At 65.4% G+C, this 905,880-nt stretch carries 845 protein-coding genes, 13 tRNA genes, 1 other RNA gene, 53 pseudogenes and 2 riboswitches (2 of these 914 cut by a window edge); of the genes and pseudogenes, 407 read left to right on the top strand and 505 right to left on the bottom strand.

Features of this window, described 5'->3' with window-relative positions; genetic code table 11:
* Positions 1-184: pseudogene (locus B1A87_RS09160) on the top strand (PDDEXK nuclease domain-containing protein) (it extends 374 nt beyond the left edge of the window).
* A 245-nt stretch (positions 185-429) separates the two neighbouring features.
* Here the strand turns inward: B1A87_RS09160 and B1A87_RS24955 are convergent.
* Together B1A87_RS24955 and B1A87_RS09145 are read right to left on the bottom strand one after the other, a co-directional pair.
* Positions 430-684, bottom strand: coding sequence for an META domain-containing protein (locus B1A87_RS24955; protein WP_185982289.1), 255 nt, complete (start codon positions 682-684; stop codon positions 430-432).
* A 404-nt stretch (positions 685-1,088) separates the two neighbouring features.
* Positions 1,089-1,466 carry a hypothetical protein gene (locus tag B1A87_RS09145; protein WP_078028888.1) on the bottom strand — a complete coding sequence of 126 codons (378 nt, stop codon included), beginning with the start codon at positions 1,464-1,466 and terminating at the stop codon, positions 1,089-1,091.
* Positions 1,467-1,623: 157 nt separating this feature from the next.
* On the opposite strand from B1A87_RS09145, the gene B1A87_RS09140 reads away from it, so the two are divergent.
* From B1A87_RS09140 to B1A87_RS09130, 3 genes and pseudogenes are all read left to right on the top strand, one after another.
* Entirely contained in the window at positions 1,624-3,081 is a 1,458-nt protein-coding gene (locus B1A87_RS09140; protein ID WP_078028889.1) for a GntR family transcriptional regulator, read from the top strand.
* Positions 3,082-3,721: 640 nt separating this feature from the next.
* On the top strand, positions 3,722-3,922 hold the full coding sequence (locus tag B1A87_RS23775) for a hypothetical protein (protein ID WP_260680769.1): 201 nt from the start codon (positions 3,722-3,724) through the stop codon (positions 3,920-3,922).
* 1,325 nt (positions 3,923-5,247) lie between these two features.
* Positions 5,248-5,435, top strand: a pseudogene (locus B1A87_RS09130) (Clp protease N-terminal domain-containing protein); the annotation flags it as partial.
* Between the two features lie 192 nt (positions 5,436-5,627).
* Here the strand turns inward: B1A87_RS09130 and B1A87_RS09125 are convergent.
* The 7 genes and pseudogenes from B1A87_RS09125 to B1A87_RS09100 all read right to left on the bottom strand — a co-directional run bounded on the left by B1A87_RS09125 (position 5,628) and on the right by B1A87_RS09100 (position 10,769).
* Positions 5,628-5,867, bottom strand: coding sequence for a hypothetical protein (locus B1A87_RS09125; protein ID WP_078028890.1), 240 nt, complete (start codon positions 5,865-5,867; stop codon positions 5,628-5,630).
* Entirely contained in the window at positions 5,852-7,645 is a 1,794-nt protein-coding gene (gene ctaD / locus B1A87_RS09120; RefSeq protein WP_260680768.1) for a cytochrome c oxidase subunit I, read from the bottom strand. The genes B1A87_RS09125 and ctaD (B1A87_RS09120) overlap by 16 nt, the downstream gene beginning before the upstream one ends.
* Positions 7,642-7,854, bottom strand: a complete 213-nt coding sequence (locus tag B1A87_RS22955) for a hypothetical protein (protein WP_185982419.1) — start codon at positions 7,852-7,854, stop codon at positions 7,642-7,644. Before B1A87_RS22955 ends, ctaD (B1A87_RS09120) begins: the two co-directional genes overlap by 4 nt.
* A 128-nt stretch (positions 7,855-7,982) precedes the next feature.
* Positions 7,983-8,357: pseudogene (locus B1A87_RS24950) on the bottom strand (class I SAM-dependent methyltransferase); the annotation flags it as partial.
* Positions 8,358-8,368: 11 nt separating this feature from the next.
* Positions 8,369-8,629: a hypothetical protein gene (locus B1A87_RS09110; protein ID WP_139362853.1), complete on the bottom strand. Its 261-nt coding sequence runs from the start codon at positions 8,627-8,629 to the stop codon at positions 8,369-8,371.
* Between the two features lie 17 nt (positions 8,630-8,646).
* Positions 8,647-10,386, bottom strand: a complete 1,740-nt coding sequence (locus B1A87_RS09105; protein WP_078028893.1) for a SulP family inorganic anion transporter — start codon at positions 10,384-10,386, stop codon at positions 8,647-8,649.
* The gene (locus tag B1A87_RS09100) at positions 10,383-10,769 is read right to left on the bottom strand and encodes a metalloregulator ArsR/SmtB family transcription factor (RefSeq protein WP_078028938.1); all 387 of its coding nucleotides are present in this window, start codon (positions 10,767-10,769) and stop codon (positions 10,383-10,385) included. The genes B1A87_RS09105 and B1A87_RS09100 overlap by 4 nt, the downstream gene beginning before the upstream one ends.
* 183 nt (positions 10,770-10,952) lie before the next feature.
* Between B1A87_RS09100 and B1A87_RS09095 the strand changes: the two genes are divergently transcribed.
* From B1A87_RS09095 to B1A87_RS09085, 3 genes are all read left to right on the top strand, one after another.
* Positions 10,953-11,141 carry a hypothetical protein gene (locus B1A87_RS09095; protein WP_144275768.1) on the top strand — a complete coding sequence of 63 codons (189 nt, stop codon included), beginning with the start codon at positions 10,953-10,955 and terminating at the stop codon, positions 11,139-11,141.
* Positions 11,142-11,591, top strand: a complete 450-nt coding sequence (locus B1A87_RS09090) for a hypothetical protein (RefSeq protein ID WP_144275767.1) — start codon at positions 11,142-11,144, stop codon at positions 11,589-11,591.
* A 151-nt stretch (positions 11,592-11,742) separates the two neighbouring features.
* Complete coding sequence (locus tag B1A87_RS09085) at positions 11,743-12,063, top strand: DUF6278 family protein (protein WP_139362854.1); 321 nt, start codon at positions 11,743-11,745, stop codon at positions 12,061-12,063.
* 329 nt (positions 12,064-12,392) lie between these two features.
* On the opposite strand, the gene B1A87_RS24635 is transcribed toward B1A87_RS09085, so the two are convergent.
* Both B1A87_RS24635 and B1A87_RS09075 read right to left on the bottom strand, forming a co-directional pair.
* The gene (locus B1A87_RS24635) at positions 12,393-12,602 is read right to left on the bottom strand and encodes a hypothetical protein (protein ID WP_313902468.1); all 210 of its coding nucleotides are present in this window, start codon (positions 12,600-12,602) and stop codon (positions 12,393-12,395) included.
* Between the two features lie 437 nt (positions 12,603-13,039).
* Positions 13,040-13,508: pseudogene (locus B1A87_RS09075) on the bottom strand (glutathione peroxidase).
* Between the two features lie 243 nt (positions 13,509-13,751).
* On the opposite strand from B1A87_RS09075, the gene B1A87_RS09070 reads away from it, so the two are divergent.
* The 7 genes from B1A87_RS09070 to B1A87_RS09040 all read left to right on the top strand — a co-directional run bounded on the left by B1A87_RS09070 (position 13,752) and on the right by B1A87_RS09040 (position 20,508).
* Positions 13,752-15,611 (top strand): phosphoenolpyruvate carboxykinase (GTP), encoded by a 1,860-nt coding sequence (locus B1A87_RS09070; RefSeq protein ID WP_078028896.1) that lies wholly within the window; start codon positions 13,752-13,754, stop codon positions 15,609-15,611.
* Between the two features lie 230 nt (positions 15,612-15,841).
* The gene (locus B1A87_RS09065) at positions 15,842-17,062 is read left to right on the top strand and encodes an NADP-dependent isocitrate dehydrogenase (RefSeq protein ID WP_078028897.1); all 1,221 of its coding nucleotides are present in this window, start codon (positions 15,842-15,844) and stop codon (positions 17,060-17,062) included.
* Positions 17,063-17,307: 245 nt separating this feature from the next.
* Positions 17,308-17,736 (top strand): pyridoxamine 5'-phosphate oxidase family protein, encoded by a 429-nt coding sequence (locus B1A87_RS09060; protein ID WP_078028898.1) that lies wholly within the window; start codon positions 17,308-17,310, stop codon positions 17,734-17,736.
* A 258-nt stretch (positions 17,737-17,994) separates the two neighbouring features.
* Positions 17,995-18,189 carry a hypothetical protein gene (locus B1A87_RS09055; RefSeq protein WP_078028900.1) on the top strand — a complete coding sequence of 65 codons (195 nt, stop codon included), beginning with the start codon at positions 17,995-17,997 and terminating at the stop codon, positions 18,187-18,189.
* A gap of 178 nt (positions 18,190-18,367) precedes the next feature.
* Complete coding sequence (locus B1A87_RS09050; RefSeq protein WP_144275766.1) at positions 18,368-18,748, top strand: metalloregulator ArsR/SmtB family transcription factor; 381 nt, start codon at positions 18,368-18,370, stop codon at positions 18,746-18,748.
* A 5-nt stretch (positions 18,749-18,753) separates the two neighbouring features.
* The gene (locus tag B1A87_RS09045; RefSeq protein ID WP_139362855.1) at positions 18,754-19,209 is read left to right on the top strand and encodes a hypothetical protein; all 456 of its coding nucleotides are present in this window, start codon (positions 18,754-18,756) and stop codon (positions 19,207-19,209) included.
* 219 nt (positions 19,210-19,428) lie between these two features.
* Complete coding sequence (locus B1A87_RS09040; RefSeq protein ID WP_078028902.1) at positions 19,429-20,508, top strand: beta-ketoacyl-ACP synthase III; 1,080 nt, start codon at positions 19,429-19,431, stop codon at positions 20,506-20,508.
* Between the two features lie 518 nt (positions 20,509-21,026).
* On the opposite strand, the pseudogene B1A87_RS09035 reads toward B1A87_RS09040, so the two are convergent.
* A pseudogene (locus B1A87_RS09035) lies at positions 21,027-21,284 on the bottom strand (transposase); the annotation flags it as partial.
* Positions 21,285-21,398: 114 nt separating this feature from the next.
* On the opposite strand from B1A87_RS09035, the gene B1A87_RS09030 reads away from it, so the two are divergent.
* Both B1A87_RS09030 and B1A87_RS23285 read left to right on the top strand, forming a co-directional pair.
* Complete coding sequence (locus tag B1A87_RS09030; protein ID WP_221937567.1) at positions 21,399-22,475, top strand: transposase; 1,077 nt, start codon at positions 21,399-21,401, stop codon at positions 22,473-22,475.
* Positions 22,476-22,484: 9 nt separating this feature from the next.
* Positions 22,485-22,910, top strand: coding sequence for a transposase (locus tag B1A87_RS23285; protein WP_221937566.1), 426 nt, complete (start codon positions 22,485-22,487; stop codon positions 22,908-22,910).
* Between the two features lie 75 nt (positions 22,911-22,985).
* Here B1A87_RS23285 and B1A87_RS09025 read toward each other — a convergent pair.
* Positions 22,986-24,022, bottom strand: a pseudogene (locus B1A87_RS09025) (IS256 family transposase); the annotation flags it as partial.
* 259 nt (positions 24,023-24,281) lie between these two features.
* Here B1A87_RS09025 and B1A87_RS09020 point away from each other — a divergent pair.
* Positions 24,282-25,328 carry an IS110 family transposase gene (locus tag B1A87_RS09020; RefSeq protein ID WP_078028903.1) on the top strand — a complete coding sequence of 349 codons (1,047 nt, stop codon included), beginning with the start codon at positions 24,282-24,284 and terminating at the stop codon, positions 25,326-25,328.
* A gap of 728 nt (positions 25,329-26,056) precedes the next feature.
* On the top strand, positions 26,057-26,500 hold the full coding sequence (locus tag B1A87_RS23770; RefSeq protein ID WP_260680767.1) for a HipA domain-containing protein: 444 nt from the start codon (positions 26,057-26,059) through the stop codon (positions 26,498-26,500).
* Positions 26,501-27,223: 723 nt separating this feature from the next.
* On the opposite strand, the gene B1A87_RS09010 is transcribed toward B1A87_RS23770, so the two are convergent.
* The 7 genes from B1A87_RS09010 to B1A87_RS08985 form a co-directional block, all read right to left on the bottom strand.
* Positions 27,224-28,474, bottom strand: a complete 1,251-nt coding sequence (locus tag B1A87_RS09010; RefSeq protein WP_078028904.1) for a type II toxin-antitoxin system HipA family toxin — start codon at positions 28,472-28,474, stop codon at positions 27,224-27,226.
* Positions 28,471-28,728 (bottom strand): helix-turn-helix transcriptional regulator, encoded by a 258-nt coding sequence (locus B1A87_RS09005; protein WP_078028905.1) that lies wholly within the window; start codon positions 28,726-28,728, stop codon positions 28,471-28,473. Before B1A87_RS09005 ends, B1A87_RS09010 begins: the two co-directional genes overlap by 4 nt.
* 220 nt (positions 28,729-28,948) lie before the next feature.
* Positions 28,949-29,248, bottom strand: a complete 300-nt coding sequence (locus B1A87_RS09000) for an integrase core domain-containing protein (RefSeq protein WP_144275765.1) — start codon at positions 29,246-29,248, stop codon at positions 28,949-28,951.
* Positions 29,249-29,416: 168 nt separating this feature from the next.
* Positions 29,417-30,457, bottom strand: a complete 1,041-nt coding sequence (locus B1A87_RS08995) for a tyrosine-type recombinase/integrase (RefSeq protein WP_078028907.1) — start codon at positions 30,455-30,457, stop codon at positions 29,417-29,419.
* Entirely contained in the window at positions 30,454-30,987 is a 534-nt protein-coding gene (locus B1A87_RS23765) for a tyrosine-type recombinase/integrase (RefSeq protein ID WP_260681035.1), read from the bottom strand. Before B1A87_RS23765 ends, B1A87_RS08995 begins: the two co-directional genes overlap by 4 nt.
* Positions 30,929-31,414 carry a hypothetical protein gene (locus B1A87_RS23760; protein ID WP_260680766.1) on the bottom strand — a complete coding sequence of 162 codons (486 nt, stop codon included), beginning with the start codon at positions 31,412-31,414 and terminating at the stop codon, positions 30,929-30,931. Before B1A87_RS23760 ends, B1A87_RS23765 begins: the two co-directional genes overlap by 59 nt.
* A complete protein-coding gene (locus B1A87_RS08985) occupies positions 31,401-31,736 on the bottom strand; it encodes a tyrosine-type recombinase/integrase (RefSeq protein ID WP_221937565.1) in 336 nt (111 codons plus the stop codon). Before B1A87_RS08985 ends, B1A87_RS23760 begins: the two co-directional genes overlap by 14 nt.
* A 242-nt stretch (positions 31,737-31,978) precedes the next feature.
* On the opposite strand from B1A87_RS08985, the gene istA (B1A87_RS08980) reads away from it, so the two are divergent.
* Together istA (B1A87_RS08980) and istB (B1A87_RS08975) are read left to right on the top strand one after the other, a co-directional pair.
* Entirely contained in the window at positions 31,979-33,655 is a 1,677-nt protein-coding gene (istA, locus tag B1A87_RS08980) for an IS21 family transposase (protein WP_078028909.1), read from the top strand.
* Positions 33,652-34,509, top strand: a complete 858-nt coding sequence (gene istB, locus B1A87_RS08975) for an IS21-like element helper ATPase IstB (RefSeq protein ID WP_078028910.1) — start codon at positions 33,652-33,654, stop codon at positions 34,507-34,509. Before istA (B1A87_RS08980) ends, istB (B1A87_RS08975) begins: the two co-directional genes overlap by 4 nt.
* Before the next feature lie 22 nt (positions 34,510-34,531).
* Here the strand turns inward: istB (B1A87_RS08975) and B1A87_RS08970 are convergent, their stop codons facing one another.
* From B1A87_RS08970 to B1A87_RS08935, 8 genes and pseudogenes are all read right to left on the bottom strand, one after another.
* Positions 34,532-35,350, bottom strand: coding sequence for a hypothetical protein (locus tag B1A87_RS08970; protein ID WP_139362856.1), 819 nt, complete (start codon positions 35,348-35,350; stop codon positions 34,532-34,534).
* Between the two features lie 197 nt (positions 35,351-35,547).
* Positions 35,548-35,937 (bottom strand): hypothetical protein, encoded by a 390-nt coding sequence (locus B1A87_RS08965; protein WP_139362857.1) that lies wholly within the window; start codon positions 35,935-35,937, stop codon positions 35,548-35,550.
* Positions 35,938-36,387: 450 nt separating this feature from the next.
* A pseudogene (locus B1A87_RS08960) lies at positions 36,388-37,078 on the bottom strand (gamma-glutamyl-gamma-aminobutyrate hydrolase family protein).
* Positions 37,079-37,417: 339 nt separating this feature from the next.
* Positions 37,418-37,900, bottom strand: coding sequence for a DUF309 domain-containing protein (locus B1A87_RS08955; protein WP_078028913.1), 483 nt, complete (start codon positions 37,898-37,900; stop codon positions 37,418-37,420).
* 381 nt (positions 37,901-38,281) lie between these two features.
* Positions 38,282-39,049, bottom strand: a complete 768-nt coding sequence (locus B1A87_RS08950) for an SCO1664 family protein (RefSeq protein WP_078028914.1) — start codon at positions 39,047-39,049, stop codon at positions 38,282-38,284.
* Positions 39,049-39,603: a DUF3090 domain-containing protein gene (locus tag B1A87_RS08945; protein WP_078028915.1), complete on the bottom strand. Its 555-nt coding sequence runs from the start codon at positions 39,601-39,603 to the stop codon at positions 39,049-39,051. The genes B1A87_RS08950 and B1A87_RS08945 overlap by 1 nt, the downstream gene beginning before the upstream one ends.
* 24 nt (positions 39,604-39,627) lie before the next feature.
* Positions 39,628-40,179 (bottom strand): annotated as a pseudogene (locus tag B1A87_RS08940) (histidine phosphatase family protein).
* Positions 40,180-40,430: 251 nt separating this feature from the next.
* The gene (locus B1A87_RS08935; RefSeq protein WP_078028916.1) at positions 40,431-40,925 is read right to left on the bottom strand and encodes a transposase; all 495 of its coding nucleotides are present in this window, start codon (positions 40,923-40,925) and stop codon (positions 40,431-40,433) included.
* Here B1A87_RS08935 and B1A87_RS08930 point away from each other — a divergent pair.
* The 5 genes and pseudogenes from B1A87_RS08930 to B1A87_RS08905 all read left to right on the top strand — a co-directional run bounded on the left by B1A87_RS08930 (position 40,905) and on the right by B1A87_RS08905 (position 45,841).
* On the top strand, positions 40,905-41,219 hold the full coding sequence (locus tag B1A87_RS08930) for a transposase (RefSeq protein ID WP_221937564.1): 315 nt from the start codon (positions 40,905-40,907) through the stop codon (positions 41,217-41,219). The two genes, B1A87_RS08935 and B1A87_RS08930, sit on opposite strands and share 21 nt — an antisense overlap.
* Before the next feature lie 426 nt (positions 41,220-41,645).
* A pseudogene (locus B1A87_RS08925) lies at positions 41,646-43,110 on the top strand (YdiU family protein).
* 903 nt (positions 43,111-44,013) lie between these two features.
* Positions 44,014-44,556 carry a GAF domain-containing protein gene (locus B1A87_RS08920; RefSeq protein WP_260680765.1) on the top strand — a complete coding sequence of 181 codons (543 nt, stop codon included), beginning with the start codon at positions 44,014-44,016 and terminating at the stop codon, positions 44,554-44,556.
* An 898-nt stretch (positions 44,557-45,454) separates the two neighbouring features.
* A tRNA-Lys gene (locus B1A87_RS08910) sits at positions 45,455-45,526 on the top strand.
* A 66-nt stretch (positions 45,527-45,592) separates the two neighbouring features.
* Positions 45,593-45,841: a hypothetical protein gene (locus B1A87_RS08905; RefSeq protein WP_078028918.1), complete on the top strand. Its 249-nt coding sequence runs from the start codon at positions 45,593-45,595 to the stop codon at positions 45,839-45,841.
* Between the two features lie 378 nt (positions 45,842-46,219).
* Here the strand turns inward: B1A87_RS08905 and B1A87_RS08900 are convergent, their stop codons facing one another.
* Positions 46,220-46,564, bottom strand: a complete 345-nt coding sequence (locus B1A87_RS08900; RefSeq protein WP_078028919.1) for a MerR family transcriptional regulator — start codon at positions 46,562-46,564, stop codon at positions 46,220-46,222.
* Between the two features lie 136 nt (positions 46,565-46,700).
* On the opposite strand from B1A87_RS08900, the gene B1A87_RS08895 reads away from it, so the two are divergent.
* The 3 genes from B1A87_RS08895 (at position 46,701) to B1A87_RS08885 (ending at position 48,089) form a co-directional block, all read left to right on the top strand.
* Positions 46,701-47,123 (top strand): Hsp20/alpha crystallin family protein, encoded by a 423-nt coding sequence (locus tag B1A87_RS08895; protein ID WP_078028939.1) that lies wholly within the window; start codon positions 46,701-46,703, stop codon positions 47,121-47,123.
* Positions 47,124-47,249: 126 nt separating this feature from the next.
* Complete coding sequence (locus B1A87_RS08890) at positions 47,250-47,663, top strand: J domain-containing protein (protein ID WP_260680764.1); 414 nt, start codon at positions 47,250-47,252, stop codon at positions 47,661-47,663.
* A 36-nt stretch (positions 47,664-47,699) separates the two neighbouring features.
* Positions 47,700-48,089, top strand: coding sequence for a hypothetical protein (locus B1A87_RS08885; protein WP_078028921.1), 390 nt, complete (start codon positions 47,700-47,702; stop codon positions 48,087-48,089).
* A gap of 92 nt (positions 48,090-48,181) precedes the next feature.
* Here B1A87_RS08885 and B1A87_RS08880 read toward each other — a convergent pair whose 3' ends face one another.
* The 4 genes from B1A87_RS08880 to B1A87_RS22945 all read right to left on the bottom strand — a co-directional run bounded on the left by B1A87_RS08880 (position 48,182) and on the right by B1A87_RS22945 (position 51,033).
* Positions 48,182-48,928 (bottom strand): hypothetical protein, encoded by a 747-nt coding sequence (locus tag B1A87_RS08880; protein WP_139362858.1) that lies wholly within the window; start codon positions 48,926-48,928, stop codon positions 48,182-48,184.
* Positions 48,929-49,156: 228 nt separating this feature from the next.
* The gene (locus B1A87_RS08875; RefSeq protein ID WP_078028923.1) at positions 49,157-49,582 is read right to left on the bottom strand and encodes an Hsp20/alpha crystallin family protein; all 426 of its coding nucleotides are present in this window, start codon (positions 49,580-49,582) and stop codon (positions 49,157-49,159) included.
* Positions 49,583-50,375: 793 nt separating this feature from the next.
* Positions 50,376-50,570: a hypothetical protein gene (locus tag B1A87_RS08870; RefSeq protein WP_144275764.1), complete on the bottom strand. Its 195-nt coding sequence runs from the start codon at positions 50,568-50,570 to the stop codon at positions 50,376-50,378.
* A 313-nt stretch (positions 50,571-50,883) separates the two neighbouring features.
* Entirely contained in the window at positions 50,884-51,033 is a 150-nt protein-coding gene (locus B1A87_RS22945) for a hypothetical protein (protein WP_185982288.1), read from the bottom strand.
* 1,065 nt (positions 51,034-52,098) lie between these two features.
* Here B1A87_RS22945 and B1A87_RS08860 point away from each other — a divergent pair.
* From B1A87_RS08860 to B1A87_RS08850, 3 genes are all read left to right on the top strand, one after another.
* On the top strand, positions 52,099-53,850 hold the full coding sequence (locus B1A87_RS08860; protein ID WP_144275763.1) for an Ig-like domain-containing protein: 1,752 nt from the start codon (positions 52,099-52,101) through the stop codon (positions 53,848-53,850).
* 378 nt (positions 53,851-54,228) lie between these two features.
* A complete protein-coding gene (locus B1A87_RS08855) occupies positions 54,229-55,122 on the top strand; it encodes a DNA/RNA non-specific endonuclease (RefSeq protein ID WP_078029513.1) in 894 nt (297 codons plus the stop codon).
* Between the two features lie 73 nt (positions 55,123-55,195).
* Positions 55,196-56,005, top strand: a complete 810-nt coding sequence (locus B1A87_RS08850) for an SDR family NAD(P)-dependent oxidoreductase (protein WP_078029514.1) — start codon at positions 55,196-55,198, stop codon at positions 56,003-56,005.
* A gap of 1,497 nt (positions 56,006-57,502) precedes the next feature.
* On the opposite strand, the gene B1A87_RS23755 is transcribed toward B1A87_RS08850, so the two are convergent.
* Entirely contained in the window at positions 57,503-57,913 is a 411-nt protein-coding gene (locus B1A87_RS23755) for a response regulator transcription factor (protein ID WP_078029515.1), read from the bottom strand.
* A 310-nt stretch (positions 57,914-58,223) separates the two neighbouring features.
* On the opposite strand from B1A87_RS23755, the gene B1A87_RS08840 reads away from it, so the two are divergent.
* From B1A87_RS08840 to B1A87_RS08830, 3 genes are all read left to right on the top strand, one after another.
* Positions 58,224-58,508, top strand: a complete 285-nt coding sequence (locus tag B1A87_RS08840) for a GlsB/YeaQ/YmgE family stress response membrane protein (RefSeq protein WP_078029516.1) — start codon at positions 58,224-58,226, stop codon at positions 58,506-58,508.
* 843 nt (positions 58,509-59,351) lie between these two features.
* A complete protein-coding gene (locus B1A87_RS08835) occupies positions 59,352-59,978 on the top strand; it encodes a GAF and ANTAR domain-containing protein (protein WP_260680763.1) in 627 nt (208 codons plus the stop codon).
* Between the two features lie 12 nt (positions 59,979-59,990).
* Entirely contained in the window at positions 59,991-60,701 is a 711-nt protein-coding gene (locus B1A87_RS08830) for a GAF and ANTAR domain-containing protein (RefSeq protein ID WP_078029518.1), read from the top strand.
* Positions 60,702-61,293: 592 nt separating this feature from the next.
* Here the strand turns inward: B1A87_RS08830 and B1A87_RS08825 are convergent.
* From B1A87_RS08825 to B1A87_RS08810, 4 genes are all read right to left on the bottom strand, one after another.
* A complete protein-coding gene (locus B1A87_RS08825) occupies positions 61,294-61,659 on the bottom strand; it encodes a family 43 glycosylhydrolase (RefSeq protein WP_078029519.1) in 366 nt (121 codons plus the stop codon).
* 352 nt (positions 61,660-62,011) lie between these two features.
* Positions 62,012-62,842, bottom strand: a complete 831-nt coding sequence (locus B1A87_RS08820) for a TDT family transporter (protein WP_185982287.1) — start codon at positions 62,840-62,842, stop codon at positions 62,012-62,014.
* A gap of 74 nt (positions 62,843-62,916) precedes the next feature.
* On the bottom strand, positions 62,917-63,441 hold the full coding sequence (locus B1A87_RS08815) for a PaaI family thioesterase (RefSeq protein ID WP_260680762.1): 525 nt from the start codon (positions 63,439-63,441) through the stop codon (positions 62,917-62,919).
* Between the two features lie 112 nt (positions 63,442-63,553).
* Positions 63,554-64,204 carry an SDR family oxidoreductase gene (locus tag B1A87_RS08810; protein ID WP_313902467.1) on the bottom strand — a complete coding sequence of 217 codons (651 nt, stop codon included), beginning with the start codon at positions 64,202-64,204 and terminating at the stop codon, positions 63,554-63,556.
* A 192-nt stretch (positions 64,205-64,396) separates the two neighbouring features.
* On the opposite strand from B1A87_RS08810, the gene B1A87_RS08805 reads away from it, so the two are divergent.
* Positions 64,397-64,813 (top strand): helix-turn-helix domain-containing protein, encoded by a 417-nt coding sequence (locus B1A87_RS08805; RefSeq protein WP_260680761.1) that lies wholly within the window; start codon positions 64,397-64,399, stop codon positions 64,811-64,813.
* A gap of 693 nt (positions 64,814-65,506) precedes the next feature.
* Positions 65,507-66,859 carry a serine hydrolase gene (locus tag B1A87_RS08800; RefSeq protein ID WP_260680760.1) on the top strand — a complete coding sequence of 451 codons (1,353 nt, stop codon included), beginning with the start codon at positions 65,507-65,509 and terminating at the stop codon, positions 66,857-66,859.
* A 341-nt stretch (positions 66,860-67,200) separates the two neighbouring features.
* Here the strand turns inward: B1A87_RS08800 and B1A87_RS08795 are convergent, their stop codons facing one another.
* Entirely contained in the window at positions 67,201-68,610 is a 1,410-nt protein-coding gene (locus tag B1A87_RS08795; RefSeq protein WP_078029524.1) for an MFS transporter, read from the bottom strand.
* Positions 68,611-68,724: 114 nt separating this feature from the next.
* Here B1A87_RS08795 and B1A87_RS08790 point away from each other — a divergent pair, with 114 nt between their 5' ends.
* Positions 68,725-69,273 (top strand): TetR/AcrR family transcriptional regulator, encoded by a 549-nt coding sequence (locus tag B1A87_RS08790; RefSeq protein ID WP_078029525.1) that lies wholly within the window; start codon positions 68,725-68,727, stop codon positions 69,271-69,273.
* A gap of 54 nt (positions 69,274-69,327) precedes the next feature.
* Positions 69,328-70,145 (top strand): annotated as a pseudogene (locus tag B1A87_RS08785) (aldehyde dehydrogenase family protein).
* Positions 70,146-70,228: 83 nt separating this feature from the next.
* Here the strand turns inward: B1A87_RS08785 and B1A87_RS08780 are convergent.
* The 8 genes from B1A87_RS08780 to B1A87_RS08745 all read right to left on the bottom strand — a co-directional run bounded on the left by B1A87_RS08780 (position 70,229) and on the right by B1A87_RS08745 (position 78,716).
* Positions 70,229-71,251, bottom strand: a complete 1,023-nt coding sequence (locus B1A87_RS08780) for a zinc-binding alcohol dehydrogenase family protein (RefSeq protein WP_078029526.1) — start codon at positions 71,249-71,251, stop codon at positions 70,229-70,231.
* Between the two features lie 398 nt (positions 71,252-71,649).
* Positions 71,650-72,036: a VOC family protein gene (locus B1A87_RS08775; protein WP_078029527.1), complete on the bottom strand. Its 387-nt coding sequence runs from the start codon at positions 72,034-72,036 to the stop codon at positions 71,650-71,652.
* Positions 72,037-72,105: 69 nt separating this feature from the next.
* The gene (locus B1A87_RS08770) at positions 72,106-72,681 is read right to left on the bottom strand and encodes a hypothetical protein (RefSeq protein ID WP_260680758.1); all 576 of its coding nucleotides are present in this window, start codon (positions 72,679-72,681) and stop codon (positions 72,106-72,108) included.
* A 723-nt stretch (positions 72,682-73,404) separates the two neighbouring features.
* Positions 73,405-74,298 (bottom strand): hypothetical protein, encoded by an 894-nt coding sequence (locus B1A87_RS08765; RefSeq protein WP_144275762.1) that lies wholly within the window; start codon positions 74,296-74,298, stop codon positions 73,405-73,407.
* A gap of 323 nt (positions 74,299-74,621) precedes the next feature.
* Positions 74,622-74,894, bottom strand: a complete 273-nt coding sequence (locus B1A87_RS08760; RefSeq protein ID WP_078029530.1) for a hypothetical protein — start codon at positions 74,892-74,894, stop codon at positions 74,622-74,624.
* Between the two features lie 176 nt (positions 74,895-75,070).
* A complete protein-coding gene (locus B1A87_RS23275; protein WP_221937562.1) occupies positions 75,071-75,463 on the bottom strand; it encodes a hypothetical protein in 393 nt (130 codons plus the stop codon).
* Between the two features lie 932 nt (positions 75,464-76,395).
* Entirely contained in the window at positions 76,396-78,291 is a 1,896-nt protein-coding gene (locus tag B1A87_RS08750; protein WP_078029531.1) for a transketolase, read from the bottom strand.
* Positions 78,292-78,416: 125 nt separating this feature from the next.
* The gene (locus B1A87_RS08745; protein WP_078029532.1) at positions 78,417-78,716 is read right to left on the bottom strand and encodes a YegP family protein; all 300 of its coding nucleotides are present in this window, start codon (positions 78,714-78,716) and stop codon (positions 78,417-78,419) included.
* 523 nt (positions 78,717-79,239) lie between these two features.
* Between B1A87_RS08745 and B1A87_RS08740 the strand changes: the two genes are divergently transcribed.
* Positions 79,240-79,533, top strand: coding sequence for a hypothetical protein (locus B1A87_RS08740; protein ID WP_078029533.1), 294 nt, complete (start codon positions 79,240-79,242; stop codon positions 79,531-79,533).
* Positions 79,534-79,948: 415 nt separating this feature from the next.
* Positions 79,949-80,881, top strand: coding sequence for a CoA transferase (locus B1A87_RS08735; RefSeq protein ID WP_139362911.1), 933 nt, complete (start codon positions 79,949-79,951; stop codon positions 80,879-80,881).
* Between the two features lie 12 nt (positions 80,882-80,893).
* Here the strand turns inward: B1A87_RS08735 and B1A87_RS08730 are convergent, their stop codons facing one another.
* The 5 genes from B1A87_RS08730 to B1A87_RS08710 form a co-directional block, all read right to left on the bottom strand.
* Positions 80,894-81,505 carry an HdeD family acid-resistance protein gene (locus B1A87_RS08730; RefSeq protein ID WP_078029536.1) on the bottom strand — a complete coding sequence of 204 codons (612 nt, stop codon included), beginning with the start codon at positions 81,503-81,505 and terminating at the stop codon, positions 80,894-80,896.
* A 631-nt stretch (positions 81,506-82,136) separates the two neighbouring features.
* Positions 82,137-82,283, bottom strand: a complete 147-nt coding sequence (locus B1A87_RS08725) for a lmo0937 family membrane protein (protein ID WP_139362912.1) — start codon at positions 82,281-82,283, stop codon at positions 82,137-82,139.
* 301 nt (positions 82,284-82,584) lie between these two features.
* Positions 82,585-83,841, bottom strand: a complete 1,257-nt coding sequence (locus tag B1A87_RS08720; RefSeq protein ID WP_078029537.1) for a phosphatidylserine/phosphatidylglycerophosphate/cardiolipin synthase family protein — start codon at positions 83,839-83,841, stop codon at positions 82,585-82,587.
* Between the two features lie 120 nt (positions 83,842-83,961).
* On the bottom strand, positions 83,962-84,138 hold the full coding sequence (locus tag B1A87_RS08715) for a CsbD family protein (protein ID WP_078029538.1): 177 nt from the start codon (positions 84,136-84,138) through the stop codon (positions 83,962-83,964).
* Between the two features lie 151 nt (positions 84,139-84,289).
* Positions 84,290-84,805 carry an MFS transporter gene (locus tag B1A87_RS08710; RefSeq protein ID WP_260680757.1) on the bottom strand — a complete coding sequence of 172 codons (516 nt, stop codon included), beginning with the start codon at positions 84,803-84,805 and terminating at the stop codon, positions 84,290-84,292.
* A gap of 102 nt (positions 84,806-84,907) precedes the next feature.
* On the opposite strand from B1A87_RS08710, the gene B1A87_RS08705 reads away from it, so the two are divergent.
* Positions 84,908-85,789: a helix-turn-helix transcriptional regulator gene (locus tag B1A87_RS08705; protein ID WP_078029539.1), complete on the top strand. Its 882-nt coding sequence runs from the start codon at positions 84,908-84,910 to the stop codon at positions 85,787-85,789.
* 68 nt (positions 85,790-85,857) lie between these two features.
* A complete protein-coding gene (locus B1A87_RS08700) occupies positions 85,858-86,913 on the top strand; it encodes a DNA polymerase IV (RefSeq protein ID WP_078029600.1) in 1,056 nt (351 codons plus the stop codon).
* 238 nt (positions 86,914-87,151) lie between these two features.
* Here B1A87_RS08700 and B1A87_RS08695 read toward each other — a convergent pair whose 3' ends face one another.
* Entirely contained in the window at positions 87,152-87,592 is a 441-nt protein-coding gene (locus tag B1A87_RS08695; protein WP_078029540.1) for a CBS domain-containing protein, read from the bottom strand.
* A gap of 323 nt (positions 87,593-87,915) precedes the next feature.
* Here B1A87_RS08695 and B1A87_RS08690 point away from each other — a divergent pair, with 323 nt between their 5' ends.
* Positions 87,916-88,395, top strand: a complete 480-nt coding sequence (locus B1A87_RS08690) for a hypothetical protein (RefSeq protein ID WP_078029541.1) — start codon at positions 87,916-87,918, stop codon at positions 88,393-88,395.
* 304 nt (positions 88,396-88,699) lie between these two features.
* Positions 88,700-90,628 (top strand): glycoside hydrolase family 15 protein, encoded by a 1,929-nt coding sequence (locus B1A87_RS08685; RefSeq protein WP_221937561.1) that lies wholly within the window; start codon positions 88,700-88,702, stop codon positions 90,626-90,628.
* 27 nt (positions 90,629-90,655) lie between these two features.
* Here B1A87_RS08685 and B1A87_RS08680 read toward each other — a convergent pair whose 3' ends face one another.
* Positions 90,656-90,955, bottom strand: coding sequence for a muconolactone Delta-isomerase family protein (locus tag B1A87_RS08680; protein WP_078029543.1), 300 nt, complete (start codon positions 90,953-90,955; stop codon positions 90,656-90,658).
* Positions 90,956-91,054: 99 nt separating this feature from the next.
* Positions 91,055-92,023 (bottom strand): transporter, encoded by a 969-nt coding sequence (locus B1A87_RS08675; protein WP_221937560.1) that lies wholly within the window; start codon positions 92,021-92,023, stop codon positions 91,055-91,057.
* Positions 92,024-92,182: 159 nt separating this feature from the next.
* Here B1A87_RS08675 and B1A87_RS08670 point away from each other — a divergent pair, with 159 nt between their 5' ends.
* On the top strand, positions 92,183-92,752 hold the full coding sequence (locus B1A87_RS08670) for a TetR/AcrR family transcriptional regulator (protein ID WP_078029545.1): 570 nt from the start codon (positions 92,183-92,185) through the stop codon (positions 92,750-92,752).
* A gap of 46 nt (positions 92,753-92,798) precedes the next feature.
* On the opposite strand, the gene B1A87_RS08665 is transcribed toward B1A87_RS08670, so the two are convergent.
* The 3 genes from B1A87_RS08665 to B1A87_RS08655 form a co-directional block, all read right to left on the bottom strand.
* Positions 92,799-93,380 carry a mismatch-specific DNA-glycosylase gene (locus B1A87_RS08665; RefSeq protein ID WP_078029546.1) on the bottom strand — a complete coding sequence of 194 codons (582 nt, stop codon included), beginning with the start codon at positions 93,378-93,380 and terminating at the stop codon, positions 92,799-92,801.
* Between the two features lie 6 nt (positions 93,381-93,386).
* Positions 93,387-93,671: a hypothetical protein gene (locus B1A87_RS08660; RefSeq protein WP_078029601.1), complete on the bottom strand. Its 285-nt coding sequence runs from the start codon at positions 93,669-93,671 to the stop codon at positions 93,387-93,389.
* Positions 93,672-93,798: 127 nt separating this feature from the next.
* Positions 93,799-94,377 carry a hypothetical protein gene (locus tag B1A87_RS08655; RefSeq protein ID WP_139362913.1) on the bottom strand — a complete coding sequence of 193 codons (579 nt, stop codon included), beginning with the start codon at positions 94,375-94,377 and terminating at the stop codon, positions 93,799-93,801.
* 384 nt (positions 94,378-94,761) lie between these two features.
* Between B1A87_RS08655 and B1A87_RS08650 the strand changes: the two genes are divergently transcribed.
* From B1A87_RS08650 to B1A87_RS08640, 3 genes are all read left to right on the top strand, one after another.
* Entirely contained in the window at positions 94,762-96,210 is a 1,449-nt protein-coding gene (locus B1A87_RS08650; protein WP_078029548.1) for an MFS transporter, read from the top strand.
* Positions 96,211-96,413: 203 nt separating this feature from the next.
* Complete coding sequence (locus B1A87_RS08645) at positions 96,414-97,406, top strand: DUF5996 family protein (protein WP_078029549.1); 993 nt, start codon at positions 96,414-96,416, stop codon at positions 97,404-97,406.
* Positions 97,407-97,527: 121 nt separating this feature from the next.
* On the top strand, positions 97,528-97,875 hold the full coding sequence (locus tag B1A87_RS08640) for a UBP-type zinc finger domain-containing protein (RefSeq protein ID WP_078029551.1): 348 nt from the start codon (positions 97,528-97,530) through the stop codon (positions 97,873-97,875).
* Positions 97,876-97,941: 66 nt separating this feature from the next.
* On the opposite strand, the gene B1A87_RS08635 is transcribed toward B1A87_RS08640, so the two are convergent.
* The 3 genes from B1A87_RS08635 to B1A87_RS08625 form a co-directional block, all read right to left on the bottom strand.
* Positions 97,942-98,718 (bottom strand): BBE domain-containing protein, encoded by a 777-nt coding sequence (locus B1A87_RS08635; protein ID WP_260680756.1) that lies wholly within the window; start codon positions 98,716-98,718, stop codon positions 97,942-97,944.
* Positions 98,719-99,090: 372 nt separating this feature from the next.
* Positions 99,091-99,513 (bottom strand): alternative ribosome rescue aminoacyl-tRNA hydrolase ArfB, encoded by a 423-nt coding sequence (gene arfB / locus B1A87_RS08630; RefSeq protein ID WP_078029552.1) that lies wholly within the window; start codon positions 99,511-99,513, stop codon positions 99,091-99,093.
* A gap of 90 nt (positions 99,514-99,603) precedes the next feature.
* A complete protein-coding gene (locus B1A87_RS08625) occupies positions 99,604-100,077 on the bottom strand; it encodes a GNAT family N-acetyltransferase (protein WP_078029554.1) in 474 nt (157 codons plus the stop codon).
* 179 nt (positions 100,078-100,256) lie between these two features.
* Between B1A87_RS08625 and B1A87_RS08620 the strand changes: the two genes are divergently transcribed.
* Positions 100,257-100,538 (top strand): DUF3311 domain-containing protein, encoded by a 282-nt coding sequence (locus B1A87_RS08620; protein WP_078029556.1) that lies wholly within the window; start codon positions 100,257-100,259, stop codon positions 100,536-100,538.
* Positions 100,535-102,229: a monocarboxylate uptake permease MctP gene (gene mctP, locus B1A87_RS08615; RefSeq protein ID WP_078029557.1), complete on the top strand. Its 1,695-nt coding sequence runs from the start codon at positions 100,535-100,537 to the stop codon at positions 102,227-102,229. The genes B1A87_RS08620 and mctP overlap by 4 nt, the downstream gene beginning before the upstream one ends.
* Positions 102,230-102,283: 54 nt before the next feature.
* On the opposite strand, the gene B1A87_RS08610 is transcribed toward mctP, so the two are convergent.
* Complete coding sequence (locus B1A87_RS08610; protein WP_078029558.1) at positions 102,284-102,976, bottom strand: TetR/AcrR family transcriptional regulator; 693 nt, start codon at positions 102,974-102,976, stop codon at positions 102,284-102,286.
* 105 nt (positions 102,977-103,081) lie between these two features.
* Between B1A87_RS08610 and B1A87_RS08605 the strand changes: the two genes are divergently transcribed.
* Both B1A87_RS08605 and B1A87_RS08600 read left to right on the top strand, forming a co-directional pair.
* The gene (locus B1A87_RS08605; RefSeq protein WP_221937559.1) at positions 103,082-104,143 is read left to right on the top strand and encodes an NAD(P)-dependent alcohol dehydrogenase; all 1,062 of its coding nucleotides are present in this window, start codon (positions 103,082-103,084) and stop codon (positions 104,141-104,143) included.
* Positions 104,144-104,209: 66 nt separating this feature from the next.
* Complete coding sequence (locus B1A87_RS08600) at positions 104,210-104,965, top strand: MerR family transcriptional regulator (RefSeq protein WP_078029560.1); 756 nt, start codon at positions 104,210-104,212, stop codon at positions 104,963-104,965.
* A 74-nt stretch (positions 104,966-105,039) separates the two neighbouring features.
* Here the strand turns inward: B1A87_RS08600 and B1A87_RS08595 are convergent, their stop codons facing one another.
* The 4 genes from B1A87_RS08595 to B1A87_RS08580 form a co-directional block, all read right to left on the bottom strand.
* Positions 105,040-105,792, bottom strand: coding sequence for a maleylpyruvate isomerase family mycothiol-dependent enzyme (locus B1A87_RS08595; RefSeq protein ID WP_078029561.1), 753 nt, complete (start codon positions 105,790-105,792; stop codon positions 105,040-105,042).
* Positions 105,792-106,619 (bottom strand): fumarylacetoacetate hydrolase family protein, encoded by an 828-nt coding sequence (locus tag B1A87_RS08590; protein ID WP_078029562.1) that lies wholly within the window; start codon positions 106,617-106,619, stop codon positions 105,792-105,794. Before B1A87_RS08590 ends, B1A87_RS08595 begins: the two co-directional genes overlap by 1 nt.
* On the bottom strand, positions 106,619-107,749 hold the full coding sequence (locus B1A87_RS08585) for a cupin domain-containing protein (protein WP_078029564.1): 1,131 nt from the start codon (positions 107,747-107,749) through the stop codon (positions 106,619-106,621). Before B1A87_RS08585 ends, B1A87_RS08590 begins: the two co-directional genes overlap by 1 nt.
* Before the next feature lie 130 nt (positions 107,750-107,879).
* A complete protein-coding gene (locus tag B1A87_RS08580; protein WP_078029565.1) occupies positions 107,880-108,701 on the bottom strand; it encodes an IclR family transcriptional regulator in 822 nt (273 codons plus the stop codon).
* Between the two features lie 48 nt (positions 108,702-108,749).
* Here B1A87_RS08580 and B1A87_RS08575 point away from each other — a divergent pair, with 48 nt between their 5' ends.
* The 4 genes from B1A87_RS08575 to B1A87_RS08560 all read left to right on the top strand — a co-directional run bounded on the left by B1A87_RS08575 (position 108,750) and on the right by B1A87_RS08560 (position 113,261).
* The gene (locus tag B1A87_RS08575) at positions 108,750-110,066 is read left to right on the top strand and encodes an aromatic acid/H+ symport family MFS transporter (RefSeq protein WP_078029567.1); all 1,317 of its coding nucleotides are present in this window, start codon (positions 108,750-108,752) and stop codon (positions 110,064-110,066) included.
* Complete coding sequence (locus B1A87_RS08570) at positions 110,059-111,315, top strand: FAD-dependent oxidoreductase (protein ID WP_078029570.1); 1,257 nt, start codon at positions 110,059-110,061, stop codon at positions 111,313-111,315. Before B1A87_RS08575 ends, B1A87_RS08570 begins: the two co-directional genes overlap by 8 nt.
* A 236-nt stretch (positions 111,316-111,551) precedes the next feature.
* Entirely contained in the window at positions 111,552-111,971 is a 420-nt protein-coding gene (locus tag B1A87_RS08565) for a YciI family protein (RefSeq protein WP_056626880.1), read from the top strand.
* A gap of 36 nt (positions 111,972-112,007) precedes the next feature.
* The gene (locus B1A87_RS08560) at positions 112,008-113,261 is read left to right on the top strand and encodes an RNA polymerase sigma factor (RefSeq protein ID WP_078029571.1); all 1,254 of its coding nucleotides are present in this window, start codon (positions 112,008-112,010) and stop codon (positions 113,259-113,261) included.
* Between the two features lie 25 nt (positions 113,262-113,286).
* Here the strand turns inward: B1A87_RS08560 and B1A87_RS08555 are convergent, their stop codons facing one another.
* The 7 genes and pseudogenes from B1A87_RS08555 to B1A87_RS08520 form a co-directional block, all read right to left on the bottom strand.
* Positions 113,287-114,564 (bottom strand): cytochrome P450, encoded by a 1,278-nt coding sequence (locus B1A87_RS08555; RefSeq protein WP_260680755.1) that lies wholly within the window; start codon positions 114,562-114,564, stop codon positions 113,287-113,289.
* Positions 114,540-115,217 carry a dethiobiotin synthase gene (gene bioD, locus B1A87_RS08550; RefSeq protein ID WP_078029572.1) on the bottom strand — a complete coding sequence of 226 codons (678 nt, stop codon included), beginning with the start codon at positions 115,215-115,217 and terminating at the stop codon, positions 114,540-114,542. Before bioD ends, B1A87_RS08555 begins: the two co-directional genes overlap by 25 nt.
* Positions 115,214-116,404 (bottom strand): aminotransferase class I/II-fold pyridoxal phosphate-dependent enzyme, encoded by a 1,191-nt coding sequence (locus B1A87_RS08545; RefSeq protein ID WP_260680754.1) that lies wholly within the window; start codon positions 116,402-116,404, stop codon positions 115,214-115,216. The genes bioD and B1A87_RS08545 overlap by 4 nt, the downstream gene beginning before the upstream one ends.
* Positions 116,401-117,755, bottom strand: a pseudogene (locus B1A87_RS08540) (adenosylmethionine--8-amino-7-oxononanoate transaminase). The gene B1A87_RS08545 and the pseudogene B1A87_RS08540 overlap by 4 nt, the downstream one beginning before the upstream one ends.
* A 244-nt stretch (positions 117,756-117,999) precedes the next feature.
* Positions 118,000-119,070 (bottom strand): biotin synthase BioB, encoded by a 1,071-nt coding sequence (gene bioB, locus B1A87_RS08530; RefSeq protein ID WP_078029575.1) that lies wholly within the window; start codon positions 119,068-119,070, stop codon positions 118,000-118,002.
* A 165-nt stretch (positions 119,071-119,235) separates the two neighbouring features.
* The gene (locus B1A87_RS08525) at positions 119,236-119,970 is read right to left on the bottom strand and encodes a hypothetical protein (RefSeq protein WP_078029576.1); all 735 of its coding nucleotides are present in this window, start codon (positions 119,968-119,970) and stop codon (positions 119,236-119,238) included.
* Positions 119,971-120,045: 75 nt separating this feature from the next.
* On the bottom strand, positions 120,046-120,957 hold the full coding sequence (locus B1A87_RS08520; RefSeq protein ID WP_078029577.1) for an SDR family oxidoreductase: 912 nt from the start codon (positions 120,955-120,957) through the stop codon (positions 120,046-120,048).
* A gap of 258 nt (positions 120,958-121,215) precedes the next feature.
* Between B1A87_RS08520 and B1A87_RS08515 the strand changes: the two genes are divergently transcribed.
* Complete coding sequence (locus B1A87_RS08515; protein WP_313902466.1) at positions 121,216-125,460, top strand: NAD-glutamate dehydrogenase; 4,245 nt, start codon at positions 121,216-121,218, stop codon at positions 125,458-125,460.
* Positions 125,409-126,023: an NAD-glutamate dehydrogenase domain-containing protein gene (locus B1A87_RS24630; RefSeq protein WP_313902465.1), complete on the top strand. Its 615-nt coding sequence runs from the start codon at positions 125,409-125,411 to the stop codon at positions 126,021-126,023. Before B1A87_RS08515 ends, B1A87_RS24630 begins: the two co-directional genes overlap by 52 nt.
* A gap of 117 nt (positions 126,024-126,140) precedes the next feature.
* On the opposite strand, the gene B1A87_RS08510 is transcribed toward B1A87_RS24630, so the two are convergent.
* Positions 126,141-127,055 carry an alpha/beta fold hydrolase gene (locus B1A87_RS08510; RefSeq protein WP_078029578.1) on the bottom strand — a complete coding sequence of 305 codons (915 nt, stop codon included), beginning with the start codon at positions 127,053-127,055 and terminating at the stop codon, positions 126,141-126,143.
* Positions 127,056-127,222: 167 nt separating this feature from the next.
* On the opposite strand from B1A87_RS08510, the gene B1A87_RS08505 reads away from it, so the two are divergent.
* Entirely contained in the window at positions 127,223-128,497 is a 1,275-nt protein-coding gene (locus B1A87_RS08505) for an MFS transporter (protein ID WP_139362922.1), read from the top strand.
* A gap of 127 nt (positions 128,498-128,624) precedes the next feature.
* Here B1A87_RS08505 and B1A87_RS08500 read toward each other — a convergent pair whose 3' ends face one another.
* The 3 genes from B1A87_RS08500 to B1A87_RS08490 form a co-directional block, all read right to left on the bottom strand.
* Positions 128,625-129,620 carry a patatin-like phospholipase family protein gene (locus B1A87_RS08500; RefSeq protein WP_144275761.1) on the bottom strand — a complete coding sequence of 332 codons (996 nt, stop codon included), beginning with the start codon at positions 129,618-129,620 and terminating at the stop codon, positions 128,625-128,627.
* A 549-nt stretch (positions 129,621-130,169) separates the two neighbouring features.
* Complete coding sequence (locus B1A87_RS08495) at positions 130,170-130,511, bottom strand: hypothetical protein (RefSeq protein WP_139362914.1); 342 nt, start codon at positions 130,509-130,511, stop codon at positions 130,170-130,172.
* A 5-nt stretch (positions 130,512-130,516) separates the two neighbouring features.
* Complete coding sequence (locus B1A87_RS08490; RefSeq protein ID WP_078029581.1) at positions 130,517-130,960, bottom strand: hypothetical protein; 444 nt, start codon at positions 130,958-130,960, stop codon at positions 130,517-130,519.
* A gap of 42 nt (positions 130,961-131,002) precedes the next feature.
* On the opposite strand from B1A87_RS08490, the gene B1A87_RS23750 reads away from it, so the two are divergent.
* The 3 genes from B1A87_RS23750 to B1A87_RS23740 all read left to right on the top strand — a co-directional run bounded on the left by B1A87_RS23750 (position 131,003) and on the right by B1A87_RS23740 (position 133,594).
* The gene (locus tag B1A87_RS23750) at positions 131,003-131,137 is read left to right on the top strand and encodes a hypothetical protein (RefSeq protein WP_260680753.1); all 135 of its coding nucleotides are present in this window, start codon (positions 131,003-131,005) and stop codon (positions 131,135-131,137) included.
* 452 nt (positions 131,138-131,589) lie between these two features.
* A complete protein-coding gene (locus B1A87_RS23745) occupies positions 131,590-132,339 on the top strand; it encodes a multicopper oxidase domain-containing protein (protein ID WP_260680752.1) in 750 nt (249 codons plus the stop codon).
* Complete coding sequence (locus B1A87_RS23740) at positions 132,281-133,594, top strand: multicopper oxidase family protein (RefSeq protein WP_260680751.1); 1,314 nt, start codon at positions 132,281-132,283, stop codon at positions 133,592-133,594. The genes B1A87_RS23745 and B1A87_RS23740 overlap by 59 nt, the downstream gene beginning before the upstream one ends.
* 251 nt (positions 133,595-133,845) lie before the next feature.
* Here B1A87_RS23740 and B1A87_RS08475 read toward each other — a convergent pair whose 3' ends face one another.
* The 4 genes from B1A87_RS08475 to B1A87_RS22940 form a co-directional block, all read right to left on the bottom strand.
* Complete coding sequence (locus B1A87_RS08475; RefSeq protein WP_260680750.1) at positions 133,846-134,718, bottom strand: hypothetical protein; 873 nt, start codon at positions 134,716-134,718, stop codon at positions 133,846-133,848.
* A 383-nt stretch (positions 134,719-135,101) separates the two neighbouring features.
* Positions 135,102-135,419, bottom strand: a complete 318-nt coding sequence (locus B1A87_RS08470) for a hypothetical protein (protein WP_078029301.1) — start codon at positions 135,417-135,419, stop codon at positions 135,102-135,104.
* 76 nt (positions 135,420-135,495) lie between these two features.
* Positions 135,496-135,771: a hypothetical protein gene (locus tag B1A87_RS08465; RefSeq protein ID WP_139362894.1), complete on the bottom strand. Its 276-nt coding sequence runs from the start codon at positions 135,769-135,771 to the stop codon at positions 135,496-135,498.
* A 70-nt stretch (positions 135,772-135,841) separates the two neighbouring features.
* On the bottom strand, positions 135,842-135,994 hold the full coding sequence (locus B1A87_RS22940) for a hypothetical protein (protein WP_185982286.1): 153 nt from the start codon (positions 135,992-135,994) through the stop codon (positions 135,842-135,844).
* Between the two features lie 383 nt (positions 135,995-136,377).
* Here B1A87_RS22940 and B1A87_RS23270 point away from each other — a divergent pair, with 383 nt between their 5' ends.
* A complete protein-coding gene (locus B1A87_RS23270) occupies positions 136,378-136,704 on the top strand; it encodes a DM13 domain-containing protein (RefSeq protein ID WP_221937558.1) in 327 nt (108 codons plus the stop codon).
* 155 nt (positions 136,705-136,859) lie between these two features.
* Here the strand turns inward: B1A87_RS23270 and B1A87_RS08455 are convergent, their stop codons facing one another.
* The 3 genes from B1A87_RS08455 to B1A87_RS08445 all read right to left on the bottom strand — a co-directional run bounded on the left by B1A87_RS08455 (position 136,860) and on the right by B1A87_RS08445 (position 139,323).
* Positions 136,860-137,678 (bottom strand): alpha/beta fold hydrolase, encoded by an 819-nt coding sequence (locus B1A87_RS08455; RefSeq protein ID WP_078029303.1) that lies wholly within the window; start codon positions 137,676-137,678, stop codon positions 136,860-136,862.
* Between the two features lie 22 nt (positions 137,679-137,700).
* Positions 137,701-138,309, bottom strand: coding sequence for a hypothetical protein (locus B1A87_RS08450; RefSeq protein ID WP_078029304.1), 609 nt, complete (start codon positions 138,307-138,309; stop codon positions 137,701-137,703).
* 114 nt (positions 138,310-138,423) lie between these two features.
* Positions 138,424-139,323, bottom strand: a complete 900-nt coding sequence (locus B1A87_RS08445; protein ID WP_078029305.1) for a diacylglycerol kinase family protein — start codon at positions 139,321-139,323, stop codon at positions 138,424-138,426.
* 114 nt (positions 139,324-139,437) lie between these two features.
* Here B1A87_RS08445 and B1A87_RS08440 point away from each other — a divergent pair, with 114 nt between their 5' ends.
* The 6 genes from B1A87_RS08440 to B1A87_RS08415 all read left to right on the top strand — a co-directional run bounded on the left by B1A87_RS08440 (position 139,438) and on the right by B1A87_RS08415 (position 144,355).
* Positions 139,438-139,632 (top strand): hypothetical protein, encoded by a 195-nt coding sequence (locus B1A87_RS08440; RefSeq protein ID WP_078029306.1) that lies wholly within the window; start codon positions 139,438-139,440, stop codon positions 139,630-139,632.
* A gap of 73 nt (positions 139,633-139,705) precedes the next feature.
* Positions 139,706-140,440: a GntR family transcriptional regulator gene (locus B1A87_RS08435; protein ID WP_078029307.1), complete on the top strand. Its 735-nt coding sequence runs from the start codon at positions 139,706-139,708 to the stop codon at positions 140,438-140,440.
* A gap of 344 nt (positions 140,441-140,784) precedes the next feature.
* Positions 140,785-142,146: an MFS transporter gene (locus B1A87_RS08430; RefSeq protein WP_078029308.1), complete on the top strand. Its 1,362-nt coding sequence runs from the start codon at positions 140,785-140,787 to the stop codon at positions 142,144-142,146.
* Positions 142,143-142,943 (top strand): putative hydro-lyase, encoded by an 801-nt coding sequence (locus B1A87_RS08425; RefSeq protein ID WP_078029309.1) that lies wholly within the window; start codon positions 142,143-142,145, stop codon positions 142,941-142,943. The genes B1A87_RS08430 and B1A87_RS08425 overlap by 4 nt, the downstream gene beginning before the upstream one ends.
* Positions 142,944-143,274: 331 nt before the next feature.
* Positions 143,275-143,433, top strand: a complete 159-nt coding sequence (locus B1A87_RS24945; RefSeq protein WP_078029311.1) for a helix-turn-helix domain-containing protein — start codon at positions 143,275-143,277, stop codon at positions 143,431-143,433.
* A 193-nt stretch (positions 143,434-143,626) separates the two neighbouring features.
* Positions 143,627-144,355: a hypothetical protein gene (locus B1A87_RS08415; RefSeq protein ID WP_078029312.1), complete on the top strand. Its 729-nt coding sequence runs from the start codon at positions 143,627-143,629 to the stop codon at positions 144,353-144,355.
* A gap of 2 nt (positions 144,356-144,357) precedes the next feature.
* Here B1A87_RS08415 and B1A87_RS23735 read toward each other — a convergent pair whose 3' ends face one another.
* The 10 genes and pseudogenes from B1A87_RS23735 to B1A87_RS08370 all read right to left on the bottom strand — a co-directional run bounded on the left by B1A87_RS23735 (position 144,358) and on the right by B1A87_RS08370 (position 154,185).
* The gene (locus B1A87_RS23735; protein WP_260680749.1) at positions 144,358-144,588 is read right to left on the bottom strand and encodes a PfkB family carbohydrate kinase; all 231 of its coding nucleotides are present in this window, start codon (positions 144,586-144,588) and stop codon (positions 144,358-144,360) included.
* Between the two features lie 127 nt (positions 144,589-144,715).
* Positions 144,716-145,261 (bottom strand): annotated as a pseudogene (locus B1A87_RS23730) (sugar kinase); the annotation flags it as partial.
* Between the two features lie 44 nt (positions 145,262-145,305).
* Positions 145,306-145,992 (bottom strand): bifunctional 4-hydroxy-2-oxoglutarate aldolase/2-dehydro-3-deoxy-phosphogluconate aldolase, encoded by a 687-nt coding sequence (locus B1A87_RS08405; RefSeq protein ID WP_078029314.1) that lies wholly within the window; start codon positions 145,990-145,992, stop codon positions 145,306-145,308.
* A 9-nt stretch (positions 145,993-146,001) separates the two neighbouring features.
* Complete coding sequence (locus tag B1A87_RS08400; RefSeq protein ID WP_078029582.1) at positions 146,002-147,393, bottom strand: MFS transporter; 1,392 nt, start codon at positions 147,391-147,393, stop codon at positions 146,002-146,004.
* A 99-nt stretch (positions 147,394-147,492) separates the two neighbouring features.
* Positions 147,493-148,545, bottom strand: a complete 1,053-nt coding sequence (locus tag B1A87_RS08395) for an NAD(P)-dependent alcohol dehydrogenase (protein WP_078029315.1) — start codon at positions 148,543-148,545, stop codon at positions 147,493-147,495.
* Complete coding sequence (locus B1A87_RS08390; RefSeq protein ID WP_078029583.1) at positions 148,542-150,065, bottom strand: mannitol dehydrogenase family protein; 1,524 nt, start codon at positions 150,063-150,065, stop codon at positions 148,542-148,544. Before B1A87_RS08390 ends, B1A87_RS08395 begins: the two co-directional genes overlap by 4 nt.
* Before the next feature lie 2 nt (positions 150,066-150,067).
* Complete coding sequence (gene manD / locus B1A87_RS08385) at positions 150,068-151,285, bottom strand: D-mannonate dehydratase ManD (RefSeq protein WP_078029316.1); 1,218 nt, start codon at positions 151,283-151,285, stop codon at positions 150,068-150,070.
* On the bottom strand, positions 151,282-152,262 hold the full coding sequence (locus tag B1A87_RS08380; protein WP_078029317.1) for a 2-hydroxyacid dehydrogenase: 981 nt from the start codon (positions 152,260-152,262) through the stop codon (positions 151,282-151,284). Before B1A87_RS08380 ends, manD begins: the two co-directional genes overlap by 4 nt.
* Positions 152,263-152,264: 2 nt before the next feature.
* Positions 152,265-153,254: a LacI family DNA-binding transcriptional regulator gene (locus B1A87_RS08375; RefSeq protein WP_078029318.1), complete on the bottom strand. Its 990-nt coding sequence runs from the start codon at positions 153,252-153,254 to the stop codon at positions 152,265-152,267.
* A 628-nt stretch (positions 153,255-153,882) separates the two neighbouring features.
* On the bottom strand, positions 153,883-154,185 hold the full coding sequence (locus tag B1A87_RS08370) for a DUF4193 domain-containing protein (protein WP_056626960.1): 303 nt from the start codon (positions 154,183-154,185) through the stop codon (positions 153,883-153,885).
* Between the two features lie 236 nt (positions 154,186-154,421).
* Here B1A87_RS08370 and hrpB point away from each other — a divergent pair.
* Positions 154,422-157,095 (top strand): annotated as a pseudogene (hrpB, locus tag B1A87_RS08365) (ATP-dependent helicase HrpB).
* Positions 157,096-157,212: 117 nt separating this feature from the next.
* A complete protein-coding gene (gene moaA, locus B1A87_RS08360) occupies positions 157,213-158,259 on the top strand; it encodes a GTP 3',8-cyclase MoaA (protein ID WP_078029320.1) in 1,047 nt (348 codons plus the stop codon).
* A gap of 49 nt (positions 158,260-158,308) precedes the next feature.
* Here moaA and B1A87_RS08355 read toward each other — a convergent pair whose 3' ends face one another.
* The 3 genes from B1A87_RS08355 to B1A87_RS08345 are packed head-to-tail and all read right to left on the bottom strand — an operon-like array spanning position 158,309 to position 160,678.
* Positions 158,309-159,514, bottom strand: coding sequence for an MFS transporter (locus B1A87_RS08355; protein ID WP_078029321.1), 1,206 nt, complete (start codon positions 159,512-159,514; stop codon positions 158,309-158,311).
* A gap of 4 nt (positions 159,515-159,518) precedes the next feature.
* A complete protein-coding gene (locus B1A87_RS08350; protein WP_078029322.1) occupies positions 159,519-160,094 on the bottom strand; it encodes a TetR/AcrR family transcriptional regulator in 576 nt (191 codons plus the stop codon).
* Between the two features lie 5 nt (positions 160,095-160,099).
* On the bottom strand, positions 160,100-160,678 hold the full coding sequence (locus B1A87_RS08345) for a sugar O-acetyltransferase (RefSeq protein ID WP_078029323.1): 579 nt from the start codon (positions 160,676-160,678) through the stop codon (positions 160,100-160,102).
* A gap of 108 nt (positions 160,679-160,786) precedes the next feature.
* On the opposite strand from B1A87_RS08345, the gene B1A87_RS08340 reads away from it, so the two are divergent.
* Positions 160,787-162,967, top strand: coding sequence for an elongation factor G-like protein EF-G2 (locus B1A87_RS08340; protein WP_078029324.1), 2,181 nt, complete (start codon positions 160,787-160,789; stop codon positions 162,965-162,967).
* A gap of 24 nt (positions 162,968-162,991) precedes the next feature.
* Here the strand turns inward: B1A87_RS08340 and B1A87_RS08335 are convergent, their stop codons facing one another.
* Positions 162,992-163,669 carry an alpha/beta family hydrolase gene (locus tag B1A87_RS08335; protein ID WP_078029325.1) on the bottom strand — a complete coding sequence of 226 codons (678 nt, stop codon included), beginning with the start codon at positions 163,667-163,669 and terminating at the stop codon, positions 162,992-162,994.
* 114 nt (positions 163,670-163,783) lie between these two features.
* On the opposite strand from B1A87_RS08335, the gene B1A87_RS22935 reads away from it, so the two are divergent.
* Both B1A87_RS22935 and B1A87_RS08330 read left to right on the top strand, forming a co-directional pair.
* On the top strand, positions 163,784-163,930 hold the full coding sequence (locus B1A87_RS22935; RefSeq protein WP_185982285.1) for a hypothetical protein: 147 nt from the start codon (positions 163,784-163,786) through the stop codon (positions 163,928-163,930).
* Positions 163,927-164,103: pseudogene (locus tag B1A87_RS08330) on the top strand (DedA family protein); the annotation flags it as partial. The gene B1A87_RS22935 and the pseudogene B1A87_RS08330, both read left to right, overlap by 4 nt.
* Here B1A87_RS08330 and B1A87_RS08325 read toward each other — a convergent pair.
* On the bottom strand, positions 164,103-166,046 hold the full coding sequence (locus tag B1A87_RS08325; protein WP_078029327.1) for an amylosucrase: 1,944 nt from the start codon (positions 166,044-166,046) through the stop codon (positions 164,103-164,105). The pseudogene B1A87_RS08330 and the gene B1A87_RS08325 overlap by 1 nt on opposite strands.
* A gap of 123 nt (positions 166,047-166,169) precedes the next feature.
* Between B1A87_RS08325 and ligD the strand changes: the two genes are divergently transcribed.
* The gene (gene ligD, locus B1A87_RS08320; protein ID WP_078029328.1) at positions 166,170-167,192 is read left to right on the top strand and encodes a non-homologous end-joining DNA ligase; all 1,023 of its coding nucleotides are present in this window, start codon (positions 166,170-166,172) and stop codon (positions 167,190-167,192) included.
* Positions 167,193-167,200: 8 nt separating this feature from the next.
* Here the strand turns inward: ligD and B1A87_RS08315 are convergent, their stop codons facing one another.
* Together B1A87_RS08315 and B1A87_RS08310 are read right to left on the bottom strand one after the other, a co-directional pair.
* Positions 167,201-167,821 (bottom strand): L-threonylcarbamoyladenylate synthase, encoded by a 621-nt coding sequence (locus B1A87_RS08315; RefSeq protein WP_078029329.1) that lies wholly within the window; start codon positions 167,819-167,821, stop codon positions 167,201-167,203.
* Between the two features lie 35 nt (positions 167,822-167,856).
* Positions 167,857-169,833, bottom strand: coding sequence for an amino acid transporter (locus tag B1A87_RS08310; RefSeq protein WP_078029330.1), 1,977 nt, complete (start codon positions 169,831-169,833; stop codon positions 167,857-167,859).
* A gap of 187 nt (positions 169,834-170,020) precedes the next feature.
* On the opposite strand from B1A87_RS08310, the gene B1A87_RS24625 reads away from it, so the two are divergent.
* From B1A87_RS24625 to B1A87_RS08285, 5 genes are all read left to right on the top strand, one after another.
* Positions 170,021-171,073 (top strand): DUF4118 domain-containing protein, encoded by a 1,053-nt coding sequence (locus B1A87_RS24625; protein ID WP_313902464.1) that lies wholly within the window; start codon positions 170,021-170,023, stop codon positions 171,071-171,073.
* A gap of 89 nt (positions 171,074-171,162) precedes the next feature.
* Positions 171,163-172,068: an ATP-binding protein gene (locus B1A87_RS24620; protein ID WP_313902463.1), complete on the top strand. Its 906-nt coding sequence runs from the start codon at positions 171,163-171,165 to the stop codon at positions 172,066-172,068.
* On the top strand, positions 172,065-172,739 hold the full coding sequence (locus B1A87_RS08295; RefSeq protein WP_078029332.1) for a response regulator: 675 nt from the start codon (positions 172,065-172,067) through the stop codon (positions 172,737-172,739). Before B1A87_RS24620 ends, B1A87_RS08295 begins: the two co-directional genes overlap by 4 nt.
* 124 nt (positions 172,740-172,863) lie before the next feature.
* Positions 172,864-173,301: a VOC family protein gene (locus B1A87_RS08290; protein WP_078029333.1), complete on the top strand. Its 438-nt coding sequence runs from the start codon at positions 172,864-172,866 to the stop codon at positions 173,299-173,301.
* An 89-nt stretch (positions 173,302-173,390) separates the two neighbouring features.
* Entirely contained in the window at positions 173,391-174,065 is a 675-nt protein-coding gene (locus tag B1A87_RS08285) for a hypothetical protein (RefSeq protein WP_078029334.1), read from the top strand.
* Between the two features lie 32 nt (positions 174,066-174,097).
* Here the strand turns inward: B1A87_RS08285 and B1A87_RS08280 are convergent, their stop codons facing one another.
* Positions 174,098-176,494 carry a phosphoketolase gene (locus B1A87_RS08280; protein WP_078029335.1) on the bottom strand — a complete coding sequence of 799 codons (2,397 nt, stop codon included), beginning with the start codon at positions 176,492-176,494 and terminating at the stop codon, positions 174,098-174,100.
* 236 nt (positions 176,495-176,730) lie between these two features.
* Here B1A87_RS08280 and B1A87_RS08275 point away from each other — a divergent pair, with 236 nt between their 5' ends.
* From B1A87_RS08275 to B1A87_RS08255, 5 genes are all read left to right on the top strand, one after another.
* A complete protein-coding gene (locus B1A87_RS08275; protein WP_078029336.1) occupies positions 176,731-177,600 on the top strand; it encodes a universal stress protein in 870 nt (289 codons plus the stop codon).
* A gap of 79 nt (positions 177,601-177,679) precedes the next feature.
* Positions 177,680-178,186, top strand: a complete 507-nt coding sequence (locus tag B1A87_RS08270; protein WP_078029337.1) for an HAD domain-containing protein — start codon at positions 177,680-177,682, stop codon at positions 178,184-178,186.
* Between the two features lie 215 nt (positions 178,187-178,401).
* A complete protein-coding gene (locus B1A87_RS08265; RefSeq protein WP_078029338.1) occupies positions 178,402-179,619 on the top strand; it encodes an inorganic phosphate transporter in 1,218 nt (405 codons plus the stop codon).
* Positions 179,616-179,837 carry a hypothetical protein gene (locus B1A87_RS08260; protein WP_078029339.1) on the top strand — a complete coding sequence of 74 codons (222 nt, stop codon included), beginning with the start codon at positions 179,616-179,618 and terminating at the stop codon, positions 179,835-179,837. The genes B1A87_RS08265 and B1A87_RS08260 overlap by 4 nt, the downstream gene beginning before the upstream one ends.
* A 62-nt stretch (positions 179,838-179,899) precedes the next feature.
* Positions 179,900-180,451: a dihydrofolate reductase family protein gene (locus tag B1A87_RS08255; RefSeq protein ID WP_078029340.1), complete on the top strand. Its 552-nt coding sequence runs from the start codon at positions 179,900-179,902 to the stop codon at positions 180,449-180,451.
* Between the two features lie 4 nt (positions 180,452-180,455).
* Here the strand turns inward: B1A87_RS08255 and B1A87_RS08250 are convergent, their stop codons facing one another.
* Positions 180,456-180,938, bottom strand: a complete 483-nt coding sequence (locus B1A87_RS08250) for a hotdog fold thioesterase (protein WP_078029341.1) — start codon at positions 180,936-180,938, stop codon at positions 180,456-180,458.
* Positions 180,939-181,116: 178 nt separating this feature from the next.
* Between B1A87_RS08250 and polA the strand changes: the two genes are divergently transcribed.
* The 3 genes from polA (at position 181,117) to rpsA (ending at position 186,861) form a co-directional block, all read left to right on the top strand.
* Entirely contained in the window at positions 181,117-183,759 is a 2,643-nt protein-coding gene (gene polA / locus B1A87_RS08245) for a DNA polymerase I (protein ID WP_395940268.1), read from the top strand.
* Positions 183,760-183,866: 107 nt separating this feature from the next.
* Positions 183,867-185,156, top strand: a complete 1,290-nt coding sequence (locus B1A87_RS08240) for a GNAT family N-acetyltransferase (RefSeq protein ID WP_078029343.1) — start codon at positions 183,867-183,869, stop codon at positions 185,154-185,156.
* Between the two features lie 229 nt (positions 185,157-185,385).
* Entirely contained in the window at positions 185,386-186,861 is a 1,476-nt protein-coding gene (rpsA, locus tag B1A87_RS08235; protein WP_011691911.1) for a 30S ribosomal protein S1, read from the top strand.
* A gap of 132 nt (positions 186,862-186,993) precedes the next feature.
* Here the strand turns inward: rpsA and B1A87_RS08230 are convergent, their stop codons facing one another.
* Together B1A87_RS08230 and B1A87_RS08225 are read right to left on the bottom strand one after the other, a co-directional pair.
* Positions 186,994-187,560: a type 1 glutamine amidotransferase domain-containing protein gene (locus B1A87_RS08230; protein WP_078029344.1), complete on the bottom strand. Its 567-nt coding sequence runs from the start codon at positions 187,558-187,560 to the stop codon at positions 186,994-186,996.
* Between the two features lie 97 nt (positions 187,561-187,657).
* Entirely contained in the window at positions 187,658-188,365 is a 708-nt protein-coding gene (locus tag B1A87_RS08225) for a YigZ family protein (RefSeq protein ID WP_078029345.1), read from the bottom strand.
* Positions 188,366-188,387: 22 nt separating this feature from the next.
* Between B1A87_RS08225 and coaE the strand changes: the two genes are divergently transcribed.
* The 4 genes and pseudogenes from coaE to B1A87_RS08205 all read left to right on the top strand — a co-directional run bounded on the left by coaE (position 188,388) and on the right by B1A87_RS08205 (position 194,577).
* Entirely contained in the window at positions 188,388-189,641 is a 1,254-nt protein-coding gene (gene coaE / locus B1A87_RS08220) for a dephospho-CoA kinase (RefSeq protein WP_078029346.1), read from the top strand.
* 40 nt (positions 189,642-189,681) lie between these two features.
* Positions 189,682-191,801, top strand: a pseudogene (uvrB, locus tag B1A87_RS08215) (excinuclease ABC subunit UvrB).
* 211 nt (positions 191,802-192,012) lie between these two features.
* Positions 192,013-193,038 (top strand): TerC family protein, encoded by a 1,026-nt coding sequence (locus B1A87_RS08210; protein ID WP_078029348.1) that lies wholly within the window; start codon positions 192,013-192,015, stop codon positions 193,036-193,038.
* 99 nt (positions 193,039-193,137) lie between these two features.
* The gene (locus B1A87_RS08205) at positions 193,138-194,577 is read left to right on the top strand and encodes an MFS transporter (protein ID WP_313902462.1); all 1,440 of its coding nucleotides are present in this window, start codon (positions 193,138-193,140) and stop codon (positions 194,575-194,577) included.
* Between the two features lie 70 nt (positions 194,578-194,647).
* On the opposite strand, the gene B1A87_RS08200 is transcribed toward B1A87_RS08205, so the two are convergent.
* The 3 genes from B1A87_RS08200 to B1A87_RS08190 form a co-directional block, all read right to left on the bottom strand.
* Positions 194,648-195,928 carry an alpha/beta fold hydrolase gene (locus B1A87_RS08200; RefSeq protein ID WP_078029585.1) on the bottom strand — a complete coding sequence of 427 codons (1,281 nt, stop codon included), beginning with the start codon at positions 195,926-195,928 and terminating at the stop codon, positions 194,648-194,650.
* A gap of 55 nt (positions 195,929-195,983) precedes the next feature.
* Positions 195,984-196,484, bottom strand: coding sequence for a GNAT family N-acetyltransferase (locus tag B1A87_RS08195; protein ID WP_078029349.1), 501 nt, complete (start codon positions 196,482-196,484; stop codon positions 195,984-195,986).
* 82 nt (positions 196,485-196,566) lie between these two features.
* Entirely contained in the window at positions 196,567-199,113 is a 2,547-nt protein-coding gene (locus B1A87_RS08190) for an RNA helicase (RefSeq protein WP_078029350.1), read from the bottom strand.
* 140 nt (positions 199,114-199,253) lie between these two features.
* Between B1A87_RS08190 and B1A87_RS08185 the strand changes: the two genes are divergently transcribed.
* Positions 199,254-200,030 (top strand): trans-aconitate 2-methyltransferase, encoded by a 777-nt coding sequence (locus B1A87_RS08185; RefSeq protein WP_078029351.1) that lies wholly within the window; start codon positions 199,254-199,256, stop codon positions 200,028-200,030.
* Here B1A87_RS08185 and B1A87_RS08180 read toward each other — a convergent pair.
* The gene (locus B1A87_RS08180) at positions 199,988-200,161 is read right to left on the bottom strand and encodes a hypothetical protein (protein ID WP_185982284.1); all 174 of its coding nucleotides are present in this window, start codon (positions 200,159-200,161) and stop codon (positions 199,988-199,990) included. The genes B1A87_RS08185 and B1A87_RS08180 overlap by 43 nt on opposite strands.
* 102 nt (positions 200,162-200,263) lie before the next feature.
* Between B1A87_RS08180 and B1A87_RS08175 the strand changes: the two genes are divergently transcribed.
* The 16 genes from B1A87_RS08175 to B1A87_RS08100 all read left to right on the top strand — a co-directional run bounded on the left by B1A87_RS08175 (position 200,264) and on the right by B1A87_RS08100 (position 218,953).
* Entirely contained in the window at positions 200,264-202,087 is a 1,824-nt protein-coding gene (locus B1A87_RS08175; RefSeq protein WP_078029352.1) for an ABC transporter ATP-binding protein, read from the top strand.
* Positions 202,084-203,886 carry an ABC transporter ATP-binding protein gene (locus tag B1A87_RS08170; RefSeq protein WP_078029353.1) on the top strand — a complete coding sequence of 601 codons (1,803 nt, stop codon included), beginning with the start codon at positions 202,084-202,086 and terminating at the stop codon, positions 203,884-203,886. Before B1A87_RS08175 ends, B1A87_RS08170 begins: the two co-directional genes overlap by 4 nt.
* Positions 203,883-204,263, top strand: coding sequence for a GntR family transcriptional regulator (locus B1A87_RS08165; RefSeq protein ID WP_078029354.1), 381 nt, complete (start codon positions 203,883-203,885; stop codon positions 204,261-204,263). Before B1A87_RS08170 ends, B1A87_RS08165 begins: the two co-directional genes overlap by 4 nt.
* Positions 204,264-204,309: 46 nt before the next feature.
* Positions 204,310-207,237, top strand: coding sequence for an excinuclease ABC subunit UvrA (gene uvrA / locus B1A87_RS08160; RefSeq protein WP_078029355.1), 2,928 nt, complete (start codon positions 204,310-204,312; stop codon positions 207,235-207,237).
* 119 nt (positions 207,238-207,356) lie between these two features.
* Entirely contained in the window at positions 207,357-208,073 is a 717-nt protein-coding gene (locus tag B1A87_RS08155) for an HAD hydrolase-like protein (protein ID WP_078029356.1), read from the top strand.
* Positions 208,060-208,728 (top strand): 1-acyl-sn-glycerol-3-phosphate acyltransferase, encoded by a 669-nt coding sequence (locus B1A87_RS08150; protein ID WP_078029357.1) that lies wholly within the window; start codon positions 208,060-208,062, stop codon positions 208,726-208,728. Before B1A87_RS08155 ends, B1A87_RS08150 begins: the two co-directional genes overlap by 14 nt.
* A gap of 61 nt (positions 208,729-208,789) precedes the next feature.
* Positions 208,790-210,829, top strand: coding sequence for an excinuclease ABC subunit UvrC (uvrC, locus tag B1A87_RS08145; protein ID WP_078029358.1), 2,040 nt, complete (start codon positions 208,790-208,792; stop codon positions 210,827-210,829).
* A 113-nt stretch (positions 210,830-210,942) separates the two neighbouring features.
* On the top strand, positions 210,943-211,866 hold the full coding sequence (gene rapZ / locus B1A87_RS08140) for an RNase adapter RapZ (RefSeq protein WP_078029359.1): 924 nt from the start codon (positions 210,943-210,945) through the stop codon (positions 211,864-211,866).
* Positions 211,866-212,879: a uridine diphosphate-N-acetylglucosamine-binding protein YvcK gene (yvcK, locus tag B1A87_RS08135; protein ID WP_078029360.1), complete on the top strand. Its 1,014-nt coding sequence runs from the start codon at positions 211,866-211,868 to the stop codon at positions 212,877-212,879. Before rapZ ends, yvcK begins: the two co-directional genes overlap by 1 nt.
* A gap of 9 nt (positions 212,880-212,888) precedes the next feature.
* The gene (gene whiA / locus B1A87_RS08130; RefSeq protein WP_078029361.1) at positions 212,889-213,869 is read left to right on the top strand and encodes a DNA-binding protein WhiA; all 981 of its coding nucleotides are present in this window, start codon (positions 212,889-212,891) and stop codon (positions 213,867-213,869) included.
* A 179-nt stretch (positions 213,870-214,048) separates the two neighbouring features.
* Positions 214,049-214,672 (top strand): superoxide dismutase, encoded by a 624-nt coding sequence (locus tag B1A87_RS08125; protein ID WP_078029362.1) that lies wholly within the window; start codon positions 214,049-214,051, stop codon positions 214,670-214,672.
* A gap of 266 nt (positions 214,673-214,938) precedes the next feature.
* Positions 214,939-215,949, top strand: coding sequence for a type I glyceraldehyde-3-phosphate dehydrogenase (gap, locus tag B1A87_RS08120; protein WP_078029363.1), 1,011 nt, complete (start codon positions 214,939-214,941; stop codon positions 215,947-215,949).
* 10 nt (positions 215,950-215,959) lie between these two features.
* On the top strand, positions 215,960-217,186 hold the full coding sequence (locus tag B1A87_RS08115; RefSeq protein WP_078029364.1) for a phosphoglycerate kinase: 1,227 nt from the start codon (positions 215,960-215,962) through the stop codon (positions 217,184-217,186).
* Between the two features lie 103 nt (positions 217,187-217,289).
* A complete protein-coding gene (gene tpiA, locus B1A87_RS08110; protein WP_078029365.1) occupies positions 217,290-218,105 on the top strand; it encodes a triose-phosphate isomerase in 816 nt (271 codons plus the stop codon).
* A gap of 49 nt (positions 218,106-218,154) precedes the next feature.
* Positions 218,155-218,412 (top strand): preprotein translocase subunit SecG, encoded by a 258-nt coding sequence (gene secG, locus B1A87_RS08105; RefSeq protein WP_056627064.1) that lies wholly within the window; start codon positions 218,155-218,157, stop codon positions 218,410-218,412.
* A 148-nt stretch (positions 218,413-218,560) separates the two neighbouring features.
* Positions 218,561-218,953 (top strand): RNA polymerase-binding protein RbpA, encoded by a 393-nt coding sequence (locus tag B1A87_RS08100; protein ID WP_144275756.1) that lies wholly within the window; start codon positions 218,561-218,563, stop codon positions 218,951-218,953.
* Here B1A87_RS08100 and pgl read toward each other — a convergent pair.
* From pgl to tkt, 6 genes and pseudogenes are all read right to left on the bottom strand, one after another.
* Positions 218,924-219,696 (bottom strand): annotated as a pseudogene (gene pgl, locus B1A87_RS08095) (6-phosphogluconolactonase). The gene B1A87_RS08100 and the pseudogene pgl sit on opposite strands and share 30 nt — an antisense overlap.
* A gap of 37 nt (positions 219,697-219,733) precedes the next feature.
* Positions 219,734-220,675, bottom strand: coding sequence for a glucose-6-phosphate dehydrogenase assembly protein OpcA (locus tag B1A87_RS08090; RefSeq protein WP_078029368.1), 942 nt, complete (start codon positions 220,673-220,675; stop codon positions 219,734-219,736).
* On the bottom strand, positions 220,672-222,231 hold the full coding sequence (gene zwf, locus B1A87_RS08085) for a glucose-6-phosphate dehydrogenase (RefSeq protein ID WP_078029369.1): 1,560 nt from the start codon (positions 222,229-222,231) through the stop codon (positions 220,672-220,674). Before zwf ends, B1A87_RS08090 begins: the two co-directional genes overlap by 4 nt.
* 15 nt (positions 222,232-222,246) lie before the next feature.
* Positions 222,247-223,881 (bottom strand): glucose-6-phosphate isomerase, encoded by a 1,635-nt coding sequence (locus B1A87_RS08080; RefSeq protein WP_078029370.1) that lies wholly within the window; start codon positions 223,879-223,881, stop codon positions 222,247-222,249.
* Positions 223,882-223,887: 6 nt separating this feature from the next.
* Positions 223,888-225,006: a transaldolase gene (tal, locus tag B1A87_RS08075; RefSeq protein ID WP_078029371.1), complete on the bottom strand. Its 1,119-nt coding sequence runs from the start codon at positions 225,004-225,006 to the stop codon at positions 223,888-223,890.
* A 29-nt stretch (positions 225,007-225,035) separates the two neighbouring features.
* A complete protein-coding gene (tkt, locus tag B1A87_RS08070) occupies positions 225,036-227,153 on the bottom strand; it encodes a transketolase (RefSeq protein WP_078029372.1) in 2,118 nt (705 codons plus the stop codon).
* Between the two features lie 518 nt (positions 227,154-227,671).
* On the opposite strand from tkt, the gene B1A87_RS08065 reads away from it, so the two are divergent.
* Positions 227,672-228,631 carry a heme o synthase gene (locus B1A87_RS08065; RefSeq protein WP_078029373.1) on the top strand — a complete coding sequence of 320 codons (960 nt, stop codon included), beginning with the start codon at positions 227,672-227,674 and terminating at the stop codon, positions 228,629-228,631.
* 301 nt (positions 228,632-228,932) lie between these two features.
* Here B1A87_RS08065 and B1A87_RS08060 read toward each other — a convergent pair whose 3' ends face one another.
* From B1A87_RS08060 to B1A87_RS08050, 3 genes are read right to left on the bottom strand one after another with little or no spacing between them, the layout of a single operon-like run.
* Positions 228,933-229,877, bottom strand: a complete 945-nt coding sequence (locus B1A87_RS08060; RefSeq protein ID WP_078029374.1) for a heme A synthase — start codon at positions 229,875-229,877, stop codon at positions 228,933-228,935.
* Between the two features lie 8 nt (positions 229,878-229,885).
* Entirely contained in the window at positions 229,886-230,644 is a 759-nt protein-coding gene (locus tag B1A87_RS08055) for an ABC transporter permease (RefSeq protein WP_078029375.1), read from the bottom strand.
* Entirely contained in the window at positions 230,641-231,609 is a 969-nt protein-coding gene (locus tag B1A87_RS08050) for an ABC transporter ATP-binding protein (protein ID WP_078029376.1), read from the bottom strand. Before B1A87_RS08050 ends, B1A87_RS08055 begins: the two co-directional genes overlap by 4 nt.
* 115 nt (positions 231,610-231,724) lie before the next feature.
* On the opposite strand from B1A87_RS08050, the gene B1A87_RS08045 reads away from it, so the two are divergent.
* The 6 genes from B1A87_RS08045 to B1A87_RS08020 all read left to right on the top strand — a co-directional run bounded on the left by B1A87_RS08045 (position 231,725) and on the right by B1A87_RS08020 (position 236,897).
* On the top strand, positions 231,725-232,570 hold the full coding sequence (locus tag B1A87_RS08045) for a metalloregulator ArsR/SmtB family transcription factor (RefSeq protein ID WP_078029586.1): 846 nt from the start codon (positions 231,725-231,727) through the stop codon (positions 232,568-232,570).
* Complete coding sequence (gene sufB / locus B1A87_RS08040; protein WP_078029377.1) at positions 232,570-234,033, top strand: Fe-S cluster assembly protein SufB; 1,464 nt, start codon at positions 232,570-232,572, stop codon at positions 234,031-234,033. Before B1A87_RS08045 ends, sufB begins: the two co-directional genes overlap by 1 nt.
* Positions 234,033-235,283 (top strand): Fe-S cluster assembly protein SufD, encoded by a 1,251-nt coding sequence (gene sufD / locus B1A87_RS08035; RefSeq protein ID WP_078029378.1) that lies wholly within the window; start codon positions 234,033-234,035, stop codon positions 235,281-235,283. The genes sufB and sufD overlap by 1 nt, the downstream gene beginning before the upstream one ends.
* 26 nt (positions 235,284-235,309) lie before the next feature.
* Positions 235,310-235,669, top strand: a complete 360-nt coding sequence (locus B1A87_RS08030; protein WP_078029379.1) for a non-heme iron oxygenase ferredoxin subunit — start codon at positions 235,310-235,312, stop codon at positions 235,667-235,669.
* A gap of 85 nt (positions 235,670-235,754) precedes the next feature.
* Positions 235,755-236,552, top strand: a complete 798-nt coding sequence (sufC, locus tag B1A87_RS08025) for a Fe-S cluster assembly ATPase SufC (protein ID WP_078029380.1) — start codon at positions 235,755-235,757, stop codon at positions 236,550-236,552.
* Positions 236,553-236,564: 12 nt separating this feature from the next.
* Positions 236,565-236,897 carry a metal-sulfur cluster assembly factor gene (locus B1A87_RS08020; protein WP_003798940.1) on the top strand — a complete coding sequence of 111 codons (333 nt, stop codon included), beginning with the start codon at positions 236,565-236,567 and terminating at the stop codon, positions 236,895-236,897.
* Positions 236,898-236,974: 77 nt separating this feature from the next.
* Here the strand turns inward: B1A87_RS08020 and B1A87_RS08015 are convergent, their stop codons facing one another.
* Positions 236,975-237,871: a neutral zinc metallopeptidase gene (locus B1A87_RS08015; protein WP_078029381.1), complete on the bottom strand. Its 897-nt coding sequence runs from the start codon at positions 237,869-237,871 to the stop codon at positions 236,975-236,977.
* Positions 237,872-237,931: 60 nt separating this feature from the next.
* Between B1A87_RS08015 and B1A87_RS08010 the strand changes: the two genes are divergently transcribed.
* The 3 genes from B1A87_RS08010 (at position 237,932) to B1A87_RS08000 (ending at position 241,299) form a co-directional block, all read left to right on the top strand.
* Entirely contained in the window at positions 237,932-239,338 is a 1,407-nt protein-coding gene (locus B1A87_RS08010) for a class I adenylate-forming enzyme family protein (protein WP_078029382.1), read from the top strand.
* Complete coding sequence (locus B1A87_RS08005) at positions 239,331-240,524, top strand: thiolase family protein (protein WP_078029383.1); 1,194 nt, start codon at positions 239,331-239,333, stop codon at positions 240,522-240,524. The genes B1A87_RS08010 and B1A87_RS08005 overlap by 8 nt, the downstream gene beginning before the upstream one ends.
* Before the next feature lie 85 nt (positions 240,525-240,609).
* Entirely contained in the window at positions 240,610-241,299 is a 690-nt protein-coding gene (locus B1A87_RS08000; protein WP_078029384.1) for an HNH endonuclease family protein, read from the top strand.
* A gap of 53 nt (positions 241,300-241,352) precedes the next feature.
* Here B1A87_RS08000 and B1A87_RS07995 read toward each other — a convergent pair whose 3' ends face one another.
* The 3 genes and pseudogenes from B1A87_RS07995 to B1A87_RS07985 all read right to left on the bottom strand — a co-directional run bounded on the left by B1A87_RS07995 (position 241,353) and on the right by B1A87_RS07985 (position 243,422).
* The gene (locus tag B1A87_RS07995; protein ID WP_078029385.1) at positions 241,353-241,979 is read right to left on the bottom strand and encodes an energy-coupling factor transporter transmembrane protein EcfT; all 627 of its coding nucleotides are present in this window, start codon (positions 241,977-241,979) and stop codon (positions 241,353-241,355) included.
* Positions 241,976-242,743 (bottom strand): energy-coupling factor ABC transporter ATP-binding protein, encoded by a 768-nt coding sequence (locus B1A87_RS07990; protein ID WP_078029386.1) that lies wholly within the window; start codon positions 242,741-242,743, stop codon positions 241,976-241,978. Before B1A87_RS07990 ends, B1A87_RS07995 begins: the two co-directional genes overlap by 4 nt.
* Positions 242,740-243,422 (bottom strand): annotated as a pseudogene (locus tag B1A87_RS07985) (biotin transporter BioY). The gene B1A87_RS07990 and the pseudogene B1A87_RS07985 overlap by 4 nt, the downstream one beginning before the upstream one ends.
* A 301-nt stretch (positions 243,423-243,723) precedes the next feature.
* Here B1A87_RS07985 and B1A87_RS07980 point away from each other — a divergent pair.
* Positions 243,724-245,322 (top strand): ABC-F family ATP-binding cassette domain-containing protein, encoded by a 1,599-nt coding sequence (locus B1A87_RS07980; RefSeq protein WP_078029388.1) that lies wholly within the window; start codon positions 243,724-243,726, stop codon positions 245,320-245,322.
* Positions 245,323-245,527: 205 nt separating this feature from the next.
* On the opposite strand, the gene B1A87_RS07975 is transcribed toward B1A87_RS07980, so the two are convergent.
* The 4 genes from B1A87_RS07975 to B1A87_RS07960 are packed head-to-tail and all read right to left on the bottom strand — an operon-like array spanning position 245,528 to position 247,644.
* Positions 245,528-246,007, bottom strand: a complete 480-nt coding sequence (locus B1A87_RS07975; RefSeq protein ID WP_078029389.1) for a YbaK/EbsC family protein — start codon at positions 246,005-246,007, stop codon at positions 245,528-245,530.
* A 3-nt stretch (positions 246,008-246,010) separates the two neighbouring features.
* The gene (locus B1A87_RS07970; protein ID WP_078029390.1) at positions 246,011-246,934 is read right to left on the bottom strand and encodes an SURF1 family protein; all 924 of its coding nucleotides are present in this window, start codon (positions 246,932-246,934) and stop codon (positions 246,011-246,013) included.
* Positions 246,935-247,198, bottom strand: coding sequence for a hypothetical protein (locus B1A87_RS07965; RefSeq protein ID WP_078029391.1), 264 nt, complete (start codon positions 247,196-247,198; stop codon positions 246,935-246,937).
* Positions 247,195-247,644 (bottom strand): DUF3099 domain-containing protein, encoded by a 450-nt coding sequence (locus tag B1A87_RS07960; protein WP_347033071.1) that lies wholly within the window; start codon positions 247,642-247,644, stop codon positions 247,195-247,197. The genes B1A87_RS07965 and B1A87_RS07960 overlap by 4 nt, the downstream gene beginning before the upstream one ends.
* A gap of 138 nt (positions 247,645-247,782) precedes the next feature.
* On the opposite strand from B1A87_RS07960, the gene fabG reads away from it, so the two are divergent.
* On the top strand, positions 247,783-248,508 hold the full coding sequence (fabG, locus tag B1A87_RS07955) for a 3-oxoacyl-ACP reductase FabG (protein ID WP_078029393.1): 726 nt from the start codon (positions 247,783-247,785) through the stop codon (positions 248,506-248,508).
* On the opposite strand, the gene B1A87_RS07950 is transcribed toward fabG, so the two are convergent.
* Both B1A87_RS07950 and B1A87_RS07945 read right to left on the bottom strand, forming a co-directional pair.
* Positions 248,471-249,142, bottom strand: coding sequence for an FMN-binding negative transcriptional regulator (locus tag B1A87_RS07950; protein WP_078029394.1), 672 nt, complete (start codon positions 249,140-249,142; stop codon positions 248,471-248,473). The two genes, fabG and B1A87_RS07950, sit on opposite strands and share 38 nt — an antisense overlap.
* A gap of 45 nt (positions 249,143-249,187) precedes the next feature.
* Positions 249,188-250,129 carry a DMT family transporter gene (locus B1A87_RS07945; protein ID WP_078029395.1) on the bottom strand — a complete coding sequence of 314 codons (942 nt, stop codon included), beginning with the start codon at positions 250,127-250,129 and terminating at the stop codon, positions 249,188-249,190.
* Between B1A87_RS07945 and B1A87_RS07940 the strand changes: the two are divergent.
* The 3 genes and pseudogenes from B1A87_RS07940 to B1A87_RS07930 all read left to right on the top strand — a co-directional run bounded on the left by B1A87_RS07940 (position 250,128) and on the right by B1A87_RS07930 (position 253,473).
* A pseudogene (locus B1A87_RS07940) lies at positions 250,128-251,539 on the top strand (PLP-dependent aminotransferase family protein). The gene B1A87_RS07945 and the pseudogene B1A87_RS07940 sit on opposite strands and share 2 nt — an antisense overlap.
* A 179-nt stretch (positions 251,540-251,718) precedes the next feature.
* On the top strand, positions 251,719-252,471 hold the full coding sequence (locus tag B1A87_RS07935; RefSeq protein ID WP_078029397.1) for an SDR family oxidoreductase: 753 nt from the start codon (positions 251,719-251,721) through the stop codon (positions 252,469-252,471).
* Between the two features lie 156 nt (positions 252,472-252,627).
* Positions 252,628-253,473, top strand: a complete 846-nt coding sequence (locus B1A87_RS07930; RefSeq protein ID WP_078029398.1) for a VOC family protein — start codon at positions 252,628-252,630, stop codon at positions 253,471-253,473.
* An 85-nt stretch (positions 253,474-253,558) separates the two neighbouring features.
* On the opposite strand, the gene serB is transcribed toward B1A87_RS07930, so the two are convergent.
* Complete coding sequence (gene serB / locus B1A87_RS07925) at positions 253,559-254,464, bottom strand: phosphoserine phosphatase SerB (protein ID WP_078029399.1); 906 nt, start codon at positions 254,462-254,464, stop codon at positions 253,559-253,561.
* Positions 254,465-254,630: 166 nt separating this feature from the next.
* Between serB and B1A87_RS07920 the strand changes: the two genes are divergently transcribed.
* From B1A87_RS07920 to B1A87_RS07900, 5 genes are all read left to right on the top strand, one after another.
* Entirely contained in the window at positions 254,631-255,416 is a 786-nt protein-coding gene (locus B1A87_RS07920) for an ABC transporter ATP-binding protein (protein WP_078029400.1), read from the top strand.
* Positions 255,417-255,434: 18 nt separating this feature from the next.
* The gene (locus tag B1A87_RS07915; protein WP_078029401.1) at positions 255,435-256,220 is read left to right on the top strand and encodes a sulfite exporter TauE/SafE family protein; all 786 of its coding nucleotides are present in this window, start codon (positions 255,435-255,437) and stop codon (positions 256,218-256,220) included.
* Between the two features lie 7 nt (positions 256,221-256,227).
* Positions 256,228-257,037, top strand: a complete 810-nt coding sequence (locus B1A87_RS07910; RefSeq protein ID WP_078029402.1) for an RNA methyltransferase — start codon at positions 256,228-256,230, stop codon at positions 257,035-257,037.
* Positions 257,038-257,180: 143 nt separating this feature from the next.
* A complete protein-coding gene (locus B1A87_RS07905) occupies positions 257,181-257,438 on the top strand; it encodes a type B 50S ribosomal protein L31 (RefSeq protein WP_028267311.1) in 258 nt (85 codons plus the stop codon).
* A gap of 83 nt (positions 257,439-257,521) precedes the next feature.
* Positions 257,522-258,616 (top strand): biotin/lipoate A/B protein ligase family protein, encoded by a 1,095-nt coding sequence (locus tag B1A87_RS07900; protein WP_185982283.1) that lies wholly within the window; start codon positions 257,522-257,524, stop codon positions 258,614-258,616.
* Positions 258,617-258,626: 10 nt separating this feature from the next.
* Here B1A87_RS07900 and pepN (B1A87_RS07895) read toward each other — a convergent pair.
* From pepN (B1A87_RS07895) to B1A87_RS07890, 3 genes and pseudogenes are all read right to left on the bottom strand, one after another.
* Positions 258,627-261,262 (bottom strand): annotated as a pseudogene (gene pepN / locus B1A87_RS07895) (aminopeptidase N).
* Between the two features lie 4 nt (positions 261,263-261,266).
* Positions 261,267-261,530, bottom strand: a pseudogene (locus B1A87_RS24940) (putative sulfate exporter family transporter); the annotation flags it as partial.
* Positions 261,531-261,643: 113 nt separating this feature from the next.
* The gene (locus B1A87_RS07890) at positions 261,644-262,417 is read right to left on the bottom strand and encodes a YeiH family protein (protein WP_395940229.1); all 774 of its coding nucleotides are present in this window, start codon (positions 262,415-262,417) and stop codon (positions 261,644-261,646) included.
* 113 nt (positions 262,418-262,530) lie between these two features.
* On the opposite strand from B1A87_RS07890, the gene B1A87_RS07885 reads away from it, so the two are divergent.
* Genes B1A87_RS07885 through B1A87_RS07875 form a run of 3 tightly spaced genes read left to right on the top strand, consistent with a single transcriptional unit; the run spans position 262,531 to position 265,919 of the window.
* The gene (locus tag B1A87_RS07885) at positions 262,531-264,087 is read left to right on the top strand and encodes a circularly permuted type 2 ATP-grasp protein (protein WP_078029588.1); all 1,557 of its coding nucleotides are present in this window, start codon (positions 262,531-262,533) and stop codon (positions 264,085-264,087) included.
* Between the two features lie 57 nt (positions 264,088-264,144).
* Positions 264,145-265,071: an alpha-E domain-containing protein gene (locus tag B1A87_RS07880; protein ID WP_056627162.1), complete on the top strand. Its 927-nt coding sequence runs from the start codon at positions 264,145-264,147 to the stop codon at positions 265,069-265,071.
* Positions 265,068-265,919 carry a transglutaminase family protein gene (locus B1A87_RS07875; protein WP_078029405.1) on the top strand — a complete coding sequence of 284 codons (852 nt, stop codon included), beginning with the start codon at positions 265,068-265,070 and terminating at the stop codon, positions 265,917-265,919. Before B1A87_RS07880 ends, B1A87_RS07875 begins: the two co-directional genes overlap by 4 nt.
* A gap of 22 nt (positions 265,920-265,941) precedes the next feature.
* Here the strand turns inward: B1A87_RS07875 and B1A87_RS07870 are convergent, their stop codons facing one another.
* The 4 genes from B1A87_RS07870 to glgC form a co-directional block, all read right to left on the bottom strand.
* Positions 265,942-266,424, bottom strand: coding sequence for a pyridoxamine 5'-phosphate oxidase family protein (locus B1A87_RS07870; RefSeq protein WP_078029406.1), 483 nt, complete (start codon positions 266,422-266,424; stop codon positions 265,942-265,944).
* A 113-nt stretch (positions 266,425-266,537) separates the two neighbouring features.
* On the bottom strand, positions 266,538-266,999 hold the full coding sequence (locus tag B1A87_RS07865; RefSeq protein ID WP_078029407.1) for a pyridoxamine 5'-phosphate oxidase family protein: 462 nt from the start codon (positions 266,997-266,999) through the stop codon (positions 266,538-266,540).
* Between the two features lie 58 nt (positions 267,000-267,057).
* Positions 267,058-268,509 (bottom strand): SDR family NAD(P)-dependent oxidoreductase, encoded by a 1,452-nt coding sequence (locus B1A87_RS07860; RefSeq protein ID WP_078029408.1) that lies wholly within the window; start codon positions 268,507-268,509, stop codon positions 267,058-267,060.
* A gap of 64 nt (positions 268,510-268,573) precedes the next feature.
* Entirely contained in the window at positions 268,574-269,983 is a 1,410-nt protein-coding gene (glgC, locus tag B1A87_RS07855; RefSeq protein ID WP_078029409.1) for a glucose-1-phosphate adenylyltransferase, read from the bottom strand.
* A 100-nt stretch (positions 269,984-270,083) separates the two neighbouring features.
* On the opposite strand from glgC, the gene glgA reads away from it, so the two are divergent.
* Both glgA and B1A87_RS07845 read left to right on the top strand, forming a co-directional pair.
* Positions 270,084-271,277, top strand: coding sequence for a glycogen synthase (glgA, locus tag B1A87_RS07850; protein ID WP_078029410.1), 1,194 nt, complete (start codon positions 270,084-270,086; stop codon positions 271,275-271,277).
* 65 nt (positions 271,278-271,342) lie between these two features.
* On the top strand, positions 271,343-271,999 hold the full coding sequence (locus B1A87_RS07845) for a 4'-phosphopantetheinyl transferase superfamily protein (RefSeq protein WP_260681032.1): 657 nt from the start codon (positions 271,343-271,345) through the stop codon (positions 271,997-271,999).
* 553 nt (positions 272,000-272,552) lie between these two features.
* Here the strand turns inward: B1A87_RS07845 and B1A87_RS07840 are convergent.
* Both B1A87_RS07840 and B1A87_RS07835 read right to left on the bottom strand, forming a co-directional pair.
* Positions 272,553-274,592: an acyl-CoA dehydrogenase gene (locus tag B1A87_RS07840; protein WP_078029412.1), complete on the bottom strand. Its 2,040-nt coding sequence runs from the start codon at positions 274,590-274,592 to the stop codon at positions 272,553-272,555.
* Positions 274,593-274,627: 35 nt separating this feature from the next.
* Positions 274,628-275,308 (bottom strand): TetR/AcrR family transcriptional regulator, encoded by a 681-nt coding sequence (locus B1A87_RS07835; protein WP_078029413.1) that lies wholly within the window; start codon positions 275,306-275,308, stop codon positions 274,628-274,630.
* 68 nt (positions 275,309-275,376) lie between these two features.
* Here B1A87_RS07835 and B1A87_RS07830 point away from each other — a divergent pair, with 68 nt between their 5' ends.
* The 3 genes from B1A87_RS07830 to B1A87_RS07820 are packed head-to-tail and all read left to right on the top strand — an operon-like array spanning position 275,377 to position 278,999.
* Positions 275,377-276,744: an acetyl-CoA C-acetyltransferase gene (locus tag B1A87_RS07830; RefSeq protein WP_078029414.1), complete on the top strand. Its 1,368-nt coding sequence runs from the start codon at positions 275,377-275,379 to the stop codon at positions 276,742-276,744.
* A 9-nt stretch (positions 276,745-276,753) separates the two neighbouring features.
* Positions 276,754-278,091, top strand: a complete 1,338-nt coding sequence (locus tag B1A87_RS07825) for a 3-oxoacyl-ACP reductase (RefSeq protein ID WP_078029415.1) — start codon at positions 276,754-276,756, stop codon at positions 278,089-278,091.
* Positions 278,088-278,999: a MaoC/PaaZ C-terminal domain-containing protein gene (locus tag B1A87_RS07820; RefSeq protein WP_078029416.1), complete on the top strand. Its 912-nt coding sequence runs from the start codon at positions 278,088-278,090 to the stop codon at positions 278,997-278,999. Before B1A87_RS07825 ends, B1A87_RS07820 begins: the two co-directional genes overlap by 4 nt.
* A 22-nt stretch (positions 279,000-279,021) precedes the next feature.
* On the opposite strand, the gene B1A87_RS07815 is transcribed toward B1A87_RS07820, so the two are convergent.
* From B1A87_RS07815 to B1A87_RS07800, 4 genes are all read right to left on the bottom strand, one after another.
* On the bottom strand, positions 279,022-279,969 hold the full coding sequence (locus B1A87_RS07815) for an FUSC family protein (protein WP_313902459.1): 948 nt from the start codon (positions 279,967-279,969) through the stop codon (positions 279,022-279,024).
* Between the two features lie 286 nt (positions 279,970-280,255).
* Complete coding sequence (locus tag B1A87_RS07810; protein WP_078029417.1) at positions 280,256-281,335, bottom strand: glutathione S-transferase family protein; 1,080 nt, start codon at positions 281,333-281,335, stop codon at positions 280,256-280,258.
* A 9-nt stretch (positions 281,336-281,344) separates the two neighbouring features.
* A complete protein-coding gene (locus B1A87_RS07805; protein ID WP_078029418.1) occupies positions 281,345-282,109 on the bottom strand; it encodes a M50 family metallopeptidase in 765 nt (254 codons plus the stop codon).
* Between the two features lie 22 nt (positions 282,110-282,131).
* Complete coding sequence (locus B1A87_RS07800) at positions 282,132-282,812, bottom strand: polysaccharide deacetylase family protein (protein WP_185982282.1); 681 nt, start codon at positions 282,810-282,812, stop codon at positions 282,132-282,134.
* On the opposite strand from B1A87_RS07800, the gene B1A87_RS07795 reads away from it, so the two are divergent.
* A complete protein-coding gene (locus tag B1A87_RS07795) occupies positions 282,799-283,089 on the top strand; it encodes a hypothetical protein (RefSeq protein ID WP_144275753.1) in 291 nt (96 codons plus the stop codon). The two genes, B1A87_RS07800 and B1A87_RS07795, sit on opposite strands and share 14 nt — an antisense overlap.
* Positions 283,090-283,375: 286 nt before the next feature.
* Complete coding sequence (locus tag B1A87_RS07790; RefSeq protein ID WP_078029590.1) at positions 283,376-283,840, top strand: GatB/YqeY domain-containing protein; 465 nt, start codon at positions 283,376-283,378, stop codon at positions 283,838-283,840.
* Positions 283,841-283,861: 21 nt separating this feature from the next.
* Here B1A87_RS07790 and B1A87_RS07785 read toward each other — a convergent pair whose 3' ends face one another.
* Positions 283,862-284,200, bottom strand: coding sequence for a hypothetical protein (locus tag B1A87_RS07785; protein ID WP_078029420.1), 339 nt, complete (start codon positions 284,198-284,200; stop codon positions 283,862-283,864).
* Positions 284,201-284,361: 161 nt separating this feature from the next.
* Between B1A87_RS07785 and B1A87_RS07780 the strand changes: the two genes are divergently transcribed.
* Both B1A87_RS07780 and B1A87_RS24935 read left to right on the top strand, forming a co-directional pair.
* Positions 284,362-284,991, top strand: a complete 630-nt coding sequence (locus B1A87_RS07780) for a DNA glycosylase AlkZ-like family protein (RefSeq protein WP_221937557.1) — start codon at positions 284,362-284,364, stop codon at positions 284,989-284,991.
* On the top strand, positions 284,915-285,202 hold the full coding sequence (locus B1A87_RS24935) for a DNA glycosylase AlkZ-like family protein (protein WP_221937556.1): 288 nt from the start codon (positions 284,915-284,917) through the stop codon (positions 285,200-285,202). Before B1A87_RS07780 ends, B1A87_RS24935 begins: the two co-directional genes overlap by 77 nt.
* Positions 285,203-285,236: 34 nt before the next feature.
* On the opposite strand, the gene B1A87_RS07775 is transcribed toward B1A87_RS24935, so the two are convergent.
* A complete protein-coding gene (locus B1A87_RS07775) occupies positions 285,237-286,541 on the bottom strand; it encodes a macrolide family glycosyltransferase (protein ID WP_260680747.1) in 1,305 nt (434 codons plus the stop codon).
* 230 nt (positions 286,542-286,771) lie between these two features.
* On the opposite strand from B1A87_RS07775, the gene B1A87_RS07770 reads away from it, so the two are divergent.
* From B1A87_RS07770 to istB (B1A87_RS07725), 11 genes and pseudogenes are all read left to right on the top strand, one after another.
* Positions 286,772-287,455 carry a DedA family protein gene (locus B1A87_RS07770; RefSeq protein ID WP_395940228.1) on the top strand — a complete coding sequence of 228 codons (684 nt, stop codon included), beginning with the start codon at positions 286,772-286,774 and terminating at the stop codon, positions 287,453-287,455.
* A gap of 2 nt (positions 287,456-287,457) precedes the next feature.
* Positions 287,458-288,390 carry a cytochrome c oxidase assembly protein gene (locus B1A87_RS07765; protein ID WP_078029423.1) on the top strand — a complete coding sequence of 311 codons (933 nt, stop codon included), beginning with the start codon at positions 287,458-287,460 and terminating at the stop codon, positions 288,388-288,390.
* On the top strand, positions 288,387-289,061 hold the full coding sequence (locus tag B1A87_RS07760) for a DUF1345 domain-containing protein (RefSeq protein WP_078029424.1): 675 nt from the start codon (positions 288,387-288,389) through the stop codon (positions 289,059-289,061). The genes B1A87_RS07765 and B1A87_RS07760 overlap by 4 nt, the downstream gene beginning before the upstream one ends.
* A gap of 437 nt (positions 289,062-289,498) precedes the next feature.
* Positions 289,499-289,741: a hypothetical protein gene (locus B1A87_RS07755; RefSeq protein ID WP_139362896.1), complete on the top strand. Its 243-nt coding sequence runs from the start codon at positions 289,499-289,501 to the stop codon at positions 289,739-289,741.
* Positions 289,742-290,058: 317 nt separating this feature from the next.
* Positions 290,059-290,613: a hypothetical protein gene (locus tag B1A87_RS07750; protein WP_078029426.1), complete on the top strand. Its 555-nt coding sequence runs from the start codon at positions 290,059-290,061 to the stop codon at positions 290,611-290,613.
* Between the two features lie 525 nt (positions 290,614-291,138).
* Positions 291,139-291,438 (top strand): plasmid maintenance system killer protein, encoded by a 300-nt coding sequence (locus tag B1A87_RS22930; RefSeq protein ID WP_139362897.1) that lies wholly within the window; start codon positions 291,139-291,141, stop codon positions 291,436-291,438.
* 16 nt (positions 291,439-291,454) lie between these two features.
* A complete protein-coding gene (locus tag B1A87_RS07745; RefSeq protein ID WP_185982281.1) occupies positions 291,455-292,543 on the top strand; it encodes an ImmA/IrrE family metallo-endopeptidase in 1,089 nt (362 codons plus the stop codon).
* Between the two features lie 230 nt (positions 292,544-292,773).
* Positions 292,774-293,901, top strand: a complete 1,128-nt coding sequence (locus B1A87_RS07740) for an SIR2 family protein (RefSeq protein ID WP_144275751.1) — start codon at positions 292,774-292,776, stop codon at positions 293,899-293,901.
* Between the two features lie 397 nt (positions 293,902-294,298).
* Positions 294,299-294,706: a hypothetical protein gene (locus B1A87_RS07735; RefSeq protein WP_139362898.1), complete on the top strand. Its 408-nt coding sequence runs from the start codon at positions 294,299-294,301 to the stop codon at positions 294,704-294,706.
* Positions 294,707-294,875: 169 nt separating this feature from the next.
* On the top strand, positions 294,876-296,552 hold the full coding sequence (istA, locus tag B1A87_RS07730; protein ID WP_078029429.1) for an IS21 family transposase: 1,677 nt from the start codon (positions 294,876-294,878) through the stop codon (positions 296,550-296,552).
* A pseudogene (gene istB, locus B1A87_RS07725) lies at positions 296,549-297,368 on the top strand (IS21-like element helper ATPase IstB). The gene istA (B1A87_RS07730) and the pseudogene istB (B1A87_RS07725) overlap by 4 nt, the downstream one beginning before the upstream one ends.
* Before the next feature lie 58 nt (positions 297,369-297,426).
* On the opposite strand, the gene B1A87_RS07720 reads toward istB (B1A87_RS07725), so the two are convergent.
* Positions 297,427-297,720 carry a hypothetical protein gene (locus B1A87_RS07720; RefSeq protein ID WP_078029430.1) on the bottom strand — a complete coding sequence of 98 codons (294 nt, stop codon included), beginning with the start codon at positions 297,718-297,720 and terminating at the stop codon, positions 297,427-297,429.
* Positions 297,721-297,816: 96 nt separating this feature from the next.
* Between B1A87_RS07720 and B1A87_RS23720 the strand changes: the two genes are divergently transcribed.
* Together B1A87_RS23720 and B1A87_RS23715 are read left to right on the top strand one after the other, a co-directional pair.
* Positions 297,817-298,209 (top strand): IS110 family transposase, encoded by a 393-nt coding sequence (locus tag B1A87_RS23720; RefSeq protein WP_260680746.1) that lies wholly within the window; start codon positions 297,817-297,819, stop codon positions 298,207-298,209.
* A complete protein-coding gene (locus B1A87_RS23715) occupies positions 298,210-298,665 on the top strand; it encodes a transposase (RefSeq protein WP_313902504.1) in 456 nt (151 codons plus the stop codon).
* Here B1A87_RS23715 and B1A87_RS07710 read toward each other — a convergent pair.
* A complete protein-coding gene (locus B1A87_RS07710; RefSeq protein WP_185982280.1) occupies positions 298,646-299,149 on the bottom strand; it encodes a site-specific integrase in 504 nt (167 codons plus the stop codon). The genes B1A87_RS23715 and B1A87_RS07710 overlap by 20 nt on opposite strands.
* Positions 299,150-299,477: 328 nt before the next feature.
* Between B1A87_RS07710 and B1A87_RS07705 the strand changes: the two genes are divergently transcribed.
* From B1A87_RS07705 to secE, 3 genes are all read left to right on the top strand, one after another.
* Positions 299,478-299,723: a hypothetical protein gene (locus B1A87_RS07705; protein WP_185982279.1), complete on the top strand. Its 246-nt coding sequence runs from the start codon at positions 299,478-299,480 to the stop codon at positions 299,721-299,723.
* A 59-nt stretch (positions 299,724-299,782) separates the two neighbouring features.
* Positions 299,783-300,355 (top strand): hypothetical protein, encoded by a 573-nt coding sequence (locus B1A87_RS07700; protein ID WP_078029432.1) that lies wholly within the window; start codon positions 299,783-299,785, stop codon positions 300,353-300,355.
* Positions 300,356-300,541: 186 nt separating this feature from the next.
* Positions 300,542-300,727 (top strand): preprotein translocase subunit SecE, encoded by a 186-nt coding sequence (secE, locus tag B1A87_RS07695; RefSeq protein WP_078029433.1) that lies wholly within the window; start codon positions 300,542-300,544, stop codon positions 300,725-300,727.
* Here secE and B1A87_RS07690 read toward each other — a convergent pair.
* From B1A87_RS07690 to B1A87_RS07680, 4 genes are all read right to left on the bottom strand, one after another.
* Complete coding sequence (locus tag B1A87_RS07690; RefSeq protein ID WP_139362900.1) at positions 300,724-301,281, bottom strand: hypothetical protein; 558 nt, start codon at positions 301,279-301,281, stop codon at positions 300,724-300,726. The genes secE and B1A87_RS07690 overlap by 4 nt on opposite strands.
* A gap of 34 nt (positions 301,282-301,315) precedes the next feature.
* Positions 301,316-301,558 (bottom strand): hypothetical protein, encoded by a 243-nt coding sequence (locus tag B1A87_RS07685; protein WP_078029435.1) that lies wholly within the window; start codon positions 301,556-301,558, stop codon positions 301,316-301,318.
* 236 nt (positions 301,559-301,794) lie between these two features.
* Positions 301,795-301,968 carry a hypothetical protein gene (locus B1A87_RS22925; RefSeq protein WP_185982278.1) on the bottom strand — a complete coding sequence of 58 codons (174 nt, stop codon included), beginning with the start codon at positions 301,966-301,968 and terminating at the stop codon, positions 301,795-301,797.
* Positions 301,969-301,991: 23 nt separating this feature from the next.
* Complete coding sequence (locus B1A87_RS07680) at positions 301,992-302,327, bottom strand: hypothetical protein (RefSeq protein ID WP_139362901.1); 336 nt, start codon at positions 302,325-302,327, stop codon at positions 301,992-301,994.
* Between the two features lie 457 nt (positions 302,328-302,784).
* Here B1A87_RS07680 and B1A87_RS07675 point away from each other — a divergent pair, with 457 nt between their 5' ends.
* The gene (locus B1A87_RS07675) at positions 302,785-302,994 is read left to right on the top strand and encodes a hypothetical protein (RefSeq protein WP_078029437.1); all 210 of its coding nucleotides are present in this window, start codon (positions 302,785-302,787) and stop codon (positions 302,992-302,994) included.
* A 443-nt stretch (positions 302,995-303,437) separates the two neighbouring features.
* Entirely contained in the window at positions 303,438-304,142 is a 705-nt protein-coding gene (locus B1A87_RS07670; protein ID WP_078029438.1) for an SOS response-associated peptidase, read from the top strand.
* 214 nt (positions 304,143-304,356) lie between these two features.
* Here B1A87_RS07670 and B1A87_RS07665 read toward each other — a convergent pair whose 3' ends face one another.
* Both B1A87_RS07665 and B1A87_RS22920 read right to left on the bottom strand, forming a co-directional pair.
* The gene (locus B1A87_RS07665) at positions 304,357-304,773 is read right to left on the bottom strand and encodes a hypothetical protein (RefSeq protein WP_078029439.1); all 417 of its coding nucleotides are present in this window, start codon (positions 304,771-304,773) and stop codon (positions 304,357-304,359) included.
* 306 nt (positions 304,774-305,079) lie between these two features.
* Positions 305,080-305,220 carry a hypothetical protein gene (locus B1A87_RS22920; protein ID WP_185982277.1) on the bottom strand — a complete coding sequence of 47 codons (141 nt, stop codon included), beginning with the start codon at positions 305,218-305,220 and terminating at the stop codon, positions 305,080-305,082.
* Between the two features lie 156 nt (positions 305,221-305,376).
* Here B1A87_RS22920 and B1A87_RS07660 point away from each other — a divergent pair, with 156 nt between their 5' ends.
* Positions 305,377-305,571 (top strand): hypothetical protein, encoded by a 195-nt coding sequence (locus B1A87_RS07660; RefSeq protein ID WP_078029440.1) that lies wholly within the window; start codon positions 305,377-305,379, stop codon positions 305,569-305,571.
* A gap of 115 nt (positions 305,572-305,686) precedes the next feature.
* Here the strand turns inward: B1A87_RS07660 and B1A87_RS07655 are convergent, their stop codons facing one another.
* On the bottom strand, positions 305,687-306,514 hold the full coding sequence (locus B1A87_RS07655) for an ATP-dependent DNA ligase (protein ID WP_260680745.1): 828 nt from the start codon (positions 306,512-306,514) through the stop codon (positions 305,687-305,689).
* 377 nt (positions 306,515-306,891) lie between these two features.
* Positions 306,892-307,272: a hypothetical protein gene (locus B1A87_RS07650; protein ID WP_078029441.1), complete on the bottom strand. Its 381-nt coding sequence runs from the start codon at positions 307,270-307,272 to the stop codon at positions 306,892-306,894.
* A 165-nt stretch (positions 307,273-307,437) separates the two neighbouring features.
* Here B1A87_RS07650 and B1A87_RS07645 point away from each other — a divergent pair, with 165 nt between their 5' ends.
* Positions 307,438-308,556, top strand: a complete 1,119-nt coding sequence (locus B1A87_RS07645; protein ID WP_078029442.1) for an aminotransferase class V-fold PLP-dependent enzyme — start codon at positions 307,438-307,440, stop codon at positions 308,554-308,556.
* 740 nt (positions 308,557-309,296) lie between these two features.
* Here the strand turns inward: B1A87_RS07645 and B1A87_RS07640 are convergent.
* The 6 genes from B1A87_RS07640 to B1A87_RS07615 form a co-directional block, all read right to left on the bottom strand.
* Positions 309,297-309,581 carry a hypothetical protein gene (locus B1A87_RS07640; RefSeq protein WP_078029443.1) on the bottom strand — a complete coding sequence of 95 codons (285 nt, stop codon included), beginning with the start codon at positions 309,579-309,581 and terminating at the stop codon, positions 309,297-309,299.
* Positions 309,582-310,122: 541 nt separating this feature from the next.
* Positions 310,123-310,854, bottom strand: a complete 732-nt coding sequence (locus tag B1A87_RS07635; protein WP_185982276.1) for a hypothetical protein — start codon at positions 310,852-310,854, stop codon at positions 310,123-310,125.
* A 629-nt stretch (positions 310,855-311,483) separates the two neighbouring features.
* Positions 311,484-312,446 (bottom strand): metal ABC transporter solute-binding protein, Zn/Mn family, encoded by a 963-nt coding sequence (locus tag B1A87_RS07630; RefSeq protein ID WP_078029445.1) that lies wholly within the window; start codon positions 312,444-312,446, stop codon positions 311,484-311,486.
* A 319-nt stretch (positions 312,447-312,765) separates the two neighbouring features.
* A complete protein-coding gene (locus B1A87_RS07625; RefSeq protein ID WP_078029446.1) occupies positions 312,766-313,065 on the bottom strand; it encodes a hypothetical protein in 300 nt (99 codons plus the stop codon).
* Positions 313,043-313,405, bottom strand: a complete 363-nt coding sequence (locus tag B1A87_RS07620; RefSeq protein ID WP_260680744.1) for a helix-turn-helix transcriptional regulator — start codon at positions 313,403-313,405, stop codon at positions 313,043-313,045. The genes B1A87_RS07625 and B1A87_RS07620 overlap by 23 nt, the downstream gene beginning before the upstream one ends.
* A gap of 266 nt (positions 313,406-313,671) precedes the next feature.
* A complete protein-coding gene (locus tag B1A87_RS07615) occupies positions 313,672-314,058 on the bottom strand; it encodes a Fur family transcriptional regulator (RefSeq protein WP_078029591.1) in 387 nt (128 codons plus the stop codon).
* Between the two features lie 312 nt (positions 314,059-314,370).
* Here B1A87_RS07615 and B1A87_RS24615 point away from each other — a divergent pair, with 312 nt between their 5' ends.
* Genes B1A87_RS24615 through ykgO form a run of 3 tightly spaced genes read left to right on the top strand, consistent with a single transcriptional unit; the run spans position 314,371 to position 315,619 of the window.
* Positions 314,371-315,072, top strand: a complete 702-nt coding sequence (locus B1A87_RS24615; protein WP_313902458.1) for a hypothetical protein — start codon at positions 314,371-314,373, stop codon at positions 315,070-315,072.
* An 8-nt stretch (positions 315,073-315,080) separates the two neighbouring features.
* Positions 315,081-315,500, top strand: a complete 420-nt coding sequence (locus tag B1A87_RS24610; RefSeq protein ID WP_313902503.1) for a GTP-binding protein — start codon at positions 315,081-315,083, stop codon at positions 315,498-315,500.
* Positions 315,497-315,619, top strand: coding sequence for a type B 50S ribosomal protein L36 (ykgO, locus tag B1A87_RS07605; protein WP_078029447.1), 123 nt, complete (start codon positions 315,497-315,499; stop codon positions 315,617-315,619). Before B1A87_RS24610 ends, ykgO begins: the two co-directional genes overlap by 4 nt.
* An 850-nt stretch (positions 315,620-316,469) precedes the next feature.
* Here the strand turns inward: ykgO and B1A87_RS07600 are convergent.
* From B1A87_RS07600 to B1A87_RS24930, 3 genes and pseudogenes are all read right to left on the bottom strand, one after another.
* A pseudogene (locus tag B1A87_RS07600) lies at positions 316,470-317,707 on the bottom strand (APC family permease).
* Between the two features lie 257 nt (positions 317,708-317,964).
* Positions 317,965-319,107 (bottom strand): FAD-dependent oxidoreductase, encoded by a 1,143-nt coding sequence (locus B1A87_RS07595; RefSeq protein ID WP_078029448.1) that lies wholly within the window; start codon positions 319,105-319,107, stop codon positions 317,965-317,967.
* A gap of 8 nt (positions 319,108-319,115) precedes the next feature.
* Positions 319,116-319,565: a transcriptional repressor gene (locus B1A87_RS24930; protein WP_139362902.1), complete on the bottom strand. Its 450-nt coding sequence runs from the start codon at positions 319,563-319,565 to the stop codon at positions 319,116-319,118.
* Between the two features lie 678 nt (positions 319,566-320,243).
* On the opposite strand from B1A87_RS24930, the gene B1A87_RS07585 reads away from it, so the two are divergent.
* From B1A87_RS07585 to B1A87_RS07535, 11 genes are all read left to right on the top strand, one after another.
* Positions 320,244-320,324 (top strand): potassium-transporting ATPase subunit F, encoded by an 81-nt coding sequence (locus B1A87_RS07585; RefSeq protein ID WP_260681030.1) that lies wholly within the window; start codon positions 320,244-320,246, stop codon positions 320,322-320,324.
* 7 nt (positions 320,325-320,331) lie between these two features.
* Entirely contained in the window at positions 320,332-321,999 is a 1,668-nt protein-coding gene (gene kdpA, locus B1A87_RS07580; RefSeq protein ID WP_078029451.1) for a potassium-transporting ATPase subunit KdpA, read from the top strand.
* Positions 321,996-324,122, top strand: coding sequence for a potassium-transporting ATPase subunit KdpB (gene kdpB, locus B1A87_RS07575; protein WP_078029452.1), 2,127 nt, complete (start codon positions 321,996-321,998; stop codon positions 324,120-324,122). Before kdpA ends, kdpB begins: the two co-directional genes overlap by 4 nt.
* Before the next feature lie 12 nt (positions 324,123-324,134).
* Positions 324,135-324,734, top strand: a complete 600-nt coding sequence (locus B1A87_RS07570; RefSeq protein WP_078029453.1) for a potassium-transporting ATPase subunit C — start codon at positions 324,135-324,137, stop codon at positions 324,732-324,734.
* A 44-nt stretch (positions 324,735-324,778) separates the two neighbouring features.
* On the top strand, positions 324,779-327,430 hold the full coding sequence (locus B1A87_RS07565) for a DUF4118 domain-containing protein (RefSeq protein ID WP_078029454.1): 2,652 nt from the start codon (positions 324,779-324,781) through the stop codon (positions 327,428-327,430).
* Entirely contained in the window at positions 327,427-328,101 is a 675-nt protein-coding gene (locus tag B1A87_RS07560) for a response regulator (protein WP_078029455.1), read from the top strand. The genes B1A87_RS07565 and B1A87_RS07560 overlap by 4 nt, the downstream gene beginning before the upstream one ends.
* A 231-nt stretch (positions 328,102-328,332) precedes the next feature.
* On the top strand, positions 328,333-330,312 hold the full coding sequence (locus B1A87_RS07555) for an amino acid transporter (protein ID WP_078029456.1): 1,980 nt from the start codon (positions 328,333-328,335) through the stop codon (positions 330,310-330,312).
* 892 nt (positions 330,313-331,204) lie between these two features.
* Positions 331,205-331,555: a PadR family transcriptional regulator gene (locus B1A87_RS07550; protein ID WP_078029457.1), complete on the top strand. Its 351-nt coding sequence runs from the start codon at positions 331,205-331,207 to the stop codon at positions 331,553-331,555.
* 2 nt (positions 331,556-331,557) lie between these two features.
* The gene (locus tag B1A87_RS07545) at positions 331,558-331,926 is read left to right on the top strand and encodes a DUF1048 domain-containing protein (RefSeq protein ID WP_078029458.1); all 369 of its coding nucleotides are present in this window, start codon (positions 331,558-331,560) and stop codon (positions 331,924-331,926) included.
* Positions 331,923-332,744: an ABC transporter ATP-binding protein gene (locus B1A87_RS07540; protein WP_078029459.1), complete on the top strand. Its 822-nt coding sequence runs from the start codon at positions 331,923-331,925 to the stop codon at positions 332,742-332,744. Before B1A87_RS07545 ends, B1A87_RS07540 begins: the two co-directional genes overlap by 4 nt.
* Positions 332,741-333,505 (top strand): ABC transporter permease, encoded by a 765-nt coding sequence (locus tag B1A87_RS07535; protein ID WP_078029460.1) that lies wholly within the window; start codon positions 332,741-332,743, stop codon positions 333,503-333,505. The genes B1A87_RS07540 and B1A87_RS07535 overlap by 4 nt, the downstream gene beginning before the upstream one ends.
* Before the next feature lie 455 nt (positions 333,506-333,960).
* Here the strand turns inward: B1A87_RS07535 and B1A87_RS07530 are convergent, their stop codons facing one another.
* The 9 genes and pseudogenes from B1A87_RS07530 to B1A87_RS24925 form a co-directional block, all read right to left on the bottom strand.
* Positions 333,961-334,251, bottom strand: coding sequence for a hypothetical protein (locus B1A87_RS07530; RefSeq protein WP_078029461.1), 291 nt, complete (start codon positions 334,249-334,251; stop codon positions 333,961-333,963).
* A 275-nt stretch (positions 334,252-334,526) separates the two neighbouring features.
* Positions 334,527-335,705, bottom strand: a complete 1,179-nt coding sequence (locus B1A87_RS07525; protein ID WP_221937555.1) for an IS30 family transposase — start codon at positions 335,703-335,705, stop codon at positions 334,527-334,529.
* A 434-nt stretch (positions 335,706-336,139) separates the two neighbouring features.
* Positions 336,140-336,715 carry a hypothetical protein gene (locus B1A87_RS07520; RefSeq protein ID WP_139362903.1) on the bottom strand — a complete coding sequence of 192 codons (576 nt, stop codon included), beginning with the start codon at positions 336,713-336,715 and terminating at the stop codon, positions 336,140-336,142.
* Entirely contained in the window at positions 336,712-339,423 is a 2,712-nt protein-coding gene (locus B1A87_RS07515; protein WP_078029464.1) for a tyrosine-type recombinase/integrase, read from the bottom strand. Before B1A87_RS07515 ends, B1A87_RS07520 begins: the two co-directional genes overlap by 4 nt.
* Positions 339,420-340,613, bottom strand: coding sequence for a tyrosine-type recombinase/integrase (locus B1A87_RS07510; RefSeq protein WP_078029465.1), 1,194 nt, complete (start codon positions 340,611-340,613; stop codon positions 339,420-339,422). Before B1A87_RS07510 ends, B1A87_RS07515 begins: the two co-directional genes overlap by 4 nt.
* A 406-nt stretch (positions 340,614-341,019) precedes the next feature.
* Entirely contained in the window at positions 341,020-342,300 is a 1,281-nt protein-coding gene (locus tag B1A87_RS07500) for a Y-family DNA polymerase (protein ID WP_185982392.1), read from the bottom strand.
* A 1,342-nt stretch (positions 342,301-343,642) separates the two neighbouring features.
* Positions 343,643-345,133, bottom strand: coding sequence for an insulinase family protein (locus B1A87_RS07490; RefSeq protein WP_078029468.1), 1,491 nt, complete (start codon positions 345,131-345,133; stop codon positions 343,643-343,645).
* A gap of 237 nt (positions 345,134-345,370) precedes the next feature.
* A complete protein-coding gene (locus B1A87_RS07485) occupies positions 345,371-345,640 on the bottom strand; it encodes a DNA gyrase subunit A (protein ID WP_078029469.1) in 270 nt (89 codons plus the stop codon).
* A 106-nt stretch (positions 345,641-345,746) separates the two neighbouring features.
* Positions 345,747-345,931: pseudogene (locus B1A87_RS24925) on the bottom strand (thymidylate synthase); the annotation flags it as partial.
* A 98-nt stretch (positions 345,932-346,029) separates the two neighbouring features.
* Between B1A87_RS24925 and B1A87_RS07480 the strand changes: the two are divergent.
* On the top strand, positions 346,030-347,925 hold the full coding sequence (locus B1A87_RS07480; RefSeq protein WP_221937604.1) for a hypothetical protein: 1,896 nt from the start codon (positions 346,030-346,032) through the stop codon (positions 347,923-347,925).
* A 740-nt stretch (positions 347,926-348,665) separates the two neighbouring features.
* Complete coding sequence (locus tag B1A87_RS07475; RefSeq protein ID WP_078029471.1) at positions 348,666-348,845, top strand: hypothetical protein; 180 nt, start codon at positions 348,666-348,668, stop codon at positions 348,843-348,845.
* 404 nt (positions 348,846-349,249) lie between these two features.
* Here B1A87_RS07475 and B1A87_RS07470 read toward each other — a convergent pair whose 3' ends face one another.
* The 4 genes from B1A87_RS07470 to B1A87_RS07455 all read right to left on the bottom strand — a co-directional run bounded on the left by B1A87_RS07470 (position 349,250) and on the right by B1A87_RS07455 (position 352,984).
* Complete coding sequence (locus B1A87_RS07470; protein WP_139362904.1) at positions 349,250-350,941, bottom strand: site-specific integrase; 1,692 nt, start codon at positions 350,939-350,941, stop codon at positions 349,250-349,252.
* Entirely contained in the window at positions 350,928-351,278 is a 351-nt protein-coding gene (locus B1A87_RS07465) for a helix-turn-helix transcriptional regulator (protein ID WP_078029473.1), read from the bottom strand. Before B1A87_RS07465 ends, B1A87_RS07470 begins: the two co-directional genes overlap by 14 nt.
* Complete coding sequence (locus B1A87_RS07460) at positions 351,275-352,342, bottom strand: tyrosine-type recombinase/integrase (protein WP_260680741.1); 1,068 nt, start codon at positions 352,340-352,342, stop codon at positions 351,275-351,277. Before B1A87_RS07460 ends, B1A87_RS07465 begins: the two co-directional genes overlap by 4 nt.
* A gap of 210 nt (positions 352,343-352,552) precedes the next feature.
* Positions 352,553-352,984, bottom strand: a complete 432-nt coding sequence (locus B1A87_RS07455) for a LexA family transcriptional regulator (protein WP_078029474.1) — start codon at positions 352,982-352,984, stop codon at positions 352,553-352,555.
* Positions 352,985-354,098: 1,114 nt separating this feature from the next.
* Here B1A87_RS07455 and B1A87_RS07450 point away from each other — a divergent pair.
* A complete protein-coding gene (locus B1A87_RS07450) occupies positions 354,099-354,692 on the top strand; it encodes a hypothetical protein (protein ID WP_078029475.1) in 594 nt (197 codons plus the stop codon).
* A gap of 1,345 nt (positions 354,693-356,037) precedes the next feature.
* Positions 356,038-356,844 (top strand): hypothetical protein, encoded by an 807-nt coding sequence (locus B1A87_RS07445; protein WP_144275750.1) that lies wholly within the window; start codon positions 356,038-356,040, stop codon positions 356,842-356,844.
* A 1,025-nt stretch (positions 356,845-357,869) separates the two neighbouring features.
* Here the strand turns inward: B1A87_RS07445 and B1A87_RS22915 are convergent.
* The 3 genes from B1A87_RS22915 to B1A87_RS22910 all read right to left on the bottom strand — a co-directional run bounded on the left by B1A87_RS22915 (position 357,870) and on the right by B1A87_RS22910 (position 359,023).
* The gene (locus B1A87_RS22915) at positions 357,870-358,046 is read right to left on the bottom strand and encodes a hypothetical protein (RefSeq protein ID WP_185982275.1); all 177 of its coding nucleotides are present in this window, start codon (positions 358,044-358,046) and stop codon (positions 357,870-357,872) included.
* Positions 358,047-358,063: 17 nt separating this feature from the next.
* The gene (locus B1A87_RS07440; RefSeq protein ID WP_144275749.1) at positions 358,064-358,522 is read right to left on the bottom strand and encodes a response regulator transcription factor; all 459 of its coding nucleotides are present in this window, start codon (positions 358,520-358,522) and stop codon (positions 358,064-358,066) included.
* A 339-nt stretch (positions 358,523-358,861) separates the two neighbouring features.
* Complete coding sequence (locus tag B1A87_RS22910) at positions 358,862-359,023, bottom strand: hypothetical protein (RefSeq protein WP_185982274.1); 162 nt, start codon at positions 359,021-359,023, stop codon at positions 358,862-358,864.
* A 1,019-nt stretch (positions 359,024-360,042) separates the two neighbouring features.
* Between B1A87_RS22910 and B1A87_RS07435 the strand changes: the two genes are divergently transcribed.
* From B1A87_RS07435 to B1A87_RS07415, 5 genes are all read left to right on the top strand, one after another.
* Positions 360,043-361,794, top strand: a complete 1,752-nt coding sequence (locus B1A87_RS07435; protein ID WP_144275748.1) for an Ig-like domain-containing protein — start codon at positions 360,043-360,045, stop codon at positions 361,792-361,794.
* Positions 361,795-362,101: 307 nt separating this feature from the next.
* On the top strand, positions 362,102-362,290 hold the full coding sequence (locus B1A87_RS07430; protein WP_078029478.1) for a hypothetical protein: 189 nt from the start codon (positions 362,102-362,104) through the stop codon (positions 362,288-362,290).
* 561 nt (positions 362,291-362,851) lie between these two features.
* Positions 362,852-363,745 carry a DNA/RNA non-specific endonuclease gene (locus tag B1A87_RS07425; RefSeq protein ID WP_078029480.1) on the top strand — a complete coding sequence of 298 codons (894 nt, stop codon included), beginning with the start codon at positions 362,852-362,854 and terminating at the stop codon, positions 363,743-363,745.
* A 73-nt stretch (positions 363,746-363,818) separates the two neighbouring features.
* Positions 363,819-364,619 carry an SDR family NAD(P)-dependent oxidoreductase gene (locus B1A87_RS07420; protein ID WP_144275747.1) on the top strand — a complete coding sequence of 267 codons (801 nt, stop codon included), beginning with the start codon at positions 363,819-363,821 and terminating at the stop codon, positions 364,617-364,619.
* A 58-nt stretch (positions 364,620-364,677) separates the two neighbouring features.
* A complete protein-coding gene (locus B1A87_RS07415; RefSeq protein WP_078029481.1) occupies positions 364,678-364,935 on the top strand; it encodes a hypothetical protein in 258 nt (85 codons plus the stop codon).
* A gap of 103 nt (positions 364,936-365,038) precedes the next feature.
* On the opposite strand, the gene B1A87_RS07410 is transcribed toward B1A87_RS07415, so the two are convergent.
* The gene (locus B1A87_RS07410; protein WP_078029482.1) at positions 365,039-365,287 is read right to left on the bottom strand and encodes a hypothetical protein; all 249 of its coding nucleotides are present in this window, start codon (positions 365,285-365,287) and stop codon (positions 365,039-365,041) included.
* Between the two features lie 1,975 nt (positions 365,288-367,262).
* Here B1A87_RS07410 and B1A87_RS07405 point away from each other — a divergent pair.
* Entirely contained in the window at positions 367,263-367,991 is a 729-nt protein-coding gene (locus tag B1A87_RS07405) for a VIT family protein (RefSeq protein ID WP_078029483.1), read from the top strand.
* A gap of 415 nt (positions 367,992-368,406) precedes the next feature.
* On the opposite strand, the gene B1A87_RS07400 is transcribed toward B1A87_RS07405, so the two are convergent.
* Both B1A87_RS07400 and B1A87_RS07395 read right to left on the bottom strand, forming a co-directional pair.
* On the bottom strand, positions 368,407-370,065 hold the full coding sequence (locus B1A87_RS07400; RefSeq protein WP_260680740.1) for a Na+/H+ antiporter: 1,659 nt from the start codon (positions 370,063-370,065) through the stop codon (positions 368,407-368,409).
* A 302-nt stretch (positions 370,066-370,367) separates the two neighbouring features.
* Positions 370,368-371,600, bottom strand: coding sequence for an alkaline phosphatase family protein (locus B1A87_RS07395; RefSeq protein ID WP_260680739.1), 1,233 nt, complete (start codon positions 371,598-371,600; stop codon positions 370,368-370,370).
* Positions 371,601-371,888: 288 nt separating this feature from the next.
* Here B1A87_RS07395 and B1A87_RS07390 point away from each other — a divergent pair, with 288 nt between their 5' ends.
* The 4 genes and pseudogenes from B1A87_RS07390 (at position 371,889) to B1A87_RS07380 (ending at position 373,447) form a co-directional block, all read left to right on the top strand.
* Positions 371,889-372,452 (top strand): VTT domain-containing protein, encoded by a 564-nt coding sequence (locus B1A87_RS07390; protein WP_260680738.1) that lies wholly within the window; start codon positions 371,889-371,891, stop codon positions 372,450-372,452.
* A 205-nt stretch (positions 372,453-372,657) separates the two neighbouring features.
* A pseudogene (locus B1A87_RS24920) lies at positions 372,658-372,918 on the top strand (tyrosine-type recombinase/integrase); the annotation flags it as partial.
* On the top strand, positions 372,905-373,117 hold the full coding sequence (locus tag B1A87_RS23255; RefSeq protein ID WP_221937553.1) for a hypothetical protein: 213 nt from the start codon (positions 372,905-372,907) through the stop codon (positions 373,115-373,117). The pseudogene B1A87_RS24920 and the gene B1A87_RS23255, both read left to right, overlap by 14 nt.
* A 99-nt stretch (positions 373,118-373,216) precedes the next feature.
* Complete coding sequence (locus B1A87_RS07380; protein ID WP_078029485.1) at positions 373,217-373,447, top strand: response regulator transcription factor; 231 nt, start codon at positions 373,217-373,219, stop codon at positions 373,445-373,447.
* A gap of 524 nt (positions 373,448-373,971) precedes the next feature.
* Here the strand turns inward: B1A87_RS07380 and B1A87_RS07375 are convergent.
* From B1A87_RS07375 to B1A87_RS07355, 5 genes are all read right to left on the bottom strand, one after another.
* Positions 373,972-374,214, bottom strand: a complete 243-nt coding sequence (locus B1A87_RS07375) for a hypothetical protein (RefSeq protein ID WP_078029486.1) — start codon at positions 374,212-374,214, stop codon at positions 373,972-373,974.
* Between the two features lie 239 nt (positions 374,215-374,453).
* Entirely contained in the window at positions 374,454-374,870 is a 417-nt protein-coding gene (locus tag B1A87_RS07370) for an STAS/SEC14 domain-containing protein (RefSeq protein WP_078029487.1), read from the bottom strand.
* A gap of 162 nt (positions 374,871-375,032) precedes the next feature.
* On the bottom strand, positions 375,033-375,353 hold the full coding sequence (locus B1A87_RS07365) for an Lsr2 family protein (protein WP_078029488.1): 321 nt from the start codon (positions 375,351-375,353) through the stop codon (positions 375,033-375,035).
* Positions 375,354-375,456: 103 nt separating this feature from the next.
* Complete coding sequence (locus B1A87_RS07360) at positions 375,457-375,678, bottom strand: response regulator transcription factor (RefSeq protein WP_185982273.1); 222 nt, start codon at positions 375,676-375,678, stop codon at positions 375,457-375,459.
* A 283-nt stretch (positions 375,679-375,961) separates the two neighbouring features.
* Positions 375,962-376,192, bottom strand: a complete 231-nt coding sequence (locus tag B1A87_RS07355; protein ID WP_078029490.1) for a hypothetical protein — start codon at positions 376,190-376,192, stop codon at positions 375,962-375,964.
* 299 nt (positions 376,193-376,491) lie between these two features.
* Here B1A87_RS07355 and B1A87_RS07350 point away from each other — a divergent pair, with 299 nt between their 5' ends.
* The 6 genes from B1A87_RS07350 (at position 376,492) to B1A87_RS07325 (ending at position 382,574) form a co-directional block, all read left to right on the top strand.
* Positions 376,492-376,986 (top strand): hypothetical protein, encoded by a 495-nt coding sequence (locus tag B1A87_RS07350; protein ID WP_260680737.1) that lies wholly within the window; start codon positions 376,492-376,494, stop codon positions 376,984-376,986.
* 277 nt (positions 376,987-377,263) lie between these two features.
* A complete protein-coding gene (locus B1A87_RS07345; protein ID WP_078029492.1) occupies positions 377,264-377,605 on the top strand; it encodes a hypothetical protein in 342 nt (113 codons plus the stop codon).
* Between the two features lie 312 nt (positions 377,606-377,917).
* Positions 377,918-378,976 carry an EAL domain-containing protein gene (locus B1A87_RS07340; protein ID WP_185982272.1) on the top strand — a complete coding sequence of 353 codons (1,059 nt, stop codon included), beginning with the start codon at positions 377,918-377,920 and terminating at the stop codon, positions 378,974-378,976.
* Between the two features lie 1,030 nt (positions 378,977-380,006).
* Positions 380,007-380,855, top strand: a complete 849-nt coding sequence (locus B1A87_RS07335; protein ID WP_139362906.1) for a hypothetical protein — start codon at positions 380,007-380,009, stop codon at positions 380,853-380,855.
* A 466-nt stretch (positions 380,856-381,321) separates the two neighbouring features.
* Positions 381,322-381,903 carry a recombinase family protein gene (locus B1A87_RS07330; protein WP_078029495.1) on the top strand — a complete coding sequence of 194 codons (582 nt, stop codon included), beginning with the start codon at positions 381,322-381,324 and terminating at the stop codon, positions 381,901-381,903.
* A gap of 404 nt (positions 381,904-382,307) precedes the next feature.
* Positions 382,308-382,574 (top strand): GlsB/YeaQ/YmgE family stress response membrane protein, encoded by a 267-nt coding sequence (locus B1A87_RS07325; RefSeq protein WP_078029496.1) that lies wholly within the window; start codon positions 382,308-382,310, stop codon positions 382,572-382,574.
* A gap of 65 nt (positions 382,575-382,639) precedes the next feature.
* Here the strand turns inward: B1A87_RS07325 and B1A87_RS22905 are convergent, their stop codons facing one another.
* The 3 genes and pseudogenes from B1A87_RS22905 to B1A87_RS07320 all read right to left on the bottom strand — a co-directional run bounded on the left by B1A87_RS22905 (position 382,640) and on the right by B1A87_RS07320 (position 383,467).
* On the bottom strand, positions 382,640-382,813 hold the full coding sequence (locus B1A87_RS22905; RefSeq protein ID WP_185982271.1) for a hypothetical protein: 174 nt from the start codon (positions 382,811-382,813) through the stop codon (positions 382,640-382,642).
* 19 nt (positions 382,814-382,832) lie between these two features.
* Positions 382,833-382,973: pseudogene (locus tag B1A87_RS24915) on the bottom strand (three-helix bundle dimerization domain-containing protein); the annotation flags it as partial.
* Positions 382,974-383,251: 278 nt separating this feature from the next.
* A complete protein-coding gene (locus B1A87_RS07320; RefSeq protein WP_078029497.1) occupies positions 383,252-383,467 on the bottom strand; it encodes a hypothetical protein in 216 nt (71 codons plus the stop codon).
* 512 nt (positions 383,468-383,979) lie between these two features.
* Between B1A87_RS07320 and B1A87_RS07315 the strand changes: the two genes are divergently transcribed.
* Entirely contained in the window at positions 383,980-384,450 is a 471-nt protein-coding gene (locus B1A87_RS07315) for a hypothetical protein (RefSeq protein WP_078029498.1), read from the top strand.
* Between the two features lie 407 nt (positions 384,451-384,857).
* On the opposite strand, the gene B1A87_RS22900 is transcribed toward B1A87_RS07315, so the two are convergent.
* Complete coding sequence (locus B1A87_RS22900) at positions 384,858-385,004, bottom strand: hypothetical protein (RefSeq protein ID WP_185982270.1); 147 nt, start codon at positions 385,002-385,004, stop codon at positions 384,858-384,860.
* Between the two features lie 84 nt (positions 385,005-385,088).
* Here B1A87_RS22900 and B1A87_RS07310 point away from each other — a divergent pair, with 84 nt between their 5' ends.
* Both B1A87_RS07310 and B1A87_RS07305 read left to right on the top strand, forming a co-directional pair.
* Positions 385,089-385,313 carry a hypothetical protein gene (locus tag B1A87_RS07310; protein WP_139362907.1) on the top strand — a complete coding sequence of 75 codons (225 nt, stop codon included), beginning with the start codon at positions 385,089-385,091 and terminating at the stop codon, positions 385,311-385,313.
* Between the two features lie 359 nt (positions 385,314-385,672).
* The gene (locus B1A87_RS07305) at positions 385,673-387,004 is read left to right on the top strand and encodes a hypothetical protein (protein ID WP_078029596.1); all 1,332 of its coding nucleotides are present in this window, start codon (positions 385,673-385,675) and stop codon (positions 387,002-387,004) included.
* A gap of 98 nt (positions 387,005-387,102) precedes the next feature.
* Here the strand turns inward: B1A87_RS07305 and B1A87_RS07300 are convergent, their stop codons facing one another.
* Together B1A87_RS07300 and B1A87_RS07295 are read right to left on the bottom strand one after the other, a co-directional pair.
* Complete coding sequence (locus B1A87_RS07300; RefSeq protein ID WP_144275745.1) at positions 387,103-387,492, bottom strand: hypothetical protein; 390 nt, start codon at positions 387,490-387,492, stop codon at positions 387,103-387,105.
* Positions 387,438-387,758 carry a hypothetical protein gene (locus B1A87_RS07295; RefSeq protein WP_144275744.1) on the bottom strand — a complete coding sequence of 107 codons (321 nt, stop codon included), beginning with the start codon at positions 387,756-387,758 and terminating at the stop codon, positions 387,438-387,440. Before B1A87_RS07295 ends, B1A87_RS07300 begins: the two co-directional genes overlap by 55 nt.
* Positions 387,759-387,833: 75 nt before the next feature.
* Here B1A87_RS07295 and B1A87_RS07290 point away from each other — a divergent pair, with 75 nt between their 5' ends.
* From B1A87_RS07290 to B1A87_RS07280, 3 genes are all read left to right on the top strand, one after another.
* A complete protein-coding gene (locus B1A87_RS07290; RefSeq protein ID WP_078029502.1) occupies positions 387,834-388,673 on the top strand; it encodes a hypothetical protein in 840 nt (279 codons plus the stop codon).
* Between the two features lie 204 nt (positions 388,674-388,877).
* On the top strand, positions 388,878-389,294 hold the full coding sequence (locus B1A87_RS07285; protein WP_078029503.1) for a hypothetical protein: 417 nt from the start codon (positions 388,878-388,880) through the stop codon (positions 389,292-389,294).
* Between the two features lie 460 nt (positions 389,295-389,754).
* A complete protein-coding gene (locus tag B1A87_RS07280; RefSeq protein WP_260680736.1) occupies positions 389,755-390,270 on the top strand; it encodes an Ltp family lipoprotein in 516 nt (171 codons plus the stop codon).
* A gap of 89 nt (positions 390,271-390,359) precedes the next feature.
* Here B1A87_RS07280 and B1A87_RS07275 read toward each other — a convergent pair whose 3' ends face one another.
* Both B1A87_RS07275 and B1A87_RS07265 read right to left on the bottom strand, forming a co-directional pair.
* Positions 390,360-390,650 carry a helicase associated domain-containing protein gene (locus B1A87_RS07275; protein ID WP_185982269.1) on the bottom strand — a complete coding sequence of 97 codons (291 nt, stop codon included), beginning with the start codon at positions 390,648-390,650 and terminating at the stop codon, positions 390,360-390,362.
* Positions 390,651-391,616: 966 nt separating this feature from the next.
* Complete coding sequence (locus tag B1A87_RS07265; RefSeq protein WP_078029506.1) at positions 391,617-392,051, bottom strand: hypothetical protein; 435 nt, start codon at positions 392,049-392,051, stop codon at positions 391,617-391,619.
* A gap of 117 nt (positions 392,052-392,168) precedes the next feature.
* Between B1A87_RS07265 and B1A87_RS07260 the strand changes: the two genes are divergently transcribed.
* From B1A87_RS07260 to B1A87_RS07245, 4 genes are all read left to right on the top strand, one after another.
* The gene (locus tag B1A87_RS07260; protein WP_221937552.1) at positions 392,169-392,450 is read left to right on the top strand and encodes a type II toxin-antitoxin system Phd/YefM family antitoxin; all 282 of its coding nucleotides are present in this window, start codon (positions 392,169-392,171) and stop codon (positions 392,448-392,450) included.
* The gene (locus B1A87_RS07255; protein ID WP_078029507.1) at positions 392,447-392,716 is read left to right on the top strand and encodes a type II toxin-antitoxin system RelE/ParE family toxin; all 270 of its coding nucleotides are present in this window, start codon (positions 392,447-392,449) and stop codon (positions 392,714-392,716) included. The genes B1A87_RS07260 and B1A87_RS07255 overlap by 4 nt, the downstream gene beginning before the upstream one ends.
* A gap of 52 nt (positions 392,717-392,768) precedes the next feature.
* The gene (locus tag B1A87_RS07250; RefSeq protein ID WP_078029508.1) at positions 392,769-393,122 is read left to right on the top strand and encodes a hypothetical protein; all 354 of its coding nucleotides are present in this window, start codon (positions 392,769-392,771) and stop codon (positions 393,120-393,122) included.
* Positions 393,123-393,239: 117 nt separating this feature from the next.
* On the top strand, positions 393,240-394,070 hold the full coding sequence (locus tag B1A87_RS07245; protein WP_078029509.1) for a hypothetical protein: 831 nt from the start codon (positions 393,240-393,242) through the stop codon (positions 394,068-394,070).
* 213 nt (positions 394,071-394,283) lie between these two features.
* Here the strand turns inward: B1A87_RS07245 and B1A87_RS07240 are convergent.
* Positions 394,284-394,544, bottom strand: a pseudogene (locus B1A87_RS07240) (integrase core domain-containing protein); the annotation flags it as partial.
* A 75-nt stretch (positions 394,545-394,619) separates the two neighbouring features.
* Here B1A87_RS07240 and istA (B1A87_RS07235) point away from each other — a divergent pair.
* Both istA (B1A87_RS07235) and istB (B1A87_RS23710) read left to right on the top strand, forming a co-directional pair.
* Entirely contained in the window at positions 394,620-395,834 is a 1,215-nt protein-coding gene (istA, locus tag B1A87_RS07235) for an IS21 family transposase (RefSeq protein ID WP_139362909.1), read from the top strand.
* Positions 395,834-396,513 (top strand): annotated as a pseudogene (istB, locus tag B1A87_RS23710) (IS21-like element helper ATPase IstB); the annotation flags it as partial. The gene istA (B1A87_RS07235) and the pseudogene istB (B1A87_RS23710), both read left to right, overlap by 1 nt.
* 114 nt (positions 396,514-396,627) lie before the next feature.
* Here istB (B1A87_RS23710) and B1A87_RS07225 read toward each other — a convergent pair.
* The 4 genes from B1A87_RS07225 to B1A87_RS07210 all read right to left on the bottom strand — a co-directional run bounded on the left by B1A87_RS07225 (position 396,628) and on the right by B1A87_RS07210 (position 401,198).
* Entirely contained in the window at positions 396,628-397,419 is a 792-nt protein-coding gene (locus tag B1A87_RS07225) for a DDE-type integrase/transposase/recombinase (protein ID WP_078029511.1), read from the bottom strand.
* 128 nt (positions 397,420-397,547) lie between these two features.
* Positions 397,548-398,045, bottom strand: a complete 498-nt coding sequence (locus B1A87_RS07220; protein ID WP_078029599.1) for a hypothetical protein — start codon at positions 398,043-398,045, stop codon at positions 397,548-397,550.
* Positions 398,046-399,143: 1,098 nt separating this feature from the next.
* On the bottom strand, positions 399,144-400,235 hold the full coding sequence (locus B1A87_RS07215; RefSeq protein ID WP_260680735.1) for an EcsC family protein: 1,092 nt from the start codon (positions 400,233-400,235) through the stop codon (positions 399,144-399,146).
* A 795-nt stretch (positions 400,236-401,030) separates the two neighbouring features.
* Complete coding sequence (locus B1A87_RS07210) at positions 401,031-401,198, bottom strand: hypothetical protein (RefSeq protein WP_260680734.1); 168 nt, start codon at positions 401,196-401,198, stop codon at positions 401,031-401,033.
* A 24-nt stretch (positions 401,199-401,222) separates the two neighbouring features.
* Between B1A87_RS07210 and B1A87_RS07205 the strand changes: the two genes are divergently transcribed.
* The 3 genes from B1A87_RS07205 to B1A87_RS07195 all read left to right on the top strand — a co-directional run bounded on the left by B1A87_RS07205 (position 401,223) and on the right by B1A87_RS07195 (position 403,786).
* Positions 401,223-402,320, top strand: coding sequence for a hypothetical protein (locus B1A87_RS07205; protein ID WP_139362815.1), 1,098 nt, complete (start codon positions 401,223-401,225; stop codon positions 402,318-402,320).
* A 211-nt stretch (positions 402,321-402,531) separates the two neighbouring features.
* On the top strand, positions 402,532-402,693 hold the full coding sequence (locus B1A87_RS07200) for a hypothetical protein (RefSeq protein ID WP_260680733.1): 162 nt from the start codon (positions 402,532-402,534) through the stop codon (positions 402,691-402,693).
* A 415-nt stretch (positions 402,694-403,108) separates the two neighbouring features.
* Complete coding sequence (locus B1A87_RS07195) at positions 403,109-403,786, top strand: HTH domain-containing protein (RefSeq protein ID WP_260680732.1); 678 nt, start codon at positions 403,109-403,111, stop codon at positions 403,784-403,786.
* Positions 403,787-403,878: 92 nt separating this feature from the next.
* Here B1A87_RS07195 and B1A87_RS07190 read toward each other — a convergent pair whose 3' ends face one another.
* The gene (locus tag B1A87_RS07190; protein WP_078028241.1) at positions 403,879-404,325 is read right to left on the bottom strand and encodes a hypothetical protein; all 447 of its coding nucleotides are present in this window, start codon (positions 404,323-404,325) and stop codon (positions 403,879-403,881) included.
* A gap of 263 nt (positions 404,326-404,588) precedes the next feature.
* Between B1A87_RS07190 and B1A87_RS07185 the strand changes: the two genes are divergently transcribed.
* Positions 404,589-406,094: a DUF3854 domain-containing protein gene (locus B1A87_RS07185; RefSeq protein WP_260680731.1), complete on the top strand. Its 1,506-nt coding sequence runs from the start codon at positions 404,589-404,591 to the stop codon at positions 406,092-406,094.
* A 165-nt stretch (positions 406,095-406,259) separates the two neighbouring features.
* On the opposite strand, the gene B1A87_RS07180 is transcribed toward B1A87_RS07185, so the two are convergent.
* The 7 genes and pseudogenes from B1A87_RS07180 to B1A87_RS07145 form a co-directional block, all read right to left on the bottom strand.
* Positions 406,260-406,703 carry a hypothetical protein gene (locus B1A87_RS07180; RefSeq protein WP_139362814.1) on the bottom strand — a complete coding sequence of 148 codons (444 nt, stop codon included), beginning with the start codon at positions 406,701-406,703 and terminating at the stop codon, positions 406,260-406,262.
* An 83-nt stretch (positions 406,704-406,786) separates the two neighbouring features.
* The gene (locus B1A87_RS07175) at positions 406,787-407,413 is read right to left on the bottom strand and encodes a hypothetical protein (protein WP_139362813.1); all 627 of its coding nucleotides are present in this window, start codon (positions 407,411-407,413) and stop codon (positions 406,787-406,789) included.
* A 240-nt stretch (positions 407,414-407,653) separates the two neighbouring features.
* Positions 407,654-407,731: pseudogene (locus B1A87_RS07170) on the bottom strand (flagellar basal body rod C-terminal domain-containing protein); the annotation flags it as partial.
* A 249-nt stretch (positions 407,732-407,980) separates the two neighbouring features.
* Positions 407,981-409,681, bottom strand: coding sequence for a hypothetical protein (locus tag B1A87_RS07165; protein WP_139362812.1), 1,701 nt, complete (start codon positions 409,679-409,681; stop codon positions 407,981-407,983).
* A gap of 155 nt (positions 409,682-409,836) precedes the next feature.
* The gene (locus tag B1A87_RS07160) at positions 409,837-411,069 is read right to left on the bottom strand and encodes a DUF805 domain-containing protein (protein ID WP_078028236.1); all 1,233 of its coding nucleotides are present in this window, start codon (positions 411,067-411,069) and stop codon (positions 409,837-409,839) included.
* A gap of 538 nt (positions 411,070-411,607) precedes the next feature.
* Positions 411,608-411,994, bottom strand: a complete 387-nt coding sequence (locus B1A87_RS07150) for an AAA family ATPase (RefSeq protein WP_260680730.1) — start codon at positions 411,992-411,994, stop codon at positions 411,608-411,610.
* Positions 411,995-412,048: 54 nt separating this feature from the next.
* On the bottom strand, positions 412,049-412,819 hold the full coding sequence (locus B1A87_RS07145) for a hypothetical protein (RefSeq protein ID WP_139362811.1): 771 nt from the start codon (positions 412,817-412,819) through the stop codon (positions 412,049-412,051).
* A gap of 937 nt (positions 412,820-413,756) precedes the next feature.
* On the opposite strand from B1A87_RS07145, the gene B1A87_RS07140 reads away from it, so the two are divergent.
* The 5 genes and pseudogenes from B1A87_RS07140 to B1A87_RS24910 all read left to right on the top strand — a co-directional run.
* Positions 413,757-414,092, top strand: a complete 336-nt coding sequence (locus tag B1A87_RS07140) for a VWA-like domain-containing protein (protein WP_078028233.1) — start codon at positions 413,757-413,759, stop codon at positions 414,090-414,092.
* A complete protein-coding gene (locus B1A87_RS07135) occupies positions 414,085-414,642 on the top strand; it encodes a hypothetical protein (RefSeq protein ID WP_078028232.1) in 558 nt (185 codons plus the stop codon). Before B1A87_RS07140 ends, B1A87_RS07135 begins: the two co-directional genes overlap by 8 nt.
* The gene (locus B1A87_RS07130; protein WP_078028231.1) at positions 414,597-414,848 is read left to right on the top strand and encodes a hypothetical protein; all 252 of its coding nucleotides are present in this window, start codon (positions 414,597-414,599) and stop codon (positions 414,846-414,848) included. The genes B1A87_RS07135 and B1A87_RS07130 overlap by 46 nt, the downstream gene beginning before the upstream one ends.
* Positions 414,845-415,237 carry a hypothetical protein gene (locus B1A87_RS07125; protein ID WP_185982268.1) on the top strand — a complete coding sequence of 131 codons (393 nt, stop codon included), beginning with the start codon at positions 414,845-414,847 and terminating at the stop codon, positions 415,235-415,237. Before B1A87_RS07130 ends, B1A87_RS07125 begins: the two co-directional genes overlap by 4 nt.
* 33 nt (positions 415,238-415,270) lie before the next feature.
* Positions 415,271-415,384 (top strand): annotated as a pseudogene (locus tag B1A87_RS24910) (hypothetical protein); the annotation flags it as partial.
* A 12-nt stretch (positions 415,385-415,396) separates the two neighbouring features.
* Here B1A87_RS24910 and B1A87_RS23700 read toward each other — a convergent pair.
* Complete coding sequence (locus tag B1A87_RS23700; RefSeq protein ID WP_260680729.1) at positions 415,397-415,612, bottom strand: hypothetical protein; 216 nt, start codon at positions 415,610-415,612, stop codon at positions 415,397-415,399.
* A gap of 260 nt (positions 415,613-415,872) precedes the next feature.
* Here B1A87_RS23700 and B1A87_RS07115 point away from each other — a divergent pair, with 260 nt between their 5' ends.
* A complete protein-coding gene (locus tag B1A87_RS07115) occupies positions 415,873-416,715 on the top strand; it encodes a GIY-YIG nuclease family protein (RefSeq protein ID WP_078028229.1) in 843 nt (280 codons plus the stop codon).
* Positions 416,716-416,722: 7 nt separating this feature from the next.
* On the opposite strand, the gene B1A87_RS07110 is transcribed toward B1A87_RS07115, so the two are convergent.
* The 3 genes from B1A87_RS07110 to B1A87_RS07100 all read right to left on the bottom strand — a co-directional run bounded on the left by B1A87_RS07110 (position 416,723) and on the right by B1A87_RS07100 (position 420,098).
* Positions 416,723-417,121: a nuclear transport factor 2 family protein gene (locus tag B1A87_RS07110; protein WP_078028228.1), complete on the bottom strand. Its 399-nt coding sequence runs from the start codon at positions 417,119-417,121 to the stop codon at positions 416,723-416,725.
* Between the two features lie 61 nt (positions 417,122-417,182).
* Complete coding sequence (locus B1A87_RS07105; RefSeq protein ID WP_139362810.1) at positions 417,183-418,544, bottom strand: GIY-YIG nuclease family protein; 1,362 nt, start codon at positions 418,542-418,544, stop codon at positions 417,183-417,185.
* A 165-nt stretch (positions 418,545-418,709) separates the two neighbouring features.
* Positions 418,710-420,098, bottom strand: coding sequence for a competence protein CoiA (locus B1A87_RS07100; RefSeq protein WP_260681027.1), 1,389 nt, complete (start codon positions 420,096-420,098; stop codon positions 418,710-418,712).
* Between the two features lie 639 nt (positions 420,099-420,737).
* On the opposite strand from B1A87_RS07100, the gene B1A87_RS24905 reads away from it, so the two are divergent.
* The 7 genes from B1A87_RS24905 (at position 420,738) to B1A87_RS23690 (ending at position 428,383) form a co-directional block, all read left to right on the top strand.
* Positions 420,738-420,866, top strand: a complete 129-nt coding sequence (locus tag B1A87_RS24905) for a CxxxxCH/CxxCH domain-containing protein (RefSeq protein ID WP_078028225.1) — start codon at positions 420,738-420,740, stop codon at positions 420,864-420,866.
* Positions 420,867-424,235: 3,369 nt separating this feature from the next.
* Positions 424,236-425,150, top strand: coding sequence for a hypothetical protein (locus B1A87_RS07085; RefSeq protein WP_139362816.1), 915 nt, complete (start codon positions 424,236-424,238; stop codon positions 425,148-425,150).
* A 182-nt stretch (positions 425,151-425,332) separates the two neighbouring features.
* Positions 425,333-425,995: a recombinase family protein gene (locus tag B1A87_RS07080; protein ID WP_260680727.1), complete on the top strand. Its 663-nt coding sequence runs from the start codon at positions 425,333-425,335 to the stop codon at positions 425,993-425,995.
* Between the two features lie 132 nt (positions 425,996-426,127).
* A complete protein-coding gene (locus B1A87_RS07075) occupies positions 426,128-426,985 on the top strand; it encodes a hypothetical protein (protein ID WP_078028221.1) in 858 nt (285 codons plus the stop codon).
* A gap of 162 nt (positions 426,986-427,147) precedes the next feature.
* Positions 427,148-427,456, top strand: a complete 309-nt coding sequence (locus B1A87_RS07070; RefSeq protein ID WP_078028220.1) for a hypothetical protein — start codon at positions 427,148-427,150, stop codon at positions 427,454-427,456.
* 46 nt (positions 427,457-427,502) lie between these two features.
* Positions 427,503-428,024, top strand: coding sequence for a hypothetical protein (locus tag B1A87_RS07065; protein ID WP_139362809.1), 522 nt, complete (start codon positions 427,503-427,505; stop codon positions 428,022-428,024).
* 224 nt (positions 428,025-428,248) lie between these two features.
* On the top strand, positions 428,249-428,383 hold the full coding sequence (locus tag B1A87_RS23690; protein WP_260680726.1) for a hypothetical protein: 135 nt from the start codon (positions 428,249-428,251) through the stop codon (positions 428,381-428,383).
* On the opposite strand, the gene B1A87_RS23685 is transcribed toward B1A87_RS23690, so the two are convergent.
* Both B1A87_RS23685 and B1A87_RS22895 read right to left on the bottom strand, forming a co-directional pair.
* Positions 428,380-428,664: a hypothetical protein gene (locus B1A87_RS23685; RefSeq protein WP_260680725.1), complete on the bottom strand. Its 285-nt coding sequence runs from the start codon at positions 428,662-428,664 to the stop codon at positions 428,380-428,382. The genes B1A87_RS23690 and B1A87_RS23685 overlap by 4 nt on opposite strands.
* 507 nt (positions 428,665-429,171) lie before the next feature.
* The gene (locus B1A87_RS22895) at positions 429,172-429,546 is read right to left on the bottom strand and encodes a hypothetical protein (protein ID WP_185982267.1); all 375 of its coding nucleotides are present in this window, start codon (positions 429,544-429,546) and stop codon (positions 429,172-429,174) included.
* 918 nt (positions 429,547-430,464) lie between these two features.
* On the opposite strand from B1A87_RS22895, the pseudogene B1A87_RS24600 reads away from it, so the two are divergent.
* From B1A87_RS24600 to B1A87_RS07040, 4 genes and pseudogenes are all read left to right on the top strand, one after another.
* A pseudogene (locus tag B1A87_RS24600) lies at positions 430,465-430,741 on the top strand (patatin-like phospholipase family protein); the annotation flags it as partial.
* A 311-nt stretch (positions 430,742-431,052) separates the two neighbouring features.
* Positions 431,053-431,205, top strand: a complete 153-nt coding sequence (locus tag B1A87_RS22890) for a hypothetical protein (protein ID WP_185982266.1) — start codon at positions 431,053-431,055, stop codon at positions 431,203-431,205.
* 628 nt (positions 431,206-431,833) lie between these two features.
* On the top strand, positions 431,834-432,601 hold the full coding sequence (locus B1A87_RS07045; RefSeq protein WP_185982265.1) for an FHA domain-containing protein: 768 nt from the start codon (positions 431,834-431,836) through the stop codon (positions 432,599-432,601).
* Between the two features lie 67 nt (positions 432,602-432,668).
* The gene (locus B1A87_RS07040; RefSeq protein ID WP_185982264.1) at positions 432,669-434,210 is read left to right on the top strand and encodes a serine/threonine-protein kinase; all 1,542 of its coding nucleotides are present in this window, start codon (positions 432,669-432,671) and stop codon (positions 434,208-434,210) included.
* Positions 434,211-434,374: 164 nt separating this feature from the next.
* On the opposite strand, the gene B1A87_RS24900 is transcribed toward B1A87_RS07040, so the two are convergent.
* Together B1A87_RS24900 and B1A87_RS24895 are read right to left on the bottom strand one after the other, a co-directional pair.
* On the bottom strand, positions 434,375-434,578 hold the full coding sequence (locus B1A87_RS24900; protein WP_139362772.1) for a transposase: 204 nt from the start codon (positions 434,576-434,578) through the stop codon (positions 434,375-434,377).
* A 176-nt stretch (positions 434,579-434,754) separates the two neighbouring features.
* Positions 434,755-435,036 (bottom strand): annotated as a pseudogene (locus tag B1A87_RS24895) (transposase); the annotation flags it as partial.
* Positions 435,037-435,486: 450 nt separating this feature from the next.
* Here B1A87_RS24895 and B1A87_RS07025 point away from each other — a divergent pair.
* From B1A87_RS07025 to B1A87_RS07015, 3 genes are read left to right on the top strand one after another with little or no spacing between them, the layout of a single operon-like run.
* Positions 435,487-435,864 carry a transposase gene (locus B1A87_RS07025; protein WP_078027932.1) on the top strand — a complete coding sequence of 126 codons (378 nt, stop codon included), beginning with the start codon at positions 435,487-435,489 and terminating at the stop codon, positions 435,862-435,864.
* Entirely contained in the window at positions 435,782-436,207 is a 426-nt protein-coding gene (locus tag B1A87_RS07020; protein WP_078027933.1) for a transposase, read from the top strand. Before B1A87_RS07025 ends, B1A87_RS07020 begins: the two co-directional genes overlap by 83 nt.
* Entirely contained in the window at positions 436,204-436,464 is a 261-nt protein-coding gene (locus B1A87_RS07015) for a transposase (RefSeq protein ID WP_078027934.1), read from the top strand. The genes B1A87_RS07020 and B1A87_RS07015 overlap by 4 nt, the downstream gene beginning before the upstream one ends.
* Before the next feature lie 333 nt (positions 436,465-436,797).
* Here the strand turns inward: B1A87_RS07015 and B1A87_RS07010 are convergent, their stop codons facing one another.
* Complete coding sequence (locus tag B1A87_RS07010; RefSeq protein ID WP_078027935.1) at positions 436,798-438,084, bottom strand: cutinase family protein; 1,287 nt, start codon at positions 438,082-438,084, stop codon at positions 436,798-436,800.
* Between the two features lie 861 nt (positions 438,085-438,945).
* Between B1A87_RS07010 and B1A87_RS07005 the strand changes: the two genes are divergently transcribed.
* The 5 genes from B1A87_RS07005 (at position 438,946) to B1A87_RS06985 (ending at position 442,811) form a co-directional block, all read left to right on the top strand.
* The gene (locus tag B1A87_RS07005) at positions 438,946-439,503 is read left to right on the top strand and encodes a LuxR C-terminal-related transcriptional regulator (RefSeq protein ID WP_260680724.1); all 558 of its coding nucleotides are present in this window, start codon (positions 438,946-438,948) and stop codon (positions 439,501-439,503) included.
* 2 nt (positions 439,504-439,505) lie between these two features.
* The gene (locus B1A87_RS07000; protein WP_144275741.1) at positions 439,506-440,705 is read left to right on the top strand and encodes a sensor histidine kinase; all 1,200 of its coding nucleotides are present in this window, start codon (positions 439,506-439,508) and stop codon (positions 440,703-440,705) included.
* Positions 440,706-440,737: 32 nt separating this feature from the next.
* Positions 440,738-441,700 carry a hypothetical protein gene (locus B1A87_RS06995; RefSeq protein ID WP_139362774.1) on the top strand — a complete coding sequence of 321 codons (963 nt, stop codon included), beginning with the start codon at positions 440,738-440,740 and terminating at the stop codon, positions 441,698-441,700.
* Between the two features lie 165 nt (positions 441,701-441,865).
* Positions 441,866-442,072, top strand: coding sequence for a hypothetical protein (locus B1A87_RS06990; RefSeq protein ID WP_139362775.1), 207 nt, complete (start codon positions 441,866-441,868; stop codon positions 442,070-442,072).
* Between the two features lie 352 nt (positions 442,073-442,424).
* Positions 442,425-442,811, top strand: a complete 387-nt coding sequence (locus B1A87_RS06985) for a hypothetical protein (RefSeq protein WP_185982261.1) — start codon at positions 442,425-442,427, stop codon at positions 442,809-442,811.
* Between the two features lie 683 nt (positions 442,812-443,494).
* On the opposite strand, the gene B1A87_RS06980 is transcribed toward B1A87_RS06985, so the two are convergent.
* On the bottom strand, positions 443,495-443,800 hold the full coding sequence (locus B1A87_RS06980) for a hypothetical protein (protein WP_078027941.1): 306 nt from the start codon (positions 443,798-443,800) through the stop codon (positions 443,495-443,497).
* A 2-nt stretch (positions 443,801-443,802) separates the two neighbouring features.
* On the opposite strand from B1A87_RS06980, the gene B1A87_RS06975 reads away from it, so the two are divergent.
* Together B1A87_RS06975 and B1A87_RS06970 are read left to right on the top strand one after the other, a co-directional pair.
* Positions 443,803-444,081 carry a hypothetical protein gene (locus B1A87_RS06975; RefSeq protein ID WP_078027942.1) on the top strand — a complete coding sequence of 93 codons (279 nt, stop codon included), beginning with the start codon at positions 443,803-443,805 and terminating at the stop codon, positions 444,079-444,081.
* Between the two features lie 156 nt (positions 444,082-444,237).
* On the top strand, positions 444,238-444,768 hold the full coding sequence (locus tag B1A87_RS06970; protein ID WP_139362776.1) for a hypothetical protein: 531 nt from the start codon (positions 444,238-444,240) through the stop codon (positions 444,766-444,768).
* A gap of 34 nt (positions 444,769-444,802) precedes the next feature.
* Here the strand turns inward: B1A87_RS06970 and B1A87_RS06965 are convergent, their stop codons facing one another.
* The 6 genes from B1A87_RS06965 to B1A87_RS22880 form a co-directional block, all read right to left on the bottom strand.
* Positions 444,803-445,075: a nuclease-related domain-containing protein gene (locus B1A87_RS06965; RefSeq protein WP_260680723.1), complete on the bottom strand. Its 273-nt coding sequence runs from the start codon at positions 445,073-445,075 to the stop codon at positions 444,803-444,805.
* A 13-nt stretch (positions 445,076-445,088) separates the two neighbouring features.
* Positions 445,089-445,235 (bottom strand): hypothetical protein, encoded by a 147-nt coding sequence (locus B1A87_RS22885; RefSeq protein WP_185982260.1) that lies wholly within the window; start codon positions 445,233-445,235, stop codon positions 445,089-445,091.
* Between the two features lie 159 nt (positions 445,236-445,394).
* Positions 445,395-445,988, bottom strand: coding sequence for a hypothetical protein (locus tag B1A87_RS06960; protein WP_139362777.1), 594 nt, complete (start codon positions 445,986-445,988; stop codon positions 445,395-445,397).
* 41 nt (positions 445,989-446,029) lie between these two features.
* On the bottom strand, positions 446,030-447,427 hold the full coding sequence (locus B1A87_RS06955) for a hypothetical protein (RefSeq protein ID WP_078027944.1): 1,398 nt from the start codon (positions 447,425-447,427) through the stop codon (positions 446,030-446,032).
* Positions 447,421-449,886 carry a type IV secretory system conjugative DNA transfer family protein gene (locus B1A87_RS06950; protein ID WP_260680722.1) on the bottom strand — a complete coding sequence of 822 codons (2,466 nt, stop codon included), beginning with the start codon at positions 449,884-449,886 and terminating at the stop codon, positions 447,421-447,423. The genes B1A87_RS06955 and B1A87_RS06950 overlap by 7 nt, the downstream gene beginning before the upstream one ends.
* A gap of 1,649 nt (positions 449,887-451,535) precedes the next feature.
* Positions 451,536-451,697 (bottom strand): hypothetical protein, encoded by a 162-nt coding sequence (locus tag B1A87_RS22880; RefSeq protein ID WP_185982259.1) that lies wholly within the window; start codon positions 451,695-451,697, stop codon positions 451,536-451,538.
* Positions 451,698-451,700: 3 nt separating this feature from the next.
* Between B1A87_RS22880 and B1A87_RS22875 the strand changes: the two genes are divergently transcribed.
* The 6 genes and pseudogenes from B1A87_RS22875 to B1A87_RS06925 all read left to right on the top strand — a co-directional run bounded on the left by B1A87_RS22875 (position 451,701) and on the right by B1A87_RS06925 (position 458,129).
* Positions 451,701-451,868: a hypothetical protein gene (locus B1A87_RS22875; protein WP_185982258.1), complete on the top strand. Its 168-nt coding sequence runs from the start codon at positions 451,701-451,703 to the stop codon at positions 451,866-451,868.
* 234 nt (positions 451,869-452,102) lie between these two features.
* Positions 452,103-452,351 carry an SCO4226 family nickel-binding protein gene (locus tag B1A87_RS06945; protein WP_078027946.1) on the top strand — a complete coding sequence of 83 codons (249 nt, stop codon included), beginning with the start codon at positions 452,103-452,105 and terminating at the stop codon, positions 452,349-452,351.
* Between the two features lie 158 nt (positions 452,352-452,509).
* A pseudogene (locus B1A87_RS06940) lies at positions 452,510-452,855 on the top strand (MBL fold metallo-hydrolase); the annotation flags it as partial.
* A gap of 574 nt (positions 452,856-453,429) precedes the next feature.
* Positions 453,430-454,497, top strand: a complete 1,068-nt coding sequence (locus tag B1A87_RS06935; protein WP_144275740.1) for a hypothetical protein — start codon at positions 453,430-453,432, stop codon at positions 454,495-454,497.
* 372 nt (positions 454,498-454,869) lie between these two features.
* Positions 454,870-455,553, top strand: coding sequence for a hypothetical protein (locus tag B1A87_RS06930; RefSeq protein ID WP_078027763.1), 684 nt, complete (start codon positions 454,870-454,872; stop codon positions 455,551-455,553).
* Positions 455,554-455,855: 302 nt separating this feature from the next.
* Positions 455,856-458,129, top strand: a complete 2,274-nt coding sequence (locus B1A87_RS06925) for an alpha-amylase family glycosyl hydrolase (RefSeq protein WP_221937551.1) — start codon at positions 455,856-455,858, stop codon at positions 458,127-458,129.
* Positions 458,130-458,241: 112 nt separating this feature from the next.
* Here B1A87_RS06925 and B1A87_RS06920 read toward each other — a convergent pair whose 3' ends face one another.
* From B1A87_RS06920 to B1A87_RS06890, 7 genes are all read right to left on the bottom strand, one after another.
* Positions 458,242-458,502 (bottom strand): hypothetical protein, encoded by a 261-nt coding sequence (locus B1A87_RS06920; RefSeq protein WP_078027765.1) that lies wholly within the window; start codon positions 458,500-458,502, stop codon positions 458,242-458,244.
* 15 nt (positions 458,503-458,517) lie between these two features.
* On the bottom strand, positions 458,518-458,799 hold the full coding sequence (locus B1A87_RS06915) for a hypothetical protein (protein WP_078027766.1): 282 nt from the start codon (positions 458,797-458,799) through the stop codon (positions 458,518-458,520).
* A gap of 65 nt (positions 458,800-458,864) precedes the next feature.
* On the bottom strand, positions 458,865-459,704 hold the full coding sequence (locus tag B1A87_RS06910) for a hypothetical protein (protein WP_139362759.1): 840 nt from the start codon (positions 459,702-459,704) through the stop codon (positions 458,865-458,867).
* A gap of 627 nt (positions 459,705-460,331) precedes the next feature.
* Positions 460,332-461,114, bottom strand: a complete 783-nt coding sequence (locus B1A87_RS06905) for a metallophosphoesterase (protein WP_078027768.1) — start codon at positions 461,112-461,114, stop codon at positions 460,332-460,334.
* A gap of 367 nt (positions 461,115-461,481) precedes the next feature.
* Positions 461,482-461,976, bottom strand: a complete 495-nt coding sequence (locus B1A87_RS06900) for an HNH endonuclease (RefSeq protein ID WP_185982257.1) — start codon at positions 461,974-461,976, stop codon at positions 461,482-461,484.
* Between the two features lie 1,131 nt (positions 461,977-463,107).
* Positions 463,108-464,235, bottom strand: a complete 1,128-nt coding sequence (locus tag B1A87_RS06895) for a site-specific integrase (RefSeq protein WP_078027771.1) — start codon at positions 464,233-464,235, stop codon at positions 463,108-463,110.
* 118 nt (positions 464,236-464,353) lie between these two features.
* Positions 464,354-464,436: transfer RNA gene (locus B1A87_RS06890), tRNA-Leu, on the bottom strand.
* Positions 464,437-464,628: 192 nt separating this feature from the next.
* Here B1A87_RS06890 and B1A87_RS06885 point away from each other — a divergent pair.
* Complete coding sequence (locus B1A87_RS06885; protein ID WP_078027772.1) at positions 464,629-465,933, top strand: M20/M25/M40 family metallo-hydrolase; 1,305 nt, start codon at positions 464,629-464,631, stop codon at positions 465,931-465,933.
* A gap of 11 nt (positions 465,934-465,944) precedes the next feature.
* Positions 465,945-467,105: an acyl-CoA dehydrogenase family protein gene (locus B1A87_RS06880; RefSeq protein WP_078027773.1), complete on the top strand. Its 1,161-nt coding sequence runs from the start codon at positions 465,945-465,947 to the stop codon at positions 467,103-467,105.
* 63 nt (positions 467,106-467,168) lie between these two features.
* Here the strand turns inward: B1A87_RS06880 and B1A87_RS06875 are convergent, their stop codons facing one another.
* Complete coding sequence (locus tag B1A87_RS06875) at positions 467,169-467,402, bottom strand: DUF5703 family protein (protein ID WP_078027774.1); 234 nt, start codon at positions 467,400-467,402, stop codon at positions 467,169-467,171.
* 39 nt (positions 467,403-467,441) lie between these two features.
* Between B1A87_RS06875 and B1A87_RS06870 the strand changes: the two genes are divergently transcribed.
* Positions 467,442-467,711, top strand: a complete 270-nt coding sequence (locus B1A87_RS06870; protein WP_078027775.1) for a hypothetical protein — start codon at positions 467,442-467,444, stop codon at positions 467,709-467,711.
* 45 nt (positions 467,712-467,756) lie between these two features.
* On the opposite strand, the gene B1A87_RS06865 is transcribed toward B1A87_RS06870, so the two are convergent.
* Positions 467,757-468,701, bottom strand: coding sequence for an aldo/keto reductase (locus B1A87_RS06865; protein ID WP_078027776.1), 945 nt, complete (start codon positions 468,699-468,701; stop codon positions 467,757-467,759).
* 50 nt (positions 468,702-468,751) lie between these two features.
* Between B1A87_RS06865 and B1A87_RS06860 the strand changes: the two genes are divergently transcribed.
* Positions 468,752-469,585, top strand: a complete 834-nt coding sequence (locus B1A87_RS06860) for an undecaprenyl-diphosphate phosphatase (RefSeq protein ID WP_078027777.1) — start codon at positions 468,752-468,754, stop codon at positions 469,583-469,585.
* Between the two features lie 15 nt (positions 469,586-469,600).
* Entirely contained in the window at positions 469,601-470,878 is a 1,278-nt protein-coding gene (gene mshC, locus B1A87_RS06855; protein ID WP_078027778.1) for a cysteine--1-D-myo-inosityl 2-amino-2-deoxy-alpha-D-glucopyranoside ligase, read from the top strand.
* Positions 470,879-470,899: 21 nt separating this feature from the next.
* Here mshC and B1A87_RS06850 read toward each other — a convergent pair whose 3' ends face one another.
* A complete protein-coding gene (locus tag B1A87_RS06850) occupies positions 470,900-471,808 on the bottom strand; it encodes a PAC2 family protein (protein ID WP_078027779.1) in 909 nt (302 codons plus the stop codon).
* A gap of 180 nt (positions 471,809-471,988) precedes the next feature.
* Between B1A87_RS06850 and B1A87_RS06845 the strand changes: the two genes are divergently transcribed.
* From B1A87_RS06845 to B1A87_RS06760, 18 genes and pseudogenes are all read left to right on the top strand, one after another.
* Positions 471,989-472,717: an HAD family phosphatase gene (locus B1A87_RS06845; protein ID WP_078027780.1), complete on the top strand. Its 729-nt coding sequence runs from the start codon at positions 471,989-471,991 to the stop codon at positions 472,715-472,717.
* An 11-nt stretch (positions 472,718-472,728) separates the two neighbouring features.
* Positions 472,729-473,909 (top strand): annotated as a pseudogene (locus B1A87_RS06840) (site-2 protease family protein).
* A gap of 132 nt (positions 473,910-474,041) precedes the next feature.
* Positions 474,042-475,109 (top strand): tRNA (adenine-N1)-methyltransferase, encoded by a 1,068-nt coding sequence (locus B1A87_RS06835; RefSeq protein ID WP_078027782.1) that lies wholly within the window; start codon positions 474,042-474,044, stop codon positions 475,107-475,109.
* Between the two features lie 82 nt (positions 475,110-475,191).
* A complete protein-coding gene (gene arc / locus B1A87_RS06830; RefSeq protein ID WP_078027783.1) occupies positions 475,192-476,940 on the top strand; it encodes a proteasome ATPase in 1,749 nt (582 codons plus the stop codon).
* Positions 476,941-476,990: 50 nt separating this feature from the next.
* Positions 476,991-478,610 (top strand): depupylase/deamidase Dop, encoded by a 1,620-nt coding sequence (dop, locus tag B1A87_RS06825; RefSeq protein ID WP_139362764.1) that lies wholly within the window; start codon positions 476,991-476,993, stop codon positions 478,608-478,610.
* A gap of 86 nt (positions 478,611-478,696) precedes the next feature.
* Positions 478,697-478,897 carry a ubiquitin-like protein Pup gene (locus tag B1A87_RS06820; protein ID WP_056627453.1) on the top strand — a complete coding sequence of 67 codons (201 nt, stop codon included), beginning with the start codon at positions 478,697-478,699 and terminating at the stop codon, positions 478,895-478,897.
* A gap of 85 nt (positions 478,898-478,982) precedes the next feature.
* Entirely contained in the window at positions 478,983-479,804 is an 822-nt protein-coding gene (prcB, locus tag B1A87_RS06815; protein ID WP_078027785.1) for a proteasome subunit beta, read from the top strand.
* Between the two features lies 1 nt (position 479,805).
* The gene (prcA, locus tag B1A87_RS06810) at positions 479,806-480,513 is read left to right on the top strand and encodes a proteasome subunit alpha (RefSeq protein WP_078027786.1); all 708 of its coding nucleotides are present in this window, start codon (positions 479,806-479,808) and stop codon (positions 480,511-480,513) included.
* A 1-nt stretch (position 480,514) separates the two neighbouring features.
* Positions 480,515-481,879, top strand: coding sequence for a Pup--protein ligase (gene pafA / locus B1A87_RS06805; protein WP_078027787.1), 1,365 nt, complete (start codon positions 480,515-480,517; stop codon positions 481,877-481,879).
* A gap of 114 nt (positions 481,880-481,993) precedes the next feature.
* The gene (locus tag B1A87_RS06800; RefSeq protein ID WP_078027788.1) at positions 481,994-482,920 is read left to right on the top strand and encodes an FKBP-type peptidyl-prolyl cis-trans isomerase; all 927 of its coding nucleotides are present in this window, start codon (positions 481,994-481,996) and stop codon (positions 482,918-482,920) included.
* A 41-nt stretch (positions 482,921-482,961) separates the two neighbouring features.
* A complete protein-coding gene (locus B1A87_RS06795) occupies positions 482,962-483,357 on the top strand; it encodes an FKBP-type peptidyl-prolyl cis-trans isomerase (protein ID WP_078027789.1) in 396 nt (131 codons plus the stop codon).
* Between the two features lie 106 nt (positions 483,358-483,463).
* Positions 483,464-485,482, top strand: coding sequence for a YafY family protein (locus B1A87_RS06790; RefSeq protein WP_078027790.1), 2,019 nt, complete (start codon positions 483,464-483,466; stop codon positions 485,480-485,482).
* Positions 485,483-485,492: 10 nt separating this feature from the next.
* Positions 485,493-485,855 carry a hypothetical protein gene (locus B1A87_RS06785; protein ID WP_078027791.1) on the top strand — a complete coding sequence of 121 codons (363 nt, stop codon included), beginning with the start codon at positions 485,493-485,495 and terminating at the stop codon, positions 485,853-485,855.
* 32 nt (positions 485,856-485,887) lie between these two features.
* On the top strand, positions 485,888-486,169 hold the full coding sequence (gene tatA, locus B1A87_RS06780; protein ID WP_078027792.1) for a Sec-independent protein translocase subunit TatA: 282 nt from the start codon (positions 485,888-485,890) through the stop codon (positions 486,167-486,169).
* Between the two features lie 48 nt (positions 486,170-486,217).
* The gene (tatC, locus tag B1A87_RS06775) at positions 486,218-487,012 is read left to right on the top strand and encodes a twin-arginine translocase subunit TatC (protein ID WP_078027793.1); all 795 of its coding nucleotides are present in this window, start codon (positions 486,218-486,220) and stop codon (positions 487,010-487,012) included.
* A gap of 24 nt (positions 487,013-487,036) precedes the next feature.
* Positions 487,037-489,962 (top strand): annotated as a pseudogene (locus B1A87_RS06770) (DEAD/DEAH box helicase).
* Between the two features lie 53 nt (positions 489,963-490,015).
* Positions 490,016-491,677 carry an amidohydrolase gene (locus B1A87_RS06765; protein ID WP_078027795.1) on the top strand — a complete coding sequence of 554 codons (1,662 nt, stop codon included), beginning with the start codon at positions 490,016-490,018 and terminating at the stop codon, positions 491,675-491,677.
* Between the two features lie 507 nt (positions 491,678-492,184).
* A complete protein-coding gene (locus B1A87_RS06760; RefSeq protein ID WP_078027796.1) occupies positions 492,185-492,931 on the top strand; it encodes a polyprenol monophosphomannose synthase in 747 nt (248 codons plus the stop codon).
* Between the two features lie 97 nt (positions 492,932-493,028).
* Here B1A87_RS06760 and B1A87_RS06755 read toward each other — a convergent pair whose 3' ends face one another.
* The 6 genes and pseudogenes from B1A87_RS06755 to B1A87_RS24890 all read right to left on the bottom strand — a co-directional run.
* Positions 493,029-493,376 carry an RNA polymerase-binding protein RbpA gene (locus B1A87_RS06755; RefSeq protein ID WP_056627246.1) on the bottom strand — a complete coding sequence of 116 codons (348 nt, stop codon included), beginning with the start codon at positions 493,374-493,376 and terminating at the stop codon, positions 493,029-493,031.
* A gap of 333 nt (positions 493,377-493,709) precedes the next feature.
* A complete protein-coding gene (locus B1A87_RS06750; RefSeq protein ID WP_078027797.1) occupies positions 493,710-494,660 on the bottom strand; it encodes an SPFH domain-containing protein in 951 nt (316 codons plus the stop codon).
* 101 nt (positions 494,661-494,761) lie between these two features.
* Positions 494,762-495,223 carry an NfeD family protein gene (locus tag B1A87_RS06745; RefSeq protein WP_078027798.1) on the bottom strand — a complete coding sequence of 154 codons (462 nt, stop codon included), beginning with the start codon at positions 495,221-495,223 and terminating at the stop codon, positions 494,762-494,764.
* A 122-nt stretch (positions 495,224-495,345) separates the two neighbouring features.
* Positions 495,346-495,804: a hypothetical protein gene (locus B1A87_RS24595; RefSeq protein ID WP_313902457.1), complete on the bottom strand. Its 459-nt coding sequence runs from the start codon at positions 495,802-495,804 to the stop codon at positions 495,346-495,348.
* Positions 495,805-495,806: 2 nt separating this feature from the next.
* A complete protein-coding gene (locus B1A87_RS24590; RefSeq protein WP_313902456.1) occupies positions 495,807-496,007 on the bottom strand; it encodes a hypothetical protein in 201 nt (66 codons plus the stop codon).
* Positions 496,008-496,162: 155 nt separating this feature from the next.
* Positions 496,163-496,270: pseudogene (locus B1A87_RS24890) on the bottom strand (SAM-dependent methyltransferase); the annotation flags it as partial.
* Between the two features lie 90 nt (positions 496,271-496,360).
* Here B1A87_RS24890 and B1A87_RS06735 point away from each other — a divergent pair.
* A complete protein-coding gene (locus B1A87_RS06735) occupies positions 496,361-498,421 on the top strand; it encodes a S9 family peptidase (protein ID WP_078027800.1) in 2,061 nt (686 codons plus the stop codon).
* On the opposite strand, the gene B1A87_RS06730 is transcribed toward B1A87_RS06735, so the two are convergent.
* The 6 genes from B1A87_RS06730 to B1A87_RS06710 are packed head-to-tail and all read right to left on the bottom strand — an operon-like array spanning position 498,418 to position 503,160.
* Entirely contained in the window at positions 498,418-499,131 is a 714-nt protein-coding gene (locus tag B1A87_RS06730) for a peptide deformylase (protein WP_078027801.1), read from the bottom strand. The genes B1A87_RS06735 and B1A87_RS06730 overlap by 4 nt on opposite strands.
* Positions 499,128-500,087, bottom strand: coding sequence for a hypothetical protein (locus B1A87_RS06725; protein WP_260680720.1), 960 nt, complete (start codon positions 500,085-500,087; stop codon positions 499,128-499,130). The genes B1A87_RS06730 and B1A87_RS06725 overlap by 4 nt, the downstream gene beginning before the upstream one ends.
* Positions 500,088-500,135: 48 nt before the next feature.
* Positions 500,136-500,471, bottom strand: a complete 336-nt coding sequence (locus B1A87_RS24585) for an FAD-dependent monooxygenase (protein WP_313902455.1) — start codon at positions 500,469-500,471, stop codon at positions 500,136-500,138.
* The gene (locus B1A87_RS06720; RefSeq protein ID WP_313902454.1) at positions 500,399-501,280 is read right to left on the bottom strand and encodes an NAD(P)/FAD-dependent oxidoreductase; all 882 of its coding nucleotides are present in this window, start codon (positions 501,278-501,280) and stop codon (positions 500,399-500,401) included. Before B1A87_RS06720 ends, B1A87_RS24585 begins: the two co-directional genes overlap by 73 nt.
* Entirely contained in the window at positions 501,277-501,972 is a 696-nt protein-coding gene (locus B1A87_RS06715) for a methyltransferase domain-containing protein (RefSeq protein WP_078027803.1), read from the bottom strand. The genes B1A87_RS06720 and B1A87_RS06715 overlap by 4 nt, the downstream gene beginning before the upstream one ends.
* A gap of 6 nt (positions 501,973-501,978) precedes the next feature.
* Positions 501,979-503,160: a type III polyketide synthase gene (locus B1A87_RS06710; protein ID WP_078027804.1), complete on the bottom strand. Its 1,182-nt coding sequence runs from the start codon at positions 503,158-503,160 to the stop codon at positions 501,979-501,981.
* Between the two features lie 347 nt (positions 503,161-503,507).
* On the opposite strand from B1A87_RS06710, the gene B1A87_RS06705 reads away from it, so the two are divergent.
* Positions 503,508-503,864, top strand: coding sequence for a VOC family protein (locus B1A87_RS06705; RefSeq protein ID WP_078027806.1), 357 nt, complete (start codon positions 503,508-503,510; stop codon positions 503,862-503,864).
* A gap of 125 nt (positions 503,865-503,989) precedes the next feature.
* Positions 503,990-506,383 (top strand): excinuclease ABC subunit UvrA, encoded by a 2,394-nt coding sequence (locus tag B1A87_RS06700; protein WP_078027807.1) that lies wholly within the window; start codon positions 503,990-503,992, stop codon positions 506,381-506,383.
* 168 nt (positions 506,384-506,551) lie between these two features.
* Here the strand turns inward: B1A87_RS06700 and B1A87_RS06695 are convergent, their stop codons facing one another.
* Entirely contained in the window at positions 506,552-512,419 is a 5,868-nt protein-coding gene (locus tag B1A87_RS06695) for a peroxidase family protein (protein WP_139362760.1), read from the bottom strand.
* Between the two features lie 684 nt (positions 512,420-513,103).
* On the opposite strand from B1A87_RS06695, the gene B1A87_RS06690 reads away from it, so the two are divergent.
* Positions 513,104-513,508 (top strand): VOC family protein, encoded by a 405-nt coding sequence (locus tag B1A87_RS06690; protein WP_078027809.1) that lies wholly within the window; start codon positions 513,104-513,106, stop codon positions 513,506-513,508.
* 399 nt (positions 513,509-513,907) lie between these two features.
* Here the strand turns inward: B1A87_RS06690 and B1A87_RS06685 are convergent, their stop codons facing one another.
* The 8 genes from B1A87_RS06685 to B1A87_RS06655 form a co-directional block, all read right to left on the bottom strand.
* Positions 513,908-514,234, bottom strand: coding sequence for a hypothetical protein (locus B1A87_RS06685; RefSeq protein WP_078027810.1), 327 nt, complete (start codon positions 514,232-514,234; stop codon positions 513,908-513,910).
* Positions 514,235-514,506: 272 nt separating this feature from the next.
* Positions 514,507-515,061 (bottom strand): dihydrofolate reductase family protein, encoded by a 555-nt coding sequence (locus tag B1A87_RS06680; RefSeq protein ID WP_078027811.1) that lies wholly within the window; start codon positions 515,059-515,061, stop codon positions 514,507-514,509.
* 317 nt (positions 515,062-515,378) lie between these two features.
* Positions 515,379-515,618 carry a dihydrofolate reductase family protein gene (locus tag B1A87_RS23675; RefSeq protein ID WP_260680719.1) on the bottom strand — a complete coding sequence of 80 codons (240 nt, stop codon included), beginning with the start codon at positions 515,616-515,618 and terminating at the stop codon, positions 515,379-515,381.
* Complete coding sequence (locus tag B1A87_RS06675; protein ID WP_260680718.1) at positions 515,552-515,998, bottom strand: dihydrofolate reductase family protein; 447 nt, start codon at positions 515,996-515,998, stop codon at positions 515,552-515,554. The genes B1A87_RS23675 and B1A87_RS06675 overlap by 67 nt, the downstream gene beginning before the upstream one ends.
* A 130-nt stretch (positions 515,999-516,128) precedes the next feature.
* On the bottom strand, positions 516,129-516,764 hold the full coding sequence (locus tag B1A87_RS06670) for a dihydrofolate reductase family protein (RefSeq protein WP_078027812.1): 636 nt from the start codon (positions 516,762-516,764) through the stop codon (positions 516,129-516,131).
* A 108-nt stretch (positions 516,765-516,872) separates the two neighbouring features.
* Positions 516,873-517,811: an aminotransferase class V-fold PLP-dependent enzyme gene (locus tag B1A87_RS06665; RefSeq protein ID WP_260680717.1), complete on the bottom strand. Its 939-nt coding sequence runs from the start codon at positions 517,809-517,811 to the stop codon at positions 516,873-516,875.
* Positions 517,812-517,847: 36 nt separating this feature from the next.
* Complete coding sequence (locus B1A87_RS06660) at positions 517,848-519,383, bottom strand: NCS1 family nucleobase:cation symporter-1 (protein ID WP_260680716.1); 1,536 nt, start codon at positions 519,381-519,383, stop codon at positions 517,848-517,850.
* Between the two features lie 256 nt (positions 519,384-519,639).
* Positions 519,640-519,792 (bottom strand): LPXTG cell wall anchor domain-containing protein, encoded by a 153-nt coding sequence (locus B1A87_RS06655; RefSeq protein ID WP_139362761.1) that lies wholly within the window; start codon positions 519,790-519,792, stop codon positions 519,640-519,642.
* A gap of 397 nt (positions 519,793-520,189) precedes the next feature.
* Between B1A87_RS06655 and B1A87_RS06650 the strand changes: the two genes are divergently transcribed.
* From B1A87_RS06650 to B1A87_RS06630, 5 genes are all read left to right on the top strand, one after another.
* Positions 520,190-521,851 (top strand): alkaline phosphatase D family protein, encoded by a 1,662-nt coding sequence (locus B1A87_RS06650; protein ID WP_144275739.1) that lies wholly within the window; start codon positions 520,190-520,192, stop codon positions 521,849-521,851.
* Between the two features lie 72 nt (positions 521,852-521,923).
* Positions 521,924-522,358, top strand: coding sequence for an SRPBCC family protein (locus B1A87_RS06645; RefSeq protein WP_078027813.1), 435 nt, complete (start codon positions 521,924-521,926; stop codon positions 522,356-522,358).
* Positions 522,359-522,698: 340 nt separating this feature from the next.
* On the top strand, positions 522,699-523,088 hold the full coding sequence (locus B1A87_RS06640) for a hypothetical protein (protein ID WP_144275738.1): 390 nt from the start codon (positions 522,699-522,701) through the stop codon (positions 523,086-523,088).
* Positions 522,997-523,359 carry a hypothetical protein gene (locus tag B1A87_RS06635; RefSeq protein WP_139362762.1) on the top strand — a complete coding sequence of 121 codons (363 nt, stop codon included), beginning with the start codon at positions 522,997-522,999 and terminating at the stop codon, positions 523,357-523,359. Before B1A87_RS06640 ends, B1A87_RS06635 begins: the two co-directional genes overlap by 92 nt.
* Before the next feature lie 120 nt (positions 523,360-523,479).
* Entirely contained in the window at positions 523,480-524,115 is a 636-nt protein-coding gene (locus B1A87_RS06630) for a LysE family translocator (protein WP_078027816.1), read from the top strand.
* Positions 524,116-524,124: 9 nt separating this feature from the next.
* On the opposite strand, the gene B1A87_RS06625 is transcribed toward B1A87_RS06630, so the two are convergent.
* Positions 524,125-524,508, bottom strand: a complete 384-nt coding sequence (locus B1A87_RS06625) for a VOC family protein (RefSeq protein ID WP_078027817.1) — start codon at positions 524,506-524,508, stop codon at positions 524,125-524,127.
* 115 nt (positions 524,509-524,623) lie between these two features.
* Between B1A87_RS06625 and B1A87_RS06620 the strand changes: the two genes are divergently transcribed.
* Both B1A87_RS06620 and B1A87_RS06615 read left to right on the top strand, forming a co-directional pair.
* Positions 524,624-525,037, top strand: coding sequence for a DUF3054 domain-containing protein (locus tag B1A87_RS06620; protein ID WP_078027818.1), 414 nt, complete (start codon positions 524,624-524,626; stop codon positions 525,035-525,037).
* A 72-nt stretch (positions 525,038-525,109) separates the two neighbouring features.
* Complete coding sequence (locus B1A87_RS06615; RefSeq protein WP_078027819.1) at positions 525,110-525,388, top strand: Lrp/AsnC family transcriptional regulator; 279 nt, start codon at positions 525,110-525,112, stop codon at positions 525,386-525,388.
* Positions 525,389-525,453: 65 nt separating this feature from the next.
* Here the strand turns inward: B1A87_RS06615 and trpD are convergent, their stop codons facing one another.
* Positions 525,454-526,512, bottom strand: a complete 1,059-nt coding sequence (gene trpD / locus B1A87_RS06610) for an anthranilate phosphoribosyltransferase (protein WP_078027820.1) — start codon at positions 526,510-526,512, stop codon at positions 525,454-525,456.
* A gap of 208 nt (positions 526,513-526,720) precedes the next feature.
* Between trpD and B1A87_RS06605 the strand changes: the two genes are divergently transcribed.
* The 4 genes from B1A87_RS06605 (at position 526,721) to B1A87_RS06590 (ending at position 530,995) form a co-directional block, all read left to right on the top strand.
* Positions 526,721-527,299, top strand: coding sequence for a heme-copper oxidase subunit III (locus tag B1A87_RS06605; protein ID WP_078027821.1), 579 nt, complete (start codon positions 526,721-526,723; stop codon positions 527,297-527,299).
* Positions 527,300-527,386: 87 nt separating this feature from the next.
* Positions 527,387-528,175, top strand: a complete 789-nt coding sequence (locus tag B1A87_RS06600) for a c-type cytochrome (protein WP_078027822.1) — start codon at positions 527,387-527,389, stop codon at positions 528,173-528,175.
* A 101-nt stretch (positions 528,176-528,276) separates the two neighbouring features.
* Positions 528,277-529,347, top strand: coding sequence for a ubiquinol-cytochrome c reductase iron-sulfur subunit (locus tag B1A87_RS06595; protein ID WP_078027823.1), 1,071 nt, complete (start codon positions 528,277-528,279; stop codon positions 529,345-529,347).
* A complete protein-coding gene (locus tag B1A87_RS06590) occupies positions 529,325-530,995 on the top strand; it encodes a cytochrome bc complex cytochrome b subunit (protein WP_078027824.1) in 1,671 nt (556 codons plus the stop codon). The genes B1A87_RS06595 and B1A87_RS06590 overlap by 23 nt, the downstream gene beginning before the upstream one ends.
* 123 nt (positions 530,996-531,118) lie before the next feature.
* On the opposite strand, the gene B1A87_RS06585 is transcribed toward B1A87_RS06590, so the two are convergent.
* Positions 531,119-531,910 (bottom strand): GntR family transcriptional regulator, encoded by a 792-nt coding sequence (locus tag B1A87_RS06585; protein WP_078027825.1) that lies wholly within the window; start codon positions 531,908-531,910, stop codon positions 531,119-531,121.
* Positions 531,911-532,075: 165 nt separating this feature from the next.
* Here B1A87_RS06585 and B1A87_RS06580 point away from each other — a divergent pair, with 165 nt between their 5' ends.
* The gene (locus B1A87_RS06580; protein ID WP_078027826.1) at positions 532,076-532,369 is read left to right on the top strand and encodes an HPr family phosphocarrier protein; all 294 of its coding nucleotides are present in this window, start codon (positions 532,076-532,078) and stop codon (positions 532,367-532,369) included.
* Between the two features lie 105 nt (positions 532,370-532,474).
* On the opposite strand, the gene B1A87_RS06575 is transcribed toward B1A87_RS06580, so the two are convergent.
* The 5 genes from B1A87_RS06575 to B1A87_RS06555 form a co-directional block, all read right to left on the bottom strand.
* Positions 532,475-532,876, bottom strand: a complete 402-nt coding sequence (locus tag B1A87_RS06575; protein ID WP_078027827.1) for a cytochrome c oxidase subunit 4 — start codon at positions 532,874-532,876, stop codon at positions 532,475-532,477.
* On the bottom strand, positions 532,873-534,600 hold the full coding sequence (ctaD, locus tag B1A87_RS06570; RefSeq protein WP_144275737.1) for a cytochrome c oxidase subunit I: 1,728 nt from the start codon (positions 534,598-534,600) through the stop codon (positions 532,873-532,875). The genes B1A87_RS06575 and ctaD (B1A87_RS06570) overlap by 4 nt, the downstream gene beginning before the upstream one ends.
* 10 nt (positions 534,601-534,610) lie before the next feature.
* On the bottom strand, positions 534,611-535,483 hold the full coding sequence (coxB, locus tag B1A87_RS06565) for a cytochrome c oxidase subunit II (protein WP_078027828.1): 873 nt from the start codon (positions 535,481-535,483) through the stop codon (positions 534,611-534,613).
* A 186-nt stretch (positions 535,484-535,669) separates the two neighbouring features.
* Positions 535,670-536,059: an iron-sulfur cluster assembly accessory protein gene (locus B1A87_RS06560; protein ID WP_056623992.1), complete on the bottom strand. Its 390-nt coding sequence runs from the start codon at positions 536,057-536,059 to the stop codon at positions 535,670-535,672.
* Positions 536,060-536,275: 216 nt separating this feature from the next.
* Complete coding sequence (locus B1A87_RS06555; RefSeq protein ID WP_078027829.1) at positions 536,276-537,706, bottom strand: dipeptidase; 1,431 nt, start codon at positions 537,704-537,706, stop codon at positions 536,276-536,278.
* Between the two features lie 130 nt (positions 537,707-537,836).
* On the opposite strand from B1A87_RS06555, the gene B1A87_RS06550 reads away from it, so the two are divergent.
* The gene (locus B1A87_RS06550; RefSeq protein WP_078027911.1) at positions 537,837-538,424 is read left to right on the top strand and encodes a DUF3043 domain-containing protein; all 588 of its coding nucleotides are present in this window, start codon (positions 537,837-537,839) and stop codon (positions 538,422-538,424) included.
* A 137-nt stretch (positions 538,425-538,561) separates the two neighbouring features.
* Here the strand turns inward: B1A87_RS06550 and B1A87_RS06545 are convergent, their stop codons facing one another.
* Complete coding sequence (locus B1A87_RS06545) at positions 538,562-539,632, bottom strand: quinone-dependent dihydroorotate dehydrogenase (RefSeq protein WP_078027830.1); 1,071 nt, start codon at positions 539,630-539,632, stop codon at positions 538,562-538,564.
* A 130-nt stretch (positions 539,633-539,762) separates the two neighbouring features.
* On the opposite strand from B1A87_RS06545, the gene B1A87_RS06540 reads away from it, so the two are divergent.
* The gene (locus B1A87_RS06540) at positions 539,763-540,755 is read left to right on the top strand and encodes an alpha/beta hydrolase (RefSeq protein WP_078027831.1); all 993 of its coding nucleotides are present in this window, start codon (positions 539,763-539,765) and stop codon (positions 540,753-540,755) included.
* Between the two features lie 7 nt (positions 540,756-540,762).
* On the opposite strand, the gene B1A87_RS06535 is transcribed toward B1A87_RS06540, so the two are convergent.
* The 3 genes from B1A87_RS06535 to leuA form a co-directional block, all read right to left on the bottom strand.
* Positions 540,763-541,605 (bottom strand): isoprenyl transferase, encoded by an 843-nt coding sequence (locus B1A87_RS06535; protein ID WP_078027832.1) that lies wholly within the window; start codon positions 541,603-541,605, stop codon positions 540,763-540,765.
* A gap of 2 nt (positions 541,606-541,607) precedes the next feature.
* Entirely contained in the window at positions 541,608-542,360 is a 753-nt protein-coding gene (gene recO / locus B1A87_RS06530; protein WP_144275736.1) for a DNA repair protein RecO, read from the bottom strand.
* A gap of 91 nt (positions 542,361-542,451) precedes the next feature.
* Complete coding sequence (gene leuA, locus B1A87_RS06525) at positions 542,452-544,191, bottom strand: 2-isopropylmalate synthase (RefSeq protein WP_078027833.1); 1,740 nt, start codon at positions 544,189-544,191, stop codon at positions 542,452-542,454.
* 254 nt (positions 544,192-544,445) lie between these two features.
* Here leuA and B1A87_RS06520 point away from each other — a divergent pair, with 254 nt between their 5' ends.
* Positions 544,446-546,398: a M13 family metallopeptidase gene (locus tag B1A87_RS06520; protein WP_078027912.1), complete on the top strand. Its 1,953-nt coding sequence runs from the start codon at positions 544,446-544,448 to the stop codon at positions 546,396-546,398.
* Between the two features lie 57 nt (positions 546,399-546,455).
* On the opposite strand, the gene B1A87_RS06515 is transcribed toward B1A87_RS06520, so the two are convergent.
* The 5 genes from B1A87_RS06515 to B1A87_RS06495 form a co-directional block, all read right to left on the bottom strand.
* Positions 546,456-548,030: an LCP family protein gene (locus tag B1A87_RS06515; protein ID WP_185982255.1), complete on the bottom strand. Its 1,575-nt coding sequence runs from the start codon at positions 548,028-548,030 to the stop codon at positions 546,456-546,458.
* Between the two features lie 150 nt (positions 548,031-548,180).
* Complete coding sequence (gene era / locus B1A87_RS06510; RefSeq protein WP_078027834.1) at positions 548,181-549,140, bottom strand: GTPase Era; 960 nt, start codon at positions 549,138-549,140, stop codon at positions 548,181-548,183.
* Entirely contained in the window at positions 549,124-550,455 is a 1,332-nt protein-coding gene (locus B1A87_RS06505; RefSeq protein ID WP_078027835.1) for a hemolysin family protein, read from the bottom strand. The genes era and B1A87_RS06505 overlap by 17 nt, the downstream gene beginning before the upstream one ends.
* On the bottom strand, positions 550,452-550,925 hold the full coding sequence (gene ybeY, locus B1A87_RS06500; protein ID WP_078027836.1) for an rRNA maturation RNase YbeY: 474 nt from the start codon (positions 550,923-550,925) through the stop codon (positions 550,452-550,454). The genes B1A87_RS06505 and ybeY overlap by 4 nt, the downstream gene beginning before the upstream one ends.
* On the bottom strand, positions 550,922-552,010 hold the full coding sequence (locus B1A87_RS06495; protein ID WP_078027837.1) for a PhoH family protein: 1,089 nt from the start codon (positions 552,008-552,010) through the stop codon (positions 550,922-550,924). Before B1A87_RS06495 ends, ybeY begins: the two co-directional genes overlap by 4 nt.
* A 374-nt stretch (positions 552,011-552,384) precedes the next feature.
* Here B1A87_RS06495 and B1A87_RS06490 point away from each other — a divergent pair, with 374 nt between their 5' ends.
* Positions 552,385-553,299: a GerMN domain-containing protein gene (locus B1A87_RS06490; protein ID WP_078027838.1), complete on the top strand. Its 915-nt coding sequence runs from the start codon at positions 552,385-552,387 to the stop codon at positions 553,297-553,299.
* 15 nt (positions 553,300-553,314) lie between these two features.
* Here B1A87_RS06490 and B1A87_RS06485 read toward each other — a convergent pair whose 3' ends face one another.
* From B1A87_RS06485 to hrcA, 3 genes are read right to left on the bottom strand one after another with little or no spacing between them, the layout of a single operon-like run.
* A complete protein-coding gene (locus tag B1A87_RS06485; protein WP_078027839.1) occupies positions 553,315-554,088 on the bottom strand; it encodes a 16S rRNA (uracil(1498)-N(3))-methyltransferase in 774 nt (257 codons plus the stop codon).
* A gap of 2 nt (positions 554,089-554,090) precedes the next feature.
* Positions 554,091-555,218, bottom strand: coding sequence for a molecular chaperone DnaJ (gene dnaJ / locus B1A87_RS06480; protein WP_078027840.1), 1,128 nt, complete (start codon positions 555,216-555,218; stop codon positions 554,091-554,093).
* A gap of 58 nt (positions 555,219-555,276) precedes the next feature.
* Complete coding sequence (gene hrcA / locus B1A87_RS06475; RefSeq protein ID WP_078027841.1) at positions 555,277-556,290, bottom strand: heat-inducible transcriptional repressor HrcA; 1,014 nt, start codon at positions 556,288-556,290, stop codon at positions 555,277-555,279.
* Between the two features lie 213 nt (positions 556,291-556,503).
* Here hrcA and B1A87_RS06470 point away from each other — a divergent pair, with 213 nt between their 5' ends.
* Entirely contained in the window at positions 556,504-557,358 is an 855-nt protein-coding gene (locus tag B1A87_RS06470; protein WP_078027843.1) for a DUF3097 domain-containing protein, read from the top strand.
* Positions 557,359-557,571: 213 nt separating this feature from the next.
* Positions 557,572-557,991, top strand: coding sequence for a DUF4870 domain-containing protein (locus tag B1A87_RS06465; protein ID WP_078027844.1), 420 nt, complete (start codon positions 557,572-557,574; stop codon positions 557,989-557,991).
* A 38-nt stretch (positions 557,992-558,029) separates the two neighbouring features.
* On the opposite strand, the gene hemW is transcribed toward B1A87_RS06465, so the two are convergent.
* Together hemW and lepA are read right to left on the bottom strand one after the other, a co-directional pair.
* Positions 558,030-559,259 carry a radical SAM family heme chaperone HemW gene (gene hemW / locus B1A87_RS06460; RefSeq protein ID WP_078027914.1) on the bottom strand — a complete coding sequence of 410 codons (1,230 nt, stop codon included), beginning with the start codon at positions 559,257-559,259 and terminating at the stop codon, positions 558,030-558,032.
* A gap of 54 nt (positions 559,260-559,313) precedes the next feature.
* Positions 559,314-561,167, bottom strand: coding sequence for a translation elongation factor 4 (gene lepA / locus B1A87_RS06455; protein WP_078027845.1), 1,854 nt, complete (start codon positions 561,165-561,167; stop codon positions 559,314-559,316).
* Positions 561,168-561,363: 196 nt separating this feature from the next.
* Between lepA and B1A87_RS06450 the strand changes: the two genes are divergently transcribed.
* On the top strand, positions 561,364-561,927 hold the full coding sequence (locus B1A87_RS06450; protein ID WP_078027846.1) for a type II toxin-antitoxin system PemK/MazF family toxin: 564 nt from the start codon (positions 561,364-561,366) through the stop codon (positions 561,925-561,927).
* Between the two features lie 187 nt (positions 561,928-562,114).
* On the top strand, positions 562,115-562,375 hold the full coding sequence (rpsT, locus tag B1A87_RS06445) for a 30S ribosomal protein S20 (protein WP_078027847.1): 261 nt from the start codon (positions 562,115-562,117) through the stop codon (positions 562,373-562,375).
* A 134-nt stretch (positions 562,376-562,509) separates the two neighbouring features.
* Here rpsT and holA read toward each other — a convergent pair whose 3' ends face one another.
* The 11 genes and pseudogenes from holA to B1A87_RS06400 form a co-directional block, all read right to left on the bottom strand.
* Positions 562,510-563,526: a DNA polymerase III subunit delta gene (holA, locus tag B1A87_RS06440; protein WP_078027848.1), complete on the bottom strand. Its 1,017-nt coding sequence runs from the start codon at positions 563,524-563,526 to the stop codon at positions 562,510-562,512.
* Entirely contained in the window at positions 563,460-564,239 is a 780-nt protein-coding gene (locus tag B1A87_RS23670) for a ComEC/Rec2 family competence protein (protein WP_260680715.1), read from the bottom strand. Before B1A87_RS23670 ends, holA begins: the two co-directional genes overlap by 67 nt.
* Positions 564,232-564,516 carry a ComEC/Rec2 family competence protein gene (locus B1A87_RS23665; RefSeq protein ID WP_260680714.1) on the bottom strand — a complete coding sequence of 95 codons (285 nt, stop codon included), beginning with the start codon at positions 564,514-564,516 and terminating at the stop codon, positions 564,232-564,234. Before B1A87_RS23665 ends, B1A87_RS23670 begins: the two co-directional genes overlap by 8 nt.
* Before the next feature lie 156 nt (positions 564,517-564,672).
* The gene (locus B1A87_RS23660; RefSeq protein ID WP_260680713.1) at positions 564,673-565,008 is read right to left on the bottom strand and encodes a hypothetical protein; all 336 of its coding nucleotides are present in this window, start codon (positions 565,006-565,008) and stop codon (positions 564,673-564,675) included.
* A 465-nt stretch (positions 565,009-565,473) separates the two neighbouring features.
* Positions 565,474-566,160 (bottom strand): ComEA family DNA-binding protein, encoded by a 687-nt coding sequence (locus B1A87_RS06430; protein WP_260680712.1) that lies wholly within the window; start codon positions 566,158-566,160, stop codon positions 565,474-565,476.
* Between the two features lie 647 nt (positions 566,161-566,807).
* Positions 566,808-566,993, bottom strand: coding sequence for a hypothetical protein (locus B1A87_RS06425; protein WP_078027850.1), 186 nt, complete (start codon positions 566,991-566,993; stop codon positions 566,808-566,810).
* A gap of 78 nt (positions 566,994-567,071) precedes the next feature.
* Positions 567,072-568,129: pseudogene (locus B1A87_RS06420) on the bottom strand (DegV family protein).
* 103 nt (positions 568,130-568,232) lie between these two features.
* A pseudogene (leuS, locus tag B1A87_RS06415) lies at positions 568,233-570,737 on the bottom strand (leucine--tRNA ligase); the annotation flags it as partial.
* A gap of 287 nt (positions 570,738-571,024) precedes the next feature.
* Positions 571,025-572,539, bottom strand: coding sequence for a glycerol kinase GlpK (gene glpK / locus B1A87_RS06410; RefSeq protein WP_078027853.1), 1,515 nt, complete (start codon positions 572,537-572,539; stop codon positions 571,025-571,027).
* Between the two features lie 91 nt (positions 572,540-572,630).
* Positions 572,631-573,377, bottom strand: coding sequence for an MIP/aquaporin family protein (locus B1A87_RS06405; protein WP_078027854.1), 747 nt, complete (start codon positions 573,375-573,377; stop codon positions 572,631-572,633).
* A gap of 174 nt (positions 573,378-573,551) precedes the next feature.
* Positions 573,552-575,369, bottom strand: a complete 1,818-nt coding sequence (locus B1A87_RS06400; RefSeq protein WP_078027855.1) for a glycerol-3-phosphate dehydrogenase/oxidase — start codon at positions 575,367-575,369, stop codon at positions 573,552-573,554.
* A gap of 137 nt (positions 575,370-575,506) precedes the next feature.
* Here B1A87_RS06400 and B1A87_RS06395 point away from each other — a divergent pair, with 137 nt between their 5' ends.
* The 4 genes from B1A87_RS06395 (at position 575,507) to B1A87_RS06380 (ending at position 579,488) form a co-directional block, all read left to right on the top strand.
* Positions 575,507-576,469 (top strand): sugar-binding transcriptional regulator, encoded by a 963-nt coding sequence (locus tag B1A87_RS06395; protein WP_078027915.1) that lies wholly within the window; start codon positions 575,507-575,509, stop codon positions 576,467-576,469.
* A gap of 128 nt (positions 576,470-576,597) precedes the next feature.
* Positions 576,598-577,467: an aldo/keto reductase gene (locus B1A87_RS06390; RefSeq protein WP_078027856.1), complete on the top strand. Its 870-nt coding sequence runs from the start codon at positions 576,598-576,600 to the stop codon at positions 577,465-577,467.
* A 12-nt stretch (positions 577,468-577,479) separates the two neighbouring features.
* Positions 577,480-578,409 (top strand): alpha/beta fold hydrolase, encoded by a 930-nt coding sequence (locus B1A87_RS06385; protein ID WP_078027857.1) that lies wholly within the window; start codon positions 577,480-577,482, stop codon positions 578,407-578,409.
* On the top strand, positions 578,406-579,488 hold the full coding sequence (locus B1A87_RS06380; RefSeq protein WP_078027858.1) for a glycosyltransferase family 1 protein: 1,083 nt from the start codon (positions 578,406-578,408) through the stop codon (positions 579,486-579,488). Before B1A87_RS06385 ends, B1A87_RS06380 begins: the two co-directional genes overlap by 4 nt.
* Here B1A87_RS06380 and B1A87_RS06375 read toward each other — a convergent pair.
* The 13 genes from B1A87_RS06375 to pyrR all read right to left on the bottom strand — a co-directional run bounded on the left by B1A87_RS06375 (position 579,485) and on the right by pyrR (position 594,645).
* A complete protein-coding gene (locus B1A87_RS06375; protein ID WP_260680711.1) occupies positions 579,485-581,626 on the bottom strand; it encodes a primosomal protein N' in 2,142 nt (713 codons plus the stop codon). The genes B1A87_RS06380 and B1A87_RS06375 overlap by 4 nt on opposite strands.
* A gap of 84 nt (positions 581,627-581,710) precedes the next feature.
* Positions 581,711-582,946 (bottom strand): methionine adenosyltransferase, encoded by a 1,236-nt coding sequence (metK, locus tag B1A87_RS06370; protein WP_078027859.1) that lies wholly within the window; start codon positions 582,944-582,946, stop codon positions 581,711-581,713.
* Between the two features lie 76 nt (positions 582,947-583,022).
* The gene (gene coaBC, locus B1A87_RS06365; RefSeq protein WP_144275735.1) at positions 583,023-584,285 is read right to left on the bottom strand and encodes a bifunctional phosphopantothenoylcysteine decarboxylase/phosphopantothenate--cysteine ligase CoaBC; all 1,263 of its coding nucleotides are present in this window, start codon (positions 584,283-584,285) and stop codon (positions 583,023-583,025) included.
* A gap of 40 nt (positions 584,286-584,325) precedes the next feature.
* Entirely contained in the window at positions 584,326-584,586 is a 261-nt protein-coding gene (gene rpoZ / locus B1A87_RS06360) for a DNA-directed RNA polymerase subunit omega (protein ID WP_056635274.1), read from the bottom strand.
* A gap of 39 nt (positions 584,587-584,625) precedes the next feature.
* Positions 584,626-585,198 (bottom strand): guanylate kinase, encoded by a 573-nt coding sequence (gmk, locus tag B1A87_RS06355; RefSeq protein ID WP_078027861.1) that lies wholly within the window; start codon positions 585,196-585,198, stop codon positions 584,626-584,628.
* A gap of 43 nt (positions 585,199-585,241) precedes the next feature.
* Positions 585,242-585,565, bottom strand: a complete 324-nt coding sequence (gene mihF, locus B1A87_RS06350) for an integration host factor, actinobacterial type (protein ID WP_078027862.1) — start codon at positions 585,563-585,565, stop codon at positions 585,242-585,244.
* Between the two features lie 91 nt (positions 585,566-585,656).
* A complete protein-coding gene (gene pyrF / locus B1A87_RS06345) occupies positions 585,657-586,523 on the bottom strand; it encodes an orotidine-5'-phosphate decarboxylase (protein ID WP_078027863.1) in 867 nt (288 codons plus the stop codon).
* On the bottom strand, positions 586,516-589,845 hold the full coding sequence (gene carB / locus B1A87_RS06340) for a carbamoyl-phosphate synthase large subunit (protein WP_078027864.1): 3,330 nt from the start codon (positions 589,843-589,845) through the stop codon (positions 586,516-586,518). The genes pyrF and carB overlap by 8 nt, the downstream gene beginning before the upstream one ends.
* Positions 589,845-591,146 carry a glutamine-hydrolyzing carbamoyl-phosphate synthase small subunit gene (gene carA / locus B1A87_RS06335; RefSeq protein WP_347034362.1) on the bottom strand — a complete coding sequence of 434 codons (1,302 nt, stop codon included), beginning with the start codon at positions 591,144-591,146 and terminating at the stop codon, positions 589,845-589,847. Before carA ends, carB begins: the two co-directional genes overlap by 1 nt.
* Before the next feature lie 4 nt (positions 591,147-591,150).
* On the bottom strand, positions 591,151-591,672 hold the full coding sequence (locus B1A87_RS06330; RefSeq protein ID WP_078027866.1) for a hypothetical protein: 522 nt from the start codon (positions 591,670-591,672) through the stop codon (positions 591,151-591,153).
* Positions 591,672-593,069: a dihydroorotase gene (locus tag B1A87_RS06325; RefSeq protein WP_078027867.1), complete on the bottom strand. Its 1,398-nt coding sequence runs from the start codon at positions 593,067-593,069 to the stop codon at positions 591,672-591,674. Before B1A87_RS06325 ends, B1A87_RS06330 begins: the two co-directional genes overlap by 1 nt.
* Complete coding sequence (locus B1A87_RS06320; RefSeq protein WP_144275734.1) at positions 593,069-594,064, bottom strand: aspartate carbamoyltransferase catalytic subunit; 996 nt, start codon at positions 594,062-594,064, stop codon at positions 593,069-593,071. The genes B1A87_RS06325 and B1A87_RS06320 overlap by 1 nt, the downstream gene beginning before the upstream one ends.
* Complete coding sequence (gene pyrR, locus B1A87_RS06315) at positions 594,061-594,645, bottom strand: bifunctional pyr operon transcriptional regulator/uracil phosphoribosyltransferase PyrR (protein ID WP_078027868.1); 585 nt, start codon at positions 594,643-594,645, stop codon at positions 594,061-594,063. Before pyrR ends, B1A87_RS06320 begins: the two co-directional genes overlap by 4 nt.
* A 200-nt stretch (positions 594,646-594,845) precedes the next feature.
* On the opposite strand from pyrR, the gene B1A87_RS06310 reads away from it, so the two are divergent.
* Positions 594,846-596,117, top strand: coding sequence for a PrsW family intramembrane metalloprotease (locus B1A87_RS06310; RefSeq protein ID WP_078027869.1), 1,272 nt, complete (start codon positions 594,846-594,848; stop codon positions 596,115-596,117).
* Between the two features lie 121 nt (positions 596,118-596,238).
* On the opposite strand, the gene nusB is transcribed toward B1A87_RS06310, so the two are convergent.
* From nusB to B1A87_RS06240, 14 genes and pseudogenes are all read right to left on the bottom strand, one after another.
* Positions 596,239-596,649, bottom strand: a complete 411-nt coding sequence (nusB, locus tag B1A87_RS06305) for a transcription antitermination factor NusB (RefSeq protein WP_078027870.1) — start codon at positions 596,647-596,649, stop codon at positions 596,239-596,241.
* Positions 596,649-597,212, bottom strand: coding sequence for an elongation factor P (efp, locus tag B1A87_RS06300; RefSeq protein ID WP_056635236.1), 564 nt, complete (start codon positions 597,210-597,212; stop codon positions 596,649-596,651). Before efp ends, nusB begins: the two co-directional genes overlap by 1 nt.
* 155 nt (positions 597,213-597,367) lie before the next feature.
* Positions 597,368-597,886 (bottom strand): tetratricopeptide repeat protein, encoded by a 519-nt coding sequence (locus tag B1A87_RS06295; protein ID WP_078027871.1) that lies wholly within the window; start codon positions 597,884-597,886, stop codon positions 597,368-597,370.
* Positions 597,886-598,974: a 3-dehydroquinate synthase gene (gene aroB, locus B1A87_RS06290; RefSeq protein WP_056635230.1), complete on the bottom strand. Its 1,089-nt coding sequence runs from the start codon at positions 598,972-598,974 to the stop codon at positions 597,886-597,888. The genes B1A87_RS06295 and aroB overlap by 1 nt, the downstream gene beginning before the upstream one ends.
* Positions 598,971-599,618, bottom strand: a complete 648-nt coding sequence (locus B1A87_RS06285; protein WP_078027872.1) for a shikimate kinase — start codon at positions 599,616-599,618, stop codon at positions 598,971-598,973. The genes aroB and B1A87_RS06285 overlap by 4 nt, the downstream gene beginning before the upstream one ends.
* Positions 599,618-600,817 carry a chorismate synthase gene (gene aroC, locus B1A87_RS06280; RefSeq protein ID WP_078027873.1) on the bottom strand — a complete coding sequence of 400 codons (1,200 nt, stop codon included), beginning with the start codon at positions 600,815-600,817 and terminating at the stop codon, positions 599,618-599,620. The genes B1A87_RS06285 and aroC overlap by 1 nt, the downstream gene beginning before the upstream one ends.
* Positions 600,818-600,843: 26 nt before the next feature.
* Positions 600,844-601,719 (bottom strand): annotated as a pseudogene (locus B1A87_RS06275) (shikimate dehydrogenase).
* Positions 601,716-603,395: an endolytic transglycosylase MltG gene (mltG, locus tag B1A87_RS06270; protein WP_078027875.1), complete on the bottom strand. Its 1,680-nt coding sequence runs from the start codon at positions 603,393-603,395 to the stop codon at positions 601,716-601,718. Before mltG ends, B1A87_RS06275 begins: the two are co-directional and overlap by 4 nt.
* Positions 603,392-603,991 (bottom strand): Holliday junction resolvase RuvX, encoded by a 600-nt coding sequence (ruvX, locus tag B1A87_RS06265; RefSeq protein WP_078027876.1) that lies wholly within the window; start codon positions 603,989-603,991, stop codon positions 603,392-603,394. Before ruvX ends, mltG begins: the two co-directional genes overlap by 4 nt.
* Before the next feature lie 7 nt (positions 603,992-603,998).
* Positions 603,999-606,677 (bottom strand): alanine--tRNA ligase, encoded by a 2,679-nt coding sequence (gene alaS, locus B1A87_RS06260; RefSeq protein WP_078027877.1) that lies wholly within the window; start codon positions 606,675-606,677, stop codon positions 603,999-604,001.
* A gap of 111 nt (positions 606,678-606,788) precedes the next feature.
* Positions 606,789-607,019 (bottom strand): DUF6167 family protein, encoded by a 231-nt coding sequence (locus tag B1A87_RS06255; protein WP_185982253.1) that lies wholly within the window; start codon positions 607,017-607,019, stop codon positions 606,789-606,791.
* A gap of 18 nt (positions 607,020-607,037) precedes the next feature.
* A complete protein-coding gene (locus tag B1A87_RS06250; protein WP_078027879.1) occupies positions 607,038-607,412 on the bottom strand; it encodes a DUF948 domain-containing protein in 375 nt (124 codons plus the stop codon).
* 145 nt (positions 607,413-607,557) lie between these two features.
* Complete coding sequence (rpsD, locus tag B1A87_RS06245; protein WP_078027880.1) at positions 607,558-608,184, bottom strand: 30S ribosomal protein S4; 627 nt, start codon at positions 608,182-608,184, stop codon at positions 607,558-607,560.
* A gap of 170 nt (positions 608,185-608,354) precedes the next feature.
* Positions 608,355-609,862: pseudogene (locus B1A87_RS06240) on the bottom strand (replication-associated recombination protein A).
* Between the two features lie 62 nt (positions 609,863-609,924).
* Here B1A87_RS06240 and B1A87_RS06235 point away from each other — a divergent pair.
* The gene (locus B1A87_RS06235; protein WP_078027882.1) at positions 609,925-610,599 is read left to right on the top strand and encodes an acVLRF1 family peptidyl-tRNA hydrolase; all 675 of its coding nucleotides are present in this window, start codon (positions 609,925-609,927) and stop codon (positions 610,597-610,599) included.
* An 86-nt stretch (positions 610,600-610,685) separates the two neighbouring features.
* Here the strand turns inward: B1A87_RS06235 and B1A87_RS06230 are convergent, their stop codons facing one another.
* The 5 genes from B1A87_RS06230 to B1A87_RS06210 all read right to left on the bottom strand — a co-directional run bounded on the left by B1A87_RS06230 (position 610,686) and on the right by B1A87_RS06210 (position 616,269).
* Positions 610,686-611,009 carry a 2Fe-2S iron-sulfur cluster-binding protein gene (locus B1A87_RS06230; RefSeq protein ID WP_078027883.1) on the bottom strand — a complete coding sequence of 108 codons (324 nt, stop codon included), beginning with the start codon at positions 611,007-611,009 and terminating at the stop codon, positions 610,686-610,688.
* A gap of 9 nt (positions 611,010-611,018) precedes the next feature.
* Positions 611,019-612,308: an NAD(P)/FAD-dependent oxidoreductase gene (locus B1A87_RS06225; RefSeq protein ID WP_078027884.1), complete on the bottom strand. Its 1,290-nt coding sequence runs from the start codon at positions 612,306-612,308 to the stop codon at positions 611,019-611,021.
* Positions 612,301-613,560: a cytochrome P450 gene (locus B1A87_RS06220; protein ID WP_221937550.1), complete on the bottom strand. Its 1,260-nt coding sequence runs from the start codon at positions 613,558-613,560 to the stop codon at positions 612,301-612,303. Before B1A87_RS06220 ends, B1A87_RS06225 begins: the two co-directional genes overlap by 8 nt.
* 162 nt (positions 613,561-613,722) lie before the next feature.
* Positions 613,723-614,490 (bottom strand): IclR family transcriptional regulator, encoded by a 768-nt coding sequence (locus B1A87_RS06215; RefSeq protein ID WP_078027886.1) that lies wholly within the window; start codon positions 614,488-614,490, stop codon positions 613,723-613,725.
* Between the two features lie 21 nt (positions 614,491-614,511).
* The gene (locus tag B1A87_RS06210) at positions 614,512-616,269 is read right to left on the bottom strand and encodes an FAD-dependent oxidoreductase (protein ID WP_078027917.1); all 1,758 of its coding nucleotides are present in this window, start codon (positions 616,267-616,269) and stop codon (positions 614,512-614,514) included.
* Between the two features lie 147 nt (positions 616,270-616,416).
* On the opposite strand from B1A87_RS06210, the gene B1A87_RS06205 reads away from it, so the two are divergent.
* From B1A87_RS06205 to B1A87_RS06185, 5 genes are all read left to right on the top strand, one after another.
* Positions 616,417-617,208: an IclR family transcriptional regulator gene (locus B1A87_RS06205; RefSeq protein ID WP_078027887.1), complete on the top strand. Its 792-nt coding sequence runs from the start codon at positions 616,417-616,419 to the stop codon at positions 617,206-617,208.
* Positions 617,209-617,308: 100 nt separating this feature from the next.
* The gene (locus B1A87_RS06200; RefSeq protein WP_078027888.1) at positions 617,309-618,070 is read left to right on the top strand and encodes an SDR family NAD(P)-dependent oxidoreductase; all 762 of its coding nucleotides are present in this window, start codon (positions 617,309-617,311) and stop codon (positions 618,068-618,070) included.
* 88 nt (positions 618,071-618,158) lie between these two features.
* Positions 618,159-619,835: an FAD-dependent oxidoreductase gene (locus B1A87_RS06195; protein WP_078027889.1), complete on the top strand. Its 1,677-nt coding sequence runs from the start codon at positions 618,159-618,161 to the stop codon at positions 619,833-619,835.
* Between the two features lies 1 nt (position 619,836).
* Complete coding sequence (locus B1A87_RS06190; protein ID WP_078027890.1) at positions 619,837-620,166, top strand: Dabb family protein; 330 nt, start codon at positions 619,837-619,839, stop codon at positions 620,164-620,166.
* Positions 620,167-620,176: 10 nt separating this feature from the next.
* A complete protein-coding gene (locus B1A87_RS06185) occupies positions 620,177-621,577 on the top strand; it encodes an MFS transporter (protein ID WP_078027891.1) in 1,401 nt (466 codons plus the stop codon).
* Positions 621,578-621,935: 358 nt separating this feature from the next.
* Here the strand turns inward: B1A87_RS06185 and B1A87_RS23655 are convergent, their stop codons facing one another.
* The 3 genes from B1A87_RS23655 to aspS form a co-directional block, all read right to left on the bottom strand.
* Positions 621,936-622,319: an N-acetyltransferase gene (locus B1A87_RS23655; RefSeq protein WP_260680707.1), complete on the bottom strand. Its 384-nt coding sequence runs from the start codon at positions 622,317-622,319 to the stop codon at positions 621,936-621,938.
* Between the two features lie 212 nt (positions 622,320-622,531).
* Positions 622,532-622,822, bottom strand: coding sequence for a hypothetical protein (locus tag B1A87_RS23650; RefSeq protein ID WP_260680706.1), 291 nt, complete (start codon positions 622,820-622,822; stop codon positions 622,532-622,534).
* 126 nt (positions 622,823-622,948) lie between these two features.
* Positions 622,949-624,757 (bottom strand): aspartate--tRNA ligase, encoded by a 1,809-nt coding sequence (gene aspS / locus B1A87_RS06175; RefSeq protein ID WP_078027894.1) that lies wholly within the window; start codon positions 624,755-624,757, stop codon positions 622,949-622,951.
* Positions 624,758-624,854: 97 nt separating this feature from the next.
* Here aspS and B1A87_RS06170 point away from each other — a divergent pair, with 97 nt between their 5' ends.
* Entirely contained in the window at positions 624,855-626,099 is a 1,245-nt protein-coding gene (locus B1A87_RS06170) for an APC family permease (protein ID WP_078027895.1), read from the top strand.
* A 60-nt stretch (positions 626,100-626,159) separates the two neighbouring features.
* Here the strand turns inward: B1A87_RS06170 and hisS are convergent, their stop codons facing one another.
* Entirely contained in the window at positions 626,160-627,512 is a 1,353-nt protein-coding gene (gene hisS / locus B1A87_RS06165) for a histidine--tRNA ligase (RefSeq protein ID WP_078027896.1), read from the bottom strand.
* 257 nt (positions 627,513-627,769) lie between these two features.
* On the opposite strand from hisS, the gene B1A87_RS06160 reads away from it, so the two are divergent.
* The 4 genes and pseudogenes from B1A87_RS06160 to B1A87_RS06145 all read left to right on the top strand — a co-directional run bounded on the left by B1A87_RS06160 (position 627,770) and on the right by B1A87_RS06145 (position 631,183).
* Positions 627,770-628,585, top strand: a complete 816-nt coding sequence (locus B1A87_RS06160) for a peptidylprolyl isomerase (RefSeq protein WP_078027897.1) — start codon at positions 627,770-627,772, stop codon at positions 628,583-628,585.
* Positions 628,586-628,655: 70 nt separating this feature from the next.
* Positions 628,656-628,808 carry a hypothetical protein gene (locus tag B1A87_RS24885; protein WP_185982252.1) on the top strand — a complete coding sequence of 51 codons (153 nt, stop codon included), beginning with the start codon at positions 628,656-628,658 and terminating at the stop codon, positions 628,806-628,808.
* A gap of 63 nt (positions 628,809-628,871) precedes the next feature.
* A pseudogene (locus B1A87_RS06150) lies at positions 628,872-630,390 on the top strand (DUF349 domain-containing protein); the annotation flags it as partial.
* An 88-nt stretch (positions 630,391-630,478) separates the two neighbouring features.
* Entirely contained in the window at positions 630,479-631,183 is a 705-nt protein-coding gene (locus tag B1A87_RS06145; RefSeq protein WP_139362763.1) for a type IV toxin-antitoxin system AbiEi family antitoxin, read from the top strand.
* Here the strand turns inward: B1A87_RS06145 and B1A87_RS06140 are convergent.
* The 9 genes and pseudogenes from B1A87_RS06140 to pdxT all read right to left on the bottom strand — a co-directional run bounded on the left by B1A87_RS06140 (position 631,064) and on the right by pdxT (position 641,074).
* Positions 631,064-633,457, bottom strand: a complete 2,394-nt coding sequence (locus B1A87_RS06140; RefSeq protein ID WP_078027899.1) for a bifunctional (p)ppGpp synthetase/guanosine-3',5'-bis(diphosphate) 3'-pyrophosphohydrolase — start codon at positions 633,455-633,457, stop codon at positions 631,064-631,066. The genes B1A87_RS06145 and B1A87_RS06140 overlap by 120 nt on opposite strands.
* Before the next feature lie 221 nt (positions 633,458-633,678).
* On the bottom strand, positions 633,679-634,638 hold the full coding sequence (gene secF / locus B1A87_RS06135; RefSeq protein WP_144275732.1) for a protein translocase subunit SecF: 960 nt from the start codon (positions 634,636-634,638) through the stop codon (positions 633,679-633,681).
* Positions 634,638-636,395 (bottom strand): protein translocase subunit SecD, encoded by a 1,758-nt coding sequence (gene secD, locus B1A87_RS06130; protein ID WP_078027901.1) that lies wholly within the window; start codon positions 636,393-636,395, stop codon positions 634,638-634,640. Before secD ends, secF begins: the two co-directional genes overlap by 1 nt.
* 103 nt (positions 636,396-636,498) lie before the next feature.
* Positions 636,499-636,900 carry a preprotein translocase subunit YajC gene (gene yajC, locus B1A87_RS06125; protein WP_078027918.1) on the bottom strand — a complete coding sequence of 134 codons (402 nt, stop codon included), beginning with the start codon at positions 636,898-636,900 and terminating at the stop codon, positions 636,499-636,501.
* Between the two features lie 229 nt (positions 636,901-637,129).
* On the bottom strand, positions 637,130-638,230 hold the full coding sequence (gene ruvB / locus B1A87_RS06120) for a Holliday junction branch migration DNA helicase RuvB (RefSeq protein WP_078027902.1): 1,101 nt from the start codon (positions 638,228-638,230) through the stop codon (positions 637,130-637,132).
* On the bottom strand, positions 638,223-638,867 hold the full coding sequence (ruvA, locus tag B1A87_RS06115) for a Holliday junction branch migration protein RuvA (RefSeq protein WP_078027903.1): 645 nt from the start codon (positions 638,865-638,867) through the stop codon (positions 638,223-638,225). Before ruvA ends, ruvB begins: the two co-directional genes overlap by 8 nt.
* Positions 638,868-638,947: 80 nt before the next feature.
* Positions 638,948-639,534: pseudogene (gene ruvC / locus B1A87_RS06110) on the bottom strand (crossover junction endodeoxyribonuclease RuvC).
* A gap of 34 nt (positions 639,535-639,568) precedes the next feature.
* Positions 639,569-640,324: a YebC/PmpR family DNA-binding transcriptional regulator gene (locus tag B1A87_RS06105; protein ID WP_078027905.1), complete on the bottom strand. Its 756-nt coding sequence runs from the start codon at positions 640,322-640,324 to the stop codon at positions 639,569-639,571.
* A 3-nt stretch (positions 640,325-640,327) separates the two neighbouring features.
* Positions 640,328-641,074, bottom strand: coding sequence for a pyridoxal 5'-phosphate synthase glutaminase subunit PdxT (gene pdxT / locus B1A87_RS06100; protein WP_260680704.1), 747 nt, complete (start codon positions 641,072-641,074; stop codon positions 640,328-640,330).
* 91 nt (positions 641,075-641,165) lie between these two features.
* Between pdxT and B1A87_RS06095 the strand changes: the two genes are divergently transcribed.
* Positions 641,166-642,458: a Mur ligase family protein gene (locus tag B1A87_RS06095; RefSeq protein WP_078027906.1), complete on the top strand. Its 1,293-nt coding sequence runs from the start codon at positions 641,166-641,168 to the stop codon at positions 642,456-642,458.
* On the top strand, positions 642,455-643,195 hold the full coding sequence (locus B1A87_RS06090; protein ID WP_078027907.1) for a type 1 glutamine amidotransferase: 741 nt from the start codon (positions 642,455-642,457) through the stop codon (positions 643,193-643,195). Before B1A87_RS06095 ends, B1A87_RS06090 begins: the two co-directional genes overlap by 4 nt.
* Positions 643,196-643,237: 42 nt before the next feature.
* Here B1A87_RS06090 and B1A87_RS06085 read toward each other — a convergent pair whose 3' ends face one another.
* Complete coding sequence (locus B1A87_RS06085; protein ID WP_260681026.1) at positions 643,238-644,236, bottom strand: CapA family protein; 999 nt, start codon at positions 644,234-644,236, stop codon at positions 643,238-643,240.
* A 7-nt stretch (positions 644,237-644,243) separates the two neighbouring features.
* On the opposite strand from B1A87_RS06085, the gene B1A87_RS23645 reads away from it, so the two are divergent.
* Together B1A87_RS23645 and B1A87_RS06080 are read left to right on the top strand one after the other, a co-directional pair.
* On the top strand, positions 644,244-644,525 hold the full coding sequence (locus B1A87_RS23645; protein WP_260680703.1) for a hypothetical protein: 282 nt from the start codon (positions 644,244-644,246) through the stop codon (positions 644,523-644,525).
* A gap of 80 nt (positions 644,526-644,605) precedes the next feature.
* Positions 644,606-646,618, top strand: a complete 2,013-nt coding sequence (locus B1A87_RS06080) for a M3 family metallopeptidase (RefSeq protein ID WP_078027909.1) — start codon at positions 644,606-644,608, stop codon at positions 646,616-646,618.
* Between the two features lie 146 nt (positions 646,619-646,764).
* Here the strand turns inward: B1A87_RS06080 and pdxS are convergent, their stop codons facing one another.
* The 6 genes from pdxS to B1A87_RS06050 all read right to left on the bottom strand — a co-directional run bounded on the left by pdxS (position 646,765) and on the right by B1A87_RS06050 (position 655,132).
* Positions 646,765-647,691, bottom strand: a complete 927-nt coding sequence (gene pdxS, locus B1A87_RS06075) for a pyridoxal 5'-phosphate synthase lyase subunit PdxS (RefSeq protein WP_043481916.1) — start codon at positions 647,689-647,691, stop codon at positions 646,765-646,767.
* A 138-nt stretch (positions 647,692-647,829) separates the two neighbouring features.
* Positions 647,830-648,450 carry a phosphatidylinositol phosphate synthase gene (gene pgsA / locus B1A87_RS06070; RefSeq protein ID WP_078028935.1) on the bottom strand — a complete coding sequence of 207 codons (621 nt, stop codon included), beginning with the start codon at positions 648,448-648,450 and terminating at the stop codon, positions 647,830-647,832.
* Entirely contained in the window at positions 648,440-649,027 is a 588-nt protein-coding gene (locus B1A87_RS06065) for an HIT domain-containing protein (protein WP_078028871.1), read from the bottom strand. Before B1A87_RS06065 ends, pgsA begins: the two co-directional genes overlap by 11 nt.
* Positions 649,028-649,047: 20 nt before the next feature.
* Complete coding sequence (gene thrS, locus B1A87_RS06060) at positions 649,048-651,012, bottom strand: threonine--tRNA ligase (RefSeq protein WP_395940267.1); 1,965 nt, start codon at positions 651,010-651,012, stop codon at positions 649,048-649,050.
* Between the two features lie 164 nt (positions 651,013-651,176).
* Positions 651,177-654,782, bottom strand: coding sequence for a DNA polymerase III subunit alpha (locus B1A87_RS06055; RefSeq protein ID WP_078028869.1), 3,606 nt, complete (start codon positions 654,780-654,782; stop codon positions 651,177-651,179).
* Positions 654,779-655,132, bottom strand: coding sequence for a hypothetical protein (locus B1A87_RS06050; RefSeq protein ID WP_078028868.1), 354 nt, complete (start codon positions 655,130-655,132; stop codon positions 654,779-654,781). The genes B1A87_RS06055 and B1A87_RS06050 overlap by 4 nt, the downstream gene beginning before the upstream one ends.
* Before the next feature lie 143 nt (positions 655,133-655,275).
* On the opposite strand from B1A87_RS06050, the gene B1A87_RS06045 reads away from it, so the two are divergent.
* Positions 655,276-655,662, top strand: coding sequence for a hypothetical protein (locus B1A87_RS06045; RefSeq protein WP_078028867.1), 387 nt, complete (start codon positions 655,276-655,278; stop codon positions 655,660-655,662).
* Positions 655,663-655,713: 51 nt separating this feature from the next.
* On the opposite strand, the gene B1A87_RS06040 is transcribed toward B1A87_RS06045, so the two are convergent.
* A complete protein-coding gene (locus B1A87_RS06040) occupies positions 655,714-656,040 on the bottom strand; it encodes a chorismate mutase (protein ID WP_078028866.1) in 327 nt (108 codons plus the stop codon).
* Positions 656,041-656,054: 14 nt separating this feature from the next.
* On the opposite strand from B1A87_RS06040, the gene B1A87_RS06035 reads away from it, so the two are divergent.
* Positions 656,055-656,477, top strand: a complete 423-nt coding sequence (locus B1A87_RS06035) for a VOC family protein (RefSeq protein WP_078028865.1) — start codon at positions 656,055-656,057, stop codon at positions 656,475-656,477.
* Between the two features lie 22 nt (positions 656,478-656,499).
* On the opposite strand, the gene B1A87_RS06030 is transcribed toward B1A87_RS06035, so the two are convergent.
* On the bottom strand, positions 656,500-657,249 hold the full coding sequence (locus B1A87_RS06030) for an SOS response-associated peptidase (RefSeq protein WP_078028864.1): 750 nt from the start codon (positions 657,247-657,249) through the stop codon (positions 656,500-656,502).
* Between the two features lie 103 nt (positions 657,250-657,352).
* On the opposite strand from B1A87_RS06030, the gene B1A87_RS06025 reads away from it, so the two are divergent.
* The gene (locus B1A87_RS06025; protein WP_078028863.1) at positions 657,353-657,610 is read left to right on the top strand and encodes a mycoredoxin; all 258 of its coding nucleotides are present in this window, start codon (positions 657,353-657,355) and stop codon (positions 657,608-657,610) included.
* A gap of 78 nt (positions 657,611-657,688) precedes the next feature.
* On the opposite strand, the gene B1A87_RS06020 is transcribed toward B1A87_RS06025, so the two are convergent.
* Complete coding sequence (locus B1A87_RS06020; protein WP_078028862.1) at positions 657,689-658,570, bottom strand: LysR family transcriptional regulator ArgP; 882 nt, start codon at positions 658,568-658,570, stop codon at positions 657,689-657,691.
* A 72-nt stretch (positions 658,571-658,642) separates the two neighbouring features.
* On the opposite strand from B1A87_RS06020, the gene B1A87_RS06015 reads away from it, so the two are divergent.
* A complete protein-coding gene (locus B1A87_RS06015; RefSeq protein ID WP_260680702.1) occupies positions 658,643-659,263 on the top strand; it encodes a LysE/ArgO family amino acid transporter in 621 nt (206 codons plus the stop codon).
* A gap of 87 nt (positions 659,264-659,350) precedes the next feature.
* Here the strand turns inward: B1A87_RS06015 and B1A87_RS06010 are convergent, their stop codons facing one another.
* Positions 659,351-659,554 (bottom strand): hypothetical protein, encoded by a 204-nt coding sequence (locus B1A87_RS06010; RefSeq protein WP_078028860.1) that lies wholly within the window; start codon positions 659,552-659,554, stop codon positions 659,351-659,353.
* A gap of 99 nt (positions 659,555-659,653) precedes the next feature.
* A complete protein-coding gene (locus B1A87_RS06005; RefSeq protein WP_260680701.1) occupies positions 659,654-660,433 on the bottom strand; it encodes a lipoyl protein ligase domain-containing protein in 780 nt (259 codons plus the stop codon).
* Here B1A87_RS06005 and B1A87_RS06000 point away from each other — a divergent pair.
* On the top strand, positions 660,426-660,809 hold the full coding sequence (locus B1A87_RS06000) for a DUF2177 family protein (RefSeq protein ID WP_078028858.1): 384 nt from the start codon (positions 660,426-660,428) through the stop codon (positions 660,807-660,809). The genes B1A87_RS06005 and B1A87_RS06000 overlap by 8 nt on opposite strands.
* A 34-nt stretch (positions 660,810-660,843) precedes the next feature.
* Here the strand turns inward: B1A87_RS06000 and B1A87_RS05995 are convergent, their stop codons facing one another.
* Entirely contained in the window at positions 660,844-661,647 is an 804-nt protein-coding gene (locus B1A87_RS05995; protein ID WP_078028857.1) for a thioesterase family protein, read from the bottom strand.
* A gap of 386 nt (positions 661,648-662,033) precedes the next feature.
* Here B1A87_RS05995 and B1A87_RS05990 point away from each other — a divergent pair, with 386 nt between their 5' ends.
* Together B1A87_RS05990 and B1A87_RS05985 are read left to right on the top strand one after the other, a co-directional pair.
* A complete protein-coding gene (locus B1A87_RS05990) occupies positions 662,034-662,741 on the top strand; it encodes an endonuclease/exonuclease/phosphatase family protein (protein WP_078028856.1) in 708 nt (235 codons plus the stop codon).
* Between the two features lies 1 nt (position 662,742).
* The gene (locus B1A87_RS05985) at positions 662,743-664,467 is read left to right on the top strand and encodes a SulP family inorganic anion transporter (protein ID WP_313902453.1); all 1,725 of its coding nucleotides are present in this window, start codon (positions 662,743-662,745) and stop codon (positions 664,465-664,467) included.
* Between the two features lie 7 nt (positions 664,468-664,474).
* Here the strand turns inward: B1A87_RS05985 and B1A87_RS05980 are convergent, their stop codons facing one another.
* The 7 genes from B1A87_RS05980 to B1A87_RS05950 all read right to left on the bottom strand — a co-directional run bounded on the left by B1A87_RS05980 (position 664,475) and on the right by B1A87_RS05950 (position 668,963).
* Positions 664,475-666,220, bottom strand: coding sequence for a DUF5671 domain-containing protein (locus tag B1A87_RS05980; RefSeq protein WP_260680699.1), 1,746 nt, complete (start codon positions 666,218-666,220; stop codon positions 664,475-664,477).
* Positions 666,178-666,642 carry a hypothetical protein gene (locus B1A87_RS05975; RefSeq protein ID WP_078028853.1) on the bottom strand — a complete coding sequence of 155 codons (465 nt, stop codon included), beginning with the start codon at positions 666,640-666,642 and terminating at the stop codon, positions 666,178-666,180. The genes B1A87_RS05980 and B1A87_RS05975 overlap by 43 nt, the downstream gene beginning before the upstream one ends.
* 8 nt (positions 666,643-666,650) lie before the next feature.
* Positions 666,651-666,839 carry a DUF1918 domain-containing protein gene (locus tag B1A87_RS05970; protein ID WP_078028934.1) on the bottom strand — a complete coding sequence of 63 codons (189 nt, stop codon included), beginning with the start codon at positions 666,837-666,839 and terminating at the stop codon, positions 666,651-666,653.
* An 83-nt stretch (positions 666,840-666,922) separates the two neighbouring features.
* The gene (locus B1A87_RS05965) at positions 666,923-667,276 is read right to left on the bottom strand and encodes a TraR/DksA C4-type zinc finger protein (protein WP_078028852.1); all 354 of its coding nucleotides are present in this window, start codon (positions 667,274-667,276) and stop codon (positions 666,923-666,925) included.
* 35 nt (positions 667,277-667,311) lie between these two features.
* Positions 667,312-667,842 (bottom strand): NUDIX domain-containing protein, encoded by a 531-nt coding sequence (locus B1A87_RS05960; protein ID WP_260680698.1) that lies wholly within the window; start codon positions 667,840-667,842, stop codon positions 667,312-667,314.
* A gap of 100 nt (positions 667,843-667,942) precedes the next feature.
* Positions 667,943-668,119 (bottom strand): CsbD family protein, encoded by a 177-nt coding sequence (locus tag B1A87_RS05955; RefSeq protein WP_078028850.1) that lies wholly within the window; start codon positions 668,117-668,119, stop codon positions 667,943-667,945.
* Between the two features lie 346 nt (positions 668,120-668,465).
* Positions 668,466-668,963 carry a DUF1810 domain-containing protein gene (locus B1A87_RS05950; RefSeq protein WP_078028849.1) on the bottom strand — a complete coding sequence of 166 codons (498 nt, stop codon included), beginning with the start codon at positions 668,961-668,963 and terminating at the stop codon, positions 668,466-668,468.
* A 378-nt stretch (positions 668,964-669,341) separates the two neighbouring features.
* Here B1A87_RS05950 and B1A87_RS05945 point away from each other — a divergent pair, with 378 nt between their 5' ends.
* Positions 669,342-670,712, top strand: coding sequence for an ammonium transporter (locus B1A87_RS05945; protein WP_078028848.1), 1,371 nt, complete (start codon positions 669,342-669,344; stop codon positions 670,710-670,712).
* A 2-nt stretch (positions 670,713-670,714) separates the two neighbouring features.
* On the opposite strand, the gene B1A87_RS22865 is transcribed toward B1A87_RS05945, so the two are convergent.
* Positions 670,715-670,936, bottom strand: coding sequence for a hypothetical protein (locus B1A87_RS22865; RefSeq protein WP_185982251.1), 222 nt, complete (start codon positions 670,934-670,936; stop codon positions 670,715-670,717).
* A 2-nt stretch (positions 670,937-670,938) separates the two neighbouring features.
* Positions 670,939-671,379, bottom strand: a complete 441-nt coding sequence (locus tag B1A87_RS05940; protein WP_185982250.1) for a DNA alkylation repair protein — start codon at positions 671,377-671,379, stop codon at positions 670,939-670,941.
* Between the two features lie 176 nt (positions 671,380-671,555).
* On the opposite strand from B1A87_RS05940, the gene B1A87_RS05935 reads away from it, so the two are divergent.
* Positions 671,556-671,933: a cupin domain-containing protein gene (locus B1A87_RS05935; protein ID WP_078028846.1), complete on the top strand. Its 378-nt coding sequence runs from the start codon at positions 671,556-671,558 to the stop codon at positions 671,931-671,933.
* Positions 671,934-672,426: 493 nt separating this feature from the next.
* On the opposite strand, the gene B1A87_RS05930 is transcribed toward B1A87_RS05935, so the two are convergent.
* The gene (locus B1A87_RS05930; protein WP_144275730.1) at positions 672,427-672,759 is read right to left on the bottom strand and encodes a hypothetical protein; all 333 of its coding nucleotides are present in this window, start codon (positions 672,757-672,759) and stop codon (positions 672,427-672,429) included.
* Between the two features lie 4 nt (positions 672,760-672,763).
* Here B1A87_RS05930 and B1A87_RS05925 point away from each other — a divergent pair, with 4 nt between their 5' ends.
* Together B1A87_RS05925 and B1A87_RS05920 are read left to right on the top strand one after the other, a co-directional pair.
* Positions 672,764-673,564 carry a glycoside hydrolase family 16 protein gene (locus tag B1A87_RS05925; protein WP_260680697.1) on the top strand — a complete coding sequence of 267 codons (801 nt, stop codon included), beginning with the start codon at positions 672,764-672,766 and terminating at the stop codon, positions 673,562-673,564.
* A gap of 193 nt (positions 673,565-673,757) precedes the next feature.
* Positions 673,758-674,651 (top strand): ribonuclease Z, encoded by an 894-nt coding sequence (locus B1A87_RS05920; RefSeq protein ID WP_078028845.1) that lies wholly within the window; start codon positions 673,758-673,760, stop codon positions 674,649-674,651.
* Between the two features lie 55 nt (positions 674,652-674,706).
* Here B1A87_RS05920 and B1A87_RS22860 read toward each other — a convergent pair whose 3' ends face one another.
* The 3 genes from B1A87_RS22860 to B1A87_RS05910 form a co-directional block, all read right to left on the bottom strand.
* Positions 674,707-674,847: a hypothetical protein gene (locus tag B1A87_RS22860; protein ID WP_185982418.1), complete on the bottom strand. Its 141-nt coding sequence runs from the start codon at positions 674,845-674,847 to the stop codon at positions 674,707-674,709.
* A gap of 10 nt (positions 674,848-674,857) precedes the next feature.
* Positions 674,858-675,835 (bottom strand): dienelactone hydrolase family protein, encoded by a 978-nt coding sequence (locus tag B1A87_RS05915; RefSeq protein WP_078028844.1) that lies wholly within the window; start codon positions 675,833-675,835, stop codon positions 674,858-674,860.
* Positions 675,836-675,901: 66 nt separating this feature from the next.
* Positions 675,902-677,227 carry a hypothetical protein gene (locus B1A87_RS05910; protein WP_078028843.1) on the bottom strand — a complete coding sequence of 442 codons (1,326 nt, stop codon included), beginning with the start codon at positions 677,225-677,227 and terminating at the stop codon, positions 675,902-675,904.
* Between the two features lie 308 nt (positions 677,228-677,535).
* On the opposite strand from B1A87_RS05910, the gene B1A87_RS05905 reads away from it, so the two are divergent.
* Complete coding sequence (locus tag B1A87_RS05905) at positions 677,536-677,910, top strand: hypothetical protein (RefSeq protein WP_078028842.1); 375 nt, start codon at positions 677,536-677,538, stop codon at positions 677,908-677,910.
* 71 nt (positions 677,911-677,981) lie between these two features.
* Here the strand turns inward: B1A87_RS05905 and B1A87_RS05900 are convergent, their stop codons facing one another.
* The 8 genes from B1A87_RS05900 to B1A87_RS05865 form a co-directional block, all read right to left on the bottom strand.
* On the bottom strand, positions 677,982-679,310 hold the full coding sequence (locus B1A87_RS05900; RefSeq protein WP_139362850.1) for a hypothetical protein: 1,329 nt from the start codon (positions 679,308-679,310) through the stop codon (positions 677,982-677,984).
* Between the two features lie 436 nt (positions 679,311-679,746).
* Complete coding sequence (gene nrdF, locus B1A87_RS05895) at positions 679,747-680,721, bottom strand: class 1b ribonucleoside-diphosphate reductase subunit beta (protein ID WP_024368367.1); 975 nt, start codon at positions 680,719-680,721, stop codon at positions 679,747-679,749.
* Positions 680,722-680,811: 90 nt separating this feature from the next.
* Positions 680,812-682,932 carry a class 1b ribonucleoside-diphosphate reductase subunit alpha gene (gene nrdE / locus B1A87_RS05890; RefSeq protein WP_078028840.1) on the bottom strand — a complete coding sequence of 707 codons (2,121 nt, stop codon included), beginning with the start codon at positions 682,930-682,932 and terminating at the stop codon, positions 680,812-680,814.
* Between the two features lie 56 nt (positions 682,933-682,988).
* Positions 682,989-683,426, bottom strand: coding sequence for a class Ib ribonucleoside-diphosphate reductase assembly flavoprotein NrdI (nrdI, locus tag B1A87_RS05885; protein ID WP_139362862.1), 438 nt, complete (start codon positions 683,424-683,426; stop codon positions 682,989-682,991).
* A 122-nt stretch (positions 683,427-683,548) separates the two neighbouring features.
* On the bottom strand, positions 683,549-683,794 hold the full coding sequence (gene nrdH, locus B1A87_RS05880) for a glutaredoxin-like protein NrdH (protein WP_078028838.1): 246 nt from the start codon (positions 683,792-683,794) through the stop codon (positions 683,549-683,551).
* Positions 683,795-684,218: 424 nt separating this feature from the next.
* Positions 684,219-685,544, bottom strand: a complete 1,326-nt coding sequence (locus B1A87_RS05875) for a cyclopropane-fatty-acyl-phospholipid synthase family protein (RefSeq protein ID WP_078028837.1) — start codon at positions 685,542-685,544, stop codon at positions 684,219-684,221.
* A complete protein-coding gene (locus B1A87_RS05870; protein ID WP_078028836.1) occupies positions 685,541-686,266 on the bottom strand; it encodes a DUF1365 domain-containing protein in 726 nt (241 codons plus the stop codon). Before B1A87_RS05870 ends, B1A87_RS05875 begins: the two co-directional genes overlap by 4 nt.
* Entirely contained in the window at positions 686,263-687,675 is a 1,413-nt protein-coding gene (locus B1A87_RS05865; RefSeq protein WP_185982249.1) for an FAD-dependent oxidoreductase, read from the bottom strand. The genes B1A87_RS05870 and B1A87_RS05865 overlap by 4 nt, the downstream gene beginning before the upstream one ends.
* A gap of 122 nt (positions 687,676-687,797) precedes the next feature.
* Between B1A87_RS05865 and B1A87_RS05860 the strand changes: the two genes are divergently transcribed.
* Both B1A87_RS05860 and B1A87_RS05855 read left to right on the top strand, forming a co-directional pair.
* Positions 687,798-688,715 (top strand): LysR family transcriptional regulator, encoded by a 918-nt coding sequence (locus B1A87_RS05860; protein WP_078028835.1) that lies wholly within the window; start codon positions 687,798-687,800, stop codon positions 688,713-688,715.
* Between the two features lie 45 nt (positions 688,716-688,760).
* Positions 688,761-689,270 (top strand): DUF2004 domain-containing protein, encoded by a 510-nt coding sequence (locus B1A87_RS05855; protein WP_078028834.1) that lies wholly within the window; start codon positions 688,761-688,763, stop codon positions 689,268-689,270.
* A 78-nt stretch (positions 689,271-689,348) separates the two neighbouring features.
* Here the strand turns inward: B1A87_RS05855 and metE are convergent, their stop codons facing one another.
* Complete coding sequence (gene metE, locus B1A87_RS05850) at positions 689,349-691,691, bottom strand: 5-methyltetrahydropteroyltriglutamate--homocysteine S-methyltransferase (RefSeq protein WP_078028833.1); 2,343 nt, start codon at positions 691,689-691,691, stop codon at positions 689,349-689,351.
* A gap of 61 nt (positions 691,692-691,752) precedes the next feature.
* Positions 691,753-692,718 carry a methylenetetrahydrofolate reductase gene (locus B1A87_RS05845; RefSeq protein ID WP_078028832.1) on the bottom strand — a complete coding sequence of 322 codons (966 nt, stop codon included), beginning with the start codon at positions 692,716-692,718 and terminating at the stop codon, positions 691,753-691,755.
* Between the two features lie 678 nt (positions 692,719-693,396).
* Between B1A87_RS05845 and B1A87_RS05840 the strand changes: the two genes are divergently transcribed.
* Both B1A87_RS05840 and B1A87_RS05835 read left to right on the top strand, forming a co-directional pair.
* Positions 693,397-694,392, top strand: coding sequence for a hypothetical protein (locus B1A87_RS05840; RefSeq protein WP_260680696.1), 996 nt, complete (start codon positions 693,397-693,399; stop codon positions 694,390-694,392).
* Positions 694,393-694,527: 135 nt separating this feature from the next.
* Positions 694,528-694,725 (top strand): hypothetical protein, encoded by a 198-nt coding sequence (locus tag B1A87_RS05835; protein ID WP_078028831.1) that lies wholly within the window; start codon positions 694,528-694,530, stop codon positions 694,723-694,725.
* Between the two features lie 5 nt (positions 694,726-694,730).
* Here B1A87_RS05835 and B1A87_RS05830 read toward each other — a convergent pair whose 3' ends face one another.
* The 4 genes and pseudogenes from B1A87_RS05830 to B1A87_RS05815 form a co-directional block, all read right to left on the bottom strand.
* Positions 694,731-695,984 carry an ROK family protein gene (locus B1A87_RS05830; RefSeq protein WP_260680695.1) on the bottom strand — a complete coding sequence of 418 codons (1,254 nt, stop codon included), beginning with the start codon at positions 695,982-695,984 and terminating at the stop codon, positions 694,731-694,733.
* A gap of 125 nt (positions 695,985-696,109) precedes the next feature.
* Positions 696,110-697,255, bottom strand: a complete 1,146-nt coding sequence (locus B1A87_RS05825; RefSeq protein ID WP_078028829.1) for a class I SAM-dependent methyltransferase — start codon at positions 697,253-697,255, stop codon at positions 696,110-696,112.
* 91 nt (positions 697,256-697,346) lie between these two features.
* A pseudogene (locus B1A87_RS05820) lies at positions 697,347-698,469 on the bottom strand (NAD(P)-binding domain-containing protein).
* A 33-nt stretch (positions 698,470-698,502) separates the two neighbouring features.
* Positions 698,503-698,853 (bottom strand): zinc ribbon domain-containing protein YjdM, encoded by a 351-nt coding sequence (locus tag B1A87_RS05815; RefSeq protein ID WP_078028828.1) that lies wholly within the window; start codon positions 698,851-698,853, stop codon positions 698,503-698,505.
* 209 nt (positions 698,854-699,062) lie between these two features.
* Here B1A87_RS05815 and B1A87_RS05810 point away from each other — a divergent pair, with 209 nt between their 5' ends.
* A complete protein-coding gene (locus B1A87_RS05810; protein ID WP_185982248.1) occupies positions 699,063-699,455 on the top strand; it encodes an Hpt domain-containing protein in 393 nt (130 codons plus the stop codon).
* Positions 699,456-699,472: 17 nt separating this feature from the next.
* Here the strand turns inward: B1A87_RS05810 and B1A87_RS05805 are convergent, their stop codons facing one another.
* The 19 genes and pseudogenes from B1A87_RS05805 to B1A87_RS05720 form a co-directional block, all read right to left on the bottom strand.
* A complete protein-coding gene (locus B1A87_RS05805; RefSeq protein WP_260680694.1) occupies positions 699,473-699,925 on the bottom strand; it encodes an SRPBCC family protein in 453 nt (150 codons plus the stop codon).
* 348 nt (positions 699,926-700,273) lie between these two features.
* Positions 700,274-700,762, bottom strand: a complete 489-nt coding sequence (locus B1A87_RS05800; RefSeq protein WP_078028928.1) for a DUF805 domain-containing protein — start codon at positions 700,760-700,762, stop codon at positions 700,274-700,276.
* A 103-nt stretch (positions 700,763-700,865) separates the two neighbouring features.
* The gene (locus B1A87_RS05795) at positions 700,866-701,267 is read right to left on the bottom strand and encodes a hypothetical protein (protein ID WP_078028826.1); all 402 of its coding nucleotides are present in this window, start codon (positions 701,265-701,267) and stop codon (positions 700,866-700,868) included.
* A gap of 470 nt (positions 701,268-701,737) precedes the next feature.
* Positions 701,738-702,352, bottom strand: a pseudogene (locus tag B1A87_RS05790) (carbonic anhydrase).
* A 179-nt stretch (positions 702,353-702,531) separates the two neighbouring features.
* Positions 702,532-702,607 (bottom strand) — tRNA-Ala (locus B1A87_RS05785).
* A gap of 642 nt (positions 702,608-703,249) precedes the next feature.
* Positions 703,250-703,576, bottom strand: a complete 327-nt coding sequence (locus B1A87_RS05780; RefSeq protein WP_078028825.1) for a hypothetical protein — start codon at positions 703,574-703,576, stop codon at positions 703,250-703,252.
* A 200-nt stretch (positions 703,577-703,776) separates the two neighbouring features.
* Positions 703,777-703,849, bottom strand: a tRNA-Ala gene (locus tag B1A87_RS05775).
* A gap of 140 nt (positions 703,850-703,989) precedes the next feature.
* Entirely contained in the window at positions 703,990-704,391 is a 402-nt protein-coding gene (gene rsfS / locus B1A87_RS05770) for a ribosome silencing factor (RefSeq protein WP_078028824.1), read from the bottom strand.
* A 47-nt stretch (positions 704,392-704,438) separates the two neighbouring features.
* Positions 704,439-704,891, bottom strand: a complete 453-nt coding sequence (locus tag B1A87_RS24580; RefSeq protein WP_313902452.1) for a hypothetical protein — start codon at positions 704,889-704,891, stop codon at positions 704,439-704,441.
* Positions 704,840-705,772 (bottom strand): hypothetical protein, encoded by a 933-nt coding sequence (locus B1A87_RS05765; RefSeq protein WP_313902451.1) that lies wholly within the window; start codon positions 705,770-705,772, stop codon positions 704,840-704,842. Before B1A87_RS05765 ends, B1A87_RS24580 begins: the two co-directional genes overlap by 52 nt.
* Positions 705,773-705,783: 11 nt before the next feature.
* Positions 705,784-706,398 carry a nicotinate-nucleotide adenylyltransferase gene (gene nadD / locus B1A87_RS05760; RefSeq protein WP_260681025.1) on the bottom strand — a complete coding sequence of 205 codons (615 nt, stop codon included), beginning with the start codon at positions 706,396-706,398 and terminating at the stop codon, positions 705,784-705,786.
* Positions 706,399-706,453: 55 nt separating this feature from the next.
* Positions 706,454-706,678 (bottom strand): hypothetical protein, encoded by a 225-nt coding sequence (locus B1A87_RS05755; RefSeq protein ID WP_078028822.1) that lies wholly within the window; start codon positions 706,676-706,678, stop codon positions 706,454-706,456.
* Between the two features lie 77 nt (positions 706,679-706,755).
* Positions 706,756-708,105: a glutamate-5-semialdehyde dehydrogenase gene (locus B1A87_RS05750; protein ID WP_078028821.1), complete on the bottom strand. Its 1,350-nt coding sequence runs from the start codon at positions 708,103-708,105 to the stop codon at positions 706,756-706,758.
* A 26-nt stretch (positions 708,106-708,131) separates the two neighbouring features.
* On the bottom strand, positions 708,132-709,229 hold the full coding sequence (gene proB, locus B1A87_RS05745; RefSeq protein WP_139362861.1) for a glutamate 5-kinase: 1,098 nt from the start codon (positions 709,227-709,229) through the stop codon (positions 708,132-708,134).
* 64 nt (positions 709,230-709,293) lie between these two features.
* Positions 709,294-710,883 (bottom strand): GTPase ObgE, encoded by a 1,590-nt coding sequence (gene obgE / locus B1A87_RS05740; RefSeq protein ID WP_078028819.1) that lies wholly within the window; start codon positions 710,881-710,883, stop codon positions 709,294-709,296.
* 117 nt (positions 710,884-711,000) lie between these two features.
* Positions 711,001-711,264, bottom strand: a complete 264-nt coding sequence (rpmA, locus tag B1A87_RS05735) for a 50S ribosomal protein L27 (protein ID WP_003803426.1) — start codon at positions 711,262-711,264, stop codon at positions 711,001-711,003.
* Between the two features lie 62 nt (positions 711,265-711,326).
* Entirely contained in the window at positions 711,327-711,635 is a 309-nt protein-coding gene (rplU, locus tag B1A87_RS05730; protein ID WP_056625134.1) for a 50S ribosomal protein L21, read from the bottom strand.
* 331 nt (positions 711,636-711,966) lie between these two features.
* Positions 711,967-713,586: a bifunctional hydroxymethylpyrimidine kinase/phosphomethylpyrimidine kinase gene (locus B1A87_RS05725; protein ID WP_185982247.1), complete on the bottom strand. Its 1,620-nt coding sequence runs from the start codon at positions 713,584-713,586 to the stop codon at positions 711,967-711,969.
* Positions 713,569-713,666, bottom strand: a riboswitch (TPP riboswitch). Its footprint overlaps the gene before it by 18 nt.
* A 116-nt stretch (positions 713,667-713,782) precedes the next feature.
* Positions 713,783-717,109, bottom strand: a pseudogene (locus tag B1A87_RS05720) (Rne/Rng family ribonuclease).
* Positions 717,110-717,568: 459 nt separating this feature from the next.
* Here B1A87_RS05720 and B1A87_RS05715 point away from each other — a divergent pair.
* Positions 717,569-718,252 (top strand): vitamin K epoxide reductase family protein, encoded by a 684-nt coding sequence (locus B1A87_RS05715; protein WP_078028816.1) that lies wholly within the window; start codon positions 717,569-717,571, stop codon positions 718,250-718,252.
* Positions 718,253-718,344: 92 nt separating this feature from the next.
* Here the strand turns inward: B1A87_RS05715 and ndk are convergent, their stop codons facing one another.
* From ndk to ileS, 4 genes are read right to left on the bottom strand one after another with little or no spacing between them, the layout of a single operon-like run.
* Entirely contained in the window at positions 718,345-718,758 is a 414-nt protein-coding gene (ndk, locus tag B1A87_RS05710; RefSeq protein WP_078028815.1) for a nucleoside-diphosphate kinase, read from the bottom strand.
* 40 nt (positions 718,759-718,798) lie between these two features.
* Positions 718,799-719,263 (bottom strand): DUF4233 domain-containing protein, encoded by a 465-nt coding sequence (locus B1A87_RS05705; protein ID WP_078028814.1) that lies wholly within the window; start codon positions 719,261-719,263, stop codon positions 718,799-718,801.
* Positions 719,263-720,624, bottom strand: a complete 1,362-nt coding sequence (locus tag B1A87_RS05700; protein ID WP_078028813.1) for a folylpolyglutamate synthase/dihydrofolate synthase family protein — start codon at positions 720,622-720,624, stop codon at positions 719,263-719,265. The genes B1A87_RS05705 and B1A87_RS05700 overlap by 1 nt, the downstream gene beginning before the upstream one ends.
* A gap of 5 nt (positions 720,625-720,629) precedes the next feature.
* Positions 720,630-723,950 carry an isoleucine--tRNA ligase gene (gene ileS / locus B1A87_RS05695; protein ID WP_078028812.1) on the bottom strand — a complete coding sequence of 1,107 codons (3,321 nt, stop codon included), beginning with the start codon at positions 723,948-723,950 and terminating at the stop codon, positions 720,630-720,632.
* A 363-nt stretch (positions 723,951-724,313) separates the two neighbouring features.
* Here ileS and B1A87_RS05690 point away from each other — a divergent pair, with 363 nt between their 5' ends.
* Positions 724,314-725,417, top strand: a complete 1,104-nt coding sequence (locus tag B1A87_RS05690; protein WP_260680693.1) for an endonuclease/exonuclease/phosphatase family protein — start codon at positions 724,314-724,316, stop codon at positions 725,415-725,417.
* Positions 725,418-725,501: 84 nt separating this feature from the next.
* On the opposite strand, the gene B1A87_RS05685 is transcribed toward B1A87_RS05690, so the two are convergent.
* From B1A87_RS05685 to B1A87_RS05675, 3 genes are all read right to left on the bottom strand, one after another.
* Positions 725,502-725,942, bottom strand: coding sequence for a glycerophosphodiester phosphodiesterase family protein (locus B1A87_RS05685; RefSeq protein WP_395940226.1), 441 nt, complete (start codon positions 725,940-725,942; stop codon positions 725,502-725,504).
* 146 nt (positions 725,943-726,088) lie between these two features.
* Complete coding sequence (locus tag B1A87_RS05680; RefSeq protein ID WP_078028811.1) at positions 726,089-726,850, bottom strand: SDR family oxidoreductase; 762 nt, start codon at positions 726,848-726,850, stop codon at positions 726,089-726,091.
* 48 nt (positions 726,851-726,898) lie between these two features.
* Positions 726,899-727,267, bottom strand: coding sequence for a DUF488 domain-containing protein (locus B1A87_RS05675; RefSeq protein ID WP_078028810.1), 369 nt, complete (start codon positions 727,265-727,267; stop codon positions 726,899-726,901).
* A 75-nt stretch (positions 727,268-727,342) separates the two neighbouring features.
* Here B1A87_RS05675 and valS point away from each other — a divergent pair, with 75 nt between their 5' ends.
* On the top strand, positions 727,343-729,964 hold the full coding sequence (valS, locus tag B1A87_RS05670; RefSeq protein ID WP_078028809.1) for a valine--tRNA ligase: 2,622 nt from the start codon (positions 727,343-727,345) through the stop codon (positions 729,962-729,964).
* Positions 729,965-730,043: 79 nt separating this feature from the next.
* On the opposite strand, the gene B1A87_RS05665 is transcribed toward valS, so the two are convergent.
* The 7 genes from B1A87_RS05665 to B1A87_RS05635 form a co-directional block, all read right to left on the bottom strand.
* A complete protein-coding gene (locus B1A87_RS05665) occupies positions 730,044-731,921 on the bottom strand; it encodes a glycoside hydrolase family 15 protein (RefSeq protein ID WP_078028808.1) in 1,878 nt (625 codons plus the stop codon).
* 393 nt (positions 731,922-732,314) lie between these two features.
* Positions 732,315-732,929 (bottom strand): DsbA family protein, encoded by a 615-nt coding sequence (locus B1A87_RS05660; protein ID WP_078028807.1) that lies wholly within the window; start codon positions 732,927-732,929, stop codon positions 732,315-732,317.
* A gap of 153 nt (positions 732,930-733,082) precedes the next feature.
* Positions 733,083-734,372, bottom strand: a complete 1,290-nt coding sequence (gene clpX / locus B1A87_RS05655) for an ATP-dependent Clp protease ATP-binding subunit ClpX (RefSeq protein WP_078028806.1) — start codon at positions 734,370-734,372, stop codon at positions 733,083-733,085.
* A gap of 184 nt (positions 734,373-734,556) precedes the next feature.
* A complete protein-coding gene (locus B1A87_RS05650) occupies positions 734,557-735,216 on the bottom strand; it encodes an ATP-dependent Clp protease proteolytic subunit (RefSeq protein WP_078028926.1) in 660 nt (219 codons plus the stop codon).
* A gap of 38 nt (positions 735,217-735,254) precedes the next feature.
* On the bottom strand, positions 735,255-735,869 hold the full coding sequence (locus B1A87_RS05645) for an ATP-dependent Clp protease proteolytic subunit (protein ID WP_078028805.1): 615 nt from the start codon (positions 735,867-735,869) through the stop codon (positions 735,255-735,257).
* Between the two features lie 283 nt (positions 735,870-736,152).
* A complete protein-coding gene (gene tig, locus B1A87_RS05640; protein WP_078028804.1) occupies positions 736,153-737,535 on the bottom strand; it encodes a trigger factor in 1,383 nt (460 codons plus the stop codon).
* Between the two features lie 81 nt (positions 737,536-737,616).
* A tRNA-Pro gene (locus tag B1A87_RS05635) sits at positions 737,617-737,691 on the bottom strand.
* Between the two features lie 141 nt (positions 737,692-737,832).
* Between B1A87_RS05635 and B1A87_RS05630 the strand changes: the two genes are divergently transcribed.
* Positions 737,833-737,906 (top strand) — tRNA-Gly (locus B1A87_RS05630).
* Positions 737,907-737,966: 60 nt separating this feature from the next.
* On the opposite strand, the pseudogene B1A87_RS05625 reads toward B1A87_RS05630, so the two are convergent.
* The 3 genes and pseudogenes from B1A87_RS05625 to B1A87_RS05615 form a co-directional block, all read right to left on the bottom strand.
* Positions 737,967-738,934 (bottom strand): annotated as a pseudogene (locus B1A87_RS05625) (Fpg/Nei family DNA glycosylase).
* Positions 738,934-739,428, bottom strand: coding sequence for a ribose-5-phosphate isomerase (locus B1A87_RS05620; RefSeq protein ID WP_078028802.1), 495 nt, complete (start codon positions 739,426-739,428; stop codon positions 738,934-738,936). The pseudogene B1A87_RS05625 and the gene B1A87_RS05620 overlap by 1 nt, the downstream one beginning before the upstream one ends.
* Before the next feature lie 103 nt (positions 739,429-739,531).
* The gene (locus B1A87_RS05615) at positions 739,532-740,536 is read right to left on the bottom strand and encodes a hypothetical protein (protein WP_078028801.1); all 1,005 of its coding nucleotides are present in this window, start codon (positions 740,534-740,536) and stop codon (positions 739,532-739,534) included.
* A 161-nt stretch (positions 740,537-740,697) separates the two neighbouring features.
* Between B1A87_RS05615 and pepN (B1A87_RS05610) the strand changes: the two genes are divergently transcribed.
* The 4 genes from pepN (B1A87_RS05610) to B1A87_RS05595 all read left to right on the top strand — a co-directional run bounded on the left by pepN (B1A87_RS05610) (position 740,698) and on the right by B1A87_RS05595 (position 745,027).
* Positions 740,698-743,250, top strand: a complete 2,553-nt coding sequence (pepN, locus tag B1A87_RS05610; protein ID WP_078028800.1) for an aminopeptidase N — start codon at positions 740,698-740,700, stop codon at positions 743,248-743,250.
* 54 nt (positions 743,251-743,304) lie between these two features.
* Entirely contained in the window at positions 743,305-743,784 is a 480-nt protein-coding gene (locus B1A87_RS05605; RefSeq protein WP_078028799.1) for an OsmC family protein, read from the top strand.
* Between the two features lie 110 nt (positions 743,785-743,894).
* Positions 743,895-744,566, top strand: a complete 672-nt coding sequence (locus B1A87_RS05600) for a mechanosensitive ion channel family protein (protein ID WP_078028798.1) — start codon at positions 743,895-743,897, stop codon at positions 744,564-744,566.
* A 2-nt stretch (positions 744,567-744,568) separates the two neighbouring features.
* The gene (locus tag B1A87_RS05595; RefSeq protein WP_078028797.1) at positions 744,569-745,027 is read left to right on the top strand and encodes a globin; all 459 of its coding nucleotides are present in this window, start codon (positions 744,569-744,571) and stop codon (positions 745,025-745,027) included.
* A gap of 6 nt (positions 745,028-745,033) precedes the next feature.
* Here B1A87_RS05595 and B1A87_RS05590 read toward each other — a convergent pair whose 3' ends face one another.
* Complete coding sequence (locus B1A87_RS05590; RefSeq protein WP_078028796.1) at positions 745,034-745,696, bottom strand: hypothetical protein; 663 nt, start codon at positions 745,694-745,696, stop codon at positions 745,034-745,036.
* Positions 745,697-745,759: 63 nt separating this feature from the next.
* Here B1A87_RS05590 and B1A87_RS05585 point away from each other — a divergent pair, with 63 nt between their 5' ends.
* A complete protein-coding gene (locus B1A87_RS05585) occupies positions 745,760-746,731 on the top strand; it encodes an acyl-CoA thioesterase II (protein ID WP_078028795.1) in 972 nt (323 codons plus the stop codon).
* A gap of 101 nt (positions 746,732-746,832) precedes the next feature.
* Positions 746,833-747,873, top strand: a complete 1,041-nt coding sequence (locus tag B1A87_RS05580) for an AAA family ATPase (RefSeq protein WP_078028794.1) — start codon at positions 746,833-746,835, stop codon at positions 747,871-747,873.
* A 285-nt stretch (positions 747,874-748,158) separates the two neighbouring features.
* Here B1A87_RS05580 and ettA read toward each other — a convergent pair whose 3' ends face one another.
* From ettA to B1A87_RS05565, 3 genes are read right to left on the bottom strand one after another with little or no spacing between them, the layout of a single operon-like run.
* Entirely contained in the window at positions 748,159-749,841 is a 1,683-nt protein-coding gene (ettA, locus tag B1A87_RS05575; protein ID WP_078028793.1) for an energy-dependent translational throttle protein EttA, read from the bottom strand.
* Between the two features lie 43 nt (positions 749,842-749,884).
* Positions 749,885-750,415: a DUF6993 domain-containing protein gene (locus B1A87_RS23640; RefSeq protein ID WP_260680692.1), complete on the bottom strand. Its 531-nt coding sequence runs from the start codon at positions 750,413-750,415 to the stop codon at positions 749,885-749,887.
* Between the two features lie 55 nt (positions 750,416-750,470).
* Positions 750,471-751,040 (bottom strand): single-stranded DNA-binding protein, encoded by a 570-nt coding sequence (locus B1A87_RS05565; RefSeq protein ID WP_078028792.1) that lies wholly within the window; start codon positions 751,038-751,040, stop codon positions 750,471-750,473.
* 212 nt (positions 751,041-751,252) lie between these two features.
* Here B1A87_RS05565 and B1A87_RS05560 point away from each other — a divergent pair.
* Positions 751,253-751,328 (top strand) — tRNA-Arg (locus tag B1A87_RS05560).
* Between the two features lie 261 nt (positions 751,329-751,589).
* Positions 751,590-752,048 carry a lipopolysaccharide assembly LapA domain-containing protein gene (locus B1A87_RS05555; RefSeq protein WP_078028924.1) on the top strand — a complete coding sequence of 153 codons (459 nt, stop codon included), beginning with the start codon at positions 751,590-751,592 and terminating at the stop codon, positions 752,046-752,048.
* Positions 752,049-752,115: 67 nt separating this feature from the next.
* Here the strand turns inward: B1A87_RS05555 and B1A87_RS05550 are convergent, their stop codons facing one another.
* The 4 genes from B1A87_RS05550 to B1A87_RS05535 all read right to left on the bottom strand — a co-directional run bounded on the left by B1A87_RS05550 (position 752,116) and on the right by B1A87_RS05535 (position 755,918).
* Positions 752,116-752,547, bottom strand: a complete 432-nt coding sequence (locus B1A87_RS05550) for an SRPBCC domain-containing protein (protein ID WP_078028791.1) — start codon at positions 752,545-752,547, stop codon at positions 752,116-752,118.
* A 151-nt stretch (positions 752,548-752,698) separates the two neighbouring features.
* Positions 752,699-753,538 carry a sugar phosphate isomerase/epimerase gene (locus B1A87_RS05545; protein ID WP_078028790.1) on the bottom strand — a complete coding sequence of 280 codons (840 nt, stop codon included), beginning with the start codon at positions 753,536-753,538 and terminating at the stop codon, positions 752,699-752,701.
* Positions 753,535-754,749, bottom strand: a complete 1,215-nt coding sequence (locus B1A87_RS05540; protein WP_078028789.1) for a dihydrodipicolinate synthase family protein — start codon at positions 754,747-754,749, stop codon at positions 753,535-753,537. Before B1A87_RS05540 ends, B1A87_RS05545 begins: the two co-directional genes overlap by 4 nt.
* Complete coding sequence (locus B1A87_RS05535) at positions 754,746-755,918, bottom strand: Gfo/Idh/MocA family protein (protein WP_078028788.1); 1,173 nt, start codon at positions 755,916-755,918, stop codon at positions 754,746-754,748. Before B1A87_RS05535 ends, B1A87_RS05540 begins: the two co-directional genes overlap by 4 nt.
* 195 nt (positions 755,919-756,113) lie before the next feature.
* On the opposite strand from B1A87_RS05535, the pseudogene B1A87_RS05530 reads away from it, so the two are divergent.
* Positions 756,114-757,207 (top strand): annotated as a pseudogene (locus tag B1A87_RS05530) (LacI family DNA-binding transcriptional regulator).
* A gap of 53 nt (positions 757,208-757,260) precedes the next feature.
* Positions 757,261-757,956 carry a GNAT family N-acetyltransferase gene (locus tag B1A87_RS05525; RefSeq protein ID WP_078028784.1) on the top strand — a complete coding sequence of 232 codons (696 nt, stop codon included), beginning with the start codon at positions 757,261-757,263 and terminating at the stop codon, positions 757,954-757,956.
* Positions 757,957-757,968: 12 nt separating this feature from the next.
* Here the strand turns inward: B1A87_RS05525 and B1A87_RS05520 are convergent, their stop codons facing one another.
* Both B1A87_RS05520 and map read right to left on the bottom strand, forming a co-directional pair.
* Positions 757,969-758,874 carry an aldose 1-epimerase family protein gene (locus B1A87_RS05520; protein WP_078028782.1) on the bottom strand — a complete coding sequence of 302 codons (906 nt, stop codon included), beginning with the start codon at positions 758,872-758,874 and terminating at the stop codon, positions 757,969-757,971.
* Positions 758,875-758,936: 62 nt separating this feature from the next.
* Entirely contained in the window at positions 758,937-759,704 is a 768-nt protein-coding gene (gene map / locus B1A87_RS05515) for a type I methionyl aminopeptidase (protein WP_078028781.1), read from the bottom strand.
* A 156-nt stretch (positions 759,705-759,860) separates the two neighbouring features.
* Between map and B1A87_RS05510 the strand changes: the two genes are divergently transcribed.
* Positions 759,861-760,547 (top strand): DNA alkylation repair protein, encoded by a 687-nt coding sequence (locus tag B1A87_RS05510; RefSeq protein WP_078028780.1) that lies wholly within the window; start codon positions 759,861-759,863, stop codon positions 760,545-760,547.
* On the opposite strand, the gene mptB is transcribed toward B1A87_RS05510, so the two are convergent.
* Positions 760,540-762,096 carry a polyprenol phosphomannose-dependent alpha 1,6 mannosyltransferase MptB gene (gene mptB / locus B1A87_RS05505; protein WP_078028779.1) on the bottom strand — a complete coding sequence of 519 codons (1,557 nt, stop codon included), beginning with the start codon at positions 762,094-762,096 and terminating at the stop codon, positions 760,540-760,542. The genes B1A87_RS05510 and mptB overlap by 8 nt on opposite strands.
* Positions 762,097-762,251: 155 nt before the next feature.
* On the opposite strand from mptB, the gene orn reads away from it, so the two are divergent.
* The 3 genes from orn (at position 762,252) to def (ending at position 763,825) form a co-directional block, all read left to right on the top strand.
* The gene (orn, locus tag B1A87_RS05500) at positions 762,252-762,923 is read left to right on the top strand and encodes an oligoribonuclease (RefSeq protein WP_260680691.1); all 672 of its coding nucleotides are present in this window, start codon (positions 762,252-762,254) and stop codon (positions 762,921-762,923) included.
* A gap of 131 nt (positions 762,924-763,054) precedes the next feature.
* Positions 763,055-763,127: transfer RNA gene (locus B1A87_RS05495), tRNA-His, on the top strand.
* 125 nt (positions 763,128-763,252) lie between these two features.
* Positions 763,253-763,825: a peptide deformylase gene (def, locus tag B1A87_RS05490; protein WP_078028777.1), complete on the top strand. Its 573-nt coding sequence runs from the start codon at positions 763,253-763,255 to the stop codon at positions 763,823-763,825.
* A gap of 62 nt (positions 763,826-763,887) precedes the next feature.
* Here def and B1A87_RS05485 read toward each other — a convergent pair whose 3' ends face one another.
* The 4 genes from B1A87_RS05485 to rnpB all read right to left on the bottom strand — a co-directional run bounded on the left by B1A87_RS05485 (position 763,888) and on the right by rnpB (position 767,323).
* Entirely contained in the window at positions 763,888-764,685 is a 798-nt protein-coding gene (locus B1A87_RS05485; protein WP_078028776.1) for an HNH endonuclease family protein, read from the bottom strand.
* A 123-nt stretch (positions 764,686-764,808) separates the two neighbouring features.
* The gene (locus B1A87_RS05480; protein ID WP_078028775.1) at positions 764,809-765,018 is read right to left on the bottom strand and encodes a hypothetical protein; all 210 of its coding nucleotides are present in this window, start codon (positions 765,016-765,018) and stop codon (positions 764,809-764,811) included.
* Between the two features lie 150 nt (positions 765,019-765,168).
* Positions 765,169-766,662: a glyceraldehyde-3-phosphate dehydrogenase gene (locus B1A87_RS05475; RefSeq protein WP_078028774.1), complete on the bottom strand. Its 1,494-nt coding sequence runs from the start codon at positions 766,660-766,662 to the stop codon at positions 765,169-765,171.
* A 269-nt stretch (positions 766,663-766,931) separates the two neighbouring features.
* An RNA gene (gene rnpB / locus B1A87_RS05470) (RNase P RNA component class A) lies at positions 766,932-767,323 on the bottom strand.
* A 105-nt stretch (positions 767,324-767,428) separates the two neighbouring features.
* Between rnpB and B1A87_RS05465 the strand changes: the two genes are divergently transcribed.
* The 4 genes from B1A87_RS05465 to B1A87_RS05450 all read left to right on the top strand — a co-directional run bounded on the left by B1A87_RS05465 (position 767,429) and on the right by B1A87_RS05450 (position 770,146).
* Positions 767,429-768,208 (top strand): slipin family protein, encoded by a 780-nt coding sequence (locus tag B1A87_RS05465; RefSeq protein ID WP_144275729.1) that lies wholly within the window; start codon positions 767,429-767,431, stop codon positions 768,206-768,208.
* A 265-nt stretch (positions 768,209-768,473) separates the two neighbouring features.
* A complete protein-coding gene (locus B1A87_RS22855) occupies positions 768,474-768,620 on the top strand; it encodes a hypothetical protein (RefSeq protein ID WP_185982246.1) in 147 nt (48 codons plus the stop codon).
* Positions 768,617-769,330 carry an alpha/beta hydrolase family protein gene (locus B1A87_RS05455; protein WP_144275727.1) on the top strand — a complete coding sequence of 238 codons (714 nt, stop codon included), beginning with the start codon at positions 768,617-768,619 and terminating at the stop codon, positions 769,328-769,330. The genes B1A87_RS22855 and B1A87_RS05455 overlap by 4 nt, the downstream gene beginning before the upstream one ends.
* Positions 769,331-769,381: 51 nt before the next feature.
* Positions 769,382-770,146, top strand: a complete 765-nt coding sequence (locus tag B1A87_RS05450) for a YaaA family protein (RefSeq protein ID WP_078028770.1) — start codon at positions 769,382-769,384, stop codon at positions 770,144-770,146.
* A 68-nt stretch (positions 770,147-770,214) separates the two neighbouring features.
* Here the strand turns inward: B1A87_RS05450 and B1A87_RS05445 are convergent, their stop codons facing one another.
* Positions 770,215-770,952 carry a zinc ribbon domain-containing protein gene (locus B1A87_RS05445; protein ID WP_078028769.1) on the bottom strand — a complete coding sequence of 246 codons (738 nt, stop codon included), beginning with the start codon at positions 770,950-770,952 and terminating at the stop codon, positions 770,215-770,217.
* A 62-nt stretch (positions 770,953-771,014) separates the two neighbouring features.
* Complete coding sequence (locus B1A87_RS05440) at positions 771,015-771,926, bottom strand: Nif3-like dinuclear metal center hexameric protein (protein WP_139362859.1); 912 nt, start codon at positions 771,924-771,926, stop codon at positions 771,015-771,017.
* Positions 771,927-772,026: 100 nt separating this feature from the next.
* Between B1A87_RS05440 and msrA the strand changes: the two genes are divergently transcribed.
* The 3 genes from msrA (at position 772,027) to epsC (ending at position 774,178) form a co-directional block, all read left to right on the top strand.
* Entirely contained in the window at positions 772,027-772,551 is a 525-nt protein-coding gene (gene msrA / locus B1A87_RS05435) for a peptide-methionine (S)-S-oxide reductase MsrA (protein ID WP_078028767.1), read from the top strand.
* A 65-nt stretch (positions 772,552-772,616) separates the two neighbouring features.
* On the top strand, positions 772,617-773,552 hold the full coding sequence (cysK, locus tag B1A87_RS05430; RefSeq protein WP_078028766.1) for a cysteine synthase A: 936 nt from the start codon (positions 772,617-772,619) through the stop codon (positions 773,550-773,552).
* A 41-nt stretch (positions 773,553-773,593) separates the two neighbouring features.
* On the top strand, positions 773,594-774,178 hold the full coding sequence (epsC, locus tag B1A87_RS05425) for a serine O-acetyltransferase EpsC (protein WP_078028764.1): 585 nt from the start codon (positions 773,594-773,596) through the stop codon (positions 774,176-774,178).
* A 2-nt stretch (positions 774,179-774,180) separates the two neighbouring features.
* Here the strand turns inward: epsC and B1A87_RS05420 are convergent, their stop codons facing one another.
* Positions 774,181-775,014, bottom strand: coding sequence for an oxidoreductase (locus B1A87_RS05420; RefSeq protein ID WP_078028762.1), 834 nt, complete (start codon positions 775,012-775,014; stop codon positions 774,181-774,183).
* 149 nt (positions 775,015-775,163) lie between these two features.
* Positions 775,164-776,600, bottom strand: coding sequence for an NADP-dependent phosphogluconate dehydrogenase (gene gndA, locus B1A87_RS05415; protein WP_078028760.1), 1,437 nt, complete (start codon positions 776,598-776,600; stop codon positions 775,164-775,166).
* A gap of 239 nt (positions 776,601-776,839) precedes the next feature.
* On the opposite strand from gndA, the gene B1A87_RS05410 reads away from it, so the two are divergent.
* Positions 776,840-777,568: a FadR/GntR family transcriptional regulator gene (locus tag B1A87_RS05410; protein WP_078028759.1), complete on the top strand. Its 729-nt coding sequence runs from the start codon at positions 776,840-776,842 to the stop codon at positions 777,566-777,568.
* Between the two features lie 5 nt (positions 777,569-777,573).
* Here the strand turns inward: B1A87_RS05410 and B1A87_RS05405 are convergent.
* From B1A87_RS05405 to B1A87_RS05395, 3 genes and pseudogenes are all read right to left on the bottom strand, one after another.
* A pseudogene (locus tag B1A87_RS05405) lies at positions 777,574-778,655 on the bottom strand (L-idonate 5-dehydrogenase).
* Positions 778,655-779,425 (bottom strand): SDR family oxidoreductase, encoded by a 771-nt coding sequence (locus B1A87_RS05400; RefSeq protein WP_078028757.1) that lies wholly within the window; start codon positions 779,423-779,425, stop codon positions 778,655-778,657. Before B1A87_RS05400 ends, B1A87_RS05405 begins: the two are co-directional and overlap by 1 nt.
* On the bottom strand, positions 779,422-780,354 hold the full coding sequence (locus tag B1A87_RS05395) for an NAD(P)-dependent oxidoreductase (protein WP_078028756.1): 933 nt from the start codon (positions 780,352-780,354) through the stop codon (positions 779,422-779,424). Before B1A87_RS05395 ends, B1A87_RS05400 begins: the two co-directional genes overlap by 4 nt.
* Positions 780,355-780,424: 70 nt before the next feature.
* Between B1A87_RS05395 and B1A87_RS05390 the strand changes: the two genes are divergently transcribed.
* Together B1A87_RS05390 and B1A87_RS05385 are read left to right on the top strand one after the other, a co-directional pair.
* The gene (locus B1A87_RS05390; protein ID WP_078028755.1) at positions 780,425-781,489 is read left to right on the top strand and encodes a D-2-hydroxyacid dehydrogenase; all 1,065 of its coding nucleotides are present in this window, start codon (positions 780,425-780,427) and stop codon (positions 781,487-781,489) included.
* Positions 781,490-781,584: 95 nt separating this feature from the next.
* Positions 781,585-782,046, top strand: coding sequence for a DUF6278 family protein (locus B1A87_RS05385; RefSeq protein WP_078028754.1), 462 nt, complete (start codon positions 781,585-781,587; stop codon positions 782,044-782,046).
* Positions 782,047-782,142: 96 nt separating this feature from the next.
* On the opposite strand, the gene B1A87_RS05380 is transcribed toward B1A87_RS05385, so the two are convergent.
* The 7 genes from B1A87_RS05380 to B1A87_RS05350 form a co-directional block, all read right to left on the bottom strand.
* Positions 782,143-783,492 (bottom strand): MFS transporter, encoded by a 1,350-nt coding sequence (locus B1A87_RS05380; protein WP_139362849.1) that lies wholly within the window; start codon positions 783,490-783,492, stop codon positions 782,143-782,145.
* A gap of 167 nt (positions 783,493-783,659) precedes the next feature.
* Positions 783,660-784,457 carry an IclR family transcriptional regulator gene (locus B1A87_RS05375; protein ID WP_078028752.1) on the bottom strand — a complete coding sequence of 266 codons (798 nt, stop codon included), beginning with the start codon at positions 784,455-784,457 and terminating at the stop codon, positions 783,660-783,662.
* Between the two features lie 320 nt (positions 784,458-784,777).
* Positions 784,778-785,068 (bottom strand): hypothetical protein, encoded by a 291-nt coding sequence (locus B1A87_RS05370; RefSeq protein WP_078028751.1) that lies wholly within the window; start codon positions 785,066-785,068, stop codon positions 784,778-784,780.
* 144 nt (positions 785,069-785,212) lie between these two features.
* Positions 785,213-785,288: transfer RNA gene (locus tag B1A87_RS05365), tRNA-Val, on the bottom strand.
* 82 nt (positions 785,289-785,370) lie between these two features.
* The gene (locus B1A87_RS05360; RefSeq protein ID WP_078028750.1) at positions 785,371-786,300 is read right to left on the bottom strand and encodes an NAD-dependent protein deacetylase; all 930 of its coding nucleotides are present in this window, start codon (positions 786,298-786,300) and stop codon (positions 785,371-785,373) included.
* A 9-nt stretch (positions 786,301-786,309) separates the two neighbouring features.
* The gene (locus B1A87_RS05355) at positions 786,310-786,807 is read right to left on the bottom strand and encodes a peroxiredoxin (RefSeq protein WP_078028749.1); all 498 of its coding nucleotides are present in this window, start codon (positions 786,805-786,807) and stop codon (positions 786,310-786,312) included.
* On the bottom strand, positions 786,804-787,223 hold the full coding sequence (locus tag B1A87_RS05350; RefSeq protein WP_078028748.1) for a DUF3052 domain-containing protein: 420 nt from the start codon (positions 787,221-787,223) through the stop codon (positions 786,804-786,806). Before B1A87_RS05350 ends, B1A87_RS05355 begins: the two co-directional genes overlap by 4 nt.
* A gap of 338 nt (positions 787,224-787,561) precedes the next feature.
* On the opposite strand from B1A87_RS05350, the gene aceE reads away from it, so the two are divergent.
* From aceE to B1A87_RS05320, 6 genes are all read left to right on the top strand, one after another.
* Complete coding sequence (aceE, locus tag B1A87_RS05345; RefSeq protein ID WP_185982245.1) at positions 787,562-790,330, top strand: pyruvate dehydrogenase (acetyl-transferring), homodimeric type; 2,769 nt, start codon at positions 787,562-787,564, stop codon at positions 790,328-790,330.
* 234 nt (positions 790,331-790,564) lie between these two features.
* Positions 790,565-791,809: a CdaR family transcriptional regulator gene (locus B1A87_RS05340; protein WP_078026571.1), complete on the top strand. Its 1,245-nt coding sequence runs from the start codon at positions 790,565-790,567 to the stop codon at positions 791,807-791,809.
* Positions 791,810-791,896: 87 nt separating this feature from the next.
* The gene (locus B1A87_RS05335; RefSeq protein WP_185982244.1) at positions 791,897-792,826 is read left to right on the top strand and encodes an ACP S-malonyltransferase; all 930 of its coding nucleotides are present in this window, start codon (positions 791,897-791,899) and stop codon (positions 792,824-792,826) included.
* The gene (locus tag B1A87_RS05330) at positions 792,823-793,899 is read left to right on the top strand and encodes a beta-ketoacyl-ACP synthase III (protein ID WP_078026573.1); all 1,077 of its coding nucleotides are present in this window, start codon (positions 792,823-792,825) and stop codon (positions 793,897-793,899) included. The genes B1A87_RS05335 and B1A87_RS05330 overlap by 4 nt, the downstream gene beginning before the upstream one ends.
* 82 nt (positions 793,900-793,981) lie before the next feature.
* The gene (locus B1A87_RS05325; RefSeq protein ID WP_078026574.1) at positions 793,982-794,230 is read left to right on the top strand and encodes an acyl carrier protein; all 249 of its coding nucleotides are present in this window, start codon (positions 793,982-793,984) and stop codon (positions 794,228-794,230) included.
* Positions 794,231-794,409: 179 nt separating this feature from the next.
* A complete protein-coding gene (locus B1A87_RS05320) occupies positions 794,410-795,645 on the top strand; it encodes a beta-ketoacyl synthase (RefSeq protein ID WP_078026575.1) in 1,236 nt (411 codons plus the stop codon).
* A 70-nt stretch (positions 795,646-795,715) separates the two neighbouring features.
* Here the strand turns inward: B1A87_RS05320 and B1A87_RS05315 are convergent, their stop codons facing one another.
* The 4 genes and pseudogenes from B1A87_RS05315 to B1A87_RS05300 all read right to left on the bottom strand — a co-directional run.
* Entirely contained in the window at positions 795,716-796,219 is a 504-nt protein-coding gene (locus B1A87_RS05315; protein ID WP_078026576.1) for a DUF3145 domain-containing protein, read from the bottom strand.
* A gap of 263 nt (positions 796,220-796,482) precedes the next feature.
* Complete coding sequence (locus B1A87_RS05310; RefSeq protein ID WP_078026577.1) at positions 796,483-797,409, bottom strand: tyrosine recombinase XerC; 927 nt, start codon at positions 797,407-797,409, stop codon at positions 796,483-796,485.
* Between the two features lie 74 nt (positions 797,410-797,483).
* The gene (gene dprA, locus B1A87_RS05305) at positions 797,484-798,668 is read right to left on the bottom strand and encodes a DNA-processing protein DprA (RefSeq protein WP_078026578.1); all 1,185 of its coding nucleotides are present in this window, start codon (positions 798,666-798,668) and stop codon (positions 797,484-797,486) included.
* Between the two features lie 11 nt (positions 798,669-798,679).
* Positions 798,680-800,116: pseudogene (locus tag B1A87_RS05300) on the bottom strand (YifB family Mg chelatase-like AAA ATPase); the annotation flags it as partial.
* Positions 800,117-800,141: 25 nt separating this feature from the next.
* On the opposite strand from B1A87_RS05300, the gene B1A87_RS05295 reads away from it, so the two are divergent.
* The 19 genes from B1A87_RS05295 (at position 800,142) to B1A87_RS05210 (ending at position 816,731) form a co-directional block, all read left to right on the top strand.
* Positions 800,142-801,605, top strand: coding sequence for a recombinase family protein (locus tag B1A87_RS05295; RefSeq protein WP_078026580.1), 1,464 nt, complete (start codon positions 800,142-800,144; stop codon positions 801,603-801,605).
* Positions 801,606-801,837: 232 nt separating this feature from the next.
* Positions 801,838-801,993 carry a hypothetical protein gene (locus B1A87_RS22850; protein ID WP_185982243.1) on the top strand — a complete coding sequence of 52 codons (156 nt, stop codon included), beginning with the start codon at positions 801,838-801,840 and terminating at the stop codon, positions 801,991-801,993.
* The gene (locus B1A87_RS05290) at positions 801,984-802,169 is read left to right on the top strand and encodes a hypothetical protein (RefSeq protein ID WP_078026581.1); all 186 of its coding nucleotides are present in this window, start codon (positions 801,984-801,986) and stop codon (positions 802,167-802,169) included. Before B1A87_RS22850 ends, B1A87_RS05290 begins: the two co-directional genes overlap by 10 nt.
* A 4-nt stretch (positions 802,170-802,173) precedes the next feature.
* Entirely contained in the window at positions 802,174-802,752 is a 579-nt protein-coding gene (locus B1A87_RS05285; protein WP_078026582.1) for a hypothetical protein, read from the top strand.
* Positions 802,753-803,015: 263 nt separating this feature from the next.
* Positions 803,016-804,632, top strand: a complete 1,617-nt coding sequence (locus B1A87_RS05280) for a hypothetical protein (RefSeq protein ID WP_078026583.1) — start codon at positions 803,016-803,018, stop codon at positions 804,630-804,632.
* A 310-nt stretch (positions 804,633-804,942) separates the two neighbouring features.
* The gene (locus tag B1A87_RS05275; RefSeq protein ID WP_078026584.1) at positions 804,943-805,185 is read left to right on the top strand and encodes a hypothetical protein; all 243 of its coding nucleotides are present in this window, start codon (positions 804,943-804,945) and stop codon (positions 805,183-805,185) included.
* Between the two features lie 190 nt (positions 805,186-805,375).
* Positions 805,376-805,699: an HNH endonuclease gene (locus tag B1A87_RS24880; RefSeq protein WP_078026585.1), complete on the top strand. Its 324-nt coding sequence runs from the start codon at positions 805,376-805,378 to the stop codon at positions 805,697-805,699.
* A 486-nt stretch (positions 805,700-806,185) separates the two neighbouring features.
* Positions 806,186-807,622, top strand: a complete 1,437-nt coding sequence (locus B1A87_RS05265) for a hypothetical protein (protein ID WP_078026586.1) — start codon at positions 806,186-806,188, stop codon at positions 807,620-807,622.
* A gap of 348 nt (positions 807,623-807,970) precedes the next feature.
* Positions 807,971-808,903 carry a phage portal protein gene (locus B1A87_RS05260; RefSeq protein WP_185982241.1) on the top strand — a complete coding sequence of 311 codons (933 nt, stop codon included), beginning with the start codon at positions 807,971-807,973 and terminating at the stop codon, positions 808,901-808,903.
* Positions 808,896-810,422: a hypothetical protein gene (locus tag B1A87_RS05255; RefSeq protein WP_139362670.1), complete on the top strand. Its 1,527-nt coding sequence runs from the start codon at positions 808,896-808,898 to the stop codon at positions 810,420-810,422. The genes B1A87_RS05260 and B1A87_RS05255 overlap by 8 nt, the downstream gene beginning before the upstream one ends.
* 30 nt (positions 810,423-810,452) lie before the next feature.
* The gene (locus B1A87_RS05250; protein WP_078026589.1) at positions 810,453-810,788 is read left to right on the top strand and encodes a hypothetical protein; all 336 of its coding nucleotides are present in this window, start codon (positions 810,453-810,455) and stop codon (positions 810,786-810,788) included.
* A 17-nt stretch (positions 810,789-810,805) separates the two neighbouring features.
* Complete coding sequence (locus B1A87_RS05245) at positions 810,806-811,177, top strand: hypothetical protein (RefSeq protein WP_139362671.1); 372 nt, start codon at positions 810,806-810,808, stop codon at positions 811,175-811,177.
* A 12-nt stretch (positions 811,178-811,189) separates the two neighbouring features.
* Complete coding sequence (locus B1A87_RS05240; RefSeq protein ID WP_139362672.1) at positions 811,190-811,600, top strand: hypothetical protein; 411 nt, start codon at positions 811,190-811,192, stop codon at positions 811,598-811,600.
* 5 nt (positions 811,601-811,605) lie between these two features.
* A complete protein-coding gene (locus tag B1A87_RS05235) occupies positions 811,606-812,109 on the top strand; it encodes a hypothetical protein (protein ID WP_078026592.1) in 504 nt (167 codons plus the stop codon).
* A gap of 3 nt (positions 812,110-812,112) precedes the next feature.
* A complete protein-coding gene (locus tag B1A87_RS05230) occupies positions 812,113-813,975 on the top strand; it encodes a hypothetical protein (RefSeq protein ID WP_078026593.1) in 1,863 nt (620 codons plus the stop codon).
* Positions 813,975-814,724, top strand: coding sequence for a hypothetical protein (locus B1A87_RS05225; RefSeq protein ID WP_078026594.1), 750 nt, complete (start codon positions 813,975-813,977; stop codon positions 814,722-814,724). The genes B1A87_RS05230 and B1A87_RS05225 overlap by 1 nt, the downstream gene beginning before the upstream one ends.
* A 2-nt stretch (positions 814,725-814,726) precedes the next feature.
* Positions 814,727-815,884, top strand: a complete 1,158-nt coding sequence (locus B1A87_RS05220; RefSeq protein WP_078026595.1) for a hypothetical protein — start codon at positions 814,727-814,729, stop codon at positions 815,882-815,884.
* Positions 815,885-815,899: 15 nt separating this feature from the next.
* Positions 815,900-816,361, top strand: a complete 462-nt coding sequence (locus B1A87_RS05215; protein ID WP_078026596.1) for a hypothetical protein — start codon at positions 815,900-815,902, stop codon at positions 816,359-816,361.
* A 40-nt stretch (positions 816,362-816,401) separates the two neighbouring features.
* Entirely contained in the window at positions 816,402-816,731 is a 330-nt protein-coding gene (locus B1A87_RS05210) for a hypothetical protein (RefSeq protein WP_078026597.1), read from the top strand.
* Positions 816,732-816,744: 13 nt separating this feature from the next.
* Here B1A87_RS05210 and B1A87_RS22845 read toward each other — a convergent pair whose 3' ends face one another.
* From B1A87_RS22845 to B1A87_RS05145, 14 genes are all read right to left on the bottom strand, one after another.
* Positions 816,745-816,882 (bottom strand): hypothetical protein, encoded by a 138-nt coding sequence (locus B1A87_RS22845; RefSeq protein ID WP_185982240.1) that lies wholly within the window; start codon positions 816,880-816,882, stop codon positions 816,745-816,747.
* Positions 816,882-817,238 carry a YraN family protein gene (locus B1A87_RS05205; protein WP_078026598.1) on the bottom strand — a complete coding sequence of 119 codons (357 nt, stop codon included), beginning with the start codon at positions 817,236-817,238 and terminating at the stop codon, positions 816,882-816,884. Before B1A87_RS05205 ends, B1A87_RS22845 begins: the two co-directional genes overlap by 1 nt.
* Positions 817,239-817,444: 206 nt before the next feature.
* Entirely contained in the window at positions 817,445-817,771 is a 327-nt protein-coding gene (locus tag B1A87_RS05200; protein WP_056632617.1) for a DUF2469 domain-containing protein, read from the bottom strand.
* A gap of 105 nt (positions 817,772-817,876) precedes the next feature.
* Positions 817,877-818,548 carry a ribonuclease HII gene (locus tag B1A87_RS05195; RefSeq protein WP_078026599.1) on the bottom strand — a complete coding sequence of 224 codons (672 nt, stop codon included), beginning with the start codon at positions 818,546-818,548 and terminating at the stop codon, positions 817,877-817,879.
* Positions 818,549-818,550: 2 nt separating this feature from the next.
* Positions 818,551-819,399, bottom strand: a complete 849-nt coding sequence (gene lepB, locus B1A87_RS05190; protein ID WP_395940266.1) for a signal peptidase I — start codon at positions 819,397-819,399, stop codon at positions 818,551-818,553.
* Positions 819,400-819,570: 171 nt separating this feature from the next.
* Positions 819,571-820,251 (bottom strand): signal peptidase I, encoded by a 681-nt coding sequence (gene lepB, locus B1A87_RS05185; protein WP_078026601.1) that lies wholly within the window; start codon positions 820,249-820,251, stop codon positions 819,571-819,573.
* Positions 820,252-820,333: 82 nt separating this feature from the next.
* On the bottom strand, positions 820,334-820,693 hold the full coding sequence (gene rplS / locus B1A87_RS05180; protein WP_056632605.1) for a 50S ribosomal protein L19: 360 nt from the start codon (positions 820,691-820,693) through the stop codon (positions 820,334-820,336).
* A gap of 231 nt (positions 820,694-820,924) precedes the next feature.
* Complete coding sequence (gene trmD, locus B1A87_RS05175; RefSeq protein ID WP_078026602.1) at positions 820,925-821,740, bottom strand: tRNA (guanosine(37)-N1)-methyltransferase TrmD; 816 nt, start codon at positions 821,738-821,740, stop codon at positions 820,925-820,927.
* A complete protein-coding gene (gene rimM, locus B1A87_RS05170; RefSeq protein ID WP_078026603.1) occupies positions 821,741-822,316 on the bottom strand; it encodes a ribosome maturation factor RimM in 576 nt (191 codons plus the stop codon).
* Positions 822,317-822,434: 118 nt separating this feature from the next.
* A complete protein-coding gene (locus B1A87_RS05165) occupies positions 822,435-822,677 on the bottom strand; it encodes an RNA-binding protein (RefSeq protein ID WP_056632598.1) in 243 nt (80 codons plus the stop codon).
* A gap of 1 nt (position 822,678) precedes the next feature.
* Complete coding sequence (gene rpsP / locus B1A87_RS05160) at positions 822,679-823,089, bottom strand: 30S ribosomal protein S16 (protein WP_078026734.1); 411 nt, start codon at positions 823,087-823,089, stop codon at positions 822,679-822,681.
* A gap of 269 nt (positions 823,090-823,358) precedes the next feature.
* Positions 823,359-823,796: a hypothetical protein gene (locus tag B1A87_RS05155; RefSeq protein WP_078026604.1), complete on the bottom strand. Its 438-nt coding sequence runs from the start codon at positions 823,794-823,796 to the stop codon at positions 823,359-823,361.
* A 110-nt stretch (positions 823,797-823,906) separates the two neighbouring features.
* Complete coding sequence (locus tag B1A87_RS05150; RefSeq protein ID WP_078026605.1) at positions 823,907-824,782, bottom strand: VOC family protein; 876 nt, start codon at positions 824,780-824,782, stop codon at positions 823,907-823,909.
* Between the two features lie 78 nt (positions 824,783-824,860).
* Positions 824,861-825,943 carry an amidohydrolase family protein gene (locus B1A87_RS05145; RefSeq protein WP_078026606.1) on the bottom strand — a complete coding sequence of 361 codons (1,083 nt, stop codon included), beginning with the start codon at positions 825,941-825,943 and terminating at the stop codon, positions 824,861-824,863.
* A gap of 129 nt (positions 825,944-826,072) precedes the next feature.
* A riboswitch (TPP riboswitch) is annotated at positions 826,073-826,180 on the top strand.
* Here B1A87_RS05145 and thiC point away from each other — a divergent pair.
* Positions 826,175-827,992: a phosphomethylpyrimidine synthase ThiC gene (gene thiC / locus B1A87_RS05140; RefSeq protein ID WP_078026607.1), complete on the top strand. Its 1,818-nt coding sequence runs from the start codon at positions 826,175-826,177 to the stop codon at positions 827,990-827,992. (Overlaps the previous riboswitch by 6 nt.)
* A gap of 23 nt (positions 827,993-828,015) precedes the next feature.
* Here thiC and B1A87_RS05135 read toward each other — a convergent pair whose 3' ends face one another.
* Positions 828,016-828,750 (bottom strand): alpha/beta fold hydrolase, encoded by a 735-nt coding sequence (locus B1A87_RS05135; RefSeq protein WP_078026608.1) that lies wholly within the window; start codon positions 828,748-828,750, stop codon positions 828,016-828,018.
* A gap of 55 nt (positions 828,751-828,805) precedes the next feature.
* Positions 828,806-830,428, bottom strand: a pseudogene (ffh, locus tag B1A87_RS05130) (signal recognition particle protein).
* Between the two features lie 143 nt (positions 830,429-830,571).
* Between ffh and B1A87_RS05125 the strand changes: the two are divergent.
* Positions 830,572-831,978, top strand: coding sequence for a glucose-6-phosphate dehydrogenase (locus B1A87_RS05125; RefSeq protein WP_260680687.1), 1,407 nt, complete (start codon positions 830,572-830,574; stop codon positions 831,976-831,978).
* 121 nt (positions 831,979-832,099) lie between these two features.
* On the opposite strand, the gene B1A87_RS05120 is transcribed toward B1A87_RS05125, so the two are convergent.
* Positions 832,100-832,438 (bottom strand): P-II family nitrogen regulator, encoded by a 339-nt coding sequence (locus B1A87_RS05120; RefSeq protein WP_078026610.1) that lies wholly within the window; start codon positions 832,436-832,438, stop codon positions 832,100-832,102.
* Positions 832,435-833,793 carry an ammonium transporter gene (locus B1A87_RS05115; protein ID WP_078026611.1) on the bottom strand — a complete coding sequence of 453 codons (1,359 nt, stop codon included), beginning with the start codon at positions 833,791-833,793 and terminating at the stop codon, positions 832,435-832,437. Before B1A87_RS05115 ends, B1A87_RS05120 begins: the two co-directional genes overlap by 4 nt.
* Positions 833,794-834,021: 228 nt before the next feature.
* On the opposite strand from B1A87_RS05115, the gene B1A87_RS05110 reads away from it, so the two are divergent.
* A complete protein-coding gene (locus B1A87_RS05110) occupies positions 834,022-835,281 on the top strand; it encodes an MFS transporter (protein ID WP_078026612.1) in 1,260 nt (419 codons plus the stop codon).
* Between the two features lie 83 nt (positions 835,282-835,364).
* On the opposite strand, the gene ftsY is transcribed toward B1A87_RS05110, so the two are convergent.
* The 7 genes from ftsY to coaD form a co-directional block, all read right to left on the bottom strand.
* Positions 835,365-836,573 carry a signal recognition particle-docking protein FtsY gene (gene ftsY, locus B1A87_RS05105; protein WP_078026613.1) on the bottom strand — a complete coding sequence of 403 codons (1,209 nt, stop codon included), beginning with the start codon at positions 836,571-836,573 and terminating at the stop codon, positions 835,365-835,367.
* A 51-nt stretch (positions 836,574-836,624) separates the two neighbouring features.
* Positions 836,625-840,221: a chromosome segregation protein SMC gene (gene smc / locus B1A87_RS05100; RefSeq protein ID WP_144275726.1), complete on the bottom strand. Its 3,597-nt coding sequence runs from the start codon at positions 840,219-840,221 to the stop codon at positions 836,625-836,627.
* 110 nt (positions 840,222-840,331) lie between these two features.
* Positions 840,332-841,315, bottom strand: a complete 984-nt coding sequence (gene mutM, locus B1A87_RS05095; RefSeq protein WP_078026615.1) for a bifunctional DNA-formamidopyrimidine glycosylase/DNA-(apurinic or apyrimidinic site) lyase — start codon at positions 841,313-841,315, stop codon at positions 840,332-840,334.
* Between the two features lie 7 nt (positions 841,316-841,322).
* Complete coding sequence (gene rnc / locus B1A87_RS05090; RefSeq protein WP_078026616.1) at positions 841,323-842,042, bottom strand: ribonuclease III; 720 nt, start codon at positions 842,040-842,042, stop codon at positions 841,323-841,325.
* Positions 842,043-842,063: 21 nt separating this feature from the next.
* Positions 842,064-842,267 (bottom strand): 50S ribosomal protein L32, encoded by a 204-nt coding sequence (rpmF, locus tag B1A87_RS05085; protein ID WP_003806041.1) that lies wholly within the window; start codon positions 842,265-842,267, stop codon positions 842,064-842,066.
* A 36-nt stretch (positions 842,268-842,303) separates the two neighbouring features.
* Positions 842,304-842,828, bottom strand: a complete 525-nt coding sequence (locus tag B1A87_RS05080) for a DUF177 domain-containing protein (protein WP_078026617.1) — start codon at positions 842,826-842,828, stop codon at positions 842,304-842,306.
* 159 nt (positions 842,829-842,987) lie between these two features.
* On the bottom strand, positions 842,988-843,488 hold the full coding sequence (gene coaD / locus B1A87_RS05075; RefSeq protein ID WP_078026618.1) for a pantetheine-phosphate adenylyltransferase: 501 nt from the start codon (positions 843,486-843,488) through the stop codon (positions 842,988-842,990).
* Positions 843,489-843,581: 93 nt separating this feature from the next.
* Here coaD and B1A87_RS05070 point away from each other — a divergent pair, with 93 nt between their 5' ends.
* Both B1A87_RS05070 and B1A87_RS05065 read left to right on the top strand, forming a co-directional pair.
* Positions 843,582-844,790, top strand: coding sequence for an aminotransferase class I/II-fold pyridoxal phosphate-dependent enzyme (locus B1A87_RS05070; RefSeq protein WP_078026619.1), 1,209 nt, complete (start codon positions 843,582-843,584; stop codon positions 844,788-844,790).
* Between the two features lie 2 nt (positions 844,791-844,792).
* A complete protein-coding gene (locus B1A87_RS05065) occupies positions 844,793-845,578 on the top strand; it encodes a spermidine synthase (protein ID WP_185982239.1) in 786 nt (261 codons plus the stop codon).
* Positions 845,579-845,608: 30 nt separating this feature from the next.
* On the opposite strand, the gene rsmD is transcribed toward B1A87_RS05065, so the two are convergent.
* From rsmD to thiL, 4 genes are read right to left on the bottom strand one after another with little or no spacing between them, the layout of a single operon-like run.
* Positions 845,609-846,214 carry a 16S rRNA (guanine(966)-N(2))-methyltransferase RsmD gene (gene rsmD, locus B1A87_RS05060; RefSeq protein WP_078026620.1) on the bottom strand — a complete coding sequence of 202 codons (606 nt, stop codon included), beginning with the start codon at positions 846,212-846,214 and terminating at the stop codon, positions 845,609-845,611.
* A 45-nt stretch (positions 846,215-846,259) separates the two neighbouring features.
* Positions 846,260-848,518: an ATP-dependent DNA helicase RecG gene (locus B1A87_RS05055; protein ID WP_078026621.1), complete on the bottom strand. Its 2,259-nt coding sequence runs from the start codon at positions 848,516-848,518 to the stop codon at positions 846,260-846,262.
* Positions 848,515-849,606 (bottom strand): DAK2 domain-containing protein, encoded by a 1,092-nt coding sequence (locus B1A87_RS05050; RefSeq protein WP_139362680.1) that lies wholly within the window; start codon positions 849,604-849,606, stop codon positions 848,515-848,517. Before B1A87_RS05050 ends, B1A87_RS05055 begins: the two co-directional genes overlap by 4 nt.
* Positions 849,607-849,628: 22 nt before the next feature.
* Entirely contained in the window at positions 849,629-850,654 is a 1,026-nt protein-coding gene (thiL, locus tag B1A87_RS05045; protein ID WP_144275725.1) for a thiamine-phosphate kinase, read from the bottom strand.
* A gap of 137 nt (positions 850,655-850,791) precedes the next feature.
* Between thiL and B1A87_RS05040 the strand changes: the two genes are divergently transcribed.
* A complete protein-coding gene (locus B1A87_RS05040; RefSeq protein WP_078026623.1) occupies positions 850,792-851,295 on the top strand; it encodes a DUF3515 family protein in 504 nt (167 codons plus the stop codon).
* Between the two features lie 20 nt (positions 851,296-851,315).
* Here the strand turns inward: B1A87_RS05040 and B1A87_RS05035 are convergent, their stop codons facing one another.
* The 6 genes from B1A87_RS05035 to leuC all read right to left on the bottom strand — a co-directional run bounded on the left by B1A87_RS05035 (position 851,316) and on the right by leuC (position 857,891).
* The gene (locus B1A87_RS05035) at positions 851,316-852,461 is read right to left on the bottom strand and encodes a D-alanine--D-alanine ligase family protein (protein ID WP_395940225.1); all 1,146 of its coding nucleotides are present in this window, start codon (positions 852,459-852,461) and stop codon (positions 851,316-851,318) included.
* A 17-nt stretch (positions 852,462-852,478) separates the two neighbouring features.
* Positions 852,479-853,531 (bottom strand): NAD(P)H-dependent glycerol-3-phosphate dehydrogenase, encoded by a 1,053-nt coding sequence (locus tag B1A87_RS05030; protein WP_078026625.1) that lies wholly within the window; start codon positions 853,529-853,531, stop codon positions 852,479-852,481.
* Positions 853,528-854,274, bottom strand: coding sequence for a 1-acyl-sn-glycerol-3-phosphate acyltransferase (locus B1A87_RS05025; RefSeq protein WP_078026626.1), 747 nt, complete (start codon positions 854,272-854,274; stop codon positions 853,528-853,530). Before B1A87_RS05025 ends, B1A87_RS05030 begins: the two co-directional genes overlap by 4 nt.
* 10 nt (positions 854,275-854,284) lie before the next feature.
* Positions 854,285-855,610, bottom strand: coding sequence for a UDP-N-acetylglucosamine 1-carboxyvinyltransferase (murA, locus tag B1A87_RS05020; RefSeq protein WP_078026627.1), 1,326 nt, complete (start codon positions 855,608-855,610; stop codon positions 854,285-854,287).
* Between the two features lie 211 nt (positions 855,611-855,821).
* Positions 855,822-856,424 (bottom strand): 3-isopropylmalate dehydratase small subunit, encoded by a 603-nt coding sequence (gene leuD / locus B1A87_RS05015; protein WP_056628090.1) that lies wholly within the window; start codon positions 856,422-856,424, stop codon positions 855,822-855,824.
* Between the two features lie 9 nt (positions 856,425-856,433).
* The gene (leuC, locus tag B1A87_RS05010) at positions 856,434-857,891 is read right to left on the bottom strand and encodes a 3-isopropylmalate dehydratase large subunit (RefSeq protein WP_078026738.1); all 1,458 of its coding nucleotides are present in this window, start codon (positions 857,889-857,891) and stop codon (positions 856,434-856,436) included.
* A 111-nt stretch (positions 857,892-858,002) separates the two neighbouring features.
* Between leuC and B1A87_RS05005 the strand changes: the two genes are divergently transcribed.
* Entirely contained in the window at positions 858,003-858,722 is a 720-nt protein-coding gene (locus tag B1A87_RS05005) for an IclR family transcriptional regulator (RefSeq protein ID WP_043420062.1), read from the top strand.
* A gap of 60 nt (positions 858,723-858,782) precedes the next feature.
* Positions 858,783-859,331, top strand: coding sequence for a DUF1697 domain-containing protein (locus tag B1A87_RS05000; protein WP_078026628.1), 549 nt, complete (start codon positions 858,783-858,785; stop codon positions 859,329-859,331).
* Between the two features lie 9 nt (positions 859,332-859,340).
* Here B1A87_RS05000 and B1A87_RS04995 read toward each other — a convergent pair whose 3' ends face one another.
* The 4 genes from B1A87_RS04995 to B1A87_RS04980 form a co-directional block, all read right to left on the bottom strand.
* Positions 859,341-860,957: a GTPase gene (locus B1A87_RS04995; protein WP_078026629.1), complete on the bottom strand. Its 1,617-nt coding sequence runs from the start codon at positions 860,955-860,957 to the stop codon at positions 859,341-859,343.
* A complete protein-coding gene (locus tag B1A87_RS04990) occupies positions 860,954-862,735 on the bottom strand; it encodes a dynamin family protein (RefSeq protein WP_395940224.1) in 1,782 nt (593 codons plus the stop codon). Before B1A87_RS04990 ends, B1A87_RS04995 begins: the two co-directional genes overlap by 4 nt.
* A gap of 100 nt (positions 862,736-862,835) precedes the next feature.
* A tRNA-Glu gene (locus B1A87_RS04985) sits at positions 862,836-862,911 on the bottom strand.
* Positions 862,912-863,041: 130 nt separating this feature from the next.
* Positions 863,042-863,113, bottom strand: a tRNA-Gln gene (locus B1A87_RS04980).
* 379 nt (positions 863,114-863,492) lie between these two features.
* Between B1A87_RS04980 and B1A87_RS04975 the strand changes: the two genes are divergently transcribed.
* Positions 863,493-864,959: a hypothetical protein gene (locus tag B1A87_RS04975; RefSeq protein WP_260680678.1), complete on the top strand. Its 1,467-nt coding sequence runs from the start codon at positions 863,493-863,495 to the stop codon at positions 864,957-864,959.
* Positions 864,960-864,982: 23 nt separating this feature from the next.
* Here B1A87_RS04975 and B1A87_RS04970 read toward each other — a convergent pair whose 3' ends face one another.
* The 16 genes and pseudogenes from B1A87_RS04970 to B1A87_RS04895 form a co-directional block, all read right to left on the bottom strand.
* Positions 864,983-865,741 carry an HAD family hydrolase gene (locus B1A87_RS04970; RefSeq protein WP_078026630.1) on the bottom strand — a complete coding sequence of 253 codons (759 nt, stop codon included), beginning with the start codon at positions 865,739-865,741 and terminating at the stop codon, positions 864,983-864,985.
* Positions 865,741-867,279, bottom strand: a complete 1,539-nt coding sequence (gene gltX / locus B1A87_RS04965) for a glutamate--tRNA ligase (protein ID WP_078026631.1) — start codon at positions 867,277-867,279, stop codon at positions 865,741-865,743. Before gltX ends, B1A87_RS04970 begins: the two co-directional genes overlap by 1 nt.
* A 129-nt stretch (positions 867,280-867,408) precedes the next feature.
* A complete protein-coding gene (locus tag B1A87_RS04960) occupies positions 867,409-868,185 on the bottom strand; it encodes a fumarylacetoacetate hydrolase family protein (protein WP_078026632.1) in 777 nt (258 codons plus the stop codon).
* 45 nt (positions 868,186-868,230) lie between these two features.
* Positions 868,231-869,028, bottom strand: coding sequence for an MBL fold metallo-hydrolase (locus tag B1A87_RS04955; protein WP_078026633.1), 798 nt, complete (start codon positions 869,026-869,028; stop codon positions 868,231-868,233).
* Positions 869,029-869,141: 113 nt separating this feature from the next.
* Entirely contained in the window at positions 869,142-870,254 is a 1,113-nt protein-coding gene (locus B1A87_RS04950; RefSeq protein WP_078026634.1) for a branched-chain amino acid aminotransferase, read from the bottom strand.
* A 100-nt stretch (positions 870,255-870,354) separates the two neighbouring features.
* Positions 870,355-871,407 carry a 3-isopropylmalate dehydrogenase gene (locus tag B1A87_RS04945; RefSeq protein WP_078026635.1) on the bottom strand — a complete coding sequence of 351 codons (1,053 nt, stop codon included), beginning with the start codon at positions 871,405-871,407 and terminating at the stop codon, positions 870,355-870,357.
* A gap of 173 nt (positions 871,408-871,580) precedes the next feature.
* Positions 871,581-873,140, bottom strand: coding sequence for a methionine--tRNA ligase (gene metG / locus B1A87_RS04940; protein ID WP_078026636.1), 1,560 nt, complete (start codon positions 873,138-873,140; stop codon positions 871,581-871,583).
* Between the two features lie 35 nt (positions 873,141-873,175).
* Positions 873,176-873,924 (bottom strand): annotated as a pseudogene (locus B1A87_RS04935) (ABC transporter ATP-binding protein).
* Positions 873,921-876,722: pseudogene (locus B1A87_RS04930) on the bottom strand (FtsX-like permease family protein). The pseudogenes B1A87_RS04935 and B1A87_RS04930 overlap by 4 nt, the downstream one beginning before the upstream one ends.
* A gap of 202 nt (positions 876,723-876,924) precedes the next feature.
* Positions 876,925-878,514 carry a phosphoglycerate dehydrogenase gene (gene serA, locus B1A87_RS04925; protein WP_078026639.1) on the bottom strand — a complete coding sequence of 530 codons (1,590 nt, stop codon included), beginning with the start codon at positions 878,512-878,514 and terminating at the stop codon, positions 876,925-876,927.
* A 126-nt stretch (positions 878,515-878,640) separates the two neighbouring features.
* On the bottom strand, positions 878,641-879,666 hold the full coding sequence (gene ilvC, locus B1A87_RS04920; RefSeq protein ID WP_078026640.1) for a ketol-acid reductoisomerase: 1,026 nt from the start codon (positions 879,664-879,666) through the stop codon (positions 878,641-878,643).
* 88 nt (positions 879,667-879,754) lie between these two features.
* On the bottom strand, positions 879,755-880,267 hold the full coding sequence (gene ilvN / locus B1A87_RS04915; protein ID WP_028271611.1) for an acetolactate synthase small subunit: 513 nt from the start codon (positions 880,265-880,267) through the stop codon (positions 879,755-879,757).
* A 2-nt stretch (positions 880,268-880,269) separates the two neighbouring features.
* The gene (locus B1A87_RS04910; RefSeq protein ID WP_078026641.1) at positions 880,270-882,177 is read right to left on the bottom strand and encodes an acetolactate synthase large subunit; all 1,908 of its coding nucleotides are present in this window, start codon (positions 882,175-882,177) and stop codon (positions 880,270-880,272) included.
* Positions 882,178-882,550: 373 nt separating this feature from the next.
* A complete protein-coding gene (gene ilvD / locus B1A87_RS04905; RefSeq protein ID WP_078026642.1) occupies positions 882,551-884,272 on the bottom strand; it encodes a dihydroxy-acid dehydratase in 1,722 nt (573 codons plus the stop codon).
* A 146-nt stretch (positions 884,273-884,418) separates the two neighbouring features.
* Positions 884,419-885,339, bottom strand: a complete 921-nt coding sequence (locus tag B1A87_RS04900) for a LysR family transcriptional regulator (protein WP_078026643.1) — start codon at positions 885,337-885,339, stop codon at positions 884,419-884,421.
* Positions 885,340-885,648: 309 nt separating this feature from the next.
* Positions 885,649-886,365, bottom strand: a complete 717-nt coding sequence (locus B1A87_RS04895; protein WP_144275724.1) for a hypothetical protein — start codon at positions 886,363-886,365, stop codon at positions 885,649-885,651.
* A gap of 517 nt (positions 886,366-886,882) precedes the next feature.
* On the opposite strand from B1A87_RS04895, the gene B1A87_RS04890 reads away from it, so the two are divergent.
* From B1A87_RS04890 to B1A87_RS24575, 4 genes and pseudogenes are all read left to right on the top strand, one after another.
* Positions 886,883-888,019, top strand: a complete 1,137-nt coding sequence (locus tag B1A87_RS04890; protein ID WP_260680670.1) for a PQQ-dependent sugar dehydrogenase — start codon at positions 886,883-886,885, stop codon at positions 888,017-888,019.
* 117 nt (positions 888,020-888,136) lie between these two features.
* A tRNA-Lys gene (locus B1A87_RS04885) sits at positions 888,137-888,209 on the top strand.
* A 150-nt stretch (positions 888,210-888,359) separates the two neighbouring features.
* Complete coding sequence (locus tag B1A87_RS04880; RefSeq protein ID WP_078026645.1) at positions 888,360-888,695, top strand: hypothetical protein; 336 nt, start codon at positions 888,360-888,362, stop codon at positions 888,693-888,695.
* Between the two features lie 294 nt (positions 888,696-888,989).
* A pseudogene (locus B1A87_RS24575) lies at positions 888,990-889,076 on the top strand (hypothetical protein); the annotation flags it as partial.
* A 50-nt stretch (positions 889,077-889,126) separates the two neighbouring features.
* Here B1A87_RS24575 and B1A87_RS23630 read toward each other — a convergent pair.
* A complete protein-coding gene (locus B1A87_RS23630; RefSeq protein WP_260681083.1) occupies positions 889,127-889,462 on the bottom strand; it encodes a hypothetical protein in 336 nt (111 codons plus the stop codon).
* On the opposite strand from B1A87_RS23630, the pseudogene B1A87_RS23625 reads away from it, so the two are divergent.
* Positions 889,373-889,645, top strand: a pseudogene (locus B1A87_RS23625) (phosphodiester glycosidase family protein); the annotation flags it as partial. The gene B1A87_RS23630 and the pseudogene B1A87_RS23625 sit on opposite strands and share 90 nt — an antisense overlap.
* 87 nt (positions 889,646-889,732) lie before the next feature.
* On the opposite strand, the gene B1A87_RS04865 reads toward B1A87_RS23625, so the two are convergent.
* Together B1A87_RS04865 and B1A87_RS04860 are read right to left on the bottom strand one after the other, a co-directional pair.
* Positions 889,733-890,263: a hypothetical protein gene (locus tag B1A87_RS04865; RefSeq protein ID WP_078026646.1), complete on the bottom strand. Its 531-nt coding sequence runs from the start codon at positions 890,261-890,263 to the stop codon at positions 889,733-889,735.
* A 106-nt stretch (positions 890,264-890,369) separates the two neighbouring features.
* Complete coding sequence (locus tag B1A87_RS04860) at positions 890,370-890,852, bottom strand: MarR family winged helix-turn-helix transcriptional regulator (RefSeq protein WP_078026647.1); 483 nt, start codon at positions 890,850-890,852, stop codon at positions 890,370-890,372.
* Between the two features lie 96 nt (positions 890,853-890,948).
* Here B1A87_RS04860 and bcp point away from each other — a divergent pair, with 96 nt between their 5' ends.
* The 6 genes from bcp (at position 890,949) to B1A87_RS04830 (ending at position 899,360) form a co-directional block, all read left to right on the top strand.
* The gene (bcp, locus tag B1A87_RS04855) at positions 890,949-891,419 is read left to right on the top strand and encodes a thioredoxin-dependent thiol peroxidase (RefSeq protein ID WP_078026648.1); all 471 of its coding nucleotides are present in this window, start codon (positions 890,949-890,951) and stop codon (positions 891,417-891,419) included.
* 129 nt (positions 891,420-891,548) lie between these two features.
* Positions 891,549-891,633: transfer RNA gene (locus tag B1A87_RS04850), tRNA-Leu, on the top strand.
* A 277-nt stretch (positions 891,634-891,910) separates the two neighbouring features.
* Complete coding sequence (locus B1A87_RS04845) at positions 891,911-892,582, top strand: fasciclin domain-containing protein (RefSeq protein ID WP_078026649.1); 672 nt, start codon at positions 891,911-891,913, stop codon at positions 892,580-892,582.
* 244 nt (positions 892,583-892,826) lie between these two features.
* Positions 892,827-894,488 carry an ABC transporter substrate-binding protein gene (locus B1A87_RS04840; RefSeq protein WP_078026650.1) on the top strand — a complete coding sequence of 554 codons (1,662 nt, stop codon included), beginning with the start codon at positions 892,827-892,829 and terminating at the stop codon, positions 894,486-894,488.
* Positions 894,489-894,567: 79 nt separating this feature from the next.
* The gene (locus B1A87_RS04835; RefSeq protein ID WP_078026651.1) at positions 894,568-896,073 is read left to right on the top strand and encodes a malate:quinone oxidoreductase; all 1,506 of its coding nucleotides are present in this window, start codon (positions 894,568-894,570) and stop codon (positions 896,071-896,073) included.
* A gap of 68 nt (positions 896,074-896,141) precedes the next feature.
* Positions 896,142-899,360, top strand: coding sequence for an efflux RND transporter permease subunit (locus B1A87_RS04830; RefSeq protein ID WP_078026652.1), 3,219 nt, complete (start codon positions 896,142-896,144; stop codon positions 899,358-899,360).
* 10 nt (positions 899,361-899,370) lie between these two features.
* On the opposite strand, the gene B1A87_RS23620 is transcribed toward B1A87_RS04830, so the two are convergent.
* Positions 899,371-899,502 (bottom strand): hypothetical protein, encoded by a 132-nt coding sequence (locus tag B1A87_RS23620; RefSeq protein ID WP_260680669.1) that lies wholly within the window; start codon positions 899,500-899,502, stop codon positions 899,371-899,373.
* A gap of 285 nt (positions 899,503-899,787) precedes the next feature.
* Between B1A87_RS23620 and B1A87_RS04825 the strand changes: the two genes are divergently transcribed.
* The 3 genes from B1A87_RS04825 to B1A87_RS04815 all read left to right on the top strand — a co-directional run bounded on the left by B1A87_RS04825 (position 899,788) and on the right by B1A87_RS04815 (position 902,091).
* Positions 899,788-900,300, top strand: a complete 513-nt coding sequence (locus tag B1A87_RS04825; protein ID WP_260680667.1) for a hypothetical protein — start codon at positions 899,788-899,790, stop codon at positions 900,298-900,300.
* 166 nt (positions 900,301-900,466) lie between these two features.
* Positions 900,467-901,624, top strand: a complete 1,158-nt coding sequence (locus B1A87_RS04820; RefSeq protein WP_078026653.1) for an LLM class flavin-dependent oxidoreductase — start codon at positions 900,467-900,469, stop codon at positions 901,622-901,624.
* The gene (locus tag B1A87_RS04815; RefSeq protein WP_078026654.1) at positions 901,624-902,091 is read left to right on the top strand and encodes a MarR family winged helix-turn-helix transcriptional regulator; all 468 of its coding nucleotides are present in this window, start codon (positions 901,624-901,626) and stop codon (positions 902,089-902,091) included. Before B1A87_RS04820 ends, B1A87_RS04815 begins: the two co-directional genes overlap by 1 nt.
* Here B1A87_RS04815 and B1A87_RS04810 read toward each other — a convergent pair whose 3' ends face one another.
* The 4 genes from B1A87_RS04810 to B1A87_RS23615 all read right to left on the bottom strand — a co-directional run bounded on the left by B1A87_RS04810 (position 902,092) and on the right by B1A87_RS23615 (position 903,791).
* A complete protein-coding gene (locus tag B1A87_RS04810; RefSeq protein WP_078026655.1) occupies positions 902,092-902,898 on the bottom strand; it encodes a transglutaminase family protein in 807 nt (268 codons plus the stop codon). It abuts the gene before it with no gap.
* A 72-nt stretch (positions 902,899-902,970) separates the two neighbouring features.
* A complete protein-coding gene (locus B1A87_RS24570; RefSeq protein ID WP_313902450.1) occupies positions 902,971-903,318 on the bottom strand; it encodes a hypothetical protein in 348 nt (115 codons plus the stop codon).
* On the bottom strand, positions 903,319-903,669 hold the full coding sequence (locus tag B1A87_RS24565) for a hypothetical protein (RefSeq protein ID WP_313902449.1): 351 nt from the start codon (positions 903,667-903,669) through the stop codon (positions 903,319-903,321).
* Entirely contained in the window at positions 903,660-903,791 is a 132-nt protein-coding gene (locus B1A87_RS23615) for a hypothetical protein (protein ID WP_260680666.1), read from the bottom strand. The genes B1A87_RS24565 and B1A87_RS23615 overlap by 10 nt, the downstream gene beginning before the upstream one ends.
* Positions 903,792-903,894: 103 nt before the next feature.
* Here B1A87_RS23615 and B1A87_RS04800 point away from each other — a divergent pair, with 103 nt between their 5' ends.
* The 3 genes in view from B1A87_RS04800 to B1A87_RS04790 are tightly spaced (at most 52 nt apart) and all read left to right on the top strand, a layout consistent with a single transcriptional unit that may run on beyond the window.
* Positions 903,895-904,557 (top strand): DUF1684 domain-containing protein, encoded by a 663-nt coding sequence (locus B1A87_RS04800; protein ID WP_078026657.1) that lies wholly within the window; start codon positions 903,895-903,897, stop codon positions 904,555-904,557.
* Positions 904,558-904,609: 52 nt separating this feature from the next.
* Positions 904,610-905,464 (top strand): fumarylacetoacetate hydrolase family protein, encoded by an 855-nt coding sequence (locus tag B1A87_RS04795; protein WP_078026658.1) that lies wholly within the window; start codon positions 904,610-904,612, stop codon positions 905,462-905,464.
* A 34-nt stretch (positions 905,465-905,498) separates the two neighbouring features.
* Positions 905,499-905,880, top strand: partial view of a GtrA family protein gene (locus B1A87_RS04790; RefSeq protein ID WP_078026659.1) — the 5' portion only. Its footprint extends 152 nt past the window's final position; only the first 382 of its 534 coding nucleotides appear in the window; it begins with the start codon at positions 905,499-905,501; its stop codon lies beyond the right edge, outside the window.

Here is a 905,880-nt window from a genome sequence, read left to right as displayed (position 1 = left end):
TGTTTGCCGTTCAAAACACGAACCCACGGTGAGGTACGCACTGGACGGCTCATCCCAGCCTGTCGCCATCAGCTCGTACACATATGACTCCCTTATGCCGGAGGAGCGGGCCGCGCTACCATCCCCGGAGGCGATCACTGCGGCGCTCGAGCAAGGAACAGTGGCCGATTCCGGCGGGATGTAACCGCACGGGTGGCTGACCGGCGGTAGCAGGGGCGGAGGCCCGCGAATTCGTGGTTTTGGAAGACGAGGGGGATCTCTGGTGTTACCTGTGTTTGGCCCGAGGACACCTGCCACGACGAAGTCGTGATCGCCGGCCCTGGTGACGTTCTCGATCTGGCATTCCATGGATGCAACGGAACCAGTGACCAGCGGGGGAACCCCGGAATAGACACCGCCCTTGGGGTGATGTGCAAAACCGGGGAACGGTTACTCCTTATTAATACGGAGAGTGTCTGGTCCGCTCTTCCAGATGAGTACGTCCCGATTAAATGTCATGTCGATGGGACGCTTGAGAAATACAAGGAGCCACATGTGTTGTGCATGGAGGTCACCGTCGCATCCCACCGCACCCGTCGCGAGTTCTCCGACGGTCATGGTGGTCCCGGCTATGGTCACGGGACCACTGAAGGGTCCGCATTTGTCTTGGACGCTCAGTTGAAGGTCAACGCCCGCGGATTCCAACGGGCCGTGACCCGTAAGAGCGCCCCTTGTGAGGACTACCCAGACCAGGCGGCGCCCGGAAGATTCTCAGGCGTGGGAAATTTGAGGGCCTGGCTTACAAACAAAGAATGGCGGCTGTTCGACAGGTGCAAACGGAACGATCAGCCATTGCTTCCCGTAGAACTCCACATAGGAGTCGGAGGGGCAAAGTGCAAAGGCTTCATCCCGACCCATCCCGTCGTTCCTTTCCATAGTGTTCGTGCGCTTTCAGGTAAAGTCGGCGTCGAGTTCACGCATGAGCGCATCCCAAGCTTCCGGGTTGTTGGCCCGGGCTCGCACCAGCGCCGGCAATTGGGGGAGGATCGTCTGGGTGCGTGTACCGCTGAGGGCGAACGGGGGGATGATGACTCCGGAGCTGCGGCGCTTCACAGTTGACCTCCCCTGAAAGCGGGGGTGTCCACGCGTTGGTGGCGGGCGCTGTCGGGCGAATGACCGAAGCGGGCACCTACGCCGCGGAATCCACCGCCTGGCCCGAGCCCTTCGCGGGCGAGGTCGTGGAGCAACTGGTGGTAGCCAGAGAGGGCCAGAGGGGGCACCTGGTGGAGGGAAGCAATTGTCGCGCGGGGGCGGTCCACGCGGAACAGGACGAGGATCGCCATGTCTTCCTGCGCATCGCTCAATGTCCGGTAGGCGCCGATCGGGCAATCCGCTGTAAGCGCCTGTGCATAGAGGCTGAGGCGATCGACCGGCGTCGGATTTCCGGCTCGGTGCCAGATGTGGACGACATCCGTGCTATCCAACATGACCAATGACTCCTTGGCTGACGATCGAAGTGGTCGGGGACTCTTCCCCCTTCTGATACACTTAAATTTAGACCTTCAATGTTAGATGTCAATGGACATCTAAGATTAGATGTCAAAGTTTTCAATTATCATCTATACCGTTTCAGGAGCGTGAGCCATGGCCACCTGGAGAGAGCGACTCGCATTCGCTCCGTTGGAGACTGCCGAACGTGGTGAGGAGATCGCCCTTCGACTCCGTCATTCGATCGAGCTGGGCGTACTCGAAGACGGAGTCCAGCTTCCTAGCGAAAGCGAGCTCGCGGCAAGGATGCGAGTCTCCACCATGACCCTGCGAACCGCCCTCGCCGAACTTCGTCATCTGGGGCTTCTGGAAACAAGACGTGGCAAGGGCGGCGGAAGCTTCGTGAGGGCGAATACTGGAGACATCGCCAAGGCCCAGCGGGACACCCTTGCCGCGTACTCCCTTGAGGATCTGCGCGACATCCGAGAATACCGGGCCTTCCTGGCCGGTTCAGCCGCGACGGCGGCGGCCGGCCGATCGCAGCAGGTCTCCATCGCGCGCCTCGCTTCGATGGCGGCAATGATCGAGACGGCGCAAACGCCCGCTGAAATGACTCGAGCGGACAGTAGGTTCCACATACAGCTTGCGGCCACATCGGGATCCGTCCTGTTCACCCGCCAGGAGATTGCGATGCAGGCCGAGGTCGGGGCATTGGTATGGGCCAGCGCTTCTGACCGCCGAAGCGCGGCGGCGAAAGAGCACGGGATGATCGTGGACGCCATACGAGCCGGGGACACAACTCGTGCCCGAGACCTCGCCGAAGGCCATGTGCGCCAGGACATGAACCGCCTCATCGATCTGCGGATGTCCATGGAACCTTCGTCACCAGACTCGCCGCCCGGAAACGAAGGCATCGATAGCGCAGTTTCTGCCGTCGAATCGTTCGCTGTGAGCTTCGAAGGGACTGTGGCCGCGTCGATCCGCACCGTCGAGGAAGCCGCCCAAGCCGACCTTGACCGCGCAAAGAGCGGCACGCTGAACGAGTTGGAGAGCGTCTACGACGTAGCGCGCCAGAACCTGAAGGCCATGCCTGCACTATACGGGACGGGATTCGTGGCCGATCCATCCTACTTCGGCAAACCGGGCTCCATCTGGTGCTACCTCCCGTCGGGCCCGGAATCGCCGCAGCGGTTCGAATTTGAAATGGGCCCGGAGTTCTACGACTACTCGACAGCGCCATGGTGGCCCGCGGACGACGACGATGACAAGATCCACGCCAGCAATGCCTACATCGACGCCCTCGGAACCAACGAGCACGTCGTCACGTTCACCAAACGTGTCACGAGGGTGGGCAAGATGACAGGCGTCGCTGCCGTAGACGTCCTCGTCAGCCGCCTCCAGGCTGAATTCGCCCCGTTCCTGCGGTCCCTGCCGCCCAACACGTGCATCGTGGACCAGAACGAAGTCATTCTCGCCACCAACACGGCCAGCCTCGTCGGTGGAACCCTCTCCCGATCCCACCAGGCTGAACGGAGAATCGCTCTCCCATCGCTCCCGTGGGACCTCTGTTTAGATGTAAGCACCGGAATCAATGCCGCTGATGCAGCCCGTTGAACCGTGGCCGGCTTCCTTAGCGCTTGTCCCGGAGGGGATGGCGTGAACATGGCGCGTGCGGTGCGCGCCTCTTTCTCGGCGCATCCGGCCAAAGTGGTCAGTCGGCCCCGCCATCCCCATGGACCCCGAGCGCATCGCTGAAACTTACTGGGACTCCACACTCAGCCGGCCAGCGAGTGGAGCGCCGAGACCGTCTTCGACGGCTGGCAGAAAGCGGTGAGTGGCGGGATCCTGCTTGTCGTCATTTTAGACTTCAGCGTCTGGAATCCTCGTTGGCGAAAAGGGTGGGGTATGGTCTTCGAAATGCGATTTAATAGACGGAGCTTCCGGGACTCACTCGTGGAAAAAGGGAGGACTGACGCCCTCGCTGAAGTCAAGGCCGCCCAGACGAGCTAAGAGGCTAAGGGAGGGCTGGTGCTCTTGCCGAGGTTACGGCCGCGCAAGACGAACTTGTGAAGCGACGGCAAGCTCAAGCTCTCGCTGAGGTGGAAGCGGCTCAACAGTCCTTGATTGATCAGGGGGTGACAGCCTTCCGCTGGCTCATCGTCAGTCCCATCCCTCAAGGATGTCCACGGCCCGGTCGTTCCCGGATCTTTTCAGATGAGGCAACGTACCCGGCTCCCCGGATGTCTCCGGTAGGATGCCCGTCCAGTCCACCGTCGCGGCCGCCCTCATGGCCGGCATGGTCGTGGTCCTGGCCATCGTTGTACTCGGGGCCTGGAAGAAGGGCGCGAGCAAGCGGGCCCGCGTCGAAAAGGCCGCCCAGTACCTGGGGCGCGGTAAATCCCTGGCCGCGTTCTCCGAGAGGGCGCGAAAGCCACGGCCGAGCGCCTCGGCGTGACAGGCACCCCGGGCATCGTGGTCGGCAAGGTGGTCTCCACCGGGCAGACGTTCATTCAGTCCTGGGAAGACCTCAGCCTCGATATCTGGGGCACCCGTACCGGTAAGTCCAGGTCCCGGGTCATGCCTGCGATCCTTCAGGCACCCGGTGCCGTCGTCCCGACGTCAAACAAGCGCGACGTAGTGGACGGCACCCGCAGCGTCCGGGTCCAAACCGCTCTCGTCTGGGTGTTTGATCCGCAGAAGATCGCCCAGGAAGAACCGGCTGGTGGTGGAACCCGCTCGCCTACGTCACCGACGAAGAAAAGGCCTACAAACTCACCCAGCACTTCGCTGCCGGCTCCCGGGTCCCGGGTTCGAAGCCGGATGCCTACTTCGACCCCAACGCCGAAGACATCCTCTCCTCGTACTTCCTCCCGGCCGCGCTCGGCAGACTGCCAATCACGCAGGTTTATGTGTGGGTGACGGAGCAGGTCAGCCGGGAACCCATCGAAATCTAATGAGAGGTCCCGTCGCTTTTGGCGCCGACGGCGTTTGGACCGGAGTGGTGAATGGCGAGCGTTGTCAGAGTCGGGACATGCAGATGTTCACACCGTGATCGTCTGGTGGAGGAACTCTATTCAGGCTTTCTTGGCCTCGACGACGGCAGGCTTATCGCCAGCAGGAGTCTCGTATCGCGATCTCTAGTCCGTGGTTTTTCAGCGAACCTACATGCGGGTTTCGCTCATCCAATGCAAGCCATGGCGATCGCCGATAACGGATCTTTTGTCACAACGGGGAAGCCCCTCCTGACACCCGTGTTTTGGAGCTGGAATATGGCAAAAATAGAGTGTGGACAATGCCCACACTTTTAGCTTTGGACTGGGCCGTACATCGGTCGGATCAGGCCGGATTCCGCATGATTCCCGGAGTTCCCAGTGTTCGCAAGGTCTGGAATGTAGTTCGAGTCCCACCTCGGGCACAGTGTTTCCGCAGGTCAGCGGGGTTTCGACCCCCACACAGGTCACGCGCCTATTCATAGGGACATACTCTCCTGCTGTTCCCGCTAGGAGAACGACTCGGGCAATGTGGACGCGTGCTCGTGACCTATTACAGGGATTAGCTGCTGAAACTTTACGAGCGCCTAATGGGCAACTGAAAAAATTGAGCCAGACCGAACCGTGACTGGAAGACGTCCTCCGGCCTGGCCGGAGCAAAACCCTGAACGGCACGGTCCGCGGGCCCGGGGATGTGGTTCGGCCTTCATGCACAACCTAATGCAGTACAGAGGCGTTCCTATCCGGCTGAGGACGAGGTTAGAACCACAATTACCTTGGTACCGAACACATCCTCTTGGGTCTGATCCGCGAGGGTGAGGGTGTTGCCGCCAAGCTCTTGAGTCCTTGAGCATTTCGCTCGACGGCGTCCGCGAGCAGGAACAGGAGATCATCGGCCAGGGCCAGAAGGCGCCCTCCGGCCAGATTCCCTTCACCCCGCGGGCAAAGAAGGTGCTGGAGGTGTCTGTGCTCCGGGCAGGTTGGTGATGACCTGGACCGAGTAGGCGGCAAGGAACACGGCCGCGGCGAGCAACGGCCATTCCGACACCCGGCGCCAGGGCCTGTTGGGGGTCGGGGCCGGGTCGACCCGACGCCGCAGCACACGGGCGGCGCCCCGGTCCCAGGGGACCGGACCGGACGTCGCTGCCTGTCCCGGTAACGGGAGGGGGCTTACGAGTCGTGTACCGCGTGGCCATCCTCCGCGGAGGGGGCGACCCTGCGCCTGCGGAGCGCGTCGAAGAGTTCACTTAGGCTCATGTCGGCCGCCGCCGCGACCTCTTCCGGGGGAATCTGCGCCGCCATTGCCTTGCACAGGGCCTGGACGAGGGCCTCGTGGGCCTGGTCGGTCTGCACCTGAAGCATTTCCAGGTCAGCGGACGCGGACCAGACACTAGTCAGATATTGGTCCACAATTGTCCTACTTTCTGTGAAGCGCAGACGGCCCAAGGGGCGTCAGGGTCAGTCATTGGATCCGGGGAACGAACATCACGGACTCCAATATCCGCGGCGCCGAGGGCGGCCGCTGCCGGCGAATGCGTCGTTTCGTGTTCGCGGACCCGTAGTTCGGGGTGGTGCAGGTCCAGTGCGGGGCGTTCGGAGCGGATCCGCGGCAGGGAAGTGAAGTTGTGGCGCGGCGGCGGGCAGGACGTGGCCCACTCCAGTGACGCCCCGAAGCCCCACGGGTCATCCACTTCGACCTTCTCCCCATTGCGTGCGGTGATGAAGACGTTCCAGAAGAACGGGATCAGGGAGGCGCCCAGGAGGAAGGACGCGCCGGTGGAGAACTGGTTCATCCAGGTGAAGTTGTCCTGGGGCATGTAATCCGCGTAGCGGCGGGGCATGCCTTCGACGCCGAGCCAGTGCTGGATCAGGAAGGTGCCGTGGAAGCCCAGGAACAGCATCCAGAAGTGGATCTTGCCCAGGCGTTCGTTGAGCATCTTGCCGGTCCACTTCGGCCACCAGAAGTAGAAGCCGGCGAACATCGCGAACACGACGGTGCCAAAGACGGTGTAGTGGAAGTGTGCCACCACGAAGTAGGTGTCGGAGACGTGGAAGTTCAGCGGCGGGGAGGACAGGATGATGCCGGTCAGGCCGCCGAAGAGGAACGTGACCATGAAGCCCAGGCTCCAGAGCATCGGGGTTTCGAACGTCAGGGAACCGCCCCACATCGTGCCGATCCAGTTGAAGAATTTCACGCCGGTGGGCACCGCGATCAGCATGGTCATGAAGGCAAAGAACGGCAGCAGCACCGAGCCGGTGACGTACATGTGGTGCGCCCACACGGTCACGGACAGGGCGCCGATGGAGATGGTCGCATACACGATGCCCTTGTAGCCGAAGAGGGGTTTGCGGCTGAAGACCGGGAAGATCTCGGAGGCAATGCCGAAGAACGGCAGCGCGATGATGTACACCTCGGGGTGGCCGAAGAACCAGAACAGGTGCTGCCAGAGGATCGGGCCGCCGTTTTCGGGGTCGAAGATGTGGGCGCCGAATTTCCGGTCCGCTCCCAGGGCGAACAGCGCCGCAGCCAGTGGCGGGAAGGCCATCAGGACCAGGATGGCCGTGATGAGCGTGTTCCAGGTGAAGATCGGCATCCGCCACATCGTCAGGCCGGGGGCGCGCATGCAGATGATCGTGGTGATGAAGTTCACCGCCCCCAGGATCGTGCCGAACCCGGACAGTGCCAGGCCGAAGACCCACAGGTCACCGCCGACCCCCGGGGTGAAGGTGGTGTTGGACAGCGGCGCGTAAGCGAACCAGCCGAACGACGCCGCACCCTGGGGAGTGATGAACCCGGAGATGGCGATGGTCGAACCGAAGAGGAAGAACCAGAACGCCAGGGCATTCAGCCGCGGGAACGCGACGTCAGGGGCACCGATCTGCAGGGGCATCATGACATTGGCGAACCCGGCGAACAGCGGGGTGGCGAACATGAGCAGCATGACCGTGCCGTGCATGGTGAACAGCTGGTTGTACTGTTCCTTCGTCACCAGGATCTGCATGCCGGGTTCGAACAGTTCGGCGCGGATGAGCAGGGCCATCACCCCGCCAAGGCAGAAGAACGTGAAGGACGCGATCAGGTACATGTACCCGATGGTCTTGTGGTCGGTGGTGGTGATCCAGCTGACCACGATGCGGCCCTTGGACCGGGGAACCACTTGGGCGGGGAAGGTGGTGCTCGTGGTCATGACGGGACCTCACGATCGGTGTTCTTGGCGGGCAAGGGTGCGTTGAAGGACGGGATGTCCGTAGCCCTGGCCGGGCTGCGGGCCAAGACGACGCAGTCCAGCGCGGGGCGGCGGTCCCCGGGAACGGGCCGGGACCGGGACTCGGCTGTGGCGATCTGGAGGCCGGCCGCGCTGGCCCACGCGGCGACTTCGGTGCTCTCGTGCAGCATGGAGGCCCGGGGTCCGGTGGCTCCTTCGCGTGGGTCGGCGGGATCGTGGCCGATAAACAGGAAGGTTCCCCGGGGGCGAGTGCCGGGGCGGTGCGCGCGATGACGCGTTGGAGGTCCGGTCCGGGCATGTCCAGGAAGGCTGCCAGGACCAGGTCCAGGCTCCCCGGGGCCGGGGTGTGCGCCGTAACGTCGGCCACCGACCAGGTGATCAGGCCGGTGACACCCTCGGCGAAGGCACGCTCCCGCCCGATGGCCAGGGCTTCGGTGGAAAAGTCCATGGCGCGCACGTGCCAGCCGCGGCCGGCCAGCCAGACCGCGTGGCGGCCGTCCCCGGATCCGAGGTCCAGGGCCCGCCCGGGCGCCAGCCCGTTAAGTGCCGAGCGCACGGACGAGCTGGCAGGGGCCCAGCCGTAGTCCGTTTCGGCGTACCAGCGGTTCCAGGCTTCCGCGTCCGCAGGGTAGCCGGGCCGTCCCCGTGCGTGCTTCCACGCCGGCAACGGCATGCCGTCCACGCTCACGTCCGGCTCCCGCCCGGACGAAGCGCTCTTGCTTCCGCGGGCCCGCCGCCGTTGCGCTGCCGGAAGGCGGCGATCCCGGCGGGGATGCCGACGGTGGGGCCGGTCAGTACCACCGCGGCCAGCCAGGCCGGGTTCGTGGGCCCGGCGAGAAGTGCCGGGCGGTCGAACAGCAGAAGGGCCGCGAGACTGAAACCCAGGAGGTACTGCCGCACGTGGTCCCGTTGGGGCCTGGATTCCAGGGTGGCTGGTGACGGCAAAGGTTGCTCCTAATCATTCATCGGACCGTGGTGTTGCGGGGCGTGGCTGTCGCGCCCGGGCGACGGACGGGGTCCCGGCCGGCGTCGGATTCCTTGTCCTGTGCCCGATGTTCTGCGGTACGGGCGGCCCGGGCGCGGGCGACGTGGCTGCGGGCGTGTTCCACGGCGGGGGGCAGTTCCGCGAACAGGTGTTTGTGGTGGCGCAGCGATTCCAGCACGCCGACCTTGGTGACCAGGGCCAGGTGGCGCTCCTGGATCCCTTTGATCAGCACGGTGATCCCGCGGCGTTCGAGGGAATTGACGATGTCGGTGATGACCCTGGCCCCGGTTGCGTCCAAGACCTGGAGCTGTGACATGCGGATGATGACGACGTCCACGTTGCGGATCGCGCTGACCCGGTCCAGGACGCGCTCGGCGGCAGCGAAGAACAGGGCCCCGTCGAGGCGGAAAACGGCGATGTGTTCGTCCCCGTCCTGGACCGGTCCGGGGATCTCTTCGCGGTGCACGCCGCTGGACTTGACCAGGGTGCGCAGGGCGAAGAAGGAGGCGACGGCGATGCCGATCGCCACGGCCTCGATCAGGTCGAAGGACACGGTAATCAGCGCGGTGACAAAGAACACCACGGTGTCGGCCCGGGTTGACCCGATCACGCTGCGCAGCGTGGCCAGGGAGACCATACGCGTGGCGGTGACCATCAGGACCCCGGCCAGGGCCGCAAGCGGGATCCGCGAGACCGGGCCCGTGGCCAGATACACCACGCCCAGCAGGACCAGGGCGTGCGTGACGGCGGCCAGCCGCGTCCGGCCGCCAGAGCGGATGTTCACCGCGGTGCGGGCGATGGCCCCGGTGGCGGGCATGCCGCCGAAAAACCCGGAACAGACGGAGGCCAGGCCCTGCCCCAGGAGCTCCCGGTCGGCGTCGTAGGGGCCCGTATCGGAGATCGACGCGGCAACCCGGGCCGAGAGCAGCGATTCGATCGCCGCCAGGGCCGCGATGGTCGCCGCCGGCCCGGCCAGGGCAGCCACGGCGCCCCAGTCCAGCGACGGTATGACGGGTGCGGGCAGCGTATCGGGAAGGGAACCGATCCGGGCCACCGGAAGGTCCAGCACCTGGGCGGCGATGCTGGCGATGATGATGGCGATCAGGGAACCGGGGATCTGCGAATGGATCCGGGGTGCGGCGATCATGATCACGGCGACCAGGGCCACCAGTGCCAGCGGGGCCAGGAGGGCGGCGGGAGACGTCGTGGCGAGGCCCTGGACGGCAGAGACGGCGGCGTTGCTGCTCGGGCCGGCTTTGACGCCGAACGCGGCCGGGACCTGCTGGAGGAAGATGATCATGGCAATCCCGAGAGTGAATCCCTCGATCACCGGCCAGGGCAGCAGGGTCACGACCCGGCCGAGCTTGAGCACACCGGCGGCGACGACGATGACCCCGGCCAGGACGGCCACCGCGGCCAGGGCCCCGGCGCCATGGGTTGCGATGACCGGACCCAGGACCACAACCATGGCCCCGGTGGGACCGGAGACCTGGATGTTGGAACCGCCGAAGACGGCGGCGATCACGCCGGCGATGACGGCAGTAATCAGTCCGCTGGCCGCACCGGCGCCGGAGCTGACCCCGAAGGCCAGCGCCAACGGGAGGGCGACGATGCCCACGGTGACCCCGGCGATGAGGTCCCCTTTCCACGTGCGGGGCAGATCTGCATAGTCCCTCCGGCCGGGCAGAAGCGCCCGGGCCGCGGTCAGGGCCTTCATCGTGTGCTGCCTATGGTGTCCCCTGCCGCCACGGGGGTGGCTGTGCCCGAGTACTCGAGCTGCTCGCGGGTGGTGTGCAGCATGTCGTTCAGCAGCAATCTGGCCACCGCGAGAAGGTCCGCGATCTGGGGATAAGCCAGCGAGTAGAACATCTGCAGCGCCCTGCGTTGGCCCTTCACCAAGTTATAGCGCCGCAACACCATCAGATGCTGGGACAGATGGGAGGCCTCCAGCCCGGTCGCGGCAAGCATGTCAGTAACCGACACCTCCGGCGCCGCCGAGAGCAGCTCCAGGACCCGGATCCTCACCGGGTGGGCCAGGCCCTTGAAAAGGTTGGCCTTCACCTCATACAAGGGTGCCCGGAAATCCGAGAATTCTTCCATGTCTGCCTCCCGGCCGATCACATTAAGCTCATAGTTGACTATTTTATAGATCCATCATCCAATATAACAGGGGGCGGAACATTCCGTCCCAGCCGGACCCGGGCTTTCCGGGACCCGACCTACACACCACGCCGGCCCGGGGCAAATCCGCACGCTTTCGCCCGACCGGGGAAAGGGGCGCCAATGCCCTGCCCGACGAAGATCCCGGCGGCCGCCACGGCCCGTCGGATGACAGAGGCCCGGCACTGGCGGTCCTGTCCCCGCGAAACGGGCGGCCCGCAGCGCGCCGCGGCCTTCAGACCCGCCGCCCGGACACATCCCGCACCGTCCGGGCAGCGGCCGGGGAGCGGGCTGTCTCTTATACACATCTAGATGTGTATAAGAGACAGGGACCGGTCCGCGCCGCTTCCTGCCCCCGCGCCTCCGGCTCCGCTCATCGCTGAGGTGTCGGTGGACACCTCCGGCCCGGACCTGCGCGTGGAATTAACTCTGCGGAACGGGCCGCCTGGCAGGGGAAGCTACCTGGTCGGGCTCCGTGCCGGCGACGGGGGACGGACCACGATCAGGCACCTCACGGTCAGTCTCCGTGGCGGGCGGGTCACGAGCCTGTCCACCTACGATTTCGGGACCAGCACCCGCACACTGCACCCGCGCGGCGGAGCGTCCTGCGCCGGTACGTCCGTCACGGCGCTCTTCCCGCGGGCCTCCCTGGCCGGGCTGGGGGAGGATCGCCGCATCACCGCGTACAGCTCCCTCAACGGACAGGAACTCCAGACAGGGATTCCCCTCACCCGGTTGGTGACGGGAGTCCCCAGAGCATGAGCGGACAGCCCGCGGATTTTTGCCGGCGCAACCCGGGTACCGGCACCGCCCGGGACTATGCAATCTTCTTCACCAGGGAACCGGCAGCCGGCGCCGCTGCCATGGAGCAACATCTCGATGCCCATCTGGGGCAGTGCAGCAGCCTCCGTCAATGGACCGCGGCCCGCGGCGCAACGCTCACCGACACCGCGCCGGGGATCGAAGCACTCGAGGACTCCTCGCCGGGCCGGACAGGAACCGGCCCGCGCCATGGCGCCTCAGGGTCGAAACCGGGCTCTTCCTCGGCACCGTCCTGGTCCGAAACCTCCCCGCGGCCCAGTGGTGCCTTCTGCCCAACGGCCACCCCGTCGTCCGCCTGGCCGAAAACACCGACCTGGACGTCATCGCCCTCGCCCGGGCGCGCCTGGAAACCGGCGCACCGGACCTGCGGACCGTCCTGCCCTACGCCCAAAGCCTGACAACGACACCCTAGATGCCCGCTGACCGCATCCCTGCCGTCGACGGTCATGGCAGCCCGCGGCACGGATACCGGGGATGGCACTGCGCATCTGCCGCGTCAGGTTCCGGCTCCCATCGGGTGATCTGCCGCAGCTCCGCGTCAAGGGGCGCTGAGCCGTCTTCAGGCGTCTCTGCCGTCCGCCCGTGACGGCGGTGCCGGTGCGGTCTGAGCCCGGGACCATGCCAGATGCTCCTGGTTGGTCTGCAGGACCGTTCAGCAGCAGCTCCCGTGCGGCGGCGAGCAGGTCCGGGACGTGGGGGAAGACAGTTCATAAGATACCTGCGAACCCCGCCGGGTGGACCTCACCAGATGATGGCGGCGCAGCACAGATAAGTGCTGGGACAGGTGGGAGGCTTCCATCCCGTGCTGGCAAGGAGGTCCGAGACGGGCACGGTGCCTTCTGCCGCCGCCAACAGCTCCAAAACCCTGACCCGGACAGAGTGGGCCAGACTCTTGAAGAGTTCGGCCATTACCTCGGACAGGTCCACCTGCCGGGCGGGAAATCGGTCCATCGGAACAGCCGCCTTCACTAAAATAATCCGCGGGCGAACGGTCAAGGCGGCCCCGGTCTGCCCGTGGAGGCATCTTCCTCCGCGGCAAAGTCCCCGCGCATGAAAAGGTGCCCCTCCGGGCGCTCCCCGACCTGCTTGATGTCGACCAATGCCGCAGCCCTGTTCCGGCAGAAACCCGGAAAACGGCGTGCGCATTCCGTTTCCGCTCCGGGCAACACAGCATGGGGATGTGCTCCACCTCGGCCGGCTGCTGGACTGCGCGGGGGTTCCAGCTGTTATTCACCATACTTTCTGATGCGCCAGCCGTGCCGTCCAGCCCCGGGGCACCATGACCACGCCGTGGGCAGGCCAGCGGGTTCGCCCGGGGGTTAGACGATGTGGCCGGTCTGGGCTGGTCAGCATACTTTGGGATAGGGGCCCCCGGCCCTGGGTCAGGATCAGGCAAGGGCTGCCTGGACGGCCTCGATGACATCCATTGCGGGGGCAAAACGCGCCCTGACCTCGCCGTCGCGGCCCACCAGGAACTTCTCGAAATTCCACTGCACCAGGTCCGGAAGTTCGCCGGTCTTGAACTTGGTCAGCTCGGCATAGAGCGGGTGCTGGTTCTCGCCGCGGATCTCTGCCTTGGTGGTCAGCGGGAACGTCACGCCGAAGTTGCGTTCGCAGAACTCGGCGATCTCGGCGTCGGCCCCCGATTCCTGCCCGGCAAACTGGTTGCACGGGACTCCCAGCACCGCGAAGCCCTGCTCCCGGAACTTGTTGTGCAGGGCCTTAAGCCCCGCGTACTGCGGCGTGTTCCCGCACTTGACGCGACGTTCACCACCAGCACCACCTCCCCTTGAAGCGGCCGAAGTCAGTGTCCGTTCCGTCGATGAGGGTGAGTGGAATGGAGTGCAGAGCGGTCATGAGGCATCCTCGCAAAGTTGTCGGTCCTAAGGGTCACGGTGACGGCAGGGCGACCCGCACCATTGAATGACTGTTATATTAGATGATGTATCCATCAAATAGTAAAGCTTTCGCCCGATTCCTCTATCGTGCGCGGACGGCCGTTGCTGATTCCTGTCAGCCCTGGCCGAGGCTTCACGAACATTTCCATGACTTTTCTAGGACCGCCCCGCCCGCCGTCAGTGCGGGGGAAGGAAGAGAACCGTGCACAACACCACAACCTCCAGCCTCCTGGACACCGCCCCCGTTGCCTCTGACCGGCTTCTGGACTGGGTCGGCGAGGTAGCCGCCCTGACCGGACCGGAGCGCATCCACTGGGTAGACGGATCCGAGGACGAATACCGTGCGCTCACCGACGGGCTCGTCGCAGCCGGGACGCTGACGCGCCTGGCCGAGGACAAGTTCCCCAACTCCTTTGCCGCCTTCTCCGACCCCAAGGACGTCGCCCGCGTCGAAGAGCGGACCTTCATCTGCTCCGAAGACGAACGGGACGCGGGCTTCACCAACAACTGGATGGAACCCGCGCGGATGAAGGAGAAACTGGGCGGGCTCTTGGCCGGCGCCATGCGCGGCCGCACCATGTACGTGATTCCGTTCGTGATGGGCCACCTCGACGCCGAGGACCCCAAATTCGGGGTTGAGATCACCGACAGCGCCTACGTGGTCGCCTCCATGCGCATCATGGCCCACACCGGTTCCGATGTCCTGGCCAAAATGGTCGAGCTGGACGCGGACTTCGTCCCCGCGCTGCACTCCGTCGGCGCGCCGCTGGAACCACGCCAGCAGGATGTCAGCTGGCCCTGCAATGACGAGAAATGGATCGTGCACTTCCCGGAGGAAAAGTCCATCTGGTCCTACGGCTCCGGGTACGGAGGCAACGCGCTGCTGGGCAAGAAATGTTACTCGCTCCGCATTGCGTCAGCGATGTCCCGGCAGGAGGGCTGGCTCGCGGAACACATGCTCATCCTCAAACTCACCAGCCCGGAAAATAAGGCCTACTACATCTCCGCGGCGTTCCCCTCGGCCTGCGGCAAAACCAACCTCGCCTTGCTGAACCCCACCGTTGAGGGCTGGAAAGTGGAAACCCTCGGGGATGACATCGCCTGGATACGTCCGGGCAAGGACGGGGAACTGCGGGCCACCAACCCGGAGGCGGGTCTCTTCGGCGTGGCACCGGGCACCGGATGGCAGACTAACCCGAACGCCATGGACGCCATCGCCAAAGGCAACACCATCTTCACCAACGTGGCCCTCACCGATGACGGCGGCGTCTGGTGGGAGGGCATGACCCGGGAGATCCCGGAACACCTGACCGACTGGAAAGGCCAGGACTGGACCCCGGCCTCCGGCCGGCCCGCGGCCCATCCCAACTCACGGTTCTGTACGCCCATCAGCCAGGTCGCCATCCTGGCCGAGGAGTACTACCAGCCCGAGGGCGTGCCGCTCTCGGCCATTTTCTTCGGCGGCCGCCGGAAGACAACCATCCCCCTGGTCACCGAGTCCAGGGACTGGGCAGGGGGTGTGTTCATGGGATCGACGCTGTCTTCCGAGACGACAGCGGCAGCCGCCGGTCAGGTCGGGGTCGTCCGGCGCGATCCGATGGCCATGCTCCCCTTCATCGGCTACGACGCCGGAGACTACCTAAGCCACTGGCTGGAGATCGGCCGGACGGCCAATCCCGCCCGACTGCCCCGGATCTTCCTGGTCAACTGGTTCCGCCGCGGCGCCGACGGGAATTTCCTCTGGCCCGGGTTCGGAGACAACTCCCGCGTCCTGAAATGGGCCATCGAAAGGCTCGAGGGGACAGCGGCTGCCATCGAAACCCCCATCGGCTTCGTCCCCGCACCGGAGTCCCTCGACATCGAAGGCCTCGACGTCACCCCCGGACACCTCAATGCCGCCCTGGCAGTCGATTCACAGGAGTGGGCCACGGAAATCGACAGCATCGATCAGTGGTACGGCCGGTTCGGTGACTTGCTGCCCCCCGAGCTGCCGGCCGAGCTGCAACACCTCAAGAACCGCTTCGCTGCCCGCCGGGGGACGCCGCGCGTCAGCTCCCGATAGGTGCCGGGGGTGGCGCCCGGTGACCGGAACTGTCCGTGCACCGGGCGCCACCCTTCGGTTCGCCTGTTCAGGGCACCGGACCGGCAGCGCGCGTCCGGAGAGTACGGGGCGATCCGGCGTCATCCCGGCCTGTCGCACCAACCCGCGACGTCAGGCTCACCGCCGGGGCTGCAGATGTCAGAGACCACCATCGGTGTGGGCATGGTGCCCATGAAATCAAAGAGGACCGTATGAACGAAAAGATCAAGGTCGCTGGCTCCATTGTGGAGCTTGACGGCGACGAGATGACCCGCATCATCTGGCAGTTCATCAAGGACCGCCTGATCATCCCCTATCTGGATGTGGACCTGAAACACTTCGATTTGTCCATCCAGAACCGTGACGCGACCGATGACCAGGTCACGATCGACGCCGCCAACGCCATCAAGGAATACAACGTCGGCGTTAAGTGCGCCACGATAACCCCTGACGAGACCCGGGTCGAGGAATTCGGCCTGAAGACGATGTGGCCGTCCCCGAACGGAACCGTCCGTAACATCCTGGGCGGCGTCGTTTTCCGCGAGCCCATCATCATCTCCAACATCCCGCGCCTGGTTCCGGGCTGGAACAAGCCGATCATCATCGGCCGTCACGCCTTCGGCGACCAATACATGGCGACCAACTTCAAGGTCCCAGGCTCTGGCACGCTGACGATGACCTTCACCCCCTCCGACGGAGGCGAAGAAATCAAGCAGACGGTGATCACCTACCCCAGCGGCGGCGGGGTGGCCATGGGCATGTACAACTTCAACGACTCCATCCGTGACTTCGCCCGCGCCTCCTTCGCGTACGGGCTGCAGCGGAACTACCCCGTCTACCTCTCCACCAAGAACACCATCCTGAAGGCCTACGACGGCCAGTTCAAGGATCTCTTCCAGGAAGTATTCGACGCCGAGTTCAAAAATCTGTTTGAAGCAGCAGGCCTCAGCTACGAGCACCGGCTGATCGACGACATGGTGGCATCGGCGATGAAGTGGGAAGGCGGCTACGTCTGGGCCTGCAAGAACTACGACGGCGACGTCCAGTCCGACACCATCGCCCAGGGCTACGGCTCGCTCGGTCTCATGACCTCCGTGCTGATGACCCCGGACGGCAAGACTGTCGAGGCCGAAGCCGCACACGGCACCGTGACGCGCCACTACCGCCAGCACCAGCAGGGCAAGCCCACATCCACCAACCCGATCGCCTCGATCTTCGCGTGGACCAGGGGCATCATGCACCGCGGCAAACTGGACAACACCCCTGCCGTCATTGACTTTGCCGTCACTCTCGAAGACGTCGTCATCAAGACGGTCGAAGCCGGCCAGATGACCAAGGACCTGGCCCTCTTGGTGGGACCGGACCAGGAATGGCTCACCACCGAGGAGTTCCTTGCAGCACTGGACGACAACCTCAAGGCACGCCTAGGCTAGTCCCCCGACCGACCGTTCCCGGAGATCCACTCGCCCGCTCGGGGGAACCGCCGAACGGGCGGTGCGCAGCTCGAGTTTGTCCGACCGGCCGCTTCCGTGTCCTCCGGGGCCGAGCCCGGGTTGGGGCGTGAAGGGCCAACGGGTTAAACCCGGCGCTAAGCTGGGCGCTACATCATCGGCGCAAGAACGTCGGATGAGGCAGTTGACAAGGCCAACGGTATGTCCGGGGCCGTGGAAGGACGATCATGCTCTCTGATGCGCAGTACCCCGCGGCGAACCTGAACCCGCATGAATGCTGGAAACTGCTGGGCGGTACCACCCAGGGCCGGCTGGCCGTGAGCGTGCATAACAAGCCTGATATTTTTCCAGTGGAATTCCACGCCCAGAACGGCAAAATACTGGTGCGAACGCCCCAGGGCGAGATGCTCGTGGAACTGACCATCAACCCTTCGGTGGCCTTTGAAGCGAACGGCCGGTCGGAAACGTCCGCCTGGACCGTTGTCGTCCAAGGAACGGCCCGCGAACTGCAGAACTGGTCGGAAATCGATACCGCTGAGCAGAAAGCCCAGCGCCCCTGGACGCCGACCGCGAAAGGGTCCTTCGTCGAGATTGTCCCCACCGGGATCACCGGCCGGCGGCGGCCCATCTACGCCCAGGAGGACGCCCAGGAGTAAGAGACGAGGGCCCGGGTCGCATCCGGCCTCCCCTGCACCTGGCGGGTTGCGGACGGCGTACCCAGTCAGCCATACCCGCTGAGCCTTCGGATGAATTCATCCGCCCGGGCCAGGGTGCGGGCCATGTTGGCCCTCTGGTGCAGCCTCTCAATGAACTCCGCGGCCGCATTTTGGGGATCGTGACGTCCGTTCCGCCGACCCCGAAGACTGACCCTCGTCTTCTTTGCTCGCGACTTCGCCAGCGCCAGAAGGCAATCCATGGACGAAGGTCTGAAAAGCATTCATCCAGCAGCCCTCGAGGTGGAAATGCTGGAGATCCGCGCCGACCGGGCCCACGAGGCCTTCATCCAGGCCGTATGTACGGCGTTGGCGGCTCCGGTGCCTCCTGAAGTGGTCGCGGCGGCCGTCAACATGAGCTTGGTGAAGTCCTCGACATCCTCCGCAAGCCTGTAACCGTTCCCTCACTGGAGAACAGCAACGCGTTCCACGGGGACTAAATCACCCGCCGCAGGACGGGGGGAAGGGAATGTCGGGAGTTGACAACATCAGTGCAGCAATTCCGCTTGCGTTAGTGGATGATGGATTAATAAATTAGTAACCGCGGGCGTGCATATTGCACCGGGAGGCAGGTATGGAAGAATTCTCGGATTTCCGGGCGCCGTTGTATGAGGTGAAGGCCAACCTTTTCAAGGGCCTGGCCCACCCGGTGAGGATCCGGGTGCTGGAGCTGCTCTCGGCGGCGCCGGAGGTGTCGGTCACTGACATGCTTGCCGCGACCGGGCTGGAGGCCTCCCATTTGTCCCAGCATCTGATGGTGTTGCGGCGCTATAACTTGGTGAAGGGCGAACGCAGGGCGCTGCAGATGTTCTACTCGCTGGCTTATCCCCAGGTCGCGGACCTTCTCGCGGTGGCCAGATTGCTGCTGAACGACATGCTGCACACCACCCGCGAACAGCTGGAACATTCCGGGGCACCATCACGTGAGTCTGTCCCCGCAGGCAGCGCCGGGTGAGGGTCGTGAACACTGCCCGCACGCCGCTGCCGTCGCAGGACCGGCATCTTGCGCTGGTTATCCGGGTCGGCGTGCTGGAATCACTGCGCCGCCACAAGCACGTGTTCGATGAGCTGGCTCCGGCTGTGGAACTCGCGCGCAGGCATGACCCGCCCTTATACCTGGGACGGCTCGGCACACTTCCCCATCCCGGCCAATCAGTTCAAGGAGACGCCATGCATGAACGGCTGCTGAAGCTCTACACCGCTGCGGGAGAATTGGAGATGCAGGAGATCCGCACCGAGCAGGCCAAAGCTGCCCTGGCGCAGGCACTGCGAGAGGCCATAGCAGCCGAGATCGAGCCTGACATTGCCGCCAAAGCGGCAGGGATGACCGTCCAGGAGATTTTCAAGGTGATCCGCAGCTCCCCGTCCAGCACCCAGGAACCGAGACTTGAAGAGGGCGAGATGAGTTGGCTCTGAACCCGACCCCCATCCGCCGATCACGACCACGGCTTGCCGTCACGTTTCCGGCGCCTCGCCGGGACCAAGCAACGGGTAGACACCAGCGATAAATCCCAAGCAGGTAGGCATCGAAAGTCCAAGCCCAGAGACGACACGTCCCGAAACCACGGCCGACGGGACCATTGGGCGGCCCGTCCGCCAGCGAATCCCTGACCGCTCCGAACATGAGGAACAACCATGACCACAGCAACGCGCAGCCGGGGACAAAACGTCTCCCCATCCCGCGGATCCCGCGTTACCGGGGTCGGTTCATACCAGCCTGACAGGGTCCTCACCAACGAGGACCTCAGCCTTATGGTGGACACCAGCGATGAATGGATCCGCAGCAGGGTCGGGATCCAAACACGCCGCATTGCCGACAGCGAGTCCGTTGCGGACATGGCCACCCGCGCCGGGCGGGACGCGCTCCGGCACTCCGGCATCGACGCCCGGGATCTCGATTTGATCGTCGTTGCCACTGTTACCGCCCAGGACCGCTCCCCGAGCACAGCCGGACGGGTCTCAGCTGCCCTAGGCGCCCGCAACCCTGCCGTTTTTGACCTTAACGCCGCCTGTTCAGGCTTCACGCATGCCCTCGCCGTGGCGGATCAGGCCATCCGCTCAGGAGCTGCCAAGCATGCCCTTGTCATCGGGGCAGAGAAGCTCAGCGACTTCACGGACTGGGGGGACCGGACCACCTGTGTGCTTGTCGGTGACGGCGCCGGCGCCATTGTGCTCACAGCCTCGGCCACCCCAGGCGTCGGACCTGTCCATTGGGGCTCGGTCCCGGAATTGTCCCACGCCGTTAGGATCGAGGAGCCAGATCACCGCTTCCAGCAGGAAGGCATGTCCGTGTTCCGCTGGGCCATCACCAAAGCAGCAGAGCTGGCCCGACGAACATGCGAAATGGCCGGTGTCCTGCCGGAAGAGCTCGTCGCCTTCGTCCCGCACCAGGCAAACCTGCGCATCATCGAACCCCTCGCAGACCAACTCGGCATTCCCCGTGAGATCACCGCGCGGGATGTTATCACCTCGGGGAACACATCTTCCGCCAGCATCCCACTCGCCCTGGCCAAGCTCGTCCGCGAGGGCCAGCTTCCCCCCGACCGCCCCGTACTGCTCTTCGGCTTCGGGGGAGGATTCTCCTACGCGGGCCAGGTCATCCACACCCCCTCCACGACAGAAACAAATACCCTGCCCCGGCCTAAGGCGAAGCACCAATCGCCCGCACCAAAAACCGTTGCCATGGAAGAAGGCAAGCATGCCGTCCCTGAATGAAATCCGGGCCCGGCTTCGTGCCGCCCACCTGCTGGTTCGCACCGCCGAAGAATGGGACAGCTCTCCACGGAATTGCTTCGTGCCTAAGACAGCAAGAACGACGAACTGATCCAGAAATCCCAGGAGACCTACCTGGCTACGTGGAAATCCGTAGCGCGCAACATCCTTACAGACACATATGAGCCCTTCGGCATTGCCGTGGGACCGGCCACACACCCTTGGGGTATCGCCACATTGGAAGCTGCAGGGCGCAGCTGTCAGCCGCTCCTAGCCTCCGTCGACGCCCGCGCTGCAGGAACAGCGGCCTCCGGCCGGGCATACCTACGGAGCTTTGATGATGTTATGGCCAATTATGACGCCTGTCTGCCCTTCCTGACGACTGGCTGACCTTCCATCACGGGAAACACGACCCTTCTCCTCGACGCGTTCCGCGCATCAGGCGGCGTTTCCCCGACCTTGGTATCGGATCTCATGCACGGATGGGACTGTCCGATTTTCGGTGGCTCCACGGTTGGCATTTAGTTGATTCTTCCGTTGAAGCTGATGGCGAAGGCGTTCAGGGCCGGCTTCCATCGTGTGGCCCATCGTGCCCTGCCTTTGCCGGTGGGGTCCAGTGCCCGGGTGGCGAGGTAGAGGCATTTCAGTGCCGCCTGCTCGGTGGGGAAATGGCCCCGGGCCCTGACCGCGCGCCGGTAGCGGGCGTTGACGGATTCGATGGCGTTGGTGCTGCAGATGACCCGCCGGATTTCGACGTCGTAGAGGCTGTCGCAGAATGGCGTGTCCCAGCCCGGGCGGTGACGAGGGGCCTGGGAGAATCGGGTATGGCTCAGAGCTATCGTCCTGTGCGGCGTGATCAGGTGTTTCTGCTTCCGCCGGATATGCGGGACTGGTTGCCGGAAGATCACCTCGTCTGGCTTGTCATCGAGGTCGTCGAGACGCTCGATGTGTCAGCTTTCGAAGCGTCGCGGCGGCGGGGCGGGGTCGGCGCCGCGGGATACGATCCGCGGATGCTTCTGGGGCTGCTGGTCTATGCGTACTGCCGCGGCGTGCGGTCCTCGCGTCAAGTCGAGCGGCTATGCCACACGGACATTGCGTTCAAGGTGGCGTGCGCAGGCGATGTGCCCGACCACGCGACGATCGCGAGGTTCCGTGCCGTGTCAGGGGAAGCGTTCGCCGGGTTGTTCGCTCAGGTGCTGCTGATCGCCGCACGGGCGGGGCTCGCCCGGTTCGGGACGATCGCGATCGACGGGACGAAGATCCCGGCGAACGCGTCCATCGACGCGAACCGAGGCCGGGACTGGTTCGACCAGCACGCCAAAGAGATCGCCGCCGATGTCGTCGAAGAGGCGCAACGCGTGGACGCAGCCGAGGATGCGCTGGCCGCCCGCGGGGCCGACGACGGCGGCGACCGTGTCCATGGAGCGCTGGCCGGGAGGTCGGCCAGAGCGGAGCGGATCCGTCGCGCAGCAGCGGAGCTTGCCCAGCAGCAGCGTCGACTGGACACCGATCGCGAGGCCCGCCAGACCGGGGCTCAGGCCCGGCTGCAGGCGTCCCAGGCTGGGCTGCCGGTGCGAGGCCGGATCCCCGACGGCCCGCTACGGCTGGCCGAGGCGAGGGCGCATCTGGAACGGGAGCTGCGCGACCACCAGGCCAAGCTCGATCGCAGGGCCGCATTGATCGCCGCGGGGAAGAAGCCGATGGGCGCCCCGCCTGTCCCGACCGAGGAGCACTCGCGGATCATCCGGGCACGCCGTGTCGTTGCTGCGGCCGAAGCCGCCGCGGCGCGCGACGAGCAAGCCCCGACGAGGGGCCTCCCCAAGGCCGTCGCGAACACCACAGACCCGGAGTCGCGGGTGATGCCCACGCGCCGGGGTTTCGTCCAGGGGTACAACGCGCAGGTCGCCGTCACCGGTGACCATGTCATCGCCGCCGTCGATGTGAACCAGCAGCCCAACGACATGCCCTAGTTCGTTCCCATGATGAGCGCGGCCACCGACGCGGCCGCGGGCCTGCATGCTAGGACCGGTTCGCCTGAGCACCAGATCGGGATCGTGCTGGCCGATGCCGGCTACTGCAGCAACAAGAACCTGGAGGCACCCGGCGCCGACCGGATCATCGCCTTGGACAAAGGGCGCGAACAGCACGCCAAAGCAGTTCGATCACCGGCATCTGGCGCGCCGCCGGCCGGGGCGAACGCGCGGGAAGCAATGGCCCACCGCCTCCGAACGCCTGAAGGGTCAGCGGCATACAAGCGCCGCGGCGCAACCGTCGAACCCAGCATCGGAACCCTCAAGACGATCCTGGGCAGATTCTCCCGGAGAGGCCTTGACGCAGCCCGCAGTGAGCTGAACCTCGCGGCCGCCGCCTACAACATCCGGAAGATCCACACGGTAACCGGCTGAGGCCTCGACCGCACGGACCCGTCAAGCGGACCCGCCGGCGCCCACTAACAGGCCCCTCGTACCGCCCGGGCTGGGACACGCCATTCTGCGACAGCCTCCGTAGTCCAGGAACGGCACGAATTCCGCCCAGGAGGACTCCCAGAGCCGCACGATTGCCGGATATCGCTGGCCCCACGCGGCCGTGAACTCGGCGAACCGGTCCTTCGCCGCTTGCTCTGACGGGGCCGTGTAGACCGGCTTGAGCGCCTTGACGATGCCGTCGCGGTGCTGGCGTCCGGCGTAGCGGAAGCTGTTGCGGATCAGGTGCACGATGCAGTGCTGCACCACCGTTCGCTCCCACGTGGTCGTGATCGCCTGCGGCAGGCCCTTGAGTCCGTCGCAGACCGTGATGCAGACGTCCTCCACGCCGCGGTTCTTGATCTCGGTCAGCACCGAGAGCCAGAATTTCGCGCCTTCGCCGCCGTCCCCGGCCCACAGCCCGAGGATGTCCCGTTCACCGTTGACGCTGACACCGATCGCGACATAGACCGGCCGGTTCGTGACCTGCCCGTCGCGAACCTTGACGTGGATCGCGTCGATGAACACCACCGGGTAGACGCGGTCTAGCGGCCGGTTCTGCCACTCGGTCATCTCCCCGATGACCTTCTCGGTGATCCGCGAGATCGTGTCTTTAGAGACCCTGGCGCCGAACACGTCGGCGAAGTGCGCCGCGATCTCACCGTTCGTGAGCCCTTTCGCGTTCAGTGACAACACGATCTCATCCACGCCGGTCAGCCGGCGCTGCCGTTTCTTGACGACCCGCGGATCAAACGTCGAGCCGGTGTCCCGCGGCACGTCGATCTCCACCGGCCCGATCTCCGTCAGCACGGTCTTCGTGCGTGTGCCGTTGCGGGAGTTACCGCTCCCGCGCCCGGACACGTCGTGTTTTTCGTATCCGAGGTGTTCGTCCATTTCCGCTTCCAAGCGGTCTCCAGGACGTTTTTGGTGAGCCGGTTCAACAGCCCGTCCGGGCCGACGAGGTCGATGCCCTGCTCCCTGGCCTGGGCCAGGAGCTGCTGCGCTAACTCTTGCTGATCCACATCAGTCGCCATGGGATCCATGATGTCGCTCATGATCAGTCCTCCCCGCCAGGCAACGCCCGGCGTGTCAGGCCAGCCACGAATCCACCGTTATTCCCAGTGTCACTATTTTGGTGTGCCGGTTGGTTCGCTCCATCGTTTTTCGCCTCCGTGGCTTATGTCTGTAGTGCGGCCGACTGGCACGGAGGGACCGGCCGGCCTGGCTTGAGAGGAGCGTGGCATCGCCCCTGACTGGGATATGCCGACCGACCGGTCCTGCACCCCGACCCGTAGACGGAAAGGAGACAAGACCATGGTGATCATCGGAATCGATGCGCACAAGCGCTCCCACACGGCCGTGATCGCGGACACGGTTGGCAGGCAGATCGCAGTCAAGACGATCGGCACGACCAGCAACGACCATCTCGCCCTGCTGGCATGGGCGAACAAGCATGATGATCAGGAACGGCTCTGGGCGATCGAGGACTGCCGGCATCTGAGCAGACGGTTGGAAAGCGACCTCCTCGCGGCGGGCGAACAGGTCGTGCGGGTGCCTCCGAAGCTGATGTCCCATGTTCGGGACAGCGCCCGCACGTTCGGCAAATCCGACCCGATCGATGCTCTCTCGATCGCACGTGCCGCCCTGCGAGAACCCGATCTGCCCGTCGCCCGTCTCGATGGCGCCGAACGCGAGATCCGCCTCCTGGTCGACCACCGCGAGGACCTCGTCGCTGAACGGACCCGCGTGATCAGCCGGCTCCGCTGGCACCTGCACGAGCTCGATCCTGCATGGGCGGCCCCGGCGAACTTCGACCGGGTCAGCGCGTTCGCACGCATCAAATTCCACCTGGACGACTTCGCCGGGATCGTCGCCGACCTCGCTCAACGGCTCCTCACCCATCTGCACCGCCTCACCGAGGAGATCGATGAACTCACCGCCGAACTCAGCCGCCGGATCCCAGTCATCGCTCCGGCACTGCTGGCGATCGTCGGCTGCGGGTCGTTGACGGCGGCGAAGATCCTGGGAGAGACCGCCGGCGTCACGCGGTTCCGCTCGAAGGACGCCTACGCACGCCATAACGGCACTGCCCCGCTGCCGGTCTGGTCGTCGAACAAGGCCCGCCGCCGACTCTCCCGAACCGGGAACAGACAGCTGAACGCGGCGCTGCACCGGATCGCACTCACCCAGGCCCGCTGCCATCCCGGCGCGCGAGAGCTTCTGGCCCGGCGCAAAGCAGGCGGAGACGGCGGCATGGAAGCACTGCGTATCCTCAAACGCCGACTATCCGACGTCGTATACCGAGCTCTGATCGACGACCACCACACATCCGCAGCCCGCACGCTCATCCTCGCCGCTTGACAGAGGAGCTAGGGACAGTCCCCACGTCACGACCTGACGCTCATTGAACTCACCGACCGCGACATTGAAAAACTCGCTCAGCGGGTGTTTGTCGGCCCAAAGGGGGTGTGCACGGGCGGCTTTCGGGCCCGCATGTTGGTCCCTTCCTCCTGGTCCTGCCTTCACCACTTCATGAAATTCTCTGTTTCAGCGACATGACTTGGCGGCCTGGATCGTCGGTGTCGTTGGATGTTCCGGGTGCAGCGGGGTATCTCTGGCTGGTACGAACCGTTGACAGAGTCCAGGTGTGTGGGATCCGGACTTTCTTCCGGGCAAGTCTGTTCGCGGCAGGGGAGCGGCCGGTAGAGCCACCGCCCCCTGCGGACACGACGCGACCCGAAGCCCTGAACTTCTCTGCCCTGGCCGAAGCGGTGGATCCCCACGGGCTGCCGGGAGTCCAATCCAGAGCCAGCGCCTCCATGCTGACGATGCCGCTTGCCCTGGCGAACCGCCGCTAGCTGCTCAAACAGGACCCGCCCGAACACGCACACCTGGTCCTGAATGAAGCAGCCCACCTCACCGCTGCCAAGGCACTAAAGATGCCGGTGGCAGCGCACCGTGTCGTCACAGACCGGAACGGGTTGCCGGGACTCCTAGTGGAAAGGTTGACCGCACTTGGGACGACGGGATGAAGCGGCTGGACCTGGAAGACGCCGCCCAGGTCCTGAACCTTCCGCCGGCATCCAAATATGCCGTCAGAGCCGAGGAAGTGGTGCTGGCCCTGTCCGGACTGTGCAAAGCCCGGGCGGTCACCCGTCAGGAACCTCTACCTGCAGTTCGTGCTCGTCTGGCTGACAGGGAACGGTGACCTGCACGCCAAGAACGCCTCGGTGCTCGAAGGCCGGCACGGAGGTTGGGTGGTGGCACCCGTCAATGACATCCAGTGGACGCTGCTCTACGGCGACGATTCAACGGCACTTACCATCAGCGGCAAGGTCAAGAACCTCAAAGTCAGACACTGGCAGGAGTTCGCCGCCAGCATTGGGCTCCTGGAACGAGCCGCCACGGCCACCAACAAAACTGCCCTCTCCGTGGCCCGGGCAGTGGACTTGAACGCGCTGCCGTTCACCGGCTCGCCCCTGAACGGTGCCGTGCGGGAGTTGCGGTTCCGCCGCTCCGAGCTGGGGGACTAGCTGGAATCCGGTTGCCGGGCATGGATCGACCCGGCACGCTGAGCTGAGGGCTGTCCGCCATTGGCTGTAGCGGTCGTCGGCGACCACGGCCTGGAGCTCGTCGTAGCTGATGAGGAGCGAGTCGAAGCCGGGAAACGGCTCCGTCTGCGGATCAGCAATCTCTATCGCCACCATAGGACTCGCCGTCCTGCCGGATTTGGCCCAGTTCACTGTGTCCGGAGTCCACTCGATAACAAGGCGATCGGTCAGAGCCGAAAAAACGGGCGAGGGCCGTAGATCGAAGAAGCGCCAAATATCGGTCCGCTCTTCAGGAACTTCGCCGTGGTTCTCGAAAGCGGTGATGAACCGGGCCCGCCGTCCGGTGGTGGCCAGGAAGTTCAGCCAGATCCTCGGAGGTGTTTTGCCGAGCTTGTTGTTGTGCCTCTGTTCGCGCGTGTAAGGCAAAAGGTTTGGCCCCAGGGCATCGGCCCGGGTTTTCAAGCCTCCCGGATTGAGCGTGTGCCGGGTGACAGCCACATCATCGGGAGCAAGGCCCGCGGCCTTGAAAAGATGCCCAAGTTTCAGGTCACCGGTGACGTCCTCGATCATGGACAGCCTTCGTTCGATTCAGCCCGGCATCATTCCGGGCTCCGCATCACAGATTACGGAAGCAATGACACGGCCGACGAATCCGTCCATCGGTGGCGCCTGGTCCGGGCTGATTTTGACGCCTTTGAGAACTGGCTAGCGGAGTTCCCGCCGGGCGGCGACGCCCTTCAGCAGGTCGCTGACGCGGGCGGGCACAAGGTCCTGGAGGAAATGCAACCCCTCCGGGGCTTGGGTCCTGGTGGCCGCTGCGGCGATGGCTTCCAGCGTCGACACCGCGGTCTGCCGTGCGTCGTCCAGGTCCAGGCCCCAGGCTGCGCCCTCACGGGCCAGGTGCTCCAGGGTGATGTAGCTTAGTCGGATCTGGCCATCGATGGAGTGGCCGGCGTTGTTGCTCGGTGCGTAGAGCAGCAACGTGGGTGCCACGTCGTACATCGGGGCGAGCAGCACTTCGCCGCCATCGCGCAGAATAAGGGAGTAGTTCTTGGAGTGCGCGTCTCCGTTACCGATCGCCAGGTTGAAAGTCACTGCCCTGAGCAGGTCCCGGCGGAAGGCGTCGTCATCGCGCGTGTGCGGTGCGGCTGCGTTGACCAGGCGGGTCAGCCGGGACGGCGGGGCTGAACTGCCCTCGTATTTCGCTTCGCTGGCCAGTGCCAGGGCTTGAGTGAAGTCCTCCTGGTGGAGCCGGCTGCCGTCCGGGGCACGGTCAAAGCGGTCCACGATGATCGCCTGGCGGGAGCCGAACTTCTCCAGGCGTGCCGTGGCTGCGGGTATTCCGGCCGCAGCCGCCGTCTTCAACGCCCAGTCCTCGGCGGCGAGGAGGGCCGGGATGGTCGACTCCAGGGGCTCAGGCTTGATGATGTGGGTGGATACAGCTCCACGGCCCGGCCAGGCCCAGCCGCCGTCGTGCCGGGTCAGCAGCACCTTGGACTGGACCCCGCCCAGGGAGGCTGTGATGAGGAAGTCATCGGGCAGGTCCCAGGTGGGGAGTGACTCGACAACCGTGGCGACTTCATCCTCGGTCATGGGAATGGCGGCGCCTGGTACGTCCGGGGCGTCCCCGGGTGGCAGGATTTGAACGGCGCCGGCACAGTCCGCACCGAGGACCCTGAGAAGACCGAACGCATCCGGGGTGGACAAGCCGTTCTCCTTGGCGATGTGGGAGCGCACCTGGCCTTCCGGCAACAGCCCGTCAAAGAAGTCGTACACTTCCGGGCCCCCGATGCTGTTCCGGCTCACGGGCATGGACAGCGACAACAGGATGGAGCCGGAGCCGTACTCGGCCACAGCTGCCCGGTCGTACTGGAAGGAAATGCGAAGTCCGCTGCCTTTCAGTTCGCCGATCCGCGTGCCGCGAAGGAAGACGTCCAGGGTTTTGCGTGGGCTCACGGGCGGACCTGAAGCTTCGAAAACCGCGGGACGAGGGCGACGTCACGGCCAAGGACCCTGATGGCCTGCATGGCCACGACCAGGGACACGGCTTCCCCGCGTTCGAGCCGGACGATGCTCCCGCGGGTCACCTTGAGCCGCTCAGCCAGGTCCTGCTGTGTCAGGCCGGCCTCCTTGCGGGCATCGCTGATGGCCCTGCCCAGCGAGGAAGCATCCACCGCACGGTAGAACGGGGTCGGCTCGTCGTGTTCCATATATCGATCATAATGCCAGACCGACCATTTGTTCTATATTTCAAACATCCGAAGCCTATACGGGAATGTTCGATATATCTGACATTGGCGTCCGGCTATCGCGGGCATCCTGGCGGCTGACCCCCAGGAGCGGCTTTTCGAGAGCCGGACCGGACTGGGACGTATTCGTGTCGATACCGCTACGAATTCGTCATCTGGTGCCGGTGAACCGTCCCGAAAATCATGCCGCCTGTTTGTTGGCGGCGTCGTCGGGTAACGGGCCGGTTTGTAGATCATAATATGTCTGCTGGTATTCCTCTGGCGTCTGGTGATACAGGGCGGAATGCAGGCGTTCGTTGTTGTACCAGTGGACCCACTCGAAGACGATCTCCATCACGTCGCTTTCGGTTTTCAACGCCCCGCTGCGGAACGGTGAATCCTTCGCGACGGCTTCGTTCTTGAACAACCCCATCACGGTCTCGTCGGCGGCATTGTCATAGGCATCACCCACGCTGCCAATGGACGGCTGCAGGCCCTCCAAGGCCAGTGTGTCGGTGTCACGGATGGAGGTGTACTGGCTGCCCGCATCGGAGTTAAGCCGAATTCGGCTTAATTCCGATTATGCCGAGGTAATCGTTAAGCCGAGGTTGGGGAGTTTGCCCTTGTGATTCCTGGGTCGCGGCCCTGTTTCCCGGCTTAACGTTTCGTGCTACTTCAGTGAGTAGAGCAGCCGAAGTTCGTCGTCACTGAGCGCCTCGGTGCTCATGTCGCTGATTGCCGGGGTGGCGGCATTCATTGCTGTCCGCATCATGTCGAGGGTGGCGAAGGCATAGAACACGGAAGTGGTGCTCATGCTTTCGTGTCCTAGCAGTTGCATGATGATCGGTAACGGTATGCCTTGCTTGTAGAGGTCCATGGCCTTGGTCTTCCGCAGCATGTGGCAGTGGAGGTTGCCCGGGATCGAAGGGCACCGTTCGCGGGCGAGGTCCCCAGCTTTCTTGAGCACCGCGGCGACGGTGTCGCTGGAAAGGGCAGTTGGTTGCCCGCGGTGCCAGCTATAGAACAGGGGCCGCGTCGCCGGCCGGGTTGTGCGTTGCGGGAGGAACTCGTCGAGATAGACCTTTGGATGTTCCACGGCTTTTTCTCCCAGGGGGACGACGCGGCTCTTGTCCCGTTTTCCCGTGAGGGTCAGGTGGGCCGGTCTTGCCAGTGCCAGGTCGTCAATGGTTAGCGCGGTGATCTCGCCGACGCGCGCACCGCTGTCGTAGAGCAGGATGAGCAGCATGCGGTTCCGGCGTGACTTCACGTCCTTGCCGTCGTAGGCGGCGAGAATCGCTGCCGTTTCGTTCTCCTGGAGGTATTCGATGGGTTTGCGCGGTGTGGCCGGTGCCTTGATGCTCTTGGCAGCCTGGTAAACAGCGACCAGAGTGAGGTCTTCCGCGGACGCGAAATTCAGGAAGGCCTTGACGGCGCTCAGGCGCAGGCCGATGGTTGCGGGCAGGTATTCCTTGGCTTGCCGCATCCATACCAACCAGTCCTTCAGGAATTGCCGGTCGAAGTGATCAAAACCGATGTTCTGGGGGCGGACCTGCTTCTCCGTGACCAGGTAATGGACATAGCTCTCCAGACTGATCCGGTATGCCTCAATGCTGCGCGGCGCCATTTCCCTGACGTTGGGCAGGAAGTCGTGCAGGTAGTTCCGTGCGTAACCCCAGAAATCAGGGGTCGGTTCGTGCGTTGTGCGTTTCATTCAAATCCCACCTCGGGAAATACGCCTGGACCGTCGTGGGTGAGTGCTGCGTAGCCATCCATGAAGTCCGGTGATGTATGGATGTAGTAGAAGGTGCTGTCCAGCGATGCGTGCCCCATGTAGCGGGCGAGGTAGGGCAGCATCGCACTGACGTCGGTGCCTTCGGCCATCCATCGTTCGATGTTGGCGTAGGCGAAATGGTGGCGGAAGGAGTAGGGGTGAGGCTGTCTGCCACCAGCTGCTCGCGGCAACCCGGCTTGGTCCCAGATCCGGTTAAACGTGACCCCGATCGATGCCGGTGATACCGGGGCTGCGGTCGAGGAGACGAAGAACCCGGGACGCTGTTGCCCGAACTTCTTGCGGGATATCCGGTCGCAGTCGGCGAGGATATCGATGATCTGGCCGGTGATTGGCAGGCGCCGGCTCCTGTTGCCCTTGGACCACAGCACATCGATTTCCCCTTTGTCGAGGTCAACATCCCGGGGTTGCAGCCTGCGGGTTTCGAAGGTCCGAAGCCCGCACGAGTGCATCAAGCGCAAAAAAGGCGACGGACTGCCATTTCCACGGCGAAGTGGTCTCCAGTTCAGTAGCGGATTGGAAGAACAACGAGATTTCTTCGCGGCTCAACAAGTACGGCTGGGAGCGGAAGAATCCGCTCTTCCAGGATTCGGCAAGCACATACGCTTCCGCGTTGCCGTGGGTCCGCAACCAGCGGCCGAAATCCCTGATGTATGACATCCAGGACGGGCTGGACCCGGGCTGGGACGACTTCTTGAAGATGACCCAACCCTCGATGGCTTGCTGGTCAAAAGACGCCCCCTCGTGTTCCGTGCGGTAGGTGTCGAAGCTGCGCAGGTACCAGATGCGCGAATCGCCGTAGCAGCCCATGCCCTGTTTGAAGGCAAGGTACCGCGTCAATTCCCGGGCGAACACGCTGGTGAATTCATACGTGCTCATCGCGCTGTGCCCCTTCCGGCAGCGGAAGGACACACGAGCGCAACCGCTCGGTATCCGCACTCAGATACACATTGGTCGAGTCACTATGGGCATGACCGAGAATCGCCGAAATCGCCGGCAACGCGGTGCCCGCCCGCAACAACTTGGACGCCGCGTTGTAGCGAAGGGAACGCGTTCCAACCTTCACAGCTTCCACCCCGGACGCACGAAAGACCTGGTTGACGATCACGTAAATCGCCGCATGGTCAGCCAAGGTGACATGCGGGGCCTTCAGCCTCAAGAACATCTCTTCTTCGTCGGAGACCGGCCGCTCGTCAAGCACGTAGTGCGCAAGCTTGGCCAGGACCAGCGCACCGGAAGGGTTCCTGGCGCAGGTTCCGGGTAGTCGAGCCCCGTCTTGGGGAGCGCGGCTGAAATGTGGCTGTGACAGGTTTGGATGGCCCCGGTAGGACGGTTATTTCTGGCCCCACTTCGTGACTCGCCGGGCACTTGTGACGGTTATTCGTGGCCCCACCTTCAACGTTGGATCCATCAGTGGATGGACGCGTCGGAGGGTGGGTCAGGGTGGAGTCGAGAGTGGATTTGTTCGCGCGGATCAGACGGGACGCCCGGGTCGAGGGCTTATCTGTTCGTGCGTTGGCGGCAAGGCACGGCGTCCATCGAAGGACGGTCCGGCAGGCTCTCGAATCGGCCACCCCTCCGGGACGCAAATCGAGGCAAGGGGTGTCGTGGCGGTTGGAGCCGTTCAAGGCTGCGATCGATGCCATGCTGACCGGGGATACGACGGCGCCGAGGAAACAGCGCCACACCGCCAGGAGGATACTGGCCAGGCTGATTGAAGAGCACGGCGCGCAGGAACTCTCGTATTCGACGGTGCGCGACTACGTCCGGGGCCGTCGGGCCCAGATCGATGTGGAGGCTGGCCGCCGGGTGGAGGTTTTCGTCCCGCAGGAACACGCCCCGGGCGCTGAGGCCGAGGTGGATTTCGGGGAACTCTGGGTTGTGCTGAACGGCGTGAAGACCAAATGCCACATGTTCGTCTTCCGGCTCTCCCACTCGGGCAAGGCCATCCACCGGATCTATCCGACGCAGGCGCAGGAAGCTTTTCTGGAAGGCCACATCGAAGCGTTCAACGAGATCGGTGGCGTGCCGGTCAGGCATATCCGCTATGACAACCTCACCAGCGCTGTCACCGCGGTGGTGTTCGGGCAGGGCCGGCAGCGCCAGGAGAACGAACGGTGGGTGTTGTTCCGTTCTTTCTACGGTTTTGATGCTTTTTATTGCCAGCCCGGCATCGCCGGCGCTCACGAAAAGGGCGGTGTCGAAGGAGAGGTGGGCTGGTTCCGGCGCAACCGGCTATCGCCCATGCCCGTCGTCGAGTCCCTCGATGAGCTCAACGACCGGATCCGGACCTGGGAGGTACTGGACGATCGGCGGCGGATCAATGACAGGATCCACGCCATCGGGCAGGACTTCGAGACCGAGCAGCCGTTCCTGGCGCCGCTGCCTGCGGAGGAGTTCGATCCGGGCCTGGTGCTGACACCCAGGGTGGACAGGTCTTCCATGGTTACGGTGCGGATGGTGAAGTACTCCGTCCCGGCCCGGTTCATCGGACGGAAAGTCCGGGTGTCCTTGCGCGCCTCCGAGGTCGTGGTGTCCGACGGCCATGCCGTAGTGGCCAGGCATCAGCGGGTGGCCACCCGGTCCGGGCAGTCGGTCCAGTTGGATCACTACCTCGAGGTCCTCAAGACCAAACCCGGCGCGCTGCCCGGTTCCACTGCGCTGGCCCGGGCCCGGGAGTCCGGGGCATTCACCGGCGCCCATGAGGCCTTCTGGGCCGCCTCCCGCAGGGTCAACGGCGACTCCGACGGAACCCGTGAACTCATCGACGTCCTGCTCCTCCACCGATCCATGGACCCCGTCGACATCCAGGCAGGAATCACCGCCGCGCTGGGAGTGGGGGCTGTCATTGCCGACGTCGTCGCGGTTGAAGCCCGCAGACACGCAACGATGCCCTCCCAGGGTGGGGCCGTTTCGGACCGTCATCTCGGTGCTCAAGACGAATTGAATGCGCAACGGGTTGTCAGCCTGACCCAGCGCCGGCTCATGGACCCGGCGGCGGTCATCGCCGGGCTCCCGCCGGACAGCCGGCCGCTGCCGTCGGTCAATGCCTATGACGAGCTGCTGGCCAAACGTGCCGAACACCCCGCAGGAACAGTGTCGAAGGAGAACATCTCATGAGCCCCACCGCAGCGGCCACCACCATCACACCGACCCTGCGCCGACGGCGGGGACTGACAGAACAGGCCGCGGTCGCGGCCGTGGATCAGGCCTGCCGCCGGTTGCGCTTGCCCACGGTCCGGGCCGTCCTGGACGAAGCGCTGACTGTCGCCGGGAAGGAACAACTGTCCTACCAGGGCTTCCTGGCCGAGCTGCTGCTGGCCGAGTGCGATGACCGGGACCGGCGCTCCTCCATCCGCCGCGTCAAAGCAGCGAACTTTCCCCGAGACAAATGGCTCGGAGATTTCGATTTCGACGCGAACCCGAACATCAACCCTGCCACCATCCACACCCTCGCCACCGGGGACTGGATCCGCAAAGGCGCACCACTCTGCCTGATCGGCGACTCCGGGACCGGCAAATCCCACCTGCTCATCGGCCTCGGCACCGCAGCGGCGGAAAAGGGGTACCGGGTCAAATACACCCTGGCCACGCGCCTGGTGAACGAACTCGTGGAAGCCGCCGACGAGAAAATCCTGGCCAAGACCATCGCCCGCTACGGCCGCGTGGACCTGCTTTGCATCGATGAACTGGGCTATATGGAACTGGACCGCCGCGGCGCCGAACTCCTCTTCCAGGTTCTGACCGAACGGGAAGAAAAAAATTCTATTGCGATAGCTTCGAACGAGTCGTTCTCCGGCTGGACCAAGACCTTCACGGATCCTCGCTTGTGCGCGGCGATCGTTGACCGGCTGACCTTCAACGGCGCCATCATCGAAACCGGCACCGACTCCTACCGCCTCGCCCACACGATTGCCCAACAAACCGCAGGCTTGCAGGGCGACCAGGCAAACCACCGCACAGCCAACCGTTAGCGCGACAGCTTCGCGGTGAGGCTCACCTTCGGAGTCGAAGAATCAGATAGAGCAACCGGATCGTCACTCCCAAAGCGAGCGAAGCAAGAAGCGAGTGCGGCAACAGCAGACCGACAGCGCTATCCCGTGAGTAGGGCGCACTGCTGTAGACCAATCGCAACGTTCCGGGTGTCTGAGTAACGCCGGCCAACCATAAGGCAGGTTCGATCAGCAACCACAATGCCAGCGCCGTGCAGAGAAGGCTGCCTGTGAGCATGACAATTGCCGGCAGAGCATCTTTGAGGACTTTCCTCGTTCCGGCATGCTTCGGTGGCTTTTGCCGCTCTCGGGGATGGCGAAACGTTGGTGGGTCGAAATGCCGGTTCTCTTCGGCTCCGCGCGGGTTTTCGCCGCTGATGAGACCGTACTCCTGGGTGGGGATGCCGGTTATTTCTTTCCGCAACAGTTCCAGGCTGTCCTCGTGGTGGCGAACGACAAAGCCGGCAAGCCCACTCCCGGGAGTCAAGAAGGCGGTTATCGGCGTGACCTGGACGTCTCCGTCGGTCCGCTGCCACACAAGGAAATGCATGGTTATGTCGAGGACATCCGAGCGCGGAACGGTTCTGTCACGGAAGAAACCTCTGACCGTGACTTCGGATTCCGTCAACGCGACGCCTGCCCGCCAGAGCCGCCAGCTCATCCACAGGAAAACAGCTGGAATCACCGCGAATGCTGCGACGTCCAGCGGTGAACCGAAAGAGGGCTCACCCCGAACGTCAGAAGAATGGGTGCATGCTTCAACCGTCAGAAAGCCCAGAAGCCACAGGGTGAAGCCAAACATGGCAATACGCGTGATGAACAAGGGGCGGAGCATCAACGTTCCTGACGTCATCAAACCCCCATCTCCCACTGCTCGTCGTCAGCCCTTGCAGACTACTAGGTACGGGGCAACGAGAAGGAACGAACCAGGGAGCTCGTAAATCGGCAATAGTTGGCTGTGAAGCCCGCTCCGAAATCAGGTCTGCCATCCCATCGGAGGCTTCAACGAGTGCCGCTCGACTACTCCGGACGGTGTCGTCCCAAAAGCTCTCTGATGAACTGCTTCAGAGTTCGCCGTGCCGGTCTAAAGCCCCGTCGCCAATCGAAAACTCGCTGTTCCAACGCGGCCTCCTCGTTGTTGCTTCTGGCTAACCACACAACTCCATACTCCCCGAGGACGTTCGCGGCATACTCATCCGCCAAGATATAGGAATCCAGGGGACCTTCTTCCAATGAGGAGCTGACGACTTCCGCCCATTGACCAGGCGTTGGCTCCGGATAGAAAAGAATCAGCCGGTTCGTGTACTCACCCTGGGTGATCACGCCGACGCGACCGTTTGGTTCCCACAATTCCTTGTCCGAAAGCAATGCCAGCAGGCTTCCTCGGTCGCCATTGCCCGCCGTCGTCATGACTGGCCACCTCATTAACTCTGGTTCTGGAGATGATCCCAATCTACCAACCGAATGTCTACAGGCGGGGTTGGCACGTTCCTGTAGCCCCGTTCTATCGAAGATGAAGCCCACCGATAGCAGTGACTACTGGTTCGTCTGCTCCCGTTCACGTGGTGCCCGTGAACTGCCTATAAGACGCCATCGTGCCACGTGGGCGAAACAAACCTCGGGGCTACGGGTGGGGCCAGATACGTCCGTCCAGCCGGGGCCAAGAAGGATTGACATAATCAGAAATGCTCTGGACTTGTTAAAAGTGGGTGTACATCGCGCCCTATGGCTCAAGGCGTCACGTAGGAGTTAGCTGGCAGCCATTTCGTGCGCGAACTCCAGGGACTCCACAGCAGCCGGGCGAAGCCGTGACAGCATCTTGGTGCTGGCCGCCTCCACAAAGCCATGGAACAGCGCTTTCTATTCCGCGACCTGTTCCGGGTGCCATTGCACCCCCACGCAGAAGCCGGCGCCGGGATGCTCAATTGCTTCGACTATCTGGTCTTCACTCCAAGCGGTGGCGATGAGCTTCGCCAAGGCGGTCCACGGCCTGGTGGTGCGAAACGGGAACGGCTTCCAGTGCGTCGGCCCCAAGGAGACGGCCAAGCCGGGAGTCGGGCCGAATGTCGACACGGATGGCATTGAACTGGTGGCCACCCAGCTGGTAATGCCCGGTTCCCAGGACGTCGGGCAGGTGCTGGTGCAGGGTCCCGCCGAGCGTGACGTTGAGCAGCTGTTCACGCCTGCAGATGCAGAGAAGAGGGACATCCTGGCGGATCGCTTCGAGGATCAGGGCGGCTTCCCACTCGTCGCGTTCCGGCCGGGGAGAGTCCGTTTCCGGATGCGGCTCCTGACCGTATCGGGTTGGATCGACGTCCCAGCCACCGGGAATGACCAGCCCGTCCAGCCTGCTGACCAGGTGCTCGATCATGTTCCCGGTCGTGAGCTGGGGCGGGAGAAGGATCGGAACTGCTCCGGCGTCAAGGAGGGGAGTGAGGCATTTTTCGGGGAGGAATGCGGCGCGAACGTTGCCGCAGCCGTCGGTGCCGGCCTGCTCAAGATATGTGGTCAGGCCAATGATCGGCTTGATTGCGGTGTCTGCGGCATTCATGCACATGTCCTACTGGGAAAATTCCTACTGCAAGGCTACGAACGGCGTGTGTACTCCGTGTTACAGGGCCGTCACTATTGGGTATCCATGCCAGGCCGCCACCAGTTCATTGCAGCGGCAGGGACTAACAGCAACCTGTTCCCGATCAACCCGGCGGCTGTGTCAAATTAGATCGGTGTGCCTGGACCCGCAGCACCCTTTGAAACCGCAGGCGGCTCAAACCCCGCAGAACTGAATGATTGCTTCGATCCGCCTTTGCGCTGCTGGTAAGTGCCGTTGGATACAGAACCGGAACGTCTCAGGACAGTTCAACGCTCGCTGTCCTTTGGAACAGTGCATTCATTTCATAGTGTCTCCGCCGGCTGTTCGCGAGGGATGCTGGTCGCCAGCTCGGCTGCCGGTGCGCATCCGATCGCGTGCGCAACTCACGACGGCGGGCAAGTCGAGCCCGTAGGTCGGCCCTTCGCCGGAACCGTACTCCTCGAGTCGGGCCGCACCTCGTTCGAAGAGCCGGAGCGCTCCAACGCTGTTCCCCCGGGCGGCGTGGGTGAGTCCGACACAGATTTGGGCGAGTCCTTGCCAAAGGTTGCGTTCTTCGGCCGGTCCAGCTTTCCAGCGGGCCTCGAGTACCTCATGGGCGGCGAAGGGCCGGCCAGCTTCCACTAGACTCCGGGCCGAGACCAATGTCTGCGCCGCCGGCAGCGGTTCCTCCGAGACCGGCTCGACGCCAGCGCTTCCGTACGGCAGCGGCCGCCCCAGAGCGTCACGTGGCCGGGCTTGCCGCGGACGCCTTGAAGCATCCCGATCCCTGTCACTGGTCATTGCAGATTCCGCCCTGAGCGTCCCTGGGCCTTACCGCCTTCATACACCCAATGCTCAGACCCGGCCATTCGAACGAAATCCCGGGCCTACGGTTCACCGAGAGGGGAGAGGTCGAAGTCCGTCGAATTCGCACCGGATGCGATTCGCCGGGTTCGAGAGAACATATGCGCTCTTATCGGCGTTTGGGCAGCGAATTCCCAGTGACAGCTGAAGTCTCTCCCATAGCTCAAGCCTTCGGAACAGAGGATCGCCGGCCGGGGCCTGGGCTCCTAGGAAAAAGAGCCAGCCGAGCTTGCGCTCAGGAATGATGAGCTCCGTCGCTAGCTTTAGAACCATGCCATCAACGTGACACAGCCTGCGAAGCCCGTAGCCGTAATTCCCTCAGAACAGCGGCCAGGGCACCGCCGACATCTCACCACTCGGAGCCGGAAACCGCCCTGCCAAGCGCAACCGGGCGCAGCGCGCGGCGAGCGATGCAATTTCTTCGGCGCTGAGCAAGCCCACCAGGTTTCGGCCCAGCCCACCGTGCAGTCCTTCGCTGACACGATCGATGCCGTCGCGTTCCTCGGCGGTCAGAGCGTCTCCCAGCCATCCCCACAGCACCGTGCGCAGCTTGTGATCACGGTGAAAGGTGATTCCATGGTCCACGCCGTACCGGTGTCCGTCCGTCATGGCAAGAATGTGGTCGCCTTTGCGGTCGGCGTTGTTCACGACAACGTCGAACACCGCCACGCGTCTGAGCGCAGGAGAGTCCTCGTGTATGAGGGCCACCATCCGTCCGTTCTCATCCTGACCCTCGAGAACGTGTTTCCAACCAATCTCTGGTACGTCGTCCGACGCAACGAGGTCCACCGCGTTCTGGTCGGGGTCTGTCTCCTGCCACAGCTGCACCATCCCTTCGCCGAACGGACCAGCGCGCAGCCAGGTGCATGGCACCACGTTCCAGCCGAGGACCTCCGAGACCAGGTAGGCGGCAACCTCCCGGTGAGCAAGGAAGCCGTGGGGAAAATCCCACAGCGGACTTTCGCCTGCTATCGGCTTATAGACGACCGTCGTGTGGCCGATGCTGCCCAGGAAGGTGGCGTTCGACGCCGTCGTAATGCGGCAGGTGAGCGTCAGCTTGGCCGTCAACAGGTCTGGCGCCGGCATCAGACCTCGGGAAGAGTGCAGACGTGCCCGTCGGCGTCTACGGGGTAACCGCAGAGCGGGCATGCGGGACGCCCGGCGCCCACAACCTCACGGGTTCGCTTGGCGAATGCGCGGGCGGTGCCAACCGGCATCCGCACCAGCAGCATTTCGGGCACGTCAGCGCCGTCCTCATCAAGCGATCCGTCGTTGTCATCAGCATCGACATCAGTGATCTGGTAGGCCTCTATCACGACCTGCGCCGTCGTCGGGTCCCAACCTAAGCTCATGGCGCCGGCCCGAAACTGCTCCTGAACGGCCTCGAGCTGGTCATTGTCGACGAGTTCGATGGGAGTACTGGCGGGAACGCTGTGGGGGTTGCCCTCGACGGTCAGAAGCTGGTCGAGCATTTCGTCGATTTTGTCGGCGAGCAGAGCGGACTGCTGCTTCTCCAAGGCGATACTTACGATTTGAGTCCCTGTGCGCACCTGCAGATAGAACGTGCGCGCCCCCGGAAGGCCAATGGTGCCGACGACGACCCGATCAGGCCAGACAAACTCGTGAACACGTGTAGGCATGTCAGTATTTTAGGCACATGAGGTTCACGGCGCCTTCTGCCCTGCACCGCCGCCCACCGGCGCATCGCCACAGTGGGGCGTTCGACAGCCACGACTGGAACAGGTCAAGATGCATGCCGAGCGCGTCGGCGAGGATTGACTTGATGATGTCACCGTGACTCACCGCCACCCACACGCACGCTGGCCCGTACACGGCTTCGAAGGCTGTATCGTGGCGTCGAATCGCTGCCACCGACCGAGCCTGCAGCGCGGCCAGGGATTCACCGCCGGGAAAGACGACGGCGGACGGCTGCAACTGCACAACCGGCCACAAATCCTCGGTCGCAAGATCACTGAGCGTGCGGCCCTGCCACTGACCGTAATCGCACTCGGTGAGATCGGGATCGACCGGCGCGAACGGCGTGCCAGCCTGGCGATCGAGGATGAACTGGGCGGTCTGCTGACAACGCTCAAGCGGGCTCGACACCACCCCGACCACGGGCACGGCACGGCCGCGAGCCGGTCTCCGGTCAGAGCCGCCTGCCCGCTCGATGGCGGTGTGAACTGTACCGGGTCGCGCGTCGAACAGGCAGACAAAGCACTGGCGGAACCCTTCAAGCACGCCGACGCGCTCAAACCCGCCCAGAGGGACTCGGAACGTATTGACCAGCTCATGGACGACGCAGCGAAACCGGAAGAAGCGGCACAGCCAGAACCCCCGGCCGAAGTCGACCCCCGCATGGGGGACGTCCTGTACCGCTCCGCGTCGGATCCAGAAGTTCCCGCCCTCTCAGAGCGGGTCGTGTGCCACTGGTTGTGATGGCCCGGGACTGTGGCTAGCTCCTCTGTCAAGCGGCGAGGATGAGCGTGCTGGATGCGGAGGTTTTGTGATCGTCGATCAGAGCCCGGAATACAACGTCGGATAGTCGGCGTTTGAGGATACGCAGTGCTTCCATGCCGCCGTCTCCGCCTGCTTTGCGCCGGGCCAGAAGCTCTCGCGCGCCGGGATGGCAGCGGGCCTGGGTGAGCGCGATCCGGTGCAGCGCCGCGTTCAGCTGTCTGTTCCCGGTTCGGGAGAGTCGGTGCCGGGCCTTGTTCGACGACCACACCGGCAGCGGGGCAGTGCCGTTATGGCATGGGTAGGCGTCCTTCGAGCGGAACCGCGTAACGCCGGCGGTCTCTCCCAGAATCTTCGCCGCCGTCAAAGTCCTGCAGCCGACGATCGCCAGCAATGCCGGAGCGATGACTGTGATCCGGCGGCTGAGTTCGGCTGTGAGTTCATCGATCTCCTCGGTTAGGCGGTGCAGGTGGGTGAGGAGCCGTTGAGCAAGGTCGGCTACCATCCCGGAGAAGCCGGTGCCGAGGACGTCTGCATCCCGGTCTGCGACGGGCTCAAGGGCCTGCCCGAGGCCATCAGCACGGTCTGGCAGCTCACTGTCGTCCAGACCTGCATCGTGCGCCTGATCGGCAACACCTTCCGCTATGTCGCCCGGCAGTACTGGGACGAAATGTCCTGTGATCTGCGCCCGGTCTACACAGCGCCGTCCGAGGCCGCGGCGAAGGAACGCTTCGTGGAGTTCTCGGGCAAATGGGGCAGGCAGTACCCGGCGATCAGCCGGCTGTGGGAGAACGCATGAAGCGAGTTCGTACCGTTCCTTGACTGGCCTTCGACGGAAGAATCAAGTAAATGCCCACCGTGGATCAACCGTTAAACGGACACTCCCGTCTGACGAGACATAGGAGCATCAAACATCGCAGTTGCTTCTGGTGATTCATGGAGGTGGGGGAGTGGGGCGGCATGATTTCAGAGTGCAATGCCGATTGCGGTCCGCCGCGAGAACTGGTCGAATCTGTGCTTCGCTGACAGGTGCCAGTCCGTCTGCCGGTCGGGAATGAAGCCGCCGCCAGTTCCGGACGGTTTGTCGTCGTCAGTGTTGGGCAAGCGCGACTGGCCTGACGCGAAGGCGCAGTCCGCGTCGACGGTCACAAGAAGGTCGAACCTTTGAGGCCGGGCCGGTGCCGGGAACCGTCACCGGTCATCGTGTCGCGGCTATTCTTGATGGATGGATGCCGTCTCCCTGTCAGCCGTCGCCATGAGCGGCCACTTTGCCCGCGACTTTCCGGAGATGGCCATTGCGTGGCGGGCTGTGGGCATTCCCGACCCTCAATTATTGGTGCTCAACGAGCCGTTGGCCACCGAATTGGGCCTGGATCCTGACTTCTTAGGCAGTGCCGACGGGATGGGCCTGCTAACCGGGAATCGGCTCCCCGTTGATGCCACGCCGGTCGCACAGGCTTACGCGGGTCACCAGTTCGGCTGGTACGCCCCGCGGCTTGGGGACGGGCGTGCCCTGTTGCTGGGCGAGATCATGCACGCTGACGGTCTGCTACGGGACGTGCACCTGAAGGGGTCAGGGCGCACACCGTTCGGCCGCGGGGGAGACGGCCTGGCGGTTGTTGGACCGATGCTGCGCGAGTATCTCGTCAGCGAAGCCATGCACGCGTTAGGCATTCCCACCACACGGTCGTTTGCCGTTGTGGGAACGGGGCGTCTGGTGCAGCGTGAGACCGTGCTGCCCGGAGCCGTGCTCACCCGCGTCGCGATGAGTCATGTGCGCGTGGGCAGCTTTTCAGTACGCCGCGGCCATGGGGGGCACCGGTCTCGTTCGCCGCCTGGCCGAGTACGCGATCACCAGGCACTATCCGGCCGCGGCGGGAGCCGAAAACCCCTATCTCGCCCTGTTCCACGCAGTCGTTGCTGCGCAGGCGTCGCTGGTGGCCCGCTGGATGCTGGTGGGATTCGTCCATGGGGTGATGAACACCGACAACATGACAATTTCGGGCGAGACGATCGATTACGGCCCGTGTGCCTTCATGGACGCGTTCGATCCCGCTGCCGTCTACAGCTCGGTCGACGACAGCGGCCGCTACGCCTATCGGAACCAGCCAGTGGTGGCGGAATGGAATCTCGCCCGTCTCGCCGAGTCTCTTCTGCCCCTGCTGCATGAGGACCAGGAGATGGCCATCCAGCTCTCGGTGGAGTCACTGGATGATTTCCGCCGTCAGTACAGTGCTGCATGGGCGGCGGGCATGAACGCGAAGCTTGGATTCCGTCCTGGGCTCAGTGACAACGTGACCTGGCCCCTCGTCGAAGAGCTTTTGGCCCTCCTGCAGGAGGGACACGTCGACTACACCTCGATCTTCCGCAGCCTTGGCAAAGCGGCCCGCGGCCACTCGGAGCCTGCGCGGCAACTGTTTCCTGATGTAACGGCGTTCGATGCCTGGGCTGACCGCTGGCGTGCCTTGGGACCGGACGCCGACGCCATGGACCGGGTCAACCCCGCTTACATTCCCCGCAACCACCTGATGGAAGAGGCCTTGGCCGCCGCTACGAGCGGCGAGATGCAGCCACTGTTCCGGCTTCTGAACGCGGTCACCCGCCCCTTCGACTAGCGCCCCGGTCTCGAGCAATACGCAGTCGGCGCCCCGGAAGATTTCGGCGCCTACCGGACCTTCTGCGGAACTTGACCCCTTGCACCCGCTCCTTCAATTAGGGACTTGATCAGTCTCGCCCTGAACGCCCTTAACTGGGACTATCGTGTGCGGTCCCGGTGGGCCCATCAGATTCTTGGGCGGCTCCAGATGCTGGCCCGTCCGGGCACGGGCCTGCGGAATCTGAGCGTCAGGAGACCGGGCTAGGTCTCTAGGCAATTCACCGCTTCCTGCCTCTGGCATGGACACGCCTAAACGCCAGGTGGTCTCTGGATCTCACAAGCCGAGGGTTGCCATCGCGCCACCACCGACTATCCAGCCAAACTGACGCCGGCTCAATGCCCGGTCAAAATATGTCCTCGAACCAGAATCCATGACTGCCCCAATGCGTTCGTAGTATCCCCTCAGGGTGGGGTCGAAACCTACGAAAACCTTGGAATTCCGTTCGGGCGTCCCATGGCTGACGCGGCTGCGGTTCGCTGCAAAGGGCGGAGCCGGCGGAGGCATCGGCTTCGTCCCGGGCAGCGTCCCTTGTCGGCGCACACACGGGCGGAGGTTCGGTGCAAAGGAGTGGCCGGCGCCCCCGCCCGGCGGAAGAATCAGGGTGCTCTCTCATGGACCGGCAGGCAGTGACATGCAGTTATGGACGGACAAAGGAGCGTCTCCTCCCGGGATTCTTACATCCCTCGGGGTCCGGGTGATTGGCCGATCAGACGCCTCGCAGCTGGGCAGCTACCCATTCTCTGCGTCAGCGGCCATACTCAAAGAACCGCCGCCCGTGCGGTTTCGTTGTCCTTCAGGGCCTCCCGCCAAGGGGTTGTTGTCAGGGCCCTATGAGGAACGAGGCCGATGATGGCCCAAGAACCGCGTCTCTTGCCCTCGAGTGTTGTCGTAGACCGTCTGCAGGAACTTGTCCTGAAAACCGGGGATGTGAAGGAGATGCTGGACGAGCTGGCCGAGTTCTCCGCTCTCACCCTGGCTGACCCGGCCGCTGCCTTCTGCAGCATCACGCTGATACAGCGGAAGAAACCGGTGACCGTGGCCAGCACTATAGTGAACGCACTCCGGCTCGATGAAACCCAATACAGTGCCGGTGAGGGACCGTGCCTGACAGCAATCCGCGAACAGGCTATTATCCACGTCCCGGACCTTAACTGTGAGCGCCGCTGGCCCGACTACACTGCAGCCGCGCTGGGGGAAGGCGTGGAATCAAGCCTGTCCATACCGCTCCTGTTGGAGGGGGAAGCGGAAGCGGGTCTGAACATGTATTCCACCCGGTCCCATGGCTTCACCGGAGAGGACATCGACATGGTGGAAGCGTATGCCTACTATGCGTCCAAGGCCCTTCGACTGGCGGTGCGAATCAGCCAGCTGGCCGAGGCGAAAACCAACCTCGCCGCCGCCTTGGAATCCCGGACCACCATCGACCTGGCGACCGGCGCCATCATGGCGGAAAACCGCTGCAGCCAGAGACTGCCGTGAAAATCCTCAAAATCGCTTCAAACACCCGCAACGTCAAACTTCGGGACATCGCTGCATCAGTCGTCGCCTCAGTAGCAGACGACCCGAAGGGTCCGGACGCACTTCGACGCCTGATCCGCCCTGCGCCGGGAGCTCAAGGGTCCAAAGCGCCGGTCCCGGCCTGAGACGGTCCGTCAGCCGAATTCCTGCCGGGTTGGCCAAGGTAGTGCTTGGCGATTAGGCGTGAATCGATCAAACACGCCGTGACCGTGCACTGCCCGCGGTCCGGGCCGGCGAACCTCGTAGTTCCGACTTGCGGCGGGTAGATGGGCGCTCCTGCCGGAACCGGTCCGCTCGGGGGCGGATACAAGCCGCAGGCTCGTCACTTCCTTTGATCCGGACCGCAGGTGTGGGGGCGGGCGCGCCTAAGCCTGGCCCTGCAGCGGTCGTTGTCCATCTCCAGTTCCAGGAGCTTAGCCACGGCTGCCGGATTGAGCCCCTCGGCCAGGAGTTCACCGATCCGGCGCAGGACTGCAGATTCGGTGTGAGCAGGCGACGGCGTTCATAGAGCAGCATGGTTCCCTCCCTATCAGCGCGGACCTGTTCGCGGAAACGTGCAGTTGTCGCTGATGATGACGTTGCTAGTGGCGGCTGCAGTCGTGGGGGGATTCGGTCGGGTACGAAGTGGGCAAACACTTGGGTCCCGGTTCCTCGAGTGAAATTCAGTGGAAACGTTAGGTTAAGAATCGAACGGGGCTGACGCCGCCGCCCTGAGCCTTGCATCGAACGCTCTCTGGCGGGTTTCCCTTCCGAAAACTCTTGCATCGGCGTTGTACCAGTGCTAGAAAATCTATGGTGGTTGATATAGATCTGTGATGAGCGAACGAAGAGGGGAGCGGGCACATGCTGCAGGGAGCGGGCACCCGTAGCTCAGCCGGGAGAGCAGGGGACTTTTAATCCTCGGGTCGTGGGTTCGACCCCGCCGGGTGCACTGCCGGACATTCCGCCGGACTCCTGGCGGTCGGCGGGGATCCAGAGGAAAGGGCGGTGATACGAAATGAACCCAGAACTCCAGCGGCTTTGGGCGCTGGCGGCGGTCATAGCAACCGCCGAAGCCGCCCTGAACGTGGCAAGCCGGACGCTGCGGGAATCCTCGACGGCTCTGCTGCGCGCCGGGGATGCCACCCTGGCCGAGGTCAGCGAGGCGACCGGACTGGACCAGGGCGAACTGCTGGATTTGCTCAGCCGGAGTGTTCCCGGACGGGAACCGTCCTGGAAGCAACCGGGGATTGCAGGCCTGTCCTAGAGAGGCGTAGGTTCTGTTCGGCTGCGCTCCGGCGGTCCGAGAGTGGGTGGCACAGGCCCGGGCGGGGGCCTGTCCACGCCTGTTCGGCTCTGGGGCTTTTGCACCTGCCGGACTGGCTTCACCAGCACCCATCGGCGCCGCGCGCGGAACACGTTCGGCCCACAGGTTGCTTCCAGGCGCATATGCCTGGCCGGAGGAAGGCGTTTGTATCGACGTGGTGTGGGCAGGACGGCTGTGTAACCGCTGCCTGTGGGCTCCGTTTGGCAGGCTGGTCACGGGAGTGAGGGGCAACCCGAAAACCAGGCGCCGGGTACCTGCAGCCCTCTCCGGTTCGTGGCGGGCAGCTGGCCCTAAGCCGCGCGGAGGATGCGAGTTCCTTCACATGCTGTCGTCCGGGCGGGCGCTTTGCTCAGGATGGGCCGCTGCGCGGCTGCTGCGGGCGCGGACCCGCTGCAGCTGAAGCCGGAGCCGGGCGTTGTCCATTTCCAGTTCCAGCACCTTGGCCACGCCGGCCAGGTTGAGCCCGTCGTCCAGGAGCTCTCCGATCCGGCGCAACACCGCGAGGTCGGATTCGCTGTACTGGCGGGTGCCTCCTTCGGTCCGTTCCGGCGTCAGCAGGCCGCGGCGTTCATAGAGCCGGATGTTTTGTTGACCCGTTCCCAGGAGTTCTGCCACCACGGATATGGCGTACAGCCCGCGCCCGCTGCCGCGTTGGTTTGTCATGCGTTTCCCGTCAATTTGCCTGAATCTTCCTCTTGCACCATTTTGTCACCAGTGCTATAAGAAATCTATATCCACTGTCACAGATACCCGGCGGTGGGTAGCCATGAAACCTAGGTGTTGAAGGGAGTGGGAAATGATGCTTATCCGTACTGACCCGTTCCGTGAGCTGGACCGGCTCACCCAGCAGGTCTTCGGAACAGCAGCCCGCCCGGCGGCCATGCCGATGGACGCGTGGCAGGAGGACGGGGAATTTGTCGTGGCGTTTGACCTGCCCGGGATCACGCCCGACGCCGCGGATCTGAACGTTGAAAGGAACGTCCTCACTGTCCGGGCCGAGCGCCGGGACGCCACCCAGCCCAACGTGGAGCTGGTGGTTGCCGAGCGGCCGCGCGGCGTCTTCAGCCGCCAGCTCATCCTTGGCGACACGCTGGACACGGACAACATCAAGGCCAGCTACGACGTCGGCGTGCTGACACTGCGCATCCCCGTGGCGGAACAGGCAAAGCCGCGCAAGATCGAGATCGAGAGCAAGGGCCAACAGCACCAGATCGAGACGTAGCCCTCCGATGCGCCTGACGGGGCGGCGTCCGGATTCCCGTCTTCGGGCGTCTGCCGGAGGCCGCCCCGGACCGCTGCCACCGGCAACCGCAAATCCCAACACAATCCTGCAGCAGCAACAGGCTTCATGATGACCCGACCTGTCCCGGACTACTACGCGGTCCTGCACGTTTCCCGTGGCGCATCGCCACAGGAAATCGCGCGCGCCTACCGCGCCCTCATGCGCCGGCACCATCCCGATGTTGCCGGTGGAGAGGCTGCGGCCGCCGAACTGCAGCTCATCATGCAGGCCTTCTCCGTACTCCGTGACCCCAAGCGCCGCCACGCCTACGACCGGGAAGACTTCCGCGCCGGGCGCGCTGCTCCACCCGCCGAGCACAACCATCCGCGGGAACGTCCGGAAGCGAACGGCCAGGACACCCGCCAGGGCGCCGGAGGGCGGAACGGCGGTCCGCAGTTCATTCCGGTCCGGGTGGTTCCGCGGCGAGAGCCGCCACTGCGCGTCACTCCCGTCAGGTGGGAGAGCGGACCGTGGGCATAACCGCACACGAATCAGACCCAGAGGAGAACTACAACGATGAGCGACTGGCGCCGCTACGACTCACACCTGATCCCGGCCTTCCACGAGCGCTTCGAGCAGCGTTGGGGCAAGGGCACCGCCCCGTTCCTGGACCCCGAAACCCATGAGGAACCGCTGCCCCGCGCGCGGTGGATCAATCCCGCCACCGGTGCCGCCCTGGCCGTGGTGCCCATCTGGACCGACGACGACAGCCAGCACCGTTCCTTCGGCGTGTTCTACCTGCCACCTGCGGGGGACATCTGGATGCTTCGTCCGGGCTTTACCGGCTTCCTTGAGCCCGGCATGGAAGACATTGAACACCTGGTGGCGCTTCGGAATGACGCGTTCCGCAAAGCCGTAGCCCACGCCAACGAATTCCTCTTCGGCCCTCCACCGCTCGTGGACTAGCGTCCTTGCGGTCAGGCGAGCACGCGTCCTTGTCATCCAGCATGCCGTTACGGCAGCATGCGCGGAGTAGGGCAGGGCAGAGGGTCCATCCCTTATGCGTGGACAGGTACCATGCCGATGACCAGTGTTCCCTGGGCTGCGGCGGGGCGGATGTCGAGGCCATTGGCGGTGATGATGAGGTTGTCCCCGCTGACAACAAGGACGTGCCCGCCGCAAGCCGCCTCGAGCCACAGCGCGTCGTCGGGTTTGTCCGGGTGGAGCTGTTCGCCGAAGAGGCTTCTGCCACCGATGCTGAAGGTGACCAGACCCTGCGGCGTCACGGCGAACCTGCAGCTCGCCGGCGTTTCGACGGCGTCTTCCATGATGCTGGTGAAGTCCGGACTCATGGCCAACTGGAAGCCATGGGAGAGCAGGATCGAGACGAGAGCGGAGGTCAGGTCGCCGTCGTTCTCCCGGAAAGCCACGATCGGGACCAGCGTGTAGACCAGTACCGGCACCAGCCGTCCCTGTCCGTTGCCGGCCTGCCGGGTCAGGACCATCCGGACGGCCATGGGGGTGAGTTCGTTTGGCGCCCACTGGCACCGCTGAAAACTCAGGCCGGGACCGCTGCAGCGGCGGTGGCAGACGCAGTCGGTGAAGGTGACGTAACTTGTTCCGTCCGGTGCCGTGCTTTCCGTGACGTTTACCAGCAGTGAGAGCGCCTCATCGGACTCAAGGGGCGCCCGGCAGGCAGCACACGCGCTGGCCATGGAAGCAGCTGTGAGCACGTATTGGGTCGTGTCCCTGCCCTTGAAGGATTCCAAACGCCTGTCCCAGGCAACGTTGCGTGTGACTGGCATTGCAGTGAGTCCCGTCCTCCCTGTTATCCCGGGGTCATGCCCCTTCGTCGCGCGGTGTGGCTTCGTGGCGTGATGTGGCGCGGTCCCCGGGCCACCGGTACCGGGGACCGCGTTCGGGAGGGGCGCCTGGCCGGCTGATGCTGCCTGTGCGCGAATGACGCATTGGCATTCGTCGCTGAAGGCCAACCGCCCTACGACAGCATGGGGTTCGGTGTCCCGCCCTGCCGGTTAGGCGCTGATCTGCTGCTGGGCGCCTTGGCCGCTGGTGATTTCGATCTTCCGCGGCTGCGCCTTGGCAGCGACCGGGATACGCAGGGTCAACACGCCGCCGTCGTACCCGGCCGTAACGTTCTCGGCATCCAATGCCTCGCCGAGGACCAGTTGCCGGCTGAAGACGCCCTGCGGCCGCTCAGCGGCCACCAGCTCGGCCCCTTGGGGGGCGGTGTTTTTCCGCTCAGCCTTCACGGTCAGGAGGTTCCGCTCGACGTCGACGTCGATCGAGTCAACATCCATGCCAGGCAGATCGACCGAGATCACAAACTCGGTGTCCTCCCGCCAGGCATCCAACGGCATGGCGGCCGGGTGCGCGGCCGTGCCAAGCACCTGCTGGGCAAGCCGGTCCAGCTGGCGGAAGGGATCGCTCATCATCAACATGACATACCTCCTTAATTAGCATTGACAGGGGCGGATCTATATCCGCTGATACAGATTTTTTACCACTTCGGTTAACCGCTGGCAAGGGGGCGGGGCCTAGGAAATTTTGCCAACATGACCGGGACTGGGGAGCGGGCGGGGGCTTGCCACCTTGTTTTGCCGTGGACGCGAACGCCAGCCTCCCGAGCGTCAGGGACTCCTCAGATAGCGGTCCCCGCGTTGCCGGGCGTTGTCATTCACACCCGTCCGCGCAAGGCTTCATCTGGCACGCTGTCGCGTCCGCCAATACGGCCGGTTCCGAGACCTTCGCTGCCCGCCCACCTCCACGACTGGCAGTCACGGGAGGGCCTGCGCCCGGCATGAACGGCCGGGTCGGGCCGCTCCTCACCGGCGTACGCTGAGAGTCAGGCCGGCGGCGGTGGTCCACTGGTACCCGCAATCCCAGACGGACACCCAGCCCGTCGCCGGTCCCGTTCCTCCGAACGGCGTGGTTGTCAGTCCCCGAGCGGGGGCTTTGTTCCTGTACCCGACCACGGGGGCGGTCTTATGTGAGGGAAGGGCTGCGATTTCACCAGGTCCGGCTACCCTTTCGTGAAGGTCGCACCGCCATGATCTGGATATCTGGTCGTTAGGTGTCCTCCGACCGATCAGTCCGCCGGACCCGGCAACGCACTTCTCCCAGTCAGTGCCGGGTCCGGCGACCCCTAGTAATTCTGGCCATGGATCCGACCCGCACAGCGTCCCAGTTTTAAGGAACGGTGCCAGCGACCGGGGTCAGCCGGCTCCGCCGGGTTCAGAGATCTGTTGATCTCGCCGCGAAGATGCGTCGCCGCCTGGCGGCCTGCGCCGCACGGATCAGGAGTTTGGCGATGGCCGCGATGGTCAGCAGGGCGGTGAAGGCTGCGAACTGGCCGAGGAACATCAGGAACGCCACGCCCAGGGTGCCGGCATAGGTCAGGGTGAACACCAGGGTGGAGGAGTCGGGCATCTAGCTGCGGCCCTGCCGGCGGCCGCGCGGCGACCGGGGCTCGGCCGAGGAACCCGTGCTTGTGTCTTGGGTTCGCGCGGGCGGGGCGTACAACGGCTCTGACGGGCAGAGCCGTTGTACGAGTTCGCGGAACAAGTGGGGCCGCAAGGGTTTGGTTAGGTACGCGTCGGCGCCGGAGGCCACGCCGTTGAGCTCGTCGCCGGGTTCGGCCAAGCAGAGATAATCAGGATTGGTGCCTTCGAGTACGTCCGGATGTGGCGTGCCACGTCCAGACCGTTGAGGTCGGGCAGCCCCGGGTCCAGGGTGATGAGGGCTAGATCGAATCGAGTGTTCCGGCTGCCCGGAGTCCTGCCGTGCCGGTGGTTTCGGCGTGGACGACGAAGCCCATTCCGGTGAGGATGATGCAGAGCAGGTCCCGGATGTCCGGGTCGTCTTCGATGACAAGGCAGTGGCGTGAATTCATGTGGTCCCCCCGGCCAATTCTGCCCCTGCTCTACGCGGCCCCACTCAGGTGTAGCCGGTGAACCAAAACGCGCCCGCGACCGGGGACGGCGACGATGTTGTAGCCGGTCGCTCCTGCCCCGGTTGTGACATATCTGCCGGCAGCTGGCCCGGGCGGGGCAGATCCTTCGCATTACCCGTGATGCTGTCCCGACTCTGGCCGCCGGTCTGTCCACACGTGGTGTGGCAAACGACCATCTTCTGACTAATCTTACGGCTCGCCGAGAGCCCTGCGCGGTCCCTTGGAAAGCTGCTTGTGCGCCGATCCGAGGCTGAGCGGGCGCCGTCATCAGTGGTTGAGTGCGGGACAAGGGATGCCGGACCGGGGCCAACCTACGCGCGGCCGATTGCCGCCGCGACCCCTTCCAGGGGCGCTGCGATGATGCGAACCAGGCTCTCTGCAAGCTCGAAGATGGGGTCGTGGGCGCAACGGGGGCATTCATGGCCCTCCGCTGTCCCAATTGCTGCAGGCCCAGTGAGACGTTCATACCCGCAGGTGGGTGTGCCGTTCAGTGCCCGTGTTCGCCGCCTGCTGGAGATTTTCGAAGGGGAGCTATGTGCAATATCATCACTGCCGCAAACACTCCGGTACCTGGCAGGATGGAGGTCCTCGGGCCGAGGTGGCGGGGATGGGGGACCCGATCGGGGTCCCGCGGTCTGGCTTTAGCTCAATGCTCCCGCAAGGTCCCTCGACCCCGGGTAGCGGCCGTCGAAACCTACTTGGGGCTCACGCGGAAAGGCCCCGCGGCCTTGGAGGGGAGGCGGGGCTTTTCCTAGCGGCAGGACCGCCCAGTCTCTGACTCGGTGGGCCTGGTGTCAAAGCTAAGGGTCGTTCCTGAGAATTGCCTGCGAAACTCCGAGGAATTCGCCGCGTCCGGGCCGCATGCCCTGGCGGTGCCTGGATTTTTGTCAAGGGTTTCCGCAGGGTCGTTTCCTGATACTGGCATCCACGCCGGGCATGGACCGGTGTGCATCATCGGCCCGTTCTCGGCCCGGTGAAGTCTGGGGTCTCTGAGGGGAGTTTTTCATGAAATCTGAAAGAAATCGTCAACGGGTGGCGGCCGGTCTCGCCGCGGGTGCGCTTGCCATTCTGGCGGTGCAGAGCGCCGCGGTGCCGGCTTCGGCCGCTATTAACGCGGTGCCGGTCGCGCCGCATTCCATCCTTGTTTTCCCGGTCAGGGACTTCGTCTCCGCGTCAGGGTATGCCAGGACCGACGTGGCCACCGTTCAGGTGCTGCGTGGCGGTGCGGTCATCGGGACCGCGTCCGACCTCATCCCGCAGGACGATCCCGGGACGCCCGGTTTTGACGGTCTCGTGGAAGTCAACCACCCCGGCGGAGGCTGCTGGGACGGCGTCACACCGGACATCCGCACCGGCGATGTCGTCCGGGTTCTCACCGCCCCCACCGTCGGGGACGAGACCTTCACGGCGAATGTCAGCGTCACGCAGCAGACCACGAAGACCGGTCCCGGTACCGTGGTGATGAAGGGAACAGCTGTCGCCCCCGGCGGCGGACAGATTCCTATCGACCAGATTCAGGCCCGCATCGTGGCCAAGAACCAGTCCTTCGCCCTCAACGGCAAGCGCACCCTTCGGGCCAGCGCGGCCGCTGGCGACGACGGCACCCTGGCGTACGACGGGCCGGGCCTAACGACCTGGACGGCGACGTGGACGGGGCTCACTGGTGTCAGTGGATTCGATGGTCTTTCCGACGCGGACAGGGCATCGACCCCGGTCAACTCCGAAAGCCGCGGGATGTGGCTCGGCCGCAATCCCGCCCTCCTGACGGAAAACACGATCTTCGAGTTCGGGCAGATCGGCGGTCCCACCGCCCCTTGCACCGCGCCGCTGGCGAAGGGTCCCTCGGTTCCGGACATGACTGCCGCTTCGGACACCGGCAGTTCCGCCACTGACAACATCACGCGCATCACGTCGCCCACCTTCACGGGCGCTGTGGCGCTGCCTGATTCCACGAGCGCGACGCTGTACGTGGACGGGGCAGCCAGCGGCACGGCAACGGTCGCGGCAAATGGCAGCTTCTCGCTGACCCCGACCACGCCTCTGAGCAACGGCCGGCACACGATCACGGCCAGCGAAACCACGGCCGGGGGAACCGAAACCATGTCGGCCGGTTCCCTCGCCGTGACCGTCGATACGGTGGCGCCCCTCGTGACGGCGAAGGCCCCGGCACTTAACTCCATGGCGGTCAGCCAGACGGGCAATATCACAGCAACCTTCAATGAGCCGATTGCGGGTCTGAGCGCTGCGCGCTTCACGCTGAAGAACGCCGCCGGAGCCGTCGTGGCCGCACCAGTGACCTGGACGGCCGCAACCCGGGTCGCCACGCTGAACCCGGCAGCCACCCTCGCTGCGGACAAACGGCACACGGCAAGCCTCACGGCAGGCATCACGGACCTCGCCGGCAACCCGCTGGCCGCGTCCTCCTGGGCCTTCACGACCGGGCCCAGGCCAATCATGGCCTCCAGGACACCGGCGGTCAACGCCACCGGTGTCAGCCGGACCGCCAACGTCACGGTCACCATCAGTGAGGCCGTCAGCGGTGTCGCCAACGGAACCTTCGCGCTCAGGAACGCCGCCACGGGGGCGCTCGTCAGCTACGCGGTCAGCTACAACGCCACCACCCGGGTTGCAACACTGAACCCGAACGTGACCCTGGCCGCCAGCACGAGATACACCGCGTCGATGTCCTCAAGCATCAAGGACGCCGTCGGCAACACGCTCGCCGGTGGCTCCTGGAGCTTCACGACCGGCGGGTAGTACAGCCACACCCACCCGAGGTCAGCCCGGTGCCGCACGAGGAGTGCGGACCCGGGCTGACCTTTCGGCGCGAGCGGGCACTATACCGAGCACGCTTCCGCCGGGGCGACGGCAGGGTCGATGAATGCGACGTTCAACTTCCACGACCAGCCAGTGACAGGGTGCTGCTAAACGAACAGGCGAGGGCTCGCCCTGCAGGCCGTTACACGGGTGGCAGGAGAAGAATCCGAACTTGCTGAGCTAGGGGACGACGCTGATGAACCGGAATGGCGGGAGTCTCTCGGGGAGCTTTCGGAAAGGCTGCGGGCCGTCCCCTGCGGTAGCCAGCGTCCACCAAGCCTTCATCGGACTCTCACCTTTGGCTGGTAGTGTCCGGCCATGGACGAGCTGCTGCAGAACCTGACAGTCACCGCGAAAGACTATGCGGGCCGGAAAGGCTTCGACGAGGACTTCCTTGGCCAACACGTGCCGCTGCCGGGCCTGGCCGGGGTGGAAAGCGTCCTGCTGCCCTACACGCACTTCTCGGTGCTGATGCGCCGCGATAAGCGGCTGGCGGCCGTCACCGGTGTGGGTATCGACGGCAGCACGCTCATGGACCTGGACCGGGCGGGAATCTCTTGGAAGCTCGATCCCCGGCTTCCCGCGGAGCAGCAGACAGGGGAGCGGGTCTACACCCGGAACGACATCGACCGCGGCCACCTGGTGCGCCGGTCCTCCGCGGTCTGGGGCGACACCGTGGCCGAGGCCGAGTTGGCGAACGAAGACACCTTCCACTACACCAACGCCGCACCGCAGGCCGCCAAATTCAACCAGGGCCTGGAACTGTGGCTGGGCATCGAGTCCTACCTGCAGGAGCACGCCGCCCAATACCGGAGCCGCATCGTGGTGTTCACCGGACCCATTTTCAGCGCCCTCGATCCGGTGTACCGGGGCGTGGATATCCCGCTGCGTTACTTCAAGGTCGCCGCCTTCATCCACCAGGGCGGCCTGGCAGCCACCGGCTACGTGGTGGACCAGACCCCGCAGCTGGCCGATCTGCCCGACGTGTCCCGGCCAGGGGTCACCGAGGATGTCCCGCCGCTGGGCCCGTTCCGGACCTTCCAGGCACCCATCCGGGACATCGCCGAGCTCACCGGCCTTGACCTGGACCAGCTGGTTGCCGTGGACCGGATGCCCGTTGCCACGACTCTCGGCGCTGCCCGGGTCGGGTCCACCTGGCGGGAGCTGGGCGCCGCCGAAGACCTCGACCTGGACTTCGACCTGAAGGATTAGGCCCGGGACGCTTCTGGCCACGCCGGGTCAGGGCAGCTGGGCCTCAAAGACACGCCAAGCAAAGGAGCAGGACATGACGGCCACCGAACCCACCCGTCCGATGTCCGGGAAGGTCGCACTCGTCACCGGGGCCAGCCGCGGCATTGGCGCCGCCATCGCGGCCACACTGGCAGGCTCCGGCGCGCACGTCGTGCTGGCTGCACGCGACAGGGACGCCTTGTCCTACCTGGTCGAGACCCTTACATCCTCCGGCGGGCAAGCCACGGCCATGCCCGTCGACGTCACCGATGAGGACTCGGTGAAAAACCTGATGGCAGGGATCAGCGAGCGGTTCGGACGCCTTGACGCTGCGGTGAACAACGCCGCAGGCGGCGGACGCGCTCCGGCGCCCCTGAGCGACTGGGCCAGCGAGGACTTCGACAGCGCAATCGCGGTGAACCTCCGCGGAGTCTTCCTGTGCATGAAGTACGAAATCGAGCTCATGCTCGCTGCGGGAAGCGGTGCGGCGATCGTGAACATGACCTCCACGGCAGGCGAACAGGGCGTCGCCGGGCTGAGCGGCTATTCGGCAAGCAAATTCGGCGTTGCAGGCCTGACCCGGGTCGCTGCGCTCGACTACGCCGCCCACGGAATCCGGATTAACGCGATCGCTCCCGGGCCCATACTCACCGACCGGCTCGCCGCGGCGGGCCAAGCCGCCCAGAACCGCGTAGCCGCAAGCGTTCCGCTTGGCCGGATCGGCACCCCCGGCGATGTTGCTGCGGCAGCACTCTGGCTCTGCTCGGACCAATCGTCGTTCGTCACCGGCACCGTTCTCACAGTTGACGGCGGCAAGCTCGCAGGAACGCCCGCCTTCAATACCAGGAACTATGAGAAGGAATGAGGTCTACGAATTCTTCGACGCGGTCCTCTGAAGCGGACCTTATTACGGGTTGACCCCGGCGCCGGCGGCGGTGGGAGTTGTCCGCCGGGGAGGAACTGGAATCCCGGGGGAGGTGTAGTTGTTGATGAAGACGCGAGCGAGCTGCTGCATGGCGTGAATCCAACCGGATCGCGTTCGTCGTCCGCGACCTCGCCGGTTGTGGCCTGAAGACCCACAGCTGGAAGTCCACCACCGGCTCGCTGTAAAGCCGCAGGGACGAAGAAAAGGACGACGGCGGCACTTTCGTGCCGCCGTCGTCCTCCCAGTCGCTAACCGGTCAGTGGCAAAGCCCTCGCCGACTGTTATCTGTGGTTGTTCGAGACCCAGATGGTGACGGTGTTGCTCCTATCAAAATCGGACGACCCGTTCCTGTTGCCGCCCCGGTCGTCCTGCACCCGGATCCTGACGGTGTGGTACACCGTTACCGACCTTTCGCCCCGGTCGGCAGTCACCCTCTCCACATTGACGATTCTGTCGTGACCGGAAACCCATACGGTGTCCCAGGCATTCGGTGTCCCAAGGGTCGTGCTTCTGGAACATTCTTTGGTTGTAACGAACCTGGGCATCCTTGTCGCAGTGAATCCTGAACGGGAAACTAACCCTCACGGATTTGCGGTTCCCGTTGCGGGGATCGCCTCTCACGGCTTCACTGCCGTGGTTGGATTGTAGGGGTCGAGAGCCGTGACCGTGCAATCGGCTTTTCTGGAATGATCGGGCATTGCAGTGGCTGGCCCGGCCATGGCAACAGGACCCGCAAGCAGTCCCAAGGAAACTGTCGAGACCAGCCCGAACCTGGCCGAGAAGGAATGGCGGCTTCGGATCGTCGGAGTAGCAGTCATTTCTTGCTCCTGCATAACTATGCAAACTTCTTTGTAGCCGAGCAGCACTGGCCGATCACGTTGCGTTGGCAGGCTAAGTCAGCCACCTATGTCCGTAATTAAAAAAGGCTCCCGTAAAATGCGGGAGACCAGGGACCGGATTCGTTTCCAAAGCGGTGTCCTTGGATCCGGTAACTCACTATTTTACGCCTGACTCTCGGTTGGAGCGCTTGTCTCACCGAGATGTCGAACATGGCCGCCCGAGGATCGCGCCCTTCGGATCGGACGGTGCCCTCCAGCAGGTCAGTCCGCCGGACCCGGTAATGCATTCCCCTGTCAGTCCTGGGTGCGGCGACCCATGCAGGGTCCACCCTGGACCGAACACGGAGAGCCTCCGATTTCCAGGGAACGCAGCCGCCGACAGGGGCGGAAAGGCGCCGGCGTGATGGGCCTGTGGGCCTCGCCGGGGACATCCGGCGCCGTCCCCCGACGCCCGGGCAGCAAGAATCAGGAGTTTGGCGCTGGCGGCGCTGGCCAGCGGGGCGGTGAAAGCGGCCAGTTGGCCGAGGAACATCAGGAGCGCAATCCCCAGGGCGCCGGCGTAGGTCAGGGCGAGCACCAGGGTGGACGAGTCGTGCACCTAGCATGTGGGGCGGACGGGCTTTGCGAGGTAGGCGTCGGCGCCGGCAGCCATGCCGTCGATCTCTTCGCCGGGTTCTGCCCACGCGGTGATCATCAAGATCGGTGCCTTCGAGAGTGCCCGCAGGCCGCGCGCTACGTCCAGGCCGATGAGGTCCGAAAGGCCCGGGTCGAGAGTTATGAGGGCCAGATCCATTGTTCCGGCCGCCCGGAGACTTCCTGTGTCGGTGGGTTTCGACGCGGACCACGAAGCCCATTCCGGTAAGGACAAAATGCAGAACAGGTCCCGGATTGCCTGATTGTTTTCGATGACACGGCAATTGTCTGAATTCAGTTGTTCCCGGCCACGTCCGCCGCCACAATCCGCAACGAAACCAGCACAGCCGCACGCGACCCGTCCGTCCAACCCCATCGGCGGGTCTAAACAACAGCTCAAGCGACCCCATACGACGACCGGACCTCCGTCGGGAGCCCTGCGCTATAGACGACCTGCTGTTTTACTGGATCCACCACGGCCGCATCGGGGTGATCGGCCAGGGCATTGAGGCGTCAGCCACGAAGTTTCATGGTCTTTCTTCTGCGGTCTGCTCCCGCCTGGCTCGCTGACATCTTACCCCTTCATCCAATCATCGAGGCTTGTCAGATGCTAAGCACGCTGATCATACTCAGAGTATGGCCGGTGATGGCCGGCTGTTAGCTGACTGACAAGAAAGAAGTGCGTCATGGGAATCCTCGGATTTCTCGTTCTCGGCCTGATCGCTGGAGCCATCGCGAAGGCCATCCTTCCCGGACGGCAGGGTGGCGGGTGGCTGGTGACCCTGCTCCTGGGCGTTGTCGGTGCGATCCTCGGCGGGTGGATCGGTTCGCTCATCTTTGGCGGAGGGCTCGGAAGTTTTTTCAACCTCCGGACCTGGCTGCTGGCCATCCTGGGATCCGTCATCGCACTGGGGATCTTCGCCGCCGCAACGGGCGGAAGGCGGGGGATCTTTTCCCGGCGCAGGCTCTGAAGAGCCCAAACGGTCCGATAGCGGTCGGCGCCGCGGCGACCCCGAGCTTAGAGCCCGCCCTACAGCGCGGTGACTAGCTACCATTCGGGGACCGGCGCGGGGCTGATTTCCGCCGCCCTGTCGCCATGATCGGGCCACCTAGAGCTCCGTGCGGATGCGCTCTGTAGATGGCCCCCAGGGTCCGCAGCTAGGTGCTCACGGTGGTCGTGCTATCTCTGTTCTCGGCTGCGGCAGCGGAGATAATGATTTGCAGATCACCGGAGCTGGGCCGGCGGCGGATGAGCCTGCTGAAACCCAGGCGGAACCCCAGCCCGCCGCAGGCCCTTCGTAAGGCTGGCCGGTGATGATGCGTGCGTGATCCTCACCTCTGCGTGCCCGGCAGAGCCAATGGTGTGGCCGTCACGCACCACCCCGAGCACGCAGGGGACGGGCTGCGTGTGGGTTCGCGCCGATCTGACCTGAAGTCTGTGCAGCTTGGCGTGTTTAACCGTCGGCCGGTGGGAGCGCCGTGGCGGGACTCTCCGGCGTCCGATGCTCTGCAGGGGCCGCGCCTCTGTGCGGCGCGCTGCGATGCACTGAACGGGTCTGCTCGGGCGCCCCGACCTGCAAACCCGGGCATGATCGGTCTATTCTTAGCTGTGAAGAGCAGCTGTTCCGGTTCCGCGCGCAACCGGATTCTGCCACAAAGGATGATTCGGGATCTGAGGCTCACCATGGATGCTGCACACGCCGCCGAGGAGCCATTCCCGTTCCGCCAAGGCGTGTTCCATGGTTGATTCCACCGCTAGAGTGGGCGCCCGGGGTGACGCTGACCTGTGTACGCCGTTTCTGAGGCAGCTGCCTGTGAGCGGTGCCGCCGTGTCCATGTTCGGGGGAGCGGCGTCGGAGACCTTAGTATGCGCAAGCGATAAGCTGGCGGCCCGGCTTGATGAACTGCAGTTTGATCTGGGCGAAGGTCCACGGTGGGAAGCGCGCCACACAAGGCTCCCGGTTCTGGTCCCTGATGTTCGCGACGCCCACCCATACTCGTGGCCGGTTTTTAGTAAAGCAATCCTGGAGACCGAAGCCGCGGCGCTGTTTGTCTTCCCGCTGACCGTGGGCGCTTTGGATCTGGGAGTCGTCGAACTCCACCACACGAAACCGGGCAGCCTGAGCGAAGCCGATCGCGCGACCGCATCGGTGCTCGCCGCCCAGACGGCATGGCATCTGTTGCGGCGGGTTCTGTTGGTGAACTCGCCGGACACGGACCCCGCAGTGGAAACGGCACTGTTGTCCAGACGGGAAATCCACCAGGCAACGGGAATGGTCCTGGCACAATCAGGGACTTCCGTTGCGGACGCCCTACTGCTGATGCGCGCACACGCATTCGCCAATGCGCTGTCACTACGGGAAACGGCTGACGCGGTGCTGCAGGGAAGCCTGAATTTTGCCCCGCAGAATGACAGAGACGGCAATCGTGGTCTGCAGTAATATGGCCACACGGTGACGACAAGCCGCGCCGAGCGCGTCAGCGCGGCCTTCGTAAGAATCACGAACACGCTGGTCGCTGACTACGACGTGCTGGATTGGCTCCATGCGCTCGTCGAGGCAGCAGTCGATCTTCTTGATGCCGCCGCTGCCGGCTTGCTTCTGGCTGATCCGCACGGCCAGCTGCAGGTCCTGGCCTCCACCAGCGAACTAAGCCAACTGGTGGAGATACTTCAACTGGAGGCTGGCTCCGGGCCGTGCGTTGAGTGCTACCGGACAGGAACACTCGTGGTCGTGGAAGACATCCCCGCCATGAGCGGGCACTGGCCAGAATTCCAGGCGGCCGCCCTCTCACAGGGCTTCCGTTCGGTGCACGCGGTACCGCTCCGTGTTCAAGGCAGGACCATCGGGGCCATGGGCCTCTTCGGTGAACATCCGGGCACCCTGACCCAGGAGGATGTTGCCATCGGCCAGGCGCTGGCAGACGTGGCGACTATCAGCATTCTGCAGGAGCGCAGCATCCGGGAATCAGCCCTGGTCAACGATCATTTGCAACGCGCCCTGAACAGCCGCGTCCTCATCGAACAGGCCAAGGGCGTCTTTGCCTACACCGCGGGGGTCGATATGGACGAGGCCTTCCGACGGTTGCGCACCTTAGCGCGCGCCAGCAACCAGAACCTGCACGACACGGCAGCCCACGTCATCGACCGGACGCTGACTCTCTAGGCGGCAAAGGCCTTAGCCAGCAGCTCAGGTGGAAGATCCGGCAGTAGTTCGCGAGGAAAGTTTGCCTAGAGGAACCTTGCAGTCATCCCCTCCAATCTGGGTACTACTGGGTCACCGTCCGTGCCGAATTCCGCGCATATCCCAAGGGGCGCGGGGAAAACTGTGAGTGTCCTGGAGTTGAAGGTGCCGCGACCCGAGAAGCCAGAACAGCCGGGCCCGGCGCACTCCCCCCAGCCGCATCGGACCCGGCATCCAAAGACCCGCGCCAGGCCGGGGTGGCATGGCGGGCCACCTGGAGGATCTGCCCAGCCGCCGCTGGTCCGGCACGAGCATGGAACCGCGACAGCCGCAGCTGGTATGCCTTTTGAGTGTTTATGGCACGGCCCGAATGCGACAGCCACAGGGCGTAGCCACGGCATTCTTCCCTACTAACGAAGCGATCATCCATCACAACCCACACCTTGTTGTTTCCCCGACCGAGCTCGCAAGCGCGGATCATCGATTCGTCCGCCGCTCTCGAATGCCGTTCCTGCCCCTTGCGAGGTCATTGGCACCTCGGCGATTGACCCGTCGTCGCCGATTTCGATCGCTTCTACACGGAGGCGGCGGCGATACCGGCGAGGTAGTAGGTGTCGCCGATCCTTCTCATCGAGGAGCCTTCACTGAAGAAGTGCTCTTCTTCAGTGAGCAGCGGACTGCGTTGCGAAGCGACGTCGAGAGACATCATGTCATCGTTCAGCCGGGCGCCGTGGGCATGAATCTGGCCCCAGTAGTAGTAGGCGGCGCCGTGGTCATCGACGAAGACGGCCGGATCGATTCCCGTTGCCGGGAGCCGCACCGCGGTGCCGAAGGGCCCTTCCGTACGGTCGGAGCGGGCAACTCCCTCGCTTCCGCCTGAGAGGCAGAAGTAAAGGTTGTAGCTGCCGTTGCGTTCGATGGCATCGGGCGCGAACAGCATGCGCTCAGGCCGTTTTCGGAGGACGAGGGAGAGCGCCAGACGAAGCAGGTCCTTAGCCCTCGGCCCGGAGGCCCTGCGGTCCAGACCTTATCGGCAATGGTTGGCCAGGTAAGGCTGCGATTTAACCGCCAAACGAAGTTACAGTCACAACATATCTGCGCCGGCCCCGAAACTTCGGTCCATCTGCCCGTTTCGAAAGCGGCCGGTTTCAGGAAGCAGGAGCTTCACCGCACTTCTGTGCTCTGTGGTGTGGCAAGTCTCCGTGACTTAGGGCGATGGCTGTTGGGACGGTGCGAGCGGCAATGACCAACGTGAAGGCCGTTGCGAGGCCGAGAATCGTCCACGCGTAAATTTACCGGCCGGGGAGGTCGGTTGTTGCAAGCCAGCGGATGGAATAGTTCGCGGTGGCACCAACGGGAAAGGTGAACACCCAAAACATCTGCGTGAAGGGAAGCTTGCGGTACTCGGGGAGAAGCATGACCTGCGTCAGTGCCATGATCACCAGAACGCCTGTTAGGCCAAGCTGGACGGCCCCCACAGGGCCTGGATGTGACAGCATCCAGGCAATGTTGGCCGTTGCAGGCGCAGCCAGGTACGCGGACAATCCGGTCTTGGCTGCTGCTGTCAGCTCGCCGCCGGTCATCAGCCGGACAGTGACCACGGTTCCTACGACCAGCCAGAAGAACGCGCCAATGCCAAACGCGGCCGTGGCTGCATCACGGGCGTGGATGCTTGAGAATCCGATGCTGGCAACGAAGAATCCGGGCACGACGGGCAGCAGGTAGCCGGGATGGATGGACTGCATGGAGACCCCGCCGGTGACCCAGTGGGCGAGGAGCTGGGCGGCGACGATGGCAAGGGCGGCAATGAAACCCACGCACAGCCAGGCGCCCCATGGCGGCAGATACTGGCTGTAGTGGGACGAAAGCAGGATCCCCACTAGCGGGATGAAGGACGCGAAAGGCCCCGCCACTTCGTGTCGCAGGTCGGCCCGGAATGCTCTTTTCCGGCGAAGGCCCCGAAACACGTAGGCGGCGGTCAGGATCAGCCACAGCGAGCTGGCTGCCCCGTAGAGGATTTCCTCCGGCCACATCGGGGACCCGAGAGAGCTCCTCGCGGCGGACCAGCCACCGCCAAGGCCGGCGAGCCCCAAGGGCATGCCGAAGCGGCTCAACGCGGGCATTCCCGAAAGGGGGGCCGGGGGCAAGGCGCGATCCTGAGCGGCAGGTGTCAGGGCAACGGCGGTGCCGTTATCAGTCATGTTGTCAGAGCGCCCGGTTGGTGGGGGAAGATGAGCAGCGTGCTCGTGGCGGTGGCGAGGAGTTCTCCGTCGGCGGTGCTGAGGCGGCCTTCGGTGAAGATCACCCGCGAGCCGGCTTTTACGACTGACCCCTCTGCGCGCAGAGCACCCCTGTGAAGCGTGATAGGTCGCAGGTACTTGACCGCCAGATCGATAGAGGTGTAGCCGATCCCTGCTTCCAAGGTACTATGTGCTGCGCAGCCGAGTACCGTGTCGAGGAGCGTGCAGGCCAGGCCGCCGTGCACCATTCCGAGGGGGTTGTTGTGCGCTCCTCCCGGCCGGCACTGGAACTCGACGTGTCCGTACCTCGCATCGACGAGATCGAAATTCATGAGGGAAGCGATCGGCGGCGGCGCAATGCTGCCATCGCGGAGGCCGGAAAAGTAGTCCAGACCCGACAGCCGTGGCAGCTGTTCGAGCGCGACTGCCGGATCAATCCAGGTGAAGGTTTCCGAGCGTTGCGCCGAGGTGTTGATTGTCACCGGGGTTTCCTCCTTAGAGCTCTGCAGGCCTTTAGGGTTTGTCGCGGTCATACCGGTGTGTTGGCTGCCAGGGTCGGGTACAGATCCGAGATCGAACCAGACAGGCCGCGCTTCACGCCAGCGCTGATTTCGTCCACGATGACCTCGTACTCACCCTGCTCGAGCCCATTGAACGACTTCCGCGCGACTTCCTCGGGGAGATCTTCGGGGCATTCACGCCCTTGGCCATGGCTGTGTCCATGTAGCCGAGGTGAACGCCCGTGACCTGCGTGCCTTGGGGGGCCAGTTCCACGCGGAAGGAGTTGGTCGCCGACCACAGCGCGGCCTTTGATGCGCTGTAGGCGCCGGTGAGTGCGATCCAGCTGAGCACCGAGTGAATGTTGAGGACCGCTGATGTCCCGCTGGCGGCGAGCACCGGTGCGAATGCCCTGGTCAAGGCGACCGGTCCGAAGAAGTTGGTCTCCATGACCTCACGGATCTTCTCGTCGGGGAGTGCCAAGAACGTGTCCGATTCGACGCTCATGCCGGCGTTGTTGATCAGAACGGTGACGTCCTGGGCCTGGGTAACGGCGGCCCGGATCGAGTCAGGGTTGGTGACATCGAGGGCGAGGGGGACGACCCGGGAGTCGTTCCACTCTTCCGGGCGGCGGGCCGTCGCGTACACCTTCGCAGCACCCCGGGCGAGGGCCTGCTCCACGAGCTCGCGGCCCAGGCCTCCATTTGCACCGGTAACGAGGACGACGGCGCCAGATAGCAGTGGCATGGATTCTCCTGATCTCAGAAAGGCGGCGACGCGGTTGTCGTGACCTCAGAGCATCAGAGTAGCCGAGTGAGTTTGATTTTCCAACTGACTTGTATACTTGAAGAAAGTACCGAAAGCAGGTGAGCGATGAATCGGCCGACCGATAAGGCAGTAGATGCGCCCAGGGCGTGTTTCATCGCGGCGGGGCTCGACGTGCTCGGGGAGCGGTGGGCGCTGCTGGCGCTTCGCGAGATGTCCTTGGGCGTTCACCGGTTCGATCAGATCGCGCGTAATACCGGCGCGTCCCGCGACATCCTGACGGGCCGGCTGCGCACACTCGAAAGCCACGGCGTGATCGAGCGCGTCCAGTACTCCGAGCGCCCCCCGCGCTACGAGTACCACCTCACAACTTCCGGGGCCGAAGTCGCGCCCATCCTCATTTCACTCGCAGCGTGGAGCAGTACATGGATGCGCGACGAGACACCCCGTGCCTCCTACCGACACAGTTGCGGGGCCGACCTGAAACCGGTGGTGTCGTGTGCGGAATGCGGTGAGGAATTCACCCCAGGAAGCCTGATGCTGGGACCGCTTGTGTCAGCGGCCGGTACGGTCCCGGCGTCCGACCAGTAAGAACAATAACCGGACATAGGACGACGGCGGTATCTCCCGCCGTCTTTCTTGGGCCTCGGACTGCGGGTAGGTGCCGTGGGAGTGGTGCTCCGCTGAGTGGTCGTTTTCTTCATACCCTTTCAATTCCCTTGGGGTGGGATGGCTACATGCCAACGCCGCTCAAACGCTTGGTTTTCAGCCGAATGATCGTACGAATGACCTGGGCCAGGACGCTCGCTGACCCTGTAGCGGATGGTTTGAGTCTCCCTCATCGCCAGCCGCTTCCCGGCTCCCGACGCCATTATTCTGGTGCGGGCGTAGGTGCTCGGCGCCGTCGTGCCGAGGGAGGTCTATACGGAGGGTGGCGCCGATGTGGTTGGGGTCGACGCTGAGGCAGGCCAGGCTTTCCCTGGGCCAGAAGCCGCATGCACGGCGCCGAACACGGGTTCGGTACGTCGATCTGACGTCGTCACCCCGAAGAGGGCGTTTGGCCGTCTTGGGTGAGAAAATCACAAGGTCGAGTGAGGTTATCGCGACTTCGACGATCCGCCGGCTGCCGTAACAAGACCGAAAGCGATGAGCGGTGTATCCCGTTTCCAGCGGAGCGCAGTGTGAAGGTGTTTTTCTGCCATCTCGTGCGGCCGCTGGGGGTAGATCTCGCGGCGCCGCTGGGGTAGGTTGAGCGCAACTATCAGCGTCGGCGGGGAGTCAACCGTGACCAATAGCAGGCCCAAGAACAATTGGCATGTCCCGTCCCGCCTCATCATCGCGTTCGGCATCGCAACCGCAGCTGCATTGGCGATCACCGCGTGCACGTCCACGCCTACGCAGACCCCGGCGTCGTCCACTGCACCGCCGTCGGGGGCCACTCCAAGTAACGACACAACGGCTGGAGGAAAGACGGGATCTGCGACTCTGCGCGGACTGGACAAAGCCAGGGTCCAGGAGACTTTCCAGACTCTTGCCAAGGAGCTGCTCGTACCGGGAGCGGCCATGATGCTGCGCACCACTCAAGGCGACATCAACCTCACCTACGGCGTGACGAGCGCCGGAGGGACAACATCTGTCTCACTCGATGACCACATCCGCATCGGCTCCATCACCAAGACATGGACCGGGACCGTAATCCTGCAGCTCGTGCAGGAAGGAAAACTCAAGCTTGAGGACCCCGTTTCGAAATACCGCCCAGACGTACCGAACGGCGACAACATCACCATCGAGCAACTCCTGACCATGCGTAGCGGGATCTACAACTACTCGGAGTCGTACGAGCTCAGCAAGGCCCTGGATACCACGCCACAACGGGTCTGGACGCCTGAGGAACTCGTGGCCATCGCCCTTCCGCTGCCCGTCTATTTCGGCCCCGGCAAAGGCTTTCACTATTCGAACACCAACACGGTTCTGCTGGGGCTCATAGCCGAGAAGCTGGATGGCAAGGGCTTCGGCCAGATCGTGCGCGACCGGATTTTGGGACCACTCGGCCTGAACCAAACATCCTTTCCGGCGTCGGACTCTTCGGGCCTTCCGGAGCCTTTCTCCCGCGGCTACATGTACATGGACAACCTCCTCACCCTGTCCACGACCAAGCTTCCGGCCGACTTGATCGCCAAGGCACAGGACGGCTCATTGAAACCGAACGACTACACAAACGCCAACCCTTCTTGGACGTGGGCCGCTGGGCAGGGCGTCTCCACGGCGGGCGACCTCGTTACAATGGCCGAGGGCCTCACTGATGGCAGGCTGCTCAACCCGGACCTTCAAAAGAAGCGGATGGACAGCCTTGTGCCGGTCGACGCGGACAACGCAGGCGCGGCCCTGTATGGCATGGCACTGGCCCAGTTCGGCCCGCTCTACGGACACACTGGCGAACTCCCCGGCTACAACACCTTCATGGGCAGGGATCCGCAGAACAAAGTGACCTTGGTCGTGTGGACCAACCTTGCCCCTGCGCCGGACGGACGGGACCCGGCGTCGACCATCGCCAAGGCCATCATCGGGGACCTCTACGGCGCAGCGCCTTCAGGGCCAGCCACGCGGTCAACGTCAGATACGGCGCCGCCCGGCTGATGAGCCCTTGGCCCCGCGGGGGAAACAGCAGTCGGCGACAATTCTCGCGAGTTCCTCCTCTGTGAGCAATATTCTTCCGTGACTTGTTGCGACGCCTGCAGGCTGCCGGATCGCCGCCGGTCTCCGTCGCCAAGGGCAAAAGAAGGCCCACCATCAGGCCTGGAAGAGTCTGACACAAGGGACTTCAGATGTTTGGCCTCATCAAGCTTGGGGACCAATAGGGGCCGCGCCGTCAACAGTCTCTCATGAGCGAGGGCAAGCTCAACGCCAACATCACCCAGACGCCCGCCACGTATCCAGGCTCGTTCCATCCGTGTAGCTTCGCCCGTGAACGGGCGCCCTCATGCTTCTTTCCGAGGTCTGACGGCCAGCCCGACGACGGCTGCCAGCGCGAGGGCGGAGAGGATGGTCGCCGACCAGAACCCGGCCCGTCCGCCGGTCAGGAAGTCGCCGGGGGTGGCAAAGGCCGCGTAGGTCGAAGCCACGATGGCCAGTCCGACGGCGCCGCCAAGCTGCTGCATTGTCTGGAAAAGACCCGAGGCGGACCCTGCGTGCTCGGGTTCGACGTTGCGAAGCGCGAGCGTCGTGAGCGGCATGAACGTTATGCCAGCTGAGATTCCCGTCAAGAGAAGGGCAGCCATGACGATGGCGAAGGGGGTGTCCGGACTCAGTTGCGTGAGCGGCAGGAAGGCGACCACGCGAAGGGCCGTGCCGAAGATGACGAGGCGGATGGCCCCGAAGCGCTCGACCAGTCGCGGGACGATCCGCGACATCGCGAAGATGCTCAGGGGCATCGGCAGGAACGCCAGCCCCGTCAACAGTGGCGTGAGCTGCAGATCGTTTTCGAGGTACTGGACCATGAGGAAGAACATCGCCAGCATCCCGCCATAGGTGGCCGCCATCGCAGCCAGCGCCGCCACCCGGCTCGGGCTGCGGAGTAGCTGCGGGCGGAGGAGGGGGTGGGCCACCCTCCGCTCGGTGAAGGCGAGCACGGTGATCAGCGCTGCGCCGACCACGAGTCCGCCGATCGTGCGGGGACTGGACCAGCCGTCGTCGCCCGCTTGGAGTAGAGCCCACACGATGGCGACGGCGCCGCCCGTTGCGGTCACCGCTCCGAGCACGTCGAAGCGCCCGGGTCTCCGGGGAGTTTCGGCGACGAGGCGCGGCACGGCAAGGAGGACGACGACGCCGATCGGCACGTTGATGAAGAGGGTCCACCGCCAGTTGGCGATGTCGGTGAGCAGGCCGCCAAGAATGAGCCCGAGGGCGCCGCCCATCGAGGCGACGGCGGAGAACAACGCAAGTGCCCGGTTCCGCGCGCCGTCATCCCTCGCGCTCGTGGTGATGAGCGCGAGCACGCTCGGGGCGGCGAACGCGGCACCGAGGCCTTGGAGTGCGCGTGCGATGACCAGGAGCAGGGGTGAGGTGGCCAGGCCGCCGAGCAGCGAGAAGACCGTGAAGACTGCGACGCCCACCAGGAAGGTGCGGCGACGGCCGAAGACGTCTCCGATCCGTCCGCCGAGCAGCAGGAGGCCGCCGAAGGCGACGGCGTAGCCGTTCAGGACCCAGCTGAGCTGGGCGCGGGTGAAATCGAGGTCGGTGGCGATGTGGGGGAGTGCGACGTTGACCACTGTCGCATCGAGGACAAGCATGAGTTGGGCAAGCATGACCAGCCAGAGGCCAATGCTGCCGGCGCGGCGGCCGGATGGCGCGATCCCGGCGGGCGCTCGGGTGGCGATTGTGGATGTCATGGGGTGGTGTCCTGTTCTAGCCGATGGGCTGACGTACACTAAGAGGAGAGATGCTCCGGTTAAGACTATACGGAGACACTCTCCGTTTGGCAACAATGTTTGAAAGGTGTTTCTGTGCGCGCTGACGCCCAACGCAACCGCGATCGGATCGTGGAGGTTGCACGTGCGCTGTTCCGCGCCAAAGGCTTCGACGCCGTCTCAATGGACGAGGTCGCCAAAGGGGCCGAGGTGGGCCCCGGCACGCTGTACCGGCACTTCCCGACCAAAGAGTCCCTGTACGACGCAGTCCTCGAGGCGTGGGCGGAGAAGGTCAACGCTGCAGTCGACAGGGCGCTTTCGCTCGACGCCTCCGCGCGCGAGCAGCTGTTGGCCTGGCTGACCGACTATGCGGCGATGCTGACAGAACACAAGGGTGCGGCCGCGCGGATCACTGCTGCGCTGGGTGATCCCGGGTCTCCATTCGCAGCAAAATGCACTACTTACCTCAATGCGAATCAGCGCCTAATTGACGGGTTGGACTCGGCCCTGCGCCCCGGCGTCGAGGCAATGCAAATCAGTCGGCTTGTTGGCGGGATGGCTGCAGTGGCAGACAACAGCGAGCTTCCCGCCGAATCAGTGGCATCGATGCTCGCAATCGTCGCCGACGGACTGCTCGCTCCCTGACGGCTGCGGAGAACGCATTCGAATGATGAAGGGACGTCCCGCCAGAGAATTCCGATGGTCGATCCGGCCATTTCCCATCAAACAGAAGCACCAACTGCGATGGGCGGGCGGGCGTGTAAGGCCGGAAGCGAAGGCGCCGGTCGCCCTTGTCGTGGATTCCCGTCGTCGGACGACGGCGGTGAGTGCCCACGGGAACAGGGCGTCGACGCCGTCGATTGCCGCGACCTCCCGACATTGTCGATGGCGAGTTTGCTTTCGGCGGGACGGGTCGGTAGTCCGGCGCGACCGCTGGGGGTCTGCGCGCTGATCGCCCCGTGGAACTTCCCCACCAACCTCGGTCAGCAAACTGGCGCCGGCACTGCTGCGGGCTGCGCCGTGGTGATCAAGCCGGCGTCGCCCACTCCGCTGTCCATCCCGGTGATTATCGACGCCGTTGCCGCGGCCGGGGTCCCGGCGGGTGTGGTCAACCTGGTCACCGGTTCCGGCCGGCTGGGGATGTGCTGGTGAAGCACCAAGGCATGGATAAGGTGGCGTTCACGGGTTCGACGCCGGTGGGCCGGAAAATTGGCGCGGCCTGCGGTGAGCTGCTACGCCCGGTCACGCTGGAGCTGGGCGGGAAATCCAGCGCCGTTGTGCTGCCCGACGCGGATCTGGACGCCATGTCCAAGGTGCTGATCCGGTCCTCCATGCGCAACACCGGCCAGACCTGCCACGTCTCCACCCGGCTCCTGGCGCCAGCGAGCCGCTATGACGAGGTGGTGGACATGGTCACGGCCACGACCGCTGCCGGGAAGCAGGGTGATCCGCTCGATTCGGCCACCGTGTTCGGCCCCTGCGCGACGGAGCCCCAGTACCGGACCGTGCTGGAGTAGGTGTGACAGCTACCCGTAGGTCGTGAGGCGCTGACGGGCGCCGGCCACGATGACTGTGGCCGCAGTTTCCAGCTGGCCCTCGGTTAGTGAGGATCGCTCGCCGCGACGACGATCTTGCCTAGCGTGTGGCCGGACTCCACCATGGCATGTGCCTTGCGAAGATTCTCGGCGTTGATCGGGTGGAACGTGTGGGTATGCGTGCTGCGAATGATCCCCGCGTCGACCATCGAGGCGACCTTGTTGAGCAGCCGGTGCTGCTCAATCCTGTCCGGTGTTTGGAACAAAGAGCGCGTAAACATAAGCTCCCAGTGCCATGTGAGGCTTTTGCTCTTGAGATGTGCCACGTCGACCTGACCCGGATCGTCGATGGCCACGATCTCGCCGAACGGTTTCAGGATTTCCACAAAAGCGTCCAGTTGGCCTGCCGAATGCGTGGTGAAGATATAGTCGACGCCCTCTGGCGCGACACGCTGAACATCCTCCCGCAGAGCTTCTCCGTGCCTGACGGTCTCTTGGGCTCCGAGGGAGCGGACCCACTCCTGGCTTTCTTTTCGGCCGGCGGAGGCGATGACATGCAAACCCGGTATGAGGGCCTTGACCAGCTGGACCACCATGGACCCGACTCCACCTGCACCACCGATGATGAGCAATGTCCCTGAACTGTCCTGGGACAGGCCAAGTTTGACGAACAGTCCCTCCCACGCGGTGATGGACGTGAGCGGAAGTGCGGCGGCCTGCGCGAAGTTAAGGGTTTTCGGCATACCTCCAACGAGCCGCTCATCCACTGCCTGGAATTGTGCGTTGCTTCCCGCACGATTGATGGCCCCCGCGTAAAAGACGTCATCACCTGCCTTGAACAATGTCACGTCGGCGCCAACGGCGCGGACAGTCCCGGCTGCGTCGTAGCCAAGCACCTTGGGCCTGCCGGCAGGGTCATTGCCGGAACGTACTTTCACGTCAACAGGATTGACGGAAACCGCATTAACTTCCACCAGAAGGTCCGTCGGGCCGACTTCAGGCAAGGGGAGGAGGACATCTTCAAGGCTGGCATCATCAGAGATCGGAAGGTTTTTGGTGTAGGCAACTGCGTTCATGGTCTTGGTCATGAAGCCATAGTGATCCGAGCGGAGTAGTTACCGTCAAGGGCCCTTAATTCCTTTTGGTTACGATACGGATTTCTTAGACTCAGGACGTAGCGTCCAAACCGGATCAAAGCCTGGGTTGGCGGATCGTCGAGTAGTTGCCGCGTTGGCCCAATAAACCTGGCGAGAGGGCCTCGAATAGAGGGCTGTCGCCGACTGCGGCGGTCGTTCGGCGCCGCTAAACCATCCCAGCCCATGTCCGGGTCCACACCGCGTCGGACGGGTGGCGGAAAACGGCCGTCGGATAGCGCCATAGGGGATCTTCGGGCCGTTCCAATCAGACAGATCTGGCAGCAACAGCGGCGCTTCGCTTCCAGAAGGCAGGGCGAGCTGCCAAGGCTGCCGTCAGCGTACCTAGGACTTCATGCAGCACCCGATCCGTACGGACGCGTGATCGCCTCGAGGAAATGCCCGTCAGGATCCGCGAAGTAGACGCCACGTCCGCCGTCGTTGTGGTTGATCTGCTGCGGGCGGGACCGTCCCGGGTCCGCCCAGTAGGGGATGCCCTGGGCCTGGATCCTTGCGAAGATGCCGTCGAAGTCCTCCTCGCTGACCAGGAAGGCGTAGTGCTGCGGGGAGATGGGCCGGTCCGCCGTGGCGAAATCGAGGGCCACGCCGTGGTCGAGGGGCACGGTCATGAAAGACCACATGGCTTGGGGTTTCGGCAGTCCGAGCACGTTGGCCAGGAACTCCGCCGAACGGCGCTTGTCCGTTGCGTAGACGATGGTGTGGTTGAAAGTGACCGTCATGGTGACCTCCGCGGGTGTTTTGTTTGCGACCTTCTACGTCCAGCGCTCTTCAGATTTCAAGGGCACCCGCTACGTCCTTGGAAAGGCCTTGGCGATCGGCAGCACCAGCATGTAGCCGGTCGGCAGATTGCTGCTCCAGCGTCGCGGTTCGCGGACGACGAACTGCGTCGCCAACTGCTCGGGGGTGAGCAGGGTGTTGGGTGCGGGGGACCGTCCCCACTGCTGGTCGCCATACGGGTAGAGCGGATCTTGGACGCGGATGCCGGTGACCGAGAATTTCGGGAACTGGTCGGGGTCGCCGAGTGACGCGAAGCCGCTCATCACCCATACGTGGCGACCGCGCCACATGCCCAGCCCGACGGGCCGGCCTGTGTCAGCGATGGCGCGCGCCGCGGTCCGCAGCGCTTCCTCGTAGTCGGCGATGCTGACGACGGTGTACGGCCCCATCCCGACCTCGGTCAGCACTTTCGCCCAACCCAAGGGGTTGGCACCGTTGAACGAGTTGGACGACCGTGCCCGGGCCATCTCCCACAGCTCGCCCTGGTGAACGCGATCGGCCCACGTGCCGGCCCCCTTGTCGTCGATGAGGTTGTGCATGATCTGGATGCTCGCGGCCACACACCAGTCAAAGGTGTACTGCGGCACGAAGTCCCCCTCCTGGTAGAGGTTGAGGGCGTACGGCCGGGGCACCGGGGTCGGCGTGGGAACCGATGTCGGGGTGGGGGACGGGGGCCGCTGAGGACCGGGGACGACATCGCGCGCGGCTGGTGGGGCCGAGGAAGTCTGGACCGGCTGACCGGTGGCGGCCTCATCGAGGCTGACAGCTGGAACGCAGGCCGAGAGGAGGGTCGCTAATGTGACGAACCAAGCAAGAAGACGGAGCGGGACGCCGTTCATGACCGGTCCAGTTTATCGCGACGCGGCGGGAATGCGTCGTGCAGGGGATGGCACCCATGAGCCTCAAGGCCACCAGCGACCCGTGATGGAAGAACTCGCACATCTGCTGCGCAAGACAGGTTAGCGGGAAGGTCCATTGGGCTGCTAATGCTGCAGGTGACAGACCGATTGAAGATCTAGGAGCCCGGTCTTCCGGGGCAATCAGGGAACTGCTGCGGCGTGCTGCTCTGCATACGCGGCAGCTGTTCGGACGTCACTTGGAATGTGGCAAAAAGGAAACCGGGGCCGGCGACGAGACTGAAGCCTTCTGAGACGGGGCTTAGGTACCCCAGCTGGCGCCGGACCCCTGGCTAATCCCGATCTGCTCATTCCCCTCGGCGATGGGGCTTACGGCAGGACCTCCCGCGGAGGCCCTAGCTTGCTCGAGCACTTGGATTCACCGCCCTGGGCTGGACCGAGTGGGAAGCGGCGTCACGAGCCTGCTTTCGGTGCCACGGAACTCTTGCTGGCCGGCGGTTTTCCCCCGGTATCCGCTTTGTGTGCCGCGTCCTCGCCTTTAGGTGGCGCTTCGTCCGGCTTTGTCCCGGCCGGGCTCCATTGGTCCAGTCCCTTGAGCGGGCGGCCGATCAGCAACAGCGTTGCCGGAGACACAGCTGCCAGAGTGAAAACAAACGCGAGTAGGGCCAATTCGGTCCCGTTCATTCGTCCTGCCCGCACCAGGTCAAGACAGCTAACGATCAGTACGACACTTATCAGGGACATGACAGCGAGCATGGGGACGACCTGTTTGGACAGGTCTGTCCACCTCTGGAGCTGTTGGTTGATTGACTTGCTGACGTCCACGGCAGCTAACAGCATGAGATTCCGGGCCCTGCGTGCTGCCGCGTGTTCGGCGGTAATCCCCCCGGCTTCTTCGAGCAAGCGTCGTGCTATGTCTGCCCGTTCATCGTCGTTCGTCAGGTGTGCCAACAGCGCGTTTTCTCGTGTCGGTAGCCAGGCGGCGCGTCCCTTCCGGTCGGTTTCGAAGACCACGGCCTTCTCAATGAGGGTCTTTGCCGCAACCTCAGCGTCGGCTTTTTTGATCGCAGTCCACGCCTCGGCCGGAATTTTGGGTACGCCGGCCAGTACTTCGTGCGGCGCGGGAGGTGCCGGTGCTGGTGCCGCAGGCGGCTTGGGTTCCGGGGTGTCGCGGCCGGCGGCTGGAGGCTGGACGGCTGTCTTGGGACCCGCTTCATGGTCGTTGTTTCCCGCTGACAGGACCTCCGACAATATGTTGACGAAGCCGTCCATCAGGGTTTCGGGTGCACCGATCTTGGCCCCGCCCGTTTGGTCCTTGCGATAGAAGATGCGGTCCGGGCTTTTCAACCGTGCCTCACGGACGTCGAACGGGCTCGCCTCGACTATGGCCAGGTCCCTAACGACTGCTGCGTCGTCAGTCTCAAACGTGCGTGCCACCTCGACGTCGAGGGAGTCCATCCCAGGAGGTGACGTCCGCTCCCAGCCAGCGGCCGTAAGTGCCTCGATGGTCTGGCCCTGTTCAAGCCGGAGTTTTAGGTGGACAGTGCGCGGCATGCGGTTCTCCCAGTGGCTTCGGCGGGAAGGTCCAGCGGACTGGATGAGCGACAATGTAAGCCCGGTGTCGGGAGTTTGGGAAGTCCCCTGGCGGAGCCGTGCAGCGGACACAAAATTCAGGTGACGTTCGGCGCGCTGGCCAGGATGTAATCGGTCGCGGCGGGACCGGTCATAGCCAAGGCGTTGCTCGTGGGACTGATGCCGTGCAGGTCCTTGAGCGCCTTGAATAGCACCCTGGGAGGCGCGGCGGGGGAGTGGGTGATCAGGCACCAGCTCGTGTACAGGCCGTACAGTGCATCCGGCCCGAGTCCTGGCCCTGCTTCCCGGTCAGCGGCGATGGCTTCGTCGAGAAAACGGCCAAAGGGTGAAGCGGCAGCCACGCTGCTCATCGACACCGTAGAAGCATAGGGCCGGTGCCCGCCGGGACCGCCTACGCCAAATTCGGCTCGGTGCCGTGACCAATCGGCCGCAGACCACACAACCGGGTCAGGCCACGGCCCACTCCCAGCCAAAAGAAACGGATGCGGGGCCCTGGGCTCCGGGATTTCAGACATTTGGCTGCTCCTCAACATGGAAAAGAGTGAGTAGCCAGGGTCCGGGGCGACATGATCAGTTTAGAGGTCAGGGTCGACGGATCCATAGCCAGCAGTGCGGCAGCGGCAGTGATTCCGTAGGCCAGGTGAGGGACAATGTCGCTGATCCAATCCGTGCGGGACCAGCGGCGGGGATCGGTCACTCCGAGAGCTGTCATAGGTCCGTTGCCTACTACAAGGGCTCCTGCCGTGGCGGTCAGGAAGGTGCCCAGTAGGCCGGGCCGGTATCCGGCAGCGCGGGCCAGCCCGAGGGCGCCGCCGAGGCCCGTTCCCGCCATGATGCCAAGCAACGGGCCCAGCCCGGCCAGGCGGTTGCTGCGTTCCTCGTCGCTTCCGGGGATTGCAGTGCCAGCCAGGTCGGACATCCTCTGAACGGTTGCTTCCGGTGTGGTGCTGGCAGGGCGGGCCCGCCAGACCATATCCAGATAGGCGACGGCGTTCAGAGCAGAAGTGCCGGCAGCTCCGGCAGCGGCCCCGGCAGCCAAAGCTCCCAGCGGAGTCAAGGGGAGGCCCGCCGGTGCTACTAGAATGTTCCGAGCCATGAGTCCTCCCGCCAGTTAGGACCCGTGCCGGTCCATCCGCCGCTGTCTTCATGTGCCATCATCGTGCTCCCGGAAGGGCCGGAGGGCAAGAGGGCTCCAGTGCGCGGTGCGCCTTCCGGTTCAGGGGGTCGTTGAGTTTCATCGTTTAGCATCCGGAGATGATTCATGTGCGGGAGGAGCAGTTGTGTGGTGGGATAAGTTCTCTTCTGGCGCCCCTGAGTGGCCGGGTATCGTGGCCGGCGAGCTGGGACGCGAGTAGAATTTTGGCAGGCCGGCGGCGGTATATGAGCCGCATGTGTCCCCCATGCCTGCTGGCTCATCCCAGCCCGCCACCGGCCCTGGAACGTTGCCCGCGCGCCGGGAATCCGCCGGCACTTTTCGCGTTCGACGGCAAGTGGGATCATCGCTGTATGAGCGAGAAAAGGGACAAAGATGCCCCGTTGCCCCTCGCGGCTTCAACGGTGGAGCGCAGGCCGGACCACGGAATATACGCGGGACCTCTCTCGACGCAGGTGCTGCGAACCGTGGGGCGGCGCCGGAATGATGCCGAGGCATAACTGGAGCATCATCTGGAAGAGGCCCGGCACAAGAAGGAGCGCCTCGGTTAACCAGATGCCTGGACGACCGGGGTCAGGTGCCCGCCCGGCCGAAGACCTTTGCTCGCCTCCGTTGCGGAGCAGTGGAACGGGGCTCCTGGACCTTGGCTTCTGCGGGCTGGTGTTCGGGCCGGGCCAGGTCAGTGGCTCGCGTTGAGGCTATCCCGTCTGCAGGAGGCTGCGGGCGGCGGCGGTGATGTGCCGAGCGGAGATGCCGGCGGCGTCGAGCAGTTCCTGCGGTGTGCCCGAGGTGGGAAGTCCTTTGACGGCGAGCAGGGCGGCGTGGAGTTCGGGCATGTCGGGGCCGGCGAGGGCTTCGAGGATGGCTGCGCCGATGCCGCCTTCGGGGTAGTGGTCTTCGGCGATGACGATCCTTCCCCCGGTCTCCTGGCAGGTCCGGCGCAGGGTGTCCGTGTCGATGGGTTTGATGGAGTAGAGGTCGATGACGCGGGCATTGATCCCGTCCTCGGCGAGTTGGGCGGCGGCGGTGAGGCATTCGTGCAGGGTTACTCCGGCGCCGATAAGTGTCAGGGCGTCGCGGGATCCGGCGTGGTGGACCTTGCAGCCACCGAGGGGGAATTGTTCGTCCGGACCGTAGATGACCGGGTAGGCGCCCCGGGTGGCGCGGAGGTAGGAGATGCCAGGGGTGTCTGCCATGGCCTTTACGAGCTGGGCGGTGGAGGGGGCATCGGCCGGGTACAGCACACTGGAGCTGTGCACGGCCCGCATGGCAGCGATGTCCTCCAACGCCATTTGCGACGGGCCGTCCTGGCCGATTTCCACGCCGGCATGGGTGCCGACGAGCCGGACATTGACCTGGGAGACTCCTGCCATCCGGATAAAGTCGAAGGGCCGGGAGACCAGGAAAGCCGCGAAACTCGCGGCGAACGCTGTGTAGCCGCGGACCGAGAGCCCGATCGCGGAGGCGACGAGTTGTTGTTCAGCGATGAACATTTCGAAGTACCGTTCCGGGGCGGCGTCTTGGAATTCCCCGGCGTGGGTCGAGTTGCCCACCTCCCCGTCCAGGACAACGACCTCCGGGCGGGCGGCCAGCGCGGACACGGCGGCGCCGAAGGCGGCCCGGGTTGCCACCTCCTCACCCGGCTCCCATCGGGGCAGACTGACAGCTGCCTGTGCGTTGGGGGTGATCGCAGGGGTGCCGTCTTCAGGGAGGGCCGTGGTGATCCGGAGGTTACCGGGGCCACCGAGCGCTGCCACGGCGCGGTCGGCCATGTCCTTCGGGAGCGGCTTGCCGTGCCAGCCGTTCCGGTCTTCGATCTCGGGAACGCCTTTACCTTTGATGGTTCGGGCGAGAATGACTGTTGGCTGGTCGGGCCGGGACCGTGCCCGGGTGAGCGCGTCGTCGATCGCCGTATGGTCGTGGCCGTCGATGATGAGGGGATGGGCACCGAAGGCCTCCACACGGCGGGCGTAACGCTCCATGTCCCATTGGAGCTCGGTGGGGCCGTTCTGGCCCAGGCGGTTGACGTCCACGATGGCGGTCAGGTTGCCCAGCTTGTAGTAGGCGGCCTTGTCCACAGCCTCCCAGACGGATCCTTCGGCCAGTTCACTGTCTCCGCACAGGACCCAGGTCCGGTACGGCAGCCGGTCCAGGTACCGTCCGGCCAGAGCGACGCCGACCGCGGCCGGCAGGCCCTGGCCCAGCGAGCCGGTCGCGACGTCAACCCAGGGCAGGGCGGGTGTGGGGTGTCCCTGGAGCCGGCCGCCGAACTGCCGGTAAGTATGGATTAGTTCGTCCTCCTCGACCACACCGACCGCCCGATACATGGAGTACAGCAGCGGGGAGGCATGGCCCTTGGAGAAAATGAGGTGGTCGTTCGTCGGCAGCGACGGCTCGTCCCAGTCATAGCGGAGGTGCCGTTCGAGCAGGACAGCCATGAGATCCGCAGCCGACAACGAGGAGGTCGGATGACCGGAACCGGCCTGTGTACTGCACCGGATGGAATCGACGCGCAGTTGCGCCGCAAGCCGTCCGATGAGCCCGGACTGCACCGCCGTCATCGGCGCCAGGGCCGGTTCCTGAGATTCGGTCATCGTAATTACCTTTCACGCGTTTAAAAGAGTTCCCGTTTCCGGGACGCCGGATCCACCATTGCCCCGGAAGCCGGTTCCTCCGAAGCACCCGGGGAGTTCCGCGGCGGTGGGGCCTGCGTTCCCGGTCAGGCGGCGCCGGCCAACCCGGGTTTGGTTGTTGCGGCCCGGTGCAGCGCCCTGTCGCGGTATGCCCCGGAAGGCTGCCCGGAATGCGTACGCGCTGGTGCAGGGCCGTCCGAGTGAGGCGGGCAAAGGTCGGTGATGTGACCCATGCCGGCGTATTCACGGACCGCGGCTATGCCTGCAACGGCGGCGGGTTTGTCGTCAAACGGTTTGGAGACGGCCATGACGGTTCCATCGGGTGCTGTGAGCCGGAACCTGACGTGCGACTGTGCGTCAACGAACAGTTCAAACAAGCCGGCCATAGGGGTCCTCCCGTTCTGTGGGCTTCCTGCCCGGGCGGCGACATCGCCGCGGAAAGGTTCGACGGCGCCTTCGCTGTCCGCTCTTGAAATCACTTCACCAAGTGACCAACAGATTGCCGCAGGCAACCAGCGTTGCGCAAGGGCCCGGGGATAATCCACAGGCAACGCCCATGGAAGTCACAGCGAACGTGCCCCTTGGCGGCCCGCGCAGCGCACAGGGCATCCGCATCCCCGCAGCATACTTCGTGCACGCGAACCGACGCCGACTATGCCTGCCCGAACAGAAGGTACTGGGCCATGGGTGGACTACCCCTAAGTCGGGCCGCTCTGGACGGCCCGGATCCGTGAGGGATTGTCGCATCAACGGGGTGCCCGCTCCAAGGAAACGGAACGTCGTAAGAGGGGTGTCAGGATTCCCGGTCGGAGCGGATGATGGACATAGGGATGGCGTCTACGTCGCCGCCATCGGCAAGGCCGGTGCCGTTCGCGAGGCAGTAGTCATCCCTAAGTCTGAGAACCAGGAGTGCTCAACCCCCTGGTCGCCAGGGACCAGGGATCGAGCAGCCTTATTCGCGGGCGGGACCCGGAGGCGGCGCGCCAGACTTGTCTTACGGAATGCGGACGCATCTACGAAGGGACCAGCAACGGAGCAGCAACGTCAGGCCTCACCGAACAGATCAGGCACAGCGTCAACAACCCCCTGACTTCTACTGACTTCGACTTCACAGCAGTTCTCGACGACGTGCTGGGCACTGTCGGTCTCAGCATCAAGGACGCTGGTGGGGACGTGCGTTTCTACGGCGGAGCGGACCCGTGATCGCCAGTCCGTTCCTTTTCGGGTCTGCGGCTGCGGTGGCGCTCGGCGCCAAGGGTGTTGCTGCTTCAGCGATTTAACGCGAACGCGGTGTCGGCGGCCAGGACATCGCCATCGACGTTCGGAGGGCGTTCCAGCGGTTCTCCGGATTCGCGGACGGGCGGTGGGAACAGGTCAACGGACGGCCGCCGTCGCTTAAGTGGAATAAGTACAACCCGTTCGGCGAAGTGCCGTTCTTCCGCGCTACCCGGGCCGGGCGGCATGTGGTTGCGCTCAACGTCTACCGGGGCTGCACCAGAGGGCCCTGACGTTCCTGGACTGCGCGGACAACGTCAAGTCGGTCCACGAGGCCATCGCGAGGCGGGACGCAGATGAGCTCGAGGAGGCGGCCGCTGATGTCGGCATCATCATCGCCAAGGTGCGATCGACCGAGGAGTCCTTCCAGGAGCAGCAGTACCAGCATGTGCTGCAGCACATGCCACTCATCTCCGTCGAGAAGATCGCTGATGGCGATCCGCAGCCGCTGGCGGCCGGTGCGTCAACGCCGCTGGAAGACATCCGGGCCTTGGGAATGGGGCATGTCATTGCCGGCTCCGGGATCGGCGTGGATCTGGCATCGTTCAGGGCTGACGTCCTGAACGTGTGGCGCCCCGACGACAGCGAGGTCGAAATGTTTTACTGGGACACACAGGTAGGCATGCGATCGGCGTACCTATCCGATACCGGCGACGATCGTGCCAAGCTGGACGAGCTTTTGCGGGAAACTGACGTCTTCTTCTCCAACCGTCACCCTGCCCACCTAGAGCAGGTCGGCCTGACGGCCGAGAAGGTCGCCACCGGCCACCGGGGTCTGATCCATGCGCAGGTGCTGCTGCACGGCGCCGAGGGGCCGTGGGCGACACGCCCGGGATTCGACGAGATCGGCGCTTGCGTCAGCGGGATCTTCGCTCTCGGCGGCACGCTCGAAGGCCCCAGGATGCCACCGCTGCTGCCCATAGTCGATAACATCGTCGGCTGGTTCGGCACGGTCGGGATAATGGAGGCGCTCCGCCGCAGAGCCGCCGAGGGCGGCTCCTACCGAGTGCGGGTCTCACTCACCCGCGTCTGTCTCTGGCTGATCTCCCTGGGGATCTTCGACAAGGAGTTCGCTACCACCACAGCGGGGAGCACTGCGGAACACTCGGTCATACCGCCCGAGCTGTTCACCGCAAAGACCCCCCTCGGCACCTACCAGGGAATGACCGATCAGATCGAATTCTCTTCACTGCCGCAGGGATTTACCACCACGGTGCTGCAGCCGATGGGCGCCGATCAACCGGAATGGTTGCCGCGAGTAGCTCATCCGGCCTGATCCGCAATGGGGCTATCGATCGGCTGCAGCTATGGCACTAGGCGTCGATGGCCGGGGCCCGCTATGCTCCGACGCCGGTCCGGCCGCGAAGCCGCGGAGCTGGAAGCCAGCTGCCAGCAGCAGAACGCCCATCAGGAACGCGAACATTGCCAGCAGTCCGAGGAGGCTGAGGACACCGGCGCCCGGGAGGATTAGGACGTAGAGGCCGAACAATGCGGTTACAACACCGCTGGCCAGCCAGGTCCACCAGGATTTCAACGTCTTCTTCGCCTCAAAGGAGAGCGCGATCTGGGTGACGCCCAGAACGAGGGCCCAGGCGCCGATCACCAGTGCCAGCGACAGGGCTGTAGGGCCCGGCCAAACGAAGGCGAGGACGCCAGCGAGAACGGACACGACGCCTCCGACGAGTGCCCAGACGGACCGGCGGGGGCGATCGGAGAAGTAATGGACGATGTTCGCGATTCCATCCACGCCGGCGTAGAAGCCGAACAGATAAATCAGGGCCAGGACGGTAACGCCAGGCCAAAGGATCACAAGGATCGCGAAGAGGATGGCGAGAGCGCCGCGGACGAACAGTGCAGTTCCCGCTCCCTCGAAAGATTTCTGTTCCGCAAAGTAGGACATAGTTTCACCTCACGGTGTGCTGAGCCTTTTATGTGAACCTGCCCACGCTTGCCAGCGTGGGGGCGACGGCCGGGGCCTTCTCGCCTGGCCCCGGCGGTGGGACGTTCTCGGCCGCCTGAAGAACTGCCCAGGCAGCTTCAAGGGGTTGCGGTCCTCATTTCCAGTATTGACCTTGGGGCACAGGAACAAAAGAGGTTTGTGGACCGCCAAGGCTTCATCTCGCAGCGCAGGAGTCCGCAACCCGAGGCGGCTGCCTCTCTGAGCTACGCGGTGCTCCGCCAGCAGCCAAAACAACTGGGGAGAAGGGAATCTGGCCGGTCACCCGAGTTGCCCCACCCACCGAATCCTGAGCAATGGACACGAGAACCCATGTACACAACGATGCGGCCTCCCAGGTCCTGTAGCCGTCCAATTTGCGCTCGGATAGCTTCCCGCCGGGCAGCGCCGTGGCGGCATTGTGGTGACGGCAAGGCCAGCGCGACCTTGACCGGCGAGGCAAGGGCCGACGGCTGCCCTGTCCCGCGCATGATTTTAGCCGGGACGTCCTGGCCCTTCCAGCGTCTGCGGACCGTCCGACACATCCGCGGCAGCTTGCGCCTCGGCGTCCGCGGCGGCGGAAGCTGAGTTTGTATTACGCGCGGGACCTGCCACGGATGAAGTGGAAGATCAGAACCACCACGGCAATAACCAAAAGCAGGTGAATTAACCCGCCGCCGATGTTGCCGAGCAAGCCGAGAAGCCAGAGAACAGCGATGATGATGGCTATCCAAAGCAACATGAGAGTCTCCCTTGTTTGTCTGCGGATGGAAATGCTGATTCTGCGCCCCGGCCGCCCCGCGTACATTGGCGCGCAGCAGGAATGACGTGGGGGTCAGAGCCGCACCGAGGGCCAATGCCGGTAAGAATCATCTTCGTACCTCTCCCTCTCATCAACCCTGACGCCGCATCAATTCCCCTGCCGTGATATCAATCCAAGTTCGTGATTCCGGCCGATGGCCCACGCGGAGTATCGTGTGGTGCGCTTCACCCTATGTCAGGATCGGGTTCTTGGAAATGGCAAACATATTGGCGGATCGAACTCAAAGTAACGGCCTGAGCGGGACCAGGACGGCTTCGCTGAACCGGGCGATCATTTGCCGATCCTGCCATTCATCCAGGGTCAATACGCGGCAGTTCTCGCTGTCTACGTCGAATATTTTCTGCATGTCCGAGGCAAAAGTGTCGTCATGGATTTCGAGGTTGATTTCGTAGTTGCCCGTCAGGCTCAGCCTGTCGATATTGGCGCTGCCCACGGTTGACCAGCTGCCGTCGATCGTGGCCGTCTTGGCATGGATCATCGCGTTTCGGTAGAGCAGGATCGTCACACCCTCCTCGAGCAGAGACCGGTAGAACCCGCGGGAGAGCCAGTCCGAGAGGATGTGGTTGGAATCTTCGGGGAGGATCAGCCGGACATCAACACCCCGCCTGCTGGCAGCGAGCAATGCCCTAAGGATCTGCTGGTCCGGTATGAAGTAGGCCATGGTGATAAAAATGTGGTCTTGCGCCCGGTTGATCGCATCCAGGTAGACCCCGCGGATCGGATAGACAAGGTTCGACGGAATGTTGTTCACGGCGCGGATCCGCGGCTCCCAGACGTCCGGGGTTGTGTGAGGTATCTCGGGCAGGGACCCGGAAGAGTGGTCATTCCAGACATTCACGAAAGCCTGGCGGAGATCCCACACGGACGGTCCTATGAGTCGGAGGTGCGTGTCCCGCCATTCGGTGGCGTACAGGGAACCGATGTTGTAGCCGCCCACGAAACCGATGTGATCATCGACGATAAGGAGCTTGCGGTGGTCCAGCCCGGTGCTGCGAAGAGTCTTGAAGAACATTGAAGGTCGGACCACCGGGAAACGGTACACGTGGATGCCTGGGTGGAAACGGAAAAACGAGGGTGGCACGACCAAATTGGCGAACCCGTCGTAAATGACAAAGACCTCGACTCCGCGGTCCGCCGCTTCATCCAGGGCGTTCTTGAACTTCCGGCCGGTGTCGTCGTCCTTCCAGATAAACGTCTCAATCAGGATCCGGTCTTTTGCTTCGCCGATCGCCTGGATCATGTCACGGTAAAGATCGGCCCCGTAGGTGTACGTCGTGACCTGGGAGTCGGAGACGGTGCTCTCAAAAATGCCCGGGTGCGGGAACCCCTTGCGCTTGCTTCGATCCCGTTTCTTCGCCATGTCCAATAGGACGAGCCCGGCAATTACCGCCCCCTGAACCGCCGCGACAGCCAAGAGTGAGCGGACCACAGTCTTTTTAGCCACGGCCGCGACGGGCTCCGGGAGCAATTCATCCATTGGCACAGCCTAATGGGCCGCCGTGGTGCGTAGGAGCGGGTCCGTACCTTCCCGCACAATTCCCGGCTGCAGCAAGAAGGGTGCACTCCCGCGGGAGATGCACCCTTCCTTGCGTTCAGGTCAGTCCTTTTTGAAGGCGTCCTTGACCTTCTCGCCGGCCTGCTTCAAATCGCCCTTGGCCTGGTCCGCCTGACCTTCGGCCTTCAGGCTGTCATCGCCCGTGGCCGCTCCGGCGGCTTCCTTACCCTTGCCGCCGGCCTTTTCTGCAGCGTTTTCGATCTTGTCGCCGAGTCCCATGGTGTTCCTCCTCTGGTTGGCGGCCGTTCGATTCGGCCTTAGAAACATAATAAGCATGCTTAGCAACCAGCACCACTGCTCATTCAGACCTGCGGGGAACGGGGGAGCCCTGGTCTGCCGGTGTGGAACTCGCCGTGGTTCCGTAGAATTGCTACCGGCTGAAGCGGCCGGTGCTGCACCCGGCGGTATCGTCGTTCATCGCATCCCAGTAATTCCTTCCGATCCCTGCGGTGGCGCCGTACAGTGCGACGGCCCGGGTGCGCTCACGGCCCTCCGGGAAGCTCGCCGTGAGCAGGGACAGCGAGGCGGGCGCGACGATCGCGGCGCCAATACCCTGGACGGCGCGGCCGGCGATCGCCCACCAGCCCGCCGGCGCCAGTCCGATCAGAAGTGACGCGATCGAGAACACCACCAGCCCGAACACGAAAACCCGCCGGCGTCCGAGCAGGTCTCCTGCCCGGGCGCCGAGGAGCAGCAGGCCGCCGAAGACCAGCGTGTACGCATCCTGAACCCAGGAGAGCTCACCGGTGCTCAGCTGCAGGTCTGCCTGCAGACTCGGCAGGGCGGTGAAGATGACCGAGTTGTCCAACAGGATCATGAAGTAGCTGACGAGGATGATCGCCAGGATCGCTGCCCGGCGGGGAGCGGTTGCGGGTTCAGGTTTCATGCTTCTAATGCAACCGTGAATCCTTATAGGCCGGGAGTCACTGTCGTTCCGGGTAACGCCAGTGCCTCCCTCGTCCCATCGACGGCGCGTAGCGTGGATGCCATGACCCACAGCGACGACGTGCGGAAATTCCTGACCTCCCGCCGTGCAAGGATCACGCCGGAAGAGGCCGGCCTGCCGGTCTACGGCGGCAACCGGCGCGTTACCGGGCTGCGCCGCGAGGAAGTCGCCATGCTCGCCGGGATGAGCATCGATTACTATATACGCCTTGAACGAGGGAACCTCTCCGGCGCCTCGGACAGCGTCCTCGAAGCCCTCGGGCGTGCCCTGAAGCTCGACGACGCCGAAACGGCCCACCTTTTTGACCTGGCCCGAGCCGCCACCGCCTTCCCCCGGGTGCGGCGCAAGCGCAGCCCGCAGACGGTGCGGCCGAGCGTGCAACGCGTCATTGACGCGATCACAACGGCGCCGGCCTGGGTCCGCAACGACCGAGGGGATGTCCTCGCCGCCAACGAACTGGGCCGTGCCCTTTATCTGGACATGATGGCAGAGGGGCCCAATCCGCCGAACAGCGCACGCTTCACCTTCCTGAATCCGAAAGCGCGGGAGTTCTTCGCCGATTGGGAACGCGCTGCGGACGACGTCGTCGCAGTCTTGCGCTCCACGGCCGGGAAAAACCCGTACGACAAGGACCTCACGGACCTGATCGGTGAACTCTCCACCCGCAGCGAGGAGTTCCGCGCCCGGTGGGCCCGTCACGACGTGAAATACCACCGCGCCGGCCGCAAACGGCTCCACCACCCGATCGTTGGCGACTTGGACCTGAGCTTTGAAGCGCTGGAACTCCCTGCAGCCCCGGGACTGCGCATCAACGTGTACACAGCAGATCCCGAGACAGCCTCCGAGGACGCACTGAAAGTCCTCGCCAGCTGGGCCGCCACCCAGCGTGAAACGACAACTGCCGCGGTCAACGAGAAAAAATGAGCCACCGTCCCTCCACTGCTTGCCAGGGATGTTTAGGGCAGACTGGTGGCGTGAACGGAATCCGGTGGGTGCTGCACGTCGATCTCGACCAGTTCATCGCGGCGGTCGAAGTGCTCCGGAGGCCGGAGCTTGCGGGCAAGCCGATCATTGTCGGCGGTCGAGGCGACCCCACGGAACGAGCGGTGGTGTCGACCGCATCGTACGAAGCCAGGGCGTTCGGGGTGGGTTCCGGAATGCCCTTACGCCTTGCGGCCCGCAAAGTGCCCGACGCTGTGATCCTGCCCGTCGATCATGAGGCTTACCTCGCGGCGTCTGAAACGGTGATGGCCACCCTGCGCGCGCAGCCCGGCGCCACCGTGCAGGTGCTGGGTTGGGATGAAGCCTTTGTAGGCACTGAGACAGAGAATCCGGAGGCCTACGCCCGGCAGGTGCAGGCCGCTGTCCTGGAGCGAACGCAGCTGCATTGCAGCGTGGGCATCGGCGACACCTTGGTCCGAGCCAAGGTCGCCACCGGTTTCGGCAAGCCGGCCGGCGTCTTCCGCCTCACTGCCGGGAACTGGCTCGACGTCATGGGCAATCGGCCCACCAAGGACCTGTGGGGCGTCGGGACGAAAGTGTCGGGCCGGCTGGCCAAGCTCGGCATCAACACAGTCGCCGAGCTCGCCGCGTCCGACCCCCAAGATCTGGTCCCGGAGTTCGGCCCCAGGTTGGGTCCCTGGTACGCGGAGCTCGGACGCGGGGACGGCGCCAGCGTTGTGGACGACACCCCGTGGGTTGCCCGCGGGCATAGCCGGGAAACCACCTTCCAGCGGGACCTGACCGAGCCCGCCCAGGTGGACGACGCCGTGAGGGAGCTGACAGCGCGTGTCCTTGAGGATGTTGTGGCCGAAGGACGGCCCGTGGTTGGGGTGACCCTCAAGGTTCGGTACGCGCCGTTCTTCACCAAGACCCACGCGCGGAAGATTTCCGAGACAATCGACCGGGACGAAATTCTCGCGCGGGCCTTGGACCTCGCGGCCGGAATCGAAGCTGGCCGTCCGATCCGGCTCCTAGGCCTGCGGGCCGAAATGGCAATGCCCGATGATGCCCGAAAGGGACATACGCCGACGCGCGGCGGTTGGTGATGGCGTCGTTCCCTTCCTTACCAGCGCGGATTAATCGCTTCGCGGAAGTAACGGTCGTAGATGCGCCGCTGAACGGGCACCAGGATGACCGTGGTGTCGGCGTCCTGCGCTTTCACCCGCGCGCCACAATCACCTGGCCACTTTATCCGTGTAAGCCTCGGACGCGGCAATCGGCGGGCACAAAACAGCACCACGGAGAATACTCCGTGGCGCGTGTTTGCTGATGAATTGCTTGACTTTATGAACTGCTCGACTGCAGTGGATTGCGTTCCGAAATGTGCTCCACCAGTTCGCCCACACGCTCCTCCGAGTAGTTGCGCGCGATGTCACCCTGGCTGATGATACCGACCAACTTGTGGTCAGCAATGACCGGGAGCCGCCGGACCTGGTACTTTTCCATCATTTCGATGGCGGCGTCAACGTTCGCATCGGCATCAATCCAGCGCGGCGCACCGGTGGCGAGGTCGCGGGCCACCATCTCGCGTGGATCCCGGCCCACGGCAACGCACTTGAGAACGATGTCGCGGTCAGTGATCATGCCCTTCAACTTGCCGTCGTCACCACAGATCGGCAACGAGCCGCAGTCCAGATCCAGCATCATCCGTGCGGCATCTACGAGGGACTGGTTCTCCTTAATACACTGTGCATCCGTAGTCATGAATTCACGTACGGCACTCATTGGTCCTCCTTCATCGATTGAGGTATCGACGCAGAGTCACCGGGCACATGCGCCGATGTTGCCAGCGTACGCCCGGGCCAGCGCCGATGTCGACGGCGGGTTCCTCCCCTGTTTGGGAGCTTCCGGACGATGCCGTGCAGAGCCTCCCTGATGGATACCATCACCATTCCTGAACCGCCGGCCACCCGCTGCCGGTTGGCGGCCACGCCCGCCCCCGGCTGGATCTTCCCTGAAACAATCCCGTTCTGACCCGGTCCGGACGCCCGGTATGGCACTAGGGTGGGACGGTCGGCATTCGCCGCGAAAACCCTCAAGGAGGGTGCATGACTTCCAGCCAGTCCAGCTCCGACCACTTCGGGCAGCATTTGAAAAGCGTCGGTGGTTCTGAGGCTGACGTCGGCGGTTCCGGGTATGTCGTCACGGCGGATGACACCGTGGAGAGCGTCGTCTCGGGCCTGCGCATGAAACAGCAGGAGAATGGCAATCTGGCCAGCGAGCCCTCCATCCTCCATGCCTCGGCACAGGTCCTCATCAGCAGACGTGATGAAATGGATCCGACCCATCACAGCGGGACCTCCCAGCCGGGGGAGTATCAGCTGGACATCCATTTTGGCGGGGACCACAGCACCCGGGAGCCTATCCCCGAGAAGGATCTTGAAGCCGCCAAGATCTGGGCCGGGAAACGGATCGAGTCCGCGGGCGCCGGTTTCGGCGCCATCTACTTCCCCTCCGGCGGCGGACTCGCCCCCGGAACGGGTGCACTGGAGTGCAGCTATGACTCCGCGCTGGGTTGGAACCGGTAAGCTCCCTGCCCCTTGCTCCCGCGTATTGGTGGCGTCCCGTCCCTCTTCGAAGAATCTGCTTCCGTGAATGACGAAGGCGAACTGTTGCCGGCCCACAGGATCGCGGAGGCGGTGCGGATCTGCTACGCAAGCCCTCGACTGTTGATCGGCGCACCATCATGGTGAGCGTCACGCGCGCCCGAGACTAACCCGGGCCGTCGGAGATTGCTCCACCACCTCTGCCGATCGGGGAATCCTGGTTGCAGTTGCTGCGGGCGCGGGATTCAGGATTCCCGCTTCCAGTCCGGAGGACGATACTGGGGTAGTGAGGATCGACGCCGGATCAGGGGCCCAGGGGCGGCGGCTAGGGGCAGGCACGAGCCCGTACCCGCCGATCGCCGACTATGGGTTTTTGTCTGACTGCGAAGCCAGCTGCCTGATCGCATCGAGCGGGCAGGTGGAGTGGATGTGCGTGCCGCGTCACGACTCACCGAGCGTGTTCTCCGCTATGCTCGACCGCGCCGCGGGTGGCTTCAAGGTGGCGCCGTACGGCGTCCGGGAGCCCACTGCGCGCCGCTATCTCCCCGGCAGCCTGATCCTGGAGACCACTTGGCAGACCAGGACCGGATGGCTGATCGTGAGGGATGCCCTGGTGATGGGTCCGTGGCACCACACCGAAGAGAGGGCCGAACGATACCGCCGCCCGCCGATGAACTACGAGGCGGAGCATTGCCTGCTGCGGACCGTCCGGTGCGTCAGCGGTGCAGTTGAGTTGTCCGTGCTGTGCGAGCCGGTCTTCGACTACGGCCGGCGCCGGGCAAGGTGGGAGTTCTCCAGCCCCGCATACGGGGAGATCGTGACGGTCAGCGGCGACGGGGAGGATCCGCTGCTTCGTCTGACCACCGACCGCCGGCTGGGCATCGAGGACTCGATCGCGGTCATCCGCAGCCGGATGACCGAGGGCGAGCAGGCTTTTATCGCGCTCTCCTGGGGGTCGCTGCCCCCGCCGCGGACGTGGGATGAAGCCACGCGCAAGCAGTGGCAGACCACTGAGTTCTGGAGGCAATGGATCACCGGGGGCGAGTTCCCCGACCACCCGTGGCGGGAGCAGCTGCAACGCAGCGCGCTGACGTTGAAGGGCCTCACCTACGCGCCCACTGGAGCTCTGGTCGCGGCGCCCACCACGTCGCTGCCCGAGACGCCCGGGGGAGAGCGGAACTGGGACTACCGGTATACGTGGGTGCGCGATTCCACGTTCGCGCTATGGGCCCTGTACACACTCGGCCTGGACCGGGAAGCCGACGACTTCTTCGCTTTCATCCGCGACGTCGCCGCCGAGGAGGACTTGCAGATCATGTACGGCATCGACGGCGAAAGGGATCTTCCCGAGGTCACTGTCGAGGGGCTCGGCGGCTACGACGGCGCCCGCCCCGTCCGGATCGGCAACGCTGCCGCCCGCCAGCGGCAGCTCGACGTCTGGGGCACCATGCTGGACTCCGTCTACCTTCACGCCAAATCCCGTGACCAGCTCCCCGAGCCGCTCTGGCCCGTCCTGCTCCGCCAGGTCGAGCAAGCCGCCGCCCACTGGCGGGACCCCGACCACGGCATCTGGGAGGTCCGTGGCGAACCGAAGCACTTCACATCCTCAAAGCTCATGTGCTGGGTGGCCCTGGATCGTGGTGCCCGGCTGGCGCGCATGCACGGCCAGGCTGATTACGCCCGGAAGTGGGACACCATCGCCGAGGAGATCCATGAGGACATCTGCCGCAATGGTGTCGACGACCGCGGTGTGTTCGTTCAGTCCTACGGCACGACGAACCTCGATGCCTCACTTCTCCTTGTCCCGCTCGTCCGGTTCCTGCCCGCCAACGATCCACGCGTGTGCGCCACTGTCCTGGCCGTCGCCGACGAACTCACCCGGGACGGGCTCGTCCTGCGCTACCGCCCCGAGGAGACCGACGACGGACTCACCGGCGTGGAGGGGACCTTCACGACCTGCTCGTTCTGGCTTGTCTCAGCCCTCGTCGAGATCGGAGAAGTGGTACGCGCCAAGGCACTGTGCGAACGTCTGCTGTCCCTCGCCAGTCCCTTGGGCCTTTACGCTGAGGAGCTGGATCCGGTGAGCGGCCGGCATCTCGGCAACTTCCCACAGGCGTTCACCCACCTGGCCCTCATCAACGCGCTCGTGCACCTCATCCGCGCCGAGGAAACCCGCCGGGCGGCGCAGTTCGCCCCGGCGCACCGCAGCACCTGACAGCAGCGACGGAAACTGACGGTGCCGTCAGGACCTCTTGTTTGCCGGGTCGTTCGGGTGGGGATTGAGGGGCGTGATTTCCACTGTCATCCATTTGTGCAGAGGGAGGGTGGCGAGAATGCCCTTCAACTCTGTCTCACTGCCTGCTCTCCAGAGGCCAAGCGTTCGCCATTCACCCGGCTCGACCGGAGGCCTCCACAGCCGGAGCAGGTGACCTTGCTCGGCCAGCTCTGCGGCCCTGAGCGCTTCCCGTGATCGGGTGTCGCTGACGATCGCGTCCGATGTTCCGTCGGGAACGTTTGTAATGAGGGTGGTCAGGAATTCCATTTCCTTGATCCTTCTTCAACAGATTGGTGAGGGGTGTCGGGCTGGATGGGTGGTGGGGGAGACCCCGGCGTCACCTTCTGCGGGCGATGGATGTGGTTCTTACTCGTGGCCAGCCATCGCCTGCTCCCCGGCGGTTGGCCGCTGTCGCCGTTCCGCGCGGGCCGTGGCGATGAGCAGGAGGATCGACTTCGCCGCGATCGACACCACAAGTAGCGTAACGGCGCCGAGCACCGCAATTGTGATGGCCTGCCAGGCAAACGGTTGGAGCAGATGCAACCACGTGATTGCGAGCGCAGCGACAGTCGCCACAGGGAAGGTGAATGACCAGAATCCGAGCGAGAACGGCAGCGCGCGGTAGCGCGGCAACAACATCACCTGGATCAGCACCATGAACGCCGTCATCGCCGTCAACCCCTCGAAAACATGATCGGGTCGACCGCCAGAGATGGTAAGCCATGCTGCTGACGCAACGGCCGGGGGAGCGATCATGATCGCGAGTGTCGGGACAAGTGGTGCAGGCATGGCTGGACGGACCGCTAGCCGGAGGAAGAAAAACACGGAGATCACCAGCCAGAAGAAGATGCCGACCGCGAAGCTTCCGACGGCGAGCCAGTTAAGGCCCGTCTCTGCGGCAGCGAGGGCACCGACGAAACCGGCGGCACTGATGGGCAGGAAGTAGCCGCCGTGCACGGATTCGAGCGGCATTTCCCCGCGCATCCAGAAGCTCAGAATCCATGCGCCGAACGCGGCAGCGGCGGCGAGGGAGATCAAGGTCAGCACGGTCGCGGCAAGCGGAACCGTGCGGTGAAGGCTCGCTCCGAGCAGCATCGCGGCGATGGGGAGCAATGCCGCCAGCGGACCCTGAGCGAAGTGCGTGAGCTGATGCGAGAGCGGTTGATCGGTGCGCGTGCCGCGATGCACGTGCACCGCGATGGTCCAGATCCAGGCGATCGCGGCGATCAGCCAGAACGCCTGCCCGACCTCGAACGGGATGCCGAGCGCGGAAGTCGCCACGGACCAAACCTGGGCGAGGCCAGCCAAGCCCAGCGGGATAGCAAGCGTGTTCAACGGGACCCTCTTGCGCAAGCGGCTCGCAGGGGCGGCGTGCGCCAAGTGCGGTTGAGCGGACAAAGGAATGCCTTCCTGAAAGGGGTAGGGGGACCCGGCGGGTGGTCATCGGCAGTTTTTGACCTTGAAGTACAATATCACGCAAGTTACGCTTTTCCCATGGGCAGACCGATGCAGTTTGAAACGGACGCGGCCGTCGACAGGGCGATGGACCTGTTCTGGCGCCAGGGGTACGCCGGAACGACGCCGCAGGAGCTGGCCAGTGAGCTGGGGATCGGAAAAGGTAGTCTCTACAACACGTTTGAAAGCAAGCACGCGCTCTTCGTGCGTGCTCTTCGGCGCTACAGCGAGAGACGACTCGAGTACCTGACCGAGCTGTTCTCAGCGCCGGGGCCGATCGGGCCGCGCCTCAAAGCTGCGGTGACTGTCCTTGCCGGCGTAGGCGAGCACCAGCGGGGCTGCGTCATGGTCAATGCCGCCGCAGAGCTCGGCACCGCCGACGACGACGTGAACCGCATCGCGGACGACCTCTTCACGCGGATCGAAGCGGTGTTTCGTCAAGCAGTCGCGCAGGGACGGGAGTCTGGAGAATTCAGCGTGGATCGGGATGCCGAGACCGCCGCCAGTCAGCTGCTTGCTTCTGTGGTCGGGCTTAGCGTGCTCGTCAAGGCGGGTGGGTCATCGGAGAGGTTCGGCGCAGTCGTCGACGGCATCGTCGACGGACTATGACGTCGGAGAGAGAATCCCCGATTAGACCTGGCGGGCGCGCGCCGGGTCACGCTGACGCGGCGAAGAGTTCGATGCCGGCCGCGATTGCGACTTCGCGGTAGGCGTTTGCCAGGTCAGCGAGGCTCGCGTGTTTGTTCAAGCCGCTCGGGTTCGGGACCACCCAGACGGGGGAGCCGCCGAGAGGATCCGGCTGACGGCCGGTCCTCGCCTGCGGCCGGGCGAAGGCCGTCCGGTAGGCAGTGATTCCCAGTACCGCCACCACTGCCGGAGCGATGCGTTCGACGCGCTCGGAGAGCGCTTCCGCGCCGGTCACGAGTTGCTCTGCGGTTAGTTCGTCCGCGCGCGCCGATGCTCCCGCAACGAGCGAGGTGATGCCGAGGCCACGCTCACGCAGATGTGCGAGGTCTTCGGGAAGGAAGCCCGCGGAAGCATCTATCCGCCGATCGACGATGCCCGCCAGGTAGAGAGCGGGATAGAAGCGGTTGCTTCCGCCGCCGAAATGCGCCTGCACTGCGACGGCGCGCAGGCCGGGATTAATGCCGACGAACAGAAGTCGCGTGTGGTCCGCGAGCAGGTCCGGCAGGCTCCCGCCGCGGAACGAATCAAGCGCAGACCGAGTAAACCTCAAGCCGAACTACTCTTTTCCAAGCCGGTTCCGGAGTTGCTGCGGATAATCGTCGTAAGCGGCAGCGATGTCTTCAAGATCGATCAACGGCGGGAAATCGATCACCGGCTGATGCTCGGCGAGGAAACGGGCAGTTTCCTCCACAACCCGTTTCCCATCGGCCTCGGCCAGCCCGATGCTTTCAAGAAAACCGGGATCGGTTCGGAAAAGCGACTCCACCGACTGTCCTTCTGCTTCCGACCGCACAGCGTACTCGTTGTCATTGACCAGCTCGATCTCGAATGTGTTGTCCATGAATGCAGCGTACGCCCGGACGCCGACCACTTCGACGTTCGGACACAGAACTCCCGCGCCCCTACCCGGGCAGCGCGGCGGTCGCTTTGAGTTGCTCAAAATGGCCAGGGACAGGATGCTGGCGCCGTCAGCAGATTGGGCTTCGGATCGGGCCGTGCATCGGCCGCATTTGCTCGGACTGTCTGTGTTTCCGGGACTTCCCCGTTTTGAGCGGAGGAGCCGAACAGAACAGTTGGAGATCGGCGACCAGCCGGAAATACCGGTCGGATTCGAGCGCGGCGAGTGCCGTCGTGTAAGCCGCAGCGTATCCGTCTCCCTCGGGAGGCGTGAAATGGCTGAGCGGGCCCAGAGCCACGGTGAGCCATTCCAGCTCCGCAAGGAGCCTGTTCACTGTCGTCGCGTCCAACAGCCTGCGGTGGTTCGCGAGGTCCAGGCAGACCCGGCCGGTGGCGGCCATCATGGCGCGTGAGGCATCCTGTGCTCCGGATCGTACGCCGGGGTCGTAAGCGAGCAGCGCCGAGACCTCGTCGAGAAGGAACGCTGATGCGACCGGTTCGACGTGGTGCTTCCGCAGCGGCTTCCAGTTGCTGCGCCCGTGCTCCGGCCACTGAAGGTTTCCGCGCCTGCTGTGGGACCCGGATCCCCGTCCTGGGCGGTCGGAACTGTCGAATATATCGTGGGTTTCCTCCAAGGTTTTCAAGGTCACATCTCCCGCTATGGAATGCTCGGACCCTGCTGCGAGAGCAGCACGGGTGAGGGCGCCACAAACACCGGTGAGGGCCGGAACCTTCAGCATCCTCTGTCCCGCCTGTCACGATGCCCGGGTCCCGAAAAGACCACGAACGTTTCGTCGTCTTTGACACCTTCCATGCTGGCCTGCAGACGTGAGGCAGCCATGAGAAGCCGGTGAGGGTCTTCTCATGTACGCCGTCGCCGGACGAGTTTGCCTAGCTTCGCAGTGCCGCCAGGGCTTCGGCCAGCATTGAGTTGCCGCCAGCGCCGCGGCGGGGCCCGGACGATGACCTGACCGAACGTGACTTGGTGCTTTTCCCTCCCTTGGACATGGGCCAGTTCTTCCGGGCGCTGAGGAATGGGATTCCCTCCGGCGTCGCGCGCTCAAACACTCGTTCTTTGGATCGCGATTCTCGCCTCCTTCGTGTCCTTTTTGGACAGCGGCGTCATCAACGTCGCATTACCGGCCATTTCCCGTGAACTGGGAGGCGGCCTGACCACCCAGCAATGGGTCGTGGACGCCTACCTGATCACCCTCGGTTCGCTCATCCTCCTTGCCGGATCGCTCTCTGACGTTCTCGGACGGATCCGCATTCTCCGCGTGGGCCTGGTCGGTTTCGGAGTGACGTCCCTGATGTGCGCGTTCGCACCCGCCGCCGAGGTTCTGATCATTGCCCGGGCCCTGCAAGGCATTGCCGGGGCTTTGCTCGTGCCCAGTTCCCTCGCGCTCATCACCTCACATTTTGACGGGGCGGCCAGGGCCAAGGCCATTGGCCAATGGACCGCCGGTACCACCGTGGCTTTCATCGCCGGACCGCTCCTGGGCGGCATATTGGTCGATTCCGTCGGATGGCGCTGGGTGTTTGGCATCAACGTTCTGCCGATCGCGGTGATCCTGTGCCTTCTGGCCGTGTTGCACGCGACGGACGTCCGCGAGGCGGGGGTTCGCATTGATTACCCCGGGGCGGTGCTGTGCGTTCTCGGACTGGCCGGACCCGTGTATGCCCTGATTGAGCAGGGCACACGCGGATGGGGGAGTCCGGCCATCCTGCTGCCCTTGATCCTCGGAGTACTCTGCTTGGCGGCGTTCCTCTGGCGGCAGGCAACAGCGAAACAGCCGCTCATGCCGCTGAGCCTCTTCGCCGTCAGGAACTTTGCGGCCGGCAACATAGCCACGACGTTCATCTATGCCGCGCTCTCCGTCGGCGGATTCATCATCGTGCTCTTCCTGCAGCAGGTGGCCGGATTCCCGGCGACTTTCGCCGCCCTCGCCCTGCTGCCGGTCAGCCTGCTGAGCATCTGCTTGTCGTCATGGTTCGGTTCACTCGCCGGCCGGTACGGGCCGCGGTGGTTCATGTCCTTGGGTCCGGCCGGCGCCGGCCTCGGCTACCTCTTGATGGTCTCGTCGCAGGCGCCCCTCAATTACTGGACTCAGCTGTTGCCGGGAATCATCCTCTTCGGGGCCGGGCTCTCGGCCACGGTGGCACCGCTTACCGCAGCCATCCTGGGCTCGATCTCCGAACAGCAGTCCGGGATCGGCTCGGCAGTGAACAACGCGGTTGCCCGGGTGTCGGGTCTGATTGGCATCGCCCTCGTCGGACTCCTTACCGGAACGCAGCTTGACCTGGCCGGATTCCACCGGGTGCTGATCGCCGTCGCCATCCTTCTGGTCATCGGAGCTGCGGTCTCAGCCTCCGGAATCAGGAACCCGCCACGGAACCCCGCGCCGCGGACAACGCCGCCACCCAGGCTCGGCGTTCGAGTCATGCGCACGCCGGACAAACCCAAGGGCATCCAAAACCCTTAGCGTGGTCTGTCGGGGCGTTGCCCGGGCAGCGGCAGGTGATGACCGCGGATGGACGCTTTTTCGGGGACCGCATCCGCGGTGCAACGCACAGGTATGCGCCCCGGGAGCCGAGTGGCAGAATTCTTGGGAAGGGACCGCGCCCCCGCAGGGGTCAGTGCAGACGGTCCCCGGAAGCTGAAGTCCGGACGGCGGAGGACCCTGCGATGGACTATGCGGAAGCTGCCGACGCTCGCAACGGGTGGCCCCGGCTTCGTGTGGCTGACTGGGCTGAAACCCGGGATACGGTGCACATGTGGACCCAGATCGTGGGCAAGATCCGCATGGCCCATGCGCCGATGCTCAACCACTGGTGGCACGTGACCCTGTACGTCACACCGCGCGGGCTTGCGACCTCCAGGATCCCGTATGGCCACGGCGCTTTCGATATCGAATTCGATTTTTGTGACCACCGGTTGCACATACGCTCCAGCGACGGGACTGCCGAGAGCGTCGTCCTCGAAGCCAAATCGGTGGCCGAATTCCATGCCGAGGTATTTCAGGCATTGCGGAGGCTCGGCATCAACACGTCCATCCGGGCGATTCCGAACGAGGTGGATCCGGCCATACCCTTCGCAGCAGACGACCGGCATGCCTCCTACGACGCCCAGGCCGTCCGGCTGTTCTGGCACCAATTGGTCCAGACGGACCGGGTCCTGAATGAATTCAGGTCCTACTTCAGCGGGAAGGCGAGTCCCGTTCACTTCTTCTGGGGATCGATAGATCTGGCATACACGAGGTTCTCCGGGCGCGCGACGTCGACCCAACCGGGCGGTGCCCCAAACTGCCCCGACTGGGTCATGGCCGAGGCCTACTCCCACGAAACGAGCAGCTGCGGGTTTTGGCCGGGCGGAGGTGAGGAAGGCGCCTCCTACGCCTATTCGTTCCCCGAGCCGGCCGGTTACTCCGAGTACGTCACCGAAGCGGACGGTACCGTCTACAGCAAAGCCGACAAGCTCTACCTGCTTCCCTATGAGAACGTCCGCACCGCACCGGATCCGGACGGGACCTTGTCTCGGTTCCTTCACTCCACTTACGAGGCGGCCGCCGAGACAGGCCGCTGGGACCGGGCAGGTCTTGAAATCGATCCGGACCGCTGGCGGCAGCACCGTCACCACCGGCAGCCCCCGGGGCAGGCGCGCGGCGCCGCCTCGCCCTGACCCCGGGCCTTTCGCGACCCGACGTCGGACCGACAGGACAAGGACCCTCCATCGGCCCAGGCATGGATCTGGACGTAAAATAGTGCGCGGGCGACGGCGCCCGAATCCGAGGAGAAGCCAAATGAACGTGGTGCAGGGCATTGATGTCTCGGTCCCGCCCAGCGGTGCCGGATGCATTGAATGCGACGCCAGCGGAGGCTGGTGGCTGCATCTTCGCCGGTGTGCCCAGTGTGGCCACATCGGCTGTTGCGACAACTCGCCGGCCCAACACGCCTCCGCTCATGCCCGATCCACGGGCCATCCCGTCATCCGCACCTTCGAACCGGGCGAAGCCTGGTTCTACGACTACCCCCGCTCCACTTTTTTCGACGGACCGGACCTGGCGCCGCCGGCCCATCACCCACTCGATCAGAGCGTCCCGGGGCCGGCCTCGCGAGTCCCCCAAGACTGGCGCCACAAGTTGGCCTGACCATGTGCCCTGGCAGAACCGACCCCCAGGTAACCCCTCAGCATCCCGTTCCGGGGGAGGACTTCCCTAGACGGGCGTCGGCGGAATGTTGTGGTGAGGCGGAAGAGATTGTGGGTCGTAGCGGTCTTTGAGTGCAAGGAGGCGCTGATATTTCTCCTGCCCGTAGGCCCGGCGCGCGGCGTCTGCGTCGTGGGGTCCGAGTTCGGCGCCAAGGAAGTTGACGTATTGGCCTTCCTCGGAGAATGGCTGCATGAGTGCGTAGGCCTTGCGGGCAAAGGCGGTCAGCCGGTCGTCCTCGGATGGGTCGTGCCAGAACCCATAGACGTTGAGCCAGTAACGCGCGGACCGGTTCGGGAACGCTGTGGCCACTTCCGGCACCCGTCCGAACGCGCCTTCCAGATGGTGGACGTCTATCCCCGTGCCCTGCCAGGTCAGCTCGGAGGCTAAACCAACCAGTACGTCGATGACCTCCTGGTCGAGGCTGGAGAACGCAACGTTCTTCCAGTAGCCGCGCGAGCCCTTAGGAAACACGGTGTCCATGGCGCCCTGCCAGCCCACCCACGAAGTCGCGCCCACTTCCTCTTGGTCGGGAGGAGCCTCTAGGCGCAGTTGCTCAAGGAGCTTGAGGCCGGCTTGGTGGTCGTCGGCAACCCAGGCGAATCCGACAATCATCCACGGCTCGTCGCCCATCCCGAATTCGGGCTGGAGTACGAGGATCGTCCCTCCGCCGCTGCGCACGTGCTCGCCGGCGGCCGTCCGGGCAACGGCACGAGGATGGACATTGACCATGCCGTTCCATACCGCCCGGGCTTCCTCATAGAGCGGATCCTGTGGCTCGATCAATGATCCCGACAGCCGCCCGCGTAACTCCTGCAGAGCTGTTGGATCTCAAGTTCCGGATCATGTTGATGAACTGTGTTCATCGGTCGATGCTTCCGGGTCAAAGGGCGAAACCCTTGGTCAATTTTCCTTGGATGTGGTCGGCATCGGCGCCCGAAGGTCACCAGATGCGGCTCTCAGACATTCGTCTGAACTCCCGTGAGTTGTCCCGATTTTAGGTTCGCCACCTGAGCTGGGCAACAACTTATTTGTCTAACGCGCCCGTAGGGCGACGAGTCCAAGTCCTGCGTCACGTCGTCCCTGGTCGGACGCGAAGGTGCCCGTCGCCGTCGTCGAACGTCCGTGCGTCGACGGAAGGAATGCTGGTGCACGGCGCTACTCGGCGGGCGGACGCCTTCGCTGCTGTTTCGTCGCCGCCCGCTGTTCCTTCGCAGCGCGGTGCCGACGGTTCGAACCCCGGGTGGGTTTAGTCGCCCGGCGTTGAGCAGCTTCTGGAGCAAGACCCTCGGCCACGAGGTCGGAGAGCTTGGCCAGGGCGATCTCGCGGTTACGCAGCTGAGAGCGATGCTCGGAGGCGGTCACGGTGATGACCCCAGCGATGAGGCGACGGCCGAGACGCGTGACCAGCATCAGGCGTTGGCCGTCCGAAAGCGCAGTCGAGTCAACGACGTTCCACGACAGCTCGACGCGGGTGTCCGAGGTGTTGACGTGTTGCCCGCCTGGCCCGGATGAACGCGAGAACCGCCAGCCGAGTTCCGACGAGGGAATCGTGAGCGAGGGCGACACTTCCAGATCCATGCAACCAGCCTTGCACGTTGTGGGCGCGGTCGAAGCCCCCGACATCCACCTGGCTCGGTCATCCAGCGACGGGCGAGGCTACGGGATGGCTCAGAGGCGGAGTTCCATGAAAACGCTGTTTGGATCCAGGGCGTAGCCGGCAAAGGGCGGACACTCGGTGAATCCGTGGCGGGCGTACAGCCGCCGGGCGGGAGCGAAATACTCCTCTGTTCCTGTCTCAAGATAGATGCGCTTGAAGTCCCGGCTTCGGGCGTCGTCCAGGATGTGCCTGAGCATGAGGGTCGCGACGCCGCGCCCCCGGGCACGTGCTGTGGTCCGCATGGACTTGATCTCGCCGTGCTGTGCAGAGCCGGGCGGGGAGTCGAGGAGTTTAAGCGCGCCACACCCCAGGAGCTCGCCGTCCTCGCGGGCCGTCCAAAGGGTGATGGACGGCCCGGACAGGGCTGTGGGGTCCAGTGCGTGCACACTTTCGGCCGGAGAAGTGGCGAACATGTCCGCCAGGTGCTCGCTCAGGAGTTGGTGGACATCCTCGCGGGCGGGGTCATCGGGGTCAATGTGAATCATCGCCTCAAATCTACCGGTTCCGCCAACTAACTAGAAAGTACGGGCGCAAATGCCCTGTTGGAGAATAAGTCCAGTGTCTATTCTGTTGGTTAGGACCGCCGCGACACACGGTCCACAGGCCGCCGGCACGTCCCGGGAAGCCTTCCCGCTGCGGGGCCCGTCTCGATGAGGAGGCGTCGATGTCCATTCCTGATGCTCCAACGCGCGGGCCGGCAAGACCTGGTCCGTACGTCATCGCCGGAATACTGTTGGCAACCGCCATTGTGGTTCCGTTGTTTGTGCCGGCGTATTCAATCGATGAGCCGCGCTTGGCCGGTATGCCGTTCTTCTACTGGTATCAGATGATGTGGATTCCGGTCACCGCGGGCCTGGTGGGGTGCTCTTACTGGCTGATCACCAAGGAGGATCGGCGCCGTCGCGAAGCCGTGCGGGGAACGACCGGTGCAGAGGATGAGCGATGAGCGGGCTCACCGTGCCGCTGGCCGTTCCGGACCGGCCCATTAACGGCGTTGCACTCACTATTGTGATTATTCTCTTCGTCTTGGTGGCTGCCTTGGGGTTCTTTGCGGCGCGGTGGCGCCGAGAAGAGGCGACTGGGCTCCACAGCCTGGACGAGTGGGGCCTTGGAGGCCGCGGTTTTGGAACCTGGGTGACCTGGTTCCTGCTGGGCGGCGACCTCTATACGGCCTATACCTTCGTGGCAGTCCCGGCTGCGATGTGGGCCACGGGAGCCGTCAGCGGTTTCTTCGCAGTACCGTACACGATCGTTCTGTACCCGATCGTGTTTCTCCTTATGAGCCGTCTGTGGTCCGTTTCGCACCGGCATGGGTTCGTCACGCCGGCCGATTTCGTTGGCGGCCGCTACGGCAGCAAGGCCCTTACCGTTGCCGTCGCCGTGACGGGCATCGTCGCGACCATGCCTTACATCGCGCTGCAGCTGGTTGGCATCAAGGCTGTGCTCACGGTGCTGGGCCTGGGCAGTGCGGAGAACGTGCTGCTGACGGATCTGCCGCTGATCATCGCGTTCGTAGTCCTGGCCGCCTACACCTACACGTCGGGTCTGCGGGCTCCGGCCCTGATCGCAGTAGTCAAGGACCTGCTGATCTATCTGGCGGTGATCGTTGCGGTGATCTACCTGCCGATCAAGTTCGGCGGCTGGGGCACCATCTTCGACTCGGCTGAGGCGAAACTGGGTGCGGTCAACCCGGCAACCGGCAAACCCGCTGGAGTATTCATTCCGGGCGCCGGCAGCTACTCCGCGTACTGGACGCTGGCTTTGGGCTCGGCCTTGGCGCTGTTCATGTATCCGCACTCGATCACGGGCGTCCTGGCGACGAAGAGCAGGAACACGATCCGGAAGAATGCCGCGGTGCTGCCGCTGTACTCGTTGATGCTGGGGTTCCTGGCGCTGCTGGGTTACGCGGCGATTTACGCCGGTACCAAGCCCATCGACTTGAACGGCGCCATTAACCCGCAGCTGGTGGTGCCGCAGCTGTTCCTTGACCACTTCCCGGACTGGTTTGCCGGCATCGCCTTGGCCGCCATCGCCATCGGCGCGTTGGTCCCGGCCGCGATCATGTCAATAGCCGCCGCCAACCTCTTCACCCGCAACATTTACCGCGATCTGATCCGACCTGACGCCAAACCCAGGCAGGAAGCCAAAGTCTCCAAGATCGCATCGCTGGTGGTGAAATTCGGTGCACTGATTTTCGTCATCGCCATGGACCAGTCGGCAGCCATTAATATGCAGCTCCTCGGCGGCATATGGATCTTGCAGACTTTCCCGGCAATCGTGGCAGGGCTATACACCCGCTGGTTCCACCGGTGGGCGCTGTTCTGCGGCTGGGCAGCCGGAATCATCTATGGCACTATCGCTGCCTACAACGTGGTCAACCCAGTCACGAAAGCCAACTTTGGCGGCTCCATCGCGGCCATCCCCGGTACCGACGTGCAGGTCTACATCGCTGTCGTGGCCTTCGTGATAAACCTTATCGTCGCTGCCGGCCTGTCTCTGGTACTCCGTGCATTCAAGGTCCCTGATGGAAAGGACATCACGCGCAGCTCGGACTACGGCGCCGACGAGAACGATCCGAAGGTCGCCGAGATCCAGCGTGAGTACCCGCTCGGCGAGCCCGGCGGCCCCGCCTTCTGACACGTATTACAACGGAATTCCGCGCCACAGTAATAGGTTTCCGGAGTTTCCGTTCTAATGCTCCGCGTCTGGGCCAGCGGGTGGAATCGACCGGCTGAGGCCGTCAAGAATGAGGTTCAGCCCGAAGTCGAACTCATCCCCGAAGTCGTAGCCGGGTCTGAGCACGTGTTCGGTGGCAATCTCGACCAGGTGGGGGTACTGACCGGTTGAAAAACTCTCCACGATCGGCGTCGTGGTTTCCGCGGCGGTGTCCGGGCCGGTAAAGGGCAGGGCGGCTTCCTGGAGGGCGAAACCGTAAATGTAGCTGTCCAGCAGGGCGTAGGCGTGGGCCGTGAGCTGAACTGAAAAGCCGGCGGCTCTTAGCGTGCCCAGCGTCGCGTCGTGGTGGCGCAGGGTCGCCGGGCCGGGGGAGGTGCGGGATTCCAAGAGTCCGACCGCCCACGGGTGGCGCCTGAGCGCGCGGCGCATCGCGTGCGCCCTGCGGTGCATTTCGTCCCGCCAGTCGCCCGCGGGGGAGGGCTGTTCGATTTCGCCGAAGACAATGTCCACGATGCCGTCAAGAATCTCTTCCTTGTTGGCCACGTAGTAGTAGAGCGACATGGGTTTGGTCCCCATGCTCTGCGCGAGCGATCGGATGGTCAGTGCGGCGATTCCGGACTCGTCGGCCAGGCCCAAAGCGCACTCAAGCACTTTCTCCCGGCTGAGCGGAAGTCTCTTCCCAGGGACGGGCGGCGTGGTGGTCGACAACGAAAACTCCTTGGCCGTAGCGGTTTAGTACATTGTACGATACTCTTTTTAGTACAGCGTACGAATCAGTGGGCTGCACACTCCAAGTGTTTGAAAGGAACGGCCATGACCTCTGGTCAACAAGCTAAGGGGACCCCTCGTCCGGGCGGCTCGCCGGGCGGCTCGCCGGGAGGCGAGGTCACCATGCGGGCCATCGTGCAGGAGTCCTACGGCTCCGCCGGTGTCCTGCACATGGCGCAGATTCCCAGTCCGGGGATTGGAGAGGACGAAGTGTTGATCCAGGTCCATGCCGCCGGGCTGGACCGGGGCACCTGGCACGTCACCACGGGCCTGCCGTACGCGCTGCGCCTGGCCTACGGCATCCGCGCCCCCAAAAACCCCGTTCCCGGGCTGGACCTGGCCGGCACCGTCATCGCGGTCGGAGCGGCCGTGACCCGGTTCTCAGCCGGGGACCACGTCTTCGGCGCAGGGAAAGGCCCCTTCGCCGAGTACGCCACCGCCCGCGAAAGCCAGCTCGCCCGCAAGCCGGCGAACATCAGCTTCGAACAAGCCTCGGTGGTTCCTGTGTCCGCCTGCACCGCCCTGCAGGCCCTCCGCACCGCCGGCCCGATAACGCCGGGGCAGAAGGTGCTGGTCCTCGGCGCCTCGGGCGGGGTCGGCAGCTACGCTGTGCAGCTCGCCAAGGCTTCCGGCGCAGTGGTCACCGGAGTTTCCAGCACCGGCAAGATGGACCTGGTGCGTTCGCTCGGCGCCGACCACGTCATCGACTACACCAGGCAGGACTTCGCCGACGGCAGCGAACACTACGACCTGATCCTGGACATCGCCGGCAACCCCGGCCTGGCGCGCCTCCGCCGGGCGCTCACCCGCACCGGAACGGCCGTCATTACCGGCGGCGAGGAAGGCGGGCCCTGGACGGGCAGTATTGACAGGCAGTTCCGGGCGCTGGCCCTGTCACCGTTCATCAGCCAGCGGCTGACCATGGTCCTGGCCAAGGCGGAGGCAGCGGACCTCGAGCACCTCGCCGGACTCATCGAAGCAGGAACCCTGACCCCTACCCTCGACCGTACCTATCCGCTGGAACAGGTCCCCGATGCAATGCGCTACTTCGATGCCGGCAAAACCCGCGGGAAAATCGCCATCACCATTCCCAAATCAGGTTCTTGACCTTCCCGTTGCGTCAACCTTTAGAGTCGGCTTATCGGCGCGGAGGTGCCGCGGAAGGAGGAACGCATGGACTGGTCGATCCAACAGATCGCCAGGATCGCCGGCACCACAAGCCGGGCGCTGCGGCACTATGACGACATCGGCCTGCTTAAGCCGAGCCGGATGGCCCCCAACGGCTACCGGCACTACGACCAGGCGGCGCTGGTCCAGCTCCAGCGGATTCTGCTGTTGCGCGAGCTGGGCCTTGGCCTGTCGGTGATCGGCGAAGTGCTTGGCGACGAGTCAGACGCCGTCAAGGCCCTGAGCGGCCACCTGAAGTGGCTGCGCCAGGAGCAGGACAGGCTGAACCGGCAGATCGCATCGGTCCAGCGCACCATCGAGGCAGTGAAAGGAGGTGGAGAGCTGATGGCAGAGAACATGTTCGACGGCTTTGACCACACCCGGTACAAGGATGAAGTGGAGGAACGCTGGGGCAGGGATGCCTATGCCAGCGGCCACTCCTGGTGGCGTGGAATGGACGCCCGGGAGAAAGCGGCCTGGAAGCAGCGCTCGCAGCAGCTCGGCAGCGACTGGATCGCCGCGGCCGGTGCGGGCATCGCCGCCGATAGCGACGAGGCGCAGGACCTTGCCCGGCGGCAGGTGGAATGGCTCCGGGGAATTCCAGGTACGCCGGCGGCATCGGGAGGTGACGTGAAGGGTTACGTGATCGGGCTCGGCGAAATGTATGTGGCCGATCCTCGCTTCAGCGCAAACTATGGCGGCGAGTCCGGCGCAACTTTCGTTCGGGACGCCCTGCGCGTCTACGCGGAAGCGAACCTGTAGCTGCGGCCGAATACTGGAAAAGCCCCCTCGGCGAGGGGGCTTTTCCCGTTGCCGGAATCAGTGCGGCGATGGGTTCAAATCCACTTCGGCGCGGCCGGAACCGCACCGTTGGTGGCTGCCATGCCGGTGGCGGTGACGCCGCCGAGCCCCCGGCCGGCGGCCCATTCGACGACGGCGGCCAACGGCCCGGAGACCACGGTGGGGGACGCCGACGTCGGATCCCCGAACGTGAGATTGCGGTCCGTCACTTTGACCACCAGTCCCGCGTCGGTGCCGCGGGTGTGCCACGCACCGGTGATGTCCTTGAGCAGGCGTTCCAGGACGGGCGCCGGGATGTCGGCGAAGGAGGCGCCGTTGTCCAGGTCGACGGCGTGCATCCAGACTTCGCGGGTGCGCATCCAGACCGTTTCCGTTGCAGGCACCTCCCGGCCCTGGATGGTCCGCACTTTGTGGTGCCAGGCATCTTCGGGGAGGTCGCGCCATTCGACGTTCAGGTGAACGGCGGAGTGGTCGAACAGGTTCCGCAGCGCGATCGGGCTGAGCGTGGCGCCGAAGTTGATTTCGTGGTCCCGCACCGACGTGGAGGCGTACATGGGTGTCTCCACGCCGGTGCCCGCCCACTCGACCAGCCGCGCGATGGCCCGCGCGTTGTAGCCGATGTGGGCCGTCACGTGGCGGCGGGTCCAGCCCCGCAGCAGCGAATCGCCGTCGAGCTCCTGGTCGCTGAGTTCGTTGAGTTTGCGGGCGAAGAACGCGGTGCCCCGCCGGGCCTGCAGCAAACCCTCGAGCAGCTGCGGGTCGGTGGTCTGGTCGGTGCGGGCAGCCATCAGGCTTCCTTGACCACGCGGTTGTTCAGCTGGCCCAGGCCCTCGATGGTGGTGACCAGGAGCTGGCCTTCCTGCAGGTAGCGCTTGGGGTCCTGGGCGTGGCCAACGCCTCCCGGGGTGCCGGTGGCGATCACGTCGCCGGGGTTCAGCGTGATGATGGTGGAGATGTAGGAGACCAGGAACTCCGGGGTGAAGACGAGGTCGCCGGTGGGGGTCTGCTGCTGGATCTCGCCGTCCACGGCCGAGGTCATGAGCGGGCCGGCGGTGAATTCGTCGCTGGTGACCAGGGCGGGGCCGAACGGGGTGGACTTCTCCCAGGTCTTGCCCTGCAGCCATTGGATGGTGCGGAACTGATAGTCGCGCATGGACACGTCGTTCAGCACGGAGTACCCGGCGATGTGGTCCTTGGCGTCGGACTCGCTGATCCGGCGGCCCTGCTTGCCGATCACCACGGCGAGTTCGGCTTCCCAGTCGACGGTGTCGGATTCCTGCGGCAGTGCCAGGTCGTCGTTCGGGCCGATCAGGGATTCCTGGTACTTGGCGAACAGGGTGGGGTACTCCGGGATCTCCCGGCCCATTTCCTTGATGTGGTTACGGTAGTTGTGGCCCACGCAGATGATTTTCCCCGGGAAGGGCACGACGGCGGCGAGGTCGGCGCCGTCGAACGGGTGCGTTGCGCCGCTGGCTGCCTTCGCGGTGTCTTCCCAGCCGTCGCTGCGGAGGAGCTCTCCGACGTCGGCGAAGCCGTCGATCTGGGTCAGGGTGTCGCCGTCCTGGCGGACGGCCGTCGTCGTTCCGTTGCCGGTGCGGAGGGTGAGGAGTCTCATTACTTGTTGCGTCCTTCGGTGTAGGTGCGGTTGAAATTCAGCCGTTCAAAGATGGGTGCGTCGCTGAAACGGAACAGGTCGAACTCGGTGTCCGCCTGCAGGGACCATTCCTGCCAGGACGGGACGACGAACAGGTCGCCCTTGTCCAGGGTCCTGGTCTCGCCGTTCAGGACCACCGAGCCGAACCCTTCGAAGACCTGCCACACGCTGGAGCCGACCTCCCGGACGGCCTCGGTGCTGGCGCCGGCACGGAGGCGGTGGAACTCGGCCCGGATGGTGGGCATCACGTCCCCGCCGGTGGTCGGGTTGGAGTAACGCACCGCGGCGTGGCCCTGGGAGACCGTGGCCGGGTGGCCTTCGTCTTCGAGGAGCAGCTGCTCGGTCAGGGCACGGTCGGTGTGTTCCCAGCGGTACGCGGCGATGGGGGAGTTGGTGGTGTCATCCAGACCCGAGAGCGGGCGCAGGCCGGGGTGGGCCCAGAGCCGTTCGGAGCGGGAGATGTCCGGGGTGGCCTCGTCGGTGACGCGCTCGGTGCCGAACTCGAAGAACCCGGCGTCGGCGTAGTGCACGAACGGGATGTCCAGGCCGTCGATCCAGGCCATCGGCTGGTCAGTGTCGTTATGGTGGCCGTGGAAGTTCCAGCCCGGGGTCAGCAGGAAGTCCCCGCGGCGCATCGCGACCGGGTCCCCGTTCACCACGGTCCAGACGCCTTCGCCCTCGACGACGAAGCGGAACGCGTTCTGCGAGTGGCGGTGTTCCGGCGCGGTTTCGTGCGCACCGAGGTACTGGATGGCTGCCCACAGCGTGGGCGTCGCGTAGGGGGTACCCGCCAGGCCCGGGTTGGCCAGTGCAATCGCGCGGCGTTCACCGCCCCGGCCCACGGGAACCAGGTCGCCCGCCCGGGCGGCCAGCGGATACAGGTCACTCCACCGCCACACATGCGGCACGGCTTTCGGGGACGGAACCATCGGCATCAGATCCGCAATCTCCGTCCACAACGGGATCAGGTTCTCGCGGTCAAAATCCCGGTACAGCTGCTTCAGCTGGGCTGCCTCTTCAGGCGTGGGCTCCGGCAGGGCGTGGCTGGCGGCCACTGAATCATGGGTCGTGCTTTCGGCGCTGATGGACACGAGGGCCTCCTCTAGGTCAGAACAGTTCGTTGGCGTAGTTCGACCCTACGGACGGAGCAGTGTGACCCCCAACATATTCTGCTGGTCAGAATTAGTTGGTCGAGGCTGAATTCTCGAGACCGACGGAGCCTTAGTCCGGCTCGGCCGGATTTGCCGCGATGTCGATCTCCAGCTGCCGGCAGGTTTCACGCAGGGCGGCGACGAGTCCGCCGTCGAACACCCTGCGGAACCGGGTCGCGGGAGTGGCGACGCTGATCGCGCCCACAACCTGACCGTGCCTGTTGTGCAGGGCGATTCCCAAGGCGCTCACGCCCTCCTCCGTGCCTTCGAAATTGGCGGCGAAGCCGTTGCTGCGGATGGACTCGAGTTCGCGCAGGAACGCCGGATACTCCGTGGCGGGAATCGTGTCCCCGCCGATCTCGGCGTTACTGCTGCGGAAGAGCTGTTCGATCATGTGCGGTTCCAGTTCGGCGAGCATGGCCTTGCCCCCTGAGGTCTTGTTGGCTGGCATGACCGTCCCCTGCCGGTCGCCGACACGTAACACATTCTCTCCTTCGACGGTGGCCAGGAAGCGCACTTTCGTCCCGACCCGCACCATCAGATTGACGGTCTCGTTGAGCCGCCCAGAGAGCAGTTCCATGTGCGGCTGGGCGAGCGAGCGGAGCAGCCTGGTCCAGCCCAGGCCGGCCGGACCGACGCCCATGGCCGGACCGGGTGCGTAGCGGCGGGTTTCATCCTGCACGGCGAACCCCCGGTAGACCAGCATGGCCAGGAGTCGGTGGGCGGTGGACGGGGCCACGCCGAGCTCCTCGGCGGCGTCCTTGAGCCGCAGCGCCCCGCCATCGCGGAGCAGCTGGAGAAGCTGCAGCGCGTTGTCGACGGCCTCGATGGAATAGGTCGGCCGCTTCTGCACGGGCTTCCTGGCTGATCTGGGTGCTGGGTTGTTCTGCACAACAGAATTCTATGGTGCTTCACCTGCGGCGGCCACGACAGTAGTGGGATGAATCACACACTTCCCGATGCAGCGCCGCACCGGTTCCCGCCCGGGGTTCCCGCCCCCACTGCCGCCGATGGGCCTGCATCGCGGTTTTCCAAAGGCTCCGCAGCCGCCGTCCTGGTCTGCTGGCTCCTGGTGGTCTTCGATGGCTACGACCTCATCGTCTACGGCACCGTCCAGTCCTCCCTGATCTCCGAGACCGGCTGGGGACTGACCAAGGCCACCACCGGAACCATCGGTTCCATGGCCTTCGTCGGCATGATGATCGGGGCAATCTTCGCCGGCCGGATGGCCGACTCCTGGGGGCGCCGCCGTACCATCCTGGGCTGCGCCGTCGTTTTCTCGATCTTCACCATCCTCTGTGCCTTCGCCCCGAACGCCGCCGTCTTCGGGGGGCTTCGGCTCCTGGCCGGCATTGGCCTCGGCGGCCTGGTGCCCTCAGCCAACGCCCTGGTCGCCGAACTGGTTCCCACGAAGTGGCGGTCCACCATCGCCACCCTGATGATGTCCGGCGTCCCGATCGGCGGATCCATCGCCGCCCTCGTCGGCATCCAGCTGATCCCCGCCTTCGGCTGGGAGTCCATGTTCCTGGTGGCCGTGCTGGCCCTGATGGTCGTGGTGCCGCTCGGGCTGAAATACCTTCCGGAGACGCTGGCCCCGGTCAGCGCCGCGGATAGGGCCACGCGCAAGACCAAGGAGCCGGCAGGCTTTTCCTCCCTGCTCCGCGCCCCGTACCTGGGGGTGAGCCTGCTGTTCGCCCTGGCGACGATCGCCACCCTGTTCGCCTGGTACGGGCTGGGAACGTGGCTGCCCAACCTCATGCAACTGGCCGGCTACAACCTGGGGTCCGCCCTGACCTTCGCTTTGGCCCTCAACCTGGGTGCGGTGGCAGGCTCGGTCATCACGGCCTGGGCCGGGACCCGTTTCGGTCCGATTCCGACGGCGATAGCCGCGGCCGCCGTCGCCGCCGGTGCGCTCGTCGTCCTGGTCACGGGACCGCCGGTCACCGTCGTGTACCTCATGCTGGTCCTCGCCGGCGTCGGCACCCACGGCACGCAGTGCCTCATCATCGCCGCCGTCGCTAGCCACTATCCCGGACACCTGCGCGGGACCGCGCTGGGCTGGGCGCTGGGCACCGGCCGCATCGGCGCCGTCGCCGCACCCCAGGTAGGCGGCCTCCTGTTGGCCGCCGGCCTGGGCGTCAATTCCAATTTCCTGGCCTTCGCCGGTGCAGCCGCCATCGCCGCGCTGCTGCTGGCCGCCATCGGCCTCAAGCTGAAGTCAAAATCCTCAATCTCTCAAGGAGCAAGCAATGTCTGAGCACGCCACGTCCACCGATGTCCTCGTCATCGGAGGGGGTATGGCCGGACTGGCCGGAGCCCTCGCGCTGCGGGAGAACGGCGCCAACGTCACCCTCGTGGAGCGGGCCCCGGAATTCGGCGAAGTCGGCGCCGGGCTGCAGATGGCCCCCAACGCTTCCCGCGTCCTGCGCCGCTGGGGCCTGCTGGAAAAGGCACTGGAGATCGGTGTCCAGCCCAAGCACCTGGTCTTCCGCGACGCCGTCACCGGCGAGGAGCTCACCCGCCAGACGCTGGACGGCGAATTTGAGGAACGCTACGGTGCGCCGTACGTCGTGATCCACCGCAGCGACCTGCACCGGGTCCTGCTCGAAGGCTGCGAGGCGGCGGGCGTGAAGCTTGTCAACGACGTCATGGTCGAAAGTGTTGAGACCGTGAACGGGCGCGGCGTGGCCCACACCGCCGCCGGCGTGGACTACGAGGCCGACGTCGTGATCGGCGCCGACGGACTCAAGTCCACCCTCCGTCCGCTCGTGGCCGGCGACGAGCCAGTCTCGTCCGCTTACGTTGCCTACCGCGGCACGGTGCCGATCACCGAAAACACGCCCAAGGCGGACCTCGAGGACGTCATTGTCTACCTCGGCCCGGACTGCCACCTGGTGCAGTACCCGCTGCGCAAAGGCGAGCTGCTGAACACCGTGGCCGTCTTTAAGTCCGCGTCCTTCGAACGCGGCGAGGAGCAGTACGGGGGAGTGGACGAGCTCGAAGCCGCGTACAAGGATTGCGTCCCGGCCGTCCGGGAAGCGCTCGAGAACCTGGGTACCAGCATGCGCTGGCCCATGTACGACCGCGATCCGATCGAAAACTGGGTCGCCGGCCGGATGGTGCTGATGGGTGACGCCGCGCACCCCATGCTGCAGTACCTCGCCCAGGGCGCCTGCCAGGCGCTCGAGGACGCGGCCGTGCTGCAGGACGCCACCAGCGGCACCGTGTTCACCCCGAACGGCGTCAACCCGGGAGCCTGGGATGACGCTATCCGGGAATTCAACATCCTCCGCGCCGGCCGTACGGCCCGGGTCCAGCGCACCGCCCGCATCTGGGGCGAATCCTGGCACGTCTCCGGGCTGGCCCGGACGCTGCGCAACCTGCTCTTCAAGAGCCGGAAGGACAACAACTTCCAGTACAACGACTGGCTCTACGGCCAGGACGGCGACGGCGTGCCGGCAGCTCGGGCCGCCGACTCCAGGCTGGCGGACCGGATTTCCGCCTGATCCGGTGACGGGTCCCGGCCCTGCTGCCGGATGAGCGATCACGTGCACCGGACCGGCTCCCCCAAGGAGCCGGTCCGGAGCACTGCCCCTCCATCGCGTCAGTCCGGCTGTCTTGAAGGCTGCCTGAAGGAAGGGCAAAGAAATTTCCGGGCCCGTGTCGATCTGCCCTCGCGCCGTTCGACCTGTGGGTGAGAAGGTCGAAGGGCGGCCTTCCAAAACCTAGGAGATTGATTGAAATGGCAAAGTACATGTTGATCATGCGCGGAACCGACGAGTCTTACGCCAACCTTGAGAAGGCCGACTTCAACGAAATGCTCGAGACCATGGGTAAGTTCAATGACGAACTGATCCGCGCCGGCGTCCTGCTGGCGGCCGAGGGCCTGGACGATCCGAAGGAGGGCGTCGTAGTGGACTTCACCGGCGAAACGCCAGTGGTCACCGACGGGCCCTACGGCGAAACCAAGGAGCTGTTCGGCGGCTACTACATCCTGGATGTGGCATCGAAGCAGGAAGCCATTGAGTGGGCCAAGCGGGCACCCATGACGGCTGGAACCAAGACCGAAATCCGCCGGGTACCCTCGATCGACGAGTTCCCCCAGGACAACGAATGGATCCAGAAGGAACGCGCGTGGCGCGAGCAGACCGGCCAGCTCTGAACCGGCCAGTTCTGACCCGACAGCTTTGATCCGGCAGTGAGCAGCAACGAGGCAAGGGCCGCCGTCGAAGCGGTGTGGCGCATGGAGTCCGCCCGCATCGTCGGCGCCCTTGCCCGCTACACGGGCGATTTCCCGCTGGCCGAAGACCTCGCACAGGAGGCGCTTGCCGAGGCGCTGGTGTCCTGGTCCGTGAATGGAGTCCCCGCGGAACCTGTGGGTTGGCTGCTGGCCACCGGCCGGCGTCGTGCGATCGACACCTTCCGGCGCCGTGCCGCCCGGGACGAAAAGTACGCGTTACTGGCCCGGGACCTCTCGGAGGAGGAGCCGGGCGCGGATTCCCTCTTCGATCCCGAAGCGATCGACGACGACGTCCTGGCCCTGATGTTCATCTCCTGCCATCCCGTATTGTCCAAGGAGGCGCGGATCGCGCTGACATTGCGGGTAGTGGGAGGCCTGGGCACCGACGAGATCGCGAAGGCGTTCCTGGTTCCGGTGCCCACCATCCAGGCGCGCATCACCCGGGCGAAGAAGACACTGGCCGCCGCCCACGCTCCCTTCGCCGTTCCCGAACCGCAGGAGCTACCGGCAAGACTTGGCTCTGTCCTCCAGGTGGTCTACCTGATCTTCACCGAGGGTTCCTTCGCGTCCGGCGGTACCTCCTGGATGCGAACGGACCTGGCCAGCGAAGCACGCCGCCTGGCCCGTGTGCTCGTGCGGCTCGCGCCCGAACCCGAGGTGCATGGCCTGCTGGCCCTGATGGAACTCACCGCCGCGCGGTTCCCGGCGAGGCTCGACTCGTCTGGCCGGCCCGTCCTCCTGGAGGACCAGGACCGACGGCGGTGGGACCAGTCCGCGATCCGGCGCGGCCGCGCGGGGCTTTCGACGGCCATAGCAGCCGGCCGCGGGCTGGGAGCCTACGGACTGCAGGCCTCCATCGCCGAATGCCACGCCGTGGCCCGCTCGGTTTCGGAAACGGACTGGCAGCGGATCGTCATCCTCTATGAGGCGCTGGGGCGGCTGTCACCGTCGCCGATTGTCGAACTGAACCGTGCTGTGGCGGTGGCCATGGCATCAGGCCCGGCTGCAGGGCTGGAACTGGTTGACGCAATCGACAGGCGCGGCGAACTCAACGGCTCGCACCTGCTGCCGGCGGTCAGGGGAGAGATACTGATCAGGCTCGGCCGGGCCGGCGAAGCGCGGGCGGCCCTGCAGCAGGCGGTCAGCCTGTGCACGAACGCGGCCGAACGCGCAGCCCTTGAACGCAAGATTGACGAGCTGGCCCGCGGGTAGGCCCCGGAACCATGGCGCCGTGCGGTCAGCGTGGCCTGTCGAGCACGGTGACTGTCCGCGGAGCCTGGAAGGACAGGAACCGGATCCATTCGGGCTCGTGATCGCTCAACTGGATGCGAGGCAGCGCCGCGGCAGCTTCCTGGACGGTGACGGCCGCCTCCAGTTCCGCGAGCTTGGCCCCGAGGCAGCGGTGGATACCGGAGCCGAACACGATGCCATAGCCGGTTGATTGTCCCTTGGCCGTCTCCGGAGAGGCCGCCTGCGCGGACCGGGACTGACTCCCAGGTGCGGACGCCGGTGTGATCTTGTTGCCGCTCAGTTCGAGGAGGATCTCCGTGCCTGCGGGGATCAGTTCGCCGCCGAGGTCCGTGGCGTGGGCTGCCACACGGCGCCAGGTCGGGACCGACGATTCGCTGTTGAGCACGTGCCGGACCGTGGCCTTGGAGCCTGCTTCGGACGCCGCGTCCTTCCAGCCCGCGGGCGCGGACCCTTCCATGAGGCGGAACAGGGTGGTGCTGATCAGCTGGGTGGTTGTTTCCTGCCCGGCGATCAGCAGGAAGTATCCGAGCGAACACATCTCGGGCGTGGACAGGCCGTGTTCTGCCAGCGACTTGAACAGGTTGCGGCCGGGAGCCGCCCTGGTTTCCGCCACGAGCTTGCGCAGCCAGGCGTAGAAATCTGCGGCGCTGTGGGCCAGTGCCAGTTGCCGGTCCGTGTCGGGCCAGCCCCAGAACAGCTCCATGGAGTCAAGGCCCCACCGCTTGAGGTCCGCGAGATCCCGGACGGGCAGTCCGAGGAGCTCGAGCATCACGACGGCCGGGGGAAACGCCGCCACCGTCTGCACGAGGTCCGCATGGCCGAAATGGCCGATCTGGTCCGCGGCGTTCCGTGCCGCTTCCCGCGCCAGCTCCCGGATCCGCGGCTCCATGGCCGCGACCGTGGCAGGGGTGAAGAATCCCGCCACGACCTTGCGGATCCCGGCGTGCGTGTCTGTGTCGTTGCTGGCCAGCACGGGTGGCAGCGCAAAGCCCACGCGCTGCAGGACGCGCAGGGCGGCCCCTTCCAGGGGCGTCACCGCGACCAGGGCATTCGCCGGGCTGAAGTCTGCAGGCCGGTGCAGCACGTCACGGACGGTGTCCGGGTCGCGCACCACGAGGTACGGGCAGCGGCCCTGGCCAGGCACTTCCGCCCGGTCAGCGCTTTCCACCTGGTCAGAGCCCTCCGCCTGCCCGACCCGGTCCGTCCACGGCCCCGCCGATCCGGCCGTCATCGCCGGGTTCATGCGGGCAGGCCGTTCAGCCATGCAGCTGCCCCCGCACGGAAAGCGGCCGGGGACAGTTCCGCGGCCTGCTCGGGCAGGGCGCCGAGGAAGGGCGCCGGCAGCGATCCGAGCACCTGCCGGTTGCTGCGGTGCACGAATTCAGGGTTGACGGGCCAGCTGCCGAGCACCACACCAACGACCCGCAGGTCCCGTGCCTCCAGTGCTTCGAGGGTCAGGGCGGTGTGGTTCAGGGTGCCGAGCCCCGGCCGGGCAACGAGGAGGAATGCGGCCGCCAGGAGAGATCCGAGATCCGCCAGGGTGCCGCCGTCGGAGTCCAGCGCCACTAGCAGGCCGCCTGCGCCTTCAACCAGGACGTGATCGTGGGACGCGGCGAGTTCGCGGACCGTCCCGGCGTGCACGGCCACCGTAGGGAGCGGCGTTCCATCGATGGCGGCAGCGGCGACGGTGGCCAACGGCTGCTGCAGGACGACCCCGGTTTCCGCCGTCACCGCGCCCGCGAGCCGCATGATTTCGCCCGCGTCGGAATCGCCTGCGGCGGCCCCGGACTGGCAGGGCTTGTACACGGCGACGCTGCGTCCCCGGCCCCGGAGGGCGGCGGCGAGGGCCGCCGTCGTGATGGTTTTTCCGACGCCGGTGTCCGTTCCGGTGACCAGAATGATGCGGGGCAGGTTCATGGAAGTTCCTCCAAAATGCCGCGCAGCACCTGTCTCTTATACACATCTAGATGTGTATAAGAGACAGGGTGGCGCGGGCGGTGAGCCGCAGGCGTGAAATTCCGTCGGGAACGGACGGCGGGCGGAAGCAGCCGACCCGGACGCCGGCCGTGCGCGCGGCCTCGGCAGCTGCCAGGGCTGATTCCGCGGACGGCATGGCGATGGACTGGACCGCCCCCGCCGCCCGGTCTACGGCGGCGCCGCCACCGGCGGCAGATCCGCGGGCTGCAAGGGCCGGGGCAGCCCGGCGGACAGCGCCGCAGCGTTGCTTCGGACGGATCCCGCGCGCCACGGTTCGTCCCGGATGATCCGCACCGCGGCGAGGGCCGCCGCTGCCGAGGCGGGCGCCAGGCCGGTGTCGAAGATGAAGCCCGGGCCCGGTTGACGAGGTGCTCCCGCAGCAGGGCGGATCCCAGGACCGCTCCGCCCTGGCTGCCCAGGGCCTTGGACAGCGTCGCGGTCACGATCACGTTCGGATGCCCCGCAAGGGCGGTCCCGGCCACCGAGCCACGGCCCTGGACGTTGCCGGTGCCGGTGACTCCCAGGCTGTGGGCCTCATCGATGAGCAGCACGGCGTCGTGTTCCTCGGCCAGTGCCAGTAAGTCCCTGAGCGGGGCTTCGTCACCCAGGACGCTGTAGACCGATTCGACGGCGATGATCGCGCGGGGTTCCGGACGGTCAGCGAGCAGCCGGCCGGCCTCCGCCACGCTGTTGTGGGTGAACGATTCGGTGCGGGAGCGGCTGAGCCGGAATCCGTCGATCATCGAGGCGTGGCAGTGTTCATCCGCGACGATCAGGGTTCCTGGGCCGCCCAGCGCCGTGATCACACCAAGGTTGGCCAGATAGCCGGAGGAGAACACCAGCGCCGACTCCATCCCGGCCAGCAAGGCCAGTTCCTCCTCGAGGTCCAGGTGCAGCCGCGTGGTTCCGGCCACCAGACGCGAGGATGTGGCGCCCGCGCCCCACAGCGACGCGGCCGCCGCAGCAGCCCCCGCAACCCGCGGGTCCGCCGCGAGGCCCAGATAGTCGTTGCTCGCCAGGTCGATGAACCGTTCGTCCGCGGTGCGGGGGAGCGGGCGGCGGACCAGGCCCCGGCGGTCCCGGACAGCGGCCTGGCGCTCGAGCCACTGGTTCATCGAGGCGTTCATGCCACGCCTCCGGACCGTGCCGGGACGCGTTCGTGGACTTCGGCGACGGCCGCCGTCATGCCCGCGGTGATCTGTTCAACATCAGCCGCTGTGCTGATGTACGGGGGCATCGTGTAGACGAGGTTCCGGAACGGCCGGACCCAGACGCCGTGCCGGATCGCCGCGGCAGTGACCGCGGTGACGTCGACGGCGCCGTGCAGCTCGATGACTCCGACGGCGCCGGTGGTGCGGACCTCCCGGACGGCCTCAAGGTCCCGGGCGGGGGCCAGCCCGACGCCAGGCCCGCGGCGATCCGGGCAACGTCGGCCCGCCACCCGCCGTCGCCGATCATGCCAAGACTGGCGTTGGCCACCGCACATGCCAGCGGGTTGCCCATGAAGGTGGGGCCGTGCAGCAGGGCCCCGGCCGCGCCGGCCGAGACGGCAGCCGCGATTTCGCCGGTGCAGAGCATGGCGGCCAGCGTCAGGTAGCCGCCGGTCAGGGCTTTGCCCAAACACATGATGTCCGGCACGACGCCGGCATGATCGGCCGCGAACAGCTCGCCGGTCCGGCCAAATCCGGTGGCGATCTCATCGAAGATGAGGAGCAGGCCGTGCCGGTCCGCCACCTGCCGCAGCGCGGTCAGGCATTCGGCCGGGTAGGCGTGCATGCCGCCGGCACCCTGCAGGACCGGCTCGACGATGATCGCGGCCAGCTCCCCGGAATGCGCAGCAGCGATGTCCCCGAGCCCGGATGCCCACTCCCGCACGGATTCGGGCGTGGCTGACGATGCCGCCGGGGGACGCGGCGCAAACACGTTGCCGGCCAGCAGGCCCGGGAAGGAGGAATGCATGCCATCCACGGGGTCGCAGACGCCCATCGCCGCGAAGGTGTCCCCGTGGTATCCGCCGCGCAGGCTAAGGAACCGCTGCCTCCGCGGGCGCCCGGCTGCGGTCTGGAACTGCACCGCCAGCTTCAGTGCGACCTCCACGGCCACCGAGCCCGAGTCCGCGAGGAACACCCGCTCCAAACCCGGCCGGCCCGGGGCAGACGGGGCCATGTCCACCAGCCGTTCGGCCAGTTCAACGGCCGGGGCGTGCGTCAGTCCGCCGAACATCACATGGCTGAAATCCGCCAGCTGCCGCCGTGCAGCGGCGTCCAGCACCGGGTGGCGGTAACCATGGATCACCGACCACCACGAGGACATCGCATCAACCACGTCATGGCGGCCGCCGTCCTCACCCCGAAGCCGCAGCCGCACGCCGTCGGCCGCCTCAACCTCCCAGAGCGGAAGGTCCGGGGACGCCGGTGCGTATGGGTGCCACAGCCGCGCACGGTCCCGCTGGATCAGGCCCATTGGCGTGTCCGTCATGGTGCGAGCACCCCGTGGCGGGAGCATTCCGCCGACCAGCCCAGTGGCGTCACCTGGACTTTCATTCGGCGTCGGCACACGGCGCAGTACCGCGGCGGTTCCATCGCGAGGCGCTCGGCGCAGCGGCGGTGAACGTCCGACGTCGGGCCGGCGCCGCCGTCGGACGGCTCGCCGCAGTGCCCGCAAAACTCAGCGGTGGTTGCGCTCGTGGATACCCCGTTGCTCGCGCCCGTGGATACCCGATTCATAGTGTTTTCTGGAGTTCCTTGATGGGCATGTTCAGCTCGACCAGCAGGTTCAGGTCGGCGGTGGCCGGGCGGCCCAGGGTGGTGAGGTAGTTGCCGACGATGACGGCGTTGATGCCGCCCATCAGGCCTTCGCGGGTGCCGAGGTCGCCGAGGGTCAGTTCCCGGCCGCCGGCGTAGCGCAGCACGGTGCGGGGCATGGCGAGCCGGAACGCGGCGATGGCGCGGAGGGCGTCCTTGCCGTCCATGATGCCCTGGTTTTCCAAGGGTGTGCCGGGGCGGGGGTTGAGGAAGTTGAGCGGGACTTCGTGCGGTTCCAGGGCTGCGAGCTGGGCGGCGAGTTCGGCGCGCTGTTCCAGGGATTCGCCCATGCCGATGAGGGCGCCGCAGCACAGTTCCATGCCGGCGGCTTTGACCATGTTGCAGGTGTCGAGGCGTTCTTCGTAGCTGTGCGTGGTGACCACTTCGGGGAAGTAGCTGCGGGCGGTTTCGAGGTTGTGGTTGTAGCGGTGCACGCCCCATTCGGCGAGCTGGTCCACCTGGCGTTGGGTGAGCATGCCCAGGGAGCAGGCGATGTTGATGTCCACGGCTTCGTTGATGCGGTCGATCGCGAACTTGATCTGGTTCATGAGCTTGATGTCGGGTCCGCGGACGGCGGCCACGATGCAGAACTCGGTGGCCCCGGTGGCGGCGGTTTCCTTCGCGGCTTTGACGAGTTCGGGGATGTCCAGCCAGACGCCGCGGACGGGGGAGTCGAACAGGCCCGACTGGCTGCAGAAGTGGCAGTCCTCGGGGCAGCCGCCGGTCTTGATGGAGATGATGCCTTCGACTTCGACGTCCTCGCCGCAGTGCTTCAGGCGGACCTGGTGGGCAAGTTCCAGGGCTGCGGGGAGTGCTTCATCCGGGAGGCGGAGTACTTCCTCGAGCTGGCCCTGGGTCAGGCCGATGCCGTCCTCCAGGACCTGCCGGCGGGCGGTTTCCAGGATTTCATAGGTCGTGGCGTTGCTGACCGCTGGGCTTGTTTTGTCGCTTGCTTCGTCGCTCGTGGCGACGTTTGCCTGAATCGTCATTGATGGGTCCTTTGCGCTTGGTGGCTGCGGATGTTCCTCCGAACCGACGCTAGTTCCCCATCGGAGACAGGATTTTGTTGGGTCTCGACAAGCAGAGGGGCGTGACTTTAGACCGTTCTGCAGTGGTCTTCTTGAAAGGTGAACGCTGGCGTCAACGGATCCGCCTCACGGCAGCACAAGATTTGTGAGTTCTGACCGTTGGCCGGTTTCCAGGTCCTCAATGAGGACCAGCGAGCTGACCTTGGGGCAGTAGTACTTATGTTCCCTGGAGTTTTTCTCAAGCGGCGTCCAGTCGTAGACCTTGACGCAGTCGGTGTATTTGCCGGACTTCGTGGATACCGTCAGGCCAGTGGCGAGAGTGTCCCGCATATCTTCGGCCTGTCCCAGGTAATATTCCTGCCTGTAGGAGTCGCCCACCCGCTGCTCGGCCTTCATCCAAATACCGGCTTTTGCGCCATCTTTTCCATGAATGAAGCTGCCGGAATGATTGAGGAGATTTCCGTTGAAAAAGTTATTTACGTCCTCGCCGAAGTACCACACGTCTCCGTTTTTGTGTTGTGCCAGGTAATCCCTGGTTTCCTCGACAAGCTGCCCGTTGCTGTAGACCTTGTCCAGGTAGATGGCCGTCTCAACATCCTCAATGACCTTTGATTCATTGAGGATCTCAATCTCGATTCTCTCGGTGATTCCGCGCAGGTCCGTACTCTCATACGTCATCTTCTTGCCCGCGGGAAGGGCGAAATACTTGTTGGTAATATTGGTGGTGAAGTCTGCCGGTTTGATCTGCGGATTGTACTCGCTTGCCATGCTTCTTAGGTTGGCAAAATACCACAATGCCCCGCCGGCTATAACCACCACTAAAACGATGATTCCCGCGAGCATTCTGGTTCTTGGATTCATGCGATTCCCGCCCTTCCGAATAGGCCATTTATCGATTGAGCGTAGAGCGTTGATCTGTGCCTGTTCGTGGCGTGCTCAGTTTCTGACCGCGTGTCCGAGGCTCGTGAGGAGGCGGGTTATGGCGTCCTCGGCGGTCGGCACTGCGCCGAAGACTTCGCGCTGCCGGGTGGTGTCGGCGACGTAGCGGCCGGACTGGAACCAGCCGGCCATCGCTCCCATGTCCTTGGCCAGCGGGTTGATCGGTCCGAGGACGGTGCCGACGGCGCGGATGAGTCCGGTGGGGATTGTCCGGACCCGGATGCGTTTGCGGAGGAGCCTGCCGGAGATCTCTGCGATTTCCTGCATGCTGACCGGCCGGTCCCAGCCGATATCGATGCGCTGCCCGTCAATGCCGGGCGAGTCCGTTGCGGCTGCCAGGTAGCCGGCAAGGTCAGCCGTGAGGACGAAGGTCAAGGGAATGCGCGATGACCCGAGCCAGGTGAGGCGCCCGTTGCTGAAAGGGTCGCCGCCGTAACGGGTGACCTGGTCAAGGAAGGCCCCCGGCCGCAGCGCCACGAACGGGACCCCGAGTTGCTCGAGCCGGTCCTCGGTCAGCTTCTTGTGCCAGAAGTGCGGAACGTGCGGAGTCTGGTCACAGGTGAGGATGCTCGTCAGCACGAATCTGCGGACGTGGGTGCGGCTGGCCGCTTCGGCCAGGTTGCTGTTGCCAATGGTGTCGGTTTGAGGGGTGTCGCCCTTGCGGTGACGTGTGTAGCCGGCCGCCGTGGTGATCACGCTGTCGGCGCCCTCCATCGCGCGGATCAGCGAGCCAAGGTCCATCATGTCGCCGCGGGCGATGGCTGCCCCGGCGGCTTCCAAGCGGGTCGCGTCGGATCCCTGGCGCACGAGGGCCCGAACTTGTTTTCCATGCGAGAGCAGGTCGGCCACCACTTGGCTTCCCAGCATGCCGGTGCCGCCTACCACTAGCACCGGTCCGTCACCAGACATCGTCGCCTCCAGTGCAGTCGAAACCGCGGACACCCTGTGTGAAGCAAATGTACTCAGCCGCGACGATGCCGCAAGCCCCGGCCGGGACTGGTTGGCCCGGGCGGCCGCCCGCTGGGTTTTGGCCGGTGCGCCCTGCATCCAAGGGGATGGCGTCAGCACTGGACGGTGCCGGTGCCCCAAGCCATGATGGGAGGAAGCGCGAGGGCCGGAATGTCATCCGCACGTGGCGGTGGCACCCCGCGGCGGAGGTGCGGTGGCATGTCAGACAAACCGGGGCCCGGGGAGCAGGCCGGGTCCGACGTACTCCGCAAGGCAAGCGAAGTTCTCCTGACCGACTACTTCGCGAAGGTGCCGCCGGAGGATCTGCGGAGCTACAGTCCGGAGACTCTTCGCATGCGGGTGGCGCACCACCTCAAGGTGGCGTCGTCGCGCGCGCCCGGTGAGACCGCCGTCGGGATCCTGAACGAAATGGACGCCAGCATCGTTGCGGTGGTGACCGAGGACATCCCGTATCTGGTCCACTCAGTCACGGCGGAGCTCGCACGCGATGATGCCGCGATCCGGCTGCTTGTGCATCCGAGCTTTCAGGTGCTGCGGGATCCGGTTTCCCATGAGCTGTTGGACGCCTGGACCGGTTCTTCCCCGGAGGGCGTTTTGGGAGGCCGAGCCCGCGGAACAGGCACAACCGAGGTATGGATTGCGGCCGAGATCGGAAGGCTGGCGGACGACGCGGCCGCAGCGGAGCTGACAGCGAACCTGCACAGGGTGCTGGACGATGTTCGGGTTGCCGCCGAGGACGCCGCTGCGATACACGGCAAGGTGGCCGATGCCGTCGCCGTCGCGGTCGGAGTCCCGCGCACTGTTGTTCCGCCACTGGAAGAGATTCGCGAGCTGCTCCTCTGGCTTGTCGACGGCAACTTCCTGTTCCTGGGCTACGACGAATATGAGCTCACGACGGCGGGCGGCGGCCCGGAGCTGCTTTCCGAGCGGCCCGGTTCCGCGCTGGGCCTGCTGAGACGGCCGCAGGCGGACACCTCTGCCGGAGGGCCGGCGCCGGGGCGGCCCGTGATACGCGGACCCGAGGCGCTCACGCTGACCACTTCGGAGGAAAGGTCTACGGTCCTGAGGCGGTCGTACCTGGATGAATTGCGTCTGCGGGTGTTCGACGGGGCCGGCGAAACCATAGGGGAACGGCGCTTCGTGGGGTTGTTTACCGCCGGCGCCGCGCATCAGTCCGTCCGGCGGATTCCGGTGATCCGTGAAAAGGTCCAGGCTGTTAGCCAACGCCTGGGATATGCGCCCCGGTCCCACCACGGCAAGGAAGTCCTGGCCATACTGGAGACCTTCCCGCGCGACGATCTCTTCCACGTCGATGTGGATGATCTCACGCGGCTGGCGGACGAAGTGCTCCGCGCCGAGATGCAGCGGCGGACCCGCGTGTTCCTCCGGCCTGACAGCTTTGGCCGGTTCATGTCCGCGCTGGTCCTCTTCCCGCGCAGCCGCTACAGCACGGCCGTCCGGCTGCTGACGGAACAGGAGCTGCGGCAGGTCTTCAAAGCGAAATCCATTGAGTTCGATGTCCGGCTGACGGAGTCGCCGATGGCCCGGGTCTTCTTCCGGATCCACATGGCCGGCACGGCGTTGGACGCATCGGAGTCCACGACGGCCGACGTCGACCCTTACGCACTGGAACGGCGGCTGATCGCGGCCACCCGGCCATGGTCGGAGGGCCTCGAGGAAGTGATCCGCGAGCGCTTCACCGCGGCAGAGGCCACACGGCTGACCGAGCTGTGGTCAGAGGCCTTCCCGCCGAGTTATCGCGCGGACCACGAGGCGGAAGCCGCGATCGGGGACATCCTCAACTTCGAGAAGTTCGACCTAGACGGCACGGGCGGCCGTCCCGACGGGGATCCGCTGCTCACGGTGTACGTCAGGCCGGGCACGTCGCCCACCCTGGCCGAGGACGCACGGATCCGGCTGTATCTCACCAAGCCTAGAAGCCTCACGCAGATCCTGCCGTTCCTGCATAACCTCGGGCTCGAGGTGCTCGACCAGCGACCCTTCCAGCTCCGAAGGGGGAGCGGCCGGGATGTGTTCTTATACGACCTGGGCGTGAAGTATCCCGGCGGCGTTGACCCCGAAGCAACCAGCGAACTGATCGCTGATGCCTTCGCCGCTGCCATGCGGGGCGACATCGAATCCGACCGGATCGACGCACTGGTCATCAGGGAGCGGGTGGGCTGGCGGCAGGCGGCGATACTGCGAAGCTACGCGAAGTACCTCCAGCAGTTGGGAACAACCAACTCTTACGGTTTCATCGCGGACACGCTGTTGACCAATGCCCGGGCAACTCAAGCACTCCTGGACTTGTTCCAGGCGAAATTCGATCCCAGGCTGGACGCGCCCGCCCGGCTCGAGCGCACCACAGCTGCCCGGGAGGAGCTGCTGGCCGCCATTGACGAAATTCCCGTCCTCGACGCAGACCGGCTGCTGCGCACCTTCATGAACCTCGTGGAAGCCACACTGAGGACCAACTACTTCCTGGATAAGACACACCTGAGTTTCAAACTGAATCCGGCCGCGATCGCCAATGCCCCGTTTCCGCGACCAAGGTACGAGATCTGGGTGTACTCCCCACGCGTTGAAGGCGTCCACCTCCGTTTCGGTGCCTTGGCTCGCGGCGGGTTGCGCTGGTCCGACCGAAGCGAGGATTTCCGGACCGAGGTCCTGGGGCTGGTCAAGGCGCAAAACGTGAAGAATTCCGTCATCGTGCCGACGGGAGCCAAGGGGGGGTTCTATCCCAAGCGTTTGCCCGACCCTGCCGCGGACAGGGAGGCCTGGCTTGCCGAGGGACTGGAATGCTACCGGATATTCATCAGCGGGCTACTGGACCTGACCGATAATCTCGTAGTCACGGACCGCGGTGAAACGGTTGTGCCGCCCGAAGGCGTAGTGCGCCACGACGGCGACGACTACTACCTCGTGGTGGCGGCCGACAAGGGAACGGCCACCTTTTCCGACACAGCGAACGCTCTCGCAGGGGACTATGGGTTCTGGCTCGGGGATGCCTTCGCATCCGGTGGGTCCGTCGGCTATGACCACAAGCAAATGGGAATCACGGCCCGCGGGGCGTGGGAATCCGTGAAGCACCATTTCAGCGAGCTGGGCATTGACTCACAAACCGAAGACTTTACTGTCGCCGGCATCGGAGACATGAGCGGGGACGTGTTCGGCAACGCTATGCTCCTCTCGCCGCACATCCGGCTGGTGGCGGCATTTGACCATCGCCACATCTTTCTTGATCCCACACCCGGTGCGGCATCGTCCTTCCGGGAACGCAGGCGACTCTTCGGCCTGCCCCGTTCGTCCTGGGCGGACTACGATCGCTCGTTGATCAGCCCGGGCGGGGGCGTCCACTCCCGCCGCGCCAAGACCATCGACATCACTGAGGAGGTCCGGTTCTGCCTCGGCCTGAAGCCAGGAACCGCATCGCTGCCGCCGCACGCACTCCTGCAGGCTATTCTCCGTGCGCCCGTAGACCTGCTCTACAACGGGGGCATCGGCACCTACATCAAAGCCTCCACGGAACAGCAAACAGACGTGGGTGACAAAGCCAACGACGCCATCAGGGTCAACGGCAATGAACTGAGGGCCCGGATAGTGGTCGAGGGCGGAAACCTGGGCGTCACCCAGCGCGGACGCGTCGAGGCAGCCCTTGCCGGCGTCTTGCTCAACACCGATGCGATAGATAATTCGGCCGGCGTGGACTGCTCGGACCACGAGGTCAACATCAAGATTTTCGTGGACCGGATGATCGCGGAGGGAAAGATGCGGGCCGCGGAACGCGCAGCCTTCCTGCAATCCCTGACCGATGAGGTCGGCCGGCTGGTCCTGGCAAATAATGCGGACCAGAAGGTCCTCCTGTTCAACGACCGGCACATGGCGCCGGAGCTGAGCCCCGGCTTTGAGCGGATCATGGACTGGCTGGAGGCCGCCGCGGACTTGGACCGCAGCCTGGAGGGACTGCCGAGCACGGACCAGCTCCGGGACAGGCTGCAGTCCGGCAACGGACTGACCGCACCGGAATTGTCGGTGCTTGCCGCCTACGCCAAGATCGAATTGGCCAAGGAGCTGACCGCCAGCGACCTCGCCGATGATCCGTGGTTCAGGAGCGTGCTTCGCGGCTACTTTCCGCACCAGCTGCCCGAACGCTTCGATGCTGAGCTGGACGAACACCCGTTGCGCCGGCAGATCATCTGCACGGTGGTGGCCAACGACATGATCAACCTCGGCGGAATCACTTTCGCGTTCCGCGCCATCGAGGAAACAACGGCCACTGCGGCTGCAGTGGCCAGGGCCTTCGTGGTGGTTCGCGAGGCCTATCAGCTGCAGTGGTTCGTGGACAGGATCGCCGCCCTGCCTCCGGGCTTTCCAGCGAACACGCCGCCGCTGTGGTCCAGCCGCTGCGCAGGATCATCGACCGCGCGACGCGGTGGTACGTGACCCATGACCACCGCGACCAGCCCGTCGGCGAAGCCCTGGCGAGGGTCGCTCCGACCGTGGACCTGCTGCGGACGAGGACCTCGGACTTTCTGCGCGGCTCGGATCTGGACCGCGCCAAGGGGCGGCTGGCGCACTGGAACGACGTCGGGATGCCAAGCGAGCTGGGGCGCCGCGCCTCCGACCTGCTGGAAAGCTTCGGACTGCTGGACATTTCACTCGTGTCGGAGCAGGTGGATGAACCCCTCACCACGATCGCGGACATGTACCACACGGTGATTCACTGGGTCGGCGTGGGAACGTTGTTGCTGCGCGTCACTGACCTGCCGCGGCAGAGCCGGTGGGAGGCGCTGGCCCGTGCCGCCCTGCGGGACGACGCCTACTCCGCCGTCGTCGATATTGCGATTTCCGTGATGCAGACGACCCGGGGAGCACCGCCACTGCTGTGGAACGCATTGTGGAGTGGGAGCGCGGACGGCAGGAGCAGCTGGGGCGGATCAAGGACACCTTCGCGGAGGTCACCAGACCCGGGCAGGTGGACCTGGCCTCGATCTCCGTGGCCCTGAAACTCCTCCGGACCCTGGCGCGGCGGTGACCTCGGATTCACGAGTTCTTCGGCCCCGTCTGATGCGTAACCACGCATTGGACGGGGCCTTGTCGGGGCGGCGGTACGGGCGCGCACCTCACGGACGCCGCAGGTCATCGAGGAGCCGTTGCACCTGCTTCGGCCGCTCGATGTTGGCGAAGTGGCCGCAACGCGGGATCGTCGCCGTCTGGACGTGCGGGACTATTTCAGCCAGCCGGAGCAGGTCCGACGCCGGCGTGAACACGTCGCGGTCCCCGCGGATCGCCAGCACCGGGCAGAGGATGCTGCGCCACTGGGCAAAGTCGTAGTGCGCCGCGTCCCGGGCGGCCGCGGAGAACCCGGCCGGCCGGGCGTCATCGCCGAGCCTGCGGATCACGGCGTTGGATATGGCTGCGGGATCGGCGAAGAAGGGGGACATTAGCGGTCCCATCACAGGGGTGGTGGCGATTGCACGGATCAGCGCCGAGCCCGCCGGACCAAGGGCGGCCATGGACCGCATGGCCAGCAGCATGCCGGCGAACGCCGGGAACCCAAACAGGCTGCGCAGTGGCCCCCTCGCCGCCTCGGACACGCCGAATGTGGTGGCCGAAATGGTGGCCGCGCTGGCTGTCCGCTCCGGCCAGGCCGCGGCAAGGTGCAAAACCAGGAAGCCTCCCATGGAGTGGCCTATGAGGTTCCACCGCGAGTAGCCGAGCGAGTCCAGCACCTCGGTGACCGAACGCGCCATCGCCTCGATGCTGAACTGTTCCAGCCGGGCGCCCGCCGTGGACTCACCCCAGCCCGGCAGGTCAATCAGCACCCGATCTTGGCCGGGCGCTCCGGAAAGCAGCGCCCGGAACGTAGTCCAGGATCCCGCGGCGCCGTGAAGGTAGACGTCCGGTGTACTGAAGGCAGGCCAGCGTCCTCCGGTGCCCTGCTGGACACGCACCGTGCAGGGACCCAGCTCCGTGGGAATAATCTGCCGCCGAATCGTGGCGGCCCCCGTGGCGGCGGGTTCCTGCTGGACGCTCATGGCCACCTTCCGTTCGTGTTCTCCGCATCTGGTTCGGAGCCGCAGGGATGCCGGATGGGACTAGCAGACCCGCCGGCCGTCGGCAGGAACGCGGTCTGGCACGCAAAGGCGAGGGAGGCCAGAATAGGTATGTGCTGCATCTTCGCCGAGGGGCGGACGGCAGCGCGATGAACGCCGCCGCCCGAAAGACCCAGCGGATCTATCTCACATTGACGCTGGGCAATACCCTTGCAGCCTCGTTCATCTGGGGGATCAACACCCTCTTTCTCTTGGACGCCGGACTAAGCAACCTCGAGGCCTTTGCCGCCAACGCGTTCTTCACGGCCGGCATGGTGCTGTTCGAGGTGCCCACCGGAGTCGTGGCCGACGGTTGGGGGCGCCGGGTCTCGTTCCTGCTGGGTACCGTGACCCTGGCGGCTTCCACCTACCTCTACTACATGCTCTGGCAGCTTTCCGCGCCGTTCTGGTCGTGGGCAGTGGTGTCTATTTTGCTCGGCCTGGGTTTCACATTCTTCTCGGGTGCGGTCGAGGCCTGGCTTGTCGACGCGCTGCGCTTCGCGGGATACGAGGGCGGGCTGGAAACGGTGCTCGGGCGCGGACAGATGGTGGGGGGCGTCGCGATGCTCGTCGGCTCGGTGGCCGGCGGCGTGATCGCGCAGGTCACCAATCTGGGCGTGCCGTTTCTGTTACGCGTCGGCGTCCTGGTCGCCATGTTCGCCGTCGCGTTCTGGCTGATGCATGATGTCGGATTCACCCCTGAACGATCGGCCCGTCCTCTTCAGGCCACCCGTGCCGTACTCGCTGCCTCAATCGAGAACGGTCTCAAGAACCCGCCGGTACGATACGTGATGCTGGCCGCGCCGTTCAGCGCCGGCGTCGGAATCTATGTGTTTTACGCCCTGCAGCCGTACCTGCTTGAGCTCTTCGGCGACCCGCGCGCCTACTCCATTGCGGGCCTGGCGGCGGCGATAGTGGCCGGAGCCGAGGTGCTCGGCGGCTGGCTGGCGCCGCGGGTCCGTGGCCTGGTTAGCAAACGCACCACGGTGCTGATCCTGAGCAGCATCGTGGACGCACTCATTCTGGTGGTCCTCGGGTTCGTTCAGGAGTTCTGGGTGGCGTTGGCCATGTTGACGTTGTGGGCTTTGGTCGCCGAGGTGGGCATACCCGTGCGCCAGGCCTACGTGAACGACATGATCCCTTCGAAGCAGCGGGCAACGGTCCTGAGCTTCGACTCACTCATTGGATCAAGTGGCGGCGTGGTGGTGCAGCCGCTGCTCGGACGGACGGCCGATATGTACGGCTACCCGGCCTCGCTGGCGATCGGCGGCGTGATCGGGCTGATCGCAGTGCCTTTCCTGCTGGCGAGTCGCGGGCAGCATGCCCAGGCCGATGAGGCCAACGCCTCGACCAGCACGCCCAACGCGGAGTCCCAGCCATCCTAGCCGGCGGCAACGCGAGTTCTCGCGGTAGCGGCCCAGGTCAGCGCGCACGAAGGTAGGGCATGCCGCGCCCAGCGGCCATCCGAGGCATGAGCAGGTGTCGTCACGCCATCAGAGTCGGCTGGCTTCGTCAGTGCCAGAACCCGGTGAGCTGCTCGGCAAGGGCTCTGCCCTGGTTGTAACCGGCGCGAGCAGCGGGCGGACGCAGCGAAAGATCCATCGCATTGGCGCCGAACATGTGCTCGGAGTCGCCATCCGGGAAGATTGTTTCCACTCTGCTGCCCCCTGCGCGGAGTTCATCGACCTGTGTTGCGAGATGCATGCCCCAGTCCACCGGAGTCCGTGATCTGCCACCGAATGGTGACAGCACCAACACCCGTGCGTATCCGGCTGCCAGATCGGCATTCTCGGCGTTGGATCGGTAGCCGCCGTCGATGTATCGGCTGCCGCCGATACCGTAGGCGAATGCACTGGCACAGCTGGCGGCCACGGCGTCCACCAGGTCGACCCCGCTGTGGCGGTCGAACACCACCGGTTCACCGGTATCGGCATTGACCGCCGTGATGAGCACCGTTCGTTCCGGCCAGCGCTGGCTGGGCAGCCGGGCGGCGACAGTATCGCGCCACCGCGTTTGACCGGAGCCGTCCGACGCCGCGTCCAGTTCGAGCGCCGACGCACCCATTCTGCGGCGCATATCGGCCGCATCCTCAGCGGCGGCGATGATCCGGCCCGTTCTCTCCATGTGGCTCGCCGCCGGCCCAACGCGACCGCGTCCGCCGTCGGATCTCACCGGAGCAGTCCGTGCCTGGGGTGCGGCGGAAAGGAGGGCGGCAAGCAGTTCAGCCGGGGTCGCGCTAGTGATCTGGGCCGCGGACGTCGATCCGGCCGACGTGCCGATGATCAAGTCGGCCCCGGTCACATCCAATCCGGCATCGAAGAGGCCGGCGATGACGCCGATCAGCCAGGCATTGCCTGTCGATCCGCCGCCACCGAGGACCAACGCTCGCTCGCCCGCGGCGCGTACCCGCCTTGTGGCGTCGACCTGCGGCTGATCCAGGGCGGACCCCGGCAGGTCGGACGCCGTCTTCGAAGTGGAGTGCAGGGGTGAAGAAGGTGTCGTGTTCATGGGAGTCGCCTTTCGCGAATTGCCTGTCGGGCGCTCCCGGGGCGACTACCTGCGCCGCGCGATCGTGGACTGCAGGGGAGCGCCCACTGTGGATACTGCGTTCATGGGTCTTACCTCCTGCCGATAGATCACGATCACCGGAAAGCTAGCACGCCGGCGATGCGGTGCGCAACAGGCCGCGCCATGCCGGTTGCAGTGTCGCTGCAGAACGCGCTGCCGGACGCTCCGCACTCTGCTGTGATGGGCCGGCAATTCCGTGCTGGGAAGGGGTGGGACGGCGGTTATAGGGTCCAACGGGAATTCCTAAGGTGCCGTTGGCAGGCTGTGAACACCTGGTCGAAACCGTTGCCCCCATCAGCGCTTCGATCAGCCCGCCGGCCAGGCAATGCACTCCCCCCTCCGTACTGCCTGGCCGGCGGCCCTGGGCCCGACCGGAGCCTGAGCCCTCCGGCCGGGGCCAACCTCACGCCGCCAGCCGCAGCGGTGAGCCAAACGCCGTCGTCGGCTAACACTTTCAACGAACGCCCGGCCGCTGACTGAACCCCGGCTTCAGTTGGCCGGTGCCGCGGGCACGTCCGAGGTTGGCAGGGCGGGGGACCGTGACGGGTAGGACGGTATGCCGCCGCCGGAGCCCGCCGCTTCGAAGACCCCGACTTTGGTTGCTCCGTCGCTGAGGTACACCGGGACTTCCCGCGGCGGACGCGGCGTGCTGAAGTTCTTCAGGGCGTCTTCCGGGCTGGTGGGCATGGGCCCGCCATAGAGGTCTTTGGCGTACACGTAACCGGAACTGCCGCTGGTCGCAACGACGGCGATCAAATCCGGAGTTCCGTTCTCCTCGCTTTCAATGCCGTAGGTTTCGCCCTTGGCGTTGACACCCAACTTGGTTCGCACCTGTTTCACGTACTTGGCGGTGAGCTGCCAGCGGGTTCCGGCCCCGGTTTGATCGTTACGCTGTGCTGCCCCGGAGCGAGGCTGACGGTGTGGCCCGACGTATTCGCGCGCGTGTCAGCCTGGAGTTCGCGGAAAGTGTCGCTGGCGCCGTCCGGGAACTCGAACGAGCCGGCGGTGAGGGCGGTCAGCGTCATTTCGATGCCGGTGGCATCCTGCGGGGGCTCACCGAGCTCGACCGTGGCCGTTCCTTGTTCGGTTCCGGGGATCACGAACAGCCCGGCGGCCGCCGCGCCGATGCCTCCTAGCAGGCCCGTAGCGGCAAGGGCGCCGGCGGAAAGCCATAGCCTGGTGCGCTGGCGGGTCCGGGCCGTTGAGGATTTCTGGACCTGCGCGACAAGCTGTGCCCGGAGCGCGCTGCTGAACCGGTCATCGACGCGAAGCTGGTTCATGACCGTTCTCCTTCCATAGTTCTTGACGCCGGCAAGAACGTTGTGGCGCGTTCGGGATCGTCCCTTGAAGTCGGCGGGGGCGGGGCCGACTCGTTCAAGGACACGTGGACCGGGCGCGACTGCGCCAAGGGCAAACTCTGGATGGTCGGCGGACCCCTCGGCGGCGGCCAGCCGTAACCGGCAAGGCAGGGGTCTATCAACACCGATTTGGCCGTGCGTCTTGCCACGGACGTTCACCGCCAATTTGGAGGGTCTGCAGCGGATCGGCACCAGCTTTTTTGCAGGGTTCGCAACCCACAGTTGTCGCCTGGGGGAATTGCGCAAAAGACTTAGCCCACGGGACAAGGAGGTCCTCGTGGTCAAGATTCGGGTCTCGGAACCGCATGAAGGTGACGACCGGGGCCGCTGTGTTGACGTGTGCCCCACGCCAAGGAGGCACAGACCATGTCCGAGGAATCTGCAGAATCTAGCGGGGTCGCCCGGCGCACGATACTGCGCCTGGGGGCGGCCGGGGGAGCAGGGGCCGCACTCGTGGCGGCGCAGGCCTGGGCCGCTCCGCTGCTGGCTCAGCGGGGCTGCTCTCACCGGACGGCGCCTTCGCCGCCGCGTCGACGGCGCTAAGTGACGAGTTGTTCTACATTGAAAAATTCCCCACGAGCCCGCTGATCATCTCGCCGTTCAGCGACCCGCTGCGCATCCCGAAGGCGCTGGCACCGGTGCCGAAATCCGTCTTCAGCGCCTGGCGGAATCCGCCGGGACCCGGACCGGGCCAGCAGAACTCGCTGCGCAACGAACGGCACCAGGTCTGGACGAGCCAGGTCGGCCTTCCAGACCCGATCGTCTACAAGATCGATGTGCTTCTGCGGACCCACTCGTTCACAACCTCCCAAGTTCTGCCGATCGACTCGGACGGAAAGCCGGCTGTCTCGTTCGATGCTTCCGGCAGAAAATTCGCCGCAGGCACGAAGCGGGCCCTGCCTCCGAGCACGATCTACGGTTTCAACGGCATGTTCCCCGGGCCGATGATCAACGCCGAGTACGGCAGGCCGGTCCTGGTCCGGTTCGAGAACCACTTGGACGAGAACCCGCTGAACCTGGACCGCCAGGACTTCGGATCTCCCGACTTGTCGTTCCTGACCCACCTGCACAACGGCCACACCGCGCCCGAGAGTGACGGTAACCCGCATTACTCGATGGTGGCAGGGCCGAGGCACCCGGGCTTCAGGCCGCAGATGTCTGTCGACAACCTCTACCTGAACCGGCCCGCCGGCGGGGGACGACCGCGAGAAGCAGAGCTTCTTCTGGTTCCACGACCACACGATGGACCACACCGGCTCCAACGTGTACAAGGGCTTGGTGGGCCTCTACCCGATCTATGACCCGAAGAACGGCACGGATATGGGTGACGAGCGGCAGGGGCTGCGGCTGCCGGGGGTCCGCACGAACAACCCGGACGGATCCTTCGACGTCAAGTACGATATCCCGCTGGCCTTCACCGACTTCCGGTTCGACGACGGCGTCACCATGCACAAGGACATCCACGATGTGCAGGGCGAGTTCCCGGCCGCCAAGAACCCGGCGACCCATCCGGAGTGGTGGGGCAAGACGTTCTACAAGCACTTCCCCAACCACGGATTCGTCGGCGACGTCTGCACGGTCAACGGCACTGCGTTCCCGGTGCTGACGGTGAAGCGGCGCAAGTACCGCTTCCGGTTCCTGGACGCCTCCGTCTCCCGGATTTACGAGTTCAAGCTGATGAGCTCGACGCTGGGCCCCAAATCGTCGGCGTCGCTCGGTTACGAGGACGACGAGCTTGAGGGCCAGTACCGCATCGAGGACGGCCAGCAGTGCATGCAGTTCACCCAGATTGCCACGGACGGCGGGCTCCTGCCGATCCCCATCAAGCGGGATTCCTTTGAGCTGTGGCCGGCCAAGCGCCGCGAGGTGATCGTTGATTTCACGCGGTACCAGGACGGCACGCCCACCACCAAGGGCGACGTCGTCTACCTGACCAACGTCATGAAGATGCCCAACGGCCGGATGTGGTCGAATTCGTCCCGGTTCTTCCCCGACCCGAAGTACAAGGTGCCGGTCCTGAAGATCGTGATTGGCGATACCGCGCAGGATGACAGCCAGATACCCGCTGCCCTGCGTCCGCTTCCGCCGCTGCCGTCCAACTGGCAGAGTCTGCTGGATAACCGCATCATCTTCGAGGTGAAACGCGGGAGCGTGGGCGGCGAGACCGAGTGGCTCATCAACGGCAAGCCCTTCGACCCGGCGAGCGTGCTGGCGAGCCTGAAAAACCCCGCCGGCCGCACACCCCTGGCCCGGCAAAAGAAGGGCAGCTTCAACCTCTGGGAGCTGCGCAACGGCGGCGGCGGCTGGGTGCACCCGTTCCACCTGCATATGGAGGAGCACCGGACCGTCATGCGCAACGGCAAGGACGTGACCCGCACGGTGGATCCGGGGCACCCCGATGACGCCTCGAAGGAAGATCTGGCAGCGCTCGATCCCGGCGAGTCGGTCATCGTCTACCGGGGCTTCAGGGACTTCACGGGACCCTATGTGGCGCACTGCCACAACCTTGCGCACGAGGACCACGCCATGATGTTCGGCTGGGCAATCACACCGTGACCACCTAAGCCAAAAGCCCTTTTCGCCCACCTCTAATGGTGGGCGAAAAGGGCTTTTGGGTGCAGGACCGAGCTGGCCCAGCGGGACTCAGACGTGCTGATCCACGAGAACCGGATTGCCGTCGGGATCCAGCACAATGAAGCTCGCCGGCCCCGTCGTGCCCTCGTCTGCTTCCGAAACGAAGTGCGTGCCGTGGGCCCGGCCCCAGTCGGATCATGCTTGGTTTTCGTTCCCAAACGCCGTGGCCTGCGCTACGGAGTGAGAGGTGCAGCCAGGCCGTCCGTCGACGTCCGCGGGGACAGGCGGCTGCCGCCGGTGACCGGGAAGGGGAAGCCAAGGACCGCAAGCCGTCCCCGTACCTGGTTCTGTGCCTGGCAGTCACTGACGCAGTCGGTCGGGGAGTTGGCCACTTCCACGGCGTCTTCACCTGTGACCATTCCCATTCGTCCACCGCTGGCCACATCCCAGACGGACATCCCGCCGCAGTGGTCCCGGGTCTCGGCAAGGCCCAGGCTGTTGGCGAAGTCCGGACCGCATTCGGGCTGCCGGACGCGGGTGGCTACCTGGGCGCTGTCCCGCACGACGAACTTTGCAGACACGTCATTGCCGATGTTCACCCGGGGCCTGACCTGGACGCAGAACTGGCTCGGCGGCCCGGTCTGGACGCTGGTGCACGCAGAGCCTACGAACTGACCCAGCTGGGCGCGGAAATCGGCATTGTCAAAGTAGAATGCACCGGCCGCCAACCGGTGCACGATGCGTGTGGCGGTGGCATCGCCACGCTCGGGTTCCATCTGGAAGAGGCCCCCGGAGGCGCAGTCCTTTGCCTGGATAGTCATCGACAGGCCGCCGGTCCCGGTACGGGACAACGCGACGTCGGTGTCCTTGACTTCCAGCGACACGGCACTGGTCAGCGTGAGGCCGCGGTGGTCAGGAACCTTGCTCTCAAACACTGGGGTGGCACGGCCGCCGGTGAGGTCCATTTCATTGGCCGCGCCGGTGAACACGTAGTTGTAGATGGCGAAGTTCGCCGGGTCCACCTCGAACCGGACGTACTTGCCCTGGACCAGGAATCGGGTACCCGGCGAAGCGACGGCGCCTTTGAACCCAGCGGCCTTCCCCAAAACGTGAAACCCCCCGCCAACACAGCCCTTCGACGATGCCGCCTGCGCCGGTCCCGAGAGACCCACGAAACCGATTGCCGATGCTGCGAGGGCCACGACAGCCGCAGCCGACCGGAATTTCAAGCTTGGTTTGCACCTCAAGGCGCTCATCAGATCCTCCCTGCTGGCCGGCATCGCAGAACTCAAACTTTGAGTTTCATCCCGCCAACCGAGGAAAGACTATGACTCGGTCTTCCCCGCAGGAACGGAGGTGGACCATTACTGCACGACTCTTGGATAAACCTTGGAATTTCCTCCACGTTTCCTTGGGGCACTTCCTGCGGAGTCCAGCCCTCCGGGTTTCACCGGAGTGAATGCCCGACGCCGGCGCTGGCTCTGTCCCGTTATTGGGCGGAGCGGCGGTTGCGCGCTTGGCGCACCAAGCGGGTGAAGGCAAAGATGAAGACGGCCTCGATCAACACCATCAGGCCGAGCAATAGCCATTGGCCCTCGCCAATGAAGGCAATGGCCCCGATAAGGACAAGCACCGTTCCGAGGACCAGCGCGTACACGGCGAACCCGAAGGCTACCCTGGCACTGCGCACACCAGTCCGGAAGCCAAAGCCCAAAGGCTCTCCTCCGGGGTACCCCGCAACGCGGTCTGGGCCTGCGGGCTTGAGCCTGTCGAACTCATCCCAAAGGTCCCGGTCCTGATCGGTCATAGTCCCATTATCCCGCAATTCCACTGGCCCTGTGATCCGTCGTAGTGGCGGGGGCGAACCTCGTCGTTGGGACTCTTTACGCGCCCGAGGGCTGCGGGTTGGCTGGTCGCTGAGCGAGGAGTACTGCCTGGGGCGACTTCTCGCGGGGGCCGGGGCCGCGTGACATCTGAGCGACCACGTTGAAGCCAATGTGCTCCAGCTGTTGGGTGACGGCTGCCGGGTGGAAGAGCTGGGCGTCCATCGACACGTCATGACCGTAGGCGCGGGATATATGGCGGGGCCCTTCACCCACCTGGAAGCTGACCAACGCATACCCACCGGGCGCAAGGACCCGGAAGAACTCTGCAAACACGCGTGGGAGTTCGAGCGGCGCCAAATGGATTATGGAGTACCAGGCGAAGACGCCGCCCAGCTGCAAATCTTCATAGGGAAGGTTCCCGAGTTCTGGCGAACCCTTCGATCATGGCGCGATCCGCCGGCGCCTCGAAACTGGCATCGGGCAGCAACGCCGCATAGCTCTCCGCAACCACGTCATAGGTTGACCGGACGAGGGCAAGACGGTCATCACGTTGCATCTGTAAAGGCTATCGCGGCCGGCCATTGCCGTCAGACCGTTGGTGCGGGGACGATTGTTGCATGGGCGGAAATATCAACACGTCTTGTCTTGGGAGCCATGCGGTGTGCTGAATGTTCCCCGTGAAGGCCCGTGGCCGCAGGCGGTTGTGGCCCGTGGTGGTGGCTGGAGCGGCCGTACTCCTGCTGGCCATTGGGCTGGCGGTGTTCAAGCCGTGGCTTCTCTTCGTCGACGTGCGCGTGGATGAACAAATCCCTACCGTGGCTGCATCTCCCGAAAATGCGCAATCCCCGCCCTCCGCTTCATCGGGCGCTCCGTCGCCGCCCGCGACCGCCCCCCACCCGGCAGGCGCCTGCCGGGTCGGTCCAAGTTGCCGTGGGTTCCTTGATCAGCCACGAACACACGACGTCGGGGACGGTTCGGATCCTGAGGCAGCCGAACAACGACCGCGTACTAACCCTGGAGAATCTGGACACGTCCAACGGGCCGGACGTGCACGTCTGGCTGAGTGCTGCGGACGTCGTGGAGGGAACGGGCGGTTGGTTTGTCGCCGGTGCCGCCGATCACTACGACCTCGGCGTCATCAAGGGAAACCAGGGCAATCAGGTCTACGCAATCCCCGCCGGGGTTGATCTGAAAAGGTACAAGTCCGTCGATCTGTGGTGCGTGCAATTCAGCGTGTCATTCGGAGCGGCCAAGCTGACCTTCTGAGTAACGTGCGGGACACGGCGCGGCATCCGAGCATGACTTTGTCCTGGTTGCGCCGGCCCTGTCCGTAGCCGGGTTCGTCCTGGTGAACGTCACTTAGCGGAGCAATCTGCTGTGCCCCGCGGCGACCCCGCAATTGGGGGCACTGTATTGGGGGACTAGGCCCACGCGTCCGGTCTCGCAGCGATGCGGTTCACGAAGTCCAGCACCGCCGGATGGGCGGGGTTGATGATATGTCCGCCAGCCACGAGCACCGTGCGGGTGAACGGCAGAGCCCCGGACAGCCGGGCGTTCACCAGCCGGCAGGCCGCGGGCGATTCCTCAGCGGAAACTATCAGCGTGGGCTGTCGGATCCCGGCCAGTTTGTCTTCCTCCAGCTCCAGGGCGTCCTCGCTGAGGTCCATGCCATGACCGTTGATCTCGGCGAGGACGGCGTACGCGGTGCCCGCCAGCATGTTCCTGAGATGCTCCGGCAGCGACTCCCCGGCCCCATCGCCAAGGGTCTCCCGGATTACAGCCTCCGCAACCAGCCCGTGCTGACCGGCCGAGTGCTCCAGCACCCTGAGGCGAAGGTTACGGGCCCAAGCATCGGCCTCCGGGTCGATGGTGAACAGGGCCGGCTCCAGAAGGACCAGCGCCTTGACTTTGTCCGGGAACCGGCGGGCGAGCTCGATGGCGATGAGGCCGCCCGTCCTGCGGCCGATCACTACGGCCGCGCCCGCGTGCAGGGCGGCCAGCACGCCTGCCGCGTCGTCGACGTGCTCGACCAGGTCCAGCGTGGCGAACGGCGCCGGGGGAGCGCTGCGGTGGAATCCCCGGCGGTCATAGATGATGCACCGGCCACGCCTGGCCAGTTCCTCGGCGGCATCCGCCCACATCGCGGCTGAACCGGGCGTCTCGTGCACGCCCAAAATAGGGATCCCCTCGCCGCGTTCCTCATAGTAGAGATCGACGCCGTTGACGCTTAGTCGGGACATATCCTCAGCGTAGGTTGCACCCTCATTCGGTGGAAGGGACGCCGTCTTCAGCGTCAAGCGCGGGCAGCAGCTGGCGGTTCCGAATGCGCGATTCGCCGAAATCGATCGTCACCGGTTGGATCTCCCAGGTGCGGCCGTGCCTGGTAATCGGACTCCCTACGGCAACGTGGGGCGTCCAATGCGGATACCGGAAGCCAAGAGCTCGCGAGCTGAGAATGAAGTCATCGACGTTGTCCACGAGCAACTCGGCCAGCAGCTCGTGCAGTGCCTGCACGAGTGAGACCTGGAAGTCCCGCACGCTCGTGGGCACGTCCACTTCGAGTCCGCACACATTGCCGCCGCCCAGGACGATCAGCTTTTCGGCCCGCCCCGAGAAGCCTTTCATTACCGGCAGCCGCTTCACCCACGAGGCCGTCATCCTGGCGGCTGCAACGGGACTCGTGATGCCTTTGGTCCACTCCGAGACGTCCTGGGCGAAGTCGTCCAGCACGCCGATGTGCAGTAGCGTCATATGCAGGCCGTGCTCCCGGCGCAGCGAGCGCACGTAGCTGCCCAGCCTCTCGTAGTCCGCAGCCCCGGACCCGACTCTCAGGACCGGTACCTCGACCGTGATGCGCGGGACCGTGTACATCCGGACTCCTTCGTGCCCGTGGTTCTTGTCTGGCTGACCGTTGACGTCCGATGCAATTATCCTCCCGGAGCGGGGGGCTCGTTGGGGAGCTCTACCTCCATTCCTTGCCGTCGTTTATCCGAGGGTAGCGAGCGCGCGGTGTGCGGATTCCACCACCACCGGCGTGCCCGCCGCCAGCGTCTTCACTTCGCCGTCGAACTGCAGGGGAACGGATTCCGTCGTCCGGAAGCTGTAGCGGCTGACGCCGGGTTGGACGCCGAGCCCAATCGTCACGGCGCGAAGTGTCATGAGCGCCATCCGCCATCTACTGGCGTGAGGCAGCATGATGACCTCGAACAGCCCGTCGTCTGGGTCGCCGGTTTCACTGATTCTGCCGTACTTCGCCATGGCCGGGACATTGGCCAGGATGAGGCTGTCGAACACAGCGCGGGCGCCGTCATCACGGATGATTTCGAACGGCTGCAGCCGGGTCAGTGTGTGTACGACAGAGACGAGCTCCTTGAGAACCCCCTTGTTGCCCCGCTCAATTCCGATGGCCATCGCGGGAGTCAGCCCCAGGCCAATGTACGAGTGGGCGTAGTGCGTCCAGGCAGCCTTTCCCACCCCATGGGTCAGCCGCAGCAGATCGATTCGACTGACCTTGCCCCGGACGATTGCTTCGATCAGCGGAATCCGAGGGGTGCTGCGGTGGTGGTCGTTGGCGTTTCCGCTGGCCAGTACCGCGCAGACCGCGCGGCTTTCGGCGACGTCCATTACCCCGTTGACCACCTCGTTGTACCCGCCGTCACCGCTGACAGACACGATCAGGGGTCGGCCGGAGGCCGCCGCCGTCCGGGCGAGCTCACGCGCGTGGCCGGGGAACTCACTTGGCTCCAAACGAACGGGCATATCGGGTAGGCGGCGGCTCACTTCGGCGCGCAGCTGCTCGGCCAGTTGGGCAGGGTTCCGGCTGCTGACCGGATTAAAAATCAAGATGATCCGGTCAAACGGTACCGGGGACGATGAAGCGACCATGGAGTTATTCCTTCGACTAGCCGTCCCACATTGAACATCAACTTCTAGAGTGAGTTTATCGGGGACAACCCGGACTTCAGTTCTTCCAGGCCGGGGTGGTGGGAGGATTTGTGTATGAGCGAAAATGCAGGTACCGGCTCTGAGCAGCAAGCCTCTGCCGCCGCGGAAAAGCAGGCTCAAGGCCAAGCTAAGAGTGAACAGTCGGCGCCGCACACCGGCCAGATACGAACGGTGGGTCAGCGTCGCAGGGATTCTGAAGAAAAGCTTGAAAAACATCAGCAGGAAGCACGGCACAAACCCACGGACTAAGAGCCAGCCGACTCGGAGAACGTTCAACGATTCAGCAATCGGATTGTTGTGAAGCTCGTGTAAATTCGGAGGTATGGCCCCTGTGAACCCGAACGCCGAGAATTCCCGCTTCCACGAACCTGCGGCGGCCCCTCACGGCGGAGCGGTATCGCCGGGCGGAATGTCCAGGCTGCGCGTTGCGGTTCCCTCCGTGGCGACCCGCGTCGCGACTGAGCTGCGCCTCCAGATCGCGGAAGGCGCCCTCCTGCCGGGATCGAAGCTCAAGGAGGAGGCCCTGTCCGAAGAGCTCGGCGTCTCCCGCAATACTGTGCGTGAAGCGTTCGCCGAACTTGCCAGCGAGCGGCTCGTGGTCCGTCAGCCCAACCGCGGCGTCTTCGTTGCCAGCCTGGGTGTCAGCGACATACATGACGTCTACACCGTGCGGCGGGCCATCGAGGTCAGTGCCGTCCGCGGTGGCGGCAGTCCGGAAAGCATCGCATCCGTGCGGGCCGCCGTCGAGGAGGGCAAGCGCGCAGCCGCGGCGGGGGACAGCGAAGGCCTCGGCAGCGCCAACCAGCATTTTCACGGCGCCCTCGTCGCAATGGCGTCCAGTGAACGCCTCAACACCATCATGTCGCAGGTGCTCGCCGAGATGAGGCTCTTTTTCCACAAGGCGTCTGTCGACAGCGGCTTCTACCAGGATTATCTGCAGGACAACGAGGAAATCTGCAAAGCTCTCGAGACCGGCGACACCGAGCTGGCAGCCGAACGCCTGCTGTCGTATCTCGACCGGTCCGAAGAGCACCAGACTGCGGTGCACGCCTCCTAGCCGCAACCGCCTCCGCGCCGGAACTGCCTCCGAGCAGGAAACCCGGCCTGCGCCAGTCCGGCTCCTGTCACGCGTGACCCTCCCTGGTTCCTCCCTGCCCTCAACCACGGATTTTTTGTCGAACCTTGACGGTGTGACCTACGTCGCGTAAATTGTTCAACAAGAATGAATTGTTGAACGATCTGACAATTCAACACACGCTAGGTTTCCGGCCACGCTGGCGGCAAGCCTCACACAAACTGCTTCTGTGCCCCACCTGTCATCGTCGCAGGCCTGGACACCACGGGCAGCAAGCATCATCCGTCGCAGCAGCCGATGAATTCCACACTCTTCATGGAGGAAACATGGCCAATCAACCCGTAATGGCCTCCGGGACCCAGGCACCCTTTGTAGGGCGCAAAGGCATGTACAAGGCATTCGCCGCCAGCCTGACAGGCACGGCCCTTGAGTTCTACGACTTCGCCGTCTACTCTGCGGCAGCGGCGATCGTTTTCCCGCTCATCTTCTTCCCGGCCTCGGACCCGGTGACCGGCACTCTCCTCGCCTTCTCGACCTATGCCGTGGGATACATTTCCCGCCCGGTCGGCGGCATTATCTTCGGCCGGCTCGGGGATGAAATCGGCCGCAAGAAGATCCTGGTCTTCACCCTCATGCTGATTGGCGTCGCGACCTTCCTCATCGGTCTGCTGCCCACGTACGACAACATCGGCGTCATCGCACCGGCCATCCTGGTGTTCCTGCGTTTCGCACAGGGCGTCGGCGTCGGCGGCGAATGGGGCGGCGCCGTGCTGCTCTCCAGCGAATTCGGTGACCCCAACCGCCGCGGCTTCTGGGCGTCCGCGGCGCAGATCGGCCCGCCGGCCGGCAACCTCATGGCCAACGGCGCGCTTGCCGTGCTGACGCTGGCCCTGTCGGAGGAACAATTCCTCGACTACGGCTGGAGAATTGCGTTCCTGATCTCCGCCCTGCTGGTCGCTTTCGGCCTCTGGATCCGCCTCAAACTCGAGGACACCCCCATCTTCAAAGCCATGGAGGCCAGGGGAGACAAACCCAAGGCCCCTATCAGGGAAGTCCTCACCACCCAGCGCCGTCCCCTGCTGGCCGCCATGCTCAGCCGGATTGGCCCGGACGTCACCTACGCACTGTGCACCGTCTTTACACTCACCTACGGCATCCAGGAGCTTGGCTTTGACCGCGGCCAGGTGCTCGTGGCCGTCCTCATCGGGTCGGCACTCCAGCTGGTCACGATGCCGCTCGCAGGCCACATCTCTGACCGCATCAACCGCCGGCTCGTGTACGGCATTGCCGCTGCGGCGGCCGCGGTGTGGGGGTTCCTGTTCTTCATCGTCCTCGAAGGACGTTCCCCGGCCATGCTGATCGTCGGCACGGTCCTGGGCCTGCTCTGCCACTCCTTCATGTACGGGCCGCAGGCAGCCTTCGTTGTTGAGCAGTTCTCCCCGCGGCTCCGGTCCACCGGCAGCTCGCTGGCCTACACCTTTGCCGGAATCATCGGCGGCGCCATCGCGCCCTTCATGTTCACGCTGCTGCAGAGCACTTTCCACAGCTGGGTCCCGGTGGCTGTATACCTCAGCGTCGCGTGCCTGCTGACCCTTGTGGGCCTGGCGCTCGGCCGGGACTCCAACGTCGCCGAGGACGAGGAGTACCTGCAGGCGCCAGTTGAACTGGCGGAAAGCGGCACGCGATGAACCAGTCGAACGCCGCTGTCGCGCCGGCCGAAGCGCGCCGCCAGTTCCGCGACGGCCTCGTGACGCCCACCTCCGGATGGAGCGACGGCTTCACCCAGGCGAACCTCATAGCAGTGCCCGCCGACTACGCCGACGAATTCATCGAGTTCTGCCGGCTCAATCCGAAGGCCTGCCCTGTCATCGACATCATCCCCGCGGGCAGCCACGAAAGTGCACTGGCGGCCGGCTCCGATATCCGCAGCGACATTCCGGCGTACCGACTGTGGAAGGACGGCGTCCTCGCCGACGAAGTCCCCAACGTTTCTGCGGTCTGGCGCGACGACATGGTGGCCGTGCTCATTGGCTGCAGCTTCACGTTCGAGGCCGCGCTTGCCAGCGAGGGCATCCCGCTGCGCCACACCGAAACCGGCCGCAACGTTCCCATGTACCGGACAAATGTGGAGTGCACTCCCGCGGGGCGCCTCCACGGGCCGATGGTCGTCTCCATGCGCCCAATGCCGGCCGAGATGGTCGAAACGGCCATCAGGGTCACTTCACAGGTGCCCAAGGTCCATGGCGCACCCGTCCATGTCGGATCCCCCGAGGAACTGGGAATTGCCGACATCAACCGCCCCGACTTCGGAGATGCCGTGGAAATCCGGCCGGGGGAGGTGCCGGTGTTCTGGGCCTGCGGCGTGACACCGCAGAGCGCAGTGATGGCATCCCGGCCACCGTTCGCCATCAGCCATGCTCCGGGGCACATGTTCATCACTGATGTTCCTGAAAGCAGCTACCGGGAATCAGCGGGAGAGGAATAAGCAGTGAAAAAGCGGATTCCGGCGGCCGAGAGGATGGCCCAAAGGATCGTCAGGCCGTCGGGGCCACGGCAACAAACCACCGGCACGCACTGCGAACTCTCGGGGATCTGGCAAGGCCCCGCGGGAGTGCAGATAGCACTACGGGAGGGCCAGCTCGTCCCGAGCGATTCGGGCCGGCCGTGCCTGTGGACACGCATCGGCCTCCTGGTGCCCAACGAAATTTGATTCCCGAATGCACGGCCGGGCAGTGGTAACCACTGCCTGGCCGTGCATTCTTATTCCGCAGCGTCCATCCCTTCCTGCATGAAGTGCGTGTACAGCCGCTCCTGATATCTGTAGTGCCCGGGGCTGCCTCGTCGCGACCGCGGACCGTCTGGCCTGCCACCGGAACACCATTGTCAACCGGTTGTCGGCGTTCGAGAACTACACCGGCCCGGATCTCCAGAAACCTCACGACGCGGCGCTGGCACTGATCGCCGTCGGGCGTTAAGACCCCCCCCAATTTGGGGAGCCACGGAGCGGGGGCACTCCAAGGAAACTCCAAGGTTTTTCCAATTAGCCGGATCGAACATTGGCCCAGCGTTACCCCGACATCTCCAAAACCACACGACGTCCCAGGTCTTCAGACACTTCCCTCTGCAACGGTTGCGACTAAGACCGGAACAAGACAGTGAGGATCTGCCATGAGCAATCTAAGGAAACTGGGTGCGATCGGAACCCTCGGGCTGCTGGTTTCCAGCTCCCTCATCTTCGGTTCCGCCAACGCGGCCGTGTCGGCGACCTGCCGCACCGGAACGGCCGCCCCTTCCAGCCCGCTGTCGGGCAGGCTGCTGACCGCCACCAACTTCGAGGGCAACTCGCTGTCCCCGTTCGTCACGACGACCTCGGGCAATGGAACGGCGGCTGTTGCCAGCCCGAAGGCGCACTCCGGGACGTGTTCGGCCAGGCTTCACGCCACGGCGGATGTCGGTTCCGTGGCAAACATGGGCATGGCGCTGCCCGCCCGGACCAAGAGGGCCGGCGCAGACGCCTGGATTAACATCGCGACGGCCGGGCTCCGCGGGAACAACGTGCCCTATGTCAGGTTCTTCTCCGGCGCCACCCGGGTCGCGGACGTGTTCCGGGACAACGCCACCGGGCAGCTGTGGCTGCGGGTCACGAATCCCGACGGTACGTTCACGTTCACCAGGCTGTCGACCAAGGGCATCCCGTTGAACACGTGGCACAGGGTCCAGATGCAGGTCAGGGCGAATGGTGCCAAATCCACCATCGAAGTCTGGTTCGACGGCGCATCCGTCTTCTCCAAGGCGGTGAGCATCGGTGCAACGAGCCTGAGCAGGGTCCAGTTTGGCGCCGAGCACCCCCGTCAGATGGGTGACAGCTACATCGACGACGTCGTGGTCAGGCGGTAGTCTCAGCGGGAGACGGGTTCCTTCGCGCCGAGCAGGTTGAGTTCGCCGCGGCGCGGGAAGCCTTCCCAGTCTCCGGGGACCAGGCAGGCGAAGGCCCCGGTTGCCGCTGCCGTCTGCAGCCTGTCCTCCGGACCCCGGCCTCCGATGAATTCGGCCAGGTAGCCGGCGACGAACGCGTCGCCGGCGCCAACGGTGTCCACCACGTCGACGGCGACCGCGCCCCGGCGGAACAACTGCCCGTCGATGATCGCCAGGGCCCCTGTCTCTTATACACATCTTGACCGCCTGGCCGGGCCCGAGCGCGGCTATCCGCCGGGCCAGCTCCTCCGGCGCGCCGGCACCCACCGCTATGGCGGCCTCGTCGTCGCCGGCGAACACGATGTCCGCCAACGGAATGATGTCACGGTAGACGCTTCCCGCATCTTCGCGCGACCACAGGTTCCCGCGGTAGTTGAGGTCGAAGGACACCGGCACGCCCGCCGCACTGGCGGCGTCAATCGCGTACCTCAGGGTCGCTTCCGCCTGCGGCGACAGGGCTGGGGTGATGCCGCTGACGTGCAGCAGGCCGGCCCGGGTGATGAGGTGTTCGTCGACGTCCCCGGGCGCGATCCGGGACCCTGCGCTGCCGGTGCGGTAGTAGCTGACGCGCTGGGTGGCCGGTGTCCTCCGTTCCTTGATCATCAGTCCGGTGGGGGCGGAAGGATCGAGGGCGATGCGCACGTCTACGCCTTCGGCGCGGATTTCGCGTTCGACCAGCTGGCCGAGGCCGTCCGCCCCGACGCGGCCGCACCATACCGCCTGCACGCCGAGACGCTGGAGCCCGATGGCGACGTTGGATTCGGAGCCGCCGATGCCGAGGCTCATGGTGGAGGCATGGGCGAGCGGGCCGACCTGGTCGGCGCGCATCAGCGCCATGGTCTCACCGAAGGTCAGTACGTAGGGCGCCGTGCTCACTTGTTGCCACCCATCTGGTCCGCCGTCCGGTCGATCAGCTCGCGGACGCGCCGCGCCCTGGACGTCAGCTCCCGCAGATCGCCGCCCTTGAAGGCGTCGCCAAGCAGCGGCCCGCCGAGGCTGACGGCCAGGGCGCCGGCCTTGATCCATCCGGGCACGTCGTCGATGTTGACGCCGCCGGAGGGAATCACCTCGATGTCCGGAAACGGGCCGCGGAGCTGTGAGACGTAGCCGGCGCCGACAGTGGAGGCGGGGAAGACCTTCACGGCCGTGGCACCCAGTTTCCACCCGGCGTGCAGCTCGGTGGGCGTCAGCCCGCCGGGGTAGACCGGCACGCCGCGGCTGACGCAGGCGGTGATGACGCCGGGATCCGTGACGGGGGTGACGATGTAGGCGGCGCCGAGGTCGAGGGCCGCCTCAGCCTCGGCTGCGTCGGTAACGGTCCCGACGCCGATCTCCAGGGCGTCCCCGAAGCGGTCCCGGAGGATGGGAAGTTCGTCCCAGACGCCCTGCGTGCTCAGCGTGAGTTCGATGCTGAGCACGCCGCCGCGCTGCAGCGCCTCGATCACGGGTGCGTAGTCCGAGGCGTGGCTTGCCCGCAGGACTGCCACTGCCCGGGTTTCGCGGAGGACGGCGGACGGGGCCGGCCGTGAAATTGTGCCGGGGTTAGCGAGGCGGGGCATGGGATTCCTTTACTTGGCGGTGCGGGTGGTGGCTAACGCGGCCGCCGCCTCGGGCGCCGCCACAAGGCGGCGGTTCCGGTCGGCGTCGTTCGGGTCGGTCAGGTCGCGGTTGAGCGTTTCGGGCGAAAGCCGGGTAGCGATGAAGCTGACCAGCATCGTGAGGGACATGTAGATGGCAACCGGGACCCAGGAATTGCTGAAGAGGCCCAGCAGCCCCGCGCAGACCATCGGGGCGATGCCGCCGCCGATGATGGAGGAGAACTCGCGGCCCAGGGTGACGCCGGCGTAGCGGTAGCGGCTGCCGAAGATCTCCGGGAAGTAGCTCATGTGGACGCCCACGACGCCCTGGCAGGCCAGCATGAAGCCCACGATGATGACCAGCACGATGGCCACGGGAGAGCCGGTGGTCAGCAGCATGAAGGCCGGAGCCGGGAAAAGGACCAGCGCTGCGGTGATGAGCGAGACGACGCGCCGGCGCCCGATCTTGTCAGACAGGATTCCGAAGGAAACCGCCGCAACACCGCCGCAGAGGGCACCGATAAGCAGCACCGGCGGGATGAACTTCGGGTCGGTTCCCACCACGGTGATCAGGTACGACGCCATGAACACCTGGATGGTGTACGACTGGGTGCTGACGCCGAAGTTCATGAGGACAACGCGCAGGACGTTGGCCTTGCCGAATTTCGCGACTTCGCGCAGCGGGGCCGGGGGTTCGGTGCGGGCCTGCTTGATTTCTTCGAAGACCGGGGATTCGTCCAGCTTGCGCCGGATGATGAGCGCGGCGACGGTGACGAAGATGCTGGAGAGGAAGACCAGCCTCCAGCCCCACGTGAGCATGTCATTGGGGGCCAGTGACTGTGCGGCGATCCATACCAGCGCGCCGAGGGCGGTTCCCGCGGCGGCGCCGACCATGATCAGCGAGGCCAGCTTGCCGCGGGTTCCGGGAGTGGCGGATTCGGTCAGCAGCGTGGCGCCGCCGGACTGTTCGGCTCCGGCACCGAAGCCCTGGGCTGCGCGGCACACGCACAGCAGGATCGGGGCGAGCAGGCCCACCTGGTCGAAGGTCGGCAGCAGGCCGATGGCAAGCGTTGCACCGCCCATCAGCAGGAGCGTGACAACCAGAATCCACTTCCGGCCGAGGCGGTCTCCGAAGTGGGAGAAGAAGATGCCGCCGAGGGGGCGGAACAGGAACCCGACCGCGAACGTGGTGAAGCTGGCGAGGAGAGCGGCGGTGGGCGAGATGTTCGGGAAGAACAGCTTGCTGAAGACCAAGGCCGAGGCGGTGCCGTAGATGACGAAGTCGTAGAGCTCCAGGGTGGTGCCGATGAGGCCCGCGACGGCGGCCTTCCGGACCTTGCTTTGATCCACTGCCCCGGGGGGAACGTGCGCTGCTGAGGTCATTTCCATACTCCTTTGAATGGATGTCCGTTGGTGATCAGGCCTGCCGGGATTCGGTTCTTGGTTTCGACAGGCTCAACCCAGCGGTCTGGTGCCGGTGAATTAGTAGGTGATGAGTACTTTGAGGTTGGTCGGGTCCGTCACGGGGGCTGTGAGCGCGGCCGCGGCGTTCTTGAGGGGGTAAGTGCCGGTGATGATGGACCGAAGGTCCACCGTCCCGGAGGAGGCGAGTTCGATCGCCGTTGGAAATGCGTTGGCGTAACGGAACGCGGTCACAAGGTCGATTTCGTAGCGCTGGAGGAACCCGAGCGGGATGCCGTCCACGGTGGGACGGGCCTGGCCGACGACTGTGGCGCGGGCTGCCGGGGCCAGCGTCCGGATGCCGTCGGCCAGGGCCTTCGTGTTGCCGGAGCATTCGATCAGCCGGTCTATCTCGGTGAGGTCCAACGGTGCGGATGCGGTGTTGATGGTGCGCGTTGCGCCGAACTTCGTGGCGACGGCGAGCCGGTCGTCATTCACGTCCGTCACCACGATCTCACGGGCGCCTTTGGCGGCGGCGACCCGGGAGACCAGGAGGCCGATAGGTCCGGCACCGGTGATCAGCACGCGCTGCCCTTTCTGGACCTGTGCACGTTCGACGGCCCAGACGGCGACGGCGAGCGGTTCGATCGCGGCCCCGATTTCCGCCGGGATCGTGTCCGGGAGTGCGTGGACGGCCCGTTCCGGCACCACGACGTGCCGGGCAAAGAGGCCGTCCGTGGGCGGGGAGCCGAAGCAGGTTCCGGCCGGGCAGAGGTTGTACCGGCCCGAGAGGCAGGTGGTGCAGTGGCCGCAGGGGAGGGCCGGTTCAATGACGACGGCGGTGCCGGCGGCGACCCTGGCCTGCGAACCGGCGGCGATGACTACGCCGGCGCCTTCGTGTCCCAGGACGGTGGGCTGGCGGAGCACGTTGGTGCCGTTGCGCCCGTCGGCGTAGTAGTGCATGTCCGAACCGCAGATGCCGCCGGAGCGCATCTCGACCAGGAGGTCGTTCGGGCCAAGGGCCGCCAGCGGCCGGTGTTCGATGCGGAGATCGCCGGCGCCGTGGAGCACTGCTGCCTCGGTGCCGGAGGGAAGCCCGGCAGTGTGCGTTGCGGGAATGGTTTGGGTGGTCATGGTGTGCTCCGGGTTGTGGCGGTACTCAGGGCGGAGCGGGCGCTGGCTTCTGCGATCGCGGCCAGCGGGCCCGCGGAACGGATGATGTCGATGAATTCGCCGGTGCGGTCGATGAACTCGGCGCGTTCGGCCAGTTCCTCGCCGAGCAGGTGGTGGTCGCCGAGGACCTTGCCGGCCAGCTCCCGGCCGGAGCGGGCTCCTGCGGCGAGGCCGGACAGAAGGCCCCGGGCGGGATCTTCCATTGCTTCGGCCTGCGGGCCGGGGCGGAACCCTGCGAGCGGGGCGATGCATGACAGGTACGCGGCGGTGGTGAGGGCCAGCAGCTGGGGCATCCGGCCGTCGTCGAGCATCTGCAGTGCCGGCAGCGGGATCCGCTGGCGCAGTTTCACCGAGCCGTCTGAGCCCACCTGGCTGGTGCGGTGGCCCAGCGCGGTGTTCCGCCAGCGGGAGAAGAGCTGTTCCTCGTAGGCGGTGACGTCCACTCCTGCCGGAACCGAAACGCTGGGCAGGTACTCGTTCCTGAGAACCGAGCGTGCGGCCAGTTCAATATGGGTGTGGGAGACGGATTCGGGGATGGTGACCGCGCCCGACAGGGCACCGAGATAGGCGATGAGGGAATGGGTGCCGTTGAGCAGGCGGACCTTAAGCTGCTCGTAGCCGGCTACCTCATCGGAGAACACGGCGCCGCCCGACTCCCAGGCGGGGCGTCCAGCGATGAAGTTGTCCTCGACGATCCACATGGTGAACGGTTCGGCCGGCACCGGGATGCGGTCCGTGTAGCCGCGCCGGTCGGTGACCAGCCTGCGGTAATGATCGGTGGTGGCGGGCACAATCCGGTCCACCATGGAGGACGGAAAGCTGGTGCGCGTGTCGATGAAGGCCAGGGTTTCGGCGGCTTCGGCCGACGGCAGCCGGGAGGCAAACTCGCGGACCAGCCGCTGCGTGTGGTGGCCGTTGTCCGCCAGGTTGTCGCAGCTGAGGATGGTCACCGGCTCGGCGTGGGTGCGGGACCGGTGCTGCAGGCCGCGGACGATCTGTCCGATCGGCGTCCGCGGTGCGGCGGGGTGCAGCAGATCGTGCTGGATTGCCGGGTCCAAGGCGTTCAACGAACCGGTGGCCGGCGTGTAGTTGTAGCCGTTCTCCGTGACCGTGAGGGACACGATGCGGGTGGCGGCGTTGCCGATGGCCTTGATGACCCGGTCCGGGTTGCCGGCCGCAGTGAAGGCGTCCGTGTGGACCCGGGGGACGGAGAACTTTGACCCTTCGGGCGAGATTTCGACGACAGTGTAGAGCATGTCCTGGGCGTGCATGGCGTCCGGGATGGCCGAGGACCGGCTGGCGACCCCGATGATGCCCCAGTCCCCGCCGTGGGCGGTGACGGCGGCGTCGGTGTAGACGGCCTGGTGGGCGCGGTGGAAGTTGCCGAGGCCCAGGTGCACGATCCCGGCAGCCGGGGCGGCCGGCCGCCGCAGGATTCCGGGCGTCTTCGATGACAGCGGGGGAATGCCGGAGGTACCCACGGTCACCAATCCTTCATGGAGCCGTCGAGCTCCCGGGCGATGGGCAGGTACGCCTGCTTGTACGGAAAGCGGGCGGCTGCCTGCTCGTCCACCTGGACGCCGAGGCCGGGCTCGTCACCGGGGTGGAGGTAGCCGTCCTCGAAGCGGAAGCTGGAGCGGAAGACCTCGGACACGAGCGGGTCATAGCCCATGTATTCCTGGATGGCGAAGTTGCTGGTGGCCAGGCCGAGGTGCAGCGAGGCGGACAGGTTGATCGGGGAGACGTCGGAGGGCCCGTGCGGGGCGCCCTTGATCTGGTAGACCTCAGCGAGGGCGAGGATCTTGCGGACGTGGGAGATGCCCCCGGCGTGGACGACGGCGGTCCGGATGAAGTCGATGAGCCGTTCGGTGATGAGCTGCTCGCAGTCCCAGACGGTGTTGAAGACTTCGCCGATGGCCAGCGGAATGGTGGTCTGCTGGCGCAGGGTGCGCAGCAGCCTCTGGTTCTCGGCCGGCGTGACGTCCTCAAGCCAGAACAGGTCCACGTCCTCGAGGGACCTGGCCAGACGGGCGGCTTCGGTGGGGTTGAGCCGGTGGTGGACGTCGTGGAGCAGCTTCAGTTCCGGGCCCACGTGCTCACGCACCGCGGAGAGGATCTTGGGGGCGTGACGCAGGTAGGCCGAGGTGTCCCAGTCTTCTTCGACCGGTCCGGCGCCGCGGCCGGCTGGTTCGTAGCTGGCGGCTCCCCTGGTGACGCCGTAGACCTTGTCCAGGCCCGGAACGCCGGACTGGGCGCGGACTGCCCGGAATCCCTGTTCGCGGCGCTGTTCCACGGAGTCGAGGAGCTCGGGAAGGTCCCAGCCGGTGGCGTGGGTGTAGGTGAGGATCTTGTCGCGGGCCGCGCCGCCGAGGAGCTGGTAGACGGGGACGCCCAGGGCCTTGCCCTTGATGTCCCAGAGTGCCAGGTCAATGGCGCCGATGGCGGCCATGGTCACCGGCCCGCGGCGCCAGTACGCGCCCCGGTAGAAGTACTGCCAGGTGTCTTCGATCCGGTCCGCGTCCCTGCCCAGCAGTGCCGGGGCGAGGTGGTCGCGGAGATAGCTGGCGACGGAGAGCTCGCGGCCGTTCAGGGTGGCGTCGCCCCAGCCGACGATGCCGTCGTCGGTCGTTATTTTCAGGGTGACGAAGTTGCGGCTGGGGCTGGTGATGAGGACGTCGACGTCGACGATTTTTCGGGTCATCGGGAGATCACTACATTCTTCAGGGGCTGGTTCGCGGACAGGCGGGTAATGTTTTCGGCGATTTCGCGGGCGCGGCCGCGGAAGGTCTCGGCCGTGACGCCGGAGGAGTGCGGGGTCATGATGATGTTGTCGAGCCGGCCGAACGGCTTGGCGGCGGGTTCGCCGCGCCCGTCGGTGCCGGGGTACTGGTACCAGACGTCGACGGCGGCGCCGGCAATCCGCCGGTCCTTCAAAGCCTCGTAGAGTGCGATTTCGTCGACCACGGGTCCGCGGGCGACGTTGACGAGCTGCCCGTGGGGGCCGAGTTCGTCCAGTTCGGCGGCGCCGATTAAGGACGTGGTGCCGGCGTCAAGGGGGATGCTGACCACGAGCACGTCGGATTCGCTGAGGGCTTCGCGAAGACGGTCTGTGGTGCCGGACCAGCGGAGTGCGTGGTCCCCGGGGTTGACCGAGCCGCTGCGGGTGATCGCGATGCCTTCGGCGCCGAAGGCCTGAAGGAGTCTCCAGGCGGCGCTGCCGATGTGGCCGAACCCGAGGAACGTCACCACCGCTCCGCGCAGTGTCTCCGGCTGGGGGATCTCCGTGGAGTAGACCGACGAGGCCCAGAGTCCGGTGCGGAGGGCGGCGTCCTGGCCCAGGAGGTTGCGTCGGAGCGCCACCAGCACGGTGGCGATGTGTTCGGCGATGGAGCCCTCGTGGTGGAAGGTGTTGGCGCAGACCGCCCCGGCGGGCAGGGCGGCGGCGTCGATGCCGTCGTAGCCCGCACCGGCGACGTGCACGAGGCGAAGGTTCCGCGCCTCTGCGCCCATGGCGGCGGTGAACTTTGGCCCGACGTAGACGTCGGCGTCCTTGAGGTCGGTCAGCACCGAGTGCTCGTTCCAGCTGTCGTGCCAGGACGTGACGGTGCCGTTCGGGAGCTCTTCCTCGAACACTGCCCGCTGGGGCATCAGGTTGGGGTCTGCGATGACGATTCTCATGGTTACTTTCCCTGGAGGGTGTGGTCGGCGGTGCGCGCCGCGAAGGTGGAGCCGCGCACGATGAGCTGTGAATTGAGGTGGACAGCCTCGGTGGCCGTCGGTTTGCCGGCGATCTGTTCGAGGAGGAGTTCAAGGGCGAGGGAACCGCTGCGGCTGATGGGAACCCGCACGGACGTGAGCCCGGGTTCGGCGGCGGCGGCAATGTCGAGGTCGTCGATGCCCACCACGCTGATGTCTTCCGGGCAGTGGTAGCCGAGCGTCCGGGCGCCGGCGAGCATGCCGATTGCCACGAGATCGTTGTAGGCGATGACGGCGGTGGCGCCGCTGGCGACGACCGATGCGGCGGCGGCCAGGCCGCCGTCGACCGTTGCGTTCTGGTTGCCCACGGTGACCAGTTCAATGCCCCACTCGTCACAGAGGCGCGTGATGGCGGAAACGCGCTGGCCGTTGGCCCATGACGATGCCGGTCCGGGGATGTAGGCGAGCTTGCGGTGGCCGAGCGCGTGGAGGTGTTCCACGGCCTGGCGGAGGCCTTCGCCGGCCTCCATCAGGACGCGTGCGGCGTGGTCGGCCTCGCCGTTGATGACCACGAGCGGTGCGCTGCCCGCGAGGTTGTGGATCTGGTCCGAGGGGAGACGCGGCGAGCACAGGATGATGCCGTCCACCCCGGTGGCGAAGGCTGCGAGGTGGTCCCGTTCGCGGGCGGAGGATTCGGCGGTGTCGGCCAGCACCATCCGGTGGCGGCCGTGCCAGGCCTGGTCCTGGATGGCCTTGATGAGGGCGGCGAAGACCGCGTTGGAGATGTCCGGCACGACGACGCCGAAAGTCCGGCTGCCCGTGAGTCCCGGCACTTCGTAGCCGAGCTGGACAGCAGCGTCCATCACCTTCTGGCGGGTTTCTGCCGCCAGCCGGCCGGGGTCTCCGAACGCCCGTGACGCCGTGGCGAGCGAGACGCCCGCCAGCTTTGCGACGTCGGTGAGTTTGGCCGCCATTGGTCCTCCAGTTGCCTCGTCGAAACCCTTGCCCCTCCAGTATGGAAAGAGTTGTACAAGTTTGTCAAGGTTTTTCCATGACGTGGCTCACAGGGTCGTCGAGGACGGCGGGCGCGTCTGTAGGACGGCGTAGGGGAGTTGTTGGGCGCAGATCGCTGGCCCTGTGCGAGGGCATCCTGCGGCGGGGTTGGCCGCGCCTCTCTCGTGGCGACGCGGGCTCAGTTGTGGCTCCATCGCGCGGCGCCGCAGGGACTGCATCTGGTCGGCGACGGGCTCGCGCGCTGGCTGCATGGCAGCGTCGCGGCCTCGCGGTGCTAGTTCTATAGCTTTTCAGGAGGAGGCCGTACAGGCCTTCGACTCCACAAATTATGGCTACCGGCCCGGTATTTGGCGGGTAGCTCGTTGGCCGGGAGCGCCCTGCCGGTACTATTGCTGGCCGGCGGGGCGGGCACGGTATTCGGGGGTTGCTGGAGCGGCGGTCTGCGGTCTGCGGCCTACCGCCGGCGGTCCAGGCGGCGGCAGGCAGGTGCCAGCGCAGCACTTGTTCCGGGCCGCCTTCCCAGGGGAGGCGGCCCCGCAAAACTACCCTGCGGTGCGGCTGGAAATTCGCAGCCGCGCCAGCGGGAGCCTAGCCTTCACATTCGATGCAGTAAGCGTGCCCGTTCTTTTCGCGGGCGATCTGTGACCGGTGCCGGACCAGGAAACATGAGTAACAGGTGAACTCGTCCTCCGCCTGGGGGACCACCTGGACCACGAGTTCCTCGGCCACAAATTCACCACCGGGAACGATGGAGTCGTCCATCGCATCTGCTTCATCCAGCTCACGGACCACGCTGCGGGCATCAGGGGCGTTTGCGGACTGCAGCGCCTCCAGGGAGTTGTCCTGGGATTCCTTGACGTCGGAACGTACTTCGTCGTAATCGGTTGCCACTTAGGTGCTTCTCTTTTCTGGCGTTCTACTCTGACGGATATGCAACCTACACCATTGCGCCGATATTCCCTTGTCATGAAGACCAGTGGGTGTCACGAAGACCAGCGGGCGTGGTTGGACAGCTTACCTCAGGCAAGCTATGGCTTCTCACAGGAACGGCCGGAGCGCCGGGCACCCGGCCCAAGGCTTACCGTCCTGAGGACAATGCGCCCAAGGATTATAGGCACAATGGACGGGTGACTTCACCGGCTAGGCCTCCTGCACCCGTTCCTCCCCACGGGCCCTTCGATTTGGGCGCCATCGAAACGGGGCTGGTTTTCGCGGATTCGCTGGGGCTGCTTGCAGAAGCGCTGCGCGCGCAGGGCGCCGGCGGAACGGCCGTGGTGCAGGCGCCCCCGGGCACGGGCAAGACCACCCTGGTCCCGCCCCTTCTCGCAAATATCGCCGCCAGCGCCGCACGGAAGAACGGCTGTCTCTTATACACATCTAGATGTGTATAAGAGACAGCCGCGCCGAGTGGCCGCGCGTTCCGCGGCGCGGCGGCTTGCCACCCTGGACGGCAGCCGGCTGGGAGACCGCGTGGGGTACACGGTCCGCGGTGAACGCCAGGCCGGCTCCAGCACGGTGGTCGAGTTCGTCACCCCGGCATCCTGCTGCAGCGTCTGCTCTCGGACCCCGGCCTGGAGGCCGTGGACGCCGTCATCCTCGACGAGGTTCACGAACGCGGGCTGGAGACAGACCTGCTGATCGGCATGCTCGCCGAGGTCCGCCAGCTGCGCGGCGACCTCACGCTGGTGGCCATGTCCGCCACGCTGGACGCGCCGCGGTTCGCGGCCCTGATCGGCGATGCTCCGGCGGGGGAGAACGACGGCGGCGGCCCGGCTCCCGTCGTCGACTGCCCCTCCGCGCTGTACCCCCTGGAAACCCGCTGGGCGCCACCGCCGGTGCCGAGACTGGACCCGCGGGGCGTGACCCGCGCGTTCCTTGACCATGTGGCCGACACCGCCGCGGCCGCGCACTCCGAAGCGCTGGCACGCGACCTGAACGTTGACGCCCTGGTGTTCCTCCCCGGCGCCCGGGAGGTCTCCCACGTCGCGGGCCGCCTGCGCGGCCGGGTTGGAACGGGCACCGAGGTGCTGGAGCTACACGGACAGGTCAGCCCGGAGGCGCAGGACCGCGCCGTCTCAGGGCGGGACGCGGGCGGCCCGCCGCGGATCATCGTTTCCACGGGACTCGCCGAATCCTCCCTCACGGTTCCGGGAGTCCGGCTGGTCATCGATGCAGGGCTTGCCCGCGAGCCGCGCAGGGACTCCGCGCGCGGCATGTCCGGCCTGGTGACAGTGTCCTGCTCCCGCGCGTCCGCCGATCAGCGCGCCGGACGCGCCGCACGGCAGGGCCCCGGGCAGGTGGTCCGCTGCTACGACCAGAAGACGTTCGAGCCGCGCCGCCCACAGGACACCGGAGATCTCCGTGGCCGACCTGACGGGTGCGGCCCTTGTCCTGCCTGTTGGGGAGCACCCGGCGGGCGGGGACTGGCCCTGCCCGACGCCCCGCCGCGGGCGGCGATGGACGAGGCCGTTGAAGTGCTGCGCGAGCTCGGCGCGGTGGAACCGGACGGGCACGCCACGTGCCTCGGCAAAACCCTGGCCAGGATTCCCGCGGACCCCGGCTGGCCCGCGCCCTGCTGGACGGTGCCGCCGCCGTGGGCCACCGGACGGCGGCGGAGGCGGTCGCCCTGGTTGCCGGGGACCAGCGCGCCCCGGCGCCGACCTGACGCGGCTGCTGAGCACCCTTCGGACGGGGGCCGACCCGGCGGCGCGGCGCTGGGCGGAGGATGTCCGGCGCATGGAATCGATCGCGCGCAAGGAAGCCGCCGGCGTCGCGCCTTCCCAACCTGCTGTCCCGGTGACCGGCGCAGCGGCCGTCGGGTTCGTCGTCGCCCTCGCGTTTCCGGACCGTGTGGCGCGCCGCGTGCCGGGGCAGGGGCCGGAGCGCTACCTGCTGTCCTCCGGCACCAGGGCCGGGCTCCCGGCCGGCAGCCCGCTGACCGGGCACGAGTGGCTGGCCGTCGCGGAGGTGTCGCGCGCCGAAGGACGCGACGCGGCCGGGACCGGCGCCGTCATCCGCTCCGCGGCGCCGCTGACGGCGGACACGGCAGAGGCCGCTGCCCGGCACCTCATGGAGGAAACGGTGGAAGCGGGGTTCAACCAGGGCCGCGTGACCGCCCGACGGGGACGCCGGCTGGGAGCGATCGCGCTGTCATCCACGCCGGTCAGGCCGTCCATGGAGGAGGGGCGGGCGGCGGTGGCCCGCGCGCTGAAGAAGGAAGGGCTCGGCACCATCGGATGGTCGACGGCGGCAGACGGCTTGCGCCGCCGCCTCGCCCTGCTGCACCGGGAACTGGGGGAACCCTGGCCGGACGTTTCCGACCAGGCGCTGCTGGGGCGGCTGGACGAATGGCTGGCGCCGGAGCTGGAGGCCTTGGCCGGCGGGGCCGCCACGAACGGCATCGACCTGGCAGATCCTCTCCGCAGGCTGCTGCCGTGGCCAGACGCCGCCCGCCTGGGCGAGCTGGCTCCGGAGTGGCTCGAGGTGCCCAGCGGTTCCCGGGTGCGCATCGACTATCCGGACGCAGCGGACGACGGCGGCCGGCCGGTGGTGGCGGTCAAGCTGCAGGAATGCTTCGGCTGGGCAGCGACGCCGCGGCTGGCGGGGGAGAGGGTGCCGGTGCTGTTCCACCTGCTGTCGCCGGCCAGGCGGCCCCTAGCGGTCACGGACGACCTCGCCTCGTTTTGGTCCGGACCCTACGCGCAGGTCCGTGCCGAGATGCGCGGACGCTATCCCAAGCACCCCTGGCCGGAGGACCCGTGGACGGCACCGGCGACGGCAAGGACCAAACGCAGGATGTGACCCGGCTCCGGTCCAGGGGCCGGCCATTGGCGCCCGTCATTGTGGGGGCCCGCCCGCGGGCATACGCTGGGAGATATACGAGCGGTGGACGCTGCTGCCGCTTTGAAAGGGCGCTGCATGGACGCCACATCCATCACCGACACCTTCCACCGGCCCCTCCGGGACCTGCGGATTTCAGTCACGGACCGGTGCAATTTCCGCTGCGTCTATTGCATGCCCCGGGAGATCTTCGGCAGGGATTATGTCTTCATGCCCCGGGAGCAGCTGCTGACGTTTGAGGAAATCACCCGGCTGGCGTCGATTGCCGTGGCCCACGGAGTACTGAAGATCCGGCTGACCGGCGGGGAACCCCTGCTGCGGAAGGACCTTGAGGTCCTGGTCCGCACGCTGGCCCGGCTGCGGACCCCCGACGGGCGGGCGCCGGACCTGGCCATGACCACCAACGGCTCGGTGCTGGCGCAGAAGGCCCGGATCCTCAAGGACGCGGGGCTGAACCGCATTACCGTGTCCCTGGACTCGGTCCGGGAGGAAACGTTCCAGGCCATGAACGACGCCGGCTATCCCGTGGCCAAGGTCCTGCACGCCCTCGACGCCGCCCACGAGGCGGGGCTGGGGCCCGTGAAGATCAACATGGTGGTCAAGCGCGGGAAGAACGACCAGGACATCGTGGACACCGCCCGGCACTTCAAGGGATCCGGGTTCATCCTCCGGTTCATTGAGTACATGGATGTTGGGGCATCCAACGGCTGGAAGATGGACCAGGTTGTGCCCTCCGCCGAGGTCCTGGCCCGCATCGGCGCGGTGTTTCCGCTGGACCCGGTGGCGCCGAACTACCCCGGCGAGACGTCCGAGCGTTGGCGCTACCGGGACGGCAGCGGTGAAATCGGGGTCATCTCCAGCGTCACGCAGGCCTTTTGCCGGGGCTGCACGCGCGCGAGGCTGTCCGCCGACGGCAAGCTCTTCACGTGCCTGTTTGCCACGGCCGGCACTGACCTGAGGGCACTCCTGCGCGGCGGCGCCTCCGACGCCGACCTCTCCGTGGCCTTGTCCTCCCTCTGGGGCGGCCGCGCGGACCGCTACTCCGAGCAGCGCAGCGCCGACACCCCCGCTGTGGCGGACGCCCCCGCGGCCCGCAGGATCGAGATGTCGTACATCGGCGGATAGGGCCGGGCCGGATCACCCGGGGCCGTGTCTGGCCGCGTCAGGGCGGGCGTCATTTAAGGGCTGACTCGGTGGCCAGCGGCTCCGCCGCGCGGGCGAGCCACAGGGCGAGGAGGATCGGCGCGCCGATGGCCAACAGGGCCAGGTGGATGCCGGTGAGGTCGCCGAGGAAGCCCAGCAGCGGCGGTCCTGCCAGGAACGCCACGTAGCCAATCGTGGAGACGACCGACACCCTCGCCGCACCGTGCCGGGGGTCATCGGCGGCCGCAGACATGCCCATCGGGAAGGCCAGGGCGGCACCCATGCCCCAGAGCGCTGCCCCCGCACCGGCCAGGACGAGGTTCCCGGCGAAGACGAACAGGGCCAGCCCCACGGCGGCGGCTGCCATGCTGGCCCGCAGCACCGCCACGCGCCCGAACCTGTCGATCGCCCGGCCGCCGAGGAAGCGCATGAGCGTCATTGCCGCAACGAACAGCGCGAACAAGAGCGCGCCGGTGGACTCCATGGCGCCCAGGCCGTCCACGGCAGCCTTGGCGATCCAGTCGTTTCCGGCGCCCTCGGTGAGCGTGGCGCCGAGCACCACGACGCCGATGAGCAGGGTGCGGCCGTCCTTCCAGGCGGTGGGGGCCTTGGCGTGCCGTGCGGGGGCGTCCGCCGCGGGGCCGGAAACGCCGGCCGGTTCAGCAGGCAGGAAGTAGCGGGGCGCGGTCAGGGACAGGACAACCACGATGACCGCAATGACCAGCAGGTGCTCCGGAAGCCCGACGCCCAGGGCGGACAGGGCCGCCCCGATCACGGCGCCGAGAAAGGCTCCGCCGCTGAAGGCGGCATGGAACTGGGGCATGACGGTGCGGCCCAGCTGGTGCTCGACGTCGGCGCCTTCGATGTTCTGCGCGACGTCCCACAGCCCGATTCCCATGCCGTAGAAGAAAAGGGCCACGGCGGTGGTGGGCACGGAACCTGCCATGAGGGCGAAGGCGATGCCCGCTGCGGCGGCAGCCGCGAGCAGGCCAGCTCCGCGGATGGTGTTTGCTGTGCCGATCCGGCCCACCACCCACCCCGCGGACGGCAGGGCAACCAGGGATCCGACGGCGATGCACAGCAGCAGCGTGCCCATCTGTCCGGAAGTCAGGTTCAGGGTCTGCGTTACGGCCGGGATGCGCGCCGCCCAGCTGGCGAACACCAGCCCGTTCATGCCGAAGACCAGGAAGGTGGCCACCGTGGCGGCCTTGACGTTGGTGTTCAAGGTGAGGGTCATTCGGTCAGAACTTTCCGGGAGCGTCGTTTGGGCTTGAGGGTACGGCCGTGATGCGGTTGACGGCGTCCACCGTGATGGAGCGGTCATGGGGTTCGGTATCGAGAGCGGCGTGGATGAAGTGCCCTTCGATCAGCGCGTCGAGCATCCTGCTGGTGGCAGGGTCAAAATGGCGCTCCAGGGCATGCCGGCTCCGGCTCATCCAGTCCCGCGTGATCTCGCGGAACACCGGCTCGCGGGCGGCGAGCGTGTAGAGCTCGAGCGTGAGGACCAGGTCCCGCTGGCTGTCCAGCAGGTCGACGTGGATCAGGTCCACCACGGCCTGCCGTGCCGCATCCGCATTGGCCGCGTTGCCCAGCCGGACCTCGAAGCCGTCGGCGACTGTTTCCGCAAAGCGCCTGAATGCTTCCCCCAGAAGCTCGTCCATGGCCGTGAAGTGATACGTCATGGAGCCGAGGGGCACTCCGGCATGGTCGGCGATCTTGCGGTGCGACGTGCCCGCCACTCCGCGGGCAGCGATGACCTCGAGGGCCGAATCGATGATCCGGTCCCGCCTGTCCGGATCAAACCGGCGCGTCGCCACCGGGGTCAGATTTCGCGGACAACGCGGGCGGGATTCCCTACCGCCACGGAGTTCGCCGGGACGTCCCTCGTGACCACCGCCCCCGCGCCGATTACGGAGTTGTCACCGATGGTGACGCCGGGCAGGACGATCGCGCCGCCGCCGAGCCACACGTTGTCGCCGATGGTGATCGGCTTTGCAGCTTCCAGGCGGTCCCGCCGCGGCTGGGGCTCGACCGGGTGCGTCGGCGTCAGGAGCTGCACGTTCGGACCGATCTGGCAGTCCTCGCCGATGATGATCGGGGCCACGTCCAGGGCCGTGAGGTTGTAATTGATGAACGTGCGGGCCCCGACCGTGATGAACGTGCCGTAGTCGACGTACAGCGGCGGCTTGATGTGCGCGTCGTCGCCCAGGGAACCCAGAAGGTCCGCCAGGATGGGCCGCGCCCCGTCCGGGTCCTCCGCATAGGCTGCCGTGTACTCCGACTGCAGCTTCACGGCCCGTTTGGATTCGCGCTCGTTGTCCGGGTCATCGGAAATGTACAAGTCGCCTGCGAGCATCCGCTCCCGGTTTGTGCGCGGATCATCCGCGAAGTAATTCGCCATGTGTACGAGCGTACACAACGTTGCCCTCTTGCTCAACGCCGTCCGAGGGTGTCGAATCTTTTACAAAGGCCGCACGGCGGCTGACCACCAGGATGCCAGGAGACGACGATGTCTGTGAAAGGCACTAATGGCCGGGGCAAGGGCCCCGGCCGCGGCAGTTCCGATCTCCGGCGGCCCGATGCGTCCGCGGGCGCACCGGCAGACACGCCGGAGAAGATCCGCAACGTGGCGCTCGTGGGGCACTCGGGGGCCGGCAAGACGATGCTGCTCGAGGCGCTGCTCGCCGCCGCCGGAACCATCACGCGGATGGGCTCGATTGTTGACGGCACCACCGTCAGCGACTCCGAACCGTCCGAGGTCCACCAGCAGCGCTCCGTGGTGCTCTCCGTCGCGCCGCTGGTAGTCGACGGCATCAAGGTGAATTTGCTCGATACCCCGGGCTACGGAGACTTCACCGGCGAACTGCGCGCCGGGCTGCGCGCCGCTGACGCAGCACTGTTCGTGGTCTCGGCCCTGGACGACATCGACGCGGCCACCACTGCCCTGTGGGCGGAATGCGATCAGCTTGGTACGCCCCGGGCAGTAGTGGTCAGCCGGCTGGACCATCCGCGGGCCAACTATGAGGCCGCCGTCGCCGCGTGCCAGCGTGCCTTCGGCGACTCGGTGGTGCCGGCATACCTCCCCATCCGTACGGAGGGTACGACGACCGGCCTGCTGGGGCTCCTCTCCGGGACCGTTTCGGACTATGCCGAGGGCGGTGCGGAGCCGGCTGTCCGCGATGCCACGCCGGAGGAGCTGGCCGCCGCGGAGGAAGCACGCGGGACGCTGATTGAAGGGATCATCTCCGAGAGCGAGGACGAGTCGCTGATGGACCGCTACCTGGGCGGCGAGCAGATCGACGTCGACGTCCTGGTGGGCGACCTGGAAACGGCCGTGGCGCGCGGATCGTTCTTTCCGGTGCTGGCCGCCTCTGCGGAGACGGGACTGGGCATGACGGAGCTCCTGGACATGCTCATCCGGGCGTTCCCGTCGCCGCTGGAGCATGACCTGCCGGCCGTGACGGACCTTGCCGGCTCGCCGGCCGGCCCGCTGAGTTGTGATCCCGGCGGCCCCCTGGTGGGAGAGGTGGTGCGCACCACGATCGATCCGTTCCTCGGACGAATCTGCCTGGTGCGCATCTTCTCGGGCACCCTGCGGGAGGACGCGGCCGTGCACGTGGGCGGGCGCGGATTGGCGGAGCGTGGCCACGAGGACCACGACAGCGACGAACGGCTCGCGCATCTGTACTCGCCGCTGGGGGCGAGCCTGCGGCCGGTGCCGTACTGCGTGGCCGGTGACATCTGCGCGATCGCCAAACTGGGCAACGCCGAGACCGGCGATACCGTCTCCGCCAAGGAGACACCGCTATTGGTGGTGGCCTGGGAAATGCCGGAGCCGCTCATGCCTGTCGCCGTCGAAGCGGCCACGCGCAGTGACGAGGACGCCCTCGCCAAGAGCCTGGGCAAGATTGCCGCCGGGGATCCGACCCTCCGCGTCGAGCGCAATTCGGAAACCCACCAGCTCATCCTGTGGTGCATGGGCGAGGCCCATGGCGAGGTGGTGCTGGACCGGCTGCGCGATCAGGGTGTGAAGCTCCAGACCGTCCAGGTGGTGACGCCGCTGCGGGAGACGTTTGCGGCGCCGGCCACCGGGCACGGGCGGTACGTCAAACAGTCCGGCGGGCACGGCCAGTATGCGATCTGTGACATCGAAGTCGAGGCGCTCGAACGCGGCGCCGGCTTCGAGTTTGTTGATAAGACCGTAGGCGGCGTCATCCCCGGGACGTTCATCGGGTCGGTCGAGAAGGGCGTCCGCGCCCAGATGCAGAAAGGCGTCTCGGCGGGATTCCCGGTGGTGGACATCCGCGTGACGCTGGTCGGCGGCAAGGCCCACAGCGTTGACTCTTCGGATGCCGCGTTTCAGGCGGCGGGTGCGCTCGCGTTGCGGGAGGCCGCGGCCGCCGGCCGGATACAGCTGCTGGAACCCGTCTCGGCGGTCACCATCAGCACACCGGACGAGTACGTCGGTTCCGTGATGAGTGACTTGTCCTCCCGCCGGGGGCGGGTGACCGGAACGACGTCGGCGGGCGGCGAAATCACGGAAGTCACCGCCGAGATTCCGGACGAGGAATTGTTGCGCTACGCCGTCCAGCTCCGCGGCCTCACCTCGGGTACCGGCCGGTTCCGCCGCACGTACCTACGGCACGAGCCCATACCGGGCAACGTGGCGCCGGCTGCCGCGAATGCGTGAGTTCGCGAATTGGGGTCTCCGCGTTCAGCTGCTGGCGCGCATGAAGGCCGCGACCGGGGCCGCGAGCGAGGCCCCGACCTCTTCGGCGCTGCGCTTGGTGCCGGCCACGGCGAAGGAGTGGTCGCCGCCCTCGCACCACTGCAGCGTCGCTGCCGGGCCGATCCGCGAGACCACACCCTCCAGCAACTCCCGCGTGGCGAAGGTGTCGCGGGTTCCCTGGAGGAACAGCATCGGCGTCGTCAGTCCGTACAGGTGCTCGTCGCGGAGCTTTTCCGGCTTGCCGGGCGGATGCAGGGGGTAGCCGAGGTAGACCAGGCCGGCGGCGGGCATCCCCTCGGCCACCGCCATCGACGCCATGCGCCCGCCGAACGACTTCCCGGCCGCCCACAGCGGCTCCGCTCCGGAATGGGCGGCAGACCGGGCCGCCGCTTCGGCCATGACGGCCCGCCAGGCGGCGATCGCGGCCGGCGGCCGGTCCGGGAACTTCCGGCCCGCTTCGCGGTACGGAAAGTTGAAGCGCAAGGTGGCGACGCCGTCGTCGTTCAGCGCGCGGGTGAAGCCGCGCAGGAACGGATGCTCCATGCCGGCGCCCGCTCCGTGGGCAACAACCAGGGTGGCGAACGGTGCGTCCGGCCGGGCATAGGCTCCGGAAATTTGGACGTCACCGACGGCGATCGTGACGGGGGATTCAGCGATGGGCATGAGTCCATAATGCCGGATTGGCGTACACAGCCTGCACACAGACCAGCGAAAGTTGCAGGCTAGCTCCGGGCGGGAGAGTGGAGGCAGAAGCCCGAACCGCCAGGAGGAACCATCATGATCACGTACCGACCCATCGCCCCGCTGACTGTTGGAAGCGGAACGCTCCGCTCGGTTCTTGCCGCCATGGCGGCCGCCGTCTTTCTGGGCACCGCTGCCTTCGGCGCCGACGCCACGCCGGCGGGCACCGAGGCGCAGGCATGACAGCCGCGGCTGCGGCCTCCGGCACCGGTTCCAACCTGGACGGGATCTCCCGGTGGGTGGTCGACGTGATGGAAGCCGTCGGCGCGCCCGGGGCCGGATTCGTGGTGGCCCTGGAGAACCTGTTCCCTCCCATACCGAGCGAGGCCATCCTTCCGCTGGCCGGCTTCACCGCCTAGCCTGCTGGCATAACCCGGAGCCAGGCGTAATCCTGCGGGCGCAGGACGATGCCCTCGTCGATCCGGACCGTTGTGCCGGAAAAGAGGTCCAGTGCCTCGGCGGCGAATCCGGACAGCGTCTCCGCCGAGACCACCTGCGGATCGTCGCTGAAGTTGGCCAGGGCAAGGATCCGGGTACCCTCACCGGGTCGCTGGTAGCCGAGCACGCCGCGGTTGTTCGTGGCGAACGGAAGGAGGCGCGTTCCGGCCAGCTCCGGAGTGCCCGAGCGCACCGCCGTCATCCGCCGCAGGCCTTCAAAGACTGCCCCCTCCGGAGTGGCCGGGTCCGTCCGCTTGGCGTAGCGCTCGGCAGGGAACTGCGGCCGGTGCACCCAGCGGCTGTCGGCCTCGTGGCCGTCCTCCATGGCGTACTGGTAGTCGTTGAGCTGCCCCACTTCGTCGCCCAGATACAGCAGTGGGATGCCGCCGGTGCTGAAGGCGACCGAGTGGGCCAGCAGGATCCGGCGGATCGCCTCGGGGGAGCCGTCCTCCAGGCCGCAGAGGGAGGCGGTGGTCCCTGAAATGCGGCAGTCTCCGGTGCGCGGGTTGTCCTGGAACGGGACGCCCTGGGCGAAGCTGCCCGGGAACCGGTTGACGTAGAAGGAATTCAGGAACCGCCGGTGGTCGAAGCCGTTGATCCCGAGCTCGGCGGCGTCTTCATCGGCAAACGTCCAGCCGATGTCGTCGTGGCTGCGGACGTAGTTCACCCAGGTGGTGCCGTCCGGAATGTTGTGCCTCCGCTCCAGGGCCTGCGCGAGCAGCGACACGTTCCGGGTGGCCATGGCCTCCCAGATCAGCGCCATCTGCAGCGGGTTGTAGGAGAGCTGGCACTCCGCCGGATCGATGTACAGCGCCACTTCGTCCGGGTGCACGATCGCCTCGGACTTGAAGAGCAGGGACGGAGCCGCGAGCCGGCAGACAGCGTTGAACGCCTGCAGCAGGGTATGGGCCTCCGGCAGGTTCTCGCAGGAAGTTCCGAGCTGCTTCCAGATGAAGGCCACGGCGTCCATCCGCAGGATGTCCACGCCCAGGTTGGCCAGGAACAGCATCTCCCCGGCCATGGCGCGGAAGACTTCAGGGTTGGAGTAGTTCAGGTCCCACTGGAAGGTGTGGAACGTTGCCCAGACCCACCGCCCGTCCGGCAGCTCTACAAAAGAACCCGGGTGGTCCTCCGGGAAGATCTCGCGCACGTTCTGCTCATAGGCGTCGGGCATGGCGCGGTCGGGGAAGATCCAGTAGTAGTCGCTGTAGCGGGGGTCCCCCTCCGCCGCCTTCCGTGCCCACTCGTGCTCATTGGAGGTGTGGTTGAAAATGAAGTCGACCACCAGGCTGATGCCGTTGGCCCGCAGCTCGGCAGCCAACTCGCGCAGCTGTTCCGTGGTGCCGAGCTTGGGGTTGACCTCCCGGTAGCTGGAGACGGCGTAACCCCCGTCGGACAGCGGTTCGGGGGCCAGGAACAGCGGCATCAGGTGCAGGTACGTCAGGCCGAGTTCCTTGAAGTACGGGATCCGTGCGCGGACGCCCTCGAGGTCAGCCGCGTACCGGTCCACGTAGCAGACGCCGCCGAGCATGCGGTTGGACTGGAACCAGTCGCTGGTGCCGTCCCGCTCGGCGTCGAGGACCTTCAGGTCGGCGGGCCGGTCCTTCCATGAGCGGGCGGTCTCCACCAGGAGTGACGTCAGATGCTCCTGCCAGTCCGGCCGCGAGCCGTAAAGCTGGTGGAAGAGCCGGAACAAGTCAGGGAAGTGACGGTCGAAGCGCCGCTCGTAGTCTGTCCAGTCCGGGTCCCCCAGCCGGATGCCTGCCCGCTCGGCAGCGACGCTGAGCAGTTGATGGCCGGGCAAGTGGTCTCCGGGCGCTTGGTCGCCGGATGCCTGGTCCAGACTCGCGGATTCAACCATGAAGTGGGTCCCCTTTGACGATTTTTCGGCGGCCAGCGGCGCCCGGTCAGTTCACATCCTTACAGATGCACCGGCGCGCGCCAAGGTACTGACGTCGCGGGCCGCGCAGGGTAGGTTGTCCCCATGGCCAGCGAACAGACCATCCTCACCGTCGACGGACCCAACGGACCCCGGGACATGCGGATCTCAAGTCCCAGCCGCGTCCTCTGGCCGGAGCTGGGCCTGACCAAACTGGATCTCGCCCGCTACATCGTGGATGTCGGCGAGGCCTTCATCGCCGCCAACGGCGACCGGCCGGTCTCGCTCCAGAGGTTTTCGGACAACGTGGACGGCGAGCAGTTCTTCTCCAAGAATCCGCCCAAGGGGACGCCGGACTTCATCCGGTCCGTCAAGGTGATCTATCCCAGCGCGCGCTCGCATCCCCAGCTGGTCCTGGACGAACCGGCGGCCGCAGTGTGGGCAGTGCAGATGAACACTGTGGTGTTCCACCCGTGGCCCTCGCGCGCCGAAAACTCCGACAACCCGGACCAGCTCCGCATCGACCTGGACCCGCAGCCCGGCACGGACTTCGACGACGCCGTCCCTGCGGCCCTGGAGCTGCGGAAAGTGCTGGCCGAGGCGGGGCTGAACGCTTTCATTAAAACGTCCGGGAACCGCGGGCTGCACGTATACGCCCCGATTGAACCGACGCACGAGTTCCTGGACGTGCGGCACGCCGTGATCGCCGCCGCCCGGGAGCTGGAACGGCGGATGCCGGACAAGGTCACGACGAACTGGTGGAAGGAAGAGCGCGGGGAGCGGGTTTTCCTGGACTTCAACCAGGCCAACCGCGACCGCACCATTGCCGGCGCCTACAGTCCTCGCGCTCTGGCCCATGCCCCGGTTTCATGTCCGATCACCTGGGACGAGCTCGAGAGCGTCAATCCGAAGGACTTCACCATCCTCACGGTGCCGGAACGGCTGAAAACGGTGGGGGATCCGTGGGCCGGCATGAATGCGGATCCGGGCACCGTCGCCCAGCTGCTGGAGTGGTGGGAACGCGACCTCAACGACGGTCTGGGCGAGCTGCCGTTCCCGCCGGACTATCCGAAGATGCCGGGCGAGCCGCCGCGGGTGCAGCCGAGCCGGGCCAAGAAGCCGGAGTAGTCCGGCGCCTATTCAAACCGCGACGGATCGCCGGTTCCCCGGCGCACCACCTCGGCCACGCCGCTGGAGAAATCGACCACGGTGGTCGGCTCCGCGCCGCAGTCGCCGGAATCGACGACGGCGTCCACCACATGGTCAAGCCGCTCCTTGATTTCCCAGCCCTGCGTGAGCGGATCCTCCTCGTCCGGCAGCAGCAGCGTGCTGGACAGCAGCGGTTCCCCCAGCTCGGCCAGGAGGGCCTGCACGAAGTTGTGGTCCGGGATGCGCACGCCCACCGTTTTCTTCTTCGGATGCAGGAGCCGCCGCGGCACTTCCTTGGTCGCCGGCAGGATGAAGGTGTAGCTGCCCGGCGTCACGGATTTGATGCTGCGGAACACATCGTTGCCGATGTTCACGAACTGCCCCAGCTGGGCGAAGTCGCGGCAGACCAGCGTGAAGTGGTGCTTGCTGTCCAGCTGGCGGATGGTCCGGATCCGGTCCAGTGCCTCCTTGTTGCCCAGTTGCGCGCCGAGGGCGTAGCACGAGTCCGTGGGGTAGGCGATCAGGCCGCCCGAATGAAGGAGATCCACGATTTGGGAAATCGCGCGCGGCTGTGGGTCCTCGGGGTGAACATCAAAGAATCTCGCCATGCCACGAGCCTACGGCCCAGCAGCGGTTCCCGCACTCATCCCACGTGGACCCAGGGCCGCTTTGTGACGTCGGGCTCGGCTTCGCGCAGCACTTCGCGGGTGACCGGTGCGATCTCGCCTTCGCCCAGGAACAGGAAGCGCAGCAGGTTCACCACGGGATTTCCCTCGGTCCAGCGGAAGTAGATGTGCGGCATGAGCCCCGTGACGTCCCGGATGTGCAGCAGCACGGAGGCGATGGTGTTGGGCACCACGGGCCCGTGCACCTCCAGGATCCGGTAGCCGTGCCGGACCACTCCGCGCACCTGCAGTTCGGTTTCGAAGTCGGAGGAATCGTCCACGATCACTTCCAGGAACAGCGCCTCGTAGTCGACCGGCAGGTGGCTGACCTCTATGGCGGACGTCAGTTTCTGCCGGTACGCGTCGGCGCTCAGCCTCAGGGGTTCGTGGGCGATGATGCCCATGGGGCCGTCGTCGTCCGCCGCCACGAATTCCAGGGCGGTCCTGTCCAGGCGGACATGGGTGGCGTGGAGTTCGAAGGACCGCCCGATCCTGGAAAGCAGCGAGATGACAATGATGCCCACGATGAAGAACCCGGCGATCCGGATCCCTTCGGGCCGTTCCACCACATTGACGATGGTGGTGTAGATGAACACGAGGGCGATCAGGCCGAATCCGAAGGTCCGTTTCCGCTGCTGGCGGCGGCGGGCCGAGAGCGCCACGGCAACAGCCGCGGACGTCATCAGCACCAGGACGCCGGTGGCGTAGGCGCCGCCCTGGGCATCGACGTCGGCCTCAAAAAGGATGGTGACCAGGAAAGCGATCACCGCGAACACCAGCACCAGGGGCCGGACGGCCTTGGCCCACTCGGGCGCCATCCCATAGCGGGGGAGGTATTTGGGGACGAGGTTCAGCAGCCCGGCCATCGCGGACGCGCCGGCGAACCACAGGATGGCGATGGTGCTGACGTCGTAGACGGTGCCGAAGCCCGACCCGAGGTACTCGTGGGCCAGGAACGCCAGGGCACGGCCGTTCGCCTGCCCGCCCGGTTCGAATTCGGGGCCCGGAATGAGGATCACCGTGATGAAGCTGCTCGCGATCAGGAAGGCGCTCATGATCAGCGCCGCCGTGGTCAGCATGCGGCGTGTGCCCTGGATGCGGCCGGCAGGGTTCTCCAGGGTATCGGTCGCGTGGCCGCGGACCTGCGGCATCACCGCGACCCCGGTTTCGAAGCCGGACAGGCCGAGCGCCAGCTTGGGGAACACCAGCAGGGCAATGCCCACGGCCAGGACCGGATTCCCGTGGGACGTGGCCAGGGCCCGCCACCAGTCACCGACGGCGGCCGGATGGGTCAGGGTCTCGACGGCGGTCCTCGCCACCACGACGACGTTCAGGCCCAGATACACGGCCACGAGCACGACGGCGATGCCGATCGCCTCCTTGAACCCGCGCAGGAACACCGCGGCGAGCAGAGCCAGCAGGACGAGCGTCACCGGGATTTCCTGGCCGTGGAGCCAGCCGGGGGAGTACGGGTTCTGGACGAGGTGCGCTGTCGCATCCGCGGCGGACAGGGTCATGGTGATCATGAAGTCCGTGGCCGCGAAGCCGAGCAGCACCAGGACGAAGAGTTTGCCGCCCCACCGCGGCAGCAGCCGCTCGAGCATGGCAATGGATCCCTCGCCGCGGGAGCTCTCGCCGGCTACCCGGCGGTACACGGGCAGTGCCCCGCAAAGCGTGACGGCAACCAAGACAAGCGTGGCCAGCGGAGAAATGGCTCCGGCCGCGAGCGCCGCAATGGCCGGCTGGTAACCGAGCGTGGAGAAGTAGTCCACCCCGGTCAGGCACATGACCTGCCACCACGGGTGACGGCGCTCGTGCGCCGCGGTCAGTCCGCCGGGCCCCTGGTGGGATCCCTTGCTGTCCTGCAGGCCCAGGAGCAGCCAGCTCTTGAGCCGCGCCTGCCGGTGGGGCCGGAGCGCCGAGGGGTCCGCGGGCGGACGGGTCATGGTGGTCATGGGGCCTTTCAGCACGCAGCACGGCGCCGCGGGCACAGCCGAAACTAGCACCGGACCCGCGGGACTCCGCCGGTTTGTTCGGTATCTTGACGGATCCTTAACGCCGGTGTGAGGCACGCCATGCTGCCGGCCCGCGCCGGCCGGCCCGCGGGGCCACATGAACCCGCACTGGTGAAAGAATGGCGTCATGGCACGGGAACGGATTGTCATTGGCTTGTCCGGTGGAGGTGAGGGGGAGATCCTGATCCGCCGCGCGGCCAGGATCCTCGGTGCCTCCGGGGAGGGGGAGCTGATCGCGGTCCATGTCCGTTCCGCCGGCGGCGTCTCCGGCGAATCGCCCCAGGCCCTCGAAGCCCAGCGCCGGCTCATCGTGGAGCTGGGCGGCAGCTACCACACCGTCGCGGCACCGGATCCTGCCCGGGCGCTCCTCGAGTTCGCCGCGAACGTCGGCGCCACCAGGATCGTCATCGGCCAGTCCCGCAGCCGGAGGATGGCCCCGTTCGCGTCCGGCGGCTCTGAGTCCCGGATTGTCCGCGGGGCCGGAGACATCGATGTGCAGGTGGTGCCCCATCCCCAGGCCGGCCGCGGTGCAGGCCGAACAAGGCAACGGGATCTCGGCCGGGTCCGTGTGGGCGTCGGGTTTGTCCTCGCAGCCGCGGTTCCCGTACTGATGCAGCTGCTGCTGGCCTCCTTCGATCACAGCGTGGCCACCGCCGCCCTGCTCCAGCTTGCCGGTGCCGTGGCCGTCGCCCTGGTCGGCGGCTTGTGGCCGGCCGTCGCCGGTGCGCTCTGGAGCAGCCTGCTGGTCAACTACTTCTCCACGCCGCCCGTGGGCGACCTCGCCATCCACGACCCCCAGGACCTGCTCTCACTGGGCGTGTTCGTCGGAGTGTCCGTGGCAGTGGCCGGCGTGGTGGACCGGTCCGCCCGCCGCTCCAAGGAGGCCGCCCGCGCCCGGGCCGAAGCGGCAACGCTGGGCGACCTCACCCGCGGGGCGACCCGGTCAGAGGACACTGTGGCCAGCCTGCTGGAGCAGGCGCTGGACGTCTTCGGGGTGCGCGCCGCCGCGGTGTTCACCGGGGCGGCGGGTTCGCCGCCGCAGCCGGCTCAAGTGCGGCCGGTCCAGGTGCGGCCGGCTCAACCTCAGCCGGTCATGTCGCCGGCAGCCACCGTGCCCGGGGGAATCCGGACGGCGGCGCGGACCGTGACGTCCGGCTGCTCGCGAGCGCCGGGGCGCTGACAGAACCGGAACGCGAGGGACGGGACTTCGCCGGACATACGGTCGAGCCGATCGACGGCGGCACCTGGCTGGTGCTCTTTGGCCGCGCAGTGCCGGCCGCGGATAGCCGCCTGCTGGGTGCCTTCGCGGTGCATGTGATGGCCCAGCTGGAGCGGCAGCAGCTGGCTGCCAGCCGGCTGGAGGTTCTGCGGCTTGCCGAAGGGAACACGATGCGCACGGCCATTCTACGGGCCGTGTCCCACGACCTGCGGACGCCGCTGGCAGGAATCAAGCTGGCCGTGGGCGGCCTCCTGCAGACGGCGGTCACGTACACGCCGGGCGAACAGAAGGAACTGCTGGAAACCATCGATGAATGCACGGACCGGCTCGACGTCCTCGTGGGGAACCTCCTGGACATGTCGCGGATTACCGCGGATTCGGTCCAGCCGCTCCTCAGGCCGGTCCGGTGGTTTGAGGTGGTTCCTCCCGCCCTGCGCGGCCTGCCCGCCGGAACCGTGCGGGTGGACCTGCCGCCCAACATGCCAGCCGTCGACGCCGACCCGGGCCTGCTTGAACGTGTCATCGCCAACATCGTTGAAAATGCCGTCAAGTACGCGCCAGGGTCCGACATCACTGTCGCCGGCTCCGCCGGAGGCCTCAGCACTGCCACCCTGGACGGGCATCCCTCCGGCGAGCTGAGGATCATTGATCACGGCAGCGGCGTGCCGGCCAGCAACGTCGTGGCCATGTTCCGGCCTTTCCAGCGCCTGGACGACATTGCGCGGACCTCCGGCGTGGGCCTGGGCCTGGCGGTTGCCAAGGGGTTCGTCGCCGCGATGGGCGGAAGCCTGACGGCGCAGGAAACCCCAGGCGGAGGCCTCACCATGGTGATCCGCCTGCGGTTGTCGACCGGCGTCGGCGCCGGCCCGGTCTCCGCCGGTTCCGCTTCCTCGGCCCTCTCCGCCGCTGCGGCGCCCGGCGGCGCGGCGGATGGTCCTGCGGAGGCCGCACCGTGACCAGCATCCTCGTGGTGGACGATGATCCCCACCTGCTGAAGGCCCTGAGGATCACCCTGCAGGCGCACGGGTACAGCGTGGACACTGCCCCGGACGGCCGCTCGGCGTTGCTGGCGGCCACCCGCAACCCGCCCGGCCTGGTGGTTCTGGACCTCGGGCTCCCCGACATGGACGGGGCCGCCGTGCTGACAGAATTCCGCCGCTGGAGCAGTGCGCCCGTGCTGGTGCTCTCTGCCCGGCACGGGTCAGCCGACAAAGTCGACGCCCTGGATGCCGGGGCCGATGACTACATCACCAAGCCGTTCGGCCTGGAGGAACTCCTCGCCCGGCTCCGTGCGCTGCTGCGCCGGGCCCCGGAGGCCGCAGAAGCGCCCACCGTCACCACGGCCGAATTCACGGTGGACCTCGGCCAGCGGGTGGTCACCCGGAACGGGGAGTCGGTGCGGCTGACCCCCACCGAATGGAGCATCCTGGAACTCCTGGTCCGCAACCCCGGAAAGCTCGTCACCCAGCAGCAGATCCTCTCGACCGTGTGGGGTCCCGCCTACGCCAAGGAAGCCAACTACCTGCGCGTCTACATCGCCCAGCTCCGCCGCAAACTGGAAGCGGACACCGGCAATCCGCGCCACCTCCTGACCGAGGCGGGCATCGGCTACCGGTTCCGGCCCTGACGCCGCGGGGAACGTGACGCCGCGGGGAACCGGGAGAACCCCTATGAACGCGGCCGGGTTTGGGGCAACATTTGTAGTGCTTCACTTCCGTCACACAAGTTCCGCCACATAAGGAGAACCGACCGTGTCCACGCTGCTCAACCCGTACATCAGCTTCCGTGACAACGCCCGCGAGGCCATGAACTTCTACCAGTCCGTCTTTGGCGGCCAACTCACGCTGAACACCTTCGGGGACTTCAACGCCAGCGAGGACCCGGCCGAGGCGGACAAGATCATGCACGGGATGCTGACTGCGGACAAAGGCTTCGTTCTCATGGGGGCCGACACCCCCAAGTCCATGGACTACACGCCCGGAACCAGCATCTCGGTATCCCTCAGCGGAGAGGACGAAGGCGAACTGCGCGGCTACTACGACAAGCTGTCCGGTGACGGCGGCACCGTCACGGTCCCGATGGAACGCGCGCCGTGGGGCGACATCTTCGGCATGTGCACCGACAGGTTCGGCATCGCGTGGCTGGTCAACGTCAACGCCCCGGGCGGACAGGCAGCGCCGGCTTCCTAGCGGCGCCATCGCGCGGGTCGGAGCAGGCGTTGCCCCGGCACGGCGACTGCACCCTTGAGGTGCGTGCGGGGCGGTGCGACCATTGACGAATGCAGCCCCTTTTTGACTTCATCGGCCACTTCTGGTGGCTCATATTTCCGTTGAGCGGAGTCGTTGGCGGGTGGAGCAAGGCGTGGTCGAAGGCCAGCGAACAGCGGCACCAGCGCAGGGTGGAGCTCTACCGGCTCCGGAACCAGGCGCTCTCGGCGGAGCAGGCCGGCGAAGCCGAGGTCGCGGCGCTGCTGGCCGCGCACGATGACGTCAACCGGCGCTGGCTGGACTACGAGCTGGACGTGGGCAAACTCATCGACTTCCCCGTCATGACGGACGTCCGGGAACCTCTCACCGTGGCGTTCCTGCGGGCCAAACGGGAAGCCGACGGGCTGCGGCCTGCGGATCCGGCCCGCATGGGCAACAGGACCCGCCTGGACGAATACCGCGCAGCCGTTCGCAGTTTTGAGCTCGCGTTCGACATCGCCGAGCGCGAAGCCCGGCGCATCAGGGACAGCAACTTTTCAGCGGAGGAACGCCAGAAGCTAGCGACGGCACGGAAGCTGCTGCGGATCGCCGAAGATGAGGCCGCCACGCCGGCCGAACGGCAGACGGCGTACAAGCGCGCGCGGCACGAGCTGGAGGGCCTGATTGTCCTGCCCGATGCAACACGTGCGGCACTCGAGGAGAAAGTCGCCCGGATGCTCGGGACAGGGCGGTCGGCCGCGACGTGAACCGCGGTTCCACCTGAATTGGGAGAGCCAGCCTAGCCCGGCGGCGTCCAGGCCCACTCGCGGATCTCCGGAAGGTCCTCGAAGTGCTCGCGGATGTACTCGGCATGGGCGTCCAGCTGCCGGTTGCAATGGTCCGTGAGCGCTTTGGCGCCCGGAAGCTGCCGCGGCATGCGCCGGAGCGCCTCCAGGGCCAGATGGTAGCGGCTCATGCGGTTGAGCACCACCATGTCGAAGGGCGTTGTGGTGGTTCCCTGCTGGCTGTACCCGCGGACGTGGAAGCGTTCCGGGTTCGGGCGGCCGTGCAGCAACTGGTGGAACGATCGTGCGTAGCCGTGCCAGGCGACAACCACATCGCAGCTCTCCGTGAACAGCGAACTGAACGTCCCGTCGTCGAGACCGTGCGGGTGGGTGTCCCTGGGCGGAAGGACCATCGCGTCCATGACGTTGACCACCCGCACACGGGCGTCCGGGACGTGCCGCTGCAGGAGCCACGCGGCGGCCAGCGTCTCCTCGGTGGGGATGTCCCCAGCACAGGCGAGGACGATGTCAGGGCCGGCGGTGCCGCCCTGGTCCTCATTCCCGGCCCAGGCCCAGCGCGATGCTCCGGCTTCGGCATGGGCACGTGCTTCCTCAAGGGTGAGGTACTGGGGATGGGCCTGCTTGTCCACCACCACGAGGTTGACGTAGTCGGTGCTGAGCAGGACGTGCTCCGCCGTGGCCAGCAGGGTGTTGGAATCCGGCGGGAGGTAGATCCTGGTCACTTCGCCCGAGAGGGAAAGCACGGTGTCGATCAGGCCAGGACCCTGATGGCTGAACCCGTTGTGGTCGTTTCGCCAGCACGTTGACGTCAGCAGGATGTTCAGGCTCGGAACAGGGGAGCGCCATTCGAGCTCGCGGGCGTGCTGCAGCCACTTGGCGTGCTGGACCGTCATGGAGGCGCTGACCATCGCAAACGCCTCGTAGCTGGCGAAGAACCCGTGCCTCCCCGTCAGCAGGTAGCCTTCCAGCCAGCCCTGGCACAGGTGCTCGGAGAGCACCTCCATGACCCTGCCGTCCGGCGAGACGTGGTCGTCCGCGGCGTCACCGCCGTGCGGGGGAAGGAGCAGGCACCGGTCCGTGGCTTCGAACACGGCACCCAGCCGGTTGCTGTTGGTCTCGTCCGGGCAGAACAGCCGGAACCGGGGGTTGTCCGCCGTGCTGAGGTAGAGGTCCCTGAACAGTTCGCCGAGCGGTTTGGTGGTCTCGCTGCTGGTGGAGCCGCGCTCGCCGGGGTTGACGGCATACTGACCGAGGTCAGGGATCACGAGCGGGACGGCCGGCTGGCCGTTGGCCGGGGGCACGGACCCCATCCGCAGCCGGCCCTCCGGCGCCAGCGCTGCCAGTTCGGGTACGAGCCGGCCGGCGTCATCGAAAAGAGTTTCCGGCTTGTAGGAACGCATCCACTGTTCAAGCAGCGCGAGGTGCTCCGGATTGTCCTTGACGCCGGAGAGCGGCACCTGGTGGGCGCGGAAGGTTCCCTCGACCGGGCTGCCGTCCACGGTTTCAGGGCCGGTCCACCCCTTGGGTGTCCGCAGGATGATGGCGGGCCAGCGGGCGGCGTCCGCCGTGCGGCCGCCGCGGGCCTGCTCCTGGATGTCCCGGATGTCAGCGTACGCTCGGTCGACGGCCGAGGCCATCGCCCGGTGGACGTGACCGGGCCGGTCTCCGGAAACCGTCACCGGGTCCCAGCCGTGCGCTCGCAGCAGGGCTTCCACGTCCGCGTCTGAGCGGCGGCCGAGCACCGTGGGCCCCGAAATCTTGTGTCCGTTGAGGTGCAGGATCGGCAGGACTGCGCCGTCCCGTGCGGGGTTGAGAAAGAACGGCGCCGTCCATGATGCTGCCAGCGGCCCGGTTTCGGCCTCGCCGTCGCCAATCACGCAGGCGGCGATCAGCCCCGGGTTGTCCATGACCGCCCCGGTCGCGTGCATGAGTGAATAACCCAGCTCGCCGCCCTCATGGATGGATCCCGGGGTGGCCGGGCCCACATGGCTGCCCACGCCGCCCGGAGTCGAGAATTGCCGCGCGAGCCGCCGCAGCCCGGCAACGTCCTGCCCGACGTCGGGGTATATCTCCGAGTAGGTGCCCTCGAGGTAGACGTTGGCCACGACGGAGGGGCCGCCGTGCCCCGGTCCGGCCACGAACAGAACCTCTGCGGACGTCCGCCTGATCAGCCGGTTCAAGTGCACGTACACCAGGGACAGGCCCGGACCGGTTCCCCAGTGCCCCAGCAGCCTCGGCTTGATGTGGTCCGGCTCCAGCGGCTCCCGGAGCAGCGGGTTCTCCTGAAGGTAAATCTGGGCCACGGTCAGGTAGTTCGCCGCATCCCAGTACCGGTTCAGCAGCTCAAGTTCGTCGTCGGAGATTTCCTGGCCTGCTTCGGTGCTGCCCATGCACGTGCCTCTCGTCGGTCCTGCTACAGCGCTGACGGGCACAGTCTACCCGCGAGGAATCCGAGCGCTCCGGGACTCCGTGCCGGGGCTGAAGGACGCCCCCGCGTGGGGCCCAAAGCCCTTACGCGGGCAGCAGCGGGCGGAGGAAAATGAAGGTATCAGCGGCCCCTCGGCCTGCTGACCACGGGCTTTGCGATGAAGCAAGGCAGTGCGATGGAGCAGGGCAGGTTTCCGAAATGAACAAACCAATTGTCGTCGGCGTCAGCGGGTCGGCGGGCAGCGAGGCCGCAATGGCGTGGTCCCTCGATCGCGCAGCCCGGCTCAAGCTTCCCGTGATCGCCATGCATGCCGTGGATGACCGGTGGATAGCGCAGGAATTCCAGTACCACGAGATGATCAAGGAGTCTGCCCTGCAGCTCCTGCGGAAAGTTCAGCAGGACGCAGCCCTGCGGGCGCCCGGCGTCGACGTCCAGATCCAGCTGCGGCACGGCGGCACCGGGTCGGCACTTAAGGAGATGTCCAGGGACGCTTCCTTGCTGGTCATCGGATCACACGACAGGTACTGGGCCGACGGCGGGCCCATGACCGACAGGGCGCTCCAGATTGTCACCGCATCGGACAGCCCCGTGGCGGTCATTCCGCACCTCCCGGGACCCGAACGGCGGGGAGTTGTCGTGGGCGTGGACGGCTCCGAGGAGTCGAGCCAGGCTGTTGCGCTTGCGGCCGCCGAGGCTGACCGCGAAGGGGACGAACTGACAGCGGTCCTGGCCTTCCGGCAGCCCGCCAGATGGATACCGCGGGGACAGCCCGCCAGCAGGCTCGCCGAGGCGATGGAGGAAGAAGAGAAGGTTGTCCTCGCCGAAAGCGTCGCCGGGCTGGGCGACAGGTTCCCCGACCTCGTGGTGCATCAGCGGCTGGAAAGCGACATGGACCCGGCCAAGGCGCTCGTTGAGATGGCGGCGGATGCCCGGATGCTGGTGATCGGCAGCCGGGGACGGGGCGGGTTCAGCAGGCTCCTGCTCGGTTCGACGGCGCACGCGGTCCTGACGCGCGTGCCATGCCCCACGGTGGTCACCAGGGTGCACAAAATCCACCACGACGAGTAGCTGAGGGGCCTTGCCTGTCCGGACGCCGGTTCCGTAGCGTGGGCCGCAGAATCGAAGTTCGGCTTCCGGAGGGAACGCCGTGGGAAATGTCTCATTGTATTTGGACGTGGACGGCGTGGTGTGCCCCTTCGGTGCGACGGGCGGCACGCCGTGGGGCACCGCCTGGCGGTACGCGTACGCCGGAATGCTCGAGGTGGCGTACGCGGCGGAGCTGGTGGAGGACCTGAACCGGCTGGTGCCGGTGCCGGGCCTCCGGTGCGTGTGGCTGACCAGCTGGGAGGAGCTGGCTCCGGCCATCCTCTGCCCGGCCACGGGGCTCAACGGCAGCCGGTGGCCCGTGCTCACCGCGGACGGCGCGGGAAGCGGCGCGGAGTGGTGGAAGCTGGAAGCAATCCAGGCCGACGTGGGCATAAGCACCCCTGAGCGGATCATCTGGGTGGACGACCAGCTCGCCTATGAGGGCCGCGCCCAGGCCTGGGCGAGGATCCTGGGAGCGCGGGCACTGCTGGTGTCGCCGGACCCGCGGACCGGCCTGTCTCCGCAGGAGCTCGAAACCATCCGGATCTTCGCCCAGGGTCCGCCGTGACAACACCCCGCGCCGGATCCCGCCGGCCGGCCCCCGCAAACCCGGTTGAGTGCGCAGGTTGGAGCTCATGGCCAAGGCGCGTACGATCTATAGGGTTTCAAGCCCGTTCTGCAGCTCTGCAGCTCCCGCCGTATTAACTTTCGGTGAACTATGCTGTGCAGGGCAGGCAGGGGAAGTGGAACTGCTGAACGTCGACTCTGCAGATTGGGCAACAGGTGGATATCACCTTCATGGTGGCGCTGGTCATTGCGCTGGCATTATTTTTCGACTTCACGAACGGTTTTCATGACACCGCGAACGCGATGGCCACGCCTATCGCCACCGGTGCCATCAAGCCGAAGACTGCAGTTACTCTCGCGGCGATCCTGAACCTCGTGGGAGCGTTCCTGTCCACGGAAGTGGCCAAGACGGTCTCCGGCGGCATCATTCGCGAAGGCTCCGACGGCGTCCAGATAACACCGGACATCATCTTTGCCGGTCTCATGGGCGCCATTCTGTGGAACATGGTGACTTGGCTCAAGGGGCTGCCCTCAAGCTCGTCGCACGCACTCTTCGGCGGACTCATCGGCGCCGCGATCGCCGGCATCGGGTTCAACTCCGTGAATCTGGAGACCCTCCTCCAGAAAGTCATCCTTCCGGCCGTCTTTGCGCCCCTGATCGCCGGCATCGTTGCCTACGTCTGTACCCGACTGGCCTACGCCCTCACCTCCCGGCATGATCCGGAGACCGGCAGCAAGCTCACCCAGAAGCGCGGGGGCTTCCGCACCGGCCAGATCTTCACGTCAAGCCTCGTGGCCCTCGCCCACGGAACCAATGACGCCCAGAAGACCATGGGCATCATCACGCTGGTCCTCATTTCGGCCGGCAGCCAGCGTCCCGGTTCGGGTCCGCAGATCTGGGTCATCGCCGCCTGCGCCCTGGCCATTGCTGTGGGCACCTACGCCGGGGGCTGGCGCATCATCCGGACGATGGGGGCGGGGCTGACCGAGGTGAAGCCCGCGCAGGGCTTCGCGGCGGAGACCAGCACGGCGTCCGCCATCCTGGCTTCCTCGCACCTGGGCTTCGCGCTGTCCACCACTCAGGTGGCCTCCGGGTCCGTCATCGGGTCGGGGATGGGCCGGAAAGGCACGTCCGTCCGCTGGGGCATGGTCGGAAAGATCGCCCTCGGCTGGCTCTTCACGCTGCCCGCCGCCGGCATCGTGGGCGCCCTGACCGCGCTGCTCGTCAAGACCGGGGTTGTGGGCGTGGTCATCGCCGCCGTGGCAGGCACCGCCGCCGTGCTCTACATGTTCGTGGTTTCCCGCAAGTCCCAGGTCGGCCACCACAACGCCGTGGAGGTCGAGGAGGCCGGATCGGCCGTCCGTTTCGCGAAGAAGAAGGCCCTCGCCAGGGCCCGCGCCAAGGCAAACGAGTCAAAGGATACGCAGCGATGAAGTGGTTGGAACTCCTCACCGTAGCCGGCGCCACGCTGGTGTCCGCGGTGACGGTGGTGGTTCTCTATGCACTCGGCGTCCGGCTTACCGCCATTGCCGGCGACCAGCGGACAACCGCGCCCGGGTGGCTCCGTTCGCTGGCTTACGCGTGCTTCGCCCTGTGCGGGCTCGCCGTGCTGTTCGGGCTCTACCTGATCATCCCGTACTTCAGCAGCTAACAAGCCGGCAGGGCTGTCAGTGAACTCTGGGAACGCCGGACCGGAATCGCTAGGCTTGGGCCATGCCCAGTGTCCAGTATTACGTTGCGGCGTCCCTCGACGGGTTCATCGCCACCCGGGATGACGATCTCGCGTGGCTGTTGCAGTTCGACGGTTTCGAAGGCGGCAAGGAAAGCTACGACTCCTTCATCTCCGGCATCGGCTGCATCGCCATGGGCGGGACCACCTACCAGTGGCTCATGGACCACGAACCGGGCCACTGGCCGTACCCGGACACGCCCTGCTGGATCTTCACGCACCATGAGTTCGCTGCGCCGCCCGGCGCCGATATCGCGTTCGTGCGCGGCGACATCAGCGAATTCATCGATGACCTCAGGCGCGACGCCGCGGGCAAGAACATCTGGGTGGTGGGCGGCGGCGACCTTGCCGCCCAGTTCGCCGGTGCCGGGCTCCTGGATGAACTGATCGTCTCTGTCATCCCGGTGCTGCTCGGGGACGGGAAACGGCTGCTTCCCGTGAAGGGCCCGACGCCGCCGCTTGAGTTGGTGGAATCGCAGACCCTGGGGCGGGGGATCGTGGAGCTCCGGTACCGTTTCGGGGCCGTGCCAGGATAGGCGCCTACGCGCTGATGTCCCGGATGAGGTTGGTGATGCGGGCCGTCGACAACCGGCGGCCCTGCTCGTCGGTCATGACGATCTCGTGCGTGGTGAGCGTGCGCCCCAGGTGAATGGCTGTGCACGTCCCGGTCACGGTGCCCGCCGCGATGGCCCGGTGGTGGGTCGCGCCGACCTCGATGCCGAGTGCCTGGCGCCCGGGCCCGGCATGCATGCCGGCCGCAAACGATCCCAGCGTCTCCGCCAGCACCACGTGGGCACCGCCGTGAAGGATTCCTGCCACCTGGGTGTTCCCCTCCACCGGCATGGTGGCCACCGTCCGCTCAGGGCTCATCTCCAGGAAACGGATCCCCATCTTCACCACGAGGGCGCCGATGCCGAACTCGCCGAGCCAGTCATGGAGATGGTCCGGGACCCCGGCGGCGACCAGTTCATCCTTGAACCGCGCCTCGTCGGCGGACCGGGCGGGCGTGAAATTGTCCATCATGGCAACTAGGCTGGCACCTGTGAGTGAAACTACCAAACCGGCCCCTTTCCCGTCCGCAAGCGAAACACTGCAGGAAGTCGCGGTCCCCACACCGCCCAGCCGGTCGGTCTCGGCAACCGAGGCCCCGGTCATTCCCCTGACGGACCAGCCCCGCCTCCTGGTGCTGGACGGGCACTCCATGGCGTTCCGGGCCTTCTTCGCGCTGCCGGCGGACAAGTTCTCCACTGCCAACGGGCAGCACACCAATGCGATCCACGGCTTCACGTCCATGCTCATCAACCTGATCAAGGAACAGAAGCCAACCCACATCGCGGTGGCTTTCGATGTCTCGGATGAAACCACCCACCGCAAGGCCGAGTACAGCGACTACAAGGGCGGCCGCAACGAAACGCCCCGGGAGATGACCGGCCAGATCGACCTCATCGACAAGGTCATGCAGGCGTGGGGCATCAAGACCATCAAAATGCCCGGTTATGAAGCTGACGACATCCTGGCCACACTCGCCGCCATGGGAGACAAGGCCGGCTATGAGGTGCTGCTCGTGACCGGGGACCGTGACGCCTTCCAGCTCATCACCGACAACGTGTTTGTGCTCTACCCCCGGAAAGGCGTCAGCGACATTCCCCGGCTGGACGCGGCCGCCATCCAGGAGAAGTACTTTGTGACGCCGCCGCAGTACTCGGACCTCGCCGCGCTGGTGGGGGAGTCCGCGGACAACCTCCCCGGCGTTCCCGGCGTCGGCCCCAAGACGGCCGCCAAATGGATCAACCTGTACGGCGGGCTGGAGGGGGTCCTGGAGCACCTCGACGCGATCGGCGGCAAGGTGGGGGACGCCCTGCGCGAAAACGTTGAGGACGTCAAGCGCAACCGGCGGCTGAACAGGCTCCACACGGACCTGGACCTCCCGGTAACGCTGGACGAACTCGCGGAGCCGCGGCCCGACGAGGCCGCCTTGGAGCAGCTGTTCGACGACCTTGAATTCAAGACCATCCGCACCCGGCTCTTTGCCCTCTATGGCAGTGACGAAGTGGAACCCGCCGAGCGCGAGAACATCGACACGCCGGACTTCGTGACCCCCGCCGCGGCGGCTGAGCTGAGTGCCTTCCTGGCGGCAGGCACCGGGCAGCGCTCTGCCGTGGCCGTGGACCTGGTGCCGGGACGGCTCGGCGAGGACGCCGCCGCGCTGGCGATCGTCCGGGACGGCGCCGCCGCTTATATCGACCTCGCCGGCCAGGACGCCGACGCCGAGAACGTGCTGGCGGACTGGCTCCGGGACGAAAATTCACCGAAGGTGATGCACGGGTACAAGGCCGCACTGAAAGCCCTCACCGCCCGTGGCCTGGAACTCGAGGGCGTGGTGGATGACACCTCGATCTCCGGTTACCTCATCCAGCCGGACCGCCGCACCTACGAGCTCGCGGAACTGGCACAGCACCACCTGAACATCGCACTCTCCTCCGAAACGGCGAAGGCCGGCCAGCTGGAACTGACGTTCGACGACGACGACTCCGCGGCGGCGGGCGCGCTGGTCCAGGTCGCCGCCGTCGTTCATTCCCTGAGCCGCTACTTCGAATCGGAACTGAAGGAGCGGAAGGCCGAGGAGCTGCTGACCACCCTTGAGCTGCCGGTCAGCCGGGTTCTCGCCGACATGGAGCTCGCGGGCATCGCCATCTCCATGCCGCTCATGGAGGATCAGCTGGCGGACCTGTCCAAGGTAATCGACAACGCCCAGGAGCTGGCCTTCGCCGCGATCGGCCACGAGGTCAATCTGGGCTCTCCCAAGCAGCTCCAGAGCGTCCTCTTCGACGAACTCCAGCTGCCGAAGACCAAGAAGATCAAGTCCGGCTACACCACGGACGCCGCGTCGCTCAAGAACCTGCTGGAAAAGACCGGGCACGAATTCCTGGTCCAGCTGATGGCGCACCGCGAGTCGTCGAAACTGCGCCAGATGCTGGAGTCGCTGAAGAAGTCCGTCACGGAGGACGGCCGGATCCACACCACCTACGCGCAGAACGTGGCAGCCACGGGCCGGATCTCCTCCAACAATCCCAACCTGCAGAACATCCCGATCCGAAGCGAGGAGGGCCGGCGCGTCCGCGGCATCTTCGTGGTCAGCGAGGGCTACGAGTGCCTGCTGTCCGCGGACTACTCGCAGATCGAAATGCGCATTATGGCCCATCTCTCGGGGGACGCCGGCCTGATCCAGGCCTACAAGGACGGCGAGGACCTGCACCGGTTCGTGGGCTCCAACATCTTCCATGTGCCTACCGACCAGGTGACCAGCGCGATGCGGTCCAAGGTCAAGGCGATGTCCTATGGCCTCGCCTACGGCCTGACCTCCTTCGGCCTGTCCAAGCAGCTGGAGATCACCGTCGACGAGGCGCGCACGCTCATGAAGGACTACTTCGACCGGTTCGGCGCCGTACGCGACTATCTCCGGGGCGTGGTGGACCAGGCCCGTGTCGACGGCTACACCGCCACCATCGAGGGGCGGCGCCGGTACCTCCCGGACCTCACCAGCACAGACCGCCAGTTGCGCGAGAACGCGGAGCGCATCGCGCTGAACTCTCCCATCCAGGGATCCGCCGCGGACATCATCAAGCGCGCGATGCTGGGCGTGCACGCTGAACTGAAGGCCCAGGGCCTGAAGTCGCGGATGCTCTTGCAGGTCCACGACGAACTGGTTTTGGAAGTAGCGGCAGGGGAGCGTGAGGCCGTGGAGAAGCTTGTCACCGAGCAGATGGCGGCCGCCGCGGACCTGAGCGTACCGCTGGACGTCCAGATCGGCGTCGGCCCCAGCTGGTACGACGCCGGCCACTAGTAATTTCAGGATGCGCAGGGCGCCCTCGCCGGCGCCTTGCGCAAGTCATTCGGCCGGGCTCCATTGGCTTGGCTTCAGTTCATTTTCGGTTCAAGGGGGAGCGGCACGTGGCAGACAACTATGAGATCCGGCGGTTCAGGGCAGCGGACAAGGGCGAGCCCGGCTACGCCCAGGGAACGGACTGGATCCAGGCCGTGGGCTTCGGCTTCCACGACACCCGCCGCAATGACGAATTCGTCGGGAAAATCATGGCCATGTACCGGTCCGACGACCGTGAGCTGACGGGCGTCTACCAGACGGGCGAGGTTGCAGCGCGCTCCCTGGGTGCCGACATTCCCGTGGCCACGTTCGGCACGCTGCGCAAGAACATGAACGTCGGCTACGGCCGGCAGCTCCGGACCCACATGGTGACTGCGGTGACAGTGCGCGGAACGCACCGCCGCCAGGGCCTGCTGCGCCGCATGATGACTGAAGACCTCACCGCGGCGAAGGCGGACGGGCTGGCGATGGCGGCGCTGACCGCGTCGGAAGGCTCCATCTACGGCCGCTTCGGCTACGGGGTGGCAACGTTCGAGCGCAGCGTGAAGGTGGACACCGGGCCGCGGTTCCGGCTTCGCCACGTGGCTTCGGGGTCCGTGGAAATCGCCGACCGGAAAGTCCTGCTGGAGCTGGCGCCTGAAGTGTTCGAACGCGTGCACCGGCACACGCCGGGCTCGATCGTCCGGCAGGACGCCTACCGGCAAAGTGTGTCCGGAACCGTTGGCCGCGACGGCAGCGAGGACGAAGCAATCCGATGCGCGCTGCACTATGACGCCGCCGGAACGGTGGACGGATACGTCTCATACAAGTTCGCAGGCTGGGACGCCAAGCCCTACACCATGGAGATCGTGGACCTCGCGGCCGCGACCGACGCCGCCTACCTGGAACTGTGGCAGTTCCTCGGCAGCATCGACCTCGTGGATCGGATCAGCTGGCAGGATGCGCCGGTGGACGACCCCCTCGCCTGGGCGCTGGAGGATCCGCGGTGCATTGAGTCCTCGGACCACCGGGACATGCTCTGGCTCCGGGTCCTGGACACCGCCGCGGCCCTGGCCGCCCGGCAGTACTCCGCGGACGGTTCCCTCGTGTTTGAAGTCCGGGACACCCTAGGCTATGCCGGGGGTGTGTTCATCCTCGGCGTCAGCGGCGGGAAAGCGGACGTCACGGAGGCTCCGGCGGGCTCGGAGCCGGAACTGTCCCTGGACGTCGCGGACCTCGGCTCCATCTATCTGGGTGCCGTCTGTCCCGTGACCCTGAAAGCCGCCGGCCGGATCACCGAGCACGCACCGGGGGCTGCGCTGAAAGCGCGGCTCATGTTCGCCGTCGAACGCTCGCCGCACTGCCTGACGCATTTCTGACGGCATTCCGGCAGGTCACAGGCCTCCGGAGTAGCCGCGGCGCTTTGACCGGCGTTGGCGAGTGCGACTAGAATAAACGGGCGTGCACTAGGTGCACGTATCTAAAATCCACAAAATCAGGATGACCCGGCAGATCCTCGTGATATGCCGTACTTTGCGCCTGCGTTCCATAACGCGGGCGCGATGGTTTGCCTGACCGACTAACTATCCACAACGGAGCCCCTACTACATGACCATCACCTCCACCGAGAAGCCCGGTACCCCCGTAGTCGCCATTAACGACATCGGTACCGCTGAGGACTTCCTCGCAGCAGTCGACGCCACCATCAAGTACTTCAACGACGGAGACCTCGTCGAAGGTACCGTCGTCAAGGTCGACCGCGACGAAGTTCTGCTCGACATCGGTTACAAGACCGAAGGTGTCATCCCCTCCCGCGAGCTGTCCATCAAGCACGACGTTGATCCCGGAGACGTTGTCTCCGTTGGCGATCAGGTCGAAGCCCTGGTGCTCACCAAGGAAGACAAAGAAGGCCGCCTGATCCTCTCCAAGAAGCGTGCTCAGTACGAGCGCGCCTGGGGCGACATCGAGAAGGTCAAGGAAGAAGACGGTGTCGTCACCGGTACCGTCATCGAGGTTGTCAAGGGTGGTCTTATCCTCGACATCGGTCTGCGCGGCTTCCTGCCCGCATCCCTCGTCGAGATGCGCCGTGTGCGCGACCTTGCTCCGTACATCGGTCAGCAGATCGAAGCCAAGATCATCGAGCTGGACAAGAACCGCAACAACGTTGTTCTTTCCCGCCGTGCATGGCTCGAGCAGACCCAGTCCGAGGTGCGCTCCACGTTCCTCAACAAGCTGGAAAAGGGCCAGGTCCGTCCCGGCGTCGTTTCCTCCATCGTCAACTTCGGTGCCTTCGTGGACCTGGGCGGCGTGGACGGCCTCGTTCACGTTTCCGAGCTGTCCTGGAAGCACATCGACCACCCGTCCGAGGTTGTCGAAGTTGGCCAGGAAGTCACCGTCGAGGTTCTCGAGGTCGACCTGGACCGCGAGCGTGTTTCCCTGTCGCTCAAGGCTACGCAGGAAGATCCGTGGCAGACCTTCGCCCGCACCCACGCCCTCGGCCAGGTTGTTCCGGGTAAGGTCACCAAGCTGGTTCCGTTCGGTGCGTTCGTTCGCGTCGAAGACGGCATCGAAGGCCTCGTTCACATCTCCGAGCTGGCTGTCCGCCACGTTGAGCTGGCCGAGCAGGTTGTCTCCGTTGGTGACGAGCTGTTCGTCAAGGTCATCGACATCGACCTCGAGCGCCGCCGCATCTCCCTCTCGCTCAAGCAGGCTAACGAGGGCGTTGACGCCGACAGCACCGAATTCGATCCGGCTCTCTACGGCATGGCCGCTGAGTACGACGAAGAGGGCAACTACAAGTACCCGGAGGGCTTCGACCCGGAGTCCAACGAGTGGCTTGAAGGCTACGAGAACCAGCGCGCAGCCTGGGAGCAGCAGTACGCTGACGCCCAGACCCGTTGGGAAGCCCACAAGAAGCAGGTTGCCCAGCACGCTGCCGACGACGCTGCAGCTGCAACGTCCGGTGACAGCGATTCCGGCACCACGAGCTACTCCTCGGAGCCGGCTGCAGCCGAGACCGGTGCAGGCACGCTTGCTTCGGACGAGGCCCTCGCAGCACTGCGTGAGAAGCTGACCGGCAACTAATTGCCGCAGGCGCCCGGCTGCAGGTCCCCCCGCGGGCCTGCAGCCGGCACGCTGAAATAGCACACAAAAGGTGGCCGTCCCTTCGGGGGCGGCCACCTTTTCTGTTGAAGTTCCGGGGGTCGCCCGATGAGGTCAGGCGGTCTGGCCCGCGTGCTCGCCCTCGGCGATTTCCTCCAGCAGTTTGTCGTTGAATGCTTCCAGGTCGCCCGGCTTCCGGCTGGTCACGAAGCCCTGGTCCACCACCACCTGTTCGTCCGTCCAGTTCGCGCCGGCATTCCGGAGGTCCGTGGCGAGCGTGTGGTAGGACGTGAGGTTCCGCCCCTTCACGACGCCCGCATCGATGAGGAGCCACGGGCCGTGGCAGATGGCGGCCACCGGCTTGTGCTGCTCAAAGAAGCTCCGGGCAAAGGCCTGGGCGTCCTTGTCCACCCTGAGGTGGTCGGCGTTGACGACGCCGCCGGGGATCACCAGGGCGTGGAAGTCGGCGGCGTTGGCCTCTGACAGGGTCAGGTCGACGTCGAACGTATCGCCCTTGTCCAGGCCCTTGAATCCCTGGAGCTTCCCGCTCTTGGGGGCCACGAGGACAGGTTCGCCGCCGGCTTCCTTCACGGCATTCCACGGGCTGGTCAGTTCGACCTGCTCCACGCCGTCGGTCAGCACAAAGGCGACCCTCTTGCCTGCGATGTGGTGTTCTGACATCCGTCCTCCTTCTTTCCCGGTGTGATTCCTTGCACCAACAACCCTAGAAACCGGGGGAGTGATAAGCAAGCTGATGATTGCGTCCCGGGCCCGGCCGTCAGCGGTTCAGGGGAACGTCAATCCACGCTGTTCCCTCGGGCTGAAATACCGCGCTTCCGGCCGACATGGCGGCCAGGCGTTCTGCGGCCTCGGCCAGGGCGTCCGGCGAGTCGGGCAGGGCGACCCGCAGCACGGTTGAGCGGGCCTCGTAGCCGGTCTCGGCCATGACGTAGCCCGCGCCGCGGAGATCGTTCTCTAGGCGCCCGGCCGCGGCGTGCGGCACCCGGACGGCGCACATGCGCAGCCGCCGTCGCTGGACCAGGGGAGCGAGCTCCAGGGCAGTGGAGACCGACTCGGAGTAGGCGCGGACCAGCCCGCCGGCCCCCAGCAGGATGCCGCCAAAATAGCGCACGACGACGGCACTCACGTCACTGAGGTCCGTCACCCCGGGCGACGCGGTTTCGCGCCGGAGCAGGGCTTCCAGCATGGGGATCCCCGCCGTTCCGGACGGTTCGCCGTCGTCGCTGGAACGCTGCACGTCCCGGTCCGGGCCCAGGACGAACGCGGAGCAGTGGTGCCGGGCGTCGTGGAATTCCCTCCGCAGCCCTGCCGCCAAGGCCCGCGCGTCGTCCTCGTTGTCCGCGCGGCGCAGCACCGTGATGAACCTGGACCGCTTGATGTCTATCTCATGGCGGAAATCGGGCCCCGCGGCCAGGGAGGTGTAGGCCGCCGTCCTGCTCTCCGGGGGATCTGACGCGTCTGCCACCGGTTCAGTTTAGTCTTGGGGAGTGCTGAAGATCGGGTTGACGGGCGGCATCGCCTCAGGGAAGTCCATGGTGGCCGCTCGCCTCAGGGAACTGGGGGCCGTGCTGGTCGACGCCGACGCGATCGCCCGGGACGTGGTGGAACCGGGCACCCCGGGCCTTGCGGCCGTCGTCCGTGCCTTCGGGCCGGAAATCCTGGACGCCGGCGGCCGGCTCGACCGGCCGCGGCTCGGCGCCGTGGTGTTCCGGGATCCGGCAGCGCGGGAGGAACTGAACGGCATCGTCCACCCCCTGGTCCGGGAGCAGGCCGCCGCGGTGATCGCGGGCGCGCCGGAAGACGCCGTCGTGGTTCAGGACATCCCCCTCCTCGTCGAAACCGGACAGGAAAGCAGCTTCCACCTCGTGGTGGTGGTGGACGCGCCTGACGGGACGCGCGTGCAGCGGATGATTGAACGCCGGGGGATGACCGAAGACGAGGCCCGCTCCCGGATGGCGGCACAGGCTCCGCGGGACGTCCGGCTCGCCGCGGCCGACGTCGTGCTGGACAACTCGGGGACACCGGAGGAACTGCGAAACGCTGTGGACCGGCTTTGGGAGGAGCGGCTCCGGCCGTTTGCGCTGAACATCGAGGAGGCCCGCGTTGCCGAGCGGTCCGGCGGGCCGGTCCTGGCGGAGCACGATCCCGGGTGGCGCCGCCAGGCAGACCTGCTGTCCGCCCGGCTCAAGCGGGCCGCCCCCGACGACGTCCTGGCCGTTGACCATGTCGGGTCGACGGCGGTGCCGGGCCTGGACGCCAAGAATGTCATTGACCTGCAGCTTGCGGTCCGGGACCTGGACGCCGCGGACAGGATCGGTCCGCTTCTTGCCCGGGCCGGCTTCCCGGTCTGGCCGGGAATCCTGCTGGACAGCCCCCAGCCCGGACGTCCGGATCCTGCCGCCTGGTCCAAGCGCCTGCACGGAAACGCCGATCCCGGCCGGCCGGTGAACGTCCACGTCCGCGTTGCCGGCTCGCCGGGGTGGAGCTTCGCCCTGTGCTTCAGGGACTGGCTGACGGCGGACCCGGGTGCGCGGGCCGCCTATCTTGCCGAAAAGCGCAGGCTGGCTGCCCTGCATGCGGCGGACGTGACCACGGCCGGGTACGCCGCCGGCAAGGAAGCCTGGTTCACGGAGATCGCCTACCCGGGAATGGAAGCGTGGGCCGGGAGCAGCGGCTGGCAGCCGCCGTCTTACGGATCCGGAAGCGCCGCCGGCGCCGGATCCGGTGCCGCCCAAAGCTGAATCTGGAATTCCTGTCAGTGCCCGGCGGTAGATTAGTTACATGAGTCTTGCGCAGGAGATCAACCGCGTCGTTGCCCCCTTCGAGGTCATCAGCGAATTCAAGCCCGCCGGCGACCAGCCCGCGGCCATCGCCGAACTCACCGAGCGGATCAGGGGCGGCGAGAAGGACGTGGTGCTCCTGGGCGCCACGGGTACCGGTAAGAGCGCCACCACCGCCTGGCTGATCGAGCAGGTCCAGCGGCCCACGCTGGTGATGGTCCAGAACAAGACCCTCGCCGCGCAGTTGGCGAACGAATTCCGCGAGCTGCTGCCCAACAACGCCGTGGAGTACTTCGTCTCCTACTACGACTACTACCAGCCAGAAGCCTACGTGGCCCAGACGGACACCTTCATCGAGAAGGACTCCTCCGTGAACGAGGAAGTGGAACGGCTCCGGCACTCGGCCACCAACGCGCTGCTGACCCGCCGCGACGTGATCGTCGTCGCCACCGTCTCCTGCATCTACGGCCTCGGCACGCCGGAAGAATACATCGCCGGCATGGTCACCCTCCGCAAGGGGGCGGAGATGAACCGCGACGATCTGCTCCGGAAATTCGTCTCCATGCAGTACGCCCGCAACGACATGGACTTCCACCGCGGCACGTTCCGCGTCCGCGGCGACACCGTGGAAATCATTCCCATGTACGAGGAACTCGCTATCCGCATCGAGTTCTTCGGCGACGAGATTGAGAACATCTATACACTGCACCCGCTCACCGGCGAGGTGATCCGGGACGAAACCGAGATGTATGTCTTCCCGGCCTCGCACTACGTCGCCGGTCCGGAGCGCATGAGCCGGGCGATCAAGAGAATCGAAGACGAACTGGCCGAACGGCTCGCAGTGCTGGAAGGCCAGAACAAGCTGGTCGAGGCCCAGCGGCTCCGGATGCGCACCACGTACGACCTTGAAATGATGCAGCAGATGGGGTTCTGCAACGGCATCGAGAACTATTCCTCGCACATCGACGGCCGCGCCCGCGGGACGGCGCCGCACTGCCTCATCGACTACTTCCCCGACGACTTCCTGCTGGTCATCGACGAATCCCACGTCACCGTGCCGCAGATCGGCGCCATGTACGAGGGCGACATGTCGCGCAAACGGAACCTGGTGGACCACGGCTTCCGGCTGCCCTCGGCGATGGACAACCGCCCGCTGAAATGGGACGAGTTCCAGGACCGCGTGGGCCAGACGGTCTACCTGTCCGCCACCCCGGGAAAGTATGAGCTCGGCAAGGCGGACGGTTTCGTGCAGCAGATTATCCGTCCCACCGGCCTCATCGATCCCGAGGTCGTCGTCAAGCCCACCAAGGGCCAGATCGATGACCTCCTGGGTGAGATCCGGACCCGCACGGAGAAAAACGAACGCGTCTTGGTCACCACCCTCACCAAGCGGATGGCGGAGGACCTCACCGACTACCTGCTGGGGCACGGCGTCAAGGTGGAATACCTGCACTCGGACGTGGACACGCTGCGCCGCGTGGAACTGCTCCGTGAGCTGCGGATGGGCACGTTCGACGTCCTGGTCGGCATCAACCTGCTCCGCGAAGGCCTTGACCTGCCCGAGGTGTCGCTCGTGAGCATCCTCGACGCCGACAAGGAAGGCTTCCTTCGGTCGTCCACCTCGCTGATCCAGACCATCGGACGCGCCGCCAGGAACGTGTCCGGCCAGGTGCACATGTACGCGGACCGGATCACGGACTCCATGGCGCACGCGATTGACGAGACCAACCGGCGCCGCGCCATCCAGGTGGCGTACAACACCGAACACGGCATCGACCCGCAGCCGCTGCGGAAGAAGATCGCCGACATCACGGACCAGCTGGCCAAGGAGGACGCCGACACCCAGGAACTGCTGACCAACAACCGCCTCGCCAAGGGCGGAAAACGGGGAAAGTCGGCGGCCAAGGGTGCGGCCACCGTGCGGGCGGACGGGCTCGCGGCGGCGTCCCCGCGCGCCGGCAGCTGTCTCTTATACACATCTTGGGGCTGATCGAACAGCTGACCGAGCAGATGCACGGCGCCGCGGCCGAGCTGCAGTTCGAGCTGGCCGCCCGGCTCCGCGACGAAGTCAGCGAGCTGAAGAAGGAACTCCGCCAGATGCACGCCGCCGGGCACGCCTGAGTGTGACGCGGCCGGGCACGGCGTGGGCGCGGCAGGGCCGCCTCTAGGGTAAAGTTGAGGTCACGTAGGGGAGTATCCCAAGCGCTACGAACGTCAACACGCAAGGCACAGATGCCTTGCCGGGCGTAGCGGGCAACCACATCAGCACCAAGTGCACAGGTTCGCCGGAGAGACTTACACCGGTTTTCTGTACCCTGCGAAAGGTATCCCTGTGCAACTTCCCGTCTGGTTTGAGGTCGGCGCATTCGTCGCCCTCGGCATCATCCTCCTGTTAGACCTGCTTCTGGTGCTGCGGCGCCCGCATGAGCCCTCCATGAAGGAAGCCGGCCTGTGGGTGGCCTTCTACGTTGCCCTGGCCCTCGTGTTCGCCGGTGCCATGTTCATGTTTACCGGCGCCGAGTACGGCGGCCAGTTCGTAGCGGGCTGGGTGACGGAATACAGCCTCAGCATCGACAACCTCTTCGTCTTCATCATCATCATGGCGCGCTTCTCCGTGCCCCGTAAGTACCAGCAGGAAGTGCTGATGGTGGGCATCATCATCGCGCTGATCCTGCGCGGCATCTTCATCATGCTCGGCGCCATCGTGATCGAACAGTTCAGCTGGGTCTTCTACATCTTCGGCGCCTTCCTGCTCTGGACGGCCTGGAAGCAGGCCCAGGACGAGGGCGAGGAAGAGGAGGACAAGGAGAACGCGATCATCGCGAAGCTCCGCAAGGTCATCCCCATGTCGGAGAAGTTCGACGGCGGCAAGCTCCGCACCGTGGTGGACGGCAAGAAGGTCTTCACCCCCATGCTGGTCGTCTTTGTCACTATCGGCATGACGGACCTGCTGTTCGCCGTGGACTCCATTCCAGCCATCTTCGGCCTGACCCAGAGCGCGTTCATCGTCTTCACCGCGAACATCTTTGCGCTGATGGGCCTCCGCCAGCTCTACTTCCTGCTCGGCGGGCTGATGAACCGCCTCGTCTACCTCAAGCACGCGCTGTCCATCATCCTGGCGTTCATCGGCGTCAAGCTGGTCCTGCACGCCATGCACGTCAACGAGCTGCCGTTCATCAACGGCGGGCACCACATCGAGTGGGCACCGGAGATCCCCACCTACGTCTCCCTCGCGGTCATCGTGGGCACCATCATCATCGCCGTGATCGCCAGCCTGGTCAGCTCGGGAGCGCAGAAGGCAAAGCTGGACGCCCGCCTCGAGGAGGACGCCAGGAAGAGCCTCAGCGACGTCGACTAGCAGCCCCGCTGTGCACTGACAACCCCGGTCACTTTTGTGGCCGGGGTTGTCCGGTTTTAACCCGTGTTTGCCGAGGCCAGTGCGGACTATGCTCGGAAGATGGCTACCACTAGCCGGGCGGAGCCGGACCAGCGGCAGGTGCAGCGGCGCACCGTGGCGCTCCTGGGATCCGCCCAGCTCCTTAGCGGAATCGGCACCGGCGCCACCGTTTCCATCGGGTCCCTGCTGGCCGTCGATCTGACCGGTTCCGAATCGTGGGCCGGTTCGGTTGCCACCATGATGACCCTCGCCGCCGCCCTGGCGGCGCTAGATGTGTATAAGAGACACGCGCTTGCCGAACGCCGCGGCCGACGCGTGGGCCTGGCCACGGGCCTCGCGGCAGCCCTCGCCGGCGCCGTGCTGATCGTGGTGTCCGTGGTTTCGGGGATCTTCGCTTTCCTGGCTGTCGGCGCGGCAGGCATCGGCGTAGGCACGGCCGCCAACCTGCAGGCCCGGTTCGCCGCCGTCGACCTCGCCGACCCCGCACACCGCGGCCGTTCGCTGTCCGCCGTCGTGTGGGCCATCACCATCGGCGCAGTCGCCGGGCCCAACCTGATCCAGCCCGGCGCCGTGGTGGGCCAGGCCCTAGGCCTCCCGCCCATTGCCGGGCCGTTCGTGATCTCGGCGGCGGGACTGCTGCTGGCCACGGCGCTGCTGATCGTCGGGCTCCGCCCTGATCCGCTCCTCTTCGCCCGCCGGCTTGCGGCCCAGGGACAGACAGCGGCACCGGCAGCGGCGGCCGGAAGCGCCGCATACGGCGCGCCGGGCGCGGGCGCCGCAGCAGGTCCGCTGGCAGGGCCTCCGCCGCCCGGCGGGTCACTCGGGAGTTCACTCAGCAGGGGCCTGCGCGCCGTCCGGCAAGCGCCCGCCGCGATCCTGGCCCTGGCCGCCGTCGTCGGGGCCCACGCGGTGATGGTGGGGGTGATGTCCATGACGCCGCTCCACCTGCAGGCACTCGTCGCGGGCCCCGGCGGCGTCCACGGCAGCCACACAGCGGGAAACGATGCCCTCGTCATCATCGGCTTCACGATCTCGCTGCACATTGCGGGAATGTTTGCGCTCTCGCCGGCACTTGGCTGGCTTACGGACAAGGTGGGCAGGGTGCAGACCATCGCCCTGGGTCTCGGCACCATCGTGTCGGCCGTCCTGGTGGCCGGCTACGGGCAGGGTTCGGCCCGGGCCGTAGCCGCCGGCCTGGTGCTCCTCGGCGTGGGCTGGTCTGCTGCGACCATTGCCGGCTCAACCCTCCTGGCGGAAAGCGTGGACCAGGAGGAGCGCGTGGTGGTCCAGGGCGTCTCGGACATGCTGATGGGCGCGGCCGGCGCGGCCGGGCGGGGCGGTGTCCGGTCTGATCCTCAGCTGGGCCGGGTACCTGGGCCTCAACCTGGCCGGCGGCGTGCTCGGCGCTGCGGTCCTGGCCGCCGCGGTCTTCGTCCTGGCTACCGGGCGGCTCCAGCCCGCCGCCGAGAGCCGGCCCGCTGCACGGGGGTCTGGTGGTAGTCTGTCTCTTATACACATCTAGATGTGTATAAGAGACAGGCCCGGGACTGACCGGAGCTGCCGCGGCGGCTCAGCCCCGGACTGACCGGACCATGCCCAGGAGGCGGCCGAAGATCGCTTCGCCGTCGTCGGCAATGCCATCGTGGTGGAAGTCGCTGGATTCCCACGCCTGGAGCCCGCGCACCGCCGCTGCGGTCTCGAGGGATAGCCCGTGCTCCACGTAGATGTCCTCGTGATACACGGCGGCGGCGGCCGGCACGGTATTGGCAGCAAGCTGGGCGGAATCATAGAGCGGTTTCCAGTCAGCCTTGGCCGCCAGCAGTTCCGCCACGTCCTTGAGCGGGCGGAGCGCCGTGTCCTGCTCGAAGTACCACGGGTAGACCATTTCGCCGGTCAGCAGCACCTCGGGGGCTTCGGGACTGAACTCGGGGAACTCCTTCAGGACCCGCCAGGCCGCCCAGTCCGTCGCCGTGCCCTGGCCGTAGATGGATTCGTGCATCAGCGCGTAGAGGGGGTTGGTGGCGCGCGACACGAGCGAGCGGACCTGTTCAAGGAATGCATCCGACAGCCGTGCGCCGTGGGCGGTTTCCACGAAGGCGTCCTCGAGCAGGTTGTGCAGCCCGTCCACCCGGGTGTTCCCGCCGAGGTAGGAACCGACCATCTGGAACCTTTCCACCGTGAGGCGTTCGCCGCCGGGCAGGAACTCTTCCGTGCCGCGAAGGTGGGCCGCGATCCGGTTCACTGTCTCCCGGTCCTCCGGATACCAGCCGAAGTACTGGGCATTCCGGGACGCCACGCGCTTGAATGTCTCCCGGTAGACCCTGTCGGCGGGCCCGTCGAGCGGTGCCAGTCCGCCGGTGATCAGGACTTCCCTGAGCCCGGCCGGTGCGAACGACAGGTAGGTGAGGGCGCAGAATCCGCCGTAGCTCTGGCCATAGATGCTCCACGGCTCCGAGCCGAGCGCCTCGCGGATCAGCTCGGCGTCGGCCACGATCGAGTCGGCCCGGAAGTGTTCGAGGTAGCGTGCCTGGGCGGCGGCGTCCCCGCGCGCCGGCAGCGTGTTGCGGTCGACGGGGGAGGACAGCCCCGTGCCCCGCTGGTCCAGCATGAGAATCCGGAAATCCTTCGCGGCGGCCTTGCTCCAGCCGCCCAGGGCGGTGAACCGGTTGCCGCGGCCGCCGGGCCCGCCCTGCAGGTATAGGAGCCAGGGCAGCGCTGCCGCGGCGGCTTCGCTGTGCTCCGCGGACACGTATTCCCGGGCGAACACCGTGATGGTTTCCCCGGCCTCGGGGGCGTCCGGCGACGCAAAGTGGTCCAGGGGGACCGTGAAGTAGTGCTCGGCCGTGCGCATGCCCCGGAACTCGTGCCGGGCGCGGACGGTGTGGACGGCCGCTTCCACGGCTGCCTCAGCCACGGACGCCCGCCTCAGTGCGCGTTCCGAACGCGGTCAGCTCGGGGCCGGTGAGCCGGAACGTGGACCATTCCTCCATCGGGACCGCCCCCAGCTTCCGGTAGAAATTGATCGAGGGCTCGTTCCAGTCCAGTACGCTCCACTCAACGCGGGCATAACCGCGCTCGACGGCGGTCGCCGCCAGATGCTGCAGGAGCGCCTTTCCGTGGCCCTCGCCGCGCGCGTCCGGAGTGACGTAGAGGTCCTCCAGGTAGATGCCGTGGACACCTTCCCACGTCGAGTAGTTCAGGAACCACAGCGCGAAGCCCCGGAGCTCGCCGGCGTTGTTCTCGGCCATGGTGGCGAACACCCGCGGGTTCGCACCGAACAGCACGTCCGTGAGCATTTCCGGCGTGTTCCGGACGGCGTCCGGCTCCTTTTCATAGATGGCCAGTTCGTGGATCATCTGCAGGATTGCCGGGACGTCGGACGGAGTTGCGGGACGGATTACGCTCATGCTCCGAGCTTACTTGGTCGTTCCCGGGCAGAGCTGTCTCCGCCCCTCACGGCTCTGCCTGGTGCCTGCAGGGGGCAGTCGGTCAGAGCCTGTTGACGTCGGTCACCCGGACCACGGCGGTGCCGGATTCGTCCGACGCGGCAAGGTCAACCTCGGCCGAGATGCCCCAGTCGTGGTTGCCCGCGGGGTCTTCAAAGATCTGGCGCACCTTCCACACGTCGGGGCCCTCGGTGATCATCAGCAGTCCCGGCCCGCGGGCGTCGGGCCCGGTGCCGATGTCGTCGTGTTCGTCGAAGTAGTCATCGAGCACGTCCTCCCAGCGGTCCGCGTCCCAGCCGGCATCGCCGTCGAGCCCGCCCAGCGCGGCGGCGTCCTCGTCCGCGAAGAGCTCCACGCGCCGGAACATCTCGTTCCGAACCATGACGCGGAAGGCGCGGATGTTCGACGTCAGCGACGGCGGCGGGGGAGGCGGGGCGTCGTGCGGCGTCGGTGCGGCCCCGGACGTCAGTTCCTCCCACTCGTCCAGCAGGCTGGAATCGACCTGGCGCACCAGTTCGCCGAGCCAGGCGATGAGGTCCTCGAGGTCTTCGCGGAGGGCATCCTGCGGAACGGTCTGCCGCAGGGCCTTGAAGCCGTCGGCGAGGTAGCGCAGCACGATGCCTTCGGAGCGGGCAAGGCCGTAGAACTGGACGAATTCGCCGAAGTTCATGGCCCGTTCGTACATGTCCCGGATGATCGACTTCGGGGCCAGCTCGAAGTCGCCCACCCACGGGGCTGCCTTGCGGTAGACCTCGAAGGCCTCGCCCAGGATTTCGCCCAGCGGCTGCGGGTAGGTGACTTCGTCAAGCATGGCCATGCGCTGCTCGTACTCGATGCCGTCGGCCTTCATCGCGGCGATGGCTTCGCCCCGGGCCTTCTTCTGCTGGGCGGAGAGGATCTGCCGCGGCTTCTCCAGCGTCGCTTCGATCACCGAGACCACGTCAAGGGCATACGACGGCGACTCCGGGTCCAGGAGTTCCAGGGCGGCCAAGGCAAACGGCGAGAGCGGCTGGTTCAGGGCAAAGTTCGCCTGCAGGTGCACGGTGAGCCGCACGGTGCGCCCGTCATGTTCCTGCTCGGCAGCCGGGATGCGTTCCACCACTTCGGCGGCAAGCAGCTCGCGGTAGATGGACAGCGCCTTCTTCATGAGCCGGAGCTGGGAAGACCGCTGTTCATGGTTCTCGGTGAGCAGGCGGCGGGCGGCGGCAAAGGGGTCCCCGGGCCGTTCCATCAGGTTCATGAGCATCGCGTGGGTCACCGTGAAGCTTGATGTGAGCGGCTCCGGGACGGACTCCACAAGCCGGTTGTACGTGGGCTCTCCCCATGAGACGAATCCCTCCGGCGGCCTCTTCTTGACCACCTGGCGCAGTTTTTTCTGGTCGTCGCCGAACTTGGCGGTGGCCTTGGCCATCGCCTTGGCGTTCTCCACCACATGGTCGGGTGCCTGGACCACCACGGTTCCCGCGGTGTCGTAGCCGGCGCGGCCGGCCCTTCCGGCGATCTGATGGAATTCGCGGGAATTCAGCAGGCGGGTGCGCACGCCGTCGTACTTGCTCAGTGCGGTGAGCAGGACGGTCCGGATGGGAACGTTGATTCCCACGCCCAGGGTGTCAGTGCCGCAAATGACCTTCAGGAGGCCCGCCTGGGCGAGCTGCTCCACGAGCCGGCGGTACTTCGGCAGCATGCCGGCGTGGTGAACGCCGATCCCGTGCCGGACCAGGCGGTTCAGCGTCTTGCCGAACCCGGCGGCGAAACGGAAATTCGCGATCAGCTCGGCGATCTTGTCCTTCTCCTCACGGCTGCAGACGTTGATGCTCATCAGGGTCTGGGCACGCTCGATGGCTTCGGCCTGGCTGAAGTGCACCACGTAGACCGGGACCTGTTTCGTGGACAGCAGCTCCTCGAGCGTCTCGTGCACGGGGGTCTGGTGGTAGTAGTAGTGCAGCGGGATGGGCCGTTCCGCGGAGCTGACCGTCGTGGTGGGCCGGCCGGTGAGTTCGGTCATCCCCGCCTCGAAGCGGCTGACGTCTCCGAGCGTCGCGGACATCAGCAGGAACTGGGCCTGGGGCAGTTCCAGCAGCGGAACCTGCCACGCCCAGCCGCGCTGCGGATCGGAATAGAAGTGGAATTCGTCCATGATGACCGCGCCGAGATCCGCCGCGGCTCCTTCGCGCAGCGCGATGTTGGCGAGGATCTCCGCCGTGCAGCAGATGATCGGCGCGTCCTGGTTCACGCCGGAGTCGCCGGTGATCATCCCCACGTTCTCGGCGCCGAAGATATCGCACAGGGCAAAGAATTTCTCCGAGACCAGGGCCTTGATGGGCGCGGTGTAGTAGCTCCGTTCCCCGCGGGCCATGGCCTGGAAATGGGCGGCGATGGCCACGAGTGATTTGCCCGAACCCGTGGGTGTCGCCAGGATCACGTTGGCGCCGGAAGCGAGTTCCATGATGGCTTCGTCCTGGGCGGCATAGAGCGCAAGCCCCCGGCTTTCCGTCCACTCCACGAACCGCATGTACAGCGTGTCCGGGTCGTTGCCTGTTCCCGTGGTGATCCGTGCGGCCGGGGCGGGGAGCTGTTCAACGAGTTTCATTGCTTTCCAGCTTAGTGCCAGCGCCTCGGGCGCGTGCGTTCTGACCGGTGCCGCATTAGGCTCGCAATATCCGAGCCCTTGGCGCAGGGCCGGCCGCCCGTGCCGCGCCAAGGTACCCTTTCCGACCAACCGGAGGCCATGTGCAGTGGGATCCCGCCAAATACGTCCAGTTTGGTGACTATCGTCAGCGCCCGTTCTTTGACCTGACCGGCCGCATCGAGGCCGCCGCGCCGCGGGAGGTCGTTGACTTGGGATGCGGCCCCGGCAACCTGACGGCCACGCTCGCCGCGCGCTGGCCCGGCGCCCGTGTCATCGGCCTGGACTCCTCCGCGGACATGCTCGCCAAGGCCACAGCATACGCGGAGGCCGCGCCCGGACTCGAATACCGCCTCGGCGACATCGCCACGTGGGCGCCGTCCCCGGAGACCGACGTCGTTGTCAGCAACGCCGCGCTGCAGTGGGTCCCGGGGCACCAGGAGATGCTCTCCCGGTGGCTGAAGGAGCTGACGCCGGGGGCGTGGTTCGCGCTGCAGGTGCCGGGCAACTTCACCTCCGCGTCCCACGTCCTGATGCGGGAGCTCGCGGAGTCCGGCACCTGGGCTGCCAAGCTCGGCGGCCGCCTGCGCCACGATGACGCCGTGGCCGCCCCTGCCCGCTACCTCGAGATCATGCTCGACGCCGGATGCGCTGCCGACGCCTGGGAGACCACCTACCAGCAGGTGCTTGCCGGTGAAAACGCCGTCCTGGAATGGGTGCGGGGCGCAGGCCTCCGGCCGGTGCTGGATGCCCTTTCGCCAAGCGACGCGGCGGCGTTTGAAGCCGAATACGCGGCGCGCCTCGCCGAGGCCTACCCGGCGTCCGGATACGGGACTGTCTATCCGTTCCGCCGGATCTTCGCAGTGGCGTGCAAGCTGTGAGAAGATGTGTATAAGAGACAGGCCTTGTAGCCGGGCGGGCGGCGCGGGCCCTGTCTCTTATACACATCTAGATGTGTATTAGAGACAGGCGCGGGCCCGTCCGGCGGCCCGCGCCACACCCCGAGCCACACCTGAGCCACCTCCGGATCGATGTGATGTGGCTTACAATGACGGAGCGGCTATGGGGGCGGTCAAGAAGGCTCCGGGTCGGTCCTATCGATGGAGGAGGTGCGGTGCTTTTTGGCCTGATGATCCGACTCCTCGGAGAGCACCGGGCCGCAGTCTGGACCATCATTGTGCTGCAGGTGGTGCAGACGGCCGGGAACCTGCTGCTCCCCACGCTGAACGCCAGCATCATTGACGACGGCATCCTCGCACGCCAGCCTGACGTGATCATCCGCCTCGGCGGCTGGATGATGGCCCTGACCGCCGTCCAGGCCGGCGCCGCCCTGGGTGCCGGCTACCTTGGCGCCGTTGTGGCCATGAGGATCGGGCACCGGCTGAGGCGGGAGCTGTTCGGCAGGGTCCAGGACATGTCGTCCCAGGAAGTCGGCTCCTTTGGCGCCCCGAGCCTCGTGACCCGGGCCACGAATGATGTCCAGCAGATCCAGACCTTCGCGGTGCTGGTCTTCACCATGCTGGCCGCTGCCCCCGTCATGGGCATCGGAGGAATCGTCCTGGCGATCCAGCAGGACGCCACCCTGGCCGGCGTCGTCATTGCCATTGTTCCGCTCCTGGTGCTCATCATGTACGTCATAGTCCGCCGCCTCATTCCGCTGTACCGGCAAGGCCAGGCCCTGATCGACGGCATCACCAGGATTCTGCGTGAACAGATCATTGGGGCCAACGTCATCAGGGCGTTCGTCAGGCAGCGGCACGAGGCATCCCGCTTCGCCGAGGCCAACCGAAAGCTGACCGGCAACAATCTCCAGTCGGCGCTCCTGGTGGCAGGCATGCTTCCCATCATCATGATTGTGGTGAACCTGTCCTCGGTGGCTGTGGTCTGGTTCGGCGGCCACCTCATTCAAAGCGGCCAGATGCAGGTGGGCGCCCTTACCGCCTTCATCGCCTACATCCTGCAGATCCTGCTCGCCATCATGATGGCGATGTATGTGTTCATGACCGCACCCCGCGCGGCCGTCTGCGCCGAACGCATCCAGGAAGTGCTCGACGTCGTTCCGTCGCCTCCCGTCCGCGGGCATGCGGGGCGGCACGCCGCCGCCGCAGGCCCGCCATCACCGCACTCTCCGGCTGTCGGGAACGTCGGCACCGGGAGCCGATTCGGCGGACACGCCGCCGGCGGAACCGTGCCCCAGGGAACCGTGGAATTCCGTCGCGTCTCCTTCGCCTATCCGGGGGCCGAGTCGGCCGTGCTGGCCGACATCTCCTTCACCGCCCGCCCCGGCACCACCACGGCCATCATCGGCGCGACCGGCAGCGGCAAAACCACGCTGCTGAACCTCCTGCCCCGGTTCCTGGAAGCCACGGACGGAGAGGTGCGGTTTGGCGGACGGGACGTCCGGGACGTGGCCGCCGACCACCTGCGGGCCCGGATGGCCGTTGTGCCGCAGAACTCCTACCTTTTTTCGGGCACCGTCGCCGGGAACCTCAGGATGGCGGCACCCGACGCCACGGACGACGACCTGTGGCGGGTGCTGCGGATGGCGCAGGCGGACGACTTTGTCAGCAGCCTCCCGGGCGGGCTGTATGCCGCCGTCGTCCAGGGCGGGGCGGGACTGTCCGGCGGCCAGCGGCAGCGGCTGTGCATTGCCCGCGCGGCGCTGCGGAAGGCGGAGCTCTTCCTGTTCGATGACAGTTTCTCGGCGCTGGACTACGCCACCGAGGCTGCCGTCCGGTATGCCCTGGTGCCTGCCCTGGAGGCGGCCACCGTGATCATCGTCGCCGAGCGGATCCCCACCATCATGCACGCCAGCCAGATCCTCGTCCTGAACGACGGCCGGCTGGTGGCCCGGGGTACCCATGCGGAGCTTCTCAGCACCTCGCCGGCCTACCGGGAGATTGCCGAGCTGCAGCTGGCTTTGGACGAGCAGCCATGAGGGGTGCGCACCTCGCCGAGAGAAAAGGGGGCACCTTCCTTCCGGCGGCCAAGCGACTGGTCGGGCTGCTGCGCCCTGTCCGGGGCCGGATGGTCATAGCCGTTGCCTCCACATGTGGATTCGCGGCGCTGAACGTGGCGGCACCCAAACTTCTGGGCGACGCAACGGACGTCGTCGTCGAGCCACTGGTGGGCGGCACGTTCGACGAGGGACGGCTGGCAGGGCTGCTGCTGGTGGTGGCGCTCATGTACCTCGGCACGTCACTCTTCAACTGGATTCAGGGAGCCCTGACCGCCACCGCGGTGCAGCGGCTGGTGTTCGGGCTCCGCTCCGCCGTCGAGGAAAAGCTCCACCGGCTGCCGTCGGCGCATTTCCAGGAGCAGACCAGGGGGGATGTGCTCAGCCGGGCCACCAACGACGTCGACAACATCTCGCAGGCCCTCAACCAGCTGCTGACACAGCTCATCATGTCCGTACTGATGCTGTGCGGCTCGCTGGCCATGATGCTCTGGATCTCCCCGCTGCTCGCTGCCATCGCCCTCCTGTCGGTTCCGGTCTCCACCCTCATCACGGTGTGGATCGCACGCCAGTCGCAGGTCTACTTCACGGCCCAGTGGGCGTCCACCGGCGATCTCAACGCGCACATCGAGGAATTCGTCACCGGCCATGAAGTGATCAAGGCCTTTGGACAGCAGGAAGAGGCGGCCGCAATCTTCGGGCGCAGCAATGACCGGCTGGCCCGCACCAGCGAACGCGCCCAGTATGTGTCCGGGGCCGTCCAGCCGCTCATGGTGTTCGTGGCAAACCTCAACTACGTGGCCGTCGCGGTGGTGGGGGCCCTCCAGGTGGCGGCGGGGGCCATGACCATTGGCGGCATCCAGGCGTTCATCCAGTTCAGCAGGCTGTTCACGCAGCCCATGGGCCAGATCGGCGGGATGCTGACGCTGATGCAGTCCTGCGCTGCCTCGGCGGAACGCGTGTTTTCCCTGCTGGACGCAGCCGAGATCCCGCGAGAGGATCCGGCGCAGCTCCGGCCGCAGGACCTCCGCGGCCGGATAGAGTTCGAGGACGTGACGTTTGGCTACACTCCGGAGGTCGAGGCGGTCAGCGGGCTGTCCTTCTCGGTCCGTCCGGGCGAAACCGTCGCCATCGTGGGACACACGGGAGCCGGCAAGACCACCGTGGTGAATCTGCTCATGCGCTTCTACGAGCTGGATTCGGGCCGCATCACCATTGACGGCACGGACATCGCCTCCGTGCCGCTGGATTCGCTGCGCTCCAACTTCGGCGTGGTGCTGCAGGATGTCTGGCTGTTCAGCGGCACCATCAGCGAGAACATCGAGTACGGCGCGCCGGGGGCCAGCGACGACGAGATTGTGTCCGCGGCCGAGGCCACCCACGTTGACCACTTTGTCCGTTCCCTGCCGGCCGGATATTTCACCGTGCTGGGAAACGACGGCGACTCCCTGAGCCAGGGGCAGCGGCAGCTCATCAGCATCGCCCGTGCGCAGCTCGCGGGCCGCAGCGTCCTGATCCTGGACGAAGCCACGAGCTCCGTGGACACCAGGACGGAAGTGCAGATCAGGCTGGCGATGAGCAGGCTCCGGCAGGGCAGGACCAGCTTCGTTATTGCCCACCGTTTGTCCACAGTGCGTGACGCTGATCTAATCTTGGTCATGGATCACGGACGCATCGTTGAACAGGGAACCCACCGCAGCCTGCTGTCCGTGGACGGACACTACCGGCGCCTCTACAACGCCCAGTTCCGCGGTGTTGACGTGGAAGAGCCGGGCCTGTGAGCCCCGGGGACGCCTTCCCGGGGCAGTGGAAGCCCAACCACGGCAGCTCCGTGGCGCTCTACGAGCAGCTGCGGCTGCACATCATCGAACAGGCCGACCAGGGAAAGATTGCCCCCGGAACCCGGCTGCCCGCCGTCAGGAACCTGGCCGGGGTCCTCGGCGTGGCCCCGCACACGGTCGCCAGGGCCTACAAGGAGCTCGAGGCTGCCGGGGTGGTGGCCACCAAGGGCAGGAACGGCACCGTGGTGTGCGCCCGCGACGAACGGTGGGGCGTGTTGTCGGAGGCCGCCGCGGAATATGCCGCCGCAGCCAAATCCCAAGGCGCCACGTTCGCCGAGGCTGTCCACCTGCTGGCGGCGGCCTACGACGCAGGATAGCGGAGCCGCATGGATATTCGAAGAAGTTTTCGATTAGCATTAGTCCGTGCCTAAAGCCGTAGCTGAAGAAACAGCCCTTGATGCCCACTCCGCCGTCGTGCCGCTGAACCACCCCAAACCGGCGCGCCCGGATCTCTCCCGTCTGGTCGTCAAGGGCGCGCGCGAACACAACCTGCGCAACGTCGACCTCGATCTTCCCCGCGACGCCATGATCGTCTTCACCGGACTGTCCGGGTCGGGCAAGTCGTCCCTCGCCTTTGACACCATCTTCGCCGAGGGCCAGCGCCGCTACGTCGAGTCCCTCTCGGCCTATGCCCGGCAGTTCCTGGGCCAGGTGGACAAGCCCGACGTCGACTTCATTGAAGGCCTCTCGCCGGCGGTCTCGATCGACCAGAAGTCCACGAGCAAGAACCCGCGCTCAACGGTCGGCACCATCACGGAAATCTACGACTACATGCGCCTCCTGTGGGCACGCGTGGGCCGCCCGTACTGCCCTGTCTGCGGCGAGCCGGTCATCAAGCAGACACCGCAGCAGATTGTGGACCAGCTGCTGGAACTCGAGGACGGAACACGCTTCCAGATCCTCGCGCCCGTGGTGCGCGGCCGCAAGGGTGAATTCGTGGACCTCTTCAAGGAGCTGACCGCGAAGGGCTACTCGCGCGCCCGGGTGGACGGCGAACTCATCCAGCTCAGCGAGCCCCCCAAGCTTGGCAAGCAGTTCAAGCACACCATCGAGGTGGTGGTGGACCGGCTGGTGGTCAAGGAAGGCATCAGCCAGCGTCTGACGGACTCCATCGAAACGGCCCTCGGCCTTGCCGAAGGGCGCGTGCTGGCCGAATTCGTGGACCTGGACGCCGATGATCCCGGCCGCCTGCGTGCGTTCTCCGAGAACCTTGCCTGCCCCAATGAACATCCGCTGGCCATCGATGAAATCGAACCGAGGTCGTTCTCGTTCAACAACCCCTTCGGCGCCTGCTCCGCCTGCAGCGGCATTGGCACCAAGCTCGAGGTTGACGAGGAACTCATCGTCCCCAATCCGGAGCTCTCGCTGGCTGAAGGTGCCATCGCCCCGTGGTCGCTCGGCACAGCCACCACGGAATACTGGAACCGGCTCCTCGACGGACTGGCCAAGGAACTTGGCTTCTCCATGGTCACGCCGTGGGAAGAGCTGACGGACGACGTCCGCCAGACCGTCCTCCACGGCAAAGACCACAAGGTCGTGGTCCAGTACCGCAACAGGTTTGGCCGGGAGCGCAAGTACAGCACCGGCTTCGAGGGTGCCATCCAGTATGTCCACCGCAAGCACGGCGAAACCGATTCCGACTGGGCCCGCGACCGCTACGAGGAATACATGCGGCAGGTACCCTGCCCCGCCTGCAACGGGGCACGCCTGAACCCGGCGTCGCTGTCGGTCCTCATCAACGGCAAGTCGATCGCGGAGGTCGCGGCGCTGCCCATGCGGGACTGTGCCGAGTTCCTCAACAACCTTGTGCTGACCGGACGCGAGGCGCAGATCGCCCACCAGGTCCTCAAGGAAATCCAGGCCCGTCTGACGTTCCTTCTGGACGTCGGCCTGGAATACCTGAACCTGGAGCGCCCGTCGGCCACCCTGTCCGGCGGTGAGGCGCAGCGCATCCGGCTCGCCACCCAGATCGGTTCCGGCCTCGTGGGCGTCCTCTACGTCCTCGATGAGCCCTCCATCGGCCTGCACCAGCGGGACAACCGCCGGCTCATCGAGACCCTCACCCGGTTGCGGGACATGGGCAACACGCTCATTGTTGTCGAGCACGACGAAGACACCATCCACGAAGCCGACTGGATCGTGGACATCGGGCCGGGGGCCGGGGAGCACGGCGGCCAGGTGGTCCATTCCGGTTCCTACAAGGCCCTCCTCGAGAACACGGAATCGCTCACGGGTGACTACCTGTCGGGCCGCAAGAAGATCGAGATCCCCAAAAAGCGCCGCAAATACGACAAGAAGCGTGAGCTTAAAGTCGTCGGCGCACGCGAAAATAATCTCATCAACGTCGACGCCGCCTTCCCGCTTGGGCTGTTCACGGCGGTGACCGGGGTCAGCGGCTCCGGCAAGTCGACCCTGGTCAACGAGATCCTGTACAAGGTCCTGGCCAACAAGCTCAACGGCGCCAAGCAGGTGGCGGGGCGGCACCGCACGGTCCAGGGGCTCGAGCACCTGGACAAGGTGGTCCATGTGGACCAGAGCCCGATCGGACGCACGCCTCGCTCCAACCCGGCCACCTACACCGGAGTGTTCGACAACATCCGCAAGCTTTTCGCGGAGACCACCGAGGCCAAGGTCCGCGGTTATCTGCCGGGCCGCTTCTCCTTCAACGTCAAGGGCGGGCGGTGTGAGGCTTGTTCCGGTGACGGCACGCTGAAGATCGAGATGAACTTCCTGCCCGACGTCTATGTCCCCTGCGAGGTGTGCCACGGCGCGCGGTACAACCGCGAGACCCTCGAGGTGCACTACAAGGGCAAGACCATCGCGGACGTGCTGAACATGCCCATCGAGGAGGGTGCAGAGTTCTTCGCAGCATTCTCGCCGATCGCCCGCCACCTGAACACGCTAGTGGACGTCGGCCTCGGGTACGTCCGCCTGGGCCAGCCCGCCACCACGCTGTCCGGCGGCGAAGCCCAGCGCGTCAAGCTTGCCGCCGAGCTCCAGAAGCGCTCGAACGGGCGCAGCGTCTACGTGCTTGATGAACCGACCACGGGACTGCACTTCGAGGACATCCGCAAGCTGCTGATGGTGCTGCAGGGCCTGGTGGACAAGGGCAACACCGTGATCACCATCGAACACAACCTGGACGTCATCAAGAGCGCGGACTGGATCGTGGACCTCGGTCCCGACGGCGGTTCCGGCGGCGGGCGGATCGTAGCGTCCGGCACGCCGGAGCAGCTTGCCAAGTCAAAGGAGAGCCACACGGCCGCGTTCCTGGCCGAAATTCTGGCGTAGGAGCCGCGGGGGTCCGGTCTGCAGCACGGCGCGGCGGGCGGGGCCCATCGGCCGCGCTGAAGTATTCCGCGGACGGCATGTGAGTTTGTGCAGGGGTGCTGTCGTGAGAAACTAAGCCGGTGACTTCAACAATAGTGCCCGTGATCTTCGACCTGGACGGCACTCTTGTCGATCCGGCCGGCGGGATAACAGACGGAATTGCGTCGGCCCTCACGGAACTGGGACTGCCCGTCCCGGGCCTGGACGTCCTGAACGCGATGATCGGGCCCAAGCTGAGCGACTCGCTGCTGAACATCGCGGGGGTTCCGGCGGCCCGGTTGGCGGACGCGGTCCGGATCTACCGGCGGCACTACCTTGAAAGCGGCATAGCGCAGAGCCGCCTGTATCCTGGCATTGTTGAGCTCCTCGACGGCTACGTCGCTGCTGGCCGTCCTGTCGCGGTGGCCACGCAGAAGCCGGAAAACCTGGCAAACCTCGTCCTTGAACACCACAGGATTGCCGACCGGTTCCTCTTCATCAGGGGCTCCGCGGCGGACGAGACCGCAGCTGCCGCAGGTCCCGTCGGGAAGACAGAGATCATCGCGGCCGCACTGGCGGATCTCCGCACCCAGCACGCCATCATGGTGGGGGACAGGGCCCAGGACGTGGCGGGGGCCTTCGCCAACGGTATCGACTGCATCGGCGTCAGCTGGGGCTTCGCGCCCGACGGCGAGCTGGAAGAAGCGGGCGCCGTCGCGGTGGTCCATGACACCCTGACCCTGCGCAGCAAAATCGAGGAGCTGGAAGCAGTCCGGGCTGCAGCACTGAGCGAGGTGCGCAACGATGGAGCTGTTTGACGGAATCCGCTGGACCACGCGCGGGCTCATCTCGGGAACGTGCCGGCCCACGGTCATCGGACTCGAGAACGTCCCCAAGGAGGGCCCGTTCATCGTGGCCCCCAACCACCTCTCGTTTCTTGACAGCGTGATCGTGCAGGCCCTCATGCCCCGCCCTGTCGCCTTCTTCGCCAAAGCGGAATACTTCACCACCAAGGGCGTCAAGGGACGCGTCATGAAGTCCTTCTTCGAAGCGGTGGGATCGATTCCGGTGGAACGCGGCGAGCAGGCAGCCAGCGTGCAGGCGCTGAAGACCCTCCTGGACATCCTGGAGAACGGAAGGGGAATCGGAATCTACCCCGAGGGCACCCGATCCCGCGACGGCATCCTCTACCGGGGCCGGACCGGCGTCGGCTGGCTGGCCCTGACCACCGGCGCGCCGGTGATCCCGGTGGGGCTGATCGGCACCGAGAAGCTGCAGCCCGCGGGCCGCAACGCGGTCAAGCCGCAGCACTTCACCATGAAAGTCGGCGAGGCGCTCTACTTCGACAAGACCGGGCCGGACCACTCGCTGCCGGCGCGCCGCCAGGTGACCGACCGCATCATGGACGCCATCGCCGAACTCAGCGGGCAGGAACGCTCCACCAGCTACAACCAGAGCAAAACCGTCGAGTAGAACCATGGCCGGCGCCCCGGGCATGGCATTTTGCCGGCCGCCGGCTCAGTAGACTGGAACCGTGGCAGATCCAACGAGTTACCGGCCCCAGACGGGTGAAATTCCGACCAATCCGGGCGTCTACAGGTTCAGGGATCCCCACGGGCGGGTCATCTACGTCGGCAAGGCCAAGAACCTCCGCTCGCGCCTGAACACGTACTTCGCGAACCCCGCCGGCCTGCTGCCCAAAACGCACGCAATGGTGCACGCGGCCAGCAGCGTCGAGTGGACGGTGGTGGGCAGCGAGCTGGAATCCCTGCAGCTGGAATACACCTGGATCAAGGAATTCAAACCGCGGTTCAACGTGGTCTTCCGGGATGACAAGACGTATCCGTACCTGGCCGTCACCATGGGGGAGAAGCTCCCGCGGGTGCAGGTCATGCGGGGCGAGCGGAAGAAAGGCACCCGCTACTTCGGCCCCTACACGGCCGGCGCCATCCGGGAAACCATGGACACCCTGCTCCGGGTATTTCCCGTGCGCAGCTGCAGTGCCGGCGTGCTGAAGCGTGCCCAGGCCAGCGGCCGGCCATGCCTGCTGGGCTACATCGACAAGTGCTCGGCCCCGTGCGTCGGGCGCGTCACCCCCGAGGAACACCGGGCCCTGGCCGAGGACTTCTGCGCCTTCATGGGCGGCGAGGCCAAGCGGTTCATCAGCCGACTGGAAAAGGACATGGCGGCGGCCGTGGCGGAACTGGACTACGAACGGGCCGCCAGGGTCCGCGACGACATCGCGGCCCTCCGCAAGGTCTTCGAGAGGAACGCCGTGGTGCTGGCCGAGGACACGGACGCCGACGTCTTCGCGCTGCACGAGGACGAACTCGAAGCGGCGGTCCAGGTTTTCCATGTCCGTGGCGGCCGTGTCAAAGGCCAACGCGGGTGGGTGGTCGAAAAAGTGGAGGACGCCACCACACCGGACCTGGTCGAGCACCTGCTCCAGCAGGTCTACGGCGAAGACGCCGAGACCCAGGGGCGGCTTCCCCGGGAGGTGCTGGTGCCGGTCGAGCCCAGCAACGCCCACGACCTGGCCGTGTGGCTGGGCGGTCTCCGCGGGGCAAAAGTCGACATCCGGGTTCCGCAGCGCGGCGACAAAGCCGCCCTGATGTCCACCGTCCGGGAGAACGCCGAACACGCGCTCCGGCTCCACAAGACACGGCGCGCGGGCGACCTCACGGTGAGGTCCCAGGCGCTGCAGGAACTCCAGGAAGCACTGGAGCTGCCGGTCCCGCTGCTGCGCATCGAATGCTACGACGTCTCCCATGTCCAGGGGACCAACGTGGTGGCGTCGATGGTGGTGGTGGAAGACGGGCTGCCCAAGAAATCCGACTACCGGAAGTTCTCCATTACCGGAGCGGCGGCAACCGATGACACCGCCGCCATGCACGACGTCCTGACCCGGCGCTTCCGGCACTATCTGATGGACAAGACCGCGCAGGTGGAAGCCTCCCAGCTGGAATCCCCGGAGCCGGTCCCCGGGGCAGAGGCGGCCGGTCCCGGAAGCGGTCCTGCGGACGCCAGTATCGCGGACACCACCACCGCCGCTCCGCGGTCAAAATTCGCCTACCCGCCCAACCTCGTGGTGGTGGACGGCGGCAAGCCGCAGGTCAATGCCGCCGCCCGCGCCCTGGCCGAACTGGGGGTCGACGACGTCTACGTCGTTGGCCTGGCCAAACGGCTGGAAGAGGTGTGGCTGCCGGACAGCGACTTCCCGGTCATCCTGCCCCGCTCCTCCCAGGGCCTGTACATGCTGCAGCGCATCCGCGACGAGGCCCACCGCTTCGCCATCTCGTTTCACCGGCAGAAGCGCGGCAAGGCCATGACGGTCTCCGCCCTGGACAGCGTGCCCGGGCTCGGCGAGTCCAAGCGCAAGGCGCTCCTGGCCCAGTTCGGCTCGGTCCGGAAAATCAAGGCGGCCACCGCCGAGGAACTCATGACGGCCAAGGGTGTGGGCCCGGCGCTGGCAGCGGCCATCGTTTCCCATTTCACTGCGGGCGGAGCCGGCGGCGAGGCGGACGATGCGATGCCGGCCATCAACATGACCACCGGAGAAGTCCTCGAAACTTAGCTAGCGTCCTGAATGTTAGCTAGGGTAAGTACGGAATCCGACGTGTCCTGAAGTGTGCGCAGCACACGGGCAACGGCACACAAGAAGCAACGGCAGGAATGGGGCTGGATTTAATGGCAGAGTCGACGGCGGGATCCGGCGCGGACGAGGACGGCCTGACGCCCGTCAAGCCCGTCGAAGCGGAACTGCTCGTGGTGACGGGAATGTCCGGTGCCGGCCGCAGCACCGCATCGGATGCCCTCGAGGACCACGGCTGGTACGTCGTGGAAAACCTGCCGCCGCAGATGCTGGGCACCCTCGCAGAGCTGGTGTCCCACGCCCCGCAGTCCATTCCCAGGCTCGCCGTCGTCATGGACGTGCGGAGCAAGGCGTTGTTCGCGGACATCCGCGCCGCCCTCGGCGCCCTCGCCGCGAGCGGCGTCACGTTCCGGGTGCTGTTCCTCGACGCGAGCGACGACGTCCTGGTCCGCCGCTTTGAACAGGGGAGGCGCCCGCACCCGCTTCAGGGCGGCGGCCGGATCCTGGACGGCATAGCCGCGGAGCGCGAACTCCTGACGGAACTGCGGGATTCAGCCGACCTCGTGCTGGACACAACATCGCTCAACGTGCACGGGCTCGCCACCGCGGTCACGGAACTCTTCTCGGAAACGGGTCCGGTGGCCCTCCGGCTCAACGTCATGAGCTTCGGCTTCAAATACGGCCTGCCCGTGGACGCGAACTACGTCGCGGACGTCCGGTTCATTCCCAACCCGCACTGGGTGCCCAAGCTGCGGCCGCACACCGGCCTGGACCAGGACGTGAGCGACTACGTCCTCAAGGCCGAGGGCGTGCCAAGTTTCGTCGAGCGCTACGTTCTTGCCCTGGAGCCGGTCCTGGACGGGTACCGGCGGGAGAACAAGCACTACGCCACCATCGCCGTGGGCTGCACCGGCGGAAAGCACCGCTCGGTGGCTGTCGCCGTCGAGCTGTCCAAGAAGCTAGCGCAATATCCGCGCGTTACGGTGACCACGACGCACCGGGATCTGGGCCGCGAGTAATGGGCATGCTCACCGGCCCGCTGCCGCTGGTTCCACCGGCCGGCCTGGCCGGCTCCCAACAGGCCAAGGGCCCCTCCGTGGTGGCCCTCGGCGGAGGCCACGGCCTCTCGGCGTCGCTGTCGGCACTTCGGCTGCTGACCTCCGAACTGACGGCGATTGTCACAGTTGCGGACGACGGCGGATCCTCCGGCCGCCTCCGCCAGGAGTACGGTGTCCTTCCCCCGGGCGATCTGCGTATGGCGCTCTCCGCGCTGTGCGACGACACCGACTGGGGCCGCACCTGGCGCGACGTCATGCAGCACCGGTTCCAGTCGCCGCGCGGCAGCGGCTCGCTGGACGACCACGCCATGGGAAACCTGCTCATTGTCACGCTCTGGGAGCTCCTCGGTGATGCGGTGGCCGGGCTGAAGTGGGCCGGGGCCCTGCTGGGAGCCCGCGGCCAGGTCCTGCCCATGTCCACGGTGCCGCTGACGATCGAGGGCGACGTGCGCGTCGCTGCCCCCGACGGCAGCAGCACGCTCACCACCATCAGGGGCCAGGCGCGGTGCGCGGTGGCCGGCTCGCTCGAGAGCGTCCGCCTGCTTCCGGACCATGCGCCGGCATGCGTGGAAGCGCTGACCGCCATTGAACTCGCCGACTGGGTGGTGCTGGGTCCGGGCTCCTGGTACACGTCAGTGCTCCCGCACCTGTTGCTGCCTGAAATGAGGCAGGCCCTGTGTGACACTCCGGCCAAGCGGTGCCTCACCATGAACCTCGCCATGGACACCAAGGAAACGTCGGGGATGTCCGCAGCCGACCACCTGCACGTGCTGCGGGATTACGCGCCGGAATTCAGCGCGGACGTCGTGCTGGCGGATCCCGCCTCGGTTTCGGATCTGCGCGAATTTGAGAAGGCTGCCGGGATGATCGGAGCCGAGGTTGTCTTGGGTAAAGTAGGGGCTTCGGGTCGGCGTCCGGTCCACGACCCCCTGCGGCTGGCTACGGCTTACCAGGATATTTTTGGGAACAGTTAGGAAGGTGCCATGGCACTGACAGCATCAGTCAAGGAAGAACTGTCCCGCCTGGACATAAAGAAGTCATCGGTCCGGAAGGCTGAAGTGTCGGCCATGCTCCGCTTCGCCGGCGGGCTGCACATCATTTCGGGGCGGATTGTCATCGAGGCCGAAGTGGACCTGGCCTCCACGGCGCGGAGGCTCCGGGCTGCGATCGCCGAAGTCTACGGACACCAGAGCGAAATCATCGTCGTGTCCGGCAGCGGGCTTCGCCGCGGGAACCGCTATGTGGTGCGCGTGGTCCGGGACGGCGAGGCATTGGCGCGGCAGACCGGCCTCCTCGACGCCCGCGGCCGCCCGGTGCGCGGCCTGCCCTCAGTGGTGGTCAACGGTTCTGCCGCCGACGCCGAGGCCGTGTGGCGCGGCGCCTTCCTGGCGCACGGGTCACTGACCGAACCCGGCAGGTCCTCGTCCATGGAGGTCACGTGCCCCGGACCGGAATCTGCGCTGGCCCTCGTCGGCGCGGCGAGGCGGCTCGGTATTCAGGCCAAGGCCCGCGAGGTCAGGGGAGTGGACCGCGTGGTGATCCGGGACGGCGACACCATCGCTGCGCTGCTCACCAGGATGGGCGCCCACGACGCCCTCATGGTCTGGGAGGAACGCCGCATGCGGAAGGAAGTCCGTGCCACCGCCAACCGGCTCGCGAACTTCGACGACGCAAACCTGCGCCGTTCCGCGCAGGCGGCCGTGGCGGCAGGAGCCCGGGTCGACCGCGCTCTGGAAATCCTCGGCGACGACGTCCCGGAGCACCTGAAGTACGCCGGCGAGCTCAGGGTGGCCCACAAGCAGGCAAGCCTCGACGAGCTCGGCCGGCTCGCCGATCCGCCCATGACCAAGGACGCCATCGCCGGCCGCATCCGGCGCCTGCTGGCCATGGCGGACAAACGCGCCACTGACCTCGGCATTCCCGGCACGGACGCCAATGTGACGCCGGAAATGCTGGACGAGTAAGTGCGCCCCTAGAATCAAGACCAGGTGGCGGAAATACCTTGGACGGCCCGGGAGTTACGGGTCGTGGAGGGTGGCCCGCAAGGGACCCGCCACCGCAGACTTCCGGGTGACCCGTCATCCGGATGCACAATCCGAGAGTTACCGAACCGGACAAACTGTCCACGACATTGGAGGATTTTGTGACCGAGTACGTTCTGCCCGAACTCAGCTACGACTACGCAGCGCTGGAGCCCCACATCTCAGCGAGGATCATGGAGCTGCACCACAGCAAGCACCACGCTGCCTATGTGGCTGGCGCCAACAACGCGCTGTCCCAGCTCGCCGAGGCCCGCGACAAGGGCGACTTCGCCAACATCAACCGGCTTTCCAAGGACCTGGCCTTCCACACCGGCGGCCACATCAACCACTCCGTGTTCTGGAACAACCTTTCCCCGGACGGCGGCGACAAGCCGGAAGGCGAGCTGGCTGCCGCAATCGACGACGCCTTCGGCTCCTTCGACGCCTTCCGTGCCCAGTTCTCCGCGGCCGCCCTCGGCCTGCAGGGTTCCGGCTGGGGCTTCCTCGCCTACGAACCCATCGGCGGAAACCTGGTCATCGAACAGCTCTATGACCAGCAGGGCAACGTCGCGCTGGGCACCACCCCGCTGCTGATGCTCGACATGTGGGAGCACGCCTTCTACCTCGACTACGTCAACGTCAAGGCTGACTACGTCAAAGCGTTCTGGAACATCGTCAACTGGGCCGACGTCGCCCAGCGCTTTGCCGGAGCCCGCGCGAACGCCACCGGCCTCATCACGCTCTAGCAGTGTGATGCGGCGTACATGCGCCAGTAACAAACTTCACATTCGGCTTCTTTAGGGCCGAATTGTGGACGGTCCGCCCCCGCACTTGCGGGGGCGGACCTTCTTAAACGTAAGATGGATCACGGAAGGCGGTTAGCCTTCAGCAATGTGGCTGGTCGCCCTCCGATCTGGTAATCATCTCTGCCCAATGGCGTGCGGGATCTGTTAGTTGGCTTGAACGCCCGCTCAACTAGTTGTGCTTCACAAGCACCAAGGAGACTGAAAAAGTGACCACCCGTATTGGTATTAACGGCTTTGGCCGCATCGGCCGTAACTACTTCCGCGCAGCGCTTGCACAGGGTGCGGACCTTGAAATCGTTGCCGTCAACGACCTCACCAGCCCCGAGGCACTGGCCCACCTGCTGAAGTACGACTCCGTCGGCGGCCGCCTGAAGGAAACCGTTGAGGTCAAAGAAGGCAACCTGGTCGTCAACGGCAACGCCATCAAGGTCCTTGCCGAGCGCGATCCGGCCAACCTGCCCTGGGGCGAGCTCGGCGTGGACATCGTCATCGAGTCCACCGGCTTCTTCACCAAGGCCGCTGCTGCCAAGAAGCACATCGAAGCTGGCGCCAAGAAGGTTCTGATCTCCGCCCCGGCCTCCGACGAGGACATCACCATCGTGATGGGTGTGAACCACGAACTGTACGACCCCGCAGCTCACCACATCATCTCCAACGCGTCCTGCACAACCAACTGCCTCGGCCCCCTGGCCAAGGTCATCAACGACGAGTTCGGCATCGAGCGTGGCCTCATGACCACGGTTCACGCCTACACGGCCGACCAGAACCTGCAGGACGGCCCGCACAACGACCTCCGCCGCGCCCGCGCAGCCGCCATCAACATGGTTCCCACCTCCACCGGTGCTGCCAAGGCAATCGGCCTGGTGCTCCCGGAACTCAAGGGCAAGCTCGACGGCTACGCCATCCGCGTCCCGGTCCCCACCGGCTCCGCTACGGACCTCACCGTCACGGTTTCCCGCGAGACCACGGTCGAGGAAGTCAACGCCGCGCTGAAGAAGGCTGCCGATTCGGACGAGCTCCAGGGCATCCTGACCTACACCGACGCGCCCATCGTCTCCTCGGACATCGTCGGCGACCCCGCTTCGTCAATCTTTGACTCCGGTTTGACCAAGGTCATCGGCAACCAGGTCAAGGTTGTTTCCTGGTATGACAACGAATGGGGCTACTCCAACCGACTGGTGGACCTCACGGAGCTCGTCGCAGCAAAGCTGGGCTAGGGTTAGCTTCATGACATTTCACACCCTCAACGAACTGATCGCTGAAGGTGTCCGCGGGCGGTACATTCTGGTCAGAAGTGACCTGAATGTGCCGCTCGACGGCTCTACAGTGACTGACGACGGCCGCATCAAGGCCTCACTGCCGGTCCTGGGAAAGCTCACGGACGCCGGTGCCCGCGTGCTGGTAACAGCCCACCTGGGCCGCCCCAAGGGCGCCCCGGAAGACAAGTATTCGCTCCAGCCGGCCGTCACGCGCCTGGCCGAGCTGGCCTCCTTCCCGGTGTCCCTCGCGCAGGACACTGTCGGACCGTCAGCCAAGGAGCTCTCCACGTCGTTGCAGGACGGCCAAGTGCTGGTGCTCGAAAACGTACGCTTCGACGCCCGCGAGACCAGCAAGGACGACGCAGAGCGCGGCGCCTTTGCCGATGAACTGGTGGCCCTGACCGGGGAAAACGGCGCCTACGTCGATGACGCTTTCGGTGCCGTGCACCGCAAGCACGCCAGCGTGTACGACGTCGCCACCCGGCTTCCGTCGTACCAGGGCGACCTCGTCCACACGGAGGTGGAGGTGCTGCGCAAGCTGACGGCAGACACCCAGCGCCCGTACGTCGTGGTGCTCGGCGGCTCAAAGGTTTCCGACAAGCTCGCTGTCATCAACAACCTGATCGGCAAGGCGGACACCATCCTCGTGGGCGGCGGCATGCTGTTCACCTTTCTCGCAGCCGAGGGCCACAAAGTGGCCGGCAGCCTGCTGGAAGAGGACCAGATCCCCGTGGTTCAGGACTACCTGAAGCGTGCTGCTGACGCAGGCACGGAATTCGTGGTGCCCACCGACGTTGTGGTGGCAGCGAAATTCGCCGCCGACGCGGACCACGAGACCGTTCGTGCAGAGGCCATCGAAAGCAGCCGGTTCGGCGCGCAGGGCATCGGCCTGGACATCGGCCCGGAGTCCGCGCAGGCATTCGCCGAGCGGATCAAAGGCGCCAAGACGGTGTTCTGGAACGGGCCCATGGGCGTGTTCGAATTCGAGGCCTTCTCGGCCGGCACCCGTGCCGTGGCCCAGGGCCTGACGGAGACGGACGCATTCACCGTGGTGGGCGGCGGAGACTCGGCCGCGGCCGTCCGCACCCTCGGCTTCTCCGATGACCAGTTCGGGCACATTTCCACCGGCGGCGGCGCCAGCCTGGAATACCTCGAAGGCAAGGACCTCCCGGGCCTCACCGTCCTGGACCGCTAGAAGCACACACCAGCCGGCACGGCGCCTTCTTCCGCACGACGGAAGGCGCCTGCCGGCTGTTTCACATGACAAGCACATTTGACCTGCACTTTTTGGAGAACACGTGACAACGTCAACTAACGGCACCTTTGACCGCACCCCTCTCATTGCGGGCAACTGGAAGATGAACATGGACCACGTCCGGGGCATCACCCTCCTGCAGAAGCTGGCCTGGACCCTGTCCGACGCCAAGCACGACTACAGCCGCGTGGAAGCCGTGGTCTTCCCGCCCTTCACCGACCTCCGCGGCGTCCAGACCCTGGTCCAGGGCGACGAACTCGACATCTCGTATGGCGGGCAGGACCTGTCCGAGTTCGACTCCGGTGCGTACACCGGCGACATTTCGGGGCAGTTCCTGAACAAGCTCGGGTGCAAGTACGTGCTGGTGGGGCACAGCGAACGGCGCACCATCCACAACGAGTCCGACGACGTCCTCAACGCCAAGGTCAAGGCCGCCTACCGCCACGGCATCACCCCCGTGCTGTGCGTCGGCGAGGGCCTGGAAATCCGGCAGGCCGGCACCCACGTCCAGCACACCCTGAACCAGCTCCGCGCCGACGTGGAAGGCCTCAGCGCAGAACAGGCTGCTGAACTCGTGGTCGCCTACGAGCCCGTGTGGGCCATCGGAACCGGTGAAGTTGCCGGTCCGGAGGACGCCCAGGAAATGTGCGCCGCCATCCGCGCCGAGCTCACGGAGCTCTTCGGCACGGACGTCGCCGCCAAGGCGCGCCTGCTGTACGGCGGATCCGTCAAGGCCAGCAACGCCGCAGCCATCCTCCAGGAACGCGACGTCGACGGCGTGCTCGTGGGCGGCGCCAGCCTCGACCCGGCCGAGTTTGCTAATATTGTCAGGTTCGAGAGTCACCTTGTGACGGGCTAGTCCGGACACTGGCAAGACTCCCGTATTTCCTACCCTTCGAAAGGCCGTCGTGGACGTTCTTCATGTCATTCTGCAGATCCTCCTGGGCATCACCAGCCTGCTGCTGACGCTGCTCATCCTGCTCCACAAGGGACGTGGCGGCGGTCTGTCAGACATGTTCGGCGGCGGAATGAGCTCGGGCCTGAGCTCTTCGGGTGTCGCCGAGCGCAACCTGAACAGGTTCACCATCATCCTTGGCATCACCTGGGGCGCTGTGATCATCGCGCTTGGGCTGCTGATGCGGTTCACGGGTGTGGCTGACTCCTAAGTAGCTGACTCTTAGCAGCGAAGGCCCGGGCGGGTCCGGATGTATTCCGGACTTGCCCGGGCCTTTTTCTGCCACCGTGGGCAACTCCGCACTAAACTGGGGCTATCGAGCCTAACGGCAGCGTCGCCATTAGCAGCGAGGAGTTCCCATGGTGCATTCCACGTCAGGATTCCGGGGTACCCGTGTGGGTGTTACCCCTGTCTCTTATACACATCTAGATGTGTATAAGAGACAGGGTGACGATCCTCTGGGGGAGCCCTTGCCGCGTATTCACGTCTCCTATTGGTGCGCCATGGGACATGAGACGCGGCCTGTTTTCATTAAGCTGCCCGACGAGGAGATTCCCGCCCTCTGGGACTGCCGGCGGTGCGGCAGGCCCGCGACTCGGCATCCGGGCGCCGCGCCGGCGCAGGAGACGGCAGAAGACGGCTTCAAAACCCATCTCGAATACGTTAAAGAAAGACGCTCCAGCCAGGACGCCGAAGACGTTCTGGCCGGAGCGCTGCGAAGGCTACGAGCCGGCAGGAGCCTTCCGGACTAGCTGCTGGGGCACGCGCGCCGCGGCTGTCTCTTATACACATCTAGATGTGTATAAGAGACAGCCGCGGGCCCGGCGGCAGGAACCTGGACAGGGTTAGCGCCGGCCAGCGCCAGGCCCACAGCCCCGGCCTTGTCCTCGCCGGCCACCACCATCCACACTTCGGCGGCGGTGTTGATCGCCGGAAGCGTCAGTGAGATCCGCTCGGGCGGCGGCTTAGGGGAGTTACGCACTCCCACGACCGTTCGCTCCTTCTCGCGGATGCCCGCCTGCTCCGGAAAGAGCGACGCGACGTGGGCGTCCGGCCCCACGCCCAGCAGGACGACGTCGAAGCGCGGAAGGTTCCCCGGCTCCTCCGGCCTGTCATCAGAGGTGTCCGCGGCGTGCTCGGCAGCTGCAGCCTCGCCGAGCCTGCGCGCATAGTCCTCGGCGGCCTGCTCAGGGGATTCGAAGTCGTCGGTCGAACCCGGCTCGTGGATACGGTCCGGATCGACATCGATGTGCTTCAGCAGCGCGTCCTGCGCCTGGAGCGCGTTGCGGTCTGGGTCCTTGGACCCGACGAAACGCTCGTCGCCCCACCAGAAGTTGACCTTTGCCCAGTCCACAGCCGGCGCAGCAGGGGAATCTGCCACGGCCTTGAGCGTGCCGATGCCCACCGTGCCCCCGGTCAGCACCACCGTTGCTTCACCGAATCGGTCCTGGACATCCACAAGCTTGGTGATCAGGCGGGCCGCGATGGCGGCCATGAGTACGGAAGAGTCTGGATGGATGCTTACTCTGGGGTCAGCGCTCACTGGGTCGGACACTCCTTAGATTGGTACGTGGCAGTCCAATAGTAATCACTTCGCCGAAGACTTCGTCGGGATCCAGGCGCCGCAATTCCTCCGCCAGGCAGTCCCGCAGGCTGCGGCGGGGCAGGGAAATCCGCTGCGCGGGCTGGCCCGGCTGGGTCAGTTCGGCAACGGACAGTCCGGGGCGGAACAGCTGGACGTCGCCGCTGGCCCTGCTGAGCCGGACGCGCCGGATGCCGGTTCCCGCGGGATCAGCAACGATGGTCACCGGAGCGTCGAGGGAGAGTGTCAGCCACGCCGCCAGCAGGATGGTGCTGGGGGAGTCGGAGGCGCCCTCCACCGCCACGGCCGTGACCGGAGACGCGTCCACCTGGTCCAGGACGGCCGCCAGCTGGATGCGCCAGTTGGTGAGGCGCGTCCAGGCGAGGTCGGTGTCGCCTGCCTTATAGGTGTTGCGGATGTTCTCGAGTGCAACCTGCGGCTCGGCTTCGTTCGCGGAGTCGGTGATGCGACGGTGCGCGATCCGGCCGATCGAGGTTTCGCTCGCGTTTTTCGGCGCGCCGTGCGGCCACCAGGCCACGATTGGCGCGTCGGGCAGGAGGAGCGCGGCCACCAGGGATTCGCTCTCCTCGGCGAGTTCACCGAACCCGCGCAGCACTATGACCTCGGAGGCACCGGCGTCGCCGCCAACGCGGATCTGGGCATCGAGCCGGTTGGGCGCGGACGAACCGGCGTCCGCGAGCACGATGATCCGGCAGGGGTGCTCCCGGCTGGCCTCGTTGGCGGCCTCAATGGCCTCTTCCTCAAGGCCCGACTTGGTGACCACCACGAGGGTGAGCACGCGGCCCAAGGCGATCACACCTCCCTGCTCCCGCAGGGACATGATCTTCTTGGAGACCTTGGAGGTGGTGGTGTCAGGAAGATCTACAATCATGGCCTTCTCCAGGTTCGTCCGTCGCGGGCAAGGAGCTCGTCAGCGGAGGCCGGGCCCCAGCTGCCGGGTGCGTACGGTTCGGGCTGCTCGCCCAAGCCTTCCCAGTAGTCCTCGAACGGATCCAGGATCTTCCAGGAGAGCTCCACTTCCTCATGCCGCGGGAAGAGCGGCGGCTCGCCCAGCAGCACGTCCAGGATGAGCCGTTCGTAGGCTTCGGGGCTGGATTCCGTGAAGGAGTGGCCGTAGCCGAAGTCCATGGTCACGTCACGGACTTCCATCTGCGTGCCGGGGACCTTGGAACCGAAGCGGATCGTGGCGCCCTCGTCCGGCTGGACGCGGATGACGACGGCGTTCTGGCCGAAGTCGTCCTCGCCGTGGTCGCGGAACAGGAGGTTGGGGGCGCGCTTGAACACCACGGCGATTTCCGTGACGCGCCGGCCCAGGCGCTTGCCCGCCCGGAGGTAGAACGGCACGCCGTGCCAGCGCCGGGTGTTGATGTCCACCCGGATGGCGGCATAGGTCTCGGTGGTGGAGTCGGCGGGAATGCCTTCCTCCTCGAGGTAGCCCTGTACCTGCTCGCCGCCCTGCCAGCCGCCGGCGAACTGCCCGCGGGCGGAATGGGTGGACAGGTCCTCCGGAAGCCTGACGGCGGCCAGCACCTTTTCCTTCTCCGCGCGCAGGTCATCGGCGTTGAAGGAGATGGGCTCCTCCATGGCCGTCAGCGCGAGCAGCTGGAGCAGGTGGTTCTGGATGACGTCGCGGGCGGCACCCACGCCGTCGTAATACCCGGCGCGGCCGCCGGTGCCGATGTCCTCGGCCATGGTGATCTGCACGTGGTCCACGTAGTTGGCGTTCCACAGCGGCTCGAACAGCTGGTTCGCGAAGCGCAGCGCCAGGATGTTCTGCACCGTCTCCTTGCCCAGGTAGTGGTCGATCCGGAACACGGCGTCGGGCGGAAAGACGGACTCCACGATGTCGTTCAGCTGCCGGGCCGACTCAAGGTCGTGCCCGAACGGCTTCTCGATGACCACGCGGCGCCAGTTGTCGCCCTCAGCCTGGGCCAGCCCGTGCTTCGAGAGCTGCCGGCAGACCTGTTCGAAGGCCTTCGGCGGGATGGACAGGTAGAACGCGTGGTTGCCGCGCGTGCCGCGCTGCTCGTCGAGTTCCTTGATGGTCTCGCCGAGCCGCTCAAATGCGGAGTCGTCGTCGAACTCGCCCTGCACGAAGCGGATGCCTTCGGAGAGCTGGTTCCAGACGGCCTCGTCGAAAGGTGTCCGGGAGTACGTCTTGACGGCGTCCTTCACCTCTGCGGCGAAGTCCTCGTTGTCCCACTGGCGCCGGGCAAAGCCCACCAGGGCAAAGCTGGGCGGCAGCAGTCCACGGTTTGCGAGGTCGTAGACGGCGGGCATCAACTTTTTGCGGGCGAGGTCGCCCGTGACTCCGAAGAGCACGAGCGACGACGGTCCGGCAATCCGGTTCAGACGGCGGTCCCGCGGATCCCGCAGCGGGTTCCCGTTCCTGCCTGCTGACCTTCTGCCGTTCAGGGTATCTGGCATGGTTGGTTCGGTGCCTTAGCTTTCAGTGGCGGATGTTGCCTGGCCGGCAAGCGCGGAAACAATCTCCTGGAGCTGGGCCACGCCGGCCGCACGGTCGGTGAGGTGCAGGCGCAGGACCGGGCGGCCGTGTTCGCTGAGCACCTGGGCGTCGCCTGCGGCCTGCGCCGAGATCAGCTCGCCGAACGTGAACGGCCGGTCCGGAATGGCCAGGTCCTGGCTGGAAGCGGCCGTGACCTGCAGGAAGGCGCCGATGGCGGGTCCGCCCTTGTGGAACTGGCCGGTGGAGTGGAGGAAGCGCGGTCCCCAGCCGAAGGTGACCGGACGGCCGCTAACCGCAGCGAGTTCGTCGCGGATGCCTTCGAGTCGTGCGTAGGCCAGCCGGTCAAAGTAGGCCTGCACGCTGAGGTACCCGTTGCTGCCCAGCTGGCCGAGAAGCGCGGAAACAGCCTCGGCCACTGTGGCCGAGTCGCCGAGCCAGTCGCCGCCGCGGACTTCAACGGCACCGTCAACGAAGGCTGCCGGTGTGGGCTCCGGCTGGGCATCCAGCAGGCCACGGGCCGCGACCTTGGCTGCTTCGACGTCGGGCTGGTCAAACGGGTTGATGCCCAGGAGTCGGCCGGCCACCGCCGTGGCAAACTCCCACACCATCATCTGGGTGGCGAGTCCGCCGGCAATGGCGACTTCGTTTTCGCCGAGTTCGACGTCGGCATCCGGGCTCACGAGCCGTACTACGAGTACGTCTTCGGCGCCGGAGGTAACCTCCGGTGCGGACGTGCCGGCGACCACGGGGAGGACGCCGGTGCCGAGCTTTCCGGTGGATTCGGCGATGAGCTGCTCGGCCCAGTCGGCGAAGCCCACAATTCCCGAGCCGTCCTCGGCAATGACGATCTTGTCGCGCAGCGGGTTGGTGCCGCCGAGTGCCGTTCCCAGGGCCAGCCCGATGTTCTCGGGCGCGTCCTCGTTCAGGATTTCGGCGGCTTCCTCGGCCTCGTCCAGGAAGGATTCGATGTCGACGCCGGCCAGGCCCGAGGGCACGAGCCCGAAGGCGGTCAGGGCGGAATAGCGTCCGCCCACGTTCGGATCCGCGTTGAAGACGGCACGGTAGCCGGCTTCGCGGGACGCCTTGTCCAGCGGCGACCCGGGGTCGGTCACGATGATGATCCGGCTCTTGGCGTCGATGCCGGCTTCGTTGAAGGCGTGCTCGAAGACCCGCCGCTGCGAATCCGTTTCAAGGGTCGAACCCGATTTCGAGGAAACCACGATCGCGGTCTCGGCGAGACGGTCCGCGAGGGCAGCACCGACCTGTTCGGGGTCGGTGCTGTCCAGCACGGTCAGCTCGACGCCAGCGGTGCCGGCGATGACTTCAGGAGCGAGCGAGGAGCCGCCCATGCCGCAAAGGACGATGCGCGTGACGCCGTCGGCCTTCAGGGCATCGCGGAGCTCCAGGATGCCGGCGACGAGGGGCCGCGCGACGGTGGCCGCCTCGACCCAGCCCAGGCGGACTGCGGACTCGGCCTCTGCATCGGGACCCCACAGCGTGTGGTCCTTCGCGAAGATACGGGTGGCGATCCGGTCCTCCACCAGGGCGGGCAGGTGCTGCTCAAGAGCCTTCCGGGCGGCGCCGGTGGCGTCGTAGCTGAGTGTGCTCATCGTGTATTAGGAAGCCTTCCGTGCGGTGGCAAGGGCGCCCTCAACGTCGGCCAGCAGTTCCTTCCAGCTGGCAACGAACTTGTCGAGGCCTTCGGATTCGAGCAGGGCCACAACCTCGTTGTAGGACACGCCCAGCGCGTCCAGCGCGTTGAGGGTGGCGTTCGCGTCGTCGTAGCCGTTGGTGACAGTGTCGCCGGTGACCACGCCGTGGTCGAACGTGGCGTCGAGGGTCTTTTCCGGCATGGTGTTCACGACGCCGGGTGCAACGAGTTCGGTGACGTAGAGGGTGTCCGGGTAGGCCGGGTCCTTAACGCCGGTGGAGGCCCAGAGCGGACGCTGCGGAAGGGCGCCTGCGCCGGCCAGGACTGCCCAGCGCTCGGTCGAGAACTGCTCTTCGTAGACCTGGTAGGCGAGGCGGGCGTTGGCAACGCCGGCCTTGCCCTTGAGGGCCTTGGCTTCGTCGGTGCCGATGGCGTCAAGGCGCTTGTCGATCTCGGAGTCCACTCGGGAGACGAAGAACGAGGCGACGGAGTGGATCTTGGAGAGGTCGTGGCCGTTGTCCTTGGCCTGCTCCAGGCCGGACTGGAAGGCGTTGATGACGGCGCGGTAGCGTTCCAGCGAGAAGATCAGGGTCACGTTGACGCTGATGCCCTCGGCGAGGGTGGCTGTGATGGCCTCGAGGCCTTCGAGGGTGGCAGGGATCTTGATGTGCACGTTGTCCCGGCCGACCTTCTTGTACAGGTGCTTGGCTTCGGCGATGGTTCCGGCGGTGTCCCAGGCCAGGCGGGGGTCGACCTCGATGGAAACGCGGCCGTCAACACCCTTGGTTGCCGCAGCGACCGGGGCGAAGAGGTCGCAGGCGTCCGCGACGTCGGTGGTGGTGATTTCGAAGATGGTTTCCTCGATGCTGGCGCCGGCTGCTGCCTGCTTGGCGATGGTGGCGTCGTAGTCGTGGCCGGTGGTGATGGCCGCGTGGAAGATGCTGGGGTTCGTGGTGACACCGACAACGTTCTTCTCTTCGATGAGCTTCTGCAGCGTGCCCGTCTTCAGGCGGCCGCGGGAGAGGTCATCGAGCCAGATGGAAACGCCGGCGTCGGAGAGCTGCTGCGTGGGAGTGGTGGTCATTTCATATCTCCTTGAAACTGTAGGTGCTGTCAGGACTGGATTCCGGCGAGGGAATCCTTGGCGGCGGCGGTGACAGCCTCCGCGGTGATGCCGAATTCCTGGAACAGGCGCTTGTAGTCGGCTGAGGCGCCGAAGTGCTCGAGGCTGATGGAGCGTCCGGCGTCGCCGACGAACTCCCTCCAGCCCAGGGCCAGGCCGGCTTCGACTGAAACGCGGGCCTTGACTGCGGCGGGCAGGACGGCCTCGCGGTACGCGGCGTCCTGCTTGTTGAACCACTCGACGCAGGGCATGGAGACCACGCGGGTGGCGATGCCCTCGGCCTGCAGCGCTTCGCGGGCCTCGACGGCGAGCTGGACTTCCGAGCCCGTGCCGATGAGGATGACCTGTGCCGGCGCGGTCGCACCGTCCTTGGAGGCCTCGGCCAGGACGTATCCGCCCTTGGCAACGCCGGCGGTGGAGCCGAAGGTGTCGCCTTCCGCTTCGCCTTCGCCGCGGGCGTAGGTGGGGATGTTCTGGCGGGTCAGCACGATGCCGGCCGGGTTGTCGTGGTTCTCCAGCATGGACTTCCATGCCGCCGAGACCTCATTGGCGTCACCGGGACGGACGACGTCCAGGCCCGGAATGGCGCGCAGGGAGGCCAGCTGTTCCACCGGCTGGTGGGTGGGGCCGTCTTCGCCCAGACCGATGGAGTCGTGGGTCCAGACATACAGCGACGGCACGCCCATGAGTGCGCCGAGGCGGATGGCGGGGCGCTGGTAGTCGCTGAAGATCAGGAACGTACCGGAGAACGCGCGGGTCTTGCCGTGCAGGGCGATGCCGTTGACGATCGAGGCGGCCGCGTGCTCGCGGATACCGAAGTGCAGGACGCGGCCGTAGGGGTTGCCCTTCCAGGCCTCGGTCTGCTTGGACGCCGGAACGAACGACGGCGAGCCTTCGATCGTGGTGTTGTTCGACTCGGCGAGGTCGGCGGAGCCGCCCCAGAGTTCCGGCATGACCGGGCCGATGGCGTTCAGGACCTTGCCCGAGGCCGCACGGGTGGACACGTCCTTGCCGGCCGGGAAGACGGGCAGCGCAGCGTCGAGTTCGGACGGCAGCTTGCGTGCTTCCACTCGTTCCAGAAGGGCGGCGGCTTCGGGGTTGGCGGACTGCCAGGCCGCGAAGGACTCCTCCCATTCCTTGCGTGCGTGGGCGCCGCGGTCCACGACGGCGCGGGCGTGGGCCAGCACTTCCTCGTCGACCTCGAAGGTCTTCTCGGGGTCGAACCCGAGGACCTGCTTCAGTGCCGCCACTTCTTCGGAGCCGAGGGCCGAGCCGTGAATCTTGCCGGTGTTCTGCTTCTTCGGCGCGGGGTAGCCGATGATGGTGCGCAGCGAGACGATGGACGGCTTGGACGTCTCGGCCTTGGCCGCCTGGAGCGCCGCGTGCAGCTCCTGGACGTCTTCCTTGTAATCGCCGGTCTTGGTCCAGTCCACGCGCTGGACGTGCCAGCCGTAGGCTTCGTAGCGCTTGAGGACGTCCTCGGTGAAGGCGATGTCGGTGTCGTCTTCAATCGAGATGTGGTTCTCGTCGTAGATCACCACGAGGTTGCCCAGTTCCTGGTGGCCGGCCAGCGAGGAAGCCTCGGAGGTGACACCTTCCTGGAGGTCGCCGTCGGAGGCGATGACCCAGATGGTGTGGTCGAACGGGCTGGTGCCGGCGGCAGCGTCGGCGTCGAACAGGCCGCGCTGGCGGCGCTGGGAGTATGCGAAGCCGACAGCGGACGCGAGGCCCTGGCCGAGCGGACCGGTGGTGATCTCGACGCCGGCGGTGTGCTTGTATTCCGGGTGGCCGGGTGTCAGTGAACCCCAGGTGCGCAGCGCCTGCAGGTCCTTCAGCTCCAGGCCATAGCCGGAGAGGAACAGCTGGATGTACAGCGTCAGGGACGTGTGGCCGGGGGAGAGGATGAACCGGTCACGGCCGATCCAGTCCGGGTTCTTGGGGTCGTGGCGCATCATCTTCTGGAAGAGAAGGTATGCGGCCGGGGCCAGGCTCATTGCGGTGCCGGGGTGGCCATTGCCCACCTTTTCGACGGCGTCCGCGGCAAGGACACGGACCGTGTCAACCGCGCGCTGGTCCAAACTGGTCCATGTCAGTTCTTGCTCTTTCAAATGTGGCACGAAAACCGGGCCCCTCTCTGTGCTAACGGCAAGCGGTACGGACAGGTCGCGGCAAGGCACAGGTCGGTGCCCGCTGCGTTTTTGTCTACCAGCCGTTCACCATTGAAACGTTGATCTTCATTCAGTCGCTGGACGGGATGGGAATGCGGTTTCTAGCCGTTTCCCAGTGTGCGCTGATCTGCAGACAGCTTAGCTCTATTCCACACTTCGGGCGGCGAAAATCTCACCAATTGGACGCAATTTCTCTTTGTGAATCACTCTTGGCGGGTGTCTCCGGTGAGGCTGCGTTAATGTGCTCGATGCAAGCTCGAAGGAATCATTTTCAGCGATTTGGCCAAGTCGGGCGGTGCCAACGACCCATGCGGGACCGCGGTATGATATCGGGAGGCCACCGGCGGACAGGCAGGGCACGCGAAGAGCACTTTCAAGCCCGTCGACCGCCGTTGAGGGATCATTCCGGACCCAGGATTCGGGCAGATCAGTCAGACAACACAGCCAGACAGAACAGAGTGACTGCCAACGTGAGCACAACAGATACGCCGCTGACCTCCGCCAGGGTCCACGCAAGAGCCGGACTAGCCCGCAAGGCGAAGGCGTACCTTGCTCTCACCAAACCGCGGGTCATCGAACTTCTGCTGGTCAGCACGCTCCCCACGATGATTTATGCCCAGCGCGGTTTTCCGTCCCTCGGGCTCATCCTTGCAACGCTGGTGGGCGGCGCGTTCGCCGCTGGCAGCGCCGGAGCCTTCAACTGCTACATCGACCGCGACATCGACAAGCTGATGCACCGTACCGAAAAGCGCCCGCTGGTCACGGGTGAGGTCACGCCGCGCGAGGCCCTCATTTTTGCGTGGCTCCTGGGCGCGGCTGCCATCGCCATCCTGTGGTTCGGCGCGAACCCGCTGTCCGCGTGGCTCGGGCTCGGCGCCATCGTTTTTTACGTCGTGATTTACACCATGATCCTGAAGCGGCGCACTGCCCAGAACATCGTTTGGGGCGGTGCGGCGGGCTGCTTCCCGGTTCTCATCGCGTGGGCCGCCGTCACCAATACCGTCGAGTGGCCGGCAGTCGTGCTGTTCATGGTGATCTTCCTGTGGACGCCGCCGCACTACTGGCCGCTGTCCATGCGCTACGGCGAGGACTACCGGAACGCCAACGTGCCCATGCTCGGCGCCATCGCCGGCGCCAAGGTGGTTTCCGTGCAGGTGGTCCTCTACGCCTGGGCCATGGTGGTGTGTTCGCTGCTCATGGTTCCCGCAGGGGGTGCCGGCTGGGTCTACACCGTGACCGCTGTTCTTGCCGGTGCGTGGTTCCTGTACGAGTCCCACGCCCTGTATAACCGGGCGCAGGGCGGGGACCTCTCGGACAAGGGCGCCATGAAGGTCTTCCACGGCTCCATCAGCTACCTGACGCTCCTCTTCATCGCCCTGGCGGTGGACCCGTTTGTCGGTTCGCCGCTCATGGGCTGACCGCACCCGTCGCGGTTCCGGCCTCCAGGACGTTCTCCCGCTTTTCGCAACAGCTTCTGCAATGCTCCTTCACACCATGTGGAGGAGCCATTGCCTTTGCCTGCGTGCCTGCGTGCCTGCGTAGGTGGAGAGTGAGTCGCGGAAAGTGTGCAGGGCGCGGGAGGGCGTCTGTACAACTACGTCAATACAAGTAGAAAGTACCCCGGTCAGTGCGGACCGGGGTACTTTCGTCTGCTGAGCTGCTTTGTGCCGGACTGCGTCGCGCCGGACTGTTTGGCGCGGACTGCTCCGCGCGGCTGCCTTACCTGGCCTGGCTGTAGCGGGCGATGTCCCAAACATTGGTTGCGGCGCTCATCAGGAGTGCCGCGCCCAGCATGTGGGCGCCCACGAGGAGCGCCGGGATGCCGTTGTAGTACTGCGTGAAGCCGATGACGGCCTGAAGCAGGGTGACGCCGAGGAGCAGGAGCACGGCCGTTCGGAACGGGCCGGAGATGCCGCGGCGGAACACCAGGTAGGCGGCAAAGAGGGTTCCTGCGGTGATCACGTAGGCCGGAACAGCGTGGATGTGGGAGAAGAGGTCCCAGTCGAGGTTATTGCGGGGTGCGTTGGCGTCGCCGGCGTGCGGGCCCGCGCCGGTCACCACCACGCCCAGCATCACCGCCACGGCGGAGAAAACAGCGACGGCGGCCGTCACCGGCCGCAGGACTCCCGGCAGGGACGCCAGCGGGCGGGTGAGGATACGTCCGGTCCTGCCGTACGCGCGGTTCACCAGGAGCGTGGCGAAGACCACCAGGGCCATGGAAACCAGGAAGTGGAGGCCGACCACCCACGGGTTGAGGCGCGTCAGCACCGTCACGCCGCCGATGATGGCCTGCGCGGGAATGCTGGCCAGCAGGCCCAGGGCAAGCAGGAAGAGGTCCTTGCGTTCCTTGCGCAGGTTCCACAGGTAGACCAGCATCATCGCCGCGACGGCGGCGAGGGCGAAGGTCAGCAGCCGGTTGCCGAACTCGATGAAGCCGTGGATGCCCATTTCGGGGGTGTTGACCAGGGATTCGTTCGTGCAGCGCGGCCAGGTGGGGCAGCCCAGCCCGGAGGCGGTCAGCCTGACGGCGCCGCCGGTCACCACCAGGAGCGTCTGCCCGATGAGGGACAGCACCGCGAGGCGGCGGACGGTTGAATCAACGGTGACGGGAAGCTTTGATGCCAGGCGGCCGACGATCTGGGGGAGGCGCGAAGCCGTGCTCACGGTATTTCTCAATTCCACTTGAACCAACGGATGGCTGCCGCGCCGGCGACAACCAGCCACAACAGCAGGATAAGGACAGAGGCGCCGTCGACGGCACCGTGCAGGAACGCATCGCGCAGTCCTTGGCCGAGGGCTCCGGACGGCAGGAAATGCACGGCATCCTGGGCCGGTCCGGGCAGCCGCGGGGCGGGGATGACGATGCCGCCGAGGGCCCCGAGGAGGATCCACAGCAGGTTGGTGATGGCGAGTGTGGCCTCGGGTCGGACTGTCCCGGCCACCAGCAGGCCGAGGGCCGTGAACGCGGCCGCGCCAAGTATCAAAAGTCCCATGCCCGGCAGCCAGCCGGCCGGATCGGGCCGCCAGCCGAGCGTTAGGGCTATGCCGGAGACGATCAGCACCTGCAGGAACAGGACGGCCAGGACGGCGATGATCTTTCCGGCGATGAGGCCGGTGCGTCCCAGCGGTGTGGTGGAGAGGAAGCGCAGCACGCCGTAGCGGCGGTCGAATCCGGTCGAGATGCCCTGGCCGGTGAAGGCGGTGGACATGGCGCACAGCGCGAGGATGCCGGGAACGGCCACGTTGATCCGGCTGTCGCCCAGCCCGTCCAGCAGCGGCGTCACGGTGAGGCCGATCAGGGCCAGCAGCGGCAGGACGATCGCGAGGATCAGCTGCTCTCCGTTCCGGAGCATTGTCATCGCCTCGTACTGGCCCTGCAGCAGGATCCGGCGGAGCAGGGGAGCGGGAGCGCCGCCGGTCACTGTCGTCATCGGACTTCCCTTCCGGAAATGTCGAGGAATACGTCTTCGAGGCTGCGGGCCTCCATGCTCATGGACCCTGGCATCACGCCGTGGGCCGCCCACCACGCCGTCAGCGCGGCAAGGTCCGCAGGGGTGAGCACGCCGGTGGCCGAGTAGCTGCCGGCCCGCGTCTCCCTGACCTCCACCTCGGCGGGAAGGACACCCGTGAAGTCCAGCCCGGGCAGCGCCTCGAAATGCAGGGTCCGGATGTGGTCCTTCCGGGCCATGTCCGGGGTGTGGTGCTGCAGGAGCTGGGCGACGGTGCCCTCGGCGACATTCCTGCCGGCGTCAATGATGTACACGTAGTCGGCGAGGCGCTGGGCATCGTCCATCAGGTGGGTGGTCAGGATGATGCCCATCCCGCTGTTCCGGAGCTCCGAAATCAGCCCGAAGACAAGCTGGCGCGACTGCGGGTCAAGGCCGGCGCTCGGTTCGTCGAGGAACAGCACTTCGGGATTGCCGATGAGCGCGGCGGCGAGGGCCAGCCGCTGCTTCTGTCCGCCGGACAGCCGGCGGACACTGGTCCGGCTGAACGCATCGATGCCGAGCCGCTCCACCAGTTCGTCGAGCGGCCTCGGATTGCGGTACATGCCGGCGATGTGGCGGAGCAGGGGAATGGGACGGGCCGACGGCGGGAGGCCGCCGTCCTGGAGCATGACCCCTACGCGGGACCGCAGTTCCGCTCCGGCGCTGCCGGGATCCTCGCCCAACAGGGAAATTGTGCCGCCGGTGCGCTTCTGGAGGCCCTGCGCGCACTCGATGGTGGTGGTTTTGCCGGCGCCGTTGGCTCCGAGCAGCGCCGTTACCTCGCCGCGTCCGGCGACGAGTGAGACGTCGCTCACCACCCTCAGCATCCTGCCATCGAGGGTGGGCAGCGGACCGACGTCCTTAATGAGCCCGCTGATGGACAGTACGGGGGATTTGGGGGATCGCACCCCAGCATTCTACGTGAAGTAGTACGGGCTCCGATGTGACCGCCCGGAGCAGCAGGTCAGCCAAGCCTTACTGGATGGGCGGAGTAAATTACGACATGATTGTGTTGTGTATTCCATGAGTAATCCCACTTCCCTGCCTCTGGCCGGGCACCGCGCGCCGCTTAGCGCGCTGCGCGGTGGAAAGCGCGATGCCCTGGCGGCCGTGCCGCCGGCAGCCGACGCTGACGAGCGCACGCGCGACCGCGTCCTCAGTGCGGTACTCGAACACGGACCCGTCAGCGCCGCGGAACTGGGCGACCTTCTCGGCTTCACGCCGGCCGCCGTCCGCCGCCACCTGGACCATCTGTCCCGTGCAGGCGTCATCGAAGTCAAGCGTGTTGCCCGTGCCGGCGCCGGCGCCGGACGCCCCGCCCGCCGCTATGTCCTGAGTTCACAGGGCCAGTCGACGCTCGGTGACGACTACCTGAACATCGCCAGCACCGCGCTCAAGCAGCTCGAAGAAATGGCCGGTACCGAAGCAGTGCGGAAGTTCGCCGTCGAGCGTTTTTCCGAGATGGAACGCCGCTACGCCCCGGAGGTTGATGCGGCCGGAACCGACATCACCGCCCGGGCGCAGGCGCTTTCCGCCGCGCTGTCCCGGGACGGCTATGTAGCCTCCACCGCGTCCATCGAGGCCAGGGCGCCGCTGCCGGCAGCGCTGTCCAGCGTCCAGCTGTGCCAGGGCCACTGCCCCATCCAGCAGCTCGCAGCACAGTTCCCCGTTTTCTGCGATGCTGAAACCGAGACGTTTTCCCGGCTGGTCGGCGTCGACGTGCGGCGCCTCTCCACCTTGGCGCGCGGGGGCCATGTCTGCACCACCCACATACCAACAGGCCGTCCGGCCGCAACGGTGGCGGAAACCACCCGAGCCGTTACGGACAACCTGGACGAAATATCCAACCATCTGCAAGAAAGGCCGTGATGACGGACCAACTATCAGAGAAGACGGTTGCCGAGACTGCTGTGATTTCGGAGATTCTGGAAAAGAATCCCGAGCTCCACGGAATCGGCACCTACGAGTACGGCTGGGCCGACAAGAACGACGTCGGCGCCAACGCACGCCGTGGCCTCAACGAGGAAGTCGTCCGCGACATTTCGGCCAAGAAGAGCGAGCCGGAGTGGATGCTGGACCTGCGCCTGAAGGGCCTGAAGTACTTCGGCCGCAAGCCCATGCCCACCTGGGGTGCGGACCTGTCCGGCATCGACTTTGACAACATCAAGTACTTCGTCCGTTCCACGGAGAAGCAGGCCGCCACGTGGGAAGACCTGCCCGAGGACATCCGCAACACGTATGAGAAGCTCGGCATCCCGGAAGCCGAGCGCAGTCGCCTGGTCTCCGGCGTGGCAGCCCAGTACGAGTCCGAGGTGGTCTACCACCAGATCCGCGAGGACCTTGAGGCCCAGGGCGTCATCTTCCTGGACACGGACACCGCGCTGCGCGAGCACCCGGAGATCTTCCAGGAGTACTTCGGCACCATCATTCCCGTGGGAGACAACAAGTTTGCCTCGCTGAACACGGCCGTGTGGTCCGGCGGTTCCTTCGTGTACGTGCCCAAGGGCGTCCACGTGGACATTCCGCTGCAGGCGTACTTCCGCATCAACACGGAAAACATGGGTCAGTTCGAGCGCACGCTGATCATCGCGGACGAGGACTCTTACGTCCACTACATCGAGGGCTGCACCGCGCCGATCTACACGTCGGACTCGCTGCACTCCGCTGTCGTGGAAATCGTGGTCAAGAAGGGCGCCCGTGTCCGGTACACCACCATCCAGAACTGGTCCAACAACGTGTACAACCTGGTGACCAAGCGCGCGATCTGCGAAGAAGGCGCCACCATGGAATGGATCGATGGCAACATCGGCTCCAAGGTCACCATGAAGTACCCGGCCGTCTACCTCACGGGCGAGCACGCCAAGGGCGAGACCCTGTCCATCGCGTTCGCCGGCGAAGGCCAGCACCAGGACACCGGCTCCAAGATGGTCCACATCGCGCCGAACACCAAGAGCTCCATCATCTCCAAGTCAGTGGCCCGCGGCGGCGGACGTGCGGCCTACCGCGGCCTCGTCCAGATCCGCGAAGGCGCCAAGCACTCGGCCAACACCGTGCGCTGCGACGCCCTGCTGGTGGACACGATCAGCCGCTCGGACACCTACCCCTACATCGACATCCGCGAGGATGACGTCCAGCTGGGTCACGAGGCAACTGTCTCGCGCGTTTCCGAAGAGCAGCTCTTCTACCTCATGTCCCGCGGCATGCGCGAAGACGAAGCCATGGCCATGATCGTGCGCGGGTTCATCGAGCCGATCGCCCGCGAGCTGCCGATGGAATACGCCCTCGAGCTGAACCGCCTCATTGAACTCCAGATGGAAGGATCCGTCGGTTAATGACTGCCGAAATTACTACTGAAAAGGCCCGCATCGGAGCGCCTTCCATCGCAGGCTTCACCGAGGAAGGCGAGGGCCTGGTCTCCGCCAAGGTGGACCACAGCCACAACCACGGCGTCACCGTGATGTCCTCCCGCGCCGAACGGCTTACGAGCTTCGACGTCGCCGACTTCGCACTGCCCACGGGCCGCGAGGAAGAATGGCGCTTCAGCCCGGTCCGCGGACTGGCCAACCTGCTCTCGGATCGCGCGACGGATGTCGATCCGGATCCGGCCGCCGCATTCACCGTGGACGCACCGGAAGGCTATGTCCGCACGCCCCTGGCCCACGGAGCCGCCCCGCGCGGATCCGTGCTGACCCCGGCCGACCGTGCCGCCGTCGTCGCCTCCGCCAACACGGACGAGGCACTGCACGTGGTCATCCCGGCGGAAGCCGAGCCGGCTGAGCCGGTGCGGATCCTGGTCCACGGCGCGGGCGCCGGACGCCGCTCCAACGCACACTACGTGCTGGAGGCCGGCGCCAACTCGCGCAGCGTCGTGATCCTGGAGCACACCGGTGCGGCCGACCACAACGGCAACCTGGAAGTCATCGTCGGCGAAGGCGCCAAGCTCACTGTCATCTCGGTGCAGCTCTGGGAAGACGACGCCAAGCACCTGGCCCAGCACGACGCGCAGGTGGGCAAGGACGCTGTGTACAAGCACATCGCCGTGTCCCTCGGCGGATCGATCGTGCGCCTGAACTCCAACGTCCGCTTCGCGGGTGAAGGTGCCGAGGCCGAGCTGCTGGGCCTGTACTTCGCCGACGCCGGGCAGCACCTGGAGCACCGGTCCTTCGTTGACCACAACGTGGCCAACTGCAAGTCCAACGTGCTCTACAAGGGCGCCCTGCAGGGCAAGAACGCGCACACCGTCTGGGTGGGCGACGTCCTGATCCAGAAGCAGGCACTGGGCACCGACTCGTACGAGAAGAACCAGAACCTTGTGCTGACGGACGGCTGCCGCGCGGACTCGGTTCCGAACCTCGAGATCGAAACCGGCCTCATCGAAGGCGCCGGTCACGCGAGCTCCACCGGACGTTTTGACGACGAACACCTGTTCTACCTCATGGCACGCGGCATTCCCGAAGACGTGGCACGGCGGCTCGTCGTCCGCGGCTTCCTCAACGAGATCATCCAGCAGATCAAGGTCCCGGCACTCGAAGAGCGCCTGACCGCGGCTGTTGAGCGTGAACTCGCCGCGACCGAAAACTAAGCAGCCCGGAGAGTACAGGACATCGGATGACTGAACAGCCAAAGGGCGAGCTCGTCTGCAACGTGGACGAGATCCAGCCCAAGCAGGCGCTGCGGATCCTGATCGATGACTATCCCGTCGCGATCGTCAAGGACTCCATGGGAGAGATCCACGCCATCGGCGACACCTGCTCGCACGCGGACATCTCGCTCTCGGAGGGCGAGGTCGAAGGCTGCGCCATCGAATGCTGGGGCCACGGTTCGCAGTTCGATCTGCGCACCGGCGAGCCTCTCCAGCTGCCGGCCTACGATCCCGTGCCCGTGTTCGCGGTGGAGATCGTCGGGGACGAGGTCTACGTGGACTTCACCAACGTCCTGAACGGCGCCGAAACCCCGAACTTCAGCTAGCCAGGCCTGTACCAGAACTTATTACCTTCCAGACCAAAGACCGCACCGCCGCCCCAACGGCACGGTGCAGAGGAGAACAAGACACATGTCTACTCTTGAGATCAAGGACCTGCACGTTAGCATCGACACCGAGCAGGGCACCAAGGAGATCCTGAAGGGCGTCAGCCTGACCATCCGGACCGGTGAGACCCACGCCATCATGGGCCCCAACGGTTCGGGCAAGTCCACCCTTGCGTCCACCATCGCCGGCCACCCGCGCTACAACGTCACCGGCGGCACCATCACGCTGGACGGCGAAGACGTCCTGGCGATGAGCGTCGACGAGCGTGCTCGCGCCGGCCTCTTCCTGGCCATGCAGTACCCGGTGGAGGTTCCCGGCGTCACAATGACCAACTTCCTGCGGACTGCCAAGACCGCCATCGACGGCCAGGCGCCTGCCCTGCGCACCTGGACCAAGGACGTCAAGGCCGCCATGCAGCAGTTGCGCATCGATGCGGACTTCGCACAGCGCAACGTCAACGAGGGCTTCTCGGGCGGCGAAAAGAAGCGCGTGGAGATCCTGCAGCTCGAGCTCTTCAAGCCCAAGTTCGCCGTGCTTGATGAGACCGACTCCGGCCTGGACGTCGACGCCCTGAAGATCGTCTCGGAAGGCGTCAACCGCGCCCACGCCGAAGGCAACATGGGCACCATGCTCATCACGCACTACACCCGCATCCTGCGCTACATCAAGCCTGAGTTCGTCCACGTTTTCGTTGACGGCCAGATTGTGGAAGAGGGCGGCCCGGAGCTCGCAGACCGCCTCGAAGAAGAAGGCTACGACCGCTACGCCACGGGCGCCGGAGCAGCCACGATCGCTGCCGCTGCCGCCGCAGCACAGGCCTAGTAAGGACACGCCATGACAGAAATCGACGCAGCCCGCACAGGGCTGGAGGATGTCGAAGAGGCACTCAAGGACGTCATCGACCCCGAGCTCGGGGTCAACATCGTGGACCTCGGGCTGCTGTACGGCCTGAAGTACTCGGAGGATGACGGCGCCCTGCTCATCGACATGACACTCACCACGGCGGCATGCCCGCTCACCGACGTGCTCGAGGAGCAGGTCGGCAAGGCGCTGGACGGCGTCGTGGACGAGTGGCGCCTGAACTGGGTGTGGATGCCGCCATGGGGCCCGGAACGGATCACCGATGACGGCAAGGACCAGATGCGCGCCCTCGGGTTCAACATCTAAAGCAACCGCTTTAAGTACGACGACGGCGGGCCACCTCCAGGTGGCCCGCCGTCGTCGTTTCAGTTAAAGGGTGGCGGCTAAAGGCTGGCGGCGCTGAAGGTATCGCACTGGTTGATGTCGCCGGTTTTGTAGCCCTGGTAGAACCACTTCTGCCGCTGGGCACTCGATCCGTGGGTCCAGCCCTCGGGCGAAACACGGCCGGTGGCTGCTTTCTGGATCCGGTCGTCGCCCACGGCGGACGCCGCCGAGAGGGCGTCGTTGAGGTCCTTCTGCGTCAGCGGCTCGAGGAAGGGCAAACCGGACTTGGGATCCTTCTGAGTGGTGGCGTAACGGGTCCAGAGCCCGGCGTAGCAGTCCGCCTGCAGTTCCACCCGAACGGCCCCGGACTCTGCACCCTGTGGATCCTGCTGGGCCTTGTCCAGGTCACCAAGGATGTTCTGGATGTGGTGGCCGAACTCGTGGGCAACCACATACTCCTGCGCGAGCGGGCCGCCGGACGAGCCGAAGCGGTCCACGAGTTCCTGGAAGAAGCCGGGGTCGAAGTAGGCCGTGGTGTCGGCCGGGCAGTAGAACGGGCCGACCTCCGACGTCGCGGCGCCGCAGCCGGTGGGGGTACCGCCTTCGAAGAGTACGGTCCTGGGCCGCGGGTACTTGACCTTGTAGTCGGCGAGGTAAGCGGGCCAGAACGCATTGAGGCTGTTGACGGTGCCCTTGATGCGGCAGTCGAGCCGCTGGTCAGCGTCGGCGCCGGTCTTGCAGGCCTCCGCGGTGGTGGTCTGGCCAGCACCGGGCTGTTCCTGCCCCGGACCGACCAGTCCTTCGAGCAGTTGCGGATTGATGCCGAACAGCGCCGCGAGGAGGAGGACGATGCCCCCGCCGATGCCGCCGCCGATCTTCGTGCCGCGGCCCATTCCGCCGCCGCGCCGGTCTTCCACCTGGGATGGGTCCAGCTCGACCCCGTCGTTGAAGCTCATGTTGTCACAATAGTCTTTGCCAGAGGGCGAAGAGACGCATCCGCCGGTAAAGTTGGTCCGATGCCTTTTCTCAACAGACTCCAGCGCTGGGCTGATGACCGGCCCGACGACACCGCCGTCGTCGTGGCAGGACAGCGGCTCACGTGGGCTGCCCTCCGCGACGCCGCGGAGGCCGCTGCGGCGGACAATACAGCCGATGTGATGGTGCTCGCGCAGCACAATTCCACCCGGTTTGCGATTGACTTCGCCGCGGCCGTGGCGGGGAACCGGCAGTGCGCGGTGCTGGATCCGACGTGGCCGCGGCCCATGCGGGAGGAAATCGTCCAGCGGCTGGGCGCTGCAGCGGTCGCAGTCCCTGGCGGCCCCGGGTCACCGCTCAGGGACGGGGATCCGGCGTCGTCGTTCCTGATCGGGCTGACCTCCGGCACCACGTCCGTGCCAAAGGCCTTCACCCGTTCGCGGCAGTCCTGGCAGGAGTCCTTCGAAGCCTCGATGGAGTTCTTCGGCCTGGGCCCGGAGGACAAGACGCTGGCGCCAGGACCGCTCGCCGCGAGCCTTAACCTGTACGCCCTCGCCGAGTGCCTCTACGCAGGTTCGGAGTTCCACACCCTCGAATCCTTCGACGTCGGGGACGTCCACACTGCCATCACCTACGACGGCATCACACGGCTGGTGCTGGTCCCCACCATGCTGCGGCTTCTCAGCGAACGCGGCCTCACCGGAGGCGTCGACGCCTCGGGCGTGCGGACCATCATCTGTGCCGGCTCGAAGCTGGACGCCCGTACGCTTGAGGCGGCCCGGCGATGGGCCCCCAACGCCACCATCTTCGAATACTACGGCGCCTCGGAGCTGAGCTTCGTCTCCGGCACCGGCCTTGCCGCCGGGGAACCGCTCGACGCCGGCGGCACGGGCATCGGACGGCCGTTCCCCGGCGTCGACGTGCGGATCCTGGATGACACCGGAGCCCCGCTCCCGGACGGCACCGCCGGGAACATCAGTGTTCGCAGCGGCATGGTCAGTAACGGCTACCTGTGGGGCGACGACGGCCAGGCACTGCGGTGCTTCGACGGGTGGTTCACGGTAGGGGACCAGGGCTACCTGGAGGACGGCGAACTCCACATCCTGGGCCGCCGCGCGGACATGATCATCACCGCGGGCAAGAACGTCTATCCGCACGAAGTCGAACTGGCCCTCGCATGCGTGCCCGGTGTGGCCTCCGCAGTGGCGGCCGGCATGGCCGACGACGTCCGGGGCCAGCGCGTCGTGGCCGGAATCGTCCCGTCGCACGGCGGCGTCACGGCCACCCAGCTCAAGGCCGGGCTGGAGGACATCCTGGCCAGGGACAAGCGGCCGCTGCAGTACTTCGCCCTCGCCGAGCTCCCGCTGACGGACCGCGGGAAGGTCAGCCGGCGCATCATGCTGGACTGGATCACCGCCCGGGACTCGCGGGCCCGGCGCCTTGTCTGACGTGCACCTGGAGACGCCGGCGGCGCTCCCTGCCGAGCGGCAGCCGGTCATCATTGCCGCCCTGCGCACCCCCATCTGCCGGGCCAACGGCCAGGTCAGGCATCTCCGCGCGCATGAGCTTCTCGCCCCCGTGGTCAACGCCCTCCTGGCCCAAACCGGCGCGGCACCGTCAGAAGTGACCGACGTCGTGATCGGCAACGCGGTGGCCGGCGGCGGCAACGTGGCGCGGCTGGCGGCCCTCGAGGCCGGGCTTCCGGTCAGCGTCCCGGGACTCACGGTGGACAGGCAGTGCGGCTCCGGCCTGGACGCCATCGTCCTCGCGTCCCGGCTCGTCGCCGCGGGCGGCGGCGTGTATCTGGCCGGGGGAGTGGAAAGCATCAGCACCGCACCGCTGCGCGCACACCGGAACGACGACGGCGGCCCCGCCTTTTTCGCCCGGGCCCAGTTTGCGCCGCACAGCCTGGGCGACCCGGACATGGGGGTGGCCGCGGAAAACGTGGCGGCCGAGTTCGGCATCAGCCGCGCCCGGCAGGACGAATTCGCCCTCCGGAGCCACCGCCGGGCTGTGGCCGCTGCCGCGGACGGTGCCTTCAGCCGGGAAATTGTCCCGCTTGCTGCTGACTCCGGAGAGGTGGCGGCGGACGACGGCCCCCGTGCCCGGCTCAGCGAGGCCCTGATGGGCAGGTTCCCGGCAGCCTTCGTGGAATCCGGAACGGTCACGGCCGGAAACTCCTGCTTCGACGCAGACGGTGCCGCCGCCGTCGTCGTCACCTCGCTGGCCCGCGCGCGCGAACTCGGCGTTCGGGACGGGCTCCTCGTCGTGGGGACGGACACGGCCGGCGTGGAGCCCCGGCTCCTTGGCATCGGTGCGGCGTCGGCCGCACGGCGCCTGTTGGCCTCGCAAGCCGTGGCGGCGGAGGATGTGGATCTCGTGGAGTTCAACGAGGCATTCGCCTCCCAGACGCTCGCTTGCCTCGACCGGCTCGGCATCGAACCGGAGCGGGCCAACGCCGACGGCGGTGCGCTGGCGCTCGGGCATGCGTACGGGGCCTCGGGCGCCGTCCTCGTGACGAGGCTGCTGGCTCAGGCCCGGCAGACTCCGGACCGGAACAAACTCGCGCTGGCCATGATCAGCATCGCCGGCGGAATGGGCACAGCTGCCCTGTTCCGGTACGTCAGGCTGTAGCCGGGCCGGCAATCTTTCCGCCGGCGGCGCGTGCAGCCGCCTTCCGAGGGTGCAGGCGTTTACTCTGGTCGTTGCCGACGCACACATGAAGGACAAGACCATCGCACGCCCTGCCACCACGACGCTGACCATTCTCACTGCCTTGCTCCTGGCCGGAGGACTTGCCGGCTGCAGCCCGGCCGCATCGGCCGCCCCCGGAGCGCTGAAGCCGGAAGCAGCGGCCGTGGCGATTGCCCAACTCGGCACCATTCCAGTGAAGGGCCGCGCCCCCAAGACCGGGTACAGCCGCGATCAGTTCGGCGCGGCATGGGCTGACGTGGACCACAACGGATGCGATACCCGGAACGACATTCTTGCCCGCGACCTGACCGGGGAGACGTTCAAGCCCGGCACGCGGAACTGCGTGGTGGCTTCGGGCACGCTGTCAGACAAGTACACGGGGACGACCATTAAGTTCGTTCGTGGCAGCCAGACCAGTTCAGCCGTCCAGATTGATCACATCGTTCCCCTCAGCGACGCTTGGCAGAAAGGTGCCCAGAAGATCGGCGCCGAGCTGCGCAAGCAGCTCGCCAACGACCCCCTGAACCTGATGGCCGCTGACGGCCCCACCAACTCAGCCAAGTCCGACAAGGACGCAGCCACCTGGCTGCCCCCGAGCAAGCCTTTCCGGTGCGAGTACGTAGCCCGCCAGACAGCCGTCAAGGCCAAATACAAGTTATGGGTCACCCAGGCCGAACATGACGCCATCGCCAACATCCTGAAGTCCTGCTCCTGACAACGGCTGCACCGTACCTCGCCGCGCGATGAGTAACTCCACCGGAAGGGCTCTCAGTCGTCGTCCGGCTCGCCCAGGCCGCGCGCGGCCAGCGCGTCCCCGGTGTGGCGGGCGTAGGCAACGGTGGTGATGAAGACCGGCAGGACCAGCGCGCGGGGGTTGCGTTCCAGGCCCCTGGCCCGGGCTGAATCCCGGACGTCCCCGAAGGCCCCGGCGATGAACGGGATGCTGCGCAGCATGATGGCGATGGTGAGCGCAAACCGCTCAGGGTCCGCGCCGAAGCGCCGGAACGGACGAGCCAGGGACACCACACCGTCGAGAAGCCGGTGCAGCGGCGTGGTTGCCGTCAGCAGCGAGGCCGCCACCACGCAGAGCAGAATGTTGAGGACAATGCGGGCCGCCGTTGGCGCCCCGAGCTGCCACCACTGGAACAGGCCGACGGCCAGGAGGACGGGCAGCAGCGGCCGGACGGCGCGGAAGAGGCGGGCCGGCCCCGCACCGCTGAGCAGGAACAGCGCGCACATCAGGGCAACCGCTGCGGCGGCCAGGCGCCAGTCCACGATTAGGAATGAGGCCATGCCGCAGGCGAGGACCACCAGGAACTTGAGCCAGATCGGCATGCGGTGCATCACCGACGTCCCTGGCACGTAGTTGGCGAGCAGGACGCCGCCGCCCCTCACCGGGCGCTCCCGCCGGTCGGATCAACCCTGTTCGCCACGCTGTGTCCGCCGGGAGCCTCAAGGCTGTTGGCGCACAGGGCGCGGTAGTGCGCCACGGCGGCGGCAGCACCGCCGTCGTACGCTATCCGGCCGGACTCGACAACCAGGACGCGGTCCATGTCGAGGGCAAGCTCAAGGTCGTGAGTTGACATGACGATCTGCTGGCGGAGACCGGAAAGCGTGCGGCGTAGCAGTTCGCGGTTCCGGAGGTCCAGAAGCGTGGACGGTTCATCGAGGACCAGCACGTCCGGTTCCACTGCCAGCACCGCGGCCAGGGCAAGGAGCTGCCGTTCCCCGCCCGAAAGCTCGTAGATGCTCTGGTCCGCCAGGTGGAGGAGACCGAAGCGGCTTAGTGCGGCGTCGGCCTGGCGGCGGCGTTCCGGGCCATTCCGTACGGAGCGCCGCAGTGACAGTTCAACGTCCTCGCGGCCCGTGGGCATGACCAGCTGGGACAGCGGGTCGGTGAAGACAAAGCCCACCTGCTGCCGGACGGCACGAACATTCCGGACGGTATCCGAGCCGTTGACAGTGACCGTCCCGCCGGTCGGTGCCACGAGGCCGTTGAGCAGGCGCAGGAGCGTGGACTTGCCGGAACCGTTGGCGCCGATCACGCCGATCCGCTGCTCGGTCAGGCTGAGGGTCACGTCCTGGAGCAGGACCTTGGGGTCCGGGCGGCCGTCGACGGCAACCCGGACTTCAACGTCGCTGAGGGCGACTGTGCTCACTGCTGCGGAGTGGCTTGCTGCGCCGCGCCCTGCGAGCCGGCGGCTGAAGCAACCGGTGCGCCCAGCGGCCGGACACGCCGGACCAGCAGGTCAGGGAACGCCTTGTGCAGGGCGAGGGCGACCGTGACGGCCAGGACGTTCTTGATGATGTCGCCCGGGTAGTAGGCGAGGTCTGCGAGGAAGGCCTTGGACAGTTCAAGCTTGGCGTTGACCATCATGCCGAGCACGCCGAGCCCGTGGACCACCACGATGCTGGTGACCATGGCGGCGGCAAACAGCAGCACGCCCCGGTACTTCACGGTCCGGCGGATGACGACGGCGGCAAGCCAGCCGACCGCTGCAGCAGCAAGGGGGAACGCAACGATGTAGCCGGCAGACGGGCCGGCCAGGATGCCCAGCCCGCTGCGGCCGCCGCTGAAGATGGGGAGGCCGGCGAGACCGAGGAGCGTGTAAAGACCGACCGCCGCGAAGGCCCGGCCCGGGCCGAGGGCCAGTCCGGTCAGGATCACGGCGAGCGTCTGCAGCGTGATGGGGACGCCCAGCGCGCCCACCGGGATGGCCGCAACGAGCGCCGAGCCGCCACAAGCGCGGCGAAGACGGCGATGAGTCCGAGGTCGGTGGCGTCCCAGCGGCGGCGTTTGGCTTGCTGGCCGGTGGCGGACGAATGGGTCTGGGTCATGGGAGGTCCTGTCGGAGGGGTACAAACAATTATCGGCTGATGTTGACGTTACTGGCCCGGGAATAAGCCCATTTTGTAGTGGTCCTACAAGACCGGGCCGCCGGGGCTGAATGCACGGCACAAATGAAGGCGCTGCGTCCGGCGCAAGTGGCGTGTAGCGCGTCGCCCAGCGCCCGGTTATGTAGCCTTGCTGCGCCCGGTAGACTTGTAGGGGCCGTTCTCCCGGCCGCACCGCCCCGGCACCCACCAGATTCCATCCGCTGTGCCGCGGCGTTCCCTGTTGTGAAAGGCCTTACCTGCTTTGATTACCGTCCAGGATCTTGAACTGCGCGCCGGCGCCCGGCTGCTCATGGACCAGGTGAGCTTCCGGATCGATAAGGGAGACAAGATCGGCCTCGTGGGCCGTAACGGTGCGGGAAAGACCACCCTGACCCGCGTCCTTGCGGGCGAAGGCCTTCCGGCGGCCGGCAAGGTGACCCGCACCGGCGAGATCGGGTACCTGCCGCAGGACCCCCGGACCCCGGACATGGAACAGCTCGCCCGGGACCGGATCCTCTCCGTCCGCGGCCTGGACATCGCCGTCGGCAAGCTCCGTGTGGCCCACGAAGAGATGGCCAGCGAAGACGCCGCGGTCCAGCGCAAGGCGATGAACCGCTACGACCGGCTCGAATCCGAGTTCCTGGCCGCCGGCGGCTACGCTGCCGAAGCCGAGGCCGCAGCCATCTGCTCGAACCTCGCCCTGCCGGACCGCCTGCTGAACCAGCCGCTCAAGACCCTGTCCGGCGGTCAGCGTCGCCGCGTGGAGCTCGCCCGCATCCTGTACTCGGATGCCGAGACCATGCTCCTTGACGAACCCACCAACCACCTCGACGCCGATTCCATCTCCTGGCTGCGTGAGTTCCTGAAGAACCACCAGGGCGGGCTGATCGTCATCAGCCACGACACCGAACTGCTCGAAGCGACGGTGAACAAGGTCTTCCTGCTCGATCCCAACCGCGCCCAGATCGACTTCTACAACATGGATTGGAAGCGCTACCTCACCCAGCGCGAAACCGATGAGCGCGCGCGCAAGCGTGAGCGCGCCAACGCGGAGAAGAAAGCCCAGGTCCTCTTCGACCAGGCCAACAAGATGCGGGCCAAGGCCACCAAGGCCGTCGCCGCGCAGAACATGGCCAAGCGTGCGGAACGCCTGCTGGGCGGCCTCGAAGCCGTCCGCGCGCACGACAAGGTGGCAGCCCTGCGCTTCCCGGATCCGTCGCCCTGCGGCAAGACCCCGCTCACCGCCGATGGCCTGAGCAAGTCCTACGGCTCGCTGGAAATCTTCACCGACGTGGACCTCGCCATCGACCGCGGCTCCAAGGTGGTCATCCTGGGCCTCAATGGCGCCGGCAAGACCACCCTCCTGCGCATGCTCGCCGGCGTCGACAAGCCGGACACCGGCGAGGTCGTTGCGGGCCACGGCCTGAAAGTGGGCTACTACGCCCAGGAGCACGAGACGCTCGATGTGGACCGCACCGTCCTGCAGAACATGCGATCCTCCGCCCCGGACATGAACGACGCGGAAGTACGGAACATCCTGGGCTCGTTCCTGTTCTCCGGCGACGACGTCGACAAGCCCGCAGGTGTGCTGTCCGGCGGCGAGAAGACCCGCTTGGCGCTGGCCACCATCGTGGCCTCGAGTGCGAACGTGCTGCTCCTCGACGAGCCCACCAACAACCTGGACCCCGCCAGCCGTGCTGAAATCCTCGGGGCCTTGAGCAACTACACCGGCGCCGTCGTCCTGGTGAGCCACGACGAAGGTGCTGTCGAGGCCTTGAATCCTGAGCGTGTTGTCCTGCTGCCCGACGGCATCGAGGACCACTGGAACGAAGACTACCTGGACCTGATTACGCTGGCTTAAGCCTCGCTTGTTGCGGCTGGCGGCGTATGGTGCGTCCGCTTCGCAGCGCGCGTAATTTGCCGCGTGCTGGCTCGTTCTCCCCACCGTCTCCCTAACCTCGCAAGCTCGGCCAGGGAACCCTGACGGCGTGGGCCCACGCCTTTGACGCACGCTACGCAAATCACCCTCGCCGCTGCGCTAGCGGTCATGTCACCCCCTGCGGGAGCTAACGTACCTGGAGTTCCTTGGCTGCGGTAATTCTTAGCAACTCTTTGTAGGTGATGGAGAACATTGAGTTGTGGTCTCCGGCTCCTGCCCAGAGGAGTTCGTGGCTTTTGAGGGATTCGTCCAGGAGTGTCGTGATTTTCTCCGGGTGGCCTACCGGGGCCACGCCTCCTACTTCCTGGCCTGTGTGGCGGAGGACGAAGTCCGGGGCGGCGCGGCGGATCTTGCCGCCGCCCAGCTGCGAGGCCACCAATCGCACGTCCACCTTCGCCGCTCCGCTGGCCAGGATCAGCAGGGGAGCGCCGTCGAGTTCGAACACCAGGCTGTTGGTGATGGCCGCGACGTCGCAGCCGAGCGCGGCGGCCGCGGCGGCCGCCGTCGGGACTTTTGAATCAAACACCGTCACGGTGTCCTCGGCGCCCAGGGCGGTGAGGGCCTGCTTCACGTTGGCCACAGGTCCGGGAAAGGCATCACGTGTCATCGCTCAGTAGCCCTGGGCATCCAGGATCGCGTCTTCCTCTTCTTCCGCCGTGGGGTGCTTGCGCTTCCGCGGTGCCGGCGGACGACGGCGGGCCCCCGCATTGGCGCCGGAGGCCGAACCGACGGCGCCGCCCGCTGCTTCGGCGTCCTCGGCGTCGATGACGGCGTCCTCGGCGTCGATGACGGCGTCCTCGGCGTCGATGACGGCGTTCCGGGCCTGCTGGCGGGCGGCGTAGCCGAACCCCACAAACATCAGGATGCCGAAGGCGAACCACTGGAGCGAGTAGGACAGGTGCGTCCCCTCCTCAACCGACGGCATCGGGAACGCCTGCGGCATGTCCGCCACGGGCGGTGTCTCGGAGGCGAGCTGCCCGTAAGCTCCCGTCAGGAGCGGGTAGCCCAGCTGCGCGGAATACGCCGACAGGTCGATGGAGGCGAGCTGCCCGTCGGGAGCGCCGCGCTGCAGCGCGGGTTCGCCGTGCTTCAGCCGGACAACGGCGGTGACCTGCCCGGCAGGCGGGGCCGGAATGGAATCCGGGCGCCCCGGGTTGTTGTTTCCGATCGGCAGCCAGCCGCGGTCAACCACCACGGTTTCGCCCGAGACGAGCCTGAACGGCACCACCACTTCGTAGCCCGGCTGCCCGTTGAGCGGACGGTTACGCACAATCCGCTGCCCCGATATGTCGTAGCTGCCCCGGAGCTCCACCTGCGCCCATTCACGGTCCGGATCAAGCTGCCGGAAGTCGTTCCTGGCGTCGGTGAAGCTGATGGGCGTGGCCGAATAATTGGAGGTGACGCGCTGGATCTCGGCGAGCGTTTCGGCGCGCCGGTCCATCTGCCAGCGGCCCAAAAAGACACAACCCGCGGCAAAAATCGCGGCCATCAGGAGATACCCCAGCCATTTGCTGGAGAACAGAAAGCGGTACATTCAGCCGTTCCCGCCGGTCGCCGGTGTGGGCTCAAGCGGGACGGTGTCCTTCCAGAGTCCCCGCGTCTGGAGATAGTCCTCCAGCCATTCCCTGTGCTCCCCGCACGCGAGCCAGACCTTGCGGCGCTCCGGCGTGTGGATCTTCGGGTTGTTCCAGAGCAGCTGCCATGACGCTTCGGCCCGGCAGGCCTTGCGTGAGCACATAGCCGCGGACGCCGGCCCGGCAGTCTCGCCGGTTCCGCCGCCGAGGTTAAAAAGGTTCATGAAGCTTTCTGTCCCCGGTCGTCGTCGTCTTCATCGCTGATCAGTTCGCCCTGCAGCACCGCCGGCGGGTCTTCCGGATACCCGGAGCCCTCCGCTTCCCCGGCCCATTGGCCATCGGCTGCTTCCAGTTCAGCGTACGGAGCGTAGTCGAGCAGGGAGTCGCTGTGGATCTCGGCTTTGTCGGAGCCGTTGGCGATCACCACGGCAATCCACGGCAGGAAGAGGGCCCCGGCCACAGCAACGAGCTTGAACCAGCCATCCACCACGAAGATCAGAACCAGGCAGACCATGCGGATTCCCATGGCCACCGCGTACTTGATCATCCGCTCCCGCATGTCTTCGGAATGCGCTGCAGCCGCGTCCGTGATGCTGTGTACCTCCGGATGACCGGATGCGGCGTCACGCTTCTCGGGCATCGGCTGTCCGGGCTGGTGTTCAGGTGTCACGGCTGTCTCATCACGCTCCAATTGCTACCCCAATTCTCTCACCATCCGGGGGAGCCTCCCAAACGGGGGCTAAGATCGGAGGCAGTAAAAATCCAGCCACCACAGCGGAGCCAGGCTTCGCGGAAACCCGGAGCACTCATGTCTGAAGCAGCAACCACGGCCCGAAGCGTCCTCATCACCGGCGGCAACCGCGGCATCGGACTGGCCATCGCGGAGGCCTTCCTGGCCAACGGCGACAAGGTGGCCGTGACCTACCGGAGCGAATCGCAGCTGCCGGAAGGCATCCTGGGGGTCAAGGCCGACGTCACCGACGAGGCATCCGTTGACGCCGCGTTCGCAGAAGTTGAAGCCGCCCACGGTCCCGTCGAGGTGCTGGTGGCCAATGCGGGCATCACCAAGGACACCCTCCTGCTGCGCATGAGCGAGGACGACTTCACCTCGGTGATCGACACGAACCTCACTGGAGCGTTCCGCGTGATCAAGCGGGCCTCCAAGGGCATGATCCGGCTGCGCAAGGGCCGCGTGGTCCTCATTTCCTCCGTCTCCGGCCTCTACGGCGCCCCGGGGCAGATCAACTACTCGGCCTCCAAAGCCGGGCTCGTCGGCATCGCGCGGTCCCTCACGCGTGAACTGGGCTCGCGCGGCATCACTGCCAACGTGGTGGCTCCGGGCTTCATCAACACCGACATGACCGCCGAGCTCCCGGAAGCCACGCAGAAGGACTACCTCTCCAAGGTGCCCGCCGGGCGCTTCGCCGATGCCTCCGAGGTGGCCAACGTGGTGCGCTGGATCTCCAGCGACGAGGCCGCCTACATCTCCGGTGCGGTCATTCCGGTCGATGGCGGACTGGGCATGGGCCACTAACCGCCGCTGACTTTTCCTGCCTTGCCCGCGCCACGTCGGCGGCAACCTCCGCATGCCCCCGGGCGGCAAGTCCTGCCACCACGCCGTCGACGTCGGCGTCGGGCCGGTTCTGGCTGAGTTTCTTCTTTGCCTCGATCCGGGTGATGAGCAGTTCGACGCCCACGATGGCGCGCAGCTGGCCCGAAATGTAGCGCTCCGGTGCGTCGTCCACGGTCCACGGCTGCTCGGAGCCTGCTTCGTGGAGGTCGGTCAGGCGCCGTACCTGCCGGTTGAGCCAGTCGGCGTCGTCATGAACGGCGAGCTTTCCGTAAACGTGCGCGGTGGAGTAGTTCCAGGTCGGCACCACCCGTCCGTGCGCTGCCTTCGACGCGTACCACGACGGTGAAATGTAGGCATCGCCGCCCTGAATGATGACGAGTGCTTCGCCGATCACAGGTTCAGACCACTGAGGGTTGTTGCGGGCAAGGTGTCCGAGCAGCGCGCCGTGTTCGCCGATCGAGGGGTCGTAGACGAAGGGCAGCATCGTGGCGAGGATTCCTTGCGGGGTTGCGGTCACCAGGTTGGCCGCCGCAGGCCTCGCAAGGCGCTCCTGGACTGCATCGGGGTGGACTGCAAAGTGCTCTGGTGTGTACATGGGATGTCCTTATCCTGGATGAAGAATTCTCGTGGTGGGGGAGCGTCAGGGATTGGGCTGCGTGGTCTGCGGGCTTAGCCGCACGCGGACCGCGGCGCCGGCACAGAGGATGACCGCCAGGCCGCCGGCAATGGTGCTCCAGGTCAGGGCCTCGCCCAGCAGGAGTCCGGCCCAGCAGATGCTCAGGACGGGCTGGACCAGCTGGATCTGGCTCACCTGGGCCATAGGGCCGATGGCGAGGCCGCGGTACCAGGCAAAGAACCCGAGAAACGCGCTGACGATGCCCAGGTAGGCAAGGGCGGCCCACTGCACCGGCGTGCCGGACGGCGGCTGCTGCGCGATGGAGAGTGCCGTCAGGGACGCCATCAGCGGCGATGCGATCACGAGCGCCCAGGACACGGTCTGCCAGGCGCCGAGTTCGCGTGCGAGCAGGCCCCCTTCGGCGTATCCGACGGCGGCCGCCGCGACCGCGCCGAGGAGCAGCAGGTCCGCCCAGTGCAGGTGCCCCAGGCCACCTGACTGCGCGAAGGCAAAGATGATCGCTGCCAGGGCGCCGACTACCGTCGCAATCCAGAAAGCCCGCCTCGGACGCTCGCGCCCGCGGAGAACGGCGGCGGTTGCGGTCGCGGCCGGGAGCAGGGCAATGACGACGGCGCCGTGGCTGGCAGGAGCTGTGGCGAGCGCATAGGACGTGAGCAGCGGGAAGCCTACGACGATCCCGCCGGCCACCACTGCGAACCGCGCCCATTGCGCACCCCGGGGAAAACGCTGCCGGGTGAGTGCGAGGGCGAAGACGGCCAGGGCAGCCGCCAGGAGTGCACGGGCGGATCCGATGAACAACGGGGACATGTTGGCGACGGCCACCCGCGTGAACGGAACGGTGAACGAGAAGGCCGCTACTCCGAGGAGGCCCCACCAGACGCCGCTGGACTGCCGCTCCGGTATCACTGGCCGAATAAGGATAGTAGCGCTACTCTTGTCTCTCATGAGTAACGATAGCAGTTCGAGGATTGCGATGCGACTGCGGGAGTGGATCGCCGGGGCCGCCCCCGGAGCCCGGCTGCCGTCCACGCGGTCGCTGGTTGCCGAGTACCAGGCCAGCCCCGTCACGGTGCAAAAGGCCCTGCAGACCCTGACAACGCAGGGCCTGATCGAGAGCCGGCCCGGCGTCGGTACCTTCGTCCGGGCCGTGCGGACCGCGCGCCCGTCCGACTACGGCTGGCAGACTGCGGCGCTGGGCTCGCCGCAGGCACCTCTTCGCAATGCCTCAGCCGCGATGCGGAGCGCACCGAACGACGTCATCGCCTTCCACTCCGGCTACCCGGACCGCGAACTCCTGCCGGAGCGCCTGGTGCGGGCCGCGCTCACCCGGCCGCCCGCGGCGACGCTGCCTTGTCCCGTCCACCCGCGGCAGGGATGCCGGAGCTGCAGTCCTGGTTCGCGCACGAACTCGGCGCCGCGACCCCGGTCGGGGTCACCCCGCCCGCACCGAGCGACGTCATTGTGCTGCCGGGAAGCCAAAGCGGGCTGAGCTCCATTTTCAGCGCACTCGCCGGCCGGGGGCAGTCGCTGCTCATGGAGTCGCCGACCTACTGGGGAGCCATCCTGGCGGCCTCCCAGGCCGGTGTGCGTGTCGTTCCGGTTCCCAGCGGTTCCGACGGTCCCGATCCGCAGGAGCTGTCCCGGGCCTTCGAAGAGACCGGCGCCCGGATGTTCTACGCGCAGCCGAACTATGCAAACCCCACCGGAGCGCAATGGGCGCCGGGCCGGGGCGAAGAAGTCCTGGACGTCGTCCGCAGGAACGGAGCTTTCCTGGTTGAGGACGACTGGGCGCATGACTTTGGCATCACCACCACCCCGGTTCCCGTGGCTGCCCACGATGATTCCGGCCATGTTGTCTACCTTCGGTCGCTGACCAAGAGCGTTTCCCCGGCCATCCGCATCGCCGCCGTCATCGCCCGCGGCCCGGCCCGCGAGCGTATTCTGGCCGACCGCGGTGCCGAGACGATGTATGTCAGCGGCCTCCTCCAGACGGCAGCGCTCGACGTCGTCACCCAGCCCGGCTGGCAGACGCACCTGCGCGGCCTCCGCCTTCAGCTTCAGGCGCGCCGGGACCTCCTGGTCACCAGCCTGCGGGAGCACGTGCCGCAGGCCCACATCACCCACGTGCCCAAGGGAGGGCTGAACCTCTGGGCGCGCCTGCCCGACGGGACCGACCTCGAACGGCTCGTCCGCGACTGCGAAACCGCGGGGGTGATCATCGCTGCCGGCACTGATTGGTTCCCGGCCGAACCCGCAGGGCCCTTCATCCGGCTCAACTACGCCGGGCCAAACCCGGGGGCGTTCGCGGAAGGGGCACGGATTGTCGGTGCGGTCCTGGAGCGCAACAGCCGCTAGGTACCTGACCTGTCATGGCGGGAGCCGGCGCCGCGCCTGTTCGGGTAGCCAACCGGCCCCGCGGAAACTAGCTGCCCCCACCTTCTTTGTCGCGATCCGACAAGCGGATCGGGCACCTCCGCTGGCATGATGGACTTCAGACCTTCAGTGATTTAGACGTTTGGAACAAAGGAGCTCATATGGGACTGCTGGACAACAAGACCGCCATCGTGACCGGATCCTCGCGCGGAATCGGCGCCGAAGTGGCCAAGATCCTCGCTGGCGAGGGTGCCGCCGTCGTCGTCAACTACCGCCAGAAGGCGCCGCGCGCCAACAAAGTGGTGTCCGACGTCGAGGCTGCGGGCGGCCGCGCAGTAGCGGTCGGCGCCGACCTGACCACGGTTGAGGGTGTGCAGGCCCTGGCGAGCGCCGCCATGGAGAACTTCGGGTCACTGGACGTGCTGGTGCTCAACGCATCGGGCGGCATGGAGTCGGGCATGGAAGAGGGATATGCCCTCAAGCTGAACCGGGACGCGCAGGTCAACATGCTCAACGCCGCGGTGCCCCTCATGAAGGCGGGCTCCCGCGTGGTGTTCGTTACCAGCCACCAGGCTCACTTCATCAACTCGGTGCCCACCATGCCGGAGTACGAGCCCGTGGCCCGCAGCAAGCGTGCGGGCGAGGACGCGCTCCGCGAGCTCCTGCCGAGCCTGGCGGACAAGGGGGTCTCGCTGGTGGTCGTGTCCGGCGACATGATCGAGGGCACCGTCACCGCGACACTGCTGGACCGTTCCAACCCGGGCGCCATCGAGGCCCGCCGCGCCGAAGCCGGCAAGCTGTATTCCGTGGCGGAGTTCGCTGAAGTGGTCGCCAGCATGGCCACCGCCGACGTCGAGTCCGGCCACACGGAGTACGCCGGCGGCGCCGACTATTTCGGCAAGAGCGCCGAGTAGAGATTCCCCGGATCCCGTAGAGGCCGTTGCCCGGGCGACGGCACTCCTCACCAAGAGCTCCGGGCAGTATTGCTGTCCGGAGCTCTTGCCGTCGACGGGGCACCGCCCACGTCCCAGGCGTTGTCACGTCACGCAGGGCCGTTTACGGTTTTATGCATGGAACAGCAACCAGAGGCAATCAGCCGGAGCTATCCGTCAGGTGTTCCGTGCTGGGTTGACACCCAGCAGCCCGACGTGGCGGCCGCCATGGACTTCTACGGCGGGCTCTTCGGGTGGGAGTTCGAGGACGGCGCCCCGCCCGGCACCGCCGGCAGGTACGTGATAGCCCGGCTTGACGGCCAGGAAGCCGGCGCGATCGCCGGCCCGGGAACCGGCGTCCCCGCGTGGCACACGTACGTCGCCGTCGACGACGCGGATGCTGCCGCGCGCCACCTGCTATCGGTCGGCGCCACCCTGAAGTCCGCTCCCGCCGATGCCGGCTCAGGAGGGATCCAGGCGGTGCTGGCCGACCCCGAAGGCGCCGAGTTCCGCATCTGGCAGGCCCGGGAACGGCTCGGGGCGCAGGCGGTCAACCTGCCGGGCGGATGGAACTTCAGTGACCTCCACACGGCCAATATGGACGCAGCGGCCGCCTTCTACGCCAAGGCATTCGACTGGCAGTTCGACACCCTCGACTTCGGAACGATGATCCGCCGCCCCGGTTATGGTGACCACCTGGAGGCCACCGTCGACCCCAACATCAGGGTCCGCCAGTCGGGCGACGCCGTACCCCGAGGATTCGAGGACGCGGTCGCCTGGCTCGTCCCCGCTGCCCCCGGCGAGCGGCCGCTGTGGCACGTGACGTTCACGGTCGCCGACCGGGACCGCACGGCCAGGGACGTCGAGCGCCTGGGCGGCCGCGTCCTGCGGCAGGACGACACCGAGTGGACACGCACCGTCCTGATCCGTGATCCTGGCGGAGCGGTATTCACCGCGAGCCAGTTCACCCCGCCGGCCGGCTGAACCGGGCCTGCTGAACCGACCCGGTCATTATGCCGGGCGCGGTTCAGTCAGGCGCGAAGCAGCCGCCGCCTGCGCCGGCTGCTGCTCAGACGCCGGCGATGTGCCGCACGGCGTCGAGGTACGGCATATTCACGGCGGCGTCGGCCACCGCGCGCACCGCGGGCTTGGCGTTGAACGCCACGCCGATTCCGGCGGCACCGAGCATGTCGAGGTCGTTGGCGCCGTCGCCCACGGCAATGGTGTGCTCCATGGCCACGCCTTCGGCAGCGGCCCACTCGCGCAGGTACTTCTCCTTCGCGGCGCGGTCGATCACGGCACCGAGCACCTTGCCGGTCAGCGCGCCGTCGACAATTTCGAGCTCGTTGGCGATCCAGTAGTCCAGGCCAAGATCCTCGGCGATGGGGCGCAGGATCTGGTTGAAACCGCCTGACACCACGGCCACAACATGGCCGGCAGCCTTGAACGCCGCCACCAGCTCCGCCGCTCCCTCGCTGAGCTTCACTTCTGCCCGGACGGAATCGACGACGGCGGCCGGCAGCCCCGCGAGGACCGCCACCCGCGCGTGAAGGCTCTGGGCGAAGTCCAACTCACCGCGCATGGCGGCTTCCGTGACGGCAGCCACTTCATCGCGCTTTCCGGCATAGGCGGCGAGCAGCTCGATGACCTCCTGCTGGATCAGGGTGGAGTCCACGTCCATGATGAGGAACTTGCGTCCGGCCTGGCGCAGCTCGGCCGGCACGATGGCAGTGTCAACGCCGGCCCGTCCTGCGTCCTCTTTCGCCGCGGCGACGCGGTGCCGCAGCCCGGCGATATCGGCCGCAGATCCGGACGGCACCGAGAAATCAACGGTGCAGACGTCATAGCGGCCGTCGCCGCTGCTCGAGGCGGCTCCGAATGTCGCACCGGAACCGGCCAGCAGGGACCGAAGGCTTTCCGGTTCCGAGGGGGACAATTGCACGCCGTAGCTGACCGCGGTCACGTTCGAACTCATGGCTGCAATCTTAGCCAGCGCAGCGGTGCCGCCCGAATTCGTTTCGCGGACCGGCCCCGGGCCGGGTCCGGTCCAGGGCCGGTCCGCAGGCGTACGGCCGACGCACCGGCGGGGACAACCGTTTCAGTTATCAGTCGCACCGCGTTTTGTCCTAGTGTCTACTTCTATGAGTGATGTTCTTGAAATGGCCGCCGTCAGCGTTGTCCGCGGAGCCAAAACGCTCCTGAGCAAGGTTGACTGGCAGGTCAAGGAAGGCGAGCGGTGGGTAATCCTCGGACCCAACGGCGCCGGCAAGACCACACTGCTTCAGATCGCCGCCGCCAGGCTCCATCCCACGAGCGGCATGGCAGGCATCCTGGAGGAAATCCTCGGCTCCGTGGACGTCTTCGAACTGCGCCCGCGGATCGGGCTCTCCTCTGCGGCACTCGCCAACCAGATCCCCGAGCACGAGAAGGTCCTCAACGTCGTCGTCACCGCGGCCTACGGCGTGACCGGCCGCTGGCGCGAAGGCTACGAGAAGGACGACGAACGCCGGGCCTTTGCCCTGCTAAATGAATGGGGCATGGGTCCGCTGCTGAACCGCCCGTTCGCCTCGCTGTCCGAGGGTGAGCGCAAGCGCGTCCAGATCGCCAGGGCGCTCATGACGGACCCCGAACTGCTCCTCCTGGACGAGCCCGCAGCCGGGCTTGACCTTGGCGGCCGGGAAGACCTCGTGCACCGGCTCAGCCAGCTGGCCATGGACGACACCGCTCCCGCGATCGTGCTGGTGACGCACCACCTTGAGGAAGTCCCGCCCGGCTTCACGCACGCAATGCTCATGCGCGACGGCGGCGTCGTGGCCGCCGGGCCGGTGGGCGAGGTCCTCACCTCCGGCAACCTCAGCGAGACCTTCGGCCTGCCGCTCGACGTGTCCGTCAATTCCGGCCGATACACGGCAACCGCCAGCCGCTGACAGGGCGGCCGGCACAGCGTGGAGTTTTTCAGCGGCATACTTGTGTTCATCGCCGGCCTCTGGGCCGGCACCATCAACAGCGTTGTCGGATCGGGCACGCTCGTCACTTTCCCGGTGCTGATCGCTCTGGGGCTCGCACCCGTCACAGCGTCCATGAGCAACGCCATGGGCCTCGTGGCGGGAGGCGCGGCGGGAGCCTGGGGATACCGCCGGGAGCTGAAAGGCCGCGGTCGGCAACTCCTGCGGCTGCTCCCGGCTTCGCTCCTCGGCGGCATATCCGGTGCGTGGCTGCTTCTCCACCTTCCCGAAAAAGTGTTCCACTACGCCGCGCCGGTGCTGATTGTCCTTGCCCTGCTCATGGTGGTCTTTCAGCCGCGGCTGCAGCGCTGGGTGCGCAACCGCGAAGAGAACCCGGAGCATGCGCTCCGGGACAAGCACCACAGCGTGCTCCTCGTGATCCTCGTCTTCCTGGCCGGCGTCTACGGCGGCTACTTTGTTGCCGCCCAGGGGATTCTGCTCGTAGGCATTCTCGGCATCTTCATGACCGGCACCATCCAGAACGCCAATGCCATGAAGAACATCCTGGTGCTCGGGGTCAACCTCATTGCGGCGATGTCCTACCTGATGTTCGCGTTCGACCGGATCAACTGGACCGTGGTGGCCATCATCGCCGTCAGCTCGCTCATTGGCGGCCTCGCGGGCTCCAAGGTGGGCCGCAGGCTGTCGCCGCCGGTGCTGCGGGGCGTCATCTTCGCCCTCGGGCTGGTGGCGCTCGGCTTCATGATCGCTAATCTGCTGAAATAATCGGCCGGTGACTTTCCACTATCTCGAATCCGCTGACGATCCCCGGGTTTCCGACTACACGCAGCTGACCGACGTCCACCTGCGGAAGCTCCGGGAACCGGCCGAGGGCATGTACATTGCGGAATCCTCCCGGGTCCTCCGGCGGGCGCTGGCGGCCGGCCACCGGCCGCGGTCGTTCTTCCTCGCCGAAAAGTGGCTCGCGGATCTGGCCGACATTTTTGAGCTGTATCCGGACGTGCCCGCCTACATCGGGGGCGCCGGCCTGCTCGAGGAGATCACCGGCTTTCACCTGCACCGCGGGGCCATGGCCGCCATGCACCGGCCCGCGCCGGTTCCGCTTCCCGAGCTGCTGGCCGGGGCCCGCAGGGTGGCGGTGCTTGAAGACATCGTGGATCACACCAACGTCGGGGCCATCTTCCGCTCGGCGGCAGCCCTCGGCGTCGACGCCGTCCTCGTGTCGCCGCGCTGCGGTGATCCGCTGTACCGGCGCAGCGTCCGCGTCAGCATGGGCACGGTGTTCCAGGTGCCATGGGCGCGGCTGGAGTCCTGGCCGGCGGACCTTGCCGTCCTCCGGGACCAGGGATTCACTGTGGCGGCAATGGAGCTCACCGGAGACGCCGTGGACCTCGACGACCTGGCCGCGCGGAATCCGGAGAGGCTCGCGCTGGTACTGGGGACCGAAGGTGCCGGCATGAGCGCGGAGACCCTTGCCGCCGTCGACCTCGCCGTGAAGATCCCGATGCGCGCCGGAGTTGACTCGCTCAATGTGGCGGCGGCGTCGGCCGTGGCATTCTGGGAGCTTCGGCCGCGGACGTGACGGTGTTCGTCACGCGCCCGCGGATCCGCTATTATTGATAGCTGGCCGCCCAGCGTCTTTTGCTTGCTCTTGATGCGGACCGCGGCCATCCCATTCATACCTGGCAGCTGGCAAAATCCAGCGCTGTGAACAAAGGTCCCACTATGAAGTCTGATATCCACCCGAAGTACGAAGCTGTTGTTTTCAACGACCTGGCTTCCGGCGTCAAGTTCCTGACCAAGTCCACCGTGTCTTCCAAGAAGACCATCGAGTGGGAAGACGGCAACACCTACCCGGTCATCGACGTCGAAATCTCCTCCGAGTCCCACCCGTTCTACACGGGCAAGCAGCGCATCATGGACTCTGCAGGCCGCGTCGAGCGCTTCAACGCTCGCTTCAAGGGCTTCGGCGGCAAGAAGTAACTTACTTCTCCCCAAGGTTCTCTGGAAAAGCCCGCACCGGCAACGGTGCGGGCTTTTTGCGTTCGTGGGGCAGGATGGAACTCATGACTGGCACGCCGCTGAACGCAACCGACTCTGACGCCCCGCGCCTGCACGGCGAGTACAAGGTCCCCGGCGGCAAGCTCGTCGTCGTGGATCTCGACGTCGCCGACGGCGCCTTCGCCGACGTCTCCCTGAGCGGCGACTTCTTCCTCGAACCCGATGAGGCGCTGCTGGACATCAACTCCGCGCTCGAGGGACTCCCGGAAAGCTCGACGGCGGCCGAGATCGCCGCCGCCGTGGTGGCGTCGCTTCCGGCGGAGGCCGTGCTCTTCGGCTTCTCCGCGGAGGCGGTGGCCGTGGCGGTGCGCAGGGCGCTGTCCAAGGCAACCCACTGGAGCGACCATCACTGGAACATCATTGCGCCCACCGTCCTGCCGACTCACATGAACGTGGCGCTGGACGAGGTGCTCACCGAAGAAGTCGGCGCAGGCCGCCGCAACCCCACCCTGCGCTTCTGGGACTGGGAGGAGCCGTCCGTGGTGATCGGCAGCTTCCAGTCGGTCCGCAACGAGGTGGACCCCGACGGCGTGGCCCGGCACGGGATCACTGTGGTCCGGCGCATCAGCGGCGGGGGAGCGATGTTCATGGAGGCGGGCAACTGCATCACCTACTCCTTGTACCTGCCGCAGACCCTTGTGGACGGCATCAGCTTCGCGGACTCCTACGCGTTCCTGGACGCCTGGGTGATGGCAGCGCTGAAGCAGCTCGGCATCAACGCCTTCTACGTGCCGCTCAATGACATCGCCACCGATCAGGGGAAGATCGGCGGCGCCGCGCAGAAGCGGCTGGCCAACGGAGGCATGCTTCACCACGTCACCATGAGCTACGACATCGACGCCGACAAGATGGTGGAAGTGCTCCGGATCGGGAAGGAAAAACTCTCGGACAAGGGGACGGCCAGCGCCAAGAAGCGGGTTGATCCGCTGCGGCGACAGACCGGCCTGGCCCGGACAGAGATCGTCGCCGCCATGATGGACGTGTTCTCCGGCAGGTACGGTGCCACGCCGTCGGAGCTCACCGGCGCGGAACTGGAAACCGCCCGGCAACGGGTGGCGTCCAAGTTCGGTACCCACGAGTGGCTCTACCGCGTGCCGTAGGCGTTCCGGTTTAGCTGGGCAGGCCGGCGAGGGACGCGGCCTGCGCCGTGAGCGCGCGGTGCAGGTGCTGTCTCTTATACACATCTAGATGTGTATAAGAGACAGCGCCCGCGGCGCGTCCGGGCGGGCCGCCAGCCAGGCGTCCGTGCGGGCGATCACCGGGTGGTCTTCCGGGGAACCGTCAGCCCGGGCCAGATCACGGGACGCGGGGTAGAGCCCGCGGACAATCCGGCTGGCGATCTCGATGCTCCGTTCCGCCCACACCGTTTCCAGGCAACTGAAATACGGTTCCACGAAGGGATCGAGCAGCTCCTCGGCGCCGGTGTTGAAGCCGGCGATGGTGGCGCTGAGCAGCTGGTTGGACAGTTCCGTGCTCCGGACCGCCGCGTCCCAGGCGGCCGCCTTGACAGCGGCGTCCGGCCTCGCCGCGAGTGCCGTGGCGTGGCCGGCGCGGCCCGACGCAGTGGTGTCCCGCGCCAGCTCGGCGTCCAGTTCGGCTTCGCCAGCCATGCCGTGGGCCGCCAGCGCGTGCCACAGGCTCCACCGGAGTTCCGCGTCGACGGCGAGGCCGGGCACGGCGGCCGTGCCGTCCAGCATGCCGCGGAGCAGGTCCAGCTGGCCGGCGTCCGTGCGGCTGAGCGTGGCGAGCGTCCTGGCCCATGCCAGCTGCTGGTCGGAGCCGGGCGCGGCCCTGCGCAGCTCCGTGGCCGCCGCGGCCACGAATGCGGCGCGCACCTCGTCACGCTCGTCAGCCGGCACATAGTGTTCCAGGGCGGTGGAGGCGTTCCCGAGGACGTTCAGCAGCACGCCGATACCCGTCTCGGACGGGGCAAAGCGGCGGACGGCCTCCACGTAGCGGACCGCCGGCGTGACGCCGTCCCTGGCCGAATTCCACAGGGCGGTCCAACACAGGGCACGGGCCATGGGGTTGCTGATCCGGTCCAGCGAGGCCCGGACCGTTGCCTCCGAACCGGGATCCAGCCGGACCTTGGCGTAGCTCAGGTCCTCGTCGTTGACCAGCAGCAGGGCCGGCCGGGCCATGCCTGCCAGCCCCGGAACTTCCTCCGCTGCCCCGGACAGGTCCGTCTCCACCGACCCCGTGCGGACCAGCATGCCGTCGGCGTCAAAGTTGTACAGCCCGATCCGCAGGCGGTGCGGGCGCAGCTCCTGCCGGCCGGACGCGGGGTCCGGGGCGTCCTGCAGCAGGGTGACCCTGTCCAGCACACCGTCACGGGCCTCCAGCTCGACGCTCAGCGTCGAAATCCCGGACGTCTGCAGCCACTGCCGCGCCCACACGGCAAGGTCCCGCCCGGACGATGCGCTGAGGGCGCCGAGCAGCTCCGCCAAGGTGGTGTTGCCGTACTGGTGGTCCCTGAAGTACTGCCGGGATCCCGCCACGAAGGCATCGAAGCCGACGTACGCCACGAGCTGCTTGAGCACCGACGCGCCCTTGGCGTAGGTGATGCCGTCGAAGTTCTGTTTGGCGGCCTCGAGGTCGGGGATGTCGGCGACGATCGGGTGGGTGGTGGGCAGCTGGTCCTGGACGTACGCCCAGGCCTTGCGGTTGTTTGCGAAGTTGACCCAGGCCGTGTCCCAGGCCGTGGCGCGGTCCACCCCGAGAGTTCCCATGTAATCGGCGAAGGATTCCTTGAGCCACAGGTCATCCCACCACTGCATCGTGACGAGGTCGCCGAACCACATGTGCGCCATCTCGTGCATGAGCGTATTGGCGCGGCCTTGGTACTGCGAGTCGGCTGCCCGTGAGGTGAAGACGTAGTTCTCCGTGAAGGTGACCAGGCCGGGGTTCTCCATGGCGCCCAGGTTGTATTCCGGCACGAAGGCCTGGTCATACTTTCCCCACGGATACGGGAAGTCGAAGAGGCCGTTGAAGAAGTCGAGCCCCTGTTTGGTGAGGTTGAACAGCTCGGCGGTGTCGAACGACGCCGCCATGGACGCCCGGCAGTAAAGGGCTAGGGGCACGTCCAGCCGCGTGCCGTCGTCGAGCGCTTTGCCCCAGTGGTCGGCGGCCTTGAAGTACGGGCCTGCCAGGACGGTGGTGATGTAGGTGGACACGGGCAGGGTCGGGGCGAACTCCCACCGGCTGGCGGCGGCGTCATCGGCCAGCGCGAACCGCCCCGACACGGCACCGTTGGAAGCGACCTCCCAGCCGGAAGGGGCGGTGACGTGGAAGGTGAACCGCGCTTTGAGGTCCGGCTGCTCGAAGTTCGCGAACACGCGGCGGGCGTCGGCGGGCTCGTACTGCGTGTACAGGTAGCACTGGCCGTCGGCCGGGTCGAAGAAGCGGTGCATGCCCTCGCCGGAACTGCTGTAGAGGGCCGTCCCGGTGACGGTCACCTCGTTCTCGGCCCGGAGGTCGTCCAGCCGGATCCGGGAACCGTCAACGACGTCGGAGACCGCCAGTTCCGTGCCGTTAAGGACCACGCTGCTGACGTCCCGGCATATGAAATCCAGGAAGGTCGAGGCGCCGGGCTGGCTCGCCGAAAAAGTGATGGTGCTTCGGCTGGGGTAGCCGGAGACGTCGGGATCCGCCGCGTTGCGGACGTCGAGGGAGACGTCGTAGCTGTGCGTGGAAATCAGGGACGACCGTGCTGCCGCTTCATTGCGCTTGAGGTTCTCATTCGACACTCAGCTATTGAATCATGAGCAGCGCGGCTCCCAGGCCGAGGACCGCGATCAGGAGCCATGCCACGAGGGCAGCCAGCAGCGCACGCAGCCCGGTGTGGAGCAGGGTGCGGATGCGGACCGCGGATCCCAGCCCGAAAAGCGCGGCTCCCAGTAGAAGGTCCTGCAGTCCGGCCGCCGCGTCGAGCCAGCCGGCAGTGAGCCAGCCCGTGGACCGGAGCGCTACCATCGCCACGAAACCGACGACGAACAACGGCACCACGGGCGGCAGCGCCTCGGCCTCGGTCCCGGCTGCCGCGGAAGGCTGACCCGCCGCTCCCCTGTCTCTTATACACATCTAGATGTGTATAAGAGACACCGCCGAGCGCTGTCTCTTATACACATCTAGATGTGTATAAGAGACAGCTGCAGTCCCGCGGCGGCCGCCATGGGCGCCAGCAGGATCACGCGCGTCAGCTTAACAACGACGGCGAGGCCCAGCGCCGCCGGCCCGGCGGTCTGCGCTGTAGCCACCACCTGTCCCACGTCGTGCACAGACGCGCCGGTCCACGCGCCGAAGACCTCGGCGCTGAGGTTCAGCGGATGGACCAGCAGCGGCAGGGCACCGATGGCCAGCGTGCCGCACAGCGTCACAAGGGCCACCGGCAGGACGGTATCGGCATGCCGGATACGCCGCACAGCGGCCATGGCCCCGATCGCAGACGCACCGCAGATCGAGAATCCCGTGGCAATGAGCAGGGAGGCCTCCCGCGGAAGCCGGAACAGCCGGGAAATGCCGTAGGTCCCTGCGAAGCTGGCCAGCACCACCGCCGTAATCAGCAGCAGTGACCCCCAGCCGAGGCCCAGGACGTCGGTGATGCCGACCTTGAGCCCCAGCAGGACGATGCCGCCGCGCATGAGGTGCTTGCCGGCGAAATCCAGTCCTGGCCGTGCCCGCCCGGCCGCCCAAACGGCCGTAAACGGCAGATTGGCGGCCAGCAGCCCCAGGACCACGGCCAGGGTCATGGCAGGCAGGGCCGGGACGCCGGCGTGGAGGGCGAAGGCGAGTGCCAGGGCCACGAGGGCCGTCAGCAGTCCCGGCAGAATGCGGGTAAAGTTCTCATGCATCACCCCGCGCAGCTGCCGCCGCATCGGCGTCGGGAATCGAAAGTCTGGCACGTCCCAACCATGCCGGACACCGGCGGCAAAAGACCAACCGGGAGGACCCCTCCAACACGCCACGGACGGGTCCGGTAATGAATTCGCAACAAAAAGGTGGTTGGCTTATGACCATGTCTGACCTATTCCAGGATTACTCCGAGGCGGCCGGCCGCACCGGCGCCTACGACGAGATGTTTGCCCCTGGGCAAGTGGCCCGCAAGTCCTACGGGCAGGTCGCGATTGCCCTGCGCGAGCTGTCACTGGCTGACGTGAGCGCCCGGGCGGACTCGATGGCACGGACGTTCCTGGACCGTGGCGTGACCTTCGATTTCGCGGGGGAGGAGCGCCCGTTCCCGCTCGACATCGTGCCGCGGGTGATCCCCGCCGACGAGTGGGACGTCCTGGAGCGCGGGGTGGCGCAGCGCGTGCGGGCCCTCGAAGCGTTCCTTAATGACGTCTACGGCAAGATGACGGTAGTTTCCGACGGCGTGATCCCCAGGCAGCTGGTCACCACCAGCGCACACTTCCACCGCGCCGTGCACGGCTTCGAACCGGCCGGCGGCGTGCGCGTGCACATTTCGGGAATCGACGTCGTTCGCGACGCAGCCGGCACCTTCAGGGTGCTGGAGGACAACGTGCGAGTGCCGTCCGGTGTCAGCTACGTGCTGGAGAACCGGCGTGCCATGGCCAAGGGCCTCCCCGAAGCCTTCGGCCAGCAGCTCATCCGGCCGGTCGAAGAGTACCCGCGCAGGCTCCTGTCCGCGCTGCGGAAAACGGCGCCGTCCGGCGTCGACGACCCCACTGTGGTGGTGCTGACCCCCGGTGTCTTCAATAGCGCGTACTTTGAGCACACACTGCTCGCCGGCCTGATGGGCGTCGAACTCGTCGAGGGCCGCGACCTCATCTGCCGCGGCAACCGGGTCTACATGCGCACCACCGCCGGTGAACAGCGCGTCGACGTGATCTACAAGCGGATCGACGACGACTTCCTGGACCCGCTGCAGTTCCGCGCCGATTCCATGCTGGGCTGCCCGGGCCTGGTCAACGCTGCGCGCGCCGGCGGCGTGACCATCGCCAACGCCGTGGGCAACGGCGTGGCGGATGACAAGCTGGTCTACAGCTACGTACCGGACCTGATCCGCTACTATCTCGGCGAAGAACCCGTCATAGCCAACGTGGACACCTTCCGGCTGGAGGAAAAGGAAGCCCGCGAACACGTCCTGGACCGCCTCGCCGAACTCGTCGTCAAGCCCGTGGACGGCTCCGGCGGCAAGGGCCTCGTCATCGGTCCGGACGCCTCCAAAGACGAGCTGGAGGCCCTGCGCAAGCGGGTCATCGCCGACCCCCGCGGCTGGATCGCCCAGCCGGTTCTGCAGCTGTCCACCGTGCCCACGCTCAGCGGAGACAAGTTCGGCCCCCGGCACGTTGACCTCCGGCCGTTCGCGGTCAACGACGGCGACGACGTCTGGGTCCTTCCCGGCGGACTGACCCGCGTTGCGCTGAAGGAGGGCTCGCTGATCGTGAACTCCAGCCAGGGCGGCGGGTCCAAGGACACCTGGGTGCTCGCGGATTCCCCGCAGGTGCCGGTAGAGCGGCTGCCGCGGCAGTCCGTCACCGTCCGGGAGCGCGTGTCCGTGTGGCCGGTCGAGAGCAACTGGCGCGACCGCCAGTCGGAGCAGCAGCAGTGACGCCTCCAGTTTTCATGCCCACATCCACCACCATGCTCGCGCAGGAGGTAGCCGCACATGCTTAGCCGAATCGCCGAGTCCCTTTTCTGGATCGGCCGCTACGTTGAACGGGCAGATGGCACAGCCCGCATCCTCGATGTCCACCTCGAACGGCTGAACCACCTGCCCACCGAGGAGCGGCGCAGCGTGGCCCGCGAACTGCTGGCGGTCATGGGGGCGCGCCCGCAGAGCGAGGACTTCGGCCTCGAGGAGCTGCTGCACGCCCTCGCCTATGACAAGCACAGCGCCACGTCCATCGCCGGTTCGCTCGGTGCTGCCCGGGAGAACGCCCGGCGTGCCCGCGAGACCGTCTCGTCAGGCCTGTGGGAGAGCCTGAACACGACGTACTACGGGCTGAACCAGCACCGCAAGGACGTGGTGGGCACTTACCGCTTCTGCCATTGGGTCCTGGAACGGACCGCCATGGTCAGCGGCCTGGCGGACACCACCGTCAGCCACGATGACAGCTGGCTGTTCCTGGCGCTGGGCCGCTCCCTGGAGCGCGCCGACATGACGGCCCGCATGCTCTCCACCCGAGACGTCCTGTCCGCGGGCATGTCCTGGGTGAACATGCTGCGCTGCGCCGGCGCCTACGAGTCCTTCCTGCGGACCCGCCGCGCGGCCTTCGGCGACCAGCACGCGGCCGAGTTCCTGCTGCTGGACCGGCTCTTCCCGCGCTCCATCGTCTACGCCCTGCGCGACGCCGACGAGTGCCTGGCGAAGCTGGATCCCTCGGCCCAGCGCGTCGGCTTCATCAACGACGCCCGCCGGATCGTGGGCCAGGCCCGCACGTTCCTCGAGTTCCACCGGACGGATGACCTGATGTCGGAGCTTCCGGAGCACATGGAGCGCGTGCAGAAGGCGGTTTCGCAGGCCTCGGACGCCATTTCCCGTAAGTACTTCAATCAGGCGGACGAACTGGCCTGGGTGGGAGAAGTTTCATGACCCGGCTGAGCATCGTTCACAAGACCGGCTACAACTACAACAAGCGCGTCACGCTGTCCTATAACGAGGCACGCATGACGCCGCTGACGGATCCCCAGCAGGTGGTGCTGGAGTCATCCATGAAGGTGTCCCCGTCCCAGGCGGCGGTCAGCAGCTACCGCGACTACTGGGGCACCCGGGTCACCGCGTTCGACATGCAGATGCCGCATGAGCACCTGGAAGTTCTGGCAACCACCACTGTCGAGGTCCACCGCTCCGTCCGGATTCCGTCAGAAGCGGACATAGCGGGCTGGGACGTCATCACCTCGCCCGAGACGCTCAACCAGTTCAGCGACTGGGTTCCGCAGTCCCAGCTGACCGGCCCGGGGGAGGAAGTGCTCGACATCATCCCCGGCGTCGTGGCGGACAAGAACCCGCACGAGGCCGCCATGGCAATTTTTGAGTGGATGCGCGGCGAGATGACCTACATGAAGGGCACCACCGGCGTCACCACCAACGCCGAGGAGGCCTGGAGCCAGCGGCAGGGGGTGTGCCAGGACCTGGCGCACCTGGCCATCGGGTCGCTGCGCAGCTGCGGCATCCCGGCACGGTACGTCTCCGGTTACCTTCACCCGCGGTCCACGGCGGATATCGGCGAGCCGGTGGCCGGCCAGTCCCACGCGTGGCTGGAATGGTGGGACGGGGAGTGGCGGAGCTGGGATCCCACGAACCACAAGCCTGCCGGGGACTTCCACGTCACGGTGGCACGCGGCCGGGATTACCGGGACGTGGCGCCCCTTAAGGGCATCCTGTCCGGCGGCGGCGGCTCCACGCTCAGCGTGAGCGTGGTAATCACCCGGCTGGCCTGACGCCTTTTGTTGCCGGCGGCGCCTACTCGGGGGAAGACCTGACGGCGCCGCTGAGCTGCGTCCACCATGTGAGCGGTGGTGTCACCTTGAACCGCCTGCCGGTCACCGAATCGGGAGTGATCCGGACGAAGTGGTCCTTCTGCCCGCCCTGCCACGGGAAAAGGTAGAGGGACGCGGTTTCCAGGACTCCCTCAATGCCGGTGACGGCGGCGGCTTTGCCTTTGACCACCACGCTCCAGGCCATCCCGGTGGCGGCATCAACGCCGTCCGCTTCCAACGCCACGGGAATATCGCCGAGGGCGCCCCCAAGTTTGGTTCCCACAGCAGTCCGGAACACTAGGGTGCCGTGGTCCACCGCGTAATTGAGCGGGAAGATATCCGGATGATCCTCCACCCATACGGCCAGCCGGCCAACCGAAACCTGCCGGAGAAGGTCCCAGCACTGGCTGGATTCCAGGTGTTCCAGGGGTTCGTTGGCCGCTGCGGCGGGCTGCACATTACTCATGGACCAGAGCCTACGCCCGCTCCGAGAGCCTTGCCAGTGCGTCGCCTCCCGCAGGGCCGCAGGGGCCACCAACCGCCGCCGGCAATTCGTGCGGCCGCCGGGATGGGGCGAGGCTACTCAAAGGACGCTCTGCGCTGGTCGCCGAGCCGGGTGTTCCAGACATCCGGGGCGTTGACCTTGAACCGCCGGCCGGTCAGGACTTTCGGCAACAGCCGCACGTAGTGGGATTTGGTTCCGGGCTGCCACGGCTCCAGGCCCAGGGCGTCCGCTGCAGCGCGCTCGGCGGGGTCCTCCACTGCTACGGTGCCGCCCCTCGCCACAACGCTCCAGGCCTCTTCGGTCTGGGGGTCGTAGCCGTCAATCTCGAAGGCGGCGGGCTCCTCCTTCATGGAGCCCCACAGCTTCGTCCCGCTGGCGGTGCGGAACACGATGCTGCGGCGCTCAATAACGAAGTTGACCGGGAAGATTTCCGGATGACCGTCCACGATGAGGGCCAGTCTGCCGACAGTGGCCGAGGCCAGCAGCTCCCAGCAGTCGTCGAAGGTGAGCTTTCCGTCGTGCGGTGCAGTATCCATGGACACATCGTACGGCCCGCGGCCGCACACGTGGAGGCATGACCCGGAGGACGGCCTGTTACCAGGGGCTCGGCTTGTAGTCCTTGAGGAAGACGCCGTACTGGTCCTCGCCGGTTTCGCCCATGACGATCGGATCGTAGACCCTGGCCGCGCCGTCCACGAGGTCCAGGGGTGCGTGGAAGCCTTCCTCCATCAGCCGGACCTTAGTGTAATGCGGGCGTTCGTCGGTGATCCAGCCGGTGTCAACAGCCGTCATGAGGATGCCGTCGGTGTCCAGCATTTCCTGCGCGCTGGTGCGGGTCATCATGTTCAGCGCCGCCTTGGCCATGTTGGTGTGCGGGTGGCCCGGGCCTTTGTACGCGCGGGAGAACTGCCCTTCCATGGCGGACACGTTCACGATGTACTTCCGCCGGGCCGTCGAGCGCTTCATGGCATCCCGAAGCCTGCTGACAAGGAGGAACGGCGCGGTGACGTTGCACAGCTGGACCTCGAGCATTTCCAGCGGGTCCACCTCGTCCACCACCTGGGTCCAGCTGTTGATCGTGGCGAGGTCAGGCACCAGCCCGCCCGCGTCGATGGCGGTTCCGGACGCGATGCGTTCCAGCGACGCCGAACCGGTGGACAGGGCCAGCGAGGTGATGGCGTCACCCGCAAGGACCGGATGCTCGGTTACGCTGCTTGCGAGGGCCAGGGGGTGTTTGTCGTGGGCGTGGCCGAAGGTGACCAGCTCGGGTCCTCCGTTGGCGGGTTCGAGGGCCGCGGGCAAAGGCTCGTCCTCAGCGTCAACGAGCGGCTTGTAGGCGTTGCCCGTGCGGCGCACGGTCTGCGCAGCATTATTGATGATGATGTCCAGCGGGCCTGCGGCGCTCACCGAGTCGGTGAGGGCCATGACCTGCGAGGGGTCGCGGAGGTCGATGCCCACGATCTTCAGCCGGTGCAGCCAGTCGGCGCTGTCCTCCATGGCGGCGAAGCGTCGGGCGGCATCCTTCGGGAAGCGTGTGGTGATCGTGGTGTGGGCGCCGTCGCGCAACAGCCGCAGCGCGATGTACATGCCGATCTTCGCTCGGCCGCCTGTGAGCAGGGCACGGCGTCCGGTCAGGTCCGTCCGGGCGTCGCGCTTGGTGTGGCTGAACGCCGCGCATTCCGGGCAGAGCTGGTGGTAGAAGGCGTCCACCTGCGTGTAGTGCCGCTTGCAGATGTAGCAGGGCCTGGATCTGATCAGGTGGCCGGCAACCTTGCCGGTGGCCGAGGGGGCGAGCTTATTGCCGCGGGTCTCGTCGTCGATCCGGTCCGGCGCGGCCGTCGCCGTCTGTGCAATGACGGCGCGGTCTGATTCCGCGATCAGGTCACGCTTGGTCACGCGCCGGTGCCGTTTGACGGCCTTGAACATTTTGCCCGTGGCACGGCGTACCGAGACGTAGTCCGGGTGCTCCTCGTCGTAGACGTGGATGGTGTTGAGGACTTTAAGGCAGGCCTGAATCTCTTCAGGCGTCAGATCGGAGAAGCTCATTGAGCTGATTTTACAGCCTGCCGAGCATCAGGCCCGCCCACAAAGCCCTCTTGAAACCGCGATCTCAGGAGCGGCTGTTGGCGGGTGCTTCCACGCCGACGGCGGCGGCCTGGACCTGTCCGGCCTGCTGCACGGACTCGCGCACTCCAGGGAGATTCTCGGTGGCGGCTTTCACGGCATTGGGAACAAGGTGCAGGTTGGCCGCTGAGAGTGCCCGCTCGGCGTCGTCCGGCTCGGGAACGGCCTGGCCCTTCGACAGCACGGTGATCCCCGAATCCGTGACCTTGAAGCCGCGGGCGCGGTCGAGTTCCGCGTCCAGACCGATCGCGGCACCGGCGGGAACCTTGACGTTTTTGTCGATAATGGCGCGGTGGACCACGGCGCCCTCGCCGATCTGGACCTTGTCCATCAACACGGAATCCACCACGCGGCTTGCCGTGCCGACGTAGACGTCGTTGGCCAGGACCGAGCCTTCCACGATGCCTCCAGAGATAACCACGCCGCTGGCCACGATCGAGTCCAGGGCGCTGCCCACGGTGTTGTGCTCACCGCGCACGAACTTGGCGGGCGGGGAGATGCTTTGACGCGTGTAGATAGGCCATTCCGAGTTGTACAGGTTGAACACGGGCAGCGGCGAGATGAGGTCCATGTGGGCGTCGTAGAACGAGTCGATGGTTCCGACATCGCGCCAGTAGGTGCGGTCGCGTTCGGTGGAGCCGGGAATGTCATTGAGCGTGAAGTCGTAGACGCCGGCTTCGCCTTGGTTCACGAAGTAGGGAATGATGTCCCCGCCCATGTCGTGCTTGGTGTCGAGGCGTTCGGCGTCGACGTGCAGGGCGTCCACCAGTGCATCGGCGTTGAAGACGTAGTTGCCCATGGATGCCAGGAACTGGGTCGGATCCGCGGCCAGGCCGGGCGTGGAGGACGGCTTCTCGACGAAGGCGGCAATCTTCTGGGAGTCCTCGGGGTCGACTTCGATCACACCGAACTGGTCCGCCATGTGCAGTGGCTGGCGGACGGCCGCGACGGTTGCCTTGGCGCCGCTCTTGACGTGCTGCTCCACCATCTGGGCGAAGTCCATGCGGTACACGTGGTCCGCGCCCACCACGACGACGATGTCGGGATTGGCGTCACGGATGAGGTTCAGGGACTGGTAGATGGCGTTTGCGCTGCCGAGGAACCAGCTCTTGCCGACGCGCTGCTGCGCGGGGACCGAGGCGACGTAGTTGCCGAGCTGGGTGGACATCCGCCAGGTCTCGGAGATGTGGCGGTCGAGGCTGTGGGACTTGTACTGCGTCAGGACCACGATCTGCAGGTATCGGGAATTCACAAGGTTGGACAACGCAAAGTCGATCAGGCGGTAGCTTCCCGCAAAGGGCACGCCTGGTTTGGCCCTGTCCGCCGTCAATGGCATGAGACGGTTTCCCTCCCCGCCTGCGAGGACAATGGCCAGGACTTTCTTATTCAACGGCATGTGGTCGCTCCTGTACGCCTTCGTAACTTCCCCAAAAGTCCGGCACGCCCGGACTCCTTCACACTAGAACAGTTCAACCGTAACGACTACCTTGGGTATCGTGCGAATAGACATTGTGACTAAAGAATTCCCGCCGGAGATTTATGGTGGCGCGGGCGTCCACGTAGCCGAGCTGAGCCGGGTCCTGGCCAAGCACGTCGACCTGCAGGTGCGTGCCTTCGGGGCGCCCCGGGACGCCGACTACCACGGGGCTGCGGTGACGTCCTACTCCGTGCCGGAGGATCTCGGGTCGGCGAATGCCGCGGTCCAGACGCTCGGGGTGGACCTGCGCATCGTTCCGGACATCGCCGGCGCGGACCTGGTCCATTCGCATACCTGGTACGCCAACATGGCCGGGCACCTGGCGTCCCTGCTGCACGGTATCCCGCACGTCCTGAGTGCCCACAGCCTGGAGCCGCTGCGCCCGTGGAAAGCCGAGCAGCTCGGCGGCGGCTACGCGCTGTCCTCCTGGGTGGAGAAGACCGCCTACGAGGCGGCTGCCGCCATCATTGCGGTCTCCGAGGGCATGCGCCAAGACATCCTGCGCAGCTACCCCGACGTGGACCCCGCCAAGGTGAAGGTGGTGCACAACGGCATCGACGTCAGCATGTGGAACCGCGATGAGGACCACGACGCCGTCCGCGCACTTGGCATCGACCCCGACCGTCCCAGCGTGGTGTTCGTAGGACGGAACACCCGGCAGAAGGGTGTTCCCTACCTCCTGCGCGCCGCCGCCAAACTTCCCGAGGACGTCCAGCTGGTGCTGTGCCTCGGTGCGGCGGACACGCCTGAACTGGCCGCGGAGACTGCCAGGCTGATAGAAGAACTCCAGGGCCAGCGCAGCGGCGTGGTGCTGATTGAGCGGATGCTGCCACGCAACGAGCTCATCCAGGTCCTCAGCCACGCCACCGCCTTCGCGTGCCCGTCCATCTACGAACCGCTCGGTATCGTCAACCTCGAGGCCATGGCCTGCGGCGCCGCCGTAGTTGCCAGCGCCACCGGCGGCATCCCCGAGGTGGTTCAGCACGGAGAGACCGGGCTGCTCGTGGAGATCGAACAGGTCACCGACGGCACCGGCACACCGCTGGACCCGGAAAAGTTCGTCAACGACTTTGCGGCTGCCCTGACGGAAGTGGTGTCGGATCCCGAGCGCGCCCGTGCCATGGGCGAAGCCGGCCGGCGCCGGGCGGAGGAGCACTTTTCGTGGGAGTCCATCACTGAGACCACCCTCGACGTATACCGCTCGGTACTGTAACGCGAGGCGTTCTTGACCTTCCTGGGATGTTGTGAACCGCAGCATCCCAGGAGGGAAGGGTATTGATGCTGCAGGTTCGCGCTTTTCAGCTGAGTAACGTCGATGTCGGGCGCAGTTGGATCCTGGATCCCGCTGAACTCACTCGAGCGGCGCTATTCAGTGGTGAACTTCCGCGTCGGCGGTTTCTGGCTGGCCGATTGGTACAGCGCCATTTTGCGGCAGAGCTTCTTGGCCTCGCAGATGATCGGCTGGAGATCGATTATCACTGCCCCGCGTGTGGACAAGGTTCCTGGCTGAACCATGGACGGCCGGGATATACGGTCGAAGGCCGTCCCGTTCCGCTTGTGCTGAGCCTGTCGCGGTGCGGAGACTGGGCAGTTGTCGCCGGGCAACTGGATGCCGACCTCACCGGAGCGGTCGGGGTCGATGTTGAAGATGAATCGTCCACGGCCTTTGAGGGTTTCGACGCTACGCTGCTGACTGATGGGGAACAACGCCTCACACTCAGCACTCCCGAGCACAGCCGTCCCCAGCTGAGGGCGCAGCTGTGGACTCGGAAGGAAGCGCTCCTAAAGGCACTCGGAACCGGGCTGGCACGGGAGCCAAACGGCATTGACGTCGTTGCCGATCCCCGCGTCCGCAGCATGGCTCCGGAGCCACTCGGCCTTCCGTCGAATCTGGTAGTGGCCGTTGCCTGGCTTGCACTGCCGCCGCGCCGCTGAGGCGGTCCCAGGGCCGACGGCGGCGAGGAAGCCGCCGTCGGACGTCCTGAGATTCACCTCTATCCTGAAAACAAGCCGTGAGAAGCCGTCAGAATCCGAAGTTCTATCCTATTGCCGCGGCTGGGAAGTCGTGTTCGCCTGCAGCACCCTCTACAGCGACGAGGGCAGGGAGTGTCTGGACTTTTTCAACGGGGGCCGGGCTCTGAACTACGGGCACAACAATCCGGTCCTGCTGAGGCCACTCCTTAATTCTCAAACCCAGAGACCTGAACTGCAAAGTGATGGTTCCGGGGCCCAGGGGGACCAAATCGGTGGAAGCGGTCGTGAAGCTGGCCCGTCACCGCGAACCATCGGGCCCGGCGGCGGACGATGGCCGGCTAGCTAACATGCCCGTCCACCAACCTTCCAATAGGACTGCGCCGGCCCTGCCTGCCACAGGACGTCACGCTGCGTTGCCAAAGCATAGACTGCAGCGTCCGCACCGCGTGGGCCACGGACGGCATGGCCTCCGTGGCCGCCGCGCAGGGGCCCGCCTCAAGAACTAGGAGTTCAGCTACCGTCCCTGTCCGCTTGCACGCCGCGCGCGGTAGTAGTCGCGGGCCTCATCCTGGCGCACCTTTTCCGCGCCAGTGGCGATCGCGGCACGCAGGTGCTCCGGGCCATAACCGAAAGCGTCCACCAGATCCAGCGCATGCGGGCGGATCTTGGTCAGCAGCCGGTTGATGTACTCGCCCACGGTGCGCCCGCGCTGCATGGAGAGCCTGCCGTTCATAAGGTACCAGGACAGGTTCTGCTCGATCAGGGACAGCCCGAACAGATCCCTGAGCCAGGTGAGCACAGTCCTCGTTCCCGGATCGTTGGCCTGTGCGAGGGCATCTGTGAAGGCTTCCCACTGCAGCAGCTCGGCGTGGGCCTGCGCCGCGTCGATCAGCTCGTCCTGATGCCGGTTGAACAAGGCGGCAGCCTCGCTCTGCGGGAGCTTGTTGGCGCCCCTCAGAGCGCTGCCGGCGTCCGCAACCATGGTCTGGACGCGGTCGGTCAGCAGTGCGCGCTGGCTCTCCTCTTCCCGCAGCGCGATGGCGGCCTTCTGGGGCAGGCCAGTGTCCGCCACGAACTGCGCGACTCCGCGGAGCCCGGTCCGGTGGACGGCGTTCCCTGCCGCCTGGTTGACCACGTACCGGGCCAGGACGCCGAAGTTGACGCTGCGGAATTCCTTGGCATAGTCCGCCAGCAGCCGCTTGGCCACCAACTGCAGAAGCACGGTGTTGTCTCCCTCGAACGTGACGTAGACGTCGAGGTCGGCGCGGAGCGACGCGAAGCGGTTTTCGATCAGGAAGCCGGCGCCGCCGCACGCCTCCCGGCATTCCTGCAGGGTATCGAGGGCGTGCCAGGTGCTGAGCGGTTTAAGGGCCGCGGCCAGGGTCTCCAGGTCCTGCCGGTCCTCATCAGTGTCGTTCGCGCCGGAGAAGACGTCATCGAACTTGTGCAGCAGCTGTTCGTGGGCGAACGCGGCAGCGTAGGTGGTTGCCAGGCGGGTGAAGAGCCGCCGTTGGTGCCGCTGGTAGTCGAGCAGGACCTCTTCTTCGGTGGCGGAGGAGGCATTGAACTGACGCCGCTCGGTGGCGTAGGTGATAGCGGTCTTGAGTGCGAGCTTGGAAGCGGCCACGGCAGCGCCGTCCAGGCTGACCCGGCCCTGCACCAATGTTCCCAGCATGGTGAAGAAGCGCCGGCCAGGGCTGGCGATCGGGGAGCTGTAGTTGCCGTCCGGGTCCACATCACCGTAGCGGTTGAGCAGGTTGGTGCGTGGGATCCGGATGTTGCTGAAGTGCAGGCGGCCGTTGTCGATGCCGTTGAGGCCCCCCTTGACTCCGTCGTCCTCGCCGCCGATGCCGGGCAGGAATTCCTTGGAATCCGGATCGCGGAGGTCTACGTAGAACGCATGGACGCCGTGGTCCACGCCGTGCGTGACCAGCTGGGCGAACACAACAGCGCCCAGACCGTCTATGGCGGCGTTGCCGATGTAGTCCTTCCAGGCCGCACGGAAAGGCGTGTTGATAACGAACTCCTGCGTGCCGGCGTCGTACGTGGCAGTCGTGGCGATGCTCGCGACGTCCGACCCATGGCCCGTCTCCGTCATGGCGAAGCAGCCCGGGATGTCCAGGTTCATGATGCCCGGCAGCCACTTGCGGTGGTGCTCCTCTGTGCCCAGGTGCATCACGGCCGAGCCGAAGAGGCCCCACTGCACGCCGGCCTTGATCTGCAGGGACGGGTCGGCAGTGACCAGCTCCTCGAAGCCCGCAATATTTCCGCCGTGGTCGTCTGATCCGCCGAGGGCGGCCGGGAAGGCGCGATGGACGGCGTCGTTTTCCACGAGGTAGCGAAGCTGGCCGAACGTGCGCTTGCGGTGCTCGGTATGGGTGAGGCCCTCGGTCTTGTGCAGTTCCGGGCGCGCTGCCAACTCGCGGGCTTGGCGCCGGACGTGCGCCCATTTGCCCAGCAGCTGCTCGCCGAGCACGGCGACGTCGACGGCGGGCTGTCCTGCCGGAGCCGGACGGGAGAATGCGCCCGTGGGGCGGTCCGCTACTTCAGTCATGTCGTTTCCTTCGTTGGTTTTTGACAATTTGAGGGTTACTGAACGTCGGTAAGTTCGGGTGCGATGCCAACGCAGAGCCAGGCGGTGATCTGGCGGGCCATCGTCTCCTGGTCCGGTTTCGCAGGGGAGTCCGGGCTGGCGAGCCACTGCTCGCCTGCGTTGCGGACCAGTCCGATCGCCGCGTTCGGCCAGTAGCCGATCACGGCTTCCTTGCCTTCGCCGAGATGCGCGCGCATGGGCCGGGCGATCATGTCCGCGATGGAGTCGAAGAAATGCCCCAGCGCGCCGGCCGTGGCAATGGCGGTGTGGCCGCCGTCGGTATCTCCCGCTGAATAGCGGGTCACGAAGGTATAGACGTTGGGGCTCGTCTCGGCCATTTGGAGGTACGCGGAGACCATCGCAAACAGGCCTTCGCGCGGGGTCTGGGCACTCTGCGCAGCTTCCCGGATGCGGCGCTGCATCTGGGAAAGCACCACTTCGCCCACGGCCTGCTGCAGCCCCGCCTTGTCACCGAAATACCGGTAGAACACCGACTTTGACGTGCCGGCTGCCGTGGCGATGTCCTCCATGGAGGCATCGCTGCCCAGGGCGTGAACGGCGCGCCGGGCAGACTTGATGAGTTCGCGCCTGCGCTCCTCCCGGTGGGACTGCCACCTGGAGGCGCGGCCGTCCACGGCCGCGGGTCCGGACAGGGAGTCTCCGTCAGTGTGGCTCATATTCACGATACCCAGCGTATCAGGTACGCTGGGTATCGATAACTAGCCTGGACCTAAGGAGACACCGCATGTCCATCGACGGACAGTCAGTAAATGGATCAGAAGAGCCCGCCGTGGCGCGGGCCGCTTCATCTGGACACGCGGTTCGCCGGGCCGTGGTGGTGGGCGGTAACAGGATTCCGTTCGCCCGCACGGGCGGGGCCTACACCAAATCGTCCAACCAGGACATGCTCACGGCAGCCCTGGACGGACTGATCGCCCGGTTCGGGCTGCAGGACGAGCGCATCGGCGAAGTGGCCGCAGGCGCAGTCCTGAAACACTCGCGGGATTTCAACCTGACCCGCGAGGCCGTGCTGGGCTCCGCGCTTTCCGCGGAAACGCCGGCATATGACCTCCAGCAGGCCTGCGCCACAGGACTGGAAACGGTGCTGGGCCTTGCCAACAAGATCAAGCTCGGACAGATTGAGTCCGCCATCGCCGGCGGTGTCGACTCGGCATCCGATGCGCCGATCGCCGTCAGTGAGGGACTCCGTGAAGTCCTGCTCGATCTCAGCCGGGCCAAAACACTGCCGCAGCGCCTGCAGATCCTCGCCCGTCTGCGTCCCAAGGACCTTGCGCCGGACGCACCGAATACGGGCGAGCCGCGCACCGGCCTGTCCATGGGGGAGCACCAGGCACTGACCACTGCCCAGTGGAAGATCACGCGTGAGGCCCAGGACGAGCTGGCCTACAACAGCCACCGCAACCTTGCAGCCGCCTACGATGCGGGGTTCTTCGATGACCTCCTCACCCCGTACCGCGGGCTCACCAGGGACTCCAACCTCCGGGCCGACACGAGCCTGGAAAAGCTGGCGTCCCTGAAGCCGGTCTTCGGCCGGAGCCTTGGATCCGCAGCCACCATGACGGCCGGCAATTCCACTCCGCTGACCGACGGCGCTTCCACCGTGCTCCTGGCGTCCGAAGAGTGGGCGGACCGGCACGACCTGCCCACGCTCGCCACGATTTTGGACGGTGAGGCCGCCGCCGTGGATTTCGTCCACGGCAAAGACGGTCTCCTCATGGCTCCCGCCTTTGCCGTGCCGCGCCTGCTGGCGCGCAACGGCCTGACGCTGGATGACATCGACTACTTCGAGATCCACGAGGCGTTTGCCGGGACGGTGCTGAGCACGCTGGCCGCCTGGGAAGATGAGGAATTCGGTCGGACCCGGCTGGGGCTGGAAGGAGCGTTCGGGAAGGTAGACCGTTCCAGGCTTAACGTCAACGGATCGTCGCTCGCGGCAGGCCACCCGTTCGCCGCCACCGGCGGACGCATCGTGGCGTCGCTCGCCAAGATGCTGCACGAAAAGGGCACCGCTGACGGGCGTCCGGCCCTCGGCCTGATTTCCATCTGCGCCGCGGGCGGCCAGGGCGTCGTCGCGCTGCTGGAAGCCCACTAGGGGATTCTCATGACAGATACTTACACACGGTTGGTCAGCAAGGGCCTCGGCCGGGATGTTGCGAAGAAGCTCGGGCTGCCGCAGCCTGCCGTGCTCCGGCGCTACGAACCCGGCCAACCCCTGGTCAACGGCCCCGTGCTGGTTGTGGGTTCGAGCGCGGGAGCGGATGCCCTGGCGGCTGACCTCCTTGCCTGGGACCTGGACGTCCGGCGCCACGCCGTCCCCGGGGAAAAGCTCGGCGGGATCGTGCTGGTCCTCGACGACCTCGAAACGCCCGGCGACCTTGAGGAGCCGGTGCTGAGTGCTGCGCCCTCCTTGCGGGACCTTGCTCCGAACGGACGCGTCATCACCGTTTCCCGCGTGCCTGACGGCGGCACCCCCGCCGCCGCAGCCGCCCGGCAGGGGGTGGACGGGCTGCTCCGTTCACTGGCCAAGGAGCTCCGTGCCGGTGCCACAGGGAACGGCGTTCTTCTGGCAGACGGGGTCGGCGCAACCGCGCCGGGTGCGCTGGGCGCGCTCCGGTTCTTCCTTTCCGCGCGGTCCGCATTTGTGGACGGCCAGTTCGTGCGGATCGGTACTTCTGACGGCACGCTGCCCGACGACGTCGACACACCGCTCGCAGGAAAAGTCGCCGTCGTTACGGGTGCCGCGCGCGGGATCGGCGCGGCGATTGCCCGTACGCTCCACCGGGACGGCGCGACAGTGGTGGCGGTCGATATCCCGGCCGCGGGTGACCACCTGGCCGAGGTCGCCAACGACGTCAGAGGGACAGCCCTGCAACTGGACATCACCCGCGATGACGCCGGCACCAGGATCCTCGACCACGCCGTCGGCCGCTACGGGCGCCTGGACATCGTGGTCCACAACGCGGGAATTACGCGGGACAAACTGCTCGTCAACATGGACCACTCGCGCTGGAGTTCGGTGATCGACGTGAACATCGCCGCCCAACTGCGCATCAACGGCGCCCTCCTGGCTTCCGAGCACTTCCGGTCGTCGCCGCGCATCGTGTCCGTTGCTTCCACCAGCGGTATCGCAGGCAACAGGGGCCAGACGAATTATGCTGCGTCCAAGGGCGGGGTGATGGGCATGGTCCGGGCCACGGCACCTTTGTTGGCCGGATACGGCGGTGCGATCAACGCCGTGGCGCCCGGCTTCATCGAGACGGAGATGACCGCCCGCATACCGTTTGCCACGCGAGAGATTGCCCGTCGGCTGAATTCCCTGCAGCAGGGCGGCCGGCCGCAGGACGTTGCCGAGACGATTGCTTTCCTCGCCAGCGGCGCCGCCTGCGGCATTTCCGGCGAGGTGCTCCGGGTGTGCGGACAAAACATGGTGGGAGCATGAGCAGTGCCCAGCCCGTCATCCTGGGAGAAATGCCGTCCCTCTCGAAGCTCTATGTGAACGCGGCCGCCGCGGCTGCCCGGCGCCGGCTCCTAGGGTCCCACAACAGCACCGCCCTGCCCTTGGTAAGCCATGAGGTCAGGGGAGTCCTGGCCGACGTCGGGAACCTCACGGCCTATCAGCACCTCCTGGGTGAAACTGCCAGCGACGTTTTGCCCGCCGGCTTCATCCACGCGCTGGCGTTCCCGGTCGCCATGAGCGTCATGAACCGTGACGACTTTCCGTTGCCGCTGCTAGGAATGATCCATTTGCGCAATGCTGTCGAGCACCGCAGTCCGGTGCGGTTTACCGAACCGGTGGATATTTCGGCCTGGACCGAAAACCTCCGCGCGCACCGCGCCGGGACCCAACTGGACATCGTGGCCGAGGTCCGCGCGGCCGGTGACGGAACGGTTCGCTGGCGGGGTGTTTCGACGTACCTGGCAAAGGGTGTGTTCCTGCCCGGAATCGATAAGGCGGCGGCCGCCGTGCAGCCTGCGGCGTTCAAGGCTCCGGATCCCACTGCACTCTGGCAGCTCGGCGTCGACGCGGGGCGTGCCTATGCTGCCGTTTCGGGAGACTTCAATCCCATCCACCTCAGCGTGCTTTCGGCCAAGGCCCTTGGCCTTCGCCGTTCAATTGCGCACGGCATGTACCTCGCGTCCCGTGCGCTGGCGGACGTTGGTTCGGCGAAGGGCGAGGCTTTCCGCTGGGAGGTCAGTTTCGAGGCGCCGGTGTTCCTTCCCGCGAGGGTGGCGTTGGACATCTCCACGGCGCAGACGGAGGGCGCGGCCTGGCTGCGTTCCGACTACGTGGCCTGGAGCCCACGGTCCGGCCGGAAGCATTTCAGCGGATCGGTGACGGCGCTGTAGTGCCGCCCCGGACCGGGCGGGCTTACCGGCTGTCCGTTCCGGCCGCGCGCAGTATCCGGTGCAGGCTCAGCAGGATGGATTCCGCGGCGCTCGGTCCGTCCGCGTCGGCGTCCTCAGAGGTGATGCGCTCTTCGAGGACGCCGACCGCGGCGTGTGCAGCACTCAGCAGCTCAGCCTGCCGGCCGGCATCGTCCTCCTCCGCGGCGCGGAGCACTTCACTGACTGCGGACAGGGCGCCCGCCAGCGGTTCGCTGTACGGCAGCGGAATGGTGAAGGGCATGTCCTCGTTCCAGATCACGTCAGTCAGCACCTCGGTCATATCCTGGATGTGGAACGTGACGCGCTCCAGGGCGCGGACGCTGCGGTAATCCAGGTTCAGGTCGCGGGGATGGAAACGGCGGCGGGGGTTGGCCTCCCTGCTGGCATCGGCTTTTTCGACGGCGGCGCGGACGGACCGGGCCGACCGGGCCAGCTCCTCCGACCTGCGGGACCACTCCTGGTGCTCCGGCGGCCACTTTTCGTGCACCGCCTCGCCCATGTCTGATAGTTGGCGGGCCAACGCGAGACGGAGTTCTGCCAGGCTCAGGGCCGCTGCGTTGAAGTGCAGGGGCGGGAACACGAGCATGTTGACAACGATGCCCACCGCCACGCCAAAGCCCATCTGGAGCAGGTAACCGAACGAGAAGTCGTCCGGGTTGCGTCCGCCCACGAGCAAGACCAGCAGTGCCGCCGTCGGGATCCAGTCCCGGCCCGCGCCCAGGCGGGGGAGCCCGGCGAGCAGGACACCGAGCGCCATCACGATGCCCACGGTGAGCGGTGTGGCGCCAAAGCTGATCAGGAGGAACGCAAGGCCTATGCCCGCCGCCAGTCCCACGAGCGTTTGCAGGCCTTGCCGCATGGAGCCGGCTACGTTTTCGTACATGGCCACGAGCGCCCCAAGCGGAGCATAGTAGCTGTCTCTTATACACATCTAGATGTGTATAAGAGACAGCGCCCGGCATGAGCGGGGCGATCATGAACGCGAGGCCCGCGGCCAGGCCCGCCTTGGCTGCCAGCTGCAGCCGCGGCGCCGCAAGGGCGCGGGCCACACTTCCTGCAGAGAGCCGCCAGAGTTTCCGGGGCAGCGGTTCCCGGGCCGTTGTGTTCTGCGTCGAGGTGCTCATCCGGCCCAACAGTAGGGGCGCTGCCGGTGTGCGGCAAGTGGACTAACTCTCACGGCAGGGCCGGGTGAACCTGCGGCAAGCCGTAATCTGCGTTCAGGAAGCCCCGTGTCCCGCGGCCACTTCCTCCCCGGCTTTGACGGGGCCGGGAGGCGTTCCCTCCCCGAAGGGGCGCCCGCCCAGGGCCTCGCGGCCGTGCGGCGCCAGCCATCCGGACAAGTCCGGGCCGGCCGGGATGACGCGTGTGGGATTGATGTCCTCGTGGACGACGTAGTAGTGCTGCTTGATCTGCACGAAGTCGGTGGTGTCCCCGAAACCGGGCGTCTGGAAGAGATCCCTGGCATAGGCCCACAGAACCGGCATCTCGCTGAGTTTGTTCCGGTTGCACTTGAAATGGCCGTGGTAGACGGCATCGAACCGGGCCAGCGTCGTGAAGAGGCGGACGTCAGCTTCGGTGATCGAGTCGCCGACGAGATACCGCCGGGTGCCGAGCCGTTCCTCAAGCCAGTCCATGGCCGTCCACAGGCGGCTGTAGGCCGACTCGTAGGCCTCCTGCGAGCCGGCGAAACCGCACCGGTACACGCCGTTGTTAACCTCCGTGAAGATACGCTTGTTGACGCGGTCAATCTCCTCGCGCAGGTGGTCCGGATAAAGCTGGGGCGCTCCGGGGCGGTGGAACTCCGTCCACTCGGTGGAAAAGTCCAGCGTGATCCGCGGAAAGTCGTTCGTGACCACCGCTCCCGTGGCGATGTCCACCATGGCGGGCACGGTTATGCCTCGCGGATAGTCCGGGAACCGGCGGAAGTACGCGTCCTGCAGGCGCTCGATTTCCAGCACCGGGTCCTTGCCGTCCGGATCCAGGTCGAAGGTCCAGGACCGGGCATCGTGGGTGGGGCCGGGCTGACCCAACGAGATGACCTCTTCCAGGCCCAGAAGCCGTCGGACGATCACCGCCCGGTTCGCCCACGGGCAGGCGCGTGCGGCTACCAGCCGGTAGCGGCCGGGGGCCACGGGCCAGCCTGGCTCACCGTTCGGTCCCGGCTTGCCCTCGCGGGTAATGCGGTCCTCGATGTAGTTAGTGTCCCGGTTGAAGTCGCCACCGGTGACATACGATCCCTTGGTGCTGTGTTCATCGACGGTGCTGTGCTCTTCGAGGGTGCTGGACTTCTCGCTCATAGGTCCAGCCTATGTCGCCGCGGCAAGAACCTTCGAAATCGGCTGCCACGCCACCAACCAGGACGCCCCGACAAGTATGGCAAAGAGGACGATCCATACCCCCGAGGGCACGGCCGTGGCGCGGTAGAGGATGTAGGCGTCGGAGGTCCGCAACTGGTCGCGGCGGCGGAGGTGGACGTTCGTGAGCTTGGCCAGGTCGCGGACTGAGGCGACGAGCAGGGCCAGCCCCAGGATGATTGCGATATGGCCGGTAAAAGCAGCGGGCACGGCAATGATCGTGGTGGCCGAGGCAAGGACGGCCGCCAGGAGGATGAAGACGCCGGCGACGTTGCGGATGAACATCAGGGATGCCAGCAGAATCAGCAGCCCGGTGGACATGGCAGCAGGCCCCCACCCGGTGAAGCCGGACCAGACCAGCGCTGCACCCGCCATGCCGGGAACGGGATACCCCCAAAACCCTGACCATACGGCGGCGAACCGGCCGCGGGTGTAGGAGGTGGTGGTGCCGGAGTGGTTGAGCCGAAGCTGGATGCCGCCGAGCCGCTGGCCACTGGTAAGCGCGGCAAATGCGTGCCCCAGTTCATGGGTTACGGTCGCAAACAGCCCGAAGTACCGCCACGTGGCGCGCGGGACGGAGAGAATTGCGGCGATCACGACGACGGCGAGGAGTTCGGTAACGGTCACCGCGGGAATGTCGGACTGCGCGAAGCCGGAAGCCACGCGGTCCCACCACAGTTGCGGGAGGGACGGGGCAGCTGCTTCGAAGTAAACCATAGGACTCTAGGCTACCGCCGGACTACTTCACGTTGAGTCGTCCCGGTTTGAGGCCTGCCGTTTTCAGGGCGGTCAACCCCAGCGCCACTCCGGCTGCGGTTCCGCCGTGAGGGTGGTTGGCATGGGCGATGATGATATCCCCGGGCTTGGCTGCGGCGACTTCGCCAAGAACAACCGGCGCAGGGTAGGTGGCACCGCCGTCGCCGTTGATGCTGAATGACACGGGGATCAGCCCGAGCTCCCTGACTATGGCGGCCGAGGCCTCGTCGAAGTAGGCGGTTCCGGGGCGGAAGTACCTGGCAGGCTTGCCCGTGAGCCGGTACAGTGCAGCCTGGTTGACCATGACTTCGTCGTAGACCTCCGCCGGGCTGGCGGTGCCCTGGATTCCGTACGCGCTGCGGCCGGAAACCGAGAGCGGAACATGCTTGGTGCCGTGGTTGCCGATCTCGAAGAGAGGGTTTTCGGCCAGGGATCTGGCAACTCCGGGATTTGCCTGGATCCACCGGAAATTGAGGAAGAACGTGGCCCGGGTTCGCGTACGTTGAAGCGTGTCGATGAGTTCCCGGTCCACGCCGTCGCCCCCGGGCCCGCCGCAGCAGTCAAAGGTCAGGGCGATCCTGCGGCCGCGGCCCGTGAGGTTCGTGGCGGTCCCCGGCACATAGAGCCCCCATGTGCCGGGTGCCTTGCCCGTGAAATCAGCCACGATGCGGGCCTTGGCAGGCGCGGCGGCCGCGGGCCGGCGGCTGGGAGCCGGTGTCTCTTATACACATCTAGATGTGTATAAGAGACAGGACCATAGGTCCCCGGAAGAAGGGCCGATGCCGTCTGGGAAACCTGCGTTTGAGGATCCGGCAGGGGACGCACGGCAGGCGGGGTCGTCGTCGGACGTTTTCGTGCAGTGGCCGTGGCCGGTGGGGCGACGGGAGATGCCGCTGCGCTGCCGGTGCCTTCGCTTCGGTTTGCAGGACCGCAGCCGTTGAGGGCCACGGCTACTGAGGCGAGGGTGAAAAGCCGGCGGCCTATTTTCGCGTTCCGACGATTTCGGCCATGCAGTTCCATGTGTTCATTCCTCCCCAGGCCGGGTGGTGGCCCCCAACCCTCACAACCATAACCGGAAATTTGCGCCTTCCGGCTGCGGCATGCCGGTGAACCGGGAGCGGTGCCCCGGCCGGTGCGGCGACGCGGCCGCCGCGGGCTGGGTCCTAGTGGGAACCCGTGGCCGGGTACACCATTGAACTACTGAACGCTGTTGAAAGGACGAAAACCATGAGCACCCTGAAGGAACGCCTGCACGCTGACGTCGTTGTCCACATGAAGGACGGCAACCGGGTGGCGCTCACCACGGTGCGCAATGTGCTGGGCGAGATCGAAACGCGTGAGAAGTCGGGCAAGACGCCAACCGAACTGGATGACACCCAGGTGACTGCTCTGCTGCAGAAGGAAGCCGCGAAGCGCCATGACACGGCGCGCATCTACACGGAGGCCGGCGAGGACGGGCGTGCCGCCGCCGAACTCGCAGAAGCCGAGGTCATCGAGGCGTACCTGCCGCAGCCGCTGACTGCCGCGGAGGTGGAAGGAATAGTTGACGAGGCGATCGACGCCCTGAAAGCCGAAGGGGCGGAGCTGTCCATCCGGCACATGGGCGCCGTGATGAAGCCCGTCACGGCCAAGGTCGCCGGGCGCTTCGACGGCAAGGCCGTCAGCGAGATCGTTCGCAGCCGGCTGGGGTAGCCCTCTGGTGTGGCCAGGCATCTACGGACGCAGCGCCCGAATAGCTCCGCGAACCGCAAAACCCGCAGCGCACACGACAGGGACGAGGCCGGCCAGAAGCGCAATCGTGTTAGGCCGGAACACAGGGCTGCCCCCGCTGCCGCGGCTGTAAACGCCGAGCGGGATGACTACGCCGCCCCCGCCTCCGCCCGAAGCACCTGCGCCGTCGGGTTCGGCGTCGGTGCCGCCGCCGAACCCGAACGAAACCAGGGCGACCGGCACGAACTCTTCGCCGTCGTCGAGCCTGACCGGAGCGCCGTAGGCTCTGGCCGCACCAACGTTCTTGAACGCTTCGAGGAGAGAGGAATACGCATCAGCCATGGCACCACCCTAAGCCCGGTGCTGACGGAGCTCCAGAGTGGGTGGGGTAGTGGTGTAGTCACACGCCCCGATGGCATCGCGGGGCGTGTGACCCTGAACGACAGGTGGAGGGGAACCCGCGCCCCATTGTCTCGGGAAGGCGTCGAAGGAACACTGCAGGGATGAGCATTCGGAAGCCAGAGGCGTTTTCGTGGGCTGAGGTCTGCGCCCGGCGGCTGGAGCGGAACGGGCTTGTCCCGCCCGCCGGGCACAGCCGCCCGGCCGATATCGTGAGGGCCATGTGCGGGGCACACGCCCAAGTCCCCTCGGCCGCGGAGCTGTCCACCGGGATACGCTCGCTGGGCATTTCCCAGGAGGAGATCCGTCGGGGCCTGGGGGACGAGCGAAGCCTGGTCAAGACGTACGGACCCCGCGGCACCGTTCACCTGCTGCCTGCCGAGGACCTCCCCCTCTGGACAGCAGCTCTGGGCGCAATTCCGCTCCCTGCAGCGGTCCAGCAACGGTTCCTGACTCTGGCGCAGGCGGAGGAAGTCATTTTCGCGATAGCCGATGCGCTCCGGGCGGCCGAGCTCACCGCGGCAGAACTCGGCGACGCCGTCGTCGCACAAACGGGGCCGTGGGCTGGTGAGCTGGTCATGCCCGCGTTCAACGGGATGTGGCCGCGCTGGCGCGCTGTCCTGGCGCAGGCAGCATTCGCTCTTCGATGCCTTCATCGTGGGCTCCCAGCCCCGCGATCGGCTCTTCGCCGGGGAGGCCGCCCAGCGGGGGCTGTCCAGGGGGCAGGCCGGTAATTTTCCGGTTGTGCTGATTGACGGCGTGGTCGGAGGACTGTGGCACCAACGCCGGTCCGGGCGCAGAGTCGAAATCACGGCCGAACTGTTCCGGCCGCTGAGAACGCCCCAGAAGGACGAACTGATGGCACAGGCTGACCGCATCGGGGGCTTCCTCCGAGCCGATGCGAGCCTGGCCATCGGACCGATTCGGGCGCGAGCCCACGCTTGAGGCGCAGGCCGCCGGCCGGGGAGCAGCGCAAGAGCTACGCCGAAGGGCGCCCGCCGTGCAGGTAGCGTTCGATGGCGTCGGCGGCCTCCGCTGGTCCTCCAGCTCCGCGGACGCGCTGGCTCATGGTCTCCAGGTTTCGCCGGATTTCCTGGTCGTCACTGACTTCGGTGATGACCGTGCGGATCAGGGCGGGTGTGAGCGATTCGGCGGGCAGGCGGCGTCCCAGTCCCAGGTCCTCGACGCGGCGGGCATTGGCTTCCTGTTCCGGCTGCAGCGGAAAGGCCACCAAAGGCACTCCAAAGTACAGGGCCTCCATGGTGGAATTCATCCCCGTGTGTGAGAGAAACACGTCGGCATGGCGGAGGACTTCCAGCTGGGGAAAGAACGCGCGGACGTCAGCGTTGTCCGGTATGTCCCCCAGTTCGGCCACCCCGGTGCGGTCGCCAATGGCCATGGCCACCTGCCACGGGGTGCCGGCGAATGCCTCCAGGCACATCCGGAAGAATTCGGCACGGTCGTTCAGCGGTGTGGTGCCCAGCGAAATGAAGACCAGTGGCGCGGACTGCCGGTCGGGCCGCCATGTGTTCTCGTCCGTTCTTTGGCCAAGGCAAGGTCCCACAAAGTGGAAGCTGGCGCCAAAGGTGTCGCCGGCTGGCTGGAATTCCCTGGGGATGAAGCAGATATTCAACGACGCCGACGGGCCTTCCATGAAGGTGAAATCGTCCAGGCCCTGCTCTGCTGCGAAATCATCGATCAGCCGGCGGACCCGCTTCCACGCTGCCAGCATTTCTTCCGGCGCACGGGCCGGCATCAGCTCCCGCACGGAGAAATGTTCGTTGGTTGCATAGCTCGGCAGCAACGCGACGTCGGGCAGGTCAAGTTTCATGGCTGCCATCTTTCCGGCCAGTGTCATGGCGTCGTAGCACACGGCGTCGGGCCGGTCCGCGGCCAAACGGGCCAACAGGGCGGGGAACTCCTCCCTCGCACGCTCCAGCAGCCGCTCCACTAGTCCAGACATCATCCCCGACGCCAATCCCGCCAGCATCCCCGCCTGTGGGGATGCAGCGCCGGCGCCCTGACCAGGACTGCCGAACCGGGGAAACTGCGCGGCCAGGTCCTCTCCACTCTCAAAAAAGGCGGCGCCGGCAGACTCAACAGCGCCCGCATACTTCGCCGAGGTCGCATACGTGACACGGTGGCCGCGCCGGACGAGCTCGGCAACCACCGGCAACGTCGGATTCACATGGCCCGCGGCGGGCAGGCAAATGAAAGCGAAATGCAATGCGCTGCACCTCCGGCGGGCCGGGACAACCCCATCCTCCGGCCAAGCTGACCGCACCGGATTCCGGGCCTTCAATCATCGTACGTACGTGCCGTTCGGATGGCCATGAGTCTGCTCAGCGCTCAATCCTGACCGCCTCGACGACGTCGTCCTCGTACAGGCGGTTCAGGTCCCTGCGCCGGTTTCTTAGGGTTTTCTTAGAGACCGCGGGCGAGGGTGGTTCGATGCACACTCTTCATGCCCTAGCGATTGCACCTGCCGTGGCATCGTCCGCAGGGAGTCCCTCCGTGCTGGACCCGGCAGCCCTCCTTCAGGGCCTGGGGCCGGCCACCCTCTCTGTCATTGCCTTGATGGTCTTCATCGAATCCGGTGTCCTTTTCCCGTTCCTGCCCGGCGACTCCCTGCTCTTTACTGCCGGACTCCTTCACCAGGAGCTGAACCTGGCACTGCCGGTGCTGATCGGCGTCATCACGGCGGCGGCGGTGGCGGGGGACCAGGTGGGCTACCTGCTCGGACGCAAGTTCGGCCGCCGCTGGTTCAAGGACGACGCCAAAATCCTGAAGACGTCCCATCTGGACAAGACCGAGGACTTCTTCCGCCGCCACGGCGGACCGGCCATTGTGCTGGCCCGTTTCGTTCCCATCGTGCGGACCTATGCGCCGCTGAGCGCGGGGATCGCCCGCTACGGCTACAAGTCCTTCTCGCTGTGGAACATCGTCGGAGCCCTGGCATGGGCCACGTCCGTCACGCTGCTGGGCACCTGGCTGGGGCACTTCGACATAGTCGCCAAGAACATCGACATCATCGCCGTAGTCATGGTTGTGGTGTCCGTAGTGCCATGGGGCATCGAATACCTCAAGCACCGCCGGAGCAAAAAGGCCGGCGACGGCGATGAGGCTGACGAGGGCGCCGTGTTCAGCGGGGACGCCTCGGACGAGGCGCCAGCCGAAGAAGTGGCAAGGAGGAACTGACCATGCCAACGTGGGATGTCGTCTGGCGCTCCTGGACGCTCAACTGGCCGGCCCTTGCGCTGCTGCTTCTGGCCGCCGTGTTGTACGCGCGCGGAGTCCGGGCGGCCGCGAGGCGCGGCATCACGTGGCCGTGGTGGCGGACGGTGACGTTTTACGTGCTGGGCCTGGGCAGCTTCACGGTGCTCAGCTGCGGCTTCACGGGCGTCTACAGCCACGATCTCCGCTGGGTTTTCACGCTGAAGGTCACCTCTTACCTCTTCGTCGTCCCGTTGCTCGTGGCGGCGGGCAGGCCGCTTACCCTGGCCCGGACCTCGCTGGGCACTGCGGGGGCTTCGCGGCTGGAGAGAATCCTGGACCACGCCGTGGTGCGCTGCCTGAGCAACACCCTGGTTGCTGCCCTGCTGGGGCTGGGCATCTTCAGCCTGTTCCTCACTCCGCTGTTCTACACCCTGCGGACCAGCACGCTCTGGGACGTGCTGCTGACCATATTCGTGCCCCTGCTGGGGATGCTGATGGCGGTGCCGATCATCGAGGACGCGTCAACGAAGGCAATCAGTTCGTTGATCATTGTCGAGTTCATCTACGTCTTCATCGAGCTCCTGGCCGACGCCGTGCCCGGAATCCTGATGCGGCTCAGCCCGGGGATCATGGACGGGGCCGGGCGGGCCGCGGCCGGACGCCCCAGCTGGCAGCCCGGTCCTCTGCGCGACCAGCAGATGGCCGGAGACTTGCTGTGGTTCATCGCCGAAATCGTCGACCTGCCGCTGATCATCCTGATGTTCGTCCGCTTCGCCCGCAGTGACCGCCGCGAGGCCCGGACCTTCGACGACCTCACCGATGACGAGCTGGACGCCCTGAACCGGCAGCATTTGACCGGACTCGGCCAGGCCGCCGCCCGGGTTCCGGACCGCGGAGCTGGAATGATCGGACCATGAGCACAACTGACAGGGCAGGGCACCAGCCGACGGAGTACGACAAGCCGGCCCATCATTCGCGTCTTCGGCTCCTGGTGATGGCCGTCGTCGGTATCGGTGCGGCTGTGGCCGTCGGATTCCTGAAATCGTGGTCCTACGCGCCCGCGACGGGCTGGGGTGCCGCCTGCGCCACCTACCTCGTCTGGGTCTGGTCGATCATCGGCGGACTGAACGCGGGGGCCACAGCGGCGCACTCCCGGCGCGACGATCCCGGCCGGGCCGCCTCGGATGCCCTCGTGCTCGCAGCAACGATTGCCAGCTTCGGCGGGGTCGCGCTGATCCTGCTCGACGCCTCCACCACGGAAGGCGGCGGGAAATCGGCCATCATCGCCCTGGCGCTCGGCAGCGTGGCGCTGTCCTGGTTCCTGGTGCACACGCTCTTCGCCCTGCGCTACGCGTCGATTTACTACCGGGACAAGTCCGGGGTGGACTTCAACGAGGACAGGCAGCCGCGCTACCTGGACTTCGCCTACCTGTCCTTCACCGTCGGCATGTGTTTCCAGGTCTCCGACACCGACCTGAAAACCGACGCCATCCGCGGCACCGTGCTGCGCCACGCCCTGCTGTCATATCTGCTGGGAGCCATTGTGCTGGCCACCACCATCAACCTCGTCTCCGGCTTGGTCCGCTGAAGGCCTGCCCGAGGGAGCTGGCGGCAGCTCGTCGTTCGCTGCGCTCTTCGGCAGCGCAGGTGAGTGCGGGCACGAAAAAGCCCCTGGAATCCGTGGATTCCGGGGGCTTTTCCCGTTGTGCGCGGAGGGGGACTTGAACCCCATTCCCGGCGTGTCGCCAGATGCGAAAACCGCTAGATTCCGGGCTTTTTATTGCGGCTTATTCCAGTAAACAACGTGTCATCGCTGTTGTTTCAACCACGTCAGCCACGCGTCGAGGGACCACGCGAAGGCAGATTCCGCGACTCTGCAGACATGCATGAATGCCCGCCGTGACACGCACAGTTACACCCGCCAGCCGGCGAGCCGCATAGGACCCCTCAGCAAGGAGCGCTTGCTGACTGGATCAACGGCAATCGGAGGCACGAAACGTGACGACGGAATACAGGAATGAATTGATGACACCAGATGATCTGGCGCAGCGACTGGGGGTTTCCCTGCGAATGGTCAGGGAGATGTACTACACGAACACGTGGCCGCATCTCCGCCTGAACAAGCGAACCGTTCGCTTCACAGAAAACCACTACGAACAGATTCTCGAACTCAGCGAGCAGCGTTCTACGTCGCAGGTGCGGAAGACAACGTCCGCAGACGCATCCGCGGAACTGGCAAAACTTCTCACCCGGAAGCGCAGCGCGTGAGCTGAGCGTTCTCGGCAAGGGATCCCCAAGGAAATGGGCCGCGAACCCTCTGACCAGGAGATCGTGCTCCACCGCCCGGGCCTACGTCCGCAAGATCAAGGAGTACGCAGTCCTGGTCGCCCAGGACGAGTTCGCCATCACCGAGGACGACCTCTAGGCCGGAACAGGTAAAAGAGCGGCAGCCGGATAGGGCTGCCGCCCTTTGTCTTAGATCGGCCGTTCGCCGTCCTGAAGTAGGCCTGTGGCACCTGTGGAATCGCGACCCGTCAGGTGCATGATGATTCGAGGGTTACTTGGCTGGAAAGGAGAGACCTCCGATGTCATTCTTCGACGAGGCAGTTGCCAAGGCAAAGGCAGAGGCGACAGCCAAGCTATCCGAGGGACAGGCAGCTGCAAGCAAGGCCAGATCGCAGATCTCTGATGTGAGGACATTCGCCGAAGGCCGCGCGCTTGATCGGGCAGTTGAGTGGATGGCCGATGTCGGGGTCCCCGCTGGCGACAGGCCTGCCGCGAGCGTTTTTGACTACTTTTACAAGGACCTCCCGTACTTTGAGTTCGACCAGCGTCAACCTCAGGACCCTAGGGACCGCGGGTTATGCGGCGTTCTGGTTACCTGGAGCATAGAAAGCCGATTGTTCGTCGGCGTGTATACATGCAGTGGACATAAGTATCTGGAGGATTGGCCGCTTCGTATTAGAACGAAAATCGAACCCGTGAGTGAGGACTTCGACGTCTGGCTCAAGAAGGCGGACACTTTCTTTACCGCCCTAACACAGGTCGAGCTCGGGCAAGCCATCCTAGGCACGGGACACACTAACCGAAACACCACTTTTCGATGGTCGCCCTATTTCCCCAAAGGGGAACTCCTCTAGGTCCGGTGTGGGGCACATATACGTCTTTTATGTGGAATTCACGTGTCTCATGAGACATTCCCAAGCCTTGTTGCGGCCACAGATGCCCGCCGCAGATCCTCTCCCAACGTGACTTCTGTGAGACATCTTTTTGGGCGTGTCGCCGTCGGACTGTGAATCGCAGCTCTAAATGACCTTCCTTCCGCAACGCTAAGTGGCGCTCTTAGCAGTCGGCGCCCACATCGGCCTTTCAGGTGGAGCCGTTGGATCTCGCGACACACCGTCGTCCGAGACAGGCTGAACAGCTCCGCCGTTCAGCCTGCGTGTGCTCGCCGGCGACGTGCAGCGTCAAAAGATGTCCGCTGGGTCTTGGATGATTTGGGCTGCTTGCCTTTCAGTCGCCCCTTCGCCTTGGCGTAAAATTCACCGCATGACCTCAACTGACGCCCCGGGCCTGATGGAGGCGGCGTCTCAGCGGTCCTGCGGAGATGCTTGCCCACTAAGACGGATTGCAAACTGTTACCTGTTAGGTAACACGGTTCTGCTGTGAAGGTCGTATACTCGACTAAGAAGTTGTTGGAGCTCTGCACCGTTTCCAAAGTTATGAACGGCGAGCTCCCTACCGCGCAGGCTAAAGCCCTGCGCAAGCGCATTGTCGACCTAAAAGCTGCAAGCACTGTTGATGACCTACTAAAGGGGTTAGGCAAATGGCACGCACTAACAGGACGTGGAAGCGCCACCTACGCCGCTCACCTAAGTAAGAATTGGCGTATCGTCGTCAGTTTCGATCTCGGCAATGCAACTGCAGTTGTTGCAATGGTTGAGAGCGTCGAGGATTACCACTGAAGGGAGCTATGCAGTCATGTCCACCTACTTCGAAGGCGATACCGACTACGCCGTAGCTCCTGGCGAGTTCATTCGTGACTGGATTGATGAGAACGAGGTTAGTCAGGCGTGGCTTGCGCGCCAGCTGGGAGTATCCCGTAAGCATGTCAGCATGCTCTTATCCGGTGCCCGACTCACAGAAGACGTCGCAATGAAGCTGGAACTCGTTACTGGAATCCCATCGCGAATATGGCTGGGCTACGAGGCCACCTACAGAGCGGATGTTGCACGGCTAGCGCTGATGGAAGAGTTGGCTTCCGAGCGTGCGCTAGCAGAACTCTTCCCGCTCCGTGAGTTACGAGCCCTCAAGGTAGTCACGGCGCGGATCACTAACCCCGGAGCCGTTCTTCTGGAACTTATGGCATTGTTCCGCGTTGGCTCCGTGTCGGCGCTCAGACAGTGCACTCTATCGCCAGCTGCAGCATATCGGCAGGGAACCGCCCACGAAGTAGACCCGGCCGCGGTGAGCACCTGGCTTAGGTTGTGCGAGATCGAATCCGAATCCCAAGGAACCGCGCTGGCAGGATATGACAGGGAGGGCCTGGAGTCCTTGGTCCCCGAACTGCGCGCACTGTCCATGACTCCACCTGATCATTTCGGGGCGAAGCTGCGAGAACAGCTGGCCGAAGTCGGAGTGGAGCTGGTCTATGTCCCTGAAATCAAGGGGGCACGAGCTTACGGCGCCACGAGATGGATTGGCGGTCGTCCGGTGATCTGCCTCACCCTGCGCGGAGCGACTGACGGTAATTTCTGGTTCACCCTTTTTCACGAAATCGGACACGTGCTCATTCATCCCCACAATGAGGTGTTCATTCAGTCAAAGGACGAGGGCACAAACTCCAAGGCGGAAGAAGAGGCGAACGTGTACGCCGGCAGTATCCTCATTCCAGAGAGTCATGAGGCGGAACTTGCCGGACTGCGCTCGAAGGCCGATGTTGTCCGCTTCGCAAGCCGTATCGGCGTGAGCCCAGGGGTTGTCGTCGGCCGTCTATGGCACGACGGGCTTTGGCCATATACCAATGGGCACCAGCTCTGCATGCGCCTCCGGATCGCAGTCGACGACTGATTGAATCAGTGCCAGGGGCTTCAAAACTCCGGAGCTCTGGGGACGCATCATTCCAGATAATCGGACGATGCACGTTCGAGGGAGAATCGAGAACGGTCACCGCCCATCTGGGCCTGTCGTGAGCAGCGTCCGGTAAACGAACCCTCACCACGACGCCTGCCGATCTAGTGCCCACGTCCCCTTCGGCGCGCCAGCGGCCGATTCAGAGCTGCCTCCATAGAGTTTCTTTCATGAAAGTAGTTCTGCTTGGCGCTGGCTTCTCGCGAGCAATCAGCTCAGAGATGCCCCTCATGAAGGAGCTCGGGCCGTTGGTGCTTGAGCGTCTCCGTCTCCCCGCCTATACGCTCGCGCCGTTTGGTGGTGACGTCGAGGCGTGGCTCGGCCATATCGGCAGTGACGAACCGTGGCTAGAGGACAGCGACAATCTTCGTTCTCGCGCGCTTTTCGTCGATGGTGTCCAAGCCATCCACGACATCATCGTCGAGGCCCAGAGCAGAGCCGAGGGAGATCCGCCGCCGTGGTTGCTCCGACTGGTAGCGCAGTGGTCACATGAGCAAGCGACGATTCTGACATTCAATTACGACACGCTTCTTGAACGAGCCCTCGCCGGAGTCGTCGGCGCACGTGGTTTCGGAGACCTGTATCAAATCGCTCTGGAGCAACGTCAGCCGGTGGATGCTGCCTTGTACCCCTCGGGCGGCCCCTCGCTGCGGGAGAGCCCGGCCCTCTACAAGTTGCATGGTTCCGTCAATTGGCTTCACGGGGGCGAGCGGGCCCCGTCGACTGAACGGTTCGTGTTACGCGAAGACCACATTCCTTCGTACCTCTACGAGGATCTCGCTCCGTTCGTCGTCCCTCCTGCCAGCAGCAAGAGCCACTACTACGATCGCGCGCCGCTCCGGGTTCAGTGGAAGCGCGCTGCGGCGGCTCTTCGGCAGGCTAATGCCCTGGATGTCATCGGCTATTCCTTCCCACCAAGTGACTCCGGGACCCGGACGTTCCTCGGGACAACCACTTGTGATTCCGTTCCCGTGACTCTAGTGGATCCTTCGCCGGAGGCTCACAGTCGGCTTAACAGCATGTTTCCGAACCTGGGCGATGGTCCATGGTTCAAGTCTGTCGAAGATTTCGTTGAGAACACCTGCGGAGACCTAGTCTTTGGTTGGTTTGACAACGTTGGTGAACACCCTGGCCTCCACATCGAGGTGAATGGAATACGGTCCATAGAGCCTCACCACGGGGATTCAGCTTGCTCCGTTCGCGACCGACTGCGCAGAGATTATCCCGGCGCCGGGGAGCCGATTGAAGCGACTCTTCCCAACGGCACCAAGGCATGGCGGCTGTTCAGCCCAGGGTAATTCCCTAGGCGTGATTCAAGAGACCGTTCGCCCTTCTCACCGCCAGAGCGCCGCATCGGGATCCCCGTCCGGCTGGTGATGAGCCTTCGGACGGCCCACTCGTTGTCTCAAAACGCATGTTTGTTGAGGCGTTTGTTGAGGCACAGCGGTATTGCTGTTCGTGCACCTGGCCACACGACACAAGGAGTGGTGTGGGCACCTGGAGTAGAGCGAACCGTCTACTCTTTAGTGGTGGTCAATCGATGATAATTGGATGGTACTGGGCTGGGCCTCGGACATCATCCAACGCTGGGCTACCCACCGACTGTTCGCTACGCAATAAGGATCAACTATGCAGCCTACGTACTATCACGGTGGGACACCCGAACTTCCTGTAGGGACAGCGCTACGACCCCCAATGGAAACCAATATTGTTTCCTCGACATGGGAGCGGTCCGTTGCAGCGCACGGAGAGACTGAGCTCGACCAACGGCCGGACAAGGTCTATCTAACGGCTGATCCCTCGATCGCACGGGTCTATGCCGCAGTGTGGAAAAATCCGCTCACCAATGCGCAAGGAGGTGGGGCGGTATATGAGGTCGATGTCACCGATGGCAGTCTGGAAGTTGACCCCGATATGGCTTCATATAACTGCTGGCAGGCCGATTCCGCCGTGATAGAGCGCGTCCACGAAGCCTCCGTTCCACACGACCAAGAAATGATCGAGAAGCGGCTAGCTCCAATTCGAGCCGAACAGGCCCAGCGAGATCAGGAGAAGGCCCTTCGAGAAATTGTGGGCATGCTGAAACGCAACGGAATCGACTAGCTCCCCTCACAGTACCTACGCATGGCTGTGACAGGTTTGGATGGCCCCGGTAGGACGGTTATTTCTGGCCCCACTTCGTGACTCGCCGGGCATCTTGTGACGGTTATATGGGGCCCCACCTTCAACGTTGGATTCATCACTGGATGGATACGGCGGAAGGCTGGTCTGGATGGAGTCGAGAGTGGAGTTGTTCGCACGGATCCGACGAGATGCCCGGGTCGAGGACTTGTCGGTTCGTGCGCTGGCGGCCCGGCACGGGGTGCACAGGAGGACGGTAAGGCAGGCTCTGGAATCAGCTGCGCCGCCGGAACGTAAGCCGAGACAAGGGGTGTCCTGGCGGCTGGAACCACTTAAAGCCGCGATCGATGCCATGCTCGTCGAGGACACGACGGCGCCGCGGAAGCAACGCCACACGGCCCGCCGGATCCTGGCCCGGCTCATCGAGGAGCACGGTGCCCAGGAACTGTCGTATTCGACGGTCCGTGATTATGTCCGGGTCCGCCGGGCCCTGATCGATGTGGAGGCTGGCCGCCGCGTTGAGGGGTTCATTCCGCAGGAACACGCCCCGGGTGCGGAGGCGGAAGTGGACTTCGGCGAAGTCTGGATCATGCTGAACGGGGTGAAGACGAAGTGCCACATGTTCATCTTCCGGCTCTCCCACTCCGGCAAGGCCATCCACCGGATTTACCCCACGCAAGCCCAGGAAGCATTTCTGGAAGGCCATATCGAGGCGTTCAACGAGATCGGCGGCGTGCCGGTCAAACACATCCGCTATGACAACCTCACCAGTGCCGTCAGGTCCGTGGTGTTCGGACAGGGCCGGAACCGCCTGGAAAACGACCGGTGGGTCTTGTTCCGCTCGTTCTATGGTTTTGATGCCTTTTATTGCCAGCCAGGTATAGCCGGAGCTCACGAGAAAGGCGGGGTCGAGGGTGAGGTGGGCTGGTTCCGCCGCAACCGGCTCTCCCCGATGCCTGTCGCGAAATCCCTTGAAGAGCTCAACGACCGGATCCGGGCGTGGGAGGTCCAAGACGATCAGCGGCGGATCAATGACCGGATCCGCACCATCGGCCAGGACCTCGCCGCAGAGGCTCCGTTCCTGGCAGCGCTGCCGGCCGAAGAGTTCGACCCCGGTTTGGTGGTGAACCCGAGAGTGGACAGGTCCTCCATGATCACGGTGCGGATGGTGAAGTACTCCGTTCCGGCACGGTTCATCGGCAGAAGAGTCCGCGTGTCTCTGCGGGCGTCGGAACTTGTGGTGTTCGACGGCCGCGCGGTGGTGGCCAGGCATCAGCGGATCGTTGCCAAGAGCGGGCAGTCGGTCCAGCTGGACCATTACGTGGAGGTGCTCAAAACCAAGCCCGGCGCTTTGCCTGGCTCCACGGCCTTGGCCCGGGCTCGGGTGTCCGGGGCGTTCACCAGCGCCCATGAAGCCTTCTGGGCCGCCTCGCGCCGGGTCAACGGCGACGCCGAGGGGACCCGCGCACTGATCGACGTCCTGCTACTCCACCGTTCCATGGACGCCCCAGACATCGAGGCAGGGATCACCGCGGCGCTGGGCGTGGGCGCGGTCAGCGCCGATGTCGTTGCGGTCGAGGCCCGCAGACACGCAAGCGATTCGACCGCGGGTGGGTCCGGTTCGGACCGTCATCGCGGTGCTCATGCTGAAGCGAAAGTGCAACGAGTTGTCGGCCTGACCCAGCGCCGGCTAATGGACCCGGCAGCCGTCATCGCCGGGCTGCCCCGGGATACCCGGCCCGTGCCGTCGGTCAGCGCCTATGACGAGTTGCTGGCCAAACGCGCCGAACACCCTGCAGGAACCGAGACGAAGGAGAACATCTCATGAGTCCCACCGCACCGGCCACCACCATCACCCCGACCTTGCGCCGGCGGCGCGGCCTGACCGAACAGGCCGCCGTCGCCGCCGTGGACCAGGCCTGCCGCCGGCTGCGCCTGCCCACCGTCCGTGCGGTCCTGGACGAAGCCCTCACCGTCGCCGGGAAGGAACAACTCTCCTACCAGGGATTCCTGGCCGAGCTGCTGCTGGCCGAATGCGATGACCGGGACCGGCGCTCCTCTATCCGCCGGGTCAAAGCGGCAGGCTTTCCCCGGGACAAATGGCTCGGGGATTTTGATTTCGACGCGAACCCGAACATCAACCCCGCCACCATCCACACCCTTCGCGACCGGGGACTGGATCCGCAAAAGCGCACCCCTCTGCCTCATCGGGGACTCTGGAACGGGCAAGTCCCACCTGCTCATCGGGCTCGGCACCGCGGCGGCGGAACAGGGCTACCGGGTCAAATACACCCTCGCGACCCGGCTCGTGAATGAACTTGTCGAGGCCGCAGATGAGAAAGTCCTGGCCAAGACCATCGCCCGCTATGGGCGCGTGGACCTGCTGTGCATTGACGAACTGGGCTATATGGAACTGGACCGCCGCGGCGCGGAGCTCCTCTTCCAGGTCCTCACCGAACGCGAAGAGAAGAACTCCATCGCCATCGCATCCAACGAATCCTTCTCCGGGTGGACCAAGACCTTCAGCGACCCGCGTCTATGTGCTGCTATCGTGGACCGGCTGACCTTTAACGGCACCATCATCGAAACCGGCACCGATTCCTACCGTCTCGCCCACACCATCGCCCAACAAGCCGCAGACTAGCTCGGTTCCCGGTTCAAGACGCCATAACGGGCCCACTGCAGTTGGCGCTTCTGCAGCATCATAGTGCCCGTCCCCGACGGTCCCAATCAGCTCTCTTAGCCTCTTCGTCTTCCCAGAAATGGCCATCATGATGACGAACGTACAAAAGGAACCCTAAGAACGCGACGCCTAAGATCAACCCTGCGAGGAACAGGTATTCCCCCAGATCCCAGGCAGTTCCCAAGACCAATTTCCTAACGACGATTACGAACTGCAGCGCCGTCCAGATCGACCACAGGACAAACTGAACGCGAAAGCCGCCGCGCGTCATCTTGGGTTGCAACCTCTTGGGATGCTCCTCGGCCTCGCTCATGAGCTGAGGCTACAAGCCATGGTCATATTTTGGAACACGACAAGCCCTGAATCAGGTTGACATACTCATTCCTCAGTGGGGCCAGGACTAACCGTCATGCTGGGGCCAAAAAAGGTTGACATAGTCAGTGTGGACTTGCGGCTCCTTACGGCGCGGCGCACGGATCTGATCTGTGACCGGGTCCGGGCAATCAACCGGCTTCGGGCCACTTTGCTGGAGTACTTCCCGGCGCTGGAGCGGGCGTTCGACTACTCGAAGAAGGCGCCCCTGATCCTACTGGGCGGCTATCAGACCCCGGAGGCCATCCGGCGCGCGGGATTCACCAGGCTCACAGGGTGGCTCAAAAAGCGCGGCTGCCGCAACAGCACGGCGATGGCAGAAAAAGCCCTCCAGGCCGCAAACGCCCAACACACCGTCCTGCCAACACAATCCACAGGCTCGGCCCTGGTCGTCCGGCTGACCGGGCAGATCAACGCCATCGACGCATAAATCGCCGACGTCGAAGCCCAGATCACCGAGCTGTTCCGGCAGCACGAAAGCGCCGATATTCTGCTCAGTATGCCCGGGTTCGGGCCGGTGCTCGCGGCGACTTTCCTCGCGAATATCGGCGGTAACCTGGACGGGTTCGACTCCGTCGACCGGCTCGCCAGCGTCGCGGGTCTGGCTCCGGTCCCACGTGATTCCGGACGTATCAGCGGGAACCTGCACCGACCACATCGCTTCAATCGCAGGCTCCTGCGAACCTGCTACCTCGCCGCCCTCTCCAGCCTGAAGAACAGCCCGGCCTCAAGAACCTATTACGACCGGAAGCGCGGAGAAGGAAAGTCACATAAACAGGCACTCATAGCCCTCGCAAGGCGCCGCATCAACGTCCTCTGGGCCATGCTCCGCGACCGCACCATTTACCAGGAACCAATGCCAAGAATCAGCGCTCAGGCGGCTTGACAGAAACATTGAGATTCCCAGTGCCCAAAGCAATTTCGCATCCGGTTCTCATTCGGCGGGTGGCAGTGCCGCGGAAGCCTGCGTGCTCCGAACCTGTCGGCGTTTTCCCACGGACGCCTAAAAGCATAAAGGTTGCCCACTGTTCGAGAGTTAGATGACGGATCTTCATTCGCCGCGGTTTCATGCGTCGTTTCTTGTTGCCAGGAGATCTCTCCACGGGTTGGGTCTCGCGGAGGCCTTCGGCCCGCATCCAGTTGAAGAACCCGTCTAGAGCAGACTCAATCTGCAGCCACGTCGACATGGTGATGGGTTTTTGGCCAACTTCAAGACGGCTTGTCCTGTACTTGTTGACGTCAAAGCGCTGGGCTGTCAGCAGGGACGAGCCTTGGCTGTCGAGGTAGGACGCGAAGGCTCGAATTTCGTACGCGTATTGCCAGACTGTCTTTCGGTCTAGGAAGCAGATATGACGCAGGTATTCGTTCACGACTGGGTGGGGCCGCATATCGCGCGTCAGCGCGAGCGGGTAGTCCGCTCTGACACCCGCCGAGTGCAAACGTTCCGCTGACAGGAACTTTCCATCCGGGAGGCATAGACCCTGAGCACCTCTGACTGAAGCCTTGATTTGTAGCACGCTGACGAGTATGCCCGAGGGTGCGGTCGCTTGTCACTTCGAAAAATTGACAAAACGCGTCCCAGCGTGTAACGGCAGTCATGAGACGCGGGCAGATGAGGCACATAACAGTACGGGGGGCGATTCGAACGTCCGCGACTTCGGCGTCCGGTACGCCAATAACGGGGACCGGATCATCGCCGTGGACATCGACAAGGACGGCCGTCACTGGGAGCTGATCCAGCGGGGCGATAGCGACGTCTATGTGTTCGTCTCCGGCACCGAGGTGTCGCTCCCGCACATCCAGCTCGATGCCCTGGCTTACGAGTTCGACGAAGACCACATCGAGGGCACCGGTGACATCCGATGGAAGTCCATGATGAAGGATGCCGCGGAACGCGCAGCGAAGGAGCCGGGCTACAACCCCCGGGGCATCAACCGCCCGTAGCGCCCTACTGGGCAAAGGAACACCTGTTCTGCAACGCAAGCCCCGCGTAACCTCTGCCTATGGGCGACGACGCATTCAGTTTCGAAACAGCTCTTGCTGCCAGGAAGCTCGAGGAAGCCGCGCAGAGGGAGCGCGGGCAGCGATTATATGAGTGGGGACGGGAAACTCACACAGACACTTATGTACGTGTCCGGAGGGTTTCTCGCGAAATCGAAGACACCTTGCATCAGTTCCTCGGCAAAGGGGGCCGCATTGGAGCGGACAGGACAGTCTGGATACCTTCTGATCACCCCTACGACACTGACATTGTCCTCGACGAGGGGTGCATCGTCTCGCCGCCGTTGCCAGAGTTTGTATCTGCAGACACGTACCCTGCTGCACGCATGAGGTGGGAGAAGGAGCGAAGCAAGATCAGGTCTGAGGTGACTGCGGGGTGGGATGCAAAGTACCCTCGAGCCGCGGCGATGAACTTTGGCTATTGGGAGCAGGAGGGGCCCCACGAGACCATCTGGATTTTTGTCGACGGTCAGGGTGCTGGATGGACCTTCGGGAGCGGTTGGCCGGAGCTCGACAGGGTTCGTAGGGTACTGGTTGAAGCCCTATTTCGGCAGAATCCCTCAAACCTGGGTTGAAGAGGGCGGTCCATGGTGCCGCACACATGGTTGCTGAGCAACGCCCACCCTGCCAAGGGCGGAACCGACCTAAGCAAGGAAAAACGTAATGACCCCGACCCTGACCCACCGGGATAGGCCCCTCTCCGGGGGCCGCAAGCACCGGCCGCCGCGAAAGAGAAAAGGGGCTTCTTCGGCACCAGTTTCCTGTTCATCCGGCAGGTCATCGGGGAGCTGCGCAAGGTCGTCACTCCGACCCGCAAGGAACTCTTCCGCTACACGGCGGCGGTCGTGGCGTTTGTCGCCTTCATGATCCCGTTCGTCACCTTGGTGGACCTTGGCTTCGGCTCGCTGTCCTCGCTGATCTTCACCGGCCCCATCGGCGACAACTAGAAGCACCCCCACATAGGCGCCACCCTGGGCGGGCACGCTTCCCGTCTGCGGCCCAGGGTCGGCAGCCCGCCGGAAACAACCGGCCCACCCTTTCGGGACGAGAGCTCCGAGGGTACCGGGGCGTAGGACACAGACCCCGAAATTGCGCCCAGCGATATGGCTTTCAGCCCCGTCCTCCATCGCCGGAAGTCCTCAAGGACCTTGTCGTAGAAGGACGCTGAAAGCAGGCCGCGGACTTCATGCTGGTACTCGTGAAGGTCGGCGAGAAGCGCGGTCGCGGCAGATCGCCACTGCCGCTCGGCAAGCTCGGTGTCAGGCTTCCTCGCGTAGGCAATGGCCTTGTAGCGGGCCTCCAGTCGTCCGAACTCGACCCTCTTCTCCGCACCGGACAACTGGGCAACAGGGGAAGGTCGTTTGGCGTTGAGCCCGTTCACCTTGGGGTCGTGCGGCTCGCGCCGCGCCCCCCGTTCACCCTTGGTGGCCTTCGCCTTACGGGCAGCTGACTTCCGCGCCGGCGCCTGCTGCTTCTTCCCGGATTCACGCTTCGCCTTCATCCGCGCAACCCTCTGTTCGGCCTTCGCCACAGACTCAGCCTTCGGCTGCGGGAACACCGATGCCGTCTCCGTGCGGAAGCGCACCACCCACGCGATGATGGCGGCCTTTTTCCTCCGGCAGTGCGGACCCTGCGGCGAGGAGGCGGGCGGCCAGCATGTCCACGGCGGCCTTCGTGCGCTCAAGCCGGCCCGGAGTCCGGAACTCCGGGTAGGAGTCCCGCGCGAGTACCGCGGCCCTGACGTTGGACACGTGGGTGCTGAACGGCGTCTGGCTCATGGATCCCCTTTTTTCTTTCGAGAATTCTCGTTGACGCGCCAGGCACCGGCAACGGTGGCTCTTTGTCGTGCAGGCGCCCAGCCGCACACACATCAGGCATGACCACACTCACGGCCCGAGCGCGCACCCACGTTGACCTTTCCCCGGCGTTGCCCACGGCGCGCTCTAGCTATATGGGGCGAACAGGAGTTGGTTGCCCGCTATCGCCTATCGGGTAACCAACTCCTGCGTCCGGATCAGCATTCGAGCTGTACTGCGTGCGCGACGTGGTCCTCGTACAGGGTGTGCACCGTGTACTGCCAGGACTCGTACCGGCCGTAATTGCGCGGGTCTAACATGAACTCCCAGCTCAGCTCGAGGTCCTTCCGCACGTCTTCCGGCCAGTGCCGGTATTCCGCATCCCGTCCCACTCTGGCGGCCCCGACACGGCCATCTACTTCCTCGAAGAGACGCTCGAGACGTGCGCAGAATCCGCACACAGTTCCACGAGCTCCTGGCGCCTGATTTGTGCCCGGAACCAGACCGCCCCGTCACCTGCGGTGTTCAGTCGTGAAGCCATCTGCCGGTACAGCCAGGCGTAGGCGTCGGCGTGCAGGGGCTCAACCCGGGACGGATCCGACACGAACACCCCTGTGGATAGCAACTCGTCGAACACCTCCTGCGGCTGAATCGTATGCAGCAGCAGTTTCTCGGCGGAAAGGTTGTATCCCATGCGTCTTGCCGGCACGGCGTCGGCGGGGCGGGCTTTCGTGATCGGAAATGTAGGCACGTCCCCATCATCGCTGAAGCCCTGCCTCCGCAGGCCCCGGGCAAGGGCCTGCGCATCGCCGCTCACTGATGGGGGCGGCCCTCTGGTGGTCTACGGGTGGTCCTTTTGTGGTTCATTCAAAATGGTTCGCGCGTGTCCGTCGCGGGGCGAAGGTTGCCTCGGGACCGCGGTGGACCACCGGGGTGGACCGCTGTGCGGACCGGGGTGGGGCCGGTTGCCGCTCGGGATAAGAGTACGGGTCATCCGCCGACGGCGGCGACCATCACCTAGGCTTCGATGCCTCTTGCAGCGGAAGGACAGGAAGCCGGCCGCGGCGCCGTGTGTTGACTTCCGAGTTGGATAATCCGCCTCACCCTGGATGGCCTTGTAAATCTGCAGCTCTGGTCGCGCACTGATGAGGCTGAGTGGGTGGCAGAAGATCTAGCACGATGAGGATGCGCAACGTTAGGCTTGCCACGTGGCTAACTCGCTGCCGTCCGAACCTATCTACATCATCGTGCACACTGCTCCGGCTGAGTGGTGGGAGATCGTTGCCGCCCTGGGTCCCTATGCGGTTCTGCTCGTTGCTGAAATTTGGTTGTGCATCGAACTGAATAGGGACCGGAGGCGAACAGCGGCAGAGCTCCGGGGGCTCTCGGAAAAACCGCGGGTGATCGGAGACAGGTAACGCTCATGAGCGAGGTGCCAAAGCTCCTCGTGTCCAGCGAGTTGTAGGTCGTTCGTGTGTCCAGCGTGATGTGTCCGGAAATTTCGCTACGTTCATCGCGTCGAAGAACCGGGCCCTGCTAAGTTGCCGCAACTCCGCCTACGATGGGGGGCCGGGCGGGTTTTCTGTCGCTCCGGGAGGATGACCTCGCCCGGGGAGAGTTCTGGCCTTGCTCCTGGCATGGTCCGTTATTCGGAACCGTAGATATTCCAAATAAAATCATGCGGCGACACTTACCGGCACCATCACTAATCCCGACGGCAGCTACGTACACATCGAAGCATAAGGCGCGACCTACGACGAAGCACGCGAGAACCTTCGCGCACTCCTGGAGGAGGGCCAAGAGCTGATCCTTATTCGCGCGGCTACCTGGCAGCGGGGGCCGCGTCAGGCAGAATGGCTTCATGTGCGGCAGATATGTGATGTCCAAGGCCACCGGGGACCTTCTGAGCTACTTCGATGCCAAGGAGGTGGAGGGCACGCCTCCCCCGCCGAGCTGGAATGTGGCACCCACCCAGGATGTGCCGATAGTGGCAGAGCGGCTGGATGAGGGCACCATCGAGCGGCATCTGCTCGTAGCCCAATGGGGCTTGGTGCCGTCCTGGGCCAAGGACATCAAGATCGGCAACAAACTGATCAATGCCCGCAGCGAGACCATCCTGGAAAAGCCGTCGTTCCGCAAGGCGGCCGTGAAACGCCGGGCAATCGTACCTGCGGACGGTTACTTTGAGTGGCAGAAGACCGAGGACGGCAAGAAGATCCCGAACTACCTGTACTCCGAGAACGAGCCTTTGCTGGGCTTCGCCGGCCTGTACGAGTTCTGGGCTGATCCACAGCTGCCTGAGGATGACCCGGCACGGTGGCTGCTCAGCTGCACGGTGCTGACCACCACCACGCAGGACGCCCTGGGGCATGTCCACGACCGTTCCCCGGTCATCATCCCGCGGGACCGCTTCGCTGAGTGGCTCGACCCGGACCTTACTGACAAGAACGACGTCCAGCACCTGCTGGACTCCCTGCCTGAGCCGACTCTGACGCCAAGGATTGTCAGCACGAGAGTGAACAGCGTCCGGAACAACGGGCCTGAGCTCATCGAGACGGCCGACTGAGCGCCGACCGTCAAGTGGACTCTGGGGTACTCCTCATGGCCGAGAGGCGCCGAGAGGAAACAGCCCGGGCTTACGACGGATTCGACGAGCACACGCGCAGGCCACCGAAGCACTGGAGATTCTCACCGCGTACTGCGTCCAGCCGGAGCGAGCCGACTTCGAGCTGCGCACCCGCGCCAACTGACGGGCAGCCCGCCCTCCAGTACACGGTGGTTCAGCTGCTGGCCCAGTATCCCTGCAGCGGCTTGCCGAAGGAGAGGCCCTTGTAGTCGCAAGACATTGAGTTTTCGATGTCCCAGGTGTTGGTGTCTAGCCACGCGGAGCCGCTGAGTTTGAAGGACGCAATCGACGAACCGGAGGTTTGTTGCGTCATCACGTAGTCGCTGCCTTCCATCGCGAAGGTCTTCCGGCCGGGCGGTACTTCTTCGTATATTTCGGAGAGGGGGACATCTCCTGTCCCCATCTCCGCACCATCAGCCCGGACGGCGGTGGCCCTAAGCGTTTCACTACCAACCCGGATGCTGACCGGTACCGAGAACTTGTTGTCCAGGACGAAGGTCAGCCGGAACACGTCGTGGGAAGCACTGGTAGCGATCGGATCAAGTTCGGCTTTGACGATCGTCAGCGTCATTCCCTTGTCGGCAGGACACGTTGGCTCCGGGCTTGGGCTGGGCGGACCAGGGGGAAGTTGTTCAGGTGCTTCAGTCGGGGGCGGGGGCGGCGGTGGCTGGACTTCAGCGAAGGACACTTCCGGCAGTGGCGTTTGTGTCACCGGCAGAGTTGGTGTCTCCGGCACCAACGTCGGCCTGGGCGCGGTCGGCGTTGCGCTGGTGATAACCGGCTTCGGTTCCGGGCTTTCCGTCGGCTCGCTCTCAACAGTTGGCGTGCCGGACGGCACGGCTACGGGTGACGAAGCAGCAGCCGTCGACACTGCACTTTACGGGGCGCCCGTCAGCACGGACTGACCGATCCGAAAGCCGACAACAACGGCAATCACCAGCACAAGGACCGCGCCCACGGCGATGACTGCAATCATCGGCGAACTGAGGGATCGACCGCGCGGAGACTCTGAACTCACGGCATTCAGTGTAGGGCGACAGTCTCAAGATTGAGACAGCCCTACCGCCATGTCTGCGCAACTTTGACACACTCCCGTGGACCCGCCCGTGGGGAGGCTGGCGCTGCTCTCCACACACATGATGGCCAGCCACTCTGCTCGACCGGAAGGACCACCGTGTTCGAACGCTTCAGCGGCTCTGCCCGCCGCACTCTCGTCCTCTCCCAAGAGGAGACCCACGGGCTGAACCACAACTACGTCGGCGCCCAACAACTGCTGCTCACGCTCACCGGTGACAAAGAACTGGCCGACCAGGCCTCGACACCCTCGGAGTCACCCACGCTGCATTGCGCGGCCACATCATGGAAGTGATCGGCGAGAGATACGGACGTCGCCAGCTGCGGCGGTTGCCGCCGCCGGATGGGTGCCCTACGACTCAGTGCTGGTGCCACCTAACTGAGGCTTTAGGCTCTCGGGCGGGATGACGTCATCCGGATGCAACTCCGGACGTACCCGGAGCAAGCGGGGTGCGTGCCGGAAGGAGCGGCCCGACCAGGCCGTGTCGGCCGAGACTTCCACGACCGCCGGTTCGACCAGTGTGAGGACGACAGGTTCCTTGTCCCGGTTGAACCTGTCCAGCGTCGTGCCTTTCACGGTGGCGGGCCAGGGATGATGGCCGCGGGGGCGGTCGCAGCCAGCGCGCCAGTTCCCGGGCCTCTGCTCCTTTCAGCGGGCTGGAGCGGCCGACGATCCGCAGCTCACCGTCCAGGACCAGCCCGGCCACGACCTCGGAGGGTCGGGTGATCGGTCCAATCACCGCCCCGCAGACGACCTCCACGGTTTCCCGGTGCTTCAGCTTCAGCCACGAGCGGACCCCTGGGGTGTATGGCTGGTCTGTGCCTTTGATGATCAGCCCTTCGATCCCTGTGCGCGGCAGCTCTTCAAACCACTGTGCGGCGACGTCGGGGTCGGTGGTGGTAGGGGAGAGGGACAGCGGAGGCTCCCAGCCGGTGGCGAGTTCTTCCAACAGCGTCCGGCGCTGGTGCAGCGGCAGGTCCCAGGCATCATGTCCGGCCACCGCAAGGACGTCGAACGCGACGTAGTTGGCAGGCGCCTCCCGGACCAGTCCGGGAAGTGCTTTCGGGCTGGCTCCCAGACGTTGCTGCAAGGCGGAGAAGTCCAGCTGGTCACCGGACCAGATCACGGCTTCGCCGTCGACCACGCACTCTGGCGGGACGGCGGCCGCGATGGCTTCGGTTAATTCGGGGAAGTACCGGTTCTGTTGGGCCCAAAGGGGCTGTCGGGCACGTCGCATTTCTATACTGCGACATCTGTCTGGAAAAGCAGCTATCGGCGTGTCGGGCACGTCCTTCACGTCGCGAGCTCAGACCGGCGAGCAGTTGCTCGGGGCCGATGTGGTTGTCGCCGAGCATCAAGGAGGACCGGAGAGCGAACTCGAGGGCCAGCTTCACGTTGGGCGCGAACGGAACGTGGTTCGGGTTGGTGCCAGTACCGCGCTCCAGGGTCGGGACGGTCTGATCATGAATTGCTTCGGCAGTGGTCCGGGCGGCGATCACTGCCTCGGCCTTCGGGGAAACGCCTGGCGGGTTCTACCATGGCGGCTTTGAGGCGACGCCTCCAGTGATGCTGAGCAGCAGGTGGCTGGTGTTGATGTGATGCTGGTTCAAGGAGTCATTGATGTCCTTGGCCATGAGGATGGTGGCGCGGGCGGTGTCGTGGACTTCTCAAACATCGGCGGTTTCCGGGCGCGGTGTTGAGAACTTTGGCGAGGAAGCGCAGGGTCTTGTCGCGTCCGTCGGTGCGGATCGGGTCGTTCAGCCAGCGCGTCCAGACGGCGACGCCCGGTTCGTCGTAGTCGTCCCATTTGCGGAACGTGATGCCGCCGGGAGTGAGGATGGTTTCGCGGTCCGGCAGGGCGTCGGCTTCTTCGCGCGTATAGACGAAGTATGTCTCTGTCGCGTCACCGATGGTGAGCTCGATGGCCGTCTCGATCTCGGTCCTGCTGGCGTACAGGTTGCCGCCGCGGGGGTAGAGGTCGCTTCCGTAAGTCATGTGTGCGAAACGAGCCGACGCCCTCACCGGATTCGGAGCCGCAACAGACGAACTTGAATACTCGCCATCAGAGCATTGACAGCTCGGTCGGCGCCGGAGCACCCTTGTGCCTGTCGGGCTGGGGCGCCGCAGGATCAATGACGATCGGGGAGGGCTGTCACAGATATGCAAGCCGCGGACATACGCGAGCTCTTTCCTGGACTCAAAGACACCATTTACCTCAACACGGCCAGCATGAACGTCGGCTGCGCCCCCGCAAGGAAGGCCTACGAACGAGCGGTCGAGCGCTGGTCCGCCGGCCGGTTCGACTGGATGGAAGCCGAGCGAGCAGGGGAGGACGCCCGCGCCATGTTCGCGGAGATTGTCGGTGCCACGGCCGGGGAGATCGCCATCGTTCCGGCCGTGAGCACAGCGGCGGGGATTGTGGCGGCCAACCTGCCGCCCGCGAAGCGCGGCGAGAATATCGTGGTCGCCGAGAACGAATTCGCCTCGAACTACTATCCTTGGCTCCTGCTCCGGGAGCGCGGCTACCGGGTCCGCACCGTGGCGCCGGCTGGGAACGGAGTGACGGCCGAGACGTTTAGCCAAGCCGCCGACGGCCGGACCCGGCTGATAGCCGTGAGCGCCGTGCATTCGGCCAACGGGTACCGGGCCGATCTGGCAGCGCTCAGCCGGGTCGCTGCCAGTTCCGGCGCCTGGTTCTTCGTCGACGCCTGCCAGGCGGCCGGCGCGGTGCCGCTTGATGTGGTGCGCGACGGCATGGATTTCCTGGCGGCCGCCAGCCACAAGTTCCTTCTCGGATCAAGGGGCATGGGCTACCTCTATGTCCGCCGCGAGCTGCTCGACCGCCTCCAACCCATCGTTCCTGGCTGGAAGGCCGCCCGGAAGCCGGCCGAGAGCTTCTACGGACCTGCCATGGACCTGTCGCCCACGGCGTCGAAGCTGGACGCCTCCCTGGCGTGGTTTCCTGCCCTGGCCGATCAGGCGGCGCTCGGTATCTTCCGCCGGTTCGGAATCAGTGCTCTTCTCGAACGCAATGCCCGGCTGGCCCGACGCCTGCAGGGCGCGCTGGCGGCGGAGAGATCCTCCTTCCACCCATTCCCTGACCAGCAGCGCTCTACCATCGTCTCCGTCCCCGTAAGCGACACCGAAGCGGTAATGGCCCGGTTCAGCCAAGCCAACGTAGTGGCTTCGGTCCGTGCCGGCAGGATTCGACTGGCGGTACATTTCTACAATCAGGAGGAGGAACTCGATCGCGTGGCCGAGCTGATAGGACGCGCGTGAGAGGCGGGAGCGGCAGTAATTCTGCGCTCCGCGGTCAGCGGCCTCAACCTCGGGTACCCATCGGGCCCCTCCTTCAACCCCCTTCGAGTTATTCGAATGACAGAGACGTTGAATCTCCTCGCCCCGAGGAAAACATGCCTTGGGGGTTCCTCACCCAACACCCATACGATGTTTTTCAGTGCCTGGAGCGTCTGGGCTATCCCGTCCGAAAAAGGTGACTAGATCCTCGGTGCCGGCTCCGATGGACCACGGCTGCAGCCGCTTCGGACAGCATCTCCGCCGGGCATGCCACCGCTGTTCGTCTCGTTCAGGGACGCTTCGCTGGTATCGGCCAGCAACGTATCCGGTGGTCCTGGATCACGCGGTCACAGTGGTCCTGAAATTCGTTGACATACTCACAGAATCGCAAATCCTATGCCGCATATGAGGTTGCTGCTATTGCATTCCCCTGACAACACGTGAGCAACACCTGTCGCGCACTGACAACTGCACTCCCACCTGGCCAAAGGTCAGCACGGAGGCGCTTCACGCCGACAGAATACCTGGTCAGGTCCTTTCCCTGCCGCAACCACAAAGAGGCCCCGTTATTGTCTCGGATCGCGATACATCTATACCCGTCCCACTTGGCCTCAAACGCTAACGTTCCTGGCAGTGCGCCCGCCCGGGGCATCTTGGTGACGGCTCTGACTAGGGCGACTTTCACCGGCGGGGTAAGCCCCGCTGGCAGTCCCGCACCGACTCTAGAATCCGTCATCGAGGCCTTCGAGGGTGTCGACTTCGACGGCGTCCAGCAGTTCGGTGGTGGTGTTCCCGGTGGTTCTGGCGAGTTCGTCGAGGGCGATGAACCCGGTGCGGGCCAGGGCGATGGCCAGCTCCGCCAGATACTCGCGCCCGTTGCGCTGGACGAGGTCGTCCAGGACCGCGTGCATGTGCCCGGTGAGCTCGGTGGGGCCTTCGGCTTCGTCGGCGGCGATGCGCAGCAGCGTCAGTGCTGCCAGGCGAGGGTCGTCGTAGATGAGTCCCATGGCCCCACACTACGCAGCGGCGTCCTCACTGTCAGTGATGGCCTCCAGAAGCCACTGCTCCGAGAGCGGGTCGCGGCGCAGCTCGAAGGTCCGCAGCGGGGCTGCGGTGCTGTGGCTGATTATCTGCCCTCCACTAGCGTTATGGCTTGTCAGCGCCGGGCGCCGCTGAAAGGCACGTTAGTCACGTCAGGGTCGGACCTTCCGTTCCTGCGTCTAATTGCCGGGCTGGCGATGGAGAATCTAGGTGCCTGTGTCTGCCTGGCGAAGGCACTTTTCTGTCGTGGCAGGCAGGTGATGGGAGTGTGGACATCGCGCTTCGCTCTGTGCCATTGGCAGGGGCTGGCCCCGCAGATCGTTCTTCGCTGGCACCTCCGTCAAGACCCTGTGTCGTCCCCTAAATCAGCCAACCCGCCCGCCTCGTGGAAAAGACGAATGCCTTCGGCCCGAACCGGCAGCGACGACATGAACCCGATCGATGCAATGGCCAGCGGCCGGGATGACTACCGGTAAAGATGACGGGAACCGGAAACCGTTAGTCAGGTTAGTAGAAGCGCATGGGTGATAACGCGCGGGGCGGATCCGCCGGATCCGGCGGTTTCGGCAGATCAGGTGGGTTCCGCGGTTTCGGCGGTGCTGGAGGCGTCGAGGGGAGGGGGAGGCACGGGTAGTCGTAGTCGAAAGGTCCCGCGGTGAATTGCGTCAGGGCAACGGTCCCGCCGGATGTGAGCGGCGAAGAGGAACAGTAGGCCCGCGCTGAGGCTTTTGATGTTGCCCCGGCGATCCAGCTCTTGAGTTTGTTCAGGTTGCTGCCGGGGTCAACCGTGCCGGTGATTTCGCCGAACTGATACATCGTGGAATAGATACCTACTTCTGCGCCGATGCTCTGCAGATATGTCGTCATGCCCTCCAGGTCTGCGGTGTTGGCTGCAGGGTCCGGTGACCAGCTGTTCCCGGTTTCCACATCCAGCCACCACATACGGTGTTTGGCATCGGTGACGCCTCGGACGTTTACGTCGTCATAGGCCATGGCGTACCCGTAGATGTAGGCACAGGCCGCGGTGTCGGTGCCGTCGCACTTCCCATAGGGGTTGCTGACGTTGGCGCCCTGATAGGCGTTTGATGTGGGCCACCACGAGGCCGCTGCGGATCCGGGATTGGCTGTATTGACATAGAGCGCGACAGGTGGCTCTTTGGCCGGATCTGAGGTGCTGGCCGCCCAGGTCAGTTGCATGGCCAGACAGGGGTTGGTGGTATTCGGCCGCCCGCCGTTCACGCCGATGACTGCGAATCCCCGGGGTTCCGGAATGTCCCCGCCGCACTGGGGCCAGGAGATGTCGTTGCCCAGCACGGTGTGGTCCGGAGGCGGGGAACCCCCAGTGGTTGCCGCCTGGGCTGGGGTAACTTGCAAAGCTAACAAAAGGCAGGCAATGACGAGGGTTCTTGCTGCTTTCATCGGTGCCCCGGCAGCAGTGCGGTCAGAACTGCAATGGTCCCTGGGCAGGGAAGCACTTCGCCGCCGAGGATGTGCCCGGCTCCGGCCGGGGACGTTGCCATGCCCGTGATAAGGACCGCGGGGAAAAGGCGCAATGAGCCGTGAAAATCCATCTGTGCCTCCTCCCCGTAGAGCCCAGACCGCTGTGACAACTCCGACGCTACGCAGGGCAGCGTGGGAAAACCTTGGCCCATGACGGCTATTCGTCCCCGAGACCGCCCCCGGATTAGTGGTCCGCCCGCTGGGTCGCGTCCCATCTACAGGTGACGGAACGCCAAGGCCGTTGGCGACATCACCTCCGGCGCAGCGGACCCCGAAACTGCGGCCAAGGCCCTTGCCACCCTCCGCTCCATCCTTGGCTGCTGAAGCGACCGGAACTGGCACGGCAACGCACTGAGTGGCAGCTTGGTCTAGGGTTGCAGGGCCTTTTCGACGTGGTCGACGTTGGCGCTCATCCATTGGAGGTAGTTCTGGCCCTCGGGGAGGGTTTCGGTGAAGTCGACCACGGGGACGCCGGCCGCGGTTGCGGCATCCTTGAGTTTCTTGGTTTGTGGGCCTTCTGTCTGGTCGTTGTAGGCGAGCATCTTCACCGCTTTGCCCGAGATCAGGTCCAGGGTCTTCTGCAGAACGGGGACGGGGACGTCCTGGCCGGCTTCGATGGCGTGGCTGTATTCTTCCGGGGTCTTGTTGACCAGGCCGGCCGCGTCGAGCAGGTAGAGGGGGACCGGTTCGGTGATGGCGACCGCTTCGCCGCCGCGGCGCGCCTTCAGCGCGGCGGTGCGGTCCTTGAGCTTGCCGAGCTCGGCTTTGAACCGGTCGGCGTTGGCGGCGAACGAAGACGCGCCGGCCGGGTCGACGCGGGCCAGTTCCCCGGACAGGGTGTCCGCGAACGTGGTCATTGCCTCAAGGTTGTACCAGAGGTGTTCATTGAATTCCGGCGTCCCTGAGGCGCCCTGGCTGGCTGTCCCGGTTTGGGGTGCCAGTCCGGAGAGTTTGGTGACGTTGATGACCTGTTGGTCGCCGGCGGTGTTGTCCGCAGCGAGAGTGCTGAAGAAGTCGTCGTATCCGCCGCCGTTCTCGATCAGGATCCTGGCTTTGGAGACGGTGAGCTTGTCCTGAGTGGTCGCCTGATAGGAATGGGGATCCTGGGATGCGCTGTGAATGATGGGAGTGACGTGGACCCTGTCCCCGCCGATGACGTGGACGATGTCCCCGTAGACATCCGTCGACGTGGCCACCTCCACCGTTCCCGTTCCGGTCGGCGCGGACGCCTGTACGGTGGAACTGCAGCCAGCCAGCAGCAGCATTAGCGCCGTTCCTGCCGCCGCCACAAAAGCCGCCGGACGCCGCCGGCCGTGAATTTCGTCCTGCATCTGATAAGCCCTATCTGTTATTGAGAATCAATCGCGTTAACCATACAGGATGAGGACTTCGGTACTGCGGCGGCGGAATGTCCGCGTGCGTCTTCCGTGGCCGGAGTCCGTTATGTGCTCATTTCAGCCGCCTCGATGATCGGCCCGCCTGACGCTCAAGGATGGCCAGTGCCGAGGGGTCGCAAGCGCTGGGAGCCTGCGTGTCACAGGCCTTTTGCAGGGTTCACGGAGGGACGGGCTGACAGCCAGAGGGGTGAGCAGAAAGCGCCCATGGGAAAGGCTCCGGGGGATCTCCCCGAAGCCTTTCCCATGGGTGTTGTTAGTGTTCGTCGTAGTGGCCTTCGTGTTCGGCATGGCGGTGTCCGTCGTGAATGAAGTCCACGTGGTCACCGTGCTGGACCTTTTCGTGAGTGCAATCCGGGCCGCCGTGCTGGTGCTCGGCCGGCGTGTGCTCGGCCGGATCGTCGTGTTCGTCGTAGTGGCCTTCGTGTTCGGCGTGGCGGTGTCCGTCGTGGATGAAGTCCACATGGTCACCGTGCTGGACGGTCACGTGTGTGCAGTCCGGGCCGCCGTGCTGGTGCTCGGCGAGAGTGTGTTCAGCCTTGACTTCCTCGGTCATGTTCCTTCTCCTTCGCGGGCGCCGGAGGGGCCGGTGCCTGGCTTTCGTGGCTGTGTGCGATGGCGTCTTGGATGACACGGGCCACGTGATCATCGGTCAGGGAATAGATGATTTCGCGTCCTGACCTGGTCGCCGTGACCAGATTGATCCCCCGGAGCAGCCGCCAGTGCTGGGAGACCAAGGGCTGGGACAATTTCGTTGCCCCAGTCAGTGCGCTTACAGACGAGGGCTCGTGGGCAAGCGCGCACAGGATGAGAAGCCGCGATGTGGGGACAGGGCCTTGAACAACTCTGCCGCCCCCGAAAGGGATTCCTCGGCAATCACATAGAAATGTAAGCATCTTCTTATGTGTGGAGCAATGCTTTCCGCATTCGTGGCTGAGCCGGGTCCGGCCGGGTAAGTCCGACGGGCGAGACCACCCCGGGGTGGCCAATTGGCCATCGCGCTGCCCGCCAACCCTGCCCTTCCCGTCTGCGGCAAGGCTCTGTGGGGGGCGGTACAGAGCCTTTTGGCATTACGTACGGACGACTCCTGGCAATGACGCCCCGTCGGCTTACCTGAGCGCGCCAATATATGGCCGTACGCATGCTCCTCGGCAGGCCCGACTTAGGCGAGGCCGGTTCCTTCGCAGCTTGCACAGATTCCGAGGAGTTCGACGGTGTGGGAGACGGCGGCGAAGCCGTGTTCTCGCGCGGTGCGCCCGGCCCAGCGTTCCACCGTGTTTTCAGTGACTTCAACCGTGTGTCCGCACAGGCAGCAGACCAGGTGGTGGTGATGTTCCCGGCGCTGGCAGCGGCGGTAGCGGGTTTCGGTCTCCTGGGTTCGCAACGCGTCGACTTCGCCCTCGTGGGCCATGGACTGCAGAATCCGGTAAACGGTGGCCAGGGAGACCGATTCGCCGTCCTCGCGCAGCATGGAGTGCAGCTGCTGGGCGCTGCGGAATTCCGATGTCCGCTCAAGCGTCCTGTTCAGGGCCGAGCGCTGGCGGGTCATCCGCTCCACCTTAGGTCCCTTCGTGCAGCCGGACGTCGTCCTCGGCGTCCAGGGGGTCCCTGGCCTGCGCGAGGCGGGTACTGGGTTTCATAACACCGCCAATTCTCGGCTAAATGAGAATCAGTGTCAATTAGGTTCGGGCATGCCTGACCGGCGCGGATCGGTGCTCTTGAGCGGCTCAGCTGTCCGGATCGGGGCTTTTGCGCCTGTCGGCAATTGTGTCGTTCATGGGCTGGGGCAGCGCTGAATGTCGAGGGGGAGCGCGGGGGCGCCTGTTGCAGATGAGAATGATTCGCATATAGAGTGGTTGTCATGCAAGTAACTGTTGTGAGCTCCCTGGATGTTTTCAGCCGCCAGAAGGCATGCGCGGCCCTGGCGGCAGACTCCCCGGGGGCCATTGTCGTTTTCCACGATCTCTTGGAAGACGGGCTCGTCATCCGCAGGACCTTCCAGGAGGGCCGGCGCCTCGAGCGGGAAGAATCGACCCTGGAACACGGATGCCTCAGCTGCACCGTGCGCCTAGACGTCGTACCCACGGTGAAGAGGCTGCTGAAGGCAGGTTCCCGCCTCATCCTGGGTTTGCCCCCGGCCGTGGCTGGCTCGACGGCCGTGCACGCTCTGCTGAGGGGCCTCGGGGGCGCGTTCACCATTGATTCGGTGGTGCTGGCTTGCGCTCCGGATGCCGTGGAGGACCAGATCTGGGACCACCACACCCTGTTCGAGTCCGGCTTCACTCCCGTTCCGGAGGATGACCGGACGCCGGGGGAATTCCTCATGGAGGAGCTTTCGTTCAGCGACACCGTCCTGCTGGCCGACCCGGCTCTTGTGCCGGTTGATCCGGCAGCACGTGCCCGCGGAGTCCAGCTGATCAATGAGTTGGCCCCGCACGCGGCGGTGACCGAAAGCGCGGGCGACGTCCCGCCCGGCCGGCACAACCTCGCAGAGGCGGCGGCACGCACCGTCCCAGGTTCGGTGCGGATCCCGCCGAATCTTCCTCGCCCTTCACCACGGTAGTCCAGCGGATTGAGCGGCCCCTGCATCCGGGACGTTTCCGCCACGCCCTGGCATCCCTCGCTGAAGGATCATGCTGGCTTCGGGGGAGGCTCTGGGTGGCATCAGCGCCGGATTGCAGGATCGCCGTTCAGGGCATCGGGCCCCGGGTCTGGCTGGAGAACACGGGCCCTTGGCAGGCGGAACGGGAGCCACTCCGCGCGGCTTTTCCCGCGGATGATCCGGATGCCGTGCTCGATTGGCACCCCGTATTCGGCGACCGCGGAACGGTCCTGGCCGTCACCGGCGATGATGTCGACGACACCGAAATCGCTGCGCTGCTGAACGCCTGCGAACTGACCGAAGCGGAGATGGCCTCCAGCCCCGGCACGATCAAAGACCCCTTCGACCTGAACCGGACCACCGAAACAACACAAAGGAGCAACTCATGAAAGTACGGAACTCGCTGCGGGCGCTGAAAAAAATACCCGGAGCCCAGATTGTCCGCCGCCGCGGCCGCACCTTCGTCATCAACAAGAAAAACGCGCGGATGAAAGCCCGCCAAGGCTAGCCCAGGCGCTCTCCCGCGCACCTGTGACCCGTCGAACGGAGACCAGCTTGTCGGCCCCCTCGCAGTTCCTCATACCGGTGTCTTGCCGGGCTCCCGTTGTCCACTATCGGCCAGGGAGCCGCGGCGCCCTGCACCTGCTGACGGAAAACGCCGGCCCTTGTCGCCGTTTCCCGTCAGCGGGAACGCTCCCGTGCATCCACTGGCCGGACAGCCCCGCCGGTCCGGCCCGAGGCGGTGCCCCGGGTGCTTGCAGGATGGACGCACTGCAGCGCGTGAAAGGAATGACTTCGTGCCCAAAAGCAAAGCACGCCCGAAAGCCAAAAAGAAAACCAGCCGCGAACGGGATGATCGACGGACAGGAACTGCACCGTGTGCCGACCGCTGCTGTCCCTCGCCTTTACCTCCAGCGGGCAACGGCCCGTCCCGGGAACGCTAATCGCCGGGCGCGCAAGCTCCCGCTTTGACAGCTTTACTGTCAAAGCCAGCAAAGCCGAAAAGCAACGATGTTCCACAAAAGGTCGTGTTCCTTGGATCGCCCACGGAACTGAAACTCAGTCACCCAGGGATAGCTGCGCGGACAGGACTCGTGCATCCAGGACCCGATCACAACAAGTCCCATAGACCCGCAACAGACCCGGAGGCCTCAATTGTCACTGATGGACTCCAGAAGCCACTGTGCGGCGAGCGGATCCCGCCGCAGCGTCAACGTACGCAGTGCGGAGCTGGAGCCGAGGCGGATTATCTGCCCTCTGGGATCGTTTGGGCTGGTCAGTGACAGATGGTGCCGAGAGCCATGTTGGGGACGTAGGGAGTTGTTGCGGCGACGAAGACCGGATGGGCAGCTGCGTTCTTAGGGTTCGTGCATAGCCTCCCGGCGCAGGCGAAGGACGCGGTAGAGGGTGCCTGCACCGAACATCACCAGTCCGGCGATCACTGATTCGACGGGCAGTGTCGCTACCAGGAGCACGCAGGCTAGGGCGCCGACTGCCTGCAGGGCCTTGGGATAGCGGCGGTTTTCGCCGGTCTGGGTGAACGCGGCGAGGTTCGCGATCACGTAGTAGATCAGGACCCCGGAGGAGGAAAAGCCGATCGCTCCCCGGAGGTCAGCGACGCTCATGATGAGGCAGATGACGGCAGCGAGGACCGTCTCGGCCCGGTGCGGGACCTTGAACCGGGGGTGGATGGCCGACAGCCACCGGGGCAGCTCAGCTTCGCGGGCCATGGCCAGGCTGGTGCGGCCCAGCCCGGCGATCAGTGCCAGGAGCGCGCCTAGGGCGGCCAGTGCGGCTCCGACCCTGACGATCGGGGAGGCCCAGTCCCAGGACCCGGCGCTGACGGCGGCCGCCAGCGGGGCAGGGGTGCCGGCGATGCCGTCGGGGCCTAGAACGGACAGGATGCTCACCGCGATGATGGCGTCGACGGCGACAGCAATGCCCAACGCCAGGTTAATGACTTCTTCGCACATGGTGGCGATGCGGGTGTAGCCGGCGAAAGCGAAAAACAGAAGGCCGGCGGATTGCAGGATCCCGTACCACCCGTGGGAGAGCAGGCCGCCGTCGATCAGCCGCAGCGGGTCCGCGGTTCCGGCCCCCCCCCACATGCGGCGACGACGATGGCCAGGGAGGCCAGCACGGCGACCACGATGATCCGGGTCAACGCCGCCGTGCGGGTGACACCTCGAGAATTCACTGCGGCGAGCAGGATCACCGCGGCGATGGCGACGGGCCGTTCCCAGCCCGGCGGCGCCGCCTGGCGGCGAAAGTCAGGGCCATGGCCGCGCTGCTGGCGGTTTTGCCGATCACAAAACCCCATCCGGCCAGGAAGCCGGACCAGGGGCCCAGCCGCTCCCGCCCGTAGACGTACGTGCCGCCGGAGGTTCGATACTCGGCGGCCATCTGGGCCGAGGCCGTGGCGTTGCAGTAAGCGACGACAGCCGCGACCAGAAGGCCGATCAACAGCCCTGACCCGGCCGCCTGGGCCGCGGGGGTGAAGGCTGCGAAGACCCCGGCACCGATCATCGAACCGAGTCCGATGACAACGGCATCGAACGTGTTCAGCCTGCGGGGTCAGACCTGGATGGTTGCTCAACTGCGAGCCTTTCGAAATACTCAAACCGCCGACCCGCCCCGGGCCGCAGTTTCCCACTGTAAGCCTGCTTGCAGTCCGCGGTTCACCCGGCAGGCTGGCCGGTGGCCGACTGCCTGCGCCTGCGGGGGTTCAGGCGGTGGGCGTGTACGCAGCAAAGTTACAGTTGTCTCCCTATGCGATACGCCGCATGGCGAAGAGCAAACCCAGTAGTTGAACTGAGGCAAGCGGCTGGGTCAATAAGGGGTGGTTCACCCCTATCATTGAGCGTCGCTCGAAGGTGCGGTTCGCCGCTTGTTCCGAAAGGGGAGCGCGTTCAACGCCGCATTGCGCATCGTGATGCCCGATCGGGTCTTGGGTACGAGGAGGCGCGATGCTATGCCGGCGCCCCGTTGTAGCGGTCGCACGTAATTGCGGTGCGTGTGTTCATAGCCGACGAAGGCGGCGGTGTGGTCGTCCGGGTGGGCGGCAAGCGCGTCGGCGAGGGTCTTGGCTCCGACGATCGCGCTGCTGGAGCCTTCACCGAACAGCGAGATGCAACTCGCCGCGTCACCGAGCAGCACCACGCGGCCGGCAGTCCACTGCGGTACGTCCACGCGAGTGACAGCGTCGAAGTACCTATCGTCGGACGCGCCCCATTCCTTGAGCGCGAGCGTGGTGAGCCACCCGCCTCCGGCGTAGGTGGACTCGACGAGGCGTCTGCCTTGGTCCGCTTCGCGGTAGTCGACATCGTGGTGCCCACGGAAGATGAATGCGAACCCGGGCTTCCCACCCGCCGGATGGATGGTCAAGGAGGTTCCCGGTTCGTTGTACAACAGCACGGTGCGCGGATCCTCGATCGGCGCAGGGGCGCGCACGGTGCCCACGAACATGCCGAATGGGCGGGAAAAACGTTCTTCGGGGCCGAATGCCAAGCGTCGAACGGTGGAGTGGAGTCCGTCGGCTCCGACGACCAGGTCGAAGCGACGCGAAGGGGTCCGCTGAAACTCGACGTCGATTCCGCCGCCGTCCTGGTGCAAGGCGGTGATCGAGTCGTCCCGGATGACGAGGCTGCTCTCCCGGGCCTTCTCGAGCAACAGGCCGACGAGCTCATTGCGTGTGACCTCGACCTCCTCATGGCGGTCCACACGCTGGCGCGTGCGGATCGTGGCCTGTGGCCGCCCGTCGGCGTCGACAAAGACCAAGCGTTCGACACCGGTGGCAGCCTCCTCCAAGCGCGACCAGATGCCCATTTGCCGTGCAATAGCGACCGCACCTCCGCGTACGTCGATAGGGTTGCCGCTAGATCGTGTGTCGGCCGCCCGTTCCACGATCGTGACCGACCAACCGGCCTTCGCCAGCCAGTACGCGGCGGTCGAGCCGGCGATGCCGCCACCGGAGACCAGTACGCTGCGCTCCACCATGCCCCCATTCAAGCACTCAACACCAGAGGTAAGTCCGCATCGCCCGGGGATTCCACGTCGGGAACCCCATCTGGATCGAGATGCGTTCTCCGACGCACCTGCTTTACGACCTGAATTCCCGCGGGCGCCGGCGCTGTGGTTTGGTTGCGCCTCGATGGGCAGGGCGATGGCCCGAGGACGCGCCCTTTGCTGCCGGAGTCGCCTTCGATATTGCTTGCGGCTAGACAGGCCCCTCTCAGGCGCGCCCGGTGCCTTCGCAGCTGGCGCAGATTCCGAGGAGTTCGACGGTGTGGGAGACGGCGGCGAAGCCGTGTTCGCGCGCGGTGGCCGGCCCAGCTTTCCAACGCGTTTTCAGTGACTTCAACCGTGTGTCCGCAGAGGCGAGAGGCTAAGTGGTGGTGATGCTCTTGGCGTTGGCAACGGCGGTAACGGTTCTCGGTGTTCTGGGTTCGCAGCACATCGACTTCCCACTAGAGGGCATGGATTGCAGGATCTGGTAAACGGTGGCCAGGGAGACCGACTCGCCGTCCTCGCTGGCGTGCAGCGGTACCACCGGTGAATTAGTGCATGTCCAGGTGCTGGCGGCGTTCGAAGTTGACACAGACGCCGCATTCCAGGAAGGGGCGCCGGCGACCCTGGAGGACGCTGTTCAGGTGGCGGGTCGCATCCTGGCTCGCAGGGCTTGACGGGCGCGCTGGCGCACGGGCACTGCTCGCGCCACGGATCGGTGCCGACAAGCTCATCGAAGGCGGCAGAAAGCCGGAGGATGAATTATCCGCACCTACGTCAGGCCACACATCCGGCTCCGGAGGGAGACGAGGTTCCGCACGTGACTCATACGGCGCTACTCCGGGCCGTGTGGGCCAGCGGGGCAGATGCGTAAAGAGGCCATCAATATTTGGGTCTGCGCCGTAAAGATAGCGTCAAAACGGCCGTTTGGGGCGGATTTCGGGAGTTGACTGGCCATATCCGCTGTGGATGGTTTGGTGAAAGGACTTTGTGATGGCTGATGTGGCTGTCGTTGCGATTCTCGTAGTGTCTATGGGTTTCGTGGTGTGGATTGGCGAGTTGGTGTCCAAATTGGTCGGCGGCCTGGGTGACGGGACGGGGACGGGCCGGTGACTTTCGATGCCGTGATGTGGCTTGTTTTGCTGGCCTCTGGCCTGGCTTTGCTCGGGTATCTCGTCGCCGCCCTGCTGCACCCCGAGAAATGGTGAGCCCGATATGACATTCAATACTGTTTCGTTCCTCGTTCAGGTCGGTGTCCTGATCCTGGCCCTGGCCCTGCTGCACAAACCGCTCGGGGTCTATATGACTGGCGTTTTCACCGGCACGACAAGCACCCGCCCTGAACGGTTGTTTTACCGGCTCGCGGGCGTCGACGCCGGCGCCGACCAGAAATGGTCTGTTTACCTGCGCAGCGTCCTGGTCTTTTCGGCCGTGTCGATTCTCCTGGTGTTCGGACTGCAGCGCCTTCAGGGTGTGCTGCCCGGCAGCAACGGCCTGTCCGGGGTCGACCCGTGGGTCGCGATGAACACGGCCATTTCCTTTGTCACGAACACGAACTGGCAGACCTACGTGCCGGAGGCGACGGTCGGGATTTTCGTTCAGATGTGCCTGCTGGCGGTGCAGAACTTTCTCTCGGCCGCGGTCGGCATCGTGGTGGTGCTTGCACTGATCCGGGGCATCACCCGGACCCGGACGGACCGGCTGGGAAATTTCTGGGTCGATTTGGCGCGGACCTCGTTCCGTCTTCTGCTGCCGCTGGCCGTCCTGGCGGCCGCTGCCATGATGGCCGGGGGAGTGGTCCAGAACTTCTGGGCCACCGACGTGGTCAACCAGGCCACCGGTGTTCACCAGAGCATCCCGGGCGGGCCGGTCGCTTCACAGGAGGCGATCAAGATCCTGGGCACCAACGGCGGCGGCTATTTCAACGCGAACTCCGCCCATCCGTTCGAGAACCCGAGCGTGTTCATCAGTCTTTTCCAGGTTTTTCTGTTGCTGCTCATTCCGTCCGCGCTGCCCTACACGTACGGGCGGATGGTCGGGGACCAGCGCCAGGGCTTCACGATCGCCGCGGTCATGGGTTCCCTGTGGCTGGCATCCACCGCCTTCATGGGGTGGGGTGTGGCGGCCGCGCAGGGAAGCGCCACGGCCGCGGCCGGTGGGCTGGGGGAGGGTTTCGAGCAACGCTTCGGCGCCGCGCCGAGCGCCATCTACGCGGCCGCGACCACCCTGACTTCCACCGGCGCCGTGAATGTCGCGCATGATTCCCTGCCGCCGTTGGTCGGCGGGACAGCGATGTTGAACATGATGCTCGGTGAGGTTGCTCCCGGCGGCACGGGGTCGGGCCTGTACGGCATGCTGATTCTGGCCATCATCGCGGTGTTCATCGCCGGTCTGATGGTCGGGCGTACCCCGGAGTTTATGGGCAAGCGGATCGGCCCGCGGGAGATGAAGCTCGCGGCGATCTACATCCTGGTCACCCCGGCCCTGGTTCTTGCCCTGACCGGCCTCACGGTCCTTCTCCCGGACATAGTGGCCAATGCTCCATCCTCCGGACCGCACCAATTCAGCGAGATCCTCTACGCCTTCACCTCCGGGGCAAACAACAACGGTTCGGCCTTCGGCGGCATCACCACGTCCGGGCCCTACCTCTCCGCCCTGCTGGGCGTGGCGATGCTGCTGGGCCGGTTCCTGCCCATCGTCCTGGTGTTGGCCCTGGCCGGATCCCTCGCCCAGCAGCGAGGCATCCCGCAATCCTCCGGGACCGTGCCGACCCACGGGTGGCTGTTCGGGTCCCTGCTCCTGGCGGTAACCGTGATCCTCACCGCACTCAGCTATTTCCCGGCCCTGGCCTTGGGGCCCCTGGCAGAAGGACTCCTCCGATGACCCCGCAACGGGCAGACCTCCTCGTACCCACCCTCGCCGACGGCAACCCCCTCGGCACCCCGGGCGAACACAAGCACCACACCAAGAAGCCGGCCCGGCTGACCCTGGCCTCCGTACTGGAGGCCCTCCCACTTGCGGTCCGTAAACTCGCACCGCGCCAGATGGTCCACTCACCGGTCATGTTCACCGTCCTGGCCGGCGCCGTCCTGTGCACCCTGATTTGCATCGTCCGGCCCACGTTCTTCGGCATCGCTGTGACCGTGTGGCTGTGGCTCACCGTCCTGTTCGGAACCCTCTCCGAAGCGATCGCCGAGGGCCGCGGCAAGGCCCAGGCGGACAGCTTGCGCGCCAGCCGGCAGGGCGTGATCGCCCACAAACGACTTCAGGACGGCTCCACGGCGGATGTCGCCGGGACCGATCTGACGAAGGGGGACCTGGTGGTCTGTGAGGCAGGGGACACCATCCCCTCCGACGGCGAAATCATCGAGGGCCTGGCCAGCGTGGACGAATCCACGATCACCGGAGAATCGGCCCCCGTGATCCGCGAGTCCGGCGGGGACCGCTCCTCCGTCACCGGCGGCACCAGGGTCCTGTCCGACCGCATCGTCATCCGCATCACGGCCGAGGCGGGACAGACCTTCATCGACCGGATGATCAAACTCGTCGAAGGCGCGGTCCGGCAGAAGACACCCAACGAAATCGCGCTGAACGTGCTACTGGTCTCCCTGACCATCGTCTTCGTCCTGGTCACCATGGCCCTGGCTCCCTTCGCCGCCCTGGCCGGAGCAACACCGTCGCCCATTGTCCTGGTCGCACTGCTGGTCTGCCTGATCCCGACGACCATCGGCGCCCTCGTGCCGGCCATCGGGATCGCCGGCATGGACCGGCTGGTCCAGCACAACGTCCTGGCCACCTCCGGCCGCGCCGTCGAAACCGCGGGCGACATCACCACCCTCCTGCTGGACAAGACCGGGACCATCACCTACGGCAACCGCCGCGCGGTGAATTTCTTCCCCGCCAACAACATCGGCCGGACCGCACTCATCGAAGCTGCCCGGCTCTCCAGCCTGGCCGATGACACTCCCGAAGGACGTTCGATCGTGGATCTGGCAGCCGATAAGGGCGTCGCGGGCCAGGACCTGGCCGGACTGAGCGGCGGTACGGAAGAATTTGAGGTGGTCGCGTTCAGCGCCAGCACCCGCATGAGCGGACTGGACCTGGACGGCCGTATGATCCGCAAGGGAGCCGCCTCCGCCGTGAGGGCGTTCGTGGCGGACCGTGGCGGTCACACGCCGGCAGAGGTAGACCATCGCGTGGGGGAAATTTCCGCCCAGGGCGGCACGCCCCTGCTCGTGGCCCAGGTCGATGCCAGCGGCGGCGCCGAGGTCCTGGGGACCATCCACCTGGCGGACGTCGTCAAACCCGGGATGCAGGCCCGCTTCGCCGAGCTGCGAAAAATGGGCATCCGTACGGTCATGATCACCGGCGACAACCCCGTCACCGCCCAAGCGATCGCCGTCGAGGCCGGAGTCGATGACTTCGTCGCCGAAGCGACCCCGGAGGACAAGCTCGCCGTCATCAAGAAAGAACAAACCGCCGGGCGGCTGGTGGCGATGACCGGAGACGGCACCAATGACGCCCCTGCCCTTGCCGCAGCCGACGTCGGCGTCGCGATGAACTCGGGCACGCCTGCCGCCAAGGAGGCCGCCAACATGGTGGATCTTGATTCAGACCCGACCAAGCTCATCAACATTGTTGGTATCGGCAAGCAGCTGCTCATCACGCGCGGGTCACTGACCACGTTTTCTGTCGCGAATGACGTCGCGAAGTATTTCGCCATCGTACCGGCCCTGTTTACAGCGACGTTCCCCGGACTGGGCCTGCTGAACATCATGGGTCTGTCCACACCCGCCTCGGCCATCCTCTCGGCGGTGATCTTCAACGCCCTGATCATCATCGCCCTGGTCCCGCTCGCTCTGAAGGGAGTCAGGTACAAGGCCGTCTCGGCGCAGCAGGCCCTGGCCCGGAACCTGCTGATCTACGGACTCGGCGGGCTGATAGCACCCTTCATCGGCATCAAGATCATCGACCTTCTCATCTCTCTCATCCCCGGCATCGGCTAGGAGCAACGGACCATGAACACCCTCCTCGGATACCTCAGGCAGGCAGGAACCGCCGTCCGGTTCCTGGCCCTGGCAACCCTTGTCCTAGGCCTTCTTTACCCGGTTGCTGTCTTCGGTCTGGGCCAGGTCCTCGCCCCCGCCCAGGCCAACGGTTCGATCCTCAAGGACGCCGCCGGAAACCCGGCCGCCTCCACACGGCTCGTTCAGGCGCCGGCGGACGAAAAGGGCGTCCAGGACCAGAGATGGTTCCACGCCCGCCCGTCCGCCGTGAAATGGGACCCGGCCTCATCCTCGGCCAGCAACCTCGGACCCAACGACCCCAATCTGGCGAAGAACGTCGAAGCTGCCAGGGAAACCGTCGCGGCAGCGGAGGGCATCGACCCGGCACGGGTGCCTGCCGACGCGGTCACCGCCAGCGGCTCCGGGCTGGACCCCTCCATCTCAGTGGCCTACGCCCAACTCCAGGTCCCCCGGATCGCAGCCGCACACCGGCTCAGCGACAACGAGGTCAAGGCACTGGTGGAGCGGAACACCACCTCCGGACTGGAAGCCTTCCTCGGCCAGCCATCGGTGAACGTCACCACCCTCAACCTCGACCTCGCCACCCGCTAAGGGCCGGCACAAACCAACAGGCCCACCAGTGAAAGAATGACGGCATGGTACGTGGAACGCTGCGGATCTTCCTCGGGGCTGCCCCCGGGGTCGGCAAGACCTTCGCCATGCTCGAAGAGGCCCAAGGCCTGCAGGCCAAGGGCCACGACGTGGTCATCGCGCTGGCGATGGACCACGGGCGCGCCGCCACCAGGGCACTGCTAGACGGCTTGGAGGTCGTCCCGCCCAAGATCCTCACCTACCGGGGCTCCACCTTCGAAGAGATGGACATTGACGCGGTCCTTGCCCGCAAACCCGCCACGGCGATCGTGGACGAGTACGCGCACTCCAACATCCCGGGCAGCCGCCACGAAAAACGCTGGCAGGACATCGAAGAACTCCTGGACGCCGGGATCAACGTCCACTCCACGGTGAATGTCCAGCATCTGGCCTCCCTCGGTGATGTGGTCAGCGCCATCGCCGGCGTAAAGCAGTCCGAGACTGTTCCCGATGACATCGTCCGGCGGGCAGACCAGATCGACCTGGTGGACATCTCTCCGGAACTGCTGCGCCAACGCCTCAGCGAAGGCCAGATCTACGCCGCCGACAAGATAGACGCGGCACTGTCGAACTATTTCCGGCTGGGAAATCTGACCGCGCTCCGGGAACTGGCGCTGCTGTGGCTGGCAGACAGGGTGGACGAGGGGCTCTCCCGCTACCGCGCGGAAAACAACATCGACGCGACCTGGCCTGCCCGGCAGCGGATCGTGGTGGGGCTCACCGGCGGCCCGGAGGGTGAAGTGCTGATACGCCGCGCCGCCCGGGCCCTGACCCGGGTCAGCGGCGGCGACCTGCTCGCCGTCCATGTCCGGGACTCGGACGGCGTCACGGCCGAATCCCCCCGGTCGCTGGAGGCCCAGCGCCAGCTCGTGGCGGACCTCGGAGGCAGCTACCACACGGTCGTCGGGGACGACGCGGCCCAGGCGCTGCTTGACTTTGCCCGCAGCGTCAACGCCACCCAGATCGTCATCGGCGTTTCCCGGCACAAGGCCATCACCCGGTTTTTTGCCGGCGCCGGCATCGGAGCACGGGTCGTTCGGGGATCCGGGGACGTTGACGTGCTCATGGTCTCCCACCCTCTGGGAGCCCAGGGAACAGGGCACCGACCGCGCGGGGCGCTGGGCCGGGCACGGGTCGGAGCCGGATTCGCCCTGGCCGTCCTCTTGCCGGTCCTGCTGCAGCTTGTGCTCGGACTGAGTCCTGAACACAATGTGGCCACCGCCGCGCTGCTCCAGCTGACCGGCTCGGTCGCCGTGGCCCTGGTCGGCGGATTGTGGCCGGCGCTCCTGGCCGCCCTATGGAGCAGCCTGCTGGTGAACTACTTCTCCACCCCTCCGGTGGGCACACTCACGATCAGCGACCCGCAGAACGTTCTCGCCCTCCTGATATTCGTCGGAGTATCCGCCGCTGTGGCCCTGGTCGTGGACCGTTCCGCCCGCCGATCCAAGGAGGCGGCCCGCGCGCGCGTCGAAGCCATCACCCTCGGTGAATTGGCCCGCGGTGCCGTGCGCTCCGCCGATTCGCTGACCGCACTGCTGGAACAGGCCGTGGACGTCTTCCAGGTAAGCGGTGCTGCCCTTTTCACCGCAGAAACCAACCGCAACCCCGGCACCCCCGCCGGAGGTAACGCGTCATGGCACCGTGTTGCCGCTGCCGGCAAAAATCCACCCGGGTCACCGGCCGAGGCTGAAAATGTCGAACGCATCGACGCCGCAACCGCGCTTGTCCTCGCGGGCCGCACCCTGCCAGCCAGCGACCGGCGCCTGATGGGCGCGTTCGCCGCCCACGTGACCGCACTGCAGGAACGTCAACAACTGAACGTCAGCCGGCGGGAAAACCTCCGCCTGGCCGAGGGCAACACCATGCGCACCGCCATACTCCGCGCCGTCTCCCACGATCTGCGCACACCACTGACGGGGATCAAGCTCGCCGTCAGCAGCCTGCGCCAGACCGGTATTCGTTTCACGCCGGATGAAGAGGAGGAGATGCTTGCCACCATCGAGGACTACACCGACAGGTTGGACCAGCTGGTCGGGAACCTGCTGGACATGTCACGGATCACCAGCGACGCGGTCAACCCGCTGCTCCGGCCACTGCGGTGGTACGAGGTCCTCCCCGCCGCCCTGCGGGGCGTCCCCCCGGGAACCGTGCGGGTGGACCTGGCCCCCAACATGCCCGAAATCGACGCCGACGCCGGGATGCTCGAGAGGGTCATCGCCAACATCGTCGAAAACGCGCACAAATACGCCGCCGACTCGGACATCGTTATCGTCGGAACCGCCGGCGGCCTGGGCAGCGCCACCATCAACGGCCGGCCAACCGGTGAACTGCGGATCATCGACCACGGACAAGGCATCCCCGCAGAAAACGTCGTAGCAATGTTCAGACCCTTCCAAAGGCTCGACGACATCCCCTCCACCACCGGAGTCGGCCTCGGCCTGGCCGTGGCCAAAGGATTCCTCGAAACCATGGGAGGCACCCTCACCGCGGAGCAGACTCCCGGCGGTGGACTCACCATGGTCATCCGCCTGCCCCTGTCCACCGGCACACCCTGGGAGGGCACACCGGATACGGCCGCCACCCGGCCACAATCAGGACTCAAACCGTGGAAAAAACCGGAACTTCAACTGCCCGGAGAGGTGAGAAACAACCCATGACCTCGGTGCTGATCGTCGATGACGAGGCGCAGATCCTGCGCACACTTCAAATCAACCTCGACGCCCGCGGCTACACCGTCTACACCGCCGACGACGGGGCCTCGGCCCTGCACGAAGCCGCCCGCCACCCGGTGGATGTCATCATCCTGGATCTGGGACTCCCTGACATCGACGGGGTAGAGGTCATCCGGAGACTTCGCAGCTGGACCCCGACGCCCGTCATCGTCCTCTCGGCACGCCACGGCTCAGACGACAAAGTTGGCGCCCTGGACGCCGGGGCCGATGACTACATCACCAAACCCTTCGGCCTGGAGGAGCTCCTGGCACGGCTGCGCGCCGTGTCCCGCCGCACCGCCGAAGCCCATGAAATACCGGCCATCACCACCGCGGCATTTACCGTGGACCTTGCCCGCCGCCGCGTCAGCCGGGACGACCAGGAGATCCGCCTGACACCCATCGAATGGAGCATCCTGGAAATACTCATTCGCAACCCCGAAAAGCTGGTCACCCAGCAACAGCTCCTGACACAGATCTGGGGCCCCACCTACGTCAGGGAAACCCAGTATCTGCGCGTTTACATGGCGCAACTGCGGCGCAAGCTCGAACTGGAACCAGCCACCCCCCGACATCTGCTGACCGAAGCCGGCGTCGGCTACCGGTTCATCCCCTGACCGCAAGCAACCCTGAGACGGACGCCGCGCCGACGTCCATCACCCCCTGTCCGGTCACACGTGCCTGGGCGCAACCAGCTCCGGGGCCAGCCGGACGTGTCGGCTCACAGGAGGGTCGTTAAGAATGCGTTAGGCGGGCATCAAGAAAGCGTAAAGAGCGGCATCCCGTCGCTGGGGCGGTGTTACGGTCGGCAGTGATCGCGGCGCGGTGCGCTGCGCGGAAAGGCACAGATGACCACGTTGAGCAGGCCCCCCGCGGACCCCTCGGCCCCGCGGCCCACAGGAATGACCGCCTTGAGGAGCTGGCTCCTGTTCGGTCTCCAGGACACCAAGGGAATCCATCAGGGCCCCGGCGCCGTGAGCGACGCCCACTTGAAAAAACATTCGTGGTGGCAGGTCATGTGCCTGACCGGCGTCGACTACTTCTCCACCCTCGGCTACCAGCCCGCCATCGCCGCTCTGGCCGCCGGGGTAATTTCCCCGCTGGCCACCCTCGTGCTCGTCGCCGTCACGTTGCTCGGCGCTCTTCCCGTCTACCGCAGGGTCGCGGGCGAAAGCCCCCGCGGCGAGGGATCCATCGCGATGCTCGAACGCCTGATGCCGCGGTGGGGCGGCAAACTCGTCGTCCTGATCCTGCTGGGGTTCGCCGCGACCGACTTCATGATCACCATGACTCTCTCGGCCGCGGACGCCACCGCGCACCTGATCCAGAACCCCATTGTTCCGGGCTGGCTGCAGGGGCAGAACGTCCTGGTCACGCTCGTTCTGCTGGCTCTGCTGGCCGCGGTGTTCCTGCGCGGCTTCAAGGAAGCCATCGGCGTTGCCGTCACCCTGGTGGTGCTCTATCTGGGCCTGAACGTCGTGGTCGTGGCCGTGACACTCTTCGAGGTGTTCACCCACCCCCTGGCCGTCGGCGAATGGTGGCGGGCACTGTCTACCTCGCACGGTGACTGGTTCATGGTGGTCGGCATCGCACTGCTGGTCTTTCCGAAGCTCGCCCTTGGCCTGTCAGGCTTCGAGACCGGTGTTGCCGTCATGCCCCAGATCCAAGGCCGCCCGGGGGACACGGAGGAAAGCCCCGCAGGCCGGATCAAAGGCGCCCGGCGGCTGCTGACCAGCGCCGCGGTCATCATGAGCGCGTTCCTGATCACGACCAGCTTCATCACCGTCGTCCTGATCCCGGCCCAGGAGTTCGAACCCGGCGGACAGGCCAACGGCCGCGCCCTGGCCTTTCTGGCCCACGAATACCTCGGCATCGGATTCGGGACCGTCTATGACATCAGCACCATCGCCATCCTCTGGTTCGCCGGCGCCTCCGCCATGGCGGGCCTGCTCAACCTCGTCCCGCGGTACCTTCCCCGATACGGCATGGCCCCAGGCTGGGCCAAAGCCGTCCGGCCACTCGTCCTGGTGTTCACCCTGGTCGGGTTCCTCATCACCTTCCTCTTCGACGCTGACGTCGACGCCCAGGGCGGTGCCTACGCAACCGGTGTGCTGGTACTGATGACCTCAGCGTCGGTCGCCGTGACGCTGTCGGCCCGACGCCGGAAACAGCCCAAGCGCACAGTAGGCTTCGGAATTATCTCCGTGGTGTTCATCTACACCACCATCGCCAACATCTTTGAACGGCCAGAAGGTATCCGTATCGCCGCCGTGTTTATCCTCAGCATCATCGTGATCTCCCTGCTCTCCCGGGTCCGGCGGTCCTTCGAACTACACGCCACCCACGTCCACCTGGACCGGGAAGCCCTCGAGTTCATGTCCGAGGTGCTGGACGGGCCATTGGCCATCATTTCCCACGAACCGCTCAGACTGAGTGCGGAAGCATACCGGGAGAAGCTTAACTCGGCGATCGAGGTCAGCCACCTGCCCGTGGACCAGCGGCAGGCACTGTTCCTCGAAGTGATAGTGGACGATTCCTCCGACTTCGAAACGGAACTCGAAGTCCGGGGCGTAGTCCGCCACGGCTACCGGATCCTGGAAGTCCACGGACCGGTCGTGCCGAACACCATCGCCTCCGTACTCCTGCACATCCGCGACGTCACCGGGCTCATGCCGCACATCTACTTCCGCTGGACAGAAGGCAACCCCGTCATCAACCTCCTGAAGTTCCTGTTCCTCGGCGAAGGCGAGATCGCCCCCGTCACCCGCGAAGTCCTGCGCGAAGCCGAACCCGACGTCACCAAGCGGCCCTGGGTCCACGTCGGCTGACTACAGACCAGCACATGCCATCATCATGGTCCGGGGCGGCTTCGGAGGCGCCGGCAAGCCGTGAACCCACTAAAGCTGGAGTCCATTGGCCGACGTTTGGGGCCAGCCCCAGCAAGCCCAAGGGGCAGGGCTCTCCATGGGTCATCGGACGTCTGCCATGAACTGGGGGGACATGGGCGCTGCCCTGTTTTTCGTGGGAACAACCGGATTGGTGATCTGGCTTGTCGTTTCCCTCATTCGTTCAACCAAGTAGAGGCGGAGCTTGCCGATGGGCTGGCATCAAGGGGATGCAGAGGGTGGGGCGAGGTTCGCTGCGCCGCCGGACGCAGTGGAGGGTTACGATGGCCGCGGAGTGGAGGGCGCTGCATATCGGCCCCGGGCGGGCTACCTCTTCAGGGACGAGTCCGGAGCCACCTGGTGGATTATTTTCCAGATAGCTCCCGACTCGGGTTCCCACGGATCCAAAGTTCGTGGAGATGTCCTAGCCTGCAGCGCAGCCTACGACGAGCTCGTTCACGTGCGGGTGCTGGCTTCCGACGTGCTCCGTGTCGACGCTGATGCTGCATTCCGCCAGAACACACACCGTTCAGCTATGAGGAAGCTGCGGAGGTTGCCGCCAGTATCCCCCCAGCTGACACGTAGTTCCATCCCCGTGAGGGCGTAAGGCGACCTGATCTAACGGGCGGCCTGAGCCCGCGAGACAGACGCGAAACCTGGCGGAGGGGAGGTCGTCCGACCTCATGTGCCGTGCGCCTCATCGCGCACGGCACTCGTTCCCTTCCGGCGTCGGAACCCACAATCGGATCTGCTGCATCCGCCCCCTTGCGCCGTCGCTATTCAGTGTTACTATCTAGTGGTAGTCAGCAACACTAAGTAGTTGAGGGAGGGTTCCATGGGCAAGCAGATGACCGAGATGCTCAAGGGCACGCTCGAGGGCATCGTCCTCGCGATCCTGGCCGTGCAGCCGGCATACGGCTACGAGATCACGGCCCGGCTGCGCGAGCAGGGCTTCTCCGACATCGTCGAGGGCACCGTCTACGCGCTGCTAGTCAGGATCGAGCAGCGCGGCCTCGTGGACGTGGCGAAGGTCCCGTCCGAGAAGGGGCCGCCCCGCAAGGTCTACACGCTGAACGCACTGGGCGGCGAGTACCTCCAAGAATTCTGGAGGACCTGGACCTTCCTCGCAGAACGGATCGAACAGCTCCACCATCACATCGAACACCCGCAGGAAGAAGGAGCATAATCATGGCCGCAAGGTGGATCGAAGCCCTCACCGGGCCGCTCGAGCAGAAGAAGCAGTTCAGGCAGTACAAGGCCCGCATCGAGGCCCTCCCCGAGCCCTACGGCATCGCCGCGAAGGCGTTCGAGCGGTACTTCATGTACTACGGCGGCGTCACCGACGGCGACACCCTCGTCAAGATGTTCGGCGACTTCGCCGACCTCTGGGAGCGCGCCGCCGTCGACGGAACGCCTGTGAGCGCGATCGTCGGCGACGACCCGGTCGAGTTCGCCGAGACGTTCACCCAGGCCTACGGCGGTACGCAGTGGATCGATAAGGAGCGCGCACGCCTGGTGAAGGCGATCGAGAATGCGAAGCGGGAGGAGCGGAGATGACCACGGAAGCAGCCATCCGCGTCCAGGGCATCGAGAAGTCGTTCAAGGACCTGCACGTGCTGCGTGGCGTCGACTTCGACGTCAGGACGGGCAGCATCTTCGCGCTGCTCGGCTCGAACGGTGCGGGCAAGACCACGCTGGTGCGGATCCTGTCGACGCTGCTGAAGGCCGACGCGGGGACCGCCACGGTCCACGGCTTCGACGTCGCCGCGAAGCCCGGCGACGTGCGCGAATCGATCAGCCTGACCGGCCAGTTCGCCGCGGTCGATGAAGTGCTCACAGGCCGGGAAAACCTCGTGCTGGTCGCCAAGTTGCGTCACCTGAAGAACCCGGGTGCGATCGCCGAGGACCTACTCGCCCGCTTCTCGCTCACCGAAGCGGGGAACCGCAAGGCGGCGACGTACTCGGGCGGCATGCGCCGCCGCCTCGACATCGCGATGAGCCTGATCGGAAACCCGCCGATCATCTTTCTCGACGAACCGACGACTGGCCTCGACCCCCAGGCGCGCATCGAGGTGTGGCAGACCATCAAGAAACTCGCCGATCAGGGCACGACGGTGCTGCTCACGACGCAGTACCTCGACGAGGCCGAACAGCTCGCCGACCGCATCGCAATCCTGCACAAGGGCACGATCATCCAGAACGGGACCCTCACCGAACTCAAGCGACTCCTCCCGCCCGCCAAGGTCGAATACGTCGAGAAGCAGCCCTCCCTCGAGGACGTCTTCCTCGCCCTCGTCGGTGACACCGCTGAAACCGACACCGCCGACGACGACCGAACCTACGGCACGGTCCCGGCACGAAAGGAACCCCGATGACCACCCACGTCCTCGGCGACACCGGCATCCTGACCGCCCGCTCGCTGCGCCACATCCTCCGCAGCCCCGACACGATCATCACCACCGCGGTGACCCCGATCGCGCTGATGCTGCTGTTCGTGTACGTCTTCGGCGGCGCGATCAACACCGGATCCGACGAGTCGTATGTCAACTACATGCTCGCCGGCATCCTGCTCATCACGATCGCATCCGGCGTCGCCTACACCGCGTACCGGCTGTTCCTTGACATGCAAGGCGGCATCTTCGAACGCTTCCAGTCCATGCCGATCGCGAGGTCGAGCGTGCTCTGGGCGCACGTACTCACCTCCCTGGCCGCGAACCTGGTCTCGGTCGCGATCGTGATCGGCGTCGCGCTGATCATGGGGTTCCGCACCGGAGCATCGGTGGCCGTCTGGCTCGCGGTCGCCGGCATCCTGATCCTGTTCACCCTCGCACTGACCTGGATCGCCGTGATCGCCGGGCTCTCGGCGAAGACTGTCGACGGCGCGAGCGCGTTCAGCTACCCGCTGATCTTCCTGCCGTTCATCAGCTCGGCGTTCGCTCCCACCGACTCGATGCCCGGCCCGGTCGCATGGTTCGCCGAGAACCAGCCTGTGACGTCCATCGTGAACACCATCCGAGCTTTGTTCGCCCAGGAACCCGTCGGCAGTGACATCTGGATCGCCCTCGCCTGGCTCGTCGGCATTCTCGTCGTCGCCTACACCTTCGCGAACGCCATCTACCGTCGCAAGATCAGCTGAGGCCGAGCGCCGGGCCGCCCACCGGCGAAGGAGCGAGGCGATGAATTGCCGCAGACGTACGTCATACGGCCGCCGTGATTCAGTATGGGGAGGGGTCAAACGGGTTGCACTCCAGTGGGGACAGGGCGGTTTCCAACGATCGTCGCAACGGCTCGATTTTGAAGGCAACCATATCGCTTGATTACCCGTTGCCGGCATGACCGCGCCCACGACGACTGCCGGATTACAGCGCCGGAGAAGGTCCCGTCAGTGGCGCTTCATCGGACAGCTTCTACGGGAGCTCTGGTGGTGGGCAAACCGGGCCGGATTCTGGCTTCATTGCGTTTCGGGTAGTCAGCCCACCCGAGGACCGGTGGGAGGCAAATGTCGCTTCGCATGCGCCAGAGGGCCAGTTTTCGGCCGGTCGGGTCGTCTACGTCTCGATTTCGAGCAGCGGAGCAGGGATCCAACAGGGGTCAAAGTGCCCGCCCCCGCCGGTCCCATTCAGCTCTCTTGGCCTCTTCCTCTTTCCAGAAATGGCCGTCATGATGACGAACATACGAAAGGAAGCCAAGGTACGCCACGCCCAGGATCAAACCTGCGAGCGATAGGTAACCCCCCAGATCCCAAACAGTTCCCACGGCCAGATTCCGGACTACCAACACCAACTGCAGCGCGGTCCAAAGCGACCAGAGGGCAAACTGAACGCGAAAGCCGCCGCGGGTCATCTTGGGTTGTAACCTCTTGGCACCCTTAGCCTCGCTCATGTGCTGAGGCTACAAGCCGCGTCAATCTTTGGGAACGGGTAAGGCTCATTGTGTGCCCACCCTGCCCGTTCATTGTCACTTTTACGCTGTTCGCCCATGTCCCCGCTCAGGGTTCCGCAACGGGAGCTCCGGCCTGTCTTCCCGCTGTCCACGGTTGGGGTCAATTCGGGTTATCCATGGCTGGAATTGGGAGCCAGTGGGGTAGCTCCCTGGTCGCCGTAGCGGTGAATAACCCTATTGAATTGTCCCCGGCGGTGGGCAGCAGAGCCGTGTTTTCAGTGGCCATCGGATACCGCCTTGGTGTGAAGTGCAGCAATGGTTTGAAGGGAAGCAAACCGTGCCGTTGCACTCTCCCAGTCGAGGACGGCTCGGGGCCGGCCGTTGATCTCATCAGCGGCGAAGCGGACTTCAGCCTGTTCCACCGTGCTGAGGTCCGCACCCTTTCGAAAGTACTGGCGGAGCAGGCCGTTGGCATTCTCGTTCGATGCACGTTGCCAGGGGCTGGCCGGATCACAGAAGTAGACGAGAGTTCCCAGCGCCGCGGTGACTTCGGCGTGCTTGGCCATCTCGGAGCCACGGTCCCACGTCAAGGTTCTCCGCAGCGTGGCAGGCATGACGCCGAGCGCGTCAATGAGTTGGTCACGCATGTTATCGGACCTGCTGCCTGGACGGAGCGCGAAGGCGACGAGGAGCCGGGAAGAGCGTTCCACCAGCGTCACTATCGCTGATTTGTTCCCCTTCCCCAAGATGAGGTCACCTTCCCAATGCCCCGCTTCTTCCCTGGTAGCGATGTGGGCTGGGCGGTCACCGATCTTCAGAGCATCAGCCATGTACTGGCGTGGCTTCACCTTGGTCCTGGACCGCGGCCGCCTGCTGAACTTACCCGATCGCAGCAGCCGAGCAGACCCGGCTGGAACGGGGCGGATGCTCAAATGGTAAAGCGCACGGTAGACCGTTTCATGCGCCAAATGCCGATGCTTTTCTCCCGGAAACCGTTCCTTCAAGGCCCGGCAGACTTGCTGAGGGCTCCACCGCTTCGACAGGCACTCCACGACGTAATGCCGCAACTCGTCATCACCGGCAAGCTTGGCCAGCCTTGGCCGCGGCCTTCTCTTCTGCGCCATTTTCTGGGCACGGAACGGATGATAGCGACGTGAATCGGGACGATTCCGAGCCAACTCCCTGCTGATTGTGGACGGCGACCGCCCAAGATCACGAGCGATGGATTGCAGACTCGCCCCATCCAGCAACCGGTCGGCAATGAAGATCCGTTCGTCCTCTGACAAATAGCGGCTGGACCCACCTGTCGCAGGAACCGCCTTACGAGGCCTCGGATCCAAGCCTTGCTGCACCAAACCTTCCACCCCGTTGCGTCCATGCAACCAACGAAGGCCCGTGTTGGGGTTGATCCCAAGAATCCTGCATGCTGCCCGGTTGGAGTGCCCTTCTTTCATGAGCTGAACATACAAGGGCCTCTTCTCAACCAAGCCCGGAGGCCCCATTTTCCTCGATCGGCGCGTCGAACTGCGCATGAAACAACACCACTTTCCGTCGGTGTTGCGACGTTTGTGAGAAACCGCCCAGCTTTGAGCTGTGCGAAGGGCTCCACCTGACCCCAGTGGGCACAACCCGTTCACCCGGCTACGTGGTCCGTCTGCATTGCTCGCCTGGCCCATCAGTCTCATGGAAGCCGAACGCGATCAAACTTTCTTGCATTACGTGGTCGCCAACGAGGTCTCAGGTGTACGGTCAGCTCCGTATCCGCGTCCCTGGCCCGCACTCAGCGGCGCCCCATCCTCATCGTTGCCCCGACAACTGCCCGCTCATCTCAGAGAGATCAACAATCCCGAGGGGGAGTGAGGTGCGGGCGCTGTGCGGGTCAGCCTGCCTAGCTCGGTTTGGCGGTGCGGTTGAGCTGAGCGATGAGGGATCGGTTAACAGCGTGGCCGGCTTCAAGATCTGATGTCAGACCCGCCAGCTCTTCCTGGGATCGATGGGCTTCCTGAGTTGCGTCGCTCGCTATCCGGGAGAGCACGGCGTTCTGGTCCGTCAATTCCTTAACCCGGCGAGTTTGGGAGTGGGCGTCCGTGCCATCGATCTGGTCACCGAGCAGTTCAGAGATGCGCTGCTGGCTTCTTCTGAGCTCGTGGCGGAGCCGTTGGTTCTCTTGGCGCAGGAGGTCACGTTCGACTTGGAGTGAAGCGGAGGAGGTGCTCGTTTCTCCGGGCGTGAAGATCCGCCCGGCACTGCCGGTTTGGGCTTTCCTGACCGCTGTGATCAGGGGCTCCTGCCGCACAAGCCAAGGGCTGACACGGGCGCGGCGGGCAACCTCCGCGACCGTGATGGGCGTGCGCGTGCGTTCCATCGCCTCAATCGCGGCGAGCACTGCTTGTCTTTTGGCTTTGCTGTCCTTCCTTCGTTGTTGCACCATGGCCGCTGACTTGGGTGCTGACGCTGTGATCATGCGTGGTCCTCGTTTCGCCCCGGTCGGATCCGCAGGCTTCCGACCGGAATGAAGGGCTTTTCAACGGCCGTTGGTATGGCCGTGCGGAGCCGGCGCAGCACGGTCGAGGCTTCCGCAAGCGACTGCTGTTCGTTGCCGGGCAGGCCGGCCAGTCTCGACTCCTGCGCCCCGATGAGGGTCGTGAACGCCGCGATCTCGTTCTTGGTCTCCGTGATCAGTGACGGCCGCAGGTTTTGGGCGATCTGCCAGGCGAGGTCCTCTTTCATCCGTTCCAAATGTGCCTTCAGGTCGGGCAGATGGGACGGGTCCGACCTGAAAAACGTGCAGCCGCCGCATTGGAAGCGGGCAGGGCATGCCTTCCCGGCAGCTTTGATGTTGGTTGGTTCGGTGCAGTTTCCGAACGGGACGGCCACGGCAGCCATCGAGTAGAGCTCTTCGGCGACGGGGGCATGCGTGCCGTGAGTGTCGAAGGAGAGTCTTTTGACGGACTCGATGGCTTTGCGCTTTCGTGCGTTGGTCACCGTGTAGTACTGCGCAGTTGTGTCCGCGGACCTGTGGTCCATGAGGCGGCGGAGGGTTTCCTGGGGGACTCCGGCGTCGGCCAGACGTTGGCAGTAGGAGTGGCGGAATGCGTAGGCGAACACATCTGTTTTGCTGAATGGGAGGTCGGCTCCGGATGCGTTGTGCGGGCCGGGCAGGTCGGGGAGCTGGTGATCGATCCAGTCGCGGAGCCGTTTGTTAAACCAAGCTGTCTTGAGGTGCTTGTCCCGGGATCGGGGCCGAAACGTTGGAAAGAGCCATTCCTGCTGTCCGGCCGGTGCCCCCGCGACGTGATGGTCCCGGATGGTGAACCATGCTTCCAGGGCTTGGGCGGTTTCTTCCCAGATGGGCAGTCGCCGTCCTCTGCGTCTTCCTTTGTCGTTGTGCCATAGCAGGGTGGCTTGGCCGGTGTTGTCGTAGCTGAGGCATTCACGGCGGAGGCCTGCGGTTTCGCCGGGCCGGCGTCCGGCATCGCGCAGGAGGGTCATGTAGCAGGTGAACGCTGCTTTGTAGACGTCGTTAGGGGCAGCGGCTGATGCCGGGTTGGAGACACGTGCTGTGGGCAACTGCTCGAAGAGGTACTCGATGACGGGTTCGGGAACTGCTCGTCCGGTCTCGTCGTCGGCGTCTGCCCCTGGGTTGTCTTCGAGGGGGATCCGCAGGTCGTAGTCGAGGGCGAAGGAGAGGCTGGTGTGTTCGAACAGGTCCGAGTTTTTCCGGGCGTAGTCGATCATGCCGGTCAGCGTCGATCCAAGGAATCGTTTGTAGCTGTTGGACAGGGCCTGCCCGTCCAGCTTGGTCATGCCCGCCAGGGCGTGTGCCAGGACCTTGCCGTGTTCCCGGGTCAGTTCGGATGCGTTGGTTGGCTGGGGGATGTTCCGCACCGTGCATTGGACGACAAAATCGGTGCAGAGCCGTGCGACGTGAGTGATCAGGGTCGTCGGGGAGGTCTCCGTGGTGGATCGTTCCAGGATCCACAGCTTGGTCATTTGCCGCGCCCAATCCAGTCTGATGGGCCGGAAATCCAGGGCCGCCATGGAGCGTGTGGATGCGCGCCGGTTGCACGAGGTTGTCAGCAGCCCGAATGGGACGAGGTCGGATTGCAGAAGATCGCCGTTGGTCGACCAGGGGACGTAGCGTTCCAGCAATCTGGCGCGCACGACCCGGAACATGGACCAAGCGTTAACGGACCGTAGGAGACGGTCGTCGGCGAGGGCCCGGGTGTCGGCGTTAAGGAAGGATGTCGTGGCAGGCGGGAACTCCATGGCCGACGCGATGAGTGCCTTGGTCGTGACGATATTAACCGGGAAACCAAGGCGGTCCTGATGCTGCAGGGACCACAGCAGCTCGGTGGCAAGTCCTGGGTGCCGCCGCCGCAGCGGGTCAAGGTCGAGCCTGTACCCGCCTTGCCTGGGTACGGGGGCGTGGATTTCGCGGTAGCCGTCGGGTTCCAAGGAGACGACTGCTTCTCGTTCGAGGTGGAGGGCCAGTTCGCCTTGGTCTGCAATTAGCTGTGCGTGCAGCCTGCAGATGCCTATCTGGTTGGCGGGGTGACGCTTGTACCCGCACCATGGAACTGCGCAATACGCCGGCGCCGCTACCGCTCTCGTGGCTTGTGAAGCGATCCAGGCCTCAATGTCCTCGACTGTGCCGCGGGGCTGGTGTCCCAGACACAGCGGAGGAAGCCTGTCCTTCTGCTGATGCCATCGCCTGGGATTCCCGTCCGTGGCGGCCATCAATGGCACGCCGAGGCCCTTGCTGCGGTTGGTGCAGTTCGTGACCGAGCACAGGATCGGGACGACACGTGATGCCCAATTCGTGCCCTGCAGTTCTACCGCCCGGTTGATCCAGTCCTCGGCACTCACGGCACCCATGCGTTTGGTGTGCCGACTGTGCCGGCCGGTGCAGACGTTGCACAGCTCGCTGCGGCGTGTGAACGAGGGCCCATGGCAACCGGGGAACCTGCACCGGTTCACGAGTGTGCCCAGATGGCCCGGGATCCCGGTGAAGACCCACGCCGCACCGTCCCATTCACCGGGCCGCCAATCAGGCGGGATTTCCTGGGCAAGCATGTGCTGGAACGCCGAAAGGTCCACGGCCGGGTCAACCGGCTCCGCGGGAGCCGGGGCCGGATCAAGTTTGGAGGCAGCCGATGGTCCGACACTCATGAGGGCCTCGGCGTACCGAACCTGACGCCTTCGATGGCGTCGCGGAGATCCTGGTCCGTGGCGTGCTCGTACACCAACTGGGAGGCGGCGCTGCGGTGCCCGAGCAGTTCCTGAACGTCCCGCGCCGGCACACCGGCACGCTTCCAGCGGGTCGCCGCCGTGTGTCTTGTCATGTGCGGGTTCACACGCAGCCCCGCGCGGCCCGACGTCCGGTAAAACATCTTGACGGCGTTGGAGTACTTCAACGCCTCCCCGGCATGGGCACGGGAATACAGATTAACGAAGACCATCGGGCTAGGATCATGTGCCAATCGGTCGATGCGGTCCTCCAGGTACAGGTAGTACAGAGTGCAGATAGCTTCGGTGACCGGGACAGTGCGCGGCTTCGAGGATTTGGACAGCGCGGCATTGGGATTCTGCCGCCGCCGAATGTGGATGTGCGGCCCAGCTGACGCACACTTGAGGGCGCGTGAGTCATGAAACAGATGCAGATCCTCCGTCCTCAACCCCATCGCCTCACCGATCCGGACCCCTGTCTCGAGCATCAGCGCCACCAGGAAACGGTCACGACGGTTCGCGATGCTCCCCAGCAATGACTCCACAGCGGGCTCACCGATCAGCTTAGGAGCTTCTTCGACTTCTTTGACCCGCACCGCCCTGGCCCTGGAAACCTGGCCAGGCAGGAGCCGGTCACCGGAAAAGCCGTAGGCGATCCTGGTCTCATAAAAACCTGCCGCCGTCTTCTCACTGACCAGATCACTGCGGGCAGCCCACATGTAAAACTGCGTTATTGCCGCGGCGTACTGGTTCATCGTCTTCCCCCTTCGATAGCGCGGCTCACGGTACTCCCCGGTCCCGCCCGGGGCGGACAACGCAGAGACGGCGAGCTCCCGGATGAACCGGGAGACCACCGGAACCCCGTCCCTCCAGTCCAATCGGGCGGGGCCAAGCCAGGTGAAGAAAGTGGCCAGGCGCTGCGCATAGGCCCGGATGGTGTTGGTGGACCGGGAAGAACCCATCAGGTAGTGAAGGTAGGCGCTGGCCTCAGGATGCAGCTCGTAGGTGGACGCGTCCACTACTGCCCAGGACGGGCCTCCAGCCTTGTGGATGACCCTGAACGCGATCCAGCGTCGTGAATTCGGGACGTTCGCGGGGTTGGTCGGCGGAAACGGAATCAGGGACTGCGCCATACGAACGTACCTCGTCAGGGGTAGATAATCCGTGCGTTCCGAGACGACCCTAGTTCAGAACACACATGGCTGTGAACCCCAACCGAGGGTAGATAACGCGGACTTGGACGCGCCAGTGTTCGACGCTGACCAGGTCCCCGGAGCCGGTGGCGGCCCCTGTGCCGGTGTGCCACCAGTCGCAGCGTTCGAACCAGTGCACTGGTTCGGCTGCGACCGCCCAGATCTGCCCGTCATGGCGGCGGACGGCCAGGGGAGTTCCGGCGGCGTTGAACCGCACCTGTACCGCGGGCTTCGCCGGTGCGGGCGCGGTCTTGGGTGTGGGGCCGGAAGGGGCTGGTGGTGCGGGGTTCGTGGGTGATGGTCATTTGTTTGTCTTTCGGGTTGGTGCTGGTCGTGGGGGTGTTTGTCAGGCGGCTTTGACGAGGGGGAGTTCGTCCCAGTGGGTGGTGTAGCGGGGGGAGAGCATGTCGCGTTTCATGGTCCAGTCGAGGCCGGTTTTGATGCCGGCGTGGCCCAGGCCGATGGCGCCGCGCCCGTACCGGCGGGTGACGTCTTCGAGGAGGGTGCCGATGTGGCGTTCTTCGTGCGGGTTTTCGAAGGGCTGCAGGGGTGATTGGTTGCCGGTGGGGCGCAGGTCGGTGACCATGATCCCGGCGCGGGCGTAGTTGAGGCCTTCCTGGATGGCGGGCAGCAGCGCGTGCGCGGCGCGGGTGAGCAGGACCGGGTCTGCGGTCGGCATCGGCAGTGCCACGCACACGGACGGGCAGGAGGCCTGGTGCTGGTTGTAGTGTGAGGTGCCGGCGAACGCGGTGAGGACCTTGGCCTGCAGCCCGTGCTTGCCCAGCCGTGCGCTGGCTTGTTGGCCGTAGACGGAGAGGACCTGCCGGAGCCCGGCCCGGGTGGTGACGGGGGTGGCGAAGGAGCGGGAGAAGATCAGCTGGTCCCGGCCGATGCGTTCTTCCTCCATCGGGATGCAGGGTGTGCCCTGCAGTTCCAGGACGGTGCGCATCATGACCACGGAGAACTTGTCCCGGATCGCAACCGGATCCACGCACGTGAGGTCGAGAATCGTGTGGATGCCGATCGCGTTCAGGCGCTTGGTCAGCCGGCCGGCGACGCCCCAGATCTCCTCCACGGACAACCGCCCCAGCAGCACCTCCCGTGCAGGGGCGGGGACGGACTCCCAGTGGCAGACCCCGCCGAAGGCGGGGTTGTGTTTGGCCCATTTGTTGCACAGCTTCGCGAGGGTTTTGGTGGGGGCGATCCCGACGCAGACTGGCACGCCGACGTGCCGGCGGACTGCGGCTTTCATGGCCCGGCCCAGGGCCTCCAGCTCGGCGGGGGAGCCTTTGACGCCGAGGAAGGCCTCGTCGATGCTGTAGACCTCGAGCCAGGCCGAGTACCGGCCCAGCAGCTCCATCACCCGAGCGCTGATGTCCCCATAGAGCTCATAGTTGGAAGAGAGCGCGACGAGGCCCCATTCCTTCGCGCGCGGGGCGAGTTTGAACCAGGGTTCGCCCATCGGGATGCCCAGGGCCTTCGCCTCGGGGGAGCGGGTCACCGCGCACCCGTCGTTGTTGGACAGAACCACCACCGGCCGGCCCTCCAGCGACGGGTTGAAGGCACGCTCGGCCGAGGCGTAGAAGCAGTTCACATCCACATGGGCGATCTGCGGCATCCGCCGCATCACCGCCGGCCTAGACATCGCACACCCCAACGCAAAAACGCGCGCCAGACAGGGCTTCCTCATGCCGGTAAGTGGTGTTATTCATTGTGGCGCTTTCCCGGAAGTGACCACGCGATCTGCGGGGCGGGATGCCGCTGGCCAGACCTCACCGCTAATACCACGCCCACCATGCAATCGAAGCACACGACACACCCTTTTTCGTATATATGTTCGAATACAGTGTACTGTCGGACTCTGACAATTTGTCCTTCGTCACCTTGGGTTGGGGGCTGCTATCGCTTTCAAGAACCCTTGCGGGGACATCCTCTAGCTCGTGAGGCCTTCCCGGGCCGGACCGGCGCCGGTTGGCTGGTTTGGTGTTCTCAGGTTCAACATTTGAAACTGGAATCATCGGAGCCGCACTAAGTTTCGAACAACCAAGGTGAGAGCCGTTGGGAAGGGAGTGGCTTCATGGGGGATGAAGCAGTTTTTCATCAGCTGTTTGTTTCCCGCGTCGCCATGTTTGCGTTTTTTCTGCTGTCCCTGGGCGTTGTGATTCATGAAGGTTTAGTTCCCCTGTCGACCCCGTCTGGCGCGCCCACCGAGGAGCTGGTCTTCTTGAGTTGCGTCGGCGTGCTCCTGCTCTGGTTCAGCTGGCGAAACTGGAGACTCGGGGTCCGTCTTACACCGACAGAGGTCCACATAAAGGGTTTGTTCCGCGACAGGAAGATCGCCCGTGGGAGCGTTTTGGACATAACCCCGTTGGGCCAGCTGGTGTGGATAGCCCCAGCTGGCGATGTGCGGGTGTCCCAGTTGATCGCATTTACAGATCTCGCTGGCGGGCTCGCGGGAATCGTCCGTGAGCACAACACGCGAACGCTGGAACGGCTGCGAGAGCAGCTTGTAGGCCCGCCCGTGGAGCGGCCAGAATCTGCAGCGTATGGAGAGGACCGCAGTTACGACCCTCCAACTTACCGACGCCGACGGGACCGGAGAGGGCCCGCGAAGCGCGCAGGCCGAAGGCGTTTGGTTGGGGATGCCTGGCTCGCGGTTCTCCAACTTCTTGGCTGGAGTCTTTCCGCTGCCCTAGCCGTTTGGCTGGCCATAGAACCCGCGTTGTGGCTGGCGGGGCACGAGTCGGACGTTCTCCGTTCCGCCTTGAGTCTTGATCCCTACACCCAAAGCAGTGCTACACGGGCGGTGATTTTCTGGGGCGTCGCCGCAGCGGCGCTTGCGGGAAACACCCTACGGTTGGCATACCTCATGTTCCGGCCGGAGCGAGGTTGAAATCCTGTGGTTCCAGCTGAGGGAACGCCTTACGGGCCGGTTGTCGACTCAACCGACAAGGCCGACTTTCGGGCCTCTATTCTTCGGGAAAGGATCGGATGATCTCGGGCGGGAATGCTTCGAGCAGTTTCTTCCTGAGCTTTTTGCCGGCTTTCCATTCATCCATGTTGAGGTCGCAGCTTCTGCCTCGTTGGTCCATCAGTGAGATGCAGCCGCAGCTGCGGTCACCGACGACGGCGACGTCGGCCAAGAAGATCGTCTTCGTTTTGCCGGAGGTGTGAGTCATCAGGCGTGTTGGGGTAAGTGCCAACGTCGTGTGGGTGGATTTGTGTCGCCACGTTGGATGCTCAGCGTCGCCTTCTGCTGCAGACTGATGATTTTTCGGCGTGTTGTTCCGCTGCCAAATCTCATAACGATCTATCGCGAGCCCCAGGCTTCCGGCCTCTGCCTTGGAAAGCTTCGCTGACTTATCGAATGCGACGATCAGCGAACCGATACTGGTTCTCAGGGTCTTTGTGAGTTCGGCGGAGCTAATGGCTGTCGCCCGGTCGAGGAGTTCCTGCCGGTCCCGACTGCGCCGTCCGAGCAGTGAGTCGATTGCCAGTTGGTCTAGGTAGTCCTGGGGAACGTAGTCGTCCCATCCCAATTCGGCCGTAACAGCGTGCCGTGCTGACTGGACGGCATCCTCGCTGAACCCTGCGTCTACGATGCCGCGCAGGGTGTTTACGCCTTCCCTGAGAGCCGGCATGCTGTTCTGCCGGACCGGATCAAGAATGAGATCGAGTTGGCTCTGGTCGGTATCGATCGCGGTTGTGAAGTTCTCTACGGAATAGATGATTCCGGCTGCATGCCGGAGCCGGGTCAGGAGTTCGTATCGCAGTGCTTCGCAGAGGAGGCCAGCATCGTGTGATGGCACCAGAAGAGACAGCGCGACGCCCTGTTTCCGGGACCTGATCAGTGTCGGAGCCGTGATGAGTGGTGGATCCTGATGATGACTGACGGGCTTACCCGCGGGAAGACGGATGTCCAAGGCGGAGGGTAAGGGGCCGGTGAAGGTGAGGGCCGCATTGGCGGCGGTTAGCCAGCGGCGGGCCCATTCGGTGGCTTCAGCTTTGGTCAGGCCGGCGGTGGCTGGTGCCCCGAATTGCGCGGCGCCCACGCCGCTCGGCCCGTACCGGTAGGTCAGCAGGCCGGCGGAGACAGTACTGAACTTGTGCGCGTCCTCGGCCTCGAGGACGGACTTTTCAAGGGCGATAACTTCATCTGTTACGGCTTCGAAAGTTGATACGGCGGCCGCGATGGCATTGAGGAAACCGGCGACATCCTCTGGTCTGCCCAGAGCGTAGAACTGGAGTGAGTCGGTGGTCACCGTACCGCCGTGCACCACGGTTGCGGGCTGCGCGATGCGCAAAAGCATGTGCTCAACAAGATGAGTGATCCCGGCAAACGTCGGTGGTTCATCGCGCATTCCGACGCCGAATATCAAGGTGCCAGTGCAGAGACCTTCCCGGTCCAGCCAGAATGAGGTAATCCCGTTGTGCGAGCTCGTGTTTACCGACTGCATCATGGGGGACAGTCTTGCAGATCGAGTCGTTCAGTTATTTGCTAGATGCAACGGGATAGCTGCCGGCCGGGAAGCGATTCACCATCCGCGTGAGGAACCTCAATCGGGCCAGTTTCCGTGATCTACTCTGCAAAGGGGAAGCCGGACAAGTCGGATCGCTGAGCCGCAGAACCTCTATCGGTGACTAGTCCGGACGCGTTCGGTCGAGGAACCAGTAATCGAAGGGAGAACACGAAGTCCTCAGCGGCCGTCAGGCAACTTTGATCTAAGTTCTTCTGCATGGGAAGCGAGGGCATGACGCTGGTCTCGGGTGAATCTCCTAGCCTGCAGGTCGAGGACTGCCCGGCTGCCAACTCTCCCACCCAACAGCTGACCCACCCGACGGATTGCTTCGTCCCCGTCTTCTGAATCCTCAATCATCTGGAAGACCTCGTCACGCCGATCCATCGCCTGTACCAGGGCATCGAGGATCATCAATTGCTGCCTTGTCTGCCGCCCATCCTCATCCATGCGGCGATTCTTGCACGACGGAAGTCATTGGGCATTGCGTCCAGTTGAGGATCCTTCATCGGGTATTGCGGGAAATTGAGGTTTCGAAAGCTGGCGTTTAGGTTCCGGGCAGGGCCATGTCCTGGAGCTCGGACACATTCCCGGCGGGGACCATGTGGCCCGGCGGGAATCGGAATTGCCTTAAGTCCGTGCACCAACTCAGCGACCTGGTCGATGTACCGCCGTCTTGAGTGCGCCAGCTGCGCCACTGCACACCGTACACCGGGCCCCGTCGCCGTCTGAGTCAGCCCATCACTCCCAGATGATGTACTACTTCATAGTCGAAGGTGGACATGGAGACACATCTACACTGCAGCGGACATGTGTCCCTAAAGGAGGAGAAAGTTGTGATGATCGACTACAACGTGAGCGATCACTGGTCAGCTGACGACCCCGACTGGCTTAAAGCCCTTGTCTCCTCGCTCGACCTTCACCACGGATCGAGCACAATCCTTCCGCTTACAACCATCGTGTGTGAGATCTCCGAGTGGCTTCAACTGGCGAGCGGGAGCGAGGCTTGGAAGCCACGCCCGAACCGCGACTCGTTGCGGCTCGACCTGGCAGAGTCCATTGAAGCGACAGGCCGATCACTCAAAGCACACACAGTTAGACCGCTTACGGCCTTTAGTGAGGCCTTTGATCGTCTCATTGGAAGTTCGAGATCTGTCCTCGAGCAGCCTCCTGGTACTCGCACGGACACCGTATGGACTGATGTAGAAAGCACCGCGGCCCATCTTCAGAACGTGCTGGTCGAGGATGACGCAGTACGCGCCAGCTGGGACGACCTCGTTGCAGCGTCACAGGACCGAACCTTGGTGCGACGCGAGTATCGCCCAATCGCCGAGCTCCTGTTTGATCAGCTGGAGCGACGAGGAATGAGTGCAGAACAAACCGCCCGTGACCTCATCTCGATCATCGCATTCGGCCGTGATCCTGACGATATTCCGATCGGCGAGAAGGACACGCCCCTCGACGAGCGTCTATCGAAGGCACGCACCTTAGTGGGAATCCCGGTCGACGTCGAACCCACCGTGGTCTGGTTGGGATACAAAGGACGCATCAACGTGCGACTCTCCGCTGGCCGGGTCTCGTTCTACGTGGCGCAGTGGGCGATTCCGAATGCCAAGCCGGGCCGATTCGAGTTCGACCACAAAGAGGAACTTTGGAAGCTGGTACAGCACGGCCGCATCTTTCGCATATCAGAGCGAGTGGACGAAGAGGACTATGTCGACACTATTGTGCGCGTTGACCTCGGCGTCACCACTGGCGCGGGCGCGCTGGAGCGGGCCATTGAGATGGTCGACGTAATCATGAGTGTCTCGCTCCACCGTTCTGGCGGTATCCGCCCGCAGCTCGCGGAGCACGCGGTCCTCCGCTCAGGGGAGTACGCGGAGTCTGGACGCCGGGCTGTCCGGAACCGAACAGGGTTCCCAAATGACACCTATGGTGCGGGCATGACGGCTGAGGCAATTGGGCGGCATAGTCCGCGAATTGCGGAGGCACTTGCTCGCGAGGAGCTGCCCCGGTTCCTGGCTGCGGCCATTCAGGTGCAGACCACTGCCGATCATCCATTTGGTCGAGACATGGCGCTACGTAAGCCGTCGGAGGCGGACATCAGCAGCGTGGTTCCGCTTTCGGATCGTGTCGTCCAGCATGTGGCGGCGCATGCGGCGATGAACCCGAATGATTTGTTCACGCTCCTAGGTGAGCAGTGGGCTCACGCCCGCTGGCTCGCCGACCTCCAGCGCGCCGCTGATATGTGCCTGCTCGGACTATCCGATCCCAGCGCGCTGCTCGACGAGCTGACGCGCGAATGGATGTCCGATAGCCCGACACGCCCTTGGGTCTTGGTTCTCGCTGATCGAGCCGATGATTTCCTGTCGCTCTGCCGCCTCGAGCATGAGCGGGCTTGGATCGGGCACATGTTTGCCAGCATTGGTGATCACCCTACTTACACCGGGCTTATCAACGACTACACGGCCGAGGGCACGGTTTTAGAGGCTCGTCGGCGCCGCGTGCGTAACGCACTGGTGCACGGCAATCCTGCGAACTTCGCCGTTGTGCGATCCGTACGTGAGTACGCCGAGTTCTTAAGCCGCGGTTCACTCAATTTGGCGCTTGACGCCTTTGTCGAGGGCAATGATCCTGCCACCACTTTGGCGACAAGGCCGGATGAATTTTATGCGATGCAGGGCGGCCAGGATGCTGCAAGCTTCTGGCGCGCAATGTCGCCGCGAGCTAGTTAGCCGCTCCCGCAAGCCTCGCATGTCTGGCCAGGCTTAGGGCGGGCGCACAGTGCTCTCAGTTAATCACGCCCGTAAGCCGGTCGATCACCGCCCCCTTGGTGCACGTTTGAGGAACGCCCTGGATGCTGGCCCTGGTTGTTATTGGTCCGTCCGTTTTCTTCTTGGTTCAGAGTCTCTCGGGACTCTCGGTAGGAATCGCAACCAGCACCGTCGTCATCGTCATCGTCGCCGGCGGTCTGTTCTTAGCCCGCCGGAAGAAACACCGTGGAGAAGGCCGTTAGCGCTGAACATAAATAGCCGTTCCGCCCGGGAACGGCGTAGGGGCCAGAGAGGCCTCAGGTACTGCAGTCAATCAGTGGGCTTGGGTCCTCGGTCGTGAGGCGCTACATACTTATAGGCATGAAGCGTCCCGCTCATTATCGGCGCAGCCCGGGAGGTAGCATGCATAAGTTTGATCTGCGCTTTGATTCCAGCGGAGGCTTCGATTTTTTGGTCGATGGTCGGTTCCTTCGGGAGATGGTTTTCGAAGGCGAAGACATGGAAGAGCGTGAAGTTAGCTTGTTGCGTCGCTGGGGACTCTGGGACTCTCGTCTCGCGTCGCACAGGAGCAGATACGTCGTCTAAAGGGAGAGCTTCCAGGCCAGTTCTTTCCGCAGCGAGTTTGGCTCTACTTCTGCCCTGCGTGTTTTGACGAGGGTTGCGGCGGAGTCAGCGTAAGGGTTCAAGTTGGAGCCGATCAGGTGGTATGGAGCGACTTTCGCCACGACATGCCCTCTACTGAAGATGAGATAGAGGCCTTCGACGACGATGATGTGATCACCTCTGTCGGGACGCTGGTGTTCGACCGCGTCGAGTATGAAGCCGCCCTGAATCGTACAGCTAAACAATTACGCCGCAGCTTCTTGCCCTGGACTAGCTGAGACCCAGCCGGATCACCGTAGTCAGATTCTAAATGTCCGTCCGGTCAAAGACCGCCAGAACCTGGGGCATTAAAAAACGTCCGAAAGAGGCCCTGTCCGCATAACGTCCCGGAAGAGGGTCGATGGAAGGGCGCACCCCTTGAATTCTCGATCGGGGTGAAGGGGCTGCCATCGGGATGTCCCGTATGCCCAGCCCGATTTATCGCCCGGTAAAGGTCCCCGAGCTGGAGCACGGGCGGTCTCAAAACCCTTGGGATACGAGACGTCTCAATGACTGGGCAACAGTGACGACGGGCGTGCCTCATTTTTCTTTGATTCGTTGACTCCTTTGTGGCTGGGCGGGGGATGCTGCCGCTGTTGGGCCTAATGATCCGTCGGTATCGGTCCACCTCATTCCCCTCGTGTCAACGATTTACGAGCAACGCCGCGTAGCGGGCATTGCTTGCGGCCACTGCTTCGGACCACTTGATGTCATTGGTGGTGCTCAGACCGGTAAGTCGGGCCAGAATGACGGGCGGGAGCTCCTGCGCCAGAGAAACCATCGCCCCGGTGCGGGCGGTGGTGGGGACCACGCCGACTAGATGAAGACGCTTTGTGAGGGCGGCTGGCGAAAGAGGGTAGCCTGGCCGGGTTCCGGGCAACAGCCATTCGGTGTCATCCGCCGAGGAGATCATGCGGGTCGCTCGGCGTTCCTGACAGACTTCGGATGCGAGCTCAGCGATGTTTTCGGGCAGCAGCAGGGGCTCTGCCCCGAACCTGATACGAATCGTCGAGCCCTCGCGGATCACGTCCTGGAGGCGCAAGTTGGTGATCTGGTGCGGGCGGACGCCATAGAGCAGGATCAGGCTTGCGGCGAGCCGGGTTGCAGGGGGAATCTGGACGGCTGGTGAGAGAAGGTGGTTCAGGAGTTTGCAGCGTTCGCCTGCGCTGGGTCCATCGAGGGACAATCCTGATGACTGCACTTTGGTGATTTGCAGCTTGGCCGCCAGCCTGTTTTGGTGGGCCCAGACGAGGAAGGCTTTTACGCGGTGACGTTCCCGGTGGCCGCTTGCGCGAAAACAATCGATGTCGGCCTGTGTCAGGGTCGCTAGTATCCGTCCGTGGTCACGGGCCCAGGCAAGCAGTTCAAGGACGATCCGCAGTTCCCTGCGCCTGGACGTAGTGGTGGTCGAAGGAATCGGGGTCGGGCGTTGGCGTAGTTCGCGCAGGTGCCGCCATCGGGCGAAGCGAACGAACGCGGCGCGTTCGGTAGGGTCGAGCACTTGTGCAGCGGTTGAGTCGACCCATGCCTCGAATCTGGCCAAATTGTTGTCCCGGGGAGGGAGAAGTCCGTGTTCAACCAGCACTGCCCGGACGGTCCTGGTTGTCTGGTCTGTCCCCGCGGCGTCCAGGGTGGCGTGCGTGATGGTGTCCGGGGAGGCGAGGAGCGAGCGGAGCAAGGACATGGACTGCGTTCTCTCGAACGCTTGCAGGACTGTTGATCCGTCGGAGGCCATAAATGCGTCGTACAAGCTGCGGGCCTGGGGCGTGGATGCGAGCAGCTCCGCTGGGAAGAGCTCGTCTACTTTGCTGTCAGCGGTGCAGCGATCGCAGCGGCCGTCCTTGCGTAGCTTCTCGTGCCGGCCGCACAGGAGGCAGTCGCGGAAGAAACCGGGGTTTCTGCGGTGGCAGTAATCGCAGTACGCCGCGCCCTGAAGGCGAGCCGCGACGACCCGGCTGCGGCCACAACCACTGCAGGGCTCCCTCTTCCGGCTACAGGCCTTGCAGACGGCCTCCCCGGCTCCGGTTCTGGTGCCCACCAGACGGTCTTTGCCGCAGGTGTTGCAGCACTCCCTTCGCTTCGAGCATTCGTGGCATTGTGCTCGGGGGGTGCCCGCGAAGAGGCAAGGTTTTTTCCGTTTGCAGACCCGGCAGGTGTCGATCTTTTGGCCCGGACGGCAGATGGTGCAGACCGGGCCGGCCGGGCCGTTCCAAGCGATCGGGCGGTGCCGTGCGCAGACCGAACAGGTTGCGGTTCTGCGGGCCGCGGCCGCGGAAGGTTTTCCCCGGCCGAGGGCTTCGGTCAGCTCTTCGAGCCCTTCGTCATGCGCCCTCATGTGGCAGTATCTGTGCGCGTTTGGGCCGGAGGCCCCGCTCCCGGAGGAAATCTGCAGACGCACCCTGTTCCGGTCCGCCGGTGCCGGTGGATGCCGACGAGGCGCCCAGATCGACCTTCCGGACAAGGTCGTCCGCGGAACAATCGAAGATGTCCATCAGTGCCACCATGACCTGCAAATTCAACCGGTCCGGTTTCTCCGTGACGAGGCGGTAGACCTGGCTCGAGGAGAGATCGATACCGCGCTCCCTCAGAGCCGGAATCAATTTGGTGGTGGTGAACATGCCAGCTGCAGCCATCACTTCCCGTAGCCGCCATTCGTAGCCGACAACCTTCATGGTGTTCCTTCCACGACGTTGTGTTGCACGAGCTGGCGGTCCAGAGCCTGGCGCATCATCTTATTCGCAAAATCCCCACTCACCGCAGTGTAGAGGGCTGTGGTCGACTGATAGGCGTGACCGACCTGGCGCTGAACAAAGGCCGGGTCGACGCCAGACTCCACCAGATGGGTCACGTAACTGTGGCGCAGGGAGTGCGGGGACAAATCCGGGTCAAGTCCCAGCTCGTCCCGAAGTTCCCCGAACCTGACCCGCAGTTCACGAGGGCGTGCGCGGGTCCCGCGTTCGGTGACCCACAGGGCGTTCGACTCCTCGTCTCGGACAGCGGGCCAGACGTTCTCCACGTAGTCCTGAACCGCCGCCACAGCCCAGTGGTGAAGTGATAGTACCGGGCGGCGCTTAGGTGCCCCACCCGCTGAAGATTTGCCGTGCCGCACCTGGAGCAGTCCGTATCTTCCGAATTCCGGGGCGTGGGGGTTCGTGAAAAAGTCCGTCACATCTAAGCTCACGGCTTCGTTGATTCTCAGCCCCCACCCATATATGACCTTCAGCAGTGTGGCATCACGGTAAGCGGCGAGGGCACCTTTGCGTCGCAGACTTAGGCAATCGTCCACGGCTCGGTCCGCACGGTCCAGAAGCAATTGGATCTCCTCCCGGGTCAGGGGCCGCCGGCCGGGTCGTCCTTCATGATCCTGAAGATGGGATGCCGTGTTCCATTCGTGGCAGATCTGGATGGGGTGCGTGTTGAACCGTCTCAGGCATTCCTCCGCCCACCCGTAGTGTTCGGAACATAAATAGTCGCAGAATCCGCGGATCGCGTACTGGTACGTGCGGATCGTGGACGGTGCCAGTCGTTTGACTGCCACCAAATGCATCATCCACTCGCCGAAGCTGCCGGCGGTCCATTGCCGTGGCCACTCGTTCGAGAAAGCGTGGAAGCGTCTCGCCAGCCCGATTGAGGAACGCACGGATGAGTCCTTCAGGTTGCGGCCGCCGCGTTGCTGCATTTCCCAGCCTTCAAGCATTGCCTGGAACACGGCTTCCTCCTCGTTGAGGAAGGACACGCCGGCGACCAGACACAGTGACGCCGCACCAGCAGTAACCCCACGATTCACCCAATCTCTCCCGTCTGATGCGCTATTCATGCATTAAACGGGAAGATTAGCGAGTTGTATAGGGCTTTCCGTGCCACCGGTGTAGCGGGAGGAATGCCACCGCGAGGAATAACACCCTATGCGACGCCTATTTTTTCCCGTTAAACGCAATAGCGGCAGTTAGACATGGTGGAGGCACCTGGTGGCCACGCCCCACACGGTCAGCTCCGACAGCGCGGGGACCCGGATGTCCGGGTAACGGGGGTTCTCCGCCTGCAGCACCACCCCCGCCGGCGTGATGCGCAGACGCTTGATGGTCAGTTCCCCGTCCAGGACGGCAACGACGACCGAGCCGTCAGTGGGTTCCAGTGCCCGGTTGACGATCAGTTCGTCACCGTCGCTGATCCCGGCGCCCTCCATCGAGTCCCCGGTCACCCGCACTACATACGTGCTGGTGATGTCCGTGATCAGGTGCTCATTCAGGTCAATCCGGCCGTCAAAGTAATCCTGCGCCGGGGACGGGTACCCGGCAGCGACCGGCACCGGGGAGACCAGCACCGACAACAACGAAGCACCCGCGTCTATCACGCGAGGACCGATAATAACGCCCATGACACACCTTTATTCGAATATATGTTCGATTCATTCAGGGTATGCCCTGGCGCCGACATTCTCAGCCAGTCCGTTTGCGGTCCGGCCTGAAACTGGCGGGTTGTACGCAATCCCGTCCCAAAGCCCTGCTGCCGCTGCGCCGCGGCCGGGGAGCGATGGGCCGCGATGTCCTCTGGTGGTTTCGAAGGATTGGCTGCCTGGTTGCCCTGACGGCCCGATAGCTGATTGGGAGACGCCATCTGATTGTCATGAGGGTTACAACGGCGCGGTTTCTGCTGGGTTTGACGTCCGACAGGCTGGAGGCTGTTTTGGTCGACTTGCCGGCATTGATGGAGGGGAGGCCCGGACTGACTCGGTTGAGCACCGGCCAAGGAGACGGCGCTGGGTCTCATAGCATGCCCATTGGAGCCGCATTTCTTAAACGTCGCCGGAACCGGCGCCGGATTGGGATTCCGGGCGCCGGTTCCGGCGGTTCTGGTAAGTATCAGCTCCCCAGCCTCGGTGAACCAGATACCCACACTATGTCCGGCCGGACTTGGCAAAAGCAGGGACCGGTCTCCCCTGAAATGGCCCCCCACACCCGGGGGTGGCCTCAGCCCTGGGCTGTCGGGACGGTGCTGCACCGATAGAAGCCCACGATCTCCGAGGTTTCTCCACGGGGACCGGGCCAAGGTTGCTTATGCCAGCTCCCCGCCCGTGTTCCACCGGAACGGATCGGCAAGCCTTACCGAATCAGGCCGGCGGCACATGGCTAGCACTGGAAGAAAGGGGTGAAGCGATGAAGACGTGGCCGCTGCTGTTCATTCCGGTCCTTGCCCTGTCCAGTCTCTCGGTCTGGAACGAGGCCAACGCCAAAGCCCCGACAACCTCATACCCCGGCGTCACGGCGCCTACCTACACTGCCGATCCCCTCCGCGGACCGCAAACGGGTTTCCTGCCCTCGCCAGCGCCCGGACCCGCTCCCTCGGCCCCTGCGGCACGGCGATAGAAGTCTTCGCAGCACTGGCGGGGAGCCGACCAGGCCAGGCCGGCGGGACAAGTGCGGCATCAAGCTTGGCTCACTCTTGGATTTGTCCTGCACCTATCCTTGCCAACGGATTTCTATCGTTGAAACATGAAAACAAAAGCAGCCCTCGCACTGTCCCTCACCGGCATCCTGCTCACCGGATCAGCCGCTCTCGCCGCCAACGCCCAGACCCTCAGCAGCTCACATACGGGTATCAGCGACGACGCCAAGAACGTCCTCGTTACGGACGATTCGGCCACCAGAGCCGCCACCCCTACCCCGGCCAAGATCGTTCCCAAGGCTTCGTCGAAGGCGGCCACCAAGGCCAGCGACGACAAGAAGCCGTCAGCAGCCAAGACAGCCGCGCGCCCCGCCGAACCAGGCGATGACAACGGCGGGACCAGGACAACGCCCGAAGCCGGCGACGATAACGGAGGGCTGTTCACGGCTCAATCGTTCACCGGCACCACCATCACGGCAGAACCGAGGGATGACAAGGGCGGGCTCCGGACAACGCCCGAACCGGGTGATGACAACGGCGGTCTCCGGTCACACCAGGCGCCCCGGGCGGCGCAGGCCAGCGATGACAAGGGCGGGCTGCGCACCACACCCCAACCGGGCGATGACAGGGGCGGTACCCGGAAGGCTCCGGAACCGGGAGACGACAGCGGCGGCCACGGCGGCCATGGCAGTGACGACTGAACCAAGCCAGACCGCTTGAGCTCGCCGCGAGCTAAGGTTTCGTCCCGTTCCAAGGGGTCGTGTCCATCAGAATCTTGCGGTTGCGATTAGTGACCCGGACCGAGCTTCGGGGTGGATTTCCGAGGAAAGCGGTCGAGCTGTCTCTAGCCTCGTTGCGGCTCAGCCGTGGCGGTCCTGACGGTGGGAAGCCCCCGCATCCACTCAAGTTAGATGCGGGGCTTTCCCATTTCACGCCGACGTTGTATCGGCACGCGCCTGCGGCGCATCTGGCAAGCACCCTTTACCGGGTCCGATGCGGCGGTTTCCGGCCTTGCGTTTACGGTCAAGCACGAGGGCGACAGCGATACCGAACATCCAGACGTCCTTTGCCAGCGCTGTCCCCTGCTGGCTGGGGCGGATGCCATCCGCCTTTGTATACCGGGGGTCCACCGATACATGGCCAACAGGGACCCGGAGAAGATCCCCAGACCGACTCCGACCAGGCGGCTGGGCAGGAACGGCGCCAGCAATACCGCGCCCACCGTCACCAGGACCGGGACCCCCGACTATGACAGCCGGGGTGTCGGGCTGGGAGTCCCGTTTGGGGAACCTCGAATGGGATCGTGTCCGTTCCTGTGGAACCGTACGCTCACGCTGCGCCCGTTCATCTCCTTTGGGTGAACTCTCAATTCTCTAGGTTGTCGGGTCTCTACTCGAATCACGGGAGGAGGCTTACAGTCATGGCAATCGAATTGGCGGATATTTTATGATGGAGAAATTGACCGGCCCGGTCAGAGTTCGGCGACACCGCGCTTCAATCGGGACCGGCGGCTCCTATCGTCCCCGCTTTGGCTGGTCCTGTGCTCGCTATTGTCCTAACGGGCTATCTGACGATGCAGGTGCAGGCGGCCTATGCCCAAGCCTTTCTAGGCTTCAACTCGCGTCTTACCGGGTCTCGGGAGAATGCGTGGGAGTACGAGATCCCGATGCAGGGGACCTTGGATTGGCCAGCTCGGGCCGCTCACCGCGAGACTGGCTGCTGTGTGACAGCCGCGAGGACGGGGCCGAATCGAAGCGCTCGTCGCTCAGTCTTCAGGAATGCCAGACACGAACGGAGCCAAGGGGAGACCAATATTCCAGCGCAACGGCCCCCTTAAATCTTGGCTTCATCTGCGCGTGCTCCCTGCCGAGAGCCATCGTCAGACACAGTTGAAAAAGATTCTTGCTCCCGATGTAACAAGAACGGCCAATGACGGAAACTAGGCAAATCCGCGCCAGGACCGGATTCGCAGCAACCGTCACCGCTCTGTGCTTCGCAACGGCCACCGGCCTGCCCGCGCACGCAACGGGAACACCGCATACCAATTTGAACTTCTCGATTGATTCCACGGCCAATGTCGTCGCGTACGACGCTGGCGGAACCCTTTGGTCCTACACCTCGGTGTCTCAGGGGCTGCAGACGGCGGCGCGCCGCGCCATCGGACCGGCTGGGGCGGCACTCCCGAAAGCGTTGTTCGTTTCCGACTGGAACGCTGATGCGGTTCCGGATCTGATCGTGCAGAACAAAAACGGCACGCTGACCTACCGCGAGGGGATCATCACCGGCGGGTTCACAGACTCCACCATCGGCAGTGGCTGGCAGAACTATGAGATCACCGTCGGTGAGTGGAAGAGGACGGACAAGTACCCGTCCATCATCGCCAGGAACAACGCCACAGGTGAGCTGTTCAATTACGGCAACCCGTCAGGAAAGAACTTGTCGCCGCGGGTGAAGATCGGCGTCGGCTGGAACGGACTGTCCTTCAACCTGCTGGACTGGGACAAGGACGGCAACAACGATGTCGTTGCCAAGAACGCAGCCGGTCAGATGAAGCTGTTCCGAGCGAGCGGTGGCGGCTCATTCATCTCCGAGGCCCGCGCGACCATCGGCAGTGGTTGGAACAGTATGACGTCCATCCGCGCTATTTCGGGACTGGGCCCGTACGGTTCCGTCGGCCTGATGGCGCAGGCGTGCTGCATTATTACCAGGCGAACAAGAGCAGCTGGGCGCCTCGGCAGACGTTCACCAACGGCTGGGGCACCTACACCATCGCGGGCAACTAACAGCTCGCTGCCGCCATCGAGCACTCGATGGGGTGTGCTCTGGGCGCTGGAGCGCAAGATCGGGGACTGACCGACTGGCAGGGCTAGGCGCCGAGCAGGCCGGGCAGGGAGCCGAGCACGACGTAGTCTCCGTGAGCGTCCTGAAATCCGTAATCCCGTCCAATACCGGCGCAGGGCAGCCCCGCTGATCTGCGCTCGGGCGTGACCTCCGGTGGACTCAGCAGGTCCGGCCCTGCATAGTAAGCATCTCCGCCAAGGTGGGCTCATCAGGTTGCCATTCCCAGCTGTGACCTCGAATGCGAGACCGGCGCCCAAACGGCAATCATGCCCCCTGGGACTAGCCGCAGCAAGGCGGCCCTATCCGGGCCAGTCGCGATGGCTTCCAAAACGTGAACCGACAGCATGGCTATAGCCGCAACCCTCAAGGATCTGTCGGCCAGGTGGAGCGCCAAGTGGTCTCATCGATCGTCGCCCGCTCGGTGATCTGCTGCATATGACTCTGCGAAACGGTACCGGTTCCTGAATGACGGAAGGCTCGGACATTCACCGCGTCGAGGTTCGGTCTCACCTAGGGTCCCGTGAGACCTGTCCGGCGAAGGGGCGCTTTACGGCACACTCTTCAGGGTCCAGGAACGTTCCATGTCGCGGCAGCCTTCGGGTTGAACGTATTGTTCGTGTGGGGCATGCCGGCGACGCCTTCACTGTCTAAACAGGGACTCTGTTACCTTCAAAACGAACCTGTTGCGACGTTGGCGAGAAACCGCCCAGCCCATGCTCTCTGCGGTTGTGAGGGGTGGTGAGGCGCCCGAGCGGGGGCCTTGTTCCTGTACCCGGCCGTGGGGGCGGTCTTATGTGAGGGAAGGGCTGCGATTTCATAAGGTCCCGCAAGCTTTCGTGAAGGTCGCACCGCCATGATCTGGGTATCTGGTCGTTAGGTGTCCTCCAACCGATCAGTCCGCCGGACCCGGCAACGCACTTCCCCCAGTCAGTGCCGGGTCCGGCGTCCTCGATATTGTTGCCATGGATCCGGCCCGCAGAACATCCCATTTCTAACTAGCGGTGCCAGCGACCGGGGGGCAGCCGGCTGCGCCGTGTTCAGAGATCTGTTGATCTCGCCGGGAAGATCTGTCGCCGCCTGGCGGCCCGGGCCGCACGGATCAGGAGTTCGGCGATGGCCGCGATGGTCAGCAGGGCGGTGAAGGCTGCGAACTGGCCGAGGAACATCAGGAGCGCCACGCCCAGGGTGCCGGCATAGGTCAGGGTGAACACCAAGGTGGGGAGTCGGGCATCTAGCTGCGGCCCTGCCGGCGGCAGCGCGGCGACCGGGGCTCGGCCGAGGATCCCGTGCTTGTGTCTTCGGTTCGCGCGGGCGGGGCGTACAACGGCTCTGACGGGCAGAGCCGTTGTACGAGTTCCCGGAGCATGTGGGGCCGGAAGGGTTTGGTGAGGTACGCGTCGGCACCGGAGGCCACCCCCTTGAGTTCGTCTCCGGGTTCGGCCCACGCAGAGATGATGAGGATTGGTGCCTTCGAGTGCGCCCGGATTTGGCGTGCCACGTCCAGACCGTTGAGGTCGGGCGGGCCCAGGTCCAGGGTGATGAGGGCTAGATCGAGTGTTCCGGCTGCCCGGAGTCCTGCCGTGCCGGTGGTTTCGGTGTGGGGGACGAAGCCCATTCCGATGAGGATGATGCAGAGCAGGTCCCGGAAGTCCTGGTCGTCTTCGATGACAAGGCAATTGCGTGAAATCATGTGGTCCCCCCGGCCAATTTGCCCCTACTCTACGCGGCCCAACTCAGGTATTCCCTGAGCGGGCGCCGGCATCAATGGTTGAGTGGGAGAAAAAGATTGCCGGTCCGGGGCCCACCTACGCGCGGCCGATTGCCACCGCGACCCTCGCGCTGCGATGACGCGAACCAGGCTCTCTGCAAGCACGGAGATGGCGTCGTGGACGCAACGGGGGGCCTCCATGGCTCCCTGCTGTCCCAATTGCTGCAGGCCCAGTGAGACGTTCATGCCCGCAGGTGGTTGCCGTTCAGTGCTCGTGTTCGCCGCTAGCTGGAGATTTTCGACGGGGAGCTATGTGCAAAATCAGTAGGGCCACTCCCAGAAGGAGCGCTTCCCGAGCCAGTCCGAGAAAAAGCGCACCCATCCCGTCGTCTTGACGAAAGGCGACCACAACCACAAAGGCGCCCACGCGGCGGCTACCCAGGCCATCGCCTTCTTGTCGCGCGAGTTCAACCATTTAGCCATGCCCTGATGCTTGTTGCAGAATTGACCACCGCCACGTGCGCGCCGCCCGTCAAACCAAACGGCCATCTTCGGGCGCCGCGGGATCCCCGGGATTTCCATGGCCTTATCAGGCGGCCGGGTGGGTCCGAACTAGTTTTGCGGGGCAGATTCTACCGATATTCTTCAGCGTTTGCTGCCGTGATCTCAACCCCAACCAGCTCCAAAAGTAGGCTTCGAGGCCGTCCGAAATCCTAAGAGCTGTATGCTGCCGCCGGCTTCAGGTCCAGCCACCCGGCCATCAATCGCAGAAATGGCGAAAACAGCAAGGAACAAGAAGTGCCTTCCCGGCTCTTCCCCTCTCTAACCCGGACCAACGCGTGGAGACTCTGACGCGTGCGAAACAGGGCAGCCTCGGCCAGAGAGTTACAAAAGCGGTGACCTGAGCCAAATCGTCCCGATAGAGGGTGTCTCGCGCGGCGTCCCGCTTCGAGGTCCGCTATCGGAAAGCCGTCCAGCTGACCCGCGGGGGCCAAGGCATCCTTCGGCACACTCGCACGGCCTGACCGGTGATTTTGTCCGGTAAGGCCGCCGCAATGCTCCAGTACTTGGCGGGATGGAGCCACCTCGAGCCGAGGTTGCGGAGACGGGGACCCAAACGGGCCCCCTCGCTCCGGCCATCGCCCAATGCTCCTGCAAGGTGCCTCGACCCCGAGTAGCGGTCGTCGAACCCACTTGGGGCTCACGCAGGAAAGGCCCCGCGGCCTTGGAGGGAATACGGGGCATTTCCTAGCGGCAGGACCGCCGAGTCTGTGACTTGGTGGGCCTAGTGTCCAAGCTAAGAGTCCTTCCTGAGAATTGCCTCCGAAACTCCGAGGAATTCGCCGCGTCCGGGACGCATGCTCGGGCGGCGCCTGGGGTTTCGTCAAGGGTTTCCGCAGGGTCGCTTCCCGATACTGGCATCCACGCCGGCCATGGACCGGTGTGCATCACCGGGCCTGTATTCGGCCCGGTGAAGTCTGGGTCTCTGAGGGGAGTTTTCCATGAAATCTGAAAGAAATCGTCAACGGGTGGCGGCCGGTCTCGCCGCCGGAGCGCTTGCCATTCTGGCGGTGCAGAGCGCCGCGGTGCCGGCTTCGGCCGCCATCAACCCGGTGCCGGTCGCGCCGCATTCCATCCTTGTTTTCCCGGTCAGGGACTTCGTCTCCGCGTCAGGGTACGCCCGCACCGACGTGGCCACCGTTCAGGTGCTGCGCGGCGGTGCCGTCATCGGCACCTCCTCCAACCTCATCCCGCAGGACGATCCCGGGACGCCCGGCTTTGACGGTCTCGTGGAAGTCAACCACCCCGGTGGAGGCTGCTGGGACGGGGTCACACCGGACATCCGCACCGGCGATGTCGTCCGGGTTATCACCGCCCCCACCGTCGGGGACGAGACCTTCACCGCGAACGTCACCGTCACGCAGCAGGCCACGAAGACCGGACCCGGTACCGTGGTGATGAAGGGAACAGCCGTCGCCCCCGGCGGCGGACAGATTCCCATCGACCAGATTCAGGCCCGCATCGTGGCCAAGAACCAGTCCTTCGCCCTCAACGGCAAGCGCACGCTCCGGGCCAGCGCCGCCGCAGGCGACGACGGCACCCTGGCCTACGACGGCCCGGGCCTGACCACCTGGACGGCAACGTGGACAGGGCTCACCGGTGTCAGCGGATTCGATGGCCTTTCCGACGCGGACAGGGCATCGACCCCGGTCAACTCCGAAAGCCGCGGGATGTGGCTCGGCCGCAACCCCGCCCTCCTGACGGAAAACACGATCTTCGAGTTCGGGCAGATCGGCGGCCCCACCGCCCCTTGCACCGCGCCGCTGGCAAAGGGTCCCTCGATTCCGGACATGACTGCCGCTTCGGACACAGGCAGCTCCGCCACTGACAACATCACGCGCACCACGTCGCCGACCTTCACGGGCGCCGTCGCGCTGCCTGATTCCACGAGCGCGACGCTCTACGTGGACGGGGCAGCCAGCGGCACGGCAACGGTCGCGGCGAATGGCAGCTTCGCGCTGACCCCGACCACGGCTCTGAGCAACGGCCGGCACACGATCACGGCCAGCGAAACCACAGCCGGGGGAACCGAAACCATGTCGGCCGGTTCCCTCGCCGTGACCGTCGACACGGTGGCGCCCCTCGTGACGGCGAAGGCCCCGGCACTGAACTCCATGGCGGTCAGCCAGACAGGCAATGTCACGGCAACCTTCAATGAGCCGATTGCGGGTCTGAGCGCTGCGCGCTTCACGCTGAAGAACGCCGCCGGAGCCCTCGTTGCCGCACCAGTGACCTGGACGGCAGCAACCCGGGTCGCCACGCTGAACCCGACAGCCACCCTCGCCGCGGACAAACGGCACACGGCAAGCCTCACGGCAGGTATCACGGACCTCGCCGGCAACCCGCTGGCGCCGTCCGCCTGGGCCTTCACGACCGGTCCCCGGCCAATCATGGCCACCAGGACACCGGCGGTCAACGCCACCGGTGTCAGCCGGACCGCCAACGTCACGGTCACCATCAGTGAGGCCGTCAGCGGTGTCGCCAACGGAACCTTCGCGCTGAGGAACGCCGCCACCGGGGCGCTCGTCAGCTACGCGGTCAGCTACAACGCCACCACCCGGGTTGCAACACTGAACCCGAACGTCACCCTGGCCGCCAACACGAGATACACCGCGTCGATGTCCTCAAGCATCAAGGACGCCGCGGGCAACACGCTCGCCGGTGGCTCCTGGAGCTTCACCACAGGCGGGTAGTGCAGCCACACCCACCCGGGGTCAGCCCGGTGCCGCACGAGGAGTGCGGACCCGGGCTGACCCTTCGGCGGGAGCGGGCACTATACCGAGCACGTTTCCGCCGACGCGACGGCACGGTCGATGAGGGCGACGTTCAACTTCCAACGACCAGCCAGTGACAGGGTGCTGCTGAACGAACAGGCGAGGGCTCGGGATGCCCCGGGACTGGCAACGAGCGGCGACAAAATCCACCAAGCCACGCTCTCGCATCGCGACGCGCGGCCCGGATCAGAGGACGATTAAAAAGCACCGCTTTAGGAGGTCAATCATGTGCGGTTCGTACGGCAAGGAATTCCGCCGCGACGTCAGGAAAGACGCCACGCAGGAATCTGACAAGCGCCCGGAGCGCCGGGAGAAGGACAAGGACTTCAGGTTCTGGGCCTTCCCGTGGCGCCGCGGGGAGTTCACCGCGCAGGAACCCGAGAAGGCTCCTGACAGGACCGTTGACAGGGTCTAGTCCATGAACAGAGAGAGGGGCAGTTGCAATGACTGCCCTTCTTTCATGTCTGTCCGGACCGGCCGATCCGCAGGTGTGTGCTGCGGGCCGCCCCCCCTCATTGTGGGGGCGGGCAGTTACGGCCTCTTTGAGGGGACGCCACCGCTTTTTCACAAGGCCATCCGACGAGAGTGAACGTGTCCTGGAGCCGAACAAGCCGCAAGTCCGAAGCTCCGGATAGCCGGGTCTGGCGCAGCCCCAGCCCGTCCGGGCCCGGCACCCATCGTCTCGACGGCGACAGGGCAATGGCCAGCCGACCAGGCGATCCACCGGCGAACGTCGCGTTGTGGGTAGCCGCTTATGGGCGGAGCTTGGCCCTGAGCACGTGGAGTTCGCTCTGAAGGCCGTCAGACGGGTGGCAGGGGAAGTATCCGAACTTGCTGACCTGTGGGACGACGCTGATGAAAATGGAATGGCGGAAATCCCTCGCGAAGCTTTCGGAAAGGCTGCGGGCCGCCCTGCGGTAGCCAGCGTCCACCAAGCCTTCATCGGACTCTCACCTTTGGCTGGTAGTGTCCGGCCATGGACGAACTGCTGCAGAACCTGGCTGTCACTGCGAAAGACTACGCGGGCCGGAGAGGCTTCGACGAGGACTTCCTGGGCCAGACCCTACCTCTGCCACGCCTGGCAGGGGTGGCGACTGTCCTGCTGCCGTACACGCACTTCTCGGTGCTGATGCGCCTCGATAAGCGGCTGGCGGCCGTCACCGGTGTGGGTATCGACGGCAGTACGCTCATGGACCTGGACCGGGCCGGAATCTCTTGGAAACTCGATCCCCGCCTTCCCGCGGACCAGCAGACGGGGGAGCGGGTCTACACCCGGAACGACATCGACCGCGGCCACCTGGTGCGCCGGTCCTCGGCGGTCTGGGGTGACACCGTGGCCGAGGCCGAACTGGCGAACGAAGACACCTTCCACTACACGAACGCCGCACCGCAGGCCGCCAAGTTCAACCAGGGCCTGGAACTGTGGCTGGGCATCGAGGACTACCTCCAGGAACACGCCGCCCAGTACCGGAGCCGTATCGTAGTGTTCACCGGACCCATTTTCAGCGCCCTCGATCCGGTGTACCGGGGCGTGGACATCCCGTTGCGCTTCTTCAAGGTCGCCGCCTTCATCCACCAGGGCGAACTGGCCGCCACCGGCTATGTCGTCGACCAGACCCCGCAGCTGGCCGAGCTGCCGGATGTTCCGCGGCCCGGGGTCGTAGAGGATGTCCCGCCGTTGGGCCCGTTCCGGACCTTCCAAGTCCCAATCCGGGACATCGCCCTGCTGACCGGCCTGGACCTGGACCAGCTGATCGCCGTGGACCGGATGCCGATCGGCGCAACCCTCGGCGCTGCCACGGTCGGCTCCACCTGGCGGGAGCTGGGCGCCGCCGAAGATCTTGATCTGGACTTCGACCTGGAGGATTAGGCCCGGGACGCTGCTGGCCATCGCAAGGTCAGGGCAGCTGGGCCCAAAGACACGGCAAGCAAAGGAGCAGGTAATGACGGCCACCGAATCCACCCACCCGATGTCCGGGAAGGTCGCACTTGTCACCGGGGCCAGTCGCGGCATTGGCGCCGCCATCGCTGCGACACTGGCAGGCTCCGGCGCGCACGTCGTGCTGGCCGCACGCGACAGGGACGCCCTGTCCCGCCTGGCCAAGACCCTTACCTCCTCCGGCGGGCAGGCCACGGCCATGCCGGTCGACGTCACCGATGAGGACTCGGTGAAAAACCTGATGGCAGGGATTAGCGAGCGGTTCGGACGCCTTGACGCTGCGGTGAACAACGCCGCAGGCGGCGGACGCGCTCCGGCGCCCCTGAGCGACTGGGCCAGCGAGGACTTCGACAGCGCAATCGCGGTGAATCTCCGTGGAGTCTTCCTGTGCATGAAGTACGAAATCGAGCTCATGCTCGCTACGGGAACCAGTGCGGCGATCGTGAACATGACCTCCACAGCAGGCGAACAGGGCGTCGCCGGGCTGAGCGGCTACTCGGCAAGCAAATTCGGCGTTGCAGGCCTGACCCGCGTGGCTGCGCTCGACTACGCCGCGCAAGGAATCCGGATCAACGCGATCGCTCCCGGGCCCATACTCACCGACCGGCTCGCCGCGGCGGGCCAAGCCGCCCAGAACCGCGTAGCCGCAAGCGTTCCGCTTGGCCGGATCGGCACCCCCGGCGATGTTGCTGCGGCAGCACTCTGGCTCTGCTCGAACCAATCTTCGTTCGTCACCGGCACAGTTCTCACGGTTGACGGCGGCAAGCTCGCAGGAACGCCTCCCTTTAACACTAGGAACTGGTAGAAGGAAATGAGTTCTACGAATTCTTCGACGCGGTCCTCTGAAGCGGACCTTATTACGGTTGACCCCGATACTGGCGGCGTTGGTCAGTTGCCCGGCCGCCGGGGAGGGACCGCAATCCCGGGTAGAAGGTGTTGTCGGCGATGAAGACACGGACGAGCTGCTGCATGATGGGTTCTGGTCGTCCATCAGCTCGGAGAGCCGGCGGTGCACCTGCCCGAGGGCCAACAGCGTGAAATTCAACCGGATCGCGTTCGTCGTCCGCGATCTCGCCGGCAGTGGCCTGAAGACCTGCAGTTGGAAGTCCACCACCGGCTAGCTGTAAAGCAGCAGGGACGAAGAAAAAGGACGACGGCGGCCCTTTCGTGCCGCCGTCGTCCTCCCAGTCGCTAACCGGTCAGTGGCAAAGCCCTCGCCGACTGTTATCTGTGGTTGTTCGAGACCCAGATGGTGACGGTGTTGCTCCTATCAGAATCGGACGACCCGTTCCTGTGGCCGCCCCGGTCGTCCTGCACACGGATCCTGACGGTGTGGTAGACCGTTACCGACCTCTCGCCCCGGTCGGCAGTTACCCTCTCCACATTGACGATTCTGTCGTGACCGGAAACCCATACGGTGTCCCAGGCATTCCCGATTTCTTCTGTGTCCCAACGGTCGTGCTTCTGGAACATTCGTTGGTTGTAACGAACCTGGGCATCCTTGTCGCAGTGAATCCTGAACGGGAAACTAACCCTCACGGATTTGCGGTTCCCGTTGCGGGGATCGCCCCTTACGGCTTCCCTGCCGTGGTTAGAAGCGTGGGGGTCGAGGGCCGTGACCGTGCAATCTGCTCTTCTGGAATGATCGGGCATTGCCGTGGCTGGCCCGGCCATGGCAACAGGACCCGCAAGCAGTCCCAATGAAACTGTCGAAACCAGCCCGAACCTGGCCGAGAAGGAATGGCGGCTTCGGATCGTCGGAGTAGTAGTCATTTCTTGCTCCTGCATAACTATGCAAACTTCTTTGTAGACGGGCAGCACTGGCCGATCACGTTGCGTTGGCAGGGTGTGTCAGCCACCTATGTCCGTAATTAAAAAAGGCTCCCGTAAGATGCGGGAGACCAGGGACCGAATCCGTTTTCGAGGCGTTGTCCTAGGATCCGGTACTTCACTATTTTACGCCTGACTCTCCCTTGGAGCGCTTGTCTCACCGAGATGTCGAACGCCTCCGGATGCGCCGACGGACGTCGGGTCAGTATGTACGGGGCCACCGACAAAGAACGGAGCGCGGTAGCTAACCAACAACGCAACAGGTCTGTTGCGAAGTTAGCAGGATGGCGGTCCCAGCTCGCGTGCGCCAAATTTTGCTGCTTAATTCGAGGACGCATTCGACGCCGAAGGGTGAAAGATTGCTTGGATCTTCGGCAGGGGAGCATCAGCGCCATCGGGCGCCCCGAAGCCGCCCCGGGGCGTGTCGGGGACCTTTTCGGGGGCGGGGGCCCCACATTTTTACCCAGCACCGGTGGCCACTGTGTGAGTAGCTGGTTCACCGGGCTGGGAGCTGATACCAGCCAGAGATCGCCGGAGCCCGTACCGGATGCCGCAATCCGGTACCGGCTCCGGTCGTGTTCGGCGGACAAACCCGCGACACCCCGGCCGGAACGCATCCGGGGCAGTCAGCTTCCACGTAAGTCTGGGCTGCAGGGGAAAGCCCAAACAGTCGCCAGTTGGTCATGTAACCGGGTTTTCTGTCCCGTTCCCTTGGAAATACCCGGGATCTGTTCCCCCTCGGAACCGTGCGGGTACGGCCGCCCCGGAAGGGGGGACCAGCATCGGTGGGGGTCCGAAACCCGTAGGGTTCCGCAGGCTTTCCTTAAGGCGCAGTCGTCAAAATATCGGTATCTGATTGGCAGGTGACCTTCACGATCAGTGCGCCGGACCCGGCAATGCACCCCCCGTCACAGCCGGGTCCGGCATCTCCTACCCCCTGGGTTGGTTGGGCGCGTTCCCCTTCCGCTGCCTCGTGTAAAGCGAACCGCTCTGCTGCACTGGCCCAACCGAGAACCGCTCGGCGCCGGCCGTTGGTTTGATCGACCGCTCCTGCATGGGGCATCTACCGCACACGATTGCCGGGATTCCCCGAACGCATCGACTCGACGCACGTTTTAGGCCGCGCCGCCGTTCATTCCACGGTCGAAGCCCTGACCTCCAGTCCATTGGGAGCCGTTGATTTTTCCCTAGACAGTGGCCCGTCCGCTCCGACCAGCGTCCCTCCGGCCGATAGAGCAGCGCAACAGCGCATCGACTGGTTCTCTCCGCAGAACCTTCGTGTCACGCCATGGTTGCGGTAATGACGGAGTGCAGGCAGCTTCTGACATTCCGTGCCGACGGCTTCTGAAAATGACAGAGAAATGGCGACACCCCAAGAGATTTCGTCCCATAACTATCCTGATTTAGACGTGCCACAGAGATAGCGTGGTGGACGCAACGGGAGGCTCCCGATCAGCTTTCCGCTGTCCCGATTGCTCAAAGACACCGAGATGTTCATCCCGCCGTGGAGATGCCGTTCAGTGCTCGTGTATGCTGCCAGCTGAGGATTTTCGGCGGGGAGCTATGCAGACCGCCGCCGGGTCTTTCTGAGCGCGGTCCTTGGTGGGATTCTGGTGGCATGGCAGAACTAGGACCGGTCCACCAGCACGAGAATGAGCCGCACCGCGGGGACCTTTCTTCGCGATTGAACTGGCTGCGTGCCGGCGTCCTGGGAGCCAATGACGGTATCGTCTCTGTCGCAGCAATCGTGGTCGGCGTCGCCGGCGCAACAACACAGACCGGTCCGATCCTCACAGCGGGCATGGCCGGTTTGGTCGGGGGAGCCGTGTCCATGGCCCTGGGAGAGTACGTCTCGGTCAGCAGCCAAAGTGACAGCCAGCGGGCCGTGATCGAGAAGGAACGCCGGGAGCTGGCCGAGCAGCCCGAGGCCGAATTGGCCGAACTGGCAGCCATCTATGTAGGGAAGGGACTCAACCCTGAAACGGCCCGCCGGGTCGCCGAAGAACTTATGGACCACGACGCCCTCGCTGCACACCTGTCCGCGGAGCTGAACATTGACGAAGCCGACGTTGTCAGTCCGTGGAACGCTGCCCTGGCGTCGGCGGTCAGTTTCCTCATAGGCGGCGTTCTGCCGCTTTTCGCCATCCTGTTGCCGCCTGACTTGTGGCGGGTTCCGGTGACGTTCGCAGTGGTGCTCATTGCCCTGGCGCTGACCGGAAGCCTCGGCGCGTATATCGGCGGCGGTTCCAAGACGAAGGCCGGCTCCCGGGTGGTTATCGGCGGGGCGCTGGCCTTGGCTGCGACATTTGGGATCGGCCGGTTGCTCGGGGCCTCCGGCATCGTCTAATTGACGCTGACGCTCGGCGTCGTCCTGTCGAAGCTGGAGATCAACCAGGGTTCCCAGGGGTCGGTGTTTCACGTGCGAGAAAGTTCCCGCTGATCCGTCCTCCACCGCGACGCATGCTGGCCGTTCCAGTCAAATCCCGTGTAGAGACGGGTCTGTAATTTTCAGAGCTATTCGGCAGCTTTTTCAGCTGATACTTGGCAGAGGCGGAGGTGTGACAACTGTGCGAACTGTCTGGGACTTCCATTCAATCCAGACAGGCCCAGCTGACATGAAACGGCCCACACTCCCCAAGTCGCCGAATCTATGAGGAGTTGTCTTTCGAATGAAGCGGGGAACGAGAAACTCGGTCTGGCTGAAATGAACACCTTGCGAAGGCAAAAAGGCGACTAGGCGCGCAGGCCTCAGGGGAACGGGCTCAGTCGACGGCTTCGCGCCGGGAGAGGTGTACCTCCTCGGCGTCGAGTGCGGCCTGTACCTGGCGGAGTACGGTGTCGTCAATGCGGCCTTCGTCGCGGAGCCTGATCACGGTCCTGCGCTTTTGGGCGAGCAGCGCCAGCCGCAACGCCGTGTAGTGCTGGTCGTGCCGCAAGGCCAGATCGTCTTCGGCGACGGCGCCGGCGCGGTTCGCGCGCAGGACGCGCATGTGGTCCTCGTACTCGTGGCGCATTCGTTCCACGACGTCCGGGTGAGTGCTGAGTCCTGCGGCGATCTGCGGCATCGCGTTCAGTGCCTCCTCGGCAGCGACCGTTTCGGCGAGCTGGCGTTCTTGCTCGATGTGCGTGTCGCGGGGCAGCCGTGCCCAGCGCACGACGCCCGGTATCAGGAGCCCCTGCACGACCAGGGTGACCACGATGACTCCGGCGGTTATGAAGATGATCATGTGGCGGGCAGGGAAGGGGCCACCGGAGGCAACAGTTTGCGGTATTGCGAGGGCCGCGGCGAGCGAGACTGCGCCCCGGAAGCCGGCTACTCCGCTGACAACCCGTGCTCGGTTGCTGACGCGGCGCTCGTGCTGCTGTGGCCGCCGGTCCAGAAGGCGGGTCAGGTACGTGGATGCAAACAAGAAGACAAACCGCATGCCGATGACGACCGCTGAGACGACGATGACGAGTATTAGTCCACGTGCGAGGTCGAAGCTGGGTAGGCCGCTGACTGCCGAGTGCAGCTCCAGCCCTACGAGCACGAACAGCGCGCAGTTGATCAGGAACGTGGAAGGTGACAAGAATGCCTGGGCTTGCCGCCGGGTGTCAGCGCGGACAACCCGGGGACCGATCTGGCTCATCATGAGCCCGCTGACTACAACGGCGAGTACGCCGGAGGCGTGGATCGTCTCGGCGAGAAGGACCGCCGTGAAGGGGGTCAGGATGGTGACGACGTTCCCCAGCAGCGCGTCGTCCAGGCGCCGCCGGACCTGCACTCCCATCCAGGCGGTCACGGCGCCGAGCAATGCTCCGCCGCCGTAAGCCACAAGGAACAGCCATGAAACTTCAGGCGCACTGAGTTGCTCCTCGCCGATCGTGATACCGACGGCCACGCCGTAGATGACAAAGGCGGTGCCATCATTGATCAGGCTTTCGGCGCGCAACAGGGTTAGATCGCGGTGCGGCAGCGCCCGGGCGAGCATACCGACAGCGGTCGCGTCGGTCGGCGCGATCGCCGCTCCGAGAACCCAGGCCGGCCCCCACGCCACCCCGACAGCGTGGGCCACGACCGCCACGACCCCGGCCGTGGTAAACACCAGCGTCGTGCCCATCAGGACAATGTCGCGCAGATTGCTCCTGATCTCCCGCAGAGATGTTGTCAGGCTCTCCCAGTAAAGGAGCACCGGCAGGAAGATGAACAGCACAACCTCCGACGGCAGCTGTACTTCGCGAAGTGATGGGAGAAATCCCACCAGTGCACCGCTGATGAGCAGAAGTACGGGCGAGGCTATCCGGAATCGGCGTCCGACCATGCTGCACACCAGCACCGCCACGCCCAGGAGCACGACCAGTTCAAGACCGAGCACGATCAGCTTCCTGTCCAACAGACCCCCGGGGTTCGACCACGAGGCAACCAACACACTTTCGTTCATAATGCATGCTCTGTGCCGCTTGCACGAGCCAAAAATCTATCGGCCGGGGAGCGTCTGAATTATGGTGGATCCGGTGTTGGCCAGGCACTCCCCACCTTGACAGACAAATCCGCGTCCCATTGGGGCATACGCCAGCAGGACGTCAGGCCGGTGCCGCCAACGGTGTCCGAGCGAGGTGGCCGGATCAGCGTGTGTCTCCAGCTGGGCTCGCGCGTTTCAGATCTCAGCCTGACTGTCCTCTCTGACCTCTTGGGGCCACGAAGCGGCGGGGTGCTCCCGCAGGAGCATCGGCTGCGTCGCGTTTAGGATCGTGCGTTGAACGCGTCGGGGCCGAAGGTGTTGATCCCGGGGGCGCCGGCGTAACCGAGGCGGGGCAGGGAGAAGATGTCCTCGATGCTGCCCAGCAGGCTGTAGTGATTGTAAGCAACGGTTGATGTCGTCCCGCCCTTGGTGAAGGGAGAGAGGATCAGGGCGCCGATTTTTCCGCCGTCGGTTCCTCCGGCCACCCCGGACGGGCCGGTGGTGTGGCCTTCGGATTCGTCGAAGGTGATCACCAGCACCCCGTCCTGTTTGAAGGCCGCGGAGTCCAGGATGGCCGGGACGTGCTGGCGCAGCCAGGCGTCGGCGGTTTCCAGGCCGCCGGGGCGTCCGTCCGCGCAGGGGCTGTCGTGCCCGTCGTTGCACAGGTTCGGGGTGATGTAAGACAGGTTCGGGGTTGTCGCTACGGATTTCAGGTCACCGGCGAGCCGGTCGAGATTGACCACGTTCCTGGCGCAGTCCGGGCTCGCGGTGATCGATTCGAAGTAGACGAACGGGTTGTGCCGGGTGGCGTACTGGTCGGTGGATGTGGCCTTCTGGTGGTTATCCTCGGCGCCGGGGTCCGGGTGCTGGCAGGGTGTGGCCATGTCCTCCATGTAGCCCTTCCAGGTTTTGCCGGCTGCGCTCAGCTGCCCAGCCACCGTGGGCACCGAGGCCGGATAGACGCAGCCGGTGCCCTGCACCTGGCCCAGGGAAGCCGTGCCGGTTACTGTGAACGGAGTGTACGTGGGACAGTCGTCGCGGGTCATCTGGTTGGATGACTGGCCGGAGATCTGGGCGAGGTAGTTGGGGTTGGAGTTGTGGGCGATGCCGTAGTAATTGGTGAGCAGCACTCCCTGGGAGCGGAGGGTTCCGGACAGGTAGGGCGCGGGGGAGTTCTTGCCCCAGGTCGTGTAGTAGCCCTTGTTCTCCAGGTTAATGACGAAGACATGGCCCGGCTTTCCGCCTGCCTGTTGACCGCTCTGCTGGGCGTCGTGGGATGCGGTGCCCGTGGGGCCTGCGGCAGGGGACTGGCTTGACGGCGGACCGGCCGAGGGGGACGTCGTTTCCGAAGGAGTTGATGTTGCTGTGGGAGAACCGGTTGTCGCCGACGGGGCACTGGTCGCCGGGGGTGCCGGGTTACAGGCCGACAATGCCAGCGCCAGGGCCGCCGTCAGTATCATTGCCCGGGCCCGAGCGGTGACGCGTTTCCGGTGGCCGAGTGTGTTCTTGCGCATCTGTCCCGGCTTTCTCGTGGCCCGGCCTCGTGCCCAGGGTGTGCCTAAGAATATGCCACGCATGCCCCGGGCCGGCAGGGGCTTACCTGCCGGTTTCCTGTGAACCTGCACCGGCCGGAATTCATTCATCCGGATGGCCGCGAAACGGGGATAGGGTGGGCTCATGCGTCCCGTGGCGGTCACCGCAGTCCTGACCGTCCGGCCGATCACCGGAGTACTGCCAACGTGGATGGACCCGAACGTGTTCCTGCGCGATCCTGGCGTCGCGCCCGGGGTCATTGTGGTGGTGTGCGCGTTCCTGTTCATCGAAACGGCATTCTGGTCGGGTTTTTCCTGCCCGGGGATTCGCTGCTGTTCACCGCGGGCCTCCTCGTCGCCACCGGCACGGTGCACGTGAACATCGTGCTTCTGGGCGCCGCCGCCTTCGTGGCGGCGTTCGCCGGCGACCAGACAGGGTACCTGATAGGACGGAAGGCCGGCCCGGCCGTGTTCAACAAACCAGACTCCCGCCTGTTCCGCAACGAATACGCAGACAAGGCCCATGGGTTCTTTGAAGAATACGGTCGCCGGTCAGTGATCTTGGCCCGCTTCGTTCCGATCGTGCGGACGTTCCTTCCCGTCACAGCCGGGGTGGCCGGGATGCGGTACCGGACGTTTATGGCGTTTAACGCGATCGGCGCCCTGCTCTGGGGTGTGGGCGTTCCGCTGGTCGGGTTTTGGCTGGGCAGGTACGAGTGGACCGGGGCGAACATTGGTCTGACTTTTATCCTGATCGTGCTGGTCTCCGTGGTCCCGATCGGACTCGAGCTGCTCAAGAGCAGACGCGCAAAGGCCGCTCGCAGGGATGCCTGACGCGGGGCGGAGGGCAGCGCCGGGACTGCGGCGGTCCTGTGACGCCGGGCCCGGTGTTTCTTAGGGAATGCCGTGCCCGGCCGCCCAGCTGTCGATGAGTCAGAACACTCTCGGTAACCGGACAGGCCTATGATCACATGCGTTCCTTGGCGCGAAGTGGAAGCAAGCCGATCGCCCTGGCCCTGGAGCACCCCGAGCTGGCCGGTCGCCGGTTACCTCGCACGACGTCCGCCGTCTATTCGCCACCGACCTCGTCAACCACGGTCTGCCGATCTACATCGGCGCCGCACTCCTCGGGCACCTCGATGTACAGACGACCCACGGCTACGTCACAGTGTTCCCAGGGCACGTCATCCGGCACTACCAGATCCACCTCGCAGTCGAGCTTGGCAACTGCGGGCGACCCTACGCCACCCCGTGCGAGCACGAGCATTGCCTGCATCCGCTGCCCCATGCTTCAGGTTGACCCTGGCATGATCGGCCGCCTTGACGAGATCAATACCGACCTCATTGCCCGACGCGGACTCGCCGAGACACAGGGCTGGCTAGGGGAGCTGGAGGGTATCGACGTGACCCTGCAGTTCCTCCAAGACAAGCGTGCCGGCTCACAGCGACTCGCCAGCCTCAGCCCGACCATTCTCGGCATCCCAGCTATCCGCAAGTGAAAAGTGAAGATTGGTGGATGACCGCCGCCCACGCCCGGTCCCGTGACGGCCGTGGCGACCGCTGCCGGGCCGGGTCCCTGCTGCGCCTGGACTTCGGGTATGTCCAGAATCCTGGTAATTGAGGACGACGAAACGATTGGCGCGGTCCTGGTGTCCGCGCTCAGTGCCAACGGCTACAGCGTGCAATGGCAGTTGAGCGGCGGCGGGTTGGTCCAGGCCGCAGCGGGCGGGCCTGATCTGGTGCTGTTGGATCTGGGGTTGCCGGGGCGGTTTCGGTGTCTGCCGGGCCCCAAATGGCAGCTTGCGCGTGTGACTTCTGGGACGCGCTGACACTTAGAACGGGCATAGGACCCCTGCGCACCATCTGCTGATGGTTCAAAACTAAATACGAGGGGCATGGCCATTACCGGAATCCGGCCAAGGACTTTGCGCGGAGGATCGGGAGCGCGGCGGCACCGGCGAGCACCGCCCAGGCCCACAGCAGCGGGATGGTCCGGTCAGGGCGCCGATAGCGGCTCTTTCGCAGTTTGGTTTGGCGGTTCTGGCTGATTCCTAGGACGAATGCCGCAGGTTGCAGCTTTCGAAGATGGATGGCGGCGTTCTTTCCTAAGCTACTGGCCCCGGAGTTGGCGGTCGAGTTGTCACGGCAGCATACCGATGCAGATGGGCCGCCGGAGCGAATGTTGGGGGCTTGACCCTATGTCCGTGCGGTCGGTTCGCTGCCGTGCTTCAAATGCGCCCAGAGGCGGTCGCGCTCGGGTCCCGTAACGAGGGTGGCGTCCAAGGTGCCATCCCGTATCGAAGCGGGAGTCGCAAGTGGTGAAGTGGCCGGTCAGCAACTCCTCCACGGCGAATCACTCGGGACTGTAGTCCTCGTCGACATCCTCGTCCTTCCCATCGGCCCAATGCACCTGGTTCCGCATGCACTCGAGCTTGGACCAGAAGAAGGGGAATGAGCGCATGGGGGTGACCGAGGTTGTCACCCACCCTTTGATCTCGCCGTTCAACGACAGCTGCCACACTGCATCACGAAACGGATCCAGACGCGCACCCGTCGGCCAATCCGTTTCGTCGAACCACGTGTCGAACCATCCCATCGTTTAGTTGTAGCAGCCCGGGTATCTCGGGCGGAGAAACATCCACGATCGTGTTGGCCGTCAGCAGTGGCTAAAACGACCGTTTCTGACTTGTTGTCCGCGTCATAGGTCAAGCTGTGACTGTTAGCGGAGAATGGCGGTTAAATCGCAGTTCAAGATGGCGGTCTTCGAGGTTCCGTTGGCGTTAAACGGATGATCAGCGCTCCAGTCGTCGGCCCGGCCGGTGGTTCGAGCCAGTGTCATTCGCGGTCCCGGCGAAGCCACGTTATGGCTTCCTGTGAGGACGTGAAGTACCTGATGGGGAACGGCAGGGGGATCATCCGCAAAACGAAAAGGGCGATCACGTAATCCACCGGGGATGACCCCAGCAGCGCGATCCGGGAAACGCGCGAGGGTGATGGAAAGATCCTCCTGGCAGCCCGCGAGAAATTTACCCCTTGAACATGGATGAGCATCGGAAGGCTGGCGCCCTGGCCCAAAGCGTCGATGGCACCCAGTGCGGCGTGAGCCTCGTCCGGCCCTATCGTCTCGCCTGCTCTCCAGCGCAGCCGCAGGAATCCGTCAGTGAGATCCATGGTGCCCTTATCGGCAATGTCGAGACTGCGCATCCGGTCCTCATCCTCGGAGTTTTTGTATCCGCCCTGACAGTAGTTCATGACCTAGCCGATAGGTGACAAGGCAAAGCCTTTTGCCCCTGGTCGCGTTTGGCGTTTGGTGCCGGTCTCGGCGTACAGTTGGGGCCGTAGCCCGGTATGCCCCCCAATATGCCGGGCTACGGCCTTTTAATTACCCCGGCCCTCGCGTGGTCTCTCGGCGAGCTAGTGGGCTGCCTCGTATTTCGCGGTGATTTCCCGGTTGATGGCTCCGCGGCTGTTCACGCTCAGGCCTTGCGCCTGGGCCCAGGCCCGGATCTGCGCGGACCGGCTTCTTCCGGAGGTTGGCCTGCGGGTCTTTCCCGCCGGTCCTGCCGTCCTGCGGCCTGCTGACGTATACCGGTTAATGGTTGCGCGCAGTTCCTCGGCATGAGCGGAGTTGAGATCAATTTCATAGGAATTGCCATCTATGGCAAACCGCACGGTTTCTTCGGCTGCCGACCCGTCGATGTCGTCTTCAAGAACGATGATTCTTCTAATTGCCATCAGAAAATTCTAACAGCGTTCTCCCAAGCGAATTGGGCATTGAGTGCACGTGGCGCTGCGCCACCGGAAGCCGCTGTTAATCATTCACCACCGATAGCCTGTTTTAGGGTTTTTGGAGTTGAAGCTGCAGTGCTTCGTAGATGCGTTCCTTCAAGGCACGCGGGCGGAACGGCTTGATCATGACCGCGTTGGCTCCCGCCGCGGTGACCTGTTCTGCCACATCTTCGTGCCCCGTGAGCATGAGAATGTAGACGTCGCTGAAGGCCCTTATCCGGTTGATGACTTCAAGCCCGTTGATGTCAGGAAGACCGAAATCGAGGATCACAATGTCAGGGATATTCTACGGACCGCATTGATGCCGGAGGCACCTCTTGCCGCAGTCCGGACGTCAATATCTGAAGCCTCAAGGATTGCCTGGATGAGACCGCGGACGTCCGCGTCGTCCTCAATTACAACAGCCGTTCGGGTCCCCAATATGACACATCTCCTATCGCTGCCCCAGCACCACCTTTGAGGGAACCATATCAAACATATCCAGTGGATGATTATGCCCCGTCTGGCGTGAAAAACCGGGTTAGTTGCCGTATCAGTTTGTGCGGGTTTCCACTTCAGCTCGAAATTTGTGACGCCCATTCCCTGATGTCTTCAGGTGCGAAGCGGACGCCGGGGAGGGCAGTACGCAGCCTGTCGCCGATCCTTCCTTCCACAGCGAACAACGGAAGGCCCGCGGAGTCCACAGACGTGGTGCCAAGGACTTCGTCCAGACGTGCCAGAAGGCGTGACAGGATCTCGTTGGCCTCCGCGCCAGGATCTGCATTGCCGGAGGACAGAGCGGTCATTTTCCTTCTCCTGCCTGATTGTCCGCTTCAGAGAATGCTGCGTAATCTGAGCTGGGCGTGCCCCGGTGCGAGCTCAGCGTTTGGTGTTAAGTATCGGCGAGGGAAGCGTCAGGCGTTTTCCCGAGGCGCGCGAGGGTTGCTTGTGTTCATACCCCTGGTGGGCAGGCGGGTGTAACCCGGTGGACGGCCGGATATGTGCGTGCATGAAAGCATGGGCAGACCGGATTGATGGAGCGGTGGTGCGCACAGGCCCGACTGTCCGGTGAATCAGGATTCCGAAAAAGGGCAGGTGCTTATTGGTGAGTAGCGGCGCAGAGATTTGGCGTACTGATCCACGCACGCTGCAGGATGTGGTCCTTGACCGGGAGGCAGTGGAAAGCCGGCTGGCCGGTTGCCCTCCGCTGGAGCGTGTCTGGTTCCTGACGTTGCTGGACCGGGATGATGAAGCGCTGGACGAGGGCCTGAGGTTGCTGGCGGAATCCCGGGACCGGCTCAAGCCGCTGCTGGTCACGGCCCAGGTTTATCAGCGCAGTTACCGGTGGCATGAGGCGGCGAGGCTGCAGGAGGAAGCGCTCCGGCTGGCCTGGTCCCGGGCCCGGGAAGCGATGGTCCGCCATGAGATTGGCCGGCGTCTCTTTGATGAGGCCCGGTACCGGGACGCCGCTGCCGAATTCGAATGGGCCAGCGACCTGTACCGGGTGACCGGGCGTGAGCAGTTGTCCAGGATGTCGCGGCAAGCGATGGAACGCGCCCGGCAGGCCCACGCTGCCCACCAGTTGCCAGCTCCCCGCTAGGGAACCGCAGCAAACAGCACTCAGTCAGGGCGGTCTCTCCGACCGCCCTGGAAAATTGGGCCTAATTGGTGGATATGGTGCACCGGTCTTGAGAATTCGTGGCCAGAATGGGCGAAGCGGCGTGCAGCAGCGGCGCGCGTGTCTTTAACAGAACGGAACCAGTGTGCACCACTCCCCAGGCCAGCCCACACGGCACGGGCAAACGACCGCGGCCGACCGGTCATCCTCCAGCCCAGCCGAACACGGGCATTTGACGGCAGGTGAGCCCCTGCCGATTATGGATGCCACGGTCTTGCGGATACTCGAAGAACAGGCCGGGCGCAGCGTGGCTGCGAAGTTTTTCCAGGATTACCTGGCTCTGTTGCCGGTACGCACTGGCGGCATCGTTGCCGGTATTGCAGTGGAAGACCGGGAGCGGGCACTGGATCACGCGGTGAGCCTGAGGGTAGTTTCCGCGATGATCGGCGCCCGGCAGATGGAAGAATGCGCCGGAGCGCTGGAACGGCAATTACGGCGGGGCCACACGCCCGCCATCGACGCCACTAAACGCCTGCTCTCCGCGAACATTCTCCGGATCCTCACAGAATCCCGACGCCAAGGCCTTCTGATAAGCCACTAATTCCCGTGGTGGATGCAGCATCACCCTCACGCCCAATCCACTGGAATGGGCCGGCCCTTTCCCGAAACGGAAGACAAGCGGAATCAGACAATTCCGGTCAAAATAAATACGGTCCCGGTCTTATTCCTTTCATCCAGCGGTATGGTTCTCTCAAGCCACCGCGTTCCTGTCCCTGAAAGACAGGGTGCGCGGGCCCGCTGCCGGGCTCAGCCGGCAGGCATCAACCTATAAAGGAATAAGCCGATGTGCAGGGACGAGTTTTCTCTTCCGGCCACCGGCGCAGAACAGATGCCGGATCCGGGGGGACCGGCGATGCAGCCGCCACAGGACGTGGACGGCCTGACTCTGCGCCGGCAGGTCATGGAGCTGATCGAGGACGTCCTGAACGATCCTGATCCTGACCGTGATTGGGCCAGGGCCCAGCTGCGGGACTTCCTTGCCGCGTACCCGGGGAATCCGGAGCGGGCGCTGCTGGAACACCTGGTCGCCACACGAAATCAGACTGACTTCGCCGAGGAAAACACCGCCCCCTCGGAGAAGGGCGCGGGCAGGGAAACCTCCGTGTCGGTGCCTGCCGGTCCCCGGCCCGTTCCCTTCGAACGGCGCACGAAAAAGAGAATCCAAGCCGTGCTGGGCAACAGGATGCTGCTGACGGCCTTTCAGCCCATCAGGGAACTGCCGGTAGGAAGAGTTACCGGCTTCGAGGCCCTGACGAGGTTTGTCAGCAAGGACGGGGCCAGCGCCGACACCTGGTTCAGGGAGGCCGCCGCCATCGGCCTTGGCACCGAGCTGGAACTCGCTGCTCTCCAATGCGCACTCTCCGCGGCCAGGGAAATCCCCCCGCATTTGTTCATTGCCTTCAACCTCAGCCCCACGACATTCGTCCATGCGCCCATCCGGGAGCTGCTGGAACACTCCCAGGTGGCCGTGGACAGGATCGTCGTGGACCTGACCGGACCGGCCGGAACCGGGGACTGGGAAGCCGCGGCCCGTGCCCTGGACCGGCTCCGGCGGCGCGGCCTGCGCATCGCAGTAGACGGCTCAGGCAGCGACGCGCCGACACCGGCACAGATCCTGAGCCTGCGGCCGGACATCATCAGACTCGACCGGCCCTTCATCACCGCCATCACCGCCTCGCCGTCAGGGGATAGCCATGACGTGGTCTCGCTTGCCCTCGAAGTGGGTGCCGTCCTGGCCGCTGAAGGCGTAGAAACAGAGGCAGAACTCGCCGCCGTCGTGGAAGCAGGCCTCACCGAAGGCCAGGGTTACCTGCTGGGTAGGCCCTCGGTGCATCCCCTGGACTGGTCTGCCTGGATCATTCAGGCAGAAACCGCCGCCACCAGCACCGGACCGAAAACTCAAGCTTTTTGAGTCCCGGCCCTTCTTCCCCGTTTCCCGGCGGGGAGCCAACTGACCGTCGCCCGGTTCAGCATCATCGCCAAAGGACTTGCCTACGCCGCTCATTATGACGCGGCTTCACCGTTCCCGGCATGTCAGGCTTCATAAAGCAGCCAGTTCGAAGGGTAGGCCGTCCCTCGTCCACTCTTGTTTCCGCTCGTCCACTTTTGTGTTCCGTGAGAATCCCCCCATGGCGCATCCGCCAGAAGCAGTGCCGACTAACGCGAGGTCAGTGCCAGAACCACGACTAGGGCGGTCACGATGGTGAGGATGCCGAGACCGGAGTATGCCAACCACCTCGGCCGACGGCGGTGCGGGTTGATGTCGATATACGGCAAGGCTATTTCACCATGCCAGGCTTGCTCCGCTTCTTACACCGGTGCTGGCGGCGTATCCCCCACCGGAAGAGGAAATGCGCGCACAGCAGAGACAAGAGCATGAAGCCCATCAGGGCGGCGAGGCCGACCAAGTACCGGGTGAAATCCAAAGCGGGCTTACCTTTCAATAGCAAACCTGCCGATCGTAGCTCAACCGATTAGCTATACACAGTCAAGCTCAAGGTTGGCTCAAGACAACACAACCAGCCTTCTCAAGAACGAAGGATTCTAAGTAGGGGGCCAATCGAGACTCAAGTGACTGCCATTTTTCAGCTGTGCCTCTCGCAATGCCCACATCGCACCATTTGAAGCCATCCTGGTGTCGAAGCGGCGGTCCGTGAGTACAGCCAGGCAGGGCGCCGGTCGGATAAACCGCCGCTGCTCCGAGGGCAGTCGGTGCGCCCTGTGCGGATGTCGGCCGCGCCATAAATATCAGCCGACAGTCCGCACGCGAATGGTGGATGACAAGCAGTAGCTATCAACGGACTTGTGAGATGCTCAAAACATTCCCACTTACTTCTATTCAGCGTTCCTCTTTCCCTTATCCTCAACATGACCACCTCGTGGATCGAGAATCGGTCCCAAGGCCACGGCATGCACGTCAATAACAGCCAGAAAGTGAAACTATGGAAATAACTAGGAAGCCTAAGGCACGTTCCATTGCGATCATTGCTGGTGCGGCCGTAGCAGTAGCGGCCGCGACGGCATTTTTCTTAGCGCCAAAAGGGGATTCAGCGATTGGAACAGGCGAAGCATCTTCATCTGTAGCAAGCCCCGAACAAGCTGTACTTCCTCCGGCAGATATTACTGACAGTTCGGAGTGGAAATCGCTGCCAGAGGACTTGCAGAATAAGCTGAATAAGTTGCGTGTTATGAGCCCTGCTGAGTTTGCCGTCCAAGCGAAGGAGGACAAGCTCCAGTACGGTAGCCTCCTCATGGATGTCTACCAGGACTGGGCGCTGCGCAAAGCGAAAGACAACAACTACGCCAACGAGCACCTTGCTGTAGACACCATCCCCGTCATCTCTCCGAATAATACGGGCCAGGAAATTGTCAACAACGCGGCAATTACTCGATGTGTGCAGTGGTATTCGTTGACCGTGACAAGTCGCGGCGGCCCCGGGCGGCTTTCCAGCGATCGAACAGACGCACAAAAATTGGAAGCACTCCGCGTATCCACTGAATCCAAGATCTATGCCATTGATACGGACCAGCTGATGTCTCAAACGGAGTTTAGGAACACGATGAGATGTGGCGCAGACATGATCGTCGTCAGCGAATCGCCCATCAAAGAGTCGGCAGGGGTAGTTACCAAAATAGTTCAGGGAAGTGACGAGTACCTTCATGAGACGAGCCAGGAAACTTATGAATACACGACCTTTGCGGACTATAAGGGTCAACAGCGTGCGACTTGGCTGCTTAAGAACGGGATCTCACCCACTGACCCGTCATGGATTGCCCATCTTGGGCGGTGAAGACCGGCTGAAACCTGTCATCCATTCCAAAAAATGATGAGCGCGGCGCACCAAGCGCCCGTGTGGTGGAGCCCGTTGTCCGAGCTTAGTGATCAGGTGCGCCGATTGGGTTCTCATTTTCCTGCGATGCGTGCTCTACGGCATACGACGAAGCGCCACAGACGTCGCTGACCGAACCCGTCTGGAACCATCGCCAGTGAGCCATCCGCTGGTCTCATGGTCGAGACCTCCATGACAGCCCACCCATCGGGTCGATTGAGTCATTCTCAGAAACGAAGGATTTCAAGAACAGGTTGATTTGAGAATCGTAGTGTTCGGAGCGAGCTGTTGCAAACGGGCATCTTTTTGCGGAAAACCGCCGTTGGGACGGAAAACCGAGCTCAGGGCTGGTCGTTCTCACAAATAGTTCTCAAAACTGTACAGTCGAACCAACGCACCGGACTGAGTTTTGAGAAGAGAACACCCCATGACCGCACACCGAATCGGCTACGCCCGAGTCTCCACCCCGGACCAGAACCTGGGCTTGCAGATCGACGCCCTGAAGAAGGCCGGATGCGACAAAATCTACGAAGACACGATCAGTGGCACCAAGTCTCACCGCCCCGGGCTCGATCAGGCGCTGGACACCCTGCGCGACGGTGACACCCTGGTGGTGTGGAAGCTAGACCGCCTGGGCCGGAGCGTGAAAGACCTCCTGGACTTCGCCGGCGGCCTGAACAACCGCGGCGTAGGCTTCGTCAGCCTCACCGACGCGATCGATACCACCACGGCTTCCGGGCGCTTTTTCTTCAACGTGATGGCATCCCTGGCCCAGATGGAACGGGAGCTCATGGTCGAACGCACCCAAGCCGGGCTGCTGGCCGCGCGCGAACAGGGACGGGTCGGCGGCCGCAAACGCATCATGACGGAAGCCAAGATCCGCTCAGCCCGAAAACTACTCAACCAGGGAACACCGCCCCGGGAAGTGGCCACCGGCCTCGGCGTCTCCGTCCCGACGCTCTACCGGTGGGTCCCGGCAGCAGGCCGGACGGGCGCTTCGACGCAGTAGTCGCTGCTGTTTGGTGCAGGCGACTCCTGAAAAGTGACGCTTGGTGCAGAGGACTATTGAGCGGAATGCAGGTCCGTGCAGGGGACTCGCTCTACCGCCACCAGCAAGCCCTCGCGGCACGCGGCCTGCCTTCCGTCGAGAATTCCTCGGAAACAAAACTTCGCCCCGCGGATTATCCGCCTGGAGTCTATGCGTGAGTGTGCGGTGCTCCCTGTGCGGACGCCGTGTTAAACCATTCCATGAACCCTCTGGCCGGGTTCCTAGCCGTGGTGCGCCAAGGCCCCGCCATGTCGCCGGGATGTTTTCCTCCTCGTCCGGCCCTTGCCCAATACTAAGCATGCTGATTGACTCGTTAGCGAAGCGCCAAACCGGTGCCAGATTCTCTGTTGAAAAGGAAGTGCGTCATGGGATTTCTCGCTTTTCTCCTGCTCGGTCTCATCGCGGGAGCCATTGCAAAGGCCATCCTTCCCGGAAGGCAGGGTGGTGGCTGGCTGCTCACCCTGGTCCTGGGCGTCGTCGGCGCGATCCTTGGCGGATGGATCGGTTCTCTGATCTTTGGCGGCGGCCTCGGCGACTTCTTCGATCTGCGGACTTGGCTGCTGTCGATCCTGGGCGCCATCATCGTGCTGGCGATCTTCGGTGCGGTTAGCGGGCGTCGAAGCAGGGTCTGAATGCGCCCGGCCGGGGCCGCGCCCCGGCTAAAGCACTGACTTTCACCCGGCCTGGTTGGCGGCTCCTACCGGCTGAGGCGGTGCATGATGACGTGGCCGATCCAAGCCAGCAGGCTCGTGGTTCCGGCCAGGACCAGCAGGCCCGTGAATGCGATGACCTGGGCGAGAAACATCAGGGCCGCGACTCCGAGGGTCCCTGCGTAGGTCAGGGCGAAGCCCAGAGTAGAGGGGTCGTTCACGGCGTGATTCCTGATGGGCTCAGGTCGAGGATTCCGGGGCCTCTAAGTCCGCGGGTCCGGTGCCGTACTCGTGGTGGAGTCTGTCCTTGGCGGCGTGCTCCACCAGCGTGGGGATGAACGTCTGGATCTTGGTCGTATCCAGTGAGTCGTATTCCTCCGGGACGACCCGGCTATCACGGCGCGGGGCGCGTCGGGAGGGCGCGCGACGATCAGGTCCGTGACCTTGGCGATGGTGTCTGCTTTTCCGCGTCGTCCATGTCGTTCAGTCTGAGGCCAGGGTGTGGCGGCGTCCATCAGCGCTGTCCGCTGAAGGTCAGCGGAGACCACGCGGCTGCAGCCGCGTTTCATTCCCGAGGAACTGCTCGACGCCGTGAGCGCCGAGGGCCGCTTCGGGGCGCCTACGCCCGTCGGACGTCAAGGGAACCCCTGTCTTGGCGGCTACTGGTCTGTCCCGGCGGCGTCCTCCAGCGCCGGCTGGACAAACATTGCGGCAACGACGTCGTCGCGAAGGTAGTACTGCCGTTCCTCCAGCGGTTCCAGGCTGCCGCGGACGATGTAGTAGCCGCGGCCCTCGCCGGGTCCGTCGGCAGCGCGGTCAATGGCATCGAGCAGGGCCCGGTCCAGTCGTTGGTCCGGGCCGCGCTGTTTCAGCACGGCGAGGTCCTCGGGCGACGGAGGTCATGGCGCGGTCCCTTGCCGGCACCGCTGGAACATGGGTGGTGGTTACTACAGTCGGGCCATGATCACGGCGCCTAACACCCGTCACTACGGCTTGAGAATTCATGATTGTGAAAGACGAATGGACGAGGCGTCACCCCTTCAACATGCGATGACGCGGGAAAGTCGGCCCGTCGGCTCATACTGTCGCCATGGTAATTTACGCGGCATTCCTAAGCCAGCATGTGCCGGTATCAGAAATGCCATCCGACCCCCATAACGAGGGGGGACTTTCAGCAAACTCCATGGTTTCTGCAAGGTTCCGAAACTAAATGTTAACCCCTTCCGCATGACGCCAATTCTCATCCCGACGACTCCATTAGTGGCGGACGATCAAATCCGTCAAGTGCACCGCGCGCATCCTTTTGCCCTCATGCGAAGGCGCCGAAGTCAGGGACTTGTCCCGTAGCTCTGGGGGGACAATCAGAAAGCTACAAAGGAGGATCTTCATGAAACGCTGGCTCGCTCCCTTGGCCATCGCAGCAGGACTCGCCACAGGCGCCGGTCCGGCTGTCGCCGCCGCCACTCCCGTTCCGGTCGATGTAACATTCACCCAACCCTGTCCAACCTTCGATGCCACACTTCACGCCACGGGCAAGGGAGGAACCATCGTCCTACCAGGTGACCGGCTTACGTTCACCGGTCCCAACCTGAGGGTCACTATCACAGGTCCCACCGGGAAGTCGGTCAGCTATGTCATCACCGGGGCGACCCACGTTCAGATCCTGCCCGACGGCAGCCAGAACGTCACTGCGACCGGACGGAATGTCATCCTGGTTCCTCAGGCCAACGGGCATCAGGCCGGGCTGTTCCTAACGGTCGGCACCGTCAGCTGGAAACTCAATCCCGACGGATCGGAAAATACACTGTTTTCAGGCAAGGGCCTGGTGACCGACGTCTGCCAATTGGTAGCGCCGTAACCCCGACAAACGCAGGGCGCCCCCCAATCCCGCACCAGGTTGGGGGGCACCCTTCCGTCCGAGGCTTCCAATCGTCGGCGCCAAAGGTTGAACGCCCACTTGCTGACAGCTGTTGAAGTCGGGCAGCTCCATCCGGAGGCGCCGCATGAAGCCCCTTCCCAATCCGTTTCGGTGTCTCGAAACCTCTGCGCCTTGAAACCATGGCCGGACGGACTAATCGTGCTCGGAGTCGGTTGGATGCCCTCAGAGAGCATCTGGTCCGCGCCGACGCCGAACTCGCAGCCACCGGAGCTGGTACTGGGAGCCGGCAGCGGCCTGTCGGGCCCGGCGTTGCACCACTCTCCAAATGAGCAACGCGGCGGCCGAAGTTGACCGCTGGGTGCCTTTTTTTCAGGGACTGACGAGGCTTACTGGCGCTCAATCCAGGAGAAAAAGTCTTCCTTCGAGGAAAACGTGCGGTCACGCGTCCTCGTCGTTCCATTGTTGTCGTCGACCGATGCTTTCTTCATGCTGCCGTCAGGATGGATGAAACCATAAGCGTTCAAGTGGCTCATGGGCTCGATCCATACGCCCTGTGTCATTTGCGCCTCCCCAATCCAGATTTGATGCCGGAGATCGGAGAGTAACCCGTGGGCCACATGGTCCAGACGCTCACCGCCGCACGCACCGAACCAGGCCGGGGCGACCTTGCGGTTCTCGACGACATCAAGTTCATCCAGCCGAATCCACGAGTGTCCGGTGCGATAGTGGCGTCGATGCCGGGCCCGAGTACAAGGCAGATGCGTTCCTTGCCCGGCGATCTGAAGCGGGAGGTTCGCGGCAACCTCTGCGGCTTCAGCGAGATGACCGGCGTGCGCCCCTGATGCTATGAAATGTGTTTGCCGGTGGAGGACAGCAGCACCTCAACTTGTCCCTTCATATGAGGGGGAACAGCAGTGTGCCTTTAAGGTCTTCCCGAGCTCATCCATCATTCCGGCGGGCTGTCTGCCCCGGTGCCGCCCGGTCTGCCCTGGCGGGTGGCGACGATGGAGCTGATGATGTCCCGGACTCCGTTTATCGGCAGCTGACAACCGACAACCGGCGCATCATCAGATTCCATGTGGCTGCGCCAGCGGACCCCGCATCAACCGGGTTTTGGCTTTCTGCAGGCTTCTTCTAGGGCCGTGGAAATACGCTTCCCCTAGCCGGGCGCATGCGGCGTCCCAAAGAGACGGAGAAATTCATGCGCAGAATTATCAGGTCCCGCTATGCTGCCGTGCTCATGGCCTTCATGTTGGCCAGCCTGTTTTTCGACGGCACGGCCGCACCAGCGTCAGCAGCGAGCATCACCTACTTCCTCAGCGCCGCGGGTAGCGACAGCAACTCAGGAACGTCCAGCGCAACGCCCTGGAAAACCCTCGGCAAGCTCAATACGGCGGTTCTCCAGCCCGGCGACACCGTCAGCCTCCGCAGGGGCGACACCTTCACCGGGGGACTGATTACGGGCCAGAGCGGGACCGCCACCGCGCCGATCACCGTGAACGGCTACGGAACCGGCGCCGCCCCCGCTATCACCGGCGGCAAGTCCGGAAACTGCGTTCGGATCAACGGAAATTTCACGGTCGTCGACGGTCTCCGTGCTGTCTCCTGCGGCTACGCGGGCTTCAGTATCACCGGCGACCGGGACACCGTGCAGAACTCGAGCGCGTCCAAGAACGCCGCAGGCATCAAAATCGGCACCGGCTCCGATTTCGGCAGATACGCCGGCAATACGCTCACGGACAACAACATCATGAACGTGAACACGCAGGGGACCAACTGCGGGACCGCCCAGGCCGTCAATTGCAGCGATGATTCAGGCGCTTTTGGCATCCTCATCAACGGCAACGACAACGAGGTCACCGCCAACACCGTCACCGGCTCGGCCGCCGCGTCATTCGACTTCGTCCTCGACGGCGGCGCCATCGAGATTTTCAACGGCAACCGGAACAACATCCATCACAACATCGCCCTCGACGACAACAGCTTCTCCGAAATCGGACGCTCATCGGGCACAGCCGATGGGAACACCTACCGGTACAACCTCGTCCGTTCAACATGCGGAACCAACTGTTCGCAAGCCAAAGGCCTCGTCGCCCGCGGTCCCAGCACCAGCTTCGGACCGACCAACAGCACCGTCTTTGAATTCAACACCGTCTACCTGACCGGTCCACAGTCACAGGCAGTCGTTTGCCATGCCCAGTGCCCCGCCTCGACCGTCATCAGGGGGAACATCCTGGTGGGTGTCAAGAACTCACTCTGGATCAACGGCTCAGGCTGGACCGAGAAAGAAAACGTGTTCACTGGTCCGATCAACGTCACTCCGAGCCCGACTTCGCGGCGGTTACCCTCAGCGGGTTTCGTGACCACCGGAACCGACTTCCGCCTGACAGCCGCCAGCGCAGCCGTCGACCTCACCTCCTCCACCAGCTCCGCCCTTGACCTGGATGGCCGACCCGTGCCCCAGGACGGCAACTGCAACGGAACGGCCACAGCAGACGCCGGCGCCTACGAATACGACTCACCAAACTGCTGAAGCCAACCGCCGCACCTCAATTCAAGAACGGCAGATTCTCTTGGGTCCGGACAGATGATTGCCCAGTCGGGGCATCATCTGTCAGGAACGGGTCGTCGTCACTCTGCCCCGTTTCCGTCCCACGCGCCACCCGGGCATGGCGGAGTCCAGGGCTTCGAGCTTACCCGCATCGAGCTCGCCGCTGCGGGCCTTGAAGCGCTGGGAGTGAGATGTGTATAAGAGACACCCAGCTCGTGCTCTTCTCCGGTGATGGTGGCCTTGTGCCGCGGCCAGTTGTTACCGGCCGCCCGGTAGGCGATCAGGGCGGTGAGCCGCGCCTGCCACCGGGCCTCGTCGGCCTCGGCGCGCGGCGTGCCCTCCCAGCCGGGCAGAACCGCCAGGCCCTCACGGAACGCAGGGGCAAGTGTCCCGGCCCGCTGTCTCTTATACACATCTAGATGTGTATAAGAGACAGGGTCCGCTCCGAGGTGCTCTCCGCGTTCCGGCACGGGTAGCGTCCCGTCTCCTGGACCATGGTCACCAGCTGGTACATGCGCTCCCGGCCCTGGGCCGTCACCCGCGAGGCTCCATTGCCGGTGGCCTCCTCGTGCGCTGCCCGGAGCAAAGGATCGGCCGCGCACGCGATGCGCAAGTGGTAGCCGACCGTCGACGCAGGGACGCCGGCCAGCGCCGCGATCTTGCGCCGGCTGAGGCCGCCCCGGTACATCAGCACCCACTCCGGATTCGGAGCCGCATCCTGTCTCGTAGTCGCCACGGCATCCATCCTGCCAAACCATCCGTGGAATGCCGTTAGGGTCGTGGCAAGAACGGTATTAAGGGGGCTGGACTAATGACGGACGACAATGCAAGGCACAAGCGGCACCGGTGGCTCATGGGGGCATTCCTGCTCATGGGGCTCTTGGTCGCGATTCCAGCCGGTGAGATCGCCCTTGGCATGATCAGCCAGGCCGTCGGGCGCACCACGATGGCAACGAACCCCGACGGCACGCAGCGGACGGTGTACTGGCGCGACTACCCGGGCATTGCCGGCGTCGATCCGCAGAAGACCCTCGACGGCCCCACCCCGGAGGAGGGGTACGCTGCCGGGCAGGGAATGGTGGGAGAGCTCCGGTCAGCACTCAGCAAGGAGCTTCAGCTCGAGTGGGCAGCCGGGCAGCAAGGGCAGAGTGACGCTGACGTGTTTCAGGAAAGAACCACGAATTGGTTTGGCGGGGAATCGCTGCTGGCGATCGTGAACGCGCCGACCTCCCAAAGCACCGGCGTGCCCCGGGCCTGGGGGGACAAGCAGCGGGCGATCCAAATCATCGGGAAGGTAACCGCTAGATACGGGTACGAGGCGCCCAGGCTGGATACATACGACCTCTGGTCTGATGAGGACCGAATCCGTGAACTGGGAGGGCCCACTCCGGAGACCCAAGTGATCGTCTCCGGAAGGGCGCTGGGTCCGGCCGGGCAGTGGCTGTCCTTCACCTTCCAAGACCCGTCGAAGGACAAGGAAGGCCGGTTTGATGAACGGCTTTGGCCAACTGACGGTTCGTTCGGTCAACCCAACACGCTCATGCTGAGCTACGGCGCGAACGGGCTCCTTCACGAGGCTGACCGGGAAGAGTTCAAGAAGCGCATGGAGCCTTTCAAGGGACTCACCCTGCCCGCTCCGCTGGACAGCTAGCATGCACCCGACGACACTGAATCACCAGCAACTGATCGGACTCTTGTCCCATTCCGATCCTGGCTTTGTCGCCGGGGATTTTGCGACCAGGTCCAGGAGTGCTTCCGGGCCGGAGGGCGAGACGGGCTCTTTCCGGTACTTCCCGGGCGGTTTCTGGGAGGTAACGCTCGACGGCGGCGGCCGGTTCCTTATGGCGCCGTGGGAATGCGGTTTGAGCAGGACTCAGGGTATTTCGAGGAAGCCCCGGACAGGGGTGGCCTGCCGCCGCGTTTTCCTCCGTGGTCGCTGGTGTTGCCGCGGTACTCGACCTTCCTGGGCCGGGTAGATGATGACTGGCAGCCGGACGCCAGCCGGCCCATCGTGGAGGACAGCGGATCGCTGACCGCGGCACTGACGAATCTCGAGGACCCTCAGTACAGAGGCACCCTGACCGTCAGCACGGACACCTACACGATCACGTCGGTTGATCTGGGCCACATGCTGCAGACGCTTGCCATCCTTCCCACGGAGCCCAACAGCGAAGACCAGGCAGTATTGGATTACATCAAGGCGGCGGTCCGCCGCGCCGGGGAGTTGTCCAGCGGTGCGCCCCCCGGCAGGCCTACGTCCTGCGGCATGTGAAAGTCAGCCTCCGCAGCGGTCCGACCTCGGGCGTTTGTCCGGTAACGTGACCGGGCCTGACCTGACGGCGTGCTGCTTGCGGCTACGACGAGCCAGAGGTGGGACGGATCAGTGCTTTTCTCGGCCTTACGTGGTTGTCCGCCGGCTCCGGGTGCAAGGGGGGAATGCGTTCCGGACGCGGCGATCTGAAGCTGCGGTTCGCGGATACCTGTGCTTCAGCGACAAGACCAGTGTGCGCCAGGCACACTATGAAATCCGGGGGCAGACCTGAGAGCAGGAGCACACTTAGACCCCCTATGTGAGGGGTCTTCAAGGTTTTCCCAAGGTGCGGATGCTGCTCTCATTTAGAGCGCTCCTGCTCAGGGAACGGACGACGTTCGTAACGATCGGCGCAGACCCTTCGTATGGTCCAGGAACGCGTGGAGCACGCTAGCCGGCCTCAATACAAACCTACATACAGGTGAATGACAACCAGCGGCGGGCGGCAATCGCCAGCCTCTCTGCAGGAAATGAAAGGCAGCTGGAAATGAAAAAAACACTCCTAACCGCGGTAGTGGGCGGCGCATTCATCCTCGGGGTGACTGCTGGATGCGGCGGCGTTACGGAGGATACGGCGACGCCGTCCGTTGCCCCCTCTGCGGCTCCATCCGCCGCACCGCCGGCCAAAAAAGCGCCGGCCGATACGCGGACCCCCGGACAGAAAAACGCCCAGCGCGCTGCCGAGAGCTACCTCGCCACGGCGCCATTCTCGCGTACCGGCCTGATAAAGCAGCTGGAGTTCGAAAAATACTCCAAGGCGGATGCCACATGGGCGGTGGAGCACGTCAAGGTCAACTGGAATGAGCAGGCGGCGAAATCTGCGAAGTCGTACCTGGAAACTCAGGCCTTCTCCCGTGATGGCTTGATCCAGCAGTTGACGTTTGAAGGATTCACGGCGGCTGAGGCCAAATATGGGGTGGATAAGGCTGGGCTGTGAACAGGAGGGCCGCGGGTGCGAGTTGCGCCGCGCCTTCGAAATGCGCTAGACACGGCATAGGGAACCCGCCACCGCTTGGAGCAGGTCACCTATGGCACGTTGACAGGTTTCCTTCCTAGCTTCCGGCCTTCCCGCCAACCAGGCAGGGCCTTGTCCAGTGCCCGCACCTTGGCTTCGTCCAATTCGCCGCGGTGCAGCTTGGCCCGTTGGTAGTGCAGCCAGACACCGAGGTCATGCTCCAGTCCTTCCACGAACGCTTTGTGCCGGGGCCAGTCATTGCCGGCAGACCGGTACTCGACCAGCGCAGCGAGCCGTTCCGCCCATCTGGCCTCGCCAGCCTCTGCCCGCGATGGCGTCTGCCAGCTGGACAGCTCCGCCAAAGCGTCACCGTAAGCCCGGGCGAGCGTCCCGTCCCGGGAGTCCTCCCGGCGCCGCTGCAGCCACGCCGCAAGGTCCGCTCAATGAGCGTTTCGCCCGTCCGGGACGGGTAGCGGCCTGTCTCCTTCACGAACGCCAGAAGTTCGCGGGTGTGGTCCAGACCCTGGGGCGTCGCTGCATGCCTGGTCTTCAGCGCCGCGGCCGCCTCATGCGCGGCATGCAGGCCCGGATCGGTGGATCGGGCGATGGTGAGGCGGTAGCCGACGGTCGACGTTGCCGCGCCGACGAGCTTCGCGATCTGGCCACGGGTCAGCCCGCCCCGGTACATCAACACCCACGCCGGGTTCGGAGCCGCATCCCGTCTCGTAGTCGCCACGGATCCATCCTGCCAGTTACCTCCCAGGCGCCATCAACTCACAACGGCCGTCGCCTGGCCAGTTCCTGTTCGGCAGCGACCCGCATCAGCCTGAAATGGCGTCTGGCCTTCGGTGCACGCCCGGTACCGGGGGCGTCAGCGGAATCCTCGTGGTCGCTTGCCCACTGACGCATCACTTCAACGCGGGCATCATCCGCGGATTTTAGGTCCCGTTCAAAATCAGACAAGGATTTCCACCACATGGTTGCCATAGACACAGCCTATTGACTCAAGGAATCCCGACACGGCTGCTCCGAGGACTGTTGCATGGGTGGTGGGGCAAGAACCGACGCCGCGCTAGCCGACCGCCCGTCCGTGCTTCGTTCAGGATCCTCCACTCGGATTAGAGCCTCCTGCCCCGACGATCCCAGTCCGCCCGCCGAGCTTCTTCCTCATCCCAGAAGTGACCGTCAGAAGCAAATACCGGGGCTACGCTTGCACCTATGAAGCCCAAGGCCATCCTCGCTACCGCACTGCTGATGGTGGTCGTTGTCGTGGCAATCATCGTGGCCTGGATTATCTGGCGCCCTGAAGTGATGGGGCTATAGGCGGCTTAGCCAGCGTCGACTATGAATCCCGTGTCCGGACGGTATATGAGGTTCCAATGATGGTCTGATGCTGTCCAGGCGTTGCCCCGCCGAGGGGCATGGCGGGCCCACTCCATGGCCTGTTCCAGCCAGGTGTCGCGCAGCGCCTTACTTATGGGAAGCCGCAGCGACGACGGGACGGCTTGGACGGACAACATCAGCGGGTATGGCTCAAAATCTGTTGAGTGGAAGTATCTTGCTTTGGCGTCTGATGGCCAGTAGACGCGAAGGACGTAGAGGTCGTCGGGGCGCAGTGTGCCCGCGCTGAAGGACAGACTGCCGACGGTGGCCCTGGCGAAGACCAGAGCCTCAGCGACTTGGTCACGGCCAACCGGATATGCCCACCCCTGGGGAAGTTTGTCGCGGTCATAGCGCTGCCACACCGCCGGCTCCTCTCTCATTCCTGAATCCTAGGTGTTGCACGCATCGAAGCCGCCCAGGTTCGGGTTGGAATTCGCCGCCCGTATGTCAGGATGAGGATCAGCAACATCGTCTCGCTGTGCGCTAGAATTGTGTACATGACCACCCTTCCGGTAGCAGAGGCCCGCTCGAGCTTTTCGCGCATTGTGGAGCAGGCATCAACCACGCATGAACGATTCGAGATCACTCGTAACGGTTCACGCGCCGCCGTGCTCCTGGGTGCCGATGATTACGATGCCCTGATTGAAACGGTCGCAGTTCTGTCCGACGCGAAGCTTGTCCAGGAGATCGGTCAAGGGATCAAAGAGCTGTCCAATGGTGAGTCTTTCACCATCGAACAGGTCCGGGCGCAAATGCGCTCAACGAAGCATGGGGCATGAGCCCGCGCTACGAGGTCAGGTTCTCCAAGTCGGCGAAACGGGCCCTAACGCATGACCTGCCCGAGAAGGTGGCAGCGGCGGCGTTTGAGTTCATCACCGGGGCCCTTAGCGAAAACCCCCACCGCGTAGGCAAGCAGCTGAAGGAACCGTTGTTCCCGCTGTATTCGGCTAGGCGGGGCGACTACCGCGTCATTTACCGGATCGAGGAGGACGTGGTCCTGGTCGAGATCGTCTCCATCGCACACCGCGGTGACGCCTACCGCTAGTCGGCTCGATCCAGCGCCAGGCTCCCTCCACCACTCGATCGAAGGAAGATACGTGACCGTTACCTGCGCTGTCGTGCGCCCGGGCGCCGACGCCTGGGCCGTCTTGCCGAAGCCGTTTTCATCCCGCAGGCAGAGGATCCTTGGCTGGCTCACGGGACTACTTGGGACCGGGTCGGCTTTTGTCACGGACCGGGGCTGGGAGTCCCTCGATGATCCTGGATGGTTCGGAGCCTTCCGTTTCATCGACATGATGGGAATTGCCGGCGTCCTCCTGGCCGTGGCGTTTTCTGTCTTCGGATGGATGCTGGGTCGAAAAGCCGTCGTAGCAGCCCCGTTAGTCCTCGCCTTCGCCGCCGTGCCCCACACGCTGGACGGCTATGCCTCGGCCCCGGTGTGGTGGCTCTAGTCTGCGGCGGGGACGGTCGTTGCGGCGCTGGTTGCTGGACGGTCATGGCGGCAGCTGGGCGCCGTTTGTGCGATGGCGCGGGCGGCAGCAACGGGGAGCACCACGGAAGTGGGGCCCGTGGCGGTTCAGGCCAGGAAGCGGGTGCTCCGGCACGGCCTCGTTGGGCCTGCGGCATCGTTGGCGGCAGCCTGCGTGGGCTGGGCCGCAACCTTCGCGGTCCTCCCTGGTGAACTGGGCCGAACGTATGGGGAACTGGGCGAGGCATCACAGTCCAGCGGCTTTGCGGCCGTGGCCGCCGGATTCAGCATCCTGGCCCTCGCCGTGATTGGCGGGCAGATTTGGCGGCTCTTCACGATGGGCCAGGTTGGGACCCGCCTCGTCTGGGAGGTCCCGGCGGGAGCCGGCTTGGCCCCGTCGTGGCCTTTCGAGGGTGAGGAGTCCGGGCTGGTAGGAACGGAGGAGGTGAGGTCGGGTGGGTGCATCTGTTTGGCGGAGTTCCGCCGCTCCTTCCCTGGCGCCGACGACCACGTCATTGAAGAGGAGGGTATCCACGCCTCGGACTACTGTCCCCTCCACGGGATCGACAGGGTCAATGGCCTCTCTCCCAAGGATTTTGCAGCGTTGGTGGGGGAATCATGGTTGTGGGATGAGCAGTCCGACCTGCCGGGACGCGCAGGCTCGGATGAGAAGCGCCTGCTGCTGTACGGGTTCGCCGGTCACGGGTTCACTGGCATACCCCTGCGGCCGCGTGCCGGACTCGTCGATGCGGCCTTCCCGGAAATCGGGCTTGCACGGGAGGGCATTTCGGAAGTTGCTGAGCCTGGCTGGGACAAGTCTGACCGTCCCGCGGCCGGGCTATTAGACACCATCGACCTGCGACCTGCCGGGTACAACGGTTTCGCGTTCCGATACCGCCACGGCCGGGCATGGTTTGAAGCAGCGAAGTGAGGGCGCCGTGCAACCCGATAATCCTCGAGCCTCCTGGACGACGCTGAGGTTGTCCGCGGTCTGGGCGAAGCGGTAGCCGGCCTCCGGTCCATGAAGCTGGTCACCGCAGTGTTCAGGGCTGCCGCGGACAGCGCTGCGCCCAGTCACCGGAGCGCCGGACGGGAGCCGTTGCCTTCCCGATACCTTGCACTCGTTGGCCGGGCCCTTGGCCTTCTAGTTGTACTGCCCAGGCAGGTTGGTTAAGCGGCTGATGGGCGGGTGGCCTCCGATTGCGGTGTGGGGCCTGTGGTGATTGTAGTGGTGCAGCCATGCCGGGAGGGCGTTTCTGCGGGCTGATTCGGTGGCGTAGAAGCGTTTGAATGCCCATCCGTCGGCCAAGGTGCGGTGGAACCGTTCGATCTTGCCGTTGGTCTGCGGACGGTATGGGCGGGTCTTCTTGACGTTGATGTTCAGCTCCCGGCAGGTGTCCCGCCAGTTGTCGGTGACGGTCGAAAACTGAGCCATTGTGACGGTTGAAAACTGAGCCACCCGTTCCAAACGATTGGGTGGGTGATCACAGTGGAGGATTGGGCGCTTATTCGGCGGTTGCATCTTGCCGAGGGTGAGTCGATGAGGTCGATAGCGGCACGTCTGGGGATTTCCCGGAACACGGTCGCGAAAGCGGTCAGCGCCCAGAGTCCGCCGACGTACGCGCGGGCGCCAAGGGACTCTTGGATCAAAGCGGTCGAGCCGGCCATACAGGCGCTGCTGAAGGAGAACCCGCGAATGCCCGCCACGGTGCTCGCGGAGCGCGTGGGCTGGACCGGGTCGCCGGCCTGGTTCCGGGAAAACGTGGCCAGGATCCGGCCGGAGTATGCACCAGCGGATCCCGCGGACCGGATCAGTTACGAACCCGGCGACCAGGCCCAGTGCGACCTGTGGTTCCCGGAGGTGCGGATACCCGTCGGGGCCGGAAAGCCAAGGATCCTACCGGTGCTGGTCATGGTGTCCTCGCATTCGCGGTTCATCATGGCCCGGATGATCCCGTCCCGCATGACCGGGGACCTGCTGGCCGGCATGTGGGACCTGATCGGGTCCCTGGGCGCGGTGCCGCGGCGGCTGATCTGGGACAACGAAACCGGCATCGGTCGCCGGAACAGCTTCGCCGCCGGGGTTCCAGCGTTCGCCGGCGTGCTCGCGACCAGGATCGTGCAGGTCAAGCCCTACGACCCGGAGAGCAAAGGAGTCGTGGAAAGGACGAACCAGTTTCTGGAAACCTCGTTCCTGCCAGGACGGTCCTTCGCTTCGCCGGAGGACTTCAACGCCCAACTCGCGCATTGGCTGCCCAAAGCCAACACCCGGATGGTCCGCCGGATTGGTGCCCGGCCCACGGAACTGCTCCCTCAGGACAAGGCGGCGATGCTGGGACTGCCTCCGCTTCCGCCGGTGACAGGGTTCGCCGCGAGGGTCAGGCTCCCACGGGATTACTACGTCCGGATGGGATCCAACGACTACTCCGTCCACCCGCAGGCCATCGGCAGGTTCGTCGAGGTCACCGCAGACCTGGACACTGTCCGCATCAGCTTGGACGGCAGAAGCGTCGGAGACCATGCCCGGTCCTGGGGCACTGGCCTGACGATCACCGATCCGGACCACGTCGACGCTGCCCGGACCCTGCGGAAAGCCTTCCAGAACCCGGTGCCTGCCGAGTCCGCCGGAGTACGGGACCTGGCCGACTACGACCGCGCTTTCGGTGTCGTCCTCGATGACGGGCAGGTCGCCTGATGCCCGAGGCCAAGGAAACCGCCGGACAGATCGAGTACTACTCCCGGGCCATGAAGGCGCCCCGTATCCGGGAAGCAGCAGCCCGGCTCGCTGACCAGGCCCGAGACGGAGGCTGGACCCATGAGGAATACCTCGCCGCGGTCCTGTCCCGGGAAGTCGCCGCCAGGGAGGCCTCCGGAGCTGAAGCCCGGGCCAGGGCCGCGGGATTCCCGGCCCGAAAATCGCTCGAGGACTCCAGCTTCGACCACCAGCCCGGCCTCAGGCGCGACACCATCGCGCACCTGGCCACGGGCGCATTCCTCAGTGAAGCATCCAACATTGTCCTGCTCGGCCCGCCCGGGACGGGCAAGACACATCTCGCTACCGGGCTCGGCCTACGTGCCACCCAACTGGGCCACCGGGTCCTTTTCGCGACCGCCATCGACTGGGTCGCCCGGCTCCAGTCCGCCCATCAGAACGGCAGACTGCCCCAAGAACTCATCAGGCTGCGCCGTTACGGGCTGATCATCGTCGACGAGGTCGGCTACATCCCTTCGAGCAGGACGCCGCGAACCTGTTCTTCCAGCTCGTCTCATCGCGCTACGAGCACGCTTCGCTGGTCCTCACCTCGAACCTGCCCTTCGCCCGCTGGGGTGACGTCTTCGGAGACCAGGTCGTGGCCTCGGCCATGATCGACCGCATCGTCCACCACGCCGAAGTCATCACCCTCAAAGGCTCAAGCTACCGACTCAAACACACCCTGGCGGACTCGTTGCCCTCGACAAGGCCGGAAAATACGGCAGAATAACCAACGTCAAAGTGGCTCAGTTTTCAACCCGCGAAATGGCTCACTTTTCGACCATCGCTGACACCAGAGGTGGGATTTGTAGGCTGAACCGTTGTCGGAGAGGACCCGCTCGACGGTGACGCCGCGGGCGGCGAACCAGGACACGGCGCGTTTCAGGACGGCGGCTGCGGTGGGCGCTGTTTCGTCGCCGTGGATCTCGGCGTAGGCGACCCTGGAATGGTCATCGATGACGGTGTGCACGTAGGAGGTGCCGATCAACCGGTTGCGGTGGCTGCTTTGCGGTTTGTCAGGTGTACCTGCCCGATTCCTGTTGCCTTCCTTCGGGCCGACGTAGCGCCAGCCGCCGCCGTCGGGAATATTGCCGAGTTTTTTCACGTCGACATGGATCATCGCCCCCGGTGTCCCGTGTTCGTAGCGGCGGATGACTTCCCCGGTGCGCTTGTCCACGTGATGCAACCGGTTCAGCCGGCAGCGCACCAGGACCGCGTGGACCGTGGAGGCGGGCATGGCCAGTTTCGCTCCGATCGCGACCGGCCCCAGCCTTTGCTTCCAGCGCAGGTGCACGACCTGGCGAACCAGTTGCGGCGGGGTCCGGTTCGCCACCCGGTGTGGGCGCGAGGATCTGTCGGTCATACCGGCTTCGCCCATAGCGGCATATCGGGCCGCCCACCGTTTGGCCGTGGGCCATGAGCAATTGAACTGTTCGGCAGCCCGAGACACCGGCCAGCCGTGGTCAATGACGAGACGCGTGACGCGTAACCGTTGGCGCGGAGTCAAAGCGGCATTAGCGTGGGACATTGAGGACCTCCTGGTCGCCTCAGCGGTTGTCTAAGCAACTCCACTGTGCAACCGGAGGTCCTCACCCATGAGTCAACGACTCCAGCGAGTCATCACATTCACCCAACCAACGTCCCTGAGCAGTACATCTAGTCGGTCAGCGGTTCCTCGCAGGCCTTGCAGTCGCGGCGCCCGCCCACGGTGTCCTCCGCGATCAGCAGCAGCCCCTCGGGGTCGCTGTCCCACTTGGCGGCCACCATCGAGCACCAGGCGGGGTGGTAGACGGCCCCTGCCCGCATCACGTACATCTGCCCGGGTCCAAGCCGCGGCGACCGGTCCATCCGGAGCCGGGTCGGCCGAACAGGGATGATCGGCCCGAGCTCCTCCGCCTTCTGGTAGGCCTGCCTGGCACTCCTGACGGTCTTGTTGGCCGATTTGCCGGAGCCGCCGGACGGCTGCGGTGCTGCAGGCGCCCGATGCGTCCGGGCGAGCTTCCTTAGCCCGCCGCCAAGGGTATTGTCGAAGCACGCCGAGCCTTTGCCGGCTCCGCAGGTCGGACAGGGGGAGCTGTTGCGCTGCAGCTTCCGCTGCCGTGTGCGGACAACACTTCCACCCAGGGATGCACCTGACTGACCTCGAAGACCCATGACCTCAATGCTACGGAGCGTTGCGGGCAGCCTGCGGAAAGGCACACGGCGCGCCTAGCCGCAAATGCAGCGGGCGGCGCCGGGCCCACTGCATTGCATCGCGAGTAGATTTGCGTCCGGAGCCAGATAGATCGGCTACGCGACGCATCAGGATGGCCGTATGGCTGTGGGGTCCGTTGCGGGCTGGTTCTGTCCAGTCCCGCTCGGGTAGGTGTGTGGTGAGGCCTATGGCTGTGGGGTCCGTTGCGGGCTGGTTCTGTCCAGTCCCGCTCGGGTAGGTGTGTGGTGAGGCCTATGGCTGTGGGGTCCGTTGCGGGCTGGTTCTGTCCAGTCCCGCTCGGGTAGGTGTGTGGTGAGGCCTATGGCTGTGGGGTCCGTTGCGGGCTGGTTCTGTCCAGTCCCGCTCGGGTAGGTGTGTGGTGAGGCCTATGGCTGTGGGGTCCGTTGCGGGCTGGTTCTGTCCAGTCCCGCTCGGGTAGGTGTGTGGTGAGGCCTATGGCTGTGGGGTCCGTTGCGGGCTGGTTCTGTCCAGTCCCGCTCGGGTAGGTGTGTGGTGAGGCCTATGGCTGCGGGGTCCGTTACGGAGGCTGGAGTCCCTGTTATCCAGTCCCGCTCGGGTAGGTCTTGTAGAAGTAGCCTAGCTGAGAGACGGATGGGAAAGCTAGTTGAGAGACCGAGCTCCCTGACGGCGCATTCGGTGCCTTGAACTCCTCGATGACTGCGCCGTTCGTCTCAAGACAAGAGTCCAGAGTGTGGCCGTAGCCGGAATCGGAGTCGGTGATGAGGTCTTTGATGTTCTCCGTTTCGGCCGGGAGATCCAGTAGCCGGACCCCGTTGTCGGAGCAGGCTCACGTTGACGGCCTCAATGACGTCTCCGTCGGCCAGTTCCGGAAACGTGTCGGCGGCGCCGGGGGAGAGGATGAGCTCGCGCCGGGAAGAGTCAAGAAGCAGGACCGGTTCGGCCTGCAGGTCGGTGGCAAACTGTCCGCCCGGCGATGGTCCCTTGGGCTGCCGGTTCGGTGATGTCATCATGTCCGACATGTGTGTGGCCTTGCACTGAAACGTCGCCGCCACGGCCCGCCTGTGACCTGCCCCGGGTCAGTGGAGGTCGGGTCCGCCCGCTTCGACGATCTCACCGATCACGCTGATGACCTCGTCAGCCTCGTCCGGGACGCCATCGGTGAACGGTGCGGATGCCTCCTCGGCCGCGAGGTGCGCGTACTTCTCGAGAAGGAATCGCTTGCGGTATTCGTTGTTTGCGACGTCAACGATCGATTCCAGCGTCGCCCAGTTAAGTGTGAATCCAATGAGGGTCCCCGCTGCAGGGATCACTTTGCCGAGCCCCTGTTTGGTCAGGCGGGTTCCGAACGCCTTCGCGAATTGCTTCGAGACCTGGGAGACCAGCGACCTGTCCAGGACGGCCCAGGTTCTGCCGCGGACGAGTGCCTGGGTGAGCCGCGAGATGTCGGCCATGGCGGCGGTCTTTGCGCTGGCCGACATCGCTGTTCCGGCGTTTACAACGGACATAATGAAGAGCTTCTCGGCAGGATCTTCCGGATCGTAGCCGTAGAGCAGCGACGTTGCGCCGACGCAGCGGGAGGAGAGGCTGAGAACAACTGCGGCGTCGCCAAAGAAGGCGCCGGCGATTACCCCTCCCGAAGGCGCTGCCGCGGCGCCGCCGGTGAGAGGGACGGCGAGTTCCCCGCCAGTGATCAGAACTCCTGCCACCGCCCCGGAGGCTGCGGCGATGATCGGGTAGCCCCATTGCGCTCCCCGTCCACGGACGGCGTCGATCTGCTGGAGGTCGAGACGGCGCAGGTCGGAAAGCAGCGCAACGTCGTGCCCGAGCTTGACGTGCTTCTTCACCATCCCTTTGGGCGAGAGCCCTACGCGGGCGATCCTTGCCGCGGTCTGCTGCGCCGATCCAAGAACTGCGCCGCCCCAGTCGGTCAGGCCGTCGGGGATGGCGTCGACGGCCTGACGGGCTTTAGTGCCGACGGTTTTGGCGCTCTTGGCAACGAAGTCGGCTCCCGGGCGGTTGGCCAGGTACTGCGTGGCGCGTCCCTTGAACTTCGTGGCGCCGTTGGTCACTTGCTCGCCGGCGCTTCTCATTCCGTTTGAAATGGGTCGGCCCTTGAACAGTTTGACGTTGCGCCACGCTTCGAGTTCGTAGGCCGAAGGTTCTGTCATTCCGTAAGTGTAGTGGCCCGGGCCGGCGGGCAGGCAACGATCCGACTGGGGTGCAGGGGCCGGCGTGGGTCGGATGAGCCGCAACTGGCTGGGCTGTCCCGAATACCTCCCGGGCTGCAAAAGAGCCCAATTCGCCGCTCTACCGGCCACTCCCACCGATCGACCATGAAACGACCACCTGGTCGAGTGGGAAATCCGCGGAATACCGGGAAATATAGGGCCCCTACTACTACTACTCTACTTAAACGACCAGAAATAGAGATATATATAAGGGGGCCCCTTGTTCTCTTCTCCTAGAGGGCCCTCCCTTCCTAGTTAATACACTTTCCCTTCCATATAGGTGTCTCCTCCCAGGTCGTTTTGGTCGAGTGGGGGTCAAGCCGGTGGCAAAATCCGCGCCAGTATTGGGATGCAGGGCCGTTTTGTCACCCTACCGGCGGTAGGTTCCCGAACGTTTGAACGACCGGATACGGTCGATCGGTTGTATTTGTGAGAGACGTCTGTTTTACCTCATGTGATAACCTGAGGAACGATATTCCGGCTCTAGAGACGATGGTTATCACATGGCTCCCAAATGGGGGCCATGTTGCTTTCCCGGGGAGATTAGGGCGGGACCCGGAAACCTCCGAAAATGCGTATACCGGGTCATTGTGAAGACGTGATTTTTGCCGCCGGCCCAGACCCATTGTGGGAGGGACACGTAAAACTGCGTCCAAGGACAGAGGGAACACCACCGGACATGACAGAAGCCGCACCTCTCGATGCGGCTTCCAGGGTGACTGCGGTGGGCTCCTACTAGGCGGCGGCCATCTCCAGCAGGGGATAGAGGGCGGCTTCCCAGTCCTTCCACTCCCGAAGCCGCGGAGCTTCCGCGAGGCTGCGGTTGTAGGACTGGTCGAAGACGAGGTGCTGCCAGGTCGGCGTCATGTTTCCGGTAATGCCCGGCTTGTCGTCAATGAGCACGTCCCCGCGGACCAGGGTCTTGTCATGGGCAAGAATGACACGGTTAACCCAGCGGTTCCCGAGGTGCTCTTAAATGGGGGGCCAGGGGCCGCAGAGGTGGTTGTAATCCATCTGCTGGCCCACGGGCACGATCGGGTACTTCGGGTCCAGCTGCAGGAGGATGCGGTTAAGGGCGTTGCCCCAGTCGAAGCTGACCGTTTGGAGTCATCAGCGACCGGCTGCTGTACGCCCCCCCGCGGGCGCCGCTGGAGCCTCGGGGGAGTGCGGTTCGGGGCCCTGGGCGGTGCCTACTCGATCGACAAACAATTCCTGTTCTCGGGGTACTGGCACCAGCATCGCACCGGCCTCGTGCCAAGGATGGAGACCCGCGTGCATGTTCTCAACCGGGAGTTCCACGACGGGAACCTGGTGTCCTTGGACCTCGCCGCGCTGGCCTGGAGGAGTACAAGCCGGTATAGGCTTGCGCCCGCAGCCGATGTCGACCCCCATAGCTTCTTCGCCTTGGCAAGCGAGCTTTCGAAGGGCACAAGGTGTCTGGCGCAGAACTCCGCGATCCACCACACTGGACTCGGAGGTGTCGACATGGCTTGGGAGTTGCTCCAAGACGAAGACAACTGGATGGGGCTGGTTTTGGAGGAATGCCCGATTCCGCACGGGCCATGCCAAGGACTCATCGCTATGGCGTTAGCCCCGCGACTTGAGCGGGAAGGCTACATGAAGTCAGAGACCGCCAGTATCCCCGACACACGGGACCGAAGTGTTGTCATCATCGCGCGGACAAACATCTTCATCAACATTGAGGCTTGCAAGGACTTCCGCTTCGAGACTCTTGTCCTGTATGCGAATTCCATCCTGCCTGGCTACCGCTTGGACGTGGCCGCTCTCGCTGCCGCCGCTTTGAAAGTCTTTACGAAGATCAAGCTGCTGACTGAAGACGAGGGCGAAATCATCCGCCGAATCGCCAGGGCGTCAAATGGTGACCTATACGTGCGAGGAGCCCATATCGACGAAGTCGTCCGGATGTGGCCAGGTGACCCAGAGGAACTTCGCAATCGGCTCCGATCTCTCCAATTGAAGGGAGTTCTGACTGTCAGCGACGGGACATGGACCATCCTTAGGTAATCGGTGCCCCTGCGTGGCGGCTACCACGACGTCGGGGCAAAGACTTGCTGCCGGGATGAAAGTCGAAGGACCGCCACGATCGCTGTGGCGGTCCTTCGACGTTAGTCGGAGTGTTTCTTCACGGTCAGCAAACTGGCCGACCCGGTCCTTGAGGTTTTCCAGCACTTCGTACTGCCGGTTTTCGTCGAAGCTGTTGCTGTCCAGGATGTCTTTGAACGAGCTTCCGGCCGACCGGCCAATCCTTTCCGCTGATGTGGACCGGGTGCTGCTGAAGGACTGCGCGCAGCGGATCGGGGAGTACAAGACGGATCTGCAAGGTGTGCGACGGGAGCTTCGCCAGGCCTTCTGGGCCAAGCTGGACCAGCTCATCTGACTGTTTGCGGCCACCGTACGGGTGGCGTCCAGTGCGCGGAACGATTTGGTGGACAGAACGCGGTTTCCTTGGCCGTTCGAACTTCCGATGCGACGCGTTTCCCGCCACAATCTGCGTTCAAGTTCCCTGGCAAGGTCATCCCGCGACCTGGCCGGATTCTCCTTTCGCAACCACTTCAACCGCCGCGGGTGACCGGCCGGCCGGCGGGCCTTCTACCAGATCTACGACCGCCTCTTTGCTCTACCAAACGGCTTCTCCTCGTCTAATGCCGGCATTGCCACATTATCGTGATGAGAGTGAGACTTCGCGTGACGCCGGCACTGAAGGTATGACTGATAGCGGGCCGGCCTCTTACATGAGTCCAGCGAAAGGCCGATGATTTTCGAACAACGGACTACACGAACCGGACCAGCACTTGGGGGACTTCGCGTCCATCGTGTCCATGACCGCGCTGAAGATGCTCACCGAGGAATTCGAAGACGACGAGCTGCTCGACGGCATCGAAAACTGGGAAGGAATGCTCCGCGTCCAGGCCCGTGCCGCCGTCCGCGACTACATCGATAAAGAAGGCGCGCCGAGGGCGGAGATGACCTCCGCGCTGCGGCGCAAGCGTGTCCTCGACGCCACCAGGGACGAGATCCGCAAGGAAATGGGCCGCGAACCCTCAGACCAGGAGATCGTGGACACCCACAACGCGAAGATGTGGGAGAAGCGGTCCAACCCGGTCAAACAGGGTGTCATCGCCACCGTGGAGGACCTCCGGGTCAGCCGGGCACAGGATGACATCGCCGACCATGATTACTCCGAGCCGATCGACACCGACTTCGTCCTGCACCCGGTCGAGGGCCCGCGGTTCATCCAGCTGATCGTGGAACGCACCAGCGCCTACAACGAGCGGCTGGGGAAGGCCGCTGAGTTGTGGCTTTCGGGCCTGTACAGCGAAGACCATGAACCGAGGATCGCCACGGTCGATGAGATCGCCGATGCCTTGGATGTGTCCCGCTCCACCGCCCGGGCCTACGTCCGCAAGATCAAGGAGTACGCAGTCCTGGTCGCCCAGGACGAGTTCGCCATCACCGAGGACGACCTCTAAGCCGGACACATTCGGGGAGGGTCAACACAAGGGCGTCCGGCCGGCATGATCTGTTGCTGACGGGACGCCCTTGATGGTGGTGGAAGGTCTGACTACCTACAAACGAAGCCCTCGTCGATATGCCTCACCACGTCTTGGCTCAGAATGAAGGTGACGCGAAGGGTGCACGTGGCACCGTTCGCGGCGGTCAGCAACACAATATTTTCGTATGACGCCTGTGAAATGCCGTCTTTGAACACTGACACGGAGTGACGCGTGTCCGTAGTTTGCTGCAATAACGGACCGTCCTTCCCGAAGCCCGCGTATTCCGCCGTGACAGTCGTCGTGTGGCCCACAGCAGTTTGCACGCCGCCATGATTGGCCGGATTAATGATGATGACGCCGCTGATGGTGGTGCAGAAAGTGCTTTGTGTAAATGGCGAGAATCCACACTCCTCCGGGAAGCTGAACGGCACCGCCGGGTTGGCGCCTGCCGGGGCGGCTGATAGGCCCAACAGGCCGATCGACGCGATACAGGACGCGATTGCTTTAAGCTTCATTGCATCTCCTAGGGTCGTTTCTTCGCCACACTCACCATTGAGTGCGCGAGTCCCCCCGGCGTCGGATTATTCTCTACCTCATGATCGGTAGGGTCAACAGGCATGACCCTACCTACAGCCGCATCCCGAGGACCCCGGACAGCCTTGAGCCGCCAATCCGACTGCTCGGGGAAGGACTTTAGCCACACCGGCTGCCGCCCGATCCATCGGTGCCATGCAGCATAGTGACGCCCGTGCTCTTCCGGGGCGCATAGGGGTTCACCATGGAAGAGATTACAAACCAAACCGATCCGGACTCCGGCGTGCAGGCAGACGGGGACGCGGCGCAGCCCTCCGTCCAGTCCGCGGCCGGCAGCATTGACCTCACCAGCCTGAACGGGCTCGACCCCAACTTCACCGGACTGCCGCCGTGGGAGGCGTCCGACTACGCTTCCAGCATCACCGGTTCCGGTGCCTTCAAGCTGAAGGACTCGGGCGTCGCACCGCTCGTTGCGGCCGCGCGCGGCTACACCCGTATCGACAAGACCAACTACGCCGAGATGGCCCGCAAGATGCAGGTGGTCGGAAACTCCGGTCAGGGCAAACGGTTCAAGCGCACCCTCTCGGCCCCCGGCAAGGACGGCATGGTCATGCCGTGGTACTCCCTGGCCGGCATCGTGAAGGCCAAGCGTGAGAATGAGCGGCCCGTCCCGCACACCTACCAGGTCCGCCCCGAGTTCCCCGAGAACAACGAGGCCGGCAAGCCGCTGAAGTACGAGTTCGTCTCCAACATCGGCACCCCGCTGGATCTGCACCCGGCCATCCCGACCGACTGGGTCGACACCACCCCGGTCGTGATGTTTGCCGAAGGCATGCTCAAAGGCGACTCGGCTCTCTCGGCGTACCTGGTCCACAACGGCATCACCTACTCCGAGCTGCGCTCTGAAGGGGTCGAGAACCCGGTGGCGAAGCTGCGCGAACTGCTCGAGCGCATCCCGCACGATGACCGGGTTCTGATCGTCTCCATCGGCGGCGTCTACAACGCTTCCGGCAACGCCGTGGACTGGCGCGAAATCCAGTTGAAGGACCGTATCGGCTGGATCGCGTTCGACGCCGACATTGCCGTCAACCCGGCCGTGCACGCCGCAGCCAACAAACTCTCCACGCAGCTGTTCGAGAAGTCCAAGATGGCCGAGGTCCTGTACCTGAACCCGCAGACCACCGCGGGGGATGACGGGTCGACCACCAAAGACGGCGTGGACGACTTCCTGGCCAAGCGGGGCAACTGGGCCGCCCTGATCAACCAGCTTGATGACGTCATGCCCGACGCTCCGGCGAAGAACGCCGAAGACAAGGCCGGCAACTGGCGTGTCGGCAAGACCGGGCAGTTTGTCGAGGAATGCGTCTCCCTGGCCACCGGCGCCGGCGGCACCATCGGCGAATACCGGTGGGAGACCCGGGTCGAAATCGGCGGCCGCGTCGTGGCCCTCGAAGCCCGCCGCCAGCCCACCGACCAGGAACTGAAGACCGGCATCTTCAACCCGAACGTCAAGTACGAGGACATCGACGACGCCCAGGTCGAGATTGAAGTCTCCTGGCATCTGAACGGCCGGGACTTCACCGCCACCGTCACCGGACCCGAATCGATCCTGGGCTACCGGCCCGAGGAGTGGGACCCGAAGAAGGCCTCCGTGCCACGCGAGCTGCTGCTCCACCCGGAATGGCTCCGCGCGGCCCCAAGGGGGAGTCGGCACCTACGCGGACCTGACCGGCCGTGCCGTTCCGGTTGAGGTCGTCCTGCCGCCGACGTTCCTGACAATCGCATCGACCAACCCGGAGGACATCCGCCGCCGGCAGGAAGCCGCGCAGGCAGTCCTCGTCTGATCAACAGGGATGGCCTCGGCGGTTTCTGGTGGGACGCCGAGGCTCCCCCTCTGCGGATCATTCGGCCCGAGTCAGTGGATGCTGACAGTCAGCGATGCCATAACGGCTTTGATTTGCCGTGCGTCTTCCCCGTGCAGGTAGGCGAGAGCCTCCTGCTCGGTATTGAAGCCCCTCTGATGGAGGAAGCGACCGAACACAGGGCCGGCTCTGAAGCTCGGCCGGCCGGGACAGTCTTGACCGTTCGCGGCGACCGTGTCCGGGGAATCGGTTAATTGCAGTGTCAGCACGACCGGGAAGCTGTAGCCGTAGCTCTGCGCTGGGTGCAGCAGAGTAGCGACGATGGATTGCTGACCCGTCCTGGAATCGTTGCCGGGGTTTACCGTCACCGGGGTGACCTCGACGAGTTTTGCTGGCACGGGACCGCATGGCCCCTCCAAGTCTGCGTAGAAAACAAGCTGGAATTCGTGCAGACCCGTGTTGCTGACAACGCCGACGCCGTTTTCCGTGTCAGCCATTAGTGGCGGCAACGGAACAGGGCTGATTGACCAGGCAGCAGGATACTGGAAGACCACGGCGGCCTGGTACGGCGATTTCTCTCCTAGCATTGTCGTGCCCGTGCCGAGACTCCCGCTGTAGGTCTGGAGCCCTGACGGGACAGTGACGACGATCGATACCCGTTGGGGTCCAAAATCGTGTCCGCCATGGCGTGGACGCCGTTGGTCACAATCTCGATCCCTGTCTCTACCCACGAAACGACGCCGCCAACCATGACGGCGAAAGCATCGGACGTTCCGGCCGTGAGGTGTTCCATCGTTCGGCCGAGGCATGGCCAGACCGCCCGCAAGGCCGTTTTCAGATAGGTCGCTGCGGCCTCCGAGGTACTCACATCAGCAGATTCGGCCATGCCCTGTATAGCGGAGGCGCAGCTAGCCGCTTCCATTGCGTTCAGGACAGCGCTCACGGCCAGGGAGTCGGCGACCTTGTGAAACCTGCCGTACATCACGGCCGCGGTCTCCATCACGAAATGTAATGCGGTGGCTAGATAGGCGGGCGGGGAGGGCTTGATCATGATCCCCATGCTTGGTGCCGCCGTTGTGTCGACTTTATATTCGACGGTTTCACCCGGTCCCAGGATCGTGACTTTATTCGGTCCTTTTGAAGGGATGCTGACGTATTTGAGTAGTGGAGGCGGTATCTGCTCGATGACGGCGCCGCGGGCGGTCAAGGAAATGCCCGGAGTGCTCTCTGCGCGGCTCTGCCGGTCCGAGGATTATTGTCCATGGCCACGGTCGGCAGGCTGGATTTGTTACGGCTGGGCGGGATTGGTCCGCAGTTCCTGCGCCACGGTGGCGACATAGCGGGTGTGGTTCCAGCCGCGGAGCGCGGCCGTGAGGGTGCCCTGGTCGAGCGGAATGTCCTTGCTTTGCAGGACAGCTACCAGGGTGATCGCATCGGGTGAGCCGTGCAGGACCTGGTCGGAGGTGGTGATGATGCGGGCGTTCGCCTGGAAGCCGCGCTGGGCGACCGTCAGGTTGGTGAACTCCGGATACTGTGCATCCGGGGGGACCAACTACCACTGGCACCGGTTCGGGGTTACCGGTCCCTTGGCCTCAATAAGCGGGGCGCACCAACACGCACACGCTGAAATTGGACATGAAGCGCTACCTCTCTGCCATCCCGGCCCCTTCACGCTGACGAATCGGGCCTTTGCGTACCCGTTGCGGTCCCAAGTCCGCACACGGGTCGCGCCCTGCGTGCATCCTCTAGAGCTGGTTGGGCTCGGTCTAGTTCATCAATTCGAGCCTCCGCCCCCGCTGACCAGATACATTGGCTCAGAATCGTGGTAAACACTGCCCTGCTGATGGTTCGGAGGGTGGATGATTCTTGGTCTGGACAGGTCGTGCGCCGCCGAGTAATCCGGATCGCATATGGGAATTTGGTCGTAGTATGCGTGGTTCTTTGAGCAGTCCCATCCAACCCCTACGGGAAAATAACGAACAAATATGGACCCTGCGGTAGAACATGTGTTTCCCGCTCCGGGCGTATGTCCGATGCAGAAGGCGTAGTCCGTTGCGCCGGGCGCATCTTTCGCAGGGCCGCTGTAGTATACGAACAGGTCGGGGTGCTTGGCCTTCTCATCCGCGACGCTGAAGCAGTTGCTGGGGTTCAATTGTGAGCACCATTTGCCCTCCAGCACTACCGGGAGGCCTGGAACTGTAGGCCTGTTGTTCTGAACGTAGTCCTTTAGTGCTTGGTCGCTGGGCTGGAATATGAACTGCCGTGCGATCGGGTCGAGCAGCAAGTCGGTGGCTGCATCAGCGACCGGGGCCAGTGCTTGTGCGGCTGCATAGATACGGGCCGCTACCAGGATTCTCTTAGCGGCAAGGTGAGCGCTCTTTTCGACCTCCGTGATGGTCGACGCGGGATTCCTGGTTGCCCAATAATTGGCGGCAGCCTGAGCAACGGAATCGCTCTGGCCGGACATGCACGACGCGAGGGCTCCCATCAACCCGGGTAGCTGCGCTCCAAGAGACTTGAGAGACGAGCTTGATAGCGTCAGATCGACGCCCGCCCCATAGATTTCTGATGAGCACTGGGCAATAGCCATAGTGGTCGTTATCAAGGACAACGCTGGGACGACTGATGCATCAGAAATCTGGGTGTAGATCAGTCCGGCGAGAACGTATGGGACGGTTGCGTCCACCTGTATTAGCGGCTTGGTTCGGTTCGAGTGCCAGAAGTTGAGCACATCGGCTTTGCCGAAGCCGAACTCGTACTCGCCCGTGGGCTGGATGAAATATGCCCCTGGGTCCGGCACCAGGGCATCCGGACCGCTAAGGACCATGGTGGACCAGGTTTCTGGGGTATTGCCTTGCCACAGGTCGCTGTGAGACCAATTCGGCTTGATGGCCGTTGTGATGGCGGCGGCGGCTCCACGGTTCAACTTGAGCTTAATCTCGAGGTCGTCGGGGTGGGCCGGGTCGGTGGTGGCGCACCAGAGGACGGGCCCGTTGATGTCGTCGAAGAACTGCGGCGCTGAGTTGTCGTCCCAGTTTGGGGGTGGTGCCGGGCAATCGGGACGACTCGTGCGGACACTCAGCAGTTTCCCGGTGAGGTTGCTCCAGAAGGCCAAACCGTAGGTCGAGAAGTGAGCCAGTTTCGCGCTGATTGATTTTCCATCTGGGGATGTTTCGCTGGCCAGGGGAACCCAGCTTTGGCTGCCGGGGTCCCAGTTGGCAACAAACGCGACCTTGTCACCTGGCACAGGTTGATTCAATGCGAAGGTGACTTGGGCGCCCGATGCGGGAAACGCGCCGGTTTTCATGTCGAGGTCCACGACTTGGTCCAAGGATGCTTGGGGCGGCAGCGCGACTTGCATGTCGGGCGTTTGGGGACGGTTTGTCACGGTGGCTTCCAAGCCCGATGCCCCGGGAAAGTTGACGGTGACTTCGGCCCGAGCTAAAGAGGTCGGCGTGGTGGCGGCGGATTGCACCGAAGGTGTTTCGGGGGTGGCGGCAGGATGCTCCGGAGGGGGGCCGGTGCAAGCAGCCAGCACCCCTACAATGCCGGCCGTGCCCAGGCATGTCAGCCGCATACTGAGGCGGCTGGAGCGACGGCACTGCGCCCCCGGGTGCCCTCCTGTGTCTTTCATTGGCAGGAACGTATGGCCTGATCAGGTGCGGTGGCGGCGTCCAAGATCTTCACATACGAATCACCAGGGAACCGGGAAGCCGCCACGCACGCTTGGGTCAACGTGACGAAAGGGCCGCCGTAAACCGCGTAAATCATGGTCCCTGCATTTGAGATCTGATTCAGTGACGAGCAGCTCCCAAGGGTCAGCAGGTACTTGGATCCCGGATGGCTCTGCAGGTTCGTTTGGATGTCCTGGGCGTAGACCGTCGGGTCTGTCGACGAGTGGTAGACGACGATGTACTGGCCCGTGCAGCCCACGGGGCGCAGTGGCGATGTGAGCCCCAGGTCGCCGGGCTGAAGAGCGGTGGCCTGTGTTGGCGGCAGGACGGGCTGTGGCTCGGCCTGGGATGTCGTGGTTGGAATTGCGGGCGGCACTGCCGCGGCCCCAGCAGCCTGGGTCGTCTCGGGTGGGCTGGGAGTGGCTTGCGCGGGAGGCGTGTATGGCGCCGGGGCCGGCTGGGGAACGGTGGCTCCGGCCTGGACTGGATCCTGGCCTGTGGGCCGCCACGAGTTCTGGCCCAGGAAGATGCCGACCAAGAGGACCACGAAGACGAAGCCGGAGGCAGCGATGCCAAGCGTCCTTCGACTCATCGTCGAGAAGCTAAAGGCAGGCTTCGGCTCCCTGTTTGGGGCCGTTTTCTGCTCCTTTGCCCTGGCGAAGTAGTCCTCGACTTTTTGGGAGTCCAGGCCTGGCTCAACGGATTCGTAGCGCTGCTTGCCCGACTCCTCAAGGGCCGCCTTTCGGCGCGCCCGATAGAAGGGAAGCTCCGACTCATCAGCTGGTGGTGGGACCGGCGGCAGCGGGCCTGCTGTCGGTAGGTAGTAGTAAGGAACTGGCTTGGGAGGCGGGCCGTATCGATTGGTATAGGGCACACTGTCCATGCAGGAAAAGACGAAAGTAACGATGCTCCCGAAGGGGACAAATCCGATCAATAGCCACAGCCCTGATCGCCCCACGTCATGAAGCCGACGGACCGACACCGTCAAAAGGGGCAGCAAACACGCCAGGAAGAAAAGTGTCCCAAGGAATCTGAGGATCTCCCATTGCGTGAGCATAGCCAAGATGCCCCACGCAAATAACGCCAGGCAAAAGGCGAGGTTGGCCATCCAGAACTCCGAACGGCGGGCACGGCCCGAAAAAGTTGCATATTTGGACAGGCAAGTCGAAACGGCCTCTTGAAGCGTCATTTTCTTTCCTCCGAAGAAAAAGTGTCTTCTGAATGACGAGACCGTTACGCGCCACCCGCCTCAGTAACAAGAGTCGGGCCCAGATGCGTTCACTTATTCTGCGCTTGAGCCTGGAAGATAACTAGTACTGCAGTCGTTCCTATTTTGGTCGACGCGGCGTTTTAATCGGACTGGTTATGGGCGGTCCAGGCTGAGGAATGGGCTTGCACCTATGGAAGGAGGCCCGAAAGGCTGGGTCGTGGCTCAACGTGTGCGGAGAACCTGGTGGATACGTCAACGGCAGGACCCGGCTGGGCGTCCGAACGCGTAGCCGCATCCTGCCGTTGCTCATGACGGCTACAGCCCGTCCGGGAACGTGAACGTGAACGGGAGCGGGTCAGGAGTCTTGCCGTGGAACAGCACGATCTCGTCGTGGGCTATCAGGACGACGTCGGTGATCTTCCCGGTCTGCTCGGAGCCGTTGACGGCTACAGTCCAACCGTCGGTGCTCGAGTGTGCCGTACCCGGGGTTTTGTCGGTGCCGTCCAGGACACCCCATTCAGTGAGGAACTGTCCGACCGCGTACGTGGCGCCCGCGGTGGGCGACCTGCGGGTTGCCCTCTCGGTCCGGGCCCAGCTCGGCAGCGATCCGCTCGGCAATGTCGTAAGCCGCGCGGCGAGTGGCGCACGCGACGATGATCTTCAGGTTGGAACGTTCGCGGAAGTAGGCCACAGCCTGGGCTACCAAGGTGGTCTTACCGGCACCGGGAGGGGAATCCACGATTGTGATCGGAGCGCCGGACCACACGCTGTAGAGGGCCTTGGCCAGGGTGGAACCAACGATAAGGGTTCGTCCGTCGTCGGCGGGTTCGGCCGGCGCCTGCTCCGGCGCGTCAACAATTGGCGTGATGCCGAGGTCTGAGAGATCAATTCCGAGGGATGTCATGCCTCTCATGTGTACGGAGCAGGGCAGCGGTGTCACCGCCCACAGCGCACGGCCCTACCTAGCCGCGAGGTCAGGCCCCGATGTGCCTTCGTCCACAACTTCGACAGGTTCGTCCAGGACATCACCCTTGCGACCTGAGGCCTCCCGGATGCCTTCCAAGGTTCGTTTGGTGACCCGAATGACGTTTTGGGTGAAGAGTACATGGGTCCCGATTCCTATGAGACTCCCCGCGATTTTAGCTGCGGCATCCTCAAGCACGATGTCACCTGTCTGGCCGCGTTTCGTGACGATGCGGTAGCCAAAGGCATCGTTGATCGGTTTGAAGGATGATGCGGGAATCTTGACCACAATCTTTCTGGCCACATGCGGGGCTGCCCGCGACGCCAGCCGGCGGACGGCCTTGTTGGTACCTTCAGCGAGGAGTACAGCCCGAACCAGATCCTCTCGGTCCTCAAGCTCGGCGAGGGGAACTTCGTAGGCTTCGGTCGCGGCGAGAACGAAGAAGACCGCGGACTCGAGGGTCAATCTTCCCGCGATTGTGTCGACCGTCGCAGTCGGAGCTGTGCCCTCAGACGCCGCGGCCGCACCAGCCTTGCGACCAATCTCGAAGGCATCACGGCGGAACTTGCTCTCCAGTTTCTTGAGAATGTCAGCATCTGACAGATCAGGATGCTCGTTCCGTAGTCGTACTACATGGCGGACGGCACGGTGAGCCTGTGATTTCAGCGCGGCATCAACTGTCTGGGCGGTAAACGGTTCAATAGCCCCGCGTCCAGGGCCGGCGGGCCTGCCCGCTTGCTTTCGTCCCCGACTTTGCTGTGCCAAACCGCGCTCCTTATGCAAGGCCAGCGGTTTCTGGTCTCGCGCGGGCAGTGAGGCTTCGCGTGATGCTGGCACTGAAAGTATGCCCCATCGAGGATCCGCGGACGTGGCGAAGACAGGAATGGAGGGGAGTTTTACGAGTCAACGCGTTTTTTGCGGCATACGGCTGCCAACGTGAAAAAGGGGTTTCCATGGCGCAATGGGAAACGTGATAACCATCGTCTCTAGAGCCGGAATATCGTTCCTCGGGTTATCACGAGGCCTAAAACGGACGTCTCTCACCGGGGGTGTCAAGCAGCCACTCCACCACATTCGGTCCCTTAATCGCCCGGCAACCTACCGCCGGTAGGGTGGCCAAATGGCCTCGCATCCCAACGCTGGCGCAGATCTTGAACCCCGCAGGGCCCTCACTCGACCAAAACGACCGCGGAGGATAGGCCCTCTATGGAAGAAGAAGTGTATTAACTAGGAAAGGAGGGTGCCCATTAGAGAGAGAACAAGGCAGCCATTATATATATCTCTCTTTTAAGGTCGTTTAAGTAGAGTAGTAGGGGCCCTATATTCCCCGGATTTCCCCACTCGACCAAGTGGTCGTTTTCTGGTCGTTCGGTGGGAGTGGCCGGCAGAGCGGCACCAGGGGAGAGCAGGGCCTTGATCCGGTGAGCGCAGCGGCCGGCGCCGTACACATACTGAGCATGACAGCCACTGCAATCGCCCCCACGTCCCCCAAGGACATCCTCCCCGCTTACCGTGCCGATGCCCGCGCAAAAGGCCACGGCCGACGGACGCCCCGGCGACCGTTCAGACTTTCCCGGCCTCGGTCTTCCGGCCACCGGGATGATCTACTCCCGCGGCAAGGGACTCAAGTATCACCCGCTGAACGCTCCCGCCATGGATCTCTCCCCGGACAAGCTCGCCGAGCTCCTGACCGAACGAAGTCATCGGCATTGCCCGGAAGCTGAACATCAGGGGCGACGACCTGGTCGTTGCGGATGTCGACACGATCGTCCACCAGTCCGTGAAGTTCAACGGCAAGGACTCGGTCACGGAAATCGCCGGACGAGGCGGCACCGACATGTGCGAAGCCATCGAGCACGCCCTGTCCCTGCCCAAGAAGCCTTCGGCCATCGTGATTGCCACCGACGGTGAAACCGGCTGGCCCGCTGAGCGCCCGTCCGTTCCGGTGATCGTCCTGCTGGTCAACGTCCGGTCCCAGCACTGGATCGACAACGTGCCCGAGTGGGCCAAGCTGGTGGAGGTCAAGGACAATGACTGACCTGACCCTGAACGTCCCGCACGGCTACCGCCTGAACCCCGGCACTGACCTGCTGGACCTGGCGGCCCGGCTGCGCGAAACGATGGAACCGATCCGGGACCGGATCGAAATCGAACAGATCGCCGAGTTCGCCGCCAAGGCCCTGGATGCCGCCGACCTGGCCGGGACACCCCGGCCGGAGTCGGTCATCTTCGACGCCGTCCAGGCCCAGACCGTCCACGTCGGGCAGATCCTCTCCGGCGAACACAGCTGCGCCCCGAACATGATCAAGGTCGCCGTCACCGACGACCCCGAAACAGGCGAGGTGTACGCCCTCGTGTTCCCCAAGCAGCAAGCCTTCGCGCAGGAGCTGGACGAAATGGAGCTCGGGGACTACTACCCGTACTGGAAAGAGGAAGACGTCGACCAGCCCCGGCCCACCGGCGTCTCGCCGCCGAATGGGCGCACCGGGCAGCGACCTGGACCAGGGTCCTGCGCGGCGCCAACCCGCTGGAGCCCAAGGGCATGTTCACCATCGAAGTCGGCTCCACCTACCCGGACGCCGATCTGATCAACCGCGCCGCCGACGTCTTCGCCGCCATGCCCACCACCGAGCAGCGGATCTACCACGCCATCCACGAGCTGCACAACAGCCAGGAGTTCACGAGCCCCTCGGAGCTGATGGCTTTCCACGCCTCTATCCCCGAACACCAGGCAGGCATCCAGTCCAGCCTGAAGCCGATCACCCTTGAAGACATCGCAGGCGGTGTCCGGTGACCGCCGTTCCGATGCCGGTGCCGCCGACGGCCCGGTTCGTCCCGGCCCTGAAGGCAGTGAGCGAACGCCACGGGGTGGCCGTCCTGGTGGATCGCCAGCCGAACCTGTGCCGCTGGGCGGTGCACACTCTTGTCGGCGGCAGGGACTTCATCGTTTCCGGCCCCGCCAAGGGCGAACCGAACAACCCCTCCAACCGGGAACTGGCTGCCCAGATCACTCAGGCCGTCGCCCGGATCGCCAAGCGCACCGGCGAAAAGCCGGCACAGGTGTTTACCGGCGACTGGGCTACCGCGGAGCTGCTCCGTGCCAAGACCGATCTCCCGGTCACTGACCTGACCGCACCGCCTGCCGCCCTGGCAGCGGACGGGACCCGGCCGTGCGGTCCTTGAGCAGATGGTGCAGATACGAGGGCGGAGGTGCGCATGGACGTCGCCTTCAGCCCCGCCGCCGATGCCGACCTGCTGACGATGCTTGGAGGCGAACGAAGGAGTGCTCAGGTGCGCCGGGCCGTGGCTGCCAACCCGAACACTCCAGCCGCCGTCCTGCGCTTACTTGCCGGCGACGCCGACGACCAGGTCCGTCAGGTAGTCGCCTTCAACGGCGCGACACCACAGGATTTGCTCGTCGAACTCGCCGGTCGAAGCGTCGACCTGGCTATTCTCGTCGCCATGAACCCAGACGTGCCCCGGGAGGTCCTTGGCGCCCTGGGCCAGGACAGCAGTCCACTTGTCCGCTTCGTCGCGGACGGCTATTTGCAGTCCCACAGGGTTCTCACCAGCGGAAACACCCCAGCGGGACTGGAGTTGAGCGGGGGAGCAGAGCTTCCGGACGATGTGGCAGGGTCCACCGACGTCCCCGATTCGTATCCCGGGCGCCGCCACTCATAGGATGGCTGAGGTTGCCCTTCTGGGTGTTGTGCTGGACCGTGCAGTGCCGGCGAGGAGGGCAGCCTTCTTATGTCCTGGCGCAGTCGCAGACCCGACCTTGGAGGCGACCGGACAGCAGGACTGAGCGAAGGCAAGGCATGAATAAAGGCAACTCAGGGGAACTGAGCCTTCGGCATCTCTTCCAGGCTGCCGGGCTGGCGCCAGAGGACGTGCAGGTCATCCGGCATACGCTCAAGCCGGACGGACTGAGAACCCGGGCGGATGCGATGGGACCCAGCCTGCTGCCGTATGTGCGGGAACAGGGCATCCGCAACAGCAAGCTCCCCGCGACGCCTCCGAGGTACTGGTTGAACTTCCTCGCCACAACCGGCCGGCGCGCCCGCTTCATCACCGCGCACGAGAACCACGGTGAAGTGCTTGCCGAACGCACCGAGGACCGCCGCTTCTTTGACCTCCGGCCCACCCCGGTGTTCGCCGCCCTGGCGGACCGGCTCGTGATCGAGTGGACCAAGGACGCGGTGAACTGGGCCAAGACGGGCGACCAGGCAACATCCATGACGGTCGTCGAGATCTCCGACCCGTCCAGCGTGCCCTTCCCGGGGTTCGATTCGCTCCTGGTCAGCTTCGACGAACTCCAGGCCGTCATAAGTGACGACCGGTATGTTCAATGGCGGACAGCTCTGAGCTCCGTGCAGGGCATCTACCTCATCGCCGACACCAGCACCGGCCGGCTGTACGTGGGGAAGGCCGACGGCGCCGAACGCTTCTTCGGCCGCTGGAGCGAGTACGCCCGTAACGGCCACGGCGGCAACGTCGCACTCCGGGAGCTGGCAGCCGCCGACGCCCGGCACCGGCAGCACTTCCAGTTCAGCATCCTGCAGGTCTTCTCGCCGAGCGCTCCGGCCGCACAGGTCGATGCAGCAGAAGCCCACTACAAGCGGGCGCTCCTGACCCGGCAGTTCGGCATGAACCTGAACTAGGGGTCGGCTATGCGGTGACGGTGTCCCCGTGCCGGTGAGCGACCTTCCACTTGCCGTCTTCGCGCCTATAAACCTGGGTGGCCCGCAGCGTGTAGCTCCGAGGTTCACCGTCCACGGACGCGGTGGTGTGCTCCAAGCCGGCCGTGTACGCCATGTCGCCCACAACGTCGTAGGAGAGCAGCTCAAACCGGTACGACGTGCAGTTGGAGAACTGCCGGGCCAGGCCGGTGAACAGATCATCGAGCTCCTGCTGCCCGAAGGCGTTGCGCCAGGCACCCAGGACACTGACCGGCTCGTTGCGGGACCAGAGCGCCCGCCTGGGTGCAGCGTCGCCGTTGTGGATGGCCAGCTCCGCCTCGTACAGGGACGTCCTTACCCAGGCCAGGAATTCATCGGTGTCGGTCATGCCTCAGTATGCTCCCGGCGATCAGCAGTGGCGAACCCACAGCTGGCGCCCGGAAAGTGTGTCAGGCGTCAGAATCCTCAAGTTCCAATTGAACCTGGTCCAGCGTCAGACGATATTCCTCAGCTTCAGGGTCCTCTATCCACTCCACAATGTCAGCCTCGTGGGCCTTGAGTGCTTCCAGGACCTGGTGCGGAGTGACACGGAAGAATTCACGGCGGCGGTTGATCCCGTTGATGCGGTGCCCGTCGAAGTGCTGGTGCAGCTTGGTCTCCAGGCTGACTGCGTCCATCGAAAAGATCATGGCGTGCACGTCGTACCGGAATGGCACCGACGCGCTGCTGAGTTCGCGCACCCGGTCCATGGGCTCAAGCCTCCGGGTGAGGCCTATCTTTACGACGCCCTCGCCGAAGCTGCCGATGTTGGAGATGACGTAAACGTAACCGACGCGGATGTTGGCTGACCGCTCCTCGATGGCGGCGATCCGGCCGTTGATTTCTTTTATCAGCCCTTCGAACCGCGCGATTCCTTCGGCGTCACCCTGGCGCCGCATGGTTGCCAGCATGTTCAGATAGTGCTCAAGTTCCTTTTCCAAGCGATCCAGGGCGACCTCGTACTCTGCCTGCGCCCTGGCTTCCTCCCGCTGCCGATCACGCGCATCCTGGGCTTCGGCCCGTTCTTTGGCCTTGGCCACCAAATGGTCCCAAACGAGGTGACTCTCCTGGAGTTTTAGGTCGCGATACTCCAGGGAGATGCTCACCCCGATGGCCAACGTCGCTGCGTGTAGTTTTTCATGGCTTTGGAGAATCCGGCTGTAGGCCGAGCTGAGACTCGTCATAGAGCGCATTGCCCGAGTGGCTGCTTCGCACTCAGCATTGAAAATGCCGAGCACCATCGTTGTGATGTCCTTGCGCAGCACTTTCCTGATTGGGCCGTCAACGCCGCTGTGTGTGTCGAAGAACTCAGCAAGGTTGTCGTGAGTGGAGATCGCCTTGCCGTCTTTGACGAGCTGTCGTGCCCGGGCGCGAACCTCCTTGATTGCCTCCGCGATTTTTGCTGAGCCGTCGGCAGCAGTGGGAAAGCCCCGGAGGTTGATTTCACGCAGGAAGTTCTCATGAGCGGCCTCGGCATGGTCTTCGCGCAGATGGGCTATTTGCCGTTCAAGTTGGGAACGCTGCCGGCCCAGGTCTTCGCAGGTGGCCTTCGCCTCCCGAAGCTTCGCCTCGATCTTGTCCTGTTGCTCGGCCAGCTCGTCGATCGTTCTCTGCTTTTGAGCCTCCACGGTGAACGGCAGCGGGCCCTCCGCATCCAGCGCGGTGAGTCGCCCGTATCCATGCCAACGCTGACCATCGAAGAACCGGACTACCCCGGGGTTCTCTGTGGCGTGCCAGCCCGCTGACCGCTTCCAACTGCCGAAGAGACCCACGCTTCCCCCTTAATAACCGAGCTGCTCTCGTGTCCGGAACTATACTGCCTGCTCCCCCCGGGAAGTTCTCGACGTCTTCGGTCCTCAGCAGACTACCGGCGGTGCAGACCTATGTCCCCGTAATCCAGGCTCGGTTACTGTGGCCGCTTGATCAGGCTGCCCAGCTTAGAGCGTTCCCATGAACCTGCGCCGGGCTTCGGCAACCCCTTCCGGTGAATGGAGCTCGGCGAAGGTTTTCTTCCGGTCGGTCTGCAGCTCTTCTGGGACGGTTGGCCGTCCGTAGTACGCTCTTGGTGCAGGCGTGGCTGCGGGCGGCTTCTGCCTTGCCGGCTTACCTTTTCGCGGATCTTCCTTGCCAGCGGATAAGTTGGTTGGCTGGCGGCTTTCGGTCTTTTTCAGCAGCGGGGCGCTGATGAGGGACCACTTCTCGGTCCTGACGCAGGAGATGAACATCTGGCCGATCAGCGCATCGCATTCGGGGCAGACGAACGCGCTGTATTCGGCGGCCTTCTGCTTGCTGCGCCGTGGCTGGATGCTGGCCTTCTCGACATCGCAACGGGTGGCGCGCATCCATGTATTGACGACCTTGTGGACGTCCGGGTGGTTCTCGTACCGCTTCAGCCCCACTTCGCGCCTGACGACTAGGGCCGGGGCTGTTGAATAGGTGCGGCCAGGTTTGGCCGACTCCGCGTTCCAGAGCACCATGGGGTGCTCGCAGCTCCAGCACTGGTTGAGCGTTGCCCAGACGAACGGGCCGTCCTCGGTGTGAACAGTATGCGTGCCAAAGGCTGCTTCGGGCGGCGCGCTGTTCCTGTTCATCTCCTCGATGCGGGCTTCGAGGGCTTCCCGGCGACGTTTTTCCTCGTCCCGTGCCCGGGCCGCACGCTCTTCTTCTCGTTGGAGCCTGGCGATCTGCACGGCAGGGCTGCCATGTTGCCATCCGTGGCCGCGTCGGAGCAGGCTGTCCACCAAGGCGCCGAGGGTAGCCTCATCCCGGAAATCAGTGGTGACAGCCAGGTCCATCAACGCCACCGGGTCCTCAGGGACTTCCGAGCTCTTTCCAAAGCCCGTCACGACCAACGGTATTTCAATCCGGCTGTACTCCAGGCGGCGGGGGACGATCCAGACGGGGAACACGTCATCGTTGAAGTAGCGCTGGCTCCTGTGCTGGTATCTCTCGGGGGCCTGCGAAGAGAGCTGGACCTCGAAGGCTATTCGACGCTTCCTGTCATCGGATTCCGCCAGGACGTCAATGGTCCATTCCCGCGAAGGATGCGGGAATTCGACGATGGCATGCCATCGTTCGGTCGCGTTGATCCGGTCCCGCAGCGCCGTTTTCATTGCAAGGTGCTGAGGTGACTCCCCACCATGATCAGCTTTGCATTCGGCCGTCCGGTAATGGGCGAAGTACTGTGTGGACGCGCCGCGGCTCTTGGCCACCGCCCGGATGCCACACAGCGGCATGACCAGCCGTTTCCGCTCCTCGGACTCCTGCAGCTCGGACCACGCCGCACCTGTGTACGTGGTGGCATCGACCCGGCTCCCGTCGAGCATGGCTGTCAGCAGCATTGTCCCGTTACCCCCATAGTTAAGAGCCGGGTTTCCGGCTTTGGGAGAGATTCGACCACGGTGGCCCGCCTGTATGTCAATAGACAATTTCGCTTGGACACGCGTGGAACGGGTCGGGCAGCGTGAGAGGTAAGGGCGAGTGGAAATACGGCAGGATGGTCCCCATGGACTCAGGAACTCCCGGTAGGCCGCGACCAGGATCGAATCCCTTCGCGACGGCCCTTGGCGCGCCCCGGCCGGTTGTCCGGGCGTCACGGGGAAAACAGCAATCCGGCCCTCGGCGGGCTCCGCGGGCCGCCTCGGAGCAGCCGGGAAACTCGTTCAAGTACCTGTACCCCCGGCTCAGTGAAGGTTCTTTCCAGCAACTGTGCGGGGCACTGCTTCGCCTGAAATACGACCCCGTCAGATGCTTCCCCGTGGGGATGTCCGACGGGGGTATTGATGCCATCTCTGACGGCAGCATCATTTACCAGGTTAAGTGGTCCAGCAAGGTCCAGCAGAACCCCCACACGTGGCTGAAGACCACCATCGAGGGTGAGCGCCCAAGGATATTGGAACTGGTGCGTGAGAAGGGCATCTCCCGCTACATCCTGATGACCTCTGTTGCCGGTACAACCACCGGAAATGACACCGGCAGCATGCAAAAACTCCAGGTGTCACTCGACGAGTTCAGCAAGGAATTCGGGATTCCGGTGGAGTGCTGGTGGCAGGCAGACATCGACGCCGAAGTGGACTCAGCGCCTGATGCGCTGAAGTGGTCCTACCAGGAGATGCTGGCCGGGACGGAAGCGATCCGATACCTGATCTTTGGCGCCAGTAAGGATGGCGCGGCGCATGAGATGAGGGAAACAATCCTCAAAGTTATGGCTTCACAGTGGGGAGACGACTCGAAGATAAAGTTTTCCCAGCTCGACATGGATCGGATAGACATCGCCGACCTTTTCGTAGACGTCCAGGCACGAAAGGTCCCACAGCCAGGTTCTTCAAAGGAGCGCTTCTTTGCAGATCATGACGACCTAGAGGAGGCCACCGGCGCCGTCGCCTATTTGCTGAACTCCCTGTTTCCGCTGACATACCTTCTTGGTGTTCCAGGTCAGGGCAAATCCACGCTTGGCCAGTACCTCTGCCAGATTCACAGAGCCTCAATCAAACCTGACCTCGCGGCCGCCACGGACTTGCCGGCGGTCACCGACCCTAAACTGCCCCTCCGAGTCGACCTTAGCGACTACGCATTGTGGCTCTCGGGCCGAGACCCGTTTGGCGAAGAAGAAATCACCCGCAGGGCCCGCGATCGGCGCAGGGACGAGCGTTCCCTGGAGCTGTTCTTGGTGGCTCTCTGCACCTTCCACAGTGGCGGCCGGCGTGTGACGGTGGAGCAGCTTCAGAGCCTCCTGGAGAGATATCCGAGCCTGCTTGTCTTGGATGGTCTAGACGAGGTCGGTGATCCACGCCTGCGAAAAATGGTTCTGGAAGAGATCGATCGATTCTCGTGGAGAATGGGCCGTTCTGAGGCAAAGCGCCGTTTCCAGATCCTCGTGACGGCACGTCCGAACGCCGCAAGCTTGCCTGAACCGGACAAGGAGAAGTTCCAGACCCTTGAATTGTGCCCCTTGGATGCCAAGCTGCAGCGGGAATTTGTCGAGCGCTGGACGGACGTGAACGGGATCCGAGGCCTGGCGCTTCAGAAGCTGCGACGCACTTTTGAGGAGCGGACGACCTACGACCATGTAGCCCAGCTCGCTGACAACCCGATGCAGCTGACGATCCTGCTGTTCCTGATAAGCAGGAAAGGTGATGCTGTGCCGATAAACAGGACGCCTCTGTATACGGATTACATGGCTACATTCATGGACCGAGAGGTGAACAAGCAGCAGATCCATCGAGACCATGTTCCGCACGTCATTGAAGTAACGTCCTTCCTCGGATGGCACATGCAGTCCGGAGTCGAGAGTGAGCGGGGGGCCGACCGCATGACGCTGCAGGCTATCCAGGACACCCTGCTTCTCTACTTCCGTCGAACCGGTGGGCCAGCTGACCGTGCTGAGGATCTCTTCCAGGCCGTAACTGACCGATTTTGGGCGCTCACAAGCAAGTCCGAAGGGACCTTCGAGTTTGCCGTGCAGCCCGTCCGGGAATACTTCGCTGCGAAGTTCCTCGCCGAATGGGCTGGGCAGGACCGCCGCGATCCGCTTCCAAAATCCGACGTACTGAAGGAACTCATCAAGCGGAACTACTGGATGAACACTGCCAGGTTTTACGCGGGCTTTGCCAATCCAAACGAGCTGGCCAGTTTGAGGTATGGCTTGGAGGAGGCACTGGCCGACGGGGCGCATCCTCTGCAGGAACGCCTCGCAGTCTGGACCTTGCTAAGTGACGGAATCTTTGCCAATAAGCAGGCGGTGCAGCGTGACGTCGCCAAGCTGCTTACCGATGACCTTACGGTCAGACTGGCAACCTCGCCCGAGGCTCGCGGGACGAGCTTTCCAAGGCTGGCGGCAACGTCTGGCGGGGACGACTTGGCGTCGGCATTGATGGACAGCGTTGAGCGGGCGCCCGATGCTCACATCTCCCTCACGCGCGTCTCCATGCTGCGCAAGCACCACCTGACCGACGCCAAGTCCTTTGCAGCATGGTGGCGCCCGAAGGCAGAGGCTGCTCTCGGCACCCGCCTGGAGTCTGCCTGGCTGGAAGTCGGTGGCACCTTTGGAGTCCCCGGGCTTAGTCACCCCGTAACGGAGCGACTCGGACTAATCGACGCGGACTCCTGCCGTTCCGCTCTGCTGGCAGGTGCATCACCTGAGTGGGGGGCAGACCAAGACACCCGGCTCCTCCGGTCAGTCCTCGATGGCTGGTGTTCCGAGGTGGAAACCACCAGCACAAGCCAGGCGGGCTACCTGCTCCGGAGCATGCGGCCGTTTTGGTTCATCCGCCTTGCCGGCGAAGACCGGGAGGGGACGCTCGTTCCCTCCCGGCATTTCTGGACCGAGCAGACGGACCGTCCTCCCCGATCAGAGTTCTTCAAGTCTCTCGTCGCCAAGGATGACCGGTACAGGCGTCTTCAGCAGGCGGCGCGATCACAGGCGATGGGTCAGAGAGGCACCACGGAGCCTTGGCAGAATGCGGCACGGGAACTGGCCCGGCTGCATGGTCCGTGCTGGCTTGCCGCGGACATAGCAGTCATTGGAGCCGCCACCCGGGATACGCAACCTGAAGGCTCGGCCGACAGGGACGGAAAGTTTTTCGGTCCCGACGTGGACTACGGGACTCTTGTCATGGCCCTTCGCAAGAAGCCGCAGGCTGGATGGTGGGAAGCCAACTATGAGAAGTACCAGGATTCTCTTTCACGGCGGACGTGGGCCTTTGCCCTCCTGGCGACGGCTGATGACAGTATCGTGGAGGAACATTTGGTGAATGTTGCCGGTATCCTGGCGGATGCATCGGACGACGACTTTCATGCCTTTGCCACGTCAACAAGCCGACTTGGGGCAACCCGTATTCCGCGCCGGCTCAGTGATGAGGTCCTCGCTGCCGCTGCGCACTTGTCGAATCGCGTGGCACTTGTCGTATCCCACTTCACGGCCGACCACGATGGCGACCCCTTGGAGCCCCTGAGTGATGAGCAGCTCCTGGAGATGGCCTCGCCGGCGCCTCACAACTGGAGCGTCGCCGAGGCCGTTACCTACCGGCTGGTTCACGGATTCAGCGACCATCTGGTGCGGGCCTTAGCCGCGCTCGGGCCTGACTGTCCCGTCACACTCGGGCATGTCGGGTCCCCGGCGGATGCGAGGATCACGCGCCTCATCCTCCAGGACCCTGCAGCGTACCCGAGCGCCTGGGTAAGCGCAGCAGAAAGCTGGCATTCTGCCTCCAACCGGGAATCAGCACTGGCCGACGAAGCGAAGGATAAAGAGTGGGTACCCAGCGTCCCCAGAGTCTAGGTGGGTCCATGGTTTTCAGCATCTCGAAACCTGGCACTGCCGTGGCGAGCGAAGGAATCCTCACATGCGCTGGGAAACTTGGCATGTGACTTCGCACCCAGGCCCCGCCACTGGCAACCCCCTTGACGTCCTCGCTGGACTACTCCAAGGCCCAGCGGCCCGCGAGCTACCCCGGCAAGCAACCGTGAAGACCCTGCGGAGTGCCATCGCCGGAGCGCTTTCGGAGGCGAAGGCCTATGAGGTAGCCGAAGAATGCATCCGCTACGGGCTCGAACTGGCAGGGGAAAGTGAGGACCCCTGGTCGGGCAAGTCCCGATATGTGGAAAAGAAGCTGAACGGGCTCACGCTCGATGAGCTCATCTCCCTTGGGCACAAAGTGCATGAGGATTACCCGTCAGACGAACTTGAGCATCTCCTCACACTGGTGGGGGCTGGCGGCGTCGCGGGGGAGCTGAAGAACCTCATCTTCGCCGCGGACGGACCCAAGCCCAGGATCGTACTGCGGGACGCTGTTAATAACGACATCCAGATCGTTGAGCACGCCGACCGTTGTCTCGTCTACGACAGGGCCCTTCCCCCTGAGGGGCTGACGTGGCGAGCTCTCGTCGCCTGGTGGGCCAAGACGGAAAAGGTCCCGGACGACGCCGAGCCGGAAGTCGCCAGGGACCTCTACCGCCGGCTCAAGCTGTCCATGGGTGACAACGCCGCAGAGAAGCTTATCTTCGACAGCTATTGCGCCCTCTACAGAACCCACGGCTTCGACTTGCCTGCCCTGATCCCGCAGGTGTACCTGCACTACGACCCGTACAGCAAGAGGGAAGGCAGCCCGCTGGTCCGCCAGCGGATGGACTTCCTTCTGCTCTTACCGAACCGTCGCCGTGTCGTCATAGAGCTGGACGGCAAGCAGCATTACTCGGACGCGAGGGGTCCCCGGCCCGACCTGTACGCCTCAATGGTGGCCGAAGATCGAAGGCTGCGGCTGGATGGGTACGAAGTGTACCGGTTCGGTGGCCAGGAATTCGTGGACCGTAGAAAAGCTGAAGGTGTGCTGTCGGGGTTCTTCCACGAGTTGCTGAAGCTGCCGACCCTGCCGAACTGACCTACGAAGGCGCGGAAAGGTGTGCGCCTGGCCGTGCGTCTCAGGAACTATAGGTCATAACACTTTTGTTCCACTGCCGGTTTTTCCGCCGTTCGGAGGCAAAGAATGTCTCACCAAGCCGGTACAAGTTGTTGTCTCAGATGTCCTCAAAGAAACCCGGACTGCGACAACAGGAGCTTTCGGTGAAACTCGGATACGCATGCATCTCCACCTCCGATCAGGATGCCAGCATGCAGATCGAGGCGCTCATCTCTGTCGGTGTGGATCCGAAGCGGATTTTCACCGACGAACTCTCCGGGGCCAGGGAAGCGAAGGAGCGCCCCGGCATGAAAGCCCTGATGGATTACGCCCGCGAAGACGATGACGTGTACTTCTGGAGGCTGGACCGCATCGGACGATCCGTGATCGACGTCTTGAACACCGTCAACGATTTCACGTCCCGCGGCGTCCGGCTCCACTCGATCATGGACAACCTGGACCCAACCAGCGTCCAGGGGCGGATGCAGTTGGCGATCATGGCAACCCTGGCCGAGTACGAACGCGAGCTCATCAATGAGCGGGTCCGGGCCGGAGTGATCAGCGCCCAGAAGCGCGGCGTCCGGTTTGGGCCGGCGCCGATGGAGGAATCGGTCGCCCGAGAGCGGGTCCTCACGGCGCGCCGGCTGATGGCCGAGGGCAAGACCGCCGCGCATGCTGCCAAGACGGTGGGCTGGTCCAAGGCGACGCTCTACAGGTACATGAAGACTTACGACGGTGCGCCTGCCCCTAAAGACGCTGTCCGGCCGAAGCGGGCAGCGGCCCGTTCACGGTACGTCGAGAATGGGACTCTGCCGGCACGCGAGTAATCTGCGCATGTTCCTTCTTGGCGGCTGCTGACGACACAGAAAATTCTTGTTGTCATGTGTAACCAAAGGGGATGCGGCGGAAACTCAGCAAGTGTATCTATCGGAACATATGGGGGAAGGCTCAGCAGCCACATGAAAAGGACAATTCGTACCAGGACCGGATTCGCAGCAATCGCGTTTGCCCTGGGCCTCGCAGCGGTCACCGCCCTGCCCGCGCAAGCAGCAGGAACGCCGCATACCAACTGGAACTTCTCGATTGACTCCACCGCCAATGTCGTTGCGTACGACGCCGGCGGAACCCTCTGGTCCTACACCTCCGTGTCTCAGGGGCTGCAGACGGCGGCGCGGCGCGCCATCGGACCGGCTGGGGCCGCACTCCCTAAAGCGTTCTTCGTGACCGACTGGAACGCTGATGTGGTTCCGGATCTGATCGTGCAGAACAAGAACGGCACCTTGACCTTCCGCCAGGGGATCAGCACCGGTGGGTTCACGGACTCCACCATCGGCAGTGGCTGGCAGAACTATGAGATCACCGTTGGCGAGTGGAAACGGACGGACAAGTACCCCTCCATCATTGCCAGGAACAACGCCACCGGTGAGCTGTTCAACTACGGAAACCCTTCAGGAAAGAACCTGTCGCCGCGGGTGAAAATCGGCGCCTTCTGGAACGGACTGTCCTTCAACCTGCTGGACTGGGACAAGGACGGCAACAACGACGTCGTTGCCAAGAACGCTGCCGGCCAGATGAAGCTGTACCGGGCGAGCGGTGGCGGCTCATTCATCTCCGAGACCCGCGCGACCATCGGCAGTGGATGGAACAGCATGACCTCCATCCGGACGATCTCAGTGCCAGGCCCGCACGGTTCAGTCGGTCTGATGGCGCGGGACATCGCAGGCGTCCTGCACTATTACCAGACCGGCAAGAGCTCCTGGGCCCCGCGCCAGACCTTCACCAGCGGCTGGAGTTCCTTCACGCTTGCGGGCAACTAAAGCCCGGTCGGGCCTCGCGCCTGCGGAAGATCACCACCGCTGCACTATTTGGTAGCCGGACCAGGGTCATGGTCCGGCTACCGCCATGATTGACCTGTTACAGGTGCCAGAACTGACATTGGGGGAAAAGTGAGGCGTGGGCTGTCGGCAGTGTTGGCTGCCATGCTGGTAATCGTCCTGGTCCCGGTCGGGGTCAGGCTGTGGGAGGTCCACCTGCTGACCTCGGATTGGACACTCGCGCCGAAAGAGGTGCCGTCGAAGGTCCAGTACGATGACCGCGAGTTCAACTGCGGGCCCGACGCCAAGCCGTGGCCGGGGCGGACCCTGGACGGACTGACCGTGCGCGGTAAGACCGCCGGCGGCGCCGACGTCTACGCCGCCGACCCGCCGCCGGGGGACAGTGTGGTGACTTCCATTTCGATCCGCACCGCGGACGGCGTCTTCGTCTGCGATCTCATGGGCGGTCCTTAAGGTCGAGGATCTTCCGGTCGCTTCACCCAACAGATAGCGTTTGGCCATGGAAAGGCAGCCGCGGGCCGAGGAGCACACCGTCATCCTGAAAGGCGACGGCCGGGAGACCCCGGTCAAAATGCGGAATGGCGTCATTCTTTTGCCCAAGGGGTTCAAGGTCTCGCCCCGCCTTGCCCCGCGCCGGGGCAAGGCGTCGGCTAAGACGGTCACGGTCAACCTGGCCGGCTTGAAAGACGCACCCGACTACGGTCCGAGAGCCATCACGCAGCGCCTGGTGAACGCGCTCGGCAACAACGCCGTGGCAGCACTGCTCGGTGTTAATAAGGACAGGCCCGGCCGGTGGGTGTCCGGGCAGGATGCTCCAAACGAGGAGAACCGCGCACAGCTCGCCGACCTGGATGCTCTGGTGGGCCACCTGTACAGCGCGTTCACACCCGCGCAGGCCAGGCTTTGGCTGGAAGGTCAGGAGCCGTATCTGGGTGCCCGACCCATCGACGTGTACCTGATCGACGGTGCAGCCCCGGTAATCGAGGCAATTCGCGCCTTCAAGCAGAGCGTGTTCGAGTAGGGAATTTCCGGTTTTTTCGTCAGGCACATCGAACACCGCGCGGAGCAGCGCCAGGATCAGGCTAGAGCGCGATCCGCAGACCACCGGCGGCCTGGATGCGGATCGCCTTGCCGCTGCCGTGTTCGTTTTATCTGAGACCGCCCTTCCTGCTGGGGGTCATCCGACGGGTCCGACGTTGACACTCAGAGGGGCAGAAAACGGCGCCGATCACGGCTGCGCACAACATGTCCACCGGGCAGGGTCTGGCCACGACACCGCCCGGGGCTCACGCCTGCGTCCACGCCCAGGATCAAGGCGTCACCGTCCTGATCCTGCTGGGCCTTGTCGGAAGCACACTGGCAGGGGCGCTGGCCGTCTAGTCGGTCAGCGGTTCCTCGCAGGCCTTGCACTCACGGCGACCGCCCACGGTGTCCTCAGCGATCAGCAGCAACCCTCCGGGGTCGCTGTCCCATTTGGCGGCCACGATCGAGCACCAGGCCGGATGGTAGACGGACCCAGCCCGCATCACGTACACCTGCCCGGGTTCGAGGCGCGGTGACCGGTCCATCCTGAGCCGGGTCGGCCGGACAGGGATGATCGGTCCCAGCTCCTCTGCCTTCTGGTAGGCCTGCCTGGCACTCCTGACAGTCTTGTTGGCCAACTTGCCGGTACCCCCGGACCGCTGCGGTGCCGCCGGCGCCCGGTGCGTCCGGGAGAGCTTCCTCAGCCCGCCGCCAGGGGTGTTGTCAAAACACGGAGAGCCTTTGCCGGCCCCGCAGGTCGGGCAGGGGGAGCTGTTGCGCTGCAGCTTCCTCTGCCGTGTACGGACAACACTTCCACCCAAGGATGCGCCTGACTGACCTCGAAGACCCATGCGCTCAATGCTACGGAAGGACCGAAGCGCCACATGAAACGGTTACCGGCGTGCCGCGGACCGATGTAACGGCCTCCACGGTGGCGTCTATGCATAATTCCACGTAGAGGACTATCCGTGGGGTGGGAGGCCTTATGGCTGCAGGGTCCCGTCGTCGCGACGCTCCTGGATGGTCTGTTATCCAGTCCCGCTCGGGGTTGTTGGTGGTGGGAGGCCTTATGGCTGCAGGGTCCCGTCGTCGCGACGCTCCTGGATGGTCCGTTATCCAGTCCCGCTCAGGGTAGTTAAGTGCTCTCAGCCTATCGGGTAATTCAGGGATTGCAATTCCGCGTCTCTCACCGCTCGGCACGAAGGCCTCAAAGACGGCGGCTGCAGTTCGTATGCCTGTGGCCGATGCCATCTGAGAGCCGCGTGCGGGCAGCCGGAGGACGACCTTTGAATCTTGGCCGGGGAGATCCAGTAGCCGGACCCGTCATCGGAGCGGCTCACGTTCAGGGTCTCGATGACGTCCCCGTCAGCGAACTCCGGGAAGGTGTCGCCGTCGCCGGGGGAGAGGATGACGTCGCGGGTGGCAGGGTCAAGAAGGAGGGTCGACTCGGCGTGGGCGTCGGGAGCGAACTGCCCGCCGGTGGTGATCCCCTTGGGCTGCCGGTTCTGTGATGTGGTCATGCTCATCATGTGTGCGGCCAGGGTCCCAAACGGCGCCGGCGGCCGAATTTGATCCGTTCGGGGATGAATTCGCCGCTCTACCGGCCACTCCCACCGATCGACCACGAAACGACCAGTTGGTCGAGTGGGAAATCCGCGGAATACCGGGGAATATAGGGCCCCTACTACTACTACTCTACTTAAACGACCAGAAATAGAGATATATATAAGGGGCCCCTTGTTCTCTTCTCCTAGAGGGCCCTCCCTTCCTAGTTAATACACTTTCCCTTCCATATAGGTGTCCCCTCCCAGGTCGTTTTGGTCGAGTGGGGGTCAAGTGGGATGCAAAATCCGCGCCAGTATTGGGATGTAGGGCCGTTTTGTCACCCTACCGGCGGTAGGTTCCCGAACGTTTGAACGACCGGATACGGTCGATCGTCTGAATTTGTGAGAGACGTCTGTTTTACCTCATGTGATAACCTGAGGAACGATATTCCGGCTCTAGAGACGCAGGTTATCACATGGCTCCCAAATGGGGGCCTTTTTGCTTTCCCAGGGCACTTTCGGACGCTCTCTGAAACACCGGCCTTGTCGTCGAAAATCGAAGCAAAACAGCTATTGGCTGCAAATTGGTAGGCGTTCTGGGCCTGGTTACGCCACAGAAGAGTCGCGTCCTTTGGCATTTTCGGGCCCATCACAGATGAGGGTGTAGCTGCCGGCGGCGCGTTCGACAGCACGGCAGACTTGATGCCCGTTGCGCACCGCGCCGCCGGTGTGCGATTCTTTCGGTGATCGTGATCGTGATCGTGATCCGTCGGCAGGAGGTGAGACCCATGAACGCAGTATCCATAGTGGGTGCTCCCCTGCAGTCCAAGATCGCGCGACTGAGCTAGTCGCCACCGGGAGCGCCCGACAGGCAATTCGCGGAAGGCGACTCCCATGAACACAACACCTTTTTCAACTCTGCACTTCACCTCGACGACGGCCTCGGACCGGCCGGGGTCCGGCCAGGATCAGCCGAAGGTCGATGCCACAAGGCGGGTGCGCCGCGGGTGAGCGAGCGTTGGTCCTCGGTGGCGGCGGATCGACAGGCAATGCGTGGCTGATCGGCGTCGTCGCCGGCCTGTTCGATGCCGGTTTGGACGTGACCACAGCCGACCTGACCATCGGGACGTCGGCCGGCTCGACGGCCGCGGCCCAGATAGCCGGCGCGACCCAGCTCAATTCCCGGAGGCGCATGCTGCCCTGCTTAGGCAGCTATTATCCTCGAAGCCCGATTTTCTCTACGTTTCGAATGGATATGTGGGAGGAATGACATTTGGCTACGGGGATGATGCCATGGTTGGTGTGGCTTGTAGTTTTGCCAACAATAGTTACGTCTTCGGGTCAATGAACGGCAAAACTCGCGAGCTCCTCAGATGGCCCAAATCTCATCAGATACCGTGCCAGAGGTGTTGTGCCAAAGGTGCACAGGCGCCCCCAGTCCGCACCCGCATCAGGGGTTCCGGCTTCGCTCGCATCACCCTCGTGACGGCCCAGCTGGCCGATGAGACCGCCGCGCAGCCCAACTCCATCCACCGCCGCCAAGGCAGCATCACCTCAGCCAGCAGCTACTGGAAGGCCTCGCCCAACAACCAGATCTCCATGTCGGTGGCCTCCGTCCGGACCGGCGTCCGGTGAAAAGCAAAATCAACCCAAAACTACGCGGTCATAGCCGACACCATCCGGGCCGAAGTCAGGCGGGTGGCCAGGCCCTACACCGCCCTCGTCGTCTTCATCCCGACCGCCAGGCGTCCAGCGGGGCAGCCTCAAAAACGGCGGAGTCCTGCAGAAATAGCAGGGCGGAACCACCACGCGGGCCCCCGACTGCCGGCGCGCATGCCCTGCACGGCGCAATCTCGCCCGCGGATCGCCGAACCTCACGCTCGGATACCCGACTGCGGATGACTACCGCACGGCGAATGGCACCGAGACGCAGAGCTTTCCAGATCGCAAAGATCGTCTATGCACCTGTGACCGGCGCCCGCGTCACCAAGTACGTCTTTTTCGTCCCGGACCATTCCCAAGGGACGGAATCCCCACAAAGCTCAGGCCGCCCAGCTGGGCCCTGCCTGAACCCAAGCACAGTCGGCGTGACACAGGGTACCGGTTTTCGTCATCTAACGGATGCTCCGTCTCCCGGCCACCCACAAGCAGTACGCTGGGCACACATTGCTGCTCGCGGGCCGGAGGAACGCCGATGAATCAACTTGTTGGCCTGGCCGTTGTGGTCGGCCTTGTCATCGGACTGCCCCTCCTTGGAACCTGGGTGTTCTTCCAGAACGTCGGCCGGCTGCGCGACATCACAACCTGGCAGGCAGCGAAACTGTACCTGCGCAAAGACCTGGACGCGGGCCCGCTCACGCAATGGCGGGTCAATCTCACCTACCGTGCCAGCATGCGGCGCACCGGCATCAAGGGCCCTTCCGGGCAGATTATGCCGGTCCGGAACATCTCCGTTGAGATGCCGCAGGAGGATTACAGCTTCGTCGAGCAATTCGGCATCAAGGAGTTCACCGACCAGCTGGCCGCCTATCGCCACAAATACGCACTGGAGCAGGGCTGGATTTCGGCCGGCGAGGATGCCGTCCCGGTCAATGTGTGGCCAAGCCCCCGGCTGAAGCGCCTGCGTCCCATCGTCACTTTCAAAATGTCGCGGGACGGATCCACCCGGACGCTGACCCGGTCAGGGATGACACGCGCGGCCGACAGCACCGAGCGCTTCGGTGTTGCCTGGCTGACCTTCAAAGACCAGGAATGGACACTGCGGCCGGGCGAAGCGCCCTACAGACTTGGCCGGTCCCGAGACAACCACATCGTGACGGTGCACCCCGAGATCTCGGCCCACCAGGCCGACATTACCTACACCGGGACCGAGTGGACGCTGGTCCCCGCACGCTCTACGAACCCGACCCACATCGACGGCAAGCCGGTGAGCGCTCCGGCCGCGCTACGGTCGGGGGCCACCATCACCATCGGCCGATCTGAACCCATCCGCTTCGATAACGGAACTTCGGCCAAGCCAGATTCGGCCTGAGCGCATGCAGGCACGGCAACGCGCAACAGATTCAACATCGCCATTAGCGGCGAGGAAGGCGGGACCGATGGACGAAGGACAAATACTCGGAAGCCGGTTCAGGCTCATCAGCAAGCTCGGGGAAGGCGGAATGGGCGAGGTCTGGCTTGCCCGCGACGAACGCTTGAACCGGGACGTCGCCATCAAAGGACTCGGCCAGAGTCCCGAGCCTGGCCACCAGCGGCGCCTCGAAATGGAAGCGCACACCGTGGCCGGCCTGGACCATCCCCGGATAGTGCCCATTTTTGACACATTCACGGAGGACGGCCGGCTGTACCTTGTGATGCGGTACGTCCCGGGCCGGGACCTGGGCAAGGCAACGGCGCTCACCGCCAGTGCCAAGGTAAACATCCTCACGGAGGTGCTGGAAGCACTCGCTTACCTTCATGACGAGGCGGACGTCACGCACCGCGACCTGAAGCCCTCCAACATCCTTCTCGACCAGAGGCAGCAGGCGTTCGTCGCAGACTTCGGCATCGCCAGATCGCACAGGGATCCGGAGGCAACGAAGACGGCAGGCATCATCGGGAGCCCGCAATTCATGGCGCCGGAAGTCCGGGCTGGCCAGGAGGCCACAAAACTCTCCGATGTGTGGTCTTTCGGAGCGGTGGCACTGTGGCTCTTCTCCGGCCGCAGCCCCGACGCCGGGATCCCGGACGGGCAATTCGCCGGCACGCTGACGGACCAGGTGCGTGTCGCACTCAGCAACCAAAGGCCCACGGCCGCCGCCCTGCTGGAAGCCTTCCAGCACGTCCGCCAGACCGGCGGACTCGGGCCTCTCACCACGGACACGGCAACACTCACCCGCACGGTGGAAACGCCGGCACCGGCAGCGGCGCAGCCCGCCCAAAGGCGGCGTTGGATACCGGCTGCAGTGGCAGCCGCCATGGTCGTCCTGGCCGCTGTATTGGCTATAGCCCTCCTTCGCCCCGGAAACACTTCCCCGCCACCGCAAACCCAGCCCTCAATCTCCGATACCCCATCCGAAACGCCGTCCTCGTCGCCGACGGATACACTGACCGAGACTCCCACGCCCACCGCAACGGAGACGTCTGAAACCCCCACACCGTCGGAGACAACGCCCACGGCCGCGCCCGCGGCGGGCCCGACCTGGTACTACCTGGCCGACATGCAGCCGATCGAAACCGAAATCGAGTCACTAAGCTGCACGGGAGGTTGCGCCAACTTCCTGCCTGGCCCGGCCGTCATCGCCGGGGACGTCTACCCGCAAAGCTACATGATGCGGATGCTCAGCGGAGGGCAACGCAGTACCTCGCTCTGGAACGCCTACACCAAATGCACCACCTTCGAAGCCACAATTGGGATGGACGACAGCTCGGCCTCCGTCACCGCCAAGTTCCTCCTGGAACGGGAAGGCGGAAAGACGGAGCAGCTAGGAGTTTTGAACACCGGAAAACCGAGGTCCGTAAAGGTTGACCTGAAGGGAGTCTTCCGTTTCAAGCTGGTTGCCTACCTGGCCAAGGTCGACCCGCAAAAAAGGACCGATCAGAAAGCAGCGTGGGGCGACGCCCGAATGCTGTGCAGCCCTTTGCCAACACCCGCGCCATAGCCGGAACAGCTGGACTTCCCGGCCTGGAGAAGGGCCAGACACGAGCGAGCAGGGCGGCAGCCGCACACGAACGAGTATGACTACATCTTCGGCCCCCAGCCTAAAAGGCGTCCCGGTCGGCGGCCAGTTCGCCGCCAACGTCCACCATGAACGGCTGATCGCGTTCACCAGGGACCTGCCCGGCTGATGCCGCGGTGGGGTACGCGGCGGTTGCCGCGGGTCCTCCAGGCGATGGACCGCTCGACCATGGGCCGGTGCGTGCGGTAGTCATCCTGGAAGGCCGGATCCGCGGCGCGTTGGCGGTGTTCGCGCTGCAACGCGTTGTGTTCGTGGAGAACGAGCTTGCGTCCCTGTGGTGAATGGTGCATCGTGCCCTGAAAGGACAGCCGGTGCAGGCGGCGCCGAACGTGACCCGTCTTTTGGCGGTGATGGCGCGGGTGAGGTTGTGCGGGCAGGTCACGGTGCCGGCTGCCTCATCGACGGTGAAGTCATCGAGGGTGAACCCGCCTTCGACGGCAGGGCGGAGCGGCCATGGTTTGATCACTGGGGTATGCGCGGTGCGGGCGAGAGCGGCGAGCATTTCCCCGGAACCGTAGGCCGAGTCGGCCTGGACGCGGACGCTGGTGCCGGCGATCGTGGGATCCAGGGAGATCAGCCGGGCACTGATGGTTCCGTCGCCGTTCTCGGGCCCGGAGGCCTTGGTCAGCTCCGCGGCGGTGATCAGCCCGGTATCGGGTTCGATGACAATGTGGGCCTTGAATCCGTCTTGCTGCCGGGACTGGGTCTTATGCGCGTGCCGGGTATCGGGGTCCACGGTCGAGATCATCCGTTCCGGGGCGACCTTGCGGGCGATTCGCCACCGCCCGTCGGTCCCGTCCGAATCTTCAGCCGGTTCCACGTCCTGCCCGGCGACAAGTGCAAGCAGCGCGTACGCATGGGCCGCCTTACGGTCCAAGATTTCGGGATCGACCGCGGCCAGCAGCGCCAGCGCGTCAGTGACCAGCGCCGAAACACGCCCATCCTTGGCATCCTGGTCGTCCCAATCGATGTCCGGTTTGCCGATGCGGCGTAGTCGTACCACGTAACGTGGGTGCTCACCAGTTCCTGCGCTCCGGGGACGTCACGGCCGAAGCGGCGGAGGCCGGCGATCGGCTGCGTGATCGAGTCCTGCCTCGCGACCGCGTCGTCCAGGACCGTCGTATCCACCGCCGCCGGCGCTTGCCGTTCAGGATTCCGGTCTCCGCGACGACCTCCGCGATCGCCTCCCTGATCCGGTGTGGGTTTCCCGATCCGGCCAGACGCAGACGGGGCCGCCTCGGCGTGCGTGGCGCGCCAGTACTCGGGCACGCTGGGCAAGATCGGCAACTGCCAGGTTGCCGCCACCGTGCACATGGTCACCGACCAGGCCTCGGCCCCGGTGGACTGGCGCCTGTTCGTGCCCGGAGCCTGGGACGACACCTGTGCGGACACTAACAAGCACGCCGAAGCCGTCGTCGCCCGCCGGGTAAAGGCCAGGATCCCGGATCACGTGCGGCACCGGCCCAAGTGGGAGCTCGCCCTGGAGATGATCGATGAACTCGCCCATTGGGGCCGTAAGTGCCCGGTCGCGGTGGCCGACGCCGCGTACGGGGACAACGCGCTGTTCCGGGCTTGAGCTGACCCAGCGGTCCATTCCGTGGGTGATAGCGGTCAAGGCATCCACCAGCGTCTACCCGGCCAATTCCGTTCCCGAACTCGCCGAACGCTCCAGCCCCACGGGCCGGCCCAGCGTGCCCCGCTACCGACAGGCCCCGGCCAGCCTGGCCGAACTCGCGGTAGCCGCCGGAAGGGGTCAACTACGACAGGTCACCTGGCGGCACGGCACGAAAAACACCGGCATTAACAGAACCGCGGCCACGAAATCCCGCTTCCTGGCACTGCGGGTCAGGCCTGCCAGCCGGCACATCGCTCCCGGCGAAAACGGATCGCTGCCCGAGGCCTGGCTGATCCCCGAATGACACCCGGCGCCAAGGAACCCACCGCCTACTGTCTCTCCGACCTGCCCGCCGACACACCGACCAGGACCCCGGTCAGGCTGGCGAAAATCCGATGGCGCATCGAACACGACTACCGCGAACTGAAAACCGGGCTCGGCCTTTCCCACTTCGCGGGACAGTCCTTCCCGGGCTTCCACCACCACGTCACCCTCGCGTCAGCGGCCCACCTGTTCATCACCAGGAAACGCCTTGCCACCCCAAAAGCAGGGGAAGCCTGAGCCTGTACGGGGTCCTCAAGGAACTCCAACGGATCCTCATCCGACAGCTCGCCCGCTGCCCCTACTGCCAACACGCGCCCCCAACCTAACAAAGTACTACTGGGTCTTCGTCGCTCGTCGAGGCTCGGGCATAGTACGTACATAGTTGTAACCAGCAAAATATGCGGGCTGTGTCGTTTTCCGAAGTTGCCTGCACCACACAGCGGGGGCGGCTCCTCCTTCCTTCACTCAGGCGGCAGGCGGCTGAGCTGGTTAGGGGTTCAAGATCTCACCTTTGAGAACGGGCGAAACCTGGCTGCGGCAGCCGGTTTGCAGTCTGCGCGCATCGGCTCGTCAGATCTGGGTGGAAAGAAATGTAACTCCGTTGTCGACCTCCGGCCCGGGGTCGACGTACCTTGTGTGCTCCGCCCAGCTCCCTACGATGCCTTTGCACACTACGTCTTGGCGGCAGTAGTCCCGAGAGCGGGTATTCACTCCATCAGGGTATGGGCCGCGAGCTCCCCGGATACCTTGGCCGGTCCATCCGGAGGCGCCGTTGGCTGATGGATTGAATCTCGGGTTACCGTAGGTAACCACGCCGCGGATCGTTTGTCGCTCCTGTGGGGTCATTTGGTCGATAGCGTTGCCAACAGCCCAAGCACCTGAGCTGTAGCCCACAAGGACGGTTTTCGTGTGCTCCCAGCCACAGACATTCCCGTCCGTTCGGGCGCGGAGTACATCCAGCGTTTTTTTGGTGCCGTCGTCCACGCCGCTCATATATACGCCAAGATAATAGGGCCCGTACCACGGATAGAGGAATTCGACCGGGTACGCGGTGTAGTTGACGCCGCCCGGATCCACGTCCGTCCTGCGAAGCTTTAGTCGAAGATAAGTCTCCATCACTGTGGCGCCGGGTGTGCCCATGGATTCGCTTCCTAAGTCCTCGGCGGATCCACGGGCACCGATGAATAGGGTGTGGCTGCAGTCTACGGGTTGAAAATTGAGTCCGCACCGCGGAATCCGGCTGTCGAAGGCGTTAAACGGCGTGCCGTTCACGTATAGGTCACTGATAAATGCGGAGCCTATCCTGTCCCAAATGAAGCTGCCTCCAACGGCAGTACCGTAGTTCTGGCAAGAGATAGATACAGGAGTGCCGGCAGCAATATTGCCACTTATGGTCGCATTGAAGGAGGGCGCGGTGTGTTGAGTAACTGCTACAGACGTTCTGTAGGTGGGGGCCGGCGGTTGGGCGGTTGCCGCTCCGCAACGAGGAATCCGCGAGTCGAATTGCGCGTAGGGGGTTTCCCGAACGAACAGGTCCGAGATGTAGCCGCCGTAGCCGTAAAGCTTGTCCCAAACCGACGAGGTGCCGAATCCCGAGGCAGTGACAGTTTGACCTGCTGTTTGGCATTCCATGTCGAGAGGAGTGCCCGCGGATGCGATGGAATTAATCTGTGCTGTCTGGGTGTTCGCCCCGGCTCTAACTCGGACGTTGGTCCCGCTGGTGTGGTAGCCGGCAACCGCCTGCGCCACGGCTGTAGTGGAGACTACGCCTGTCGAGACGATCATGGCGATGATCGTTGCTTGGAAGACTAGTCGTCGTCCTAGTGTCGACTTCGGTTGGTCAAGGTACTTTCTCATGAGTGGCCCTTCAAAAGGTCAAATCCCAATTTTCTATGGCGGACCATTTTCCGCGGCAAGCTGGGGACCAGAATTATCGCGGGAGACCATTAAAACGGATCCGAATGCGTGCGTGCTGTTGCAATGCCACGACACCGACTCGCACAATCGAAAGTGCCAGGAACCATCGTCCTTAGATCCGTGGTGCCCGTGTCCCGACAGGATCCCGAGTGGGGCCGTGTGCCCGGCGTCTGATCCTGGTTTGATGCTAGAACTCGCCAATGCTGCTGCGAAGAGGCAAGGGCCTTCTGCGGCGGAAATGTCCGCAGAAGGGCGTACGCGGCCTGACTACTCACTCGCTCAGGCCACATTTGAGCTGCGATCAGGCAACTCCCCTTATGTGGGTGCGTGGGGATCGAGGGTGTGGATACGAAGATTGTGGCGGTCGTGGCCCCCGCTCTTAGGCTCGGCCGGGGTGGGGTTTGCCCAAGGCTTTGACTGTTCCATTACGTGGCTCCTGGGCCGTTAGCCCCTAGTGATGGGTGAAACCTTTCTTGCCGAAATGTTGGTTGCATGCGGCTATCCAGATGGGCAATTTATCTGTACGGAAGGGGCCCTGGGTGGACCATCTGAACGACCGAATCGGAGGGGCGAACTGAGCCGGAAGTCGCTAGAAGACCTACTCTGTGTCGGGCTTGGCAGGCCGAGCGGGTGACGTCAAACTGATTCTGTGCACTATGTGAGGTCGAGATGGGAAAAACCGTGGATCCGAATGTGATTCGCGCTGGGATAATCGATGACCATGAGGCCATAAGAATCGGATTTGCTCTCGCGGCAGCCCGGGACTCGCGTAACCATAGACCGCCCGTTACCGTAGAAGGCTTGGCATCCACCGTTGACGCATTCTTGGGCGCTGGAGCCGGCATCTGCGATGTCGTTGCTCTCGACATGTCCCTGGCCGATGGTTCACGGCCCAGTGAAAACGTGAGGCGCCTTGTGGCGGCCGGCTACAAAGTCCTGGTATTCACGCTCGGCGATGATGTCGGCGCCCTTCAGGAGGCGCTGGCAAACGGGGCGATGGGTGTTTCGAGGAAATCGGAACCGACCGCGGAGACATTCTCGAAACTGCGGCGGGTCGCCGCCGGGGAGTCTATCGACAGTCAAGAGATGGCGGCCGCTATCGAAACCGACACCCAATTCGTGGAGGCAAACCTGTCGGAGCGCGAGGCCGAATGTTTGGGCCTGTATGCTGCGGGATTCTCCCAGTACCAAGTGGCACGGCGCATGAATGTGGTCGAGAGCACGGTCAAGACTTATATCGACAGGATCCGGGAAAAGTACGAGGGCGCGGGCCGGCCAGCGGAAACAAAAATTGACCTCTACCGCCGGGCCGTCGAGGACGGAATCTTGCCACCGCTACTTCCACTACGGAAGAAATGAAGGTGCACGTTCAGATCCCCGCCGGGCCGTCGGCACAAGCGACGCACCGGCTGATGGGACAGGGCATCAGTGCGGTCGCACTCTTGCTGCTTCTACAGGCACTGGGGCTGATCATCGGGCAGAGGCAGTGGACCGAGACATGGTGGGAGGCTGTTTTCCTGTGGGCGTTCCTCGCCGTTTTCGTCTGGTTCGTGGCCGCCTCGGTCCGTGGCAGTTTCCTACGGACTACTGGTGTGATCCTAATTGCTCTTGTCTTGGCCGGGCTGACCCTCTGGCCTGTTGCGGTGCCGCCGGCCGTGCCGGCCGGTATCGGCACGCCGTGGTTGTGGGCCGTGATCAATGTCGGCGCGGCCTGGTGCACGTTCACTGCGGGCACCGCCGCCGGGTGCGTGTACTCCGTGGTGATAGGCGCGGTGTTAGGCGTTGTGCGTACGACCGCGCAGGTGGGCTCGGTCGGGACAATCATGTTGGCGTGGGAAGACACCTTGTTCGCCACAATTCTTGCGGTAATCATTTGCCTGACCATTGGCATCCTGCGCCAGACAGCCGCTAGGGTCGACGAGGCTGCTGATGAAGCCATCCGGCAATATAGGGAGGCCGCCTCAGCCGCAGCAGTGAGCAATGAGCGACTCCGCCTTGACGGGCTTCTCCACGACAGTGTTATGGCCGCACTGATCACAGCCGCCAACGCTCATTCAGATTACGAATACGCCGCCAGCTCGCGATTGGCCAGCCGGGCCCGTGGACGTCTTGGTCTTTTTGACGCCGTGGCCGTTGAGAGGCCGCCGGCAACGGTCGCGGAGCTGGCCGCACGGATCCGCTTCACAGTCGAAGACCGGGCCGGGGCCCCTGAGGTAGCGGTCACCTGTAACTCTCCACAGAACGTGATGCTTCCCGCCCCAGTGGTCAGCGCCGTGTTCGAGGCGACGACTGAGGCTGTGAAGAATGCGAGACGCCATTCCGGCGCGACTCGATGCGAGGTCAATGTCATCGGACGCTCCCTTATGAACGCCAATCGTGTCGTGGTGAAGATTAAGGACAACGGAGTCGGTTTCGACCAAGCGCTGGTGTCAGATCGACGGCTTGGCGTCCGGGTTTCCATCATCGGCCGCCTTAATGCTGTGGGCGGTGCCGGGAAGGTCACCTCCACATCGGGCTCGGGGACCGAAGTAGACCTGGAGTGGGAAGGGGCTACCTCGTGATCCGCGCCGCCTCTGCCAGGACGATGGTTCTTGTGTGCGCTTTGTTTGCCAGCGTCCACATCATCGTGGGGCTGCTCAGCTTGGAGATGGTCAGCAGCATCTGGCCGTCCATTACAGCCATGGTCTTCTATGCAGCGGCGACCGTCATGATCCTCATCCCGCGACCGAAGACGCTGACGAGGACACGTGCCCTCGCCGCCGTGGCAACTGTGGTGGTCATGGGGGTGATGGTCGACAGTGTCCTACCCAAGGACGAGTGGCCTGGGTACGCGTCCTGGCATATAGCCGCCTCCTACACCCTCCTCGTTGTCGTCAACGTCCGGGGCCGCGTGCTCATCTCGTGGGTGGGTGGCGTTCTATCGGTTATCCTGGCCGTCGTCTGGGCGTCGGGGACCACCGTTGGCTTCGCCGGCGGCCTCATGATGAGCATCGCCACGGTCGGGTGGCTCACCCTTGCCACTATGATTGGGCGCTTGCTCCGTAGCAATGACCTCCGGATCAGCCAATACACAGCTGATGCCCAGGCAGCTGCGGACCGGTACGCGACGGACAAAGCCCTCAGCATTGCCCGCAACCAATGGCTAGAGCGAGTGCGTTGGATTGTCACCCCGGCCCTGGACCAAATCTCAACACCAGGGTTCGTTCCCAGCGAAGCGGACCGGCAGGAATTCAAGCTCATCGAAGCTCAGCTCCGGGACGAAATCCGCGGGCGGGTCCTTGCCACCCAAGAGGTACTGGAAGCAGCGCGCAAGGCCAGAGAACGGGGAGTCACGGTCCAGCTCCTTGACGACCGCCGGCAGGAACTGACTCCACAGATGCTCGCCGCAGCCACTGCAACGATCATCAGTGTCCTCAATCAGGCACGAAGCGGAACGGTCACGGCTCGGGCAAAGCCTAAAGGCGGGGCGACTGCGGTCACGATCTTCGCATCGACACCCGAGAATCCCGACACTCCGACCTTGGTGGAGATGGCTGATCGAAGACCAGAAACGTAGCCGTAGCGCGTAAAAAGCTAGCGGCGCGTACGACCTTCTGGGGACACTTCAACCCCTCATGGCCCTAGGCTCTTCAATCGTGAACTGGCCACTCCTACTATCCAATCAGGATCTTGCACAGGTAAGTAAGGTCCGGGACCGGGGCCTATTGAAGGGATAAGGTCAATGTCAGAAATGCACGTCATCCTCAAACTAACGGATTCCGAGGGAACGTCTATAACTTTGAAGGGTGTCCCACTCGAGGAAGTCATGGAAGAGTTCCATGCCGCGTTGTCAGAACAACGGTTCATGGATGTGGGCATGAACCGCCCAGGCTACACGCACCGAATCAATCCACAGCAAGTGGCTTTTATTCATACGCTGGACTACTAGGCTAGTGACTCAAAGAGCGGCGAAGCGTCGCTCCCTCGGCGAGCAGCGGGCCGAAGAGGCTACAGCAGGGCCGTCGCCGGGGAAGTCTGTGGTACCACAGCCACAGTGCCGGGCAACGAGAGTCCCGCAAAGACCACCTTCTGCAGAGACCTTCGCCGCCTCCCAGTTCGAGAACCAGCAGCTTGCCTAGCTCCCTTGACGGGCAGCCTGACTGCGAGTAGAAAATGGCTACCGATGTCAGGGTTTTGAACCCTTAGACGAAAACGACATAACCGCCATCATGAAACCCATGGCCAGTTGGGCTCTCTCACCATCACAACACGCGCCATGCCATCGATTCCACCCGTTCCCGATGAAAGCCGAGGATGACAGCATGGGATTCTTTTCCAGGCGCCGAGAGGAACAGGCGGCCCGCGAGCGAGAAGGTGCAGCCGATGCAGAGAGGTGGCGGGAGTGGGTCGAAGGGATCGCGAATCAGATGCCGGACCACGGCATGCTGACTGTGGAAGTCGCCGCACAGTTGGAGTCGCCGCCGCTCCGGGAGATTGCATCCGAGGCTGAAGCCGACATCAATTACTTCACCGCCAGACACTTCACCTCTGAATACGCCGCCAGGTTATCGCGCAAATACATCTTGGAGTCCGAAGAGGCGCGGCAGGCGGATGACCAGGAGACAAGGGACAGACAACTTCGGCGCTGTAAATACATGCAAGAGGTCAGCGCCCGACTTGCCGTATGACGGCGTGACGCGTCGGGTTGATGTTCAGGTGGCCGGGAACACGCGCCCCCGTTGGATTCGTGGGCCTCACCTTATGTACGGGCAGCAGTTGTTTGTCGGCCCCCTCAGATCCGTTGGCATAGAGAGGAAGCTGTACTCGTGGAATGGTCTGGACTAATACTCTTCATTGCTTACCTTATCGGAGTGAGGGTTGTCGCTCGTCGGTACTTCGTCGTCATGGCGTCTCTCTCGAAAGAGGTGAACCAGGGATGACCGAAGCAGTTGCGATCGCAGCAATATGGCCAATCACGATCTTTCTGGATTCTGTTCGGAACCCGACCGCGTGCAGCCACCGGAATCACGGGCTGGCCAGGCGTATTTAACGACTCCAAGTAGATCGAAAACCCTAAGAGCGATTTGCCGAGTAGGCTTCAGTTTTGATGTCGGCGTTGTCGGGAACGAGGTCTAAGACTAACGGCTTGGCCAGATCCTTCGGCTGATTTTCGACATGAGATCAACAGCAAGTCGCGGCTGCCCACGGGTCTGCGCCATGGTGGTCTTCGCCTCGGCGAACCTGAAGCGGCTTCCGCGCAAGGTTCAGGCATGCGCCACGGCAGCACAGATGAAGGCGAGTTCGTGCGCCGCGTCCACGCCTCAACGGACCTGCTGCCATGGTGGAGGATGACTCGATGCTGGTGGCGAACTCACCACCACGCCCTTCTAAGGCCCTGAAAAGCACTGGCCCTCTTACGGGCCGACGCCCGGTCCTGGCGCAGCATCGGATCGTCGTTGCGGCGGATTTGGTCGCGGCGGGCTTGTTCTTGGGCGCGGGCTTTGATCTGTTCCAGGGCTTCCTTGACGGCTTCCGGGCTCTTGGTCTCGGCGTCCGGGCGGTGGCTCTTGGCCTTGTTCTCACGCACTTTGCGGGCCAGAGCGGTGATGCGTTCGGCGCATTCCTGGGCCGGACTCAGCTGCGTTTCTTTTCGGCGTGTTTCGCGCAGGCGGTCCACGCGTGCCCTGCCGGTGTCGGGGTTTCCTTCACGGCAGCTTCGACCTGGGCGGCTCCAGCTCGTGCCGGGACTTCTTCCTGGCCGGCTGGACCGTCGCAGACATCCTGCCCGCCCTCGACTGGATGCCTGACGGCACCCAGTGGCCCCACAGCGGCGCACCCGACACCAAAGACCCCCGGCGGATGCGCGACTGGCTAAGACACCGCCTCAGCCACTGGCGCACCGAGGCCGGCGATCACGCGTTCATGATTCATTGTCTCGAACGGGCGCCCCGCACCTGACGACTTGCGGGCAAGAAACGGGCGCGATCGGCCCATCTTCGATAAGCCTCGCAGGGCTTGGGGAGGGCGTCCAGGCCTTGACACCCAAACTCATCTGCGGCCATCCTGAGTGGGCTGGGACTTCATTTGATAAAGAGCACCCAGTAGGAGGCCAAGGTGAAAGTCGAATTTGACTACGGCGGAAGAACATTTCTCGTTGACTCGCGCATCCCTAACTGGGACCTCATCTCGATCAAAGTAACCACTGTTGGGAAAGTCTCACTTGAGAAGGACCTGCACACAGGCGACGACATATACGTGAACTGGGATCAAGTGGGTGTGTTGCGCCGAGTCAGCGAAAGGACAGAAAAACCGCGACCAGTTGCCACTACACCGCCACTGTCCGCGGCTCTTCAGCCGGTCGCTTCTGAGCCCCCAAAGGTTGCTGTTCATGCGACGCCGCACACAGCCGGTGAGCTGGCCATGCAGTCATCACGGAGTAATAAAGATGTCGAAGCGCTCTCGACTGAAGCCTCGAACCCGAACACGACGCCGGCCAGGCTAAGCCAACTTGCCCACATGGTGCCGGCAACGCGCGTTCTCGTGGCCCGGAATCCAGCAAGTCCACCATCATTGCTGGCTTGGCTGAAAGAATTGAACGACCCTGCCATCGACGAGGCACTCCTCGATGACTGGAGCAGCCCGTGACGAAGCGGCTTTTTGAACCGGGCAGTGCCAGCGCCTACGTGGCCAGCAGCAGGTAGAGGCCGGGCTTCCACATCTTGGAGTCGTTCAGCAGCACCGACTTGCCGGAGACGATGGCGTGGTCGATGTTGGCTTTGAATCCGGGGATGGGGATCCGCAGGTCGTGCAGGACGGCAGCCTTCTTCCCGAAGCCGTTCAGCAGCGCCTCGGTCTTCTGCTCACCCCTGGCGCCGACCTTCGCGACGGACTCATTCACCGCCCAGGAAGAATCCTGCAGCCCGGTGGCGGCCCGGCCGTAGATGCCGTTCATCAGAAGTTCCAGATCATCCGGACGACGGTCCACAGTCCGAGGAGGACGACGATGCGCCGAGTAGTTTGCCGCCGCTGGCCGAGGCCATCCAGTCGTCAATTTCCTTCCGGTCTTTGGCGGTGCTGTCCAGGACGCGGTCTTTGATTTTCTTTTCGCCCATACCCGGAAACATGCGTAGGCAACCGGGTGACAGGGGGGGTTACAACGAGAGCGTGGGAGAAGGTATCAACCCAAATGCGGGAGGGGCAGGTGAACCCACCGACGTCCTGGCATTGGTTGCGGAGAGCAGGTCAGTTTTCAGGTGGGCAGGTTTGAGCTCTTACTGATTCCAGATCGGTCCGAGCTGGGCAGCGCGATGGAGGAGACGCACGTGTTCAGCCACGTGGTCCGAGAATTCAGTCATGATGACGTCGTCGTAACCATGGGTGGCGACGCAGACCCGGTCAGTTCCATCTTCAACGCAAACTGGTGCCAATCGCCTGACGTCGTTGTATGAGGGTCTCTGCCTAATGACGTACACGGTTTCGAGCAGTTCGGCGAAGCCTTGATGTCCGGTGAGCGTCGGATTCAACACGAAGAATCCCTCGGCTGTCATGCATAGCTGCGTGCCGTGCAGGGCGGTGATCTTTCCGTCCGGCCCGAACGTAGCCTGCAGTGGCCAATACGGAACCTTCGTCCGCGGGGCGGGAGCTGGCCAAGCTTGAGAGCTGACGGAATCGGTGATCGGGTTGATCCCTAGTTCGGTCAGCCGGCGGAGGACTGCTGGCGCGACATTCAACAAGTACGGCTCGACGCGGCCGCGGGCGTACTGCTGTTGGACCCCGGAGTCGGTCTGCTTCTGCAGGTCACGGTTCCGGCTGGCCTCATCCTGCCGGAGAACGGCATCGTAGGCGTTGTCGAAAGGGTTGTTCATCGCACTCCTCATCCCGGCTTTCTACAGGTTACCGACCCGGGTCACCATTCGATGCGGAGCCGCTTCGGAAGTTTCGCGTCGCCGCCGTTGCCGATGGCCGCGCCGAGTGGCCGGCCTTTGGAAAGGTGCGGCTTGGCTGGCGCCGGGTGTGGGACCTGGACGCTGGCCCGGTCCATGGGGGAGCCGATCATCGCGGTGTGGTCGCCCTTCCGCATCCAGTGCGGGGTCGCTGCGAGCAGCTTGGAGTTCTCCAGGACAGCGGTCGCGTCGAAGGTGTGCCAGGGGGCGAAGGCATGGTCGGTGAGCATCCCCCGCCTGACCCAGCGGTCAGGACCGACGGCGTCATTGATGGCGAAGTCGGCTTCAAGGTTGAAGAATCCTTCGCTCATCAGGTGCCGGTCCGGAAACCATTCCTCCCAGTGGGCGATGCCGATGCGTGCAGCAGGTGAGTCCTGGCCGCGGCCGGGGAACTCCCGGAGGACCTTGGCGAGAATCCGGTAGATCTCGTGGCGGGGATCGGTGCTGGTGTTTCGCGAACGGTCCGGGTGTGGCGCGGCGATGAACACCACGGTGAGCCCTGAGGTTTCCAGCGGCCGTTCGGAGATGACCTGGGCCCAGCGGCGTACCTTGTTCTCGAAGGCTGGAGACGCCGTGGCCGTGAGTTCGAAGGCGATGCGCATGCCGTCGTGGCGGACGATGGTGCCATCGGCGCGCCGACTGTCTGCGCGGGCCAGCTTCTTGCCGAGGCCGGAGCCAGCGAGCAGGTCGATGGAGGAAAGCTTCTCGCCCATGACTGCTCCGACCTCCAGGTACTCCGCGGCGCGGAGGCCCAGCTCGGTGGAGAGCACGTTGTGCCGGTCGTATTGGCCGCCGGTTGACCAGGACATGCCGGCGGTGACGCTCAGCCATTCTGGCCCGGTGAGCGTTTGTTCGATGGCCTTCGTGAAAGCTTCGGAGTTCGCGGTCCGGAAGACGACACTGCTGTCCATGCCGGGGTTCGGCCGGAGCCTGTTCGCATAGACGCCGATGTCGATCAGGTCCAGGGAGAACGACGCGGCCATCGAGGAGTAATTGGGGTCCAGGAAATACCGGCAACCGGTGAAGGCGGCCAGCTGTTCTGCCGACGCTGTTCGCCAGGAGTCCAGGACGCCCCAGGCTGCGAGGCGTTCAGCGCGGCCGCGGTTGGAGGTGATGATGCGCAGGGCGTCGTCTGGGGTCAGGAGCAGCTTGGCGTTCACCGGGCTCAGGCCCAGTTCCCTATGATGCCGGGCCATCGGACCGGTGATCCAGTTCGCCTGGGAGCCGGGAGCCCAGAGCCGGTCCCAGTAAGGGTCGCGGCGGTTGTGCATGGCGAGGTCGTCGTTGGGGTTGGCCGACGGCATCATCTCTGCGTGGATGCCTTCGGCGGCGGCCCGGCGTTCTGGTGTAACGGTTACCAAGGGAATGCTCCTGCGGGTTCATGGGTGTATCCCTGCGCGGCTGCGTAGGTGGAGATGTCTGCTTCGAAGTTGGGGAGCTTGACGATGAACGCGGACTGCCGGCTCTGCTCGACTTCGGAGCGGACGACGACATGGAAGGGCGCCAGGTGCTGGATGTCTTCGGTGGTCCATTCGCTGTTGGAGCCGACGTCGGCGGCGACCTCGCCCGCGGCGGTCACGTCCGTCTGGGCGAAGGAGATCAGCGTCGAATAGGTGAGGAAGTTGTTCCGCAGTGCGGCGCCCAGCTGCTCGGGCCGTTGGGTGGCAAGGATCGCCCGGATGCCGTAGGACCGGCCCTGGTCTCGGATCCAGGCGACAACTTCCGGTGACGTGCCGGCCAGCAGGGAAAGTTCGTCCGCGAAGATGGTCACGTACCTGCGCTGTTCAAGCCAGCCCGAGCATGTCCGCTTCATCCCGTTCTGCATTGAGTACATCAGCAGCGAGGAGATCTGCTGGTTCTGTTCGTCATCGAGCAGGATGCCCGACGGTGAGGACCCGGTGTTGATGACCACGGAGCGGTGGCCTTCCAGAATCTGCTGCCAGGTGACCTTCTTGCGCGACGGAGTCCACCAGTCCTCCATGATCAGGAGCTGTTCGAACTTGTTGCGCGGCGGTTCCAGGAATGGCCGGCGGGCTGATTCGGTGCGGTCCTCAAAGAGGGAGGAGATGGCAATGTATGCCTGCTCCAAGGTCTCGTCGGGGGTGCCGCGTTCGCGCAGCTTGATGCCCAGGGCCTTGATGCCGGTGGCGAGCTGGACAGCGATTTTGTCCGAGGTTCCGGCGAGCAGCTGGAAGGCGTAGTAGAGCGGGGACATGCCGTGCTTGAGGATCCGCTCGTCCCGGTCCTCGATGGAATCGATGACCCGGTCGTCAACTGACAGGGCGGCGGTAAGGATCGCGACGATTGTCGGGAAGGACCGCGGCCCGATGGCTTCGGAGCCGAACGTGTACTTCAGCGCGTTGGTGAAGAAGACAGCCTTGGCCGCGTTGTCACCCGGGACAGCGAAGAGGTCGATGGCAGGTGTGCGCGGGTCAGCGGCGTCGATGGTGAGGATCTTATCGCCGAGGGTGTGGGCCCAGTTCACGTACTTGGCGACGCCGTCGCCTTTGGACTCGAATGCGATGAGGGTGTTGCGGGCGCCGGGATAGCCGGGCTTGCCGGAAGGGTTGACCCGCTCCAGGCAGTGCCACCCGAACAGGGACCTGACCAACAGGGATTTTCCCGAGCTGGGCCTGCCGACCACGGCGACGCCGAAGAGCATGGCGGCCGCGGACAGGTGGGCCGAGCCGTCGTCGTTGGTGCCCAGCAGCGGACCGATCTGCTGGAGCATCACCGGCGGAGTTGCCCGGGCGCGCGTGGCCGCGGCGCCGGAGACGGCACCGGCGTGCGGGGAGACCATGCCGACGACAACGTTGGGTCCGACCATGAACGTGTCCGGGGCCAGCGGGTAGTCGCCGTCGGAGGCGGGGACGTACTTTTCGAACGGTACCCTCTCACCGTTGATGGTCCGGCTGCCGCGGACCGTCTGCTCTTTCCGAGGCGGCCGGGGCCGTCCGCGGCGTGCCGCCGGAGGTGCGAACACCGGCTGCGCGAGGCGGTTGCGGAGCTTCGTGTCCGGGGAGGAGATGCGTCCGGCGAGGGCGGCAAGCCCGAGGAGAACTGCCACACCGGAGATCCCGTACAGGAGCGGTGCGATGCCCGCGGGGATGTAGGCGGCGTACTCGGCCGGCAGCTGCGGAAGACCGAACAGTGTTGCCGCGGCAAGGAGCAGACCGATCGGCAGGCCGAAGAACAGTCCGTGCTTCGTCGGGGCGAAGCGGACACCGGAGTCCAGATCGAAACCGGGCAGGCCCGCGGTGACCTGGGAGAGCAGGGACGTCACTTCCTCCTTCGAGGATCCGCCGGCGGTGATGGAGACAGCGATCGCCGTCGGGGAAGTGGAGTGGTGCGTCGGGACGGCGGTGCCCAGTCTGTTCCCGAGCCACGGCGTGTAGAACTTCCGCTCCTTGTTGGAGGGTTTCCGCATCGTGACAGCCACCCAGGAACCTTCGGGCATGGCGTTGGCCAGCAGCCGCGGCAGCTCGGTCGGATCAATGCCGGACTGTGTCTCGCGAAGCGCCGGGGACGGCAGGTAGTTGAGCGTCCCGATGGGCGGGGTGTCACCCAGATCCTCCGGCATTTGTGCCTCTTCGGCGCGGGCGCCGACGGTGTGCGCCAGGTGCAGCGGGGCGTTGGTTCCGAGCGAGGCGGCCGGAAGAATCAGGTAACCGTTCAACCCGCTGGACTCGCGCCGGGTCAGGAGAGTGGCCTGGCCGGAGTTGGTCGCGGCCGAGGCGAAAGTTCCGGCCCGCTGAGTGAAGGTTGTGGGGTTTGTGTCGATGCCGCCGGCTCGTGCCAGGCGAAAAATGCGCTGCTCCATGCCCTGGAACATGCGTAGTTTCCCGATGGACAGCCCTACAAACCCGGCTAGGCGGATTCAGGGCGTTTCCCAGCCCGGATTCTGCTGGAGAAGCGCCCGAATCGCCCCAAACCCGGATCGCGCCGCGCCGACCCTTCTTGCCTATAGAACATATGTACGGCTGCGAACATGTCAGACCTCCATGCGCAAGCGTTCCGGTGTCTCCAAGACGGGCTCCGTGGCTCTTGTACTGGTACTTCTTCTGTGTGCGGCTGCCCCGCAGATGCGACGGCGGTTTCCTGAACTTTCTCCCAAAAACTTTTGGGTGGTCCAATGCTCGACGCATGTCACCGTTGGTGTCGCCTGCAGCGGGCCTTTAATGGCCTGCGGCCGGCAGTGGCTGCCACCTGGCAAGTGTTTGTTGGACGCCAATTGTGGTGGCGGGGTTTGGCCTGCGGCCGGCGGTAAGTGTGTGGCAGCCATGGAGGGTTGGTGGAAGTCACTGCGTTGTGGGGGCTGCGCCCCGGTGGCGTGGGCGGCAGGTTTGTGGGCTGGGAGCCTTGGTGGATGCCTGCGGCGCGGGGAGCTGGGGGCGTAACGTTTTCCGGTCAGCTGCTCCGCCCCGGGAGACGAATTGCTTCGCAATGTTTGTCTGCGTGGACGAATCGCAACGCCTCACCGCTTCTTCGCTTCGAGGCCACCAGCGCGGAGCGCACGATGTCCACTCCGTGAACCAACCCGGGATCATTCCGTCTACGAGACGGCGGCGCAGCCAGACGTGAATAAATCCCCGTCTGCCCCGGACCGTTGCTTCGCAAAGCTCCGGACCGCAGAGAAACTTTCCGTGAACCATGCAGGGTGACGCACCGCTTCCGGCCCGCCGCAGGCGACACCGCCCCAAGAACAAGACACCGCAGGAGGGACCACCGGCCCGGGGCGAAGCCCCCGAGAAACACATCGAAGACCTGCACGGCGGGCGCAGCCCCCGAGGAGAAACACATCGAGCTTCGAGGCGAACCACGACACGGAAGACGAACCGCTGACGGCCCGCCGCAGGCGACACCAAAGGTGGAACAACAAGCGACGGAAGAACCCACCGGCCCGGGGCGCAGCCCCCGTCATCATGATGATGAACAGGACGATGAACCATCGGACGGCGAAGCCGGGGACGACGCAGCCTCCGCGCAGCGGAGACACCACGACGAAGGCCGCACAGCGGCCAGGGATCTAATCGAAGAACGAGCCGGGAGGCGAGAAGGAAACAGAACGGGCCGCGCGCAGCGCGGACGCGGAGCGCAGCGCAGCACAAGAAACAAAACGACAACCCAAGACGCCCACGCGGCGAAAAGCATGCCGCGGAGCGCGCGCAGCGCGCGAGCAGCCGGCCGCAGGCCAGGACACAAAAAGAAGATCACGACGCGGGAAGCCAAGACGATGAACGATGAGGTCAGCGAATCGGGAAACACGAAGGGCGAGGGGCGAAGCCCCGAGTCCTCTTAAATATGCCTGCCCAACCGCTGCCACCACTCGTTTGCTCGACGGCCCTTCGGATTTTTCACCCCGGGTCCACGGCTACCGCCGGCCCAACACAGCGCACCACCTGAAGGCGGCGCTGGGGTGCTTTGGCGGCGGGCGCTATCGCATTGGATAACCGCCGGACAGTCCGGCAGTTACCGTGCGGCGCGGTCCAAGGCAGCCTTGGCTTGGGCGATCGCCTGGCGCGCTTCACGCAACGCCTGCGCTTGGTCGGCGCTCGGTCCGGTTCCGTCGCGCCAGTCGGAGCGGAGTTCATCCTCGACGTCACCGAGCATGGCGAACGCGTTGGAGCGCATCTCATGGAAGGTTGGGAGCTGGTGACCCTCATCGCCTGCGCCCTCATGGTCGCCGGCTGGTACGCCTGCCGGAAACAGATCCACGAAGTCGCCGAAACCCGCGACGGCTTCACCGGCACGTCCCCCGTCGTCGCCAACCGCCCGGGCCCAGGCGGTGCCGACCGCATCTAGCCCACCTCTATTGAGCGCGAACGGACACTTGAGGCCCAGGATCCAAGGGCCCCAAGTGTCCGTTCGCGCTTAAGCCTGACAAGATTCCCTCCGCCGCGGCGGCGCCCGGTTCCCTGACGAAGGAAACCCGGGCGCCGCCGTCGTTCGCTAAATCCTCTTGACGGGCGAAGTTCACAGGTCTACCGTCAGCCCCGTCCCGATGTTCAAAGTCGAATCAATCCAGGGAGTGTCATCATGCCGGAATTCATGGATGTCCATCGCAATATGGCGGGAATAACCAAGGAGGACCTGCAAGCGGCGCACGATGCCGACCTTGCAATTCAGGGCGAGGAAAAGGTCGACTTCAAAAGCGCCTGGGCCGATCCCGACGCAGGCGTCGTCTACTGCCTGTCGGAGGCCCCCTCGGCGGACGCGGTGAGGCGCATTCACGAGCGTACGGGCCACCCCGCGGACGAGGTGCACCCCCTTCCGATTAGGGTCTGAACTAACCGGCCCCGGCATTTCTGCACCGCTTTAGCCCGCTCCCGGACGGCCCAGGGCGCACCGGCGCTGTGGTTCCGGGCCGCTGCACGCGGGCGGCACGGCAAAGTGGTGCAGAAGTGCCAGAGTTTCCTGCAGGACACGTCGAAGGACCGGGACCAATGGACGTCGTTGTCATCGAGACCCCGCAGCTGGGGGACCGCAGCTACCTGGTCCATGACGGCCACGTGGGGCTGGTGATCGACGCCCAGCGGGACACGGACCGCATCGAGGAGGCCGCGCGGCAGGCAGGCGTGGACATCACCCACGTCGCCGAGACCCACGTTCACAACGTCTACCTCACCGGCGGGCTGATCCTGGCCCGAGCGCACGGCGCAAAGTACCTGGTCAACGCCGCGGATTCCGTGGCGTTCGAGCGCGAGCCCATCACCGACGGACAGTCCGTGCAGATCGGCGGGTTCTCCCTCAGGGCCGTGGCAACCCCCCGGCCACACCCACACCCACCTCATATTATGCCCAACCGCCAGCTGCCACCACCCGTTTGCTCGACGGCTCTTCGGACTTTTTACACCGGGTCCACGGCTATCGCAGGCCCAACACAGCGCACCACCTGACGGCGGCGCGGAAGGGGGCGGACCGGATCTGAGTGCTCGGCTGGTGCGTCGGGGAGCGGAGGCGAAACAATCTGGGTGTGAGCGCCCCAAAGCACACAAGCCGGTATAGGATCAGGCCGCCGGCTGAAACTAGACGGCGACAGGAGGTGCCGGGCTTCCTGTTGGACACATGGCCGAGGAGATCATTGGGCGCGCAGAGGCAGTGGCTTATGGTGGCCCGGGAAGGGGCGCGCCACGTCCTGGGTTTCGACGACGACAGCATCCAGATCTGGAGGAGGACGAGGTTTTTCCGTCGGTGCATCGCCAAGTACCCGCGGTCCAGGGATGGGGAAGTCGAGGCCCTCGGTTTTTTCAGCACAATCGAACCCGAAGCCACAGAGGTCCCGGCGCCGGGAAGGCCGCTATCCAAGATGCGGATGACACGAACGGGCATGGGCGCAGCCGCTGCCGCCTTGCTCATTCTGGTCTTGGCCGTCGTGGTCATCGTGGTTCCGAAGGGTGTCGCGCCCGCTGCTTCGGCCGGCGGAGCAGACCACTCGTCGGAGCAGGTGCCGAATGCGCAGACCGGCTGGGCTTACAGCGACTCACACCAGGCCGCCTTTCTGCAGTGGACGCGCACAGGAGCCACGCTGAGCGGGTCATTAACGATGACGAGCCTGGACCCAGGAGCGACGGCCGCCAAGACGAGCACAACATCATTCACCGGGAGCATCGACAGCGACCATGCCAGCCTGTCGTTCTCCCAGCCGTTCGGTTCCATCTCGAATCTTGCTGCGCTAATCCAGGGTGACAACGTCACCCTTTCCATCCCGCAGAAGGACGGGACTCTGGAACCCTGGACGTTCAGGCCGGCGGCCGCGACGCTCTACAACGATGCGGTGACCGTGCTGAAGCAGCAGGCGGACAGGAACCACCAGGATCAGGTGCAGGCATCCGCTGCCGCCGCTGACCAGACGGCGCGGGCCGCCGCCCAGCAGCAGGCAGACAACGCCGTCGAAAGCGCCGCACACTCGTTGGCAAGCGCGGTCAGCGATGTCGTGGCCTCGACCGGATACGTCAAAAGCGACCTGGACGGGGTTGCAGCGGATCTCACCGCTCAGCAGAATGACGTGACCACGACCCAGCATGATGCAGACGCGGTGATGAAAGAGATTGGAACGGAGGCGGGAGCGAACGGGACGACATGCTCGGACGCAGCTGGTGTTGCATCCGACGCCTCGGGCGTCGATGCCGACGAGGCTGGGATCAGCGGCGACATCACATCGCTCTCCTCGGACCTGGACTCTTTGAAAACCAAGCTGACCGACCTGGTCGATGCGAAGGAAGCCCTGGCCCAAGCGCAAAAGGCAGACCCCTCATACCGCCCTTCCAGCCCCATCCCTGGCGGCAACGAAATATCCGCGGCCACCACGGCGGCACAGCACGTGGTGGACAATGCTTCGGCAGTTCTAAAGTCGGCCCCTGCGCAGTCCGCGGAACTGAGCCGCCAGGCTCACGACATCGCAGACGATGCAGCGAAGGCAGGCAACTGCTAGCTGGCGGCTATGGCGCGGCGCGGCCAATGGAGCATTGGTTTGTGGTCCCGGAGCACATCTGCCTGCTCAGGCATGGATCTCCTCGTCTAGCAACGCGTCGTGATTCCGCTGGGCAAGACTAACGGCACCGGGGTCGGCTTACGTGGAGGAGCTGCCTGGCCCATCCATTACGCACCACCTGTCGGCGGTGCGGAACGGGCGCTGGCGAGGGCGATAACCTCCGGTCGTCCGGCAGTTATCGGGCGGCGCCGTCCAGTGTGGTTTCGGCTCGGGCGATCGCCCGGCGGCCTGCGAAACTCCCTTCCCGCCATGGCGCGTGTCGGATAATGTGCATGTCGGTGGGCAGCGTGCCACCTCGACCGTTGGGGGACGATGAGGGATTACACGGGCCGCTTCCTGGCCATGGCAGCAACCTTGGCCATCGCATTGAGTTCCTGCACGGCCGTGCAGAACAACGGAACGAGACACCGCACGGAGGCGGACCTAGTGCGCATCCTGGACAGCGCCCCTCCATTCGATGGTGCCCCGCTTCAACTCATGAGGTCCGAACAGATCCGCAAGTCACTCACAGCGCTCGACGGTCTGAAGGAAGAAGGGGTCGCACAGCCGAGTTCCTGTCCTGACCTGACACTGGCCAACGCCCTGGACCTGCCCGAAGCCGAGGCTGTCCTCGTTGGGTACACGGGCGAGGACGCAAGCGGTCCCTTGGTGGTGAGCCTCCTGTCGGGGTTGGAGGCCGATGCCGTCGACAGTGCGCAGCGTGCCATGGCGGCTCTCGTTGACCGCTGCCCTGAGGTGACAGTCAAGACGTCGACCGACAAAGTTCATTCAACCGGGCACAGTGTCGACGCTCCGGTCAGCACAGCAGGGACACTCGGAGTCCCGGTCAGTCACGAGATCGCCGGGGGAGACACGATCGTCACGAACTTCTACACGGCAGTGAAGAACGGCGTCCTGATAACTGTGCAGTTCACCGTGCCGGACATCATGCGCGACGGGGATGTCTACCACGCGGCTGACATGCTGGACAGCTTGGCTGAGGCAGTCCGTCCTTAGCTGTCATCGGCTGCTGTCAGTAGCTGAGCACTGCGCCAGCGGTGACCGCGGGCTCATGTGTGCGGAACGGCCGTCCCCCTCACCGGTACGGCAGGCGGGAGCTCGCCCCCACAAGTTGTCCATTGACAGTCCGCTCGGTGCCAGAGCACCCTAGTGCCTGTCGGGCTGGGGCGCCTCAGGATCAACGACGATCGGGGACCCCAATGATTACTGTCCGGTTCATCTACTTCACTGGCATCAAGACAGGCCTTTTCCATAACGCCCGGCTGTCTGGAACATGGAACAGCTGGGGCGATATACCGATGCAGGACATCACCGCCGAGGACGGCTGCCCGGCTTTCGAACTCAATGTGAACTTCGACGACGTTCTGGCCGGCCAAGAGATCCGGTGGGGTGTCCGACTGGACGGACCTGCGGGAGGGAACCAGTGGGGGATCCCCACTGAGGACTCGGGCCTGGGCGTGATCAGGCCGGAACGCCACACGATCCTGCCGGAGGCCGGAGGACAGGCCACAGCGCCCTACTACCTGACGCTCAGCCGGTTCCTGGGAGCCCAGAAGTTCTACCAGGGCGGCGGGGAGTGCATCCGGTTCGCCGTCTGGGCGCCGAACGCCAAAAAGGTTGAGGTCGTCTTCGGGAAGAAGAACAACGGCTACATCGCCGACGACGGGACGGGCATTGACTCGAACCAGCCTGCCATAGCCCTCCACGACATCGGCGGCGGCATCTGGGCCAGCGTTCCGCAGCCGGGCTTCCAGTCCTACGTGGGCTTCCCCTACATGTATCGCATCGAAAACGCGGAGGGCGCCACGAGGATGCGGACCGACATCCATTCCCGCTGGCAGATCGGACGGGGCGACAAAAACCCGAAGCTCACGCAATGGGACGGAAACCCGGCCACTCTCGACGGCGGCGTCAGCTGCAGTGTCGTCATCGACCAGGACGTGGTGCGGAAAGAATTCGAACCGGCCACCAACCCGCCGACTCAGATCACCGACGAGGAGTTCTGGTCCAGCGAGTTCGCCTCCGGGAATCCGGTGCCTTCAAGGCTCACAGAACTGGTGATCTACGAACTCCACATAGGCTCGCTGGGCTACAACCGGCCGGACGCAGGCAACCTGCAGGACGCCATGGACTTCATCCCTCATCTGGTGTCCCTCGGCGTCAACGCAGTCGAGTTGCTCCCTGTGTCCGAATTCCACGGGACGCTCGGTTGGGGCTACGGGGACACGCACCATTTCGTCATCGAGTCCAGCGCCGGCGGACGCGACAAGTACAAGCATTTCGTACGTGAATGCCACCGCAACGGGATCGCGGTCATCCAGGATGTCGTCTACAACCACTTCGACAGTGAAGCTGAGCGGGCGGAGTGGCAGTACGACTCCGAACTGCCTGAGCAAAACATCTACTACTGGTACGAGGGCCGGTCCACTGACCACGCAGATCCGAAAAACGGATACCTGTGGAACGGGTCAACTGGGTGGACCCCGCGGCTGTGGGAAGAGAACGTCCGTCAGATGTTCACCAGCAGCGCGGCTGAGTTCGCGGAGGAATTCCACGTCGACGGCTTCCGTGTGGATCTCGTCGAAGCCATCCACCGCGATCAGCGCCGGGAGATCGACCGTGTCGAAATTGGGGCAGCGAAAACTTACGGCCACAAGCTGCTGCGCGAGTGGAGCCGCACACTGAATCTCATTCGGCCGGCCGTCATGCGCATAGCAGAAGACCACTCGGATTGGTCCGCGGTGACACAGCCCACGGATATGGCGGGGATGGGATTCAATGCGGCCTGGTACGCCAGGCTCTACCACGACCTGATCGGTGACGCGAATAATCAGCTGGACAAGGCGAGGGTGCTCCACCGCGTTGGGTTCGGGACGGACGATCCGGTGCCGTTGAGCCAGCTCTCCGGATCACTCGCCAGTTCAGGGGAAGCACGGATCGTCTACCACGAGTCCCATGATGAGGCCGGAAATTCCGACGACACCATGCGCACGATCCGGGTGGCCGTCAATGACGCCTCCCTGTTCGGGCCGACTCGGGACGCTGCGGAAGCGCGGACAAGATTAGTCGCCGGGATCAGCATCCTGTCGGCTGGCACGCCGATGTTTCTCATGGGCGAGGAGATCGGAGCCCGGGCGCCTTTCATACACAACCAAATCCTGCAGGGCCGGGAAGATATTCTGGGTGAACGCCACCGGCTGGGAGCGAACCTATTCCGCTACTATCAGGACCTGATCAGGCTGCGCCGCTCCAGCCCGGGCTTCCGATCACGAAACATCGACATCATCCATGCCTCCGATGACGCCCGGATCATCGCCTTCACACGGAGCGATGGGGCAACCCGTGAGCTGGTTGTCGCGTCCCTGAATACCCGGCCGTTTGATGCGGGCTACATCATCCAGAGTTCGGTGGACCGGCTGGGCCCCGGGCAGTGGCGGGAGGTCTTCAACAGCGACTCGAGGTTCTATGGCGGATCGGACGTCGGTAACTTCGGTGCCGCGCTGCTCAGCCAGGACGGGCGGATCGAGGTGCGCTTGCCGGCCAACGCTTTGGTCGTACTGAGCAGGATGTGAAGACGGGTGATTCTTCTCGCTCGGTGATTTGACCGCAATGCGTGCAGAACGAAGCAGCGCCCTCACCGGGATCGGCAAGGGCGCTGGTGCGGCACGACAGGGTTAGTGCTCCTCAGCAGGGGGATTTCCAGTGAGTCCCCGCAGCCACGGCAGACGATCTCATCGGTCCACTTCCAGCTGTAGCCGGGTGAAGCTCCTTGATCCTGTCCATGCCGTCGCTGACGGCCGCCGCGAGAGAGGCGAGTTCAGCCAGGTCCGCTTCGCTGACCAGGCTGCTGAGTTCCGTGTGTTCGAGTGTCATGGCCCCCAGGCCTTCCGTGACGCTGATGGTGCTCTTGACACTTATGTGTGCGGCGTCACGTTTCAGCCTCATCGGGCCAGGCAGGAACTAGTCGACGGTGAAGAACTTCTTCGGGTCCTCGGCTCCGAGGAGGTCGCGGTGGAAGGCTATGGCATCGACACGTGTCGTGTCCACGAACAGAACGGCGACAGAGGCCGAGTGCACCACGGTGAACCGGGTGCCTCCTTCAAGCCAGGACATCATGCCGGTGTAGTCCTCGACGACCAGCCCGTCGCCCAGGAGACCGCGTCGGGTGAGCAGCTCCTCGACCGGACGCCAGGCCCAGTCCATGAGCTCATTTATCGCTGCTTCCACCGTGGGAATGCTCATACCTCGATGGTGGCACCGGCCACCGACAATCAGCGGAAGAGCAGCGGGTGTGTCGGTGAACCTATCTATGCGCCGATGTTACAGGTCACCACGGCGTACTCACCTGTGGAGGTTTGCTTGGACATTTCGTGGCCGTCGGACAGTATCCGGCAGGTAATCGACGTCGTCCCGGCCCCAGCCTGGGCACTCACACCGAGGGACCAGAAGCTGCCATGCTGCATGCCGGCGAAAGCCTCCTCGGGGAATTCGTAGGTCTTCTTTACAGTGCCAGTGACCTCGCCGGAGGACTGTTCCTGCCCCATCTTTGAGTTGATGAAATTCGAGTAGGTGATCAGGCTTATGGGCCCGGTAGCTTCCACGATGTAGGTGATCTTCCGGGTCTTCGGCGCCTCGGTCGTGGGCGTCACTTCAGGAACCGCCTCTACGGTCGGTTGAGGCGTTGCAGTAGGGGCTGCGACTGCAGGCGTCTTCAAGTGGGCCTGCATTGCGTCAGCAAAAGGAGAATCCGGACAGACAATCAATGCCGCCCGAACCTCGTCGTGACCCTGGACGCTGGTCCGTTGGGCTGCCTCGGACTTGTTCCAAGTCGCGCAGATCCCGACAAGAAGGCCGTGCAGCACGGCATCATCCGGCGTTTGACCCTCCTGAGCAATGATGGAGGTCGTCTTCTGGTCTTCCTCGGTCAGGACGACCGTTCTGTCCCCGGCTGCTTCCTTCGCGTAGCAGGACTGGACGTTGCCCTTCTTGGCTTCAGCCCAGGCTTCTTCCAGGCCCGGAAAGAAACCTGATACGCCGTTAGGGTCCTGGCAGTAGAGCTCGAACAGGTCCCGTGTGGTCAAAGGGACATCAGCCGTTTCCTGGTCACTGGAAATCGGAGAGGCGGCGGCAGCCGTCTGGTCGCTCACTGGCTGGGACGGCGTCCCGCATGAAGTGAGAGCAAGCAAGACGGCAGCAATGAATGCGCTCTGAATTGTCTTGCGTATGGACACGGTTCCCCCAAGAAGTAACGGCCGACAGATTGCGGCAAAAGTAGTAGTCGCTGAATGTTAGCCTGCCGTACGCTGCACGGCAGTGCGTTACGTCTTGCGCTGTTCCCTTCGGCGGTCTTCCCGTGCGACGCGGCGCGCTACCGGGGCAACCACATTCACCACAGGCACTTGATCCAGTCCGGCTTTGTGGCGACGGATCGCCTTCCGATGTGACTCGATCCGGATCTCAGCGATCTTGGGATCGACGGGTCCGAGGGCGGACTCGCCGCGCTGGCGTTTCTCGATAGTGGCGATGGCCTCTCATGGCGTTCCACGACGTTCGGGCCCCGGTCTTTGGCGGCGCGTTTGCGGCGGGCCAGGTCGGAGGCGCGCCCGGACCACGACGGACACCCCAACGCGCACCGGCCACAGCAAACGCACCTCCATTTTCGGATTAGCAAACGCACCTCCATTTTCGGATTAGAGGCCGGGTCGAGACTGTGCGCGAGCAGGGGCCTCTCAGCGGATTCCGATTCATGAGTGAAGAAGGACTGGGAAGCACCCTTACTGGCCCCGAATTATGAGAGGCCCAATGCGCAGCGGAGCCTCACCAGGCCAAACTAGAACACCGTTGCCTTCCCGGCTGTTTTCCAGGTCGAGAACGTCAACACGGGTCACGCGTCCGTCGATGTGCGTAATCGAGTGTGTGACCCTCTGATGCCAATGACCGCAAAACACGTGGGGCGGGGCCAATTCGTCAACAACATTGCGGAGCAGAACTCTGGTGCGATCTGCCTGCTCAATCAGTTCTGCGGGCAGACTGAACATACCGCTGACCGGTACGCCGGCGGGAGCATCATGAGTGATCAGAATGTCCAAGGGGCCGCCGGCGATGAGGCGTTCTGCTTCCTCAACGGTGGGCTCCTCGTTGGGCCACCAGTCTTTGCCCTCCGTACGCCATGCTTTGTCCACTGACAACGCGCCTCCCAGTCCGCCTATCCGCAGGCCTTGGATGGTTGTTCGCCCGCCGCGGGGTAGCACCCTGATGTTGCCCTGGAAAGTGGCAAGACCGTCTTCCTGAACTGGGAGCCGCTTTGCAGTCCAGACGTTGTCATGGTTACCAATAGACAGGGTGAGCGAAACCGCGTGTTCAGCCAAGACCTTGTTCAGTCTGTTTTCGTAACGCCCGCGTTTTGCCCCCGGCCAGTCAAGGCCAAAATCCCCGACGTGGATCATATGTTTCACGCCCTCGCGCGCAGCGGATCTTATTGCAGCCAGCGCCCACCCCTGCTGGCCATGCCAATCACCTACCACGGCAAGGGGCGGACCGATCTCGTCTTCGGTCATACCCTTGGATGCCTCTCTGGGCTATCTTTGACGCCAGCGACCGTTGTCATCTCACCGAACGGTTGGCAAATTCTTCTCAGCATTAATCCGCAGCTTCCATCGCGGCCATTTCGTCGCTGATGATGGCGACGGGGATTCCGGGGCCGACCATCAGCCGAACGTGTCTTACGGGGTCCCCGCCACATCTACCCCTAGCCAGGAGTAACTTCCCGAGGCATAGGAGTCCAGGAGAACGTCGGCCAGCCGGTCGGCATCTGCATCATCCGGCATTCGTAGTGTTTGTCCCGCATAAAGAATAGACACCATAAGAGAAACTAACCCTCTGCGGAAGGCAGCGCCGGCGTCACAGGAGCCATCCTAGTCCCCTTCACTCTTCCGGCGGGAGCGGCTTCGGCAAACGTCTCAGGAGAGGGTGATCGGGATCGAGCTGGCGAAGAGCCTCCTCCAGTTCATGGATCCGGCGTTCGTATTGCTTCCGACTAAACATCTCCGCGATGTTTTCGAGATGAGTTACAGCGGCCAGGTGCTGAGGATTAATGCAAAGCCGGACTCCGCACTTGTGATGAACGCTTAGAGCCCCCAGCTCTTCAGTAAAGGAACGGATGGCCTCCCACGAGACCCGGTGGGCCAATCGGTTGGTGGGCCCGCGGCCGATGAACCCGTAGCCGGAACGCTTGGCTCCTGTCCAGATCCAACAGGCACCGGGATCTTCGGGATCGATGGTGCACCGCGACTTGAGTATGTCGAGTACTGCCGGGCCGTCGCATTGAATGATGGCCTGCCTCAACCGCCCCAAGCGGCCAAACCAGCCGGCGCTTCCTTGTCGGCTGTAATGGAGGTAAAACTCTTCCGCAGTGGTCACAATGCCCGCTCGCCTTCCTCGTGGTCAGACAGTGGTGTTATCGCTACTACGCGACTCGTGGTTCGTAGAGTCGGGATATTCGGATCGCCTGTATGCACTTGCAATATGAAGAGCGCCGGCAGGCCCACTTCGAGTCGGAGAACTTGGTGCACCGCGAGGGGCTGTCCGTCGCGTCGCAGGCAGCTCATCCCGGCGTCAAGGTGATCCACAGCAGGTTCGACGGCTGCAACGAATCGAGTCAGCGAGCTGGCCGACAGATCCAAAAGATATGGCGAACCGGTGGCCGTTCGGATCCGGAAGGCCCCATTTTCTCGATTGAATGCTTCGCTTGTCATGGGAGCAGGCTAAAGAGTGGGTACGACATTAAGGCAGGTGAGTGACGAGGACTCGGGGCTCTGGCCCTTTACGACTCCGTCACGTACACCGGGCAAGGCTAGGACAGGTCATCTACATCAGCGGCCAGCTGCAGTATCCAAGGTTCCGTTTGCTAACCAAGTCTGGTTTTCCAGGTGATCCGGCCGCGGGAAGCGGCCCGCTGGACGTCTTCATGCCGTGGCACCGGCACGGACATGCCCGCCTTGCCTCACGGTTTTGGCGCTCAACTGTATTTTCCCCCAACCAGGCGGCAGTGCTGGATTCCCCTCGACGATGGGCAAGGTCCACCGTCCATGTCGGCGTATCCCTGCCGAAACGGCTGCCTGTGGCAATCCTTAGATGTGCCCCAGACCGTTGCACACGCCGCCAACTCTTTGCTACGTGAGCCAGCTCCCCACGGCACATGCTATGTGGATGCTGGCGGCCGCAGCCGCAGACATCATTGTGACCAGGAGTCGCCCAGCGGGGAACGCCAGAGCCGTCGGATTCCATGTCCTGCTCCTACCTGGGGGCGTTGTTGCCTTGATTGCATGACCGCAAGCCGCTGACGCACCGCAATACATCCCCCGGCCCTATAACCGTCCCCCGTGCTTCAGGCGGGTCCGAGTCGAAAGCGTAGAAAGGACTCGCCCTCCTCTGCCGGGATTCTCGCGGGGCAGGGCACCGCAGCATTCGACCCGTAGAGTCGTGGCGGAACGCGGGCTATAGGGCTCCGCGACCCAGAAAGGCCGCCTACGCCGCCCAGTGGAACCGTGCTCATGCTCCGCTACCAAATGCCCTGTTCATGGCGGCTGTCGTGTCGCTGAGGGCCTCAGGCAACAGATGGGAATACCGATCCAATGTAGTTGTGATGGACTTGTGCCCGAGGTGCTTTTGGAGTTTATAAATATCCAAGCCTGCATGCAGCAACCATGATGCGTTGGAGTGACGCAAGTCGTGAATACGAGGACGTTTCGTCAGACCTTTTGTTTTAGCCTTCACGACGGCCCGGTCCCAGACACCCCACGCTCGCCGGTGATCCATGTGACTCCCGGCGGTGTTCAGGAACACTGGGGACCCTGCCTTCGCGGTTGTCAGCAGTGGGTGAATCAGTGAATATGCACCCGCTGTCAGCGCTACCGTCCGCTTGGACTGACGTGTCTTCGTGGGCCCGATGTACGAAACGTTGTCTTCGTCTTTCGTCCATGCACGCACCACGTTCACAACATGCTGGCCAGACGGGTTGGTCTGGAAATCCCTCGCCTCCAGTGCGGTTGCTTCCGAGAACCGAAGGCCCGTATGGATCAGGAAAGTGAAGAATGTCCTGTACGGCTCGGCGAGTTCCCCTTCAACCAAATCCCACTCGGCTCGAGTAAGGAACGTTGCCGTCTCTTCCGTTGCTTCGCTCTTTGGCAAGGAAACACCCTTGCAGGGGTTGTCGGGTCGGCGTTTGTCTCTGACCATCGCGTTGAAGGCCGCCGAGATGAGTCCATGTACGTTGGCAATCGTCTTTGACGACAACCCCTTGTCCTGCATCCCTTTGATCCAGCTGACGATGTCTCGGTACTCCACTCTTGCGGCGTCCGTTGTTCCCAAAGTTTGCGCGATGTGGGATTTGAGGTTGGCCTTGTAGCGCCTCACCGTGTAGCCATTAGCACTGGTCAGCAATCCGATGTGATCCTCGATCATGCGAGTCACCGTGTAGACGCCGCCGTAATATTCCCGGGCAGCGTTCAGTGCGCCTCCCACGTCACCACCGTGGGCAGTAAGGACGGTGTGGAGGAACTCGGCGCTCTCCCTGGAGTCCATTTTCTGCGTCATGCGTTGCCTGGTGTCCGGATCGATCCACCGGACGTAATACGTAATTGAACCGTTTTTTCTTTTTCTTGCTTCGATCTGTGCCATGCCATCACTATGCGGCGATCCCCCTTGGAGGTGTCGCTTTTCGACACTCGCGTGGCTGGAAACCCGGTTCGCGTGGTTTAAGGCACAAAAAAACCCCGGTTTCCCGGGGTTTTTCTTGTGCGCGGAGGGGGACTTGAACCCCCACCCCCTTTCGAGGACTAGCACCTCAAGCTAGCGCGTCTGCCATTCCGCCACCCGCGCAGGTGGTAATTCGGTGACCCGTTCCGCCTTTCAGCGTTTCGCATCTCTCCGAAGCAGCGAGAAAAACTCTAACACGAACTTTGGGGAAACATGGAATCGGGCCGACTGGGTAGGCTGAACCTACGCGTTCCGGTGGCCACAACCCGCCACAGCCGCCTGAATCCGCATTCCCCACGATATAAGGAGTGACCAATGTCTCACATCCGGCCAGAGGATGAAGTCGTCACTATCTGCCAGGAGCTCATCCGCATCGACTCGTCCAACTTCGGGGACGGTTCCGGGCCGGGCGAACGGGCCGCCGCCGAATATACGGCCGGCCTGATCTCCGAGGTCGGCCTGGAAGCTGAGATCTTCGAATCGGAGCCGGGCCGGGCCAGCGTGGTCACGCGGCTGGCGGGGGAGGACCCCTCCGCAAGCGCGCTGGTAGTGCACGGGCACCTGGACGTCGTTCCGGCACTTCGGGAGCAATGGTCGGTGGATCCGTTTGGCGCCGAACTGAAGGACGGGCTTATCTGGGGCCGCGGCGCCGTGGACATGAAGGACATGGACGCCATGATCCTGTCTGTCCTGCGGGACTTCGCCCGGACGGGCCGCAAGCCCAAGAGGGACATCGTCTTTGCTTTCTTTGCCGATGAGGAGGCCGGGGGCGTCCACGGCTCCCAGTTCGCCGTCAAGCACCGCCCGGAGCTGTTCGAAGGGGCCACGGAGGCGATATCGGAGGTAGGCGGATTCTCCGCCACCATCGGCGGGCAGCGCACCTACCTTCTCCAGACGGCGGAGAAGGGCATCTCGTGGCTGCGGCTTGTGGCCCACGGCCGGGCAGGCCACGGCTCGCAGATCAGCACCGACAACGCCATCACCCGCCTCGCCGGGGCCGTGACCCGCATCGGCGAATACCAGTGGCCCATCGAGCTGACGGCCACCACGCGGCAGTTCCTCGACGGCGTCACGGAACTCACCGGTGTGGAGTTCGATCCCGACAACCCGGAGATGCTGCTCAAGGAACTGGGCACCGTGGCCCGCTTCGTCGGCGCCACGCTGCAGAACACTTCCAACCCCACCCTCCTGAGGGGCGGCTACAAGCACAACGTCATTCCCGAATCGGCCGAGGCCCTGGTGGACTGCCGGACCCTTCCCGGCCAGCAGGAGCAGGTGCTCGAAATTGTGCGCGAGCTGGCCGGCAGCGGCGTGGACGTCAGCTACGTGCATCAGGACGTCTCCCTCGAGGTGCCCTTCTCCGGCAACCTCGTGGACTCCATGATCGATGCCCTGCACTCGGAGGACCCCGGGGCCAAGGTCCTGCCGTACACGCTGTCCGGCGGAACCGACAACAAGGCCCTCAGCAAGCTGGGCATCACCGGCTACGGCTTCGCGCCGCTCCAGCTGCCGGACGATCTGGACTTCACAGGGATGTTCCATGGCGTGGACGAACGGGTTCCTGCCGAGTCACTGAAGTTCGGCGCAAGGGTCCTGAACACCCTGCTCACCAACTACTGAGCCGCCGCCCCATGGACGCCGAACAGCTGCTGCCCGACGATCTGCTCGAACGCATCCGCGGCAGGGCCGCAGGCTACGACGAGAGTAATGCCTTCTTCTCCGAAGATCTTGCGGAGCTCGCCGCTGCAGGATACCTGAAGCTTTTTGTTCCGGAGTCCGACGGCGGAGCGGGCTTTGGTCTCGAAGCGGCCGCCAGGTGCCAGCGGCGGCTGGCGACGGCGGCCCCGGCCACGGCGCTTGCCGTCAACATGCATCTGGTCTGGACCGGGGTGGCGCGTGTCCTCGCCGAAAGGGGCGACACCTCGCTCGACTTCGTGCTGCGGGAAGCAGCAGCCGGGGAGATCTTCGCGTTCGGGAACTCCGAGGCCGGCAACGACTCTGTCCTCTTCGATTCCCTGACGGAAGCGAAGCCCCGCCCGGATGGAGGCTATACGTTTACCGGCACGAAGATTTTCACGAGCCTCTCGCCGGCCTGGACCCGCCTGGGGATCTTCGGCAAGGACAGCGCGGCCCGCGGCGGCGAGGGCGAACTGGTGCACGGGTTCATGGAGCGCGGCGCGGCGGGGTACAGGATCGTCGATGACTGGAACACGCTGGGAATGCGCGCCAGCCAGTCCAACACCACCGTGCTGGACGGCGCCGGGGTGCCGGCGGACCGCATCTTCCGGAAGCTGCCGGTGGGGCCCAACGCGGATCCGCTGATCTTCGCCATCTTAGCGTGCTTTGAGACGCTCCTTGCCGGCGTCTATGCCGGCATCGGCGAGCGTGCCCTCGCCCTGGGGGTCGAGGCTGCCAAGCGCAGGACGTCCTTCAAGAACGGGGGACGCAGCCTCGCCCAGGATCCGGACATCCGCTGGAAGGTGGCGGAAGCAGCCATGGCGATGGAGGCGCTCTCCCCCCAGCTCACGGAGGTCGCCAGAGACGTTGACCGGCTGGTGGACCATGGAAGCCTATGGTTCCCCAAGCTCGTCGGACTTAAGGTGCGTGCGACTGAAACGGCGCGGACCGTGGTGGATCTGGCCATCCGCGTCTCCGGGGGCTCAAGCTATTTCCGCGGCTCCGAGCTCGAGCGGCTCTACCGCGATGTGCTCGCCGGAATGTTCCATCCGTCGGATGACGAGTCGGCGCACAACACGGTTGCGAACGCGTGGCTCGGCCCGCTCGCGGACTAGCACCCGGGCCTTGCACCCGAGGCCCGGGAACGGGCTCCGCGGGGCCCGGCTGGGCACCTAGGGCTATACGGTGCGCTGCACCTGCGTGACCCGGCGCCGCAGCCAGAAACGTCTGCCGCCGCCCACGTACAGCCTGCTGCGCTCCAACTCCCACTTGCCGTACTCCGAATGTTCAACCAGCCGGCGGCGTGCTTCGGGCAGTGAATCGTCAGGACTGACCGTCAGTACCAGGTACTCGTACTGCCTCACGTAGTCCCGTTCCCGCAGGACCGAGCTGGTCAGAAAATGTTCCTTCATTGCTCTCCATTTTCGTCCTTTTCCCGCTAACGTGAAGGCATGAGCATCGATCCGCGTGTCGCGCTTCAGTCCTTGACCGCCGCTTTGGAAGAACATCTTGTTGCAGCTTCAAACCGCCGGGGTGATGGTGACCCCTCCGTGGAAGCTGCTTTCTTTGCAGTTGCTGATGCTTTCGAAGTCTACGAGGACGCCCTCTATGAGGCATACAACGAAGTGACGCCGCTCCAGGTGTTCGATGACGAGGAAGACGACGAAGACGAAGGCAACGAAGTGGACGACGACGAGGATCTCGAGATCCTGGAGGACTGAGTCCAGCTTTAAGTGCCTGGCCGGAGCCCCGGGACTGAGCAGGTCCTAGAGGGCCGGGGAGCTGCTGGAGACGTCCTCGAGCGCCCGGGCAATCTCCGCGGGCAGCGGCGTCAGCTGTGAATCCAGGATCTCCTTGAGCTGCACCGGGGTTCGGGCGCCGACGACGGCCGTGGCCACGCCGTGCCGCGTGAGCAGCCAGCTGAGCGCCACATCCAGGGACGACCTGCCCAGTCCGCGGGCGGCCATGGCAACGGCCTCCACGACGCGCGACGCCGGCTGTTCCAGATACGGTTCCACGTACGTGGCAAGCCTGGTTCCGGCAGCCCGAGAGTCGGCCGGGACATGGCCGCGGTACTTCGCCGTCAGGACGCCGCGGCCCAGCGGAGCCCAGGCCATCAGCCCCAGGCCGGCATCCTCGACCGCCGGGATCAGCTCGGCCTCGGCCTGCCGCCGCACCAGCGAGTATTCCGACTGGTTGGCCACGAGCGGGAATCCTGCCACGGCCGCGGCTTTGGCCGTCTGCCAGCCGTTGTAGTTGGAGATGCCCGCGTAGCGGGCACGGCCGCTGCGGACCGCGAACTCCAGCGCGGAGAGAGTCTCATCCAGGGGAACATTGGGGTCCCACGCCTGGGCGAACCAGATGTCGACATAGTCGGTCCCCAGCCGGGCGAGGCTGGCGTCGAGCCCGGAGAGCATCGCGTTCCGCGACGCGTCCACCTTCTGCCGTCCGTCCGACGGCGACACGCCGGCTTTGGTTGAGATGACCACTTCCGTTCGGGAGACGACGTCGCCGAGCAAGGCGCCCAGCAAGGCTTCCGCCTGCCCGTCCGCGTAGGAGGCCGCCGTATCCACAAGCGTGCCGCCGGCATCCACGAAGGTCCGCAGCAGCTCCGAGGCATCCTGGTCATCCGTTTCGCGGGCCCATGTCATGGTGCCGAGGGACAGGGCCGATGATCGTAGCCCGCTGTTGCCGATGTAACGCTGCTGCATAGCAGCAAGCTTACGGGGAAACGACCGGCATCATGACGTAGGGTCGAACCGTGAACTGGATTGAAGCGGCCCTGCTGGGTCTTGTGCAGGGACTGACCGAATTCCTCCCTATTTCATCAAGCGCCCACCTCAGGATCGTGGGGTCTTTCCTGCCGAACGCGGCGGACCCCGGGGCAGCCTTCACTGCGATCACGCAGCTCGGCACCGAGACCGCTGTGATCGTCTACTTCTGGCGCGACATTGTCCGCATCGTGAAGGCCTGGTTCGGATCCCTGACGGGGCGTGTGTCCCGCCAGGACCCCGATGCCCGGATGGGCTGGCTTGTGATCCTTGGCAGCCTGCCGATCATCGTCCTGGGCCTGCTGTTCCAGGACCAGATCGAGTCCGTGCTGCGCAGCCTGTGGATCGTGGCCACCACCCTCATTGTGTTCGGCCTCATCCTGGCCGTGGCGGACGCGGTCGGAAAGCAGGACCGGGATCTCACCCGCCTCACGTACAAGCACGGCATCTTCTACGGACTCGCCCAGGCCATGGCACTGATCCCCGGCGTGTCCCGCTCCGGCGGCACCATCACGGCGGGCCTCCTCATGGGTTACACACGGGAGGCGGCTGCCCGGTACTCATTCCTCCTGGCCATTCCCGCCGTGTTCGGCAGCGGCCTCTACCAGCTGTTCAAAGTGGTGTCCAAGGACGGGGTCAGCGGACCCTTCGGCCTGCCCGAAACGGCGCTGGCCACGGTCATTGCGTTCGCCGTGGGTTACGTCATCATCGGCTGGTTCCTGAAGTTCATTTCCACGCGCAGCTACCGGCTTTTTGTCTGGTACCGCATTTTCCTCGGCCTGGCGCTGTATCTGCTGCTCGGTTTCAATGTCATCAGCGCCTAGCACTAGGCTTGGGCTGTGAAGTCCTGGATATCCCGCCCCGTTCCTGAACTGCCGGGCACCATGCCCGCCCTCCGTCTCTATGACACGGCCGCCGGCGGTGTCGTGACACTCCAGGCCGACGGCGACCAGTCGATGTACGTTTGCGGAATCACCCCGTACGACGCCACCCACATGGGTCATGCCGCCAGCTACGTCGCCTTCGACCTGCTGAACCGGGCCTGGCGCGACGGCGGTCAGCAGGTCTCCTACGTCCAGAACGTGACGGACGTCGATGACCCGCTGCTGGAACGCGCCACCGCTACCGGCGTTGACTGGCGCGAGCTCGCGGCCAGCCAGATTGAGCTGTTCCAGACCGACATGGAAGCGCTCAACGTGCTGGCGCCCGACCACTACGTCGGCGCCGTCGAGTCGATGCCGCTGATCGTCCCCGCCATCGAGCAGCTCCTCCAGGACGGACTGGCGTACCGCGTCACCGGCACACCGGGCGAGCCAGACGGGGACGTATATTACGACGTCGAGGCCGCCGGAAAGCATGCCGTCACCGTCGACGCCTGGACGCTGGGCGCGGTTTCCGGCCTGCCGGAATCCGAAATGCTTGAGCTGTTCGCGGAGCGCGGCGGCGATCCCGGCCGTGCCGGCAAGCGCCAGGCCCTGGATCCCCTCCTTTGGCGCATTGCGCGCGACGGCGAACCCCGCTGGGACGGCGGCCAACTGGGGGAGGGGCGGCCCGGCTGGCACATTGAGTGCACGGTGATAGCCCAGAAGTACCTGCCCGCACCGTTCACCGTGCAGGGCGGGGGCTCGGACCTCGTCTTCCCGCACCACGAAATGGGCGCCGGTCACGCCTACTCACTCTCCGGCGTGCCTTTGGCGGAGCACTTTGCCCATGCCGGAATGGTCGGCCTGGACGGCGAAAAAATGAGCAAGTCCAAGGGCAACCTCGTGCTGGTGTCCAAGCTGCGGGCCGCAGGCGAGGAACCGGCAGCCATCCGGCTGGCCATCCTGGCACACCATTACCGCTCGGACTGGTCCTGGACGGCCGAAGGATTTGCGGAGGCCAAAGAACGGCTCGAACGCTGGCGCTCGGCGCTGGCAGTGGCGCCCGCCGGGTCGGCAGCACCCCTTATGGCGGACATGCGTGCATCGCTCTCCGCCGACCTTGATGCACCCGCTGCCCTGGCGGCCGTGGACAGCTGGGCAGCGCTGGCGCTGGCAGGCGGAGATGCGGCTTCAGCCGCGGACCGGGCCCTGGTGAGCGACGCCGTCAACTCGCTGCTCGGCGTCGAGCTCTAAGGGATAACCCGGCGCGAGGCCCTAAGGCTTATCCTTACCCCTGCGCTTGAGGTAGCGCTCGAATTCCCGGGCGATGGACTCGCCGCTGGCCTCAGGAAGGTCGGCGGTGTCTTTCGCTTCTTCCAGCTGCCGCACGTATGCCGCGATTTCCGGGTCTTCGGTGGCCAGTTCGTTGACGCCGCGCTCCCAGGCATCGGACTCCTCGGCCAGCTCATGGGTATCAAGCGGTACCTGCAGCAGTTCCTCGATGCGGTTAAGGAGGGCGAGCTGGGCCTTGGGCGACGGAGCCTGCGCCACGTAGTGGGGCACTGCGGCCCAGAGGGACACGGTGGGAATGCCCGCAAGCAGGGACACCTCGGAGAGCACTCCCACGATGCCCACGGGACCTTCGTACTGCGAGGCCTCCAGGTTCAGCCGCTCGCGCAGGGCGCTGTCATCGGTTGAGGTGCTGACCGGGATGGGCCGGCTGTGCGGCACGTCCGCGAGCAGTGCACCCACAAGGATCACGTAGTCCACGTGGAGGGCTTCGGCATGAACCAGCAGCTCTGCCGTATAGGCCCGCCATTTGTACGACGGTTCGGTGCCCTGGATGAAAATCACGTCCACGTTGGTCCCGGGCGCGCTGGCCTTGTAGATCCGGGTGGACGGCCACTTGATCTTCCGCTCGCCGGACGCCGTGCGCCTGACCGTGGGCCGGGTGAACTGGAAGTCGTAGTACTCGTCGGCATCAATGGATCCGACCTTCTTGCCGCCCCAGAGCTTGTTCAGGTAGCGCAGCGCATCGCTGGCGGCTTCCCCGGCATCGTTCCAGCCTTCGAAGGCAGCCAGCATCACCGTGATGCGCTGGCCCTCGGGAACGGGCTGCAGCAGCTGCTCCGTCTCAGGCTCGGCGGCCGGTTCGGTGGTGTCTCCGTCGTCGAAGCTATTCATCCCTTCACCCTACGTCCACAACCGTTCCCGATGCATTCAATGAACCGCCATAGATACAGACAACGGCGCCGGGCGGCCGGGGAGGCCCGGGACGCCGCACAGTCCCGCTGATATTCGCCGAGGGCGTAGGCGGGGCCCGTCGGGGAAAGCGCCGTGCAGCCGCCCCGTAGACTGGGGACCATGCAATCTTCTGCCGCACAGCCCCTGCTCAAAGCCGTTTTATGGGACATGGACGGCACCATCGTCGACACCGAACCCTACTGGATTGAGGCCGAACACGGCCTCGTTGAGGCCCATGGCGGAACGTGGTCCCATGAGCAGGCCATGCAGCTCGTAGGCCAATCGCTGGTCCATTCCGCCGGCATCCTGCAGCGTGCCGGCGTGCAGCTGGAGGTCCGGGAAATCATCGACACGCTGACGGCGCAGGTCATCAGCCGGGTGCGTCGCCACGTCCCGTGGCGGCCCGGTGCCCGCGAACTCCTCGATGAACTTTTCACCGCCGGCGTGCGTTGTGCCCTTGTGACCATGTCAGAGACACCCCTCGCCCGGGAGATCGTTGAGAGCCTTCCGCGGCCCTACTTCGAGTTCCTGGTGACCGGCGACACCGTCACGCAGGGCAAACCGCACCCGGAGGCGTATCTCAAGGCCGTCGAACTGCTGCAGCGCCAAGACCCCGGGCTCACCGCGGCACACTGCGTGGCCCTGGAGGACTCAGCCCCCGGCGTCGCGGCCGCCGTGGCGTCCGGAGCGGTGACGGTCGCCATTCCGCACATCGTGCCGCTGCCCGAAGATCCCCGCCGGGCCATGTGGGATTCCCTGGAAAACCGCACCGTGGCAGACCTTGAGGAGCTTGTTGCGCTTCGGCACGGGACCCATGCCCGCGCCTCAACGCTGGACAGCGTCAACTAAGGAGCCAGCCCGTGTCTGATCCCGCTTCAACCGGACAGCGGCCCCGGCGCCGCAGCTTTGGCGAAGGCATCCCGCTGGGCAGGATTGCTGGCATTCCCGTCATCCTTGCCTATTCCTGGTTTGTTATCGCCGCCTTCACCGTGGCCGCCTACGGACCTGTGCTGGCGTTCAGAAACCCCGCACTGGGTGCCGGAGCCTACTACGTGGCCTTCGCCTACGCCCTGCTTCTGCTGATCTCGGTGCTGGTCCACGAGTTGGCCCACGCCCTGACGGCGAAGATGTACGGCTGGCCCAGCGAGAAGATCGTCCTCAACCTCTGGGGCGGCCACACCCAATTCGAGAGCTTCACGGCCACGCCAGGGCGTTCCGTGCTCGTGGCGCTGGCCGGCCCGGCCGCGAACTTCGCGCTGGCGGGTGGGACCTGGCTTGTGGTCTCTTCCCTCCACCCGACCGGCGTGGCGGACATCCTGACCAACATCTTCCTCTGGGCCAACCTCGTGATCGGCATCTTCAATGTGCTGCCCGGGCTGCCGCTGGACGGCGGCAGGCTGGTGGAATCCGCCGTCTGGAAGGTCACCGGCAGCCACGCCAAGGGCACCATCGCCGCGGGCTGGGGCGGGCGCATCATCGTGATCGCACTGGCCCTGTGGTTCGTTGCCCTCCCGCTGCTCCGCGGAGGCGAACCGGACACCAGCACCATGCTCATTACCGTGCTGGTGTGCGGATTCCTCTGGATGGGCGCTTCCGCCTCCATCCAGCAGGGCCGCCTGCGCAGCAGGCTGCACCTCGTCAGCGCCGCAGCACTGGCTGAACCGGCGGTCGGACTTCCTGAATCGGCGACTGTCGCCGACGTCCTCCAGGTGACAGCGGGCGGCGGGCCCGCCGTCGTACTCTACGCACCGGACGGCAGGCCCACCAGCGTGGTTGACCCGGCGGCGCTGGCGGCGGTTCCGGCGTCGGCAGCGGCCGCCACGCCGCCAGCGCCGTAGCCCCCTGTCTCTTATACACATCTAGATGTGTATAAGAGACAGGGGCCTATGTGCCTGAGTGGTCCAAGGGCCAGGAACTACTCCAGTATCTCGCCCAGCTGGAGGGCCACGATTATGCGGTGATCGACCACAAGGGCCGGGTCACAGGTCTCCTGCGCCAGTCCACCGTGGTGACGGTCATTACAGGCAAGGCAACCCGCTAAAACACCCGGCCGCAGGACCGGAACCGGTAGAGTTACGTGCCGGTCGTGAAATCGGCAGCCGATAAACGGCGCACCCCCGCCGCGCCGCTACGGGGCACGGCAAACACAGCTTTACAGGAGCGAGGAATATTCATGAGCAGCGAATCTGCCGCCAACGGGACCAGCACTGCCCAGCCGGACGCCGGGACGGCCGGCACGGGGGATCAGCCGGTCGGCGCTGCCCGGCGGCGAGGCCCCTTCCGCGAAGGTGAACGCGTCCAGCTGACGGACGAGCGCGGGCGCATGAATACGATCAGCCTGGAAGCCGGCGGAGCGTTCCACACCCACCGCGGATTCCTGAACCACGACGAAATCATCGGCAAGGTTGACGGCTCCGTAGTGGTCAACAACGTGGGGCAGCAGTACCAGACCCTTCGGCCCCTGCTGTCCGACTTCGTCCTGTCGATGCCCCGCGGTGCCGCCGTGGTGTACCCCAAGGATGCCGGCCAGATCGTCACCATGGCGGACATCTTCCCCGGCGCCAGGGTGGTGGAAGCCGGCGTGGGATCCGGTGCGCTCTCCATCTCGCTGCTCCGCGCCGTAGGCGACCACGGCTACCTTCACTCCTTCGAACGCCGCGAGGAATTCGCCGCGATCGCCCGCGGCAACGTGGAAACCATCTTCGGCGGCCCGCATCCGGCCTGGAAAATCTCGCTGGGAGATTTCCAAGAGGAAGTGGTCCGGACTGAAGAACCCGGCTCGATCGACCGCGTGGTGCTCGACATGCTGGCCCCATGGGAATGCCTCGACGCCGTCGCCACGGTCCTCGCCCCGGGCGGCGTCTGGATCAACTACGTTGCCACTGTCACCCAGCTCTCGCGCACTGCCGAGGCCATCCGCGCGGACGGCCGCTTCACCGAACCGGATGCCTGGGAATCCATGGTCCGCGGCTGGCATCTTGAGGGCCTCGCGGTACGCCCGGACCACAGGATGGTCGCCCACACCGGCTTCCTGCTGGTCACCCGCCGTCTCGCCGACGGCGTCACCGGAATCTCCGTAAAGCGGCGCCCGTCCAAGACGGACTTCAACGAAGAGGACGTCAACGCCTGGACACCGGGCGCGGTGGGAGAACGCCTGGTTTCTGACAAGAAACTGCGGCGCGCGGCCAGGGACGCCATCGCGGGCACCAACGTCAAGGATGATCCGGAGATCACAAACTAGTCCGCATTTCGGATGTCGTCAGCAGTACCCGCCGACTTGGGGCTATGGTCTTAAGAGAAGTGCAGGAAGGGGCTGATGCATCATGGAGACGCCGAACAACGACTCCGTACCTACGCCGGCCGAGCAGGCGGCCAACGAGCTGTCTGTCGCGGACCGGCAGGTCAACATCCTCCGGGATAAGCTGCGGCATATCGACCGTCAGTTGGCGGCTGCCACGCAGAACAACACCAAGCTCGTGGCGATGCTGGAAACGGCAAAATCGGAAATCCTGAGGCTGAAGAACGCCCTTGACCAGGAGGGGCAGCCGCCGTACAGCTTCGGCACCATCCTCCAGCTGAACCCCAGAAGACAGGCCACCGCCGGCAGCAGCGGCCAGGCCGCCACCGAGGAATCGGTGGATATTTTCAACGCCGGCCGGAAAATGCGGGTGGGCATCAGCCCGCTGGTCAACATGAACCAGCTTGCCGTCGGCCAGGAAGTCCTCCTGAACGAGGCACTCCTGGTGGTGGCAGGCCTCGGGTACGAACGCGCCGGGGAACTCGTCACGCTCAAGGAACTGCTGGGCCCGGACCGTGCGCTGGTCCTTGGCCGGGCGGACGAAGAGCGCGTGATCCGGCTCGCCGGGCCGCTCCTGGCGGAGAAGCTCCGCGTGGGCGATGCGCTGTCCATCGACTCCCGCACCGGCTATGCCCTGGAAAAGGTCCCGCGGTCCGAGGTGGAAAACCTCGTCCTCGAGGAAGTTCCGGACATCACGTACGAGGACATCGGCGGCCTGGGCCCGCAGATCGAACAGATCCGCGACGCCATCGAGCTGCCGTTCCTGCACCCCGACCTGTACCGCGAACACGGGCTTAAGGCGCCCAAGGGCATCCTGCTGTACGGCCCTCCCGGCTGCGGCAAGACGCTGATCGCCAAGGCCGTGGCGAATTCCCTCGCGGCCCGCGCGGCCGAACGCTCCGGCAACATCGACCTGAAGAGCTACTTCCTCAACATCAAGGGCCCGGAGCTCCTCGACAAGTACGTCGGCGAAACCGAACGCCACATCAGGCTGATCTTTTCCCGGGCCCGGGAGAAGGCCTCGGACGGCAGCCCCGTCGTGGTGTTCTTCGATGAGATGGATTCCCTGTTCCGCACCCGCGGCACGGGCATCTCGTCCGACGTCGAAACCACCATCGTTCCGCAGCTCCTCAGCGAAATCGACGGCGTGGAACGGCTGGACAACGTGATTGTCATCGGCGCGTCGAACCGCGAGGACATGATTGACCCCGCCATCCTGCGTCCCGGCCGCCTGGACGTGAAGGTCAAGATCCAGCGTCCCGACGCGGAAGCGGCGGCCGACATCTTCAAGAAGTACATCACCCCCGACCTTCCGTTCCATGAGGACGACCTCGCCGAGCACGAGGGCGACGTGCAGGCAACCGTCGACGCCATGATCCAGCGGACCGTCGAAGCCATGTACTCCACGGAAAAGTCCAACGAGTACCTCGAGGTCACCTATGCCAACGGCGATACCGAGATGCTGTACTTCAAGGACTTCAACTCCGGCGCAGTGGTGCAGAACGTCGTGGACCGTGCCAAGAAATATGCCATCAAGGATCTGCTGACCACGCAGCAGAAGGGCCTGCGGATCGACCACCTGCTCCGCGCGGTGGTCGATGAGTTCCGCGAGCATGAGGACATGCCGAACACCACCAACCCGGATGACTGGGCACGCATCTCGGGCAAGAAGGGTGAGCGCATCACGTACATCCGCACGATCGTCCAGGGCAAGGCCGGGCAGGAGCCAGGCAAATCCATCGAGACGATGCCCAGCACGGGCCAGTACCTGTGACGGCCGGTTCCGGGCTGGCGCAGGGGGGAGCCCTGCCCGCCGGAGGCGCGATGCGGGTGATGGGGTCGGAAACCGAATACGGCATCCATGCGCCGTCCGCTCCGGGGGCCAACGCCACCATGATGTCGGCGCGGGTGGTCCAGGCCTATGCGCAGGTCACCCGGCTCCGGGCCGCCGGCGGGGCCGAAACCCGGTGGGACTACACGGATGAGGAGCCGCTGCATGACGCCCGGGGCTGGACCCTGGAACGGGGGCAGGCCCATCCGAGCCAGCTGACCGACCAGCCTCCGGTGCTTGATGCCGAGGCGGTGGCGCTGGCCTACGGACGCGACGAGCTTGAACTTGACGGCGAAGACGAGTCCGGCTCGCTCCTGATGAACATGGTCCTCGGCAACGGGGCACGGCTCTACGTGGACCACGCCCATCCGGAGTACTCGAGCCCGGAGGTGACCAACCCGGCCGCCGCCGTGGCCTGGGATGCCGCAGGGGACCTCGTGGCGCTGTCCGCCGTCCGGAGGCTGGCCGCCGACACCGAACTCCCCGCCGTCAACCTCTACAAGAACAACACCGACAACAAGTCGGTGTCCTACGGCAGCCACGAAAACTACCTCATGCCCCGCTCGGTCCCTTTCGGCGACATCGTGCGCGGGCTGACCCCGTTCTTCGTGACCCGCCAGATCATCTGCGGCTCGGGGCGGGTGGGAATCGGCCAGGACAGCTCCCGCCCGGGCTACCAGATCAGCCAACGGGCGGACTTCTTCGAGGCGGAAGTGGGCCTTGAGACCACCATCCGCCGCCCCATCATCAACACCCGCGACGAACCGCACGCCACCGCGGACAAGTACCGCCGCCTGCATGTGATCATCGGCGACGCGAACCTCAGCCAGGTGTCCAACTACCTCAAGTTCGGCACCACGGCGATGGTGCTCAGCCTGATCGAGGCCGGCCTGGCTCCGAAGATTGAAGTCCACGAGCCGGTGGCCGCCCTGCAGGCCGTCAGCCACGACACCTCGCTGACCGCAAAGATCCGGCTGCTGGACGGCCGCCGCGTGACGGCCCTGGACCTCCAGTGGATGTATCACGAGGCTGCCGCCAAGCTCGCGCAGGACACCGGCGTTGCCGATGCCGTGGACGGCGACGGCCACACCCACGCCGTGCTGGACCGTTGGGCCGCCACACTCACGCAGCTGGACAGCGACCGCGCCGCAGCAGCCACGTCCGTGGAATGGCTGGCCAAGCTCTCCATCCTGGAGGGGTACCGTCAGCGCGACGGCCTCGACTGGGACGACGCCCGCCTGGGCCTGGTCGATCTGCAGTGGGCGGACATCCGGCCCGAAAAGGGTCTGTACTACCGGCTGCTGGCAAGGGGCCGCATGCAGCGGATAGTGAACGACGCCGACATCGCCGCCGCGGTGACGGAACCGCCGTCGGACACGCGGGCTTACTTCCGCGGACGCTGCGTCAGCAGCTTCAGCAAGGACGTGGTGGGCGCCAGCTGGGACTCGGTGATCTTCGATGTGCCGGGGTACGGCAGGCTGCAGCGCGTCCCCACGCGGGAGCCGCTGCGCGGCACGAAAGCGCTGACCGGGCCCCTGTTTGCCCGGCACCGCGAGGCCGGTCCCTTCCTTGCGGAACTGCTCGGATCAGCACCGGCTCCGCCACCGGCATAAAGCGTCCCGAAGAGCCGCTTTGCGTGGCAATATTGGCATACAGGATGTCCCGCCGGAAGCGGCGGGACTGAAAGAAGGAGATGAACATGGCAGGGCAGGAGCAACAGCAGCCGCAGCCACGCGACAGCGAGGTCGAGGAAGAAGTCGCCGCACCGCCGGCACCGGCCGAGGGACAGGCATCCGCATCAACGCAGGGCGTTGACGATCTCCTGGACGAGATCGACGGCGTCCTGGAATCCAATGCGGAAGAGTTCGTCCGGGCGTTCGTGCAAAAGGGCGGACAGTAGTCCGGCAGCGCCGCCAACCCGCACCGGGCACGGAGGCCTGAGGTACCGGACAGCCGCTGAATCACCACGTTGAAGGAGTGCACCAGTGCAGGAGACAACAGCCAACAAGGTAGCCGCCAACGCGACGTCGTCGTTCACTGAGCATCTCCAACGCGACCGTCCGGAACTGCTTCCCTATAACCGTCCCTTCGAGTTCGGCCCGTCGGCAAGTCAGCCGCTGCAGGTGCCTCACGCCACCACGATCGTCGCCATGACGTATGCGGGCGGCGTCGTCATGGCGGGTGACCGCCGGGCCACGATGGGCAACATCATCGCCAGCCGCCACATTGAGAAGGTCTTTCCCGCAGACCAGTACTCGGTGCTCGGCATCGCCGGGACGGCCGGCATCGCCATCGACCTGACGCGGCTTTTCCAGGTTGAGCTGGAGCATTACGAAAAGATCGAGGGAACGCTGCTGAGCCTGGACGGCAAAGCCAACAGGCTCGGCGCGATGATCCGCGGAAATCTGCCCATGGCACTGCAGGGTCTCGCCGTGGTGCCGCTGTTCGCCGGCTTCGACACCGCCGCCGGGGTGGGCCGGCTGTTCTCCTACGACGTGACCGGCGGCCGGTACGAGGAGCAGGAGCACCACGCCGTCGGCTCCGGCTCGATGTTCGCCCGCGGAGCCCTGAAGAAGCTCTGGCGCCCCAACCTGATGGAGGACGAAGCCGTCTCGGTCGCCGTCGAGTCCCTCTACGATGCGGCCGACGACGACTCGGCCACCGGCGGCCCGGACCCTGTCCGCCAGCTGTGGCCCGTCGTCTACACCGTCAACCGTGCCGGCGCGAGGCGCGTCGCCGAACGCGAACTCGCCGCCGTCGCCGGGACCATCATCGAGTCCAGGGCAGCTGCCCGGCGGGAGGCCTGACATGACCCAGCAGTTCTATGTCTCACCCGAACAGCTGATGAAGGACCGTGCGGACTTCGCACGGAAGGGCATCGCGCGGGGCCGGTCGGTGATCGTCGTGAGCTGCGAGGACGGCATCGCGCTCGTGGCCGAAAACCCGTCTCCCTCGCTCCACAAAATCGGCGAGATCTACGACAAAATCGCATTCGGGGCCGTCGGCAAGTACAACGAATTTGAAAGCCTCCGCCAGGCCGGGGTCCGTTACGCCGACGTCCGCGGGTATTCCTACGACCGCGACGACGTGACCGCGCGGGGCCTCGCCAGCGTCTACGCGCAGAGCCTGGGTGCCGTCTTCACTGCGGAGCAGAAGCCCTTCGAGGTGGAGCTAGCCGTGGCAGAGGTGGGAGCGTCCCAGGACCGCGACCACCTCTACCGGCTGACGTTCGACGGCTCGATCGCCGACGAGCACGGCTTCATCGTGATGGGCGGGCAGGCCGACAAAGTCTCAGGCGCGGTAGAGGCCGGCTGGCACCGTAATCTTTCCTTCGCGGCGGCCATCCGCCTCGCCGTGAAGGGCCTAGTGACGGACAAGGAGTCGCCCGAGCTCCCGGCAAGGGCCCTGGAGGTGGCCGTGCTGGACCGCGGCTCCGAAAGCAGCAGGGGAACCCGCCGGGCCTTCCGCAGGTTGTCCGACGTCGACGTCATGGAACTGCTGGCTGAGGAGAACTGAAATGGACAAGAGGATCTTCGGTATTGAGACCGAATTCGGCATCTCCTATTCGAGCCCTGATTCGCGCCCGCTCGCGCCCGAGGAAGTGGCCCGGTACCTGTTCCGGAAGGTAGTCAGCTGGGGGCGCTCCTCGAATGTCTTTCTCACCAACGGGTCCCGCCTGTACCTCGATGTCGGCTCGCACCCGGAGTACGCCACCGCCGAATGCGATGACCTGGCCCAACTGATTGCCCACGACCGGGCCGGCGAACTCATTCTTGACGACCTCGTGGACGAAGCCCAGTCCAGGCTCGCGGCCGAGGGATTCAACGGCACGGTCTACCTGTTCAAGAACAACACGGACTCCGCCGGCAACTCCTACGGCAGCCACGAGAACTACCTCATACCGCGACGGGGCGAGTTCACCCGGCTGGCCGAAATCCTCATCCCGTTCCTTGTCACCCGCCAGCTCATCGCCGGCGCCGGCAAGATCCTCAAGACGCCCCATGGCGCCACCTACGCCTTCTCTCAGCGCGCTGACCACATCTGGGAGGGTGTCTCCTCCGCGACCACCCGCTCCCGCCCGATCATCAACACGCGTGACGAGCCGCACGCGGACGCCGAGTTCTACCGCCGCCTCCACGTGATTGTCGGCGACTCGAACATGTCGGAGACCACGGCACTGCTCAAGGTCGGCACCGTTGACCTGATCCTGCGCATGATTGAGGCCGGGGTGATCATGCGGGACATGCGGATGGAGAACCCCATCCGGAGCATCCGGGAGATTTCCCATGACCTGAGCGGCAGGGCACTGGTCCGGCTCGCCAACGGACGCCAGCTCACGGCGCTGGAGATCCAGCAGGAGTACCTCACCAAGGTCACCGCCTTCGTCCAGGAGCACGGCGCCCACAACCGGCACGTGCCCCTGATCCTGGATTTGTGGGGCCGGACCCTGCGTGCCATTGAAAGCGGCGACACGAGCACCATCGACACCGAAATCGACTGGGCCATCAAGAAAAAGCTCATGGACAGCTACCGCAACCGGCACGGGCTGGGGCTTGATGCACCGCGGATTGCCCAGCTGGACCTCACCTACCACGACATTTCGCGCAGCCGCGGCCTGTATTACCTCCTGCAGGCACGGGGTGCCGTCCGCAGGGTCACGGACGAGACCGCCATCAAGGATGCGGTCGACGCACCGCCGCAGACCACCCGGGCCAAGCTGCGCGGCGATTTCGTGCGCAGGGCCCAGGAGCTGGGACGCGATTACACCGTGGACTGGGTCCACCTGAAGCTCAATGACCGCGCCCACCAGACCATCCTCTGCAAGGACCCGTTCCGTAACGTCGACGAGCGCGTGGATGCGCTTCTGGACTCTATGGGCTGATACCCAGCTTGACGCGTTACTCTGGAATAGGCTGTTTTTGCTGCCCTGACTGCCTTGCCGTGGGTTACACCTGCCGCGGCAACGCCTCCATCTTGCCCCGACGAAAGTTCTTACGTGCGCCGACTACTAGCAATTCTCATTCCCGGACTGCTTCTGCTGACCGCCTGCGGCGGCCAGCCTGCAGCCCCGGAACCGACCAGCCAGTCCGCGGGTGAGACCGCCAAGCTGGACTCCCTAAAACTGACGGATAAGGGAGACAAGAAAGCACCGGGCGTAGAGTTCACCAAGCCCCTGGACGTCACCGAACCCACCGTCAAGGTGGTCACGGAAGGCAGCGGCGAACGGGTTAAAGCCAACCAGGTCGCCGACATCTCCGTGCTTGCCCTAAACGGCAAGGACGGCGCCACGCTGGACGACAGCTTCCCCCGCGACCCCGAACCCCTCGAGCTGAACGACAAGCTCAAGACCGGCAGCGCAATCGTTTACAACGCCTTTGTCGGAGCCAAGGTGGGCTCGCAGCTGGCCCTGGCCATACCGGGCAAGGCTGCCGAAGCCGGCGCCGCGGCCCAGCCGGCCCAGCTCCTGATCATCAAGGTCCTGTCCGCCAAGGACGCGCCGAAGGTGCTCGAGAAGCCCGAGGGTGAAACCGTCACTCCGCCGGCCGGACTGCCGACCGTGACCGAGAAGGACGGCATCCCGGAAATCTCCGTCAAGGGCGTCGCTGCCCCGAAGAAACTCATCGCCCAGGACCTGATCAAGGGCAACGGTCCCGCGGTCAAGGCCACGGACACCCTGACCGTCAACTACGTGGGCGTGGCCCTGGCCAGCGGCAAGAAGTTTGATTCAAGCTTTGACCGCAAGGAGACGGCCTCGTTCGGACTGGACAAGGTCATCAAGGGCTGGACCCAGGGCCTGACCGGTAAGTCGGTAGGCTCCCGCGTGCTGCTCGTCATCCCCAAGGCCCTCGCCTACGGCGACGCCGGCCAGGGGGATGCCAAGGGCGACCTCGTGTTCGTCGTCGACATTCTGGGCACCAAGTAAGTACGCCACAGCAGTTTCCCATCCAAGCAGAAGGAGCAACCATGTCATTTGGACAGCGAGACCTCGACCGCCAGAAGCCGGAAATCGACTTCCCTGAAGGCCCGGTTCCCACCGAGCTGGTCATCACGGACCTCATCGAAGGCAGCGGCCCGGAGGCCAAAAAAGGCGACACCGTCTCAACCCACTACGTGGGTGTTGCCTGGTCCACCGGCGAAGAGTTCGACGCTTCGTGGGGCCGCGGCGCCCCGCTGGACTTCCGGGTCGGCGTCGGCCAGGTCATCCAGGGCTGGGACCAGGGCCTGCTGGGCATGAAGGTCGGCGGCCGCCGCCGCCTCGAAATCCCTTCGGAGCTGGCCTACGGTTCCCGTGGCGCCGGCGGGGCGATCGGCCCCAACGAGGCCCTGATTTTCGTGGTGGACCTCGTAGGCGTCCGCTAGCCACTGCTGGCTGAGCAGCGGAAGCGCGGTAACAATCGGATGGAATTTCCGCATTGTTGCCGCGCTTTCGCGGTTTAACCCAGGCAGCTTTAGTAACCTAACGAGAGTGTCCGCCCAACGAACCGAGCGCCTGCTCAACCTCCTGATCGCCCTGTTGAACTCCAAGTATGGCCTGCGCCGCAGCGAACTCCGGGAGAAGATTTACCACGCCGGTGCGGCCAGCGACGCGGCTTTCGGCCGCATGTTCGAACGTGACAAGAACGATCTGCGCGAGTTCGGCTTTGACGTCGAAACAGTCATGGACCACGGCTGGAACTCGGAGGACCCTGCCACCACGCGCTACCGGATCGGCAAGGAATCGAACCGGCTTCCTGACGTGGAACTGACCCCGGACGAGTGGACGGTGCTGCTGCTGGCCTCGCAGCTGTGGGAGCAGGCTGCCCTGGGCGCCGCCGCCACGAACGCCATGCGCAAGCTCCAGGCCTCCGGCGGCCTTGCCGACGTCGAGCTGCCGGCCGGGGTCCAGCCCCGCATCAAGCCGGCCGGACAGGCCTTCGAAGACCTCGTCGCGGCCATGCACGCCCAGCATCCGGTCCGTTTCCGCTACCTCGCCGGCAGCACCGGCCGGGAGGAGGAGCGCGTGGTTGAGCCGTGGGGCCTCGGCAGCCGCTTCGGGCAGTGGTACCTCGTGGGTTATGACCGCGCCCGGGCCGCCCGGCGGTACTTCCGGCTCTCCCGCTTCACGTCGGCCGTCACGGTACTGGAGAAGGAGGCATTCACGCCTCCTGCCGCCTTCAACGTGAGGGCGGAACTGGCCGGCCTACCGGAGCTGCCGCTCGCCTCCGCCGTCCTGGACGTCCGGAAGGGGCGGCTGCTGGGACTGCGGAAGCGTTCCGCACCAGCCGCCGTCGTGGCCGGCGAGGCGGTGGCTCCGGAGGCGGTGGCGGGATCCGCAGCGTCCGACGGCGGCTGGGACCGCCTGGCGGTGCCGTACCGTGACGCTGAGCTGCTGGGGGAGGAACTGGCCTCCTACGGCCCGAACGTCCGGGTGGTGGCTCCCGCTGAACTGGCCACGGCCGTGCAGCGCCGGCTGGCGAGTGCCGCTGCCTTCGCGGCTGCTCCGGTGCCGTCCTTTGACTTCGCTGACGCCGGATCCGGCAAGCGGCCCCGCAAGCGGACCTCCGAAGACCAGCTCAAGCGGATGCTGCAGCTCGTTCCGTTCCTGGTCCACAACCAGGGACTGCATATCCAGGACGTCGCGGACAGGTTCGGGGTGACCCGCAAGGAACTCGAAAATGACCTGCTGATCCTGATCTGTTCGGGGCTTCCGCAGGGCTACCCCGACGAACTCCTCGACATCCAGTGGGAGGACGGCCACGTCTTCATCAGCCAGTCCCTGGAACTGAACAGGCCCGTCCGCTTCACCGTGGACGAGGCGTGCGCCCTGCTGACGGGCCTCGAGACGCTGAACGGCCTCCCTGAGCTCGCAGAGGGAAGCGCCCTGGAATCGGTGACGCTCAAGCTCATGGCGGCCGCCGGCGAGGAAGGGCTCCGCGCCGGTGCGCTGTCCGGTCCGGAGGTGGGGCCGGCCAATTCCGCCAACCTCGGCCTCATCCGGAGTGCCATCGAATCCGGATCGCAGCTCCATCTCGTCTACCTGTCGGCGCAGAAGGATTCCCTCTCGGAGCGGGACGTTGACCCGTTGCGGCTCTATTCCATGGACAACACGTGGTACTTCGAGGCGTACTGCCACTCCGCCGCCGGGCTGCGGAACTTCCGCCTCGACCGTATCGAGGAGCTCACACTGAACGGCAAGCCCGTCTCCTCGCCGCTTAGGCCCGACGGCGGGTTCCCGGCAAAACTCTTCACGCCCAACGACGACGACACCCTGGTGACCGTTCAGCTGACCGGCAGGGGTACCGGGCTTGCGGACGACTATTACGCCGAGCGGACAGTGGCACTGCCCGACGGCGGCCTCGTGGCGGAAATCAGGTTCGGCAACCCGTCATGGCTGCCGATGTTTGTTGCCCAGCACGGCGGAACGGTCCGGATCCTGGAGCCTGCAGCCCTTGCCGACGCGTCCCGGGAATGGATCGACGCGGCCATGGCCCGGTACGCCAGCTAGACTACTCAGCATGCCTTGGTGGTCATGGATCCTTATCTGGATTGCGCTGATTGCGCTTTCCCTTCTCTTCTTCGTGGTGATGGGCGTCCGGCTGTTCCGCCAGTTCATGGCCACGGTCAAGGAACTCGGCGCCGCCGGGGAGAAGCTTGGGCACCTGCCCGCGCCCGTGCCGGAGACACTCACGCCCGGAGAAGGAACATCCCCCGCCGAAGGCGTCCCGCCGGGAGGGGCTGTCTTTGCCTCACCGCACCGGATGCGACATGATTACCACGCATCCAAATCTGCCCGCAAGGAATCGCGGCGCCAGCGCCGAATCCAGCGCAAGGCGGAACGTGGCCAGCCCCAGGCGCTGCGCGACATCGAATTCAGTTAAACGTAGGATGTAAGCAGAGGAAAGGACTTCCAGTGGGACGACTCTTTGATGGCCCGTGGCCCATCGTAATTATCATCATCGTGGCATTGCTGCTGTTCGCAGCGCCCAAACTTCCGGCCATGGCACGCAGCCTCGGCCAGTCCATGCGGATCATCAAATCCGAGGTCAAGGAAATGAAGAACGACGGCAAGCCAGAGGCCTCCAACGACGGCACCGACCCCGTCGAGGGCAGGGTTGTCAACCACCCGCAGTCCAGGGCAGCAAACGGCGAACCAACCGACGGCACCGACGTCCCGCCGTCGAACCGCGCTTGACCTGAAGTGGCACTGACGAAGGGCCGCAAAGCCAACCCGGAGGGCCGCATGGCCCTCATGGATCACCTGAACGAACTCAAGAACAGGCTGATCAAGTCTGCCATCGGGCTGGTTATCGGCGGCGTGGGCGGCTGGATCCTCTATGATCCGGTGTTGAGCGCACTCAAGGAACCTGTGGACCGGATCGCGGAGCACACCGGGGGCACATCGTCCGTGAACTTCTCGAGCATCGCATCACCCTTCGACTTCAAGCTCCAGCTGGCGCTGCTAATCGGCGCCGTCATTTCCAGTCCGGTCTGGATCTACCAGCTGTGGGCGTTCATCACGCCCGGGCTGACCGTCAAGGAGAGGCGGTACACGCTCGGCTACATGGCCGCAGCGGTGCCGCTCTTCCTCGCCGGCGTCTGGGTGGGCTGGATGGTCACGCCCCAGGTGGTCCGGGCGCTCACGCAATTCACCCCCGCGGGGTTCTCCAACCTCATTGACGCCCGCGATTACGTGGACTTCGTCACCCGCATGGTGCTTTTCCTCGGCCTGGCCTTCCTGGTGCCCGTGGTCCTCGTGGGCATCAACATGGCGGGCATCATCCGCGGCCATACCATCCTGAAGGCATGGCGCATCACGGTGTTCCTCGTCTTCGTCCTTGCCGCCGTGGCGGCTCCCGGGGCTGACGCCCTGTCCATGTTCCTGCTGGCCGGGCCGCTGCTGCTGCTCTTCTTCGCCGCCATCGGCCTGTGCATCCTCAACGACCGCCGGCGCGACCGCCGCGCGGCGAAGCAGACCGCTGAGACCGAGGCCACTGCGGACATTGCGACTCCGGGCAGCGAACTGAGGAATCTCTAGCGCCGTCCCCGCTAGGCTTGAGGCATGTCCACCACAACCGGTTCACCGTCGCCATCCGAACGCTACCGGGCCAGTGCCGAACGGACGGCGGAATCCAAAACCCACCTGGGTTCCTTCGCCCTGACCTTGGACTTTGACCTGGATGATTTCCAGCGGCAGGCGTGCAGATCGCTTCAGGAAGGCCGCGGAGTCCTCGTGGCCGCACCCACCGGCGCGGGCAAGACCATCGTGGGCGAGTTCGCCATCTATCTGGCGCTGGAGCGCCGACTGAAAGCGTTCTACACCACCCCCATCAAGGCCCTGAGCAACCAGAAGTACTCCGAGCTCGCGGAAAAGTACGGTGCGCAGAATGTGGGGCTGCTGACGGGGGACACCAGCATCAACGGCGAAGCGCCAGTGGTGGTGATGACCACCGAGGTGCTGCGCAACATGCTCTACGCGGACTCAGCATCCCTGGACGACCTCGGCTTCGTGGTGATGGACGAAGTCCATTACCTGGCCGACCGCTTCAGGGGCGCCGTGTGGGAGGAAGTGATCATCCACCTGCCCAGCGAAGTCCAGGTGGCCTCGCTGAGCGCCACCGTCTCCAACGCCGAGGAGTTCGGCGCGTGGCTGGACACCGTCCGGGGAGACACGGACGTCATCGTGTCCGAGCACCGGCCCGTTCCGTTGTGGCAGCACGTGATGGTGGGCAAGGAAATTGTTGACCTGTTCGCCGGGGAGACCACCTTCGACGAAATCGCGCCCGAAGGCGACCCCGTCGCCGCCTCCGCACTGCCGGCGGCACCGAGTCCCGCAGACGCCGGCCAACGCGGCTTCGAGGTCAACCCGGAGCTCCTGTCCATGGCCAGGGCCGAAAGCCAGCTGAACTTCCAGGGGCGCTTCGGCCACGGCGGCCGCTGTCTCTTATACACATCTAGATGTGTATAAGAGACAGCACCGGCAGCGGGCCGACGACCGGTCCCAGCAGACTCCGCCGCGCACGGCCGTCCGGAAAGCCAGCCGGCCGCAGGTTATCGCCAGCCTGGACCGGCAGGATCTCCTGCCCGCCATCACGTTCATCTTTTCCCGGGCAGGCTGCGACGCCGCGGTTTCGCAGTGCGTGGCCGCTGGGCTTTGGCTGACCACCGAGAAGGAACAGCGGATCATCGCCCAGCGTGTCGACGAGGCGGGCCAGGACATTCCCTCGGACGACCTTGAGGTGCTGGGATTCTGGAGCTGGCGTGAGGGGCTTCTGAGGGGCATCGCGGCGCACCACGCGGGAATGCTGCCCACCTTCAAGGAGGTCGTCGAAAAGCTCTTCGCCGAGGGCCTGGTCAAGGCGGTGTTCGCCACGGAGACCCTGGCCCTCGGGGTCAACATGCCGGCCCGCTCGGTGGTCCTGGAGAAGCTCGACAAATTCAACGGTGAGGCCCACGTGGACATCACCGCGGGGGAGTACACCCAGCTGACCGGCAGGGCCGGACGCCGCGGCATCGACGTCGAAGGCCACGCCGTGGTCCTCTGGCAGCCCGGCACGGATCCCGCGGCGGTGGCCGGCCTGGCATCGCGGCGGACCTATCCGCTGAACTCCAGCTTCAGGCCCACCTACAACATGAGCATCAACCTGCTCGCCCAGTTCGGCCGCCCGCGGGCACGGGAGATCCTTGAATCCTCCTTCGCCCAGTTCCAAGCGGACCGGTCGGTGGTGGGACTGGCCAAGCAGGTGCGCAGCCGCGAAGAGTCCCTGGCCGGCTATGCCAAATCCATGACCTGCCACCTGGGCGACTTTACTGAATACGCCCGGCTGCGGCGGGAGCTCTCCGACGCCGAAAACTTCACGTCACGCAGCAAGTCGCGGGCGCGGAAGTCGCTCAACGAGGATTCCCTGAGCCGCCTGCTGCCGGGCGACGTTGTGGACGTCCCGGCAGGCAGGGCACCCGGCGTTGCGGTGGTACTAAGTTCGGACCACTCCTCCCGCGAGCCTCGGCCTGCCGTGCTCACGCTGGAAAGCCAGCTGCGCAGAATCGGCATCGACGACCTCGAGGGGCCCATCTCGCCGCTGACAAGGATCCGGATCCCCAAGTCCTTCAACGCGAAAGTCCCCAAATCCCGGCGGGACCTTGCCTCCTCCGTTCGCAACGCGCTGCGGGAGAACCGGCCGCCGGCCAGGGGCAGCAGCCGCAATAACGACTTCGGCCTGGGCACAGCCCTTCCGAACCAGGAAAAGAAGATCGCCGACCTGCGTCGGGCCCTGCGCGCCCACCCCTGCCACGGCTGCAGTGAGCGTGAGGACCACGCCCGGTGGTCGGAACGCTGGTGGAAGCTGCGGAAGGAAACGGACGGCCTGGTCCGCCAGATCCAGGGCCGCACCAACACCATCGCCAAGACCTTCGACCGCGTGTGCGATGTCCTGTCCGCCTACGGGTACCTTGAAACTCCGGAGCCGGGCAAGCACAGCATCAGCTCCGACGGGCAGCGCCTGCGGCGGATCTACGGCGAGAAGGACCTCCTGATCTCCCAGGCACTGCGCCAGGGTGCGTTCGACGACCTCGACGCAGTGGAAGTCGCGGCCTTCGCCAGCGTCCTCGTGTACCAGGCCAAGCGGGAGGACCGCGGCCTACGCCCCCGCATGCCCAGCATCTCGCTCGAAACTGCTGTGGACATCGTGGTGCGGGAATGGTCGGCGTTGGAAGACGTGGAGGAACAGAACAAGCTCCCCCTCACAGGGGAACCGGAGCTCGGCCTGATCTGGCCCATGTACAAGTGGGCGCGCGGGCGCCACCTCCAGGAGGTGCTCAACGGCACGGACCTCGCGGCCGGCGACTTTGTCCGGTGGGTCAAGCAGGTGATTGACCTGCTGGACCAGCTGGCCAAGATCCCGGGCCTGGACCCACGGCTTGCCCGGCTGTGCGCCGAAGCCATCAAACTTGTCAGGCGGGGAGTCGTGGCCTACTCCACCGTGGTCTGAATCCTGCTGTTCCGGCCACGTCCGCATCAGATACCCCAAGGAGTTCCACCCCCATGACCGACGCACACGCGCGCGCCCAGGCCGCTTCCGGACCGTCGAAGGTGACGCTATACCGGAACGGCTCCGTCTACACGGCGGCTGACCCTTTCGCCACCGCCATGCTCGTGGACGGTGACACCATTGCCTGGGTGGGCTCGGAACAGGCGGCGACGTCGATCGCGGACAGTTCCATGGAAGTCATCGATCTCCGCGGCGCGCTGCTGGCCCCCGGATTCGTGGATTCCCACGCACACCTGACGGAGACGGGCATTGCCCTGGGCGGGCTCCAGCTGGGCGACGTCCGCTCGGCCCGGGAGCTGCTGGATGCCGTGGCCGCAGCCGGCGGCGCAGGCACCATCCTGGGACACGGCTGGGACGAGTCACTGTGGGATGATCCCGCGCTCCCGGAGCCCGGCGAGCTGGAGCGCGCTGCCGGCGGCCGGCCCGTCTACCTGTCCCGGGTGGATGCCCACTCGGCGCTCGTGTCTTCCGCGTTGGCTGCGGCGGCCGGCCTGCAGGACCGTGACGGGTTCGCGCCCGGCGGCCACATCAAACGGGAGGCACATGCCGCGGCACGGCTGGCCACCAGGCAGCTCTCCGCGGCCGAATTGAAAGACCACCAGAGGCGGGCACTGGACGAAGCCGCGGCCAACGGGTACGTGGCGCTGGCCGAAATGGGCGCACCCCACATCGGGAGCCCGCTCGATCTGCAGCTGGCCGCCGGCTGGAATGCCGGAGCAGATTCCGTGCCCCTGCCCGAAGTTCTGCCTTACTGGGGTCAACTGACGACGTCGGCGACGGACGCCGAGGCCCTGCTCGCCGAGCTCGGGGTTCCGGTCCGAGGGCTTGCCGGCGACCTGAACATCGACGGTTCCATCGGATCCCGGACGGCTTCCCTCCGGTCGCCGTACACGGATGCCCCGGGGGAGAAGGGAACAACCTATCTTTCCGCGGAGGAGGCGGCCGCACACCTGGCCGCCTGCTCCCTGCTGGGCATCCAGGGCGGGTTCCACATCATCGGCGACGCCGGCCTCGACGCCGCCCTGGAAGCGCTGGACCTGGCTGCCGCGGAAGTGGGGGAGCAGCGGATCCGCGCGGCCGGCCACCGCTTCGAACACGTGGAAATGGCAGACGCCGAGGCCATAGCGCGCCTGGCTAAGTACTCAGTGACGGTGAGCGTCCAGCCGGGGTTTGACGCGGCTTGGGGCGGCTCCGGCCGGCTCTACGAGCAGCGCCTGGGCTCCCGGCGCGAGAACATGAACCCGTTTGCGTCCTTCTATTCGGCCGGCGTGCCCATCTGCTTCGGAAGCGACAGCCCGGTGACCCCGCTGCGCCCGTGGTCCAGCGTGAGGGCCTGCCTTGAGCACAACAACCCTGCGCAACGGATCTCCGCCCGGGCGGCGTTCCTTGGCCACACCCGGGCGGGCTGGCGGGCCGCCAGGCACGCCAACCCGTTGGCCGGCCAACTGGTGCCGGGTGCTCCGGCAACGTTTGCGGTCTGGGACGTCGAGGAACTCATGGTCCAGGTGGCCGACGGCAGGGTCCAGTCCTGGAGCACCGATCCGCGCGCCCGGACGCCGCTCCTTCCTGCACTGGACACCGGCAGTGACCCGCGCTGCCTCCAGACCGTGCGGAACGGGCAGGAACTGTTTTCCGCCCACATTCTTCGCGCCTGACCCGGGCTGGCGCGGCCGCCGCAATAAACCGCCATCCAAGCAGGATTCGGCGCATGTTTGCAGGCGCCGAATCCTGCCCTGACCTGCGGCGATGCACGTAAGAGCAGGTCAGGGGCCGGTTGACAGGCAAACGGCAGTCCGTAGCATTGAGGGTCAACGGACGGGTGCTTCTGGAGCAGTATCTGTCTGGCCGCCGCTTCACCTTTTGGAACGCGAAAAGCGCTTGGTGACTCGTGGCGGCGGCATTCCGGGGCAGGTCCACAACGCAGCAGAAAACAGTTCCCTTAGCGTACATCGCGTCATCGGGAACTGGCCCGCAGCAGCGTGGACCTGCCCGTGGCATCCCTGGGCGTGCTCATCGGGGCTTTCGTCATATGCGGCGGGACCCGGTGACTGCGGGAAGCCGGGCCGCAACGGGCCCGTATAATGGGGAGTTGCGCTTTGCGAGCCGGCTGTCCCGCCGTGCTCCACGCGCGCTGACCGCTCCCATCCAGGAAAGGCCTCCCTGTGCGTGTCCTCACCATCATTCCCACCTACAACGAGCTGGAGTCGCTCCCCATAACGCTCGGCCGTCTGCGTGCCGCTGTGCCGGCCTCCGACGTCCTGGTCGTGGACGACAACAGCCCGGACGGCACCGGACAGCTGGCGGACAGCGTCGCTGCCGAAGACAGCCAGGTTCACGTCCTGCACCGCAAGGGCAAGGAAGGCCTGGGGGCGGCCTATATCGCGGGCTTCAAGTGGGGCCTGAACGCCGGGTATGACGTCCTCGTCGAAATGGACGCCGACGGATCGCACCAGCCTGAGCAGCTGCCGCAGCTCCTGGAAGCCGTGGAGCAGGGCGCTGACCTTGCCATGGGCTCCCGGTGGGTACGCGGAGGAAAGGTGGTCAACTGGCCGCTCTACCGGCAGGCGATTTCCCGCATCGGGAGCACGTATTCACGCATCATGCTTGGCGTCAAAATCAAGGACGTCACCGGCGGCTACCGCGCCTTCCGGCGCACCACCCTCGAGAAGCTGAACCTCGACCAGATCGAGTCCGTGGGCTACGGCTTCCAAGTGGACCTGGCCTGGCGCGTCGCCAAAATGGGACTCACCATCGTGGAACGGCCCATTACGTTCGTTGAACGCGAGCTGGGCGCCTCGAAGATGAGCGGCAACATTGTCGTCGAGGCCATGCTCAACGTGACGAAGTGGGGCCTGACGGCACGCTGGAACAAGTTGACCGGAAAAGACCGGACGGATAGCCGGGCCTAACAGCCCGAACCGAACACGAAAAAGGCCGGATCCGCTGCGTTCAAGAAACGCAGCGGATCCGGCCTTCCCGCGTATTGGCCCTGTGTGTTAGTGCCGGCTAGGCAGTGCGCCGCTCGCCGCGGCGTTCGCGCAGAATGGTGAGGCGGTCTTCGAGGATCTGCTCAAGCTCGGGAAGGGACCGGCGTTCCAGCAGCATGTCCCAGTGCGTGCGGACGGCTTTTTCGTTGCTGGTATCGGGGCGTTCGCCATCGACGAGCAGCGCTTCCTTGCCGGTCTTGGAGACCCATACAGGGGGGATTTCGGCTTCTGAGGAGAAGGTGACAAACACCTGTTCGCCGTCCTCGCACCGGTACTCAACCCGCTGACGCGGAGCCGGCTCCACGCCGGATTCGGTCTCCATGCTTTGTGCGCCAAGCCGCATACCCCGCAGGCTGCGATCGCTCATGATTTCTCCCTCTGGTCGGTTCGCGGAGTCGGGCTCCGCGCTAGCCGAAGGCTAAAACACGGCCTCCGGACTACGGTGTTGCTCTACGTAGCATCACTAAATGAAACGCTTTGCCAAGCATTGTTGTTCCGCCCGGACTGATCCGGCCGGACAAATATACTATTATACGGTTTCCCCGCACTGACGGCAATGCGTGGTCCGCCGCCGGACTGTCCGCTCGCGCAGGTCCCGGGCCGGGGTCGAGGGCCCCGGGGAGGAAAAAGGGAGACACGCTGGCGGCGTGCCTCCCTTTCCTCTGCGGCCTACTTCAGGACAGCCTGCTTCGGTGCGGGCCTAAGATTCGGGCTGTTTGCCCGCATCAGGGCCGGGCCCGAACAGATCGCCCGAGCGCGGATCCGGGTTGGTTCCGCCCAGCGCGTTGCCAATGCCTTTCAACGCTTCGCCCACTTCGCTCGGAATGATCCACAGCTTGTTGGACGTGCCTTCGGCGAGCTTGGGCAGCGTCTGGAGGTACTGGTAGGCGAGGAGCTTCTGGTCCGGATTGCCCTTGTGGATGGCGTCGAAGACCTTCTGGATAGCCTGGGCCTCGCCGTCGGCGCGAAGAATGGCCGCCTTGGCATCACCCTCGGCTTTGAGGATGGCGGCCTGCCGCTGGCCTTCGGCCGTCAGGATGGCCGACTGCTTGGTGCCTTCGGCTGTCAGGATCGCGGCCCGGCGGTCGCGTTCGGCCCTCATCTGCTTTTCCATCGAATCCTGGATGGAGTGGGGCGGATCAATCGCCTTCAGCTCCACGCGGGACACCCGGATGCCCCAACGGCCAGTGGCCTCGTCCAGGACGCCGCGGAGCTGCCCGTTTATCTGGTCCCGCGACGTCAGCGCCTCTTCCAGGTTCAATCCGCCGACGACGTTGCGGAGCGTGGTGGTGGTCAACTGCTCCACGGCCTGGATGTAGTTGGCGATTTCGTACGTGGCGGCCCGCGGATCAGTCACCTGGAAATAGACCACGGTGTCGATGGACACCACGAGGTTGTCCTCTGTGATGACAGGTTGCGGCGGAAACGAAACAACCTGCTCGCGGAGATCCAGGAGCGGCAGCAGCCGGTCAACAAACGGGATGAGGATGGTCAGGCCGGGGTTGAGGGTCCGCTGGTACTTTCCGAGGCGCTCAACCACTCCGGCCCGGGCCTGCGGCACGATCCGCACCGAGCGGACCAGCACAATGACGACAAAAACGATCAGGACCAGCATCACGAAAGTGACGGCGACTCCTCCTGGGCTATCCATACTTCTCCTTCTCCCCAAATTCAGTGAAGCTCTACCTTGGCGGATCGCCCGCCACATCTCCTGACACCGGAACAGCGGCAGCAGAAATCTTTGTGTCCGCGTTACTGGATGGACGTTTCGGCCTGCGGTGCCACTACCGCCGTTGCGCCGTCAATGGCGGCTACGATGACCCGCTGGCCCTCAGTCAGGACGCCGGATTCGGAACGCGCGCTCCAGACGTCGCCGCCGATCTTGACCCGGCCTCCGGTGGCGGACACCGCCTCCATGACGAGTGCGGATTCGCCGATTAGGCGGTCAACGTTGGTGCGCTGGTCGGCCGGACCCTTGTGCAGGTGCTTGAGGGTGACCGGGCGGACGAACGCGATCATGAGCAGCGATACGACGCAGAACACGACGATCTGAAGCCAGAAATCGGCGCCGGCGAAGTCGGCCACGAGTCCGGCCAGGGCGCCGCCGCCAAGCATGATGAAGAAGAGATCAAGGGTCAGCATTTCCACGGCCGCGAAGACCAGGAAGACAGTGAGCCAGAGTGCCCACCAGTTTTGGCCGAGCCATTCAAACATCCGTATCCCCCTTGATTCCGGGGGCTGCGGGGCAGACCCTCCGTAACTTTCTTCCATCCTAGACCGAAGCGGCGGGGAGCTGGGGGTGGAGTTTCGGCAGGCGCCGGAACGTGGCCAAGCCGTTATGCGGCTGCGGTTTTTCGGGGCACAAATACGCTGATGCGGAACTTCCCGGAGACAGCGGTGACTGCGGGAAAGCCAGCGAGCCTGGCCGTGAGCTCCGGCCGGTCTGTGTGGTGGCCGGCGGGGCCCATCAGCGCCAAGTTGGCCACGTCCTGCGGGGACAACGCGAGGGCCAGATCAACGTCCTGCGCTGACAGCAGCTCGAAGTGGCCCGTGAGCGCGTCGGCCAGCCGTTCGTCCTTCGCCGGTTCGATTCCGAGCATGCCGGCCTGGCTAGCAATTTCGGCGAGGTGGCCTGGCCTCGGGGTCACCACGATGAGCCGCCCCGACGGCTTGAGGACACGGGCGAATTCGGCTGGGTTCCGGGGCGCGAAGACCACGGTAACGACATCGACGGCGGTGTCCGCCACCGGGAACTGCTGCCAGACGTCGCTGACCAGGTTCTGTCTCTTATACACATCTAGATGTGTATAAGAGACAGTTTCGCCGCCCGCCGGAGCGCGAACTTCGAAATGTCCAGGCCTACGGCGGCGATGCGGCCGGCGCTGCCGGCGCCGTCCAGGACGGCCCGGAGGTAGTGGCCCGTGCCCGTTCCGGAGTCAAGCACGGCCGGTTCGGGGCCTTGCAGCGCGGGGGGCCGCCGCGCCTGTCTCTTATACACATCTCGACCGCGGCGGCAAGCGGCCGGTAATGCCCGGCGTCGAGGAAGGCGGCCCGGGCGGCCACCATGTCGGCGGAATCCGGCTGGAAGGCGGTTCCCTTACCCACCAGCAGGTTGAAATAGCCCTGCCGGGCGGCGTCGAAGCTGTGGCCCTCCGCGCAGGCCAGGGCACGGGGCCGGGCGGCGCCGTCACCGTCACCAAAGGCGGGGGAGAGCGTCTTCCGGCAGACAGGGCACAGCAGGGACGGCAGGCGGGGAGGCATACGGACAATCCTAGGGCTGATGCTGCGGCGCCGGTGAAGGGGGACGTGAGGTGTTTCACACGCCGCGCGGGAAACGCTAGGCTCACGTGGGTGAAGCCTGAACATCTGCCGCTGCTCAAGTCCGTCTCCGCGCCTGCCGTCCATCCCGACGGCACGCGTGCCGTCGTTTCGGTGACGCGTCCCGACTTCGAGGCCGACGCCGACGTCGGTCAGCTGTGGAGCGTACCGCAGGACCCCGAAAAACGGCCGAGGCTGATAACCCGTGGCTTCCGTGACACGGCCCCGGTGTTTTCGCCGGACGGACGGGTGCTGGCGTTTCTCCGCGCCGCACCGGGCGGCAAGCCCCAGCTCCACGTGGTGGAAGCCGCCGGCGGCGAGCCCCAGGCACTGACTGACCGCGCCCTGGGTGTCTCATCGTTCGCGTGGGCGCCTGATTCCCAACGGATTGTTTTTGGTTCCCGGGAGCCGGAAGCCGGGCGTTACGGCACGCTGGACGGCGTCAGTTCCGGCGGTGAAGATGCCCGCCTCATCACGGATTTCAAGTACAGGATGAATGGCGTGGGGTATACCCGGGACAAGCCGCTTCAGCTTTTCACGCTGGAAGTGCCGGACCTGGGGACGGAGCCGGCAGTCCAGCCCGCGGGGCGCGCCCTCAAGGACAGGAACCAGCCCCCGGCGGCCGGCGGCGGGGCGAAAGTGGCAGGCCTTCCCGACGCCCGGCAGCTCACCACGGCGGCGACAGACCACACCGGCGAGTCCTTCAGCAGCGACGGGACGTCCGTGTACTTCGTCGCAGCCCTGCACGAAGCCAGCGACCAGGACCTGGTCAGCGGCATCTACCGCGTTCCGGCCGACGGCGGCGAGACGGCTCGCGTCGAGGCCAACGCCGGGCCGCAGACAGTCCAGGACGTCCGCGAATCGTCGGACGGAAAATGGCTGTTCTTCACGGCGCAGGACCTCGGCACCACGGGCCAGGACTTTGTGGCCAAGAACACCGTCCTGCACGTCATGCCCGCAGCAGGCGGCGGGGCGCGGGCGCTAAGCGGCGCAGAACACATGGACGTCGCTGCGCCGGGCGCCCGCCTTGAACTCCGGGGAAACGATGGCGTCCTGGTGGTCAACAACGCGCAGGGCACCGTTGAGCTGCTGGAGTTCAGCGCCACCGGCAGCCACGCGCTCCTGGTCCACGGCGACAGGGTTGTTACGGGAGCCGCTGCGGCAGGAGGCTCGGTGTACGTCAGCGTCGCTGATTCCGCCACGACCGGTGACGTCTGTGTTCTCGAAGGCGGCCAGCTCCGGCTCCTGACGGACTTTTCGTCGGCGCTCCGCACGGAGGCCGGAATCATTGAGCCGCAGGAGCTGACGTTCCCCTCGGCCGACGGCTACCCCGTGCACGGGTGGGTGCTGATGCCCCCGGGCAAAGGCCCGCATCCGGTGCTCCTGAACATCCACGGCGGTCCGTTCGCACAGTACACAGTCGCCCTGTTTGACGAAGCGCAGGTGTATGCCGAGGCAGGCTACGCGGTGGTGATGTGCAACCCGCGCGGCTCGGCGGGCTACGGCCAGGCTCACGGCAGGTCCATCAAGGAGCGGATGGGAACTGTGGACATGCAGGACGTGCTCGCCTTCCTCGACGGTGCCGTGGAGAAATTCTCCTCGCTGGATCAGGATGCCGTGGGAATCATGGGCGGCTCCTACGGCGGCTACCTCACCGCCTGGACCATCAGCCAGGACCACCGTTTCAAAGCGGCCATCGTGGAACGCGGCTTCCTGGATCCCGTCAGCTTTGCCGGATCATCGGACATCGGGTGGTTCTTCGGGGGCGAATATAACGGCCGCTCGGAAGAGCTGGTGGCGGCACAGAGTCCCATGGCAGCGATTGCCGCCGTCAGGACACCCACCCTCGTGATCCACAGCGAGGACGACCTGCGCTGCCCGGTGGAACAGGGCCAGCGGTACTTCACCATGCTGAAGCAGCAGGGTGTGGAGTCGGCCTTCCTTGTGTTCCCCGGGGAGGATCACGAGCTCTCGCGGTCCGGCACGCCGCATCACCGCCGGCAGCGTTTTGAGCACATCCTGGCGTGGTGGTCGCGGTTCCTGCCCACCGCCGGGAATCCCGGGCCGTCCAGCCAGCCTGACCCGTCCAGCTAGCCCGACGCGTCCCGCTGGCCCGACGCGTCAGGCGTGCCGGCACTTCCCGGCCGCCCGCCCATGAAGCCGAGTTCCTGCCGGGCTCTGCCGATGCCCGGCTCCGCCCAGCGTGCGCCGTACTCGCTGTTGGTGCTGAGCGAGCGAAGTTCGGCGCGGTCGAGGTACAGCGTTCCCTGCAGGTGGTCGGTCTCATGCTGGACGATCCGAGCCTGCCAGCCGGAAAAGTCCCGGCTGGCCGGCCCGCCCTCCGGTGTCACGAAGTCGAGACGGACCCGCTCCGGGCGCTCCACCACGGCCTGCAGCCCCGAGACGGAGAGGCACCCTTCGAAGAACGCCGCAGTCGCGTCGCCGAGCGGAGTGTAGGACGGGTTGAGGATTGCGAAGAAGTCCAGCGGAACCCGGCCGCGAGCCGCGGCGGTTTCCTCGTCGATTTCGAACTGGTCCTCAAGGACGGCCAGCTGCAGCGGAATGCCCAGTTGCGGGGCGGCCAGCCCGACCCCGGGGGCCTCGTGCATGACCTTCCTCATCAGCGCTATGAGCTGGCTGAGTTCAGCCGCTTCCAGCTGGCCGTCGAACGGCGCGGCGTGCTGGCGCAGCACCGGGTGGCCGGCCTGCACGATGGGCGGCAACGTGTCCGCGGCGAGCATTTCCTGCACGAGTTCCCGGATTGTGGCCGGGCTGAGGGACGTAGGCGGTGATGCTTGGCTCATGGGGACAGCCTAGTGGTGCGGGCACACGCGACCGTGACAAAGTCAAGGATCCTGCCCCTCAGATCCCTGTCCGCAGCGATCTTTAGGATGCCCGTCCGGGCGCCCACCCTGACGCGCAGCGGGATGACGGTGCCTACCTTGTCCTCGGCCACGGCATGCGGATCGCAGCGGGCCGGGCGGATTCCGAGTTCGAGTTCTTGGGCGGGACCACCGGCGTCTACGGTCAAGTCCAGCGGCCAAGGCCTTGCCGGGTCCTCGGCCAGCAGCGGCGTGCCGTCGATGCGCTCGATGACCAGCCGGCTGGCGCCGCCCTGCTGTTCGGGCGGAGTGCGGACCGACGGACGGACGGAGAGCCGCAACAGGGCACCCTTGCCATCGCGGGAGATTTCAAGCGCCGGCCCAAGACCAATCGTGGCCACGGAGCCCGCGTCCCTGGCCAGGCACTGTTCGGTGTTGTTCCGCGGGAGGACACCAAACGGGTCCGTGGCGGGGAGGCTCTCGTGCGCACCGCCGGGCGACAGCCGGACCGTGACGGACACAGGATCCTGGGCGTCGCCGGGACTCCCGGTGCCGGTGCCCGCCGCGCAGTTGGCGGCCGTCAGGTGCGCCGGCAGGCTCTTGGCCTGACCGGGCGGAATCCCGGCTCCGTCCGGCGAGGCCCGCCAGGCAATCCCGGCGGCGAAGAGCGGGGTGCCGAGGCCCGCTGCCTGGACTGTGATCGTGTGTGAGCTGTTGTTGGTCAGCTGGATCTCGACGATCTGCTTCCCGTAGTTGTCCCGGAACTGGTTCACCATGGCCGTGAGGGGCGGCGCCGTCGGAGTACCGGCCGACGGACTCGGCGGCGTGCGGGTCGCCTCGGGCAGGCTGCATGCTGCCGGTGCCAGTAACGCCGCTGCGGCGAGAACGACGGCGGCACCCATGTTCCGGCGTCGGGCTGTCCACGGTCGCGAACGCATGCTTGCAGTCTAGGCCCGGGACCGCGCCACCGCATGAGGACTGCCGGCTCATTGCATGGTGAAGCGCCTGGCCACGAACTCATTGAACGCCGGAACCGCAGCCACCCGGGCGATGGCAGCGTTTCGGGCCCGCAGCACGCCGCCCGGGAGCGGCCTGCCGAGCGCCATATTTACCTCCGCCTGGCGCCTGGCTGCCGTGGCGGCCCGGCGGCGCTGCGCATCGAAGCAGCGAAGCGCGGTGCCGGTCGGCTCGCCGTTCAGTGCGGCAACGATGACCGGCAGCAGGGCCTCGGCGTCGAGCCAGCCAAGGTTCATGCCCTGGCCGCCGATGGGGCTAATTTCGTGGGCGGCGTCCCCGATAAGCGCCGTCCTGCCGGCCACCATGCGGGAGGCCAGCCGCGAGCGCACGCCGAAGCTGCTGAGCATGCTGTTGCAGGAGGCGTCCACCGCCACCCCGTCCTGGCCGCGACGAGCCCGGCGAGATCGGCGGCGTCTGGACGGACCGGCGGGCGCGCCAGCCTGACCACCCACCGGCGCACGCCGCCGGGCAGCGGAAAGGACTCCACTATGCCGTCTTCCTCGAGGAACAGGGCCGCATCGCTGCCATAAGCGGTGGATTCGGGAAAATCGCCCATCAGGTAGTGGTCCGGATACCGCTTTTCGCGAGCAGGCACTGACAGCAGCCGGCGCACGGTCGAATTGGCGCCGTCCGCCCCGACCGCGAGCGCGGCGGACAGCCCCGCCGCACCGCCCGCGCCGGTGCCGGCCCCGGCGACGTCCAGCGTGACCCGGCCCCCGTCGTCGTGCATGTCCGTCACCTCAGCCCCGCGCAGCAGCGCGCCGCCGTCGAGCTCAAGAAGGCGCCTCTCAAGGACTGACTCGGTGACCGGCTGGGGAACGGCGAGGACAAAGGGGGAGCGGTCGGACACAGGCCCAAACGGCATGTCCGCGATCTCGCGGCCGGCACTGACAGCTTGGCCGCGGCGGATCGGGATACCCTGGGCGACGAGCGCCGAGGCCACCCCGATGCGGGCCAGGGCGGCGAGTGCCGGGGGATGGATGCCGATGGCCCTCGTGTGCGCGTTTCGGCCGGTTCGCTTCTCCAGGATCCGGACCGACACCCCTTGCTGCAGCAACAGCGCGCCCAGATACAGGCCCACCGGCCCGCCGCCCACGATCAGGACATCGGTCATGCAGCCCCCTTGCGGTACGTGAGCAGGCAATGGAACGGGGAGTGGGGCTCGGCTGTCCAGCCGTTGGGGACGACGGCGGCGAGTTCCGGAACGGTGTAGCTGCGCCTGATGGAGGTCAGGCCGTCGCGCCGGATGTACGAGCCCGTCAGCGGCAGCGCGGCGGCCGCAAACAGGGCGTAGGCCGCCGCGCTGCGCCGGAGGTCGTTGTGGAACGCAGCACCCCGGGCCAGCGCGGCCGAGTCGCCGAGGAATGACTGCAGTTCGCGCGCGTCCAGGTGGTGCAGCACATGGTTCGAAATCACGACGTCGTATGCCGCGCCCTCCGCGACAAGCTCGGCGCTCGTGGCCTGGCGGAACCGCACACCCGGCACCGGCTCCCGGTTCGCGGCAAAGCGGTAGGCCCGCTCGTCCGGATCGATGCCGGTGACCCGGAGATCAATTCCGTCCGTGGCGGCCCAGCGGGCGAACATCAGGGCCACGTCGCCTCCGCCAGAGCCTACGTCCAGGAGACTGGCCGGGCCCGTCCGTGGGAGGAGCGGCCGTACCCTGCGGCGATACAGGCCGTGCCAGCCGGACAAAGCGCGGTTGACCAGCGCAAACTGCCTGTAGGTGCGGTCAAGGCGGTCCGGGTCGCAGTCCGGCCGGTCCATCTCTTCAACGGCGTGGGTGTCGCGGGCTCCCAGGATTCCCATGACAGGTCAGGCGAGGGACGATTCGGCCTCACCGGCGGGCAACGGAATGTCCGGCAGGGGTTGCCGAACCTTGGTGAAGAGTCCGGTTTCCACGGTCAGCCCGGGCCCAAAAGCCATTGAGCAGATGCGTTCATCGCCTTCACGCGGCGGGAGGTCGAGGATGTGCTTGAGGACAAACATCACCGTGGCGCTGCTCATGTTGCCGAAATTCCGCAGCGTCTCGCGGGCCGGGACCAGCTGTTCGTCCGTGAGCTCGAGCCGGGACTGGACCTTGTCCAGAATGCTCCGGCCGCCGGGATGGATGGCCCAGTGCGTGATGTCCCGGTACGGGAGTCCGCTCAGCGAGGCGTCGCGGGCCAGCAGCGGCTCCAGGGCGCCCACGATGTGGTCGTCGATGATGTGCGGCACGTAGTTTCCGAGGACCATTTCAAAGCCCTCATCACCGATGTTCCATGCCATTGAGTCTTCACCCACGGGGGTCAGGACAGTCTCGAAGTGGTCCAGCTGGAACAGCGCCGTTGACTCGGGAACCTCCCGCGCCGTCACGACGGCGGCCGCGGCGCCGTCCGCGAACAGCGCGGACCCCATGATGGCGTCCGGATCGTTGGACGTCCGGACATGGAGCGAGCACAGCTCTGCGCACACGATGAGGACAACGGCCTCCGGATCCGCCTCGCAGAAGGACTTGGCGGCACGGAGCGCCGGGAACGCCGCATAGCAGCCCATGAAGCCCAGGTGGTACCGCTGCACCGCCGGGTTGAGCCCCAGGGCGCGCACGATCTTGTAGTCAGGGCCGGGGTTGAAGAATCCCGTGCAGGAGACGGTGATGAGGTGAGTTATGTCGGGTGGATCGATGCCGGCGCACGCAGCCACGGCCGCGCGGGCGGCCTCGATGAACAGCTTCGTGGCCTCGGTGGCGAAGAGGTCGTTGCGGGCCTTGGTGCTGGGACTGCGGAGCAGGCCGGTGCCGGGGTCGAAAAATTGCGGATTGACTGCCCGGGAGTCCATGGTCAGTTCCTCGACCGCCGTGTACCGCGTGTCAATCGCGGCCGAGTCGAAGCACGTGGCCACCAGCCGTGAACCGAGCCGTGTCAGGCCGGGCTGGGCGGCAAAGACGTCACGGGCTTCCGTCTGGACAAGCAATGTCGGCGGAACAGCAGTTTCGAGGGCGCGCACATAGACCGTCATTCGTTCATTCTTAGCGACACCGGAGCTTAAGACAATGGATGTGCCCGGACCGGATCATGCCCCTGACCAGCATCTTCAGCCCGGCCGAGAAGAGTTCCTCGTCCCCGCTGAAGCGGCCTTGGCTCAGCGGCAGAGGGTCCCTGGCGGCGCTAGACAACTCCGGTAGCACATGGCACGATCTCGCATGTGACCAGCCCGGCGGTCCGGCGTCCTTTCGCGGCCTGCGCACGACGAAGGCGAACAACCGACGGCGAAATTGCCGGCCGGGCGACCGGGCTGCCTTTCCGGACTTTCCGTTCGTCCTCAGCCTAACCATCCCGACCAGATCCAACACCTCAGGAGTGACCATGACCGGCTCTTCAACCCAGGGAATCAAGACCGTACTGCATCCCGTTTCCGACCTGGCGGCTGCGACAGCCGTTTACGCCGCCCTGCTCGGCGTAGCGCCCCAGACCGAGGGGCCCTACTACGTCGGCTTCGATGCCGCCGGCCAGCACATCGGACTGGTGCCCGGCGGCGGGCCGCAGGCCATGACCTCACCGGTGGCCTACTGGCACGTGCCGGACATCGAGGCGAAGCTGGCCGAGGTGACCGCCGCCGGTGCCACCGTGAAGGAGCCGGCGCACGACGTCGGCGGCGGCCGCATGGTGGCCACCGTCACCGACCCTGACGGCAACGTCCTCGGGCTGCTTGAAGACAAATAACTTTCCCGGGTCCTGTTCCGCCGCGGGGCCGGGCGAGACCGGACCGGACCCCGAAGCTGGTTAGATAGAGCCAGACGACGCCGACGGAGGCCGCGAAGGCGGGCCCCTCAACCAATGGAGCCACGATGAGCATTGTCACGAGGACGGACACGCAGTCGCCCGCGCTGGAACCTGCCGACAGCCACGATCTGATCCGCGTGCAGGGCGCGCGTGAGAACAACCTCAAGGACATCAGCGTCGAACTCCCGAAGCGGCGGCTCACGGTATTCACCGGGGTCTCCGGCTCGGGCAAGAGCTCGCTGGTGTTCAGCACCATCGCTGCAGAGTCGCAGCGGATGATCAACGAGACCTACAGCGCCTTCGTGCAGGGCTTCATGCCGAACCTGGCCCGGCCCGAAGTGGACCTGCTCGAAGGCCTCACGACGGCAATCATCGTGGACCAGGAGCGGATGGGCGCCAACCCGCGTTCCACGGTGGGCACCGCCACGGATGCCAACGCCATGCTTCGGATCCTCTTCAGCCGGCTGGGACAGCCGTACGTGGGGCCCCCCACGGCGTTCTCCTTCAACGTCCCCACGCGCAAGGCAAGCGGGGTGTTGAGCACGGAGAAGGCCGGGGGCCGGGTCGAGAAGAGTGTGGTGCACGGTGCGGTGTATCTGGGCGGCATGTGTCCGCGTTGCGAGGGCATGGGCTCGGTCTCCGACTTCGACCTGACTGCGCTGTACGACGAGAGCAAGTCGCTCGGCGAAGGTGCCCTGACCGTTCCCGGCTACAGCATGGACGGCTGGTACGGTCGCATCTTCAGGGGCGCCGGGTTCGACCTGGACAAGCCGATCGCGAAGTTCACGAAGAAAGAACTGAACGACCTTCTCTACAAGGAGCCGACCAAGATCAAGGTCGAGGGCATCAACCTCACCTACGAGGGCCTGATCCCGAAGATCCAGAAATCGATGCTCTCCAAGGACGTCGACGCGATGCAGCCCCACATCCGGGCCTTCGTGGAGCGCGCCATCACCTTCCAGGCCTGCCCGGAGTGTGAAGGGACACGGCTCAGCCCGGAGGCCAGGTCCTCGAAGATCCAAGGCAAGAACATCGCGGACCTGTGCGAAATGCAGATCAGCGACCTGGCCGGTTGGGTCCGCGAACTCGACGAGCCGTCGGTCGCGCCGCTCCTCAAAGGCCTGCAGCACCTGCTCGACTCGTTCGCCGAAATCGGGCTGGGTTACCTCTCCTTGGACCGGCCGGCGGGCACGCTCTCCGGGGGAGAGGCACAGCGCACCAAGATGATCCGGCACCTCGGCTCGTCCCTCACCGACGTCACCTACGTCTTTGACGAGCCGACCATCGGCCTGCACCCGCATGACATCGAGCGGATGAACCAGCTGCTGCTGCAGCTGCGCGACAAGGGCAACACCGTGCTCGTCGTCGAGCACAAGCCGGAGACCATCGCCATCGCCGACCACGTCGTTGACCTTGGCCCCGGCGCCGGCACCGAGGGTGGCAGAGTCTGCTTCGAGGGAAGTGTCGAAGGCCTGCGGGGAAGCGACACTATCACCGGCCGCCACCTGGACGACCGGGCCGCGGTCAAGGAATCTGTGCGCACGTCGTCCGGCAGGCTCGAGGTGCGCGGTGCCTCGACGCACAACCTTCAGGCGGTCGACGTCGACATTCCACTGGGCGTCCTGTGTGTGGTCACGGGTGTCGCGGGTTCGGGCAAGAGCTCTTTGATTCAAGGTTCGGTGGCCGGCCGCGACGGTGTTGTGGTGATCGACCAGGGTGCCATCAAGGGGTCGCGCCGCAGCAACCCGGCGACGTACACGGGCCTCCTCGAGCCGATCCGCAAGGCGTTCGCGAAGGCCAACGGGGTCAAGCCGGCGCTGTTCAGCTCCAATTCGGAAGGCGCCTGTCCCACCTGCAACGGCGCCGGCGTCATCTTCACCGAACTGGGTGTTATGGCCACCGTGGAGTCCACCTGCGAGGACTGCGAGGGCAGGAGGTTCCAGGCATCAGTCCTGGAATACAAGCTGGGCGGCCGCAACATCGCCGAAGTGCTGGCCATGTCGATGACCGAGGCGGAGGGGTTTTTCGGGGAAGGCGAGGCACGCACACCGGCGGCCCACAAAATCCTCGACCGGCTCGTGGACGTCGGGCTCGGCTACCTCACGCTGGGCCAGCCGCTCACGACGCTGTCCGGCGGCGAGCGGCAGCGCGTCAAGCTCGCCACCCAGATGGCCGAAAAAGGCGACATCTATGTTCTCGACGAACCTACCACCGGCCTCCACCTAGCCGACGTCCAGAACCTGCTGGGCCTTCTTGACCGCCTTGTGGAGTCCGGAAAGTCGGTCATCGTCATCGAGCACCACCAGGCGGTGATGGCGCACGCCGACTGGATCATCGATCTCGGCCCGGGCGCCGGCCACGACGGCGGCCGGCTCGTCTTCGAGGGCACGCCGGCCGACCTGGTAGCCGCGCGTTCCACCCTCACCGGAGAGCACCTCGCGGCCTACGTCGGGAGCTGACGGAAAGCAATGCCGGGCGCCCCGGGGCGCACCCAGCCCTCGGCCGGCTTGTTCTTCACCTCAAGGGTTTCGCCGTGTAGCTGCAGACGTCCGGCCCGCCGCTTGCGCGACGGGCCGGACGTCTGACTTCGTTCGAGCCGGGGTTAGGGGCCCGGCCGCCCCGTAGCCCTAGAGGGCGGATCCCGTCGTGAACACCCAGGTGCGGGTGGCGAACGGGTTGCCCGCGAGGTCGCGGACTGCTCCTGTGCCGCCGGTGATGGTGACCCGGTATTGCGTGTTGGCCAGGAGGGTGGAGCCCGGGTTGATGGTCAGCGTCCGGTTCGTGCTGTTGAACCCGAGAGCGGCAGTGACAGTTGCGCCGTTGGACACTCTCGTGACCCGTACAGTGGCCGCCGAAACGCCGGTGATGTTCTCACTGAACCGCGCCGTGATGTTGGCGGTGCGGCGGGCTCCGGTGGTGCCGATGCCCGGTGATACCGAAACCAGCGTGGGCGCCGGGCCGGTGGTGAACTGCCACGACGTGAACGCGATCGTGTTGCCGGCCGTATCCCTGATCGAGGACATAGATGCGGTGTACGTGCGGTCCGGCAGCAGGTTCGCATTCGGATCCAGCGTCGCCGTCCTCGTGGCGTTGTTGTACGTCACCGTGGCGGGGATCGCGGTCGCCGAACCGTTGAGCCGCAGGGCGAACGTTCCGGTGCCGACATTTGCGACCGCTTCGCTGAACGTCGCGGTCACGTTGCCTCCTTGGTTGACGGACCTGGCGCCAGCAGCTGGCGTCCTGGCCGTCACGGTCGGAGCGATGAACTCCGAGCGGGGCGTCACGAGGGCCGTGCGGGCCGACCGTGCCCCCGTTCCTGCGGTACTGGTCGCTGCAACATCGAAGGTGTAGCCGGTCGCATTGATCAGGGTGTTCACCACTGCACTGGTGCCCGTTCCTACAGTTGTTGTCCGCACGGGGGTGGTACTGGTCCCTACGAACGTGCGGATTTCGAAGCCCGTGACCGGTGCCGCGTTGGGTACCGGCAGCGGAGCGAGCCAACTGAGGGTTACCTGGGCATTGCCGGCCACACCGGCGGCGTTGCGGGCGGCTCCCGGAGCTACCAGTGTCACTGGTGCTGCAGGTGTCACTGCCGCGGAGGCGGCCGAGGCCCCTCCAGTGCCTACTGCGTTGACCGCCGCCACGTCGAACGTATAGGCAGTCCCGTTGGTGAGCCCAGTAACGACGGCGGTGGTCACGTTGCCGGTGACCGGCTGGGTCGCAGCCAACGTGGTTCCGTCGAAGGCACGCACGGTGAATCCGGTGATGGGCGAGCCGCCGTCCGAGGCCGGAGCGGTCCAGTTGAGCGTTGCCGTGCCGTCACCGGCAGTTGCGGTCACGAGGGTCGGAGCGTCCGCAACAGTCAGTTCCGCCGTTGGCGCCGGAGTGACTACGTTGGATGATGCCGAGAACGGGCTGGTGCCCTGTGCGTTGGTTGCCGAGACCTGGAAAACATAGTGATTCCCGTTGGTCAGGCCAGGAACCACCAGGCTCGTGTCCGTGCCGGCTGCGGGGAGCAAGGCTCCCACCTGGACTCCGGCCGGGTTGGTCGTGACATCCAGTACCTTCACGTTGAAGCTGCTGGCTACGCCGATGGTCGGCGCTGTCCACGTAACTGTGGCCCGAGCGTTGCCGGCTGTCGCAATGCCGATGACCGGAGCGTTGGTGACAACAGTGTCGGAAAAGGCGAGCACCTCGATGTTCCGCAAGGTGTCGGTGCCATCGGTGCCGACGTTGTCGGTCACCGTGGTGGTCGAGCCCGCCGAGCCAATGGTGCCGTCGCCGCCGGTAGTGGTGACGGTGTAGTTGGCCTGGGGACCGGAGAACACCGCGGTGTCGATGTTGCCGGCGGTCTGGGCTGCCGTGGGGGTGATGACCTCGCGGACCGCGACTAGGTTGCCGGGATCGATGACACCGGCGGCAACGTCCGCCTCCAGGGTATGGGGGTTGCCCGCCTGGTAGGTGTGCTCCATGAGGTCCGTGCTGCCGATTTCCGTTGCGGCGTCGGCCGGGTTGGTCCGCACGCTGATCCGCACCTGGACGTACCGGTCGCCGTCGATCACGTCGTTGGCGCCGCGGCCCTCGATGCTGTCGCTGCCGAGGCCGCCGAGGAGGATGTTTCCATCTCCCCAGACAGGGCCCTCGAGCGGGCAGACGCCCATGGCGGATGCCGCTTCCACCGGGGCGAGCGGGGTGCTCGGAGCGGGGAGGAGATTGGCCAGGCCCGCGATGCGGTCGATGCCCGTCTGGTCGAGCACGTCGCAGCCGCTGAAGCCTGCACCGCCCACGGCACTGGGCACCACGTCGTCGCCCTTGATGACGTCGTTGAACGCGGAACCGGAGTTGGCCTCAGTTTCCTGCCACCGGTCACGGTTGACCACGATCTGCAGCGGGAGGCCGGCAAGGTTCTGGTTGATCTTCATGTCATCGTTGGCGCCCACCGTGTCGTACTGGTGGATGGCCCAGTCGAAACCGGCCGCACCGGCGAAACGGTCGATCGCCGCATTCGACGCCATGAGATCGTCGCCGCCTTCCGCGTCGTAGTCGTTCTCGCCTACTTGGCCGATCATGATGTCATTTCCCGGCTTGGTCTGGGCCGGGTCGTCGAAGAACGGTGCACCATGGTCGCCCTGGAGCAGGTCCTGGCCTGAGCCGCCCTGAATCCAGTCGTCACCTCCATCGCCAAAGACGGCGTCGGCACCGTCACCGGCCCGCACGAAGTCGTTGCCGGGGCCGGCAAAGGTCTCGTTGTCGTTGGCTCCGCCGTTGGTGAAGTCCTGGCCGTCGCCGCCCATCATGATGTCGTCGCCGATGCCGGAGTTGAGGTAGTCGTTGCCGGGACCGCCCTTGAGGACGTCGGCGCCGGAGAGGTCCGTGATGCGGTCATTGCCGTCGCCGCCCAGGGCAACGTCATCACCGCCCTGGCCCTCAATAACGTCGTTACCGGCATTGCCCCAGATCGTGTCGTTGTCGTTGCCGCCTGCCACCCGGTCCGCATTGGCGGTGCCGTTGTAGACCGACTGGCCGTTGATGCCCGACGGGTCGACCGTGTTCTTCTCCTGGTACTGGATGGTGCCGTCCGGCTTGCGCAGGAGCAGCAGGTTCTCGTTGCAGTCCGGTGTGGTCGGATCGTCGGCGACGGAGGGGCCGGAAGCGAGATAACCCTCCGGGGTGCCGGCGAGATTGCCCAGCTGGAACTTGCAGTCGGCCGTGGCGAAGACGTCGGCCTTCAGCGTGTGCGTGCCGTCGGTGTTGCGCATGATCATCTCGGCGAAGCTGTTGCCCTCGAGCTGGGTGCGCAGGTTCATGCCGGGCGTGCGTGCCAGGTAGTACAGCCGGTCGCCGTTTTGGAGATCGGTGAGCTGGTTCTCGAACACGTAGTTGAAGGTGCTGCCCAGCAGGCCGCCGAAGAGGTTGGTCTTCTCAGCGAGTCCGCCCACCCACAGGTCGACCTTGTTCAGGCCGGTCTCCTGGTTGGCCCACGCGCCGGCGCTGTTCATGAAGTCCATCATGTCGGCGGTGGGAGGCGTTGCACCGGGGCCCGGGTCCACGATGGCCTTGGCAGCTGCCCGCTTGTCAGCCAGCGTGGTTGCGCCGGTGATGGTCGGGTAGGTGCCGTAGGCGGCGACAAAGTTGATCAGTGACTCAGGGTGCTTGATGTTCTGGCCAAAGTCGGCCCAACTCGTGTATGGCGTGAGCTGGCCGTCTCCGGTGGAGTCGTGGATCTGGCGGCGCACCTCGTTCAGGGGCGGAACGCCTGCCTCCCGTGCACGGGTCATGTTGATCGTCGCGAGGTCCAGCGGAAGGCCCAGCAGGTTGTTGCGCAGCGTATCGGTCACAAACTCATCGAGTTCGTTGCCGGTCTGGTCACTCATGCCCATGACGACCGCGCCCGCAGCCTGTTCCGAGGTGAGCTGGCCTCCATGGCCGTCGTCGGTGTAGGACGGCGGGTTGAGGAAGCCGTTCAGCAGCGGGATGGAGTTGTCGGTCCCGTCCGGGTTGGTGCGGGCGATGGTCTCGGTCAGCATTGAGTGTCCGAACCGGTAGACCGCGTGGGCGAATTCTGCGTGGATGGCCGCGTTGATGTCCGTGTGGTAGACGTGGAACGGCTGGATTGCGGGCTGGACCTTGCGGGCGAACTCCTCGAAGACCAGGTGCTGGTACTCCATCTCGGTGACGAAGCGGGCGGCCTGGAAGAGGCGCTCGCCGTTCCAGCCGTCGGGTGTGCCCAGAGCGGATTTCCACTCGGCCAGTGCTGCAATGCCCTTGGCCGACGTGTCGTTGGTCAGGGTGGTCTTGAAGTCTTCCACCAGGCGGTCGTGCTCGGAGTGGAAGACCTGGTGGATGGTGGACAGGCCGATGTTCTCGTTGACGCGGCCGTCCCCGGCGATGAAGTGCGCGTTCAGCATTTCGTCGTCGTACGTGCCGGGGGGCTGGCTGGCGAAGTCTGCCGAGGCCGTAGTGTCCGCATCCGGCAGGGGAGTGACGGGCGGAGTGGACGGGTTGTGGTCCGTGTCCTGCGGGGACGGGTCGGCGTTGTGGGCGATGTCCGTCAGGAACGGGGTGTCGAAGTACTTGACGTTGGCCGGCACCAGGGTGCCCTTGCCGCTGTTGTCAGTGCGATCGGCCTCCACGAGTCCGGTTGCCGTGACGAACTGCGGGAGCCCGCGGGCGGGACCAGGGATGAACTTGCCGTAGGGGTCCACTGCGATCTGGGGGACGTTCAGCACGTCCTTGTCGAGCAGTTGAATGCCGAGAAGCTTTGCGGCCTGGGCCTTGGTGGTGGCCCAGGTGGCCATGCCGTTGGCCGACTTGGTGCCGGCTTCCCCGCCGAGCAGCTTGCCGGTCGAGACCGGCTTGCCGTCTGCGTTGTCCACGTACTCCCGCAGGAACACCTGGTGTGAGGGGTGGGACGTGTACGTCTGCGACTGGTCCACGTAGGGGGAGTCGGTGTTGGACGCGTCCTGGACGTCATCGGCGGTGCCCATGATCCCGTCGGGTCCGGGCTGGTTCTGCGCACGGGTCAGCACCATGAAGCGCTGGTTGGCTGGCAGGTCATCCGCGTTGCCGAAGATGTGGTCCTTGCCGGCGACCAGCGGATCGTCGTCCCGGAGCGGCACGAAGACGTTGCCGCCGCTCTTGACGGTCTGGTCCACGCCGTGGTCGAAGAACTGCCCGAAGAGGGTGAACATCGAGTTGTAGGGCGGTGAAAGGCCGACGTCAGTGGTGACGTTCGGGATGAAGAGCGTGTTGTGCGACGGCACGCATCCGTCGGGAACGCCGGCCACCGGGGGAACGGCCAGGGGATCGGGGTCCGTGGTGCAGGGGTGAACGCCAACGTTGCCCTGGGTCCGGACGGGGAACCCGGCTGCGGCCACGGCAGCGGGGTTGGTGGAGGTCTGGTCCACGATCAGGTTGCTGATGTCGCGGGGCTTGCTGTCGAAAACGTTGCCGGTTTTCTGCTTGTAGGACGACGGGCCCGGAGGGCCGAAGCCTGCCGGCACGGGGTCTGCATCGTTGAAGACCGGCGTGGCGTAGCGGGGGAATGTCTGGTCAGACTGGCCGAAGGTCTCGCGGCCGGCGATCAGGTTGTTGCAGGAGCCGTCGACGGTCCGCAGACCGTAGGAGGTCAGTGCGTCGGGAATCTGGTTCGGGCCCGTTCCGATGAGGGCACCGCAGGGGCCGGTCACGGAGGTGGTGTTGGCCACGTGAGCTTCCGCGATCTTGATCTGCTTGAGGATGTAGGCGAGGTCTGAGGCGGTGACGGTGAAGCCCTGCCCGACCGGGGCGGTGACCGCCTGGGCCGCGATGACCGGCAGCCCCATGGCCAACGGGAGGGCGAGGGCTGTTGCTGCGCTGACCAGCCGGAACGTAGTGGAATGCTTGCCGGAACGCTTGCCGGTGACGCGTCGCCGCTGGCGCCGGGCGGGGGGTAGTTGGTTGGGGCCTGGGGGCTTATCTTGCACTGCCAGGCCGGATCTGGCTGAGAGTTTCATGGCACACCTGCCGATTCGAGGGATAGGACGCGCCCATGATTGGGTGCACTTCTCCGGAAAACCTTGGACCAAGGACGCGATCCCCGGAAAAAGTCCCCTCGTTCCGGGGGTTACCCAAGGCAACTACAAGGTGGCACGATCCAGCCCTCGGTGGAACAGGCCGACGTCGGATCAAGACCCGTTCAGTGGCCGGCAGCCGGCCGGCTTGGTTCACGATCTCGGGGCTGGCGTGGAGGCTCAGTGGCGGCACAAGAAAAGCCCCCGGCGCCTTCGAGGCGTTGCGGGGGCTTTCCTAGCGGCAGGCCCGCCAAGCCGATAACTCGGGGGCCTGACGCCACACTAAAAGCCATTCCTGAGATTTCCCTCAGAACTCGGAGGGAAAATGCCCGGCCGCCATTGCCCGGCCCAACGGAGTGCTTCGGCGGCGGATGCCGTTCCTCATTTCGCCGGGATGCCGGGGTCGTGGCATGGCCGGGGGAGCGGGATCACTTCCGTTTTCGATGGGGCTTCGACCCGCTGCCCGCCTTCTCAGCAAGCCCTCAGGTTTAGCCGGGCACAATGGCCGAACCTTCGGTCGACCACCTGACCGGAGCTTCGCCAATGGAGGGGACAGTGGGGGTTTCGTCAATTCCAGCAGTCGTGCCGAACGCAGCTGCGTCCCGGGCGGACGGTACTGTGAGACGCATGGAGATGCGCCTTGAAGTTGTTCAGGTACCGGTGGCCGATGTCGACGCGTCGAAATCGTTCTATACCGAGAAGCTGGGCTTTGTGCTCGATCACGACGTTGAGCACATCCCCGGAATGAGGGTGGTGCAGCTCACTCCGCCAGGTTCGGCTGCCTCCATCGTGATCGGCACGGGAATGACCAGCATGACGCCGGGCACCCTTGAGGGACTGCAGCTCGTCGTACCCGACCTGGGCGCTGTACGCGCCGAGCTCGTGAGGCGCGGTGCCGATATCAGCGAGATCCAGGACATGGGCGGAGTGCAGTTTGCCTACTTCGGTGATCCGGATGGCAACCGCTGGGTCCTCCAGGGCGCAACGCCGTCTGTAGTTAAGGACGCATACCTGGGTGGATCCGGGTCGTAGCCGGAATGCTCGCACGCCCTTATTAACCCGACAGTGGGCGGCAGGCTAAACGGCAGAGGACGTGTTGATGTGGGACGCAGCAATTGCGCTTACACATAGGCATGTATCCGGGGGCCATCAGAAGCTGCAAGGCAAGAGCCTGCTTAGTCTGTACGGCACTTCGTCGGACGGCCGGTAATGCGCTGGATCAGGGAAAATCTTTCCGAAAATCTGATCACGAACGATTTGCACTCGGCCCTTTTAACCACGATGGCGGCGGTGGCGCGCAGGACGGTGAGCTCGTCGTACTTAACTGTCATGCGCAGGAATTCATCGGACGGTGTTAGTCGAAGCGTTTCGGCAAGATGGCGTTCTCGTGGCCACTGTGACTCTCGTACTTTAACTGGCGTGCGCAGGCATTCATTGGCCAGGAGTTGTCCATTCGCACCCTTCCCCTTGAAGGTAGGCACGCATTACGAAGCAGAGCCTTCGAAACTCGGCTTCTTTCTCCGCCTCCACGTCGTCTTCGTCGAAAAGGATGGTCTGGACGTTCAGCTCAGGGACATGGGCGTCCATCCACCCGCAGCTGGCTCGGATAATTGCTGTGCGGTCCTTGTCGGAGCAGTTGCTCACATGGACGCCATGGAGCCAGGAATCATCGCTTGAGCTGACGTTCGCCAGGGCGAAGTTCTCGTCGAACACCTCAGCTACGACCCGATGGAGCATGGCTTTGATGTCGATGGTCATGATGAAAGTCTCTCAGGTGCTTCAAGCCCTTGGCATGCTGGCTTAGCGGCCCCGGCAGACCTCGCTGACAGCAGCTACGTAGCCGGCATAGGCCGCGGCAGAGTCGAGTGTCGTTCGATGAATTCCTCAGTGGACGGGAGTTCTTGCAGCTACTTCTACTCCCGTGCCTCAAACGCCGATAATCTACATTATGTCAAGTTGAATAGCGACGATTGCATCTGATGAAGTATCACCGCCTCCGCCAATACTCCGGGTCACCAGTAGGAATCACTCTATGTGCGAGGTCGTGCCATCCGCTTGATCCGGAGGGATGCGCTGACGCGGGGCACTCGACGATCCGGGAAGAATCGAGAGTGTGGAATTCCCGGTGACGCCGGGCAGACCAGCATCCGGACTTCGTCGACGACGCCGGCGTCCATGAGGAAATACATGAGCCTCAGGCTCCCCCACAGCCAGATGTCCTTGCCGCCCTGCTCCTTAAGCTCCCGAATGGTGGCGACCGGGTCGCGCGTCACGGTCGCGGCGGGAAAGTCACCCCAAGGCGCGTCATCCAGCTTCGACGAGGCGACGAACTTGGTGAGGTTGTTGAGCTTCTCGCCGTACTCGCCCTGCTCATCGGCGTACGGCCAGTAGTCCTTGTTCTGATTGTAGGTATTCGCGCCCAGAATCATCGTGTCGACGGAGTCGATGAACCCCATCACGTTCGCCTTGAACGCACTGGTGTCCGTTTCGGACAAGGGCTCCCCCGACACGAAGCTGAGGCCGCCGTCTTCCTCGGCGGCTATGTTGTTGACGGTAACCCACTGCTGGACTATGAGTTTTCGCATGGCGCCACTTAGCCCATGGGCACGCGGTCAGCGACGCCTGTCTCAGTAGCGCTGGTCCGGGCCGGCGCGGTGTTCGTCACCGGCAAGAATCCTCAGTCCCCAAGGGCGAGGCATTCTGTCCAGGGCGAACGGGTGACCCCGCTCGCCGGGCTGGACGGGTGAAGGTGCTCGGCGATTCCTGCCCGAGCAGCCGCGCCCGCTCCCCCACCTAGCGGTCAGCTTCTTGCTTCTGTCTGCGCGCGGCCAATCACGAGTAGTACCCATCCTCGAACCGTTCGGTCGTAGGCATCGGCTTCGGCATCGGTCGCGCAGCTAGGTCATGCGTTCGGGTCAGCCGAGGACGTTGCGTACTCCGGGCGCCCAAGAGGCCGATAAGCCTGGATGGTGATGCCCCGCGCAGTGGTCCGCGAGTTGACCAGATCGAGCGCGACGTCCGGACCCGTTTCGGGGAACAGCCGCCTGCCCTGGCCGACGACGACGGGATAGGTGATCAGGTCGAGCTGGTCGACCAGGTCGTTGGCAAGCAGCCACCGGACGAGGGCACCGCTGCCGGGCACCAGCAGTTCGCCGTCCTGCTGCGCCTTCGGTCACGGACGGCAGCGGCGACGTCGCCGGTCAGCACACTCGTGCCCGCCCACTGCGGGTCGGTGAGGCTGGTCGATGCCACGTACTTGGGCCGGCTGTTCAGTGCTGCGGCGATCGGGCTCGTGCTCGGATCGATCATCGCTCCCCAGTAGCCGGCGAAGATCTCGTACGTCCGCCTGCCGAAGAGGAACGCGGCCGCACCGCCGTAGACCTGGTTGAGATAGTCCCCGGTTTCACTATCGAGAAGGGGTATGGCCCATCCGCCGCGCTCGAAACCGCCGCTGCGATCTTCGTCAGATCCGCCCAACCCTTGCATCACGCCGTCCACCGAGACGTTAGTCGTCGTCGTCAACCTCATGTCGTGGTGACACCCCTTCTGGATCTGCGCTACGGGTATAAACAAGCACACGCGCAGTTGTTGGTCAACCGGTTAGCGTCGCGTCACGTGTACGTGGGGTGCGAGGGATTCCGCACGGATGGACTCAGGTAGGACCGCTGCCCGGCGGGCCGCTGAGCACGGTGGGGACGTACTCGAGCAGCTGGAGCCGGCCGTCGAAGGTCCTGCTGTCCACCATGTCGAGCGAGACGTCCGGATAGCCGTCATAGATCCGCTCCCGCCCGGTGCGGCCGGTGATCACCGGGAAGACGACCAGCCGGAACCTGTCCACGAGGCCGGCGGTCAGCAGCGACCGGCAGAGGCTGAGGCTGCCGAGGGTGCTCAAGGGTCCCGTCCGGGTCCGTTTCAATTCCGTCACGGCTTCGACCGCGTCCCCGGTGACCAACTCCGAGTTCGGCCAAGTCAGAGGCGCCTGCAGCGTGGAGGAGAAGACGACCTTGGGCACGGCGGCAAGGCCGGTCAGACTAGCCCCCTCATTCTCGGAGAATCCCGAGCCGCCGGACGCTGCATCCTCTGACATGCTGGACATCACCCGATACGTGTTCGCCCCGAGAAGGAAGGTGTAGCCCTTCTCCCCCTCCTGCTCGAGCCACCCCAGGTATTCCGGCCCCTCCAGGCCCCACCAGCCGGGCCATCCCTCGGCCGAGGCGTACCCGTCCAGGGAGATGATCAGGCCGACCATCAGCTCCGCTGATGCCGCCTCTGCAGATGTCTCCACCATCGCCGTCTCCTCGATCTGATCGACGTCGCCCCCCGCAAGTCCCTGACCGGCACCACGTGTACAGGTGGGCCACCGAGGCCCGTGCCGGCAATGCTATCCCTGGAGCGATCAGACGCTCAAGGGCACGGGAACGGAAGATGGCCGCATAGCTGTAAGTGGGGCCAACTCGGGTCGACAGGCAATGGCGCTCCCACCACGAGTGGATCTACGCCGACACCCGTGGTCATGCCGGTTTACGGTCAATTCACGGGTGTCCGATGAGCTCGGCGACGCGATCGATTTCTTCATCCAGGTTGTAGAAATGTACTGCCAGCCGTATTCTGCCGGCGCGGACCGAGACCACCACGTTTGCCTGGCGGAGCCGCGCCAGGACCGCATCGGCGTCTGACCCGGACGGAGACGGTGGTGCCATGGCGGGAAACCACGCCATCGACATGTCGAGAGGAAATCGACGCCGTCGCGCACAACGTCTAGCGGCACGGCCCCGGCCGCCTGGCAAGCGTCGACGAAGAACCATGCTCCAGACCCGGCAGCAACCCGGCCAATGGCCGCCAGGTCAGCTCGATAGCCGTTGGCCGAATGAACGGCACTTACCGCGATCGGGCGGGTCCCGCCGTCGACCGCCTGACGAACCTCCTGCACCGACACGCCATCTCCGCCGGGCGCCACCGTGCGCACTTCGTAACCGCGTTCTCGAGGCAGGAGCCAGGGAAAGCAGTTCGAGGCGAACTCATTCTCTGCGACGACGATGTTCTCACCGAACTTCGCTGACGGCAGGTTAGCGGCAATAATTCCCGCAGCAGTACTCACGGCAGGAACGATGGCAATCTCGCCGGCCCTGGCGCCAACAATCTCGGCAAAAATGGCCCGGGAGTCCTCCCCCGCCTGTTCCGCCTCTGTCCAGTCAAACCGGCCAGCAGACCAGCGTTCGACCGCCAACTCATAGGCTGCTCGGGCCGGGGCGCGGCCAACATTGATGCTGGCCGTATTGAGATAAATGATGTCGTGGAGTCCGGGGAATAGCCGACGGATATCAACGGCATGCACTGCTGCGCCACCCCCTGTCATCGCAACAGCCGAAGCCTATTTCTTTCGCGCGGTGCCGCCGTGGATGGCGGTCCGCCCGGTCGACGCTTTCGCACTAAAGGGAATCTGTGTCCAAGCAGCTTCCGGCTCCGTTTCTTCAGCGGCCGCGGCGGCGATCGATTCGGCCAGGCTCGTGTCATGGCGCGAAATGAAGTAATGCACTGCGGCCGCCGCGATGGCTCCGATGAACCAGGAGAAGGCCGACAGTGCACCGAATACGGGAACGAGAGCGACAACCACTGCCGGGACCGCCGAGACAAGGAAGGAGATGACCGCTTTCCGGTTCCAGCCACCCGTATACGTGTAGTACCCCTCTTCCCTGAACAGGTCCCGAACCAGCACGTGCTGCTGGCGGAGCACGTAATAGTCGACCATGATGATCCCGAAAAGCGGCCCGAGCAACGCGCCGAGCCCGCCGAGGAAAAGGCTGATCACGACCGGGCTGTTGAACAGATTCCAGGGCGTAATGACCAGCGCGATCATTGCCGCTATCAGGCCGCCGCGCTTGAAATCAATTCTCGAGGGCCAGGCGTTCGCGAGGTCATAGGCCGGCGAGACGAAGTTTGCCACGACATTGATTCCCAGCGTTGCGACAGCGAAGGTGACGGCCCCGAGCAGCAGAGCCCAGATGCTGTCGATCCGCCCGACGATCTCAACCGGGTCGTAGATGTGTTCCCCGTAGACCTTGAACGTTCCGGCGGTGACGACGACTGAGACCACGGAGAAGGCGATGAAGTTCACCGGCAGCCCCCACAGGTTCGCGGTGCGGACTGCCTTGCGGGACGGCGCGAACCGGGAGAAATCGCAGAAGTTCAGCATCAGTGTGGAGAAGTAGGTCACCGTCAGCGCGACGGCGGCAAGGAAGGCATGTGCTGCCCCCCACTGAGCGTTTCCCCCGGGCAGATCGAGGGAAATATTCCAGCCCGCGTTGATCAGGATATAGACGACCAACAGGCCCATCACCACCCAGACGGCAGGACCGGCCCAGTCCTGGAACCTCCGGATGGTCTCCATGCCGTTTCGCAGCAAAAGAAGCTGGAGCGACCACATCAACACAAACGCCAGCCAGCCCAGCGTGGACTCACCAAGGAAGTTGTTCTCCGTCAGACCCTGCAGTCCGGGCCAGATCTTCAACGGGATGATGATGACGGCGCGAGAGGCCAGCCACGTCTGGATGCCATACCAGGCGATCGCCACGAGCGCACGAATCAGGGCCGGCAGGTTCGCGCCGAATGTTCCAAACGAAACCCGGGCGAGCACCGGGTAGGGAACGCCGGTCTTCTGGCCGGCGTATCCGGAGAAGTTCATCAGGAAGAAGACGATGACAATTCCCGCCACCAAAGCAAGGAACACCTGCCATGCACCCAGGCCCAACGCGAAGAGGCCAGCGGCAAAGGTATAACCACCGAGCGAATGAATGTCCGACATCCACATCGCAAACAGCGAGTAGAAGCCCCACGTGCGATGCTCGGCAGGTGCCAGGTCTTCGTTGTACAGACGCCTGCTGGCCCCGGGCGGAATGGCGTGAGACATCTGGCCCTCGCTTCCCAAACATTCACAGGTACTGAGAGTTACTTCTTAGAGGCCGCCCGCTTTGGGGCTGCCGTAGCGCTGCCACTAATGCCAATATACCCAGCTTGGCAACGGCGCGCAGACCCAACCTGCCTGGGCTGCGCTGTCGGGCGAACAAGAAAGTCCGGCCCTGGTCGCCGTCGTTGGCCACACAAAACGAAAGCGGCGGCCGGCACCAATTCGGTGCAGCCGCCGCCAAGTCAGGCCAAGTCGCGGATCAAACGTTAGCCTTCCGCTTCACCCAGCCCCACACGCCCGTGGCGACAAACAAGATGAGGCCGATGATGGCCAGCCAAATCAGGCCCTTCACGGCAAAGCCAACGATCGAAAGAACAAGCCAGATGACCAGAAGCGCAATTATTAGTCCCATACAGGCATCCTATGCCTGCGGCTTGTTCCGGCTGCCGCGCAAAGCGGCTTCGTCGTGCGCGCGACTAGCAACGGGTGCTGATCGTCGAACGCACAGCGCACGATGTGGCTGCCCGAACGGATGCAGTCTTTGAGCTACCGGGCAAGGGCCACCACGAGGATCCAGACGGCGAAAGCGGCGAGAAGGATGATGGACCCGTACTTGAGATAAGGCAACCAGGTGGGAGACTGAGCCGAATCTTCGCTGTCTTTGTACTCCCGCATCATCCAGTCATACCGCGGGTTCCTGAACGTTCCCTTGGATCTGGTTACGAGGCCGCCCAGAGCCCTATGTGCCCGCCATGACAAACTCCCGCCGAGCCATGGCCGCACCCGGCCCCAGCAGGTACAACTGAGTCATGACGACCTCGCTCCTGGTGCTCGGCCCGATGATGCGATACGTGGATGAAACCTCGGCGAGTATCTGGGTGGAGACCCTGGAAGCTGCCCGGGTCGCGGTGCGTGCCGGGGGCAGGGAATGGGAGGCCCGCACCTTCGCAGTGCACGGCCACCACTACGCGCTGGTGCCGCTGGACGGACTCGCGGCAGGAACTGTCACGCCCTACACCCTTGAAATCGACGGAACGCAGGTCTGGCCGGAACCTGCGTCCGGGTTCCCGCCGCCGGTGATCCCGACACTGAAACCCGGCAAGCCGCTCCGGATGGCCTACGGCTCGTGCCGCACCAGTGTCCCGCACGATGCGTCCGGCAACCGGACCCACGGCGTTGACGCACTCCGCGCATTCGCGCTCGGGATGGCCTCGGGCAGTGCCCAGGCGTGGCCGGATCTGCTGGCGTTCCTCGGGGATCAGGTGTACGCGGACCTGACCAGCGAGCAGATGCAGGAATTCATCAGCGCACGCCGGGACATCGACGCGCCGCCGGGCAAGGAGCTCAAGGACTACGAGGAGTACGCCCACCTCTACAATCTGGCCTGGTCGGACCCGGCAAACAGGTGGCTGCTGTCCACCCTTCCCAGCGCCATGATCTTTGACGACCACGACATCCGCGACGATTGGAACGCCTCACGCAGCTGGAGGAAGAAAATGGAAGCCACGTCGTGGTGGCGTGAGCGGATTGTTTCGGGGCTGGCCTCATACTGGGTCTACCAGCATCTCGGGAACCTGTCGCCGCTGGAGCGTTCGGAGGATGCTCTATGGCAGCAGATCGCCGGGCACACGGGCGAAACCGAGCTTGACCTGAGCGAAGCGCTGGACAGCTTCGCCGAACGGGCCAACCGGGATCCGACGTCCTACCGGTGGAGCTACTGCCGTGACTTCGGGGACACGCGACTGATAGTGGTGGACTCCCGCGCCGCCCGGAACCTTGCCCCTGAAGACCGCGCGCTGATTGACGAGGCGGAAATGACCTGGCTCGATAGCCGGGTGCGAGGCGGTTTCCGCCACTTGCTGGTTGCGACGTCCCTGCCGTTCCTGCTGCCGATGGGCCTGCACTATGTGGAGTCCTGGAACGAGGCCGTTTCTGAAGGCGCCTGGGGAAAACTGTCTGCCCGTGCCGGCGAAAGGCTGCGGCAGGCGCTGGACCTTGAACACTGGGGTGCCTTCCAAAAGAGCTTCCGGAGGGTAGCGGACATGGTGGCCGAGGTCGCCGACGGCAAACGCGGCCCAGCACCAGAAGTCGTCGCCTTCCTCTCCGGTGACGTCCACTACTCCTTCGTCTCGGAGGTGGAGCGTGCCGCGGGCAGCCGGATAGTGCAGGCAGTCTGCTCCCCCATCCGCAACCCGCTGCCACGGATCATGAGGTCCTTCGCTGCCATCATGTCCTATGGCCTGGCCGCGCCGATCGGTTCCTTGGCCGCGCATTCGGCGCGTGTCCCGGACCCGCCTTTCCGCTGGTCCGGACTCAAGGGCCCGTGGTTTTACAACAACCTTGCCTGCCTCGAGGTGGCGCCGGAGGGCCTGAAGCTCTGGTGGCAGACCGGCGTGGTGGACGACGGCGACCACCTGCACCCCCGGCTGGAAAGCGTCGCCACGCTGACGCTGGCTCCGAGGAGCACCTAGCCTGAACGTAGGCTGTAGCCACATGGTCCGGACGAAGTCCGAGAATCGAAGTGCCCGGCCGAGAGGAACAACATGGCACACGCCGAGAACGACATCACCATCAGCCGACCCGCCGGGGAGGTCTACGCCTTCCTCGCGGACGGGCTCAACAACCCGAAGTGGCGGCCGGGCGTCCAAAAAATTGCCCTCAAGAGCGGCGCCGCCGGCGAACCCGGAGCCGTATACAGCCAAACGCTGACCGGTCCCAAAGGGCGGCCCTTGCAGGGAGACTACGAAATTACCGACGCCGAGCCGGGCCGCCTCCTGTGCTTCCAGGTGGTGGCCGGACCCGCCCGCCCCGCGGGCCGCTATCAGCTAGCGGAACATGAGGGAAGCACCACGGTCCGTTTCAGCCTAGACCTCAAACTTCCGCTGATGATGAGGGTCCTGGACTCCCTCGTCACCAAAACCATGGAATCCGAAGTCGCCCAGCTCGCGAACCTCAAGGGAATCATCGAAGCAATCTAGGGATGGCCCGGCGGGCCCCGGGGAGCACAATGGTCACATCCCTAGCCCGGTGGTGATCGCAAATGGCCCCCGCAATAGTGATCGGGTGCACCGTCTTGCTGTTGCTCGGCCTCTTTACGGTGATCCGGTGGGGAGGCCATCGCCTTGCGTACCCCGCATCTGCCAACGCCGAGCCCGCCGCTGCTCCTTCTCCCCCGTTTGACTCTGCAGCTCCCCCGCCGGGCGCAGCCGGCGGAGCCGGCGGAGCGAGGGTTGACCCATCAGACGCCAAAATCGCTGCGCTCCGGAACTATCTCTGGTGGGCCAATGTGGCCACGTTCGCGGCGCTGGCCTCCGCATTTTGGCCGTGTGGCCCGGCGGCCGGCTGATCATGCGGGTCCTTGCGTTCACCTCGCCGGACTCCGCCCAGGGCAGGCTGACGGAGGCACAGGCCAACGTCGGCTTCCCAACCCTTGAGGGGTCTCTGGTCTTGTTTGTCGTCGCCGGACTGCCCGCCGGATACCTCGTCGCGATCCTGTTCGTTGTCCTGCACCGCTGGCTTCCGGCCGGCCGGCTGGCAGGACCCCTGTTTGGGATCCTCGTTCTCATTTGGCTGGGCGCCCTGCTCGATCCCCTGCGCGCAGACAACATCGACTTCAATGGGACCCGGTTGGCTCGCAGTCGCCCTGTTCGCGGGCCTCTCGATCCTGCACTGCGCCATAGCCGCGGCCGCGGCTGGCTGGTGGAGTGAATGGCTGCCCCTGTGGTCCGACAGGACAGCCAAATACTACGTTCCGCTGCTTCTGGGATTCGTGCTCTTCCCGCCCGCGGCCGTCGCCGTGGGGTTGGGCGCACTGGCGCTGCTCACCTGGATGACGATCTTTCCTGCCGGCTCGTTGGGAGGGCGCGGGAGGACGCAGGTACCCGCGTGGGTGGGAGCAGGCATCCTCGTCGCCGTTTCGGCAGCAGCACTTCCCGTTTTCCTCACCGCGGTGATTTCAATCGGGACCCGGACAACGTAATCACCGGCACCGACGGGACGATCTGCTGCGGCTTGAGCGTATTCCCCTACCCGCGCGCAGAGACAACGGCGGGCGGGGTCACTTTTGCGCGCTTCCCGGGTGGTCCGTTTAGCATCGATTATGGCGATTTCCGAAGCACTCCTTCAGTTCGCGCTCGTCGCGGCCCTCCTGACCGTCATTCCGGGGATGGACACGGTGCTGGTTCTGCGCACGGCGATCAGCCGGGGCCACGGATCGGCGTTTGCCACCGCGGCAGGCATCTGCACCGGCACGGTGTTCTGGGGCATAGCCGCAGCGCTCGGTGCGTCGGCGCTGCTGGCTGCCTCCGAAGCGGCTTTCACGGTGCTGAAAGTGGCCGGCGCCTGCTACATGGCATGGCTGGCCATCAATATGATCGTGCGCAGCTTCCGCCGGGGCGCAGCCGTTGACACCGCAATCGCGGCCGGGCAAGGCAGTGCGCGCGCGGCGTGGTTGTCGGGCATCACCACCAGCTTGCTGAATCCCAAGGTGGGCGTCTTTTACATGGCGATGATCCCGCAGTTCCTGCCGCCGGGCGCGTCCCCGCTCCTGATGGGCGTCCTGCTGCCGCTGGTTCACAACGTCGAAGGAATGGCCTGGTTCGCGCTGATCATTCTGGCAACCCATCATGCGCGGCGCTGGCTCCAGTCGGACACGGTGTCCAAGGCAACAGACCGGATCGCCGGCGTCGTCCTCCTGGCCTTTGCCGCAAAGATCGCCACCAGCAAAGCCGCCTGAGCAGTCCAGCTAGGCCGCGGACCCGCCGCCCGGCAGCTGGCTCACCAGTCCCACCGTGTTTCCTTCGCTGTCCCTGATGAAACCCATCCATTCGTCGGTTCCCGCGGGGCCGAGCTTTGAGTCCTCGTGACGGAAAATCACCTCGGGTGGGGCCACCACCTCGACCCCGCCAGCCTCCAGTTCAGGCATCAGCCGCCTGACGTCCGGGACGGCCAGGTAGATCAGCGACGGCGGGGCTCCCCTCTCGAGCAGGAGGCGAACGCCGTCGAGGTCGAAGAACAGCAGTCCCGGCGGGTCAAACACGGCCTGCGGCCGGGTCCCCAGCAGGGCCGAATAGAACTCCGCCGCCCGGTCGAGGTTCTCGGCGTGCTGTGCGATCTGTACGAGTCTCACTGGTCCTCCTTCGCTGGACGGTGCATGGACCGGTCGAGTCATCGTCGGCGATTTTGCCGTTCGGGGCAACACCTGCCGCGGAACAGCCGGCCCCGGACCCGATAGGCTCGGGAGCATGCGTTCCACAGAAAAACCCGTGATCCAGCGGTCCACTCCCCGAATCATTGCAGCAGCGGCGGCCGCGGACACCGTGCTCATCCTGACGTTCGCAGCCATAGGCCGGGACGCCCATTCACGGGGGGAATCCGTGGCGGGAATCCTGCTCACCGCCTGGCCGTTCCTGGCCGGTGCAGCGGCCGCCTGGCTCCTGCTGCGCGTGTGGCGCCGGCCATTGGCGGTGTGGCCGGCCGGCGTTGCGGTATGGCTTGGCGCCGTGGGCATCGGAATGGTCATCCGCGCCCTTACGGGGCAGGCAGTCGTGCTGGCGTTCATCATTGTGGCGCTCCTGAGCCTCGCCGTTTTCCTGCTCGGCTACCGCCTTCTGGCCGCCGGCCTGCTCCGGCTGCGGCGATCCCGGCGGCGAGGCTGATGTACTAGGCTGGCACCACCAGCGCACACGAGCCGGGCACCGTCACGGCACAACTGATCCGAAGGGTTCACAGTGATCACCGCATTCGTCCTGATCAAGACCGACGCCTCGCGAATCCCGGAGACAGCCGAGGAGATCTCCGCCATCCAGGGCATCAGCGAGGTCTACTCTGTCACCGGAGAATGGGACCTGATCGCCGTGGCCCGCGTGGCACACCATGAAGACCTTGCAGACGTGATCGCCGACAAACTGTCCAAGGTGCCCGCCGTGGTGCACACCACCACGCACATAGCCTTCCGCGCGTATTCGCAGCATGACCTCGACGCCGCCTTTGCGCTGGGGTTCGAGTAGCCGGCACTGAAATTGAAAAGGGGATGGCCCGGCACCGTAGTGCCGGGCCATCCCCTTTTGCAGTCCTACGCCTGGGTCAGGCTGACCCATTTGTCGAGGACTGCAGCGGCGGCGCCGGAGTCAACCGACTCGGCGGCCCGTCCGAGCGCCAGGCGCATGCGCTCAGTCAGGGGCCCGGCGGCGTCAAGATCGTAGGCCACGAGCCCCGCGGCCGCGTTCAGCAGAACAGCGTCGCGGACCGGACCGGACACGCCGGCCAGGACGTCACGGACGACGGCGGCATTGGCTTTGGCGTCACCGCCGCGGAGCTCTTCCACAGTTGCGGGACGGATTCCAAGGTCCTGCGGCGAAAACTGCTGTTCAGTCACTTCGCCGTTGCGGATCTCCCACACCGTCGACGGGCCGGTGGTGGTTAGTTCATCCAGTCCGTCGCTGCCGCGAAATACCAGGCCGCGGCTTCCCCGCCTGGCCAGGACGCCGGCCACGAGGGGCGCCATGCGCGCGTTGGCGACACCGACGGCAGAGGCCTGGACCCCGGCCGGATTGGTGAGCGGCCCCAGGAAGTTGAAGGCCGTTGGTATGGCGAGCTCCCGGCGGGGCACCGCGGTGTGGCGGAACGACGGATGGAACACCTGGGCAAAGCAGAACGTAATGCCCGCCTCTTCCGCGTTGCGGGCAACGTCCGGGATGGAAAGGTCCAGCCGCACGCCGAGGGCCTCGAGAACATCAGCGGAGCCTGACGACGACGACGCGGCGCGGTTTCCGTGCTTGACCACCCGGGCGCCGGCTCCGGCGCAGACAAGCGCCGCCATGGTGGAGATGTTGACGGTGTTGAGCTGGTCCCCGCCGGTGCCCACGATGTCGAGCTTCTCGCCTGCAATATCAATGGGCTTCGCGTGGGCAACCATGGCGTCGACGAGGCCGGCGAGCTCCTCCACGGTCTCGCCCTTGGCGCGCAGCGCAACAAGGAAGCCGGCGATCTGGGCGGGCGTCGCCTCCCCGGACATGATGGTGTCCATGGCCCATGCCGTGTTGTCCGCAGTCAGGTCTTTACCGTCCATCAGTGCGGAGATGAGCCGCGGCCAGGTGTTGCCTGCCGCCAGTGCCGATGCCTGAGAAGTCACCTCCTGATGCTATCGAGGTGCGCCTTCAGAAAACCAATGTGAACGGTGCCGGGAACTTTTCAGCGCGATTTCGCGTCTTTGTAGAAAAAGTCTCCGCAAAAGGCGGTTTGCGTTGGGCAGGACGGAGTTTTACAGACATAATGTCTATGTGACATCTGCGACCCATGCCCCCAGTACCCCGGCGCACCCCACGCTGAACCGCCCTAATATGGTTTCTGTTGGAACCGTAGTCTGGCTGTCCAGCGAGTTGATGTTCTTCGCCGGCCTCTTCGCCATGTACTTCACACTCCGGTCTACGTCCGGACAGATGTGGGCGGAAGAGACAGCAAAGCTCAACTTCCCCTTTGCGCTCGTCAATACGATCGTCCTCGTGGCCAGTTCATTCACTTGCCAGATGGGCGTTTTCGCCGCCGAAAGGCTCCAGCCGCGCCGCAGCGGAGGTCCGCTGCAGTTCACCCGCTGGGGCATGAACGAGTGGTTCACCCTGACGTTCCTCATGGGCGCGTTCTTCGTTGCCGGCCAGTCCACGGAATACGCCATGCTGGTTTCCGAGCACGTGACGCTGTCCACGAACGCTTACGGCTCCGCCTTCTACATGACCACGGGCTTCCACGGCCTGCACGTCATCGGCGGCCTGATCGCCTTCCTCCTCATCATGGGCCGCTCCTTCGCTGCGAAGAAGTTCGGCCACTTCGAGGCAACGTCGGCGATTGTCACCTCGTACTACTGGCACTTCGTGGACGTCGTCTGGATTGGCCTCTTCCTGGTCATCTATGTCCTCCAGTAGCCAAAACTTGACTCTTCTTTGCCAAGAGACTGAATTTCAAGAAGCGGCTCGCGGAGCCGACGCACGATCGAATAAAGGAACCACCACGTGAAGGCACTCTCGCAGAAGCGACGTCACCCACTGGCAGCCATTGCGCTGCTGTTGATGGGTCTCCTCCTCACTGGTGGGCTGTACGCCGTTGCCACCACCGTCAACCAGGCGAAAGCCAGCACTGCCGACTTCAGCGCCAGCGACACCGAGGAGGGCGGCAAGCTTTTCGCAGCTAACTGCGCCACCTGCCACGGCATGGGTGCCAGCGGAACGCAGGACGGCCCGTCCCTGGTTGGCGTCGGCGCCGCTGCCGTTGACTTCCAGGTTGGCACCGGCCGCATGCCCATGCAGATGAACGGACCCCAGGCTTACAAGAAGCCTGCCCAGTTCAATGACCAGCAGACCCACCAGCTGGCCGCCTATGTCGCCTCCCTCGGCCCCGGCCCGTCCATTCCCGAAGCAGGACTCCTTGACGAAAAGGGCGATTCTGCCAAGGGCGGGGAACTGTTCCGCACCAACTGCGCCATGTGCCACAACGCGGCAGCAGCCGGTGGAGCACTTACCCGCGGCAAATTTGCACCGGCACTCGCTGACGTAACCGGTAAGCACATCTACGAGGCCATGGCCACCGGCCCGCAGAACATGCCGGTCTTCAGCGATTCCAACATCACCCCCGAAGGCAAGCGCGACATCATCACCTTCCTGAAGCAGATTGAAGCCAACGGATCTCCCGGCGGCGCCGACCTCGGAGCCCTCGGCCCCGTATCTGAGGGTCTGTTCGTCTGGATCGCCGGCCTCGGCGTGATCATCGCCTTCACCATCTGGCTGACGTCCCGCACGTCCTAGCGCGCAGGTCACAACAAAGAAACGTCCTGCTGACCGCTCAGCAGGTTTGAAATTGAACATTAACTCGGCAACGCCGAGACGAGAGAAGGATGAGGCGAATCATGGGCAACCATAGTGACGGCAGTCCGAACCACTCGGGCACCGTAGCTACGGCTGGTCAGAATGAGGTGGAGAAGTTCCAGGATCCTGGAATTCCCCCGCACCGTTTGCGCCTGGCTGACACGGACCCGAAGGCCGCAAAGCGAGCAGAACGGCAGGTAGCCATTCTGTTCGGCACGTCGGTCGTTGGCACCGTGATCTTCCTGGTGGCGTACTTCGCTATTGACCTGGGCAGTGACTCAACGATCGCTACGATCCGGCTGCAGAACGCGCTCCTCGGCGTGGGCACGGCCTTCGCGATGCTTGGCATCGGTACGGGCATTGTGCACTGGGCCAAGGCCCTGATGCCGGACCACGAAGTATCCGAGGAACGTCACGCAATCCGCGAGGAAGACGACCGCCAGGCAGCGGTGCGCATCGTTGACGACATCGTCGAGGAAACGGGCATCAAGCGCCGTCCCCTCATCCGGAACACCCTGCTCGGTGCCGTGGCTCTGGCACCGCTCCCGGCCCTGGCAGTCTTCGGCGACCTTGGTCCCCGGCCTGACGACAAGCTGGCGCACACCATGTGGGCCCCGCAGGAGGGCAAGCTCAAGCGCCTGACCCGCGACCCCGACGGAACGCCCATCAAGGCCTCGGATGTCACCATCGGTTCGGCCTTCCACGTCATCCCGGAAGGGCTGAACGAACTCCACGAAGGCAAGCTGAACGAGAAGGCCAAGGCCGTCGTTCTGCTCATGCGCCTCGATCCGGCTTCGCTCAACCCGTCTCCCGGCCGGGAGAACTGGGGCTACAACGGCATCGTCGCGTACTCCAAGATCTGCACCCACGTCGGATGCCCTGTTGCACTGTATGAGCAGCAGACGCACCACCTGCTGTGCCCGTGCCACCAGTCGACCTTCGACCTCACCAAGGAATGCAAGGTTATCTTTGGCCCGGCCAGCCGTCCCCTCCCCCAGCTGCCCATCGCAGTTGACGATGAGGGCTACCTAGTCGCTACGAGCGACTTCAAAGAACCTGTAGGACCAAGTTACTGGGAGCGTGATGAGCATGAGCGCAGCGTCAACGGCTGAAGCCCCCGCCTACGTAGCCAAGACCAAAGTCGGCCGAATTACAGATTTCGTCGACGAACGCGTCGGCGGCTCGGGAATTCTTCGTGAGTTTGGCCGGAAGGTCTTCCCTGACCACTGGTCCTTCATGTTCGGTGAAGTGGCGTTGTATTCGTTCGTCATCCTGCTGATGACGGGAACGTTCCTGACGTTCTTCTTCGACCCGTCCATGGCCGAGACGCACTACACCGGCTCGTACACGCCGCTGAAGAACGTCGAAATGTCAGTCGCGTACAGCTCCTCGCTGAACATCTCCTTTGATGTCCGCGGCGGCCTGTTCATGCGCCAGGTCCACCACTGGGCGGCGCTGCTGTTCGTTGCCTCCGTCTCCGTGCACATGCTGCGCGTGTTCTTCACCGGCGCGTTCCGCAAGCCGCGCGAGCTCAACTGGGTGGTGGGCGGCGTCCTGCTCATCCTCTCCATGGCCGCCGGCTTCACCGGTTACTCCCTCCCCGATGACCTGCTGTCCGGTAACGGCCTGCGCATCATCGACGGCGTCATCAAGTCCATTCCGGTCATCGGCACGTACATCTCGTTCTTCCTCTTTGGTGGCGAGTTCCCCGGCACGATGATCATCGGCCGCCTGTACATGCTGCACATCCTGCTGGTGCCGGCCCTGATCCTGCTGATGATCGTGCTGCACCTCTTCATGGTGGTTGTGCACAAGCACACCCAGTACCCCGGCCCGGGCCGGAACGACGGCAACGTCGTCGGTTACCCGCTCGGCCCGGTTTACGCAGCCAAGGCCGGTGGTTTCTTCTTCATCGTGTTTGGTGTGGTCGCACTGATGGCCGCGTTCTTCACGATCAACCCCATCTGGAACTACGGTCCTTACGATCCCTCCCCCGTGTCCGCAGGCACGCAGCCTGACTGGTACATCGGCTGGGTTGATGGTGCACTGCGCCTCATGCCCGGTGTGATCGGCGACTTCCACTTTGAATACGTCATCTTCGGCCACGTCCTGACGCTGAACGTACTGCTTCCGGCGCTCGTTCCGGCCGGGCTCGTGTTCACGGTGCTCTTCACCTACCCGTGGATCGAACGCTGGATCACCAAGGACAACCGCGAGCACCATGTCCTGGACCGTCCCCGCAACGCACCGACCCGTACCGCCATCGGCATGGCCGGGTTCACGTTCTACTGCGTCATGTGGGCGGCCGCCAGCTCGGACCTCATCGCAACGCATTTCCACGTGGCACTGAACGACGTCACGTACTGGCTGCGCGCACTGTTCTTCATCGGCCCGATCATCGCCTTCGTCGTCACGAAGCGCGTTGCCCTGGCCCTGCAGCGCAAGGACCGCGAAATTGCCCTCCACGGCCGGGAGACCGGACGCATAGTGCGCCTGCCGCACGGGGAGTTCATCGAAGTCCACGCCCCCCTCGACGAGTACAAGCGCTACAAGCTCGTCGGCTTCGAGTCCCCACTTCCCCTTCCTGCGGAGCCGAACGAAAACGGCGTCGTCACCCGCAAGGAAAACCGGCGGGCGAAGCTGTCGCAGTGGTTCTTCGAGGACAGGGTTGCTCCGGCATCGCCCGCTGAACTCGAGGCCGGCCACGGCCACCACGAGGCAGTGGAAGCCGGCGAGGCGCACAAGACGCTCAGCCACTAGCCCTGCCGCTAGTCACGGTCAGCACACAGAAAAGGTCCGGTCCGCTTTGGACCGGGCCTTTTCTGTGTCGCGTTCATTGCTCGCCCGGTGCGCCGCCAGGCGAGTCCTCCCGGGCGGAACCGGCTATTGGTGGCGGTACCCCGAGGCGTAGTTTCGCGCGGGCCGGATGCCGGGCCGCTGCAGCGGCACCCAGAGCTTATAGCGGTCGGCACGGTAGTAGGAGACGGAATAGTCCACCATGGCTCGCGCAACGAACGCGTGCCTTTGGATCTTCAGCAGCGGGGAGCCTATTTCAACGTTCAACAGCCGCGCAGTGGAGGGCGAGGCGGCCGTAGCTTCGATCATGTCCTCGCCCCATTCCATGACCAGGCCGAACTGTTCGCTGAGGACGTTATACAGCGAGGTGGGCGGCTCCCCGTCCAGCAGGCCCGGCACCCGGTGCGCGGGGATGAAATTCTCATCCACGCTCATTGGCTCGTTATCGGCCAGCAGGAGGCGCCGGAACCGCACCAGGGGCGTTCCCTCCTCCACCTGCAACTCGCGCGCGAGGAAGGCACTGGCGGCGATCTGCTCAAAACTCAGCACTTTGGCGGCCGGCACCATTCCGCGGCGCTGCATTTCCTCGCTGTAGGACGTGAGCTTGACCTGGAGATCAAGTTTGGGCTTGCGGACAAACGTACCGAGCCCCACCACCCGTTCAATGACCTCCTCCCCCACGAGCGCATCAATGGCTTGCCGGACGGTCATCCGAGCCAGCCCGAAGCGCTCCGCCAGGTCGCGCTCCGACGGCAGGCCGGAGCCGGGCGGGCACGAGGTGGCGATATACGTCCTGAGGATCTCGCGAAGCTGGACGTAGATGGGGGTTCCGCTTTTCCTGTCGATTTCGCCGGCAATGCCGGCAGCATTAGCGGCCACAGTCGTTGCTCCTGGAATGCATGTTCACATTTCAAGGTTAGGCCATTCGCCTGTCAGGTCTAGACCACGCACCGGGGGCGGCCGCGGAGGCGCTGCCGGGCGGATATTCTTAACGTCAGACATGAAAAGACGACGGCGTCGTTCCGTCCAGGAAGAGGAGTCCACTTGCCAGTTCGTAAGGCAACCGTCACTGCCGCCATTGGCCTGCACGCCCGCCCGGCAGCGGTCTTTGTGCGTGCCGTGACTGAGACCGGGCTGCCGGTGACCATCCGTAAGGCCGGCATTGACGCCGTCGACGCCCGCTCCCTGCTCGAGGTCATGACCGCCGACTTCAACTGCGGCTGCGAGGTGGAACTCCGCGTCACCGAAGCGGCCCTCCCGGCCGGCCGCAGCGTTGTGGAGGCGGAATCCGCGCTATCGGGCCTCGCCGAACTCCTGGAGTCCCAAAAGGCGGGCTGACACCAACGGCATGCGGCCATGGCCACGGCCAACAACACCAACAACAACGACAGCGGGCCCCACCAAATGGTGGGGCCCGCCGTCGTTCAGGGTGTGTCCTGAGGGTTAGTGTGCGTGGTCTCCGCGGCTGTACTCGTAGACCCAGCCGACGAGGGCCACAATAGCCATGCCCGCTGCGATGAAGACGATCCAGAAGCCAATCGCGAGGCCCAGGAAGCCCGTGGCGCAGGACAGGCCTAGCACCAGCGGCCACCAGCTCCACGGGCTGAAGTGCCCCTGCTCGCCGGCGCCCTCGTGGATCTCGGCGTCGTTGCGGTCCTCGGGACGCATGCCGACGCGCTTGCCGGTGAATCCGAGGTAGGCGCCGATCATGCCGGCCAGGCCGCCCACGAGGAGGATGCCCAGGATGCCGACCCACTCAGACCAGTTGGTCAGGAAACCGTAAATCATTGAGACAGGGACGAAGAAGAAGACTCCTGCTCCAAAAATCCAAGATTCGATCTTCACTGCGCGGTGTCCTTCTGATCGGCGTTGCCGAGCACAGCTGCTGCCGGTGCCGGTGACTCAATGGTGTGTGGCTGTGAGAGCTCGGGGTGGTGCAGGTCCAGGGCCGGACGCTCCGAGCGGATGCGGGGCAGGGACGTGAAGTTGTGGCGTGGCGGCGGGCAGGACGTTGCCCATTCCAGCGAGGCACCGAAGCCCCAGGGATCATCCACCTGAACCTTTTCCGTACTCCGCGCGGTGATGTACACGTTCCAGAAGAACGGGATCAGTGAGGCGCCGAGGACGAACGAGGAGATGGTGGAGAACTGGTTCATCCACGTGAAGTTGTCCTGCGGCATGTAGTCCGCGTAGCGGCGCGGCATGCCTTCAACGCCGAGCCAGTGCTGGATCAGGAACGTGCCGTGGAAGCCGAGGAACAGGAGCCAGAAGTGGATCTTGCCGAGGCGCTCGTTGAGCATCTTGCCCGTCCACTTCGGCCACCAGAAGTAGAAGCCGGCGAACATCGCGAACACCACGGTGCCGAACACCACGTAGTGGAAGTGCGCCACCACGAAGTAGGAGTCGGAGACGTGGAAGTCCAGCGGCGGGGAGGCCAGGATGATGCCCGTCAGGCCGCCGAAGAGGAACGTGATGAGGAAGCCGATGCTCCACAGCATGGGGGTCTCGAACGTGATGGAACCGCGCCACATGGTGCCGATCCAGTTGAAGAACTTCACGCCCGTGGGCACCGCGATGAGCATGGTCATGAACGAGAAGAACGGCAGCAGCACCGAGCCGGTGACGTACATGTGGTGCGCCCACACCGTCACGGACAGCGCGGCGATGGCGATCGTGGCGTAGACCAGGCCCTTGTACCCGAAGATCGGCTTGCGGCTGAAGACCGGGAAGATTTCCGAGACGATGCCGAAGAACGGCAGCGCGATGATGTAGACCTCGGGGTGGCCGAAGAACCAGAACAGGTGCTGCCAGAGCACGGCCCCGCCGTTTTCCGGATCGAAGATATGGGCGCCGAAGCGGCGGTCTGCTCCGAGGGCGAACAGGGCGGCGGCCAGCGGCGGGAAGGCCATCAGCACGAGGATGGCCGTGACCAGCGTGTTCCAGGTGAATATGGGCATGCGCCACATGGTCATGCCCGGGGCGCGCATGCAGATGATGGTGGTGATGAAGTTGACCGCGCCCAGGATGGTGCCGAAGCCGGAGAGCGCCAGGCCGAAGACCCACAGGTCACCGCCGATGCCCGGGCTGAACGTCGTGTTGGACAGCGGAGCGTACGCGAACCAGCCGAACGATGCCGCGCCCTGCGGGGTGATGAAGCCGGACACCGCGATGGTCGACCCGAAGAGGAAGAACCAGAAGGCCAGTGCATTCAGCCGCGGGAAGGCGACGTCGGGGGCGCCGATCTGCAGCGGCATGATGACGTTGGCGAACCCGGCGAACAGCGGGGTGGCGAACATGAGCAGCATGACCGTGCCGTGCATGGTGAACAGCTGGTTGTACTGTTCCTTGGTCTGCAGGATCTGCATGCCGGGTTCGAACAGTTCGGCGCGGATGAGCAGGGCCATCACGCCGCCGAAGCAGAAGAAGATAAACGAGGCGATCAGGTACATGTACCCGATGGTCTTGTGGTCAGTGGAGGTGATCCAGTTGACGACGATGCGTCCCTTGGACTTAGGAACTACGGGAGCGCCAAGGGTCCCGACAGGTGCGGATTGTGTGTAAGTAGCCACGTCGCTCCCCTTACTTTGTTTCGTTCAGGTTCGGGTTGCGGTCGTACTCTTCGCCGAGCAGGCCCGTGTTGCCGTCCTGGCGCAGCTGGGTCAGGTGAGCCTGGAATTCGGACTCGGACACGACCTTCACGCGGAACAGCATTTCGGAGTGGTACTCACCGCAGAGTTCGGCACACTTGCCGTCGTAGGTTCCCTCTTTGGTGGGCGTGAACCGGATGTAGTTGGTCTTGCCCGGGATCATGTCCCGCTTCTGCAGGAAGGCCGGAACCCAGAAGGAGTGGATGACGTCGCGGGAGTTCAGTTCAAGATCAACCGACTTGTTGACGGGCAGGTACAGCGTGGGCAGCTTTTCCTTGTCCACTTCCTTGCCGGTCAGGTGCGCCTGGACACCGGCTTCGTGGACGTCCCCGGTGACGACGTCGCCCTGCTTGTAGTTAAAGTCCCAGGCCCACTGCTTGCCGCGGACGTCAACAACGACGTCGGCGGGCTTGGAGCGGTCATCGATGGCCTGCTGGTCACGGTCGGTGAAGTAGAAGAACACCAGCACCATGAAGAGCGGGATGGTCAGGTAGAAGACCTCAAGGGGAAGGTTGAAGCTGGTCTGCCGGGGGAAGCCCACGGTACCCTTGCGGCGCCGGTAGGCGACGATGCACCAGACAATGAGTCCCCAGGTGATGATGCCCACCACGAGGGCGGCAATCCATGAGTTGACCCAGAGGTCCATGATGCGGTCAGTGTGATTGGTGGTGCCACGCTCTGTAGGCAGCCACCCCTTCGTTACCTCTGGCGAACATCCAGTCAAAACCAACGCGCCGGCAATTGCCAAGCCAGAGATCGAGGTGATCGTTTTGCGTCGGCTGCCGGTTCGGTTCTGCGAACTCACAGACGGCCCTTCCTACTTGTTGCTGTTGCCAAGGAGGCGCGAAGCTTCCCGGGCACACTAAAAGTTTTACTACTCGGTGTAGAGCTTACCGTCCCCCGCGGGATTTCGCCCACATGTCTGACCAGTGTGGCGGCGCCGGTTGTCACCGACGCCGCCACAACGGTCTAGCAAGGGCAAAAGTGCCCGTTAGTGGAAAGAATCACCGCAGGCGCACGAGCCGCCGGCATTGGGATTGTCGATGGTGAAGCCCTGCTTGGAGATGGTGTCTTCAAAGTCGATGCTGGCGCCGCTGAGGTAGGGCACGCTCATCTTGTCGACGACGACCTCGACACCGTCATAGTCGCGCACAGCGTCTCCATCAAGGAGTCGCTCGTCGAAGTAGAGCTGGTAAATCAGGCCGGAGCAGCCGCCCGGCTGCACGGCAACGCGGAGGCGCAAGTCCGTGCGGCCTTCCTGCTCAAGGAGGCTGCGGACTTTGCCTGCTGCCACGTCGGTCAGCTGAACCTCGTGGCTCGCCAGTTCGTCACTGGCCGTACCGGTGGGTTCGGTGCTGTTTTCATTGGTCGTAGTGCTCATTGGCCTACCTTCTAACGACGGTCCTGGCGGCCCGCTTGCACGGTGCCTGCCCCTACGGAAACGGTATGGGCTATAGCTACATGCTACGTCGATCACGCCTGTAGCTCTAACTACAGACGTAACCGACGCCTCACCGGACTTGTTCCCGGGACGGTCACGACGGCCGCCCCGGGGAGTGCCGCTGCCCCAGGCTTTCTCCGCCAGGAGCCCGGAACGTCAGCGCATATCCTCGACGTTGAGGCGCGCCAGCAGGAGCGCCTCGGCAAGGACCGCGTTCCGGAAGTCCTCAAGGTGCAGGGATTCGTTGGCGGAGTGCGCCCGTGAATCCGGGTCCTCAACGCCCGTCACGAGGATCTGGACAGCCGGGTACAGGTCGGTCAGGTCGGAAATGAACGGGATGGAACCGCCGATGCCCATTTCCACGGCCGGCACTCCCCAGGCTTCCCCGAGCGCCCAGAGCGCGAATCCCGCGGCGGCGGAGCTGGTATCGGTTTGGAAGGCGTTGCCGCTCTCCCCCGGGGTGAAGACCACTTTCGCCCCGAACGGCGCGTTGAGCTCGACGTGCCTGCGGACGGCCTCCATTGCCTCGGACGGGTCCTGGCCGGGGGCCAGGCGCAGGCTGAACTTGGCACGGGCCCTCGGGAGCAGCGTGTTGGAGGCGACATCTACGGCAGGCGCATCGAATCCGATGATGGACAGCGCCGGCTTGGTCCACAGGCGGGAGGCAATGGTTCCGCTCCCGGCCAGCTGCACGCCGTCGAGCACTGAGGCATCGGCGCGGTACTCCGCTTCGGTGAGATCGACGGCGACGTCGTCCCGGCTGACCAGGCCTGCCACGGCCACATTGCCCTCGGCGTCGTGCAGGGTGGCGATCAGCCGGGACAGCAGTGTGGGCGCGTCCAGCACGGGTCCGCCGAACATTCCCGAGTGCACGGCGTGGTCCAGGACCTGGACCTCGACGGTTCCGTCGATCAGCCCGCGGAGGCTGGTGGTGAGCGCCGGAACGCCCACCTTCCAGTTGCTGGAATCGGCCACCACAATGACGTCTGCACGGAGCAGCTCGCGGTGGGTTTCCAGGAATGTCCGGAAGGTCGGCGAGCCGGCCTCTTCCTCCCCCTCGAAGAACAGGGTGACGCCCAGCCCGAATTCGTCGCCGAGCACCTGCGTCACTGCCCCGTAGGCCGCGATGTGGGCCATGATCCCGGCTTTGTCGTCCGCGGCGCCGCGGCCGTACAACCGGCTTTCACGTTCGACGGCGGTAAAGGGCTCGGAATCCCACAGCGCCGGATCCCCCGGCGGCTGGACATCATGGTGTGCGTACAGCAGGATGGTCGGCTTGCCTTCCGCCGCTTCCCGACGCGCCACGACGGCCGGCCCCCCGGGGGTGCCGTCTTCCTTGTCGCACCGAAGGATACGGACGTCGGCTATGCCCGCGCCCCGGACGAGGTCGGCGACAGCTTCAGCGCTGCGGTCCAGTGGCGCGGGATCGAAACTCGGCCACGCTATGCCCGGAATGCTGACCAGGTCCTTCAGCTGGGCCACCGTCGAATCGAAGGATGCATTAATGGCGCTCCGCAGGGCGGCGGTGTCGACGCCGGCCACAGAATCACCGATCTCTTGCGGGGTTGCCGCTGGTGATGAAGTCATGGCCCAAACACTACCTGTGTCACACACCACAACAAACAGCGGCAACCGGCCGCCCGGAGCGGTCCGGAGCGCGTGCCGCCTGCCCGCCGGTGTGACGGGCGGCCGCCTCCTTGCAAGGTATTCTGTTGTGGTGTTCGGACGTAAAAAGGAAGCGCCAGCGGCGCAGGACGTAGTAGACCAGCAAACGGCCCAGAGTGAGGCTTTGGGCAAGGGCGCACCCACGCCCAAGCGCAAGGCCCAGGAGGCCGCCCGCAAGCGCCCCCTGGTGCCCGAGGACCGCAAGGCCTCCAAGGCGGCAGAGCGTGCCGCCGTCGCGGATCAGCGGCTCAAGATGCGCCAGGCCATGGATACGGGCGACGAGAAGTTCCTGCCGATCCGTGACAAGGGACCCCAGAAGCGCTTTGCCCGCGACTACGTCGATGCCCGCTTCAGCCTGGGCGAGTACCTCATGTTCGGCGCCCTGGTGTTCGTGATCATCTCGCTGGTGGTCCCGTCCACGAGCGAGCAGATGATCTACGTCCTGGGCGGGTTCTGGGTTATGTTCCTGGCCGTCTTCGTGGACGTGTTCATCCTCTCCCGCAGGCTCCGCAAGCGGCTCGCTGAAAAGTTCGGCGAGGTGGAGCGCGGCACGGTCTGGTACGGCTCGATGCGCTCCCTGCAGTTCCGGAAGCTCCGCCTTCCCAAGCCCCAGGTCCAGCGCGGACAGTACCCGTCCTGACCCTTTTTCTTCAGGCCGCCCCCTTCTAAGGGCCGGTCCCGGACCCTCCAGATTGCAGCAGCCCCCGGCGGTACTACCGCCGGGGGCTGCTGCGTTCAGGCCCGCCGCAAGTTCAGGGCTGCCGCTTCAGGACGGGACTAGCCGCGGCGGCTCCTGGCCAGCTGCCGGTTGATGCGGGCCGCCCAGAACGGACCCTCGTAGAGGAAAGCGGTGTAGCCCTGAACCAGGGTGGCGCCGGCGTCCAGCCTGTCCTGGACGTCCTCGAAAGTCTCCACGCCGCCCACGGAGATCAGGGTGAGCCTGCCCGCGGTGGCCGCCTTCAGCCGGCGCAGCACCTCCAGGGAGCGGTCCTTCAACGGAGCGCCGCTCAGGCCGCCGGCGCCGCAGGCCTCGACCTTTTCCGCGGAGGACGAGAGCCCGGCGCGTCCAATGGTCGTATTGGTGGCGATGATGCCGTCCAGGCCCAGGTCCAGCGCGAGGCGCGCAACGTCGTCGATGTCTTCATCGCTCAGGTCCGGTGCGATCTTCACCAGCAGCGGAACGTGGCGGCCAGCCGACTTGTCGGCCTCCTCCCCCACGGCCTTCAGCAGCGGCCTCAGCGTTTCCACGTTCTGCAGGAGCCGGAGACCCGGCGTGTTCGGGGAACTGACGTTCACCACGAGGTAGTCTGCCGCCGGCGCCAGACTGCGGGCGCTGATGAGGTAGTCCTCCGCAGCGTCCTCAAGCTCCACAACCTTGCTCTTGCCGATGTTCACGCCGATCACGGGGCGGATCTTGGGGTGCTGGCGCTGCAGGGCCGCGCGGGCGGACTTGAGCCGCGGCGCGACGGCCGCGGCGCCGTCGTTGTTGAATCCCATCCGGTTGATGACTGCGCGGTCCTCGATCAGCCTGAACAGCCGGGGCTTCTCGTTTCCCGGCTGGGCACGGCCGGTGATGGTGCCTACCTCGACGTGGCCGAATCCGAGTTCGGTCAGCGCCTCGATGCCGTGGCCCTCTTTGTCAAAGCCGGCCGCGAGTCCGAACGGCGACGGGAACGTCATGCCGAGGGCGTTCGTCTGCAGCGACGATGGCGGGGCGGTGAACCGTTCCAGCACGCGGCCGGCGCCTATGGTGTGTGCCAGCCGGATGCCCTTGAACCCGATTTTGTGGGCGCGTTCCGCGTCCATCCATGAAAAGGCCAGCCTGAAGAATGTGGGATATACGCGCATGCCTCTAGTTTTCCGTCTCCGGCGGTGCAGACCAAACCCGGACCGACACACGCGCCCGGCTTCACGCCTCCGCGGCGTCCGCTGCCGTGCGTGAGGCCACGGCGGGGCGGTGAAAGTCTAGGCTGGTGCCATGGAGTGGCAGAGTGACATCCTCGGCGCGGACTTCGAGTCCTGCGCCTTCGATGCCACGGGCAGCGACGGTGTCACGCGCACGGCAACGCTGGTCCGCTTCGTCCCGCGCAAGGACGGAGCCCCCTCCGTGCCGGCCGGCCGGCGCCGTGCCGTGATGTTCCTGCACGGCTGGAGCGACTACTTCTTCAACACTGAGCTGGCACGTTTCTGGGACAGGCAGGGCTTCGAATTCTTTGCCCTGGACATGCACAACCACGGCCGCAGCCTTCAGCCCGATAGCCCCGGCGGTTACGTCGCAGACCTCGGAAACTACGACGCCGAGATTGGCGCGGCAATCGGAATGATCGCCGCGTCCGGGCCTGAGGCACCGCTGTCGCTTGCCCTGATGGGCCATTCCACCGGAGGCCTGGTGGCGGCCCTGTGGATAAGCCGGAATCCCGGAGTCGTGTCCCAGCTGGTTCTGAACAGCCCATGGCTGGAAATGCACGGCAGCACGCTGGTCCGCCGTGCCGCCTGGGCCATGGTGGAACCCCTTGCCCGGCTGCGGCCCGAGGCAGTGCTCAGGCTGCCGGAGCGTGGCTTCTATTGGCGCAGCATCAGCAGCTCGGCCGAGGGCGAATGGAGCCTGGACGATAACTACCGGCCGCCCATGGCGTTTCCGGTGCGCGCAGCCTGGCTCAGCGCGGTTCTCGCCGGCCATGCCAAGGTGGCGCGGGGCCTCGGAATCGACATTCCCATCCTCGTCCTGATTTCCGGGGCAAGCGAGAACGGCATGATCTGGACCGAGGCGATGCGCAGCACCGATGCCGTGCTGGACGTCAACGTCATCGCCACGCGGGCACTGTCCCTGGGCCGGAGCGTGTCCGTGGAGCGCATCGACGGCGCCCTTCATGACGTGTTCCTGTCCCGCGCCGAGGTCAGGGCGGACGCGTACCGGAGGCTGGCCAGGTGGATCCACGGCTACGCGGCCGCCGACGGGACCGTTGACTGAAGCGGCCCTACCTCGAGCGCGCGGCGTCCACCGGTTTCGCTGCCGCGTCCACCGCACCGCCGTAGCGACGGTCCCGCTGGGCGTACTCCAGCACGGCATCCCACAGGGTGCGGCGGTCGACGTCGGGCCACAGGGTGTCCATGAACACGAACTCCGCGTACGCCGACTGCCACAGCATGAAGTTGGAAAGGCGCTGCTCGCCTGAACTGCGCAGGAAAAGGTCGACGTCGGGAAGGTCCGGTTCGTCGAGGTACTTCTGGATGGTTTTCTCCGTAATCGCGCCGGGTTTGAGCCGTCCGGCGGCGACCTCCTGCGCAATGGCGGAGACCGCGTCCGCTATTTCCGCGCGGCCGCCGTAATTAACACACATGGTTAACGTGCACGTGCTATTTCCGGCCGTGTACGCCTCGGCCTCCTCCAGCTCACGGATAACCGAGCCCCACAGCTTTGGCCGCCGGCCCGACCAGCGGATCCGGACGCCCCACTCGTCCAGCTGGTTGCGCTGGCGTCGCAGCACATCCTTGTTAAATCCCATCAGGAAGCGGACTTCCTCGGGAGACCGCCGCCAGTTTTCCGTGGAAAAGGCGTAGACCGTGACGTACTTGATGCCCAGCTCAATGGCCCCGGCGACGACGTCCAGGAGGGCAGGCTCGCCGGCCTTGTGCCCCTCGATGCGGGGCAGGCCGCGCTGGTTGGCCCAGCGGCCGTTTCCGTCCATCACGATGGCCACATGCTGGGGCACGAACTCCGCCGGGATGGGAGGAGGGACGGCGCCCGAAGAATGCGGGTAGGGGTGCACCACCGGATCGGTCCGGCGCCGTGCGGGGCTGGTCTTCTTTCCCAAGGACACTGTTAGGTACGCTCCACATGTTTGAGGGACTTCAGGACACGCTCAAGGTGCCACTGCAGATAACTGGCTACGAGGCCGGCCGCTTCGCGGCGGTGGAGCGGAAGCGAGGAATCCGCCGTCGGCCAGTCGCCCGTGAGCAGTGCGCCCAGCAGCGTCACCGTCTCCGCGGCGGGCGCCGGCGAGCCTGGCGGTCGGCAGTCTCCGCAGACCATGCCGCCCAGCGGTGCAGAAAAAGCCGTGTGGGGTCCGGCCGCGCCGCATCGCGCACAACCGGTGAAGCTGGGTGCCCAGCCGCCGGTGGACAGGGCCCTCAGCAGGTAGGAGTCCAGGATCAGTTCCGGAGTGTGGTCCCCCCGGCTCAGGGACGCGAGGGCGCCGACCAGCAGGTTGTACTGTGCCGTTCCGGCTTCGCCGTCGACGTCGGTCAGCTTTTCGGCCGTTTCGGTCATGGCGGCGGCCACCGTGTATCTGCCGTAATCGGCGGCGATATTGCCGCCGTAGGCGCCCTTGGCCACCGCCTGGGTGACAATGTCCAGCGATTTTCCGGAGATCAGCAGCAAGTCCGCCACCATGAAAGGCTCGAGTCGGGCACCGAAGCGGCTGCTCGTGCGGCGGACGCCCTTGGCCACCGCCCTGACCTGACCGTGATGCTTGGTCAGCAAGGTGATGATACGGTCGGCTTCCCCCAGCTTGTGGGTGCGCAGCACCACGGCGTCATCGCGGTAGGCGCGCGCTGCAAAAGACTGTTGGACCACGCTTAATCTTCCCACTGTCCTCCGGAAAGTCCTGCTTTCCGGGTTTCAGGTGCGCCGCCGGACGCTGCCGGCAGCGCACCTGACCCGAGGCTCAGGCCTGGGCGTCCCGGATGGCCCGGTTTACTGCCGAGATGACGGCCTTCAGGGACGACGTGCTGGTGTTCGCGTCGATCCCGACACCCCACAGCACCCGTTCCCCTACGGCGCATTCGACATAGGCCGCGGCGAGGGCGCTGCCGCCCTCGGACAGGGCGTGTTCGCTGTAGTCCAGCACCCGGACGTCGACGCCGTCTTCGCGCAGGATGCCCAGCAGGGCGGCGATGGGGCCGTTGCCGGTGCCCGTGCGGTGGACCGGGGTGCCGTCGATCTTGAGCGCTGCGTGCAGCGTCATGGAACCGTCTTCATCGGTCTCCGTGCTGAACGAGCCCAGGGCGTAGCGTCCCCACTGGGCGTCGACCGTGCCGGAGGGCAGGTATTCATCCTGGAAGACCTGCCACAGCTGGGCGCCGCTGACTTCGCCTCCGACGGTGTCGGTCTGCTTCTGGATGACGCCCGAGAATTCGATCTGGGCGCGTCGCGGCAGGTCCAGGTTGTGCTCGTTTTTGAGCAGGTAGGCGACGCCGCCCTTGCCCGACTGGGAGTTCACCCGGATGACGGCCTCGTAGCTGCGGCCGAGGTCCTTCGGGTCGACCGGCAGGTACGGGACCTGCCAGGTGAAGTCGGCAATGTCCTTGCCGGCGGCGGCGGCGTCCTTCTCGAGGGCTTCCAGGCCCTTCTTGATGGCGTCCTGGTGCGAGCCGGAGAAGGCGGTGAACACGAGGTCTCCGCCGTACGGTGTGCGCTCGGCCACGGGCAGCTGGTTGCAGTACTCGACGGTGCGGCGGACCTCATCGATGTCGGAGAAATCGATCATCGGGTCGATGCCCTGCACGAACATGTTCAGGCCCAGGGTCACCAGGTCGACGTTGCCGGTCCGCTCGCCGTTACCGAACAGGCAGCCCTCGATCCGGTCCGCCCCGGCCAGGTAGCCCAGCTCCGCGGCCGCAACGCCGGTGCCGCGGTCGTTGTGCGGGTGCAGGGAGAGGATGATGCCCTCGCGCGGGTGCAGGTTGCGGCTCATCCACTCGATGGAGTCGGCGTAGACATTGGGGGTGGCCATTTCCACCGTGGCGGGCAGGTTGATGATGACCTGGCTGTCGGCCGAGGCCTCAAACACGTCCGCGATGGCGTTGCAGACGCGGACGGCGTACTCCAGCTCGGTCCCCGTGAAGGATTCCGGCGAGTACTCGTAGGTGATGTGGGTGTCCTGCAGCGTCTCTTCGTATTTCTTGCACAGCCGGGCGCCCTGGAGGGCGATGTCCAGGATGCCGTCTTCGTCCTGGTTGAAGACGACCCTGCGCTGCAGGACGGAGGTGGAGTTATACAGGTGCACGATTGCCTGCTTGGCGCCGACCAGGGACTCATAAGTCCGCTCGATCAGGTGCTCGCGGGCCTGGGTCAGGACCTGGATGGTGACGTCGTCGGGGATGTGGTTGCCCTCGATCAACTGCCGGACGAAGTCGAAGTCCGTCTGCGAGGCGGACGGGAAGCCGACTTCGATTTCCTTGTAACCCATCCCGACCAGCAGCTGGAACATCTTCAGCTTGCGGGCGGGGCTCATCGGGTCGATCAGGGCCTGGTTGCCGTCGCGCAGGTCCACGGCGCACCAGCGCGGAGCCTTGGTGATGACCTTGTCCGGCCAGGTGCGGTCCGGCAGCTCAACCGTGATCTGGTCCTGGAACGGGACGTAGCGGTGGACCGGCATTCCTGAGGGCTTCTGTGCGTTTCGCATTACTATCGTGGCCTTTTCTGTGATTCCTGAGTAAAAGGGTGGCCGGGCAACACAAACTCCGCAGCGAGGGTGGGCCTTGCGCTAGATCGCGTCTGAGGCCTCGCCGCGGCAGCTAAGAAGAAGGAGCTCTGCACGCATCATTTCACAGTAACACGGGTGCGTAAGATGAAGGAGCAACACCTCCAGCAACGTCCACAATGCAGACGCTGCACCGGTGCCAGCGCCGGCAGCAGCCCGTCATCGAAGGAGCCTCTGTGACAAATTCGGGGATCGCCCTGTCAAACATCGACCACGGTGTCAGGCCGCAAGACGACCTGTACAAGCACGTGAACGGGGCATGGCTCACGAGCACGACGATCCCGGACGACCGCCCCCTGGAGGGAACCTTCACCGCCCTTCGCGACGGCGCGGAGCTGGCGGTCAAGGAAATCATCGAGGAAGCGGCCGGCAAGGGCGCCGACGCCAGCGGGATTGAGCGCAAGATCGGCGATCTCTACAACAGCTTCATGGATGAGGCCGCCGTCGAAGCCAAGGGAATGGACCCGATCCGCGGGCGGTTGGCCGAGGTCTTTGCCACGGCCACGATTGGCGAACTGCTTGCGCTGGCCGGCACGCTGTTCCGCGCCGACGTGTCAGGCCTGTTCTACATTTACCCTGCCCCGGACGCCGGCAACCCCGAGCGCGTCCTGCTCTACACAGGCCAAGGCGGCCTTGGGCTCCCGGACGAGTCCTATTACCGGGAGGAAAAGTTCGCCCCGCTGGTGCAGTCCTACCGCGAATACGTCGGCACCATGTTCGGCCTGGCCGGCATAGCGGACCCGGAAGGTGCCGCCGCCCGCGTGGTGGCCCTGGAAACCGCACTCGCCTCGCACCACTGGGACAACGTCACGCTCCGTGACCCGCAGAAAACCTACAACCTGAAGTCCGCCAGCGAGGCCAGTGAGCTCTTTCCCCTGCTGGACACCTGGTTTGAGGCTGCCGACATCGTTCCGGAAAAGCGGCAGGAGATCGTGGTCAGCACGCCTGACTTCTTCGCCGGCGCGGCGGCGCTGCTGGTCTCGGAGTCGCTGCCGGTCTGGCAGGAGTGGCTGGCGCTGCGGGTCATCAATTCGGCCGCGCCGTACCTGTCGTCCCCCTTCGTGGACGCCAACTTCGCGTTCTACGGCACCAAAATCAGCGGCACCCCGCGGAACAAGGACCGCTGGAAGCGCGGCGTCGCCGTCGTCGAAGCCGCCCTCGGCGAGGCCGTGGGCCAGATTTACGTGGCACGGCATTTCCCGGAGGGCCACAAGGCCCGGATGCAAACGCTCGTCGGCAACCTGATCGAGGCGTACCGGGACAGCATCACCGGCCTCCGGTGGATGGGCGAGGACACCAAGGCGGAAGCGCTCAGGAAACTGGGGGCGTTCCGGGCCAAGATCGGCTTCCCCGACGAATGGATTGACTACTCGGCAGTGGTGGTCGACCCCGCCGACCTGCTGGGCAACGTCGAGCGGGCCCACAACGCCGACGTCGACCGCCACCTTGACGAGGTGGGCAAGCCGGTGGACCACAACAAGTGGCTCATGACGCCGCAGACGGTCAACGCGTACTACCACCCGATGCTCAACGAAATCGTGTTCCCGGCCGCCATCCTCCAGCCGCCGTTCTTCACCGCGGACGCGGACGACGCCGTCAACTACGGCGGAATCGGGGCGGTCATCGGCCACGAAATCGGCCACGGCTTCGATGACCAGGGCTCGCAGTTCGACGGCACGGGAGAGCTCCGCAACTGGTGGACCGAGGACGACCGCAAGGCCTTCGAAGCGCTGACCAGCCGGCTCGTGGCCCAGTTTGAGGTCCTTTCCCCGTACGCGGCCCCGGGGCACACCGTCAACGGAAAACTCACGCTCGGGGAAAACATCGGCGACCTCGGCGGGCTCACCATCGCCCACAAGGCCTACCGGCTGAGCCTCAACGGGGAGGAGCCGCCGGTCCTCGACGGCCTGACCGGCGAGCAGCGGTTCTTCGCGTCGTGGGCGGCCGGCTGGCGCCAGGTGATCCGGACCGAGGAGGCCATCCGGCGGCTCGCCACGGACCCCCACTCCCCCAACGAGTTCCGCACCAACGCAATCGCCAGGAACCTGGATTCCTTCCACGCCGCGTTCGGCGTCGCGGAGCAGGACGGAATGTGGATGGCGCCGGAGGAACGCGTCAGCATCTGGTGACAGCAGCAAGATGCCGGGCCAACCCACGGGTTGGCCCGGCATCTTGCGTTGGGCAGGCTACTGCTGGACGATCAGCTCGGGGTTGGCCTGCTGGCACACGGTGTCCCCGGCGGTCTGGTTCACGATGTCCTTCGGCACGGTCGTCTTGCCGAACTTGGTTCCGGACGCAAAGTCGGCGCCGAGGTACACCTGCACGCCTGCGACGCCGGGTGACGGCGCCACCTGGGCGGCCGGGATGCCCAGCAGCGCGGCGACATCCGCCGCCACATCCGCAAATTCGGGTCCGTAATAGACGAAGGTTTTCGCTGCCGGCTGCGCTTCCAGCGGCGCAACCTGGGTGAAGCCTCCCGCGGTCACGGCTTCCGCGATCTCCTGCGTCCGGGCGGGGATTCCCGTCCCGTTGGCGACGGTGATCGGCTGCAGGGTCTTGTCATACGGCGCCGCGGGCTTGGTGGGCTTTGGCGTGGCCGACGGCGTGGCACCCGCCGTCGGCTTCGCTGACGGCGGCGGCGTCGCTTTCCCCTCCGGGTCGGTGAGGTCGACGTCTTTCTTCAGGGCCGCAAAAAGCTGGGACGCGGCCGGCTGCGCGGCCTCCAGCCGGTTCGGGTCGCTGGTTGCAGGAACCGTGGGCACGGCAACGAAGGCGACCTTCCCGACGTCGATCGTCTTAAGCCGGTTTCCGATGGTGATCATCGCGGGAACGGACGCCAGTCCCTCATCGACGGTGAGGTTCTGGGTCACGACGTCGGCAATGTTGAGCATCTTGCCCGGATCCGAGAGGGTCCCGTCGTCCTTGATCTTCCGTGTCAGGGAGGACAGGAACCCCTGCTGGGCTTTGATGCGGCCGAGGTCACCGCCGTCGGCAAACGCGTGGCGGGTGCGCAGGAAGGCCAAAGCCTGCTCGCCCTTCACCTGGGACGTGCCCTTGGGCAGCCGGAGCCGGGAGTCGGGATCGTAGACGGCGTCGCTGATGCAGACATCGACGCCGCCGACAGCGTTGGACAGTTCCTTGACGGCGTTGAAGTCGGCCATCATGAAGTGGTCCACCTGCAGTCCGGTCAGCTTGTTCACGGTGTCCACGGCGCAGCCGATGCCGGCTTCGCCCATGGCTTCGTTGATCATGACGCCCGTGCGCGCCGGGTATTCCTTGCCCGTCTTTTGGTCCGTGCACTTGGGGATGTCCACCAGCAGGTCGCGGGGGAAGCTGATGACGCTGACGCGCTTGTTGTCCTCGGAGATGTCCATGAGCATCATGACGTCGGACTTGCCGTAGCCTGTCGAATCGTCCTTGGTGCCGTAGCCGGAGTTCTTGCCGTCACGGGTGTCGGAGCCGAGGATCAGGATCTGCATCCGGCCGGTGGCGTCGTCCACGGTGTCCGTGCGGCCGTTTCCGGCGCCGAGCGCGGACGTGGAAATGTTCGACTGCAGCCGGAAATACCAGTACCCGGCGAAGGCGAGTCCGCCCAGGAGCGCCACGGAGACGACGGCGGTGGTGACCTTAAGCCACAGCGGCATGTTGCGCACGTTCAAGTGCCGGGCAGCGCCCAGGCGGGCATCTTCGGCATGCCGGGCAGCTGGCTCGGACCGGGCTGTGCCCGGCCCTTGTGCGCGGTTGTCGCGGCGTCGCACCACAGGAAGTACCTTTCCTTAAAAAATGGGATTCGGCCTATTTTAGTCGCCCTGTCTGGGAATTTGCCGAAAACAGGCCCATATTGCAGGCGCGGCGGCGCCGCAGCGCTGCTGAAGGCGGCGCCGGCGGCGCCGGGAAACAGGCGGGAGGGGTCAGAAACCGAGCTTGACCAGCTGCTTGGGATCGCGCTGCCAGTCCTTGGCGACCTTCACGTGGAGGTCTAGGTAGATGCGCGTCCCCAGCAGGGCTTCGATGCCTTTGCGTGCGTTCGTGCCAACCTCCCGCAGCCTGCTTCCGCCCTTGCCGATGATGATCGCCTTCTGGGAGGGGCGCTCCACGTAGAGGTTTACCCGGACATCCAGGAGCTGGTTGTCCTCGGCCCGGCCTTCGCGCGGCACGATCTCGTCGACGACGACCGCCAGGGAGTGCGGCAGCTCGTCCCGCACGCCCTCCAGCGCGGCCTCGCGGATGAGTTCCGCCACCATGACAGCTTCCGGCTCATCGGTCAGCTCGCCGTCGGGGTAAAGCGGCGGCGACGGCGGCATGTGGCTGATCAGGACGTCCGCCACTGTGCCAACCTGGAACCCGTCGGTCGCTGACACGGGAACGATGTCCTTCCAGCCTTCCTCGCCGAGAACTTCCCGTCCCAGCGCGGCGACGGCCAGCAGCTGTTCGGTCAGCGCCTGGCGGTCCACGAGGTCGGCCTTGGTGACGATGGCGATGATCGGCTTGCGTCCCACGGCTGCGAGCTGGGCGGCAATGTATTTGTCGCCGGGGCCGATCTTCTCGTTGGCCGGAAGGCAGAACCCGATGGCGTCCACCTCGGCGAGCGTGTCGGCGACGAGGTCATTGAGGCGCTTGCCCAGCAAGGTCCGCGGACGGTGCAGCCCGGGCGTGTCAACCAGGATCAGCTGGGCGTCCTCGCGGTGCACGATGCCCCGAATGGTGTGCCGCGTGGTCTGCGGCTTCGCCGACGTAATGGCAACCTTCTTGCCCACCAGGGCGTTGGTCAGGGTGGACTTTCCGGCGTTCGGCCGGCCCACCAGGACGGAGAATCCGGCGTGGTAACCGCCGAAGGGTCCGCCGCCGTCGGCCTTATTCTGCTTGCTCACGTGGAACTCCCTGTTGCATTGATTCGGCCTCGTCGAGAAGGTCTTCAAGGTCAGTGTCTACTTTTGGTGCGGCCGCCGCAATGATGTGGCTGACGCGGTTCCGGCGGCCTTCCAGCCGCTCCGCCCGCAGTGTTACGCCGTCTACTTCTACGGTGCTGCCGACGATGGGTACGCGGCCGAGGGCCTTGGCCAGCAGGCCGCCGACGGTGTCCACTTCGTCGTCGTCGAGCTCGATGTCGAAAAGCTCCCCGAGGTCGTCGATGCTCATCCGGGCGCTCACGCGGTACGTTCCGTCGCCGAGTTCGGTGGCTTCGGCGCTCTCGGTGTCGTACTCGTCCACGATCTCGCCGACGATCTCTTCGATGAGGTCTTCGAGGGTGACGAGCCCGGCGGTGCCGCCGTACTCGTCGATGACGATCGCGACGTGCGTGGATTCCTTTTGCAGCTCCCGCAGGAGATCGCTCACGGGCTTGGAGTCCGGCACGTACCGCACCTCGCGGGCCAGCGCGTCCACAACCGGCGGTTCCTCGTCAGGGCGCAGGCCGTGCAGGACTGCGGCCACATCCTTGAGGTAGATAATCCCCAGGATCTGGTCCGTGTTCTCCCCGATGACGGGCATCCTGGAGTAACCGGAGCGGAGGAACAGGGACATGGCGCGGTGCAGGCTGGAGCCGGCATCGATGGTCAGGATGTCGGTCCGCGGGACCATGACGGCCCGGACCAGGGTGTCACCGAAGTCGAACACGGACTGGATGAGCTCCGCTTCGTTGTCCTCGATCACGTCCGATTCCGTGGCCCGGTCCACGAACTCACGGAATTCCTCTTCGCTGAAGAAGGACTCATCGCCGCCCGGCGCACCGGGGGCCACGGAGCTGCCCAGCCTGACGAGCCAGCCAGGGATCGGTCCCAGGACGCGGGCCAGGAACCCGATGAGCGGAGCCGAAAAAAGCACCACTGCGGCCGAGTGCGAACGGCCCAGCTGCCGGGGTGACACGCCGACGATCACGAAGCCGAGGACGGCCATGATTCCCGTCGCCGCGAGGCCGGCAAGCCACACATTTGCCAGGAGGCTGTAGAGGAGAACAGCAACGGCCACCGCGGACGCGGTCTCGAACCAGATGCGCCAGAAACGGAGGGCCCGCATATGCGTCATGGGCTGGGCCAGGATCCTGCGGAGCGCGTTGCCGCGGCTCTTCAGGAGCGCCTGTTCGGCGTCGTGCCGCGGAAGGAAGCTGAACGCGGCTTCGGCCGCCGTCAGCAGCGCTGCGGCGCCGAGGAACACCAGCGCCATGCAGACGAGGAGAAAGGAGGTCACTGCGTGGTCTCGGCGGGAGCTTCTTTGCCGGTGAACGCCGCGAGCAGCTCACGCTGCAGGCCGAACATTTCTGCCTTCTCTTCGGGTTCGGCGTGGTCATAGCCGAGCAGGTGCAGGATTCCGTGCGTCGTCAGCAGCAGCATCTCGTCCTGCGTGGAGTGGCCGGCGGTGCGGGCCTGGACCTCGGCAACCTGCGGGCAGATCGCGATGTCGCCAAGCATCCCCTGCGGGGTGGGCTTGTCCGGGGTTCCGGGCGTCAGCTCATCCATCGGCACGGAGAGCACGTCTGTGGAGCCGGGCTCGTCCATGAGTTCGATGTGCAGCTTTTCCATGGCGGGCTCGTCCACCAGCAGGATGGACAACTCGGCCTGGGGATGAATGTACAGCTGTTCGAAGATGAACCGGGACAGCGCCACCAGCTGCGCTTCGTCCACGGGGACGCCCGATTCGTTGTTTACCTCAATGCTCATGCGTGCTCTCCGCGCCTCTCCCGGGGAGCGGAATGCTTGACCCGGTTTCGCTGTACGTCGTCCCAGATGCTGTAGGCGTTGACGATGTCGCCGACCAGCCGGTGGCGGACCACGTCCGCGGAATCCAGGAAGGAAAAGTTGACGTCGTCTATGCCCTGGAGGATCTCCTCCACAATGCGGAGCCCGGAGCGGGTTCCGAACGGAAGGTCCACCTGGGTGACGTCGCCGGTGACCACCATCTTCGATCCGAAGCCCAGCCGGGTCAGGAACATCTTCATCTGTTCCGGCGTGGTGTTCTGCGCCTCGTCCAGGATGATGAAGGCGTCATTGAGCGTCCGGCCCCTCATATATGCGAGGGGGGCGACTTCAATGGTGCCCGCCGCCATGAGCCGCGGAATGGACTCCGGGTCAATCATGTCGTGCAGTGCGTCGTACAACGGGCGGAGATAGGGATCGATCTTGTCGCTGAGCGTGCCAGGCAGGAATCCCAGCCGCTCGCCCGCCTCAACCGCGGGGCGCGTAAGGATGATCCGGCTGACTTCCTTCTGCTGCAGGGCCTGCACGGCCTTCGCCATCGCCAGATAGGTCTTGCCCGTGCCTGCCGGGCCAATTCCGAAAATCACGGTGTTGGCATCGATGGCATCCACATAGTTCTTCTGGTTCAGCGTCTTGGGGCGGATGGTCTTGCCGCGGCTGGACAGAATGTCGTGGGTCAGCACATCCACCGGATTCTGCAGCGACTGGCTGCGGAGCAGCAGGACCAGCTGCTGCAGGACGGCCGGGGTGATCACCGTGCCGCGGGCCACCAGGCCGCGCACCTCGTGGAGCAGCCGCATGATCCTTGGTACGTCGGCCGCCGGACCGCTGATTGAGAGTTCATTGCCGCGGACGTGGAAACTGACCGCCGGGAACTGGTCCTCGATGAAGCGCAGGGCTTCGTCGTGGCTTCCGAGGGACTGGACCATCTGATCAGAGTTGTCGAAGATGACCACCTCCGTCCGGACACCGGGGAGAGTATGGGGGAATTCACCTGTAGTGCGGTCTCCGGTGTTGAGGCGGCGCTTTCCGTTTGCTGATTCAGTCATGGTGCCGGCCCGCAGGCCACTTGTTCCCTCCAGTTCGAAAATAACTCTTAAGAGTTCTTCCATCTTACGCCAGCGCCCGCCCGCGCTCACCGTTCCCGGCGGCCGCCGAGGTAGCGGTTCCGTGACGGGTTCCCGCAATTAGGTATCAACTTTGTATCGGCCTCATATCGTTCCCGTTGCAGTTCGCCCGTCAGCCGATAAAGGCCACCGTGGCCCCGGAGCCGTGTGTAATGCTGGGAAAGAAGTCAGCGGGGAACGGTTCGGCCTGCCCGCAGCCACAGCCGCCAACACACTCAGCACGCACATGCTGCTGATACGAAGGGTCCACAGACATCAGGCAGTCAGGAAGTTCCAGCCGGAAGGTAGCTTCGCGGATGCGCTCCGCGGTGCTCCTTGGGCTGTTCCCTGCCGCCTTGCTGCTGTCCGGCTGCATCGCCGACTCCGACCCCGCCGTCACATCATCGAACGTTCCCTCCACTTCCCAGCGCGCCGCGGGTACCGACGGCGTTCCCACCACCAGCGCGCCGCTGGAGACCATGCAGTCCTCGAACAAGGCGCCGGTGTACTGGATCGGGCGGAGCAACAGCAACGTCTTCCTCTACCGGGAGTTCCGGGATGTTCCGGACGAGGAGAACCCGATCACCCGGGCCTTGCGGGCCATGATGTCTGAAACACCCCTGGATCCGGACTACTTCACGCCCTGGCAGAACCCCAAGAACCTCGCGACGTCGATCTCGGGCACCAACGTCATCACGGTGGATGTGTCTGCCGACGCCTTCAACGCCAATCTCGACGCCGACATGGCCCAGCGGGCCATCCAGCAGCTTGTTTACACCGCGACGGCAGCGGGCGCGAGTTCCGGCCTGATCGACGCCGGCCAGCAGATTGAAGTCGTGATCCTAGTGGACGGGCACACCGACTACGTGGCTTTCAAGCACGTCAAGCTCGGCTCGCCCACGTCACGCAGCGCCGGGATGGTGGCGCCGGTGTGGATCATCGATCCCCAGCAGGGCGTGGAAGTCGCCGACGGCCGGGTCAAGATCACCGGGCGCAGCACCGTTCCCGGCGGCAAGCTGCACTGGCAGATCCTCAAGGTCCAGGAAAACGGCGACAAGCAGCGCTATCTGGCTGGCGAAACCACTGCGGCGAAAGAGCCGGGGGCCTCCGGAGCCTTCAACATGGCAGTCAATCTCGGACCGGGCAGCTACGAGATCCGGGTTTCCCAGATCAATCCCAGCCAGCCCGCCGAGGAACTGAACGTGGACTCGCGGGGTTTCACCGTACGCTAGTTGCCGGCACAGCCGTTACCAGCGGCCCAGGACATCACTCGCGACGACGACGGCGGCCGGTCCGGCGGTGGACGACCGCAGCACGTGCGGCCCAAGGAGGGCCGTCACCGCTCCCTCCCCGCATAGCCTGGTGACTTCCCTGGGGCTGATGCCGCCCTCGGGCCCGACGATGAGGAGAATCTCGGCGGGTCCGCCGTCCTCCGGCAGGCCGGCGTCGCGCCACCCCTCCAGAACCTGCCGCAGCGGCTTGACCGCGTCCTCGTGAAGGATCACCGCAAGGCCGGCAGCCGACACCGCGGCGGCCAGGCCCTGGGTATCGACGGCGGAGCGGACATCCGGTATCCAGGCACGGCGCGCCTGCTTCGCCGCGGCCGTCACGGCGGACTGCCACTTGGCGTGGGCCTTCGCCGCACGGTCGCCCTTCCACCGGACGATGGAGCGTTCCGACTGCCAGGGCACGACTGCGTCGATGCCGAGTTCGGTCGAAGTCTCGATCGCGAGTTCGTCACGGTCGCCTTTGGCCAGCGCCTGCACGAGGACCAGGCGAACGTCAGGCCGCTCCTCAACGGCGACGGATGCACATTCGACCGTCAGCGCCGCCGGCGCCACGCTCGACACGGTCCCGGTGAGCCTCTTGCCGGCGCCGTCGGCGATATCAACGCTCTCCCCCACTGCCAGCCGCTTGACCGTGACGGCATGGCGCGCCTCGGCCCCGTCCAGCGTGAATTGCGATCCCGGCGCCGCGTCGTCCAGCGCTCCGGCGGTGGTGAAGAATACGGGGTTGCTCACCGCTACAGGTTACCGAAGCGGTCCCGGAGCTTGGCGAAGACGCCTCCGCTGGCCGCGAGCTTGCCCTCGGAGAACTGCTCGCCCCGGAGCTTCGCAAGCTGCCGCAGCAGGTCTTCCTGCGCAGGATCAAGCTTCGACGGCGTCTCAACCTGCAGGTGCACCTTGAGGTCACCGCGGCCGTAGCCCCGCAGGTGCGTGACGCCGAGGCCGCGGAGGGTGATGATTTCGCCGGACTGGGTGCCCGCCTTGACGTCGATCTCCTGTTTCCCGTCGAAAGTGTCCAGGCTCAGTTCGGTGCCAAGGGCCGCGGCAGTCATGGGGATGTTCAGGGTGGCATGGAGGTCGTCGCCGTCGCGGACGTAGGTGGCGTCGTTGTTGACCCGGATCTCCACGTAGAGGTCGCCCGAGGGTCCGCCGGCCGGGCCGGCTTCACCCTGTCCGGAGAGCTGGATCCGGGTGCCGGTGGCCACGCCCGCCGGAACCTTGATGGTGAGGGACCTGCGGCTGCGGATCCGGCCCTGGCCGTTGCACTCGTTGCAGGGGTCCTTGATGACCGTTCCGAAGCCTTCGCAGGAACCGCACGGGGCGGCCGTCATCACCTGTCCGAGGATGGAGCGAACGGCCCGCTGGACCTGGCCGCTGCCGCCGCAGATGTCGCAGCGTTCCGGGTGGCTACCCTCGCGGCAGCATGACCCGTCGCACGTGGGGCAGGTGACCGCGGTATCCACCTCGATCTTCTTGTTGACGCCGAAGACGGCGTCGCGCAGGTCGATCCGGATGCTGATGAGGGCGTCCTGCCCCCTGCGGACCCGCGACGCCGGACCTGAGGTTCCCCCCGCGCCGAAGAAGGTGTCAAAAATGTCTTGGAACGCGAACCCCTGCCCGGCGTAGCCGCCGCCGCCGAAGCCGTTGTCAGTGCCGTTCTCGTTGCCTGTGGTGTCGTAGACCCGGCGCTTCTGCGGATCGGACAGCACCTCGTAGGCATGCGTGACGGCCTTGAACTGGTCCGAGGCATCTTCTCCGGGGTTGACGTCCGGGTGCAGGGTGCGGGCCAGTTTGCGGTAGGCCTTTTTGATCTCTTCGCCGGTGGCTTCCGGGGAGACTCCAAGAACGTCGTAGTGGCTGCTCAAAGTTCGTATCTCTTCCTCGTTGTACTGCCTGGGGTGCGGGGACCGCCGGGCCGTGGCATCACGGGCCCAGGATCCTCGAAAGGTAACGGGCCACCGCGCGTACGGCGGCCATGGTGGTGGGGTAGTCCATGCGGGTGGGGCCAAGGATCCCGACCTTGGCGCTGGCGTTGGGGCCGTAGCCGGTGGCTACCACCGAAGCCTCGGCGAGTCCGTCATAGGGATTCTCCCGGCCGATGCTGACGGCAACCCCCCGGGGGTCCTGCGCCATGTCGCTGAGGAGCCGGAGCATGACCACCTGCTCTTCGAGCGCTTCCAGGACGGGCCCGATGCTGAGCGGGAAGTCCACGTTGGACCGCGCGAGGTTGGCGGTTCCCGCCATAACCATCCGGTCCTCCCGGCTGCTGTGGGCGAGGGCTTCAAGAGCCCTGCTGAGGGCGACGGCGGCCCGGCGCTGGTCAGGCCCGCAGCCTGCCAGCACAGCGGCAAGGTGCTGCGGGAGCATGATCAGGGGTGTCCCGCCGACGCCTGCGAGGAACCGCGTCCGCAGGTCGGACAGGGCGTCCTCCCCCAGTTCCTGGCCGACGTCGATGACCCGCTGCTCAACCTTGCCGCTGTCGGCGATCAGGACGATCAGGACCTTGCGGGGGGCCAGCAGCACGAATTCGATATGGCGCACCACGGCACGGCTCAGGTGGGGGTACTGCACGACGGCGACCTGGTTGGTCAGCTGGGACAGGAGCCTGGCAGTCCGGTCAAGGACGTCGTCGAGGTCCTCAGATCCCTCCAGCAGCGACTGGATGGCGCGGCGCTCCGCCTGGGACAGCGGTTTGACAGCCGAGATCTGGTCCACGAAGAGCCGGTAGCCCTTATCGGTGGGGATCCTTCCGGCGCTGGTGTGCGGTGCCGTGATGAGTCCCTCATCCTCCAGCGCAGCCATGTCGTTGCGGATAGTGGCGCTGGAAACGCCCAGATGGTGGCGTTCAACCAAGGCTTTTGATCCGACGGGTTCCCGGGAATGGACGTAGTCCTCGACAATGGCGCGCAGCACCTCGAGCTTGCGTGGTTCGCTCATGGTCCACCTCCGATCGACCGTAACTGGCTTGTCAGGACGGCGCCCTGCAAGCCATTTTTTAGCACTCCACATGCCTAAGTGCTAACAAGTCTAATATGAGACGGCTCGTTGTTAGCATTGGTACCGCTCCGGGCGAAATTCCGGGCACCCTTCGGCCCGGCAGCAGATAAGTTGCCGGGGCGGCATCTTCCTAGTGCAAAGCGATGTGAACGAATGCAGTACCAGACCTGGGGCCCGCAGGAGATTGCGGCGCCCGCAAAGAATGACTTGCCGGAAGTGCCAGCAGAGCGCGGGATGGTGCTCGAAGAGGTCCAGTCGGGCTGGGTGGGCGCGGTGACCCGCGTGGAGAAATCCGGCGGGATGCACGTCGTGGCGCTCGAGGACCGGTGCGGGAAATCGCGGTCGTTCCGCCTTGGTTTCGGGTTCCTCCTCGAAGGCCGGCCCATCCGGCTGATGCCCCCTGCCCCTTCCGGCAAACCGCAGGGATCCGGGACAGCGGCGCGGACGGCGTCGGGTTCCGTCAGGGTGGAGGGCCAGCGTGCCCAGGTGGCCAAGGCGAGCCGGATCTGGGTGGAGGGCAAGCACGACGCCGAACTCGTGGAAAAGGTCTGGGGTGACGACCTCCGGGTGGAGGGCATCGTCGTCGAGCCTCTTCACGGCATTGACGACCTGGCGGGGGCCGTCGCTGCGTTCCGCCCCGGACCGGGCAGGAGGCTGGGTGTGCTGGTTGACCACCTGGTGCCGGACTCCAAGGAGTCCAGGATCGCCGCGGCCGTCATGGCTTCTCCGGGCGCCGCCGGAAACGTGCTGATTGTGGGCCACCCGTACGTCGACGTCTGGCAGGCCATCAGGCCGTCCGTGCTCGGCATCGCGCAGTGGCCGGTGGTGCCCCGCGGGACCGACTGGAAAACGGGCATCCTCACGGCCTTCGGCTGGCCGCACTCCACGAAGGAAGATGTCGGGCTTGGCTGGCAGAAGCTGCTCGGCGCCGTGCGGACCTATGCCGACCTCGAGCCGGCCCTGCTAGGCAGGGTAGAAGAGGTCATCGACTTTCTCACTGTGCCGTAGGCACAGCCTAGGGGTACCGCATCGTAGGACCGCTGGATACAGCGCCGTGGGCGTGAACGCACACCACGCTGTGGTTCGGTCGTCCATTCCGCGCCCGACCCAGTATTCTTGGTACGGCGCCTCACGCGCTGCCGCCTTCCGGCCCCACGGGCCGGCCGCGCCAGCATTGCAGGCACCGGCAATAACGCACCAACGCAAGTTTAAGGAAGACAAGTGGCAGAAGACGCTCGCGACCGCAGGGACACCCCGTCCGGCCAGGACCTGCCCCAGTACCATGGCGTTCCTGCCAATGCTCTGCCGCTGACGGCCAGCGAGGACAGGCAATGGGCCACGCTGGCCCACTTCGGTGGCATCCTGGGCTGCGTCCCGGCGCTGCTGATCTACCTGATCTTCCGCGACCGCGGGCCGTTCACGGCGCAGGAATCCAAAGAAGCCCTCAACTTCTCGCTGCCCCCCACCATCGCGGCGGTCCTCGCGAACCTCCTGGTGCTGCTTCCCGTGGTCGGCAACATCTTCGCTGTGCTGGCGACCCTCATCTGGATTGCCCTGACGTGCTTCTCAGTGTCCGCGGGCATCCACGTCAACCGCGGCCAGCCGCACCGGTACCAGTACAACCTGCGCTGGATCAAGTAGCCCTCCGGGGTCCCGCGACTCCGGGGTCCTGCGGAGAGTTAATCCGGCAGGATCCTTCGGACAACGGCATCCGCCAGCAGCCGGCCTTTGAGCGTGAGGACCAGCCGGCCCCGGAATGCCTCCGCGGGTGACACGAGACCGTCAGCAATGAGCCCTGCCACGGCGTGCCTGCCCAAGGCGGACAGCGAAGCCACGGCCAGGCCTGACGCCAGCCGGGCCTCGAGCATGACCGTCTCCACCTGGCGGGTTTCGGCGTCGAGGGTTTCGCGCCCTGCCGCCGGAGAGACGCCCGAGGCGAGCCGTCCGGCGTAGGCGGTGGGATGCTTGACGTTCCACCAGCGCACGCCGCCGACGTGCGAGTGAGCCCCGGGTCCGATCCCCCACCAGTCGTCGCCGCGCCAGTAGGCAAGGTTGTGCCGGCACGCCTGTTCCGGCGTGACGGACCAGTTGCTGACCTCGTACCAGTCAAGGCCGGCGTCGGAAATCAGCTGGTCGGCGAGTTCATACTTGGCGGCGTGGTCGTCGTCGTCAATCCCCGGAACCTCGCCCCTGCGGATCTGCGCCGCGAGCTTGGTGCCGTCCTCCACAATGAGCGCGTAGGCGCTGATGTGGTCCGGGCGGTAGGAAAGCGCGGTCTCCAGCGAGTAGCGCCAGTCCTCAAGCGATTCACCGGGCGTGCCGTAAATGAGGTCCAGGCTCACGGCCAGCCCCGCCTCGCGCGCCCACTGCACCACCAGCGGAACGCGGCCGGGTGTGTGCGTGCGGTCCAGAACCTTCAGGACGTGGGGCACGGCGGACTGCATGCCGAAAGAAACCCTGGTGAAGCCGGCGTCGGCGAGCACGCGGAGAGATTCGGGCGTCACGGAGTCCGGATTGGCCTCCGTGGTGACCTCGGCGCCCGGTTCGATCCCCCACTCGCTGATGGCGGCGCGGAGTATCCGGGCCAGGTCCTCAGCCGGAAGGAGCGTGGGGGTCCCGCCGCCGAAGAACACTGTGCGGAGCCGGCGGGCAGGAAGGCCCGACTGCTCCAGCGCGCGGGCGGCGAATCCCACCTCGGAGATGGCCGTGGAGGCATAGGCATCCTGCGACGCGCCGCCACCCAGCTCCGTCGCGGTGTACGTGTTGAAGTCGCAGTAGCCACAGCGTACGGCGCAGAACGGGATGTGCACGTAGAGCCCGAAAGCCCGGTCCGCGGCACCTTCCAGCGCCTGCGGCGGCAGGAGACCGTCCGACGGCGCCGGGTCGCCCAAGGGAAGAACGCTAGGCATGTGTCCCGCCCTGTGCACAAGTGGCGCGATGTCCAGGGAAAGCCACAGCAACCACTACTTCTTGGCCTTGTCCTTGGATTCGTCCGTGGTGAGCGCCGCGATGAACGCTTCCTGCGGCACTTCGACCCGGCCCACCATCTTCATGCGCTTCTTGCCTTCCTTCTGCTTTTCCAGAAGTTTGCGCTTTCGGGTGATGTCACCGCCGTAGCACTTGGCCAGGACGTCCTTGCGGATGGCCCGGATGCTTTCCCGGGCGATAATCCTGGAGCCGATGGCGGCCTGGATGGGCACCTCGAACTGCTGGCGCGGAATGAGTTCACGCAGCTTGCCGGTCATCATCACACCGTAGGCGTAGGCCTTGTCCCGGTGCGTGATGGCGGAGAAGGCGTCAACCTGCTCACCCTGGAGCATGATGTCCACCTTGACCAGATCGGCGACCTGCTCGCCGTCGGCCTTCCAGTCGAGCGATCCGTAGCCGCGGGTCTTGGACTTGAGGATGTCGAAGAAGTCGAAGACGATCTCGGCCAGCGGCAGGCGGTACCGGATTTCCACCCGGTCCTCCGAGAGGTAGTCCATGCCGCCCATGACGCCGCGCCGGCTTTGGCACAGTTCCATGATGGCGCCGACGAACTCGTTGGGCGCAAGGATGGTGGCGGATACCATCGGCTCGCGGACTTCAGCGATCTTGCCGGTGGGGTATTCGCTGGGGTTGGTGACGTGGACGACCTTCTTGTCTTCCAGCGTCACTTCATATTCCACGTTGGGGGCAGTGGAAATGAGATCCAGGTTGTATTCACGCTCGAGCCGCTCGCGGGTGATTTCCAGATGCAGCAGGCCCAGGAATCCAACACGGAAACCGAATCCCAGCGCGGCGGACGTCTCGGGCTCGTACACGAGCGCGGCGTCGTTGAGCATCAGCTTCTCCAGCGCATCGCGGAGCACCGGATAGTCCGTGCCATCCAGCGGGTACAGGCCGGAGAAGACCATCGGCTTGGCGTCGGCATAGCCGGGGAGGGAATCGGAGGCCGGCTTGGCAAGGTTGGTGACGGTGTCGCCCACCTTGGACAGGCGGACATCCTTCACGCCGGTGATGAGGTAGCCGACCTCGCCGACGCCGAGCCCCTTGGAGGGGGTGGGCTCCGGGGAGCTGACGCCGATCTCGAGGAGTTCGTGGGTGGCGCGGGTGGACATCATCTGGATGCGTTCGCGCGGGTGCAGCATGCCGTCAACGACGCGGACGTAGGTGACCACGCCGCGGTACGTGTCGTAGACGGAGTCGAAGATCATGGCGCGGGCGGGGGCGTTCGGGTCGCCCTCGGGGGCCGGCAGGTCGCGGACGATCTTGTCCAGGAGATCCTCGACGCCCATGCCGGTCTTGCCGGAGACGCGGAGCACGTCGTCGGGGTCGCCGCCGATCAGGTTGGCCAGTTCCGCCGCGTACTTCTCGGGCTGTGCTGCCGGGAGGTCGATCTTGTTCAGGACCGGGATGATGGTGAGGTTGTTTTCCATCGCCAGATAAAGGTTGGCGAGGGTCTGCGCCTCGATGCCCTGGGCGGCGTCCACGAGGAGCACTGCGCCTTCGCAGGCGGCCAAGGACCGGGACACCTCGTACGTGAAGTCCACGTGGCCGGGGGTGTCAATCATGTTCAGTGCGTAGCTGGTGCCGTCCAGTTCCCAGGGCATGCGGACGGCCTGGGACTTGATGGTGATGCCGCGCTCTCGCTCGATATCCATGCGGTCCAGATACTGGGCCTTCATGTCGCGGGACTGCACGACGCCGGTGTACTGAAGCATGCGGTCGGCCAGGGTGGATTTACCGTGGTCAATGTGCGCGATGATGCAGAAATTCCGAATGATGGCCGGATCTGTCGCGGCGGGCACCGGGGCGGTGCGGGCCATGGGAGACACGCAGGGTCCTTACTGTTGGCATTTCCGCGGCGTAGTTCAGGCTGGATTCTGGCCACCCTGCCACCTGCCGCATATCTGAGCCTCTAGTCTCCCACGTCCGGGCCCGTGGCAGTACATTCTGCATGCCCCTTGCGCCCCGGTGTCGTGTGGTCCCGGGTCCGGCCCGGGCGGCTGCCGCGGCGGTATCGTTGCCCGCATGGCCTTGAACCTCCGCACCGTCGGCAATGCGCTCCGATCGTCCTTCCGCTTCCTCGAGGGCCTGGGACGCACGCAGCGCTCCCGGGCGGCCACGGCGAAGAACACGCCGTCCCGGACGCCCGCACGGACCAGGACCCGCGCCGGAGCAGGCGGGCTGACCGGGACCTACCCCGGCGACTTCGCGGGCACTGCAACCATCCGGTACGCGCCCTCGCCCGACGGACGCCCGGACCCGGGTGAAGTGGTGTGGGCCTGGGTGCCCTACGAAGAGGACCATTCCCAGGGAAAGGACCGCCCGGTGCTGCTGGTCGGCCGCCACGGGCGGTACCTGCTCGGCCTGATGCTGACCAGCAAGGACCACGACGGCGACCCCCGCGGCCGCCGGGACTATGTCGACATCGGCACCGGACCCTGGGACCGGCTAGGGCGGCCCAGCGAGGCAAAACTCGACCGCGTCCTCCGGATCAAGCCCGCGGACATCCGCCGGGAGGGCGCCATCCTCGGCCGGGGCCAGTTTTCCCGCGTGGCCGACGCTCTTCGGCAGCTGCGCGGCTGGAAATAATCGCGGGCGCGCCGCGCCGTCGCTAAATGGCCACTGATGGCCGAAATCTGCTACTATTCATATCTGTGTGTCCGTGCAGGTCGACGGCCACTGATGGTTGGCCGCCATAGGTATCCCCACGCCGCTCAGTCAATGGCCAATCTGAAAGCCCTCTAGACCATTTCCGCATTAAAAAGAGAGTTCACACGTGGCAAATATCAAGTCCCAGAAGAAGCGCATCCTGACCAACGAGAAGGCTCGCCTGCGTAACAACGCAGTCAAGTCCGAGCTGAAGTCGGCCATCCGCGCCGTCAACACCGCCGTTGCGTCCACTGACAAGGATGCCGCTGCTACTGCGCTCGTTTCTGCCAGCCGTAAGCTGGACAAGGCTGTCAGCAAGGGTGTTCTTCACAAGAACAACGCTGCAAACCGCAAGTCGGCGATCTCCAAGAAGGTCAACGCACTCTAAGGTTTTCCAGTTCAACTGAACTGATGCTTGTGGCCGGCGCCGATGGTGCCGGCCACATCTCTTTAACGTGTTGACGCTCCCGGCTGGGGTGCCGTCGAACCCTGTTCTGGTCCTGCTGCTACCGGCCCCGGGTGCTAACGGCCACGGGCGGCCGTGGCGATCACGGTCACCGCGTGTTCGACGGCGTACACAGGGTCCCGTGAGAGGCCCTTGACCTGCGCGTCGGCCTCAGCCGTGACCTGGATGGACCGGGCAAGCCCCTCCGGCGTCCACCGCCGGACGTCGCGCTGAGCCTGCTCCACGAGCCAGGGCTGCATGCCCAGCTGTTTGGCAATCTGCGAGGATGACCCCTGGGCGCCGGCCACTTTGGCGACGGTCCTCAGTTTTGCGGCCAGCGCCGCCACCAGGGGAACAGGATCCGCGCCGGTGGCCAGGGCGTGGCGCAGGGTAGACAGCGCGGCCGGCCCGTTGCCGGCCATGGCGGCGTCGGCGACTTTGAAGGCGGTCGCCTCGATGCGGCCGCCGTAGTAGCGTTCAACCATTTCCGCATCAACGGCGGTGGAGGCATCGGCGATGAGCTGGCTGCAGGCCGCCGCCAGTTCGGACAGGTTGGCGCCGACGGCGTTCACCAGAGACTGCACGGCGTCAGGTTCGATCCGCCGTGAAGCCGCCTTGAATTCGGCCGCGACGAACGCGGTCTTCTCGGCATCCTTTTTCAGCGGCTGGCAGTCGACGACGGGCCATCCCCCGGCCTTGACCACGTCGAGGAGCTTCTTGCCTCGCACTCCCCCGCTGTGCCGGAGCACCAGCACTGCGTCCTGCTCCGGGTGGGCAAGATATTTGAGTCCATCCGCGAGGAAGGCGTCATTCATCGACTCGAGGCCATCCACCTCGATCAGCTTGCTCTCGCCGAACAGCGACGGGCTGACGTTCATGGCCAGCGTCCCGGGTTCGTACACGCCCGCATTGAGCCGGGTGAGTTCCACATCCGGAGTTGCCGCCCGCACTTGCGAACGGACCCGGTCCATTGCCCGGATGCCGAGATAGTCCTCCGGACCGGTGATCAGCACGACCCCGGCGGGAGTCACATCCCGCCACGTGGCCGAATTGGTGGCCGACGTCCTGGATCGTTGGGGCTGTGCAGCGGCCACTGGCGGTTCCTCCCGGGATTTGGATTGTTGACTCTAAGCCTGCCACGGCGCGCCGGCTGCACCAAGCCGCGGGCCGTCCTGCCAGGAGGGCCGGCCCGCGGGGACTTCCCGTCCAGCAGCCGGTCAAGCAGACAGGCCGTCCGGTGGTGTGCGGCCAGCACGAGGCGCATGGCTCCGGCGGGATGGGCCGCCGTCCAGACTGCCACCGCAGTCAGGACGGAGAACAGCACCATGGTGAGCAGCCCGAACGGGCCCTCGGGCCACGGCGGAGCCGCGCCCGGAAGGCCGGCGGTGAACCTGGCGATGGCGGCCACCCCGGCCGAGAAAATGCCCGCCGTGCCGATCAGTGCGGTAGCCAGCCACGGGACGAGGGCCACCAACGGCACGGCAGCCGTCCCCAGGATGGTGACCGGTGCCACCAGCGGCGCCACGAGCATGTTGGCCAGCAGCGAGTATGTGGAGAACTGCGGTTGCAGCACCACAATGACGGGTCCGCACAGTAACTGGGCGGACAGGGGCACGGCGATGCCGGCGGCCGCCCAGCGCGGGACTGAGCGTGGAACCCAGTCCATGATGTGCCGCCCCAGCACGATGATCCCCAGCGTGGCCAGGACAGAGAGCAGGAATCCGAAACTGGTGCCCAGCGCAGGATCGATGAGCAGCAGGGCAATGACCGCCAGGCACATGAAGCTCAGCCCCTGTCTCTTATACACATCTGCCAGCCAGCGATGCCAGGGCGATGGCGCCCATCAGCGAGGCCCTCAGGACACTGGCGTCCGGGCCCACCATCAGTACGAACATGCCGAGTCCGGCCAGGGCGCAGGCGGCAGCCGGGATCCTTGCCAGGCGCACGCTGCGCGCCGCCAGCAGCAGGGCCCCGAGGATGAGGCTGCAGTTTGCGCCGCTGACCGCGGTCAGGTGGGTCAGCCCGACGGTCTTCATGGCAGCCTCGAGTTGTTCATCCAGGCCACTGGTGTCTCCGGTCACCATGCCCGGCAGCAGCCCGCGGGCATCCGCATCCAGCCATCCGGCCGCAGCCGCGAAACGCCGCCCAGAGCGGCAGGCTCCTGCTGCCAGGCGGCGGCTGCCTCGAGCGTCACCGGAGGCGACGACGCGGTGAGCACACCGGCCTCCGCGTCGCCGGGATCAGGGGCCGCAGCTTGCCCGTCGCCCGACCAGCCGGCCCGGGACCGCATGCTCCCAGTCCTGTCCTCCCATGATGACTATTGCGGCCTCCGCCCGGAGCAGTCGGCCACCGGTGTTGAGTGTCTTGACCATCGCTGTCACCGCCCAGCGCTCTGCGAGGGGGGAACCGCCTGGCACTTTGAGCGCTCGAGGGGCGCCGGTGATTTCCACCTCCGCCACCACGGAGGCGTGTGCGGCGATGGCCCCTGCCACGGGACCGTCATGCCTCTGCGCGGCGGACACGGCCGAATGCGCCGCCGCGGCAGCGGCCAGGACCATGGCTGCCGCGACGGTCATCAGGAAGCTCCGCGGGAGGCGGCCTCCGGCGCCTCGCCTCAGCAATAGCACGAGGAGCAGTCCCGCCCCCGCGGCACACCCGCAGCACACGGCCAGCAGCCCGACGGGTGTAAGCCACGGACCCGCAACCGTTGCGATCCACACCAGCAGTGCGGCGGGCGCCAGGCGGACGTCAACGCGCCGCCGCAGCAGGCGGCGGCAGCCGTCTTCGGCTCATCCGGGACGAGCCGCTGCAGGACCATTTCGCGAAGTCCGTGCAGGACGGCTGCTTCCCTGCGGCTGGGATCGGCCGTGCCTGCTGCCGGGAATGTCCCCTGCGTCCTTCCGTCGGGTCGGATCGGGTCTGCAGTGCTACTGCGCACGGAGGCCGCGCTGGCGGAGGGCCTGCCGGTGGCGTCCGGACTGACTGCCGCCTCGACGTATCTGTGCCACCGGCTTCTGGCACCTCCACTGTTGCCGTCCATCTCAGACGGTCACCAGCGGAAGCAGTGTTTCGAGCATTTTGGGACCCACCCCGTCCACGGCGTCGAGTTCCTCGACGGTCTTGAACGGACCGTGCTCCTTGCGCCAGTCAACGATGCGCTGGGCCAGCACCGGGCCGACCTTTGGCAGCTCCGCGAGTTCTTCGGCTCCGGCACTGTTCAAATTCACCTTTCCGCCGGACCGGCCGCCTGTCGCCCCGGAGGTTGCCGGGCCCGTCCCTGCTCCGTCGGGCGGCACGGCGTCCGGAGCCCCATCGGGCGGGGTGGCTTCACCACGGCCGGGCACGTAGATTTTCTGGCCGTCCTCCAGCACGGACGCGAGGTTGAGCCGGTTCAGGTCAGCTGCCGGAGCGGCGCCGCCGGCTGCCGCAATGGCCTGGTGGACCCGGCTGTTTCTGGGAAGCTCCACGATGCCAGCCTTCTTGACGGCACCGGCCACGTGCACCACCACGGTACCTGCGGAGTCCCCTGCCTCGCCGCCGCCAGCCCCGGCCGGGCCATCGCCGCCGGCTCCCGCGGTACCTGAAGGAGCCGCCTTGGCGGCATCGCTTGTGACGGCGCTCAGCGGCATGACTTCAGGACCGGCGGTCGCGACCCTCCACCAGAACCAGCCGCCGGCGAGCAGCGACAGGACCCCAGCAGCACCGCCGCGCGAATGCCGAGCCGCCATCTGAGCCGGGCATCGGCCGTGCGGTCCTCCGGACCCGGGTCCGGTCCGGATCCCGGCCCGTTTCCGTAGGTGAACCCGTTGCCGTCCCCCGTGTCCAGTAGTCCGGGAAGGGCGCTCCCGGACGCAAGGCCGCCGTCCGCGTCCGGCAGCGGCCCGAGTGTTGCCGCCAGCCGCCTCGCCGCCCGCCCGTCGGCTGCATGATCGCCTGCCGCACGACCGCCTGCCGCACGGCGAGCGGGCGAACGGCGTCCGGCGCCGCCGCGCGACGGGGTGCTGGCTGCGGCTCCAGCGGTCGGGCGTGACATACCCACCACGCTAGGAGGCCTGTCTCTTATACACATCTAGATGTGTATAAGAGACAGTGTGGATACCGACGACGGATAGAGTGCGGGAATGAGACTCTCCTACCCTCACTGGATACGGTTTCAGGGCCACACCGTGGGCCTTGTGTGGCAAACCGATGACGGGTCGCAGGAAATCGGTGGCGACACTGACGCCCGCCGGGGAGCACTACGCCCCATACGTCGATGCCGCCGAGCGCCGCATCATCAAGGAGGTCCTCGACCGCGGACGGGCCATTCTGGCGTCCCACGTCTAGGCACACCGCCATGGTGATGGAGCGCTGGGGACGCCGCCGCCAGGTAGGGCTACTGCTGATACGTGATGTAGGCCTCGTACTGCACCCGCCACTTCTCGGGAGCCTTGGGGTCCGGGACGGTGGTGGTGAGGAACTGGACGCTGGTCACCTGGCCCTTGAGGTACTTCAGCCATTTGGTGACTTCGCCGGCGACGTCCTTGTCGAACTGCGCCACGTGATGGACCTGCATTGCCATGGGAGCCTCCTTGGTCGGTGGGGAGACTGTACTACCAGCGGCGGGGCCCGGCCAGCCCTGATCCGGTGCGCACTCCGCCTAGGCCGTGGGCTGCGCCGGCCGGTCACGTTCCGGCTTCCGTTGGCCGTCCGCGGTGGCGGTGGACCCGGCCAGCGAGGTGCTGCTTTCACCCACGATCACGGCAAGGACGCCGAGGCCGGCGTGGGCGGCCAGCACGGCCGGCAGTGCACTGGTCTGGGCCTCCGGAGTGTCCGGCAAAGCGGCCGCCAGCCGGGCGGCAAGAAGCTTGGCTTCCGCCTCGTTGCCAAAGTGGTGGATGGCCAGCCTGGCCTCCCCCCGCGGCCTGCCCGCGGCGTCCGCCACCACGATCTCCTCCAGCCGGGCAATGGCTCTCGCAGCGGAGCGGACCTTCTCCAGCGGCACGATCTTGCCGCCGTCGACCGCTAGGATCGGCTTGATCGAGAACATGGCCCCCACAAGGGAGGCGGCCGCGCCGATCCGGCCGCCCCGGCGCAGCTGCTCCAGGCTCGGCACGTAGAAATAGACCTTGGCCTTGGCAACGCGCTCTTCGGCGAGCCTGCGCACTTCCTGTCTCTTGGCGCTGCGCCCGTCCGCCGCCGCCACTACGGCGCTCTGCACGGCCAGCCCCTGGGCCATGCCCACGGACCGGGTGTCCAGGACCTCGACGGGAATGCTGACGCGGCCGGCCGCCACCCTCGCCGACTCGGCCGTGCCGGAGAGATCACCGGAAAGGTGGATGGACACCACTGACTCGAAGCCTTGGCGTTCGGCTGCCAGGTAGGCCTGTTCGAACTGCCCGGGCGACGGCCGGGACGTCTTGACCGGTGTGGCGGCGGCCAATGCCACGGCAATAGTTTCGGCGATGTCGTCCTCGCCCTCACCGTAGATTTCCCCCCCACCATGACAGGCATGGGGATGACGGCCAGCCGCCCGTTGAGGGAGAAGGCCCTCACCCAGTCGGCGGGCAGCGCGGCGGCGGAGTCGGTCACCACTGCCGTGCGCACGACGACGGCGGGCTCGCCCGTCGTCGGGCCCTGCCCCGGCCGGGTGGCCTGGCGCAGACGGACGAGGTGTTCCTTCAGCCACAGCCAGGCTGCCGGTTCGCGGTCGATCACGGCACACCTCCTGCAGTTCTGGCCGGCCGCCGGCGATGCCGGCGGCCGGAACCCGACTAGGCCGGTGTCTCTTATACACATCTAGATGTGTATAAGAGACAGCCAGTTTAGGTGCTCGCACAATGACCGTCCGGATGCCGCGGCCGTCGAGTGCCCGCTGGACGTTTTCCGAGGCCAGCGCAAGCTCGCGCAGCTCATCCTCGGAGATGGCGGGCGAGACCTCCAGCCTGTCCCTGACCTTGCCCTGGACCTGGACCACCGCCGTGATGGTGTCCTGCACGAGCAGGGCCTCATCGTGGGCGGGCCAGCCTGCGTTGGCAACCGAGGCCGGGTGCCCCAGCACGTTCCACATGTCCTCGGCGGTGTACGGGGCGAACAGGCTCAGGATCACGGACACGGCCTCAGCGGCTTCGCGCACGGCCGGATCGGCACCGCCGGCGCCGGAGTCGATGGTCTTGCGCGTGGCGTTAACCAGCTCCATCAGCTTCGCCACCACGACGTTGAACTTGTTGTTGTCCAGCAGCTCGGCGGCGTCCGCAATGGTCCTGTGCGTGACTGACCGCAGGGCCCGGTCGCCCGTGCTGAAGTCCACGCCGGGCCCGCTGGTCACATCCTGCCCCAGCCGCCAGGCGCGCGCCAGGAACTTCGCGGATCCCGACGGCGAGACGTCCGCCCAGTCGACGTCGTCTTCGGGCGGGGAAGCAAAGATCATGGTCAGCCGGACGGCGTCCACACCGAACTTGTCCAGCTGCTCGCCCAGGTCCACGCCGTTGCCCAGTGACTTGCTCATGGCCTTGCCGCCGTTCAGGACCTGGCCCTGGTTGAGCAGCGCGCTGAACGGCTCGTCCGCCGCCAAGAGGCCCATGTCGTGAATGACCTTAGTGAAGAAACGGGCGTAGAGCAGGTGCAGAATGGCGTGCTCGACGCCGCCGACGTACTGCCCCACCGGCATCCAGTCGTTGATCTTCTTGGGATCAAACGGGCCTTCCGTGTAGTGCGGCGACACGAACCGCAGGAAGTACCAGGAGGAATCGACGAACGTGTCCATGGTGTCCGTGTCCCGCTGGGCTGCCCGTCCGCAGTTCGGGCACTCGACGTTGACCCATTCAGCGGCCGCAGCCAGGGGGGACGTGCCCCGCGGGGACAGCGCCTCGCCGCGCAGGCCCTCGGGAAGCGTAACCGGCAGCTGCTCGTCGGGCACCGGCACTTCGCCGCATTCGGCACAGTGGATGATGGGGATCGGAGTGCCCCAGAAGCGCTGGCGGCTGAGGAGCCAGTCACGCAACCGGAAGTTCACGAACTTCTCCCCGGTGCCCTGCTTGCCGAGGATTTCGATGGCGGCCGGAATGGCCTCCGCCTTGGGCAGGCCGTCAAGCGCACCGGAGTTGATCAGCGTGCCCTCCCCCGCCGTTGCCTTGCCGGAGACGGCGGGATCCTCCTCGCCGGTGTCCAGCACCGCGCGCACGGGCAGCCCGAACTCCCTGGCGAAGTCGAGGTCACGCTGGTCGTGCGCGGGCACGGCCATGATGGCGCCCGTGCCGTAGTCGGCCAGGACGTAGTCAGCTGCCCAGACCGGCAGCTTTTCACCGTTAAGAGGATTGATGGCGTAGCGGCCGGTGAACACGCCGGTCTTTTCGCGCTCGGTGGACTGGCGTTCGATGTCCGAAAGGGCCTTGATCTTTTCACGATAGGCCATGAGTGCATCGTGGTGTTCCGGGGTGACCAGGTCCAGGGCCAGGTGCGCGTCCGCGGCCACGACGAAGAACGTGGCCCCGTGCAGGGTATCCGGACGAGTGGTGAAGACGGTGACTTCACGCTCGGCGCGTCCGTCAGAGGCCTCGATCACGAACCGGACATGTGCGCCTTCCGAGCGGCCGATCCAGTTTCGCTGCATCGCCAGTACTCGCTCGGGCCAATGCCCCTGCAGCTCGGACATGTCGTCCAGCAGCCGGTCCGCGTAGTCGGTGATCTTGAAATACCACTGGTTGAGCGACTTCTTGGTCACGGGCGTGCCGCAGCGCTCGCAGGCGCCATTGACGACCTGTTCGTTGGCCAGAACGGTCAGGTCCTTGGGGCACCAGTTGACCGGGGAGTCCTTGCGGTAAGCGAGGCCGCGCTCATAGAAGCGCTTGAACAGCCACTGGGTCCAGCGGTAGTACTCAGGGTCGGACGTGTGCACCCGGCGGGACCAGTCAGCGGAGATGGCGTAACGCTTGAACGAGGCCGCCTGGGTTTCGATGTTCGCGTACGTCCACTCACTCGGGTGGGCGTTGCGCTTAATAGCGGCGTTCTCCGCAGGCAGGCCGAAGGAGTCCCAGCCGATCGGGTGCAGGACGTCGTATCCCTGCTGGCGAAGGTACCGTGCCACGACGTCGCCCATGGCGAACGCCTCGGCGTGGCCCATGTGGAGGTCGCCGGACGGGTAGGGGAACATGTCCAGCACGTAGCGGCGCTCGCGGGAACCGTCGTCGGCCGGGGTGAAGACCTTGAGGTCCTCCCATACCTGCGGCCACCGGGCCTCCATGGCCGCGAAGCTGTAGGCGCCCTCCTCGGGGCTGTCGGCTCCACCTGCTGTTGTTCCGGTTTCGGTCTCCGGCTGAACGCTCACTGCTGCCCTCTTCTGTTCTGTCATGACGTCTGTCCTGTCACAACGGTCTGATCCCCTGCCGCCTGCCGGGAATGCGTCCCGGACACACAAAAGCCCCTCGACATGGAGGGGCGGCCGCTCGGTAATCCGTATTTGTCCGGGATACCGGGCGGCTAGCTAAGCAGAAGGATCGCACGCATAAACCTACTCTAGCGCACCGGGCCGATCCCCCCACGGCAGAATGAGCATTTTGAGGAGGGAGGCCGCACCGCCGGGGCGGTGCGGCCTCCCTCATCCAGGGCGGAAAGTTACTTCACGTCGTCGTCCACCCAGTCCATGGCCTTGGTGACGGCCTTCTTCCACAGCCGCAGCTGCCGGTCCCGCTCTGCCGGGTCCATGGCCGGCTCCCACCGCTTGTCCTCGGACCAGTTCGCGGACAGCTCTCCGAGGTCCTTCCAGAAGCCGACGGCGAGGCCGGCGGCGTAGGCGGCACCGAGCGCGGTGGTCTCCACCACCTTCGGACGGATGACGGGAACGCCAAGGATGTCCGCCTGGAACTGCATGAGGGCATCGTTGGCAACCATTCCGCCGTCGACCTTCAGCTCGGTGAGCGGGACGCCGGAGTCCGCGTTGACCGCGTCCAGCACCTCGCGGGTCTGGAAGGCTGTTGCCTCCAGGGCGGCCCTGGCGATGTGGTTCTTGTTGACGAACCGCGTCAGGCCCACCATGGCGCCCCGGGCGTCGGAGCGCCAGTACGGCGCGAAGAGTCCCGAGAAGGCAGGAACGATGTACACGCCGCCGTTGTCCGGTACGGCGGCGGCAAGGGTTTCCACTTCCGGGGCGCTGCTGATCATGCCGAGGTTATCCCGCAGCCACTGGATGAGCGAACCGGTGACGGCGATCGACCCTTCCAGGGCGTAATGCGGCGCCGCGTCCCCCAGCTTGTACCCGACGGTGGTCAGGAGCCCGTTCTTCGAGTGGACGATCTCCTCGCCGGTGTTGAAGATCAGGAAGCAGCCCGTGCCGTAGGTGTTCTTCGCTTCACCGGTCTGGAACGCAGCCTGGCCGAACGTGGCGGCCTGCTGGTCGCCCAGGATGCCGGCCACGGGAACCTCACGCAGCAGCTGGGATGTGTGGACCGTGCCGTAGACCTCGGATGAGGACTTGATGGCCGGCATCATGGTCACCGGAACCCCGAAAATGCCCAGGATCTCTTCGTCCCACTGCAGCGTCTCCAGGTCCATGAACAGCGTCCGGGACGCGTTGGTGACGTCGGTGACGTGCACGCCGCCGTCCACGCCGCCCGTCAGGTTCCACAGCACCCAGCAGTCGGTGTTGCCGAAGACCAGGTCCCCGGCCTCGGCCTTGGCCCGGGCGCCTTCGACGTTGTCCAGGATCCACTTGATCTTGGTTCCCGAGAAATAGGTGGCCAGCGGCAGGCCGACCTTTTGCTTGAATCGCTCCGCGCCGCCATCGCTGGCCAGTTCATCCACGATCGGCTGGGTCCGGGTGTCCTGCCACACGATGGCGTTGTAAATCGCCTTGCCGGTGGTCTTGTCCCACACCACCGCCGTTTCGCGCTGGTTGGTGATGCCGACGGCGGCGATGTCATGCCGGGTCAGGTTCGCCTTGGACAGCGCGGAGCCGATGACCTCGCGGGTGTTGTCCCAGATCTCGGCGGGGTCATGCTCAACCCAGCCGGCCTGCGGGAAGATCTGCTCGTGTTCCATCTGCCCGGAAGACACAATGCTGCCGCTCTGGTCGAAGACAATGGCGCGGGTGCTGGTGGTGCCCTGGTCGATGGCGATTACGTATTGGCTCATGATGACGTCCTTGTCGTGGTGCTTTCTACTGAGGAAATGTGCGTAAAACGGAAAAGCATTGTGCTGCCGGAGTCGTGCCGTGGATCAGGTGTCAGGTGGCCGCGGTGAATACGATCGGAAGCAACCCCACCAGGCCTGCCAGGGTTCCGCCGATCAGCGGGCCCACCACCGGAATCCAGGAGTAGCTCCAGTCGCTGGACCCCTTGCCCTTGATAGGCAATATGGCGTGCGCGATGCGGGGCCCGAGGTCACGGGCCGGGTTGATGGCGTAGCCGGTGGGGCCGCCGAGGGACACGCCGATGCCGACGACCAGGAGCGCCACGGCGAGCGGGCCAAGCCCTGACGGTGTTCCGCCGAAGGTGAGGATGACGAAGACCAGCACAAACGTGCCGATGATTTCAGTGATCAGATTCCACGGCGTGGAGCGGATGGCCGGGCCGGTGGAGAAAACGCCAAGTTTGTTGGCCGGCTCCGGCTCGACGTCGAAATGCTGTTTGTGCGCCAGCCACGTGACCACGGCACCCAGGAATGCTCCGGTCAGTTCCCCACCGAAGTAGGTGAAGGTGGATGCGAAGTCCACTGGAACGCCGGGGGCATACTCTGCCTTGCCGTTGACGAGCAGGCCCAGGGTGACGGCCGGGTTCAGGTGGGCGCCTGACCGTGCGGCAACGTAGACACCGGAGAAGACGGCGATGCCCCATCCCCAAGTGACCATCAGGAACCCGCCGTTGTTGCCTTTCGTGCCTTTCAGGGCAACGTTGGCCACCACTCCGCAGCCCAGCAGGGTCAGCATGCCGGTTCCGAAAACTTCGGAAAGAAAAACCAATCCAAGAGACATCTTTGACTCCTCTATTTTCTGTTGTCAGTCCTTCGCAAGGTTGAAGGACGGTTGTGCCGTCACCGCTACGCTGCTGGTGGCGGCGGCCGGGCCGGGTCGACTGTGCGGTGGACCCGGTCCGGCCCTGACGCCCGGGCTGCCCGGCCCGGGCGCCGGGGTCTGTGTGACCCTGGCTCAGGAGACGAGGCTGTGGACCTCGACGCCGTGGTATCGCTTGAGCACCTCCTGAGCGTGGTGGATTTCGGCGGCCTGGTCTGCCGCGTCCCATCCGAGGGGCGCAGCCAGGATCTCGGCGATCTCGTTGAGCAGCTCGCCGGTGACGAGCCCGCGGAAGGCAAGGGATGTACGGCGGATCAGGACATCCACGAGGTGGCCGATCTGCTCGTTGGCTGCCATGTACTCAAGCTCGCGGACGCTGAGTTCCCGGGTGGAACGCAACAGGCTGTCAGGGCCACCGTCGAGGTGGCCGATGACCTCGCCGGCACGGGTGCCGTAGCGGGTCAGGAGGCCTGCCACGCGGTCGGCATCCCGGTCCGCGTTCATGTGCGCCTTGATCCACTTCTGGATTCCGGCCTCGCTGTCCGGGAAGCCGGCGCCGCCGCCGATGGCGAGTTTCGCCGTCGAGACTTTCCGTTCCATGGCCAGTTCGGCGAGGACGTCGTTGCTCAGGTGTTCGGCGAGGGCCCGGAACGTGGTCCACTTGCCGCCCACGAGGCTGAGTACGACGGCGCCGCTGCCGCCGGCTTCAGGCGCTCGCCGTTCGATGCGGTAGTCCCGGGAAACGAAGCCGGGCTGGGTGGCGTCATGCCTGGGCAGGGGCCTGACACCCGAGAACGTGTAGACGATCTGTCCCCGGCTAACGGTGATGTCGGGGAAGACGTGGCCGATGAGGTCGAAGAAGTAGTCGATTTCGGCGTCGGTGCAGACCGCGTCCTGGGACATGTCAGCATCCACGTCCGTGGTGCCCACCAGCACGCGGTCCCCCATGGGGTAGATGAGGACGATCCTGCCGTCGGTGTGTTCAAAGAAGATCTCGCGCCCGTTGCAGGCGGCCAGCAGGCCGGGGTGGTCGAGCACGATGTGCGAGCCCTTGGTGCCGCCCATGAAGGACGTCGCGGCCCCCATGGCCTGGTTGGTGAGGTCAACCCAGGCGCCGGTGGTGTTGATGATGACATCCGCAGTGAAGTCAAAGACCTTGCCGGTCAGTTCGTCGCGGAGCTCCACCGTGCTGGAACCGGCTCCGTGGGATTTGATGGAGGCCAGCGCCAGGTAGTTGCTGGCGCGGGCGGTCTTCCCCGCCTTCGCCGCCGCTGCCGTTCCCGCGCCGGTCTTTCCACCGGCTTTCTCGCCGTCCTGAAGGACGTCGAGCGTGAGGCGCTCGGGGTTGTGGACGGAGGCATCGAAGTAGGTGGCCGCGTACTTGATGCCCGGGTGCAGCATCGGCAACTCGGCGAGGGCCCGCTTCCGTCCACGGAACTGGTGGCGCGGGACGTTTCCGCCGTCACGGGAAAAGGAGTCGTACAGGCTGAGGCCGAGCTTGATCAGGAAGGCCCCGCGTTCCTTGGGTTTGCCGTGCTGCTTGTGGGTCAGGAACCGCAGGGGCGCCGCCAGGACGCCGGAGAAGGTGCTGAAGATCGGGATGGTGGTCTGCAGGGGTTTGACGTAGTGCGGGGCGATCCGCAGGAGGCGGTTGCGCTCGACGACGGATTCGCGGACAAGGCGGAACTCTCCGTTTTCGAGGTAGCGGATACCGCCGTGGATCATGTGCGAGGACGCGCCGCTGGCGCCCTGGCAGTAGTCCCCGCGTTCCACCAGTGCCACGTCGACGCCCTGCAGGGCGAGGTCGCGGAAGGTGCCGACGCCGTTGATGCCGCCTCCGACAATGAGGACACGGGCGTTCGGCCGCTGCCGCAAACTGCCCACCGAGGCGCGCTCTGACGAGCCCCGGGCGCTGGAAATGAACGGATGGCCAGATGAGTCCTTGAGTCCCAAATCTGCTCCTTTGGGTTTGGTCCGTGGGCTTTGGTGCAGGCGGCGCGCCTTGGGACGCGCCGCCGTTCACCACTATTGTTCGAAGCAATGGAAAATGGAGTCAAGCACTATGCACAAACGTGCAGAACGGATCGAACATGCCGCGTCCACGACATTCCGAAGCCCTCCGGGCCGCACAGTTGTATTACCTGCAGGATCTCACCATGGACGCGATTGCACGGGAGCTCCGGACGTCCCGGTCCACAGTTTCGCGGCTACTTTCGACCGCCCGCGAAACGGGCCTGGTCCAGATCCAGATCCGCAGTCCGCTGGACACCGGCCCGGAATTGGAACGGATAATCCGGACGCAGTACAGGGTGGATGTGCACGTCGTACCCGTCCTGGACACCCTAAATGAGGCCGAAACACTGGACCGTGTGGCCATGCAGGCCGCCCGCACCATCGGTCCGCTGGTGGACTCCAACGCCATCATCGGCGTGGCCTGGGGTTCCACCCTCAGCGCGGTCAGCCGGCACCTGACCCGCAAGATCACGCACGACAGCGTGATCGTGCAGCTGAACGGGGCGGGCAACATGCAAACGACGGGCATCACGTACGCGAGCGACATCATGCGGCGCTTCGGCAGCGCCTACGGAGCCCGGGTGGAACAGTTCCCGGTTCCTGCCTTCTTCGACCATGCGGCGACGAAGACGGCCATGTGGAATGAACGGAGCGTGCAACGCATCCTGGATCTGCAGTCCCGCATGAGCATCGCCATCTTCGGCGTCGGCTCCGTCGACGCCGACTATCCCAGCCACGTATACGCGGGCGGTTACCTCGACGAGGACGATCTGAACATCCTCGCGAGCTCCGACGTCGTGGGTGATGTGGCCACCGTGTTTTTCCGCGGCGACGGGTCCTCGCACGGCATCACGCTGAACGAGCGGTCCACCGGCCCGTCGCTGGATCAGCTCCGCCAGGTCCGCCGAAGGATCTGCGTGGTCTCCGGCGCGTCCAAGATCAACGGCCTCCGGGGCGCCCTCGCCGCGGGCCTGGCCACGGATCTGATCCTGGACGAGGCGTCGGCCCGGCGCCTGGTCAGTTTCGACGGCGCGAACTAAGCGACCGAGTCTTGCACGGCAGAGTTCGCCGTGATTCCGTGGACAGCCCGGCCAGCGGGTTACGAATCTTCCGCCGGGGCCGCGGGCAGTTCCGCGCGTCCCTGCGCCGTATCGGTAGAGTCATAACCATGACTACCTCACCCCGGCTCAGCCTGAACAACGGCGTGCTGATCGACCAGTTGGGATTTGGGCTCTACAAGGTTCCGCCTGAGGACGCCGCCAGGTTGGTGGCCACGGCCCTGGAAGCGGGATACCGGCACTTCGATACGGCGGCAATGTACGGGAACGAATCCGGCGTGGCCCGCGGAATCGTCTCGCTGTACGGGATTCAGGCCGCCCCGGGCGGGTCAGGCGAGGCCGCGCCGCCCACTTCGCGCGAAGACCTCTTCATCACCACCAAAGTCTGGAACGACGACCACGGCTACGACGCCACGCTCCGCGCCTTCGATACGTCCATGGTCAACCTCGGGCTCGAGTACGTTGACATGTACATGATCCACTGGCCGTGCGCCAAGCGCGGACTTTTCCAGGAGACATACCGCGCCCTTGAGACCCTGTACCACGAAGGAAAGGTGCGGGCGATCGGGGTATCGAACTTCCTGCCGCAGCACCTGGACCGCCTGCTGGAGACCGCCGAAGTGGTGCCTGCCGTCAATCAGATCGAGCTTCATCCCTGGCTGCAGCAGGCCGAGCTGCGGGAAAAGCACCGGGAGCTGGGAATACTCACTGAGGCCTGGAGCCCGCTGGGCCGCGGGCAGGTCCTGGAGGATCCCGTCATCCTTGCGCTCGCAGCAGAGCACAAAGTGACGGCGGCCCAGGTCATTCTCCGCTGGCAGCTGCAGCTAGGCAACATCGCCATTCCCAAGGCCAGCTCCGCGGACAGGATCCGGGAGAACCTCGATATCTTCCGCTTCGAACTCTCTGACCTCGACATGGCGGACATCGCCGGCCTGGACCGCGGCTACCGCACCGGCTCCCACCCCGACAACGTCAACTAGGGCCCACACAGCATGCAGACAGCAGACTCCGAGCCGTCCACGACGCCGTCGTTTTTCAGCGGCGACCTTGCGGCGAGAACCAGGGCCACCGACGTCGACCTCGGGGGCACCACCGTGGCGTACTGGACCTACGAACCCGTGCGGACAACGCCGGAGACGCGCACCATCCTGGTCATCCACGGCTTCCGCGGCGATCACCACGGGCTGCTGCGGGTCGCCGACCAGCTGCCCGAGATGCGGCTAATCATGCCGGACCTCCCCGGATTCGGCAGCTCGGCAGCCTTTACCGACGACGGCCACAGCGTCCGCCGCTACGGTCAGTTCATCAGCGATTTCATGGACGCCCTGAACCTTGGCCCTGACACTGTGCTGCTGGGGCATTCCTTCGGCTCTATCGTGGCGGCCCACTTCGTCGCCGGCCATCCGCGGGCCGTCCGGCCGCTGATCCTGATCAACCCCATTGCAGCGCCCGCCCTGGAAGGTCCCAAGGGCGCCATGACCCGGCTGGCCGTGCTGTACTACCGGCTCTCCGCCCGGCTCCCGCGGGGCTTGGGGCTGCTCCTGCTTCGCAGCCGCCTCATTGTCCGCGTCATGAGCATGGCAATGGCCAAAACAAAGGACAAGGAGCTCCTGGATTTCATTCACGGGCAACACCATGCCTATTTCAGCGCGTTCGCGAACCGCGAGAGCCTGCTGGAGTCCTTCACAGCATCAGTCAGCAGCAACGTGGCCGAGGTGGCCGAGGAGCTCACCCTTCCCGTGCTGCTGATCGCCGGGGAAAAGGACGAAATCGCGCTGCTGAAGGACCAGCACAAGCTCGCGGCCCGGCTCCCGGACGGCACGCTGGACGTGATTCCCGGCGTCGGGCATCTGATCCACTACGAAACACCGGAGCCCGCCGCCGCTTTCATCCGCCGCTTCCTGAAGGACCACCCCGCGTGAAAATTGTCATCGACGCCCGTTTCACCCGGACGGACCACCACGACGGCATCAGCCGCTACGGCGCGAGCCTCATCGCCGCGGCCTCGAAAATCGCCGACGTCTCCATGCTCATCAGCGACCCCCGGCAGCTGGCCCTCCTTCCGGATGTGCCCTACACACTGATCAACAGTCCGCTCTCCCCCGCGGAACTGTTCGTGGCCCGGAAGGTCAACGAACTGGGCGCCGACGTGGTGGTGTGTCCCATGCAGACCATGGGCACATGGGGGCGGAAGTACGGCCTCGTGCTCACGCTGCACGACCTGATCTACTACGAGCACCCGCAGCCGCCGGGCTTCCTGCCGGCTCCGGTCCGGGTCCTGTGGCGCCTGTACCACAAGGCGTTCTGGCCTCAACGGCTCCTTCTCAACCGCGCCGATGTCGTGGCCACCATCAGCCGGACCACGGAGGCGCTCATGGCCAAGTACCGGCTGACCAACCGTCCTGTCCGCATTGTCAGCAACGCCCCGCAGCCCGCGCAGCTGCCCCGCGACCCCGCAGCGGGGGCCGACAAAACCCTGCTCTACATGGGTTCGTTCATGCCGTACAAGAACGTGGAGACCATGCTGGCCGGCATGGCTGAGCTGGCCGGCTACACGCTGCACCTGCTCAGCCGGATCACACCGCAGCGCCGCGCAGAACTCGAGGCCTTGATTCCCGAAGGCGCCAACGTCATCTTCCACAACGGCGTTACCGACGACGAATACACCGCGCTGCTCAAGCGCACCACGGCGCTGGTCAGCCTGTCGAGGGCCGAAGGCTACGGCCTGCCCCTTGTTGAGGCCATGGCGCTGGGAACACCGGTCATCGCCAGTGACATTCCGATTTTCCGGGAAGTGGGCGGTGACGTCGCCACCTACGTGCACCCGGAGTCGGCGGACGCTTTTGCCGCAGCGGTCCGCAGCCTCGGCGACGGCCACCACTGGCAGGGGGTGTCCCGGCGCTCGGTGGAACGCGCCAACGAGTTCAGCTGGGACGAGTCCGCCCGGCAGCTCGTTGACGTCGCAGCGGAAGTCATGGCGCTCCGGGCCGCCAAGCCCTAGAGGACGTCCACGCCGTCGAGCCGCAGCTGCACGGGGTCATCGCTGCGCTTCGCCGCACTGGCGGCCTTCGCTGCCCTGAGGAGCCTGGTCACAGCGCCGGCCTGCCCGTAGGGGATGAACAGGAGGGTGCGGACGTCCTCGGCCCCGGCCCGCGCCCCTGCCGCGCTCTGACCAGGTCCTGCCGCCGGCACGTGTGGGGCAGGAAGCAGCGGAGCAGGACCGGCGACGCGCAGCTCCACGCCCTCCCCGGCCAGAAGCTTCATGACAGACGCCGTGAAATGACCGACGGCGGTGCGGCCTCCGGTCACGGAAGCCACCCTTACCGCCGGCGGAAGCTGCAGCTCGGTGCGCAATCCCAACTCGCGCTGCGCGTACCCGGCAGGGTCCCAGCGGAGCAGCGCGCCCACAGCTGCGGTGTCGTCGGCGGTGATCACCACAATGCCGCCTTCCGTCGCCGGACGCACCAGGGCCGCGGCATTGAACCACCGCCGGACGGCGTCCTCCCCCGCCCGCAGATTTTCGCGCCGCAGCAGCGAATCGCCGTCAAGCAGCAGGGCGGCGGCGTAGCCGCCGGCGGCGACCGGCTCGGCACCCACGGTGGCCACGACGAGTGCGCCGGCGTCCGGGACTGTGGCCTTGACATGGTCCCCGGAGGACGTGACGACTGCCTTGCCGGGGAAGGCTCTGCCCAGCTCTTCGGCCGTGCGCAGAACGCCCGTGGCACCGCGGCGCAGCCGGGTGCCGCTGCAGTGGCTGCAGCGCCAGGCCGGCGCCGGCGTCGAACACCACCGGCACTGCGGCACGGCTGAACTGCCCGAAGCACCGGCAATGGCCAGCGGCCCCTGGCAGGACTCGCAGCGGGCGGCCTCACGGCACGTCTCGCAGGCCAGCGACGGGGCATATCCGGAGCGGGCCACCTGAACCAGCACAGGCCCGCGTTCCAGTCCTTCCTTGGCCGTGCGCCACGCAGCGCCGGGCAGGCGTGCCATCCTGGCCAGGGGGTCGCGTTCCATTTCAAAGCTGTCGGCGGTGTTGAGCACCCGGGGAACCGTCCGGCGGACCACGGCGCGGTCAGACTCCACGGGCATGGCCCAGCCTGCATCCACAAGGCGCTGCAGTTCCGTGCTGCGGGTGTGCCCCGCCAGGAGGCATGCGGCGCCTTCCTGCTCCGCCCGGAGCAGGAGCACCTCCCGGGAGTGGGCATACGGGGAGCGCTGCTCCACGTGGAGGTCGTCGCCGTCGTCCCAGCACACGGCGAGGCCGAGGTTCCGGACCGGCGCGTAGGCGGCCGAGCGGGTGCCTACCGCGACGCCGGCAGTCCCGTTGAGGACCCTCAGGTAGCTGCGGTATCTGGGCGTCTGGCCGTCGTCAGCCGTGAGCCGGGCTATGTCCCCGGCAGGAAGCACCTCCTCCAGGGCGGACTGCACCCTGTCCAGGTCGCGGTAGTCGGGAACGACGACCACCGCTCCGCGGCCGGATTGCCGAACGGCCGCGACTGCGCCCGCGAGGAGCCGCGGCCAACCGTCGGGGCCGAAGCCCTGCAGGGCGCTTAGGACCGCTCGGGGCGAGCCGCCGTCACTCAGGTGCCGGAGAAACGCGGCGCCGTTCCGGTAATCCGCCCATCCGGCGCCGGGCAGGGTCCCGGACACGGGCGCTTCCTGCGGCACCGCATCCTGGGCCGCAATTTCCTTCTCCACCTTGACGACCCTGGGCGGTATGGCCACCCGGAGCACATCGCTGACGGTGCCCGCGTAGCGTGCGGCAACGCGGTTGGCGAGCTCCCGGAGTGCGGGCGTGAGGACGGCGACCGGCGAGATGACCTTATGCAGCGGCACCAGGACATGGCCGGCGTCGGACTGCTCGGCCCGATCGAGGATGTAGCCGCTCAGTTCCTGGCCGCTGAACTTCACCTTGACCCGGACCCCGGGCTGCGCTGCGTCATCGAGTTCGGCCGGCACACTGTAATCGAACGGCCGGTCCAGGTGGGGCAGGGACGATTCGATCAGCACGCGGGCCACCGGGTTGACGCTGGCCGGCGGCGGACCGGCAGTGGTCCTGGCACTGGCGGGAAACCCCTGCAGCAAGGAAAGCTGCAGGGGCTGATCCGGCATGCCGGCAGAAGTCATAGCGTCCGTCATAGCGCCTACCTCCGTCCTGAATTAACAACCAGCCAAGCACAGGGGTATGACATTCCTGGCTGCCGGCGCCTTCGGGGCAACGGGTTAGGCGTTGAAGTAAGCCTTGAGGTCGTCCACGCGGTCCAGGCGCTCCCAGGTGAAGTCGGGATCATCCCGGCCGAAGTGGCCGTGCGCGGCCGTCTTGGCGTAGATGGGGCGCTTGAGGTCGAGCGCGTCGATGATGGCGCGCGGCCGGAGGTCGAAGATCTCGGCGATCGCGGCGCTGATCTTGGCAGGATCCACTGTTTCGGTTCCGAACGTCTCCACGTACGTGCCGACGGGACGGGCCTGGCCGATCGCGTAGGCAATCTGGATTTCGGCCCGCTTGGCCAGTCCTGCCGCCACCACGTTCTTGGCCACCCAGCGCATGGCGTACGCCGCGGAACGGTCCACCTTGGACGGGTCCTTGCCGGAGAAGGCGCCGCCGCCGTGGCGTGCCATGCCGCCGTAGGTGTCAACGATGATCTTGCGTCCGGTGAGCCCGGCGTCGCCCACCGGACCGCCGATCACAAAGGCGCCCGCAGGGTTAAGAATGTTGGCGGTCCGGGAGATATCCAGGTTTGCGAGGGCAAGCACGGGGTCGATCACATGCGAAGCGAGGTCGGCCCGGAGCTGGTCCAGGCTGAATCCCTCGGCGTGCTGGCTGGAGATCACGATGGTTTCGACCGAAACGGGCCGGTCGCCGTCGTACCCGATGGTGGCCTGGGTCTTGCCGTCCGGACGCAGGTACGACAGTTCGCCGCTCTTGCGCACCTCGGTGAGCCGTTCGGACAGCCGGTGGGCGATCCAGATCGGGGTGGGCATGTAGGACGGCGTCTCGTCGCTGGCGTAGCCGAACATGAGGCCTTGGTCGCCGGCGCCCTGGAGGTCGTAGTCGTCCACCTGGCGGCCTTCGCGGGCTTCCAGTGAATTGAAGACTCCGCCGGCGATGTCGTTCGACTGCTGGCCGATGGATACGGACACGCCGCAGCGGGCGCCGTCGAAGCCGTTGGCGGACGAGTCGTAGCCGATGCCCAGGATGGTTTCGCGGACGATCTGCGGGATCTCGACATAGGCGTCCGTGGTGACCTCGCCGGCAACGTGGACCAGGCCGGTGGTGGCCATGGTCTCCACGGCGACGCGGGATTCGGGATCCTTGGCGAGCAGTGCGTCCAGGATCGCGTCACTGATCTGGTCACAGATCTTGTCCGGGTGGCCTTCGGTCACGGACTCGGACGTGAAAAGCCGGAGCGCGGACGGGACGGACCCGTGGGATTCTGGAATGTGCAGCGGTAAAGTCACTCAACTACCTTACTGGTTGGCAAACGGACGGGCGTCAGCGTATGTCCCCATGCTAAGGAGACGTTCCTTACGCCCGTCAGGTTCGCGGAAAGACCTTGCTCAGCTCGGCGCTGATGCGATCGATGACTACGGCGGCCACGTCCTGTTTGGAGCCGGACGCCGATTGGGGTTCGGAGCCGGTCCGGGAAAGGATGACCACCGAGTTGTGGTCCTGGCCAAAAACCTTGTCCGAGCCCACGTGGTTCACCACCAGAAGGTCGCAGCCTTTGCGTTTCAGCTTCTCCGCGGCATACCCGAGGACGTCGCCGTGGGCGTCCCCCGTCTCGGCGGCGAAGCCGACCACGAGCTGGCTGTTGCCCCCGGCGTCGCGGACGGCAACGAGTTCGTGGAGGATGTCGGGATTCCGGATCAGCGTGATGACGGGATCAGCGGTGTCGTCCCGTTTCTTGATTTTGGTGTCGGAGACGTCCGCGGGGCGGAAGTCCGCCACCGCGGCGGCCATGATGACGACGTCGGAATCGGCTGCCGCCGTCAGGACGGCTTCCCGGAGCTGCAGGGCAGTCTCAACCTCCACCAGTTCGACGCCCGCCGGAGCGGGGACCTCCATGTGCGCGGCCACGAGCCGCACCGTCGCTCCGGCGTCCCGGGCCGCGGCCGCCAGCGCGACGCCCGGCTTTCCGGAGGAACGGTTTCCGAGGAACCGGACGGGGTCCAGGGGCTCGCGCGTGCCGCCCGCGCTGATGGTCACGGTCCGGCCGGTGAGCGGAAAGAGCGGGGCTTCAGTGCCGCCATGACCGGGAACGGATTCCTGCAGGCCGCGCGCCAGCGCCATGGCCGCCTCAAAGATGGCCTCAGGTTCAGGCAGGCGCCCCGGGCCGGAGTCCGAGCCGGTCAGGCGCCCGCTGGCGGGTTCCAGCACGGTGGCACCCCGGCTGCGCAGCGTTTCCACGTTGGCCTGGGTTGCGGGGTGCTGCCACATTTCGGTGTGCATGGCGGGGGCAAAGAGCACGGGCCCGCTGGCCATGAGCAGCGTGTTGGTGAGGAGGTCGTTGGCCTGCCCGGTGGCGGCACGGGCCAGCAGGTCGGCAGTCGCCGGGGCCACGACCATGAGGTCGGCCTCGTGACCGAGCCGGACGTGGTTGACCAGGTGGACGTCGTCGAAGACGCTGTTGGTCACCGGGTTCCCGGAGAGCGCCTCCCAGGTTGCCACACCGACGAAGCGGGTGGCCGCTTCGGTGGGGATGACCGTGACGTTGTGGCCGGCTTCAGTAAAAAGCCGGAGGAGCGACGCCACCTTGTAGGCGGCAATCCCTCCCCCGACTCCGAGGACTATGCGCACGTGACCTCCGTCAACAGGCAGTCTGTTTACTCTGCGGAAGTTACTCTGCAGCTTCGACCGGAGTGGCGACCAGTTTGCCTTCGTTGATCTCGCGCAGCGCGATGGACAGCGACTTCTCGTTCAGCTTGGTGTCAACCAGCGGTCCAACGTACTCGAACAGGCCCTCGTGCAGCTGGGCGTAGTAAGCGTTGATCTGACGTGCACGCTTGGCACCGAAAATCACCAGTCCGTACTTCGAATCGGCAGCCTTCAGCAGCTCGTCGATCGGCGGGTTGATGATGCCTTCAAGGTTCGTGGACACGAATTCTCCAAATTCTAACGGGCTGGCACGAACCGGCGCCTAACGCGGGTTCGGGATCAGCCCCATGAGTGAAACAAGCTCGTCCGCTGCCCGTCGAACGTCATCATTGATGACCGTGTGATCGAACTCCGGCTCAGCGGCAAGTTCTAGTTTAGCGGTTTCCAGCCTGCGCTGCTGTTCCTCGGCGCTTTCTGTGCCGCGGCCCACCAGGCGACGGACCATTTCGTCCCAGCTGGGCGGTGCCAGGAAGACAAACTGGGCGTCCGGAACGGCATCCTTGACCTGGCGCGCACCCTGCAGGTCGATCTCCAGCAGGACGGAGCGGCCTTCGGCAATTGCCTGGTTTACCGTGCTCTTCAGCGTGCCGTAGGTGTTCTGCCCATGCACCACGGCCCATTCAAGGAATTCGCCCGCTGCCACCAGTGACTCGAACTCCTCTTTCGACTTGAAGAAGTAGTGCACTCCATCGACCTCGCCGGGCCGCGGAGCACGCGTGGTAGCCGAAACGGACAGCCAGACGTCGGGGTAATTGTCGCGGATATAGGTGGACACGGTGCCTTTGCCAACAGCCGTAGGACCAGCGAGGACTGTCAGTCCGGGTTTCTTGCTCACGTATTCCTTTGGGCGGTGTTCAGATGACTCTGTTCGGATGAATCTATTTCTCGTTCATAAAATCTACCAGCGCCCGGCGCTGGTGGACGCCCAGCCCCCTCACCCGGCGCGAGGCTGCGATGCCCAGGTTGTCCATGATGGCCGCTGCCCGGACTTTTCCGATCCCCGGCAGCGCCTCGAGCAGTTCGGTAACGCGCATGCGGGCGATGGCTTCTTCGGTGCCCCCGGAGTCCAGCACCTCGGCGATGGACAGGTCACCCGTTTTGAGTCTCTCCTTGGTGGCAGCCCTGGCAGCCCTCGCCGCCGCGGCCTTCTTCAACGCATCGGAACGTTCCTGCGGCGACAAGGGTCGTAAGCTCACGGTCATTCCCCCGGGGTCATCCAGCGGATCCAAGGCCAAGGGCGGGCGTTGGACTTGTCCTTGAACCTACTCCCTGCCCGCCCGAGAAATCAATGGACTATTCGGCGCGGAGCCCGTCAAGGGTGCGCGCCGCCGCGTCGGCCAGAGCCCGGATCCCCGGGCCGGCCTTGAGGATGTCACGGCTGGACGTTCCCAGCACCTGCGCGTAGGCCGTGCCGAACGTCCGCCGCAGGTCCGCGGGGGTCGCTCCCTGGGCGCCCAGGCCCGGAGCCAGGATGGGCCCGCGGACGGCTTCCAGGTCAAGCTGGAGGTCCGCCAACGCGGTCCCCACGGTGGCCCCGATCACGAGCCCGACGGAACCCAGCGGTCCCGGATACCGCGCGTTTTCGCCGGCGGCCGCCTGGACAATCCTGCGGGCCACGGAATCGCTTCCGCCCACGTGCTGGACTGAAGCGCCCTCCGGGTTGGAGGTGAGAGCCAGGACAAACACGCCGCGGCCGTGGGCTGCCGCGAGGTCCAGGGCGGGCCGGAGCGACTCGAACCCCAGGTAGGGGCTCAGCGTCACGGAATCCGCTGCCAGGGACGACCCGTCCCTCAGCCACGCGTCGGCGTAGGCAGCCATGGTGGAGCCGATGTCGCCGCGCTTGGCGTCGGCGATGCTCAGCACGCCCGCCTCTGCCGCGGCAGCAAGCGTCCGCTCGAGTGCCGCCATTCCGGCGGAGCCATGGCGCTCGTAGAGCGCCACCTGCGGCTTCACCGCGGCAGCGAGCGATCCCACGGCTTCCAGCACGGTGAGTGAGAACCGCTCCAGGCCCGCGGCGTCGTCGTTCAGCCCCCAGCTGTCCAGCAGCGCCGGGTGCGGGTCGATGCCGACGCACAAGGGGCCGCGGTCGGCCATGGCCCGGCCCAGCCGGGAGCCGAAGGACTCCGGGCTGGCCGGTTCAACAGAGGCCGACTCAGGCATGCTGCACTGCCGCCTTCTCCGCTGCTGCCTTCTGCGAAGCCTTGAGGGCCGCGGCGTGCTCCTGCAGGCTGGTCACGGACCATTCGTAGGTGCGGAGCGCCTCGATGGCCTGGACGGCGGCGTTGAATTCGGCCACCGTGGTGATGCACGGAATGCCGATCGAGGTGGCCGCGGCGCGGAGTTCGTAGCCGTCGCTGCGGGCCTCGCCGCCGGAGGGCGTGTTGAACACCATGTCGATTTCGCCGGCCACCACCATGTCGGCGATGGTGCCCTCCCCTTCGGCGCTGCTGCCCTCGGCAACCTTGCGCACCGGGGTGGCCTGGATGCCGTTGCGGCGCAGGACGTCGGCGGTGCCGCCGGTAGAAACGATCTCGAAGCCGAGGTCGGAGAGGCGCTTGACACCCATGATCACGGAGCGCTTGTCCCGGTTGGCCACGGAGACGAAGATCTTGCCCTCAGTGGGCAGGGCATTGTTCGCGGCGGCCTGGCTCTTGGCGAAGGCGGTGTCGAAGTGCTTGTCGATGCCCATGACCTCGCCGGTGGAGCGCATTTCCGGCCCGAGGAGGGAGTCCACGACCTTGCCCTCCGGAGTGCGGAAGCGGCTGAACGGCAGGACCGCTTCCTTGACCGAGACAGGCGCATCCAGCGGCAGCGTGGAGCCGTCGCCGGTTTCCGGCAGCATCTTGTAGGCGCTGCGCAGCTGGTTCACGGTCACACCGGTGCCGATCAGCGCCGCGGCCTTGGCCATCTGCACGCCGGTGGCCTTGGAGACGAACGGCACGGTGCGGGAGGCGCGCGGGTTGGCTTCCAGCACGTACAGGACGTCCGAGGCCAGCGCGAACTGGATGTTGATGAGGCCGCGGACGCCCACGCCCTCGGCGATGGCCCGGGTGGCGGTGCGGACGCGCTCGAGCACGTTGTTGCCCAGCGTGATGGGCGGCAGGACGCACGCGGAGTCTCCGGAGTGGATGCCGGCCTCCTCGATGTGCTCCATGATGCCGCCGAGGTACATGTCCTTGCCGTCGAACAGGGCGTCGACGTCGATCTCCACCGCGTCTTCCAGGAACCGGTCGATCAGCACCGGGTGCTCCGGCGTGATTTCCGTCGCGTTGGCGATGTAACGGGACAGGTTGGGCTCGTCGTAGACGATTTCCATGCCGCGGCCGCCCAGGACGTAGGACGGGCGCACGAGCACGGGGTAGCCGATCTCGTCGGCGATCTTCTTGGCGTCCTCGAAGGACACCGCGGTGCCGTTCTTCGGGGAGATGAGCCCGGCTTCATCCAGCACCCGGGCAAAGGCGCCGCGGTGCTCGGCGAGGTCGATCGCTTCCGGTGACGTGCCGAGGATGGGCACGCCGGCGTCGGCCAGCTGCTGGGCCAGCTTGAGCGGGGTCTGGCCGCCGAGCTGCACGAACACGCCCATCACGCCGCCGGTGCGTTCCTCGGCCGCGATGACCTCGAGGACGTCCTCCAGGGTCAGCGGTTCGAAGTACAGGCGGGTGGAGACGTCGTAGTCGGTGGAGACGGTCTCCGGGTTGCAGTTGACCATGACGGTCTCGTAGCCGGCCTTGCGCAGGGCCATGGAGGCGTGCACGCAGGAGTAGTCGAACTCGATGCCCTGGCCGATGCGGTTGGGCCCGGAGCCGAGGATCAGGATGGACGGCTTGGCGTGCAGGGCCACCTCGTCCTCCTCGTCGTAGGACGAGTAGTGGTACGGGGTGTAGGCGGCGAACTCGGCGGCGCAGGTGTCCACGGTCTTGTAGACCGGGCGGATGCCCAGGGCCTGGCGCACACCGCGGACCACGGCCTCGGAGTTGTGCGTGAGGGCGCCGATCTGCTCGTCGGAGAAGCCGTGGCGCTTGGCGCGCTGGAGCATGTCCACCGTCAGGGCACCGGACTGGCGGATCTCGCGGGAGATCTCGTTCAGCAGCTGGAGCTGGTCCAGGAACCAGGGATCGATCTTGGTGGCCTCGTACAGGTCCTCGAGGCTGGCCCCGCCGAGCAGGGCGCGCTGGACCTGGTGCAGGCGGTCCGTGGTGGGGCGCTTGGCCTTCTCGATCAGCTCCGCAACTTCCCATTCCGGAACGTGGCTGAAGTCCAGCTGGGACCCCTTCTGCTCGAGGGACCGCAGCGCCTTCTGCAGGGCTTCGGTGAAGTTCCGGCCCATGGCCATGGCCTCGCCCACCGACTTCATGGTGGTGGTGAGCGTCGGATCGGCTGCCGGGAATTTCTCGAAGGCGAACCGCGGAACCTTGACCACGACGTAGTCCAGGGTGGGCTCGAAGGAGGCCGGTGTCTTCTGGGTGATGTCGTTGGGGATCTCGTCCAGGGTGTAGCCGAGCGAGAGCTTGGTGGCGATCTTGGCGATGGCGAAGCCGGTGGCCTTGGAGGCCAGGGCCGAGGACCGGGACACGCGCGGGTTCATTTCGATGACCACCACGCGGCCGGTGTCCGGCTCGATCGCGAACTGGATGTTGCAGCCGCCGGTGTCCACGCCGACTTCGCGGATGACGGCGATGGAGATGTCGCGCAGCCGCTGGTATTCACGGTCCGTGAGGGTCAGCGCCGGAGCCACGGTGATGGAGTCGCCGGTGTGGACGCCGACCGGATCGAAGTTCTCGATGGAGCAGACAACTACGACGTTGTCGTTCTTGTCCCGCATCATCTCGAGTTCGTATTCCTTCCAGCCGAGGATGCTCTCTTCGAGCAGCACCTCGCTGGTGGGGCTGTACTGCAGGCCCTGGCCCACGATCCGGCGCAGGTCGTCTTCGGTGTATGCGAGGCCGGAGCCCAGCCCGCCCATGGTGAAGGAAGGGCGGACCACCATGGGGTAGCCGAGGTCCTCGGCCGCCTTCAGTGCCTCGTCCATGGTGTGGATGATGTGGCTGCGGGCGGATTCCGCTCCGCAGCGCTCCACGACGCCCTTGAACTTTTCGCGGTCCTCGCCGAGTTCGATCGCGGCGATGTTGGCGCCGATGAGCTCCACGTTGTACTTTTCCAGCACGCCGTTCTTGTCCAGGGCGATGGCGGTGTTCAGCGCCGTCTGGCCGCCCAGGGTGGGCAGCAGGGCGTCCGGGCGCTCCTTGGCGATGATCTTCTCCACCACCTCGGGGGTGATGGGCTCGATGTAGGTGGCGTCGGCGAACTCGGGGTCCGTCATGATGGTGGCCGGGTTGGAGTTGACGAGGATGACGCGCAGGCCTTCCTCCTTGAGGACGCGGAGGGCCTGGGTGCCGGAGTAGTCGAATTCGGCCGCCTGGCCGATCACGATCGGGCCGGAACCGATGACCAGGACGCTCTTAAGGTCAGTTCTCTTAGGCATTACTTCTTGTCCTCAGTCTTGGTGTCAGTTTCGTGTTGTGCGTCCGCATCCGTTCCGGCTGCGGGGTGCGCAGCGTCCACGGGCTCTCCGGACAGGTTGGCGGTACGGCCGTTCCGCGTGCCGTTCATCAGGTCGATGAAGCGGTCGAAGAGGTACGCGGCGTCGTGGGGGCCGGACGCGGCTTCGGGGTGGTACTGGACCGAGAACGCCGGGATGTCGAGGCACGCGAGCCCTTCCACGACGTCGTCGTTCAGGCTGATGTGGCTGACCTCGACCCGGCCGAAGCGTTCCTCCGGTGCCGTGGTGGGCCCGTCAAGCGGGGCGTCGACGGCGAAGCCGTGGTTCTGCGACGTGATCTCCACCTTCCCGGTGCGGCGGTCCATGACCGGCTGGTTGATGCCGCGGTGGCCGTACTTGAGCTTGTACGTGCCGAAGCCCAGGGCGCGGCCCAGGATCTGGTTGCCGAAGCAGATGCCGAAGTAGGGCAGCTTCTCGTCCAGCACGGTGCGGAGGAGCTTGACCTGGGTGTCGGCCGTGGCGGGGTCGCCGGGGCCGTTGGACATGAAGAAGCCGTCCGGGTTCAGCGCCCTGACGTCCTCGATGGTGGCGGTGGCGGGGAGCACGTGGACGCGGACGCCGCGCTCGGCGAAGCGGACGGGCGTCATGGCCTTGATGCCGAGGTCGATCGCGGCGATGCTGAACCGGGCCTCGCCCTCCCAGCCGTGGTCCTTCGGTTCCACGACGTAGGCCTCGTCGATGCTGACTTCCTCGGCCAGGCGGGCGCCTTCCATCGGCTCGCTGGCGAGCACTACGTCCAGCAGTTCCTTTTCGGTGGCCTGTGCGGCTTCGCCGGAGAAGATGCCGGCGCGCATGGTCTTGTGCTCGCGCAGGTGGCGGGTGATGGCCCGGGTGTCCACGCCCTGGATGCCCACGATGCCCTGCTCCACGAGTTCCGAGTCAAGAGATCGCTCAGAGCGCCAGTTGGACGGGCGGCGGGCGGCGTCGCGGACGATGTAGCCGGCCACCCAGATGCGGCGGGATTCGGCGTCTTCGCTGTTCACACCGGTGTTGCCGATGTGCGGGGCCGTCTGGACCACCAGCTGGCGGGCGTAGGACGGGTCCGTGATGGTCTCCTGGTAGCCGGTCATGCCGGTGGCGAAGACCGCCTCTCCCAGGGCGGTGCCCTGGGCGCCGTAGCTGGTGCCGCGGAAGATGCGGCCGTCTTCGAGCACCAGGGCGGCCGGGGTGGAACTTGCGGCCTGGGGTGCAGTCGCTGTGTTTACTTCGTTGGGATCCGTCACTGTATTACTTTCCACTATGGGCGTCGGCCTGGGGGCCTGCGGAGATCAATTCCTGAAGAGTCTGGAGGAGGGCCGGTTTGTCCGCGGCCCGTCGGGTCCGGAAACCCGTGTCCAGTTCGTGGGTGCCGAGGGACCAGCTGAGAACCAGAAGGCCGTCCTTCTCGACGAACTTGCCGGCCATGCCGCTGTCCTGGCGGACGCCGGCCAGCCTGGCCGCCGGGATGAAGAGCGGCCCGGCTCCGGAACGCTCAAACAGCACGCCCTCCGGGTGGACCGTGAGTTCCGCGTTCGTGCGGATGCCCAGGCCCTGGACGGCGATGCGGTCCAGCCAGTCGCCGGCCGTTGTGGTGGCCACGTACTGGCCGTCGGCGGCGGCAAGCGGCTGGCTCAGTTCCGCCGGAACGGCGGGCAGCTGTTCGACGTCGGACTGTCGCCGCAGGCGGTTCCGCCAGCCGATGCCGATCAGGACCAGCACGACGGCGATGAGCGGGAGCGTGATGACCAGCGTGAGGGCTTTGTTGTCCATCAGTACCCGCCCGCCGGCGCTGCGGCGGCGTCGGCCGGGTGACGGTAGGGGGTGTTGAGTTTGCCGTCCAGGACGGTGGGGTGACCCTTGAAGAACGTGGCCACCACCTTGCCCGGGAGCTCCATGCCGCGGAACGGCGAGTTGCGGCCCATGGTGGCCATGGCCGACGGGTCGACGGTCCAGCGCGCGGCCGGGTCCACCAGGATGATGTTGGCGGGCTCGCCTTCCTCCAGGGGGCGGCCCTGGTCCGTGAGGCGGCCGATGCCGGCCGGCGCAATGGACGTGGCCCTGGCGAAATCGGCCCAGGTCATAAGGCCGGTCTCGATCATGGCGTGCTGGACGACCGAGAGTGCGGTCTCCAGGCCCGTCATTCCCATCGCCGCCTGCGCCCACTCGCATTCCTTGTGCTCGGAGGGGTGCGGTGCGTGATCCGTGCCCACGACGTCGATGGTGCCGTCGGCGAGGGCGGCCCGCAGCGCCTGGACGTCCGCGTCGGTGCGCAGCGGCGGGTTGACCTTGTAGACGGGGTCGTAGCTGCGGACCAGTTCGTCGGTGAGCAGGAGGTGGTGCGGCGTCACTTCAGCGGTGACGTTGATGCCGCGGGCCTTGGCCCAGCGGATGATTTCCACGGAGCCGGCCGTGGACACGTGGCAGACGTGGAGGCGGGATCCGACGTGCTGGGTGAGGAGGACGTCGCGGGCGATGATGCTTTCCTCGGCGACAGCGGGCCAGCCGGTGAGCCCGAGGACGGCGGAGACGTCGCCTTCGTTCATCTGCGCCCCGGCCGTGAGGCGGGGTTCCTGCGCGTGCTGGGCCACCACGCCGTCGAACGCCTTGACGTATTCGAGGGCGCGGCGCATCAGGACGGGGTCATGGACGCAAATGCCGTCGTCCGAGAACATGCGGACCTGGGCCCGTGAGTCGGCCATGGCGCCAAGCTCGGCCAGCTGCTCCCCCGCGAGCCCGACCGTCACGGCGCCCACGGGACGGACGTCGACCCAGCCGGCGGCGCGGCCCAGGCTGTGGACCTGCTCCACCACTCCTGCGGTGTCGGCCACGGGCGTGCTGTTGGCCATGGCGTGCACGGCGGTGAAGCCGCCCAGCGCGGCGGCGCGGGTTCCGGTCTCGACGGTTTCCGCGTCTTCCCGGCCCGGTTCCCGCAGGTGGGTGTGGACGTCCACCATGCCCGGCAGGGCGATGAGGCCGTCGGCGTCGATGACGGTGGCGTCTCCGGCGGCGCTGCTGGCGGCTGCGCCGCGCGCGGCAATGACGCCGTCGCGGATTAGCAGGTCCTCGGCTGCGGCTCCCAGGATCGCCGCCCCGCGGATGAGGTAGGTGCCGGGGCTTCCGGTTGCGGCGTTCGTGGTTGTGCCGGTATCGGCGGATTGTTCAGCCATCAGTTGCTCTCCTTCAGGGTGGCGGCTGGTTCACGGGTGTCCCCGGAGAGCAGCAGGTACAGGGCGGCCATGCGGACGGACACGCCGTTGCGCACCTGTGCAAGCACGGTGGAACGCGGCGAGTCGGCGGCGGCCGCGGAAATTTCCAGGCCCCGGTTCATGGGTCCGGGGTGCATGATGATGGTGTCCTTCAGCCCGAGGCTGTCCAGCGCGCGGAGCCTGTTGTCGTCAAAGCCCCAGCGGCGTGAATACTCGCGCGTGGAGGGGAAGTACGAGGCATTCATGCGCTCGCCCTGGACGCGGAGCATCATTACGGCGTCCACTCCCTTTTCCAGGGTTTCGTCCATGTTGTAGCTGACGCTGCACGGCCACTGCTCGACGCCGATCGGCAGCAGCGTGGGCGGCGCCACGAGGGTGACCTCGGCGCCGAGGGTGCGCAGCAGCCAGACGTTGGAGCGGGCCACGCGGGAGTGCAGGACGTCGCCGGCTATCGCCACGCGCATGCCTTTGAGGTCGGCGCCGCTGGAGGAAAGCCCCGCGAGCTTTGTCCAGTGGCGGCGCATGGTGAAGGCGTCGAGCAGCGCCTGGGTGGGGTGTTCGTGGGTGCCGTCGCCGGCGTTGATGACGGCGGCGTCGATCCAGTCGGTGGCCGCGAGCCGGTGCGGAGCGCCGGAGGCCCAGTGGCGGATGACGACGGCGTCCGCCCCCATTGCGGACAGCGTCTGGGCGGTGTCCTTGAGGGACTCGCCCTTGGACACGGACGATCCCTTGGCCGCGAAGTTGATGACGTCCGCGGAGAGCCGCTTGGCGGCTGCTTCAAAGGAAATGCGGGTCCGGGTGGAGTCTTCGAAGAAGAGGTTGACCACGGTGCGTCCGCGCAGCGCGGGCAGCTTCTTGACTTCGCGGTCGCCGACGGCGGCCATTTCCTCCGCGGTGTCGAGGATGCGGACGGCGTTGGTCAGGCTGAGGCCCTCGGTGGACAGCAGGTGCTTCATGCGCCGGCCTCGATGACCACTTCGTTGACAGCCTGGCCGTCAATGACGTCGGTTTCCTCGAGGCGCACCCGGACTTTCTCGGCTGAGGACGTCGGCAGGTTCTTGCCCACGTGGTCGGCACGGATCGGAAGCTCCCGGTGCCCGCGGTCGATCAGCACGGCCAGCCGCACGATGCGGGGGCGGCCGAGGTCAACAATCGCGTCCAGCGCGGCCCTGATGGTGCGTCCGGAGTACAGGACGTCGTCAATCAGGACGACAACCTTGTTGTCGATCCCGGACAGCGGCAACTGGGTGTGGTGGGGCGGCCTGGTGGGCTGGTGGGAAAGGTCATCGCGGAACATGGTCACATCCAACTGCCCGACGATGGCGGCCGCATCAACGGCGGGATCGGCGGCTGCGATCTTCTGCGCGAGCCGGACTGCCAGCGGATAGCCGCGGCGTGGGATGCCCAGCAGCACCAGGTCCTTTGAGCCTTTGTTGGCCTCGAGGATCTCATGGGCGATACGAGTGAGTGCACGGTCGATGTCCGCGTGGTTGAGTACAACCCTGGCCGGGACCGGTGCCTGTGTGACATGAGTCAACGCTCGTCTCCCCTTTCCCCGCCTCACGGGACGGAATTAAAAAAGGAACATTTGCCTTCCCAAATTACCACACGGGCGCCCGGGGGCAGCCCCGGCGGGAGGCGTCGTCGGTCACACCTGCGGCGGCCGGCGCCGGTGGCTGTGCCCGGGCTGACCGTGGCCTTTGGCGACGCGCATCCCCGCCGCATAGGCTCATCCCTATGTCGATGAACCCGCAGCAGCCTGCATCCGGCCCGTCGGGCAGCCGCCCCGGTGACCCGCAGTGGCAGTTCCGTGAGCAGGCCACCAACCCCAGCTGGATGGGTCACGTCCAGCCGCAGAACTACCAGCCGGCCCCCGGGCACGGCGGAGGTTCGGTCGTCCAGGTCATCCCGGAGTCGGCGTCCACTGTCGGCACCCGGACGTCGGGGGGCGCGTTGGGGCTCGTCGTGGCCGGAGGAATCCTCGCCTTCGTCAGCCTGTTCCTGGTGGTGCCCTTCCTGCTGGCCAACACCGGGGCCACCGGGTTCGCCATCGGCTTCGTCGCGTCGCTGGTCCCGCTGGGTGCCGTGCTGGGGTCCGTCTACATCATTGACCGCTGGGAGCCCGAGCCGAAGAGGCTGCTCCTCTTTGCGTTCACGTGGGGCGCCGCGGTGTCCATCGCCGTGACACTGCTCATCCAGCCCGTATTCGCCCTTGCCGCCCCGTACTCGGACGAGGCCGCCTTCCGGGACTTCATGACCACCGTGCAGGCGCCCGTAGTGGAGGAATTCGCCAAGTCCCTGGGCCTGCTCCTGCTGCTCCTGATGGCCCGGAAGAACTTCGACGGCCCGGTGGACGGGGTGGTGTTCGCGTTCACCATCGCGGGCGGCTTCGCGTTCACCGAGAACATCCTCTACTTTGGCCGTGCCATCGCCGAGTCGGGCACGCCCGGCAGCGACCTCGCCCAGATCTTCTTCCTGCGCGGAGTGATGTCACCCTTCGCCCACGCCATCTTCACCGGAACCACCGGTCTGATCATGGGGCTCGCGGCGCGCCGCTGGCACGCGGGCGCGTCGGTTGCCGCCTTCGTGGTGGGCCTCATCCCCGCCATGATCCTGCACAACCGTTGGAACAGTATGGGGCAGGACTTCCTGGCCCAGTATGTGCTGGTGCAGGTCCCCATCTTCCTGCTGGCGGTCGCGTGCATCGTGGTACTGCGGATTGCCGAAACGCGCCTCACGCGCCAGCGGCTCCTCGAGTACGCCGCCGCGGGGTGGTTCACGCCGGTTGAGGTGGAAATGCTGGCCACCGCCGGCGGGAGGCGGCAGGCCGTGCGCTGGGCAGGCGCCTACCACCGTGCGCCGCAGATGAAGGAGTTCGTCAGGGCAGCCACCAGGCTCGCTTTCACCCGCCAACGGATCCTCAGCGGCAGGGACGTCCAGGCACACCAGCAGGACGAGGTGCAGCAGCTGCGCGAACTCGTCGCGCTGCGCGCCGCCGTCGGACACTAAATCCGGCCGGCACGAAGCCGCCGTCGGACGGAAGAAGCTGCCTGACGCGGGCAGCAGAGAGCCCCGGCCAGTTCAGTTCACTGGCCGGGGCTCTCTTTACGTGCTGTTGACCTTCGTAGGGTCAGGCCAGCAGTGAAGGCTTCAGCTGCTGGAGACGCCCGAGCAGGCCGTTGATGAACGACGGCGACTCATCGGTCGACAGCACCTTGGCCAGGGCCACCGCTTCGCTGACGGCGACGCCGTCTGGCACGTCGTCGTTGTAGAGCAGTTCCCAGGTGCCGATCCGCAGGATGATGCGGTCCACGGACGGCATGCGCTCCAGGGTCCAGCCCTGTGAGTACGTTTCCAGGAACTCGTCGATGGCGGGCTGCAGTGAAACGACGCCCTCGACGATTTCGAGGGTGTACGGGTTGACTATCTGGTCGGTCCTCTCCCGCCGCGCGCGCAGCACGTCAAAGGCGGAAACGGAGCGCTGCTCCGCTTCGAAGAGGACGTCAAGGGCCCTGTTACGGGCTTTACCGCGGGCGCTCACTACTCGCTTACCCTGCCCAGGTAGCTGCCGTCACGGGTGTCGACCTTGACCTTGGTGTTGTTCTCGACGAACAGCGGCACCTGGATCTCGTAGCCGGTCTCAAGGGTGGCCGGCTTGGTTCCGGCGGAGGAGCGGTCGCCCTGCAGGCCCGGCTCCGTGTAAGTGATTTCGAGGACAACGCTCGGCGGCAGTTCGATGTACAGCGGCGTGCCTTCGTGGATGGCAATGTTGACCATCTGGTTTTCGAGCATGAAGTTGGTGGCGTCGCCCACCGTGGCACCGGAAACGGTGATCTGGTCGTAGTCCTGGGTGTCCATGAAGACGAAGTCCGCGCCGTCCTGGTACAGGTACTGGTAATCGCGGCGGTCCACGGTGGCGGTCTCGATCTTGAGGCCGGCGTTGAAGGTCTTGTCGACCACCTTGCCGGACATAACGTTGCGCATCTTGGTGCGCACGAACGCGCCGCCCTTGCCTGGCTTGACGTGCTGGAACTCGATGATGTTCCAGAGCTGGCCCTCAAGCTTCAGGACGGTTCCGTTCTTGATGTCGTTTGTGGTTGCCACTGGTTTCCTCTGGTTTGTATCTGACTGCTTCTAGCTGCCAGCCGTATGCCAAGCAGGCATGCCGATCGGCCCGCCAGCGTGTATTTATCAAAAATCCAAGAACCATTCTAGCGGACCTGCGGGCGGCCTCGTTCGGCCCGGTCCGGCGGCCGCTGTCAGGAGGCCAGATCGAGGACGTCGCGTGCCCTCTGGAGCGCCACTGTCGACGAATAGATGAGCGCCGCGTCGGCTGACTGCTCAACCCTTAGGTCGAGCGCCCGGGCGAACGACTCCACGGCCGCACCGATGTGGCCGGAAACGAAGTGCGTCCTGCCGAGGTACTGGTGCACGAGTGCCTCGTTCGGCGTGCCGGGCACCTCCGCGAGGAGCTGCTTGAACAGCTCAACGGCGCGGTCAAAGCGGTGGGACACGCGCAGGACCTCGGCCTCAAACGTCCGGAGCCGGAACGACTCCGGGTCCTTATACCGCGCCTCGGCGAGCAGTTCCGCCGCGTCCGACGCGTGCCCCTCGACGAGGAGCACGAACACGCGGTCCGCCGGGTCGGTCGACGACTCAAGGGCCGCAGCGCAGGCCTCGTCGTTGGTGATCTCCGGCAGCAGGGTTTCCGGGTTGATCCTGATTCCCGGGAAGCCGCCGGCGGGCCACTCGATGGTGCCGCCGTCGAACTCCCGCATCAGGAGGCAATCTCCTGGTAGGCGGCGAACAGCAGCGAGGTGTCCGGAACGTCCAGGATGCCGGGCTTCGCGACGCCGTCGAGCACCACGAACCGGAGCAGGTCACCGCGTGATTTCTTGTCGCGGCGCATGCCGTCGAGGAGTCCCTGCCAGCGGTCGCGGCGGTAGGTGACGGGCAGTCCGAGCGATTCGAGGATGCTCCGGTGGCGGTCGGCGTCGGCGTCGCTGAGGCGGCCCACGCTGCGGGAGAGCTCGGCGGCGAACATCATGCCCACCGAGACGGCCGCACCGTGGCGCCAGGAGTAGCGCTCGACGAGCTCGATCGCGTGGCCAAGGGTGTGTCCGTAGTTGAGGATCTCGCGCAGGCCGGATTCCTTCAGGTCCTCGGACACCACCCGGGCCTTGACGGCAATGGCACGCTCAATGAGCTCACGGAGGGCGTCGGAGCCGGGGTCGGTGACAGCCTCCGGGTCCTTTTCCACGAGATCGAGGATGGCCGGATCGGCGATGAAGCCGCATTTGATGACTTCCGCCATGCCGGAGATCATCTCGTTTTTCGGCAGCGTGTTCAGCGTGTCAAGGTCCGCGAGGACAGCTGCGGGCGGGTGGAACGCGCCCACAAGGTTCTTGCCTTCGGCCGTGTTGATGCCGGTCTTGCCGCCCACCGAGGCGTCCACCATGCCGAGGAGGCTCGTGGGCATGTGGATGACTTTGACGCCGCGCAGCCAGGTCGCGGCAACGAAGCCGGCGAGGTCCGTGACGGCCCCTCCCCCGACCGAGACGACGGCGTCGGAACGGGTGAAGTCGTTCTGGCCCAGCACCTGCCAGCAAAAAGCGGCCACCTGGATGTGTTTGCCTTCTTCGGCATCCGGGATCTCGGCGGTGAGTGCGGTGAATCCCGCCGCGGCGAGTTCGTCCCTGACGGTGTCTCCGGTGAGCCGGAGCGCCCGGGGGTGGATGACCAGGACACGCCGGACGCGCTCACCGAGCAGCTCCGGGAGGGTGCCCAGGAGGCCGCGCCCAACGACGACGTCGTAATTGTCGCCGGCAGACTCGCCCGTGACCTTGATGACGGTTGATTCGCTCACTTCTCAACTTCCTGTTTCGCGGCCGCGTCTTGCCCGGCCGCCGTAGTCGCGGTGATGGATCCCGCGCTGATGTTGTCCGCAGCCGGGGTGGCCGCACCTGCAAGGAAAGCGCCGAGCGCCGCTTCGAGCCGGCGTCCCAGCTCCGGCACCGTCCCCCGGCGGACGTCGAGGACGACGTCGGCGAGGCGCTCGTAGACGGGTTTCCGGGTGGCAAACAGCGTTTTCCAGCGGCGGATCCCGTCGCCGGCGAGCAGCGGCCGGCCCGAATTCCTCGCAATCCTGGCTGCGACCGTCTCCGCGTCGCACTCGAGGTAGACCACCGTGCACCGGTCCAGCAGCTGCTGGGTTCCTGAATCCAGGACCGAACCGCCGCCGAGCGAAATGACGGTGGCAGTGCCGGCCGCTTCCTCGACGACGCGGGCAACAGTGCGTGCCTCAATCTCCCGGAACACCCGCTCGCCGCGGCCCGCGAAGATGTCCGCGATGGAGCCGTGGCTTTCAACGATGACGGCGTCGGTGTCCACGAAGTGGGCGCCCAGCTGTTGTGCTAGCTGTTGCCCGATCGCTGACTTGCCAACGGCCATGGGGCCGATCAGCACGATGGGCCGGCCCCCCGCAGCAGAGGGTGTATTGCTCGAAGGCACTAGCGTCCGATCGTGTCCAGCGACGCCGGAATGCTGTCGAGGTAGCCCCTGATGTTGCGGGCGGTCTCGGTCACGGAATCGCCGCCGAACTTTTCGGTGACGGCCTCGGCAAGGACCAGTGCAACCATGGCCTCAGCAACGACGCCGGCGGCCGGAACGGCGCAGACGTCTGAACGCTGGTGGTGGGCCTTGGCGGGTTCGCCGGTGCTGATGTCGATGGTCTTCAGGGCACGGGGCACGGTGGCGATCGGCTTCATGGCGGCCCGCACACGCAGCACATCACCGATGCTCATGCCGCCTTCGATGCCGCCGGCACGGTTGGACGTGCGGATGATCTTGCCGTCCGCGTCCTTGATGATTTCGTCGTGGGCCTGGGATCCGCGGCGCGCGGCAGTGAGGAACCCGTCCCCCACTTCGACGCCCTTGATGGCCTGGATGCCCATGAGGGCGGCGGCCAGCCTGGAGTCCAGGCGGCGGTCCCAGTGGACGTAGCTGCCAAGTCCCGGGGGCAGCCCGTAGGCCAGGACCTCCACCACACCGCCGAGCGTTTCGCCCTCCTTGTGGGCGGCGTCAACCTCTGCCACCATGGCGTCCGACGTTTCACGGTCGAAGCAGCGGAGGGGGTCGGCGTCGAGCGCAATGACGTTGTCCGGGACCGGCAGGGGCCGGCCTTCCGGGACCGTCACGCTGGCGATGGACACCGTATGGCTGACAAGTTCAATGCCGAGGTGCTTCAGGAACTGTGCGGCGACGGTTCCCATTGCGACGCGCGTGGCGGTCTCGCGGGCGCTGGCGCGTTCAAGGACCGGACGGGCCTCATCGAAGCCGTACTTCTGCATGCCGGTGAAGTCTGCGTGGCCCGGGCGGGGACGCGTGAGCGGGGCGTTGCGCGCCTGATCGGCGAGTTCCCCGGGGTCCACGGGATCGGCAGACATGATCTGCTCCCATTTCGGCCATTCGGTGTTGCCCACCTGGATGGCGACGGGGCCGCCCTGCGTGATGCCGTGGCGGACTCCGCCAAGAATGGTGACCACGTCCTGCTCGAACTTCATCCGGGCACCGCGGCCATAGCCGAGGCGGCGGCGCGCCAGGGCATCGGCAATCTGCCCGCTGGTGAGTTCAACACCTGCGGGGACGCCTTCGATAATTCCGACCAGTGCCGGACCATGGGATTCACCGGCAGTCAACCAACGCAACATACAATCCATCCTGCCATGTCTGGCGGTCAGTACACGCGCCGGGGAGCCCCGACTGCGTCACACATCACATCTATGACTTCCGCGCTGGCGGCGTCGTCGCGGCCCGTAAAGTAGCGGACCTGCTCAACAGCCTGGTACAGCAGCATCTCCAGGCCGGCGACCACTTTTCCGCCGCGGCTTTCCCAGGCGGCCGCGATCCTGCTGGGCCATGGATCTGTCTCTTATACACATCTAGATGTGTATAAGAGACAGCCGTCCGCCGGCGCGCCCAGCGCCTCAAACTCTGCCGCCATGCCGTCCGCGGCCCGGGGAGGCAAGGTGGATATTACGACGTCGGCGCCGGCCAGTGCGGCGACAGCTTCCGTCATGGGGCGCACGGCGATCTCCATCGCCAGGCCGCTTGCGGCGGCCCTGACTTCGGCCGCCCGGCCGGTGTCCCGGACGTAGACGGCAACCGACCGTGCACCGAGTTCCCGGAGCGCGGCTGCGGCCGCCGCCGCGGTCCCGCCGCCGCCGAGGACCACGGCCACAGGTGCCTCGGCCGCTCCGGCGTTGCGCAAGGCGTTGACGATGCCCGCGACGTCCGTGTTGTAGCCGAGCCGCCGTGCGGACTCCCCCGCACCTTCGAAGACGACCGTGTTGATGACGCCCAGCACCTGTGCCACTCCGCGGACCTCATCCACTTCGCGGACCATGGCCTTCTTGAGCGGCATGGTCACGGACAGCCCGCGCCAGCCCGGTTCTGCCCGGACGGACTCCATGAACGCGGGCAGGGACTCCTCCGTCACGTCGATGGCGGTGTAACCAATGTCCGCGCCGAGTTTCGCATAGGCGGCCAGGTGCAGCGCCGGCGACTTGGAGTGGCTAATCGGGTGCCCCAGGACAGCAGCACGCAGGCTCATACGCAGCGGCCCGGGTTGGCCTCACACCAGGCGTTGTACTGCTCGACGTACCCGTTGTGTTCTGCCAGCGTCTTGGAGAACTTGGTTTCCTTGGTGTCGAGGTTGATCGTGACCCAGTACAGGTAATCGTTCTTGTTCGGCTTGGCCGCGGCATCGATGGCGTTCTTGCCCGGCGAGCCGATCGGGCCTGCCGGCAGTCCCTTGATGGCGTAAGTGTTGTACGGGTTGGACTTGTCGGCTTTTTCCGATTCGTCGATGTGGAAGGTCTTCTTGCCCAGCCCGTACGTGACGGTCGCATCCGACTGGATGAGGCCGTTGGTTTCGGTGTTGTTGGGCTTGAGCCGGTTGTAGATGGCGCCCGCAACGTCCTTGTACTCGGCCTGGCCGCCCTCTGCCTGCACGATGCTCGCGACCGTAACCACGTCATACTGCTTGGCGGGGTCCGTGACGCCCTGTTTCTTCAGCTCGTCGGTGGTGCTCTTGACCAGGGACGTCAGCATCGCCTTCGGCGTGGTTCCGAGCGGGAACCTGTACTCGCCCGGGGCAAGGTAGCCCTCAAGGTTTTTGGCCGTCGCGGGGAGGCCAAACTGTTTGGGCGAATCGCTGAGCGCTTTCAGCTGGGATACCGGTATGCCGGAACCTTCGGAGATTGCCTGCAGCGATTCGCCGATCCGGAGTCCGGCGCTGAGCGCGACGTACATGACCTTGGACTGTTCGGCGTTCAGCAGGACGGCTACGGCGTCGGCATTCTTCATTTCCTGCTTGAAGTCGTATTCGCCGGGAGCAAGGGTGCCGCCTGAGGCGGCCAGCGCGGAGACGAAGGTGTCGGCGTTGGCTACCACCCTGGCATCCTCAAGTTTCGCGGCAACCGAGACGGGCCCTTCGCCGGGCAGGACTGCCACCTTCACCTGGCCTGTCCCGGGACCGGGATAGTCACTTGCCTTGTCGGAACCGAGCAGCGGCTTGAGGAACTGGGCCCCCACGACGGCGGCAGTGACGAAAAGTGCGAGGGACAGCAGCAGCGCCACCAGGCGGCGCCGGCGTCGGACTTTCTTGGAGGGCCGGGGCACCGTGCTCACGCTGTCCGCATTGGCCAGCAGCTGGTGCCCGACTGCCTCGTGTTCAAGAGCGTCATGGTCCCCGTACGGGTCGTGGTGCGCATCATCATGGACGTCATGGTGGTGGTCCTGGTAGCCGGCCCCTGCGGCGTCAGCATGGTGCAGGCCTTCGTCAGCAAGGTCCAGATGCTCGTCAGCGTGGTGCAGGTGCTCGTCGGGGTGATGCGGGTGTTCGTCGGGGTGATGCGGGTGTTCGTCAGCGTGGACGGCTGCTTCCTCGGCGGCGGGTTCCTGCACGGCCGGTTCCTGGACCGTGGGCGGAACAGGCGGCACGCGGGGCACGGCGACCGTTGCGGGCACGGGCTCAGGCTCCGTCACCGGCTCGGGGGCGCGCTGCGGAGCGGGCCCGGGAGCGGCGGAGGCAGTTTGGGTGGGCGCGGGCTGCCCGAACATCTCCGGCGCGGTGTCCTCGCCGGACTCGTAGGCGTGCTCGGGAACGACGTCGCCGGATTCCGCCGTGAGGGCCTTCTCCCGGGCACGGATTTCCTTGCGCGTCAGCGGCCGTCCGGCGTCCCTGAGGGTCCTGCCGGAGGAGTCGTCGTTATTGACCGGGCTCACTGTAGCCTTCCATCCTCTGAAGATTGTGTGTCGTGCACCGGGACAGCCTGCTCAGCATTGCCTGCTGCGGCGTCTCCGGTAAGCCCCGGCTGGGAAAGCGCGCGTACGCGGCTCCCCACATCCGTTCCCCTGGCTTTTTGCATGTCGATGGCGTGCTGCAAGATTCCCGCAGCCGCAACCTGATCCACCACTTTACGGTGATTTTTGCTGCTCATGCCAGCTTCGTGAAGGTGTCGGTGGGCTGTGACGGTGCTGAGCCGCTCGTCAACGAGGTTGACGGGCACGTCCAGCCCGGTGCGGACAAGCTCCTCTGCCAGCAGCTGGGCGTACTCCGTGGCCATGCGGGCGGAGGCGTGTTCTTCCCCCTTCATGGTCCTCGGCAGGCCCACAAAAATCTGCACAGCACCCCGCTCGGCCGCCAACGCCGCAATCACGCGGACATCTGAGTTCTTTTTGGGGTTGCGGTCCAGTGTTTTGAACGGCATGGCCAGGATGGCGTCGCGGTCACAGATGGCGACGCCGACACGGACGGTGCCCACGTCGACCCCCAGTTTGATGCCCTGGGGGTAGACGTGGGACGCAGCGGATGAGGTCACGGATCTGCTAGCGCCGTGTTACGGCATCTACGACAGCCGCCAGCGCCGGGCCGACCTTCGAGGCGTCGGTGCCGCCGCCCTGGGCGACGTCGTCCTTGCCGCCCCCGCCGCCGCCGAGGATGCCTGCAGCAAGCCGGACCAGTGCTCCGGCTTTGACGCCGGCCTCGCGTGCGGCTTCGTTCGTGGCGACCAGGATGACCGGACGGTCGTTGCTGACTCCTGCCACAGCCACCGTGGAAGCCTCGGAACCGAGGCGGTTCCGCAGGTCCATGGCGAGTCCGCGGAGGTCATCCGCGCCGCTGACCTGGCCGGCGTCGTGCGCAATGACCCGAACGCCCGCGGCGTCCTTGGCCGTACCCACGAGCTGGGCGGCCTCGGCGGTGAGCTTTTCCTTGCGGAGCCGCTCCAGCTCCTTTTCCGTGGCCTTCAGCTTGGTCAGGGTCGTGGCGATCCTGTCGGCCAGCTGGCCGGACGGAACTTTGAGCATTTCGGTCAGCTCAGTGACGAGGGCGCGTTCGGCGGCGAGGTGGCGGAAGGCGTCCATGCCGACGAATGCCTCGACGCGGCGGTTGCCCGATCCCACGGACTGTTCGCCCAGCAGCGACAGGCTGCCGATGAGGGACGTGTTGGAGACGTGGGTGCCGCCGCACAGCTCGCGGGACCACGCGCCGTCGATTTCCACGACACGGACCTCGCTGCCGTAGTTTTCTCCGAACAGGGCCATCGCGCCGAGCGCCTTGGCCTCGGCGAGGCCCATAACCTTGGTGTCCACGCGGAAGTTGTTCCGGATGGCCAGGTTGGACACTTCCTCGATCTCCGAACGGGTGGCGGCACTGAGGCCCTCACCCCAGGCGAAGTCGAAGCGCAGGTATCCGGCCTTGTTGTAGGAGCCGCGCTGGGTGGCTTCCGGGCCGAGGATCTGGTGCAGCGCCGCGTGCACGATGTGCGTCCCCGTGTGCGCCTGCTCGGCGGCATGGCGGCGTTCGCGGTCCACCGCGGCGCGCACCAGCGCGTCGGAAGCGATTTCACCCTCGCGGACGATCGCCTTGTGGACGCTGAGGCCCTTGACCGGCCGCTGCACATCGAGAACTTCGACGACGAACCCGTCACCGGTGATGAGGCCGGTGTCGGCAGCCTGGCCGCCGGCTTCGGCGTAGAACGGCGTTTCGGCGAGGATCAGTTCGATCTCGTCGCCGGTGGCGGCCTGCGCGACCTTGCGACCGGCGCTGAGGATCCCGCGGACGCGGGATTCGCCGTCGAGGTCGGTGTAGCCGGTGAAGACGGTCTCCCCCTCCGACAGCAGCTCCTGGAAGGCGCTGACGTCCGCGTGGGCGCCCTTCTTGCCCTTGGCGTCGGCCTGGGCGCGCTTGCGCTGCTCGAGCATGAGCTTGCGGAACTCGGGCTCGTCGACCTTCAGCCCGGCTTCCTCGGCCATCTCGAGGGTGAGGTCGATCGGGAAGCCGTACGTGTCGTGCAGGGCGAATGCATCGGCGCCCGAGAGCGGCCGGCCGGCGGCCTTGGACTCGGTCACAGCATCTTCGAGGCGGGCGGTGCCCGATGCGATGGTCCGGAGGAACGCCTTCTCTTCCGCGTAGGCGATCCGGCTGATGCGGTCGAAGTCGGTCGCCACGATCGGGTAGACGCCCTTCATGGCGTCGCGGGAGGCGGGGAAGAGGTCCGGCAGGCAGGCCTTTTCGACGCCGAGCAGGCGCATCGAGCGGACGGCACGGCGGATCAGGCGGCGCAGCACGTAGCCGCGTCCCTCGTTGGACGGCGTGACGCCGTCGGCAATGAGCATCAGCGCCGAACGGATGTGGTCGCCGACGACGCGCATCCGGACGTCGTCCGTGTGGTGCGGATCGTCAGCCGTTTCGGCCGACGTGTACTCCTTGCCGGAGAGTTCGGAGGCCTTGTCGATGACCGGGCGGACCTGGTCGGTCTCGTACATGTTCTCGACACCCTGGAGGATCATGGCGAGGCGCTCCATGCCCAGGCCGGTGTCGATGTTCTTCTTGGGCAGCTCGCCCACGATGTCGAAGTCGTCCTTGGAGCGGACGTTGTCGATCTGGTACTGCATGAACACGAGGTTCCAGATTTCGACGTAGCGGTTTTCGTCGGCGATGGGGCCGCCTTCGACGCCGTAGGCGGGGCCGCGGTCGTAGTAGATCTCCGAGCAGGGGCCGGCCGGTCCCGGCTGGCCTGTGTGCCAGTAGTTGTCAGCCTTGCCCATGCGCTGGATCCGGCTGGCGGGGACGCCCGTGTTCTTGAGCCAGAGGTCCTTGGCTTCGTCGTCCTCTTCGTAGACGGTCACCCACAGCAGTTCCGGCGGAAGGCCGTAGCCGCCGTCGTCAACGCTCGTGGTGAGCAGCTCCCAGGCGAACTTGATGGCGTCTTCCTTGAAGTAATCGCCGAACGAAAAGTTGCCGCACATCTGGAAGAAGGTGCCGTGGCGGGCAGTCTTGCCCACTTCCTCGATGTCGCCGGTGCGGATGCACTTCTGCACGCTGGTGGCCCGGTTGAAGGGGGCCTCTTCGCGCGCGGTCAGGTACGGAATGAACGGAACCATCCCGGCGACCGTGAACAGCAGGGACGGGTCGCTGGAGACCAGGGAGGCGGAGGGCACGGCGGTGTGGCCCTTGCTGACGAAAAAGTCGATCCAGCGCTTGGTGATCTCCTGCGACTTCATGAGCTGATTACTTACCCTTCTTGGTTCACGCGTTCTGCCGCGTGACAGTTTGATTCAGATGGCAGGTCCGGAACAACGGTTACTGCCGGTTTAATTCTCCCGCAGCGGCGGCTAGCGCCGCACAACGTCCTGGGATTCGACGCCGAGAGCGGTGCGCAGGTCGGTCTCCCGCTCGTGCATTCCGGCGCGGACCGCGTCGGCGAAGTCATAGACGCCGTCGGCCAGCCGGCCCACGGCGCGGTTCAGGCCTTCGGGCCCCAGGTTCGCCTGGGCCTCGGTGACTTTGCGGAAGGCGATGACTCCGATGGCCACGCCGATTCCCATCCAGACAAGTCTTTTCATTTTCAGTTCTCCGGGGGGCTAGCGGCTGCGACGGCCGGCGGCGGGCTTCTTGCGGGCGGCGAAGGCGGAGCGGACGCCGTAGCTGAAGGCGGCAACCTTGATCAGCGGCGAGCCCACCGTGGCGGCAACCAGGGAGGACAGCGCCGAGATGTTCGCCGAGGCGTCCGAAACGTTGGACGCGATGCCGTCCACCTTTTTCAGCTGCTGGTTGGTGGTGGAGACCGTCGCCGTGACTTCGTCCATGAGTGGGGTCGCGCCGTCGCTGATGGAACGGATCGAGGTCCGCACTTCATCGAACACCCGCCCCAGCTTGAGGATCGGGACAGCAAGCAACAGGACCAGGAGCGCAAATACCCCGGCCGCGATCAGGCCGGCAATATCGCCACCAGACATAGACGTTCATCTCCTTGAAACTCCGTGGAACGGTACATGGTCCGCGGCGGCAGCGTGCTGCAGCCGCGGATGTCCCCCAAGTACCTTACATACAAAGAAGCCCGCGGCGCTTGCCACGGGCTTCCTTGTGTACGCTGCCGGAAATTTAGCGTGCGTAGAATTCGACGACGAGCTGCTCTTCGCAGGTCACGGGGACCTCGGAGCGCTTCGGGCGGCGGACCAGGCGTGCCTGCAGGGCGTCAAGCTTGACGTCCAGGTAGGCCGGAACCTGGGGCAGGACGTCGCGGTGCGCGCCGGCTGCTGCAACCTGGAACGGAGGCATGGTTTCGCTGCGGCTGTGAACGTGAACCAGCTGGCCCTCGCTGACGCGGAAGGACGGGCGGTCAACGCGGATGCCGTCAACCAGGATGTGGCGGTGCACAACCAGCTGGCGGGCCTGGGCGATGGTGCGGGCGAAGCCTGCACGCAGCACGAGGGCGTCGAGACGCATTTCGAGCAGTTCGATCAGGTTTTCACCGGTCAGGCCCTTGGTGCGGCGTGCTTCTTCGAAGGCACGGGTCATCTGGGCTTCGCGGATGCCGTACTGGGCGCGCAGACGCTGCTTTTCGCGCAGACGTACGGCGTAGTCGGAGTCCTGCTTCTTGCGGGCACGGCCATGCTCACCGGGGCCGTACGGACGGCGCTCCATGTACTTGGCGGCCTTGGGGGTCAGAGCGATGCCGAGTGCACGCGAGAGGCGTGCGGTACGGCGAGCACGAGTGTTGTTAGCCACTTGTGTCCTTCCAATATCTGCGGTGTGTCAGTGTTACTGGCCTCCACGATGGAGAGCATCGGCCAACCGCTGCCTTTTGCTACTGGGCGCAGGCATAACCTCATCAAACGTGAATTTGGTGGATTTTGCGTCCGCGCCTTGCCAGACAAGCATCAATCTTACCAGAGTGCTTACTTGCCCCGGACAATCTTGCGGAGGCGTTCGAGCCGGATGGCGATGTCCCGCTCGGCGCCGTTGGCGGTGGGCACGTAGTAGTCCCGGCCCACAAGGTCATCCGGCGGGTACTGCTGGCGGGCCACGGAGTGCGGGGCGTCGTGGGCATACTTGTACCCCTGCCCGTGGCCCAGTTGCTTCGATCCCGGGTAGTGCGCGTCCCGCAGGTGCGCGGGGATTCCGTTCCCCAGGCCTGCCCGGACGTCCGCAATGGCCTTGTTCAGCCCCATGTAGGCGGCATTGGACTTCGGCGCCGTGGCGAGGTGGACCACGGCCTCGGCGAGGACGATCCTCCCTTCCGGCATGCCGATTAGCTGGACCGCCTGCGCGGCAGCCACGGCGGTCTGCAGGGCCGTGGGGTCAGCCATGCCCACGTCCTCGGCGGCGGAAATCACGATGCGGCGGGCCACGAAGCGCGGGTCCTCCCCCGCCTCCAGCATCCGGGCGAGGTAGTGCAGCGCCGCGTCCACGTCGGAACCCCGGATGGACTTGATGAACGCACTGGCGACGTCGTAGTGCTGGTCGCCGGCGCGGTCGTACCGGACCGCGGCGACGTCGAGCGCCCGCTCGGTGTGGCGCAGTTCAACGGTGACCGTTCCGCCGTCGTCCGCTTCACCCTCTCCGGCGTTGCCGGATGGGTCGCCCCCGTCGGCGCTGTCGCCGCCTGGCGAAGGGCCGACGTCGTCCGCATCGCCGAAGGCCACTCCGGCGGCGGCTTCGAGGGCGGTCAGGGCGCGCCGGGCGTCGCCGCCGGAGAGCCTGACCAGGTGGGCCAGGGCGTCAGCGGTCAGCCGGACCTTGCCGTTCAGCCCCCGGACATCCTCCACGGCACGCTGGAGCAGGCCTTCAATGTCGGCGTCGGTCAGCGGCTTAAGCGTGAGCAGGAGCGAGCGGGACAGCAGCGGCGACACCACGGAGAAGGACGGGTTCTCGGTGGTGGCCGCCACGAGCACCACCCAGCGGTTTTCGACGCCGGGCAGCAGCGCATCCTGCTGCGCCTTGTTGAACCGGTGGATCTCGTCCAGGAACAGGACAGTGGTGGTCTTGTACAGGTCGCGGGCGGTCAGTGCCTCGTCCATGACCCGGCGCACGTCCTTGACGCCGGCCGTGATGGCGGACAGTTCCACGAACTTGCGCCCGGGCCCGCGCGCGATCACATGCGCCAGCGTCGTCTTGCCGGTGCCGGGCGGACCCCAGAGGATGAGCGAGCTTGGACCTGTCTCTTATACACATCTAGATGTGTATAAGAGACAGCTGGCGCAAAGGCGATCCCTGCCCCAGCAGGTGCTGCTGACCCACGACGTCATCCAGGGTGCGCGGCCGCATCCGGACAGCCAGCGGGCTCCGCGGCGAGGCCGTCCGCCCGCCAAGCGGGCCGCCGCTTGGGCGCCCGGACGGCGAGGCGTCGCCGTCGTCCCCTGTCTCTTATACACATCTCCGGCCCCGGGCCGAAGAGATCATCCACATAGATAGGCTACTCATAGATTCATCGGGCAAAGTCCGGTACCGGGAGCAAGGAAGTCGGCCATGCCACACAGCGGTGCATCAGGCGGCCGTCCTGCCGCCGCCTCGCGGACCGCGTTCATCTCCGGAGAAAGGCTTGCCGGCTGGGTGGATCGCTTCGGCGCCAGCCACGGTGAGATTGAGGTTGAGGACCACGACGACGGCGTGCGGCTGCTTGCGGCCGACGGCGCCACCGCGCTTCTCCGGGCCCCGTGGCCGGACGACGGCCGCCCCGGACGGGGCGCCGGCCTGGTGGCCCGGCTTGCTTCGCTCGCGTCGCAGCCCCGGCGGATCGGGCTGGTGCTCATCCGCCGCGGCGGGTACGGAGTCGCCGTGGCGAGTGAGGGCAGGCTCCTGGCGGCCAAGACCGGTTCGAAGTATGTACAGTCGCGCACGGCGGCCGGCGGCCAGTCGCAGCAAAGGTACGCGCGGCGCCGCGCCAACCACGCCGACGCGATGGTGGAGGCGGTGGCGGAACTCGCCGGGCAGATTTTTGCCGGGCAGGTCATCGAGTACATCGTTCCGGGCGGCGACCGGGGCATGGCCGAGCTGGTGCTCGACGAGCCGCCTCTCAACGCCTATGCCCGGGTGCCGCGCCTGGCCTACCTCGACGTCCCCGATCCCCGGGCGGCGGTGTTGAAGAAGGCAGCCGCGGATGCCTGTGCCGTGCGCGTCACGGTCACGGACCCGCCTGCCTAGCTCCTCCCCGCGCCGCTTCGACGGCTCCCTGCCGGCTCGACGCTTTGCAACATCGGGTGCGCAGGGAACCGTCGAAACGGGGGGAGCTATTCTTCGGGCGCCAAGGTGACGGTGGCTCCGTCGAGATGCCGGCTGAAGCCGAGCTGGCAGGAGAGCCGGGAGCCGCATTCCCGGTAACCCTCCGCTTCGACGAGCAGCTCCAGTTCATCCTCACTTCGCTCGCCGAGGGTGTCGAAGACCTCCTTCTCCACGAACACGTGGCAGGTTGCGCAGGAGGCGGTGCCGCCGCACGAGGCCAGGACCGGAAGGTCGTTGTCACGCAGGGCTTCCATCAGGGTCTGGTCCGGCTCCCATTCGAGGTCGTGGGTGGAGCCTTGCCGGTCGATCACGGTCAGTTTGTTGTTGCTCATGACTGTTCCTTAGATTCGGGCTGCCGTAGGGACAGCGTCTGTGGGGTTGGGGCGGGTGGAAATGGCGTCGGCGAGGGAAACGCTGGGGTCCGCTGCCAGCCTCGGGTCGATCCGCGCTCCCAGGGCGATCAGCTTCCTGGCCGGCCGGAAGTCCGTCAGGCCCGCAATGGTGTCGACGGCGGCCAGGCGGCCGTTCCGGAGGTAGACCACGGAGAACCTCCCGCCCGCGGGTTCGCCGCGCACGATCACGTCGTCGTCCGGGTGGCGCACCCCTGCGGTCTGCAGCCGGACACCGTGCTGGACGGTCCAGAACCATGGGATTTCCGGAACCGCTGCCTGCTGGCCCGTGATGTGGGCCGCCACGCGGTCCGCCTGGGCCTGCGCGTTCTGAATGCACTCCAGGCGCTGGCTGGCGCCGTCGATCGGGCTGGTGAATCGGGTGACGTCCCCGGTGGCGTAAATCGCGGGGTCAGAAGTCCGGCCGTCCCCGTCCACGAGGATGCCGTCCCGGCACTCGAGCCCCGCGTCCGCGGCCAGTTCCTGGTTGGGCAGCACCCCGATTCCGGCCAGAACGACGTCGGCCTGGACGACGGTGCCGTCGGCGGTGACCACGCGTTCGGCCCGCCCGACTCCGTCAATCGCCGTGATCGCTGCGCCGAAGATGAACTGGACACCGTGCCGTTCGTGGAGCTGTTCGAAGTGACGCGATACGGGGGCGGAGGTCACGCGGCTCATCACTCGGTCCTGGAACTCCAGCACCGTGACCTCGCAGCCCTTGGATGCGGCCGCGGCTGCCACTTCAAGTCCGACGTACCCGGCGCCGATGATGGCGACGCGGGCTCCCCGGACCAGCAGCCGCTTGAGCTCGAGGGCGTCGTCCCGGGTTCGCAGCGACTGGACGCCGGCGAGCCCGGCCCCTGGCACCGTGAGGGGCCTGGCCCGCGAGCCCGTAGCGATAACGAGCCGGTGGTAGGCATGACGGCTGCCGTCGGACAGCAGGACAGCCGAACCCTTCCTGTCGATGGACTCCGCGGTGATGCCACTCAGCCGGTCAATGCGCTTGTCCTCGTAGAACTTCTCCTTGCGCAGCACGGCGGACTCATCCGGCGCCCCGTCTTTCAGGAGTTCCTTGGAGAGCGGAGGGCGTTCATAGGGCGTCTCCTTCTGCGCGTCGAGCAGCAGGATGCCGCCCTCCCAGCCCCGGGCGCGGAGTCCCGCGGCGACAGCGACACCGGAGTGCCCGGCGCCGACGACAATCACCGGAGGAGTGGCTTTCCTAGCCGGTTCGCGGTCACGCATCGGACTGCTCCAGCGTCACGTGCAGATGCTCCGGCCCCGAGTTGGTCAGGTTGTTTCCGCGCACGTACTCGATCGGCTTCGTCGGATGCAGGGCCAGTGATCCGAGCTTTTCGGCGAGCAGCTTGACGGTCACCAGGACTTCAAGCCGCGCGAGGGGTGCCCCGAGGCAGCTGTGGACGCCGTGGCCGAAGCCAAGGTGGCCGTCGGTGTTGCGGTCGATGTCGAAGCGCTCGCCGTCGGGGTACTTGCTGCTGTCCCGGTTCGCCGCGGCGGGCAGGAGGCGGACGATGGCGCCGGCCGGAATTGTCACGCCGGAAACCTCCACGTCCTCCGTGGTGATCCGGCTTGCCCGCTGCACCGTTCCGCGGTAGCGGGCCAGTTCCTCGACGAAGAGGCCCGCGTCGTCCGGGTTCCGTCGGATCCGGTCCAGCAGTCCGGGCTGCTCGCTGAAGACGCGGAACGCGTTGGCCAGCAGGATGGTGGTGGTGTCGTGGCCGGCGACGAAGACGAAGGCACAGAGTTCCTTGGCTTCCTTCTCACTGAGCAAGCCGCCCTTCCACATCCGGGCAATGTGGCCGCCGACGGAGTCGCTCTCCTCCCGGTAGAGCCGCTCCATGGCGTCTTTCAGGTAGGCGAAGAACTCGAAGGTGCTCTGTTCGTCGGTGCCGGTGCCCTGGGCATTGCGGGCGAGCCGGCCGAAGTAGCTGAAAGTCTCGTCGGACCAGAATTTCATTTTGTCGAAGTCCTCGGCGGGCACGTCGAGCAAGGCGCTGATGGTGGACATGCTGAGCGGGATGGCGTAGTCGTCCACGGCGTCGCCGCCCCCGGCGGCGAGCATCGGGGCCAGATACTTTTCGGCGTTTTCACGGACCCGGTCCTCGAAGCGGGCAATAGCCTTCGGGATGAAAGCCTGGGCGACGACTTGGCGCAGCCTGGTGTGATTGGGGGCGTCGAAGAGGGTGAGGAAGGTCAGCGGAACCGGGTCCACAACCTGGGAGGAGAAGACTTTCGGGGCCCGCATGGCCCGGCGGACGTCGTCGTACCTGGAGATAAAATAGACATCCGAAACGGGTGAATGGGCCCGAAGCACGGGGGCGTAGTCCCGCATCCATGCATAGTGGGCGTACGGATCGCCCTGCGTTCCGTCATCGACCACCTTGAACGGCGCCATGCCCTCGGGCCAGCTCAGTTCGTGCGAATACGGCGGCAGACCTGTTTCATCTCCCGCGGTCGCCGAGGAAGTTTCTGTCAAAGGGGCAGACATCATTGTCCTTCTTTCCGGATTGCGTCGACGTGATTTACGTCTCAATTCACCTTGCCGACTTCACCGTTTCCGCACCCACAGGACTTCCGTTCATCGGTTGTGAAAGTCCGCCGCCGGACTGGCGACGAAGACGGCACTGCAGGGTGACGGCTAGGGTCGGGGCACCGCGGAGGCCTTCAAAGCCCGTGAAATTCCGTTTGCCGCGGTCAGGAGCGCGGGGACGGTCACCGGAACGGCGGCTTCCTGCCGCGGAACAATCGCGTTGAGCGCGGCAGCGATGGTCTTGCCGGGGCCGAAGACGGGCACGGCGATGCCGGTCCATTCGGTGACGCCGATGCCCGGCAGGGCCACGTAGCCGCGCTGCCTGATTTCGGCCAGGTGCTTCCGGATAAGGGCCGGGTCAACGACGGTCTCGGGCGTCACCGGCGCCAGCGGACCTGATAGCACCTCGTCCTGGAAGCCAGGCGGCGAGAAAGCCAGCAGCACGAGGCCGGACGAGGCGGCGTGAATCGGCATTCTCTGGGCAATATGGGCCGCGTCCAGGCTGGATTTAGGCGAGGACAGACGCTCCACGTAGAGCACCGTGCCGTGGTCCAGCACTGCCAGCGTGGTGTGCTGGTGCACGGCTGCCTGGACGTCGTCCATGAAGGGCAGCGCCAGCTCACGAAGATTCAGCGCACGCGAACCCCGTGCTGCCAGCTCCCACATCCGCATCCCGGAACGCAGGTTCCCGTCCGGCAGCCTCTCGATCAGGCCGTGGAGGACCAGATCGTCCACGAGCCTGTGAGCTGTGGTGAGGGGCAGGCCTGCGCGGCGGGCCAGGCCGGAGAGAGTCATGGTCGGCACGTCCCGGTCGAACGCGGCCATGACCCGCACCACGCGGCTGATGACCGATTCACCCGATGGGGAGTTCGCCATGGACGCCTCCGGCCCGGCGCTCTAGGCTTCCACGGTGGCCGCGCGCCCCACACCCCGGCCGGCCGCGAGTCTGGCGATGTCGCGGCCCGCCCGGTAGCCGAATACGAGGGCCGGCCCAATGTGCGAGCCGTATCCCGGGTAGCCGCCGCCGAAGACGCTTACCGCGGCCGCACCGACGGCAAGGAGGCCCGGGATGGCCGTTCCGTCGGCGGTGACGACTTCGGAGTGCTCGTTGACGCCGACTCCGGCGAAGGTGCCGAGGTCTCCCATCTGGATCTTCGCGGCGTAATACGGACCTTTGCCCACGGGGGCGAGGTTCGGATTCGGCGTGTGCTCCAGATCGCCCCGGAAGTGGTTGTACAGCGTTGAGCCGCGGCCGAACGCCGGATCCTCGCCGCGCTCCGCTGCCGGGTTGAAGTCAGCCACCGTCGCTTCGAGGCCCCCGGCGTCGATGCCGAGGTTTCCTGCCAGCTCCGCGAGGGTGTCCCCCTTGACCAGGTATCCGGTCCTGTAGAAATAGCCGCGGGGCATCGGCCAGGGCTTGGCGTAGCCGATGCCGTATTTGTGCATGGTCTTCGCGTCGCCGATCACGTAGCCAAGCGTCTTGTCCTCGTCCTGGTTGTGTCCGATCATTGCGCCGCCGAAGTCGTGGTAGCTCAGCGCTTCGTTTCCGAAGCGCTTGCCGTGACGGTCGACGGCGATCAGGCCCGGCAGGCCGATCGCCCGGAGGTGCGGAAAGAGTCGCTGCCTGCCATCGAGGTACTTGAACACGGTCACAGGCGCCCACGAACCGACGCTGGACACCGCATCGTCGATGTGCCCGCCGGCGCTGATCGCCAGGATGGCGGCGTCCCCGCCGTGGCCAACTGTCGGCGTGAAGTGATCGTCGCCGTCGGCGTCGTGCGGAAAATACCGCTGCCGCAGTTCCGTGTTGCCCGAGAAACCTCCGGCGGCGAGGATGACGCCGAGCCGCGCCGTCACCGTGGCCGCGTGCTCACCGCCGATCACCGCCCCGGTGATGGTTCCGGCGTCGTCGCTGGTCAGCGAAAGGGCTGGCGACGATTTCCACAGCCGCACGCCCAGGTCGTCGGCGCTCTTCACCATGCGGGTCATCAGGGCGTTCCCGTTGGTACGCAGGACCGGGCGCTTGTACCGGGCGGCGTCAGCCCATGTGCGCAGCAGCTTCTTTGCCACATAGACGAACGAGCTGACCGACTGGTTGACGTGGAAGAACTCGTTGATGTCGGGTCCCACTTGCGGCATGTAGCCGAACACGGTGTAGGAACTCATGTAGGGCTGCATCAGGAGCCGTTTGTCGCCGAGCACCCGCGCGTCAACATCCTGCGGCAGGATGGCACGGCCGGACAGCTTCGCGCCGGGCAGGTCCATCTGGTAGTCCGGGGACTTCTCCGGGTAGGTGAACTTCACCTCGGTTTCGTCCTCGAAAAAGGAGATCGCTTCAGGGACGGTATCCAGGAAGTCCCGAACGCCTGTTTCGTTGAATGTCTCCGGGGCAAGGTTCTTCAGGTACGTCTCCGCGGCCGCCCGGGTATCGCCCTGCGCCATGCCCTGCTTGTTGCCAGGGACCCACGCCCAGCCGGCGGAAATGGCGGTGGTCCCGCCGAAGTACTGTTCCTTTTCCGCAACGATCACGGTCAGTCCCTGCGAAGCGGCTTTCAGGGCTGCCGCCATCCCGGCGACGCCGGAGCCGATGACGAGCACATCACAGACAGTCGTGTTCGTTGTTCCTGTGGTGCTAGCGGTACTTGTCTTTCCCATGGTTCCTGCCTTGCTCATGATTGTTGCTCCGTTCAGTCGGCCGCCCGCATCCTCGCGGCGGCCGGGTGAGGCTAGACCCAAGTAGACGCGGCGACAACGGCGCCCGGGAGGAGGATTACCATTGAGCGGGAATCCTGAGGAGGAAGCGTGGCCAATTCCGCATCGGGCGAGTCGATCATCGGCCGCTTCGTGAAGATCGTGAGCGCGTTCGACGACCGCCACACCTCCATGAGCGTCGCCGAGCTGGGGCGCCGGACCGGGCTGCCCGTGACCACCACCTACCGGCTGGTCAACGATCTGCTGCGCGAACGGCTCCTCGAACGCGAACCCGGCGGCGACATCCACATCGGCACGCGGATGTGGGAACTCGTTTCCCGCGGGTCCAAGATGCTGGGACTGCGGGAGGCCGCCCTGCCGTTCATGGAGGACGTCCAGGCAGTGGTGCAGCACTCCACCACCCTGGGCATCCTTGATTCGGACGAGGTCCTGTATATCGAGCGGCTGGGCTCCGACAAAACCATCGTCGACATCACCAAGATCGCAGGCAGGCTGCCCGTGCACGCGACATCCTCCGGCTTGGTCCTGCTGGCCCACTCCCCCGCTGCCTATCAGGACACCTTCCTGGCCCGGCCCCTGACGAAGTTCACCGAAACCACCTTGACCGATCCGGCGGTTCTCCGTCGGCACCTGGCCGAAATCCGGCAGCGCGGCTTCGCTGCCATGCCGGGAGTGATCGTGCCCGAGTCCAGCGGCATCGCCGTCCCCGTCTTCGGACCCGACAACACCGTCCGCGCCGCACTGAGCGTCGTGGTTCCCCGGAACGAGGAGAACGCTGCCGCCCGGGTGCCAGTCCTGATGGCCGCAGCGCGGGGCATTTCCCGGGCGCTCGGCTGGCGTGGCGAGCTGAAGGGAACGCTGCGCCAGAGCCACGGAAAGTAAGGTTTTCCGTTCATCGGCAATCGTGTGGTTCCTGTCACAGCTCCCCTGCCAGTCTGGCTAGGACGCAGCGAAGAGGCTGCAGGAGCACGAGGAGCACCCCATGAATCCCATACTTAACCGCGTGGCCGGAAAGACCGCCATTGTCACCGGAGGCCGCGGCGACCTGGGCGGCGCCACCGCCGCCCTCCTGGCTGAACACGGCGCAACCGTTGCCAGCCTGGACGTTGCCGGCATCCCCGCTGCCGCGGCCCACGCAAACATCTGCGAGTACGACGTCGATGTCACCAGCGAGGCCAGCGTCGCCGACGCCGTCCGCCGGGTCCGCGACGAACTGGGCACGCCGGACATCCTGGTGAACGCCGCGGGAATCATCGGCCCCGCCGGCGCCTCGCACACGGCGACCGTTACGGACTTCGACACGATCTTCAACGTCAACGTCAAGGGCGTCTGGCTGATGACCAAGCACGTGGTCCCCGGCATGATCGAAAAGGGCGCCGGCAGCATCGTCAACTTCTCCTCCATCCATGGCATCACCGGCGGCAGGAATGTTCCGCTCTATCACGCCACCAAAGGCGCCGTCCGGCTGCTCAGCAAGTCGGACGCGGCGGCCTACGGAAACTACGGCATCCGCGTGAACTCCATCCACCCCGGATCCATGGACACCCGGATGAGCCGCCGCTCGGCCGAGCAGTCCGATATCGGCGCCGAGGCCTACTACAAGCAGCTGGTCGGCTCCAACCCTCTGCCCCGCCAGGGCCAGCCGGCCGAGATCGCCTACGGCGTGCTGTACCTGGCCTCGGACGAATCGCGCTTCACCACGGGATCCGAGCTCGTGATCGACGGCGGCTACACCGCCGTCTAACCGGTCCCGCCGCCTTCGGCCGCGGCAGCCCCAGCGGCCGCCGCGCCGGAGATTCTGCGCAATCACTCTCCCCCCGAAAGGCACCACCATGAAATTCGTAAACGGAACCGCCTCCGAGAGCTACGACGTCGTCGTCGTCGGTTCCGGCGCCGGCGCCCTCACCGCGGCGGCCACCGCCGCCCGGGCCGGCAAGTCCGTCGTCGTCCTCGAAAAAAGCGACCTGCTGGGCGGCACGTCCGCCGTCTCCGGCGGCATGCTCTGGGTGGCGGACAACCACCACGCCCGCAAGGCCGGCATCACCGATTCCAAGGAGGCGGCCGCCAGGTATGTGCGCGCGGTGGCCCGCGGACGAGGCCGCGAGGAACTGCTCGACGCGGCACTGAACTACGGCGACCGCATGCTCCGGTTCGTGGAGGAGGAATGCGGCGTCCGCTTCATCTTCCTGGACAACTTCCCCGACTACCGGCAGGACCTGCCCGGCGCCCTGGAGGGCGGCCGCACAGTGGAGCCCGAACTGTTCAACAGCAAGGACGCCCTGGGCGGGCTCAGGGCGCACGTCCGCAGCGACGGCCGGGCGCCCTTCACCATGCAGGAGTACGAAAACTGGGGAGCGTTCACCAAGTTCCCGTGGGACGAACTGGCCGGCCGCCAGGACGACGGGCTCGTGGCCAAGGGGCAGGCCCTCGTCTCGATGCTGCTGGCAAGCCTGGTCCGCGATGGTGCCGCGCTCGTCACCGGTGCGCGGGGGCACCGGCTGCTGACCGACGGCGGCCGGGTGACCGGCGTCGAACTGGAATCCGGCGAAGCCTTCCGGGCGAACGACGGCGTGGTGCTGGCCACCGGAGGCTTCGAGTGGGACAAGGCTCTGGCCGACTCGATGCTTGCTTCGCGGCTGTACACGATGTGCTCGCCGCCCTCGAACACCGGAGACGGGCTGCGGATGTCGCAGCGCATCGGCGGGCAGACCCGCGGCACCCGCGAAGCCTGGTGGGCACCGATGTCCGTCACCGGCGACACCCGCGACGGGCAGCCTGTGGGCACCCTGCTCCGATTCGAACGCCAGGGCCCGGGATCGATCATGGTGAACCGCCACGGCCGCCGGTTCGCCAACGAGTCGCAGAACTACAACGATCTCGCCCGCAGCCTGCAGTCCTGGGACTCTGCCGCGAACCGGACCCTCAACACCCCGGCCCACGTGATTGTGGACCACGGCTACCTGGAGCGCTACGGCATCCTGGCGCACCGCGCCGGCCAGCCCACGCCGGGCTATCTGACCGAGGCCGCGACCCTTGAGGAACTGGCCGCGAAGATCAACGTACCGGCGGAAAATCTCACCGCGACCGTGGCCCGGTTCAACGAGTACGCGGTCAAGGGCCAGGATCCCGACTTCGGCCGCGGCGAAAGTGCCTATGACAAGTACTGGGGCGACGACGACACCCCGTGGCCGAACCCGTCGCTCGGCCCGCTCCGGTCCGGACCGTTCTACGCGCTGGAAGTGGTCAACGGCGCGTTCGGCACCAACGGCGGCGTGGCAACCGACGGGCTGGCCCGGGTGCTCGACGTCGACAACCAGCCCATCCCCGGCCTGTTCGCCGCCGGCAACACCACGGAAAACGCCTACGCCGCAGGCTACCCGGGCGCCGGCGCCACCCTGGGCCCGATCATGACCATGGGCTACCTCGCCGGACGCACCATCGCCGGCCAGTCACCGGAGTACGACTCAGCCGAACAGGCTGAGCAAACCAAGGAACTGGTGGGTGCCTGAGATGATCCGCCACACTGTGCTCTTCAAGTTCAAGCCGGGCTTCCCGCCCGCCGATAAGCAGGCCTGGATTGACGGCCTCAACAACATGACCGGCAAAATCCCCGGCATGCTCAGCCTCAGCCACGGAGCGGACATCCTCAGCACCGACCGCTCCTTCGACTACGCCATTGTGGCCGACTTCGAAACGGTCGAGGACATCGACGCGTACAACACCCACCCGCTCCACGAGCCGCTGAAGGCGTACTCGTTCCCCAACAGCCAGCAGATCCTCTCCGTGGACTTCCACCTCGGGGACACCTCTGCGGCCACCACTAAGACAACGCAGTCTTAAGGAGATTCCCATGCATACCGGACCCTCAACGCAGGCAGCCCCCCAGCCGGCCCCCCGGAAAACGCCGGGCAAGGCTGCCCTGGCATCCTTCCTCGGCAGCACGCTGGAGTACTACGACTTCTTCATCTACGGAACAGCCGCCGCCCTGGTATTTCCGCACCTGTTCTTCCCCTCCGCGGACCCCGCCATCGGCCTGATCGGCGCCTTCGCCACGTTCGGCGTCGCCTACGTGGCCCGGCCGGTCGGCGGCCTGGTCATGGGCCACTTCGGCGACAAGCTGGGACGGAAGAAGATCCTGCTGCTGACCTTGGGCATCATGGGCCTGGCATCGCTGGGCATCGGGTTCCTGCCCACCTACGAGCAGCTCGGCGTCTGGGCGCCCATCCTCCTGGTGGCCGGCCGGCTGGCACAGGGATTCTCGGCGGGCGCAGAGTCGGCAGGAGCCTCCGCCCTCACGCTGGAACACTCGCCTGAGGGCAAGCGGGGCTTCTTCACCAGCTTCGTGATGACGGGCTATGCCTCCGGCATGGTGCTGGCCACCCTCGTGTTCATCCCCGTCACCGCCCTGCCCCAGGAAGCGATGATGAGCTGGGGCTGGCGCATCCCGTTCTGGCTTTCCATCGTGGTCCTGGCCATCGCTTACTGGGTCCGGACGCACCTGGACGAAACACCGGTCTTCGAGGAGGCCCAGGAGTACAAACAGGTCACCCCGATGCCCATCAAGGAAGTGCTCCGGTTCCAGGCTCCGGACGTGCTGCGTGTCGTGGGCATGTCCATCATGTCCGTGATGCAGACCATTTTCACGGTTTTCGGTCTGGCGTACGCCACTTCCACCGCGGGATTCGACCGGGCGTCCATCCTGACCGTAAACGCCGTGGCCATCGGCCTGTCCATGTTCGCCATGCCGCTCGCGGCGAAACTCGCGGACCGGATCGGCCGCCGGCCTGTGCTGCTGACCGCCGCGATCGGCTGCTCAGTCACGATCTTCCTGTACTTCCTTGCGCTTTCCTCCGGCAATATCGTCTTGGTCTTCCTGGCGGCCTTCCTGAACATGACCGTGTTGTACTCGGGCTTCAACGGCATCTGGCCGGCGTTCTTTGCCGAGCAGTTCGCCGCCCCGGTGCGCTATACCGGCATGGCCATGGGCAACCAGCTGGGGCTGGTCCTCGCCGGCTTCGCGCCGATGATTGCCGGCATGCTGCTGGCCCCGGGAGTCGCGGGCTGGGTGCCGGTGGCCGTGTTCGGCACGGTCTGCATGCTCATTGCTGCAGGGTCCGCGTTCTACTCCCGGGAAACGTACAGGACGCCGATCCAGGAGCTTGGGGCACCCTACCTGGGGGGAACCGCACGGCGCCGGAAGGCACTCGACGAACAGCGACTGGCCCAGCAGCCGGCCGTCCGGATTCCCTAAGCCCCGCTCCCAATAGCCTGCGACGAGGAAGGAATGCACATGCGCCGACGCATCAGGCCGCGAATCTTCGGCCCGCGGAGCAAGTACGCCAGCCACAGGCCGGTTGAGGCATCGGGGATGTTTCCCGGCCGGCGGCCATGGCCCCAGTCCGGCCGGGCGGTATCCGAAGAGACGCCCGCGGGAACCGCCCAACAGGCCGACGGCGGCGAACTTACGGCGTCGCCCTGGATCGGCCTTTACTACAGGAGTGAGTGGTCCTAGCTCCTCCCCCCGCGCCGTTTCGACGGTTCCCTGTCGGACCGATGCTTTGCAGCGTCGAGTGCGCACGGAACCGTCGAAACGGCGGACGCAGGTTCGCTCAGCAGCCAGAGCCCGCCCTCTTCAGCGGAGCCTGCCGGTAGACGTAACGGGCGGCCTCGCGGAACCCTGCGCGCGTGTAGAGCTCCCGTGCGGGGGCGTTGGATGCCATGACGAGCAGCCAGTAGCCGGCCAGCCCCTGCGCCGAGCCTTCGTCCAGCAGCGCACGGACCACCCGGCCGGCGTGCCCCTGCCGCCGGGCATCGGGGCGCGTCGTCATGCAGTACAGTCCGCCCCACCCGTCGGGCCCGCCGGGAGGAACCGCAAGGCGTCCGACGGCGGCCGGCCGGCCGCCGTCGTCCCTCACCATCGCGTACAGCGACGGGCAGGCGGTCAGGATCCCCAACGCAATGGCCAGCTGATCCGCGCCGCCGCGGCCGTCCACCGACCACCACAGCTCGGCCCACTCAGCCGAGGGCCGCCGAGAGATTTCCGCGGCGGGATACCCTAAACCCGAATGCACTGGGGCGTCTGAATAACCAGACCTGCCGTTGCCGGGCATGGCCATGATTAGCGTTTCGGACTGACTGGAGAAGCCCTGCCGGTCAAGCAGCGCATCCAAGGGGTCTGCGGGGCCACGGGCGAACATCTGGTAGATCACCGGAAGCCGTCGGTCCCGGTACCAGGCCGCCGCGTTCCGCGCGGCGGCCACGGGATCCGCACCCGCGGCACGGGGCCATACGGACTACGCCCTGTCTCATATACACATCTAGATGTGTATAACCAGACGGAGTTCGCCCGCTGCGTGACGCCTAGATGTGTATAAGAGACAGGCGTGACGCCGTCGGCGGCGCGAAGCACCCACTCCCCTGTGTCGTGGCGGTCAGGGGCGGGCCACGCGGCGTCCATCAGCTCTTCCAGCCGCGGCAGCGAAATCAGGTCCGGCATGGCTTCCTTTGTATCAGCCGACTGTGTCAGGGGACGCCAACGGCTCCCCGGGATTCCGGGGAGCCGTTGATACCGCAGCTGCGGCGGCCCCGAAGGGGCGCTAAACCAAGACGCTTGCTGCGCCGGCTACTTCTCTTCGGGCGACTGCTCGTCGGCCTTCTTGGCCTCAGGCTTCTTGGCCTCGGGCTTGAAGTCCACGCCGGCTTCCTTGCGCTGCTGTGCCGTAATGGGGGCAGGGGCGTCCGTGAGGGGGTCATGGCCGCCGCCGGACTTCGGGAAGGCGATGACGTCGCGGATCGAATCGACTCCGGCGAGCAGGGCTACGACACGGTCCCAGCCGAAGGCGATGCCGCCGTGGGGCGGGGCCCCGTACTTGAAGCCCTCCAGCAGGAAGCCGAATTTGGTCTGCGCGTCCGCCCTGTCGAGACCCATGAGCTCAAATACGCGCTCCTGGACGTCCCGCTCGTGGATACGGATGGATCCGCCGCCGATCTCGTTGCCGTTGCAGACGATGTCGTAGGCGTAGGACAGCGCCGATTCGGGATCCTTGTCGAACGAGTCCATGAACTCCGGCTTAGGCGAGGTGAACGCGTGGTGGACTGCGGTCCACTGGCCGGTACCCACAGCCACGTCACCGGACGCCACGGCCGTAGCAGCGGGTTCGAACATGGGTGCGTCCACTACCCAGCAGAAGGCCCACGCCTTGGGATCGATCAGGCCGGTGCGGTGGCCGATCTCAACGCGGGCGGCGCCGAGCAGTGCACGGGAAGGCGTCTTGTCGCCGGCGGCGAAGAAGATGCAGTCGCCGGGCTTGGCGCCAACGGCGTCGGCGAGGCCTGCACGTTCGGTTTCCGTGAGATTCTTGGCCACGGGGCCGGCGAGCTCGCCGTCTTCCTTGTACAGGACGTAGGCCAGGCCCTTGGCACCACGCTGCTTGGCCCATTCCTGCCAGGCATCCAGGGCGCGGCGTGCCTGGGAGGCACCGCCGGGCATGACCACGGCACCCACGTAGGGCGCCTTGAAGACGCCGAAGTTGGTGTCCTTGAAGAATTCCGTCAGCTCAGTGAGTTCCTGGCCGAACCGCAGGTCGGGCTTGTCGGAGCCGTACCGCGCCATGGCGTCCGCGTAGGTGATGCGCTGGATGGGCGTGGGGATCTCGACGTCAATCAGCTTCCACAGCGCCTTCACGATGTTTTCGCCGAGCGAGATGATGTCGTCCTGGTCGACGAAGCTGGCCTCAATGTCCAGCTGGGTGAACTCCGGCTGGCGGTCGGCGCGGAAGTCCTCGTCGCGGTAGCAGCGGGCAATCTGGTAGTACTTCTCGAAACCGCCCACCTGCAGCAGCTGCTTGAAAAGCTGCGGCGACTGCGGCAGGGCGTACCAGGAACCCGGGGCGAGGCGGGCCGGCACCACGAAGTCGCGGGCGCCTTCCGGCGTCGAACGCGTCAGCGTGGGGGTCTCGATCTCGACGAAGCCGTCCTGGTGGAGCAGTTTGCGTGCCACGCGGTTGGCTTCGGAGCGGAGGCGGAGGTTGCGGCTGGGGCCGGGGCGGCGCAGGTCAAGGTAGCGGTGCTTGAGCCGGGCTTCCTCGCCGACCTCGACGTGCTCGTCGATCTGGAACGGAAGCGCGTCCGCGGTGTTGAGGATGACCACCTTGTCCGCCATGACCTCGATCTCGCCGGTGGCCAGCGCCGGGTTTTCGTTACCCTCGGGGCGCTTGGACACCGTGCCGGTCACCTGCAGCACATACTCATTGCGCAGCCCGTGGAAGACCTCTTCTTCGCGGACCACGATCTGGGCGACGCCTGAGGCGTCACGCAGATCGACGAATGCGACACCACCGTGATCACGACGGCGGCCAACCCAGCCAGCCAGGGTTACGGTTTGTCCAATGTGCTCGGAACGGAGGGATCCGAGGTCATGTGTGCGCAGCACAACATTCCTTTCAGAAGGAAAACAAAATGAAGTTCAATAGGATCGTTGCGGAACGATCCCGTCCGAGTTTACCCGCTGGAAAGGTTCACGACCCGCCATGACCAGGCACCAGAGGCTCCAGCGAAGGCTTGGTGTGTTCGACGCAACTTCGATCGGACTCGGATCGATGCTCGGCGCCGGCGTCTTTGTGGTTTTCGGTCCGGCTGCCGGCCTCGCCGGAAATCTGCTCCTCGCATCCATCGTGATTGCCGGGGCAGTGGCGTATTGCAACGCCGTGGCGTCCGCCCAGCTCGCGGCCACATACCCGGAGAGCGGCGGCACGTACCTGTACGGCCGCCGGCAGCTGGGCGAATGGCCGGGCTTCCTCGCGGGATGGGGTTTCGTGACCGGCAAGACGGCCTCGTGCGCCGCCATGGCCCTGACCTTCGGGCAGTACGTGGCGCCGGAGTACGCCACCCCGGTGGCTGTCGCAGCCGTGGTGGTGCTGACCGGCGTGAACCTGCTGGGCATCACCCGGACGGCGTTCCTGACCCGCATCCTGCTGGGCATCGTGCTGGCCACCCTGGTGTTTGTGTCCGCGGCCAGCATCCTGGGTCCGAACCCCGCCGGCAGCGGGACGGGAGACTCCGTGGGCAGCGTGTGGGGCATCCTGCCGGCGGCTGGCCTGGTGTTCTTCGCTTTCGCCGGCTATGCACGGATCGCCACCCTGGGCGAGGAAGTGAAGGACCCCGCCAGGGTGATCCCGCGCGCCATCCTCGGTGCACTGGCCGGCGCCTTCGCCATCTACGTGCTGCTGGCGGCGCTGCTGCTGGCCCATCTGCCCGTCCAGTCGCTTGCCGCCTCATCGGCACCGTTGCTCGACGCCGTGGTGCAGTCCCGCCTGGCCGGCTGGGCGCCGGTCGTGCAGGCCGGTGCCGCCGCCGCGTCCCTGGGCGCACTGCTGGCGCTCATCACCGGCGTGGGGCGCACCGCGATGGCCATGGCCCGCGAACGAGACCTGCCCCGCCCGCTCGCGCGGGTGGGCGGACGCCATCCGGTGCCCTTCGTGGCGGAACTCGCCGTGGCCGCCGTCGTGATCCTGCTGTTGCTGGCCAGCGACGTCGTGACCGTGGTGGGGTTCTCCAGCTTCGGTGTGCTGCTCTACTACGCCGTGACCAACGCTGCGGCCTACACGCTTAAGGACCGCCCGCGGCATGCGCCAAAGTGGCTCAATGCGGCGGGACTCGCCGGCTGCCTCCTCCTGGCCTTCACCCTGCCGCCGGCGTCGGTGCTGACCATGGCGGCTGTGCTTGCTGCCGGGATTGGCGGACGGGCGCTGGCGCTCCGGCTGCGCCGGCACTGAGCCTCCGCACCGCGGAGTAGATCAGTCCGGGCGGTCACCGGCAGCGGTCAGCCCCGCCGATTACTCCGGTGAAACGCCCGTGACCTGGACGTGGAGGTCCTCGTCCGACGGCGTCCATGTCGCCGGATCGGCGTCGGTCTGGACCCCGGAACGGATGTCCTTGACCTGGTGCTTGCCGTCGTCGTCGGTGAACCAGACGAAGGGGATCCCCCGGCGGTCGGCGAACTTGATCTGCTTTCCGAACTTCTCGGCCTTGGCGGCCACTTCCGTGGGGATGCCGCGGCTGCGCAGCTGGGTGGCCACGTCCTGCGCCTCTCCCCACGTGTCGTCCGCGTTCAGCGCGACGAGCACGGCGGTGGGCACCGAGCGGGACGCCTTCGCAAGGTCCTGGCTGAGGATGCGGGAGACGAGGCGGGTCACGCCGATGGACAGCCCGACGCCGGGGAACTTGCGGCTGCCCTTGCTCGCCAGCGCGTCATACCGGCCGCCGGAGCAGATCGAGCCCAGCTGCTCGTGGCCGACCAGCACCGTTTCGACCACTGTTCCGGTGTAGTAGTCCAGCCCGCGGGCAATGCTCAGGTCCGCAACCACCTTCCCCGGAGCGCGCTTCACCGCGGCCTCAATGACCTGCTCGAGTTCGTCCAGGCCTTCTTCGAGGAGATCGTTGCTCACACCAAGGGAACGGACCTGGGCCACGAAGGACGTGTCCTCGGTCCGGATGCCGGCAAGCTTCAGCGCTGCCTGTGCCTGCTCGTCAGTGGCGCCCAGCTCGGTCCTGAGCAGCTCGGCCACCTTGTCGGGACCGATCTTCTCCAGCTTGTCGATGCTGCGGAGCACGCCGGCGGTGTCGTCCAGGCCGATGCCGCGGTAGAACCCCTCTGCGAGCTTCCGGTTATTGATGCGGAGCCGGAAATCCGGGATGGGCAGCGCGCCCAGGGCCTCGGCGATGACCAGGGCGATTTCGACGTCGTAGCGGAAGGGAAGGTCGCCGTCGCCCACCACATCGATGTCCGCCTGCGTGAACTCGCGGGCGCGACCTTCCTGCGGACGTTCCCCGCGCCAGACCTTCTGGATCTGGTAGCGGCGGAACGGGAAGGCCAGGTATCCGGCGTTCTCAACGACGTACCGCGCAAACGGGACCGTCAGGTCAAAGTGCAGGGCGAGTGCGTGGGGGTCGTGCTTGCCCTTGCCCTCTTCGCCTTCGTCGTCCTGAAGCCGGCTGAGGCCGTAGACCTCTTTGTCGATCTCGCCCTTGCGCAGCAACTGGCCGACCGTTTCCACGGCGCGGGTTTCAATCGAGGAGAAGCCGTGCAGTTCAAAGGTACGGCGCAGGGTGTCCAGGACATGCTGCTCCACCAGCCGCTCCTCGGGAAGCCACTCGGGGAATCCGGACAGGGAGGCTGTGCGTGCCATGGTGGAGTTTCTCCTCAGGTAACCGAAGGCCGGGGTCCGCTGCGCAGTATTCCGCGTCGCCATTTAAATCAAAAAGCGGCGGCAAGGGCGGGAGTCCAGCCTGTCATGCATAAACTATGTGCGGCAGTCAGTTTATGCTTTCGGCGCCTGCATCTCTAATGCGGGGGCCGCGACGTGACCGGCCGCCACACTGCAGCTGCAGCCGGGGATGCCTTCAGGGCGGATCAGGCGGGCAGCCCGATCAACGAGGAGGACCTGTGGCGGCCAGCCCACGCGAGACGCGTGAAGCCAAGAGGCGCATCCAGCAAATGGAAGCCAAACGCGAGCTTCGCCGGGACCAGGAAAAGCGCCGCAAGCGGGACAACCTGCTTGCCGGTGGCGCCGGAGCGGCGGCGGTGATCCTCGCCGTCGTGCTTCAACTGACGGTTTTCTCCGGAAACCCGACAGAGGAAGAGTTCGCCGCGGCTGAGGCAGGGCTGGCGTCGCCGTCGGCCTCTGCATCGGCCCCTGCCACCAACGCCCCTGCCACCAACGCCCCCAACATCCCCAAGCCGGAATCGGCCGCGGGCAAGGTCTTCACCGGCGAACTGAAACTCAACCGCGGAGCCGTGGGCGTGCAGCTGGATGGCACCAAGGCGCCGCAGGCCGCCGCCGTCTTCAAGTCCCTTGCCGACTCCGGCTACTACCAGGGCGTCAGCTGCCACCGGCTCACCACTGCGGATAACTTCGGCGTGCTGCAGTGCGGCTCCAAGACCGGAGACGGCCAGAGCGACCCCGGCTACACCTGGGGGCCGCTCGAAAACACGCCGGCGGACAACAAGTATCCGGCCGGCACCATTGCGGTGGCCCGCACCGGCGGAAACGCCTACGGCAACGGCACGCAGTTCTTCGTCGTATACAAGGACACCGTCATCCCCGCTGACGCCGCGGGCGGCTACACAGTGGTGGGCAAGGTGACCTCCGGCCTGGATGTGGTGACAAAGATTGCGGCTGCAGGTCTTAAGTCGGGCGGAAACGCCACCGACGGCGCTCCTGCGGAACCAGTCACGATAGACTCGTTCTCTCTGAAGTAAGAACCCCGTGTTCCAAGCGGCCACGGGTGCATTACGAGAGTATTTTCCTCCAAGCGAAAGACTTTTAGCGGTGACAGACAGTCAGAAATCCGACGAAACAGCTGCCGACCTGAACGAGGTTCCAGCCCCTCCGGCCGAACCGACGGACGCAGCAGCAGACGACACGCAGGCAGAAGCAGTGCAGGCTGAAGCCTGTCTCTTATACACATCTAGATGTGTATAAGAGACACAGCCGGAGGCTGAGCCGGCTGAGGTAGCCCCCGCCGAGGCCGGCGCCGCGGAACCTGCGCAGGCTGCAGCTGAGCAGGCCGCACCGGTTGAAAAGGAGGCCGCGCCGGAAGCTGACACCGTTGAAGCGCCCGCTGAAGCTGCCGCCGCTGAGGCTGCACCGGTTGAGGGAGAGGCCGCCGCCGAAGCGCCTGCCCCTGCTGCCCCGCGGCCGGCGCCCCGGCCGGCACCTGTCTCTTATACACATCTAGATGTGTATAAGAGACAGCCCCAAGGCTGGCCCTGCGGCTGCCGCGGCGCCTGTCCCGGCTGCACCCGCGACGTCACTGGCTGAAGCGGCCCGCTGGGGCCGGGTCGAGGGTGACGGCCACGTCTTCCTGACCATCGACGGCGAGGAGCACCCCGTCGGGCAGTATCCGGACGTGAGCAACGACGAAGCGCTGGCGTACTTCGCCCGGAAGTATGACGACATCGTCGCCCAGATTGTCCTGCTGGAACAGCGCGTTGCGTCCAAGGCGCCCACGACTGACATGCAGAAGACCGTGACTCACCTCCGCGAGCAGCTTGCTGAGCGCAACATGGTGGGAGACATCCGTTCCGCGGAAAGCCGGCTGGACGCACTGTCCACGGAGATCACTGCGCTCGAAAAGGCAGAAAAGGCGCAGCACGACGCCGTTCGGGCGGCCGAACTCGCCGCCCGGGAGGCCATCGTCACGGAGGCCGAAGCCATTTCCGGAACGGATCCGGCGCAGATCCAGTGGAAAACCTCCAGCGCCAGGATGAACGAACTGTTCGAGAGCTGGAAGACCGCGCAGAAGAGCGGCGTCCGGCTGGGCCGCAGCAATGAAGATGCACTGTGGAAGCGGTTCCGGGCCGCCCGGACCGTCTTCGACCGGCACCGCCGAGCCTACTTCTCCCAGCTGGACAGCAACAACTCCGCCGCGAAGGCCGCCAAGGAAAAGCTCATCGCCGAGGCCGAGGCACTGTCCTCCTCCACGGACTGGGGCTTTGCGGCCGGCGAATACCGCCGGCTGATGGACGACTGGAAGGCGTCTCCGCGCGCCAGCCGCAAGGATGATGACGCGCTGTGGGCGCGTTTCCGCGCGGCCCAGGATGTCTTCTTCTCCTCCCGCCAGGCTGCGAACGACGAGATCGACCAGGAGTACGCTGCCAACCTGAAGGTCAAGGAGGCCCTCCTCGAGGAGGCCAACACAATCCTGCCGATCAAGGACCTGGGCGCAGCCAAGAAGGCCCTGCAGTCCGTCCGCGACCGCTGGGAGGAAGCCGGCAAGGTGCCCCGTGCGGATATGGGGCGCATCGAAGCCGGCCTGCGCAAGATTGAAGATGCGGTCCGGCAGGCCGAGGACGAGATCTGGCAGCGCTCGAACCCCGAGACGAAGGCCCGCACCAACAGCGCCCTGAGCCAGCTTGAATCGGCCATCGCCGGGCTCAAGGATGATCTGGCCAAGGCCGAGAAGGCCGGCGACCAGCGCAAGATCAAGGCAGCCCGGGAAGCCCTGGACGCCCGCCAGGCATGGCTGGACCAGATCCAGCGTTCGGCGAGCGAGCTCTCCTAGCCAGGACACCTGCAGGCCCCGTACCGGTTATCCACATAGCCGGGGCGGGGCCTGTACTCGTTTCGAGCCGTTCCGGCAGGATGGCTGAATGGCCTCAATTTCCGGGCGCGCCCCCGACTCCCCCGCGCACCTTCTGGACCTCTACGCCCCGGGCCCGTTGTTTTCCTGGCCGGAACTGCAGTCCATGGCGGCCGACGGCGTGCTGGCCCAGCTCTACCAGCACGGCTACACCGTTCCCGGAATGGCGGCGTCCCCGCAGCTGAGGGCCCGCGCTGCCGCGTTTGCCGTGCCGCCGGCGATCCGGCAGCGGGTCGTGGCCGGGCGCATGACGGCCGCCTGGATCTACGGCTGCGCGCGCGAGCCGGACCGCCTCGCGCTGCTCGTGGACACCAAACGCCGGATCTCCAGCCTCCGGTCCACCAGGGGGTGCACGCTCCACGAGGTCCGGCTCGGCCCGTTCGACGTCGTGAGCCTTGGCGGGTTGATGGTCTCCAGCCCCCTGCGGACTGCCTTGGACATTGCCCTGCACGTGGAGGCCGAACGCGCCGTACCGGCCCTGCGGCAGCTGCTGGACAGACCCGAACTCGATGTCCGGCTACGGCTCCTGACCTTGGCCGTGGAAGCGACGCCCCGGCTGCCCCACAAGAACGCGGCGCTCGAGAAACTCGCCCTGCTAGCTCCGCCGGCGGTTGCCCGTGGTCCGGTAGACGTCGAACACACCGTCGATTCTCCGGACGGCACTGAGCACGTGGCTCAGGTACTTGGGGTCGCCCATCTCGAAGGCAAACTTTGAGATGGCAACTCGGTCGGTCGACGTATGAACGCTTGCGGCGAGGATGTTGACGTGGTTCTCGGAGAGGACCCGGGTGACATCGGACAGCAGGGATTTCCGATCCAGCGCCTCCACCTGGATCTCCACGAGGAACACGCTCGACTGCGTCGGCGCCCAGTCGACGTCGACGATCCTGTCCGGCTGGTCCTTCAGGCCGGAAACATTGGTGCAGTCGGTCCGGTGCACGGAGACGCCCGAGCCTCGCGTAACGAAGCCGAGGATGGGGTCCGGCGGTACGGGTGTGCAGCAACGAGCCAGCTTGACCCAGACGTCGCCCACGCCGCGGACCACCACTCCGGAGTCCGAGAAGCGGGCCTTGCTGACCTGGGTGGGAATGCTGACTTCGGTGAGGTCGTCGTCGGGGGTTTCGTTTCCGCCCAGGCTCTCGATGAGCTTTTCCATGACGGACTGGGCAGACGTGTGCCCGTCTCCGACACCGGCGTAGAGACCGGAGATGTCAACGTACTTGAAGTCCTCGGCAACGGCGGCGAGGGCGTCATGGGTCATCAGGCGCTGCAGCGGGAGGTTCTGCTTCCGCATGGCGCGGGTCAGCAGCTCCTTGCCGCGGTCGATCGCCTCTTCGCGCCGTTCCTTGCTGAACCACTGGCGGATCTTGTTCCGCGCACGGGCGCTCTTGACGAAGTGCTGCCAGTCCTGGCTCGGGCCCGCCCCTTCGGCTTTGGAGGTGAAGATCTCCACCCAGTCGCCGTGGTTGAGCTCGCTGTTGAGCGGGACCAGCTTTCCGTTGACCCTGGCCCCGATGGTGCGGTGGCCCACCTCGGTGTGCACCGCATACGCAAAGTCCACCGGCGTGGAGCCTGCCGGAAGCGCCATGACCTCGCCCTTGGGCGTGAACACGAAGACTTCCCGGGCGTTGATTTCAAACCGGAGCGAATCGAGGAATTCACCGGGATCGGACGTTTCCTGCTGCCAGTCCACCAGGGAGCGGAGCCAGCCCATGTCGCCGTCGCGCGGGCTGCCGGGGCCGGTGGCGGTGCGGTTCGGCTGGTCCTTGTACTTCCAGTGGGCTGCCACGCCGTACTCCGCGCGCCGGTGCATCTCATGCGTGCGGATCTGGATCTCCACCGGCTTGCCGCCCGGCCCGATCACCGTGGTGTGCAGGGACTGGTACATGTTGAACTTCGGCATGGCGATGTAGTCCTTGAACCGCCCCGGCAGGGGGTTCCACCGCGAATGCAGCGTGCCCAGGGCCGCATAACAGTCACGGACAGAGTCCACCAGGACGCGCACGCCCATGAGGTCGTTGATGTCGTCGAAGTCCTTGTCCCGGACGATCATCTTCTGGTAGATCGAGTAGTAGTGCTTGGGCCGGCCGGTGATCGTCGCCTTGATGCGCGCCGTGCGCAGGTCATCGGCAATCTGGTTCCGGATGACGCTGAGGCTCTTTTCGCGTTCCGGTGTCCGGTCGCCCACCATCCGCACGATTTCCTCGTACACCTTGGGGTAGAGCGCGGCGAAGGAAAGGTCCTCCAGCTCCCATTTGATGGTGTTCATGCCGAGCCGGTGGGCCAGCGGCGCGAAGATCTCGAGGGTTTCCCGGGCCTTGCGGGCCGACGACTCCGCGGAAACGAAGCGCCACGTCCTGGCGTTGTGCAGCCGGTCCGCCAGCTTGATCATAAGGACCCGGATGTCCTTGGCCATGGCCACGACCATCTTGCGGACCGTCTCGGACTGGGCGGCTTCGCCGAAGCTGACCTTGTCCAGCTTGGTCACGCCGTCCACGAGCATGGCAACTTCCGGACCGAAGTCCGCCTTCAGGTCCGCCAGGGTGTAGGGGGTGTCCTCGACGGTATCGTGGAGCAGCGCCGCCGCCAGCGTGGTCCCGCTAAGCCCCAGCTCCGCAAGGATGGTCGCCACAGCCACGGGGTGGGTGATGTAGGGGTCGCCGCTCTTGCGCTTTTGGCCCCGGTGGCTCTGTTCCGCGACCACGAAGGCACGCTGGATCAGGTCGAAGTCCTCTTTGGGGTTGTTCGCCCGTACAGTCCGCAGCAATGGCTCAAGGATGGGCGAATAGGTGGCGGTGCTCCGGCCTGTCAGCCTCGCCAGCCGCGACCGCGTGCGCTCACGCCTGCCCGGGAAGGTGGGCCGGACACCCGAGTTGTCCACGGGAACGCCCGGCGCGGGGCGTCCGTCAGCAACCAGACCAGTCTGCGGACCCTGGCCCGGACTGTTGTCCCCGGCTGCTGCTGGAGCCGACGTCGAACCCTCTTCCAATGAAGCACCCCTCATCAACCCGTTTAATTATCCCAGTCTATTCCCGCCGCGGGCCTGTTCGATAACCGGCTCCGTCCGATGGCCGGCGCCCCGACGCAAAAAGGCCGGATGCCGTCATGATGACGGCATCCGGCCTTTGGCGGTGCCTGCTAGGCCTGTGCGGGCTGCGCGGCGGCCGCGTCCTTGGCGGCGCTGTCCGCGCGGCTGTCTCTTATACACATCTAGATGTGTATAAGAGACAGGACCAGGCCCGGTTCGTTCTGCCGCAGCCAGGCGTACATGGGCGCAGCGACGAAGATCGTTGCCGCGGTGCCGATGAGGATTCCCACGAAGAGGGCCAACGAGAGGTCGCGCAGGGTGCCTGCACCGAGCAGGCCGGCCCCGATGAACAGGATCGCTCCCACGGGCAGGATGGCCACCATCATGGTGTTGATGGACCGGACCAGGGTCTGGTTGACGGCCAGGTTGACCTCTTCGCCGAACGTGCGGCGGGTGGACGAGTCGAGATCCGCCGTGTTCTCACGGATCTTGTCGAACACCACCACGGTGTCGTACAGCGAATAGCTCAGCACGGTCAGGAATCCGATGATCGCCGAGGGCGTGACCTCGAAATCACTCAGCGCGTAAACGCCGGCCGTGATGAACATCGTCACCAGCATGCCCGCAATCGCGGACAGCGACATCTTCCAGGTCCGGAAGTACAGCGCCATCAGGACCGTCGCCAGGGCCACGAAGACCACCAGCCCGATGAGGGCCTGCTTGGTGACGTCCGCACCCCAGGTCGGCCCCACGAAGGTGGAGGTCACCTCGTTGTCGGTGACGCCGTAGGCCGTGGTCAGTCGTTCCTTGATCTTGATGGTCTCGTCGTCCGTGAGCTTGTCCGTCTGGATCCGCATGGTGGTGCCGGCGACGTTCGCCACACGCGGAACGCTTCCGGCCACGACGTCGTGCACAGCCTTCTCGCCCAGTGTCGCGTCCGTGGTCTTGACGTTGGAGACGGTGAACTCGGAGCCGCCGCGGAATTCAATGCCGAGGTTGAACCCGCCCTTGGCCACCGGAATCAGGATGGACAGGGCCACGGCGACGGCGGCAATGAGGAACCAGAGCTTCTTCTTGCCGACGAAGTCGTAGGAACGCCTGCCCGTGTAGAGCTCGTTACCGAATTTCGCAAAACTGGACATTACTTGCCCTCCTTGGCCGGGCCCTTGGAGGAACCCGCGAGCTGCTCCTGCTGCTCCGCGCGGCGGCGTTCAGCGATGGTCATCCTGCGCTCCGCTTCAGCAGCGGCACCCTTGTTCTTTGTGCGCACCAGGGACGGCTTGTCCTCCGGTGTGCGGAGCCTGCCGGCGCCGCGGTAGAGCGGCACCGCGCCGAGGCTCGCGGGGTCGAGGCCCGAGAACTTGTGGCCTTCACCGAAGAACCGGGTGCGGGCCAGCAGCCGCAGCATGGGGTGCGTGAACGTGAACACGACCATGAGGTCGGCAAGCGCGGTCAGGCCCAGCGTGAAGGCAAAGCCCCGCACGTTGCCCACGGCCACGAAATAGAGCACCAGGGCGGCAAGCAGGTTGACGGCCTTGGAAGCCAGGACCGTTCGCTTGGCCCGCTTCCAGCCGTTCTCGACGGCCGAGACGAGGCCGCGGCCTTCCCGGAGTTCGTCGCGGATGCGTTCGAAGTACACGATGAACGAGTCCGCTGTCTGGCCGATGGAAACGATGATGCCGGCCACGCCGGCCAGGGACAGGCGGTAGTTCTCCGTCCAGCCCAGGATGGCGATGGCCAGGTAGGTCAGGGCACCGGCAACCACGAGGGATGCGATGGTGACGAAGCCGAGGGCACGGTACTGGAACAGGGAATACACCACCACCAGCAGGAGTCCGATCAGGCCTGCAAGCAGGCCCATGCGGAGCTGCTCGCCGCCGAGGGTCGCCGAGATCTGCTGCTCGCTCTGGATGTCGAAGCTGATCGGCAGCGCACCAAAACGCAGCTGATCGGACAGGGCCTTGGCCGACTGCTCGGTAAATCCGCCGGTGATCTGCGGGCGGCCGTCGGTGATGACCGCCTGGGACCGGGGCGCTGAGATGACCTTGTCGTCCAGGACGATGGCGAACTGCGACTTCGGGTCCGTGCCGGTTTCGCCCCCGGCAGCGACGTAGAACTGGTTCAGGCGCTCGGTGACGGTCTTGAACTTGGCCGTACCTTCACCGTTGAACTGGATGTTGACGGCCCACTCGTTGGTGACGGCGCCGTGGGCGCCCTGCTGGAGCTGGAACGTCGACCCCTGGATGTCCACGCCTTTGACCTCCACGGGACCAAGGATGTACTTGATGGCCGGGGTCTGGGCGGTAGCGCGCTCACAGGTCACCAGCGGCTTGGCCGGATCCGAGCGCTGCTGCTTGTCCTGCGCCGGCTTGTCGCAGTCGAGTGCCTCGAACTGCTTCTGGATGTCCGCCGTGATCCAGTTGGAGTCGCTGGCGTTCGCGGGCTTCGCCGTCGGCTTGGGCAGTTTCGCCGCCGGCGTGCGGGATTCCGCGGGAACAGCCGCGCCGGGTCCGGTGACCAATACCGGGCGGAAGTTCATGTCGGCGGACGCCTGGATCAGGGCCCGGGTCTCCGAAGAGGGCGTTCCGGGGAGGCTAACCACCACGTTACGGCCCGACTGGGTGCTGATTTCGGCTTCCGCGACGCCGGAACCGTCCACGCGTTGGCGGATGATCGCCACGGCCTGGTTGAGCTGTTCCTCGTTGATGTCGGACCCACCCTCGACCTTGGGTGCCAAGATCATCTGGGTTCCGCCCTCAAGGTCCAGCGCGAGCTTCGGAGCCCAGCTTGCCTTTCCGGCCATGGTGCCGCCCGCAAGGACGGCCGTCAGGACAGCCAGAATTACGCCAAGCCAGACCAGCACCCTGAGGGATGGTTTATTGCGGCCAGTTCGTGCCATTGTCGATCTTTCTATTAATTACGGAGAAGCCGCCGGTGCGGGTATGAACCGCACCGGCGGCAGCCCGCAGCCGTAGATGGTGTGCCCAGCGGGACGCGGCGGACTAGATGTCCTTCTTGCCCTCATCATTGAGGCGCTTCAGGGTTTCGTCCGGCGTCTCGCTAACGGCGGAAGCAGTTCCAAGCTCGGAGGTTCCGTGCTCCTCGGCCGTCAGCGACGACGCGTCATCGGGCACAGCGTGCGCCTCGTCGGCGGCGGGCTCCACGATCTTGGTGACGGCTTGGCGGTGGACCGTGGCCAGGTTGCCGGGTGAGAGTTCCAGAACAACCTTGTTGTCTTCGTCATCGATCGACACAATGCGCCCGTACAGGCCAAAGCTGGTCATGACCTCAACCCCCGGCGCAAACTGCGACTGGAGCGAAGCCTGCTGCTGCTGAGTCTTCTTGTTCCGGCGGAACATCATGAAGATGAAGATGCCGAGCATGACGAACAGCAGGATGGTCATGATGTCGATGCCGCCGCCGGCCTGCGGCTGGGCCTGGGCAGTGATATGTCCGAACACAGGGAAGTTCCATTCTGTACTTGCGTAGCTGGTTGACAGCAACATCCGCTTTGCACCGCGTCGGGCCACACGCGTGACTGACAACAGACGGCTGGCTGGCGCCAGCCACGGAAACAAAGCCCGGAGGTGCCGAGCGTCTTTCCAGTCTAGAGGGAAACCGCGTGCAACGGTGCTAGTGGGTGTTCGGAATCCATTGCGATTCGGTCTCTGCGCCCGTCTCTCCGGTGAGTTCGTCAACAGCGAACACGTCCAGCGGTTCCTGCCCGAACACGCCGGGAGGAACCGAGAAGCCCAGGTGGGTCCATGCCGGCGCCATGGCGATGCGGCCCCGGGGCGTCCGCCCGAGCAGGCCTTCCCGGACCAGGTACGGCTCAGCCACCGTCTCCACGGTCTCCGGTTCCTCCCCGACGGCGATGGCCAGCGTCGACAGTCCCACGGGTCCGCCGCCGAACTTGGTGATCAGCGCTTCCAGCACGGCGCGGTCCAGGCGGTCCAGGCCGCGCTTGTCCACCTCGTACATGTCCAGGGCGGCCGACGCTGCCCGGGCGTCGATCTGTTCGATGCCGTGCACCAGGGCCCAGTCCCTGACCCGCCTCAGCAGCCTGTTGGCGATACGCGGCGTACCGCGGGACCTGCCGGCGATTTCGCTGAATCCGGCCGAGTTCACCTTCAGGTCAAGGAGCCCGGCCGATCTGCGCAGCACGAGCTCGAGCTCCTCCACCGAATAGAACTCAAGGTGCCCGGTGAAACCGAAGCGGTCGCGCAGCGGTCCCGGCAGCAGCCCGGCCCGGGTGGTGGCGCCGACCAGCGTGAAGGGCGGCAGCTCAAGCGGGATGGCCGTTGCCCCCGCGCCCTTGCCCACCACAATGTCCACCCGGAAGTCTTCCATCGCCATGTAGAGCATTTCCTCGGCGGGGCGGGACATCCGGTGGATTTCGTCGAGGAAGAGAACCTCGCCTTCGGAGAGCGAGGAGAGAATGGCGGCGAGATCCCCGGCGTGCTGGATGGCGGGGCCGCTGCTGATGCGCAGCGGCGCGTTCATTTCCGCGGCGACGATCATGGCGAGGGTGGTCTTACCGAGACCGGGCGGGCCGGAAAAGAGCACGTGGTCCGCGCTGCGGCCCCGCATCCGGGATGCCTGCAGCACGAGGGAGAGCTGCTTGCGGACCCGGTGCTGTCCCACGAAGTCGTGGAGGTTCTTCGGCCGAAGGGCGGCCTCGATGGCCCGCTCCTCCGGCTCTTCTCCCCCGGCTACGAGGGACGGTTCAGCCACGGCTGCCTACCCGGTTGCCGGCGCGGGCACCGTCCTGGCCGAGCCAGCGCAGCGTGGTGCGCAGGATCTCGGCGACATTTCCCTGGTCCGCAAGGTCGGGTGAATCGGCCAGTGCTTTGTCGATGCTGCCCGTGGCGTCCTTCTCGGACCAGCCGAGGCTGGTCATGGCGGCCACCACCTGCGGTTTCCAGACCGATTCCGCCGAGGCGGCAGGGGCGGCAGCTGCCGGAGTGCCGTGCGGAACGAGTTTTCCGGCCAGCTCCAGGACGATGCGGCCGGCTACCTTCGGGCCGATGCCGGGGACCTTGGTGAATGTCTTGCTGTCACCGGTGTGCGCCGCGACGCGGATCGCTTCGGGATCGTGGACGGCCAGGACGGCCAGCGCAAGCCGCGGGCCGACGCCGCTGACGCTGAGCAGGACATCGAAGACCTCCCGTTCGTCGTCGGAGGCGAAGCCGAACAGCGTCAGCGAGTCCTCGCGGACGATCAGGGACGTGAACAGCTTGCCTTCGTCGCCGGTGCGCAGCTTGCTGAGGGTCTGCGGTGTGGCGTTAACGCTCATTCCGGCGCCGTTGAGATCGATCACGGCCGTGGACAGGCCAACGTGCGCTACGGTTCCGCGGAGAAAACTTATCAAGGCCGGGCTCCTGAACTACCGCCGGCAAAGACCGACTATCCGAACATATCTACGAATACCCTAGCAAGGGCCGCGGAAAATCAGCGCGCACGGCGCGCCTTTGCCTCCGCGTCGGCCCTGTCTCTTATACACATCAGATGTGTATAAGAGACAGCGATCCCGGTCCGGTGGTGGCCACGGCCGCTCCGCTGCCCGCCCGCCAGGCGTGGGTGATGGCAAGGGCCAGGGCGTCGGCGGCGTCCGCCGGACGCGGCGGTGCGTCGAGGCGGAGGATCTTGGTCACGAGTTTGGTGACGGCGTCCTTGTTTGAGTTGCCGCTGCCGGTGACGGCCGCCTTGACTTCCGACGGCGTGTGGAGCGCCACCGGGATGCCGCGCCGGGCGGCTGCCGCGATGACGACGCCGGAAGCCTGCGCCACACCCATGACCGTGCTGACGTTCAGCTGGGAGAAAACACGTTCCACCGCGAGCACGTGCGGCTCGTAGCGGTCGAGCCAGTCGTCAATGGCGAGGGCTATGACGAGCAGGCGCTGGTCCAGCGACTCCTCGGGGGACGTGCCCACCACGCCGACGGCCACCATGGTGGCGCGGCGGTTCTTCTCGACGTCCACCACGCCGATGCCGCAACGGGTGAGGCCCGGGTCGACTCCCAACACGCGCAGGGTCAAGGCCGGGCCTCAGAGTCACTACAGGACTGCAGGATCACTCGGCTTCCAGTGCGGCCTGCACTTCGTCGCTGAGGTCGGCGTTGCTGTAGACGTTCTGGACATCGTCGAGGTCTTCCAGCGCGTCCACGAGCTTCATGAACTTCTTGGCGGCATCCAGGTCAAGCGGCACCTCCATGGAGGGCACGAACTCGGCCTCGTCGGTGTCGTATTCGATCCCGGCTTCCTTGAGGGCATCGCGGACAGCCTGCAGATCCTTCGGGTCCGAGTGGATTTCAAAGGTGTCGCCGTTGTCCTTGACTTCCTCGGCGCCGGCGTCGAGCACCGCCATCAGGACGTCGTCCTCGCCGAGCCCGTTCTTGGGCAGCGTCACCACACCCTTGCGGGAGAAGAGGTAGCTGACGGAACCGGGATCGGCGATGGTGCCGCCGTTGCGGGAAATGGCCAGCCGGACCTCGGAAGCTGCCCGGTTCTTGTTGTCGGTGAGGCACTCGATCAGGAGCGCCGAACCCTGCGGGCCGCGGCATTCGTACATGATTTCCGTGTAGTCCACGACTTCGCCGGTGAGGCCCGCGCCGCGCTTGATGGCACGGTCGATGTTGTCCGCGGGGACTGAGGTCTTCTTCGCCTTGGTGACAGCGAGTTCCAGGCTGGGGTTGCCGGCCAGGTCCGGGCCGCCCATCCGGGCAGCAACTTCAATGTTCTTGATCAGCTTGGCGAACGACTTGGCCCGGCGGCTATCAAGGATGGCCTTCTTGTGCTTGGTCGTTGCCCATTTGGAGTGGCCTGACATGCTTTACGCTTCTCCTCTGATCATTCGGATAAAAAGTTCATGCACGCGCTTCTCCCCCGTCACTTCCGGATGGAACGAGGTGGCCAGCAGGTGGCCGGAACGCACTGCAACAATTCTAGCCGTCCCCTGCAGATGGGCTGCGTGGGACGCGTGCGCGGGGTCCGCCGGTTCAACCTGGGCGAGCACCTCGACGCCGGGGCCGACGCGCTCCACCCAGGGCCCGCGGATGAACACCGCGTGGACCGGGGCGACGCCCGCGGCTGTGGCGCTGAAATCCAGGCCCTTGAAGTCGAGATCGGTTTCGAACGACTCACGCTGGCGGCCGAACGCGTTGCGGCGCACGGTGATGTCCAGCCCGCCGAAGGTCTGCTGCGGGTTTCCGGCGAGATCCGTGGCGGGGTCGGCGATGTCGTGGGCGAGCAGGATCATCCCGGCGCAGGAGCCGTACACGGGCAGACCATCGGCAATGCGCTGCCGCAACGGATCCGCCAGTTCAAAGGCACGCGCGAGCTTGTCGATGGTGGTCGATTCACCGCCGGGAATGATGATCCCGTCCAGGTTGTCGAGTTCGGCCGGGCGCCGGATCCCGACGCCGGTCGCACCGGCCGCTTCAACGGCCCGGAGGTGCTCGCGGAAGTCGCCCTGAAGCGCGAGCACACCGATGCGCAGGCCTGTGCCGGCGCCGGAGGGCGCACCTGAACGGGTACCTGAACGCGGGCGCGGAAGCGCGGTGGAAAGGGGATTGGTCATCCAAACAGCATAGTGTCCCGGACGCTGTCCGGCGTCCCCGCCGGTGCCCGACCGCCCGATGGCATGCCGCTACTGGGATATATTACAGAGCATGTTTTCCTTCAGCGTTCCGCTCGGCAAGCTCGTCCGCCGGGTCTCCCGGCTCAGGGGCGGAGGCTCCGCCCTGCCAGGGCTTGTGGTCGAAAAAATCGACCCCGGCTTCATGCAGCGGGCACTGTCCACGCTCCCCCACGGTGTAGCCGTGGTGAGCGGCACCAACGGCAAGACCACCACCACCAAGATGGTGGTGGAACTGCTGGAAAGCCAGGGCCTGAAGGTGTTCACCAACCGCACCGGAAGCAATTTCACCAGGGGCGTGGCCGCTGCCCTCCTCGGCGACGTGGACTGGCGCGGACGGCTCGACGCCGACATCGCTGTGCTGGAACTGGACGAGGCCCACGCCGTGCACTTCGTCAACCGGGTTCCGCCGCGCTACAGCCTGCTGCTCAACGTTCTCCGTGACCAGCTGGACCGCTTCGGCGAGATCGACAAGACGGCCCAGCTGCTCCAGCACATCGCCTCCAAGACCACCGGCACCGTGGTCCTGAACCGTGAGGATCCCCGGGTGGCCCGGATCGCCGGCACGCTGGACGGGCCGGATGTCCGCTACTTCGGCCTGGACGACTCGCTGCTGAGCACGTTTCCCAACGACGACGAACTGCGCGCCGGTCCCGGCAGCCCCGCGCCGGCGCCGGTACGGCAAAAGCCGCCGGCCGACGTCGTCCTGCGGCGGGTGGGGCCGGACAACGCCGATTTTGAGTACGACGGCGGCACGGTCACCACGGCGATGAAGCTCCGCGGCGTCTACAACATTTTCAATGCAGCGGCGGCGCTGACGCTGGCGCGCAGCATCTGCGGCAGCGGCGCGGCGGCCGCGGACCACGCCGCACTTTTGACGGCGCTGTCCCAGGTGGCGCCGGCCTTCGGCCGCGGCGAAAGCCTCGTCGTCGACGGCCTCCCCCTGGACCTTGTGCTGGTCAAGAACCCGAGCGGGTTCCGGCTGGGGCTCAAGTCGTTCGCGGCCGGCGGCTACGCCACCATGATCGCCATCAATGACAACTACGCGGACGGTCGCGACATGTCGTGGTTGTGGGACGTCGACTTCGAATCCCTGCGGGTTGACGGCGTGGACCAGCTGACCGGCTCCCGCGCCTACGACATGGCGCTGCGGCTGCAGTACGACGAGGTGGCCATCGGCGCCGTGAACACTGACATTGCGCCGGCCCTGGCCGCGTTCATTGCCGGGGCGAAGGACAAACCGAAGCGCGTCTTCTGCACCTACACCGCCATGCTCGCCATCCGACGTGAGCTCTCCAAAATCACCACAGTGGAGGTGGTCTCATGACCCCCGGAACATCAGGCAGCAAGGGAACCATCAGGGTCCTGCAGCTTTATCCGCGGGACATGAACATCTACGGCGACTGGGGCAACGCCCTTGTGCTGCAGCAGCGGCTGAAATGGCACGGTTACGTCCCGGAGCTGCTGGAGTACAACGTGGGGGACGAATTCCCGGACGAAGTGGACCTCATCGTCGGCGGCGGCGGGCAGGACAGCGGGCAGCTGGTCATCCAGGATGACCTGCAGGCACGCGCGGAAACCCTCCGCGGCCTTGCGGAGGACGGCACCCCCATGCTGCTGATCTGCGGGCTCTACCAGCTGTTCGGGCGATTCTTCAAAACACGCTCCGGGTCGGTCATTCCCGGCATCGGCGTCCTTGACGTGGAAACGCACGGGACGGATGAACGGCTGATCGGCAATGTCAAAGTCACCACGGCCGAGTTCGGGGACGTGCTGGGCTATGAGAACCACAGCGGGCAGACCACCCTGGGCCCCGGCGTGGCCCCGCTTGGCACCGTGGCCAAGGGCACGGGCAACAACAGCAGCGACGGCCAGGAGGGCGCCCGGTACCGCAACATCGTGGCCAGCTACCTGCACGGCTCCCTCCTGCCGAAGAACCCGGCGATCGCAGACTTCCTGATCCGGACCGCCGTCGAACGCAAGTACGGGAGCTTTACGCCGGGCGAGCCGGATGACCGCTACGCGGTCCTGGCCCGGGAACACGCGGCCCGCCGGCCCCGCTAGGAGCGGCGGCGCCGGAAACCGTGAGCGGGGAACAGTAGCCGGTCAGCGGTCCTTGGTGATCAGCAGCTCGTGCGCGCCGGCTTCAGCCGCACCCATCGACTCGACCACGGCCCTGGTCCGCTGCCGCGTCGCTGCGTCCGCGGCGGGGCTGGCGCATACGCCCTGCGGCGCATCGGACGCCACCGAGCACCAGCGGTAGGGCGCGTTCACGATGACCGAGGGCGCCCAGCCCAGATCCGATGCGGTCCACTTGCCGGCGGCGTCCTGGCTGAACTGTGCCCGCACTAGCAATCCCTCGTTGTTCACCACGTACGTGGGCGACAGTTCCGTCACGCCGTTGCCGAGGCCGTACACAATCCAGGTCCCCTTGTACTTTTCGACGGGCAGCACGGAGTGCGTGTGGTGGCCGTAGACCATGGTGAACTGGCCGCTGTCCACGAGCGCGTGGGCTACTTCCTGCTGCTGGGCATTCGGGACACTGGCGTATTCGTCGCCGGCGTGCATAACGCCCAGCACAATGTCGGCCCCGAGTTTCCTGGCCTTCTTTGCCTTGGCGATCATGGCGGAGGCGTCAAGCAGGTCCACCTGCCATGCCGCTTCCGGTGTCTGCCCGTTGAGGCCGTACGCGGCTTCGATGACGGCGATCTTCGCGGCTCCGGTCTGCATGATGAGGACGCCCTGGGACTCGGCCTCGGTCCGGTAGGAGCCTGTGTGCTCCAGGCCGGAGGCGTCCAGGACATCCAGGGTCCGGACCAGCCCCTCGGTGCCCTGGTCGATGGTGTGGTTGCTGGCGGTGGTGCAGGCCCTGTAGCCCACGGCCTTTGAGGCGGCAATGATCTGCGGCGGCACGTTGAACGACGGGTAGGCAGAGAAGGGGCCCTGCGGAACGGCCACCGGCGTCTCCTGGTGGCAGATGGCGAGGTCGCTCTCCTGGATGTAACGCCGCTGGCCCTCGAGCAAGGGGCCGAAATCAAGCCCCTTGATTCCCGCCGCCAGCGCGTCCACGCGCGCCTGCTCCCACAGCTGGGCATGGACCAGCATGTCGCCGGTGACCAGCACGGACGTGCATCTGACCGCCTTGCAGGCCGGGCCGGCGCCCGGGGTCGGAGTGGGGGCCGGCGTCGGAGTCGGGGCTGTCTCTTATGGCGCAGCCGCCGCCGAGGACGCCTGGGTCGCTGCCGCCGAGGCAGATGTGTATAAGAGACAGGGCTTGTCCCGTTCGGCGATCACCCCGCAGGAAGCCAGTGATGCGATCAGTGATGCCGCCGCGGCCGTGCGGAAGGCACGGCCGGCGGTTCCGGTGCGAATGATCCCCATGCCGCCATCCTAAGGCGGCGCAGCCGCCGGACCGCGCAGCCAGACACGCCGGACATGATTGTGAACCGGACCACAGCATGAAAGTGTTGCTTCATGACTAATCCGCTGCTGAGCCCGAGCACACTGCCGTTCGGCCTGCCTCCGTTTGCAGACATCAATGACGCCCACTACGCCGAGGCAGTTGACGCCGGCCTCGCCGAGCACCTGTCCGAGATCGCGGCGATCGTGGACAACCCGGAACGGGCGACGTTCGAGAACACTGCCCTGGCGATGGAGCGGTCGGGCCGGCTGCTGGAACGGGCCGCCGCGTCCTTCTTCACGCTGGTTTCCGCTGATGCCTCCGATGCCATCCGGGACCTTGAGACGGAGCTGTCGCCGCTTTTTGCCGCCCATCAGGACGCCGTTTACCTCAACCGGGGACTCTACGAGCGGTTCGCCGGCATCCGCACCGACGGCCTGGATGCCGAGTCGGCCCGGCTCGTGGAGGAATACCTCAAGGAATTCCGCCAGTCCGGGATCCAGCTGGACGATTCCGGCCAGGAGAAGCTCAAGTCCCTCAACGCCGAGCTCTCGCGGCTCGGCACGGAGTTCGGGCAGCGGGTCAAGGAGGGCATGAAGTCTGCGGCCCTCCTGCTGGATGATGCCGGGGAGCTGGCCGGCCTGCCCGCCGACGAGGTGGCCAGTGCCGCGGAAGCCGCCCGCGTGGCGGGCCACGACGGGAAGTACCTGCTCACGCTGATCCAGCCGAGCAACCAACCCGCCCTCGCGGCACTGGAAAACCGGGGCGTCCGGCGCCGGCTTTTCGAGGCATCCGTGGCGCGGGGCAGCAGCGGCGGCAGCCTAGACGTCCTCGAGCTGGTGAAGTCCATGGTGCGGCTTCGCGCCGAGAAGGCCGCTCTGCTGGGTTTTGCCAACTATGCCGAACTGGTGGTGGACCGGCAGACCGCGCCGGACTTCGAGGCCGTCCTGACCATGCTGAACCGGCTGGCGCCTGCCGCGGTCCGGAATGCCGACGCTGAGGCCGCCGCCCTGGCGGAAAGCGCCGGCCATCCGCTCGAGGCCTGGGACTGGGCCTACTACTCCGCGAAAGTCCGGCGGGAGCGCTACGCGGTGGACGAACAGGCGATCCGGCCGTACTTCGAACTGGACCGGGTGCTGGTGGACGGCGTGTTTTTCGCGGCCACCTCGCTCTACGGCATCACCTTCCAGGAACGGGACGACCTCGCCGGCTACCACCCGGACGTCCGGGTCTGGGAGGTCCGCAACCAGGACGGCACGGAGCTGGGGCTGTTCCTGGGCGACTACTACACCCGGGAATCCAAACGGGGCGGCGCCTGGATGAACTCGCTCGTGGAGCAGTCAGCTTTGTTGGGCACCAAACCGGTGGTCATCAACAACCTGAACATTTCCAAGCCGCCGGCCGGTGAACCCACGCTGCTGACGCTGGACGAGGTGCGGACCGCGTTCCACGAATTCGGCCACGCCCTGCACGGGCTATTCTCGGACGTCACGTATCCGCGGTTCTCCGGCACGTCCGTGCCCCGGGACTTTGTGGAGTACCCGTCGCAGGTGAACGAAATGTGGATCATGTGGCCCGAGGTCCTGGCCAACTACGCCCGCCATCACGCCACCGGCGAGTTGCTCCCGCAGGAGACGGTGGACCGGCTCAATGAGTCCAGGCTCTGGGGCGAAGGCTTCGCCACCACGGAGTACCTCGGTGCCGCACTGCTGGACCTGGCCTGGCACGTGCTCGACGCCGGCAGCGTCCCGCAGGACGCCCTCGAGTTCGAGGCCAAGGCGCTGGCGGCGGCGGGGGTGGCCCACCGTCTGATTCCGCCCCGCTACCGCACGGGCTACTTCCAGCACATCTTCGCCGGGGACGGCTACGCGGCCGGCTACTACTCTTACATCTGGAGCGAGGTATTGGACGCCGAAACCGTCGACTGGTTCACCGAGAACGGAGGACTCACCCGCGCCAACGGGGACCGATTCCGCACTGAGCTGCTGTCCCGGGGCAACAGCAAGGACCCGCTGGACTCCTTCCGCACGCTGCGCGGACGCGACGCCGCCCTGGAGCCGCTCCTGAAGCGCCGCGGCCTCGAGTAGCTTCCGCCCGGCTCCCAACCAGGTAGCAGCAGGCGTCGGTTTGGGCGCTCAAAACGACACCTGCTGCTACCCACTGGGGGTTAACGCGCGACGGCGGCGGCTCACCGTTGAAGGTGACCCACCGCCGTCGTACTGCCTTTGGAGCTTTACCAGCCGCGCTCGGCGAGGCGGTGCGGCTGCGGAATCTCGTCGACGTTGATGCCCACCATGGCTTCGCCCAGGCCGCGGGAGGCCTTGGCGATGACGTCGGGGTCATCGAAGAAGGTGGTGGCCTTCACGACGGCGGCGGCGCGCTGGGCGGGGTTGCCGGACTTGAAGATGCCGGAGCCGACGAACACGCCGTCGGCGCCAAGCTGCATCATCATCGCGGCGTCGGCCGGGGTGGCGATGCCGCCGGCGGTGAACAGCACCACGGGAAGCTTGCCGGCGGCAGCAACCTCCTTGACCAGTTCGTACGGGGCCTGCAGTTCCTTGGCCGCGACGTAGAGCTCGTCCTCGGGCAGGGCGGCAAGCTTGGCGATCTCGGAACGGATCTGGCGCATGTGGCCGGTGGCGTTGGAGACGTCGCCGGTGCCGGCCTCGCCCTTGGACCGGATCATGGCCGCGCCCTCGTTGATGCGGCGCAGCGCCTCACCGAGGTTGGTGGCGCCACAGACGAAGGGAACCTTGAAGTTCCACTTGTCGATGTGGTTGACGTAGTCGGCCGGGGTCAGGACCTCGGACTCGTCGATGTAGTCCACGCCGAGGGACTGCAGGACCTGGGCTTCGACGAAGTGGCCGATGCGGGCCTTGGCCATGACCGGGACGGAGACGGCGTCGATGATCTTGTCGATCATGTCCGGATCGGACATGCGGGACACGCCACCCTGGGCGCGGATGTCGGCCGGAACGCGCTCGAGCGCCATCACGGCAACGGCACCGGCGTCTTCGGCGATGCGGGCCTGCTCGACGTTGACGACGTCCATGATGACGCCGCCCTTGAGCATCTCTGCCATGCCGCGCTTGACGCGGTTGCTGCCCGTGACGCTGTTGGCGGACGAGCCGGCTTCGCTGCTTACATCAGGTGTAGACACAAAAACCCCTATGGGTAGATAGATGACCTTCGCCGGGAGTGCGGGCGGCACGGAAATGCCGTAATTTGCACACACCGGATTACCGGTCCATTGACCAGGCAGTCCTAATACTAGTCCCACCCCGGCAGCCGGGCTTAATCAGGTTTTTTCGGTGTCCTCGAGCGACTGGTCACGGACCGCCAGCACGCGCTGGACCACCGTGACGAGGCTGGCCAGAGCCAGCAACACGAGCGTCACGAACAGCGCTATGGACGGCAGCCCCAGGCCGGTGAAGCCGGTGACCACCAGGACGGACACCAGCCGCTCGGCGCGTTCGGCAATGCCCACATTGGCCTGGAAGCCCAGCGATTCGGCCTTCGCCCGCACATAGGAGACCACCATGCCAAGAACAAGGCAGACGACGGCGGCAATCGCTATCGCTTCATTGTCGCCGCCCGTAAAAAACCAGATGGCCAGGCCGGCGAAGAGCGCCCCGTCGGCAATCCTGTCCAGGGTGGAGTCCAGGAAATTGCCCCAGCGGCCTCCCCCGTTCTGCAGCCGCGCCATAATGCCGTCAATGACGTCGGAAAAGATGAAGGCGGTGATGAAGAGCGTTCCCCACCAGAGCTGGCCCAGCGGGTAGAAGACCAGGGCGCCCACCACCACGCCGGCCGTCCCGACGATGGTGATCGCGTCCGGGGATACGCCGATCCTGAGGAGCCAGCGGGCAAGCGGGGAGAACAGCGCGGTGAAGAAACCGCGGGCATGCCTATTCAGCATGCGTCTCCCCGGGCCACGCCTCGGCAACCTGCTGGCGGACTTCGTCGAGGGTCTGCGTGATCGCCTTGGTCTGGGCGATGATGGGGAAGAAGTTTCCGTCCCCGCCCCACCGCGGAACAATATGCTGGTGCAGGTGCCCGGCGATCCCGGCGCCGCCCACAACTCCCTGGTTCATGCCGAGGTTGAAGCCGCCCGGATTCGCCACCTTCCGCAGCACCCGCATGGCGGTCTGGGTCAGCTCGGAGAATTCGGCGGTCTCCTCGACCGTCAGGTCCGTGTAATCCGGAACGTGCCGGTAGGGGCACACCAGCAGGTGCCCCGGGTTGTACGGGAAGAGGTTCAGCACCACATAGCTCGTGCGGCCCCGGCACACGATGAGGGACTCCTCATCCGTGCGCGAGGGGGCGATGCAAAAAGGGCAGTCGTCCTGATTCTTGAACTGGTGCTGCCCGCCCTTGATGTAGGCCATGCGGTGCGGAGTCCACAGGCGCTGGAAAGCGTCCGGCACGCCGGCGAGGCCGAAATCATCCGTCACCTCAGCGTCGCCCGGATAGCCCGCCCCTGTGTTCTCCTGCACTGCGTACCCTTCCGCCGCGGCTAGCTGGTCCGGTCGCGGACGGCATCCACGATCCGCTGGACGGCGTCGGCCACGGGCACACCGTTGTCCTGGCTGCCGTCGCGGAAGCGGAAGGACACAGCGCCGGCGTCGGCGTCCTCGCCTCCTGCGATGAGCACGAACGGGATCTTGTCCTTGCTGGCCGTGCGGATCTTCTTCGGGAAGCGGTCCGAGGAAATGTCCACCTCGGCCCGGATGCCGGCAGCCTTGAGCTGGCCGACGACGTCGAACATGTAGTCATTGAACGCCTCGGCCACCGGGATGCCCACCACCTGCACGGGAGCCAGCCAGGCCGGGAACGCTCCGGCGTAGTGCTCCGTGAGCACGCCCATGAAACGCTCCACCGAACCGAAGAGGGCACGGTGGATCATGACGGGGCGCTGGCGGGTGCCGTCAGCGGCCTGGAACTCGAGTTCGAAGCGTTCGGGCAGGTTGAAGTCCAGCTGGATGGTGGACATCTGCCAGGTGCGGCCCAGGGCGTCTTTCGCCTGGACGGAGATCTTGGGGCCGTAGAACGCGGCCCCGCCCGGATCCGGAATCAGTTCCAGGCCGGAGGCTTCGGCCACTTCAGCCAGGGTGCGGGTGGCTTCCTCCCAGGCAGCGTCCTCGCCCACGAATTTGTCTTCGTTCTTGGTGGACAGCTCCAGGTAGAAGTCGTCCAGGCCGTAGTCCTTGAGCAGGCCCAGGACGAAGTTCAGCGTGGTGGTGAGTTCGTCCTTCATCTGTTCGCGGGTGCAGTAGATGTGGGCGTCGTCCTGGGTCATGCCGCGCACGCGGGTCAGGCCGTGCACAACGCCCGACTTTTCGTACCGGTAGACGGAGCCGAACTCGAAGAGGCGCAGCGGCAGTTCGCGGTAGGAGCGGCCGCGCGAGCGGAAGATCAGGTTGTGCATGGGGCAGTTCATCGGCTTCAGGTAGTAATCCTGGCCGGGCTTGCGCACGGTGCCGTCCTCGTTCAGCTCCGCGTCGATGTGCATCGCCGGGAACATGCCCTCCTTGTACCAGTCGAGGTGGCCGGAGACTTCGTAGAGGTGGCCCTTGGTGATGTGCGGCGTGTAGACGAACTCGTAGCCGGCGTCCACGTGGCGCTGGCGGGAGTAGTCCTCCATGGCCTTGCGGATGATCCCGCCCTTGGGGTGGAAGACCGGCAGGCCGGAGCCCAGTTCATCCGGGAAGGAGAACAGGTCCAGTTCGGCGCCAAGCTTGCGGTGGTCGCGGCGCTCGGCCTCGGCAATGCGCTCCTGGTAGGCCTTCAGGGCGTCTTTGGTGGGCCAGGCGGTGCCGTAGATACGCTGCAGCTGCTGGTTGTTCTGGTTGCCGAGCCAGTAGGCGGCCGACGAGCGGGTCAGGGCGAAGGCATTGGAAATGAGCTTCGTGTTGGGCAGGTGCGGGCCGCGGCACAGGTCGCACCAGACGCTGTCCCCGCTCTTGCGGTCCACGTTGTCGTAGATGGTGATGTCGCCGGCGCCCACTTCGACGTTGACGCCTTCACCGGCTTCGGCGGCGTTGTTCTTCTTGCCCAGGAGCTCGAGCTTGTAGGGCTCGTCCTTCATGGCTTCGCGGGCTTCGTCCTCGGAGACGACGCGCCGCACGAACTTCTGGTTCTGGTTGATGATCTTGAGCATCATCTTTTCCAGGGTCTTCAGGTCTTCCGGGGTGAAGGGTTCGGCGACGTCGAAGTCGAAGTAGAAGCCGTCAGTGATGTAGGGGCCGATGCCCAGCTTGGCGTCGGGGCGCAGCTGCTGCACTGCCTGGGCCATGACGTGGGCGGTCGAGTGGCGCAGCACGTTGAGTCCGTCAGGGGAATCGATGCTGACGCCCTCGATCCGGGCGCCTTCGGGAAGGGGCTGGTCCAGGTCCTTCAGCTCGCCGTCAACGCGGGCCACAACGACGTCGCGGCGCTCGAAGAAGAGTTCCGCGCCGGTAGTTCCGGTAGTCACCTTCATCTCTTCGCCATCGACGATGAGGGTGATCTGCTCGGCATCTGACACGGGTGTCTCCTATTCAAAGTTAAGGCTTCGTAGCTTGTGGCATACGGGGACCACAGCCAGCCTCGTCAATGGTATCTGTAACGGGAGAGGCCAGCCAAAGCGGCGCACGGGCGGGCCCGTCAGCCTCCCAGCCCGGTGATGGCCAGATTGCGGCCGATTCCCTCCAGCGGCCCCGGCACCCTGAATTCGTCCGGGATGACCGTTCCGGGGTGGACATCGGACGTGCCCTGGCCGCCGGAGCGGGTTCCGGGACCGGGGTGCTCCGGACCTTGTTCAGCCGCACCCTCTGTGCCGGGCGCGCCCTGCGCCGGGAAGGCCTCTTCAGGGAAGGGCAGTGTGTCGATCCGGCTGAGGTCCCAGGCCATGCTGGCGCTGAGGCTAATCCCCCGCGGGCCTGTTCGCCTGGTGGTTCCGCGGATGAGCAGCAGCCGCGTGCCGAACAGCAGTGGCCCGGCGTGCTCCTGGGCTTCATGGAAGAACACCGAGTCCACGCATCCCGTGCCGTCATCAATGCTGATGAAGACAACCCGCCGGCCGCCGCGCATGGGCGGGGTCTGGGTGGCAATCCGGACGCCCGCCACCAGGACCTCCGTGCCGTTCCTGAGTCCGAGCAGTTTGTCTGCTGTGGTGACACCAAGCTTGTCCAGGAGCGGCCGGTGGCTCGACATGAGGTGATCGCTGACGTCCACAGCCATCAGGTCAAGCTCCGCCCGGACATTGTCCACCATGGTGGGCGGCGGAAGCTCGGCCTTCACGTTCCGCAACTCGACATCGCCCAAAGGCAGCGCCAGTTGCCCCTCGATGACGTCGGGTCCTTTCCGGGCCTGCCGGCCCTGGAGGTTTTGGAGGTGCTGGACCAGGTCCGCACGGTTGGCGGCGCCGCCCGATTCACGGTGCAGCGAATCGAAGGCACCCAGCTGGGCGAGCCGCTTGATACTCGGTTTGCTCACCCTGGACCTGGCCCGAAGGTCCGCCAGGGAATCGTAGGGCTGCCCGGCCACGATCCGTTTCAGCTCCGAACCGGAAAGGCCGAAGATCCCGTTCAGGCTCAGCCTGATGCCGAGCTTGCCCCGGTCCGGCCCTTCAGTGACCCGCTCCACCCGGTACTCGGCGCCGCTGCGGTTGATGTCCAGCGGAAGGATGGGGATGCCGAGGCGGCGCGCCTCAGCAACCAGCAGTCGCTTGGGATACATGCCGGGATCGTGTTCCCACAACCCGGCCAGGAAGGCCTCCGGATGGTGGGTCTTCAGCCAGGCCGACTGGTAGGTGGGCACCGCAAAGGCAGCCCCATGGGCTTTGCAGAATCCGAAACTGCCAAAAGCCTTCAGGGTCCCCCAGACCTTGTCCACCACCTCCGGGGTGTAGCCCCTGGCCCGGGCTTCCTTGCGGAAGAATTCCTCCACCTTGGGTTCAAGGAGTTCGTTGCCCAGGGCACGGCGGAATTCATCTGCCCTGGCCAGCCCGCAGTCCGTCATGACGTGGAAGGTTTTCAGGATCTGCTCATGGAACACGGTGACCCCGTGCGTTTCCTGCAGCACCGGCTTGAGGTCCGGATGGGGATAGACCTCTGGCGCGAAACCGTGACGGTGTTCCAGGAAGGGCCGGACCATGTCCGATTTCATGGGCCCGGGCCGGAACAGCGAAATATCGATGATGAGGTCATTGAAATCCCTCGGCGCCATTTTGCCCACGAGTTCGCGCTGTCCCGGCGATTCGATCTGGAAACAGCCCAGGGTATGGGTGCTTCTGATGAGCTCGTAGGTGGGTTCATCATCCAGCGGCACGGCGTTGAGGTCTATGCGGCCATCCTCCCTGATGTAGTCCGGACCCTTGCCGTCCGGCCCCACGGGATGGGCCCCTGCGGCCACCACTTCCTCCTTCGAAGGGTGGATGCGGATGATCTCCCGCACGGCAAAGGCCATGGCGCTCTGCATCCGGACACCCAGCACATCGAGTTTGAGCATGCCCATGGGATCCATGTCGTGTTTGTCGAACTGGCTCATGGGCAGCCCCAGGCCGCTGGGCTGGACGGGGGTCCGGTCCAGCAGGGTGGCATCCCCGAGAATCACGCCGCAGGGGTGCATGGAGATATGGCGCGGGAGGCGGTCCAGGCGCTCGGTAAGATCCACCAGCAGGTCAAGCTGCTGGTTTTCCGAAAAGTCCCGCTGCTCCACCCGGCCTGCGAATTCCCGCAGTTCGGGTTTTTCCTCCAGCGCCTCCCGGAATTTCCGGGCAGAGAACCGCCACAACTGCTTGGCAATCTCCCCCACATCGCCGCCGTCCATTCCCAGGGCCATGCCTGCATCCCGCACGGCTCCCCGGGCGCGGTAGCCGTTCTGCATGCTCATCAGGGTGACGCGCTGGGCGCCGAAACGGTCAAAGATTTTCCGGTAAACGTTGTGCCGTTCAGCGCTTTCGACGTCGATGTCGATGTCGGGCAGGGTGGACCGGTCCCCGGACAGGAACCGTTCGAAAATCAGGTCATGCTGCAGCGGATTCACCTGGCTGACGTCGATCAGGTAATTCACCAGGCTGGACGCCCCCGACCCCCTGGCGGCGGCCCGCACCCCCATGTCCAGGATCATCCGCGAAACCTCCGCCACAGTGAGGAAGTAGGAGGCGAAACCGAGGTTGGCGATGATCTTCAGTTCATGATCGAGCCGCGCCCGCATCTCGGCATGCGCTGTGCCCGAAATCCCCGGGAAGCGGCGGGTGACCCCGGCTTCGCAGCGAAGGGCCAGCTCTGCCAGCGGATCCCCTTCAATGCCGATCACTGAGGCCTCGGGCACCGCCGGCCGTTTCCAGCCCATGTCGGAAACCGGATCCATGCGGCACCTGTCCGCGAGCGCCTCCGTTTGCGCGAGGAGCACCTGGAGATCCGCCGCCCCGTAACCGGCGGCGTGAATGATTTCCTTCCCCAGCTGAAGCATCTGCGAGGGCGATTTCAGCCACCCCTGGCCGTTGGGCTGGAGCATGGGCGCGGCGGACAGCTCGGGCAGCGACTTCAGGGTGCGGGCGGAATCCAGGACGTCGGCCGTCGCGGCGCCGTCCTCCGCGCAATAGCGGACCGCGTTGGTGAGCACTGCCGGAACACGGAATTCCTGGGCCAGCTTCAGCATCCGCACTGCATGGGCCGTGCTCAGCGGCTCCCCGGGAGCAGTGAGATGGGTGACAACTTCGGCGGCGAGGCTTCCTGCCGGCAAGGCATCCAGCCAGCTCTTGAACAGCGTGCGTGGCCGAAGGTAACGCCGCCCGCCCAACGCCCGTCCGACGTCGGAATCAGGGCCGACCAGGACGGTGAGCACCGGCTTCAGGGTGCTGGGGTCAAGGATCCTGGAGGCGAGCTCCGCCCGGGTGACGGCAACAGGGACCGCTCCCCCGGCCTTGCCGGTGGTGCGGGCGTGCGCATCCGAAATCAGCCGGCACAGCGCCTTGTAGCCGGCACCGTTGGTGTGGCCGTGCGCAAGCACCACCACCCGGCCGGAAAGCTGTGTGCGGAGGTCTCCGTCGTCGTCGAATACGGCGAGGTCCACCCCTACAACCGGGTCGATGCCGGCAGCCATGCATGCCTTGAGGTGCTTGACGGTGCCGTAGAGCCCGTCCCTGTCTGTGCATGCCAGGGCCGTTGCCCCCTCGGCCGCTGCCGACTGGGCAAGCTCATCAGGCCAGGAAACACCGTAGTGGGCGCTGAAGGCGGTGGAAACGTGAAGGTGCGTGAAGGTCATGCTGTCTTATGCCGGAGTGCGTCGTGGATCCGGAGCAGCCTCCAGCGTCCGCTGCCGGTGTGTCGGACCAGATCCAGGGTGAGGGATTCATGGGGTTCAAGGGATTCCGCAGAATCAAGGCGTTTGCCGTCGGCGCGGGAGGGCACCACCTGGATGCGCCAGATCTCGTGGTCAACGAGCCCCGGCCCGCTGCCCAGCGGCGCCCGCCGCTCCTCCGCCCACCACTGCCGGCGCTCATACCAGCGCACCGGTTCGGCGCAGACGGTGTACTGCCTGCCGCCCCATTGGACTTCCACGGGTTCGCCCGCCCCGTTGCAGACGACGTCTACAGACTCGCTGAACGTGCCCACGGGTGCCTCCGGAAACCAACATGAATCTGCTGAATATAAACGGTTATTCGAATATGTATTCGAATACGTCCAGTCTACGCCGGGGCTCGGACAAAACCTAGATGGGTGTGGACTGAAGGCGGCTTAGGGGGCAGGATGGTGCCATGAGTTCCAATGACGCGCTCCTGAAGCATGTAAGCATCGCCGCCAATGAGGCAACCCTCGTGGCCAGGTTTGATATCGAAGGCAACATTCCAGGATCGGGCGCCTTTGTCGTAGGGCTCATGGCTGCCACTCCGGACTATTCGCATCAACGGAGGCTGGGAATCGAGTTCATGAACGGTGAAGCGGTCTCCATGTACTTCTTCAACCACGACGAGACGGAGGAGACTTTTGACATCAGCAACGTCGAGCACTCCGGCAACACGATTACCGGCAACTTCCCTGTAAGCACAGTGTTCGGGCTGGGCAAAGGACATCTCATGTCAGGCTTCAGCGAAGCCGACGGCCGGGAATACCAGTCCGGAGTGCCCGTGGAGGAATCGCTTTAACCAGCCCGGGCGGGGCTAAGAAGCCCCGCCCGATAACGCAAGCCCCAGGGCTTAGTTGTTGTCCTTGTGGATTTTCAGCTCGAGCTCAATGAACTTCGAGATCATGGCCCGGTACGTGCTTTCCACGATGTCCGGGTCAATTTCCTTTTTCTGGGCAGCAGCCCGGACGTGCTCAATGACCCGTTCCACGCGACCAGGGGCCCTGACTTCCGCGTCGTCGCCCTTGAGCGTTCCCGCGATCCTGATCAGGCGCTCACGGCGGGCGATCAGCGTGACGATCTGGTCGTCCACCTCATCGACGGCGACCCGAACGGCAGCGAGCTGCTCTTTGTCAGCCTGGGCACTTTTCTCGTCTCCGTGATTTGTGGACATGTCCATGACAGTATCGAACCATGCAGCCCCGAGTCGATTTTATTTCACTGGGAGTGCGAAGCGTGGCCGCCTCCCGCCGCTTCTATGTGGACGCCCTCGGCTGGCCCGTCCACCGGGAGGTTCCGGATGAGGTGGTGTTCATCCAGGCCAACCACGGCCTGGTGCTCTCCCTGTGGGACGCAGCGCAGATGCAGGCCGAGGCCGCGGTGGACGCCCCGTCTTCTGTCCCCTGTATTACGCTGAGCCACAACGTGGGCAGCGCCGAAGAAGTCGACCGCGTGATGGCACAGGCGGAAGCCGCCAGCGCCGCCGTTGTGGCCGCTCCCAAGACGCAGCCCTGGGGCGGCTACACGGGATATTTCGCGGATCCGGACGGCTTCCGGTGGGAAATTGCCTATAACCCCACGTGGACCGTGGACGACGGCGGACGCGTCACCGTCTGATTCCTGCCGCCGTGTGCAGGTGTCAGAACAGTGCCTCGACGGGTTCGATGAGCTCCGGAGAGTTATTGCGGACATTTCCGACGGCCGGGCCGACGGAGTCTACGCGCCAGCCGGCGGCAACGTCCGTCACGCCTGAGCGGACCAGGTCGACCAGGCCGGCGGCGTCGTCAGCCTGCGGATCGATCCAGGCCGCCATCGTTTCCCGGCTCATGGGAAGGGGGACGCGGTCGTGGAGCGCGGTGAGCTCCCCGAAAACCGTGTGCTCGGCACCGGCCGGCGGGGAATCCGCAGTCATGATGGACATCGAAAGCATCCAGCGGGCGGGGTCGTCCTGGTCCTTCGACGGGTCCTTCCACCACTCGTAGAGTCCGGCGAAGACCATGCCGGAACCGTCCCTGGGGCGGACGTAATAGGGCTGCTTGCTGCGGCCCTCCCCCTGCTTCCATTCGTAGTACCCGTCGGCCGGCACCGCGCAGCGCCGAGACAGGACCGCTTTGCGGAAGGCGGGCTTCTCGAGCACGCTTTCACTCCGGGCATTGATCATCTTCGGGCCGATGACCGGGCTCTTTGCCCAGGACGGCACCAGGCCCCAGCGCGCAATGTGCAGCTGGCGGACCGTGTCGCCGTCGACAAGCCGCTCCAGGACGATGGGGGCACCGTCGGTGGGCGCAACGTTCCACGACGGCGGGATCTGAACTTCGTTTTCGATTTCGGCGTCGAATTCTGCCAACAGGTCCCCGACCGCCCTGGCCATGACATAGCGTCCACACATGGCACCAGCATGCCATCGCAACAGAGGCGGGGGAATACCGGCTCCCGGGTTACCGTTGTCACGAACGAACTGACAGGCAAGACATCAACCAGAGGAGAGCTCTGTGGATTTCACTCCCGAAGACGGCACCATCACCATGTTTTCGACCACGTGGTGCGGCTACTGCAACCGGCTCAAGAAGCAGCTGGACGCGCAGGGAATCGGCTACACCGAAATTAACATCGAAGAGGTGGACGGCACCGCCGAGCTCGTGGAGCAGATCAACGGCGGCAACCGCACCGTCCCCACCGTTCTCTTCCCGGACGGCACCGCGGCCACGAACCCGTCGGCGGCCGAGGTAAAGAGCAGGCTCGCAGCCTAGGAGCGCTTCTCGCCAGAACGGCTGAACACGCATGGCGGCTGTCCGGCCCGCTGCCCGTACCCGACGAACCGGGACGGGTCAGCGGAGCAGGGCAGCCGCAGCTTTTTGCAGCGACACCGCGATTCTCGTAAGCGTTGCCGATTCCACCGACCACTGTTGCCAATAGAGCGGAATATCCATGTGGCGCTCGTCGTCCAGGACGACCAGAGTGCCGGCCGCGATAGCGTCGGAGGACTGAAGGTCGGGCAGCATTCCCCAGCCCAGCCCCAGCTCGATCGCGCGGAGGAAGTCGGCGGATGCGGGCACGTAATGCCGCGGCGGCACTGCGCCGCCGCCACCCAGCCGCTGCTCAAGGTAACGGTCCTGCAGGGCATCCTTGCGGTCGAAGACCACCACGGGTACCGCGGACAGGGCGGCGTCGGTGAATCCGTCCGGCAGCCACTGTTCGGCAAAGGCCCGGCTGGCCACCGCCCTGTACCGCATGATGCCGAGGGGCCGTGCAAGGCACCCCTGCACAGGGTTCGGATTGGATGTTATCGCCGCCATCGCCGTGCCTTCCCGGAGACGGCCGATCGAGTGGTCCTGGTCGTCGATGGTGACTTCGAAGCTGGCCCGGTCAATGGCCGCCAGGGCCGGCAGGACCCACGTGGCCAGCGAGTCGGCGTTGACCACCAGCGGTATGCGCGGGCGGGCCCCGGCTCCCTCCAGGCCCAGCTCTTCCATGGCCTCACTTTCGAGGAGTGCCACCTGACGGGCCAGCCGGACCACCACACTTCCCGATTTGGTGGGTCTGGCCGGTTTGGTCCTGAGCAGCAGGACGCGCCCCGTCTGCTGCTCGAGGGCCTTGATCCGCTGGCTGACCGCTGACGAGGTCACATGGAGGACCTCGGCCGCCCGGTCGAAGGTGCCGTGTTCGATCACCGCAGCCAGCGTCCTGAGCTGTTCGGTTGTCGCGTCCATCCTGAAATTTCCTTAAGGTACGTAAGAAAGTTTAGCTGTACTCATGATTGCGCGCCGCCTAAAGTCAAGCAAGTGGAATTCACAACAACTTTCGGATCGCTCCTGGCCGGCTTCGGTGCCGGCCTCTCGCTCATCGTTGCAATCGGCGCCCAGAACGCCTTCGTGCTGCGCCAGGGATTGCGCCGCGAACACCTGGCCCCCATCGTGGCGGTCTGCATCGCCAGCGACGCCGTGCTGATCGTTGCAGGCGTGGCTGGAGTCGGCGCCCTGATCCAGGCCGCGCCGTTCGCCCTGGCAGTGGTCCGCTGGGCGGGCGCCGCCTTCCTTCTCGCTTATGCCGTCATCGCCGCGAGGCGGGCCCTGAATCCCGGGGCGCTCGCCGCTTCCGGCCCGCCTGCCCGGACCACGCTGGCCGCCGCGGTGACCACCGCCGTCGCCCTCACCTGGCTCAACCCGCACGTGTACCTGGACACGGTGGTGCTCCTGGGCTCGCTGGCGTCCGGCCACGGCCAGGATGGCCGCTGGCCGTTCGCCTGGGGAGCGGTGGCCGGCAGCACGCTGTGGTTCAGCCTCCTCGGCTTCGGCGCGAAGTTCCTCGCCCCGGTCTTCGCCCGCCCCGGCGCCTGGCGCGTCCTCGACGGCGGAATCGCCGTCCTCATGACGGTCCTGGCTGTGCTCCTGGTGGTTTCGTGACACTCGCCGCCGCCGGGCGCTGGACACACCGGGACGGCTGAACACACAGGATAGGCACCGACGCTGCGGTGCCTATCCGGTTTGTGCCTAGACCTTCTCGTGGATACGGTCAGTCATCGGTTTCGGAGCCTGGTGCTCCCTGCGGCGGGCAAGGAAGGCCCACAGTTTGGTTTCGTCCGCGTGGGCGGGTTCCGGGGTTTCCGCAGGTGCGGTCTCCCGGCGCCCTTCAGGCTTCCGGGCTGCGTCCTTCTTAGTGCCCCAGCCGAAATCCTCACGCGATGAGTAGCACATCACCGACCTCCTTTACAGCGGCTGTCCTTTAATGGTGCGCCGTTTTGGGCCGAAAAGTCGACGGGTTTCCGGACGATTGGGCCCGCAGATCCGTGGGCGTTACTTACTTGTTTGCAGGCTGCTGAACTCCGCGTGCCTCAGGGATGCGTAACCGGCGTAGGTGCTGACCACGGCTGCTTCGATGGCATCGACGTCCAGGTGGGGCACGAGGTCGTTGACCGCTCCTGCGGTCGCCGGATCCCAGTCCAGGCCGAGGGCCGCGTAACTCGCTGTGAGGACGCTGCGGATCGGTGCCGAGTCTTCCACCACCACCACGGAGCTGAACAGCCAGCCGCCGGAAACCACGCGCTGGGCGGTTCCCACCAGCTTGACCTGGTGCGCCGGGAACTGCGGATCCGTGCCGTGGACGCTGTATTCACCCGGGCAGTACTCACCCGGGATCTCCCCGACCGCAGCCTGCACGCCTGCACTCCGGAGCGCCTGCGCCAGCATCTCGCCGAAGAATGCGAACCGGCCCTTGGCACCGGCGATGGCGTCGGAGTGCGGCTCCACATGGTCGATGATCAGCGTGCCTTCGTGGTACGCAGCCGCCCGCCCTCCGGCCTTCCGGATCAGGGGTTCAAACCCCAAGTCGCGGCAGGCCTGGGCAGCAGCACCGAACCCGGGCAGATGCGCGTCGCGCTGGCCGAATGCCACGGTCGGGGCCGGGCGGTACAGCCGCAGGGTCGGCCCGATCCGGCCGGTCTTGGCCTGGCCCAGCAGCTCGATCCCGAATTCAAGGTCCCTGACAGCCCCCAGCGACTCTGCCTGGCGGACGACGGTCAGCGTCCGCGAGTCAGCCCCGGCCTGCTGCATATTGCTAAGCTCCCTTATGGTCATATTGCAATTCCTGGTGGTAGCCGCTGCCTTCGCCGCGATCGACGCCGTATGGCTCAAGCTCATGAACCCGTTCTACCGCAGCCACATCGGTGACTTGCTGGCCGACCGGCCCCATCTAGGTTACGCCGTTGCTTTCTACCTGATTTACATTGCGGGAATCGTCTTTTTTGCGTTGCGGCCGGCGCTCGACGGCGGCAGCTGGCTGACCGCCGTCGGGTTCGGAGCAGCGCTGGGCGCCTTCGCCTACGCCACCTATGACCTGACCAACGCAGCGACGCTCAAGGCCTGGCCCCTGCAGCTGATTCTCGTTGACATGGCCTGGGGCGCTCTGCTGACGGCGCTCGCCACGCTGGCCGGCTGGCTGGTGTTCCACTAGGGGATGCCGGGGCACTTACAGGCCCTGGGGCCGGTCAGGACTTCCGCAATGTCAGGATCTGCTCCGCCCGGCCGAACGGGCCGGCGAGGTCGTGCAGCACCGTTGACGTGAGACCGATCCCGTCCGCGCCGAAGGACACGGCGTTGTCCAGGCCAAGCCATTCGCCCTCGGGCCTGCGGTACATGTGGATCTGCAGGTCGAGGTTGGGGAAAGCGTAGCTGCCCTTGCCGGGCGGAACCCGCGCGGCGATGCCGTTCGCGGTATCCACGAGCCCCATCAGCCTGGCCAGGTCGGTGCTGTCGGCGGTGTCCGTCAGCGGATGGTCGGTGCGCAGCCAGACCTTCCCTGCGCCGGGCCGGTGCCCCTCGGCCACGCGCATTTCGAGCGAGCGGATGTACCCTCCCGGCCAGATGCTTGCGCCGTCGTAGGGCTTGCATTCATCCGGTGACGGAATGACGGCGTCTTCGACGGCGGCGACGGCGGATGTGTCGCTGGTGATCATCCGCCAGGCCGTTGCCCTGATGACTGCCCGTCCCCCCGCCACAAGCTCGGCCTGTACGAGTTCGATGGTCCGGCCCGGGCGGAGGGTCCTGGTGACGACGTCGACCTCGCCGCCGGGAATCAGACCCAGGATCTCGTAGCTGAGCCGCGCCATGCGCATGTCGCTGCGCGGCTCGTGGCGTTCCAGCCGGTCCGCCAGCAGTCCGGAGGCCGGAGCCATGTGCTGTTCGTGCTCGTTCCAGGCCCCCTGGGCGTGGATGGTGGAGCGGAAGCGTCCGCCTCCCAGGTCCTGGTAGTAGAAGTCGCCGTCGGCGAGTTCCGGCAGTGCAGCAGTCAACGTTGACCCTTTCGAAGCTTGGAATTAACCCGGAATCACACTATCGCCTCCGGCGCATACCTGCAGGGTCACAGTCACGCTCAAGGACGGCGCCAGCACCGATGCGGACTCCGCTTCCGGCGCGGTCACGGTCGACTCCGACACGGCTCGCCGTTCGTCGTCCAAAGCGCCACGAAGCAACACGCAGGGCCGTGGCCCGGGCGGAAGGTAACCGGCAGGGAAGGCAACCAGCCCCTTGGGAAGAAAACTGCCCAGGTGCCCGTCCGGCGTCGTCAGCTGTTTTGGCGGCGCCGGACGCGCGCTTAAATTTCCCGATCTCCATATGATGTTCTGGGTAGACTCGGAGACTGGTCCTTCTAGCAGCCCTCGGAAGAGGTGTTCCACTGATGCGAGTTATTAGCTACAACCTCCGCAAGCACAAGGCGAGCGGCGAACTGGTCAGTCTGGCCCGTAATTTCGGTATAGACGCCCTGTGCCTGCAGGAGTGCGATTCGGCTGAGCTGCCGGACACGCTGGGCCCGCTCCAGCTGGCCGACTTCACCAAGGGCAACCGGCTGGGCCTGGCAATCTATTACCGCAGCGACCGGTTCACGGCGCTGGAAACCAAGACGTTTGCCCTGCACAAGTCCATGCACGACCGCGTGATGGCGCCGGCCCACGAGCGCCTGATCGGGACGCGCATGGTGGACAACGCCACGGATCACGAACTGGTCATCGGCTCGTTCCACGCGGCTCCGCTCACCGCATCAAACTCGCTGCGCCGGAAGCAGATCCATGCGGCCCATGCGGAACTGCTGAGCATGGGTGAGGGCCTCATGACCCTGATGGTCGGGGACTTCAACTACCCGTTCTTCACGAAGAACCTGCACGCCCGCATGAAGGACTCCGGCTACGCCCTGTCCCTGAGCGACCGCAGGACATATACGCGGTACAAGGTCTTCAAAGGCCACTTTGACTTCGCCACTTCCCTAGGCCTGGACATCGAGAGCGTGGAGACCCTGCCGCGGGGCAAGTCAGACCACCTTCCGATCCTGATCACGGCGGAGTACGGGCAGGACCGGGCACCGATCAAGGCGGCGCAACCCGTTTCATGATGTGACGGCTTCTCCGAGGGGACCCGTGCGCTTGAGCCGCGATTGGATCAAAAAAGCCGTACCGGGCATCCATCTCGCCCGGAGCTATAAGTGGTCCTGGCTAAAGTCCGATCTTGCTGCCGGAGCGGCACTCAGCGCGGCGCTGATTCCTGCGGGGATGGCCTACGCTGAAGCGGCCGGCCTGCCGGCCGTCACTGGCCTATACGCGTCGATTGTTCCCATGGTATTTTATGCCGTCTTCGGCCCTTCTCGAGTGCTTATCGTCGGGCCGGATTCTTCGCTGGCTCCAATGATTTCGGCGGCTGTCCTCCCGCTGGCCGGCAATGAACCGGCGCATGCCGTCGCGCTGGCCGGCGTTCTGGCCATCCTGATCGGCGTTTTCCTCATCGCCGGCCGGATTTTCCGGCTCGGGTTCGTGACCGGCCTCCTCTCGAAGCCCATACGGGTCGGCTACCTTAACGGCATCGCTCTGGCCATCATCGTCAGCCAAGTGCCACGGCTGCTCGGGTTCACGGTTCCGCCAGGTCCGCTCCCGGACAGGGTGGCGGCAACGGTGGATGCCGTCCTTCAGGGATCCATCAATCCCCTGGCAGTGCTATTCGGGGCGGGGACGCTGGCGATGATCATTGCCGGCCGCTTCCTCCCGTGGAGAGTGCCTGTGGTTCTGCTGGCAGTGGCAGGGTCCATCGCCGTTGCCGCATCGGTTGAGGCGGGACCAGGCCTGGGCATGGTGGGTGCACTGCCGTCGGGGCTGCCCGCACCTGCTTTGGGCGGCGTCAGCATAGAAGAGGTGATGAGCCTGATCGGACCTGCGGCGGGAATTGCGCTGATTGCCTTCGTCGACACGTCCGCGCTATCCAAAAGCCTGGCCAGGCACAGCGGGGGCCGCAGCGGCGGCAACCAGGAAATGGGTGCGTTAGGCATCGCCAACGTAGCAAGCGGGATGTTGGGCGGGTTTCCCGTCTGCGGGAGTTCTTCACGGACGCCCATAGCCCTCGACGCCGGGGCACGCACTCCGTTCAGCGGCATCGTGGCAGCCGGACTGGTCACTCTCTTCATGGTGGCTGCACCCAATGTGACCGCCTTCCTGCCGACAGCAACGCTCGCTGCTGTCGTGAGCGTGGCCGCCGCATCACTCGTGGATATCCGGACGGTTCTGCGGCTGGTGAGGATGAGCCGGACTGAAACGCTGCTGTTGCTCGCGGCGTTTTTGGGCGTAGCGTTCGTTGGCGTCCTTGAAGGCATTGTCCTCGCCATCGCCCTGTCCCTGATCGCATTTGTCCGCCGTGCGTGGGATCCCTACCGCACGGAACTGGCCGGCCTTGACGGCATTCCCGGCTATCACGACCTGACGAGGCATCCCGAGGGCAAACGCGTGCCCGGCCTGGTGGTGGCCCGCTTTGATGCTCCGCTTTTCTTCGCGAACGGGGAAGTTTTCGCAGACCATATACGAAGCCTCGTAAACAATGCGCCCGGACCGGTGCACTGGGTGATCGTCGCAGCGGAGCCGATCACGGATCTGGATACCACCGCACTGGACGAGCTCGTCCGGCTGGACGATGAACTGGCCCGGCTCGGAACCAGCCTTGTGTTCGCAGAGATGAAGGGTCCGATCAAGGACCGCATGATCAAGTTCGGAGTCAGCAGCAGATTCGGACCGGACCACTTCTTTCCAACCATCCATAGCGCCGTGCGTAGCTACAAAAAGACGATGGGACTGGAATGAACCCCTGCTACTCCTCCGCCGTCAGAGGAACCACCTCGATCCGGGCATCCGGTCCGATCACAACCAGCACACGCTCGCCGCTGACGCCCGCCAGTGCCTTTGCAAGTTGCCCGGGGTCCGGCTGGCCGGGTTCGCCGGGTTCGCCGGAGCCAGTCCCGCCGGCGTCGGCCCTTTTCCAAACGGTGATTCTGGCCCCGCTCGCCTCGCTGATGACGCGGGACAAGGGGGCGGGGTCGGAGCCGGTCACCAGGATGACATGCCCGATCGTGCGCCGCGGGGGCGGCGGTCCCAGCGGCAGGGCTGCGCGCTCCCGCCTCCAGACGCCGTAGTGATAGCCCGCCACGAGGCCCGTGGCCACGAGCAGCCCGAGCGGTGCCCGCACCCGCCCGGCGAGACTCCCCCGGCCCGCGCCGTCCAGCAGATATTCGAAGGCCTGGTAGCCGATGACCAGCAGCGTCACGAGCGCCACGACGGCGCTGAGCCCGAAGACCGCGACGAGGTAGATGCGCCGCCCGCTCGTGCTCTTCCCCGACGGCGGAGTCCCGCCGTCGGGGACGGCTCCATCCGGGTGGCCGGTCGGATTCCAGACCCTCCACCAGACGGGCCCGCCGGTGGCCAAAGCACTGATACCGCCAAGCAGCAGTGTCCTCGTGTCCGTCCCCGCGAGCGTGGTCTCGGCCAGCCCCAGCGTGGCATTGACGATCACCCCTATCCCGGAGGCGGCGGCCGCCAGGGCGGCTCCGGAGGCCAGCAGCCTGGCTGCCTGCCGCATCTGTCCTGACCGCCTCTCGGCCAGCGTTGTGTGGTACGCCCAGACGATTGATCCGATCGCGGCTGCCGCCAGCGCTGGCCCGAGCGGGTCCAGGATCCGGTTAAGGGGATCGGTTCGGTCCAACACCAGACGGAGCAGCACGAACAGGGCGGTGACCGCGCCTGAGATCGCCAGAATGCACCCGCCGAGGACGCCGAAAACGGCAACCGCCACATTGGCCAGCCCGGTGGTCAGGAGCCGGCCCCCGCCGCGGATCCAGTGCCACCACCAGGCCAGGCCTCCGCCTGCCGTCCAGACGAGCGACTGGATAACGGAGACCCACCATGGCCGGCCCAGGGACGGCGCCGCCGCAAACACCTGCAGGGCAGCACCGAGAAGGCCGCTCAGGGCTGTGGCCGCGCCGCCGGCGCCGAGGAAGAGGCCGAACACCGATCCGACCAGCGTGGGTACGCCGCTGAGCCGCCGGGGACCTTTGACCGGGTGCAGCCACATCCGGCGGTGCCACGCCCAGACGCCGGCCCACGCGATGCCTGTTGCCAGGGCAGGACGCCACTGGGCGGACTCCCCTGCGACAAGCTGCGCGCCCATGCCGAGAAACGCCGTCGAGAAGGTGATGAGTGCAACCGCATAAATGCCGGCGACGTAGAGTCCCCAGGCGAGGGAGGCACGCTCCGCCTCCTCGCTGAGCCGCCGCCACACAGTCCACCACAGGACGGCTGCCAGCGATCCGCCAACCACCGCGAAGGCCAGGGACCTTGCGAGGCCTCCGACGTCGTTCCCTGCGAGCGCCGTGCCGGCGCTCAACAGCCGGTCCAGCAGGCCCGCCAGGCCGGACGCCCCGATGAGCATGAGGGCAAACAGGAGCAGGAAGACTATGAGCCGCCGGACCGTGGGCAGTGCTTCGTGCGTTGGCTGGGCTGCCGCGGGCCGGACGGCGCTCACGGCTTCCCCAACGGATCCGGACAGACGGTGAGCTGCCACGGGGCGGTCTTCACGAGCCACTTGCCGTTGACTTTGACGAGGTCAAACACGTCCTCGGTCTCGTACTCAGGGTTCCCGAAGGGCCCGTTTCCGTTCGAAACGGTCAGCACCACGTGCACATCCGCGGAATCAGGGCGTTCGGTGGTCGATAGCAGCGTGACCCGCAGGCTCCGGGTCGACACGCTGTCGACCGGTCCGCACTGCCGGCCCGAACTTTCCGCAAGGTAGCTGGCGGCGCCGGCCTCGTCGCCGTCGAGGACCGCCTCTGCATAGCGTTGCACGACGCCCGCCGGCGTATCCGCCGACAGCGGCTCAGGCTGGCCGCGGAAAAAGACCGCCGCCAGTGCCAGCACCACGAGGCCGGCAATGACGGACAGGATAACAATCAGGATCCGGTCAGGCCGCCCCGCAGGTGCGCTCATCCCAAGAGCTAGGTGGGGCGGTGCTCGACGGTGAAGTCGCCGCCGGGATACATGATGGTCTCGTGCCCGTCGTCGAATCGGACGAAGTACGGCGGGGTTCCGTCGGGACCGCGGACTTCGAGAATCTCGCCGTGACGGTCGGACGACTCCACCGTCCTGCCGTGGATGACGATGCGGTCTCCTTGGCTTGCCTGCATGGCAATCACCTCCCAGCCCAAGAGTACGATGCTCTTCGGCTCTGGGGAACAGCCTGCGAGGACAGGATCACGAGCCGCCGGCGTCAGGCCCGGCCGCTGGCGTGCAGGATGCAAAACGGAGTCCAGGGCCGGGCTTCCAGCCGCCCCTCGGCGATCTCTTCGCCGCACACCGCGCAGATGCCGAATGTGCCGTCATCGATCCGTTCCAGGGCGGCCTCGACCTGGGCGAGGCCGGACCTGCTCTGATCCAACAGTGCCGACGCCTGAGAGAGTTCGAAGGCGATGGTGGCACCTTCGGGATCGTGCTCATCGTCCACGTTAGAGTTTTGCCGGGCCTCGTTGGCCGAGGCGATGTCCGCGCTGAGTGCCGGGAGCAAGGCCAGCTTCCGGGCGCGTTCCTCTTCAAGCAGGATCCGGAACCGCTCAGTGTCCGCCATCTTGGCGTCTCCCGTCCCGGTGGCCGCGGAGAAGCTCAGCGCCCGTCATGACGGAGGGGCCGCCGGTGGTCCAGCAGCTTTTCGCTCAGCGCGGGCCAAGACGCGGCGAAGGCGGGGTGGAGGTTGATGCCGGCCACCTCATGGATCGGGATCCAATCCAGTTCAATACTTTCGGGGTCGCTGATGGCGGGTTCAAACGGCTCCACGACCTCCACCGCCACGGTGGTATAGGACCAGTAGCCGACGTCGAACACCGAGGTGAAGAGCACCCTGACGTTCTGCTCCGGGACGGCGGCCTCCTCATAGGCCTCGCGCAGCGCACCCGTGACAGGATCCTCGCCCTGGTGCAGCGCGCCACCGGGGAGCCCCCACGTCCCGCCGTGGTGGCTCCACGTGGCGCGGTGCTGGAGCAGGACCCCCTTTCCGGCGTCGTGGGCCAGGAGCCCGGCGGAGCCGAACCGGCCCCAAAACTGTCCGCGGTCCCCGTCCACCCAGGCATCGCCCGGGTCGCGCGGGCCCAGCGGACGGCGGGGATCTCCAGGCGAGGTGGGCACAATTTTCTCCATCGTCCCAGTCTGCCCCATCGGAAAATGCTGTGACAGGCCGCTGACGCAGCACCAAGGCAGGGAGCCCGGCCTGCCTCGGCAAGCGGGGCTCTCTGTCACGTCAGTCGTGCTTGAACGCGTCCTTGACCTTTTCGCCCGCCTGCTTCAGATCGGCCTTGGCCTGGTCGGCTTTCCCCTCGGCTTCGAGGCCCTCGTCGTCCTTGGCCTTTCCGGCACCTTCCTTGGCCTTGCCGGCCAGCTTTTCCGCCGTGTTGTCGATCTTGTCGTCCAGACCCATGGCACTGCCCTTCCGTCTGCGCGACCCACTGGCTGCAGGCCGGCTCGTGTTCCCAGTGTAGGATCGCCGCCCGGCCGGGTGAAGGCACCCAAACCTTGGGGTTGGGGAATCGCGGACCCGGCAGACCCCCTGTTTGGGGGGTCTGGGCAACACCACCTGTTCAGGTCTGAAGACCGGGTTTTCCCAAGACGTGCGGGCCAGAGTTGCAGTGTCCTGAAGTTGCAGGTAGCCGCGAACCTTCACTGCAGGATGGCCGGGTCCGGGCGCACTCCCCCCAAAGCGCCGGACCCGGCTACACCCCTCCCGCACAGAGGCCGCACCCGACGGCATCGGCGGGGGCGTGCGTTCAGCTCCAGGGACTCCAGCCAGGGCCCCGGGCAGCCAGAAGCCTGTCGGTGGCCGAGTCCGGCTGCCCTTCGAAGTATTTATCCAGCACCCGGTGGAAGACCGCTTCGCCCGGTGCTGCCCGCAGGAACAGTGTCATCGATGAATGGAGCTTCAGCGAGTCGATGCCGCCGAAGACCTGAGTGGCGTTCCGGGCGTTGAGGCCCGCCACGATGCCCGCGCATTCGATGAGCCGGGGGCCGAGCACCGGATGCCGCAAGTAGGCCCGGGCCTCGTCGAGGGAGGCGATGGCGTAGATCCGGGACGTGGCGCTCAGGCCCAGCCCGGCGATCTGCGGAAAAACGAACCACATCCAGTGGCTGCGCTTGCTTCCGCTCCGGAGCTCGACGACGGCGGCATCGTATGTGCCGCCATCGTTCTGGGCGGTCACGAACCGCTCCAGGTTGTACCGGTCACCGTTGGGGTCATCCGGGGCAGGCCCGGCAGGATCGCCACTCATACCCCATGGTGGCCGGGCTGTCTTTCGGCGGTCAAGATCCGTGATGCGCGACGGCGGGGGTCGCCTTCAGCGGATACGTTTCGTTCACGCGTCCGTAACCCGGCCCGAAAGCACGCATCTCACGGTGCCGGGCGGGACGCTGCGCGTAGATGGCTGCCTGGGGCGGCATGCGGCACCACTTTTGCGGCGCTTCAAGAGGTCCCGTTAACAATTCGGAAACAGAACGGTCATGCGGGCTTTACCTGACGGCGTTTTCTGAAACGTGGGGGAAACTTTTTTCGCCACGGCCTGAAACAAACGTCCACCACTATCGATGAGGGGCTTGGGACCGGCAGCAGCGGTCTCCTGTACGGATGACTTGTTGCGAAGGGAAGACGCGTGGAAATCACTGCGGCAAATGTTTGGATGATGGTGTCAGCGGCGCTTGTCCTCCTCATGACACTTGCGCTGGGCCTCTTTTACGGCGGCATGACCCGAGCCAAGGCATCCCTGAACATGATCATGATGAGCTTCATCTCCGCCGGCCTCGTTGGCGTTGTCTGGGTCTTGTGGGGTTACTCCATGAGCGTGGGCGAAGGTTTCCTGGGCCTGTTCGGAAACCCGTTCACCAGCTTCGGACTGGAGGGCCTGCTCGGCACCCCGGATCTGATCAAGGCAAGCTTCGCCGGGACGTTCGCCATCCTCACGGTGGCCCTGATCAGCGGAGCCATCGCCGACCGTGCCAAATTCACAGCCTGGGTGGTCTTCGTGCCCATCTGGATCACGCTCGTCTACTGCCCCCTCGCCTACATGGTCTGGGGCGGCGGCCTCATGAGCCAGGGCGGAGCCGTCAGCGCCGTCTTCGGACAGGTCATTGACTTTGCCGGCGGCACCGTCGTCGAAATCAGCTCCGGTGTGGCCGCACTGGTTCTTACCGTGATCGTCGGCAACCGCCACGGCTTCCGAAAGGACCCGGGCCACCGCCCGCACAACATTCCGTTCATCATGCTCGGCGCTGGCATCCTGTGGTTCGGCTGGTTCGGCTTCAATGCCGGTGCCGCCACGACAGCCGAACAGGCGGGCCTGATCTGGATCAACACTCTCGCGGCTCCCGCAGCGGCGATGCTCAGCTGGCTCGTCACGGAGAAGATCCGCCACGGCCACCCCACCTCGCTCGGAGCCGCGTCCGGTGCCGTGGCCGGTCTGGTGGCAATCACCCCCTCCTGCGCCAACATCAGCCCGCTTGCCGCAGTGGGTCTTGGCCTCCTGGCCGGGATCGCCTCGGCGCTGTTCGTCGAACTGAAATTCAAGTTCGGCTTTGATGACTCGCTCGACGTCGTCGGCGTTCACCTGGGCTCCGGCCTGGTCGGCACGCTGGCGCTGGGCTTCATCGCCCTTCCCGTCAACGGCGAAGGCGGCGGGCTCTTCTACGGCGGCGGATTCCAGCAGCTCATCGCCCAGACCGTGGCGGTCCTCATCACGCTCGCACTCTCAGGCCTCATGACCGCCGTTATCGGCGTCGGAATCCACAAGACCATCGGGTTCCGTGTCAGCCGCGAGGCCGAGGTCACCGGCGTGGATCTCTCCGAACATGCCGAGACGGCCTACGAGTTCGGCGGACTGGGCCCCAGCCAGTTCCACCCGCTGCGGCAGCACATCCACACGGCGTCCGCCGTGCGGCCCGCAGATGGGTCGGCTCTGGAGCAGGAAGAGATCCAGGCGGACGCCGCGGCAGCCGATGAAGTCCAGCGGGTCGCCGCCCCGGCGTAGGACTAGCCCAGCCGCAGCTCCGGGCGGCCTTTCGCCACCTCGTCCAGCACCACACGGATCACCTCACTGGCCGCCGATCCGTCCGGTCCGGTGTCCGTCGCCCCCGCCATTACCGTCCGCGCGCGGCGGGCGAACCCGTCCCAATCGCCGCCGCCTGCGCGGAGGGCCCGCAGGGGTGCCATGAGGGCCGCGCGGCGCAGCCAGGCGTCCTGTCTCTTATACACATCTAGATGTGTATAAGAGACAGGTCCAGGACCGCGTCGGCCCGGGCCCTGGCCTGGGCGTCGAGTCGCTCCATCAGCGGACCGACGACGTCAACGGCTAGCGGATCAACCAGAGCCGGCACGCCCGCCTCCCGAACGAAGCCTTCGATCCGTGTCAGGTCGGAGTTACTCAGCATGTCCACCTTGGACTGCAGGAGAACGACGGCGGCCAGGCGGCGCTCGTACACCGGCACCGACCACAGCTCCGTACTCAGGGCCGTGACGTCATCGTGGGTCAATCCGGAGTGGCGACGGAGGGCATCGCGGACCGTGCCGCGGACCGCCCCCACGGACGCACCATAGAACTGCAGATCGCCGCCGAGCCTGAGGCGCATCTCGTCTGCCCGGTACCACGACGCCTCGCGCTGCAGCGAGTCGTCGATGAATTCTCCAGCCGCACTCACCTCCCTATTCTTTAGGCCACCATGGCTATCGACAAGAATGCTCCAGCGGAGGAGGCTTTCACCGTACGCGACTCGTAGTCCGGACTGGCGTGAATTGGGCCAGCCGGCCCCGCTGGCGGTTCCCGTATGAAGACGTCCAGCACTGTCCCAACCCTGCTATGAATGAAGGAGCGCAAGTGTCCCAGAACGTTGTCTCCCAGCTAAGCGTCAAGTCGCACAACTCCCCCGATGAACAACGCCGACCGGACAAGGCCGAAGTGGACGTCGTCACTGTCGGGGACTACACCATCGGCAGGTTCAAGTTTGAGCCCGGCTGGCGTTGGTCCGAGTCCATCAAGCCCTTGGCAAAGACCGATTCCTGCCAGAACAGCCACGTGGGATTCTGTGTTTCCGGCAGCCTCGTCGTCGAGACGTCGGATGGAAAACGGATAAACATTACCGAAGGCGATTCCTACACCATCCCGCCGGGCCACGACGCCTGGGTCGAGGGGAACGACTCCTTCACCGGCATCGAGTTCCTGAGCGCTGCCACGTTCGCGAAAGCCACGGAATAGCCGAACGGTGCCGGCAGGCCAACCTGCCGGCACCGTCCCCGCCGGCACAGTTTGGCCTGGTCTCTCCACCCCCGATTTCCGTGCAGCGGTCCCACGGACTCACTCGTCGGCGTGCGGCGGCGTTTTTTGGTCCGCGCGCTTCGGTCAGGACGCAGCCAGCGCATCTGCTCAGCCTAGGCAAACGGGCCTCTGGTGCGCGCAAATGTGGCGTGCCCGCGAAATTGTTTCAATTCGGTGTTCCTGCAGGTCAGCCGCGCCGGCGGCGGCGTGGCGGTGATTTGCACGACGCCAGCGGTTTGCGGACAAAGATCACAATCAAGTAACGTTGGCGCCTGGCCCACAAGGGCTGGCCCGAACGGGCCCCGGATGCCTGAACGCTGGGCCCGGATGCGCTGAGCGGCACCATGTCCGCTCCGGCCCCACCGACGGGGGCCCAGAAACGCTTCGCGCTTTCTTCATCACCATCGTTGTGGCTGTCGCATGCGTGGCAGTCCTATGCCCGGAGGGTTTTTTGATCAAGAAGAATATAGCCATAGCCATTAGCATCGGGGCTCTGTCCCTGTCTCTTATACACATCTAGATGTGTATAAGAGACAGCCCCGGCGCCCGCGGAGGCGGCGACGGCCGCCGCAGTTGGCGCGTCAGCCCCGTCGTCGGCGGGCCGTGCATCAGCTACTGCCGCGAGCACGTCCGCCGAGGCGAAGGCTGTGGCCGCGAAGGCCAAAGCCACCACGCAGAAGGCGGCGGCAGCACAGAAAGCCGCCGCAGCACAGAAGGCCGCAGCAGCGGCCGCCCCTGCGCCTGCAGCGCCGGTTGCCAATACCAAGCCCGTGACCGCAGCTCCGGCACCGGCCGCAGTACCGGCCGCCGCGCCAGCCGCTGTCTCTTATACACATCTAGATGTGTATAAGAGACAGGCGCAGGCCGCTGCCCCGGTAAAGGTGGCGCCCGCCGCAACTCCGGTGGCGCCCGCCGCAACCGGCAGTGGTACGCAAGCTGCCACCGTTCGCGGCTGGGGAGCCGTCGTCGCCGGCGACGAATTCTCCAACACCGGCGCGCCGGACCGCACGAAGTGGGGCGTCTACAACGGCACAGGCCATGCGGGCAAGGGCGTCCGCAGTCCGGCGGCCTGGGCGGTTGCCAACGGCGTCGCAACGGTCAGCGGCAACTCAGCCGGTACCACCGGCGGCATGTCGGCCAAGTTTGCGAAGCAGAAGTACGGCAAGTGGGAAACGCGCATGAAGACGAATGCACGGGACCCTCAGTACCACCCCGTCCTGATTCTGTGGCCCGACAACAGCGACTCCAAGTGCGCCGAGATTGACTACGCTGAGGGCACGTCCGACACAGCGCAGATGAAGTTCTTCCTGCACTACGCCTGTGGCGGCGGAAATTTCCAGACGACGGCAGCAAAGGCCATTGATACCACCCAGTGGCACAACTATGCGGTGGAGTGGACCCCGGCCGGCATCACCGGATACATCGACGGCGTGAAGACCTTCACTGACACGAACCCGGCACACCAGCCGACGGGCACCATGCACCAGACGCTCCAGCTTGACTGGTTCCCGACCGGCGCCCGCACTGCACCCTCGCAGATGCAGGTCGACTGGGTGCGCGTCTACAAGTAGACAGCACCGGGGGCACCCTGACGGCGTCAGAATGCCACGACCACCGCAGGGCGGCCGCAACACGCGGCCGCCCTGCGGTGCTTCTCGTTAAGGGCGCAGTGGGCTGTCTTCGCGAAACTGCGCGGCCCGCAGCGTAGGTGTCCGTCCCGACCGGCCATGGCCGGGCGCCGCGGCGGGTGGGAGACTCAGGTTCATGCGTGAACTCGTCGTCCTCGGCACCGCTTCACAAGTCCCGACGCGTACGCGGAACCACAACGGGTACCTGCTGCGCTGGGACGGCGAAGGCCTCCTCTTCGACCCGGGGGAAGGCACGCAGCGGCAGATGATCCATGCCGGCGTATCTGCGAGCCGGGTCACCCGTATCTGCCTCACCCACGTCCACGGTGACCACTGTTTCGGACTGCCCGGCGTGCTGTCGCGGATGGTGCTCGACGGCGTGGCCCACCCGGTCTACCTGCACTATCCGGCCTCGGGGGCGGACGTCGTACAGGCACTGGTGTCCGTCGCCCCGCCGGGCCTCGACCTGCGGATGCTGCCGCACGGAGGACGCGGGGAGATCGCGCCGGGGCTGGAGGTGCTGCCGCTGCGGCACAGAGTCGAAACCTACGGCTACCGACTTATCGAACCAGACGGACGCACGCTGCTGCCGGAACGTCTGGCGGCGGCCGGCATCGGGGGCCCGGACATCAGCCAATTGCAGCGCGAGGGTATCCTGCGTGGCGTGCGCCTGGAGGACGTCAGTGTGCCGCGGACCGGGCAGGGTTTTGCCTTCGTCATGGACACCGCCCCGTGCACAGGTGCCGAGGAACTCGCCGACGGCGTCGACCTGCTGGTGGCGGAGTCGACCTTCAGCGACGACGACGCCGATCTCGCCGCGCAGTACGCTCACCTGACCGCAGGGCAGGCTGGCGCGCTGGCGGCAAGCGGCGGCGTCGGGACCCTCGTTCTCACCCACTTTTCCTCTCGCTACCCGGACGTCACCCGGCTCGCCGAACAGGCGAGGGCGCGCGCAGGTGGGGCCGCCGTCGTGGCAGCGAACGATCTGGACTGGATCGCGCTTCCCAAACGCGAGCGCGCCTCCTCGTAATGCTCAGCCCATCAACTTCCGCACGCCGGTGACGGATCGAACAGTCAGCCGGAAGTCAGCTGAGCGAAATGACGAGGTACAGCGCAGCGAGCGCCAGCGCTGTTGGCGTCATGACGAGCCGCTCGGGCTTGCTGCGGGAGATCCCGTTCAGTATGACGCCGAGGATGAAGTAGGCGGTCAGCAGACGCGCCCGCAAGTACTGAACCTCAGACGTACTTGCTGAACCAGGCCAACGTGTCGTTCCAGGCGGCGGTGGCCTGCGCCTGGTTGTAGCGCTCTCCGGTGTCGTTGTGGAACGCGTGGTCGACGCCGGGATAGACCTTGAGTTCGTGGCGGACGTCAGTGGCATCCAGGGCGTCACGGAGCTTCGGCATCGGGCCGGTGATCCTGTCGTCGAGTTCGGCGTAGACGCCAGAGACCGCCGGCTTGATGGTCGGAACCTTGTCCAGATCGGGCGCGGGTCCGTAAAACGCCGAGGTTGCCTTCAGCCCGGTCAGCTCCGTCGCCGACTGCCACGTGATGCCGCCGCCGAAGCAGTAGCCGGTCATGGCGATTCGTCCTGCGTCAACGTAGTCCTGTGAGTTCAAGTACTCGAAACCGGCCCTGAAGTCGGAGACGTGGCGCTGCGCTCCTGCTTGGGTCAGCGCACCCGGCACCGCATCCGGATCGAGACCGGCGGTACCGCCTTCCCTGCTCAGCAGGTCCAGCGCGAGCGCCGCATAACCCTCTTTGGCGAATCGGCGGGCCACGTCCTGGATGTGCGGGGTCAGCCCGCGGTTCTCATGGCACACCAGCACGGCAGGCCCCGGCTTATTCCCTTCGGGCCGGGCGAGGTACCCGCTGATGTCGGTTCCGCCCGAAGGGAACGTCACGGTCGCCGTCACCAGGCCTGCGGCACCCTCCGGAACGGACAGCGGGCTCTTGGCTCCCGGAACCGCGCCTGATGATGCCGTGCCGGTCCCCGAAGCGGAGGTGGACGGCGCCGGTGTCGGCATCGGGTCGGTGGCCCGCGGAACCTCGTTCGGCGAGCACCCGACCAGCGTCATCGCGGCCGCTGCTGCGGTCATGCTCCCGGTTATGAATGCCACCCGTCGCGTGAACGTGCGCTGGCTCATGGCGCCGGCGCGGTAGTCGTCAAAGAATTCCTCGATCAGGTACTTCTCAAACTTGCCAAGCTGGGTCATGACAGGCCTCCCGGAGTTTGGCCACATCCTCCTCCGAAGTCCGCCGGCGGGCAAGAGACTCGGTGGTCAGCAGTTGGGCGAATCGTATTCGTAGGCGCCTGAGTCAGCGTCGGCGGTTCCTTGGCAGTCCCCGTTCTGGGGCACCGCACCGCCGTCGAGGTCTGTCAGCGAACTGCTCACACCTGCACGGTCAATAGCGGGGCTGGTGGCCGTCAGATGCAAGTCCGCCGGGGCGTTGACGAAGCCTGCCGGTGCAGCTGTGGATGTGCTGTTCAGTGTGAAGTTCCTGGGCCCGTTGAGGACATTTTGCCGTTCGGTCCAGCCTGAGCCGTTGATCCACAGCGAGTTCTTGACGCCGACCAGGATATTGCCCCGGATCACGGTGGAAGCCGGGCAGGAGGCGTGGCAGACCATGGCTTGGGAGTCCGGGCCGTTTAGGTAGACGGTGTTGTACTCAAACACTGTGCCGTTGGTTGGTCCGAATGACGTGGTGGCACCTCGGGCGATGAAGCCTTTGGCCTGGGCGCAGTTGGTACCGCAGGTGGAACGAACGAGGTTGTAGCGGTAGGCGTTGTTGTCCGCGGTGCCTGCGGAGGACCGTCCGAGTTCAGCGAACGAGTTGTTGTCCACGCCGATGTTGTGGTGGATGTTGTTCCGGTTGCCGTTGAAGATTTCGATGGCCCCGCCGTCGAGCTTGAAGTCGAAGGATGCGGCCGCGGAACCGGAAACGGTGTTGCCGGCAACTTCGTTGTCATTGCCATTGATCAATATGCCAAAGGCGCCCGAGTCGTCACTGCAGTTAACCGCCTGCGGGGTTCCGCAGTTGGTGCCGGGGGTATTTACGTTCATGATGTTGTTGTTCGTCAGGGCGTTGCCAGTGTACGTGCCGAAATCAGAGCCCGTGCTGATCTTCACACCCGCTGCGTTGCTGGACGCGCTGGAATTCCGGAGAGTGTTGTGGTCACCGACGACGCTGTAGCCGGCATAGCCGCAGGAAACCGCTCGCAGGCCCTCCACAATGGTGAAATCGCCGTTGATACGGACACAGTTCCCGGATTTGCCGCCGGTCACCGTCGGCGCACCACCCGTTCCGTAGCTGTTCAGCGTGATCGGCGACGCCGACGTGCCGCTTTGCGCGGTGACGACCCCTCCAGTAAATGTGTCGCCGCGGCGAAAACTGACCGTGTCCCCGGGCTTAAGGATGGCCTGATTGACTTTGGTGAGGGACTTCCAGGGGGTGGCGGCGGACGTGCCTGTGTTGCTGTCGCTTCCGACGGCACTGACGAAATATGTAGTGCCGGCGGCAGAGGCCGGCGAGGAGATACCGGCAATCATGCCGACGGACAGAAGGAGGGACATGAGGATGGCTGTGTACAGCGGCTTGGCTTTCATGGGTCACCTTGTAGCTTCGGGCCGGGTCCGCCCCCGCCCCGTCAACGAGGCAGTGGAGGCGTTCTCAACGGGCGGGCGGATGTGAGGACATCAGAAAGTGGACTGCGAGCACCCCAATACGGCTGAGTGGCAGGCCTGACTTTGAGCCTCAGTCGGATAGCCAGCCTGCCCCTTCTCCCCTGTGAAAATGCTGAAGACACATCGCGAATCGTCTGATGCGGTCCCCCAGCGGCAACCTTTCCCCAAGGAAGACACTGCAGAGTTTCCAGTGGCCGGCACGTGCCTCACTTCGGATAGAAAGGACGGCGATGAACATCAGGCGGACCACCCTGTCTGCAGCGGCACTGCTTGGAGCCCTGGCGGTGGCCGGCTGCGCCCCATCAGCTCCCTCCCCGGAGCCAACCTTTACCGTGACAGCGGCACCGCCCGCCGCGCCTGCAGCCCAGAAATTCACGGCAGCGACCAGCGGCAAGGTCCTGGCGGCCCGGATCTTGGCGCGTGCCCGCCCCAAGGATGCTGGAGTCAAGATCACGGGGATGGAGTGCAAGAACTTCCCCAATATCAGAGTGGGCACACACACCGATTGCCAGGTGATGGTCAACGGCGGCAAGCGCGGCTACCTCGTCACGTTCACCGAGCGCGACGGCCACTACGTGGTCAAGCCGCAGAAGCTCACCTGGTAGCCACGGGAGCGGAGCGGCAACCTATGGCGGCGAGTGGCGGCGCTGCCGGCTGCGTGAGGGCGAACTGCAGATCAGGATTCCGACCACGGAATGAACGGCGGCGCGGTCTCAAACCATGCCCTGCCGTGCCGGTACCGGAAGGCCGGCCCCGTATAGCCGGCCGAACGGAGATCGATAATGTCCTGCACCCCTGCCTCCGGGCGTCGAGGCTTGGCCCACCACGGGCCGTAGTCTGCCGGATCGGTTTCACGAGCAGGAGGAACCTCTGGAAAGTCTGCGTCGATGCGTCCGCGGATTTGCCGGACGGGAATCCCGGCAAACGTGTGCCCGGCAAAACCGTAGAGGAGCTGGCGTCTGGCGTCCGGGTCTACGTATTCCGGCAAGCCGGAGCCGGCGTCCCACAGCCAGGTTTCCTCAGCCCGGGCGGTGAATTCCCCGGGCGTGAGCTCATTGATCCGATCGATGCCGTTCAAGGGGCAGTAATCGGAAGCGGGTATGCCTTCACCTTCCATGAGGTCGTCCTCGGAGTCTGGAAAGGACCGGCGGAATTCTGCCAGGCAGTTACAGCCGGGAGCTTCCGCGACGTCCATGGGCACCTGCCCGGCGTTGTTCCGGGCGTAGGGCCACCATGACACCGTGCCGACGCCAGATGGGATTTCCCAGACCATGCGCCGTCCTACGCGGCCCATCGCGAACAATCGCCAAGCCTGCTTGACCGCTTCGGCGACCGTCATGATGCTCGCCGCGGTTGCCGCCGCCGCAAAGACGCCCGACGACGACTCCTCTCCCAATTCCTCATAGGTCCGGCCAAGATCCGCAGGCAGTACGCCAAGGGCCAGTGCCCAACCAGCACACGCCGCTGCCAGAAAAAGCATCAGCCTTAGCAGGCCACGGCGAAGCACCCTGTTTCCTGCCCGGATGGCGTTGGGGCCCACTGCCGTCGTGCGTCCTGTGTGGGAGGCCTGTGCGAGTCTCCGGACAGCGTCCAACTGTCGCCACGATCTGCCGGCGGCGATGAGGGCCCACAGGGCGGCAAGTGCAGCGCCCAGCCACCACACAGCAGCCGACGCATAGCCGTCAAGTGTGTGCGGAATGGCAGCGACCAACAGGACCAGGGGTGCAGCCACCAGTGCATATCTGCGGAGCAGGAATCCAAAGACAGAAAAACTCAAGGCAAGGAATATGCTCGCGAGCCCGAACATATCGATGACGCGGTAGGCGCCCGTCCAGGCAGGTTCGTCAAGAGTTTCCCACCCGCGGTCCGCGATGAAAGCCCCGGCAGTCGTGAGCACCCCAATCAGCCATGCCGTGGTGCCTTCCCGGCGGCCAGAGGTCCTCCTCCGGAAAGCGGCCCAGGCCTCAACGTCAGGCCGCACGATGGCACCTGTTATTACTGACAATTGCCCCTCCTCATCAGTTTCTGCACGGAGACGATCATGCCATGCCGGAAAATGCCGTCTCACCTCGAGGGTCACGCGTGAGCCGTGTGGATAGGCATCAGCTCCAGCGAGGATGACGGGTCCGTTGCCAGTCGCGCATTGGTTTCTACGTCGAGACGTTCATCTCCATACTGAAGCTTTGCGCGCTCCAAGCCCTCGAAGATCGATGTTACTGAGGCCGACGTTGCCGACGGCTTCGCCGCAAAGCTCGATTGCCAGGTTGATTGCGCGGTCCGGCTGATATGTCAGCGCGCTCCCAATGAATTGGCAGCCCAACCGCGTGCAGTCCGTCGCCGCTGACGCACTGGTGCCAATTGAAATAGAGACGGCCGGCCCCGCACGTTTCACGCACAGGGCCAGCCGCGGGAATTACCTGAGGGCCGGAATACCTACAAGACTAGAAGTCCCAGTCGTCATCCTCAGTGTTGACAGCCTTGCCGATCACATACGACGAACCCGAACCCGAGAAGAAGTCGTGGTTCTCGTCAGCGTTCGGCGACAGGGCCGACAGGATGGCCGGGTTCACGTCGGTGACGGAGGCCGGGAACATGGCCTCGTAGCCTAGGTTCATCAGCGCCTTGTTGGCGTTGTAGTGCAGGAACTTCTTGACGTCCTCGGCCAGGCCGACGGAGTCGTAGAGGTCGTGCGTGTACTGGACTTCGTTCTCGTACAGCTCGAAGAGCAGCTCGAACGTGTAGTCCTTGATCTCCTGCTTGCGCTCCTCGGACAGGCCCTCCAGGCCCTTCTGGAACTTGTAGCCGATGTAGTAGCCGTGGACGGCCTCATCGCGGATGATCAGCCGGATCAGGTCGGCCGTGTTCGTCAGCTTGGCCCGTGAAGACCAGTACATCGGCAAGTAGAAGCCGGAGTAGAACAGGAAGCTCTCCAGCAGTGTGGAGGCCACCTTGCGCTTCAGGGGGTCGTCGCCCTGGTAGTAGTCCATGACGATCTGGGCCTTCTTCTGAAGGTTCACGTTCTCGGTGGACCAGCGGAATGCCTCGTCGATCTCCTTGGTGGAGGCCAGCGTGGAGAAGATGGAGGAGTAGCTCTTGGCGTGCACGGACTCCATGAAGGCGATGTTCGTGTAGACGGCCTCCTCATGCGGAGTGATCGCGTCCGGAATCAGCGAGACGGCGCCGACGGTGCCCTGGATGGTGTCCAGCAGGGTCAGGCCGGTGAACACGCGCATGGTGAGCTGCTGCTCATCCGGGGTCAGAGTGGCCCACGACTGCACGTCGTTGGACAGCGGGATCTTCTCCGGCAGCCAGAAGTTATTGACCAGGCGGTTCCAGACATCCACGTCCTTGTCGTCCTGGATGCGGTTCCAGTTGATCGCCTCGACGTGGCTAAGCAGCTTGACCTTTTCGGTCATGTCATCCCCTAAACGTTGGGTTGTTCTTGAAGTTAAGCGTACGACGGCGGGCGGGCACCCGCCGTCGTACTGGCACGATTTAGTTGAAGATTAAAGCATGCAGCTGACGCAGCCGTCCACCTCAGTCCCTTCCAGCGCGAGCTGGCGGAGACGGATGTAGTAGATGGTCTTGATGCCCTTCTTCCAGGCGTAGATCTGGGCCTTGTTGATGTCACGCGTGGTGGCGGTGTCCTTGAAGAACAGCGTCAGGGACAGGCCCTGGTCCACGTGCTGCGTGGCAGCGGCGTAAGTGTCGATGACCTTCTCGTAACCGATCTCGTACGCGTCCTGGTAGTACTCCAGGTTGTCGTTCGTCAGGTACGGCGCCGGGTAGTACACGCGGCCCAGCTTGCCTTCCTTGCGGATCTCAATCTTGGACGCCACCGGGTGGATGGAGGAGGTGGAGTTGTTGATGTAGGAGATCGAGCCGGTCGGCGGAACAGCCTGCAGGTTCTGGTTGTAGATGCCGTGCTCCATGACGGAAGCCTTCAGCTCGCGCCAGTCATCCTGCGTGGGGATGTGGATGTTCTTGAACAGCTCCTTGACCTTCTCGGTCTGCGGCACCCACTCCTGCTCCGTGTACTTGTCGAAGAACTCGCCCGAGGCGTACTTGGACTTCTCGAAGCCGCCGAAGGTCTGGCCGGTCTGGATGGACAGCAGATTCGAGGCGCGGACGGCGTGGTACACCACCGAGTAGAAGTAGATGTTGGTGAAGTCCAGGCCCTCTTCGGAACCGTAGTGGACCCGCTCACGTGCCAGGTAGCCGTGCAGGTTCATCTGGCCCAGGCCGATGGCGTGGCTCTGGTCGTTGCCGCGGGCGATGGACGGCACCGAGGTGATGTTGGACATGTCCGACACAGCCGAGAGCGAGCGGATGGCCGTCTCGATGGTCAGGCCGAAGTCCGGCGAATCCATGGTCTTCGCGATGTTCAGCGAGCCCAGGTTGCAGGAGATGTCCTTGCCGGTCTGGTCGTAGGACAGGTCATCGTGGTACGTCGTGGGCTGCGAGACCTGGAGGATCTCGGAGCACAGGTTGGACATGATGATCTTGCCGTCAATCGGGTTTTCCCGGTTCACGGTGTCCTCGAACATGATGTACGGGTAGCCGGATTCGAACTGGATCTCGGCGAGAGTCTGGAAGAACTCGCGCGCCTTGATCTTGGTCTTCTTGATCCGGGAATCGTCTACCATCTCGTAGTACTTCTCGGTGACCGAAACGTCCGAGAACGGCATCCCGTAGACGCGCTCGACGTCGTACGGCGAGAACAGGTACATGTCCTCGTCCTTCTTGGCTAGCTCGAACGTGATGTCCGGGATCACGACGCCGAGGGAGAGGGTCTTGATGCGGATCTTCTCGTCCGCATTTTCCCGCTTGGTGTCCAGGAACCGGTAGATGTCCGGGTGGTGCGCGTGCAGGTAGACGGCACCGGCACCCTGGCGGGCACCGAGCTGGTTGGCGTAGGAGAAGCTGTCCTCGAGGAGCTTCATCACGGGGATGACGCCCGAGGACTGGTTCTCGATCTGCTTGATCGGGGCACCGACCTCGCGGATGTTGGTCAGCGCGAAGGCGACGCCGCCGCCGCGCTTGGACAGCTGCAGGGCGGAGTTGATGGAGCGGCCGATCGACTCCATGTTGTCTTCGATGCGGAGCAGGAAGCAGGAGACCAGTTCGCCGCGCTGCTTCTTGCCGGCGTTCAGGAACGTCGGGGTGGCCGGCTGGAAGCGGCCTTCGATGATCTCGTCCACCATCTGGGTGGCCAGCTTCTCGTCGCCGCGGGCCAGGTGCAGGGCCACCATGCAGACGCGGTCCTCGTAGCGCTCCAGGAAGCGCTTGCCGTCAAACGTCTTCAGCGTGTAGGAGGTGTAGAACTTGAAGGCGCCCAGGAAGGTCTCGAAGCGGAACTTCTTCTTGTACGCGCGGTTGTAGAGTTCGCGAATGAAGTTCATCGTGTACTGGTCGAGGGTTTCGCGCTCGTAGTACTCGTTCTTGACGAGGTAGTCGAGCTTTTCCTCGAGGTCGTGGAAGAACACGGTGTTGTTGTTCACGTGCTGCAGGAAGTACTGGTGCGCAGCCTCGCGGTCGGCCTCGAACTGGATCTCCCCGTTGGGACCGTAGAGGTTCAGCATGGCGTTGAGTTCGTGGTAGCCCAGGCCCTTGTAGGCGGCCGGCATTTCGGGCTTCTTCTGCTGTTCGACGGCGGTGGCCCCCTTCGAGCCTGCGCCCTCAGTTACTGGTGTGTCTGCGACAGTCGTGTCCAAAACTCTTCCAATCCTTCTTGTACACGGGAGACGTCTTCAGGCGTGCCCATGAGTTCGAACCTGTATAGGTGGGGGACCTTGCATTTGGCGGCGATGATGTCCCCCGCCATGCAATAGTTATCCCCGAAATTCGTGTTTCCCGCCCCGATCACGCCCCTGATCAGGCGCCGGTTCTGCGGGTTGTTCAGGAACCGGATGACCTGCTTCGGCACCGAGCCCTCGCCGCCCGTCCCGCCGTACGTGGGAAGGACCAGCACAAAGGGCTCGCAGGCCGTGAGCGGTTCATCCTTCGCATGGAGCGGTATCCTGGCCGCCTCCGCACCCAGCTTGCCAACGAATCGCTTGGTGTTCTCGGAGGCCGAGGAAAAGTAAATGAGGTGACTGTGTGTCCTGTTTGCAGTCGTCATGCTGTTTACAGGCGTCGTGTTCGCAGCCTGGGCTGCGACCGGCGCATCGGCAAGTGCCGGCGCGGCCATGGGAGTCACCTTACCTACATAGGAATTCTCTGCCGGAAACGGCGTGGGAAGCCTTAGGCCACCGAAGCGGCGGCGCTCAGCGCCAGCTCTTCGATCTTGTCCGGGCGGAACCCTGACCAATGGTCCTGGTCCGTGACCACTACCGGAGCCTGCATGTAGCCCAGGGACTTCAGGCGCTCGAGGGCCTCCGCGTCCTGGGAGATGTCCACGCTCTGGTAGGTGATGCCCTTTTTGTCCAGCGCGCGGTACGTCGCGTTGCACTGAACACAGGCCGGCTTCGTGTAAACCGTAACGGTCATGGTCCCTGTCCCCTTTGTTGAAGTCTCTACTTTGTGAAGTCTCTGCTCATCGCTGCGGTGGACACTGCGCCGGACTGAAACCATTGTCCGATGCCGGCCTCGCCTGTGCCCCGCTCAATCTGTATGTCGATACTACATGTAGTGCACGGCCCCCGGCGGGACCCCAAGATGATGTATTACAAGTATGTCATTTAATGCACTTTTAATCCACAGGCAGGTGCCCTCAAAATGTCCGGGATTCCGGCTTTTTCGAGGACGAAATCCACACCCTGTGGAGTAGTTAGCCACATTTAAACGCCAGCGTGTCGTCTCAAAGACGGCGTGTCGCGGGTGCCGGACGGCAGCAGATCGGGTGGCCCCGGACACAAGAAAGGGACCCTGAAGCACGCTTCAGGGTCCCTCCTGTGATTAAGGAAACGCCGGATTAGAGCTGGGCCTCCCGGCGGTCCAGCACGATCTGCTGCACGTCCAGGTAGCCGGACTGGAAGCCGGCCCGGGAATAGCACAGGTAGAACAGCCACATCCGCTGGAAAACTTCGTCGAACCCGAGCTCCCCCACTTCACGGGACCGGGCCAGGAACCGTTCCTCCCAGAGCCGCAGCGTGGCCGCGTAGTGGTCACCCATCCCCCGGCGTTCCCGGACACGGAGCGTCGTGTGCTGCTCGGTGACGCTCTCGATCGCCCGCACGGAGGGAAGGAACCCGCCGGGGAAGATGTATTTGTGCACCCATGTGTAGGCGTTCCGCGTGGCAAGCATGCGGCCGTGCGGCATGGTGATGGCCTGGATGGCCACCTTTCCGCCCGGAGCCAGCACCCTGTCGATGGTCTGGAAATAGACCGGCCAGTACTCATAGCCCACCGCTTCGATCATCTCGACGGAGACCACGGCGTCGTATTCGCCCTCCACCGCGCGGTAATCCTGCAGTGCCACGGTGACCTGGCCCGAGTAGCCGGCCTTCTCAATGCGCTGCTGCGCCAGCGCCTGCTGCTCGCTGGACAGCGTGACCGAATACACGGTGGCGCCGCGGGCGGCCGCGCGCAGGGCCAGCTCGCCCCAGCCCGTCCCGATCTCCAGCAGCCGGGTCCCCTCGCCCACTCCGGCTTTGTCCAGCAGCCTGTCGATCTTGGCCTGCTGGGCGGATGCCAGCGCGTCCCAGCCGACTTCCGGCAAGCGGCCGGCCCCGTCGGTGAAAAGCGCCGACGAGTAGCTCATGGTGGTGTCAAGGAAGTTGGAGAACAGCTCGTTGGAGAGGTCGTAATGGCGCGAGATGTTGCCCCGGGTGTTCTGCTCCGTGTTCCGTTCCTGGCGGGGCGCCCGCGGCAAGTACAGGCTCCGCAGCTTCTGCAGCGGCACGGGGATGAGCGTGTCCACCGAGGAGGCGAACACCTCCAGGACGGCGGCGAGATCCGACGCTTCCCAGTCCCCCGCCATGAAGGACTCCCCCAGTCCGATCAGGCCGTTGTCGCCGATGCGGGTGTCGAAGTCCGCCGGCCTGACCATGGTCATCACCGGCGAGCCGGCGTCGCCCGTTCCCAGCACGGACCCGTCCGGGTACTCGACCCGCAGCGGCAGCCGCCGGGCGGCACTCCGGAACAAGGCGCCCGCGGCTTTTCCGGCCAGGGCCGCCCTGGCTCCGGCAGGAGGACGGGCGACGCCGGGCCACACCTCGGCGTCGATGACTGCGGGAGCCGGCGGGACCCGGAGCGGACCGGACGCGCTGCCCTGGTAGGTGGGGTCTGTAAGAGTCATGAGACGGCCTCCTGTGACGGGTGGTGGGGGCGGTTGATGATGGGCAGGCCGCGGGCCCAGAGCTTGATTCCCTGCCAGTGGATCTGCAGGACCAGGCGCAGCGGCGCCAACGGAACGGCGAGCGCCGCGGCGAGGATGCTGCGCGGAGTGGCGGCCTGGCGGACGCCGGTCATGGTGGCGGTGAAGGGCTTCCGCCCGGGGCGTTCGAGCACCACCGCGACGGCCAGCTGGCCGTCAGGCTCAGGCAGGGTCATCCGGTAGCTGCCGTCCACCTCGTTGAACGGGGAGACGTAGAACTCCTTGTCGGCGCGGGCACGCCCCGAGTCGTCGGTGTGCAGCAGGTAGCAGTGCCGCTCGCCGTAGGTGTTGTGGACCTCGGCAATAACCGCTCGCAGGGCGCCGTCGGCGCCGTGGCACCAGAACAGGCTGATGGGGTTGAAGACCTGCCCCAGCACCCTGGCGTTGGCCAGCATGGTGACCTTCCCGCCGTCGGGCTCTTCTCCGTTGGCTGCAAGGAAGCAATCCACATTTTCACGGATGCTCGCCTCAGGATCGCCCAGGTGGTCCTCGGCGTGGAAGCCGGCCAGCGGGCGCATCCACCGCGGCAGCACGGGCAGACCGTCCAGGTCCACGAACCAGCTGTAGCTGCGGTAGGTGAAGGCGTTCTCCAGCGGATCCCGCCGAACGTGGCGGATGCTGGTGCGGTAGATGGCCGCGGTCATGGCACGAGCTCCGCCGGCTGGTTGACGTCCAGCACCCCTGGCCTGCCTGCGGGCTCTTCCCAGTCCCGGCCCAGCTGTGCGGCCGCCTGCACTCCGGATGCTGCCCCGTCCTCGTGGAACCCCCAGCCGTGATAGGCGCCCGCGAAGGCGAGCCGGCAGTCCCCGAGTCCTCCGAGGCGGCCCTGGGCGGCCACGGAATCCGGCGTGTACTGCGGGTGCTCGTAAACGAGATCCTGCAGGACGGACGCCGGCTCGATGAGTTCGGACTCGCCCAGGCTCACTATGTAGCTTCCGCCGTCATCCGGGTTCAGCCGCTGGAGGCGGGTGAGGTCGTAGCTCACCAGCACGTGGTCCGGGCGGGCCGCACACGACGGAAGCCGGTAGTTCCAGGACGCGCGGGCGGCCTCGCTGCGCGGCAGCACGGCGGGGTCGCGGTGGAACTTGATCCGGTTGACGGAGTACGGCATGTCGCCCAGGATGCGGGCTTCGTCCGCCGTCGGCTCGGCGAGCATGGCGAGGGCTTCCCGCGGATGGGCGGCGATGACCGCAGCGTCGAAACTTTCGGTGCCGGCCGCCGTCGTGATGTCCACGCCGGAACCGGTGCGCCGCACGGCCAGGACAGTGCTGGACAGGCGGACATCGGGCAGGCCGGCGACCACGCGGTCAACGTAGCTGCGCGAACCGCCCGTCACGGTCTTCCACTGCGGCGAGCCTTTGATGCCGAGCATGCCGTGGTGGTCGAGGAAGGTGAAGAGATACCGTGCCGGATAAGCGAGCGCGGTGGTGGGATCGCAGGACCAGACGGCGCTGACCACCGGGGCCATGAAGTGCGAGGTGAAGTAGTCGCTGAAGCGTTCCCGGTCCAGGAATTGGCCGAGCGTCTCCTCGCCTGCGGCGGTCCCTCCCGGGTTGGCCGCCAGCAGTGCGCGGGCCTTCCGCCAAAAACGCAGGACCTCGGCCAGCATCCGCAGATACTGCGGCCGCACAAGGTTCGAGGGCCGGGCGAAGACGCCCGCCGCCCCCTTCGCCCCTGCGTACTCCAGCCCGCAGCCGTCGCAGCGGATGCTCATGGTCATGTCCGAATCCTGGGTTTCCACCCCGAGTTCGGCAAAGAGCCGGATGAGGTTGGGGTACGTGCGGTTGTTGTGCACGATGAAGCCCGTGTCCACGGCCAGTGTTCCCGAAGCCTGCGGCAGGTCGTGGGTGTGGGCGTGGCCGCCGGGCCGGGCGTCGGCTTCGAACAGGGTCACGTGATCGCGCCGGCTGAGTATGTGGGCTGCGGTGAGGCCTGCGACCCCGCTGCCGACGACGGCGATGCGCCGGCTTCCGGCCGCTGCCTCCGTTCCGCCGCTGGGTCCACCGTACGGAACGCCTCCGGCGTCCCCACTCCATGCTGGGTTCGGTGACAATCTTTTGCTCCTCTGCTGAACAGATGCCGCTAATGAATACTCATGGGCTATTCGCAACCGTCAGGGACACGGATGGGTGGGAATCTTTTCCTGTACGTGAACAGCCGGAGTAAGGTGGGCTGGTGGTCAACCCCGTGCACTTGAGGACTCTGCTTGAGGTCACGCGGCTGGGGTCCTTCGCGGCCGCGGCCAGCCGGCTCGGCTACACTGCCTCCGCCGTGTCCCAGCAGATGTCGGCCCTTGAGCGGGACACCGGCGTGCACCTGTTCCAGCGGTCCGCCAGGAGCGTGGTCCCCACCGAGGCCGCCACGGTGATGGCGCGGCACGCCGCCAAGGTCCTCACCGACATCGAAGCCCTGATGGCCGCCGCGTCCAAGACCCACGACACCACGAGCCAGGAACTCCGGCTTGGCATCTTCCCCAGCCTCGCAACCTACGTCCTGCCGCGGATCCTGAAGAACCCGCAGTGGAAGGGACTCGGCATCGACCTCCGGGTCTCCGTCGCCGAGCCGGCCCAGACCATCCAGGGGCTGCGTACCGGCGGCGACCTTGACGTCGCGCTCGTCTATCAGGTGGGCCAATCCGGACTGGCGTGGCCGCACACCATCAACCGGCAGTGGATCGGCGATGACAACTTCCGGGTGGTCCTGCCCTCCGGCTGGGGGTTCCGAACGGACGCCAAGGTGGCGGCCGACCACCTCTCGGACATGCCGTGGATCATGCACCACCCGGGCACGAGCGACGCCACGGTGATCGAGCGGCTCTTTGCCAGCTGCAACCTGCACCCACGCGTCGTGGCCTACAGCGACGACTTCCACGCCAGCCTCGAAATGGCGGCCGCCGGGCTGGGCGCTGCGCTCGTTCCGGAGCTTGCGCTGCGCCACCGGCCGGCAGGCGTGGTGGTGCTGGACGTTCCCGAGATCAGGCTGGCGCGCAATGTGTTTGCGCTGTTGATCAACGACAAGAAGACCGCCCGGGTGCAGCTCTTCGTTGACCTGCTGGCTGACACGCTGGGCAGCCTGGGGTCCTCAGATAAATAAGCCCCGATGCTGGAATGCACCGCTTTTCGGGTCTATGTTGAAGATATGACCACCAAGGTAGCGAGCCAGCACTTCGGAGAAATCGAACTCAACCACGGCAGGGACCACAACGTCGCCGCGGAGCATGAGCTGGCTGGCCAACGCCTTGAGCTTGACCTGAACATCAACGCGCATGACCACTTCGATGAGGCGGCCATGCACAAGGTGGACTACCGGTTGCGCTACCTCCCCGAGCTCGTGGACGAGGTCCGCGAGATGATCGCCGAGGAACTCGAGCAGGAGGGCACCAGCGCGCAGGAGTACCTTCGCTTCCACTGCAACGCCATCAAGGACGAGCAGCTGCAGAAGGTCTTCGGGGTCACGGACAAGAGCCAGCTCACCAACGCCGTGTTCCTCAAGGCGCTCAAGCTCGGCCACGTGGGCATCTACCCCGGCCAGCCCGAGCGCTACTTCGTCCTCGATTTCACGCTCGGCTCCCACTTCACCGACGAGGTCCTGGTCGCGTCCGCGGACGAGGACGGCGTGGTCGACGACGAGATCGTCTGGGAGCCCTGATCTCCCCAAGCAGTTAAACGCCGACGGCGGGCGGTCACCCAAAGGTGGCCGCCCGCCGTCGTGCGTGGTTGCTGGTTCCTACTTTGCTGCTTCCAGCAGTTCCGCGCGGACCGTCTTGGTGGCTGCGACGAGGTTGCGCAGGGACTCTTCGGTCTCGGCGTAGCCGCGGGTCTTCAGGCCGCAGTCCGGGTTGACCCAGAGCTGGCGGGACGGAACGTGCTTCACAGCGGTGCTGAGCAGCTCGGTGACTTCCTGCTCACCCGGAACGCGCGGCGAGTGGATGTCGTAGACGCCCGGGCCGACACCGCGGCCGAAGCCGTGGGACTCGAGGTCGTGGACAACCTCCATGCGGGAACGTGCGGCCTCGATCGAGGTGACGTCCGCGTCCAGTCCGTCGATGGCGTCGATGATGGCGCCGAACTCCGAGTAGCACAGGTGGGTGTGGATCTGGGTGGCGTCGGCAGCGCCGGCGGTGGCCAGGCGGAACGAGTTCACGGACCAGTCCAGGTAGGCTGCCTGGTCGGCCTTGCGCAGGGGAAGGAGTTCGCGCAGGGCGGGCTCGTCCACCTGGATGACCTTGATGCCGGCAGCTTCGAGGTCGGCGATTTCGTCGCGCAGCGCCAGGCCCACCTGGTTGGCGGTCTCGCCCAGCGGCTGGTCGTCGCGGACGAAGGACCAGGCCAGGATGGTGACCGGACCGGTGAGCATGCCCTTCATCGGCTTGCTGGTCAGCGACTGGGCGTACTCTGCCCACTTCACGGTGATGGGGGCGCTGCGGGTGACGTCGCCCCAGAGGATGGACGGACGGGTGCAGCGTGAGCCGTAGGACTGGACCCAGCCATGGACCGTGACGTCGAAGCCTTCGAGGTTCTCGGCGAAGTACTGGACCATGTCGTTGCGCTCGGGCTCGCCGTGCACCAGGACGTCGTAGCCGAGCTCTTCCTGCAGGTCGACGACGCGCTTGATCTCGTCCTTCATGAGCTGCTCGTACTGCTCGTTGGTGAGGTCACCCTTGTTGTTGCGGGCACGGGCCGAACGGATTTCCGACGTCTGCGGGAAGGAGCCGATGGTGGTGGTGGGCAGCGGCGGCAGGTGCAGGGCGTGTTCCTGGGCGGCTTCGCGGACCGAGTACTCGGAGCGGTTGAAGTCGGCCGGGGTCAGGGCGGCGGTGCGGGCCCGGACGTCGGCGCGCTGGACGCCTTCGGCTGCGGCGCGGGAGGCGATGATGCGGGTGGCTTCATCGATGGCCGGCTGCACGGCGGCGGCGTCGGTCAGCAGGCCGGCAAGGGTCACAACCTCAACGGCCTTTTGGTCGGCGAATGCCAGCCAGCTGCGGAGCTGCTCGGACAGCTGCGCCTCTTCCTCGACGTCGTGCGGGACGTGCTGGGTGGAGGTGGAGGTGCTGATGGCCAGCTTGGCCACCGACTTCTTCAGTTCGGCGATCTTCTCCGCGGAGGCGGCAAGATCGTTGCGCCAGATGTTGTGGCCGTCCACGACACCGGCAACCAGGGTCTTGCTGCCCAGGGCGGCGAGCGCTGCCGCGGAGGGGACGGCGCCCTTGAAGACGTCGATGTGCAGGGCGTCGATGTTGGTAGCAGCGAGGGTGCCGAGCTGGCCATTCAGTGCGCCGTACGGGGTGGAGACGAACAGCTGCGGGCGCTGTGCGGCGGCGGAGAGGACCTCGTAGGAGCGGGCAACCGCGGCCTGGATCTCCTCGGCGGAGGTGTCCTGGTCCACCACGAGGGCAGGCTCGTCCAGCTGGACCCAGCTGGCGCCGGCGGCGGCCAGCTTCTCCAACAGCGCGGCGTAGACCGGCAGGACGTCCTCGAGGCGGGACAGCGGGCTGAAGCCGGCCGGGGCGTCGTCGGAAGCCTTGCTCAGGAGCAGGAAGGTGACCGGGCCCACGATGTACGGCCGGGTTTCCACGCCGTTGGCCAGCGCGTATTCGAACTCTTCAACGATGCGGCTGGAGGTCAGCGCGAAATTGGTCTCCGGGCCGATTTCCGGCACGAGGTAGTGGTAGTTGGTGTCGAACCACTTGGTCATTTCCAGCGGCTGCTGTTCCTTGTTGCCGCGGGCAAGAGTGAAGTAGCCGTCGATGTCCAGCTGGCCCTCGGCGTTCAGGAGGTTGCCGAAACGGGCCGGCACGGCGCCGAGGTGGGCAGCGGCGTCGAGCACCTGGTCGTAGAAGGAGAACGTGCCCGGAACCGCTGCGGCTTCGGTCAGGCCCAGGCCCTGGAGGCGCTTGGCGGTGCCCAGCTGGATTTCCTTGGCGGCGGCGTCAAGGGCTGCGGCGTCGATCTTGCCGGCCCAGTAGGCTTCGACGGCCTTCTTCAGTTCGCGGCGGCGGCCGATGCGGGGGTAGCCCAGGATCGAGGCGGACGGGAACGGAGTGGGCACGGCGGTGTTCTGCTCAGTCATGTGAATTCCTTGAATGGTTGGGAAGTTGTGAGTGTCTTGGGGCGGTCAGCTGGCGGTGGTGTCAGCTCGCGAGCTGGCGGCGGGCGATCGCGTTCAGGCGGCTGGCGGAACGTGCCGGCCGGACAAGCGACAGCTTGTCCAGGACCTCCAGCGCGCTCTGGTGTTCGTTGAACGTGTACAGGTGGAGGCCGGGCGCTCCGGCGTCCAGGGCCGCGTTGGCCAGGTCCACCGTGGCGCTGACGCCGATGCGGAGCCGATCGGCGTCGGAGTCTGCCGCGGCAAGCCGCTCGATGAGCTCCGGTGCCGGTTCGACGCCGGTCAGCTCGCCGAGGCGCTTGAGCCTGCGGAGGCTGGTGAGCGGCATGACGCCGGGGATGATCGGAATGGTGACGCCGGCCCGGCGTGCCCGGGTGATCAGGTCCGCGTATTGCTCGGTCCGGAAGAACACCTGCGTGATGGCGAAGTCAGCGCCGGAGCGCTGCTTGGCCAGCAGGACCTCGACGTCGTGGGCTTCACTCGGCGACTCCGGATGCCGGGTGGGGTAGGCTGCCACGCCTACGGCGACCTTGCCGGCGCAGAGCAGCGCCGAACGCCGCTGCTCCACCCGCCGGATGAGTTCGATCAGGTCCTGGGCGTAGCGCAGCGAACCGCTGACGGGCTCTCCGCTGTCCTTGGGCTGGTCGCCGCGCAGGGCCAGGATGCCCCGCACCCCGGCGTCCAGGAGCTCGCCGATGATTTCGGCCAGCTCCGACGGGGTGTTGCCCACGCAGGTCAGGTGTGCCAGCGGACGGAGCGTCGTCTCGAGCACCAGGCGGTTGATGAGTTCGACGGCGGTGTCGCGGTTGGAGCCGCTGGCACCGTAGGTGACGGACACGTAGTCGGGGTCAGTCGTCTCCAGCTCGCGGATCGTGGTCCAGAGCGTCTCTGCAGCCGCAGGCGACCGCGGCGGGAACAGCTCATAGGACAGCGCCACGGGTGCCGTCTCGGAAAGATTTGGATGTGTGTCAATAAGGCTGGGTGGTGACATTTGCGTCCTTGGCTATGGGCCATTGAAGGCTTCCTGCAGTGGCGGAGCCGTGCAGTGTGCGGTCAATGAATTGAGTTTGGGGAACACGGAACGAACTTCGGCAGGGCGCAGCCGCGACTGTTACGCCTGAATAGAAGTTGTCCGTGAGCAAATGTCAGGCCCACATGGGGGCACCCACACCCTCCTGGGCTGCCGGCAGGCGGCATATCCACAGCGGAGGATCGCTGACACGTTACCTCGGTAACTTGTATAGAACTCTAGAAGCCGCGCAGGGGTGGGTTCAAGTCGGCCATCGAATTAAGACGCATTCTTACGCTAGGGCCGTTCCGGTTTCAGAATAATATTCGTCTGGACGCCCCGTACGGCTACCCTTCAGCGGCCCAACCCCTTTTCAAACGGATAAATCTAGTCCATTATTTGTGCACGTCGTATCCGGATTTGGCAACGGTCTCAGGTTAAGGAGGCCTTCTGGACGTTCCTCGGTGAAGTGCCCCGAGAGACCCTATCCCGCGCCCTTCAAAGGGCGGCGTCGCTACGTCCCCTTTGCCAAGGCGCGGTATCACCAGCGCCGCACCGCGGCCGCCCTCTGCACCGAGGGCGGCGCCGCGCCGTTGCTGGAAGCCATTAATCCCAACGGCGAAAGGCCACGAGATGTTCAAGCCTCACAATCGACCAACGGTGATCGGTTCCGCTTTTGTGCTCTTGCTGGCGTTGACGACAGTGACGTCGTGCGCAACGCAGCAAGGCACCACCCCGCCGGCCACGTCCACCGGAACATCCGGCTCAGCATCACCCACGGCATCGGCATCATCCACGGGGACGACGTCAGACTCGGCATCGCCGGCAGCCTCCGGGACGGCGAATGCCGCGGAACTCTGCGGACCAGGGTCCGCGATAAATTACGATCCCGCCCACTTCCAGCAGTCCCCAAGGCTGGACAACAAGTGGTTTCCGCTGAAGCCCGGGTCGCAGTACACAACAACAGGCGACGTCAAGAGCGCCGAGGGGACGACCAAGCGGACTGTTGTCCACACGGTCACCGGCCTCACCAAGGTGATTGACGGCGTGAAGACCCTGGTCATGTGGGACCGTGACTACTCAGACGGCGTGATCGTGGAATCGGAGCTGGCCTTCTTTGCCCAGACCGAGAGCGGAACAGTCTGGCTCTTCGGTGAGTATCCGGAAGAGTACGAGAACGGCAAGTTCACGGGCGCCCCGAGCACGTTCATCCACTCACTCGACCTGGCCCAGGCGGGCATCGCCATGCAGGCTGAGCCGAAGATCGGATCCCCAAGCTACGTTCAGGCACACGCACCCAAGGTGAACTTCCTGGACTGCGGACAGGTCTTCCAGGAGCAGCAGCGGGTCTGCGTTCCCACGGGATGCTACGACGATGTTCTGGTGATTGATGAACGCAACCCCCTGGAACCCGCCGTTGGCCACCAGCGTAAGTTCTATTCAGCCGGCACGGGCCTGATCAAGGTGACGGCTGTGGGTGGCGCGGACCAGGAGACCCTCGACCTTGTCAAGGTGGAGCAGCTCACGGACGCCAAGCTGGCCGAAGTCAACCAGGAGGCCATGAAGATCGACCAGCACGCGTACACGGTCAGCAAGAACGTCTACGCAAAGACGGCCAAGGCCGAAGTGACAACTGAGACAACCAGCGGTTACTAAGGGAGCAGGTTTCAGTCCGGCCAGTGCGGACTGAAGGCCAAGCGCGCGCTCCCTGTATCGGCGCGGTTACCCCGGCGATTCCGGCCGCCGGGGTACACCCTCCCCCTGTCGAACGAACGGGACTATCCTGATGCCATGACGCAGCTACCAGCCAGTTACGAGGAATACCTTGTCGGCAAGGACCCCCGCTTTGTTGACATGGTCCGCCCGATCCTGCTCCAGTCGGCCGCGGACCAACTGCACGGCGTCAGGGTGCTGTTCATACCCAAGGGTCACCAGGCGCATCTCGACGACACGATTCCGTACGGGACCATCGTCGAAGACATCGACTAGCGGCCTTAGCCCTCCAGTAGGAGCCGCTGGGCCCGCGGCGCGAGCGTGTGCTCCAGGACAAGGCAGGCGGCGCCGATGGCGCCCACGTCCTCCCCCACTCCTGTGCCCACCACTTCGATCGCGTGGATGTTGCCCGCGTCGCTGTTCTGCTGGATCAGGTCCGGGACCAACTCCAGGTAACGCCGTGACAGGTAGCCCCAGAACGGGCCGCCGAAGACGACGCGTTCCACGTCGAGGGTATTGGCCACCACCGACGCCGCCCGGGCCACCAGCACCGCCGACTTGTCAATGATGGCCGCCGCGGCGCTGTTGCCGGCCTCCCCGGCCTCGCAGAGCTGGGCGAACCGTTCCTGCACCACGGAACCGCCGGTCAGCGGGCCTTCGTCCGACAGGATTCCTGCCGCCTGGGCCTGGGCCACCAGGACCTGCGGTATGCACGAGGACTTCACGCAGCCGCGCAGGCCACAGTCACAGGGCGGGCCGTCCGGGTCCACGATGATGTGGCCGATTTCGCCGGCGTTACCTGATGTTCCGCGGACCACCTCGTCGTTGAGGACAATGCCGCAGCCGATGCCGGTCCCCATGTACATGAAGACGAAACTGCCGGCGCCGCTGGGGCCGCCCGCCCAGGTTTCCGCTACGGCGGCACTGGTCACGTCCTTGTCCATGAGGACGGAAAGGCCGGTGGCGTCGGCCAACGCATCACGCAGCAGCACCCGGTCCCAGCCGTCAAGGAGCGGCGGTTCCACGACGGCCCCGTTGTCGTGGTCGATCGGACCGGGGGCTGCGATGCCCAGGCCGGCGATTTTCTCCCGGTCCACACCCGATGCTTCGACCAGCTTGTCGATCTCGGTGGCTATGGCGGCGATGACCGCCTCAGGGTTGCCGTTGTCCGGGATCTTGACCATCGAATGCAGCACCACGGCGCCCACCAGGTCCAGGACGACAAAGGTCGCCACAGCGGGATCCAGATGCACGCCCACGGCATACATCCCCGCAGGATTCAGCCGGAGGATGGTCCTCGGTTTTCCTGGCCCGCTCCCTTCCTTGCCGGCTTCCACAATGAGGCTCTGGTCCAGGAGCCGGCGCGAGATGTTCGAGATGGTCTGCGGGGACAGCCCGACGATCTGGGCCAGTTCGACACGGCTTAAGCCGCCGGACGAACGCCGAACGGCGTCCAGAATGACGGTCAGGTTGAAGTCACCCATGCGGGGCAGGTTAGTTCCGCGCCGCGGTGCGGGCTGGCGGATCTCAGTCAAGGATTCCCCTAAGCATCTTCGGTTGGCCAGTATCGATGTCTGAATCGTACGTTACGTCCCGGTATAGGGGTACGCCCCACGCGCTGGCGGAATCGCAGACCATCCGGCGCCTCCGTTGCCCCTCGTCATGCGTGCCGTTTGACGCTGACCGAGACGGTGAACTTGGGGTTCCTGCCTTGTACGGAGGTGGGCCCGACCAGCCTCTCAAGGGCCGGCAGGTAGTGAAGATGGCTGTTGAACACGGTCCAGAGCTGACCGCCGGGGGCAAGGACGCGGGCCGCTGCCTCGAACATCTTAATCCCGGCCCCGGCATGGACGCTGGCTCCCAGGTGAAACGGCGGATTCAGCAGGATGAGCCCGGCACTGCCATCAGGAACGGAGCCCATGGCATCGTCCTGGAGCACCGTGATCTGCCGGTCCAGGCCATTTGCCGCCGCCGTGGCCCGCGCTGAAGCGACGGCGGCCGCCGACTGGTCCGTTGCGATCACCGCCGCATCGGGATGGCGGCGAGCGTACATGGAAGCCAGGATCCCGGTTCCGCAGCCGAGGTCCACCGCTGTAGCCGCTGCGGGGATCCCGGGGAGGAACTCCAGCAGGAAACGCGTGCCGATGTCGAGTTTGGTGCCCGCAAAAACGGCGCCATGCGCGCACACCTGCAGATCCAGCTCGGCGTTGCGCTCGGTCACCGGATACGGCGGGGCGGGTTCGACGGGTTTTGGCTCCGAGGCGATGAGAACCCGCGATTTCTGCCGGGCCAGCTGGGGCTGGACCGTTTCGAAGAATCGCCCGAGCACCGCATTCATGCCCAGGGACATGTGCTTGACGCGCCCGCCGGCGAGCAACACAGCGCCGTTCGGGGCGTAGCGCGCGACGGCGTCGGAAATCTCCTCGAGTTCAGCGAGCGTCTTGGGCAGCTGCAGCAGAACGACGTCGGCGCCCGCCAGCAGTTCCGCGCCCAGCGGCAGCTGCTCAAAGCCCCCGTCGATGCCGAGTGAAGCTGCATTGTGCCGGAGGGCCCGCTCGCCGGTGACGAGGTCCTGGTACACGCGGACCTGCGGCGCCGGAGGCGTACCAGGCCCGCCCAGCAGTCCCAGCGTCAGTGCGCCGTAGCGGTCGCCGATCACGGCAACCGTGCTCGCAGGTGTCAGGAGTTCCGCCGCGGTGTCCAGCAGACGCGTGTCGGTGGCGTCCCACGCCTGCAGGTTGGCGGCCTCGACGTCCGGGTACCTCCGCAGCCTGCCCAGAAGGTGCCCAAGACTGTTCTCTGCCACGTGTTGCCGCCGCCTCTTCCCTGCTGATTGGTTATGCGTCTGCCTGTCGCCGGCCGGCCAGGCTCCTGTGCAAACTTACCGTGGATCCTGCTCAGGCGGGCTCCGAAGCCAGGAGCTTCAGGAGTTCAGCGACGGCGGCCCGTCCGGCGCGGTTGGCGCCGATGGTCGACGACGACGGCCCGTAGCCCACGAGGTGCACGCGCGGCTCCGCCGCGACCCGAGTGCCCTCCATGGCGATGCCGCCGCCCGGCCCTCGCAGGTGCAGCGGCGCCAGGTGTTCCAGCTCGGCGCGGAAGCCCGTGGCCCAGAGAATCACGTCCGCGGCGAGCAGGTTTCCGTCCGTCAGCCGCACGCCGTCGGGCTCTATGCCGGTGAACATGGGGCGACGTTCGAGCACCCCCGCGCGGCTGCGGCCCGGAGCGCCGGGGTCCAGCTGAGCCCGGTGACGGCGACGACGCTTTGCGGCGGCAGCCCCCGCCGCACGCGGTCCTCCACCAGGGCGACGGCGTCATGGCCGGCCTGCCGGTCAAACGCCGCCTCCCGCCAGACGGGCTCGCGGCGTGTGAACCAACTGGTTGAGGTCACCTTTGAGATCTCGTCGAGCAGCCCGACGGCGGAAATGCCGCCGCCCACGACGACGACGTGCAGCCCGCGGAACTCCTCGGCGGAGACGTAGTCCGCGACGTGGAGCTGGCGCCCCTGAACGTGAACTGTCCGGGATAGATCGGCCAGAACGGCCTGGTCCAGGTTCCCGTGGCGTTGATGACAGCCCGCGCCGACCACCCGCCGTCGGACGTGGTGATCCTCAGCCGGCCGGCGGGATCGGCGTCCTCGCGCTCGACCGCGAGCGCCTTGACCGGCCGTTCGACGGCGATGCCGAGTTCCCGCTCATAGCCGGCAAAGTACCGGGTCAGGAACGCCGAGCTGGGTTCGGCCGGATCAACGTCCGGCTGCGGAATGCCGGGGAGATCGCTGATTCCGTTGACCGTGGCCATCCGCAGGCTTTTCCAGCGGTGCCGCCAGGCGCCGCCCGGGCCGTCCTCGGCGTCCAGCACCGCGTAGGTTCGCGCGGACTGGCCGTCCGGGTGGGCGCCGGCGGGCACTCGTGGCGCGGGCATCCGGTGCGCGGGCATGAAGCCGCGGCGGGCGAGGTGGTAGGCGGCGGACAGCCCAGCCTGGCCCGCGCCGATGACCACGACGTCGGCAGCCCTCACGGAAGTTTCCACTCCGGTTTCCGCAACCTGTCCCTAGACCTTCTTGACCACGCTGGATTTGAGCTGCATGGGGCCCACGCCGTCCACCTTGCAGTCGATGTCGTGGTCCCCCACGCCGTCCAGGAGGCGGATGCCGCGCACTTTGGTGCCCACTTTGATGACGCTGGAGCTTCCCTTGATCTTGAGGTCCTTGACCACGGTGACGGTATCGCCGTCGGCCAGGACGTTGCCCACCGCGTCCTTGATGACCCGTTCCGCCGGCTGGTCCGCTTCAACCGGCGCTGGTGACCATTCGTGGCCGCATTCCGGGCAGACCAGGAGGGCGCCCATCTCGTACGTGTGCTCGCTGGAACATTTGGGGCAAGGGGGAAGAATCTCGTTCACGTCCCTATGTTAGTCGGGGCATTCCGGCGGCACCCCCGGGCCTCCGCCGGCCCCCGGACAGTCACAGGCGATCTTGATCCGAACATCGGGGAAAGCTTCCTCGGTCTTGAGGTCCCCGCGGGAAGGTGTGTCATGGAGCCGCGCAGCAAGGGTGCGGCACGCTGATGGATGGGCGCGAAGATGCAGCTGGTAGCGGTAGGCGGTGTGGCGTGACGGGCGGGGACGAGGTTCCGGTGCTGGATAGCGGTCCGCTGCAGACGCTCGCGGAAGAGGTCGGGCCCGCGTTCGCGCAGGCCTTCATCGACGATTTCCTACAGATGTTGCCCGGCAGGGCGGCGAAAATACTCCATGGCCTGGCCGGCGGAGATCTGCGGGCGGCCCGTGATGCAGTGGTGAGCCTGAAGGCCACCTCAGCGATGGCCGGCGCCCTGCGGCTGGAAAGGTGCTGCCAGGAACTTGAGTTCCGGATCCGGCGGGGGCAGCGGCTGGACCCGCTGACGGTCAGGGCGGTGCTGTTCGCGAACATTCGGCTCCTGGTTCGTGAGGCCGCGCGCCAGGGACACATCCCGCCCTCACGGCCGAAGGGGCACTCCCCGGAGTGACGTGCGGGTGCGCTGGGTCACCGTGATCGCGAGCCGGCAGTCAGGTGCTGATTGCGCTGCTCGATGAGGCTGCGAAGGTAGCGGGCCAGGACGAGCTTCTCCGCCAGGCGCCCGATCGGGCCGAAAGGCGCTTTGAAGTCGATCCGGTCAACCATCACGGTTCCATTCGCGTCCTCACTGAATTCGTGGACGTGCCGGAAGCTGCGGAATGGGCCGTTGACCTGCTCATCGACAAAGTAAAGGGGCGTTTCCATTTCGGTGATCCGGCTGGTCATTCGAATTGGCACACCGAAGTGCCACGCCCGCCAGGTGACTTCCTGCCCTAGGGAAATGAGGCCTGACATGACCCCGGCCACGGCTTCCTCCCGGGACTGCGCCATGGAGTCTTTGTGGGCATCGATGCTGCGAGAAAGGTCAAACAGCTCTTCCCTGGGCATCCTTGCCCAGGTTGTGCATTCGAAGGAGGCCATGCTCAGAGTATGTCAGCTGTGCGGCCCGAGTTGATGGTGCCGAGCCTTCAACCATGGGACCGCGGCAGGTGTTGCCGGGTCCGGTGCTTCTAGGGGGAGTGCGCCGGACCCCGGCCATCCCGAGCTTCGGATTCGCGGCTTCAGCTCCAGGACACGATCACTCTTGTCCCTGCCCAACCCGATTCTTCACGGACAGCGTTGAAGCCATGCGCTGGCTGACCGGCTTCCGCAACGGATGACGTTAAGGGCGAAGCCTCCGGGCCCGAACGTCCAGAAGGGGCGGCACAACGTGTGCCGCCCCTTCTTTAACGCTGACTTACTGCTCGACCGGTTTGTGGTCCGGCTGGCCTAGATGCCGCCAGGCTGGTCGAACCGCTGCCCTGCCGGATTGGACGGAAGAATCGTCATCACTAGAAGCGCGAGGCCACCGAGGAACGGCACCAGCGCCACGAGCATCAGCCAGGCGCTGAGGTTGACGTCGTGGAGCCGCCGCGCCCCCAGCGCCAGGGACGGGATGATGGTTGCCAGGCCGAACACGACGGCGAGGGCGCCGCCGATAAACAGGCCGGGTCCGGGAGCGGAGGTGACAGCCCCGGACGCGGACGTCGTAGCCCCTGCAGTTCCGGTGCTGATCAGGATCTGCAGGACGATCGACACCGCAAATGAGACGAGTGCCCACCACCAGTACTCGCTGCGGCTGGCCCGCCCGTGGAAGACGGTGTACTTCTTGAAGAAACGTCGAACGGCCTGCTGGAAGGTTGCGCCGTAGAGGGGCGCCCAGAGTGGCGGTTCGGACCCTTGGACGTTTTGTGCCGGATATGGCTGCTGGTAAGTCATATATTCCCCCATGCGTAGTTGTGATGACGAGGTTCATCCTAGGCCCCGTAACGGCCGCGCCGGCCGAATCACAGGTGAATTTTTCCTCACGGATCCACGAAGGTCAGGAGTAAGTCAGGCTTATCATCAGCGCCTTGAGCTGGGCGTACTGTTCCGTGGCCATCCAGGCTTTGGCTGCATCGCGGCTCGGGAAGGCCGGCCGCGGCGGCTGGTTGAAGACGACCCCGGTTTGAGCGCCCCCGTTTCCCATGGCGAGCAACGCACAGCCCGACGAGGTGGCGCCCTCCTCCAGGTTTCTGGGATGGCCGACCATCACGGTGTACCAGTCTTCACTGCCGGCATTTTCCACTGCGAACTCGAACATCGGCATGGTGCCATCGGTTTCACGCATTCCCGGGACAGCTGCCTTGTCCAGCACGGTGCGGTTAACGGGGCCCGCTGTGCAGCCGATGCCGTCGGCGCCGCTCGAGACGCGGAAGAGGTCATCGCCGGTACCGTCAGACACGACCGCTTCAAGGGGCTGCCAGGGAGGACCCTCCCGGCCCGGGTGGCTGCCGTCGCAGTGGATGTCACGCTGGCGGCTACGCTTTCGGCTGCCTGGAAGCGCTTTGTTAGCGGGTGGATTGCCCGCTCAAGCACTTAGTTTCCGGGTTGGGGCAAGTCGTTACACATCTGGCGAGAAATGCCGCGCGGTCCGGCGCCGGCGCCAACGGGAGTACGCAAACTGCCCAGGCTGGCGCGTCAGCCCGGCGCCCGATATGGCAAGATTAGGTGCCGGCGACGACACGTTGCCATGCTGCCGCCAGCGGCGTTCGAGGCCTCCCCCAATTGGGCTGCCCCCCGGAGCCCAAAGGCTCCGTCACGCTCCCTTAGCCTAAGACTGCTTGCCGCTCCCGTCCATAGTCTCGGACCTTGCCTGCCCCTTCAGCTGCGGATTACGCTCCGTCCTCAGGTTGGCGCAGGGTTTCGCCAGCTTCAGAGGACGCCAGATACGGAGACGAGCTGCGCCCTGCCCTCTTCGAGCCGGCACGCGACGGCGATCACCGCGGCGGAGTAATTGTCCACGGCGTCGAAAATCACCCGTGAGCCGTCCAGCAGACGGCCCACCGTCTGCTTGGCGTGTTCGACGACCATGTCGTTGACGTTCGTCTTGTTCTGGCGCAGCGAGCTCAGCACCGACGGGGTGATCCGATCAACCAGGTCGCGGATGTGGCCCAGCGGCACCTCCCCCGTTTCCACGGCGTCTTTCGCAGCGGTGACGGCACCGCAGTTGTCATGTCCGAGGACGACGATCAGAGGGACTTTGAGCACCGAGACGCCGTACTCGAGCTAACCCAGAACGGCGTCGTCGATCACATGACCGGCCGTGCGCACCACGAAGACGTCACCGAGGCCGACGTCGAAGATGATCTCCGCGGCCAGACGTGAGTCCGCACAGCCAAAGATGACGGCGAACGGGCTTTGGGTGTTCACCAGAGCGCTGCGCCGGGAGGCGTTCTGGTTCGGGTGCAGCGAATCTCCCGTGACGAAACGCGCGTTGCCTTCAAGGAGGCGCTGCCACGCATCGTACGGGCTGATTCTGGTGCTCACCCTACTTACTTTACGAGAGCGTCCGGCAGGCCCAAGCGGGGAGGCCTCGCTTCCGAGGCCGGGTCAGGCGCAGTGGCCTCAGCACCCAAAGGCGGCCGATAAGACTGCCGAGTCGCGTTGGATTTCGGTAAAGAAAAAACCGCCGGAACAGGGCTTAGCCCTTGTTCCAGCGGTTTCTTTGGTGGAGCTGAGGGGACTCGAACCCCTGACCCCCTGCATGCCATGCAGGTGCGCTACCAGCTGCGCCACAGCCCCAAACCGTTTCTCCGGGAGTGTTTTGCGTTTCCCGGAAGCAACCTGACTAGCGTAATCCAGAATCGGGCCGTAAGCCAATCGGCAGATTGTGATGTACGCCACGGGCAGAATGGCCGCAGTCCCGGACCGAAAAGCGTGGCCGCTGAGTGAACGCGAAGCCTGTTTCGGAGACCGCCCCTACCCGGCTCTCAGCGCGCTTGCGCCGCTGTTGTCGCTCGCAAGTTAGGACCATAATTGGAAGTAATCACCGGGGCTGGGCCGGCGGCGGTGCCGCCTGTCTGAGACCCGGGTGGCTCCCCCAGCCGCCGCCGTCCCTTATCAACGGACGGCCTCAAGGCACTATGCACGGGCCGCGTGGGGCGCATTGCCAGACTGTCCTTGCGGTGATAAAACGTCCTTATGGGCAGGCTGCACCACCAGTAGCCGGCCCCGCAGGATAAACAGGAGATCACGTAAGTCGGCACAGATCCCCTCATAGACCGGAAGGGATGCCGGGACACGCTAAGGCTGCCTATTGGGCGGTGGGCTTTTACAGAACGCCAAGGCGCATTGTCGCGCAACTGCAGCAGACAGCGCACGGACTGTCCCTCCCGCAAAGGTCCCCGGTCGCAGATGCGGCCGGGGACCACCCACGCCAGGGTCTCAGAGGCCGACGGAGCTGCGGTTGATGTTGATGACACGGATGACGACTGCGGCGAGGACCAGGACGACACCAAGGGCGATGAGGCCCCACGTCGGAACCGACGCGGAATCGATATTCCGGTAACACTCCGCGGCGGCCTTGGAGCCGCGCCGGAGCGAGTCGAAGATCTCAGCGGAGCGGCTTTCCGGCAGCAGCGGGCTGCCGCAAAGTGGTCCGGTTTTCTGCAAACCGACGATGATCCCCGCGACCAACACGGAAAATCCCGCGACAATCAACCAGATCCAGCCGCGGCGCGTCCTGAGGTCCAGCTGTCCGGCCCCGTCCATGTCTCCCCCCTTTGAAAACGCACCTGATGCAGGGAATCATATCGGTCCCGGGGCGCTGCGCTAACCGGTGGGGTCCAGGCGTGCACGTTGCGGTAGTTTCCGGACGCCGTCGGCTGCCGTACCCGTCGACGCTGCGTCAAGACGAGAGAAAAGAAAAACCGCCGGAACAGACCTAAGTCGTGTTCCGGCGGTTTCCTGGGTGGAGCTGAGGGGACTCGAACCCCTGACCCCCTGCATGCCATGCAGGTGCGCTACCAGCTGCGCCACAGCCCCTTATTTTCGCCGCTTCGACGCCATCAGCTCTCGCCTCAGGCCTGTCCTTTGTCCGGATCCCTCCGAAGCAACTCAAATATCTTAGAACAGCGATTCCGAAAATTCCAAATCGGGCATATTCGGTGCCGTTCGCTGCTGGCCTACTCCTGCTCGGAGGCAGCAGTAGCCTTTGCCGAGGTGTCGTCGCCCAGCTGCAGGTCCACTACGGGGCAGTCCTTCCAGAGCCGCTCAAGCGCATAGAAGACGCGGTCTTCCTCATGCTGGACGTGGATCACGACGTCGGAGTAGTCAAGCAGGACCCAGCGGCCGGCGGAACGGCCTTCACGGCGGACCGGGCGGAGGTCCTTCTTGATGAGCTCCTCTTCGATGCCGTCGACGATCGCGTTGACCTGGCGCTCGCTCGGTGCGGAGGCAATCAAGAAAACGTCTGCCAGGGCGAGGCGTTCGCTAACATCGAGGGCGACGATGTCCTGGGCGATCTTGTCGGCCGCCGCCCTTGCTGCGTGTCGGGCGGTGGCGATGGATGAATCAGATGCAGTCACGGGACTCCTTGTAGTGGTGTAAAACGTGTGGTGGAACGTTGCTGAAGTCAGCGCGAGAGACCGCTGATGATCATGATGACGCCGGCGATGAGGGCGATGGCCCCCAGGGCCAGCACCCCGACCTGGAGGAGCCTGAGCCGGTGTGCACGGCCGAGGCCGGCCGTGGCAGCATCCAGGGGGTCAAGACCGTACGCGGACTTCGCGGCCACAGGAGGGAGCGCGGTGAAATCCTCGCCCGCCTCCGCGTCCCAGGCTGCATTCTGCGGCGCTGCCGCGGATCCCGCGGCCGCACGTGCGGCGGCCTCGGCGCGGGCAATGACCCGTGACCTGCCCGTTGACGGTGTGCTTCCGGCGGAACGGGCAGATTTGGATGGCCGTTTTCCCCGTGCCGGCACGCGGGGCCCGGGGCTGGTCACCACGGGAACGTACGAGGTGGCCGGACGCTTCATCACCGGACGGTCGACGCCCGGCACCTGGACAAACTCCAGGGGCGTGACCATGGCGAGGTTGCTGGCGGTGGACGGGCCGTTGTGCGGCTGCGCCGGCGTGTTCTGTTCAGCCAGTTTCTGTTTGGCCAAGATGTGTATAAGAGACAGGCCGCCCGTTCCGCGAGGGCAATCTGTTCGGCCAGGATCTCCGGGTCCACGGCTTCGGGGTCCGTGGCCGCGATGTGTTCCATCTTGGCGATCTGGTTCTCGGCCTGCGCGGCGATGAGTGAGCGTGCTTCAAGGGCCTGCTCGACTGTCATGCCGTCGGGCAGTTCACCGCCCATCGGCCCCGCCGGCTCGGCGGCCGGCGCGCGTCCGCCGCCGGCCCCGTCCTCGGCGCTGGGGTTACGCTTCTGCACAGCATCGTCAGCGGGCGCCGGGGCAGCCTTGGGGGCCACACCAGGTTGAGCAGGCGCCACATCGGGACCGGCTGCCGCAGGCGGGACCACGGCGATGGCCGAGGTGACAGCCTGTTCCTTAAGCTGCATCAGCCTGAGCTGGCGGCGCGTGGGCGGCCCGCCTCCGGACAGCTGCTCTTCCTTTTCCGCCAGTTCCTTGATGGTTCGCAGGGCCGCACGGTCCCTGGCCCGGATCTGGGACGAACGCTCAGCAGCGGAGCCGGCCGGCACGGAATCCACGGGACCGGGGGCTACCCGGCGGACGCGCCCGGTGGCTTTGCCAGAGGTGGCCATGCCGGGGTGGGACGTGCTGTCCGGGCCTAAGGCCTCGCCGTTGCGTGGAGCATCATTCTTGCCGGTGTTAGCCGGCTGTTTCGAGGCAGGAGCTACCCCGCCGGCACCCGTGGTGCCGGCGTCCTGGTTCTTACCCAGGGCTTCATCTCTGGCCTTCCGTAGTTCACGGCGGCTGCGGACGGGTGGCTGTTCCTGACTCATCTAAAACTCATTCAGTGCTGGCTGGTTCGTCTGTCTCGGGTAAGCGCGGAGCTGCTGTTCTGGGCCGGCGAAGCGGCGTAGAGGCCGTATTTTGCGATGTACTGGACAACCCCGTCCGGCACGAGGTACCAGACCGGATTGTTGGCGGCCACGCGGGCGCGGCAGTCCGTCGATGAGATCGCCATGGCCGGTACCTCAAGGAGGCTGACGTCCTTCCGGCCCATGCCGTCCAGTTCGTGACCCGGCCGGGTGACTCCAACGAAGTGGGCCAGGGACCAGAGCTCGTCAATGTCTTTCCACGACAGGATCTGAGCCAGGGCGTCCGCTCCGGTGATAAAGAACAGATCGGCATCGGGCCGTTGGGTGCGCAGGTCACGAAGCGTGTCTATCGTGTACGTGGGACCCGGGCGGTCGACGTCGACCCTGCTGACGGTAAACCGCGGGTTCGACGCCGTGGCAATCACCGTCATGAGATAGCGGTGCTCCGGTTCGCTGACCTTCTTGCTGGACTTCTGCCACGGCTGGCCTGTGGGTACGAAGACCACTTCGTCCAGTCCGAATTTCGCGGCCACCTCGCTGGCGGCAACGAGGTGACCGTGGTGGATGGGATCGAAGGTTCCACCCATCACGCCCAGCCGCAGCCGGCGTTCCGAACCGTGGTGGCGCAATGCGGCAGGAATGTTAGTGACCCTGGCCGTGATCGTGCTTGTTGGGATGCTGGCGGTGCGGGTCTGCATGCTCGTCAACCGCCGTGTGGCGGTTCCCCAGGTTGGTGTAGGAGAGGGTGATGAACATGAGGATCAGCAGGATGGAAAAGATCGACACGCCAAAGACCCATGGCTCGGCCAACATCGGCGCCCTTTCTTCATGTTCGGCAACGGACGCAGCGATCTGCTGGAGCAGCATGTTCTCCCCTAGGATAAAAGGATGACGACGGCGGACATTCCCGCCGTTCAGGACTTCTGTTCTATGTTACCGCGTTGCTAGACGCGGACCTGGCCCTCGCCCTGCACGATCCACTTGGTGGTGGTCAGTTCGGTGAGGCCCATCGGTCCGCGGGCATGCAGCTTTTGCGTGGAGATGCCGACTTCGGCGCCCAGGCCCAATTCGCCGCCGTCGGTGAACCGCGTGGACGCGTTCACGATGACCGCCGCGGAGTCGATTTCCGCAATGAAGCGCTCGGCGTTCCCGAGGTCGTTGGTCAGGATCGCCTCCGTGTGGCCGGAGGACCAGGTGCGGATGTGCTTCACGGCCTCATCCAGGCTGTCCACCATGGCGACGGCAAGGTCCAGATCCATGTACTCCGTGGCCCAGTCCTCGTCCGTGGCGGGCACGGACTCCACCGACGCGGGAAGCGCCGCCCGGATCCGGTCATCGGCGTGCAGCCGGACACCGGCCTTGCTGAGGGCGGCAGCCACGGCCGGAAGAACGGTTGAGCCGGAGTGGACCAGCAGCGTCTCCACTGTGTTGCAGACGCTGGGCCGCTGCGTCTTGGCGTTGAGGAGGATCTCCACGGCCATGTCTTCGCTGGCGGATTCGTCGATAAAGATGTGGACGTTGCCCTCACCCGTTTCGATAACCGGCACCGATGAGTTGTTCACGACCGTCTGGATCAGCTCCCGGCCGCCGCGGGGGATCAGCACATCCACGCGCCCGCGGGCGCGCATCAGGACGTTGGCCCCTTCGCGGCCGTACTGGTCCACCGTCTGCACGGCATCGGCCGGCAGGCCCACGGACTCGAGGGCCTCGCGAAGCACCAGGATCAGCGCTTCGTTGGTGGCGGCTGCGGCGGTGCCGCCGCGAAGGATCACCGCGTTGCCGCTCTTCAGCGCCAGACCGGCGATGTCCACGGTCACGTTGGGGCGTGCTTCATAAATGGCCGCCACGACGCCCATGGGAACGTTGATCTGCCGAAGCCGCAGGCCGTTGGGCAGGGTCTGCCCGCGGACCACATTGCCGACGGGATCCGGCAGTCCAGCGAGGTTGTCGAGTGCTGCGGCGAGGGCCTCGATCCGGGCCTCAGTCAGGGTCAGGCGGTCCAGAAGGGCCGCCGAGGTGCCATTCGCGCGGCCGGCCTCAACGTCTTTGGCGTTGGCAGCAAGGACCTGGGCCTTGCGTTCCAGCAGGGCCGCCCCGATGGCGCGGAGCCCCTGATCCTTCAGAGCCCGGTTTGCGCGGCCCATGCTGCGGGCAGCCAGGCGGGACCGGTCAGCGATCGCATACACCGCCGCCTCGACCTCAGCGGGTGAGGGCTGGCTGTTTTCGGGCATGGAGGGGACCTGCGTAGCGTCGTTGGATGTCTCTGCTGCTTGGTTCATCAGTGCCTCAGTCATCATTCAAGTCTAGGCGAGCCGGCCCGTTAGACCAGAACCAGGTCATCAACGTGAACAACTTCACGGTCGAAGCCCCGCCCCAGGGACTCCCCCAGCTCCACGGTGGAACGGCCCAGCATCTGCGGCAGTTCAGCCGACGAATAGTTCACCAGGCCGCGGGCGATAACGGTACCCGCGGCGGAAACCATTTCGACGGCGTCGCCGGCTTCAAAGGTGCCCTCAACGGCCGAAATCCCCGCCGGGAGCAGCGAGGTGCGGTTGTCCCGCACGGCCCGCACAGCGCCGTCGTCAAGAATCAGCCGGCCCTCCACGTGCGCGAGGTGGGCGAGCCACATCATGCGCACGGACTTGCGCCCGCCGTTCACGGTGAACCAGGTGCCAACATCCTCCCCGGCGAGGGCAGCGGCTGCGTTCGCCGTGGACGTGACCAGTGCGGGTATGCCGGAATCGGCAGCCATAGTGGCGGCCTCGACCTTTGTCTGCATGCCGCCGGTGCCCACTCCGGCCTTGCCGGGGCTGCCGATGGACACACCTTCAAGGTCCTGCGGGCCGTCGACCTGCGGGATGCGCTTGGCGCCCTTGGAGGGCGGTCCGTCATAAAGGGAGTCGACGTCGGAGAGCAGCACCAGCGCGTCAGCCCGGACCAGGTGTGCCACGAGGGCAGAGAGCCGGTCGTTGTCGCCGAAGCGGATCTTGTGGGTCGCGACGGTGTCGTTCTCATTGACCACGGGCACGACGCCGAGGTTCAGCAGTCGGTTCAGTGCCCGGAACGCGTTCTGGTGGTGGCTGCGCCGCATCAGGTCATCCGCGGTCAACAGCACCTGGCTCACGGTCACGCCGTGGGCGCCGAAGGCTTGGGTGTAGCGGGCCATGAGCAGGCCCTGGCCCACACTGGCAGCGGCCTGCTGGGTGGCAAGGTCGCGCGGGCGCTTTGCCAGGCCCAGGGGTGCCAGTCCTGCCGAGATGGCACCGGAAGAAACCAGGATGATTTCAGTTCCGTCATTGCACTTGGCGGCCAGCGCATCCGAGAGTTCGGTCAGCGCTTCCTCTGAGATTCCGCCCTTAATGCTCGTAAGAGACGACGATCCTACCTTGACGACGATGCGGCGCGCTCTGGCGAGCATGCTGCGGTCTTCAGTTTTGGGTTCCTCGATGACAATTGCGGAATTATCGGTCACGTGTGCGGGTTCACTCCTCATTTTCGGTGTTCAGTCCACTCTCCTTGAGCGGCCGTGCAGCGCGGCGGCCGCTGACTGACTCAGTCCAGATGCCGGCCTTGCGCTCGGCCTCCAGCTCGGCGCGTGCCGCAGCCTTGGCGTCGCGGCGCTCCTGCTGTTCGTCGCGCTTCTGCCCGCGGGTGGGGCGGTCGCCGATGTCGGCAAAGCGGACGTCGGTGCCACGCGGAGAGGCGAGCAGCTCGGCACCGGCCATCATGGTGGGCTCCCAGTCGAATACCACGCCGTCGTCTTCACCGATCACCACGGTGTCGCCGGGCTTGGCGCCCTGCTTGAACAGCTCGTTTTCCACGCCTAGCTTGGCGAGGCGGTCGGCGAGGTAGCCGATGGCTTCCTCGTTGGTGAAATCGGTCTGCTTGACCCAGCGCACAGGCTTCTCGCCCAGGACGCGGAACAGCGGCTCCAGGTTCTTTTCCTCGCGGCGGATCCTGAATCCGGCTACGTTGACTGCACGCGGACGCAGCACCGGAGCATGCACCTTGGGGGGCGTGGCGGCCACGGTGTCGCGGGCGGCCTTGACGATCTCGGCCATGGCGAAGCCAAGCTGGCGCAGGCCCTCATGGCTTGTGGCTGAGACTTCGAAAACACGGTATCCCCGGGATTCCAGCTCAGGCCGGACAAATTCAGCCATGTCCTTGCCGTCCGGCAGATCGACCTTGTTCAGGGCGACCAGCCGTGGCCGGTGGTTGAGGGGGACAACTTCGCCGTCAGTGCCGGCGTAGCTCATGTCAACGGCGTATTTTTCGAGCTCAGCTTCAATAATTGCGAGGTCGGCGAGCGGGTCACGGTCAGATTCGAGCGTACCGCAGTCCAAAACGTGCACCAAAGCCGCGCAACGCTCCACGTGGCGGAGGAAGTTGTGGCCAAGGCCCTTGCCTTCGCTGGCTCCCTCGATGAGTCCGGGGACGTCGGCGATGGTGAAACGGACCTCGCCAGCCTGGACCACGCCGAGGTTGGGGATGAGCGTGGTGAAGGGGTAGTCCGCAATCTTGGGACGGGCGGCGGACATTGCCGCGATGAGGCTCGACTTGCCGGCGGAAGGGAATCCGACCAGTGCGATGTCGGCTATGGATTTGAGTTCCAGCACGATGTCGCTGGAGTCGCCTTCGATGCCGAGCAGGGCGAACCCGGGCGCACGGCGCTTCTGGGAGGACAGCGAGGCGTTGCCCAGCCCGCCCTGGCCGCCGGCCGCCGCAATGAATTCGGTACCTTCGCCCACCAGGTCGGCAAGGACCTGGCCGTCCTTGGTCTTCACGACGGTGCCGTCGGGTACGGGAAGGATCAGGGTTTCACCGTTCTTGCCGCCTCGCCAGTCACCCATGCCGGGGCCGCCGTTGGTGGCATGCCGGTGGGGGGCGTGGTGGTAGTCCAGCAGCGTGGTGGTCTGCGAGTCAACCCGCAGGATGACGTCGCCGCCGTCGCCGCCGTTGCCGCCGTCGGGGCCGCCCAGCGGCTTGAACTTCTCACGGTGGACGGAGACACAGCCGTGGCCGCCGGTACCGCCGGATACGTGCAGTACTACCCGGTCTACAAAGCTCGCCACGGTGAATCTCCTCTGTGCTTAACCTGGCTGTCTTGGACACCCAAATTGATTGTAATGCGGTTAAAAGAACAGTGGAGCGGGCCATCATGGCCCGCTCCACCGGTTCAGATCTTGTTGTTACTCTGCAGCTGCAGCAGCAACGATGTTCACGACTCGACGGCCGCGGCGGGTGCCGAATTCGACAGCGCCGGCCTGCAGTGCGAACAGGGTGTCGTCTCCGCCACGGCCAACGCCTGCACCGGGGTGGAAGTGGGTGCCTCGCTGGCGGACGATGATCTCGCCTGCGGAAACTACCTGGCCGCCGAAGCGCTTGACGCCGAGGTACTGGGCGTTGGAGTCACGACCGTTGCGAGTGGAGCTCGCGCCTTTTTTATGTGCCATTTGGAATGCCTGCCTTTAAATTCTGGGGAATCTGCTGAAAACCTGAACCGTAACCGGTGGGGTTACTTGATTCCGGTGATCTTGACCTTGGTCAGTTCCTGACGGTGACCCTGGCGCTTCTTGTAACCGGTCTTGTTCTTGAACTTCTGGATGACGATCTTCGGACCACGAAGGTCCTGAAGGATCTCAGCCGTAACAGTTACCTTGGCCAGGTCCGCAGCTGCGGAGGTGACCTTCTCACCGTCCACCAGGAGCAGTGCGGGCAGCTCAATGGTGCTGCCAGCTCCACCGGCGACGCGGTTCAGGGTAACGAAGTCTCCAACGGAAACCTTCTCTTGGCGGCCGCCTGCGCGGACAATCGCGTACACCACTTGGGAACTCACTTCTCTCGACGTTTATTACTAAATTTGCGTGCGGAATCCGGGTCCAATTGTTTGGCCTGGCTCTCGCTGTGCCTCAACGCCGTGGGTTCCCCGGGGGAACCCGTGAGCTAACCCAAGAACTATTCCGATTGGATGGTTCCCGGGGTCATAACCCAAGTGTTGGCGTAAGCACCGAAGATCTAGAATACGCTAATTTTGCCTTCGGCCGCAAATGAGGCTGGTTTCGGCGGGTTGTCCGTGATAGGCGCCACAAGGGCTTCCGCACCGACTTGCCGTTACCGTGCGCGACTATCTTACCGGGTCTGGCCCCCGATTCCGGTCAGCTGTGGTGGCGCGGCGCGTCGAAGAATTCCACCTCGTAGCGGCAGGACTGCCGGAAGGCGGTCACCATGGCCTCCCGCTCGGCCGGCGACGCGGCGAGTCCCGCCGCGTCAGTGATGCCGATGGCCTTCCTCGTGGCGGCGGCGAAGTCCTCGTCGGCGTAAGTCCGCAGCCAATCGGCGTACGGGTGGGCCGCAGGCGCCCCGGCCGCAACGAATTGCGCGTGCAGGGCCTCCCCGGCGTCGGCGTACAGCCAGAAGCACGGCAGGACCGCGGCCACCAGGACTGAATAGCTGCCGGACACCGACGCGGCCAGCAGATGGTCCACGTAGGCCTTGGTGACGGGCCCCAGTTCCGCCTGCATCGTCCTGGTGCTCAGCCAGCTGCGGTGCAGCTCCGATTCGACTTCGAGGCACTGCTGCGCCGACCGGGCCCAGAACAGCTGTTCGGATTCGGTGGGGGCAAGGGCACTGGCCCGTGCCAGGACGCGCGAGTACCCGTTGAGGTAGATGGCGTCCTGGGCAAGGTAATAGGCGAATTGCTTCTCCGGAAGCGTGCCGTCCGTCAGCGCTTTGATGAATCCCAGGCCAAAGATCGCTTCGAGATCGGCAGCGGCTTCTGCGCGCAGTAGCTCGGCGAAGTCGCCTTCCCGCCGCGGCGGTCCGGCCGGCGCCGGGGCGCCAGGCGTCAAGTCACCGGAGGGCAGGTTCGCGGACGGCAGGTGGTGGAAGTGGTTCACCGGTCCGTTGCCGCTGCCCACCTCCAGCTGGTCGGAGGTGCGGAGCGCCTCGGCAAGCCACGGTTTGACGGCGCGCAGGGATGCTTCCCAGTCCCCCAGCCTCGCCTGGACCGTTGCCATGGCGGACGACAGCGAACATCCGGTGCCGTGGCTGTTGCGCGTTTGGATCCGCTGGCCGTCCACCACCACGACGTCGGCGGACAGCAGGCCCCGGGTGTTGATCAGGGCATCCGGGCAGTCATCGCCGTCGAGGTGGCCGCCTTTGACCAGCACGGTGGCCCCGGTTCCGGCTGCAAGCCGCCTGCCCTGCTCCAGCGCCTCGGACCAGCTCGCAGCCTCGGGCTCGCCGAGCAGCATGCCCAGCTCCACGAGATTGGGGGTGATGAGGTCAGCCAGCGGGAGGAGCGCGCGGAGGGCCGCCTCGGCGGACGCCTGAAGCAGCCGGTCGCCGCTCGTCGCCACCATGACGGGATCAAGAACAACGACGCCGGGACGGACCTTCTCCAGCCAGCTGCGGACCGCGGTGATCACCTGCTCGTCACCGAGCATTCCGATTTTCACGGCGTCAACACTGATGTCGTCGCTGACGGCGTTCAGCTGCGCGGTGAGGAACGGCGCGGGCGGAACGTGCACGCCGCTCACCCCCCTGGTGTTCTGGGCGGTCAGCGCCGTGATGGCGGCCATTCCGTAGCCGCCGCTGGCTGCGATGCTTTTCAGGTCCGCCTGGATACCGGCGCCGCCCGACGGATCCGAGCCGGCGATGGCAAGGACACGCGGAATGGTCCGGGACGTAGCGACGGTCGTGTCGACGTCGCTGACGGCGGAACCGGGAGCGGCCGCAGGCGCGGGCAGGACAGATGCTGTAGACAAACGAGACATCCCTTCGCCGGTGCTGACCGGACAGGTTCAACGGGTTTGGATCTCAGCCGGCACCTGGCGCGGCACCCCGTGTCAGTCCCCCAGCCTAGCGGCTAACTCCGCCGCCGGCACTGCGTTGCGGATTACGACCAACGGCGTTAACCAGCGGAAGCCGGTGCTGCAACTGCAGCACCGGCCTCCGTCATGACGGGTCAGCTCAGAGTTCTGAGGCGGGTACGCCTACTCCGAGAATGATCGGTTCGTTCGCCGGCTTGGCGGCCGCCGCTGATTCCGCTTCAGGAGCCTTGGCCTCGTGTGAGTGCCCGGTGGCTGCTGCCGGAGCCGTCTCGTGGTGCTCCACCGACGTCTCGTTCGCTGCGCCCTGGGCACGGCTGGCGCTGCGGTTGCGGCGCGGGCGGCGGGCCCGGGGCTGCAGGGCGGAGTGGTCCTCATAGCGGTCACCGTCAGAACCCGGGGCTCCCGTGGCGGGACGTGCCGTTGCCGCAGCAGGGGCAGCAGCTGCGCGTTCAGCAGCTGCCGGTGCTGCGGCGGCCGGGGCGTTTCCCCCAGCGGAGGGCGCCGGCTCGCCGAGGTGGGCGAAGGCCTTCTCCAGCCGGTCCAGGGTCAGTGCCGGGGATTCCTTGGCGTGTTCGTCAGCGTGCTCAACAAACGGCAGCACCACTTTCTCGCCGCCCAAAGGTCAGCACGGCACCCGGGCGGCCCGAAACGCTTTCCGTCTCGGGGGCGCGGTGCACGACCGGGCTTTCCGGGGCGGCCGCGGCGGGCACGTCCGGACGGGCGGCGTCGCCGGTGGCGCTGTGGGCGGCATCCTCATGCAGGTGCGCGGCGTGGGCTGCGGCTGCAATGTTGGCCAGTGCTGCCCGGGTGGCTTCGGCCTTGGCGTGGCGCTCCGCGTCGGTGGGCTCCGGGTGGGCAGCGGCCGAAGCCGCCGGGGCGCCGTCAGTCGCAACCTGCCCGCCCTTGCCGCGGCGGCGGCTCTTGCGCTCGGTGCGGGCGACGGGCTGGCTCTCGGTCCGCGGGACATGGTGCTCAGCGGCCACGATGTGTATAAGAGACAGGCGGTGCTCGACGGGCTCGTCGTGGGTGACGATGCCGCGGCCGGCGCACGTCTCGCACTGCTCGCCGAAGACTTCCAGCAGACCGGTGCCCATGCGCTTGCGGGTCATCTGTACCAGTCCCAGGGAGGTCACTTCGGCCACCTGGTGCTTGGTGCGGTCACGGCCCAAGCATTCCACCATGCGGCGCAGGACCAGATCGCGGTTGGATTCGAGCACCATGTCGATGAAGTCGATGACGATGATGCCGCCGATGTCGCGCAGGCGCAGCTGGCGAACCACTTCCTCGGCGGCTTCCAGGTTGTTCTTGGTGACGGTCTCCTCGAGGTTGCCGCCGCTGCCGGTGAACTTGCCGGTGTTAACGTCCACCACGGTCATGGCCTCGGTGCGGTCAATCACCAGCGAGCCGCCGGAGGGCAGGAACACCTTGCGGTCCAGGGCCTTGTGGATCTGCTCGTCGATCCGCCAGGCCGCGAAGATATCGGTGTCCTTGGTCCACTTCTCCAGGCGGCCCACCAGGTCGGGTGCCACGTAGGTGACGTAGGCCTCGATGGTGTCCCACGCCTCCTCGCCGGAAACGATCAGCTTCGAGAAGTCCTCGTTGAAGACGTCGCGGACCACCTTGATGGTCAGGTCCGGTTCTCCGTAGAGCAGTTCCGGGGCGAGGACCTTCGTGGAGCTCGACTGACCCTCGATGCCTTCCCACTGCGCGCGCAGCCGGTTGATATCGTGCGTCAGCTCCTCCTCCGAGGCGCCTTCCGCCGCGGTGCGGACGATCACGCCGGCATTCTCCGGCAGGCGGTCCTTGAGGATCCGCTTCAGGCGGTTGCGTTCGACGTCTGGGAGCTTGCGGGAGATGCCAGTCATGGAACCGCCGGGAACGTACACGAGGTACCGGCCGGGCAGCGAAATCTGGCTGGTGAGGCGGGCGCCCTTGTGGCCGACCGGGTCCTTGGTGACCTGGACCAGGACGGAGTCGCCGGACTTCAGCGCGTTCTCGATCCGCCGCTGCTTGCCCTCGAGGTTGACCGCTTCCCAGTTCACTTCACCGGCGTAGAGCACGGCGTTGCGGCCGCGGCCGATGTCAACGAAGGCGGCTTCCATCGACGGCAGCACGTTCTGGACCTTGCCCAGGTAGACGTTGCCGATCAGGGAGTCCTGCTGCGTCTTGGACACGAAGTGCTCGGCCAGCACACCGTCTTCGAGGACACCGATCTGGATTCTGTCGTCGCGCTGGCGGACGATCATCTGGCGGTCCACGGATTCGCGGCGGGCCAGGAACTCGGCCTCGGTGATGACGGTGCGGCGGCGGCCGGTGTCGCGGGATTCGCGGCGGCGCTGCTTCTTGGCCTCCAGCCGGGTGGAGCCCTTGACGGACGTGACGCGGTTGTTGACCGGCGCCTCGCTGATGGCGCGCGGCGCACGGACGCGGGTCACGGTGTTGGGGGGATCGTCGCCCTCCCCGCCCTGTCTCTTATACACATCTAGGTCGCCACGGCGGCGGCGGCGGCGGCGGCGGGACGTCACGCCGTCGTCGGCCTGGCCGGTGATCTCTTCATCGGCGTCGTCGGCCGCATCGCTGCCGTCCGCATCGACGTCGGAGTCGTCGGTGTCCGTGATGTCGCGGTCAGTGCGGCTCCGGCCCCGGCGCCCGCGGCTACGGCGGCGGCGGCGTCCGCCGTCGTCGTCCTGCTCGTCCTCGACGCCTTCGACGTCGCTGTCCTCGGCGGCGGCGGCGCGGCAGCCGGGCGGATCACTTTGTTCAGGTCTGGAGCCTGAAAGATGATCGACGTGACTGACGCCGGCTCCAGGAAGAGCGATCCCACCGGGGCCTGTTCTTCAGGCTCCTCTTCGGCGGCCGCCTCCTGCGTGCCGGCGGCCGCGGTTGCCTCGGCCTGGATCTCCGGAACAGTGGTCTCTTCAACCCGTGTCTCTGCTGCCGGGGTTTCGACTCCTGCGGCCGGGGCTTCCTCCGGGGCGGCCGTTTCTGCGGCAGCGGCTTCGGCTGTTTCCACGGCCTTGGGCTTGGCCACGCGCCGGGCGGCGCACAGGCTTCGCTTCGGGCTCGGGCTCTGCAGCGGCCTCGGGCTCGGCAGCGGGCTCGACGACGGCGGGCTCGGCCGGGGCGGCAACGGCACCTGCCGTGGCAGCGGCATCAGCAACGGGGCGTCGGCGAAAGCGGGCAACGGCTCCTCGGCTACTTTCTTCCGGGACCGGGTTCGGCGTACGGGAGCCTTGGCCTCGGCAGCCGGAGCGCCGGGCTCGCCCTGCGCCTGCTCGCCCGGTGCGGGCTCGGCGACGGCGGGCTGCTGGAGTTCCGGGGTTGTTGCCGCGGCGTCAGTGTCCGCCGTGGCCTTGGGCGCTGCCTTGCGCCGCGTCCTGGTGGCCCTCTTGGGAGCCTCGGCTGCTCCCGATTCCTCGTTGGCAGCCTGTTCTTCGTTAACGGCTATTACCTGGTCATTATCCATATGTGGCGACACTCCTGCCCCTGACATGCCGCCACATCCGGCACCCATTGGGGCACATATTGTCAAAACCCTCAGGCGTTGACAGAAGTCAATTGGATACCCTCAGGTTCGCACCGGCAGTGGGGTGCGGCAGCCCTGAAAGGCCGGCGGGGATGTCACTGGAACCCGTTGTTTCTGCAATCCACAACCAGGTGCCGTCCAATGGAATGCGGGAGGCCGGATCTAGGTATCCGGAGCCTTCACTGCTCCTCATTGGCGGTCTTGGGAACAAGCCACCGGACCGGAGTTCGAATGTGGTTCGAGCTCCAGCCACGTTCATTCTCTCACACCGCACTTCAAAATCGCTGTAATTGCGTGACAAAGGCGGTCAATGCCGCCTGCGGCGGCGGCGGCAAGTTTGCTCCCAGTTGGCGGCGATACAATCTCGGCAGGAGCACCCCAGACAAAGGACGCCATCCCATGCCCAGCACCTCGCCTTCCGCCGGCACGGATTCCGGTACCGCATACGCCGACGAATCCGAACGCACCCGCGCCACCGCCGGCGCCGTCTTACCTGCAACCACCCGCGACCGCCCCTTCGGCTGGCTGCTGGTCATCACCGGGGTGGTGGGGTGGCTTGCCTCGGGCATCCTGGTGCTCGAAAAGCTGGAGGTACTCAAAGATCCCAACCACACCACTGTCTGCGACGTGAATCCGTGGATCTCGTGCGGGCAAGTCATGCAGACACCGCAGAGCTCCGTGTTCGGGTTCCCCAACATGTTCATTGGCATCGTCGCCTTCGCCGTCATCATCACCACCGGAATGGCGCTGCTGTCCGGGGCAAAGTTCGCCCGCTGGTACTGGATCGGGCTGCAGACGGGCGTGACGCTCGGCTTCGCCTTCGTGGTGTGGCTGTGGTTCCAGGCACTCTACGAGATCCGCATCCTGTGCCCGTTCTGCATGGTGGTGTGGGCCGTCATGATTCCGCTGTTCGTCTGGGTGACCGTGCGCAACACCGTCCACGGCGTCATCCCTGCACCGGCCCGGGTGGCGCGCCTCGCAGGAGACTCCGGCTGGATCATCACGGCGCTCCTCTACGTCGCCGTGATCGCCACCATCTTCTTCGCCTTCATCCAGGTGTTCGTCGGCACGTCCGGGTTCTAAGCCAAAGAAAAAAGCGCGAACTGGCAATTAATGCCCTCAAAATCACCTTTTGAGGGCATTTGCTGCCAGTTCGCGCTGGTCGCTCTTAGGTCCTAGAACCAGATCTTGATTTCGCGCTCGGCCGAGTCCACGGAGTCCGAGCCGTGCACGAGGTTCTGCTGGACCTTCAGGCCCCAGTCGCGGCCGAAGTCGCCGCGGATGGTTCCCGGCGCAGCGGTCGTGGGGTCGGTGGTGCCGGCCAGCACACGGAAGCCTTCGATGACGCGGTGGCCCTCGAAGATGGCGGCGACAACGGGGCCGCTGAGCATGAACTCGACCAGCGGCTCGTAGAACGGCTTGCCCACGTGCTCTTCATAGTGCTGCTCCAGCAGCTCACGGCTGGCGTCGACCTTCTTGAGTTCGGCGAGGGTGTAGCCCTTGGCTTCGATCCTGCTGAGGATCTCGCCGGTCAGGTTGCGGGTGACGCCGTCGGGCTTGATCAGGACGAGGGTGCGCTCAATGCTCACAGCTGCTCCAATGTGGTTGGTTGTGGGTTTCCGGGTAAGTCTACGGGTTCTGGCCGGCGCCTTCATTGCCGGCGCCGGCCGGATGCGCGGCGTCCCATTCGGCCTGTTCACGCGCCCGCTGGGCGGCTTCCGCGTCGATCCTGATGCCGGTCCTGATGCCGTACCACCAGGAAAGGGCGAACAGCGCACCCACCAGGAACATCGTGGGCTCCACGAAGCCGAGGAGGATGAGCACCAGCTGGAGGATCCAGCCCAATGCAACGCCCCACGGCTTCGACAGGACGGCGCACGCCAGGATGAGGACCAGGCTGAGTCCGATGCCAACCGAAAGAATCAGTACCGGGGAGATCTCGCTGCGGCGGAGCCCGAACACCGCCAGGGTGGCGAAGAACGCCACGAACGCCTCCAGCAGCAGAACGGTGGACGCGAACATGATCTTGGTGGAACGCCGCTTCTTGGGCATGCCAGGCCGCCATTCGCGCTGGGCCTTGGTCAGCCGGGCCATCAGGCGTCCGCCTTTCCGAACAGGATTCGCGCATCCGCGACGAGGGTGATCGAACCCGTGACCAGCACTCCGCCGGCAAGGTCGTCGTTGGCTTCGGCGCGCTCCACGGCCCACTCGAGGGCGTCGTCGAGCTTCTCGGTGATGTGGATGTTTTCCTCGCCAAACCCAAGCTCGACGGCGATCTCCGCAAGTTCCGCGGCGGGAACCGCCCGCGGCGAATTCGACTGGGTGAAGCAGTATTCCTCGGCAAGGTCGCCCAGGGACTCCTTGAGCTGGCGCAGGATCTCCTCGGCGTCCTTTTCCTTGAGGATTCCCACCACCACCACGAGTTTGCTGAAGCTGAAGGCTTCATGAATGGCCTCGGCCGAAACGCGGATGCCGTCCGGGTTGTGGGCGGCGTCCACGATGATGGTGGGGGCGGTGCGCACCACCTCAAGCCGCCCGGGCGAGGTGACGGTGGCGAAGGCCTCCTGGAGCACCTCGGCGTCGAGCTCTTTGTTGCCGCCGCCCAGGAAGGCCTCGAGCGCGGCGATGGCCACGGCCGCGTTCTCCGCCTGGTGGGCGCCGTGCAGCGGAACCATCAGCTCCGGATAGCGCCCGGCGATGCCCTGGATGGTCACCAGCTGCCCGCCGACGGCAACCTGCCGTGATTCAACGCCGAACTCCACACCTTCGAAGCGGAACGGCGCCTGGACTTCCTTTGCCTTCTCCAGCAGCACCTGGGCGGCGTCCACGGGCTGGGCGGCGCTGATGAGGAAGCCGCCGGGCTTGATGATGCCGGCCTTTTCGTAGGCGATGTCCTCGGTGGTGTCGCCAAGGAGGTCGGTGTGGTCCAGCGAGATGGGGGTCACCACGGCCACCTGGCCGTCACCCACGTTGGTGGCGTCGGTGATGCCGCCCAGGCCCACCTCCATGACCGCCACGTTGACCGGCTGGTCGGCGAAGACGGCGAACGCGAGGATGGTCAGGCACTCAAAGTACGTCAGCTTTGGCTGTGCCTCGGCGAGGAGCTCGTTGTCCACAATTTCGAGGTACGGCCGGATTTCGTCCCAGATCCGGACGAACGTCTCATCCGAGACCGGCGCGCCGTCGATGCTGATCCGCTCCGTGACTTTGGACAGGTGCGGGCTCGTGTAGCGGCCGGTGCTGAGGCCGTGGGCCCGGAGGCCGGCCTCGATCATGCGTGCCGTGGATGTCTTGCCGTTGGTGCCGGTCACGTGGATGATCGGAAACGCCTTGTTGGGCTCCCCCAGCACATCCATGGCGCGGAACAGCGGCGCGAGCCGCGGCTCCATCTTGTTTTCCGGCGCGCGGCCCAGCAGCTCGGCGTAGACGCTCTCCACGGAGAATTCGTCGGTCATAAGTTTCAGGCCTCTGCTTTTTCGACGGTGATGCGGGGTTCCCCGGAGTCGGCCGGAACGGTGTCCAGTTCCAGCGTCAGGGTTTCGGTCTTGACTAGTTCAGCGTTCGCCAGCAGGGCGTCCAGCACGTTCTGCGCGGCCGTGACGGTGGTCCGGATCCGGTCGCTGACGTTCAGCCCGGCGTCCTTGCGGGCCTGCTGGATGGCGCGGACGGTGTCACGGGCCAGCCCTTCGGCTTCAAGCTCCGGGGTCACCTCGGTGTTCAGGACCACGAAGCCGCCGCCGGGCAGCACCGCGACGGACGCCGAACCGCCCTCGGACTCGGCCACCACGGTCTCCAGCGTGTACTCCTGCGGCTCCAGTTCGAGCCCGCCCGCGGTCACCACGCCGGCCTCGGAGACGGACCAGTCACCGGACTTGGAGCCCTTGATGGCGAGCTGGACGTTCTTGCCGAGGCGCGGGCCCGCGGCCCGGGCATTGACCACCAGCTTCTGTTCGATGCCGAATTCCTCCGGGGAGGCGCTGGCGGCGTCGAGCATGCGCACCCGCCGCAGGTTCAGTTCATCGGCGACGACGGCGGCGAACCCTTCCAGCGCATCCGCACCGGGTGCCACCACAGTGAGTTCCTGCAGCGGCAGGCGGACGCGGAGGTTCGCGGCCTTGCGCAGCGAGGAACCGGTGGAGCAGATCTGCTGGACCCGGTCCATCGCCTCCACGAGGGCGGGGTTCGCCGGGAACAGCCCGGCGTCCGGCCAGTCGGCCAGGTGCACGGAGCGGCCGCCGGTGAGTCCGCGCCAGATTTCCTCCGAAATGAGCGGCAGCAAGGAGGCGGACACACGGCTGACGGTTTCCAGCGCCGTGTACAGCGCATCGAAGGCGTCAACGTCCTCGTCGAAGAAGCGCTGGCGGCTGCGGCGGACGTACCAGTTGGTGAGCATGTCCAGGTAGCTGCGGAGTTCGTCGCAGGCCCCGGAGATGTCGTAGCTGTCCAGCTGCGCGGTCATGTTTCGGACCAGGTCCCCGGTGTTGGCCAGCAGGTACTGGTCCAGGGTGTCGGAGTAGCCGTCGTAGCGCAGCTGCGCGTCGTAGCCGTCGCCGCCCTTGGCCGCGTTCGTGTACAGCGTGAAGAAGCTGTAGACGTTCCAGAGCGGCAGGATGACCTGGCGGACGCCGTCGCGGATTCCCTGTTCGGTGACCACCAGGTTGCCGCCGCGCAGGATGGGGCTGGACATCAGGAACCAGCGCATGGCGTCGGATCCGTCGCGGTCCAGGACCTCGGAGACGTCCGGGTAGTTGCGCAGGCTCTTGGACATCTTCTGCCCGTCGGAGCCAAGCACGATGCCGTGGCTGATCACGTTGCGGAACGCCGGCCGGTCGAACAGCGCGGTGGACAGGATGTGCAGCATGTAGAACCAGCCGCGGGTCTGCCCGATGTATTCCACGATGAAGTCCGCGGGGTTGTGGGTGTCGAACCACGCCTCGTTCTGGAACGGGTAGTGGACCTGGCCGTAGGGCATGGAGCCGGAGTCGAACCAGACGTCCAGGACGTCCTCGACGCGGCGCATGACGGACTGGCCCTCTTCGGGGGTGCGGGGGTCGTCCGGGTTGGGACGGGTCAGTTCGTCAATGAACGGGCGGTGCAGGTCAACCTGGCCGTCGTTGTTCAGCGGCAGGCGCCCGAAGTCGGCTTCGATCTCGGCCAGGGAACCGTAGACGTCGGTCCGCGGGTATTCGGGGTCGGTGGACTGCCAGACGGGGATGGGGCTGCCCCAGTAGCGGTTGCGGCTGATGGACCAGTCGCGGGCGTTGGCGAGCCACTTGCCGAACTGGCCGTCCTTGACGTTACCCGGGATCCAGTTGATCTCCTGGTTCAGCTCGGACATGCGGTCCCGGAACTTGGTGACTTCCACGTACCAGGAGGACACGGCGCGGTAGATCAGCGGGTTGCGGCAGCGCCAGCAGTGCGGGTAGCTGTGCTCGTAGCTGGCCTGGCGGACCAGGCGGCCCTGGGCGCGGAGCACCTGGGTGATGGGCTTGTTGGCGTCGAAGACGTGCAGGCCGGCGATGTCGTGCAGGTCGCCGTGCTTGAACAGCGGCAGGAACTTGGCGCCCTCGTCGACGGACAGGATCACCGGGATGCCGACTTCCTCGCAGACCTTCTGGTCGTCCTCGCCGTAGGCGGGCGCCTGGTGGACAATGCCGGTGCCGTCCGTGGTGGTGACGTAGTCAGCCACGAGGATGCGCCAGGCGTCCTCCGTGCCGAACTTTTCGGTGTCGCTGAAGTCGTGCCAGAGCGGCTCGTACCGGAGCCCTGCGAGCTCGGCGCCCGTGTGGGTGGACGTGACGGCGGCGGCCGCGGCGGCGCCGTCGTCGTACCCCAGATCCTTGGCGTAGGTGCCCAGCAGCTCGGCCGCGAGCAGGAAGCTGCCGGTCACGGGCGCTTCCGGCGACGCGGCCTTGATGCCGTTGGGTCCGGCGGGCAGCACGGCGTAGCTGATGTCAGGCCCGACGGCGAGCGCCAGGTTGGTGGGCAGCGTCCACGGCGTCGTGGTCCAGGCGAGCGCCTGGACCCCTGCCAGCTGCCGGGAGAGCCCTGACTCCCCTGCCGTGATGGGGAACGTCACCGTGACGGTCTGGTCCTGGCGGTTCTTGTAGACGTCGTCATCCATGCGCAGCTCGTGGTTGGACAGCGGCGTCTCGTCCTTCCAGCAGTACGGCAGGACGCGGTAGCCGTTGTAGGTCAGGCCCTTCTCGTGGAGCTGTTTGAAGGCCCAGAGCACCGACTCCATGTACTCGACGTTGAGGGTCTTGTAGTCGTTCTCGAAGTCCACCCAGCGCGCCTGGCGGGCGACGTAGCTCTTCCACTCGTCGGCGTACTTCATGACGGAGGCGCGGCAGGCGTCGTTGAACTTGTCGATGCCCATGGCTTCGATCTGGGTCTTGTCCGTCATGCCCAGCTGCTTCATGGCTTCGAGCTCGGCGGGCAGGCCGTGGGTGTCCCAGCCGAAGCGGCGCTCCACGCGCTTGCCGCGCTGGGTCTGGTAGCGGCCCACCAGGTCCTTGGCGTAGCCGGTCAGCAGGTGCCCGTAGTGCGGCAGGCCGTTGGCGAAGGGAGGGCCGTCGTAGAAGACGAATTCGTTGCTGCCAGGGGCGCCGCCGGGAAGGTCGGCGGGGCGCTGGTCGATGCTTGCCTGGAAGGTGCCGTCCTGGTCCCAGTATTTGAGGATGCGTTCTTCAACCTCCGGGAACTTCACGGAGGCGGACACGCCGGAGGTTTTGGCGCCTGCACCTGACGGTGCGGCTGAGGCCTTGGGGTAATAGGTCATCTCGACATCCTGGGTTGAGCTGTGAACAAGTGGATCATTCAGGATGCGAGGACGGCCCGTGCGCTGTTGTCCAACAGCGTTGGACAATGCAACCCGGCACCGCGGTACCACCTCACTTACCGGCACCGGTCCCCCAACTGGAGTACCGGCGTCGGCCGCTCATTGCTGCTGTGACGGGCTTACCCGTCCGGTTCTAATGGCCTGGTGCGCCGTGCGGCACGCCGGACGTTCTTCCGGAAGCTCACCGGTGATGGCCGGGTCAAAGCTGGTTCCTCCAGTCTAACGGCTGTGCTGACGGACTCCATAACCAGTGGGCCGTAGTAATTCACCCGCGGCGAACTGTCCGTGCCTAGACTCGATCCCATGACCGACGCCGACAGGAACCCTTCCGAACGCCCTCCGGCGCCCCCGGGACGCGGCGCCGGCGCTTCGAAGCACGGACGGCCCTTCGTCTGGCAGCTGCTGGCGTTCGCCGTGCTCCTGCCCGTGGCGTCGCTGTCGATCTTCCGGGCCGTCCCCGCGGAATGGCCGACGCCCGTGGTCCAGCTCCTGTCCTTCACGCCCTGGATGGTGATTCCGGCCATCGCGGCCATGGCGCTTGCCCTGCTGAGCCGCCGCGTGCTGGCCATGGCCGCTGCCGCTGTCCTGCTGGCGGCGCAACTGTTCTGGCTCTGGCCGCCCGACGCCGGCCGTGCGGACGCCGGGGGCTCTTCCGCTGACACGGCCGGCTCGTCGGTCCCGCTGACAGCCATGAACATCAATTCCCGGTTCGGCCAGGCCGATGCGGCCGAAATCGTCCGGCTGGTCCGGGAGAACGGCGTGGGCCTGCTGACGGTCCAGGAGCATACCCAGGCACTTGAAGACCGGCTGGAGGCCGAGGGGCTGGGAAGGCTCCTGCCGCACAGGATCAGCAGTCCCACGGATGACGGCGCCGGCAGCGCGACCTATTCCAAGTACGAGATGCAGGCTGTCGGCTTGGTGCCGGACACTCCCTTCCAGATCCGCACGGTGCGGCTGCAGCTGCAGGACGCCGGGCACGGGGCCACGCTCGAAGTGACAAACGTTCATGCGCTGCCGCCGGTGGACGTCCGGGTCGGCCAGTGGCGGAGCGACCTCGCGGCGCTGGGCAGGCTCCTTGGCCGCGCCGGACCCAGCGGGCCCGGCAACCGGCTGCTGATCGGAGATTTCAACGCCACCTACGATCACGCCGAGTTCCGGAGCGTTCTCGACGGCGGTCCGGGCGGACGAAAAATGGTGGACGTGGGGACGGCGTCCGGCGGCCGGCTCATGCCCACATGGCCCATGGAACCCACCTGGCCCATGGAGGGCATCCCGCTGCCCGGCATCGTCATCGATCACCTGGTGACGACGCCGCACATCAGGAACTCCGGCTACGCAGTGCACCGTATTCCCGGAACCGACCATGCCGCTGTGATGGCCACGTTGAGCGTTCCGGCGGCCGGCTAGATCCATACGCTGCCGCCCGGACGGGCAGCCCGGACGCGCAAAAGGGCGGGGCGCCCCGCCCTCCTTTCACAACCCGTTGCGGGGTCAGCGCCCGGGAACAGGCTGCTTGCTCTGCGGGAGCTTCATGCCGGACTCGGCCATGACATCGCGGAGGCGGTCCGGGTAGGCGAAGGTGAGGTCCTTGATGTACTTGCCGACGTACGGGAACATCGGGTCCCCCGGCGTGACCGGGCCAGTGTCGGCGCACTTCTTGTCGCTGATCCTGCGGTCGTGCGTGATGACCTCGCGCCCGTCCTTGGTGATCTGGAGGTCAAGCTCAAGCGTGGTGACGCCGGTTTCCAGGGCCTTGGCGAAGGCCGGAAGGGTGGACTCGACCGTGAGTCCGATCCCGCCCCGGTGGGCCTGGAGGTCGAAGTGGTTGTCTCCGCCCTGGGCGTAGGTGTCCGCAGCCATTGCGTGGGACGGAATGGCGAGGAGCAGGGCTGCGCTGAGTACGGCAGCGCCAAGCGTCGTCAGGGTGTGCATGTGGTGTTCTCCACTCTGGTGGTGTGCATGTGGTGTTCTCCACTCTGGTGGTGTGCAGGTGCACGTGCCACCGTGGCGGCCGGCTGCCAACGGCCGGCCACCACTGCCCGACATCCGGACCAATCCGGGGTGAACGTCCGGTGCCGTTACGCCTGTTTGCGGATCAGCTTGTGAGTCGCCGCCTGCGCCACCGGCCGGATCACGATCTGGTCCAGATTGACGTGGTGCGGCGCGCACACCGCGTACCGCACCACATCCGCCACGTCCTCCGCCGTGAGGGGCTTTTCCACGCCCTGGTAAACCTTGCTGGCGGCGGCGGGGTCGCCCAGCCTGTTGAGGGCGAACTCTTCGGTCTGGACCAGCCCGGGGAGGACCTCGATCACGCGGATGTTGTGTTCGGCCTCCTCCAGCCGGAGTGCTCCTGTCAGGGCATGCTGGGCGAACTTGGCGGCGTTGTAGCCGGCACCGCCCTCGTAGGCGGTGAGCCCGGCCGTGGACGTCAGGTTCAGGACCGTGCCTTCGCCGCCCTGCCGCAGCATGGGCAGGAACGCGCGCGTGAGTTTCAAGGTGCCGAGGACATTAACCCGGTACATCCAATCCCAGTCGTCCGTGTTGGCCTGCCCCACGGGATCGGCCCCGCGGGCGCCTCCGGCGACGTTGATCAGGGTGTCGATCCCGCCGGCCGCCGTCACGTCGGCCAGGAGCCTGGCGACATCCGCGTCCTCGGTGATATCGGCCGGAATGGCGACGGCGCCGGTCTCGGCTTCCAGCGCGGCCAGCCGTTCCTGTCGCCGGGCCACCGCATAGACCGTCCACCCTTCGGCCCTCAATGACCGGACGGTCGCTTCCCCGATGCCGGTGCTCGCGCCGGTAACTACAGCTGCTTTTGTGTTCGAAACCTCAGTCATGGCACCACCCTAGCGCCATTCGGCAGCAGCGCTCAGCGCCGTCCGCCCCTAGAAACTCCTGGCTTCGAGGAACTCCAGCAGCACCCGGGCATGGTTCACTTCCGGGTCCCTGGCCCCGTACAGCAGCGTCACCTTCTGGTGCCGTGACGCCAGGTCCAGCAGCTGTTGCACCGCGGGGTTGTCCTCCAGTTCGTCCTCATACTGGGCCCGGAAATCGGCGAACCGCTCCTGCATGTGGGCGAATTCCTGCCGCAGCGGCGGCGACGGCGCGATTTCCTTGAGCCAGAGCTCAAGGCGGGCCCTTTCCTTGCTGACGCCGCGCGGCCAGAGCCTGTCCACCAGAACCCGGCAACCGTCGTCGTCCGCGGGATCGTCATAGATGCGCTTAATCCGGAAAGAACCGCCTGCATGTTCCATACGCGGCATGCTACTGCAGGCCGGCCGGGAGGCGCCGCTGCAGGCTACCTCTGCGGGGCATGAAACAATTGGCCCATGGCTGAATCAACGCAGGGTACAGACACGCCCGCCACCGCCCCCATCAACGTTCCCGACAAGCCGGCCCTTGAAGGCCTCGAGGCTGCCCTGACGCAGCGCTGGCTGGACGAAGGAACCTACAAGTTCAACCCGGACACCACCCGGGAGCAGGTCTATTCGATCGACACTCCCCCGCCGACGGCGTCAGGCTCCCTCCACGTGGGCCACATGTTCTCGTTCACGCACACTGACGTCCAGGCCCGCTACATGCGCATGACCGGCAAGAACGTGTTTTACCCGATGGGCTGGGACGACAACGGCCTGCCCACCGAGCGCCGCGTGCAGAACTACTACGGCGTCCGGTGCGATCCGGCCATCCCCTACGACGCCGGGTACCGGCCGCCGGCACAGCCTGCGAAGAACCAGCGCGACTTCGACGTCGTCTCCCGGCAGAACTTCATCGATCTCTGCGAGGAACTCGCCGTCGAGGACGAGAAGGTGTTCGAGAACCTGTTCCAGACCCTGGGCCTGTCGGTCGACTGGAACCTGACCTACCGCACGATTGATGACACCTCCCGCGCCGTCTCCCAGCGCGCCTTCCTCGCGAACCTGTCGGCCGGCGACGCCTACATGGCCGAAGCCCCCACCCTGTGGGACGTGACGTTCCGCACCGCGGTGGCCCAGGCCGAGCTCGAGGACCGCGAAGTGCCGGGCGCGTACTACCGCTACCCGTTCTTCACCGCCGACGGCGAGAAGATCTACATCGAGACCACGCGTCCCGAACTGCTGGCGGCCTGCGCCGCGCTGGTGGCAAACCCCGACGACGAGCGCTACCAGCCGCTGTTCGGTAAGACCGTAAAGTCCCCGCTGTTCGACGTCGAACTGGAGGTCAAGGCGCACCCGCTGGCCAAGGCGGACAAGGGCTCCGGCATTGCCATGGTCTGCACCTTCGGCGACCTGACGGACGTCACCTGGTGGCGTGAACTGCAGCTTCCCACGCGTGCGATTGTGGGCCGCGACGGCCGCATCCTGGCCGACACCCCGGAGTGGATCACCACCGACGCCGGCCGTGAAGCGTACGCGGCCATCGCCGGCAAGACCGTTTTCTCGGCCAAGGAAGCCGTGGTAGAGCTCCTCACCGAGGCCGGCCTGCTGGACGGCGAACCCAAGAAGATCACCCACCCGGTGAACTTCTTCGAGAAGGGCGACAAGCCGCTCGAGGTTGTCACCTCCCGCCAGTGGTACATCCGCAACGGCGGCCGTGACGCGGACCGCCGCGAACGCCTGATCAGCCGCGGCCAGGAAATCAACTTCCACCCGTCCTTCATGCGCTCGCGCTACGAGAACTGGATTGCCGGCCTGAACGGCGACTGGCTGGTCTCCCGCCAGCGGTTCTTCGGCGTGCCGATCCCGGTCTGGTACCCGCTGGATGCCCAGGGCAACCCGGACTACGACCACCCGGTCCTGCCGTCCGATGAGTCCCTGCCGGTCGATCCGGCCGCGGACGCCGCGCCCGGCTTCGAGGAGTCCCAGCGCGACCAGCCCAACGGCTTCACGGGCGACGCCGACGTGCTGGACACCTGGGCCACGTCCTCGCTGACCCCGCAGATCGTCGGCGGCTGGAGCCGGGACGAGGACCTCTTCGCCAAGGTCTACCCGTTCGACCTCCGCCCGCAGGGCCACGACATCATCCGCACATGGCTGTTCTCCTCGGCCGTGCGCGCCGACGCCCTGCAGGACAGCGCACCCTGGAAGCACGCGGCCATCTCCGGCTGGATCCTGGACCCGGACCGCAAGAAAATGTCCAAGTCCAAGGGCAACGTGGTGGTGCCGACGGACGTCCTGAACGAGTTCGGCTCCGACGCCGTCCGCTACTGGGCCGCCTCCGCCAAGCTCGGCGCCGACACCGCGTACGAGATCGCGCAGATGAAGATCGGCCGCCGGCTGGCCATCAAGCTCCTCAACGCCTCCAAGTTCGTGCTGAACCTGGGAGCGACGGAGAACTCGGTGGTCTCCACGGACCTGTCCGTGCTGACCAACCCGCTGGACCGCGCGGTGCTGGCCCAGCTCTCCGACGTGATTGCCCAGGCCACCAAGGCGTTCGACAACTACGACTACGCCAGGGCCCTGCAGATCACCGAATCGTTCTTCTGGCAGTTCACCGACGATTACGTCGAGCTGATCAAGGACCGCGCCTACGGTGCTGCCGGCGAGACCGAGCAGGCCTCCGTGCTGGCCGCCCTGGCCACCACGCTGGACTCGCTGCTGCGGCTCTTCGCCCCGTTCCTGCCCTTCGCCACGGAAGAGGTCTGGAGCTGGTGGCGGACAGGCTCGGTGCACCGCGCCGAGTGGCCGGCCGCGCTGGAGATCACCGCCGGGGACACCACCATGCTGGGCACTGTGGGCGTTGCCCTCAGCGGTATCCGGAAGGCCAAGTCCGAGGCCAAGGTCAAGCAGCGCACCGGGGTGCTCGCAGCGACCATTACGGCCAATGCCTCGCTCGTGGCCCAGCTCGAGGCCGGGCTCGGCGACCTCAAGGCCGCGGCGAATGCCCAGGAGATCACGTTGGCTACCGGCGACGGCGAACTGACCGTGAGCGGCGTGGAGCTGGCTCCGGCAGAGGAGCCCGCCCAGGCCTGACGCCGGTCCGGAGTCATTCCGCTGACATCAGGAAGCTGACGAGGGCGCCGTGCCAGGAAAACCTGGCCGGCGCCCTCGCTCATTCTCCGTGTCTGTGGCCCGCCGCCCGGGCCTCTGCTTCGCTGATCGCCCAGGCTGCGTTGACGAGGCCGATGTGGCTGAACGCCTGCGGGAAGTTGCCCAGCAGCTCGCCGCTGTCCGGCGCGACCTCTTCGGCCATCAGGCCCAGGTCCGTCGCGAACGCGGCTGCCCGCTCGAAGACGGCCCGGGCGCGCTGGGTGAGTCCGGCGAGGGCGAGTGCGTGCGCCAGCCAGAACGTGCACAGCAGGAACGTGCCTTCCTCCCCTGCCATGCCGTCGTCGGCCAGGTAACGGTACACGAGGCCGCGGGCGTCCGTGAGCCGCCCCTCGATCGCCTCAATCGTGGCGATCATGCCCGGATCATCTGCCGGCAGGAAGCCCACGACGGAGAGCAGCAGGGCCGAGGCGTCGAGCTCGTCTGAGCCGTACGCCTGGGTGTAGGCGTTCGCCGCCACGCTCCATCCCTCGGTGCGGATGGACTCCGCAATCGCGTCCCTCGCCTCCGTCCAGCGCGGGACCCTTTCGGTTGCGTGCAGGATTCCGGCGAGGGAGATGGCGCGGTCCACAGCGACCCAGCACATGAGCTTGGAGTGCAGGTAGTGCCGCGGCTCCCCGCGGACTTCCCAGATGCCGTGATCGGCGGACTCCCAGCGCGCGGCGGCCGTGTCCGCGGCGTCGGCGAGGAACGTCCGTGTTTCCGGGGCCAGTTCCGCGAGGTACTGCGGCAGGGTGGCGGCAGCGTCCAAGAGCTCGCCGTAGACATCGAGCTGGCGCTGGTTCCAGGCGCCGTTGCCCACCCGTACCGGAGCGCTGCCGCGCCAGCCCGGCAGGTGCGCGAGTTCGCGTTCGGGCAGCTCCCGTTCCCCCCCGATGCCGAACATGATCTGCAGTTCCTCGCCGCCGGCTAGCTGGCGGGCGGCCGCGGTGGCCAGGAACTGGAAGAACGTCCCGGCCTCGTCCGGGCAGGCCGCCACCCACAGGGCCTGCAGCGTCATGCTGGCGTCCCGGATCCAGGTGTAGCGGTAATCCCAGTTGCGCGCACCGCCGGCCACCTCCGGCAGCGACGTGGTCGGAGCAGCCACGATGGCCCCGGTGGGGTAGTAGCTGAGCGCCTGCAGAATCCGTCCGCTGCCGGCCACGAGCTCCTGCCACGGGCCGCGGTAGTTCTGGTGCATCGCGGACCAGCTGGTCCAGCCCTGGACGGTATCCCCGAGCCTGCGTCCGATCTCATCCTGGCTCCAGAACCCCGTGACCGCGCCCCCGAGCTCACCTGAACCGGGGGCTCCCTTTGAAGAGTGCGGAGAGTGGAGGGCAAAGCCGACCACGTCCCCGGCGGAGAGGGTGAAGCGCACCTGCGCCGTACCGGCGTCGTCGTCGTTGTTGATCCGGAACGGCATCGGCGTCGAGAACGTCAGGACCGTGTCTCCCGCGCGGACCAGGACACCGCCGTCGGCTGCGCTGAGCAGCGGCCGTGCGAGGCCATAACCGGGCCGGGCGCAGAGGACGATGTCGACGTCGACCGAGCCCTGCGTGCAGGACACCTGCCGCAGCAAACTGCCCGGCGAGTCCGCACCGAGCTCGTGGCCCCGCCGGCCGTCACCGAGGGCGAGGGCATCCGTGACGGTCACGCACCCGTCCGCGGTGGTGTGGGTGGTTTCCAGGACCAATGTGGGGCCGAGGTAGCGGCGGGTCGAGGAGTAGGCCCCGGCGGGCCGGACCGACCAGTATCCCGCCTCGGGGCCGAGGATCCGGCCGAACACCGAGGGGCTGTCGAAGCGGGGGAAGCAGAGCCAGTCCACGGAGCCTGCTGCGCTCACCAGCGCGCCCGAGCAGCAGTCGGACAGGAGGGCGTAGTCCGCGATCGGTTCACTGCTCATGGACACACCTGACCGGGCTGTTCGGGCAAGTTTCGGGTGGCAAGCTTCTTGGGGGCCACGCATTCAGGGCAAAGGGGAAGCCCCATCAGCGTTTTGCCGTTGGTGGGGCTTCGACTTTTCGGTTATCTCGTGACGTCTGCGATAACCTGGCGAGATCCTCGGATTTTCAGGTCTTCCTACCTCGTCACTGGTAGCCATCATCTGCCTTTGCCGAAGGCTGCGACAGATGAGTGTCACTGAATCTTTGGTTCTCGTGTCCCTCTTCTTTCGAAGTGGGTAAGAACCATTGTTGTCCGCCGGATTTGGATGCGCAATAGCCCCGGCAGAACTACTCTGATGTAGTTCTGCCGGGGCTACCGGTGCCTCAAACTGGCGTGAACGGCCGCTTGCTGCCTAGTCGAAGGCGGGGCTCTCGGTCCGGCTGCGCTTGATCTCGAAGAAGTGCGGGTATGAGGCCAGAGTGACCGTCGCGTCCCACAGCCGGCCGGCTTCCTCGCCGCGGGGAATGCGGGTCAGCACGGGGCCGAAGAAGGCTGTGCCGTTGAACGCCACCACGGGTGTCCCGACATCCTGGCCGACCAGGGAGATGCCCTGCTCGTGGCTGGCGCGGAGCTGGACGTCGAACGCGTCGGACTCGGCGGCCGCGGCCAGTTCCGCCGGCAGGCCGCAATCGGCCAGGGCCTTGCTGATGACGATCGAGAAGTCCTTCTGGCCGCCGTCGTGGATCTGCAATCCCATGGCGTCATAGAGCGGCTTGACCACGTGGTCGCCGTGCTGTTCCTGGGCGGCGATGATGACGCGGACCGGGCCCCATGCCTTGTCCATGGCTTCGCGGTACTTGGGGTCCAGGTCCCGGCCCTCGTTGAGCACGGAGAGGCTCATGACGTGCCACTCGGTGCTGATGTCACGGACACCTTCGACCTCGCCGATCCAGCGGGACGTGATCCAGGCGAAGGGGCACAGGGGGTCGAACCAGAAGTCGGCCTTGTTGGAAATGGTTTCAGTCATGGATGAATCCTTCTCTCGTCGTGGTGAGCGGGCAGCGCCCGGCCATGGCCGGCGCGCAGTGACGGCGGCACGCCGCGATGGCGCGCGCGAATGCATCACGTGAGGTCAGCGGGAGTGGCATACGGCAGGCATGCCCTCATGCACAGCGACGAATTAGGCGGATTTATTCCGACGCTTGGCCACCACATCATGCGCGATCATGGTGGGCTGCGCCTTCTTGGCAACGACGTCGGCCGTGATCACCACACTGGCGATGTCATCCCTGCTGGGCAGATCGAACATCACCGGCAGGAGGACTTCCTCCATGATGGCGCGGAGACCGCGGGCGCCGGTTCCCCGCTCCAGGGCCTGGTCGGCGATGAGGTCCAGTGCGGCGTCGTCAAACACGAGTTCGACGCCGTCCAGCTGGAACATCTTCTGGTACTGCTTCACCAGGGCGTTCTTGGGAGTGGACAGAATCTGGATGAGCGCAGGGCGGTCCAGGTTCGACACAGTGGTGATGACCGGCAGCCGGCCGATGAACTCGGGAATGAGGCCGAACTTGAGGAGGTCCTCCGGCATCACTTCGCCATAGGAGTCGGTGGTGTTCTTAACCTCGTTGAGCGGGGCCCCGAAACCGATGCCCTTGCGCCCGGAGCGCGAACCGATGATGTCCTCTAGGCCGGCGAAAGCGCCGGCGACGATGAAGAGGACGTTGGTGGTGTCGATCTGGATGAATTCCTGGTGCGGGTGCTTGCGCCCGCCCTGCGGCGGAACCGACGCCACGGTGCCCTCGAGGATCTTCAGCAGGGCCTGCTGGACGCCCTCGCCGGAGACGTCGCGGGTGATCGAAGGGTTCTCGCTCTTCCGCGAGATCTTGTCGATCTCGTCGATGTAGATGATGCCCTGTTCGGCCTTCTTGACGTCGTAGTCCGCGGCCTGGATGAGCTTGAGCAGAATGTTTTCGACGTCTTCGCCAACGTAGCCGGCCTCGGTCAGGGCCGTGGCGTCGGCGACGGCGAACGGCACGTTCAGGCGTCGTGCCAGGGTCTGCGCCAGGTAGGTCTTGCCACAGCCGGTGGGGCCGATCAGGAGGATGTTGGACTTTGCGATTTCGACGTCGTCGTGATGGACGCCGTCCGCCAGGCTGCCGCTCTTGGGGGCGTGGCCGGCCTGGATCCTCTTGTAGTGGTTGTAGACGGCGACGGCGAGGGACCGCTTGGCGGGTTCCTGGCCGATGACGTATTCCTGCAGGAAGTCGAAGATTTCCCGGGGCTTGGGCAGTTCGAAACTGCCCAGATCGGCTACTTCCGCGAGTTCTTCTTCAATGATCTCGTTGCAGAGCTCAATGCACTCGTCGCAGATATAGACGCCGGGCCCGGCAATGAGCTTGCGCACCTGCTTCTGGCTCTTTCCGCAGAAAGAGCACTTGAGCAGATCCGTGCTCTCGCCAATCCGAGCCATATGTGAACCCCTTAGTATCTTGCTGCGAGTGCAGCTGTGCACGGTTGCTTGAATCACGGTCATCCCCTGGCGGATCGGGCCGTGATTACATCCACTCTAGGTCACATTCGGCCTGAGGGGTGGAAACCGGACGCCGGTGCGGCCCAAAAAATCTGAACCTCACCGGCGCCGGGAAAACATCCTCTTACCTGACAATCGCCTGCGGCTTGATCTTGCGCGAATCCAGCACCTGGTCAATCAGGCCGTAGTTCATGGCCTCGGCGGCGGTAAGGATCTTGTCGCGCTCGATGTCGTTGTTGACCTGCTCCGAAGTCCGGCCCGAGTGCTTGGCCAGCGTGTCCTCGAGCCAGGACCGCATCCGCATGACTTCCGCGGCCTGGATCTCAAGGTCCGAGGCCTGGCCCCCCTGGCCGCCGGACAGGGCCGGCTGGTGGATCAGGACACGGGCGTTGGGCAGGGCAAGCCGCTTGCCGGGGGTACCCGCAGCAAGCAGGACTGCGGCCGCGCTGGCCGCCTGGCCCAGGCACACGGTCTGGATCTCCGGGCGGATGTACTGCATGGTGTCGTAGATCGCCGTCATGGCGGTGAAGGAACCACCGGGCGAGTTGATGTACAGCGTGATGTCCCGGTCGGGGTCCGTGGACTCCAGCACCAGCAGCTGCGCCATGACGTCGTCCGCGGAGGCATCGTCAACCTGGACACCCAGGAAGATGATGCGGTCCTCGAAGAGCTTGGTGTAGGGGTCCTGGCGCTTGAAGCCGTACGGCGTGCGCTCCTCGAACTGGGGCAGCACGTAGCGGCTGGTCGGCAGGTTGCCGGCAGACGATCCGAAATTGTAGTTCATGTTCATTGCTCCTGGATTCAGTTCTGTCTACGTGCCGGTCAGTTCTCGCCGTTGGAGGCGGCATTCTGGGTGCCTCCGCCGCCGGCAACGGAACCTGCGTGGGCGGCGATCTTGTCGAAGAAGCCGTAGTCGAGGGCGTCCTTGGCCGTGAACCACTTGTCGCGGTCGTTGTCCTTGAGGATGGTTTCGACTGTCTGTCCGGTCTGCTCGGCGGTCAGTTCCGCCATGACCTTCTTCATGTGAAGGATCAGCTCGGCCTGGATCTTGATGTCCGAGGCAGTACCGCCGATGCCGCCGGAGGGCTGGTGCATCAGGATGCGGGCGTTCGGGGTGGCGTAACGCTTGCCCTTGGTGCCGGACGACAGCAGGAACTGTCCCATGGAGGCGGCGAGGCCGGTGGCCACGGTAACGACATCGTTCGGGATGAACTGCATGGTGTCGTAGATGGCCATGCCGGCGGTCACGGAGCCGCCGGGTGAGTTGATGTAGAGGTAGATGTCCTTCTCGGGGTTCTCCGCGGAAAGGAGCAGCAGCTGCGAGCAGATCGCGTTGGCGTTCTCGTCGCGGACCTCGGACCCGAGCCAGATGATGCGCTCTTTCAGCAGGCGGTTGTAAATGTAGTTGTCCTGGGCTGCCGGATCGACGGTTGCCATGCGGGGCGCCCCTGCTTGCTGTGACATATGTACTTACCTCTCGCTGGTGACGGTGACATCACTGAACTTCACTACTTGGACACTAACCGCTTTCGCAGCGGTTTTGTTCTTCGGAATCGCGCTGTTCGCTGACGGCGCACGATCGCAGCCGGCCGCATCGTCCGCGTGAATTCCGGGTCCCCGGCAACCGGGGCTTAAACGGAGAAGCCCCCGGATCCAGGGATCGGGGGGCTTGTCCGCAGCTGCCAGCTACTGGAACTTCACGGCTGATATGTCTGAGCTATCAGAACTTCGCCGCAGCGGGATCGTCGCTCGGTACGGCCTCGACCGCAGCGTCTTCTGCTGCTTCGCCTTCGGCGGCAGGAGCCTCTTCGCCGCCGGGGCGGACGAAGTCGCTCAGGTCAACCTTGTTGCCCTCGGAGTCCGTGACCTCGGCCTGGCCGAGAACAACGGCCAGCGCCTTGCGGCGGCGGACCTCGGAGACCATCATGGGGACCTGGCCGCTCTGGTCAATGATCTGGGCGAACTGGTTCGGGTCCATGCCGTACTGGCTGGCGGTGGTGACGATGTAGTCGATCAGCTCGTTCTGGCTGACGTTGACTTCTTCCTTCTCGGCGATGGCGTCGAGGATGATTTCGTTCTGGAAGGCACGCTCGGTGTTGGCCTTGACCTCGGCGCGGTGCTCCTCGGTGTCGTGCTCGCCTTCACCGTGGGCGTTCTCGGCGTTGAAGTGCTGCTCGAGCTGCTCTTCGACAACCGAGTCCGGGACGGGAACTGCCACGAGCTCGACGAGCTTGTCCAGGACCTTGTCGCGGGCTTCGACGCCCTGCTCAACGACCTTGGAGTCGGCGGCCTGCTTGGCGAGGTCTTCGCGCAGTTCAGCCAGAGTGTCGAATTCCGAAGCCAGCTGGGCGAAGTCGTCGTCGGCCTCAGGCAGCTCGCGCTCCTTGACGGACTTGACGACGACCTTGACCTGCGCGGCTTCGCCGGCGTGGTCACCGCCCACAAGGGTGGTGTCGAAGATGGCGTCTTCATCGGCGCTCAGGCCGGTGACTGCCTCGTCCATGCCTTCGAGCATGGTGCCGGCGCCAACCTGGTAGGACAGGCCCGCGGCGGAGTCAACCTCGGCGCCGTCGATGCTTGCCGTGATGTCGATGGTGAGGAAGTCGCCGTCAGCGGCGGGGCGCTCCACAGACTTGAGCGTGCCGAAGCGGCCGCGCAGTTCATCCAAGGCCTTGTCGACGTCCGCTTCGGAAGACTCCGCAGCGGCAACCTCAACCTTGATGCCGGCGTAGTCCGGAAGCTCGATCTCCGGGCGGACGTCAACTTCGGCGTGGAACTTGAGCTCGCCATCGGTTGCGGACGGGTCCGGAACCTCAGTGATCTCAACCTCGGGACGGCTCAGGGGGCGGATGCCCGATTCCTGAACGGCAGCCTGGTACCAGCCGTTGAGGCCTTCGTTAATGGCGGTCTCCAGCACGTAGCCGCGGCCGACGCGCTGGTCGATCAGCTTGGAGGGGACCTTGCCCTTACGGAAGCCAGGGACCTGGATCTGGGAAGCAACAGTCTTGTATGCCTCTTCGATGCTGGGCTTCAATTCCTCAAAGGGGACCTCAACATTGAGCTTGACCCGCGTGGGGGTGAGGTTCTCGACAGCGCTCTTCACAGTCTAAGTACTCCTGGGTTTTGTTGGATGGGGTTCTGCAAACGCGTGATTCTGTCCGGGCCATCGGCCCGGGCCGCAGAGTCGGGGTGACAGGATTTGAACCTGCGACTTCCTGCTCCCAAAGCAGGCGCTCTAGCCAAGCTGAGCTACACCCCGTAATGCACAGGACAGTCTACGTTCATACCTGCCGGCTTTGCACATTTGACACGTGGGGCATGAATTAGGTTTAGTTATATCCGGCTTCAACAGCCAGACCGAAAGATTGAGTGAAGGCCGCAGGCCTGAACGCTTTCCTACGGGGACGTAGCTTAATGGTAAAGCCTCAGTCTTCCAAACTGATTACGCGGGTTCGATTCCCGTCGTCCCCTCCAGCACAAAGGGCCCCTCACCGAGGGGCCCTTTCTTGTGTCGCGGGGACCTTCTTCCGGAGATCAGCCGGCGCGCTGGCATGACGGGCACCAGTACAGTTTGCGCGCTGCATGCTCCGTCAGCGCCACTGGCGTGCCGCAGACGCGGCAGGGCTGGCCGTGGCGGCGGTACACGAAATGCGCGTCCTCGGCCGGCGGCAACGGAGCCGATCTGCTCCAGAAAGCCGCTGTCGTGGTGATGATCCTGCCGTCGCGGACGCCGTCGGCCATCACAGCGGCAGTGTCATCCCAGAGGAGGCCGGCCGCCTCCGCCGTCAGCGAGCTGCCGGGAAGCCAGGGGTCCATCCGCCGGCGGAACAGCACTTCGGCGCGGTACACGTTCCCGACGCCGGCAATCACCTTCTGATCCATCAGCAGGGATGCCAGCGGCATCCGGCGGGCCAACACGCGCCGGACAAAGTCATCGCGGCCACCACTCCCGTTGGGCGGCGGATCGGCTTCCTGCCGCGGATCCCGCATATGAAGCTGTCTCTTATACACATCTAGATGTGTATAAGAGACAGCGGGTCGGGTCCGAGCCGGGCCAGCACGGCATCCGCGTCCGCCTCGGTGATGGCGGCGCAGGTGGTGGCTCCGCGCAGGTCGGCCCAGCCGTGCTTCCCCGCCAGCCGCACGCGTACGGCGCCGACCGGTGCGGGCGGCCCGGCGTAGGCCGCCGGCGCGGCGTCGTCGGGAACCTCCCGCTCCCCCACCTTCCGCGGCGCGCCGATGCTGGACGCACCGCGGAATTCGCTGTCCCCGCCGAAGTCCCATGCACCGTACAGTCCGAGGTGGACGTGCAGGACCATGCCGTGGTCGAAGCGCAGGAACAGATGCTTCCCGTGCGCGTCGGCGCACATCAGCGTGCGTCCGTCCAGGAGCGCGGCCCCGGCGGCGAAGCGGCCCTGCGGGCTGGTCACGGCAAGCTGCTCGCCGGCGAAGACGTCACCGAACTGGCGGGCAAGCCGGTGGATAGAGTGCCCTTCAGGCACTACTCGACGACCTCGCCCGTGGTTTCGTAGGCTGCTATTTTGCCGATCCGGCGGATGTGGCGCTCGTCGTTGCTGAACGGCTCCTGCAGGAATGCCTCAATCAGGGCAGTTGCTTCCTCGACGCTGTGCTGGCGGCCGCCGACAGCCACGACGTTGGCGTCGTTGTGCTGGCGCGCCAGGACGGCGGTGGAGTGGTTCCAGGCCAGCGCCGCGCGGACACCCTTGACCTTGTTGGCAGCGATCTGTTCGCCGTTCCCGGAGCCGCCCAGCACGATGCCCAGGGCGTGGACGCCGGCGGACTGGTCCGCCACGACCGCGAGCGCGGCATTGATGCAGAAGGCCGGGTAATCGTCCAGGGCGTCATATTCCCTCGGGCCGTGGTCCACCACGTCGTAACCCTTCGCGGACAGGTGGCTCACCAGGTGGGCGCTCAGCTCCATGCCGGCGTGGTCAGTGGCGATGTGGACCCGCGGGAATGCAGGAGTAGTGGTCACGGTAGCTTCCGTTCAGTCATGAGCACCGGGCCGCGGCCGGGCTGGTACAGGTCAGATCAACAGATCCAAGAGTACTAGCTGTGCCTGCCCGGGCTGCAGGAAGCTACGCGCCCCCGTCGCCTGCGGAAGGAGGGCGGCCTTCGCCGCGGGCCCGGGCAGCCACCCGCGTCAGGACCTCGGCAAGGCGCGCCGCCGAGTCGGAGTTTCCGCCGCTCACCGCGAGCCGATGTCCGTCAGTTTTCCGGACCACGACGGCGGGACCGCTGCTCACGAGCACGGCTGCTGTTTCGCCGTGGTGGCGGTATCCCCATCCCCCATAGTCGGCGGCGCGGACATCCGCGGGATCGGCCGCCGAAATGGCGGCGGCCGGCACGTCCACGACGGGAAGGATCCCGGCAACGAACACGCGCAACCCGCTGCGGTCCGCGGTAACCCTGGCGAAAAGGAATGCGGCGCCGACGACGGCCGCCGCAACCAGCAGGGCACCCAGCCAGGGAACGGCGATGGCAAGGAGGGCGGCCGGAAACAGGCTGGCGATGCCGATCATGACAAAAACGGAGCTCCGGGCGTGGACCCAGAGCCGGATGGAATCGGTGGCGAGCTCGGGGTCGAGCGCCTGTTCAAGGGCCCGGTCATCCTCCGGGGTCCACTGCTGGTCGGCCTTGAAGACAAACCCGATGATGACGCCCAGGGCGAGGGCGGCGCCGCTTCCCATGGCCAGCACTATCACGTCCACGCTGGACTCGCGGGCATCCGTGACCCCGGCCTGTCCCACGAGTCCGGCCGCCAGCACGCTGGTGATAAACAGGCTGACTGTCAGCCCGGCGCCCATCATGATCCGGCGCATCACGGTGGGGCGTGACACGGGCACGGCCTGGAGCAGCACCAGCCAGCCGGCCACGACGATCATGGCGGACCCGACGCCCACATAGGCGGGGAACGGCGCAAAGGCCGTTCCGCCGTCGTCGTTCCATCTGACCGCCAGCGGCTCCGGCAGATCCGGGCGAAGCAGGACGGCACAGACTGTGAAGCCGGCAGCGAGCAGCAGGGGGAAACCGATGGCGAACCGCAGTGCCTTCGTGTCCACAGCATCGAGGAGCTTTCCCATGCCTTAACGCTACCCCTGAGCCTGCTCCGGCGCGGAGAAAGTGATCCGCGCAACTTGCCAACGATGCGGGGAATGAAACAATGACTTCACAGTGACCCACTGACGGGCAGGCTGGGGCTTGTCCGGCAACCAACACCTTTGGAGGCACAACCTTGCCAGGTATGAACCTGACGCGCGCCGAAGCTCGCGAGCGCGCCGACCTGATCGCCGTCGATTCCTACGATGTCGCCCTGGACCTGACCACGGGCGAGACAGTCTTCGGCTCGACCACCACGGTGAAGTTCACGGCTGTACCGGGGTCCTCGACGTTCATCGACGCCGTGACGCAGAGCGTCCACAGCGTGACCCTGAACGGCCGTGAACTCGATCCTGCCAAGGTATCCGACGGCGTCCGGATCCAGCTGCCGGACCTCGCCGAACACAACGAACTCACGGTGGTGGCGGACGCGCCGTATATGAACACCGGCGAGGGGCTGCACCGCTTCGTTGATCCGGTGGACGGCGAGGTCTACCTGTACACGCAGTTCGAAGTGCCCGACTCCCGCCGGATGTTCGCCGTCTTTGAACAGCCGGACCTCAAAGCAACGTTCAGGTTCAGCGTGACGGCGCCGTCACACTGGGACGTCATCTCCAACTCCCCCACGCCGGCCCCCGTGGAGGCCTCCCCGGCGGGAGACGGCCGCGCCCGCTCGGTCTGGGAGTTCAGCCCCACCCCGCGCCTGTCCTCCTACGTCACGGCGCTGATCGCCGGTCCGTACCAGTCCGTGCGCAGCGACGTCACCAGCTCCGACGGCCGGGTGGTCCCGCTGGGCGTGTTCGCCCGGAAGTCGCTCATGCAGTACCTCGACGCCGACAACATCTTCGAACTCACGCGGCAGGGGTTCGAGTTCTTCGAAGCGCAGTTCGGCTGCCCCTACCCGTTCGAGAAGTACGATCAGCTCTTCGTCCCCGAATTCAACGCCGGAGCCATGGAAAACGCCGGGGCGGTGACCATCCTCGAAGGCTACGTGTTCCGGGGCAAGGTGCCGGAGGCCCAGGTGGAGCGCCGCGCCATCACGGTCCTGCACGAACTGGCCCACATGTGGTTCGGCGACCTGGTGACCATGCGCTGGTGGAACGATCTCTGGCTCAACGAGTCCTTTGCCGAGTACATGTCCCACCTCGCCGCGGTGGAGAACACGAAGTTCCAGAGCGCCTGGACCACGTTTGCCTCGGTGGAGAAGTCCTGGGCCTACCGCCAGGACCAGCTCCCCACCACCCATCCCATCTTTGCCGAGATCAACGACCTCCAGGACGTCGAGGTCAACTTCGACGGCATCACCTACGCCAAGGGTGCCTCCGTGCTGCGCCAGCTCGTGGCCTGGGTGGGTCCGGAGCAGTTCATGTCCGGCGTCCGCGAATACTTCGCCAAGCACTCCTGGAAGAACACCGAGCTGGGCGACCTGATGATCGAACTGGAGAAGGCCAGCGGACGCGACCTGGACCAGTGGGGCCGGCTCTGGCTCGAAACCGCCGGCGTGAATTCGCTCAAGCCGGAGCTGACAGTCGACGCCGACGGCACCATCACGGCCTTCGCCATCCTGCAGTCCGCTGTGGCCGACCAGCCCACCCTCCGGCCGCACCGGCTGGCCGTGGGGTTCTACGACGTCACCGAGGAAGGAAAGCTGGAGCGCGTCCACCGCGAGGAGCTGGACGTCGACGGCGACCGGACGGACGTGCCGGAACTCGCCGGCCTCCAACGGCCGGACCTGATCCTGCTCAACGACGACGACCTCGCGTACGCGAAGGTCCGGCTGGATGAGAAGTCCCTCGCAACCGCCAAGTCGCACCTGAAGGATTTCCGGGAAAGCCTTCCGCGCACGCTCGTGTGGGGCTCCGCCTGGGACGCCGCCCGCGACGGCGAGAGCCCGGCCCGCGGCTATGTGGACCTGATCCTGGCCAACATCGCCTCCGAGAGTGACTCGTCGGTGATCCTGGTCCAGCTCCGGCAGCTGGCAACCACGCTCACGTTCTATGTGGCGGAGGAGCACCGCGAAGCCGCGTCGGTGGCCGCCGGAGACCGGCTCTGGGAGCTCGCCTCGGCCGTTCCCGGCGGTTCGGATGCGCAGCTGCAGTTCATCAAGTCCTACGCCCTGCTGGCCCGGAGCGGCGCGCAGCTGGACAACGTGGCCGGGCTGCTGGACGGCTCCGTCACCTTGAACGGGTTGACGGTCGACCAGGACCTGCGCTGGGAACTGGTGGCCTCACTCGTGGTGGGTGGACGGCTGGGCCAGGAACAGATCGACGCGGAACTGGAGCGGGACAACACCTCCAGCGGGCAGAACGCTGCGGCGCTGGCGAAGGCCGCGATCCCCACGGCGGAGGCCAAGGCGGCGGCCTGGGAGTCGATCGTGGTCAAGGGCGAGCTATCCAACGCCATCCAGGGCTCTGCGGTCACCGGCTTCACCCGCGTGCTGGACACCGCACTGCTGGAGCCGTACGCGGAGAAGTACTTCGCGGCCGTCCCCGGCATCGTGGCGGAGCGGACCTTCGCACTGGCGCAGCAGGTCGTCGTCGGGCTCTACCCGGCGCAACTGACCACGCAGGCCACCGTGGACCGCACCGACGAGTTCCTCGCGTCACTCCCCGAGGACAGCGCGGCGCTGCGCCGCATGATGCTGGAAAACCGCGACGGCGTCGCCCGGGCACTGCGGGCACGCGCGGCCGACGTCTGAGCCGCAGGTGCCAGAGCGGCGCGATGTGAACTGCGGGCGCTCTAAACTGGCCCCATGGGCCTTGATGAGCACCACTATTCACTGACCGTCCGCTGGACCGGCAACCTTGGAAGCGGCACGTCGTCCTACCGGGAGTACTCCCGGGACCACGACGTCGAGATTCCGGGGCTGCCGGTCCTCAAGGGCTCCGCCGACCCCACGTTCCGCGGCGACCGGTCGCGGTACAACCCCGAGCAACTGCTCCTGACGGCACTCGCCCAGTGCCACATGCTGTCCTTCCTGCACGTGGCGGTGAAGCACGGCGTCGTCGTCCTGTCGTATGAGGACAACGCCACGGGCATGATGCGGCTCAACCGTGACGGCAGCGGGCAGTTCGAGAAGGTGACCCTCCGGCCGCGGGTAACGGTGGCCGACGCCGCCCACATCGCGCTGACCCAGGAAATGCACCGGGAAGCCAACGCCCTGTGTTTCATCGCCCGCAGCGTAAATTTCCCTGTACTGCACGTTCCGGATACCACAGCGGCCGGAAGTTAGCCAGCGGGATACACCGCTACGCTTAAAACTGACCAGAGAGCAGGCCGCCGCCGGAAGACCGGCGGATACCCCCGGCCGCCGTCGGACAGCAGCAAGGAGCATCCCTACAGATGTACAGCATGTTTACAACGCCCTCGGCCTCGCTGGAGCCCACCGGTTTCGACGTCGCCGGCATCGCGATCAGCCTCGGTGCAGGCATCATCCTGTGGCTGCTGGCGAGCTTCGTGATCTCCCGGATCACCAAGCGTGTCGCCAGCGGAACAGCGCTGTTCAAGAAGCCGCACTTCAAGTGGGTCGCCCCCGCCCTCCGCGCCCTCGACCACGAGCGGCGGGTCCAGCGCGCCAACACCATCGGGTCGCTGCTCAACAGCGTGGTGGGCGTGGTCATTGCCGTCATCACCAGCATCTACGTGCTGAAAAACCTTGACGTGGACGTCGCGCCGCTGCTGACAAGCGTCGGTATCCTGGGTATCGCCATCGGCTTCGGCGCCCAGCAGCTGATCCGCGACTTCCTTGCCGGAATCTTCATCACCATCGAGGACCAGTACGGTATCGGAGACATCATCGAGACCAGCGAAGTGGTGGGCGTCGTCGAATCGATCGGCCTGCGCATCACCCGTGTCCGTGATGACAACGGGGCCATCTGGTATCTCCGCAACGGCGAAATCCTCCGCGTGGGCAACCGGTCCCAGGGCAATTACGTGGCCCCAGACGATGAGCCAGGCGAGGGGCCGCTCGAGGCTGAACCCCAGCACGGACCGCAGCAGAAGGCCGGAGAATAGCCATGACCCTTCCCACTCCCTCCGAACCCAACGCGCCGCAGCAGCTGATGCGTAATGACCCCTTCAGCCAGCCCGGTTACACGGACAACTTCTACGATGCCGTGGGCGGCCACGAGACCTTCGTGAAGCTCATCGACGTGTTTTACGACGGCGTGGCCAGCGACCCGCTGCTGCGGCCGATGTACCCGGAAGAGGACCTTGCTCCGGCGAAGCGGCGCTTCCTGATGTTCCTCGAACAGTACTGGGGCGGGCCCACGACGTACGGCGAAGAGCGCGGACATCCGCGGCTGCGGATGCGCCACATGCCGTTCCGGGTCACGCCCGAGGCCAAGGACCGCTGGCTGCACCACATGCGCACGGCCGTGGACTCGCTCCAGCTGCCGCCGCTGCACGAGGGCACCCTGTGGGACTACATGGAACGGGCGGCGCTGTCCATGGTGAACAGCCCGTCTGAAGCATAGGTCCGGCTAGGGCAGCCCGACGCCGGTCCTGGCCAGGACGTGCCCGCGGCTGCCGGTGAGCCGGAACCAGCGGCCGGCCCGGTAGAGGCGCTGTTCGTCGGAGCCGAGGAATCCGAGGGCCAGGGCGGCAAAGGCGGCACCGGCGGGAAGGCCCGGGAGCCCTTCCAGTTCGCGGCCCCAGACTGCGGCACGGGCGTTGTTGACCATCAGGGCACCGGGCTTGTCCGGGACGATTCCGGCCACCTCGGCGATGCCGGCTTCCGCGGCTCGCCGGAGGACGTCATCCGGCACTGAAGCGATCAGCTCCCAGCCGCTGCGCGGCGCTCCGACGCCGGCCCAGGACTCGGTGACCGTCGACGGCGGGACCGGGAGTTCGGCGTCGTTCTCACCAGCCCGCGCGAGCCGGTCAAGGACCGCAGCGAGCGGGACGGTGAAGTCCGCGGCGGACGGTTCGGCCAGCGCCATGGTCCGCAGGCCGAGGATGGTGGGGGTGGACTCCCCCAGCAGCCGGGGCCGGAGCACGCAGACGTAGGCGGCCAGGACCATGCCCGCCGCCTGGAGGCGGATGGCGCCGTCGTCGATGGCCTTGGCGCGGGTGGCGTAGGTCCGGAGATCGGCCAGGTCGCGGGGGTCGGCGAAGCGGATGGACTGGGTGAGGAGATCAGACACATTAAGAACACTACCGGCTGGGCCCCGGTTGAGCGGTGCCGGGGCGACGTCTAGAGTCAAACCATGACTGAAGCGGACGCCGGAGTGCAGGCATTGCCCTTGAACGACCCCACCACCTCGCTGATCGAATTGCTGGATCTTGGCGAGCTTGAGGGCGCCCGGACGGACGAGGACATCTTCATGGGCCCGTCGCAGCGGCAGCCGCACCAGCGCGTGTTCGGGGGCCAGGTCCTGGCGCAGTCCCTGATCGCCGGGATGCGCACCGTGGATCCCGTCCGCGCCGTGCATTCCATGCACGCCTACTTCCTGCGGCCCGGCGACGCGAACAAGCCCATCACCTTCGGCGTGCAGCGGCTGCGCGACGGCCGGTCTTTTTCGGCACGCCGCGTGCACGCGTACCAGGACGGCACGCCCATTCTGTCCATGATCGCCTCGTTCCAGGCCGGGGACGAGGGCCTGGAACACCAGTCGGAGATGCCCGAGGGAATTCCTGATCCGGAATCACTTCCCAGCACGGCGGATCTCCTGGGCAAGTTCGACCACCCCGTGGCGCGGCACTGGGCGTACGAGCGGCCCTTCGACATCCGCCACGTCGATCCGCCCCTGTACGTCGCGGCCACCGGCAAGAAGGAAGCCCGCAATGCGGTGTGGATGAAGACCTTCAGCGCCATGCCGGACGACGCCAACACCCACCGCGCCGCACTGGCGTATGCCAGCGACTACACGCTGCTCGAATCCATTCTGCGCCGGCACGGACTGAGCTGGATCACGCCGGGCATGAGCGTGGCCAGCCTGGACCACGCCATGTGGTGGCACCGGCCCGTGCGGGTGGATGAGTGGCTGCTGTACGTCCAGGAAAGCCCCAGCGCGCAGGGAGCCCGCGGGCTCGCCACCGGAAAGATCTTCAACCGCGAGGGACTGCATGTGGCATCCGTCGCCCAGGAAGGGATGGTCCGCGTGCCGACTGACCTGAAGAGCAAAGTGGCAGGGGCCTTCCAGTCGAAAGTCCTCCAGCACCAGATGCGCCGGGCATAGCGGGACAAGCAGGGCCGCGGGACGGTCCTCCGGGCGTGCGGACCTGCGGACGCAGCCGGCCAACCCCATCCCGGTCGGGAATCGAGGACTACAGTGGATGCATGGCTGCCAGCCGCAATCCGCTCGACGACCTGCGCGAAACCATCGGCCATCTGACCGATCAGCTCAGGCTGCACGGTTCTGAGCGCGTCGACGACCTGGTCGGCGATCTCATCGGTGCGAGGCCCGGGCCGGCCCGGCCGCTGTCCGAGGTGCAGGCCGAGCTCGACGCGCTGGTCGGACTGGAGACCGTGAAGGAACAGGTACGGGCGCTCGTCGCACTGCTCCAGGTCCAGGCCCGCCGTAAGGCGCACGGCCTGCCGGAGGTGGCGACATCACAGCATCTGGTGTTCCTCGGAAACCCGGGCACGGGCAAGACCACCGTGGCGCGGCTCCTGGCCGAGATGTACCGCGCGGTCGGTCTGCTGCAGAAAGGCCACCTGGTCGAGGTCGACCGTTCGGGCTTGGTGGGGCAGTACGTCGGCGCGACCGCCATCAAGACGGACCGGGTGATCCGGCGTGCGCTGGACGGCGTCCTGTTCATCGACGAGGCCTACGCTCTGGCCCCGGAGGACGGCCGGACGGACTTCGGCCCCGAGGCGATCGAGGTCCTGCTCAAGCGGATGGAGGACCACCGCCACCGCCTGGTCGTGATCGTGGCCGGATACCCGCGGCTGATGGAGTCCTTCTTGCTCTCGAACCCCGGACTGCGCTCCCGGTTCGCCCGCGAGATCACGTTCCCCGACTACTCCGTCGACGCACTCCAGACGATCTTCCACCAGATGCTGGCCCAGCACGAGTACACGCTGGAGCCGGGTGCGGACCAGATGCTGCGCCGCATCCTCACCGGGCTCCACGCGGGCGAGGACTCCGGCAACGCACGGTTCGCCCGCACGCTGTTCGAGCAGGCGCTCAACCGCCAGGCGCTGCGGCTGTCGCTCGACGAGGAACAAAGTCTCGACGCGCTCGATCGTGAGGCCGTCATGACGCTCACCGCGGACGACATCGTCGAGGCCGCGCTGGCCTTGGGCGAGGAGCCGGAGCCGGAGCCGGAACCGACGCCGGAACCGGAGCGGTCACGCTGGTGGCGCTGGCTGGTCTGACCGGATCTGCGGCGGCTGTCAGGCGAAGGCCTGTCCGGCCCCCGAGCGGGAAAAAGCTCAACTATTCCACTGTCGTGCAACCGGAGGACAGCTTTCCGACCCGCCCCAAGCTTGCTCGCTACGGCCCTGGACCCCCAACGGTCGCAAACAGCCGCACCGCGGCTTCGCGCTGCTCCTCCGACAACGAACTGCCCTTAAACATGAAACTGCTCCCCGTAAGTTAGAACTGAAGTTCAGTCCAACTTTCGGGGAGCAGTTCAGCGTGGTACCGGCCTCGCTGCGGAACTAGTCGCGGGTCAGGCGGCGGTGGGTGACGCGGTGCGGCTTGGCGGCGTCGGGGCCGAGGCGCTCCACCTTGTTCTCCTCGTAGGATTCAAAGTTGCCTTCGAACCAGTACCACTTCGACGGGTTCTCCTCGTCACCTTCGTAGGCGAGGATGTGCGTGGCCACCCGGTCCAGGAACCAGCGGTCGTGCGAGACCACCACGGCGCAGCCCGGGAACTCGAGCAGCGCGTTTTCGAGGCTGCTGAGGGTCTCGACGTCGAGGTCGTTGGTGGGCTCATCGAGGAGCAGCAGGTTTCCGCCCTGCTTGAGGGTCAGTGCGAGGTTCAGGCGGTTGCGCTCACCGCCGGAGAGCACGCCTGCCTTCTTCTGCTGGTCCGGTCCCTTGAAGCCGAAGGCGGCGACATAGGCGCGGGAGGGCATTTCAACGTGGCCGACCTGGATGAAGTCGAGGCCGTCCGAGACGACCTCCCACAGGGTCTTGTTGGGGTCGATGCCGCCGCGGCTCTGGTCCGCGTAGGAGATCTTGACCGAGTCACCGATCTTCAGTTCGCCGCCGTCGAGGGGCTCGAGCCCCACGATGGTCTTGAACAGCGTGGACTTGCCCACGCCGTTGGGGCCGATGACTCCGACGATGCCGTTGCGGGGCAGGGAGAAGGACAGGCCGTCGATCAGGGTGCGGTCGTCGAAGCCCTTCTGCAGGTTCTTGGCCTCGAGGACCAGGCCGCCCAGGCGGGGTCCCGGCGGGATCTGGATTTCTTCGAAGTCCAGCTTGCGTGTCCGGTCAGCCTCGGCTGCCATTTCCTCGTAGCGTGCCAGACGCGCCTTGGACTTGGTCTGCCGGCCCTTGGCGTTGGAGCGGACCCATTCCAGTTCTTCGGTGAGCCGCTTGGCCTGCTTGGCGTCCTTCTTGCCCTGGATTTCCAGGCGGGCCCGCTTCTTCTCCAGGTAGGTTGAGTAGTTGCCTTCGTAGGGGTACAGGTGGCCGCGGTCCACTTCCGCGATCCATTCCGCGACGTGGTCAAGGAAGTACCGGTCGTGGGTGACGGCCAGCACGGCCCCTGCGTACGAGGACAGGTGCTGCTCCAGCCACAGCACGCTCTCCGCGTCCAGGTGGTTGGTGGGCTCGTCGAGCAGGAGCAGGTCCGGCTTCTGGAGCAGGAGCTTGCAGAGTGCGACGCGGCGGCGCTCACCGCCGGAAAGGAGGGTGACGTCGGCATCGGCCGGCGGGCACCGGAGGGCGTCCATGGCCTGCTCGAGCTGGGAATCGAGGTCCCAGGCGTCGGCGGCGTCGATGGCTTCCTGCAGCTGGCCCATTTCCTCCAGGAGGGAGTCGTAGTCAGCATCCGGGCTGGCCATCTCTTCGGAAATCTCGTTGAAGCGCTGGATCTTGCCGTAGATCTCGCCAACGCCTTCCTGGACGTTGCCCAGGACGGTCTTTTCCTCGTTGAGCGGCGGCTCCTGGAGCAGGATGCCCACGCTGTAGCCGGGGCTCAGCCGGGCTTCGCCGTTGGAGGGTATGTCCAGGCCTGCCATGATTTTCAGAATGGTGGACTTACCGGCACCGTTGGGGCCAACAACGCCGATTTTGGCGCCCGGGAAGAAGGACATGCTTACGTCGTCGAGAATAAGTTTTTCGCCAACAGCCTTACGGGCCTTGGTCATTGTGTAGATAAATTCCGCCATGCTTCCAAATCTAGTGGGTTGGCGGGGATATCTCACATTCGCGTCAGGCGGGAGCCCCCACGAAGCACTTCCCGTTCGCAAGCACCGGCAGCACCGTCACGGTGACTTTGCCGTCGCGGATCTGCCCGAACACGCAGTCCTTGCCCTGCACTGACGCGGCCTCAATGGAATCCACGTCCAGGCCAGTGGGCGTGCGGCCGGCCGAGACCTCGAGGCTGCGGGCCGGAACACCGGCGGCAGTCAGGGCCGCCGTGATCTGGTCCGTTCCGGGTTTCGGGTTACCTACAGTGAGGCTTCCGAGTGCTTCGGCCATGGTCCGCTGCAGCCGTGCTGTGGCCGTAGCGGCGGTCGCCTGTGCAGCCGCGGAGGACGCCGGAGCCGGGGCGGCCGCGGAAGATGCGGCGGAGGTAGCCCCCGCCGGGCCGGTGGACTCCGGTCCGGGCTGCTGGCTGGCGCCGGAACTGCACGCAGCCAGTGATGACAGCAGCAGCACCGAGAGTGTGAACCGGCCGGAGAACCTGCCGTAGCCGCCCCTGGAGCCGGTGGTTGCCTGAGGTGTCTTCGCTCGCGTCACGCTGCCATTCTGCCATGCGGCACCGGGGGGTTACGGTGCCGCATGCCACCGCCGCTCAGGCTGCCGCCCCGGTGAGCTCTCCGGTTTCGGAGTCCAACTGCAGGGTGTCCCCTGTGGCGCCGTCGATGAAGATGTCTGTGGACCCGGAGTCTTCATCCTCCTCACCGTCTTCCTGTCCTCCCTCCTGGTCACGCCCGGAAGCATCGGATTCGTGCCCCTCGGCGTCGCCGGTCTGTCCGTCGGCGGCTACGGCGGGCTGGGGGCTGTTGCCGGCGGTCCGGGTGAAGTTGGCGGAGCCCCACATGAGGTCGTGGCCTACGGACTCGGCGTCGATTTCGGCCGCGTGGTAGATCCGGCCGTCCTTTTCCCAGCTGCGCATCTTCAGCCGCCCTACGATGATGACGCGCTGGCCCTTCTTGATGCTGCAGCCGATGTTCCCGGCCAGCTGCCGGTATCCCTGGACGGTGAACCAGTTGGTGTTTCCATCCACCCACGTGCTGGAGGCGCGGTCGTACCGCCGGTCGGTCGACCCGAGGCGGAAGGAGGCGGTGGCAACACCGCCGGGGGTGGTGGAGCTTCTGATCTCCGAGGCAACGAAGCCGCGGACGGTGATGTTGTCAGTCATCTTGGTGTCCTGTCTCGAATTGTCTTGCCCTAGCAGGCATTCCAAGCATCGACCGGCCACGACGGACCAGGGAGGGACAACATGACCTATGTGCAAAACCCGGGCAGGGGACGCCGTGTGGAGGACAGGTGAAACGGCCCCGCCCGTGACACCGTCCGGGGTCAAGTCAATGTAGACTTTTTTAGGCGCCTGGAACCTGCCGGGCAGCCACTGCCCCAGTAGCTCAGGGGATAGAGCAGCGGCCTTCTAATCCGCCGGTCGGGGGTTCGATTCCCTCCTGGGGCACCAGGCGGTGAGTCGAGACATCCTTTACGGATGTGTCGGGTCATCGTTGACACCCCGGTCTTCGGACCGGGGTGTTTTTCGTTGTCCCGGCGCGCAGTGCCGCCAGCCTTTTACCAGCCCTCCCGACACGCGACCCTTCCGATGCAAAGCATGCTTACTATGCGCCTGAAGCGTGCTTATGATCGGAGTGGGCGCCGGCACAGTGATGTGGCGCCGGCGCCCACGCCCCCGGCCGCGCTGGACCACCGGAAAGGATTCACCGGCATGACGCAGAATCGATCTGAGCCCGAACCGTTCGACGAGCAACCATCGCCGCCGGCGCAGGCCTCCGTGCCGAACGTTCCCCCGCCAGCGGAAGGCCGAACGGCCGCCGGGGAGGGCCAAAGCCGGCCCGGCGCCGCTTCCCTTCCCGGCTACGACGGAGGCACCACTCCGGCGGCCACGAACGAACCAAAACGTCCAGTCACCCGCGCCGGCATGATCTGGGCCGCGGTCGCGTCGGCCCTGGTGGTGCTTGTGCTGCTGATCGTCTTCATCCTGCAGAATCAGGAACTCGTCCAAGTGAAGTTCTTCGGGCTGCAAGGTGCCGTGGCCCTCGGCATCGCACTCTTCATCGCCGCAGTCGGCGGCGGCGTGCTCGTGGCAATGGCCGGCGCCGCGAGGATCATCCAACTCCGTGCCGCCGAACACCGCCGGCGCGTATCAGGCTCACGGCAGCGCTGAAAAGGCGGTCGCCGAGTGCGCCGGCGCGCGGAGGCAAGCGACGGGATCCTCCGGCCGCTCCGCCGGGTCAGCGCTCCAGATACTCCTTGAGGTTGGCGAGCACCATATCCCAGAGTTTGGTGGATTCCTCCGCCTCGGATTCGCTCCGGTTGTTGCCCTGCGTGATGCTGACTTCGGTGCCTTCGGCCCGTGGATCCAGGCGGTACTCCACCGTGTGGTAGTTCTCCGGCACGTCGGGAAGCCCCGTCAGTGGACTGTAGTGGCTGATCCGCAACAGCTCGTTGGGCCGGTTCGCCAGGACAATTCCCTTGTCTTCGTAGGTCTTGCCCTTCCATTCCCCGGCAAAGGTCACGGGGTCGCCCTCACGCCACGTGGACGTGACGTTCGTGCCCAGGAAGTACTGCCTGACGTCGTCGGGATCCGTAAGGGCCTTCCAGACCCTCTCCGCGGGTGCCGCTACGACGATGGACGCCACCGCGTCCTTGATCTGATGATTCATAAGCCTGCCTCCTCGGCCTCACCCTACCCGCGGACGCCAGCCCTGTTAAGGGCGCACCCGCGGCTGAGAACTCCGGGCCCGCGACTGATGACTCCGGGCCGGCACCGGTGTCCGGTGCCGGCCGTCCGTACCGCGGGTGGGCAGGGAGCCGTCAGGCGTACGGCAGCACCAGCTCGGCGTAGCGCGCCTTCATGGCCGCGAGGACGGCGTCGCCGTCGGCATCCCAGATGGCCTGGTTGAAGATTTCCACTTCGATGTCGCCGGTGTATCCGGCGTCCCGGACCCAGGTGCCGATCGTGGCGAAGTCGATCACGCCGTCGCCCATCATGCCCCGCGACAGTAGGGCGTCTGCCGCGATGGGCAGGTTGAAATCGCAGACCTGGTATGAGGCTATGCGGTTCTCCCGGCCCGCCCGTTCAATCTGCGCCTTCAGTTCCGGGTCCCACCAGACATGGAACGTGTCGACGGCGACGCCGACCGCCTTCGCGTCGTATGGGCCCGCCAGGTCGAGGGCCTGGCCCAGGGTGGAGATCAGGGCACGGTCCGCGGCGTACATCGGATGCAGCGGCTCAAGGACCAGCCGGATGCCGTTTTCGACGGCGAAGGGAACCAGGTCTGCGAGGCGGTCAGCCACGCGCCGGCGGGCCGCCACCACGTCCTTCTCCCCCGGGGCCAGGCCGCCGACCACCAGGAACAGCTCCCGCGTGTCCAGTGCCACTGCTTCCAGGACGGCGGCACGGTTGTCGGCGAGGGCCGCCGCCTGGCCGTCGGCGTCGGCTGCCGTCAGGAAGCCGCCGCGGCACAGAGAGGAGACGCGCAGGCCGGCGTCCCTGATCAGCTTGGCGGCCTTGTCCACGCCGGCTTCGTGCACGCGGTCGCGCCAGGGGCCGATCGCCGGGATGCCGGCCCGGGCACAGCCGTCGACGGCCTCGGCGAGGGTCCACTTCTTGGTGGTGGCGCTGTTGAGGGAAAGCCGTGAAAAGTCGCTCATACTCCCACTCCGTTGATGCGAAGGAAATCGGACATCCGGAACGCCGCGAGGGCCGGGTCCTTCAGCAGCCCGGCCTGGTCGGCAAGTTCGAAGGTCTTGGCCAGGTGCACTACGGAACGTCCGGAATGCAGTCCGCCCACCATCTGGAAGCCCGGTTGCTTGCCGTTCAGCCAGGATATGAACGCGATGCCGGTCTTGTAGTAGAACGTGGGGGCGCTGAAGATGTGCTTGCCCAGCTCCCGGGTGGAGTCCAGGATGGCGCGGGCCCTGGTGGGATCGCCGGCGTCGTAATTTTGCAGCGCCGCCGAGGCTGCCGGATAGATGGCGGCGAAGATGCCCAGCAGGGCGTCCGAATGGTGGGTACCGTCGCCGTCGATGAGTTCCGGATAGTTGAAGTCGTCGCCGGTGTAGAGCCGGACGCCCGCGGGGAGGGCCGCGTGCAGTGCTCCTTCGTGGCTGGCGTCCAAAAGCGACACCTTGACGCCATCCACCTTGTCCGCGTGCTCCCGGATGAGGGAGAGGAACGTTTCCGTGGCCGCAGGGACATCCTCGGAGCCCCAGTAGCCCGCCAGCGCGGGATCGAACATGGTGCCGAGCCAGTGCAGGATCACCGGCTGCTCCGTTTCCTGCAGCAGTGTCGAGTAGACCTGCAGATAGTCATCCGGCCCGCTGGCCACTTTCGCCAGGGCACGGGAAGCCATGAGGATCACCTTGGGGCCGGCCTCGGATACGACGGCGACCTGCTCGCGGTAGGCATCCAGGACGGCCCGGATTCCGGCAGCACCTGAGGGCAGCGAGCCCAGGTCCAGCTGGTCGGTGCCGGCACCGCAGGACACGAGGTCACGGACGGACTTTCCGGCCGTGGCGGCGCTACCGGAGGAAACCACTGACGCGGCCTCGACACCGGTGCGCTTGATGAGCTGCTGCGTGGCCTGCCAGTCCAGGCCCATGCCGCGCTGGGCGGTGTCCATGGCGTCGGCCACCCCCAGGCCATAGGACCAGAGCTCGTGCCGGTAGGCCAGCGTGGCGTCCCAGTCGAGCCGGGCCGGTGCCCCGGGAGTGTTGTCCGCTGTGACCTCCGGGATGACGTGGGCGGCGGCGTAGGCGCGGCGCGATGTCAGTGGCGCGGCCGGCATCGGCCACGAAGTGGCGGAGTTGAGGCGGTACTCACGCGTGCCGCCGTCGTGCGTGGGAAGGATCAGCGATGTCATGAGAGCGTGATCTCCGGGATGTCGATGGTGCGGCGCTCGCCGTTGGACTGCAGTCCGAGCTCGGCGAGCTGGACGCCACGCGCCGCGGAGAGCAGGCCGAAGCGGTGTTCGCGGCCGGCGACGACGTCGCGCAGGAATTCCTCCCACTGCAGCTTGAAGCCGTTGTCCAGTTCGGCGTTGGCGGGGACTTCCTGCCACTGGCTGCGGAACGATTCGGTGACGGGCAGGTCCGGGTTCCAGACGGGTTTGGGCGTGTGGGCGCGCTGCTGCGCGACGCACTTGTTCAGGCCGGCGACGGCGGAACCGTGCGTGCCGTCGATCTGGAACTCCACGAGTTCGTCACGGTAGACGCGAACGGCCCAGGAGGAGTTGATCTGGCCGATGACCTCGTCACCGCCTGGGGTTTCGAGCTCGAAGATGCCGTAGGAGGCGTCGTCGGCGGTGGCCTGGTATTCCTTGCCGGCCTCGTCCCACCGCGCGGGGATGTGGGTGGCGGTCTTGGCACTGACGCTCTTGACCTTGCCGACGATGCCTTCGAGGACGTAGTTCCAGTGACAGAACATATCAGTGGTCATTCCGCCGCCGTCTTCCTTACGGTAGTTCCAGGACGGGCGCTGCGCCGCCTGCACGTCCCCCTCGAAGACCCAGTAGCCGAATTCGCCGCGGATGGAGAGGATGCGGCCGAAGAAGCCTTCATCGACTAGGCGGCGCAGCTTGACCAGGCCGGGGAGGTAAAGCTTGTCGTGGACCACGCCTGCGGTGACTCCGGCCTCCTTGCCGATGCGGGCCAGTTCAATCGCCTCGTCCAGCGTTTCGGCAGTGGGCTTCTCGGTGAAGATGTGCTTGCCGGCGCGCATGGCCTTCTTCAGGGTGGCCGCCCGGAGGCTGGTCATGGAGGCATCGAAGACGACGTCGACCGTGGGGTCGTTGATGACGGCGTCCAGATCGGTGGACCACTCGGAGACCTTGTGGAGCTCGGCCAGCTCACGGATCTTGGTCTCGTTCCTGCCCACCAGGATCGGTTCGACCTGAACCCTGGTGCCGTCCTCGAGGGTGAAGCCGCCCGCGTCGCGGATGGGAAGGATGGAGCGCAGCAGGTGCTGGCGGTAGCCCATCCGGCCGGTGATGCCGTTCATGGCGATGCGGATCGTCTGTGTTTCGAAGCCCATGTGTCCTCTTCATAGTCAGTGAAGCTCCAGGTCGTCCGGAGTCCGAATGAACTGGGAACGCGCATTCCCGTCGCTTCCAATAATGCCCATGCCACGCCGTATTGGCAAGCGCTTTCCCAGCATTCCCCGCAACTGCCATAATGTGAACATCTCCGCAGCGGACCGACGCTGGGGGCTGTTGAACAGGAGTTGTCTGTGGCTGCAAGCACGCTGACCGAGGTGGCCCGCCTGGCAGGGGTCTCCCCCGCCACCGCATCGCGCGTCCTCAACGGTTCGGCGCGGACGCCGGGGCCGGACATCGCGGAGCGAGTGCGGAGGGCCGCGGAATCGCTCGGCTACATTCCGAACGCCCAGGCCCAGGGCCTGGCGAAGTCCAGCTCCGGGCTCCTCGGTCTGATCGTGCACGACATCGCCGACCCCTACTTCTCCGCCATCGCCCGCGGCGTGCAGGAAGCCGCCCGGGAACAGGGCAAGATGGTTTTGCTGGCCACCGCCGGCGGCACCCCTGCGGACGAACGGGCGGCTGTGGCCAGATGTGTATAAGAGACAGGCGCAGGGCCGACTCGATCGTGATCGCCGGGTCCCGCTCCGCCCGCCCGGCGGACCGGGACGGCAATGCCGAGCTGGCCGCGGAACTGGACCGGTACTGCCGCAACGGCGGGCGCGTCGGCGTCGTGGGGCATCCGGTCATCGGAGCCGCAACCTCCGAGGGCTACCACGTGGTTGCCGTTCCGAACGAGGAACTCGCCGCCGAGCTCGCCCGTCAGCTCGCGGCGAACCACCCCGGTGAGTTCGTCATCATGGGCGGCCCGGAGGGTCTCGTGACGTCCGACGACCGCGTTCGCGGATTCCAGGCCGGCCTGGCGGCCTCCGGCCGGCAACGGGCAGAGGTCATGCACAGCGGCTTTGACCGCGCCGGAGGCTTTGCGGCTGGCGAGGTGCTGGCCTCCCGCATCAAGGCCGGCCGAACGCAGGGTTCGGCCGGGCCCCGGCTCTGCATCTTCGCGGTCAATGATGTCATGGCCATCGGCGCCGCTGCAGCCCTGCGCTCGGAGGGGCTGCGGATCCCGCGCGACGCCTTTCTCGCCGGGTTCGACGACATCGAAACGCTGCGCGACTTCCGCCCGGCGCTGTCAACCGTACGGCTTCCCTTGGAGGAGATCGGCCGGCTGGCGGCCCTGGGCGCCGCGGGCGGGGACTCAACGGCCGACGGCGGTGCTCCCGTTCCGGTGACAGGCCAAGTGACCCTTCGCCACAGCACCGAGGCGGCCCCGGAGTCCGTTTCGTAGCCCGTGGCCGTCGCCACCTCGCCAGCCCCGAGGGGCTGACCTAGGCTGTTCCCATGACACAGCCGGACGCCACGAAACAGCCGGACCGGGACGCCGCAGGCGGCATCGCCACCGCCGCGGCCGAATGGCCCGACGTCGAGCAGCTGTTCGGCGTCAGGGGCGAACCGTCGCGGTGCTGGTGCCGGTTCTTCGCCCTGACCGGGCCTGACTATGCGGCGACCTCCCCTGCCGACCGCAAGGCCCTGCTGAAAGACAGGTTCGACGGCGGCATGCCGGCGCCCGGCGTCCTCGCTTACCGGGACGGCACTCCGGTGGGCTGGTGTGCCGTTGAACCCCGGCACTGCTATCCCCGGATTCTGCGTTCGCAGGTCCTCAAGGCCGCCGGCCCGGGCATCGCCGGCCCTGCAATTTCTGGCCCCGCAATTCCCGGCCCCGCCGGCGAGGCCGCCGCGGACTCCCCCGCAGCTGCCGATGTATGGTCTGTGAGTTGCTTCGTCGTCTCCCCCGGCCACCGCCGCAGCGGCGTTGCAGCCGCGCTCCTCGGGGCCGCCGTCGAGCACGCAAGGGCCTGTGGAGCAGCGGTGCTGGAAGGCTATCCGGTGGATGCGGCGAAGCGGCCCAAAGCCGGCGCGCCGGACCTGTACCACGGGACACTCGGGCTCTTCCTGGCCGCCGGCTTCGAGGTGGTCAGCGAGGCCGTTCCGGGCCGCGCCGTGGTGCGCCTGCAGCTCAGGCCGCCGAGCCGGTGACCGACGGCACCGCTATCGGCTCAGGGCGCGGATCGTCCAGCCTGCCTCATGCGACGAGCCCGGGAGCAACTCCACCACATCTGTACCCGAATTGAACGCGTCGGGCGGGCAGGTCATCGGTTCCACTGCCAGTCCGAGCCGGTCCGGACCCACGGGCTTGTCCGCCGTGTGAACCTGCACCCACGGGCACCGCTTGTCCCATTCGATCTCCACTCCCGTCCCCGAGGGGTCAAAGACGCGCACCGTTGCCAGTCCGTCAGGGTTGCGGCTGAGGCTCGTGAACGCGTGGTCAATCCGGACGGAACCAAGGCCGCGCTCGTTCCGGAAATCGAACTCATGACCGTCAACGGACCTCATTTGCCGCGGCAGCAGCCGGTCCGGCGTGACTTCGAGAAACTCTCCAGCGGGGAGTTCCAGCGTCCAATTATCCAACGGGGCCGGGCCGGCGACGAGGTACGGATGCGGGCAAACCCCGTACGGGGCCGCCGTCTCACCGACGTTGGCGGCCGTGACAGCGCAGTGCAGGCCGTCGGCCAGCAGCTCATAGGAAGCGGTCACCGCAAGCGCCCCCGGATAGGCGGGTCCGGCAGCGACGTGGCACCGGAGAGTGACCGAGGAATCCGTCCGCTGCGCCAGGGTCCACGGCACATCCAGCACCAGGCCGTGGAGGGCCGTGTTCCGTTCGGGTTCGTTGATGGGCGCCTGGAATGCTGTGCCGCCGTGGCTGTAGCGGCCGCCGGCCACCCGGTTGGGCCACGGGACGCAGACCACTCCCCGGTAGTCCGGAATGGGGCCGTCCGCACCAAAGCCGACCACCAGGTCCCGGCCGTCGTACCGAAGTTCCCGCAGGGCTCCGCTGCGCTCGGTGATGATGGCCGAATAGGGGCCGAAACTTATGGCATGCTCCGTGCGCGGCATGGGCGTCCTGTCTCCTCTGTTAGCGCTAACTTTCCGTCACTACCAGCAAGGATAGCGCAGGGTCAGGGCAGGGTCAGGATGACCGGACCGTCCTCGGTGATGGCCACGGTGTGTTCGCTGTGTGCAGCCCTGCGGCCGTTGGCGGACCGGAGCGTCCACTCGTCCTCGTCGTGGTAGTAGTCACCACTACCTCCGAGAATGAGCATCGGCTCGATGGCGATGACCAGCCCCTCGGTCAGCTTGATCCCCCGGCCGGGGCGGCCGTCGTTGGGTACCGGAGGTTCCGCGTGCATGGTGCGGCCAATCCCGTGCCCGCCGTGGTCAGCCAACAGTCCGTAGCCCTCCCGCCGGGCGGCGCCGCCGATCGCGTACGCGAGGTCGCCCATCTTGTTGCCCACCCGCGCAGCGTCGATGCCCCTGGCCAGCGCGGCGTCCGTCGCCTCGATGAGCGCCTGGTCCACCGGATCCACCGTGCCCACGACAAAGCTGATGGCGGCATCCCCGCACCAGCCCTCAAGGAAGGCGCCGCAGTCCACGCTCAGCAGGTCTCCGTCCTGCAGCCGGTATCCGTTGGGGATCCCGTGCACCACGGCATCATTCACACTCGTGCAGATCACGCCGGGAAACGGAACGGCAGCCCAGCGCGGCCGGTAGTTGAGGAACGCCGGCGTGGCTCCGGCGTCGGAAATCGAGGCGGCGGCAACGCCGTCGAGTTCCGTCAGCGAAACACCGACGGCGGCTGCCTGCCGGACCGCCGCCAACGCGTTGGCCACGACGCGTCCCGCTTCGCGCATCAAGGCAATTTCCTCGGGAGTCTTGATCATGGACATGGGGGCCTCCGGGATTACTTGGGCGCGGCAGGTGGATCCGTGCCGGGCGGCGCCTCGTACGCGCATACTCTGTACCTGCCTACTCTAGGACCACGCGGGCCGCTCCGGCACCGGCAAACCACGCGGCGGGTTCCTTGAAGCAGCTATCGTGGCGGCATGGCAAATGAAGAGGTGCTGGCCGCCATCCGCTCCGAACTGCGCGCCGCGGCGGACCCGGTGCGCGGCGCCGCGGCTCAGGCCTACATGAAGTCGTCCACTCCGTCCCTCGGCGTCCGGGTGCCGGATGTGCGAAAGGCCACGAAGAGCATTGCGGCGGCCCATCCCTTTGCCTCCGCCGAGGACCTGCGGTCAACCGTGCTCGCCCTGTGGCGGGAGGCCGGCTACCGCGAGGAACGCTACGCGGCGATCGACCTCACCGGGCTGCGGCTGGTTGCCCGTGACCTCGGGATGCTGCCGGTGTACGAGGAAATCATCCGCACCGGCGCATCGTGGGATTACGTGGACGGCGTGGCCCACCGGATCTGCACCCTGCTCCAGGCCCACCGGGAGGAACTCACGCCCGTGCTGCTCCGCTGGAGCGCGGACCCGGACCTCTGGATCCGTCGGGCCTCCATCACCGCCCAGCTGGGCGCGAAGTCCCGCACGGACCCGGCCCTGCTCGCGAGCGTCATCGAGGCGAATATGGCCGACGGGGAGTTCTTCATCCGCAAGGCCATCGGCTGGGTGCTGCGCGAGTACGCCAAAACCGAGCCTGACTGGGTCCTGGACTTTGTGGCCAGGAACGGCCCTTCCCTCAGCCCGCTCTCGCGCAGGGAAGCCCTGAGGAACGTCGCGGTCAGATGACGGGTCGCGTGGTGACCGGCTGGTCCGACTTGCTGAACAGCAGCTTGGTCCTCCGGTCCAGGAAGATCAGGTAGAGCGCAAACAGGAGGGCGATGATGGCCGCGGCGTTGCGGGCAAGTGCCAACGCCAGGCCCAGGTCCTCAGTCTGCAAATACGGGAAGACCTCCAGCTGGTCTGAAATCGCGTAGACCATGAAGAAGGACACGATGAAGTACAGGGCTTTGACCTGCCAGTCATCGCGGATGCCGGTCACGGCAAACAGCGGGATCAGCCAGACGACGTACCAGGACTGGATCATCGGGGCCAGCACCACCACCGCCGCGAACGCCAGCGTCAGCCGGCGCATGATGCGGTCGTGGTCTCCCCTGAAGATCTGCCAGGCGACGATTCCCACGGCAAGCACCTTGCCGGCGTCGTAAACCAGTTTGGCGAGGCCCCACCCGTCGAAACTGAACGCGTTGGCGATGGAGGCCACCACCAGGCCCAGCAGGCCCACCGGGGCGTACCAGATCCACACGCTTCCGGGCGCGGACAGGCCGTTGATCCACCCGAAGCCGAAACCGTTCACCAGGCTCATGAGGTAGAGCAGGGCAAAACTGATTCCCGCGGTCAAGCCCCAGAAAACAAACCTCCGCGGCCAGCTGGCTCCCTTGCCCGCCCAGAGCAGTCCGATGAAGGGCAGGAAGACCACGGTAATGGGCTTCACCGCAATGGAGGCCGTCACCAGGACAATTCCGAAGATGACGCGCCTGGTGGCTGAGTAATACAGTCCGGCTAGGGCAAGGCCGATCATCAGCGAGTCGTTGTGGACGCTCGCAATGAAGTTGGTGAGGAAGAGCGGATTCGCCGCCGTAAGCCAGAGGGCGCGGTGGGGATTGACGCCGTGGAGTTCGGCGAGCTTGGGGACATAGATAATGCACAGCGCCACGCCGGCCAGCGCGGCGAGGCGGAACAGCATGATGCTTGCCTCGGGGTGGACGTTGGTGGACCAGACCACGAACTGCTCGATCCAAAGGAACAGCTGCCCGTACGGCACCGGGGCTTCGGTCCACATTTTGTCAGCGCCGAGCTGGAAATAGTTGGACAGGGCCGAGATGCCGTTCTCGTACGGGTTGAACCCCTCCACCATCAGCCGGCCCTGGCCGATGTAGGCATAAACGTCCCGGCTGAACAACGGGACCGTGAACATCATGGGCAGGCCCCACGCGGCAATGGCCTTCAGGGTGGCTTTTCGGGCCGCCTCACCCCAGATGTGGATGTGCTGGCCAAGCCTGAGCCACGCCCGGACCAGCAACATGCCGCCGACGGCCAAGAGCACGATCGACAACGCGACGCCGATGGCCTCGGTGCGCATCCAAATAAACAGCGGCATCCGCCGCAGCTCCGACGCCGGAGCCAGCCAGCCAACGCCCAGGGAGCCGATGACTAGGAACACCGAGCCAATGAAACCGGAGAGGATGGGCGAGCGGGGGTTGTCCACCTCTGCCGGGGCCGGGTCTGTGGAAAGGCCGGTGGCCTTTTCCCCAATCGCAGGCACGGGCGCCGTCATCTCAGGATCGTCCAATCTGTTGTGGGCATACTGCCGCCATCTGCGCCCGTTATATCCGGCCAGAATGGATCGCGGCAGGCGCACTGGGACGCCGCCACGTACCCGAAATCTTAGCACCGGACCGCAGCAGGACGGCTAAACGGTAGGCTGATCGGGTGCCTATTACTAACGAACGCATCGTCTGGATCGACTGCGAAATGACCGGCCTTGACAGTGTTAACGACGCCCTGATCGAAGTGGCTGCCCTGGTGACGGATTCCGAACTCAACATCCTCGGGGACGGGGTGGACGTCGTCATCAAGCCCGACGACGCGGCCCTCGCCCAGATGAATGACTTCGTCCGGGACATGCACACGCGCTCGGGCCTCCTCGAAGAGCTCCCCAAGGGAAAGACTCTGGCTGAGGCCGAAGCCGCCGTCCTGGAGTACATCCGCAAGTGGGTGCCGGATGCCCGCAAGGCGCCGCTCGCCGGAAATTCGGTCGGCACGGACCGCGTGTTCCTGGCCCGTGACATGCCGTCGGTCGTGGAGCACCTGCACTACAGGATCGTTGACGTGAGCACCATCAAGGAACTGTCGCGGCGCTGGTTCGCCCGCGCCTATTTCCAGGCACCCGCCAAGCATGGCGGGCACCGCGCGCTCGGCGACATCAAGGATTCGATTGATGAACTCCGCTATTACCGGGAAGCGGTCTTTGTGCCGGCCCCCGGCCCGGACAGCGTCACCGCCCAGCAGATCTCCAAGCGGATATCGGATCCGTCCACACCCGCCGATGAGCTCGCGGCGGGGACCGTTCCTTCGGCGGCCCCAGTGGAGCCCGGAAAGTAATCTGCGCCACGTTTGAGGGAAATTTTGCCGAAATGGCCAAAAGTGGCAAAACCACCCCCGAACAGCAGGTAAGCTATTTGACGTTGCCTTTTCGGACGAACGGCTTGCCGGACAGTCTGTCGGGGCACATGGTGGGCGTAGCTCAGTTGGCAGAGCGCCTGGTTGTGGTCCAGGAGGTCGCGGGTTCAACCCCCGTCGCTCACCCTCACCAAGGACGGCATTGACTTGCCGCCCAATCACAAAGGCCGCACCGGTTATCCGGTGCGGCCTTTGTTCGTTTCACACCATTGCCGGCTGAAGTCCGCCCTGCACCAAAGGATCCATCTGACATGACCGTTCTGCCTATCACCATCTGGGGCGAGCCGGTGCTGCACCGCCGCGCAGCCGAAGTTGAGGTGTTCGACGACGAACTCCGCCAGCTGATTGCCGACATGTTTGAGACCAATGACAAAGCCAACGGCGTGGGGCTGGCCGCACCCCAGGTGGGCGTAGGCAAACGGATCTTTGTGTACAAGTACGACAACGAGGACGGCGCGCCGCCTTCCGGGGTCCTGGTCAACCCCGTTCTGACACTTTCCAAGATCTCCGGCGCCCTGCCTGACCCGGACGAGGAGGTTGAGGGCTGCCTCTCCTTCCCGGGAGGCCAGTACCCCCTGAAGCGGGCGGACTGGGCGCGGGTCCAGGGCTTCGACGGGTTCGGCAACCCGGTGGACTTCGAAGCCACGGGCTGGTTCGCCCGGGTGATCCAGCATGAATACGACCACCTGGACGGCCGGCTCTACGTGAACCGCCTCATTGACAGGTACGCCCGCAAGGCGATGAAGCAGGCCAAGAAGAGCGGCTGGGGCGTCCCCGGGCTGACGTGGATGCCGGGAGTGGATCCGGACCCGTTCGGGCACTGAACCCTTCACTCACCGGGCTCGCGGCCCGGGCGCGGCTTCACCGGGTGGCATGGCTCGCAGCTTCACCGGGCGGCAATGGTCTGCTGCTGCGGGCAGGAGCTCAGCACGCGGGCCATGGCGTCCTTCTCCGGCTGCGTTACCCAGAGCCCGTAGGCCGTTTTCACCGAGATTTGCCGTGCGACGTAGTGGCACCTGAGGGCCTTGTTTTTCGGCAGCCAGGTTCCGGCATCCGAGGCGCTCTTCTCCTGATTGGCCGGGCCGTCCGCCGCAATGAGGTTCAGCGGATCATTGGCCAGATTCTGCCGCTCCCTGGGCGTGAGCTGCTGGGCTCCTTTCTGCCAGGCGTCGCCCAGGGCAACCACGTGGTCGATCTGCACGTCCTTGCTGGTGTCCGCGCCGCGGGTGAACGTCGCAACCCGGCCGACATACGGCTCGTGCATCGTCCCGGACACGACCTTGCACTTGGAGTCCTTCGCAAACACCACCTCGCGGAGATCGCGGCGCAGGATGTCATTGCGGGTATCGCACCCGTTCCGGTCGGCATCCTGCCAGGCCGGCCCGAACGCCGAGCGCTGGTAATCGTTCTTTGGCGCACGGCCTTTGACTGCGAGGCCCTCGAGGGCCGCTGCCGCACTGCCGCCGGGCACCGGGCGGGGCGGGATCACAGGCTTCATCCAGGCCGGGTCGAAAACGGGGGCCTCACTCGGGCCGGACACTGCCGGCTCCGCTACCGCAAACTGCCCGGCGATGAAAAACCAGATGATCAGGGCGACCAGAACAGCGGCGAAAGCCCCCAGCACGGCCCACGCCTGGCGCGAGCGGCGGCGGGCGCGCCGGTAGGCGGCCCAGCTGACGCTCACGTGCTCCGGGGCTTCAGGTCGGGTTTTCTACTCACCCCCAGAGCCTAGGCCGGAGCACTGACATCGGGGCCGTAATCCACAGTGTTGAGGAGTGGTGGGCTGTGCAGGAACAGTCGAGCAGTGCTATTGCTCCCGCATCACCCGCCGTAGGTCCACGTTGGCGAGGTCAAGAAGGCGTTCCAGTTGGGCCACCCTGTCGTCGCCGATTTCGCCGGCCGCGTGCGCAGCGCGGGCTTCGTCCAACAACAGCTGAGCTTTCTTTTGGTTGGCTCGCGCTACGTCGAGGGCATGTTCCAAGGTTGTCTCGTGCTGGAGAGTCGCGTCGTGTTCCATGTCACCAGTCTGGTCCCCTTTCCCGGCTGATTCCAGAGACTCGGCTGGGAACTTCCGGGGAAACAACGCAACCCGCTGCCAGGGCAGCGGGTTGCGTTGGATGGCTCCTAGGCCGGGTTACGGGCCCGGGGCTTCTAAGCCGGGTCGGCGTCAGGCCAGTGCAGCGGCGGCCAGCACGGGCGCGGCGTCCATGACGGAGTCCTTGGCGGGAAACGCCGGAGGATTCACGCCGGCCATTTCCTCCATGACGCGGACCACCTGGCAGCTGTAGCCGAACTCGTTGTCGTACCAGACGTACAGCACCAGGTTCTTCTCGTTGGCGATCGTGGCCAGGCCGTCCACGATGCCTGCCCGGCGCGAGCCGACGAAGTCCGTGGACACAACCTCCGGGGAGTCGATGTAGTCGATCTGCTTGCGCAGCTCCGAGTGCAGCGACATTTCCCGCAGGAAGTCGTTGATCTCGTCTTTGGTGGTTCCCCGCTCAAGGCTGAGGTTCAGGATCGCCAGGGACACGTCCGGCGTGGGGACGCGGATGGAGCTGCCCGTGAGCTTGCCCAGCAGTTCCGGCAGCGCCTTGGCCACGGCCTTGGCGGCACCGGTCTCGGTGATGACCATGTTCAGCGCAGCGGAGCGGCCGCGACGGTCACCCTTGTGGAAGTTGTCGATCAGGTTCTGATCGTTCGTGAAGGAGTGCACGGTCTCGACGTGGCCGTGGACCACACCGTACTTGTCGTTGATCGCCTTCAGGACCGGGGTGATGGCATTGGTGGTGCACGATGCTGCGGTCACGATCTTGTCCGAGTCCAGGATCGTTCCGTGGTTGATGCCATGGACGATGTTCTTCAGGTCGCCCTTGCCCGGGGCCGTGAGGAGCACGCGGGCCACGCCCTTGCTCAGGAGGTGCTGGGACAGGCCTTCGGCGTCGCGCCAGCGGCCCGTGTTGTCAACCACCAGGGCGTCCTTGATGCCGTAGGCCGTGTAGTCGATGGTGGCGGGGTTGTCCGAGTAGATGACCTGGACCTGGACGCCGTTGGCGGTGATGGTGTTGGCTTCCTGGTCCACCTTGATGGTGCCTTCGAAGGAGCCGTGCACCGAGTCGCGGCGCAGGAGGCTGGCGCGCTTGGACAGGTCGTTGTCGGAGCCGCGGCGGACCACGATGGCGCGCAGCCGCAGGCCGTGCCCGCCGCCTGCCTTTTCGATGAGGAGGCGTGCCAGCAGGCGGCCGATCCGGCCGAAGCCGTAAAGCACGACGTCGGTGCTGGTGCGGTCGTCTGCGCCCCGCTTGCCTACTATCTCGGCCAGTTCGGCGCGGAGGAATTCCTCGAGAGTGGCGTCGCCGCCGTCGGACTTGAACTTCTGGTTCAGGCGCGCGATGTCGATGGCCGCGGCGCCCAGCTCCAGCTTGGCGAGGGTGTCCAGCAGCGGCGCGGTCTCCTCCAGGAGGAGCTCATCCTTGCTCATCCGGCGGGCAAAGCGGTGGGCCTTGAGGATGTTCATGGTGGATTTGTTGATCAGGCTGCGCCCGTGGATGGAGGTCACCACGTTGTTCTCGCGGTACAGCCGGCCGATCACCGGGATCATGGCCTCGGCGAGCGCCTCGCGGCCCATCCACGTATCAAGACAAGAATCTGACGTCTGGCTCACAGAACTACCTTCCTTGGTTCAACCGGATACGTCGTCGTAAACCGGATGGCGGCCACCTGAAGTTATCCAGGGGCGCTGGCACCGGCAGGGTTTCGGTCCACCCCGGATGCCGTTGTACGTTGCAAAGAAAAACCGCCGGCTGCGAACGCAGATCCGGCGGAAGAACTTCTACGTTCACTGTCCATTCTAAGGCGGGGCCGTATGCCCGGACCGCCGCCGCGTGCGTGAATTCACTCACACCGGGCAGGGCCCGAAGCTGGCCAAGGGGATGGATGGGTTGACCGATACGCCGGGTTCTGTGCTCCCGTGCCGTTACCAGCGCGGGAGTAGCGGCCATCCATCTACGGACGCCGTTGCCGACGCCCTCCAGCGGCCTACCCGGGCACTCGGGCGAGCAGCCCTCAATCGTGCCCTGTCTGGCCTTGCTCCGGGTGGGGTTTACCTAGCCTTCCCGGTCACCCGGGAAGCTGGTGGTCTCTTACACCACCGTTTCACCCTTACCTGCTTCGTGCCGCTTTCAAAACGGCGCGGGGCAGGCGGTCTGTTTTCTGTGGCACTGGCCTGCGGGTTACCCCGAGTGGGCGTTACCCACCACCCTGCTCTGCGGAGCCCGGACGTTCCTCGAGCCACTCGCGTGACGCGCGGCCGCCTGGTCAACCCATCCGCCGTCCAGTCTACGGGCTTCCCTGCCTGCCCCGCTCCGCGCCGGCCCCGGGGCTCGGTGAGACAATTAATACGCTAGAACTCTCACTAAGGAGGGGATCCCATGGACCCCACCAGCATCGTTATTGTCGCCATCCTCGTCGTCCTGCTGCTGATTGCGGCGAGGATGTCCATCCGGATCGTCCGGCAGTATGAGCAGGGCGTGCTCTTCAGGCTGGGCCGGGTGGTCGGAGTCAGAATGCCGGGGCTTCGCTTCATCATCCCGGTCATCGATCGGCTTCACCTGGTCAGCCTGCGGATCGTGACCATGCCCATCCAGTCGCAGGGCATCATCACGCAGGACAACGTCAGCGTCGACATTTCCGCAGTGGCGTACTACCGGGTGGTGGACGCCGTGAAGTCGGTGGTGGCGATCGAGAACGTCGCTGCCGCCATCAACCAGATCGCCCAGACCACGCTGCGCAAGGTGGTGGGCCGGCACAGCCTTGACCAGACACTGTCAGAGACGGAGCAGATCAACACCGACATCCGCGAGATCCTGGACGCCCTGACGCTCGAGTGGGGCGTGGCGGTCACGCTGGTGGAGCTGAAGGACATCCAGCTGCCGGACGGCATGAAACGCGCCATGGCCCGCCAGGCGGAGGCCGAGCGGGAGAAGCGCGCCAAGATCATCGCCGCCCAGGGCGAGGCCATCTCGGCGGCCGCCCTTGGCGACGCCTCGGACACCATGATGGCGCATCCGCTGGCACTGCAGCTCCGGAACCTGCAGTCCCTGGTCGAGATCGGCGTCGACAGGAACACGACCGTTGTTTTCCCGGCGCCGCTGATGAGCACCATCGGTGAGCTCTCGGCGTTCCTGGCCCTGTCTCTTATACACATCTAGATGTGTATAAGAGACAGGCCGCGCAGGCGGCAGCGTCACAGGCCGCGTCGTCGCAGGCGGTGACGTCCCAGGCCCCGCCGTCACAGGTCAAGGCCGCCTAGCCACCGGCCCGTCCGTTCGGCCGGGGCCGGAGTGGCAGGCACCGCCCGCCTCAGGCGCCCGGCGGCAGGCGGCCGGCGGCCGGCTGAGGCTTATGATCGGGGCATGGGCAACCGTCCCGTAGCGCGACGGCGGCTGCTGCAGTGGACAGCGTCCGGAGCCGGCGTTGCCGCGCTGGCAGCCTGTCTCTTATACACATCTAGATGTGTATAAGAGACAGGGCCCGCACCGGCCAGCGCGAAAGCGGACAGCACGACGGCGGCCACAGCGCCGCCGTCGACAATCCCTGGCGGCCCTCCGGCGGTGGAAATGACCACCGGCTCCTTCGTCTCGACGTTCCGGCCCGCGGCGGCCACCCTCTGGACTATCGCCACGCCCGCTGTGCCCGGCAGGGGCGCCACGGACTATCCCGTTGCCGTCTTCCTCCATGGCCTGGGCGGCAACAACAGGGGAATTTTCGATGTTCTTGGGGCGCAGGCAGTCCTAGGGCGCCATCTCGCCGCCGGCGGGGCGCCGTTCGCCATTGCCGCGGTGGACGGAGGCGACACCTGGTGGCACGCCCGCGCGGACGGCAGCGACACCCAGTCGATGCTCGTGAAGGAATTTGTGCCTTTCCTCGGCGGCGAGGGCTACGACCTTGGGCGGATCGGCCTCTTCGGCGTGTCAATGGGCGGCTTCGGTTCCCTCCTTCTGGCCTCGCAGGCCCGGCTCCCCGGACTCCGGGCTGTGGCGGCCATGAGTCCGGCAGTCTGGGCCAGCTACGACGCGGGAATAGAAAGCGCCTTCGACAGCCCGGCCGATTTCGCGGCCAACGACGTGTTCGCGCTCCGGCCGCGGCTCGCAGCAACGCCCAAACGGATCGATTGCGGTACCGAAGACGAGCTGTTCGCCACGGTCAGGGACTACGTTCGCGGACTCCCCGTCCCGGCCGAAGGAGGCTTTCAGCCCGGTGGCCACGATGAGGCCTACTGGCGGTCCGTCCTGCCGAATGTCGTGTCATTCCTGGGCTGGCACCTCGGCTGAGCCTGCGCCTGCGGAAAGTGCCTCCGGCACGCGCACCGGTAAGATCGTACGGTGCTAATCCTGCTCCCCCCGTCCGAAGGCAAGACTCCGGCCGTCCGCGGCAACTCCATGGACTGGGCGTCCCTGAGCTTCCCTGAGCTCAACACCTACCGGGCCAAGGTGCTCGATGCCCTGGGAACGGTCAGTGCGCACGAGGACGCCCTCGCCATTCTGGGCGTCGGAGCGTCTCTGAAGGACGACGTCGAACGCAACACCCGGCTTCACGCGGAACCGGCCGCGCCGGCGCACCAGGTCTACTCCGGGGTGCTCTACGATGCGCTGGGCTACAAGACATTGACGCCGGTCCAGCGCCGCAGGGCGGATGAATCGGTGCTGGTGGTCTCTGCACTCTGGGGAGCCATCCGGTTCGCGGACCCGGTCCCCGCCTACCGGCTGTCCATGTCAGCGGCACTGCCCGACGTCGGACGCCTCGCGTCGTTCTGGAAACCGCAGCTCACGGACGCCCTCGCCGCCGCGGCTGACGGCGAGCTGCTGGTTGACTGCCGGTCGAGCACCTATGCCGCGGCGTGGACTCCCCCGGCGTCGAACACCGTGGCCGTGAACGTCTTCACTGAGGTGAATGGCGTGCGCAAGGTGGTCAGCCACTTCGCAAAGCACACCCGGGGCGAGCTGGCCCGGCACCTGCTGACCCGGCGGGGCAAGGCTCCGGAGACGCCGCAGCAGCTGCACAAGGCCGCGGGCGAGACGTGGACTTCGGAGCTCGTGCCCGGCACGGCCCGCAAGGCACATGCACTGAACATCATCCTGCCCGGCTGACACCCAAGTAGGTAGCAGCAGGCGCCGTTCTCAGCGCTGGGAACCGTGCGTACTGCTACCCAGTTGGGTCAGACCCATTCGGCGGAGCGCACCAGGATGCAGCCGGAGTCGGGGCAGAAGACGATGTCGTCCTCGGCTGCGGCCTTTATTTCGGCGAGGTCGCCGGGGCTCAGCTGCATGCCGGAGCCTTCGGACGTGCCGTGGAAGAGCCTGGCGGCGCCAACTCCGCGCTTTGCCAGCGTTTTTTCGTACACGGCGAGCATTCCCGTATCCAGGCCTGCGGCGAACTCGGCGCGCCGGGCGGCCACCTCGGTTGCCTCGGCGGCGATTTCGGCAAGGGCGGCGTCGAGTTCCGCGCGGATCACGCCGAACGAGCCCTGGATGTCGTCAACGATGCGCTGCTGGGCCGCCTGCCGTTCGCGCAGGCCGTCCAGCCGCTCCAGCACCTCGAGTTCGACGTCTTCAAGATCGGAGCGCCGCTTGTTGAGCGAGGCGATGTCCTTTTGCAGGGCCACGAGGTCCTTGGACAGGCCCGTGCCGCTGTTGAGCCTTGCTTCGTCCCGTTCAATGCGGCTGGCCACCTGCTCCACATCGGCCTCGGAGCGCTTCAGCTCCGCCTCCGCATCGTGGACGGCCATCTTCGCGGCACCGAGCTCTCCGTTGGCGATTCCGAGCGCCGCCTGGAGATCCGAGATCCGGGGATCGGTTTCAAGGCTGCGGCGGCGGTTGGACAGTGACCTGAGCCTGGCGTCCAGGCCCTGGAGATCGAGCAACTTCAACTGTTCCGCCGGTGCTGCCTTGGCCACGATTACCTCCGCTTGTTCCCATCCGGCCTGCGCCGGGCACCCCTACGGGGGCTTTATAGACTCTAGTCCCCGCCGGGAGTCAGAATGAAGTCCCACGGATCGCTGTTGGTGGTGCTCACCCGGATCTCGACGTCGAGGCCCTGGTCCCCGAGGACATTTCCGAGCGCGTCCGCCGCAGCCGGAAGCCACAGCCACTCGCTGGCGAAATGCGACACGTCAATAAGGTAAGGGCGGCCGTTGACCGCGGCCTCGCGCGCCTCGGACGCCGGGTGGTGCCGGAGGTCGGCCGTGACGAACAGGTCCGCATTGCTGGCCCGCACTTCGTCCAGGAGCGAATCCCCCGCCCCGCCGCAGACGGCAATCCGGCGGACCAGGCCGTCCTTGTCCCCGGAGACCCGGACGCCGCCCGCCACCGACGGCAGGATGCCGAAGACCCGGGCCGCGAACTCGCCCACGGTGGTTGCCTCGGCCAGGTCCCCCACTCTGCCGATGCCTTCCTCCGGAAGGCCGTTGGCGGCAGGGGTCAGCGGTGCAACGTTTTCCAGCCCCAGGGCGTCGGCCAGCACGTCGGAGACGCCTCCGACGGCGGAATCGCCGTTCGTATGGACGGTCAGCAGCGCCGTGCCCGACTCAATCAGGCGGTGGACCGCCCTGCCTTTGGCGGTATTCGCCGCGACGGTGGTGACACCCCTGAGCAGCAGGGGATGGTGCGTGATGAGGAGCTCCGCGCCCCATTCGATGGCCTCGTCGATCACCTCAAGCGTGGGATCCACGGCGAACATGACCCGGGTGACTTCAGCGGACGGGTGTCCTGCCACGAGGCCCACCTCGTCCCACTCCTCGGCCAGCGACTCGGGCCAGAGCTCTTCGACTGCCAGCATGAGCTGCCCGAGCGTGGCTGCAGCAGGTGATTCCGCGGCGTCTTCCGGAGTTTCCTCCGGTGCTGCTGCCACGTCACTGTTCACAGGTTCCATACTCATATTTTTACCCTACAGTCGGGCCTGTCCCGTGGCCGTTACGAGGCCGTAGGGTTACTTGGGGAATCATCCGCGTGCCTGAACCATTGAAGAGGACATGAAAACTTTTGTGCTTGGCGGAGGATGCTTCTGGTGCCTCGACGCCGTTTACCAGAAAACGAAGGGCGTCACGTCCGTCGTCTCGGGATACACCGGCGGCCACGACCGCCACCCGGACTATTACTCCGTCTGCTCAGGCACCACCGGCCACGCGGAGGTTGTTGCCGTAACCTTCGACGAAGATGTCATCCCCGCCGACGTCATCCTGGACATGTTCTTCGCCCTGCATGACCCCACCACGCTCAACCGCCAGGGATACGACGTCGGCACTCAGTACCGCTCATCCATGTTCTATGAGACCACCGAGGAGAAGATCCTCTTCGAGGAAGCGATCGAGCGGAACCAGGCCCTGTGGTCACGGCCCATCGTGACTGAGGTCAGCCGGCTTCCTGACTTTTATCCCGCGGAAAATATCCACCAGAACTACTACGCCAAGTTCCCCGAACAGGGTTACTGCCAGGTCATCATCAACCCCAAGCTGGCCAAGGCACGGAAATATTACTCTGCATGGCTTAATGCTTAGCAGGGTCGCTTGCGCCCTCGTTAGGCTGACCAAAGTATTCCCTCCTGAGAGATAGGCGTAAGTACATGGCACGGATCTACGACGATGTAACGCAGCTGGTAGGCGGCACCCCCCTGGTCAGGCTGAACCGGCTGACCGAGGGCCTGGATGCCCAGGTGGCCGTCAAGCTCGAGTTCTACAACCCGGCCAACAGCGTCAAGGACCGCATCGGAGTCGCCATCATCGACGCCGCTGAAAAGTCCGGCGCGCTCAAGCCCGGCGGGACCATCGTTGAAGGTACGTCCGGCAACACCGGCATCGCGCTGGCCATGGTGGGTGCTGCCCGCGGCTACAAGGTCATCCTGACCATGCCGGAGACCATGTCCACCGAACGCCGTGTCATGCTGCGCGCCTTTGGTGCCGAGATTGTGCTGACGCCGGGGTCCGAAGGGATGCGCGGCGCCGTGGAGAAGGCCCAGGAAATCGTGGCCAACACGGAGAACTCCATCTGGGCACAGCAGTTCGCCAACGAGGCCAACCCGGAGATCCACCGGAAGACCACGGCCGAGGAAATCTGGGAAGACACCGACGGCAAGGTCGACATCTTTGTGTCCGGCATCGGCACCGGCGGAACCATCACCGGCGTCGGGCAGGTCCTGAAGGAACGCAAGCCCGAGGTCCAGATCGTGGCCGTCGAACCCAAGGACTCCCCCATCCTCAACGGCGGCGCACCCGGCCCGCACAAGATCCAGGGCCTCGGCGCCAACTTCATCCCCGAGCTCCTGGACACCAACGTCTACGACGAGGTCTTGGACGCCACCCTTGAGGATTCCGTGGCCGTGGCCCGGGACCTCGGCGTCAGGGAAGGCATCCTAGGCGGTATCTCGTCCGGCGCCATCGTTTGGGGCGCGCTGGAACTCGCCAAGCGCCCGGAGAACGCGGGCAAGCTGATTGTGGCTGTGGTCTGCGACTTCGGTGAGCGTTACATCTCCACCGTCCTCTATGACGACATCCGGGGCTAAGCCTTAACCAGCTGCTTTCCGTTTCCTGTAGAAAGATCTTTGTGGGCTTCTTCGCAAGACTTAAGGAAGACCTCGACGCCGCCCGGTCCCACGACCCGGCGGCTCGAGGCTCTTTTGAGAACTTTTTCGCCTATTCCGGGCTCCACGCCATCTGGGCGCACCGGCTGACGCACAAGCTGTGGCAGAATCCTGCACTTCGGTTTCCGGCGCGGCTCATTTCGCAGCTGACGCGGTTCCTGACGGGAATCGAGATCCATCCGGGTGCCACGATCGGACGCAGGTTCTTCATCGACCACGGCATGGGCGTGGTGATCGGTGAGACGGCCGAAATCGGCGAAGACGTGATGATCTACCACGGTGTGACCCTTGGTGGCAGGTCGCTCGCGAAGGTGAAGCGCCACCCCACCATCGAGGACCGTGTGACGATCGGGGCCGGGGCAAAGATCCTCGGGCCCATCACGATCGGACGGGACAGCGCAGTGGGCGCCAACGCCGTCGTCGTCAAGGATGCGCCGCCAGAGTCCATCGTGACCGGCGTACCGGCCAGCTGGCGCCACCGTGACGCCCAGCGTGAGACCAAACCGGCCGTGGATCCGGCCGAGTATTACATCGAGTACCGGATCTAAGCTCAGCGCGCTACGCGCTTGAGGACGGCCATGACGGCGGCGTCATACGCCCGGTCCGGCAGGATCCGCCGCAGCGCCAGGATTGCGGCCGCGCCCCGGCCTACGGGGTAACGCGTCTTAGGGCGCGCCGAGGTGGCCGCATGCAGGACTGCGTCCGCTACGACTTCCGGGCGCGTGGACGTGGCCGGCCTGTCAGTGGACGCCAGCACAGCGGCCATTTCCTTTGCCTGGTCCATGTACGGGCCGCGTCCGGAGCTGGCCAGCAGCCCCTCAGCGGAGATGCGCCCCCATTCAGTCAGGGTGCTGGCAGGTTCAATGATTGATACGCCGACGCCGTGCGGCTTCAGTTCGAGCCGCAGGGCATCGCTGAGGCCTTCGACGGCGAACTTGGTGGCGTGGTACCAGGTGCCGAGCGGCTCGTAGAACTTTCCGCCGATGGACGAGATGTTGATGATCCGCCCGTGCCCCGCGGCGCGCATGGCCGGCAGGACCAGCTGGGTCATCCGCGCGAGGCCAAAGACGTTGACATCGAACTGCCGTCTGCCTTCCGCCAGATCCACTTCCTCCAGCGCACCGAAGGAGCCGTAGCCGGCATTGTTCACCAGGACGTCGATCCGGGCGTGTGCGTCCAGGACGGTGTCCACGGCGGCTTTCATCGACTCTTCGTCCGTGACGTCCAGTTCCAGGACGTTGACGCCGTGGGCTTTGAGGGGTTCCATCCTGTCCACCCGCCGTGCCCCGGCGTAGACCGTGAATCCGCTGGCGGCGAGCTTTTTCGCTGCCTCAAATCCGATGCCTGTGGATGCTCCGGTGACGAACGCTACTGGCTGGGACACTCGTGACTCCTAGATTTGGGGAACGGTGTTCGGCGGAACAGTTGGCGCCGGACACAACAACGGCCGGCACCTCCCCAGAGTATCGGGGATGTGCCGGCCGTTGGTGTCGGAACGGTCCTGCGCTAGCCGGAGACTGCGCTAGCCGGTGACTAGTGGGTGTCCACTGCCTCGATCTCGGACTTGTCCTCGCCCCACAGGGTGTGGAACGTGCCCTCAGCGTCAACACGGCCGTAGGTGTGGGCGCCGAACAGGTCGCGCTGGCCCTGGATCACGGCAGCCGGCAGGCGCTTGCGGCGCAGGCCGTCGTAGTAGGCCAGCGAAGAGGAGAAGACCGGCACGGGGATACCCAGCTGCACAGCCGTCGCAACCACGCGGCGCCAGGCCGGAAGGACCTCGGCGATGGCCTTGGTGAAGGCCGGGGCGAACAGCAGGTTTGCCGGCTTCTCGTCGGCGGCGTAGGCCTTGGTGATTTCCTTGAGCAATTCCGCACGGATGATGCAGCCGCCGCGCCAGAGCGAAGCGATCTCGTCCAGCTTCAGGTCCCAGCCGTATTCCTTGGCTGCGGACGTCAGCATGTCCAGGCCCTGAGCGTAGGAAACCAGCTTGGAGGCGTACAGCGCCTGGCGGACGTCCTCGACGAACGTCTCCGGGACCTCCACGGCAATTTCCTCGCCGGCGAGGAGTTCCTGGGCCAGCTTGCGCTGCTCGGCCTGCGAGGACAGTGCGCGGGCGAACACGGACTCGGCAATGCCCGACGTCGGGGATCCCAGCTCGAGGGCGGAGATGACCGTCCAACGGCCGGTGCCCTTCTGGCCGGCGGCGTCGACGACGACGTCCACGAACGGCTTGCCCGTGCGGGTGTCCACGTGGCCGAGGACCTCGGCGGAGATTTCGATCAGGAACGAGGCGAGATCGCCCTTGTTCCACTCGGCGAAGATCTTGGACTGCTCGGCCGGCTCAATGCCGGCGCCGGAGCGGAGGAGATCAAAGGCTTCGCCGATGACCTGCATGTCGGCGTATTCGATGCCGTTGTGGACCATCTTGACGAAGTGGCCGGCGCCGTCGGTGCCGATCCAGGCGCAGCAGGGCTGGCCGTCGACGTTAGCGGCGATCTTTTCCAGCAGCGGACCGAGGGCGTCGTAGGACTCCTTGGAACCGCCTGGCATGATGGACGGGCCGTTGAGTGCGCCCTCCTCACCGCCGGAGACACCGATGCCGACGAAGTGCAGGTCCTTCTTGGCCAGGGCGGCTTCGCGGCGGCGGGTGTCCTCGTAGTGCGAGTTGCCGGCGTCGATGATGATGTCGCCCGCCTCGAGCAGCGGTTCGAGCTGCTCAATCACGGAGTCAACCGGCTTGCCGGCCTTGACCATGATCAGGACCCGGCGCGGCTTCTCGAGCGAGTTAACGAGCTCTTGCAGGCTCTCGGTCCGGACGAAGTCGCCTTCGTGACCGTACTTTTCCAGCAGTGTGTCGGTCTTCTCGACCGACCTGTTGTGCAGGGCAACGGTGAAGCCGTTCCGGGCCAGGTTGCGCGCAAGGTTGGCGCCCATCACCGCAAGGCCGGTGACACCGATGTGTGCTGACATCAAAACTCCAATTCATTTCTGTGCAACGTGTGCAATGGGTCCCGCACGTCCTGCGGAACACGCTTAAGGCAAAGTGGCTGTGAATAAACCATATGTATTGCGGGGCACGTGGGGAAAGTGGCGCCCACGTAGTGGAAAGACGCGCGTCACAAACAGTCTATGATGTGCGGCGCTGCGCGCGCCCGCGGCCGGGGGTGAGGCGGGAAACAAACCGGCGCCGCCCGATTATGCTTACCAATATGTCAACCAGCCTCCACCACCGTGCCATCGAGCACCTGGGAACCCGGATCGTCGGCGGAAGCCTCCCCACGGGCCACGTCATGCTGGCGGAGCAGCTGGAGGACGAACTGAACGTGTCGCGATCGGTGGTCCGTGAGGCCGTCCGGGTGCTCCAGTCACTCGGCCTGGTGGAAACCACCAAACGCGTGGGAATCAGGGTCCTCCCGCCCCACCGCTGGAACCCTTTCGACCCCCAGGTCATCCGCTGGCGGCTGGCCGGCGAAGGCCGCGGCGCCCAGCTAAGGTCGCTCGCGGAACTGCGGTCCGCCGTCGAACCCGTTGCCGCGGAACTCGCCGCCGTGAACGCTCCGGACGATCTCCGCCAGGAGCTGCTGGAGGTGTCGCTCGCCATGCGCGACGCCGGGCAGGCCGGCGACGTGCCCCGGTTCCTCGAGCTGGACATCCAGTTCCACTCCCTGCTGCTGAGCGGGTCCGGCAACGAAATGTTCGCCAACCTCGTAGGCCAGGTGGCCGAGACACTGACCGGCCGCACGGTGCACGGGCTGATGCCGGACCGCCCCCGCGACGTCGTGCTCCAATGGCACCTGGACGTTGCCAAGGCCATTTTCACCGGCGACGCCGCCGAAGCCCGCGAGGCGTCAAGCATGATCATGCGCCAGACCATCTCGGAGATGGAGCCCGTGTGGCTGGAGCAGCCGCGGGTGTTCGTCCCGGTGCAACGCCGCTAGCAGCTCTACGCAAAGCTCAGCAGCACCTTGCCGGATTCGGCGGAGTTGCGGGCGACGGTGAAGGCTTCGAGGGCGTCCTGGACCGGGAATTCGTGGGTGATGACGGGTTCGATGTGCAGGGTGCGGTCGGCGAGGGCGGCGATGACGTCGTCGATTTCGTCGTTGAAGCGGAAGGAGCCCTTGAGGTCGAGTTCGCGGGTGATGGCCAGGGAGATCAGGACCGGCTGCGGGCCGGTGGGCAGCAGCCCGACCAGCACCACGGTCCCGCCGCGGGCGGCGCCCCGGATCGCGGAGGCCAGCCCGTGGTGGTTGCCGGAGGATTCGATCACGACGTCGGCCTCGACGGCGGCGATCGCGTCCGCGTCGCCGGCGGCCAGGACCTCGTCCGCGCCGACCGCGGCGGCGATCTCGAGCGGTTTGGCGTGCATGTCGACCGCGACGATCCGGGCCGCGCCGGCCCGCTTCAGGACCGCGACGGCCAGCGCGCCGATGGGGCCGGACCCGATCACCAGGGCGGTCTTGCCCGTCACGTCCCCGGCCCGGGCCACCGCGTGCCAGGCCACACTTGCGGGTTCGATCAGCGCCGCGGTGCGCAGGTCAAGGCCTGCCGGCAGCGGCCGGAGCATCCGCACCGGCAGGTTCACGTAGCGGCTGAACGCGCCGTCGGTGTGCGGGTAACGGGCCGCGCTGCCCAGATAGGTGCAGCCGGGTGAGAGGTTGGGCCGGTCCGCCGGATACCGGGCCGCGCCCGGACCCGGGTGGCCGGATGCACCGCCACCGCGGTGCCCGCGGCCGGGCCGGTGCCGTCCGCGGCGGCCCGGACCACCCGCCCGTGTCTCTTATACACATCTTCATGTCCGAGCACCAGCGGCGCCTTCAGGATCGACTCGCCCGCCGCTCCGTGGAGCCAGTAGTGCAGGTCCGAGCCGCAGATCCCGCCGTACAGGACCTCCACGACGGCCTCCTCCGGCCCCGGCACGGCCAACGGGACCTCCTCGATCCGCAGATCGCCCTTCGCGTGCGCGACCACCGCCAGGCCCGACACCGGCAACGCCGTTGAAGCCTCTGCCTCTGTTGATGCCGTCATCAGACCACCACCGTCATTCCGCCGTCGATGAAGATCGTCTGCCCGTTCACGAAATCCGAACCGTCCGAGGCCAGCCACACCGCCGGCCCGGCCAGGTCCTGGACCGTGCCCCAGCGGTGCGCCGGCGTCCGGCCCAGGATCCAGGCATTGAACTCCCCGTCATCGACCAGGTTCTGCGTCATCTCGGTATGGATGTAGCCCGGCGCGATCCCGTTGATCTGCAGCCCCGAGCCCGCCCACTCCGCGGTCATCGCCCGGGTCAGGTTCCGCAGCCCGCCCTTGGCCGCAACGTACGGGGCGATCGTGGGCCGGGCCAGGTCCGTCTGCACCGAACAGATATTGATGATCTTCCCGCGCCCGCGCGCAATCATGTGCCGGGCCGCCTCCCGGCCCACCAGAAACGCGCTGGTCAGATCCGTGGCAATCACCCGCTCCCAGTCCTTCACATCCAGCTCCAGCATCGGCACCCGGTGCTGGATCCCGGCGTTATTCACCAGGATCTGCAGCGGACCCACCTGCTCCTCCACCCACGCAATACCCCGCGCAGCCTCGGCATCATCCGTGACATCAAACGCGCAGCCACGCACCCGGCCCGGCGCATAATCCGCCGCCATCGCCGCCTCGGCATCCTTGAGCCGCTCCGGATTCAGCCCGTTCAGCACCACCGTGGCACCGGCATCCGCCAGCGCCCGCGCCAACGCATTACCGATCCCCCGGCTCGAACCCGTCACCAACGCTATCCGCCCGGACAGATCAAAAAGTGCACTCATTCTGGAAGGGGCCCTCTCTTCGCGGCGTCCGCTGTTGTCCTGCTGAGATTCGAAATGGTCTGCCTTACGACGGCGAGATCCTGGTCCCCCAGACCCTGCCGTTTGAGTTCCGCGTAGAGTTCGACGCCGGCCCTCGCCATGGGGACAGCTGCACCGGCCGCTTCGGCCGACTCAACGACGAAGGAAAGGTCCTTGTGCATGAACTTGGCGGGCCCGGTGGGTGTGTAGTCCTTGCGCACGAGCCGCGGGCCGACGATGTCCAGGACCCTGCTTCCGGCAAGTCCGCCGGCGAGCACCTCGTAAAATGCCGCGACTTCCAGGCCGGAGCGCTCGGCGAGCTCTGCCGCTTCGGCGAGCGCCGCCGTCGTGGTTCCCACGATCAGCTGGTTGCAGGCCTTCGCGAGTGATCCAGCGCCGAGGGGGCCCAGCAGCCGGACCGTGGTTCCCATGGCTTCGAACAGCGGCTGCAGCCTGCGGAAGTCAGCTGCGTCGTCGGCTCCGGCCATGATGGCCAGGGTCCCGTCCGTAGCGCCGACGGTGCCCCCGCTGACCGGCGCGTCGACCACCACGGCATTGCCCGCGCTGGCTTCCCACACGCGGCGCCCGAATGCGCGGACGCCCTCGGGGGAAACGCTGCTCATGACCACCAGGGCGGTGCCGCGCGCGGGAGGACTGTCCGCCCAGCTGGCCAGCAGCCCCGCCGAGGCCTCCTCTATGTTTGCCAGATCCGGGAGCATGAAGACGGTCACGGGCTCGTCGCGGAGTCCTGCCACCTCACTTGCCACCTCGCCGCCACGCTGCCGGAATTCTTCCGACGCGGCGGGCGAGCGGTTCCAGGCGGTGACGGACCATCCGTTCCTGAGTAGGTTTGCCGCCATGGGCGCCCCCATCAGTCCCAGGCCGACGAAGCCTGCTCTCTGTACATTCATATGCAGCGCAACCTCACATCTTCGTGGTTAATGTATGGAAATCTGTTCAGTATCCTAGCCTCTATTCAGTATGATGAACACTATGACGACTGAAACCATCGTCGCGATCGCCGTCCCGCTCGAAGCCGAGCTGGTGGAACGCATCCGCGCCGTAGACCCTTCCGTGACCGTTCTCTACGAACCCGAACTGCTGCCTCCGGAGCGCTTCCCGGCCGACCATGCCGGCGACCCGGCCTTCAGCCGCACCCCCGAGCAGGAGGAGCGCTACTGGGGGATGCTGGGCCAGGCCCAGGTGCTGTACGGCCTTCCGAACGAAAGCCCCGCAGGGCTGGCCCGGATAGCGCGGGAAAACCCGCGCCTGCAGTGGATCCACGCCATGGCGGCCGGGGCAGGCGGGGCCGTGAAGGCCTCCGGCCTCGACCCCGAAACGCTGAACAAGTTCAAGGTGACCACGTCGGCAGGAGTCCACGCCCTGCCGCTGGCCGAGTTCGCCGCACTGGGGATCCTCAACGGCTTCAAGCGGAGCGCCGAACTTGCCCAGGACCAGGCCGCCAAGGTCTGGCCGGAACTGCGGACCCCGACGCGACTGGTCAGCGGCTCATCGCTGGTGGTCACCGGGCTCGGCGAAATCGGCCTCGAAACGGCACGGATCGCCCGAGCCCTCGGCATGAAGGTCAGCGGGACCAAGCGGAACGTGGAGCCAATCGAGGGCATCGAAGAAGTGGCCGACAACAGCGGCCTCGCCGGCCTGCTGGCCTCCGCCGACGCCGTCGTGAACACCCTGCCCGGCACGCCCTACACGGAGCGGCTCTTCAACCGCGAAATCTTCGCGGCCATGAAGCCGGGCACCGTGTTTGTGAACGTGGGACGCGGAACCGTGGTGGATGAGGATGCGTTGCTGGAGGCCCTGGAAAGCGGCCAGGTTTCGTATGCCTGCCTCGACGTGTTCGCCGTGGAGCCGCTCCCCCAGGACAGCCCGCTGTGGGACCACCCCAAGGTGATGGTGTCGCCGCACACGTCAGCCCTGAGCGCCGCTGAAAACCGCCTCATCACGGAACGGTTCTGCAGCAACCTGCGGACCTTCCTCGACGGCGGCGAACTCCCCCACCTCGTGGACATGGTCCACTTCTACTAGAACGCACTGCTCCTGACCCCAAGGGCGACTCCTCCGGAAACGGAAGGGCCGCCCTTTGCGGTTCAAAAGGTCCTCATCCGGCGTAATCTTTCGACATGATGGGCGCCGGCCGCTACGAGGAACCGCTGCATCACCTTCCACCGGGAATTCCTCGCCGGCATGCCGAATACACACCTGCACCGGACGCCCCCGCTCCTGCGCCGACCAACGTTGGTGGTTACGACGAACTGCTGGCCTACTTCCATTCCATCGGGCACGATCTACCCCGCTCAGAAGAGGGCCTTGCAGCCATCGATCGGCTGATGGATGGCTTCACGGACCGAGCCGCTCTGGCCAAGCTGGTCCGCGCCATCGGCATGTTCTATGGCAACCTCCTTACTCACACTGTCCCTGGGGCTCATTGGGAAGTCATTGAACACGGCAGCCCGTGCGTCCGGGTGACCCGGAAAACTGCAGTTTCCGTCGTCTCTGTCGCCGAGAAGCGCTTGGTCAGGCGTACGCCGACTCTCCTGCAGAACTATGCGCACGTATTGGAAATCGTGGCGTCTGAAACCTGACTCAGTAGGCCTGGAAACAGCGAAAGGCCGCGCCCCCTCCCTTGTGGAAGGGGCCGCGGCCCTGGCGAAGTAACAGTGCTGCGAGCTGGCGTGGCGCTAGCTGGCGTCTTCGGTGAGCAGGAGGTCGCGGCCCACGGTCTCAGGAGTGAAGAACGTGGTAACAAAGGAGATCAGCGCAAGCACCAGTGAGTAGAACGCGAGGACCAGCCAGGAGTGGTGGGTTGCCGCCAGGAGCGATGCCCCCACCAGCGGAACCAGCCCGCCCGCCATGACAGCCGAGAGCTCCCGGCTCATGGCCACACCGGTGAAGCGGTACTGGGAACCGAAAAGCTCAGGCAGCAAGGGGCACTGCGGGCCGAGCATGGACTGGACGCCCAGGGCGATGCCCACCACCATGACCACCCAGACCAGCGTGACATTGCCCAGGGTGACCAAGTAGAACGCCGGGAGCGCGATGACAGCCTGGAAGAGCGCGCCGTAGCGGTACACCGGCACGCGGCCGAACTTGTCCGACAGTGCACCGAAAGTGACCACCATGACGGCAGCGAAGCCTGCTGCGATGAGGAGTCCAACGGGACCGATGAACTTGTCGCCCGGGAATACCCCGTCCTTCGAAGCCAGGAATGCGATCAGGAGGGCGGAGTAGATCGAAGAGTTGCCGTTCTCGCCCATGCGCAGGCCGATGCCGATGAGGACGTTCTTTTTGGAGTGCTTCCACAGCTGGCCGATGGGGTTCTTGACCACACTCTTGTGCTTCTCCAGCTCCTGGAAGACCGGGGTTTCCTTGAGCCGAAGCCGGATGAATATGGCCACCGCAATCAGGATCACGCTCGCCAGGAACGGCACACGCCACAGCCAGCCTTCCAGGACAGCTTTGTCGGCCATGGCAATCAGCGCAAAGGTTCCGGCACCAAGGAGTGTGCCCAGCTGGATACCGACGAACGGCAAGGACGCGAAGAAGCCACGACGGCGGCGCGGTGCGACTTCGGAAATAAGCGTCGTGGCGCCGGCCTGCTCGGCTCCCGCACCGAGCCCCTGCAGGATGCGCAGCGTCACGAGGAGGACTGCGCCGAGCATGCCCGCCTGCTCAAACGTGGGCAGCAGGCCGATCGCGAAGCTGGCGGAGCCCATCAGGCCGATGGTCAGGATGAGCACCATCTTGCGGCCGAACCTGTCGCCGATGTAGCCGAAGATCATGCCGCCAAACGGGCGGGCGGCGAAACCCACACCGTAGGTCGCGAAGGACGCGATCAGCGCGCCGTCGTCGCCGAGCGGCTTGAAGAACAGCGGCCCGAAGATCAGGGCCGTAGCGAGCCCGTAAATGTAGAAGTCGTAGTACTCCAGAGCGGAGCCGACGGAGCTGGCAAGAGTTGCCCTTCGCAGCTGTTGCGGATCGACGACGGCGCCGTCCGCATCAGCCAGCGGTGAATCAGTACGAGTAGTCACAAGCACTCCCTCAAAGACACAACAGGCCCCCGTTGGCCTGTGGGATAGCGGCAACACCATGGCGTCGATCACTATGTTGAACAGAGTACAACATGATGAACAACTCGCCAATACCCAAGGTTGCCACGCACCCCAAGGCGCTAATGTGACGCGGATCGCAGGCTTGTTCAGCCCATGGGATTGCCCAAGGACCTCGCAAGTTCATTGAGCTCCTTGACCATTTGGGAGCCCTGCTCCTCGGAGAACGTCGCCTTGAGCGCGGTCACCGAAAGCCCCAGGCTGGGCCCGTGAGCACCGCGGGTCGGCACGGACACGGCGAGGCAGACAACGCCTGTGGTGGATTCCTCATCTTCGAAGGCGTAGCCCTTCTCGCGGATCTCCCGGAGCTGTGCCTTGAGTTCCGCCCCCGTGCGCAAGGACTTCGGGGTCAGCACCGGAAGCTCCGCATCATCGGCAAACATGGCGTCGATGTCATGGTCATGGAGCCGGGCAATAAGGGCCTTGCCCACAGCACACAGCGAAACCGGCATTTTGTCACCGATGTTGGATGTCAGCCTGACGGCCGGATGGCCCTCATAACGAGCAAGGTAGATCACGTTGGTGCCATCCAGCATTGCGATGCGGACGGTTTCCCCGGAGAGGGTGGGTGCCTGCTCGCAGAAGCGGTAGAACTCCTGCACCTCGTCAAGCCGGCTCAGGTACGCTGCACCGAGCTCGACCAGCTTGCGGCCGAGGGTATATTCGGCTCCCTGCCGGCTGATCAGCCGCGCCTCCTCGAGGGCGAGCAGCAGGTTGGACGTCGACGACTTGGGTATGCCCAGCTCGCGGGCCAGGTCACTGAGGGTCAGCCGGCCCGTGGCCGATCCTGCGAGGGCCTCCAGAACGGCTGCCGCCCTGGTGACAGCCGGCGCCGGCGAAGTGCTGCCCAATCCGTCGTTGGGCCGGGCGGTGCGGGAATCGACCATGATTCTCCTTCAATCGGTGCGCGCTCTGACAGCGCGGGCAGCTTCGGCGGCCAGCCTTGGCAACACAGCGGAAGCCCGCAGCATCTGTTCATTTGGCTGAACACTTACCATCATAATGGCTTTTGCCGTCAATGGGCCCAGCGTCCGGCACCGAAGCGGGAGGCAGGAGATCAATGGGAGAGCACGGCGAAGTCAATTACAGACGGAACGGCGAAACAGTTTCGTGTTTCCAAATGTTCACGGTATATTCAAAGTAAGCCTTCCACCGCGGCATCCCCCAATAGTCGCGGTGGAAGGCTTTTCCAATTTAAGCCGCATCTTTAAGCCGCATCGGCAATGGCGCTGCGCAGCTTCCAGCCGCCACCCAGGCCGTCGCGCATGATCTCCATAGTGGTCAGGGCCGAGCCTTCGTTCCGCCCCAATCTCGCCTGAAGGCGCCACACCTCCACGTCCACGCGGCTGAGGCCCAGGGGCATTCTGCGCTCGGCCTCCCACCAGCTGACGCGTTCGAACCAGCGGACCGGCTCAGCCCCAACAGTCCACTCACGGCCGCCACGGATGACGGCACCGGGCCGGCCGTCGGTAGCGGTTTTCACCAGTACATGTTCCATGCCCGCAGACTATGGCGGGGCAGTGACAATTTAGGGTCCGGCTTTCAAAGCACGGCTTTAGGGTCCGGCGGCAGCAGCCGGAGGGCATCCCCCGGGCAACACAAAACCCCGCCCGGCAGGACAGGCCTGCGGACGGGGTTTTCGTGGTGGGTCCTACCGGGATCGAACCGATGACATCCACGGTGTAAACGTGGCGCTCTACCAGCTGAGCTAAAGACCCATTTCGCCGACTTTCACGCCGAAGCGCTCCAACCAACGAACATAGACTCTACCGGATCAAAGGCCTGAAACGCCAATCCGGGTCAGGGCTCCGGAAGTCCGGGCAGCTCCGCGGCCAGCCAGGCAAGTGCCTCACTCACCCCGGCTGCGAGCTTGATGGTTGCAAGCTCATCGCCGCGGGTATCGCCGCGATTAATGATGACCACGGGCTTGCCCTGTTTCGCGGCATGCCGGACGAAGCGAAGCCCGCTCATGACGCTGAGCGAGGAACCGGCGACCAGCAGCGCGGCGGCCTGGTCCACCATGGCATAGGCGCGCTCAACCCGGTCCTTGGGGACGTTCTCGCCGAAGTACACGAAGTCCGGCTTGAGGACACTCCCGCAGGCAGGGCACCGCGCAACCACGAAGCCGCCGACAAGTTCAGCGTCCTCCACTGTGGCGTCGGCATCCGGCGCGATTTTACCGGCTCCGGATTCCAGTGCCCGGCGCAGGAAGTCCGGATTCAGCTCCTCCAGGACGGCTGCGAGGAGCTGCCGGGAGTATGTACGTTTGCAGTCCAGGCAGATCACCCGGTCAAAACGGCCATGCAGGTCAACCACGTTCACGCTGCCGGCGTCCTCGTGCAGGCGGTCCACATTCTGCGTGATCAGCCCGGTGAGGAGGCCCCGCCGCTCCAACGCGGCAACCGCGGCGTGGCCCGCATTGGGATCAGCCCGGCGGAGGTGGGACCAGCCGATGTGGTTCCGTGCCCAGTACCTTTGCCGGTTCGCCGCATCCTGCACGAACTCCTGGTACGTCATGGGCGACCTCGGCGGCGAATCGGGCCCCCGATAATCCGGGATCCCCGAATCCGTGCTCAGGCCGGCGCCGGTCAGGAGCGCCATGCGCAGCCCGGACAGCAGTTCCTTGATGCCGCCCAGCACTTCGAGGTCATCGGAAGACGGGTGCGCCCGGGGCGCGGGCGGCTGACTGGCAAAACCCGTCAGGCCGATCCCGCTGCGCCGCTGGTCCATGAGTCGGACCTAGGCCAGCCCCGCCAGCACGCGGCGGTATTCGCCGAGGTCGCGGGCCTGGCCCCGGGGGTTGACGACGACATAGCGGACGGTGCCGCCGCCGTCGATGATGAAGGTTCCGCGGCGCGCCATTCCGCTGTCCGCGTCAAAGACGCCGTACTTTTCAGCCACGGCGCCATGCGGCCAGAAGTCAGCCAGCAGGCTGAAGCCGTAGCCCTCTTGCTCGGCATACGCCCGCAGGGCGAATTTGCTGTCGACCGAGACGGCCAGGATTTCGGCGTCGGAATGCTCAAAGACAGCAAGGTTGTCCCTGATCTCGCACAACTCGCCGGTACAGATGCCGGAGAAAGCGAACGGATAAAAGACCAGGACCACGTTGCGGCCGCGGAAGTCGGCCAGCCGGACGGGCTCACCAAACTGGTTCACCAGCGTGAAATCCGGCGCCTGCTCCCCTACCGCGGGCGCACTGACGACGTCCGTTGTGGCAACGGAGCCGGGTGCCGTCACTTGTTCTTCCTGGTCACCAGGCGGGTGGCGCTCCAGTCCTTGGACACACCCGCTGATGTAGTGAGGTGAAGCCCGGCAGTGGGCGCGGCTTCCTGGATCTCTGCGGGGGACACGTAACCGGACCTCCCCGACTTCGGCGTCAGCACCCAGACCACACCGTTCTCGCTCAGTGTGGTCAGTGAATCCATGAGCGTGTCCACGAGGTCGCCGTCGCCGTCCCGCCACCAGAAGATGACGGCATCCACAACGTCATGATCGTCTTCGTCCAGGAGTTCAGACCCGGTGAGATCCTCTATGTCGTCACGCAAGTCGAAGTCGACGTCGTCGTCGTAACCGAACTCCTGAATCAGATCCCCGTTCTTGAAACCCAATTTTTCCGCCACATTTACCGAAGTGGCGGCGTCGGCCTCGCTCACGTGTTCCTCCTATGAATGGTGATATCGATTACTCCAAGCCAACACCCTTTAGGCGTGTGCTTCAAGCCAGTGCGGCCGCGGTGCGGCTTATTCTGCGTCACACAACCAGTATGACGGTCAAATACGGCAGGGGCGTCAGGCGCGGCTACGCATCGGCAAGCCGTCACAGCTAGAGTGACTGGTGACATCTATGCCTGCGGGGCGACCGCCCTGGATCAATTGGCAGTCGTAGACGAGATAAAACCCTGCCCGGCGCACATGACCGGGCTGTTGTAACCGATATGTCGCACACGTCGCGTTCACGCCGGGCAGCTACCCTGCCGGACCTGAGGGCGCCGATGAATGCGCGCAAAGAGAGGTTGGACGTGGCTGCAGGAGAAGATACCTCCCATATCCTCAGCGGGTTGACTAACCAGCTGCCTGATCGTGATCCGGAAGAGACCGCCGAGTGGGTTGAGTCCCTGGATTCGCTGATCAGGGAACAGGGCACCGAGCGTGCCCAATACATCATGCGCAGTCTCCTGCAGCGTGCCGGCGCCCAGAGCGTCGGGGTTCCGATGGTCACCACCACGGACTATGTGAACACGATCCCGGCGGACCAGGAAGCGGAGTTCCCGGGCAACGAGGAGTTCGAACGCCGGTACCGGGCGTACATGCGCTGGAACGCGGCCGTGATGGTGCACCGGTCCCAGCGGCCCGGGATCGGGGTGGGCGGGCACATCTCCACCTACGCCGGGGCCGCGACGCTGTACGAGGTCGGCTTTAACCACTTCTTCCGCGGCAAGGACCACCCCGGCGGCGGGGACCAGGTCTTCTTCCAGGGCCACGCCTCCCCCGGGATGTACGCGAGGGCGTTCATGGAGGGCCGGCTCACCGAGCAGGACCTGGACGGGTTCCGGCAGGAAAAGTCCAAGGCCGGGCACGCCCTGTCCTCCTACCCGCACCCGCGGCTGATGCCGGAGTTCTGGGAATTCCCCACCGTCTCGATGGGCATCGGGCCGATGAACGCGATCTACCAGGCCCAGTCCAACCGGTACCTGCACAACCGCGGCCTGAAAGACACCGCGGAGCAGCAGGTCTGGGCGTTCCTGGGCGACGGCGAAATGGACGAGCCCGAGTCCCGCGGCCTGCTCCAGCTCGCCGCGAACGAGAACCTGGACAACCTGAACTTCGTGATCAACTGCAACCTCCAGCGCCTGGACGGGCCGGTGCGCGGCAACGGCAAGATCATGCAGGAACTCGAGGCGTTCTTCCGCGGCGCGGGCTGGAACGTGATCAAGGTGGTCTGGGGCCGGGAATGGGATGACCTGCTCGCCCGCGACGCCGACGGGTCGCTGGTGAAGATCATGAACGAAACCCCGGACGGGGACTACCAGACCTACAAGGCCGAATCCGGCGGGTTCGTCCGCGAACACTTCTTCGGCAAGACCCCGCAGACCAAGGACATGGTCGCGGACCTGACCGATGACCAGATCTGGAACCTCAAGCGCGGCGGCCACGACTACCGCAAGGTCTACGCCGCGTACAAGGCCGCGACCGAATTCAAGGGCAAGCCCACCGTGATCCTGGCCAAAACGGTCAAGGGCTACGGACTCGGCCCGCACTTCGAAGGCCGCAACGCCACCCACCAGATGAAAAAACTCACCCTCGACGACCTCAAGAAGTTCCGCGACCACCTGCGGGTCCCGGTCACGGATGAGCAGCTCGAAAAGGATCCGTACCAGCCGCCGTACTTCCACCCGGGTACTGACGCGCCGGAAATCAAGTACATGATGGAACGCCGCGCCGCGCTCGGCGGCAGCGTGCCGGAACGCCGCGCCAAGCATGCCGACATCGCACTGCCTGAGGCCAAGACCTATGAGGTGGCCAAGCGCGGTTCGGGCAAGCAGCAGGCCGCCACCACCATGGCGTTTGTCCGGCTGCTCAAGGACCTGATGCGGGACAAGAACTTCGGCAAGCACATCGCGCCGATCATCCCGGATGAGGCCCGCACGTTCGGCATGGACGCGTTCTTCCCCACCGCCAAGATCTACAACCCCAAGGGTCAGAACTACCTGTCCGTGGACCGGGACCTGGTCCTGGCCTACAAGGAGTCCGCCCAGGGCCAGCTGATCCACCCCGGCATCAACGAAGCCGGCGCCGTCGCGGCGTTCACTGCCGCCGGAACCGCGTACGCCACCCACGGCGTGCCGCTGGTCCCGGTCTACGTGTTCTACTCCATGTTCGGCTTCCAGCGCACCGGCGACGCCTTCTGGGCCGCAGCCGACCAGATGAGCCGCGGCTTCATCATCGGCGCCACCGCAGGACGGACCACCCTCACCGGCGAAGGACTCCAGCACGCCGACGGCCACTCCCCGCTGCTTGCCTCCACCAACCCGGCCGTGGTCACCTACGACCCCGCCTACGGCTACGAAATGGGCCACATCGTGCGGGACGGACTCGAGCGTATGTACGGTCCGGACTCCACGGACCGGAACCTGATGTACTACATCACGGTCTACAACGAGCCCATCATCCAGCCGGCAGAGCCGGAGGAGCTGGACGTTGAGGGAGTCCTGAAGGGCATCTACCTGCTGGCGCCGGCCAAGATCGACGGCCCGCGCACGCAGATCCTTGCCTCCGGTGTTTCGGTGCCGTGGGCCCTGGACGCGCAGCGGATCCTGGCAGAGGACTGGGGCGTCTCCGCGGACGTCTGGTCCGTCACCTCCTGGAACGAGCTCCGCCGCGACGGCCTGGCCGCCGAGGAAGAGGCGTTCCTGAACCCCGGCGAACCGGCCCGGGTCCCCTTTGTGGCCCAGCAGCTCGCCGGGGCCACCGGTCCGATTGTGGCGGTCTCCGACTACATGAAGGCCGTCCCGGACCAGATCCGCCAGTTCCTGCCGAACGAGTTCGCTTCGCTCGGCGCCGACGGATTCGGCTTCTCCGACACCCGCGCCGCTGCACGCCGCTTCTTCAAGAACGACACCCACTCGGTGGTGGTGCGGTCGCTGGAGCTGCTGGCCCGCCGCGGCGAGGTTGACGCCCAGGCGCCGGCGCAGGCGATTGAGAAGTACCGCCTGCTCGACGTCAACGCCGGCACCACCGGCAACGCGGGCGGCGAGTCCTAACCGCTGCTGGTTGAGCCTGCCGAAACCTGGTTCCGGCAGGCTCAACCGGCGGGGTTCCCTCTCTGCACAACGTAACGACGACGGTCCCCACCAAAGGTGGGGGCCGTCGTCGTCGTTTTGCCGTGCTGCGGCAGTGCCAATGCGGCGCCGATGGCGCGTTGTGATGCAGCACAACCGGGGTTGTAGCCTTTACACAAAATGGAGGTTGCCGGGCAGGCCCCGTATGCTCGATGCATGCCCGAGCCAACCCCCGCCCCTGCCAAGCGCAAACCGCCGGCGCGCACCATGACGCCGGAAAAGACAGAGACCCTGAAAAAGCTCCGGGCCAGTGTTGGCCAGTTGTCGACAACCACCATGCGGCAGCTGGAAAAGTCGTTGCCCTGGTACAGCCGGCTCAGCTCCGACGAACGCTCCGCGCTGGGACTTGTGGCGCAGAACGGCATTGCCGCCTTTGTCACCTGGTACGAGCGGCCCAGTTCCCCGTCCTGGATCCTTTCCGACGTCTTTGGCACGGCACCCACCGAGCTCACCCGCTCCATCAGCCTGCAGAAAGCACTCCAGCTGATCCGGATCGTGGTGGAAGTGGTCGAGGACCAGGTCCCCGTCATCGCTCCCGAGGCGGACCAGCCGTCGCTGCGCGAGGCCGTGCTGCGGTACTCGCGCGAAGTTGCCTTCGCCGCCGCCGATGTGTATGCGCGGGCCGCCGAGTCCCGCGGCTCCTGGGACACCCGGCTCGAGGCCCTGATCGTGGACGCCATCCTGCGCGGCGAGAATACCGATGCGCTGCGGTCCAGGATCGCCGCCCTCGGCTGGAAGGCCCAGGAGCGCTTCACCGTGATGGTGGGGAACTCGCCGTCGGAACCCAGCGCCAGCTACGTGAGCGAGCTCCGGCGGACCGCGGGCCGGTACGCGGAAGACGCCCTGGTGGGCATCCAGGGCGACCGCCTGATCCTCATTCTGGGCGGCGTCCACGACCGCGAAACGGCGTACCTGAAGCTGAGCGAGATGTTCGCGCCTGGTCCGGTGGTCTACGGCGCCGAGGCGAGTTCGCTCCTCGAAGCCAGCAGCTCTGCGCAATCAGCGTTCGCCGGGCTCACCGCCGCACGGGCCTGGCCCTCGGCGCCGCGCCCGGTAGCCGCGGACGATCTCCTTCCCGAGCGGGTCATTTCCGGTGATGACGCGGCGCGCCGGTCGCTGGTGAAGAACATTTACCGGCCGCTTCTGGCCGCCTCCAACGGCCTGGTGGAAACCCTCGGCACGTACCTCGAATTGGGGCACTCGCTCGAGGCGACCGCGCGGGAACTCTTCGTCCACGCCAACACGGTGCGCTACCGCCTCAAGCGCGTTTGTGACGTCACGGGCTGGGATCCGCTGCTCCCCCGGGAAGCCTTTGTGCTTCAGGCCGCACTCGTCGTGGGGCGGCTCTCGACGCCGCCCAAGCCCGCCGTGGAGCGCCATTCGGCGCGGAACTCGAACTGAACCGTTGTAGACTTCCTACAAACTGACCCAGTGAGCTTGGTGTACGGAAACACCATGAATCACGCGGTAATTTGGAAAGCTGGATACGTGCTTGCAATCGTCTGCCCTGGACAGGGCTCACAGACCCCCGGATTCTTGGCCCCTTGGCTGGAACTGCCTTCCGTAGCAGGCCATCTGGCCTCCCTCAGCGAAATCGCAGGCATCGACCTCACGGCGCACGGGACCACCTCCGATGAGGACACCATCAAGGACACCGCCGTTGCGCAGCCCCTGATCGTGGCCGCCGGGCTCGTGGCCGCGAAGTCGCTGTTCGACGTCGAACTCAGCTCGCTGCCGGTCATCCTGGCCGGGCACTCGGTCGGAGAGATCACGGCATCGGCCCTGGCCGGTGTGCTGACCGAAAAAGAAGCCATGACATTCGTCCGGGTCCGCGCCAACAGCATGGCCGAGGCCGCCGCTGTCACGCCGACCGGCATGAGCGCCGTGGTGGGCGGGGACCCCGCCGAGGTCCTCTCGGCCATCGAAGCCGCCGGCGCCACGCCGGCCAACGTCAACGGCGCTGGCCAGGTCGTTGCCGCCGGAACCTTTGACCAGCTCAAGGCCCTGGCCGAGAATCCCCCGGCCAAAGCACGCGTCATTCCGCTCAGGGTGGCCGGAGCCTTCCACACCTCGCACATGGCACCGGCCGTGAGCGCCCTGGAGGCCCTGAAGCCCGAGCTCCAGCCGCAGGCCCCGGCAGTCCCGCTCCTGTCCAACTTCGACGGCCAGGAAGTCACGGATGGCGCTGCCGCCGTCGACCGCATGATCGCGCAGGTGTCCCGCCCGGTCCGTTGGGACCAGTGCATGGACTCGCTCGTGCAGCGGGGCGTCACCGGCGTCATCGAACTGGCGCCGGCAGGCACCCTGGCCGGCCTCGCCAAGCGCGGCATGCCGGGCGTGAAGACCGTGGCCGTGAAAACCCCCGAAGACCTGTCCGCAGCCCTTGCACTATTCGCAGAACTGGAAGGACAGGCATGAGCGTTCCCACGCTGAAGCAGTCGCCCGCCAACGAGCACACCCGCATTCTGGGCATCGGCGCTTACCGGCCGGACGTTATCGTGACCAACGACGACGTCTGCCAGTGGATCGACTCCTCCGATGAGTGGATCCGCCAGCGCACCGGCATCATCACCCGCCACCGTGCGCCCGCGGACGTCAGCGTCATCGACATGGCCGAAGGCGCCGCCCGCGAGGCGCTGCAGTCGGCCGGCATCGAGGCCTCCCAGCTCGGTGCGGTGATTGTCTCCACCGTGACGCACCCGTTCGCCACTCCGTCAGCGGCCGCCAGCCTCGCGGACCGCCTCGGCGCGACGCCGGCTCCGGCCTTCGACATCTCCGCCGCCTGCGCCGGGTACTGCTACGGCATCGCCCAGGGCGACGCACTGGTCCGCTCCGGCACCGCGCAGTATGTGCTCGTGGTCGGCGCCGAGAAGCTTTCCGACGTCATCGACAACACCGAACGCACCATCTCGTTCCTGCTGGGCGACGGCGCCGGCGCCGTCGTCATCGGCCCGTCCGAGACGCCCGGGATCGGTCCGTCGGTCTGGGGTTCGGACGGCAGCAAGTGGGACGCCATCGGCATGACCCACTCCCTGCTGGACGTGCGGGAATACTCGGCAGCCCACCAGGACGGCTCCACTCAGCATGCCAGCGCCCTCAGCGCGGACGAGGTTGCCGTCACGGATGCGGCCATCTGGCCGACACTGCGCCAGGACGGCCAGACCGTCTTCCGCTGGGCCGTGTGGGAAATGGCGAAGGTGGCTCAGCAGGCCCTGGACGCCGCAGGCATCCAGGCCGAAGACCTGGTCGCCTTCATTCCGCACCAGGCCAACATGCGGATCATCGACGAAATGGTCAAGAAGCTCAAGCTCCCGGAATCCGTCACCGTGGCCCGGGACATCGCCGACGCCGGCAACACCTCGGCCGCGTCCATCCCGCTGGCCACACACCGGCTGCTCCAAGAAAACCCGGAGCTGAGCGGCGGCCTGGCCCTGCAGATCGGCTTCGGCGCCGGGCTGGTCTTCGGCGCCCAGGTAGTTGTCCTTCCTTAAGGAATACCCAAACCAAGCCGCAACCGCGGTTTGCATCATTTCCGGCATCCTCTGCCGGCAATAACAAGAAAAGGAGCCATCAATGGCTAGCAACGAAGAGATCCTGGCCGGACTGGCTGAAATCGTCAACGAAGAGACCGGCCTGGCCCCGGAGGCAGTCGAGCTGGACAAGTCCTTCACCGAGGACCTGGACATCGACTCCATCTCCATGATGACGATCGTCGTCAACGCTGAAGAGAAGTTCGGCGTCCGCATCCCGGATGAAGAGGTCAAGAACCTCAAGACCGTCGGCGACGCCGTCAGCTTCATCGCCGGCGCCCAGGCAGCCTGATAAAGCTCCAGCCGCACGTCGGCTGAACCCGGCTGGCCGGTCCGGAGAACACGTTCCCGGACCGGCCAGCCGAAGCACCACCACTGAATTTTCTCGCAGACCCCCTCCGCACGCCCCCGACTCAGGCCTCCGGCCCAGCAGCACAGGACACGGCACGCGCACCGACAGAGAGTGATCCCATGACACGCAAAGTAGTCATTACCGGTCTGGGTGCCACCACGCCCATCGGCGGCGATGTACCCACTATGTGGAAGAACGCGCTGAAGGGGGTCTCCGGCGCACGCACGCTCGAAGATGACTGGGTAGCCAAGTACGAACTGCCGGTCCACTTCGCCGCCCGCTGCTCCACCCCCGCCCTTGAGGTCCTGAGCCGCGTCGAGGCCAAGCGCATGGACCCGTCCACGCAGTTCGGCGTTATTGCCGCCCGTGAGGCCTGGGCTGATTCCGGCATCACCGAAGTTGACCACGACCGCCTGGCCGTTGCCTTCGCCACCGGCATCGGCGGCGTTTGGACCCTCCTCGACGCGTGGGACACGCTGAAGGAGAAGGGACCCCGCCGGGTCCTGCCCATGACCGTCCCCATGCTCATGCCCAACGGCGTGGCCGCCGCGGTGAGTCTTGACCTGGGTGCCCGGGCCGGCGCGCACACGCCCGTCTCCGCCTGCGCTTCCGGCACGGAAGCGCTGCACCTCGGCCTGGACCTGATCCGTTCCGGCAAGGCCGACGTGGTCATGTGCGGCGGCGCCGAAGCCGCCATCCACCCGATGCCCCTGGCCGCGTTCTCCTCGATGCAGGCACTCTCCCGCCGCAACGACGATCCGGAGCACGCCTCACGCCCCTACGACCTGGGCCGCGACGGCTTCGTCATGGGGGAGGGTGCAGGCGCCCTGGTCCTCGAGGCCGAGGAGCACGCCCTGGCCCGCGGAGCGCGGATCTACGCCGAACTGGCCGGCACGTCCGTGACGTCCGACTCGTACCACATCACCGCTCCGGACCCCGAAGGCCTCGGTGCCACCCGCGCCCTCAAGGCTGCCATGTTCGACGGCCGGATCCAGGCCGAGGACGTGGTGCACGTCAACGCCCACGCCACCTCCACCCCGGTGGGCGACAAGCCCGAGTACACCGCGCTGCGCGCCGCCCTGGGATCGCACGTGGACAACGTGGCGGTCTCCGCCACCAAGTCGCAGATGGGCCACCTGCTCGGTGCCTCGGGTGCCGTTGAGGCTGTCCTCACGGTGCTTGCCGTTTACGAACGCAAGGCACCGCTGACCATCAACCTCGAGAACCAGGATCCGGAGATCCCGCTCGACGTCGTTACCTCCTCGCGGGATCTTCCCGCCGGAGACATCGTGGCGCTGAGCAACTCGTTCGGCTTCGGCGGCCACAACGCCGTCATCGCCGTTCGCAGCGTGTGATCACGACAGACCACTGAAGAAGCCCCCGCCGGTTGGCGGGGGCTTCTTCGTTGCTATGGGGGAGGGGGCGTCAGCCCACTTGGTGCAGCCAGCGCACAGGTGCACCTTCGGCAGCGTGCCGGAAGGGTTCCAGCTCCTCGTCCCACGCCTCGCCGAGCGCCAGGGAGAGTTCATGGTAAACGGCCGAGGGATCGCCCGCACCGGACTCGTAGGCGTAACGGATGCGGTCTTCCGAGACCATGATGTTGCCGTGGACGTCCGTCACGGCATGGAAAATGCCCAGCTCCGGCGTGTGGGACCAGCGGCCGCCGTCCACGCCCTGGCTGGGTTCTTCGGTGACCTCGAAGCGCAGGTGGGCCCAGCCCCGGAGGGCAGACGCCAACTGCGCACCTGTCCCCTGCGCGCCGGTCCAGGACAGTTCCGAGCGGAACATACCGGGCGCGGCGGGCTGAGCGGTCCACTCGAGATCTGTGCGCTTGTCCACGACAGATCCGATGGCCCACTCAACGTGAGGGCACAGTGCGGTAGGGGCCGAGTGAATAAACAGCACACCGCGGGTCATTGCAACAGACATTCCATCCTCCATAGCTGTAGGTACGTCTTCCCCAACGACCTTCATGGATGGATGTTTGCTGCTCAGGTGCCGCGTGGCGCCGGTAATTCCTGCCAATCTATGAAAATAATGCCGGACTCACAAGAGCACCGAAAGCCGCTGGCTTAAAGCACAACTTGAAAGTTGCCGGACCTGGGTCTTATTGTGCCGTACCCCGCCTAATTACGCCAGTGCAATTCGGCGCGCCGTAGGAGGGCGCTTCATCCGGAGCCGCTTAACGCAACCTACGCCCGCGGGTGGGCCTGCTGGTAACTGCTCCGCAGCCGGTCCACCGACACATGGGTGTAGATCTGCGTGGTGGCCAGGCTGCTGTGGCCCAGGATTTCCTGCACCGCCCGGAGATCAGCGCCGCCGTCGAGAAGGTGCGTGGCCGCCGAATGCCGCAGCGCGTGTGGACCGGTGGCTGCCGTATCGCCCAGGGCCTCGAAGAGGCCTTTCACCACGCTCCGCACCTGGCGCTGGTCCACCCTGCCGCCCCGTGCGCCAAGGAACAGCGCGGGCCCGCTGCCGGCGGAGACGAGTTTCCCGCGGCCGCGGCGCAGCCAGTCGTCGACGGCGAGCGCGGCCGGCAGGCCGTAGGGAACCGTCCGCTCCTTATTGCCCTTGCCCAGCACACGCAGGGTCCTCCGGTCCGGATCGAGGTCGTCAACATCGAGGCCTGCGAGCTCGCCGACGCGGATACCCGTGGCATAGAGCAGTTCAACGATGGCCAGGTCGCGCAGCGGCATCGGCGAAGCGTCCTGTGCCGCGTCCTTCAGTCCGGCCAGGAGCCGGACGAGCTGCTGCTGCTGGAGCACGCCGGGCAGCGAGCTCTCTTTCTTCGGCGCCTTCAGCCGGAGTGCCGGGTCGGCGTCGATGAGCTCCTCACGCAGCGCCCACGCGGTGAAGCTCCGGGCGGTGGCGGACCGACGCGCCAGCGTGGAACGGGACACGCCCGACTCGCTCTGGGCGCCAAGCCAGCGCCGCAGCGTCCCGAGTTCCAGCCCGCCCAGATCCGTGACACCCTCCGTGGCCGCGAACGCCAGCAGTCTGCCGACGTCGGAAAGGTAAGCGCGCACCGTGTGCTCGGACCGCGCCCTTTCGCCGGTCAGGTACCGACCGAATCCGCTCACGGCCAGGGTGAGCGCCGGCGGCAGTTGTACTTTCTCCACGCTCCCACTTTCCCAGCATTTGGCGCCCGATCAAGGAGCGAACCCGGCGCGCCGCCGCGGCCGCCCCCGCGTCTTCAGCCGGCGGTCTTTGTCCGCTTCCAGCCGCCGCTGCCTGACTCCGCGAGTCCGAGCAGGTTCAGCCTGCCCAGGCCTGCCCGGACCGATTCGACACCGAGTCCGGCAACGCTGCTCAGCTTCTCGACGGAACTGGCGGACCTGAGCGGAAGGGCGTCTAGCAGAATCAGGTCCTCGAGGGTCAGGCCGTCGTGGTCGGCCTGCCTGCCCGGCTGCACGTCGGGCAGGGATTCCCCGCTCGGCGAGGCCAGCTCGGCTATCTCCGCGGCGTCGGTCACGCAGACCGCCCCGCCCTCCCGCAGCAGCCTGTGGCAACCGGCGGAGTTGGCGCTGTGGACCGATCCCGGAACGGCCCCCACGGCCCTTCCCAGCGACTCGGCGTGGTGCGCCGTGTTGAGCGCGCCGGACCTCCATCTGGCCTCAACGACGACAGTCACGGAGGCCAGGGCGGCGATGATCCTGTTGCGCTGCAGGAACCTGTAGCGCGTGGGGGCAGAACCCGGCGGCACCTCGGCTATGACGGCCCCCTGGTTGGCCACGGCCCGCAGCAGGTCCTCGTTTCCCGAGGGGTAGAAGCGATCCACGCCGCCGGCCATCACCGCAATGGTCGGCATCGGACCCGAGCCTCCCGCCAAGGCGGCCCGGTGTGCGTGCGCATCGATGCCATAGGCGCCGCCGGACACCACGGTGAACCCCCGCTGCGCGAGCGAGTAGGCAAGATCGCCGGTGACCGATGCACCGTAGCTGGTGCTGTCCCGGGAACCGACCAGTGCCACCGATTTCGCCGCCGGCGGCAGTTCCAGCTCGATTCCCCTCCACCACAGGCAGATGGGCTCGTGAATGCCCAGGTCAGCCAGTTGCCCGGGCCACAGTTCGTCTCCCGGAATGATCATCCGGCCGCCCAGCCGTTCCAGCGTCGCCAGGTCGCGTTCGGGTGCGAGGTCCGGGATCCTGGGCGCCCAGCGTTTCAGGGCCGCAGCCATGCCGGCCCACGACGTTAGGGAGCCATGCTCCGCCAGTACGCCGGTGATTTCCTGTTCCAGTGCGGGGCCGTAGCCCAGCTGGCCGGTGGCAATGCCCAGCGCGTCCAGGGCACCGGTAACCTGCACCAGCGCAAGCCCTGCCGCGTCCTGCGGTTCCATCAGCCTGGACAGGGCGGCGCGCGCCAGTCTCTCGTTCTCCATGTGGTGTCCTTTCAGGCGGCTGCCGAAGCAACCTGGCGTAGGCTCAGTGCCTGTCCGATGTCGTCGGCGTCCGGCTGGTCCCTGCTGCCGAGATCGGCCAGCGTCCAGGCGAGCCGGAGTACGCGGTCATAGCCGCGCGCGGTGAGCACGCCCCTTTCGAGGGAATGGTCCAGGATGCGAGTGGTCGCCGGCGTGAGCCGCAAGTCGCCCCGAAGCACCCTTCCGGGCACCTGCGAATTGGTTTCCATGCCGAGCGGACGAAGCCGCTGCAGCTGACGCGCCCGGGCGGCAAGGACCCGCCCTCCGACCGTCGCGGTGTCCTCTTCTCCCCCGGACTGACCGAAGTCCGCCAGGGAAACCCGGTCCACCTGCAACTGGATATCCACCCTGTCAAGCAACGGTCCGGACATCCGCGCCAGATACCTGCGACGCATCGTTGGCGTGCAGGTGCATTCGACGCCCTTACCCGAGGCTTTGCCGCACGGGCAGGGGTTGGCCGCCAGGACCAGCTGGAAGCGTGCCGGGTAGGCGGCGGTGCCTGCTGAACGGTGAATCACAAGCTCACCGCTCTCGAGGGGCTGCCGGAGTGCGTCCAGCACGCGGCGCTCGTACTCCGGCGCCTCATCAAGGAAAAGAATCCCCCGGTGCGCGCGGGACGCTGCACCGGGCCGCGGCAGTCCGGAGCCGCCGCCGATGATGGCCGCTGATGTCGCCGTGTGATGGGGATTTTCAAAGGGCGGGCGACGGACCAGCTGCAGCGACGACGACCGGAGCTGGCACAGGGAATGAATGGCCGTAACCTCCATCGCCTCGGTATCGCCGAGATCGGGAAGGAGCCCGGGCAACCGTTCCGCCAGCATCGTCTTGCCGGCGCCGGGGGGACCGGTGAGCAGCAGGTGGTGGGCGCCTGCGGCGGCCACCTCCAGGGCCCTGCGCGCATCTCCCTGGCCCGAGACGTCACACATGTCCGGGACGCCCACGCCAACGGATTCGGAGTCGTCCCCGGCGGGTTCATCCTCCGGCTCGAAATCGAGGGCAAGTTCCTGGGGATCGGCCCCGAAGTCGAAGGCGAGCCGGGCGAGGGTCTTGTATCCCTGGACCCGCGCGCCGGGTACGAGGGCCGCCTCAGCGGCATTGGCCTGGGCGACGACGACGTCCGTGTACCCGGCCTGCACGGCCGACATCACGGCCGGGAGCACGCCACGGACTGGCCGAAGCTGGCCGTCCAGGCCGAGCTCGGCGATGAAGACCGTGCGCCCCGTGGTCCTGATGTCATCCGCTGCGCGCAGCGTGGCCATGGCAATCGCCAGGTCAAAACCGGAACCGCGCTTGGGCAGCGACGCGGGGATGAGGTTGGCAGTGATCTTCCGCCGGCTCAGCGGAATGCCGGAGTTCTGGGCAGCCGAACGGATCCGTTCCTTGGCTTCGTTGAGCGACGCGTCCGGCAGCTCCCCCTATATGTGACAATTAGCTATGACCACGAAAGCAGCCATATACGTCAGGCAGTCGACAACCTCCGAAGGCACGATTTCACCCGCCCTCCAGCGCCGCAACTGTGAAGCCTTCGTTCAGCGCCAAGGCTGGCAGCTTGTCAGCAAGTCGTACGAAGACATCGATATATCAGGTAAGAAGACTGCCAACCGGCCCGGCTACCTTAGCTTGCGGGCCGACTACGAGAACGGCGACTTTGACGTCGTCGTGGCCGACGACTGGTCACGCTTCGCACGCAACGAGGTAGAAGGCCTCGCCATGTTGGGGAGCATGCAGCTTGCCAGCGCAAGCCAAGGTGTCTATGACGAAGACACGAACCACCTGCCTACCGCCATCCAATTCATCATCGACGCTGACTTCAGCCGGAAGATGGGGAAGCGGTGGCGGAACGCACTTGTCTACCGACTGGAGCGCGGTTTGCCGCCGTCAGGCAAGCCGCAGTTCGGATATGACAAGCAGGGCAAGGATGCCTACATCCCGAACGCCGACGCCGCTATCGTCCGGGAGGCCTACGCACGATACACGGCGGGCGAAGGTTCACGCGCCATCTGCGAGGACTTCACCGCACGCGGCCTTGCCTCTGCCGGTCCTGCCGGGTGGTACCCGAACGGACTCTTTGACCTACTGGATAAAACCTTCTATGCGGGGTTCATCACCTACGAAGGTCAGGACTTCCCCGGTGCCCATGAGCCTTTGCTGACTCCGGCCCAGTGGGCGGCGTACCGGAAGGCGCGGGAGACAAGGAAGACACACGCACGCCCCCGTAACACGAAGTGGATGCTCCAGGGCCTCGTGGTGTGCGGCCTTTGCGGCAGCAAGATGCTCTCCCACATGGCACGCGGCGTCCCGAGCCTCGCGTGCTCGACGTACAACGCTCAGGGCAAGGCCGGATGCCCCGGCACCTTCCGCAAGCGCGAGATTGTCATGAAGAAGTTCCGCTTCTGGCTCCACAAGCACCAGCAGGAATGGGCCGATGCCATGCCCTCCGACGACGAGGCGAAGACCGCCGCCGAGACCGCCGTTGCGGACGCGCAGACCGCCCATGACAGCACCGTTGAGGACTACAGCCGGTACCAGCAGTGGGCCTACGAGAACCGCATTGTTCCCGCCGTCTCCGCCAAGACGCTTGCCGAAAAGGCCGAGGCCATCACGGCGGCACAGGCGGTGCTCGATGAGGCACAGGCCGCGTTGGGTGAGTTTGTCCCGGCGTCCACCGTCCGGGAACGCATCAACGCCGGTATCAAGGTCCTTGGACTGGACGTGCCGGAGAACGATCCCTCGCTCGAAGAAGAGCCCACGGAAGCGGAGGCCGCAATCATGCGGGAAATCTACGCCAAGATGATTGACCGCATTGTGGTCCTGCCTCCGAGCCACCCGAGCCCGAGGCATCCCGACCGTGACCTGATGGCCGAGATCGAGGTTCACCCGAAGGAGTTTTTGAAATAGCAGCAAATGTGATGAGAATCACAAAGCGTAAGTAAGGAAAGGCCGGAGCCCGTGTGGTTCCGGCCTTTTCTGTGTCTTTTATTCGTAGTGTTTCAAGAAAGCTTTATATACACATTTGTCTACCTTTTCGAGCTCTTGAATTCCATACAACCGGCCTTAAATCCGCTGTTAGGGTATTAATACAAGCCCCCACGAAAGAGAGAACAAAATGTACCACCCACGAACCCCGGTCATGGAAGTCACGCGGCAAATCAACTTTACCGAGGCATTGAAGGCCCGCGCCTTTGAAAAGTATTTGAAGAAAGCCGCCGAGCTGGACGCCCGGATTGAAGTTCTGAATGCAAAGAAAGCCGAACTGCAGGCAGCGGAGGAAAACGAATGGCCGTAACGACTAAGCGCCTCCCGTCCCTCGGAGTCATCGAGGCGCGGCTGCACATGCTGTACGGGGAACGCAAGACAGCGGAGCGCCTGCTGCAGAAGCGCCAGCAGCAGTACGACGAGGTACAGGCGGAGATCAACAAGTACGAAGAATACCGGGAACAGAAGACCGCGAAAGGTCAGTAGGAACATGAGCACAGCACCACACGGCCCGTGGATTCCGGAAGGCATTGAAGAGTTCGGCGAGCCCGGCACCTTTAACCGAGGCTACGCCGCATGGCTGGCCGGACAGCCCGAGCGCGACGCGGAGATTGCCCGCAATGCCGCCGAGAACACCGCACGCATCACAGCAGAAATCGCACGAACGGAAAGCAGGAAAGCCATGACCGACTTCATCATTACCCCCCTCCACATCGACGCACTGGATGGCGTCGACGGAGAAGCGCCCATTCCGCCCCGCTGGAAATCCCTCAAGTGGACCAAAGCCGCCGCCAAGTTCGGGAACCTGCGAGAGAAGCCCGCCTTCTTCAAGATCTCGGACGGTCCCGGCTGGTGGGTGCTGGATGACATTTCACGCGGTGCTGTGGGCGACGACATTGCCTGTGGTTCCGGCTGGAACCTGACGTCACAGGAGAGCCTCGAGCGCGTCAAGCTGTTGTTCCGCATCTTGGGCGTGGACGACCGCCTGACTATCCGGGAAAACCCGGAATGGGCGACACCGTATGACCCCAACCGTGCACAGGCCGGAGTGCGGGCCGGACGTCGGTGAAGTTTCGGGGCAAACGAAAAGCCCTCGAGCACCACACCGAGGGCTTCCCTACATGAGTTCGCAGGAGAGAGAGAACCGAAAGAAAGATGAAAGGAGATACGTTTGGCCGATTAACTTACTGACTGTTCAAGCTGCACCTTCATTTTAACACGGTGCAGCGGGGCATATGCGGCCTTCGGGCCAAAGGGCAATGCAAAAACGACGCAATGAAAAAGAAACCAAAGGAGTCCGCATGGACCTAATTTTTGAAAGAGTTGTAAGAAATGCTCGCAGAAACCAAATACCTCATCGAGACCTACGGCATCAAGACTGAAGAGTGGGCGGCTGAGCTGGCCGGTCAGGCTCTTAGCCTCGCTACATTCGACCCCTGCGTTCCGATGGAGAATGCCCCGAAGGACGCTACTGACGGCGCGGACTTCATTGTGAACCACATCCCGAACTGCCTCCGGTACAACGCCGAGACAAGCACTTGGTACGTCTGGAACGGCGTCATTCACAAACCACTCTCCGGCAACACCGTGCCGACGCAACTCATCGATACCCTCGGCTACGCCTTCAAGGACCTCTCCAACTTCATTGAGTCATGGGTTCGCTTCAAGGCGAACGAGGCCAAGAAGGCCAAGGACCCTGAGGCTGCCCAGTACGAGAAGGACCTCAAGGCCTCTACTACTGCCCTCATCGCAGGCGTCAAGGACTACGCACGGTCTCTGAACTCCAACCGAGGCGTCAAGGACACTCTTGAGAAGCTCAGCCGTGCCGTGGCCGTCGACGCGGACTTCTTCGGGGATGACCGCCAATGGTTTGTCGTCCGGAACGGCGTCTTCGATATGGAAGAAGTACGCGCCACCAAGCAGTGGACCCTCAAGAAGCATGAGCCGTGGAGGCCGGTGTACCGCATGTGGGATATCGCGGACGCCCCCGGTGCCGACTACCCGCATCTCAAGAAGTTCCTCGGTGAGTCAATCGCCGACGACGGACAGGCCCGGTTCTTCTCCAAGGCCGTAGCGCTTGCCTGCATGGGCTCGCCGGTATCCACAAAGACGCTGGTGAGCCTCCAAGGCGAAACCAACTCCGGCAAGTCGATGATCAACCGCGTCGTCAAGAGGCTGGCGAAGGGTGCTGACACCGTTGTTGCGCCGCCGCGTGACGCCATTGTGGCAGGGGCACGGAAGCCCGAACACGCACGCTACAAGATGCGCCGAGGGCGCTACGTGGCCTTCTCCGAAATCCGCGTCGCTCTCGACACCGAGTTTGTCCTGCAGTACACAGGCGGCGACGACTACGACATTGAAGAGAAGTTCATTGCGTCCTCCACGGTTGCGCCGCAGGGCATCATCTTCATGGCTTCGAACAAGGGCACGCAGGTGGACAAGACCGACGCCGCCATGTTCTCCCGTATCGCGCCCGTCAACTTCCCTCACACCTTCGTGAAGGGCATTGACGAGACCGAGAACCTTGAAGACCTGATTGTCGCCGAGGGCTCAGGCTTCCTTGAATGGATGAAGTGGAGCTACCTAACCTACCTCGAGGAGGGTCTGGACAAGACGGACAGCATGGAAGCCCTCAAACGTGAGGAACGGGAAGCCGACTCAACCGCGCTGCAGTTCGTCGATGCCCAGATTGAGGCCAACCTTCTGCGCTTCCAGCCGACCCTGCCGAAGTCCCGCAGCATCCTGCTGACGAACCTTCATGAGAGCTACGTCCGGTACTGCATGCGCCACGCCATCCAGCCGAAGGACATCTTGAAGAAAAAGGACTTCCGGAAGCACTTGGAAGTCCGCTATGAGGTTGACAACACCGCCGGATACCGGGTCTACGGTCTCGCTCATACCACGCCTGCCGAAAGCATGGGCAATTTCGTTCAGACTGAACGCGACTGAACGTGGTTACGTTCAGACTTCGATGGCCCTACTTCCCTTTATCTATAAGGAACTTAACCCCTACTACTACTACTTTGAATATTTTGAACGTTTTTAGTTGTAAGAGGTTATAGAGAGAAGAAATTGGTTGCTGACCCCGTAGAGATCTCTAATGCAGCCTTCGTTTCACTTTTGAACGTTCAAACGTTCAAACCGCTAGAACATGCGGAATTTGAGGGGTCAGCAACGTTCAGGCACATTCAGACTTGCACGTATTTCGTGCAGACAATGACACAAAGACGCTCCCTTCACTTCTAGCGCAGGAGCGCAAATGTACGAGCACTACTTTGAGAGAATCATTCAGACCGACACGAGGCCGGACACCACCGGATGGCCTACGCACACGGATGAGGGCTTGCCCTACCCGTGGTACTGCGAACAGCAGGCGGGCCGCATCATCTTCGGCAACGGTGACGACGTCGCACGGATGCAAAAACTGCAAGATCTGGTGGACGCCATACCGGAAGTCGTAGCCGCCTGCGAATTCCCGACACCGCAAAAGGCGGTGAGATAATTGGAACTGGCCGCAGCAATTGCATACGCCGCCTGCCTCCACCGGATTGTGGAGCTTATATTGACCAAGCGCAGGCTCAAGAAGATGTAGCGCAACAGCGCTATTAGTACGGGGCAGGATGCCCAACCGGATGCTGACCGGCGAAACAGGGAAAACGACGCAATGACATTGATCATGAATAGGCGTCGTTATGCCCAGAAAGTACTCCAGTACGCGCAGCAATGCAGCGCGGAAGATAGCAGCATCCCAACTACCAAGCCCCTGTTCCATCTGTGGGCGCATTGTCACCGCCGAGATGCAGTGGCAGGCAGACCATGTCGTGCCACGCGTGATTGCCGAGGCGCAGGGCTGGACACAGACGGAGATTGACAGCCCCTCCAACACAGCACCTGCACATCGCTCATGCAATGAACGGGCAGGGGCAAAGCTAGGCAACTCCCACCGTGCCAAGCCAGCAGCAGTGCGCACCGTGCCGCAGGTACAGCGTCCCGGTATCGGAGGCGCACATGTCTAAGTGCAAGTGCGGGGACACCGTCGACATCCTGAAGTCCAGCGAGTGCCGCAGGTGCTACGGCAGGCGACACCGGGAAGAGAACCGTGCACAGTACAACGCACGGAAGAACGCGTACGCCCGCCGGACCTATGTCCCGGTGCCTATCTTCTACACGGTCACCATGCCACCCACCACGCCGTGCACCAGCAAGGCCGCGCTCAGGCGTGTGCTGAACTACCGAGGCAAGGCCACCGAACGTGTGTGTCCGTGTGGTGCACAGGCTGAGACGTGGAGCTACCGAGGTGGCAGTGAGTACGAGCAGACAGGCCCGAGCTACAAGGGAAGCCAGACAACAACGACGTGGTCTTCACACATCAAGGACTACTCTGCTCTGTGCCGTGCGTGCAGCGAAGCGGGGAACAGCGGAGGCTCGAAGGGTTTTTCTGACGCGGGCTCCCGAGTCCCGGGGGTGCCCCTTCGTTTTCTCTCCCCGGCAGGCGGCACAGAATGAGCGCTGCCGACTACAAAGCGATTCCCCGCTTCTACTCCCCCATCCCGGACAACACGGACGTCACAGAGGCACACAAGGCCGCCGAGAAGATGGGCATCTCACTGCTTCCTCAGGGTGAGCAAGTCGCTCGACTATTGGAAGCCAAAAATTCTGACGGTCTCCCGATGTACCCCAAGGCCGTCATCCAAATGGGTAGGCGTGCTACAAAGACCAGTTCGATTCAGGCCACGCTTCTAGGCCGCTGCCTGTCCATCCCCGGCTACCGCATCATCTCGACGGCGCAGACGGGAACGCTTTCACAGCAGTTCCTCGCCGAGCTGGGGAGCACGCTGGAAATGTCATGGCCGGATGAGGCAACGCGCCCCTTCCGCTTCTACAAAAGCAACGGCTCAATCCGCATCGTCTTCGAGAACGGTTCACAGTGGCGGGCAGTGAAGCCGCAGGCCTCCGCCTTCCGTGGTTCCTATGCCGACTGCATCCTCTTTGACGAGGCGGGAGAGTACGACGCCAAGACGACGGAGGACCTGCTGGCCGGTGCCATCCCCGTGCTCGCCACACGTCCACAGGCTCAGCTCATCGTCACCGGCACTCCCCCAAAGGTGCGTGATGGGCTGCTGTGGAAGTACCTACAGCTAGGCCGCACGGACTCGGAAGAGATGGGCATCCTCGACTACTCCATGCGCCCCGATCAGGACGCCACGGATGAGGTCCTGTGGGAGGCCGTCTACCCCGGACTGTCCTCCGGACTGGTGCCGATCAAGTTCCTCAGGGAGGCGTTGGAGACCCAAGGACTACTTTCCTACTCCCGAGAATTCCTCTGTTTGGACCCTGTCGCGTCCTCCATCCGCGCCATTCCGGAAGAGGACTGGCTGGCTTCGCAGGTTCCGGAACTGCTGGACGTTCCCGCGTCCAACATCTCCATCTCGTTCGATATCACTCAGGACGGCTCCGCCGGTTCCGTCGCCGTCGCGTGGTACACGCCGGAAGGGATTCCCTCGGTTCAGGTGCTCGCCCACAAGGCCGGTTACTCGTGGATGCCTGCCTACATCGCCAAGCTGCTGACGGACAACAAGGGCATTGAGATCGGCTTTGACTCCATCGGCAACAACCTCTCGGTCTTCCAGACCCTGCAGCGCATGCCACGCGTGCCAAAGTCAGGGCTCCGTGCGCTGACCATGAAGGAAGTCTCAGCCGGTGTCTCCCTGCTGACGTCCCACGTCGCCGACCACGCCCTTGTGCACGCGGTGGATCCCTCGCTGGACAGGGCAGCGGAGGAAGTGGCCTTCCGGTATTCGGGAGACTCCCGGCTCTTCGGACGCCGCCAGTCCAACGCGGACATTTCCCCGCTGGTGGCTGCAGCCAATGCTCTTTACATTGCCGCCGGTAAACGCCATCAGGAACCACGGAGAAAGCGCGGTCCGATTCTCTTCTAAACGAACTTCATACAATTGCCGGTTTCATCCCGGGTATAATTGAGGAAGTTATGATGGCTTATAACTAATGCTTCCGGTGGTGGCTCGTTGCGTCTTGGGTAACCTATTCGCCACCGCCGGAAGTCAAGCAGTCTCAACGACATCGTCATAGAGACGCACGACACCAAAGACAAATCGACATCAGGCAACTAAACGTTGCTTTTCGTATTTGTCTTTGGAGTCAGTTTGGGTCTCTTTTCCAAGTCAGCAAGCATTGCTGCGTACAACCCTGCAACAGGGTTCGCCCAGTCCTCTCAGGTGACGGGCCTCTTCTCCCCGTCCACACTGGCGCTTGCCATCTTCCCGGACGTGGACACGTCCGCCTTCCCGGTTGACGCCGCGACCGCGCTCACCGTTCCCGCCGTCCAGCGCGGCATCCAAATCTTCTCGTCCGTTGGCTCGCGCCTTCCGCTGAAAGCCACGGACGCGGACGGCAACGACGTTGACCTTCCGTTCCTGAACCACACCGAGGGACCTATCACCCCGGCCAAGCGCACCTCCGGAATCATTCAGGACCTCATTTTTCACAACGCGAGCCTCATTCAGGTTGTACGCGACGCTGACGGCTACGTCTCAGCCTTCGCCCACGTCCCCGCTCACCTGTGGAGCCTCGACGCCAACGGCAACATCCTCGTCAACGGCAAGAAAGCCTCCAGCGACGACGTCGTCTACGTCCCCTCGATCATGCCTGCGGGCTTCCTCGAAGTTGCGCGTGACTCCGTGCGCCAGTACCGCAACATCGTCCGCACCATCAACAACCGCACCGCCGCCCCTGAGCCGGTCGTCATCGTCGCCGAGACCGAGGACGTGGCACCGACCGACGAAGAGATCGATCAGGCGCTTGCAAGCCTCGCCAACGCCCTGCAGTCCGAGCGCGGCGGCATTGTCTACCAGCCGAAGGGCCTAGAGATCAAAGGCTTCGGAGCCACCGACTCAGCCAACGCCCTGATGCTCGAAGCCCGCAACGCGCTCCGCGTCGATATCTCCAACTTCCTCGGAATTAGCGCGGACATGTTGGACGGTTCCGGCGGCGGAAATAGTCAGGTCTACGCGAATTCTGTTGATTCTCGAAATGAGCTTAGCGAATTGTCCCTAAAGACGTGGACCGAGCCACTGGCGGATCGCCTTTCGCAAGACGATTGCACACCGCCGGGCATCAAGATTTCCGTCGACTATTCCCTCTTCGATGCCTTCGTCAGTGCGAAGGGTAATACAGAAAGCCCGGTAATTCCGAATGTCTAACTTCCATGTGGCCGGTGAATTCCTCACCGCATCAATTGATGACCGCACCCTGACCTACAAGCTGCTTCCCTACGGCTCCGCAGGGTCCACCAACCTCGGAAAGATCACCGCCTCGAAGGGCTCCGTGACCATTCCTGAGGACATCACCGGACTGCCGGTGAACCTCGAACACGACTACAAGCAGCCCGTAGGCAAGTTCGCCTCCATCGAAGAGACCGACGAAGGCCTCTTCGCCACCGTCTCCATTGCCCGCACGTCCGCTGGCAACGACGCGCTCGAGCTGGCCGCGTCCGGTCTCCGCACCGGCATCTCGGTGGAGATTGACTCCCCCGTCATCCGTGCCGGAGCCCTGACCGCCGGAGTCCTCTCCGGTGCCGGTCTCGTGGTCCGTCCCGCGTTCGCTGACGCCCAGCTCGTGGCTTCCGACTTCGGAGACCTCCCCGTAACTACCTCCACTCCGGAACAGGACGACGAGGAAACACCCGCTGAGGCAGAAGCCGACGCATCAACACCCCCCGAGAAGGAAATCGAAATGCCCGAAAACGCATCTGTTCCGACCGAGCTTCAGGCCGCCCACGGTGGCGCTACGGCTCCCAAGGACCTCGCCACCGCTACTGCCCTAATCGCCAAGGCCTACTCCACCAAGGACCGCGTTCTCGCCTCCGCACTGGAAGAGGCCGGAATCGTTGGAGAGCAGAGCCTGTTCGCCGCGCTGTCCAACATCACCAATACCGCCCACAAGTCCAACGTGGAACAAGAGGAATGGTTGGGGGAGCTTTGGTCAAAGGCTCCGTACCAGCGCAAGTACGTCTCCCTCGTCACCCCCGGCACCCTGACCTCTTGGAAGGTTGAAGGCTGGCGCTTCCTGACCAAGCCCGTAGTAGGCGACTACGCGGGCGATCTCGCCGACATTCCTAGTAACACCGTCACCACCGAGGCCTACTCGGAAGAGGCCGCACGTCTGGCCGGTGGCTGGAAGATCGACCGCAAGTACGCGGACTTCGGCAACACCGAGTTCCTGAACAGCTTCTTCTCCGCAGCCGCACAGGACTACGCGCTCAAGACCGATCAGAAGCTCATTACGCGCATCTCGTCCGTCTCCACCAACGTGACCGGCGGCGCTGTCCCGGCCAACGTGAACGCGGGCATGTCCAAGATCGTTGACGGCGTCCTCGCCGTGAACACCAACACCAACGTTCTGCCGAGCTTCGCACTCGTGGCAACCGACGTGTACCGCACCATGCTTCTCACCCGCGATCAGGACTCCCTGAAGTACCTGTCTTCCGCTCTCGGCTTTGTCGACGGCAGCGTCGGCGGATTCCGCATCGTCCCGGCTCCGGAGCTTGCCGCCGGAACCGTCATCGTCGGAGCCAAGGAAGCCATTTCCTTCTACGAGCTTCCCGGCTCCCCCATCCGCGTGGACGCGCTGGACATCTCCAAGGGCGGTCTGGATGAGGCCCTGTTCGGCTACTACGCGATTGTCGTGAACAACGCCGCCGGACTCGTCAAGGTCGTCTAATTTCCGCTCCCAACCTGAAAGGCAGGCGCAATGTGGCAATGGACCGTTGACGTTGACTTCGTCAAGACCATTTGGCCGGAGGCCGTGGACATCGATCCGGACGTCCTCAGCACGCTTCTGTACACGGCAAGCAGTCTGTGTGCCGCCTACGCGCCTACCCACACTGACCCCGGCGTCACCGAGCAGGTGCCGGAGACATGGAAGCTGGCCTTGATATTTCAGGCCCGCCACACATGGGGGCAGATGTCCGGGGGCCAGAAGCAGGAATACGGGCCGGACGGTCTGGCCATCCCGGTCTATCCGCTGGTCTTCGCTGCGAGGGATCTCCTCCGTCCGAAAAGTTCCCCGCTACGGAGGCTCCGATGAGTGCCGCACGGAAGGACGTGGCGGAACAGATCAAGGCCGATAACCCCGGCTTCATCGTCACCGACTTCCCAGTCAGCGCACCGGAGAACATTCCTGCCGGAAAAGTCTCCGTCAACGTCTACCGGGACGGCTTCTCGGTCAACGACTCGAACAGCCAGATCACGCACTCATTGAAGGTGCTGGTCACGGTGTCGAAAAAGGGAACCGCCGCCGCAGAGGACGAGCTGGATGCCGCCGTTGACGCGGTCATGCTCTCGCTCGAAGCCATGCGGGATGTGTATTGGCAGGAAGCCCAGCGAACCATCGTGGCTGAGCAGTGGGAAGCCTACGAAATCAGCCTGCAAGCCGTCCGTCCTCAGATCTACAAATCACAACTTCTTACAGCCTGAAAGGCCTAAATCATGCCATCTCTTGTGCACAATCCCCTGAACATCAAGAACGCGATTGTCTCCATTGACGGAGTCGAGTACTCCGACGCGATCACTCTTGCCAAGCTCTCCAACACCTTCGACACCGCCGTATGGTCACCGGTCTCCGGCAACGTGCAGCAGACTGTGTCCCCGCTCGTCTGGACCTGCGACCTCGAATTCGGTCAGGACTTCACAGCCAACACCACCCTGACGGCAAAGCTCATTGCCTTTCACGGTCTGACTAAGACGGTCATCATCAAGCCGACCGGCACCGCAACCCAGTCTTGGACGTTCACAGCGACCATCACCGCGCCTAAGGAAATCGGCGGCGGAACCGGTGTCGCCACTACTTCCGCGAGCCTCCCCGTCAGCGGACAGCCGACACTCGTTTACGGCGTCTAAGTCCGATGAAGTTCTACGTCGATGGGAAGGGACTGAACAAGGCCGAACGCGTCTTTCGCCAGCTCCCCAAAGAGCTGAAGAATGACCTGCGCCGCGTACAGCGGGCCTCAGCCCTTCCCATCTGGCGTGAGGAAATCAACGCCCGCAGGAACGTCACCCCGGTTGCCTCCCGCGTCTACAAGGCCGGAATCTCCGTCAAGACCGGAGCCAACCTTGTGCTGACCGCCAAGGGCTCCAGCAAGAAAATCGGCTCCCGGAAGATTCCGCAAAACGCGCTACTCGGAGCTGCTGAATTCGGCTCGACGCCGAACAACTACACCAAGTACTACCGGCAGGCTCCGAACGGTCAGCGGCACACCATCACCCGCCGCACCCGCCGAGGACTCCCCCAGCACCGCAGGACCGGCTACGTCGCCGTACCGGCGTCAAAGGCCGCAGTGAGCCGCATTCAATCACTGACTATCCAAACCACTATCAAGCGTATTCACGACGCCGCAGAAGGCAGGTAACCCATGGCCGGTGGACGCCCCATCGATGTAGTCATCAACACTGACGTTGACGGCGTTGTAACCGGTGCCGAAAAGGTTGCCGACTCGTTCGACAAGATTCAGGATTCCCTCAAGGACACCGCCAAGGCCGGTGAGGACAGCTTTAAGGATGTGACCAAGGCCAGCGACAAGGCCGGTGACGCCATTGAGGACGATTTCAAGGACGCCGCCAAAGTCGTTGACCGCGACCTGACCAAGGCGCTCGAGTCCGTAGAGGATCAGGCAAAGACCACCGGCAAGACCGTAGGCCGAGAGGTCACGGACGGCACGGACAAGGCCGGAGAGGGCTTCGACAACCTCAAAGAGGAATCGGCCTCCACCGCCAAGGAAGCCGCCGCCTCGTTCGGCTCCATCGAGGACGCTGCCGACGCCATGCAGGAAGTTGTCGCCAACGCCTTCGTCGGCTTCGGTCCCGCCGGTATGGCCGCTGGTCTCGTTGCCGCCGCCGGAATCGGTCTCGTGATTTCCGCTCTGCAAGACAACGCAGACAAGGTCAACGAGAACAAGGAAAAAGTCATTGGAATGGCTCAGGCCATCAAGGACAACGGCGGTGTCCTTCGACAGAGCGATTACATCCAAGCCATGGAGGACTACGGCTATTCCATTGTGGACACCAAGGAATGGCTGGACATCTTTCAGGAAGACGCGATTACCGGCTTCGAGAAGATGTCCCAGCTCAGCAAGGACTCAGGCATTGACCTGAAGACCGCCTTCGACGGTTCCTTCGGTTCCGTCAAAGACGCCGAAGAGGGACTTGCAAAAGTCAACGACAAGCTGACTGCCCTCAAGGAAAAGAAGGAGGCGGTCTATAACACCACCGGCTCCATCATGGAACCCGTCGACACGGCGACACTGACTTCCCTTGAAGACCTCAAGACGAAGATGGAAGACAACATCAAGAATCAGCGGATCGCTGAGGAGATGGAGAAGCTTCGCCGCGCCGCCATTGAGGGCACCGTTGAAGCCACGCTTGAAGACATTGCCGCGCTCGAAAAGAAGAACAGCATTCTTCAGGACGGCGTCTCCGCCGAACTGGACTACTTGGACCAAGCCGCAGCGACCAAGGCCGCGTTCGAAGCAGGCACGGTAACGCTCGACAAGAACACGGAATCCGGGCGCGACAACATCCGCATGCTGCTGGATACTTCCGACGCCGCTATCACCATGGCCGACGACCAGCTCAAAGCCGGTCAGCCGGCGGACACCGTCGCCGCCAGCTATGACGCCCAACGCGAGGCCCTGCTCAAGCAGATGGACACCATGACCGGCTCGCGTGCCAAGTCAGAAGAACTCGCCAAGGCGTACGGACTCTTCCCCAAGGAAATCTCCACCGAGATCAAGACCAACGGCGCAGCCAAGGCTAAGACGGACATTGAGACCATCCCGGCCACGAAGGACACGACTGTCAACGTTGACGACGGCGGCACCACCGGAGCTGTACAGGGACGCGTGAACGCCATCACGGGCCGCGACAACGTCCTCGTGGACGTCGATGACAACCTGACCGTCGCCGCCGTCCAAGGCCGTATCAACGCCATCACGGGCAGGGACAACGTCTTTGTCGACGTCGACGACAACTACACCGTCAAGGCCGTACAGCAGCGAATCGACGGCATCAAAGGCCGCGACATGGTCAAGGTCGACGTGGACGACGACTACACCGTGCGCGAGGTCCAGAAGCGGATCGACGGCATCAAAGGCCGCAACGTGGACGTCAACGTCAACCTCGCCAATCTCGGCTCCGTGGAGGAAACCCTGCGCCGCCTCACGCTCCCCCGCACTGCCTACGTGGACATCGTTGAACGTCCCGGAAAGAGAGTCGTCTGATGACCACGCTCACGCTGACCGCCGACACCGTCACAACGTCCATCCTGCTCGAAATCGCCCTGACGTCCTCCGTCACCAAGATCACCCGCATCGACGTCAACGGCACCAACGACGTCCGCGTGAAGGACTATCAGCTTCCTTCCGCCGCGTCCGGAAAGCTCATCCTCTCCGATTACGAGGCGGCGAACGGGATCAACACCTATGCCGTCTACACCGCCGCCGGAACGGTCACTGCGAGCGCGGTACTCACGCTGGCAACTCCGTGGTTCCTGATTCCTCGCCTGCCGAACTTCTCCGCCAAGGTCCAGCAGCTCACGGACTACTCGTCCAGCCGCAAGAGCCTCTCGGTGGCCCATGACATCATCGGACGCCCGGATCCCGTGCTAGCCCTCGGTGGCATGGGCACCCGCCGTGGACAGCTCGAAATCTGGATGCCGGACTATCCCAGCGCCGCAGCACTCGAAGACGTCTTCAACCGTCAGGAAGTCGCGATGCTGAAACAGTCCGTCCCCAAAATGGACATGTTCTTCATCCCCGAAACCCTCGACGTCGTGCCCTACACGCCGCAGGGACAGTCGACGTGCTACCGCTTCACGGTCAACTTCCGGGAGACCAAGCGTCCGACCGGATCCCTTCGTGGTGCCATCGGCTGGACCTTCGAAGAGCTGGCCGTCTCGTTCGCTTCCTTCAACGAGGTTGCCGCTGCCTACGCCACCTTTGACGACCTTCTCCTACAGCGGGAGGTCTAGGGATGACGCTAAAGCCAGCGCCGCAGCCGTTCAGCGCTGACGCCGTCGCCAAGGTCTCCGAGTCCGTCCGGCATTACTACAAGGCCGTTGCGTACCCGCTGGACGGCGAGCCCATCACGCTGGACGTGCTGGACCTGCAAATCACGTTCTCCGAGGACTGGTCTCCGCACATCTCCGCCGACATCACCTGTGCCATGCCGGAGAGTCAGGCGGACATTGACGCGCTCGACGGGCGCAAATCCACCCGCGTTGAAATCGAACTCGGCTATGACCTCGACTCGCAGGAGCGCGAGACCCAGATTGTCGCTGACCTGATGATTTTCTCCCGCGAGCTGCGCTATTCCAGCGACGAAACGTCCATGAACATCACGGCGTCCTCGGACGAGCGCCGCGTGCAGGGGCAGACGTTTTTCGGGACGGAAACCCTCGATACCTCCGGCCTCATTGACTACGTGGCGTCGATCCTCGCAGCGGGCTCCACCATGAGTGAGATTCACGTCCTCTCCGAGTACTCGCCCACCTTCGGAGCCGGTGAGATTGCCCTGCTGGAGAAGCCGAAGGCGTCCACGATGAACGAGCCGCGCCCGAACGAGAACGCGTGGGACCTCATTGACGAGATTCAGCAGCGCACCGGCACATGGATCTACTGCAAGAACGGACGCGACTGGACCATCGAGCCGCGCCCGGAAATCGCCACGACCCCGCACCACACACTGACCACCGGCACGGACGGAACGGTCCTCAGCGCCAACATGACCACCGACCGCGAGAAGTTCTACAACCGCGTCGTGCTCACCTACAAATGGAAGGCCCGCTTCAACGAGTGGTCCTACACCCGCACCGGCCAAGCCTTCATCAGCTACGGCGACTTCAACATCGCCACGGTGGGCGAGAAGACCTACACCGAAGAGATCGACAAGGCCGCGAGCCAAACGCAGGCCGACGCCGCCGCACGCAACAAGCTCGCCCGGCTGCTCAGCAAAGGCCACACCTACGACGTCACAGCCCTTGCCCTGTACTCCGTGCGCCCCGGACAGACCATCCGCGCCCAGCTCTTCGGAGCCGACGAAAACCTTCTCGTGCAGTCCGTCACCTTCAGCCCCGGCTCCGGCCTCATGGATCTGGTCCTGCGCCGACCGGAACGAAACGAAATCATCTAGTCAGAAAGGGCAGTCATGCCAACAACAACCAATTGGGACATTTCCTACCCTGCCGGAACAGAAGCCGCAGCCGTTCACGACGCGATTCAGGCAACCGCCGAGAGCGTCGAATCCGCGCTGAACGCAGTCACCGCCGCCATCGACTGGACGCCGCTGACCCTCATCAACGGCTACGGCCCCTATGTAGGTGCCGGTGGTTACTACAACGGTCTCCGCGCCTCCAAGTCCGGCAACTTCATCCACGTCTCCGGCATCGTCAAGAACCCCACCACGGGAGACCCCAAGACGGTCATTGCCGTCCTTCCGGTCAACCTCCGACCGGCCTACACCGTCTTTGCTCCCGTCACCACCGGCAACGCCACAGTCCCGCGCGTTGTCGGCAACGTGGCGATTGGCTCCAACGGCAACATCAGCTACGAGACCGGCGCAACGGACCCCACCTTCGTCATGCTCAACTTCACCATCCCCGTCAACTAAGCGACTCCCCGCACGGGGATCGCTGTCTGAGGGGGCAGCAGTGGAAGTAGACGTCGAAAAGGTCTGGGGCGCAGTAGTCGCCAATGGCTCCCCCGGCGTCCTGATAACCGGCCTCATGATGCTTCTCGTCTACCTGCGCAAGCAGGAGTCCGGCGTCCGCGTCGAACTCAACACGTCGATGGCCCGGCTACAGCGCGAGAAGGAAGCCCTGCAGGCCACCATCGACAGGCTTGAAGCCGAAGCGCGGCAACGCGAACAGGAGTTCGACAAGCTCCGCAAGGCTCGCCGCGACGCCGAGGATGCCACCGAGATACAAAGGCGTCGCGCTGAACAGGCCGAGGCGGAGCTGAACAAAAACACGAAACAGTAAGAAAAAATACTTGCTACATTTGGGGGTGCCTGCCGTCAGGCAGGCCCAGGATGACAAAGGCGGGCAGCGTCTGGCCGATATCTGCCTCGACCTCCACGATGTAGCCGTTGAGCCCCACAAGGGCGACCGAGTACGTTCGTCCCAAGGCCATTACCCCACCCCCTTGAGGTGTTCAAAGGTCGGCTCGCACACGCCGTCGTCCAGGACGGCAATGACGTCAACGCGCCGCAGCGGCATCCGGAGCTCATGATCGCGGCACCAGGCTGAGCCTAGGCGATGCAGGCGGGCAAGCTTGTCCGAGCCCACGGCTTCGAACGGGTGGCCGTAGGCGAGCGACCGCCGAGTTTTCACTTCCGCAATGACGAGCGCATCGCCGTCCAGCGCAACGATGTCGATTTCGCCGTCGGGACAGCGCCAGTTACGCTCCACGATCAGCATGCCCAGCGATTCCAGATACCCGGCCGCGAGCTCTTCACCGCGCCGGCCCAGCAGGTCTTTGGCTTTCATTTCTACCTCCGCAACAAGACTGCGGGGGCTGCCTCACGCGGGACAGGGGCCTATCGCGCTATGTGGGAAACCCGCCCGAACAGGCGCTGTGGAGGGAAAGTGGCCGCGGTGGCAACCGGGTACAGCCGGGGGCGCGCACGAACGGCACCAGGCGTCTGATGGCGCCTCGGGGAGGGCTCGAGCTGCTACCGCAGCGGTCGGTGCGCCTAGTTGCCGAGGTCGACGTCCTTGGGCAGTGCGAGCTCCTCGCTGCGCGGGAGTTCCTCGACGTTCACGTCCTTGAACGTGATGACCCGGACGCTCTTCACGAACCGCGCGGAGCGGTAGACGTCCCAGACCCAGGCGTCCTGAAGCGTGAGGTCGAAGTAGACCTCGCCGTCGGCGCTGCGCGCCTGCAGGTCCACGTGGTTGGCAAGGTAGAAGCGCCGCTCTGTCTCGACCACGTAGCTGAACAGCCCGACGACGTCGCGGTATTCACGGTAGAGCTGGAGCTCCATGTCGGTTTCGTAGTTCTCAAGGTCTTCGGCACTCATGGTTCCATCTTGCACCATGCAGCGCGTCGCGCGCGCACCGGCTCCCTGCCGCCGAACCACAACAGGCACGGGCAGCGTCCAGGAACGGCTGTCCGGCCGGAAGGCCTACTCCGACAGCAGGTTCCAGCTGATCCGGTGGTACGGGCTGGGGCCGGCGGCCCGGATGGCTTCCCGGTGCGCGGCCGTCCCGTAGCCCTTGTTGACGTCCCAGCCGAAGACCGGGTACTCGAGGTGCAGTTCCTGCATCGTGCGGTCCCGCTCCACCTTGGCCAGGACACTGGCGGCGGCAACGCTCAGGCACTGCATGTCGGCCTTGACCAGGGTGTGCACGGGCGCGTCGCAGCCCGGATCCGCCACCACCTCGTCAAACAGCGAGGGCTGGACGTCCGGCGACAGCCAGTTGTGGCTTCCGTCCAGCAGGACCACATCGGGCGTGATGCCCGTCCCCAGGATCTCGAACCACGCCCGGTTTCCGGCCGTGCGGAGGGCGCCCATGATGCCCAGTTCATCGATTTCACGGGCGCTGGCGTGCCCCACGGCGCAGGCGACGCTCCAGGCCCGGACCAGCGGGTCCAGCCGCTCACGGTCGGCTGCCTTCAGCAGCTTGCTGTCGCGGACGTCCGCCAGCAGCTTCATCTGCCTCAGGTCCACGACGGCGATTCCCACGCTTACGGGCCCGGCCAGAGCCCCGCGGCCTACTTCATCGACGCCCGCCAGGTACCGCGCTCCCCGCGGCAGGAAGCGCTTCTCGTAGTCAAGCGTGGGTGCAACGGACATGTCTAGCCTGCCGGCGGGACGTTCTTGAAGACGTCCGGATAGTTGTCAAGGGCCGCCCAGCGGTTCAGCGGCCACGCGATGACGGCGGCCTTTCCCTCGATGTCGGCGATGTCCACGAACCCCCCGTTGGAGTCGGTGTGGGCGCGGGAGTCCGCGGAATGGTTGCGGTTGTCCCCCATGACCCAGACCTTGCCGGCCGGGACCACGACGTCGAAGTTGCGCACCAGGGGCACCTCGGCCGGGTTGACGTACTTCTCGTCCAGCGGAGCCCCGTTGACTGTGAGCTTGCCGTCCGCGTCGCAGCAGATGACGTGGTCGCCGGGCAGCCCGATGACGCGCTTGACGAGGTGCTGTTCGGAGTTGTCCGGCAGCAGGCCCACGAAGGTCAGCCCGTCCTCGACGAACGTAAATGGCCCGTCGGCTTTTTGCGGAGTGGGCGGCAGCCAGCCCTTGGTGTCCTTGAACACCACCACGTCCCCGCGTTCCAGGGCGAACGGCTCCGGCACCAGCAGGTTGACGAAGATGCGGTCGTTGATGTCCAGGGTGCTCACCATGGACTCGGACGGAATGTAGAAGGCGCGGAACAGGAATGTCTTGATCAGGAAGGACAGCACGACGGCGATCACCACCACCGTGGCGATCTCCTTCAGCCACAGCAGGAACGGGTTGCGGGCCGGAGTCGGCTTCTTCCGTCCTTCGCCCGCACGCGCGGCCGTGGACTCCGCGTCCGCGGCGTCCGCCGCTGTGGACTCAGCCGCTGCGGACACTCCGGCTGCGGGCCGTCCCGGCGCGGCGCCGCCCGGGTGTCTCTTATACACATCTAGATGTGTATAAGAGACAGACCCAGGCACGCCGGACGCGCCGGACACAGGCACGCCGGAATCACGGTTTCCGAGTGCAGGGTGTCCTGGGGCGGAGTCGCCAGGGACATCCACGGCCGGAACGGGCTCTCCCGAAGCGTGCCTCCCCGGCCTAGCAGCGGTCCGCTGCGGCTCGGAAGTCCCGGGATCTGTTTCCGGCATCTACTGTCCGTCCTTAGTCGTTGTAGTGGCCGCCAGCGGCGGCCGCGTCACTGACGCAAATCTATCAAGCGGCCAGATGATCTGTACCGGCCTACCGATCACCTTGTCCTCCCGTACCATCCCGCCGCCCGGCGCACCCAGCAGGCTGCGCGAGTCGGCTGACACGGAGCGGTGGTCACCCAGCAGCCAGAGACGGCCTGCCGGAACAATCACGTTGAACTTCTGGCTGCTCGGACTGTCCCCCGCATAAAGGTAGGGTTCCACAAGCGGCTGGCCGTTCACTGTGAGCCGCTGTCCGGCGTCGCAACAGACCACATGGTCGCCGGAAAGGCCGATAACCCGTTTTACGTAAGTAGTATCACTGCCGGTGACCCCCAGCCAGTGTCCTGCTGTGTCCAGCGCATCCTGCAGCGGGCCGGAACCGCTGCTGAGCGGAGCAAACGAGCCCCTGCCATCGAACACGACGACGTCGCCGCGCCGGATGGGCTCCGACTGTAAGTCGGTGCGGGACACCAGGATCCGGTCGCCGGTGTCGAACAGCGGTTCCATGGAGGCCGACGGTATGTAGTACACGTCCAGCCACAGCGAGCGGACCAGCCCGCTGACGATCACGGCCAGCGCAAGGGCCACCAACGCGAAACGCCAGCCCGGTTTCCCTGGCTGGCGTTTCGTGTGGTCCATGGTCCGTATCCTGTGGCGCTGTTGCGGATGGCTCCGGCGCTGGCCGGATACGGGTGGGACCCGCCGTGAAGTCCGGAGGGACTTACTTGGCGGTGCTGAAGTCGCGCTTTTCCTTGATCTTCGCAGCCTTACCGCGCAGTGCACGCATGTAGTAAAGCTTGGCGCGGCGCACGTCACCCTTGGTGACGAGCTCGATCTTGTCGATGATCGGGGAGTGCACCGGGAAGGTACGCTCAACGCCGACGCCGAAGGAAACCTTGCGGACGGTGAAGGTTTCGCGGATGCCGTCACCCTGGCGGCCCAGGACGAAGCCCTGGAATACCTGGACACGGGAGTTCTTGCCTTCGATGATGTTCACGTGAACCTTGAGGGTGTCACCCGCGCGGAACTCGGGAACATCGGTGCGCAGCGAGGCTGCATCTACGGAATCGAGGATATGCATTGATCCACTCCTGGTGAACGCCACAGGTCATTCACTTTGGGTCACGGCACCAAGCCCGGATTTAGGCCCGGGAATTGCCGCCGAAAGTGTTGTGGTCCGGTTCCGCCACTGATTGGCGGTACCGGGTTGCCTTGCTGTTGGTTGCGCTCCCCCTGTGGCAGGTGCGGACCCAGCAGACACAAGGACTAATTTTGCCACACTCGGCGGTCTTCAGCCAATCGCGGCGGACGGTCAGGCGGACGCGGCGCTTCCGGAGTCCGGCCGGCGCTTGAGGCGGCCGTCGACGACGTCGTACCCCAGGTCCGCGAGGGCCGTCCGGTCCGCGCGGGGAAGACTTCCGGCGTCGAAAGTCTCCAGCAGGTCAGGCCGGCGTTCCGCCGTCCGGCGGTACTGCTCGTGCCGGCGCCACTGGGCAATCTTGCCGTGGTTTCCGCTGAGCAGGACCGCCGGCACCTCCCGGTCACGCCAGAGCGATGGCTTGGTGTAGACGGGGTACTCGAGCAGGCCGTCCGAGTGCGATTCCTCCACGAGGGACTCCGGGTTGCCCACCACACCGGGCAACAGCCTGCCGATGGCCTCCACCATGGCCAGGACGGCGACCTCGCCGCCGTTGAGGACGTAATCACCGAGGCTGACCGGGCGCACGGTGAAGTGCTCCTCCGCCCATTCGATGACGCGTTCGTCGATGCCTTCATACCGGCCGCAGGCGAAAACCAGCTGATCCTCTTCCGCGAGCTCGTAGGCCAGCGCCTGGTTGAAGCGCTCCCCTGCCGGGGACGGCACGATGAGCACCGGCTTGCCGCCGGCGTCGGCCGGCTGCGCCGCGGCCACCGAAGCCAGGGCCTGGGCCCACGGCTCGGCCTTCATGACCATACCGGCGCCGCCGCCATAGGGGGTGTCGTCCACGGTGCGGTGGCGGTCGGTCGTGAAGGAGCGGAGATCGTGGACGTTGAGGTCCAGCAGGCCGTCCTGCCTGGCCTTGCCGATCAGCGAGAGTTCCAGCGGTGCCAGGTACTCGGGAAAGATACTGACGACGTCGATTCTCATCTAGGCTTTGGCCCCCGGCTCGGCAGCTCCGGCGTCGGAGTCCCCTGCCTCGCCGGCTCCGGCGTCCTCGGCGTTGATCTCGAAAAGGCCGGCGGGCGGCGTCACCAGGACATAGCCTTCCGCGACGTTCACCTCGGGGACGATCTGCTCGACGAAGGGAATCAGGATCTCCTTGCCGTCAGGTGTCGTGACCACGAGCAGGTCCTGCACCGGCATGGTGTGCAGGCCCGAGACCTTGCCCACCACCTGCGAGCCGACCTTCGCTTCGAGGCCCACGAGTTCGTGCTCGTACCAGCCTTCGTCGTCGTTGTCCTCAAGCTCCTCGGTCTCGATGAACAGCTTGGCGCCGCGGAGGGTTTCAGCCTCGTTCCGGGTTTCGATTTCCTCGAACGCCAGCAGGAGGATGTCCTTGTTCCAGCGGGCACTGAGAACAGTGAGCGGCCCGGCCGAGGCGGGCTCGACCACAAACTCGGTGCCGGGGACGAACCGGTCGCCGGGCGCGTCGGTAAGTACCTGGACGGTCACCTCACCGCGGATTCCATGGGGCTTGCCGATTCGTGCCACCTGAAGCTGCATGTGTTCCTCTGTTCCGGAATGCGTCGTGAAAAATTTGGGGGTTGTCCGTGAAAGCAGTCCGGCCCCTTCACCGTTAGCTGGTGAAGGGGCCGGACTCAAGACAAGTGTTGCAGGCGCGTTACCGGCGGCGGTCGGTGTCGACGACGTCGACCCTGACCTGCTCGCCATCTGCCAGTGCCGCCACTACCGTGCGCAGCGCGCGGGCGGTGCGGCCCTGGCGTCCGATTACCCGTCCAAGGTCATCCTGGTGAACGCGCACCTCGAGGGTATCCCCGCGGCGGTTGTTCTTGGCGCTGACCTTGACATCCTCAGGGGAGTCAACGATTCCGCGGACAAGGTGTTCGAGCGCTTCTGCCAGCAACTTACTCAGCCTCGGTGGTCTCTGCTTCAGCCTCGGCGGGAGCTTCTGCCTTGGCCTTCTTCGTGATGGCTTCCGGGATGATCACGGAACCCTTTTCCGGGGCAACGAAGGCTTCCTTGGCAACCTTGGTCTTCAAGGTGCCTTCCTGGCCCGGGAGACCCTTGAACTTCTGCCAGTCGCCGGTGACCTTGAGGATCGCGGCAACCTGCTCGGACGGCTGTGCGCCGACGCTGAGCCAGTACTGGGCACGGTCCGTGTCGACCTCGATGTATGAGGGCTCTTCGGTGGGGTGGTACTTGCCGATCTCTTCGATGGCACGGCCATCACGCTTGGAGCGTGCGTCCATGACGACGATGCGGTAGTACGGTGCGCGCATCTTACCGAAGCGCTTAAGGCGAATCTTTACGGCCACTTTTGTGGTCACTCCTGTTTCTGAAACGGGGTCGAGCCCGGCGTTCTGCACCCGTGGGGCGGGCCGTACTAGGGGGTTCATAAGGACAAGATCCAGACGCGGAGAGAGGGGCCACGCAGATCGAGTACCTGTTTATTGTGCCAGATCGGCCGCGTTATTTCGACTTGACATGCGCGGAGACCGTGTTTTCGCGGTTCCGGGCCGCATTCGCGCCGTGACCCGGGGTCCGCAACGGGAGCCACGCCGAACGGGCCGGCGCGGCGCCGCCGTCAGGAGGACCAGACGTAGAGGCCGGTCCTGCTGCCCTCGTCGACGCTGCCGGCGAGCTCCGCCAGCTGCTGGACATACTTCCGGGCTTCCTCGGGGCCGAAGGGCATGTCGTCCTCGGCCGCCCACCGCTCGGCGACGTCGTCCAGGACGTCGCCCTCGCCTTCGGACTCGTAACTCAGCAATTCAGCGAGCGCCCGGACCATGGCCGGCGGCACGCCGAGCAGGGAGTCGCTGGCGACGTCCACCATGGCCAGTTCATAATCGGCCCCGGCCGCGTGCACGGCAGTGCCGGCGAGGTCCCCGAGCTGCTCGATTTCAAAGTCGCTGATGCCGGGAATGCGGACGCCCGCCCCGGCAGCGGCGCCCCCGCCGTCAAGATCTTCGGCGCGCTTGAGGGCTTCCTTGTGGGTGGCGACAAATATTTCGGTGAAGCCCATGGAATTCGTCCTCGTTCCGTCGACGGCGTGTGCCCTTGGCGGCGGCGGAGACCGCCCCGGGCTGTTTGAATTTAGCCTAACCCACGGCGCACGTGCCCTGCCGGAAGGACCTAGCGGACGGCTACGCGGATCTGGTTGCGCCAAGGGTCTTCGAAGCGAAGCTCGGCGCCCGTGTGGTGCGAAGCGACGCCGGCAACCTTGAGCCGATCCGCGAGGGCTCCGACGTCGTCACCGGACGGGACTTCAATCAGGACCTCACCCAGGCCCAGGGTGTCGCGGCGCGGGCCGGCGCCCCGGCTGTTCCAGACATTCATGGCCATGTGGTGGTGGTAGCCGCCGGCCGAAACGAAGAGCGCCTGGCCGTGCCAGCCGGCCGTCTTTTCGAACCCGAGCGTCCCGACGTAGAAGTCGTGGGCCGACTGGACGTCGCCGACCTGGAGGTGCACGTGTCCGACTCCGGCCTCCGTGCCGCGCTGGCCATCCACGGACTCCTGGGTCAGGTGCTCCTGCAGGTACCGCTGCGGCGGCAGCGCCAGACTGTCCATGACGACGTTTGTGCCGTCCCAGGCCCAGGCGTCGCGGGGGCGGTCCCAGTAGAGCTCAATGCCGTTACCCTCGGGGTCGCTGAAGTAGAACGCCTCGCTCACGAGGTGGTCGGCGCTGCCCGTGAAGGACTGCGGCTCATACTGGGCTGCGCTGGCCACCGTGGCCGCCAGTGCCGCCTGGCTGTCGAAGAGGAGGGCGGTGTGGAAGAGGCCCGCTTCACCCCGGCCGGGGACGTTCAGTCCGGGCGCGGGGGCCAGGTGGACCAGCGGCGTCTGCAGCCGCCCGAGGTAGAGGCCGCCGTCCTGCTCTGCCACGACGTCGAGGCCGAGGGCCCGCTGGTAGTAGTCGGTCATGAGGCTCATGTCCCCCACCTTGAGCATGACGGTGCCCATGGTGAGATCGGCAGGAAGAAGATCCTGGTTGCTGGATGCTGTTGTCATTGAGTGCTCCCTGACTCCCCGGCCACCGGATTTCGGTGGTCCCTACATCTCTAAATTACTTGAAGCTTCAATTTATTCCTAACGGACGATCTTCCCCCGCAGAACCACGCCTTTCAGATCGCGGATCGTTTCCGGATCCGCGCGGGGATCCTCCGAGCACAGGACCACGTCGGCGCTGGCCCCCTCGGCCAGGCCGTCGGCCCCCAGCCACCGGCGGGCGCCCCAGCAGGCGGCGTCCAGGGCTGCAGCCGCCGGAAGGCCGGCTGCGTGGAGTGCCAGAATCTCGTCGGCGATCCGGCCGTGCCGGATCACACTGCCCGCGTCCGTTCCGGCGAAAACCCGCACCGTGGCCTCGTAGGCTTCCAGGACGCGCTCATTCCGGCGCTCCCACAGCCCGCGCATGTGGGCCGCATAGCGCGGGAACTTGGCTTCGGCTTGGTCGGCGATGTCCGGAAACGTGGCGATGTTGATGAGCGTCGGAACGATCGGCACCTGCTGTTCCACGAAGCGGGGAATGTGCCGCGGCAATAGCCCTGTGGCGTGTTCGACGCAGTCGATTCCGGCGTCGAGCATGTCATCCAGGGTGTCTTCTCCGAAGCAGTGCGCAGTGACCCTGGCGCCTTCATCGTGGGCGGCGCTGACGGCGTCCCGTACCGCCGCGGCCGGAAACGACGGCGCGAGGTCGCCGGCGTCGCGGTCGATCCAGTCCCCCACCAGCTTGACCCAGCCGTCCCCGGCACGCGCCTGCTTCCGGACCGCCTCCACCAGATCCTCCGGTTCGACCTCGACGGCGAAGTTCCGCAGGTAGCGCCGTGTCCTGGCGATGTGCCGCCCGGCCCTGATGATCCTCGGCGCATCCGGCGATTGCTGCAGCCACCGGGTGTCGCTGGCTGCGCCCGCGTCCCGGACCAGCAGCGTCCCGGCATTCCGGTCCGTCATCGCCTGGCCGTGCGCCACGTCGTCGTCCACGGCGCCGCCGGGGCCCAGCCCGATGTGGCAGTGCGCGTCCACGAAACCCGGCAGTACCCAGCCGTCCAGCACAACGTCCGGACTTTCAGTCGGCCGCTGGAAGGTCAGCCAGCCGTCCACGGCCCAGAGTCCGTGCCGCTCCCGGTCCGGGCCGGTAAGCACGGTTCCGCTGAATTCAATGATGCGCGCCATGACTCCAGCCTAATCCGCCGGCCGGCCCTGGCCAGGGGCGCCGTCCCGCCCGTGGCCGCACGCCCTGTCACACCTGCAGTCACACCGGGCATGGATGGGCGGCGGCCCGCTGCCCTGTGGTAGCTTCGTCTACGACCACACGGGTGCCCCTGCAGGGGCTGAGATCGGGCTAGCGCAGCCTGCGACCGTTGAACCTGTCCGGGTAATGCCGGCGAAGGAAGTGAGCAGTAAATGAACACCCAGAAAACACAGCTGATCCCTGCCCAAAATGAGGCAGCCGAAGCTGAAACCGGCCAGGCGACCACCCAGTCGCTGAAGTCCCATTCCCTGGCCTACCTGGAGGGGGACGGCCTGCGGGTTCCGGTAACGGAGATCGCCCTGGAGCCCTCACCCAACGGGGAACAGAACGAGCCGCTGCGCGTCTACCGGACGGCCGGACCCGGCAGCGACCCGGTGGTGGGCCTGGCGCCGTTCCGCGCGGAGTGGATTGAGGCCCGCGGGGATACGGAGCCGTACGGCGGCCGGGAGCGGAACCTGCTCGACGACGGCCGGTCAGCCGTGCGCCGCGGCGCAGCTTCCGCGGAGTGGAAGGGAGCGCAGCCGGTGCCCCGCCGCGCCGTCGGCGGTAAGACGGTGACGCAGATGCACTACGCCCGGCAGGGCGTGGTGACTCCGGAGATGCGCTTCGTCGCCCTGCGGGAGAACTGCGATGTTGAACTGGTGCGCAGCGAAGTGGCGGCCGGGCGCGCCATCATCCCGAACAACATCAACCACCCGGAATCGGAGCCGATGATCATCGGCAAGGCCTTCCTGGTGAAGATCAACGCCAACATCGGCAACTCGGCCGTGACCAGCTCCATTGCCGAAGAGGTGGACAAGCTCCAGTGGGCCACCCAGTGGGGCGCCGACACCGTCATGGACCTCTCCACCGGGGATGACATCCACACCACGCGGGAATGGCTGATCCGCAACTCCCCCGTGCCGATCGGCACCGTGCCCATCTACCAGGCACTGGAAAAGGTCAACGGCGAAGCCAACGCACTGACGTGGGAGATCTTCCGGGACACCGTCATCGAGCAGTGCGAGCAGGGTGTGGACTACATGACCATCCACGCCGGCGTGCTGCTGCGCTACGTTCCCCTCACAGTCAAGCGGGTCACCGGAATCGTGTCCCGCGGCGGCGCCATCATGGCCGGCTGGTGCCTCGCCCACCACCAGGAAAACTTCCTCTACACGCACTTCGACGAACTGTGCGAGATCTTCGCAAAGTACGACGTCGCCTTCTCGCTGGGAGACGGCCTGCGGCCCGGCGCGACGGCGGACGCCAACGACGCCGCCCAGTTCGCCGAACTCGACACCCTGGCCGAGCTGACCCAGCGCGCCTGGGAATTCGACGTCCAGGTCATGGTGGAAGGGCCGGGCCACGTCCCGTTCCACCTGGTCCGGGAAAACGTGGAACGCCAGCAGGAGCTGTGCAAGGGAGCCCCGTTCTACACCCTCGGGCCCCTGGTCACCGACATAGCCCCGGGCTACGACCACATCACGTCCGCCATCGGCGCCACCGAGATCGCCCGCTACGGCACGGCCATGCTCTGCTACGTGACGCCGAAGGAGCACCTGGGGCTGCCGAACAAGGACGACGTGAAGACGGGCGTGATCACCTACAAGATCGCGGCCCACGCGGCGGACCTCGCCAAGGGACACCCGGGCGCCCACGAGCGGGATGACGCCCTGTCCAAGGCGCGCTTCGAGTTCCGCTGGCGGGATCAGTTTGCGCTGTCCCTTGATCCCGTCACGGCCGAGGCGTTCCACGACGAGACGCTGCCTGCGGAGCCGGCCAAGACCGCGCACTTCTGCTCCATGTGCGGTCCGAAGTTCTGCTCCATGCGCATCAGCCAGGACATCCGGGACGAATACGGCTCGGCAGAGTCGCAGGCGGCCCTGGTCGAGATGGCCGAAGGAATGCGCGAGAAGAGCCAGGAGTTCCTGGCCGCCGGCGGCAAGGTCTACCTGCCGGAGCTGCGGGTTCCCGAAACGGCCGACCAGTAGCAGCCGGCAGGTAGCAGCCGGGGTCAGGACGCCTGCGGCTGCTGCCGCCGGCTGACCTCGGCGATAAAGGACCGGATGAAACGGTCGCCCTCGGGCGAGTCCTGGGGCCGGTGCCCTCCCGCAGCAGTGCGGTGCAGGGCGCCGGTCTCCCTCAGGTAGCCGGCGATTTCCTCGTACAGGGGCTCCCACCCGCCGGTCAGCACGAGGGTGGGGACGCCCGGCACGATCTGCAGCGGAGCCTGCCACGGCGGCGCCTGCAATCGCAGCCGCCTGGCCGCCCGCCTGGCCTCGGGAGTGCTAGGGCCGGGCGCGTCAGCGGCAAAGGCCCGCCGGACGAACTCCCGCTCGTAGTCGTCGTCACCCAGCTGGTGCCGGACGTCGAACAGGGGCTCCATGAGCGCCCGGTGGGCGGCCGTGGCCGGCAGCTCGGCAGTCAGCGACAGGCAGGCCGGCTCCACCAGTGTCAGCGAGAACACGAGGTCCGGGCGTTCGATGGCAGCCATCATCGCCGAAATGGCGCCCTGGGAATGGGCCACGACATGCCCTCCGGCGGCGCCGCGGCCGTCGTCCGCGAGGGAGCGGAGCACGATCCGGGCGTCTGCGGCGAAGTCGGTTTCCAGGGGTTCGGCCTCGGCGTCGAAACCGTGCCGGCGCAGGAACAGGGCGTCGTACTGCAGGGCCATGCCGTGCTGGCGCGGCCAAGCAGCGGAGCCGAAGTTTCCGGCACCGTGGACGAACACTACCCGCTGCTTAAACATGACCCAACCTTATGGCAGCGGTCTGACATCAGCGCCGGCCGACATGACCGTGGGCCTAATTGCCGCCCAGGAACTTGTCAAAGCCCTTGGGGAGGTTGAGCTGCGACGGGTCGAAGTCGCCGCCCTGCTGGCCGAAGGCAGCCCCGGTGGGGAGTGCCTTGGCGGCGCTGGCACGCCGGGCCTCCGCGTCACGGAGTTCCTGGGCCGCCTTGGCGGGGTTGCCTGAACGGGCCTTCTTCTTGGGTGCGTTCTTGGGGCCCTTGCGCGCGCCGCCCGCTCCCATGCCCGGCATTCCGGGCATGCCAGGCATGCCGCCGCCCTGGGCCATCTTCTTCATCATCTTCTGGGCCTGCGCGAAGCGCTCAAGCAGCCCGTTGACCTCGGACACGTGGACGCCCGAGCCCTTGGCGATACGGGCACGCCGCGAGCCGTTGATGATCTTCGGCGCCAGCCGCTCGTGCGGCGTCATGGAGCGGACGATCGCCTCGACCCTGTCGATTTCGCGCTCATCGAACTGCTCCAGCTGCTGGCGGATATTCTGCGCGCCGGGCATCATCATGAGCATTTTCTTCATGGAGCCCATGTTGCGGATCTGCTGCATCTGGGCGAGGAAGTCATCCAGCGTGAAGTCTTCCTGGTCGGCGAACTTCTTCGCCATCCGGGCAGCTTCGTCCTTGTCCCACGACTTCTCCGCCTGCTCGATCAGGGTGAGGACGTCGCCCATGTCGAGGATGCGGGACGCCATGCGGTCCGGGTGGAACAGCTCAAAGTCGTCCAGGCTTTCGCCGGTGGACGCGAACATGACGGGCTTGCCGGTGACCGACGCTACGGAAAGCGCGGCACCGCCGCGGGCGTCGCCGTCGAGCTTTGACAGCACGATGCCGGTGAAGTTGACGCCTTCATCAAAGGCCATCGCCGTGTTGACGGCGTCCTGGCCGATCATGGAGTCGATCACGAAGAGCACTTCGTTGGGGACGATGGCCCGCCGGATCTGGCGCGCCTGTTCCATCATGCCGGCGTCGACGCCGAGACGCCCGGCGGTGTCGACAATGACGACATCGTGCAGCTTCTGTCGGGCCTCCTCCACGCCTGTCTCTTATACACATCTAGATGTGTATAAGAGACAGGCGACGGGGTCGCCCGCCGGGTGCTCCAGCTCGGAGGTGGCGCCGGGGTGCGGGGCGAAGACCGGGACCCCGGCGCGCTGGCCGACGACCTGCAGCTGGGTCACGGCGTTGGGGCGCTGTCTCTTATACACATCTAGATGTGTATAAGAGACATGGACGGGGCTGTGGCCCTGCGCCTTGAGCCACTTGGCAAGCTTGCCGGCGAGGGTGGTCTTACCGGCGCCCTGGAGGCCGGCAAGCATGATGATGGTGGGCCCGGTCTTGGCCAGCCGGATGCGGCGCGTTTCTCCGCCGAGGATCTCGACGAGCTCCTCGTTGACGATCTTCACGATCTGCTGGCTCGGGTTCAGTGCCCCGGAGACTTCGGCCCCGAGCGCGCGCTCACGGACCCGGCCGGTGAACTCCCGCACCACGGGCACGGCAACGTCAGCGTCCAGCAGGGCCCGGCGGATCTCGCGGACTGTGGCGTCGACGTCTGCCTCGGTGAGGCGGCCCTTGCCACGGAGATTCTTGAAGGTTGCTGTCAACCGGTCAGAGAGTGAATTGAACACGCGCCGTGCACTTCTTTCAGTGGATGTACGGATGGCGGCCCTGCGGCACACCAGCGTCTCGGCTGTTGTTTCCAACTGCGTCGACGACGGGACTCGACTATCTAGGGTACCAAGACACGCCTTCAAGATGGCATGCTGGCAAGGTGACGAGCCAAACAACCGTAAAAACCCTGCTCATCCTCGGCGCCACCGGCGACCTTACGGCCCGGCTGCTGCTACCGGGCCTTGCCACGCTGGTGGCCACCGGGCGGGCCGGCGGGCTCAAACTCGTCGGCGCGGGTTCCGATCCGTGGTCGCCGGAGCAGTGGCGGGAGCGTGTCCATGATGCCTTTGCGGCGGCGGCAGGCCCGGCGGGCGCAGCAGGGAAGGACGCCCTGAAGTCCCTCGAGGCCTCCACTGACTATCACCAACTCGACGTCACTGCGGACGGACCGCTGGCATCGCTGCTCTCGAAGCTTGAGGGGCCCGTGGCCGTCTACTTCGCCCTTCCGCCGCAGGTCAGCCAAAAAGCCTGCGAGATACTGGCGCCGGACCAGGTCCCTGCGGGGACGCGGCTCGTCATGGAGAAGCCGTTCGGATCCGGCGAGGAGTCGGCGCGTCAGCTCAACAGGACGCTCCTGAACCTCGTTCCTGAAGACCACATCCACCGTGTGGATCACTTCCTGGGCAAGGCCACCGTGCTGAACATCCTCGGGCTGCGCTTTGCGAACAACTTCCTGGAGCCGGTATGGAACCGTCAGCACATCGCCAAAGTGGAGATCATCTTCGACGAGGACCTGGCCCTCGAAGGCCGGGCACGCTATTACGACAACGCAGGCGCCCTGCGTGACATGGTCCAGAGCCATCTCCTGCAGATCATGGCCCTGATGGCCATCGAGCCGCCGGCCACGATCGGCGAGCGCGACCTCCGGGATGCCATCGGCACCGTCCTCCGCGCGAGCAGCATCAGGACGCCCTACGAATCCAGTACCCGCCGGGCGCGGTACACCGCCGGCAGCGTCGGCGGCCGGGAGGTTCCGGACTACGTCAAGGAGGAGGGCGTGGACCCGGACAGGAGCACCGAAACGCTCGCCGAAGTCCAGGTGAACATTGACAACTGGCGCTGGAAGGACGTGCCGTTCATCCTGCGTTCGGGCAAGGCCCTGGGTGACAAGCGGAAGGAAGCGGTGGTTACGTTCCGGCCGGTGCCACACCTGCCCAGGGGCTTCTCGGGTGTTGACGCGCCCAACAAGCTCCGGATCGGATTCGGACCGGACACCCTCGGCCTCGACGTCGACGTCAACGGCCCCGGGGACATTTTCAGTCTGAACCGCACCACGCTCAACTCAGAGCTCAATGCCTCCGATCTGCTTCCCTACGGGGAAGTGCTGGAGGGCGTGCTCGCCGGCGACCCGCTGCTCTCTGTCCGGGCCGACACCGCCGAGGAGTGCTGGCGAATCGTCGATCCGGTCCTCGCGGCCTGGTCCAGGGGCGATGTTCCGCTTGAGGACTACGACGCCGGCACGTCGGGCCCGGAGGGCTGGTCCGGTTCCGGCTCGGTCACCGGATAGGCCCTCTCCGGCCACGCGCGGGCGCACACGCCGGGGCACGCAGCAGGGCCGGTCACCGTGATGGTGACCGGCCCTGTTTGTATCCCGTTGGGCGGGGACTATGCGTTTTGGAACGCCGTGGCTAGATGGCTGCTACGCCACGTTCGCCGGTCCGGACCCGCACTGCTTCAAATACATCCACCGTCCAGACCTTGCCGTCGCCGGCCCGGCCTGTGTTGGAGCTGGAGATGATGACATCAAGGATGTCGTCAGCCTGTTCGTCCGTGGCCAGGACCTCAACGCGGATCTTGGGCAGCAGGTCCACGTTGTACTCCGCGCCGCGGTAGACCTCGGTGTAGCCCCGCTGCCGCCCGTAGCCGCTGGCGGCACTGACCGTCAGGCCCTGGACCCCGTAGGCCTCGAGGCCTTCCCGGATGGCTTCGAGCTTCTCCGGACGAACGATTGCTGTAATCAGTTTCATGCCCCCACGCTTTCCTTGCCTGATGCTGCGTCTGTCGTTTTGCTGGCCTCAGGTGCCGTGTCAAGCTTGGACGCCGAGGCATTGCCGGTGATCAGTTCATGCAGCGGCTGGAAGCTGCCGCCGTGGCCGCCGATGCCGAACTCGTAAGCGGTCTCGGCGTGCAGGCTCAGGTCCACACCCACCACTTCCTGTTCCTGGGAAACACGGAAGCCCATGAATCTGTGAATGGGGTAGGCGATGATGAAGGTCATTACCGAGGTGAAGATGATGGACATCAGCGCCGCGAGCACCTGGGCAACAAGCTGGGTGGTTCCTCCGCCATAGAAGAGACCTGCCGCGCCCTGCGTCGGCGTCGCGAGGAAACCGATAGCCACGGTGCCGACGACCCCGGAGACGAGGTGGACGCCGACGACGTCGAGCGAGTCATCGTAGCCCAGCTTGAACTTCAGTCCGACAGCCAGGGCAGAGGCGACACCTGCGACTACGCCGAGGGCGATGGCGCCAAGCGGAGACACGTTCGCGCAGGCCGGGGTGATAGCGACCAGACCGGCGACGACGCCCGATGCGGCGCCGAGGGAAGTGGGGTGACCGTCGCGGTACCGCTCCACAGCGAGCCAGCCGAGCATGGCGGCCGCCGGGGCTGCCAGCGTATTGATCCAGATCAGGCCAGCCTGTTCAACAGTGGCCGCTGCACCGGCGTTGAAGCCGAACCAACCGAACCAGAGGATTGCCGCGCCGAGCATGACAAACGGGATGTTGTGCGGGCGGTGGTTGGGGTCCTTGCCGAAGCCTTTGCGGTTGCCGATGATCAGGACAAGGATGAGTCCGGCCACGCCGGCATTGATGTGGACGACTGTGCCGCCGGCGAAGTCAATCACGGGAGCAAACGTCTGGCCGAACCAGCCGTCCTTCGAGAAGAGTCCCCCGCCCCAGACCATGTAAGCCATGGGGGCGTAGACCAGGGTGGCCCAGATGGGGGTGAAGATGGTCCAGGCCGAGAACTTCGCGCGGTCGGCGACCGCTCCCGAGATCAGCGCCACGGTGATGATGGCGAAGGTGGCGGCGTAGCCAACCTTGAGCAGATCCGCGGGGTCAGTAAAGTTATGAAGGCCGAAGTGGCTGAACGGGTTGGCGAAGATCTGGAAGAAGTTGTCCTTGTTGCTCGTGGCCATGGAAGCGCCCCACAGGACCCACATGATACCCACGGTGCCAATGGCGACGAAGCTCATCATCATCATGTTCAAGGCGGCTTTTGCACGGGTCATGCCGCCATAGAAGAATGCCAGGCCCGGGGTCATGAACAGCACGAGTGCTGACGCGACCAGGAGCCAAACGAGACCTGCGGTGAGTTCCATGGTCTACGTCCTCTCTTGCTTTGTGTGCGGAGTAGCCCGCCCTGTCCCAACGCCTTTTTGCGTTCTGGTTCAAGTTTTGCCGTGCCGTGTTTCGCACACAGAGGATTTAGATTGCGGGCCTGTTACAAGAATCTCCCGGAAGTAAATGGTGCATATCTGGCTTGTTACGGTTATGTTTCACCACTCGCAAGCCGCCCCTTCGGCTCTTTCCGCAAGGATCACCCGCTCATGACGCCACGCCCCCGTCCCGCCGCCAGCAGACTGCGGTTTAGCATCGGCCGGCGGACCGGCGACGCCCGGCTGCCCCGTGACATCAAGGTGATGCTCGTCGCGGCGTTCCTGATCGCCCTCGGATTTGGCCTGGTGGCCCCGGTACTGCCGCAGTTCGCCACCACGTTCGACGTCGGCGCGACGGCCGCCGCCGTGATCGTCAGCATCTTTGCCTTCATGCGGCTGGTGTTCGCTCCTGCCGGCGGCGCGCTGATCGGCAGGCTGGGTGAGCGTCCCGTCTACGTGGCCGGACTGCTGATTGTGGCGGCCTCCACGGCGGCCTGCGCGTTTGCCCAGAATTACTGGCAGCTCCTGGTGTTCCGGGGGTTGGGGGGCGCCGGGTCGGTGATGTTCACGGTCGCTTCGATGGCACTCGTCATCCGGCTTGCGCCGCCCGAAAGCCGCGGCAGGGTCTCGGGCGCCTACGCCTCCGCGTTCCTGATCGGAAATGTCTGCGGTCCCATCCTGGGCGGCCTGCTGGCCGGGTTCGGGCTGCGCGTTCCCTTCCTCGCCTATGCCGGGGCGCTGGTCCTGGCCGCGCTGGTGGTGCAGACGCAGCTCAGCCATGTGCCCGGCGGCGGACGCCGCGACGGTTCTGCGGCTCCGCCCATGAAACTCGCCGAGGCCCTCGGGGACAGCGCCTACAGGGCGGCGCTCGTCTCAAGCTTTGCCAACGGCTGGGCAACGTTCGGTGTGCGCATGGCCACGGTGCCCCTGTTCGCCGTCACAGCACTCGGCTCCGGCCCGGAGGCGGCGGGCTGGGCACTGGCGGTCTTCGCCGCCGGAAACGCCGTTGCGCTTACTTTTTCCGGCAGGCTGGCGGACAGCCTGGGCCGCAAGCCGATGATGACTGCCGGGTTGGTGCTCACCGGCGCCGCAACCGGCGGAATCGGCCTGACGAACGGGCTGGGCTGGTTCCTTGCCGCATCTGCGCTTGCCGGCGTGGGTGCGGGGCTGCTGGGGCCGGCCCAGCAGGCGGCGGTTGCGGACGTGATCGGTCGCGAGCGGTCCGGCGGGCGCGTGCTGGCCGCCTATCAGATGACCGCAGACATCGGCGCCATCCTGGGCCCGGTGTTCGCCGGGCTGCTGGCAGACCAGCTGGGCTACGGCTGGGCATTCGCCGTGACCGGCGGCGTCCTGCTGCTCGCGGCGGCGGCCTGGCTGCTGGCCCGCGAGACGGTGCAGCGGCAGCTTGCGGACGCTGGCCGGCCCAGCTAAGTAGCAGCTCACGCCGTTCCCAGGGGCTGAAAACGGCGCGAGGCGCTACCTAGTTGGGGGTGAGGGCCAAGTTCAGCAGGTGCCTAGTTCAGGAGGGCGTCGACGAAGCCTTCGGCATCGAACGGCGCGAGGTCGTCCGCGCCTTCGCCGAGTCCGATGAGCTTCACGGGCACGCCCAGCGACTTCTGGATGGCGACGACGATGCCGCCCTTGGCGGTCCCGTCCAGCTTGGTCAGGACGATGCCGGTGATGTTGACCACTTCGGCGAAGACCCGCGCCTGGTTGAGGCCGTTCTGGCCGGTCGTGGCATCCAGGACGAGGAGGACCTCGTCAACTTCAGCCAGTTTTTCGATGACGCGCTTTACCTTGCTGAGCTCGTCCATGAGGCCGACCTTGTTCTGCAGGCGCCCGGCGGTGTCGATCATGACGACGTCGACTTCCTGCTCGATGCCCGCCTTGACCGCCTCATACGCGACGGAGGCCGGATCCGCGCCGTCGATGTCGGACTTCACGGTAGGGACCCCCACGCGCTGGCCCCACGTCGCCAGCTGTTCCGCGGCTGCGGCCCGGAAGGTGTCGGCGGCACCGAGGAGGACGTCCTTGTCCTCGGCGACAAGTACCCGGGCCAGTTTGCCCACGGTGGTGGTCTTGCCCACCCCGTTGACGCCCACGATCATCATCACTGCCGGCTTGTCCGCGTGCCGTTCGATGCGCAGGCTCCGGTCCATGTCCGGGTCCACGAGCTTGATAAGCTCCTCGCGGAGCAGTGCCTTGACGTGCTCGGGATCGCGGGTCCCCAGCACCTTCACGCGCTCCCGCAGGGCATCGACCAGCTGCATGGTGGGTTCGGTGCCGAGGTCGGCGAGAAGCAGCGTCTCCTCCACCTCGTCCCAGACGTTTTCGTCAATCTTGTCGCTCGAGAGCAGCGCCAGCAGCCCCTTGCCGAACACGCTGTTCGACTTGACCAGGCGCTCCCGCAGCCGGGTGAGGCGTCCCGCCACGGGCAGCGGGGTCTCCACCGCGATGGTTTCCAGGCCGGCGGCGTCGTCGGGGACCTCGGCTTCGAGGCCTTCGACGTCGACGGCGTTCGGTGCCTTGCGTTCGGCAGGCGCCACCGGGGGGTCCTCTAGGAGGGTCCCTCCGCCGCCGAGCGGCGCTGCCGGGTCGTTGGCGTCCCGTGGCCCGGAGTATTTGGTTCCGGACTTCCGGGCCTTCATCAGTACCGGAACCAGGCCGCCGATGACCGCCAGGGCAGCAAGAATGGGCAGGAGAATAGGGAGGATGTCGTTCACTCCCCTAGCTTCTCACAACAGCCGCGGGCAGTGCGGACAGCCCCCTCCCCGCTAGACTTCGGCTCCCAGGCGCTGGCTGATGACGGTGGAGACGCCGTCGCCCCGCATGGTCACGCCGTAAAGGGCGTCCGCCACTTCCATGGTCCGCTTCTGGTGGGTGATTACGATCAGCTGGCTGGACTCGCGGAGTTCTTCAAAGATCGTAATGAGCCGGCCGAGGTTGGTGTCATCGAGGGCGGCCTCGACCTCGTCCATGACATAGAACGGCGACGGCCGGGCCTTGAAGATCGCCACGAGCAGCGCCACCGCGGTCAGGGACCGTTCGCCGCCCGAGAGCAGCGAGAGCCGCTTGATTTTCTTCCCGGCGGGCCTGGCTTCGACCTCGATGCCGGTGGTCAGCATGTCGCCGGGGTCCGTCAGGACGAGCCTGCCTTCGCCGCCGGGAAACAGCCGGGCGAAGACCCGGACGAACTGCGCCGAGGTGTCGGCGAAGGCTTCCGCGAAGACCTTCTGCACGCGGTCATCGACTTCCTTGATGATGTCCAGCAGGTCCCTGCGGCTGGCTTTGAGGTCTTCCAGCTGCGTGCTCAGGAACTGGTGCCTCTCCTCCAGCGCGGCGAATTCCTCCAGTGCCAGCGGGTTGACCTTTCCCAGGGATGACAGGTCGCGTTCGGCCTTGCGGAGCCGTTTTTCCTGCTCCGCGCGGACAAACGGCTTGCCTTCAGCCACGGTCTTGCCTGCGTCATCAACCGGCGCCCTCAGCGCCGCCCACTTGTCCGCGGACGCTTCAGGGGGCACGGGTACCGGCTGGTCCGGCCCGTAGTCCGCCACCAGCTGGTCCGCGGTGAGCCCGAGCTCCTCCACCGACTTTGTCTCCAGCGCCTCAATCCGGAGCCTCTGCTGGGCCCGCGCCAGTTCGTCGCGGTGCACGGAATCCGTCAGTTCAGCCAGTTCCCGGGCCAGGGCGTCGTTGGCAGTGCGAACCGCCGCCAGCTCGCTGTCCCGCTGCTCCCTGTTCTGCTCGGCCAGGTCGCGCTCGTGTCCGGCCAGTTCGACGGACACGTCACTGAACCGGATGATCTGCTCCGCGGCGGCGGACACGGCAGCTGCCCGGCCGGCCTGGATCCTTCGACGGCGTGCCCGCTCGGCCGCCTCCTGCCGGGCGCGGCGTTCCGAAGCCGCGGCCCGCTCCAGTGACGACGCCCTGTTGCGGATTGCCGCCAGCTGCTCCTCGCCGCTCCGCAACGACAGCCGGGCATCCATTTCGGCGGACCGGGCCAGGGACGCGGCGAGCGCCAGTGCGTCACGGTGGCCGGTGGACGGTTCCTCCTCGGCCGGGGCTTCCTGCGCCGCGGCCAGCCGTGCCGCGATCCCGGACAGGGCCTCCTGCTCCGTCACGATGTTGGCCTCGGCCCGTGCCAGGGACGCGGCCAGCCGCTCGCTCTCCCCCACGGCGCTGCGCAGGACGGAGTTCAGGTGTCCCAGCCGCTCGGCCACCGCCGCGAGCCGCGCGTCGGATTCGTGCAGCCGTTCCAGGGCGGCGTCCGCCCGGTCCTGCGCCTCAGCGCGCCGGGCCTCCGCGGCGGCCAGCGCAAAGCGGCTTTGCTCCAGTGCTGCCGTGACGGCCTCCAGCCGCGACGCGGCGTCGTCGACGGCGGCCTGCACCTCAAGCAGCGACGGCGCCTTGGCGGAACCGCCGGTGACGGCCAGTGACGTGAACACATCACCCGCGTGTGTGACGGCTGTGAGGTCCGGCCGCCCGGCGATCAGGCCCGCCGCCGCGTCCAGGTCCCCGACGACGACCGTCGCCGCGAGCAGGTGCTGGACGGTCGCCGCGGCAGCCCCGGTGGCGTCGACCAGTTCGGCGGCCCAGCGGGCACCGGCAGGCAAAGTCCCGCGGTCCGCGGTCCGGCCGGCAGCGGAGCGAGTGCCAGGCGGCGATTCCAGCAGGAGCGTGGCCCGGCGGGCGTCGTCGCCCTTAAGTAGCCGCACCAGCGCCGCAGCCGTTTCGCCGTCCTGCACCACCACGGCATCCGAGGCGCTGCCCAAGGCGGCGGCAACGGCTGCCTCATACCCGGCTTCAACGGCCAGGGTCGAGGCCAGCGATCCCACGATGCCGGGCAGTCCGGCCCCGAGGGCGTGTTCGGAACCGTCCTTGCGGTTGAGGCCGAGCTGCAGGGCGTCGCGCCTGGCCTTGAGGGCGTCGCGTTCACGCACGGCTTCCCGTTCGGAAGTCCGGAGTAATTCGATCTCGGCGAGGACGGCGTCCAGTGCCGCGGTGGCTTCCTCGTACTCCGCGTCGAGGGATTCCTCACCGTCCTCGACGCCCGCGACCTGGGATTCAAGCGCGGTGAACTCTTCCTGGGCCCGGCGCCGCCTCTCATCACCGGCGGCCAGCGATTCGCCGAGCCTGCCCACCTCGGCCTGGGCCGATTCCACGCGTGACCGCGCCGCGCCCACCTGGCCGGCCAGCCTGGCCAGGCCTTCGCGGCGGTCCGCCGCGGCGCGCAGTGCTGCCGTGAGGCGCTTTTCCTCGGCGGCTGCGGCGTTTTCCGCACCGGTTTTCGCGGCCGTGGCCGCCTCCAGGGCACTGCGCCGGTTGACGATATCCAGTTCGAGGTCCGCCTGTTCGCCACGGACCCGGGCCGCCTGCTTTTCCAGCTGCTCGGGGTCCCGGCCGGGATCCGGCGCCGCGTCCGCCGAGCCCAGCAGGCGGCAGCGTTCCTGGGCCAGGGATCCGAGCGACCGCAGCCGCTCCCGGCCCGCGGACAGCTGATACCACGTGTCCCGGGCGGCATTGAGGAGGGGGGTCGCTTCTGCCGCGAGCTGTTCCAGAACGGCCTGGCGCTGACGGCCGGCCCCGAGTTCCTGCTCCACGACCGCACGGCGGGCCTTGAGCGCGGATTCGTCGGCGACGTCCTGGGCGAGCGCGTCCTGCAGCTGGACGAGGTCATCGGCCAGCAGCCGGGCACGGGCATCCCGGACCTCGAACTGGACGGTCTGGGCCCGCCTCGCAACCTCGGCCTGCTTGCCCAGCGGGGTCAGCTGGCGCCGGATCTCGCCCGTGAGGTCACTGAGCCGCTGCAGGTTGGCCTGCATGGCCTCCAGCTTGCGGACCGTCTTTTCCTTGCGGCGCCGGTGCTTGAGGATGCCGGCGGCCTCCTCGATGAAGCCGCGCCGGTCCTCGGGGGTGGCATGCAGGACCTTGTCGAGCTGGCCCTGGCCCACAATGACATGCATCTCGCGTCCCAGGCCCGAATCGGACAGCAGTTCCTGGATGTCCAGCAGGCGGCAGCCGGCACCGTTGATGGCGTATTCGGAGCCGCCGGTCCGGAAGAGCGTGCGGGAGATGGTGACTTCGCTGTAATCGATGGGAAGTGCGCCGTCAGTGTTGTCGATGGTGAGCGAGACGTGCGCCCTGCCCAGCGGCGGCCGGCCCGAGGTTCCGGCGAAAATGACGTCTTCCATCTTGCCGCCGCGCAGTGTTTTTGCACCCTGCTCGCCCATGACCCAGGCCAGTGCGTCCACCACGTTGGACTTGCCCGAGCCGTTGGGGCCCACCACAGCGGTGACTCCGGGCTCAAAGTCGAAGGTCGTTGCGGACGCAAACGACTTGAAGCCACGGACGGTGAGACTTTTGAGGTGCAAGGTTTTTCGGATCTCCTGAGTGGCGGCAGCGGCTGCTTGTCCTGCCCCAAATCTACTGCCACTCGGCCCGGATCCCCGGATTCACGGCCCGGAACAGGCGGTGGCAATGGTCACCAGCGGCCGTTCCGGGGGCGCGGCTGGCACACGGGGCAGGTGTAGGAGGACCGGTTCATGAACTGCTCGCGCTTCATCAGGCTGACAATTCCGGCTGCGGCGCAGCGCCGGCATTCCTGCCCTTCCCTCCCGTAGGCGTTGAGGGAACGGTCGAAGTAGCCGGACGCGCCATTGACGTTCACATATAGCGAGTCGAAGCTGGTGCCGCCCGCGTCAAGGGCGTCAGTCATCACCTCGCGGGCCGCTTCGAGGACCCGCGCGGCGTCCGCCCGCCGCAGGGTGTCCGTGGGACGGGCGTAGTGAAGCCTGGCCCGCCACAAAGCCTCGTCCGCATAGATGTTGCCGATTCCGGAGATCAGGCCCTGGTCCAGCAGCGCCCGCTTGAGGCCCGTCTTCCGGTTCCGGAGCCTGCGGTAGAAGTCGTCGAAGGAGAAGAAGGGGTCGAGGGGGTCACGCGCAATGTGGGACGCCTCCTCGGCGATGACCGGCAGCGGGTCCTCGGCCAGGCCGCCGGGGCCGCCGTCGTCCGTGGGGATCAGCGAGGTGACGAACAGGCCGCCGAAGATCCTCTGGTCAACGAACCTCAGCTGCGCGGGCATGCCGTCGCGCGGACTCAGCCGGAGGCGGACCTTCAGGTGTTTTTCGTCCGGGACGGCGTCGTCCTGCATCAGGAGCTGGCCGCTCATGCCAAGGTGGGCCATCAGGGTCACGGCGGGAAGGCCCGGCGCCATGCCGGCCGTTTCCGGGTGCGGTGTGTCGCCGGCTCTGCCGTCCTCCCGCAGCGGCATCCACAGGAATTTGCCCCGGCGGACCACGTCAAGGACTGTTGCGCCCTCGAGGTTCCCGGCGAAATCCTCAGGCCCCAGGGCATGGCGACGGATGGATCTGGGATCCAGGACCTCGACGCCGGTGATGGTCCGGCCACGGACCCAGCTCACCAGGCCGCGGCGGACCACCTCGACCTCGGGAAGTTCAGGCACCGTTCGCCTAACTCCCGGCGGCGGATTCCGGCGGCTCCGCGGCGGTGTCCATGCCGGATAGCTTCCGCCAGGCGTCGGCCGCCGCTTCCTGCTCGGCTTCCTTCTTCGAGTGGCCGGAACCCTTGCCGTACGGCGTCCCGCCGATCTGCAGCTCCGCGACAAAGGTGCGTGCGTGGTCCGGGCCGGAGCCCTCCACGGCGTAATAGATCGAGCCGAGCTGCCGGCCGGCCGCGAGCTCCTGGATACTCGTTTTCCAGTCGGTGCCGGCGCCGAGCGCGGCTGCGTCCTTCAGGAGCGGTCCGATCAGGCGCATGACGAGCTGGCGTGCGGTCTCGATGTCGTTGGAGACGTACGTCGCCCCGATGAGCGCCTCCATGGTGTCAGCCAGGATTGAGGCCTTGTTCTTGCCCTCGGTGAGCTTCTCGCCCTGGCCGAGGTAGATGTAGTCGCCGATGCCGAGGCTGCGTCCGATGCCGGCAAGTGCCCGCGTGCTCACCACGGCGGACCGGCGCTTGGCCAGGTCCCCTTCGGGGAGCGAGGGATTGTCCCGGTACAGCGCATCGGTGACGGAAAACCCCAAGATGGAGTCGCCGAGGAACTCGAGGCGTTCGTTGGTGGGTATGCCGCCGTTTTCGTAGGCATAGGAACGGTGTGTCAGAGCAAGACGAAGCGTCCCGGCGTCAATTGAGACACCGAGACGCTTCAGAAGCTCTTCAGTTGAAGACATCCTAGTCAGCTGGTGGGCCGATTAGACGTCCGCGACCTTGCGGCCCTTGTACTCAAGGAACAGCGCAGTGCCAGCCGAGTCGGTGACGACCTTTGCCTGGTGCGGCAGGCTGTAGGTAACCTGGCCGTTCTCAATGGTCTTCACCAAGTGGGGGGCAGTCGCCTTCCACTGGGAGCGGCGGGCGCGGGTATTCGAGCGAGACATTTTCCGCTTGGGAACAGCCACGGCTAACTCATTTCTCTCTAGAAAAACACTTACAAATCAATTTTGCCGGTCAGGCTTAGCCAGATCAGCTAGGGCAGCCCAGCGAGGATCTACGACCTCGTGGTGGTGCCCCGGCTCGTCTTCCAGGCGCGCTCCACATTCGGAACACAGGCCCTGGCAGTCTTCCCGGCACACCGGCTGGAACGGCAGCATAGTGACAACTGCGTCCCGCAACACCGGCTCAAGATCGATCAGATCGTGCTCGACTCGACGTTGCTCTTCATCGTCTTCCTCGTCGGAAGGCAAGGCGCCTTCGTAGAAGAAAAGTTCTTGCACATTGACCTCAAGGTCATACGCAAGGGGATCCAGGCATCGGCCGCATTCACCGGTTACTTCGGCGATTACGGTTCCTGATACCAGAATTCCTTCGTGTACGGCCTCAAGCCTCAGGTCGAGCTCGACATCCGAGCCCTTCTGAACGCCAATGAGCGCCACGCCAAGATCTTCCGGCGCGGGTACATGTTCCGTCAGCGTACGCATGCTCCCCGGACTGCGTCCGAGGTCCTTGACATCAAGCACCAAGGGCGAACTTGCATCTCGTTTAATGAGAACTCCTGTTGAACATATGACCGACGTATTATCTTAGCCTGAACTCCTTGGCGGACTCAAACCGGACGCCGTCCCCCGGCAGGCGGGAGAGTCACCGTCCAACCGGCAGAAGCCGGAATGTACCGCACAAGCCTACCCTCTTGGCGGCTGGCCCGGCGCAGGCGGGCCCGCGATGAGGCGTTTCAGGACCGACCTTGGGACATACTCAGACACGCTTCCGCCCAGGCTGGCCACTTCCTTGATCAGCGTGGACGACAAATGGAGGTAGTGTGCCTCCGCCGGCAGGAAGACCGTCTCGACGCCGCTGAGCTGGCGGTTCATGGTGGCCATGGGCAGTTCATAGTCAAAGTCCGACGACGACCGGAGCCCCTTGACGATTGCGGACACGCCGCGCTGCCGGCAGTACTCGGCCAGGAGCCCTTCGCCGACCGGCTCCACCACGATGCCGCGCAGTGAGGCCAGGGTCTCCTTGGCCATCTCAATCCGTTCCTCCAGCGGAAAGCGGTACTTCTTGGCGTAGTTCGTTGACACGGCAACGATGACCTCGTCAAAAAGGCTGGCGGCTCTGGCAATGACCTCGAGGTGTCCGTTGTGGATGGGGTCGAAGGAGCCAGGGCATACGGCGCGTCTCATGCTCCGAACCTACCGTATCCGCGGACCGGGATACCATGACTTGATGCATCAACCGCACCTGACAGCGGGGCTGAACGGACAGGCAGGAAAGCAATGACAGAGACACTTCCGGCGCCCTGGCAGCGTGCGGCCACGGGCGCCAACCTCCTGGCCCCCGACGGAACCCTGGGCGTCACGATCTTCGAAGAGATGACCACGCTGGCGGTCCGGACCGGCGCCATCAATCTCGGCCAGGGGTTCCCGGATGAGGACGGCCCGGCGGAAATCAAGGCAGCGGCCCAGGCAGCCATCGCCAGGGGTTCCAACCAGTATGCTCCGGGCAAGGGCATCCCGGAGCTGCGCCAAGCCATCTCCGCTCACCAGAGCCGGTTTTACGGCCTCGAGCCGGATCCCGACACGGAAATCATCGTCACCACCGGCGCCACCGAAGGAATCGCGGCCGCCCTGATGGCGTTCGTCGGCCCCGGTGACGAAGTCCTGACCTTTGAGCCGTTCTACGACTCGTACGGCGCAATCATCGGGCTTTCCGGGGCCACCCACGTCACGGCTCCGCTGCTGGCGCCCGATTTCCTCCCCGATCCGACAGCCCTCGAGGCCGCCTTCGGCGCGCGCACCAAAGTGGTGCTGCTGAACAACCCCCACAATCCGACCGGCGCCGTGTTTCCCCGGGAAGTCCTGCAGCGCGTCGTCGACCTGGCCCGAAAGCATGACACGCTCATCATTACCGACGAAGTCTATGAGCACCTCACCTTCGGCGTGAGCCATGTCCCGGTGGCCACCCTGCCGGGAGCGGCGGACCGGACCATCACCATCTCCTCGGCCGGCAAGACCTTCTCGTTCACCGGCTGGAAGGTCGGCTGGCTCAGCGGGCCGGAGCAGCTGGTGTCCGCCGTCCGGACCGTGAAGCAGTTCCTCACCTACAGCTCCGGCACCCCATTCCAGAGTGCGATCGCGGCCGGGCTCGCACTGCCCGACGCCTTCTATGACGGCATCTCCGCCACGCTGGAGAGGAAGCGGGACATCCTCAGCGCCGGCCTCCGGGCGGCAGGGCTGGACGTCTTCACGCCGAAGGGCACGTACTTCGTGAACGTCGACACCTCGCCGCTGGGGATCCTGGATTCCGTGGAGCTCGCCCGGCGCCTTCCGGCCCTGGTGGGCGTGGCCGCCATCCCCGTTCCCGTTTTCTGCCACCCCGAGGGTGCGGAAAGGACGCGGAGCCTGCTGCGGTTTGCCTTCTGCAAGAGGACCGAGGTCCTTGAAGAAGCGGCCTCCCGGCTGGCGACGCTCCGGGACAGGCTCTGACGTTGACTGAAGGCTCCCCTGCGGCCTCGCGGTTCTTGCGGACCACGGGCCAGCACGCAGTCATAGAACCGGACACCTACACCGACGGCTGCTTCGTGCTCAGCATCGGCGGAGCGGAACAGTCACACGTCGATCTGGCCGACCCGGCGGACATCTTCTACGAGTACCTCCGCCGGATCGGCCACATGGTGGACCTGGCTGCTCCCTGGGGTGAGCCCATCACCGCCCTGCACCTTGGAGCCGGTGCCCTGACCCTGGCCCGGTACATCCAGGCAACCCGCCCGGGTTCGGTGCAGTATGCCGTGGAGCTGGAGCGTGAGCTGCTGGACTTTGTGCTGGAGCGGCTGCCGCTGCCCGAGGGCACGCAGCTGCAAACGATCATCGGCGACGCCCGCGGCGCTTTGGCCGAGCTGCCCACGGACCTCCGATTCGACGTCGTCATCCTGGATATCTTCTCCGGACCCGAGGCTCCGGAGCACCTTGCCTGCACCGAGTTCTACGAGGAAGCCGCGGCGCTGCTGACCCAACGGGGCGTGCTGATCGTGAACGTGGGTGACGAACCGGGCCTGACACTGGTCCGAAGCCAGGTGGCGGCACTTCGGCGCGCCATGACGGACGTTGCAGCCTTCGCCGAAGCCGGCATGTTCACGGGCCGGTACCCGGGGAACATCATCCTGACCGGCACCCGGAAACCGTGGCCGTCGGAATGGACCGCCGCTCTGACGGCCCGCGGGCCGCACCCGGCCAAGGTGCTGGCGGGGGTCGAACTGGATCGGCTGTCCGGCTGACCGGCCATAGGACCAGCTCGGCCGTTGGGCTCAGTCCTCGGGCACGGGCCCGACGTCGAGCTGCTGCCCGCTGGCGGGTTCGGCGAACCACAGCCGGGTCTCCCCGTACTTCTTCTCGGCAAACCGTTCCATGCCTGCGGGCCACTCCGGCTCATGTGACCTCGAGGAGCGCTCCACCACCACCACGGCACCGGCTGCGAGGTGCCCGGCCAGCTTGGCCAGGACCGCGGCCAGGGCGGGCTGGTCCAGGGGGTAGGGCGGGTCCAGGAACACGACGTCCCACAGGGTTTCTTCAGCCGTCCGCTCCAGGAAGGACTCGACCCGGGAACGGTGCACGGTGACGGCTTTCTGCGCCAGCACTCCGTTGATCAGGTCCGCGTTCCGCTGGCAGACAGCGCTGGCTTTGGCATCGAACTCCACGAGGTCGACGGCGGTGGCGCCCCTGCTGGCGCTCTCAACGCCGAGCGACCCGGAACCTGCGTAGAGGTCCAGCACCCGCGAGCCGGCGAGGACATCGAAGGCGTCCAGCCTGGAAAACAGGGCCTCTTTGACGCGGTCGGTGGTGGGGCGCGTCGAAGAGCCGGGCACGCTGACGAGCGGCGTTCCCCCGGCAACACCTGCCACGATCCTGCTCATGCCGTAGTCCGCTTTCCGGCGCGCTTCGCCGGAACGTCCATGGAGTTAGCCGCGTTCAAGGAACGCCTCCTTCTCGGGGTTCAGGTAGTCGTCGATGGCCTCGGCAAGGGCCGGGTGGTCGAGGAGCGCGGGGTCGCGGGCCACAATCTCCTGGGCATCCTGCCGGGCGCGGGCAATGATGTCCTCATGCTCCAGGACCCTGAGCAACTTCAGCGTGGACCGGCCGCCCGACTGCGAGGCGCCGAGGATGTCGCCCTCACGGCGCAGCTTCAGGTCCTCCTGGGACAGTTCGAAGCCGTCGGTGGTGGCGGCCACGGCGTCCAGCCGGCGGCGGCTCGGATGGCCGGGCTCGAGCGTCGTCACCAGCAGGCAGGTGCCCGGCAGGCCTCCGCGGCCGACCCTGCCCCGGAGCTGATGGAGCTGCGAAATGCCGAACCGGTCCGCATCAAGGATGACCATCAGCGTGGCGTTGTGCACGTCCACGCCCACCTCGATCACCGTGGTGGAGACCAGCAGCTTGGTCTTGTTGGCCGTGAATGATGCCATGGTCTCGGATTTCAGCGCGGGATCCTGCCGCCCGTGGAGCGGGGCCAGCGGAATCCCGGCCAGCGACGGTTCCTCGCCGAGGTGTTCGACCACGGCGGTCACCGACGCCAGTTCGCGCGCCGGGCCGTCCCCCTCCAGGTCCCCGGGGGCGGGTTCCGCTTCACCGGGACTGAAATCGCCGTCGTCGTCCGTCCCGATCTTCGGGCACACTACGTACACCTGGTGCCCGGCGTCGATCTCTTCCCGCGACCGGGACCAGATCCGGCCGGCCCAGGCAGGATTCTCGGCCAGGCCCACGACGTGCGTGGTGATGGGTGCCCGGCCGGCCGGCAGTTCGTCCAGCACGGAGGTTTCGAGGTCGCCGAAAACGGTCATGGCGACGGTCCTGGGGATGGGGGTGGCCGTCATGACCAGCAGGTGCGGCGGCTTGCTGGCCTTGGACCGCAGGGCATCCCGCTGCTCCACGCCGAAGCGGTGCTGTTCGTCCACAACAATCAGGCCGAGATCATAGAAGGACACGTTGTCGCTCAGCAGGGCGTGCGTGCCGATCACAATCCCGGCCGTGCCCGACGCGGCATCGAGCAGTGCCTGCTTGCGTGCCGCGGTCGGCATGGACCCGGTGAGCAGGCTGACCTGGACGGAGTGGTCGCCGAAGCCGCCAAGGAGTCCGTCCCGGGACAGCGTGCCGAGCGTCCGCCGGATGGAGTCGAAGTGCTGCGCGGCGAGGACTTCCGTGGGCGCCAGGAGGGCCGCCTGCCCGCCGGCATCGACAACCTGCAGCATGGCCCGGAGGGCAACGATGGTCTTCCCCGAGCCCACCTCGCCCTGCAGCAGCCGGTTCATGGGCCCGTCCTGGGACAGTTCCTGGGACAGCGTCTTGCCCACGGCGGCCTGCCCGGCGGTCAGCGTGAACGGCAGCTGCCGGTCAAAGGCGGCCAGGAGCCCGTCGGGCAAGGGACGCCGCGCCGTTGCCTCCTCCGCGGCCAGTTGGGCGCGGCGGCGCGCCAGGGCGGACTGTAGGACCAGGGCCTCCTGGTAGCGGAACCGGTCCCTGGCCTGGCGCGAGTCCTCGGGCGTCTGCGGGGCGTGGATCAGCCGGTAGGCCTGCGGCATCGGCAGGAACTTCTCGCGGACCGAGATGGCCGCCGGCAAGGGGTCCTGCAGGGCGTCCAGGTCCACGGTGTCCAGAAGGGTGGAAATGACCTTCTGGATGGACCAGCTGGTGAGTTTGGCGGTTGCCGGATAGACGGGGATGGGCATGGCAGCGAGCTTTTCCGGATCCATGCCGGGGGTGTCCGAGTCCTCGTCCAGGAGCAGGAAGTCAGGATTTGTCAGGCCGAGCGATCCCGCGAAGCGCGTGACCTTGCCGGAAAACATGGCCCTGCGGCCGGGCTGGAGCTCCGCCTTGGCCCGGAAGCCGTTGAAGAAACTGATCTTGAGGGTTCCCGGCAGGGCCGAACCCGGCGGCCGCGGACCGCCGGCGTGGGCGCCGGCGTCGTCGGAAATCACGACGTCGGTGATGGAGCCCCGCCGGGCGCGCATCTGCCGCGTGCTGTTCGAAATGACGCGGGCAATGAGCGTCACTTCCTCGTCCAGCGGGACCTCGCTGATGGGCGTCAGCTCTCCCCTGCTCAGGTACCGGCGCGGAAAGTAATTCAGCAGCCCGCCCACCGTGGTGATGCCCAGGTGTTTTTCAACGACGGCCGCGGAGCGCTTGCCTATCCGGCGCTCCAGGCCGAGTTCCAGCTCGGTGTTCATCGTCCCTCGCGGCTCCCCGCATCAGCCTCCACCGGATTGGGATCGCGCGGCAGCGCCAGTTCGCTGACCGACACGTCCGCCGGTTGTCCCAATGAACTGATGGTCTCCAATGCCGGCCCCGAATCCAGGACGTGGACGTGCACGCGCCAGCGGTACCGGCCGTCCGCGTCCGGGGCCGGGCCCACCTGGCTCATGATGACCGAATCGCCGAGTTCGTCCAGGCGCTGCCTCAGGGTCGCGGCGTCCAGCGGCGAGAGGCTGATGGTGCACATGACCTCCACGCCGTCGTCGTCCGGCATGTCCGCGTGGATATGGGGATCCTGCAGATCGTAGCCGTGCAGGCCGTCCAGGAGCTCGCTCTGGAGTTCCACGCCCAGCACCGCGGACCGCAGGCAGTCGAGGATGAGCAGCATGCCCACGCCGCCGGCGTCCACGACGTGTGCGGCCTGCAGTGCATCCAGCTGCCCCTCGGTGCGGACCACGGCCTCGAGCGCCGCTTCGACCGCGGCGTCCAGGGCCAGGCCCAGCGCGTAGTTGCTGTCATTGCCGTTCTGGCCGGCGTCGACGGCGGCGGCAGCTCGCGCGGCCGCCTCCATGACCGAGAGCATGGTGCCGGGAACGGGATCGCTGAGCGCCGACCAGGCCCGGATCTGTGCCCGGTTGAGCGCGGCGGCAAGCGTCGTTGCCGTGAGCCGGGTGTGCCCGGCCAAGGGTTCGGCCGCCGCACACAGGAACACGGAAAACAGGGTTCCCGAGTTTCCCCTGGCCTGCTCCATGGCGGCTTGTCCGGCCTTGGCCAGGACGGCGCCGACATCATTCTGCGCCGCATCCGGGGCCCGGCGCAGGTCAGGCGTGCGGGCCGGGCTCTGCGAAGGGCTTTGCATCTGGGCGGGGGTCGGCGGCTGGGCGGGGTCCTGCATCACGGCGGGCACCGGCGCGGCGTCCTGAAGGGAACGCGCGGCTGCCCGGACCGTGAGGTAGAGGTTGGTGCCGGTGTCGCCGTCGGCGACCGGGAAGATGTTGATCGCATTGAGGCGGTCGCTGTGGTTGCCCAGGGCGGTCTCGGCCTTGCCCAACCACCGCTTCATCGCTTGCGCGTTCGCGGCAATCTTAATCTGCAAAGTGATCCCATCCCACGGAGTCAGCGGGCCGGCCCGCGATTGTCACGCCTGCCGCTTCATGTGAAGTGCAGGCCTGTACTGAGCCTATCCCAGCGAACCCCGGGGGCAGCTGAACGCCGGCGGGGAAAGTGGCGAGCAGGCCGTGGTCCTCGCCGCCGCCAAGCACCCACGCCAGCGGGTCCGTTTCCAGGACGGCGGCGGCCGGCTGCAGCGGTGCGGCCAGCAGTGTCAGTGCCTTGGGGTCAAGGTCCAGCACGACATTGCTGGCCAGGGCCAGCCTGGTGCCGTCCCGCACTAGGCCGTCAGAGATGTCCATCATGGCAGTGGCGCCGGACGTCCGGGCAAGGGGGCCTGCATCCAGCGGCGGCTCGGGCCGGCACTGAAGGTCCAGTAGCGAGCGAAGTTCCGGTGCCAGCGAACCCACCGGGTGCGTCGACTCGAGCAGGGCCAGCCCCGCCGCGGCCGAGCCCGCATGGCGGGCGATGGCCAGCGTGTCTCCAGCCTGCGCCCCGGACCTGAGCACCGGCTGGCCGCCGCTGAGAGTGCCCAGCACGGCGACGGTGACGGACAGTTCGCGGCCGCGGCCAAGATCGCCTCCCGCCACGGAACATGCCCCGGCACCGAGCTTGCCGATGGCGGCGGCGAGTCCGTCCGCCAGGTCCTCGACCCAGTCCACAGGCGTGCCGGCTGGCATGGTCAGGCTGACCACCATGGAGGTCGCGGACCCGCCCATGGCGTTGATGTCGCTGAGGTTTTGGGCCGCAGCCTTCCAGCCCACGTCATAGCCGGTGGTGCGGTAGCCGTTGTTCCACTGAAGCCGGAAGTCCTGGTCCTGCACCTGGGTGTCGATGCTGATGAGGGTCCGGCCGTCGGGCACGGCAACGATGGCGGCGTCATCGCCCGGCCCGAGGAGCACAGCAGCGCTGTGCACGGCGTTCAGTTCAAGGCGCGGGAAGATCCGGGCCAAAAGCTCGGCTTCGGACAGTTCGGCGACAGTCAGTGGTGATTGGGGCACGCCACTACGCTACCGCCACGGACCGACAATGTTTCCCGGTGGGCGTTTCGGGGTGGTGCCGGGCGCTGCCCGGGCGGCGCTGCGGCTGCCTTTTTGGACTGTCCGATGCCCTGCCGTCGGAGAGATAGGCTTAATCCATGCACCGCCACCGCACCCCCGCCCCTGTCCGCCGGCTCACGGCAGCGGCCGCAGTGGCCCTCACGGGACTGGCACTGGGCGGCTGCTCCCCCGCCGTCGACGTTCCTCCTGCCGCGGATGCCGCAAACCCCGCGTGCGCCCCCATGATGGTGGCGCTTCCGGACACCATAGGCGACGCCGGCCTGCGCAAGACGAACAGCCAGGCGACCGCCGCCTGGGGCGATCCCTCCAAGGTGATCCTGCGCTGCGGCGTCAACGTCCCCGGGCCCACGACGGACCGGTGCGTCAGCGTGAACGATGTGGACTGGGTCATCAAAGAGGGCAATCCGGTGTGGACGCTGACCACGTTCGGCCGGGAGCCCGCCACCGAGATCCTGATGGATCCGAACAAGATCAGCTCTGCCACGGTGCTGGCCGATCTTTCCGCGGCGGCCGGCAAGATCAAGGCAAGCCGGAACTGCGTGGGCCAGGCAGACCTCCAGGACCTGCCGACCAGCAAGTAGGACTCGCCAGGCGGGAACTTCTAGCGGAGGCCGGTCTTGCGGTTCAGGGCCAGGTGGATGAGTTCGTCGATCAGTTCCGCGTAGCTCAGCCCTGACGCCGCCCACATCTGCGGGTACATGCTCTTGGGCGTGAACCCGGGCATCGTGTTGATCTCGTTGATGATGAGCGCGCCGTCGGCCGTGTAAAAGAAGTCCACCCGGCTCAGGCCCTCCGCTCCGACGGCGTCGAACGCCACCGCGGCAAGCTCGCGGACCCGGGCAATCGCCTCGTCCGGCATGTCCGCGGGGCAGCTAAGCGCGGCTGCGTCATCCACGTACTTGGCGTTGAAGTCGTAGAATTCGTGCTCGCCGGCCGCCACGGAGATTTCGCCCGGCAGCGAAGTCCGGGGGGCATCCGAGCCACGGCCCTCGAGCACCGCGCACTCGATCTCACGGCCCACGATGCCGGCCTCTATCACGAGCTTGGGGTCGTGCTCCCGGGCAGCTTCGATCGCGGCGTCGAGGTCCTCGAGGGAGTCCACTTTGGAGATGCCCATGGACGATCCCGCGCGGGCCGGCTTGACGAACACCGGGAACCCGAGCAGGTCAACGCGCTTGCGCACCGACTCGGGATCGTTGCGCCACTGCCGGTCCGTGACCGCAATGTACGGCCCGACGCGAAGTCCCGCGGCCTCGAAGACCACCTTCATGAAGTGCTTGTCCATGCCCACGGCCGACGCCAGGACGCCGGCGCCCACGTAGCGGGTGTCGGACAGTTCCAGCAGGCCCTGGATGGTCCCGTCTTCGCCGAACGGGCCGTGAAGCAGCGGGAAGACGACGTCCACGGTGCCCAGTTCCTGTGGCACCTCGTTGGGGGACGCCAGGATCAGCTGGTGTTCCCCGCCGATCTCCGCCAGGGTCACCGTCTGCGACGACGGCGCAACCTCAGGCAGCAGGGATGAGGACAGCGACCATTGCCCCGTGTCCCCGGCCGCGAGGACCCACTGGCCGGATTTGGCGATCCCGATGGGAATCACGTCGTATTTGTTCCGGTCGATGGCGCCCAGCACGCCGGCCGCGGTGACGCAGCTGACCGCGTGCTCGCTTGAACGCCCGCCGAAGAGGACGGCCACTCGGGGCTTGCCCTGGTTTGGCTGGCTCTGGATTGACTCGTCCGCTGCGGTCAAGTTTTCTTCCGACACTGTTAGTAATCGCCTTCGGGTTTGAGGTCCCGGGCCAGCAGCAGCGGCCCCAGTTGGTCAACGGACAGTTTTCCGGCCAGCACGGCGACGACGGCCGCCGTGATGGGCATCTCGACGCCGAGTTTACCGGCAAGTTCGTGCACGGCCTGCCCCGACTTGATGCCTTCGGCGGTCTGGGTCATTTTTTCGGCCACTTCGTCCAGGGTGAGGCCCTGGCCCAGCAGCCGTCCGGCGGTGTGGTTCCGGGACAGCGGGGACGAGCACGTGGCGACGAGGTCCCCCAGCCCTGCGAGGCCGGCCATGGTCTGGGCTGAGCCGCCCAGGGCCAGGGCCAGGCGCGAGGTTTCGGCGAGCCCCCTGGTGATCACCGAGGCCTTGGTGTTGTCGCCCATCTGCTTTCCCTCGCAGATGCCGACGGCCAGGGCGATGACGTTTTTGACGATCCCGCCGATTTCAACGCCCACGATGTCGGTGGTGGTGTACGGGCGGAAATACGGGGCGGTGCAGCTCCGTGCGATCCAGCCGGCCACTGCCGAGTCAGGACAGGCCACCACTGACGCGGTGGGCTCTTCGCGTGCGATTTCCATGGCCAGGTTGGGCCCGGACACGACGGCGATGCGGCTCGCGGGGATGCCCAGTTCCTCGCAGATCACTTCGCTCATGCGGGCGTCGGTGCTGAGCTCGAGGCCCTTCATGAGGGACACCACCAGCGCATCGGGCTCCAGGAGGGGCTTCCATTCCCGGAGCTGCAGCCGCAGCGACTGTGCCGGAACAGCGAGGACCACGAGGTCTGCTCCGGCCAGCACCGCGGCGACGTCAGTGGACGCGGTGATGCTGGGCGGAAGCTCGACGTCGGCCAGGTATTGCGGGTTGCGGTGGTGCAGATTGATTTGCTCCACAACCTCGGCCCGCCGGCCCCAGAGCCTGATGCGGCGTTCGACGCCCGAGGAGGTGGCGGCGTCGGCCAGGATCTTGGCGAAGGTCGTCCCCCATGAACCGGCGCCGAGCACCGCGACGGACACCGCCGAGCCCGAGCGGCCCCGCACAGGGGTCACTTTCCGCCCCGCTCGACGTCGCGGCCGTGCTTCTTCTGGTTATGCGCCGCCGGATCCCAGCGTTGGGCGGGCGGCTGCTCTGCGCGGAGTTCGGCCAGGAGGGCGGTGACGGCGTCCATGATCACGTCGGTCGCCTCCATGAGGGTTGCCTTGTCCCGGGGCCGGCCCTCGAAGCGGGACAGATCCACGGGATCGCCGATCAGGACGCGGGACGTTTTCCGTGGAAACAGGTGGAAGCTCTTGGCATACCGGGGGAAGACCTCGTGGGCGCCCCAGTGCGCCATGGGCACCACAGGGATCCCGCCTTCCAGCGCCAGCCGGGCGGCGCCGGTGTGGCCCTTCATGGGCCAGAGGTCCGGATCCCGGGTCAGGGTGCCCTCCGGGTAGATGACGATGGCGCCGCCCTCGGCCACGATCTCCTTGGCGAGCTGCAGCGAGCGGTTCGCACCCGCCGTCGAGCGCTCCACCGGAATCTGCTTGACGGCGTGCAGCAGTTTGCCCAGCACGGGCACCTTGAAGAGGGCCGCCTTCGCAAGGAAATGCGGGGCACGCTTCTGGTTGTACAGCATGTGCCCGACCACCAGCGGATCAATCTCGGTGCAGTGGTTGGGCGTTGCGATGAATCCGCCGGCGGGAAGTTTTTCGGTGCCTTCCCACTTCTTGTTCATCATCAGGTTCAGCAGGGGCCGGGCAATCCCGGCAATGATCACGAATGTGATGTGGCTCTTGGCCGATTCCTTCACAGGGGCACCGCTACTTCGCCGATGTGATGTCGAAGTCGGCGCCGAGCCCGGCCAGCTTTTCGGTAAAGCGCTCATAGCCGCGGTTGATGATGTCGATCCCCGTCACCCGCGACGTGCCGGTGGCCGCCAGGGCGGCAATAAGGTGGCTAAAGCCGCCGCGCAGGTCGGGAACATCGATGTCCGTGCCCTTGAGCTGCGTCGGGCCGGAGATGACCGCCGAGTGCAGGAAGTTCCGCTGCCCGAAGCGGCACGGCACGCTGCCGAGGCACTCCCGGTGGACCTGGATGCTGGCGCCCATGCGGATGAGTGCGTCCGTGAAGCCGAAGCGGTTCTCGTAGACGGTCTCGTGAACGATCGACACGCCCTCGGCCTGAGTCAGCGCGACAACCAGCGGCTGCTGCCAGTCGGTCATGAAGCCCGGGTGGACGTCCGTTTCAAGCACCAGCGGCGACAGCTTGCCGCCGCGGTGGTAGAACCGGATGCCGTCGTCGCCGATGTCCATGCCGCCGCCCACCTTGCGGAAGGTATTCAGGAAGGTCATCATGTCCCGCTGCGAAGCGCCTTCAACGAAGATGTCGCCGCGGGTCACTAGGGCGGCGGAAGCCCACGACGCCGATTCGTTGCGGTCCGACAGGGCCCGGTGGTTGTAGCCGCCGAGGTCGCGGACGCCCTCGATGCGGATGGTGCGGTCCGTCTGGACGCTGATGACGGCGCCCATTTTCTGCAGCACGGCGATGAGATCGACGATCTCGGGTTCGGTGGCCGCTCCCGAGAGTTCCGTGATGCCCTCCGCGCGTGTTGCGCTGAGCAGGACTTGCTCGGTGGCGCCGACGGACGGGTAGGGCAGGGAGATTTTCGCCCCGTGCAGGCCGCGCGGGGCCGAGATGTGGATACCGCCGGGCCGCTTTTCCACGACGGCGCCGAACTGGCGCAGCACGTTCAGGTGGTAGTCGATGGGACGGTCGCCGATCTTGCAGCCGCCCAGATCCGGAATGAAGGCTTCGCCGATGGCGTGGATCAGGGGTCCGCACAGCAAGATCGGGATGCGTGAGTCGCCGGCGTGGGCATCAATTGCCGTGCTCGGCGCCGTCTTGGCGGCCTTGGGGTCCAGGGTCAGATCGCCGGTCACGGGATCCTTCACCACGGTCACGCCGTGGAGCTGAAGCAGGCTGGTGACAACCTCGACATCCTTGATTTCCGGAACGTTCCGGAGCACAGAGGGTTCGTTGCCCAGCAGGGCAGCCACCATGGCCTTGGGCACAAGGTTCTTGGCACCGCGGACGCTGACACGGCCAGTTAGCGGGACGCCTCCGCGGATTGTCAGAACACTACTCATTTACCGGTTTCCTCACGACTACTCGCCCCCAAATCCTTACAAAGGCTCCAGCTAAGCATATGAGCTTGCGTTACCGAACCGAAATACGGGGCGCACCGGGCGCGGCCCGGCGGGATGCCGGCGCGGATTTCCGGTGCAGATTTCCGGCGCAGCAAGAAGGCCCGCCGCAGTAGTTCGTTGCTGCGGCGGGCCCTTGATGGAACTCTGGCGGTCAGGACAGCCGGGCCGGCAGCGTTTTGGGCTTGAACGACGGCCGGGTGGCTTCGTACGCGGTGATGTCTTCCTCGTGCTGGAGGGTCAGGCCGATGTCGTCGAGGCCCTCGAGCAGGCGCCAGCGGGTGTAGTCGTCGATCTCAAACGGAGCAACAACGTTGCCGCAGATGACGGTCTTGGACACGAGGTCAACCGTGACCTCAGTACCGGGCGCGTTTTCCAGCGTCTTCCAGATGAGCTCGATGTCGTCCTGGGCGAGTTCGGCGGCCAGGAGCCCCTGCTTTCCCGAGTTGCCGCGGAAGATATCCGCGAACCGGGACGAGAGCACGGTCTTGAAGCCGTAGTCCTTGAGCGCCCAGACGGCGTGCTCCCGCGAGGAGCCCGTGCCGAAGTCCGGCCCGGCCACCAGGACGGAACCGGCGTTGAACGGTTCCTGGTTCAGGATGAAGGACGGGTCCTTCCGCCAGGCCGAGAACAGGGCGTCCTCGAAGCCGGTGCGGGTGATCCGCTTGAGGTACACGGCGGGGATGATCTGGTCCGTGTCGACGTTGCTCTGGCGCAGCGGGACGCCGATTCCGGTGTGCGTGGTGAACTTTTCCATGGAGTCTTCCTAGGCTGCGTCGGTCGTCTGGAGGGCTGCGGATTCCGGGGCCGGATCAAGGTCCGACGGCGAGCTCAGCGTTCCGCGCACGGCCGTGGCGGCTGCCACCACCGGCGACACGAGGTGCGTGCGTCCGCCCTTGCCCTGACGGCCTTCGAAGTTTCGGTTCGACGTGGAGGCGCAGCGCTCCCCCGGCTCCAGCTGGTCCGGGTTCATGCCCAGGCACATGGAGCATCCGGCGAACCGCCATTCCGCGCCGAAGTCCTTGAACACCCGGTCCAGGCCCTCGGCCTCCGCTTCCAGGCGGACCCGGGCCGAACCCGGCACCACCAGCATGCGGATGTTGGGATCCTTCTGGCGGCCGCGGATGATGTCCGCGGCGACCCGCAGGTCCTCGATGCGGGAGTTGGTGCAGGAACCCAGGAACACGGTGTCCACCCGGATTTCCTTCATGGGGGTTCCGGCTTCCAGCCCCATGTACTGCAGGGCGCGCTCGGCTGCGGCCTTGGCGTTCTCATCGCCGAAGTCGTTGGGTGAGGGCACCTTGCCGGAGAGCGAGACACCCTGGCCCGGGTTGGTGCCCCAGGTGACGAACGGTTCCAGCGTGTCGGCGTCGAGGTCAACCTGGGCATCAAAGACGGCGGCGTCGTCGCTGCGAAGGGTGCTCCAGTACTCGACGGCGGCGTCCCACTCGGCGCCCTCCGGCGCGTGGGGGCGGCCCTTCATGTAGGCGTAGGTGGTCTCGTCCGGTGCCACGAGGCCTGCGCGGGCGCCGGCCTCGATGGACATGTTGCAGATGGTCATCCGGGCTTCCATCGACAGCGCCCGGATGGCCGAGCCGCGGTACTCCAGGACATAGCCCTGGCCGCCGCCGGTGCCGATCTTGGCGATGACGGCAAGGATGATGTCCTTGGCCGTGACGCCCGGGCGGAGCGTGCCTTCAACGTTGATGGCCATGGTCTTGAACGGCTTCAGGGACAGCGTCTGGGTGGCCATGACGTGCTCCACCTCGGACGTGCCGATGCCCATGGCCAGCGCGCCGAACGCGCCGTGCGTGGAGGTGTGTGAATCGCCGCAGACCACGGTCATGCCCGGCTGGGTGAGTCCGAGCTGCGGGCCCACCACGTGAACGATGCCCTGCTCGGCGTCGCCCAGGGAGTGCAGGCGGACCCCGAACTCCTCGCAGTTGTTGCGCAGCGTCTGGATCTGCGTCCGGCTGGTGAGATCGGCGATAGGCTTGTCGATGTCCAGCGTCGGAGTGTTGTGGTCTTCCGTGGCGATGGTCAGGTCCGGGCGGCGCAGTCTGCGGCCGGCCAGCCGGAGTCCCTCGAAGGCCTGCGGCGACGTTACCTCGTGGACGAGGTGGAGGTCGATGTAGAGAAGGTCCGGCTGGGCGTTGGCGCCGTCGCCGTCGCCTTTGCGCACCACGTGCGCGTCCCAGACTTTCTCGGCCAATGTGTTCGCCATGGCCATCTCCCTTCACTGCTGTTGACTGTTACTTCAACTGAAACAGCAGAGCCGTGTAATAAGCCAGCCAAATGATTTGCATCTCAGATATTGAGACGGCAATATCATTACATGGACAATTCTAGTGGCGTCGGTGTCATTGATAAAGCAGCCCAGGTGCTGGACGCACTCGAGGCCGGGCCCACCACCCTGGCGCAGCTCGTGGCTGCCACCGGACTGGCACGGCCCACGGTGCACAGGCTCGCACTGGCCCTTGTCCACCACCGGCTCGTGAGCCGCGACATCCAGGGCAGGTTTGTCCTGGGCAGCCGGCTGGTTGAACTCGCTTCGGCCGCGGGCGAAGACAGGCTCATCGCCTCGGCCGGGCCCGTGCTCATGCAGCTCCGGGACGCCACCGGCGAAAGCGCACAGATCTTCCGCCGGCAGGGCGACTGGCGTGTCTGCGTCGCCTCGGCGGAACGGCCGATCGGCCTACGCGACACCATCCCCGTGGGGACGCAGCTGTCCATGAAGGCCGGCTCTGCCGCGCAGGTGCTGCTCGCGTGGGAAGACCACGACCGCCTGCTGGAGGGGCTGCAGTCCGCCCGCTTCACGCCCACCGTCCTGGCGGGAGTACGACGGCGGGGCTGGGGCCAGAGCCTCGGCGAACGTGAGCCGGGCGTCGCCTCCGTCTCTGCACCAGTGCGCGGACCTTCGGGAAGGGTGATCGCCGCCGTGTCCATCTCAGGCCCCATTGAGCGCCTCACCCGGCAGCCCGGCCGGCTGCATGCCGAAGTCGTCTGCAACGCCGCGCGCGTCCTCACGGAAGCTCTCCGCAAGAACAACGACTGACCCTTTCCCGCCCCGGCCGCCTTCCCTCCGGCGGGCTTCCGCTGGCAGTAGTCTGGGCGGATGACGAGCTACGCAGTGTTCCTCCGCGGCATCAACGTGGGCGGCATCAACATCAAGATGGCGGACCTCAAGGAGGCCCTGAAGGCCCGGCCGTTCGCCGATGTGAAGACGCTCCTGGCCAGCGGCAACGTGGTGCTGGCCAGCGAACTGACACCGGCCGCGGTCAAGAAGGAATTCGAGGCATGCCTGCGGGAGACCTTCGGCTACGACGCATGGGTGGTGGTGCTGACAGCCTCCCGCGTGGCGGAGCTCGTGGCGGCGTGCCACTACCCGGCAGACGACAAGACGACGCACACCTACATCACTCTGGCCTCGGACACCGCAGCGCTTGACGAACTGTTCACGGCCGGGGAGTCGCTCGGCGGCGTGGAGCAGACCCGGCTCGGTCCGGAGGCGTCGGCCTGGCTTGCTCCGGCAGGCGGGACCCTGGACAGCCCCTTCAGCAAACTCTCGGCCAAGCCGAAGTACAAGGCTTCAACCACGACGCGCAACCTCCGGACCATGATCAAGGTCCGCGACGCCGCGGCGGCCATCGAGCCCGGCAGCTAGAACCGCGCGCTAGGCCGCTGCGGCGGCCTTCACCGCGGCGTTGAAGGACTTCAGGCGGCTGATTTCGACCTCCACGGGCTCCACCACAAGCTTCCCGGCGACGCCGGCGACCGCGGATCTGAGCCGTTTCCGCGCGGCGGCAGCACGCAAGCGTGCCGCGGCGGCCGTAACGAACTTTGCGGTGATCGCGAGCAATATGCCCAGCACCGCTCCCCCGGCAATCATGAGTGTGGGAACCGGCCAGCCCTCCACCCGCGGCACCTCGGGCACCGGAAGCTGGAGATAGCCGAGGCCGGCCAACACCCCTAGCCATCCCAGTCCGCCCACGGCGGTGAGCAGCGCAAGCCACTGGACCACGTTGAAAACCGCCCACCACCACGATTTCTGCCCGGCTTTCAGGTCGGCACCGGCAATGGCCTGGTCCAAGGCGTCCGGCAGGCGCTCCCTGCCCTCACGGGCTGCCCCGCGGATGGAAGCCCGCCACGGACCGGGAGCGCCGTCGCTCGCGGCATCGGCGAAGTCCCGGACGGCAGCATCGGTCCGGGCCCGCTCCTGCGCTCCGGCGGGAGGCAGCGAAGTCCGGCTGACTGCGGCATTGGACGCGCTGCGGAGGTTGAGCCGGCGGAGCGGATCGGGCCGGAAACGAACCAGCCATCTGGTGACGGGCCAGCCGGTGCGCCGGGCGGACTCCTGCTTGTACGACCGCGCCACGGCATCAACCACCAGCGGCACGTTGGCCGCACGGGAGAGTTCCTCCGCGAGCCGCGCCCCGGTCCCGCCCCTCACGCCTGCGGGCTCGCCGGGCCCTGAAGCGTCCATCAGCCGCCCGGCTGCCTGGGACACATCCGCCGAAAGCCGCAGGGCCAGGGCTTCGCGCCGGGCAACCACCTCGCGGATGGCTGCGCGGACCTTGTCCACACCGGCCCCGGTCAGCGCCGAGGCCGCCAAAACCTGCACCTTGCCGAGTCCGTCCCGGGCAAGGATTCCCCTGAGCGACTCCATGACAGGCTTGACGTCGGCTTCGGGGAGCCGGTCGATCTGGTTGAGCACCACCAAGGTCACGGCACCGTGGGATGCCAGTGGCGCCAGGAAGTCATTGTGGACGGCGGCGTCGGCATATTTCTGCGGATCCAGCACCCACACCAGGACGTCCACCATCCCCACCAAGCGCTCAACGATTTGGCGGTTCGCGGCCCGGGTCGAATCAAAATCGGGCAGGTCCAGGAGGATCAGTCCGCTGGATTCGTCGGCGAATCCCTCCACGGCGCCGGCATGATGGCGCCGGTCTACGTCCAGCCAGTCCAGCAGCGCTTCGCTGCCGTCCGCTCCCCAGACGCTCGCCAATGGTTCCGACGTCGTGGGCCGGCGGGCGGCCACCGTCGCAATTTCAGCTCCATTGACCGCGTTGAACAGGGTGGATTTGCCGCTTCCGGTGGCGCCGAAAAAGCCCACCACCGTGTGGTCCGCGGACAGGGACCGGCGCGAACTGGCCCGCTCCAGCACCTGAAGGACCTCGTCCAGGGCGGCGTCCGGCAGCACACCTTCGGCCAGTTCCCGGGCGTCGTTGAGCGCCTCGAGGCGGCGCTGCAGCCGGGAGGCCTCCCGGTTTCCGCCGTGCCGGCTCATGCGGCGCCTGCCAGCCGCTTCAGCGCCTCTGCGTGCCCTGCGAGGACCGCGGCTCCGGCGCCCGTGTCCGGGTCCAGCCGGTCCAGGAAGCGCCGCTGCTCGGCCTGGAGCAGATTCTGGCAGCGAGTGTGCAGGTCTTCCCGGGCGGTCCGCGCAAGGCGCCGCACGGCGTCTTCGCCGAACACCGCCTCAAGCAGTTTTTGGCCGACGACGGCGGTGCCTCCTGCGACGCCGATCTCCAGGCCCGTCAGTCCTGCAGTCATGGAAAACACCACGATCATGAGCGCGGCACCGAGGCCGTTTACGCCGAAGGACAGCCACCTGGCCTGCGTCCGTTTGGCCTGCCCCTCGGTCCGGATGAGCTCCATCAGGCTCCCTTGCCAGGCACGGATTTCCGCGGCCACGGCATCGCCAAACCCCGGGCTGGTTCCTGAAAGGTCATCCGTGCCCAGGAGATGGCGGCCCGCAGGGTCGGAGCGCCAGCGCTGGTCCGCGTCCTCGGCCGCGTTGGCAGCTTCATCGACGATGACTGCCTGCAGTCCCGTTTCTATGGCGGTTTCCACCCTGACCGCCGGCGTCGGTTCACCGCGGAAAAAGGCGCCCGCACGGTCCCGAAAGCGGCCGATGTTCTGCTCCAGGCTCCGGAAGAACTCACCCGTGCCGACGAAGTCCTGCCAGCGGGCCAGTACCTCGCCCCGCAGCAGGGCGCCGTCCTTGGTGGCGTCGAGGATTCTGGCGACGGCGTCCTGATATGCGCTCCGGGCGTCGTCGCCCAGGAGCCCGGCGGCCCGCCGCTGTTCCTCCGAAGACGCGGCCACGAGCTGCACCGTCTGACTCAGTCCCTTGACCGTCCCGTTGAGCGTCCGCCGCGCGATAACCGCCCTTCCGGCGGCGTCCGCGGCGAGGTTCCGCAGCCACGTTCCCAAGGCATCGGTGGCCTCAGCGGGCAGCATGCCAAGCCTGTCGAGGGCTACCTCCGGAATGACGAACAGGGCGGCGCTGCCAAGGCCTTCCCTCTCCAGCATGGCCCGGAGGTCCTCACTCACCTCGGCTTCCGCCGCGGGCGGGACCCGGTCCAGCACCACAGCAACCAGGATGTCCCTCGAGGCCGCGTCGAGCAGCAGCTTCCAGGGAACGGCATCCGCGTAGCGGTTGGCGGTCGTGACAAAAACCCAGAGGTCGGCGGCCGCCAGGAGCTGGCCGGCAAGCTTCCGGTTGTCATCGGAGATGGAGTCGACGTCCGGGGCATCCAAGAGGGCAATTCCTTCCGGCACGGCCGGTTCCCCCACCAGCACCAACGACGAAACCGGCGCCGCATCCGGAGCGAGTCCGGACTTGCTGGCCGGCAAAGGCCCGGCAACCACGGTGCCGCGGATCCGGCTGAGGCTCGGCAGGACGCGTTGATCCTCGAACCACGGGGCATCCGCGGGGTGGTGCAGGAGGATGGGCTGGCGGGTGGTGGGCCGGATGGCACCTGCCCGGGTCACCGGATGGCCCACGAGCGCGTTCACGAGTGTTGACTTGCCGGCCCCGGTGGAGCCCCCGACGACGGCCAGCAGCGGAGCGTCCAGGCTGCGGTACCGCGGAAGAATGTAGTCGTCGAGTTGGGCCACGCTGTTGCGGATGTCCAGCCGGGCCCGCTCGACGCCGGGAAGCTCCAGCGGCAGGGACGCCGAGGACAGGTCCCGCCGAACGGCTTCCAGGAGGGCGACGGCGGCAGCGGAATGCGCTTCCTTATTCTGGCCGTTGGCCGCCGGGGGCTCGTTGGAGGAGATCACAGCATCATCATGCCAGTTCAGGATCTGCTGAAGCTCAGGCAGGCCGTGGCGGCCGGACAAAGAAAAGCCGGCCCCGGGCAGATGCCCGGAGCCGGTTCCTTGGTGACCCCAGCGGGATTCGAACCCGCGTTACCGCCGTGAGAGGGCAGCGTACTAGGCCGCTATACGATGGGGCCGCGTACTCTCCAAACCAGCAATTGCGCCGGTCAAGCTAAGTGATTATTTCATACACTCAGCAAGCGTTTCAAATCGAAAAGCCTGACTTGAAACTTCCGATAATCAGCGGAATTCCGCGGATTTTCAGAGCTGGGATACCAGGACTCGAACCTAGAATGACGGTACCAGAAACCGTAGTGTTGCCAATTACACCATATCCCAATGGAACTTTCGGGCCGGTCGGAAAGGCCTAAACCTTCGCTCCGAGCGCCTCAGCACGAGTAATTACTTTACCCGAGAGTTTTGCCCCGCACAAATCGGCGCCAGCAGCCGCCGGATTCCCCCCGCGCGGGGCGGGATATGGCGCCCCGCACGCGCCGAAACCGGGAAAACCCTTGCAAATCCGCCATAAATAAGTTTACTCTCGGTAAGTTACTAGCGAGTAACCACCCACCTCCCCATGTCTTTGCCGGCCGACCTGCGAGCATTCGCTGTTGTTAGCTGCATCACAGTTGCGGGATATGGCCGGCGGCAATGCCGCCGTCGGCAGAACCGTCGAGAGGAACCACCTGTGTCGGAACCATCTGTGCCGGAATCGCCCATGTCATCACCATCCGGGCCGGAAACGCGTCAATCAATGGGCCGTGCCTTCGTTGCGGGGCGGACCCGGCCCCGGGCCCAACAGGTCGCCATCGCGATCCTTGCCCTGCTGCTCGTGGCACTGCTGGCGTTCTATACGCTCGTGACCGGACGCGTCACGGACGGCTCGGCCAAGCTGCGGGACGGTGCCGGGCTGGCGTCCACGGGCGCAGAAAAGTTGAAGACGGGCGCCGGTCAGCTGGCCAGCGGTGCCAGCCTGGCGGACACAGGGGCAGTAAAACTCGCGGAAGGCGCGGACAGGATCCACTCAGGGATCAGCGGCAAACTCGCTCCGGGGGCTGACAAGCTTGAGAGCGGGGCCGCCAAACTCGCTGCTGGCGCCGTGAAGATCGAAAACGATGTCAACAGCAAACTCGCCCCCGGCGTCTACAAGGTCGACGACGGCGCCCACAAACTCGCGTCCGGAGCCGTCCGGCTTTCCGCCGCCCTGACGCCGACCGCGGCGGGCAACGCCCCGAACAACCTGGCGGACGGCGCCACCCAGCTCGACGGCGGAGCAGCGCGGCTGGCGGACGGAACCTCCGATCTGGCCGCCGGCACCAGCCGGCTGGCAGCCGGCACAGTCCAGCTCAAGGGCTACCGCGGCGCGAACAGCGACCCCGCGGCAGGGACCGGGACGGCCGCCATCGCACAGGCGCTGGAGCTGTTGGAGGCAGCTGCCTCGGATCCCGTGCAGGGTTTGGTTCCCTTGTCCGTGGTTAAGGACAAGATCGCAAAGATCAGGGAAGGCGCGCAGAAGCTGGACGCGGGCGCCTCCCAGCTGCAGTCCGGTGCCGCGCTGCTCAACGCGGGCGCGGCACGGCTGGAGGCGGGTGCCGGACAGCTCCACTCAGGGACCGGGAAGCTGACGGCAGGATTCGCCACCCTGGCCGTCAAGCTAAACAGCAGGGATCCCCAGAGCCCCGGCGTCGTGATGGGCACCGAGCTCCTGGCCGAGGGTACGTCCAAACTCCGCGTGGGCATGGACGGCGTCCCCGGGAATCCGGAGCGCCCCGGACTGCTCAAGGCCAGTGCAAGGATTACCGAGGGCAGCCAGCGCCTGGCCGACGGTACGGTGGCGCTGAACACCGGCATCAAGGGAGACCCGGCTAATCCAGGCAGCCCAGGGCTGCTCAGCGGCTCCCAAGCCCTCGCGGCCGGCGCCTCCAAGCTGTCGGACGGAAACACCCGGCTTGCCGCCGGTTCCACGCGGCTTGCCACCGGCGCGGACAAACTCGCTGACGGCAACGCCCGGATCGCGGAAGGCACCGGCACCCTGTATTCGGCGGCCGCCGCCGTGTCTCCCACGAGCATGGTGCGGCAGTCCGACGCTGCCCTGGCCCTGGGCCTCGTGGGCGTGCTGGGCCTCGGCTCTGCGGGCGCGTTCCTTGCACTGCGGTCAAGGCGGCCGTTACGGCAAACCTCCTGAGCCGCACGATGCCGGAGCCGGCCTTACTCGGGTGGCGCCAACCACGCTAGCAGTTCCATCAGGGAGCGGATCTCGTGGCCCTGAAAGTCCGGCTCCGGCTCGCCGGTGCGGTTCAGCCAGACGCCCAGCAGGCCGGCCGCCGTCGAGCCTTCAGCATCGAGCAGCCGGTTGTCCCCCACATAGAGGGTTTTGTCCGCGGAACTGCCGAGAAGCCGGACACCCTCCAGGTAGATGGCGGGGTCCGGCTTGGGCACGCCCACGGTGTCCGTCCCCACCAGGATTCCGATGCGTTCCAGTCCGGCGCTGTCCAGCTTAACCCGCTGGTAGTCGTGGACGTTGTTGCTCACCGCACCGTAGGGAATGCCGGCCGCGTCCAGTGCGTCCAGGAGCGGGGCAACGTCCTCGAACGCCCTGACGTAGCTGGGCTGGAGGATCGAATAAGAACTGAGCCAGCGCCGGGACTCCTCGCCTTCGCCCAGTTCGACGCCGAAATGGCCCAGCGCCGCCCGGCCTCGGAGCAGCCGCTGCTCGTTGAACGTCAGTTCGCCGGCGAGGTAGCGGTCGTAGTAGTGCGTGGTTTCGTGGGTGAAGATCCTGCCGAATTTCTCCCACCCCGCCTGGTCCAGGCGGGGCAGGAGGTGTTCGCTGACATCGCGCAACGCCGTGGTCATGGCGTAGGCAAGGTCCACCAGCGTGTCGTCGATGTCGAACAGGACCCCGCTGACAGCACCCGGCGGCCGGCGGTGGAGCGCGCCGCCGGTTTTCGCGGCCGGGCGGGTCATCAGCCGCGGAAGGCGCGCAGGCGCGCCAGCGACGATTCCTTGCCCAGGATCACCATGGATTCGAACAGTGGCGGGGAGATCCGGCGCCCGGAAATCGCGGTGCGGACGGGTCCGAACGCCAGTCGCGGCTTGACGCCGAGGCCTTCCACGAGGGCTTCCTTCAGGGCCGTCTGGATGTTCTCGGCCGTCCAGTCGGCGACGGGCTCGAGGGCGGCCAGCGCGGCGTCCAGCACCTCGGCCAGGTTGGCCGGCAGGCCCTTGCGTGCGTCGTCCGCGATGTCGATGGCGTCGTCGCTCTTGAACAGGAAGGCGAGCATCTCGGGTGCCTCGCCCAGCAGGGAGATGCGCTCCTGGATCAGCGGCGCTGCCTCGGCGAGGATCTCCTCCTGCCGTGCCGTGAGGCTCTCGCCCACGAATCCGGCGGCGCGCAGGTACGGTACGAGGCGTGCCCGGAAATCCTCCGGCTCAAGCATGCGGATGTGGGTGCCGTTGATCGCCTCGGCCTTCTTGATGTCGAAGCGGGCCGGGTTGGCGAGGACGTTGTTGACGTCGAAGTGCTCGATGAGCTGCTCCACGGTGAAGATGTCCTCATCGGCGGACAGGCTCCAGCCGAGCAGGGACAGGTAGTTCAGCAGGCCTTCGGGGATAAAGCCGCGGTCCCGGAGCAGGAACAGGTTGGACTGGGGGTCGCGCTTGGAGAGCTTCTTGTTGCCCTCCCCCATGACGTACGGCAGGTGCCCGAAGACCGGCATGTAGCTGGCGACGCCGATGTCCATCAGGGCCCGGATCAGCACCACCTGGCGGGGCGTGGAGGAGAGCAGGTCTTCGCCGCGAAGCACGTGCGTGATCCCCATGAGGGCGTCATCCACCGGGTTGACCAGGGTGTAGAGCGGGGACCCGTCGGCGCGGACAATGACGTAATCCGGGATGCTGCCGGCCTTGAACGTGATGTCGCCGCGGACCATGTCCGTAAACGTGACGTCTTCGTCGGGCATGCGGACGCGCAGCACCGGCTGGCGACCGTCGGCCTTGAACGCGGCAAGCTGCTCCTCGGACAGCTCGCGGTCAAAGTTGTCGTAGCCGAGCTTGGGGTCGCGGCCGGCGGCGCGGTGACGGGCTTCGACTTCCTCCGGCGAGGAATAGCACTCGTAGGCGTAGCCGGCGTCGATCAGCTTGGCCACCACGTCCTTGTAGAGGTCCAGGCGCTGCGACTGGCGGTAGGGCTCGTGCGGGCCGCCAACTTCCACGCCTTCTTCCCAGGTGATGCCGAGCCACTTCAGGGCCTCCAGCAGCTGCTGGTAGCTCTCCTCCGAGTCGCGGGCAGCGTCCGTGTCCTCGATCCGGAACACGAAGGTGCCGTTGGTGTGCCGGGCGTGGGCCCAGTTGAAGAGGGCCGTACGGATCAGTCCCACGTGCGGGGTGCCCGTGGGCGACGGGCAAAACCGGACCCTGACCGGGGTGTCAGCGGTGACTTCACCGGTGGGGGCAGCAATCGGGGCGGAGCTGGAAACGGCGTCGGACGCGGAAGCAGTAGTCATAGTGGTACCAACATTACCAATCCCTGCCATCACTACCGGCCCGGAATGCCGCTGCGAAAACGGACAGCCGCACCGTGGAACCACGGTGCGGCTGTCCAAAATCGGTGCAGCTTCTTGTTAGCGGAGCTGTTAGCGCCGGACCACCGGGTTGGAGAGTCGCCCGATGCCCTCGATCTCGACCTCATACCGGTCGCCGGCCTTCACGAGGTCCACGCCGGCCGGCGTTCCCGTCATGATGACGTCGCCGGGCAGGAGCGTGAACGCGCTCGAAACGATGGAGACGAGTTCCCGGACGCCGCGGATCATCTGGTTGGTGCTGCCGTCCTGGCGGAGTTCCCCGTTGAGCCAGCCCTTGATGCACAGGTCTTCGGGGTCCAGTTCGGTTTCAATCCACGGGCCGAGCGGGGCCGAGGTGTCAAAGCCCTTGGCGCGGGCCCACTGCAGGTCGGTTTTCTGGACGTCGCGGGCGGTGAGGTCGTTGCCGCAGGTGTAGCCGAAGATGACGTCGTCCACGCGTTCTTCGGGAACGTCCTTGCAGATACGGCCGATCACGACGCAGAGCTCGGCCTCGTAGGAGACCTCGTCGGAGAACTCCGGCAGCACGATGGGATCGTTGGGGCCCACCACCGAGGTGTTCGGCTTCAGGAACAGGAGCGGCTGCTGCGGCACGTCGTTCCCGAGCTCGCGGGCGTGTTCGACGAAGTTCCGCCCCACCCCAATCACCTTGCTGCGCGGAATGATCGGTGCCAGCAGGCGGACGTCCTCCAGCTTGTGGCGGACGTGCGTGCGCTCCACACCGTTGAAGAAGGGGTCGCCGTTGATGACAGTGATTTCCTCACTGCCGGGCTGGCCTTCCACAATGCCGTAGAGGGGATCAGAATCGACTACAAACCGGGCAATACGCATGGTTCCAAGCCTACAGTCCCGGCCCGGCTCCCCTGCCGCACCGGGTCATGTCCGGTCACGGAGCGTGCGCAGGTATTCGAGCTGGGCCGCAACGGAGTTCTCGGCCGCCCTCCGCACTGAGGGATCGACGTCGGAATAGACAACGTTGGTGACCTCAGTAACGCCGGCGTCCCCGCCCAGGTCCGAGAGCGCGGCCCTGATCTGGGCCAGCCGGTCCAGCCGGTGGTCCCGGTAGGCGCGGACCACGGCATCGAGTGCCGGAAGGACCGGCCCGTGGGCCGGCAGGACGGTGGCTGGCCCGAGCAGTTCCAGCCGGTCAAGCGAGGACAGATAGTCGCTCAGCCTGCCGTCCGGGTGATCCAGGACGGTGGTGCCGCGGCCCAGGATGGTGTCGCCGGTCAGCACAGAGCCGGAAGCCCCGTCGAAGGGCAGATGGAAGCAGACGGAATCGGAGGTGTGTCCCGGGGTGGCAACCACCCTGATTTCGGTCCCGCCGGCCGCGATGGTTTCCCCCGGCAGCAGCGGTGCCCCCGCGAGGCAGTGCGCCGGATCGGCGGCACGGACCGGAGCGCCGGTGAGTTCGTGCAGCCGTGCCGCCCCCGCCGTGTGGTCCGCATGCCGGTGCGTGATCAGGATGAGCTCCACCGAACCGGTGCCGGCCAGCTCCTGAAGGTGCCGTTCGTCCGCCGGCCCCGGATCAGCTACGACGGCAGCCGGATGGCCGGGCTCTCCAATGACGTAGGAGTTGGTGCCGTCCAGGCTCATCGGCCCAGGGTTGGGGGCCAGGCGGTACCTGGTCAGCGGGCTGCTGGCGGCCAGGGCGGGCGTGGTGTCCGGATTCACACTTTTATTCTTGCATTTCCGCCAGCACAACTCCGCCAGCACGACGGAGGGTGGCCGGCTGGCCGCCGCAGCAGCTCCGCCGGCCACCCGCCGTCGAACTAGGAATGGACTGCTCAGGCCAGCCGGGTCAGCCAGCCGTGCGTGTCCTCGACGGTTCCGGTCTGGATGCCCAGCAGCTGCTCACGGATGGCCATGGTGGTCTCCCCCGCCTTCGCGTCCTCGGAGCCGATGAACTCGGTGCTGTCCTTGAGCACGCCAATGGGGGTGATGACAGCGGCAGTACCGCACGCGAAGACTTCGGCGATCTCGCCGGAGGCCACGCCGTCACGCCATTCATCCAGTGTGATCTTGCGTTCGGTGACCTCGCGGCCCATGTCCTTGGCCACCTGGATGATGGACATCCGGGTGATGCCCTCCAGGATGGTTCCGCTAAGCGCGGGCGTCACCAGGGAGCCGTCCTTCATCACGAAGAAGACGTTCATGCCGCCGAGCTCTTCGACGGCGTTGTCATTGAACTGGTCCAGGAAGAGAACCTGCTTGCAGCCGTGGGCCTCGGCTTCCTGCTGCGCAATCAGCGACGCAGCGTAGTTGCCGCCGCATTTCGCGGCGCCGGTTCCGCCGCGGCCGGCGCGGGCGTATTCGCGGGAGATCCAGATGGAGACAGGCTTTAGCTCGCCGCCGAAGTAGTTGCCAGCCGGGGACGCAATGACGCGGAAGGACACTTCACGGGCGGCACGGACACCAAGGAAGGCCTCAGTGGCGATCATGAACGGGCGCAGGTAAAGCGCTTCGCCGTCGCCGGAGGGAACCCATTCCTTGTCCGCGGACACGAGTTCGCGGATGGCGCCCAGGAAGTACTCTTCCGGGAGTTCGGGGAGGGCCAGGCGCCGGGCGGAGTTGTTCAGGCGTGCGGCGTTCGCTTCGGGGCGGAAGGTCCAGATGGAACCGTCGGCGTGGCGGTAGGCCTTGAGGCCCTCGAAGATCTCCTGGCCGTAGTGCAGGACTGCGGCTGAAGGGTCAAGGGAGATGGGACCGTATGCCTCGATGCGCGCGTCATGCCAGCCGCCCTTGCCGTCCTCGTCGACGCTGTAGTCGACGATCGCGGTGTGGTCGGTGAAATAGTTGCCGAAACCTGGGTTCGCCAGGATGGCTGCACGCTCTTCTGCAGACTTCGGGGTTGCCGAGGGCTGCTGGGTGAATTCGACGCCATGGGCAGTCTGAGTCATGGTTCCTCCACGGTCGGCTGCCTGGTGTGTGAACGTGGTTCAGCGTCGGACCACGGCAGCAATTGGTGATTCAGGTCAAGCTTACGCCTGCCGGCAGGGGCTAGACGGCCGCGGCGATGGCATCGCCAATGGCGCTTGTGCTCCGCGATTCGCCGTTGCGGGCTTCGACGTCGGCCACCACCGCGGACTCGATCCTGCGGGCCGCGGCCGAGTAGCCCAGGTGCTCCAGAAGAAGTGCGGCCGACAGAATGGCGGCAGTGGGGTCCGCCTTCTGCTGGCCCGCAATGTCCGGCGCCGAGCCGTGGACCGGCTCGAACATGGAGGGGGAAGTCCGGTCCATGTTGATGTTGCCCGAGGCTGCCAGTCCGATGCCGCCCGTCACTGCGGCGGCGAGGTCCGTGATGATATCCCCGAAGAGGTTGTCCGTGACGATCACGTCGAAGCGGGCCGGATCGGTGACCATGAAGATCGTGGCGGCGTCGATGTGCAGGTAGTCGTGCGTGACCTGCGGGAACTCCGCGGCCACAGCTTCGACCGTGCGCTTCCACAGGTGGCCCGCGTAGACGAGCACGTTGTGCTTGTGGACCAGGGTCAGCTTCTTGCGGGGCCGTTCGTTGGCGCGCCGGAACGCGTCGCGGACAACGCGCTCAACGCCGTGTGCGGTATTCAGCGATACTTCCGTGGCAACCTCGTGCCGCGTTCCTCCGCGCAGGGTGCCGCCGTTACCGACGTAGGGGCCCTCGGTTCCTTCGCGGACCACAACGAAATCGATGTTTCCCGGGTTGGCCAGCGGGCTGCCCACGCCGCCGAAGAGACGGGAGGGCCGCAGGTTGACGAAGTGGTCGAGGCTGAAGCGCAACTTGAGGAGCATCTCGCGCTCGATGATTCCGGACGGAATGCGTGTGTCACCCGGCGCCGCACCGACAGCCCCGAAGAGGATGGCGTCGCGGGTCCTCAAGTCTTCGAGGACTGCGTCGGGGAGCGTCTCGCCCGTCTCCAGCCAGTGCTGGGCACCCAGCTTGTAGTGGTGCTGTTCAAGGGTCACGCCTTCGGCGGCGACAACCTTCTCCAGGACCTTCAGGGCTTCTGCGATGACCTCGGGGCCAATGCCGTCGCCCGGGATGACAGCAAGATTGATGGTGGATGCGCTCATGTTTTTCAGAGTAGCCAAATGATCCACATTCTGGTCAAACTGTCTCATTATTCGAACGCGGGATCGACGCTCCCGCATGTCCTGCCTTAAAACCCGAGACGCCCCTGTACGTCCATTTCGGACGTACGGGGGCGTCGGCGGCTATGGTGCAGGACCGGCGGGAGCTCCGGGTCCTACGCTTCGGCGGGTTCCTCGTACTTCGGGAAAACCGGAGCGGGTGCCGGGAGCTCAGTCCCCGCCACAATCGGCGTCGGGATCGCAGCGAACTGGCGCGCCGCACCCTCCGGCTGGCCCAGTGTCCCCAGCAGGGCGGCAGTCGCCGTCGGCATCACCGGCTGCGCAAGGATGGCCACGATGCGCAGGACCTCGAGGGTCACGTACAGCACCGTCTGCATGCGTTCGACGTCGGACTTCCGCAGGACCCAGGGGGCCTGCTCGGCGAAGTACGCGTTGGTGTCCCCCAGCACGCCCCAGATCGCTTCGAGGGCCCGGCTGAACTCCTGCTTGTCGAAGGCGGCACGCGCCTGCTCCAGGAGGGCGTTCGCCTGGGCCAGGATGGCCGTGTCCTCCGGCGTGAACGCCCCGGGAACAGGAACGCGGCCTTCGCAGTTCTTCGCCACCATGGACAGCGAACGCTGGGCGAGGTTGCCGAAATTGTTGGCCAGGTCCGAGTTCATCCGGCCCACAATGGCTTCGTGGTTGTAGCTGCCGTCGGCGCCGAAGGGAACCTCGCGCAGGAAGAAGAACCGGACCTGATCGAGGCCGTACTGGGCCACGAAGTCGGCCGGTGCCACCACGTTGCCCAGAGACTTGGACATCTTGACGCCGTTGTTCTGCAGGAAGCCGTGGATCATGACCCGCTTGGGCAGCTCGAGGCCGGCGCTCATCAGAAACGCCGGCCAGTAAATCGCGTGGAAGCGCGAGATGTCCTTGCCGATCACGTGCACGTCGGCCGGCCAGTACTTCTTGAACGATTCCGACTCGACGTCGGGGTAGCCGGCACCGGTGAGATAGTTCGTCAGGGCGTCGACCCACACGTACATGACGTGCTTTTCGTCCCCGGGGACGGGCACGCCCCAGTCGAACGTGGTGCGGCTGATGGACAGGTCTTCGAGGCCGCGCCGGACGAAGCTGATGACCTCGTTGAAGCGGGACTGCGGGGCGCCGAATTCAGGCTGTGCCTCGTACAGCGCCAGCAGCTTGTCCTGGTAGGCGGACAGCCGGAAGAAGTAGCTTTCCTCGGCGGTCCAGGTCACCGGGGTGTCGGTCTCCTTGGTGTAGCGGGCGCCGTCCTCCTTGACCACGGTGTCGTCTTCCACGTAATAGGCCTCGTCGCGGACGGAGTACCAGCCCTCGTACTTGGAGAGGTAGATGTCGCCGTTGGCTTCCATCCGGCGCCAGATTTCCTGGCACGCGGCGTAGTGGTCCTGGTCCGTGGTGCGGATGAAGCGGTCGTGGGAAATGCCCAGGTCCTGCTCCATCTGCTTGAAGGCCGCGGAGTTCCGGTCCGCCAGTTCCTTGGCCGTCAGGCCTTCCTTCTCCGCCGACTGCTGCATCTTCAGCCCGTGCTCATCAGTGCCGGTCATGAAGAAAACATCGTGCCCGTCCAGCCGCTTGAACCGCGCCATGGCATCGGTGGCAATGACCTCGTAGGCGTGGCCGATGTGCGGAACGCCGTTGGGGTAGCTGATGGCCGTGGTGATGTAGAAGGGGCGCTTTTCTGAAGAAGTCACGGGCGGGAAATTACCTTTGGTACGGAGGGATGAAGCTAGATCAGTTCGGTCAGGGTATCGCTCAGCCGGACCAGTTCGTGGTCATGTGACGCCACCAGGACCTGTCTCTTATACACATCTAGATGTGTATAAGAGACAGGTTGGCCGAGGCCCGGTCAAGGCTCGCGGTGGGCTCGTCAACCACCAGGACGCGCGTGCCGAGGATCAGGGCGCGGGCGATGGCGACGCGCTGCCGCTCGCCGCCGGACAGCTGGGCGGGGCGGTGCCGCATCCGCCGGCCGAGGCCCACGAGGTCCAGCAGGTCCTTGGCCATGTCGCGGCGCTGGTCCACTTCGCCGTCCGGGACGGCGGGCAGAAGGACATTCTCCAGGGCGCTCATGCCGTCGATCAGTGCCCCGCCCTGGTCAACGTAGCCGATCAGGGCACGGCGCCGGTCCGCGATCTCGTCGTCGCCCATGCTTTCGAGGGACTCGCCCTCCCACAGCACCCGGCCCGACGTCGGCAGGGTAAGGCCCGCACCCACGGTCAGGATGCTGGTCTTGCCTGAGCCGCTGCGGCCGGCAACGCAGTGCATCTCGCCTGCGTGGAGGGTCAGGTCGAAGCCCTCCACCACGCTCACGGCTTCGGCTCCGCCTTTTCCGCCGCCATAGCGGATGGTGATATTGCTCAGCTCGAGCGGGGTACCGTGATCGGCGGCCTTGACGAGGGTGTTGGCGCGCGTCTGGAGCGAGCCCCCGCCGTCGTTGTTCCCGCGCTCCCGGCGAGGGTTCAGGTCGTTAGTCATTGGACCACTTTCGTTGCAATAGGAATCCAGCAAAGTACAGCCACGAGCCCGGCCACGGCGGCCCAGAGTGCGGCATAGGGGGCAAGGAGAAGTCCGACGCCGAGGGCGCCGAGCACGCCCAGCGGAACCGCGACCGCTCCCACCAGGGCATTTTCGAAGAACCGGACCTGGCCCAGCATGTCGGGGTTCCAGCCCATGGCCTGCAGCGTTCCGAGGTACTGGCGCTTGGCCTGCAGCTCGAAGCGGCCCGTGACCAGCGTCAGCACAAGCCCGACCGCCACTCCGGAGAGTCCCAGCACGAGGCTTGGCAGGGCCACGCTGGCGGCGGCCAGGCCGCTGAGCGCGCTGGCCCCGGCGGCCCGCGGGATGTCGATCAGCAGGGAGACCAGGCCGCCCACCGCGGCACCGAATACGCCGACCGCAACGGCCAGGGAAATCGCGTTGAACCGGTTGGTGCTTAGCTGCCGGTTGGCGAAGGTCAGCGGCGAATCTACGGCGATGAGCCGCTCGTCATGCTGCGGTTCCTGGTCAATTTCCTCGCGGTGGCGCAGCATCTGGGCGGCGACGAAGGCCGCGGCCAGATACAGGACCAGCACGGACGCCGAGACAAGCACCGTGGCCACGTTCCAGCTGAGCAGGCTCAGGACGACGCCGGCGACAGCCAGCAGCCCGGCGCCCACGGCGAATTCTGTCTCTTATACACATCTAGATGTGTATAAGAGACAGGTCCAGCCCATGGCGCGCAGGGTTCCCGCCTCGCGGCGCCGTTGCCGGATGTAGCTCACGGTCGATGCGCCGGTGAGCAGCGCCGCACCGCAGAGGGTCAGGAAGAGCAGCGTGAGGTTCGTTGCGGTCAGCGAGCTGGACACGGCGTCGGCGGCATCCTGCCTGACCCACGACTGCTGGACGGTGCCCAGCGCAGACTCCTTGCCGGCGTCGTCCTTGGAGTAACCCGGAACGAGGATGTTGGCGTCCTCGCGTGCGGAACCGGCCACAACCGTGGCCTCCAGGCCCATGTCCCGGATCTGGTTGGCGAGCTTCTCCACGTCCGGCTGCGCCTGCTTCCAGCTGCCGGAGGCGCTGGCACGGACGCGCACGGCGTCAATGACCGAGGCGTTCTTCTCGTAGCCGCGGGCAGCGGCCAGGCCGTAGTAGTCCGTGATGGCCCCGGCGGACTGGCTCACCAGTCCGGTGGCGCTGAGGGACGGCTTGAGTGCGGCGTCCGGGACGTCCTTGCCTTGGGCATCCTTGGTCAGGGTCATCGGCGTCGGGTCGTAGCCGCCCAGCGGAAGCCGGTTGACGTCCCCGGCCGCTGCCTGCACGGCCGCGGGATCGAACGTGCCGTAGACCATGGCGAGGGGCGTCGCCAGCTTCTTGCCCGTTTCGAGGTTTTCCCGGTAGGAGCGCTCGTCCACAGGGTTGCGCTGCGTCTGGTCAACGGGTTCCCCGCCGGCCGTCTTCTCCGGAAGGCGGTTGACGGTGACCCATTCACCGGGGGTCGCGGTCTTCTCCGTGGCGCCGTTGCCCGCAGTGGAGCCGTCGGTGTACTTGGGCGCGGAGGCGAAGTTGGTGCTCCAGGTTGCGGGACTGTAGAGCCCGCGGCTGAAGTTCGCGGAGTTGCCGAGCAGCTTGGAATAGTCCGTGGAACCGGGCCACGACAGCGCGAAGGGCGACTTGGACACGAACGGAAGGTAGTCCTTGTCCAGCGAGCGGTCCGCGGTCCCGATCTCCTTGACCACGTTCCCCGAGTCATCGATTTCCTCGATCTTCACGGAGTACTTCAGGTCAAGGGACGTGCCGGAGCGGACAATCAGCGGAATGGCCTTGGAATCTTCGGTCAGCTCGCCGCTGCGCTTCGCCTGCTGGTACTGGGTCATGAGGGGCGCCCAGTATTTGAGCTTGACGCCCAAAAAGTCGGGTCCCTCTTCGAGTTCCTGCATGCCGATCCCGTTGGTGAACAGGCTCTCGAAGTGGCGGCCAATCGCCGCGGCGCTGCGGGCATCCGCCGGCGGCGCCTTCTCCAGCGGGGCAAGGAAGTCGCCGGAGCTCCCGAGGAGGGCGCGCTCGGAGACGGGGTCGACGGCGACCACGGACTCCGTGACTTCCGGCGCCATGGGCAGGGAAACGGAAAGATTGAAGAGGTTGTGCTCGGAGCCTCCGGCGGGTGCCGGAAATTTGATGCCCGTTTCCCCGTCGGGGCCGGCGATGCGGATGCTCTTGCCGCCGTCGACCTGTTCCTCCACGAGCCGGGCCTTGCCGAGTGTACCTTCGGCCGTCGACTTGAAAAGGGTCTTTTCGGAGGCGCCGTCGGAAGTCGTGGCGCTGGCCGTCAGGCGGTACTTCTTGGCGGTATCGCTCAGCACGGACTGCGCGGCGGGCCACTTGCCGGGGTCGGTGCCGCCGGGCTGGCCGGTCGTCGCAGTGCCGACGAGGCCTGCGTTGAAGCCGAGGTAGTCCATGGCTTCGAGCCGCGGGGCTTCCAGGTTCTGCGTGACACGGGACACCAGGCTGATGGGCGCGGCCACCGAAGTGCCGGTCAGGTCCCGGATGCCCTGAAGCTGGTCAAAACTGATCCCGCCCTGGCCGGTGGCGATGTCCGGCTGCACCAGGGCACCGCCGGACCCTGCCTTGGCCTGGACCAGGATGTCATAGAGCCCGCGCGAGTTCTCGTCCACGGTCCGGTTCAGCGCTGCCTGCGACTGGTTCTGGACGAGGACGGACAGGCACATGGCGACGATCAAAATGGCAGCGGTCAGCAGCAGCACTTTGCTTCTGATGAACCTCTGGACGGCGTTCATTGAGCTCCCTGAAACCTGGATTGCGTGTGCACGCCACGATCACCGGTGGATGTGGGGTCGTCCCTTGCGGGCGTGCAAAAAGTGTGGCCGGCCTGCCGGCAAGATCCTGAAATTCGGACCTAGCCATTGTACGCAGACCGGCCAATCATACTTGTCCAAGGTGTCCTCCAAGCCACGCGGAGTTCACCTTGGCGAAGGACCCTTAGTCTTCGAGGTCCACTTCACGCACCATTTCGGCGCCGATGCCGGCCTTGATGGCGTCGAGCACCTGCTGCGGAACGGAGGTGTCGATGGTGAGCAGTGCGAGCACTTGGCCGCCCTCAGCCTGCCGTGCCACCTGCATCCCACCGATGTTGATGTTGTTCATGCCGAGGATGTGGCCGATGGTGCCGATGACACCCGGCCGGTCCGCATAGGAAACCACCACGAGGTGCTCGCTGATGGGGATTTCAACGTCGTAGCCGTTGACGCCGACCAGCTTCTGGACCTGCTTGGGGCCGGTCAGGGTGCCGGCCACGGAGATCTGCGAGCCGTCGCTCAGGGCGCCGCGCAGGGTAAGGACGTTGCGGTAGTCCTCGGCCTCGGGTGTGGTGATCAGGCGGGTGTTGATGCCGCGCTGCTCGGCGATCACGGGGGCGTTGACGTACGAGACCTGCTCGGTGACGACGTCGGCGAAGATGCCCTTCAGGGCAGCCAGCTCCAAAACCTTGACGTCGAGGGAGGCGATTTCGCCGGCCACCTCAACGTCGATCTGGGTCAGGGAGGCGTGGGTCAGCGCGGTGAAGATCCGGCCCAGCTTCTCGATCAGCGGGATGCCCGGGCGGACGTCGGGGGCGATCACGCCGCCGGCAACGTTCACAGCGTCCGGGACCAGTTCTCCGGCCAGTGCGAGCCGGACGGACTTGGCCACGGACACGCCGGCCTTTTCCTGGGCCTCGTCGGTGGAGGCGCCCAGGTGCGGCGTCACCACGACGTTGTCCAGCTTGAAGAAGGGCAGGTCCGTGCTGGGCTCCTGGACGAAGACGTCCACGGCGGCGCCGGCGATCTGGCCGTCCTGAAGCGCCGTGTAGAGGGCCTCCTCGTCAACGAGGCCGCCACGGGCAACGTTGATGACGTAGGCGCTGGACTTCATCTTGGTGAAGGCGTCAGCACCGAGCATGCCAACCGTTTCCGGCGTCTTGGGCATGTGGATGGTGACGAAGTCCGAATGGGCCAGCAGCTCGTCCAGGCTCACGAGCTTCACGCCGAGCTGTGCGGCCCGGGCGGAGGTGATGTAGGGATCGTAGGCCAGGATCTCGGTGTCGAAGCCCTGCAGGCGGGCGGCCACGAGGGCGCCGATGCGGCCCAGGCCGATGATACCGACCTTCTTCTCGAACAGCTCGATGCCCGTGTACTTGGAGCGCTTCCATTCGCCGTCCTTGAGTGCGGCACTGGCCTGCGGGATGTGGCGGGCCAGGCTCAGGATGTGGCCCACGGTGAGTTCGGCGGCGGAGACAATGTTCGACGTCGGGGCGTTGACCACCATGACGCCGGCCTGCGTGGCGGCCTTGATGTCAACGTTGTCCAGGCCGACGCCGGCGCGTGCGATCACCTTCAGGTTCTTGGCCGCGGCGATTGCTTCGGCATCCACCTTGGTGGCGGACCGGACCAGGATGGCGTCCACATCCACAATGGCAGAGAGCAGCTGGGATCGGTCTGCGCCGTCGGTCTGGCGGATTTCGAAGTCCGGGCCAAGGGCCTCGACTGTGGCGGGCGAAAGTTCTTCGGCGAGCAGTACTACGGGTTTTGACACGGCTGATCCTCTGCGTTGCAGTCCTGGGGATGAATCAAGTCTAGGCTGACGGAAAGGCCGGGCTCACATTGTTAAGTGTGAACCCGGCCTCACTGTCGCCCTCTGAATGGCGCCTAAGCGGCAGCCTTAGCGGGCTGCAGAGCCTTCAACGTAGTCCTGGTCCTGCTGCTGCCAGGAGAACAGGGAGCGCAGCTCGCGGCCAACAGCCTCGATCGGGTGCGCCTCTGCCTTGGCACGCAGTTCCTTGAATTCGGCCCCGCCGTTGTCCTGGTCCTCAATGAAGCGCTTGGCGAAGGCACCGTTCTGGATGTCGGCGAGGACAGCCTTCATGTTTTCCTTCACCTCGGGGGTGATGACGCGCGGGCCGGAGACGTAGTCGCCGTACTCTGCGGTGTCGGAAACGCTCCAGCGCTGCTTGGCGATGCCGCCTTCCCACATGAGGTCAACGATGAGCTTCAGCTCGTGCAGCACCTCGAAGTAGGCGATCTGCGGCTGGTAGCCGGCCTCGGTCAGGGTCTCGAAGCCGTACTGGACCAGCTGGGACACGCCGCCGCACAGGACGGACTGCTCGCCGAAGAGGTCCGTTTCGGTCTCTTCGGTGAAGGTGGTCTTGATGACACCGGCGCGGGTGCCGCCGATTGCCTTTGCGTAGGACTTGGCGAGTTCCCAAGCGGAACCGGAAGCGTCCTGCTCCACGGCGATGATGTCCGGGATACCGCGGCCTGCCTCGAACTCGCGGCGTACCGTGTGGCCCGGAGCCTTCGGGGCGATCAGGATGACGTCTACGCCCTCCGGAGCCTGGATGTAGCCGAAGCGGATGTTGAAGCCGTGGGCGAAGGCCAGTGCCTTGCCGGGGGTCAGCTTGTCCTTGATGGAGTCGTTGTAGATCGAGCGCTGGTGCTGGTCCGGTGCCAGGATCATGATGACGTCGGCCCATTCGGCGGCGTCGGCAACGTTCTTGACCGTGAAGCCTGCTTCCTCGGCCTTGGCGATCGACTTCGAGCCCTCCTTGAGGGCGATGGCAACCTCGACGCCGGAATCGCGCAGGTTCAGTGCGTGGGCGTGGCCCTGGGAGCCGTAGCCGACAATGGCAACCTTGCGACCCTGGATGATCGACAGGTCGGCGTCGTCGTCGTAGAACATTTCAGTCACTGGGGTGTCTCCTTTGAGTGGATTCTTTGTAGATGGTTGTCTGTGGTGCGGTATTGCCTGGACGTTGCAATGCGGGAAAGGCTGTGCCTTAGGCGCTGCGCAAAGCCCTGTCACTCATGGAGCGGGATCCCCGTCCAACGGCCAAGGTGCCGGACTGCACAATTTCGCGGATGCCGAAGGGCTCCAGCACTGAAAGCAGCGCCGTGAGCTTTTCGGGGTGGCCGGTTGCTTCAATGACCACGGAGTCGGTGGAGACGTCAACCACTGAAGCGCGGAACAGGTCTGCAGCCTGGGTCACCTGCAGACGAGTTGCGGCATCCGCACGCACCTTGACCAGGATGTGGTCGCGCTGTACGGAAGATTCGGAAGTCAGTTCAACAATCTTGATCACGTTGACCAGCTTGTTCAACTGCTTGGTGACCTGTTCGATCAGGTCACCGTCGGCGTCGACGACGACGGTCATCCGGGACATGCCCGGGACTTCCGTCGGGCCGACGGCCAGGGAATTGATGTTGAAGGCCCGGCGCGCGAAGAGGCTCGCGACTCGGGTCAGCACACCGGGTTTGTCTTCGACCAGAACGGACAGCGTGTGGCGGGTCATGATCAGTCCTCCTCTTCCCATTCCGGGGTCATGTTGCGGGCAACCTGGATCTGGTCGTTGCTGACCCCGGCGGGCACCATCGGCCACACCATGGAGTTGGGGCTGACAACGAAGTCAATGACCACGGGGCGGTCGTTGATTTCCAGTGCCTTCTGGATGGTGGCGTCGATGTCCTCATCGCGTTCGCAGCGGAAGGAGGCGCAGCCGTAGGCCTCGCCCAGCTTGACGAAGTCCGGGATGCGGACGGTGTCGTGGCCGGTGTTCAGGTCGGTGTTCGAGTAGCGCCCTTCGTAGAAGAGCGTCTGCCACTGCCGCACCATGCCCAGCGAGGAGTTGTTGATAACGGCAACCTTGATGGGAATCTTGTTGATGGCGCAGGTGGCCAGTTCCTGGTTGGTCATCTGGAAGCAGCCGTCGCCGTCGATGGCCCAGACCACGCGGTCCGGCTCCCCCACCTTGGCGCCCATTGCGGCCGGAACGGCGTAGCCCATGGTGCCGGCGCCGCCGGAGTTCAGCCAGGCGTGAGGACGCTCGTACTTGATGAACTGCGCGGCCCACATCTGGTGCTGGCCCACCCCGGCAACGTAGATGCCCTCGGGGCCGGTGAGGGCGCCGATGCGCTCGATGACACGCTGCGGTGCGCTGAGTCCGTCTTCGGGCTCGGTCCATCCCAGCGGATAGGTGTCCTTGAGGTTGTTCAGGAAGGCCCACCAGCTGGTCAGGTCCGGCGTGCCCGCGGCCGTGAACTGGGTACGCACGGCTTCGGTCAGTTCCGGAATGATTTCCTTGACCGATCCGACGATCGGGACGTCCGCCGTGCGGTTCTTGGAAATCTCGGCGGGGTCGATGTCGGCGTGGATCACCTTGGCGTTGGGCGCGAACGTCTTCAGGATGCCGGTGACGCGGTCATCAAACCGGGCTCCCAGCGTGATGAGGAGGTCCGACTGCTGCAGCGCCGTCACCGCGGACACCGTGCCGTGCATGCCGGGCATGCCGACGTGCTGCGGGTGCGAGTCCGGGAAGACGCCGCGGGCCATCAGCGTGGTCACCACGGGCGCACCGGTCACTTCCGCCAGCTCACGGAGCTCGGCCGCGGCGTGGGCCTTGACCACACCGCCGCCGACGTACAGCACGGGCTTGCTGGCGGCGGCGATCAGCTTGGCGGCCTCCCGGACCTGCTTGTTGTGGCCGCGGACCACGGGCCGGTAGCCGGGCAGGTCGATCTTCGGCGGCCAGGAGAACGTCATCTGTCCCTGCTGGGCGTCCTTGGCAACATCAACAAGGACAGGACCCGGACGGCCCGTCGAGGCGAGGTGGAATGCCTCGGCCATGACGTGCGGGATGTCGTTGGGGTCCGTCACCAGGAACGAGTGCTTGGTGATGGGCATGGTGATGCCCACGATGTCGGCTTCCTGAAAGGCGTCGGTGCCGATCACTCCGCTGGAGACCTGGCCGGTGATGGCCACGAGCGGAACGGAGTCCATGTGCGCATCCATGATGGCGGTGACGAGGTTGGTGGCACCGGGGCCCGAGGTGGCGATACAGACGCCCACCCGCCCGGTAACCATGGCGTAGCCTTGCGCGGCGTGGCCGGCTCCCTGCTCGTGACGGACCAGAACGTGGTTCATTTTGGAGGCCATCAGAGGGTCATAGGTGGGCAGGATCGCGCCACCGGGCAAACCGAAAATATCGTCGACGCCGAGTTCTTCGAGCGAACGGACAATTGCTTGCGAGCCGGTCATCACCGTCGGGGGTACGACGTTGTTCGGCCCAAGTACGGGAGAGGCGGTTGCAGCAGTGTCGACGCCGACGGCGGTTTCAGCCGTCCGGTCGGCGCGTTCCGGAGCCTTGGGGGCTCCAGCGGACTTAGTAGCCATCAGCGAGGGGCTGATCGGCGATCCTTTGCTCATCGGACTCTTCCTTAGTGGATCTTGGATTGGGCGGTGCTGGGTGAAGCTGAACGTGCTGCCACGCTGGAAATAAAAAAACCCCTCAGCCTGGCGGCTCTTCGAGGGGTTGCGCGTGACGGTTCGTTACCAGTCGGGCTATTGAGCCACGCGCTTGGTAAGGACGACGACGGCGCCGGCGGTAACGAATGCGATCATGCGTTCAGTTTTCCCTCTTGGTCAGATGCGTGTCAACGAGCACGGCCCGCGTCTCACCATATGGACTTCATTGTCCACGAATCGGATAATGCCGTTCACCCAACTGAGTAGCAGCAGGTGTCGCTATGACGGCTCAAAACGACGCCTGCTGCTACCTAGTTGGGCTGGCCGGAACCGATTAACCGCAGTATGCGCCAGTGGAGGCGCTGTGCACCAGCTTGGCGTACTTGGCCAGCACGCCCTTGGTGAACTTGGCCGGCAGCGGCTCCCAGCCGATCTTGCGGGACTCGAGCTCGGCGTCGTCGACCAGGAGGTCGAAGGTGCGGGCCGCAATGTCCACGCGGATGCGGTCACCGTCCTTGACGAAGGCGATGGGGCCGCCGTCGACGGCCTCGGGAGCAACGTGGCCGATGCACAGCCCGGTGGTTCCGCCGGAGAAGCGCCCGTCGGTGAGCAGGAGGACGTCCTTGCCCAGGCCGGCGCCCTTGATGGCACCGGTGATCGCGAGCATCTCCCGCATGCCCGGGCCGCCCTTGGGTCCTTCGTAGCGGATGACTACGACGTCGCCGGCCTTGATCTCGCCGTTGTCCAGTGCGTCCAGGGCGCCCTGTTCGCGCTCGAAGACGCGTGCGGTGCCCTCGAAGACGTCGGCATCGAAACCGGCGCTCTTCACGACGGCGCCTTCCGGAGCCATCGAACCATGCAGGATGGTGATGCCGCCGGTCTTGTGGATCGGGTTGTCCAGGGCGCGGAGGATCTTGCCGTCCAGATCCGGCGGGTTGATCGCCGCGAGGTTCTCGGCAACCGTCTTGCCGGTGACGGTAAGGCAGTCGCCGTGCAGCAGACCGGCGTCGAGCAGTGCGCGCATGATGACCGGAACGCCGCCGATCTTGTCGACGTCGGTCATCACGTAGCGGCCGAACGGCTTCAGGTCGCCGAGGTGCGGGATCCTGTCGCCGATGCGGTTGAAGTCATCGAGCGTCAGCTCAACTTCGGCTTCGCGGGCGATCGCGAGCAGGTGCAGCACGGCGTTGGTGGAGCCGCCGAATGCCATGGTCACGGCGATGGCGTTCTCGAACGCCTTCTTGGTCATGATGTCGCGGGCAGTGATGCCGAGGCGCAGCAGGTTGACCACCGCTTCGCCGGACTTGCGGGCGAACTCGTCGCGGCGGCGGTCTGCCGACGGCGGGGCGGCCGAGCCGGGCAGGGACATGCCCAGCGCCTCGCCGATGCAGGCCATGGTGTTGGCCGTGTACATGCCGCCGCAGGCGCCTTCGCCGGGGCAGATGGCCTTTTCGATGCGGGTCAGGTCTTCGAGGCTCATCTTGCCGGCGGCGCAGGCGCCCACGGCTTCGAAGGCGTCGATGAGGGTGACTTCCTTCTCGGAGCCGTCCTCGAGCTTGACCCAGCCGGGCATGATGGAGCCGGCGTAGAGGAACACGCTCGCGAGGTCCAGGCGCGCGGCCGCCATCAGCATGCCGGGCAGAGACTTGTCGCAGCCGGCCAGGAGCACGGAGCCGTCGATGCGCTCGGCCTGCATCACGGTCTCGACGGAGTCTGCAATGACTTCACGCGAGACCAGGGAGAAGTGCATGCCCTCGTGGCCCATGGAGATACCGTCGGAGACGGAAATGGTGCCGAACTGCATCGGGAATCCGCCGCCGGCGTGGACGCCTTCCTTGGCGCCCTGTGCCAGCCGGTTCAGGGAAAGGTTGCAGGGGGTGATTTCGTTCCAGGAGCTCGCGACGCCGATCTGCGGCTTGGCGAAGTCGTCATCACCCATGCCGACGGCCCTGAACATCCCGCGTGCCGGAGCCGCATGGATGCCGTCTGTGACAACCCGGCTCCGGGGTTTGATGTCAGGCTTGTTGTCGGTTGCGATCTGGGTGTCCTCACTCATGGGTCAAAGTCTATGACTCCGGCGAGGGGGCCAACGACAGGGACCGGCCCGTTAAGCGGAAATCCACGAATATTTCGATCAGATAGTGGACTCTTGTCTCATATAGTGGACGGAGGCTCGGGATTGCCTCGTTTTCGTGGCCGGGATCACTTCCGTTCCAGGCTGTCCGTCAGGCATCTGGCCTCCTCGGTCAGCATGCCCAGGACCTGCTGGATGGTGGACCGCGCCGCCACCTCCGGCCGTGCGAGCGCCACGATACTGCGGCGCGCAGTTACTCCGGTCAGCGGGCGGAGGACGAAGCCGTGCCCCTGGTTTCCGAGTGAGGTGTAGCGCGGGAGCAGCGAGAGCCCGTGACCCGAACTGACGAGGGCCTCCAGCACACGCAGATCGGCGAAGAGCTGGGCGCGTACGGCGGTGGCGCCCGCCTGTGCCTCGATCTGCTGCAGGACGGTGTCGAAGGGGAACCCTTCGGGGACTCCCATCCAGGGAAAGCCGACAACGTCCCGGGCCGTCAGGCTCGCCTTGGCGGCCAGGACATGACCGGCCGGAACAGCCACGTCCAGCGGCTCGTTCAGCAGCGGCACCACCACCAGCCCGCGCCGCCCGAAGACATCGGGCCCGTCGACGCTGTGGGCCAGGACGATGTCATAGTCCGCGGCGAGGCCGGCGAAGCCCGCCACCATGGGATCCTCCAGGTGCGCCTCGAAGTGCAGCCCGTCAATGGCTTTCACGCGGTGCAGCAGCCCGGGCAGCAGCATTTCGGCGGCACTCGGGAAGAAAGCGGCCTTGACCTGGGTCTGCCAGCCCCGCCGGTACGTATCAACCGTCGCCTCGGCACGCGCCATCGCGACGGCGACTTCCGCCGCCGCGCGCGCCATTGCCGCGCCGGCCTCCGTGAGCCTCACGCCCCGGCCGGACTTCTCCACCAGCACGACACCCAGTTCGTCCTGCAGGGTCTTCAGCTGTTGCGAAACGGCGGACGGTGTGACGCCCAGCGCCTCGGCCGTGGCACCCACCGATCCGCGGTCGGCCAATTCCCTGAGTATGCGGAGCCGCTTGAAGTCCATGAAGCGAGGCTACGTCACGGAGGGAGGACTCTTGAATGCTGCTTATCCATGCCGACCGGCGGGCGCCAGGGCATTGACAAACCTAGACAGTGGTATTGACAGCGACGTACCGTCAAGCAACGGCAACCTCGCCTCGTGGACAGAAGGGCTTTGCTATGGAGTGGATCATCTGGGTCATCATCATCGTATTGATCATCGCCGTCGTCTGGTGGCTGCTGAACCGCAATTCGGGCAAGACGGCGGCAGCCCAGGATTCGGCCCGCACTGACCAGGTGACTTCCCCGGCTTCCACCGGCACCCAGTCTGACGTTACGGCATCCGTACGCCCTGTCTCTTATACACATCTAGATGTGTATAAGAGACACGCCGAGTCCGCCGCCGCAGCGTCGGCTGCCGCGGCCACCACCGGCATAGCCGCCGGCTCCGGCCGCGCGACTGAGCCGGACGCCGGCACCGCAGCGGCCGAAGCACCGGCACGGCAGGGTTCCCCGTGGCATCCCAGACCGAGCCTGAGGACCTTGAGCCGGACATCGAATCGTGGGATGCCGCCACTCCGCGCCCCTCGGCAGACGAACCGGACGCCGGTGCGTCCGGTTCTGCTACGGCAGGACAGGCACCCGCCGCTGCGGCAGCTGACGCATGGGACAGCCCGTCCCCGGCTGCCGGCCACTCCCCCGGCGGCGACGTCGATGATTGGGATGATGACGAGGACAAAGCCGAATGGGATGCCCAGTGGTCCGACGCCGGGAGCGCACCGGACGCGGCGACGGGAGCCGGCGGCTCTGCGGCGGCAACGACGCGGCCAACCAGCGGGACGACAGCGGCAGCGGCCGAATCCAGCACGGCCGCCCGGCCCGCCTCGCCGGTGCACCACGCCGAGTACACGGAACCGCACTCCCCACGCTGCCGGGGGCCGAATCGGCTGCGGCCGAGGCGTTCGACGCGGAGGCGGAAACCCAGCAGCGGATGGCTTCTTCCGCCGCCACGGAGGCCGCAGCGAGCCATGCGGCCGAGCCGTCCGGCCACGCGGCCGAGGATACAGGCGGCGCCCCGGGCCTGGATCAGGAGCCGCCCTCGGCACGGAGCGGGTCCCGGGCGGGGAACCGGGCCGGCCCTACGGCGAAGGATCGGCCGCACCATCGGCGGACGGCAGCGTTCCGGAGGGCTACGTCGTCAAGGGCGACGTCGGCTCGATGACTTACTACGACGAAGACAGTTCCGGTTATGAGGATGCCAGGGCGGAAGTGTGGTTCCTGACTGCGGCACATGCCGAAGCTGCCGGCTTCCGGGCACCGCGCCGGTCGCGGCGCTAACGACGCGGCGCTGACTTAGCGCGGCTAACGACTGACGGAGGTGCCGTGGTGGCCAGACGGACAGCGACGACGGTCACCACCAACACGGCGGAGTAAGAGTGACAGCGGCAGGAGCGAGAAGGACCGAAGGCGGCCGGGGCGGCGCCCGGAGTGCCGCCGCGCCGGGCGGCCGGGCGCCCGTCGTCCGGCGCCCGGCTCCGTCCAGGCGAGCCGCCGCCACAGCGTTGGCAGTGGCATTGGCGCTCCTGCTGGCGGGCTGCACGGGTGACGGCGGCGGAGCACCGACAGCCAGCAACCCCGGCGCGCCGGCTTCAACCACCCCGGGCAGCGGGACCGGCCCGGGCGGGAGCGCATCAGCCAGCCCCGGCGCGGCCACCTCCAGCGCACCGGCGGCACCGGTGGCACCGGTGGTCCGGAGCAGGATTGACGGCCTGCAACTGCCCTGGTCAATGGTGTTCCTGCCCGACGGGACCGCCGTGATATCGGAACGGGACTCCGCCTTGCTCAAGTCCGTGAAAGGCGGCGAAATCCGCACCGTCGGCAAGGTCCCGGACGTAGTTCCCGGCGGCGAGGGCGGCTTGTTGGGCCTCGCTTTGTCGCCGGACTTCGCGTCAGACCGGCTCCTGTACTTCTACTTCACCGCGGCCGGTGACAACCGGATTGCCCGGGTGCGGCTCGACGAAGCGGGGACGGGGGCGGACCCCGGGCTCAGGCTGGGTGCCCCCGACGTCATCTTCTCCGGGATTCCGAAGGCCACAACACATAACGGCGGCAGGCTCCGCTTTGGCCCTGATGGTTTCCTCTATGTGGGGACCGGCGACTCCCAGCGGCGGGAACAGCCCCAGGACCGGAATGCGCTGGGCGGGAAAATCCTGCGCCTTACCCGGGACGGCGAGGCCGCGCCGGGAAACCCGCTCCCCGGAAATCCCGTGTACAGCCTGGGGCACCGGAATGTGCAGGGGCTGGCATGGGACAGCGGGGGCAGGCTGTGGGCCAGCGAGTTCGGTCCCGACGTCAATGATGAACTCAACCTGATCCAGGCCGGAGGAAACTACGGCTGGCCGGAGGTTACCGGCGCACCGCACCGGGAGGGATTCATCGACGCAAAGGTTGTCTGGCCGTCCACGGCCGAGTCATCCCCCAGCGGACTGGAGATCGTGGGCGGCACGGCCTATCTGGGCGCGCTCCGGGGCCAGCGAATCTGGGCCGTTCCGCTCCAAGGTGAAAACGCCGGCGCCCCTGTGGGCTATTTCACACGGCAGTACGGCCGTATCCGAAGCGTTTCACTCGCCCCGAGCGGGGAATTGTGGGCTCTGAGCAACAATGAAAACCCTGATTTCGTGCTGATTTTGGGCCTTCCGAACTGACGTGCGGGACCTCCCGCCGGCCCGATTTCACACTGGCCAAAAGTTCGTGTAGAGTTTCATGTCGTTGCGGAGATCAACGAGGGAAAGAAAAGCCCACGATTGAACGAAACAGCAGATGCACCTCTAGCTCAATTGGCAGAGCAATTGACTCTTAATCAATGGGTTCCGGGTTCAAGTCCCGGGGGGTGCACAGGTGAGAAACCCCGTCTTCATAGGCCACAAGCCGTGAAGGCGGGGTTTCGTTTTGCCCTCGAATATCGTGATGTGCCAGACCCGATGCGCACGGCCGATGCGGGAGCGTCTGCTTACAATCGAACGTCATCAACTACTGAGGGAACCAATGAAGAAACTCACCACCGCCCTGCTCACCGCCGGCCTGCTCCTCTCCGCTTCGGCCTGCGCATCACCCCAGCTGACCACCGCGGAAACCTGCGACCGGATCAAGATCGTGGTGTCGAACCCCACGAACAGTCTGGGCAAGACAGGAATGACGCGACTTGCAAACCAGATCCGGCCCATCCATGCCGTGGCCTCGGATGACCTGAAGCCGGCGCTGCAGGCGATCCTGGATTACACGGACGAGTCCGTCAAGGAGAGCCCGGACGCCGGAAAGCTGACCGCCCTGAAGGCAGACTACGAGCAGGCCGGCAGCACCTACACCAAGTTCTGCAGCTAAGGGCTGCACGTGCGGGCTGCAACTGCAGCCTGAGACTGCGGCCACGGATAGAATCTCCGAAGCCGTGGATCCCGACGTTGATGAGCCTCGTCCGGTAGTATCGGACGAGGCTCAACTTGTTGGCTGGCAAACGCCCCATGAACAGTCCGCCAAGACATCCCGAACACCGGCGTTTGGGCCCGTCCGACGGGAACGTGCGCGGCTAGGGTCACAGCATGAAAATCCCCAACAAGCGCCTCAGCAGGGCTGCCATCGCAGCCCTGACCCTCGGCCGGCAAACTCCAGGCCGTCGGCATCCCGGCGCGCGTTGAACACGTTCAGTCCCCTCAGCTGGCAGACTCCGGCGGTGACCTGGGTTTCAGGGTCCGAGCCGGACAGTTCGCGTCGAAGGCCGATGCCGCACCAGCAGTCGCGCAGATCAAAGCTGCAGGCTACCGGGATGCCGCGGGAGGAGTTGACCGCTGGACGGTGCCGTGTTCATCCAGCACGGCCTCCATGCCGGGGCCGGACGGAGTGGAGGGCCCGAAGTCGTGGGTAAAGGCGACGATCTCATCGGGATCGGTTCCCTCCCCACGGTCGGCGCACGACTGGACCTCGATGCAGAACTCGTCAACGAGGACGGCAAGGCGCTGAAGGCCGGCTCCTCGACGGACGTTGTCAACGGAGGTCCCGTCCTGATGACCAACGGCGTCGAGAACATCACCGCAAAACGGGATGGCATGGTCCACCAGGGCGAGAGCAACAGCTTCTATTACGGCTGGGTCCACAAACGCAACCCCCGGACCATTGCCGGCGCCGATACCCAGGGGCGCACCCTGCTGGTCACCGCCGACGGACGCCAGACCACAGCGCTCGGGCTCAGCATCAAGGAATCAGCGGATGTGGCCCGGTCCCTCGGAATGGTGGACGCCATCAATCTCGACGGCGGCGGCTCCACCACCATGGTGGTCAACGGCCAGGTGGTCAACTCGCCCTCCGACGCGGCCGGCCAACGGCCGGTCGGCGATGCCCCTTCTGGTGCTTCCCCGCCGGAGGGACTAGCGCTGTTCGTTTTCCGTTGCGGGCCGCTCGTGACCGGCAGGCTCTCCGGCCCAGGGCGGCTTCGGCGACCATTTGCCGGCCGCAGCGGTGGAGATGAAGTAAAACGCGATGACGACGCCGGTGACCGTCGTCAGCGAGGCAAGAAGCTGGTCCGGGAGGAGATCCCGGGTGGGTCCCGGCGCGAAGAAGGTGGCCCACGAAACCAGCACCAGGTAGAGGAGAACAACAGTCGCAGTAATGGCGTCGCGCATCGCCTCGGCCGGCGGAAGCTTCCGGTCGTCCCGCTGGTGGATCCAGATGCCATAGAAGGTGATCAGGATGAGCAGGCCCGCGCCGAGCATGTAGCCCAGATCCTGGAAGAGCCACGTTTGCCTGCCTTGGGTGGCGAGCTTGTAGGTCACGTTCTCTGCGATCGGCGCGAGCGACACCACGATGAAATCAGGGAGGATGACACGGCGTACGAGGGGGTTCCGGTTCGGGCGTCGTCCGGCGTTGGGGCCGCTGCCGGCAGTTTGGTCTTCAGGCATGACTTGTCCGCCCATCTCCAGGACTCACGATATGTGGTCAGTCTCGCCCTCCCCTGACGTGGCGTCAACCGGGGCAACTGGGCAAGGGGGAGGCGGCCGAAGCGGGTCAGTCGAAGGAGCGGGCCTCGACCGGGAGCCCGGAGTCGCCGCTCGCCACGATGGCGGTGGTCGCGGGGGACGCGAACCGGGTGGCGAGTTCCCGGACCACGGCCTGAAGTTCCTGCCGGAGGACGTCCGGATCGATGGACGCTGCGGCAAGCACGGACCGCTCCATGTCGGCTGCGGCGGCCACTGCCTCGGTGCCCCGATCAGTCAGTGAAACGACGTGGCTGCGGCGGTCAGAGGTGCTGCGCTGGCGCACGATGTGTCCGTGTGCTTCGAGCCGGCTGAGCGTTTTGCCCATGGTCTGGGCCTGAACGCGCACCAGCTGGGCCAGCTGGGCCTGCGTCATGGGACCGTTGTTGTAGAGAACCTCGATGGCAATCACACCGGCGTGGGTGAGGCCGATTGCACCCAATTTTTCGTTCCAGGAGTGCTCGACAAGACGTGCCGCTGTGGACAAGAGGCGCCCAGTGGGCCAGCGATCCATATCAGGCATAGAAACAAGTATAGCCAAGTGTGGATTAGTGCCCGCCCACATGCCTTACTAAGCTTAAATGTCCCGCACGCAAACAAGGAGAATACTTTGGCTGAAAGACTTAACCCGGGCGACGCCGCACCCGCCTTTACCCTGAAGGACTCGGCCGGAGCCGACGTCAGCCTCAGCGACTACCGGGGCCGGAACACCATCATTTACTTCTATCCGGCCGCCGCCACTCCCGGATGCACCAAGCAGGCGTGCGACTTCCGGGACAGCCTCGCATCGCTGCAGTCCGCGGGCTACGACGTCCTGGGAATCTCGCCCGACCCCGTCAGCAAGCTGGCGTCATTTGCTGAATCCGAAGGTCTCACCTTCCCCCTCCTGTCCGACGAAAGCCATGCAGTGGCCGAGGCCTACGCTGCGTGGGGCGAGAAGAAGAACTACGGGCGCACCTACGACGGCCTCATCCGTTCGACCGTTGTGGTGGATCCGGACGGCAAGGTGGCCGTGGCCCAGTACAACGTCCGGGCTACGGGCCATGTTGCGAAGCTGCGCAAGGACCTCAAGCTGGCATAAGCCGGCTCCTGAACCCGCCGGCGAAGCCTGCTGAAGGCCCGGTCGGCTAACGGTACAATGGAGGCTGGCATCCGCCGTCGTACGTTTTTTGCCGGTTACAAGAGGGCAGAAGGCGCCGGGCGGAGCCGCGCGCGAGTGGTGAAATTGGCAGACACGCAGGATTTAGGTTCCTGTGCCTTCGGGCGTGGGGGTTCAAGTCCCCCCTTGCGCACCAGGCAATACGGCAGTGCAGACGAATACTGCACAGCACGGAATCCCGGGCCACCAGGCCCGGGATTCCGGCGTTTAAGCAGCGGTTCCTCCCGCGCGGCGGAACTGAAACAGGGCCGCACAAAAAAGTTTTTCCGGGTCACCCATCCACTGCCGCCCAGTGGCCGAATACCCATTGAGACACCAACCAAGGGTCGGTGCCCGCAGTCGGAATAGGGCCAATGGACGGGGACGGAAACGTTCTCCGCAGGCAATGATCGGCACAACCAAGGAGAATCGAAATGCAGTCTTTCAAGCGCACAACTTTCACCGTTGCAGGTGTTGCAGCCGCAGCACTGCTCAGCCTGACCGCGTGCGGCGGTTCGGCCACGACGGCGACCAGCTCCTCTGCTGCAGCTGAGCCGTCCGCCTCCAGCATGGCGCCGTCGCCGTCGGAAACCTCCGCGGCAGCCATGGATCCCGCGGCCAACCTCGTAGGCCCCGGCTGCGCCGGATACGCGCAGAAGGTACCCAGCGGTGCAGGTTCGGTCTCGGGCATGGCCCTGGACCCGGTGGCAGTGGCCGCCTCCAACAACCCGCTCCTGAAGACGCTCACCGCCGCTGTTTCGGGCAAGCTCAACCCGAAGGTTGACCTCGTGGACACGCTGAACGGCAGCGAGTTCACCGTCTTCGCACCGGTGGACGACGCCTTCGCCAAGATCGACGCCGCCACGATCGAAACGCTCAAGAAGGATGACGCCCTGCTGAGCAAGATCCTCACCTACCACGTTGTCCCGGGCCAGATCACCCCCGACAAGATCGTCGGCACCCACAAGACGGTCCAGGGCGGTTCCGTGACCGTGACCGGCAGCAAGGATGCCCTCAAGGTTGACGGCGCCAACGTGATCTGCGGCGGCGTCAAGACGGCCAACGCCACTGTTTACCTGGTCGACTCGGTGCTGATGCCCAAGTAGTCCCTCCTGGGACTCCCGTCCGGGGAAGAACTGGGATTCCATCCGGCACAGGGAAAGCCGTGGCCCGCACCGGCTTAGGTGCGGGCCACGGCTTTGTCATGTCCGCCCGGGCCGGCGCGTCCGGACGCCACGGTCCGTCAGGAGGAGCCTGCCCGTCAACTAGAATGAGGGTCGGGGCCAGCAGACCGCAGCCGCCCACGCGCAGCCCAGCAGCCCAGAGGTGATAAATCCAGTGCCCAGCAGTATGTCGCGCCGTACGGCCATCAAAACCGGTGCCGTCCTTCTGGGCTTAACGCTCACTTCCTGCACCGGCGAGCCGGACCCGGCGCCCTCCTCCGCCGCAGTCAGCACCACCCCCACGCCCACCGGCCCGTCGGCGACTTTCGCGTTCGGTACGGCTTCCCAGCCCCTGGGCCTGGACCCGGCCCTGGCGAACGACGTCGAGTCCCAGCGGGTTACCCGCCAGGTCCTTGAGGGACTCGTCGGCGTCGACCAGACCACGGGCGAACCCACGCCGCTGCTCGCCACCGAATGGACAGAGTCCGCGGACGGACGCTCCTATACCTTCACGCTGCGCCCCGGCATCACGTTCCACGACGGTTCCCCGTTCAACGCCCAGGCCGTCTGCACCAACTTTGAGCGCTGGTTCCACTTCTCCGAAGCCATCCGGAAGCAGGCTGCGGGAACCACCTTCAAGGGCGTCTTCAAGGAACACTCCGATCAAGCCAGCCTCTCCGTCTTCAAGGCCTGCACGGCGTTGTCGCCCCGGCTGGTGCGGATCGACCTCACCGAGCGCTTCACGGGATTCCTGCAGGCCCTGACCCTGCCCGCGTTCGCCGTCTCCTCCCCCAAGGCACTGGCAGCCGGACGGGCCGACGTCCTGAACCTCCGCCGGGGCAGCCAGGTCCTTTCCGCCTACGCCACCCACCCCGTGGGCACCGGACCGTTCCGCTTCTCCGCCTGGGACAGCACCAGCGTCACCCTCGTCACCAACAAGGACTACTGGGGCGACCGCGGCCAGATCGGCACCATCCACTTCATTACCTACGACCACCCGCAGACCCGCCTCCAGGCCCTGATCGACGGCAAGATCGACGGCTACGACGCCGTGACCGTGGGCAACTTCGACCAGCTCGTCAAGCGCGGAAAACAGATCATCCAGCGCGACCCCTTCTCGGTGATGTACCTGGGCATGAACCAGGCGGTTCCCGTCCTGGCGGACCTGAAGGTCAGGCAGGCAGTCGAGCTGGCCATCGACAAAGACACCCTCATCCGGCGCTTCTTCATCGACAACACAACCCAGGCCTCGCAGTTCGTGCCGCCGAAGCTGAGCGGGTTCAACAACAACGCGCCGGCACTGGGCCACGACCCCGACAAGGCCAAGGACCTGCTGGCGGAGGCAGGCTACAAGGGCGCGCCGCTCAAGTTCTACTACCCCATGAACGTGACCCGGCCGTATCTGCCCACACCCGAGAAGGTCTTTGCCGAGATCAGCCGGCAGCTCACGGCCGTGGGCTTTAATATCAGGCCGGTTCCCGTCGACTGGTCGGACGGCTACCTGCAGAAGGTCCAGTCCCCCGGCGACCATGCCTTCCACCTGCTGGGCTGGAACGGCTCCTACGCGGACGCGGACAACTTCCTGACGCCGCTGTTCGGCGAGAAGAACGGCGAGTTCGGATACCAGGACGCCCAGGTCTTCTCCAAGATCGACCGGGCCCGCGGCCTGCCCGACGGCAAGGACCGCACCGAGCAGTACCAGACCATCAATGCCCAGATCGCAGCGACGGTTCCGGCCGTCCCCATCGCGTTCCCGATTTCGGCGCTGGCACTGTCCGACCGCGTCCTCAGCTATCCCGCCTCGCCGGTATTAAATGAAGTTTTCACCAAGGTCCAGCTAAGGCCTTGACGGGCGGGACCAATTTCAGTTAGTGGGCGGTGCAGGGATATTCTGTGACAGCCAGAGCCGCTGCTATCGGAGACTGATTGTGACCTTCATTTCCAAGACCCAACATGCCGACGTCGTCCTGATTGGCGGCGGTATCATGAGCGCCACGCTGGGTGCGTTCATCAAGCAGCTCGAACCCAACTGGACTGTTTCCCTCTTTGAGCGCCTTGACGAGGCCGGCCTCGAAAGCTCCGGACCGTGGAACAACGCCGGCACCGGGCATGCCGCACTGTGTGAGCTTAATTACTCCCCCGCAGCCAAAGACGGCTCGGTGGACCCCTCCAAGGCCCTGCACATCAACGAGCAGTTCCAGCTCTCCCGCCAGTTCTGGTCCCACCTGGTGACCAACTCCCTGATCGGGTCGCCCAAGGGCTTCATCAACACCGTCCCGCACATGAGTTTCGTCATCGGGCAGGACAACTCCAACTTCCTCAAGACGCGCTTCGACGCGCTCAAGCAGCACCCGCTGTTCCACAGCATGGAATACTCCGAGGACTTCGCCCAGATCGGCAAGTGGGCTCCGCTCATCGTCAAGGGCCGCGACCCCAAGGAGCGCATCGCCGCGACGCGCGCCGCGGAGGGCACCGACGTCGACTTCGGGGCGCTGACCCGTGAGCTGACCACGTACCTTGGCAACAACGGCGTCGAGATCAACTACGGCCATGACGTCACCGACGTCAAGCGGGCGTCCGACGGCGGCTGGGACCTTTCGCTCAAGCACCCGGCGTCCGGGGAACGCGGCAGCATCCGCGCCAAATTCGTGTTCGTCGGGGCGGGCGGCGGCGCACTCCGCCTGCTGCAGGCGTCCGGCATTCCGGAGAGCAAGGGCTACGGCGGGTTCCCCGTCTCGGGCCAGTTCTTCCGCTGCACGGACCCGGCCCTCGCTTCCCAGCACAACGCCAAGGTCTACGGCCAGGCGTCGGTCGGCGCGCCCCCCATGTCCGTTCCCCACCTGGACACCCGCTACGTCGGCGGCAAGCGCTCGCTCCTGTTCGGCCCGTACGCCGGGTTCTCCACGAACTTCCTGAAGACCAGCAGCTACCTCGACCTCCCGCTGTCCATCCGCCCCGGCAACATCATTCCGATGCTGGCCGTGGCCAAGGACAACATGGACCTCACCGCGTACCTGGTCAAGGAAGTGGCCAAGCGCCACGGGGACAAGGTTGAGGCACTCCGCGAGTACTACCCCGAAGCCAAGGACGGCGACTGGGAACTTATCACCGCGGGACAGCGTGTGCAGATCATCAAGAAGGATCCGAAGAAGGGCGGTGTCCTGCAGTTCGGCACCGAGGTGATCGCCGCCCGCGACGGCTCCATCGGCGCCCTCCTCGGCGCGTCGCCGGGCGCTTCCACCGCAGTGCCTATCATGATCGAGGTGCTGCAGAAGTCCTTCCCCAAGAACTTCAAGGGCTGGCAGTCCAAGCTCAAGGAAATGATGCCCGGCTACGGCGTCAAGCTCAATGACAACCCTGAGCTGGCCTCGGAGCTTGAAAAGGCAACGGCCAAGGCCCTCCAGCTGGAAGCTTCGCCGGCCGTCAATCGCTAACACCCTGTCCGGGTTGCGGCAGGCTCCACCACAGGCAATAGTCCGTCGACCCACCAGGAGACCACGCGATGTTCCGGCTGGCCAGTCTTTCCCTCGGGAACCGTGCGCTGATCGCGCTGATCACCATCTTTGCCTCGGTGTTCGGCGTGATCACCATGTCCTCACTCAAGCAGGAGCTCATCCCGTCCGTGGAGTTCCCGCGGATCACCGTCATCACGTCCATGCCGGGCGCCTCCCCCGAGGTGGTGGACAAGCAGGTGAGCCGTCCGCTGGAGACGGCCTTGAACGGCGTCGAGGGCCTGGAATCGACGTCGTCCACCTCGCGCAACGGCGTGTCCCAGATCAGCATGGTGTTCACCTACGGGTCCAACCTGGACCGCGCCCGGAACCAGATCGACCGCGCGATTTCCAACGCCAAGCGGACCCTTCCGGATGACGTCCAGCCGCAGGCCATCGCGGGCAGCATTAGCGACTTTCCGATCGTTTTCCTCGCCGTTTCCTCTGACAAGCCGCTCAGCGAGCTGAACACCGACCTCCAGCGGCTGACGGTGCCCCGGCTGCAAAAGCTCGACGGCGTCCGCGGCGCCGATGTGACCGGCGGCGCCAGCCGGCACATCGCGATCCTGCCGACCCCGGCCAAAATGGCAGCCAGCGGGGCGACGATCCAGTCGATCCGGAACGCCCTGACCAATAACGGCGACCTGGTGCCCGCCGGCACGATTGAGGACAAGGGCCAGAGCCTGTCGCTGCAGGTCGGCAGCCCGGTGGACTCGACGGCCGCCGTCAAGGCCCTGCCCCTCAGCGGAGCGAAGGGCGGCGCAACGATCGGCTCGGTCGCCGACGTCAGCATCAAGGACGATGCCCGGACGTCCATCACGCGGACCAACGGCAAGGAGACCCTGGCCGTGTCCGTCACAAAGAAGCCCGAGGGCGACACCGTGGCCATCTCCCACGCCGTCAAGGACTCGCTGGCGCAGCTTGAGACCGAGCTCGGCTCGAACGCAAAGTTCACGCCGGTCTTCGACCAGGCGCCGTTCATCGAGAAATCCATCAAGGATCTCACCACGGAGGGCCTGCTGGGGCTGGGCTTCGCCGTCGCCGTCATCCTCGTCTTCCTGATGTCGGTCCGCTCCACGCTGGTCACCGCCGTCTCCATCCCGCTGTCGCTGCTGATCACCTTCATCGGCCTGTCCGGCACCGGGTATTCGCTGAACATCCTCACGCTGGGCGCGCTCACCATCGCGATCGGCAGGGTGGTGGACGACTCGATCGTGGTGATCGAAAACATCAAGCGGCACCTTAGCTACGGCGAGCCCAAGCTCACCGCCATCCTGACGTCCATCCGCGAAGTGGCCGGCGCCATCACCGCCTCGACGCTCACCACCGTGGCCGTCTTCCTGCCCATTGCCTTCGTGGGCGACCTCGCCGGTGAATTGTTCCGGCCCTTCGCGCTGACCGTCACCATTGCGCTGCTGTCATCGCTGCTCGTGGCCCTGACCATTGTTCCGGTCCTGGCGTACTGGTTCCTCAAGTCACCCACGGATGCGGGCGCCGCCGGGACTGCTCCCGAATCACCCCGCGCCATAGAAGCCAAGGCGCATGAGGCGGAGCAGCGCAGCCTCCTCCAGCGCGGGTACCTGCCCGTCCTCACCAAGACCCAGAAGCGCCCCGTGGTGACGTTGGTTGCGGCTGTCCTGGTGCTGGGCGGAACCGCGGCCATGACCCCCCTGCTCGCCACCGACCTGCTCGGCCGGTCCGGCGAAAACAGCATGACCGTCAAGCAGGAACTCCCTGCCGGAACGAGCCTCGAGGACACCAGCGCCGCCGCGGAAAAGCTTGAAACCGTGCTGCTCGGCATCGAGGGCATCCGGGACGTCCAGGTGACGTCGGGCAACGCGCAGGCCGGCTTTACGGCCCTGACCTCCTCCGGGTCCTCCAACTCCTCGTTCACCGTGGTCACCGAGGAGAAGGCCAACCAGGCGAAGCTCCAGGAAACGGTGCGCACCGAACTGGCCAAGGTCAGCGGTTCCGGCAAGATCTCCGTGGGCGCCCAGCAGGGCGGCTTCGGCTCCTCCTCCACGGTGGACATCACACTGAAGGCCGCCACCACGGCGGATCTCGGCAAGGCCAGTGACGCCACGGTCCGGGCCATGACGGGCGTGCCCGGAAGCACCGAGGTCACCACCAACCTCGCGGCGAGCCAGCCCGTGGTGCAGGTCAAGGTGGACCGAGCCAAGGCGGTGGCTGCAGGCCTGAACGAAGAGCAGGTGGCAGGCGTGCTAGCCGCAACCATCAGCCCTGTTCCCGCGGGCACCGTGCGCATCGACGCCGACGACTTTCCGGTCCGCATCGGCGAAGGCACCCGCTTCACCAGCATCGCCGCGGTCCGAGCCATTTCGCTGCCGACAGCCCGCGGCCCCGTGCCCCTGAGCAAGATCGCCGCCGTCGAACAGGTGGACGTCCCCGTCTCGATTACCTCAAGCAACGGCCAGCGGACCGCGCAAGTGTCCGTCACGCCGTCGGGCGCCAACCTGGGCGCCGTCAGCACCGAGGTGCAGAACCGGCTCAAATCCGTGGAGCTTCCGGCCGGCGTCACCGCGCAGATCGGCGGGGCCACTACCCAGCAGGCCGACTCCTTCCGGCAGCTCGGGCTCGCGCTGCTCGCTGCCATCGCCATCGTTTACGTGATCATGGTGGCCGCGTTCAAGTCGCTGATCCAGCCGCTGATCCTCCTCGTCTCGGTGCCGTTCGCGGCCACGGGCGCCGTTGCCCTGCTGCTCATCACCAAGGTGCCGCTGGGGCTGCCGTCCCTGATCGGCATGCTGATGCTCGTGGGCATTGTGGTGACCAACGCGATTGTGCTCATCGACCTGATCAACCAGTACCGCAGGCCGCGCGGCGGCAGGCCCGGCATGAGTGTGGCCGATGCGATCACCCACGGGGCCCGGCAGCGCCTGCGGCCCATCCTCATGACGGCGCTGGCGACCGTGTTTGCCCTGACGCCCATGGCCCTCGGCATGACGGGCGGCGGCGGGTTCATTTCCCAGCCGCTGGCCATCGTGGTGATCGGCGGCCTGGTGTCCTCCACCGCTCTGACCCTGGTGCTGGTCCCGGTGCTGTACCGCCTGGTGGAGGGGCGCAAGGAGAAGAAATCGCTGCTCCGGCAGCTGAAGGAACGTCCCGGCATGACGCCGGCCGATGACGTCGACGACGAGTTCGTGGACTGGACCACCGGCATGGTCCCCAAGGTCACCGGCAGGCGCGCCGCACCCGGCGCCCCCGAGTAAGGCCTGTCTCTTATACACATCTAGATGTGTATAAGAGACAGCCTCCCTCCTCCCCGACCTCCCCCATCCCATCCTCCCCCACCTCCTCCTCCCCTCCTCCCCCACCCGTCCCCTGCTCCCCCACCCAACTGGGTAGCAGCACGTCGTTTCGCTCATCACGCCCAGTCGCGGTATCCGCGTGCCGGCAGGGGGCAATACGGACGACGACGGCCCTCCACTCCACGGCCTTCCGGCTGTTGCAGTACCCGGTTTCCTTCCGGGCGCAGACGCCCCGAACATTCACATTTCCCGGCCCGATTCCGTGGCCATCTCGAGACGGCGCGGCGTCACTGGGCATCGCGGGCAGTTTTTTGCGGATGAAATAGTGGAGCTGAACGGGGTTCTGGTCACCAGCGGGGCCCGCACCTGGTTGGATATTGCCCGGCGGATGAGTATCGATGAACTCACCGTGGTTGCTGACCACCTGATTCGGCTTGCCCGCCTGGAATTCGAAGGGCGGAGCGAAGCCCATGCCACCTGGGAGGAGCTGGCCGACATGCTGGACCGGCACAAAGGTACGCCGGGAATCCGGAAGGCGCGGCTGGCCCGGGAGCAGGCGCGGATCGGAGCCGACTCCGCCCCCGAAACGCGCCTCCGCCTGGCGCTGGACCGCGCGGGCCTGCCGGAGGCGCAACTGAACGTGGCCACAATGCTGAGTTCCGGCGTCGTTCGTCAACCGGACCTGGCCTACCCGGAATACCGCGTTGCTGTCGAGTACGAAGGCGAAGGCCATTCGGGTCCCGCCCAGATCGTCAGGGATATCGCCAGGGAAGAGGACTTCGCCTTGGCCTGCTGGGTCCTGGTCAGGATCTCCAGGCGGCACATGGAAAACGACGCGAAGGCAGCGGTCCGGAAGGTTCGTGCCGCGCTCCGGGCCAACGGGTGGCACCCAACTGGGTAACAGCTCACGCCGTTTTCAGCCCCTGAAAACGGCGCGAGCTGCTACCCAGTTGGGTCGAGGGAATAACGTGCCGTGCTGAGCGTTACATCAACCGATAGATGCAAATGCATGTAAATCAGTTATAGTTGTAACAGGCACGGACACCCCGGCGAACGGAAGGCACATCATGCAAATCGGCGTATTCAGCGTTAGCGACATCACCACCGACCCAACCACGGGCCGGACCCCCACCGAGCACGAGCGCATTAAGGCGTCGGTGGCGATTGCCAAGAAGGTCGAAGAAATCGGCATGGATGTCTACGCCATCGGCGAGCACCACAACCGGCCCTTCTTCTCCTCCTCACCCACCACCACGCTGGCGTACATCGCCGCCCAGACAGAGCGCATCACGCTTTCCACGGCCACCACGCTGATCACCACGAACGACCCCGTGAAGATCGCCGAGGACTTTGCCATGCTGCAGCACCTCTCTGACGGGCGCGTGGACCTCGTTCTGGGGCGCGGCAACACGGCGCCGGTCTACCCCTGGTTCGGCAAGAACATCCAGGACGGGATCGAGCTGGCGATCGAGAACTACAGCCTGCTGCGCCGGCTCTGGGACGAGGACACGGTCAACTGGTCCGGGAAGTTCCGCACGCCGCTGCAGAACTTCACCTCCACGCCGCGCCCGCTCGACGGCGTTGCCCCCTTCGTCTGGCACGGCTCCATCCGGACGCCGCAGATCGCGGAAGTGGCTGCCTACTACGGCGACGGCTTCTTCGCGAACAACATCTTCTGGCCCAAGGAGCACTACCAGCAGCTGATCGGCATGTACCGCGAGCGCTACGAGCACTACGGGCACGGCAAGGCAGACCAGGCAATCGTTGGCCTGGGCGGCCAGTTCTTCATGCGGAAGAACTCGCAGGACGCCGTCAAGGAGTTCCGCCCGTACTTCGATAACGCCCCCGTCTACGGCCACGGGCCCTCCCTTGAGGACTTCACCTCGCAGACGCCGCTGACGGTCGGCAGCCCGCAGGAGGTCATCGAAAAGACGCTCACGTTCCGCGAGTTCTTCGGCGACTACCAGCGCCAGCTGTTCCTGATCGACCATGCAGGGCTGCCGCTGAAGACCGTCCTGGAGCAGCTGGACCTGTTCGGCGAAGAGGTCCTGCCGGTGCTGCGCAAGGAGTACGCGGCGCTGAAGCCGGCCCACGTGCCGGATCCGCCCACGCACGCCGCGCGCGTGGCGGCAAAGATCGCCGCCGAGAACACCGCCGCGGAGACGGACGCCGGCCAGGTTGCTGCCTCCGCCGCTCCTGCCGCCCCCGCAGCACGGGAGTCGTAATGGCCGCCCGGACTGCCCCGGCAGCGTCTCCGGTTCGCCTGGCCGCGGAAACCTGGGAATCGCTGTTCCGGGCGCAGGTTGCGGTGATGCGCCGGCTGCAGTCCGGGCCGGCCTTCAAGGACCTGGCAGTGAACGAATACGACGTCCTGTTCACCCTGTCCAGGTGCCCGTCCGGGCGGCTGCGCCTGAATGAGCTCAACGACAACGTGCTCCTGAGCCAGTCCAGCCTCAGCAGGCTGGTTGACCGGCTGGAGAAGCGCGGCCTGGTGGAGCGGACGCCCGCACCTAACGACGGCCGCGGCGTGCTGCTCATGCTGACGGACGCGGGCGCCGAACTGCAAAAGCAGATCGGCCGCGACCACGTCAGGGACATCGCCGCACTCGTCGGCCCGGCGCTCACAGCTGCAGAGCAGAGGGAGCTGCTGAGGCTGACGGAGAAGCTCCGCGCTTCCTTGCCCGCGCGGTAGCTAGTGGATCACGGCCAGCTTGCCGGGATCCTCTGCCGGCAGCTCCCCGTTGACCACCGCAGTGACGCGCATCTCCCGGAGGGACAGGCTCCCACCCACGGTGGACAGGAACGCGGTGTCTGAGGAATCGCGTCCGGCGGTGATCCGCAGCATCGACTCACGGGGTGCCAGCCCCGTCGGGTCGATCACGTACCAGGCCCCGTTGATGTGGGCCTCGGCCACGGCGTGGAAATCCATCGGCGAAAGGCCCGGAGCGTACACCGCGGCCAGCCGCGCGGGAACGTTCTTGGCCCGCAGCAACGAAATGGCCAGGTGCGCGTAGTCCCTGCACACCCCTCGCCGGTTCAGCAGTGTTTCCACTGCTCCGTCGATGCCGCGCGAGGAGCCGCTGACATAGCGGAGTTCGCTGAATACCCAGTTGCGCACCGCGTGGAGCAGTTCTTCACCCTGAAGGCCGCCGAACTCCGCATAGGACGTGGGGAGCAGCCGGTCGGACTCGGCGTAGCGGCTCGGCCGGACGTAGCGGATGAGCTCCATGAGGGAGGCCTGCTCCGGCTCGGCGAAGCCCGCAACCGTGGCCGTGTAGTCGACGGTGACCTCCGTCGGTTCGGCAAACTCCATGTAATGGAACCTGCCCCCGTGGTGGTCGGAAAGCTCCGTCAACGGAACAGCGGTGTCCGCCGCGGTGACCGATAGAGTTTCATCGAGGGAAGCGTAGCCGCGGTTCCTGGCCACGGAAATGGCCAATGCCACCTTCGTATCGGCTACGGTCTTGAAGACCAGGCGGGCAGCGACAGTGCGTTCCATGTAACTCCGGGGTGTGAGGTAGCGTCTGCCAGTCACGGCCACGGACCCGGGGGGTGTGCCGAGGCAGCCGGACTAGTTCTTGATCTTCAGAGACATTAGCATCCGCTGGACATTCGCGAATTCGGACCCTTTGTTGACGTAGCCGGCGGCCTGGTCAAGGGTGTCGAAGGCCTTGGCGGGCGCAACTTTCTCGTCCGGCGCCAACGGCTTCAGCGAGCGCACGTCACTGAAGGAGTAGTTCCCTTTGCCCGGGAGTCCGCGGACCACGTTCTGCAGCTGGCAGGCCTTGGAATCGGCCCCGCCCACCAGGTTGGTGATCCCGTAGGAGCCGAAGTAGCGGTAGCCCTGAATCACCCGGAACACCACATGCGGGGCGATGGTCCCCTCGCCCCCGCTGTGGGGCCTGTCTCTTATACACATCTAGATGTGTATAAGAGACACCACGTAGTTCTTCCGGGCGGCCGTGGCGCACGTGGCCGCAGCGGCCTCCGGAAGGCCGGTCTGCAGCGCGGCCAGGTACGTCCCCTCCGCGTCCTTGACTTCGATCTTCACTGCGCCGGGCAGCGTTCCCTTGTCCGGATCCACCGACTGTGCGATCCAGCCCTGCGGCAGTTCGAAACTGACTGTCTTGGCGGGGTCGGAAAAGACCTTCCACGCCGACGCCGTTGCCCCGGGAGACTCGGACGGACCGGTAGCGGTGGCCGAGGGAGTCGACGTTCCACCCGTTGCCCCGGGCGTCGCGCCGCTGGCGCCCGTGTCTCTTATACACATCTAGATGTGTATAAGAGACAGGGCGCGCCCTTGCCGTCGCTGCTGCAGCCGGCCATGAGTCCCGCCGCCAGCAGCACGACGGCGGCAATGCCTACCCGGCGGGAAGGTGTGATCCCTGTCATGCCTCCAGCCTAGCCGCGACGCCGCGCTCCCCGGTTGACCGCTTCCGCGTTTCGCATCCGGACCCGGGGTTTCGGATCCGGAAAGGGGGCTAGGCTGGGGGATATGGCGGATAACGAGCTGGACGCGGCGGAAAAGACCCTGGCGGGCATGTCAGCCGTCGACATCGCGGACTGGCGGCTGCGTACGTTTGCCCTTTACGACACCGTCCGTAAAATCGCCGCCGACAGCCCGGATGAAGCCCATGCGTACTGGCGCCAGGAACGGGACCGCATGTTCGCCACCCATCCGGCGTCGGCCCTGACGGCCGAGGCCAAGGCGAGTTTCTACGGACTCAAGACGGCCGACTACGATCCCATCTACCGATTCCACGTGCCCCTGACCAAGGAAGGCGCGGGGCGGGAAATGACCGTTGAAACGGGCACGGACGGACTGGTCAGGTTCGTGCGGCTGGGAACGTTTGACCTGCCGGAGATGGGACAGCTGGCGGTCTGGAAACTGCAGGGCTACGGGGGCGGTATCTTCGTGCCGTTCCGCGACGCCACCGCCGGGCGCCCCGGCGGCAGCTACGGCGCAGGCCGGTACCTGCTGGACACCATTAAAGGCGCTTTCCATGGCGTGCGCGGTTCCGGGCCCGACGCCCAGTTCGTGCTCGACTTCAACTTCGCCTACAACCCGTCGTGCGCGTACAACGAGGCCTGGGCGTGCCCGCTCGCCGGCCCCGCCAACAGGCTCGCCGTCGAAATCCCGGTGGGCGAGCTCTACTGACGTCACGCGTTCCCGGGCATTCCCGGCCGGCGCCGGCGCATACGATGGCTGAATGACCCCAGTTGCCCCGCAGCGGATCGCCCGCGTACGCCCGCTCGCCCCTACTGCCGAGCCCGCCGCCCAGCTCTCCACAGTCCCTGAGCAGTTCTTCGTCGCCAACAGCGCCCCTGATTTCGGCAGCGACGCCGGCCGGCTCTGGACCGTGGTCGATTCGCCGTTCCGGGGTTCGCCAGCCAACGCGAACAGCACGCCGCGCAGCGGATGGGAACCGGGCGACACCGTGAGCGAGGAAGACTTCATGTTCCTGGCGCCCAGCGCGCCGGCCAACGTGCTCGGCATGGCCCACAACACCGGACAGGCTGGCCGCGACCTGCCGGCACAGGCCTTCCACAAGGCCGCCACCAGCGTCATCGGCCCCGGCGAGCCGATCGAACTGATGGCCGACGTCGGAGTGGTGGAGCCGGAAGCGGAACTGGCCGTCGTCGTCGGCCGCGCGGCGAAGCGGCTGACGCTCGACAACGCACGGACCGCCGTGCTGGGTTACACGATTGGCAACGATGTGACGGCCCGGGACCTGCAGAAATCGGACGAGCTGTGGCTCAGCGCCAAGAGCCGGGACACGTTTACGCCGGTAGGCCCGTGGATCGTCACCGGGCTTGACGACGCCGACCTGCCCATTGGCATCGTCCACAACGGCTCCGCACTGGCCACGGCGAGCACCGCGGACCTGGGGTGGAAAGTGGACGAGATCCTGGTTTACCTGAGCTCGTTCATGACCCTTCACCCCGGAGACCTGGTTCTCACCGGCTTCCCGGCGGCCACCGCACCCCTACGGCCGGGCGACACCGTCACGTGCCGCGTGGGTGGAATCGGCCAGCTCACCAACCCGGTCACGGCGGCGCGATAGCCGGATCTGCCGAAGCATGTGAAAGGCTTGGGCCATGGAATCGCCTGCCGCGCCCGTTGCCGAGCCCACGCAGCGGACGCAGCAGGCAGAGGCGGAGCCAGGCGCGGAACCTGCGCCGGCCGCCGCGAGATTCCCCGCCACCCGGCACTACCCCGGGGCGCTTCGCTTCCCTGTGGTCCGCCAGCTCATCCGGTTCACGGGAGTGGGCGTCGTGTGCACGGTCACCTCGCTGGCGCTGTATGCGCTGCTGCGGCCATGGCTGGGGCCGCAGCTTGCCAACGCCGCCGCGCTGATCATCACGTCCGTCATGAACACCGCGCTCAACCGGCGGCTCACGTTCAAGATCACGGATCAGCGCAGGGCGGCCCGGGACCACCTCAACGGCCTGGTCCTGATCCTCGTGGCCCTCGTCATCA

Origin of the sequence: Arthrobacter sp. KBS0703 (assembly GCF_002008315.2) — a bacterium.
In the GTDB taxonomy this organism is placed as follows: domain Bacteria; phylum Actinomycetota; class Actinomycetes; order Actinomycetales; family Micrococcaceae; genus Arthrobacter.
This window is presented reverse-complemented; position numbering and strand designations above follow the sequence as displayed.

Excerpts from the sequence above, each read along its gene's own strand:
- B1A87_RS09145 (WP_078028888.1), bottom strand. The coding sequence starts at position 1,466 with ATGTTGGATAGCACGGATGTCGTCCACATCTGGCACCGAGCCGGAAAT.
- B1A87_RS09140 (WP_078028889.1), top strand. The coding sequence starts at position 1,624 with ATGGCCACCTGGAGAGAGCGACTCGCATTCGCTCCGTTGGAGACTGCC.
- B1A87_RS23775 (WP_260680769.1), top strand. The coding sequence starts at position 3,722 with ATGCCCGTCCAGTCCACCGTCGCGGCCGCCCTCATGGCCGGCATGGTC.
- ctaD (WP_260680768.1), bottom strand. The coding sequence starts at position 7,645 with ATGACCACGAGCACCACCTTCCCCGCCCAAGTGGTTCCCCGGTCCAAG.
- B1A87_RS22955 (WP_185982419.1), bottom strand. The coding sequence starts at position 7,854 with ATGCTGCACGAGAGCACCGAAGTCGCCGCGTGGGCCAGCGCGGCCGGC.
- B1A87_RS09105 (WP_078028893.1), bottom strand. The coding sequence starts at position 10,386 with ATGAAGGCCCTGACCGCGGCCCGGGCGCTTCTGCCCGGCCGGAGGGAC.
- B1A87_RS09100 (WP_078028938.1), bottom strand. The coding sequence starts at position 10,769 with ATGGAAGAATTCTCGGATTTCCGGGCACCCTTGTATGAGGTGAAGGCC.
- B1A87_RS09095 (WP_144275768.1), top strand. The coding sequence starts at position 10,953 with ATGCCCTGCCCGACGAAGATCCCGGCGGCCGCCACGGCCCGTCGGATG.
- B1A87_RS09090 (WP_144275767.1), top strand. The coding sequence starts at position 11,142 with ATGTGTATAAGAGACAGGGACCGGTCCGCGCCGCTTCCTGCCCCCGCG.
- B1A87_RS09085 (WP_139362854.1), top strand. The coding sequence starts at position 11,743 with ATGGACCGCGGCCCGCGGCGCAACGCTCACCGACACCGCGCCGGGGAT.
- B1A87_RS24635 (WP_313902468.1), bottom strand. The coding sequence starts at position 12,602 with ATGGACCGATTTCCCGCCCGGCAGGTGGACCTGTCCGAGGTAATGGCC.
- B1A87_RS09065 (WP_078028897.1), top strand. The coding sequence starts at position 15,842 with ATGAACGAAAAGATCAAGGTCGCTGGCTCCATTGTGGAGCTTGACGGC.
- B1A87_RS09060 (WP_078028898.1), top strand. The coding sequence starts at position 17,308 with ATGCTCTCTGATGCGCAGTACCCCGCGGCGAACCTGAACCCGCATGAA.
- B1A87_RS09055 (WP_078028900.1), top strand. The coding sequence starts at position 17,995 with ATGGACGAAGGTCTGAAAAGCATTCATCCAGCAGCCCTCGAGGTGGAA.
- B1A87_RS09050 (WP_144275766.1), top strand. The coding sequence starts at position 18,368 with ATGGAAGAATTCTCGGATTTCCGGGCGCCGTTGTATGAGGTGAAGGCC.
- B1A87_RS09040 (WP_078028902.1), top strand. The coding sequence starts at position 19,429 with ATGACCACAGCAACGCGCAGCCGGGGACAAAACGTCTCCCCATCCCGC.
- B1A87_RS23285 (WP_221937566.1), top strand. The coding sequence starts at position 22,485 with ATGATGAGCGCGGCCACCGACGCGGCCGCGGGCCTGCATGCTAGGACC.
- B1A87_RS09020 (WP_078028903.1), top strand. The coding sequence starts at position 24,282 with ATGGTGATCATCGGAATCGATGCGCACAAGCGCTCCCACACGGCCGTG.
- B1A87_RS23770 (WP_260680767.1), top strand. The coding sequence starts at position 26,057 with ATGCCGTCAGAGCCGAGGAAGTGGTGCTGGCCCTGTCCGGACTGTGCA.
- B1A87_RS09005 (WP_078028905.1), bottom strand. The coding sequence starts at position 28,728 with ATGGAACACGACGAGCCGACCCCGTTCTACCGTGCGGTGGATGCTTCC.
- B1A87_RS08995 (WP_078028907.1), bottom strand. The coding sequence starts at position 30,457 with ATGAAACGCACAACGCACGAACCGACCCCTGATTTCTGGGGTTACGCA.
- B1A87_RS23765 (WP_260681035.1), bottom strand. The coding sequence starts at position 30,987 with ATGCACTCGTGCGGGCTTCGGACCTTCGAAACCCGCAGGCTGCAACCC.
- B1A87_RS23760 (WP_260680766.1), bottom strand. The coding sequence starts at position 31,414 with ATGAGCACGTATGAATTCACCAGCGTGTTCGCCCGGGAATTGACGCGG.
- istB (WP_078028910.1), top strand. The coding sequence starts at position 33,652 with ATGAGCCCCACCGCAGCGGCCACCACCATCACACCGACCCTGCGCCGA.
- B1A87_RS08965 (WP_139362857.1), bottom strand. The coding sequence starts at position 35,937 with ATGACGACGGCGGGCAATGGCGACCGAGGAAGCCTGCTGGCATTGCTT.
- B1A87_RS08955 (WP_078028913.1), bottom strand. The coding sequence starts at position 37,900 with ATGACCAGTGACAGGGATCGGGATGCTTCAAGGCGTCCGCGGCAAGCC.
- B1A87_RS08950 (WP_078028914.1), bottom strand. The coding sequence starts at position 39,049 with ATGCCGGCGCCAGACCTGTTGACGGCCAAGCTGACGCTCACCTGCCGC.
- B1A87_RS08945 (WP_078028915.1), bottom strand. The coding sequence starts at position 39,603 with ATGCCTACACGTGTTCACGAGTTTGTCTGGCCTGATCGGGTCGTCGTC.
- B1A87_RS08935 (WP_078028916.1), bottom strand. The coding sequence starts at position 40,925 with ATGGTAGCCGACCTTGCTCAACGGCTCCTCACCCACCTGCACCGCCTA.
- B1A87_RS08920 (WP_260680765.1), top strand. The coding sequence starts at position 44,014 with ATGCTGGACGAGCTGGCCGAGTTCTCCGCTCTCACCCTGGCTGACCCG.
- B1A87_RS08905 (WP_078028918.1), top strand. The coding sequence starts at position 45,593 with ATGAACCCAGAACTCCAGCGGCTTTGGGCGCTGGCGGCGGTCATAGCA.
- B1A87_RS08900 (WP_078028919.1), bottom strand. The coding sequence starts at position 46,564 with ATGACAAACCAACGCGGCAGCGGGCGCGGGCTGTACGCCATATCCGTG.
- B1A87_RS08895 (WP_078028939.1), top strand. The coding sequence starts at position 46,701 with ATGCTTATCCGTACTGACCCGTTCCGTGAGCTGGACCGGCTCACCCAG.
- B1A87_RS08890 (WP_260680764.1), top strand. The coding sequence starts at position 47,250 with ATGATGACCCGACCTGTCCCGGACTACTACGCGGTCCTGCACGTTTCC.
- B1A87_RS08885 (WP_078028921.1), top strand. The coding sequence starts at position 47,700 with ATGAGCGACTGGCGCCGCTACGACTCACACCTGATCCCGGCCTTCCAC.
- B1A87_RS08880 (WP_139362858.1), bottom strand. The coding sequence starts at position 48,928 with ATGCCAGTCACACGCAACGTTGCCTGGGACAGGCGTTTGGAATCCTTC.
- B1A87_RS08875 (WP_078028923.1), bottom strand. The coding sequence starts at position 49,582 with ATGTTGATGATGAGCGATCCCTTCCGCCAGCTGGACCGGCTTGCCCAG.
- B1A87_RS08870 (WP_144275764.1), bottom strand. The coding sequence starts at position 50,570 with ATGCCCGACTCCTCCACCCTGGTGTTCACCCTGACCTATGCCGGCACC.
- B1A87_RS22945 (WP_185982288.1), bottom strand. The coding sequence starts at position 51,033 with ATGAATTCACGCCACTGCCTTGTCATCGAAGACGACCCGGACATCCGG.
- B1A87_RS08860 (WP_144275763.1), top strand. The coding sequence starts at position 52,099 with ATGAAATCTGAAAGAAATCGTCAACGGGTGGCGGCCGGTCTCGCCGCG.
- B1A87_RS08855 (WP_078029513.1), top strand. The coding sequence starts at position 54,229 with ATGGACGAGCTGCTGCAGAACCTGACAGTCACCGCGAAAGACTATGCG.
- B1A87_RS08850 (WP_078029514.1), top strand. The coding sequence starts at position 55,196 with ATGACGGCCACCGAACCCACCCGTCCGATGTCCGGGAAGGTCGCACTC.
- B1A87_RS23755 (WP_078029515.1), bottom strand. The coding sequence starts at position 57,913 with ATGGGGTTGGACGGACGGGTCGCGTGCGGCTGTGCTGGTTTCGTTGCG.
- B1A87_RS08840 (WP_078029516.1), top strand. The coding sequence starts at position 58,224 with ATGGGAATCCTCGGATTTCTCGTTCTCGGCCTGATCGCTGGAGCCATC.
- B1A87_RS08825 (WP_078029519.1), bottom strand. The coding sequence starts at position 61,659 with ATGCTGTTCGCGCCCGATGCCATCGAACGCAACGGCAGCTACAACCTT.
- B1A87_RS08820 (WP_185982287.1), bottom strand. The coding sequence starts at position 62,842 with ATGCCCGCGTTGAGCCGCTTCGGCATGCCCTTGGGGCTCGCCGGCCTT.
- B1A87_RS08810 (WP_313902467.1), bottom strand. The coding sequence starts at position 64,204 with ATGCCACTGCTATCTGGCGCCGTCGTCCTCGTTACCGGTGCAAATGGA.
- B1A87_RS08795 (WP_078029524.1), bottom strand. The coding sequence starts at position 68,610 with ATGACATCCACAATCGCCACCCGAGCGCCCGCCGGGATCGCGCCATCC.
- B1A87_RS08780 (WP_078029526.1), bottom strand. The coding sequence starts at position 71,251 with ATGACCAAGACCATGAACGCAGTTGCCTACACCAAAAACCTTCCGATC.
- B1A87_RS08775 (WP_078029527.1), bottom strand. The coding sequence starts at position 72,036 with ATGACGGTCACTTTCAACCACACCATCGTCTACGCAACGGACAAGCGC.
- B1A87_RS08760 (WP_078029530.1), bottom strand. The coding sequence starts at position 74,894 with ATGAGCAGCGTGGCTGCCGCTTCACCCTTTGGCCGTTTTCTCGACGAA.
- B1A87_RS23275 (WP_221937562.1), bottom strand. The coding sequence starts at position 75,463 with ATGTCCGACCTGGCTGGCACTGCAATCCCCGGAAGCGACGAGGAACGC.
- B1A87_RS08750 (WP_078029531.1), bottom strand. The coding sequence starts at position 78,291 with ATGACCGAATCTCAGGAACCGGCCCTGGCGCCGATGACGGCGGTGCAG.
- B1A87_RS08745 (WP_078029532.1), bottom strand. The coding sequence starts at position 78,716 with ATGGCCGGCTTGTTTGAACTGTTCGTTGACGCACAGTCGCACGTCAGG.
- B1A87_RS08730 (WP_078029536.1), bottom strand. The coding sequence starts at position 81,505 with ATGTCCTACTTTGCGGAACAGAAATCTTTCGAGGGAGCGGGAACTGCA.
- B1A87_RS08725 (WP_139362912.1), bottom strand. The coding sequence starts at position 82,283 with ATGTTGCTTTGGATAGCCATCATCATCGCTGTTCTCTGGCTTCTCGGC.
- B1A87_RS08720 (WP_078029537.1), bottom strand. The coding sequence starts at position 83,841 with ATGGATGAATTGCTCCCGGAGCCCGTCGCGGCCGTGGCTAAAAAGACT.
- B1A87_RS08715 (WP_078029538.1), bottom strand. The coding sequence starts at position 84,138 with ATGGGACTCGGCGACAAGATCGAAAACGCTGCAGAAAAGGCCGGCGGC.
- B1A87_RS08710 (WP_260680757.1), bottom strand. The coding sequence starts at position 84,805 with ATGAAACCTGAACCCGCAACCGCTCCCCGCCGGGCAGCGATCCTGGCG.
- B1A87_RS08705 (WP_078029539.1), top strand. The coding sequence starts at position 84,908 with ATGACCCACAGCGACGACGTGCGGAAATTCCTGACCTCCCGCCGTGCA.
- B1A87_RS08695 (WP_078029540.1), bottom strand. The coding sequence starts at position 87,592 with ATGAGTGCCGTACGTGAATTCATGACTACGGATGCACAGTGTATTAAG.
- B1A87_RS08690 (WP_078029541.1), top strand. The coding sequence starts at position 87,916 with ATGACTTCCAGCCAGTCCAGCTCCGACCACTTCGGGCAGCATTTGAAA.
- B1A87_RS08680 (WP_078029543.1), bottom strand. The coding sequence starts at position 90,955 with ATGGAATTCCTGACCACCCTCATTACAAACGTTCCCGACGGAACATCG.
- B1A87_RS08670 (WP_078029545.1), top strand. The coding sequence starts at position 92,183 with ATGGGCAGACCGATGCAGTTTGAAACGGACGCGGCCGTCGACAGGGCG.
- B1A87_RS08660 (WP_078029601.1), bottom strand. The coding sequence starts at position 93,671 with ATGGACAACACATTCGAGATCGAGCTGGTCAATGACAACGAGTACGCT.
- B1A87_RS08650 (WP_078029548.1), top strand. The coding sequence starts at position 94,762 with ATGGGATTCCCTCCGGCGTCGCGCGCTCAAACACTCGTTCTTTGGATC.
- B1A87_RS08645 (WP_078029549.1), top strand. The coding sequence starts at position 96,414 with ATGGACTATGCGGAAGCTGCCGACGCTCGCAACGGGTGGCCCCGGCTT.
- B1A87_RS08640 (WP_078029551.1), top strand. The coding sequence starts at position 97,528 with ATGAACGTGGTGCAGGGCATTGATGTCTCGGTCCCGCCCAGCGGTGCC.
- arfB (WP_078029552.1), bottom strand. The coding sequence starts at position 99,513 with ATGGATCTGGAAGTGTCGCCCTCGCTCACGATTCCCTCGTCGGAACTC.
- B1A87_RS08625 (WP_078029554.1), bottom strand. The coding sequence starts at position 100,077 with ATGATTCACATTGACCCCGATGACCCCGCCCGCGAGGATGTCCACCAA.
- B1A87_RS08620 (WP_078029556.1), top strand. The coding sequence starts at position 100,257 with ATGTCCATTCCTGATGCTCCAACGCGCGGGCCGGCAAGACCTGGTCCG.
- mctP (WP_078029557.1), top strand. The coding sequence starts at position 100,535 with ATGAGCGGGCTCACCGTGCCGCTGGCCGTTCCGGACCGGCCCATTAAC.
- B1A87_RS08605 (WP_221937559.1), top strand. The coding sequence starts at position 103,082 with ATGACCTCTGGTCAACAAGCTAAGGGGACCCCTCGTCCGGGCGGCTCG.
- B1A87_RS08600 (WP_078029560.1), top strand. The coding sequence starts at position 104,210 with ATGGACTGGTCGATCCAACAGATCGCCAGGATCGCCGGCACCACAAGC.
- B1A87_RS08595 (WP_078029561.1), bottom strand. The coding sequence starts at position 105,792 with ATGGCTGCCCGCACCGACCAGACCACCGACCCGCAGCTGCTCGAGGGT.
- B1A87_RS08590 (WP_078029562.1), bottom strand. The coding sequence starts at position 106,619 with ATGAGACTCCTCACCCTCCGCACCGGCAACGGAACGACGACGGCCGTC.
- B1A87_RS08575 (WP_078029567.1), top strand. The coding sequence starts at position 108,750 with ATGAATCACACACTTCCCGATGCAGCGCCGCACCGGTTCCCGCCCGGG.
- B1A87_RS08570 (WP_078029570.1), top strand. The coding sequence starts at position 110,059 with ATGTCTGAGCACGCCACGTCCACCGATGTCCTCGTCATCGGAGGGGGT.
- B1A87_RS08565 (WP_056626880.1), top strand. The coding sequence starts at position 111,552 with ATGGCAAAGTACATGTTGATCATGCGCGGAACCGACGAGTCTTACGCC.
- B1A87_RS08555 (WP_260680755.1), bottom strand. The coding sequence starts at position 114,564 with ATGGCTGAACGGCCTGCCCGCATGAACCCGGCGATGACGGCCGGATCG.
- bioD (WP_078029572.1), bottom strand. The coding sequence starts at position 115,217 with ATGAACCTGCCCCGCATCATTCTGGTCACCGGAACGGACACCGGCGTC.
- B1A87_RS08545 (WP_260680754.1), bottom strand. The coding sequence starts at position 116,404 with ATGAACGCCTCGATGAACCAGTGGCTCGAGCGCCAGGCCGCTGTCCGG.
- bioB (WP_078029575.1), bottom strand. The coding sequence starts at position 119,070 with ATGACGATTCAGGCAAACGTCGCCACGAGCGACGAAGCAAGCGACAAA.
- B1A87_RS08525 (WP_078029576.1), bottom strand. The coding sequence starts at position 119,970 with ATGAATCCAAGAACCAGAATGCTCGCGGGAATCATCGTTTTAGTGGTG.
- B1A87_RS08520 (WP_078029577.1), bottom strand. The coding sequence starts at position 120,957 with ATGTCTGGTGACGGACCGGTGCTAGTGGTAGGCGGCACCGGCATGCTG.
- B1A87_RS08515 (WP_313902466.1), top strand. The coding sequence starts at position 121,216 with ATGTCAGACAAACCGGGGCCCGGGGAGCAGGCCGGGTCCGACGTACTC.
- B1A87_RS08510 (WP_078029578.1), bottom strand. The coding sequence starts at position 127,055 with ATGAGCGTCCAGCAGGAACCCGCCGCCACGGGGGCCGCCACGATTCGG.
- B1A87_RS08505 (WP_139362922.1), top strand. The coding sequence starts at position 127,223 with ATGAACGCCGCCGCCCGAAAGACCCAGCGGATCTATCTCACATTGACG.
- B1A87_RS08500 (WP_144275761.1), bottom strand. The coding sequence starts at position 129,620 with ATGAACACGACACCTTCTTCACCCCTGCACTCCACTTCGAAGACGGCG.
- B1A87_RS08490 (WP_078029581.1), bottom strand. The coding sequence starts at position 130,960 with ATGAACCAGCTTCGCGTCGATGACCGGTTCAGCAGCGCGCTCCGGGCA.
- B1A87_RS23740 (WP_260680751.1), top strand. The coding sequence starts at position 132,281 with ATGGACCACACCGGCTCCAACGTGTACAAGGGCTTGGTGGGCCTCTAC.
- B1A87_RS08470 (WP_078029301.1), bottom strand. The coding sequence starts at position 135,419 with ATGACCGATCAGGACCGGGACCTTTGGGATGAGTTCGACAGGCTCAAG.
- B1A87_RS22940 (WP_185982286.1), bottom strand. The coding sequence starts at position 135,994 with ATGCAACGTGATGACCGTCTTGCCCTCGTCCGGTCAACCTATGACGTG.
- B1A87_RS08455 (WP_078029303.1), bottom strand. The coding sequence starts at position 137,678 with ATGTCCCGACTAAGCGTCAACGGCGTCGATCTCTACTATGAGGAACGC.
- B1A87_RS08450 (WP_078029304.1), bottom strand. The coding sequence starts at position 138,309 with ATGTACACGGTCCCGCGCATCACGGTCGAGGTACCGGTCCTGAGAGTC.
- B1A87_RS08445 (WP_078029305.1), bottom strand. The coding sequence starts at position 139,323 with ATGGTCGCTTCATCGTCCCCGGTACCGTTTGACCGGATCATCTTGATT.
- B1A87_RS08440 (WP_078029306.1), top strand. The coding sequence starts at position 139,438 with ATGAGCGAAAATGCAGGTACCGGCTCTGAGCAGCAAGCCTCTGCCGCC.
- B1A87_RS08435 (WP_078029307.1), top strand. The coding sequence starts at position 139,706 with ATGGCCCCTGTGAACCCGAACGCCGAGAATTCCCGCTTCCACGAACCT.
- B1A87_RS08430 (WP_078029308.1), top strand. The coding sequence starts at position 140,785 with ATGGCCAATCAACCCGTAATGGCCTCCGGGACCCAGGCACCCTTTGTA.
- B1A87_RS08425 (WP_078029309.1), top strand. The coding sequence starts at position 142,143 with ATGAACCAGTCGAACGCCGCTGTCGCGCCGGCCGAAGCGCGCCGCCAG.
- B1A87_RS08415 (WP_078029312.1), top strand. The coding sequence starts at position 143,627 with ATGAGCAATCTAAGGAAACTGGGTGCGATCGGAACCCTCGGGCTGCTG.
- B1A87_RS08405 (WP_078029314.1), bottom strand. The coding sequence starts at position 145,992 with ATGCCCCGCCTCGCTAACCCCGGCACAATTTCACGGCCGGCCCCGTCC.
- B1A87_RS08400 (WP_078029582.1), bottom strand. The coding sequence starts at position 147,393 with ATGACCTCAGCAGCGCACGTTCCCCCCGGGGCAGTGGATCAAAGCAAG.
- B1A87_RS08395 (WP_078029315.1), bottom strand. The coding sequence starts at position 148,545 with ATGACCACCCAAACCATTCCCGCAACGCACACTGCCGGGCTTCCCTCC.
- manD (WP_078029316.1), bottom strand. The coding sequence starts at position 151,285 with ATGACCCGAAAAATCGTCGACGTCGACGTCCTCATCACCAGCCCCAGC.
- B1A87_RS08380 (WP_078029317.1), bottom strand. The coding sequence starts at position 152,262 with ATGAGAATCGTCATCGCAGACCCCAACCTGATGCCCCAGCGGGCAGTG.
- B1A87_RS08375 (WP_078029318.1), bottom strand. The coding sequence starts at position 153,254 with ATGGCGGCCAAACTCACCGACGTCGCAAAGCTGGCGGGCGTCTCGCTC.
- moaA (WP_078029320.1), top strand. The coding sequence starts at position 157,213 with ATGGACGCCACATCCATCACCGACACCTTCCACCGGCCCCTCCGGGAC.
- B1A87_RS08355 (WP_078029321.1), bottom strand. The coding sequence starts at position 159,514 with ATGACCCTCACCTTGAACACCAACGTCAAGGCCGCCACGGTGGCCACC.
- B1A87_RS08345 (WP_078029323.1), bottom strand. The coding sequence starts at position 160,678 with ATGGCGAATTACTTCGCGGATGATCCGCGCACAAACCGGGAGCGGATG.
- B1A87_RS08340 (WP_078029324.1), top strand. The coding sequence starts at position 160,787 with ATGTCTGTGAAAGGCACTAATGGCCGGGGCAAGGGCCCCGGCCGCGGC.
- B1A87_RS08335 (WP_078029325.1), bottom strand. The coding sequence starts at position 163,669 with ATGCCCATCGCTGAATCCCCCGTCACGATCGCCGTCGGTGACGTCCAA.
- B1A87_RS22935 (WP_185982285.1), top strand. The coding sequence starts at position 163,784 with ATGATCACGTACCGACCCATCGCCCCGCTGACTGTTGGAAGCGGAACG.
- B1A87_RS08325 (WP_078029327.1), bottom strand. The coding sequence starts at position 166,046 with ATGGTTGAATCCGCGAGTCTGGACCAGGCATCCGGCGACCAAGCGCCC.
- ligD (WP_078029328.1), top strand. The coding sequence starts at position 166,170 with ATGGCCAGCGAACAGACCATCCTCACCGTCGACGGACCCAACGGACCC.
- B1A87_RS08315 (WP_078029329.1), bottom strand. The coding sequence starts at position 167,821 with ATGGCGAGATTCTTTGATGTTCACCCCGAGGACCCACAGCCGCGCGCG.
- B1A87_RS08310 (WP_078029330.1), bottom strand. The coding sequence starts at position 169,833 with ATGACCACCATGACCCGTCCGCCCGCGGACCCCTCGGCGCTCCGGCCC.
- B1A87_RS24625 (WP_313902464.1), top strand. The coding sequence starts at position 170,021 with ATGGCACGGGAACGGATTGTCATTGGCTTGTCCGGTGGAGGTGAGGGG.
- B1A87_RS08285 (WP_078029334.1), top strand. The coding sequence starts at position 173,391 with ATGCAGCCCCTTTTTGACTTCATCGGCCACTTCTGGTGGCTCATATTT.
- B1A87_RS08280 (WP_078029335.1), bottom strand. The coding sequence starts at position 176,494 with ATGGGCAGCACCGAAGCAGGCCAGGAAATCTCCGACGACGAACTTGAG.
- B1A87_RS08275 (WP_078029336.1), top strand. The coding sequence starts at position 176,731 with ATGAACAAACCAATTGTCGTCGGCGTCAGCGGGTCGGCGGGCAGCGAG.
- B1A87_RS08260 (WP_078029339.1), top strand. The coding sequence starts at position 179,616 with ATGAAGTGGTTGGAACTCCTCACCGTAGCCGGCGCCACGCTGGTGTCC.
- B1A87_RS08255 (WP_078029340.1), top strand. The coding sequence starts at position 179,900 with ATGCCCAGTGTCCAGTATTACGTTGCGGCGTCCCTCGACGGGTTCATC.
- B1A87_RS08250 (WP_078029341.1), bottom strand. The coding sequence starts at position 180,938 with ATGATGGACAATTTCACGCCCGCCCGGTCCGCCGACGAGGCGCGGTTC.
- polA (WP_395940268.1), top strand. The coding sequence starts at position 181,117 with ATGGCGTTCCGGGCCTTCTTCGCGCTGCCGGCGGACAAGTTCTCCACT.
- rpsA (WP_011691911.1), top strand. The coding sequence starts at position 185,386 with ATGACCATCACCTCCACCGAGAAGCCCGGTACCCCCGTAGTCGCCATT.
- B1A87_RS08230 (WP_078029344.1), bottom strand. The coding sequence starts at position 187,560 with ATGTCAGAACACCACATCGCAGGCAAGAGGGTCGCCTTTGTGCTGACC.
- B1A87_RS08205 (WP_313902462.1), top strand. The coding sequence starts at position 193,138 with ATGGCTACCACTAGCCGGGCGGAGCCGGACCAGCGGCAGGTGCAGCGG.
- B1A87_RS08200 (WP_078029585.1), bottom strand. The coding sequence starts at position 195,928 with ATGCGCACGGCCGAGCACTACTTCACGGTCCCCCTGGACCACTTTGCG.
- B1A87_RS08195 (WP_078029349.1), bottom strand. The coding sequence starts at position 196,484 with ATGAGCGTAATCCGTCCCGCAACTCCGTCCGACGTCCCGGCAATCCTG.
- B1A87_RS08190 (WP_078029350.1), bottom strand. The coding sequence starts at position 199,113 with ATGAAACTCGTTGAACAGCTCCCCGCCCCGGCCGCACGGATCACCACG.
- B1A87_RS08170 (WP_078029353.1), top strand. The coding sequence starts at position 202,084 with ATGAGGGGTGCGCACCTCGCCGAGAGAAAAGGGGGCACCTTCCTTCCG.
- B1A87_RS08150 (WP_078029357.1), top strand. The coding sequence starts at position 208,060 with ATGGAGCTGTTTGACGGAATCCGCTGGACCACGCGCGGGCTCATCTCG.
- rapZ (WP_078029359.1), top strand. The coding sequence starts at position 210,943 with ATGGCAGAGTCGACGGCGGGATCCGGCGCGGACGAGGACGGCCTGACG.
- yvcK (WP_078029360.1), top strand. The coding sequence starts at position 211,866 with ATGGGCATGCTCACCGGCCCGCTGCCGCTGGTTCCACCGGCCGGCCTG.
- whiA (WP_078029361.1), top strand. The coding sequence starts at position 212,889 with ATGGCACTGACAGCATCAGTCAAGGAAGAACTGTCCCGCCTGGACATA.
- B1A87_RS08115 (WP_078029364.1), top strand. The coding sequence starts at position 215,960 with ATGACATTTCACACCCTCAACGAACTGATCGCTGAAGGTGTCCGCGGG.
- B1A87_RS08100 (WP_144275756.1), top strand. The coding sequence starts at position 218,561 with ATGGTGCATTCCACGTCAGGATTCCGGGGTACCCGTGTGGGTGTTACC.
- B1A87_RS08090 (WP_078029368.1), bottom strand. The coding sequence starts at position 220,675 with ATGATTGTAGATCTTCCTGACACCACCACCTCCAAGGTCTCCAAGAAG.
- zwf (WP_078029369.1), bottom strand. The coding sequence starts at position 222,231 with ATGCCAGATACCCTGAACGGCAGAAGGTCAGCAGGCAGGAACGGGAAC.
- B1A87_RS08080 (WP_078029370.1), bottom strand. The coding sequence starts at position 223,881 with ATGAGCACACTCAGCTACGACGCCACCGGCGCCGCCCGGAAGGCTCTT.
- tal (WP_078029371.1), bottom strand. The coding sequence starts at position 225,006 with ATGACCACCACTCCCACGCAGCAGCTCTCCGACGCCGGCGTTTCCATC.
- B1A87_RS08055 (WP_078029375.1), bottom strand. The coding sequence starts at position 230,644 with ATGACGACAGTGACCGGCGGCGCTCCCGCTCCCCTGCTCCGCCGGATC.
- B1A87_RS08045 (WP_078029586.1), top strand. The coding sequence starts at position 231,725 with ATGAGTAATCCCACTTCCCTGCCTCTGGCCGGGCACCGCGCGCCGCTT.
- sufB (WP_078029377.1), top strand. The coding sequence starts at position 232,570 with ATGACGGACCAACTATCAGAGAAGACGGTTGCCGAGACTGCTGTGATT.
- sufD (WP_078029378.1), top strand. The coding sequence starts at position 234,033 with ATGACTGCCGAAATTACTACTGAAAAGGCCCGCATCGGAGCGCCTTCC.
- B1A87_RS08030 (WP_078029379.1), top strand. The coding sequence starts at position 235,310 with ATGACTGAACAGCCAAAGGGCGAGCTCGTCTGCAACGTGGACGAGATC.
- sufC (WP_078029380.1), top strand. The coding sequence starts at position 235,755 with ATGTCTACTCTTGAGATCAAGGACCTGCACGTTAGCATCGACACCGAG.
- B1A87_RS08020 (WP_003798940.1), top strand. The coding sequence starts at position 236,565 with ATGACAGAAATCGACGCAGCCCGCACAGGGCTGGAGGATGTCGAAGAG.
- B1A87_RS08015 (WP_078029381.1), bottom strand. The coding sequence starts at position 237,871 with ATGAGCTTCAACGACGGGGTCGAGCTGGACCCATCCCAGGTGGAAGAC.
- B1A87_RS08010 (WP_078029382.1), top strand. The coding sequence starts at position 237,932 with ATGCCTTTTCTCAACAGACTCCAGCGCTGGGCTGATGACCGGCCCGAC.
- B1A87_RS08000 (WP_078029384.1), top strand. The coding sequence starts at position 240,610 with ATGAAGGACAAGACCATCGCACGCCCTGCCACCACGACGCTGACCATT.
- B1A87_RS07975 (WP_078029389.1), bottom strand. The coding sequence starts at position 246,007 with ATGACACGTGATGCCTTTCCCGGACCTGTGGCCAACGTGAAGCAGGCC.
- B1A87_RS07970 (WP_078029390.1), bottom strand. The coding sequence starts at position 246,934 with ATGTACCGCTTTCTGTTCTCCAGCAAATGGCTGGGGTATCTCCTGATG.
- B1A87_RS07965 (WP_078029391.1), bottom strand. The coding sequence starts at position 247,198 with ATGAACCTTTTTAACCTCGGCGGCGGAACCGGCGAGACTGCCGGGCCG.
- fabG (WP_078029393.1), top strand. The coding sequence starts at position 247,783 with ATGTCTGAAGCAGCAACCACGGCCCGAAGCGTCCTCATCACCGGCGGC.
- B1A87_RS07950 (WP_078029394.1), bottom strand. The coding sequence starts at position 249,142 with ATGTACACACCAGAGCACTTTGCAGTCCACCCCGATGCAGTCCAGGAG.
- B1A87_RS07945 (WP_078029395.1), bottom strand. The coding sequence starts at position 250,129 with ATGAGAGACAAGAGTAGCGCTACTATCCTTATTCGGCCAGTGATACCG.
- B1A87_RS07935 (WP_078029397.1), top strand. The coding sequence starts at position 251,719 with ATGGGACTGCTGGACAACAAGACCGCCATCGTGACCGGATCCTCGCGC.
- B1A87_RS07930 (WP_078029398.1), top strand. The coding sequence starts at position 252,628 with ATGGAACAGCAACCAGAGGCAATCAGCCGGAGCTATCCGTCAGGTGTT.
- serB (WP_078029399.1), bottom strand. The coding sequence starts at position 254,464 with ATGAGTTCGAACGTGACCGCGGTCAGCTACGGCGTGCAATTGTCCCCC.
- B1A87_RS07920 (WP_078029400.1), top strand. The coding sequence starts at position 254,631 with ATGAGTGATGTTCTTGAAATGGCCGCCGTCAGCGTTGTCCGCGGAGCC.
- B1A87_RS07905 (WP_028267311.1), top strand. The coding sequence starts at position 257,181 with ATGAAGTCTGATATCCACCCGAAGTACGAAGCTGTTGTTTTCAACGAC.
- B1A87_RS07900 (WP_185982283.1), top strand. The coding sequence starts at position 257,522 with ATGACTGGCACGCCGCTGAACGCAACCGACTCTGACGCCCCGCGCCTG.
- B1A87_RS07885 (WP_078029588.1), top strand. The coding sequence starts at position 262,531 with ATGTCTGACCTATTCCAGGATTACTCCGAGGCGGCCGGCCGCACCGGC.
- B1A87_RS07880 (WP_056627162.1), top strand. The coding sequence starts at position 264,145 with ATGCTTAGCCGAATCGCCGAGTCCCTTTTCTGGATCGGCCGCTACGTT.
- B1A87_RS07875 (WP_078029405.1), top strand. The coding sequence starts at position 265,068 with ATGACCCGGCTGAGCATCGTTCACAAGACCGGCTACAACTACAACAAG.
- B1A87_RS07870 (WP_078029406.1), bottom strand. The coding sequence starts at position 266,424 with ATGAGTAATGTGCAGCCCGCCGCAGCGGCCAACGAACCCCTGGAACAC.
- B1A87_RS07865 (WP_078029407.1), bottom strand. The coding sequence starts at position 266,999 with ATGGATACTGCACCGCACGACGGAAAGCTCACCTTCGACGACTGCTGG.
- B1A87_RS07860 (WP_078029408.1), bottom strand. The coding sequence starts at position 268,509 with ATGAGCTTCTCCGATCTGACGCCTGAAGAGATTCAGGCCTGCCTTAAA.
- glgC (WP_078029409.1), bottom strand. The coding sequence starts at position 269,983 with ATGCCGTTGAATAAGAAAGTCCTGGCCATTGTCCTCGCAGGCGGGGAG.
- B1A87_RS07845 (WP_260681032.1), top strand. The coding sequence starts at position 271,343 with ATGCTGCAGGTTCGCGCTTTTCAGCTGAGTAACGTCGATGTCGGGCGC.
- B1A87_RS07840 (WP_078029412.1), bottom strand. The coding sequence starts at position 274,592 with ATGACTGAAGTAGCGGACCGCCCCACGGGCGCATTCTCCCGTCCGGCT.
- B1A87_RS07835 (WP_078029413.1), bottom strand. The coding sequence starts at position 275,308 with ATGAGCCACACTGACGGAGACTCCCTGTCCGGACCCGCGGCCGTGGAC.
- B1A87_RS07830 (WP_078029414.1), top strand. The coding sequence starts at position 275,377 with ATGTCCATCGACGGACAGTCAGTAAATGGATCAGAAGAGCCCGCCGTG.
- B1A87_RS07825 (WP_078029415.1), top strand. The coding sequence starts at position 276,754 with ATGACAGATACTTACACACGGTTGGTCAGCAAGGGCCTCGGCCGGGAT.
- B1A87_RS07820 (WP_078029416.1), top strand. The coding sequence starts at position 278,088 with ATGAGCAGTGCCCAGCCCGTCATCCTGGGAGAAATGCCGTCCCTCTCG.
- B1A87_RS07815 (WP_313902459.1), bottom strand. The coding sequence starts at position 279,969 with ATGTGTATAAGAGACAGCTACTATGCTCCGCTTGGGGCGCTCGTGGCC.
- B1A87_RS07810 (WP_078029417.1), bottom strand. The coding sequence starts at position 281,335 with ATGAGCGAGAAGTCCAGCACCCTCGAAGAGCACAGCACCGTCGATGAA.
- B1A87_RS07805 (WP_078029418.1), bottom strand. The coding sequence starts at position 282,109 with ATGGTTTACTTCGAAGCAGCTGCCCCGTCCCTCCCGCAACTGTGGTGG.
- B1A87_RS07790 (WP_078029590.1), top strand. The coding sequence starts at position 283,376 with ATGAGCACCCTGAAGGAACGCCTGCACGCTGACGTCGTTGTCCACATG.
- B1A87_RS07785 (WP_078029420.1), bottom strand. The coding sequence starts at position 284,200 with ATGGCTGATGCGTATTCCTCTCTCCTCGAAGCGTTCAAGAACGTTGGT.
- B1A87_RS07780 (WP_221937557.1), top strand. The coding sequence starts at position 284,362 with ATGAGCATTCGGAAGCCAGAGGCGTTTTCGTGGGCTGAGGTCTGCGCC.
- B1A87_RS07765 (WP_078029423.1), top strand. The coding sequence starts at position 287,458 with ATGCCAACGTGGGATGTCGTCTGGCGCTCCTGGACGCTCAACTGGCCG.
- B1A87_RS07760 (WP_078029424.1), top strand. The coding sequence starts at position 288,387 with ATGAGCACAACTGACAGGGCAGGGCACCAGCCGACGGAGTACGACAAG.
- B1A87_RS07755 (WP_139362896.1), top strand. The coding sequence starts at position 289,499 with ATGACACCAGATGATCTGGCGCAGCGACTGGGGGTTTCCCTGCGAATG.
- B1A87_RS07750 (WP_078029426.1), top strand. The coding sequence starts at position 290,059 with ATGTCATTCTTCGACGAGGCAGTTGCCAAGGCAAAGGCAGAGGCGACA.
- B1A87_RS07745 (WP_185982281.1), top strand. The coding sequence starts at position 291,455 with ATGTCCACCTACTTCGAAGGCGATACCGACTACGCCGTAGCTCCTGGC.
- B1A87_RS07740 (WP_144275751.1), top strand. The coding sequence starts at position 292,774 with ATGAAAGTAGTTCTGCTTGGCGCTGGCTTCTCGCGAGCAATCAGCTCA.
- B1A87_RS07735 (WP_139362898.1), top strand. The coding sequence starts at position 294,299 with ATGGAAACCAATATTGTTTCCTCGACATGGGAGCGGTCCGTTGCAGCG.
- istA (WP_078029429.1), top strand. The coding sequence starts at position 294,876 with ATGGAGTCGAGAGTGGAGTTGTTCGCACGGATCCGACGAGATGCCCGG.
- B1A87_RS07720 (WP_078029430.1), bottom strand. The coding sequence starts at position 297,720 with ATGAGCGAGGCCGAGGAGCATCCCAAGAGGTTGCAACCCAAGATGACG.
- B1A87_RS23720 (WP_260680746.1), top strand. The coding sequence starts at position 297,817 with ATGCTGGGGCCAAAAAAGGTTGACATAGTCAGTGTGGACTTGCGGCTC.
- B1A87_RS07700 (WP_078029432.1), top strand. The coding sequence starts at position 299,783 with ATGGGCGACGACGCATTCAGTTTCGAAACAGCTCTTGCTGCCAGGAAG.
- B1A87_RS07690 (WP_139362900.1), bottom strand. The coding sequence starts at position 301,281 with ATGAAGGCGAAGCGTGAATCCGGGAAGAAGCAGCAGGCGCCGGCGCGG.
- B1A87_RS07685 (WP_078029435.1), bottom strand. The coding sequence starts at position 301,558 with ATGAGCCAGACGCCGTTCAGCACCCACGTGTCCAACGTCAGGGCCGCG.
- B1A87_RS07670 (WP_078029438.1), top strand. The coding sequence starts at position 303,438 with ATGTGCGGCAGATATGTGATGTCCAAGGCCACCGGGGACCTTCTGAGC.
- B1A87_RS07665 (WP_078029439.1), bottom strand. The coding sequence starts at position 304,773 with ATGACGCTGACGATCGTCAAAGCCGAACTTGATCCGATCGCTACCAGT.
- B1A87_RS07655 (WP_260680745.1), bottom strand. The coding sequence starts at position 306,514 with ATGCGACGTGCCCGACAGCCCCTTTGGGCCCAACAGAACCGGTACTTC.
- B1A87_RS07650 (WP_078029441.1), bottom strand. The coding sequence starts at position 307,272 with ATGACTTACGGAAGCGACCTCTACCCCCGCGGCGGCAACCTGTACGCC.
- B1A87_RS07645 (WP_078029442.1), top strand. The coding sequence starts at position 307,438 with ATGCAAGCCGCGGACATACGCGAGCTCTTTCCTGGACTCAAAGACACC.
- B1A87_RS07640 (WP_078029443.1), bottom strand. The coding sequence starts at position 309,581 with ATGGGACTCATCTACGACGACCCTCGCCTGGCAGCACTGACGCTGCTG.
- B1A87_RS07630 (WP_078029445.1), bottom strand. The coding sequence starts at position 312,446 with ATGCAGGACGAAATTCACGGCCGGCGGCGTCCGGCGGCTTTTGTGGCG.
- B1A87_RS07625 (WP_078029446.1), bottom strand. The coding sequence starts at position 313,065 with ATGACCGAGGAAGTCAAGGCTGAACACACTCTCGCCGAGCACCAGCAC.
- B1A87_RS07620 (WP_260680744.1), bottom strand. The coding sequence starts at position 313,405 with ATGCTTACATTTCTATGTGATTGCCGAGGAATCCCTTTCGGGGGCGGC.
- B1A87_RS07615 (WP_078029591.1), bottom strand. The coding sequence starts at position 314,058 with ATGACCCGCCAGCGCTCGGCCCTGAACAGGACGCTTGAGCGGACATCG.
- B1A87_RS24615 (WP_313902458.1), top strand. The coding sequence starts at position 314,371 with ATGCAAGTAACTGTTGTGAGCTCCCTGGATGTTTTCAGCCGCCAGAAG.
- ykgO (WP_078029447.1), top strand. The coding sequence starts at position 315,497 with ATGAAAGTACGGAACTCGCTGCGGGCGCTGAAAAAAATACCCGGAGCC.
- B1A87_RS07595 (WP_078029448.1), bottom strand. The coding sequence starts at position 319,107 with ATGGTGGAGCGCAGCGTACTGGTCTCCGGTGGCGGCATCGCCGGCTCG.
- B1A87_RS07585 (WP_260681030.1), top strand. The coding sequence starts at position 320,244 with ATGTGGCTTGTTTTGCTGGCCTCTGGCCTGGCTTTGCTCGGGTATCTC.
- kdpA (WP_078029451.1), top strand. The coding sequence starts at position 320,332 with ATGACATTCAATACTGTTTCGTTCCTCGTTCAGGTCGGTGTCCTGATC.
- kdpB (WP_078029452.1), top strand. The coding sequence starts at position 321,996 with ATGACCCCGCAACGGGCAGACCTCCTCGTACCCACCCTCGCCGACGGC.
- B1A87_RS07570 (WP_078029453.1), top strand. The coding sequence starts at position 324,135 with ATGAACACCCTCCTCGGATACCTCAGGCAGGCAGGAACCGCCGTCCGG.
- B1A87_RS07565 (WP_078029454.1), top strand. The coding sequence starts at position 324,779 with ATGGTACGTGGAACGCTGCGGATCTTCCTCGGGGCTGCCCCCGGGGTC.
- B1A87_RS07560 (WP_078029455.1), top strand. The coding sequence starts at position 327,427 with ATGACCTCGGTGCTGATCGTCGATGACGAGGCGCAGATCCTGCGCACA.
- B1A87_RS07555 (WP_078029456.1), top strand. The coding sequence starts at position 328,333 with ATGACCACGTTGAGCAGGCCCCCCGCGGACCCCTCGGCCCCGCGGCCC.
- B1A87_RS07550 (WP_078029457.1), top strand. The coding sequence starts at position 331,205 with ATGGGCAAGCAGATGACCGAGATGCTCAAGGGCACGCTCGAGGGCATC.
- B1A87_RS07545 (WP_078029458.1), top strand. The coding sequence starts at position 331,558 with ATGGCCGCAAGGTGGATCGAAGCCCTCACCGGGCCGCTCGAGCAGAAG.
- B1A87_RS07540 (WP_078029459.1), top strand. The coding sequence starts at position 331,923 with ATGACCACGGAAGCAGCCATCCGCGTCCAGGGCATCGAGAAGTCGTTC.
- B1A87_RS07535 (WP_078029460.1), top strand. The coding sequence starts at position 332,741 with ATGACCACCCACGTCCTCGGCGACACCGGCATCCTGACCGCCCGCTCG.
- B1A87_RS07530 (WP_078029461.1), bottom strand. The coding sequence starts at position 334,251 with ATGAGCGAGGCTAAGGGTGCCAAGAGGTTACAACCCAAGATGACCCGC.
- B1A87_RS07525 (WP_221937555.1), bottom strand. The coding sequence starts at position 335,705 with ATGAAAGAAGGGCACTCCAACCGGGCAGCATGCAGGATTCTTGGGATC.
- B1A87_RS07520 (WP_139362903.1), bottom strand. The coding sequence starts at position 336,715 with ATGATCACAGCGTCAGCACCCAAGTCAGCGGCCATGGTGCAACAACGA.
- B1A87_RS07515 (WP_078029464.1), bottom strand. The coding sequence starts at position 339,423 with ATGAGTGTCGGACCATCGGCTGCCTCCAAACTTGATCCGGCCCCGGCT.
- B1A87_RS07510 (WP_078029465.1), bottom strand. The coding sequence starts at position 340,613 with ATGGCGCAGTCCCTGATTCCGTTTCCGCCGACCAACCCCGCGAACGTC.
- B1A87_RS07500 (WP_185982392.1), bottom strand. The coding sequence starts at position 342,300 with ATGCGGCGGATGCCGCAGATCGCCCATGTGGATGTGAACTGCTTCTAC.
- B1A87_RS07490 (WP_078029468.1), bottom strand. The coding sequence starts at position 345,133 with ATGATGCAGTCGGTAAACACGAGCTCGCACAACGGGATTACCTCATTC.
- B1A87_RS07485 (WP_078029469.1), bottom strand. The coding sequence starts at position 345,640 with ATGGATGAGGATGGGCGGCAGACAAGGCAGCAATTGATGATCCTCGAT.
- B1A87_RS07480 (WP_221937604.1), top strand. The coding sequence starts at position 346,030 with ATGATCGACTACAACGTGAGCGATCACTGGTCAGCTGACGACCCCGAC.
- B1A87_RS07470 (WP_139362904.1), bottom strand. The coding sequence starts at position 350,941 with ATGAGGGCGCATGACGAAGGGCTCGAAGAGCTGACCGAAGCCCTCGGC.
- B1A87_RS07465 (WP_078029473.1), bottom strand. The coding sequence starts at position 351,278 with ATGAAGGTTGTCGGCTACGAATGGCGGCTACGGGAAGTGATGGCTGCA.
- B1A87_RS07455 (WP_078029474.1), bottom strand. The coding sequence starts at position 352,984 with ATGGGCGTTATTATCGGTCCTCGCGTGATAGACGCGGGTGCTTCGTTG.
- B1A87_RS07450 (WP_078029475.1), top strand. The coding sequence starts at position 354,099 with ATGAAAACAAAAGCAGCCCTCGCACTGTCCCTCACCGGCATCCTGCTC.
- B1A87_RS07440 (WP_144275749.1), bottom strand. The coding sequence starts at position 358,522 with ATGATTTCACGCAATTGCCTTGTCATCGAAGACGACCAGGACTTCCGG.
- B1A87_RS22910 (WP_185982274.1), bottom strand. The coding sequence starts at position 359,023 with ATGGCTAAATGGTTGAACTCGCGCGACAAGAAGGCGATGGCCTGGGTA.
- B1A87_RS07435 (WP_144275748.1), top strand. The coding sequence starts at position 360,043 with ATGAAATCTGAAAGAAATCGTCAACGGGTGGCGGCCGGTCTCGCCGCC.
- B1A87_RS07430 (WP_078029478.1), top strand. The coding sequence starts at position 362,102 with ATGTGCGGTTCGTACGGCAAGGAATTCCGCCGCGACGTCAGGAAAGAC.
- B1A87_RS07425 (WP_078029480.1), top strand. The coding sequence starts at position 362,852 with ATGGACGAACTGCTGCAGAACCTGGCTGTCACTGCGAAAGACTACGCG.
- B1A87_RS07420 (WP_144275747.1), top strand. The coding sequence starts at position 363,819 with ATGACGGCCACCGAATCCACCCACCCGATGTCCGGGAAGGTCGCACTT.
- B1A87_RS07410 (WP_078029482.1), bottom strand. The coding sequence starts at position 365,287 with ATGTTCCAGAAGCACGACCGTTGGGACACAGAAGAAATCGGGAATGCC.
- B1A87_RS07405 (WP_078029483.1), top strand. The coding sequence starts at position 367,263 with ATGGCAGAACTAGGACCGGTCCACCAGCACGAGAATGAGCCGCACCGC.
- B1A87_RS07400 (WP_260680740.1), bottom strand. The coding sequence starts at position 370,065 with ATGAACGAAAGTGTGTTGGTTGCCTCGTGGTCGAACCCCGGGGGTCTG.
- B1A87_RS07395 (WP_260680739.1), bottom strand. The coding sequence starts at position 371,600 with ATGCGCAAGAACACACTCGGCCACCGGAAACGCGTCACCGCTCGGGCC.
- B1A87_RS23255 (WP_221937553.1), top strand. The coding sequence starts at position 372,905 with ATGCTTCAGGTTGACCCTGGCATGATCGGCCGCCTTGACGAGATCAAT.
- B1A87_RS07380 (WP_078029485.1), top strand. The coding sequence starts at position 373,217 with ATGTCCAGAATCCTGGTAATTGAGGACGACGAAACGATTGGCGCGGTC.
- B1A87_RS07375 (WP_078029486.1), bottom strand. The coding sequence starts at position 374,214 with ATGGGATGGTTCGACACGTGGTTCGACGAAACGGATTGGCCGACGGGT.
- B1A87_RS07370 (WP_078029487.1), bottom strand. The coding sequence starts at position 374,870 with ATGAACTACTGTCAGGGCGGATACAAAAACTCCGAGGATGAGGACCGG.
- B1A87_RS07365 (WP_078029488.1), bottom strand. The coding sequence starts at position 375,353 with ATGGCAATTAGAAGAATCATCGTTCTTGAAGACGACATCGACGGGTCG.
- B1A87_RS07355 (WP_078029490.1), bottom strand. The coding sequence starts at position 376,192 with ATGACCGCTCTGTCCTCCGGCAATGCAGATCCTGGCGCGGAGGCCAAC.
- B1A87_RS07345 (WP_078029492.1), top strand. The coding sequence starts at position 377,264 with ATGGATGCCACGGTCTTGCGGATACTCGAAGAACAGGCCGGGCGCAGC.
- B1A87_RS07340 (WP_185982272.1), top strand. The coding sequence starts at position 377,918 with ATGCAGCCGCCACAGGACGTGGACGGCCTGACTCTGCGCCGGCAGGTC.
- B1A87_RS07335 (WP_139362906.1), top strand. The coding sequence starts at position 380,007 with ATGGAAATAACTAGGAAGCCTAAGGCACGTTCCATTGCGATCATTGCT.
- B1A87_RS07330 (WP_078029495.1), top strand. The coding sequence starts at position 381,322 with ATGACCGCACACCGAATCGGCTACGCCCGAGTCTCCACCCCGGACCAG.
- B1A87_RS07325 (WP_078029496.1), top strand. The coding sequence starts at position 382,308 with ATGGGATTTCTCGCTTTTCTCCTGCTCGGTCTCATCGCGGGAGCCATT.
- B1A87_RS07315 (WP_078029498.1), top strand. The coding sequence starts at position 383,980 with ATGAAACGCTGGCTCGCTCCCTTGGCCATCGCAGCAGGACTCGCCACA.
- B1A87_RS22900 (WP_185982270.1), bottom strand. The coding sequence starts at position 385,004 with ATGAGCCACTTGAACGCTTATGGTTTCATCCATCCTGACGGCAGCATG.
- B1A87_RS07310 (WP_139362907.1), top strand. The coding sequence starts at position 385,089 with ATGGTCCAGACGCTCACCGCCGCACGCACCGAACCAGGCCGGGGCGAC.
- B1A87_RS07305 (WP_078029596.1), top strand. The coding sequence starts at position 385,673 with ATGCGCAGAATTATCAGGTCCCGCTATGCTGCCGTGCTCATGGCCTTC.
- B1A87_RS07290 (WP_078029502.1), top strand. The coding sequence starts at position 387,834 with ATGACGGACGACAATGCAAGGCACAAGCGGCACCGGTGGCTCATGGGG.
- B1A87_RS07285 (WP_078029503.1), top strand. The coding sequence starts at position 388,878 with ATGCGGTTTGAGCAGGACTCAGGGTATTTCGAGGAAGCCCCGGACAGG.
- B1A87_RS07265 (WP_078029506.1), bottom strand. The coding sequence starts at position 392,051 with ATGAGAGAGGAGCCGGCGGTGTGGCAGCGCTATGACCGCGACAAACTT.
- B1A87_RS07260 (WP_221937552.1), top strand. The coding sequence starts at position 392,169 with ATGACCACCCTTCCGGTAGCAGAGGCCCGCTCGAGCTTTTCGCGCATT.
- B1A87_RS07255 (WP_078029507.1), top strand. The coding sequence starts at position 392,447 with ATGAGCCCGCGCTACGAGGTCAGGTTCTCCAAGTCGGCGAAACGGGCC.
- B1A87_RS07225 (WP_078029511.1), bottom strand. The coding sequence starts at position 397,419 with ATGTCCCACGCTAATGCCGCTTTGACTCCGCGCCAACGGTTACGCGTC.
- B1A87_RS07220 (WP_078029599.1), bottom strand. The coding sequence starts at position 398,045 with ATGGGTCTTCGAGGTCAGTCAGGTGCATCCCTGGGTGGAAGTGTTGTC.
- B1A87_RS07215 (WP_260680735.1), bottom strand. The coding sequence starts at position 400,235 with ATGACAGAACCTTCGGCCTACGAACTCGAAGCGTGGCGCAACGTCAAA.
- B1A87_RS07205 (WP_139362815.1), top strand. The coding sequence starts at position 401,223 with ATGGGCAAGAATGACACGGTTAACCCAGCGGTTCCCGAGGTGCTCTTA.
- B1A87_RS07190 (WP_078028241.1), bottom strand. The coding sequence starts at position 404,325 with ATGAAGCTTAAAGCAATCGCGTCCTGTATCGCGTCGATCGGCCTGTTG.
- B1A87_RS07185 (WP_260680731.1), top strand. The coding sequence starts at position 404,589 with ATGGAAGAGATTACAAACCAAACCGATCCGGACTCCGGCGTGCAGGCA.
- B1A87_RS07180 (WP_139362814.1), bottom strand. The coding sequence starts at position 406,703 with ATGGCTGACACGGAAAACGGCGTCGGCGTTGTCAGCAACACGGGTCTG.
- B1A87_RS07160 (WP_078028236.1), bottom strand. The coding sequence starts at position 411,069 with ATGACGCTTCAAGAGGCCGTTTCGACTTGCCTGTCCAAATATGCAACT.
- B1A87_RS07150 (WP_260680730.1), bottom strand. The coding sequence starts at position 411,994 with ATGACATCCCTCGGAATTGATCTCTCAGACCTCGGCATCACGCCAATT.
- B1A87_RS07135 (WP_078028232.1), top strand. The coding sequence starts at position 414,085 with ATGACTGACCTGACCCTGAACGTCCCGCACGGCTACCGCCTGAACCCC.
- B1A87_RS07130 (WP_078028231.1), top strand. The coding sequence starts at position 414,597 with ATGTTCACCATCGAAGTCGGCTCCACCTACCCGGACGCCGATCTGATC.
- B1A87_RS07115 (WP_078028229.1), top strand. The coding sequence starts at position 415,873 with ATGAATAAAGGCAACTCAGGGGAACTGAGCCTTCGGCATCTCTTCCAG.
- B1A87_RS07110 (WP_078028228.1), bottom strand. The coding sequence starts at position 417,121 with ATGACCGACACCGATGAATTCCTGGCCTGGGTAAGGACGTCCCTGTAC.
- B1A87_RS07100 (WP_260681027.1), bottom strand. The coding sequence starts at position 420,098 with ATGCTCGACGGGAGCCGGGTCGATGCCACCACGTACACAGGTGCGGCG.
- B1A87_RS24905 (WP_078028225.1), top strand. The coding sequence starts at position 420,738 with ATGACACCGGCAGCATGCAAAAACTCCAGGTGTCACTCGACGAGTTCA.
- B1A87_RS07075 (WP_078028221.1), top strand. The coding sequence starts at position 426,128 with ATGAAAAGGACAATTCGTACCAGGACCGGATTCGCAGCAATCGCGTTT.
- B1A87_RS07070 (WP_078028220.1), top strand. The coding sequence starts at position 427,148 with ATGCTGGTAATCGTCCTGGTCCCGGTCGGGGTCAGGCTGTGGGAGGTC.
- B1A87_RS07065 (WP_139362809.1), top strand. The coding sequence starts at position 427,503 with ATGGAAAGGCAGCCGCGGGCCGAGGAGCACACCGTCATCCTGAAAGGC.
- B1A87_RS23690 (WP_260680726.1), top strand. The coding sequence starts at position 428,249 with ATGTCCACCGGGCAGGGTCTGGCCACGACACCGCCCGGGGCTCACGCC.
- B1A87_RS22895 (WP_185982267.1), bottom strand. The coding sequence starts at position 429,546 with ATGACCACATCACAGAACCGGCAGCCCAAGGGGATCACCACCGGCGGG.
- B1A87_RS07040 (WP_185982264.1), top strand. The coding sequence starts at position 432,669 with ATGGACGAAGGACAAATACTCGGAAGCCGGTTCAGGCTCATCAGCAAG.
- B1A87_RS24900 (WP_139362772.1), bottom strand. The coding sequence starts at position 434,578 with ATGCACCATTCACCACAGGGACGCAAGCTCGTTCTCCACGAACACAAC.
- B1A87_RS07020 (WP_078027933.1), top strand. The coding sequence starts at position 435,782 with ATGAACTCGCCCATTGGGGCCGTAAGTGCCCGGTCGCGGTGGCCGACG.
- B1A87_RS07015 (WP_078027934.1), top strand. The coding sequence starts at position 436,204 with ATGACACCCGGCGCCAAGGAACCCACCGCCTACTGTCTCTCCGACCTG.
- B1A87_RS07010 (WP_078027935.1), bottom strand. The coding sequence starts at position 438,084 with ATGAGAAAGTACCTTGACCAACCGAAGTCGACACTAGGACGACGACTA.
- B1A87_RS06990 (WP_139362775.1), top strand. The coding sequence starts at position 441,866 with ATGTCAGAAATGCACGTCATCCTCAAACTAACGGATTCCGAGGGAACG.
- B1A87_RS06985 (WP_185982261.1), top strand. The coding sequence starts at position 442,425 with ATGAAAGCCGAGGATGACAGCATGGGATTCTTTTCCAGGCGCCGAGAG.
- B1A87_RS06965 (WP_260680723.1), bottom strand. The coding sequence starts at position 445,075 with ATGAACGGCATCTACGGCCGGGCCGCCACCGGGCTGCAGGATTCTTCC.
- B1A87_RS22885 (WP_185982260.1), bottom strand. The coding sequence starts at position 445,235 with ATGGGCGAAAAGAAAATCAAAGACCGCGTCCTGGACAGCACCGCCAAA.
- B1A87_RS06960 (WP_139362777.1), bottom strand. The coding sequence starts at position 445,988 with ATGAACAACCCTTTCGACAACGCCTACGATGCCGTTCTCCGGCAGGAT.
- B1A87_RS06950 (WP_260680722.1), bottom strand. The coding sequence starts at position 449,886 with ATGGAGCAGCGCATTTTTCGCCTGGCACGAGCCGGCGGCATCGACACA.
- B1A87_RS22880 (WP_185982259.1), bottom strand. The coding sequence starts at position 451,697 with ATGCGCTCCAACGCGTTCGCCATGCTCGGTGACGTCGAGGATGAACTC.
- B1A87_RS22875 (WP_185982258.1), top strand. The coding sequence starts at position 451,701 with ATGGAAGGTTGGGAGCTGGTGACCCTCATCGCCTGCGCCCTCATGGTC.
- B1A87_RS06945 (WP_078027946.1), top strand. The coding sequence starts at position 452,103 with ATGCCGGAATTCATGGATGTCCATCGCAATATGGCGGGAATAACCAAG.
- B1A87_RS06930 (WP_078027763.1), top strand. The coding sequence starts at position 454,870 with ATGAGGGATTACACGGGCCGCTTCCTGGCCATGGCAGCAACCTTGGCC.
- B1A87_RS06925 (WP_221937551.1), top strand. The coding sequence starts at position 455,856 with ATGCAGGACATCACCGCCGAGGACGGCTGCCCGGCTTTCGAACTCAAT.
- B1A87_RS06920 (WP_078027765.1), bottom strand. The coding sequence starts at position 458,502 with ATGAGGCTGAAACGTGACGCCGCACACATAAGTGTCAAGAGCACCATC.
- B1A87_RS06915 (WP_078027766.1), bottom strand. The coding sequence starts at position 458,799 with ATGAGCATTCCCACGGTGGAAGCAGCGATAAATGAGCTCATGGACTGG.
- B1A87_RS06905 (WP_078027768.1), bottom strand. The coding sequence starts at position 461,114 with ATGACCGAAGACGAGATCGGTCCGCCCCTTGCCGTGGTAGGTGATTGG.
- B1A87_RS06895 (WP_078027771.1), bottom strand. The coding sequence starts at position 464,235 with ATGGCACAGATCGAAGCAAGAAAAAGAAAAAACGGTTCAATTACGTAT.
- B1A87_RS06885 (WP_078027772.1), top strand. The coding sequence starts at position 464,629 with ATGTCTCACATCCGGCCAGAGGATGAAGTCGTCACTATCTGCCAGGAG.
- B1A87_RS06880 (WP_078027773.1), top strand. The coding sequence starts at position 465,945 with ATGGACGCCGAACAGCTGCTGCCCGACGATCTGCTCGAACGCATCCGC.
- B1A87_RS06875 (WP_078027774.1), bottom strand. The coding sequence starts at position 467,402 with ATGAAGGAACATTTTCTGACCAGCTCGGTCCTGCGGGAACGGGACTAC.
- B1A87_RS06870 (WP_078027775.1), top strand. The coding sequence starts at position 467,442 with ATGAGCATCGATCCGCGTGTCGCGCTTCAGTCCTTGACCGCCGCTTTG.
- B1A87_RS06865 (WP_078027776.1), bottom strand. The coding sequence starts at position 468,701 with ATGCAGCAGCGTTACATCGGCAACAGCGGGCTACGATCATCGGCCCTG.
- B1A87_RS06850 (WP_078027779.1), bottom strand. The coding sequence starts at position 471,808 with ATGAATAGCTTCGACGACGGAGACACCACCGAACCGGCCGCCGAGCCT.
- B1A87_RS06845 (WP_078027780.1), top strand. The coding sequence starts at position 471,989 with ATGCAATCTTCTGCCGCACAGCCCCTGCTCAAAGCCGTTTTATGGGAC.
- B1A87_RS06835 (WP_078027782.1), top strand. The coding sequence starts at position 474,042 with ATGAGCAGCGAATCTGCCGCCAACGGGACCAGCACTGCCCAGCCGGAC.
- arc (WP_078027783.1), top strand. The coding sequence starts at position 475,192 with ATGGAGACGCCGAACAACGACTCCGTACCTACGCCGGCCGAGCAGGCG.
- dop (WP_139362764.1), top strand. The coding sequence starts at position 476,991 with ATGCGGGTGATGGGGTCGGAAACCGAATACGGCATCCATGCGCCGTCC.
- B1A87_RS06820 (WP_056627453.1), top strand. The coding sequence starts at position 478,697 with ATGGCAGGGCAGGAGCAACAGCAGCCGCAGCCACGCGACAGCGAGGTC.
- prcA (WP_078027786.1), top strand. The coding sequence starts at position 479,806 with ATGACCCAGCAGTTCTATGTCTCACCCGAACAGCTGATGAAGGACCGT.
- pafA (WP_078027787.1), top strand. The coding sequence starts at position 480,515 with ATGGACAAGAGGATCTTCGGTATTGAGACCGAATTCGGCATCTCCTAT.
- B1A87_RS06795 (WP_078027789.1), top strand. The coding sequence starts at position 482,962 with ATGTCATTTGGACAGCGAGACCTCGACCGCCAGAAGCCGGAAATCGAC.
- B1A87_RS06785 (WP_078027791.1), top strand. The coding sequence starts at position 485,493 with ATGCCTTGGTGGTCATGGATCCTTATCTGGATTGCGCTGATTGCGCTT.
- tatC (WP_078027793.1), top strand. The coding sequence starts at position 486,218 with ATGGCCCTCATGGATCACCTGAACGAACTCAAGAACAGGCTGATCAAG.
- B1A87_RS06765 (WP_078027795.1), top strand. The coding sequence starts at position 490,016 with ATGACCGACGCACACGCGCGCGCCCAGGCCGCTTCCGGACCGTCGAAG.
- B1A87_RS06755 (WP_056627246.1), bottom strand. The coding sequence starts at position 493,376 with ATGAGCGATCGCAGCCTGCGGGGTATGCGGCTTGGCGCACAAAGCATG.
- B1A87_RS06750 (WP_078027797.1), bottom strand. The coding sequence starts at position 494,660 with ATGGATAGCCCAGGAGGAGTCGCCGTCACTTTCGTGATGCTGGTCCTG.
- B1A87_RS06745 (WP_078027798.1), bottom strand. The coding sequence starts at position 495,223 with ATGTTTGAATGGCTCGGCCAAAACTGGTGGGCACTCTGGCTCACTGTC.
- B1A87_RS06730 (WP_078027801.1), bottom strand. The coding sequence starts at position 499,131 with ATGAGCCAAGCATCACCGCCTACGTCCCTCAGCCCGGCCACAATCCGG.
- B1A87_RS06725 (WP_260680720.1), bottom strand. The coding sequence starts at position 500,087 with ATGCGTTCGCGACCGTGGACAGCCCGACGCCGGAACATGGGTGCCGCC.
- B1A87_RS24585 (WP_313902455.1), bottom strand. The coding sequence starts at position 500,471 with ATGGTGGCCGGCAGGACGGCGCTTATCGGGGACGCCGCCCACGAAATT.
- B1A87_RS06720 (WP_313902454.1), bottom strand. The coding sequence starts at position 501,280 with ATGACCGATGTCCTGATCGTGGGCGGCGGGCCGGTGGGCCTGTATCTG.
- B1A87_RS06715 (WP_078027803.1), bottom strand. The coding sequence starts at position 501,972 with ATGGGAATCCTGGGAGCCCGCGACACCCACGCCGTTGAAGAGATGGAC.
- B1A87_RS06710 (WP_078027804.1), bottom strand. The coding sequence starts at position 503,160 with ATGACGGTCTATGTGCGCGCCCTCGAAACTGCTGTTCCGCCGACATTG.
- B1A87_RS06705 (WP_078027806.1), top strand. The coding sequence starts at position 503,508 with ATGACCGGCTCTTCAACCCAGGGAATCAAGACCGTACTGCATCCCGTT.
- B1A87_RS06700 (WP_078027807.1), top strand. The coding sequence starts at position 503,990 with ATGAGCATTGTCACGAGGACGGACACGCAGTCGCCCGCGCTGGAACCT.
- B1A87_RS06695 (WP_139362760.1), bottom strand. The coding sequence starts at position 512,419 with ATGAAACTCTCAGCCAGATCCGGCCTGGCAGTGCAAGATAAGCCCCCA.
- B1A87_RS06690 (WP_078027809.1), top strand. The coding sequence starts at position 513,104 with ATGGAGATGCGCCTTGAAGTTGTTCAGGTACCGGTGGCCGATGTCGAC.
- B1A87_RS06685 (WP_078027810.1), bottom strand. The coding sequence starts at position 514,234 with ATGACCATCGACATCAAAGCCATGCTCCATCGGGTCGTAGCTGAGGTG.
- B1A87_RS06680 (WP_078027811.1), bottom strand. The coding sequence starts at position 515,061 with ATGCGAAAACTCATAGTCCAGCAGTGGGTTACCGTCAACAACATAGCC.
- B1A87_RS06670 (WP_078027812.1), bottom strand. The coding sequence starts at position 516,764 with ATGGTGGAGACATCTGCAGAGGCGGCATCAGCGGAGCTGATGGTCGGC.
- B1A87_RS06660 (WP_260680716.1), bottom strand. The coding sequence starts at position 519,383 with ATGTCTCACGCCATTCCGCCCGGGGCCAGCAGGCGTCTGTACAACGAA.
- B1A87_RS06655 (WP_139362761.1), bottom strand. The coding sequence starts at position 519,792 with ATGGGACTAATAATTGCGCTTCTGGTCATCTGGCTTGTTCTTTCGATC.
- B1A87_RS06650 (WP_144275739.1), top strand. The coding sequence starts at position 520,190 with ATGACGACCTCGCTCCTGGTGCTCGGCCCGATGATGCGATACGTGGAT.
- B1A87_RS06645 (WP_078027813.1), top strand. The coding sequence starts at position 521,924 with ATGGCACACGCCGAGAACGACATCACCATCAGCCGACCCGCCGGGGAG.
- B1A87_RS06635 (WP_139362762.1), top strand. The coding sequence starts at position 522,997 with ATGGGACCCGGTTGGCTCGCAGTCGCCCTGTTCGCGGGCCTCTCGATC.
- B1A87_RS06630 (WP_078027816.1), top strand. The coding sequence starts at position 523,480 with ATGGCGATTTCCGAAGCACTCCTTCAGTTCGCGCTCGTCGCGGCCCTC.
- B1A87_RS06620 (WP_078027818.1), top strand. The coding sequence starts at position 524,624 with ATGCGTTCCACAGAAAAACCCGTGATCCAGCGGTCCACTCCCCGAATC.
- B1A87_RS06605 (WP_078027821.1), top strand. The coding sequence starts at position 526,721 with ATGGTTTCTGTTGGAACCGTAGTCTGGCTGTCCAGCGAGTTGATGTTC.
- B1A87_RS06595 (WP_078027823.1), top strand. The coding sequence starts at position 528,277 with ATGGGCAACCATAGTGACGGCAGTCCGAACCACTCGGGCACCGTAGCT.
- B1A87_RS06590 (WP_078027824.1), top strand. The coding sequence starts at position 529,325 with ATGAGCGCAGCGTCAACGGCTGAAGCCCCCGCCTACGTAGCCAAGACC.
- B1A87_RS06560 (WP_056623992.1), bottom strand. The coding sequence starts at position 536,059 with ATGAGCACTACGACCAATGAAAACAGCACCGAACCCACCGGTACGGCC.
- B1A87_RS06555 (WP_078027829.1), bottom strand. The coding sequence starts at position 537,706 with ATGACTTCATCACCAGCGGCAACCCCGCAAGAGATCGGTGATTCTGTG.
- B1A87_RS06545 (WP_078027830.1), bottom strand. The coding sequence starts at position 539,632 with ATGCGCGTATATCCCACATTCTTCAGGCTGGCCTTTTCATGGATGGAC.
- B1A87_RS06540 (WP_078027831.1), top strand. The coding sequence starts at position 539,763 with ATGGAGTGGCAGAGTGACATCCTCGGCGCGGACTTCGAGTCCTGCGCC.
- leuA (WP_078027833.1), bottom strand. The coding sequence starts at position 544,191 with ATGCGAAACGCACAGAAGCCCTCAGGAATGCCGGTCCACCGCTACGTC.
- ybeY (WP_078027836.1), bottom strand. The coding sequence starts at position 550,925 with ATGAGCATTGAGGTAAACAACGAATCGGGCGTCCCCGTGGACGAAGCG.
- B1A87_RS06495 (WP_078027837.1), bottom strand. The coding sequence starts at position 552,010 with ATGACTGAATCAGCAAACGGAAAGCGCCGCCTCAACACCGGAGACCGC.
- B1A87_RS06490 (WP_078027838.1), top strand. The coding sequence starts at position 552,385 with ATGCGCTCCGCGGTGCTCCTTGGGCTGTTCCCTGCCGCCTTGCTGCTG.
- hrcA (WP_078027841.1), bottom strand. The coding sequence starts at position 556,290 with ATGAGCGAACCACGCAAGCTCGAGGTGCTGCGCGCCATTGTCGAGGAC.
- B1A87_RS06470 (WP_078027843.1), top strand. The coding sequence starts at position 556,504 with ATGCAGTACCAGACCTGGGGCCCGCAGGAGATTGCGGCGCCCGCAAAG.
- hemW (WP_078027914.1), bottom strand. The coding sequence starts at position 559,259 with ATGCCTAGCGTTCTTCCCTTGGGCGACCCGGCGCCGTCGGACGGTCTC.
- B1A87_RS06450 (WP_078027846.1), top strand. The coding sequence starts at position 561,364 with ATGGCCTTGAACCTCCGCACCGTCGGCAATGCGCTCCGATCGTCCTTC.
- B1A87_RS23665 (WP_260680714.1), bottom strand. The coding sequence starts at position 564,516 with ATGGTGACCGGAGACACCAGTGGCCTGGATGAACAACTCGAGGCTGCC.
- B1A87_RS23660 (WP_260680713.1), bottom strand. The coding sequence starts at position 565,008 with ATGACCGTCGCGGCAGCCATGGTCCTGGCCGCTGCCGCGGCGGCGCAT.
- B1A87_RS06430 (WP_260680712.1), bottom strand. The coding sequence starts at position 566,160 with ATGGCGGCTCGGCATTCGCGCGGCGGTGCTGCTGGGGTCCTGTCGCTG.
- B1A87_RS06425 (WP_078027850.1), bottom strand. The coding sequence starts at position 566,993 with ATGGCAATGCAGGTCCATCACGTGGCGCAGTTCGACAAGGACGTCGCC.
- glpK (WP_078027853.1), bottom strand. The coding sequence starts at position 572,539 with ATGAGCCAATACGTAATCGCCATCGACCAGGGCACCACCAGCACCCGC.
- B1A87_RS06405 (WP_078027854.1), bottom strand. The coding sequence starts at position 573,377 with ATGTCTCTTGGATTGGTTTTTCTTTCCGAAGTTTTCGGAACCGGCATG.
- B1A87_RS06395 (WP_078027915.1), top strand. The coding sequence starts at position 575,507 with ATGCCGCGTCCACGACATTCCGAAGCCCTCCGGGCCGCACAGTTGTAT.
- B1A87_RS06390 (WP_078027856.1), top strand. The coding sequence starts at position 576,598 with ATGACTACCTCACCCCGGCTCAGCCTGAACAACGGCGTGCTGATCGAC.
- B1A87_RS06385 (WP_078027857.1), top strand. The coding sequence starts at position 577,480 with ATGCAGACAGCAGACTCCGAGCCGTCCACGACGCCGTCGTTTTTCAGC.
- B1A87_RS06375 (WP_260680711.1), bottom strand. The coding sequence starts at position 581,626 with ATGACGGACGCTATGACTTCTGCCGGCATGCCGGATCAGCCCCTGCAG.
- mihF (WP_078027862.1), bottom strand. The coding sequence starts at position 585,565 with ATGACCGTGAGCTTACGACCCTTGTCGCCGCAGGAACGTTCCGATGCG.
- pyrF (WP_078027863.1), bottom strand. The coding sequence starts at position 586,523 with ATGCCTGAGTCGGCCTCTGTTGAACCGGCCAGCCCGGAGTCCTTCGGC.
- carB (WP_078027864.1), bottom strand. The coding sequence starts at position 589,845 with ATGCCTAAGAGAACTGACCTTAAGAGCGTCCTGGTCATCGGTTCCGGC.
- B1A87_RS06330 (WP_078027866.1), bottom strand. The coding sequence starts at position 591,672 with ATGGACAACAAAGCCCTCACGCTGGTCATCACGCTCCCGCTCATCGCC.
- B1A87_RS06325 (WP_078027867.1), bottom strand. The coding sequence starts at position 593,069 with ATGGCTGAACAATCCGCCGATACCGGCACAACCACGAACGCCGCAACC.
- B1A87_RS06320 (WP_144275734.1), bottom strand. The coding sequence starts at position 594,064 with ATGAAGCACCTGCTGTCCACCGAGGGCCTCAGCCTGACCAACGCCGTC.
- B1A87_RS06310 (WP_078027869.1), top strand. The coding sequence starts at position 594,846 with ATGTCGATGAACCCGCAGCAGCCTGCATCCGGCCCGTCGGGCAGCCGC.
- B1A87_RS06295 (WP_078027871.1), bottom strand. The coding sequence starts at position 597,886 with ATGCGGGAGTTCGACGGCGGCACCATCGAGTGGCCCGCCGGCGGCTTC.
- aroC (WP_078027873.1), bottom strand. The coding sequence starts at position 600,817 with ATGTTGCGTTGGTTGACTGCCGGTGAATCCCATGGTCCGGCACTGGTC.
- alaS (WP_078027877.1), bottom strand. The coding sequence starts at position 606,677 with ATGAAGTCGCAGGAGATCACCAAGCGCTGGATCGACTTTTTCGTCAGC.
- B1A87_RS06255 (WP_185982253.1), bottom strand. The coding sequence starts at position 607,019 with ATGAAAAGACTTGTCTGGATGGGAATCGGCGTGGCCATCGGAGTCATC.
- B1A87_RS06250 (WP_078027879.1), bottom strand. The coding sequence starts at position 607,412 with ATGTCTGGTGGCGATATTGCCGGCCTGATCGCGGCCGGGGTATTTGCG.
- B1A87_RS06235 (WP_078027882.1), top strand. The coding sequence starts at position 609,925 with ATGCCACACAGCGGTGCATCAGGCGGCCGTCCTGCCGCCGCCTCGCGG.
- B1A87_RS06230 (WP_078027883.1), bottom strand. The coding sequence starts at position 611,009 with ATGAGCAACAACAAACTGACCGTGATCGACCGGCAAGGCTCCACCCAC.
- B1A87_RS06225 (WP_078027884.1), bottom strand. The coding sequence starts at position 612,308 with ATGCGTGACCGCGAACCGGCTAGGAAAGCCACTCCTCCGGTGATTGTC.
- B1A87_RS06215 (WP_078027886.1), bottom strand. The coding sequence starts at position 614,490 with ATGGCGAACTCCCCATCGGGTGAATCGGTCATCAGCCGCGTGGTGCGG.
- B1A87_RS06210 (WP_078027917.1), bottom strand. The coding sequence starts at position 616,269 with ATGGGAAAGACAAGTACCGCTAGCACCACAGGAACAACGAACACGACT.
- B1A87_RS06200 (WP_078027888.1), top strand. The coding sequence starts at position 617,309 with ATGAATCCCATACTTAACCGCGTGGCCGGAAAGACCGCCATTGTCACC.
- B1A87_RS06195 (WP_078027889.1), top strand. The coding sequence starts at position 618,159 with ATGAAATTCGTAAACGGAACCGCCTCCGAGAGCTACGACGTCGTCGTC.
- B1A87_RS06190 (WP_078027890.1), top strand. The coding sequence starts at position 619,837 with ATGATCCGCCACACTGTGCTCTTCAAGTTCAAGCCGGGCTTCCCGCCC.
- B1A87_RS06185 (WP_078027891.1), top strand. The coding sequence starts at position 620,177 with ATGCATACCGGACCCTCAACGCAGGCAGCCCCCCAGCCGGCCCCCCGG.
- B1A87_RS23650 (WP_260680706.1), bottom strand. The coding sequence starts at position 622,822 with ATGCCGGACCTGATTTCGCTGCCGCGGCTGGAAGAGCTGATGGACGCC.
- B1A87_RS06170 (WP_078027895.1), top strand. The coding sequence starts at position 624,855 with ATGACCAGGCACCAGAGGCTCCAGCGAAGGCTTGGTGTGTTCGACGCA.
- hisS (WP_078027896.1), bottom strand. The coding sequence starts at position 627,512 with ATGGCACGCACAGCCTCCCTGTCCGGATTCCCCGAGTGGCTTCCCGAG.
- B1A87_RS06145 (WP_139362763.1), top strand. The coding sequence starts at position 630,479 with ATGGCCTCAATTTCCGGGCGCGCCCCCGACTCCCCCGCGCACCTTCTG.
- secF (WP_144275732.1), bottom strand. The coding sequence starts at position 634,638 with ATGTCCAGTTTTGCGAAATTCGGTAACGAGCTCTACACGGGCAGGCGT.
- secD (WP_078027901.1), bottom strand. The coding sequence starts at position 636,395 with ATGGCACGAACTGGCCGCAATAAACCATCCCTCAGGGTGCTGGTCTGG.
- yajC (WP_078027918.1), bottom strand. The coding sequence starts at position 636,900 with ATGACCATCCTGCTGTTCGTCATGCTCGGCATCTTCATCTTCATGATG.
- B1A87_RS06105 (WP_078027905.1), bottom strand. The coding sequence starts at position 640,324 with ATGTCAGGCCACTCCAAATGGGCAACGACCAAGCACAAGAAGGCCATC.
- pdxT (WP_260680704.1), bottom strand. The coding sequence starts at position 641,074 with ATGACCAATCCCCTTTCCACCGCGCTTCCGCGCCCGCGTTCAGGTACC.
- B1A87_RS06095 (WP_078027906.1), top strand. The coding sequence starts at position 641,166 with ATGTTTTCCTTCAGCGTTCCGCTCGGCAAGCTCGTCCGCCGGGTCTCC.
- B1A87_RS06090 (WP_078027907.1), top strand. The coding sequence starts at position 642,455 with ATGACCCCCGGAACATCAGGCAGCAAGGGAACCATCAGGGTCCTGCAG.
- B1A87_RS06085 (WP_260681026.1), bottom strand. The coding sequence starts at position 644,236 with ATGCTGGTCCATGCCCAGCTGTGGGAGCAGGCGCGCGTGGACGCGCTG.
- B1A87_RS06080 (WP_078027909.1), top strand. The coding sequence starts at position 644,606 with ATGACTAATCCGCTGCTGAGCCCGAGCACACTGCCGTTCGGCCTGCCT.
- pgsA (WP_078028935.1), bottom strand. The coding sequence starts at position 648,450 with ATGCTGAATAGGCATGCCCGCGGTTTCTTCACCGCGCTGTTCTCCCCG.
- thrS (WP_395940267.1), bottom strand. The coding sequence starts at position 651,012 with ATGAAGGTGACTACCGGAACTACCGGCGCGGAACTCTTCTTCGAGCGC.
- B1A87_RS06055 (WP_078028869.1), bottom strand. The coding sequence starts at position 654,782 with ATGACCTTCACGCACCTTCACGTTTCCACCGCCTTCAGCGCCCACTAC.
- B1A87_RS06045 (WP_078028867.1), top strand. The coding sequence starts at position 655,276 with ATGAGTTCCAATGACGCGCTCCTGAAGCATGTAAGCATCGCCGCCAAT.
- B1A87_RS06040 (WP_078028866.1), bottom strand. The coding sequence starts at position 656,040 with ATGGACATGTCCACAAATCACGGAGACGAGAAAAGTGCCCAGGCTGAC.
- B1A87_RS06035 (WP_078028865.1), top strand. The coding sequence starts at position 656,055 with ATGCAGCCCCGAGTCGATTTTATTTCACTGGGAGTGCGAAGCGTGGCC.
- B1A87_RS06030 (WP_078028864.1), bottom strand. The coding sequence starts at position 657,249 with ATGTGTGGACGCTATGTCATGGCCAGGGCGGTCGGGGACCTGTTGGCA.
- B1A87_RS06020 (WP_078028862.1), bottom strand. The coding sequence starts at position 658,570 with ATGGACGCGACAACCGAACAGCTCAGGACGCTGGCTGCGGTGATCGAA.
- B1A87_RS06010 (WP_078028860.1), bottom strand. The coding sequence starts at position 659,554 with ATGTGCTACTCATCGCGTGAGGATTTCGGCTGGGGCACTAAGAAGGAC.
- B1A87_RS06000 (WP_078028858.1), top strand. The coding sequence starts at position 660,426 with ATGGTCATATTGCAATTCCTGGTGGTAGCCGCTGCCTTCGCCGCGATC.
- B1A87_RS06005 (WP_260680701.1), bottom strand. The coding sequence starts at position 660,433 with ATGACCATAAGGGAGCTTAGCAATATGCAGCAGGCCGGGGCTGACTCG.
- B1A87_RS05990 (WP_078028856.1), top strand. The coding sequence starts at position 662,034 with ATGCGAGTTATTAGCTACAACCTCCGCAAGCACAAGGCGAGCGGCGAA.
- B1A87_RS05975 (WP_078028853.1), bottom strand. The coding sequence starts at position 666,642 with ATGAGCGCACCTGCGGGGCGGCCTGACCGGATCCTGATTGTTATCCTG.
- B1A87_RS05970 (WP_078028934.1), bottom strand. The coding sequence starts at position 666,839 with ATGCAGGCAAGCCAAGGAGACCGCATCGTCATCCACGGCAGGACGGTG.
- B1A87_RS05965 (WP_078028852.1), bottom strand. The coding sequence starts at position 667,276 with ATGGCGGACACTGAGCGGTTCCGGATCCTGCTTGAAGAGGAACGCGCC.
- B1A87_RS05960 (WP_260680698.1), bottom strand. The coding sequence starts at position 667,842 with ATGGAGAAAATTGTGCCCACCTCGCCTGGAGATCCCCGCCGTCCGCTG.
- B1A87_RS05955 (WP_078028850.1), bottom strand. The coding sequence starts at position 668,119 with ATGGGTCTGGACGACAAGATCGACAACACGGCGGAAAAGCTGGCCGGC.
- B1A87_RS05950 (WP_078028849.1), bottom strand. The coding sequence starts at position 668,963 with ATGAGTGGCGATCCTGCCGGGCCTGCCCCGGATGACCCCAACGGTGAC.
- B1A87_RS05920 (WP_078028845.1), top strand. The coding sequence starts at position 673,758 with ATGCGTGAACTCGTCGTCCTCGGCACCGCTTCACAAGTCCCGACGCGT.
- B1A87_RS05915 (WP_078028844.1), bottom strand. The coding sequence starts at position 675,835 with ATGACCCAGCTTGGCAAGTTTGAGAAGTACCTGATCGAGGAATTCTTT.
- B1A87_RS05910 (WP_078028843.1), bottom strand. The coding sequence starts at position 677,227 with ATGAAAGCCAAGCCGCTGTACACAGCCATCCTCATGTCCCTCCTTCTG.
- B1A87_RS05905 (WP_078028842.1), top strand. The coding sequence starts at position 677,536 with ATGAACATCAGGCGGACCACCCTGTCTGCAGCGGCACTGCTTGGAGCC.
- nrdF (WP_024368367.1), bottom strand. The coding sequence starts at position 680,721 with ATGACCGAAAAGGTCAAGCTGCTTAGCCACGTCGAGGCGATCAACTGG.
- nrdE (WP_078028840.1), bottom strand. The coding sequence starts at position 682,932 with ATGCCGGCCGCCTACAAGGGCCTGGGCTACCACGAACTCAACGCCATG.
- nrdI (WP_139362862.1), bottom strand. The coding sequence starts at position 683,426 with ATGACGACTGCAAACAGGACACACAGTCACCTCATTTACTTTTCCTCG.
- nrdH (WP_078028838.1), bottom strand. The coding sequence starts at position 683,794 with ATGACCGTTACGGTTTACACGAAGCCGGCCTGTGTTCAGTGCAACGCG.
- B1A87_RS05875 (WP_078028837.1), bottom strand. The coding sequence starts at position 685,544 with ATGACTCTTACAGACCCCACCTACCAGGGCAGCGCGTCCGGTCCGCTC.
- B1A87_RS05870 (WP_078028836.1), bottom strand. The coding sequence starts at position 686,266 with ATGACCGCGGCCATCTACCGCACCAGCATCCGCCACGTTCGGCGGGAT.
- B1A87_RS05855 (WP_078028834.1), top strand. The coding sequence starts at position 688,761 with ATGACCACCAAGGTAGCGAGCCAGCACTTCGGAGAAATCGAACTCAAC.
- metE (WP_078028833.1), bottom strand. The coding sequence starts at position 691,691 with ATGACTGAGCAGAACACCGCCGTGCCCACTCCGTTCCCGTCCGCCTCG.
- B1A87_RS05845 (WP_078028832.1), bottom strand. The coding sequence starts at position 692,718 with ATGTCACCACCCAGCCTTATTGACACACATCCAAATCTTTCCGAGACG.
- B1A87_RS05835 (WP_078028831.1), top strand. The coding sequence starts at position 694,528 with ATGACGCAGCTACCAGCCAGTTACGAGGAATACCTTGTCGGCAAGGAC.
- B1A87_RS05805 (WP_260680694.1), bottom strand. The coding sequence starts at position 699,925 with ATGGCCTCCTTCGAATGCACAACCTGGGCAAGGATGCCCAGGGAAGAG.
- B1A87_RS05800 (WP_078028928.1), bottom strand. The coding sequence starts at position 700,762 with ATGACTTACCAGCAGCCATATCCGGCACAAAACGTCCAAGGGTCCGAA.
- B1A87_RS05780 (WP_078028825.1), bottom strand. The coding sequence starts at position 703,576 with ATGGACGGGGCCGGACAGCTGGACCTCAGGACGCGCCGCGGCTGGATC.
- B1A87_RS24580 (WP_313902452.1), bottom strand. The coding sequence starts at position 704,891 with ATGGTCACGCCCCTGGAGTTTGTCCAGGTGCCGGGCGTCGACCGTCCG.
- B1A87_RS05765 (WP_313902451.1), bottom strand. The coding sequence starts at position 705,772 with ATGAGTCAGGAACAGCCACCCGTCCGCAGCCGCCGTGAACTACGGAAG.
- nadD (WP_260681025.1), bottom strand. The coding sequence starts at position 706,398 with ATGGGTGGAACCTTCGATCCCATCCACCACGGTCACCTCGTTGCCGCC.
- B1A87_RS05755 (WP_078028822.1), bottom strand. The coding sequence starts at position 706,678 with ATGCTGCTCCAGCAGATCGCTGCGTCCGTTGCCGAACATGAAGAAAGG.
- B1A87_RS05750 (WP_078028821.1), bottom strand. The coding sequence starts at position 708,105 with ATGACTGAGGCACTGATGAACCAAGCAGCAGAGACATCCAACGACGCT.
- proB (WP_139362861.1), bottom strand. The coding sequence starts at position 709,229 with ATGCTCGCCAGAGCGCGCCGCATCGTCGTCAAGGTAGGATCGTCGTCT.
- rpmA (WP_003803426.1), bottom strand. The coding sequence starts at position 711,264 with ATGGCACATAAAAAAGGCGCGAGCTCCACTCGCAACGGTCGTGACTCC.
- B1A87_RS05725 (WP_185982247.1), bottom strand. The coding sequence starts at position 713,586 with ATGTCTCGTTTGTCTACAGCATCTGTCCTGCCCGCGCCTGCGGCCGCT.
- B1A87_RS05715 (WP_078028816.1), top strand. The coding sequence starts at position 717,569 with ATGCCCAGCACCTCGCCTTCCGCCGGCACGGATTCCGGTACCGCATAC.
- B1A87_RS05705 (WP_078028814.1), bottom strand. The coding sequence starts at position 719,263 with ATGGCCCGGCTGACCAAGGCCCAGCGCGAATGGCGGCCTGGCATGCCC.
- B1A87_RS05700 (WP_078028813.1), bottom strand. The coding sequence starts at position 720,624 with ATGACCGACGAATTCTCCGTGGAGAGCGTCTACGCCGAGCTGCTGGGC.
- ileS (WP_078028812.1), bottom strand. The coding sequence starts at position 723,950 with ATGACCTATTACCCCAAGGCCTCAGCCGCACCGTCAGGTGCAGGCGCC.
- B1A87_RS05690 (WP_260680693.1), top strand. The coding sequence starts at position 724,314 with ATGACCGACGCCGACAGGAACCCTTCCGAACGCCCTCCGGCGCCCCCG.
- B1A87_RS05685 (WP_395940226.1), bottom strand. The coding sequence starts at position 725,942 with ATGCACACCCTGACGACGCTTGGCGCTGCCGTACTCAGCGCAGCCCTG.
- B1A87_RS05680 (WP_078028811.1), bottom strand. The coding sequence starts at position 726,850 with ATGACTGAGGTTTCGAACACAAAAGCAGCTGTAGTTACCGGCGCGAGC.
- B1A87_RS05675 (WP_078028810.1), bottom strand. The coding sequence starts at position 727,267 with ATGGAACATGCAGGCGGTTCTTTCCGGATTAAGCGCATCTATGACGAT.
- valS (WP_078028809.1), top strand. The coding sequence starts at position 727,343 with ATGGCTGAATCAACGCAGGGTACAGACACGCCCGCCACCGCCCCCATC.
- B1A87_RS05665 (WP_078028808.1), bottom strand. The coding sequence starts at position 731,921 with ATGAGCAGTGAACCGATCGCGGACTACGCCCTCCTGTCCGACTGCTGC.
- B1A87_RS05660 (WP_078028807.1), bottom strand. The coding sequence starts at position 732,929 with ATGACTGAAACCATTTCCAACAAGGCCGACTTCTGGTTCGACCCCCTG.
- clpX (WP_078028806.1), bottom strand. The coding sequence starts at position 734,372 with ATGGCTCGGATTGGCGAGAGCACGGATCTGCTCAAGTGCTCTTTCTGC.
- B1A87_RS05650 (WP_078028926.1), bottom strand. The coding sequence starts at position 735,216 with ATGAACTACAATTTCGGATCGTCTGCCGGCAACCTGCCGACCAGCCGC.
- B1A87_RS05645 (WP_078028805.1), bottom strand. The coding sequence starts at position 735,869 with ATGGCAACCGTCGATCCGGCAGCCCAGGACAACTACATTTACAACCGC.
- B1A87_RS05615 (WP_078028801.1), bottom strand. The coding sequence starts at position 740,536 with ATGGGAAAGCTCCTCGATGCTGTGGACACGAAGGCACTGCGGTTCGCC.
- pepN (WP_078028800.1), top strand. The coding sequence starts at position 740,698 with ATGAACCTGACGCGCGCCGAAGCTCGCGAGCGCGCCGACCTGATCGCC.
- B1A87_RS05605 (WP_078028799.1), top strand. The coding sequence starts at position 743,305 with ATGGGCCTTGATGAGCACCACTATTCACTGACCGTCCGCTGGACCGGC.
- B1A87_RS05600 (WP_078028798.1), top strand. The coding sequence starts at position 743,895 with ATGTACAGCATGTTTACAACGCCCTCGGCCTCGCTGGAGCCCACCGGT.
- B1A87_RS05595 (WP_078028797.1), top strand. The coding sequence starts at position 744,569 with ATGACCCTTCCCACTCCCTCCGAACCCAACGCGCCGCAGCAGCTGATG.
- B1A87_RS05585 (WP_078028795.1), top strand. The coding sequence starts at position 745,760 with ATGACTGAAGCGGACGCCGGAGTGCAGGCATTGCCCTTGAACGACCCC.
- B1A87_RS05580 (WP_078028794.1), top strand. The coding sequence starts at position 746,833 with ATGGCTGCCAGCCGCAATCCGCTCGACGACCTGCGCGAAACCATCGGC.
- ettA (WP_078028793.1), bottom strand. The coding sequence starts at position 749,841 with ATGGCGGAATTTATCTACACAATGACCAAGGCCCGTAAGGCTGTTGGC.
- B1A87_RS05565 (WP_078028792.1), bottom strand. The coding sequence starts at position 751,040 with ATGACTGACAACATCACCGTCCGCGGCTTCGTTGCCTCGGAGATCAGA.
- B1A87_RS05555 (WP_078028924.1), top strand. The coding sequence starts at position 751,590 with ATGACGCAGAATCGATCTGAGCCCGAACCGTTCGACGAGCAACCATCG.
- B1A87_RS05550 (WP_078028791.1), bottom strand. The coding sequence starts at position 752,547 with ATGAATCATCAGATCAAGGACGCGGTGGCGTCCATCGTCGTAGCGGCA.
- B1A87_RS05545 (WP_078028790.1), bottom strand. The coding sequence starts at position 753,538 with ATGAGCGACTTTTCACGGCTTTCCCTCAACAGCGCCACCACCAAGAAG.
- B1A87_RS05540 (WP_078028789.1), bottom strand. The coding sequence starts at position 754,749 with ATGACATCGCTGATCCTTCCCACGCACGACGGCGGCACGCGTGAGTAC.
- B1A87_RS05535 (WP_078028788.1), bottom strand. The coding sequence starts at position 755,918 with ATGGGCTTCGAAACACAGACGATCCGCATCGCCATGAACGGCATCACC.
- B1A87_RS05525 (WP_078028784.1), top strand. The coding sequence starts at position 757,261 with ATGACACAGCCGGACGCCACGAAACAGCCGGACCGGGACGCCGCAGGC.
- B1A87_RS05520 (WP_078028782.1), bottom strand. The coding sequence starts at position 758,874 with ATGCCGCGCACGGAGCATGCCATAAGTTTCGGCCCCTATTCGGCCATC.
- map (WP_078028781.1), bottom strand. The coding sequence starts at position 759,704 with ATGTCCATGATCAAGACTCCCGAGGAAATTGCCTTGATGCGCGAAGCG.
- B1A87_RS05510 (WP_078028780.1), top strand. The coding sequence starts at position 759,861 with ATGGCAAATGAAGAGGTGCTGGCCGCCATCCGCTCCGAACTGCGCGCC.
- mptB (WP_078028779.1), bottom strand. The coding sequence starts at position 762,096 with ATGACGGCGCCCGTGCCTGCGATTGGGGAAAAGGCCACCGGCCTTTCC.
- def (WP_078028777.1), top strand. The coding sequence starts at position 763,253 with ATGACCGTTCTGCCTATCACCATCTGGGGCGAGCCGGTGCTGCACCGC.
- B1A87_RS05480 (WP_078028775.1), bottom strand. The coding sequence starts at position 765,018 with ATGGAACACGACGCGACTCTCCAGCACGAGACAACCTTGGAACATGCC.
- B1A87_RS05465 (WP_144275729.1), top strand. The coding sequence starts at position 767,429 with ATGGACCCCACCAGCATCGTTATTGTCGCCATCCTCGTCGTCCTGCTG.
- B1A87_RS05455 (WP_144275727.1), top strand. The coding sequence starts at position 768,617 with ATGACCACCGGCTCCTTCGTCTCGACGTTCCGGCCCGCGGCGGCCACC.
- B1A87_RS05440 (WP_139362859.1), bottom strand. The coding sequence starts at position 771,926 with ATGGAACCTGTGAACAGTGACGTGGCAGCAGCACCGGAGGAAACTCCG.
- msrA (WP_078028767.1), top strand. The coding sequence starts at position 772,027 with ATGAAAACTTTTGTGCTTGGCGGAGGATGCTTCTGGTGCCTCGACGCC.
- cysK (WP_078028766.1), top strand. The coding sequence starts at position 772,617 with ATGGCACGGATCTACGACGATGTAACGCAGCTGGTAGGCGGCACCCCC.
- gndA (WP_078028760.1), bottom strand. The coding sequence starts at position 776,600 with ATGTCAGCACACATCGGTGTCACCGGCCTTGCGGTGATGGGCGCCAAC.
- B1A87_RS05410 (WP_078028759.1), top strand. The coding sequence starts at position 776,840 with ATGTCAACCAGCCTCCACCACCGTGCCATCGAGCACCTGGGAACCCGG.
- B1A87_RS05400 (WP_078028757.1), bottom strand. The coding sequence starts at position 779,425 with ATGAGTGCACTTTTTGATCTGTCCGGGCGGATAGCGTTGGTGACGGGT.
- B1A87_RS05395 (WP_078028756.1), bottom strand. The coding sequence starts at position 780,354 with ATGAATGTACAGAGAGCAGGCTTCGTCGGCCTGGGACTGATGGGGGCG.
- B1A87_RS05390 (WP_078028755.1), top strand. The coding sequence starts at position 780,425 with ATGATGAACACTATGACGACTGAAACCATCGTCGCGATCGCCGTCCCG.
- B1A87_RS05385 (WP_078028754.1), top strand. The coding sequence starts at position 781,585 with ATGATGGGCGCCGGCCGCTACGAGGAACCGCTGCATCACCTTCCACCG.
- B1A87_RS05375 (WP_078028752.1), bottom strand. The coding sequence starts at position 784,457 with ATGGTCGATTCCCGCACCGCCCGGCCCAACGACGGATTGGGCAGCACT.
- B1A87_RS05370 (WP_078028751.1), bottom strand. The coding sequence starts at position 785,068 with ATGGAACATGTACTGGTGAAAACCGCTACCGACGGCCGGCCCGGTGCC.
- B1A87_RS05360 (WP_078028750.1), bottom strand. The coding sequence starts at position 786,300 with ATGGACCAGCGGCGCAGCGGGATCGGCCTGACGGGTTTTGCCAGTCAG.
- aceE (WP_185982245.1), top strand. The coding sequence starts at position 787,562 with ATGAATGCGCGCAAAGAGAGGTTGGACGTGGCTGCAGGAGAAGATACC.
- B1A87_RS05340 (WP_078026571.1), top strand. The coding sequence starts at position 790,565 with ATGCCCGAGCCAACCCCCGCCCCTGCCAAGCGCAAACCGCCGGCGCGC.
- B1A87_RS05330 (WP_078026573.1), top strand. The coding sequence starts at position 792,823 with ATGAGCGTTCCCACGCTGAAGCAGTCGCCCGCCAACGAGCACACCCGC.
- B1A87_RS05325 (WP_078026574.1), top strand. The coding sequence starts at position 793,982 with ATGGCTAGCAACGAAGAGATCCTGGCCGGACTGGCTGAAATCGTCAAC.
- B1A87_RS05320 (WP_078026575.1), top strand. The coding sequence starts at position 794,410 with ATGACACGCAAAGTAGTCATTACCGGTCTGGGTGCCACCACGCCCATC.
- B1A87_RS05315 (WP_078026576.1), bottom strand. The coding sequence starts at position 796,219 with ATGTCTGTTGCAATGACCCGCGGTGTGCTGTTTATTCACTCGGCCCCT.
- dprA (WP_078026578.1), bottom strand. The coding sequence starts at position 798,668 with ATGGAGAACGAGAGACTGGCGCGCGCCGCCCTGTCCAGGCTGATGGAA.
- B1A87_RS05295 (WP_078026580.1), top strand. The coding sequence starts at position 800,142 with ATGACCACGAAAGCAGCCATATACGTCAGGCAGTCGACAACCTCCGAA.
- B1A87_RS22850 (WP_185982243.1), top strand. The coding sequence starts at position 801,838 with ATGGAAGTCACGCGGCAAATCAACTTTACCGAGGCATTGAAGGCCCGC.
- B1A87_RS05290 (WP_078026581.1), top strand. The coding sequence starts at position 801,984 with ATGGCCGTAACGACTAAGCGCCTCCCGTCCCTCGGAGTCATCGAGGCG.
- B1A87_RS05285 (WP_078026582.1), top strand. The coding sequence starts at position 802,174 with ATGAGCACAGCACCACACGGCCCGTGGATTCCGGAAGGCATTGAAGAG.
- B1A87_RS05280 (WP_078026583.1), top strand. The coding sequence starts at position 803,016 with ATGCTCGCAGAAACCAAATACCTCATCGAGACCTACGGCATCAAGACT.
- B1A87_RS05275 (WP_078026584.1), top strand. The coding sequence starts at position 804,943 with ATGTACGAGCACTACTTTGAGAGAATCATTCAGACCGACACGAGGCCG.
- B1A87_RS24880 (WP_078026585.1), top strand. The coding sequence starts at position 805,376 with ATGCCCAGAAAGTACTCCAGTACGCGCAGCAATGCAGCGCGGAAGATA.
- B1A87_RS05265 (WP_078026586.1), top strand. The coding sequence starts at position 806,186 with ATGAGCGCTGCCGACTACAAAGCGATTCCCCGCTTCTACTCCCCCATC.
- B1A87_RS05255 (WP_139362670.1), top strand. The coding sequence starts at position 808,896 with ATGTCTAACTTCCATGTGGCCGGTGAATTCCTCACCGCATCAATTGAT.
- B1A87_RS05250 (WP_078026589.1), top strand. The coding sequence starts at position 810,453 with ATGTGGCAATGGACCGTTGACGTTGACTTCGTCAAGACCATTTGGCCG.
- B1A87_RS05240 (WP_139362672.1), top strand. The coding sequence starts at position 811,190 with ATGCCATCTCTTGTGCACAATCCCCTGAACATCAAGAACGCGATTGTC.
- B1A87_RS05235 (WP_078026592.1), top strand. The coding sequence starts at position 811,606 with ATGAAGTTCTACGTCGATGGGAAGGGACTGAACAAGGCCGAACGCGTC.
- B1A87_RS05230 (WP_078026593.1), top strand. The coding sequence starts at position 812,113 with ATGGCCGGTGGACGCCCCATCGATGTAGTCATCAACACTGACGTTGAC.
- B1A87_RS05225 (WP_078026594.1), top strand. The coding sequence starts at position 813,975 with ATGACCACGCTCACGCTGACCGCCGACACCGTCACAACGTCCATCCTG.
- B1A87_RS05220 (WP_078026595.1), top strand. The coding sequence starts at position 814,727 with ATGACGCTAAAGCCAGCGCCGCAGCCGTTCAGCGCTGACGCCGTCGCC.
- B1A87_RS05215 (WP_078026596.1), top strand. The coding sequence starts at position 815,900 with ATGCCAACAACAACCAATTGGGACATTTCCTACCCTGCCGGAACAGAA.
- B1A87_RS22845 (WP_185982240.1), bottom strand. The coding sequence starts at position 816,882 with ATGGCCTTGGGACGAACGTACTCGGTCGCCCTTGTGGGGCTCAACGGC.
- B1A87_RS05205 (WP_078026598.1), bottom strand. The coding sequence starts at position 817,238 with ATGAAAGCCAAAGACCTGCTGGGCCGGCGCGGTGAAGAGCTCGCGGCC.
- B1A87_RS05200 (WP_056632617.1), bottom strand. The coding sequence starts at position 817,771 with ATGAGTGCCGAAGACCTTGAGAACTACGAAACCGACATGGAGCTCCAG.
- B1A87_RS05195 (WP_078026599.1), bottom strand. The coding sequence starts at position 818,548 with ATGTCCGTTGCACCCACGCTTGACTACGAGAAGCGCTTCCTGCCGCGG.
- lepB (WP_078026601.1), bottom strand. The coding sequence starts at position 820,251 with ATGGACCACACGAAACGCCAGCCAGGGAAACCGGGCTGGCGTTTCGCG.
- rplS (WP_056632605.1), bottom strand. The coding sequence starts at position 820,693 with ATGCATATCCTCGATTCCGTAGATGCAGCCTCGCTGCGCACCGATGTT.
- trmD (WP_078026602.1), bottom strand. The coding sequence starts at position 821,740 with ATGAGAATCGACGTCGTCAGTATCTTTCCCGAGTACCTGGCACCGCTG.
- rimM (WP_078026603.1), bottom strand. The coding sequence starts at position 822,316 with ATGCAGCTTCAGGTGGCACGAATCGGCAAGCCCCATGGAATCCGCGGT.
- B1A87_RS05155 (WP_078026604.1), bottom strand. The coding sequence starts at position 823,796 with ATGGGCTTCACCGAAATATTTGTCGCCACCCACAAGGAAGCCCTCAAG.
- B1A87_RS05150 (WP_078026605.1), bottom strand. The coding sequence starts at position 824,782 with ATGACAACAGCATCCAGCAACCAGGATCTTCTTCCTGCCGATCTCACC.
- B1A87_RS05145 (WP_078026606.1), bottom strand. The coding sequence starts at position 825,943 with ATGGCGCGCATCATTGAATTCAGCGGAACCGTGCTTACCGGCCCGGAC.
- thiC (WP_078026607.1), top strand. The coding sequence starts at position 826,175 with ATGAACACCCAGAAAACACAGCTGATCCCTGCCCAAAATGAGGCAGCC.
- B1A87_RS05135 (WP_078026608.1), bottom strand. The coding sequence starts at position 828,750 with ATGTTTAAGCAGCGGGTAGTGTTCGTCCACGGTGCCGGAAACTTCGGC.
- B1A87_RS05120 (WP_078026610.1), bottom strand. The coding sequence starts at position 832,438 with ATGAAACTGATTACAGCAATCGTTCGTCCGGAGAAGCTCGAAGCCATC.
- B1A87_RS05115 (WP_078026611.1), bottom strand. The coding sequence starts at position 833,793 with ATGGAACTCACCGCAGGTCTCGTTTGGCTCCTGGTCGCGTCAGCACTC.
- B1A87_RS05110 (WP_078026612.1), top strand. The coding sequence starts at position 834,022 with ATGACGCCACGCCCCCGTCCCGCCGCCAGCAGACTGCGGTTTAGCATC.
- rnc (WP_078026616.1), bottom strand. The coding sequence starts at position 842,042 with ATGTCTTCAACTGAAGAGCTTCTGAAGCGTCTCGGTGTCTCAATTGAC.
- coaD (WP_078026618.1), bottom strand. The coding sequence starts at position 843,488 with ATGAGACGCGCCGTATGCCCTGGCTCCTTCGACCCCATCCACAACGGA.
- B1A87_RS05070 (WP_078026619.1), top strand. The coding sequence starts at position 843,582 with ATGACAGAGACACTTCCGGCGCCCTGGCAGCGTGCGGCCACGGGCGCC.
- rsmD (WP_078026620.1), bottom strand. The coding sequence starts at position 846,214 with ATGAGCAGGATCGTGGCAGGTGTTGCCGGGGGAACGCCGCTCGTCAGC.
- B1A87_RS05055 (WP_078026621.1), bottom strand. The coding sequence starts at position 848,518 with ATGAACACCGAGCTGGAACTCGGCCTGGAGCGCCGGATAGGCAAGCGC.
- B1A87_RS05050 (WP_139362680.1), bottom strand. The coding sequence starts at position 849,606 with ATGAAGCGGTGGTTGGGCAAGGCCGAGACCGCCCTGGGCAACCACAGC.
- B1A87_RS05040 (WP_078026623.1), top strand. The coding sequence starts at position 850,792 with ATGCACCGCCACCGCACCCCCGCCCCTGTCCGCCGGCTCACGGCAGCG.
- murA (WP_078026627.1), bottom strand. The coding sequence starts at position 855,610 with ATGAGTAGTGTTCTGACAATCCGCGGAGGCGTCCCGCTAACTGGCCGT.
- leuD (WP_056628090.1), bottom strand. The coding sequence starts at position 856,424 with ATGGAAAAGTTCACCACGCACACCGGAATCGGCGTCCCGCTGCGCCAG.
- leuC (WP_078026738.1), bottom strand. The coding sequence starts at position 857,891 with ATGGCGAACACATTGGCCGAGAAAGTCTGGGACGCGCACGTGGTGCGC.
- B1A87_RS05005 (WP_043420062.1), top strand. The coding sequence starts at position 858,003 with ATGGACAATTCTAGTGGCGTCGGTGTCATTGATAAAGCAGCCCAGGTG.
- B1A87_RS05000 (WP_078026628.1), top strand. The coding sequence starts at position 858,783 with ATGACGAGCTACGCAGTGTTCCTCCGCGGCATCAACGTGGGCGGCATC.
- B1A87_RS04995 (WP_078026629.1), bottom strand. The coding sequence starts at position 860,957 with ATGAGCCGGCACGGCGGAAACCGGGAGGCCTCCCGGCTGCAGCGCCGC.
- B1A87_RS04975 (WP_260680678.1), top strand. The coding sequence starts at position 863,493 with ATGTCATCACCATCCGGGCCGGAAACGCGTCAATCAATGGGCCGTGCC.
- B1A87_RS04970 (WP_078026630.1), bottom strand. The coding sequence starts at position 865,741 with ATGACCCGCCCGGCCGCGAAAACCGGCGGCGCGCTCCACCGCCGGCCG.
- gltX (WP_078026631.1), bottom strand. The coding sequence starts at position 867,279 with ATGACTACTGCTTCCGCGTCCGACGCCGTTTCCAGCTCCGCCCCGATT.
- B1A87_RS04960 (WP_078026632.1), bottom strand. The coding sequence starts at position 868,185 with ATGCGTATTGCCCGGTTTGTAGTCGATTCTGATCCCCTCTACGGCATT.
- B1A87_RS04950 (WP_078026634.1), bottom strand. The coding sequence starts at position 870,254 with ATGACTCAGACTGCCCATGGCGTCGAATTCACCCAGCAGCCCTCGGCA.
- B1A87_RS04945 (WP_078026635.1), bottom strand. The coding sequence starts at position 871,407 with ATGAGCGCATCCACCATCAATCTTGCTGTCATCCCGGGCGACGGCATT.
- ilvN (WP_028271611.1), bottom strand. The coding sequence starts at position 880,267 with ATGACCCGCCACACGCTGTCCGTTCTGGTCGAAGACAAACCCGGTGTG.
- B1A87_RS04910 (WP_078026641.1), bottom strand. The coding sequence starts at position 882,177 with ATGAGCAAAGGATCGCCGATCAGCCCCTCGCTGATGGCTACTAAGTCC.
- ilvD (WP_078026642.1), bottom strand. The coding sequence starts at position 884,272 with ATGAGTGAGGACACCCAGATCGCAACCGACAACAAGCCTGACATCAAA.
- B1A87_RS04900 (WP_078026643.1), bottom strand. The coding sequence starts at position 885,339 with ATGGACTTCAAGCGGCTCCGCATACTCAGGGAATTGGCCGACCGCGGA.
- B1A87_RS04880 (WP_078026645.1), top strand. The coding sequence starts at position 888,360 with ATGAAGAAACTCACCACCGCCCTGCTCACCGCCGGCCTGCTCCTCTCC.
- B1A87_RS04865 (WP_078026646.1), bottom strand. The coding sequence starts at position 890,263 with ATGCCTGAAGACCAAACTGCCGGCAGCGGCCCCAACGCCGGACGACGC.
- B1A87_RS04860 (WP_078026647.1), bottom strand. The coding sequence starts at position 890,852 with ATGGATCGCTGGCCCACTGGGCGCCTCTTGTCCACAGCGGCACGTCTT.
- B1A87_RS04845 (WP_078026649.1), top strand. The coding sequence starts at position 891,911 with ATGCAGTCTTTCAAGCGCACAACTTTCACCGTTGCAGGTGTTGCAGCC.
- B1A87_RS04840 (WP_078026650.1), top strand. The coding sequence starts at position 892,827 with ATGTCGCGCCGTACGGCCATCAAAACCGGTGCCGTCCTTCTGGGCTTA.
- B1A87_RS04830 (WP_078026652.1), top strand. The coding sequence starts at position 896,142 with ATGTTCCGGCTGGCCAGTCTTTCCCTCGGGAACCGTGCGCTGATCGCG.
- B1A87_RS04825 (WP_260680667.1), top strand. The coding sequence starts at position 899,788 with ATGAGTATCGATGAACTCACCGTGGTTGCTGACCACCTGATTCGGCTT.
- B1A87_RS04820 (WP_078026653.1), top strand. The coding sequence starts at position 900,467 with ATGCAAATCGGCGTATTCAGCGTTAGCGACATCACCACCGACCCAACC.
- B1A87_RS04815 (WP_078026654.1), top strand. The coding sequence starts at position 901,624 with ATGGCCGCCCGGACTGCCCCGGCAGCGTCTCCGGTTCGCCTGGCCGCG.
- B1A87_RS04810 (WP_078026655.1), bottom strand. The coding sequence starts at position 902,898 with ATGGAACGCACTGTCGCTGCCCGCCTGGTCTTCAAGACCGTAGCCGAT.
- B1A87_RS24570 (WP_313902450.1), bottom strand. The coding sequence starts at position 903,318 with ATGTGTATAAGAGACAGGCCCCACAGCGGGGGCGAGGGGACCATCGCC.
- B1A87_RS24565 (WP_313902449.1), bottom strand. The coding sequence starts at position 903,669 with ATGTGTATAAGAGACACGGGCGCCAGCGGCGCGACGCCCGGGGCAACG.
- B1A87_RS23615 (WP_260680666.1), bottom strand. The coding sequence starts at position 903,791 with ATGACAGGGATCACACCTTCCCGCCGGGTAGGCATTGCCGCCGTCGTG.
- B1A87_RS04800 (WP_078026657.1), top strand. The coding sequence starts at position 903,895 with ATGGCGGATAACGAGCTGGACGCGGCGGAAAAGACCCTGGCGGGCATG.
- B1A87_RS04795 (WP_078026658.1), top strand. The coding sequence starts at position 904,610 with ATGACCCCAGTTGCCCCGCAGCGGATCGCCCGCGTACGCCCGCTCGCC.